Raw genomic sequence first — 849,752 nt, forward strand, 5'->3', positions numbered from 1 at the left:
GTGGCGCCGATCGGGTGCGCCTTGTCGAAGACGACTTCGATATGCAGGCCATTATGGCGGAACAGCTTGCCCTTGTCGCTGGTGCCGACGAATTGGGTCGGGTCGGCCAGCGCGATATCGTCGCTCGCCAGATCGGCCCAACTGCCGTTCGCCAGCGGGATCGCATCGTCCAGAAACGCCTTGGCCCAGCCGATGACCTGCGCACCGCGCGCGGCGTCATAGCCCTTCCCTGCCGCCGCGCCCGGTATCGCATCTGTGCCATAGAGCGCGTCATACAGGCTGCCCCAGCGCGCATTGGCGGCGTTCAGCAGGAAACGGGCGTTCAGGATCGGGACGACCAGTTGCGGCCCGGCCAGACGCGCAACCTCATCATCGACATTGTCGCTGCCGATGATGAAGGGCGCGGGTTCGGGGACAAGATAGCCGACCTCTCGCAGGAAGGCTTGATAGGCTTGCCGGTCATGGGGCTGGCCCCGGCGCTGTTCGTGCCAGTTGTCGATCTGCGCCTGCAATGTGTCGCGCTTGCGCAGCAACGCGACGTTGTCCGGCGTGAAGCGGGCGAAGATATCGGCCACGCCGGTCCAGAAGGCGTCGGGCGCGATCCCGGTGCCGGGCAGCGCGCGGCTGTCGATGAAATCGGCCAGTTCCTGCGCAACCTGAAGGCTGGCCTTTTCGATCATGCGGTCAGTCATGAATCCACTCCTTGATGACCCGTCTTTTAGACCTTTTGCATTATGCCGTGTAGACGCTATTATTCGAATACAGTCATTCCTGTGGTGAACGAATATGATGGACCCGGATCATGAATTGTTCGTGACCGTCGTGGACGAAGGCGGGCTGGCGGCGGCCGGGCGGCGGCTGCATATCTCGCCCGCGATGATGTCCAAGCGGCTGGCGCGGCTGGAGGAGAGGCTGGGCGCGAAGCTGGTGCATCGTACCACGCGGCGGCTGGCGCTGACGTCGGCGGGCGAGCGCCTCCATGCCGACCTGCGCGGCATCTTGGCGGCGCTGGACGATGCGGAGCGGCGCGTGTCTGGCGCATCGGCGGTGGCGAGCGGACCGCTGCGCATCACCGCGCCGACCTCCTTCGGGCGGATGCACCTCGCCCCCTATCTCCAGCACTTCATCGACGCGCATCCCAAAGTGGACCTGACCGTCGACCTGTCGGATGATTTCGCCGACCTGATCGAAAGCCGCGCCGACCTCGCCATCCGCATCACCGCCGATCCGGGTCCGGGGCTGACGGCACGGCGGCTGGCGACCAACCGGCGCATCCTCTGCGCCGCGCCCGCCTATCTGGCGCAGCATGGCACGCCGCAGACGATCGCCGACCTGAAGGCCCATCGCCTGCTCGCCGCCGAAGGACAGATGCCCTGGCGGCTGGTCGGGCCGAAGGGGCCAGTCGCGGTCGAGGGACGCAGCCATGTCCGCACCAACAGCAGCGAACTGGTGCGCGAATTGACGCTGGCGGGCGGCGGCATCGCGCTGCGATCGCTGTGGGATATCAGCGAAACGCTGGGCCAGGGCAAAGTTCGGCAGATACTGCCGGACTATGAAGGGTCCGCGGACGTCGGCCTGTTTGCCGTACGATTGCCGCAGCATAATCCGCCCGCCGCGATGACGTCTTTCATCGAATTTCTTGTTACACTTTATGTCCCGACGCCCCCGTGGGAACGCATCGTCTTGCCCTAGCGGAACCGAGGCTCTAAGGCCGCCGCCATGGACGATAACACCCGCCGCGCCGCCCTCGACTATCACCGCTATCCCCAGCCCGGTAAGCTCCGCATAGAGCCGACCAAGCGCATGGTGAACCAGCGCGACCTTGCGCTGGCCTATTCGCCGGGCGTCGCCGCCCCCTGCGTGGAGATCGCCGCCGATCCCGACAAGGCGATGGACTATACCGCGCGCGGCAATCTGGTCGCCGTCATTTCCAACGGTACCGCCGTGCTGGGTCTGGGCGCGATCGGCGCACTGGCATCCAAGCCGGTGATGGAGGGCAAGGCCGTCCTCTTCAAGAAATTCGCCGACATCGATGTGTTCGACATCGAAATCGATACGACCGATACGGACGCATTCGTGGATGCCGTCGCGCTGATGGAGCCGACCTTCGGCGGCATCAATCTGGAAGATATCAAGGCGCCCGAATGTTTCGAGATCGAACGCCGCCTGAAGGAACGGATGAACATTCCGGTCTTCCATGACGATCAGCATGGCACCGCCATCGTCGTCGCCGCCGCCGTGCGCAACGCGCTGGTGTTGCAGGGCAAGACGCTGGCCGACGCAAAGCTGGTGACGTCGGGCGCGGGCGCTGCGGCGCTGGCCTGCGTCGACCTGCTGGTGTCGATGGGGCTGCCAATCGAAAACGTCACCATGACCGACAAGGATGGCGTCATCCATTCGGGTCGCGAAGGCATGCTGCCCAACATGGCGCGCTATGCCCGCAACACCAATGCGCGCACCCTGCCCGACGTGCTGCCGGGCGCGAACCTGTTCCTGGGCCTGTCCGCGCCGGGCGTGCTGAAGGCCGAATGGTTGCCGCTGATGGCGCCCAATCCGCTGATCTTCGCGCTGGCCAACCCGGAACCGGAAATCCGCCCGGAAGCCGCACGCGAAGTGCGCCCCGACGCGATCATCGCGACCGGCCGGTCGGACTATCCCAACCAGGTCAACAACGTCCTGTGCTTCCCCTACATCTTCCGGGGCGCGCTGGATTGCGGCGCGACGCAGATCAACGAAGCGATGAAGGTCGCCGCCGCCGACGCCATCGCCGCGCTGGCCCGCATGCCCGCGCATGACAGCGTGGCGCAGGCCTATGGCGGCCGCAAGCTGGTGTTCGGCCCGGACTATATCATCCCCACCCCGTTCGACCCGCGCCTGATCGGCGAGATCGCCGTCGCCGTCGCCCGCGCGGCGATGGACAGCGGCGTGGCGAAGAAGACGCTGGACCTGGACGACTATAAGCGCAGCCTGACCCGTCAGGCGACGCGATCGGGCCAGTTGATGCTGCCGGTGTTCGAAGCCGCGCGCGGCAGCGCCGTCCGCATCGTCTATGGCGAGGGTGAGGATGAGCGCGTGTTGCGCGCCATTCGCGACGCGCTGGACGAAGGCATTGCGCGCCCGACCATCGTCGCGCGCCGCCGGATACTGGAACAGAAGCTGCCCGAACTGGGCCTGGGCTTCGAACTGGACCGCGATGTCGATGTCGTCGATCCGGAGACCGACCATCTGGTGATGGGCGAACTGGTCGAGGCCTATCGCGCGATCGCATCGCGTCGGGGCGTGCCGGCCGACGAAATCCTGCGTCATGTCTACCGCCGGCCGACCATCACCGCCGCCATGCTGTTGCAGACCGGTCGGGTGGACGCCGCGCTGGTCGGCGGGCGTTCCGAATATTGGGGCCAGGTCGAACATGTGCTGCGCATCATCGAGCGCGCGCCGGATCATAGCCGCGTCTATGCGCTGTCGGGCCTGATCCTGGACGCAGGCGCGCTGTTCATCACGGACACCCATATGGTGCCGGACCCGACGCCCGAACAGATCGCGGAAATGACGCTGGCCGCTTCGGCGGAACTCAAGCATTTCGGCCTGACGCCGCGCGCCGCGCTGCTCTCCCACTCCAATTTCGGCGCGTCGCACACCGACAGCGCGCGCAAGATGCGCCGCGCGTTCAAGATCGTGCGGGATGCCGCGCCCGACCTCGCCGTGGATGGCGAGATGCACGCCGATGCTGCGCTCAGCCAGGCTCTGCGCGAGCGGCTGATCCCGGATTCGCGGTTCGAGGGGCCGGCGAACCTGCTGGTCATGCCGAACCTGGACGCAGCCAACATCACGCTGACCGCGCTGGCGGCCTCCTCCAGCTCGCCGACCGTAGGCCCGATGCTGATGGGCCTGACCAAGCCGATCCATGTGCTGACGCCCGGCGTGACGTCACGCGGCATCCTCAATCTGACCGCGATCGCGGCGGCGGAAGTCGCGCGGGAAGGCTGAACTTAACCTTTTTGCGCCTATGCTGAACGCGCATGGAGGCATGAGGACAAGAATGGCGGGTTTCCTGAAACGGTTCGGGCCGAAACTGGCGATCGGCGGCGTGGTGGCGATGACCGCGCTGGTCGTCTTCGCTTCGATCGACCGGCAAGCGTTCGAGGGTAGGGCTGCGCCGGAAATGGCGGCGGCAGACAACGCCGTGTCCGCGCCTGCGCCCGCCGCAGCCTCGGGCCCCGCCCCGGCCCCCGCCAAGCCCGTCGAACGGCGCAGCGATCAGGGCATGACCGTCGATCCCCATGCCCTGCGCGTGAAGCACGTGCTCAAGATCGACGGGCCTTTCCGCCATGGCGACTATGCCTGGGACGAAAAGGGTGCGCCGACTACCGGCCGCGTCATCGTGACGGTCGACCTGCGCGCACAGACATTGTCGGTCTTCCGCGACGGCTATGAAATCGGCGCGGCGGTGATCCTCTATGGCGCGACCGACAAGCCCAGCCCCAAGGGCGCCTTCCCGATCACGCAGAAGATCGCGGATTATTATTCGCGCACCTACAATAACGCGCCCATGCCGTTCGCCCAGCGACTGACCAGCGACGGCGTCTTCATCCATGGCAGCGACGTGCAATGGGGCCGCGGCACCCATGGCTGCATCGGCGTGCCCAAGGCTTTTGCCGAAAAGCTGTTCGGCGTGACCAGGGTGGGCGATCTGGTCGTCGTCACCGACGGCAAGATGCTGGACGTCAGCAAGGCGACGGTCGGCTGATTCCTTCATTGTGGCGCGGCCTCGATCGTCGGCTTGCGTCCGGCGGTGAGCGCGCTGCCGCCGGACGCCGCCATGATGCACAGGATGGCGATCCACTGAAGCGGCGTGAGCCGCTCGCCCAGCAGGACAAAGCCGATCACCGCCCCCACGGCCGGCGCGGAACTGACCATCAGGCCGAAAACCGGTGCCGGCAATCGCCGCATCGCCTCCATATCCAGCGAATAGGGCAAGGCGCTGGACAGAAAGGCGATGGCTATGCCCAACGTAAGCACATGGGGGCTGAACAGCGCCGCCGTCTGATGGGCGACACCGACCGGCAGGATGAGGATAGCCGCAATCGCCATGCCCCATGCGACCGCGTCGCCGCCCAACGCGCCGGACACGCGCTTGCCGGTCAGGATATAGATCGCCCAGCAGACCGCCGCCGCCAGGGCAAAGCCGACCCCCAACGGATCGAGCGCCGCATCGCTGCGCAGCGGCAATAGCAGCAGCAATCCTGCGACCGCCGCCGCCAGCCACAGAAAATCGCGCGGCCGGCGCGATCCGAACAGGACGACGGCCAGCGGCCCGATCACTTCGATCGCAATGGCGATGCCGATCGGGATACGGGCGAACGCCTGATAGATGAGGATATTCATCAGCCCCAGCACAGCGCCATAAGCGATGAGCGGCCCGCGCACCCCGTCAGGAACCACGCGCCGCCACGGCCGACGGAACAGCAACAGCAGAATCGCGCCCAGCCCCACCCGCAGGCTGGTGATGCCATAAGCGCCGACCACGGGAAAAAGAGTCTTGGCTATGGCCGCGCCCAGCGTAACCGACGTCAGCGACGCCAGTACCGCGCCGGCTCCGACAATCACAGCCCGTCCATCCTGCCCGATTTTTTCTGTCATAGCAGCGCTATAGCCGATCCCGTGCCCGCCACGAACCGCAATTGATTGCAGAAACCGGTATCGCAAGTGCAATAAACTCATACGAATGCAGGGTTGACCAGCGCTGTCATCAAGCCCAATTGCGGGACTTCCGTATCTTTTTGCAACGCAGCATGGAGCTGGCCATGGCCCCCCGCACCCACAGCGCGCATCCCGCGCTCGTCCTTTTCGCCCTGTCGGTGGGGGCCTTCGCGATCGGCACGACCGAATTTGCGGCGATGAGCCTGCTGCCCTTCTTTGCCCGCGACCTGGGCATCGACATCACCATCGCGGGCCATGCGATCAGCGCCTATGCGCTGGGCGTGGTGGCGGGCGCGCCGGTGATCGCCGCCCTTGGCGCGCGGCTGCCGCGCCGGACGCTGCTGATCGGCCTGATGGCGATGTTCGCCGTGGGCAACGCCCTGTCGGCCCTGTCTCCCAGCTACCACTGGATGCTGCTGTTCCGCTTCCTGTCAGGCCTGCCGCATGGCGCTTATTTCGGCGTCGCCGCGCTGGTCGCCGCCAGCCTGGTGCCGATCGAGAAGCGCACGCTCGCCATCGCCAAGGTGATGTCCGGCCTGACCCTGGCCACCGTGCTGGGCGTGCCGGTCGCCAACTGGATGGGTCAGGCGCTGGGCTGGCGTTCCGGCTTCTTCGTCGTGGCGGCCCTCGCCGTCGCCACGGTGACGCTGGTGGCGCTCTACGCCCCGCGCGACGGCGGCGATGCCAAGGCCAGCCCGATGCGCGAACTGACCGCGCTGGGCAAGGGACAGGTGTGGCTGACGTTGCTGACCGGCGCGATCGGTTTCGGCGGCCTGTTCGCCGTCTACACCTATGTCGCCTCGACCATGATGGAAGTCACCCATGTGTCGGAAACCTATGTTCCGGTAATCTTGGCGATCTTCGGTATCGGCATGACGCTGGGCAATCTGATCATCGCCTGGCTGGCAGACAAGGCGCGCAACCGCACCGTCATCGGCGTGCTGCTGTGGAGCGCCGGATCGCTGGCGCTGTTCCCGCTGATGGCCGGCAATATCTGGACGCTCGGCCTGATCGTGTTCCTGATCGGCATTGGCGGGGGTCTTGGCACGCCGTTACAGGCGCGCCTGATGGATGTGTCGGGCGATGCGCAGACGCTGGCCGCGGCGCTGCATCACAGCGCCTTCAACGTCGCCAATGCGGTCGGCCCCTGGCTGGGCGGCCTGTCGATCGCGGCGGGCTATGGGCTGGTGTCGACCGGCTGGATCGGCGCGGCGCTGGCGCTGGCCGGCCTGGCCGTCTTCCTGCTGGCGATCACGCTGGAACGGCGCCCGTCCGGCATGATGCCTGTCGCCGCCGAATAAGCCGCTTTCCCCCGGTCAACCCGCCGGATAAGGCGGGGCCATGAACGATCTGGCGAGAGAAGCGAAACTGGCGGAATCGGCGATGGCCGCCCTGCGGCGCGGCGATGCGCCGGCGGCATTGGCGACTCTGCGCACCATGACCGACCCGCCAGCGATGCTGCTGGCGCAGGCCTGCAACCGCAGCGGCGATCTGGATGGGGAGGCGGCGGCGTTGCGGCGCATGCTGGACGCCGACATGCGCAGCCTGCCCGCCCTGATCGCCATGGGCCAGAATGCGGTGCGACGCGGCGACGAGCGCGGCTCGATCAACTGGTTCCGCGCCGCCCTGGCGCAGGCCGCCGCGACCGGCGCGCCGCCGCAGCTTCAGCCGCTGCTGCAACAGGCGCAGGCGAGCGTCGCACAATCCAGCCAGCGGTTCGAGGATCATCTGACCGCCGCGATCCGCGACCTGCCGTCCCTGCCGCGCATCGCCCATGCCACCGACCTGCTGCTCGGCAAGCGCGACCTCTATCTGCAACAGCCCAGCATGTTCTACTTCCCCGGCCTGCCCCAGCGCGCCTTCTACGAGCGCGCCGAATTCGACTGGGTCGCGCCGATGGAGGCGATGACCGACGCGATCGTTGCGGAACTCGCGGCGGTGCGCGCGCAGGAGGCGGACTTCGCCCCCTATGTCCAGACCGCAGAGGATCGCCCTGCCCCCAATAATCCGCTGCGCGACGATGATAGCTGGGGGGCGCTCTATTTCTGGCAGGGCGGCGCCCCGGTGGAAGACAATGCGCGACGCTGCCCCTCGGTCATGGCCGCGCTGGCGCTGGCGCCGATGCCGGCAATCGCGGGACGTTCGCCCATGGCGCTCTGGTCGCTGCTCAAGCCCGGCACCCATATCCAGCCGCATCATGGCCTGCTCAACACCCGGCTGATCTGCCACCTGCCGCTGCTGGTGCCCGGCGACTGCGCCTTGCGCGTGGGGGCGGAGACCCGCGCCTGGCGCAAGGGCGAGATGCTGCTGTTCGACGACAGTATCGAGCATGAAGCCTGGAACCGCAGCGGCGACACCCGCGTCGTCCTGTTGTTCGAAGTCTGGCGGCCGGAAATAGACGCGGAGGAACGGGAGGCGTTGACCCGGCTGTTCCAGGCAATCGACCTGTTCGGCCCGGCGCAGGTCGATACCGGCGGCTGAGCCGTTGCAGAGGCGCGTAATGTCGTTATAGGCAGGCGTAACAATATAACAGGGGATGTCCACGGCGCCATAGCTTTACGGATATCGCTCATGCCCCCTGTCATCCCCACCCAGCAGACGACGGCCCGGCCCCACAGCCTGGCCGAGGATGGCTATGCCATCGCCATCGGATGCGCCTTCATCGCCATGGGGCTGATGCTGTTGAAGGCCGCCAATCTGGTGACGGGCGGCATGGCCGGCATCGCGCTGCTGCTCTCCTACCTCATCCCCTGGTCGCCCGCCGCGTTGTTCCTGCTCATCAACATCCCCTTCTTCCTGTTCGCCGGGCGGGCGATGGGCGCTGCCTTTGGCCTCAAGACCCTGTTCGCCAACGTCGCGATCATGGGCGTGGGGCTGGCCATGCCGGTTGCGCTTCAGATCGCCCGCATCAGCCCCTTCTTCGCCGCGCTGTTCGGCGGCTCCATCATCGGTTTCGGCATATTGGCGATCGCCCGCCATGGGGCGGGTGTCGGCGGCGTGGGTGTGGTGGCGCTGATCCTGCACCGGCGGCGCGGCTGGAATGCCGGACGCACGCAGATGCTGTGCGATATCGCGATCCTGCTGGCGTCGCTACCATTGCTCAGCTTGGAACGGTTCGGTTTGTCGGTCCTATCGGCCGCCGCCATGAACATGGTGCTGATCGTCAATCACAGGCCGGGGCGCTATATCGGCCACTAACGCTCACACAGCGCGTCGCCGCCACTGTCGCGCGCGCGCAGGGCGCTGGCGGCGTCACCGGCGATCCGGGGGAAGCTGACCCCCTCCAGCGAGCCGCGCCCCCGGCACAGGTCGGCGCAGGCCATGTCGACCACGCCGGGCAGCGCCACCTGATCGCCATCATATTGGGCGACGACGATGCAGCGGTCCCCGCCCTTGAAGCTGAGGATCAGCTTGTCGCCCGCGCGCCGTGCCGTCCCCTGCCCGCGACAGCTTTGATCTTCGCCGAAATTGGCCTGCAAACCGAAGCGGAAGGACGCATCCTTCGCCGGCATGACGCACAGCAGGTCGCGTCCGGCCTCATGGCTGCGCTGATACAGGCCGACCGGCGATGTCTTGCTCGTGTCGGTGATCGCGCCGCTCTCGATCGCGGCGCGCTCCAGCCCGGACACCGGCGCGCCCCCTGCATCCGGCGCGGCGTCGACCGGCACCGGAGCACGCTGGCATGCCGCCAGCAGGATCAGGACAGCGAGGCTAGCCCGCCGCATCAGCCGCGCGGTCAACCACAGGATCGACCCGCGTCAGGCCATCCGGCCCGACCCGGCGAAAGAAGCAGGAGCGCGCGCCGGTATGGCAGGTGGGACCGGCCGGCACCGCCTTCACCCACACGGCGTCCTGATCGCAATCTATGCGGATGTCGCGCACTTGCAGCATATGCCCGGACGTCTCGCCCTTCTTCCACAACGACTGGCGGCTGCGCGACCAGAAATGCGCCAGCCCCGTCTCGATCGTCAGGGCCAGCGCCTGCGCATTCATATGCGCGACCATCAGCAGGTCGCCGCCCGCCGCATCGGTCACTACGGCCGTGATCAGGCCGTTGTCGTCATATTTGGGATTGAGGGCCAGCCCCGTGTCGCGCGCGTCGGTCATGCGCGCGCTATAGAGCATCGGGCCGAAAAGTGGGAACCGCTTTTGCATGGCGCGACACAGGAAATGCGCGCCTGTCCCCGGCCGGGACAGCTCCCTTCGGATCGGGAGCAAGTATTTGAAAAATGGGGCGATCGACGGGATCCGAACCCGCGACCTCCGGTACCACAAACCGGCGCTCTAACCAACTGAGCTACGACCGCCACAGGGGCCTATGCCCTGAGAGAAGGGCCACATATGCGGCCCGATAGCGGGCGTCAAGCGCACAATTGCCGTCACGCTGCAATGACGCACATTATCCCGTCATTTGTCGGCCAGGGGGCCGACCGCATCCTCCCACGGCAATATGGTGAGATCGGGCCAAAGCGCCGCCCACCGCTGCGATTTGCGTTGATAGAAGGCCCGGTCGATCAGCGTTGCATTGCCCCGGACACAAGGCGCCAGAAAATCATCGAGGCCAAAGGGCGCGGACAGATGCGCATCGCTGATCGCCACCGCCGACACCGTAGTTGGAAACGTCTCCGTCGCGGCGCGGGCGGACAGATAGGGTGAAATCGGGATGCCAAAGCGGTCAGGATACCAGAGATGCACCCGCGCCTGATTCTTGACGTCCAGCCGGATCGGCAGGTCGGCGAACAGTTCCGCCGCATGCGCCGCAGCGCGCGCCTCCCCCGCTTCGGACAGGTCCTCGGGATCGAAATAGATGATGTCGGCATCGTCCATGCCGTGCAGCGGCGGAAGATCGAAGCACCTGTTCCACCACGCCTGCGCCAGCATGCTGCCGGACAGCCAGGCATCGGGCAGGCCCAGCAGCGGCCAGCGGCGCAGCATCGGGCCGGCGACGACATGGTCCAGGGCGATCCGCCGCACCGTATGTTCCTGTGCCGCCCGCCTTATCATGACACGCTCGTCACGGCACGGAGGCCTGCAACTGCGCGCGCAGATTGGTCAGGATGCGTTCCGGCACGCGCGGCCGCTCCGGCGCGGCCTTGCCCTTGCGCAGTTTCTCCCGATCCTTTTCCGGCGGATCGACAATGCGGACGCGCACCGCCGCATGGCCCTGCGCCCGGATGCCCAGTTGCTCCGCCGCGCCGCGCGACAGGTCGATGATCCTGCCTCGCCCGGCGAAGGGGCCGCGATCGTTGATCCGCACCAATATGGTGCGCCCCGTATCCAGCGCCGTCACCTCGACATAGCTGGGCAGCGGCAGGCTGACATGCGCGCCCGTCACCCATTTGGCGCGGAACTGCTCACCATTGGCGGTGCGATTACCCGATTCCGACCCGTACCAACTGGCATAGCCCAGCATGTCGTAACCAGGATCGGCAGCGGGTACATAGGTGGAGCCGCGCACCGTGTAGGGCGGGCCGATCTTCACCGGCATATCCCGGACGGGACGATAATGGCCACCGCCACAGGCCGACAGCAGCAACGCCGCCCCCAATACCCAAACCGCCCCGATCGCCCTGCCCGCTTGTCGTCCCGTCATCCCGCCTTCCTAACGCCGCGTACCGGCGGGGTCGAGGGGCGGGTTGGCGGGGAGGGATGATGAGAGGATAACGAACTGCCATACGGTTACTGTCACGAGATGTATGGAAAGTCTGAAAGCGACCATTTTTGGACTATGAAGGCCGACTTGCCACGCCCTACAATCGGACATAGGTTGCGCTATGGCCACATCGGGGCACCTTAATGAATGATCGAGTATACAGGCTGGTAGCCGTGATAGGATTGATTTTCACCGTCATAGGAGGCTTGGCTCATCTTCGCGTATTCATACTTAGCAATCATATAGAGAATTTGATGTTTGGCGGGATGATTGTAGCTTGGATTGCCATGTTCGCGATGGAGCGCGTTTATCGACGCTAATCGACCAATGACAGATGTTCCCACCGGCCCCACGCTGCGTGTGTTGCGGACATCCGACGCTGATGACAATATCGCGTCATGAAGAGAGGAAAGCAGCAGCAACGGAACTTCGCAGAGCAGCGCTGGCCGCTGCTTTCAAACCTTATGGTCTGTTATTTTAATGAGGATTTCGATCTTCTCTACGGCTCACTTGATGGAGCCGTTGCCGCTTCGGCTAAAGATGGATCACTGGATCATCGGCAAGCAATACTAAAGGAATGGCGAGACTGGAACTCGTCCGTCAGTGCGGCCAGCGACCTCCGCCCAGAGTTGAAAAAATGCTTTTCGATTGCTGTGCGTTTCAGGAACCCAATTGACGCCCGACACCTCATGGACAGCATCCATGACAGTTTGATCGAAGGGATAAGAGACGAAACGCACCGAGATTGATGTCCGCTTTCCACTATTATCGCTCGTTAGCCGCCATTCCGCTATCCACCCAAATCAGCCCAAAAATAGAAAGGAACGAAAAGGCCTCGCCTCTTCGTCCCTTTCGCCTTTCGGCGTCTTACGGCGGGGAAACTCTGTTTCCTCTCGCCGCATCACTCTCCTGAAAACTTTCCGTCCGCGATGCCGGCAGATGGTCAGATGGTAGGCGCCCGCCGGTCGGCAGGCGCTGCGCCCATCAGTTGACCGAATCCTTCAGGCCCTTGCCGGCCTTGAACTTCGGCTGGGCCGATGCCTTGATGGTCATGGTTTCGCCGGTGCGCGGGTTGCGGCCGGTCGAAGCCTTGCGCTGCGAAACCGAGAACGTGCCGAAACCGACGAGGCGCACTTCGTCGCCCTTCTTCAGAGCGCCGGTGATGGCGTCGAACACGCCTTCGACGGCCTTCGTCGCGTCATTCTTGCTGAGGCCGCTGCTTTCAGCGACTGCACTGATCAGATCCTGCTTGTTCATGCCTTGGGAACCCCCTTGTGCTGTTTGGTTGTGTTAGGAATCGCGGCGTAGGCGGCGCAATAAGGCCCGGATTCCTGCGCCTGTCAAAGGGAAAGCGACGAAGCCACCGGCGGTAAGCGAAATTTGCGCCACCCTGCCAGTCTCTGGCCTAAAGCCCCGGATCGTCGCCGCTTTCTCCCTCTGTCAGTGGCGCAAAGCGGGATCGCCGTCGCGGCCGGACACAGTGCTCGGCTGGGCGGCGAGGTCGTCCTCCTCCGTCCAGGCGATCGCTTCCGGCACGGACGCCAGCGCGCGGGCCAGCACCTCATCGACATGGCTGACCGGCACGATTTCCAGCCCTTCACGGATGTTGGCCGGAATTTCCGCTAGGTCTTTCTCGTTTTCCTGCGGGATCAGCACCGTCTTGATGCCGCCGCGCATCGCCGCCAGCAGCTTTTCCTTCAGGCCGCCGATCGGCAGCACGCGACCCCGCAAAGTGACCTCGCCGGTCATCGCCACATCCTTGTGGACGGGAATACCGGTCAGGGTCGACACGATGGTCGTGACCATGCCGATGCCTGCCGATGGACCATCCTTGGGCACCGCACCTTCGGGCAGATGGATATGGATGTCCTTGCGGTTGAACAGGCTCGGCTTGATGCCATAGCCCGGCGAGCGCGCCTTCACATAGGAGAAGGCGGCTTGCACCGATTCGTTCATCACTTCGCCCAGCTTGCCGGTGGTCTTGATGAGACCCTTGCCGGGCACCGTCACCGCCTCGATCGTCAGCAGTTCGCCGCCAACCTCGGTCCAGGCCAGCCCCGTCACCGCGCCGATCTGATCCTCTTCCTCGCCCATGCCATGGCGGAATTTCCGCACGCCGGCAAAATCGTCGAGATTGTCGGGCGTTATGACGATCTTCTCATAAGCGCCTTCCAGAATCTTGCGCAGCGCCTTGCGCGCCAGACGCGCGATTTCACGCTCCAGCGTGCGGACGCCTGCCTCACGGGTGTAATAGCGGATCAGGTCGCGGACCGCCGCTTCCGTCACCTCGAACTCGCCGTCCTTCAGGCCGTGCGCCTCGACCTGCTTGGCGATCAGGTGACGCTGGGCGATCTCGACCTTCTCATCCTCGGTATAGCCTTCCAGCCGGATGATCTCCATGCGGTCGAGCAAAGCCTGCGGCAAATTCAGCGAGTTGGCCGTCGTTACGAACATGATGTCCGAAAGATCGACGTCGATTTCCAGATAATGATCCTGGAACTTGCTGTTCTGTTCCGGGTCCAGCACTTCGAGCAGCGCCGACGCGGGATCGCCCCGGAAATCCTGGCCCAGCTTGTCGATCTCATCCAGCAGGAACAACGGGTTCATCGTCCCCGCCTTCTTGAGGTTGGTGACGATCTTGCCCGGCAGCGAGCCGATATAGGTACGGCGATGCCCGCGAATTTCCGCTTCGTCCCGCACGCCGCCCAGCGACTGGCGCACAAATTCGCGCCCCGTCGCCTTGGCGATCGAACGGCCCAGCGACGTCTTGCCCACACCCGGCGGGCCGACGAGGCACAGGATCGGGCCTTTCAGCTTGTTGGTGCGCGCCTGAACCGCGAGATATTCGATGATCCGGTCCTTGACCTTGTCGAGCGCGAAATGATCCTCGTCCAGCACATCCTGCGCGCGCTTCAGGTCGTTCTTGACCTTGCCCTTCTTGCCCCAGGGCAAGCCGAGCAGCACATCGAGATAATTGCGCACGACCGTCGCTTCGGCCGACATGGGCTGCATGCCCTTGAGCTTCTTCAACTCCGCCGTCGCCTTGGCACGCGCTTCCTTGGACAGCTTGGTCTTGGCGATCTTCTCGGTCAGTTCGGCAATCTCGTCGCCTTCCTCACCCTCGCCATTGCCCAGCTCGCGCTGGATCGCCTTCAACTGTTCGTTGAGATAATATTCGCGCTGTGTCTTTTCCATCTGCCGCTTCACGCGGCCACGGATCTTCTTCTCGACCTGCAATACACCCAGTTCGCCCTCCATGAAGGCGAAAACCATCTCCAGGCGCTTGACCGGGTCGGCCTCTACCAGCAGCGACTGCTTGTCGGACACCTTGACGTTGATGTTCGCGGACACGGCGTCGGCCAGACGGCCTGCATCCTCGATTTCGCGCAACTGGACCGGCGTTTCGGCCGGCAGCTTCTTGTTGAGCTTGGCGTAATTTTCAAACTGCTCGGCGACCGACCGCATCAGCGCGGCGGCTTCCGGCCCTTCGGCGGCAATGTCTTCCACATCGTGGACATTGGCGACGAGATAGGTGTCGCGCACCTCCATCGACTCCAACTGAGCGCGATGCTTGCCTTCCACCAGCACGCGTACGGTGCCGTCGGGCAGCTTCAGCAATTGCAGCACGATCGCGACGACGCCGGTGTCGTAAAGCGAATCCCGGACAGGATCATCCTCCGCCGGGTCGAGTTGCGACACGAGGAAGATTTCCTTCGATCCTTCCATCGCCGCTTCCAGCGCGGCGACGCTCTTGTCGCGACCGACGAAGAGCGGGACGATCATCTGCGGGAAGACGACGATGTCGCGCAGCGGCAGAAGGGGATATTGCACAGTCATTCAGTCTCCGGGGCCGAAATGAAGCGGCCCTCTCCTACGGTTCACCGCCATTATGGGGATGGCCGTCGCGGCAATCAATTGCCCGCTGTCATAAGGGCGTAACGATGAACGAGGGGTGATCGACCCATCGTCGCGTTTAAAGCCAAATCAGAAAGGCAGCTTGAAGCCGGGGGGCAGCGACAGACCGGCGGTCATCTTGCCCATTTCGGCGTTGCTGACTTCGTCCGCCTTCTTGCGCGCGTCGTTGAACGCGGCGGTGATCAGGTCTTCCAGCATCTGCTTTTCCGACGGCGCAAGCAGGCTGTCGTCGATCGACACGCCCAATATGCGGCCCTTCGCCGACGCCTTCACCTTCACCAGCCCGCCGCCGGCTGCGCCTTCGACTTCCAGCTTGTCCAGGCCATCCTGCGCCCGTTGCAATTCTTCCTGAACACGGCTCGCCATGCCCAAAATATCGTTCAGATCCTTCATATCTCACGCACTCCATTGTTCGAGCTTGTCGTCCAGCTCGGCATCGGGGAAGGCCGCCATCGCCGCCTTGACCACCGGTGTTTCCATTATTGCGGCGCGGGCCGCCGCTTTTTCGGCCTGCTCCTTTTGTTGCAGGGTCGCGCCGCCACCGCTTTCCTCCAGCCGCACGGTCCATTTCATACCGGGCACCGCGCTATTGAGCGCCTGTGTCAGGTCACGCTTGAAATCGCCCTGCGGCCAGTCATGGGTCAACCGCACCGCCACTTCCGGCGGATCGAGCGACACCAGCGCCGCGCAATCGTTCAGATGATTGGCCAGCGATGGCTTGGACCGGTCGACCAGCGCCACCAGCTCCTCCATCGTGCGGGGCAGCGCGGCGGAGGGTTCGGATGGCAGCTTTGCCGGTTCGCCCCCCTGCGGCGCGGGCATGCCAGCCGGCAAGCCTTCGCGCAACATCCGCGCGAGTTCGGCCGGATCGGGCATGGTCCCGGCGTGCATCGCGCGCAGCAGCGCCATCTCGCAACTTTCGATCGGCAGGACGGCGCTCGCCACCTCGTCATGCCCCTTGAGCAGCAACTGCCACAGGCGATGGAGCGGCGCGAAGCCCAGTTGCGAGGCCCAGTCGGCAATCGCCTCCCGCTCCTCGGCCGACTGGCCGGGGCTGGCGATATCGCGCCCGGCCTTCACCAGCGTCACGGCATGGGTCAGTTCCAGCAAGCCGCGCATCAGCGCCAGCGGCTCGACGCCCAGCGCATATTGATCGCGCACGGCACCCAGCAGCGCCCCGGTATCGCCCTCCAGCAGCAGGCCCAGCAGCCGACGAGTGGAGCCGCGATCGGACAGGCCCAGCATGTCGCGCACCTGGGTCGCCGTGACCACAGGGTCGCCATCACCCATTTCTGCGTGTGCAATCGCCTGATCGAGCATCGACAAGCCATCGCGCGCTGAACCTTCCGCCGCCTGCGCGATTAGAGCCAGCGCATCGCCTTCGGCGGTCACGCCTTCCTTCTCAATCACATGCGCAAAATGAACAGCTAATAATTCTGCTGGAATCCGACGTAAATCAAACCGTTGACAACGCGACAGAATCGTCACGGGAACCTTATTAATTTCCGTCGTGGCTAGAATAAATTTTACATGCTGCGGAGGTTCTTCAAGAGATTTCAGAAGCGCGTTAAATGCATTCCTCGAAAGCATATGCACTTCGTCGATAATGTAGACTTTATATCGTGCTGAATAGCCAGCTTTCCCAGCAACATCTATAATTGCTCGGATATCATCGACGCCGGTGTGACTCGCTGCATCCATTTCAATGACATCAATATGATGTCCTTCGGTTATTTTCTGACATGGATCGCAAACGCCACAGGGATCGATTGTTGGACCACCCTGACCGTCAGGACCAACACAATTCAATGCTTTGGCGATTAAGCGCGCTGTCGAAGTCTTTCCAACACCGCGCACACCTGTCATCACAAAGGCATGAGCTAATCGTCCCCGCCTGATTGCGTTGGCAAGCGTCTGTACCATCGCATCCTGCCCGATCAGTTCGTGAAAGCTGTTCGGACGATATTTGCGCGCAAGGACGCGGTAGGGCTGCGGGGAATCGGACATGGCTTACGTCCTAGCCGCTCGTGCGGCTCTTGTCGAAGCGGGTGATGCTGGAAAATGTAGGAGCCGGAACGACCCGTGACGAAATCACTGTGGCTGCTTCCGTCAGGACCTGACCCGGTTCGCGACGATCACGTCCGCCCGACTCCCGGCGCGGCATATGGCGAAGTGATGACAGGATGGCAAGGGGGGACAAAGACTGTCTCCCACCTATTTTCCGCCGTCATTCCCGCGCAGGCGGGAATCCATACTCCCACCTTATCCTCTTGATTTGATGTCCAGAGATGGATCCCCGCCTCCGCGGGGATGACGATAATTCTAATAAAAGGCCGGACATCAACAAAGGCTCAACTTACTCCAGCCCGCTCTTCTGCGCCTTCGCCACGAAGGCCAGCGCCGCCTGCGCCGTTTCCGCGATCGCGGCTTCGGCCTTCTTGGCGTCCACGGTCGGCCGGTCGAGATAGATGGCGAGGATATATTCGTCGCCCGACGGCGCATGGACCAGCGCCACGTCATTATAGGCGGTGCCGCACGTCCCGGTCTTGCTGCCCGACGTCCAGCCCTGCGGCAGCCCGGCCTTGATCCGCTTGTCCCCGGTGCTGCTGGCATTGAACCAGGTGCGCAGCGTCTCCGCGCTCTCCTGCTTCATGTCGCGAAAGAAGAGCCGGCCCATCAGACCCGCCATAGCGGCAGGCGAGGTGGTGTCGCGCGGATCGCCCTCGGCATTTTCGTTCAGCGTCGGCTCGTTGCGGTCGAGCCGCGACACTGTATCGCCATGCGCGCGCATGAAGGCGGTCAGCCCCTCCGGCCCGCCCAGCAACGGCAGCAGCAGGTTGGCGGCGCTATTGTCGCTCACCTCGACCGCCGCCTGCGCCAGTTCGCCCATGCTCATCCGGCCGCGCTTCTTGTTCTTCTTCACCACAGGGGCATAATCGAGAATATCGTCGCCACTGAAGGGGATCGTCCCTTCCAGCCCGAACTTGCCCGCGCTCGCGCCGATCAGCACGGCGGCGGCCAGCGGCGCCTTGAAGGTCGAACACATGGCGAAGCGATCGTCGCGATTGAAGCCCAGCAGCAGTGCGCCCGTCTTGTCGACCAGCGCCACGCCCAGCCTGCCGCCCGTCTCCTTTTCGATCTCCGCCGGGTTGCGCGCCGCTGTCAGCACCGATTGCGGCACCAGATAGCGCGGCGCGGCCGGCATCAGCGAATCGAGCGCGCCGGTCGGCGCCGGTTCCCTGGCAGGCGCCTTCTTCTTGTCGGCGGCCAAAGACGGCGCAGCGATCAGCGCCAATGCGGCAAAGGCGGTCAGTATTTTCATGGAAGCGGTCACATGCCCTGCATATTGTTGAATTCGCCCGGAATGCGGACGGTCAGCGCTGTCAGCCCGCCGTCCAGCACGATCTGGCAGGCCAGGCGACTGGTGCGGGTGGCGGCGGCGGCCAGGTCGAGCATATCCTCCTCATCCTCGCTGGCGCGGGGCAGCTTGATGAAATCTTCGGCAGCCACGATCACATGGCAGGTGGAGCAGGCCATCTGCCCCTCGCAGGTGCCCTCCAGCGGCTGGCCGGCGGCCTGCGCGATGTCCAGCAGCACCGACCCGGCGGGTGCGTCCACATCCTGCCGTCGTTCGCCGTCGGCGCTGATGAAGGTGACCCTTGTCATGTTCTGCGTGCGCTCCCTTTCACGGCGCCGCTTGTACAGCTGCCGCGTCCTGCAATGCTTCTGCTGCCCTCTCCAACTCCTGCGGCGTGGTGTAGCGGCCAAAGCCGATCCGCACCGATCCGCGCGCCTGCGTATCTGTCAGCCCCAGTGCGCGCAGCACATGGCTAGGCCGCCCGGACCCGCTTGCGCAAGCGCTTCCGAGCGAAAAAGCGACATTGCGGCAATGGGACAACAGTCGTGCGCCGTCGATCGCGTCTTTACGCAGGTTAAGATTGCCCGGATAGCGCGGTGTCGCAGCACCGTTCAGCGTCCAGTCGGCAAACAGGCTGCGGGCCAGCGCGCCAAGGCTTTCCACATGGGCGCGATCCGCTTCCGCCTGCTCCCGCATCAGCCGCGCGGCGACGCCGAACCCGGCGCAAAGTGCAGGCGAAAGCGTGCCGGACCGCAGGCCAGCTTCCTGCCCGCCACCATGGATCAGCGGCGCGGGCCGCACCCCGTCGCGCAGCCACAGCGCGCCGATCCCCTTGGGTCCGTGGATCTTGTGCGCGCTGATCGCCACCATGTCGCAGGTCGCGGGAATGGGCACCCGGCCATAGCCCTGCACTGCATCGCACAGCAGCAGCGCGCCCGCCGCATGGGCGAGGTCCGCCAGCGCCGAGACCGGCTGGATCACGCCGATCTCGTTATTCACCAGCATTGCGACAACGAGTGAGACACCCGGAACGATCGCCTGCGCGGCGACCGCCATGTCGACCAGCCCGTCCGGCCCTACCGGCAGCACGGTGACGTCGCGCCCGGTGCGCCGCATCGCCTCCACCGTATCCAGCACGGCGGCATGTTCGGTCGCGATGGTGACGATGCCGCCCGCCGGCACGCCCTGGATCGCGATGTTCAGCGCCTCGGTCGCGCCGGAGGTGAAGAGCAGCCTGCCGCCCGGTGGCAGCAAAGGCACGATGGCATCGCGCGCCACCTCCACCTGCGCGGCGGCGACCCGGCCCATGCGATGTGCGCTATGCGGATTGGCGAACTGGTCGCGCAACAACGGCACCATGGCCTCGAACGCTTCGGGCGCAAGCGGCGTGGTCGCCTGATAATCCAGATATATCAATTTCTTACCTTGGCGGCCATGCCGGTCCAGATTTCGATGAAACTGTCCAACTCGTTGTCGCACGTTTGCGGGCCGAAGCTGACCCGCACCACTTCGGCCGCCGCCCCTTCATCCCAGCCCATCGCGCCGAGCACATGGCTGGTCTTGAGCGAACCAGACGAACAGGCACTGCCCGCCGACACCGATATCCCCTTCATGTCGAACTGGATCAGTTGGGCGCGGGCCGACAGGCCGGGCATGCGATAGCTGGCGATCGTGGGCAGGCGCGGCGCATCCCGCGCCACGATGACGCCGCCCGCCGCCTCGATCGCCGCATCCAGCCGCGCGCGCATGTCGGCGGCACGCTGCAACCAGTCCTCCCGCGTCTCCAGCGCAGCCGCCATCGCCATGATCGCGGGCAAATTCTCGGTCCCGGCACGATAGCCCTGCTCCTGCCCGCCGCTCGGTTCGATCAGCGCCAGATCGCGGATCAGCAGCGCGCCAATGCCGGGCGGCCCGCCGAATTTATGCGCGCTGATCGCGATCATGTCCGCGTCCGGCAGGGCCAGCTTGCCCGCGCTCTGGGCGCAATCGGCGAACAGGATCGCGCCATTACGGTCGATCGCGTCGAGCGGCTGGATCACGCCCGTCTCGTTATTGACGTGCTGGATGGCCAGAACTCTCCTCTCGCCCACGCCATCGTCATCCCCGCGAAGGCGGGAATGACGAAGAGAAATGATGCCCTTCCCATCCACTCCCAGCCGTTCCGCGCCCTTCGTCACGCGCAGCACGGCGTCATGCTCGACCGGCGAAGTTACAACCCGCCCGGCCTTCGCCCGCGTCAGGCCGATCGCGATCGCCTCGCTCGCACCGGAGGTGAAGAGGACATGCCCCCCCCACCCAAGCGCAGCGGCGATCCGTCTGCGCGCATCCTCCAGCATCGCACGCGCGGCGCGGCCGTCGGCATGGGGGCTGGACGGATTGGCCCAACTGGCCATCGCCCCCACCATCGCCGCCTGCGCAGCGGGCAGCATCGGCGTGGTGGCGGCATGATCGAGATAAATACGTGTAGCAGCCAAGCGGCATTACTCATTGATTGCGGAAATGGCGGCGACATCTATATAGGCGGTTTGCCGCGCTGCGCCAGCGTGAAGCCTTCGCCTGCGCGCACCGATCCCCATCCCGCCGCCTTCACGGGCGGCCCAGAACCATAACAGGTGCCATGCCCGACGTCATTTTCACCGGCCCCGAAGGTCGCCTCGAAGGCCGCTTCAGCCCCCCGCCCCGCCCACGCGCGCCGGTCGCCATGATCCTGCACCCGCATCCGCAAGGCGGCGGCACGATGAACGACCGCATCACCCAGGCGCTGTACAAGACCTTCGTGAAGCGCGGCTTTGCCGTATTGCGCTTCAACTTCCGTGGCGTCGGCCGCAGCCAGGGCACGTTCGACAATGGCATCGGTGAACTCAGCGACGCCGCAGCGGCGCTCGACTGGGTACAGAGCTTCCACCCCGAAGCGCAGACCACCTGGATCGCCGGCTTTTCCTTCGGCGCGTGGATCGGCATGCAGTTGCTGATGCGCCGCCCGGAGATTCGCGGCTTCATCTCGGTCGCGCCGCCCGCCAACATGTATGACTTCTCGTTCCTCGCGCCCTGCCCGTCGTCGGGCATCATCGTGCAGGGGACGTCGGACGAAGTGGTGACCGCGAGCGCGGTCCAGAAGCTGGTGGACAAGCTGCGCACGCAGAAGGGCATCACCATCCATCATGACGAGATTCGCGGCGCGAACCATTTCTTCGAGCATGAACTCGACCAGTTGATGAAGTCGGTCGACAATTATCTCGACATGCGCCTGTCGCCGGATTCGCCGATCCGCTGATCGCCCGGACACGCACAAACGGAGAAGGCCGCCCCGAAAAGGCGGCCTTTTTCATGCCAGGGAGAGGATGGAACCCGGCGGTGGGGACTGGGTTGCCGGGTTCCGTAGACAAGAACGGCGCCCGCCCCCCGGCCTTGATCAGACATTGGTCGAAGACGCGAAATGGCCCAAGAGGCGGGAGCAGCGCCGCTTGACGCCCTTTGGCACCGACCTATAGATTCCCGATTATTGCGGCGTCAGGGGACAGGCTATCATGACAGACGGCAAGGAGCGCGCGCCCGGCTATCGCTATTCGCGACGAGGGACGTTGCCGCTGATCCGGGAACTGTCCGTCGTCGACGATCGGCGCAATGCGCTCTTGCTGGCCTTTCAGTGGGTCGTCATCGTCGCGGCCATTATAATCGCGATCCGCGTGCACAATGTGGCGGTCTATCTGCTTGCCGGCCTGGTCGTCGGCACCCGCATCCAGTGCCTGGCGGTCATGATGCACGATGCCTGCCACGGCCTGCTGTTCAGCAACCGCCGCGTCAACGATCTGATCGCAGATATTTTCGTCGCCTATCCGCTCGTGCTGAGCATCGATCTATATCGGGTGGCGCACATGGTCCATCATCGCCACACCAACACGATGCAGGATTATGACTATCGGGTACAGCGCAAGGATCCGGACCAGCATTTTCCGAAGAACCGTAAAGCGATGATCACGCTGTTCTTCCGCAGCCTGTTCGGCCTGAACTATTATCGCGTCGCGCGCGCGGCGCGGGTGTGGTCGCCCATCGCCAATTTCCACAATCCGCGCCGCTTCGGCTTCGATTATCGGCTGGGGTTGCGGCTGCGCTATGTGGCCTGGGCGGTGGTCGTCTATGGCCTGATCCTGTGGTCGCCCTGGCGCTGGCAGATATTGGGCCTGTACATGATCCCGCAATTCATCTGGGCAAATCTCTTCAACCGGATCCGGGCCATGGCCGAACATGTCGGCGTGCCCGACGCCGTGGAACTGAACGGCACCCGCACCGTCATCCCCACCCTGCTCGACCGACTGCTGATCGCGCCGTTCAACGTCAGCTATCATCTGGAGCATCATCTGTTCCCGTCCGTACCCTGGACCAATTTGCGCCGCTTGCACGTTCACCTGATGGCCGACCCCGACTATGCGGGGCAGGCCCATGTCACGCAGGGCTATTGGGGCGTAGTGAAGGAACTGATGCCACCGCCGGTCGAGAAAGAGGCCGCCTGAAAAGAGGCAATGCCCGCTTTACCCCGACCGATATTTTCCTGCTTGGCGTATCTTTTGCGCGGGTCTAGCGCGCCTTTCATGTCCGACGCGCCCAAACATGATGCCCGCCTGATCTGGAGCCGCTATTACAGCGCCTTCATCCCCGCCGGCCCGGCCGGTCCCAGCCTGTTCGACCGGCTGAAGGCCGCCAGCGGGGCGATCGGCGGGATCGCCATCACCGGCCTGCTCTGTGGCCTTATGCTGGGCAATGGCCTGGCCCACCCGCTGCTGGTGGCGCCGATGGGGGCATCGGCCGTACTGCTGTTCGCCGTGCCCGCCAGCCCGCTGGCCCAGCCCTGGCCGGTGCTGGGCGGCAACGTCATTTCCGCGCTCGTCGGCATATTCGTGGCGAAGGCCGTGCCGGATCCCACCGTCGCCGCCGCGCTGGCGGTGGGCGCGGCGATCGCGGTCATGTCATTGCTACGCTGCCTCCACCCGCCCGGCGGCGCGGTCGCCCTGTCCGCCGCGCTGGGCGTCAAGGGCGTGGCGAGCAGTTATATGTTCGCGCTGGTGCCGGTCGGGGTCAACACGCTGTTGCTGCTGGTCGTCGCCATCCTCTTCCACCGGATCGCCGGCCATAATTATCCGCATGTCGCGCCAAAGGCGCCCGCGCGCCACGGCACCGCCGATCCCGCGCCGCTGTTGCGCGCCGGCCCCAGCGAACAGGATGTCGCCGATGCACTCAAAGGCTTTGGCGACACGCTGGACGTGGATCAGGCGGACCTGCGCCAGTTGCTGGCCGACGCCGAACTGCGCGCCGCCGAACGACTGCACGGCACCGTCCCCTGCGCGGAGATCATGTCGCGCGACATCATCCATGTTCCCGCCAGCCAGCCCATGGCGCAGGTGCGCATATTGATGCAGGATCGCGGCCTGCTGTCCCTGCCGGTGCTGGACGATGCCGGCCGGGTGCAGGGCATCATCGGCGCGCTCGATCTGGGCAAGGACGGGACAAGCGCAGGCGACATCGCCCGCCGTCCCCTGATGGTTCATGCCGATACACCCATCGCCCGGCTGATCGGCCCTTTGAGCAGCGGCGACCGCCGCGCGGCGATCGTGGTCGACGCCGATCATCGCTTGCAGGGGCTGGTGACGCAGACCGATCTGCTGGCGTCGCTGGCGCTGCGGGCACGATCATCATCCTGTTAGATTGGATCGGGTGACGTTCTCATTTTTTCTGTTTTCCGCATTCAGCAAGCCGTCGGCCGTTCCAGCCGACTTCAGAATATTCTAGCGCCGCTCCATCACGGGCAGGTCCGGCCCTGGAATCGCGCTGATGGCGACATTGCCGAACATCACCAGCCCCGCGACGATCATCAGCACGCCACGCTTGCGGTCGCCCTTCTTCGCGATCGCATAGACGCCGCCCGCAGTCAGCAACACGCCCGCGAGCATCAATATGGATAAAATCGTGCCAGCCATGGGAGATGCCATAAGCGGCAAGCTGGACGGTGGCAATTGCCTGTCGCTCCCCCTATGAGGCGCGCAGAAACGAATCGCCTGTTGGTGAAGGGACGCTACCCGTGAAAATCGCTATCGCTTCCGACCATGCCGCCGTCGATCTGAAGGCGGAACTCGCCCAGTGGCTGCGCGATGAAGGGCATGACGTCGACGATCTGGGTCCGGCGACCGCCGACCGCGTCGATTATCCCGATTTCGGTTACAAACTTGCGACGGCCGTGGCCTCGGGCGCGGCCGAGCGCGGCATCGCGCTGTGCGGTTCTGGCATCGGCATTTCGATCGCCGTCAACCGCAACCCGGCCTGCCGCTGCGCGCTGGTGGGCGAACCGCTGTCGGCCGCCCTGTCACGCGAACATAATGACGCCAACGTGCTGGCCATGGGCGCGCGCCTGACCGGTATCGACATGGCCAAGGCCTGCGTCACCGCTTTCCTCACCACCGATTTCGGCGGTGGCCGCCATGCCGGCCGCGTCGAAAAACTCTCCCAGCCCGCGCTCTGAAAGGATCCTTCGATGAGCACTGACACCCTCGCCCCCGCCATCCGCCCGGACGGCTTCTTCAGCGAATCGCTTAGCCGCGCGGACCCGGAAATCTTCGGCGCGATCGGTAACGAACTGAAGCGCCAGCAGGACAAGATCGAACTGATCGCGTCCGAAAATATCGTGTCGAAGGCGGTGCTGGAAGCCGCCGGTTCGATCTTCACCAACAAGTACGCCGAAGGCTATCCGGGCAAGCGCTATTATGGCGGCTGCGAATATGCCGACGTCGTGGAAACGCTGGCCATCGAGCGCGCCAAGCAGTTGTTCGGCGCCAACTTCGCCAACGTCCAGCCGAACAGCGGCAGCCAGATGAACCAGGCCGTGTTCCTGGCGCTGCTCCAGCCGGGCGACGTCTTCATGGGGCTCGACCTGTCGTCGGGCGGCCACCTGACCCACGGGTCGCCGGTCAACATGTCGGGCAAGTGGTTCAAGCCGGTCGCTTACGGTGTTCGCGAAGACGACCACACCATCGACATGGACGAGGTCGCCCGCATAGCACGCGCGAACAAGCCCAAGCTGATCATCTGCGGCGGCACGGCCTATTCGCGCGTCTGGGACTTCAAGCGGTTCCGCGAGATCGCCGACGAAGTGGGCGCGTACCTGCTCGCCGACATGTCGCATTTTTCTGGGCTGGTCGCCGGTGGCGCGCACCCTTCGCCGGTGCCGCACGCCCACGTCACCACGACCACCACGCACAAATCGCTACGCGGCCCGCGTTCGGGCATCGTCCTGACCAATGACGAGGCGATCGCCAAGAAGATCAATTCGGCGATCTTCCCCGGCCTTCAGGGCGGCCCGCTGATGCACATCATCGCAGCCAAGGCGGTGGCGTTCAAGGAAGCGCTGACGCCGGAGTTCAAGGCCTACGCGCATCAGATCGTCGCCAACGCGCGTGCGCTGTCGGAAACGCTGGCCGACGCCGGCCTGTCGATCGTGTCGGGCGGCACCGACAATCACCTGCTGCTGGTCGACCTGCGCCCCAAGAACGCCACCGGCAAGGCCGCGGAGAAGGCGCTCGACCGCGCCTACATCACCTGCAACAAGAACAGTGTGCCGTTCGACACGGCCAGTCCGTTCGTCACGTCCGGCATCCGCCTGGGCGCGCCTGCCGCCACCACCCGCGGCTTCCGTGAGGAAGAGTTCCGCGAAATCGGCCGTTTGATTGCTGAAGTGGTCGAAGGCCTGAAGCGCAATGGCGACGAAGGCGACGGCCAGGTCGAAGCCCATGTCCGTGAAAAGGTGCTGGCCCTGACCGCGCGCTTCCCGATTTATTGACCAAAAGCCCGTTCGTCCTGAGTAGGGACTTCGACAGGCTCAGTCCCTACTCAGGCCGAACGGAGATTATAATAGATGCGCTGCCCTTTCTGCGCCCACGAAGACAGCCAGGTGAAGGACAGCCGGCCGACGGAAGATGGCAACGCCATCCGCCGCCGACGCCAGTGCGAAGCCTGCGGTGCGCGCTTCACCACATTCGAGCGCATCCAGTTGCGTGACATCTGGGTGGTGAAGAGCGAGGGCCGCAAGGAAGCGTTCGAGCGCGACAAGCTGGCCCGCTCCATCGGCATCGCCTGCCGCAAGCGGCCGATCGACCCCAGTCGGCTGGAAAAGCTGATCTCGGGCATCCAGCGCCAGCTGGAAACCAGCGGCGACAGCGAAGTCCCGGCGCGCGCGATCGGCGAGATGGTGATGGAAGGGCTGAAGCGCCTCGACAGCGTTGCCTACATCCGCTTCGCCAGCGTCTACAAGGACTTCACGGACGCCAAGGATTTCGAGGAATTTGCAGGGACGGTAAAGGAAGTCGGGCGTGAATAGTTCCCCTGTTCCGTTCGGCCTGAGCGAAGTCGAAGGCCTCTCTTCCCTCCACCGTTCGTCCTGAGTAGCGATTGAGCGAAGTCGGAGTCGAAGACGACCGAAGGGCAAATGGCGTATCGAAGGACCATATAATGACGTTTGACGAACGGTGATAATGTGACAGAAGAAAACGCCCCCCTCCCCCCCGTCATCGTTCTGGTCCGCCCGCAACTGGGTGAGAATATCGGGAAGGCCGCGCGCGCCATGCTGAATTTCGGGTTGACCGAAATGCGGCTTGTGACGCCGCGTGACGGCTGGCCCAATCCCGATGCGGGTCCGGCGGCGGCCGGCGCGGACTTCATTCTGGACAAGGCGCAGGTGTTCGAGACGCTGGCCGATGCGGTCGCCGACTGCGCCCATGTCTATGCCACCACTGTCCGCAAACGCGGCGTGACCAAGCCGGTCGTGACGCCGGAGGAAGCCGCGCGCGAAATCCATGGCGCGCAGGGGCGCTGCGCCTATGTGTTCGGCCCGGAACGATCGGGGCTGGAGACGGAGGATGTCGCGGTCGCGCGCAAGATATTGACCGTACCGATCAACCCGGAGTTCGGGTCATTGAACCTCGCCCAAGCGGTCATCCTGTGCGCCTATGAATGGTCCAAGCAGGCGGACCTTGCGCAGCCCACCATCACCGACCTGGGCGAACCCGCGCCGCAGGCGGAACTGGAGGGCATGATCGAGCAACTTGATGCGTTGCTGGTGAAGGTCGGCTATTTTTTCCCCCCCGATCGTGCCGGCGCCACCCGGCTGACGCTGCGCAACCTGCTGACCAAGCCGGGCTGGAACCATCTGGAGGTGCGGACACTGCGCGGCGTGCTGTCGCATCTGGCGCGGCCGCGGGAGCGCTGAACCCGGTCTCCGTTCGGTTCGAGCCTGTCGAGAACTCAGCGCATGGTTCTCGACAGGCTCGAACCGAACGGATGTGGATTTTATTCCCGCGTCCGGTCAAACTCCGCCATTTCATAGGCGATCGACGCTTCGACCAGTTCTTCCCACATGCCCGCGATCAGGTCGCACGGCACCCCCAAAGCCTCTGCCTCGGCGCAGGCGTTGGCGATCACCTCCGCCTTGCGCGCTTCGTCGCGCACGGCGCTGCGATCCGGCTTGATCCGGGCGGCGGCGCGCATATGGGCGAAGCGTTGCGCCAGCAGGGCGACGATCTGCCGGTCGAGATTGTCGACGCCGGCGCGCACCTGCGCCATGGTGGAATAATGTTCGGGAGTCATGTGCGCGGGCCTAAGCTGCCGCCGCCATCGTGTCGAGACTTGACTCGCCGGTCTCTTCTGGTCATAGGCGCGCCTTCGCAATTGGCTCCGCATCCCGGTGAAGCGGTGGCCCTGCCCCTGAGTGTGCAAACGCAAAACGGACGTAGGCGATACCGGGGATAACGTTAAAAGCATATTGTTAGGAATTACCATGACGAAGCGCACCAGCGCCAAGTACAAGCTCGACCGTCGCATGGGCGAGAATATCTGGGGCCGTCCCAAGTCGCCTGTCAACAAGCGCGAATATGGTCCCGGTCAGCACGGCCAGCGCCGCAAGGGCAAGGTGTCGGACTACGGCATTCAGCTGCGCGCCAAGCAGAAGCTGAAGGGCTATTACGGCGACATCACCGAGAAGCAGTTCAAGAAGAACTATTTCGAAGCCAGCCGCATGAAGGGCGACACCGGCCAGAACCTGATCGGCCTGCTGGAACGCCGCCTGGACGCCGTCGTGTACCGCGCCAAGTTCGCGCCGACCATCTTCTCGGCCCGTCAGATCGTGTCGCACGGCCACATCTATGTGAACGGCGTGAAGTGCAACATCGCGTCGCGTCTGGTGAAGCCGGGCGACGAAATCACCTTGGGCAAGAAGGCCCAGGAAATGGCGCTGGTTCTGGAAGCGCAGAGCCTGCCCGAGCGCGACATCCCCGACTATGTCGCCCCCGACGGCGCCACCAAGGTCAGCTATGTCCGCGTTCCGACGCTGGACGAAGTGCCCTACCCGGTGAAGATGGAACCGAATCTGGTCGTCGAATTCTATTCGCGCTAATCGGTTTTCCGATCCCAGTTACAGAAAAGGGCGGCCCCGCAAGGAGCCGCCCTTTTTCTTTAGGTCATGACCGCGAAAGAACGGGGAAGCCGCAGCCTCCCGATATTCCTCATTTTCCGAGCGTCGACAGGAAGTCCGCGCTCTGCTGCAACATGTCGGCCCGCACGTCGCTGTCGTTCAGATCATGGGTCAGGCCGTCATAGACGACCAGCCGGCTGCGCTTGCCTGCCCCTTCCAGCTTGCCCTGCATGATCTTCGCCTGGCTGATGTCGACATTATTGTCGTCCGTGCCATGGAACATCAGCACCGGCGCCACGAATTCGGCGGCATGATTGGCTGGCGAAGCATTGGCCGCGTCGGCGCCCGTCCCCATCCGGTCCTGCTGGACCAGATAGCTGCCATCATATTGCGCCCGGCGCAGACGGTCCGCAAAGTCGGTGACAGGGGCGACGGCGACCACGGCCTTGAACAGCCTGGGGTCGATCGCCTGTGCCTGCAACGCGGCATAGCCGCCATAGGACCAGCCGACGATCGTCAACTTCTCCGGATCGGCGATGCCCTGCGCCACCAGCCAGCGACCGGCATCCACCACGTCGCCGATCGCCGTCCGCCACGACCGATAGCCATTCTTCATCAGCCATTTTTCGCCAAAGCCGGCAGCGCCACGGAACTGCGGCTGAATGACGGCAAAGCCGCGCGCGGCATAATATTGCACCATCCAGTCGAAACCCCATTCGTCGCGGGCTTCCGGGCCGCCATGGGGCATGACGATGGCGGGCAGCCCCTTGGCATCCTCCTTGCCCGGCGGCAGGGTCAGATAGGCGGGGATGCTGGTGCCGTCAGCGCCCTTATAGCTGACCGACTTCATTGGTGCGAGCGTGCGGCCGGCCAGTTCGGGCCGGTCCGGCATGATCGGGGACAATTTGCGCGCGGTCCTGTCGAACAGATAATATTGGCCGGGATCAAGGTCGCTGCCGGCCCAGACCAGCACACGCTGGCCGTCCGCGCTCATATCGCCGACATGGACCGCCTTGCCACCCAGCGCCTTGCCCAGGGACTTGACCAGCGCTGCGACGGCTTCATCGAAATAGATCGCCTCGCGATGCTCGACGCTATAGCTGGCGCCCACCATGCGCTGCTCACGACCGACACGGATCGCCCCGGTCACATCCACTTGCGGATGGGCGAAGACGATCTTCTTTTCCAGACCGGGGTCCAGCGCGATCGACACCAGTGCGTCGCGCCCATCGGTCTTTTCGAACCCATAGGCCAGATTCTTGTCCGCATCGACAGCGACAGGATAGAAGCCGGTGCCGCCGCGCGCGTCGTAGACCGACAGGTCGCTCCAGCCGGACTTGCCCTGCGGCCGATAGACGAACTTGTAGGTGCCCTTGGCATAGCCGGAGCCTTTATTCTCCTGCAAACCCATCACCCGGATGGTGCCATGCCCATCGGAAATATAATCAATCGCCAGTGTTTCAGGCTGCTCGATCCGCTTGGACGCACCGGACCGCGTGTCGATCCGATCGACGCCCAGACCGCGCAATTTATTATCGACCAGGCTCCCCGCCTTGGCTTCCGGCACATAGGCGCGCGTCATCAACACAGCGCCGTCCTCGGCCGGCAAAAGGTCGACAATGTCGCCGCCGCGCAGGTCGAAGCCCACGCTGTTCTGCCCTTGCCGGCGACTGAGCGAGCGGATGTTGCCGCCGGCCGCATCCACCGCGAACAGGCTGCTGAAGCCGTAGACATCATCGCCCACACGGCTGGCTCCGCCAATCTGGCAGGCCAGCCGATCGTTCGACACCCAGTCACAGCGATACAGATGTTCCGGTCGCCCGGTGGTGGAAGCGATCGCCTTCGGCTCGGCCCCTTCCTTGGCCTCCAGCACATAGGCTTTGCTGGTCCGGCCACCGCTCGCCGCGATCAGCGCGATCTTCTGCCCGTCGGGCGACAGGCTGGCGGAGATCACCGTTTCCCGCGCGCCGAAAGCCTTGGCCATCGCGTCCGGCTGACCCTGCGCCCATGCGGTCTGCGCCGTGCCCGCCGCCAGCAGTGCGATGATGGCGGATTTGCCCAGATAGGACATGCCCCGATATTCCCCCCAATAGACCCCGATGGATCAATGGCTAAGACATGGCGGGCGCGGGTGCAACAGCCTTGCTTGCCCTTGCCCGCGCGTGGTGGCATCACTCGCACATTCATAAAACAACAGGGAAATACCCATGCGCACTTCCATCGCGGCGATCGCCGTCCTTCTGGCGTCCTCCGCGCCAATTCCTAGCAGCGCAGCGCCCGCCCAATCCGCCACTGCCCCGTCGATCGACACGATGAAGCGGCTGGTCGAAGAACTGTCCTCAGACGCTTTCGAAGGCCGCGCGCCTGGAACCGCCGGCGAGGAAAAGACGCTCGCCCTGCTGGCGGCCGAGTTCGAGAAGCTGGGCCTGAAGCCCGGCAACAAGGGCAGTTGGTTCCAGGACGTGCCGCTGGTGGAAATCACCGCCAAGAACGTGTCGCCGCTGACCTTCACTGGTGGCAAGGCCGACGTCAGCGCCGCCTATGGTGCGGAAATGGTCGCCGGCACCTATCGCACCACGCAAAAGCATATCGACGTCAAAGACAGCCCAGTCGTCTTCGTGGGTTACGGCATCAACGCCCCGGAAAAGGGCTGGAACGACTATGCCGGGCTGGACGTGAAGGGCAAGACGGTCGTCATCCTGGTCAACGACCCCGATTATGAGACACAGGGCCTGACCGGGCCGTTCAACGGCCGCGCCATGACCTATTATGGCCGCTGGACCTACAAATATGAGGAAGCCGCGCGGCAGGGCGCGGCTGCCGCTATCATCGTGCATGACACGGTGCCCGCCGCCTATGGCTGGAACGTAGTGCAGTCGAGTTGGACCGGCGCGCAGCATGTCGCCGACAGCGCCAACGGCAATGCCGACCAGAGCGCAGCCATCGGCTGGATCCAGAAGGACAAGGCCGCCGCCCTCTTCGCCAGCGCAGGGCTGGACCTGAACGCCCAGATGGCTGCGGCCAAGAAGCCCGGCTTCAAGGCCGTGCCGCTGGCCGGGGTGAACGCCAGCCTGTCCTTCGACAACGATCTGCGCAAGCATAGTTCCAAGAATGTCGTCGCGCTGCTGCCCGGCAAGACGCGGCCGGACGAATATGTGCTCTATAGCGCGCATTGGGATCATCTGGGCCATTGCCAGGCGGCGCCTGACGGCGACGACATCTGCAACGGCGCGGTCGACAATGCCACCGGCACCGCCGCGCTGGTCGCGCTGGCGCAGGCCAATGTGAAGGCTGGCCCGACCGACCGCAGCCAGGTGTTCGTGGCGGTGACGGGCGAGGAATCGGGCCTGCTGGGATCGGCCTATTATGGCAAGAACCCCGTCTTCCCCTTCGCCAGGACGGTGGGCGGCGTGAACATGGACGCGCTCAGCGTCGCAGGCCTCGCCAAGAATGTCGTCGTCATCGGCAAGGGCAAGTCGCAGCTCGACGCCTATCTGGACCGCGCGCTCAAGGCGCAGGGTCGGGTCGCGACCACCGAACCGACGCCGGAAAAGGGCTATTATTACCGCTCCGACCATTTCAGCTTCGCCAAATATGGCCTGCCGATGCTCTATTTCGAAGGCGGCGAGGACCTGGTGAAGGGCGGCACCAAGGCCGGCATGGCCGCAGCGGAGGACTATACCAGGAACCGCTATCACGGTCCCAAGGATGAATATGATCCCAATTGGGACTGGACCGGCATCGCCGCCGACCTGAAGCTCTATTACACCGTCGGCCGCGAACTCGCCACGACGAACGACTGGCCCAACTGGGTGGACGGCGACGAATTCCGCGCCATCCGCGACAAGGACCGGGCTGGCAAATAAGGACCGCGTGGACCTATGGCCCGGCAGGGCTATAGGTCCAGTTCTGCGCGCCGCTGCCGTCCATCTTCGACGTTTCCGCCATCAGCAGCCGCCCTTCGCGCCAGTAGCGGATGCGTTGCGGATAGTCATGGCCGGGATTGGCGAAGGTCACGTCCCGCACACCCTGCTCCACGGCGGGGAAGATGGTCGCCGAGCCGCCATCGGGCGCCGCATGCAGGGCGAGCGATCCGTCCGCCGCCCGCACGATCCGCATCACTTCCCAGCCGCGCAGGCTTTCCCCGCGCCCGGTGCGCCCCACGCCGATCATCGTGCCGCCACGCGGCAGGGTCCAGACCTCCTCGCTCCACCGGTCGCCGGCATTTTGCAGCCATTCCCCGGTCAGCCAGTCCGGCAGTTCCCCGGCGCGCGCCTGTGCCGACAGGGCCAGCAGCAGGCCCGCCGCGATGATCGAAATGTGTTTCCGCATGGCTTTCGCCCTCTGTCCAGACCCGGTCGGGCACGCTATGGAGCGCGCATCATTTCCCGCACTTTACGGACCGGCTTTCCCGCCGGGCAAGGATAAAAGTCATGACGTTTCGCATGCCCGCCGAATGGGCGCCGCACGACTGGACCTGGATCGGCTTTCCGACCAATCCCGCCGAATGGCCCGGCGCGTTTGAGGACGCCCGCGTTCAGATCGCCGCCTTCGCCAGCGCCCTGCACGCCGATGCCAAGGGTGAGGACGTCCGCCTTGTCGTCGCCAGCGAAGCCGATGCGGATGCCGCGCGCGCGCTGATCGCGCCGGGCGTGTCAGTCATCGTCCATCATCTGGGCGACGTCTGGCTGCGCGATACCGCGCCGATCGCCGTGCTGAACGGTGCGGGAGGCCGTGCCCTTGTCGATTTCGGCTTCAATGGCTGGGGCGGCAAATATCAGATGCCCGGTGACGAGGATATCGGTGCGCGGCTGGCGGCGACCACCGACCTGCCCGTTTCGACCCAGAATTGGGTGTTCGAGGGTGGCGCGATCGACACCGACGGCACCGGCCTGTTCGTGACGACCGAACAATGCCTGCTCAACCCCAATCGCAACCCGGACCTGGATCGTGGCAAGATCGAGACGCTGCTCGCCGGGTCACTCGGCCTGTCCGACATGCTGTGGTTGGGCGACGGGCTGCTGGGCGACCATACCGATGGCCATGTCGACAATCTCGCCCGCTTCGTCGCGCCCGGCAAGCTGGCCCTGCCGATCGCCACGACGCAGGATGATCCCAACGCCGCCCTCTATGCCGACGCCCGCGCCCGCGCGAAGGCCTTCGGCGTCGAAGTGATCGACATCCCCTCCCCCGGTCTGGTGCTGGTGGATGGCGAGGCGATCCCGGCCAGCTACATGAATTTCTATGTCGGCAACGCCGCCGTCATCGTGCCCATCTATGGCCAGCCCAACGATCAGGCCGCGCTCGACGCCTTCCGGCCCTTCTTCCCCGGAATGGATATTGTCGGCCTGCGCAGCGACGCCATATTGTCCGGCGGCGGCAGCTTCCATTGTTGCAGCCAGCAGATGCCCTCCCTCTAAGCCTGTCGGGAAGATAGATGACCAAAGTCACCGTAGCCGCCCTGCAACTCGCCTTTTCGGACGACATGGCCGACAATATCGCGCTGGTCGCCGATCATGTGCGGCAGGCCGCCGCACGCGGCGCGAAGATCATCCTGCCGCCCGAACTGTTCGAAGGCCCCTATTTCTGTAGGGTCGAGGATGAAGCCCTCTTCGCCAACGCCATGCCGACCGACGAGCATCCGGCGGTGCAGGAAATGCGCAAGCTGGCGAAGGAACTGGGCGTCTATATCCCGACCAGCTATTTCGAGCGGGACGGCCATCATCACTATAATTCGCTCGCCATGATCGACGATGAGGGCGAGATCATGGGCGTCTATCGCAAGAGCCATATTCCCGATGGGCCGGGCTATGAGGAAAAATATTATTTCCGTCCGGGCAATAGCGGCTTCAAGGTGTGGAAGACGAAATATGGCACCATCGGCGTCGGCATCTGCTGGGACCAATGGTATCCCGAAACCGCGCGCTGCATGGCGCTGATGGGCGCGGAGATGCTCTTCTATCCCACCGCGATCGGCTCCGAACCCTATGACAGCGACCTCGACACCAGCCGCATGTGGCGCCGCGCGATGATCGGCCATGCGGTCAGCAACTGCATGCCGGTGATCGCCGCCAACCGCATCGGCGACGAGGAAGGCCAGCTCTTCTACGGCCACAGCTTCATCACCGACGAATGGGGCGATTTCGCCGCCGAGGCCGATGCCAGGGATCATGGCGCGCTGGTCGCGACGCTGGATCTGGCCAAGGCCCGCACCCATCGCGCCGGCATGGGCTTTTTCCGCGATCGCCGCCCGGACCTGTACGGCCGGATCGCACAGGATATTTGACCGATATGACTGAACCCACCGACGAAATCGCGATCGAAGCACCGGAAGAGCCCGGTATCGAGCAGCCGGGCGACCTCAGCCGGCCGCAAAAACGCCTGCTCAAACGCCTCTACAATGCCCGCACCATGCCGGTCATAGCGGACGACCGGTCGTTCCTGACCTACAGGGAGGCCGCGCATTACCTGCTGAAGCTGGACGGGGATGCCCGCGAATCTGCTTATGCCCAGATGAAAGCGCATGTCCGGGACAAGGTCCGGTAGGCTGGTGCATGGCTGAAAGCCCCCAGCTCTACGCGCTGGCGCTGGGGTCTAACCGGCCGCTGTCCGCGCGCCTGACGCCCAAGCGCCTGCTGCACGCCGCGACGACGCTGATCGGAAAACAGGCGCGCGTGCTCGCCGCTTCTCCCATCCTCTCCACGCCGCCACTTGGCCCGTCGGCCCGCCGCTTCGCCAATGGCGCGCTGCTGGTCGAAAGCACACTGCCCCCCCCCGCCATGCTGGCCTTCCTCCAGAGCATAGAGAACGAACTCGGCCGCCGCCGCTATCGCCGCTGGGGTGCGCGCAGCGTCGATATCGACATCATCCTCTGGTCGGGCGGTCGCTGGGCCAGCCGCACGCTCACCATTCCCCATGCCGCCTGGCGCGTGCGCGGCTTCGTGCTGACCCCGCTGCTCGCCGTCGCCCCGAACTGGCGCGACCCGCGAACCGGCCTGTCCGTCCGCCATTTGCACGCCCGTCTACAAAAAGCCGCACGCCAAGGTTGACCATCCGGTCGCTGGCCTCTAGGGCGACCACCACCGCTTCGGGGGTCCATAGCTCAGTCGGTAGAGCAACTGACTTTTAATCAGTAGGTCGCTGGTTCGAACCCAGCTGGACTCACCACCATCGCGCCGGCCGGACCGGAGAACGCCCGATGAGCAGCATAATCTCGACACGCCCCATCTATCAGGGCTGGCTCAACCTGCTGCTGGTCGCCATGCGCGCACCCGACGGCGCGCCATTCGAGCGCCATGTGGTCGAGATGAATCGCGCGGTCGCCGTCCTGCCCTATGATCCTGATCGCCGGGTCGCGCTGGTCGTATCCATGCCGCGCACCCCGGTCATGCTGGCGGGCCTGCCCGATATGCTGGAGGCGATCGCCGGCATATTGGAGGATGAACCGGCCGACTGCGCCCGACGCGAGGCGATGGAGGAAGCGGGCGTGCGCCTGGGCAACCTGACCCATCTTGGTCAGATCTGGAGCATCCCCAGCGTCGTGACCGAGAAGATAGACTATTTCCTCGCCGAATATCGCGCGGCGGACCGGATCGCGGCCGGCGGCGGGCTGGACGAGGAGCAGGAGCATATCAGCGTCCACGAACTGCCACTGGACGATTTGTGGACGCTGTTTGCGGACAAGAAGATCGGGGACGGCAAGCTGGCGATCACGCTGATGGCGTTGCGGCTGCGCCGACCTGACCTGTTCAGCGTGCCGGTCGGTTGATCACCACCGACCGCGCATCCACCATCACATCGCCTTCGGGCAAATGGAACCGGCAGGCTTCATCCGCACCATTGACGCAGATCGCCAGCCCGCTCACCTGATATCTCAACGTCAGCCGGCGACGCCCCGGATCTTCCCACTGGCCGACCGTCAGCGTCTGGCCATCCTCGTCCAGCCACTGCACATCGGCGTCGGTCAACATGGCTACATCCCGCAAGTCCGCTACCTCGGCCCGCACCGCCGCCAGCGCGAAGCTATGCGCCTCCAGTCCCGGATCGCGGCCCGTCCAGTCGATCCAGCCGATCGCATTATCCTGCGCATAGGCGTTATTGTTGCCCTGCTGGCTGCGCCCGAACTCGTCGCCGGCGGTCAGCATGATCGTCCCGCGGGAGGCAAACAGGATGGCCAGCAGCGCCTCCCGGTCCTGCCGTCGCGCGGCCTGCACCGCCGGGTCATCGCTCGGCCCCTCGATGCCGTTGTTCCAGCTGAAATTCTCGCCATGGCCGTCGCGATTCTGCTCGCCATTGGCGTCATTATGCCGCTGTTCGTAGGCGGTCAGGTCGGCCAGCGTAAAACCGTCATGCGCGGCCAGGAAATTGACGCTGCGCGTCCGCTCTCCCCCGAAAATGTCCGAAGATCCCGCCAGCCGCGTGGCGAGCGCGCCGAGCGTCCCCGCATCGCCGCGCCAGAACCGCCGCATATCGTCGCGATAGCGGTCATTCCATTCCAGCCAGTCATCGCCGAACCGCCCCAGTTGATAGCCGCCCGGCCCGATGTCCCACGGCTCGGCGATCATCACCCGGTCCGCCAGCAAGGGGTCGACACGCATCGCCTGCAACAGCGGGGACTCTGGATCGAACCCGTCCACCATCCGCCCCAGTGCCGGGCCAAGGTCGAAGCGAAAGCCATCGACGCCCGCCTGCGCCACGAAATGCCGCAACGAATCGATAATCAGCCGCCGCGCAACCGGCGCGTTGCAGGCGATGCTGTTGCCCGTACCGGTATCGTTGATGAGGGTGCCGTCCACCGAGTGCCGAAAATAGCCGCGCGCATCCAGCCCGCGCAGCGACAGGGTCGGCCCCATGGCGTCGCTTTCCCCGTCATGATTATAGACCATGTCGAGGACGACGCCGATGCCCGCCGCATGCAGCGCCGTAACCGCCTCCCGCAGTTCCGCCATCCCGCCCGGCGCCAGTCGCGGGTCGATCGCGAAATAGCTGACCGGATTATAGCCCCAGGCATTGGTGAGACCGAGCGGCCCCAGATGCCGCTCGTCGATCCAGGCGTTGATCGGCATCAGTTCGATCGCGCCGACATGCAGCTTTTGCAGATGCGCGATCACCGCCGGATGGGCGAGCGCGGCGATGGTGCCCCGCTGCTCCTCCGGCACGTCCGGATGCAGCATGGTAAAGCCGCGCACCTGCACTTCGTAGATCAGTCCGCCCGGCGCAAAGCGGGGCGGTTCGGGCATCACCGGCTGTAGGCCAGCCGTCACCACCCCCTTGGGCATCAGCGGCGCGGTATCGCCGCCCTGCCCGCGCGGCACGGCCAGGGCGGGGTCGTACACAAAAGCCCGGTCGATCGCCTGCGCATAGGGATCGAGCAACAGCTTGTCTGGATCAAACCACAGGCCTGCACCGGGATCATAGAGGCCATCGGCGCGAAAGCCGTAGCGCGCGCCCTCTCCCACGCCGGCCGCCTCGCCATGCCAGCAGGCATCGGCATCGCGCAGCATCGGCACGCGCGTCTCCCGATCTGCATCATCGAACAGGCAGAGCCAGAGTTGCTCCGCATCGGGCGACCAGACCGAAAAGCGCGTGCCACCCGCGCCGATCACCGGTCCAAAGGTCACGCCGCCTCCGCGATCAACGCCCGGTAGAGATCGGCATAGCGCGCAGCACTATGCGTCCAACTGAAGTTGGCGCCCATGCCCGCCCGCTGCATCGCCGCCCATGCGGGCTTGTCGGCATGCAGCGCCACCAGCCGGTTGATCGCCCCATGCAGCGCCAGCGCGTCGGACGGGGCGAAGACGATACCGGTCGCTGCGCCTGCACCCACCGCCGCTTCATTGGCGTCGATCACCGTATCGGCCAGCCCGCCGACCCGCGCCACCACCGGCACGCAGCCATAGCGCAGCGCATAGAGCTGGGTCAGGCCGCACGGCTCGAAACGCGACGGGATCAGGATCGCGTCGCCGCCCGCCTGCATCAGGTGCGACAGCGGCTCGTCATAGCCGATCTGCACGCCGATCCGCCCGCGATGCCGGTCCGCAGCGCCCAGCAGCGCGCCTTCCAGCGGATGATCGCCCGATCCCAGCACCGCCAGCTTGCCGCCCAGCGCGACCAGATGCTCGGCCGCGTCGATCAGCAGGTCCATGCCCTTCTGCCAGGTCAGGCGACTGACGATGATGCAGAGCGGCGCGGCGTCATGATCCAGCCCGAAGCGCGTTTCCAGTGCACGGCGATTGGCCACCCGCTTGCTCAGCGCGCGCGCTCCATAGGGCTTGGCGATCAGCGTGTCGGACGCAGGGTTCCAGATGTCGGTATCGACGCCGTTCAATATGCCATGCAACCGGTCGACCCGCCCGTTGATCAGGCCATCCAGCCCCATGCCATGCACCGAAGAGCGGATTTCCTGCGCATAGGTCGGGCTGACCGTGGTGATCGCATCGGCCGACACCAGCCCCGCCTTCAGATAGCCGGTCCCGCCATAATATTCGACGCCATCCACGCCCCAGGCTTCGGGCGGCAGGCCAAGGTGCGGAAAGATATCCGCCCCGAACCGCCCCTGAAAGGCGAGGTTGTGGATCGTCACCAGCTTGGGCACATGCGCGGCCGGGCCGAAGCGCATGAAGGCTGCCGTCATCGCCGCCTGCCAGTCATGGACATGGACGGCATCGGGCCGCCAGCCTTTCAGCCGCCCTTCCGCTATGTCCGCCCCGGCCCGCGACAGCGCACCGAAACGGCGCCAATTGTCGGGCCAGTCATTGCCGCCATGATCGCCATAGGGACCGCCCTCCCGCGCGAAGAAGCCGGGGGCATCCAGCACCAGCAGATCGAGGCCATCGACCTGCGCCGCGAGCAGGCTGGCCGCCGCGCCGAACAGGTCGGGATAGCGATGGACGACCTTCGTCTTGCCCAGCTTCGCCATGACCGCCGGATAGCCCGGCACCAGCGTCCGCACCTCTACCCCCTGCCCCGCCAGCGCGCCGGGCAGAGCCCCGGCGACATCGGCAAGACCACCGGTCTTGATGAGCGGATAGATTTCGGACGCGACCGACAGCAGCTTGATCGTCATGGCTTCGCTCAGGCTGCCAACCGGTCGATCATCGCCTGCGTCACCAGGCAGATGCCGCTTTCGGTGCGGCGGAAACGCTGCGCGTCATGCTCGGGATTTTCGCCGATGATCAGGCCGGGTGGAATGATGATGCCCGAATCCACCACGCATTTGTGCAACCGCGCGCCGCGCCCGATCTCGCAATCGGGCATGATGACGCTGTCCGTCACCGACGAAAAACTGTGGGTGCGCACGCCCGAAAAGAGCAGGCTGCGGTGGAGCGACGATCCCGACACGATGCAACCGCCCGCCACCAGCGAGGATGTGGCAGACCCGCGCCGGCCGTCCTCATTATGCACGAACTTGGCCGGCGGCGTGACCTCCGAATAGGTCCAGAGCGGCCAGCTACGGTCGTATAGGTCCAGGCTCGGCACCACATCGGTCAGGTCCACGCTCGCCTGCCAATAGGCGTCGATCGTGCCGACGTCGCGCCAATAGGGGACCAGTTCGCTTTCCGCGCGCACGCAACTGCTGGAGAAGCGATGCGCCACCGCTTTGCCATGTTTGACGATATGGGGAATGATGTCGCCGCCGAAGTCGCGTCGGCTGTTCGGATCGTCGGCATCGCGCCGCAACTGTTCGATCAGGAAGCGGGTCTGGAAGACATAGATACCCATCGACGCGAGAGCCATGTCCGGCTGGCCGGGAATGCCGGGCGGGTTCCTGGGCTTTTCGATGAAGGCGGTGATGACGTCCGCTTCATCGACGTGCATGACGCCAAAACCCACCGCCTCCATCCGCGGCACCTCCAGACAGCCGACGGTGACGTCCGCGCCACTATCGACATGCTGCTGGAGCATCAGCTCATAGTCCATCTTGTAGACATGATCGCCCGCCAAGATGACCATATATTCGGGCGCATAGGATTCGATGATGTCGATATTCTGGTACACGGCGTCGGCCGTGCCTTCATACCACTGGCTTTCGGAAATGCGCTGGCTGGCGGGCAGGATGTCGAAACTCTCGTTGCGTTCGGGGCGCAGGAAGTTCCAGCCGCGTTGCAAATGGCGGATCAGCGAATGCGCCTTATACTGCGTCGCCACGCCGATGCGGCGGATACCGCTGTTGAGCGCATTGGAAAGCGCGAAGTCGATGATCCGCGCCTTGCCGCCGAAATGGACGGCCGGCTTGGCGCGCCGGTCGGTCAGTTCCGCCAGCCGACTGCCGCGACCCCCGGCCAGGACATAGGCCATGGTGTCGCGCGCGATCGGCTGATATTTGCTCTGCATTGGGCCTCTCCTCATTCTGCCCGCGACTGCCTGCACGCGCCGTCGGTGTTCAATAATCCAGTTCCAGCATCAGGGTTGCAAAGGGCGGGATGGTGATGTTCGCCCACCCTTCCTCGTCCGCCTGCACCTGTCCCATATTGCCCGCGCCGCTGCCGCCATAGTCCGCCGCGTCGCTGTTCAATATCTCGCGCCAGCGCCCGCCAGATGGCAGGCGCAGGCGATAGCCATGCCGCAACACCGGGGTAAAATGGCTGATGACGACGATCGGCCGGACGCCGGGCGCGCGCCGCTGCCAGGCGAAGACGCTATCGGCCGCGCCGTCCACCAGCACCCACTCGAAGCCCTCTGGCTCGCAATCGCGCGCATGCAGCGCGGGGCGGGACTGGTAGAGATGGTTGAGATCGCTCACCAGCTTCTGGACACCCAGATGCGGCGCATGGTCGAGCAGATCCCAGTCGAGCGCGCGTTCCTCGCTCCATTCGCCGCGCTGGGCGAATTCCTGCCCCATGAACAGCAGCTTCTTGCCGGGATAGCCCCACATGAACGCATAATAGGCCCGCAGGCTCGCGAACTTCTGCCAGTCGTCCCCCGCCATCTTGTGCAGCAGCGACGCCTTGCCATGCACCACCTCGTCATGGCTCAGCGCCAGAACGAAATTCTCGCTGAAGGCATAAAGCAGGCCGAAGGTGATATCGTCATGATGATGGGCGCGATGAACGGACTCGCGCTGCAAATAGCGCAGCGTGTCGTGCATGAAGCCCATATTCCATTTGAACCCGAAGCCAAGGCCCCCGGCATCGACCGGCTGCGACACGCCGGGCCAACTGGTCGATTCCTCGGCGATGGTCATGATGCCGGGATGCGCGCCGTACAGCGCCTTGTTCATCTGCTGGAGGAACGCGACCGCCTCTACATTTTCGCGCCCGCCATGGTCGTTGGGAATCCATTCCCCCGGCGCACGCGAATAATCAAGATACAGCATCGAGGCGACGGCATCGACGCGCAGGCCATCGATATGATAGCGCTCGGCCCAGAACAGTGCATTGTTGACCAGATATTGCACCACCTCGCGCCGGCCGAAATTATAGATGGCGGTGTTCCAGTCGGGGTGGAATCCCTTGCGCGGGTCGGCATGTTCATACAGCGCGGTGCCGTCGAACTTGGCCAGCCCATGTTCGTCGGTCGGGAAATGAGCTGGCACCCAGTCGAGGATGACGCCGATCCCCGCCCGGTGCGCACCGTCCACGAAGCGCGCGAACCCCGCCGGATCGCCGAACCGCGCAGTCGGCGCATAGAGGCCCAGCGTCTGGTAGCCCCAACTTGGATCATAAGGAAATTCGCTGATCGGCAGAAATTCGATATGGGTAAAGCCCATGCCGACGACATAGGGAATCAGCCGCCTGGCAAGGTCGTCCCAGCTCAGAAATTCACCGTCATCATCGCGCTGCCATGACCCGGCATGCACTTCGTAGATCGACACCGGCTGCCGCCGCGCATCGGCGGTGCGCCAATATTCCCGGTGGCGATCGTCGCCCCATTTGTGATCGTCCGGCGCCGCAACGATCGAGGCGGTGGAGGGCCGCAATTGCGACTGGAAGGCGAAGGGATCGGCCTTGAGCGGCAATAGCACGCCGTCCGCGCCGACAATCTCATATTTATAGGCGCTGCCCGCCTCCACGTCGGGCAGAAAAATCTCCCACAGGCCGGCGTCCGCGCGATGACGCATCAGGGCGCGCCGCCCGTCCCAGTGGTTGAAGTCGCCAACCACCGCCACCCGCCGCGCGTTCGGTGCCCAGACCGCGAAATGGGTGCCGGTCACGCCTTCATGGGCGATGACATGGGCGCCCAACTTGTCGAACAGCCGGCCATGCGATCCTTCGGCCAGATAATGATCGTCCATCGGCCCCAGCACCGGCCCGAAACTGTAGGGATCGACCAGCGTGTAGCTGCCCCCATCACCATAGGTGGCGACATAGCGGAGCGGCTGGCGCGTCTTGACCGCGACCGCGCCGAAAAACAGCCCGTCGCCGTGCACCTGCTCCAGCGCGCCAATGCTCTTGCCTTCCAGCGTCTGCGCCTCAACACCCACCGCATCGGGCAGCAACACACACGCCGTAAAACCCTTCCCGGCCGGATGGACGCCAAGCGTGGCAAAGGGATCGTCATCCAGCCCGTTGACCAACCTGTCGATCTGTTCGGGCTTCAGCACCACGTCATCCCCTGCCTTCGGTCATGGCGCGATCTTCCAGATATCAGCCGCATATTCGCGGATCGTGCGGTCGGACGAAAACCATCCCATGCGCGCGACATTATGGATCGCCTTCTTCGCCCACAATGCCTGATCCGACCAGAGCGCATCCACCCGGCGCTGCGCGGCGGAATAGCTGTCGAAATCGGCCGCGAGCATGAACCAGTCATGGTCGTAAATGCCCTGCACCAGCCCCTTGTAGCGATCAGGATCGTCAGGGGAAAAGACACCACTGGCGATGGCATCCAGCGCCTGCGCCAGTTCCCGGCTCTGGCCGATGACGTCGCGCGGGACATAGCCCTGCGCCCGCCGTTCGTTCACTTCCTGTGCGGTCAGGCCGAAGATGATGATATTATCCTCGCCCACATGGTCGCGCATTTCGACATTGGCGCCGTCCAGCGTGCCGATGGTCAGCGCGCCATTGACCGCAAACTTCATGTTGCCGGTGCCGGATGCTTCCATGCCCGCCGTCGAAATCTGTTCGGACAGGTCGGCGGCCGGGATCATCACCTCCGCCATGGAGACATTGTAATTGGGCACGAACTGCAACTTCAGCAGCCCCTGCACCGCCGGATCATGATTGACCGCACGGGCAACGTCGCCCGCTAGTTTGATGATCAGCTTGGCATTATGGTAACTGGGCGCCGCCTTCCCGCCGAACAGCTTGACGCGGGGCACCCAGTCCTTTTCCGGGTGCGAGCGGATCTGGTCGTAGAGCGACACGGCTTCCACGATGTTCAGCAACTGCCGCTTATATTCGTGGATGCGCTTGATCTGGATATCGAACAATGCCGTCGGGTCGATCCGCGCATTGATCCGCTTGCGCAGCAGGTTCGCCAACTCGACCTTGTTGGCGCGCTTTACGGCCAGGAATTTCTCCTGAAACGCGCTGTCGTCGGCAAAGGCGTCCAGGTCGCGCAGCGCTTCGGCATCATCCAGAAACCTGTCGCCGATCGCTTCGCGGATCAGGCCGGTCAGCCCCGGATTGCACTGCATCAGCCAGCGGCGGAAGGTGACGCCATTGGTCTTGTTGTTGATCCGCGCCGGGTACAATTTGTGCAGGTCGGCAAAGACCGTGACCTTCATCAAATCGGTGTGCAGCGCCGACACGCCATTGACGCTGTGCGACCCGGCAAAGGCCAGATTGCCCATGCGCACGCGCCGGTCGCCGCCTTCGTCGATCAGCGATATCGTGCCGATCGCGTCGTCGGTGAACTGGCCAGATTTACGCGCTTCGCCCAGCAGCGTGCTGTTGATCGCATAGACGATCTGCATATGGCGCGGCAGCAACCGCTCGAACAGCGGCACTGGCCAGCTTTCCAGCGCTTCGGGCAGCAGCGTATGATTGGTGTAGCTGAACGTCCGCCGGGTGATGTCCCATGCTTCGCCGAAATCGATCCCATGATCGTCCAGCAAAATGCGCATCAACTCCGCCACCGCCACCGCTGGGTGCGTGTCGTTCAATTGAATCGCCGCCTTGTCCGGCAATGTCTCGATGCTTCCGAAATATTGAATGTGCCGCCGCACAATGTCCTGCAACGACGCGGAGGAGAAAAAATATTCCTGCCGCAGCCGCAATTCCTGCCCCGCCGGCGACGAGTCCGCCGGATAGAGCACCCGCGTCAGCGCCTCGGCCCGGTTGCTTTCGGACAGCGCGCCCACATGGTCGCCGGCGTTGAACTTGTCGAGCAGGATGGGGTCGATCGGCTGCGCTTCCCACAGGCGCAGCGTATTGACCCGCTTGCCGCGCCAGCCCGCGATCGGCGTATCATAAGGGGTGGCGATCACCCGCTCGGCGGGTCGCCAGCGCATCTGGTGCGGGCCGGCATCCTCACCCTCGGCCGGGTCGACGCGGCCGCCAAAGCCGATCTCGTAACTCGCCTCGCGCCGCTCGAACTCCCACGGATTGCCATGCGCCAGCCAGTTTTCGGGTAATTCGACCTGCCAGCCGTCGCTGATTTCCTGCCGGAACATGCCGTTCACATAACGGATGCCATAGCCATAAGCCGGCACATCGACCGTCGCCATGCTTTCCATGAAGCAGGCGGCCAGTCGCCCAAGCCCGCCATTACCCAAAGCCGCATCCGGCTCCAGCGCGGCGATCAGGTCCAGATCGACGCCGAGCGAATCCAGCGCCGCCTGCAAATCGTCCAGCATCTCCATATTGGACGCCGCATCGCGCATCAGCCGGCCGATCAGGAACTCCAGGCTCAGATAATAGACCCGCCGCCCTTCCTGCTCATAGGTTTTTTGGGTGGAAGTGATCCAGGCGTCGATCACCCGGTCGCGAATGGCCAGGATCACGGCATGCAGCCAGTCGTGCGGCTTGGCCGCCGCCGCATTCTTGCCGATGCGATAGGTCAGCCGCTCGACAATCTCGTGGGCAAGGACGTCCGGGTCCACCTGACGCGGCGCGGGCTTGGGAAGCTTGGTCTGGCCCTTGAGATTCATCGCCTGATCCCCCTGATGAGTTACCGCGATGATGGCACAGCGTCTGTCGCCGCGCCACGCTATTTTTGCGGTGCAGCAATAACTTGCCGCGCCGCATTTCGATCCGTTCAGCGTGGACGCCGCGTCACGATCGCGCCGGCCACCCCAGCGCGCAGTTCGGCGCGTACCGGATAGGTGCTGGACGGCAGATGCTGCGTCATGAACAGACCGATCAGTCGTTCGACCGGGTCGATCCAGAAATAGGTCGAAAAGACGCCGCCCCAATAATATTCCTGACTTTCCATCCCCATGGCAAAGCCCAACCCGAAGCCGACGCCCTGATAGTCGGCCTCACTGAACATCGCGCTCGACAGGCTGGACAGGTCGCCGCCGCCCGGCAACTGGTTGCTGCGCATCTGCGCGACCGTCTCCGCCGCCAGCAGCCGTACGCCATCCAGTTCCCCGCCGCGCAGCAGCATGCGCGCGAAGCGATGATAGTCCGCCACCGACGACACCAGCCCGCCACCGCCCGACAGGAACCGCCCGGTCCGGCGCCATCCGCTGCGCGCACCGATATCGGCGATGGCAAGGCCACCATCCTCGTCCAGCCGCCAGGCGTCCGTCATCCGATGCGCCTTCTCGTCCGGCAGCACGAAGCTCGTATCGACCATGCCCAGCGGATCGAGGATATGGGTGCGGAAGAACGCCTCTAGGTCCAGCCCGCTCAGCCGCTCCACCACCACGCCCAGCACATCGGTCGACACCGAATAATTCCACCGCTCGCCCGGCGAAAATTCCAGCGGCAGGGTGGAAAGGTCCGCGACGAACTGGTCCGATGTCCGTTTCTGCTGGAACTCGTCGAGGCCGAGCTTGCGATAGCGTGCGTCGATCGGCGTCTGGCGCTGCAAGCCATAGGTCAGGCCCGACGTATGCCGCAGCAGGTCGATCATCAGCATCGGCCTTTTGGGCTTGGCCCGATTGGCCTGCCCCACGCGCAGGTCGGCAAATTCGGGGATGATATCCGTGACCGGCGTATTCAGCGCGACCTTGCCCGCCTCCACCAGCATCATGAAGGCGACCGATGTGATCGGCTTCGTCATCGACGCAATGCGATACAGCGCGTCGGCTTGCAGCGCTTCCCCGCTTGCCCGCGCCTGCCCGCGCACCACCGACAGCAGCACCTCTTCATCACGCGACAGCAGCAATTGCATATGGGGCAGTTTGCCGCTGGCCAGATAGGTGCGGTCCAGATGCGCGACCAGCGCGTCCAGCCGATCCGGGTCCATCCCCGCCGCCACCGCCGCCTTGCCGTCGATTCCGTCCACCCTGCCACCTGTCCTTCCGCCGTCACCGTCACCGTCACCGTCACCGTCACCGTCACCGCTAACGCAGCGTAACGGATGCGTAAACAGCTTGGACGTTGCCAAGACCCCACCCGCCCCTCTATGGCAACGCGCCAGAACAGCATAACTGGACGACCACAGGCATGGCCACCGGCCTCTCCGCAATCTTCATGGCCAACCGCCCCGCCCTGCTGCGCTTCCTGCGTGCACGCGGCGCGCGCGACGATGCCGAAGACCTGCTTCAGGACATGTGGATGAAGCTGGAGGCCAAGGATCTTGGCCCGGTATCCGATCCGTTGCCCTATCTGTATCGCATGGCGAACAATCTGATGCTGGACCGCTATCGCTCCACCACACGGCGCGAACGGCGCGAACAGGATTGGGCCGAGGGCGCGGGCGGCGTGATGGCCGATCCCAGCGAGGACATCGCCGTGGACGATCGCATGGTCCTGAACGAACAGTTGAACGAGGCCCGCACCGTGCTGCGCGATCTGGGGCCGCGCGTCGAACTGGTGTTCCGCCGCTTCCGGATCGAAGGCGTCGGTCAGCGGGTCATCGCCGACGAACTGGGGCTCAGCCTGACCACGGTGGAGAAGGATCTGCAAAAGGCCTATCGGGCCATGCTGTCGCTCAAGCAGAAACTGGATACGGAATGAGCGGGTCGGCGACGTCAGGTCTCGCAAGGGGCAAAAAATGAACAGGGCCGGAGCCATGATTAACGAGGAGGCGCTGGGTTGGGTCATCCAAACCCGCGACCCGGAATTTAGCGACTGGGACGGCTTCACCGCATGGCTGGAGGCGGACCCTGCACATGCGTCCGCCTATGATGCGCTGATGCTGGCGGACAGCGAGTTGGACAGCTTCGTGCCGTCCGAACCGGTCATCATGCCCATCGCTGCCAATGATCCGGGCGTACCATCGCGCCGTCCGCTCCGCTGGATCGGCGGCGGTGCCGTCGCGGCGGCTCTCGTTGCGGCTGTCTCACTCGGTGTCGCAAACCGCAGCGACATCTACAGCGTCACGACCCGGCCCGGCGAAATCCGGGTCATCGCGCTGGACGACGGCACGAAGGTCGAACTGAACGGCGACACCTCCATGCGCTTTGATCGCAAGGATGCCCGCTTCGCCGCGCTCGATGCTGGCGAAGCCGCCTTCACCGTGCGCCACGATGCCGCCAATCCCTTCCGCGTCACCGTGGGCGACGCGGTGTTCGAGGATGCCGGCACCGTCTTCAACATCGTGCGGACCAAGGCCGCGACCCGCATCGGCGTGTCGGAAGGCAAGGTGATCTACAATCCGCAGGCCGAAGCGATCGCCTTGCCCGCCGGCCGCGCACTGGCCGACGATGCGCAAGGGCTGCGCGTCATGGACATCGCCCCCGCCGCCGTCGCGAGCTGGCGTCAGGGGCAACTGGTCTACAGCAACGCGCCGGTCGCGCAGGTGGGCGAAGACGCCGCCCGCTCGCTCGGCCTGACCGTCCGCTTCACGCCGGGCGCGCAGGCGATGCGCTTTACCGGCACGATCCGGCTGGACCGCGATCCCGCGCGCTTCTTTGCGCAGGCCGCGCCGCTGATGGGCCTTTCCGCCGTGCGTCAGGGCGACGCCTGGCTGTTGAAGGAGGGAAATGGGCCGCAGAACTGACCTTCTGATCGTCACCACGCCCCTCTTCGCGATCGCCATAGCGACAGCAACGCCCGCTTCAGGGGCGAATAGACAGGATATCAGCATCGCCCCCGGCTGGCTGGGCGAGGCAGCGATAGCGCTCGGCCGTCAAACGGGCGCCAGCATCGGCATGTCGGACCAGTCGCTCGCTGGCCTGCGCACCCCTGCCGTCCAGGGCCGGATGAATGCCGAAGCGGCGCTGCGCATCCTGCTCAAGGGCAGCGGCGCGAAGGCCCAGCGCGTCGGCAGCAATGGCTGGCGCATCGTTCGCGCCAGGTCCGCGCCGCCCCCGCCCCCAGCCGCTGCGCCCGCCCCCATGCAGGCCGCCCCACTCGCCGATCAGCCGCCGGCCGAAATCATCGTCACCGCGTCCAAGCGCGACACGCCATTGCCGCGCTATGCCGGCATGGTGGAGGCGCTGGACGCCAGCATGTTCACCACCGCCGAGGCGTCTGGCGGCACCGCCACGCTGCTGGCGCGCGTGGCGAGCCTGAGCTCCACCCACGCCGGCGCCGGCCGCAACAAGCTGTTCATTCGCGCCATCGCGGATTCGGGTGTCGCCGGCCCGACCCAGGCGACCACCGGCCAATATCTGGGCGACATGCGCCTGAACTATGCCGCGCCCGACCCCGACCTGAAACTCTACGACGTGGGCCGGATCGAAGTGCTGGAAGGACCGCAGGGGACATTATACGGCGCAGGATCGCTGGGCGGCATCATCCGCGTTATGCCCAATGCGCCCAACCTCGCCGAATATGGCGGGCAGATGTCGGCCGGCCTGTCTGCTACCCAGCATGGCGATCCGGGTGGCGACCTGTCGGCCACGCTTAACATCCCGATCGTCTCGGAAAAACTGGCGCTGCGCGTCGTCGGCTATGGCGTGCAGGATGGCGGCTATATCGACGACGTCAATCGCGGCAAGGACGACGTCAACAAGGTGCGCACCTATGGCGGCCGGACCGCGCTGCGCTTCGCCCCGGACGACGACTGGACCATCGACCTGAATAGCGTCTACCAGCATATCGACGGTGACGACGCCCAATATGCAACCCGCTCCGTCGGGCGGCTGGAACGGGCCTCCGCCGTCGCCCAGCCCTATTATTCCGACTATCTGCTCGGCAACCTGCGGATCGAGAGGCAATGGGACAGCCTGCGCTTCGTATCCTCGACCGGCTATGTCCGCCACATTTTGGCGGAAAGCTATGACGCGACCCAGCCGGGGGGACCGCCCGCCCTGTTCCGTCAGCGCAACAAGGTCGCCATCTTCACGACTGAAAACCGGCTCGTGCGCGACCTCGACAATGGGCTGGGCTGGATATTGGGGGCCTCCTATCTCCAGAGCACGTCCGACCTCAATCGCTCGCTCACCTCCTTCGGCACGGCCGAGGTGCAGCCCGCCATCATTCCGGGCGTCGCGATGTACGGTCGCGGTATGGCCGCTCCCGCGACGGGCGTGCGCAACATGGTCAAGGAAGCGACCATGTTCGGCGAGGCGTCGTTCGAGCCGGTCAAGGGGCTGATCGCCACCTTCGGCGGTCGCCTGACCAACAGCCGCCTGTCCGGGGAAGCGCTCGATCCGGTCGCCGCCCTCTCCGACAGCGAGCTGGCGCGGGCGGAGGCGCAGGCCGACCGCAGCGAAACGATCTTCCTGCCCTCCGCCTCGCTGCTGACCGACGCCATCCCCGATGTCACGCTCTATGCCCGGTTCCAGCAGGGCTTCCGCCCCGGCGGCCTGGCGGTGGACGACCAGCGCGTCCGCCGGTTCCAGAACGACCGCGTCTCCACCGTGGAAGTGGGCGCGCGCAAGGGTGTGCCGGGCCACGACCTGTTCGCCGCCAGCGCCAACATCGCCTATACCGACTGGCGCAACATCCAGGCCGATGTCACCGACCGCATCGGCCTGCCCACCACCGCCAATATCGGCGACGGGCGCATCTATACCGTCGAAGGCCGCATCGTCGTGCGACCGTTGCAGCAACTGACGCTCGACGCCAGCATCATCTACAATGACAGCCGCCTGTCCCAGCCCGCCGATTTCGTGCGCGCACTATCCTATGACGGCCGCTCGCTCAGCCTGCCCAACGTCGCCAATCTCAGCGGCCGGCTGGCGGTCGATTATCGCACGACGATCGGCGACGACATGCGCTTCGGCCTGTCCGGCTCCGCCCGCTATGTCGGCAAGTCGCGCCTCGGCGTCGGTCCGATATTGGGGCAGACGCAGGGCGACTATGTCGACACCAGCCTGTCCGCCAGCCTGACCCATGGCCCGCTGCAATATTCGCTGTCGCTCACCAACCTGCTGGACAGCAACGGCAATCGCTTCTCGCTCGGCACCCCGTTCGACCTGCGCACCGACTATTATACCCCGCTGCGCCCCCGCACCGTCCGCATCGGCGTCGATTTCGCTTTCTGAACATCCATTCATCGCATTGCCTGACGGAAGCCACGGTCCGGCGACGTCCCATGCGCACGCGCGCACTTGATACAGCGCGATACGCAGAGGAGACATCATGCGACATCTACTGGCCTGCACGGCGATCGCGCCCGTGCTCGTGGCCCTTACTATGGCCAACGCCGACGCCGAAACCACCATCGCCACCGCCACGACCGCTGCCGTCAAGACCTCCACCGTGGCCAACGGCGGCGCTGACGACATCACCATCAGTGCGGCCGGATCGATCAAGCTGACCAGCGGCGCCGCCGTTACCGTGGACAGCAACAACAAGGTGTCGAACGCCGGCACCATCACCATCAACGACGCGAACAACGTCACCGGCATCCTGGTCGCGCCCGGCACGACCGGCGCCATCACCAACAGCGGCACCATCACGCTGACGGAAGATTATACCGCGACCGATACCGATAAGGACGGCGACATTGACGGCCCCTTCGCCAAGGGATCGGGCAAGACCGGCATCTGGGTCCAGTCGGGCGCTGGGCACACCGGCAATATCGACCATAGCGGCACCATCACGATCGAGGGCAACCAGTCGGCCGGCATCCGTCTGGACGGCAAGCTGACCGGCAATCTGTCGACCAGCGGCACCACCAACGTCACAGGCGACAACAGTTATGGCGTGGTCGCCAACGATGTGGCCGGCAATGTCACCTTGCGCGGGACCACGTCGGTTCAGGGCGCCAACAGCATCGGCGCCGCACTGCTGGGCGACGTCACCGGCGCGGTCAAGATTCAGGGCACGATCGCCAGCACCGGCTATCGCAGCACGACCCGTCCGACCGACGTGACAAAGCTGGATGCGGACGACCTGCTCCAGGGCGGCTCCGCGCTGGTCATCGCCGGCAATGTGACCGGCGGCATCATATTCGACGTACCGCCCACGCTGGACAGCACCAAGCCCGACGTCGATGGCGACGGCCTGACCGACGCCACCGAAGGCACGGCCACCGTCGTCACCTATGGCAAAGCTGCAGCGGTGCAGATCGGCGCGGCGGACCGCGACACCATGATCGGTGCGGTCGTGGCGGGCAACACCGGCTATGGCCTGATCGTCAATGGCGGCATCGCCGGCTATGGCGTCTATGATGGCGTGGACGCCAACGGCCTGGTTATCGGCGGGCTGGGCGGCGACGTCGGTATCGCCAAGGGCGTGAAGGTCGCTGGCACGGTCGCGGCCGTATCCTATGACAGCAACGCCACCGCCATGCGTCTGGGCAGCGGCGCCACCGCCGGCATAATCGACATCAGCGGCACCGTGGGCGCCAGCGGATCGACCAAGGACGGCACCGTGGCGCGCGGCCTGGTCATCGACGCGGGCGCCACTGTGGGGTCGATCGTGATCAGCGGCGCGGTCGGCGCATCGGGCGGCAGCACCGAAAAGGGCAGCGCGGTTGCGATCCTCGATTCGTCGGGCACCGTCTCCAGCCTGACCAACAGCGGCAAGATCACGGCGTCGGGCGGCAAGAGCGGCTCCAACGTCGCGATCGACCTGACCGCCAACAGCAGCGGCGTCACCCTGACGCAGGCGGCGGCCTCCGCTACCGCCACCGCGCCCGGCATCGCCGGCGACATCCGCCTGGGATCGGGCAACGATATGCTGACCGTATCGGCCGGCACGATCGCGGGCAACCTCAGCCTGGGCGCGGGCAATGACAGCATCATCCTGTCCGGCGCGTCCAGCATGGCCGGCAATATCGCGTTCGGCACCGGCACCAACAGCCTGTCCCTCGCAGGGACGTCAAAGGTCGCTGGCACGGTCGATTTCGGCGGTGGCGCGGGTACGCTGACGCTGGGCGGCACATCGTCCCTTTCGGGCACGATCACCAACGGCGGCAACGTCGCGGTGGCGCTGAATGGCGGCACGCTCAACAGCACCGGCACCGGCACCGTGGCGCTCGGCTCGCTGTCCGCCAGCAGCACGTCCACTTTGGGGGTCACCATCAACGGAACGACCGGCGCCAGCACCGTCTATGACGTGGCCGGGGCCGCCAGCTTCGCCAGTGGATCGCAGGTCAAGGTCAACCTGACCAAGGTCGGCGGATCGATCGGCAACTATGTCATCGTGCGCGCCGGATCGCTCAGCGGATCGCCGACGCTCACCACCGCCGCCCTGCTCCCCTATATGTTCAAGAGCAGCGTGACCGGTGACAGCGCCGCCGGCACCGTCACCCTGTCGATCGCGGCCAAGACCGTATCGGAACTGGGCCTCAGCGGCTCCACAGCCAGCGCCTATTCGGCGATCTTCAAGGCGCTGGACAATGACGCCGACGTCGCCGCCGCCTATCTGGCGATCAATGACGGGGCGACCCTGACCGGCAATGTGCGCCAGATGCTGCCCGACCATGCCGGCGGCACGTTCGAGGCGGTCACATCGGGATCGCGCGCCACTGCCCGCATCCTGTCCGATCCCAACGGCATCTACCGCACCAAGGACGGCCGCCTCGGCTTCTGGTTGCAGCAGGTCGGTTTCGGCAGCGCCAAGAGCGTGGGCAGCACCGCATCCTACGACATCACCGGCTGGGGCGCTGGCGGTGGCGTGGAATATCTCAGCGGCATCGGCGCGTTCGGTGGCTCCTTCGCCTATATCCATGGCAGCGACAGCAGCGGCAGTTCGAGCAATGCGGTCGATTCAGACCAGTTCGAACTGGCGGCGCACTGGCGCGGCCAATGGGGTCCGCTGCTCAGCTTCGCCCGCCTGTCGGCTGCCCGCATCAAGTTCGACGGCACCCGCAATTTCGCCAGCGGCGACGTCACCCGCACGGCGGAGGGCAATTGGAACGGTACGCTCATGTCCGCCACGGCCGGCGCAGCCTATCAACTGGACATGGGCCGCTTCAGCCTGCGTCCGGCGCTCGGCATCGACTATTACCGGCTCAAGGAAAATGGCTATAGCGAAAGCGGCGGCGGCGATGCGTTCAACCTGACCGTGCTGGGCCGCACCAGCGACGAACTGACCGCCAACGGCACCGTCACCGCCGGCTACGACTTCGGCAGCCTGAACAAGGAAGATGGCTGGGTGCGCATCGAACTGGAAGGCGGCCGTCGCCAGATCGTGGGCGGATCGCTGGGCGATACCACCGCTTACTTCAAGGGCGGCGATCGCTTCACGCTGGTATCGGAAGACCGCACCAACGGCTGGACCGGCCGCGCCCGTCTCTATGGGGGCACCGACACCTTCCGCGTCGGCGGCGAATTCGGCGCGGAGGAACAACAAAATCACGTCGCCATCTCATTTAGGGCGACGGTAAACTTCGTCCTGTGACGTCTTGAAGATGAAAGGACGGGCCACACCCCACAGACCCTCCCGGTCCGTCCTTTCCGCTCCGGCAACACACCCTCCCCAAGGGCGCCGGGCATAAAAGAGGGGCGTCGCTGGTCCCCCCGGCGGCGCCCCTTTATTTTTACTGTCGGCGAAAATATTCGACTGTGATCTGCACGTCACAACCGCTCATTTTTCGTCTGCGATCCCGATACACTGCTTCCAGATGCCACCGATGGTGCCGAACTGCTTACGATACTCGACGCGGCTGCCCGTCCCTTCCGGAAAGATAGAAAAGGCCATCGACACGCCTCCATAGCCGTTTTTGATCAAAACAACTTTCGAACCATCGTCCCGGTCCATCGCAGGCACATTATTCTTATTCGACATGCAAAAAGCGACGTCATTCACGGACTTTTGCGAATGAAAAACTTCTGTCGGGCCCTTATCCAGCACCTTCTGGGTCGAAGCGCAGCCAGACACGGCCAAGGCTGCCAACAGGCAAACTGGAACTCTCATGATACCCCCATGTTTGAACACGAACCTTCAGTTTGTGCTGTCTATACTGAGACTTATCGCGCGACTTCAAAATTATGTTTCACGAGCCGTCAATTTGGGGGAGCATCAAACCGGATCGTCCGTCAAAATCAGGCGGCGGATGGCTTCGCGGGCTATTTCGTCCGGTCTCAACGCCTGCTTTCCCGTCAATTCCAGCACGATCACGCGCTCCGCCTTGCTGCCTTCGGGACGCTCGCTGATGAAGGTGAATCGCGATTCACCGGACAGACGTTGCCGATCACCCAGCCCTAATATGCCCCAGGATTTGGCGCAGAGCCTAACATCAAGCGCTGTCAACCGTATCGCCGAGTATCGTCCGTGCGGATAGGTCGCTTCTTCCGTCGCCTCATCGACCATTGACTGAAGATCGCGCGCCGATCGAAAGAAGTCCGCTACCCGCATTCGCCCATGCGGCAGACAGAGAGATCCCGCACGAACTGGGCCGACGAATTGGTCCAGAGGCAGATCGAGTGCGGTTACAACAGGTGCATGCTGCGTCGAGTGAGCACCGATGGCTATCAGAAGCGGGCCAGCCAATAGCCAGGAAATTTGCACTGCTACCCGCTCCTCCGATAACTTAACCCAACCCCTTCTTTACCAGTTCATTGACGACCTGCGGGTTGGCTTTGCCCTGCATCGCCTTCATCGTCTGGCCCACGAAGAAGCCGAACAGGGCTTCCTTGCCGCCGCGATACTGTTCGACCTTGTCGCCATTGTCGGCGAGCACCTTGGCCACCGCCGCCTCGATCGCGCCGGTGTCGCTGGTCTGCTTCAGGCCCTTTTCCTCGACGATCCTGCCAGGCTTTTCACCCGTTTCCAGCATGATCTCGAACACCTGCTTGGCGATCGTGCCGCTGATCGTGCCATCGGCCACCAGCGCCAGCAATTCGGCGCCTTCCTCGGGGCTTACCGGGCTATCTTCCAACGACTTGCCAATGCGGTTGAGCGCGCCATAGAGTTCCGATAACAGCCAGTTGGCCGAAGCCTTGGCGACGTCGCCCTCGCTCTTCTTCTGGATGCGTGCACCTTCGGTCAGCAGCGCCTCGAACCAGCGCGCCGTGTCGGCGTCGGCGGTCAAAGTCGCGGCATTATAGGCGGACAGGCCGAGGTCGCCTTCATAGCGCGCGCGCTTGGCGTCGGGCAGTTCGGGCAGCGACTGGCGGCATGCCTCCAGGAAGGCATCGTCCAGTTCCAGCGGCAACAGGTCGGGATCGGGGAAGTAGCGATAGTCATGCGCATCTTCCTTGGACCGCATCGACCGCGTCTCGTTGCGATCCGGGTCATAGAGGCGCGTTTCCTGCACGATCTTGCCACCGGCCTCCAGGACATCGACCTGCCGGTTCGCCTCATGCTCGACCACGGCCATCACGAAGCGGACCGAATTGACGTTCTTCGTCTCGGTGCGCGTGCCGAACTCTTCACCCGGCTTGCGGACGGAGACGTTCACGTCGGCGCGCATCGAACCCTGATCCATATTGCCGTCGCACGATCCGACATAGCGCAGAATGGTTCGCAGCTTCGAGAGATAAGCCCCTGCTTCGGCAGGAGAACGCATGTCCGGCTTCGACACGATTTCCATCAGCGCCACGCCCGACCGGTTGAGGTCGACATAGCTGCTGGTCGGATGCTGGTCGTGCATCAGCTTGCCGGCATCCTGCTCGACATGGATGCGCTCGACGCCGATCACCTTCTTGCTGGCGTCGGGGTTCTTCTCGTCCAGCACGATCTCGATCTGCCCTTCGCCCACGATCGGGTGATAGAGCTGGCTGATCTGATAGCCCTGCGGCAGATCGGCGTAGAAATAATTCTTGCGGTCGAACCGCGACCATTTGTTGATCTGCGCGTCGATCGCCATGCCGGTGCGCACCGCCTGACGGATGCACTCCATGTTCGGAACCGGCAACATGCCCGGCATGGCCGCATCGACCAGGCTGACCTGCGTGTTCGGCTCCGCCCCGAAAGCGGTCGCCGCGCCCGAAAACAGCTTGGCGTTCGACGTCACCTGCGCATGGACTTCCAGGCCGATCACGACCTCCCACTCGCCGGTTGCACCCTGGATGCGATAGGTTGATTCAGTCATTGGCTATTCCACGCCTTTGTCGTCTTGGTCTTTTGGCGTCCCATCAGGCCACCTCAACCCAAGTTCAATTTCATGTCTGGCCGGCTGCCCTGCTGCATCATCGCCCGTTTCTTCGGCGCCGACACAGCCCCAGCAATCTCCACCACAATCCAGGGAGAAGCGATCTTCTTCGACATTCAGCGAACGTCGACAAGTCGCGCATCTCCCGGTTGCGTTCACCACCACTTCTCCGGCCGCGCCGTGAAGCCCGCCCGTTCCTCGATCGCAAGGCTCGCATTCAGCACGGTCTGTTCGTCCAGCGCCTTGCCGATGATCTGAAGGCCGATCGGCAAACCAGCAGAATCCAGCCCACCCGGCACCGCCATCGCCGGCAACCCGGCCAGCGACGCCGGCACGGTGAAGACATCGTTCAGATACATGGCCAGCGGATCGGCCTGCTTTTCGCCCAGCGCGAACGACGCGCTCGGCGCGGTCGGCGTCAGCAGCAGGTCGCACTTTTCGAAAGCCTGTTCAAAATCGCGCGCGATCAGCGCCCGGACCTTCTGCGCCTGCGTATAATAGGCGTCGTAGAAGCCCGCCGACAGAACATAGGTGCCGATCATGATGCGGCGCTTGACCTCCGGCCCGAAACCGGCGGCGCGGGTCGCGGCGTACATGTCCTGCAACCCCGCCCCATCGGGCAGGTCGCGCTGGCCATAGCGCACGCCGTCATAGCGGGCGAGATTGGAAGACGCTTCGGCAGGCGCGATGATATAATAGGTCGGCAGCGCGTACTTCGTATGCGGCAGCGACACTTCGACCACTTCCGCGCCCGCATCCTTCAGCCAGGCGATACCGCGATCCCACATGGCGGAGATTTCCGCGTTCAGGCCATCGGGGCGATATTCCTTGGGAATACCGACCGTCTTGCCACGCAGGTCGCTCGACAATCCGGCTTCCCACTGCGGCACGGCCAGATCGAGGCTGGTCGAATCCTTGGGATCGAAGCCCGACATGACCTCCAGCAGGATCGCATTGTCGCGCACCGTGCGCGCCATCGGCCCGGCCTGATCCAGCGAGGATGCGAACGCGACGATGCCCCAGCGCGAACAGCGGCCATAGGTAGGCTTGATGCCCGAAATGCCGGTGAAGGCAGCCGGCTGGCGGATAGACCCGCCGGTGTCCGTGCCGGTCGCCGCCGGGCACAGCCGCGCGGAAATCGCGGACGAGGAACCACCCGAAGACCCACCCGGCGCCAGTGCGGCATTGTCGCCGCCCCCACGCCGCCAAGGCGATATCACATTGCCAAAATAGCTCGTCTCGTTGGACGATCCCATGGCGAACTGGTCCAGGTTCAGCTTGCCCAGCATTCCCGCGCCGGCCGCCCACAATTTGCCCGACACGGTCGATTCATAGGTCGGCACGAAGCCTTCCAGCATATGCGACGCGGCGGTCGTCTGCGTGCCTTCCGTGCAGAACAGATCCTTCATGCCGATCGGCACGCCGGCAAGCGCGCCCAGCGTTTCACCGGCCGCCTTCGCCTTGTCGGCCGCATCGGCGGCTTCCAGCGCCTTGTCCGGCGTTTCCACGATGAAGGCGTTCAGCGCCCTGGCAGCGGCGACATTGGCGTTGAAGCCCTCGGCCACTTCGCGCGCCGAAAAATCGCCCGCGCGGAAGCCGTCGCGGATTTCGGCTACAGTCAGATCAGTCAGATCAGTCAAAATCTTTTTCCCGTTCGGGCCGAGCCTGTCGAAGCTCTGCCCTTCTTGAAAAGAAAAACGGCCCTTCGACAAGCTCAGGGCGAACGGTCTTTACAGGGCAAAGCCCTATTCGATGACTTTCGGCACCGCGAAGAAGCCATGTTCGGCCTGTGGCGCATTGGCCAGCACCTTGTCGCGCACATCGCCATCAGTGATGACGTCGTCGCGCAGGCGTTGATGGTTGGGGATGACGGCCGTCATCGGCTGCACGCCGGTCACGTCCACCTCGCCAAGTTGCTCCACCCAGCCAAGGATGTTGTTGATTTCGGGCACCATGGCCTCCGCTTCTGCATCCGTCACCGAAATGCGCGAAAGGCTGGCGATCTTTTTCACGGTCTGAAGGTCTATCGACATGGGCCAAGCCGCTAGCACCCGCACCTGCCCGCTTCAAGACGCTTTCGCGCCCCTTGCACAGGCCCGCCCCATGCGCCAGACATGACACACGATATTCGGAGAGCATGGGTGGCCCGCAAATTCCTCTATATCATCGCGACGCTGGTAGTGCTGATGATCGCGGCGTTCGCCATTTATGCGATCTGGGGGATGCAGCTCATCCGCCTGGTGATGGTGCCGCGCGAGGCCTTTACCCAACTCCAGCCGCTGCCCGCCGACGCTTATGACAAAGACGATATGTGGCTGGCCCGGCCCGACATCGTGAAGGACAATGCGGCACTCTGGACCCCGGCCGGGGTGACGACGCCCAAGGTTACGCAGAAGGCCGCGATCTTCTTCATCCACCCGACCAGCTATATCACCACCTTCGGCGACGCCCACTGGAATGCGCGGATCGGCGACAAGGAAACGGACGCCACCGCGCGCCGTTTCGTCATGGGGCAGGCCAGCGCCTTCAATGCCGCCGGCACCGTCTGGGCACCACGCTATCGCCAGGCCAATTATGGCGCCTTCCTGACCGAAAAGCCGGCCGGCGACCAGGCGCTGGCCGCCGCCTATCGCGACGTGGCGCAGGCCTTCGCCGCTTTCCTGAAAGCCAACCCCACCGGCCCGCTGATCCTGGCCGGCCATAGCCAGGGGTCACGCCACCTGCTGCAATTGCTGCGCGAACAGGTCGCCGGCAAGCCCGTCGCCGACCGCGTCGTTGCCGCCTATGTCGTGGGCTGGCCGGTGTCGGTGGAGGCGGACCTGCCCGCCCTTGGCCTCCCCGCCTGCGCGCGGCAGGACCAGTCCCACTGCATCGTCAGTTGGCAAAGCTATGCCGAACCGGCCGATCCGTCCGCCGTGGTCGAAAGTTTCGAACGCAAGACCGGCTATACCGGCAATCCCCGCAAGGGCACCCATATGCTCTGCACCAATCCCATCACCGGCGCCTTCAACGGCAAGGCCCCGGCCAGCGCCAACCTGGGCACGCTCGATGCGCGCGAACAGGGCCAGCCGCCCAAGCTGGTCACCGGCGTCGTGCCCGCCCGCTGCGACACCAGCGGCGTTCTGATGATCGGGGAGCCGGTCGACATGGGGCCGTTCACCCTGCCCGGCAACAATTACCATGTCTACGACTACAGCCTGTTCTGGGGGAATGTGCGGCAGGACGCGCAGAAACGACTGGCAGCGTTCCTAAACAAGTGACTTGAGCATCAATAAGTGACAGGGGAACATATGACTTCCGTGCCCCTGAAACTGGTGACCACCGATCGCGTCGCCTTTCGCCAAACCCTGCCGCAGGGCGGCCGTCTGATCGGCATGGATGTCGGCACGAAGACGATCGGCCTTGCGCTCTGCGACGCCCACTGGACGATCGCCAGCCCGGCCTACACGGTCACGCGCGGCAAGTTCAGCAAGGACAAGCCGGCGCTGGCCGCCTTCATCGAACAGCAGCAGGTCAAGGGCATCGTCATCGGCCTGCCCCTGAACCTCGACGGCAGCAGCAGCCCGCGCAGCCAGGCCAGCCGCGCCTTCGCCCAGAATATCGCCGATCTCGGCTGCCCCGTCCTCCTCTGGGACGAACGCTGGTCGACCCAGGCCGTCACCCGCACACTGCTGGAAGCGGACGCCAGCCGCGCCCGCCGCGACGAACTGGTCGACAAACTCGCCGCCAGCTACATCTTGCAGGGCGCGATCGACGGGCTGGTCGCGGGGCTGGAGTAACCCTCCTTTACCCCTTATCCGTCACACCAGCACAGGCTCGGTCCCAAGCCCATAAGCGCCACAGCCTGACCCGTTGGAGACATTGTGTCATGAAGCCCCGCCATCTTCTCATCCTCGCCGCAACAGCCCTGCTGCCCGCCGCCGCCCATGCCGGCTTCTACAGCGGCGACGAACTCTATGCGGTCTGCACCGCCGACAAGGAGGGCAAGGACTATTTCGAGAGAAGCTACGAATGCCTTGGCTATATCAGCGGCGCGGTCGATGCATTCAACACGACGCGGGAAGCCAACAAGCTCAAAAGCTGCATCCCCGGCGGAGTGACGATCAACGAACTGCGCACCGCCACGGTCACTTATTTGAGCAGGAACCCGATCGACCGCAAGAAAGCCGCCTCCTCCCAGGTCTTCGCCGCCACCCGCAAGGCCTGGCCGTGCGAGACGCCGAAGAAAGCGCCGGTGAAGAAGAAAGCAACGCGCAAGAAGCGGTGAGGTGGGGCTTTGGGTGGAAAGCGGACAGCCTGCTTCGGAGCGGCGGAGGGCGAAAGCAGACGCGACAGCTATGCAAACTCATCTCGCTTTTGCTCGGGTCTCAGTCGGCCGACCTTCCGAGCGGCGGCATGCCACAGGCGAGTTTCAAAGTTCCGAAGCTGAGTGCCCGCTGACGGGTCTCCAGCCTTTGCGGCCCGCCCAAGCCAACGCCGGTATCCCGTCATATCATTCCGATTAAAGCAACTCATGGCCGCGTTGTTCGCGGCGCGGGCATCTCCTTTCCGATGGGCACGACGGTAAAGTCCCGCCGCGCTAAAAGGGTCGGCTGGAGTGCCAAAGCTTTTGGCGCTGTTATCAGTCGAGAACCAATCCGCTAACTCGATCATCGCACCTGTATGGCCGCGCAGCGCGAGGTGCCACATGATAGGCATCCACAATCCGAAATGTCGCTCGTATCGGATTGCCAGCCCCTTCAGGTAGAGCCGATCAGCAGGTGTCTCATCCGCGAGATATTCCATTAGTCGATCTTCGCACACCAACTGTATGTCCGCTAGTGGGCAACCTGTGCGGCGGCGTTGATGGCCAACAATGGTCGACGCCAGCCAGCTCCGCCCTGTCCTACTCCCCGCCGCCGTGCTAAAATCCGCCCGGCTCTTTCCATCGTCCGACCCGACCGCTTTCCGATAGGATCAGTACGGCGTAACAAAATGTCCGAATCTACGGGAAATGTGCGAAGTTAAGCGCGCTCCCCCTCGAACGCCGCGATGATCGGGCATGGCCCTTCCTCGCTGGCATGGCATTGCCGCGCCAGCCGCTCCAGCGCAGCGCGCGCCGCCTGCAACTCGGCAATCTTCAGGTCCAGCGCCGCGATCCGCTCCGCCGCCAGTTCGCGCGCCCGCGCCCGGTCCTGACCCGAGTCCAGCCGCAGCAATTCGCCGATCTGCTCCAGCGTGAAGCCCGCCGCCTGCGCCGACCGGATGAAGGCCAGCCGCCGCGCGTCCGCCTCGCCATAGCGGCGAATGCCCGCGCCGCGCTCCGGCGTGTCGAGCAGGCCGCGCCGCTGATAATAGCGCACCGTTTCCACCCCGACGCCGCCGGCCTGCGCCAGCGCGGAAATCGTCATGCTCATCCCTTGACTCCGGACCATGGTACGGACCCTATATGGGCGGCATCCGATCAACCGGCAAGGATGCACCGATGACCAGCCACAACCCCGCAACCGGCCCCAAAGGCGCCATCCTCCACCGCATGGTGATGCCCGGCCACACCTGCCCCTATGGCGTCAAGGCGCGCTGGCTGCTGAAACGCCATGGCTATGCGGTGGACGATCATTGGCTGACGACCCGCGCCGAAACCGACGCCTTCAAGGCGCAGCATGACGTCAAGACGACGCCGCAAATCTTCATCGACGGGCAGCGGATCGGCGGCCATGACGATCTGCGCCGCTTTCTGGGGCTGAAGGTCAAGGACCCCAAGGCGACCAGCTATATCCCGGTCCTCGCCGTCTTCCTCGTCGCCGCGCTGCTGGCGCTGGGCGTCAACTGGCTGACCTTCCTGCCGCTCATTTCCTTCACGGCTCTGGAGCGGTTCGTGGCGATCGCGATGATGCTGCTCGCCATGCTGAAGTTGCAGGATGTGGATCGGTTCGCAACCATGTTCCTGAACTATGACCTGCTCGCCCGCCGCGTGCCGCCCTATGGCCTGGCCTATCCCTTTCTGGAACTCGGCGCGGGCCTTTTGATGCTGACGCGGGCGCTCGACTGGCTCTCCATCCCGGTCGCGCTGTTCATCGGCGGCATCGGGGCCGTGTCGGTGTTCAAGGCCGTCTATATCGAAAAGCGCGAACTCAAATGCGCCTGCGTCGGCGGCAACAGCAATGTGCCGCTGGGCTTCGTGTCGCTTACCGAAAATGTCATGATGGTCGCGATGGCGCTTTGGATGCTGGCGGGGGCCGGGCATTGATCCGCCCTCCGCTCTTTCTGAACGGAATTTGCTAGTTCCCATCCCGCCCATAGACATCGGGCAGGAACTGCACCCCCGTCGCGGTCGGCACTGCGGTCAGATAGGTCAGGTAAACCGGCACCGGCTGGGGCAGCGGCTCATGCTGTTCCGGCGCGTCGCTGTCGGCGGTAGGCGTCTTGCCGAAGAACCAGCGCCCCAGCCGCTGCGCATCCTCCAGCCGGACGCAGCCATTGCTGTAATGGCGGTCCTCCTTGGCGAACAGGTCGCGCTGCGGCGTGTCGTGCAGGTAGATGCCAAGGTCGTTGGGAAACATGAACTTGATCCGCCCCATCGCGTTGCCGCCGCCCGGCAATTGCCGCACCCGCACTTCGCTTTGCCCATTGGCGACCGCCTGCCAGTCGATCGCGCTCTGCGCCAGCGGCGTGGCATTGGTGCTCCAGTCGGTCAGCGCCTCGTATCGCATGCCCTTGAGCGAACCGCCCGCCAATATCTTCGGCGCGACCTTCCGCTCGACCAGATCGGTCGGAATGTTCCAATAGGGGTTCAGCGTGGCATAGCGGATCATTCCGGCCATCAGCGGCGTCGGCGATTCCTTGGCGCCGGCGACGACCTTCATCGTCCCGTCCATCGCACCTTTGCTGTAATAATAGAGCCGGGCCGACGCCGCATCCACCACCACATGCCGCGTCCATGGTCCGGGCAACAGCCGTGCCCGCTCCAGATTGAGCGCCAGCAGCCGGTCATAGCGTTCCGGCCCTTCGTTCAGCGCGTCTATCGTCATCGCGCCGGCCACGCCGTCGGGCTTCAGCCCATGATCCGTCTGGAATGCCTTGACCTTCGCCACCAGCGCCTTGTCATAGGCGACCCCGTCGCTCAGCCCCGTGCGATGGCGCAACAGCGCAATCTCCGGCGCCTTTCCGCCGGGGCGCAGTTTCACATCCGGCGGAATCTGCACCGCCGGCAAGCCGCCCCATTTATCAAGATAGCCCGCCCGCGCGGCGCGGAGCCGCATATAGAGCGGGCTCATCCATCCAGCGGACTGGATATAGTCGGTGAGCGACGGCGCGAGCGAGGCGGCGCGCACGATATCGGCCGGGCCGGGCGGCCTGGTATCCAGTTCCGCGTCCAGATAGCGGATCTTCACGCCTCGGGCCGGGCGGCGCATGTCAGCGACCAGATCGGCAAAGGCGCGGGACAGGGCAAGGTCGGCGCGGGCCAGCGCCTTGGGCGTGCCCTCGCGATCCGCCGCCTCGACCAGTTTCTGCAAATCGCGCGGATCATAATTGCGCGGGTTCAATCCATCCGCGTCACTCTGGTCGATCAGGGCCAGCAGCGCGTCCGCCTGCGGCCCGATCCGATCCTTTTCGACCCACAGCGGCCAGTAGCCGCGCGGGGCATAGAAATCCTTGTACTTGCCAGTCACGTCCGCACGAATTTCAGCGGCGACGCTCGACCTGGCGGCATCGACGGCGGTTTTGCCCTGCGCCAGCGCAACGGGCGAAGGCAGGACCGTCGCGACCAGCAGGCCGGCGACCAGAACGGGAATTAGCGATGGGGCGCGACTTATTCGCCGCGCCCGAAAAGCTGCGTGGATCAGCCGCGTTCTCCTCGACGCGACGGCGCCGGCGGCGGAGGTGGCGGCGGGCACGGCGGACCCTGGACCGCATGATAGATGCCATCGGCGGTGTAATAGCCATCGACATAGCCGTCGCCGTCGCGATCGGCCGCCACGGTCCCGGCGATGGCGCCGGGGCCGACGGGCGGCGCGGACGTCACCGGCGCGTCATTCTTGGAACAAGCGCTCAGCGCGAGCAGCCCGCCAGCGGCCAAAGCCAGATATTTGCTGTGCATAATCACTCCCTGGACGCTGGCGCGACTTGGCCGCCCTGCGCCATTAGACCTCTCGCCGCGACTCATGCGACCAGAGGCCAACGCCCCAGAAAGGGATTAAATCCATTACCCGATCGAAATGAAGGCGAACCGTTCGATTTTGTCGCCGGCTTGTTATTCCACGACCCAATCGGCCGAGGCAATGCCCTGCGCATAGAGCAGCACCGACAGGTCGCCATGCACGATCTCCGCCGCCGCCGCCTCGCGCGTCTTGGGCTTGGCGTGATAGGCGACGCCCAGTCCCGCCCCCTGGATCATCGGAATGTCGTTGGCGCCGTCGCCCACGGCCAGCGTCAGCGTCCGGTCGATTCCGTCCGCGATCGCCGCTTCCAGTTCGGTCCGCTTGCGCGCGGCATCCACGATCGGCGTGGTCACGGTACCCAGCAGCGCGCCGTCGGCAATCTCCAGCACATTGGCGACATGCACGTCGAAGCCGATCTCATCGGCCACCGGCCCGGTGAAGCGCGTGAAGCCGCCCGACACCAGCAAGGTCCGCGCGCCCCGCGCCTTCATCGTGCGGACCAGCGCCTTCGCCCCGCCCATGATGACGACACGCTCGGTGCGGCACTGGTCGATCGCGCTGTCGGGCAGGCCCTTCAGCAGTGCGACCCGGCCATGCAGCGCGCCCTCGAAATCCAGTTCGCCGCGCATCGCCCGCTCGGTGATCTCCGCAATCTGCGGCTTGATCCCGGCATAGTCGGCCAGTTCGTCAATGCACTCGACGGTGATCATGGTGGAGTCCATGTCCGCGATCAGCAGCTTTTTCTCGCGGCCTGCGACCGGCTGGACGATCGCGTCCACCTTGTCGCCTATGCCAGCCAGCGCCACGCGGGCCGCGACAGGATCGGCCGCGAAGACTATGTCGGCGGCCTTGCCCTCGTCCAGCCACAGGACATCACCCGGTTGGCAGCCTGCATCACGCAGCCGATCGACCGCCAGCGCAATATCCCCCTGCCCGATCGAGCCACTTGCCACTAAGGTCGCGACGAACATGTCAAACTCCGAACCAGAAACCCCAAGAACGGGCCACGAATCCCGCCCACGGGTCGCGCTTATTGCCGGGCCGACCGCCAGCGGCAAGAGCGCGCTCGCCATTGCCCTTGCCAAAGCGACCGGCGGCATCGTCATCAATGCCGACGCCAGTCAGGTCTACACCGACCTGGAGATCCTGTCCGCCCGCCCTTCGGCAGAGGAAATGGGCGACGTTCCCCACCGCCTGTTCGGCCATATCGACGGGGCGGAAGCCTGCACCGCGCCGCGCTGGGCGGCGGAGGCGAAGGCGGAGATCGCCGCCGCCCATAGCGCGGGACAACGCCCCGTGCTGGTCGGCGGCACCGGCCTTTATATCCGCACCCTGCTGGACGGCATCGCCCCCGTGCCGGAAATCGACCCCGATATCCGGGCCACCGTCCGCGCCCTGCCGGTGGCGCAGGCGCACGAAGCGCTGACCAACGAAGACCCCGAAGCCGCCGCCCGCCTTGCGCCGGCCGACACCACCCGCGTCGCCCGCGCGCTGGAGGTGGTGCGATCGACCGGACGGCCGCTGAAAATTTGGCAACAGCATAAGGAAGGCGGCATCGCCGACCGGATCACCCTCGCCCCGATAATCCTGCGCCCGCCGCGCGACTGGCTGATCGAGCGGTGCGACCGCCGTTTCGCCCAGATGATCGAGGCTGGCGCGATCGAGGAAGTCGCCCGATTGCTGACCCGCAACCTCAACCCGGACCTGCCGGTGATGCGAGCCATCGGCGTACCGGACATCGCCGCCTATCTGCGCGGAGACAGCGAGTTGGACAGCAGTATCGCGGCCGGGTGCCTGGCCACCCGCCAATATGCCAAGCGTCAATATACCTGGTTCACGAACCAGCCTCCGCCCGGCTGGCCGCGTGAAGATCGAGCAATTAATGACAAGATCATTGATGAATTGGCAACTAAATTACAACATTAGCGCTTGACCTGTCATTTTCTGTCCACTAGAGGCAGGCGCCTTGCCATTGAAGGCATGGGGGCCCAAAGCACGCCCGTATCGTCGAATTTGCATCAAATGGAGGAGTATCATCGTGGCCGAAAAGAGCGGCGCGGACATATTGGTTCAATGCCTGGTCGATCTGGGCGTCGAAGTCGTGTTCGGCTATCCGGGCGGCGCGGTGCTTCCCATTTATGATGCGCTCTATAATCACCCCACGATCAAGCATGTGCTGGTCCGCCACGAGCAGGGCGCGACCCACATGGCGGAGGGCTATGCCCGCTCCACCGGCAAGCCCGGTGTCGTTCTGGTCACATCCGGTCCCGGCGCGACCAATGCCGTCACCGGCATCACCGATGCGCTGATGGATTCCATCCCGATGGTCGTCATCACGGGTCAGGTGCCCACGCAACTGATCGGCACCGACGCTTTCCAGGAAGCGGACACGATCGGCATCACGCGCCACTGTTCCAAGCATAATTATCTGGTGAAGACCCCCGGCAAGCTGGCCGAGGTGATTCATGAGGCGTTCCATATCGCCACCACCGGCCGCCCCGGCCCGGTCGTCGTGGATATCCCCAAGAACGTCCAGATCGCGACCGCGCCCTATGCCAGGCCGGAACTGAAGGTCCATGCCAGCTACCGTCCGCAGACGAAGGCGGACGCAGCGGGAATCGAATCGGCGGTCGAAATGCTGGCGGCAGCGGAACGCCCTGTCTTCTATACCGGCGGCGGCGTCATCAATAGCGGCCCGCAGGCGAGCGCCCTGCTGCGCGAACTGGTGGCCCTGACCGGCGCGCCCGTCACCTCGACCCTGATGGGCCTGGGCGCTTATCCCGCATCAGGGGACGCATGGCTGGGCATGCTGGGCATGCACGGCACCTATGAAGCCAATTGGGCGATGAACCAGGCGGACCTCATCCTGTGCGTCGGCGCCCGCTTCGATGATCGCGTGACCGGTCGCCTCGACGCTTTCGCGCCCAACAGCCGCAAGATCCACATCGATATCGACCGCAGCTCGATCAACAAGATCGTGGACGTGGACGTCGCCATCGTCGCCGATGTCGGCAGCGCGCTGGACGACATCATCGCCCTGTGGAAGCAGCGCAACCATCAAAAGGCCGACCTGACCGAATGGTGGTCGCGGATCGCCGGCTGGCGCGCGCGCAAGAGCCTGGACTATGCCGAAAGCGGCACGGAGATCATGCCCCAGCGCGCGATCGCCGACCTGTATTCGGCGACGAAGGCGACCGGCAAGGATGTCATCATCACCACCGAAGTCGGCCAGCACCAGATGTGGGCGGCCCAGCATTTCGGGTTCGATGCGCCCAACAAGTGGCTGACCTCGGGGGGCCTGGGCACCATGGGCTATGGCTTCCCGGCCGCGATCGGCGCGCAGATGGGCAATCCCGACAGCATCGCCATCTGCATCGCCGGTGACGCCTCGGTCCAGATGAACATCCAGGAACTGGGCACCGCGACCCAATATCGCCTGCCGGTCAAGCTGTTCATCCTCAACAATGAATATATGGGCATGGTCCGCCAGTGGCAGGAACTGACCTATGAAAGCCGCTATTCCAACAGCTATTCGGACAGCCTGCCCGACTTCGTGAAGCTGGGCGAAGCCTATGGCTGGACCGGCATCCGCATCGAAGAGCCGAAGGATCTGGAGGCCGGCATCCGCCGGATGCTGGAAACCGACGGCCCCGTGATCGTGGATTGCCGCGTGGCCAGGATGTCGAATTGCTTCCCGATGATCCCGTCGGGCGCGGCGCACACCGAAATGCTGCTCGACCCCAGCCAGGTGGAGGGCGTCATGTCCGACGAGGCAAAGGCACTGGTGTGACTCAGCATCTGAAGCTCCGCATTCATGTTACGGAGCCATGGGATTTTGAACGGAGCGCGGGGACGGCCGAGATCGCCGGCTGGACCATCGACCATGCCGACCCGGACAATGAGGAATGGGAAGTGCATCTGGACGAGGGGTTCGACTTTAACGGGCGGCATATCGGCACCCTGCTGGTCAGCCCTCGTTATGTCGGCGAACAACTCAGCCGCATGTTCGATGCCGTGGCGGGTTTCCCCGTCCGCCTCGCCCATCGCCAGGATGGCGGCTGGCACTTCGCCTTCGCCGCCATGATTTCGCAGCGCCACGACAGGGCCGATGAAGACGGCCATGACGGGCACGAAGATACGGATAACGGGACGACCATCTGATGCACATCCAGGAAGAACTCAGCCAGCGGCACGTCCTGTCGCTGACCGTTTCGAACGAGGCGGGCATATTGGCGCGCATCGCGGGCCTGTTCACCGCGCGCGGCTATAATATCGACAGCCTGACCGTGGCGGACATCACGCAGGACCATGGCGTCAGCCGCATCACCATCGTCACCAACGGCCCGCCCAAGGTGATCGACCAGATCATCGCCCAGCTCGACCGGCTGGTGCCGGTGCACAAGGTCACTGACCTGACCGAAGCCGGGCCGTTCGTGGAGCGCGAACTGGCGCTGGTGAAGGTCGCCGGCGTGGGCGAGGACCGGATCGAGGCGCTGCGCCTGGCCGATGTGTTCCGCGCCAAGGTGGTCGACACCACGATCGAAAGCTTCATCTTCGAAATCACCGGCACGACCGACAAGATCGACAATTTCGTCGGCCTGATGCGCCAGATCGGCCTGGTCGAGGTCGGCCGCACCGGCGTCGTCGGCCTGATCCGGGGTAAAGAGGCGAATTAACGAAAATATCCTCGCCCCTTCAGGGGAGAGGAAGCGAGACTTGGCAGCTTGCTGCCTAGTCGCAGCTGGAGAGAGGGCCAGCACGGCGATGCCCCCTCTCCAACTTCATCTAGGCACGGCTTCGCCGAGCCAAGATTTCGTATCCTCTCCCCTGAAGGGGCGAGGAAATGGCACGGTTTGAGGGAAACATCCATGAAGGTTTATTACGATCACGACGCGGACATCGGCCTGATCAAGGGCAAGAAGGTCGCTATCCTGGGTTACGGTTCGCAGGGTCACGCCCATGCACAGAACCTGCGCGACAGCGGCGTCGCCGAAGTGTGCATCGCGCTGCGCGACGGTTCGCCGTCCGCGAAGAAGGCGCAAGGCGCAGGCTTCAAGGTTCTGCCCAACGCCGAAGCCGCCGCATGGGCCGACGTGTTCATGATCCTGGCCCCCGACGAGCATCAGGCCGCCATCTATGCCACCGACGTGCACACCAACCTGCGCGCCGGCGCGGCACTCGCCTTCGCCCATGGCCTGAACGTCCATTTCGGCCTGATCGAACCGCGCGCCGACGTCGACGTCATCATGATCGCGCCCAAAGGCCCCGGCCATACCGTGCGCAGCGAATATCAGCGCGGCGGCGGCGTCCCCTGCCTGATCGCCGTCCATCAGGATGCGACCGGCAACGCCCATGACATCGCCCTGTCCTATGCTTCGGGCGTCGGCGGCGGTCGCAGCGGCATCATCGAAACCAACTTCCGCGAGGAATGCGAAACCGACCTGTTCGGCGAGCAGGCTGTCCTCTGCGGCGGCGCGACCGCGCTGGTGCAGGCCGGTTTCGAAACGCTGGTCGAAGCCGGTTACGCACCGGAAATGGCCTATTTCGAATGCCTCCACGAACTCAAGCTGATCGTCGACCTGATGTATGAAGGCGGCATCGCCAACATGCGCTATTCGATCTCGAACACCGCCGAATATGGCGATATCAAGACCGGCCCGCGCATCATCACCGAAGAAACCAAGAAGGAAATGAAGCGCGTTCTGGCCGACATCCAGTCGGGCCGCTTCGTCAAGGACTTCGTGCTCGACAACCGCGCCGGCCAGCCGGAACTCAAGGCCAGCCGCATCGCCGCCCAGCGTCACCCGATCGAGGAAACCGGCGCGAAGCTGCGCGCCATGATGCCCTGGATCGGTGCCAACGCACTGGTGGACAAGGAAAAGAACTGACGGCCACGGATCGGCCGTCACCCCGGCGAAGGCCGGGGTCCAGGGCGGCCGATGCCGGGCCTTCTATCAGGCCGGAAACGGAACGAAGCGTTTCTGCTTATGGCTCTGGAACTTGGCGGGGGCGCAGCATATTCTTGCTGCGCCCCTTGACCGTTTTCGGAGTCTTTTTTCATGCGTAAATTTCTGATCCCCGCCGCCGCCCTGATCGCTATTGCCGGCGGCAGCGTCGTGATTGCCCAGGGTGCCGCCACCCCCGGCACCAAGGATGTCGCCAAGGTCACCGGCGGCACCTATGCCGTCGAATCCACCCACACCCAGATCGTCTTCGCCTATGACCATATGGGCTTTTCCAACAATATGGGCGTGATCGCCATGCCGACCGGCACGCTGACGCTGGACAAGGCGAACCCCGCCGCGTCGAAGGTGTCGATCGAAGTACCGATCGCCAACCTGACCACCGGCATCCCGGCGCTGAACGAGCATCTGGCCAAGGCCGAGTTCTTCGACGCTGCCAAGTTCCCGACCGCGACCTTCGTGTCGACCAGCGTGAAGCCCGAAGGCGCGACCGGCGCGACCATCAGCGGCAACCTGACCATCAAGGGCATCACCAAGCCGGTCACGTTGGACACCGAATTTTACGGTGCCGGTGCCAACCCGATGAACAAGAAGGAAAATATCGGCTTCGTAGCGACCGGCACGATCAAGCGCAGCGATTTCGGCATGGGCATGGCGGTGCCGGTCGTCGGTGACGCCGTGGAGTTGAAGATCATCGCCGCGTTTCAGAAATAACGGTCGGAAGTAAGCGCCATGCGCACGCCGGCCCGGCTCGCCCTGCTTTTCGGCATGGTCGCGCTCGTGCCGGCGACTGCTGCGCCGCCCGTCGTTCCGCCGCTCGCGCCACCGGTGCGGGCGGCGTTCTACGCTCCGGGCCATTATGCGGTCGATAGCGATGCGACCAGGGTGCATTTCCATGTAAAGGCGCTGGTCGGCGGCTATGAAGGCGACGTCCTTGCTCCTCAGGGCAGTGTCGTCATCGACCCGGCCCGCCCCGATCGCGCCACCGTCGACATCAGCTTCCCGGTCGAGAAACTGACCACTGGGGACGCCTCGACCGACGCCATGCTGAAGGGCGACAGCTTTTTCGACATGGGCCAATATCCCACCATCCGCTTTACCGCGCAGGATGCGCCGCTGGTGAACGGCGACGCCCCCACACCGGTGGCAGGCGAACTCACCATGCACGGGCAGACCCGTCCCGCCACCCTCTCCGTCCGGCTGGTCGGCACCACGCCGGACGAGGCGCCGGGCCTGTCGGTGCTGCATTTTACGGGCACGATGACGGTCGAGCGCAGCCAATATGGCATGGGCTTTGGCCGGCCGTTCGTGTCCGACCATGTCGACCTGACCATCGACGCAATATTCCGTCGCGGGTGATCGCCGCCGCGAAAGAAACATCTTTACCCCTGCCACCGAAAAAGGGTAAGGGGCGGCATCATGCAGAGCGTCTCGCTTCTTACCCTGCTACGACTTACACGCCCTTAGGCGTGGCTTTTGTGCTGCCTTCCGGCTAAGGGCAGCGTCGATCCGCCTAAGGGTATCCAGAACAGTCAAGTCGTACACCGGAAGCGCTGTCATGCGCTCCGTGTCAGGAAGTAGTTTGATCCCATGATGCTGACCGATCCCGCACAAAAATATCGCGCTTTCCCGCAAGTGGACCTGCCCGGCCGCCAATGGCCGTCGAACGTCATCACCAAGGCGCCGCGCTGGCTGTCCACCGACATGCGCGATGGCAACCAGTCGCTGATCGACCCCATGAACGCCGAAAAGAAGCGCCGCTTCTTCGACCTGCTGCTCAAGGTCGGCGTGAAGGAGATCGAGGTCGGTTTCCCCGCCGCCGGCGCGACCGAGTTCGACTTCATTTCCGGTCTGGTCCGCGATGGCGCGATCCCCGACGACGTCATGCCGCAGGTGCTGACGCAGGCGCGCGAAGACCTGATCGCCACGACCTTTGAATCGCTGCGCGGCGCGAAACAGGCGATCGTCCATGTCTATAACGCGATCTCGCCGGCCTGGCGGAACATCGTGTTCCAGATGGAACGGCCCCAGATCCGCGACATCGCGATCCATGCCGCCAAGCTGCTGCGCGACAATGCCGCCCGGATGCCCGACACCGACTGGCATTTCGAATATTCGCCCGAAACCTTCTCCACCGCCGAACTGGATTTCAGCCTGGAGTGCTGCGAAGCGGTGATGGAGATTTTGCAGCCGACGCCCGATCGCCCGCTGATCCTGAACCTGCCCGCGACGGTCGAGTGCGCTACGCCGAACATCTATGCCGACCAGATCGAATGGATCTGCCGCAATATCTCGCGCCGCGACAGTGTCGTCATCTCGCTGCACACCCATAATGACCGGGGCACTGGCGTCGCCGCCGCCGAACTGGGCATCATGGCCGGCGCCGACCGCGTCGAAGGCTGCTTGTTCGGTAATGGCGAGCGCACCGGCAATTGCGATCTGGTGACCGTCGCGCTCAATATGTACACGCAGGGCATCGACCCTGAACTGGACTTCAGCGACATCGACGAAGTCATCCAGACCGTCGAATATTGTAACCAGTTGCCCGTCCACCCGCGCCATCCCTATGCCGGCGAACTGGTGTTCACCGCCTTTTCCGGCAGCCATCAGGACGCGATCAAGAAGGGCTTTGCCGCGCAGGAAGCGCGCAACGACCTGTTCTGGAACGTCCCCTATCTGCCGATCGACCCCAAGGATCTGGGCCGCGATTATGAAGCGGTGATCCGCGTCAATTCGCAGTCGGGCAAGGGCGGCGTCGCCTGGGTGCTGCAACAGGACAAGGGCTATAAGCTGCCCAAGAAGATGCAGGCGGACTTTTCGAAGGTGGTGCAGGGTCTGGCCGACCAGTCGAGCCGCGAACTCAACGCTGCCGACATCGGCGAAGCGTTCGAGGCGCATTATTGCCTGACCGGCGAACAGCCCTATGCGCTGATCGACTATCATGAGAGCGGCGTGGCCGGCGACCGTATCTTCACCGGCAAGATCGCGCATGAAGGCGGCGAACGCTCCATTTCCGGGCGCGGCAACGGCCTGCTCTCTTCGGTGCTGGCCGCGCTGCGCGACGAACTGGGCATCAGCCTGGAAATCGCGGACTATAGCGAACATGCGATCGGCGCGGGCAGTGACGTCAACGCCGCCGCCTATGTCGAATGCCGCACGCCCGACGGCCGCACGCTGTTCGGCGTCGGCACCGACAGTGACGTGGCGACCGCCTCGGTCAAGGCCGTACTGTCCGCCGCCAACGGCATCGCTGTGCGGGGGTAATCAACTGTTCCCCGGCGCAGGCCGGGGTCCAGATCAGATTGTGGAACTGGACCCCGGCCTGCGCCGGGGAACAGCCTCCTCCTTACCGCGCCAAAGCGCGCACAACCCGGTCCCACTGTTCCAGCGATTCCGGGATGCCGGCCACCGGCACCCGCTCATTCAATCCATGGGCAAAGCCGTCCTCGGCCTTCATGAACAGGCTGGACACGCCGTAACTCGGCACCCCCAAAGCGCGGAAATAGAGGCTGTCGGTGGCCCCCGCCGACATGCCCGGCATCACCGCAATGTCCTTCGACCGCGCCAGCACCGCGCCGCGCACCGCCCGCATCACATCCCCGCGCAGAGGAGAGGCATCGCTCGCCAGCGGATCGCCCAGCGTCTTCACCGTGGCGCTGCTATCACCGACCACCTTCACCAGTTGCGCCTTCACATCATCGATCTTGACGCCGGGGAAAATGCGGCAATTGACGCTGACCTTCGCGCTTTGCGGCAGAGCGTTCAGCGCATGGCCCGCCTGCGCCATGGTCGCGACGCAGGTGGTGCGCACCTGCCCGATGAACTCCGGCCGGGTGGACAGCAATTCCGCCGCCGCCGCATCGCCGCTCTGGGCATAGCGCTTCATCGCCTGCCCCACTTCGCCACCGATCCGGTCGGCCGACAGCGCCAGCGACGCCTTGGTCAGTTCGTTGCGCATCGGCGGAAACTTGTACGCCGCGATCGCGTCGATCGCTTTCGCCATGCGATAGATGGGATTGCCGGGCGTCGGCGCGCTCGAATGACCGCCCGCATCGGTGAAGGCGAATTCGAAATCGGCATAGCTCTTCTCGCCCGCCTGCAACTGGTACAGGACCGGCTTGCCCTCATCATTCAGCAACCCGCCACCGCCATCGCCGTTCAGCAGCAATTCCAGCCCCTTATATTGCTGCGACAATGGTCGTCACCATGTCGGTTTCTTCGTCGCCCGACAGGATCAGGATGACGGTCCGACGCGGTTTCCAGCCTTCCTTCTTCCACTGCGCCATGGTCGCGACCATCATCGCGACATCATATTTATTATCTTCCGACCCGCGCCCGAAAATATAGCCATTTTCCTCGACGGGCACGAAGGGATCGCGGGTCCAGTCCGCCCGGTCCGCCGCCACCACATCCATATGGCCGATCAGGCCCAGCGGCTTCAGCTTCGGGTCGCTGCCCCTGATCGTCGCGGCGAAGGTCGCCGTCTCGCCCATTGGCGTGATGACGATATCCGCGTCGGCAAAGCCCGCCGCCTTGAGCACGGAGGCATAATAGGCCGCCAGTTTGGGTACCTGCCCTTCGCCCTGCACGGTCTTGATCGCGACCGATCGCATCAGGATATCCTTGGCCGCACCAGCATCGGCCGCCGCCTGCGCGCCCTGCGGCAGGGCCAGCAGCGCCGCCCCCAGAAATACGCCCCGCATATCCATATATCTGCACTCCCTGATGGACCGATGCTGCATCTGTGGCATAGCGGATCGGCCGGGCCAATGCGTTTGACCGGCTGCATGGAAAGAGGGCCACCTCATCCCTGTTTTACATCAGTCAAGAATTGCTTGCGCGCAATCGGCCTGCCAGCGCCCATATAGGCCGCCGGTCGCCCCGAAGGAAAAGTCATGGCCCTCCATTATCGCAGTTTCGGATTTCAGGTTTTGGCCGGCATGGCCGTGGGGCTGCTGCTGGGCCTTGTCGCCCGGCAGATCGGCGCAGGGCCGGACGGCGACCTCAACGGACTGGCGACCGCGCTCAAGACGGTCGGCTCGATCTTCGTGTCGTTGCTCAAGGCGATCGTACCTCCGCTGGTCTTCGCCGCCATCGTCGCGTCGATCGCCAATCTGCGCGCGCTCGACAATGCGGCGCGCCTTGCCGGCCAGACCCTGCTCTGGTTCGCCATCACCGCCCTGATCGCGGTCGCCATCGGCATTGCCATCGGTGTCATCGTCCAGCCGGGCGCTGGCCTGCATGGCGCGGCGCTGGCCATGGGCAAGAGCGACAGCATGGGCGGCTGGCTCGATTTCCTCAAAGGCCTGGTTCCCGGCAACAGCCTGGCCCTGTCGGCCGGCACCAAGATCACCGACGGCGCAGCCAGCACCAGCATCAGCTTCAACATCCTGCAATTGCTGGTCATTTCGATCGCAGTGGGCCTCGCCACGCTCAAGGTCGGTGAGAAGGCCGAGCCTTTCCTCGGCTTCGTCCGCTCGCTGCTGGCCGTGGTACGCGCGCTGCTCGGCTGGGTCATCCGCCTGACGCCGATCGGCTCGGCCGCGCTGATCGGCACCGCCATCGCCACCTATGGCTGGAGCGCGCTGGCCCAGCTCGGGACGTTTACCGCCGCCATCTATCTCGGCCTCGCGCTGGTCCTGCTGGTCGTCTACCCGACCTTGCTGATCGCCAATGGGCTGAAACCCGGCCCCTTCTTCGCCAAGGCCTGGCCGGCGATCCAACTGGGCTTCGTCTCGCGCTCCTCGGTCGGCACCCTGCCCGTCACCGAAGCCGTGACCGAGCGGCTGGGCGTGGACAAGGGCTATGCCGCCTTCGCCATTCCCCTGGCGTCGACCACCAAGATGGACGGCTGCGCCTCCATCTATCCCGCGCTGGCGGCGATCTTCGTCGCGGGCTTCTACGGCATCCCGCTGCATTTCGTGGACTATGCGCTGATCGTCTTCGTCTCCGTCATCGGCTCCGCCGCGACCGCCGGCCTGACCGGCGCGATCGTGATGCTGACGCTGACGCTCTCGACACTGGGTCTGCCGCTGGAGGGCGTGGGGCTGTTGCTGGCGATCGACCCTATCCTCGACATGGGCCGCACGGCGGTCAACGTCGCGGGGCAGGTGCTGGTCGGCGTGATCGTCGCGGAGCGCGAGGGTATATTGGACGAAGCGGCTTATTATGGCCAAGAGGCGTTGGTAGAGGCATGAAGGCTGCTCTCGACTTGACGCTTTTCACACTTCGGAAGCGTCAAGACATCGCTCCGGCGGAGCGTCAGGTTTCCATCACGACAGGGCCGCAGCGCTCCTGGTCGATCCTGGCGCTTTTATGCCTAACGACATTGACCGGGAACGTCGTTCGTTTCTAGTGCGTTATATCCAAATTCCCGGCAAGGTGGGGTCTGCGACAGACGGTATGAAGTCATATTATCGGGAAGCGCGCAGCGCCCTGGATTTTCTGGAATATCATCAACACGAACCATCCCCCGCAAACTACGATTTTGCGCTGCGCTACGTCATGGATCCTGCATCCAGATTGGCGGCTGATGTCAATGATCTGACTTCGGACGGCCTGCGATTGACGGCGAACGCTATGACGACCCTGATGCAACGCCATGCAGCGCACGATACCGGAAAAGCGATCGATGATCGCGAGCGCGCCGTTGCACGGCATACGGAAGAACTGGGAACGTTAACGTCCGACGCCCATGATCTTACCGAGGCGCTTGGTCGCGATGTCGGCGTGATCGTAAACCAGCCGGATCACTCCTTGATCAATACGAACAATCTGGTCATGCGGCTATCGGCGGCAGAGCGCGAGCTTGCGGAATTGCGCGACGAGTTCGTCACATTGCGAAATGCCATCAACGTTCCCGTCCAGCCCCGCTCCGATAGCGGCCAGGACGAATTGACCAATGCGCTGAACCAGACGGGCGCGTGGCGCGTGCTGGAACCGCTCCTAAGGGAAGGCCATATTTATGTGCTGATCATGTTCATCATTGATGATCTTGTCAGCATCAACGCCAGATTTGGACGCGAGGTGGGCGACAATGTGCTCAACGCCTTCGCCGCGACGTTGCGACAGGAATTTCCTGAGGAAGATTTGATCCGTTGGAACGGCAATGAATTTCTTATCGTGGTGACGGATGCCTCCTCCATGGCCGCCCGTATACGGGCGGACGAAGCGCTGGCCGCCTTTGCGGCGCGTCGCTTGCGGCTCCGCGGCACCGGGGAATGGATCGGCGCCGTCACGGCTTCGGCCGGGATCGTGACAAGCAGGGGCGAAGAGCCGGAAGTCATATTGGAAATTGCGCGGTCCAGCGCATTGGCCGCAGCCGATCAGGGTGGCAACCGAACATTGGGATAGATGCAAGCAGACATCGCGGCGGCGTGCGCCTGCGCCTGAGGGGCCAATCTCCATCCCATTGTCGCCCCGAAGGCCACATTGCGAACCGGACTTCGCAAAAACCTTCCTATTGCGAAGTCATCTCTCCCCATTCCGACCCGCGCAAAAGCGAACCCTGCGACGGTGTGTACTTCGCAGCCTTCGCTAATCGCTCGCCACCCTAAAAGCCGCCAACCCCGCCCTGTCCTACTCGCCCGCCATCGGCTATAGGCCTTGCCCGACGCGGTGATATGTCCCACGGACGCCCGCACGATCAACCGCCCACACACAGCCATAAAGTCACACCCATCATGTCCCATCATCAGGTTCACATCATCGGCGGCGGCCTCGCCGGCACCGAGGCCGCATGGCAACTGGCGCAGGCGGGCATCCGCGTGCGCCTGTCCGAAATGCGCGGATCGGGGGACATGACCCCCGCGCACCAGACGGAGGGGCTGGCCGAACTGGTCTGCTCCAACAGCTTCCGCTCGGACGATGCGGACAAGAATGCCGTGGGCCTGCTGCATCAGGAAATGCGCCGGCTGGATTCGCTCATCATGGCGAGCGCCGAACCGGCCAAGGTGCCTGCCGGCTCCGCCCTCGCCGTCGATCGCCATGTCTTTTCCGACGCCGTCACCCGCGCGCTGGCCGATCATCCCAATGTGGAGATCGTGCGCGAACGGATCGACACTCTGCCCAGCGAAGGCATGACCATCGTCGCCACTGGTCCGCTGACCGCCCCCGGCCTTGCCCAGAGTATCGGCCAGGCGGCGGGCATGGAGCATCTGGCTTTCTTCGACGCGATCGCGCCCGTCATCCACCATGACAGCATCGACATGGATCAGTGCTGGATGGCCAATCGCTGGGACAAGATCGGTCCCGGCGGCGGCGAGGGGAAGGACTATATCAACTGCCCGATGGACAAGGACCAGTATCAGGCCTTCATCCAGGGGCTGCTCGACGGCGAAAAGACCGAGTTCAAGGAATGGGAGGCCAGCACCCCCTATTTCGAAGGCTGCATGCCGATCGAGGTCATGGCGTCGCGCGGGCCGGAAACGCTGCGTCACGGGCCGATGAAGCCGATGGGCCTCGACAATCCGCGTACCGGCCGCTGGCCCTATGCGGTTGTGCAGTTGCGGCAGGACAATGCGTCCGGCACGCTGTGGAACATGGTCGGTTTCCAGACGAAGCTGAAACATGGCCCGCAGATCGAGTTGTTCCGCACCATACCCGGCCTTGAAAAGGCGGAGTTTGCGCGGCTGGGCGGTCTGCATCGCAATACGTTCATCCAGTCGCCAAAACTGCTCGACCAGACGCTGCGCCTGAAAAGCGCGCCGCATATCCGCTTCGCCGGCCAGATGACGGGTTGCGAAGGCTATGTGGAAAGCGCCGCCATTGGCCTGATCGCCGGGCGTTTCGCTGCGGCCGAACTGCTGGGCCGCGACCTGACCCAGCCGCCCGCCGACACGGCGCTCGGCGCGCTGCTCGGCCATGTGACGGGCAATGTGGTGAGCGCCGACTATCAGCCGATGAACGTCAATTTCGGCCTCTTCCCGACACTGGACGATGTGAAGAAGAAACAGCGCAAGGAAGCCTATACCGCCCGCGCCCGCGCCTCCTTCGGCGTGTGGATGGGGGATATGGAAATCGCCTGACGTCCCGTTCCCCGGCGAAGGCCGGGGTCCGGCATATCAGCATTTGCACTTCGCCTTCGCCGCCCGCTTGGGCGCAGTGGCGGCGAACTCCGCAGGGGTCAGCCTGCCATCCTTGTCGGCATCCGCCGCGCCGAACCGGTCTGCGGTCGCCGCCGCCCATTCCTCGAAGGACAGCAGGTTGTCGCCATCCTTGTCCAGCGCCTTGAACGCCCTGGTGCGGCTGCCCATCATCTCGACGCGGGTGATGACGCCGTCGCGATTGCGGTCGTAACGGGCGAAGCGCTTCTGCTCGCGGCTCTGCGGGCTGGCCTCGCCCGGCATCGGCGGTGCCTCCCCCACGGCATCGGGATCGCCCTCAGGCAGGCTCTCGACTTCGGGCGGCGGCGGCGGTGCAGCCGCAAGTTGCGGCACTGGCGCCGTATCGGCCCGACCCTGCCACCAGAACAGCCCGCCTGCGACCAGCAATAGCGCCGCCATGCCGCCCGCCAGCAATCGCCCCATGCCGCCCTCCTCCGTTCGTCGCGGGGCCAGCCTATCCTGACAGTCTATCGCCCGACAAGCGCGATTCGCAGCAATCGCCATGCCAGCGACCGCGATATCCCGGTGGGCGCCCCACGTCCTTCCGCCACATCCTGCCGCGCCAGCGTGAAGGCGATGCGCAGCGGCTTCCAGGCCCGCGTCCATTGCGCGCCCTCCACCTGCGGCAACAAGGTCTGCGCCAGTTCCAGCGCCGCCATGGCCAGCGCTTCATCCCCGACATGGCCGGCCAGATCCCAAAGCGCCCAGACCTGCCCCGCTGCCGTCAGCCAGTCCGGCGCCTCCGCCACATCGGCCAAAGCCTGGAACAGGCCGCCACCGCGCCCGACCGCATAGTCGCGCAGGCCCAGCAGGTCGATGTCCGGTTCGACCACCAGCACCTCCCAGCCGTCGATCACCGCCGCCAGATTGACAACGTTCGGCCCCGGTGCACCGATCGCTCCGCTCGCCCGCATGGCATCGACCACCGGCTCACCCTGCCCCTTGACCCCGGCGGCATCGTCGATGACGTCATTCCACCAGGCCAGGCGCATCTGCCCGATCATCGCCTCGCTGGTGGTCCGCGCCACCTTCGCCAGCCGCGCGTCGAACGCCCATAGCGCACGGTGCCGGTCGACCTGCCCGCCAGCATGCGCGCTCAGCAATATCGCCAACGGCGGCAATGCGTCATCGCCCAATCTCACGCCGCGACTCCCGCATCGGCAGGCATTGCCCAAGTTATCGGTCCTTTAACCATCTTCCTCATACACATTCTAACGAGTGCGCCTGCATAGGCGGACAGGCTGCCCGACCCATCATTGGGGGTGTCGGGCGCGACATGGGTGATTGCGGGCAAATGGGCAAGACAAACGAGCAACCGATGGGCTTTCTGAAGCGTCTGGCGGGCAACCAGGCGGGCAACGTCATGGCGATGGTCGCTGCGGCGATCATCCCGCTCGCCGCGCTGATCGGCGGCGGTCTGGACATGAGCCGCGCCTATATGGCCCGCGCCCGCATGCAGCAGGCCTGCGACGCCGCCGCCCTGGCCGGCCGCCGCGCCATGACCGGCGCGTCCATGTCGACGTCCGACATTGCCGAAGCGCGCAAGTTCTTCAACTTCAACTTCCCGCAGAATACGTTCCAGGCTGCTGACTTCACCCCGGTCATCCAGAGCAAGCCCAGCGAAACGACCACGGTTCAGGTGACCGCGGAAACGACCATGCCGACCACGATCATGAAGATCTTCGGCTACACCACGCTTCCGCTCGCCGTGACGTGCGAAAGCCGGTTCGACATCGGCAACACCGACGTCATGCTGGTGCTCGACACCACCGGCTCCATGGCCAGCAACATGACCGACACAGACGGCACCGTCATGACGCGGCTGGCGGCCCTCAAGCTGGCGGTGAAGGATTTCTACGACACGCTGGGCGCGGGGTCCGACACGACCGGGCGCATCCGTTACGGCTTCATGCCCTATAGCTCGACCGTGAATGTCGGCTATTCGCTGCCTTCGAGCGCGATGTTGGGCGGAACGGCGGGAGATACATGGACCTATAACAGTCGACGCATGACCTATTATAGGGACACGCCATCGACCACGAATACCTGTTATCGAGGTTATGCGGGCTTCGGATCAAATAATTGCCGCACCAGCGCCTCCTCTGCGCAGAGCGATTCAAGCAACGTGTCGCGATCGAACTGTCAGACCTGGGCCAATGTATCCACGTCCGTCAGCGGCAGCTATCCTGGCACCGTAACCAAGATCGTCTATGCGGCCTATAGCTGGAACGGGACCAACCCTTTCCCATCATCAGGCAGTGGCAATCAGAAGTGCGTGCGTCAGGAAGTCACGACCACGCACACCACCAACGTCACCGGTGGCACAGGCAACACGTCGCTGAATGTCTGGGCCTATAATGACTTCGCCGCCGACGTCTCCACTTTCATAACCGGGGCGTCCACCCTTAATCCCGCCTTTATCGATGGCACCACCTCCACTTGGTCCGGTTGCATCGAGGAACGGGACACGGATAGCAGCATTACATCGACAACATCGACTTCTTCCATTCCGGCGGGCGCCTTTGACCTGCAAATCGACACGGCCCCGACCAACACCGCGACAAAGTGGCGTCCGCACTGGCCGGAAATAGAGTTTGATCGCAGCGGCCGCTGGCTGAACGACAATGTCTATCCCGATTATAGATCTGGCTCAGGCGGCTGGAACGCCTGCCCCAGCAAGGCGCGCAAGCTGGCGAGTTACACCAGCCGATCGGCCACACCCTCCGGCATGACGAGCAGCTTCGATACCTATATCGACGGCCTGATCGCAGTCGGCGGCACCTATCATGACATCGGCATGATGTGGGGCGCCCGCTTCCTGTCGCCCACCGGCATCTTCGCCAGCGAAAACGCCAATGCACCCAACGGCTTCAACATTTCACGTCATATCATCTTCATGACCGACGGCGATCTGACCGCCTATCAGTCCGTCTATGGCGCCTATGGCTATCAGAAGTTGGATGGCCGCGTCGCAGCCACCAGCACCGACGATGACGGACTGAAAGCGATCCACAAGCGGCGGCTGGAAATGATGTGCAACGCCATCAAGGGCCAGGGAGTCACTATCTGGGTCGTCGGCTTCAAGGACCAGCCAGCAGCGGGCACGCTCGATTCAACGATGCTCGATACCGAATTGCAGACATGCGCCAACAGCAGCAACCACTGGTTCATGGCCTATAAGCCATCCACTTTGCGCCAGAAATTCAAGGATATCGCCAAGAATATCGGCGGGTTGAGGCTGTCGCAATGATCGGTAGCACCGCCCGCTTCCTGACCCGGCTGCGCGATCATGCGCGGGGCGCGACGCTGCTGGAATTCGGTCTGGTGGCCGGGCCGCTGATCCTGACCATCATGGCGATCGGCGACCTGGGCTATCAATCCTATCTGCGCGCCGTGACCCGCGGCGTACTGGAGAAAGCCGCGCGTTCGGCATCGGTGGGCACGCTCAACAGCACGGACATCGACACCTATATCGAGGCGCAAATGGGGGCGATCAATTCCAAGAACGGCACCACATCGACCACCAAGAAAAGCTACTACAACTTTTCCCGCGTAGGAAAGCCGGAGAAGATCACCACCGACACCGCTCCGCTCGGCACCTATAATAGCGGCGACTGTTATGAAGACGCTAATGGCAATGGCAGCTACGACAGCAATAGCGGCGCCAGCGGCCTGGGCGGTGCGGACGACATCGTCTATTATGAAGTGACGATATCGATGCCGCGTCTCTTCCCGCTCGCCAAGATGCTCGGATGGAGTGCGACCCAGTCCGCCACCGCCTCCACCATGGTCCGCAACCAGCCCTGGGCCAATCAGGGCACACCGACGATCAGGTGCAGTTGATGACTCGCCTTCATATTCTTCGCGCCCTGCTGCGCCGCCTGCGCCGGGACGATCGCGGTCTGGCGCTGATCGAGTTCGCCTTTTCGCTGCCGGTTCTGGTCGTGCTGTGCATGGCCGGTCTGGAATGCGCGAACCTGGCGCTGGCCCATATGCGCGTCAGTCAGGTGGCGATGCTCGTGGCCGACAATGCCTCGCGTGTGCGAACGTCGATCGATGAGGCCGACGTCAATGAGATCATGACCGGCGCGGACCTGGCCACCGATTCGCTCAAGCTCAAGGCCAACGGCCGCATCTTTCTGTCGGATCTGGAACCCAACGGCCTTACCGGGGCGAACGAAGGCCAATTTATTCGCTGGCAGCGTTGTTGGGGCACCGGCAGTTTCACCTCCAGCTACGGTGTTGCCAATGACGGCAAGACCAGCGCCAGCATGAAAGACGGCATGGGGCCAGGCACGACAGCCGCCACCAAGGTCAAATCCGCCAGCAGCACTGCCGTGATGTTCGTGGAGGTCGCTTATAATTACCAGCCGCTGATCACCAATTCGATCTTCGGCGCCAAGGTCATCCGCTATACCAGCGCGTTCAACGTGCGCGAACGGACCGACCAGCAGATCAAGAATGCCGGCAGTCTGGCAACGTCTGCTACGGCCGCCTGCTGACAGGCGCTCAAGGCGCGCACCGGCACCGGATACGAAAAGGGCGGCTGAAACAGCCGCCCTTTCCTTTTTCGTGCCGGTAGCCGGCCTTATTTGTAGCAGACCTTCTTCGCCGCCGCGACGACGCGGGCTGCGTCGATCAGCGCCAGCTTTTCGAGGTTGGCGGCATAGGGCAGCGGCACATCCTCGTTGGTGACGCGCAGGACCGGAGCGTCGAGATCGTCGAAGCCCTGCTCCATCACGACCGCAGCGATTTCCGACGCGATCGAGCAGGTCGGCCAACCCTCTTCCACCACGACGAGGCGGTTGGTTTTCTTGAGGCTTTCCAGCACCGTTGCCGTGTCGAGCGGACGCAGCGTGCGCAGGTCGATCACTTCGGCGTCGATGCCCTCGCCCGCCAGCGTCTCTGCCGCGTCGAGCGCGAGGCCCACACCGATCGAATAGCTGACCAGCGTGACGTCCTTGCCCGGACGCATGATGCGCGCCTTGCCGATCGGCAGGACATAGTCATCGACCTTGGGCACGTCGAAGCTGCGACCGTAGAGCAGTTCGTTCTCCAGGAACACGACCGGGTCGGTCGAGCGGATCGCAGCCTTGAGCAGGCCCTTGGCGTCGGCCGCGTCATAGGGCGCGATGACGATCAGGCCGGGAACGGCGGCATACCAGGGACCGTAGTTCTGGCTGTGCTGCGCGCCGACGCGGCTGGCCGCGCCGTTAGGGCCACGGAACACGATCGGGCAGCGCATCTGGCCGCCGGACATATAGTTGGTCTTGGCGGCCGAGTTGATGATGTGATCGATCGCCTGCATGGCGAAGTTGAACGTCATGAACTCGATGACCGGACGCAGGCCACCCATGGCCGCGCCCGTGCCGATGCCGGCAAAACCATATTCGGTGATCGGCGTGTCGATGACGCGCTTGGGACCGAATTCGTCCAGCAGGCCCTGCGTGACCTTGTAGGCGCCCTGATATTCGGCGACTTCCTCGCCCATCACGAAAACGCGCTCATCCTTGCGCATTTCTTCGGCCATCGCGTCGCGCAATGCTTCGCGCACGGTCGTCTTGACGAACTGGGTGCCGGCCGGAAGGTCCGGGTCAGCCACGGTCGCGCGGGCTTCCGACGCCAGCTTGGACGTTCCGCTTTCGGCCTTCTTGGGCGCTTCGGCATCCGCCTTCGGCGCTTCTTCCGCCTTCGGTGCGGGGGCCGGAGCGGCGTCGCCATCCTCGCCCGCCATCGTCGCGATGACGGTGCCGACCTTCACGCCTTCGCTACCTTCGGCGATCATGATCTTGCCGATCTTGCCTTCATCGACGGCTTCGAATTCCATCGTCGCCTTGTCGGTTTCGATTTCCGCCAGGATATCGCCCGACTTCACTTCGTCGCCTTCCTTCACCAGCCACTTGGCCAGCGTGCCCTCTTCCATCGTCGGCGAGAGCGCCGGCATCTTGATTTCGATACCCATTAATATTGCTCCACCAGCACGTCGGTATAGAGTTCAGCCAGTTCCGGTTCGGGCGAGGTTTCGGCAAAGTCGGCGGCTTCGGCCACGACCTTGCGGATGTCCTGGTCGATCACCTTGATCTCGTCTTCGCTGACGCCGGCTGCGACCAGATATTTCTTCACGGCCTCGATCGGGTCGCTGTTGTCGCGCACCGCCTGCACTTCGTCGCGCGACCGGTACTTGGCCGGGTCGGACATGGAGTGACCGCGATAGCGGTAGGTCTTCATTTCCAGCAGGATCGGGCCATTGCCTTCGTGCACCCACTTGAGCGCTTCCTCGGTCGCGCCGCGCACGGCGAGCACGTCCATGCCGTCGACCTGAAGACCGGGAATGCGGAAGCTTTCGCCACGACGATAGAGCTGGTCTTCCGACGAGGCGCGGTTGACGCTGGTGCCCATGGCATACTGGTTGTTTTCGATCACGAAGATGATCGGCAACTTCCACAACTCGGCCATGTTGAACGATTCATAGACCTGGCCCTGATTGGCCGCGCCGTCACCGAAATAAGCGACGCACACGCCGCCGTCATTATTGTACTTGTGCGCGAAGCCCAGGCCTGCACCCAGCGACACCTGAGCACCGACGATGCCATGGCCGCCGTAGAATTTATGCTCGACGCTGAACATGTGCATCGAACCGCCCTTGCCGCGCGAGATACCCGCTTCACGACCGGTCAGTTCAGCCATGATGAGCTTGGGGTCGATGCCATAGGCCAGCATGTGGCCATGGTCGCGATAGCCGGTGATGACGCTGTCCTTGCCGGGCTTCAACGCCGACTGGATGCCGACGGCAACCGCTTCCTGACCGATATAGAGGTGGCAGAAGCCGCCGATGAAACCCAGGCCATAGAGTTGGCCGGCCTTTTCCTCGAAGCGGCGGATCAGGACCATCTGCCGGTAGAACTCCAGCAGTTCTTCTTTGCTGGCCTTGTAGTCGGTCGGCGTTTCCGGGCGCGGCCGGTTATGGTCCGCACCGGCAGCGGCGGGTGCAGCCGCCTTTGCCTTATCGCTCGCAGCGCGCGGCGTGGTTGGTTTCGCCAAGGCTATTATCCTTTTGCGTGGGGGTAGGATGGAAGGAAGCCCGATATAGCGGCAGAGTTGCATATATTGCAACTGCGGACCCCCCGGAATCCGGCCAGAACCAATAGCTATGACCGAAAATTGATGGGTTTGAACGAACTGGCCACAGAGTGGCAAAACGCGCTCGCAGCAAAATTACGAAGCGGAGGATTTTCGCGCAAAATACTTTCACGAACGTCACGCTTCCGTAACGTCAATGCCGATATCAGTTCAGGGGCACGACCACTTCGTCATGGTGAATCACCCCAAGCTGGCGGCGGATCAGTTCGTCGGCCAGGTCAGGATCGACACGGCGCGGATCAAGCGCCTCGACGCGGTTGCGCAATTCGGCCTGGGCATGGCGGGTCTGCTTCAGTTCGGTCTGCGCGACGTGCAACTGGCGTGAATAGTCACCCCATGCCAGCACCCCGTTGGCCCCCAGCACGACATAGCCGGCGAAGAACAGCAGCAGCAGCAACGCAATCGCAGGGCCGATAGCCGACAACAGAAGGAGACGAAGTTTCGCGATATGCGCCATGGACCAGAAGAATCACAGGAAAAGGCCGGCCGCAAGCGAAAAATGCGTCGCTTGCGGCCGGCTGAGCCTCTTTATGTTTTTACCGGAAGATCGAACGCCCGGCATAGACGGCGATGTCGCCCAGTTCTTCCTCGATGCGGATGAGCTGGTTATATTTGGCCAACCGGTCGGAACGGGCCAGCGAACCGGTCTTGATCTGGCCGCAGTTGGTGGCGACGGCGAGGTCGGCGATGGTCGCATCCTCGGTTTCGCCGGAACGGTGCGACATGACCGCGCTATACCGCGACCGGTGCGCCAGATCGACGGCGGCCAGCGTCTCGGTCAGCGTGCCGATCTGGTTGACCTTGACCAGCAGCGAGTTGGCCAGCCCCTTGCCGATGCCCATGGCGAGGCGCGCGGGGTTGGTGACGAACAGGTCGTCGCCGACAAGCTGGACCTGATGTCCGATCTTGTCGGTCAGCGCCTTCCAGCCCTCGAAATCATCCTCGCTCATGCCGTCTTCGATCGACTTGATCGGATAGTCGTTGGTCAGGGCCGCCAGATAATCGGCCATTTCGACCGGCGTCAGCGACAGGCCTTCGCCCGAAATTTCGTAACGGCCGTTCTTGAAGAACTCCGTCGCCGCGCAGTCCAGCGCCAACACGACGTCGTCGCCCGGCTTGTAGCCCGCCTTCTCTACCGACAGCATGATGAAGTCGAGAGCGTCGCGAGTCGAGGCGATGTTGGGGGCGAAGCCGCCCTCGTCGCCGACCGACGTCGCCAGCCCCTTGTCGTGCAGCCCCTTCTTGAGGGTGTGGAAGATTTCCGAACCGATGCGGACCGCGTCTGCGATGCTCTCGGCACCGACCGGCATGATCATGAATTCCTGGAAATCGATCGGGTTGTCGGCATGTTCGCCGCCGTTGATGATGTTCATCATCGGCACCGGCAGGACATGCGACTGCACCCCGCCGACATAGCGATAGAGTGGCAGGCCGCGCGCATCTGCGGCGGCCTTGGCGGCGGCGAGCGACACGCCCAGAATGGCGTTGGCGCCAAGCCGCGACTTGTTTTCGGTGCCGTCCAGCGCGATCATCGCGGCGTCGACTTCACCCTGATCCTCGGCGTCCAGGCCGATCAGTTCGCCGGCAATCTCGTCATTGACGGCGGCAACGGCCTGAAGGACGCCCTTGCCCAGATATTTGCTTTTGTCGCCGTCGCGCTTTTCGACGGCTTCATAGGCACCGGTGGACGCGCCCGATGGCACGGCGGCGCGGCCGAAGCTGCCATCTTCCAGCATGACGTCGACTTCGACGGTGGGGTTGCCCCGGCTGTCGAGTATCTGGCGGGCGTGAATATCGAGAATGGCGGTCATGATCGCTCCTGCACTTGCGGTCTGGGCGTCGGCCTTGCGGCCTGAGGCGGTCTGGGCGTCGGCCTTTCGGCCTGAGGCGGTCTGGGCGTCGGCCTTTTGGCCTCATATGCGCGCTCCGCTTAGCCAGCGCCTCCCGCATTGGCAATGCAGGGGGTTGCGCAGATGCAAAAAATGCCGATGCTCGAAAATGTAACGGCAACGGAACTGTAGGCCGTTGCGAAGCATTTGGACCATGATATCCGCCGGCCCGCCCGGCCCCATGTGAATTGGAAAGGGAGACAAGAGGACGATGGCCGACACACCGGAAACCCCGCCCGTCAAGCGCGTCAAGAAAACGCCGGTCGTCAAGCCGATCAAGGCGAAGGCCGCCAAGCCGGCGATCGCCAGCCCCTCTTCGCCTGCCGTGAAGACCGCCCCGGTCAAGAAGGCCGCCACGCGCAAGGCGCCGGCCAAGAAGCCCGGCAATGGCGCCGCCTCTAATAGCTGGACCGCCCAGATCGCCCCGATCAAGGAACAGGCCGAAAAGGCTGCAAAGGCCGCAGCCGACAAACTGAATGCCGTCGATTGGAAGGCGCATATCGACCCGATCAAGGAACAGGCCGGCAAGACCGCCAAGTCCGCCGCCGGCGTCGCAAAGGACAAGACCGGCACGACTTTGCAGAGCCTTGCCAAGCTGATTTCCGACACGGCTGGCACGGTCGATTCCAAGCTCGGCCCGCAATATGGCGACTATGCCCGCCAGGCGGCGGAATCGGTTGCCGGTGCGGCGGATTCGCTGGATGCGAAGGATGTAGACCAGTTGATCGGCGAAGCGCGTGATTTCGTGCGCAAGAGTCCGGCCGTGGCGATCGGTGCGGCGGCGGTGGTCGGCTTCGTGCTGATGCGCCTTGCCAAGGGATCGGATGACAAAGCGTAAGCCTTCCCCCCGATTGCATATTCCGACCCAAGCACAGGCCCGCAAGGCGGGGCGGAGGGCCAATTGACTGATACACCAACGGATACGGCGGTGACGCCGCCGACCGATGAGCAGCCCCATGGCGCGCCCGATCACGATGCGCGCAACGAGAGCGTGAAGACCGAAAGCGTGAAGGAGGTGCTGTCGCGCCTATATGCGGATGGCCGCGCTTATGCCGCTGCCGAGGCGGAAAAGCAGAAACTGCGCGCGGGCATCATCGGCGCAGGCATACGCAATGCCGCCATCTTTGCCATGGTGGCGCTCATGCTGGCCTTTGCCAGCATCGTGGCCCTGCTGGTGGGCCTCACCATCGCCCTGTCGCAACTGGTGGCCCCCATCTGGGCCACGCTGATCGTGGCGGGCGGCGGACTGATCGTCACCCTGCTGCTGCTGCTCGCGGCGAAGGGCTGCATCACCCGCATGAGGAAGGCGATCGCGCCATGAACCTGGAAAGCCGCTATCGCGCCGCCTGCGACCGGGCAGACGCCGCCAGGGGCCGCCTGCACCTGACGGCGCAGGAAGCCAGGGTGCGCGTCACCCCTGCCCGCCTGAAACAGGATGTAAAGGACAAGGCCGGCGCCGCTGTCACGAACGGTATCGCGCAGGCTGCCGCTCATGCGCGGCAGCGGCCCATCGCAATCGGCGCCGCAGCCACCGCCTTCGGCCTGTTTCTCGCCCGTCGTCCGCTGGCGGCACTTTTCGCCCGCCTGTACGTTGACTTGAAAAATAGACCGGAACATTCGGAGACTGACAATGGCTGACATCCGCGCACAGATTACCCGCGTTCGCGAAGCTGCAAATGATGCGGCGTCCACAGCGACGGACAAGATCAAGGACACCACCGACAAGGCGCGCGAAAGCGCCGGCGACCTGATCCAGACCAGCCGGGACAAGGCCAGCGAAGCCTATGGCGATGCCAAGGACCGCACCGCGCGCGTTGCTACCCGCGCCAATGAAATCGTGCAGGAACATCCCATTGTCGCCGTGGCCGGCGCGGTGGCGGTGGGCGCGGTCGTCGCTTGGATGTTCCCCAAGAGCCGCGCTGCGATGAAAGCTCTGCCGGGTCTGGCCGTCACCGCCGGATCGCGCGTGCTGGAAGCCGCCATCGCCGCCCGCGCCGCCGCTGCGGAAGGCGCAGAAACGGTGAAGCAGGGTGCAGCCAACGCGCTGAACAGCGCAGCCCATAATACGGGTGGCGTAAGAAAGAGCGCTGCCAATGCCCTTCACGTCGCCAGCGATGTGGCGGCTGACGCCCGCGACAGTATCGCCGCTGCGGACTTGCCGGCCAAGGCGTCGAAGCTGGCCGACGAAGTCACCGCGCTCGTCGCGGCCAAGGTCGATGCGCTCAGCGATGCGATCAAGGCGCGATTGCCCAAAAACTAATCGCGATTTCGGCAAACGCAATCGACGCTTGCCCCTCCTCTCCTTGGCTGATGACGGCGACGATGCTAAGGCGTCGGCATCAGCCACAGGAGAATATAAAACGCCATGAGCAAAATGCATCTGGTGATGGGCGGCCGCGTGACCAATCCGCAGACGCTGGAATTTCAGGATCTGTCCGCCGTCGATCTGGTCGGCGTGTTCCCCGACTATGCCTCGGCCGAAAAGGCCTGGCGCAGCGCTGCGCAGCGTACGGTTGACGATGCGGAGATGCGCTATGTCATCGTGCATCTGCACCGGTTGCTTGAACCGGAACTGCCGGGCGCGTGATGTGCATTCTGTTCCCCGGCGCAGGCTGGGGAACAGCAGCAATCTCAGTGTATCGTGCGCGGCTTCTTGCGAAAGCGCCAGCGCAACAGGGGCCGGGTCATCGCCAGCCCGATGATGAAGCCGCCGATATGCGCGGCGATGGCGATCTGCCCCAATTCGCGCATGCCAGCGCCGCTGGCGAGGCCGATCATCAGTTGGACCGCGATCCAGCCCGCCGCCAACCACAGAACCCGCACCAGATTGGCCGAAAGCGGCCCGATTGCCCGCACCTGCTGCTGGCTGTAGAGCAGCGCATAGGGCGCGATGATCGCGGAAATGGCGCCGCTCGCCCCTACCATCGGGTTGGTCGAGGCCGGGTCGATCGCCCATTGCGCCAGGCAGGCGCCATAAGCGCCGACGATGTAGAGGGCCAGCGTCCCGCCCCAGCCCAGCACATGTTCCACCTGCCGCCCGCAGAACAGCAGCATCAACAGATTGAAGCCAATGTGCAGCCAGCCGGCATGGATGAAGGTGCAACTGAGCGGCGTCAGAAAGGCGGGCACGGCAACCATGCCGTCCAGCAACGCCGGATCGCCCAGCCGGGCCGGAATGAAGCCGCCGATGACGGCGGCATTGTCCACCTGCCCCGTCAGAAAGAGCAGCAGGAAAGCGGCGAAGGTGATCGCCGCAATCCCGTTTGTCAGTCGTCCGGCGGGCAATTTCACGGTCAGATGAATTCGATCTTGTCGACCTGGTAGAATTTGTCGCCCGAAGGGACCGACACTTCCACATCTTCGCCAACGGTACGACCGATCAGCGCGCGGCCCAGCGGGCTGTTGTACGAAATCATGCCCAGCTTGGCATCCGCCTCGGCCAGACCCACGATCTGATACTTCACCGGCTTGTCGTCTTCGTCCAGCAGCGTCACGGTCGCGCCGAAGATGATCTTGTCACCCGACAGCATCGTAGGATCGATCACCTGCGCCCGCGACAGCTTGTCTTCCAGGTCGTTGATCATCGCTTCGACCTGGCCCTGCCGTTCCTTGGCCGCGTGATATTCCGCGTTTTCCGACAGGTCGCCATGCGCGCGCGCTTCTTCGATGGCGTCCACGATCAAAGGCCGTTCAGCCTTCAGTTCGCGAAGCTGCGTATTGAGCTTGTCATAGCCCATTTGCAGCATCGGCATCTTCTCGACGGTCGCCATTCCCTTAAATCCTTCGTCAAAACTTCCCTCTGGCGGCCCCGTTCAGAGGCCGCCCCGCAGCATCATTCCTGTAGAGGGGATCAAGCGTGCGACAGGGGATAATAGGACTGGAGCGAGCGCACTTCAAGGGCATGGCCCCGCAAAGCCTCGATCGCGTCCGCCGCGGCGACACTGGCCGCCGCAGTCGTGAAGCTCGCCACCTTCTGCCGAAGGGCGCTGGTGCGGATCGCCTTGCTGTCCTTGAGCGACTGCCAGCCCTCGGTCGTGTTGAAGATCAACTGCACGTCGCCGTCGGTAATCTTGTCCACGATATGCGGACGACCCTCGGCGACCTTGTTCACCTTCTCCACCGCGATGCCATGGTCGGCCAGATAGTCGGCCGTGCCACCGGTCGCGATCAGCTTGAAGCCCATCGCCACCAGCTTGCGCGCGGCCGGCAGGATGACCGGCTTGTCGCTATCCTTCAGCGAAATGAACACCGTGCCGCTGGTGGGCAGGACGGTGCCCGCGCCGATCTGCGCCTTGGCGAAGGCGATCGCGAAATTGCTATCGATCCCCATGACTTCGCCGGTGCTCTTCATTTCCGGTGACAGGACCGGATCGACGCCGGGAAAGCGATTGAACGGGAATACCGCTTCCTTCACCGCCACATGGTCGATCGCATTGCGGTCGATCTTCGGCAGATCCCTGATCTTCTCCCCCGCCATCACGCGGCTGGCGATCTTGGCGATGGGCGTACCGATCGCCTTGGCGACGAAGGGCACGGTGCGGCTGGCGCGCGGGTTGACCTCGATCAGATAGACAGTGCCATCCTTGACCGCGAACTGGATGTTCATCAGGCCGCGCACCGATAAGGCATGTGCCAGCACTTCGGTCTGCCGCTCGATCTCCGCGATGATCTCGTCCGACAGGCTGTAGGGCGGCAGCGAACAGGCGCTGTCGCCGGAATGGACGCCCGCTTCCTCGATATGCTGCAAAACGCCGGCCACGACCACATCGTCGCCATCGCACAGCGCGTCCACATCGACCTCGATCGCGTCGCGCAGATACTGGTCGATCAGCACCGGGGATTCGCCCGACACCTGAACGGCGGTGGTGATATATTCCTCCAGTTGCGCCTGGCCGTCCACGATCTCCATCGCCCGGCCGCCCAGCACATAGCTCGGCCGCATCAACACCGGATAGCCGATGCGATTGGCGACCGCGATCGCTTCCTCGCGGCTGCGCGCAATGCCGTTGGCGGGCTGGCGCAGCTTCAGCTTGTCGATCAGCGCCGCGAAACGCTCGCGATCCTCCGCCAGGTCGATCGCGTCCGGGCTGGTGCCCAGGATCGGGATGCCCGCGTCCTCCAGCGCCTGCGCCAGTTTCAGCGGCGTCTGCCCGCCAAACTGCACCAGTACGCCGGCCAGCGTCCCGTTCGACATCTCGACATGCAGGATTTCCAGCACATCCTCGGCCGTCAGCGGCTCGAAATAGAGGCGGTCGGACGTGTCATAGTCGGTCGACACCGTTTCCGGGTTGCAGTTGACCATGATCGTCTCATAGCCGACCTCGCTCAGCGCGAAGCAGGCATGAACGCAGCAATAGTCGAACTCGATCCCCTGCCCGATCCGGTTCGGCCCGCCACCCAATATGACGACCTTCTTGCGGTCGGTCGGCGCGGCTTCATTCTCCGCCTCGCCGAACAGCGGCGCTTCATAGGTGGAATACATGTACGGCGTCTTCGCCTCGAACTCGGCGGCGCAGGTGTCGATGCGCTTGAACACGGGCCGCACGCCCAGCTTGTGGCGCAGCTTGCGCACTTCGTCCTCGGTCACGCCGCCGGTCATCGCCTTGACCGCTTCGTGGATCAGGCCGGAGCCACGCGCGATGCCCCGCTCCATGCCGCGCAGATTGGCGGACTTGAGCGCCAGCCAGGCGAGCCGCTTGTCGGAAAAGCCCATGGATTTCAGGCGGCGCATCCCGTCCGTATCCTGCGGCAGGCCGTTTTCCAGAACCTCGCCTTCCGCATCGACGATTTCCTTGATCCGCTCCAGGAACCAGGGATCGAACTTGGCGATATTATGGATTTCCTGCACGGAAAGCCCTTCGCGCAGAGCCTGCGCCGCGACCAGCAACCGGTCCGGGGTCGCCTGCGCCAGCGCGGCGACGATGTCGTCCTTGGGCGCGCCGACCAGATGATCGACATTATTGAAGCCTGAGAGGCCCGTCTCCAGACCGCGCAGCGCCTTCTGCATCGATTCATGGATGTTGCGGCCGATCGCCATGACTTCGCCGACGGACTTCATGGCGGTGCCCAGCAGCGGCTCGGCGCCCTTGAACTTTTCGAAGGCGAAGCGCGGAATCTTCGTCACGACATAGTCGATCGTCGGCTCGAACGACGCGGGCGTCGCCCCGGTGATGTCGTTCGTGATCTCGTCCAGCGTATAGCCCACCGCCAGCTTCGCCGCGACCTTGGCGATCGGGAAGCCGGTCGCCTTGGACGCCAGCGCGGACGATCGCGACACGCGCGGGTTCATCTCGATCACGATCAGGCGGCCGTCCTTCGGATTGACCGAGAACTGTACGTTGGAACCGCCTGTTTCCACACCGATTTCACGCAGCACCGCGATGCTCGCGTTGCGCATGATCTGATATTCCTTGTCGGTCAGCGTCAGCGCCGGGGCGACGGTGATGGAGTCGCCGGTATGGACGCCCATCGGATCGACATTTTCGATCGAACAGATGATGATGCAATTGTCGTTGCGATCCCGCACGACCTCCATCTCATATTCTTTCCAGCCGATCAGCGATTCCTCGATCAGCACCTCGGTCGTCGGCGACGCATCCAGCCCGCCGCGCACGATGGTCATGAACTCTTCGCGATTATAGGCGATGCCGCCGCCGGTGCCGCCCATGGTGAAGCTGGGGCGGATGATCGAAGGAAGGCCGGTGAACTCCAGCGCCTCCAGCGCTTCTTCCATCGTATGGGCGATGCGCGAACGAGCCGATTCCAGCCCGATCTTGTCCATGGCGTCGCGGAACTTGATCCGGTCCTCCGCCTTGTCGATCGCTTCGGCGTCCGCGCCGATCATCTGCACGCCGTACTTGGCCAGCGTGCCGTCGTTGAACAGCGCCAGCGCCGTATTCAGCGCCGTCTGCCCGCCCATCGTCGGCAGCACCGCGTCCGGCCGCTCCTTCTCGATGATCTTCGCCACGATTTCGGGCGTGATCGGCTCGACATAGGTCGCGTCGGCAAATTCCGGGTCGGTCATGATCGTGGCCGGGTTGGAATTGACCAGGATGATGCGATAGCCCTCTTCCTTGAGCGCCTTCACCGCCTGCGTGCCCGAATAATCGAACTCACACGCTTGGCCGATGATGATCGGACCAGCGCCAATGATGAGGATGGAGGAGATGTCGGTTCTTTTAGGCATCAGAAGTGGCTTTTCCCGATCTGCACCAGCTTTTCAAAAGCGGCTTTATCTAAGCGAATTGTTTGCGAAACTTTGCCAGGGATTTCTCGGCCGGGTCGGCCATAGGTATCTATCTGGATCAGCTTCTCTCGGCCGCAATCTACGAGCCGAACAATGGTTTCGACCTCTTCGTGAGGTCGGGCATTGTTTAGATGTTCAACCTTAAAGTCGCGCACCGTCGCCATTGCTCAATCCCTTCCAAGATATGCCATCAATGCACGCCCCCCGCCTGCGCCTCGCACCCCCAGCCGTCATATTCGACGCCGCAGAGGATTTCGATCTGGAGGCATTTCCTGGCCAACGCGCGGATCGACACTTCATCGACCGGCTGAAAACATTCCAGAAACAGGAACGGGTCGCCCTCCTCATCTTCCTCCCGATCCAGTTCGACAAAGCCGAACTGGCTGGCGAGGATGAGGACGCGCTCGAAATCCTTCTCGCTGCCCCGGAAGCTGACGTCCACAGCCCGCGCGATCCGCGCCACATCGCCATTGGCGGCGAGGTTGGCGAGAACATCCTTGTCCGCCTCCCACTCGGCGGCGAGGCGCGCTTCGTCTACGGGGGGCAGGTTCTGGCTCATGCCGCGACCGGCCCTTTCAGGCCATCCACGAAGCGCTTGAACAGGTAGAAGCTGTCCTGCGGCCCCGGCGACGCTTCGGGGTGATATTGCACCGAGAAGGCGTTCCTGTCGGTCAGTTCGATGCCGCAATTGCTGCCGTCGAACAGCGACACATGGGTCGCGCGCGCATTGGCGGGCAGCGTGTCGACATCGACCGCGAAGCCATGGTTCATCGACGTGATCTCGACCAGCCCGTCGTCCAGCCGCTTGACCGGATGGTTCGCGCCGCGATGCCCTTGGTGCATCTTGATCGTCTTCGCGCCCACGGCCAGACCCAGCAACTGATGACCCAGGCAGATGCCGAAGATCGGCACATTCTCGGTCAGCAGCGCGGCGATGACGGGCACGGCATAGGCGCCGGTCGCGGCCGGATCGCCCGGACCGTTGGACAGGAACACGCCGTCCGGCTTCTGCTCCATGATCTGGTCGAAGCTGGCGGTGGCGGGCAGCACGGTCACGCGCGCGCCGGCCTGCACCAGATTGCGGAAGATATTGTTCTTCGCGCCATAATCGATCGCGACGACATGGGGCCGCTCATCCCCGGCCTCGTTCAGGCCATAACCATGGCCCAGCTTCCAAACGCCGTCCTTCCACAGGCGGCTTTCCTTGCCCGTGACTTCGATGGCGAGGTCCATGCCCTCCAGCCCCGGCCACGCAGCGGCCTTGGCCGCCAGCGCTTCGATATCGAAAGCGCCTTCGGGATCATGCGCGATCACGACATTGGGCGCGCCCTTGATGCGGATCAGGCGGGTCAGCGCGCGGGTATCGACGCCGGCCAGGCCGATGCGGCCCTGCTCGACCATCCACTGGTCGAACGGTTCGACATTACGGAAATTGCTCGGCGCGGTGACGTCCTGCCGCACGATGCAGCCCAGCGCGTGGGGGTGCAAAGCCTCCACATCGTCCAGATTGGTGCCGACATTGCCGATATGGGGGAAGGTGAAGTTGACGATCTGACCGGCATAGGACGGATCGGTCATGATCTCCTGATAGCCTGTGATGGAGGTGTTGAAGCACAATTCGCCCACCGCATCGCCGACTGCGCCGAAACCGCGACCGAACACCGCGCTGCCGTCAGCAAAAACCACGACCCCTGTCGCTCCTTTAGGCACGGTAAGGGTTTTGGCGTCTGCCATGGTCTGCGGTCCTTTATGCTTTTGCGGGAACCCGTCTGGTGCGGGTTAAACGGCCGGTCACCTATGCCCCCACGCCCGTGAGGTCAACGTCTGTTAAAAATCTCTTTTGGCGCTATATCTGGTTCTTTCCGAAAGAAATAGGATTCGATCGCCATGATTCGCGACACCATCAAGAGCGCCCAGATTGTTGCGATGAAGGGCGGCGACAAGGAACGCCTTGCTGCCGTGCGCCTCATTCTGGCGAAGCTGAAGGATCGTGACATCGAACTGCGCACCGCCTCCACCGTGCCGGACGACGACGCCGTGGTCGTGGAAGTGCTCCAGAAGATGGTGAAGCAGCGCCGCGAATCCATCGACATGTTCACGAGCGGCGGCCGCGACGAACTGGCGGCCAAGGAACAGGCCGAACTGAACGTGATCGAAAGCTTCCTCCCCGCCCAGTTGTCCGAGGACGAAACGAAGGCCGCGATCGAAGGCATCAAGGCCGAAATCGGCGCCGCAAGCGTGAAGGACATGGGCAAGGTCATGGCCGTGCTGAAGGAACGCCATGGCTCGGTGATCGACATGAGCAAGGCGAGCGGCCTGGTGAAGGCGGCGCTTGGGTGAACGACGACAGGGGCGCGCCACCTGATCTCCCCCTCCCGCCTGCGGGAGGGGGCCGGGGGGTGGGCGCACCCTATAGCTTGGCACGACCGACAGGTGACGCGCGCAATCTGCGAAATAATGCGACGAACGCCGAACGCCTGCTGTGGAGCCATTTGAAAGGCTCGCAACTCGCGGGGCTTAAATTCAGCCGTCAGATGCCTATTGCCGGGTTCATATGCGATTTCGTCTGCCGGGCGCACAAGCTGGTCATCGAACTCGATGGAAGCCAGCATGTCGATGCTGCGGTTTACGATAGCTTGCGAACCGGCAAGATCGAAGCGCAGGGCTATCGGCTGGTCCGTTTCTGGAATAACGATCTCACAAATAATATAGAGGGCGTGTTGGAAACCATCGTGAGGGCAGCTTTGGGTGGCCCGGTCCGCCCCCCCCCCCTGCCCCCCTCCCGCACGCGGGAGGGGGAAGAGCGCCCATGACCCTCACCCCGCAATGGCTGGACGAACTGCGCGCGCGCACGTCGCTCTCCACCCTCATCGGCAAGACCGTCAAAGTCACGAAGGCCGGCCGCGAGTACAAGGCCTGCTGCCCCTTCCATAACGAGAAGACGCCCAGCTTCACGATCAACGATGAAAAGGGCTTCTATCACTGCTTCGGCTGCGGGGCGCATGGCGATGCGATCCGCTGGATGACGGACCAGCGCGGCCTGCCCTTCATGGAGGCGGTGAAGGAACTCGCCGCCGCCGCCAGCATGGACGTCCCCGCCGCCGATCCCCGCGCCGCCAAGCGCGCCGAGGCTGCGAAGGGCCTGCACGACGCGATGAGCGCAGCACAGGCGTTTTTCGAGGAGCAACTGGCCGTCATCGACGGTGGCGAAGCGCGCGCCTATCTGCAAAAGCGCGGCATGACCGACGCCACCCGCCGCGCCTTCGGCTTCGGCTATTCCCCGGATTCTCGCGGCAAGCTGAAAACCGCCTTACGCGACTTCGGCGAACAGATGCTGGTCGAAGCCGGGCTTCTGATCGACCCCGACGCGCTGGAGCAGGGTAACGCCAACGCCAAAAAGCGCGACAGCTACGACCGTTTCCGTGGCCGCCTCATGTTCCCCATCCGCGACATTCGCGGCCGGGTCATCGCCTTTGGTGGCCGCATCCTTGGCGCGGGCGAACCCAAATATCTCAATTCGCCCGACACGCCGCTCTTCGACAAGGGCCGCACCCTCTACAATATCGACAAGGCCTCCCCCGCCAGCCGCAGCACCAACCGCGTCATCGTGGTCGAAGGCTATATGGATGTCATCGCGCTGGCCCAGGCCGGCTTCGGCGAAGCGGTCGCCCCGCTCGGTACGGCGCTCACCGAACATCAGATCGAGCGGCTGTGGAAGATGGTCGAGGTGCCCGTCCTCTGCTTCGACGGCGATTCGGCGGGTCAGAAGGCCGCGATCCGCGCCGCCACCCGCGCCCTGCCGCTGCTGCGCCCCGGTCACAGCCTCTGCTTCGCCACCCTGCCACCGGGGCAAGACCCCGACGACCTGATTCGCGCCAGCGGGGCGCAAGCCATGGAAGCGGTGCTCAACGCCGCCGAACCGCTGATCGAACGGCTTTGGAGCCATGAACTCTCCGCCATGCCGCTCGAAACCCCGGAGCAGAAGGCAGCGCTCAAGCAACGGCTTCGCGCCATAACGGATGCGATCGCCCATCCCGACGTCCGCGCCCACTACGCCCATGAATTTCGCGAGCGCTACGACGCCCGTTTCTTCGCCCGCCGCGATGCAGCCCCCGGCCAGCAGCGCTTTCAGGGGGGTGGCGGTGGCAACGCCGCGCGCTGGCAAAAGGACAAGCGCGGCAACTGGAAAGCGCCGCTTCAGCCCGCTGGCACCGAAGCGCGCGCGATCGGCGCCAGCGGTATGGAGCAACGTCTGCTGCGCGCTGTCCTTGCCGCACTGCTGCGCCATCCAGCCCAGATCGCGCCCCATCGGGAGATGCTTTCGGCCCTGCAAATCGGCGATCCGATGCTCGCTCAGATGCTCGCGGCCATGATCTCTCTGTCCTTCCGCAAAGAAACAGTTGAAACACAGGCCCTCCTTACCATATTGGGGCAAGGTGAGTTGTATAATATGGCTAAGGGGATGCTCCGGGCCGACGCTTTCACACTCACTCCCGACAGGATGGCAACCGACCCTGATCGCCTTGCGCGCGATCTGGAGGAAGCCATTCGGGTGATGGCGCAGGGGCCGGAGCTGGAAACGGCGCTGGTGGAAGCAACGAAACGGTTCGAGAGCGACGTCAGCGAAGCCAATTTCGCTGAGCAGCAGCGTATTCGCATGCTGAAGGCCGATCACGACCGTCGCGTTGCGGAACTTGCGCAGTCCGAAGACATTGTTTGATTTAAGGTCAGCCCTTTTATCAGGGCGACGAAGTAAGGCGATTACATGGCGACCAAGGCGAACAGCAAAAATGGCGGGGCAGGTGATGGAGAAGATGGCGGCGATGCCCCCCTGCTCGATCTCAACGAGGCCTCCGTCAAGAAGCTGCTCGCCCGCGCGAAGAAGCGCGGTTACCTGACCTATGACGAGCTGAACGACGCCCTGCCGCAGGACCAGATGTCCTCCGAGCAGATCGAGGATATCATGGCCGCCCTCAACGAGATGGGCGTCAATATCGTCGAGAATGAGGAAGCCAGCGAAGACGGCGACGAACAGCGCGAGCGTGAGGATGCCGAGGACGCCGAGGATGATTCGGGCGACGACGACGGCCCGAAGCTCGTCACCGAAAAGAAGAAGGAAACGGTCGATCGCACCGACGATCCCGTTCGCATGTATCTGCGCGAAATGGGCGCGGTGGAACTGCTCAGCCGTGAAGGCGAAATCGCCATCGCCAAGCGGATCGAGGCCGGCCGCGACACGATGATTTTCGGTCTGTGCGAAAGCCCGACCACTTTCAACGCGATCATCGAATGGTCGACCGCGCTCAATAACGGCGAAATGCAGTTGCGTGAGATCCTCGATCTCGACGCCATGCTGTCCAAGGATCCTGCCCCCGAGAGCCTGGTGGAAGGCGCCGAGGATGACGATGGCGAGATCAGCGAAAAGACCGCCGGTCCCAGCTTCAAGGAAGAAGAAGAGCCGGAGGAGGAACCCGCCGACGGCGAGGATGAGGATGGCGCCCCCCGCGCCCGCCGCAATGAGGAAGAAGAGGAAGAGGACAACACCCTCTCCCTGGCTCAGATGGAAGAGACGCTCAAGCCGATGGCGCTTGAGAAGTTCGCCACCATCACCGAAATTTTCCGGGCATTTTCCGCCGCGCAGGAAGCGCGCATGGTCGCCATGGCCAATGGCGACACCCTCAGCCAGACGGCCGAGGACAGCTATCATGAACTGCGCGAAAATCTGACGGCCGAGGTGGAAAGCGTCAAGTTCCACCAGCAGAAGATCGAATATCTGGTCGATCAGCTCTATGCCTACAACCGCCGCCTGACCGCGCTGGGCGGCCAGATGTTGCGTCTGGCCGAGCGCCACAAGGTCAGCCGCAAGGACTTCCTCGACCGCTATGTGAACCATGAGCTGGACGATGGCTGGCTCGACAAGGTCAGCGGCCTGGACAAGAAATGGTCCGCCTTCGTCGCCGCCGAAGGGCGCGCCGTCGATCGCATCCGCAACGAAGTGGGCGAAATCGCGCAGGCGACCGGCATGTCGCTGTCCGAATTCCGCCGTATCGTGAACATGGTGCAGAAGGGCGAGCGTGAAGCGCGCATCGCGAAGAAGGAAATGGTGGAGGCCAATCTGCGCCTCGTCATCTCCATCGCGAAGAAATACACCAATCGCGGCCTGCAATTTCTCGACCTCATCCAGGAAGGCAATATCGGCCTGATGAAGGCGGTGGATAAGTTCGAATATCGCCGCGGCTACAAGTTCAGCACCTATGCCACCTGGTGGATTCGTCAGGCGATCACCCGCTCGATCGCGGATCAGGCGCGGACCATCCGTATTCCGGTCCACATGATCGAAACGATCAACAAGCTGGTCCGCACCAGCCGCCAGTTCCTGCACGAGCAGGGCCGCGAGCCGACGCCGGAGGAAATGGCCGAGCGTCTGTCGATGCCGCTCGAAAAGGTGCGCAAGGTGATGAAGATCGCCAAGGAGCCGATCTCCCTCGAAACGCCGATCGGCGACGAGGAAGACAGCCATCTGGGCGACTTCATCGAGGACAAGAATGCGATCATCCCGGTGGATGCCGCCATTCAGGCGAACCTGAAGGAAACCGTCACCCGCGTCCTCGCCAGCCTCACCCCGCGTGAAGAGCGCGTGCTGCGCATGCGCTTCGGCATCGGCATGAACACGGACCACACCCTGGAGGAAGTGGGCCAGCAGTTCAGCGTGACCCGCGAACGCATCCGCCAGATCGAGGCGAAGGCGCTGCGCAAGCTCAAGCACCCCTCGCGCTCGCGCAAGATGCGGTCCTTTCTGGATCAGTAACCATCGGGCAGAATTAAAATGCACCGGTAAATTTAAATTAACCATTCTTGACGGAAAAGGGCGGCTTTCAGCGTCGCCCTTTCTGATTCCGTAAACCGGACGTTTACCCCGCCCGGCTATGCCTGTGGTCACAGCCCGCACCTGCGGGACCAACAGGGATGAGAGCATGAGCGAAGCGGCACCGCGCTACCAATTTGGCGACATAGCCCGAATCCTGGAAGCGCTGGTCGCTGCCGATGGCACCGCCGCCCATCCCTATGCCAACCGCGCTGCCGCCGGCGTGGCTCGCGACACGCTGCTGTCGCTCTCCGATCTGGCCGATGGCGCCTATTATCTCTGCATGCTCCACGGCCGCCATCCCGGCGTCATCGATCATGCCGCAACCCGCTCCGCCGACAATGCCGCGCGCCAGTGGCTGATCGCGGCGGGAGACGCCTTCGCCCGCGAACGCGCTTACCTCACGCAAGTCACCGTCGCCGTCGGTCCCGCGCCCAGCACGGCGGGCCAGGCCGATTGCGAAACCGCCGTCAGCCAGCAGCGTCATGCGCTCGACATGCTCGCCCAGTCCGACCGTCGCGGCTGCGCCATGGGTGCCGCGATGGCGCTGGTGCTCGACTGGCGCGCCGTACGCCATGTGCTCGACATGGCGGCCCTGCGCGCCGGCCTTGAACCGCACCCCTGCGCCCTGCCCGAACGCGCCGCCACGCTCGACGTCGCCCGCGCCATCGGCGGCGACGACGGCATCGACCGCGCCATCCAGTTCGGCGCGCGCCAGCTTCTGAACCAGCATCGCGGCCTGTGGGATTTGCTCGCCGCCCGCGCCGACGTCCGCGCCAGGAGCGCCTGACACAAATAGATAGAGGCTATGCGTTCCCCGGCCTGCGCCGGGGAACGCTTCATATCAGCCGGATTCATGACGTCTCGTAATGGATGACCCTTTACCGATTGCGCGGCCCCGCCGCATTGCCTAGTCCGGCTGTCATCGACAACGGAATGGGACCGAATGATGCGTTTTGAAGGCACGCAGGACTATGTCGCCACCGACGATCTGAAGGTGGCGGTCAACGCCGCCGTGCTGCTGCGCCGTCCCCTGCTGGTGAAGGGCGAACCCGGCACCGGCAAGACCGTCCTCGCCCAGGAAATCGCGAAAGCGCTGGACGCGCCGCTGATCGAATGGAACGTCAAGTCCACGACCAAGGCGCATCAGGGCCTCTATGAATATGACGCCGTCGCCCGCCTGCGCGACGGTCAGTTGGGCGATGCGCGCGTCCACGACATCGGCAACTATATTCGCAAGGGCAAATTGTGGGAGGCGTTCACCTCCCCCAAACTGCCCGTCCTGCTGATCGACGAGATCGACAAGGCCGACATCGAATTTCCCAACGACCTGTTGCAGGAACTCGATCGCATGGCCTTCCACGTCTATGAGACAGGCGAGACGATCGCCGCCGCCGATCGCCCGGTCGTCATCATCACGTCCAATAACGAGAAGGAATTGCCCGACGCTTTCCTGCGCCGCTGCTTCTTCCACTATATCAAATTCCCCGACCGCGACACGATGCAGGCGATCATCGACGTCCATTTCCCCGGCATCCAGAAGATACTGGTCGGCAAGGCGATGGATATCTTCTACGAGATACGCGACGTCCCCGGCCTCAAGAAAAAGCCCAGCACATCCGAACTGCTCGACTGGCTGAAGCTGCTCCTGAACGAGGATATGCCGCTCGACGTCCTCCAGAACAGCGACCCGACCAAGGCGATCCCGCCCCTCCATGGCGCGCTGCTCAAGAATGAGCAGGACATCATGCTGTTCGAACGCCTCGCCTTCATGGCGCGCAGGCAGGGGCGATAAGGCCTCCAATATACATCCGCTTCCTGCACCAAGGCCCAAAATGAACGGCGCAGGATGATCAAGTCCGCATGATGGCAGGCGGACCACACGACCATGCTTGCGAAGCCTGTTTATCTTTGCCAGTCTCCCGCCATCATAACATCGGGGGTATCATGTCTGTCCTGTCTCGCTTGCCGCTCCTGTCTCTTCTGTTGAGCGGCACGGCGCTGGCGGCACCGGTCGCCGCGCCGACCGCTGCCGATGTGCATGGCCTGCTCGATCCCCTGCCCCTGATGCTGGCCGATCCCGCCGCCGTGGAAAACCGCTGCAACGCCACCTTCGCGCTCGCGACGAAGGCCAGGACGGCGCTGGAGGCCCGCACCGGCACGGCTGCGATCGCCACCGACTTCGCGGCCTATGACCGGCTTGCGCTGATCCTGTCGGACGGCTCCAGCGAAATGTATCTGATTTCGGAAACCAACCCGGACGACAAGATCCGCGCCGCGGCCGAAGCCTGCGTCCAGAAACTCGCCGCCCTCGTCACCGACGTCTCCCTGTCGCGCCCGATCTACGATCGCCTGTCCGCGATTTCGCCCAAGGGGCTGGATACGAAGACCGCCTATGCGCTGAACAAGCAACTGGTCAGCTATCGCCTCGCCGGCGTGGACAAGGATGCGGCGACCCGCGCCAAAGTGACGCAACTTCAGAAGGATATCGTACAAACCGGCCTGCTCTTCGCCAAGAATATCCGCGACGACAAGGGCGACATCGTCCTGAAACCCGAAGAACTCAGGGGCCTGCCGCAGGATTATATCGACACGCACAAGCCCGGCGCCGATGGCCTCGTCCATATCAGCTACGACTATCCCGATATCATGCCCGTCAATGATTTCGCATCGATCCGCGACACCCGGCGCAAGGTGTCGATCGCCTTCCGCAATCGCGGCTGGCCGGCGAACGAAACCGTGCTGAAGACGTTGCTCCAGAAGCGCCATGAACTGGCGACCCTGCTCGGCATGCCCGATTATGCGACGCTGATCACCGCCGACAAGATGATCGGCAATCCGACCCGCGCCGCCGCCTTCCTGGACGACGTCAATGCCGCGGCAAAACCGGGCGCGACCAAGGATTATGACGAACTCTTCGCCTTCGCCAAAACGGTCGATCCCGGTATCGAACGGCTGGAAGGCTGGGACAATGCCTATATGCAGAACCTCCTGCGCAAGCAGAAATATGCCGTCGACGCTGAAGTCGTCCGCCAATATTTCACCTATGACAAGGCGCGGCAGGGCATCTTCAAGCTGGTCGGCGACCTGTTCGGCGCGGACATCCGGCCATGGAACACGCCGGTCTGGGACAAGAGCGTGACCGCCTGGGAACTCTATGATCAGGGCAAGCTGATCGGCCGCTTCTACCTCGACATGCACCCGCGCAAGGGCAAGTTCAATCACGCCGCGCAATTCCCGATCCGCACCGGCGTGACCGGGCAGCAGGTGCCGGTGGGTGCGCTGATCTGCAACTTCCCCGCCACCGGCCCGATGGATCATGACGACGTCACGACCTTCCTCCACGAATTCGGCCATCTGATCCACAGCCTCTATTCCGGCAAGCAGACCTACAGCCTTCAATCGATGGGCAATCTGCAATGGGACTTCATCGAAGCGCCCTCGCAACTGCTGGAGGAATGGACCTGGGATTATGACACGCTCAAGGGCTTCGCCTCCAACGCGCAGGGGCAACCCATCCCCGAAGATCTGGTGAAGAAGATGAACGCCGGCCGCCAGTTCGGCGAAGCGGTGCGGTGGAAGGGGCAACTTGCCTATTCGGCCGTATCGCTCAATTTCTACAACCGCGCGCCCGATTTTGACCTGGCGACCATGTACGACACGCAGATCAGCCGCTATTCCATGTTCCCGGTCGTCCCGAACACGCACAGCTATGCCAGCTTCGGTCATCTGGATGGCTATTCGGCCATCTATTATACCTATGTCTGGTCAAAGGCGATCGCGCTCGACCTGTTCACCCGCTTCAAGAAAGACGGCATCCGTGACAAGGCCACCGCCATGCAATATCGCAAGCAGGTGCTGGAGCCGGGTGGCTCGGTCGATGCCAATGCGCTGATCCAGAATTTCCTGGGCCGCCCGCTCAGCCTGGACGCCTTCAAGGATGAACTGGCGGGCAAATAAGGCCCGCCAAACAGGAATATATCATGCCCCACGCCGCTGGCTGCCTCTGCGGCGCCGTTCGCATCACCATCGACGCCGATCCCCTCGCCGCCCGCATGTGCTGGTGCCGCCTGTGCCAGTATCTGGGCGGCGGCTCCGGCACGGTGAATGTCTGCTTCCCCAGCGAGCATGTCGCCACCACCGGCGAAGTGCGCTGGCATGACGGTGTCGCCGACAGCGGCAACGCCATGCAGCGCGGCTTCTGCCCCAGTTGCGGCACGCCCCTGTTCAGCATGGCCGAATCGCGCCCCCATCTGACCTTCATCCGCGCCGGCGCGCTGGACGATCCAGCGCTGATCGGGCCGCAGGCGGTGATCTGGACCGACGCCGCGCCGGACTGGGCGCATCATGACCCCGATCTGCCCCATTATCCCGCGCAAATCCCGCCGGTCGCCTGATTTAGACGCTTGCGCGCTGCGGGATAGTCTGTAGCCTCCCTGTCATAGTTCAAGGCCGCGCCAAGACGGTCTGGATATGGAGAGGGATGCCGATGCCGAAGTGCGCCCGGAGTTTCGTTACTGCCTTCCTGTCGGCGGCATTCTGCCTCGCCGTGCCCTCCCTTGCGCAGGCCGCAGACGGCGAAGCCTGGACCCCGACGCAGGACGCCATCCGCGCCGACGCCGCCGGCATCAGCCTGCCGCAGACAGTCGCCGGCCTGTCCCTGTCCAAAAGCGGCGAAGCCTCCAATGGCGGCCGCGCGGTCGACAATTATGCGCAATATCTCTCAGAAGACGGCGCCATCCAGGCGACTCTCTACGTCTACCTGCCCACCTATGCCGACGCTTCGCTCGCCGCCTATATGACCGACAAGGCGGTGATGGAACGGTTCGGTGCGAAGACCCGCCGCACTGCCTATGCCAGCGCCCCGGCCGCCGGCCGGGCGGACAGCGCGATCCGCGCCGTCTATGACGACGCAGCCGACGGCGCGTTGACGACGGCGGCGGGCTTCATCCATGCCGGGCGCTGGATCGTGAAGATTCGCATCACCGGTCCCACCGAGCGCCGCGCCGAAGTGCTGAACGGCCTCGACGGCATGCTCGCCGGCCTGTCGGTGGACGATCCCGCCACGCTGCACGCCACCACCCCCGCCAGCTTCGCCGCCTGCCCCGCCGCGCCCACGACCGACGCCCGGCTGACCCCGGCCAAAGCGACGGAACAGGCCGTGCCGCAGGATGTCCTCATCCCGCGCGATGGCAAGGATGCGCTGTGCGTCCGTGGCACCGTCACCACGGCCGAAGGCCGCTACGACATGCTGCAACAGGTCGGCCGCAGCGACGGCGCGATCATCGTGCCCGTGGATGACAGCGGCACCGTCCTCGCCTTCGATCCCGCCACCGATGCGCAGGGCTACAAGCTGTCGATCCACATGGTCGGCCAGACCGATCTCTACGGCCTCTACGACCGCGTCCCCAACCCGCACCAGATCGCCGCAATCCTGGACGGCAAAGACCCCCAGACCGCGCAGGCCGCCGCCGTCGCCACCTACGCCGCCAACGGGGACGTGACGCTCAGCCGGTAGTCCCGGCCTTGCCTTTGGCCCGTCACGGCTTCAAACCAACGCCATGAACCAGACACCGGGCGCGACCCGCTACGCCCGCATTCGCACCCGGCTGGAGGCAATCCATATCACGCCCGGCCCGCAGGCATGGGTGTTCGAATTTCTGCTGTTCGGCTTCAAGCAGGGCTGGGCCTGCCTGTTCGGCGGTCTTATGCTGGCGCTGCTGCTCGCCACCCACCTCTTCTATCCGGCCCATGCGCCGCTCCACCGCTATGATTTCCTGACGCTGGCGGCACTGGGGATTCAGGCTGGCATGCTCGCGTTTCGTCTCGAAAGCTGGAGTGAGGCGAAGGTCATCTTCGCCTTCCACCTGATCGGCACGATCATGGAATTGTTCAAGACCCACGCCGGATCGTGGATCTATCCGGAACAGAGCCTGCTCCATGTCGGCCCGGTACCGCTCTTCTCAGGCTTCATGTATGCGGCCGTCGGCAGCTATATCGCGCGTATCTGGCGTATTTTCGGCTTCCGATTCACCCATTATCCGCCGATATGGACCACGGTCCTGCTTGCTCTGGCCATCTATGTGAATTTCTTCGCCCATCATTGGCTGCCCGACATCCGCCTTGCCCTGTTCGCAGCGGCCTTCCTGCTGTTCGGGCGCACCTGGATCATCTTCACCCCCTGGCGCACGCCACGCCGCATGCCGCTCCTGCTCGGTTTCTGTCTTGTCGCGCTATTCATCTGGTTCGCGGAAAATATCGGCACCTTTGCCAATGCCTGGACCTATCCCGATCAGCGACATGGCTGGCAGATGGTCAGCGTCGCGAAGCTGGGCAGTTGGTATCTGCTGATGATCATTTCCTATGTCCTCGTCTCGCTCATCCACGGCATCGACCGGCAGCCAGATCAAATCAGATAACCCACCTCATACAACCCCCATTTCCGCCCGCCGAACAGCAGCGGCACGAACACGCTGCGCAGCGCGCGATAGCGGCCCTCGCCCAGATCCTGCCGATAGGTGAACAGGAAGAAATCGCCATCCTCCTGCAACGCCCGCCGCGTCTGGCTGTCCATGAAAATCTGCCGGTTGCGCGCATGTTCCATGTTCCAGTCCGGTGCACCCGGCCGCTGCGGCTGGCTGCGTGTGCTGATATGGGTCGGCAGATATCCGTTCATGTCGAGCAGGCAGCATCCCACGATCGCGCTGTCCTCGCTCGTCCGCCGGTCCAGCACCGGCCGCACCCGGCTGTCGGCAAAGGCGGTGAAGCCGTTCAGATATTGGGTCGGGCTTGACCCCGGTACCGCGCGATAATCGCTGTCGAACAGGTCCGCCAGACGGATATCCCCCGCCCGCACCGCGTCCTCGATCAGCGCGCTCACCTCTTCCGCGCCCTCTTCGGCCAGCGCGATATAGCGGCTGTTGCGCGTCTTTTGCGGCCCATGCGCCGCGCGGTTCAGCATCGCATTGGCCATGCCCTCCAGCGCTTCCAACTGCTCGCGCGCGACATCCACCCGCAAGGCGCTGTCGCTCGCCGACCGGCCGAACGTCGCCAGCCCCTGCCGCAGCGCGCTGACATCGCCATCGGCGGCGTCGGTGCAGGTCACGATCGCCTCCGACCGCTCGCCAAATTGCGTCACCAGCGACGCGATCTCCGCCATGCTGAGCCGCAACCGGTCGATATGGGTGCCCACGCCCCGGCCGCGCAGGATATTGGCCTCCACCCCGCCGATCAGCGCCCGCGCATCGCGATCCAGTTGCCCCAGCTTGTCGCCGGCCGAAGCGGCAGACTCCCCCGCCTGCCCCGCCAGCCGCCTGATCTCGTCCGCCACCACAGCAAAGCCCTGCGTCGCCGCGCCACCGCGCGCCGCCTCGATCGCGGCATTGACGCCCAGCAGCCGCGTCTGCCGTGCGATCGCGCCCAATTCCTCGCTAATGTCGCCCACCGCCTCGATCACGGTCAGCAACTGGCGCAAATGCCCCTCCAGCCCGGTGACATGCTCGACCAGCCCGGCCACCTCGCCCAGCGACAGGCCGATCACATCATGCCCGTCGGCGATGATCCGACCGGCGCGGCGGGCCGTCAGGCTCAATTCCTGCGCGGCGGCGACACTCTCATCCTGGCTCGCGGCCAGCGTTGCCATATTGGCCTGCAAATCATCCAGATGCGCCGAATCGCCCTGAATACGGCGATTCAGTTCGCCCAGATAGCCAGCCGTCTCGCTGCACTGCAATGCGATGTCGCCTGACCGTTCCCCCAGGTCAGCCAACAAGTCCCTGTTTTCCAAGTGCGCCCCGCCACTTATTGCATGTCTGGATGATGACGGATTAACCATGCGCTGCAACACTTAATATTCGGACAATCCCGGATCGCGCTGGCGGCTTGCGTCTCCGCTCCGGCTGGCCGACAAGCGATCCATGCTGCTCAACTTCCTCGACGCCCTCCGTGCCGCCGGCATCAATGCCAGCATCAAGGAACATCTGTTGCTGCTGGAAGCGCTGGACCGCGACGTCATCGCGCGCCGGCCGGAGGATTTCTATTATCTCGCCCGCGCCACCTATGTGAAGGACGAAGGGCTGCTCGACCGCTTCGATCAGGTCTTCGCGCGCGTGTTCAAGGGCGTGCTGGGTCAGGAGGGCACGGACACGGACATCCCCGAAGACTGGCTGCGCCTCGTCGCCGAAAAATATCTTAGCCCGGAGGAGATGGAGCAGATCAAGTCGCTCGGCGACTGGGACGAGATCATGAAGACGCTCAAGGCGCGGCTGGAGGAACAGAAGGAACGGCATCAGGGCGGCAACAAGTGGATCGGCACCGGCGGCACATCCCCCTTCGGCCATGGCGGCTATAATCCCGAAGGCATCCGCATCGGCGGCGAATCCCGGCACAAGCGCGCGATCAAGGTCTGGGAAAAGCGCGAATTCGCCAATCTCGACAGCACCAAACAACTGGGCACCCGCAACATCAAGGTCGCCCTGCGCCGCCTGCGCCGCTTCGCGCGGGAGGGCGCGGCGGACGAACTGGACCTCGACGAAACCATCCGCGGCACTGCGCGGCAGGGCTGGCTCGACATCCGCATGCGCCCGGAACGGCATAATGCGGTCAAGCTGCTGCTGTTCCTCGACGTCGGCGGCTCGATGGACCCGTTCGTCACGCTTTGCGAAGAGCTGTTTTCCGCCGCCACCGGCGAATTCAAGAATATGGAATTTTTCTACTTCCATAACTGCCTGTACGAAGGTGTCTGGAAGGATAATCGCCGCCGCTTTTCGGAGCGCGTCCCGACCTGGGATATTCTCCACAAATATGGCCACGACTATAAGCTGATCTTCGTCGGCGACGCGGCGATGAGCCCCTATGAGATCAGCCATGCCGGCGGATCGGTCGAACATATGAACGAGGAAGCCGGCGCCGTCTGGCTCGACCGCATCACCCGCACCTATCCCGCCGCCGTCTGGCTCAACCCCGCATCGCAGGCGCATTGGGGCTATAGCCATTCGACCAAGATGATCCGCGACCTGATGAACGACCGCATGTATCCGCTCACGATCGAAGGCATCGACGCCGCGATGCGGGAATTGACGCGGAAGCGGTAGCGGCTTGCAGTCCAACAGCGTATATCCCGCCAGACCCGTTATCTGGAGGATGTTCGCCATGTTCACCCGCTCGCGCGCCCGGCCCATGTTCACCCGGTGGTCGATTGTCGCGCTCGTGGCGCTGGCGCCATCCCCCTCGCTCGCCGCCACGCCGCCGACAGAGGGCACAATAGCCGTCGAGGCGAACGAGATCGACGCCGGACAGACTCAGTTCCGCGACGCTGCCGCCAGCGCGCTGGCGGACAAGGGCTTCACCCTGCTGGACGGTGCCGGCCATGCCGCCTTCACGATGGAACTGGCCATCACCGTGACGCGGGTCGGGACCGTGGATGCGAAGGTCGCTACCACCGGCCCGAAGGTCGAGAATGGCGGGTTGATGAACGGGGTCGGATCGGCGGTCAAGATCGCGGTGCCCACGGGCAAGTCCCGCAACGTGGCCCTCGAACGTACGCAACTCGACATGACCCTGCGCAAGCGTGGCGAAACGGACGTGCTGTGGCGCGGGTCCGCCGTAACGGTGCGCAATTCCGCGACACCGGGCACCATCGCGACCGACCTGTCCAGCGCCCTGCTGCGCCAATATCCGGCTCAGTCCGACGCCGTGATCGGCGTGCCGTAAAGGCGGCTCGCTGTCCTACACGCAGACGCGCTGCTATGATGCGGTCCGGCCTTTCCGATAGGATCAGCCCGGCGTAATAAAATGTCGGATTCAGCGGGAAATGTGCGAAGTTAAGCCCGGAACAAGGCTCCGCCAGTCATCGGCTGCGGCGCTCCAGTCGTCCCCGGAAAGCTGATCGGCAATCCCTTCATATGCCGCACCGCCATATAGGCGAACCCCTGCGCCTCCAGCGCATCGCCATCCCATCCAAGCCCATCGACGCTCAGTACCTCAGCTCCGGTCCGTTCCGCCAGCATCGCCATCAGCGTGGCATTATGCCGCCCGCCGCCCGCGACATGGATCTGCGCCGGCCGCGCGGGCAGATGATCGACACCCCGCGCGACCGCCGCCGCCGTGAACGCCGTCAGCGTCGCCGCACCATCCTCCAGCGACAGCCCCCGCACTGCCTCGATACTGAACTGTTCGCGGTCGATGCTCTTGGGCGGCGGCACGGCGAACCAGGGATCGGCCATCATCGCCGCCAACCGGCCCTCGTCCACCTGCCCCCGTGCCGCCGTCGCACCATCCTCGTCATATGCCGCGCCACCATGCGCCTGCATCCAGTTGTCGATCAGGCCGCTCGCCATGCCGGTGTCGCACGCGATCAACGTCCCGTCCGCGTCGATGAACGTGATGTTCGCCACGCCCCCCAGATTGAGGATCGCCGCCGGCTTGCCCAGCCCGTCCGCCAGCGCCCGGTGATAGACCGGCAGCAGCGGCGCGCCCTGACCGCCCGCCGCGACATCGGCGCTGCGCAGGTCCGCGACGACGGGGATGCCGAACCCGCCGGCCAGCCCCGCGCCGTCGCCGATCTGCCAGGTCCAACCCCATTCCGGCCGGTGCGCAACAGTATGGCCGTGAAAGCCGATCACGCCGACATCCTCCGCAATATGCCCGCTGCGCCCCAGCAGGTCCGCCACCGCCTGCACATGCCGCTCGGTCAGTTCCGCCTCGACCGATGCGATCAGCGGCTCGAACCCCGGTCGCTCCATCGCCATCGCCCGCTGGCACGCCTCGGCCAGCCGAAACCGGAACCCGTCATCATAAGCCATCGCATGGAAAGCCACCGGCGCGACCACGCCCTCGCCATCCGTCTCGATCAGCGCCGCGTCGATCCCGTCGCGCGAAGTGCCCGACATCAATCCGATTGCCAACATGATCGAAAACTCCGCCTCTTTAACAGTCGCACCCGCAATGCTACAGGCGCGCGCCATGAGCAACTATCAGTCCGACCTCCTGCGCCTGCTCGAAGCGCGCGGCTACATCCACCAGTTGACCGACGTGCAGGGCCTCGACACCCTTGCCGCAAGCCAGGTGGTGCCGGGCTATATCGGTTTCGATCCGACCGCGCCGTCGCTCCATGTCGGCAGCCTGGTGCAGATCATGATGTTGCGGCGGATGCAGCAGACCGGGCACAAGCCGATCGTGCTCATGGGCGGCGGCACCGGCAAGATCGGCGACCCCAGTTTCAAGGACGAAGCGCGCAAGCTGATGACCGGGGACACGATCGCGTCCAACGTCGCCAGCATCAAGCGGGTCTTTGAAAAATTCCTGACTTTTGGTGACGGCCCCACCGACGCGGTGATGGTCGATAATGCCGACTGGCTCGACGCGCTCGAATATATCCCGTTCCTGCGCGACATCGGCCAGCATTTCTCGGTCAACCGGATGCTCAGCTTCGATTCGGTGAAGACACGGCTCGACCGCGAACAGTCGCTGTCCTTCCTCGAATTCAACTACATGATCCTTCAGGCCTATGATTTCCTGGAACTGTCGCGCCGCTCGGCCTGCCGGCTTCAGATGGGCGGCTCCGATCAATGGGGCAATATCGTCAACGGCATCGAATTGTCGCGGCGGGTCGACGGCACGCAGGTATTCGGCCTGACCAGCCCCCTCATCACCACCGCCGATGGCGGCAAGATGGGCAAGACCATGAACGGCGCGGTGTGGCTGAACGCCGACGCCCTGCCGGCCTATGATTATTGGCAGTTCTGGCGCAATACCCAGGACGCGGACGTTGGACGGTTCCTGCGCCTCTTCACCGACCTGCCGCTGGATGAAATCGCCCGGCTGGAGGCGCTTGAAGGCGCGGACATCAACGAAGCGAAGAAAGTACTCGCCCACGCCGCCACCGCCATGGCGCATAGCGAGGAAGCCGCCACGGCGGCCGCCGAAACCGCGCGCAAAACGTTCGAGGAAGGCGCCTCGGACGCCAACCTGCCGACCGTCCGCCTGGGCGCCGAAGGCCTGACCGTGGTGCAGGCCGTCACCGGCCTGGGCTTTGCGACGTCGAACAAGGAAGTACGCCGCAAGCTGGGCGAGAATGCGATCAGGCTGAACGGCGAAGTCGTCACCGACCCCGCCGTCACGGTAAAGCCCGGTGACAAGCTCAGCTTCGGCGCGAAGAAACACGGCCTGATCGTCGCCTGATCGCGCGAAAAGGGAAAGAGCGTTAGCCCGCGGTTAACGCTCTTTCCTAGCAAAGCGTCCATTTCCGGCGCGCAAGACGATGGACTATGTCCGTTTTCGCCAATCTCGGCCACGTCCTGCGCTCCCGCGATCCTGCGGTCGATCAGCGCCGTGCGGGCCGCGATCTGGTCGACATGGTCAGCCATGTGACGACCGGCGGCCGCACCCATGGCATCCGCATCATCAACATCTCCGCGCTTGGCCTGATGGGCCGCAGCGACAGCAGCTTCATGGCCGGCGAACGGGTCTTCGTCTGGCTGCCGTTCGTAAAGGATGTCGCGGCCGAAATCCGTTGGATCGAGGATGGCCGGGTCGGCATGGAATTTCTGGAGCCGATCACGCCGGAAATTTACGACGCGATGCTGGGCCTCATCCCGCCACGCCGGACGGCATGGTAACGAAACCCTCGTTCGCCTCCAGTTTCTGACGTCCGCGTACAAGTGCTTCGGGCATGTCGGTGCGCAGGAATGTCAGCATCGCCTCGCGCACTTCGCAGCGCAGGTCGAACGCGATCCCCGCATTGCGCGCCGACAGCAACCCGCGCAGTTCCAGCGCATCGGCGCGATGGTCCGTCACCTGCAAGATCGCGACCCGCCCGTCCCATCGCCCATTTGCCTTCACAGCCTCCACGAAGCGCGTCCGTATCCGCTCGATATCGGCGGTCGGATCGACGTAGAGGAATACCGTGCCCAGCAGGTCCGACGTCTTGGTGGTCCAATTCTGGAAGGGCTTTTCCAGAAAATAGGACACCGGCACCACCATCCGCCGGTCGTCCCAGATGCGCACGATGACATAGGTCAGCTTGATCTCCTCGATCCGCCCCCATTCGCCCTCGACAATGACGACATCGTCCAGCCGGATCGGTTCGGAAAAGGCCATCTGGACGCCCGCGATCAAATTCTTGAGCGCCGGTTGCGCCGCCGCGCCCACCGCCAGCGCCGCCAGCCCGGCCGACGCCATCAGCGATACGCCGATCGTCCGCACGCCGGGTATGGCGATCAGCATCATTGCGATCACGAAGAAGCCGACGATGCACTGGCATATACGATAGAGGATGCTGACCCTCGTCCTGCGACGCCGCGCCTTCAGATTATCCTCGACACTGATGTCCGCGCGCGCCTCCAGCATCGCCTTGCCCGCGCGCATCAGGCGGAATATTAGCCATCCGACCAGCAGAGCGAAGATCATCCGCCCCCCGATCGACCATATATCTTCCGTGCGCGGCCCCATCTCGATCGACTTGAACCCCGCCACCAGCGCCAGCAGCACCACCAGCCATCGCGTCGGCTGGAAGATGGCGGGCAACAACACCGGCTCGATCTTCGAATGTTTCGCGACCCGCAGCGCGATCCAGTAGAGCGCCCAGTGGATCAGGAAAGCGACGACCACCGAAATGGCGATCGACATCGCCGCCATCGGCGTGATGTGGGTCAGGCTAAGATCGGTCATGCCAGGGGCAACGCGACCGCCAACGATTTTGTTTCGCAACTGCGAGATGTTTTCCCTTTACCCCTCTCCCCTCGGGGAGAGGGCTGCGCAGACTTGGCAGCTTGCTGCCTTAGTCGTAGCTGGGTGAGGGGGTAGCACCCTATCGAACGCGCGCCTCCCCCTCATCCAACTCCGCCCAGCCGTTGCGCGGCAAGAATACGCATCCCTCCCCCTCCAAGGGGCAAGGAGGATCACCCCCCCCTGAGCAACCCCACAGCCGCATCCTTCTCGAACAGATACAGGCACGTCCGCGCCGCCTGCCCCCGCGCGCTGTCCAGCCCGCCGTCCCGCTCGATCAGCAAATGCGCGTCGTCCCGCGCACTGTCCACCAAAGCGGCGACATGCTCCGGCGTCGCGACCTTCAATTCCGCCTCGCCCGACTGGCGCGTGCCCAATACCTCGCCAGCACCGCGCAGCTTCAGATCCTCCTCGGCGATCCGAAATCCGTCATTCGTCTCCCGCATCAGCGCCAGACGCGCCCGCGACGTCTCGCCCAGTGCATTGCCGCGCAGCAGCAGGCAGGTGGATGGTTTGTCGCCACGCCCCACCCGCCCGCGCAACTGGTGCAATTGCGCCAGCCCAAAGCGGTCCGCCCCCTCGATGATGATCAGGCTGGAGTTGGGTACATCGACACCCACTTCGATCACGGTCGTCGCCACCAGTATCTGCGTGCGATTGGCGGCGAAGGCCTCCATCGCCGCATCCTTGTCCGGCCCCTTCATGCGCCCATGGACCAGGCCAACCCGATCCCCGAACCGCTCGCGCAGCGACTCCGCCCGCATTTCCGCAGCCGCCTGATCGCTCGTCTCGCTTTCCTCGACCAGCGGGCACACCCAATAGGCCTGCCCCCCGCCCTCGACATGGCGGGCCAGCGCCTCGACCACCTCATCCAGCCGCGTGGCCGCCATCACCAAAGTCTGGATCGGCTGGCGCCCCGGCGGCATCTCGTCCAGCCGCGAAACCTCCATCTCGCCATAATAGGTCAGCGTCAGCGTGCGCGGGATCGGCGTCGCCGTCATCACCAGCAGATGCGGCGACCGCTCCGCCTTGTTCGCCAGCATCATCCGCTGCGCCACGCCGAACCGATGCTGCTCGTCGATCACGGCAAGGCCCAGCGCCTTATACTGCACCGCTTCCTGAAAGATCGCGTGGGTGCCGACGAGAATGTCGATGCTCCCGTCCGCCAGCCCCATCAGCGTAGCCTCACGCACCTTGCCCTTCTCACGCCCCGTCAGGATCGCAATCTCGATCGGCAGGCCAGATGCTTGTCTGCGCAAAGTCTCATAATGTTGCCGCGCCAGGATTTCGGTCGGCGCCAGCATCGCCCCCTGCATCCCGGCCTCGACCGCGTTCAGCAACGCCATCAGCGCCACCAGCGTCTTGCCCGACCCCACATCGCCCTGAAGCAGCCGCAGCATCGGCGTCGCCTGCGCCATGTCGCCTGTAATTTCACCGATCGCCCGTTGCTGCGCACCCGTCGGCGCGAACGGCAGCTTCAGCATATCGCGCAGCCGCCCGTCGCCCTCGATTCTCACGCCCCGCCGCCGCCGAGACGATTGCCGCACCAGCATCAGCGCCAGTTGCCCCGCGAAAATCTCGTCATAGGCCAGCCGCTCGCGCGCCTTGGCGTCCGATGGATCGGCATGGACCCGACCCAGCGCCTCGCGCCACGCAGGCCATTCCTTGCGCGCCAACAAGCTCGGCTCGATCCATTCGGGCAGTTCGGGCGCCCGCGCCAAAGCCTGCCCCGCAATATCGCGCATCCGGTTGTTGGTCAGCCCTTCCGACAGGGCATAGACCGATTCGCGCGCCGGCACCGTGTCCGCTTCCTCAGGCGGCAGAACATAGTCGGGATGCACCATCTGGAGATTGTCGCCATAGGCCTCCAGCTTGCCCGACACGAATTTCGGGTCATTGAGCGGCAGCAATTTGCGCGGCCAGCCGCTATTCTTCCCGAAATAGACGAGGCTCACGACATTCCCACGCCCGTCGATCGCCTGCACCCGAAAAGGCGCGCGCGGGCTGCTGCTGGCCTTGTAATCCACCGGCGTCAGCATCGTGCCGATCACCCGCCCCGCGTCCGCCATGTCCAGTTCATCCGTCAGGTGCCGGTCCACCCAACTGACCGGAATATGAAAGGCCACATCGACCGCGCGCGCCAGCCCCAGCCGCTCCAGCGGACGGGCGAGCGCGGGGCCGATCCCCTTGAACAGGGATATTTCGGCAAAGAGCGGATTGAGAATATCGGGTCGCATGTCTATCTGCTGCGCTCTAGCTTAACCGGGGCGATGCTCAAACATCCTATCGGTTAAATGGCCATGCTCATTTTCACCGTTCGTGCTGAGTAGGGACTGAGCTTGTCGAAGGCCCGTATCGAAGCATCCGCGCTTCGGCCTCCCCTTCGATACGCCGTTTCGACAGGCTCAACGGCTACTCAGGACGAACGGACATATTCATGACCACCGCCGACGATCCCCTGATGCGCCGCCTGAAATTCCGGGCCTGGCACCGCGGCACGCGCGAATCGGACTACACGGTCGGCGGCTTCTTCGAACGCTATCATGCGCAATGGAACGATGAAGAAATCGCCTGGTTCGAACGCTTCATGGAGGAGCAGGACGCCGACATCATCGGCTGGGCGCTTGGCACCATCCCCGTTCCCGACGAATGGAAAGGGCCGATGATGGACAAGTTCCTGAAACTCGATTTCGTGAAGATCGAGAACTGATCGACATCTCCCTTATGGCTCCCCTCCCGCTTGCGGGAGGGGTCGGGGGAGGGTCTGTGGCGACTGACGAACAAACCCTCCCCTAGTCCTTCCCGCAAGCGGGAGGGGAAATAGACAAGGAGGCGTATGGAACAAAAATGACCGATCTCCAGAAAATCCTGAAGGCCAAATCGCCGCTTACCTTGTCGGGCGTGCCCGCCGGTTTCCAGCCCTGGCTGCTGGCCGACATCGCCCGCGCTGCCGGAGCAGCGGGTGGCCGCGCCGTCTTCATCGCCTCGGACGAGCAACTGATGCGCGCAGTCGCGGACACGGCGCATTATTTCGCGCCAGAGATCGAGATCATCGAAATCCCGGCCTGGGACTGCCTGCCCTATGACCGGGCCAGCCCCTCGCTGCGCGCCGCCTCCGCTCGCCTCGCCGGCCTCCACGCGCTGCAAGCCAGACCCAAGGGGTCGCAACTGGTCGTCACCACGCTGGCCGCCATGACCCAGCGTACGCTCACGCCCTTCCGCGTGCGCCAACTGGTCGCCAAACTCGCGCCCAAGGAACGGATCGCGATCCAGAAGCTGGCGGAAATGCTCCAGGCGAACGGCTATGTCCGCACCGACACCGTGCATGATCGCGGCGAGTTCGCCATTCGCGGCGGCATCGTCGATCTTTTCCCCGGCGGCGAGGACATGCCGCTGCGCCTCGATTTCTTCGGCGACGAGATCGAGACGGTCCGCCGCTTCGATCCCGCAGACCAGCGGACGATCGAAAATGTCGAGGGCTTCACCCTCCTCCCCGCGTCCGAAGCCTTGCTGGACGAAGACACGATCAAGCGTTTCCGCAGCCGCTACCGCGAAACCTTCGGAGCGACCGCGACCGGCGACCCGCTCTATCAGGCGGTCAGCGAAGGCCGGCGTCTGGCCGGCATGGAACATTGGCTGCCCCTGTTCGAGGAAAAGCTGGTCCCGCTGACCGACCACCTGGGCGAAGGCACCGTCCTCATCCGCGACCATGGCGTCGCCGGCGCGGCGGACTCCCGGTTCGAGGCGATCCGCGACTATCACGCCAACCGCGTGCAGGCGAAGTCCTCCGACCCCGGCTCCTATCGCCCGCTGAAGCCCGACGCCCTCTATCTCGACGCCGTACAATGGGATGCCGCCGTCGCCACGCTGCCGATGCACGGCACGACCCCCTTCCATGAACCCGAAAGCGCCACCGTCCTCGACTTTTCAGTGGACGGCCCCCGCGACTTCGCCCCCGAACGCGCGCAGAACAGCAACATCTACGAAGCCGTCGGCAAGCATATCGCCGATTTGCGCCGCAGTAAGAAAAAGGTCGTCATCGCCAGCTATTCCGGCGGCGCGCGCGAACGCCTGTCCGGCCTGCTCGCAGACCATGGCGTCGCCCGCCTCGCCGCCGCCGACAACTGGCAGGAAGCATTGGGCACCGCCGCCAACGGCAGCGTCACGCTCACCGTCCTGCCGCTCGACCATGGCTTCACCGCGCCAGACGTCGCCGTCCTCACCGAACAGGACATGCTGGGCGACCGCCTCGTCCGTCGGGCCAAGCGCAAGAAGAGCGCCGACGCCTTCTTGCAGGAACTGGCCACCCTCTCGCCCGGCGATCTCGTCGTGCATATGGATCATGGCATCGGCCGCTATGAGGGGCTGACCCAGATCCCGGTGGCGAAGGCCCCGCATGATTGCGTCGCGCTGACCTACGCCGGCGGCGACAAACTCTACGTCCCCGTCGAAAATCTCGAAGTCCTTTCCCGCTACGGCAGCGAGAATGAGGGCGTAACCCTCGACAGGCTGGGCGGAGAAGCGTGGCAGCGGCGCAAGGCCAAGATGAAGGAGCGCATCCGCGAAATCGCGGGCGAACTCCTCAAGACCGCTGCCGAACGCGCCCTGCGCGCTGCCACCGTGGCGGAGCCGGATCATGCGGGCTATCCCGCCTTCGTCGACCGCTTCCCCTATCAGGAAACCGAGGATCAGGACCGCGCCATCAGCGACGTGGTGGAGGATCTGGGATCGGGCAAGCCCATGGACCGCCTCGTCTGCGGCGACGTCGGCTTCGGCAAGACCGAAGTCGCCCTACGCGCCGCCTTCGTCGCGGCGATGGCCGGGATGCAGGTCGTTGTCATCTGCCCCACCACCCTGCTGGCCCGCCAGCATCATATGAATTTCGAAGAACGCTTCCGCGGCTTCCCGGTCAATATCGGCCGCCTTTCCCGCCTCGTCCCCGATAAGGAGGCAAAGGCGACGAAAGCGGGTCTGGCCGACGGCACGATCGACATCGTCGTGGGCACCCATGCACTGCTAGCCAAGGGGCTGGAATTCAAACGCCTCGGCCTCGTCATCGTGGACGAGGAACAGCGGTTCGGCGTCACTCACAAGGAACGCCTCAAGTCCCTGAAAACCGACGTCCACGTCCTGACGCTCACCGCCACGCCGATCCCCCGCACGCTGCAAATGGCGATGTCGGGCCTGCGCGAACTCTCCGTCATCCAGACCCCGCCGGTCGATCGCCTTGCGGTCCGCACCTACATCATGCCCTGGGATGGCGTCGTCATCCGCGAGGCGCTGCTGCGCGAACATTATCGCGGCGGCCAGAGCTTCTTCGTCGTCCCCCGCATCGCCGACCTCACCGAAGTCGAGGAATTCCTGCGCACCGAAGTCCCCGAAATCAAACCCATCGTCGCCCATGGCCAGATGAGCGCCACCGACGTCGAAGAACGCATGTCCGCCTTCTACGACAAGCGCTACGATGTCCTCCTCTCCACGACCATCGTGGAATCCGGCCTCGACATCCCCAGCGCCAACACGCTCATCATCCACCGCGCCGACCGCTTCGGTCTCGCCCAACTCTATCAGCTACGCGGGCGCGTCGGCCGATCGAAGACGCGCGCCTATGCCTATATGACCACGCCTGCTAACCGCATCATCACCGAAACGGCGGAAAAGCGGCTCAAGGTTCTGTCCGACCTCGACACGCTGGGCGCAGGCTTCCAGTTGGCGTCCCACGATCTCGACATTCGCGGCGCGGGCAACCTCGTCGGCGACGAACAGTCGGGCCATATCAAGGAAGTCGGCTTCGAACTCTACCAGTCGATGCTGGAAGACGCGATCATGGACGCCAAGGCCGGCGGCATCGCGGCCGAACGGCGCAGCGACAGCTTTTCACCCCAGATCAGCGTCGACGCGCCGATCCTCATCCCCGACGATTATGTCCCCGACCTCGACCTGCGCATGGGCCTCTATCGCCGCATCAACGAACTGGAGGACCGCAACGGCCTGGAATCCTTCGCCGCCGAACTGATCGACCGTTTCGGGAAATTGCCGCTGCCCACGCAAAACCTGCTCAAGATCATAGAGATCAAGCAGAACTGCCTGATCGCGAACATTTCCAAGATCGACGTCGGGCCAAAGGGCGCGCTGGTCAGCTTCTTCGAGGACCGTTTCCCCAGGCCGGAAAACCTCGTCGCCTATATCCAGAAATTGAACGGCGTCGCCCGCCTGCGCCCCGACAGCAAGATCGTGGTCGATCGCGCCTGGGCCGACCCGCAAGCCCGCCTCAACGGCGCGCTGCAACTGTCCAAGGGGCTGATGAAGGCGGCGGGGTGAACACCACATTAGAGCATTTTCGAAGCAGATGGCATCATCTGCTGGCTCGGAAAATGCGGAAAACAAAAGATAATCAGAGCATAATCTGATCCTGTATGATCGGAACATGCTCTGGCGATGATGGGACGCTATCCCTCTATGTTCCCGGCGCAGGCCGGGGAGCGCGTCATAGAAAGCAATCCTATGACGTGCAGCTATCAAGTGTAGAAACGAGCGCAGCGATCTTGCGCTGTCCTATTCCGTCTTTCTCTGATCTATCCTGCCGGATGGACCAGCCCCGCCCCAGCCAAAGCCGTGACCTGCCCGTGACCTATCCGGCGCGCAGGTGTCGCATTCCGATGATCCAACTGATTCTTCGCGGCCGCGTCACAAACGCATCGCCGTCGCATGCCTGTCGCACTTGCCCCGAAGAACGGCGAAAACACTGGCCCAGCGACGGTGTGAACTTCGGCAGTGACGCGCAACGATGACCTTCCGCCCCGACCTCCATGTCGCCATTCCTCATCGTCGGGAAACGCCACAGCAACAGGGGAAACCTAAGTCCTGCCTAGACGACCGGGCGGCAAAGTCCGGCGTCACAGCAGGAGAATGAATATGAGCATCACCCTTATCGCGCTGGCGGCGGCCGCCGCGTCGCACAGCGTCACCATAGACCATCACGGCCAGCAACTCGGCGCCACCTACACCGCCCGCACAGAAATGCGCACCAGGACGATCGGCGCCAAGACCCCCAATCGCATGGACAGCCAGCGTTGCCAGTGGACCGCGACCGTCATGGTCGATCGCAAGCTGGATCATGGTCCGGCGCTCGCCCGCACCATCGCCACCGACAAGACATTTTCGGGCAGCGAAGCCGGTGCCTGCACGCCCGGTCGCAATTCGGGCGAACGCAACCTTGCCCAGCATCAGGAAAAGATAGAAGCGCATCTGGTCGCCGTGGCCCAGGCCGACCGCGCGCCCCTTCTGGCTGAACTGGACTCGGTACGTAATCTTGCATCCAACTGATCATCTTCGCCGCGCGGCATGGCTGGGAGCGCTTCTGCTCGCCGGCCATGCCCATGCCGCCGCCGCCCAAAACCCATCCGGCATCACCGCCACGCTCGAAGCCGCCAGCGACGATCGCCGTCGCGGCCTCAGTTGGAGCGATGGCGATCCGGTGCTGCGCGGCACCCTCTCCGTACCGCTCGCCGACGGCCTCAGCCTCGACGGCAGCGCCACCACGCTCTGGGGCAGCGATCGCCATGGCGGCGCGGACGCCGCACTGGACCTGGGCGCCACCTATGCGAAGGATCTGGGCGGCTTCCGCCTGACCGCCGAAGGCCGCTACCACCTCTTCCCCGGCGCCTCGAATCAGGGCTATGGCGAAGTCGGCGCGATCGCCGGCTTCACGCTAGGCCCGGCCAGCGTCGATTTTGCCGCCCGCTACGCTCCCCGCCAGTCGGCGATCGGCGGCGACAATCTCTACCTGTCGGCCAGTTCCGCCGTCGCCATCCCCGGTACGCCCTTCACCCTGTCCGGCCATGTCGGCCGCTCTTCGGGCGACGTGCGCGATCCGGTGCGCGCCGCACGCCTTCGCCCTGACGGCGGCTATTGGGATCATGGCGTCGCGCTCGACTGGTACAGGGGGCGGTGGTCCGCCGGCCTGCGCTATGCCGATACGGACATCGACGCCCCCGACAGCGTCCATGCCGGCGCTACGCTCATCGCTCGGGTCGGCTTCACGCTCTGAAGCCTTGTCCTACATCCTTCCGCTCTGGTAACAGCACAGCAGGAGGACATCATCATGCCTGTAGAACTGACGATTCTCGCCTGGGGCATGATCCTGCTCCTTGTCCACATCTTCGCCGCCGCGCATGTGAAGACGAAGCAATATGGCACCGCATGGAATATGGGCGCTCGCGATGCGCATCTGCCGCCGCTGAACCCGCTCGCGGGCCGCCTGTCGCGCGCCGAAGCCAATTACAAGGAAACCCTGCCGATCGCGATCGTCGCGCTGATCGGCGTGGTCGTGGCAGGCCGCACGAGCGAATGGACGGCGCTGGGCGGCTGGATATGGCTCAGTGCGCGTGTCGTCTATCTGCCGCTCTATGCCGCCGGTGTACCGGTCGTCCGCACCATCATGTTCCTGGCCAGCCTTGTAGGGCTGCTGATCGTCCTCTGGCCGCTGCTCAGCCTTTAACCCGCCAGCACCAGATTGATGAGGTCGGCGGAAGACACCCCCGCCGACCGCAGGAAGCCCTGATAATAGTCGCAGCCTTCGCGGGACAGCAATGCCAGTTGCTCCTCCGTTTCGACCCCTTCGGCAATCACCTTCAGCCCCAGCGACTTGGCCATGTGGATGACACCGCGCACGATGATCCGGTCCCGCGCCGTGCCGGCAATATCCTGCGCCAGCCCGCTGTCGATCTTCAGATAATCGAGCGGCAGATTCTTCAGATAGGCCAGACTGGAATAGCCGGTACCGAAATCGTCGATCGCGACGCCCAGCCCCTCGCCTCGCAGCGCCGTCAGCAACGCCGACGCCGCGCCGACATCCTCGATCAACCCGCTCTCGGTAATCTCGACCGTCAAGCGTGACCGGGGGAAGCCGCTGCGATCCACCAGCCCCAGAAAATCGGACATGAAGCCCGGCTGGGCGATATCCGCCGCCGTGACGTTGATCGACAGGCGCAGGTCCGCCAGCGCTCGTGGCCAGGCCGCCGCCTGCCGCAGCGCCTCGGCCTGAATATGCGCCGACAATGGCAACATATAGTCGGATCGCTCGGCCGTGGCGAACAATATGCCCGCGCCCAGCGGCCCGTAATGTGGATGATTCCACCGCGCCAGCGCCTCCACGCCGCTGATCTTTTCGGAATCGACGGGATATTGCGGCTGGAACACGATGCTGATCTCGCCCCGGTCCAGCGCCAGCCGCAGGTCGGTTTCCAGCCGGTCGGCATCCACCTGCCGGCTCTGCTTTTCGGCGGACAATATGCGAATGCCCTCCCCCCCCGCCTGTCGCGCGTCGGACAAGGCGGTGCCGGCGCGGCGCAGCAACTGCGTCACATCATCCTCCGCGCGCGCCTGCGCGATGCCGCAGCGAGCGATCAGGCGAATGAGGTGATCCCCGGCGCTGAATGGCTGACCCACAGCGCCGATCAACTGCCGCGCCAGGAAGGTCGCCCGGTCGCTACCCGCCACTTCGCCGGTCAGCCCGACCAGAAATTCCGTGCCCGCAATGCGCGCGACCATGGTGCCGGGCGCGACATCGTCCACCATCCGCTCGATCCGCCGCGCGATCCGTCCCAGCAGCGCGTCGCCCACCACCTGGCCATAGGCTGCGTTCATCCGGTCGAACTGGCTGATCGACAGCAGCAATATCGTCGTCGGCAGCCCCGCCCGCCGGCCCAGCCAGTCGAGCGCCGCCTGCCGCGATCGCAAACCGGTCAGATGATCGCGGCTGCCGCCATCCTGCGCCTGCCCGTCGGACAGCCATTCGACATCGGCAGCAATGGCGCCATCCGTCTCCCGCAAATGATGGACCAGCCGCTGCCCCGGCCGGTCAGGCAATCCATGCGCCAACACCGCCGGCCGACCCGACTGCCGCATCGTCTTCAACGCCGCCAGCAACGTGCGCCGTTCCACCCGTGGCAAACGCCGCACCAGCGCCGCAGGGGCGATCCGCGCCTCATCGACTCCCATATGCTGCGCCAGACTGTCGCTCAGTCGCAGCAGCCGGTCATTCCCCAGCGCCCAGTAGAGCGCGTCCCCGCGCCTTATGCGTTGCGCCCGCTGGCTATGGGCGACACCGCCGCCCAGCCGCTCGACCAGCCGGTGCGCCGACGCCAGTGCCGCATTCAGTCGCATGTCCGTCACCGGCCCGGCCAGATAGTGGGTCGCCCCCACCGCCAGCAACGCCGGCACCTGATCCAGATGCCGCTCGTCGATCAGGATCAGGATCGCGCCGCCACCCGCCTCCATCGCCGGCACCAGCGGCGCCAGCAGATTGCCGACATCACCGCCACCGCGCAGGTCGACCAGCGCAATCTGGGCCTCGCTATGCAGATAACGCTGCGGCGCATCCTTGTGCCGCCGCGCGCCGATCGCGCGCCAGCCGAGGCCCTGCGCAATCTGGATCAGCCCGTCCCGGTCGCCCGGCGACAGGATGAACAGGCTGCGCTGGCTCTCTGCGCTCTGATCCCCGCTTGTCAAATCATGTCCCCGGCATCGCGCATCGCGACGTCTTTATCAGACAGGCGTTACCGACCTCTTGCCCTGCCTGCAACTTCCGTGACCTGGCTACCGGGGCACCTGTGCCGGCTCTTGCACAGACCCTGTCCATCGCCTAGCTAGTCGGCATGGTTATGGCCGCCCCCTCGCGTGTGCCGATGACCGACGGCCTTGGCCGCCGGATCAGCTATCTGCGCATATCGGTCACCGACCGCTGCGACCTGCGTTGCCGTTACTGCATGGCCGAACGGATGCAGTTCCTGCCCAAGAACCAGGTGCTGACGCTGGAGGAGATCGCGCTGCTGGCCGATCTGTTCGTCGCGCGCGGCATCGACAGGATTCGCCTGACCGGCGGCGAACCGCTTATCCGCCGTGATATCGGCGATCTGGTCCGCCGCATCGGTCGGCATCTGGGGGCAGGACTGAACGAGCTGACGCTGACCACCAATGGCACCCGACTGACGGAGCATGCCGCCATGCTCGCCGATTCCGGCGTGCGGCGGATCAATGTCAGCCTGGACAGCCGCGATCCCGCGCGCTTCGCCCATGTGACGCGCGGCGGCCGGATCGAACAGGTGTTGGACGGGCTGGATGCCGCCCGCGCCGCCGGCCTTGCGATCAAGATCAACATGGTCGCGCTGAAGGGCGTCAATGACGACGAAATCCTGCCGATGCTGCGCTGGTGCGGCGAACAGGGCTTCGACCTGACCCTGATCGAAACGATGCCGCTCGGCGATACCGGCGAAGACCGGACCGATCATTACCTCCCGCTGACGCAGGTGGCCGACATGATTCGCGCCGATCATATGCTCACGCCGCTCGACCACCGCACCGGCGGCCCCGCCCGCTATCATGCCGTGGACGGGATGGGCATCAAGCTCGGCCTCATCACCCCGCTGACGCAGAATTTCTGCGCCGACTGCAACCGCATCCGCATGACCTGCGAGGGCAAGATCTTCATGTGCCTGGGGCATGAGGATCATGTCGATTTCAAGACCGCCCTGCGCGAAGGCAGCCTGCCTGCGGTCCAGCCCCTGATCGACCGGGCGCTGCGCCTCAAGCCCGCGGCTCACGACTTCCGCATCGGTACGGGCATAAGCGCCGCCACGCAGCGCCATATGAGCGTCACCGGCGGATGAGCGACGAGCCGCGGCGCGCGCTGGTCGCGTCCCCCACCCAGGCGGCCCGCGCGGCGGAAGAGCGGCTCCGCGCCACTTATGATTTCGTGCCCTTCGAGCAGGCCGACATGATCATCGCGCTGGGTGGCGACGGCTTCATGCTCCAGACGCTCCATTCCATGCTGGAATCGCGGCGGATCATCCCGATCTTCGGCATGAATCTCGGCACCGTCGGCTTCCTGATGAACGAATGGCGGCTGGAACGGCTGGACCAGCGGCTCGACAAGGCGAAGAGCTTCAAGGTCAATCCGCTGCGCATGACCGTGGATACGGTCGATGGCGAACGTTTCTCGATCCCCGCCATCAATGAAGTGTCGTTGCTGCGCGAAACCCGCCAGACCGCCAAGCTGGAGGTGCAGGTCAACGGCCGCCCCGTCCTGCCCGAACTGGTGTGCGACGGCGTACTGGTGGCGACTCCCGCCGGCTCCACCGCTTATAACCTCTCCGCCCACGGTCCGATCCTGCCGCTCGGCTCCGGCCTCGTCGCCCTCACCCCGATCAGCCCCTTCCGCCCGCGGCGCTGGCGTGGCGCCATCCTGCCCGAAAACACCGCGATCCGCTTCACCGTGCTCGACCCGGTCAAGCGCCCGGTCAGCGCCGTGGCCGATCAGCGCGAAGTACGCGATGTGGCGCAGGTGGAAATCGGCATCGACCGCGCAACGCCGCTGACGCTGCTGTTCGATCCCGAACATACGCTGGACGACCGCATCGCCGCCGAACAGTTCATCGCATGAAATTTCCGTCATTTGGCGCTTGCCATTCCCGGAAAACCGCTGCTATAGGCGCGGCCTGCCCAGCGTAAGCGGGTTGCTCCCCGATAGCTCAGCGGTAGAGCATTCGACTGTTAATCGAATGGCCGTAGGTTCGAATCCTACTCGGGGAGCCACATTTTTCCGGCCGCAGCGCCGGCCCTCCTTACAGACTCAGCGATCTGCGCCACATCGGCTATCCGCCGTCGCGCGGCAGTTCCATCGCTTTGCTTTGACGGGACTTTTTTTCAGAATTTAACCATTCAAGGCCCTTGCCATTCCTGCCGGGCCGGGGCATAGGCGCGGCCTGCCCGGCGAAAACCGGCCGTTCCCCGATAGCTCAGCGGTAGAGCATTCGACTGTTAATCGAATGGCCGTAGGTTCGAATCCTACTCGGGGAGCCACATTTTTCCAGCCACATCGACAAACACGACAAGCGGCTCACATCGCAGCGCCTCCCCCTGCGCGCAAGAAAAAGCGCGCGAAGCCCAAGGGCCTCGCGCGTCATAGGTCACGCTTGGGAGATGACATTCATCGCGATGCGAACTGGCGTCCCCGGCTGGCCACGGCCCAGCGCTGCGGCGTCGCGCCGGCAGCGCCTTCCCGCACGAAGCACTGGCCGCGCTGCGCACGGATCGTCCGGCACGCCACCATCGCATCCGCCCGGCTACCAAAGCCGCTGATCGCGAGGCGGTGAAAAGTCTTGCCATTGACCGTCGCCTGGCTGGTCAGCACCGGGAAGGCCGCAAGCGTGCTGTTGCGCCCCGCCATGCCCTGCCATTTCTCCTTGGCAATCGCCGCATTGTCATAGGCGCCCAACTGCACCACCCAGTTGCTGGCGCCGTTGGCGACCGGCTTGATGAAAGCGGCCTGCTGCATCCGGGCGACGGGCGCAGCGGCGGCGGGCACCGGCTGTGCCTTGGCGCGGCCTCTGGCAGTGGCGATTTGCTTGCCGTTGCGATCTTCAACGATGAAATCGCGCGCAGCGACCCGCACCGGCGCCGGCGACGCCTTGATGACTGGGGCAGCCTCGACCACCGGCTGCAGCGCAGGCACAGCCTGCGCCATCTCGACCGGCGCCGCAGGCTCTGCGGCCGGCAACGGCGCGGTTTCGGGCGCGGCTTCCGCCATCTGCACCGGCGCATCGACGGCAGCAGGCGCCAGCGCCAGAGCGACCGGCTGACCGGCATCCCCTTCGTTGATCGTCACACCCATCAGCGCGGCGACCCGCATCGGTGCCAGCGACGGCTCGGCCATCTGCGCCCAGTCGGAAATACGCTTGTTCGCATCGAGCGGCTGCATGTCCATGCCCACGATCATGCGGGCATCCTTCCAGCGGCCCGCCAGCGCATAGGCATAGCCCAGATTCTGGCGCGTGCGCACCGTCGCGGACGGATCATGGATCGCTTCGGACAGGATCCGCACACCCTCGGCCGGGTCGCCTGCCATCGCCATCGCCAGACCATAGTCGCTGGCCGGCACGGTACCGGCATGAGCGACCAGCAGGTTGCGCGCATCGTCGGCACGCCCCTGCGCCACCTGCACCAGCGCCAGGCTGACGATGGTGCTGGCGTCCATATTGCCCAGCGTCATCGCATCGCCCAGCGCCGTCTGCGCCGACGCGAACCGACCGGCCAGCACATAGGCACGGCCCAATATCTGGCGATAGGCGGCATTTTGCGGGGCCAATTGCACCGCCGCCTCGGCAGCCTGCACGGCCTTCACACCGTTGCGATCGGCCAGCGCCTTTTCGGCGGCGGCGGCCAGCTTGCCTGCGTCGCCCTTTGGCTGCACGGCCGATGCAGACGGACGGAATGCTGCGCCGGTACAACCAACCATAGTCGTGGCGACCAGCAGGGATGATAGTGCCGCCTTCGCGAATGTCTTGCGTTTCATGAGCTTACCCACCCTTCATTCACTGGCCGTCGCGCATGTGCGGCAGCTGCTGAGTCAGCCGGTCGATCTCCGGCAGGTCATTGAGAAAATCGTCCAGCGCCTTCGTCACGATCTGCTGGGCCGAACGGCCCGTGATCGCGCAGGCCAGGCGCAGTTTCAGATGCCGCTGCGCATCCAGACGCAATGTGAAGGCCGCCTTGCGACCACGTCCAACCAGTTCAGCCTTTTCGACCGGGACCGTCTCGGCCTTCGCTTTCGCCGGCCTGGCCGCCAGCCGCTTGGCCAGCACCTTGCGCTCTTCCACCACTGGCGGCACCGGAACCACCGGCGCCATCGGCGTCAGGCCGATCGGCGCAACCGGTTCCTCGACCGGCTCATGCACCGGCTCCACGTCGAAGCCCATGTCGTTCCAGCCCAGGTCATCCTGCTGCATGGCCGACATCGGGGTCCGGCCAAAGCCGAGCATCGGACGGCGCATCGCCGGCTGGGCCGCGCCCTTGCGGGCCAGCAGGCCGGAGGTCAGCGACGCGAGCGGTTTGGGTTCGGCCATCTGCCCTGCTCCCTTACTGGTTCACGCGGCGGCCAAAGCCACCACCGGCGGGACGGGCGGCACCCATGGTGCCGACGCTGCCCTGGGGCACGGAAAAGACCGTGCGGCGAAAATTCTTCTCCAGCCGATCCGACACATAGGACCAGAGCGCCTCCACCTCGGCGGCGGAACGGCCCTTGGGATCGACCTCCATCACGGTCCGTCCGTCGATCATCGACGCGGCAAAATCGGTGCGGTGATGCAGCGTCACCGGCGCGACCGTGCCATGCTGCGACAGCGCGACGGCGGCTTCGGAGGTGATGCGCGCCTTGGGCGTGGCCGCGTTGACGACGAAGATCAGCGGCTTGCCCGCCCGTTCGCACAGGTCGACCGTGGCCCCCACGGCGCGCAGGTCATGCGGGCTGGGACGGGTCGGCACGACGATCAGTTCGGCGACGGAAATGACGCTCTGGATCGCCATGGTGATGGCCGGCGGCGTGTCGATCACGGCCAGCTTGAACCCCTGTTGGCGCAGGATTTCGAGGTCGGCGGCCAGACGCGCGACCGTGGTCTGGGCGAAAGCGGGGAACTCGGCCTCGCGCTCGTTCCACCAGTCGGCTAACGATCCCTGCGGATCGATGTCGATCAGCACGACCGGGCCGGCCCCGGCACGCTGCGCCTGCACGGCCAGATGGCCCGACAAGGTCGTCTTGCCGGATCCGCCTTTTTGCGATGCCATGGCCAAAATCCGCACGTGTTTCCCCCCAGGAAAATCCAGTTCCGGGACGGGTTGCCACGACTGCCGCTAAAAATTGGTTAATCGCACGCGAAACTTCATGACGGGCGCGATCCGCCATAGTTAAGCTGCTATCCAGCCTTTTGCCATTACGCTAATATCGGCTTAACCTTATTTCGCCATTGCGGTCGTTGATTATTTTTACGCACTGGAGCCTGTGCATATGAAGCATGTTTTGGGAACAGCGGCGCTGGTCGCTATGCTGGTTATGACCTCGCCAGCACAGGCAGATGTAAAGGCCGGCGTCGATGCGTGGCAGCAGGGCGACTATGCCAAGGCTATCGCCGAATGGCGCCCTCTTGCCCAGTCCGGCGATCCCGATGCGCAATTCAACCTGGGTCAGGCCTATAAGCTGGGTCGCGGCGTACAGCCCGATGTCAACACCGCCATCGACTGGTATCGCAAGGCAGCGACACAAGGGCATATGCGGGCCGAGGACAATCTGGGCCTGCTGATGTTCCAGCAGGGCGACCGGGCCGGCGCGATGCCCTATCTGCAACGCGCCTCCATGCGGGGCGAGGCGCGGGCGCAATATATTGTCGGCACCACCCTGTTCAACGGCGACACCATCGGCAAGGATTGGGTCCGCGCCTATGCGCTGATGACCCGCGCATCGGCATCCGGCCTGCCGCAGGCCGCGACCAGCCTTGAACAGATGGACAAATATATCCCGGAGGATCAACGCAAACAGGGCCTCGCCATGGCCGCCGGCATGGAAAGGGGCGATACGAACGCCGCGCTCGCCGCCGCGACACCCGCCCCAATATCCGCAAATCCGCCCGCGCGCAGCGGATCGGCGGTGCGTACCACGCAATTGCCCCCCTCCACCGTCAGCACGCCGGCACCCCGTCCAACACCTGCCCCCGCTCCAGCCAAACCGCCAGTCCAGATGGCCGCCGCCAGGCCGAAGCCTGCCCCCATCCCGACGCCGGCACCCGCCCGCCCTGCTGCGTCCGCGCCCGCCCCGGCCGCTTCGGGCGGATGGCGCGTCCAGCTTGGCGCCTTCAGCGAAGATAGCCGCGCCCGCGCCCTGTGGACTCAACTCAGCCGCAAGGTCGGCGGCCTCTCCGCCTATCAGCCCTATCTGGTCAAGGCCGGCGCCGTGACCCGGCTTCAGGCTGGGCCCATCGCCAGCAGCAGCGACGCCGCCCGCCTTTGCGGCGCGATCAAGGCCGCCGGTGGCGACTGCATGCCCAAGAAGATGTGACCCTCTTTCAGTTCGTCATTGTTCACAACAAACCCGTTCGTCCTGAGTAGGGACTGAGCGAAGTCGAAGGCCCGTATCGAAGGATGTGGCGCAACATCTGCCCTTCGATACGCCGCTTCGACTTCGCTCAGCGGCTACTCAGGGCGAACAGGCTCTGTATATTCCCTTAACTCAGCGCCTGCTCCACCATCCAGTCGCGAAACTGCGCCAGCGGCCCCGCATCCAGCGCACCGATCGGATAGACCAGATAATAGGCCTGTTCGGTCGATAGCGGCCGGGCGAAGGGAATGACAAGCGTCCCCGCCTCCAGTTCCGGCTGGATCAGGAAACTGGGGATCAGCGCCACGCCCGCGCCAGCGGCACAGGCCTGCGCCAGCATCAGGAAATGCTCATAGGCCGGCCCTTGCGCCAGCGCGCTCGCCTCCACCCCCGCCATCGTCAACCATCGCCCCCAGGCATCCCGTCGCGATATCTGGCTGAGCAATGGCGCATGCAGCAGATCGGCCGGTTCGCGCAGCGGATGCGCCGCCAGCCAGGCCGGCGCACAGACCGGCACGGCTTCCTCGCGAAACAGGAAGTCCATTGTCACGCCGGGCCAATCGGCTGCGACACCGAAATGGACAGCCGCGTCGAAATCCTCATGCCCGAAATCGAAGGGCTGCGACCGGGCGGCGAAGTCGATCACCAGATCGGGATGGCGTGCCGTCAATTGCGGCAAACGCGGCGCCAGCCAGCGCATGCCGAAACTCGGCAGGGTCGCGACGCGCAGCGCGGTCTGCGATGGTCGCGCCGACGCCCGTGCCGTCGCCCGTCGGATGCTGTTCAATGCCGGCAACAGGTCATCGGCATAGGCCCGCCCTGCCTCGTTCAGCCTCACCCGTCGCCCGATCCGGTCGAACAGGGGCGTCTGCAACCAGTCCTCCAGTTGCGCGATCTGTCGGCTGACGGCGCTCTGGGTGAGGCCGATCTCCTCGCCTGCATGAGAGAAGCCGCCATGCCGCACCGCCGCCTCGAACGCGATCAGCGCCTGCATCGGCGGCAGATATTTTCGTGAAACACTCATTCCAAACTCGCATCAACAGATGACAGGTCGCCATTTTGAAAATCAGGTTTATCCTGCGATAAGGGCGCTGTCATCCGGAGCATATCATGTCGAATGAGAATATGGGTACGATAGAGACACTGGTTACGGCCATATTGGGCAAAGAGATCGGCCGGCAAACGCTGGACATGCTGGCGATCGACCCTGCCCTGCTGGCGGAGCGCGGCGACACCGTCTCCCGCGCTGCCTTCGCCATGGCCATGAACGTCGCCCTGTTCGACGATCTGCTGCGCCGCGTCCCCAGCGGCAGCGCCTATGTCGCCGACACGCTGGCGCGCGGCGGCAAGGTGGTGTTCGATCATGGCGCGCTCCGCTCGATCCGCTTCCCCGCAGGCCCGACCGGCGCACTTCCGGGCGGCGAGGATGCCTTCACCCGCATCTTCCTGCCCTTGGGCTATGAGATGGCGGCGCTCTATCCGCTCGAACGCCTGTGCATGACCGGCCGCGCCTATCGTCACCGGGACTTCCCCGAAGCGATCCCCCAATTCTTCCTGTCCGAACTCCATGTCGACCGGTTCGACGACGAATTTGCCGACGCCGCCGCCCGCATCTTCGGCACCAGCCGCGACCCGCTGGACGAAGCGACCAAAGCCATGCTCACGCATTTCGAACGCGATTTACCTGTCCAACTCGCTGTCGCAATCGCTGCCCTGCCGGTGATCCTTTCCGCCTTCGATCGGCAGCATGAGCCGCCCGGTTTCGAGGATTATCAAACGCTCCTCTCCCGCTCCAACGAAGCCGCCTGGATCGCGACCGAAGGCAATGGCTTCAACCATGCGACTGATCGTGTGGCGGACGTCGCCGCGCTCGCAGAACGGCTGAAGGCGGAAGACAGGCCGATGAAGGCCAAGCTGGAAGTCTCCGCCACCGGCCGCGTGCGCCAGACCGCCTTCCGCGCCGACAGCGTGGAACGCCCCTTCGCCGATGGCGAATTGCGCTCCGTCCCCGGCTCCTTCTACGAATTCATCAGCCGCGATATCGACCCGGAAACGGGCCGCCTCGACCTCGCCTTCGATACCGGCAATGCTACCGGCATCTTCGCCATGACCAGTGCCCAGATGGGAGCGAATCGGTGAGCGCCATGCTGCAGTCCTTCGATCCCGCCTCGCGTGAACTGGTCTGGGAAGGCCCGGTATCGAGCGCGGATGATTGCCACCGCGCCATCGCCACCGCCCGCAACGCCCTGCCCGGCTGGCGCGCGCTTCCCGTGGACGACCGCATCGCCATCGCCCGCCGCTACGCCGCCGTGCTGGGTGAACGCCGCGCCGCGCTGGCCGAACTCATCTCGCGCGAGACGGGCAAGCTGCTCTGGGAAAGCGATGCCGAGATCGGGTCGATGATCGCCAAGGTCGATGTGTCGATCAAGGCCCATGCCGAACGCACCGGTGAACGATCCGCCGACATGCCCTTCGGCCGCGCGGTGCTGCGCCATCGCGGCCATGGCGTGATGGCGGTGCTAGGGCCCTATAATTTCCCCGGCCACCTGCCCAATGGCCATATCGTGCCGGCCCTGATCGCCGGCAACGCCATCGTCTTCAAGCCGTCCGAAATCACCCCGGCCACCGGCGCAGCCATGGCGGACGCCTGGAATGCGGCGGGCCTGCCGGATGGATTGCTGACCGTGGTGCAGGGCGGCCGCTCGACCGGCGAGGCGCTGGTCGCCGGTGACATTGACGGTTTGCTCTTCACCGGATCGGCGCAGGCCGGGGCGGCTCTGCGCCGCGCGCTGGTCGATCGGCCCCATGTCATCATGGCGCTGGAACTGGGCGGCAACAATCCGCTGATCGCCTGGGACAGCCCGGAAGAGGCCGCATCGATCATCGTCAATTCGGCCTTCATCACCACCGGCCAGCGCTGTTCCTGCGCCCGCCGCCTGATCGTGCCCGCAGGCGCGACCGGCGACGCCATCGTGGAGGCCACCGCCGCGCTCGCCGCCCGCTTGCCGATCGCCGCCTGGAATGAAGCCAGCGAGGCATTCATGGGACCGCTTGTTTCGGACCAGGCTGCCGCCACTGCCCATCGCGCCGTCAGCGACCTGATCGCGCGGGGCGCTCGGATCATTCACCCCTTCGATGGCGTCGCCGACCGCAGCGCCGCCTTCGTCACCCCCGCCCTGCTCGACATGACCGATATGACCGCGCCAGACGCGGAGATTTTCGCCCCGGTGCTGACCGTGATCCGGGTACCCCACTTCGACGCCGCCATCGCCGCCGCCAACGCCACCAGTTTCGGCCTGTCTGCCGGGCTGATCGCGCAGGATGCGGCGCTATGGCAGCGCGTGGTCGAGGAAAGCCGCGCCGGCGTTGTCAACCGGAACCGGCCAACCACCGGCGCCGCGGGCAACATGCCGTTCGGCGGCCTCGGCGCATCGGGCAACCATCGCCCCAGCGCTTATTATGCCGCCGACTATTGCGCCTACCCCATCGCCAGCTTTGAAGCGGAAGGGGTTGTGGCCGTCCCGGTCAACGGGCTGGGGGTTTAGAGCGCGCTGCGTTAAATCCGACGCACGTCGCGCGCTCTAGTTTTTTGTTTTCGCATCGTTTTAAGCGAAAAGGCGGTTCCCACTTGTTCGCCCGATGCTCTAAAGCCCCAGCCTCGCCCAAAAGTCGGCAGGTGCGATCGTCTGGTTCGCAGCGGGATTGCGTTCGACGCGCGCCCAACTGCTATGGGGCAGATAGATGGTTTGGGTCGTGGAAGCCGCGCTTGCTCGGCGGCGATCTTGGGTCGTGCGGGTCATCGTCTTCTCCATATAAGGGAACACGAAACCTGGCGTGGTCGCTTCGGCACCGTGCGCTTTAGCCGTTGGTGACGCGGAGCAAGCTGACATCCATCAAAAGCCGCGGAGCGAAATGCTCGCAATGATATCTATCCACGCAGTCGGGACAGTCGACATAGCTTTGCTTGGGCCCTGTCCAGCCCGGCTTGGTCCAGCCCGGCTTGATCAGGCGCGGATCAGGCGATCCGGTGCAGCCCGCATAGCTTGTTGCCGGCAGGATCGCGCAGATAGGCGAGGTAAAGCGTCCCGAAGCCGCCTTGGCGCACGCCAGGCGGATCCTCGCAGGCACTGCCGCCCGACTCCACGCCCGCCGCATGCCAGGCATCCGCCTGCTCGGTCGACGCCATGGCAAAGCCGATCGTACCGCCATTGGCGTGACAGGCTGGCGCACCGTCAATCGGGGTCGAGATCATGAAGATGGCACCATCATGCAGATAGATGGCCCGCCCCTTGTCATCATAGAAGCCCGGCTTGACACCCAGCGTTCCGAAGATCGCGTCATAGAAAGCCTTGGAGGCCTCCATGTCGTTGGTGCCGACCATGACATGACTGAACATCAGCAGATCCTGTTATTTAGATAGTGCGCACGCACGAACATGCTGCTGCAAAGCCACAAGCGGCCAGCTATCATAGGGACAGCAGCTCGTCATAGCGGCCGCCAACCGCAGGAAGGATCAGAAAATCGTGCTGTAGAGGAACCAGCCCACAATCAGCAGGCTCGACACGATGCAGATACGATCACCAAAGACGTCAATACGAGACATCAGCACACATCCTTCCACAAGGAGCGATCTTCGTCGCTTCTGAGAAAAGATTACATCAGTTTTTACTGTGCTGGAATAGCAAAGTTACGGCAAAATGCGCCAGAGGGGCGGTGAACCGACATTCACCGCCCCTTGAACGATCATTCCATGCCCTTACCCGTTCAATCGCCGCTTATTGCAAATGATAACGGCTGTTATTTTATCGGAAATCGGGGCCGCGATGCTGGAGGAAGGACCGAGTCGCTTCCTGTGGGCCGCGATAAGCCTCCTGAAATTCGGCACTCCAATATTTGAGATCGTGCAGATCGATTCGCGCGCCCGAAACGGCGCAGACCACGAAATGCCCCGGCCGCACGATATCGAAATCCGCAGCGCCATAATGCAGCACCGCCAGTCCTGGAAGCTCAGTGGCCATCAGTCGCCCGTCAGGATGCGATCGACCAGTTGCTTCACGGTCGGCACGAACCCGTTTGAATAGAAGGGATCCTGCTTGAACCGATAGGCGGCATGACCGGCGAACAGCAGATTTTTGTCCAGATCGCCGCCATGGACTGATTCCTGGAGCGACTTCTGAATGCAGAAGCTGCGCGGATCAGCCAAGCGACCGGTCGAGTTGGTTTCGCTGTCCATCCAGCTAGAGAAGCTGCACTGCGACAGGCAACCCATGCAATCGGTCTGGTCCTTGCGGATCTCCGCCTTCTCTTCCTCGGTCACGAAAACGAGCGTGTTGTCCGGCGTCTTGAGCGCGGAGGTGAAGCCCGCGCCGAACCACTCGCGCGCACGTTGCAGATCGCCAAGCGTCACCCAGAAATTCTTGCCCTTCACGCCCACGTCCAGTTGGTGGGTGTGGTCGCCCGCCTGTTCGGTGCTGAAAGGGATCTGCCGGTCGGACCGGGCTTCGAGCAAGCGCAGGAACGGGTTGCGGATCGCCGAGCTGTAGAAACCGGTGGGGGAGAATTTGTGCAACAACACATCGCCCGGTTCCAGTTGCATCAGCCGGTTCTTCCAATCCTGCGGGATCGGGCTTTCCTGCGTCAGCAGCGGACGGGTGCCGAACTGGAACATGATCGAGCCGAGTTCCGGATTGTCGATCCAGTCGTTCCAGTCCTTGAGCGCCCAGACGCCGCCTGCCATCACGATCGGCACTTCGTCCGAAATGCCGCCTTCGCGCATGGTCGCGCGCAGGTCACGGACGCGGGGATAGGGATCCTGCGGCGCGCGCGGATCTTCCGCATTGGACAGGCCATTATGGCCGCCGGCCAGCCATGGATCTTCATAGACCACCGCCGCCAGCCATTCCGAAGCCTTGGAATAAGCGCGCTTCCACAGTGCGCGGAAAGCGCGGCCAGACGAGACGATCGGCAGATAGCTGACATTATAGGAGGCGGCGATTTCGCTCAGCTTGTAGGGCATGCCCGCGCCGCAAGTCACGCCGGCCACCATGCCGCGCGTCTTTTCCAGCACGCCGTGCAGCACGCGCTGCGCACCGCCCATTTCCCACAGGACATTGATGTTGATCGCACCCTTCCCGCCGGCAATCTCGAACGCGCGCTTCACCTGCTCGACAGCGCCGTCGATGGCATAAGCAATCAGTTCCTCATGCCGGTCACGGCGGGTGCGACCATGATAGATTTGGGGGATGACATTGCCGAAGCTGTCATAGCTGTCGGCGTTCACAGCCGACACGGTGCCAATGCCACCGGCGGCCGCCCAGGCGCCAGAGCTGCTGTGGTTGGATACGGCAACGCCCTTGCCACCCTCGACTATCGGCCAGACTTCGCGGCCACCATAGACGACAGGCTTCAACCCCTTGAACAACGACATCTCCTGCACATGCACCCGGCCGCTTCGACCGGGTAAAAAGCAACCCTATAGCAGCTTTGGCTGTCTATGACGAATTTCGCGCGCCCTAGCGCAAAATCATGGGGCTGGCCAGTGCCTCTCCATAGAGGCGCGCATAAGCATTTACCATATCCCGTTCGGCATAGTCGCGGGCGGCGCGCTGGCGGTTCGCAGCGCCAAGCCGGGCACGCAGTTCAGCATCATCTGCCAGTGCGCCGAGCGCATCCGCCAGCCCTGTTTCATCGCCCACTACGAAGGGTCGATTTTCGGGCACGACCATATTGGCCACATCCCCCACATCCATGGACGCTGCCGGCAGTCCCGCCGCCATCGCCTCCACCAGGGAGATGGGAAATTGCTCGTTGTCCGACGACAGGGCGAAGATGTCGAACAGGCCGACAAAGCGCCAGGGCCGGTCCATGAAACCCGCCATATGGATATCGCACAGCCCATGCGCGGAAGCTTCTGCCAGAATCGCGTCGCGCTCCGGCCCCTCGCCCACGACCACCAGTTGCAGCCGATCCCGGTGCGTCGCAACGGCCCGGACGAGGCGCGGAATATTCTTCACCGCCCGCAGCCCTGCCAGCGTACCGACCAGCAGCTTGCCCGGCGACCGGACGAGGCCGGGGATCGCATCCGGCGCAGGCGGCTGTGCATAGCGATCGACGTCGATGCCGTTGCGGATCAGGTGCAGGCGCTCGGCAGGCTGCTTCCAGACCGACCGGGCGATCCCCTCCAGCCGGACCGATGGCACAACCATCCCATAGGCCCGCTGCAAAGCGATGCGCCGGAACAAGTTGCGCTTCATCTTCAATCCGTTCGTCTCATCCGCATTGAACCCGTCCTCATGATGGATCAGCGGCGGCAGACCGGCCGACGTACCGGCCAGTCGGTGTGCCATGACGGCATCCATCGCCCCCCAATTATAGGTGAGGATCAGGTCGAACTGCTTGAGAAAGGCCGTAATGACCCGATAGCGTGCCAGCCCCGGCGTCCCCGCGAAGGATGGGCGATCGGGATAATCGACCCTGATCGACGGGTCGATCGCCGCGCGCGCGCCCATGGCCTGCGGGTCGGCGCTGGCGATGCTGTGCCGCGCCCTGTCACCCCACAGGTTCATCAGGCGAACCGCCCGCGCCTCCTTGCCGCCCAAGGTGAAACTGCCATGGACATGCAATATATGCAGCGGCCTATCCATGCAGCACCCGCGCCAGCAGTCGATCAATCGCCGCCACGCTTTCAGGCTCGTCCAGCACCGGGGCATGGCCCACCCCCGATATGGTAGCGAGTTCAGCGCTTGCACCGATCTCGTCCACCATGCGCTGCGCCGATGCGGTCGACAGCAAATCGGATCGTTCGCCACGCAGCAACAGCGTCGGAATGCCCTGGAATGCCTGCATCACCGGCCACATGTCGACGCCCGTCTCGCTGCCCATGGCACGGATCGGTTCGGCAATCTTCATATCATAGTCCAGCACGACGCGCCCGCCGCTGTTCAGGCGATAAAGACGCTTGGCCATGGCCAGCCATTGTTCGAGGTCATAATCCGGAAAGACGTCCCCATTGGCATCCGCCAGCGCGCGGGCGGCATGGACCCATGTCGGATGCGACTGGCCGACGCCGACATAGGATCGGATGCGATTCAGCCCGCCTTCATCCAGCGCGGGGCCTACATCGTTCAGCAACGCGCCTGCCAGCCATTCCCTGTGCGTAGCCGCGATCAACATGGTGATGATACCGCCCAGTGACGTTCCCACCGCAACGAAGCGGGTGATAGCCAGATCGGCGAGCAACCGGCTGATATCCTGCAAATAGGTTAGCGGGACATAGGTCATCGCGTCCTTGGCATAGGCGCTTTCGGCGCGACCGCGCATGTCCGGGCAGATCAGCCGCCACTCCCCCGCCAGCCGTCCGGCCAACGGCTCGAAATCGCGCGCATTGCGGGTCAACCCCGGCAGGCAGAGCAGGGGCGGACGACCGTCATCACCGCCCTCATAGTCCCGATAATGGAGCCGCAGCCCATCGGGTGACCACCAATATCCGTCCTTATAGCCGCTCAAGCTTGATCCTTCAGGTGACCTTCCCCCATATCACCATATGATCGAAACGCCGCAAGCCGCCAAATATCGTCCCGCCACCGAAATCGACTCGCTGATGCTCGGCGATCCGGTCGCAGCGGCGGACTTCCCGCAGACGATCCTGCGCTATCGCAACGACCGCGCCGCCGCCTCGGTCGGGCTGGAGAGGCTGAGCGACGACGAGTGGATCGCGCATTTCGGCCGCTTCACCCCGCTGCAAGGCAGCCTGTCGCGGCCGCTGGCGCTGCGTTATCATGGCCACCAGTTTCGCCATTATAACCCCGACATAGGCGACGGGCGCGGTTTCCTGTTCGCGCAGTTGCACGATGATGCAGACCGCCTGCTGGACCTCGGCACCAAAGGATCGGGCCAGACGCCCTATAGCCGTTTCGGCGACGGCCGGCTGACACTGAAGGGCGGCGTGCGCGAGATATTGGCGACCGAGATGCTGGAGGCACTAGGCGTCAACACCTCCAAGACCTTCTCCATCATCGAGACAGGCGAGGCGCTCGACCGCAATGACGAGCCATCCCCTACGCGCGGCGCGGTGATGGTGCGACTCAGTCATTCGCATATCCGCATCGGCAGCTTCCAGCGCGCGGCTTTTCATGACGACCAGGCTTTGCTGGCACGGCTGACCGACTATGCCCTCACCCGCCTCTATGAAGAAACGCCGGGCGACAATCCGCCCGCGCAACTGCTCGGCCGGGTGGTGGAGCGCACTGCAGACCTCGCCGCCAGCTACATGGTCGCGGGATTCGTCCACGGCGTTCTCAACAGCGACAATATCAACGTTACCGGCGAGAGTTTCGACTATGGTCCCTGGCGCTTCACCCGGCTGTGGGACGCCAGTTTCACCGCCGCCTATTTCGATCATCAGGGTCTTTACGCCTTCGGCCGGCAGGCGGAGGCGATCCACTGGGACGTCGCTCAACTGGCCATATCCTTGCGCCCGATGACCCAAGCGCCGCCACTGATCGCAGAGTTGGAGCGATTCCCGACGCTGTATGCCGAGGCAATGCAACGGCGATTTTGCTGGCGGCTGGGCGTCGAACCGGGCGCCGATCCCGGTGCGATGATCGAAGCCGCCGTCCGCGCCATGGTGACGACCGGCACCCTGATCGACCGATTCTTTCACGACTGGCGCGGCGGCAAGCCCCGTGACTCCGCCATCTATGGCGATACGGCCTGGGCGCCGTTCCGCGAAGCAATCGCGCCTTTCTCGTCCGTGTCGGGCGCCAGGGACCATCCCTACTGGTCCGATGATGCCCCCTGCTCGATGCACATCGACGAGGTCGAGGCGATTTGGAGCGCAATTGACAAGGATGATGACTGGTCCCCGCTCCACGCCAAGGTCGCCGCCATCCGCCGAATGGGTAAAGCGCTGGGAGCAAGTGCGACCAGTTGAGCGCGCGCCTCTCTTCTTTCCTTAACCAATTTCCGCCATACCGCTCGCCAAATGGTCGCGCCGCTTATATCCCATGAACCTGCCACCGGCACCCTGCTCTGGCAGGGTGAACCAGGAGACATCGATGCAGAGGTGGCACGCGCCCGCGCCGCTTGGCCCAGATGGGCGGCCCAGCCGATCGCCTATCGCATCGAAACCCTGCGTCGCTTCGTCAATGTCGTGCGCAAGCATGAGGATGCGCTGGCCGACCTGATTGCCCGCGAAACTGGCAAGCCGCTATGGGACGCCCGCAACGAAGTCGCCGCCGTTATGGGCAAAGTCGATGTCAGCGTCGCCGCCTATTCAGAGCGCACCGGACAACGCCGGCTGGAAGCCGCGCTTGGCGCGCGTCAGTCGGTCCGGCACAAGCCCCATGGTGTGATGGCGGTGCTCGGACCCTATAATTTCCCCGCGCACCTGCCCAACGGCCATATCATTCCTGCCCTGCTGGCCGGCAATGCGGTGGTCTTCAAACCATCGGAAAAGACGCCGGCGGTCGGCGAATATCTGGTCAAACTCTATCATGAAGCGGGCGTACCGGTGGACGCCATGCGCTTGTTGATCGGAGGCGCGGACGCGGGCAAGGCGTTGGCCGCCCATCCCGATGTGGGCGGCATCCTGTTCACCGGATCAGCGCAGACCGGCATCGCGATCAACCGCCAGTTCGCGACGCAACCCTCGAAAATCCTTGCCCTCGAAATGGGCGGCAACAATCCGGTCATCGTCTGGGACACACCCGAAATCAGCGCGGCAGCGACTTTGGTGGTCCAGTCAGCCTTCATGACCAGCGGTCAGCGTTGCACTGCCGCCAGCCGCCTCATCGTCCGCGACAGCCTGGCCGACCGGCTGGTAAGCGAGGTCAAGAAACTGGCCGACCGGCTGATCGTCGACCATCCCCATGCCGACCCTGCCCCCTATATGGGACCAGTGATCGACAATCAGGCCGCCGACGGGCTGACCGAAAGCTTCCTCTATCTGATGAGCAATGGCGGTCGGCCGATCAAGCATATGGTGCGGCCGCACAAGGGCCTGCCGTTCGTGTCACCGGCCATCATCGACGTGACCGCCATGAAGGAGCGGCCCGATGTCGAGTTGTTCGGCCCGTTGCTGCAAGTGATCCGCGTGTCGGATTTTGGCGATGCCATCGCGGAGGCCAACAATACAAGCTATGGCCTGTCCGCTTCGCTGATCGGCGGATCGCCCGAACAATATAACCAGTTCTGGGCCAATATCCGCGCCGGCCTCATCAACTGGAACCGCCCGACCAATGGCGCCTCCTCCTCCGCACCGTTCGGCGGTACCGGCATATCGGGCAATCACCGCCCCAGCGCCTATTATGCTGCGGACTATTGCGCCTATCCGGTGGTATCGGCGGAGATCGAAACGCCGCGGGCCTCCATCGGTGTGGGCCTCAAGGATATCGACGTCAGCCTCATGGGCGATTGAGCGGAAAACTTTTCCTAACCCCCTGCATACCCATTCTGAATTGAACTTGGCCTGCGCTTTCGCCATCTGGCCAACATGGCTGATAAAGCATCCTCGACAGTCTATCTGGTTGGCGCAGGCCCCGGCGATCCGGACTTGCTGACGATCAAGGCCGCGCGCCTGATCGGCGCGGCAGATGTGATCGTGCATGACGGGCTGGTATCGGATGCCATTCTTGCGCTCGCATCGTCCGATGCCGAGTTGATCTCCGTCGCCAAGCAGCGCAGCCGCCACTCCATGCCGCAGGAGGCGATCAACGCTCTTCTCGTCGACCTCGCTCGCGAAGGGCGAAGTGTCGTGCGGTTGAAAGGCGGCGATCCCTTTATCTTTGGTCGGGGCGGCGAGGAAGTCGACGCCTGCCGTGCCGCTGACGTGCTGGTCGAAGTCGTGCCGGGCATCAGCGCCGCGATCGGCAGCGCAGCGGCGGCCCAACTCCCCCTCACCCATCGCGCGGCATCGAGCGCCATCAGCTTCGTCGCGGGACAGTGCAAGGGACTGACCGATCAGGACTGGGCGGGCCTTGCGGGAAAAGGGCGCACGCTCGTCATTTATATGGGCGTCGCGACCGCCGCCGATATCGCCGACAAGCTGATCGCAGACGGCGTGTCGCCAGCGCTGCCCGTGGCGGTACTGGAAAATGGCACGCGCGCGGACATGCGGACGCTGCGCACCCTGCTCGCCGATCTGAGCGACATGGTGGTGCGGGAACAGGTGGTCAGCCCGGCGCTGATCGTGGTGGGTGAAGTCGCTGCCCATGCGCTGGCGCAGGATGCGTTGATCGCCTATCGGAACACAGCACTGAATATCGAAGGCCCGGCAACGAACGGACCGGATGGGACAAGGGTAGAATGAAGATATTGACGGGCAATGACCTGGTGAGCGGCGACGTCATCTGGTGGGCGGGCGACGGCTGGTCGCGACAGGTCGGCGACAGCGCCGATGTCAGCGACCATGGCGACGATCTTGCCCGTACCGAGGAAGCCGCGCTGCGCGTCGTGGGCGCCTATGTCATCGATGCGACCGTTACCGACGAAGGCGTCCGCCCGGCCCATATCAAGGACCGCATCCGCGCGCTTGGCCCGACGGTGCGTCCCGACCTGAACCTGAAACCGAACGATGCCGACGCCGGCAACTGGGTGATCTGACCATGTATCGCTATGACAGCTATGACCAGTCCATCGTCGACGCCCGTGTCGAGGAATTTCGCGATCAGGTGCAGCGCCGCCTGACCGGCGCGCTGACCGAGGATCAGTTCAAGCCGTTGCGGCTGATGAACGGCCTCTATCTCCAGTTACACGCCTATATGCTGCGCGTCGCCATTCCCTATGGCACGCTGAGCGGCAAGCAGATGCGGAAGCTGGGCGAGATCGCGGCCAAGTACGACAAGGGCTATGGCCACTTCACCACGCGCCAGAACCTCCAGTACAACTGGATCAAGCTGGCCGATGCGCCCGACATCCTTGCCGAGTTGGCGACGGTGGAGATGCACGCCATCCAGACCAGCGGCAACTGCATCCGCAACATCAGTTCGGACCAATATGCCGGCGTCTCCGCCGACGAAGTGGCGGACCCCCGCCCCTGGGCCGAACTGCTGCGGCAATGGTCGAGCTTCCACCCGGAATTCACCTATCTTCCGCGCAAGTTCAAGATTTGCGTTATCGCCAGCGACGATGATCGCGCGGCGATGAAGTTGCACGATATCGGCCTGAAGCTGGTGTCGAAGGATGGCGTCATAGGCGCCGAAGTCTATGCTGGCGGCGGCATGGGCCGCACGCCCATGGTCGCGCCGCAAATCCGCGATTTCGTGCCAGAAGAAGAGATTATCTCTTATCTGGAGGCATGCCTGCGCGTCTATAATCGCTACGGTCGTCGCGACAACAAGTACAAGGCGCGGATCAAGATCCTGGTCCACGAGATCGGCGTCGAGGACTATAAGCGTCAGGTCGAGGAAGAGTTTGCCCATATGCGCACCCTTGGCCTCAATCCGCCGACCGAGGAACTGGATCGCATCCGGGCATTTTTCGCCAACCCGGCCTATGACACGGGCCTTGACGAGGAGATCGACCTTGCCGATCCGGCCTTTGCGCTATGGGTCGACCGGCAGGTCGCCGCGCACAAGGCGCCGGGCTATGCCATCGTCAATATCAGCCTCAAACCGCTGACCGGCATACCCGGTGATGCTTCGGCCGAACAGATCGAACTGGTCGCGACGCTGGCCGAGCAATATTCGCTTGATGAACTGCGCGTCACCCATGCGCAGAATCTGGTCTTGCCGCATGTGAAGAAGACCGACCTCTACGCCATCTGGCAGAAGCTGGAGGAAGCTGGTCTGGCCGAGGCCAATCTCGATCTCATCACCGATATCATCGCCTGCCCCGGCCTCGACTATTGCGCACTCGCCAACGCCCGCTCGATCCCGCTGGCGCAGAAGATCGCGCAGCGCTTCGCTGCGGCTGAGCGTCAGGCGGAACTGGGCGAATTGAAGCTGAAGATCAGCGGCTGCATCAACGCCTGCGGCCATCATCATGCCGGCCATATCGGTATTTTGGGCGTCGATCGGAAGGGCGTGGAGAATTTCCAGCTATCGCTGGGCGGATCGGGCGCGGAAGATACATCGCTCGGACAGATCACTGGCCCCGGCTTTTCCGAGGATGGCGTGGTCGATGCGATCGAGAAGGTCACGGACCTCTATCTCGCTCAGCGGGAAAGCGGCGAGCGCTTCCTCGACACCTATCGCCGTCTTGGCATGAAGCCCTTCAAGGAGGCGATCTATGGTTGAGTTCCTGTCCTTCCGCGACGGCGAAACCACGCAGGAGCCGGCGGTAACGGTCGAATCCTTCACCGGCCAGACCAACGCCACCGCCGTCCGCATCGAAGCGGGCGAGGATGCCCGCGAACTGCTGCCCTATCTCGACCGGCTCTCGCTGGTAGAGGTGAATTTCCCCGCCTATGGCGACGGGCGCGGTTATTCGGCCGCGCGCATCCTGCGGGAATCGGGCTACCAGGGCGAATTGCGCGCCGTGGGCGATGTGCTGGTCGATCAGATTAACGCCATGCGCCGCTGCGGTTTCGACAGTTTCCATCCCGCAAAGCCGCTGGACGATGCAGCGGTGGATCGCGCGCTTAATCGTTATGCCGACGTCTACCAAAAAGCGATCGATGGCCGCCAGCCCGTCTGGGCGAAACGGCATCCGGAGACAATCAATGGCTGAACCAGCCCGCCAGATCGACGTGATCGATGCCCGTCCCGCCTTCACGCAGGCAGAAGCCGATGCGCTCAACGCGCGGTTCGAGGGCGTCGACACGCTGACCATGCTCAAGACCGTGTTTGCGGAGAAGCTTGCCGGCAATGTCGCCGTCGTCTCCTCTTTCGGCACGGAAAGCGCGGTGCTGCTCGATCTGGTGGCCAAGGCGGACAAGAACGTGCCGGTCATCTTCGTCGATACGCTCAAGATGTTCGCCGAAACGCTGAATTATCGTGATACGCTCATCGCCAGCTTCGGTTTCACCGACAGCCGTACCGTGGCCCCGATCGCGGACGTGATCGCGAAGAAGGACGAGACGGGCCTGCGCTGGTCCTACGACCCGGACGGATGCTGCGAAATTCGCAAGGTCGAGCCCATGAAGCGCGCCAAGGACGGCCTGGACGCCTGGATTTCCGGCCGCAAGGCGTTCCAGTCGGTGACGCGCCAGAACCTGCCCCGGTTCGAGGTCGAGGACGGCCGGTTGAAACTCAACCCGCTGGGCGACTGGAACAAGGCCGATCTGGAAGCCTATTTCGATCGCGAAAACCTCCCCCGCCACCCGCTGGAGGCGCAGGGCTATCTGTCGATCGGCTGCGAACCCTGCACGTCGAAGGTAAAGGCAGGCGAAGACCCCCGCGCGGGTCGCTGGCGCGGTTGGGACAAGGTGGAGTGCGGCATCCATTCACCCGTCACGCCCATCCCGGCGGCCGACCCGGAAGATCCGGCGAACCTGCCAGCCTTCTGATCTATATTTCTGCGGCAAAATTGGCCGGCGGGGTTCCATGCCCCGCCATGCCTCGCTATGGCACCGCCAACCTGGCCTGATGGGTCGCAGCGCAGGCAGATAACAACATGGCAGATTTCTGGTGATCGCACGGCTGCGCCTCTATCGGCGACGGCTGCGTATCCTGATGCGCCGCCATGGCCCCGAAGCACTGATCTGGCGGCGTCGCATCGCCATATTGGCCGGTGCCGTGCTGGTTGGCCTGACTGCATTGCTCTTCGCGGAATTGGCCGATCATGCCGGCGGGCTCTTCCACCGACTGGTGCTATGGTGCTGGTGGCTACCACTGATTCTCACACCTCTGGGCTTTGCCAGTTTCGCATGGATCACCATGAAACTGGCGCCCGCTGCAAAGGGTTCGGGCATACCCCAGGTGATCGCTGCCGCCCGCAATCCGGACGAGGGCATGAAGGCGCTGGTGTCGGCACGCACCGCCTTCGTCAAATTCTGGCTGACCATCGGCACACTGCTGTTTGGCGCGTCGGTAGGACGCGAAGGCCCCACGGTACAGATCGCCGCCAGCATCATGGGCTATTCTCACCGGATCATGCGCATTCCCCTGCGTGCCTCCGTCTTCATCGCGGGCGGCGCGGCCGGCGTGGCAGGTGCGTTCAACACACCGCTGGCCGGTGTGGCCTTCGCCATCGAGGAACTCGCCGCCGCCTATGAGCAGCGCATGACGTTACTGGTCATGGCCGCTGTGCTGATCGCCGGCATGGTCAGCCTGGGTTTGGCGGGCGACTATGTTTATTTCGGCGTCATGCGCCAGACGCTCAGCGTCCATGACGCGCTGATCGCAGCGCCCGTGGCCGGCTTTCTGGGCGGCATCGCCGGCGGCCTCTTTTCCCGGCTGATGCTGGCATCCGGCACGACAGCGCTCGCCCCCATCGCATGGCTGCGCGCGCGGCCGGTCATCATGGCGCTGGGCTGCGGTGGCATCGTCGCCATCGTCGGCGTGACGACCGGCCTCACCTGGGGCACCGGCTACGAAACCGCCCACAACGTCATCAGCGGCGATGACGTCCCGCTCTGGTTCGGCGCAGCCAAGTTCGTTTCGACACTGGCGACGGCAGTATCGGGCCTGCCCGGCGGCATCTTCGCGCCATCCCTGTCGGTCGGCGCAGGCATTGGCGACATGCTGCGGAGTCTCTTCCCGACCTACCCCCAAGGTGCTGTCGTGCTGCTGGGCATGGTCGCTTATTTCACCGGCGTCGTGCGTGCGCCTCTCACCGCTGTCATCATCATTTCCGAAACAACAGCGAGCCGCGGCCTGATGATGCCGCTGCTCGCCGCTGCCCTTGTCGCCGACTTCTCGGCGCAGTTAGTCAGCAAGGAACGGCTCTATCACGGCCTTGCCAAGCGGTTCGAGCTACCCAAGCACTGAATCTGTCTCGGCCACGTAACAATATTGCAATCGGCTGGACGGATCGTGCCAGTCGCGCGATACACTCGGCCTTATTGTCAAAGACATAAGGGAGTCGCCCATGGATCGCCGTCAATTTCTCGCCACCAGTGGTGCAGCAGCCCTGACCGCTGCAACGCCCCGTGCCCTTGCCCAGACGGCGGGCGCTGACGATGCCCGCCTTTCCGCCACCTTCGCCGCGATCTTCGAGCGTCAGCTTGACCTGTCGCCTGCTTTCGTCACGAGCCTCGGCCTCGACAAGGGTGGTCGTGCAGGCGCGAAGAGCCAATTGGACGATAATAGCAAGTCGGCGATGATGAAGCGGCTGGCCGCGACGCAGGCCGCGATCAAGGAACTGGAGGGATATAAGACCGCCAGCCTGTCCGACTCGCAGCGACTGAATCTCGACGTCATTCTCTACGCGCTCGACCAGCAAACCGTCGCGCCAGCCAAATTCGGCCTCAATAGCGCGGTACGCCCCTATCGCATCTTCCAGCAGGGCGGCAGCTATTTCTCCACGCCCGACTTCCTCACCACTGCCCATACCATCAATGCTACGGCCGATTGCGATGCCTATGTCGCGCGGCTGGAGGCCTTCGCCCGCAATCTGCGAACCGATACCGCACTCCAGCGGGACGATGCGGCGCGCGGTTATCTGGCGCCGGGCTGGTCGCTCGACCTGACGCTGGGCCAGATGAAAAAGCTGCGCGGGCAGCCTGCCGCCGACAGTTCGATGGTCCAGTCTCTGGTCAAGCGCGCTGCGGCCAAAGGATTGTCCGGTGACTGGCAGTCACAGGCGGCCGCCGTGGTCGAAAAATCCATCTATCCAGCACTGGACGAACAGATCGCCGCGATCGAAGCGCTGCGCGGCAAGACGGCGGCAGGCGATGGCATATGGCGGACCCCACGGGGCGACGAAATCTATGCTGCTGCGCTCAAGAGCGCTACCACGACCGACCTGACCGCCGACCAGATTCACGCCATGGGGCTGGAGCAGGTCGCGGACCTTTCTGCTCAGCTTGACGTGATCCTGAAGGGCGCCGGCCGCACCGCTGGGTCGATCGGCGAACGCCTCTCTGCGCTCAATGTCGACCCTACGCAGCTTTATCCCGACAGCGTGGAAGGCCGGACCGCCTTGCTCGCTCAACTCAATCGCGACGTCGACGCCATGAAGGCGAAACTGCCCAACGCCTTCACCACCATTCCTGACACCGCGCTGGAAATCCGCGCGGTGCCAGTGGAAATTCAGGATGGCGCATCCAACGGCTATTATAACCGCGCTGCTCTGGATGGATCGCGTCCGGCCATCTACTTCATCAACCTGAAGGATGTCGGAGACTGGCCGAAATATGGCCTCCCCTCGCTCACCTATCATGAGGGCGTGCCGGGCCACCATCTCCAGATTTCGACCGCGCAAAATGCGGGCGACGTGCCGATGCTGCGCAAGACCGCCTTCATGAGCGCTTATACCGAAGGCTGGGCGCTCTATGCCGAGCAACTAGCCGACGAACTGGGCGGCTATGCGACACCGATCGACCGGGCCGGCTATCTCCAGTCCTTCCTGTTCCGTGCGGCGCGGCTGGTGGTCGACACCGGCATCCATGCGAAGAAATGGGATGTGAAGCAGGCGACCGACTATATGGTCGAAAAGACCGGCTTCGCGCGCCCCCGCTGCCAGCGCGAAGTCGAACGTTATTGCACCCAGCCGGGTCAGGCGACCAGCTACAAAGTCGGCCATGGCGTGTGGAGCAAGGCGCGTCAGGACGCGCAGGCGTCACTCGGCAAGGACTTCGATATCAAGCAGTTCCACGCCATCCTTGAGGAAGGAGCGATGCCGCTATCGATGCTGGAAAAGCGCGCCATGATTCGGGCGACGGTGGCCAAGGGATAAGGGCGTTCCCCGGCGCAGGCCGGGGTCCAGTCTCGATCGTGGAACTGGACCCCGGCCTGCGCCGGGGAACAGATCATTCGACCCATTCCCTCACTCGTAATCCAGATCCTGATAGCTGTCGTCCGCCACGTCGGAGAAGCGCGTGATCTTGGCGTCGAACTTCATGCGGATGCGCCCGGTGGAGCCGTGGCGCTGTTTGGCTACGATCACCTCGGCCAGGCCATAGATGCGCTCCATATTCTCCTTCCACGCGGCGTAGGCGGCCTCGTCGTCGGGCTTGGGCTCCTTGGCGGCTTCGTAATAATCCTCGCGAAACACGAACCAGACCATGTCCGCGTCCTGCTCGATCGAGCCGGATTCGCGAAGATCGGACAGTTGCGGTCGCTTGTCCTCGCGCTGTTCCACCGCACGGCTGAGCTGCGACAGGGCCAGCACGGGCACATGGAGTTCCTTCGCCAGGGTCTTCAAACCACGGGAAATTTCCGAAATCTCGTTCACGCGATTTTCGTTGCCGCGGCCGGTGCCCTGGAGCAGCTGGAGATAGTCGACCACAATGAAGCCGACGTCATGGCGGCGCTTCAGGCGACGCGCGCGGGTACGCAGCGCCGCAATCGTCAGGCCGGGCGTGTCGTCGATGAACAACGGCAATTCCTGCAAGTCGCGGGCAGCGCGCGACAGATTCTGGAAGTCCGCCCGGCTGATCTTGCCCATACGCAGCGCTTCGCCGGAGATACCAGACTGTTCGGCCAGAACGCGGGTCGCGAGCTGATCCGCCGACATTTCGAGCGAGAAGAAAGCGGTCTTGGCGCCCATGTTCTTTTCCGGCGGGATGCCGTCGCCATTGTCGCGCAGCCAGCGCGATGCTGCGTTATAGGCGATGTTGGTGGCAAGCGACGTCTTGCCCATGCCAGGACGGCCCGCCAGGATCATCAAGTCGGAATTGTGCAGACCGCCGATCTTCGCGTTCAGGCTGTTGATGCCGGTGGTGATACCCGACACATGGCCGCCACTGTTGAGCGCACGTTCCGCCACCTGCACCGCGGCGGTCGATGCCGTTAGAAAGCTCTTGACCGATCCCGACTCACCCTCACCTTCGGACACTTTGTAGAGCGCGACTTCGGCGGCTTCGATCTGCTCGCGAGGATTGACATCCTCGCTGGTGTCCATCGCGTTTTCAACCAGTTCCCGACCGACGCTGACAAGCTGGCGCAGCAAGGCCAGGTCATAGATCTGCGTCGCGAAATCGCGTGCGCCGATCAACGCCGCACCATTGCCGGTGAGTTGGGCCAGATAAGCCGCGCCGCCCAGTTCCTTGAGCGCCGGATCCTGTTCCAGCATGGGTTTGAGCGTCACCGGATTGGCGACCATATCCTTGTCCAGCAGGCGCATGATCGCGTCGTAGATGCGGCCATGGAGTGGCTCGAAATAATGTTCGGCCTTCAGCTTGAGCTGCACATCCTCGGCAATGCGATTGTCGATCATGATCGCGCCCAGCAGCGCGGCCTCCGCTTCGACATTGCGCGGCAGCTCGGTTCCGCCCTGTTCGGCGGGATTGATTTTCAGCAGTTCGACCATCTGCCCTCTTTCCTCTCCCGGCCGGGTGGGCGCAAGGGGCTAAACCCACGCATCTGTGGATAAGTCCCGCTTGCTTTTCAGCGCACATCGCCGCACTGACAGTTCGCTAACATATGGCCGATCCGCGCATCATAGACATCCAGCTGGACCAGCGCACGATCCTGTGGCGCAACGCCGACGTGGAGCAGGAACGGCGCATCGCGATTTTCGACCTGCTGGAAGACAATCATTTCGCACCCCAGCGAGCCCATCCCGACGGCTATGCCGGCCCCTATAAGGTGGTCCTGCGGGTCGAGGATGGACGGCTGGCGATCGAGATCAACCGGGACGATGACACGCCGCTGGAAGCGATCATCCTGGGCCTTGGCCGGTTCCGCCGGCCGATCCGCGAATATTTCGCCATCTGCGACAGCTATTATCAGGCGATCAGCAACGCATCACCGCAACAGATCGAGACGGTGGACATGGCCCGGCGCGGCATCCACAACGACGCGGCGGAGGTGCTGAAGGAACGGCTGGAGGGCAAGATCGAGGTCGATTTCGACACGGCCCGCCGACTTTTCACGCTCATCTGCGTGCTGCATATCAAGGGGTAAGACGATCAGGGTTGTGACTTTGGGTGGCCTGCTGGTCCGCATCGGGGCGGGACTGGCGGTGGTCGCGGCGCTGGCCCTGGCGCTGTGGCTCTATGCGCGCGCCTGGGCGCCCGATCGCGATCAATATCCGGTACAGGGCGTCAGCATCAGTGCGGACAATGGCCCAGTCGACTGGGGCACGCTGGCGGCGCAGGGGGCAGACTTCGCCTATATCCGCGCCGGCGATGCCGCCGATCGTCGGGACTCCGCCTTCGCCGACAACTGGCGCGGGGCGCGGGCGGCGGGGCTGCGCTATGGCGCGCTGATCGAATTCACTCCCTGCCGCCTTGCCAGCGATCAGGCGACCCGGTTCATGACCACCGTGCCGCGCGACAATGCCGCGCTGCCGCCGGTCATCCGCCTGGCCTTCACGCCCGCCTGCACCGCCCGGCCGAACCGCGACCTGCTGCTTTCGGAACTCAACACGCTGGTCAATCTGGTCGAGGGGCATGCGGGCAAGACCGTGCTGCTCAACGTCAGCGAGGATTTCGACAAGGCTTATGATATCGGCTCCGGTATCAACCGGACGCTCTGGCTGGACGGCAATTTCTTCCCGCCCGATTATGCGACCAAGCCCTGGGTGATGTGGACAGCCAGCAACATGCGGCATATCGACGGCGTCGATGGTCCGGTCCGATGGAATGTGGTGGCGCCCTGATGCACGATAATGAACAACGAGTTGGACAGTTGATTGCGGCAGCGCGGGACGCGATGGCCAACGCCCATGCGCCCTATAGCCGCTTTGCCGTGGGCGCGGCCGTGCGCCTGACTGACGGCAGCATCGTCACAGGCTGCAACTTCGAAAATGCCAGCTACGGCCTGTCGCTCTGCGCGGAAACGGTCGCGCTGGCTACGGTCAATGCGCAGGGTCGTTTCGGTGACGTAACGGAAATTGCCGTCGTCGGCGGCGCCATGGACGCGGGGGAGGAAGCGCTCGTCACCCCCTGTGGCCGTTGCCGCCAGATCATGAACGAGGCCGAGCAGATGGCCGGCCGCACCCTCGCCATCTATTGCGCCACCCCCAGCGGCGACCGCATCCTCGACCTGACGGTCGCTGACCTCCTCCCCCATGCCTTTGGTCCGACGGACCTGGGCATCGGCCCCATGACAAAGAGCTGAAACGACATGGCCATTCTTTCCGACAAATGGATCCGCGAACAGGCGCTGAGCACCGGCATGATCGAGCCGTTCGTGGAGAGCCAGCGCCGCGAAGGCTGTATCAGCTACGGCTTGTCCTCCTATGGCTATGACGCGCGGGTGGCGGACGAGTTCAAGATCTTCACCAATGTCGACAGCACGATCGTGGACCCCAAGGATTTCGATCCGAAGAATTTCGTCGATCGCAAGACCGACTGCTGCATCATCCCGCCAAACAGCTTCGCGCTTGCCCGCACGGTCGAATATTTCCGCGTGCCGCGCGACGTGCTGGTCATTTGCCTTGGCAAGTCCACCTACGCCCGCTGCGGCATCATCGTGAACGTGACGCCGCTGGAACCGGGCTGGGAGGGGCATGTGACGCTGGAATTTTCCAACACGACGCCCCTGCCCGCCAAGATCTACGCCAATGAAGGCGCGTGCCAGTTCCTGTTCCTTCAGGGCAATGAGCCGTGCGAGGTCAGCTATGCCGATCGGGCCGGCAAATATATGGGCCAGCAGGGCGTGACTCTCCCCCGCCTGTGATGCGACTATCGCCGACATGACATTCTGGCGCAGGACAAGGCGCGACGCTGCGCCACTGCCCGATATCGGGACGGACCGGCGGGTCTATGCGATCGGCGATGTGCATGGTTGTGCCGGGCTGCTCGACCAGTTGCTGGCGATGATCGGTCAGGATGACGGCGATCGCGATCGCAAGCCGATCAGCCTGATCCTGCTGGGCGACCTGATCGACCGTGGCCCCAATTCACGCGGCGTGGTGGAACGGGCGATGGCGCTGATGGCGTCCGGCGGCGACGTGCATTGCCTGAAGGGCAATCATGAGGAAGTCTTCGTGCTGGCCGCGCGCGGCGATGGTCGCGCCCTTCCTGTCTTTCGCCGCATGGAGGGCGAAACGACGCTGGCCAGCTACGGCCTGGACCCCGCCCTGTTCCGGGTGATGACCGATCAGGAAATCGCCGACTGGATGGAACGCCATGTGCCGCGCAGCCATGTCGATTTCCTTGACGCCCTGCCCGACAGCATCGCCATCGGCGACTATCTGTTCGTCCATGCCGGCATCCGTCCCGACGTGCCGATCGAGGCGCAGAATGCGGCCGACCTGCGCTGGATCAGGCGCGAATTCCTGGAGCATCGCGGCCGACACCCCCATATGGTGATCCACGGCCATAGCATCAGCCCGGATGTGGAAGAACGCGCGGAACGGATCGGCATCGACACCGGCGCATTCCTGTCCGGCCGGCTGACGGCCATCGGGCTGGAAGGCACCGATCGCTGGATTTTGCAGACCGGCGGCTGACATTTTTGCGATGCAACATTGCGTCGAGACGGAATAGACCAGCACGACGCCCTGCGCTTCTCATAAGTCTATCAGAATCATTTTATGTCGCAATTTCGTAATTCGCGATAGCGGAACGCATGAGTTAGTCCGTTTTAAGGTAACAGAACGGCATGAAATGCCGTCTCAGCAGGGGAACAGACAATGCGTATTCGCCATGCCCTGGCGGGGATCAGCCTCGCCATATGCCTCGTGTCGCCCACTCAACTTCTCGCAGCCGCAACAACCGATGCCACACTGACGCAACGGCACAAGTTCGACATTCATGTTCAGCCGCTGAGCGGCGCATTGCGCCAGTTGTCCGCCCAGTCGGGCGTGCGTATCCTGTTCCCCTATGACGAAGTGGCCGCGATCCGCAGCCGCCGTATTCAGGGCTGGCTATCGACCAAAGATGCACTGGCGCGGCTGCTAGCCGGCACCGACCTGACCTCCACCCCCGCAGGCGCGGGCGTGATCGCGCTTGCCGCCCCCGCCAGCCGCAGCGCTTCGCGCCGCAGCCCGCTGGCCCTGCAATATGCGCAGGCCAGCCTGCCCGGCATCAGTCCTGCGGCAATGACCATGGCGCCTGCCCCCGAACCGATCGAAGACGCCACGCCCATCATCGTCACCGGCACGCGCACCACGACACGCACCGTGGCCGAAAGCCTCGCGCCGATCGACGTGCTGGGCGAAAAGGATCTGGAGACGAGCGGCAAGCAATCCGTGCGCGACCTGCTGGGCACGCTGGTCCCCTCGATCAACGTGTCGAACAACGGCGCAGGCGCGAGTTGGGCGGTGCGCACCCTGTCTCTGCGCGGGCTGGGCGGCGACCAGTTGCTGGTGCTGGTCAATGGCAAGCGCCGCCACAATACCGCCACGCTGTTCATCAACGGATCGGTCCAGAACGGCCAGTCGCCCCCGGACCTCGACCTCATTCCCGGCAATGCGATCCAGCGGATCGAAGTGCTGCGCGACGGCGCGTCGGCGCAATATGGATCGGATGCGATCGCCGGCGTCGTCAACATCATCCTGAAGAACGACACGGCCGGCGGCGCGGCGCTGACGCTGGGCAGCACGGCCGACAATGGCGGCTGGCAGGGCCGCTGGCAGGTCGACAAGGGCTTCGCGATCGGCCCGGACGGCGGCTATATCCACCTGTCGGGCGATGGCGTGTTGCAGGAAAATACCATAACGAGGAGTAGCCCGATCCTTACGACGGCTGCGAACCCGTTTTATCCTACTGGCGACCCGCGCAACACCGATCCCGACCGCATCCGCGCCAAATATGGCCAGCCGCAGGTCATCGGCGGCAATCTGGGCTATGACGCCATGATGCCGGTGGGCGAAAGCATGGAACTCTACAGTTTCGGCACCTATTCCAAGCGTCATGCCGGGGGCTGGCTGACGTACCGCACGCCTGCGGCGGCCAACAACATCATCTCCATCTATCCGGAAGGCTATATTCCACGCATCCACGTCTATGACGAGGATTTCCAGTTCGCAGGCGGCCTGCGCGGCGAAGTGGGCGGCGGCGTCCATTTCGACCTCAGCACCAGCTATGGGCAGGATGAGGTCAAATATGCCCAGACCACATCGCTCAACCCGTCGCTTGGGACGGCAAGCCCGACCAACTTCTATCTCGGCAAGCTCCGCTTTGACGAATGGGTCAGCAATCTGGACCTCAGCAAGGAGTTCGACATCGGCCTGGCCGGGCCGCTCTCCGTCGCGGTGGGCGGCGAGTATAAGAAGAATAAGTTCGTCATCAGCCCCGGCGATTCCGTTTCCTACGAAAATGGCGGCTATATTTTCCCTGAAGGCGGATGGCGCGGCGGCACTTTTGCCAGCGGCATCGGATCGCAGGGCGTCATCGGCTTCACGCCCGAAGGATCGGGTAGCTGGAGTCGCGACAACTGGAGCGCCTACGGCAATATCGAGGGGAAGATCATCGAAGGCGTCGAGTTCGGCCTGGCCGGGCGGCATGAGGATTATTCCGATTTCGGCACCACCGATACGGGCAAGGCATCGCTGCGCATAGAACCGGTGCGGGGCATCGCGATCCGGGGGACGGCCAGCACCGGCTTCCGCGCGCCCACGCTCCAGCAGCAACATTATAATTCGTCCAGCACGATCAACGTGGTGATCGACGGCGTGGGCCAGTTGCGGCCGGTGGTCGCTTTGCCGGTCGACAGCGCGGCGGCACGGGCGCTCGGCGCCGTTGCGCTCAAGCCCGAAAAATCGACCAGCTTCTCGGCGGGGCTGGTGCTGACGCCCCTGCCCAACTTCAACCTCACCGTCGACGCCTATCAGATCAAGGTCCGGGACCGCATCCTGCTGAGCGGCACGCTGTCCGGCGCGGCGGTCGTCGATATTCTGAACGCCAATGGCTATGCCGGTAATTTCGGCGCGCTCATCTTTTCGAACGCGGCCGATACCCGGACCCGCGGCCTGGACATCGTCGCCACCCATCGCGCCAATTTCGGCGATCTTGGCAATCTGACGACGTCGCTATCGGCCAATTTCAACAAGACCGTCTTCACCCATATCGACCCGCCGCCGACGGGTGGCAGCGGCGTCTCCTTCGTCGCGCGCGACCGACAGGGCGACCTGAGCGAAGGCACGCCGCGCAACAAGTTCATTGCCAACTTCCTGTGGGAAACCGGCGCGTTCAACGCCAATTTGCGCGCCACCCGCTTTGGCAAGGTCACGCAGCGTGCGGCGTTGCCAGTGCTGCACACGGCGGACTGGATGTCCTGCGGGCCGGCGTCGGCGACCTGTACGTCGGGCTTTGCCGACGAAGAGTTGAAGCCCAAGACGATCCTCGACCTGGAACTGGGCTACAAGCTGGCCAAGGGCGTCAAGCTGTCGATCGGCGCGAACAATCTGCTCAACACCTACCCCAACAAGCTGAAGCTGGTGAACCGGCTCGCGGGTGGCCTTTACAATGGCTACGCCCCCTACGGCATCAGCGGCGGCTTCTACTATGGCCGGTTCAACCTGGAGTTCTGACCAATGACGAAGATCAAGGGCGTCAGCCGTCGCGAGGCCATCGCGGCGGGCGGGATCGGCTTGCTGGCGGCGGGCAGCGCAGCATCGGTGGCGACGGGATCGGCGGCGCAATCCCCCGGGGCGCCCGCCAGCGGCAAGGAGACATTGGTGACGGTCGAGGACTGCACCAATGTCGCCCTTGCCCTGTCCCCGGACGGCAGCCGCATCGCCTTCGACCTGCTCGGCATATTGTGGACGATGCCGGTCGGCGGCGGGCCCCTGAAGCGGCTGACCGGCGATTTTGACGATCTTGCCCAGCCGGACTGGTCGCCCGATGGCAAGCGCATCGCCTTCCAATCCTATCGCAGCGGCCATTTCCACATCTGGTCGGTGGCGGCGGATGGCGGGGACATGCGCCAGCATAGCGACGGGCTGTTCGACGATCGCGAGCCACGCTGGTCGCCGGACGGCAGGACGATCGCCTTCGCCAGCGATCGGGCGGAGGGGCGCTACGCCATCTATCTGCTCGATGTGGCGAGCGGCAAGGTCACGCCCTTCTCCAAGGGAGACACGAATGACAGCGAACCCGCCTGGTCGCCAGACGGCAAGCGCATCGCCTATGTCGCGGGTAGCACGAAACTGGTGGTAGCGGACATCGCCAGCGGCGCGGTCAGCGATGTCGCATCGGTTCCGCCATCGCCCGACCGCTTCAACCCGTCGGCGATCATGGCGCCTGCTTTCGCACCGGACGGCAGCATCGCCTATACCCGCGTTCAGCCCGGATCGCTGACGCTGGTGCTGGGCGACAGGGATATCGTGGCGGGCGAGGATCTCTATCCCTTCCGGCCCGCCTTCACGACAGATGGCGCCATCCTCTATGGGTCGGGCGGCAAGCTGCGCAGGCTGAAGGGTGGCAAGACGTCTATCGTCCCCTTTTCCACCCAGGTACCCGTCACCACGCCCGATTACCGCAAGAAGACCCGCGACTTCACCTCCACCACGCCAAAGCCCGTGGTCGGCATCGCCGCGCCGATGCTGTCCCCCGATGGCAGAAGCATCGTCTTTGCGGCGCTCAACGACATCTATCTGATGCCGATCGGCGGCGTGCCCAGGGCGATCATCACCGACCCCTTCCATAAATGCGATCCCGCCTGGTCGCCCGATGGCAAGACCATCGCCTACTCGTCCGACCGGGGCGGCACGCTCGACCTGTGGCTGCATGAGGTCTCTACGGCCAGGGAACGGCAGCTTACCAACATTCCCGACAAGGCGATCGCCTGGGGTAGCTGGTCGCAGGATGGCCAGCAGATCGCCTTCCTCGATCAGGACGGTGCGCTGCATACCGTGGAAGTCGCCAGCGGCGTCGTCACCAAGCGGTTCGACGCCATCTGGGAACCGGGTCGGCCCAGCTTCGCTCCCGATGGCAAGAGCATCGCCTACGCGGCGTTCAAGCCGGTCACCGGCCGCTACCGCGAAGGCGCCAGCCAGATATTGACGGTCGATCTCGCCACCGGCAAAGGCACCTATCGCCCTGTATTTGAGGGCAAGTCGCTGGGGACGCGCGGGCATGACGGACCGGTCTGGTCGCCCGATGGTACGAAAATCGCCTTCGTCTTCGCCAGCACATTGTGGGTCGCGCCGGTCGCGCCCGATGGCAGCTTTACCGCCGCGCCGAAACAGATCACCGCCGACGTCACCGACGCGCCAAGCTGGAGCGGCGACAGCAACACACTTCTCTATCTCAGCAATGGCAAACTGCGCCTCGTCCCGGCCAGCGGCGGTACGGCGCAGACGATTCCCTGCCGGCTGACATGGGCAAACTCCAAACCGGCGGGCCGCACCATCTTACGGGCTGGCAAGGTCTGGGATGCACTTTCGGCAGACTATAAGACACATGTCGACGTCGTGCTGGACGGCAACCAGATCAGCGCGGTCACGCCGCGCGGCGCGGGTGCTTCGGACGCCAACGCAAAGATCATCGACGCGCCGGACCTGACGCTGATGCCGGGCCTGATCGACATGCACACGCACCGGCAGATGGCGGGCTATGGCTATGGCGATCGCATGGGGCGGCTGTGGCTGGCCATGGGCATCACGGCTACCCGGTCGCCGGGTTGCCCCGCCTATCATATGGTCGAGGACCGGGAGGCGATCCAGAGCGGCAAGCGCATCGCCGCGCGCCACTATGCCACGGGTGAAGCGATCGACGGCGGGCGCATCTTCTACAATTTCATGCGCCCCGTCAGCGAGCCGGGGCAGATGGCGCTGGAACTGGAGCGAGCCAGGGCGCTGGATTACGACATGGTGAAAACCTATGTCCGGTTGCGCCATGATACGCAGAAGGAGGTGGTCGATGCCTCCCACCGCATGGGCATGCACCTGTCGTCCCATTATCATTATCCCGCGCTGCATAGCGGCATGGACTGCATGGAGCATACCGGCGCGACCAACCGCTACGGCTATTCCCGCACCATCACCGCGCTGGGCGGCGGCTATCATGATGTGAACGACCTGTTCGCGGCGGCGAAGGCCGGGCGCACGCCGACGCTGTTCGCCGCGACTTCGCTGCTGGGGCTGGACGACGGATTCACCCGCGATCCGCGCATCACCACACTCTATCCCGCCTGGGAATTTGCCAAGCTGAACGGCCGGGTGAAAGCCATGACCGGCGAAGGTGGCGCGCCGATGCTCGCCTCGCTGGAGCGGCAGGTAGCGCAGATCAAGCTGATGCTGGAGGCGGGCTGGCATCCGATTTCCGGCACCGATGCGCCGATCGACCTGACCGCAATCAGCCTGCACCTCAACCTGCGCGGCATGGTGAAATTCGGTATCCGTCCGTATGATGCACTGATGATGACGACGCGCTGGTCGGGCGAGTTTCTGGGCGAGCCGGTGGGACGGATCGAGCGGGGCATGCTGGCCGACCTGATCCTGGTCGAAGGCGATCCGCTGAAGGACATCGACGCCGTGGCCAATGTGCGAAAAGTGATCGCGAACGGCGTCGTCCATACGCCCGATCAGTTGATGGCTCCCTTCGCCGGCGCCAAGCCGCAAGCCGCGCTCACGCCGATGCGACCGATGCTGGCGGACGCGCACCAGCATTATTGGTGGCACGACCCCGACTATGTCGAAAGCAGCCGCGCCGCCTGCTGCGCGGGCCATGCCGTGGCCCATGCCTGATGCGATCGGGGGCGGCGGGATTTGAACCGCCGCCCCTTCCACGGACGGGAGCTTGACGCCGCCGCCGCAGCAGCGGCGCAACGCTCTTTCCGCAATTTCCAATTTTCGGATGGACATCCGCGCGCTCCTCGCCTACCCGCTCTTGCGAGTTATTATCATTAATATCGCAGAGTGGACCGATCTTCATGGCTTCCAGGGCTTCCCCCGCACCACGCTACAGGCTGGCCGTCGCCAGCCGCGTTCTTGCGGCGGTTCCACTCAATTATGTCCTGACATCGATCGTCACCGCCCTGCTCGCCCGCCATCTTCCGTTATCCCGCGCAGAGGCCAGCGTTGCGGCAACCCTCACCGCCTTCCTCATCTTCGCACTGATCGCCATGGCCATTTGCCACGCCCGATCGACCGCCAGGGTCTGGGTCTGGATGATCGGCAGCACCGCCTTGCTGGGCGGCCTGCTCGCCCTGTCGCTCCAGTTGGGAGGCCGCGCATGAAGGATGGTTTTCGCCAGTGCATGGCCTGGCTCCACACCTGGACGGGACTGCTGCTGGGCTGGCTGCTCTTCGCCATCTTCGTCACCGGTACCGCCGCCTATTTCCAGGAGGAAATCAGCCGCTGGATGAAGCCGGAAGTCACCGCCGCGCCGGATCGCGATGCGGCAACGCAGGCGGCGATCACCTATCTGAACCGCACGCAGCCCGATGCGGAAAGCTGGTTCATCTCGCCGCCCTCGGCGCGCAGCCCCACGGTCAGCACCTTCTGGCAGCCGCGAAAGGTGGCCGGTGAGGAGCCGCGCAAACGGCGCGGTCGACGCGGCGACACCAGCGCCACGCTGGACGGTCAGGGTCAGCCGGTGACCGCACGCGAAACGCAGGGCGGCTTCTTCCTCTACCGGTTTCATTTCGACCTGCACTATATGCCGGTCTACTGGGCGCGCTATCTGGTCGGCGTCGCGGCGATGTTCATGCTGATCGCCATTTTCAGCGGCATCGTCACGCATAAGAAGATTTTTGCCGACTTCTTCATGCTGCGCTTTGGCAAGGGCCAGCGCAGTTGGCTCGACGCGCATAATGTCACCGCCGTCTTTGCCCTGCCTTTCTATCTGATGATCACCTATACCGGGCTGGTGACGCTGGCGACCATGTACATGCCCTGGGGCATCGCCGCCAATTACAGCAAGCCTGACGCCTTTTTCGAGGAGGTGTTCCCCGGCCGTGCGGAAGTGGAGCGTTCCGGCATCGGCGCCCCGCTGGTCGCCGTGACGCCACTGATGGAGATCGCCCGCCGGCGCTGGAACGGGGCGGAGATCGGGTCTGTGCGTGTCGCCATGCCAGGTGACGGCAACAGCATCATCACCCTGACCCGTGCGTCCAGCGGCGCGATCGGATCGCGCGGCGAGAGCATGGTCTTTTCCGGTACGTCCGGCGACCTGCTGGAGAAAAGTCCGGTGCAGGGCGGCGCGATGGCGACGCAGAGCGTGATGATCGGCCTGCATGCCGGCCGCTTTGCCGGGTGGGGCCTGCGCTGGCTCTATTTCCTGTCCGGCGTCGGCGGCACGATCATGGTCGGCAGCGGGCTTGTCCTGTGGACCGTCAAGCGACGGGTCAAGCTGGCCGATCCCGCACGCCCGCATTTCGGTTTCCGTGTGGTCAGCCGCATGAATATCGCGGCCATCGCCGGCCTGCCCGCGGGCATCGCCACCTATTTCCTGGCCAACCGCCTGCTGCCGCTGGGCATGGAGGCGCGTGCGGACTGGGAAATCCACAGCCTGTTCATCGCCTGGGGCGCGACGCTGATATGGGCCATCGCCCGCCCCGAAAAGCGCGCCTGGGTGGAAAGCCTGGCGCTGGCGGGCGGCCTGTTTGCCGCTGTTCCGGTCATCAATGCGCTGACGGTCCCGCGCAACGGCATCAGCGGCCTGCTGTCCGGCGACTGGCTGTTCGTTGCGTTCGACATCGCCATGCTCGTGCTCGCGGCCGGCTTCGGTTTTTCCGCACGCAAGGCGGCCCGCGCCACCACAGTAAAGTCCCCGCGCCGCGCCCGCGCGATCAAGGAAGAACTGGCCACCGCATGACCCACATCATCGCCATCGCGCTCTGCATCGCCGGCTTTGCTTGCCTCTGCGCCGCCATGGTCCGGCACCAGCCCGATTTCGTCGGGCGCAAGCTGGATACCGGGACCAGCCATAGGCTGCGCCATACAGGCTTCTCCCTGTTGCTGGCGGCATTGGCGGTCGACATGATCGGTTTGGGCGCAGGCTATGGTGCGATTGCCTGGTGCGCGCATCTGACGCTGGGGGCCGGGCTGGTCCTGTTCCGCCTCAATCGGGCGATCGCCCGCCGGCCGGCGAAGGCAAGGGCGGCGCCAAAGAACTGATCGCTGCAAGACAATTCCGTTCGGGCGGAGATTCACCCTTCTATCGCCACCCTTTCGCCACCGCCGCTTTTTCTCCAGCGGCATCCACCGGCGCGCCCGCCATCAACGCATCGACCGTCGCCATGACGCGCACGTCGGCAGAGGATGCCTGACGATAGGCCGTTTCCCGCCCCGCCCCCGGCAGCACCTGCTGCACCTGCCAGCCTTCGCCCTCGTGGCAGGCCACACCCGCCATTGCGCCGTCGAAGCTGCGGCACCAGCCACCGCCCTTGCGCTGGAAGGTGAGGCCGATGCGGATCGCCGCGTCATCCTGTGCTGACGCCAACTGGCTGTCGAGCGCCGTGGCCAATGGCCCCTTTGCCACCATGACGCCATTCTGCATCCCGATCGGCCCGACATCTTCCCTGGAAAGGCGACCTACGCCAAGGCCCAGCACCAGACTGGCGGCGATCGCACCGCCCGTCACCCAACTGCCCCAGCGGCGGACGGGTCGCTCCAGCGGCACCACCGTCTCGCTTGCGTCCAGCAGACTACGCAGCCTGTCGGGCACGGGCTCCTGCGCCATCGGGGCGTAATGGCCGGCCAGCCGTTCGCGTAATCGGCGATGCTGCGCCAGCCGCTCGGCCAGCGCGGAATCGCCCGCCACGGCGCGCTCCACCCGGCGCCGGTTCACCTCGTCCAGTTCGCCGTCGACCAGCGCGATCAGCATGGCTTCGTCGATGTCCGTCATGCCGCCTCTCCCATATATTCCAGTAACGCGCCGCGTCCGCGGACCAGTCGTGACGTCAAAGTTCCCATCGGTATGCCCAGCACCGCTGCCGCCTCCTTGTAGGACAGCCCCTCCACCAGCACGAGAGCGATCGCCTCCCGCTGCTCGTCGGGCAGGGCCTGCATCGCCCGGTCGACGTCGGACAGCATCATATGCGCCTCCACATCCCGGTCGCCGGCATGGCCGACGGTCAGGCCCGCCTCCTCCGGGGCGAAGGTCTTCGCGGCGCGTTGCCGGGCGCGGGCTTCGTCGATCCACAGGTTGCGCATGATCCGGTACATCCAGCTATCCAGACGGGTGCCCGGCTGCCACTGATCGCGCGCCTTCAGGCCGCGCTCCAGTGCCGCCTGGCACAGATCGTCGCTATCGGCGCGATCCCGCGACAGGCTGGCGGCAAACCGCCGCAGCCGGGGCAGGATCGCCAGCAGGTCGCGTTCGAATGACATTGGCACTCCGTCACATGTTCGAAGGATGAAACGCGCCAGCCCATCCGTTTCATCCCCGAGACACATGACGAATGGACATTTTTTCACAATGGATGATTTTGCACGAGAAAGGATCGGGGAGACGGACATGAAGCTGACGCGCCCATGGATGATGGCGGGCCTGTTCCTGCTGGCGCCGGATGCGCAGGCCCAGTTGCTACCGGGCGGTGGCGGTGGGCTGGGCGCGGTCGGCCAGGTCGTGCCCGACACGCTGGATCAGGTCGGGGATCAGGTCGGGAGCCAAGTTGACTCGGCGGTCGACGCAACCGGGCTGGATCGGCTCAGCCCCGCCCGGCTGGCCGATCGACTGGCGGCGGTCCGCGCCGCACGACTCAGCGACCTGTTGCGCCAGCATGGTGACCGGATCGAGCTGGACGACAGGCGTGAACCGGCGCGGCGCGGCGTGATCCTGTTGACCGGTGCCGATGATGGGGCCGTCGCGGCGCTGCGGGCAGCGGGCTATGATGTGGACAGCATAACGGTGGAAGGCATCGACCTGCCCATCGCCCGCCTGACACCTCCCAAGGACAAAAGCCTGGCCCGTGCGCTGCGCGATGTGCGCAAGATCGCGCCCCGCGCGCAGGCGAGCGCGGACAATCTCTATTTCCCAAGTGGTCCGGCGCTGGCGCTCGCTAACACGACACTGGCCGGTGGCGGCAAGCTGGATGGGCGTGTCGCCGGCCTGATCGACGGCGGCGTCGGCCGCCACCCCTCGCTTGGGCCTGCCATCGAACAACGTGGTTTCGCGCAGGGCGCGCCCCGCCCCAGCACCCATGGCACGGCCGTCGCTTCACTTATCAGCGGTGACGGTCTGGTGCGTGGTGCAGCGCCCGGTGCGCCCTTGCTGGTCGCCGATGTCTATGGCGACGATCCGGCCGGCGGTGGCGCCTTCGCCATCGTCCGTGCGCTGGGATGGATGGCGGCGCGTGGCGTGCGGGTGGTTACGGTCAGTCTGGTGGGTCCGGCCAATCCCCTGCTTGATGGCGCGATCCGGCTCGCGCGGGACAAGGGCGTGACGGTGGTGGCGGCGGTCGGCAACGACGGCCCGGCCGCGCCGCCCGCCTACCCCGCATCCTATCCCGGCGTGATCGCCGTCACCGGCACAGACGGGCGCGGGCGGATATTGCCCGAAGCCGGGCGCGCACTTCATGTCGATTTCGCCGCGCCCGGCGCGGACATGCAGGCGGCCGATATGCAGGGTGGCAAGGCGGCGGTGCGCGGCACCAGCTTCGCCGCGCCACTGGTTGCCGGCCGGCTGTTCACGCGCGGCACGCTGGCCGCCCTGCGCACCGAAGCTGGTCGGACACACAGGGGGCAGACGCCGCTCATCTGCGGAAATTGCAGAAATAATGACTGACTATCAATAGCTTGATATTATTTTATCGGATTCGGGATTAAAGCAGGCACCCCTCCCGTTCTCCTTTCATCACAACGATATTGATGAAGGAGACGAGAGATGAAAGCCAAGTTCCTGATCGCCGCTGCCTGCCTCGCCGCCCTGTCGACGGCGCCCGCTTCGGCGCAGCTTCTGGGCGGCGGCGGTGGTGGCGGCCTGGGCGGTTCGCTCGGCGGCGCGCTGGGTGGCAGCGGCGGCCTTGGCGGCACGCTGGACGGCGCTGGTAGCCTCGGCCGCAGCGTCGACCTCGACAATGGCCGCGTCGGCGCCAGCGGATCGAGCCGCAGCCGGGCCGATGGCACCTTCAGCGGTTCCGCCACTCGCAAGGGCAAGAGCGGCAACGCGGGCGCTTCGGGTTCGGCCAGCGGTTCGGCTGATGGCAGCCTGGCGGTCGATACGCTTGGCACCAATGACGCCCGCAACGCCGTCGGCTCGGTCCGGGATCGTGCCACCGATACCGCCGGCACAGTCCGTGATCGGGCGACAGACACAGCCAGCGCCGCGCGCGACCGGGCCGGTACTACGGTCGGCGACACCCGCGATCGCGTCTCTGGCGTGAAGGATCGCGCTGGTTCGGCCGCTGGCAATGCAGCGGGTCAGGCGACCGGCGCGGTGAATAACACCGGCTCGATCGACGCCAGCGGATCGCTGTCGGGACAGGTGAGCGGTCAAGGCGCGTCGACCGGCGGCACCGGCAACAATATTCCAGATCAGGCGGACTGATTGACCCCGCCGGGGCATGAGGACAAGCGGACAAGTTCCAAACCGCCTGGCCAAAGCCCCTCCGCCTGACGAACGGGCCGGCAGCCTTTCAGGCCGCTGGCCCGTTCACCGTTTCAGCGCCCATCAGCGCACGTTCAGGCCCAATTCGCCGAGCAATTGCCCGGCCTGCTCGCGCGATATGGTCGCACCCCGGAACAGCCCGGCATTGACCAGCCGCAACCCGCCGATGTCGGCCCCGCGCAGGTCCGCCCCATCGAACCGGCATCCGTCCAGCGCCGCATCGCGCAGGCTGCATCCATCGAACAAGGTACCGCGAAAATCGCATTTGGCGAGATCCGCCTGACTGAAATCGACCGCCGCCACCACCTGTTTACGGAAGGAAAAGCCGGGGAGCCGCGCGTTGACCAGCAACGTCTCCCTGAACTCCATATCCAGCGCGCTCGCCTCCGTCAGGTCAGCGCCGGTCAGCTTGCAGCGATCGAATTTCCCGCCGAACAGCTTGGCCCGCCTGAACGCGCCGTTGTTGAAATCGCAGGCGGTAAATTCCGCTTCGCGCAGATCGGCGCCGGTAAAGCTGACAAACGCTCCGCGACAGGACAGCCACCGCGTCCCGTCCAGCTTCGCCCCCGTCAGATCGGTGCGGCGCAACTGGCACCGCTCGAATATCCAGCGCGACAGGTCCAGCCCTGACAGGTCAGCCTCGTCCAGGTCGCAATCGACCAGATGATGCGGCAGTCCTTTTGCCAGCGGCGCAATATCGCCCCGGCCCAGCGTCTGTTCCCTGATCGAGCGGTCGGCAAAAAGATCGTCCATGACCTTGCCTTAGCGGCAGCCGCGCCAACGGAAAAGGCCGGCATCCTTGCGGACACCGGCCTTTCCACCCCCCTGGGCATTACGTGTCGGATCAGGCGACCTTGGCCTGTTCCTCCAGGATTTCGTCAGGATCGCGCAGCACGTAGCCGCGGCCCCAGACCGTTTCGATATAATTGTCGCCGCTGCATGCCAGCGCCAGCTTCTTGCGCAGCTTGCAGATGAACACGTCGATGATCTTGAGTTCCGGCTCGTCCATCCCGCCATAAAGATGGTTCAGGAACATTTCCTTGGTCAGGGTCGTGCCCTTGCGCAGCGAGAGCAACTCCAGCATCGCATATTCCTTGCCGGTCAGATGGACGCGATTGCCGTCCACTTCCACCGTCTTGGCGTCGAGGTTGACCGACAGTTTACCGGTGCGGATAACCGACTGGCTATGCCCCTTCGACCGGCGCACCACCGCATGGATGCGGGCGATCAGCTCTTCACGATGGAAGGGTTTGGTCACATAATCGTCGGCGCCGAAGCCGAACGAGCGAACCTTGCTGTCCATTTCCGAAATGCCCGACAGGATCAGAACCGGCGTCTGCACCTTGGCCGCGCGCAGCTTCTTGAGCACGTCATAGCCGTGCATGTCCGGCAGGTTCAGGTCCAGGCAGATGATGTCGTAATCATACAGCTTGCCCAGATCCAGGCCTTCCTCGCCCAGGTCAGTCGTGTAGACATTGAAACCCTCGGTCGTGAGCATCAGCTCGATCGCCTTGGCAGTGGTCGGTTCGTCCTCGATCAGCAGCACGCGCATGTGAAGCCCCTTTTGCACCTTCCGGTCAGTAACAGTCCCGTTCACCCCACCAGAACGGCTTCTGCTCCAATTCATTAACCAAAAAACTTCTGAAGGACAAAGGTTAATTTTTCGCTAACCGGCAGGAATCCACGAGTCGCGCCAATTCGAATCTGTTTACAAAGGGTTGAGGTCGCAACGGTCCATCCGGAGTCAAGATGGGTTCACCTGCGAAACGAGGCCAATCGGCGTCCCTCATGCCTTATCGTCCGGGCAACTATGCTGAAAAAAATCTTACCGCAGGCCTGATCCGGGTTAACAGCCATGATGCTTCGTCAGGAAGTCCAGCAACGCATCGACACGGGCCGGGCGCAGGCGCGACGGCGGCGTCACCAGATGCAGGCCGAAGGGCGCGGGCCGCCAGTCGGTGAGGATTTCCTCCACTTCGCCCTTTGCCAGCGCGTCGCCGATGATGAAGTCGGGCAAGCGGGCCACGCCGACGCCCATATTCAGCGCCGGCAGCATCGCCTCGCCGCTGTTCACCGTGATGCGGCTGCGCACCTGCACCACCACATTCTGCTGTCCGGGACCGGCAAAGCGCCACACATCGGGCGCGGTCACATTGGAATAGCAGAGGCAGTCATGGGTGCCGAGGTCGGAGGGGTGCTGCGGCCGGCCGCGCTCGTCCAGATAGGCGGGCGATGCGATGACGTGCATGGTCACATCCGCCAGCCGTCGCGCGCGGAGCGAACTGTCGGGCATGTCGGCAATGCGGATGGTCGCATCCAGCCCCATCTCGACGATGTCGATCTTCGCATCGGACAGATGCAGGTCGACATCCACCAGCGGATGTTCCTTGGTGAACTGCGCCACCAGCGGCGCAATCCGCAACAGGCCAAAGGTCATCGGCGCGCCCAGCCGCACCACGCCGGACAGGTCGGCCGTCTCGTCCCGCGCAGCCTCTTCCGCCGCCTGGCCCTCGGCCAGAATGCGATGGGCGTGATCGGCCAGCCGCTTGCCGCTTTCGGTCAGCGCCAGGCGGCGGCTGGTGCGGTTGAACAGGCTGGTGTCCAGATGCTCCTCCAGCCGCGTCACCGCCTTGGACACGGTCGCCTTCGAGACACTCAGCGCCTTGGCCGCGTCAGTGAAACTGCGATGTTCCACTACGGCGGCGAACATCGCCCAGGCTTCAAAATCAGGTAGTCGCATCAGGAAACAATCCGTTTCAAAGCTGCCGGTTTATGAAACGATCCTGATGGCTAGATTGGCGGAAAGCAAGCGGAAGCATCCGCCTCCGCACCGAAAGGCATTTGTTATGACCACGACCACCGCGAGCCGCATAGAGCGCCGCCCGTTCGCGTCGCTGGGCCATGCCGACCATGGCTGGCTGAATGCGCGCCACCATTTTTCCTTCGCCGACTATCATGAAGAAGGTCGTATGCACTGGGGCGCGATCCGGGTGTGGAATGACGACGAAATCGGCCCGCGATCGGGCTTTCCGCCGCATCCCCATGCCGCCATGGAAATCATCACCTATGTCCGCACCGGCGCGATCACGCATCAGGACAGTCTGGGCAACAAGGGCCGCACGGAAGCGGGTGACGTTCAGGTGATGTCGGCCGGCACCGGCATCCGCCACGCCGAATATAATCTGGAGGATGAAACCACCACGCTGTTCCAGATCTGGGTCATGCCTCGCACCCGCGGCGGTCAGCCATGCTGGGGGGCGAAGCCTTTCCCTAAGGACGATCGCTCCGGCACGCTTCGGGTTCTGGCCAGCGGTTATGACGATGACAAGGAAGCGCTGCGCATCCGCGCCGACGCCCGCCTGCTGGGCGGAACGATTCCAGCGGGTGAGAGCGTGACCTATGCCACCCAAGAGGGTCGCCACCTCTATCTGGTCGCGGCGACGGGCCGGATCGAGATTGACGGCCAGCCCTTCGAAGCCCGCGACGGCGCGGCGATCATCAGCGGCGCGCCGATCTCCATCAAGGCTGTCGAGGACGCCGAAATCGTCCTGGTCGACAGCATCTGACCCCTTTGGCCCGTCCATTTCCTCTCCCCCAGGACGGGCCGGGCCGCCCGCGCAACACCCCCTCCCCTGGCGCGGGCGGCCAATCCTTCATTCCTCTTTCAGTTCAGGAGACGCATCATGGCTAAGGTTCTGGTTCTTTATTATTCTTCCTACGGTCATATCGAAACCATGGCCAAGGCGGTCGCCGAAGGCGCGGCATCGGCTGGCGCGACCGTCGATATCAGGCGCGTGCCCGAAACCGCCCCGCTGGAAGTCGCGCAGAACGCGCATTTCAAGCTGGATCAGGATGCGCCTGTCGCGACCGTCGCGGAACTGGCCGACTATGACGCGATCATCGTCGGCACCGGCACCCGCTTTGGCCGCATGTCCAGCCAGATGGCGGCCTTCCTCGACCAGGCCGGCGGCCTGTGGGCGCGCGGCGCGCTGAATGGCAAGGTCGGCGGCGCCTTCACATCCACGGCCTCACAGCATGGCGGCCAGGAAGTCACGCTCTTCTCGATCATCACCAACCTGCTGCATTTCGGCATGACCATCGTCGGCCTCGACTATGGGTTCCAGGGCCAGATGGGCGTGGACAAGGTGCGTGGCGGATCGCCCTATGGCGCAACCACGCTGGCCGACAGCGACGGCAGCCGCAGCCCAAGCGAAGAGGAACTGGACGGCGCTCGCTATCAGGGCCGCCGTATCGCCGAAACCGCGATCAAGCTGCACGGTTGATCGCCAATCGCGCCGTCTAACCGGCGCGGCAGAAAAAGAGCCTTGGGTCGCATCAGGGCTTTCAAACAGTCGTAAGGGGCTGGCGCATCGGGACTATGCGCCAGCCCCTTTCCTGTTGCGCCAGACGGCGTGCTTATCCCGGCGTCTTGGGCGTGACCCAGACTTCGACCGGCGTGATGAATTTGCCCGGCGCGGGCTTGCCGACGACAACGCGGTCGGCCGTGACCAGTTCGCCATTTTCAAGGTTCAGCGACACCCATGGCTTGGGCATGCGCTCGAACTTCATTTTCTGGATGGGTTGGCCCGTGGCCGTGTTCATGATGGTGGCGATGACTGACATAGGGGGCGCGCGCTAGCGGTTGCCAGGCCCCCCTGTCCAGAGGCTGGCGATGAAAAAATTTGTCGCCATGTCACATCTGCCACGACCATCTCGTCATCACAGCAGACCCAAGCGAAAGGACTGCATCATGACCGACAAGATCAACCCCTATGCCGCCGCGCCGCACCTGATGAAGAGTTGGACCGCGCTGTCCACCACCGTCGGCGACAGTCTGGAATCCAGCCTGATCGAACTGGTGAAGCTGCGCGCGTCGCAGATCAACGGTTGCGCCAACTGCATCAACATGCACAGCTATGAAGCCCGCGCCAAGGGCGAGAGCGAGCAGCGCCTCTACCTGCTCACCGCCTGGCGCGAAGCCCCCTGCTATACCGATCGCGAACGCGCCGCGCTGGCCTGGGCCGAGGCGTTGACCACAGTGTCGCAAGGGCACACGCATCAGGCCGCGAAGGAAGCGCTCAACTGGGAATTTACCGAGGAAGAGCAGGTCAACCTGACCCTGATGATCAACATCATCAACGGTTGGAACCGGATCGCGATCGGCTTCGACCTCTGGTACGACATGCCGGTGAAGGCCGCCGCCTGATGGATACGGGGACGCAGATGGACGCAGCCGCCAGTTTCGACCCGCTGCGTCCCCGCCTGATCCGCGTGGCCTATCGCATGCTCGGATCGGTCGCCGATGCGGAGGATGTGGTGCAGGATGCCTTCATTCGCTGGATGGGAGTCGACCGCAGCGACATTCGCGAGCCGGAGGCCTTTCTCCGCCGCACGGTGACGCGCCTCTGCCTCGACCAGTTGAAATCGGCGCGGGTGCGCCGCGAAACCTATGTCGGACCCTGGCTGCCCGAACCGCTGGTCGATGAGGCAGACGAGGAAGAGGATGTCACCCTGCCGCTGATGCTGGCGCTGGAACGGCTGTCGCCACTGGAGCGGGCCGCCTTCCTGCTGCATGACGTCTTCGGGCTGGGGTTCGAGGAAGTCGCCGCCACGATCCAGCGCGACCCTGCCGCCTGCCGCCAACTGGCCGCCCGCGCCCGCACCCATGTCCGCGATGCCCGACCACGTTTCCAGATCGAGAAACAGCGTGGCATGGATATCGCGACCGCCTTCTTCGCCGCATCGCGCAGCGGTGACATGAACGCGCTCGGCGCGTTGCTGGCCGCCGATGTCAGCCTGCACAGCGACGGCGGCGGCAAGCGCCCGGCTACCGTCCGCCCGGCGCTGGGCTTCGGGCAGGTCATGCAGTTGCACAAGGCGCTGGCGGTCAATTTCCTGAAACATGGATCGACGTTGCTACGCGCCTGCCTGATCAACGGCCTGCCAGGCTTCGTGACCCGCGAGGCGGACGGCGAGGTGCAGACCACGGCGCTGGATATCGAGGACGGGAAGGTCCGCGCCATCTACATCATGCGTAACCCGGACAAGCTGCGGCATGTGCATTGAGGCTTAACGGGCCGCCAACCCTGTTCGTTGACGGCATGGAAGTCCCCATGACGGATGAGAACGGCGGGGACGGGAGATGATTTAATGATCGGTGCGATCGGTAACGGCCTGGGCAATGCCTGGGGTCAGATCAAGAAGGCGACGGAAACCACCGTCGAAGCCGTAGCGGCGGCTGCGGCATCACAGAATAACACGCCTGCCTCTACGCCTGCCGCGGTTCCCGCACCCGGCGCGACCGAACCCACCGCCTCCACGACCAGCCCCGTGGTCATATCGAATCCCATAGCGGGCGAGCCGCTGACATATACAGCGTCGACTGGCCCGCGTCAGGTGACCGCCAGCACGGCTTCGGAAACCACCGTCCGCACGACGCTGAGCGAACGCCTCGCCGAATCCAGCTATTATGCCTCACCGCAGGCGTCCGCCGTCGCCGATCCGATAGCCTCGGCCCAGCGCGAGAAGGATGGCGCCGCGCTGACGCAGGCGCAGATCATCGCCCAGGCTGCCTACAGCATCGTCGCCCGCGCCAGCGTGGACGATCGCATGTCCCTCATCAAGGACAGTTAGAGGAACATCCGGGTCGCGGCCGGCGACCGGCGGATGAGGGCATGCAGGCCGAAGGGTAGCGCCAGCGCCAGCAGGAGCAGCCAGGGCCTGGGCAGATAGGGCGATCCATAATGGATCACCGCGACATGCAGGTACATGATGACCAGCGACGCCCGCCCCAGCGCCGCTACCGGCCCGGCAAAGGGCGCGATCCGGGCCGACAGGCGGAACAGCAGCAGGCAGGTCGCCATCGCAGACGCAATCGACAGCAAGGGCCAGCCATAATCGGCGGCCTTCATGTTGAGCGTCGGCGCGATCCCCACCAGTCCGACCAGCGCCACCAGGCCAAGCGGCCCGATCATGCCATTATGCCAGCGAATCCGGGGCCAGACCGCCCCGGCCCAGAGCAGGCAGACGGCCATCGGCACGGTCAACAGCCCCAGCGGCGACGCCTCCGTCCAGTAGCCCAGCGCATAGGCAAGGATGCAGCTCGGCAGCAGAACGAACGCCCAGCGTCGGTCGAATATGTCAGGCCAGTGCAGCAGCAGGGCGTTGAAGATGATCCGCGCGATCATGAGACAGGGGACGAACCAGAAAATGGTATAAGGCCCGCGCAGCCAGAAGCCGCCCAGCAGGATCGGCGCCAGATCCGCGGGCCATTGATGAAAAATGGGTCGCCCGCCCTTCAACGGCTCGACAATCTGGTCGATCAGGATCAGCAGCGTCAGAAATGCAGCATAAGGGCGCATCTGACTGACAAACTGCCGCCGGGTGAAGGAACCGAACGGGTGGGGCCGCGACAACATGCCGGACAACAAAAAGAAGAGCGGCATATGGAAACTGTACATGGCGTCCCGCAGCGGCCCGCGCGTCCATACATGGCCGATCACTACCGCAATGATGCCGAGCCCGCGCGCCACATCGACCCAGTCGAGCCGAAATTGCGCCGTCGCCCGATCATGCCCCCTGTTTTCCATCGCCCCCACCGCCTATAGGAAGCCACGCGCGCGTCAATTGACCCGCTCTTTTTTACTCCGATCGGAACCCTCTCTTGTCCCTGTTTGACGACAAAGTCCTGTTCATCGACGGCGAGGCGTTGATCCTCGACAAGCCGGCCGGCCTGCCGGTCGATGCCCCGCGTGACGGATCGCTGGCGCTGGAAAATCACCTTGCCTCACTGACCTTCGGCTTCCAGCGCTGGCCGCTGCCGGTCCATCGGCTGGATCGCGACACCAGCGGTTGCCTGCTGCTCGCCCGCAATCCCAAGGCGCACAAGCGCTTCGCCGCCGCGTTCGAGGCCGGCACGGTCGAGAAACGCTATGTCGCCGTGGTCGATGGCGTACCGGCGGAGGATAGCGGCACGATCGAACTGGCGCTCAAGAAGATCAGCAGCGAAGCGCAAGGCTGGCGCATGATCCCGGCCAAGGCGGGCAAGAACGCCGTCACCCATTGGCGCAAGATCGCGGAAAAGGATGGCCGCGCGCTGATCGCCTTCACGCCGCAAACCGGCCGCACCCACCAGATCCGCGTTCATACCCTGCATGGGCTAGGCTTCGGCATCGTGGGCGATCCGGTCTATGGCAATGGCGAGGGCAAGATGCTGCTGCACAGCCGGTTCCTGAGCATCGCGCGCGGTGACAAGCCTGCCGCAGCCGCAACGGCCCCCTTGCCTGATACATTCGCAGCCGCCGGCTTCGGCCCGGAGTTGCTGGACGATGCCGGGATTTGATATTCCCGATGAAGCGCTGGAGGAGCGCTTCATCACCGGCGGCGGTCCGGGCGGGCAGAATGTCAACAAGGTGGCGACGACGGTGCAGTTGCGCGTGGACCTGTTCAGGTTGGGCTTGCCGCCCTACGCCTATCGCAAGCTGAAGGAACTGGCCGGGTCGCGGCTTACCGCCGCCAACAAGATCGTCATTCAGGCATCCCGCTTTCGCACGCAGGAAGCAAACCGGCAGGATGCCCGCGAACGGCTGGCCGAGATGATCGCCAAAGCGCATGTCCGCGACGCCCGCCGCATCGCGACCAAGCCCGGCAAGGCCGCCAAGGCCCGCCGGGTCGATGAAAAAAAGGCCCGCAGTTCAGTGAAGCAGGGACGCGGCAAGGTACGGATGGATTAGCGGACCGATGCGCAGCGGCCGGGATCGGCCGGCGCATCTGGGAAATACAGCCTGTATTTGCTGATATGCTGCACATGGGGATAAGCCTCGCGAATGGCTGCGATCACGCCCGGATCGTAAAGGCTGGAGGACGGTGGCGTCCCCAATATGCCGTCGATCACGAAGAAGCCGAAGCAATGGGCACGGACCAATTCCGCAAAGCCTTTCTGGTCGTACACGCCGCTGGCGCCCAGTTCCGCCGTGATCGCCGCTTCCCATTCGACCTTGCGCCCGGCGCGGATCGGGAAGGTCATATCGTCGGAAATGACCGGCCGATCAGTCGCCGCGATCAGATCGACGATGGGCTGCTTCTCCCGGCTCAGTCTCTCGATCATGCGCGTTTCGGGCTGACCGGCATATAGGCCGAACAGCGCCACAAGCTGAACCGGTAAAGCGACGAAGAGGAGCGCTACCAGTGCGATGTGCCAATCTGGCGCGGCCTTGCCCAGGCTGAAACCGACATAAGGCGCGATGGCGACACCGGCGAATATCGCGATGCCGGAAAACCATTCCACCATGTAATTATAATTGGCGCCCGACTTGAGCATCGCCAGCAGCATGACCGTCTTGAAGGCGACGAACAACATCAGCATCAGGGTCAGTACGGCTTTGGGATCATCGGCAATCTTGCGACCGGCCGCCGTCATGCCGGTCCAGCCGCCCACGACTTCGCGGACATGCCGCCATCCTGCGACCGCTCCGACCAGTCCAAGCACGATCACCGCCGCGTGCATCGACAGTTGCGGCAGCAATATGTCCCGCAGCAACCGGGGGTCGATCCGGTTGACATTGTAACCGACGATATGACGTAGAAATTCGCTGCCGTTCAACCACTGCTCGATCGCCAGCCCCGCCAGCCCCATGGCCATCGCGGCTGCCAGTCCACGCACGGCCAGCGGGCGATTCGTGACCAGCAGGATCAGGAAGACCGCAGCAGGCGGCGCGACCGAAATCTGCTTCACGAACATGCCAAGCACGAACATCGCACTGGCGAGATAGATATGGCCCGGTCGCGCCAGCGCCTTGTGCGCGAACCACAGCCCCGCGACGCCCAGCAGGCCGGCGAGCATGTCGACCCGCAACAAAGGCGTCCACATCCGCACCGGGAAACAGGCCAGGAACAGCAAGGCAGCGAAGACCCCGCACAGGTTGCGTGTCCGCGCATCCGTCGCAGACCCGATAGCGGCCCTCGTCAACAAAGCGACGATGACGGCGGTAAAGCCCGACGACAGGATCGAGACGAGGCGTCCCGCCACCATTTCGTCAAGACCGGTCCAGGCTGCCAGCGCCTCGAACGTCAGATGATAGAGCGGCGGATAATGATAGACTACGGCCGGGAACAGCCGGAGCGGCGCATAGCCCTCACCCGCCCAGATATTGCGCGCCTGCTGCCAGACGATCCCTTCGCCATAATCCAGCTGGAACGGGTAACCCAGCGTGAACCGGATGTAGGACAGCAGCGACGCGAGATGCCATAGCAATAGCAGAAAAATGAGAGACAGGCCCGCCGCCACCAGCCAGCGCCGCGGCATGGCGCGGGCAACGGGGCCAGCCGGTGCGACATCGGCCCGGGCGGTCACGCCCGCTCCATCCTCGGCCGCGCCACGACCAGCATCTGCTTGCCAAGCGGCCGAAAGGGCGACTTCAGATAGGCGCCGATCAGGATCGGCCAGGATGGCAACCGCGACTTGATGCTGAGCGGGAGGAAGCGCGGATGCACCGTCACGATCTCCCATCCATGCGCCGACAGCATGTCCGGCAGGCTGATGTGCGAATAGGCGGTCAGATGCGTGTAATCGTCGAAATATTCGCGATAGGCGTAGCGATAATTGGGCTGCAATATGGTGAGACACCCCCGCTGCGACAATTTGCCGCGCAAGGCATCCAGCACCTCGACAAGCGCTTCGCGCGTCAGATGTTCGAACAGGTTGGACGCGAAGGCATAATCGACGCTGCCATCCGCAATGGCGGACAGATCCTGCACCGGCCCGACGATGGTTTCGACGTCCGGCGCCACATGGCCGGGCATGGCAGGCCAGATATCCAGTGCGATGCGGCGGCGGGCGATCACGGTATTGATGAAATCGCCATAGCCTGCCCCCATATCCAGCACGCAGTCGTCCGGGCCGACATGACGGCTGAAATAATAGGTCCACAAGGCCCGCCATACGCCACCGCGCCGGCTATCCTCGTTCAGTCGCGACCCGTGATAGTCTCCGCTCATGCCGGCTTCTTCCAGTCGTTCAGCATGCCCAGTATCATGCGCATGCCGACGGCGAAGCTGCGCCAGTTGTTGACATTCCCGCCCTTGCTTTGCCCCACGCGGGGGTGGAAGGTGATGGGGCATTCTAGGAGCACATAACCCTCGCCCAGTGCGGTATCGAGGAAATGGGCGTTGAATTCCAGATTGACCGCCGGATTGAGCCGGGGAAGCAACTTCACCAGCGCATCGCGCCGGCAAAGCTTGTAGGTCGTACCGACGTCGGTGATGGTCCCGCGTCCCAGATGCTTCGCCTCCAGCAGCTTGCCGACGAAGATATTGCCGTAGAACATGAAGGTGCTGAGTTGCGTGATATATTGGCGCAGCGGCTCGACGGTGCGGGTGCCGTTCACGATGTCGGCATGGGGGGCATAAGCCAGCAGCTTTTCGATGTCATAGGCGCGGAAGGTGCTGTCGCCCTCGCACAGCACCACGAATTCCGTGTCGAGATATTCGACGCCTTCCTGCAAGCAGCGATAGACGCAGCGTCCATAGCCGGGCCTGAGTTCGTCATAGCCGATGGCGCCAGCCTCGATCGCCCGGTCCAGCGTCCGGTCGCTGCTATTGTTGCTGACGACGATCACCCGCTCCACCAGCGGATGCGACAGGAAATCCTCGACCGCCGCTCCGATGCTGCTCTCGTCATTATAGGCGGTCAGCGCCACCGTGACGCGCCGGCGCTGGACCGGCTCGAAACGGACGGGCGTGTCCGGCTTCTTGCCTCCGAACAGGATCAGCAGGTCGAACAGGGCCAGACCGATCCCCAGCATGATCGGCACGCCGCTATACCAGACCAGCCAGACGGCGACCGGGTCGAGCAGTGCATGAAGGCCCAGCAGATAGCGCGGCACGACCAGGAGAACGCCAAGAAGATAAATGGCAATTCCCAGCGTGAACATCAGCACGCCATAGAGAAGAAAGGGCGTATGCCGTCTCTTGCTGTTCCCGTCGGTCATGTTTCCCCCATTGAGACACCCAGGCCGGGAGCTAGCCACATATGGTTAAGATAGTCTCAATTTCGCCCGTCGCCGACGGCGAAGACCCAGTATCGGGCAAGCAGGAACGTCATCAGCGGCGTGACGAAAATCATCGGTGCCAGCGGGGTCCAGGCCGGCAGGTCCAGCATATGGGTGCAGACCCATACCCACAGGCTGTTGCAGGCGAACGCCCACACCGACAGCAGGGTGTAGCGGGCCATGCTCCCCACCCCGCCCTGCGCAATTCCGAAGCTGAAGCGGCGATGCAGATGGTAGCTGATCCCCAGTTGCGCCAGATAGGAGAGGAGATTGGCGATCAGCGGCGACCAGCCGATGAAAACCGCGCACAGCGTGTAGACCATGATCGCCACGCAAGCTGCCAGCCCGCCACTGATCGCGAAGCGGGTGAAGGCTTGCCAGGGAGAGGAGCCGGTCAGAATGGACATGTCGCCCCCCCTGCTAGCGGCTTCACGTTAAACAGAGTCTAACGAGGGCCTTTACCAATTAACCATATCTCGCTGCCATCTGTCGCAAGGCCCGCTCCGGGCATGATCCGAGGTCGACATGCCCGCTTCTTCATCTGGTCCATCCATCCCCGCGCCGCTGGGCCTGCTGCTATGGCTGGGTGCCATTGCCCTGGGCATCGTCATCATCCTGTCCGATCTGATGCAACTGGATGGTATTCGCCTCACGCAATCGCGCCTCGTCATAGGCCGGGACTTTCTCAACGTCTGGAGCGGTGGACGGTTGGCGCTCACCGGCCAGCTTGACCGTCTCTATGACCATATCGCCTATATGCAGTGGCAGGCATCGCAGTTCGGCTCCCTCGATTCCTACAATTATTCCTATCCGCCCCAAAGCCTGTTCCTGGCCATTCCGTTCGGCGCGATACCCTATGTGCCAGCGCTGATCCTCTGGACGCTGGCCGGGTCCGCCTTCTTCCTGTGGGCGGCCCGCCCGTACGTGCCGGTCCAGTTGCCATTGGCGGCCGCCATCGCCACGCCAGCGGCCATCATCAATTTGTGGTGGGGGCATTATGGCTTCGTCGTCGGTGGATTGTGGCTGCTCTTCTTCAGGCACATCCCGCATAATCCGCGCAAGGCAGGCCTTTTTGCCGGCCTGATGACCATCAAACCCCATCTGGGCCTGCTGATTGCCGCCACCATGCTGCATCGCCGCATGGCGTCCGCCATCCTGATCGCCGTGCTTGTCGCGGCCGCCATGGTCCTGCTCAGTGGACTCGCTTTCGGCTTCGATCTCTGGCGGCAGTGGCTGTTCGACACGTCGGCCTTGCAGGCGCGCATCATGAACGCTGCCGGGGACAAATTCTATTTCTTCATGATGCCGTCGGCCTATGTCGCCCTTCGCGGCCTGCCCCTCGTCGCGATAGTGGTGCAGTGTGGCTTCGCGATCGCCGCGCTGGCCCTGACCTGGCGGGTGCGCAACGCCGCCCCCCGACAACTCGCCTTCATCAGCGCGTCGGCGACGGCGATCATCATGCCCTATATCTTCAATTACGACCTGACTGTCGCCAGCCTGGGTTTTGCAATCCTGCTTTACGGCCATTGGTCGACCCTGAAGCCGTGGGAACGGATCGCCATCTGGTGCGCCTTCGCCGCGCCTTTGCTGGTCATGGTCTATAACCCGCTGGCACCCATTGCCCTTCTTGCCGGCCTGTACGTGCAGGTCCGGCATGTGCGGCGCAGTGCCGGCGATCCGAGACTTGCCTGATCCGCACTGGCCGTAGTCGTAGAGCGCCCCTATATGCGCGGGCATGTACGATTTTTCATCCGCTGCCGCCGACAAGCCCACCCTCTATGCCGACCTGCTCTCGGCCGCCGATGCGCTGACCGCGTCGGAGCCTGATCCGGTCGCCAATATGGCGAATGTAGCTGCCCTGCTCTGGCAGTTCCTGCCCGACCTCAACTGGGCCGGCTTCTATCGCATGGTTGACGATGAACTGGTCCTGGGACCGTTTCAGGGCAAGCCCGCCTGCATCCGCATTCCGGTCGGGCGCGGCGTGTGCGGCACGGCGGCGGCGACCCGCGAAACCCAGTTGGTGGCGGATGTGCATGCCTTCCCCGGCCATATCGCCTGCGATGCTGCGAGTGCGTCGGAGATCGTCGTGCCGGTGCTGCACGAAGGCCGGCTGGTCGGCGTGATCGACCTCGACAGCCCCAGCCCTGCCCGGTTCGACTCGGACGATGCGCGCGGTCTGGAGGCGCTGGCCGCGCGCATTGCCGCGCGGATCGGCTGAACCGTTAACCGTCTTTTCCGCCGCGGCCCCTGCCAGCTTCCGCTTTCCGCCCCGTTTCGGGACAGGATTTGCGGGCAGGAAACATGGATAGCGGCGGATCAGCATGCTAAATGATGCGTTAGGATTTCGGCATGCGCATCCGGTTCGCACGCCATGCACAACAGGGAGTGTTAACCATGCGAACGCCAACCCTTTTCCTTCTGGGGGCAAGCGCCGCGATGGCCTGCGTCGCCGTGCCGGCCGCCGCTGCCAGTGGTGCAGGGGCAGCCCTGCCCGTGATGGGCAAGGGCTGGAGCGGGCCGCGCCCCGGTGGCGCCATGCCCCATCCTGGCCCTCGCCCCGGCACGCACATGCCCCGGCCTGGCGGCTGGAACGGTCAGGGGAATGGCGGGCATCGCTGGGGATCGCGCTATAATGGCCGCTGGCATGCCGGCTGGCGCGCGCCGGGTGGCTGGAACGGCTATCAGCGCCCGGTCTATGGCTATGTCCTGCCGCGCTATTGGATCAGCCCCAATTATTATGTCGCCAATTATGGCGCCTATGGCCTGCCCGCGCCGGCCCATGGCTATGGCTGGTCGCGCTATTATGACGATGCGGTCATGACCGACCGCTATGGCCGGGTCTATGCTTCGCGCAGCGATGTGGACTGGGGTCGTTATGAAGGCGGCTATGGCCCCGATGGCGATGACGGCTATTATGGTGAGCCGCGCCGCGACAATGGCGTGGGTGGCGCCGCGATCGGGGCAGTCGTCGGCGGTGTCGCCGGCAACCGGATCGCCGGGCGCGGCAATCGCACCGCCGGCACGCTGATCGGCGCCGGTGTGGGCGCGGTCGCCGGCATGGCGATCGACAGGGCCGAGGATGGCCCGCGCCGCGACGCTCCGCCGCCGCCGCGTCGTCCGGGCGCCGGCTATGATTATGGCTATGACGCCGCCGATGATGGCGTGACCATATCGAACGAATATGAGGGTCGCTGGACCGGCACCTGGACGACCGACGACGGCCGGCAGGTGAGCGGCACCTATGACGGCCGTTTCGAGGGCGATGTGCGCGGCGCTGGCGTCGATTATGACGCGCCGCCCTATGCCGGCGCATCGCACTGGTCGGCCGGCCCCGGCCCGGTGTCGGTCAGCCAGGGCGGCGGCTATATCGCCAATGGCTATTATTATCCCGCGCCGATCGTGACCACCGTAACCGTGCAGCCCGCCGTCACCACCACGACGACGACCACCTATGTCACGGAAACCGTGCCCTATCGCAAGGCGACGCGCCGCCGCGCGGTGCGGAACTGCCGCTGCAAGTAAGAACGCTTCGCGTGAGAATAAGGCCCGGCGAGTCACGACGCCGGGCCGGGCCGGGCCTTCGGGTCCGTCCTATTATTGCGAACCGGATTTCGGGGGCGAGAAAGCCGTAACCGGTTGCGGCCGACCAAGATGAAAACCCTGCCCGACGATACAGCCCTGACGTAGCAGGAAATCGGCCTGGGCTGCGGTTTCCACGCCTTCGGCCACCACTTCCATGCCGAAGCTGCCACCCAGTTTCACGATCGCATCGACGATCGCGGCATCCCCCGCGTCCTGCTCGATATTGCTGACGAAGCTGCGGTCGATCTTCAGCACATCGACCGGATATTGCTTCAGATGGGTGAGCGAGGCGAAGCCGGTGCCAAAATCATCCAGCGCAACCTGCACCCCGGCATCCGAAAAATGTTGCAGCGTATCGCCGACCTGATCGGCCCCACGGCCCAGGAACACGCTTTCCGTCACCTCGATCTCGAAATGCTTGGTGGGGACATTGGCGCGATCCAGCAGGCTGAGCACCCGATCGGCAAAATCGCCGCTGGCAAAATCCGCCGCCGCCGCATTGATCGCGACCCGCCCCGGATCTAACCCCGAACGCAGCCAACATTGCAGATCGACCAGTATCGCGTCCAGCATTTGCCCGGTGAGTGCCACCGCAATCTCCGCATGGTCGAACGCCGCAGCGATCGTGCCCGGCAACTGCACGCCCATTCGGGGATGATGCCAGCGCAACAGCGCCTCATACCCCAGCACCCGTCCACTGCGCATGTCGATACGCGGCTGGTAGAAAGGCGTCGCCAGCCGTTCGGTCACCACCTGGCGCGCCATGCGGATCATCGAGGTGCGTTGCTGCGCCTGCGCCCGCAGGGTGGACTGGAACAATGTCAGCCGCCCCCGCCCCGCGGCTTTGGAAGCATAGAGCGCCAGATCGGCGGCCTTGAGCAGATCTTCCGCCCGGTCGGCATGGACGCCGAATACGGCCCCGCCGATGCTGACGCCGCATTCCAGCGAGCGCCCCTGATGGACATGGGGCATGCGGACATTGTCGATCAGCGTCGCGCTCAGCCGCTCCAGTGCCGCGCTATCGGTCAGTGACGGCGCCGCCAATCCGAACTCGTCGCCGCCCAGCCGGCCCAGCACGGCATCGGCCGGCGCCACCGACGCCAGCCGCTCGGCGAAGGCGCAGAGCAGGGCATCGCCGGCATCATGGCCCATGGAATCGTTGGTGCGCTTGAGATCATCTATGTCGAGCAGCAGCAGGCCAAAGCTGCGCCCCTCCGCCTGCGCCCGTGCCGCCATCTCCTCCAGCGCCGCCTGCCACAGCGTACGATTGGGCAGTCGCGTCATCGGATCATGAGTCGCCGCCCAGCGGATACGCTCGTCCGCATCATGTTCTTCGGTGACGTCGCGGAAGGTGACGATGATGCGCAATGGACGGCCGGCATCCGATCGCGTCATCCAACCGGTACTGCGAATCCAACGCAGCGCCCCGGTGTCGGCACGGTGCACGCGCAGCGTCGCTTCGAAATGCGGCGGCAACGTGCCGGCCGCGACAGCATCCAGCATATATTTCAGCCGATCGCGATCGCCGGGATGCACCAGCGACAACGCCAGTTCCGTCGTCGCAGGCTGATGATCATCCAGCCCCAGCATGCGGCGAAACTCGTCCGACCAGGTGCGTGAACCAGTGAGGCAATCAACGTCCCAGATGCCGAGCCGCGCCGATTGCACCGCGAGACGGAATCGCTCCTCACTGTCCGTGAGCGCCGTTTGCGCGAGCCGTTCGGCATGGACATCCTCCAATGTCCCGTACCAGCGCAGAATCGTGCCGGATAGATCGCGCCGCGCCGACGCTCGCGCGCGCATCCAGCGATAGCCGCCGTCGCGCAGGCGAATGCGATAGTCTATGTCGACCGGCGCGCCGCTGGCCAGATGGCCGCTCCACACGGCAACGGTCCGCTGCATGTCATCGGGATGCAACGCCCCCAGCCAGCCGGTGCCCAGCGCCTTTTCGGGTGCCATGCCGGTCAGGTCCAACCAGCGCGGCCCTACTTCCTCGATGCTGCCCCTGGGATTGGCGGTCCAGGGCACTTGCGGGCTGAGTTCGACCGAAGACCGATAATGTTCGCGGCTTTCAGCCAGCGCCGCCGCCAGGACGCGCGAATCGCGATCATGCCGTTCGTGGACATCCTCGACCGTGCCGTACCAGCGCGGCTGCCCCGTCCCCTCCACACAGACCATGCGGATCGTGCACCAACGTGTCTGGCCGTCGACGCAGCGCAGCGACAGCGTCAGCGCATGCGGCCGGTCGCCGGAGCGGGCCATTGCCAGCACGGTGCGCCTGTCAGCATCCGACAACAGGCTGCGCCAGCCGAAGCCGATCGGATCGGCGACGAATCGGGGACGGAAACGGCTGTTTTCCTGCTGGATCGCGATCAGCCGGCCACGATGATCCGCGACCCAGCGCAAGAGTGGTGGCGATACCCGGTCGAAAACCGGCGAGAACAGCGGGTCGTTGCGATACGGGAATAGGTGTTGCGCGACGACGTCGTCGCCCGGCGTCAACCGAGCGTCGTGAAATCGCCGATCAGCAAAACGGTCCATGAGCCGCTCCCGATCCGATGCCTCTTTCTCCGCGCATCAGGAAGGGGTAGCAAAGAAAGTTAAAGAAATTGACCAAGTCCCATGAAGAACATGGCCAATATTATTCAATAACTTAGACCAAAGTCTAACTGATCCGGCTTCATTTGCGGAACATGCTCACCAGTTCCACCGGCAGTGGCGGCTCGTCACGCTGCTGAACACCGCGAATGGCCTGCGCCTGTTCATGCGGATCGAACCGCACCCAGCCAGCCCGGCTGAGCTTTTCCAGCGGGCGATAGCGGACCTTGTACTGCATCCGCTGCGACCCTTCGACCCAGTAGCCGAGATAGACATAGGGCAAGCCTGCGGTTGCCGCGCGGGTGATATGGTCCAGGATGATGTAATTGCCCAGGCCCGGTCGATGCTCCAGCGTCGTGTCGAAGAAGCTGTAGATCATCGACAGGCCATCGCCCTGCCGGTCAGTCAGGCAGGCTCCGATCAGCTTGCCGGGGCGGCCATCGACACCGGGTTCGCGATATTCGATGATATAGCTGTCGACCGGCGTCTGCTCGACCATGTCGGCAAAGTCCATCTCGTCCATCTCGGTCATGCCGCCACCGGGATGGCGATCGACCAGATAGCGCTGGAGCAATGCGAATTGCTCCTCCGTAGACCAAGGCTTGCACGCCGTGGCGATCAAATCGCTGTTGCGCCGAATCAGCTTGCGCTGGGTCGAATTGGGCTGAAATTCATTGGCGACGACGCGCACCGACACGCAGGCGGAACAGTCCGCGCAGCTTGGGCGGTAGGCGACATTCTGGCTCCGGCGAAAACCGATGCGGCCCAGCGCATCATTCAGTTCCGCGGCATTGTCGCCGTTCAGTTCGGTGAACACCTTCCGCTCGCTCTTGCCCGGCAGATAGGGGCATGGGCTGGGGTTGGTCACGAAGAATCGGGGAAAACGAAAAGCGGCTGTCACGCTCCAGGCTCCCATTCATGGTGACGGCGGGGTTCGGTCATGTTCAGCTATATGCCGTCCCGCCGCCCCTCTGAAAAGAGCGTTTACCACGAAAAAACGGGGACCATTGTCCCACCCCTAAGCGACCTCGATCGGCGCCACCTCATAGCCTGCTTCGCCAAGCGCCGCGATCAGCCGCTGGAGATGCGCCCGGTCCCGCGTTTCGCATTCTACGTCGAGGCTGAGGCCCTTGGCCGGCAGATTGGTGAAGATCCGCTGATGCGCCAGTTCCAGGATATTGACCGCCTCCTGATCGAAGATGCGGGCGACATGGAACAGCGCGCCGGGCCGATCCTGAAGGATGATGCGCAGCCGCGCCAGACGGCCGGAACGGGCCAGATCACGCAGCAGCACATTGGCCAGCAGGCGCGTGTCGATATTGCCACCGGTCAGCACCAGCCCGACATTGCGCCCGACAAATTGCTCCCGATAGGTCAACAATGCAGCAAGCCCCGCAGCGCCGGCGCCTTCGACCACCGTCTTCTCGATCTGGAGCAGCAGGCTGACCGCCTCCTCCAGCCGTCGCTCGGTGACCAGCAGGATATCGTCCGCCAGCCGCTCGACCACGCGGCGCGTGATGTCGCCGGGCTGCTTGACCGCGATGCCCTCCGCCAGCGTATCGCCATCGCAGGCCAGTTCCGCGCCCTTGATGAAATCATACATGGACGGATACAGTTCGGCCTGCACGCCGACCAGCCGGATATCCGGTTTCATCGCCCGCGCCGCCGTCGCCATCCCCGAAAACAGGCCGCCGCCGCCGATCGGGATCACCAAAGTGTCGATCTGCGGCGCGTCTTCCAGCATTTCCAACGCCACCGTGCCCTGCCCGGCCATGATGTCCGGCTCATCGAACGGATGCACGAAGGTCAGGCCCTGCTCCACCTCCAGCAGGCGCGCATGCGCATAGGCATCGTCGAATTTCTCGCCATATTGCACCACGGTCGCACCATGGCCCTGCGTCTGCGTCACCTTTACCGTGGGGGTCGTGGTGGGCATGACGATGGTCACCGGCACACCCAGCCGCTTGCCATGATAGGCAAGGCCCTGCGCATGGTTGCCCGCCGACGCAGCGATCACGCCCTTGGACTTCGCCGCATCGTCCAGTTGCAGCAGGCGGTTGAGTGCGCCGCGTTCCTTGTACGCGGCGGTAAACTGGAGATTTTCGAATTTCAAATAGACGTTGCAACCCAACATATTGGAAAGCGTCTGGCTAATCAGCGTCGGCGTCTTGACGAGCGCACCCGAAATACGGGTCCGGGCGGCAAGGATGTCATCGACGGTGATGGGCAGCGGCAGGGCGCTTTCGATCTTTGCGAGCGTAGTCATGATCGCGCCCCTAAACGAAAATTGCGGGCGAAGAAACTGGCACTGACGTAAAACTGGCCCTATGGCAGGGCCTACGCACTAAATGTACGGGGCATATGGCTAATATCGCTTTTATCGGGCTGGGCGTCATGGGCGGCCCCATGGCAGGACATCTGGCCAAGGCGGGGCATAGCCTGACCGTCTATAATCGCTCCATCGGCAAGGCGAAGCTATGGGCGGAAGCCTATGGCGGCGCGGTGGCGATCACGCCGGCCAAGGCGGCGGAAGACGCGGATATCGTCGTCAGTTGCGTCGGCAATGACGATGATCTCTCGCAGATCACGCTGGGTCGCGAGGGCGCGTTTCGGACGATGCGCGACGGCAGCCTGTTCATCGATCATACCACCGTGTCGGCGCGGATCGCGCGGCAGTTGTTCGTGGAAGGCGAAAGCCGCGGCATCCACAGCGTCGATGCGCCGGTGTCGGGCGGGCAGACTGGCGCCGAAAATGGTAAGCTGTCGATCATGTGCGGCGGCATTGAACCGGCGGTCGCGGCGGCAAAGCTCGTGATGCAGGCCTATGCCGCGCGGATCGTGCATGTCGGCACGGCGGGTGCGGGCCAGACCACCAAGATGGTCAACCAGATCTGCATCGGCGGCCTGTTGCAGGGCCTGTCGGAAGCGCTGCGTTTCGCGCAGGCGGCCGAACTCGATCTCGACAGGGTTTTCGAGGCGATTTCCGGCGGCGCGGCGCAAAGCTGGCAGATGGAAAATCGATGGAAGACGATGGCACAGGACAGTTTCGATTTCGGTTTCGCGGTCGACTGGATGCGCAAGGATCTGGGGCTGGCGCTGGAAGAGGCGCGGGCCAATGGCGCGACCCTGCCGGTGACGGCGATGGTCGATCAATTCTACGCCGATGTGCAGGCGCTGGGCGGTAACCGGCAGGATACCAGCGCGCTCGTGCGGCGGATCACCCGCGCATGAAGGCGACATGGCTGGCGGCCGTCGCCGCGCTCACGCTTCCCCTCGCTCTGGCCATGCCCGCGCTAGCCTCCGGCGTAATCGACAATGTGAACGGCATCGCGCTCGACCCCAGCGGCAAGGTGGTGCGCTTCGTCGCCTTGCAGATCGACGATGACGGCAAGGTCGAAAAGCTGCTGACAGAGCGCTACAAGGAGCCGGAATATAAGCCCAAGAAGCCGAAGAAGGGGCAGCCTTGGCCCGAACGTCCCAAGACACTGTCTTTCAAGATGGATGCCGGCGGAAAGACGCTGATACCCGGCCTGATCGACGCGCATGGCCATGTGATGGGCTATGGCCTGTCGCTCATCACGCTCGACCTTTCGGAGACGCGATCGCTGGCCGAAGCGCAGGCGAAGATTCGCGCCTATGCGCAGGCCAATGACAGCCGCAAATGGATCATCGGCACCGGCTGGAACCAGGAACGATGGGGCCTTGGCCGCTTTCCTACCGCCACCGAACTGGATGCCGCGGTCGGCGACATGCCGGTGTGGCTGGAGCGGGTCGACGGCCATGCCGGCTGGGCCAACAGCGCCGCGATCCGCGCGGCGGGCATCACGGCCACGACCAAGGCGCCCATGGGCGGCCGGATCGAGATGGCGGGCGGCAAGCCAGCCGGCGTCTTCGTCGACAAGGCGATGGACCTGATCCAGAAGGTCGTGCCACCACCGGCTCCCAAGGATCGCGACATTGCGCTGGAGAAGGCGCAACGGGCGCTGCTGGCGACCGGCATCACCGGCATTGCCGACATGGGCACCAGCATCGAGGATTGGCAGGCCTTCCGCCGATCGGGCGATCGCGGCGCGCTGCGCGTACGAATCATGTCCTACGCCTATGGCATCGACAATATGATCCTGATCGCCGGGCCGGAGCCGACGCCCTGGCTCTATGACGATCATCTGCGCATGGGTGGCGTAAAACTGCTGCTGGACGGCGCGCTGGGATCGCGCGGGGCATGGTTGCGTGCCGACTATGCCGACGCGCCGGGCCAGCGTGGCCTGCCGATGATCCCCGACACGCAATTGCGCAATTTCATGAGCCGCGCGGCGATGGACAATTTCCAGGTCGCGGTCCACGCGATCGGCGATGCGGCCAATCATGAATTGCTGAATGCGATCGAGGAACTGAACGACACCTATAAGGGCGACCGGCGCTGGCGTGTGGAACATGCCCAGATCATCAGCCCGACCGACCTGCCACGCTTCGGCCCGCTCGGCGCGATCGCGTCGATGCAGCCGGTGCATGAAGCGTCAGACTGGCGCATGGCGACCGCGCGCCTTGGCGAGGCCCGGCTCGATGGCGCCTATGCGTGGAAAACGATGCTGGACAATCGCGTCCCCCTCGCCTTCGGCTCCGACGTGCCAGTGGAAAGCCCCAACCCCTTCGCCGGCATTGCCGTGGCGATGACCCGTGAGGATGCGCAGGGCGAGCCGGCCGGCGGCTGGAAACCGGAGCAGCGGATCGGGTTCGAAGCCGCGCTGGACGGCTTCACGCGGCAGGCGGCCTATGCCGGTTTTGCCGAAAAGAAGTTCGGCAGTCTGGTCCCCGGCCAGCGCGCCGACTTCCTGTTGATCGACCGGGACATTTCAACGTCGCGTCCCGCCGACATCCGGCAGACGCAGGTGCTGGAAACCTGGATCGGCGGCAAGCGGGTCTATGTGAAGGGGCAATAAGAGCCTGTCAGCGTGACTGGGCGGGGTTCCATATGGTGACGGTCCGCCCCGTCATCGCCCTGCCCACGCCCTGCAACGTCGCGGCATAGGCGATCAGCACATCGACCAGCGCGGCGAAGGGACCACTCTTCGCCCGCATACCGATCCAGACGATCAGCGCCACGCCCAGCGCGCCCGCCATGTAAAGCGCCGGGGACAGGCGCATCGCCAGTGCGCCGGCGGCGACCGCGCCGGCCAGAATGAACAGCCCACCGAACCAGCGTATGATCTTGCGCGAAGCATATTTGAACCGGTCGAGCGCGCCCATCCGGCGCAATTGCGGGCGCAGATAGGCATGGGTGTGCCAGGCGCGGGCGGCGATGCGGACCTTGCGCCGATATTCATCCTGTCGGGCGGTCACGAGGCGCTCGCGCGCGATAACATTCTTCGCCTTGACGAGGCGCTTGCCAGCAAAGACCACCGCCATCGACACGGTCAGGTCGTCCAGCACGCTGTCGGGGAAATCGGGATAAAGACTGCGCCGGATCGAGAAGATGGAGCCATCCGCGCCCAGCACATTGCCGGTCCGCGATTCCTCGTCCTTCAGCTTCTCCTCGATCCGCCAATAGAGCGAGCCGACCGAAGCGGTCGCGCTGTCTTCCGCGCCGACATAATGGAGCGAACCCAGCACGCCGCCGATCTGCGGGTCGGCATAGCGGGCAAGCAGATTGTCGATCGCGTCCGCATCCAGCAGCACATTGGCGTCGGTGAAGATCAGCACGTCGCCCTGCGCGCGCCCCGCCAGTTGCTTCATGCCATGCGCCTTGCCGCTGCGGCCGGGGCCACGGAGCAACGTCACAAGGTTGCCCTGCGCCGCGATCAGATCACCTGTCCCGTCCGATGATCCATCGTCGAAAGCCAATATCTCAAGGCCCGGATGCCGCGTCTTCAGCATCGCCAGATTGGCCAACTTCTCCGGCATCGCCGCCGCTTCGTTATAGGCGCAGAACAGCAGGGAAGCGCTGGGCGTCGCTCCATCGACCGGGGCCTCCGGTCGTGACGGCAACAGGCGCAAGATCAGCGGATAGAAGAGGAACGGCCATGCCACGACGATCAGGCAAAGCAGCAGGATCGCGGCAAGGATCAGGTTGGTCGGCATCGCTCAATAGGCCTTGTGATGCACCAGCACGCCCAGCGTCGCGACAATGATCCGCAGGTCGCGCCAGATCGACCAGTCGCTGACATATTCCAGATCGGACTGGAGCCGGTCGATCAGATCCTGATGATGGTCGGTCGACCCACGATGGCCGCGTACCTGCGCCAGACCGGTCATGCCCGGCTTGATGCAATGCCGCTCCCAATAGCGGGCGTCGACCTCCCAATAGAGGCTGTCGCCTGCCTTGGCGGCGGCGGCATGAGGGCGCGGACCGACGATGCTCATCTCGCCTTTCAACACGTTGAACAGTTGCGGCAGTTCATCGATGCTGGTCTTGCGCAGGAAGGCGCCGACGCGAGTCACGCGATCGTCATCGCGCTTGGTCAAGGTCGCGGCCTTGTGATCACTCGCCTCGGCCCGCATCGACCGGAACTTGTAGATGGCGAAGGGTCGGGCATCCTTGCCGATGCGCGGCTGACGGAACAGCGCCGGGCCGGGGCTGGTCAGTCGCACAGCCAGCGCGGCGGCGATCAGGATCGGCGACAGCAGGATCGTGGCGACCGTGGCGACGATCAGGTCGAACAACCGCTTGATCAGGCGATCGCGGAAATGCAGCGGACCACCCGCGACTATGATCGTGGGCTGGCCATCAAATTCGTCGATCCGCGCGGGCGCAAAGCGCAGCAGTTCGGGCACCACGATTTCGCCCCGCGCCGACAGCGACTTGAGCGCCGCCGACCAGTCGGTCATCCGGTCGAGTGGGCAGGCGACGATCACCCGTTCCGCCATGCCGACCGCCGCTGCCAGTCGCGCCGCCATGTCCGCGTCATGCCGTTCGGGGTGGAGGTTGGCGACATCGGCGTCGATCACATCCATATGCGGCCCCGTCTCGATCGCGACGCCATCCAGGATCACGGCGGTCAGGTGCGGCACATCGCCCAGCACCCGCACCGCCAGGCGCGCCACCGCCAGCCGCACCAGTGACACCGCGACAGCGCTCAAACCCAGTCCGGTAATGAAGGTCAGACGCGACAGTTGCTCGGCGATCTTGCCCAGATAGACGAACAGCAGCATCAGCAGCGCCGCCTGTGCCAGCGCCCAGAGTGCGCGCACGATGCCACGCCGCACCCGGTCCAGCGTGTTGATGCCATAGGCGCCGCCCTGCACCGCCAGCAGCGCGTAGAGCGGCGCGACCATGGCGAACATCACCAGGCCATGCGGCTTGCCCGGCTCCCCCCACAGCGCGCCCAGCACGAACCAGTTGGCGGCGAGAAACGCACAGAACAGGCCCGCCATGTCCCCCGCCAGGCACAGCGCATAAAGCCGCAGTCGCACGATTTCCTTGGAGACTGTCACCGTTGCGCCCTGATCATCGTCATGCGCCCCGTTGGCACTGCGGACGATACGTTGCAAGGGGGTGCGATCAAGTCCCGAACAGACGGGTCAGCGACTTGTCCAGCATCAGCAACTGCCAGAGCAGCCGGCCATGGTCGGACACGCCCGACCGGTGATCTGCCGCGACCTTCGCCAGCATCGCGGTATCGAACCAGCCGGTCCTGGCCAGCGCCGATCCGCCGGCGATCGCCGTCGCCTCGCCCGCCAGCGCGCCACGGAACCAGGCGCTGATCGGCGTGACGAAGCCCATTTTCTGGCGATAGAGAATATCCTGCGGCAGGAACGGCTCCATCGCCTTCTTCAGCAGATATTTGCCGCTATTGCCGCGAATACGCTGGGCCACTGGCAGGCGGGCGGCAAATTCGACCAGCCGATGGTCCAGCAGCGGCTCCCTCGCCTCAAGGCTGACGGCCATGCTCATGCGATCGGTCTTGGTCAGGATGTCACCGGGCAACCAGATGCGGATATCGGCATATTGCGCCCGGTCGAGCGGATCGCGCGCCGGCGCATCGGCCATCGCCTTGATGTAGCGATCCTCCGCCCGATAGGCGCCGAGTCGGCTCTTCATTTCCTGGCTGAACAGCCGCTGGCGCAGGGCATGCGGGGTCACGCCGACCGACGCGGCATAGGCTTCCCCGCCCTCCCCGGCCAGTTCCAGGAAGGTCGACTTGGCTCGCAATGGCCGTGGCGCCCAGTCCGCCTTGGGATAATATTTGCCCAGCGTCCCAAACAATGGCTGGCGCACCGATGCGGGCATCAGCGACCGGAACCGCTCACCCTGCATCTGAAAGCGGTGGCGGCGGTATCCGGCAAAGGCTTCGTCCGCGCCATCGCCCGACAGCGCCACCGTCACCTGCTCGCGCGCCAGTTCGCACACCCGGAAAGTCGGCAAGGCGGACGCATCGGCAAAAGGCTCATCGAAATGGAAAGCCAGCCGGTCGATCAATCCATAATCATCCGGTGATACGATTCGGGTACGATGATCGGTCGCGAAACGGCGGGCGATGCGATCGGCATAGGCCGTCTCGTCCAGACTGGCGACGTCGAAGCCGATGGTGCAGGTCTTGACGGCCTGCGTGGAGGCTTCCGCCATCAGCGCGACGACGCTGCTGCTGTCGACCCCTCCCGACAGGAAAGCGCCAAGCGGCACATCGGCGACCATCCGCGATCGCACCGCCTCCCGCATCAGCGCGACCAGTTCCTCCTCCAGCGCCTCGGGCTTCGCCCTGGTCCGGTCGGCGAAGCTGACGTCCCAATAGCGTTGCGGCTGCGGCAAAGGGCGTCCGCGCACCAGCCGCAGCGTCTCGCCCGCGCCCAGCTTGCGCACGCCTGCGACCAGACAGGCATCGTCGGGTACATAGCCATAGGCCATATAATCCTCGACCGCCGACAGATCCGGCGCGCGGCGCAGCAGCGGATGGGCGAGCAGGCTCTTCAACTCCGATCCGAAGATCAGGCTACCGTCGGACAGCAAAGTATAATGAAGCGGCTTGACGCCCAGCCGGTCGCGCACCAGCCACAATGCCTGCGCCCGCGCATCGAACAGGGCAAAGGCGAACATGCCGTTGAAGCGCTGCACGCACTCCTCGCCCCACTGCCGATAGCCATGGAGGATGACTTCCGTGTCGCTATGGGTGCGGAAGACATGACCCTTCGCCTCCAGTTCAGTGCGGACCTCGGCGAAATTATAGATTTCGCCGTTGAACACGACGGTCAGGCTCTCGTCCTCGGTCAGCATCGGCTGTGCGCCGGACTCCAGGTCGATGATCGACAGGCGCAGATGGCCAAGGCCCACGCCCGGCGCGGTCCAGATGCCGCTGCCGTCCGGGCCGCGATGCGGCATGACGTCCAGCATCGCGCGCACCCGTGCCGGGTCTACGGGCTTGGCCGTTTCGAGATGGAAGATGCCTGCTATGCCGCACATGCGAATAGGCTCTAGCGCAAGCCGGTGCTGCGGTCAGCCAAAAGCTGCACGTTGCCCAGATCGGTCAGGAAAGCATGGATGGCCGCATCGGACGGTCGCCATTCCGCGTCCTCCGCCGATACGAGGATCGCCACGGCGCGCTGGTCCTGCCCCAGCAGTCGCGCCTTCATCGTCGCCATCTTGATCGCGGGTCGGCTGCCGGTCGTGGCGCCTTTGCCGACACGATAGAAGCTTACCACATGGCGCACCACCGGGCCGGGCGCTGTGATCTGTTCGCCCCGCGCGCCGCGCGGCGCGCGCGCAGGCGACGACCAGACCCATTCGCTGTCGGGATCGGCCGCTCCCTGGCCAAAGCCCACCAGCTTGCGATCTTCGCCCTGTGCCGCATAAGCGGCAATGGCGAGATCGACGACCTGCCCACGCCCGTTCGCATAGCGGCCGGTCACATAATGGTCGGCGCCATCGAAGCGCGGCTTCCATGGATAGGCCTGCGGCGCGACGGAGCGGGTCCAGCCGGACACGTTGGGCATATGCAGGACTGGCGGCAGGGGATCGGCGGCCGCGGCAGTGGCGGCAAGCCACAGTGGCGCAGCGACGATCATCGCGAGCGCCGCGCCCGCTATCATGCCTGCGCCAGACGGCCGGTGCACCGCGCCCTGCAATGCGCGCGGATCGAACCAGGGATCGCCGGGCTTGCGATCGAAGAACGGCCAGGCCGCCGCCATCACCACGATCATGACGATCGCGAAGAAGACCCAGCCATAAACGACATGATCGAAGCCCACGGCGGCATCCACCGTCGTCAGATGCGCGACCAATATGGTGGCGAAGGCGCGCACTCCATTGGCCAGCACCGACAGGCTGAGCGCACCGGTCATGAATATCGCGCGGCGCGGCCAACTGGAAAAGCAGACATTGCAGACCAGCGCGCCATAGGCGGTCATGGCGATCAGGAACTTGGCCCCCGAACAGGCCTCGGCCACCTCGAAATAGCCGGTCGGGGTGGTGATGAAGATGCCCTCCATATGCGCCGGCACGCCCGACAGGTCGAGCAGCAGCATGGCCAGCCGCGCCGTCAGCAATTGCAGCGGCGGGACGATCTCCTCACCAAAGGGCACCATGAAGAAAGCATAGAAAAGCGGGAACAACAGCGCCCGCGCCACTGCCGGCCCCAGCAAAGCGATGGTCGCCCCCTGCAACATCAGCACCAGCGCGGCATGCCGCACCATCGCCACACCGGCCGCCGCACCCAGCAGCCAGGCAAACGCCCCCAGCCCCAGCCAGAGCAGCCCCGGCGCCCAGGCCACCGGCTCCAGTTGGCGCAGGCCGGGCATACGCTGCTGCACCAGCCAGGCGATCAGGAACGGGATGAAGAGGCAATGGCCGAAGGTGGATGCATTCCACCAGATCGACACCATGCTGTGCACATCGGCGAAGAACAAAGCCAGGATCGCGAAGGCGACGATGCCCAATGCTGTCAGATGACCACGCCAGCCAGCCAGATCCGTGAGCGACAGCCGGTCCATCGGGATGGCGCGATCGGTCACGCGGCCTGCATGTCGGCGGCAGGCCGTCCGAACAGCAGGTCAGGCAGATGGCCCAGCGTCGTAGACCAGCGATAGCGCTCCTCCATCCGTGCCCGCGCCGCTAGGCCGAGCCGCTGGCCACGGGCCGGATCGGCCAGCAGCGCGACGATCTTCGCCGCTTCCTCGGCCGGATTGGCCGCGACCAGGAAATGCGTCTCATCCATGGCGTCGATGCCTTCGGCGGCCTGCGGCGAGGCGACCACCGGCCGGCCCATCGCCATCGCCTCCAGCACCTTGTTCTGGATGCCGCGCGCGATGCGGAGCGGCGCGATAACGACATCCGCCGCCGCCAGCCAGCCACGCACGTCGGGCACGCCGCCCGTCACGATCACGCCGGGCAAATGCGCCAATGCCTCTACCGACTTGGCAGGATTGCGCCCGACAATGGCGAAGCGCGCGTCGGGGTGAACGGTCCGGATGGCGGGCAATGTCTGGCGCGTAAAACTCTCGACCGCCTCGACATTGGGCCGATAATCCATCTGGCCGGTGAAGACGAGCAGCGGCCCCTCCCCCCGTTCGACCGGCGGGAAAGACGCGGCAGGATCGAAGTAATCGAGCGCCACGCCGTTCTCCAGTCCCACCACCCGGTCGGGACCAAGCCCGCAGGCCTCGCGAAACAACGCCGCCTCCGCCTCGCTGACGAAGCTGCTGACATCGGCACGGGCCGCCGTCCGCCGCTCGAAGTCGAGCAACACACGGCCTTCGCGCCGGTTGATCCAGCCCATCGGTCCGCCACCCTGCGCGCCATAGGTCGCATATTTGGCGGAATCGAAATCGACGAAATCCATCAGGAAGCGCACCTCCGGCGGCAGGGCCGGTACGAAATGCGCCATCTGCGCCGAATAGGCGACGACGGCCCGGATCGGCCGCTCCCCCATCGTCTGCGCCACCCAGCGATGCAGGCCGGGATGATCGAACAGGGATATGAGCAGCGACTGCCGCTTGGCGAGGCCGGTCAGCCCGGCCACAACCTTCGACCGGTCGCGCATCAGCACGCACTGGCTGGCAGCGACCTGCGTCATTTCGCCGGCGAAACCCATGTCACGATCGTCATCGGCGAAGCAGCCGACATGGACCGGTGCAACCTGGGCCAGGCGCTTTAGCAGATGATAGGACCGAATCTTGTCACCCCGGTCGGGCGGGAAGGGAATCCTGTGGCAGAGGAAAAGGATATCTCCGCTCATCCCAGACCCCGCGCGATATACGGACCGATCAGGTTTGCGATCGGTTCCGGCAGTTTCTTCCACAATTCGACCTTGCGCCGATATTGGGGCGAGAGCGGATTGACGTCACGGGTTTCCTTGCCCGGCGCGGTGCGCAGATGATAGCCAAGCGGTTCGCCCTCGAAACCCCATGTCTTCTTCCAGGCAGCCGGGCCGGTGCCGACCTTCGACCGGCCAAAATCGAAAATGGTGCAGCCCCGCTCGCGCGCGGCGCGCATCAGGCTGAAATAGAGGAATTCATTGGATCGCATCGCCCGCGCCCCGTCCGCCGCGCCGTGCCAATAGGGCATGCAGGCGCCACGATGATAGAGGCTGATGACGGCCGACAGCGGCACGCCATCCTTCGACACCATGGCAATATCGGCATCCTCACCGAAGCGATCCAGGATCGCATCGAACAAGGCGCGGGGAAAGACCGGTGTGCCCAGATTGTGAACGCTATGGGCATAGAGGCGATAATGGATCTCGCGCAGTCGCTTGTCCCGGCCCATCTCAAAGCGCAGATCGTTGCCGATCCCCTTGCGGATCTCGGCGCGGTGCCGCTTGGGCACGGCCTTGAGTTCCGCTTCGTCGTCAGCCGCGAGGGGCCGGGAAAAGCCGAGATAGGCGTCCGCCTTTTCCTGCCAGGCCGCGCCACGGGGCGTTTCGCCACCGCGCAGTTCCAGCGTGTCGCAACCAAGCTGCTCCGCCATCGTCCAGGCCGCGTCCGCCAGCGCCGGCCCAGCCTTGCGGTCGGTCGACAACATACCCCCGTCGACGGCAAAACCACTGCTGACCAGCGCGCGGCCGAACAGAGCGGATCGCACCGACGTCAGCGGCAATATACCGACAATCTCCCGGCCGAGCAGCCGGGCGACCAGCATCTTCGCCTTCTGCCCGGTTCCAGCCTCCACCCCCATGATCCAGCCGGGACGATGGAAGGGCGTCGAGTCCGGATGCGCCAGCACCCAGGCGTCCAGTTCCGCGACCGTCGCGCTGTCGGACAACCGCGCTTCGTCGACGACGACGCCCAGACCGGTAATTGCATTCACAGGCATATTCCCTTGTCACCCTTACCCGCTTCTAGGCGCCAGGGTTGAATATTTGGTGTGTGTTTCAACCAAGGCCGCGTGAAATCATCGGCCCCAGCAGGTTGGCCACGGGCAATGGCAATCGCTTCCACAGGTCGATCCGCCGCTGATATTTGGCGCTGGCCGGATTGACGTCGCGTACCGCGCCGTCCGCCGACCATATATGATAGACGCGCGGTGCCGGATCGAACCCGAAACTCTTCTTCCACGCCGCCTGTCCGCTGCCCAGCTTTGACCGGCCGAAGTCGAAACGGCTCATGCCGCGCATGCGACCATGGCCCATCAGCCGGTAGTACATGAGTTCGTTGGAGCGCAGCCGACGCGCATCGGCAACACCCCCGCCCCAATAGGGCATGACCCGACCCTGATGATAGAGGGAGAGGACCGCCGACACCGGCCGGTCGCCATCCCGCACCACCATCAGGTCGGCATCCTTGCCAAAATGCTGCAACACCGACTTGAACAGTTTCGCAGGGAAGACCGGCGTGCCGAGGTTGCGAACGCTGGTCGCATAGACATGATAATGATCGCGCAGCAGCCGGTCGGTCCTTCCGACTTCTATGCTCAGCGCCGGATTGGCCAGCGCCTTGCGCAGTTCGGCGCGATGCTTGCGCGGCACGGCCAGCAATTCCGCTTCATCATCGGCCGCAAGAGGCCGGACGAAGCCGACATATTGGTCGTCGCGCCGACGCCAGTCGCCACCCGGCGCGGGTCCGCCGCGCAATTCCACCGACACCCCGCCTTTGTCCTGCGCCAGTTGCTGCGCGGCGGCGGCCAGCGGCGCCAGCGCCCGGTCATCGGCGACCAGCAAGCCACCATCGACGGCAAAGCCGGTCGACACCAGCGCCTCGCCGAACAGCCGGCTCTTAACATGATGCAGCGGCAACAGCCCCTTGATATCCCCGGACGGCGCAACCGCCGCCAGCAGCAACGCACGATGCCCGGTCGCCGCCGTAATCGCCCGCAGCCAGGCGGTACGGTGGAATGGCGTCCCCAGCGCATGAACAGCGACGAAGGCGTCGACCGCCTGTGCCTGCGACGCATCGCCGACATCCATCATTATGACCGCCAGATCGGCGGCATTGCCGACCCTCATGACGCGCGCGCCGCTTCCGCATCGGCCAGCGCATCCACGCGGGTCCAGGCGAAGTCGCGCGTCAGGCGGCGCAGCTTGTCCGCCATCACCGACAGGTTGCTATAATGGCGCAGCCGCGAACGCAGCGGCGCTCCCGCCACGCGCGGCTGGTCCGGGTCGATTTCCCAAGGGTGGAAATAGATGATCGCAGGGCGACCGGCCTGTTCATTGACCTGCCGGATAGCCCAGCGCGAAAAACCATAAGGCAGCAAGCGAAAAAAGCCGCCACCACCCGCCGCCAAAGTCCGCTTGCCCCATTTGGCGGTCGTCACCGGCAGTTCGACCAGCGGCGATCCCGCCACCGGCTTCCAGGCGAAGCGCGGCGAATCCGGCCAGCCATAATGGTCATGCCGGATCGGCGCGACACTGGAGGAATAGCGATAGCCCTCCTCCGCCAATATCGGGTGCGCCCATGGTGCGCGCGGGTCGATGGAGAAGCTGGGCGCCCGATAGCCGGTCACCGCCTGCCCGCTTGCATCCTCCAATATTGTACGCGCCTTGCGCAGGTCGGCGCGAAACTCTTCCGGCGTGAAGGTGAAGACGCGGGCATGGTCATAGCCATGGCTGGCCACCTCATGCCCCGCGTCCGCAATGCGCCGCATCAGCGCCGGATAGCGTTCCGCCACCCAGCCCAGCGTGAAGAAGGTCGCCTTGACGTCCGCCTGCTCGAACAAGTCCAGCACCGCATCGGTATTGCCTTCGACCCGGTGGGTCAGGCCGTCCCAGTCGGCACGCCGCAGCGTGCGCTCGAACGCGCCGACCTGGAACCAGTCCTCGACATCGACAGACAGGGCGTTCTGCATGACACTCCAACTTCACTCATTCACGGCAACGACCGGTCAGGCGGCGACGCCTTCCTGAAGGTCCGCCATCCGTTCCTCACGCTCGACCCAGTCGACCAGCAGGGTCAGCACCCGACGCAGCGCCGTGTCCTGCTCCTCCGCCCGGAATTCCAGCGCCGCCAGACGTTCCTCGATCAGGGTGAAGCAAGCCTTGAGGGCTTCGGGGTCGATTTCCGACGCGGCCGGAGCCGGCTGGGCGAAGGGCGCGTGCGCCTGCATCGCGCGCAGCGAAGCGATCTCGGCTCGCAGCGCCTCGATCTCGCCCAGCATGTCGGTGCGCAGGGCATCGACGTCGGGCGCGTCGATCGCCGCCAGAGGCTCCGCCTCATCTTCGTCTTCAGCGTCGGCGACGAGTTCGATCTCGCTGAAGTCCTCGACCTCCGTCACCTGATCCTGCACAGGCTCATCCTGCTCGGCGACCGGCGCGTCCTCGATCTCGTCCTGCCATGCGGGCGCTGCAACCGGCTCCGGGTCGGCATCAAAGTCCACCGGGCGCGGCGGCGCAAAGGTCGGGCGCGTAAAGGGAGCCACGGTGCTGGAAGCAAAGGCGGGGGTTTCATCCTCTTCCGCCTCGACCGGATCGACAATGTCGGCCATCGGTTCGACTGGCTCGGCCTGTACCCAGGCTACATCCAGTTCGATGGCGTCATCCTCCACGTCATCTTCCGCAACCGGTTCTTCAAACGCCGGCTGATAGGCGAAGGGCGCGACATCATCCGCCGCGTCTTCCTCCTCGGCAGCTTCGTCTTCGACCGGCTCCTCTTCGACAAGCGCGACCGGGTCGGGCATCTCCACCTCCTCGACCGTATCGAGCGTGGAGGGCACGATCGGTTCCGGCGTCACATCCGTGTCCAGACCCATGTCGGCGACGACAGCCCCCACGACTTCCTCGTCGATCAGGTGCAGTTGCTCGATCGCGCCCAGCAGCAGCACGCGGCTGGCCAGCGCATTGAGCCGGCGCGGTACGCCGCCAGTGGCGGCATAAAGCGCGGCGAACGCACCGGGCGTGAAGGCGGGATTGCCGTTCCAGCCGGCGATCGCCAGGCGATGGAGAATATAGGGCTCGATTTCATTGGCCATCATCGGTTCCAGATGATGGGTCGCGATCACGCGCTGGCGCAGTTGCTCCAGTTCGGGCGACTTGATGAGATCGCGAAATTCCGGCTGACCCAGCAGGAAGATTTGCAACAGCGACTGCCCGCCCAACTGGAAGTTGGACAGCATCCGCAATTCCTCGATCGCGGAAACGGGCAGGTTCTGCGCCTCATCCACGATCAGCAGGGTGCGGCGCCCGGCCCGTGCCTGTGCGTAGAGATAGCCCTCGACCTGATGCAGGATCGCCGCCTTGGACTGACCATCGACAGACAGGCCGAAATGCTGCGCAGCAAGGCGCAGCATGTCGTCGCCCTCCACCTGCGTCGACACGATCTTGACCGCTGTCAGGCGCGCCGGATCGATCGTCTGCATCAGATGACCGACCAGCGTGGTCTTGCCCGCGCCGATGTCGCCAGTGATGACGATGAAGCCCTCACCCTGCGCAAGGCCATAGCCCAGATAGGACAGCGCCTTGCGATGGGTCGCGCTCTCGAAATAATAATGCGGGTCCGGCGTCAGCTGGAACGGGCGGCCCTGCAAGCCGTAATATTGATCGTACATATCCTCGTCTCCCAAGCCGACCCGTCAGAAGCTGTAGCGCAGGCCAACCTGCCCCATCGCGCTGATGATCGTTTCGAAATCGTCCGCCTGCACCCCGTCCAGCCCCAGCGAGGCCGATGCCGACAGGCGGCGGGACAGGCCCTTGTAATAGCTGGTGAAGGCGCCATAGTTCAGCACATCGGGCCGGTCGCCGCTGGCGTCGAAATAGTTGATGTAACTGACCAGATCGATGCTGTCCCGGTCGTTGAACATATAGCTCACCGATCCGTTGCCATACCAATTCTCGTCCCGCGATCCGCGGATCAGCACGGTCTGGCCGTTGGGCGTGATGAACTTGCGCTGCGAATAGCCAGCGCCCAGGCCCCAGCCCCATGGACCGCGCCGCAACGAATATTGCGCCGACACGCCACGATAGCGGAAATTGGCGTCGGTGATGCCCGACAGCGCATCGTTGAAGCACTGACCGCCGCCGGTGGCCGAAAAGGCGCAACCGGTGATGTCGCCGGTGAAGGGATTGCGCGCCACATCGAAGCTGCTGCCCGACAAAGCCGCCACATCCGCCGTGATCATGCGGCCAAAGCTGTCGATGCCGTCGAACAGGATGATCGCGACGCTGCTGTCCCGGCCCTGCCACAGGAAACTACCCTGATAGGTCATGCCGCCATAACGCTCACCGACCCGCGCCTGCAACGTCGTGCGACGGCTCGGCCGCCACAGCACGCCCGCGTCCCAGATGATATCGTCGAAATCATACATCAGCGCGCGCGGCGAACTCTTGTCCGTCACATAACGGCCGTTGCGGATCAACGGCAGGCCGTCCGCTCCCAATTCGGGCGAACGCTGGCTGATCTCGATCTTTTCGTAACCGACGCCGCCGACTGCGGCGAGCGTTGGCGTAAGCGGAACGGTCGCATCGACCCGGCCCCACAGATCCTCGAACCGCTGGTCGAGCTGGCTCGCATCCTCCCGATCATAGCCCGCGCTGGCGGTCAGACCGATCCCCGGCAGCACCCTATTGGGCGAAAAACCCACCGAACCGGACAGGCTGTGCGTCCAACTATCGGCGAAGGAGCCGTTGGGCTGGGCACCGGCGTTCTGGTTCACGCTGTCATCGACCCGCGCATAGCCGAGCCGATAGGAGCCGTTGACGTTGAGGTCGCCCAATTGCGTCGTGTAGGACGGGCCGACATAGCCGGACCAGACCTGGCTGGTAAAGGTATCGCGCTGGGTCGAGGCACCCGACAGGCCGTCAGTGCGGACGCGGGTGGCAAGACCGCCGCTCTGGAGCGACAGGCCAGGCGCGACGGTGAAATTGGCATGGCCCACGCCGCTCAGCACATCCTGATCGACTGCCTGGCTGCTCCAGCCGAAGCTGTGATTATATTGCAGGTCGACTACCGCCTCGACGCGGCGGTTCTTCACCTCCGCCGTCACGCCAGCGGTGACGTTGGTGTAAGTCAGCACATCGCCACCGCCCTTCAGCGGTCCCATCACGACCTGATCGACCCCGATATAGGGGATGACGTCGAGGCGCTTGTCGTCGGACGACGACTGCGCATGGACAGGCATTGCAACGGCCAGCGCGGCGAGCGATGCGCCTGCAGTCCAGAGCCGGACGGTTTTCACTGGGCTTCCCCCTTGGCATAATAGCTGCCGAAACGGCGACCACCGCTGTTGAAGCGGACGGCATTGAGCAAAAGCTGCACCTGCGCCCCGCCCTTCAGCATGCCCGCAGCGTCGCGTAGCGCGCTTTCAGACGTCTTGTCGGCGCGCACGACCAGCAGCGCGATGGCGGCATGGCTGGCCAGCACCGCCGCCGGCGAGGCCGCCAGCAACGGCGGCGAATCGAAGATGATGATGCGCTCCGGCCGGCCATCGGTCAGGCGCTTCAGCAACTGTTCGGTACGGGCGGATGCGAGATATTCGGTATCGTCATGGCTGCGCTGCCCGGCCGGCAGCACGGACAGCGACGAAATGTCGGTACGGATGACGCAATCCTCGATCGCGACCAGTGGGTCAGCCAGCGCATCCATCAGGCCGCGTCCCGTTTCCAGCCCCAGTTGCGCGGGGATGCCCGGCTTGCCGAAATCAGCATCGACCAGCAGGATCTCGCGATCCTTCTCCGCCGCCAGGCTGAGCGCCAGATTGATCGCACAGAAGGTCTTGCCTTCCCCGCTGTGGGCCGAGCAAACGAGAATGCGGTTGCCGCGCGGATTGGTGCGCAGTTGTGACAGAAGGTCGCGCTTGAGCAGGCGAAACTCCTCGCTCATCGTCGTGACTGCGCTGTCGGGGCGCAGGAAGCCGGCTTCCGCCAGCTTGATTCGGTCGATCGGCTGCACCGGCCCGGTCCAGTCTGGCGCACGGGGCGTAAATGCGGGCGCGGCCGGCGAATCGGCAGCGAAGGCCGCCGGTACAGGTGCAGCAGGCGGTGGCGTGACGGCAGGCACCGGTGGCAGGTCCGTCGGATCGACGACCGGCGCGGCGCGACCACGCAGAGCAGCGTTGAAATCATAGATTTCCGTCGCCCGCTCGATCAGCGATCCCCGGCCCTTGATGGAGCTGTGCTGGTTCATTTTCCCTGGCTCCTTCACGCCATACCGCGCTGGACGAATTCGACGACGATCAGCAGCAGGCAGACGGCCGCCAGCCCCCCGCTCGCGCCGGCAAACCACTTCATGCGCTGCCGGTCGATGGCGACCTGCGACGCACTCACCGTCTGGCTGATCGATCCGACGACCGGCAGGCCGATCACCTTTTCCAGCCGCGCGGCAGTCGGGAACGTGCCCTTCAACTGACCAAGCGCGAAGGCCACGCCGATGCCCGCACCTATGCCCACGATCAGGACGCCCAGCAACAGCAGCGGCCGGTTCGGCGCCGATGGTGCGGTGGGCGTGCTGGGTGGCTGGATGACGCGGAACTGGACGGACCCCGTCTCGGTCTTCACATCGCCACGCAGGCGGATTTCCTCGCGGTCGGCGGCCAGCTTGTCATATTGCGCCTTGAGCGCGGCATAGTCGCTCTCGATCTTTTCCTGCTCCGACGCGACGCCCGGCTCATTCACCTGACGCGACATCATGGTGTTGAGATCGCCCTGCAACTGCGCCTTGCGTGTGCTGAGCGCCTGCACCGTGGCCGCGCGGTCGGCCTGCATCGACCGGATCGACAGATAGGCCGGGTTGGGCGTGCTACCGGCAGCAGCGGCAGCGCCACCACCCGCCTTGCGCAGCGCATCGACCTCACGCTGGGCGGCTATCACATCGGGATGGTTGGCGGTCCAGCCGCGCGCCTTCATCGACGCCAGGTTCGACTGCGCCTGCGCCAGCGGCGACACGCCACCCGAGGCGGTGGTGCCTGGCAGGGTCGCGGGAGTGCCGGCAAGCTGTCCATTCATGGCGCTCAGAGCACTTTGCGCCTGCACCAACTGCGAATCGATATTACTGATTTCCGCGCGGGCCGCATCCATACGTTGGCTGATCGAACCGGCGCCGGGCAGCAGGCCGATATAGCGCTGCGCGAATTCGACGCGGCGCTGGTCGGCGGCTTCCAGTTGCTTGCCGCGCGCGGCGATCTGCTGGTCCAGGAAGGCCAGGCTCTGCTTGGTCTGATTGCGGTCGCCCGAGAGATTTTCTTCCTGGAAGATATCGATCAGCTTCTGCACCACCTGCTGCGCGATACGCGCATTGGCGCCATCCGACAGGCCCGAATCGGCCGAAATGGCGCTGATGTCGATCATGCTGGGATCGGCCTGCGCCATGACGGTGATATTTTCGCGCAGCGTCGTGATCTTCGCGGCAATGTCGCGCGGACCGGACACGGTCTGAGACAGGTCGGTGTCGCGCACGACCTTCTCCAGATTCTCGGCGCTGGCCAACGTGCTGCGCACCCGGTCCAGATCCTGTTGCGACTGGACCTGGGTGATGCCCACCTTGTCCTCCAGCAGAGACTGGGTGTTCACATAGACCCGCGCCTTGGACTGATAGGCGTTGGGGATCAGCGCCACGCCCAGCCAGCCCAGCATGCACACGCCCCAGGCGACGGCGAGCGCCACCCAGCGGCGGCTCCATATACCGTGCAGCAGGACCAACAGTTCGTCGTAAAGACCGGCCATGATCAGAACATGCTTTCAGGGATGATGATGACGTCACCGGGCGACAGCAGCACGTTGGCGCGCGTATCCCCCTTCTTCAGCAGGTCGCCCAGGCGAACCTGATATTCCTTCTGCTTGCCCGTCTCCTTGTCGAAGCGGACGAGGCGCGCCTTGTTGCCGGCGGCATATTCGCTAAGACCGCCGACCGCGATCATCGCGTCCAGCACGGTCATGTTCGCGCGATAGGGAATGGACGCCGGTTTTTCCGTCGCGCCCACGATCCTGATCTGCTGGCTGAACGTGCCGCTGAAATTGTTGACGATGACCGACACCAGCGGATTTTCGATATATTGGGTCAGCGCCAGCTTGATATCGTCGGCCAGCATCTTGGGCGTCTTGCCCACGGCCGGCATGTCGGTGATCAGCGGCGTGGTGATGCGACCATCGGGGCGCACCTGAACCTTCGCGCCCAGTTCAGGATTGCGCCACACGAAGATGGTCAGGTCGTCGAGCGGACCGATGATATATTCCTCACCCGGCCCTTCCTGTGTCGACACGAAAGAGGCAGGCGGCAATTGCGGCCCGGACGGCGCGGAGGCGCAGCCCGACAAGGCGACGGCGGGCAGTGACACACCGATCAAAAGCCTGGAAACCGACACAAAACGCATAATCTCATCCCTTCGCGCGGCCATGCGCCAGCGACCGCCAACGAAGGACAGGCGACCGGTCGGCATATGGCTCCGATTACCTTCATGGCGGGAAAGGGTAAAAATACCGTTAGGAGTTAAGTCCTGCGCAAATCAGCCAAGTAAAAGTTCGCGAGGACTTGGATGACCAAGAAAAGCGGTCGGACTGGCAGACGCACCATAGGCACCGGCCAGGAAGATGGCTATCAGGTCGCCTTCCTTAACCGGCGGCAGGGCCACCTTGTCGCCCAGCCTGTCTATCGGGGTGCAGAGGCACCCGACGACGGTCACCGGATCAACGGCGGGCGGCACGCCGAACCGGTTGGCGACCGCCATCGGATAGTTGCGCCGAACGACCGTGCCGAAATTTCCGCTGGCCGCCAGTTGGTGATGCAGGCCGCCATCGACCACCACGAAGGTTTCGCCCTGGCTGACCTTCACGTCGATTACGCGGGTCAGATAGACGCCGGCCTCGCCCACCAGCCAGCGACCCAGTTCGATCGCGAAAGCGCTGCCCTGCAATATGTCCGGCAGGCCGTCCAACGCGCTGTCCAGCGCGACGCCGATCGGGCGGATATCCAGGCCGCTGTCACCGGGGAAATAAGCAAGGCCAAAGCCGCCGCCCAGATTGACCAGCGGCGGGACGGCGCCCACCGCATCGGACAGGCGGGCGGCCAGCGCGATCGTGGCTGCCTGCGTTTCGATGATCGCCAACGGATCGAGATTCTGGCTGCCGGCGAAGATATGCCAGCCCTGCCAGTCCGCCCCCGCGTCGATCATCGCACGTGCCAGCGCCGCCGCCCGATCCGCATCCACCCCGAACGGCTTGGCCCCGCCGCCCATGCGCATGCCAGACCCTTTGAGGTCGAAGTCCGGGTTGACCCGCACGGCAAGGCGCGGCCGCTTGCCAATCCGATCGGCGACGGCAAGCGCCCGACGCCCCTCTCCTTCGGATTCCAGATTGATCGTCACCCCGGCGAAGATCGCGGCTTCCAGTTCGTCGCCACGCTTGCCCGGCCCGGCGAAGCTGGTCCGATTCGGTGCCATTCCGGCGTCCAGCGCCATCGCCAGTTCGCCACCGGATGCGATGTCGAAGCCGTCGACTTGCCCCACCATCCGCGCCAGCAGCGGCGCATAGGGGTTCGCCTTGATCGCATAATGCAGATGCAGCGCATCGGGCATCGCTTCGCGGAAACGGCGCACCCGCGCTGCGACAATGTCCATATCATAGACGAAAAGCGGCGTATCGCCGGCCTCGTCCACCAAACTGGCCGCGCCGCAGCCACCAATGACCAGCATGCCCTCTTCCGCACCGAACCAGGCAGGAATCGGCCCCATCGGCTTCATGCGCCATATTCCTTCGCCAGCGCGACCCGGTCGATCTTGCCGTTGGGATTATGGGGAAAGTCTGGAAGCACAACGATATCCTTGGGTTGCATGAAATTGGGCAGTTCGCTTTTCAAATGGGCGGCGACAGCCTGCGCGACGTTCGGGTCGGCCGAGCGCAGCAGCAGGCGCACCGCCTGCCCCAGCCTATCGTCCTTCACCCCCAACGCCACCGCTTCGGCCACACCGGGCACGGCGACGGCCGCCTCCTCGATCTCGGTCGGGCTGATCCGGTTGCCGGCGGACTTGATCATCGCATCGTCGCGACCGACAAAATAGAGCAATCCCTGCGCATCCCGCCGCACCGTATCGCCCGACCAGACCGCCATGCCGCTGTAGCGCGAAGCAACCGGCGCGGGCTTGAACCGTTCGGCGGTCCGCACCGCATCGCGCCAATAGCCCTGCGCCACCAGCGGCCCGCAATGGACCAGTTCGCCCGGCTCGTCATCCTCGGTCAGGCTGCCGTCAGGGCGCACCACCAATATCTCGGCGAAAGGAATGGCGCTGCCCATCGAATCGGGATGAGTGTCGACCAGTGCGGGCGGCAGGTAGGTAGAGCGGAAAGCCTCCGTCAGGCCATACATGGGATAAAGGTCCGCCTGTGGAAATAGCGCGCGCAGCTTTGCCACCAACGGCCGGGTCAGCGCGCCGCCGCTGTTGGTCAGGCGCCGCAGCTTGCTCGCCACCGCCTCCGGCCAGTCCAGTTCGGTCAGTTGCACCCAAAGCGGCGGCACGCCCGCCAGCGTCGTGATGTCGCGCCGATCGACCAGCTTTTCCACATCGCGCGGCGTCAGATAGTCGAGCGGATAGACGCACCCACCCGAAACCCAGGTCGACAATAGCTGATTCTGTCCATAATCGAAACTGAACGGCAGGACGCAGGCCGTGCGATCCTGCGGCGTCAGCTTGAGATAATCGGCGACCGCCACGGCCCCCAGCCAGAGATTGGCATGGCTCAGCATCACGCCCTTGGGCCGCCCGGTCGAGCCGCTGGTATAAAGGATCGCCGCCAGATCGTCTGGCGCGGCTTCGGACGGACCGATGGCCACGCCACCGCTCATCGCGCAGGCGGCGTCATCTTCACGGTGCAACCGGCAACCGACGGGCACGTCGCTGGGCAACAGGCTGTCGAGTCGCGCCGCCGTACCGATCAGCAACGTCGCGCCACTGTCCGCCAGGATATGCGCCACCTGGGCATGTTTGAGCAGTGGATTGATAGGCACATGGACAAGCCCCGCGCGCGGCGCGGCCAGCGGCATCAGCGCCGCCAACGGCCCCTTGGCAATCCAACTGCCGACTCGCGCGCCCTTCTCCAGCCCGAACCCGGCCAGCCACCCCGCCAGCCGACCCAGCGTTTCTTCCAGTTCCGCATAGCTGTAGCTGCCCGACCGGCCGTCCAGCGCCGCCCGCGCCGGATCGCCGCACAGCAGCAGATGGTCGATCGGCTGCACCTGCGCCCCGTCGATCATGGGACAATGATCAGTCACAGATGCTTAACTCCATGGCGATGTTTTTACTCTATGCGTAACCAGTGACTGGGGCGGAGATAGTCGGTTGCGGGGCGTAAGGGAATATCACAGCCTGGATGAGGTGCGGCAACCGTTGGCCGGCCGGCTGGATCGTGCCCATCCGCCCGGCCTGTTCGACCGGCTGGACTGGTATGCCGCGCTGCACGCCCATTGCATGGCTGGCACGCCCGTCCGCATCCTGACGGCGCAGGAGGATGGGCGGGAAGCCTGGCTCTTCCTGCTCGCACCCTCGGCCCGTCATGTCGGCGCACTCGCCAACTGGTATAGTTTTAGCTGGGCGCCAGCCTTCATCGGCCACCCTAACCCGGCGATGCAGCAGCGCCTGCTGGAACGCATCGCCCGACACCTGCTGACGACCAGCGCCCAGATCGGCCTCTATCCGCTGGAGGACGGCGCGCCGATGATGCAGGCGTTGCGCCACGCCGGCTGGTTCGCAGTGCGCCGGGCGATGGGCGGCCGCCATCTGCTGCCGGTCGAGGGGCGTAGCTTCGCGCAATATTGGGCGTCGCGGCCGGGCAAGCTGCGCAGTCTGGTGAAACGCAAGGGGCGCGGCAGTCCTTTCACCCTGACGATCGCCCGGCGGCTGACCGACGATCTGTGGCGGGACTATGTCGATGTGCATGACCGTAGCTGGAAGGAGGCGGAGCCGGGCCTCGATTTCCTCCATGATCTGGCCGAGCGGGAAAGCGCGGCGGGGACGTTGCGGCTGGGCTTTGCCCAATTGCACGGCCGCGCGGTGGCGACGCAGCTCTGGACGGTGGAGAATGGCGTCGCGCTGATCCACAAGCTGAGCCACGATGCCGCCCATGACCGCGCTTCCCCCGGCACCTTGCTGAGCCATGCCATGTTCGAGCGCGCCATCGACGGGGACCGGGTGCGCCTGATCGACTATGGCACCGGCGACAATGGCTACAAGACCGACTGGATGGAGCAGCGCATTCCGCTCTACCGGATCGACGCCTTCAACCCCCGGTGCGCCTCCGCCTGGCTGCCCGCCGCCCGTACCGCCATTTCCGCGCTTGTAGGTTAGGCAGCGAACCATTAGTGAAGCGGCCATCATGCAGGCGCAAAATTCTCAGCCGGACGACCGGACCATCAATGTGGACAGCCTGATGCGGGCGTTGCTGCGCGACGTCCTCAGCCTGCCCCAGGCGCAGGTCGATGGCTTCGGCGCGGACACGCCGCTGTTCGGCGCCCTCCCCGAACTGGACTCCATGGCGGTCGCGGGCCTGCTGACCGAGATGGAGGACCGCTTCGACATCCTGATCGAGGATGAGGATATCGATGGCGACACGTTCGAGACGTTCGGGTCGCTGGTTGCCTTCGCGCAGGCCAAGGTGGCGGGCTGACCGGCCCACCACCTGTATCGATCAGGCCTCCACCAACGCCTCGAAATCCTGTTCCGCCAGGAACTTCTCGACATCGAGCGCGGCCATGCAGCCCATGCCCGCCGCCGTCACCGCCTGACGATAGATTTTGTCTGTGACGTCGCCCGCCGCGAAGACGCCCGGAATCGCGGTGTGGGTCGTGCCCTTTTCCACCACGATATAGCCTTCGTCGAGCGGCAGCTTGCCGTCGAACAATTCGGTCGCGGGATGATGGCCGATCGCCACGAAGCCGCCGTCGGTCGGCACATGCGACTTTTCGCCGGTCACCGTGTCGATCAGGTCGACGCCGACCAGACCTTCGGGCGTGCCGCCGCCGACGAACCTGTCCACCGCCTTGTTCCAGAGCACCTTGATATTGGGGTGCGCGTGCAGGCGGGCTTGCAGGATCTTTTCGGCGCGCAGCGAATCGCGGCGATGGATCAGCGTCACGTCATGGCTGTGGTTGGTGAGATAAAGCGCTTCCTCGACCGCGGTGTTGCCGCCGCCGATCACCACCACCTTCTTGCCGCGATAGAAGAAGCCGTCGCAGGTGGCGCAGGCGGACACGCCCTTGCCTTGCAGATGCTCCTCGCCCTCGACGCCCAGCCATTTGGCCTGCGCGCCGGTGCAGATGACCAACGTGTCGGCGACATAGAGCGTGCCGCCGTCGCCGCGCAGGCGGAAGGGGCGTTCGGACAGGTCGATGTCCACGATCTGGTCGTACATCATCTGCGCGCCGACATGTTCAGCCTGCGCCTGCATCTGCTCCATCAGCCACGGCCCCTGGATCACATCCTTGAAACCGGGATAATTTTCGACGTCGGTGGTGATGGTCAGTTGCCCGCCCGGCTGCATCCCCTGCACCACGATCGGCGCCAGACCCGCGCGCGCGCCATAGATGGCGGCGGACAGACCGGCCGGGCCGGAACCGAGGATGAGCATGCGGGTGGAATGGGTGGCGGTCATGGACGGGCTTTCAGCTATGATTCGGGTCGGCCAGAGAGATAGGCAGCGTGGCCGAAGGTGCCAAGCGATGGATTTGCATGGGGACGGGCAAGCGGCGCTTTGGAGGTAGTGCGGGGGGAGCCGCGAAGTTCACAGTGTGGCGGGGCAAAAAGGGCCGGAAGCGCTCGCAAGGCTCTCGCGAAGCTTCCCGAAGGCGCTCGCGAAGCGTCACTTCCTATTGGGGGGTGCGGGCGTGATTTGGGTGTGGGGATGTGGGGCGTTTTGTGGGGACGGAGGGAGGGAGGCTGATCCATGCCAAGGGTAGATCAGAGGAAATCCTATTTGGGAAGGATGTTGGGGTGGCGGTGATGGCCGAAAGAGGAATGGCAGGTTTTTGACATGGGCGCGGGAAAGCAGACTAAGCAGAGTACCTTTTCTATGGGCATTCAAAACCGCGCGCAGCCGTTAGTGAACCAGCAATCCCGCCTCCACACCTGTGCAGATTACTCCCTGGTCGGTCACATTAGTCGCAGCTTCACCAATTTGCGCTCTCTATGAGAGCCGAGCGCGCATCCGTGACGCAAGTATTCAAGCTCTCGATAGCCGCAACTAGGCCACTATGGTCGTCATCAATTTTATCGTAACATAAAGTCTTGAGATTTCGATTTTTTCTCAAAGATTTCTTCATATCTTCTGGTATTTCATCAGATGTCAAAAAATAATGCGGGTTTATAGAGCCGGGCTGGGTACTGAACGCTTGGTTTTCTAATATCAAATTAATGTCAGGATCACCATATCCACACCCGATAAATAAAAACGTATGGGTCATTAGTGCGGCGTCAAATGCAGAATAAAATAGGCTATGTTTTGTACGTGCTTTTGCGTAATCTTCTTGCGTAAATATCAAGGTTGCAGGAGATGATAGATTTCCATGAACCTTTACGATGTACCTCGCGTCATTTCTCAGAAATTCACATACATCAGGGTCTCCGTAATTCTTGATAAACTGCGACGCCTCATTTATCTCTCTACTTTTATTTTCATAAATGTCGTCGAAATTAAGCGAAAAAACCACACGGGTATCGAGCAAAGCAATTAGCTTGTGCAACTCACCAGGAGAATAGTTCGGGTCGGCAAACCTTGACCGTAGGTATGCAGTCCAATCCTCATCATACCGATCTTTAAGCCATTCACACGCATGCAAGAGATCGCCTTCTGAAATTGCTTTATAGATATGCTCTGTCTCAGCTGTTCTGGGAAAGCGCCCAGCAGCATCAAGAAGAAAGCTTTTCCATATTGGTGGACGCGTAGCTTTATCTGCCCCAAGGGCATGACGAGATACGCCTGACCCTATGACAAAAATTGCGCGTCTCCGAGCAATGTCCCGGATGAGCGGCTTAGGCCATTCCTCGATCAGCATTTGTCAGGCTATCCGTTTCAGGATTTCAGCTGACACTTCTGCAAATATTACTCTCGCCTCTTTCACCTTCGCGAAGTGCGCCCCTACCACACCGTCAGCAGCAGATAGCGAGAAAATTGGCTTTCTGTTAGATTGAGACATCGGTGCAAGACTGTGCAAATTTGGAATTTTGCCTACTTCATAAGGCTTTGGCGGCAGCAATTGCCCATTGAAATGCTTATCAATCTGACCGTCGATCTGTTTGATGATTTCGTCATAAGACTTGACGGGCCTACGCTCGCCACTTGCGTCACGTTTTGCAATGTATTGTTGAGAAACATAGCCAATGAATTTCGCACCATTAATTTCTTTGGCATCGAGAACTGATTCGCTCTGAACATCATGCTGAGGGCTATTTACCGCATAGTCCCAATTAGATTTCCATTTTTCCATCCATCGGCTGATATTCTCGAATGCCTTGAGAGAGAATATGTCGATAGACATAGGACTTATGAAGTAATCTGACGACAAAAGAACAGTTCTATTTATCGCGCCAAGTGAAGGGCTAACGTCAAAAAATACGTAATCATAATTTGTGAGATTTTTGAGCATCTTCTCAAAAACCATGGTGCTAGATAGGCCACGTGGCGTATTAAGTCTTGCCCATTCCTCCGCTAAAAAATCTTCCGCCATGGAAAGGCCAGGACTTCCGCAAACTACGTCCACGCTAAAGGCAGCTGATCTCTTCAGAGGAACGTGCGAAGCATGCCCTTCCCCTGCCATCAGACCCGCGAACAAGCTCTCGATATTTTTATTCTTATCCTCTATCTCGCCTGCGAGAACATCATCGTGAAAGAGATATTGTGATGCATTGCATTGGGGATCACAGTCAACAACGCAGACTCTTAAGCCCATTTCAGCGAAGTAGGCGGCGACATTACAGAGAAGGGTAGTTTTTCCTACTCCACCCTTATTGTTGAAAAAGGCTATGGCCTTCATTTTGCCTCCACGGTGGTGTTCCTTCGAGGAATTATCCTCGCGCTTTTCAGGCAAGTTCTATGAATACCCTGATAAAAATCTTAGCAAGCGCGTCAAGGTCTAACGCAGTGTGATAGATATTTGTAAATTCAGAATGCGTCCGCTTTCCGACACGGGGCATTGGCCTCTAAATGGCGAGTAGTGGCGCAAACCCGACTTTACGCCACCCCACCCCCTCAATCCAGCACGTTAGGCAAATCCTCGAACCCCTTGCGCAGCGCCGCGCTCCAGCCCTGGGAGATCATCAGGAATTCCTCATTGTCCGCCTCTATGCGGGTGCGGACGCGGAAGTCGTAGGTGTCGGTGGGGATCACCGTCAGGTCGAGCGGCATGCCGACGGACAGGTTGGAGCGCAGCGTCGAATCCATCGACACCAGCACCGCCTTGGTCGCGTCCTCCAGCGTGGTTTCGCGATGGATGATGCGGTCCAGGATCGGCTTGCCATATTTATGCTCGCCGATCTGGAAGAAGGGCGTGTCTTCCGTCGCCTCGATGAAATTGCCGGCGGAATAGATGAGATACAGGCGCGGCTTGCCGCCCTTGCGCTGGCCCGCGATCATGATCGACGCGCTGGCGCCGGAGCCGCCCATTTCGATGTTGGAGCGATAGCGGTGCTGCATGGTCTGCATCGCTTCGCCCACGATCTGCGCCACGCGGTACATGGTTTCGCAATTGAGGATGGTTTCGACGTCGGGGTCGAGCTGCGATTCCTTGATCGCCTTGCTCAGCGTCGCCTTCACCCCCTGGGTGATGGACAGGTTGCCCGAACACATCAGCGTGATCGCGCGCTCGCCCGGCACATGATAGGTGAAGCTTTTCCGAAAGCGCGCGATATTGTCCATGCCCGCATTGGTGCGGGTGTCGGACAGCATGACCAGTCCCTGGTCCACGCGCACGGCCACACAATAAGTCACGGCCCCCCTGATCTCCTGCTTCTCTCTGCCGCGATGCCTGAGTCGGACGCAGGCGGTCGCGTGGTTCAACCCGCAGAGTCGGGCGGCGGGGTGCTTTGTTGTTGCTGCCGTTGCAACTGCCGTTCCTCGACTCCGTCCTCCGCCTGCGCGATACGGACGTCGGCGTCAATCCATATGTCGCCCGCCACCATGACCGAGCCACGGATCGGCGCGGCTTCCTCCGCATCCAGACCGCTGGCGAGCCGCAGATAGCGTTCGGTGACGCAGACGCGGTTGGACGGGTCGAACCCGATCCAGCCAAGCTGCGGCAGGAAGGCTTCGGCCCAGCCATGGGTTTCGTGCAGCGCATCGCCCTCCCCCGCCAGCAGATAGCCGGACACATAGCGGGCGGGGATGCCGATCGAGCGGGCGGCGGCGATGAAGACCTGCGCATGGTCCTGACACACGCCCGCGCCCAGCGCGAAGGCCTGCGCGGCGGTCGTATCCGACGTGGTGACGCCGGCGCGATACTGGACCGCGTCGCTGACGGCGGAGGACAGGGCGTGGAGCGTGGCGAGCGGGCCGTCCTGTTCGGGCAGGTCGCGGGCCATGGCGGCGATGCCGTCCGATGCGCGGGTCAGCCGGGTGTCGCGCAGGAAATAGCGGGGATCGACCCGGCTGCGCAGATGCCCCACGACGCCATGGCTTTCGCGGGTGTCGACCAGCCCCTCCGCGACGATGGTCGCATGGTCGATCCGGTCGTGGCGAATCCAGATCGCCTCCCTCTCGCCATAGCTATTGGGGTGGAAGCCGGTGAGCGGCTCGCCATTCACGCTGACCTGCCATTCCAGCACCATTTGCGCGGGCGTATCGACCGGCATCAGCTTCAGCCGCATCGCCACCCGGCCGGCCCCGGCGGCGTAGCGATAGACGGTCTGGTGACGAACGAGCAATTTCATCGACGCCCCTCCCCCTGCCCCGGATCAACCGAAATGATAGGCCTGGGCGATTTCCGCGCCCAGCCTGTTGGTCATGGACAGGCCATGCTGCACCGTTTCGTGCAAGCCGAAGCGGAAGATTTCGCCGCTGTCCAGCGTCTCCAGCGCGGTGACCATTTCCTGTACCGTGTCGTTGCTGGCCGCGCGCGCATCATGCCAGCCCGCGAGGCGATTGAGCCTGTAGGCCAACTGGTCGTAGCAATAGGCGACGCTGCGCGGGAACAGACGGTTGAGCATCAGGAAGTCGGTGATCTGCCAGGGCGTGTAGGTGCCGCCATAGACATGGTGATAGGCACGGCTGCCCGACAGCGCGTGCAGCACCGACGTCCATTGATAATGGTCGCGATTGCCGCCGATCACTTCGGTTTCGGGGAGCAGGACATAATATTTGACGTCCAGCAGCCGCAACGTCATCTGCGCCCGCTCCAGCGCGGAGCCGCAGCGCAGGAAGTCATGCCCTTCGTTGCGCAACTGGCCCGAATGGGCGGCACCGCGGAAGGTCATGACGCGGGTCTTCACCCAGTCGATCAGCGTGGGGAGTTGCTGGCGGGCTTCGCCGACGTCGTAGCTGTCCAGCTTGCGCCAGCCTTCGTTCAGCGCTTCCCACATGTCCTGCGTCAGCATGGTGCGCGCCGATTTCGCGTTGGCGCGGGCTTTCAGCAGGCAGGAGCGGATCGAGGACGGGTTGTCGGGGTCCAGCATCAGGAAGGAGACGACGTCGCTTTCGGTGACGATCGTGCCTTCGGGAAACTGGTGGCCCGATCCGGTGGCCCGCACGACGGAGCGCCATTCGTCGCGATGATGCGCGCCGGGCAGGATCGCCATCCGCTGCCCCATGGTCAGCAGCCGCGCGGTCGCCTCCGCCCGCTCCATATAGCGCGCCATCCAGAAGAGATTTTCGGCGGTCCGGCTCAGCATCGCTTTCCCCCCCTCCCCTTCAGGGGAGGGGCCGGGGGTGGGGCTTCGCCCCAATCGCCGCGCCCGGTTGCCAAGCCCCACCCCAACCCCTCCCCTGAAGGGGAGGGGCTATAATAGGCGTGGGTGAGCATGATTTTCTCCATGACCATCATCAGTCCTGCATCACCCAGGTATCCTTCACACCGCCGCCCTGGCTGGAATTGACCACCAGCGACCCTTCGGTCAGCGCGACGCGGGTCAGGCCGCCGGGGACGAGGCGGATCTGCTTGCCGACCAGGCAATAGGGGCGGAAGTCCGCATGACGACCGACCACCGCCGCCGGGCCGAGCGTCGGCACCGTGGACAGGTCCAGCGTCGGCTGGGCGATGAATTCGCCGGGATTGGCCCTGATCCGCGCGGCATAGGCGGCGACTTCATCCTTGGTCGACTTGGGACCGATCAACATGCCGTAGCCGCCCGACCCATGAACCTCCTTGCCGACCAGTTCATGGAGATTTTCCAGCACATATTGCATTTCGTCGGGCTTGCCGCACTGCCAAGTCTGGATATTGTCGAGGATCGGCTTTTCGCCCAGGTAAAAGCGGATCATCTCCGGCACGTAGATATAGACCGCCTTGTCGTCGGCGATGCCCGATCCGGGCGCCGACGCCAGCGTGACGCCGCCATTGCGATAGACGTTGAAGATGCCCGGCACGCCCAGCAGGCTGTCGGGGCGGAACACCAAGGGATCGAGATATTCGTCGTCGATCCGGCGGTATATGACGTCGACCGCCTTCGGCCCCAGCGTGGTCTTCATCCACACCCGGTCGCTGTCCACGAACAGGTCCGCCGGCTCGACCAGTTCCACGCCCATCAGGTCGGCAAGGAAGCTGTGCTCATAATAAGCGCTGTTGAGCGAACCCGGCGTCAACACGACCACCACCGGATCGCCCTTGCAGGCCGGCGGCGCGACTTCCTTCAGGCTCTTGAGCAGTTCGGCGGGATAATCGTCCACCGGCGCGACGATTCCCTGCGCGAACAGTTCGGGGAACATGCGCGTCATGATCTCGCGGTTTTCGAGCATGTAGGACACGCCCGACGGGGTGCGGCAATTATCCTCCAGCACCTCGAAACTGCCGGGGCCAGTGCGCACGATGTCGATGCCGACGATATGGCTGTAGACCTTGCCCGGCGGACTGAAGTCGGCCATTTCGGCCAGATAGGCGCTGTTGCGGTAGATGATGTCGGCGGGCATGACGCCGGCCTTCACGATTTCGCCGCGATGATAGACGTCGTGCAGGAAGGCGTTCAGCGCCCGCGCCCGCTGACGGATGCCCTTGTCCAGCACGCGCCATTCGTGCGCGGTGAAGATGCGCGGCAGCAGGTCGAACGGGATCAGCCGTTCCGGGTCGCCACCCTCGCCATAGACGGCGAAGGTGATGCCGATGCGGCGGAAGATCGCCTCCGCCTCGTCCATGCGGCGATTGAGTCCGGCAATGCCCGTTCGCTCCACCCACTTCTGCACCTCGTCATAGCAAGGGCGTATCGAACCATCCGGCTCAAACATTTCATGGAAGGGCAAGTGGACGATCCTCCCTCGGCCAGCGGCCGGTTGTGCATTGCAATATGTGTGCGCCGCGCTGTGGCGATTGCAAGGCAAAAATGGCGAAGCGGAAAAAGGTTTCCTGCCGGTTCATGATATATGGCGGAAACGCGGTTACATTTCGTTTCTGCGCACAGCTTTTGGGGGACTGTAAGGGATGAGCCGTTTCCGCCGGACTTTCACCGCCTGCCTGATCGCCGCATCGCTGACTCTGGCCGGCTGCGCGGGCGCAGTGCGCGACCAGATCTACCAGGCGAGCGATAAGACGATCGACATCGCCCAATGGACGCATGTTCGACCACAGCCCTTCCCGGTGAAGACTGCGGACGGCCTGTCGCTGACCGGCTATTACTGGCCCGGCGAACCGATGGATCGCGACGTCATCCTCTTCTTCCACGGACGCGGATCGAACCAAGGCGTTGCCGCGCGCTATGCCGAACATCTGACCGGCAGGGGCGACCATGTCATCGTCGTGTCCTATCGCGGCTTCGGCGGCAATCCGGGCAGCCCGACCCAGGCGAGCATGGTAGACGATGGCCGCCGCTTCATCGCGCAGGCCCGTACCCTGATCGGATCGAACGCCCGCATCTTCCTGGTCGGCCATTCGCTGGGCGGCGCGGTGGCGCTGCATGTCGCCGCGACGATGCCGGTGGCCGGCGTCGTCACCCTCTCCACCTTCGACAAACTGGCCGAATCCACGCCGGGCGGCATGAGCGCCCTGCTGCCCGACAAATGGAACAATCTGGACGCCGCGACCAAGATCAGGGCGCCTTTGGTGATGATCCACGGCACGGCCGACGACCGCGTCGACATGGGCCAGGCCAGCGCCCTGTTCGCCGCCGCCGGCCACCCCACCGACTGGCTGATCGCGCCGGGCGCCGGTCATAATCCCGACATGGCCAGGCTCGGCCCGCTAGTCAGCGAGGCGGTGGAAGCCGTGGATGACGACGCATTGGGGAAGTATCCGACGACGCTGCCGGCCGGCTGGGAGGTGCGCCGAAAATGATCGCGCAACTTTTCTGCACAGCGCTGTTGACCACCCTGCATCCCCTGCGTATAGCGCCGCCTCACCGCAGGGCGAAGCGCCCGGCGAGGCCCTTTGGGGCGGAGTAGCTCAGCTGGTTAGAGCAGCGGAATCATAATCCGCGTGTCGGGGGTTCAAGTCCCTCCTCCGCTACCAGTCAAGGGGTTTATCGTGTTGTTTTTACACGATAAACCCCAGACCCCCAAAATATAAGACCACGTTTGTTCCCACGTTTTGAGTGGGCTGCCGTGGTATGATTCGGAACAGATCGGGCTCTCTAGAGCCAATTTAATCGTCATCACTCACGGAATGAGGGTTGTCGGGCTCTAATCCGCGCTGAGACTAAACGCCCAGAAGGTCCGGTCAGACGTGAAGACAGGCATTGACCGCGCGGAGCTACCATCAGCCGTCCAGGCTATAAAGTTGCATTGTCCGAAATGACGAAATGAGCAAGGCTAGATTTGTCGATAGATGCAATAAATAACGTAGCACATAAGCGCGGAGATTCACAGATAGATACGGAAAACTGGCTGCCGACAATGATAAACGCTTTTGAGTTACTTATAGACCTAACCATTACTTAAACGGATCGTCATCATCCGAATATTTCTGTCCTATAAATTTAATATTGTTGGCGAAAGCATCAATATCGTGCTGTGCAAGATTTCTGAGAATATCATCAATCTTCGATTGCATCTGATCAAGGCTCTCGTTGAGCTTGAAACTCGCCGATTTCCCTGTTCTGCGAAAAATTTCTGACCTGTGGGCGGCTGGGATGTCGATGTAGCTTTTGACCAGCTTGGGCAGGTGAAGATCACGCATTTGCTCGACATCAACCCGATTGAAGCTCGGAATTTCTTCGCGGCTCATCGCCACTTGTACGCCCTCTAAACTGGCCAGTATACGTCGAATACGGTCTTGGGCACCGGAAGGCACCCGCTCGTCTTCATAATCCACTACAATAGCGGGAACAGGCGATGGCGATCGATGATCTTCCGATACAGGCGGAACTGGAGTCTTGCTGAACAGGCGACTCAGCCTGTCGACGATACTCATTGCGAAACTGCCCCCATTCCTCGCCCCGCTGCGGTTCTGCTGCCTACCCCTCATAAGCCTTGCATCAAGGGATACCAAGTTGGCTTTCGGTATTCGGCGCGCACGTCTGGACGCATGTGTCGCACGCCAGATGAGCAGCGCAACCATGCTTGCCAAGCCCAGCAATAACAGGAACAGCAACCACATCGGGTTAGCCCAGTGAAAGAAGCGATCCCGACGGCGTTCCGATGTCACTCCCCTGCGATCGGGCGACGTAGCCCCTTGCCTTCTCGGTCTCGCGTGAAAGCACGTCTACCGTCGTTTTCATGTTCGCGAGCGCTTTCCCTTTGAACTCGTCGACCGCGTCCATCGTGGCATAGATGTTGGCGAAGGCACGTTGCAGGGTTTCCACCTGAATGGTGGCGGAGGCGGCCTGCTCGTGAATTTGCGCGCTATTGCTTTTCAGCAGATCGCTCGTGCTTTCGATCATGTTGGAGGTCGTGGTGTTGAGCGCGCTGATTTGATCGAGAACGAGTTTCTGACTCGCGAGTGCCTGTGCGACGGTGACAGCGGTTCGCAGTGCCGCGATGGTTGTGGTCGACGCTCTGTCGACACCCTTGATCAGTTCGATATTGTTCTTCTTGATGAGATCGAGTGCGAGATAGCCTTGCACCGTGACGGCCATTTGCGTCAGCAGATCGGTTGACCGTTGGCGAACGTAAAACAGGGCAGACTCGCGCAGGGCCTTTGCCTTGGCGGGATCGCTTGCCTCGATCAGATGCGCTCGATCCTCGATCTTCACGTCGAGCGTTTTCGAGATGTGGATCATCTGTTCCAGCTTGCCCATCAATTCCCACATTTTCCGCCGTTCGCCATCGATGGCGATATTGTCCTGAAGCAGGCTGTCCTTCCCCCGCGCGAGCGTGACTAATATGCCGTTGATGTGGCTCTGAGCGGACTGATATTTGTCGAAATATGCCTTGAGCTTGTCGCCAAACGGGATGAAGCCGAACAGCTTGCGCGGCTGGAGCAGTGGACCATCACGGGACGGGTCAAGTCGCTCGATCACATGGCGCAACTCAACCAGCGAGCCGCCGACACTGCCTTCACCATCCATGGACCGGGTCGGCCGGTCGAGGAAGCGATTGCTCTGCGTTGCCAGCGCCACAACCTCGCGCTGCCCAAGATTGTTGAGCTGCGCGACCTTTGACCCAAAATCCGGGCTGTTGGCATCTAGCGCAACCAGTTCGGCCACATACGCGTCTGCCTTACTTTCAAGCTGACTCTTTACGCTACCATCGATGGGCACCAGTCCTGCTGCTTTTTCCACCGGGACAGCTACGACGGGTGCGGGAGCTTCCAATATCAGATCACTCATGAAACAACGCCTTCAACGAAATGGATAGGGGAAGCGCGCACCAATTCATGCCACCATAGTCTGCGCGGGCAGAACGGTGCCCGCAACGCCATATGTCTGGGCGCGCTGGATGATCGTCCCTGCCCAGCGACTATGTGTCGCCGGCTCACACATGCTTCCTTCGGATCCGAATACGGCAGGCGCCTGGCTGTCGAGAATCGAACGCGCATCACACATGTCAGCGAGCGTCGGGCGATAGGCCTGTTGAATGGGCGCGATCTGACATGGATGGACAGCCGTTTTTGTCAGCAGGCCATGTTCCAGATCCAGTTCGACTTCCTGGGCAAGTAGAGCCTTGTCCCCAAAATGCTCAAACACCGGCGCCGCCACGCCGAAGCCATGAGGCAGGAAGCAAGCGGCAATATTACGGATCGCGGTGCCTAGCGGACCTTCATAGGCTGTCCGACTGCGCGACCGACGCAGAGCCAGTAGGCCCAGAATGTCGTTTCCGCCGATACGAATGGCGGGGACACGGTCGACATAAGGCAGCAGGAAATCCCTGAGGCGTCCAAGCGCTGCGATGTCGAATGCCTCGTCGCCTTCGATCGTCGGCATGAAAGAGTGTTGCTCATGCACCAGCACGGAGAGCCAGTGCGCCAGATTGGCTGTCGTTGTTTTGGGCAGCACGAATCCGGCGATGGCGTCAGCGCCCGGCATCTTGAGGATACGAACCAGCATTTCGATATCGCGCGGTCGAACGAACACATGGATCTTTGGTGGAACTGCGTGAAACGCGTTGAGGATCGCGCCTAGCGCCCGCTCGGCTTGGGGAACCTCGTTGTCGCGAATGGCATCCTCCAGGCAGATCGCCATCGAGCGCTGATCGGGAATGGTGCCATAGGCATTGTCGAGCGCGGCTGGATTGAGGGCCGGCGTGTAGAGGGTGGCACCCAGTTCGATCGCGTTCATTCTTGCTCGCCCCTCAATTTCTTAATGATGGAAACAGCACGGTAATTGAGGAGATCGCGCTCAATGATGTCAACGCCAGACTGCGCGGCAAGGTGCCGCATGTGCTGGATTTCCGGGTCTGCCATATCTCTGACGAACACCTTGTCCGGCACCCGTCGCAGGATTGCTCTCGTCGCTTCGGCGATCCCCGGCTTGATCCGATTGACGTCGCTTATGCCGCATTCCCGCATAAGGCCATCGAGCAGGTTCTGACAGCGCGCCTTTGCATTGCTCGCAATCGCTAAAGACCATCTGCTGAGGCCGCTTTCAACAGGCGCTGCCTCGATCGCGGACAGAAATGCGTTGGAGATGTCGTATTGGCGATGCTCTTGCTGAAACAGGCAGGCGTGGAAATCATCTGGCCCAACCAACTCGCGGGTCAGCACAGATCGGCTGATTAAGCCCGACACGATGCCATTCAGCAGGCCACTGGGAATGACATAGTCCTCCGTCGTTGCCGCGAGTGATGCCTGGCCTGCCGGGTCCGCTACAACTGTCAGAAAGGGCTGGAAGCCAAGACCAGTTTCTTCGACCGATTTGTCCAACTCCTGTCGGATGGCTCCTTTGCCGGTCCACCCATCCAGAAAAATCGCCTGTTCCGCGCCGTGGCGGTCGAAGATATATTGGAGGGCGTTACGGTCGATGCCCCGCCCACGGATGATGCTGATCGAATAATGATGTGCGACGATCCCGATGCGTTCGAGCGCGCGCTTTAAGAGCACCCCGATCGGTGTCCCAGCGCGAGCAAGGGAGATAATCACACATGCGCTCTGCGTCTCGGGTCGGGCGGCGATTCCGCGCGCCAGCGTCTCGATATGGTTCCGCAGGCGACCGGCGTTTCGCTCAAGCGCCGCATGATACAGCGTCATATACCGGGAGTCCGGCACCTTCTCAGGGGAGAGCATCTCCGAGTAGTGCTTGATGCCAGATTGAATCATCTTCTCTTTCTCAGCTACGTTCACATGCTGGATCGCTGAGGGTTTCAGCAAAATGTGCACATCGCGCGGATCGAAAGAACCGGAGAAATGCGGCTGAGATGTGTCTGGTGGGATGGCCACATTAATTGATCCAGTCATTGCCCGCCGTCACAGTTCGCCAAAGTTGGGATTGGGTGGGCGTCATCGCGTAGTCGCAAAGGTCCATAAACCCGACATCTGATAGGCTGTCTCCGATTCCGACGATGGGCGAAGCGGGTTCATCCACGCGAAGCTTCTCTATCAGGTAGCCAGCCGCATGGCGCTTGTTCAGCCATTGGGGCAGATAGGCGAGGTTATTGCCGTTGCGATGGATGCGCCATCCGGCGGGAAGACGGTCGGCTGACGCTGCGCTGAGATCGGCCAGCACCCCATGATCCGGGCCGTTGGTCTTAATCACGATAAAAAGCGGCAGTTCGTTCTCATCCACGATCCAATGCCGGTAGCCGGCCTTGTCCAGATCGGCGGTCAGCATGCCATAAACGTCAGCTATCGGATCCGTGGTCTGCGCCTGCGCCATCAAATGATCATGCCACGCCTGATCGATGGCTCCCCCCGGCGCAATGACGCAACCGCCATTGGAGCAAATGGCCGGAGCCTGCTCAATATGAACGCGCGCCAGCACATCGCGGCTGCGAGCGGTAACAGGTATCACCTTCCCGATCCGTAGCCATGACAGAAGGTTTTGCTGGGGCTGGGTCGCGTAGCCGCTGGGGCTGCCATCGACCAACCGGCTCATCAGGCGCAGTCCCTCGCCCGTGCCGCCTGGACATTTGCCGACCGTCTGGAACAAAGTGTCGTCCAGATCGACAAGCGCGATCGGCTGACTCATGCAGCTACTCCATCAGCAGGATAATGGCAGAGCAGCGTTTCCACAGGCAAATCAGTCCCTAGCTCCGCGAGCGCAAGCCGGGCTTCCGCCAGCTGTTCGCCATCAACTTCGCTGACGATAACGATCCTGTCGGGCGCATGCGCCAGAATATTATAGAGGAAGCAGGGGGCACCGCTCCCATAGGCATCGGAAAAGCGCGACACGCTTTGCATGGCTGACCCGATCAGGGCTGGCGTGCGCGTGATGCATTGGACGGCGGCTATACCGCCTTGTCGTTCCACCTCCTCCGCGACGAGCAACGCCTCATAGGAGTGCTCACCATCCCCGAGTACCAGAACCCGCTCTCCCGTGCGCACGGACAGTGGCGAACGTCGTGCTGCCTCGGCATCATAAAGCCCGGTTCTACTGCGCATCCCGGCTATCGGTGCGGCGCCTGCCCCATTGGTGGTGGGAGCCAGTTGGGTCTGTCCAATCATAGCACCCGCCTCCCAATGCATTGTCCCGTGCAGGATCGCATGGCTGCGCGCAGTCATGGGCATATCACCAAGATAGTCGCCACCGCTCCAGTCAGTGATGCAGCATGTTTCGACCGCTTCCAAGGCGGGCATGACAGCAGCCAGAGCGTCCGCAGCGGCAACGTAGGTCTTGCCCGTGCTGCATTCGTCATCGACGATTACCAAGGCGCGCGCTGATCTGGCTTTTGCGGCAAGATCGCTATTCGAGACCTGAACACGGTGGGTTGTCGCATGGCTGTGCCCCTCCTCGAAAGCAGCCAGCAAGATCGCTCCCTCGACCTTCTGGCGCGCCGTCTGAAGGTAAACCGCATCGACATCAGGCCTCCGCGCGCGGAAAGCGGCAAATATGCCCTGTCCTAGTGCAGTGGCAGTCTCGGCCATGCCCAGGAACACGACAGGTTGCGGCATATCGGCGGGCAATCGGCTGGCGAGGTCGTGCATCGAAGCACGCATCGTCTTAGGCGTTGCCGGCAGGTGTCGACCCAATATCTTGGAAACGACAAGGAAGCCACGCTTGGGGTTCGCCCGCGCTGCGAAATCACACAGATCGTGCAGATGGGGTCCTTGATCGACAGTCAGCGACAGCGTTCCGGTGGGCAAGCAGATCGTTTCTTGCATGGTGATCGGGGTTATCTTTCAGGTAAGGGCGAAATGTCGAAGAACACGATAGTCCAGCGGAGATGCTCCGTCACTGGAGCGGCTGCTGCACCAGGAATATCCCGCGCCCATTGGTTTCGATGCGAGCGCCGTGTCGCCGTAGCAGGTTCTGCGGATCGATCTCGTCCACCGCCCTCCGATCTATCTGATCCCATGCGGTGCGAGAGATTTCCACTGTGGCGACATAATCATCCTCCGACTGCCCCGAAGAAATTTTCCTCTGCGTGTAGGCCGAGACGGCCACTGTTTCGATCGCAGTGCTGGTAGCCATGGAATGGCCGATAAGGCGCAGGATCAATGAGCAGACATGGTCCACATAGCAAAATGCGATTTTTTGCTTCGACAATGGCTTCAGCGCGAGCTGAAGACTGCGGCGGTCCGCCGTCCATTGGGAACTAGGCATGTCTTCAATCTCCGGCAGGTCCACATCCAGCAGCAGACGGCCCTGGCGAAGTGAGATGGCGATGTTGGTTTCATGAGGCCAGTCTAGCTGACCTAGACTTTGCAGGAGCGCGTTTTCGAGAGACTCCTGATCGGGGCCATTATTTGCCATCTCCGCGCGCCAACGCATGAGAGCCTCTACAAATGCATCCTGCGATCCGAAAGATGCCCGATCAGGCTTTGTCGAGTTCCCGGCGCGGACCGTCGCCACCATGTCGGGTATGTCGTGATGCATTCGGCTGAGCCTGTCGAAAGCCGCGTTACGAGCGCTGACATGTTCTTCCATAAATTCCGTGAGCTGTTCGCCCATAGCTGTCTTGGCCGCAGAGATGAGGCGGTCATCAATGGGGTGGCCAGCTTCATCGAAGAACTTGATCCGATCGCCATCCATTCGAGCGTTGAACCGTGCTGGCAGGCTCGGACGTTCTTCCGCGACGCGCTTTGTTGACCGTGGCTTGGCGGAAGAGGGTTTGTCCAGGCGTTCGCGGTAGCTGAGCCCAGTGCCCGGCAACCCCACATTTCCAAAGATGCCGCGCTTACCGACCGTGACAGATGCACCGCGAGGACCAACGGACAAGGATGCGCCGGACAGGCCTAGATTGACGCGAACGCCCGGAAGGATCGAAATTCGCTTATTGAACCTGAAACCCATGGCGACCTTACATCTCCACCAAAATGCTGACCACGCTGTTGCGGAGGCGATGCACGACGTTTCGCCGGTCGCTGTCGGAGGAGAGCGGTGTGGACGACGGCTGAAAGCCCGCAGCGGCCATCATCTCATGGACCATGACGCTGCGGATGCCGAAGTTCACATTCTCCGAGATCGAGCCACGTTCCCGCATCTGGCCATGCGCAAGGGACGCGGAGGTGATGCCGACCAGATTGCCGCATTCATCAATAATCGCCCCGCCAGACGATCCCGAACCGATGGGTGCGGTGAACTGGAAGCGGGACACGTCACCGCCGCTGCCGGTCAGGCCGGAAATATTCCCTGTCGTCACCTTGAGGTCCGCACCCAGCACATTCATCAAGGGATAGCCCGATGCCAGCACACCTTCGCCCAGCCAGATAGGCGCACCAATCCGCAGCGGTATCGGTAAACCGTCCACTGGCCCCTGCAACAAGGCAAGATCATGAAGCTGGTCGACCGCCAACGGCGTTAAAGCGTTGCCCGATCGGCCGACTTGGAATTTGACGCCATTTTCGATGACGTGGGCATTGGTAACGATCAAACCCGGTGCCACGACGACGCCGCTGCCTGAAGCCTGATGCACGCCCGATCGGCCAGGAGGGGCACCATCAAAGCGATCCCGCTCACTTCCACTCTCACGCGATGGACGGAAGGGAAATTCGATCCGGTCGAACTTGCGGGCACGCGAATAAGCGTCGATGCCAAATGTGTAACCCTCGTTCGATACCTTCATGCGACGTGCGCCATTTTTGGTATAGATCTCTGCCAGAATCACCACAGCCAACTGCTGGCCGGGCAGCGGCAGAGTATATGCCTCACCTGCTATGCTGATCCCGATGGGATAGCTATCGTTGACAAAACCTCCCGACCTGTCGTCCATGATATAGGCCAAGATTTCCAGCGGTTCTCCTAGACTTGGCAGAGATGTGCAGTGCCATCGTCCGTTTGTTCCGGAAGTGAAAGGCAGGACCGCGCCATGGCTATTTACCGCGCAGATAGCAATCCGCGCAGCGTCTTGCCTATCAATCGTTACGGCCCACTCGCCATCCGGCGTGATGGCGATACGCTGACCGGGCAATGCTGCGTTCACTGGCACCCCACTAAATTGAAACCTGCTCGACGCTGCTGACGAACCGAATGTGCGTATCAACAACGTTGCGACCGACATTGTCGGGCGTGATCATGCCAGTCAGTAGGCGCGCCCAGTCAACCAGAATGCCGCACCCGACGCTTTCGGAATAGACAGACCCTCCTGCCGGACGCGCGTTGATCTCCAGTATTTTCCAACTGCCATCAGCATGGCGTCGAAACTGTGCATTCACGACGCCACTCAGGCCGAACATCGCGACGAGGCTTGCTACATGGTGTTCGAGCAGATGCGCGCTCTGCACGGCCTGGTCGCCATTGGGCAGTTTGGTGCGGGCGGCATATTTCAGCAGCTGACCGTCCTGGCACAAAATGTCGAACGACACTTCTGGTCCCGGTAGATATTCCATGAGGACAAGGTCGTGCGCCGCACCCTCCTGCTCCTGCTCACGCAGGGCGGAAATGTAGAGGTCGCTGCGGATCCTGCGGGCATCGGGATTGCGAAGATGGCGCATTGGCCCATCCTTCGTCAAAATCCAGAAGCCCTCGCCGTTCACACCGTTGCGTGGCTTGATGCAGGGGATCGCTGCCGGGCCTTCTCGCCCTGCATATTCAGCGATGGCCCGCTCCAGTGAATCGCTGTCGGCGACGAGCTGGGTCGGGAGGTGGCAGTCGATGGCGCTCGTTGCTTCTGCGAAGGCATATTTGTCTTCGAGCAGCGCAAGCGTTGGAGGGCTGGCTGGCAGCGCCACCTTGCAGGGCAGGTCTGCCGCAGCGACAAGCGCCCGATATCGTGTCGGCACGAAGACATCGATGCCGTAACAACTAATCTGCTCGCTCACCCAATCGAGATAGGCGGCCGTCGTCCCCTCGGGTTCGACCCAGGTCACTATAGGGCCAGGGCGGGCTGGCAGTCCTTGACCAACGCTCGCATAGACTTCGAGGGAAGGCTCCGCGGCCATGATCGCAGCAGAAATCGGCGCGAGGGAATAGCCGCGGTTGAACCAGATGCGCATCAGTAGCTACCGGCAGGACGGGAATACCGGCTCATCATTTAGCCTAGATTGACGCCCATGCCGCCGGCAAGGCCCGCAAGGCCGCTCTGCCAGCCTTCGCCGACCGCTTTGACCTTGATGTCGCCCTGCGGCCCGCGATAGAGTTCGACGAAGACCATCGCGACATTGGTGCTGCTGTCCTCCGACAGGTCGTAGCGCGCCAATTCTTTCCCATCGGCATCGTTGACGACGCGAGCATAGGCGTTGGATACCGATCCGAAATTCTGCCGCTTCTCGGCGCCCTCATGGATGGTTACGGCGATCACGACCTTTTTCACGTCGGCGGGCAGGCGCGAAAAGTCGATCTTGATCGTCTCATCATCGCCAGCTCCATCTCCCGTGCGGTTGTCGCCGCCATAGACAACCGAGCCGTCAGGCGAGGTTTTATTGTTGTAGAAGATGAAATGAGCGTCGCTTATCACCTTCTCATTCTGTCCAAGGATGAAGGCGGAGGCATCGAGATCGAAGGCGTCGCCATCCGTCCGCCGGACATCCCAGCCCAGCCCAACCGTAACGGAAGTGAGGCCGGGTGCCTCTTTAGACAGCGATACATTGCCGCCTTTGACTAGGGAAACAGCCATCTACTTTCCTTTTAATCGAAATCGTAAAGCCAGGGGCCGGCCATCGTCGGCCCGTGTGTGAATCACCCTACGCTAACACCAAAATTGGTGGCGAGAGGGCCAAGACCACCCTTGAAGCCCTGCCCAACGGCCCGGAATTTCCAGTCGGTGCCATGACGATAAACCTCGCCCAGGATCATTGCCGTTTCGACCGATGCGTCTTCGGACAGGTCGTAGCGGACAACTTCAGTCCCGCTCTTCTGGTTGACCAGGCGAATGAATGCATTCGACACCTGGCCGAAGCTCTGGCCCTTGGTCTCGCCCTCGTGGATCGTCACAACCAGGGCTACTTTGTCGATGTCGCCTGGAATTTTCGACAGCGTGACCTTGATCTGCTCATCATCACCGTCGCCTTCGCCGGTGCGGTTGTCGCCTTGGTGCTCGACGCCCGCAACGACCTTATTGTTGTAGAACACGAAATCATTGTCGCTGCGCACCTTGCCGCTCGCGGCGAGCAAGAAGGCTGAAGCGTCAAGATCGAAGTCCGCGCCATCGGTCGCACGAACGTCCCAGCCCAGGCCGATCATAATCTCATCGAGGGTCGGATCCTCCTTGCTGAGGCTGACATTGCCGCCCTTGGAAAGAGAAATAGCCATGCTCAAACACTCCTTGTGATCAACTGTTATAATTTCGCGCAGGCCAACAGATCAGTTCGCATGCGCATTGGTGATGATTTCGCCGGTGGGCAGAATCGCCTGAGCTTCGCCATCCTCCGCGTATTCATCGGGGAACAGCTTGCGGTGCCGAACAGATGCCCAGAGCGACAGCCCGATGATCACAGCGCCAATGAGCCCGGTAACGATCTCCGGGGTTTCGACACGGATGCTCAGCAGCATGATCGTCGCAAGCGCGATGATCGCGTAGAAGGCACCGGGCTCAAGGAAACGGAATTCCGACAGATGCCCGCCTCGGACCAGCGCCACGGTCATGGAACGAACGAACATGGCGCCGATGCCGAGACCGAGTGCGATCAGTATAATATCATTGGTGATCGCAAACGCCCCGATGACGCCGTCGAACGAGAAGGAGGCATCGAGGAACTCCAGATACACAAAGGCTCCTGCGCCGCTGCGGACGACCTGGCCGGTCGCTGCGTCCGTTTCGCCGCCTCCGATCCAATCGCCGAATTTCTGGACCGCGAAGAAGGTTGCAACTCCCGATAGACCGGCAATGAGGAACGTCTGCTGCTCATGTCCCGCAATCATGAAAGATAGGCCGACAATGATGGCAGCCGTCGCGATGTAGGGCGACAGGGGCACCTTTGCGAAAGCGGCGAGCGGGCGCTCAATAAAGCCCAGCCAATGATGCTCGCGATCTTCGTCGAAGAAGAAGCTCAGCCCGACCAGCATCAGGAACGCCCCGCCAAAGCCGGATATGCCGACATGGGCGCCGGTCACGATCTGTTCGTAGAGCTCGTGATCCGTCACGGCGATCCGCGTGGCTTCAACCGGGGACACCCAGGCGGAGATAGACACGATCAGGATCGGGAAAATGATCCGCATACCGAACACGGCGATCAGGATACCCCAGGTCAGGAAGCGTCGCTGCCACACCGGGTCCATATCTTTGAGAATGGATGCGTTCACCACAGCATTGTCGAGGCTGAGCGACGTCTCCATGACACCCAGCACGCAAGCCAGGAACACCATCTGAAGAGCAGGTCCCATCAGTCCGGTCTGCTCATAGCCCAACAGGCCCGCCAGCAGCAGCGCGGCGATCGTGAAGACGATCGATCCGTAGAAGTTCTTCATATTCCTCCTATCAAGGCCATGCGGCAGGCTTTGGAAATGCGATCCTATAGCCTCGGCGCGTCAGTCCTTCGAACCCGCTGCCCAACGCAGAATAATCCCGATGTCGTCGGCAAATGGCTTCTGGCTCTGATAATATCGCATGTGCCGATCCATCTGGAGCACGCCGTTCACATTCTCGATAACGGCTATCCCGCAAAGACGGCAATTGTCGCGACCTTCGTCCAGATGCACCTCCACCTCTGGTTGCCCAGGTATGGTCATGCGCACCACGCCATCGGTCTGCTGCCAGTTAGGGACGCCGTCATAAATGAGAGCGAACACGCCAAGGCGTTTGATGTTGTCGAAAAAGCGGCCGTTCACACGGATCGTTTCACCCGCCGCAACTGCACCTGTTCGGTCGTCGCCTGACAACTCGATCCACGGCTCCTGATCGAAATCGCCAAAGTTGCGGCCCAATGCCTGGATGCAGCCTTTGAAGCCGTCCTTCATCTCGAACAAGACGCCAAGATCGAGGTCGACGTTCTTGCCACCGCCGCCAAAAAAGCCACGTTTCTGCTGCTGCTGGCTCCAGTTCAGATTGAGGATAATCTCGCCGAACGTGGAACCCGTTTTCTTGAGGCTTACTCGACCGTTGGATTTCGCCAACGTGACCTTCTTCAGGCTGACGGGCGCAGCGGGTGGTGGTGGTGGCGGAGCGGCTGCTGGAGCAGACGGCGGTGGATCTGCCACGTCGCCTCCAAAATGCGCAATCAGGCTCGCAAGACCGCCGGCAAACCCGGCGGCAATCGTGCCGATACGCCAGCCGCTGCTGTGCCGGTAAATCTCGATCATCATCACCGCTTTCTCGGTGGTGAGGTGTTCAGCGACGTCGAACGACGCCTTCACGCCGTCCACAGTCACAATCAACGGTCGCGATTCAGCGATAGGGCGCTCGTCATGGGTCGCCGTGAAGACGACCCGGTCTATCATGAGCGGCAGTTTGTCGAGGTCGAGATTGAAAAGCGCCGTATCCGATAACGGCTGCAATGTGATTGCGTGTTCGGGGGAAGCCGTGTTGGAAAATAGCACGACATAGCGATCGTCGCCGATCTTTCGATCCTTGTTGAGGCCAAAGGCAGCGATATCGACGCCGTCCAGACCGAAATCGACCTTAATCGCGCAGTTATTGCCGACACCCAGATCTGAAAGGCCACGCTTCTCGCCGCGTTGTAACCGCATGCTATTCCCCCGTAACGTGCTTCATAGGTTTAGACGGAAATAGATGCCGTCACCCTTGATGTTCAGATCAGGCGCGCCGCGACAGAGACGAGATCCTGCACCGTGCGCCCCGTCGTCCGTTCACCGATAGCCTTGAAGGTCCATTGACCACCATCGCGCTTGACCGATGCCAGCACCAATCCAGTGTGGGAGCCAGTGTCCGAAATATCGAAGCGCGCCAGTTCGCGGTTGGTGCGGCTGTCAACGACCCGGCCAAAGGCGTTTTTCACCTTGTCGAAAGTCTGGCCGCGAAAACTGTTTACGGTCAGCACCAGCGTTTCGACATTTGCCGACAGAGCTTTAAGGTCAATCGCGATGGACTCATCGTCACCATCGCCTTCGCCAGTCAGATTGTCGCCGCTGTGGCGAATCGAACGGTCGTTGCTGACCAATTGTTGAAACCAGACTGTGTCGACCACCCCGCCTGACGCATCAAAGGCTATGCAAGACGCATCAAGATCGATGCTTCCGCCTCCACCACCCAGAATCTTTCCCAAGAAGCCAGACGACGCAAGATCCCATCCCACGCCCAGCATGATTGCGGAAAGGCCGTCACCGCCTTCCTTCTTTAGACTTACGGAAGCGTTTTTCTTCAAAGAAATGGACATGTCGCTCCTTTGCTATGCTGGCGATCCTAGACGGATGCCCGCCAATTGCTTAAAAATTATTGAGAAAGTATCTCAATAATTGCGGCTTATCCAGACCAAACCCCCTTTGGAAGCATTCTGTGGCGCTGGAGGCTATCGTGAATGATCCGCCTGATGGTATCTAGTCGATCATTACCCGTATCATGATGTTGCAGCGTACCGGCTCCTTGGCTTTTTCCGCCGCCCTTTCGCAAGCGGCAATGACGTCGCGGTTCTCGTGCGTCATGTCAGCGGCGTTCACTATGGCCTGCCAGCCTTCCGGGTTGTCGGCGCGCATCAGGCGAATGCCCGCATCCCATGGCGACGCCTCACCCATCGTGCGCGTCGCGACCCGTTCGGGCCAGCGCCAGCTTTGGGGCGCAAGGTTCGCCGCCCATCCCGGATAGAACAGCCAATGGAGCGATACCGCCAGCGCCGTGCCTATTCCTGCGTAAAGGCTGTGCCTGCGCTGCTGGTCCTTGGTGCGGCTAGCGCCGATAGCCCGCATCTGATCGGCATGGGCTTCGCGCAGAAGCCCCTGTGCCTGCTTGATGGTCGCCTTATCTGTTTCCCGCGCCGTTTCCGCTGACCCTATGATCCGCTCCGCCATGCTCTCCGGCGTCAACTGCATGGCGGGTGCTTCCATGATTTTCTTGGTCTGCCCGGCCAGCGTCGCGAGATAGCCGTTCATCTTGGCGAGTGTCGGCCCATAATCGGGGAATTCGATGCTCTGCCTCTCGATGGCGATATGCTCAAGCGCGCGGGCCATCACCGCCATGCGCCCGTCCAGCCGCTCTTCCATAGCGGCAACCCGCTCCGAGAGGTGCGCGAACGCCTCGGCGGCGGCATTGGGCCGGGGTTCCGGCTCCGGTTCGTTTAGAAGGCTCTGCTCGTCGTCCATGTCATGGTCTCCTTGGGTTAGCGGCTCATGCCGCGACCGATGTCGCGTCCGTGATCGAAGGGAATGGAGGATGCGAGATCGTGGGACAGGCTGCGGCCCATCTGCTGGCCGATCTCAAGCCCAAGTTCGCGACTGCGCAGGCCCAGCACCGATTCAAGCTGGGCATCGCGCTCAAGGCTTTTAGCCATGCCTGCCATCTGCTGTGCGGCACTCTTCGCCCCCCGGAAATTGCCGTCGCGCACCAACTCGGCATGATGGCGCTGCAACTGTTGCCAGCCTTCCACGAACCGGTCGGCCCGCTGGAGGGGGTCCATGCGGATTTCGGTTTCCAATTGCATCGCCCGCACGGCGGCTTGGCCGCGCCCCTCGGCGGCCTCGCGGACAAGCTCCGGACTACTGCGGAACGCGCTATTGAGGTCCGAAGAACCTTCGGGCCGGATTGCGTCCAGAGCATCGCGCGCCCTGTAGAACGCCTCGCGTTGGTGTGGCATGGCGTCGAGACCCTGCGCGCGCGTCTGCTGGATCGCTTGCCATGCCTTGGCATAGCGCTCCACCGCACCGCGCACGCCGCCTGCGCGCATCGGCTGCGTGTCATGTTCGGGCTGGCGCTGAACGGCCCGCTCCTGCGCGGGCGGCTCGGCCTTCGGCTGGAAGCCCGCAAATATGTCGCGTTCCTGCTGCGGCTGGATGTTCGGCCGGAAATTGTCGAAGATCCCCCGCGCTTTCTCGACGATGGGCCTGACGATTTCCGCGATCCGCTCGCCAAAGCTGATGCCACGCCGCTCGGCATATTCCCTCGCAGGGTCGGCGTGCGTGTAGTCGGTCGCCATATCCTTGCCGCGCTCGCGTGAGAGCGTGCGAACAAGCCGGGACTGATCGCGAAAATCGTCGCGGCCATAATAGAGCGCCATGCCATCACGGTGGCGGGACATCGCGACATAAGCCCCATGCCGATCCATCCCCGGCGTCGCCAGCACATGCGCCCTGTCCACCGTCATGCCCTGCGCCTTGTGGATGGTAGCGGCATAGCCATGGTCGAGGTCGCGATAGTCTTTTGTGTCGAACGATACGGAACGCCCGTCATCGGTGCGGACGAACATATGCCCTTCACTCACATGTTCGATGGTGCCTAGCGTGCCGTTTTTCACCTCAACGCTGCGCTCGTTGCGCAGGAACATGATGCGGTCGCCAGAGGCGAATAGGCGGTCACCGCGCTCGGTCTTCACCTGGCGCTCGTCGCCCAATTCACCCGCATTGCGCATCGCCGCGCGCGCTGCCTCGTTGAGGTCGCGCACCTCGGCATTGGTGTGGGTCAGGATGATGCGGCTGGCGTCGGGATCGGCTCGCCGTTCGCGATCCCAACGCTCGATGAGATCGCGCCGCGCGTCTTCGCGCGTCTCGGCCTGATGCACCATGCCCTTGTCGGCATAGGCGGCAATGGCCTCCCCGGTCCTGCCGGTCGCCAGATGCCGTGTAGCGTCCTGCTGCCATCCTTCATGCTGGCGGCGAACCTGGGTGATCTCGACGCCGCCATGGCGCTCATGGATCGCGCGGAACGCCGCGCCTGCCTCGATCGACTGCAATTGCTGCGGATCGCCGACAAGGACAACTTTAGCGCCAACGTCGGCGACATGGGACAGCACGCGCTCCATCTGGCGTGTGCCGACCATGCCCGCCTCGTCAATCACCAGCACGTCGCGGGCGGTCAGAAGGTCGCGACCCTGCGCCCAGCCATGTTCAAGTGCAGCGATGGTGCGCGACGCGATGCCGGAGCCGTTCTCCAGTCCCTCGGCGGCGATGCCCGCAAGCGCCGCGCCGCGAACATTAAGCCCTGCGCCTTCCCACACGTCGCGGGCCACGCCCAGCATGGCGCTTTTGCCGGTCCCGGCATAACCCAGCACCAGTGACAATCCGCGCTCGCCCGTTATATGGCGCAGCGCGGCTTCCTGCTCTGCTCCCAGAGCAAGGCCACCACTCTCGGCGGCGCGGTTGGCGTAGGTCGTCGCCGCCGAGAGACCATCGCTCCGGTCCATCGCAAGCCGGTCAGCGGCGCGGCTCATCCGCTGCTCGGTCTCGATCATCTCGCGGGAGGTAAACCGATCGTCGCCGCGCCCGTCCTTGCCCAGGGCGATCAGGTCTGGCGATCCCCTAACCGCGCGCATGGCGGCGTTGAACTGCTCCTGCCCATCACTATGCCGGTGAATGAACATCGCCATATCGCGGTTGGTGAATGTGGCCTGCTGGTGGGTGATGGCGTTGAGCGCGATGCCGGGATCAGCGATGATGCGTTCGCCATTCTCACGCGCAATCTCGCGGTGCATTTCGGCGCGGTCGGCTTCTAACCCCTGGCGCTCCATCCGGTGCGCGGGGCCGCCGATTTTGCTTTGCGGCTCAAGGTCGATGCCCTGATCGGCAAGGCTGCGGCGGTCGATGCGCGCATCGATGTCGAGTTCGGCAAGGCGCGTGTTGACGTGGGTCTCCCAGCGTTCGCGCCAGCGCTCGACATTCTCATGATCGTTCCACTCACGCACCTTCGCCCCGAAGCCAGGGGTGCCGTCTTCGCGCTGCACAACCTCTCGCATGGTGAGCATGACATGGGCGTGCGGCTTGGGCTGGCCGTCTGCCCCTATGGCTCCCCTGAGCGAAGTCGAAGGGTCCCAATGCACATTGAGGTCGGCGATCATGCCGTGATCCACAAACTCAGCGGACACAAAATCGCGGGCCAGTTCGATGCCCTGTGCCTTGGTCATTTCGCGCGGGATGGCGAACTCGACCTCGCGGGCAAGCTGGGCGTCCTTGCGCTTCTCGAATGCCTCGACATCGTTCCACAGCCGCTCGCGGTCGTGCCACTGTTCCGGCGCGCCTTCGGGCAACATGATTTCGCTATGCTCGACGCCGGAGCGGGCGCGGAAGTCATGGTCGCGGTCAAGGCGCTCGTCGTGCAGGCGTTCGCCCGCGCGATAGGCCGCAGCGGAGACGGCGGAGCGGCCCGCAGCGCGACTGATGACCTGAAYGGAGAAGTGGAAGATCGCCATGACGATCGTCCATCTACTATGCTCAAGCGCACGTCGGAACGACGTATAAGCGCGCCCTTCTCGAAAATTTCTCGGACAAGCCACGCGATTTTGATTCGGAACTCAAAGCCCTGGCCGACAAGGCCAAGGCGCTAAGGGAACGACGCGTGAGGCAACTTGGCGAACTGGTGACAGCGACCGGGGCCGATGCGCTCGACGCCGATATATTGGCCGGGGCATTGATCCATGCCGCCACGGTAAAAGATGCCGCGACAAAGGAGGGATGGCGCAAGACGGGCGCGGCGTTCTTTCTCGGGAAAGGCGGCAAACCTGCGGGCGGACCTTCTAACCAGCAAAGCGGCACACTCCCGCTCGACGGCGGCGCGGCATCGGCTTGAGGCTCGGAAAGCGCGAACCGACATGCGAGACTGGCAGGTCAAGCGGCGGGAGAGAACGCGGCATCTGATCGAACTGGGTGGCCTCGTCATCAAGGCGGGGCTGGTCGATCTGACCGACGACGACCGCGCGACGCTTTACGGCGCGTTCCTTACTGTCGCCAACCGGCTGCGCGGCGAGGAACGCGCCAACGCACTTGCACTGTGGAAGCGCAAGGGCAAGCGGGCGTTCGAAGCGGAACAGGGCGGCAGTTAGCGCGAAACCGACAAGCGCACATTGCTGTCCCGTTCTGCCTGATACTCGACCATCGCCGCCATGGGCGGGCTGCTCTTGTCGCAATAGCGCACGGTGATGAAGTCTTCTCGGATCGCAGGACACAGGCCGGAGCCATAGAGAATGTCCGCGAGCGCGTCGAAGGTCGTGGCTTTAGCGCGATAGGCTCCGGTCCACCGCACTGCCCAAATGTCCTCGTTGGCCTTGACCCGGTAGCCCGCCCTCTGCGCAACATCCATGACCGCGCCAAGCACCGTGTCCGCGCGCACGTCGAAGTCCAGTACGGCGGACAGGTCGGCGGGTTTGGAACGGACGACTTGCGCGGACTTTACCCGCCATAGCGTTGCCTCGGCACCCGCCATGAAGAAGCACAGGCAGACAATCGCCAAGGGCAGATGGTCAACCCAGTCCCTGCATCTGCCGGAGCGCCAGAACCGGCGAACGGAAACGAGCGGATTCCATCGGCCCTGTGGCGGGGCAACACGTCGCACGATCCGCCATGTCCGTTGCAGCATATTTGCGCGGCGGGCAGGCTGGGAAAGCGCTACCGCCGTTGTAGGTTCTGCGGGCGGCGGAAGCATTGGCGCTGGCAGGCTTGCGGCGAGCGAAGCCTGATGATCCGCGCAGGCGAACGCTGCCCGTTCCTGCAATATCTCCACCCGCGCGAACGCCCATGACAATTCCTCGCCCGAAATGCGGTAGGATCGCCCATAGCGCGCTTCGACATACGCACGTCGGATGCAGCCGAACGCGCGCCGCTCGAAGCGGCTGTCTCGCGGCCATGCCGAACATAGGTGCGGGTCCAGCGCCTCCGCCGCCTCGCGCAGTTCATCGAGCGCATGGGTGCGCGGAGCGTGCAGGCTGATGGATCGCAAGACGCACAAATAGAAATGTTCGCACGCCTGATGCAGCATCAGCGCCGCCATCGGCGCATCACCTCGGTCCCGATAGAAAGCCGCGCCAGCCAGAAATCCGGTGCCGCGCTCATGCCACCGGATGAACTCCACCGCACCCCGGATAGCCCGTTCTCTCACCGGAAGGCGGTGAGGCTCTTTCAGCCGCAAGCCCTCCATTTGGTATAGCGCGATGCCCTGCTCGGCGATGGTGACGAAATGCGGGACGCCATCGACAAGCGCGCCGTTGACCCGCTCAAGGCTTTCCACAGATAACCGTACCGGACGGGTAATTTCGCCATGCTCCCATGCGCGGCGTAGCCGGTCGCGCACCAGCCGCCAATCCCGTTCGCTGCGGGCAAGGCGCGGATAGTTCACGATCGCAAGCACGCGGAACGCTTCCCCCGGCCCGATGTCATCCCAATCCTTCTCGGCATGGGGGCCGTGCAGGATCAGGGTGAGGATGCGGCCCGCCCGGAAATGTTCGGAACATCGGCCTTTGGTCGTTTCCTCAAACGCCTCGAAGACGATTGTGGCGACGTGAAGAAGTTCCTCACGGATCGGCGCGGGCAGATGGTCGGCATCAGTGCGCAGCATCATGACCGCGCCTCCTGTGGGCGACGCTGGCAACCCTTCGGGCGCGGGTGGCCGGTCACGTCATGCACGCGATCTACCAAGGCACGGACAAGGGGCGTGATCGTGGCGGGAATGAAGCCGCCCGTGCGGGGCCGGTCTTCCTCCCATTCATGATAATGATAGCCCCATTTCCAATAGGGCGAGAGGACCGCCGCCAACCGCGCCATGTCGGGGCAATCATGGCCAAAGCCGCAGGCATTGGCGTAGGCCAGCGCCTTGGCGATATCCTGCCTGATGTGGCTCGCGTTCCACGTATCGGCAAAGCCCATATCCAGCAGATAGGCGCACAGGGCCTGTTGGGTCACGAAACCCGCCTGATGCAGCGCTTCTTTTGCATGTCGCGGCTCGATGAGGAAATCCGCTTCCAGCGTGGTCATCCACCGTTCCGCATTGTGATAGCGGAAACGGCTTATGCTTCGCCCCTCTTTCGTCCGCTCTATCCTCGCGGGTTCATCATCGTAGCGCCGGTGCAGCGCCGCCAATGTGCCACCCCAGGCGGAGGCAACGACAGATGCCGCCACCGGAGCGACTGCCAACCCGCGCAGTAGAGCGCGGCGCGAGGTGCTGATCTGCGAATCACTCAAGCGAGAATCGGATGAAATCATGGCCTGCCTTCCTCAGTTCGCCGTCCCGGCCGCATCGAGGATGCGTTCGAAGTATTAAGCGGCACCGCTTATAGCATAAAAGGAAGGCTATGATCAATAACCGGCACCGGTTATTCTGGTTCTGATTGAACGGGTGCCACGTGCGGTTACGACGCAATTATGGGAAGGCCACCGCTCAACGTGAAATCAACCAACATCCGATTGCCCGAAGGTCTCGGCGAGCGGATTGACAAGCTGGTGGGGCGGCAGCGCCGTGCAGCCTTCATTCGGGAAGTGCTGGAACGGGAAGTTGAGCGACGCGAGAACGAGCAGGGTAAGGCTGGCTAAAAGGGGCGGATCGCTCCCCATCCCGTCTTCCGAATAAAGCCTTCAGGCTGGAAGTGCCCACTCAAATGCTTAATACCTCCCATAAATTACCTACGGGGACGGATTCCGATGAGCCTAGAAGACGAAATCAAAGACGCACGACAAACGGTCGTCACCGATGGTTACGATATGTCAATCGGCGAGGTCATCAATCTGTACAAGAACGAAGAACTCGTGATCGCGCCCGCGTTCCAACGGCTTTTCCGATGGGATGATGAACGAAAGACGCGTTTTATCGAATCGATTATTCTCGGCATCCCTTTCCCTCCCATCTTCGTTCATCAGGATGACGAAGGAATCTGGGAACTTATCGATGGTCTTCAGCGGGTTTCTACGATTCTCCAATTGACCGGAGACCTTAAAGGCGAACGCGCCGATCAACTTGGTCCCTTGGTGCTCAATGGTACAAGGTTTCTGCCCAGCCTGACTGGAAAGCGATGGACCGAATCCGCAGAGGGTGCGGGCGATGGAATCGGCGTCCCCACCCAACTGGCTGTGAAGCGGTCCCGAGTGAGAGTTGAAATCCTGCAGGCTGGCAGCTCTCAGACGGCGAAGTATGAACTATTTCAACGTTTGAACACTGGTGGTGCTGACCTTAGCCCTCAGGAAGTCCGAAACAGCATTGCGGTCTCGATCAATAAAGAATTCTTTGACTGGTTGGTAAAACTTTCAAATTATGCAGCCTTTGTTACGACGACACGCCAGACCGCAGCTGCCCTAGAGTCGCAGGCAGGGGTAGAGATGGTTCTTCGATTTGTTGCTTTTCGTAACATTCCGTATCAAAGTGGAATGGATGTTCATGAATACCTCGACGACGCTCTGCTAAATCTCGCCAGTAAAGTTGACTTCGACAGGGGTGCAGAAGAAGCCATCTTTAACAAGACATTTGACTTCTTGAACACCGCTCTTGATGGTAAGGCTTTCCAACGTTGGGACGGTCAGAATTTCTCCGGAAAATTCTTGATGTCGATTTTTGAAGTGTTGGCGATTGGACTTTCAAAGAACCTCGCTGCGTACGAGGCAATGGGTGATCCGAACCGAAGCCAAGCAATTGAAGCAAAGGCTAAATCTCTCAACGGCGTTCCGGTATTCATAGAAAACTCAGGGGCAGGAGTAAGGGGCACCACCCGTTTGTCCAAGCTACTCCCAGTGGCGGAAGCACTGATAAAGCCTTGAGGTTTGTATGGCCGCTGTTCGAACGTTGCTTCAGTTACAAGACGCGATGGATCAAGAGTTAGCTTGGCGCATCAAGGAGGTTGGCACGTTCCGTGTTGAGTCGGCCAAGGGCGGGCAAAAGAGCAAAGCATTCACGCGCGCAGGCGTAGCTTTGCTTTACGCTCATTGGGAAGGTTTCGTAAAACGTTCCGCTGAGCTCTATTTGGAATATGTTTCTAATCGAGGGCTAAAATACGAAGAACTAATGAGTTGCTTCATTGTATTTGGCCTAAAAGGAAAACTAAATACCCTTGTTGCCTCAAGGAAATCGACACCAAATATTGAGGCTATTGAATTTATAAGGGGTTCTCTCGGCGATTTGGCCGCGTTAAAAATGGCAGGCGCGGTGAACACAGAGTCTAATCTGTCGTCGAGCGTATTCGAAAACATTGCTAAATCAGTTGGAGTGTCCACTACGCCCTACGAAACGAAATTCAATTTGATTGATTCAAGCCTTGTGGGGCGGCGCAATAAAATTGCTCACGGAGAGTTTCTTGATCTGAAATCTGGAGACTTTGGCCCACTAGTCGAGGAAGTTTTAGACCTGATACGTTTATTTAAGAATGATCTGCTTAATGCAGCCGCAACAGAGGCATACAAGAAGATCGCTTAGCATTTACCTCAAAGATGCCCGCTCCGCCGAGCTCTACAGGCTGGTTCGAGCCCGCCCGTGCGCGCGCCGCAGCACGGTCGTCTGCCTGCCTAGGATCGCTATCCGCCCATCCCTGACGATGACCCGACATTCCGCTGTCGGCCAATCTCGGCAGCGTTCAGCGGTTTTTACTCCGGGGGAATGTCCTGGGGCCACATGCGCGCGCCATGGATCACGCGAAGGATGCGGACGGTATCCCCGATGATCTGATAAGGTGCGATATAGGGCGTGCGCGCGATCACCAATTCGCGCGTGCCGTCGATCCGGCCCGGACGCCCGCTATTTGGAAAGTCTTTGAGGCGCTGGGCTGCTGCCTCGATCCGATCATCTACATCGGCGGCGGCTTGAGGGTTATCCTCGGCAATCCAAATGAATATCGCCAGACGATCAGTCGTCGCCCGATTGGACCAAGCGAGCTTCATTGCACCGGCTTGAGGCCCTTTCGCGCGTTCGCGCGAAGCTCAGCAAATCGCGCGGAAACCTCCGCGTCGTCAATGTCGGGCCGATCATCGTCCAGCGCCTCCTGCACTCGCGCCCGGAACCACTGGTCGTAGGCTTGCCGCTCGACCAGCAGCTCCATGGGAGCAACGCCCTCGCGCGCGGTGCGGGTCAGAAGGATGCGCACGGCGTCTGATACCGTGAGCCCCATCCGCTCAAACACGGCGGAGGCACGGTCCTTCACGTCCGAATCGATTCGGGTCTGAATAAGCGCGTTGTTGGCCATGGGATCACTCCTTCGGCTCACATGTAATTCAATCGCATGACAATTGCCATCGGGAAACCGCAGAGTTCTTTGGCGCAAGTGCCACTACGATGTGCAAATCGGCACTGAAATGCCGAAAGCGGCAGTGTAGTGCCTACTTCCGGAACTCTACTTCCTATCCCCTTGCGCGCCAGGAAAAAGCGAGACAGCTTATGCACAGGAGGCATAGCAAAAGACGGCTTGGCGGGTCGTCAAAAAGAGGTCCGCCATGGCGTGCGACTCGAACAGGTCGATTGCTATCATTTCGAGGGCTAAGCGCCCGCTGCTGGCCCTTGCAAGGCACTGCCCTGCCCAATCCCGGCAAAAGGCGACCGCCGCTTGCCGTCTGGGGCCACCGATGATCCGCTATTGCCGCCACATGCGCGAAATCTCCGCCGATCCTCGACATTTGCCGCCGTAGGCCCGCCATAGCCCTATGCGCGCCGATTGCCCCTTGCGGGCAGAGGGACGGCCCGCATTGTTCAACTCTCATGGGGGAAAGGCATAACTGGCGCATGTATGGAATAAGTCGATGTCCAACACTGATCGTATCATTCGATTGAAGACCGTTCTGGCCCGCACCGGGCTTTCCCGTTCCACCCTTTACCGCAAGATTGCGGACGGGACATTTCCCGCGCAAATTAGAATTAGCGTTCATGGCGCTGGCTGGCGGGAGTCGTCCGTCGAACGCTGGATGGCCGATCCTGTTAGCTATCGCGAGGAACGGGCCGGGAGCCATGCGCAGTGACCGCGCTCCCGCCCCCGGATACAATCTGCGTCCGCGTCAATGAAGCGGCGCGCATGATCGGCGTCGGTCGCACCAAGCTCTATGAACTGATCGCGGCTGGCGAGGTCGAAACGGTGAAGTTTGGCAAGGCAACCCGTATCACCACCGCCAGCCTGCACGATTTGGTCAGGCGGCAACGCGGAGCGCTGTAGGGTCGGACGCCGTTCATGCGGCGTCCTTCCCCTTGCCGATCTGCGTCTCTGTGCGGTCGAGATACTCGGCCCAACGCGCCATGAGGCTGCGCCGCTTGTCGAAAAAATCGGTCCGGCGATAAGCCGCTTCTACCTTGTTGGGCAGTTTGTGCGCCAGCGCCTTGTCGGCAACTTCCTTCGGGAAGCGCGTTCGCTCCGCTGCCCAATCGGTAAAGGATGAACGGAAGCCGTGGACCGTTATCCCTGCGATTCCGTCATCTCGCAACAGCTTGGTCATAGTTACATCGCTGATCGGCTTCTCGCCATTATGTGAGAACACAAGCCCGGTGTCGCTGGTGCGCTCGTTCCAACGCTTGCGCAGCAGCGCAACGACAGGCGCGGAAAGCGGTACAATATGGGCTTCCCGCGCCTTCATGCGCTCGCCGGGAATGCTCCAGATGCCATTATCAAGGTCGAACTCGGACCACACCGCAAAGCGCGTCTCATTGGACCGCACAGCGTTGTAGATGGTAAAACGCAAGGCATCGCGCCCGGTTGTGGGCGAAGCTCCCGCAAGCTTCTGCATGAGCGCCGGGACTTCGGCATAGGGCATGGCTTCCATATGACCGCGCTTGTCGTTCTGGCGGGGAAGCCCTTTCCGAACGGAGCGGAGTGACACTTCCTCCGGCACCCATCCCTTGACGTGCGCAAAATCCAGAACGACGCTGATGCGTTGGAGGATGCGGCGGGCGGTTTCCGGTATTTCGAGCCAGATTGGCGCGAGCGCCTCGACCACGCAGGCGCTGTCCACTTGGTCTACCGGCTTCTTGCCGATTTTAGGGAAGACGTGCTTTTCGAAGCTGGACAGCCACTTTGCATGATGTCCACCTTTCCAGCCTTCACGCAGCGTCTCATGACAAATCCGAGTCGCGGCTTCGAAATGGGGCACGATCTTTCGCGCCTTCCGACGCTCGGCAACTGGATCGAAGCCCTCTCGAACACGGCGGCGTAACGCTGTTGCTGCTTCCCGTGCCTCGGCTAGCGATACGTCCAACGCTGATCCCAGCCCGTAGTCACGGCGTTGCCCGTTTCTCTGCATTCGCAAAACCCATGTGCGCGCGCCGCTGTCTTTCACGAGCAGGCAAAGACCTCTGCTATCGGTATGCCTGCCGGGTTTCGCGTTTTTCACTTTCAAAGTTGTCAGTGCCATCGGGTTTGGTTCCCTGTTAGGGAATTTTTCGCCTCGGTTCCCACATTATGAGGCCAAAAATCGTCCCACTTTCGTTCCCACGTTTCGATGTGGATTCAGGCAAATGAGGGCGACCGACCGCGAACATACTGCAATATAAATCGCTGATTTTACAGTGGACTTGGGGACGCTCTGAACCTGCCTGATACGAAAGTTTTAGCGCCTCCTCCGCTACCAATTTTTATCTCCTACAAAATCAATCCTTCTTGCCTCCCCCGGCAAAGCGCGCCAAGCAGCGTCGCAAACAGGGCAAGAGGATATTGGCGGCATGAGTTATTATGACGTTCTGATCGTGGGTGCAGGCCATGCGGGGGCGCAGGCGGGGATCGCGCTGCGACAGGCTGGCTTTGACGGCACGATCGCGATGATCGGCGACGAAGCCTATCCGCCTTATGAGCGTCCGCCGCTGTCGAAGGAATATTTCGCCGGCGACAAGAGCTTCGACCGGATCCTGATCCGCCCGGCCAGCTTCTGGGAAGAACGCAAGATCGACATGCTGCTGGGCAAGCGCGTGAAGAGCGTCGATCCCGAAGGCAAGTTCGTGACCGTGGCCGACGGAGAGATCGGCTATGGCAAGCTGATCTGGTGCACCGGCGGTAGCCCGCGCATGCTGACCTGCAACGGTGCGGACGCGGTCAACGTCCACGCCGTGCGTCGCCGCGACGATGTCGACGCGATGATGGCGAAGCTTGATTCCATCAATCATGTCACCATCATCGGCGGCGGCTATATCGGGCTGGAGGCGGCGGCGGTGCTGTCCAAGTTCGGTAAGACGGTGGTGCTGCTGGAGGCACTGGACCGGGTGCTGGCGCGCGTGGCGGGCGAGGACCTGTCACGCTTCTACGAAGCGGAGCATCGCGCCCATGGCGTGGACCTGCGCACCGGGGCGCGGATGGACTGCATCGAGGTCACGGACGGAAAGGCGACCGCGGTGCTGATGGCGGATGGCCAGCGGATCGAAACCGACATGGTGATCGTGGGCATCGGCATCATCCCCGAAACCGGGCCGCTGATCACGGCAGGCGCGGCGGGCGGCAATGGCGTGGACGTGGACGAATTTTGCCGCACCAGCCTGCCCGACATCTATGCCGTGGGCGATTGCGCGGCGCATGCCAACCGCTTTGCCGGTGGCGCGCAGATGCGGCTGGAATCGGTGCAGAATGCGAACGATCAGGCCAAGGTCGCGGTCGCGCATATCATGGGCAAGGCAGAGGCCTATGACGCCGTGCCCTGGTTCTGGTCGAACCAATATGATCTGAAGCTCCAGACCGTCGGCCTGTCGACCGGGTTCGACCAGACCGTGACGCGCGGCGATCCGGCGAGCCGCAGCTTCTCGATCGTCTACCTGAAAGGCGGCAAGGTGATTGCGCTCGATTGCGTCAACATGGTCAAGGACTATGTGCAGGGCCGCGCCCATGTGATCGCCGGCGCGGCGCTGGACGTGGCGCAACTGGGCGATGCCAGCGTACCGTTGAAGGAAGTGGGGCTGGCCTGAACAATCCAGGTCCGTTCGGGCTGAGCCTGTCGATGCCCTGTTCTTTTTTTGAAGAGGACAACGGCCCTTCGACAGGCTCGGGGCGAACGGAGATCGGGAGGCGGTGTGGTTCAAACCTATCACCCGGTAGAGGGCATTACGGTGTGGATAGATGGTGGCATCCACATCAAAACACGCGATCCCATGAATATCCGATAGAAATGAACGAGGTGGAGGCGTTGGCACTTGCTGCCCTGCTCCAACACCTTGCTTCAGGGCTGGAAGTCACCCCCTGAACATCGCCTTCATCGCCAGTTCCCATGGCCCGCCGCGATAATGCCAGGCGGCCAGCCCCGCGATCGCCAGCGGGCACGGGTGGAAATCTTGGCGCAGCGATGCCGCCAGCGCCTTCGCTTCATCCGGCGCGACCTTGTTCTGCACCGTGATGTGCAGGCGCGGGCGGGCCTGGTCCTGCGGCGTCAGCAGGCCCGTGAAGGCATCGGCCAGATCATCCCGCATCGCCATCAGCGCCGGGCTGTCCACACGAAACGCCACGCCCCGGCCCAGCAGCATCACCTCCGTCAGGCGCGCGGACGGCGGCGGACCGGCGCACAACCGTTTCAGCCGCGCGGCGATCTCCTCCAGCGCGGAGGGTGGCAGATGGTGGAACAGCGTCAGATGCGCGGACAGGACATTGCGCTCCGGCGGAAAATGAGCGCGGCGCAGGCCGTCCGCCCAGGCGAAATCGGCAGCGCCCAGCAGCGCCGTGACGATGATCGGCGCGCTCATCGCACGGGCTTCCGTCCGCGCGCAAGCAGGCGTAGGATGCCATCATGACGGCTGCGCAACATTGCGCCGTCGTAGCGGAAGGGGATCATCATGTCGGCACCACGTTCCTTCATCCTCATCGCCATCGCGTTCCTGCTATGGAACCTGATGGGTATCGCGTCCTTCGTCATGCAATATCTGATGGACCTGAACGAATTGGCCAAAACTGACCCCGGCGGCGCGAAGATATTCGCGGCGATGCCGGCCTGGCTGTGGCTGGACTATGGCGTCGCCGTGCTGGCGGGCTTTGGCGGCGCACTGTTCCTGCTGCTGCGCAGGCGCGCGGCGGTGCCGCTGTTCCTGCTCTCGCTGATCGCGGTGGTGGTGCAGTTCGGCTATGTCTTCGCCGCCACCCCCGTCATCGCGATCAAGGGCGTGGTGGTGGCGACCGCCTTCCCGATCCTGATATTCGTCATCGCGATCGTGCAATGGCGCTATGCCAAAGCGCAGCAGGTGAAGGGGGTCATCGTCTGACCCCCGCCCGTTCTCCCTGAGGCCGAACGGAAAATAGCGTTTACAACTCCCCGCGCGCGCGGCGGATTTCGAACCATTTGCGCACATTTTCATTATGCTGCTGATAGGTGTCGGCGAAGATATGCCCGCCCTTGCCATCGGCGACGAAATAGAGCGCCCTGGTCTGCGCCGGATTCAATACCGCCAGGATGGACAGCCGACCCGGATTGGCGATCGGCCCCTTGGGCAGGCCGACCATCGCGTAGGTGTTGTAATCGTTCACCGCCGCGATTTCCGACTTGCGGATGCGACGGCCGAGCGGCTTGCCCTTGGTGATGGGGTAGATGATCGTCGGGTCCGCCTGCAACATCATGTTGGTGCGCAGGCGGTTGGCATAGACGCCGGCCACCATCGGCCGCTCCGCCGGCACGCCGGTTTCCTTTTCCACGATGCTGGCAAGGATGATCGCTTCGCGCGGCGTCTTCACCACCAGATTCTGCGCGCGCTCGGCCCACAGCTTGGCCAGCGTCTTGTCCATCGCCGCCTGCATCCGTTTCAGCACGGCAGCGCGCGGCTCGCCCTTGTCGAAGGCATAGCTGTCGGGCAGCACGCTGCCTTCCTCCGGCACTCTGATGTCGCCGGTCAGTTGGTCGTTGGCCATCAGCCGCTCATAGACCAAAATGGAGGGCATCCCCTCCGGTATGGTGACGAGGCGGGTGAGCGTCTTGCCGCCTTGCAGGAGGGAGAGGATGTCGCTGTTGCTGGCGCCGGCGGGGATGGTGAATTCCCCCGCCTTGATCGACTTGCCTGCGCCGAAGACCTTCGCCCGCGTCAGGAAGGCGTCGGCCGATCGCACCGCGCCCGCCTGCTTCAACAGCACGGCGGCGTCGGACAGGGTCGATCCCTCCGGCACGATGACGCTGACATCCTGCGTCGCCGGCCCCTTCTCGCTCCAGCCATAGACGAAGCGGAAACCGATGAAGGCCGCGACGAGGAGGCCGATCAGAAGGACGATGCAGCCCAGGCGCCGGTTTGGAGTGCTGGATCGTCTGGCCATATCGTTACACCGTTCCCCGGCAAAGTTGCTGGGAGGCGCATGACTCCCAACAAGGGTCCAGCCCCTTGCTCTGAACTGGACCCCGGGCTTCGCCGGGGAACAGCAACGCCGTCCTGCCTCAGATCGCCTTCATGATGAGCGAGGCGTTGGTGCCGCCGAAGCCGAACGAGTTGTTCAGCACCGCTCGCACCTTGCGCTCCTTGGCGACGTGCGGGACCAGGTCCACACCCTTGCAGCTTTCGCTCGGTTCATCGAGATTCAGCGTCGGCGGGACGATCTGGTCGCGCATGGCGAGAATGCAGAAGATGCTTTCCACTGCGCCCGCGCCGCCGAGCAAATGGCCGATGGCCGACTTGGTGGACGACATCGACATGGTGGACAGGTTGTCGCCGAACAGACGCTTGACCGCGCCCAGTTCCAACTCGTCGCCCAGCGGGGTCGATGTGCCGTGCGCGTTCACATAGTCGATATCCTCAAGGGACAGGCCCGACTTCTTAAGCGCCATCTGCATCGACCGGAAACCACCGCTGCCTTCCGGGTGCGGCGCGGTGACGTGATAGGCGTCGCCCGACAGGCCGTAACCGATCACTTCGGCATAGATTTTCGCGCCGCGCTTCTTGGCATGCTCATATTCTTCGAGCACGACCACGCCCGCCCCTTCGCCCATGACGAAGCCGTCGCGGTTGACGTCATAGGGACGCGACGCCTTTTCCGGCGTGTCGTTGAAGCCGGTCGAGAGCGCACGCGCCTGTGCGAAGCCGGCGATACCGATCGGGCAGATCGCGCTTTCCGCACCGCCCGCCAGCATGACGTCGGCATCGTCCATCGCGATCATGCGCGCGGCGTCGCCGATCGAATGCGCGCCGGTGGAACAGGCGGTGACGACGGCGTGATTAGGCCCCATCAGGCCATATTTGATCGACACCTGGCCGGAGATCAGGTTGATCAGGCGGCCATGCACGAAGTGCGGCGACACGCGGCTCGGCCCCTTGGTGGCCAGCACCTGCGATTCGCTTTCGATGCCCGGCAAGCCGCCGATGCCCGAACCGATCGAGCAACCGGCGCGCAGCCGCTCTTCTTCCGACATATTGTCCAGGCCCGCGTCGCGCAGCGCTTCGCTGGCGGCGGAAATGCCGTAGACGATGAAGGGATCGACCTGACGCTGGATCTTGTGATCCACATCCAACGAAGCGTCATAACCATATTCATGGTCCTTGGGCTTCACTTCGCAGGCGATGCGGCATTTATATTCGCTGGCGTCGAAGCGGGCGATCGTGGCCGCGCCCGATTTGGAAGCAATGATATTCTTCCAGCTGGTTTCGACATTCCCGCCCAGCGGGCTGACCATGCCAAGGCCGGTTACAACGACGCGACGCATATGCTTGCTCCGAAATCTCTCATGGGCTTTGTGCCGCCCATCTAGCCACTTAAAGCGCGCTTTCAAGCCGCGCGCCAGATACGAAAAGGCTCCCCACGCTCGGCGATGGCCGGACAGGAGGAGCCGTCTCTTATGCGTAAGCGCGGCCTTTCCCGGAAGGGATCAGGCCGGAAAGCGCCTTACGCCTGCTTGCTGTCGATATAATCGATCGCGTCCTTGACGGTCGCAATCTTCTCGGCAGCGTCATCGGGGATTTCGACGCCGAATTCTTCTTCGAACGCCATCACCAGTTCGACGATGTCCAGGCTGTCCGCGCCCAGATCGTCGATGAAGCTGGCATCCTCGGTCACCTTTTCGGCTTCAACGCCCAGATGCTCGACGACGATTTTCTTTACGCGATCCGCGGTCTCACTCATGAGTGGTCCTTCTTGACTGGTATCGTTGGTGGTTGTGAATAACCGTTAAGGCAATGCCCTAGTGCCAAGCCCCGATAGAGGCAAGAGGGAAGGCCGCCAAGCCCCTTCATTCGCTATCGCAACCAGGCGGCAATAAAAACCGCGCTTTTGGGGAATGGTTACGGCCTATTTACCAAAATTTCAGCGACTTCGTGCGAGGGACAGGGCCATGGCGGCCCTTCCCTCCCCCGATTCTTTCGTCACCCGCGCGCGCGTTCGGCTGACCGCGATTTTGGTGCTGGCGGCGACCGTCATCGGCCTGCTCACCCTGTTCGCGACCGCCCATGGCACGGTGGATTCGCTCGGCCGGCCGCTTGGCACCGACTTTTCCAATGTCTGGACGGCGGGCTGGATGGCCGATCATGGCCACGCGCCCGAAGCGTGGGAGTGGCCGACCCAGCATGCGGTCCAGAAGCAGGTCCATCATGATCCCGCCATTCCCTTCTATGGCTGGCACTATCCCCCGCCCTTCCTGATCATCGCCACGCTGCTCGCCCAATTCCCCTATGTCGCCGCGCTGCTGATCTGGCAGGGGATGACGCTGCTGCTGGCGCTGTGCCTGATCCGGCGCATCCTGCCGGGCGATCGCGATGCGATTCTGGCCGCGCTGGGCGCGCCGGTGGTGCTGGTGTGCCTGGGCCATGGCCAGAATGCCTTCCTGACCGCCAGCCTGCTGGGCGCGGGCATGCTGCTGCTCGAGCGCAGGCCCTGGATCGCCGGGATGCTGCTCGGTGCGCTGGTCTACAAGCCCCAATTCGCGGTGCTGATCCCGATCCTGATCATGGCGCGGGGCAACTGGCGAGCCTTCATCGCGGCGGGCCTGACCGTCACGGCGCTATGCCTGCTGACGCTCGCCATCTGGGGCTGGCCGGTGTGGCAGGCGTTCCGCGAGTCCCTGCCGCTGACACAGCATATCATCATCGAGGCAGGCGCGACCGGCTGGGAAAAGATACAAAGCCCCTTCTCCGCCATCCGCCAATGGGGCGGCGCCATCCCCTTCGCCTATGCCGTGCAGGGCATCGTCACGGCGATCGCGATCGCGGCGGCGGCACTGGCGGCCCGGCGCGGATCGATGGAGGTGCGCGGCGCGGCGGCTCTGAGCGCCGCGTTGCTCTGCACCCCTTATGTGCTGGATTATGATTTCGTGCTGCTGGGTGTCGCCATCGCGTTCCTGGCGGCGGACATGAAGCGTCGCGGTGCGCTGGCGTGGGAGCCGACATGGCTGGCCTATGCCTGGCTTGCGCCGCTGTTCGGCCGGGCACTGTCGGAACTGACCCATGTACCCGTCAACCTGATCGCCGCCATCGCCGTGCTGGCGCTGGCGGTACGGCGGACCATCCTGCTGGATGGCGCGTTCACGCTTCGTGGCGTGAAACTGCGGAGGATCGAAGCGTGAAACATGTGGCCGCGCTGTTGCTGGCGCTGGGCATCACGCCGCAGGCGATGGCGCAACACCATGCCGCCAGCACCCAGCATCGGGCAGCGCAACGGCTTGGCCTGCCGGCCGAGGCGGTGAACGTCACCCCCGCCACATGGAATGGGCGGCCCTGGGTGTTTGCGGATTATCTCACTGGCTCTGCCGGGGAGGAAGAGCGGCAACTGGTGATTCTGGACGAACATATGGCGCGGCCGCCCGTTCAGGTCACCGTGGGCGAACAGGAAGGCGGCGCACCCCGCATACTCGCCATCGGCTTTGCCAATGCGGACCGGGACAAGGCGAAGGAACTGATCGTCCTGCTCGCCTGGGACATCCGCCATTATGACGTCAGCGGCACCATGTATGGCATCCGCATATTGGACGACTGGAAACCGGGCCAGAAAGCGCTGGTCCCGGTGAAGGCGGCCGAACGCCTGTTCAAACAATATGCGTGCGATTGCGGGCGGCGCGACGGACCGGACACGGTGGCGAAGGTGAAGACCATCGCCGCGGTCAAGCAGGTGCTGAAACGCGCGGGATATTGAAAAGGGCCGGAACGCGCAGCGCCCGGCCCCTCTTCCTGTCTGATCGCTGCCAGCGATCAGATCATCGCCATGCCGCCATTCACATGCAGCGTCTGGCCCGTGACATAGCCCGCTTCCTTGCTCGCCAGATAGACGACCGCCGCGCCGATATCGTCGCCGCTACCCAGATCGCCCGCCGGGATTTTGGTCAGGATCGCGCCCTTTTGCGCATCGTTCAACGCATCGGTCATGGCCGAGCGGATGAAGCCGGGCGCCACGCAATTGACGGTGATGCCACGGCTGGCCAGTTCCTGACCCAGCGACTTGGACATGCCGATGATGCCCGCCTTAGACGCGCAATAATTGGCCTGACCGGGATTGCCGGTGACGCCGACGACCGAAGTGATGGAGATGATGCGGCCGAAGCGCGCCTTCATCATAGGCCTGGCCGCCGCGCGGACGAGGCGGAAGGCGGCTTCCAGATTGACCGAAATGACATCGCGCCATTCCTCATCCTTCATGCGCAGGATCAAATTGTCGCGGGTGATGCCGGCATTGTTGACGAGGATATCGACCTTGCCCCCCAGCGCTTCCACCGCCTGCGGCACCAGCGCATCGACCGAGGCCGGATCGGACAGGTTGCACACCAGCGTCTTGTGGTCACCACCCAGTTCGGCGGCGAAGGCCTTGAGCTTGTCTTCATTGCTGCCCGACAACGCGAGCGTCGCACCGCGCCCGGCCAGCGCCCTGGCGATCGAGGAACCGATCCCTCCCGAAGCGCCGGTCACCAGCGCGGTCATGCCTGTAAGGTCGAACATAAAGATGCCTTTCATCCAATCTGTTCGTCATTCCCGCGACCCGAAGGCCGACCGCAGGTCAACGCGGGAACCCATCTCCTGACCTTTTGGCCTGTTGCGACGTCGGGAGATGGATCCTCGCCTTCGCGGGGATGACGGGAAAAGTTTAAAATGCCGCCAATGCGGCCTCGATATCGTCCATCGTCACGATGCTGCGCACGGTGGCGTCCGGCGCGATGCGCTTGACCATGGGGCCGAGCACCTTGCCGCCGATTTCCACATATTCGGTCACGCCCGCGTCCCACATCGCGGCGACGGATTCGCGCCAGCGGACGCGGCCCGTCACCTGCTCGACCAGACGCGCCTTGATGTCTTCGGGGTCGGCGATCGGCGCGGCGAGGACATTGGCATAGACCGGCAGCAGCGGCGCGTTGATCGTGGCCTTGGCCAGCGCCGCCTGCATCGCCTCGGCGGCCGGCTGCATCAGCGGACAATGGAAGGGCGCGGACACCGGCAGCAGCACGCCGCGCTTGATGCCATGGTCCCTCACCAAAGCAACCGCCCGTTCGATCGCGCCGCGATGGCCCGAAATCACCACCTGCGAGGGATCATTGTCGTTGGCGACGGTGCACACTTCCCCCTGCGCCGCCGCGTCGGCCAGCGCCTGCGCCTTGTCGATGTCGGCGCCCAGCAAAGCGGCCATCGCGCCTTCGCCCACCGGCACGGCCGCCTGCATCGCCTGACCGCGCAGCTTCAGCAGGCGCGCGGTGGTGGCGATGTCGAACGCCTCGACCGCGCACAGCGCGCTATATTCGCCAAGGCTGTGCCCCGCGACATAATCGCCCTTGTCGCTCAGCGAGAAGCCGCCTTCCTTCTGCATCACGCGCAGCGTGGCGATGGCGTTGGCCATGATCGCGGGCTGAGCGTTCTCCGTCAGGGTCAGGTCGCTGTCCGGCCCTTCCACCATGATGCGGAACAAATGCTGCGACAGGGCGTCATCGACCTCCTGAAACAATGCCTTCGCCGCCGGGCTGGCGTCCGCCAAAGCCTTGCCCATGCCCACCGACTGGCTGCCCTGTCCCGGAAAAAGAAATGCCCGCATGATCTGCTCCAACCCATCGCGCCTGCCGAAAAACGCTGAAAATCAAAATCGTTACACTTTGAGACATAAATGTCATTGAGACGTACACAACCCTGCGGCAGTCAGAGCATGGACGTCTGCCATCGCCTTTCGGCATGGCGCGTGGCGGCCCCTTTAACGATGACGGAGTGCAAGGAAAAGGTGCGATATCGCTTTGCATGGATGAGCGGGACGGCGCTGATGCTGTCCGCCTGCGCAGCGGGGCCGAATTATCATGCGCCGCAAACGAGCGCGCTGGGCGTGCCGGCTACCTATAGCCAGGGCGATAATGCCGCACTGAGCGACGCCGATCTGGCGCAATGGTGGACGCACCTCAACGATCCGGCGCTCAGCGGCCTGATCGACAGCGCGATCGCCAACAATCTGGATATCGTGCAAGCGCAGGCCCGTCTGCGGCAGGCGCGCGAGAGCCTGCGCCAGGCCAATGCCAGCTTCCTGCCGCAGATCAGCGGCTCCGCCAACGGCGGCCGCAATTACAGCAGCCAGGATGCGGGCGGCCGCCTCGACAGCAATGGCAATCCGATCGGCGGCGGATCGTCCAACTGGTCCAGCAGCTATTCGGGGCGCGCCAACGCAAGCTGGCAGATCGACCTGTTCGGGGAACTGGCCCGCTCGTCCGAGGCCGCCCGCGCAGACCTCGCCGCATCGGGCTACGACCTCGCCAATGTGCGGATGACGATCATCTCCGAACTCGTCACCAACTATGTGCAGGCGCGGCTGGCGCAGCAGCAACTGACGATCGCGCGCGAAACGCAGGCAGTGCAGAAGGACAATTATGACATTGCCGGCTGGCGCTTGCAGGCCGGCCTCGTGTCGTCGCTGGACGAGCAGCAGGCCAAGGCGCAACTGGCACAGACCAACGCCAGCATTCCGCAACTGGAGGCCAGCCTGCGCGGCAGTCTGAACCGCATCGCCGTGCTGACGGGGCAGGCGCCGGGCGAAGCCACCCGCGCGCTGGAAACCCCCGCCCCGCTTCCCGTCGCATCGACGCAGATCGCGACCGGCATCCCCGCCGACACGCTGCGCCAGCGGCCCGACGTGCGCAGCGCCGAACGGGCGCTCGCCGCCGCCACCGCGCGGATCGGCGTGGCGCAGGCGCAGCTTTACCCCTCGCTCGGCATCAGCGGCAATATCGGCACCACCTCCAACGCCTTCAAGGATCTGTTCAGCCTGATTACCGGCGGCGTCTTCGGCAATGTGGCGCAGACCATCTTCGACGGCGGCCGGCTGCGGTCGCAGGTGCGGTCGCAACAGGCCGCGACCGACGCCGCCTTCGCCGCCTACAAGCAAAGTGTGCTGGGAGCGCTGGAGGATGTCGAAAATGCGATGGCCTCACTCGACAGCGCGCGGCGGCGCAAGGTCGAATTCGCCACCGCTTATGAGGCGTCGAACAATGCCGCGATATTGGCGCGCAGCCAGTATCAGGTCGGCCTGATCGATTTCCAGACGCTCTCGACCAGCGAAACCACCATATTGAACGCGCGCAACAGCCTGGCTTCCGCGCAATCCGACGAAGTTCTGGCCATCGCCCAACTCTATAATGCGCTGGGCGGCGGCTGGCAGACCATGGACAATCGCCCCAATGAGCAATGATGTGACCCCGGACAAGGATCTGAGCGACTTCCTCGGCGAAAAGCCGGAGAAACCGTGGCGCAAATGGGTGATACGGGGCGGCGCAGGCGTCGTCCTGCTGATCCTCGTCCTGCTTGTCGCCAAATGCTTTTCGGGCGAGGACAAGCCCAATTACGCGACCCGCGAAGTGCGGCAGGGCGACCTGACGGTCAGCGTCTCCGCCACCGGCAACCTCAAGCCCATCAATCAGGTCGATGTCGGGTCCGAACAGTCCGGCAAGATCACCGCCGTCTATGTCGATGTGAACGACCGCGTGACCAAGGGGCAGAAGCTCGCCGAACTGGACACCCGCCGCCTGGTCGACACGGTCAACCAGAATCAGGCGCAGGTCGCGTCCAGCCAGGCCAGCGTCGCGCAGGCGCAGGCGCAGGTGGCGCTCGCCAAGGCAACGCTCGACCGGCAGGAAAGCGTGTTCAAGCTGTCGGGCGGCCGCGTGCCGGCCAAGACCGAACTGGATTCGGCCCGCGCCGACTATCAGGGCGCGCTCGCCAGCCTCCGTTCGGCACAGGCGCAGGTGAATGTGTCCCGCGCGCAGCTTTCCTCGGCGCAGACCAACCTGTCGATCGCCCAGATCGTCTCACCCGTGAACGGCGTGGTCCTGTCGCGTGACATCGAACCGGGCCAGACGGTCGCCGCCTCGCTGAACGCGCCGGTCCTGTTCACGCTGGCCGAAGACCTGACGCAAATGGAAGTCGAAGTGTCGGTGGATGAAGCCGATGTCGGTCAGGTGAAGGAAGGGCAAAGCGCCAATTTCGCCGTGGACGCCTTCCCCGGCCGCACCTTCCCGGCGACGGTCACGCGGGTCAATGTCGGGTCGAACGCCAGCAGCAGCTCGTCGTCCTCTTCCAGCACGACGACGACCAGCACGACCGGCACGGTGGTCGCCTATACGGCGGTGCTGTCGGTGAATAACAGGGATGAGACGCTGCGCCCCGGCATGACCGCGACGGCGGACATCGTGACGCAGGAACTGCATGACGTCCTGCTCGTCCCCAACAGCGCGCTGCGCTTCAAGCCGAGCGCCGGCAAGCAGGGCGGCGGCATTGCCAGCGTCCTGCCCGGTCCCGGCCGGATGCGGCGCGGCGGTGCCAATCGTCAGGTCAAGTTCGGCGCGGGCAGCAGCCAGACCGTCTATGTCGTGGGCGAGGATGGCACTCCCAAAGCGGTGCAGGTCACCGTGGGCGCCAGCGACGGATCGCGCACCGCCATCACCGGCGGCGAGCTGAAGGCCGGCGCGCGGGTCATCACCGGCCAGTTGGCGGCAGGCCAGCAGGCACCGGCCGAAGACCAGAAAGCCGATCAGCCCGACGCCAGGGCCCCGGACCGGCAGCGCAACCCGTCGACCGACGGATCGCCCGCCACCGTTGGCAAGCTCGGCAATTCGGGCGACGCCGCGCCCGAAACCGCGCCGGTCGCGCCATCGGGCGCACAGCCTGCCCCTGGCCAGACGCGCGGCACCGGTCGCCAGAGCGGGACCTGATCGCCATGGGCGCTGATCCCATCATCTCTTCTCCCATTATCTCCTTAAGGGGCGTCACCAAAGTCTATGGCGAAGGGCCGACCGCGTTTCAGGCGCTCAAGGGCGTGGACCTCGACATCCAGCAGGGCGATTTCGTCGCCGTCATGGGGCCGTCAGGGTCGGGCAAGTCGACCACGATGAACATACTGGGCTGCCTCGACGTGCCGTCCGGCGGCACCTATTTGTTCAAGGGCCATCATGTGGAGACACTGGACCGCGACCAGCGGGCGCTGCTGCGCCGCCGCTATCTCGGCTTCGTGTTTCAGGGCTTCAATCTGCTGTCGCGCACCACCGCGCTGGAAAATGTCGAACTCCCCCTGCTCTATCGCGGCGAGGACAAGAAGACCCGCTACGACATGGGCATGGCCGCGCTCGACAAGGTGGGCCTGAAGGACTGGTGGGACCATACCCCCGCCGAACTGTCCGGCGGGCAGCAGCAGCGCGTCGCCATCGCCCGCGCCATCGTCACCCAGCCCGACGTGCTGGTGGCGGACGAGCCGACTGGCAACCTCGATTCCCAGCGTTCGATCGAGATCATGGAATTGCTGACCGACCTCAACAGGAATAGCGGCATCACCGTGCTGATGGTGACGCACGAACCGGACATGGCGGCCTTCGCCCGCACCATCGTCCATTTCCGCGACGGTCTGGTCGAAAGCATCGAAGCGGGGGTGGCGGCGTGAGTCTGCAAGCGGCAAGCCTTCTCCCTCAAGGGGGAGAAGGATACGCAGCCTTGGGCGCGCAGCGACTTAGGCGGAGTTGGAAGAGGGGGATATGCCCTCGCGTCAGGTCGCGCGCCCCTCTCCAAGCGCCGCTAGCCAGCAAGCTGGCAAGCTCCGCTATCCTCTCCCCCAAAGGGCGAGGAACATCGGGATGCTAGGCACCACCGTCATCCTCGCCTTTCGCGCGATCAACCGGCACAAGCTGCGCAGTTTCCTGACCACGCTGGGCATCATCATCGGCGTGGCGGCGGTCGTCACCATGGTGACGCTGGGCAATGGCGCCACGGCGGCCGTGCGCGAACAGATCAGTTCGCTGGGCGCCAATGTGCTGCAACTGCGTCCGGGACAGGGCTTTGGCCGTGGCGGCGGCGGGCCGCGTCCGCCCGACTTCAAGGAACGCGACCTCACCGCCATCGAAAACCAACTGACAGGTGTGCGCGCCGTGGCCCCGGTGGTGCAATCGAGCGGCACCGCCATCTATGAAGGCAATAACTGGTCCACCACCGTCTATGGCACGACGTCCGCCTATTCGGAGGTACAGTCGTGGAAAGTGGCGGACGGCCGCCTGTTCCTGCCGGAGGAAGAGGAAGCGGGCAAATCCGTCTGCATCATCGGCAACACGGTGCGCACCAACCTGTTCCAGGGGGCCGAGCCGGTCGGCCAGCGGATGCGGATCAAGGGCGTGTCCTGTCAGGTCGTGGGCGTGCTCGCCACGCGCGGCCAGGGCGGGTTCGGCGATCAGGACGATGTCGTCGTCATGCCGATCAAATTCGTGCAGCGCCGCTTCACCGGCGACCGCGACATCAGCCAGATCATGGTCGCGGTCGACGACGCCTATGACACCAGCACGGTGCAGGCCAGCCTTGAGGAACTGATGCGCGAACGACGCAAGATCAAGGACGGGCAGGAGGATAATTTCAACGTCTTCGACACCAAGCAGATCAGCGACACGCTGACCGGCACGACCACCATCCTGACCCAGATCGTAGGCGCGGTGGCGGCGATATCGCTGCTGGTCGGTGGCATCGGCATCATGAACATCATGCTGGTATCGGTGACGGAACGGACCCGCGAAATCGGCATCCGCCTTGCCATCGGCGCGGTCGCGCGCGAGGTGCTGATGCAGTTTCTGGTCGAGGCGATCGTGCTGTCCTGCCTGGGCGGCCTTATCGGCCTGTTCCTGGCGTTGATCGCGTCGGTCGCCATCGCCCCGCTGATGCAGGTGCCCTTCCTGTTCGACGTGAAAGTCAACGCCATCGCCTTCCTGTTCTCCGCCGCGATCGGCGTGGTGTTCGGCTATTTCCCGGCCCGACGGGCAGCAGCGCTCAACCCGATCGACGCACTAAGGCATGAGTGAGGGCAAGGCGGCTGGAGAGTGGCGAAGTCGACGGGTGCGATAACGACCATTTGGATCCGTTGGGAATGCGTGCACGCCAGCCCGATACCAGACATTGTGCTGTCGTGATATTTGGCTGATGATGCAGTCGTGAATAAGCCCACCCTCGCCAAGATCGTTTTCATCCCTACGTTCTTCGCAGGTTTGCTCGGGTATTGGAGCGCGTTTCCACCTAGCGAGCCAATTGGGTCAGCCAATGGCACCTACGCGAGTGCCTGTTGTGGCTCACTAAAATTAGAAAACGGCCAGATGTTTTTGCGGAAGCAACAAGTTAGTTATGTGGTCGAACACGATAAGGTCGGCCGCTATGTGCTTCCCGCTGCCTACGTCGGTGTGTCCGATGCAGATCGGGTTAGCATCGACAGGGCGAAAAGCGCCTTGAAGCTTCGGCTCGATGATAGCTCGACGCCGATGACAATCGAGCTTTCTGGCCGATTGAGGACAGTGAAATTTCGCAGAAGTTGATAATTACAGCTTTTGCCCCCACGGCATAGTAAAGCCGACAGCCCGCCATCCACCCCATCTCGCCCACATGGTGGTGACGGCCACCTCGCCGAACTGATCGCCCTCATCCTCAACGCAAAAGCCTCGCCGCCCATACCGCAGGCTCGTCGATCCACACCCGCGAATCCCCACCAATTCCGTCCTTCCTGAACAACGGTTCAGCTTAAATTTCAATCTGTTACAATTTCCGACACTCTTTCCCCTTCCGCGACACATCTGCGCGACAAGCGCCGCCTATCTCTGTCTTCGACGCCACGCAAAAGGCGCCCTTAACAAGGCAGAAGGAGCACAACATGTTCAAGAAGATCCTCATGGCCCTGGCCACCACCACCCTGGTCGCCAGCCCCATCGTCACCGCGCAGGCGCAGGCGCAGAGCCATGTCGCCCAGCATCGCCAGGTCGAAACCCGCAAGGTCATCAAGCAGAAGCCCAATGGCCGCACCGTCGTCAAGAAGCAGACCGTCGTGCGCAAGAATGCGCCCCGCTACAACAGCCATCGCTGGGCCAAGGGGCAGCGCTTCGACCGTCGGCAGGCCAGCAACTATCGGGTGATCAGCAATTATCGCGACTATCGCCTGTCGGCCCCGCCGCGCGGCCAGCAGTGGGTGCGTTCGGGCAATGACGCGGTGCTGATCGCGATCACCAGCGGCCTGATCGGCGCTGTCGTCGGCAACGCGATCCGTTAAGCAACGCCACCCCCGAAGGCTTCGCGCCTTCGGGGGCTTTCATGATCTGCATCAAGTAGCGGATTTGAAAGGATTTCACATTAAAGCCTGCGTAGCCGGGGGGCGTGAAATCGGAACAGGCCATGTCGTTGCACCAGATCATGTATATCAGCAGCACCACCGGTCCACTCAGTTCGGCGGACTGCGCCGTCATTGCGCGCAACTCCGCACGGCGGAACAGCGCGGACGATGTGACGGGGCTGCTCCTGTTCAACAGCCGCCGTTTTTTGCAGGTATTGGAAGGCCCGAAGGACGCCGTCGAGCGCGTCTATGCCCGCATCGCGCGCGACGGGCGGCACGGCGCGCTGGTCAAGCTGCGCGAAAAGACGATCGAACAGCGCGAGTTCGGCGAATGGGGCATGGCCTATGACGATGCCGATCACCCTTCCCAAAGCCTGAAGGACAAGGTTTCCGCGCTGCTCGACAAGGCCGGTCCGTCCACCCGCGCCCATTTCATCGGGTCGGCGGAAATGCACCGTAATTAACCCAAAACGGATCAGACCAGCCCGGTCAGATAATAGACCGCGATCACCACGAAGACGGTCAGCGTCTTGATCAACGTCAGCGCGAAAATATCCTTATAGGCCTGCCGATGGGTCAGGCCCGTCACCGCCAGCAAGGTGATGACCGCGCCATTATGCGGCAGGCTGTCCATCCCTCCGCTCGCCATGGAGGCAATCCGGTGCAGCACCTCGCGCGGGATGCCGGCCGCGTCGCCCGCCGCCGCGAACTGGTCCGCCATCGCCGCCAGCGCGATCGACAGCCCGCCGGACGCCGATCCGGTGATGCCCGCCAGCGACGTCACCGTAATCGCTTCATTGACCAGCGGATTGGGAATGGCGCGCAGCGCATCCTTGACCACCAGGAAGCCCGGCAGCGCCGCGATCACCGCGCCGAACCCATATTCCACCGCCGTATTCATCCCCGCCAGCAAGGCCCCGCCGACCGCCGCCTTCGACCCGTCGGCAAAACGCTGCGCCACGGGACGGAAGGCGAAGAGCAGGATGGTGCCGATGCCCGCCAATAACGCGCCCTCCACTGCCCACAGAGCGGAGACCTGCGCCACCTTGACCGCGACCGGCTCCGCCATGCCGGGCAGCGACAGCGTCACCTCCGGCCCGCTCACCCAGCGCGGGATGGCCAGCGTCAGCAACAGATTGCCCACGCCCACCACCAGCAGCGGCAACAGCGCGATCAGCGGATGGACGCGATCCCCCTCATCCCGCTGCTCCGGTTCGTTCACCAGCGTTTCGGGCGCGCCATAGCCCTCCCCCGTCGCCAGCATCGCCCGCCGCCGCCAGCCCAGATAGGCCAGCCCCGTCGTCGCGATGAAGACCGACCCGATCAGGCCCAGCACGGGCGCGGCCCATGTGGTGGTGCCGAAAAAGCTGGTCGGGATGATATTCTGAATCTGTGGCGTGCCGGGCAGCGCGTCCATGGTGAAGGTCAGCGCGCCAAGGCCGATGGTGGCCGGCACCAGTCGCTTGGGAATATCGGCCCGCCGGAACATCTCTGCGGCGAAGGGATAGACGGCGAAGACCGCGACGAACACCGATACGCCGCCATAGGTGAGCAAGGCCGTCACCGCCATGATCGCGGGAATCGCCCGCCCCGCGCCGATGAAGCCGATCACCGCCGTCACGATCGCGCGGGAAAAGCCCGAAATCTCCACCAGCTTGCCGAACAGTGCGCCCAGCAGAAACACCGGGAAATAGAGTTTCAGGAAACTCGCCACCCGCTCCATGAACAGGCCGGAAAAGGCGGCGGGCACAGCGGCGGGATCGGTCAGGAACACCGCCAGCATGGCCAGCAGCGGCGCCATGACGATGACGCTCATTCCCCGATAGGCGGCGATCATCAGCAATATCAGCGATAATGCGGCGATCGCTACAGACATGGTCATACCCCTCTCCCTTGTTGCCCGGCGCAAGCCGGGGTCCAGCTTGGCCAAACGCTCTTCATCAGGCAAGTCAGGTGGGCGTGACACGGGAAACCCCAAGTCCCTTGCTTTCCCCCCCCATTTCAGCCATAGGCGCGCCTTCGCATCGGCTCCGGGGTGACTCGGCGTCATCGCGAAGCATTGAGACGACAGCCGGAGGGGCGTTCCACATGGGGTGGGCGTCAGCGATCGGCCAACAGATGAGGCAATACCCATGGCTCTTTACGAGCATGTGTTCCTTGCGCGCCAGGATCTGGCACAGGCGCAGGTGGATGCACTGGCGGAAACCGCCACGAAGATCGTCGAGGACAACAACGGCAAGGTGACCAAGGTCGAGACCTGGGGCCTGCGTTCGCTCGCGTACAAGATCGCCAAGAACCGCAAGGCACATTATGTGATGCTGAACATCGACGCCCCCGGTGACGTCGTTGCGGAACTGGAGCGCCAGACGCAGATCAACGAAGACATCATCCGCTACATGACCATCAAGGTCGATGAGCTGGAAACCGGCCCGTCGGTGATGATGCGCAAGCAGGACCGCCCTGAGCGCGGCGATCGTGGCCCCCGTGGTGATCGCGGCGACCGTGGCCCCCGTGGTGATCGCGAAGATCGTGGCCCGCGCCGCGACCGCGAAGACGCCGCCCCGGCTGCTGAATAAGGAGATCTGAACCATGGCACGCCCATTTTTCCGCCGCCGCAAGAGCTGCCCCTTCGCCGCCAAGGATGCGCCGAAGATCGATTATAAGGACGTCCGTCTGCTTCAGGGCTTCGTGTCCGAGCGCGGCAAGATCGTCCCCAGCCGCATCACGGCCGTTTCGGCCAAGAAGCAGCGCGAACTGGCCCAGGCCATCAAGCGCGCCCGTCACCTGGGCCTGCTGCCCTACATCGTGAAGTAAGGGGAAAGACCCATGGAAATCATTCTCCTCGAACGCATCGAGAAGCTGGGCGCGATCGGTGACGTCGTCACCGTGAAGGACGGTTACGCACGTAACTTCCTGCTGCCCAACAAGAAGGCCCTGCGCTCCAACAACGCCAACAAGCGCGTTTTTGAAGCCAACCGCGCCAAGATCGAAGCCGACAACGCCGCCCGTCGTGGCGACGCCGAAGCGGCTGCATCGGGCGTCAACGGCAAGCAGATCGTCCTGATCCGCCAGTCGTCGAACGCTGGCCATCTGTACGGCTCGGTCGCCGTCCGCGACGTCGTGGACGCGCTGCACGCCGATGGCGTGACCAACGTCACCAAGGCGATGGTCGTGCTGGAACGTCCGATCAAGACGCTCGGCGTGTTCGACGTCAAGGTCGCGCTGCACCCCGAAGTCGCCGTGACGATCACCGTCAACGTCGCCCGTTCGCCGGAAGAAGCAGAGCTTCAGTCGCAGGGCGTGGACGTGATGGCCGACCTGTTCGAAAAGGACGAGAGCGGCTTCACCGAAGATTATGATCCCAACGCTGAACCGGGCGAAATCGCTTCGGCCAGCAACGACGAAGAAGAAGAGACGGCTGAAGAAGCCTGATCGTCTTCCCGTACGGATCGAACGAGAAAGCCGCCCCGCAACGGGCGGCTTTTTTGTTGGGCGCGGGATGGGTGGGGAGCGGGCTGTCTGCTTACTGCCAATTTGGCCCGATAGCGCATTGCGACATAGGATAAGCAGTCGGTTGACCACGCGGCCCTTCAGGATTTTCTGATCCCTAGTTTACTGAAAGCGAACATTGGCAACGGTATTAATGCTTAAAGCGTGACATTTATTATATCGACAATCGGAGGTAGCACAATGCGATGTGTAGTGCATAACATTGTAATGATTATATCCCTCGCTGGTTGTAACCAGAAAAATCCGACCATTATGAAAATTGGCGAAGCAACATATCAATTTTCCGGCGATGTAGCAGCGCAGGATGAGAAAAGCTTAAGGTATGTTATTATTCGTATCGGCGACACTTCTACTGATCATATCGCCAGAAGCAGCTTCACGTTGGAGTATGATCAATGGACTAATAGTGAGAAGATGGAGGGGGGATTTCCCAACGTAAGAGGTGTCAGCAATTTTCCAAAACTCCGAAACCTTCGGGTTATAGATCGCCCTTGGGGAAGAGTTGTATGCAATCGTCTTGAATTGAAGGATGATTCGAATGATTTGTGCGGCACGACATTCTTAGAGTTCGGCGCGGTATGGCAAGTTAAATTCAAATTTGATAAACTTAAGGAAAACAGAGATATAGTTTCGGAGGCCCGCTTAGTGCTTCGTAAGTTTAGGATATGATTTTCCGTTTGCAGTCATCTGGCAGAAAGCAGACCTAATTAGGTTAGTGACCTGAGGGCCATTTTAAGCCCACCTATCTAAACTATCTGCCGTGATCTTAAATTAACCAATTTCCGTTTTCGAGCAGGGCAGAGCGCCTGCTGGATGACAAATTTTGGTCGCTTGCAGTCATATCTCTTTCGTCATGCCGGGCTTGACCCGGCATCCCGCTTTCTCCGCAAGCATCAGACAAGCGGGGCCTCGGATCAAGCCTAGCCTCAGCCTGCCGAAGGGTCCGGGGTGGCGCAATCCTGCTGAAAGCGGACGAGCGCCGTCGTTACCGGGCGCAGACTCTCCGAACAGGCCTTGCTCCAGAAAAGGACGCCGCCGCAACGGGGGTTAATCCCCGCCCCGCTTGCGCCGCGTCTCCCAGCCCTTCTTCGCCGCCGCTGACCGGTCGGCGGCGGATCGTCGGGCGGACGCCGCACCACCCTTGCGTGCCGAAGCATGGCTATCCGGCTTGCCCCGCCCGGAACCGGACTGGTTGCCACCGCCCGAATCCTTGTTCACGGTAGCCCACGCCCTTGCCTGCGCCTCATTGTGGCCGACTCCGCGATCCTCGTAGCTCTGCTCGATATGCTGCGCCTTGCGCTTCTGCTTGTCGGTGTAGCTGCCCTTGTCACCCTGCGGCATGCTCGCGCTCCTTCCTCGTTCAACACCTGTCCAACTCGCTGTCGCACGCAACGTTCACATCGGTTCGCCATCGGCAGGAAAAGGGGAGCGGGGAAAATGGGGAACGGGGATGCCGGACAAGCGTTCGATCCAGCATGGAAGACCGCTCTCTCATCGAACGGCTGGCGCGCCGTCTGGCGGCCAGTCAACCCGACCAATGGCCGACGCGAGTGGAGGATGCCGCCAGCATCCTCGCCCTCATAAAGGAACCGGACGCGGCGATGCGCGACGCGGGCGATCCCGCGGCATGGGGACTGATGATCGACGCCGCCCTGCGCGAACGTTGGTCACTCCCGTCCGCCGGCACGCAGGAGCAAGAGCCGGGCGGGTCGGACGAGGAAGGCGAAATTCGCCTGACTGCCGAAGCGGTGAGCCATGACCGGGCCGACTGGGTCCATCTCCACCATGGTCAGGCGAAAAATCCATGAAGGGGCTGTTGAAGCTGGCCATCGTCACGGGCCTTGGCGTTTTCGCGGTCAAGGGCTGGCGCGACTGGATGGGCACGGACGCAGACGACGAATCCGTCGGATCGACCGGCTTCATCCGGGAAGCAGTCCCGCAACAGGGCATCGCGCCCGACGACTGGGACAAGGTGGAGGAACAGTCCGACGAAAGCTTCCCCGCCAGCGACCCGCCGGGAAATTATTGAATCCAAGCCGTTCCTTGCTCCCCCGCTACGCGCCCTCTATGAAGCGCGACGGGTGCGACTTGCGCCCACAACAGGGGAAATAAAGACTATGCCTTCGGGTCTGATCGCGCTGCTCGACGATGTGGCGGGGATTGCCAAGCTGACCGCGACTTCGCTCGACGATGTCGCCGCAGCCGCCGGCCGGGCCGGTACGAAGGCCGCAGGTGTCGTCATCGACGATGCCGCCGTCACCCCCAAATATGTCATGGGCCTGACCCCGGACCGCGAACTGCCGATCATCTGGAAGATTGCCAAGGGATCGCTGCGCAACAAACTGCTCTTCCTGCTGCCCGCCGCGCTGCTGATGAGTGCCTTCGCGCCATGGCTGCTGCCACCATTGCTGATGCTGGGCGGCGCATTCCTGTGCTTCGAGGCGGTGGAAAAGCTGCTGGAAGCAGTCCAGGGCGGCCATGACGTCGCCGATGAAGCGGTTAAGGTGCACAGTTCCACCGAACTGGAGGATCAGAAGGTATCGAGCGCGATCCGCACCGACTTCATCCTGTCGGGCGAGATCATGGCGATTTCGCTGGGCACGGTCGCGGCCGAACCGGTGTGGGAACAGGCGCTGATCCTGGTGGTCGTCGCCATCCTCATCACCGCCGGCGTCTATGGCGTCGTCGGCCTGATCGTGAAAATGGACGATATCGGCCTGCACCTCGCCAAGAAGGACGGCGCGGGTACGCAGGCGCTGGGTCGCAGTCTGGTGAAGGCGATGCCGGTGCTGATGGCGTTCCTGTCGGTGGTCGGCACCGCCGCCATGCTGTGGGTCGGCGGCGGACTGATCGTGCATGGCCTGCACGAATTCCACCTCGACCTGATTCCCGGCGCGATCCACCATGTGGCGCAAGGGGCCGCCCATGCCGTGCCGGCGATCGGCGGCTTCCTCGACTGGATGGTCAACGCCATCGGCGGCGCGATCGTCGGGCTGGTCATCGGCGGCATCATCGTGGGCGTGCTGCACCTGTTCAAAAAGCACTGAGGGCTTTAGGGAAACGCCACAACATCCGTTCGTGCCGAGCCTGTCGAAGCATGTGAGCCAAGGTCGGCGTAAAGCCCCCTTCGACAAGCTCAGGGCGAATGGAAGACCATTTCGGATTGCCCAAAGTGACCCATCCTTCCCCTTGGCGTATCGAGGCCGGCGCGCTGATCGCGCTGGCGTTGCCGATGATCGCTGGCAATATCGCCTGGTCGGCGATCGCCGCCACCGATCTGCTGCTGCTCGGCCGGATCGGGGCGGAGGCGGTGGCGGCCGGCGCGCTCGCCATCAACCTGTTCCACGCGCTGTTGCTGTTCGGCATGGGGCTGGTCACCGCCGCCTCTCCCTTGATCGCCAGCGAGAGGGGCCGCCGTCGGCACAGCGTTAGAGACGTGCGCCGCACCGTCCAGCAGACACTGCGCGCCGCCCTCTTCTTCGTCCTCCCGGCCTGGCTCCTGCTGTGGCAGTGCGAGTCGATATTGCTGGCCATGGGGCAGGATGCCGATCTGGCGCGGGAGGCCGGGCATCTGATGCACGGGCTGCAATGGGCGCTGCTCCCCTTCCTTGGCTTCACCACGTTGCGCAACTTCATCGCCGCGCTGGAACGGCCGGTCTGGGGCCTCATCATCATGCTGGCCGCCATCCCCATCAACGTGCTCATGGGCTGGGCGCTGATCTTCGGCCATCTGGGCTTTCCCGCGTTCGGCCTGTTCGGCGCGGGGCTGGCCAGCACGCTCTCCTCCTGCTTTCTCTTCTTCGGCCTGCTGATGGTGATATTGGTCGATCGCCGCTTCCGCCGCTATCGGCTGATGGGCCGGTTCTGGACCCACGATCGCGAACGGCAGCGGCAGGTCTGGGCGCTCGGCCTGCCGATCGCCATCACGCTGGGCTTTGAAACCACCGTGTTCAACGCCTCGGCCTTCCTGATGGGGCTGATCGACCGGGACTCGCTCGCCGCCCATGCGGTCGCGATCCAGATCGCGGCGCTGGTCTTCATGGTGCCGATGGGCATCGGGCAGGCCGCGACCATCCGCGTCGGCATTGCCTATGGGCGGCGCGATCATGCCGGCATCGGCCGGGCCGGCTGGCTGGCGCTGATCATCGGCACCGGTTTCGCTTGCTGTGCCGCCGCGCTGCTGATCCTGATGCCGCGGACCTTGGTGTCCGCCTTCCTCGACCTCGCCAACCCCGCCAATGCCCGCACGGCGGCGCTGGCGGTGAGTTTCCTTGCCGTCGCCGCCCTGTTCCAGTTGGTCGATGCGGCGCAGGCCGTGGGCGCTGGCGTGCTGCGCGGGGTGCAGGATACGACGGTGCCGATGATCTTCGCGCTGATCGGCTACTGGATCGTCGGCATCGGCGTCGGCACCCTGCTCGCCTTCCCGCTCGGCATGGAGGGGCTGGGCATCTGGTTCGGTCTGGCCAGCGGGCTTGGCGCGGTGGCGGTGCTGCTCATCAGCCGCTGGACCCTGCGCGAACGGCTGGGCCTGCTGCCCGCCTGACGGTTCATCGTGGCGATTGCACGGAAGGAACATGGTGCAGCGCACAAAGCAATTGAAAGAATCGTCAAAATCGGTCAGGGAGAGTCCATCATGCAAGCCCCGACCGAGATTTTTGAAGCGATCGCGCTCCAGAAGTGCCTGAAGGTGACCTATAACAAGATGGTCGTCACCCTGGCGCCGCACATCCTCTACACCCGCCACGATGAAATGTTCATCGACGCGGTGACCACTGATCGTGACGGCGCGCCTCCGCGCGAGTTGAAGCTGGGCACGTTCAAGCTGGTCGGCCTGTCGGACATTCAGGTGCTGGATCAGGCGTTCGAGGCGATGTACGGCCTCTACAACGAAACCGACGACAAATATAAGGGCAAGACCCTGTTCGCCGTCACGCCGGAAAGCCAGGCGGCCTGAAAGGGCCAGAGCATTTTGAAGTCATCTGGACCAAATGACGGCTCGCAAAATGCGGAAAACAAATACGCCTGATCTGACAAGCCATCGGGGCGGCCACTGGCCGCCCTTTTCATTTCTTCAATCGATAGCCCGTCCGGAATATCCAGCCGATGATGGCGATGCACAGGATGAGCATGGCCGCGACGAACGCCAGGCTATATTCGATTCGCACGTCGCCCCGGCCGAAGAAGGTCCAGCGAAAGCCTGAGATCAGATAGACGATCGGGTTGAACAGCGTCATCGTGCGCCACGGGTCCGCCAGCATATGGACGGAATAAAAGGCGCCCCCCAGGAACGTCAGCGGCGTGACGACCAGCAGCGGGATCACCTGCAACTGCTCGAACCCCTGCGCCCAGATGCCCAGGATGAAGCCGAACAGGCAGAAGCTGATCGCGATCAACACCATGAACCCCGCCATGGCGAAGGGGTGCGCGATAGGAAGATCGACGAACAGATGCGCGGTCAGGAAGATGATCGTCCCCACGATCAGCGACTTGGTCGCCGCCGCGCCGACATAGGCGATGACCGTCTCCGTCGCGGAAATGGGCGCCGACAGCAGTTCGTAGATGGTGCCGCTATATTTGGGCATGTAGATGCCGAAACTGGCGTTGAAGATGCTCTCCGTCAGCATCGACATCATGATGAGGCCAGGCACGATGAACGCGCCATAGGCGATGCCGTCCACCTCCGTCATGCGCGATCCGATCGCCCCGCCGAACACGACGAAATAGAGCGTCGTCGTGATGACCGGCACCAATAGCCCGGTCAGCCAGGTGCGACGGAACCGGTGCAGCTCGAACTTGTAGATGGACGCGATGGCGTGGAAATTCTGGAGGCTCATGCGGCCTTCTCCTGATGGACGAGGCTCACGAATATATCCTCCAGGCTGCTCTGCTTGGTATTGAGGTCCTTGTAGCCGATGCCAAGATCGCCCAGCTTGCGCAGCAATGACGACACGCCGGTCCGCTCCGCCTGCGTATCGAAGATATACTCGATCTCATGGCCGTCGGCGTTCAGCGTCACGTTCCATTCGGACAGTTCCGCCGGCACCGTCTCCATCGGATCGGCCAGCACGACCGTCAGCGTCTTCTTGCCCAGTTTCTTCATGAGCGCGGTCTTGTCCTCGACCAGCATCAACTCGCCCTTGTTGATCACGCCCACGCGGTCGGCCATTTCCTCGGCCTCTTCGATATAATGGGTGGTCAGGATGATGGTGACGCCGGTCTGGCGCAGTTCGCCGATCAGCTTCCACATGTCGCGGCGCAGTTCCACGTCCACGCCGGCGGTCGGTTCGTCCAGGAACAGGATGCGCGGCTCATGGCTCAGCGCCTTGGCGATCATCACCCGGCGCTTCATCCCGCCCGACAATTCGATGATCCGGTTGTTGCGCTTGTCCCACAGCGACAGGTCGCGCAGGATCTTCTCGACATGCGCATCGTTGCGCGGCAGGCCGAACAGCCCCCGGCTCAGGCGCACCGTGTCGATCACCTGCTCGAACTGGTCGGTATGCAATTCCTGCGGCACCAGTCCGATCGCCGTGCGCGCGCCGCGATAGTCGCGCACGATGTCATGGCCCGCCACGGTCACGCTGCCGCCACTCGCACGGGCGATGCCGCAGATGATGGAGATCATCGTCGTCTTGCCGGCGCCATTCGGCCCCAACAGCGCGAAAATCTCCCCTTCCTCGATGCTCAGATCGACGCCCTTGAGCGCCTCGAAACCCGACGCATAACGTTTCGTCAGGCCTTTAATCTCTATGATGGATGCCATGGATGGCTCTGCCCCTGCTTAGTCGCGCCAAAGATAGGGCTGCGACGCCCGGATACAACCGCATGAAAACCATTGCTCCTGCGTTATGATCGCCATAGCTTCCACTTCCCATAAGTGGAGAAGGCCCCATGAAAAAGGCAGCCCTGTTTCTCTCGATCGCGTTCATCGTCACTCCCGACATCGCTCTGGCGCAGCAACAACTGCAACAGCAGGATCGACCCGGCGCGCAGCGGCCGGCGGCGCGCCCCGCCCCCGCCCGGCCCACACCGCCGCAATCTCAGCGACCAAAACCCCAGCCACCCAGGCCCCAGCCCCCAAGGCCGGGCGGCCCGTCCGTTCAGCCCGTTCGCCCCGGCGGCCCCTCGATTCAGCCGCCCCGGCCCGGCACGGGCGGTCCCGCCATCCAACCGCCGCGTCCCGGCACCGGTGGCCCGTCGATCCAGCCGCCCCGTCCGGGCAGGCCCCAACCGCCGCGCCCGGTAAAGCCGCAACCGCCACACAGGCCCGGCGCCGGCCGTCCACCGCATTTCAAGCCGATCTACCGGCCCGGCTTCCAATATCCCCATGGCTATCGCTATCGCCGCTGGACAATCGGCCTTCTGCTGCCGTCGCTCTTCCTGTCCTCGCGCTATTATTATGACGATTATCGCTATCTGGGCGTCGGTGCGCCGCCGGCTGGCTATCGCTGGATCCGTTATGGCCCCGACCTGCTGCTGGTTCGCATCCGCACCCGTCGCGTGGTCGATGTGATCTACGGCGCCTTCTACTGACGCAAAAAGAGGGGCCGCATCACCCGATGCGGTCCCTCTTCTATTCCATCAGTCCTGCTCGCCGCGCCGGAAGAAGCGGAACACGGTCGCGGGCGGGAAGTTGCGCACGGTCTGACCGGCGCGCACCACGTCCAGCCCCAGCGCCTCCATCACGTCACGATTGACTGGCGGGCGCATCGAATAGGTGAATTGCACGAAACTGCCGCCCGGCCGCAGCATGCGGAAGGATTCGGACAAGATGTCGAAGTGCATGTAGCGATCCATCGCCAGCAGCGGCAGGCCGCTGACCACGGTCTGATAATCGCCCGGTGCGCCAGCGGTCGCGGTCGATACGATTTGCGCCGGCGTCTCCAGGATCGACACCTGCGGGAAATGGCGGCGCAACCCGCGCGCGAAGGCCGGGTTGATCTCCACCACCTCCAGCTTTTCGGGCGACAGGCCGGTTTCCAGAATGGCGCGGGTAAAGACCCCGGTGCCGCCGCCCAGTTCCAGCACACGGCCGCCCTGCGGATCGATCTGCGCCACCATCAGCCGGGCGAGATAGCGGCTGGACGGCACGACCGACGCGGTCTGGCGCGGCTTCTTCAGCCAGGCGGCCAGAAAATCCAGATATTCGGTGGCGCGGGCGCGAAATTCCCCGTTTGGCACGGCGATCGCCCGGCTCCGCTTGGGCTTATGCTGCATAAGCGAAATGCGACCGCTTTCTATTCATCCCCACTCCCTTAGCGAGGTGAAAGGGCGGCGTCGATTGACTTTAATGTCATCTTTGGGACGCTTCACCTTATCCCCCTGCATCCGGTGGCACATCGCGCGCGCCGGACAAGGTTTCGACCCGTTCCTGCACCCAGCCGGCCACCGCGCCGATCCGCGCCAGCTTGCGCAGGTCGCCGTGCATCACCAGCCAGAAACTGCGGATGATCTCCACCCGGTCGGCCATCAGCGGCATCAGGCCGGGGTCGCGCCGCGCGATGAAATCGGGCAGCACGCCGATCCCCGCGCCGTCGGCGATCATCCGTTGCTGCATGATGATGCTGGTCGACCGCAATGTCGCCTCCAGCCCCGCTTCCACCTCGTCCAGATAATCCAGTTCGGGGGAAAAGATGAACTCCGGCACATAGCCGACCAGCGTACAATCGCGCAGGTCGGCGGGTTTACCCGGTCGCCCTACCCGCTCGATATAGGCAGGCGATGTGTAGAGGTGCAGCCGATAGTCGCCCAGCCGCCGCACCGTCAGCCGTCCGCGCTGCGGCCGCGCCAGCATGACGGCCATGTCCGCCTCGCGATTGGATGGGTTCAGGAAGCCGGACGCCGTCACCAGATCCAGCCGGATGCCCGGATGCCGCCGGTTGAAGTCGCCCATGCCCGGCGCCAATACCCAGGTGCCGAACCCCTCCGCCACCGACAGGCGCACCTGCCCGCTCAGCCGATGCTGCTGCCCCTGCACATCCTCCATTGCCGCCAGCGCGGCGCTTTCCGCCGCTTCGGCATGGGCCAGCAATTCCTGCCCGCGCGCGGTCAGCGCCCGCTCGCCCGCGCCGACCTCGAACAATTCGGCATCCAGCGCCTTTTCCAGCCGCGCCAGCCGCCGTGCGATGGTGGTCGCGTCGATGCCCAGCGTTCGCGCCGCCGGCGCCACCTTGCGCGCCCGCGCCACCGCCAGAAATACGCGCAGATCGTCCCAGTCGAACATCGCCTAGCCCTGCAAATTTGCAGGATGTTCATGCACAACTTCCCCATTGCTGGCAATAACGCTGGCCTGCTAGAAGTTCCCCACATGATCATGTCACCGCAGCGGCATGACGAAAGGAGAGCATGACCCAGTTCGACCTGACCGACGATCAGCGCACGATCCAGGACATGGCCCAGCGTTTCACCGCCGACGCCATCACGCCCCATGCGGCGGAGTGGGACGAAAAGCATATCTTCCCGCGCGACACGATCCGCGCGGCGGCAGAACTGGGCTTTGGCGGCATCTATGTGTCGGAGGAAGCGGGCGGCATCGGCCTTGGCCGGCTGGAAGCCGCGCTCATCATGGAAGCCATGGCCTATGGCTGCCCATCCACCAGCGCCTTCATCTCCATCCACAATATGGGCGCGTGGATGATCGACCGTTTCGGCGGGCAGGCGGTGAAGGACAAATATCTCCCCGACCTCGTCCCCATGACGCGCATGGCGAGCTATTGCCTGACCGAAGCAGGCGCAGGGTCGGACGCCGCCGCGCTCAAGACCAGGGCGGTGCGCGACGGCGACCATTATGTCGTCACCGGCTCCAAGCAGTTCATCTCCGGCGGCGGCGAGAACGACATCTATGTCGTCATGGTCCGCACCGGTGAGGACGGGCCGAAGGGCATATCCTGCCTCGTCATCGAAAAGGACATGCCCGGTGTCAGCTTTGGCGCGCAGGAACGCAAACTCGGCTGGCACTCGCAACCCACGGCGCAGGTCAATTTCGACGCGGTGCGAGTCCCGGTCGAAAACCGCGTAGGCGCGGAGGGCGAAGGCTTCCGCATCGCGATGATGGGCCTCGACGGCGGCCGTCTCAATATCGGCGCCTGTTCGCTCGGCGGCGCGCAACGCTGCATCGATGAAACCGTGCAATATACCAGGGACCGCAAGCAGTTCGGCCAGTCGATCGCCGATTTCCAGAACACGCAATTCACCCTGGCCGACATGCAGACCGAGTTGGAGGCCGCCCGCACGCTCCTGTACGCCGCCGCCGTCAAGGTGACGGAAAACGCACCGGACAAGACCCGCTTCGCTGCCATGGCCAAGCGCTTCGCCACCGACACCGGCTCCTCGGTGGTCGACCGCGCGCTGCAACTCCATGGCGGCTATGGCTATCTGATGGACTATCCGATCGAACGCTTCTGGCGCGACCTGCGCGTCCATTCCATCCTGGAGGGCACCAATCAGGTGATGCGCATGATCGTGGCGCGGGACATGCTGCGGCACTGATCTATGCCCCTCTCCCCTCGGGGGAGAGGGTTGCGAAGACTTGGCAGCGTGCTGCCTAGTCGCAGCTGGGAGAGGGGGCGATGCGCCAAGCCATCCCCCTCTCGAACTCCGCCTAGGCGCGTGCCGCGCCAAGGCTGCGTATCCTCTCCCCTGGGAGGGGAGAGGATAGGAAGATAATGACCGACCAAGTCCTGACTTTCATCGAAAACGGCGTCGGCCGCATCCGCCTCAACCGGCCAAAGGCGATCCATGCGCTGACCCCCGTCATGTGCGAAGCGATCAACGATGCCCTGCTCGCCTGGGGGCAGGATGATGCCATCGTCGCGGTCATGATCGACCATCTGCCCGCCGCCGATGGCGATCCCAGACTGTCCCGCGGCTTCTGCGCCGGCGGCGACATCGCGCTGATCGCCAATAGTGCCAGGGCGGACTGCGTGGAGGCCGAGCGCTTCTTCAGCCTCGAATACCGCATGAACCATCTGCTGTTCGTCTATGACAAGCCGATCGTCGCCTTCATCGACGGCATCGTCATGGGCGGCGGCGTCGGCCTGTCCCTCCCCGCCCGCTTCCGCGTCGCGACCGAGCGGACGAATTTCGCCATGCCCGAAACCGGCATCGGCCTTTTCCCCGATGTCGGCGGCGGCTGGTATCTGCCGCGCCTGCCCGGCCGGGTCGGGGCGTGGCTGGCGGCGACCGGATCGCGGATCGACGGGGCCGACTGCACGGCCATCGGCATCGCCACCCATTATATCCCGTCCGATCATCTGGACGCGGTCAAGGCCCGGATATTGGCCGACCCGCTGGGGCTGGAAGAGATATTGGACGAGAATATGGTATCGCCTCCCCCCTCGAAGCTGGAGGCCGTTCGCGCCGATATCGACAGGCACTTCGCATCCGACAAGGCGGAGGAAATCGTCGCCGCGCTTCAGGCCGATGGCGGCGAATGGGCGGCCAAACAACTGGCTGTCCTTGCCACCAAATCGCCCCAGACGATCAAGGTGGCGCTGCGCCAACTAGTCGAAGGCGGGCGCAAGGACAGCTTCGCCGACAATATGGCGATGGAATATGGCCTCGCCTGCGCGATCATCCGTCGCCCCGACTTCGTGGAGGGCGTACGCGCGGTGATCTTCGACAAGGATAATGCGCCGCGCTGGAACCCGCCTACGCTGGAGCAGGTGGACGACGCGATGATCGACGCCATCTTCGCGCCGCTGCCGGCGGACAGGCAGTGGACACCCCTTCCCGAAGTGGCGGAGACCGGCTGATCCTGTCCTATCGGGCCAGCGGCTGCTAGACTGACGGAACCCTCCGCCGGCCTCTTGCGCCTTACTTTCCGATAGGATCGAGACAGCGCAACATAATGTCAAAACGTGCGGGAAATGTGCGAAGTTAAGAGCATCGCGCGAAAAGGTGGGAACCGGTTTTTCACGATCAGCGATGCGTCAAATAAAGCGGAAGAGGATAGGAAATTGACCCAGACGATCGCCTTCATCGGGCTTGGCAATATGGGCGGCGGCATGGCCGCCAACCTGCTGAAGAACGGCTATGCCGTGCGCGCCTTCGACCTGTCGGAGGACGCGCTGGCCAAGGCGCAAGGCCATGGTGCGGTCCGCGCAGCCAGCGCCGCCGATGCGGTCGCCGGTGCCGACGCGGTCGTCACCATGCTGCCCGCCGGCAAGCATGTCGAAAGCGTCTATAACGGTGACGTGTTCGGCGCGGCCACGCCCGGCGCGCTCTTCCTCGACTGCTCCACCATCGACGTCGCCACCGCCCGCCGGGTGATCGACGCCGCCACCGCGCAGGGCTTCGACATGGTCGACGCGCCCGTCTCCGGCGGCATCGCAGCGGCCAATGGCGGCACGCTCACCTTCATGGTGGGCGGGTCGGACGCCGCTTTCGCCAAGGCCAGGCCGATCCTGTCCGCCATGGGGAAGGCGGTGATCCATGCCGGTGGCGCAGGCAATGGCCAGGGCGCCAAGATCTGCAACAATATGCTGCTCGGCGCGACCATGGTCGCCACCTGCGAGACGTTCGCCATGGCGAAGAAGCTGGGCCTGGACCCTCAGACCTTCTACGACATCAGCAGCGTCTCGTCCGGTCAGAGCTGGTCTATGACCAGCTATTGCCCCGTCCCCGGCGTCGGCCCGCAAACCCCGGCGGACAATGGCTATCAGGGCGGCTTCGCCGTCGGCCTGATGCTCAAGGATCTGAAACTCGCGTCCGAAGCCGCGGCCTCGGTCGGCGCGTCGGTGCCGATGGGCAATGTGGCGGAATCGCTTTACCAGTTGCTCGCCAATCAGGGTGAAACCGCCCGCGACTTCTCCCTGATGATCGAGATGCTGGAAGGGAAATAAGCCATGCCGTTCCCCGGCGCAGGCCGGGGTCCAGCAAGGCTACTTCCCCTTGCCCGCCTCGTTCGCGGCCAGAACACGCAGCACATTGCCGGACCAGATCTTCTGGATATCGGCCTCGCTATAGCCCGCCTTCAGCAGCGCAGCGGTGATCTTGGGCAGGTCGACCACATCCTCCATGCCGACCACGCCGCCGCCACCATCCCAGTCCGCGCCGATACCGACATGATCCGGCCCCACGACTTTGAGTGCATGAAGCATATGCGCCATGAAATCGTCGAAGCTCGGCCGGTCGGTATCGGGATAGAGCCGGTCGATCTCCTGCCGCTTCGCCAGCAGTTCGGCGCGCTTTTCCGGCGATAGCTTGGCATCCTCGCGCAACTGCCCGAACAGCGCCTTCAACGCCTCCTGCCGTTGGGGATTGGGCTTGGACGCGCGCAGATAGGTGCCATAGGCGTTCATCTGGATCACCCCGCCCTTGGCCGCCAAAGCCTTCAGATGATCGTCATCGATATTGCGCGGATGGCGATAGATCGCCTTGCAGCCCGAATGAGTCAGGATGATCGGCGTGGTCGACAGCGCCAGCAGATCGTCCAGTACCTGGTCCGAGCTGTGCGACGCATCGGGCACGATGCCCAGACGGTTCATTTCCTTCAGCAATTCCTTGCCCAGCGGGCTGAGGCCGCCGAAGCGCGGCTTGCCAGATGGGTCGGTGCTGCTGTCGGCAAACTGGTTATGCGCGAAATGGGCAAAGCCCGACACGCGCACGCCGATATCGTAGAAGGTCTTGAGCAGGGTGACGTCCTCACCCAGCGGATAGGCGTTTTCGATCGACAGATAGACGACCCGCTTGCCCGCCGCCGCGATCGGCGCGGCGTCCTTCGCCTCCAGCGCCAGCGCGAAATTGGCCGGGTCCGCGGCCACCATGTTGCGGATCGACAGGCCGCGCAGGATCGCAAAGTCGCGCGCCTTGCGGAACCCCTCGATCGTCACCGGCCCCTGCCCCGTATAGATGGCCCAGAAACCGCCATCCAGACCGCCCTGCTTCATCCGCGGCAGATCGACCTGGGTATAGTCGCCATGGACGTCATGCCCCTCCTCGATCGACCAGCCGGGCAGATCGAGCGAGGCAGGCGTGTCGAGATGGCTGTCGAGCGTCAGCAACTTCTGGTGCAGTTGATACGCCTTCTTCGTGACGACGGGCGCCTCCGCCTGCGCCGTCAGCGGGAGCAGCGCAAGGAGCGCCGCCCCCATCATCCAGCTCGCCCGCATCAGATTTCACCCGAGATGGTGAACTGGAAGGTGCGCGGCGACAGCGGACGGAAATTGCCGTCGCCCGTCACGGCGGCCGAAATGTAGGACAGCGTGTCCTTGTCGAAGATATTGTCGATGTTGAAACGCGCCTTCACGCTCTTGACCGGCCCCAGGCTGAAGCCGTCGCCGATATCGACATAGGCGCTGAACACGGTGAAGCCCTTCACGCTGGACCCGGCCGAATTGTCGAAGGTCGACCAGCGGCGCGAGGTATATTTGCCGCTGAAATTGCCGACCAGCCAGCTCGCCGGTTCGATGGTCACGCCGCCATTGACGATCCACTTGGCGCTATCGGGAATATATTTCCCGTCGGTCTGGTAGGTCGTCGTCGCGGTGACGATGTCATCCTTGAACTTGGCGATGTTGTAGGTGGCGTTGAGGTTGAAATAAGCGAGGCCATTGAGCGCCGACGGCTTGAACGTGCCGCTGAATTCCGCGCCATAGGCCGTCACCCGGCCGACATTCTGATAGAAGGTTTCGATGACGTTGGTGGTGCCGGGCAGGATCGATCCGATCGACTGGATACGGTTCTTGAACTTGGTGTAGTAGCCCGCCAGCGAGGCGTAGAATTGCCCCTGATTGGTGCGGATGCCCGCCTCGAAATTCTGCGACCGTTCGGGCGCGGGCGCAGGCACGCCGGCCGCGCTGCTGTTGAGCGAGACGGAGAAGACATCGTCCAGTCCCTTGGGCAGCGCCATATTTTCCGAATAGGACGCGAAGACCTGGCTCTGATTGTCCAGCTTGAAAAGGACACCGGCCTGCGGCAGGAAGCCGTCGCTATAGCTGGTGCGCAGCGTCTGCGGACCCCAGCCCGCGACCCAGACGGGCGCCGCCGTGGTGCCGGCATTACGGTAATAATCGTTGAAATCGCGATAGCCGCTGTAGCGATAGTCGATGTTCAGCGCCTTGATGCCCAGGTCGAAGATCAGCCTGTCGTCCAGCAGCGCGATCCGGTCCTTGATGAAGGCCTGTGTCGTATTGCGTTCCGACTGATAGTTGCGACGGACATAGACCAGATCGTCCAGATTGGGCGCGCTCGCGGGCGAACCGTCGGTGGTGTTGTAGCGCGCCTGGGTGCGGTTGTAGGTATCGACCTCGGCCCACAACCCTGCTTCGATCGTCTGGACGCCCAGTTCCCAATGCAGCTTGGTGGTCAGGCCATAGCGCTCGCCGCCAACGGTCGACAGGCCATATTGCGTGCCCTTGGGCGCGTTCAGCGCGATGCCGGCCGCCGTCTCGCGGGTGTAGATGGTCAGGCTGTTGGCATAGGTGTCGGGCGACACGCCATAACCGCCCTTATCCTCATAATAGGCCGTCGCTTCGGCCCAGACGCCATCGGCGATGCCGGCATGGATGGTGCCGCCATACAGCTTGTCGTCGCGCACGTTGATGGCGAGCGTGTTGGTATAGGCATAGTTGGCGTTGCTGTAGGCCGGACCGCCCGCGACCGGCGCGAAGCCCGGTGTCGTGTTGGGCACGACCGAGATATAGCCGCGATCCCGGCCACTCTTGCCGCCGATGTCGGTGCCGGTCAGATACTGGCTGCGGCTGAGCGAGGGGGAATCGAAGTCGTTGAACTTGTTCGACACGAACTTGAACCGCGCCCAGCTATCGCCGCCAAGATCGGCATGGACCATGGCTTCCCAATGCTCACGATCGACCGTGCCGTCGCCGCGCCACAGGTCGGTATTCAGCTTCGTGCGGCTGACATAGGCGCGGAACGGGCCGACCTGGCCCGTGCTGGCGCGGATGAAGGTGCGCTTCATGTCGAAATCGCCGAAGCTCTGCGAAACGAACAGGCCCATCTCCTCCTGCGGCGCGATGCTGTTATATTGCACGACCGGGCCAAGCGTCGAGTAACTGGGCAGGCCGACATCGCCCGCGCCGACCGCGGCCTCCACCACGCCCAGATTTTCATTGTCGACATAGCGGAACACCGGGCTGCCGCCGAAAGCGTCGCTGCGGCCGGTGGGGATGCCATCGACCACGAAGCCGATCTGGTCGAGGTTGAAGGCGCGGGTCTGGACGCTGTTGCCGAATTCATAGAGGCCGAGCGCGCCGTCGGTCTGAACGTTGAAGCCGGGCAGTTGCTCCAGCATCTTGAGGCCCGAAATGCCCGACGGCGCGGACAGCAAAGCCTCCCGCGTGACCGCGACCACGTTCGTCACCTTGTCCTCACCGATCGCCTCGGCCGATTGCGAAATGCGGCGGCCGGTGACGGTGATGCTGCTTTCGTCACTATCCACCGGCTCTTGTGCGTGCGCGGCGCTCAGCGCTCCGGCGGCGCAGGCGATCAGCAGCGCGGCGCGAGAGGACAGGCGGATGGACGAGGATACGGACATTCAAAGGCTCCCTGTTTTCAAGACGCAGCAGCAGGGAGGGTGCGCCGACCGGCGACCCTCTCCAGCTTCATTTCTGCGTTTTCTTGTGAAACGAGATTGCCGATGAACTCCGCCACGGACCAATGAGATTTTCTCAGGCCCTGGCGAGATACTCAAAATATCATGGGCGGTTTAGATGCGCCCTGCGTTCAATCCATTGGCGTCCGGTGAAGGGCGGTTAAAGCCACCACATCCCCAGATGCCACGACGCGGATTGATATGAATTGTCGATATTGCTTATCGTCCCTTCCAGATGCCGGCGCGCTTTTCGACGAAGGCGGTCATGCCTTCCTTCTTGTCTTCCGTCGCGGTCAGAATCTGGAACAGGCGGCGCTCCGTCAGCAACCCTTGGGCGAGGCCCGTCTCAAAGGCGATGTTGACCATTTCCTTGTTCACCATCGCGGCCATCGGCGGCAGCGCAGCGATCGTCGCGGCGGTCTTGAGCGCGTCTTCCAGCAAATCGGCGGCGGGGACGATGCGGCTCACCAGCCCGGACCGTTCGGCTTCGGCCGCGTCCATCATCCGGCCGGTCAGGCACATCTCCATCGCCTTCGCCTTGCCCACGGCGCGGGTCAGGCGCTGCGACCCACCCATGCCGGGCGCCACGCCCAGCTTGATTTCGGGCTGCCCGAATTTCGCCGTGTCGCCCGCGATGATGAAGTCGGCCATCATCGCCAGTTCGCAGCCGCCACCCAGTGCAAAGCCCTGCACCGCCGCGATCCACGGCTTGCGGGTCGCGACCACGCCGGTCTGCCAGCCGGAAAAGAAATCCTCCAGGAAGAAGTCGGCGGCCTGCTTGTCGACCATTTCCTTGATGTCGGCGCCCGCCGCAAAGGCCTTCTCGCCGCTGCCAGTCAGCACCGCGCAGCGCTGGGTCGGATCGGCGTCATAGGCGGCGAAGGCGGCGCTCAGTTCCTTGAGGACATGGCTGTTGAGCGCGTTCAGCGCCTGCGGGCGGTTCAGCGTGATCAGCGTGACGGCGTCGCGCTGCTCCACCAGGATCGTTTCATAGGTCATCGCCATCTCCCTCATTTCGGTTTGTCGAACGATCTATGGGCAGGATGCTAGCCACGCCAGCCCCCTGCCCCTTGCATTTATGCCAGCCCTATCGGCACAGATGCATGAAATCGCGGTCATAGCTTTTAAGATGCGCGCCGCCATCGACATAGAGCGTCTGGCCAGTCACCGCGCTCGCCTCCACCAGATAGAGAACCGCTTGCGCGATCTGCTCCGCCTGCGGCAGCCGCTCGAGTGGCATCAGCCTGGCCAGCCGTTCCATCTGCGCCTCGTCATAATCGGGTGTCGCGATCGTCAGGCCCGGCGCGACGGCATTGACCCTGACCCTTGGCGCCAGGCTGCGGGCGCTGGTGCGGGTCAGGCCAGCCAGCGCCAGCTTCGACAATGTATAGGCCATCTGGTCGGCATGGGGATGGTCGATCCGCTGGTCGAGGATGTTGATGATGCAGCGATCCCCCACCCCGGCGGGAATGGTCGCGAACGCCTTCGTCAGCAATGTCGGCGCGGCGCAATTGACCGCATAGTGGCGCATCAGGTCGTCGGCGGTCACCGTCTCCAGCCGGTCCTGCCCGAAGATGGCCGCGCTGTTGACGAGGATATCGGGCGGGCGGCCGAACCGTTCGGCCACCTGCGCCACCAGTTCTTCCGCCCCTTCGGGATCGGCGAAATCGACGACGAAGCCCTCCCACTCCGTCGCTTCCTCCTCAAAGGTCAGCGCCAGATGGGAATCGAGCCGCGTGTCGTGACTGCCATGGATGGCGAGCGAATGACCGGCCTTCGCCAGCGCAGCGGCGATGATGCCGCCCAGCCGCCGATGCCCGCCGGTGACCAACGCCAGTCGCTTGGGCGCCAGCGGTGCGCCGACCGGCGCGACATCGCTGCGCGCCCGACCCAGCGGGCGATAGGCCGGTTCGCTATCGTCTTCGCCGCTCATGATGAAATGAGCTTCAGCACTTCCTCCCGCGACTTTTCACTGTCGCGGAACACGCCCAGCATGCGACTGGTCTTCATGATGACATTGGGGGTGCGCACGCCGCGACCGGTCATGCAGCCATGGGTCGCCTCGATCACCACGGCCACGCCCTGGGGCTTGAGATGCTCCCAGATGCAGTTGGCCACTTCCGACGTCAGCCGTTCCTGGACCTGCAACCGGTTGGCATAGGCATGCAGCACGCGGGCCAGCTTGGAAATGCCCACCACATAGGCGCCGGGCAGATAGGCGATATGCGCCTTGCCCACGATCGGCGCCATATGATGTTCGCAATGCGACTGGAACGGTATGTCCTTGAGCAGCACGACGTCATCATAGCCGCCCACTTCATGGAAGATGCGCGACAAATGATAGGCCGGATCGTCACCATAGCCGCGGCAATATTCACGCCAGGCGCGCGCGACGCGCTCGGGGGTTTCCATCAATCCTTCGCGTTCGGGGCTGTCGCCCGACCAGCGGATCAGGGTGCGGATCGCCTCGCTGACGTCGGCCGGAACCGGCTCCTTGCCTGCGCCGACCGTCTCCGCTTCCAGGTCACATGCCATCTACCGGCCACTCCTTATGCTGTTGGTCCCGCATATGGCGGCTGGGTGGCGCGATGGCCAGTGTCTTTCGGGCCGCTGGACACAAGATCATAGTGGTGGCAAATCGGGCGGATACGGGATCGCCACAACAAAATGCCTCTGCTCATCACCTATCATGCGTACTGAACGGATCGCCGCCGTGCTGCTGGCGGCCGGCACATCCTCCCGCTTCGGCGAGGCGGACAAGCTGATGACGGAATTGCGGGGCAAGCCGATGGCGGCGCATGTGCTGGAGACGGTCGCCTCCATGGCCTTTGCCGAGTTGATCGCGGTGGTCCGGCCAATCGCATTCGCGCCCGTCATCCATCGCAAGCTGGACCGGCGCGGCTATACGATCCTCGTCAACGACCAGCCAGAAGATGGCATATCGGGCAGCATCGTGCGTGCGGTCGAACATGTAATGCCCAACAACAAGATACGCGGCGTCCTGATCTGTCTGGCGGACATGCCCGACGTGCCGCAGACCCATTATAATCGCATCTGCCTGGCGGCGGAGGATATCCGCTCTGTGGTGGCCTCTACCGATGGCTTCTCGTCCTCGCCGCCCGCCTTTATCGGGCGCAAGCATTTTCCCGAACTGCTGGCGCTCAAGGGTGACCAGGGTGCGCGCGCGCTGCTGAGCCACGGCATCCAGATCGAGACGACGGGCAATATCCTGCACGATGTCGATACGCCCGAAGACCTGCCCGGCTGGCGCCCGGTCACGCCGCAATAAGGATCAGTTCGACCGGGTCGGATCGGTCAGGCCATCGCCCATTTCGCGGGCGTCGGGCGCGCGACTGATCGGCAGCGATCCCGTCTGCCGTTCCAGACGGCGATGCACGACCGGCGCGTCCGGCCCCTGATGCAGCGCATGGATGGCGTCGCTGTTGGCGATGTCGGCGACGGTGCGGCGTTGATTGTGGCGGACATAATCCAGCCAGGTCGACACATGATAGCGTTCGACCCACAGGTCCGGCTCCCCCAGGTCGCGCAGCAACTGCCAGCCATGGGCGCCATCGCGGCGCCGGATTCGCCGCCGCTCGCTCATCGCGGCCAGGAAGGGAACGATCGATCCGGCGGGAATGCGATATTCGATGGTGATGACGATCGGTCCGCTTCGAGGCTCGACCGACACGGTGGTATCGGGTTCCCGCCAATCGCCGCGCGGATCGAGATTATCGTCGCCGATCTGCGGCAACGGCCGCCACAGCCCCAGCATCGCAGCGACGAACTGCATGCCGGCCGCCGCATAGAGGCCGATCACCACGCCATGCTGCTCCGCCACCAAGCCGAACAGCCAGGCGCCGCCTGCCATGCCGCCAAAGGCGATCATCTGGTACAGCGCCACCGCGCGCGCCACCACCCATCGCGGCGCCGACATCTGAACCGACACGTTGAAGGTGGACAGCGCCAACACCCAGCCCGCCCCCGCCAGCATATAGCCCAGGATCGCCAGTGGCAGCAGGCTGCTGGCCCCGGTCAGGGCCGTGCCCAGCGCCATGGACAGGGTCGCACAGCGGACCAGGGTTTCGACGGAGATGAAGGTCCGCAGCCGCCGGCTGCCCAGCGCGCCCAGCACTGCACCGACACCGAAGCCGCCGCTGGTGATGCCGAAGGTCAGCGCCCCGCCCCCCAGAACGTCGCGCGCGACCAGCGGCATCAGGGCGGACACCGCCGCCGCGCCGATGCCGAAGGCGCCACTGCGCAACAGCACCAGCTTGATGTTCGGCGATGCCGCGACATAGCCGACGCCGGCGACCATCGCCACGCCCAGCCGTTCGCGCGGCAGCAGCTTGGGCGGCAGGTCCGGCCGCCAGCGCGCCAGCACCACCAGCAGGCCGACATAGCTGAGCGCATTGACCAGGAACGCCGCCGCAGCCCCCGCCGCCGCGACGATGATGCCGCCCAGCGCCGGACCGGTGCTGCGCGCCAGATTGAAGCCCATCGAGTTCATCGCCACCGCGCTGGGCAAGACCGCGCGCGGCACCATGTCGCCCACCGACGCCTGCCAGGCGGGACCGTTGATCGCGGTGGCGCAACCGATGGCAAAGGTGAAGGACAGGAGCAGCCAGGGCGTCATCAGCCCGAACCAGGCGGTCGTCGCCAGCAGCGCCGACGTCAGCAGCATGGCGCATTGGCAGGCGATCATCACCTTGCGCCGGTCCAGATTGTCCGCGACCGCACCGGCCCAGAGCGAGAGCAGCATGATGGGCAGCGTGGTCGCCGCCGGGACCAGCGCGATCAGCAAGGGCGACGCCGAAAGCGACGTCATCATCCAGGCCGCGCCGACCGACTGGATCAGGCCGCCGAAATTGGACGCAAGGCTGGCGGACCAGATGGCGCGGAAGGTGGGGATGGCAAAGGGGGACGGCGGTTTGTTGGTCGAGGCGTCGGTCACACTGTCCATGGGGTCGATATAGACGGCAATGGCCGGGGTGCAACGCTTCTATGCCATGCCCCTTATACCATGCCCCTTACATCATGCCCCTTACATCATGCCGGTGCGCAACGCCCGCGCCCAGTCGGGGCGGCCATGGGTGTCGGCGGCGCAGGCGGCGGCTTCCCAGTCATAGGGGATGGCGATCAGGCGCGCCTGCCATGCGCCGTCGATCCGATCGGCCATGGCATAGCGTGCATGGGGCGATCCCGCTTCCACGCTGTGCGGGAAGGGATGGTCATCGGCATAGGCCGGCAGGCCGACGCTGCCCGGATTGACGATCAGGCCGCCGCCCTGCCGGCGATGGATGCGCGGCATATGGGTATGGCCGCACAGGATCAATGGCGCAGCGGCGCCCCCTGCCCGTGCCTCCACCTCTGCGGCGGTGGCGGGACGCAGGCCATGCGGGTCGAGCGTTTCCAGCCAGTAGCAAAGATCGTCGCCCGGCGCGCCATGCACCATCAGCACATCGTCGACCGGCCGGAACTGGTCGGGCAGCGCCGCGATCCAGGCGCGATGATGCGGTTGCAGTTGGCGATGGGTATAGAGGTCGGACGCCCCCATGCGGGCCGGGTCATGGGTGAGCAATTGCCGCTCATGATTGCCCCGGATCGTCGGCAGGTTCAGCGCCATCAGCCGGTCCGCCGTCTCACAGGGAAAGAGCGGGCCGGACAGGATATCGCCCAGATTGACCATCATATCCGCGCCCTGCCTGGCGACGTCGGCCAGCACTGCGTCCAGTGCGACGATATTGCCATGAATGTCGGACAGGATGGCGATGCGCATGGATTGGGAATGCCATGGGGATTCGCCGGTGGAAAGGCGTGAATTGCGACAGCGAGTTGGACAGGTAATTTGATAATCGCAAACTGCCGCTACGGCATGCTGACCCTGTCGCGAACAGCATATTAGACACTTGCACTTTACGTAAACGTAAATACATTCGACACCAATATCCGAAGCGCCGGAACGGCCCCCACGGAGAGGGAAAGACCATGGAAGCCTATATTTACGACGCCGTCAGGACGCCCCGTGGCCGGGGCAAGGCCGATGGCTCGCTGCACGACATCACCCCGATCCAACTGGCGACGCAGGTGCTGGAAGCCGTGCGCGACCGCAGCCAGATCGACACTGCCGACGTCGATGACGTGATCCTCGGCTGCGTCAGCCCCGTCGGCGAACAGGGCGCGGATATCGCCCGCGTCGCCGTGCTGAACGCCGATTATGCGCAGACCGTGCCGGGCGTGCAGATCAACCGTTTCTGCGCGTCCGGGCTGGAGGCCGTGAACATGGCCGCCGCCAAGGTCTATTCCGGCGAGGCGATGTTCGCGATCGGCGGCGGCGTCGAATCGATGAGCCGCGTGCCGATGGCGTCGGACGGCGGCGCATGGGCGATGGACCCGGCGGTCGCGTACAAAACCTATTTCGCGCCGCAAGGCATCGGCGCTGACGTCATCGCCACCAAATTCGGCATCAGCCGCGACGACGCCGACGCCTATGCCGTCGAAAGCCAGAAGCGCGCCAAGCAGGCTTGGGACGAAGGACGCTTCGCCAGATCGATCGTGCCGGTGAAGGACGTGATCGGCGGCATCGTGCTGGACCATGACGAACATATGCGCCCCGACGCGACGATGCAGTCGCTGGGCGCATTGAAGCCCAGCTTCACCGCCCTGGGCGAGGAGATGCCGGGCTTCGACACCGTCGCCCTGCTGCGCTACCCGGAACTGGAGAGGGTCAACCATGTCCACCATGCGGGCAACAGCAGCGGCATCGTGGACGGCGCGGCCGCCGTGCTGGTCGGCAACAAGGATATGGGCGAGAAATATGGGCTTAAAGCCCGCGCCCGGATCAAGGCGATGGCCTCGATCGGATCGGAGCCGCTCATCATGCTGACCGGGCCGGAGTTCGTCGCGGGCAAGCTGCTGGCGCGGGCTGGCATGACCACCGCCGACATTGATCTCTGGGAACTGAACGAGGCCTTCGCGTCGGTCGTGTTACGGTACATGCAGGCGATGAACCTCGACCATAGCAAGATCAACGTGAATGGCGGCGCGATCGCCATGGGCCATCCGCTGGGCGCGACCGGGGCGATGGTGCTGGGTACGGCGCTGGACGAACTGGAACGCTCCGGCAAGGGCACGGCGCTCATCAACCTGTGCGTCGGCGCGGGCATGGGCACCGGGATCATCATCGAGCGCATTTGAGAAATATAATTCGTTCGTCCTGAGTAGCCATTGAGCGAAGTCGAAATGGCGTATCGAAGGATGCTTCGATACGGGGCTTCGACAGGCTCAGCCCCTACTCAGCACGAACGGAGATGGGAAAGGCTGCATCATGAACACCATCAACTTCGATATCGACGCCGACGGCATCGCCACCCTGACCATCGACGTGCCCGGCCAGTCGATGAACGTCATCGGTCCAGATTTCCTGACCGATCTGGATGCCGCGATCACGCGCATCGCGTCGGACGACGGCATCAAGGGCGCGGTCATCGGGTCGGGCAAGGACAGCGGCTTCATGGCCGGCATGGACCTTAAATATTTCGGCGCGATGCTGGCGACCAGCGACGGCGAACGCCCTGCCCCGGCCGCCATCTTCGACAAGCTGTTCGTGCTGAACGCGCTGTTCCGCCGTCTTGAAACCAGCGGCAAGCCGATCGCCTGCGCCATCGAAGGCACCTGCGTCGGTGGCGGGTTCGAACTGGCGCTGGCCTGCCATCGCCGCATCGTGGGCGACAGCAGCAAGACGCAGCTCGGCCTGCCCGAAATCCTGATCGGCCTGTTCCCCGGCGGCGGCGGATCGCAGCGCCTGCCGCGCCTGATGGGCGTGCAGGCCGCGCTGATGTATATGCTCCAGGGCAAGCTGTTCCGCCCGGCCGAAGCGGCGATGCTGAAGGCGGTGGATCAGGTCGTGCCGCAAGGCACGGCGGTCGCGGCGGCGAAGGAATGGGTGAAGGCCAATCCGACCGCCAACACGCAACCGTGGGACGTCAAGGGATTCAAGGTGCCCGGCGGCGCAGGCGGCTTCAACCCCGCCTTCGTCCAGACCATGGCCGGCGCGCTGCCGATGACGCTCAAGCAGACGCAGCGCAACATGAACGCGCCGATCGCTCTGCTGTCCGCCGTCTATGAAGGCATCACTTTGCCGATGGATCGGGCGATCCGAATCGAAAGCAAATATTTCGCCAAGGTCGCCGCCGACCCGCAGGCGAGCAACATGATCCGCACGCTTTTCGTGAACAAGCAGGCGGCCGAACGCGGCGCGCGGCGCCCCAAGGATCAGCCCAAGGCGCCGACCACGAAGCTCGCCATGCTGGGCGCGGGCATGATGGGCGCGGGCATCGCCACCGTCGCTGCACAGGCGGGGATCGACGTCGTACTGTTCGACCGCGATCTGGCCTATGCGGAAAAGGGCAAGGCGCATGTCGAGGAAGTGCTGAAGAAGCGGCTGGGCAAGGGCATGACGCCGGAAAAGCTGGAAGCCACGCTGGCCCGCGTGACGCCGACCACAGACTATGCGGCGCTCGCCGGCGCGGACTTCGTGATCGAGGCGGTCTTCGAGGATGTTGCCATCAAGGCGGAAGTGACCAAACAGGTCGAAGCCGTGCTGGGGGCGGACACCATTTTCGGGTCCAACACCTCCACTTTGCCCATCACCAAGCTGGCGCAGGCCTGGACCAGGCCGGAGAATTTCATCGGCGTCCATTTCTTCTCGCCGGTCGAGAAGATGCCGCTGGTCGAGATCATCCTGGGCGAGAAGACCGGCCCCGCGGCCATCGCCAAGGCGCTGGATTTCGTGGCGCAGATCAAGAAGACGCCGATCGTCGTGCATGACAGCCGCGGTTTCTACACCTCGCGCAGCTTCGGCACCTATGTGCAGGAGGGCGCGGAGCTGGTCGGCGAAGGCGTCAATCCGGCGCTGATCGAAAATGCCGGCAAACAACTCGGCATGCCGACTGGCCCTCTGGCCGTCAGCGACGAAGTGTCGATCGAACTGGGCGTCAAGATCATGACCGCCGCCAGGAAAGAACTGGGCGACGCTTATGTGCCGCAGGGTTCGGACGACATCATGGTCAAGATGGTCGAGGCCGGGCGTCTGGGCCGGAAAAATGGCAAGGGCTGGTACGACTATCCCGAAGGCGGCAAGAAGCATCTGTCACCGGTCTTGGGCGAAATGTTCCCGCGCGCCGCCGACCAGCCCGGTGTCGAAGCGGTCAAGGAACGCCTGCTCTATCGCCAGTTGATCGAATGCGCCCGCTGCTTCGAGGAAGGCGTGCTGGAAACGCCGGAAGATGGCGATATCGGCGCGATCTTCGGCTGGGGCTTCGCGCCCTACACCGGCGGGCCGTTCAGCCATATGGATACGGTCGGCATCGCCCATGTCGTGGCCGTGCTGGACCGGCTGGCAGCGGACCACGGGCCGCGCTTTGCGCCCACGAAGCAATTGCGGGAGATGGCAGCGAGCGGGGCTACTTTCTACAATCCCGTGCCTGCCAAAGCAGCAGCGTGATTTGTTCCCCGGCGAAGGCCGGGGTCCAGATTGACCGGCTGAACTGGACCCCGGCCTTCGCCGGGGAACGCGCACTCTATAAATCTTAACGACACTCGGCTAGGTCTCCCGGCAACAGGCTGGGAGACCTTTTTTGATGAGCGACAAACCGACAATCCTGGTCACGGGCGGTGCGGGCTATATCGGCAGCCATGCCGTGCTGGCGCTGAAGGATGCCGGTTATGGCGTGGTCGTGATCGACAATCTGGTCACGGGCTTCGACTGGGCGGTGCCGGACGGCGTGCAACTGGTCCGCGGCGACATCGCCGACCAGCCGCTGGTCGAAGCGACATTGCGCGACCATGACGTCAAGGCGATCATGCATTTTGCCGGTTCCGTCGTGGTGCCAGAGTCGGTCGATAACCCACTGAAATATTATCATAATAACAGCGCCAAGACCCGTGACCTGATCGAGAGCGCTGTGCGGGTCGGCGTGCCGCATTTCATCTTCTCGTCCACCGCCGCGACCTATGGCACGCCCGATGTGGAGGCGGTGCGGGAGGATACGCCGCAGCGGCCGATCAATCCCTATGGCATGTCGAAGCTGATGACCGAATATATGCTGCGCGACGTGGCGGCGGCGCATCCGATGAATTTCTGCGCGCTACGCTATTTCAACGTGGCGGGGGCCGATCCGCAGGGGCGCACCGGCCAGTCGACTGCTGGTGCGACCCACCTCATAAAGGTTGCGGTCGAGGCCGCGCTGGGCAAGCGGGAGAGCGTGGCCGTCTTCGGCACGGATTTCGATACGCCGGACGGAACGGGCGTGCGCGACTATATCCATGTCAGCGATCTGGCCGCCGCGCATCTGCTGGCGCTGGAAGCGCTGATGGCGGAGCCGGATCGCAACCATCTGCTCAACTGCGGCTATGGCCGGGGCTTTTCCGTGCTGGAGGTGCTGGACGCGGTCGACCGGGCGACCAACAATCCGATCCAGCGGGTGATGGTCGGCCGGCGGGCGGGCGATCCGGGCAAGCTGATTTCCGACAATGGCGCGATATTGGCGACCTTCCCCTGGCAGCCGCGCCATGGCGACCTGGACCAGATCGTCGCCCATGCGCTGGCATGGGAGCGCAAGCTGGGCGAGCGCGCATGAGCGAGGCGAGCGTCCGCGCCTTCTTCGCCGAACATGCCCCGGACGTCAGCCTGATCGACCAGGGCGTCAGCACCGCGACGGTGGCCGAAGCCGCCGCCGCACTGGGCGTGGAGCCGGCGCGGATCGCCAAGACCTTGTCGCTGCGGGTGGGCGAAACGGTGGTGCTGGTCTGCGCGCGGGGCGACGCGCGCCTGTCCAACGGCAAGGCCAAGGCCGCGCTGGGCGCCAAGCCGCGCATGCTGGGCGGGCATGAGGTGGAGGAACTGACTGGCCATCCGGTCGGCGGCGTGTGCCCCTTTGGCCTGCCCACGCCCCTGCCCGTCTATTGCGATGTGTCGTTGAAGGATTTCGCCACCGTCTTTCCAGCCGCCGGATCGCGCACCACGTCGGTCGAACTGACGCCGGATCGGCTGGCGGCCTTGACCGGGGCGACATGGGTGGACATGTGCACCCTTCCTGACGCCATTGCGGAGTAGCCCCATGCCGATCGAACATCTTTTCGCCACCGGGGCGCAGGCCGCCGCCGATATCGCCACGCGCATCGCCACATTGCTGGCCGAAGGTATCGCCGCACGCGGGGTCGCCAGCATCGCGGTGTCGGGCGGCCGATCGCCCCGTCCGGTGCTGGCGGCGCTGAGCCAGGTCGACCTCGACTGGAACAAGGTCGTGGTGACGCTGGTGGACGAACGCTGGGTCGCGCCCGACAGCGCCGACAGCAACGAACGGCTGGTGCGCGAGACTTTGTTGCAGGGCGCGGCGGCGCAGGCCCGCTTCGTGCCGATGAAGAATAACGCGGCGGACGCCTATGCAGGACAGGCTGCGGTGGAAGCGGACTTTGCCGCCCTGCCCTGGCCGCTCGACATCATCCTGCTGGGCATGGGCGATGATGGGCATACCGCCTCGCTCTTCCCGGAGGGCGTGGAACTGGCCGAGGGGCTGGCAAGCAAGGCGCTGACCATCGCCGCGACGCCGCCGGTGGCGCCGCACCAGCGCCTGTCGCTGACCGCGCATGCCATCCTCCAGAGCGGCCATATCTTCCTCCAGATCAGCGGCGCGGGGAAGAAGGCGGTCTATGATCGCGCGCTGGCGGGTGGCCCGTTGGAGGAACTGCCGATCCGCCTTGCGCTGTTGCAGGACGCGGTGCCGGTCGAGGTTTGGATGGCAGAGGCCTGACCCCATTTGGTCAATCTTCGACCTCATGCTTGGAAATCAGATAGCGCCACACGCCCACGGCGTTGATGACCAGCAGCGCCAGATTCTGCCAGCCTATCCCCTCGCTGTTCCGGTCGAGAAAGCCCCAGCCGATCAACGCGATCGAGCTGGTTATGAACAGGACGAATGCCCATCCGGTTATACGTCGTCCCAGATTGAGCGACACGACCAGCGCCGCGAGTGTCGCGGCCCCCGCGCCATAATATTGCAGGGCGGTGAGCAGTGTCGGGTTCATGCCGGGAAAACGCCGCCCCATCGACATGGTTGCTTCCGCGCTCTAGGCACAGGGCCATGGTTGCCGACATCTCCCCCTTCCACGCCATCGCCATCAGCCGCGAGGCCCATGCCCTCGAAGCGCAGGGGCGATCCATCCTGCACATGGAATTCGGCCAGCCGTCGACCGGCGCGCCGGCCGAGGCGATCGCGGTCGCCCACCATGTGCTGGATACCGAACCGATGGGCTATTGGGAAAGCCCGGCGCTGAAGGAGCGGATCGCGCGCCATTATGGCGAGAAGCATGGCGTGGCGGTCGATCCAGAGCAGATATTGCTCACCTGCGGCGCATCACCGGGGCTGGTGCTGGCGCTGACCAGCCTGTTTGCGCCGGGCGCCCGCGTCGCCACCGCGCGGCCGGGCTATGTCGCTTATCGCAACAATTTGAAGGCGCTTTATCTGGAGCCGGTCGAGGTCGCCTGCGGCCCGGCCGAGCGCTATCAGATCAGCGCCGACGCGCTGGCCGCGATCGACCCTGCGCCCGACGGCCTGATCCTGGCCAGTCCGGCCAATCCCACCGGCACGATCATCCCGGCGGACGAACTGGCGCGGATCGCGCAGGTCTGTGCGGACCGCGGCATCCGCATCATTTCCGACGAAATCTATCACGGCCTCAGCTTCGGCGAACCGGCCCGGTCGATGCTGGAATTTGCGCCCGACGCGCTGATCGTGAACAGCTTTTCCAAATATTACAGCATGGCCGGATGGCGGCTGGGCTGGATCGTGGTGCCGCCCGCGCTGATCGACGTGGCGCGGGCGCGGATGGGCAATCTGTTCCTGACGCCGCCGGTGCTGGCCCAGCGCGCGGGCCTGACTGCCTTCGATTGCACCGACGAACTGGAGCGGCATGTCGACAGCTACCGCCGCAACCGGCAATTGCTGCTGGACGCCCTGCCCGCCCTCGGCCTCGCCAGCATCGCGCCGCCCGACGGCGCTTTCTACATCTATGCCGACATCAGTCACCTGACCAATGACAGCCTGAGCTTCTGCCAGAAGCTGCTGCGCGAAACCGGGGTGGCAACCGCGCCGGGCGTGGATTTTGATCCCGTCGACGGCCACCGCTTCATCCGCTTCAGCTTCGCGGTATCGACCGACCGGGTCGAGGACGCGATCGCCCGCATGGTGCCCTGGTTCCAGGCGCAGGGTGGGAGATAGCGCCTGACAAACACAAACTAATGATGAGGATTGAAAGAGAACAATATCATCCCAGCCAGAACAAGGCTGCCGACTAACAGAACGGTGCCCAGCATCAGCCCCGCAATGAACAGCGTCACACGCATCGCTGTCATCTTCGGTGGGGATACCGCATGTTTATCGCTGCATTTGCCACATGAACCGGTCCGAGCGGAATCGAGAGGAGAGCCGACATCCCCACTCCCAGGATTTGGCGAGAAATAACGCGCAAACTTGTCCGTTTCGTCACGGAATTGGTCTGCATCGGCAGGACTCTGCCTGCCGTTGAACGTCACATTCGGCCATAGCTTTGAATATCTGGCGTTCAACTCAATCCAGGGTTCAGCGCGCGGTTCATTCTCGAAGACGATCGCATCTATGGGGCATTGCTCAATACAGCAGCCGCAATCGACACATTCGAGCGGATTGATAACGAGCATATTTTCGCCTTCATAGAAGGCATCCACCGGGCAAACCTCGACACATTCCATGTGTTTGCACTTGATGCAGGCTTCCGTGATGACGCCAGCCATGTTCACCGATCCTGACCGCAACGCCGTTCCCGGCAAACCATGCTACCGCACCGTCCGCTTGTACAGACGCACCAGCCACAACCCGGTCAATACCGCGACCGTCAGCAGGCGCGGGGGTAGTTTGTCGATCGCGTGGGGCACGCTCCATATGAGCGCGTCGCCCACGCTGACGATGATCAGGACAAACAGGCCGAACAGCAAGGGCGGCAGGATGTGGCGGACCTTCATGGGAATCGGCATAGCATGGCCGCAGGCCGTGCGCGACACCTTGGGCGCGATGATCGGGGCGCGATCGCCAGGTCGCTCATGTCGGAAGGGCCAGTGGTGCGGGTGGTCGGAATCGAACCGACACTCCTTGCGGAACCGGATTTTGAGTCCGGCGCGTCTACCAGTTTCACCACACCCGCACGGCTGGTTGGGCGCAAATGACAAAATCCGGCGCGGGCGTCCAGCCGAAAATCGGCAGACAGCATAAAAGACCCTTCCCATCGCTTGACACCATAGGGGACCACGCCCACATGCCGCCTCGATAATGTAACGTTATATCATTTAAGTGGAATGCCATGACATCCTGCGACGAGCGGCAAAATGCCTCCCCCTGTCCGCCCCTGAAAGTCAGCCGGCAGGCGAACGGACCTGCCGCCTGGCTGGATGGTTTCGCGCTCTGCGCCTCCTCGCTCTGCACCCTGCATTGTCTGGGTTTGCCGCTGCTGTTCGCGCTGCTCCCCGCCTTTGCCAGCCGGATCGATCCGGGCGAATCCTTCCATCTCGTCATGCTGGCGCTGGCGGTGCCGACCAGCCTGTTCGCCTTGGTACAGGGCAAGCGCCGCCATGGCGGACTGGCGCCCCTCTTGCCGGGCATCGCCGGTCTGGCATTGATGAGCATCGGCGCGCTGGCCGCCCATGGCGCACTGGCCGAAACGCTCTGGACCGTCGCCGGCAGCCTGCTGCTCGCGGGTGCGCACATCCTCAACTGGCGGCGCGGGCTGCGCTGAAAAGCCCTTCGATCCTGATCCGATTCGCGCAATGTCCGGCTTTTGCAAAGGCCGTCCTGTCATGATGTTGCTGCAAAACGGCTTCCACGATAGCCTTCTTGCGTAACGATCCGCGAGCGCTATAAGGGCGCCTCGTGCAGACATAGACAATTTTACAAACGGAGAAGGACCATCCTTTGACCGAGCCGTCTGCTACGTTCCTGTTATTTGGCGCCACCGGTGATCTGGCGCGCCGGATGATCTTTCCCTCGCTCTACAATTTGCTGTCGGACGGGTTGCTGCCCGACGACTTCATGATCGTCGCGTCCGGCCGTTCCGAAATGGACGACGCCGCCTTCCGCAGCCAGGTGGACGATGCGTTGCGCCAGTTCCTGGCCACCGATCGCTATGATGAAGAGGTCGCCGCGCGCTTCGGCACGATGATCGCCTATCAGCCGGTCGATGCCGGCAATGCGGACCAGTTCGCGGCGCTCGCCACGCGGATCGACGGCCGGCTGGAGCGTGGCCTGTCGGTCTATCTCTCCACCCCGCCCTCGCTCTTCGCGCCCACCGCGCAGGGACTGGCCGACGCGGGCCTCATCACGCCGCACACCCGCATCGCGATGGAAAAGCCGATCGGCAAGGATCTGGCCTCGTCCAAAGTCGTGAATGACGGCATCGGCCATCTGTTCGCCGAGGACCAGATTTTCCGCGTCGATCATTATCTGGGCAAGGAAACGGTCCAGAACCTGCTGGCCCTGCGTTTCGGCAACGTGATGTTCGAGCCGCTGTGGAACACCACGGCGATCGACCATGTGCAGATCACCGTGGGCGAGACGGTCGGGCTGGAAGGCCGCGTATCCTATTATGACGGCGTCGGCGCGCTGCGCGACATGGTGCAGAATCATATCCTGCAAATCCTGTCGATCATCGCCATGGAGCCGCCCGCCCGCATGGACCCGACCGCCGTGCGCGACGAGAAGGTGAAGGTGCTGCGATCGCTGCGCCCGATGACCGACGAGACGGTCAAGACCCACAGCGTGCGCGGCCAATATACGCCGGGCGCGGTCAGCGGTCAGATCGTCACCGGCTATGCCGACGAACTGGGCCAGCCGTCCGACACCGAAACCTTCGTGGCCTTGAAGGCCTATATCGACAATTGGCGCTGGCAGGGCGTGCCTTTCTATCTGCGCACCGGCAAGCGGATGCCCGCGCGCCAGTCCGAAATCGTGATCCAGTTCAAGCCGGTGCGCCACAGCATCTTCGGCCGCGATGGGCACGGTACCGGACTGGAGCCGAACACGCTGGTCATCCGATTGCAGCCGGAGGAATATATCCGGCTGGCCATCATGAGCAAAAGGCCGGGGCTGGAACGGCAGGTCAAGCTGGACGAGGTGACGCTGGACGTCTCCCTGACCGCCGCCTTTGCCGGGCAGCGCCGCCGCATCGCTTACGAACGATTGATTCTGGACCTGCTGGCCGGTGACCAGACCCTCTTCGTCCGCCGGGACGAGGTGGAGGCGCAATGGACATGGATCGATTCGATCATCGACGGGTGGAAAGAGGCCAATGTGAAGCCCGCCGCCTATTCTTCGGGGAACTGGGGTCCGTCTTCGGCCATTGCCCTAATCGAACGTGACGGAGCCAGCTGGCATGACTGAACTACATCCGGTGATCGCAACGGTCACCGACCGCATCGTGCAGCGCAGCGCCGCTTCACGCCTGAAATATCTGGACCTGATCGAACGGGGCCGCAATGCGGGCACCAATCGCGATCAGCTTTCCTGCGGCAATCTGGCCCATGCGTTCGCCGCGAGCGGCGAGGACAAGGGCGTCATCCGCGCCGGCGCGGCGATGAACATCGGGATCGTGACGTCGTACAACGACATGCTGTCGGCGCATCAGCCCTATGGCCGCTACCCGGAGATCATCAAGATCGCGGCGCGCGAAGTCGGCGCAACCGCACAGGTCGCCGGTGGCGTTCCCGCCATGTGCGACGGCGTGACGCAGGGGCAGGCGGGCATGGACCTGTCGCTGTTCAGCCGCGACACCATCGCACTCGGCACGGCGGTCGCGCTCAGCCACGCCATGTTCGAGGGCGCGATGCTGCTCGGCATTTGCGACAAGATCGTGCCGGGCCTGCTGATCGGGGCGCTGCGCTTCGGCCATCTGCCTACCATCCTGATACCGGCCGGCCCGATGCCGTCGGGCCTCGCCAACAAGGAAAAGGTGCGCATCCGCCAGCTTTACGCGGAAGGAAAAGTCGGCAAGGACGAGTTGCTGGAATCCGAAAGCGCCTCCTATCATGGCGCGGGCACCTGCACCTTCTACGGCACCGCCAACAGCAACCAGATGATGATGGAGATGATGGGCCTGCACATGCCCGCCGCGTCCTTCGTCCATCCGGGTACGAAGCTGCGCACCGAACTGACCCGCGCGGCGACGCATCGCCTTGCGGAAATGGGCTGGGATGGCTCTGACTACCGGCCGCTGGGCCATTGCGTCGATGAAAAGGCGATCGTCAACGCGATCATCGGCCTGATGGCGACGGGTGGGTCGACCAACCATGCCATCCACCTGCCCGCCATCGCGCGGGCGGCGGGCATCCATATCGACTGGACCGACTTTGCCGAGATTTCGGACGTCGTGCCGCTGCTGGCGCGCGTCTATCCTAATGGCGCGGGCGACGTGAATAATTTCCATGCTGCGGGCGGCATCAGCTTCGTGATCCGCGAATTGCTGGGCGCCGGGCTGCTGCATGGCGATATCCTGACCGTCGCGCGTGACGGGATGGCCGGCTATGGCAGCGAGCCAGTGCTGGAGGACGAGAAGCTGGTGTGGCGCGATGTGCCCGCGTCGCGCGACGAAGCGATCCTTCGTCCCGCCGCGAACCCATTCCAGGCCGATGGCGGCATGAAGCTGCTGGAAGGCAATCTGGGCCGCTGCGTCATGAAGGTGAGCGCAGTGGACAAGGAACGCTGGACCATCGAGGCGCCCGCCGCCGTGTTCCACGATCAGGACGATGTGCTGCGCGCGTTCAAGGCCGGCGAACTTGAACGCGACGTCGTGGTCGTGGTCCGTTTCCAGGGGCCAAAGGCGAACGGCATGCCGGAACTGCACAAGCTGACCCCGGCGCTGGGCGTATTGCAGGACCGCGGCTTCAAGGTCGCGTTGCTGACCGACGGCCGCATGTCCGGCGCATCCGGCAAGGTGCCCGCCGCCATCCATCTGTCGCCCGAAGCCCTGGGCGGCGGCGCGATCGGAAAGCTGCGCGATGGCGATCTGGTGCGGGTCTGCGCGCAGACGGGCGATGTCAGTGCGCTGGTCGACGCGGCGACATGGGACGCACGGGACATCCCCGCCGCGCCGCCCCCGCCCTATGACACCGGCCGCGAGTTGTTCGCGCTGTTCCGCCATCATAGCGACCTGGCCGAACAGGGCGCGTCGCCGATCCTGGCGGCCATGGAAAGCGAGATTTAATTTAACTCCGTTCGGGCTGAGCCTGTCGAAGCCCCGTTCTTCAAAGGACGAGCGGCCCTTAGACAAGTTCAGGGCGAACGGATGGAGAGTGACATGACCGACATCATCGCCGCCGACATTGGCGGAACCAATGCCCGTTTCGCCCGCGCCTCGCTGGACGAGCGGGGCGTGCCGACGCTTGGCACCGTGCGTAAATATAAGGTTGCCGATTACCCCAGCCTGCAAAGCTGCTGGGCCGCCTTTGCCGAGGACGAGAAGAAGGACGGCGACGGCGACCTGCCCCGCGCCGCCTCCATCGCCTTCGCCACCGCGATCGGGCGGGAGGTGATCAAGCTGACCAACAGCAATTGGGTGATCCGCGCCGATACGCTGGCCGCCGACATCGGCGTCGATACGGTGCGGCTGGTCAATGATTTCGAGGCGGTGGCCCATGCCGTGTCCCGCCTGCCGGCCGAAAACCTGCCCCTGCTGTTCGGTGAGGATCGCCCCTTCCCCATCGATGGCGGCGTCACCATCCTTGGTCCCGGCACGGGCCTTGGCGTCGCGATGATCGCCTATGACCAGGGCCATCCCCATGTCATCGCGACCGAGGGCGGCCATCTCGACTTCGCACCGCTCGACCATATCGAGGAGAAAATCCTCTCCTACCTGCGCGACAAGTTCCTGCGCGTGTCGACCGAACGGATCGTGTCGGGACCGGGCCTCAATTATATCTACAAGGCGCTGGCGACGATCGGCCATGACCGCGTCGTGCTGATGGAAGACCCCGAATTGTGGCAGGCGGCGCTGGACGGGAGCGACGAGTTCGCCCGTCGCGCGCTCGACCGCTTCTGCCTCTGCTATGGCTCCGTCGCGGGCGATCTGGCGCTGGCGCATGGCCCGCACAGCGTCGTGCTGGCGGGCGGCCTGACCCAGCGGATGAAGGATTTTCTGCAAACGAGCGGGTTCCACACCCGCTTCAAGGCGAAGGGCCGGTTCGAAAGCCTGATGGCGACCGTGCCGATCCGCTGCGCCATTCATGATGAAATCGGGCTGTTCGGCGCTGCCGCAGCGTTCAGGGAGAAGTGATGTGAGCTTGACGGTAGAACAGGTGATGGACCTGGCCCCGGTGATTCCGGTGCTGGTGGTGGACCGGGTCGAGGATGCGCTGACGATCGCGCGCGCGCTGGTGGCGGGCGGCCTGCCCGCGCTGGAAGTGACGCTGCGCACCCCCGCCGCGCTGGACGTGATCCGCGAAATGGCGAAGGTCGAGGGCGCTGTCGTGGGCGCCGGCACGGTGCTGAACCCCGCGCAACTGGACGCCGCGATGGAGGCCGGCGCGCGCTTCATCGTCAGCCCCGGCCTCACCAAGCCGCTGGGCAAGGCCGCGATCGCCGCGAAAATCCCCTTCCTGCCCGGCACGGCCACGGCGGGCGACATCATGCGCGGCATGGACATGGGCCTCACCCATTTCAAATTCTTCCCGGCCGAAACATCGGGCGGCCTGCCCGCCCTGAAGGCACTGGCCGCGCCGCTCCACACCGCGCGCTTCTGCCCCACCGGCGGCATCACGCCGCAGAGCGCACCCGAATGGCTGGCCCAGCCCTTCATCAAATGCGTCGGCGGTAGCTGGGTCGTGCCCAAGGGTCCGGTCGATCCCGACACGATCGAGGCGCTGGCCCGCGAAGCGGCTGCGTTGCCGCGCTGATGTGAGGCGCGGGGCCATTGCGCCCCGCCTCTCCTCCGCCTAGATGAGAAGCCATGAATCCGCGCCGCCTCCTTGCCGCCCTGGCCCTGTTCCTGTCCGGCTGCGCCGGCGCGCCGCAAAACTATCCCTCGCTCGCCAAGCGGCCGGTGGAAAGCGCCCCCGTCGCGACGATCAGTCCGCCCCCCGCCCCGGTCCCGGCCGATGCGGCATTGTCGGCGGAAATCGCCAAATATGTGGGACAGGCGGACAAGGGCGCCGCCGCCTTCGACACCGCCTATGCCAAGGCCGACAGGGCGGTGCGCGGGGCATCGGGGTCCGCGGTGTCGAGCGATCCATGGATCGCGGCGCAGGTGACGATCAGCGCGCTGGAATCGGCCCGCAACGACAGCGTGTCGGCGCTCGCCAGCCTCGACACGCTCTATGTCCAGCGCAGCAACGCCGTGGCTGATGGCAAGGCGGCTGGCGGCCTGGAAGATGTCGACGCCGCCCGCAGCGCCGCGCTGGCGCTGGTTGACCAGCAGAACGACCGCATCGACGCGATGAAGGCCCGATTGCCGCAGCCTTAAGGGTTTGGCGTGTTAGCGATCAAAGCCGGTCGCTCAGCATTTTCCATGTGTAACCCTCAAACCGGCCACCCATTCAGATCGCAAATCGAGGGCTGAACGATCAAATCTGGTTATAAGTGGGCATTAAGAGGGTATGGATACGGGCATTACTGTATCAGATTCCGAAGTGTATTGAATAGATCATCCATCCCAATATTCCATTTACGCAAATTAAGCAGACACCCTCAGACAAATACCCAGTTCTATCATTATCATGAATATATTTATTTATTCTCAAAATGCTAATTATCAGAATATAAAACCACGCCGCGACTGCTAACCACAGCATAACCACTACCCCCTCAGTGAACGATAATTGCCACAAGCAACAAAAATAAACAGTTAGTCGCTCGTAACTATAGGACGCGATACTGCCTAATTCAGCTACTGCCGGTCATCCCTCGAAAGCAGCCTGACCCCTATCCACCCAACGCCACCCTACTCCCCCATCGCCTTCACCGCACCTTTATGTGCCTTGGCGTTGTGGACATAGTGATCCACGCCTTCGCGCATATCCAGGATCGCTTCGTCGCTCAGGTCGCGCATATATTTGGCCGGGCGTCCGGCCCACAATTGCCGATGCAGCACCCGTTTGCCCGGCGACAGCAGAGCGCCCGCCGCCAGCATCGCATCGCTTTCCACGGTACAACCGCTCATCACGATCGCGCCCAGCCCCACGAACGCCCGGTCCTCCAGCACGCAGCCATGGATCATCGCCATATGGCCGATCAGCACATCGTCTCCGATGATCGCCGGCCAGCCATCGGCCGGTCGCCCGTCCGCCCGGTCGCCGGGGCTGTCGCAATGGATGACCGTGCCGTCCTGCACATTGGTCCGCGCGCCGATCCGCACGCGGTTCACATCGCCGCGAATGACGCAATTATACCAGATGCTGGCATCCTCGCCGATCTCGACATCGCCCACGATCCGGCATCCCGGCGCGATGAAGGCGCTGGGGTGGATGATCGGCGCCTTGCCGGCGAAGGGGATGATGCTGGCGTCAGGATAGTCGGCCGCGGCCATTATGGCTCTCCTTTCAGGGTCTGATCTTCAGCACGGGCAATATGCTGGCATGATCGTCGGTCCAGGCCGGAAAGCCCGGACGGGGCTTCAACAACTGCCATTGCTCGCGACCGGACAAAGCGACCAGATGCTCCAGTTGCGCGGGATCGCGGGACAAGGCAACCCAGATCGACGCTGCATAATGCCGCCCCGCGTCCCGCTTGTGCGGCACATAATGGCGTAGCCGCGCGTGCCAGCCTTCGGCCGCTGCACCGCCGGCCACCACCGGCCGCAGGTCGAGATAGCGGTTGGAAATATGGATCAGCAGCACGCCATCGCGCGCCAGCCGCCGGCCATAAATGTCCATCGCCTCGCGCGTCAGCAGGTGCATCGGGATGGAATCGGACGAAAAAGCATCGATCACCAGCAGGTCCGCCCCGCCCGCCGGCTGCTGCGCCAGCGTCATGCGCGCGTCGCCGATGATGATGTCCGCCCTAGGCTGGCAGCGCGACAGGAAGGTGAAGTCGGCCGGATTGCGCGCGATGGCCACCATCGCCGGGTCGATCTCGTAGAAGCGCCAGCTTTGCCCCGGCCGGATATAGCAGGCGAGCGTGCCCGCGCCGAGGCCCACCACATCGATCCGCGCACGCGGCCCGAACAGCGCCGGCGCATGGCGCATCGCCAGCCCCACGCCCGAATCCGGCGCATAGTAACTGGTCGGGTCCAGTTCCCGGTCCTTCGCCCGGTTCTGGATACCGTGCAGCGTGGTGCCGTGGAACAGGATGCGCTCGCTGCCCCCCTTGTTCGCCACGCCATAGACGCCGAAATAGCTGCGGGTCAGCATGCCGCTGGCGGACTGGGACAGCTTTTCCCATCCGCTCAGGCACAGCATCAGATAGACGAGCATCCCCGCCGTCAGCCAGCGATGGCCCAGCGCCAGAATAGCCAGAGCGATGATCGAGACGAAGCTGATGGTCTTGATGAGCGGCGAATGGAGATCGGGCACCAGCCCGCCGCCGACCAGCGAGAGGATGAGGCCGAGCAGCAGCATGATCGTCGCCAGCCAGACGCGCCGCCCCGGATCGGCCCAGAGCAGGCGCGGCAGGCGCAGGGCGGCTTCCCGATCGGGCAGCAGCAGCGCGGCGGCGGCCAGCAGGATCGGATATTCATAGGTCCAATCGAAGATCAGCGGCGCGACCAGCGCACAGAACAGCCCGCCCAGCATGCCGCCGACCGACATCAGCAGATAGAAGCGGGTCAGATGGGCCGGCGCCGGGCGCAGTTCATAGAGCCGGGCATGGAGCGCGGTCGAGGCCACGAACAGCACGGTCACGATGCCGAGCGCGATGAAGACCGGATAATGTACCCCGCCGGTAAAGGCGATGCAGGCGCCGATCAGCAGGATCAGCGGCGCGATCGACAGGCAGAGGTCCGCCGCGCCGCGCCGTTCGGCAAAGGCGGCCGAGAAGCTGAGCAGATAGAGGCCCAGCGGCACGATCCACAGCAGCGGCATGGCGACGATGTCTGTGGTGAGATAGAGGCTGGTCGCCAGCATCAGGCCCGATGGGACCGCCGCAAGCGCCAGCCAGTGCAGCCTGCGCCGCATGTCCGGCGGCGGCGCATCGCTCGCTTCCACCGCCACTTCGCCGGGGCTGTCGGCGGGCAGGCGCCGGGCGCTCAAATAGACGAGGAAGAAGAGCGCGCCATAGCAAAGCGACCAGAGGATGCCCTGCGCCTTCAATGCCAGCAGCGGCTCGACCAGCAGCGGATAGGCGATCAGACCGGCAAAGCTGCCCAGGTTCGACGCGGCGTAGAGCGGATAGGGATCGCGCCCCTCCGCCAGCGCATACCAGCGTTGCAGCAAGGGCGCCTGCGCCGCGACGACAAAGAAGAGCGGGCCGATCGACGCGCCGAGCAGCCACAGCACCCAGAAAGCCGGCGCGATATCGGCGGGCGGCTGCCAGCCCATCAGGCCGATCGGCAGGAAGATGGCGGACATCAGGAACAGGGTGAGATGGATCAGCGCCTGCCGCCGCGCCGGGACGCGGCCCAGCAGATGGGCATAAGCATAGCCGGCCAGCAGCAGCGCCTGATAGACCAGCATGGCGGAGTTCCACACCGACGGCGCCCCGCCCAGACGCGGCAACGCCATGCGGGCGATCATCGGCTGGACCAGGAACAGCAGGAACGACCCCGCGCAGATCGTGATGACGAAGCGCGTCCGTGTGCCGATCAAATTCCCGTCCTCCTGTCGCCCCTACCCCTTTCATGGGGCAGCAGGCGGGCAGGATACAAGCCGGATTCGGACGGACGATGACCGATGTCCTCGGATCAGCCGCCCAGCAGCCGCGCCGCATGCAGCGCATGATAGGTCAGCACGCCCGAACATCCGGCACGCTTGAACGCCATCAGCGTTTCCAGCACCATCGCATCGCGATCCGCCGCGCCGGCCGCGACCGCATGTTCGATCATCGCATATTCGCCCGACACCTGATAGGCGAAGACCGGTACGGCGAAGCGATCGCGCACGCGCGCGACGATATCCAGATAGGGCAGGCCCGGCTTCACCATCACGCTGTCGGCCCCTTCGGCCAGGTCCAGCGCGACCTCGCGCAGCGCCTCCTCGCCATTGGCGGGGTCCATCTGGTAATTTTTCTTGTCGCCTTTCAGCAGCCCGCGCGATCCCACCGCATCGCGGAACGGGCCGTAGAAGGCGCTCGCATATTTGGCGGCATAGGCCATGATCTGGACATTGGCATGGCCGCTTTGCTCCAGCGCCGCGCGGATCGCGCCGACCCGGCCGTCCATCATGTCGCTGGGCGCGATGATGTCCGCGCCCGCCGCCGCCTGATTGAGCGATTGGCCGATCAGCACGTCGATCGTGGCGTCGTTGAGGACATAACCGGTGTCGTCCAGCAACCCGTCCTGCCCATGGGCGGTATAGGGGTCGAGCGCCACGTCGGTCAGGATGCCGATATCGGGCACCGCATCCTTGATCGCACGAATCGCCCGGCACATCAGGTTGTCGGGATTGAGCGCTTCGGCCCCATCGTCGCTCCGCCGTTCCGCCTGCGTATTGGGGAAGAGGGCGAGGCAGGGGATGCCGGCATCGCGTGCGTCTTTCGCCCGCTCGACCATCAGGTCCACCGACCAGCGGGACACGCCGGGCAGCGCGGCGATCGGTTCTTCCACGCCCTGCCCTTCGGTCACGAACAGCGGCCAGAGGAAATCGCCGGGCGACAGACGGTTTTCGGCGTGCATCGCCCGGCTCCAGGCCGATGCACGGGTACGGCGCAGGCGCAGCGCCGGATAGGGAGCGTAGGTCATGCCGGCGGGTGTAGGCCGGGGAATCGGGGGGATCAAGCCGGGCACTTTGTCCAATCGCTGATGCAGGATTATGTCGACCATTAGACATTGGTCGAAGCGGCGCGAGAATATCATGTTTCGTTAACCCCGATATCGCAGGGCTGGATAAGCGACGGACAGGAACGCCTCCATGATCAGCATCACTTCAGACAAAAGCCGCAGCCTCCTCATCGCCCAGATGAGCGGTTTTTTCGAACCGACCGACGTGCAGCGCTTCAGCGACGAGAAGGACGCCGCCGTTGCCGCCATGGGGCTGGGGTCGGGCGAATATTATATGTTGGTCAACACCGAAGGCTGCGTCATCCAGTCGCAGGAGGTGGTCGCGACCTTCATGCGCGTGATCCTGCAATCGCCCTTCCGCTCGCGGCGGCTGGCGGTCGTGCGCAATGACAATCTGACCCGCCTGCAAACCCGGCGTATCCTGAGCGTGCGGGACGAGGCCGAGATGTTCGCGTCGATGACGGAGGCGGAACAATGGCTGTTCGACGCGCCGGTCGAAAGGCGCGTCGCACTCGGCTGAGGACGCTTCCTCCCCTGCCCCGCATCGCCTATGGACGGCCGATGCGCGCCATCCATCATATCGCCCTCATCTGTTCCGACTATGACCGGTCGCGGACCTTCTATCGCGACATATTGGGCCTGCCGGTGATCCGCGAAGTGTGGCGGGCGGAGCGGCAATCGTGGAAATGCGATCTCGACGCCGGCAATGCCCAGATCGAGCTGTTCTCCTTCCCCGCGCCGCCGCCCCGGCCGACCCGCCCCGAAGCCTGCGGCCTGCGCCACCTCGCCTTTCTGGTCGATGATCTGGACGCGGAGGTCGCGCGACTGGCAGCGGCCGGCGTCGCGTGCGAACCCGTGCGCGTGGACGAATATACCGGCCAGCGCTTTACCTTCTTCGCCGACCCGGACGGTCTGCCGCTGGAACTCTATGAGAGGGCGCCAGCGGCCTGATCCGTTACTTCGCGAACCGCTTGAAGAAACTGTCCTCGTTCCACGCCGGCCGCGCCGCCGCGTTGGCGACGCGCAGCGTCACCGCCGTCACATAGGCGTTCAGCTTCGCCGTCTCGGCCGGCAGCACCGGCTGGTTCAGATCGTCGAAGGGCGAGTGGTAGATGTTGGCCCGCCACGCCTTTTCCGTCGCGGCTTCCGGCGTGCCTGCCTTGAACCCATATTTGAAGAACAGTGCCGGGATGCCCTCCCGGATGAAGGCATATTGATCGGATCGGATGAAGACATTGCGGTCCGGGAAGGGATCGGGCGTGATCGGCAGGTTCATCTGCGCGCTCACCACCTCCGCATCCTTGCCCAGGCTGCTCTGGTCGTAGCCGATCGGCGTCACGCTGGTCATCGGAAAGATCGGCAGCGCCATGTCGAAATTCAGGTCCGCAACGATGCTCTTTGCCGGTACGGTCGGCCGCCCCGCAAAATAGCGCGCGCCCAGCAGCCCCTTCTCTTCCGCCGTGACGATGGTGAAGAGGATGGAGCGTTTGGGCTTCACCTTGCTCGCCTTCAACGCCCGCGCAATCTCCAGCAGGCTGGCCACGCCCGACGCATTGTCGAACGCGCCGTTATAGATCGCATCGCCCTTGATCGGCGTGCCGATGCCATAGCCGTCCAGATGCGCCGACAGCACCACATGCTCGGCCTTCAGCGTCGGATCGCTGCCCGGCATGACCGCCACCAGATTGGGCGAGGACAGGTCGCGCCGGGTCGCAGCCACCTGCGCCTTGAACCGCAACGCCAGCGGAAAGCTGGCGACCGGCGCGCTGGCATCGGCCGCCGCAGCGATGGCCGCGAAATCCTTGCCCGTGCCCGCGAAGAACTGCGCCGATCTGGCCGGATCGAACTGCGCGTTCAGGAACGGCAGCTTCGTCTCGCGCATGGCGTCATCGGCGAAATAGAGCGCCGGCGCCCCGGCCAGCGCGACCCGCCGCACCCATGGAATTTCCACCTGCCCCGGCGTCACCAGCGTGATGAGGCCCAGCGCGCCCTGCGCCGCCAGCCATTGCGACCGTTCCGACCGGGCATGGGATTTGAGCGCACCGGAGATATCCGCCGGCCCGCCGGACAGCACCACCACGATCTTGCCCTTCAGGTCCAGCCCGGCAAAATCATCATGCCCGACCTCCGGCAGATGCAGGCCATAGCCGGCAAAGACCATCGGCGCGTCGATGCTTTCGGGCACCGGCCCGCCGCTCCCGGAGAAGATCAGGTCACCCGGCACCGCCAGCGCCACCTCCCCCTGCGGCCCCACCAGCGCGGCGCTGCTGCGATCGGCCTCGATGCGCTGTTCCACGAAGGCGACCGGCTGCTTGTAGCCGTCCACGCCCGCAGGTTTCAGCCCCAGCGCCTTGAACTGGGCGATCACATAATCGGCCGCCCGGTCATAGCCCGGCGTGCCGGTCCCGCGCCCTTCCATGCCGTCATTGGCCAGCGCCTGAACATGCGCCCACCAGCCCGCGCCGTCATCACCCTGCGCATGAGCCGTGCTCGCGATCAGGGACAGGAAGGGAAGAGCGATGAGGGACAGGCGCATCGAGGCGGACTCCGCTTATTATCAAGGCACTACCATGCCAGACCCTGTCCGACGAACAAGGGGCTTGGAACCACTACCCAGCATGTGTATTATCACGGCAATACACAATCAGGAGATAGCGATGCCCCGTCCCCTTCCGCTTTTCGCCCTCGTCGTTGCCGGGCTGGCGCTGTCGACCGCCGCCTGCTCCCGCACCGACGAAACGCCCACCGCCGGCCCAGCCGCCGACAAGGTCGCACAAGGCACGCAGGACTGGGAGAAACTCGGCCAGTTCGACGCGATCGAGGCGACCGGCCCCGATAATGTCGTCGTCACCATCGGCGACGCATTCAAGATCAGCGCCGACGGCGACCCTGCGGCGGTGGCGGACCTCGACATCCGCACCAAGGGCAGTACGCTCATCATCGGTCGCAAGTCCAAGGGCGACTGGAACTGGAGCCGCAAGGATGGCGACAAGGGCGCGACCGTCCATGTGACCATGCCCGCGATCAAGTCTGCCGACCTGACCGGCGCGGGCGATTTCGACCTGGACAAGGCGCAGGGCGACAGCCTGACCCTGTCGCTGACTGGCGCGGGCGATTTCCGCATCGGCGCAGTGACGCTCAAGTCGTTGACCACCGAGATCACCGGCGCCGGCTCCATGAAGATCGCCGGCACAGCGGACGAGGCGAAATTCTCCATCACCGGCGCGGGCGATATCGATGCCGAAGCGCTCAAGGTCGGCACCGCCAAGGTCGACATATTGGGCGCGGGCGACATCGACTTTGCCTCCGACGGGAAGGTCGCTATCAGCATCATGGGTCCGGGCGATGTGACGGTGAAGGGCAAGGCGCAATGCACGACAAGCGGAATGGGACCGGGCGAGGCACGCTGCGCGCCCTGATAGCGGCAGGCGCGGCGGGGTTGCTGCTCGCCACGCCAGCGGGTGCGGCGACGCGCGGCTTCACCATCACCAGCTTCGACGCGATCCGCGTGGAGGCGCCCGTCACCGTGATCCTGACCACCGGCGCGGGCGTGTCGGCACGGGCAGAGGGCGACCAGGGCGCGCTCGACCGGTTGAAGGTCGATGTGTCCGGCCGGATGCTGATCCTGTCGATGGACCGGGCGCGACCGGGCGAGAAAAGCGGTGGCGCGGCCACGCTGCGGCTGTCGACCGGCATGGTCGACCGGGTGATCGTCAATGGCGGCGGCTCCATCGCGATCGACCGGATGAAGGGCTTGCAGGGGCAGATCAACCTGGGCGGCAACGGCGACATCAGCATCGCGACGGTCGACCTCGACCGGCTCGACCTGACATTGGCAGGCGGTGGCCGGGTGACGCTCGCGGGCCGCGCGGGGGTCGCCAATGTCCGCGTCATCGGCGCGGGCGCCCTGGCCGCCGAACCCCTGCGCGCGCGTCAGGCCAGCATCAGCAACGAAGGCCCCGGCAGCGTCACCCTGACCGCAGACGTCAACGCAAAGGTCGTGACGGCCGGATCGGGCGACATCAGCGTTGCGGGGAAAGCCGCCTGCACGGTGGACAATCGCGGCACCGGCCGGGTGATGTGCGGGGGTGAGAGGTTTTAAAAGGGCAGGAGTTCCCCTCCCACATGCAGGCGGTCATCAATCCCCATCTTGCGATCCGTAGCGCTGGGCGATGCTTTCGGGACGCTGGGGGATTGGTTCATTGGGATCAAGTTGGATCAGCTTTGCCCCAGATCGCTGCATCGCAGCCTGTATGGCGGGCCAAAATTCGTCGCCAACCGCCACGAAGATCGTGACTTTCGACAAGGAACCGGGGCGCACCGCGGCGATAGTGCGTTCCAGCACGGTCACCAGATTAGGCGCTGAAAGCGATGCCAAGGCAACCTTGTCAGTATAACTGTCGGTCAGCGCGTCCCGCACCCATTTTTCAGATATGGCATAATCTTTTGCGGTTGGCTCCCGCAACACTGTGGTGGAGGGCGTGTCATCATCACCGGCCAACCGGGCATAGGCTTCTCGCAGATATTCATGCCATGCGCGTTGATTGTTCATCGAAGGGCCTGAAAGAGGCGCTAAAAATTTTGCTTTTTCGGTAGCTTCTGCTGCGATACGCGCGGCGCGGACCGTCCGTCCCGTTTCCAATGCAGACTGCCAGCCCACCTCATCCATCGGGGAAATGGCGCCGTTTGCCAGATCGATTGCCAGATTGATCGTTGCGGCATCCGACCGGGATGTTTCGGAAGGAACAGTGACGGGAATCAGCAGGCTCCGCCCATCGTCGGAAAATCGGGGAAGGCCACGCCAATGGATCGAACTGACGGAATGCGGTAGCGCCTCGATATAGAAATTCGGCAGAATATCGGACAGAGAGAAGGACCGGATACGCTCCCCGCCATGGCCATAGACAACCACTGCGTTGGGACCGTAGCCGACGCCATGCCAATCGTCGAAAGTGGCGACATATTCTCCGTCATCCCTGACGATCGCCATGACAGGGGCCACATCGTTAACGATCTTCTTTTCCCAGACCATTTGCCAACGCTTCCCGGACAATCGCTCCAGGCGCGCCGTGGCGGCACGCACGCCCTTGTCCTCCTGCCCCGCGGGCTCGGCATTGCTGACCTTGTCCTCGAAATAAGCCAGTTGGCTTTCCAGATCGCGTGGCGTCACAATGACGCGGGTGTTCCCGCCACAGGACATATAGGTGGCGCGGCTCGGAAGCATCCAACTGTCCGCACAGGCGGGGGTCGGGGTGAAGGATGTGACGAGGGTTGCGGCCCATATCAATCCCACAATTCGCAACATGCGCATTCTTTCCGCTCCCCATTGGCGGTGGCACCGCCACATCACCTGCTGCTACTCCAGAAAATCCGCAAAGACATGAATTTTTCTCTCCGACTCCGCCATCAGCACCTTGGCCTTTCGACTTTATCTTTCATTCATTGCCTCCCTTCCAATGTAGGATTATCTCTGATCTATCCTTGCAGATGGAACAGAACCCCTCCCCCGCCGCGCCCGACGGGGCGCCCTCCGTCGATCGCGCGCACTGGACGCCGGCCCGGCAGCGCCTCTTCCTTTCCGTCCTGCTGGACAGCGGCAATGTGTCGAGCGCCGCCCGCGCCGCTGGCATGTCGCGGTCCAGCGCGCACCGGCTGCGGCGCAAGCTGGCCGGCACCCCGTTCGATCAGGCATGGGACCGGGCGCTGGCCGTCCATGCCCATCTGATGGCCGACCCCTTCGCCCAGACCGCCCGCGCCGCGCCATCGCAAAAACCGGGATGACAGCCGGCGCGTCCCTGTCGCCGGCTCGTCGCCCAACCGTCGCGGTTCTGACGCACCACTGCGCCAGAGTGGCGCGCACCTGTCGCGCAACTGTAGCGTCGATGGCGCGCAAGGGGCGCGTCCCTGTCACGCTGCCGTCGCCTATATGGGTCAGCCTTGTCGCCCATGTGGTGCATCTCCGTCGCACCCCCGTCGCAATTGCCCTCATTTGCCCCGACGACGGTGTGAACTTCGCCCTGTCGCGTCCGTGTGACCCTTTTGATCGACTCATGCTTATCGAAAACTTTACTAGCCCATGGTTAGACAGGCCCCAATCTTGACAGCCGGATTCCCGATCATGCGCCCTGCCTTCATCCTCCCCCTTCTGGCTGCGCTCGCGCTACCGCAGCCTGCGTGGGCGCAGGTCGCCGTTGCCGACAGCGGCGATACCGGCTGGATGATCCTGTGCGCGCTGTTGCTGCTGATCGCCGCGCTGCCGGGGCTGATGCTGCGTCACGCGGGACAGGTGAATGTCCGCAACGCGCTGTCGGTGTCGGCGCAGGGTGCGGCGGTGGCCGCCGTCGCCACGCTGACCTTCGCGATCGCGGGCTATAGCGTCGCCTATGCACCGGGCAGTCCATGGCTGGGCGGCGGATCGAACCTGCTGCTCGCCAATCTCGCCGCATTGCGCGACGGGCTGACCGTGCCCGAATCGGCCTTCGTCCTGTTCCAGCTCGCCCTCGCCCTGCTGGCCGCCGGCTTGCTGGTCGGCGCGGTGGCGGAGCGGGTGCGGATCGGCTGGTGGATCGCCTTCACCCCGCTCTGGCTGCTGCTGGTCTATGCGCCGGTCGCCCATGCGGTGTGGGGCGGCGGCTGGCTTGCGGATATGGGCGTCATGGATTTTGCCGGCGGGCTGGTGCTGCATGGCACGGCGGGCTTTTCCGCCCTTGCCCTTGCCCTCATCGCCGGAGCGCGGCGTGAGCCGTCCGATCCCGGCCACACCCCGCTGCTCAGCCTCGTCGGCGGCGCGCTGTTGTGGGTCGGCCTGTCCGGCGCGGTCGGCGGCTGGGCCTTGGGCGCGACGGACGATGCCGCGACCGCCATCCTCAACCATATCTTCGCCGCCTGCGCCGCTGCGCTGGGCTGGGGCCTGCTCGACAAATTGCTCGGCGCCCGCACGCGCGCCACCGGCATCCTGTCCGGTGCACTGGCCGGCGTCGCCGCCATCTCCGCCTCCGCCGCGCTGGTCGGTACCGGCGGCGCGATGCTGATCGGCCTGATCGCGGCCATCGTCGCGCGCACCGGGGCTGCCATCGTCGCGGGCAAGGTCGATGACAATGCCGGGGTCTTCGCCATCCATGGGCTGGGCGGCCTGACCGGCACGCTGTTGCTGCCATTCTTCGTCCTGCCGCTGATGGGTGGGGTCGGCTTCGACGCCAATATCAGCATGACCGGCGCATTGACGTCGCAGGCGATCGGGCTGGTCGTCGTCGCACTCTGGGCCATGGTCGGCAGCGCGATCGCGGCGCTGATCGTGTCCGTCGTCATCCCGATGCGGGTGAGTGCGCAGGAGGAATCGGACGGTCTGGACGCCAGCCAGCATGGCCAGCAGGCCTGGGATTTCCGCTAAGCCCATGGGCGTAGCCGTTGCCATCTTCGCCCATCAGGAAGAACGCCGGATCGCGCTCTGCCTCGCCTCGATCCCGCTCGACCGGCCGGGCACGACATATCATGTGCTGGTGAACGGAACGACCGACGCAACCGTGGCGATTGCGCGCACCGTCGCCGGAGATCGCCCGCATGTCATCGTCCATGACATCAAGGCCGGCGGCAAGTCGCGCACCTGGAACCATATGGTCCATGACCTGCTGACCGGCGAAGAGGATGCCGTGATCTTCATGGATGGCGACGCGGAAATCACGCCGGGATCGTTCGACGCCCTGATCGCGGATCTGACCGCTCATCCCCAGGCCAATGCCGCCGCCGGCATGCCGATGAACGGCCGCATGGTGGAAATCTATCGTCAGGGGCTGCGCGACGAAGGCGGTCTGTTCGGCGATCTCTATGGGCTCTCGGGCCGCTTCGTCGCGGCGATCCGGGCGCGCGGCCTGCGCCTGCCGGATGATCTGATCGGCGATGACGGGCTGGTCGCGGCGTGGGCGCATACCGACCTGCTGGATGACAGTCATTGGGTCCATGGCCGGGTGCTGGCCTGCGAAGGTGCGGGCTTCATCGCCGAGCAGGTGAGCCTTGCCCGCCCGTCGACATGGGCGATGCAATATAAAAGGCTGATCAATTATTCGGTGCGTTTCTACCAGAACCGCATCGTGTCGGACATCATGACGCGCGAGGGGCCGGTGGGCCTCCCCGCGCGTCTGGCCAGTCTTTATGGTGACTGGCTGCCCCGATGGCGTCCGCGCCCCGGTCTCACCGGATGGTTCGACCGAAAGGCACTTCAGCGGATGCGGGGCGCCACTTAGCGGTCTTTGCCCGCCAGTTCCTTGTTGACGTAAAGCGCGATCATCGTGGCTACAGCACCCGAAAACAGGTAGATGCCCGATGCCGCCAGACCGAACTTGACGGACAGCAGCAGCGCCACCAGCGGTGCAAAGCCAGCCCCGACCAGCCAGGCCAGATCGGACGTCAGCGCCGAACTGGTATAGCGGGCCTCGGTCGCGAAGTTGGACGCCACGACACCCGACGACTGGCCAAAGGACAGGCCAAGCAGCATGAAACCCAGGATCATGAAGGCGACTTCGCCCAATTCCCCGCCATTGAGCAGCAGCGGCGCCATCATAGCAAAGATCGCGATGCCGAGCGCCGACCAGCCGAGCAGCGAACGACGACCAATCTGGTCGGCGATGAAGCCCGAAACGACGATGGCGAGCAGACCGACCGATGCGCCGATCATCTCGATGATGAGGAAGCGGTCGAGCGGCTGGTCGGTGTAGAGCGCGACCCAGCAGAGCGGGAAGACGGTGACCATGTGGAACAGCGCGAAGCTAGCCAGCGGGGCAAAGGCGCCGATGACGATGTTGCGGCCTTCCGCCTTGACGGTCGGCAACACCGGCGAAGGCACCAGATCACGCTGTTCGAACAGGCGCTCAAATTCGTGCGTCACCACGATGCGCAGACGGGCGAACAGCGCCACGACGTTGATCGCGAAGGCGACGAAGAAGGGATAGCGCCAGCCCCAGTCGAGGAAATCGGCTTCGGTCATGTTGAGGATGGAGAAGGCGAACAGCCCGCTCGCCACGATCAGTGCCAGCGGCGCGCCAAGTTGCGGCACCATGGCGTACCAGCCGCGCTGATGCTGCGGCGCGTTGAGCGACAGGAGTGAAGCTAGGCCATCCCATGTACCACCCAGCGCAATACCTTGAGCCGCGCGAAGGATGACAAGTACGACCGCAGCATAGTGGCCAATCGTCTCATAACCCGGTAGAAAGGCGATGGCGACGGTGGAGCAGCCGAGCAGGAACAAGGCGCCCGTCAGTTTCGTGCCGCGACCATAGCGCCGGTCGATCGCCATGAAGATCAGCGAGCCGATCGGCCGGGTGATGAAGGCGACGGCGAAGATCGCGAAGGAATAAAGGGTGCCGGTCAGCGCATCCACATAGGGAAAGACCAGGCTCGGAAACACGATCACCGAGGCGATGGCATAAACGAAGAAGTCGAAAAACTCGGAGGTGCGACCGATGATCACACCGATGGAAATGTCTCCAGGCGCAATCGAATGGTCGCGCGCGTTGATCGCGCGCGCGTCGTCCTCAAGTGGCTTGGAGGTGAAGGCAATGGCCCCAGAACTCATAGACATCCGCTCCTTGGCTTGGCCACCGGTGCGGTATTCTCGTCTGCCAGTGGCCGTAAAATGGCAGCATAACAGAAAACGAGCAGAGTCTAAGCAGTATCCCATATCCCAAACATTTTTTGCGGTCGCACACAATGGGACAAATTGCCCACTATCCGACTCTGTGCAGACCCTTTAGGCGCGCGGCATGGATAACCCTCCCTCCCCCAACAGGATCAGGCTCTTGCGCTGGTCCGCTCCGATTCTGGCGGCGCCGCTGGCGGGCTGCAACTGGGTCGTGATGAACCCGTCGGGCGATATTGCGGTGCAGCAGCGCGACCTGATCCTGATCTCGGTCGCGCTGATGCTCCTGATCGTCATCCCCGTCATGGCGATGGTCGTGTGGTTCGCGGTGCGCTATCGTGCCACGAACGAAGCGACGCAGCAGGACTATGATCCGGACTGGGATCACAGCACCAAGCTGGAACTGCTGATCTGGTCGGCGCCCCTGCTGATCATCATCGCGCTGGGCGCGCTCACCTGGGTCAGCACCCACAAGCTGGACCCCTATCGGCCGCTCGACCGGATCGACGCAAACACCGCGATCGACCCCAAGGTCAAGCCGCTGACGGTTCAGGTCGTCGCGCTCGACTGGAAATGGCTCTTCATCTATCCAGACCTGGGCATCGCGACCGTCAATGAACTGGCGCTGCCGACCAACGTTCCCGTCCGTTTCGACATTACCGCGTCGACCGTGATGAACAGCTTCTACGTGCCCGAGCTGGCCGGCCAGATCTACGCCATGCCTGGCATGAAGACACAACTGCACGCCGTCGCCAACAAGCCGGTCAAGGGCACCGGCTTCTCCGCCAACTATTCGGGCGCGGGCTTCACGCACATGCGCTTTGGCTATCAATCGATGGACCAGGCCGGGTTCGCCGCCTGGGTTGCCAGGGTGAAGGCCAGCGCCACCGCCCTTGACCGCAACGTCTATCAGGCGCTGGCCAAGCCGTCCGAGAAGGCGCCCGTCGCCTATTTCGGCACCAGCGAAGCCAATCTGTTCGATGCCGTCGTCAACCTGTGCGTCAAGCCGGGCCAGCGCTGCATGAAGGATTTGATGCACATCGACCAGATGGGCGGCGCGGGCAAGGAATCGGCCCACGATACCAAGGGGCTGCAATATGATTATCCCAACAGCCATGTGATCGACCAGGAAGACCGGAACAAGGGGCAGGAAACCGCCCCCGACGCGCCCGGTGCCGAGAAGGCGCCAACCCCGGTCGGCGTTTCCGGCGATCACTCCTCTCACAGCGGCGCTGACGCGCACGCGCAGCATCGGTAAGGCCCATGACTGGCACAATGACAACAGCACAGATGATCTTCGGTCGTCTGACATGGGACAGCTTCCCATGGCATGAGCCCATCGTCGTCGCGACCTTCGTCGCGGTGGTGCTGGGCGGGGCGGCCGTCGTGGCAGCGCTCACCTATTTCAAGCTCTGGGGCTATCTCTGGAAGGAGTGGTTCACCAGCGTCGATCACAAGAAGATCGGCATCATGTACATGGTGCTGGGCCTCATCATGTTCCTGCGCGGTTTCGCCGACGCCGTCATGATGCGCCTGCAACAGGCGATGGCCTTCAACGGGTCGGAAGGGTATCTGAACGCCCACCATTATGACCAGGTGTTCACCGCCCATGGCGTGATCATGATCTTCTTCGTGGCGATGCCCTTCATCACCGGATTGATGAACTATATCGTCCCGCTTCAGATCGGCGCGCGCGACGTCAGCTTCCCTTTCCTGAACAATTTCAGTTTCTGGATGACGACGGGTGGCGCAGTGCTGGTGATGATGTCGCTGTTCCTGGGTGAATTCGCCCAGACCGGCTGGCTCGCCTATCCGCCGCTGTCGGGGATCGACTATAGCCCCGCGACCGGCGTCGACTATTATATCTGGGCGCTACAGGTGGCCGGTGTCGGCACGACATTGTCGGGCATCAACCTGATCGCGACCATCGTGAAGATGCGCGCGCCCGGCATGTCCCTGATGAAGATGCCGGTGTTCACCTGGACCTCGCTCTGCGCGAACATCCTGATCGTCGCGTCCTTCCCGATCCTGACCGCCACGCTGGTCCTGCTCTCGCTCGACCGTTATGCCGGCACCAACTTCTTCACGAACGACTTCGGCGGCAACCCGATGATGTACGTGAACCTGATCTGGATCTGGGGCCACCCGGAAGTCTATATCCTCATCCTGCCGCTGTTCGGCGTCTTTTCCGAAGTCACCTCGACCTTCTCGGGCAAGCGCCTGTTCGGCTATACCTCCATGGTCTACGCCACCTGCACAATCATGGTGCTGTCCTACCTCGTGTGGCTGCACCACTTCTTCACCATGGGTTCGGGCGCCAGCGTCAACAGCTTCTTCGGCATTACGACGATGATCATCTCGATCCCGACGGGTGCGAAGCTCTTCAACTGGCTCTTCACCATGTATCGCGGTCGCGTTCGCTTCGAACTGCCGATGATGTGGACCGTGTCGTTCATGCTGACCTTCACGATCGGCGGCATGACCGGGGTGATGCTGGCGGTTCCGCCCGCAGACTTCGTGCTGCACAACTCGCTGTTCCTGATTGCGCATTTCCATAATGTGATCATCGGCGGCGTGCTGTTCGGCCTGTTCGCAGCGATCAACTATTGGTGGCCCAAGGCATTCGGCTTCAAGCTCAACCAGTTCTGGGGCCATGTGTCCTTCTGGTGCTGGCAGGTCGGATTCTGGATGGCCTTCACGCCGCTCTACATCCTTGGCTTCATGGGTGTGACGCGCCGTATGCGGGTGTTCGACGATCCGTCGCTTCAAATCTACTTCGTCATCGCCGCGATCGGTGCCGCCATCGTCGCGGCCGGCATCGGCGCGATGCTGGTGCAGTTCGCCGTCTCCATCTGGAAGCGCGACGAACTGAAGGTGGAAGGTGATCCATGGGATGGCCGTACGCTGGAATGGGCGACCAGCTCGCCCCCGCCGGAATATAATTTCGCCTTCACGCCGGTCGTCTACGACGCCGACAGCTGGGCGGACATGAAGCGCAACGCCTATCAGCGTCCGCTGTCCGGCTATCAGGCGATCCACATGCCCAGCAGCACCGGCACCGGTGTCATCCTGGCGGGTCTGGCGACGGTCTGTGGCTTCGCCCTGATCTGGTACATGTGGTGGCTGGCGGCCCTCAGCTTCGTCGGCATCGTCGGCTTCGCCATCTTCCACACCTTCAACTACAAGCGCGACTATTACATCCCGGTCGAGGATGTGACGCGCACCGAGGAAGAGCGTACGCGCATCCTCGCGGCGGGAGTCTGACACTCATGAGCAGCGCAACTGCAAACGCGCAGACGGCACCTCGGGCATATCATCTGCCCGAGGAACCGCACCTGCACGAAGGCCACAGCACGGGCCTGGGCTTCTGGATGTACCTGATGAGCGACTGTCTCATCTTCGCCATCCTGTTCGCTACCTATGCCGTTCTCGGCGGCAATTTTGCCGGCGGCCCCGGCCCCAAGGATCTGTTCGACCTGCCGCTCGTCGCGATCAACACCGCGATGCTGCTCTTCTCGTCGATCACCTATGGCTTCGCCATGCTGGCGATGGAAAAGAACAGGGTCAGCGCCACCCAGGGCTGGCTGTTCGTCACCCTGCTGTTCGGCGGGGCGTTCCTGTTCATCGAACTCTATGAATTCGCCCACCTCATCCATGAGGGTGCGGGTCCGCAGCGTTCGGCCTTCCTGTCGGCCTTCTTCACGCTGGTCGGCACCCACGGGCTTCACGTCACCTTCGGTTCGATCTGGCTGATCACTCTGATGGTGCAGGTCGCGAAAAAGGGCCTGATCCCCGCCAACAAGCGCCGCCTGATGTGCCTCAGCATGTTCTGGCACTTCCTCGACGTCATCTGGATCGGCGTCTTCACCTTTGTCTATCTGATGGGAGTCCTGCGGTGAGCGACGCTGTCCATCCCCACGACGCCCATGGCCATGGGCACCATGACGATCATCATGAAGAAGGCGCACATGGCAGCTTCGGCAGCTATATGATCGGCTTCGGCCTGTCGGTGATCCTGACGGCCATCCCCTTCTGGCTGGTAATGTCCAATGTGCTGGGCGATCCCAGGCTGACCGGCATCATCATCGTCGCCTTCGCGGCGGTGCAGGTCGTCGTCCACATGATCTACTTCCTGCACATGAACACCCGCGTCGAAGGCGGCTGGTCGTTCATGGCGATGGCGCTGACGCTGGTTCTGGTGGTCATCGTCCTCGCAGGCTCGACCTGGGTCATGTATCATATGAACAATAATATGATGCCGCATGCGGATATGGACATGAGCGGCGAAATGAGCACCGGCCACGACACGTCGACCATGGCGAACATGAGCGAAATGCCGTGACAACGGCGCAAACCGGGGGGCGTGACAAACGCTCCCCGGCCTTTACGATCGGCCTGGCGCTGATCGCCCTCATTCTGTTTTCCGGTTTCAGCGCCCTTGGCGTATGGCAGATTCAGCGCCTTGGCTGGAAACGCGACCTGATCGCCCGTGTCGATGCCCGCATCCACGCCGCGCCGGTCCACTCGCCAGCCACCATCACCAAAGCCGACGAATATCGTCGCGTCACCCTGACCGGCACTTTCCTGCACGACAAGGCCGCCTTGACACAGGCCGTTACCGTGCGCGGTCCCGGCTTCTGGCTGATGACCCCCCTGCGCGCCGACGACGGCGTCATCACCCTGATCAACCGCGGCTTCATTCCCAGCCGCACCGCCAGCTATGACCAGCCGCGGGGCAAGGTGCGGGTCGTAGGTTTGCTGCGCCTGACCGAACCCAATGGCGGCTTCCTGCGCAACAACGATCCCACAGGCGACCGCTGGCATTCCCGCGACGTCGCCGCGATCGCCAAGGCGCGCCATCTGAGCGGCGTGCGCGACTATTTCATCGACGCCCAGCGTGGTCCCTCCCCCACGGACCTGCCGGTCGGCGGCCTGACCGTCGTCAGCTTCCCCAACAATCATCTGCAATATGCGATCACCTGGTTCGCGCTGGCGGCGATGACCGTGGGCGCCTATATGCTGGTCATGCGCCAGACTGGAAAAGATCGCCGGGCATGACCGCGCCGGCCGCCCGACGCAGGCGCTGGTTGCCCGGCCGGTGGCCCGCCGACGCAGCCGGGCGGCGCAACATGGTGCTGCTGGTGCAATTGCGCTGGATCGCCATCGCCGGCCAGATCGCGACCATAGGCTTCGTGCATTTCGGCATGGACATCCGTCTGCCGATCGCTTCCATGCTGGTCGTGCCCTGCATCGCCACGGCAATGAACGCAGGCAGCCTGATGGTGCTGCGGCGGCGCACCGACATCACCCACGCTGAACTGTTTCTGGCGCTGCTGTTCGACGTGTTTGCGCTGACCACCCAACTCTATCTCAGCGGCGGCGCGACCAATCCCTTCGTTTCGCTCTATCTGGTACAGGTGGCGCTGGGTGCGATGCTGCTGCACCGCTGGAGCGCATGGGGCATCGTCGCGGTATCGACGCTGTGCGCCGCGATGCTGGCCCTGGTCTACCGGCCGCTCGATCTCAGCGAGACGCTGGAAGGCCATTTGTTCGACCTGCATATCGTCGGCACCTGGGTCTGCATCACCATGATCGCGGTGCTGCTGGTGCTGTTCATGACGCGGGTGAACCAGAATCTGCAACAGCGCGAAGCCTATCTGGCGCAGTTGCGGCAGCAGGCGGTGGAGGAGGAGCATATCGTCCGCATGGGCCTGCTTGCGTCCGGCGCAGCCCATGAACTGGGCACCCCCCTCGCCCAGCTTGCCGTGGTGCTGGGCGACTGGCGGCACATGCGCGAGATCAAGGCGCATCCCGCGCTGGTCGAGGAAGTCAGCGAGATGGAAGCGGCCGTGAAGCGCTGCAAGACCATCCTGACCGGTATCCTGATGTCGGCGGGCGAAGCGCGGGGCGAGGCGCCCGAAATCACCAACGTCCGCGATTTCATAGACATCATCGCGCGCGACTGGCGCAGTGCCAATCCCGGCATGCCGCTGCGCTGCGATTTCGGCCCGCATGATTATCCGCGTATCATCGCCGACCCGGTGATCCGTCAGGCCGTGACCAACCTGCTCGACAATGCGCGGGAGGCTGGTGCCAGCTATGTCAACATGATGGTCAGCCGCGACAGCCAGTGGCTGCACATCGCCGTGCGCGACAATGGCCGGGGCTTCGACCCGGCGATGCTGGCCGATGTCGGCAAACCCTATCGGTCGAGCAAGGGCAAGCAGGGCGGCGGCCTGGGCCTCTTCCTGGTCGTCAATGTCGTGCGCAAGCTGGGCGGACGGGTCGATGCCAGCAATGGCGCGGAGGGCGGCGCAATGGTCCAGTTGCGCCTGCCGCTCGCCACGCTGGCCATGGAGGAAGAACAGGAGACGCGGGATGACGCATGAACGGCAATTGCTGATCGTCGAGGATGACGAGGCCTTCGCCCGGACGCTCAAGCGCTCTTTTGAACGGCGCGACTATGACGTGCTGCTGGCCGACAGTCTGGAAACGGTGACGGCGCTGCTGGCCGATCATAGACCGGGCTTTGCCGTCGTCGACCTGAAGCTGGGTCCGCAATCCGGACTCGCGTGCGTTCAGGCGCTCCATGCCCATGACCCCGCGATGCTGATCGTGGTGCTGACCGGCTTCGCCAGCATCGCCACCGCGGTCGAGGCGATCAAGCTGGGCGCGACCAACTATCTGGCCAAGCCGTCCAATACCGACGATATCGAAGCCGCTTTCGCCCGCGCCGGTGGCAATCCCGAAACGCCGCTCGCGCCCCGGCCGACATCGATCAAGACGCTGGAATGGGAACATATTCACGAGGTTCTGAAGGACAGCGACTTCAACATTTCCGAAGCGGCCCGGCGGCTCGGCATGCACCGCCGTACCCTCGCTCGCAAGCTGGCCAAGCGGCAGGTCGGCTAAGTCAGCATTCGGCAAACCTTTTCAAATTCTTATGACCACCCAAGTATAAGGCTATCGCAGGCCAGCTTAATTTCCCGAAAATGGACAGGACAACCGGAATTGCGCCGCTGTTTTCTTGTCGGAATGCCCGGCGTCGTCTATGAAATATTCCAGCATAATCCGGGCAGGAGGGGATGATGGCAGGCTCTATCAGCTACTGGATCACGGTCGACCGCGATTCCGGCACTTTCGACATGGCGATCGACTATTATGTCCCCGGTTATGACGATCCCGAAACCGGCGAAGCCTTTTACGAAACCAGCTGGAACTATTATTTCGCCGACCAGAATGGTGGGGGCGGCACTGGCGGATACGGCTGGGATAGCGGCTTTGCCATAGCCTATATCGGCTTCCCCAGCGGCGAAGAGGTGTCGGACGGCACGCTCAGCTTCACCGCGATGAACAATTTCAGCGGCGAGAGCGTCAGCATGAGCTGGCACATCCTCAACGCCGGCATGGCCCAGGGCAACAAGGAGATTGCAGGGGGCAGCGGAGACGACATCATCCTGTCCGGCTATGGCGGGGACAAGCTGTGGGGCGCGGACGGCGACGATTTTCTGGACGGCGGCAGCGGCAACGACCGGCTCTATGGCGGTGCCGGCGACGACTGGCTGGATGGCGGCCTCGGTTCCGACCGGATGAGCGGCGGCATCGGCAACGATATCTATTTCGTGAACAGCGCGCGGGACGTGGTGGTCGAAGCCGATGATGCCGGATTGGATTTCGTCGTGTCGTCGATCAGCTATTCATTGACGCCCTTTGTCGAGGCCCTCGTCCTGGACGGCCCCAACGCCCATAATGGCACCGGGAACGACCAGGACAACCGCATCGACGCCAACGACATGGCCAATATTCTGTCCGGCTTGGGTGGGAGCGACCTGCTACTCGGCTATGGCGGCGCTGACCAACTGTTCGGCGGCGACGGCCTGGACTTTCTGGATGGCGGCACCGGCGATGACCGCATGGAAGGCGGCACCGGCGACGATTTCTATGTGGTCGATTCAGTCGGCGACCAAGTGGTCGAACTGCTCGACAGCGGCATTGACGAGGTGCGCGTGCTGAACCTTGCCAGCTATACGCTGGGCGATCATGTCGAGGATCTGGTCCATATCGGCGATGCGGCGGAATTTCGCGGCTATGGCAACAGCCTGTCCAATTTCATGTTCGGCGGCGTGCATGTCGACATATTGCGCGGCCTGGAAGGGGACGACCTGCTGTTCGGCGATGATGGCGACGACATATTGCTGGGCGGCATCGGTGCCGACGAACTGATCGGTGGCGCCGGATTCGATATGGCCAGCTATGCCGGATCCGGGTCGGCAGTCCGCGCAAGCCTGGCCGACGGCATCGGCGCGCGCGGCGAAGCGGCCGGCGACAGCTATGACTCGATCGAGGGGCTGATCGGCAGCGGCCATAACGACGTGCTGACCGGTGATGACCAGGGCAATCGACTGGTCGGCGGCGCCGGCAACGACATATTGCGCGGCGGTACCGGGCGCGACTGGCTGGTCGGCGGCGCGGGCGCGGACATATTGGATGGCGGTCGCCATGGCGACGTCGTCAGCTATGTCGGTTCGACCGGGGCCGTCCATGTCGATCTTCAAACCCAGACCGCTTGGGGGGGCGATGCCGAAGGCGACACCCTCATCAGCTTTCGCCATGCCGAAGGCGGGAATGGTCATGACGTACTGCTGGGCAGCGCCGAGGACAATCTGCTGATCGGCGGGCAAGGCAACGACCAGTTAGACGGGCGTGCCGGAAACGACATTCTGCGCGGCGGCGCGGGCGCCGACCTGATGATCGGCGGCGATGGCATCGATACGCTCGACTATAGCGGCTCGTCCGCAGGCGTGACCGTCAACCTCACCACCGGCGGCGCGTCCGGCGGCGATGCGGCAGGGGACAGCTTCACCGGTATCGAGCGCATCACGGGCAGCGACTTCGGCGACCTGCTGGTCGGCGATACGCGGGCCAACCGGTTGCTGGGCGGCGCTGGCGACGACGTATTGCGCGGCGGCGCGGGCAACGACGTCATCATCGGCGGCGCCGGTGCGGACGAAATGTACGGCGGCATCGGGTCCGACCTGCTCAGCTATGAAGGATCGACCAACTGGGTGACGATCCATCTCGATCTCGGCTGGGCCTATGGCGTCGAAGGATCGGGCGATATCTTCAGCGGGTTCGAAAATGCGCGCGGCAGTGAAGTGAGCGACGCCATCTACGGTACGGCGGGCGACAATCGCCTGCATGGCGGCGGCGGCGGCGATTATCTGGACAGCGGCGCTGGCGATGACGTCCTGTTCGGCAACGCCGGCGACGACGCCTTCCTGTTCTGGAGCGGATCGGATCAGGTCCAGGTGATGGATTTCACCGCTGGCGACGCTGTCGCCGAAGACCGCATCATCATGACGATGGGCGCGGATTATGACAGCTTTGCCGAAGTCATGGCGCTGGCGACGACGGACGGGGCCGATACCCGCTTCGACTTCGGCGGCGGCCATATCCTGATCCTGTCCGGCGTCGACAAGGCGGCGCTGGTCAGTTCGGACTTCGTGTTTAGTTGAAGGAAAATGGAGCGGGTGAAGGGAATCGAACCCTCGTCACTTGCTTGGGAAGCAAAAGCTCTACCATTGAGCTACACCCGCGTCTGACCTGCCCATGGCGCAAGCCATGGGCCGCTGTCAACTTCGATCAGCCGTAAGGGGCGTCCGCATCCCGTACCGGGATGGCGCCGCGCCGGCCGATGTTCCAGCCGGCCAGCCTGTGGCCTGCCAGCGCCGCGTCGCGCGGGCTGGCGCCGGCCAGGCGGGCATGGAGATAACCGCCGTTGAAGGCGTCCCCTGCCCCGCTCGAATCGATAACGTCCACGCGCTGCGGGATCGTGACGATCTCGCCCGCCACCAGGCAGCCGTCGCCACCCAGCTTGACGACGACATCCCTGCCCTCGCCCGCGCCCCAGCGCGCGGCCGCATCCTGCGCGTCGTCCGCCTCGCCCATCTCGACCTCGTCGGCCAAGGTCGGCAGGCCCATATCGCTGACCGCGATCGCCCGGTCGCGCCAGTGGCGCGCGGTTGCCGCATCGTCCCAAAGGCGCGCGCGATAATTGCCGTCGAAGGCGATCTTGCCGCCATTGGCCTTCACCTGCGCGCACAGGTCCAGCAATGCCTCCCGCCCCGCGTCGGGCAGGATCGCCAGCGTGATGAGCGAGAAATAGAGCAGGTCCGACTGCGCCGCCTGCACCACCATGGCCGGACTTTCCGGGAAGTCGAACATCCGTCGCGCCGCCGCTTCGCTGCGCCAATAATGGAAGCTGCGTTCGCCGGTCGCGTCCGTCTCGATCGCATAGAGACCTGGCAGACGGCCCTGCGCCGCAATCACCAGCGACGTATCGACGCCCTCCGCTTCCCACTGGTCCAGCAACTGGGCGCTCATCGGATCGGCGCCCAACGCGCTGGCGAGGCGAACATTGTCGCCCGCACGGGCCAGATGGATGGCGGTATTGATGACGTCGCCGCCGTAGCGCAGGTTCCAGCCTTCGCCGTCAGCGCGGCTCAGTTCCAGCATCGCTTCCCCAATGACCGTGATCGTCGCCTTCGTCGCCATGCCTGCTCCGCTCCCAATTTAAGCGGGCGTGGTGGGCAGAGCGACGCGCCAAGTCAAGAGGGGCAGCGCAGGCGGCGCAGGCCGCACATCCATGATGTCCTGACATGAGGCCATGGAACGTTTGCACAATCCCGCCGTTTTGCCGATGGCAATTGGGCGCAGCAACCGCTCGCGCCTGATTCGGGGACTTGATGATTACCGCCACCAACGATGGATCCGGCAATCGCTTCGAACTGCTGGTTCAAAGCGTGACGGATTATGCCATCTTCATGCTCGAACCTGACGGCATCGTCGCGAGTTGGAATGCGGGCGCGCGCCGGTTCAAGGGCTATGAGGCGGACGAGATTGTCGGCCAGCATTTCTCCCGCTTCTATACGGCGGAGGATCAGGCCGCCGGCATCCCCGCCATCGCGCTGCGAACCGCAGAGCATGAGGGACGGTTCGAGGCGGAGGGATGGCGCATTCGCAAGGATGGCGGGCGGTTCTGGGCCAATGTCGTGATCGACCCGATCAGGTCACCTGACGGACAATTGCTGGGCTTTGCCAAGATCACGCGCGATTTGACCGAACGCCGCGCCGCGCAGGAGGAGTTGCGCGAAAGCGAGGAACGGTTCCGCCTGTTGGTGCAGAGTGTGACCGACTATGCCATCTACATGCTGGACCCGGTCGGGACCGTGACAAGCTGGAACATGGGAGCCGAGCGGTTCAAGGGCTATAGCGCCGAGGAAATTCTCGGCCAGAATTTCGCGTGTTTCTACAGCGATGAGGACCGGCTGGCCGGCCTTCCCTCCCGTGCCCTGCATACCGCCGAAAGTGCAGGCCGGTTCGAGGCCGAGGGGTGGCGCATCCGCAAGGACGGGTCGCGCTTCTGGGCCAATGTCGTGATCGACCCCATTCGCACCCCGGACGGACGCCTGTTGGGCTTTGCCAAGATCACCCGCGATCTGACCGAGCGGCGCGAAACCCAGCGGGCGCTGGACGAAGCCCGCGACGCCATCATCCAGACGCAGAAGATGGACGCGATCGGCAAGCTGACCGGTGGGGTCGCGCATGACTTCAACAATCTGCTGGCGGTGATCGTCGGCAGCCTGGACCTGGCCCGGCAGAAGCTGGCGACCGGTGGCGATATCAGTCGCTATCTCGACAATGCGATGACGGCCGCGGACCGCGGCGCGACGCTGACCCAGCGGATGCTGGCTTTTGCGCGCAAACAGGAACTGAAATTGCAAAGCGTCGATTGTAAAGCGCTGGTGCAGGGCATGACCGAACTGTTCCGGACGACGCTGGGCACGGCGGCTGCAATCGAGACGCGCTTTCCGCTGGTGATGCGCGCCGCCCATGCCGACGCCGCGCAACTGGAACTGGCGCTGCTCAACCTGGCGGTCAATGCCCGCGACGCGATGCCCGATGGCGGGCGCATCATCGTCGAGGCGAGCGAAGTGACCGTAGCGCAGGGCGAGCGGCCCGATCTGAACGCAGCCACCTATATCCGCCTGTCCGTGGTCGATGAAGGCGAAGGCATGGATGCCGCGACGCTGGAACGTGCACGCGAACCTTTCTTCACCACCAAGGGCGTGGGCAAGGGCACCGGCCTTGGCCTGTCGATGGTCCATGGCTTTGCGCAGCAATGTGGCGGTTCGCTGACCATTGCCAGCGAACCTGGACAGGGCACGTCCATATCGATCTGGCTGCCGGTGGCGCAGGTCGACGCGGATATGTTGCCCATCGTCAGCTTCACCGAAGAGCATGCGGAAAGCGGCACGCCGCTGGTGATATTGGCGGTGGACGATGACGATCTGGTGCTGACCAATACGGCGGGGATGCTGGAGGAACTGGGCCATACCGTGTTCCAGGCCTCGTCCGGTGCCGATGCGCTCCGCCTGTTGGAGCAAGGGCGCGTAGATCTGGTCGTCACCGACCATGCAATGCCGGGCATGACCGGCGCGCAACTGGCCGACGCGATCGGGCAAAGCCTGCCCGGCCTGCCCGTCATCATCATCACGGGCTTTGCCGAACTGCCACCCCACGCATCCCGCCGCCCCCGGCTGGACAAGCCGTTCCGGCAGGCCGACCTTGCCCGCATCGTCGCCGGCACCATGCGCATCGCTCCTGCCGGCCCCGACATATTACTTCGCGATTGCTGAGGCTGTTTTTCAGCAATTGCCGTGAAATATTGGAAAAGTGGCATTTTTCCGTCGCTCTTTGCTTGCAACATCGGCGCAGTTCGCCAATGGGGTCTTTATGCAGGACCGCACGGACACATCGCCCGCCCCGACGCCCACTTCGCATTTCTTCACGTCGTTGCGGACCCGGTTGCACTATCTCGATTGGGGAAATCCGTCGGCGCCGACGCTGATTCTGGTGCATGGCGGGTTCGACCATGCGCGCAGTTGGGACTGGACGGCGCGCGCACTGTCGCGGGATTATCACGTCATCACCCCCGACTTGCGGGGCCATGGCGACAGTGGCTGGTCGCCGGACGGCGCCTATCTGATGGCGCATTTCGTCTACGACCTGACGCAACTGATAGACCTGCTGGATCGCCCGCCGGTCACCATCGTCGGCCATTCGCTGGGCGGCGCCATCAGCCTGCGCTATGCTGGCCTTTTCCCCGACAGACTACGCAAGCTCATTGCGATCGAGGGACTGGGTATTTCCCCCGAACGGTTGAAGGAAAAGGCGGAGCAGCCCGCACCCGATGCCTGGCGCGAATGGATCGACAGTCGACGCGCCCGCGCGCGCAAGGCACCGCGCCGCTATCCCACCATCGAGGCCGCGATCGGGCGCATGCGCGAACGTAACGAGCATCTGACGGTGGAGCAGGCGCTGCATCTGACCAGCCATGGCGTCAACCGCAACGAGGATGGCAGCTATAGCTGGAAGTTCGACCCCTATCTGAAGGGCGGTGCGCCGCACAGCGGGTCGGACGAGGAACTGCCCACCTTCTGGCAGCGCATCACCTGCCCCACCCTGCTGTGCCTGGGTCAGGACAGTTGGGCGTCCAACCCGGAAAAGGACGGGCGCATCCGCCATTTCAGCGATGCCCGGCTGGTCGAGTTCGCCGATGCCGGCCATTGGCTGCACCACGACCAGTTTGATCGCTTCATCGGCGAACTGCGCATATTCCTAAAGGGTGAAGCCGGTGACAGCCGCACGGTAGTCCGCCTTTAATCCGGCGACGAAATCGGCGGTCGGCTGCACCGCGCCGATCGCGCCGATGCCCTGACCGCAGCCCCAGACGTCGCGCCACGCCTTCTTGTCGCCGCCGGTCATGGCGGCAAAATCCATGTCCTTCGCCTTGGGCAGGGCATCGGGATCAAGGCCCGACGCCACGATGCTGGGGCGCAGATAATTGCCGTGGACGCCGGTGAAGACGTCGGAATAGACGATATCGGCGGCATGGCTGTCCACGATCATCTGCTTGTAGGCGGGGTCGGCATTGGCCTCCGCCGTGGCGATGAAGGGCGACCCCATATAGGCGAGGTCCGCGCCCATCATCCGCGCCGCCGCGATGGCCCGGCCGGTGGCGATGGAGCCGGACAAAGCGAGCGGCCCGTCGAACCACTGGCGGATTTCCTGGATCAGGGCGAAGGGCGACAGGGTGCCGGCATGACCGCCCGCCCCGGCCGCGACCGCGATCAGGCCGTCCGCCCCTTTCTCGATCGCCTTTCGGGCGAACATGTCATTGATGATGTCGTGCAGGACGATGCCGCCATAGCTGTGGATCGCGGCGTTCACATCCTCCCGCGCGCCGAGCGAGGTGATGACGATCGGCACCCGATATTTGACGCAGAGCGCCAGATCCTCTTCCAGCCGGGCATTGGTGCGGTGGACGATCAGGTTGACGGCGAAGGGCGCGTCGGCGTCGGTCAGTTCCGCCTGCAACTGCTGCAACCACGCCTCGAACAGGCCGGACGGCCGCGCGTTGAGCGAGGGGAAAGCGCCGACGATCCCGGCCCGGCATTGCGCCATGACCAGCGCCGGTTGCGAGATGATGAACATCGGCGATCCGATCAGCGGCAGCGACAGGCGCCCCTCCAGCAAGGTCGGCAGGGTCATGAACGCACATCTCCTCTCTTCTATCTTCCCCGGCGCTAACACCGGTGGAGCCGGGGAAAAAGGTCAAAATCTACTGTATTGATGTATTAATACAGTAGTGCTAGAATCACGTCCTCGGAACAGGCTGAGGAGCCGGACGATGTATAGCGAGAGCGATCTACAGGATGCCGTAGCGGCGGGTGCGATCCGCCCCGAAGCGGCGCAGGCGTTGCGGGACCATGTGGCGGGGCTGCGCGCCACGCCGCTGGTCGATGAAGAACATTTCCGGCTGCTGACCGGCTTCAACGATATCTTCGTTTCGATCGCCAGCATCATCCTGCTGGTCGCGGTCTGCTGGCTGGGCAACAGCCTGCGATTCGGCGCGCCGGAGCATCAGCCTGTCTTCATGTCCGGCATGCTGGTCGCCGCCGTCAGTTGGGGGCTGGCTGAATATTTCACGCGGGCGCGGCGCATGGCGTTGCCCTCCATCCTGTTGCTGGTCGGCTTCGTCGGCGGCGTGGCCTTTGCCGTGGGCGCGATCGGCATCCAGATATTTCCGCATGCGGGCGACAGCCTTGGCTCGATGATCCTGTGCGTCGCGGCCGCCGCCGGCGCGCTGGCCGCCTGGCTGCACTGGCGCCGCTTCATGGTGCCGATCACCGTGGCGGTCGGCGCGGCGGCGGCAGCCGGCGTGGGCGTGACGCTGGTGCTGGCGGCGGCGCCCGACAACGCCACCCTGCCCTTCCTGCTGTTGCTGACAGCGGGCCTCGCCATCTTCGCGCTGGCCATGTGGTGGGACATGAGCGACCGGGCGCGGACCACGCGCCGGTCCGATGTCGCCTTCTGGCTGCACCTTGCCGCCGCGCCGATGATCGCCCATTCGCTGTTTCACCTGCTGGGCGTGCTGGACAGCGACCAGATCAGCGTCGGTCGCGCGGTGCTGGTGGTGGCCCTCTATGTCGCCTTTGGCCTTGTGGCGCTGGCGATCGACCGGCGGGCGCTGCTGGTGTCCAGCCTCGCCTATGTGCTGTTCGCGCTTTACGCCCTGTTCCGGCAGGCGGGCGCGGTGGAGCTGTCCTGGGCGCTGACCGCGCTGGTGATCGGATCGGCGCTGCTGCTGCTCTCCGCCCTGTGGCACCATGCCCGCGCGCGGATCGTCCACGGCCTGCCGGATGCGGTGACGCAGCGCCTGCCCTATCTGGACCGGGCGGCGGTTTAAGGCGGCGATCAGGGTCACGGCAAAGTCACGATCGGGTCAGGCCAGCGAAGTTCACACCGTCGCTGGCCTGATTTTTCGGGGCTTTTGCACCGGCCATGCGTCACCAAGGCACTCGCCACGCGCCATCTTCGCGCCTCCAACATGTCCCTTTCATCACGGGGGCGCACCTGTCGGGTCACACCGACGCGCCATTGAAGCGACGGGTGAGTCATGGGGCAAGGGCGTAAAAAGCGGAGGTGGAGCAGGCTCATCCGACAGGATAGATCAAAGATTATCCTACCTTGGAAGGGTGATGATGATGGGACGGCGGGTAGCGACCATTCTTGGTCACTCAGCCAGATCATCTGCATTCTTGAAACCAGCCGCTCATTCAGATGGCTAAGCGAAGACTGAACGACCAGATCTGTTTGAAAGCGGACATAAGCGCATTGTGTGTTAACGCTGCCGCATGACCGCAGGCTATCAACCTTCATCCGCCTTTCTGATACAGGTGCTCAACGAGGAAGTCCCTCTAAGCGGCAGCGAATATGCCACTGCCAATCTCAACAAAGTGATTGGGTTTGTTACAGATCAGGACGCAACTAATCGAGATTGGGCGGCGTTCATATTAAGCAATTTCGATCTCGACACACCGGAACTTAGATCGGCTTTAGTTGCATTCGCCGACGATCCGAATGATCGGGTTAGGGCTGAGGCCATCCGGGGATTGGCACAAAGAGACAGGGCATTGGCCTTGCCATACATCCAGAGCGCGCTTTCCAACCCACCAGTTATGGTCAACATCTTTGAGGCAGCCGCCATTGTTGCTGATCCCGCTCTTCTCGCGCCGTTGAAAGCCTTCGCAGGAAGCTAGGGCGACGGGTGGTTCGACGATCTTGTGACGGACGCGATTGCAGCTTGTGAGGCAGCAAGTACAGATCAACGCGAGTGACGAACGTCCGCTAATGGGGCAATTGTTGACGGACGATTTTTCTTCCCGCAACGTCCGCTATCGCCGATCATCTCCCTAAAAGCGGACGGTCTCAAATCCATCCATATCCGTCACCCAAGCATCACAGGCGGCAGGTTGCTAGGCCTGCTACTCCGATCTGGGCAGTGGTGTCGATTGAACGTTACGGACGTCCGCGTTCATCTGCGCCGCTAGAACCCGCCATCCTCGCCTTCGCCCGGCTGGGTTGGCGCGATCCTGGGCGGCGGTGCCTCGTCTGGCGTTGCCGGACCGCGCGGCTCGATCGGCAGCCGTATCAGCCCGCCGCCGATATTCACCGTCATCCCGCCTTCGTCCACGCCGACGCCGACATTGCCGATGCCGGTTTCCACCGTCACATTGGCGATGGCGTTGACCAGATCGGGGTCTTGCTCCGCGTCGGACGTATCCTCGACCGGCTCGTTGATCGCGCCGCTCATGAAATTGCGCCAGATGCGCGCGGGCACGCCGCCGCCGGCCGCGCCGCCGGGCAGGGGGGTGTTGTCGTCATTGCCGATCCACACCGCCGTCACCAGCCCGCCCGCATAGCCCACGAAGATCGCGTCCCGACTGTCCTGCGTCGTTCCCGTCTTGCCGAAGGTGCTGGTGCGCAGCGCCGCCGCGCTGCCGGTGCCGCGATTGGCGGCGGAGGACAGCAGGTCACGGATCATCTCCAGTTGATCGTCGCTGAAATGGCGCTGGCGCTGCATCAACTTCTCGAACCAGCCCTGTTCTTCCGGCGGAAGGCCATGGGCGACCACCGGATAGGCGCCCGCCGCCACCGACGCATAAGCCTCCACAAGTTCCACCAGCGGAATTTCCGACGTGCCTAGCGCCAGGCTCAGATCCTCGGTCAGCGGCGCGGTCACGCCCAGGTCGCGGGCGACCTTGATGACATTGTCGACCCCCACCTTCTGGGTCAGCCGCACCGCCGCGACATTGCTCGACGCAGCGAACGCCTGGCGCAGGGTGATGCGCCCGCGATATTTGCCGCTATGATTGGCCGGGCGATAGGTGCCGGTGGTGATCGGCGTGTCGTCGATCATGTCGTCCGGCGTCATCCCCGCGCGAAAGGCGGCGAGATACACGAACAGCTTGACGGTCGACCCCGGCTGGCGCTTCGCCTGCACCGCGCGGTTGAAACTGCTCTTCCCGTAATTCTTGCCGCCGACCATGGCGACGACGCTGCCGTCGGGCTTCATCGCCACCAACGCCGCCTGCGCCCCGCCCAGAGGTGCCCGGCGGATCGCCGCCTCGGCCAGCCGCTGGATGCGCCAGTCGAGCGTCGTCTCCACCGCCTGCTCGCCATAGACAGCGCCGGCCCGGTCGCGCGCCTGCGGCAGTACCCAGTCGGCGAAATAGGTGCCGCTGGTCGGATCGGGATCGTCATGCACATTGAGGCGCACCGGGGGCAGGGCGTTGCGCTCCGCCTGGCTGATGTAGCCCGCATCCACCATGGCCTGAGTCACCAGCGCGGCGCGGGTGCGGGCGCCCTTCAGGTTGGACGTGGGGGCCAGACGCGACGGCGCCTTCAACAGCCCCGCCAGCATCGCCGCCTGCGGGATGGTCAGCCGATCGGGCGACCGGTTGAAATAATGCAGCGCGGCGGCGCGCAGCCCGTACACATTGTCGCCGAAATAGACGTTGGAGAGATATCTCTCCATGATCTGGTCCTTGGTCAGCCAGGCTTCCAGCCACATGGCGATCAGCGCCTCGCGCGCCTTGCGGCCGAAGGTGCGGTCGCTGGAGAGGAACACGCCCTTGGCCAGCTGCTGGGTAATGGTGCTGCCGCCCTGCGATGACCCGTCCGACCAGAGATTATGCCACATGGCGCGCGCGATGCCGCGCGGATCGACGCCCCAATGGCTCTGGAAGCGCCTGTCCTCGATCGCCATGAACGCTTGCGGCACATGGGCGGGCAGTTCGGCGACCGTCACCGGCTTGTCGATCACCGCACCGCGCCGGGCGATCAGATGTCCGTCCGCCGACATCAGGCTGATCGCGGGCGGGGCGATGGGCTTGAGCGATCGGGACAGCGGCGCCGTCACCGCCAGCCAGGCGATCAGGATCATCAGCACGGCCAGCCCCGCCGCGACCACCCATCCGCCGATCTGCAACCGGCGGCGCCAGGGTGTGGGACGGGCAAAGGCACTGGGCGGCCCCTCGCCGAAGGCGCGCGGCGGCAGCGTGTGGGGATCGACGGGGGTGGACTCGGTCATCTCTTCGTTCATGCTGTATTGTTCACATCATACAGTCAAGCCTGTCCCGTGGCGGGACAGGCGCAAATTAAGCATAAAAGTCACTGGTCGATATGGTAAATTTTGCGTTAACCATTGGCTATGCGAAACCGTCCCCTCGTCCTGACCACCGAGTCCGCCCGCCATCCCTTCCGTCAGCGGCTGCCCGCCCATGTGCTGCGCGTGGTGGACGCCGGCCCCACCCGCGTGAAGCGGGTGCGCGACGATGACAGCGACTGGAAATTGTTCGGCTTGAGCTTCGCGGCCTTTTTCACGGCCTTTTACAGCTTCATTTTCTGACCGATCGACCGGGGCGTTCCCGGTCAATGGCATAAGGGGCCGTCGCAGGCCTTGTGTAATTTCCACGCCATCGCCGCGCAGGGCAGCGTCAGGATGGCGACCAGCAACAACTGCATCACCACCGACATGCCGGCTGCACTCAGGCCGATGGTGAATAGCGCCCCGATCACCATGGCGCCTGAATTGACGATATTGTTGGCGGCAACGGTCCGCGCCGCCTCGCATTTTTCGACCGTGGTGGTCAGGAAAGCGTAGAGCGGCACCACGAACATGCCGCCGAACGTCGATGTTCCCAAAAGGCAAAGCGACAGCGGTATCGCCAGTGGATGGGCTAGAAAGCCCGTCAGCGACAGCATCTGCCCGTTGGGGGCAGGCGTCCACAGGTCGCATACGATGTGGAAGGCGACGATGCACAGGCCCATGCCGATGACGGATGCCGGAGCATATTTGGCCGACACATGACCCTGCAACAGCCGGTTGATCGCGATCGATCCGATGGCGATGCCGATCGAGAAGATGGCTAGGAACAGGCTCACAACGGGTTTGTCGGCGGTCAGTACATTCTTCACCAGTGGGGTGAACTGGATGAACAGGATGGAGCCGACCGCCCAGAACAGGCTGATCGACATGATCGCCAGGAACAGCCGGCGGATATGCATCGTGCCGCGCACCAGCGTGATGGACGATCGGATGATGTGAAAATCGATCGGCTGCGTTTCCAGCAGCGACGGCGCCGAGGGCACCTTGCGACCGGCAAAATAGCCGATCAGCGCGGTGATGACGATGCCGATCGCAGCAATTTCCACCGGCAGAATCCCGGCCAGAATCGTGCCGGCCAGAATCGCGATATAGGTGCCCGCCTCGACCAGCCCCGTGCCGCCCAGCACTTCGTCATCATGCAGATGCTGGGGCAGGATCGCATATTTGATCGGGCCAAAGAAGGTGGAATGGATGCCCATGGCGAACAGCGCCGCCAGCAACAGGGGAATCGCCAGCGTATGGACGGCGATCCCGCTCCAGATCAGCGCGAGTCCCGTCGCGCCCACCACCATGATCCCGATTTCGGCCGCTTTCACCCATCGGATGATGACGGCCTTGTCACGCTGGTCCGCCAACTGACCCGACAGCGCGGACATCAGGAAAAAGGGCAGGATGAAGACGCCGGTGGCCAGCGCGCTGAACCAGGTTTCCGACCTTTCGTCATTATACACCTGGTACACGACGAACAGCACCATCGCGTTCTTGAACAGATTGTCGTTGAACGCACCCAGTAGCTGGGTGATGAAAAGCGGCAGAAAACGACGCTTGTTCAAGAGCCTGAGAGAGGCTTGCATGGATAAGGGGGACTTCTTTCCCGTTAGCGACCGGGCGGGGTCTAGCCGCTGGCGGCGTCCATGTCCAATAGCGTTGCACAGGGCCACGGTCATGCTTGTGCACTGTCCCGGACTGTGGCACTTCGCGGTCATGCTGACGCTGCCCAATTTGCTGACGCTTTCGCGCATCTTCACCGTGCCGCTTCTGGTGGCGCTCTTGTGGCCGGCTGAACTCGGCGCTCGCTGGACGACCGGCTATGCGCTGGCGTTCGGCCTCTACTGCCTGATGGGCATCACCGATTATTTCGACGGCTATCTTGCCCGCGCGCAGGGCACCGTGTCGAAACTCGGCGTGTTCCTCGATCCGATCGCGGACAAGATCATGGTCGGCGCGGTGATCCTGATGCTCGCGGCGACGCGCGACATCACCGGCATCCATATCGCCGCCGCGATGATCATCCTGCTGCGCGAGATCGCCGTATCTGGCCTGCGTGAATTTCTCGCCGGCTTGCAGGTGTCGGTGCCGGTGTCGCGCCTCGCCAAGTGGAAGACGACCTGCCAGATCATCGCGCTGGGCGCATTGATCCTGGCCGGCGCGGTGCCGCAATTCCCCTTCGTGCAGGCGGTGGGCATCGTGACGCTGTGGGCGGCCGCCATCCTGACGCTGGTTACCGGCTGGGATTATCTGCGCGTCGGCATCCGGCATATGGACTGAGCCTCATGTTGACGCTGGTCTATTTCGCCTGGGTGCGCGAAAGCATCGGCCGCGACGAGGAGCGGATCGAGCGCCCCGCGCCGGGCACGACGGTCGCTGGCCTGATCGCCACGCTCGCCGCGCGCGAAGGTGGATATGCCGAAGCATTGGGTGATCCCACCAAGCTGCGCGCCGCGATCGACCAGCATTTCGTGCCGCTTGATACCGTCATCGGTGAGGCCCGCGAAGTTGCGCTCTTCCCTCCGGTCACCGGCGGGTGAAGCGGGTCGCGATCCAGTCCGGCGATTTCGATATGGCCGCCGAACTGGCCGCGCTGGAATCGCTGGGCGGTGGCGGCGTGGCCAGCTTCACCGGGGTGGTGCGCGGGGAGAGCGGCCTGATCGCGCTGGAACTCGAACATTATCCCGCCATGACGGCACCGCAGGTCGATCGCATCGTGGACGAAGCCCTCGCCCGCTGGCCGTTGCTGGGCGTCAGCGTCATTCACCGGTTCGGCCGTCTGGAGCCGGGCGCGCGCATCGTCTTCGTCGGTACCGCCTCGCGCCACCGCGCCGCCGCACTGGCAAGCTGCGCCTTCCTCATCGACTGGCTGAAATCGCACGCGCCCTTCTGGAAGAAGGAGCATTTCGCCGATGGCGCGACCGCATGGGTCGCCGCCCAGGCCGAGGATGAGGCCAAGGCGCAGGGCTGGAACGCCTAAGCCGCCTCGGGCAACCGGCAACTGGTCACCGCCGCATCCCGCAAGATACCGGCCAGCAGGTGAAATTCCTTCTCGCGCGGGCTGTTGCGCCGCCACACCAATGCGATGTCGCGCGACGAGCGTTTCGAATCCAGCGGCCGTGCGGTGATGTTCGTATGTTCCAATATCCCGGCGGCGATCGCCATTTCCGGGATCATCGTCACGCCCAGCCCATTGTCGACCATCTGGATCAGCGTATGCAGCGACGTGCCCATCATCGTCGTGCTGGCGCGCAGGTCGGGCCGGTTGCACGCGGCGAGCGCATGGTCCTTCAGGCAATGGCCGTCTTCCAGCAGCAGCAGCTTGCTCTCGTCGATCATGTCCGGGTCGATCCAGTCCGGCGGGTTGCTCGGTTCGTCCTTGGGAAAGGCGACATAGAGCCGGTCCGCGAACAATATCTCGCTATCCATGTCGCCCATGGGGAAGGGCAGCGCCAGCAGCACGCAATCGACATTGCCATGGCGCAGCGATTCGATCGCCGCCTGGCTCGTCTCCTCGCGCAGATAGAGTTTCAACTCCGGGCGCTCGCTCCGCAACCGGGGCAGCAGGCGCGGCAGCAGGAAGGGGGCGATGGTCGGGATCACGCTCATCCGCAATTCCCCGCTCAACGGCTTGCCCGAAGCCTGCGCGATCGCCGCCAGTTCCTCCGCCTCGCGCAGCACGCGATGCGCCTTCTCCACGATCCGGTCGCCCAGCGCGGTGAAGCGCACCACCCGCCGCGTCCGCTCCACCAGCGTCACGCCGATCAGCGACTCCAGTTCGCGGATGCCCGCCGACAGGGTCGATTGGGTGACGAAGCAGCTATCGGCCGCCTTGCCGAAATGCCCCTGTTCCTTCAGCGCAACCAGGTATTGGAGCTGTTTCAACGTGGGCAGGTAACTGGACATTCATCGGCTTCCTCGATCAGAAAGCCGGATATAAGAGGCTCAGCCGATAAATCCAAGCCATTTGCCCACGCCGAACAGCGACGTCAGCGTCAGCACCACGCCGACCGCGGAGAACAACGTCCGCGGCGCGACATGGCGGGCCAGCATCGCCCCGAACGGCGCCGCCACCACGCCGCCGATCAGCAGGCCGAGCGTATAGGTGGTGAACGCCTCCCAGCCCAGATGCAGCAGGAAGGTCAGGCTGATCGCCATCGTCAGGATGAATTCGACCGTATTGACCGTGCCGATCGTATGGCGCGGGCTGGACCCCTGCAACAGCAGGTTGGACGTCACCACCGGACCCCAGCCACCGCCTCCGGTCGCGTCCATGAAGCCACCGACCAGCCCCAGCGGCGTCACCCATTTGGGATCGCGTGGCTTGGGCGGCAGGTGGAACCCGCGCCAGATCAGATAGAGGCCGATCGACGCCAGATAGACCTGGATGAACGGCTTGATGACGGTGCCGTCGATGTTGGACAGGATATAGGCGCCGGTCACGCCGCCGATAACGCCGGGAATGATCAGCCTGGAAAACAGCTTCCAGTCGACATTGCGGTGCAGGATATGGCTGATCGCCGACACGCCAGTGGTGAAGGTTTCGGCGACATGGACGCTGGCCGACGCGCGGCTGGGCGGCACGCCCAGCGTCAGCAGCAGGGTGCTGGAAATCACGCCATAGGCCATGCCCAGCGCGCCGTCGATGACCTGCGCCCCGAACCCGACCAGTATGAAGGGCCAGATATCGCCGAAATTGGCGATCAGACTGTCCATCATCCACTACCCCTCATATGATTTGTCTACTCTCATGATTGGAATATCCTGAACGACCAAGCAAGTTTCTATTTATGGCGCAAAAGCAGGCATGGCGCGCCATCTGGAAAAGCGCCGCTCATTCCCTTATATGCGTTGCTCATAACAACGGTTGAAACTGTCAGGGACGTCCGCATGGTGCGCAGCCTCATTGCCTATCTGGATTCGGTCAAGAGCCGCGATCCCGCACCCCGCTCCCGTGCCGAAATCCTGCTCTATCCCGGCGTCTGGTCGCTGGCCTTCCATCGCGTGGCGCATCGCCTTTACCGCGCCGACCTTTTCTTCCTCGCCCGCGCGGTCAATCATCTGTCCCGTTTCCTGACCGGCAACGACATTCATCCCGGCGCGAAGATCGGCAAGCGCTTCTTCATCGACCATGGCTTCACCGTGATCGGTGAGACGGCGGAGATCGGCGACGACGTCACCCTCTACCAGAATGTGACGCTGGGCGGCACCGATCCGGCCAACGGCATCGCCGGCAAGCGCCACCCCACGCTGCATGACGGCGTGATCGTCGGGTCCGGCGCGCAGGTGCTCGGCCCGATCCAGGTCGGCGCCCGCGCCCGCGTCGGCGCCAATGCGGTGGTAACGAAGGATGTGGCCGAAGCCGCGACCATGGTGGGCATCCCCGCTCGCGCGATGCTGGTCGACGTCACCGCCTACCAGCGCGACTTCATGCCCTATGGCACGCCCTGCACCGACTGTTTCGACCCGGAAAAGCAGAAGCTGGAACTGCTCCAGTGCGAGGTCGAGCAATTGCAGAAGCGCCTTGCCGAACTGATGGAGGAGCGGCAGGCGCCGGTCTTCCGCGACGATGCGCCGCTGTTCAGGGAGCGTGACCGGGCCTGATGACCAATGTGACGCCGTTTCCCAATGCAGGGGCGGGTGGCCAGGTCGGGTTCGACCGGCTGGAATTGCAACGGATCATGGACCTGTACGGGCGGATGGTGTCGGCCGGTCACTGGCGCGACTATGCCATGGACATGGGCCGCGAAGCCGCGATCTTCAGCGCCTTCCGCCGCTCCGCCGAGCGCCCCGAATATCGCATCGAAAAACGCCCGTCGCTGCGTCACCGCCAGGGCATGTGGACACTGGTCGGCGAAGGCGGCCAGATATTAAAGCGCGGTCAGGAATTGCAGGGCGTACTGGCGCCGGTCGAGCGCAAGCTGTTGCGGATTGTCGAGGATTGAGCGGCGGGGTTGGGTGGTTAGGGGACTGTCGGCTACTTGGCATCGCTTAGCGATTAGCTGACATTGCCGAGCAATGTAGATGGCGCGTCCCGGATTGCAAAAGCAACCTGCTCAAACTTTATTGCAGACGTATTTTCGCCGCCAACGGAATAACCCTCCAAAAGGCTCATTCTCCCATGCTCGAAGAAGAGGAGCATCCCAAGACCATATTCCATACCATCGACGTTCGCATATACATTCAACCCCAGGGGGCTTGATAAGATCGCGGGGGCCGCTGTTGAAGAAACCGAGATGGTCGTGAAGAAGCCGCCACCTGTATTTTCTCTTTTCTCAACCACCACAGATTGAAGCTGCTCGCGCAAAGGGCTGAGAAAATTTGGCTTCTCGGCCAAGATTGCACTGATTGCTGCGCGCTCTAGTTTAGTCAGTTGCGTCATGGATGTCGATTATTCCATTAACAGGAGTGTTCGTAACTGGGGACAACAATTCGATGGGCGAAAGGCAAACAATGGTCGATGTCAGCCTGTAGGCAGATGCCGTGCAAGCCGCTCCTCCAGTAATGCCACCAGCGCCGGGTCCATGAATACGAAGTCATCTGGTATGTCGAGACAGATCATCCGCTTTCCATTGAGCGAGGAGCGGAAGCGTTTCTGGACCTTGGTGCGGTGCATCTTTTCCATGACCACGATCACGTCGGCCCACTTGATCAATTCCGATGTGAGAGGGTTTTCAGCATCATTATTTGTGCCTGCCGATGAAACTTCGAGATCCGATCGCCCGGAAAAAATCTGCTCGGCAGTCGGGCTGCGAAGACGGTTCTGACTGCAAACAAACAAAACATTTTTCACGGGCATAGCCTCCCGACCTGACAGATGCTGCGATGTACTGTCAGCTTTGGGGAAAGGTCAATTGAGCTAGAAACGGCTTGATTTGGTCGTCATCGGACATTCCATCTTCCCGCAAAAGAAAAAGGCCCCCGCACTGCGGAGGCCCCTTCCCTGATATTCGCGATCCGCGAACCGATCACATGTGGATCGGCTTGCCCCGGACCGCCATGGCCGCTTCCTTGATCGCTTCGCTGTGCGTCGGATGCGCGTGGCAGGTGTAGGCGATGTCTTCGCTCGACGCGCCGAATTCCATGGCCTGCGCCGCCTGCGCGATCATCGTGCCGGCGGGCGTCGCGATGATCCACACGCCCAGCACCTTGTCGGTTTCGGCGTCGGCGATGATCTTCACGAAACCGTCCGGCTCATGATTGGTCTTCGCGCGGCTATTCGCCATCATCGGGAATTTGCCGACCTTGACCGCGCCCTTCTCCTTGGCTTGCTCTTCGGTCAGGCCCACGCCCGCGATTTCCGGCTTGGTGTAGACGACCGACGGGATCACGGCGTGGTTCACGATGCCGGTCAGGCCCGCGATATTCTCCGCGACGGCAATGCCTTCGTCCTCGGCCTTGTGCGCCAGCATCGGACCGGGGATGACGTCGCCGATCGCCCAGACGCCGGGAACCTTGGTCGCGAAGTCATGATCGGTTTCGATCTGGCTACGCGCATTGAGTTCCAGACCGATCTTGTCGAGGCCAAGCCCTTCGGTGTTGGGACGGCGACCGATCGACACGAGGACGACATCGGCCTCGATCTTCTCCGCATCGCCACCAGCGGCGGGTTCGACCGTCAGGGTCACGCCCTTTTTGCCGACTTCCGCGCCCGTGACCTTGGTGCCGAGCTTATATTCGAAGCCCTGCTTCTTGAAGATCTTGTTGGCTTCCTTGCGGACTTCACCGTCCATGCCGGGCAGGATCTGGTCGAGATATTCGACCACGGTGACCTTCGCGCCCAGGCGCTTCCAGACGCTGCCCAGTTCAAGCCCGATCACGCCGCCGCCGACGACGACCAGATGACCCGGCACCTTGTCCAGTTCCAGCGCGCCGGTCGAATCGACGATCTTGCCGCCAGCATTGTCGACCGCCACGCCCGGAAGCGGCGCGACCGAGGAACCCGTCGCGATGACGATGTTCTTCGCCGTCACCTTTTCACCGTTCACTTCGACGGTGTTCGCGCCGGTGAAACTGGCCAGGCCCTTGAGCCAGGTGACCTTGTTCTTCTTGAACAGAAATTCGATGCCGCCGGTCAGGCCCTTGACCGCGTCGACGCGCTGGCCCTGCATGGTGGACAGGTCCAGGCTCATCTTGTCGATCTTGACGCCCAGCTTGGCGAGCGTGCCGTTCGCCGCCTCGTCATAGAGTTCGGATGCGTGCAACAGCGCCTTGGACGGGATGCAGCCCACATTGAGGCAGGTGCCGCCCAGCGTTTCGCGGCTTTCGGCGCAGGCGGTCTTGAGGCCAAGCTGCGCCGCGCGGATCGCGGCGACATAGCCACCGGGGCCAGCGCCGATTACCAGAACGTCATAGTCGAAATCGGACATGGGGTTTTCCCTTCTCCAGTCATGCCAGCCAAACTGGCATTTCCCCGGCCCTTTTCAAGGGCGGAGGTGCCCCGGCATGAAGCCGGGGCGACATTAGGCGGTTATTATTACAGGTCGATCAGCAGGCGGGTCGGATCTTCGATCGCATTCTTCACCGCGACCAGGAAGGTCACCGCTTCGCGACCGTCGACCATGCGATGGTCGTAGCTGAGCGCGAGATACATCATCGGACGCGCCACGATCTGACCATTGCGGACGACCGGGCGTTCCTCGATGCGGTGCAGGCCCAGGACCGCCGACTGGGGCGGGTTGATGATCGGGCTGGACAGCAGCGAACCGAACACGCCGCCATTGGAGATGGTGAAGGTGCCGCCCTTCATATCTTCCATGGTCAGCTTGCCTTCCTTGGCCTTCTTGCCGAAGCCGCCGATGGTCTTTTCGATGTCCGCGACGCTGAGCGCCTCGGCATTGCGGATGACCGGAACGACGAGGCCCGTCGGGGCCGACACGGCGACCGAGATGTCGCAGAAGTCGTTATAGACGATCTCGTCGCCTTCGATCTGTGCGTTCACGCCCGGAATATCGCGGAGCGCCATGCAGACGGCCTTCGTAAAGAAGCCCATGAAGCCCAGACGGACGCCATGCTTCTTCTCGAACAAGTCCTTATACTTGGCGCGCGCTTCGATGATGTTGGTCATGTCGACGTCGTTATAGGTCGTCAGCAGCGCGGCGGTGTTCTGCGCTTCCTTCAGACGCTTGGCGACGGTCTGACGCAGACGGGTCATCTTCACCCGTTCCTGCTTGCGGCTCGGACCAGCGGCCGGCGCATCGGCGGCGGGCGCAGCGGCCGGCGCACCGGCGGCAGCCTTGGCCGTGCCAGCAGCGGCAGCGGCGGTAACGTCGTCCTTGGTCAGGCGACCGTCCTTGCCCGTACCCTTGATCCTGCTGGGGTCAAGGCCATGTTCCAGCACCAGACGGCGCACCGCCGGCGACAGGGTCAGGTTACCACCTTCTTCGTCGTCCGACGCGACGGGAGCCGAGGCAGCCGGAGCCGGCGCAGCAGCTTCGGCCTTGGCAGCAGGAGCGGCAGCAGCGGCGGGCGCAGGCGCGGCAGCGGCCGCACCACCTTCGTTCACATAAGCCAGCAGCGCGCCGACTTCGACCGTGTCGCCTTCCTTGGCGATGATGTCGCCCATGACACCGGCGACGGTCGAGGGCACGTCGACCGCAACCTTGTCGGTTTCGAGGCTGACGATCGGCTCGTCGACCTTGACGGCTTCACCGGGCTTCTTGAGCCACTGGCCCACGGTTGCTTCGGTAACGGATTCGCCCAGTGTTGGGACTTTGACTTCGGTAGCCATGAGCTTGATCAGCCTTTCTTCTGGCGACGGATTTCTTCACGAACGCTGTGACCCAGCGCATCGGCGACGAGGGCGCCCTGTTCGGACACATGGCGCGACGCCAGGCCCGTAGCGGGCGAAGCGGATGCCTTGCGACCGGCATAGCGGGCGCGCATCGGCGCCTTGCCGGCAGTGGCCAGCGCTTCCTCGATATAGGGTTCCACAAAGAACCATGCGCCGTTGTTGCGTGGTTCTTCCTGACACCAGACGACCTCTTCCAGATTGGTCATGCGCGCGATGCGCTTGGCCAGGGCTTCGGTCGCGAACGGATAGATCTGCTCGATACGAACGATCTGCACGTTCTTGTCGCCGGCTGCGTCGCGGGCGTCCATCAGGTCATAGAAGACCTTGCCGGAACACAGGACCAGGCGCTTGGTATCCTTGTCCGCCGCCGGATTGGGGTCGGACAGGATGCGCTTGAAGTGCGTCTGGCCCAGGAAATCCTCGGCCTTGCTCACCGCCGCCTTGTGCCGCAGCAGCGACTTGGGCGCCATGATGATGAGAGGCTTGCGGAAGGGCCGCAGCATCTGGCGACGCAGCGCGTGGAAATAATTGGCCGGGGTCGTGATGTTCGCGACCTGGATATTCCCTTCGGCGCAGAGCTGAAGGAAGCGTTCCAGACGGGCCGAGCTATGTTCCGGCCCCTGCCCTTCATAGCCGTGCGGCAACAGGCAGACGAGGCCGTTGGAGCGCAGCCACTTGGTTTCCGACGAGACGATATACTGGTCGAAGATGATCTGCGCACCGTTGGCGAAGTCGCCGAACTGCGCTTCCCAGATCACCAGGCTCTTCGGGTCCGCCAGCGCGAAACCATATTCGAAGCCCAGCACGCCATATTCGGACAGCGGCGAATCCAGCACTTCGAACCGGCCGTGCGGCACGGTCGAGAGCGGGATGTATTTCTTCTCGCTATCCTGATCGGTCCAGACCGCGTGACGCTGGCTGAAAGTGCCACGCCCGGAGTCCTGACCCGACAGGCGGACGCCATAGCCTTCCGACAGCAACGAACCGAAGGCCAGCGCCTCACCGGTCGCCCAGTCGAAATTCTCGCCAGTCTTGAACATCTCGGCCTTGGCCGCAAGCACGCGGGTCAGCGTCTTGTGGACATTATGGCCTTCGGGAACGGTGGTCAGCGTCTTGCCGAGGCCGTCGAACAGCTTGTTGCTGATCGCGGATTCGACGCTCTGGCGCGAGGTTTCGGCGTCAGCGGGCTTGTGCAGGCCCGACCAGCGACCGGCGAACCAGTCCGCCTTGTTCGACTTGTAGCTTTTGGCCGCCTCGAACTCGTCTTCCAGATGGTTGACGAAATCGCCCGTCACCTTGTTGACATAGTCGTCGTCCACCACGCCTTCGCTCTTCAGACGCGCCGAATAGACGTCGCTGACCGGCGGATGCTGGCGGATTTCCTTGTACATCAGCGGCTGGGTGAAGCCCGGCTCGTCGCCTTCATTATGGCCGAAGCGGCGATAGCACCACATGTCGACCACCACGTCGCGATGGAAGGTCTGGCGATATTCCATCGCCAGTTTCGTCGCGAAGGTCACGGCTTCGGGATCGTCGCCATTGACGTGCAGGATCGGCGCCTGAACCCCCTTCGCCACATCCGACGGATAGGGCGAGCCGCGCGAGAATTGCGGGCTGGTGGTGAAGCCGATCTGGTTGTTGATGATGAAGTGGACGCAGCCGCCGGTATTGTAGCCGTGGACGCCGGAGAAGCCGAGACATTCCCAGACGATGCCCTGACCCGCGAACGCCGCGTCGCCATGGATCAACACGGGCAGAACCTGCTCATGCTTGCCCAGATCGTCGCGGAAGGTCTGCTGCGCGCGGACCTTGCCCAGCACCACCGGATCGACGGTTTCAAGATGCGACGGGTTGGGGACCAGCGACATATGGACCTTGATGCCGTCGAACTCGCGGTCGGTCGAGGTGCCGAGGTGGTACTTCACATCGCCCGAACCGCCCACATCTTCGGGATTGGCGGTGCCGCCCGAAAATTCGTGGAAGATGACGCGGAAGCCCTTGGCCATCACATTGGCCAGCACGTTCAGGCGGCCGCGATGGGCCATGCCGAACACGATTTCGCGCACGCCGGACTGGCCACCATATTTGATGACCGCTTCCAGCGCGGGAATCATGGATTCGCCACCGTCCAGGCCGAAGCGCTTGGTGCCGACATATTTGCGGCCCAGGAACTTTTCATACTGCTCGCCCTGGATGACCTTGGCCAGGATCGCCTTCTTGCCTTCCGGCGTGAAGATGATTTCCTTGTCCTTGCCTTCCAGACGATCCTGGAGGAAGCGGCGCTCCTCCACGTCGGCGATGTGCATATATTCCAGGCCGACATTGCCGCAATAATTGGCGCGCAGGATCGCGACGATCTCCGCCACGGTCGCATATTGCAGGCCCAGCGTGCCGCCCAGATAGATCTTCTTCGCAGGATCGGTCAGGCCGTGATATTCCGGCGTCAGATCGGCCGGCAGATCACGCTTGGTCAGGCCCAGCGGATCGAGATTGGCGGCCAGATGCCCGCGCACCCGATAGGTGCGGATCAGCATCTGCGCGCGAATGGCGTCGTCGGCGGCGGCAACGGCATCGGTGTCCGACACGGCCTTGCCAGCGGACTTGGCGGCGGCCTTTACGGCGACCTGCATCTGCGTGGGGTCCATCGCCCCGGTCAGATCGTCGGTCTCGCTCAGCGGCCAGTTATCGCGCGCCCAGCTTGGCCCGCGTTCGATCTCCCCAACCGCGTCAAAAACTTCCTGGTTCTCGTAACCCATTACCCTAGTCCCATCCCAGCCGCGTGCAGTCGCGGAGCGGGAAAATCAGCGGCCGGGGTGCAGCCCGGCCGCCTGTATATGCTGTATATGTAGGAGTTATTTTACCCCTTCAAGACCTCGACCAGCGTCGAGCCCAGTTCGGACGGGCTGGCGGCGACCTTGATGCCGGCCGCTTCCATCGCTGCGATCTTGCTTTCCGCGTCGCCCTTGCCGCCCGACACGATCGCACCGGCATGGCCCATGCGACGGCCCGGAGGGGCAGTGCGACCCGCGATGAAGCCGGCCATCGGCTTCTTGCGGCCACGCTTGGCTTCGTCGATCAGGAACTGCGCCGCCTGCTCTTCCGCATCGCCGCCGATTTCACCGATCATGATGATCGATTCGGTCGCGTCGTCGGCCAGGAACAGTTCCAGCACGTCGATGAAATTGGTGCCGTTGACCGGATCGCCGCCGATGCCGACGGCCGTGGTCTGGCCCAGGCCGGCGTTGGTGGTCTGGAATACGGCTTCATAGGTCAGGGTGCCGGAGCGCGACACGACGCCGACCGAACCCTTGGAGAAGATGGAACCGGGCATGATGCCGATCTTGCATTCGCCGGGGGTCAGGACGCCGGGGCAGTTCGGGCCGATCAGGCGCGACTTGCTGCCCGACAAAGCGCGCTTCACGCGGACCATGTCCAGAACCGGGATGCCTTCGGTGATCGCAACGATCAGCGGGATTTCCGCGTCGATCGCCTCCAGGATCGAGTCGGCCGCAAATGGCGGCGGCACGTAGATGACCGAAGCATCGGCGCCGGTCTTGCTCTTGGCTTCCGCCACGGTGTCGAACATGGGCAGGCCGATATGGGTCTGGCCGCCCTTGCCCGGCGTCACGCCGCCGACCATCTGGCTGCCATAGGCCAGCGCCTGTTCGGTGTGGAACGTGCCGGTGGCGCCGGTCATCCCTTGCGTGATGACCTTGGTGTTCTTGTTAATGAGGATCGACATATGTCTTCCGGTCCTTTGCGTTCCCGGCGAAGGCCGGGGTCTATGTCTGGAGGCAGGCCTGCTCCCCGGCCGTTGCCGGGCAACAGGCCCAAATTCTATGTCACGCCAGCGAGCTATCGATGCCCTTGCACGCTTCCAGCAATTCCTTCACCGCGTCGACCGACACCTGAAGATTTGCCTTGGCTTCGTCGTTCAGCGCGATTTCGATGACCTGCTCGACGCCGTCCTTGCCGATGATGACAGGCACGCCGACATAGAGATTGTCGATGCCATATTGGCCGGTCAGGTTGGCGGCGGCGGGCAGCAGGCGCTTCTTGTCGCCCAGATAGGCTTCGGCCATGGCGATCGCGCTGGTGGCGGGGGCGTAGAAGGCCGAGCCGGTCTTCAGCAGCGCGACGATCTCGCCGCCGCCCGAACGGGTGCGCTGCACGATGGCGTCGATGCGCTCCTGCGTCGAACGGCCCTGCTTGATGAGGTCGGGGACGGGGATGCCGGCAACGGTCGAATATTCGATGACCGGGACCATCGTGTCGCCATGGCCACCCAGCACGAAGCTGGTGACGTCCTTGGCCGACACTTCAAATTCCTCGGCGAGGAAATGGTTGAAGCGCGAGCTGTCCAATACGCCGGCCATGCCGACGACCTTGTTGTGCGGCAGGCCCGAAAATTCGCGCAGCGCCCACACCATCGCGTCGAGCGGGTTGGTGATGCAGATGACGAAGGCGTCAGGGGCGTTGGCGGCGATGCCTTCGCCTACGGCCTTCATGACCTTGAGATTGATACCCAGCAGGTCGTCGCGGCTCATGCCCGGCTTGCGGGCGACACCGGCGGTGACGATGATGACGTCCGCGCCCGCGATGTCGGCATAGTCGTTGGAGCCGGTGATCTTCGCGTCGAAGCCTTCGACCGATGCGCACTGCGACAGGTCGAGTGCCTTGCCCTGTGGTACGCCTTCGGCAACGTCGAACATGACGATATCGCCGAGACCCTTGAGAGCCGCCAGATGCGCGAGAGTGCCGCCGATATTACCAGCGCCAATGAGCGCGATCTTGTTACGGGCCATATGCAATCATCCTCCAAGTCTTGAACTACTGGAATTGCTGGTCCGCCTACGCCCTTCGAACAGGGGTTTCAACCGGCGAAATCCCTCAAAGGCAAATTATCTTTGCAATTCGTTCGCAATTGCATTAAGGCCGATTCACACCCTGTCGCTGTGGGCTTCTACCCTGGTCCCCAGCCTTCCCTGCAGAGGTATCCTGTCGGGTGCCATCGTGATCGACGGCACCCGACCTGTTTTTCCAGCATAAGATTGCGTCCTGATGAACGGCGCGCACGACATGGGACGGGCGGATTCCGCCCGGCGACGAGTTGATCGATGCGTGCAATGAGCCGGCGGAAAATCCGGTCGCGATATTATTTCGGCCCGTGGCCCAGCGCGAGATAATCGTCCGACTGCATTTCCATCAGCCGCGACACGGTGCGTTCGAACTCGAACGCGCCGTCGCCTTCGGGATAGAGCCGCATCGGCTCGGCATCGGCGGACGCCAGCAGCTTGACCTTATATTCGTACAGCGAGTCGATCAGCGTCACGAAGCGCGCGGCTTCGTTGCGCTTCTCCGGCCCCAGCACCGGGATGCCGACGATGATGACCGTATGATATTTGCGCGCGATCGCCAGATAGTCCGGCGCGCCCCGCGCTTCGGCGCACAGTCGCTTGAAGGAGAAGACGGCGACACCCTTGAGGCTCTTGGGGACGTGCATCGTCCGCCCGCCCTGCACCACCAGTTCCTCCGACGGCACTTTCGCCCGGTCCTCGACCGAAAAGTCGGTCAGGCGGAAGAAGGCTTCGGACAGCGCCCTGGTCGCCTCCGGCCCGTTGGGGCAATGCCACAGCGTCGCGTCGCCCAGACGGTCGCGGCGATAATCGACCGGCCCGTTCAGCGTCATCACGTCCAGCTTCACCTTGATGAGGTCGATGAAGGGCAGGAAAAGCTGGCGGTTGAGGCCGTCCTTGTACAGTTCGTCCGGCTCGCGATTGGATGTGGTGACGATCGTCACCCGCTTTTCCAGCAGGCCGGTGAACAGCCGCGACATGATCGCCGCATCGGCCATATTGTTGACGACCATCTCGTCGAAACAGAGCAGCCGTGCTTCCTCGGCCAGCGATTCGACTACCGGCGGAATCGGGTCGCCCGTCTCGGACTTGCGCGCCTCGGCCAGCCGGGCATGGACGTCGAGCATGAATTCATGGAAATGGGCGCGCTTCTTGCGCTGCACATGCACCGTGTCGAAGAACAGGTCCATCAGCATCGACTTGCCGCGCCCTACCCCGCCCCACATGTAGAGACCACGCGGTGGCTCGGGTTGCTTGCGCAGCAGTTTCCATAGCGTCGATCCGCGCGCGGGCGCCGCTTCCAGTTCGTGCTGCAACCGGTCGAGTCGCTCCGCCGCCGCCCGCTGGTCCGGATCGGGACGCAGTTCGCCGGCCTGCACCAGCGCGTCATAACGGGCGATCACACTCGTCATTTAGGCCGGGAGGGCTTGCGCAATGTAGCGGTGGAGGCGGCGACCGGCGCACCATCCTGGGTGATGAGCATGCGCAGGAACATCATGCGGCCGGTTTCGCGCAGCAATTCGACCTGTGCGATCAGGTCGGGACCGACCCGGCCGACGCCCAGATATTGCATGGACAGGTCGACGGTCATGCCGTTGACAACATCCCGATGCCCCATGGCCCACAGCCCGCCGAAAAAGGCATGGTCGGCAAAGGCGGCGAGGAAACCACCGTGCAGCGTATCGAGTCGGTTGCGATGGCTGGAGCGCGTCTCCAGCCCCACCTGCGCCTTGCTGGCGCTTTCGCCGCGCATATAGCCGCGGCCGATCGCTTGCAGGAAGGTGTCGGGATGCGGGTCGGACCATGCGGCCCAGCCCGCCCATTTCCCTTCGGTCAGCGCAAGGCCGCCGACTATGCCGTCACTCGCCAACTTTATAGCTGCCGTTCGACCATCATCTTCTTGGTTTCGGCGATCGCCTTCGCCGGGCTGAGGCCCTTTGGACAGACATTCGCGCAATTCATGATGGTGTGGCAGCGATAGAGGCGGAACGGATCTTCCAGATCGTCCAGACGCTCGCCGGTATATTCGTCGCGGCTGTCCGCCAGCCAGCGATAGGCCTGGAGCAGGATCGCCGGGCCGAGGAACTTGTCGCTGTTCCACCAGTAGGAAGGACAGCTTGTCGAGCAGCAGGCGCACAGGATGCACTCGTACAGGCCGTCCAGCTTTTCGCGGTCGGCGGGCGACTGGAGCCGCTCCTTGCCCGACGGCGGCGGCGACACGGTCTTCAGCCAGGGCTGGATCGAGTTATATTGCGCGTAGAAATGGGTGAAGTCCGGCACCAGATCCTTGATGACGTCCATGTGCGGCAGCGGCGTGATCTTCACATCCTTGCCGGCGCATTCGTCGATCGCGGTGGTGCAGGCGAGGCCATTGCGGCCGTTCATGTTCATCGAGCACGACCCGCAAATGCCTTCGCGGCACGAGCGGCGGAAGGTCAGCGTGGGATCATATTCATTCTTGATCTTCAGCAGCGCGTCCAGAACCATCGGGCCGCAGCTGTCGAGGTCGATCTCGAACGTGTCGTAACGCGGGTTCTGCCCGGAGTCGGGATCGTAGCGATAGACCTTGAAGCTGCGGACATTGGTCGCGCCGGCGGGCGCGGGATGGGTCACGCCCTTGCCGCTGATCTTGCTGTTCTTGGGCAACGCAAATTCGGCCATCGCTCGTCGAGCCTCTTCGAAAGATGTCTGTCAGTTGGGGGTCCGCATAGCGAAAATTCAGCAAAGGTCCAGCACTGTGACCCATGAATCTGCCCGCAACCCCTTGTTGCAAATGGCTTGCAAATATGGAGGCTGCTGTTTGCTTCCCTCACCATCCGAGTTAGGGGCGATGTCGGGAAGGAGCAGAGGATGCCAAATCCCTCCTCCGTTAGGGCTGAGCTTGTCGAAGCCCCGCACTTTAGTTTTGAAGCCCCGCACTTTAGGTTTGAAGAAAGAACCGCCCTTCGACAGGCTCAGAGCGAACGGTCACAACAGACACGCCATCAGGAACCGCCGCCCTTGCCGACCGACATCGCCTTTCTTGCCATTGCCGAAGCGCAGCAGCTCTATCACTGGCTGCCGGCCGCGCTGGAACTGGCGCGCCGGCCCGACATGCGGATCAGTATCCTCTCGCCGTCCGACCAAATCCTGGCACTGGTCGAAAGCTATGATCCGGGCGGCAGCCTGCACCGCATCCGCCTGCGCCGGCCGCCTTCGCGCCCCGATTCGCTCTTCCGCCAACCCTCGCGGCTCGCGACCCTGCTGCTCAACTATCCCACCATCGCCCGCTTCCCGACATTGGTGACGACGGAGATCAGCAGCGCATGGCTGCGTCGCGTACCGGGGTTTCGGTCCCGCCTCATCCTCATCAAACATGGCGCGGGCGACCGGGAGGGCGGTTACAAGAAGCGGCACCGGGACTTCGACCTTACGCTGGTTGCGGGCGAAAAGGATCGCCGCCGCATGATCGACCGGGGCCTGTGCACGGAACAGACGGTCGCGGTCGGCGGCTATCCCAAGTTCGAGCTGAAGGCGGAGCGGCAGTGTTTCTTCCCCGACGACAGGCCGGTGCTGCTGTATAATCCGCATTTCGACCCGGCATTGTCGTCATGGATCAACCATGGCCCGGCGATGCTGGCAGCGCTGGAGTCGCTGGAGGGCTGGAACGTCATCATCGCCCCGCATACGAAGCTGGCGCGAACGGTGCCGCCGATCGTCAGCAGCGCATCCCATGTCCGTATCGATATGGGCAGCCGCCATTCGATCGACATGAGTTACACGATGAGCGCGGACGTGTATCTGGGCGACGTATCGAGTCAGGTGTATGAATATCTCATCCGGCCCCGCCCCTGCATCTTCCTCAATCTCGACCATCGCGATGCGTCGACGGAGGCCTTCGCGCACTGGCGGCTGGGTCAGGTGATCGAACGCGCGGACGCCCTGCCCCATGCGCTGGCCCGCGCGAACGACTTGCAACCCGGCTTTGTTGCTGCTCAGGAAGCGGCTATGCAGCAGTCCATCGACCTGTCCCCCATCCCCGCGTCGGTGCGGCAGGCGGACCTGATCCTGAATTTCGCCCAGAACCCTATCATTCAGAAGAGCCTATGAGCCAGATCCTCACCACTACCCTTGGCCCGGTCCGCCTGATCGGTGAGAACCAGACCCCGATCTGGGGCATGACCAATGCGGAACGCAACCGGCGCATGGCGGAGAGCGCCGCCAGGAATGGCAGCAACCTCGCACCGGGGCATGAGCTGTTGTTCAACCTGACCTATGCCTTCGACCCGCTGCTGTTGCGGCTGGTGCTGGATACGCCGGGCACGCTGTTCGTCTGGGGCGGCACGCCGATCGTAGGGCAGGTGGCGCAGGGCGCCGATCCGTTGACCTCTCCCCATGTCATCGACCTGTCGGACGGGCGCAAACTCTATAACCGCCAGTTGCGCAAGCTGGAGCAGCCGATGGTGCGGGAATTGACCCCGGCATCCCGGCGGGAGATCGAGCGGCGCAGCTATTTCGGCGCGTATAAGGGCGTGACCGACGTCCTGACCAAATATCTGTGGCCCGAACTGGCGCTGATCCTGACCCGCATCGCCGCGCAGTTGCGCATGACGCCCAATATGGTGTCGGTGATCGGCGTCACCCTGTGCCTTGTCGCGACCTATATGTTCGCGCAGGGCATGTTCTGGACCGGCTTCCTGTGCGGCTTCATCTTCATGGTGCTGGATACGGTGGACGGGAAGCTGGCGCGCTGCACCATCACCTCGTCCAAATGGGGCAATGTGATCGACCATGGCGTCGATCTGGTCCACCCGCCCTTCTGGTGGTATTTCTGGGGCACCGGCCTTGTCTATTGGGGGTTGGACCTGTCGGGCGCGACCTTCGCCTTCATCATGACTGCGGTGATCGCGGGCTATATCGTGCAACGGCTGATCGAAGGGATGTTCCTCAAGGATTTCAAGATGGACATCCATGTCTGGCGTCCGTTCGACAGCCAGTTCCGTCTCATCACCGCGCGCCGCAATCCGAACATGGTAATCCTGTTCGTCGCGTTGCTCTTCGGCCGTCCCGATATCGGCCTGATCGCGCTGGCATGGTGGACCATCATTTCGCTCGTCGTCCACGCCGTGCGGCTGGCGCAGGCCTATGCGCAGAAAGGATCGGGCCGGCCGATCGTGAGCTGGATGGATGAAGCGGAAGCCGCGCTGTGAACGCGACGATCGCAAAGTTCGGCTATCCCGCCACGCTGATCGCGGAATTCGACCATTGGGTCGTGCTGCTGCGCCCGGCCCAGCCGACGTTGGGGTCGCTCTTGCTGGCGGCCAAGAGCGACGCGACCGCGTTCGGGGATTTGCCGGTCGAGGCGCATAGCGAGTTGAAGACCGTCACCGCTGCGATCGAGGCGGCGCTGGGCAAGGCGGTGGACTATGCCCGGATCAACTATCTGATGCTGATGATGGTCGATCCGCACGTCCATTTCCACGTCCTGCCCCGCTATGAGGGGACACGCAGCGCCGCGGGCGTGACGGTGGCGGACGCCGGCTGGCCGGGCCAGCCTGATCTGGGGACAGCGGTGAAGCTGGACAGCGAGTTGGACAGCTTGCGCGACTGGTTGAAGGGCTATTTTGCCTGAATCCCTCTCCCCTTGGGGAGAGGGATGCGCAGACTTGGCAGCTTGCTGCCCGGTCGGAGCTGAGTGAGGGGCATGACGCGCGCCCCTTCTTCAGGGGAGAAGGGAGTATGCTGTCCTACATCGACCCCGCCTGCTATCATCACACCGCTCGCAACAATCAGTCCCCGATAGGACATGAAATTACGCAACGAGCGGGAAATGTGCGAAGTTAAGCCTCCGCAATCCTATTTTGCGTAGCGCCCTTCGGCCACCCACTTCGCGGTCAGGGCGTTCGCCGCCTCGACATCCTGATGGAAATCGACCTCCTGCCAGTCCAGTCCGTCGATCGAGACGGTGCCGACGCGATTGCCCTTGGCGATGATGTCGATCGCGCGCAGATACCAGCGCTCGACGCCCTCGGGCGTGCGCATCATCTGTTCGATCTGGTTGCGGAAAATGGCCGGGCCTTCGCCGGTGAAGGCCAGCATGCCGATCGATTCGGCATTGGTGTCGGGCGGCAGCAGCCGCTTGCCGATATGATGCAGGCGGCCGGTCGCGTCCCTGTTCACCTTCATGTCGTCGTCGTCATATTCGCCATCCGCCTTGATATCGACGGTCACGGTGATGGCGTCCCGCGCGTCGTTCACCAGTTTCGCGACGATCTCATCGGAAATGATGGTGTCGCCGTTCAGGATGATGAAATCGCGGTCCATCTCCTCCCGCACGATCCAGCAGGTGCCCAGATTGTCGGCGACCTGAAAGAAGGGGTTGAAAACGGTCCGGATGCGCGCGCCGGTGTCGCGATACAATTGCAGCGCATGATCCTCGACCCGTTCGGTGCGGAAGCCGGTGACGACGACGATGTCGGTCACGCCATTGGCCACCAGCGCCGCGACTTGCCAGCTAATGAGGCTGCGACCGTTGAAGTCGATCATGCACTTGGGCACGTCGCGGGTCAGTGGAAGGAGGCGCGAGCCTTGGCCGGCGGACAGGATGATGGCTTTGCTGATCGTCATGCCCGCGCTTTAGAGAGGAATTTGGCCGAAAAAAAGGCGGCGTTTGCACTCGATCTTCCGCTCGCCTAAAGGCCGGCTTGGAAGAACCGTTCGGACTGAGCCTGTCGAAGCCCTGCTCTTTCTTTTCCGCGCCGGAAGAAAGTGCAGCCCTTCGACAGGCTCAGGGCGAGCGGCTCTTGTGGTCATACGGAGTCACGATGTTCAAGCGCCGATCGGGAGCCGCCGGCGACGGTTTCGCCCGCATCCTGGCCAATACCGGCTGGCTGCTGGGCGGCAAGGGCGTGGGCGCTGTGCTCAGCCTCGCCTATCTCGCCATCGTCACCCGCACATTGGGGGTCGAGGATTTCGGCCGGTTCGCGCTGGTGCTGAGCGCCGCCAACGTCATCAAGACGCTGGTCAGCTTCGATAGCTGGCAGATCGTCGTGCGATACGGCCAGCCGCATCTGGCGAGCGGGAATGGCGATGCGCTCAATCGCGTACTGCGCTTCTGCATCCTGATCGACCTTGGCTCGGCGGTTGCGGGCGGGCTGATCGCCGCGGCCATCATCCTGCTGCTCGGCGACCTGCTGGAAATCGGGCCGGACATGGGCTGGCAGGTCTGGGCCTTTTGCATGGTGATGATGATCACCATCCGGTCCAGCCCGACCGGCGTGCTGCGCCTGTTCGATCGGTTCGATTCGGCCGCCTTCGCCGAAACCATGATTCCGGTCGGCCGCATGATCGGCGCGGGCGTAGCGCTGGCGGTCATGCCCGACATCCGCGGTTTTCTGATCGCCTGGGCCTTTGCCGAACTGCTCTGCGCCTTGAGCTACTGGCGCCTGGCGCTGAAGGTCGGGCGCGGGCGGATCGGCCATTGGCGGGCGGGCCGGGCATTGGACGCGCGGACGGAAAATCCCGGTATCATCGGCTTCCTGACCGCCACCAATTTGCAGACCAGCCTGTCGTCCATCGGTCAGCAGGTCGCGGTGCTGATCGTCGGCGGCTTCGTCGGGCCGACCGGGGCGGGCCTTTATCGCCTCGCCAACCAACTCGCCAATTCGCTGACCAAGATCAGCAGCCTACTGTCCCGCAGCATCTTTGTCGAACTGTCGCGCACCAGCAGCCATGGCAAGGAAGCGCTGAGCGCGCTGTTCCGCCGCACCAACCGGCTGGCGCTGGTGGCGGGCGCGGTCATCATCGCGCTGATCCTGACCATCGGGCATCCGTTGCTGGGGCTGATCGCGGGCCAGGATTTCCTGCCCGCCTATCCGCTGCTGCTGATGCTGGGGGTGTCGGCCTGTATCGACCTGATCGGCGTCAGCTATCGCCCCCTGCTGATGGCGACCGACCGGGCTGGCCTGTCGCTGCGCATCACCTTCCTGTCGACCCTGCTGCTGCTGGGCCTGCAATCGGCGCTGCTGCCGCTTTACGGCACGAAGGGCGCGGCGATGGCCAATATCGCCGCATCGCTCGCCGGGTTCGCGATGATGGGGCTGGCCAGCCGCCGTGCGATGCGAAGCTGAATCAGTCGGCCTCTTCGACCGGGGCGCCGGGGCCGTTCTTCAGCACCGATTCGATCGCATTCTTCGCGCCCGCCTTGCTGGCATAGCCTTCGGTCCAGAAGATCGTTTCGCTATTATATTTGAACTTGGCGACGAACTCGCCGGCCTTGTTCTTCTCGATCACGAACTTGTGCGCCATGAGATGCCTCCAGACTCGTTGCGTCAGCGAAACCGAGCCGGAGAATAGGGGCGCGAATCGAGCCTGGCAAGAGCGGCAGGCGGCGCGTCGCCGGTAATGAGGGTCGCGCCCAGCAACGCAGCGGCGGGCGATGTCTGGATGCCGAAACCACCCTGCCCGGCAAACCAGAAGAAGCCCGCATTATCAGGATCGAAGCCATAGACCGGCGCACGATCAGGTGCGAAACTGCGCAGGCCCGCCCATCTATGCTCGACCGACGCGATCGGCCAGTCCACCGCCTGCTCGAACAAAGCGATCGCCTGCGCCACGGCCAGTTCTTCCGGCGCGGCGTCGCATGGGGGCGACGGCACTTCGTCATGCGGGGTCAGCCAGACGCGGTCGCGCCCCTCCGGCTTGAAATAGAAGCGCGATCGCAGGTCCATCAGGCGCGGCAGGTCGGGCGAGGACAGACCCGGAATGTGGAGTTGCACCACGGTCCGCCGCAGCGGCGTGATGCCGATCGGCCGGATGCCGCAGGCCACCGCCACCTCATCCGCCCATGCCCCGGCCGCATTGACCAGCAGGCCGCAATGGATGCGCTCTGCCCCGATATCGACCTGCCAGCCGCCGCCGTCGGATCGCGCCGCGTCAAGGCGAGCCGCCAGCCTGATCTCCCCGCCCGACTGGCGGAAACGGCGCAGATTCGCCTGATGCAGCGCGGCGACGTCGATATCCTGGCAGCTTTCCTCCAGCACGCCGATCGTCCAGTCGGGCCGCAATCCCGGCATCAGCGGTGCGGGATCGACGGCGCGCAGATCGACCTTGCCGGCGAACTGCGCCATCAGCGCATCGCGCCATGGCGCGTCCTCCGCCCGGCCGACATGCAGCGCGCGGCGCGGCGACAGGAAGCTGCGGTCGTGGAAATCGGGATCGGGCGCGGACAGATGAGGCCCCGATGCAGTCGTCAGCGGCTGGACCAGAGGGCCGCCATACGTCTCCTCCCAGAAGGCGACGGACCGGCCGGTGGCATGATAGCCGGCCCGATCCTCCATCTCCAGGATCAGCACGCGGGCATGGGCGGCAAGCTGCGCGCCAAGGCTGGCGCCGGCCATGCCGCCACCCACAATGACGATATCGGGATGATTCACCGTGCCGTCTCGTCCAGGAAAGCGTCGATCCGGGCCAGGGCGTCGAGCCGGACCGGGTCCAGTTCGCGCAATATTTCATGCGCGGCTTCCCGCCCATAGACATGCAGCCGCGCGGTCGCCATGCGCGCCGCAACGCGGCGGATGGCCGGCGTCGACACCAGTTGGTCCGCCGTGGTCGCCAGGATCAGCATCGGCGTGGATATCCGCGCGACCGCCGCCGACTGCTCCAGCGCCCGCGTCGATTCCAGCGCCTGCAACACCCAGGTCCAGCTTGGCGGCCCCAGCGCGATCTCGCGGCTATGATCGCGCCACCAGATTTCGTCGGCATAGCGATCGGGATCGTGCGTCAGGCGCTTCTGCCGCATCTTGCGCTGCCGTTCCGACTGTTCCTTCTGCGTCCATGCGCGCTGCTCGCCATGCCCCGACCGCACCATCATGCGGGCAATCGCCACCGCCAGCCAGCGCGGCAGCGGCGCGGTGTGGACCCCCAGCATCGGCGCCACCACGGCGACGGCGTCCGGCGGGGTCATGCCGTCGGCCAGCGCACGGACCAGCATATGCCCGCCCATGGAGTGCGCCACCATCGCGGTCGGCCCCTCCCCCTCTGCGCGCCAATCGGCCGCCAGCGCGTCGAGGTCCGCGATCCAGTCGGCAAAGTCGCCGATATGGCCGCACAGGGGATCGTCGGTCAGCCGGCCCGATCCGCCTTGTCCGCGCCAGTCGAAACTGGTGACGGCCCAGCCTCTTTCCGCCCAGTGGTGGATCACCTCCAGATATTTTTCGATCATGTCGCCGCGCCCGCCCAGCACCAGCATGCGTCCGCGTGATCCCGGCCCCAGCCGGTAGCGACGGACGGGCCAGCCGTCGGGCGCATGCCAATAATCCAGCCGCCCGCCCATCGGCCAGGCGCGCCGGTCGAACCTCGCAACAGGAAAGTCGGGTGAATCCATCGCGCCCATGGTTACGCTTTGGTAAAACACATGGACAGTCCCCTGCGGTAAAAAAGGGCGGTTTGAACAGGTTTGAAAGTTCTGGTTCCGTACTAATCTCTATTGCGCTGCCATTTGAGCATGGCCGCCTGGCCCAGTTTCTTTTGCGATCGCTGCTTGGCGTAATATTCGACCATGGCGAGCGACTGACCGCTGATCGCCGCCGTCTCGCCGGTGCTGCATCCGGCCTCCAGCAGCGAGTTGACCGCGTTCTTGCGCAGGCCGTGCGGCACAACCTTGATCGGTGCGCACGCTGCCTGGAGGGCCAGCCGGATCTTGTTATTCTTCCCCTCGGTTGCCGGACCGGGGATGATGGTCGAGAGGCTGCGCGGGTGGCGGGCCAGCTCCTTCGCCAGCTCGGCATGAATGGGGATGTCCAGCGCCTTGCCCGTTTTCTTCTGGGTCATGACGATCGTGTCGCCGATGATATCGCGCCAGGTCAGCGCGGCGACGTCGCCGATTCGCTGGGCGGTATAGTAGAGCAGATGGACAGACAGGCGGACGAAGTCGTCCTCGCTCGCCAGCGCTTTCGCCAGAACATCGTCTGGCCACGGCTGGTGCTCGCCGGTCGCCATCTCCTCGATGTCGGCGAATGGGTCGTTGGTGACGTGTCCGCGACGGCGCGCCCAGGTGTAGGCGGCACTGCCGGCGCGCTGGACCATGTTGGCCGCACCCGGCCGGTCCGCCATCTTGTCGAGCAGCAGGACGATGTCCTTGCGCTCCACCATCTGCGCGGGCGCGGCGCCCAGCTTGTCGATCAGCTCGCGATGATAGAGCTCGTACAGGCTGCGGGTCGAGGCCGCGAGCTTGCTGAATTTGTCGCTTGCCTGGAACAGCTCGATCATGCCGGTGAGGCTGAGTTGCGCGACGGCGTTGGCGCGGCGGGTTCGGTGGCCCATCATCGCCGCATAGACCGAGCCGAACGTCCGGTCGCTGGGCGGCGGCAAGGCCTTCCAGATGCGCTTGCCCTTTTCGTTCACCTGGCCGGTGTCGAAATAATAATAGGTGTGGCCCTTCGCCTTGGTCCGCTTGACGTGCGGGATGGTCTTAGCTGGCATAGAGCTTCACTCCCTTGCGCCAATCGTCCGAGACTTCTGCCTCGCCGGTGAGGCGTTCCAGATATGTATCGATCTCGGCGCGGCTCCAGTGCAAGCCATTGCCCAGCTTCACCGGGTGCGGCAGGCGTCCGACCGCGATCTCACGCTCCATTTCGGTTGCCGTGAGGTCGAGATAGGCGCAGGCCGTCGCTCGCTTCATCATGCGCGGCCAGAATGGAGCGTGCGCGCCCATTAGCTCTGGCCCTTCTTTCCGAGAAAGGCGTCGAACGCGCAGGGATATGGCTCATAGATTCGCTCGACTCCTCGATCGGCCGCGTTCATCAGCCCAAGGATGGCTTGGTCGGCGGCATTGAACCCGCCCTTCATGCCAGCGCGGAAATCAGCACTGGCGGCTGGAGTGAAGGTTAGGACACCCTCGTAGGCGCGGATGGCATCCCGTATGTCCTGAAGTCTCGACGCGTTGATTGATGGCGGCTCGGGTGGCGCCCGACGCTTCTCCTCCATCGCACCATAGGCCGATTCCAGCTCGAACATCGGTTCGCTGTGGACCAGCCAGACCTTTTCACCGTCATCACCCTGGATGCCGACATGCCGGCCGTTTCGTGCGCGGTAAGTGGAAAAGCGCTGCTCTACCACGCACCGGGCGGCTTCGATCAGGCGCGGATCGGCATCCCCCTTGCAATAGGCATCAACCGCCCTCTGCGCGTCACTTGCGCAGGTCCAGCGCGGGATAGAGACGAACGCCATTCCGTAATCGTCAAGGTTGTCGATCATCTCGGCGACATCCTCGCGCTTCACCTCGCAATCAATCTGCCAGTGGATGCGCTCCAGCAAACCGCTGATTAGCGCCTCGCGCTTTGCATCGGCTGGCTGTTCGGGCAGCGCCCAATCCTTGACGGATTGCTCAAGTCCTTCAGCATGGGCGGTTGAACGCCACGGCCACAGCGCTACGACAAACCGGCTGATATCCGCGTATTTGGCGAACGTGCGGTTCGAGTAATCTGCCCATTTCTGAGCCGTCGCGAAATCTGGGGCCGGATGCATATCGTCCGGGCCGATGTGATGAAGGCACCACAGGCGCGTGTCTTTCGGCTGGTCGGTCATGCCGCCTCCTGCATCGAAACGAGAGAAAGAAGATCGCCGAGCGTCCGGGCCGCCAGCACGTCGGCGTCCGCGATCGGCAGGCCGGTGAGCCTCTCCAAATCGAAGGCGATCGAAAGGCGGCGGAAGTCGGTCGCGCGCAGCACCGCGTCATCGTCGGCCAGCTTGACCGGGATGTAGAGGTGCGCCGCGATGATGATGCGCGCGGCGCGGGCCTGGTCGACGCCCGGCTCCCACGCCTTGCTGATGAACTCCATCGGCTGGCGTTCGCCGTCGCGATTGCATTCGCGGCAGAGGCCCGGCTTCGCGCATGCGCCCGCCTTCCAAAGGCCATCGACCTGGAGGTACTCGTGGCGCACGTCGATCCAGTCGCGGCGGATGCGGACATGGTCAGACATCGGCCGGCTCCTCGAACGTGAGCGCCATCTGCGCCGCCTCGGTGAAATGACCGGCCATCGCTTCGAGGATGCGCGCGGCCTTCTTCATGGACGCGGCCCGGCGGTGCTTGTCCTGCTTGCGCATGCGCGCGGAGTCGCGCAGCACCTTTCGGCCGACGAGGTGCATGGCGTTGCGCTCGCCCCATGCCGGCGCGTCGATGATGGCGGCGATCGTCTGGGCGATGTCAGGCATTGGAGGCTCCGCCGTCTTCAGGATGATGAAGGATCGTTTCCCCCATGATCCGGTCGCCACGGTTGTCCTCTTGAACCAATCGGTGCCCGTTCGCTGAGGTGCGGCCGGGTGAGTTGGCGGCGCTGTTTTCGCCCCACGATGCCTCGCGCTCTGGCGCTGGATGCATCGCCTCGATCATGGCGAAGTTGGCAGCATCGACAAGAAAGTGCTTGTTCCCGTCCTGTCGGTACTTCGACATTCGAGCACGGACGTCACTGGCAGCGTCAAAGCGCAGTGGGTAGGCATCGGCCACGCGGCCGTATTTATGATAGCTGACCATCATTGCTTGGACCATGCGAACCACAAATGACGGGTCAAACTCAGTCAGGGGCACGCCAGCCGACGACATGTAGTCATAGACGGCCTTCTTGATAGCTTCTCCGCTCACGCCGCACCCCCAATCAAAGCCCGGAACGCGCGGCCGGCGTCCGTCACATGGATGAAGCAATCGCGCCGGTCCGCGCCCTTGCGCCGCTCCAGCAGCCCTTCCCGCTCCATCCGGTTGAGTGCGCGCGAGACGACGGGCTTCTCCACCCTGATCGCCGCGGCCATCTCCTTCACGCGCAGCGGCTCGCCCGAATCCATGGCCACGCCGATGATGGCAAGCTGGCGCGCGGTGAGGTCGATATAATTGGGCGAGGTGACGAAGGTCAGCGCCTGGGCGATGAGGTCAGCCATTGGGCGTGTCCTCGAACCCCAGATGCTGCCAGATCTTGATAAGATGGCGTGCCTGACTGCGCGCATCGTCAAGTGCGCTGTGATGCACGCCTGCCCTCTTCAGCTTCGGCGCGCCCGGCAGCGACTTCATCGTGCGGTAGCAGCGGTCATGCCAGAACTGCCACGGCGCCTCCTGCGCCACTGCTCGGAAAGCCGAGCGCATGATCACGTTGTCGAAGGTTGCGCCGTTGCCCCATGTCGGCAGGCTCTTCTCGCCGTACCATGCCCGATAGTCGTCCAGCACAGTCAGCAACGGATGGCGTTTCAAAGCGAGCAACGCCCTGCGCGCATCGGCCTTGTCCTCTTCCATCCACCACAAGACGGTGCGGGCGCTGATCGTCAGGCCGTGACGCTGCGCGTCATCGACGTCGATCGCCATATGGAAGCTGTCGAAATCGCCAAGCGCGTTGAACTTCACCGCGCCGATGGAGAGGATGAGAGCGTCATCGCCGGTACCGAGCGTCTCGATATCGTTCATGATGTGGGTTGCATCAGCCATCAGAACGGCACCCCATCGTCATAATCCCGGCAGCGCGCGCACATGCAGTCTGGCCCGTGCAACCGCGTGAAGTCCTCCCGCTCGACCCGCGCCGCCTTCACGCGGCTGGACGGCACCATCACGAACACATCCTGCCCCGGATACATGCGGGCGATGCGCTCCGCTTCATGCTCGGCATTGCCACGAGTGTCGTGACGCTTCGTCGGCTGGCCACCGAGCGGCCGCCACACAGTGAAGAACGGTGCGGGCTCCTGCTCCACCACAGGCGTCGCGGCGACCGGCTGGTCCATCAGGCGGCGCAGGCGGAGGAAGCGGGTGAGCGCGATATCTGCGAAATTGATCATCGTGCGGATCTCCAGAACTGCCACCAGCGCGGGCGGCGGGGTTGCTCCATCGGCAGGATCGGGCCACGCATGCGCTGCGCCTGCCACTGCGTCTGGGGACTGGTGGTGAGCGGGTCGCGGCCGTGCGTGCTGAAACGCAGGTTCTCCGGCATACGGGGTTGATGCACTGCCCTCGCCGTTGAGGGAGGACCGGCCGGAAGGGGCTTATCAAAGCAGCCCAAGGGAGGGCGGTCCTTCATCAACTCAGCGCGGACGGGCTATTGCGTTGATGAACCGATTTGCGGACATTCCCGCTGCCATCGCAAGACTCGCATGGCTTGCCGCTGTCGTTGATGGGGTCCTGAGACAGGCTGCGGTTGAAGATGATTTCACCCGATCCGTTGCACGCCTCACAGGCCCCGTTCTCGATGATCTTTGCGAGGTGGCCCATCGTCATACTCGCGAAGAAGGCTTCGTCGGGCGCGGAGATGCCTCGCTCCTCGATCAGCACCTGCATCTCAACCATGTCGAGGCTATCAGCCCCAAGGTCATCGACCAGCATGGCGTTGGCGGAAAGGTCAAACCGGTCCGAGGTCACGCCCAGCACATCCCGGACGAGAACCTGAGCGCACATCAGGAATGCGGGACGAAGATCGTTGTCGTGCGTTGCCATGCTTGTCTCCATAATCATCATATCAACCCGAAATGCCGGATGACCGAAACGCAGCGTCATGCGGCCGATCCGGTTCGGCTGGCCCGATACGCCTCCATGGCCTCCAGCGCCTGCTCGCGCGCGCCGGCCTCACCGATGGACAGGCCGATGCCGTCCGAAAGGTTTGCGTCGACCGTGACGGACATCAGGCGATCGAGCGCGCGGGCGAGCAACGTGGCGACGTCGCACTGGATCGGGCCGGGCGAGACGGGCGCCGTGGTGCCGAGCACCCGCTGCACAGGGAAGGAGATCACATCCACGACTGCATGTCCTGCGCGATCGCGTAGAAGAGCAGGCCGATGGCGCCCGCGCCGGACAGTACCATGATGGCCTCGTGCCACAGGTTCGCCTGCCAGAGCATGGCGATGTGGCGCTGGCGATATTCGGGGGTGCCGATGGTGAAGGCGGCTGGCTGCGGCACCGCCCGGCCGTGCTGGCGCAGATAGTCTTCCGCCCAGGCGACGACGCCATCGCCCTGCCCGTCCGGCATCCCCATGCCCAGCGCCAGACGCTCCAGCCGAAGCCAGACGTCATGAAAGCGGTCCATGGATGCGGCGTCGGGCAGGAAGGCGAAGCGCTTGGCCTCGCTCAGGGCGTTTTCGAGCCAGTCCAGTTCGGCGGCGCTGACGGCGTCTTCGATATCGTTCGCGGCGAACGGCGGTTCAGCGGCGATGGAGAGTGCAGGCATGTTGGCCTCCCGTTGATTACGGGAGCGATACTGCACATATGCAGTTATCAGGTCAACTCAAAAATGCACATGTGCAGTCACGCGAATAGCGAGGCGATCCATCGGACGAAAAATGCGACTGGCAACGTGAGTAGGATGTAGATGCTTAGAGTGATGGGGAAGACGCTCAGGCGCCCTTCGCGGTTCGCCGCTATCACGCGATCGTAGCTCGGCCCACCTACGATGTTCCCAACGGCGGTTAGAAACGCCGGGATCAGCATCCACCACCATGATATGCCAGCATAGCCGGATGCGACGGCAACCGCGAGCAATGCCAGAAAGCTGATATTCGCGATCATATCCCCTGCCCTCCCCTAGGAATTTTCCAAGCCGGATTTCCTACAGCCTCGAATCAGATTAAGAACAAATTAAGAACATGCGACGAATCGAGGCGCGAAAATGAAGCGTGTGAAACTGGTAATGGCGGAGTGCGAAAGCGGCTGCACGCCGTGCTATCGGGACTGCGCGCTAGCCAGGTTCATGCTACAGTCTTGCTATCGTGAAGCCGATCTGCTGCTGCGCGACCGGCCACCTTTAGCATCTCCTCACTGGCAGGAATGGCAGGATCAGATGTCGCAAGTCCAAGCCCGTATAGCAGGGCTTCAGCAAGACGTGGTGCGTCGGTCGCCGCCCAACTCCCTGAGCCGAGGAGCTCAGCAAGTACGCCGCTCACTTCATGTACATTGAGCGAGGGCGCCGCCGATCGCCCAGACAGGAAGTCGAGCACCGAAGGAACGCCAGCAGCTTTCGCTAACTTGTCCAGCGTCCTCACTGTGGTGATGCTCTCGTAATCTTCTTTGATCGCCCGCGTGACGTTGGTCGCTGCGAACCCGGCCTGGTTAGCCCAAGTCTGGGGCGTCCAGCCCTTCTGATCCATGATCCGACGCATCCACGATGCGATGATTCTCTGCTCGGGTAACATGTGAAGACGATAGTTGTGCGGCTGCATACTTGCATCCTGCACATATGCCGTTGCATTGCTGCACATATGCAGTTATTTTACCTCCATGATTGACCCACTCGACCCTGCGACGCTGAAGCCCGCGCGCGAGAAGTTGCAGCTCAGCCGCGCGACTGTCGCAGCGATGAGCGGTGTTAACGAAACCACAATTTTGCGGATTGAGTCCGGCAAGGTCGACCCGCGACTGGATGGAACCTGGGCGCCGATCGTGCGCGCCCTGCGCTCCGCCTCCCCCGCCCCGTCGGACGCACTAAGCGCCTCTCCATAAAGTCGGCTGGGGGCTGGCTACACCGATATCGCGGCCACCCCAAACGCATTAACCATCATTTGTTCACTTAACGTTCTTTTTCACAATTTGCGGGGCACATCATGTCTGAGGGCAGCGTAGCAGCGGACCAGCTCCGCCTTCTCATCGAGCGCGTCGAGCGGCTGGAGGAAGAGAAGAAGGGCATCAATGACGACATCAAGGACGTCTATCTGGAGGCGAAGGCGACCGGATATGACGTCAAGATGATGCGTCAGATCATCCGCCTGCGGAAGATGGACCCCAACGACCGGCGCGCGATGCAGGCCATCCTCGAAACCTACATGGCGGCGCTCGGCATGGACGATGGTGCCGGCCCCGCGCCGGACATGTTCCAGGGCCATGACGGCCGGCCCGATCCGGCCACGCCCGCCCCTGCCCCGACCGCGAGCGAGGCGGAGCGGTTCGAGACGGCGCTGTCGCTGGTGATCGAGCATCAGAACGCTTCGGCCTCGTGGCTCCAGCGCCAGATGCGCATCGGCTATAACAGCGCGTCGCGGCTGGTCGAGGATCTGGAGAAGCGCGGCGTGGTCGGCCCGCCCAATCATATCGGCAAGCGTGAGGTGCTGATTGCACCAGGTGGCGGTGTGCAGGAGGCGCTGGCGGAGCTTCATGCGATCTGCGCCAAGGACGGGACCTCCATTTCGATGTCGATCGATGGCGGGCCCGCGATCCCGATCGTAGCGCAGGCCGCCGAATGAGCGCTGATCCCCCGAAATCCGATCAACCTCGGCTTGCATTCCATCCCGTCGTCGAGGCGGCCGATGGCCGTGTCTATGTCAGCTCGCGCCCGATCCCACTGCCGGTCATTCCGGCCGGGCGTGACCGCGCGCCGCCCTGATTTCCAGTTACCCCCTTTCGAGACTCGACCCAGACGCCGCGTCGGCCTGGGTGAAAACAAGGTTTCGATGTCCCTCCGAGCGGTCCGGTATCGCCGCACGGCTGGGGCCAAGCGGTTCGTTTGGGGGTGGGACGTTTGCCGCAAATCGTGACCACCGACGCACTTTTATCAGGAGATCATTATGACTGACATCCACCCGGCGCCGACCGAGTTCTCGCCCGCCCAGATCGGCGCAGACCCGATCCTGCGCTACTTCCACTATTCGCACCTGCCGCCCGTCCTTCAGGCGGCCTCGCGGCCGTTCTGCGAGCTCGCCCGGCACATCGTCGAGACGTTGCCGCGCAACCCCGAGCGCACCGTCGCCCTGCGCAAGCTGCTGGAAGCCAAGGACGCGGCCGTCCGCGCCAACGTCAACTAAGGATGGCTATCATGGAAACGTTCATCGGAACGAAGCTGATCAAGGCCGTCGCCATGACGCGCCTCGCCTATAACGACTATCGCGGCTGGACGCTGCCTGCCGATGAGGACGGCAACGATCCGGGCTTCCTGGTCGAATACATCGACGGCGGCCGGTCCAACCATCCCGACCATGAAGGCTATATCAGCTGGTCGCCCGCCGACGTGTTCGAGAAATCGTACCGCCTGCACGATCAGTTGACGTTCGGCGAGGCGCTCGAAGCCCTGAAAGCCGGCATGCGCATCGCCCGCGCCGGCTGGAACGGCAAGGATATGTGGGTCGCGCTGTCCGGGCCGTTGGAGGGGCGCACGATCGCCTTCGAGAATTTCTGGTCGAAGCCGTGCAGCGAGTTTGCCCGATACAATGGCGGCTCCGCAACCGTGTTGCCGTGCATCAACATGAAGACCGCCGACGGCAAAATCCTGATGGGTTGGCTCGCCAGCCAGACGGATATGCTCGCCGACGACTGGGTCATCATTCCCTGATCTGACCGGACCCCGGACCCATGTCCGGGGCGAGGCTGAGATCAGCGGGTGCCATATGACCATCGAACCGTCCTTCAATCAGGAGTGCGCCTCATGTCGCGCATGACGCCGCGCGCCCGGCTGGAAGCCCGCCTCGTCGCGGAGGGCAAGCTGTCCCCGCGCGATGTGAAACCGAGCGCACCGCTCAAGGGCAAGGACGCCCTGTTCGCGCTCGGCCGCCTGAAGACGGGCGAGAAGAACAAGACGGAGCAGCGCTTCGAGGACGAGGTGCTTCGCCCTGGCATGATGGCGGGGGATATCCTCTGGTACCGCTTCGAAGGCATCAAGCTGCGCATTGCTGATAACACGTTCCTCACCGTCGATTTCGCGGTGATGGGCGCCAACAGCATCATCACCATGATCGACGTCAAAGGCAGCGAAGCTGTCATCCAGGACGATGCCCGCGTGAAGATGAAGGTGGCGGCTGAAGCTTACCCGTTTCGTTTCCAGTTCGCTTTCCCTGGCCGCGCCGGCTGGACATATGAGGATGTCGGCCGGTGAGCTGGGACACTCAGGCATGGGCGGCGAAAGCCAAGCCCGGCGCTGCGTCGGAAAAGCTGGTGCTGCTGGGCCTTGCTGCCTGCTCCGATGCGAACCATTGCGCGCACCCGTCCGTCGACTGGTTGTGCGAGTTCAGCGACCTCAATCGCAAGACGGTCATCTCGGCAATCGGGCGGCTGGAGGAGAAGGACCTGATCCGCGACACCGGCCGCCGGGTAGGGCGAACAGGTCAGGTCAAGGTGTATCGGCTGGGCGCGGGCAAAGCCGCCGATCCGTTTTCTAACAGTCCCGTAATTGGAACAGTTCCAGAAAAGGAACAGTACCAAAAGCGGAACAGTACCGGTTTTTCCTCCGAACAGTCCCAAAAACGGGACACGGAACCTTTAAGGGAACCTATTAACCCCCCTAGCCCCCCGGTGGGGGGTGATGCTGGGCCTGAAAAGCGAAACAGGGGTAGTAGGATCGCCGAGGACTGGACGGCGCCAGCCGTTGCCGACCTGCCGCCGGCTGCGCTGGCCAAGGCGCGCCAGTGGCCAGCCGGGGCGTACGAGGCCGAGGCGGAAGCATTTCGCAATTTCTGGCTGGGCGAGAGCCGTGCCGGTGCGCGCAAGGTCGACTGGACGCGGACATGGTGCAACCGGATCAACGAGATTGCCGGCCGTGTGCTGCGCGATGCCAAGGCCGGTGTCCGCCATACCCCACCCGCCGCCTCCGGCCCGGTCCAGCCAGCCAAGGCCCACGACACCAGCCGCGAGAACGCAGCGGCGGCGAAGATCCGCGCGCAGGTCACAGTCAAGCTGGGTGAGCAGGTTTACGCGCAGTGGGTCGGACCCTGTCGCCTCGATGTCGTCGCCGACACGCTCACCGTCGTCGCGGTCAGCGGCTTTGCCAGCAACTATCTGCGCGGCAATTTCGCCAATGAGATTGGGCAAGCGATGCACGCGGTGCTGGGGCCTGATGCAGACCTGCGATTTGCGCACGAGAAACCACCAGCATGAGGACGGAAGCGGGGGATATGATCAGAGAGCCGATACCGGGGCGGGTACTGAACATGCGCGAGGCGAAGCTATTGGCGATCATCCGCGAATGCACGGACGCGGCCTTGCCCATACCAACCATCGACGACATCGCCGAGCAGCTGGACGTCGCCAATGGCGGCACGGTGCCGGAGATGTTCCGTCGCCTGGCTGACATGGGCCTGATCATCAATGAGCCGTTCCAGCGCGGGCGCCGCGTGTGTCTGATCGAGACCGGCAAATGGTCGGCGCTGCCGCTCAACACCGCCCCGCACTGGCGCAACCGGCCCAAGAACGTCCCCTCGCCCGCCCCGGCCGCCATCCGCACGCGCCGACCTGACATCGCCGCCGAGATATTCACCGAGGCCGCGCGCCTGGGGAAGCCGGCCGTGGAATATCTGGCGGACCTCGTGTTCTTGGGCTGGGAGGTCGAGAAGAGCCGTGGCTAAAGCCCCGACCTTGACGCGACCTATGCCGCCCGTCGATCTGGTGGATTTGAGCGCGCTCGTCATGCCCGACCGCTTCATCCCCGCGCCCGAGGTGGCGGAATGGATCGAAAACGCCTTCCTCTACGACGACGCGCCGCTCCACAATCCCGACCATCGCCACCTGATGGACGCGCATATCGGCGTGCTCTGGACTAACTGCCACAACACACGGAACATGCGCGTGGTGCTGGGCCAGGCCGAGCTCATGCCTCCCATGGCGATGGGAAAATGGGCACGCGCACGCGCCTGCCAACAGATAGAGGAATGGTTCGAGAGCATGCCGGACTTCCTCATCACCCTGTCAGCGCCGGCCGCCGCCGGCATGGATGACGCCTCCTTCTGTGCGCTGGTCGAGCACGAGCTCTATCACTGTGCGCAGAATGAGGATGAGTACGGCATGCCCAAATTCAAGCAGGATGGCTCGCCCTCCTTCGGCATCCGTGGCCATGACGTCGAGGAGTTCGTCGGCGTGGTGGCGCGCTATGGTGCTGGCGCCGCCGGTGTCACCGCCATGGTCGATGCAGCCCAGCGCGCGCCCCTCGTCGGCGCCGCCTCCATTGCCGGCGTGTGCGGCACCTGCCTGCGCCTGGCCGCTTGATAGGTCTAGATGATGGCGCGCGCAGGCGGACCTATCCCCGAACCGGCAAAAGTGGCGATAATACAGGCGCTCGCGTGCTTCGACACGCCCTCTACGGTGGCTGCGACCATCAAGACAGATTTCGGCCTCACTATCAGCCTTCAGGCGATCGAATCGCACGACCCGACCAAGCGCGCCGGGCGGCGCCTCGCCAAACGCTGGCGCGAGCTGTTCGAGGAAACGCGGGCCAAGTTTAAAGAGGACACCAGCTCCATCGCGATCTCGCACCGCGCCACGCGCCTGCGCGCGCTCGATCGCATGGCAGCGGCCGCCGAGAAGCGTGGCAACCTGGTGCTGGCGGCAAAGCTCATCGAACAGGCGGCGCGCGAGGTAGGCGGCAGCTTCACCAACAAGGTCGACGTGTCCAACACCGACGGGAGCCTGCGCGAGAATAATATGGACGAGGTCGCCCGCGCCGCCCGGCTGGCCGCGCTCGCTGCCGCCTTCAACAAGGCGCAGGGCGGTGATGATGCTGCCGATTGATCCGGCCTATTGGGATGCGTTCTGGGAAGCGGCAACACCGGAACAGCGCGACGAGCTGATGTGGCTGCTCGATCAGGATCTGGCCAAGCATATCTGGCGTGCTCAGGTGGGCCGGCAGAGTGAGGCGGCGGACAGCCTCGCCTTCATCATAGGATATGGCGGGTCGGCAGGTGGCGGTAAGTCCGACCTCATCGCGGGCCTCTCGCTTACCGAGCATCAGCGCACCTGCATCTTTCGCCGTGAGAAGGCGCAGACGGAAGGCATCGTCCAGCGCATGACCGAGATCCTCGGCAACACGAACGGCTATAGCAGCCAGAAATCCATATGGCGCACAACCACCGGTGACGTTGCCCGCCTCATCGAATTCGGCGGCCTGGACAATCCGACCGACCACCAGAAATGGCAGGGCCGTGCGCACGACCTGAAGGCCTATGATGAGGTGACCGAAATGCGCGAGGCGCAGGTGCGCTTTACGCAGGGCTGGACACGGTCGAGCGATCCCAAGCAGCGGTGCCGCGTCCTCAAGACGTTCAACCCGCCGACGACGGCGGAGGGGCGCTGGGTGATTGCCTATTTCGCGGCATGGCTGGACAAGAACCACCCGAACCCCGCCAAGCCCGGCGAGCTGCGCTACTACAGTACGATCAACGGCAAGGACTTCGAATGTCCCAATGCCGAGCCCTTCGTCATGTTCAAGGGCGAGCCGCTCTATGATTTCGATCCGACCGATTTTCGGCCGGAGAAGATCATCAGGCCCAAGTCCCGCACCTTCGTGCCCAGTCGCGTGACGGACAATTATTTCTATGTCCGGTCCGGCTATATCGAAACGCTGCAATCGCTGCCGGAGCCTCTGCGCTCACAGATGTTGAGCGGCGACTTCAACGCCGGCGTCCAGGACGATCCGTGGCAGGTTATCCCGTCGGCATGGGTGGAGACGGCCATGGCGCGGTGGAAGCCGCGCGAGGTCAAGGGCGAGATGGACAGCATCGGCTCCGACGTCGCGGCCGGCGGCGATGACAAAATGACGATCTACTGCCGGCATGGGCTATGGTTCGACAAGCCCATCCGCATCCCTGGGCGCGAGATTCCGCAGGAGCGCGCGGGCCCGATCGCGGCCGGCCACATCATCATGAACCGCAAGGATCGTGCGCCCGTCCATGTCGACGTGATCGGCTGGGGCCTGTCCTGCTGCAACTTCCTGACCGCCAACGACGTCCAGACGATCCCCGTCAACTTCGCCAAGGGATCGAGCGGCAAGACGCGCGACGGCAACCTGTCCTTCTTCAACCTGCGTGCGGAAGTGATATGGCGGATGCGCGAGGCGCTTGATCCGGAAAGCCCGGACGGCCCTGTATCGTTGCCCAATGATCCCCTGCTCAAGGCAGACCTGTGCTCCTATCGCTGGGAGTTGCGGCCGGGCGGCATCTTCATCCAGCCCAAGGACGAACAGAAGAAGCTGCTCGGCCGGTCGCCTGACGATGGTGATGGCTGCTGCATGGCGAACATCACGACCATGAAGCAGGAGACAATGTCCCAGCTGATGAACAGCGCGCGGCCTCTCGATCGCTATAAGGAGTTGGACCTGTGACCGAAGACGAAGAATTCCAGATGTACCTGCGGGCCATCACGAAGCCGGACACGGATAGTGATTTCGTGCGGCGCAACTACGGGGTGCTCAAGGCTGCCTATCTGCGCAATGGCGTGGTAAAGCTGCCGGAGGTCGAGGCCAAGCTGGTGCAGACGGACCGGTATGCCGATCTCGATTAGCACCGTCGATTCAAGCGCAGCGTCATAACCCCTAGCCCGTCTCCACCGTGATCGATCATCATCCCGGATAAGGAGAACCCGATGAAGCGCTTCTTCACCCTCTTCGCCCTACTCGCCGTGGCCACTTGCGCCGGCGTCATGTCGTTCGCCACCAGTGCCGTCGCCGCAGTCGATCGAGCGATGGACTTCGCCTACAATCTGTTGCCCGACATGCTGAGCGCGAAGGCTCCGTTCATCATCGACAATGGCCACCCGCGTTCGCCGCTGGCATCGATGCGTGCCGGCCTGGCCTGACGCCAGACTGGTAGAGTTTATGAGGGGCGGTCAGCGATGGCCGCCCTTTTTCGTTGCGGCCCGTCGATTCAACCCAATAGCCCCCGGCCATATCCGTCTTCCCGCACCCACGGGAGACAGGCCATTTGCACCCCATCGACACCAGACGTCCCGACCGTCCCCGAGCGCCAGGCGGTGAAGCTGCCCGACGAGGGTGCCGACGTCTCCTCTGATCGCGATGCACGCCGCCGGCGCCGCGCGATGTTGTCGGGCCTGATCACCAGCCCGTCGGGGGCGACCGGCACCGCCAACACCTCGGCCGCGTCCAACACGCTCGGCTGATGGCCTCCATCCGCCAGAACTGCGAGACGCGCCTCACGGGGATGAAGTCCATCCGTTCCGACTATGAAGCGGAGTGGAAGGAGATCGCGCGCTTCTGCCAGCCCGCCCGCTCGCGCTTCATGAACGCGGACACCAACAAGACGGCCCGCCGCGCACGCAACGCCAAGCTGTACGACGAATATGCGATCGGCAGCTATCGCACTCTGGCCAATGGCATGACGTCCGGCCTGTCGTCGCCCTCGCGGCCCTGGAAGAAGCTCTCCACCTTTGACGATGCGCTGATGGACGAGCCGGAGGTGCGCTTCTGGCTGTCCGAGGTGGACCGGCGCATGGACGCCTTCTTCGCCAAGACGAACTTCTACGGGGCGGCCAAGACGGGCTATCACGAGCTGGGCCTGTTCGGCACCGAGGCCTGCGTCATGACCGAGCATGCGCAGCTCGGCATGGTCTGCCACCCGCTCACGGCCGGCGAATATTGGATCTCCATGTCGGACGCGATGGTGCCCGACACATTGTATCGCCGCTGCCCGATGACGGCGCGCCAGGCGGTGCAGTCGTTCGGCAACTCGGTCAGCCAGGTCGTGCGCAACGCCTATGACCGGTCGGACAAGGAATATCTGGTCGATGTGTTCCAGGCGATCGAGCCCAACCCCGACTGGCAACCCGGCAATCCCTTCTCGCGCCGGTTCCGCTCGGTCTATTGGGACGAGAAGGATCAGGCCGACACGGTGCTGCGCGTCTCGGGCTATCACGACCAGCCATTCTGGGCGCCTCGCTGGGATCTGACCGGCTCCGATTGCTACGGCTACAGCCCTGCCATGGAGGGCCTCGCCTCCATCCGCGAACTGCAAATGCAGAACAAGCGGGAGAATGAGGCGATCGACGCGATCGTGAAGCCGGAGAAGGTCACCAAGCCCGGCCTGAAGCTCACCGGCCAGCCCGGCAATATCGTGTCCGCCGCCGACGTCGACAAGGACTCGGTGATGGTGCCGTACCAGATGCCATGGCAGGCGCTGGAGCAGATCGCGAACAAGATCGGCCGCCTCTATCAGAAGATCGACGCCACCTCCTACGCCGACCTGTTCATGGCGATCACGAACATGCAGGGCATCCAGCCCCGCAATATCGAGGAGATCGCGGCCCGCAACGAGGAGAAGCTGACCCAGCTCGGCCCGACCATCGAGCGCGTGAACAACGAGAAGCTGGCCGTCGCCATTGATCGCGTGTTCGGCATCATGAGCCGCGGCAACCTGCTCCCGCCGGTGCCCCAATCCATGATGGGCGAGAGCGAAATCAAGGTCGAGTTCGTCTCGATCCTCACCCAGATGCAGCGCATGGTCGGCCTGGGACAGATCGAGCGCACCGCGTCCTTCGTCGGCAACCTTGCCGGCGTGTTCCCGGAGGCGGCCGACAAGCTCAACACCGACGAGATGATCGACGAATATGCCGATCGTGCCGGCACGCCGCCCAAGCTGATCCGCACAAACGAGGAAGTGCTGAAGCTGCGCCAGACGCGGGCACAGCAGCAGAACCAGCAGCGCATGGCGGAGATGATGCCGGCCGTTCAGCAAGGCGCGGACACGGCCCGCCTGCTCTCCGAAACCGATGTCAACGGCCAGCCGATGCTCGACACGCTGCTGGGTGCGGGATGACCGAGCAGGACAAGGACATGGCCGCCCTGATGGCGATGCCGGCCTTCCGTCGCTTTTTGTGGCGGTCGATTCAATCGAGCGGAATTCTCGGCCAGGGAACGAACGGGGCTGATGGCCGCGATCTCTCATTTGCAGAGGGGCGGCGCAGTCAAATGCTTGCGATCCTTGCGGACTGCGATGTCGGCCAGCCCGTCGAGCTGCGCCACCCTCATCACATCATGACCCTCATCGCCGTGATGCGCGAGGAAGCCAATCCAGCCCCAAAGGAGAAGAAGAGTGCGACTGGTCGGTATGACGAACTTCCGGAATAGCCTGCTGGCTGGCGTCGCGATGACGGCGGCGGAGCGGCGCGTCGGCCGGTACATGCGTGCGCCGGATCATCCGGCCGATCCTGCCCCCGCGCCAGCCCCTTCCGATCCGCCCGCCGCTGATCCGGCACCGGCTGCGCCCACTGATCCTGCGACGCCGCCCGCCGATTCTGCACCGGCGGATCCGGCCGCGCCAGCCGCTGCCGATCCGGATGATGATGGCGACACCGCGCTGGGCGGCAAGAAGCCCGCTGTCGATCCGGACAAGCCGACGGACCCCGCCCCGGCCGACCCTGATGCGCCAGCCGCGCCCGTCGTGCCGGAGGCTTATGAGCTCACTGCGCCCGAGGGCATGACGATCGACGCCGACCTCCTCACCGAGGCGACGCCGATCTTCAAGGAAGCTGGCCTGACCAACGATCAGGCGCAGGCGATCCTGCCCGCCGCCAAGTCGCTGATCGAAAAGACCCAGCAGTCGGCCGTGCAGACGATGATCGACGCCGGCAACCAGCAGCGCAAGGCGTGGCTGGATGCCGCCAAGGCCGATGAGCAGATCGGCGGAAACAAGTGGGATGCGAGCCTCGGCAGCGCTGCAAAGGCGTTCGACGCGCTTGGCCATCCCGAGGGGTCGCCGTTTCGCACGGCCCTCAATGAAACCGGCTTCGGCAACCACCCCGAGATGATCCGCATATTCGCGCGGATTGGCGAGATGGTTGGCGAGGATGGTGATTTCGTTCGCGCGGATGCAGGCGCGCCAGTGAACGAGCCTGCCTGGAAGCGCCTCTATCCCAACGATTAAGGAGACTTGGAATGGCCGTTCTCGGCACCACTTACTGGAACCTGATCGACGTCATGAAAGCGGGCGGCGATAATATCGGCGACGTTGTCGAGGCGCTGGTCCAGCTCACTCCGTTCATGCAGGATGCGAACGTCATCACCTGTAATGACGGGACGAAGCATCGCAACTCGATCCGCACCGGCCTGCCCTCGGTGAGCTGGGGTGCGCTCTATCAGGGTATCGCCCAGAGCAAGGGCAACTATACCCAGGTCGAGGACACGACCGGCTTCGTCGAAGGCCTTTCGAGCGTCGATGAGCGCCTGCTCAACCTGAAGCCTGCCGAGGCGGGCAAGCTGCGCATGATGGAAGGCCAGGGTTTCCTGGAAGCGATCGCGCAGACTGTCGACAGCGCGATCTGGTATTCCAACGTCGCGATCAACGGAAAGCGCTTCCACGGGCTGGCGCCGCGTTACAATTCGCTGACCAACCCCAACGTCGTCAACGGCGGCGGTGTGGGCGGCGACAATAGCTCGATCTGGTTCGTCACCCATGGCGACATGCAGACGTCGGTTATCACGCCGGAGAATATCCAGGCGGGCGTGGTGCGCGAGGACATGGGCCGCCAGCGTGTGACCGATCAGGCGGGCAACCCCTATTACGTCAAGGAAGAGAAGTTCACCCAGCATGTCGGTATCACCGTCAAGGACTGGCGCTTCAATTCCCGCGTCTGCAACATCGACGTGTCGGACGTGATCGCCGGCACGGTGTCGGTCAACAAGTTCATGCGGCAGGCCTATTACCGCATGCACGGCCGTCGTTCGTACAAGATGGAGCGCGAAGGCCAGGTCAGCCCCGGCCGCACCGCCATCTACATGAACAAGACGCTGATGGAGGCGCTGGACGCCGAAGGGACCAACGCCCGGCCGGGCGTCGACAACTTCGTGCGCCTGAAGCCGATGGAGCTTCAGGGCGAGGAGGTCCAGTCCTGGCGCGGCATGCCGATCCGCGAGACGGACGCCCTGCTCAACACCGAAACCCTCGTCTCGTAAGGAGAGATCGTCATGATTTTCGATAACACGCTGCTCTTCAGCGACGCGCAGGCGATCACGGCGGATGCCGCGTCGACCAACGTCGTTGACCTGGGCGCTACCGGTACGCCTTACGGCGACACCCGCGCGCTCGTTCGCGACATCGGCAAGGGGCAAAAGCCCGTTCCGATCTGGGTGTCGGTGACCGAGGCGTTCAACAACCTCACCTCGCTGGAGATTCTGCTCCAGGTCGATGACAATAGCGCGTTCGCTTCGCCCAAGACGGTGTCGCGGTCGGGCGTGATCCCGCTTGCCGACCTCGTCGCCGGCAAGCCGATCGACTATCCCGACTATGTGCCGCAGGGCACGAACGAGCGGTATTTCCGCCTGTTCTACGACATCACCGGCACTGCGCCGACCACCGGCAAGATCACCGCCGGCGTCGTCGCCGATCGCCAGACCAACTTCATCGGGGGCCAGTAATGAGCGAGCTGAAAACCTACCGCGCCCGTGAGCGCGGCTATGTCGACGATCGTATGGTCGAGGAAGGCGAGACGTTCACCACCGCCAAGCCCAAGGGCAAGTGGATGGCGGAGCTCGACGACAAGGGCAACGAGATCCCCGATCCGGAGCCGGAACCGCCGGTGGATGTGACGTCCGAGGCGGTCGCCGCGGCGCAGCTGGAGATCCGCGAGCGGGCGCAGGCGGTGGTGGACAAGATGCGCACCGACTTCGACGACAGTCTCAAGGCGGAGAAGGCGCGCGCCGACAATGCAGAGAAGCTGCTGTCGGACGCCAAGGCTGAATCGGAAAAGCTTCTGACCGAAGCCGATGCCGCGATCGACAAAGCGACCCAGCGCGCGGAGGCGGCCGAGAAGGAGGTCGAGGCCCTCAAGGCCGAGATCGCCAAGCTGAAGACTGCGCCGACCGCAAAGGCGAAGTGATGAACGTGGCGGGGGCCTGCGCTCCCGCCATTTTCCTGGGATAAGCACCATGCCCCAGATGCCCAACAGATCCGGCACTCCCGTCAAACGCGATCAGGTGGCGCTGCCACGCCGCGTAGATGTCGAAGCGATCGACGCCGCGCTGGACGATCAGCAGAATCAGATCAATCAGAAAGCCAATGCCTCCACCGTCGGTGGACTGGCCACGGCGGTGAACAGCAAGGCGTCGCAGTCCTCGGTCGACACCCTGGCCGGCACGGTCGCGGGCAAGGCTGACTCGGCCACGCTCACCGCGCTGGCGGCCACGGTGCCGACGATCGCCGACGAGATACCGCAGCCCGAGGTGACCGGCGGACAAGCCGGGCTCGAAGGCATGAAGGTGCCGGGCGCCCGGCATCAGCATCCGCGACTGACCAGCACCACCAAGGCCACTATAACTGCCGGCTCGACAGTCCAGGTGGCGTTCACCCGCACATTCGTGAACAAGCCCGGCATCACCTGCACCGAGGAGCCGCCCGACACCGGCACGATGTCCAGCAATCCCGCGACGTTCCGGGTGGAAAGCTGGGTGCGCGAGGTGATGACGCCCACGCCGTCGGGTGCCTATACTGGCTGCGTCATCAAGGTGTGGCGTTCGCGGCCGTTGCCGACCATGACACCGCTGTCGCTCGCGGCACTGCTCACCGCCGTGGTGACGGGCGTCAACGCCCTGATCGCGGCGCTCACCAACTACGACATTTTTGGAGCAAACGCGGTGGGCACGACCTTCAGCTGCATCGCCATCCAGCGCAGCGACGTCGCCTAGTCGATTCAACCGGACTGCGCCCGCCCATAGACCAGCGTCATGGCAACCCAGATCGGCATCTGTAACGACGCGCTATCCGAGGTAGCGGCCGATCCCATCGACTCGATCGATGAAGCGTCGTCCAGCGCCTTCTATTGCCGCCAGCATTATCCCAACGTCATCGCGGAGATGATGAGCTGGACGGACTTCGACTTCCTCAACCGCCGCACCACGCTCGCCCTGCGGCCCAACGACCGCAAGGGCGAATGGCTCTACCGCTATGGCAAGCCGAACGACATGGCGGAGGCGATCGCCGTGCTGCCCAAGGTCGAGGATCAGCGCACGAACTTGCCGACGGCCGGCCCTTTCAATTTCCCGGACTGGTCGGCGCTGGGCCGGCTCCCGTTTCTGATCGCTGAGACATCCATCTACACCAATGTCGCCAATGCGATTATCGAATATCAGGTCAATACGGTCGAGCCGGCGGCGATCGACGCAATGACGGCGCGCGCCGTCGCGCTGGAACTGGCGTCGCGTCTCGCCATGCCTCTGAAGAAGAGCGCCAGGCTAAAGGGCGATCTGATAAAGCTGGCCGAGGTCGCCCGCCAGCGCGCCATCGCGGAAAGCGAAAATCGCAACCCGGTCCGCGAGACCCGCTATGTCAGCGAAGCGGAATATGCGCGCATGGGATATGGCATCGATGGCGTATAGGCTCGCGCAGGCCAATTTCTCCAAGGGAGAGATCGCGCCCGACCTGTACGGCCGGTTCGACGTCGACGCCTATCAGGCGTCGGTCCGCAAGGCGCGCAATGTCGTCATCCTCAAATATGGCGGGCTGACCAAGCGGCCCGGCACGCGGCTGGTGGCGGAAGTGCTGGACGCGAGCAAGCCGGTGCGGATCATCCCGTTCCAGTTCTCGATCGAGCAGACCTATGCGCTGGAGCTGGGCCAGGGCTATATGCGCGTCGCTTCTGCCGGCGGCCTCGTCCTCAATGAGGAACTGGCCATCACCGCCATCACCAATGAGGCGCAGGCGCGGGTGACGGCGGCCTATCATGGCTATGCGGTGGGGCAGCAGGTCTATCTGTCGGGCATCGCCGGCGATCTGGGCGATCAGCTCAACTATCGCTTCTTCACCGTCGCCGCCGTCGTGGACGCCAACCGGTTCAGCATCGATGTGGACACGACGGCCATGCCCGCCTTCTCCACGGCGGAGGGCGGCATTACGCGAACGGCCGCGCCCGACCCCGATCCGGTCCCGCCGGTCGTGCCTGATCCTGTCGTCCCGACCAAGCCGCCATCGACCGGTGGCGGCGGCGGGGACGGTCGCGATCCTACCAATCCCCATGAGCAGCTACCCTGATGGGCGTCTCCCGCGTTGTCCGCGTCGGCTCGCCCTATAACGGCGTCGATCTCGCCGAGGTCGATTTCGAGCAGCAGACCGATACCATGTATCTGGCGCATCTCGACTATCCGCTGACCAAGCTCACCCGCGCTGCGCATGACAGCTGGGCCTTTTCCAGCGTGACGCTTGGCCCGCCCCTCGCCGCGCCGACCGGCCTTATTGCCACGCCCCATGTCAACAACACCGATTCGGCGAATGGCGGCGATGCCTATTATCCGCGCGCCGCCCACTATACCGTCACGGCGCTGGACGCGAACGGGTTGGAGAGCAGGGCCAGCGCCACAGTGCAGGCGGTCAACGATCTCGACCTGAAGCGCAATTATAACGAGTTCTTCTGGACGGCCCTGCCGGGCGCCGAGCGCTACAATGTCTATAAGGCCGATAACAGCCAGTTCCTGGGCTATATCGGTACCACGGCGGCGAACAGCTTCACCGACGACAATATCGGTCCCGACCTGACCAGGGCGCCGCCCGAGGCCTATAATCCATTCGCGGCGGCTGGTGACTATCCCTCGACCGTCGCTTTCTTCGAGCAGCGGCTGTTCCTCGGCCGGACGCGCAACAGCCCCAATGCGATCTGGGGAAGCCGCTCGACCGAGTTCGAGAATTTCGACCAATCCACGCCTCTGAAGGCCGATGACAGCATCGTGCTGGCCGCCAATGCAGGGCGGGTGAATGCCATCAACCAGCTGGTCGCGACCACCAGCCTGCTCGCCCTGACATCGGACAGTCTGTTCCGCGTCGATAGCGGCGCGGACGGCGGTTATCTCACCGCATCGCCGCCGGCCACGATACGCCGTCAGATTGGCCGCGGCTCGTCCCGCCTGTCGCCTTTGGTGGTTGATAACGTCGTGTTCTATACGCCGGCCGTCGGCTCCGGCGTCCGCTCGCTCAACTACAAATTCGAGATAGACGGCCTGGCGTCGGACGATGTGACGATCTTTTCCCCGCATATGTTCTCCGGCATGCAGATCGTGTCCTGGTGCTATGCGCAGGAACCGCGCTCGATCATCTGGGCGGTTCGCTCCGACGGCAAGCTGCTCGCCTTCACCTGGGAACAGGCGCAGCAGGTGTGGGGGTGGACGATCTGCGAGACCGACGGCGAGGTGTTGTCCTGCTGCGCCATTGCCGAAAATGGCGAGGATCGCGTCTATCTGGTCGTGCGCAGGACGATCGGCGGGGAAGAACGCACCTTCATCGAGCGGATGGCGGCGTCGCGCTGGGACAGCGTGGAGGATTGCTGCTTTCTCGATTGCGCGGTGTCGTTCAGCTATGAGGAGCCGCGGAGCCTGTTCCGCAACCTCTGGCATCTGGAGGGACGCGAGGTATGGGGCCTGGTCGACGGCTTCGTCGTGAAGGGGCTCACGGTCACCAACGGCATAGTCGAGCTTCCCGCCTCCACTGGTGGCGTCAAAAAGGCAACGTTCGGCCTGCCCTTCACGGTGGACATCCAGACGATGCCGGTGTCGATGAACACGGACAAGGGTTCCAGCGCTGCGCGCAAGCAACAGCCTGGGGAGATCGTTCTGCATATCCGCGAGAGCCGCGGCGTGCTGGCCGGCGCCGGGCGCGAGGACGGCACCATCCCCAAACAGCTGTTCGAGATCAAGGCGCGCGGCGATGAGGCATGGGGGGCGCCCGACAAGCTGAAGGACGGACGATATTTGATGGACGCGCCCAATGTGGTCAGCGGCCAGACGTCGGCCTATATCCGTCAGACGGATCCGCTGCCGCTCACGCTGGTCGGCGTATATCTGGACCCGATCATTGAAAGTTGAGGTCGTGCCGGCGCGCGTCACCCATATCGGACCTGTGGCCAGCCGGATCCGCGATATCGACCGCATCGAGTGCGAGGCCATGGGCCATAGCCCGAAGAAGGCGCTGCGCGATGGGTTCCTCCTGTCCGATCGCTGCTGGACGGCGCTGGTCGACGGCCGGCCGGAGGCGATGTTCGGATCGGTCACTGTCTCCGCGCTCGATCGCCTTGCCACCGTCTGGTTCCTCGGCACGGATGAGGTCTATCGCCACGGCCGCGAATTGCTGGCGTGGGGGCCGGGGCTGATCGCCAAGGCGGTCGATTCAAGCTGGCGGGCCGGAAACCTAGTGTCCAGCGCCAACGGCAAGGCGATCCGGCTGCTTAGGGCGTGGGGCTTCACCGTCGAGCCAGAGGAGCAAATGGTGAACGGCATTCCCTTCCGGCAATTCTGGATGATCCGCTGATGTGTGAACCGACGACACTCCTCATCGCCGCGACCGCGATCTCCACGCTCGGCGCGGGCTATGGTGCGCTTCAGGCCAACTCGCAGGCGAAGTATCAGGCGCGCGTCGCCGATCAGAATGCGAAGCTGTCGGCCGAATCGGCGCGGCAGGAGACGGATAATACCCGCGACGCCGCGCTCCAGCATTATCGCAAGGTCGCCCAGCTCCAGGGGCAGCAGCGCGTGGCGATGGCGGCCGGCGGGCTGGATGTCGATTTTGGCAATGCGGCAGACCTGGCCGCCGACACGGACATGCTGGCGCGCGAGGACGCCCGACGCATCTATGATCAGGGTGCGGAGAATGTCCGCGGCTTCAACATAGAGGGGTCGAACTATCGGGCGCAGGCCGCCGCGTCGCGACAGGCGGCAAGCGGCGCGCTGATCGGCGGGGCCTTCGACATGGCGGGAACCGCTCTGGGCGGCGCATCTCAGTATAGCCAGCTCAAGATGCAGATGGGCGGCGGCCGGAACAGCTATGGGATTAAGGCTGGGAGTATTTATTGAGGGGCGGGGCTGGGCGTTTCAATGTCATTCGCCATGTATCTATATCCCCCGAGCAGCGCCGCAAGAACGCCTATGACAATAGGCCAGCGATCCTCGACAAACTCTCGCGTATCGTATCCGAACCACTCGGAAGCGTAATGTTCGGTGGCATCTCGTGCGAACCAAAAGACCGCCACAAATGCCAATGAGGCAAAAATCAACTGGAGCGCGCCTCGCTTCCCTAGGCCTGCCCCGGTGAAGTAGCCAAGGCGCACTCGCCAATTGCGACCACTTTGTGGAAATTTTGCATCTCGATCCATGCTCTGATTGATTTTGGCCAGACCAAGGCCAAAGGCAAGGGCCAGAACAAACTGGAGGTTTCCTGCGTTGGGCTGGATGGCGGCTCCCGCACCAGCCCCCGCTAGCGCGCCACCAACGAAATGGTAGAAGTATCTCGCTTTGCTGCCCATAGCCTGCCCCGTCGATTCAATCCCTGTCTCATGACCCATAGGTATCCAGCATCCGCTTCAGGGGCAAGAGATGCCGCGTATTCCTCAATATGGCGGCCCGACCGCCGGACCCGTTCAGACCACCAGCGCCCGCTTCCGCCCGGCCGATAACAATGGCGGCGCGGCTGCCGGCGTAGCGCGGGGCCTCCAGCAACTCGGCCGCGTCGGTGCTGATGCCGCTATGGTACAGGCGAAGATCAACGATGATCTGGCGCGCACCAATGCCGACAATCTGTATCTGAACGCCAGCACCGCGGCGAACGGCGCGGTCAACGATCTCAAGTCCAAGATGGGCAAGGGCGCGCTGGATTACCGCCCGGACGCCGGCAAGGCGGTCGAGGATGCGCTGAACGCCACGCTGGCGCAGGCCGATCCGCACACACGTCGCTACCTTGAACCGCAACTCGCCCGCCTTCGCATGTCCGCCGATAGCGAAATGGCGAGCTACGCCGTCCAGCAAGGCCGCGTGTATCAGCAGGAGACCGGCAAGGCGAAGGTCGAGAACTCGTTCCAGATGGCCGTCGCCACCGACGATCCGGCCAAACGTGCCGGATTTATTCAGGAGGTGCGCGATCAGACCCGCGCAAATCTGGAAATGGCAGGGCTGAACGATCCTGACATCATAGAGAATGAGGAGCGGAAGGCCGTCTCCACCGCCCATACTGCCATCGCCGGTCGTTACATGGCCGCCAAGGACTATGACCTCGCAGACGCCTATTATCAGGCCAATCGCGGGAACATGACTGTGGGAGATCAGGCGTCACTATCGGCATCACTGGCCGGACCGATGATGAAGCGCTGGGCGGAAACGCAATTCACCGCCCTAACCTCCCTGCCCTCCATCGGCGCAGAGCCAGGCAAGGGCGGCAGTGGTAACCCGGTTGCCGATGGTGGCGCGGCGATCAAAGGCCTGTTTCCCGGCGCGGTAATCACATCGACCTACCGCGCGCCCGACCATCCGCTATCGAAGGCCAATCCCAAATCCTGGCACACGAAGAGCCATGCGGCAGTCGATGTGAAGCCGATCGCGGGCATGTCGTTCGACCAGTATGTGAAGCAGGTCGAGGGTGCGGGATATACCGTCCTCGAAGCTATCAATGAGGTCGGTGCCGGCCGGTCCAAACATGCGACCGGCGACCATTGGCATATCGTGCTGGGCAAGGGTGGCGGCGGGCCTGCCCCGTCGGCGAAGCGCTGGGATCTCGAAGCGACCACGCAAAGCATCTATGCGCGGGCCGAGAAAGAGGGTTGGTCACCGGAGCAGCGCGATGCCGTTCTCGATGTCGCAAAAGGCCACATCGGGCTAGCCGATCAAATGAGGCAGCGGAAAGAGGAGGATGCCTCAGATGCTGCACTGAAATGGGTGCTGACCAAAGGTGACAGTTTCACCGATCTATCGCAGATGCCTGCTTCCATTCGCAATAGTCTATCGCCTGAAGCGCAAACCACCTTTACGACGCGCGCAAAGGCGAACTCTACCGGTGGCGGCGTGAAGAGTGATTCGATTTACGCGATGCGCCTGCATGCAATCCAGCACGGGAAACCCGACGAATTTCTGAACCTTGATCTGACGGAGTATGTCAACAAGGTCACAAGCGCCGAGTTGGACGCAGCGGTGACGGACCAGGCCAGATTGCGTGGGCCTGGTGGCGACAAGATCCTCCAGTCTCGGTCTGCTGTGTCAACGGCCATCGGCGTCTACACCGATCGAGACCCGGCCATGGCGAAGCTGCTGGACAAGAAGAAAGAGCCTGCCGCTTTTGCACGGGTTGCGCAGGATATGGAGCGGTACATCACCTCCATCACAGGCGGCAAACGCGAGCCTACGGGCGCGGAAATGGACGCAGCGTGGCGGCGCGCCATCATGCCCGTGGCCACTCCGGGCGGCTGGTTCGGCAGCAAAAAAGATGTTCCGCGTTTCAAGGTTGACGGAACGTATCAGGTGACCGTCCCCATCGCGGTGCGAGAGCGCATCATCCGAACATGGCGCGATAAACATGGCGGACAGATGCCGCCTGATGGCGTGATCGGCGACCTCTATATCCAAGGCAAAGGCCGTCCGGGGTTTTGGGAATGAATGACCTTACATCGTCGTTGATGGGCGCACCCCTGCCGGGCAGCAACGCTCGTCCGGCCGACACTGATCCTCTCGCGGAAATGATCCAAACCCGGCGCGATGCGGCTATATCGCGCCGCATTCAGGATGCGAATGCGGAGCAGGCGGCGCGGGTTTCCCAGCTCGCCCGCGAACTCGACTATCCCGAAACGCTCGTTTCAGCGGACCTGCCTGCATTCGAAGCAAGGGCGAAATCCTATCGCGCCCAAGGCGTGATAGCTCAGTACCCGGCGATCGGGGCATGGTCCGCCAAGGGCAGCAACGCGGACATCGCTGCCGACGATTATGACAAGCTCGGCCTATTCGGCAAAGCCTTCTATGGACTGAAAAATGTCGGCGGCACGCTCGCTGCTGCCGGCTACCAGGCGCTTGGCGGTTTTTATGGCACCATAGGGGGCGTCGCCGAAAATCTCGCATCCATTAGCCCGGAGACAAGCGCACTATTCCAGCCGCTCGCGGATTATAGCCTAGGAATTCAGAAGGCCGATAAAAAAGCTGCTGATGCAGCTCGCCCGCAGATCGACAACTGGGTCGTGCAAAACCTAATGGTAGGCCTAGAGAGCGTGCCCGTTTCGTTGGCGGCCATCGGTGCGAGCTTTGTGGGCTCTCCAGCGGCTGGCGCTGCTATCATGGGCACAACGGTCGGAGGCAATGAATATGCTACCGCGCGCGACGCTGGGCTCTCTCCCAACCGCTCTCTTGTATATGGCGCGTCTCAGGGTCTCGTTGAATATGTCACGGAAAAAATTCCGGTATCTCGCCTCGTCGGCGATCTCGCCTCGAAGTCTCCTTTAGGCAAAACATTGTTGCGCCAGCTGGTGGCGGAAATTCCAGGCGAGCAAGCTGCTACGTTCTTGCAGGATCTGAACGAGTGGGCGACAATTAATCCTGATAAGACCCTCGCGCAGTTCGTGTCGGAACGGCCTATTCGTGCAGCCGAAACACTTGTTTCCACGGTCGGTGGCGTAGGTGCGACCACCGGCGTAACGCTTGCGGCCGCGCGAACCGTGCGTATCGCGGCCGACATGGTGGACCAGCGTCGACAAGCTGCTGAAGCGCGGGCGTCGGGCCAGTTCCTGGATGAAATCGCCGAGGCGGTGGCCCAGTCCAAAACCGCGCAGCGCTCACCCGACGCGATCGCCGACCTTGTCCAGCAGCTGGGCGAGGATGGCGGCGTCGATCAGGTTTATCTGCCGGCAGAGGCCGTGCGATCCTATATGCAATCGGACAGCTATGCCGGCGATCTCGATGGGTGGCGGGTCCAGATCGATGAGGCGGAAGCGACGGGTGGCGACCTCGTCCTGCCTGTGGGCGAGCTGACGCGCCTCGCCACGACGCCCGGCTGGGAATCGCTCAAGAGCGACATTCGCCTGTCGGCCGGCGGCATGTCCATGCGCGAGGCGGAGGCGTTCAACGGCGCCTGGACCGACGCCATGGAGGAGCTGTCCGAGAGCATCGCGCAGGAGGCGGAGCAGGGCCGCGCCGCCGCCGCGCCGCGCGAGCAGCTGCTCCAGTCCATCACCGAGAAGCTGTCCGCGGCCGGCATGTCGCCGTCCATGGCGCGGCAGAACGCCGAATTCCTGACCCAGCGCGCTGTCACCCGCGCGCTGCGCATGGGCCGCGACCTCGCCGGCACCGAATATGACGGGCTGGAGGTGCGGCAGATGCTGCCTGCCAATATCGCGGCCGCACAGAAGGCGGACCAGCTCGACGTCACCATAAGCGTGATGAAGGGCAAGAAGGATGCCCGTCAAAGTCTTGGCCCCTCACTCATGGACTTTATCGCCAAAGGTGGCGGGATTACGGACAAGGCCGGCGACAGTCTGGGCGGCGACCTCAAGGCGATGGGCGCTGATGCTTGGCATAAAGGCAAGCCCGGTCGCAGGCGGCTGATCCGTGATAATAGCGCTGAAGGGCAAGTCTCGATGCTCGACAGCGGCGGCCTTGGCGTGAATGAATATAGCGCCGATGCCTGGGCGCAGCGCGCATGGGAGGCGGGCTACTTCCCTGAGTTCGAACAGCGCCCGACGGCGAACGATCTTCTCGACGCCATAGCTGAAGGCGTCGCGGGCCGCGATCGGCACTTGATCGCCCGCGAAAAATCCCTGCGCGACGCGGCGGAAGAGTTGCGCGCTCTGCTCGAAAACCGTGGCGTCGATCCCGACCAAGCCAGCCGGCAAGACATTCGGGCGGCTGTGGATGCCTATGCCGCCGAGCAAGCGGAGGGTTTCGGCTTCGACCAGAGCATGTCCGATCCCGTAGCGACGTTGACGGGCGAGGAAATCGCACCCCTCGATGCCGAGACGTCGGACCTTCGCAAAGCGGCGCGCGCCTGGTTCAACGAAAACCTGAAAGGCACGATCGTCAGCAATGAGCAGGTTGGAGAGGTGCAATTCACGAAGGCCGGCATCAACAAGGCCATATCGTCCAGCGCCAATCCGACGAAACTGCGCCTGTTCCCAGCACTGTCGGCGCTAATCGAAAAAGGGCAGGTTGTCCGCGAGGCCCCTGTATCTGACCCCACGGCAAAGCCGAACGTTCGCCGCTATCTATGGCTGGAGGGCGCCGTCGATCTAGACGGCGAAATCCACCGTGTCAGCGTAAACCTTGAAGAGCGGACCGACGGGCGAATCTATTACAATCACACTTTGCCGGATCAGTATTATTTTCAGGAAGAGGCCCGGAGCGACGATCCTTCCAAAGCAGGCGGTTCCGACGTTGAGGCTGGGCCTCTGAACTCCAACGGGCGTTCCGGCCCTGCAAATCGTCGCTCCGATGCTGGTATAACCGAAAGCGGCGATGCCATCAATATGGCCTTTAACGCTGGCGGCAAGCAGCCGCGCGGCCGCATCCTCTTCCCCGGCGGGCAGAGCGCCAGCGCCATCATCGAGCTGTACCAGACTCAGAACCCGTCCACCTTCCTCCACGAGTCGGGGCACCTCTGGCTGGAGGAACTGCGCGAGGATGCTGCCGACACCGACGCGCCGCAGCAGGTGCGTGACGACTGGCAGATTGTGCAGGACTGGTTCGCCGCCAACGGCCATCCGCTGGAAGGCGGGAATATCCCTGTCGATGCGCACGAGCTCTGGGCGCGCGGCGTCGAGCGCTACCTGATGGAGGGCAAGGCCCCCTCGCCCGGCCTGCAACGCCTGTTCCAGACGTTCAAAGCGTGGATGATCTCGCTCTACAACAGCGTCGCCCGCCTCGACACGCCGATCAGCGACGAGGTTCGCGGTGTGATGGATCGCCTTATCGCCTCCGACGAGGAGCTGGCCGACGCGATCGCCGCGCAGCATCTGGAAGCGCTGTTCCCGACCAAGCCCGCATCGATGACGGATGCCGAATATCAGGCCTACCAGAACCTCGCCGCCACCGCGCGCGATCAGGCGCAGAGCCGGATGCTCGCCAAGACGATGAACGCAGTGAAGCGCCGCGTCACCAAGGAATGGCGGGAGCGCGAGGAGGAGGTGCGCCAGGACGTCAGCGAGCGCATCGACGCCCTCCCCGAATTCCGCGCGCTGCGCATGGCGCGGGAGACGCCGCTCGATAGCCAGTGGATCAAGGATACGCTGGGTGAAGACGCCACGGCCATGCTGCCAAAGGACTTCAAGCGGCTGCATAAGGAGGGCGGCGTCAACCCGGACGAGGTTGCCGAGCTGGCGGGGTTCCGCACCGGCGATGAAATGGTCCGCGCCTTGATGGGCATCGAGATCCGCCGGCGTGAAATGCGCGAGGCGGGCGACAAGCGCTCGGTGCGCAAGGCGCTGATCGATCAGGAGGTCGAGGGCCTGATGCTGGAGCGATTCGGCGATCCGTTCACAGACGGCAGCATCGAACAGGAAGCGCTTGCCGCTGCGCAGTCCGACGAGCTGGGTGCGGTGATGGGTGCGGAGCTGCGCGTGCTCGGTCGCATGACCGGCCAGAGGCCTACCCCCTATAATGTGGCGAAAAACTGGGCGGAGCGTCAGATTACCGACGGCCGGGTCCGCGACGTCGCCAGCCGATCGGCGATCATCCGCTATGAGCGCGCCGCCGCGAAGGCCGGCCGGGCTGCCATGGATGCCGTCATCGCGAAGGATCATGAGGAAGCGTTCCGCCAGAAACAGAGCCAGATGCTCAACAATGCTCTGGTGGCCGCCGCCCGCCGCGGGGCCGATCAGGTCGATGAGGCGGTCAAGCGGCTGGAGAAATGGGCCAAGCGCCGGACCGTGAAGGGCGTCGACCAAGATTATCTGGAGCGCGCGCAACTGCTGCTCGAACAGGTCGAGATGAAGGAGCGCACCCAGCGCTCGCTCAACCGACAGGAAAGTTTCGAGGCCTGGGCGGCACAGCGCCAGGCGGAGGGCTATGACGTCGTCGTGCCGCCTTCCTTCGCCGAATCGATCGGCCGGACGCACTGGACGCGGCTCAAGGTCGGGCAGTTGCTGGCGCTCAATGACGCCGTCGTCCAGATCATCCACCTCGGCCGGCACAAGCAGTCGTTGCTCGATGCGAAGGAAGAGCGCGATTATAAGGCGGTGGTGTCCGATGCGGTCAACCAGATCGAGGGCGCGATCTCCACTGGCGACCTGAAGGCGATCCCGGAAGATCGCACCTTCCTGGAGCCGGGCTTCTTCAGCCGGGCCAAGAGTTCCATCCTGTCGATCGACGCCTCGCTGCTCAAGATGGAAACCGTGTTCGACTGGCTCGATGGCGGCAAGTTCGGGATGTTCAAGCGCGTGGTGTTTCAGCGCATCGTCGACGCGCAGGAGCGCCGGCGCAAAATGACGCGCGCCATGGTGACCGCGCTGGAGCAGGCGCAGGCGGAGGTGCCGAAGGAGGTGCGCAAGCGCTGGGGCCAGAAGATATCCCTGCCCTTCATCGATCCGCGCGACGGCCGCCAGGCGGTGATGACGCGCGATCAGCTTATCTCCATGGCGCTGAACCTCGGGAACGAGGGCAATGCGGAAAAGCTGGCTGGCGGGTACGGCTGGGGCGAGCAGGCCATGCTCGATATGCTCAATCAGGAGCTGACCCCGGCCGAATGGACCTATGTCCAGAAGGTCTGGGACATCGTTGATACGCTGTGGCCGGACATCGCCGCGCTGGAACGCCGTATCAATGGCGTCGAGCCGGACAAGGTCGAGGCTCGGGAGGTGCAGACGAACGCCGGCACGCTGCGCGGCGGATACTTCCCGGTCGTTTATGACACGTCGCGCGATCTGCGCGTGGAGAAGCTGACGGCCATCGATGCCGATCAGCTATTCGGCAACGGCTATAAGCGCTCCAGCACGCGGGCCGGCTCGACGAACGAGCGCACCGAGGTGCGGGACATGCCGATCCTGCTCTCGCCTTCGGTGCTGTCGCGCCATATCACCGAGGTCGTGCATGACATCACGCATCGCGAGGCGATGATGGACACGCACAAATTCCTGAACGATCCGCGCATCGTCACGGCGGTGCGCAGCGTGATGGGCGAAGAGATCCAGAAGCAGTTCAACCCGTGGCTGCATCATATCTCCAACGAGCTGGCCTATGAAGCGCAGGGCCTCGGCGGTTTCGAGCGGGCGCTCAAGACGTTGCGCGTGAATGCCACCTTCACCGGCCTCGCGTTCCGCTGGTCGACCGTCGCCATGCAGCTATCCGGCTTCGTGCAGACGGCGGAGGTGGTCGGCCCGGCCGCGATGGCGAAGGGTGTGTTCGCCTATGGCCAGCATCCGATCGAGGCCTTCAGCTTCGTGCTGGAGCGCAGTCAGGAGGTCGCCTCCCGCATGGACACGATGGACCGCGACATGCGCGACATGCTGAGCAACGACAGCGGCCTGGGCAAGACGGTATCCGACATCCGCGCGACCGGCTTCATGGCGATCGGTGCGGTCGATCGCTTCGTGTCCGTGGTGTCGTGGATGGGGGCCTATAATAAATCGCTGGAAACCGGCGCGGCCGAGGATGTGGCGATCGCCTATGCCGACGAGGTTATCCGCAAATCGCAGGGCTCGGGCGCAGCAAAGGATCTGGCCGCCATCATGCGCGGCAAGGGTGCGGCCGGCGAGGCGATGAAGATGATCACGCCTTTCTACAGCTTCATGAGCGCCTATTACCAGCGCCAGCGCAATTTTGCGCGCGACACCGGCAAGGCTTTCAGAAAGCGTGACGCGGCGGCCATCCCCGGTCTGGTGACGCGATTCCTGTTGCTCTACGTCTTCCCCGCCCTCGCCGCCGAATGGCTCGCCGGTCGCTGGCCTGATGACGACGACGAGGAAGGCTTCACCCAGTGGGCGCTCAAGACGATGAGCCTTAACGCCCTCGGGCCTCTGCCGGTCGTGCGCGATCTCGCCAACGTCGCGGTGAAGGGCTTTGACAGCAGTGTGTCCTCGGTCGACCGCTTCGTCTCGACGGCGTCGCGCACGATCAAGGATATGAAGCGCATAGCGGACGGCGAGGACACCAAGCGCGCGACCCGCAACGCCATGGAGGTGGCGGGCTATTTTGGCGCGCCGACGTCGGGCCAGATGGCCGCGACCAGCCAGTTCCTCGTCGACGTCTATTCGGGCGATCAGGATCCGGAAGGTTTCTCGCAATGGTGGGAGGGGCTGACGAAGGGCAAGATAAAGGACGATTAGCGCCCGTCGATTCAAAGCCTGACCGCAGGGCCATACTCCCCTTGCCATCCGCTCGGGAGTCAAGCGCATGGCAGTTTCCACGACCGACACCTATGCCGGGCCTTTTGTGCCCAATGGCGTAACGGTCGAATTCCCGTTCACGTTCAAGGCGATGGGCGAAAGCGAGATCCGCGTCGAGCTGATCGACGCCGATGGCACTGTAACCATCGTCGATCAGGACACCTATGATGTCACGCTGAACGCGGCCGGCGGCTCGGTCATCTTCACCTCCGGCCCCTTCGGCGCGGCGCTCTACGTCATTTCCGATCCGTCCTTCTTGCAGGAGATCGCCTTCTCTGCCGGAGGCGCCTATCGGCCCGAGACGGTCAACGAGGCCAACGACCGCGCCGCGGCGCGCGATCTCGTCCTGAAATCCTCGGTGGATCGCGCGGCCGTCATTCCGGTGCAGGGTGCGACGGACGGCTATATCCCGGTCGTGCGGGATGGCCAGTTCGCGCTGGAACCCAGCGTCGACGTCCAGATGGAGGTGGTCAACGAGGCAGTCGACCGCGCCGACGATGCGGCGGAGCAGGCGCTGGAAGCCGCCGCCAGCGTTAGTGCGCTTCGCCTCACCTTCGAAGTGATCGGCGCGCCGCAAAGCCTGTTCGATCTGGGCGTGGTGCCTACTGTCCTGCCGGACGTGCTGGTGGATGGCGTACAGCAGGCCGGGCCTAACAGCCCATCGCCGCTGTGGAACGTCACTGGCCAGTGGCTCACCCTGTCGCATGATGCCGATCCCGGCCAGACGGTGACGGTTGAAATCGGCTTCGCCTCGATCAAGCCGGCGGTGCTGGCGGAAAATGTGCTGGGGCTTGATCCCTTCATCCCGATCGCGCCTTTCAGCCATGCGGCAAGCTATGCGCCGGGCACGATCGGCGACCGCTACAAGCGCTGCGTCTTCGTCACGGACGCGCCCTATCTTGCCTCGCCCACGCAATCGGCGGCGTTCAACCAGGCGGCGTTCAACCAGGCCATCGCTGATGTGGGCGAGGCTGGCGGCGGCATCGTCTTCGTGCCGGCCGGCAATTATTCGCTGACCAATGCCAATCCACCCGCCGATATCCCGGACAACACTGGCGACGCCGATCGCGATGTCATCATCGACATGCAGTATAACAATGTGCAGCTGGTCGGCGACGGCCGTGGCGCAACGATCCTGACGAACACGCTGGCCAACAGCAGCTATTCCCATTTCATCAAGATCGGTCGCCGCATCCCGGCTGTCGCGCCTGTCCATAATGTGCAGGTCCGCAACCTGTCTATCGTCGGCAATTGGGACGTCGGAAAGCTGACCGGCACGGTCTACACCAACAGCGGTATCGACGTCTCCAACGGCTGCACCAACATTCGGCTGGAAGTGCTGTCGATCACGCACTGCGGCGGCTACGCCATCGGCATGCAGCGGGACGCCTTCAAGTTCTGCGCAATTCGAGACGTGTTCATCACCGACATCGCCTATGACGGCATCGACTGGAAGATGGATGTCAACGACAGTGGCTATGGCAACATCGTCCAGCATGTCACCGTCCTGCGCTTCGCACTCGTGCAGGACATGGTCGATGGCCGGCAGGCAGGTATAGACGTGCGTCAGGGCGTGGATGTACGTGACTGCTACGTCGGCGAGTATGGTGCCGGCTCGGCCGGCGTGCGGGTCAATACGCCGTTCGACAATGGCTTCGTCAAGAAGAGCGTCATCGACAATATCAAATGCTATGCGGCCACAAATGTCGACACTTATGGCCTGCATATTACTGGCAATGGTACGCAAGTCAGCAACATCTACACTGGCGGCTGCGAACAGGATGTGTGGTGGCGCGCCACGAACAGCCAGCTGGTCAACCTGATCGCGAACAATGGCGTGAACGGTCTGCGCATTTTTGCGGCGGCCGGCGAGACATTGCAAAATTGTCAGTTCAGCAACATCCGCACCACGGGCAATAGCGGCCATGGCATCCGGATCGATGGGGACGGCACGGTCGCGGCGATGGTTTTCAGCAATGTCGTGTCGATCAGCAACACGCAATCGAACCTCATGATCGCCGCCAATTGCAACGACCTGATGTTCATCGGCGGCGACATCCCCAGCGGCATCCAGGACAGCGGCGTGGACACGCGCTTCGTCGGCGTGTCGGGTGACTGGAAGCTGCGGGCGGGCCGGAACAAGACGCAATATGTCGAGACGAGCGGCGATGCGAACGGCAATTATCTGCGCGGGGTTTCCGTGCCGGCCGTGCCGAAGCCGTTCGTCGTGGAGGCGGATGCGAACAGCGGAGATCTTGTCCTGAATGCGCGACACGCGGCGGCCTATCTGCGGATGGGTGACGGCATCCCCTACACCGCCTCGGCCGACGCGCCGATCGTGGGCTATTTCCCGGTCAAGGATGCGGCAGGCAATGTCCGCAAGCTGGCGGTGCTGCCATGAAGGGCGACCTCTATCTTGCCCGCCTGCCGGTGTCGAACATGCCCGTTTCGCCGCAGCTGTTTGGCTATTGCGGGACCGGGATCGCGGCTGATGACGACGTCTTCGCGCTGTGGGCCGAGGCGATCAGGGCGGGGCGCAGCGGATATATCCCGGCCGGGCGCTACAGGCTGACGCGCACGGTCGACCTGCGCGGCTATGACGTGTCGATCGACTGCCACCCCAATGCGATCTTCGACGCCTCTACGGCGGATTCGGCCAATCTCATCCAGGGTGCGATATTCATCCTGGGCGGCGGGGAGGCGATGACGCGCCTGCCCGATCTGGCCGCAAACATCATAGTCGATGCCCAGACCGTGACTTTTGCAACAGTCCCGGCGCTGGCGCCGAAAGACATCTTCGTCGTTTATGACAGTGCTGATTATAGCTGGTCCGCGTCCCGCAATTACTATCGCGCAGGCGAGATGATGCGGACGCTGAGCGTCGCCGGGGCGGTCGTTACCATCGACGCCCCGGCCGCTCGCGCCTATGCGACCGGCGGCACCCGCGAAGTCTGGAAACTGACGATGAAGAAGGTCCGCTGGAGCGGCGGCCAGTTCATCGGCAATCCAGCCTATACTGGCGGCGTCGGCCTGTCCGTGTTTCAGGGCGAGAATATCGCCATCTCCAACATCGCCGGCGGCACCGGTAATGTAATGGCGCTGCTCGCCCTGCGCCGCTGCTACGGCGGCGTGGTCGACAATCTGACCTATTGGGACGCTTCCCCCGATAGTGCGGTCAACTATGCGACCAGCGTCATCGCCTGCCACGATGTCGCGTTCCGCAACCCCAATGTCCGGTCGACCCGGCACGCCATCGCTTTCACCGGTGGCAACGTGGCGCTCTCGATCCCCAATCGCTGGTGTACGGTCGAGGGCGGTTTCGTGTCGGGCGGGCTGTATGCGCTGGACATGCACGGCAGCAACGATCGGTGCGGCTTCCGCGATGTGCAAGTGCGCGGCGGCATCCAGCTGGCGGGGCGGGGCCCGTGGGTGGACGGGTGCCGCGTCGTCGGCAACATGGCGGCCAGCAGCGACCCTGGCGCGTGCATCCGCACGACCGACGAAATATTGGACGCCAATATCTCGATCAAGAATGTGAAGGTTGACGACGAGGGCACCAAGCGGGCGCTGATCCTCATTCAGTCGATCCGCGAAGGTGGGCTGATCGACATTCACGATGTCCAGTTCGTGGCGGACAGCACCATCCCCGATTTCGTCGTGAGTATCGATTTTGCGACGGACGCGGCTGGGTCCGTCGATATCGTCATCGACGGCGTCAAGGGCCAAAGCCCGTCCGGCACCTGCCCGATCGTTCAGGTCAATGTCCCTGTCGGCATTCCGGCGCGGCTCATCCGTATCAGCGACATTGCCGGAGCGGCGGTGCGCTGCACTGCCTATGCAAACCTGATCGACGTCAGCCGACTGAACAACACGGGCAGCGTGATCGAGGACGTGGTGGTCAACCTGCGCAACGACACGGATGTGCGCATTTCCAACATCCATGGGCGGCGTAACACGCCTTATGTCAGCAATGCGATGATCGCGGTGCGAGGCAATTCTACGTTCGCGGGCATCTTCACCGCCACCATCAGCGACGTTCAACAGCGCGGCACCGAGATTTCGCCGGTCGTGACGGTGGAGCTGGACGTCGCATCCACCGGCTACGCCAAGTCGATCATCCTGAAGGATATCGAAGGTGCCGCGCCGCGCATTCTGGGGCGTTGCGAAAACGGGCTGATTTCTCGCTGCATCAACAGCCGGTCCGAGCCAGACGGGTGCAAGGTGACCTTGTTCGCGCACACGGCGCGCCAGCGCGTCGTCATCGAAAGCTGCGATATCCAGCTTGCCAAGCAGTGCGGCATCCTGATCACTGGTCCGGGATCGGCCACGGACACGATCGTCATCGTGCGCGACTGCCAGTCCATGAACAACAACCAGTCGAACACGGCATCGACCACGAACGCCAAATCGTCGCTGCTCGCCCAGACGATCGGCACGGCGCGCATCTATGACAATGAGTTCGGCGACGACCAGGCTGTGGCTACGCAGACGCGGGTTGATGCCATCGTGGATGTCGGCAACCTCATCGAACATAGCAATCGCGTGACGGGGACGCTGACGACGCGGACGCGGACGACGATCGGCGCATGGCGCGCGCCTAGCGTGTTGACGGCCAGCGCAGCCTACAACCCGCCCAATCTGGTGGATGGCGACGGGGCGACGACGACGGTCGCCGTGGTGGGCGCCGCGGTCGGCGACGTGGTGCAGATGACCTTCAGCCTCGATCTGCAAGGGATCATCCTGGCCGGCTGGTGCAGCGCTGCCGGCACGATCAGTGCGCGGTTCCAGAATGAAACGGGCGGCGCGATCGACCTTGCCAGCGGCACGCTCACCGCGCGCGTTCAGAAGCTGTAGCCGATGTCGGACGAGCCAACGACGGCGCAATGGCTGGTGGGCGGCGGCGGGCTGGTGGGCATTGGGGCCGGTGCACGCTGGCTTATCGAATGGTGGGGGAAACGGGATGAACGCCGGCAGGCGCGGGAGGAGCGCTTGATCGCGCGCGAATCGGCACAGGTGCAGGATCTCAACTCGCGCATTGATCAGCTGGAAGACAAGCTGACCAAACTTACCGTCGCAGTGAATATCCTGGTCGCGAAGGAGTTCCGCTCAGACCCGAGCAGCCCCGAACTGATGCAGGTCCAGGCGATCCTGGGCGATGCCTTTCCGCTCCATCTCCATGTCCCGCAGGACATGCACGACACGTTAGGGAGAATGTGATGAGACAGCCCATTTTCAACGCGATCAAGGCGGCGCGCGGCGGTGCGTCGTTCACCGATGCGGAGGTCGGCCGGGTCGATGCCCTGCTGGACAGCCTGAGCGTCCCCCCCAATGGGAAGCGCCTGACCAAGCCGGAAGCTTTCTGGGCAGGCCTGCGCAAGGTGACGGGCGCGCTGGATGCGACGCAGGTCGATATCGTCGATCGTTTGCTGGCGGCGGCCGGCGACTGGCGCACGGGGTGGATGGCCTATGCGCTCGCCACCGCCTGGCACGAGGCGCGCCTGAAGCCGATCGAAGAATGGGGCAAAGGTAAGGGCAAGGCCTATGGCGCCGTCAATTCGACGGGCAAGGCGCCCTATGGCCGTGGCCTTGTGCAGCTGACATGGCACAATAATTACCAGCGCGCCGACGACGAGCTGGAGCTGGGTGGCAAGCTGGCGGCCGATTATGATATCGCCCTGTATCCCGATATCGCCGTGAAGATCATGGTGCGCGGCATGGCCAAGGGCTGGTTCACCGGCAAGTCGCTCGGCACCTATATGGGCGGCGAGACGGGCACCAAGGCGCAGTTCGTCCAGAGCCGGCGCATCATCAACGGCACCGACAAGGCCGACCTGATCGCGGGTTACGCCCTGACGATTCAGGATGCGCTCGTAGCGGGAGGGTGGAAATGACCGACCGCAACCCTCTCATCGCGTTCGGCCTGCTGCTGTTCGCCATCTGCTACCTCGCTACGGTCGCGGCCTGGCTTGCCGCGCAGGGGAAATATGCAGAGGCTCTGGGCTTCGGCGGGATCACGACGGGCCTCGTGGGCGTGCTCGGCACCTTTCGCCCCAAGAGTTCCGTGACGATCGACCAGCCGGCGAACAAGCCTGTGCCGGTGGAAGAGCAGCCATGAGGCTCCGACGCATCCGCTTCAAGGACGGCCGGGCGCCGATCGAGGTTCTGCACACGCCACAGGACTTCGATTTCGGCGATAAGGCGGAGAGCCTGCGCGGCGCGCTGATGGGGTGTGCCAAGGCGGTGGTCGGTTTCGACCGGTCGGACGCGGCGCTCGACGGCTTCATCGTGCTGGGCTTCTTCGACAACGGCACCCGCTCCCTTGGGTTTCGAATGCCGGCCCGTATCCCCCGCGAGCTGCTGCCCGCCTATGTGGCCGAGATCCTGCGGACGGACGTCATCACTGAGAAGGAGGCTACGACCGTGTTCGACCAGCGCTTCGAGTGGGTGGAATGATTCGCCTCCTCCCCCTCGCCTTCATCCTGCTCACCGGCTGCGCGCACAATCTCGCCACCTGCGACAACGCCCGCGCGGCTGCTCAGGCGGCGACGATGGTCATGGCGCGGATTTGTCCGATGCAGGTGCGTTAGCGTCGATGCCGGGCAGCCGGACGCGGCCGATCTCGGTGCATTTGAGGGTGTCGCCGTCGATCGGAGCGCGCTCAGGTTGTGGCGTCCAGATGGAGAGCAGGAGGATGGGGAGGATCAAGGCAGGCGCTCTTTCGTGTCGGAGAAGTTGCGCTCTGCGGCGCGCGCCTCTGCACCGTTCGCAAAAACGACGGTATCAGTGCAATGAATTTCGCGACGCATCCTGGTGTCGTTCCCCATGTGGATGAAATGCGGCAAACCCCAGACCTTCACCGCCGACCAGTATTCGTCGCCACGGAAGCCGACGAAATGGATGGCTGGCTGCGCCATATCACCCCTCCCCCAAATTGCGGATGGCGGCGGCGCAGACTTCGTAGGCCATCTGGACACCTATACGGGCATCGGTGACTTCCCCATCTTTGGCTATGAGCGCTGCCACATATGCGGCCTTGTCATCCGCCACCTCCGCGCACCTATCCCGCTCATCCTTGCGCGTCTCGGCCTCGAATCGGGCTAGGAGTTGCACGGTCGGATGATCGTCAGCCAGATAGGAGGCGCATTCGATTTTCGCCGCGATCATGCTGGCCGTGATCGACACGGCGATAGGGTCAGTCATCGGCCGAAACCTGCGTACCTGTGGGATGCCTGCATGGCCCGGTATCGCTTCTCCCGACGAAGTGATGCCGCCTCTTGCTTTGGTGTCAGTGGCGCTTTCATCTGATCGTATTCATCCTCATTGAGCAGGATAGCCGCGTCTGGAACGTCAACCGGGAACGGATCAGGACAACCAATGGTGTAGGCCATACGCCCCCCTCTCTTGCCGGTAACCGCGACGGGTTCGTAATTGCCGTCGCCGATGCGCGCCCAATAGAATTTAGCCCCGCTCATTCGCCCGAACCTCCCTTCTGGAGGGCTTGGCGATAGGCTGGCGCTATGTCTTTGCCGTCACCATCGACACGCGGCACCATCATCCAGTCTTTGGCGCGCTCATCATCTGACATGAACGAAAACGGCGACATTTCGCCATCGTCATCTTGCGTTAGCACGCCATTATGCAAAATCATGATCGGGCTGCACCAATGCGGACGGCGCAATGCGCAATCGACGGCCAACAGGTTGGCGAAAGCCTGCTTCCACGTCAGGCCAGATAGCAGCACCGGGGCGATCTGCGGCATAATATCGCTCACGCCTTCCCCTCCCCGCTCTGGAGGGCACAGGTGCACGGATCGGCGTGGGCTTCTGGCAGTTCGCCGCCCTCATCATCATAGCAGACGCGCGATGCGAACCGCTCCAGTGCATTGCCTAGCGCATTGATTATTGCCGCATCTTCGGGCGCGGCTCCGTCCATAATCTCCCACGCTTCCCGGCCCGCCACTACAAGGGTCACGACGTCGGATGGCAGAGCCTTCTCCGCTGGCTCCTCGGAGACAGGGAGTGCGCCAATAGCAGCATCCGCCATTCGGTAGATTCTCTCTCGATGCTCATCTGCATCATGATCTTCCGTCAGCGCGCCGGGACATGTTCCGCTGTCGCACCCGTCGCCGTCGAAGCCGGGGCACTGCTCGTAAATATCAACCCCCAGCACCGTCGCTATCGCCTTCGCGACGGCCTCGCGTGTTGTGTCGTCGGTCATCTCATCACTCCCTTCCCTCAATGTCATATGTCCCTCGCTGGTTTGATGCCAAGGTCGAGCCGGCGCGCCAGCATCTCGCTCTCGCGCCGCTCAGGCAGGGCCAGCTGCCAATATTCCACGCGCAAGCCGATCTCGTTCACCTCGCGCAGCTTCGCGTCCTCGGCCGGCGTCCATGGTGGTGATGGCGGCCGGGCCTTGCGGCGGCGTTTCACTCTCCAGCCCTCCAGAGGATCGGCTTCTGATCGCGCGGAATACGATGCTTGCCGCGCGCCATGGGGTGCGTCGGCGCGCCGCTCTTCGTCCTCCCCCAGCACCACAGGTCGGGATACGGCTCTACGCCCTCGTGGATCTCCTGAATGACATGCTCGATCCACATGTCATCCCATGCGATGTTGCCCCAGCAGACGAAAACCTGATCGGCCGCCTTTGCCACCTTGCCGACGTGCGTCTGGTTGTCGAACATGCGGTCGCGCGCGAACCAGTCGTCAGTCAGATGCCAATCCGCCCGCTTGCGGCACTCGGCCGGGCTCGACGTGCAGAACGGGTAGAGGTTGACCGCCCGGTACCCGCCGAAGCCGAACAGCTGGAACCATGCGTTCCACCAAAGCGACGTCGGATCATCCTGCAAGGCGTTCGCCGTCGAAGGGTTGCAGCCGATGACACAGGCGATCGGCCCCGGACCCCAGCGGCGGCTCAGCTCAATGCGCTCCTCGCCGACGAACACTGCGTCGCGCAGCATCGTCTCGTGGCCGAATAGGTCCAGAGGATAGGGCGAATTCATGCGACCTTCTCCGTCGGCCGCGGCAACGGGATAGGCAATGCCTGCCCGCTCGCCAGATTAACGAAGGCACCGGCGTGGCCGATCGAACCGCGACCCAGCAGGTCGAACAGCAGCGCCAGCGCCTGGCTCGCCACGACGCGGTTCACGAACAGAGATTGCTTCTCCAGCGCCTCCGCAACCGAGCAGCTGGGCGCGTCATCTTCGCCGACCGTCTCGTCCAATAATTCCGGGAAATATTCCAGCACGGTCGGCAGGCGATCCCCATGCTTGCCCCACCAAGGCTTCGGGCATCCTATGAGGAACTGCCCGTCCGTCGCTCGGTTGCCGAGGTCCATCCAATAGGAGGGCGGCTGGAGATTATGGAATTCCGGCTCGCACGCGGCGATCGCGGCGCCGATCGCCCGGCGCGCCGCCGCCGTGTCGACGCAGGTGATGATGACATCCATCCCTGTAACACCGATATCGTCCGGCGCACGGCCGTGGACAGCCTTCCACGCCAGCCCATGGGCGAGGTTGATACGCTCGGTCAGCGTGTGCGCCTTCGAGTTGCCGAGGTCGCAGCGGTAGAAGGGCTGGCGGCCGAGGTTCGCCTCACTCACCGTGTCGTCGTCCACGACGGTAACGTTCAGCGAGCGCGGCGATATCGCCCGGAGCGCCGTGTCGAGGGAGGCCAGCCCCATCAGCATCTGCGCGCCGTTGCCGCCGCACCCGACCAGCATGACATTGATCGCGCGATCGCCCAGCGCTGGCCGGAGGAAATGGCGGTGGGGCGTGTCAGGCTGCATGATGATCTCCCTGGAACGGGCTGCGCGGAATCGGCAGGAACATGCCGGCGGCACACAGGCGCGATGCCATGTCCTCGTGGCCGGACTGATCGAGGTGGCCGAACACGAGCGAGATTTTCGTCGCGTGCGCGTCGTCGGCATTGTCCGTCGCGCTGAAGAACGCGGGGCCGGTACCATGGCTATGGATATCGCACACGATGTGCCAGTCGGCCGGCAGCACCGGCGTGCGGTAGACCAGCCGAGATGGTGTCGCCTCATCAATCTCTGGAAATTCGACCGCGAACGCGCGCGTCTTCTCGTTCCACGTCACGAACGCGGCGGCCTCGTTGGGCAGCGCGGCGCGCAAATGGCGTAAGACCACCTCCAGGAAGACGTGCGGGATCAGGCCGCACCGCAGCTCCGCCCGTTCCTGATCGCCCTTGCCATAGGGAAGATAGCCGGACGGCGGCGGCGTCAGATAGGTATCCAGCGCCAGCCACGGCCGGCGCAGGATCAGCATCACGCCCGCCTGTCCGATCGCGAGGCCCTGCCCCACGCGCGCATCGCGCAGCGCATCGAGCGCGGGCGACCGGCCGGAAGGCGGTACCGGATAACATGGCACCTGCGCCAGCACGGCCGCGGCGGTGGCGTCGTCGGCGAGATCGATCATGCCTGCGCCCTTTCCGCGATGAGGGAGCCGAGCGTCACGGGCACCTTGCGCGGTCGCCCGCTCGGATCAAAAGGCTTCAGGCGTTTGACCGGGAAGCGCTGGGCCTTAGTCGCTGCTAGATCGTCCCATAGCTTTACCAGGCCTCCCTTGCCGGTGACGGTCGCCTCCTGCCCAAGGTTTGGATGGGTCGACCAGGATTCAAAGATTGCGCGCTCATATTCGGCAATGGAGGCTATGGTCAGCAGCTTAGGCCGGGGGATGTTCCCCCAACATAATAGGCCGGTCAGATAGACGTTCAGCACCGGGCTATGCAGCAACTGCGTCTCAGCGGTCGGCCGCTCGCTCGCCGGCAGGGCGTACACCCCGAAACCCTTGCGGCTGGCGACGAACAGATGAGCCGGATAAGGGACCGGCATGCTTGTGCGCTCCGTGAGTGCCTTCAATCCCTTAGGCGGCCTGGACAGCGCGAAATAGGCCAGCCGCACCTGCGCCGGCACCCACCAGACGAGCAGGTCAGGGTGCGCCACCAGCACATTGGCCGGCAGAATTTCAGGGACGGCAGCCTTGTCGAGGGCCTTCGCCCACTGCCGAAGGTGCGCGCGGGTTAGCGGCGCGCCGGCGGCGATCATCGGCCCGGTGTCGTGTTCGTGGACGTCGTGGATGCTCGCGAACGCCGCCCCGCCCAGCGCGAGCCCTTTCGTGTCCGGCTGATAGAGCAGGATGGCGGTGGTCAGCTTCATGCCGCCGGCCGTGGCTTCAAATTGCGTGGAGTGATTGGACATAAAGCCTCACGGATGAAAGGGGTGAGTGTCGATCAGGTCCTGCGCCGCAAGCAGCAGCTCGGCGCCGAGCTTCAGCGACGTGAACCAGCGATCGACCACGGCTGGATTTGGGAGTTGGTAAAGGCCAGCGATGTCGTAGAACCCGGTTTCCATGCAGGGCCGGGCCACGTCGTCTATCTCGCGCGCAAACACGTCGAATGGCACGATCGTCATGGGGGGCAACGTGCCGTAATCCATATATTCCGGGAAATAATCCAAGACGAAGTCGCTGTGGCAGCGCCACGCGCTATCGCCGAGCGGCACTGCATCCATCGCCTTGCGGGCTTTGCGGAGCCGTCGAATCCTCTTTGCCAACCCGTGCGGCAGACGCTTGAGCGGGTACGCATTCTCTGCCAGCATCCACGCGGGCCGCCGCGCCAGAACGCCCGATGGGAGCTGGTCGGCATCGATGTCGTCATCTTCCAGCCCGCGCCATTCCTTCATCGTCTGGATCGCGCCCTCGTCATCCAGCGATCCGTCCCAGTAATAGGCGGACAGTTCTTCCATCAGGTCCGCGAAGCCGATCATCGGCACCGCCGCGTTCAGCGACGATGCGAGCGCCTCATAGGCCGCTGCCTGCATGCCGACCGGGGCGACCTGCTCGAACAGAGCTACGCTCAACACGTTGGACTTCTCGATCCAGCCGAGATCCATCTGGCCGATGCTGTCGCAGAAGATGGTGATGGCCGGGGGAGAGCCTCCCTCCTCCCCATCAACCACCGCCACCCGGAGGTCGACAATCTTGATCGGGCTGAGGATATCCAGCACCTCTTCATTGAACAGCTTCTCTATGCGCTGGCGCGCCTCGCCCCGCGTGTAGAGCCGGGCATCCTGATCTCGCGCCGCCGCCCATGGTCCCATCATCTTATGATGCGGACCTAGCGGTCCATAAAACGCCGTCGATATGTCGATCGACAGCGTTACCGCCCGGCCGGGAAGATTAGCCGAGGGGGGCGAGGTGAAGGCCAGGGGGCGGCGCGATTGGCTCGCCGCGCCCTTCCTGCCCAACGAGGATTTGCGGGTGAAGGGCTGCGGCTTGCCGGCTGCATTTGGGGATGGAGGAATCGGTCTGGTCGCCATCGTCATGCTCGATCCATTCGAGGAGCGTCTTTCGGGGCGCGGCCGGGATCGCCGCGCCGGGGGGCGGAGGCACCCCTATCCCTTGGTGCCGACCGCGCGGCGGTACTCGGTGACGTGGACGTTGTTCGTCACGCCGGCATCCACGGTCTCGGCATTGAGGATCGCGGGGTAGAGGGTCGCATGATAGGCGCGCAGGCCGTGCGGATCGTCAGCGAGGTGCGGCGGGACCGGCAGGTCGATCCCGTCATAGCGATAGGCGCGGGTGAGATGATTGATTTGCATGGGTGCCTCCCGGCATTGGGGTTGAGACGGTTGAGCGATCAGTAGAGGCTGGCCGGTTCGCCCGGCTTGGGCTCGGCCGCCGGTTCGGGAGTGGCAGGCGGCGCGGCTGGCGGCGGCGCCTTCGCCGCGGCTGTCTCGGTCTTCTTCGGCTTGGCCGCCGTTTTCGCCGCCTCGGCCGCCGCGCGCTGCTCGGCCAGCTGGTCGCCCAACGCCTTGCGGATCCCGATCAACTGGCCGAGCGCGCCGTCGGTGCCCTTCGCCAACTCCTCGTCGATCTCGGCCGCCGTGGCAGTGATCGATATCGGCCGGACCTCTCCGCCTTCCGGGTCGTGCTTGGCGCCCGCGGCCTTGCGGGGAATGATGGTGAGCGTGACAGTGCCGTCCGGCCCGGCAACGAGGTCGAGGCCGAGCGAATAGCGGGACAGCAGCGGGAGCAGGCTGGTGATGAGCATGGGGATCAATCCTTGTCGGGGTGAGCGTGATGGACGCCGAGGCCTGCGCCGGCGGGCGGCGGGCTGTATTTGCCGTCAAGCGTCATCGCGCTCGGCAGGCGGCCGGCCCAGCTGAAGCCGGTGGCGTTCAGCATGCCGTCGATGATCTTGTCCATCTTCGCGTCGAGCAGCCTGGCAAAGGGCTTCGCGCCCATGTGATCGACGAGGCCGCATTCCTGCGCGATGAACTTCAACTCGTCCTTGTTGAAACACGACAGGAAGAAACGATCCACCTTCCAGGTGTCTCGCAACGTCGCTTCGAATGCGTTCGCAAACTCGGGGTCGCCCTCAACAGCTTTTATCAGTGCGGCGCGCCAAGCGGCCTCCCGCTGCATGTTGACGCGGCTGGCGATGCTTTCGGCAGTGACGGCAGGTTTCGACGGGGCGGGGGCGGTGGCTTCAACCTTCCCATCTGCCTGCGCGGGTGTCGTAGCCTTAACCGGCTTGCCGGCCGGCGATGGCGTAGCAGCGGGCGTCGGCGTGGCTGGCGGTGCCTGCTCGGCCGCAGGAGCGGCCTTTGCAGCATCGCCCTTCTTCGCGGGCTTGCTCGCCGCCTTGGCGACGAGGGCGGCCTCCGCTTCCGTCTTCAGCTGGAAGCATCCGGGGTTGGTGCAATAGCCGTCATCGACATGCGTGGCGAAGAGCGCGCGCTGCGAGGCGGAATTGAACGGACACGTCGTGCACTCCGCCTTGTCGAACTGAGCGCCGGCGAGGCTCTGCGTCACGCGCATCAGCAACTCGCGCGTCTTCGCCACGCTAAGGCTGTTGATGAGGATCGTCTCCAGCGCCGTTGCCTGCTTGTCGCCCGGCACCGCCGCCAGCAGCTCGGCATGGCCGACCTTAATCCGGCGTTCGTCCAGGGCGACCTTCACCGCCTCGGCGAGGTTGGCGAGGGCGAGGCGTCGATCGAGCTTCGACGGCGACCAGGCCAACCGGCGGGCCGCCTCGGCGCGATCGCCCTGGCAGGCGGCGAGGACGCGGACCGCCGCGTCGGCCTGCTCCGTCTCCGACGCATCCTCCCGGTTGTCGTTCTCGTCGATCGCCGCTTCCAGCGCCTCTTGGTCGGTCATCTCCCGGATGAGCACCGGGACGTCAGCGTCATGGCCGAGCGCCTCGGCCGCCGCCTTGTGGCGCCGTCCGCCAGCGACGATGCTGTATTCGCCTTCCGCGTCGGGGACCGGCCGAATCAGTAGCGGCTGGATGATGCCGCGAAGGCGGATGGACGCCACCAGCTCGTCGTGCGTCTTCTGGTCGAAGTAGCGACGCGGGTTATCCCCTTGCCTGATCCGGGCCAGCGACATGGTGGTTGCGAATTTCAGGACACTGTCGGTCATGCAATTTTCTCCCGGATATGCTGGGCAACCCGATGCAGCACGTCGGCCGGCAGGTTGAAGAAGGCGAGCTGGCCACGGCAGGGCACGAGCGGCAGCGGAAAGGCATCACGCAGGACGAAGCCATAGGGGCCGTAGAACCAGTTCGATTCCATCGCCTGGACGCAATCGACGATCCGGGCCATGCCGACCACGCCGCCGCGCGGCAGGTCCGCATGCACGGCGGCCGGCGGGTTGTCGTAGAACTGCTTGCCGGCGTGGATCATGATCCAGCCCCGACCGCGCGTCGCCCAGTCGCGGTTCTCGACGTCCTTGCCGTCGTGGAAGATGTGGTGCGGATAGGGCTGCTTGATCGACAGCGCCTTGAACTCGCCATGCTCGACGCGGACCGCGAGCTTTTCAAAGTCGATGGTCATGCAGCCTCCTCCATCGCGGCGTACAGCCGTGCGATGTTTGCCATCTGCTGGATGTACGTGCGGTCGATGTCGCGGGCGCATAGGTCGATGTGACGTCGCGCCGCACTGATCGGGAAAGGTTCGGTGTCGCGGAACTGGCGTGGCACTTCCGGGCCGTCGTAATGCTGCGCCGCCTCCGCCTTGGTGAAGATTCCGGCCTGCGCGATATCGAGCGTGTACCCACGACTTTCAGGGCGGTACCAGCATCTGCGCTTGTTCGACCATATGAGCCATGCCGTATCGCTATGGCGCTCCATCCGACCTTTGTAGGTAAGTTGGGGTTTGGCGGTGAGGCGGCCGGTCATGCCGACGCCTCCCCCTGGAGCTTCTCAAGGTCGGCCTTCCGCTGGTTCAGCCGCTCGACACGCTCGCGCAAATCGCGCTGCGCGTTCTCCACTGCTTCCGTCATCCACTCGATGCCGGCCTTTGCGCTGTCGATCGCCCAGACGCGGACTAGGCCGGCGTCCGGGGAGAACGTGTTTTCGTACTGCATGCAGCCGTCGTGCGTGACGTTGGGATAGCCCAGCTCTTCGCACTGCTTCTCGACGATATCGCCGCCCTCATATGTGAAGACGGACATGGAGCGCTCGAACACATCGGCCTGCGCCACCAGATCCGCCAGCTTGAACGGGTCGGCGTCCATTTCGTCCAGATAGCGACCGAGCGAACCGTCGTGCGGGGTGCCCCAGCGCCGGACGATCTCACCCCGATCGAGGCTGATGACGATGATGTTATGGATGTAGGGCGACCCTATGCAGATACCGGCGCTAGTAACCTGCACGAGATGCTCGATGCGATAGTGATCGCGGACGGCTTTCCAGCCCATTATGCGGCTCCCCGATCTGGCGTGATCGGGACGCCCAGGCGATGCAGATAGATCGACCCGTGGCCATGCTCGCGCGCGTGCCGCTCGATCGCCATGAACAGGGTATCGACGTTGCCGCCGCACCGCGCACTGATGGCCATGAGCTTCATCGGGAGGCTCGCGCCATCGGGACGGAACTGGGTGAGCCCGAAATCACCGGGCGCATATTCGACTTGCGCCACGACCGGCAGGCCGTGCTCCTCGCAGAGTTTTCCGATCTCCAAAAGTTTCGGCGCGATCAGTTCATCATAGATCTGCTCGCTCATGCCACGCCTCCCTCTGAAAGGATGACCACAGCACCGCGCTCGCACGGCTGTTCAACGGCGATCAGCGCACCCCGAAAGTTTGAACGAAACCCCCTATCTATTTGAGCAATATAGGGGTGGTTTTGCTTTCCGATCCTTGGAGGCGGGCGGAAAAAGCCGCTTCTTGGTAAAGCTTTGGTAAGCCATATGGTCTAGGGCATAAGCCCCATGACGGGGGAATTTTTCCAGATGGCGCTGATCGGCGCCTTGAGCGCGCTGCTGATTGCGGCGGCGATCACGGATTTGCGCTCCCGCATCATTTCCAACCGGTTGAACCTGGCCGTCGCGGCGCTGGCGCCCTTGTGGTGGCTGGCCTGCGGGCTGGACCTGTGGCCCGGCATGGCGGTGCAACTGCTGGTCGGCGCCATCGTCTTCATTCTGTTCGCCGCGCTCTTCGCGGCGGGGATGATGGGCGGCGGCGACGTCAAGCTGCTCGGCGCGCTGGCGCTGTGGTTTCCGTGGCAGGCCATATTGTCCCTGATCGTCCTGATGGCGGTGCTGGGCGGGCTGGTCACCATCGTCACGGTCATCCACCACCGGGTGCGGAAAAAGCCGGGACAACCCGAAATACCTTACGGTGTCGCCATCTCGATCTCAGCCCTTTGGTTGCTTGGCGAACGATATCTTAACCATTTTGCGTGATGAGTGGGGCACTGGGGGCAGTGCCACCATTTGAGGGAGGCGAATTTCGTCATGGATGCTAAGAAGATCGTGCTGCTGGTGGGGGCGCTAATCATAGCGGTCACTACAGCCTTGCTTGCGCGCAGCATGTTGAGTTCGTCAGGCGCGCCTCAGGTCAATGCCGCCAACATGCCGGTTGAAGCCGACCAGCCGCATGTGCTGGTCGCGACCAAGGCTCTGCCGGTGGGGACCATCCTGGACGCGGAAAGCTTCCGCTTCCAGCCTTGGCCCAAGGATTTGATCGAACAGGCCTATTATCTCAAGGGTCAGGCCGATCCCGCCAAGCTGGCCGGCAGCGTCGTACGCACCGCCATCACCGCCGGACAGCCGATGACCCAAGGCAGCATCGTCAAGCCCGGCGATCGCGGCTTCCTGGCTGCGGCGCTTGGGCCGGGCATGCGCGCCGTGACGGTGCCCGTGTCGGCGCAAAGCTCGGTCGCGGGCTTCGTCTTTCCGGGCGATCGCATCGACCTCGTCCTGACGCAGAGCGTCAATGGCGGCGGCGACGGCGACCCGTTGAGGGTATCCGAAACCATCCTGCGCAACCTGCGCGTGCTCGCCACCGACCAGCGCATGGATGCGATGGGCGCGGACGGCAAGCCGGAGGTTCGCACCTATTCCAACGTCACGATCGAAGTGACGCCCAAGATCGCCGAGAAGATCGCGGTATCGCAGACCATCGGGTCGCTTTCCATGTCGCTCCGTTCCATGGCCGATACGGCGTCGGATCTGGACGCGGCGATCGCGGGTACCGATGTCGACCTGCCCGGCAATGCCAATGCGAACGCCGAAAAGGCGATCATCGCGAAGCTGGCCGCCCGCCCGGTCGATCGCGGCTCCACCTATTCGACCGGTGCCGACGTGTCGCGCTACCAGCGCAGCTCGGTCCCGGCCAAGGCCGAAGCACCCATGCCCCCGATGGTCGCCGCCAACGGCGCACCGATGGGCACCGTCGCCTTCAAAGGCCCGGTGATCCGCGTGGCGCGCGGCACCAACGTGACCGAAGTTCCGGTCGGGGGGAAGTGAGATGAAGAGCCTGCACAATCGCGCCCCGCGCCTTGCCGCTCCGGCAATCGCCCTGGGCCTGGCGGTCGCGTCGATCGCCGCACCGACCACGGCGCTCAACGCCGCCCCCTCCAGTGCACAGGACAACGCGATCCTGATGTCGGTGGGCGGCAGTCGCGTCGTCAACCTGCCGGCGAAGATGTCGGACGTGGTGATCGCCAATCCCGATGTAGTCGATGTCCATGTCCGGTCGCAGAACCAGCTCTACCTGATCGCGAAGAAGGCCGGCGAAACCACCGTCTTCGCGACCGCCCCCAACGGCAAGGTGCTGTTTTCGGGCACGGTGCGGGTCGGCAACAACCTGACCAGTATCGACGACATGCTCCGCCTGGCGATGCCCGGCGCGAACATCGCGGTCAACAAGATGAACGGCATGGTCCTGCTGACCGGCACGATCCAGGCGCCAGAGGATGCAGCGGAGGCTGAACGGCTGACGCAGGCCTTCGTAGGCAAGGACGTGACGGTGGTCAGCCGCCTGCGCATGGCGACGCCGTTGCAGGTCATGTTGCAGGTGAAGATCGCCGAAGTCAGCAAGGATGTCGGCCACAAGATCGGCACCAATTTCTCCAGCATCGACCGCAGCGGCGGCAGCACGGCCGGCTTTATCGGCGGCGGCTCGCGCAGCTTCGTCGAATTCAACGAGAATGGCGGCGGCACCTTCACGACACCCTCCGACGGCGGCTATAGCCTGGGCGGCGTGGCGCGCTTGTTCGGTCTGGATATCGCCGGCGCTCTGGATCTGGCGGAATCGAGCGGTCTTGCGACGGTCCTTGCCCAGCCCAACCTGACGTCACTGTCGGGCGAGACGGCCAGTTTCCTGGCCGGTGGTGAATATCCCTACACGATCAACAATGGCGCCAACAACGGCAACAGCATCGAATTCAAGCAATATGGCGTGCAGTTGGCCTTCACGCCGACGGTGCTGGCCGACGGGCGCATTTCGCTGCGGGTCCGCCCGACCGTGTCGAGCCTGGACTTTTCGATCAATTCCGATGTGCCCGCGCTCAAGAGCCGCACGGCCGAAACCACGGTCGAGCTGGGTTCGGGACAGGCCTTCATGATCGCTGGCCTGCTCAACAACGAAACCGGCAACACCATCAACAAGGTGCCGTTCCTGGGCGATCTGCCGATCCTGGGCAGCCTGTTCAAGTCGCGCTCGTTCCAGCGATCGGAGACGGAACTCGTCATCATGGTCACGCCGTATCTGGTCAAGCCGATGAACGCATCGGACGTGCGCCTGCCGACCGACGGCTTCCGCAACGCGACCCAGGCGCAGGGCCTGTTCCTGCAACAGGGCAATGACGGCATCAGCGGCGCCCGCGCCCCTGCGCCGACCCGCGCTCCCGGATCGACGCCAGTGGTGCCCGGATCGCAAATCTCGGCCGCGACGCCCGGCAAGTCGAACAAGCCCGGCGCCGCCGCGCCCGGCTTCAGCTTCTGACGGAAGGATAAAGACATGACTTCCCCTCTGTCTCTCAAGGCTCTTGCAGCCTTCGCCGTCATCGCCCTGCCGGTGACCGCCCATGCCCTGCCCCGCTCCAACCGCAGCGTGGATTCGGTGCATCAGCCGGTGGTCAGCCACGCCGCCTACACTTTCGACGTGCAGGCCGGCGCCAGTGGCGGCCTGACGCCCAATGAGGCGATCCGCCTGAACGACTGGTTCGTGTCGATCGGCCTTGGCTATGGCGACAGCATCGCGATCGTGACCGACGGCGCCTATTACAGCCCTGCCCTGCGGGACGATATCGGCGATGTCGTGGCACGACGTGGCCTGCTGGTCGCGGAAGATAGTTCGGCCGAGGCCGGCCAGGCTCCGGCGGGCAGCGTCCGCCTGATCGTGCGCCGCGCCACCGCCAGCGTACCGGGCTGCCCCGACTGGAGCGCCAAGCAGGAAACCAGCGGCAATCTGGCCACCAGTTCCAATTTCGGCTGCGGCGTGAACAGCAATCTGGCCGCGATGGTCGCCAATCCTGAAGACCTGGTCCGTGGCCAGGGCACCGACAGCGACCTGCGCACGGCGACGTCCAACCGCGCCATTTCGACCTATCGCGAAAAGGCCCCGACCGGTGCGGGCGACCTGAAGCAAATGACGGCGGGAGGCCAGTAAGATGAACGCACCCTGGAAACCGGGTATGGGCGGGCAGCGCGATCCGTTCCACGCCTTCGTCTGCGACGATCACAGTTTCGACATGCTGCGCGCCGTCGCGGCCGAACTGGGCTGGGCGCCGGAGAAGGTGAACAAGGGCGGCATGCGCAATGCGGTGCAGAGCCTGTCGATCACCGCATCGCCGCAGATCCTGTTCGTCGACATGTCCGAAAGCGGCGATCCGCTGAACGACATCAATTCGCTGGCCGAAGTGTGCGAGCCGGGCACGGTGGTGATCGCCGCCGGGCAGGTCAATGACGTGCGCCTCTATCGCGATCTGGTGGCCAGCGGCATCCAGGATTATCTGCTCAAGCCCTTTGGCGCGGACCAGTTGCGCGACGCACTGGCGCAGGCGCAGGCCGTGTTCATGGCCCCGCGCGACGCGGCGCCGGAACGGCCGCACAGCACCATCTCCGTGATCGGCACGCGCGGCGGCGTCGGCGCGTCCAGCATCGCGACCTCGCTGTCCTGGCTGCTATCGGAAAAGAAGAAGCGCCCGACCGCACTGCTCGACCTGGACGTGCATTTCGGGACCAACGCGCTGGCGATGGACCTGGAGCCGGGCCGCGGCCTGACCGACGCGATCGAAAATCCCAGCCGCATCGACGGGCTGTTCATCGAACGGGCGATGGTGCGGGCGAGCGACACGTTGGCGATCCTGTCGGCCGAAGCGCCGATCAGCCAGCCGATGATGACCGATGGCGGCGCGTTCTACCAGTTGCTGGAAGAGTTCCGCCTCGCCTTCGAATGCAGCGTGATCGATCTGCCGCGCAACATGCTGATCCAGCATCCGCACCTGATGACCGACGTCAATGTCACGCTGGTCGTGACGGAACTGACGCTGGCCGGTGCGCGCGACACGATCCGCATCCTGTCCTGGCTGAAGAGCAATGCGCCGCAGACGCGCGTGCTGGTGGTCGCCAACCGCGTCCATCCCGGCGCGCCAGAGATCAGCCGCAAGGATTTCGAGCAGTCGATCGAGCGCAAGGTCGATGTCATCGTGCCGTTCGACCTGCGCATCGCGTCGCAGGCCGCCAAGCTGGGCAAGACGCTGGCGGAAGCCGCCAAGGGCAGCAAGGTCGGTGCGGCCTGCACCGAGTTGTTGGACCATGTGCTGGGCGCCGTCGAGGCTGAGGATGCGAATGCCGCGCCAAAGGCCGGCAGCAAGAAGGGAGATTCCCTTCTGGGCAAGATAGACTTCAAGTCGATGATGCCGTCGCGCCGCAAGGTCAAGGCGACGCTGGACAATTGATCGCAGGCGCCGCCCCCTGATCGGGGCGGGGCGGCATCCTGACAAGACGGGTTAAAAGACAGGCGGCGAGATGGACGGCAATTTCATCCTCATAACGGTGCTGATCGCGACCCTGCTGGGGCTTGCGATCGTCGCATTCGCCGGCCCGTCGCCGGACAAGGCGCGCAAGCGCCGCGTCGCGATGATCCGTGGTCGCCACAGCGAGTCGGCCGAAGCGCTGCTGGAAGCACGGATGCGCCGGGCGATTTCCAATCGGGCGACCGGCAACGAAGCCAAGATGCTGGTGTCGCTGATCCCGAACCCGGAAAATCTGACCAAGCGTCTGAAGATGACCGGCAAGAAGTGGACGCTCAACCAGTATATGACGAGCTGCGCCATCATATTCCTGCTGCTGTCGGCCTTTCTGATGCTACGCGGCTTCCCCTTCCTGTTCGCGATGATGGTCGGCCTTGCGGCTGGGCTGGGCCTGCCGCACTGGTGGGTCGGTCGCCTGATCAAGGGCCGCGTGAACAAATTCACCGTCAAATTCCCAGACGCGCTGGAACTGCTGACCCGCGGCCTGCGATCGGGCCTGCCGATCGCGGAGACGCTGGGCATCGTGTCGAGCGAAATTCCCGGACCCGTGGGCGAGGAATTCAAGCTCATCACCGAACGGATCAAGATCGGCCGGACCATGGAGCAGGCGCTTCAGGAAACCGCCGACCGGCTGGGCACGCCCGAATTCCAGTTCTTCGTCATCACCCTGGCGATCCAGCGCGAGACCGGCGGCAACCTTGCCGAAACGCTGTCGAACCTGGCCACCGTGCTGCGCCAGCGCGCGCAGATGAAGCTGAAGATCCGGGCCATGTCGTCTGAATCCAAGGCGTCCGCCTACATCATCGGCGTGCTGCCTTTCCTGGTCTTCGGCATGATCTGCTACATCAACTTCAACTATATGACGCCGTTCTTCACGCCGGACCCGGCGGGAATCTTCGGCCTGGGCACCATGCAGGTGGTCGGCATCGGCGGCATGTGCTGGATGGGCATCGGCGCCTTCATCATGGCCCAGATGGTCAATTTCGAAATCTGACGGGCAAGGACAAGAGATCATGGACGCTCCCAACCCCGCCGGCACCCTCTTTGGCCTGACAGCGACCGATTTCGGCACGTTGCTGGCCGCGCTGGCCACGCTGGCCATGCTGTTCGCGCTCTACGCGGTGATGACCGTGCGCGATCCCATGGCCAAGCGCGTCAAGGCGCTGAACGATCGCCGCGAGCAATTGAAGGCGGGCATCACCGCCTCCACCGCCAAGCGCCGCGCCAAGCTGGTCCGCAAGAACCAGACGACCGACAATATGCGGTCCTTCCTGTCGAGCCTGAAGGTCTTGCAGGACGACCAGTTGAAGGACGCGCAGATCCGCCTGGCGCAGGCCGGCATCCGGTCGAAGGACTGGGCCGTCGCGGTCATCTTCGGTCGCATGATCCTGCCGATCATGATCGGCGGCCTGGCCGCGATCCTTCTCTATGGCGTCGGCATCGAACCCGAATGGGGGCCGATGAAGCGTTTCTTCGCCTTCGCCGTGGCGCTGCTGCTCGCCTACAAGGCGCCTGACCTGTACATCAACAACAAGGTGCAGAAGCGCGCCGCTGCGATCCGCAAGGGCCTGCCCGATGCGCTCGACCTGCTGGTGATCTGCGCCGAAGCGGGCCTGACCGTCGACGCCGCCTTCAATCGTGTGTCGCGCGAACTGGGCAAGGCCTATCCCGAACTGGGCGACGAGTTTCAGTTGACCGCGATCGAACTCAGCTTCCTGACCGAGCGGCGCATGGCGTTCGAGAACCTTGCGACCCGCGTGAAGCTGGACGCGGTCAAGGGCGTGGTCACGACCATGATCCAGACCGAGAAATATGGCACCCCGCTCGCGTCGGCCCTTCGGGTGTTGTCGGCCGAGTTCCGCCATGAGCGCATGATGCGCGCCGAGGAAAAGGCCGCGCGCCTGCCCGCGATCATGACCGTGCCGCTGATTCTGTTCATCCTGCCGACCCTGTTCGTCGTCATCCTGGGTCCGGCGGCCTGTTCTATCAGCACCGCCTTCTAAAAACTTTGGACAGGGATCGGCGCTGCCGTAGCGTCGCCCGAAAGACCTGCCCGCCCCGCCCGAAAAGGCGATGGCGGGCAGGCTTTTTCATGGCTATCCCAAGGACAAAGACAAGGAGTGGATCGCATGAGACCGGCTTTAATCGCCCTCGCAACCCTGATCGCCGCCATCGCCCTGCCCGCGCAGGCGGCCCAGCCCGTCACCGGCCGCTGGGCCACGGTGGATGGCAAGGCGATCGTCCAGATCGCGCCTTGCGGAAAACATCTGTGCGGCAGGATCGAGAAGATCATAAAGCCTACCCCCGGCCGGCCGCAGACCGACATCAAGAATCCCGATCCGGCCTTGCAATCCAAGCCGCTGGTCGGGCTGGCTCTGCTGACCGGGTTCGAGGATGATGGCGCCCATTGGAAGGGCACGATCTACGATCCCGAAAGCGGCAAGAGCTATGTGTCGAAGCTGACCCGCAACGCCAATGGCTCGCTCAAGGTGCAGGGCTGCATTTCCTTCTTCTGCAAGACGCAGACCTGGACGCCGGTGCGTTAAATCCTACAGCAGGCTGAGCTGGGCCACCGGGGCGAAGCTGCGCCGGTGGAGCGGCGTCGGGCCATGTTCGCGCAGCGCGGCGAGATGCTGAGCGCTGCCATAGCCCTTGTTCGTGTCCCAGCCATAATGGGGATAGTCGGCCGCCGCCGCGAGCATCATCCGGTCGCGTTCCTCCTTGGCGAGGATCGAGGCCGCCGCGATCGAGAGGCATTGGGCGTCGCCCTCCACGATCGCGGTGGCGGGCCAGCGCCATGAGGGGCAGCGCCCATTCGGATTGAAATTGCCGTCGACCAGCACATGGGCACAGTCCTGCTCCAGCGCCTCGACCGCGCGGCTCATGGCCAGCATCGTCGCCCAGAGGATGTTGATCTCATCGATTTCCGCAACGGAAGCGATGCCGATGCCCCAGCACAGGGCGCGATCCTTGATCTGGCTTTCCAGCGTGGCGCGCTTTTTCGCGCTGAGCTTCTTGCTGTCGTTGAGACCATCGGGGCAATCGTCGGCGCGCAGGATGACGGCGGCAGCGACTACCGGCCCGGCCAGCGGTCCCCGGCCCGCTTCATCCACGCCCGCGACCAGGCCGGGATGATGGATGAGTTCGTGCGCAAAATCAGGCATCGGAATATCGCGCAGCAAAGGCCGCCGCGTCCCAGCCATCACCATCCTTTGCTGCCAGCAGGTGATAGAAAGGCGTCAGTCCCAGCGCATGCCCCATCGGGCCATGGCCCTGCCCCAAACCCGGCGCCGCCGCCAGCGCCGCCGCGACGAAAGCCTCCGCCCGATCGACGGCATCCCCCAGCGACAAGCCCGCGCCCAGCCCGGTCGCGACGGCGCTCGCCAATGTGCAGCCAGTGCCATGGCTATGGCGCGTCTCGATCCGTTTGATCGAAAAGTCCGCGACCATATCCTCATCGACCAGCAGGTCGTGGATCAGTGGCCGATCATCCTCCGCCTGCTGGGGCAGATGGCCGCCCTTGGCGAGAATCACGGCACCGGTGCGTTCGCGCAGCGCCTGCGCGGCGTCCTCCAGCCCGTCCAGGTCCAAGATGCGCCGGCCAGTCAGCGCCTCCAGTTCAGGCAGGTTCGGGGTGATGACGGTAGCGACGCGCATCAGCTTTTCGAACGCGGCGATGGTGGCGTCATCCGCCAGCAGGGCACCGCTGGTCGCGACCATGACCGGATCGAAGATGATCTGCACGTCGTCCAGCAGCGCCAGCCGGTCGGCGACGGCGTTGGCCGTCTGCGCGCTGCCGATCATCCCGATCTTCACCGCGTCGACGCCGATGTCGCTGATGCAGCTCTCCATCTGCGCCAGCACCATGTCGGTCGGGATCGGGTGGACGCCCTGCACGCCCAGCGTATTCTGCGCGGTGATCGCGGTGATTGCCGTCATGCCGAAGCCGCCCAGCAGCGTCACGGTCTTGAGGTCCGCCTGAATACCCGCGCCGCCCCCACTGTCGGAACCGGCGATGATGAGGATGCGGGCAGGCGTCATCCCTTGAAATGCCGCTCCGTCGAGGCGGGATTATTGGCCAGCGCCTTGCCCGTGCGGGTCGGGCGGTCCATCAACTCGCCACCGCAATTGGGGCAGCGATCGTCCAGCGCCTCCGCGCAAGGTGCACACCAGGTGCACTCGAACGAGCATATGAACGCGCCGGGCTGGTCGGCGGGCAGGTCCGTGCCGCAACGTTCGCAGTCGGGGCGCATCTCAAGCATGGGAACACTCCGTCATGCCAGCGGAGGCTGGCATCTCACTGCTTTTTGGCAAGTCAGACAAAGAAGCGAGATCCCAGCCTTCGCTGGGATGACGAATGGTGATCGTCATCATGCAGCCGCCTTTTCCACTGCGGCGCAGATGCGCTCCACGACATCCTTCACCTGATCCTCGCGATCCCCTTCCGCCATCACGCGGATCACCGGTTCGGTGCCGGACGGGCGGATGACGAGGCGGCCGGTGCCGTTCAACTCGGCTTGCGCCTGCGCGATGACGCGCTTCACATCGTCATGCTCCAGCGGCTTCCCGCCAGAGAAGCGGACATTTTTGAGCAGTTGCGGCACCGGATCGAACTGGTGCAGCACTTCGCTGGCGGGCTTGCCGGAGCGGACCAGCGCGGCGAGCACCTGTAGCGCGGCGACCGTCCCGTCGCCGGTGGTGGCATAGTCGGACAGGATCATGTGGCCGGACTGTTCGCCGCCGACGTTGAAGCCGCCCTCTCGCATCCGTTCCAGCACATAGCGGTCGCCGACCTTGGTGCGTTCCAGCGCGATGCCCTTGTCCGACAGGAAGCGTTCGAGGCCGAGGTTCGACATGATCGTCGCGACCAGTCCGCCGCCGCGCAGCGTGCCTTCCCGCGCGAAATTGGCGGCGATCAGCGCCATGATCTGGTCCCCGTCGACGATCTGGCCCTTTTCATCGACCACGATCAGCCGGTCGGCGTCGCCGTCCAGCGCGATGCCGATGTCGGCGCCGGAGGACACCACGGTTTCCTGCAACAGCAAGGGCGCGGTGGAGCCGCAGCCGTCGTTGATGTTGGTGCCGTTGGGGGTGACGCCGACCGCGACCACGGTGGCGCCCAGTTCCCAGAGCGCCGAGGGCGCGACCTGATAGGCGGCGCCATTGGCGCAATCGACCACGATCTTGAGGCCATCGAGCCGCAGGTCGGCGGGGAAGCTGGACTTGACCGCATGGATATAGCGGCCACGGGCGTCCTCGACCCGGCGGGCGCGACCGATATCTTTCGACGCGGCGAGCGCGATATCCTGATCCAGCAACGCCTCGATCTTCAGTTCGTCCTCGTCCGACAGCTTGTAGCCGTCCGGGCCGAACAGTTTGATCCCGTTGTCGAAATAAGGGTTGTGACTGGCGGAGATCATGACGCCAAGGTCCGCGCGCATCGAATGGGCGAGCAGCGCCACGGCCGGCGTCGGGATCGGGCCGAACTGGACGACGTCCATGCCGACTGCGGTGAAGCCGGCGACCAGCGCATTTTCGACCATATAGCCCGAAAGCCGCGTATCCTTGCCGATGACGACGCGATGACGGTGGCTGCCGCGCAGGAAATGGGTGCCCGCCGCCATGCCGACCTTCATCGCCAAGTCGGCGGTCATGGGCCATTGATTGGTGCGGCCACGGATGCCGTCGGTGCCGAAATATTGCCTGCTCACAACGCTCTCATCTTCCTCGGGGACAGCCCCCACTCATCCATTCGTCCTGAGTAGCCGCTGACCCTGTCGAAGCGGCGTATCGATGGACATGCGCGTCGTGCGACCCTTCGATACGGGCCTTCGACTTCGCCCAGACCCTACTCAGGGCGAACGGAGAGGGAAAGAGTCAAGTTTTTCTCAGTCGACAATCTGCGTCCCCATAGGCATCCGGGCATGATGGAAAATTTCAACGCCTTCGTCGACGGACTGTCCGCTGCCGTGTTCTTCAAGGTGCCGCTGTTCGGCGCGCAGATCGAACTGATCGTGCTCTATCTGGCGTTGCCGATGCTGTTCTTCACCCTGTGGCTGGGCTTCCCCAATGTGCGCCATGTCGGGCGCGCCATCCGCATCCTGCGCAGCCAGCCGCAGGCGGGCGAGGCGAAAGGCGATGTGAGCCAGTGGGCAGCGCTTTCCACCGCGTTGTCCGGCACGATCGGCCTGGGCAATATCGCCGGCGTGGCGGTGGCGCTGACCATGGGCGGGCCGGGCGCGATATTGTGGATGTTCATCATCGGCTGGTTCGCGATGACGGTGAAGATGGCGGAGGTGACGCTGGGCCTGAAATATCGCGTGTTCGACACTCGCGGCCATGTTCATGGCGGGCCGATGTATGTGCTGAAAGCCGTCGGCGCGGCGCGGGGCTGGCCGAAGCTGGGGCTGGCGCTGGGCGGCGCCTATGCCTTTTTCGCTTTGTTCGGCGCGATCCCGATGGTGCAGGTCAACCAGAGCTTTGCGCAGGTGAAGGTCGTGACCGGCCTGACCAATGGCTGGGCCTATGGCGTGTTTCTGGCCAGCGCCGTTGCGCTGGTGACGCTGGGCGGCGCGGCCTGGCTGGGCGAGGTGTCGAAGCGGCTGACCCCGATCAAGGTCGCGGTCTATCTGGGTGGAGTCATGGCGATCCTGATCCTGCATATCGGCGAGATTCCCGGCGCGCTGGCGCTGATCTGGAACGGCGCGTGGTCAGGTGACGCGGCGACCGGGGGCGCGGTGGGCGCCTTCGTCGCGGGGATGCGGCGCGCGGTGTTCGCCAGCGAGGCGGGCGTGGGATCGGCGGTGATGGCGCATAGTCTGGCGCGGACGAAACATCCGGTGTCGGAAGGGCTGGTCGCATTGCTGGAACCGCTGCTCGGCACGATGATCGTCTGCGCGCTGGGCGGGCTGGCGCTGGTGGTGGCGGGCACATGGAATGGCGGGCTGGAAGGGATCGCGATCACGTCCGCCGCCTTTGCGCAGGTATCGCCCTGGTTCCCCTGGCTGCTGGCGGTGGTGGTGTTCCTGTTCGCCTATTCGACGCTGGTGGCCTGGGGCTTTTATGGGTTGCAGGCCTGGGGCTATCTGTTCGGCAATGGGGCAAAGGCGCAATGGACCTACAAGATCCTCTATGTCGTCGCCCTGCCCCCTGCCGCCGCGATCGACCTGGGCCGGGTGGTCGGGATCGTCGACAGCAGCTTCTTCCTGATGGCCATTCCCAACGTCATCGCACTCTATCTGTGCGCCGGGGAATTGCGGCGGGATATGGCCGACTATCTGGCCAAGGAAGCGGCTTAACTTCGCACATTTCCCGCAGAATGCGACATTTCGTTACGCGGGCGTGATCCTATCGGAATGTCTCCAACAGTCGGCAGCGGGTAACAGCGAACAGCAATGATGCGACCCTGTCGGCTGGCGTTCCCCGGCCTGAGCCGGGCCACGGATCAGGATAGAATTTTTTCAGACTGTAGGACAGAAACGAAAAAGCCCCGCACCTTTCGGTGCGAGGCCGTTTTCGTGCAGACGCCGTGACGTCAGATCTTGTCGCCGAGCGCGCCCTTGACCGAGCCGGCAACGTCCTGCGCCGTGCCCTTGGCCTTCTGCGCCTTGCCTTCGGCTTCCAGGCGGTCATTGTCGGTCGCCTTGCCGATGCCTTCCTTGACCGCGCCAGCAGCCTTGTTGGCTGCGGCCTTCAGCTTGTCGGTTGCTTCACCCATGTCGATACTCCTTGGCTAGGGGTTTGGAATATCAACGACGATCGGCGCAAAGGGTTGCCGCCGATACGCAATCGAAACAAAATATCAGAGCGGCTTTTCGTAAATCTGGTAGATTTTGTTCACCGTGCTGTTGATGGCGTCGGCAATGCCGTTCATGCCCTGATTATCATCCAGCACCCAGCCGATCTCGCCACGGGTCGATCCGTAATCGGCGATCGCCTGAAGCCGGATCGTCTCGATCATCATGAAGGCGAGCTGGCCGGCCATGCGGGAAGACTGGAGCCGCTGCACCACGCCCATGAGCGGGACGCGCATCGTGCGCGCCTTGGGCTTGCGCAGCCATTTCAGCAGCTTGATGAAGCCGAAGGGGAAGAGCGAACCGTTCAGGGACTTGGTCGCCTCATTCAGGTCGGGCAGCGTCATCATGAAGGCGACAGGCTCTCCGTCCAGTTCGGCGATCATGATCAGATCCTCGAACACGATCGGTTTCAATTTCTTGCCGGTGTGGGCGATTTCATCGTCCGTGATCGGCACGAAACCCCAATTATTGCCCCAGGCATCGTTCAGGATCGCCAGGATGATCGCGGCTTCCCTGTCGAATTTCGACTTGTCGACCCGGCGAATGGTGATGCGCGGGTTTTTCTCGCCCGACTGGATGATGCGCTGGATCAGCGGCGGGAAGCTTTTGGTGATGTCCAGCTCATAGGTTTTGAGCTGCTTGACCGGAACATAGCCGGCCCCTTCGATCATCGCCTGATAGGTAGGGCTGTTATGGCCCATCATCACCGTGGGGGGATGATCGTGACCCGAAACAAGCAGGCCGGGCTCTTCCCAGATGGACAAAGAAATCGGCCCCAGCACGCGGGTCATGCCCTTGGCGCGCAGCCAGTCCTCGGCGGTGGCGATCAGCGCTTTCCCGGTCGCGTCATCCTCCGCCTCGAACAGGCCGAAATTGCCGGTGCCCGGTCCCATGCCCTGTTCGACCGGCTGCGCCAGCGCCAGATGATCGATATGGGCGGAAATGCGGCCGACGACCTTGCCATTGCGACGGGCGAGAAAATATTGCGCCTCGGCATGGCCGAAAAAGGGGTTCTTCCCAGGCGTCAGCAATTCCTTCACCTCGGCCTTCAACGGGGGCACCCAGTTGGGATCATTCGCATAAAGCCGCCAGGGCAGGTCGATAAAAGCCTTGAGGTCGGCCCCGCTGGGTACTGGGCCGGAAACGGGGGTGATGACCAGATCGTTATGCGCCACAGGTGCCGCCTTGAAAGAAAGATGGAATGGGGTGCAGTTCGCGCCTTGTTTGCGGAATGTCAATCACGCGCCCCGTTCAGGCCGGCAACATGATGAATATGTCATGGTGCTGCCATGATATCAGCGCATTTGGAGGCTAGGACCGCCCGCATGACAGTGCATGATCCCATTCTTGCCGCCGCGCAGCGGGCGCGGGCGGCCATTCCCGACGATACCGCCATGCTGCGCGCCGCTGCCGATTTGACGCGCGCCTATTCGACCGCCAATCCGCGCATCTACTGGTCCGATCTGCTGGCGTCGGCGCTGGTCGGATGGGGCGCGATGGCCGGTGCGATTCTGGTCGACAATGGGACGATCGCGTTGGGCTGCGCCATCGTGGCGATGCTGGCGCTGTATCGCGCGGCCAGCTTCATCCATGAACTGACCCATATCCGAAAGGACGCCCTGCCCGGTTTCCGCCTTGGCTGGAACCTGATCGTCGGCGTGCCCCTGATGATCCCGTCCTTCATGTATGAAGGCGTGCATACCCAGCATCATCAGCGCACCCGCTATGGCACGGCGGAAGACCCGGAATATCTGCCGCTGGCGCTGATGAAGCCCTGGTCGCTGCCTTTGTTCATCCTCGTCGCGACACTGGCGCCGGTGGGTCTCATCCTGCGCTTTGGCGTGTTGACGCCGCTGTCGCTGCTGATCCCGCCGCTGCGCGCCAAGGTGGTGGCGGAATTTTCGGCGCTGTCGATCAATCCCGCCTATCGCCGCCGCCCGCCGGAGGGCGAGTTCGCGCGCCAATGGGCAGCCCAGGAAGCCGGCGCAAGCCTGTTCGCACTCGCGCTGGTGGGCAGCGTCTTCGCCTTCGGCTGGAAGCCCCTGCTGGTCTATATGGCGATCCATTCGGCGATGACCGTCATCAACCAGTTGCGCACCCTTGTCGCGCATCTGTGGGAGAATGAGGGCGAGCCGATGACCGTGACGGCGCAATATCTGGACTCGGTCAACGTACCGCCGCCCGGAACCCTGCCCGCTTTGTGGGCACCGGTGGGCCTGCGTTATCATGCGTTGCACCACCTGCTGCCGAGCGTGCCCTATCATGCGCTGGGCAAGGCGCATGCGCAGTTGATCGCCACGCTGGATGCGGGATCGCCCTATCATCGGGGCAATTACAGGGGGATGATGCCGCTGGTCGGCAAGATCGCCCGAAGTACGATGGCGGCGCGCTGAGCCGGAGAAGCATCACGCGGAGGCGCTGAATGGAAATTGGGTAGTTCCCCGGCGCAGGCCGGGGAACGGTGGGCATAAGTTGGGATAACGCTCCACGCCTCAGTGCGCAGAAAATAATATAGTTGCGGGTTGAAACCGGATTTGCGTCAATTATATCGGCGTTGTTCCGGTCTTTCCCCTCCCCCCTTAAGAGGATCGGAACACCCCCTCTGGAAGGCCCCGCGCGACGTCCCTTGGTCGCCGGGGCCTTTTTATTGGGGCGTCACTCTTCCGTGCGGAAGAGAACTGTTTCCCCCACCAGCAGGAACAGGAAGAAGGGCGCCCAGGCGGCCAGCACTGGCGGATAGGCGCCCAGGCTGCCCATCGCGAGCGAGAAATTGTCGGCGACGAAATAGGCGAAGCCCAGCGCCATGCCCAGCACCGCGCGCATGAACAATTGCCCCGAACGCGCGAGGCCGAAGGCCGCGACCGACCCCAGGATCGGCATCAGCAGCGCGGAGAGCGGCCCGGACAGCTTGTGCCACAGGCTGCCTTCCAGTTCGGCGGTGGGGCGGCCGGCATCATGCAGGTCGGAAATCGCCGCCTCCAGTTCGTGGAAGGTCAGCGCGTCGGGATCGACCTTCGCCAGCGTGAACTGGTCGGGGCGGATGTCGCGGCCGAAACGGACGGTGCCGACATTGGTGACGGTGCCGCGCGCCACGTCGAACTGGCGCGCACCCTCCAGCAGCCAGCTCTTGCTCGCCGCGTCATAATGGCCCCTGGGCGCTTGAACGATCGTCGTCAGGCTGTTGTTGATGCGGTTGTAGATCTGCACCTTGCGCAACTGCACTTGCGTGCCGCGCCCGGCGACGATCGCCGCGTTGACCAGATTATTGCCGTCGCGCACCCAGGGATTGCTTTTCACGCCGCTGTCGCGCGGGATCGGGCCATAATCCACCGCTTCCCAGGCACTCAGCGCCGCCGTCGAGCGGACGACGATCCGTTCGTTGAAGACGAAGCTGATGACCGACACGCCCAGCGCCGCCAGCACCAGCGGCGCCAAAATCTGGTGCGCGGACAGACCGGCCGCCTTCATCGAGATGATTTCGCTGTTCTGGTTGAGCGTCGCCAGCATCACCAGCGTGCCCAGCAGCACGGAAAAGGGCAGGAACCGGGCGATGATCTGTGGCGCGCGCAGGCCGACATAATGCCATAATTGCGCGTCGCCATTGCCCGGATAGGCCAGCACGTCGCCGGAATTGCCGAGCAGGTCGAGCGTCTGGAGCACGACGACCAGCAGCGCCAGCACCGCAAAGGTGCGGGTCAGGAACAGGCGCGCCATGTAAAGGCTGATCTGGCGCGAGGGGAAGAAGTTGAACTGCATGGGTCAGGCCGCTCCTTCAACAGCAGCGTCGGCAGGCGGGGCGCGGCGTCGGCCAAAGCGCAGCAGGCGCACGATCTGCTTGCCCAATTTGGAGAAGGCGACTTCCAGCGCACCGATCGGCTGGCCGCCGGGGCGATTGGCGATCACATGATACATCCACAGGACAAGGCCTGATGCGAGCAGGAATGGTCCCCATAGCGCGATGATGGGATCGACCTTGCCCAGCGCGCCGATGCCTTCGCCATATTGGTTGATCTTGTGATAGGTCACGATGAATATGATCGAGAGGAAGACGCCCAGCGCCGAGGTCGATCGTTTGGGCGGGATCGCAAAGGCCAGCGCGGCCAGCGGCAGCAGGAACATGAACACCACTTCGACCATGCGGAAGTGGAAATTGGCGCGGACTTCGGCCTTCAGTTTGTCAGGCGTGGCCGGATTGCGGCCGATCACCATCAGTTCGGGAATCGTCTTTTCCCGGTCGACGTCGCGGCCGCGGAAATTCTCGATCTGCGGCAGGTCGATCGGCAGGTCATGGCTGGAGAAGGACAGGATGCGCGGCGTCTTGTACTTGGGTCCGTCGTTGACCAGCACACCGTTGCGCAAGCGGAAGATGATGACGTCGGGGTCGTCGGTGGCCAGGAAGGTGCCCTGCGCCGCCGTCACCGCGACCGACTGGCCATCCTTGCCGACGGCGCGCACGAAAATGCCTTGCAGGTTGCGGCCTTCATCCTTGCTGCGCTCGATCCGCATGGTCATGCGCCGGCCCAGATTGGTGAACTCGCCGACCTTGATCGAGGCGCCGAGCGCGCCGGAGCGCAGTTCGAATCGCAGCGCTTCATAGGCGTGGCGGGAGAGCGGCTGAACGAAGCCGACGATGCCGAAATTGAGCAGCGCCAGCGCGATCGCGTACATATAGGGCACGCGCAGCAGCCGGCCGTAGGAGAGGCCCACCGCGCGCATCACGTCCAATTCCGACGACAGGGCGAGCTTGCGGAAGGCGAGCAGGATGCCGAGCATCAGGCCGATCGGGATGCCGAGCGAGAGATATTCGGGCAGCATATTGGCGAGCATGCGCCACACGACACTGACCGGTCCGCCCTCCGCCGCGACGAAATCGAACAGGCTGAGCATCTTGTCGAGGACAAGCAGCATCGCGGCGATCACCAGCGTCCCCAGCATGGGCACGGCGATCAGGCGGGCGAGATATCGGTCGGTGGCGGTCAGCATTCTCTAAGTCGTCGTCCCATCACCATGTTTTGGCCGCAAACCCATCCCATATGCGAGTCAGGTAGAAATGCGGGGCGAACAGGGGCTCGCCGTCCGGTCCATATCGGCGGCTATAGCTTCCAGGAGTCTGATGGTCATGGTAAAAGTTGCAATGGGTTTGATGGTTGGGGCAGCGATGGTCGCTGCAAGCCCGGTCATGGCCCATGGCCAGGAAATATCGAACGATCTGGAACGTTGCGGCGCGGATGCGCGCGGGCCGGCGGTGCTGGTCGATGTGCGCGGTTTCGTGGCGGCCACCGGCAAGGTGCGTATCCAGTCCTATCCCGCCACCAAGTCGGCCTGGCTGACGAAGGGCGAATGGCTCAATCGAATCGATACGGCGGTGAAGCCGGCCAATGGCGTGATGCGCTTTTGCGTACCGGTGCCCCGGTCCGGCGAATATGGCATCGCCGTGCGGCACGACCGCGACGGCAATGGCAAGACCGACATTTCGCGGGACGGCGGTGGATTTTCCAACAATCCGGCGATCAGCATCTTCAACCTGGGCAAGCCCGGCGTGGAGAAGGCGGCCTTTCATGCTGGGCCGGGCGTGACGAAAATCACGATCAACCTCAAATATATGTGATCGAAAAGCCATGGTAAGCGTCGCCCTTTTGTCCAATCCGAAATCCACGGGCAACCGCCAGACGCTTCCGCGCGTGCGCAGCTATTGCGCCAGCAACCCCGACATCTTCCACTATGAGGTGGAGCAGGTCGACCAGATCGGCCGGGCGTTCCAGACGATCGCCCGCGTCGATCCGACCGTCATCGTCATCAATGGCGGCGACGGCACAGTGCAGGCGTCGCTGACGGAGCTCTATCAGGGCGAGCATTTCAAGGGTCGGGTGCCACCGATCGCGGTGCTGCCCAATGGCAAGACCAACCTGATCGCCCTGGACCTTGGCATCCATGGCGACCCGATCAAGGCGCTGGAGCGGATCGTGCAGATCGCCAAGGCCGGCGTGGACGCCCATGTCGTCGCGCGCGAACTGATCGCTTTGTCGGACGGCGCGGTCGACAGCCGGCCGGTGCTGGGCATGTTCCTGGGCGGCGCAGGGCTGGCCGATTACATGCTCTATTGCCGCAATCAGATCTATCCGCTGGGGCTGTCCAATGGCCTTAGCCATGTCATCACCGCGATCGCCGTGGTGTTTTCACTGCTGTTCGGCATTCGTGCCAAATTCCTGCCGCCTTCCGGCAATCCGGTACGCATATCCCTGATTCGTGACGGACAACTGGTCGGGCGGTTCGCCGTTCTGATCGTCACCACATTGGAACGATTGCTGCTGGGCGTCGATCCGGGCGACAGTCGCCGCGGCAATATGAAGCTGATGGCGGTCGATCAGAATCTGCCGTCCCTGTTGCGGCTGGTATGGGCCAGCCTGTTTCGCCGCGTCGGCAAGCGCCAGATGCAGGGCATCCATCTGGAACAGGGCGACGTCATCCGCATCGAAGGCGACCGCAGCAGCGTGATCCTGGACGGCGAACTGTTCGAGGCGTCCGAAGGCAAGCCGATCGTGCTGCGCTCGACCCAGCCAGTGCCGTTCCTGCGGCTGGCGGCTTAGCGGCGTTGACGGGGTCGGGTGTTCCGCACCCTCCCCCTCACGCCTGCAAATGGGATATTATGTCCGCTGCCGATTGATCCGAGACGGCCTGTATTTCGCAGGCTCTATCCCGCCAGCGCGTCAATCGCCTTGGCAAGGTCGATGTCGCGCCGGGACAGGCCGCCGGCATCATGGGTGGTAAGAATGATGTCCACCCGGTTATAGACGTTGGACCATTCGGGATGATGGTCCGCCTTTTCAGCGAGGATCGCGACGCGGGTCATGAAGCCGAACGCGGTGACGAAATCGGTGAAGGTCAGGTGGCGGGCAATGCCGTCCGGGTCCGACACTGGCGTCCAGTGCGGCAGGTCGGCCAGCGCGATCACGCGCTCTTCATCGGTCAGTTTACCAATCATGTCCCTATCCTCATGAAATAGCTTGGGGTATGTGGCAGGCATGTCGTCCAACGGTCAACCGCCCCGCTTCGCTCCGACCAGGCAAGAGATTGAGACGTTGGCACTTGCCGCGCTCAATCGCCTGCCATCCCCTTTTACCGAGCATCTGTCCGATGTCGTGTTGTTCGTGGAGGATTTCGCGGATGCCGCGATCCTGAAGGACATGGACCTCACCGACCCGTTCGAACTGACCGGCCTCTATACCGGCCGGTCCATCGGGCAGGAGGCGCAGACCGGGGACGGTCCGCCGACCGTGCATCTGTTCCGTCGTCCGCTGCTGGACGAATGGGTGGAGACGGGCGTGCCGCTGGATGCGCTGATCACCCATGTCGTGGTGCATGAGATTGGCCATCATTTCGGCCTGTCGGATATCGACATGCACGTGCTGGAGGACATGGTCACGCTATGACCGGCGCGGCGTTGCGCCTGAGTGATGTCGCCTGCCTGCGGGGCGGGCGGATGCTGTTCGCGGGCGTGAACCTGACGCTGGAGCCGGGTGGCGGGGCGTTGCTGACCGGTCCCAATGGCGTGGGCAAGTCCAGCCTGTTGCGGCTGTGCGCCGGGCTGCTGCCTGCCTTTGCCGGAACGGTGGAGCGCAGCGGTGGCGTGGCCATGACCGACGAACGGCTGGCGCTGGATGGCGAACAAGGGTTGCGCGATGCCCTGTGCTTCTGGGCGAAACTGGACCGGGCTGGGCCGGGTGCTGTCGCCGGGGCGCTGGCGGCGATGGCGCTGACCGGGCTGGCGGAGGTGCCGGTGCGGATGCTGTCCACCGGGCAGCGCAAGCGGGCGATGCTGGCGCGGGTGATCGCGAGCGGGGCTGGCGTCTGGCTGCTGGACGAGCCGGGCAATGGATTGGATACGGCATCGCTGGACCTGCTGGGCGAGGCCGTGGCCGGGCATCTGGCGGCGGGCGGGGTCGTGGTCGCGGCGTCGCACCAGCCGCTGCCGATCGTTGCGCCGGTGACGCTGGCGCTTTCGGATTATCTGCCCACTTATCCGGCGGACGCGGCATGAGGATATTATGGCTGCTCGCCGCGCGCGATCTGCGGCAGGCCTGGGCATCGGCGGGCCTGTGGCTGCCCGTCGCCTTCCTGCTGCTGGTCGCCAGCCTCTACCCTTTTGCGGTCGGGCCGGATGCGGCGCTGCTGGGGCGGACCGGCGGCGGGATGTTGTGGATCGCGGCATTGCTGGCCAGCCTGTTGCCGGTCGACCGGCTGGTCGCGCCGGACATGCAGGCCGGCGTGCTGGACCAGATCGCGCTGCGCGGTGTCGGCGAGGAACTGGTGGTGACGGCGCGGCTGATCGCGCACTGGCTGGGCTTTGGCCCGCCGCTGATGATCGCTACCCTGCCCGCCGCCGCGCTGCTGAAGCTGGACGGCGCAACGATCCTGACGCTGGAACTGGGATTGTTGATCGGCACGCCGGCGCTGGCGGCGCTGGGGTTGCTGGTGGCGAGCCTGACCGCCGGGTTGCGGTCCAGCGGCGCGCTGGCCGGACTGCTGGCGCTGCCGCTGGCTGTGCCACTGCTGATCTTCGGCGCGGGGACGCTGGGCGACGGGAGCGGCGCGGCGCTGAAGTTCCTGGGCGCGGCGTCACTGCTGCTGGTGGCGATCACGCCCTTTGCGGGCGGGGCGGCGATCCGGGCGGGGCGGGAATAGGATTTTCGCCGCTTAACTTCGCACATTTCCCGCATGTTGCGACATTATGTTGCGCGGAGTCGATCCTATTGCAAAGTCGCAGGTCAACGTCGCAGCGATACGCAATGATGGCAGGATCGCGCACGATAGGACAGCCATAAGCGCCCTCGTTCATTGACGCGCCCCTGTAAATCGGGCATTTCCCGCTACGGACGTCGATAGAAATCGACGCCATGGAGAGGATGCCACCATGAGCCGAAGTCGTGCGTACTCCGGAGATGTCTTTCATCGGCTGCTGGTCCGATGCCTGGCGGAAGAACATCAACCGACGGATGAAGAGATCGATCTGGTCGCCGGGAAGATCTGGCAGGACAGCTATGGCCTGGTGACCGGCCAACCCTGGCCCGATGTCGTACCCGATAGCGACGCGCACCGGCAGATGATCGGTGCGGCGAAAATGGCCCTCGCCCCCCCGCTGCGCTGCGAAGCGAGCGCCGCATAGGGGCCGCCCCGCGCCCGTCCTTGCCGCTTTTGCCTACCCCCGCGGCAAGGCGGACGCCTGGATTGGGCCGAACGCCCCTCCCCGCGCATCCTCCCTTCCTCCGGCTCGACATCGTCCTGCCCATCCGCCAAAGGCGGCGGCATGTTCGGTCTTGTCGCTTCCATTCTCTTCATCCTCATCTGGTCTACCGGCTTCATCGTCGCGCGGGCGATGGTCCCGCATGGCGCGCCGGAACTGATCCTGGCGCTGCGCCTGACGGCGACGGCGATGCTGCTGAGCGGGGCGGCGCTCTATGCGCGGCAGGCCTGGCCAACGGGGCGGCGGCTCGGGCTGCATCTGGCGGCGGGTGCGATGCTGCACGGCGTCTATCTGACGCTGAGCTGGTGGGCGGTGAATAATGGCATGCCGGCCGGGATCATGTCGCTGCTGGGATCGCTGCAACCCCTGATGGTCGCGGTGGTGAGCGTCGCCTTGCTGGGCGAGCGATTGCCGGGACGAGCCTGGGGTGGCCTGGCTGTCGCGATCTTTGGTGTGGGCTGCGTACTGATGCCGGCGATCGAACGGTCGGGCGCGGGCGGGATCGGCATCATCCCGGCGGTGGCCGGCATGATGGCGGTGCTAGGCATGGCCGGCGGCACGCTGATCCAGCGCGGCGCGATCGCCGGCGACGGCATCGCCGTATCAGGCGCGGTGCAGAATATCGGCGGCGCGCTGGTGGCGATCGCCGCGACCCTGCTGATCGGCGACTATCGCTGGGACGGGGCGCCGATATTGTGGCTGGGCCTGGGCTGGTCGGTACTGGGCCTGTCGGCGGCAGGCCTGTCGCTGCTGGTGTGGCTGGTGCGGCATCAGGGGGCCACGCGCATGTCGATGCTGCTGTTGCTGGTACCGCCGCTGGCCGCGATCGAGGCGTGGATTTTGTTCGGGGAGCGGCTGGGTCCGGTGCAACTGCTTGGCTTTGCGCTGGCTCTGGGCGGCGTGCTGATCGGGCGGTCGCAGGGTAAGAACGTGGCGGTCGTGGAGCCGGCCTGAGCCTCCCATACGTCCTTCGACAGGATCAGGACGGACGGATTTTTACAGCGGTTCGTCGTCACATAAACGTCATTCGTTGCAACATCGCCGTCATCATCGGGCGGTAGGGTGCGGCATGAGCAAGACGCTGCCCTCCCTTCCGACCCAGGCCGACGATATGCGGATGCAGATGGCGCTGCGGCAGATCGATTTCGGTGCCGCCGCCACAAGAGCGATGGCGCCCGTGCCAGCCATGGCGCCCAACGACGCGCTGGCGCTCAGGCGACAGGACTGGCTTATGGAGGTGCAGGAGCGGCAGCGCGCCTTGTCCCCCTATGCGTCCGGCCTGCTGACCGCCGAAAATCTGTCGGGCGAGGATTTCCTGCACGGCTTCTACGCGCCGGGGCGGCCGGTGCTGATCAAGAGCGCGATCGCCCATTGGCCGGCGCTGACACGCTGGACGCCCGATTATCTGGCGAAAACGGTCGGCGACGCCATGATCGAATATCAGGGCGGCCGGACGGGCGCACAGGATTATGAACTGAAGAAGGAAAAGCATCGCAGGCGTGCGCCCTTCCGCCAGTTCATCGCTCTTGCGCGCAAGGGTGGCAACGACGCCTATCTGACCGCGTCCAACAGCGCCGCCAACGGCCCGGCGCTTCGCGTGCTGGAGGCCGATATGGGGCCGATCGACGCCTATCTGACGCGCGCGCCTGGGATGCTGTGGATCGGCGGCGAAGGCGCGTTCACGCCGCTGCATTTCGACCTGACCAACAATCTGCTGGCGCAGGTGACAGGCACGAAGCGCGTGATATTGATCCCGCCGTCGCAAACCCGGCGGCTGGCGCACCGGTCGCATGTGTTCAGTGACCTGTGCGATATAACCGACGAGGCGCGGCTGACGCTGCATCCGCAAGCGCGGGACGTGCTGCGTTACGAGGTGCTGCTGTCACCGGGCGACCTGCTGTTCATCCCCATCGGCTGGTGGCATCAGGTGCGATCGGACAGCTTTTCGACCATGCTGACCCATACCAATTTCCATTGGCCCAATGTCGGGCATGAAAGCTATCCGGCCGGATAATTCGCCGTCACTCGCTCAGCCCTCGCGCAATTGTTCGTGGTGGCGGATGACTTCGTCGATGATGAAGCGAAGGAATTTTTCCGTGAAGTCGGGATCGAGCTTTGCATCAAGCGCCAACTGGCGCAGGCGGGCGATCTGGCGGTCCTCCCGGCCGGGATCAGCGGGGGGCAGGTCGTGAGTCGCCTTATGCTCGCCAACGGCCTGCGTAACCTTGAAGCGTTCGGCCAGCATGAACACCAGCGCGGCGTCGATATTGTCGATGCTCTCGCGATAGCGCTGCAATGTCTCGTCCACTTGGGCCTCCGGTTCCAGATGGCGCGCTTTTTGCCGCATCTGCCGCGCTACGCAAGCTATTCCCGCTTGCCTTTCACATTTTGCACCGCCACATGGGCGCGTCATGACAGCACCCGCCCCCGGTAACGTCCACCCGATCGGCCGCGCCAACGCCGCGCCCTCGCTCGCCCCCATCATGTCGCTGGTCGCCCACGGCATGAACCAGGTCAACGCCGTGATCCTGGACCGGATGCAGTCGCGCATTCCGCTGATCCCGGAACTGGCGGGCCATCTGATCGCGGGTGGCGGCAAGCGGTTGCGGCCGATGCTGACGCTCGCCTGCGCCGATCTGGTCGGTTATGCGGGGTCGCGCCATTACAAGCTGGCCGCCGCCGTCGAATTCATCCACACCGCCACGCTGCTGCACGACGATGTGGTCGACGGCTCCGGCCTGCGCCGTGGCCGCAAGACCGCCAACATCATCTGGGGCAACAGCGCCAGCGTGCTGGTGGGCGACTTTCTCTTCTCCCGCTCGTTCGAGTTGATGGTCGAGGCGGAATCGCTGAAAGTGCTCAAGATTCTGGCCAATGCGTCGGCGGTGATCGCCGAGGGCGAGGTCAACCAACTGACCGCACAGCGCAAGATCGACACCAGCGAAGAACAATATCTGGACATCATCGGCGCCAAGACCGCCGCGCTGTTCGCCGCAGCCTGCCGCATATCCGCCGTGGTCGCCGACCGCAGCGACAGCGAGGAGCAGGCGCTGGACGTCTATGGCCGGAATTTGGGCATCGCGTTCCAGTTGATCGACGACGCGATCGATTATGAATCGGACGGCGCGACCATGGGCAAGGATGCAGGCGATGATTTCCGCGACGGCAAGGTGACGTTGCCGGTGATCCTGGCCTATGCGCGCGGGAATGACGAGGATCGCGCCTTCTGGAAGGCGGCGATCGCCGGGCACAAGATCAGCGACGAAGACCTGGCCCACGCGACTGGCCTGCTGCGCCAGACCGGCGCGATCGCCGACACGCTGGCCCGCGCGCGCCATTATGGCCAGCGCGCGATCGACGCACTGGGCCGGTTCGATGCCGGTCAGGCCAAGGCGGCCCTTACCGAAGCGGTCGAATTCGCTATAGCGCGAGCCTATTGAGGTTTTCCGGCGCCTGATCGTTCGAGCAGACGCCATCCCCTGACAAAGAAAGTGCAGGGCTTCGACTTGTCTCGGCCCGAACGGGTCGGAAGGCGGAGCCTGACTCCGCCCATGATCCTCTCCCCCGAAACCATCGCTTTCCTTGTGGCCGCAGCGACCATGGCCGGGTGCATCGATGCGATGGCCGGTGGCGGGGGACTGATCACCCTGCCCGCACTGATGGCGGTGGGCATTCCACCGGTACAGGCGGTGGCGACCAACAAGCTGCAAAGCTGTTTCGGTACGTTCGGTGCCTGCGTAGCCTATGCCCGGCGCGGGCATATGGATCTGAAGACGTATAAATGGCCGATCGTCGCGGCCTTTGGGGGGTCGGTGGGCGGCGCATGGCTGTTGCAGCGGGTCGATCCGTCGATTCTGGCGGGACTGATGCCTGCGCTGCTGATCGCAATGGCCGCCTATTTCACCTTCTCGCCCAAGCTGGGTGATGCCGACCGCCATGCGCGGGTGGGGATTGCCGGGCTGACCGGACTTGTGGGGGTCGTAGGCTTTTATGACGGCTTTTTCGGACCGGGCGCCGGGGCCTTCTACACCACCATATTGCTGGCGCTGGGCGGGCTGTCGATCCTGCGCGCCACGGCCCAGACCAAAGCGGCGAATTTCGCGAGCAATGTCGCGGGCCTGCTGACCATGATCGCGGGCGGCCATGTGATCTGGATCGCAGGGCTGGCCATGGCCGTGGGCAGCATCACCGGCGGGCAGATCGGTTCCTATCTGGCGATGCGGTTCGGATCGCGGCTTATCAAGCCGTTGCTGATCGTAATGTCGCTGGCGCTGACGGCCAAGATGCTGCTGGACCCGAAGAACCCGATCCACATCTATCTGTTCGGGTAGATTATTCCGCCTGTACCAGCGTCGCCACACGGCGATGCAGTTCGTCCACCGCGAAGGGCTTGGTCAGCACCTCCATGCCATGTTCGATATGGCCGTGGTTCAACACCGCATTTTCGGCATAGCCGGTCACGAACAATATCTTGAGGTCGGGGCGCAGCGCGCGGGCGGCATCGGCGACCTGCCGGCCGTTAAGGCCGCCGGGCAGGCCGACATCGGTGATCAGCAGGTCGATCCGCGATCGCGATTCCAGCATGCGCAGGCCTGACGGCCCATCCGCCGCCTCAAGGCAATGATAGCCCAGATCGGTCAGCGCATCGACGACCAGCATGCGAACCGAGGGTTCGTCATCAATCACCAATATGGTTTCGCCGGCGTCAGCCTCGACCGGCGGATCACCGATGACGGGCGTGTCGACATCGTCCTCGCCGCGATGGCGGGGCAGATAGATGCACACCATCGTGCCCTGCCCCGGTTCGGAATAGATGCGGACATGGCCGTTGCTCTGGCGGGCGAAGCCGTAGACCATGGAGAGGCCAAGGCCCGTCCCCTGCCCGATCGGCTTGGTGGTGAAGAAGGGGTCGAAGACGCGGTCGATGATCCCCTTGTCGATGCCGGTGCCGGTGTCGCTGGTGCAGACCGTCACATATTGGCCCGGCGTCAGCCCATGGTCGCGCGCGGTGCGATCATCGAGCCAGCGATTACCCGTCTCGATCGTGATCTTGCCGCCCCCCGGCATGGCGTCGCGCGCATTGATGCACAGGTTGAGCAGCGCATTTTCGAGTTGATTGGCATCGACCAGCGCGGGCCAGAGGCCCGAAGCTGCGACGGTCTGCACCTCGATCTGCGGGCCGACGGTGCGGCGGACCAGTTCTGAAAAATCGCCGAGCAGGCGGTTCACGACCGTCGGCTTGGGCGTCAGCGTCTGGCGGCGGGAGAAGGCGAGCAGGCGGTGGGTCAGCGCCGCGGCGCGGCGGGTGGCGCCCTGCCCGGCGGTCAGATATTTCTCTACGTCGGCCGTGCGCCCCTGCGCCAGCCGCACCGCGATCATTTCGAACGCACCGGAAATGCCGGCGAGCAGATTGTTGAAATCATGGGCGAGGCCACCGGTCAATTGCCCCACGGCCTCCATCTTCTGCGCCTGACGCAGTGCGCTTTCGGCCTGTTCGCGCTCCTCCAGCGCCTGGGCGATGCGGGCTTCGAGCGTTTCGTTGAGCGCCCGTTGCGCCTTTTCCGCCCTGATCCGGTCGGTGATGTCGTTGAACAGAACCGCGACCTGGCGCTGTTCGAACGGCCCGACGCGGAAGGAGGATACCTCCAGATGATGGCCGGTCGCCTCCAGTTCGCGCTGGAAGCGGATGGGCTTGCCGCTGTGGAGGACGCCGCCATAGAGTTCTACCCAGCCATCGGCTTCGTCCGGCACCATTTCGCGCAGCTTCTGTCCCACGACATTGGGGATGCCGGCATGCCGTTCATAGGCGGCGTTCGCCTCGACATGGATATAGTCGCTCAGGGGGCCATGCGGGCCATCGAAGAACTCGATGATGCAGAAGCCTTCATCCATCGTTTCGAACAGGGCACGATAGCGGTCCGCATCGTCCAACTGGCTCGCCATTCCCCTGTTTTCCTCGCACGATATGATCTGGATCAGCTTCTGTGCGCCCAACGTACGGCTTGGCAACTCTTTCCCATGGGCCGGTCGATTTTTACCGCGCCTTGCGCTGGCTCCCGATTGGCGCAAGAGGAGGCGCGATGATCGATCTACCCATTCATGCCGTGCTGCCGGACCTGCTTGCCGCGTTGCGGGCGGGGAGCAATGCCGTGCTGGTGGCGCCGCCGGGCGCGGGCAAGACGACGGCCGTGGCCCCTGCCCTGCTGGACGAGCCATGGTGCGAAGGTCAGGTGCTGCTACTGTCGCCGCGCCGTCTGGCGGCACGGGCGGCGGCCGAACGGATCGCTGAAATGATGGGCGAGCAGCCGGGCGGCACGGTCGGCTATGCGACGCGGATGGACAGCAAGGTCAGCGCCAAGACCCGGCTGCTGGTGCTGACCGAGGGTATTTTCGTGCGGCGGATACAGGATGACCCGGAACTGGCGGGCGTGTCGGCCGTGCTGTTCGACGAAGTGCATGAGCGCAGTCTGGACAGCGATTTCGGGCTGGCGCTGGCACTGGATGCGCAGGAGGCGCTGCGGCCGGACCTGCGGATCGTGCCGATGTCCGCGACGCTGGATGGCGCACGGTTCGCGTCGTTGCTGAACGGCGCGCCGGTGATCGAAAGCGAGGGGCGCATCCAGCCGCTCGCATTGCGCTCCATCGGTCGCGCGTCGGAGAAGAAGATCGAGGATGAGATGGCGGCGGCGATCCGGCGGGCGCTGAGCGAGGAGGCGGAGGGCGATCTGCTCGCCTTCCTGCCCGGCGTGCGGGAGATCGAGCGGACCGCCGAGCGCATCGAGGGTGGTCCCTATGAGGTGCACATGCTGCATGGCTCGCTCGATCCGGGGGCGCAGCGGGCGGCAATCCGGCCATCGCGCGAGGGGCGGCGCAAGGTGATATTGGCGACATCGATCGCGGAAACCAGCCTGACCATCGACGGGGTGCGGATCGTGGTGGACAGCGGGCTGGCGCGGCGGCCGCGCTATGACCGGGCGGCGGGCGTGACGCGACTGGTGACGGAGCGGGCCAGCCAGGCGTCGGCGACGCAGCGCGCGGGGCGTGCGGCGCGGCAGCGACCCGGCGTCGCCTATCGACTGTGGGAAGCGGCGGCGAGCGCGGGCATGCCGCCCTTCGACCCGCCGGAGATATTGGAAAGCGACCTGTCGAACTTGCTGCTCGATTGCGCGCTGTGGGGCGTGGGCGATCCCGGCGCGCTGCGCTGGCTGGATGCCCCGCCGGCTGCGGCGGTCGAGGAAGCGCGGGGGCGACTGACCGTGCTGGAGGCGCTGGATGCCGATGGCCGGATCACGGCGCATGGGAAGCTGCTGGCGAAGCTGCCGCTCAGCCCTCGCATCGCGCATATGCTGGTGCGCGCGGGGGAGATGGGGCTGGCGGACGTGGCGGCCGAGGTCGCGGTGCTGCTGGGCGAACGGGGCATTGGCGGGCAGGATACCGACCTGACCCTGCGACGGCAGCGCTGGCGGCGGGAAAGCGGCAAACGCGCGGACGCGGCGCGGGGGCTGGCGAAGCGTTGGGCCAAGCTCATCCCCGGCGAACGGAGCGCGGCCTTTGGCGAACATCAGGTCGGCCTCTGCCTCGCCCTCGCTTTTCCCGATCGGGTGGCGAAACGCCGCTCCGCCGATGGCGCGGACTGGGCGAGTGTCGGCGGGCGCGGGTTTCGGCTCGATCCGCTGTCGCCGCTGGCGCGGGAACAGTGGCTGGCGGTGGGCGAAGTGCATGGCAGCGCGGCCGGCGCGCGCATCCTGTCGGCCGCGCCGATCGACGAGGCTGACGTCATCGCCCTGTTCGGCGCGCGGATCGCAGAGCATCGCACGGTGAAGTTCCGGGCAAGCAATGGCGGGATCGAGGCGTTGCGGGAACGACGGCTGGGCGCGGTGCGGCTCTCCTCCGGGTCGGACGACAAGCCCGACCCGGAAGCAGTGGCGGCGGCGCTGGTGGAGGGCGTGCGACAGGGTGGCCTCAATGTTCTGCCATGGTCTGAGGCAGCGCAATCGCTGAGGATGAGGGGCGAATTTGCGGGTTTGGAGGCGCTGTCCGACGGGGCGCTGATCGAGACGCTGGACGACTGGCTGGCACCGCTGCTGGCGGGCAAGCGGCGTTTGTCCGACATCGACCGGTCGCAACTGTCGGGTGTGCTGGAAGGGCTGATCGGCTGGGACGGCAAGCAGCAGCTTGATCGGCTCGCGCCACCCGATTTCCGATCGCCCGCCGGGAGCAACCATGCGATCGACTATGCGGCCGAGGGCGGGCCGCGCGTGGAATTGCGGGTGCAGGCGCTGTTCGGCCTGTCCGAGCATCCGACCGTGGGCAGCCAACGCATTCCTTTGGTCCTGTCGCTGACCTCCCCTGCGGGGCGACCGATCCAGACCACGCGCGACCTGCCCGGATTCTGGATGGGCAACTGGCGTGATGTGGCGAAGGAAATGCGGGGGCGCTATCCGCGTCACCCCTGGCCCGACGATCCGGCGAGCGCCAGCGCCACATTGCGCACCAAAAACGCCGACGCCAGAGGACATGGCGCCCGCCACTCTTGACTTGGCGGCGGCCATTGGTGCAACGCAAAATGACGAATTTACGGAGTCCTTCGCGATGAACGCGCGCATTTACCAGATCCAGAAGAACGCCCTCCAGTCCGGCAAGGCGCTGACCCACAAATGGGTGCTGGAATATGCGCCCGCCGAAGCGAAGAAGGCCGACCCCCTGACCGGCTGGGCCGGATCGGGCGACACGCAGCAGCAGTTGAAGCTGACCTTTCCGTCGCAGGAGGCCGCTATCGCCTATGCGGAAAAGAAGGGCGTGGCCTATACCGTCATCGCGACCCCGCCCAAGACGCTGAAATTGCAGGCCTACGCCGACAATTTCCGGTAACGGCCGGTTCCACCCCGTTCATATTCGGGCGCGATGCTGCCCGATTGACGCCTTATTCGCTTGCCAAAGAGCGGAGGTGAGCGGCAAATGCCGCGCTTTGACGGAAAGATTTTGACGATAATGACGGATCGCAGCGCAATTTTCGACAGCGTCACCACGCAGATCGAGCCTTTCAACAAGAAGGGTGTCGCACTGACCGAAGCCACCAGCTTCGCCGGCGATCTGGAATGGGACAGTCTGACGGTGATGGATTTCGTCGCGGCGATCGAGGATGAGTTCGACATCATCATCACCATGAACATGCAGGCCGAGATCGAAACCGTGGGCCAACTGGTCGACGCGGTGGCGAAGCTGAAGGCCGCCTGATTTTATAACTCCGTTCGTCCCGAGGTGCCGCGTAGCGGCGTATCGAAGGACGGGAGCGGGAAGACCCTTCGATACGGGCCTTCGACTTCGCTCAGTCCCTACTCAGGGCGAACGGCATAGGAATATTTGCCATGACCGACGCCGCCATCGCCACCGAAACCCGCGACCTGTTTTCCAAGTTCGATCCGCTGATCAACGAGCGCGAGGCGCTGCTCGCGACCGGCGTGCGCGATCCCTATGCGATCGTGATGGATCAGGTGCTGTCGCCCACACGCGCGATCATCCAAGGCAAGGAAACCATCCTGCTCGGCACCTATAACTATATGGGCATGACGTTCGACCCCGATGTGGTCGCAGCGGGCAAGAAGGCGCTGGACGAGTTCGGCGCGGGCACCACCGGCAGCCGCGTTCTCAACGGCACCTATCAGGGTCATAAGGAAGTCGAGGACGCGCTCAAGGAGTTCTACGGCACGTCCGGCGCCATGGTCTTTTCGACCGGCTATCAGGCGAACCTCGGCATCATCTCCACGCTGGCGGGCAAGGGCGACTATGTCGTGCTGGACGCGGACAGCCATGCGTCCATCTATGATGGCTGTGGCCTGGGCAATGCGGAGATCGTCCGGTTCCGGCACAACAGCGTCGAGGATCTGGACAAGCGGTTGGGCCGCCTTCCCGCCGACGCGCTGAAACTGGTCGTGCTGGAGGGCGTCTATTCGATGCTGGGCGACGTCGCCCCGCTGCCCGAGATGGTCGCCGCGATCCGCAAACACCCCAATTGCATGATCCTGTGCGATGAAGCCCATGGCATGGGCTTTTTCGGCCCAAATGGCCGGGGCGCCTATGAGGAACAGGGCGTCGAGGGCGAGATCGACTTCGTGGTCGGCACCTTCTCCAAGTCGGTCGGCACGGTTGGCGGCTTCTGCGTATCGAACCATCCCAAGTTCGAAATCCTGCGCCTCGTCTGCCGCCCCTATGTGTTCACTGCGTCGTTGCCGCCCAGCGTCGTCGCCACCGCCGCGACCAGCATCCGCAAGCTGATGCACGCGGGCGAGAAGCGCGCCCATCTGTGGAAGAACAGCCAGCGGCTGCACAAGGGTCTGAGCGACCTTGGCTTCAAGCTGGGCAGCGCGACGCCACAATCGGCGATCATCGCGGTCATCCTTACGGATCAAATGCAGGCCGTCGCCATGTGGCAGACGCTGCTGGAACTGGGGCTGTACGTCAATATGGCGCGCCCGCCCGCAACCCCGGCCGGCACCTTCCTGCTGCGCTGTTCGCTGTGCGCCGAGCATAGCGACGATCAGGTGACGCAGATCATCGGCATGTTCGAGGCTGCGGGCAAGGCGACCGGCGCGATCGGCTGACCGCGTCCGGGTGCGGCATGACGGCCAACGGAACTGCGGTTACGACGGAATATGGTGCATCCATGGAACTTTTCGCGGCTGATGTTCCGTCCTTGACCTTGTTCGGCTAGTGTAACGGTCCGATGGCCGACACCGACGTTCCTGACGCCCAATATGATTGGGGCCGCGCGCTTTTTCGCCGCGCGCTGCCGCTATTGCTTGGCCTGTTGCTGATCGGGTCGCTGGGCGCGCTGATCTATAGCGCCAGCAATGCGTCGCGCGACCATGCGCAGGCGCTGGCGGAACAGCAGAGCAGTTTCGAAGTGATCGCCCTGGCGCGCGGGTTCGAGGCGCGGGTCGCCCGGTCCGAAGTGACGCTGGCCCGCTATGTCATCAGCCTGGACCCCGATACCGGCCGCCTGTTTCAGGACCAGTGGCGCGGCGCCGCCAGCCAGTTGAAGGCGTTGAGCTATGCCATGCGCGCTTCGGACTGGCAGAAGGGCAATGTCGCGGCGCTGCGCCATGCCTTCATCGCGCGCGGCAAGACGCTGAACGAGATCGGCCTGCGCACCACCTATGACCAGAAGATGGGAGCGCTGGCGCGGTTCCATCAGGCCGGCAAGAGCCAGGATCTGCGTCGGATCACCGCCCTGCTCGACCTGGTCATCAAGGCAGAGAACGACCGGCTGCGCGAACGGAGCCTGGCAGTGACACTGGCCGGCGATCGCAACGAATGGGTGGGCAAGACGTCGCGGCTGGTAGGGCTGGCGATGCTGGTGTGCATATTGTTCGGCCTGTGGTTCGCCAACAGCGCCTGGCGCGAGCGGCGGCAGGCGCGTCGGCTGGCCGAGGCGGAAGGCGAGCGCGCCGACCGGCTGTCAGCCGCCGTCGCAGCGCGCACCGCCGAATTGTCCGACGCCTACGAGCAGTTGAAACAGGAATCGGCCGAGCGTGCGGCGGCAGAAGACCATCTGCGCCAGATGCAGAAGATGGACGCTGTGGGCCAGTTGACCGGCGGCATCGCGCATGATTTCAACAATATGCTGGCGGTGGTTGTCGGCGGACTGGAACTGGCCAAGCGCAAGATGGTGCTGAAGCCGGACGAGGCGCACCGGCATCTGGACAATGCGATGGAGGGCGCCAATCGTGCGTCCGCCCTCACCCGCCGACTGTTGGCCTTTGCCCGGTCGGAGCCGCTGCTGCCGAGTGCGGTCGATCCCGATGGACTGCTGCGCGGCATGGCCGACCTGATCGACCGGACCATCGGCGACCAGATCATCGTCCATTTCGCGGAGGGCGCGAGCGGATGGCGCATCTTCGTCGACCAGCATCAGATGGAGAATGCGATCCTGAACCTGTGCGTCAATGCGCGCGACGCCATGGAAGGGCGCGGACGGCTGACGCTGGCGACCGGACAGGCCCTGCTGTCCGACGGCGAGATCGGCGAATGCGCCGCCGGCGATTATGTGACCGTCAGCGTGACCGATGAAGGATGCGGCATGACGCCGGAGGTTCTGGCGCGGGTGTTCGAGCCGTTCTTCACCACCAAGCCGGTCGGCAAGGGCACGGGCCTGGGCCTCAGCCAGATTTTTGGGTTCGTGCGCCAGTGCGGCGGCGAGATCCGGATCGAGTCGACACCCGGCATCGGTAGTGGCGTGCATCTGTACCTGCCGCGATCGGCCGGGGCGGAGGAAGCGGCGGAGGCGGAGACCAGTTTTGCCCGCGCGCCGGTGGAACAGCCGCCCACCCGCATATTGGTGGTCGAAGATGACGCACGGGTGTTGAACCAGACGATGGCGGCGCTGAGCGAGTTGGGTCATCTGCCGATCGCCTGCGACCATCCGGCCAAGGCGGCCAAGCTGCTGGCCAGCCATGGCGATGTCGGCCTGATCCTGAGCGACGTCCTGATGCCCGACATGACCGGGCCGGAAATGGTGAAGGCCCTGCCCGCCCGTTTCCGCCACCTGCCGGTGCTGTTCGTGACGGGCTATGCCGGCGATGGCAATGACGGCGCCGATTTTGAAGGACACGCAGTGCTGCGCAAACCCTATACGCTGATGGCGCTGGGGCAGGCGCTTGGCCAGACGCTCAGCGAATCGCGCCGCCCCGGAACAGCCGCGGCAGCAGAGTGACCGCGCCCAGCAGCGGCCAGCGCCGTTGCCAGGGCTTGATCTCGATCTTCGTGCCGGCATGGCGGTTGATCTTCCACGCCAGATAGTCGATCCCGCCGGCATAGGTGAAACTGGCCTTGGCCAGACGGATCACCGACAGGCGCTTGCCGCGGCTTTGCAGGTTGCGCCAGCGCAAGGCCGCCTTATCCGGCGACATGGGGTTCGGCACCTCGCCATCATTTCCCACGCCTTGCCGCTCGGCAACCGCGGCAAGTGCCGCACGTCCGAATTGCTCGTAGCGTTCAGGATCGACATCGACGATCGAGATCGAACGCCCTTTCTTTTCGGCCCTTAGTTCCGCGTTATAGGTCAGGTTGAATCCGGTCTTCCAGATATCCAACAAGCTATGATCCACGCCCGGCGACAACATCGGCATGGTCAGATCAAATAATGTCGGCGCGGCCTGTGCCACGGCGGCGATGGTACGCTGGCGGGCGAGATCGTCGGCGGCCCAGAGCAGGCGCGAAGGTTGGGCAAAGCGCGCCCAGACCGAGACATTGTCCGCCGCCAGGTTGTTGAGCCGGGCGAAGTCCGCTTCGGACAGGACCGCATATTTGGCGATCAGGCCATTATGTTCGAACGGAAAGACATTGGGTGGGATGAGCCGATTGGCGCGGGCCAGCCAGCTTTTGCCGTAAGCGGTCGGATAGTCCGACACGATCAGGTAGAAATCGAGCATCAGCCCATCGAGATTGGCCTCTCGCAGGCAGGAGCCGTAGAAGAGGACGGCGCGGGCGGCATCGGGATATTTCGCCGCGAGCGCGCCAGCCATGGCGGCTGCGCGCGGATCGGCCGGGGCGGAAAGTTCAGCGGTGACGAGGGGGAGGAGGTTTTGGGGCATGGGACTGCTATATAGAGGGGCTCCTGCAAAAGCAGGAGCCCAGGGTCGAGCAGGATGACCTGACGTCCTGGAATCCTGCTTTCGCAGGAGCACGCTGTTGTTTCAATCCTGCCGTCGGAACAAGAGCGACAGATTGTTCGCGGGCATTTCGATCAGCTTTTCAGGCACCAGTCCCGCCGCCAGCGCCGCCGCGATCACATCCTCCACCGCGCGCAGGCCCCAGCGCGGATCGCGGGCTTTCAACGAGGCGTCGAAGGCGATGTTGCTGGGCGCTGTTTCCACGCCCTCGCGGGTGTAGGGACCGTAGAGATAGAGGAGGCCGCCAGCTGGCAGCGCGGCCGCCGCCCCTTTGAGCAGGCCGAGTGTCGCTTTCCACGGGGAGATGTGCACCATGTTGATGCAGAGGATCGCATCGGCCTGCGCGATCGGCCAGTCGCCGGCCGCATCCAGTTGCATCGGGGCGCGGAGATTGGACAGGTTCGCTTCGGCGCGCCACGCCGCGATCGAGGCGAGCGCGGCCGGATCAGGATCGGTCGGTTGCCAGTCGACCGCGGGGAAAGCGGCGGCGAAATGGACGGCATGTTCGCCGCTGCCGCTCGCCACCTCCAGCATGAGGCCGGAGGATGGGAGGGCGTCGCGCAGGACCGCCACGATCGCGTCGCGGTTGCGCTGCGTCGCGGGGGCATGGCGCTTGCCCGCGACGGATGGGCCGGAACCCGGTTGCCAGGGTTCCGGGCTGTTCGTCATTCGGCGGCCTGCGCCAGCGCAGGATCGGTCCAGGTGAGGATCGGCTTGCGCGCGGCCAGCGTTTCGTCGAGGCGGCGACGGGGGGCGTGATAGGGCGCGCCCTTCAAGGCTTCGTCTCCGGCCTTGGCCCGTTCAGCGAGGCTGCGCAATGCCATGATGAACTGGTCGAGTGCGGCCTTGCTTTCGGTTTCGGTCGGCTCGACCAGCATCGCGCCATGGACGACCAGCGGGAAATACATGGTCATCGGGTGGAAGCCTTCGTCGATCAGGCCCTTGGCGATGTCGAGCGTCGTGAAGCCTTCGGCCAGCCCCTTGTCGCTGAACAGGGCTTCGTGCATGCACGGGCCGCTGCCACCGAAAGGCGCGTCGAGCACATCGTCCAGGCTGCGCAGGATATAGTTGGCGTTGAGGACAGCATCCTCCGCGACCTGGCGCAGGCCGTCCGCACCGTGGCTGAGGATATAGGTCAGCGCGCGGGTGAACATGCCCATCTGGCCGTGGAAAGCGACCATCCGGCCGAAGGTTCGGGCATGGTGATCCTCCGCTGTTTCTTCCTCGACCAGCACGAACTTGCCGTCCTGCTTTTCTACGAAGGGCAGCGGCGCGAAGGGCGTGAGGGCCTGGGACAGCACCACCGGACCGGAACCGGGACCGCCGCCGCCGTGGGGCGTCGAGAAGGTCTTGTGCAGGTTGATGTGCATGGCGTCGACGCCCAGGTCGCCGGGGCGGACCCGGCCGACGATGGCGTTGAAGTTCGCCCCGTCGCAATAGACGAAGGCTCCGACTGCGTGGACCGCGTCGGAAATCGTCTTCATGTCGCGCTCGAACAGGCCGCAGGTGTTGGGGTTGGTGATCATCACCGCAGCCACGTCCGGGCCGAGGCGGGCCTTGAGCGCTTCCAGATCGACGCGGCCGTCCGGGGTCGCGGGGATATCCTCGACCTTGTAGCCGCAGAAGGCGGCGGTGGCGGGGTTGGTGCCATGCGCGCTTTCAGGGACGAGGACGACGCTGCGCGCGTCGCCGCGGGCTTCCAGAGCGGCGCGGATCGCAAGCAGACCGCACAGTTCGCCGTGGGCGCCCGCCTTGGGCGACATCGCGACCGAGTGCATGCCGGTCAGGGTCACCAGCCAGGCAGCCAGTTCATGGATGACGGCCAGCGCGCCCTGCACCGTCGATTGCGGCTGCAACGGGTGGATGTCGGCGAAACCGGGCATCCGCGCGACCTTTTCATTGAGGCGCGGGTTATGCTTCATGGTGCAACTGCCGAGCGGGAACAAGCCAAGGTCGATGGCGTAGTTCTGGCGCGACAGGCGGGTGTAATGGCGCACCGTCTCTTGCTCGGACAGGCCCGGCAGACCGATGCTGTCGGTGCGGGCGAGGCCGCCGAGGCGGCTTGCGACCTTTGGCGCTTCGGCGAAATCGACGCCGGTGGTGTCGGTCGAACCGATTTCGAAGATAAGGGCCTCTTCCAGCATCAGCGCGCGATTGCCGGTGGCGGTTTGCGGGGCCATATGCGCGTCCTTCGCGGCCTGCGGGGTGGTCGGACGACCTTCCTTGAGCATGGTCATGCCAGTTCCTCCTCAAGCGCGGCGGCAAGGGTTTCGATATCCTCCGCCGTCACGGTTTCGGTCACGGCGACGACAAGGCCGTTGCCGATCTGCGGTGCGTCGGGGAAGAGGCGGCCGAGCGAGACGCCGGCGAGAATGCCCTTGTCGGCGAGGGTGCGGACAACTTCGCGCGCGTCCCTGGTCAGGACCAGCGTGAATTCGTTGAAGAAGCTGTCATTGACCAGCGTGACGCCGGGCACCTTCGCCAGACGATCGGCGGCTTGGCAAGCGAGGCCATGGTTGAGGCTCGCCAGTTCGCGCAGTCCCTTTTCGCCCAGCAGGGTCATGTGGATGCTGAACGCCAGCGCGCACAGGCCCGAATTGGTGCAGATGTTCGACGTGGCCTTTTCACGGCGGATATGCTGCTCGCGCGTGGACAGCGTCAGCACGAAGCCACGCTTGCCCGCCGCGTCGACGGTTTCACCGCAGAGGCGACCCGGCATCTGGCGCACATATTTCTGCTTGCAGCCGAACAGGCCCAGATAGGGACCGCCGAACTGGAGGCCGACACCGATCGACTGGCCTTCGCCCACAACGATGTCCGCGCCCATATGACCGGGCGCCCGACAAGCCCCCAGCGCGACCGGCTCGGTGACGACCGCGACCAGCAGTGCGCCGGCTGCGTGCGCCGCGTCGGCGAGCGGGGTCAGGTCGGCGATACGGCCGAGAATGTCGGGATATTGAACGACGACGCAGCTTGTATCCTTGTCGATGGATGCGATCAGCGCGTCGATATCGGTCGCGGCGTCCAGCGTCGGGGCTTCATGCACCAGCGCGTCGCCGGTGAATTTCGCCATGGTGTTGGCGACCGAGACATAATGGGGGTGCAGACCCGACGACAGCAAAGCCTTGCCGCGCCTGGTGATGCGGCGGGCCATGCCGATCGCTTCCCAGCAGGCGGTCGAACCGTCATACATGGAGGCGTTGGCGACATCGACGCCCAGCAGGCGAGCGACCTGCGTCTGGAATTCAAACAGCACCTGCAACGTGCCCTGCGCGATTTCAGGCTGATAGGGCGTGTAAGCGGTCAGGAACTCGCCACGCTGGATCAGATGATCGACGCTGGCGGGGACATGATGCTTGTAGGCGCCGGCCCCCAGGAAGAAGGGCGCTTCCCCTGCCGACAGATTTTTACGGGCCAGCGCCCCCATATGGCGCTCGACGGCCAGTTCGCTGGCATGATCGGGCAGGCCGGCGATGGTGCCGGTCAGGCGGGCTTCAGCGGGGACGTCGATAAACAGGTCGTCGATCGTCCCGGCGCCAATGACGGACAGCATGTCCTGCCGGTCGGTGTCGGTAAGGGGTAGGTAGCGCATAACTGTCTCCACTCCCCTCCCTTTCAAGGGAGGGGCCGGGGGTGGGTGCGATTGCGCAGCAATCGGCGGTAACGCATGAGGCCAGGTTACAAGGCTCGCTCCGCTCGCCACCCACCCCAACCCTCCCTTAAAAGGGAGGGGCTTATTGATCGTCGATTAAAGCGCGGCCACGAATTTCTTGTAGGCGGCTTCGTTCATCAGGCCTTCCAACTCGCTGGTGTCGGCGATGCGCAGCTTGAAGAACCAGCCATCTTCCTCGGCATCGCTGTTGACCAGTGCGGGTTCGTCTTCCAGCGCGCCGTTGCTCTCGACCACTTCGCCAGAGATCGGGGCGTAGACGTCAGAGGCGGCCTTGACCGATTCCACGACGGCGGCGTCGTCGCCCTTGTCGAAGGTCGTGCCTTCCGCAGGCAGTTCGACGAACACGATGTCGCCGAGTTGCTCCTGCGCATAGTCGGTGATGCCGACGGTGGCGATTTCGCCCTCTACGTCGATCCATTCATGTTCTTCGGTGAAATAACGGCTCATGATGATACTCCCCAGAAGTGATTTACCTGAAAATCACGACCTCCAAAAAGGTCAAAAAATATGAAGAATCAGGCCTTGCGGCGATAACGATGTGGAACGAACGGCATCGGCGCAACCACCGCGGCGATGCGCTTGCCACGCACTTCGATTTCAAGCGCGGTGCCTTGCGCGCTGTGCGGCAGGCTGACCCAGCCCATGGCGATCGGCGCACCCACGCTCGGTGCAAAACCGCCGGATGTCACTTCGCCGACCTGTGTTGCGCCGATATGGATGGTCGCGCCTTCGCGGGCCGGCAGGCGGCCTTCGATTTTCAGGCCCACGCGCCTGGCACCGGGGCCATCGGCCAGTTCCTTCATGACGCGGGCATGGCCGATGAAACCGCCTTCCTCGCGCCGGCGCTTCTGGATGGCGAAGCCCAGGTCCGCGCCGATCGTGCTGACGGCGGGCGACAGGTCGTGGCCATAGAGCGGCAGGCCCGCTTCCAGACGCAGCGAGTCGCGCGCGCCCAAGCCGATCGGCTTCACCTGCGGCAGTTCGCACAGCGCATCGGCAAGCAGGGTCACATCATCGGCGGGGATGCTGATTTCGAAGCCATCTTCGCCGGTATAGCCCGAACGGCTGATCCACAATTGCACGCCGCGCCAGGTAAAGAGGCCCGATTGCATGAAGAGCAGGTCGGCGGTTTCGGGGATGAGCGCGGCGAGCGCATCGCCCGCTTCCGGCCCCTGTAACGCCAGCAGCGCCTGATCCGCCATGTGATTCATCACGACGGCGTCAGGCAGATGTTCGATGATCCAGCCGATATCGTCATATTTGGTCGCGCCGTTGACGACCATGTAGATGTCCGCGCCGTCGAACGCTTCATTGCCGAGGCGCGACACCATGAGGTCGTCCAGGATGCCACCCTCTGCATCGAGCAGCATCGAGTAGCGCTGGCGAAAGGGCTTCAACCCTTTGATATCGCTGGGCAGGATATGTTCGAGTGCCTCGTCCACGCCTTCCCCCGAAAAGGTAAGCTGGCCCATATGGCTGACGTCGAACAGGCCGGCATGTTCGCGGGTCCAGCTATGTTCGGCCATGATGCCGTCATACTGGATCGGCATATGATAGCCGGCAAAACCGACCATGCGCGCGCCACGGGCGCGGTGCCAGGCGTCGAGCGGGAGCGCGTCGAGCGGCAGGTCTTCGAAATGCGTGGCGTCTTGTGTGCCGGACATGAGCGGCCTTTCCGTACAGGAGGTGGTAGCGACGATATAGCAGGCCCGGAGTCGGACCTGTTGATACTGCCACCCCCTCTGTCACGGAACCTGAGAGCTTTGACCAGCGGCCTTGCGGCAACATGGCTTACCCCTTCGGTGGGACAGCGTCAGCCGTCCGCTTTCCAGAGTGCCTTGCGCGCGATGCGGTCCTTTGGCCTGAGAGATTCCGGGGCGGTTGCTCCTTCGGCGACGGGGTGGCCTCAAAGGCTTCCCATGCTCTCCCGCATCGTGCCCGGCAAACGAATCCGCCGGAGACATGTGCGCATTGCTGCAAACGCAGCGGCGCGTCAATCGGCCAGCGCCATCGCGCCATAGATTTCCGCATGGCGCTTTTCAGCATAGCGATCCGTCATACCGGCGATGAAGTCCGCGATATGGCGGCTGCGGGCGGGCTCCTGCCGGTCGCAATCGTCACGCCATTCGGGCGGCATCAGCGCCGGGTCGGCCTGATAGGCGGCGAACAGGTCGGTGACGATGACCCGCGCCCGGTCGGCCGCGGCGAGCTGTTCGGGATGGTGATAGAGGGCCGCATACATGAAGCGTTTGAGGTCGCGCTCCTGCGCCGCCAGCTCCGGCGAGAAGGCGACCAGCGTGCGGCCGAGCGCGCGAACATCCGCGACCGTCTCGACACCGGACTCCGCGATGTTTGCGCGGGTCGCATCGATCAGGTCGTTCGCCATGACGCCGATCTGTTCGCGCACCAGTTCGCGCAGCAGCCGGTCGGGCGCCACATCGCGGTAGCGGGCGCGCACCCGGTCCCAGCAATGCGCCACGAACGGCACGGCCAGCAACTGGTCGAGCGTCAGCAGGCCGGCGCGCAGGCCATCGTCGATGTCGTGATTGTCATAGGCGATATCGTCCGAAATCGCGGCCAGTTGCGCCTCCAGCGAGGCGTGGCTGGTCAGGTCGAGCGGAAACAGCGCGTCCAGTTCGCGCATCGCCCAGCCGGGATGGTCGATCGGGCCATTATGCTTGGCCAGTCCCTCCAGCATTTCCCAACTGAGGTTGAGGCCCCGGAAACGGGGATAGGGACTGTCGAGCAGCATCAGCGTGCGCAGCGTATGGGCGTTATGATCGAAGCCGCCATGGTCTTCGAGCGCCTGTTCCAGCGCATCCTCACCCGCATGGCCGAAGGGCGGATGGCCGATATCATGGGCGAGGCAGAGCGCCTCGGTCAGGTCTTCGTTGAGGCCGAGCGTGCGCGCGGTGGTGCGGCCGATCTGGGCGACCTCCAGGCTGTGGGTCAGGCGGACGCGAAAATGATCGCCGTCGGGCGAGACGAACACCTGCGTCTTGTGGCGCAGGCGGCGGAAGGCGATGGAGTGGATGATCCGGTCGCGATCCCGCTGGAACATGTCGCGCGGCCCCCGCACCTCCCCGCCCGGTTCGGCATGAAGGCGGCCACGGCTGGCGTCGGGATGGCAGGCATAGGAAGCAAGCGTCGTCATGACGTGCCTGTTAGCCCAAAGCGCGGCGGGTTTGAACGGCTATGAAGGGCAATTGCATATTTGGGGTTTGGGTTGGTGCGGTTGGGTGGTTAGCGGTCTGTCTGCTTTCTCCGACGGATCGTATTGGCCCATGGCGTTGCGATCGTGCCGATCAAACCCAGCGTAAATATGATCGTTGAGAGGAGCGCTGAGGCTAGCAATCCATTATGAACATAGGTCCAGCTAGCCCGCGCAGCCATCTCGCTCCATAATCCGAGGACGCCACCATCCATCATTGTCGCCACAGCCCAGAGTAGCATCGGGCTGAGGGCGACGAGAAAGAACAGGCTAACTTTGGATGCGCGCATATATTCGGCCTAGCGTCTCTTCTCAACGGCTACAAATGGTCTTCAGCTACCAAAGGCAGGGCAGATCGGCGGCGAGCCATCATTAATCGGTTCGCCGATATTGCAGCCGCAGCGCCATTCGATCAATCTGTGAGATTGGATATCCCATCGTCCATGAGCAATAGGGTGCTGGCTATCGTCTATTCTTTTTACGAACGTTGGTGTTTCGGAAATGAATCGTCCGCCAGCAAGTCCGTTATGACCCGCTAGTTTATAAGCTATGGTGACAACGGATTTATCCACTCCGCTTCCGATAGCCCCCATGGCAGGTTGAAAATAGAACTCCCGATGCCAGTTGGATAAGTCGCCGACGCAACTATTTTCTGCTGTAGCGGCCTCTATCAGCTTAACCTCTTGAACAGATGGCTGACCGGCCGAGCAGCCTGCGATTTGCACAAGCCCCCAAAATGTGATCGCAATTGACTTCATTTGGCGCACTATGCCGCATCGAGAAATGTGTGCAACTGGTCGTAAAACGCCCTTTGGGAGCAGCCTCATTCCCCTGCCAGCTTCTCTACCACTTCGCCCGCGTCGCTGCGCCAGGCGAAGACGTCGGCGCCGTCCTTTTTCAGGGTGGCTTCCAGTTCCTTGGCGCGGGCGAAGCTGGCGAAGGGGCCGACCAGCAGGCGGTTGGTGCGCGCCCAGCCGGCGCTCCAGGCGCCTTGCGGGGCGAGGATCGTGTATTTTTTGCGCAGCCCCTTCATGGTGAAGCCGAGCGCGCCCTTGCTCTGGCCGACGCCGACCTGAAGCCAGTTGCGCGCAGGGTTGGCGGCGAGGCGCTTCTTTTCCTCCGCTTCGGCCTTGGCCTTTGCATCGACTTCCGCCTTGGCCTTGGCGGCCGCGTCCTTCTTCGCCTTGTCTGCGGCGGTCTTGGCGGCCGCCTGACGTTCGGCGCGGCGAGCGGCCTGGATGGTCGCGACCTCGTTCAGGTCGACGGCGGCGACGCTCGCCTGGCGTTCGGTTTCCGGCACGTCGATCGCACGGATGATGTCAGCCAGCGTGCGGACCATTTCGGGATCAGGCTGCGGCGCGGCGGTGGGCGGGCTGGCCGGCACCGTTGAGACAGTCGCAGGCAACGCGTGTTCCGGTGCGGGGGCCGAAGGTGGCGGCACGGGGGTAGAGGGCGGCGGCGTGGTCGGCGCGGATGCGGGCACCGGCGTCGAGGCCTGGGACAGCGCGATGGCATTGAGCTGCGAACCGCTGTTGGCCGGCGGGCTCTGCGGTGGCGTGGCGCGCGGCGCGCCCGTTTCGATCGAGTCGAAGCCCGGTGCCGGCGGGCCTTGTACCGTCGCATTGGGTGCTGTCGCCTGCCGCACGGGCGGCGTGGCGGGAGTCGGTTCCGGCGCGCGGGTTGCAGGCAGGGGCTGGACCTGCGGTCGCGCCTGCGGCTGAGGCTCGGTGCCGCCGGGTTGTGGCGCGGGCTGTTGCAGGATCGGCTGGCGCGCGGGCTGCTGCACCGGCGGTTTCGTTTCGGCCTGCGCCACCTGAGTCCGGGTCGAGGGGGTCTGGGCCGGGCGCGTTTGGGCCGGGCGGCGGACCGCGGCGAGACGCTCCGCGCGCGCCTGACGGGCGGCCTCACGCTGCTGGCGACGCTGCTCGGTGCGGCTGAGCGGCTTGGCCGTCGCAGGCGCGGCAGCCGCGACCGTGACGGGCTTGCTGTCCGGGACGGCGATGCCGGGCGCTGGCGGGGTCGGCGTGATCGCGGCGATGCTGGTGCCGATCTGCTGCGGGAAATGGCCGAAATGCACCGCCGCAGCCTTTTGCGCGGCGGTCAGATAGGGCATTTTCTGCATATAAGGGGTGATAGCGCCGGCCAGTTGCGCGGGCATGGTCTGCTCCGCCACCTGCTTCGCGTCGGTCTGCTTGTTGTTCATCGCGAGGATGAAGGCCTTGTAGCGCCAGGCGGCCCGGTCGCTCTTGTACAGCAAAGGCTCCAGCACCTTGTCCGACGCAGCCACCTGCCCGGAAATGCCGAGCGAGGCGGCGTAGCGGCGCACCAGTTCATCGTCATTGGGCGTGCGTTGCAGCGCGGCCTGATAGTCCCTTTGTGCGCCGGCCTGATCGCCGGTCATGTCCTTCGCCAGACCGCGATCGGACAGGATCGTGGTGTCGGGATAGCCCAGCCGCCCCGCCTGATCGAACAGGCGCAGCGCCTCGACCGGGTTCTGCATCTTGAGCATCACCCGCGCGAGACCGGCCTTGATCCGGCCATTGCCGCTCTCGATCGCGTCGGCGCGGGCGTAGAAGCCGGCGGCGGCGCGCGGATCGTCCAGCGCCAGCGCCGCCTCACCCGCGCCGATCAGCGCAGCCACGTCACGGGGGTTGGATGCGAGCTTTGCCAGATTGGCGTTGAGATCGGCGGCGCCCAGCGGGCGAACGAGCTGGGACTGGTCAAGTTGCGCTTGCGCCATGCCCGCCGGCAGCGCGCCAGCAAGGCAAAGTCCGAAAATCCAGGGAGAAGTCTGTTTCACATCCGGGCCTTAGAGCGTCCTGAAGTCGGCCGGGGCAGCCGACTCGCAGAGCGCGGAGAACAAGAGATATTGAGAGCATCGGTCGATTCAATCTCTCCCGATGCTCTAGACGATCTGATGCGGAATGGGGAATTGGCGCAACGAAAAAGCGCGCCGGGTCGCCCCAGGCGACCGACAGCGCGCTTCGTCATGCTCGCACGGCTGGAGCCAGGCGAAATTACTGGTTGTTCTGACGATTCAGGAAGCGGGGAATGTCCACACCCGGTGCGGCATCGTCAGCGCCCGGCGCCTTTTCCGTACCACGGGTCAGGCCAGCCATGCGCTCGAACAAAGTACCGCCGGTGGCAACGCGCGGAGCCGGTGCGGCGGGGGCCGCAGGCGCCGGCTGTTCGGCCGCTTCCGCGCCAAGGATCAGTTCGTCTTGCCCTGCATCTTCATCATCGAAGACGGCCGCTGCCTTGGGCGCTGCGAAGGACGCGGCTGGTGCAGGGGCTGCCGGAACGTCCAGTTCGAGCGTTTCGGGCTGCGACGCGGGGGCCGGAGCAGGCGCCGGCGCAGCCACGGAGGCCGGCTGGGCCGCGACGGGCGCTGGAGCGGACTTGGGCGCTGCCGCCTGCGGTACCGACACCGACGGACGGTTGGCAAAGCTGAACGGCTGGGTCAGCGGCGCGGCGTTGCCACCGGCTTCGGCCTCTATGCCGGTGGCGACCACCGACACGCGGATCTTGCCATTAAGGCCGTCGTTGAAGGCGCTGCCCCAGATGATGTTCGCGTCCGGATCCACCAGTTCACGGATATGGTTGGCGGCTTCGTCCACTTCCATCAGGCGCATGTCGTCGCCGCCGACGATCGACACGATCACGCCCTTCGCGCCGCGCATCGACACGCCGTCGAGCAGCGGGTTCGCGATCGCCTTTTCGGCGGCCTGAAGCGCACGGCCGTCGCCTTCGGCTTCGCCGGTGCCCATCATCGCCTTGCCCATTTCGCCCATCACAGAACGGACGTCGGCGAAGTCGAGATTGATGAGACCCGGCATGATCATGAGATCGGTGATGCTGCGAACGCCCTGTTGCAGCACTTCGTCCGCCATCTGGAACGCTTCCTTGAAGGTCGTGTTCGGATTGGCGATCAGAAACAGATTCTGGTTCGGGATGACGATCAGCGTATCGACATGCTTTTGCAGTTCCTCGATACCCGCGTCGGCCGACTTCATGCGGCGGTTGCCTTCGAAGGTGAAGGGCTTGGTCACGACGCCGACGGTCAGGATGCCGCGATCGCGCGCGGCCTTTGCAATGACGGGAGCAGCGCCGGTGCCGGTGCCCCCGCCCATGCCGGCGGTGATGAAGCACATGTGCGCGCCATTGAGCGCTTCCTCGACGGAGGCGATCGTTTCTTCAGCAGCCGCCTTGCCGATTTCAGGGCGCGAACCGGCGCCCAGACCTTCGGTGATTTGCGGGCCAAGCTGGATGCGCCGTTCGGCCGGCGAGCTGTTGAGCGCCTGCGCGTCGGTGTTCGCCACGATGAAGTCCACGCCCTCGACATGGGCAGCGATCATGTTCGCGATGGCATTGCCGCCCGCGCCGCCGACGCCGATCACCGCGATGCGCGGCTTCAGTTCGTCCACATGCGGTGGGCTGATTTCAATGCTCATATATTTGCTCCCTCAGCTTCCTCGTCAGGAAGCGACACCGTCACTAAATGTTAACACCAGAAAATAGAGTATTTCACCCCCTATTTTCGTCTAAATCCAAATTCGTTCAATAGTTGGTCTTCATCGCGCGCATCATGCGCTGCCACCAGAGCGGCGCCCCCAGGCGATGCACCGTTTGCGGGGCCGGCGCCATCGTGCGGAGATCAACCGGGTTGGAAGCGCCGTAAAGCGCGAGTCCCGCCAATGTCGCGAAGGCCGGCCCACTATGCGCTTCGGGCAGCGCGGACAAGCCCCTTGGTCGTCCGACACGCACCGCACGGCCCAGAGCGCCCTGCGCATAATCGGCAATGCCTTTCATTTCCGCACCGCCGCCGGTCAGCACGACCTGCCGCCCGGTGGAGTTGAAGCCCATGCCGGCAAGCGCCGCATTCACTTCGGTCATGATGAGGTTCAATCGTTCGCAGATAACGCCGACCAGCGACGCGCGGGTGATCTTGCCCCCTTCCGCATTGGGACCGGCGGCCTGCCCCGGCACGGCGGTTTCGCCATGGGGCGGCGCGATTTCGATCATCTCGCGAAAATCACGCGGGTTCTGCATCGCCGAACCATAGAAGCATTTGATCCGCTCAGCCTGGCTGCGGCGGATGCCGAAGGCCGAAGCGATATCGTCGGTGATGTCGGCCGCGCCCAAAGGAATGGAATGGAGGCCGACCAGCATGCCGCCCGCATAAAGCGACACATTCGTCACGCCCGCGCCCATTTCCACCAGCGCCACACCCAGATCGCGCTCTTCCTCCGACAGGCAGGCAAGGCCGGTCGCGATCGGCGAGGCGACGATCGAATTGACGTTGAGATAGGCGCCACGCACGCACAGGTCGAGATTGGCGAGCGGTGCGCCATCGGCCAGCACGACATGGATGTCGACGCCCAGCAGATCGGCGTGCATGCCCAGCGGCTTCTTCACCGGCACCTTGCCATTGATGGTGAAGCAGGTCGGCTGCGCATGCAGCACGATGCGGCCGTCCGGGTCGATGCCCTGTTGCCCGGTGGTCAGCAGATCGTCGATATCGGGCTGTTCGATGCGATAGCCGCCCATGTCGCGCTCGACCGTGACGACGTCGCTGACCAGAGAGCCGCCCGAAAAACTAACCCACACATCCTCGATATTGGTGCCGGCGACCCGCTCGGCCTGCTCCACCGTTTCACGCACGGCCAGTTCGGTGCGCTCCATGTCGGCGATGAAGCCACGGCGTACGCCACGGCTTTCCCGCTGACCCGTGCCCAGGATCGCGAGTTCGCCGGTGTCGGTGCGACCTGCGATCAGCGCCGACACTTTCCAGGAGCCAATGTCGATCGCGGTGATGAGCTTTTCGACCTTGGGCTGCGCCATCTTGTACTAGCCTTCCTCGCCTGCGTCCGGCGCCTTGGCGGTTGCCGCTGCGGCGTCGGTCGGCTTTTCCTCGACCTTGCCTTGCGGCAGGCGCAGGACGAAACGGTCGGGATCGCGCATGTCGAACTTGACGATGCCCCGACCGAGCAGGCGGTTGACGCCATCCATCCGCGCGAAATTCACCAAAGCGCCAGCCGAATCCTTGTCGCCCTCCGGCAGGGAGAGCGTCTCACCCGACTGAAAGCGCAGATCCCAACGCCGGTTCCCGACCCAGGTGGCGCCGGCCAGCATCGGTTTCAAAGCCGGGGCGTTTTCCATCAGCCGGTTGAGGCCGGCGGTCTGGCGGTTGGCATTGGGACCGACGACCAAAGGCAGGTCCGGCATGGCGCTGGCGGAGACGGACTGGAGCACGACACCCTGCACGTCGATCAGGTGCAACTGCCCATCATGCTGCCAGACGGCGACGGGATCGCGCTCGACGATATCGACCACCAGCGTATCGGGCAGGCGACGGGAGATACGGGCATCCTTGACCCAGCCGAGTTTCAGCATCTCCGCCCGCACCTTGGGCAGGTCGAGCGAGAGCATGGAGCGATCGACCTGGCCCAGCGCGATATTGTAGACGGACAGTTCGTCCATCCGCTCGACACCGCGCACCTCGACCTTGTCGACCTCGAACCCGGCGCGGGCGGCGATGCCCGCCGCCTGCTGCCGGGCCATGCCGGGCAGGCCCGCGAAGATGGCGATGGAGACGAGGATGGCGCCGAAGATGCCGACGATCGCCCAACTGGCCATGCGTTGCAGCGTCGCTTCGCTGACGGGCAGCATTTCGACCAGCCGGTCGAGACTGCTCTGGCGCTTGAGCGCGCGGCCGCGACCGTTTTTCGTCGCCCCGCTACCGGGCCGCCCCTTCGCGCTGCTCAGCCGTGCGGTGCCGCCGCGCCTGATCCGTGCCTCAGCCATGCCCTGTTCCCCCGGCGCGCGTCAGCGCCTCCTCGACAATAGTCTCTACCAGCGTGGCATAGTCAATGCCCAGCTTTGCCGCCTGTTCGGGGACGAGGCTGAGCGGCGTCATGCCCGGCTGCGTATTGACCTCCAGCAGAAACAAGCCCTCGACGCCCTGTTCGTCGTCCCAGCGGAAGTCGGAACGCGACGCGCCCTTGCAGCCGAGCAGTTGATGCGCACGCAGGGCGAGCGCCTTGCAGGCTTCGCTGATCTCCGCCGGGATGTCCGCCGGGCAGACATGTTCGGTCATGCCGTCGGTATATTTGGCGTCGAAATCGTAGAAGCCGCTTTTGGGGCGCAGTTCGGTGACGAGCAGCGCTTCATCGCCCAGCACGGCGGTCGTCAATTCGCGACCGCGAATATAGGGTTCGGCCAGCAATTCGGGAAAATCCTGCCACGGCCCTACGCTGTCGCGGCCGATGGGGTTGCCATAATTGCCCTCCGCCGTGACGATGGCGACGCCAACAGAGCTGCCTTCATTCACCGGCTTGAGCACATAGGGGCGCGGGAGTGGGTCGGCCGTGAAGAGGCTTTCGCTTGCCACGATATGGCCTCCGGGCATGGGGATGCCGTGCGGCACCAGCGCCTGCTTGGTCAGTTGCTTGTCGATCGCGATGACGGACGTGGCAAGGCCGCTATGGGTGTAGGTGAGGCCCATCAGGTCCATCATGCCCTGCACCGTGCCATCCTCACCGGGAACGCCGTGGAGGGCGTTGAAGATCACGTCGACCTTGGTTTCGGCGAGGCGCGCGGCGACGTTGCGGTCCATGTCGATGCGGGTGACTTTATGGCCACGCGATTCCAGCGCCTTGGCCACGCCTTCGCCCGACGACAATGAGACGGGGCGCTCCGCCGACCAGCCGCCCATCAGGACGGCGACATGCCAAGGGCCACGGGTCATGCGTAACACTCCGAACTAAAGCCGTTCGGGCTGAGCCTGTCGAAGCCCTGCCCTTCACTTGTTGAAGAAGAAAAGCCCTTCGACAGGCTCAGGGCGAACGGGGTGAGAGGATGGTGCGTCACTTCGCCAACCCAACCCGCTGGATTTCCCATTGCAGGTCGACGCCGCTCTTTGCCTTCACGCGGCGGCGGACTTCTTCGCCCAGCGCTTCGATGTCGGCGCTGGTGGCGTCGCCGGTGTTGAGCAGGAAGTTGGTGTGTTTCTCGCTGACCTGCGCGCCACCCAGTTGCAGGCCACGACAGCCCGCTTCGTCTACCAGCGCCCATGCCCTGTGCCCGTCCGGGTTCTTGAAGGTAGAGCCGCCGGTCTTGCTGCGCAGCGGCTGGCTTTCCTCGCGCGCGGCGGCGATGCGGTCCATTTCGGCCTGGATCGCGGCCGGTTCGCCCGGATCGCCCCGGAAGGTCGCGCTGACGACGACTGCGCCGTCGGTCAGGTTGGAATGGCGATAGGTATAATGAAGGTCGCGGGCCAGCAGCGTGATTTGTTCGCCGGAGCGCAACACGACTTCGCACGAGACGAGTATGTCCGCCGTTTCGCGGCCATAGGCGCCGCCGTTCATGCGGACGAAACCGCCGACCGTGCCGGGAATGGAACGCAGAAATTCGAGGCCCGCTATCCCCGCGTCGCGCGCGGTGGAGGAGACGAGGATGCCCGATGCGCCACCGCCGCAGACCAGCGTGGTTTCATCCAGCCGATCGACCTTGGCGAAGGGCTTGCCGAGACGCACGACTACGCCCGGCACGCCGCCGTCGCGGACGATGAGGTTGGAGCCAAGGCCGAGCGCCATGACCGGCACGTCGGGATCGAGCATGGCGAGGAAGTCGGACAGGTCATCCGTATCCTTCGGCTCGAACAGCCATTCCGCCACGCCGCCCGCCTTGAACCAGACGAGCGGCGCCAGCGGAGCGTCAGCCTTGAGCGTGCCGCGAACGGGCGGAAGGGCAGTCATCGTCGTCAACCGCGCATGCCCCACAGGTTCATCCAGTTCTTCATCGCTTTCAGGCCCGCTTCATTGGCCTGCGCCGCCGCCATGCCGGTTCGGACCTGCTTCTGCGCGGCGTCCACCATGTCGCGCGCGACCTCCACGCCCTGCATCTGGGCGTCGATCATGCGTTTCTGCATTTCCAGGCCAACGGCGAACAGTTCGAACATCAGGCGGCTTCCTTCACACTGTTTACGGCAGAGGCGAGACCCGCCGCCCATTTGGTGATGTCGCCTGCGCCCAGGCAAATGATCATGTCGTCCGGCTGGATATCGGCGGCGATGACCCTGGCAAGATCGTCGGCGTCGGCAACGGTTCCGGCATGGCGATGGCCACGGCGCTTGAGCCCGGCGACCAGCCCGGCGCTGTCCACATCTTCGATCGGCTGTTCGCCGGCCGTGTAGACGGGGGCCGCATACACGATGTCGGCGTCGTTGAATGCCTGCTGGAATTCATCCATCAGGTCGCGCAGACGGGTGAAGCGATGCGGCTGGACCACGGCGATGACCCGCGCCTTGGCCCCTTCGCGCGCGGCGGCCAGCACGGCCTTTATCTCTACCGGATGGTGGCCATAATCGTCGATGACGGTGGCCTTGCCGCCCGCCACGTCGATCTCGCCGACCTTGGTGAAGCGTCGTTTGACCCCGCCGAACTTGGCAAAGCCGGTCTGGATGGTCGCGTCGTCAATGCCCATTTGCAGCGCCACGCCGATCGCCGCCATGGCGTTCAGCACATTGTGACGGCCGGGCATCGGCATTTCGATCCCCTCGATCCGGCGGGTCGACCCGTCGCGCTCGCGAATCTGGATGTCGAAGCGATTACCACCGGGTATCGGCTGGACATTGTCACCGCGAATGTCGGCTTGGGCCGAGAAGCCGTAGGTGACGATCCGGCGGTCCTGCACGCGCGGCAGGATGGCCTGCACTTCGGGATGATCGAGGCACAGCATCGCCGCGCCGTAGAAGGGGACGTTGCCGACGAATTCGACAAAGGCGTCCTTCACCCGGTCGAAGCTGCCATAATGATCCAGATGCTCCGGGTCGATATTGGTCACGACCGCGATCGTGCCATCAAGGCGCAGGAAGCTGCCGTCGCTCTCGTCGGCCTCAACAACCATCCAGTCGCTGTTGCCGAGGCGCGCGTTGGAGCCGTAGCTGTTGATGATGCCGCCGTTGATGACGGTGGGATCGACCCCGCCCGCGTCCAGCAACGCCGCGACCATCGACGTCGTCGTGGTCTTGCCATGGGTGCCCGCGACAGCGACGGTGGATTTCAGACGCATCAGTTCAGCCAGCATTTCAGCGCGGCGGATGACGGGGACGCGGTTTTCCAGCGCCAGTTCGACTTCGGGATTGCCGCGCTTGATCGCGGTGGAGGTGACGACCACGGCGGCATCGCCCAGATTTTCGGCCTTGTGGCCGATCATCACCTTGATCCCCTTGGCCCGCAGCCCTTCCACGACATAGCCTTCGGCGACGTCGCTACCCTGAACGCTGTAACCCAGATTGTGCATCACTTCGGCGATACCGGACATGCCGATGCCGCCGATGCCGATGAAATGGATCGTGCCGATGTCCGTGCCGACACCCTTCATGCTATTCCTCCCCAATATGGGGAGGGGGACCGCCGCAAAGCGGTGGTGGAGGGGGTTCGCCCCCTACGCCATGCCCGGACGATAGCCCCCTCCGTCAGCCCTTCGGGCTGCCACCTCCCCGTATCGGGGAGGATTTTGCGTAGATAGATCATGCCGGAACCCCCGCCAGATTCAGCGTAGTCGGGGTCGGGCCGACCCTGACCGGATCATTGACGATGGGCGCGGTGCCGATGCTTTCGAGCAGGTCGGCCATGTCGCGCGCGGCATGGGGGCGGCCGCAGTTGCGGGCGCGCTTGGCGGCATTTTGCAGGGCGCCGGGTTCCAGCGCCATCTTCTGCATCTGCTTGGCCAATTCGACGGCGGTAAAGCGCGCCTGCGGGATGGTGCGCGCGCCGCCGGCCTCGGTCATTTCCCTGGCATTGGCGGTCTGGTGGTCGTCCATCGCGCTGGGTAACGGAATGAGGATCGCCGGGCGACCCGCGCAGGTCAGTTCGGCCAGCGTCGAGGCCCCTGCCCGTGCGATCACCAGATGCGACCAGCCCAGCTTTTCGGGCACATCGTTGAAATAGGTGGCAAGGTCGGCGGGGATTTCCATCTCCGCATAGGCCTTGCGGACACGCTCGATATCCTCGGCGCGGCATTGCTGCGTGACTTGCAGGCGGCGGCGCAACGCGACCGGCAGCATCGACAGGCCTTCGGGCACGACGCTGGACAGGATGGAGGCACCCTGGCTGCCGCCGATCACCAGCACGCGAAAGACGCTTTCGTCGGTCAGCGCGGGGAATTCCTCCTCGCGCAACTGTTTCACTTCCTCGCGCACCGGATTGCCGATCAGGTGCACCTTCGACGCATAGGCGCTCTTGAGGCGCTGGACGTCGGGATAGGCGGTGGCGATCGCGTCGACACGCCCGGACAGCAGGCGGTTGACCCGGCCCAGCACGGCGTTCTGCTCATGGATCGCGGTCGGGATACCGTCGGCCAACGCGCCCAGCAAGGCAGGCATGGCGGGATAGCCGCCGAAGCCGACGACGGCGGTGGGGCGGAAGGTTTCGTTGAGGCGCCGGGCCATGCCGCGACCGGCCAGGATCGCCTTCAGCGCACCAGGCCAACTCAGCGGGTTCTTCGTCATGCGGCCGGCGGGCATGATATGCACCTGTGCCCGATTGTCCGGCGACTTGTCGAAGATGCCGGGAATCTTCGCACCGCGCGCATCGGTGACGAGGGCGACATGATGGCCGCGCGCCATCAGTTCCTCGGCAACCGCATGGGCTGGAATCATATGACCGCCCGTCCCGCCGGCGGCGAGGACGAAGTGACGGGAAATGCTCATCGACCACTCCATTTGACGACCGTGTGCCGACCCATGAAGGGGTTGCGCCGCGTGAATGCGAGCAGCAGGCCGACGCCGATACAAAGCGCCAGCATAGAGGAGCCGCCGTAGCTGATAAAGGGCAGCGTCATGCCCTTGGACGGAAAAATCTGCGCATTGACGCCCATGTTGATGATCGCCTGCAACCCGAACTGGGTGGTGAGGCCGGCAGCGGCGAGGATGGTGAAATTATCCTCTTCGTCCAGCAGGCGCAGCAGCACGCGCACCACGATGGCGAGATAGACGCAGGCGATGGCGATGCAGGCGAGCAGGCCGAACTCTTCGCCGATGACCGAGAAGATATAATCGGTATGCGCTTCGGGCAGGCGGAACTTGTTCTGCCCCCCGCCCGGCCCCACACCGGTAAAGCCGCCATGGGAAATGGTGCGGAAGGCAAGATCGGTCTGGTCCGGGCCGGTGTCGAGCTGGACCCCTATCCCCAAGAAGTCGTTCACGCGCTGCCGGCCATTTTCATAGAACATATAGACCGCGACCAGTAGCGCCAGCCCGGCGCCGACCATCGCGCCGATGAAGCGCATCGACACGCCCGACAGCAGCAACAGGACGCCGAGACAGGCGGCGAAGATAACGGTCTGGCCGAAGTCGGGCTGGCGCATCAGCACGACGGCGATGAGGCCGGTGACGCAGAAGCTGAGCGGCACCACCGGCAGGCTCATATCCTTGGTCCGCAGCGACAACAGCCAGGCGAGCGCCACGACGAAGACGGGTTTCAGGAATTCCGAGGGCTGGAAACGGAAGCCCGGCAGGTCGATCCAGCGCTTCGCCCCGTTCACCGTCGATCCCAGGATCGGCACGCACAGCAGCATGACGAAGAAGAAGGCGCAGCCGAAGATGGCCAGCCGCCGCGCCTGCGGCCGGGGCAGCATGGAGATGACGAGCATGATCGGCAGGCCGATGAACACCCACATCAGCTGGCGCCAGAAATAGATGAGCGGATTGACGGCGACGGAAGCGGTCGACCGGTCGATCGCGGCGACGGGGGATGCGGCCGCGACCGCGACCAGTCCGATCGCCATCAGCGTCACGATCAGCGACAGGAGGACTCGGTCGATTTCCCAGAACCAGATGGCGAGCGCCGTCCGTTCGCGCGGCACGGTGCGGGTGCGGAAACCCTTCACCAGTTCGCCTGCTCTGGACATACCTGTTCCCCTCTTGCTCATCGTCGTCCCGGAGCCTTAATCGAGCGCCGCGACGGCGGCGGCGAAGGCATCGCCGCGCGCTTCGAAATCGCGAAACTGGTCGAAACTGGCGCAGGCGGGCGACAAGAGCACCACGTCGCCGGGCTGCGCGATGCGCGCGGCGCGGCGGACGGCGGCGCTCAGCATTTCACTGTCATCCACATCCATATGCGGGCGCAGCAGATCGGCGAACATATGCCCCGCTTCGCCGATGGTGTAGGCGTGCGCGACATTGGCGAAATGGGGAACGCACTCGTCCAGATTGTCGGACTTGGCGACGCCGCCCAATATCCAGTGGATGCGGGCCTTGCCATCCTTCGCGGGCCAGGCGGCGAGCGCGGGCGCGGTCGAGGCGGCGTTGGTCGCCTTGCTGTCGTTGACGTAGAGGACGCCGTTGCGGGTGGCCACGGCCTGCATCCGGTGGGGGAGCGAGGCGTAGCTGGCTAGGGCATTGGCGATGGTTGGTTCGTCGATGCCCAGCGCCTTTGCGACAGCCGTTGCTGCTTGGGCATTTTGCAGATTATGCGGACCTTGAAGCGCAGGCCATTCCGTCTGCAACCCTGGTAGCTCAACCATGTCGATGAAGAACATCGACAAGCCCTCAGGCGCATCGTCCACTACATCGAGATCAGCATAAGCAATGTAATCGACAACCGCGACATGCTCCGCCGACTGCATCGCGAACAGCCGCGCCTTCGACGCGACGTAGCCTGCAAAGCCCTCATAGCGATCCAGATGATCCGGCGTGATGTTGAGCAGCACCGCGACGTCGCAGTCGAGGCTATGTGTCAGGTCGATCTGGTAGCTGGACAGTTCCAGCACATAGACGCCCACGCCATGCAGATTGGGCTCCAGCGGCGGCTGGCTGAGGATCGGCAGGCCGATATTGCCGCCCATGACGGTCGGATAGCCCGCCTGCTCGATGATGTGGTGGATCAGCGCGGTGGTGGTCGACTTGCCGTTGGTGCCGGTGATGCCGACGACCTTGTGCGGGGGCAGCGTCGGGCGGGCGAGCGCGAACAGTTCGATGTCGCCGATGATCGGTACGCCTGCGATTCTGGCGCGCATGGCGATCGGGTGGCGGTTCAGTGGCACGCCCGGCGACACGACGATGCCATCGAAACCGGCCAGGTCGATCTCCATCGGATCGCCCAGTTCTGCCTGGCCCTCGACCAGCGCACGCGCTTCTTCCCGGCTGTCCCAGGCGACGACGCGCGCGCCACTGGCAACCAGCGTTGCGACCGTGGCGAGGCCCGACCGCGCCAGCCCCAGCACCGCATAGGTCTTGCCTGCAAAGGCGCTGGAAACGATCATCGCAGCTTCAACGTGGCGAGGCCGGCAAGCGCCAGCACGAAGGCGATGATCCAGAAACGGATCACCACCGTCGGTTCGGCCCAGCCCAATTGCTCGAAATGATGGTGGATCGGCGCCATCTTGAACACGCGCTTGCCGGTGCGTTTGTAGAAGAACACCTGGATGATGACCGAGAGTGCTTCCACCACGAAAAGCCCGCCGATGATACCCAGCACGATTTCATGATGCGCGGTGACGGCGATGACGCCGATCGTTCCGCCCAGCGCCAGCGACCCGGTATCGCCCATGAAGACGGCGGCCGGCGGCGCATTGAACCATAGGAAAGCGAGACCGGATCCGATGATCGCGCCGCACAGGATCGTCAGGTTCCCCGCGCCCGGTACGTGCGGGATGCCCAGATATTCGGCGAAATCCGCGCGACCGACCAGATAGACGATCAGCAGGAACGCGAGGCTGGCGATGATGACCGGCATGGTGGCCAGGCCGTCGAGACCGTCGGTCAGGTTCACCGCATTGCCGAACGCGACGATCACGAAGGCGGCGAAGCAGAAATAGAACGGTCCAAGCTCGATCGCGGGGCCATTATAGAAGGGCACATAAAGGGCCGTGTTGCCATGCTGGTGGACGATCATCCAGGCGGCGACGCCCGCGATCAGGAACTCGGCCGCCAGTCGCGCCTTGCCCGACAGCCCCTTGTGGCTGGCCTTCGTCACCTTGTCATAATCGTCCAGGAAGCCGATCGCGCCGAAGCCCAGCGTCACGAACAGGCAGGCCCAGACATAGGTGGAGGACAGGTCCATCCACAGCAGCACGGACGCGACCATGGAGGTCAGGATCATGAGGCCGCCCATGGTCGGCGTGCCGCGCTTGGCGAGGTGGCTCTGCGGGCCATCGTCACGGATCGGCTGCCCCTTGCCCTGACGGACGCGGAGCCAGCCGATAAATTTCGGGCCGATGACGAGGCCGATCAGCAGCGCGGTGAAGATCGCCGCGCCCGCCCGGAAGGACAGATAGCGGATCAGGTTGAAGACGCCTGCAAAATCCAGGGTTTCGGCCAGCCAGTAGAGCATTAGTCGGTATCTCCGTCACGAGCGCCTTCGGTCAGGGCCGCGACCAGGCGGGACAGACCCACACCATTGGAGCCCTTGACCAGGATCGCGTCGCCCGCGCGCATTTCGGTTTGGATGAGGGGGATGGCCGCCGCCGTGTCGGCGACATGGACATGGGCAATGATACTGCCAAGCGCATCGGCCAGCGGCGCCATTTCCGCGCCGACCAATATGGCATAATCGACCTGGCCCGCGCCCAGCGGTTCGGCAAGGCCGGCATGGAGTTCGACGCTGCGGTCGCCCAGTTCGCGCATGCCGCCCAATATGGCGATGCGCCGATCGGCCTTCTCCCGACTAAGCTGGGTCAGTGTCGCCTTCATCGAGAGCGGATTGGCGTTGTAGCTTTCGTCGATCAGCAGCGCCTCGCCGCCCGCGACCGGCAGAATGCGCCGTTCGCCCCGGCCCGGCAGGCCCGGCATTTCGGCGAGCGCGAGGCCGGCGGCGGCGAGATCACCGCCCACCGCCTCGACGGCCGCCAGCACGGCGAGTGCATTGGACACCCAATGATCGCCCGGCGCGGCGACGGTGAAGCAGAGTTCGGCGTCCGGCAGGGTCGCCGTGACCAGCGTGCCGCCGCCCGGCGCGGGTACGGCTTCGCGCGCGCAGACATCGGCCTGCGGGCTGGTGCCGAAGGTCAGGATACGGGCAGCATGGCGCTCCGCCTTGTTGTAGAGCAGTGCGACATGCGGGCTGTCATAGGGGATGATCGCGGTGCCGCCGGGTTGCAGCCCCTCGAAAATCTCCGCCTTGGCCTCGGCGATCTTCGCCTCGGTGCCGAAAAATTCGATGTGGGCGGGCGCGATGGCGGTGACGATCGCGACATGGGGGCAAACCTGCCGTGTCAGCGATGACAGTTCGCCAGCATGGTTCATGCCCATTTCGAACACGCCAAAGGCTGCGTCCCGCGCCATGCGCGACAGGCTCAAGGGCACGCCGACATGGTTGTTGTAGCTTTTGACCGAACGATGCACCGTGCCCGGAGCCGCGCGATCCAGCGCCTGAAACAGCGCTTCCTTCGTCCCGGTCTTGCCGACCGATCCGGTGACCCCAATCACCCTGCCATTCATGCGCTTGCGTGACGCCTTGCCCAAGGCTTCGAGCGCGAGCGCGCTGTCGGGGACGAGGATGTGGGGATGATCGACGGCTTCGCTGACGATCGCGCCGGCGGCACCCTGCCCGAACGCCTTGTCGATGAACTTGTGGCCGTCGGTCGTTTCTCCCCTCATCGCGACGAACAGGTCGCCCTGCCCCACTTCGCGACTGTCGAAGGCGACGCCCGAAACGGCAAACGGCGCCGACGCGGCGCCGCCTGTGGCTTCGGCGATTTCGGCGGAGGTCCAGAGGTCGGTCATTTACCGTTGCCCCGCATAAACATCCGTTCGTGCTGAGCCTGTCGAAGCACGCGCGCGCCCTTCGACAGGCTCAGGGCGAACGGAAGAAGGTGGCACATCTCCTTGTTCAACCCGCGCACTCCCGCGACACGGTGACGTCGTCGAAGGGCAAGACGCGATCGCCGATGATCTGGCCCTGTTCATGGCCCTTGCCGGCCAGCAGGACGATATCGTCCGCACCAGCCTGACCGATGGCGGCGGCGATGGCGGCGCGACGACCGCCGATTTCTTCCGCTTCCGGCGCGCCGGCCAGCACGGCGGCGCGGATCGCGGAGGGCTCTTCCGAGCGGGGATTATCGTCGGTGACGATAACATGGTCGGACAGTTCGGCCGCCACCTTGCCCATCAGCGGCCGCTTGCCCGCGTCGCGATCGCCACCGGCGCCGAACAGGGTGATAAGCTTGCCGCGCGTATGCGGGCGCAGTGCCTCAATCGCGGCTTTCAGGCCATCGGGCGTATGGGCGTAATCGACATAAACAGGCGCGCCCGCCTTGCTGATGACCGCGCGCTCCAGCCGTCCGCGCACCGGCTGGACCCGGCCGAGCAGTTCCATGACCTTGGCCGTGTCACCACGGCAAGCGATGATGAGGCCGGCGGCGGTCAGCGCATTGGCGGCCTGATAGGCGCCGATCAGGGGCAGGTTGACCTTATAAAGTTTGCCGTCGGCTTCGACTTCCAGCGCCTGGCCCAACTGGGTCGGGGTGCGGTTGGCAAGGCGCAAAGCCTGCCCCTGCACCCCGACGCTCAGCACACGAAGCCCCCGCTTCGTAGCGCGCTGAATGACCTTGTCCGACCATGCGTCATCGGCCCACACGACCGCCGCGCCGTCCGCCGACACGACTTCATCGAACAGCCGCATCTTGGCGTCGAAATAGCTGTCCATGTCGCCATGATAATCGAGATGATCGCGCGACAAATTGGTGAAAGCGCCAGCGACGACCGGCAACCCTTCGGTGCGATACTGGTCGAGGCCGTGGCTGGAGGCTTCGAACGCGGCATGGGTGATGCCTTCACGTTTCAGGCCCGACATGTTCGCGAGGAAGGTGACGATGTCCGGCGTGGTGAGGCCGGTTGACACCTGATCGACGGCGGTGGTCACGCCCAGCGTACCGATCGACGCGGATTTGTGGCCCATCATGCGCCAGAGCTGGCGGGCGAGTTCGACCGTGCTGGTCTTGCCATTGGTGCCGGTGACGGCGACGGTCACATCCGGGAAAGGCGCGAAATAGCGGGCAGCCATCAGCGCCAGCAGGCGGCGCGGATTGGCATGCGCGATATGAATCGCCCCTTCCACCTTTGCTTCGGGGCGTGCGACGATGGCGACGGCGCCGGCCTTCACGGCGTCGGGAATATAATCCTCACCATTGACGCGCAGGCCCTGGAACGCACCGAAGACGGTGCCCGGCGCAACCTTGCGATTGTCGATGGCAAAGCCGGTCACGGACGCATCAAGGCCGGCGATGCCGCCGACCTTGTCCGATATATCCGCATCCAACCCCTCGATTAGCGACCCGAGGCGCATCATTCTTTCTCCTTGTCGCCGTGCAGCAGCGGCATCAGATCCGAAATATCCACGTCACGGCTTTCGTCCGGCATCACGCCCAGCATCGGGCCGGTGCGCTCCACCACGCGCTTGACCACCGGCGCGGCGGTCCAGGCGGCCGTGCGCAGGCCATATTGGCCCGTCGCCTCGTCCATGATCGCCACCACGACGTAACGGGGATTGTCCATCGGGAAGGCAGAAGCGAAAGTCGTCACGAGCGAAGTCTTGTTATAGCGCCCCTCCTGGGGCTTTTCGGCGGAACCCGTCTTGCCGCCCACCCGGAATCCCTTGGCGTCGGCGCTTCGTCCTGTACCCGCCGACACGATCATCCGCAACAGTTGCCGCATCCGCGCGCTGGTGGCGGCGGTGAAGACGCGGCGGCCTTCGGGCACTTCGTCGGGACGCAGCTTGCGCACGGTGGCGGGACGCCAGATGCCGCCATTGACCAGCGCCGCATAGGCCGCCGCCAAGTGGAGCGGCGTCACGGCGATGCCATGGCCATAGGCGGTGGTCATGCTGGTGATGCGGCCCCAACTAGACGGCCAGATGCCCCTGGCGCGCTCGTTGAACTCGATCGGCGCACGCTGGTCGAAGTCCAGGCTGCGGAACATTTTTTGCAGCGGCGCCGCACCCATTTCGTCGGCGATTCGCGCCGTGCCGATGTTGGAGCTGTGGACCAATATCTCCGGCACGTTGATCCAGCGGCCCATCGCATGGTCGTCCTTGATGCGGAAACCGGCGACGGCAAGCGGCGCGGTCGCGTCATAGCGCTTGCTCATCGACGTCACGACGCCGGCATCCATCGCCGCAGCGATCGACAGCGGCTTGAACGAGGAACCCAGTTCGTAGCGGGCCTGCACCATATGGTTGCAGAGTGGCGATTGGCTGCAACTCTTGCCCGCATAATTTTGCAGCTTGTTGGGGTCGAAGACGGGGATGGAGGCCATGGCGATGATCTCGCCGGTATTGGCGTCCATGATGATGCCGCCCGCGCCCTTGGCCTTCGTCTGCACCAGTTGGGCGTAGAGTTCGCTTTCCAGCGCACCCTGCACCCGGCTGTCGATCGAAATGGCGAAGGGCCTGCCGCGCTGGCCCACGTCGATCAGACGGTCGTTGAAGGCCGCCTCCACGCCCATGCCGCCGACACCCGCAGAGTCGGGCGCGAAGCCCAGCACATGGGCCGCCAGCGTGCGCTGCGGATAGAGGCGCTCTTTCTCGCGCGGAAATTCGATACCGATTTCACCCAGCGCGTTCACCGCCGCCACTTCTTCGGGCAGGGCGCGGCGACGCAGATAGGCCCAGCCCCGGCCGGTCAGCTTCTTGTAGAAAGCCGCTTCGGGTTCGTCGGGGAAGATTTCGTGCAGCTTGCGCGCCAGTTCGCCCGGATCGCCGATCAGCTTGGACGGGCGTACCGCCACCGAATAGGCATCCATGGTCCGCGCCAGCGGCACCCCGTTGCGATCGACGATGTCGGCACGCGCGGGCAGGAAAGGCGACAGGCTGCCATCACCCACATTGCCATGCGCGAAAATACCGACCCAGACGAGTCGGCCAATGACGATGGCAGTGATGAGCATGAACAGGATCAACAGCAGCATGAGCCGGTTATGGGCGATGGCGGTCAGGTTGACCCGCGCTCGCCCCGCCCGCTCGCCGCCCGGCTGGACAATGATCGTCGCCATCAGCGCTGCTCCCTGCGTTTTTCGCGCGCCGCCCTGGCGCTGAGGTCGCCCAGCGTGCTGTCATCCAGCAGCTTGGCGTCGAGCATCGCCATCCGTTCCGCCTTGCGCGCGATCGGATTGGGCTTCGACACATCGGCATCGACCTTGGCCTGCTGCGCGGGGGTGCGGGGCGCAGGCTTGGGCAGCTTGTCGACGGTATCGGCGGCATGGGCTTCGCGGATCACGGCGATATCGCTGCGAATCTGGGTCGCGGCCGGGCTTTCCGGCGCCTTCTGGGGAGCCGAAGGCAGGTCGGCCGGGGTTTCCACCATCGCCACCATCACAGGCGGCGCGACGTAATCGGGGCCATTTGGCTGGACGCCGTCCAGATGGGCGAGCGCCCGTTCCCCGCCCAGATATTGCTGCGCGGTGGGCGTCGCATACATGAAATCATCCTGATTCCAGCGCTCCAGCTGACGCATCGAGGCGCGCGCGCTGAATTCCGTTTCCAGATAGCGGATGTCGGCCTTTGCCCGCGCGATCTGCGCCCGAACCTTCATCAGTTCGTTGCGCTCGGTCGCGACCTTGAGCGACACCATATAGGCGCCGAGCGCGCCCAGCGCGACGAGGATCACCCAGATCAGGCTCTGCAACCTCTTGACGGCGATCATGCGCGGGCACTCCGGGCGGAAGTGGACTGGGCGGGGCCAGAGGTACGAATGGCGGCGCGCAGGGTGGCGGATCGGGCGCGGGGGTTGCGCGCCAGTTCCGCCTCGCCCGGCTTCACCGCCTTGGCCGGCTTGGCGAAGGTCGGTTGCGGACCAGCGGCGCGTTCGGGCATATGCCTCGACCCGCCGCTGTCGCCGCCGCTACGGTTGCGCAGAAATTGTTTGACGATGCGGTCTTCCAGAGAATGGAAAGTCACGATCGCCAGCCGACCGCCCTCCTCCAGCAGCATTTCCGCCGCGTCGAGGGCCATCTCCAGTTCCTCCAACTCGCGGTTCACATGGATGCGGATCGCCTGGAAGGTGCGGGTCGCGGGGTCTTTTTTGTCATGCGGCTTGTGGCCCAGCGCCTTGCGGACGACGGCGGCCAGTTGGCCTGTGCGCTCCAGCGGGCGCGCCTCCACGATCGCACGAGCGACGCGACGCGACCTGGGTTCGTCGCCATAGCGATAGATGACGTTGGCAATGTCCTCTTCCGAAGCATCGTTGAGGAAATCGGCGGCGCTCATGCCGTCCTGGCTCATCGTCATGGTGAGCGGGCCGTCCGACTGGAAGGAAAAGCCGCGCTCCGCCCGGTCCAGTTGCATCGAGGATACGCCGATATCGAGCGTGATGCCCGACACCTTGTCGATGCCGCGTTCCGCCAGCAGTTCCGCCATGCGCGAAAATTCGCCGGGGATCAGCGTGATCTGATGCGCATCGGCCACCGCCTGCCCTTCGCGGATCGCATCGGGGTCGCGATCGAAGGCGAAGACGCGCGCGCCGGCGCTGGCCATGGCGCTGCTATAGCCACCCGCGCCGAAGGTGCCGTCGACATGAATCTCGCCGGGGTTGATGGCGAGGGCTTCGAGCACTTCACTGATCAGGACGGGGATGTGCGGAGCGCCGCTCACTTCGCCGCCCCTTCGGCACGCGCGTCGATCCAGCGGCGGACCTTGTTGCGGATCAGCGCCGGGCGATCCGGGCTTTCGATGAGCGCTTCGGGCTTCCATATCTGGAAGTAGCGGCCCACGCCGTAGAAGAAGATCGCGTCCGTGATGCCTGCTTCTTCCTTGATATCGGGGTGGAGGAAGAAACGGCCGGCATCGTCGAAATTCACGTCCTCGATCGTGCCGAGGCGGTTTTCGCGCTCTATATCGGCGTTGAAGTCGCGCCCGGCCTCATAGGCCTTCTGCTCCAGTTTATCGACTTCCTCGAACAGGAACTGCTTGTGGGACAGGCCAAAGCCCGTGGCGCAGCCATTGTCGAAATGGACGGACAGGCACAGGCGATTTTCGCCACCGCTGGCCTGCTTCACCAGCTTGCGCATCTCCAGGGGCAGCACGAAACGGCCTTTGCCGTCCGCGACGCTGAATGCGTTGCCCGAATAGAGAATGACGTCCGACACGATGGCTATCTGGCCCCTTGTTTTCGGGGCACAGGCCGTCCGTCGCTGGAATCATGAGAACGATCATCCAGCGCACAGGACAACGCAAAGCCTGACGAACCCCAATGCTGGTTTTCCTACCAAGCATGGGGGTGGACTGCAATGGGAAAGCATGGGTGGTGATGGGAAAAGACGGTGAAATACGGGACTAACCGGATTTGTTATCTTTTGCGCCGCCATATTCCCTTTCTGTTCCGGGGCTGAAGCCTCGCCCGTCCCGGCGAAGGCGTATCGCGCCCAGCATCGCCCATATCATCCCAGCCAAAAGCGCCCACCTGAGTCCCCGGATGACGTCGCGCGACTCCCGCATCCAGCGCCGGTCGCCGGCTATGGCAGCGCCACCCAGCCAGCGAACGAGCCCCGCGGGCGTATCGGCCACCCAGTAGCGGGGATCGAGAGGATGAGCCGGATCGGCGAGCCAGAGCCGGTCGTCGATCAGGTCGGCATCGCCCAACAGCACAACCTCTCCCCTGCCCAGCCGCTTGCGATGGACGATCCGGCGGTCGTCGCCCATGGCATAAAGCTGCGCACCTGACAGGGTGAGGAGATCGCCGTCGATTATGCGGCGGACCTCCCGATCCTCGATCGCGAGTGGCGCTGCCCCCCAATGGTGCAGCAGCGGCTGCAACTGACTGATCGAGGGCGCGCGGCGGCGATCGCCCAGCGGCAGGCTCGACGGCCACCGCAGCAGCGGGTCGGCCAGCACCAATATCGTACCGCCATCCCGCACCCATTGGTCGATCGCGACCAGTTGTGCCGGCGCCAGCGCGCGGGGCTGGGCCAGAAGCAGGCGACGCGCACCCGCACCTGTGAGTTGAAGCGGATTATCCATCGGTATGACGGTGAAGCGGGTGCGTAGCAGCGTGACGATCGGCGCATCGCGCGGTTCACCCTGTCCCGCCTCGTCCCAGAAGAGCGGCAGACCGGTGATGACAGCGAGGTCGGGACGGGCCGGGACAGGCCGGACCGGTTGCGCAGGCCCACGCCAGACGAGGACGGCGGCAAGAATCAGGAGGCTCAACCCAACACCCGTTCGTTTCGAGCGTGCCGAGAAACGCATAGGTGACCCCTGCGACTTCTCGACTTCACTCGAAGCGAACGGAAATGAACCAAGGGAAGCGCCGCCGAATGTGGCAAGCAACGCCACCGCGAGAAATCCTGCCACTGCTAGTGGGGCGGGCGCGCGCCCGGCCGCCAATGTGCAAAAGATCAGCACCGTCCCGACGCCACCCAGCGTTACCCAGACCTGCATCAGCCAGCCACGCCGCGAGAGCAGCAGCCCAACCATTGCGAGCAGCAAGGCGGCAGACAGGCCCCAATCCCACGGATCGGCCTGCCCGGTCAGGAAAGCGCGCTGCAACCCGGCGAGGAACAGGCCGAGCGGTGACAACCACAGCCAGAGGAATCGCTTCAGGCCGGCTTTCATCGACACCCCTGCATCCCGAATTCATCCGTTCGACATAAACTTGTCGAAGGGCTGTCCTTTGGAAGAGGAGAGCAGGGCTTCGACAGTTTCAGCCTGAACGAGCGTAGGGGACACGCAATATCCACTGATGCCCCGAATGACGCCCCTAGCGCTGCTGCTGCGCGGGGTCGCGGTCGATGGGCTTGCGGATATTGGGATCGGGCTGGAGGTCAGGCACAATCGGCGCCTGCTCCGGTGCGGGCTGTACGCCGAGTTCGGCCAGCGGTTCCTTGGGCGAAACCGCATTTTGCGTCTGGCTCAGCGTGGGCACGACCGGCGGCGGCAGCGCGGCATCATCCATGCGCGCCTTTTCGATCACGATATTGGCGAGGCCAACCAGCAGCACGACGCCCGCCAGACCGGTCAGCCCGATCTGGACGCGCTGCAACCCTTCCTGACGGCGGGGTGTTTCAGCCATGCTTGCGCTCTTATTGTCTTCGCCGCGACCCGTGTCGACGATCATGCAGTCTGCGCGAGCCAGGGGAAGACCGTCAAGCCCTTAGATTCCAGCCATTGCCGGTTGTAGAGGGTCGAAAGGTACCGGAAGCCAGTGTCACACAGGATCGTCGCGATACGCTTGCCCGGCCCCAATTGCCTGGCCAACGCCACTGCGCCCGCGACATTGATGCCCGACGACAGGCCCAGGCACAGCCCTTCTTCGGCCAGCAAGCGGCGGACCCAGAGCAGGCCATCCTCGTCGGAAATGCGGAATTGCGTGTCGATCGGCGCGCCGTCCAGATTGGCGGTGATGCGTCCCTGCCCGATGCCTTCGGCGACCGACGAACCCTCTGCTTTCAATTCGCCATGGGCGTAATAATTGTAGAGCGCCGCGCCATGCGGGTCGCTAAGCGCGATGGTGATCGCCTCATCCTTGGCCTTGAGGCCAAGCCCCACGCCCGCGATCGTGCCGCCGGTCCCCGCCGCGCAGGTAAAACCGTCGATCCGGCCATCCATCTGAGTCCAGATTTCCTCGGCCGTGCCCACGATATGCGCCTTGCGATTGGCGATGTTATCGAACTGGTTGGCCCAGATCGCGCCGGGCGTCTCCTCCGCCATCCGGCGCGAGGTGTGAACGAAATGGCCGGGATTGGAATAGGGCGCCGCCGGCACCGTCACCAGTTCCGCGCCCAGCGCGCGCAGCGTGTCCATCTTTTCCCGGCTTTGCGTTTCGGGCATGACGATGATCGACTTGTAGCCCTTGGCATTGGCGACCAGCGCAAGACCGATGCCGGTATTGCCCGCCGTCCCCTCGACGATCGTGCCGCCCGGCTTGAGCAGTCCCTTCTCCTCGGCATCGTTGACGATGAACAGGGCGGCGCGATCCTTTACGGACGCACCGGGATTGGCGAATTCGCATTTTGCGAAAATGTCGCAGCCCGTCTCCTGCGAGGGGCCAGCGAGGCGCACCATCGGCGTGTTGCCGATCAGCGCGAGACTATCCGATTGAAGCAGCATGAAACCCGCATAGCCCGGCCTGTACGACTTTGCCAAGCAAGGGAATGATGATCGGGGCAAAGCGGGCATTTTAACCTTTGCGCCAATCGCCGTCCCATCGCGGCACAGGCGCAAATGCAGGGAGGAAAGAATAAGGTTTTTCGGCTAAGAGCCAACGGGACGGGCGACGGCGGGTTGCCATTTTACAGGATTGGCATGCGGTTGCTGGCGCAAATGCGAGGGTGGAAAGGGCATGGGGCGATTCTTGCGATCGCGCTGCTGCTGCTCGTGGCGCCGCGCCTCATCACCGCCGCGCCCCTCGACATGCTGGGCGGCGAACAGGATGCCGCCCATGCCGACCCGTCCGAGGTGTCGGCGCAGAATTTCCCCGGCTCCGCCTTCTTCTATGCGCAGGGCGCGTTCGATCCGGTTCCGGGCGTTGCCACGGTGCAAAGCGAACATGTGCTGGGGCTGGACGAAGCGAAGGCCGCGCCGGCGATGGTCTTTCGCGGGATGACCGGCGTGGACAGCTACCGTGCAATCAACTGCCTGACATCGGCCATCTATTATGAGGCCGCCAACGAGCCGGACGACGGCCAGCGGGCGGTTGCGCAAGTGGTGCTGAACCGGGTGCGCAGTCCGCTCTGGCCCAACACGGTCTGCGGCGTCGTCTATCAGGGGTCGGAACGGACCGACTTTCGATGCCAGTTCACTTTCAGCTGCGACGGCGCCATGGCGCGGATGCCGGCGGCGGCGGCCTGGGTGCGGGCGCGGCGCGTGGCCGAACAGGCGCTTGCTGGACAGGTCTATGTGCCGGTCGGCCTGGCGACCCATTATCATACGCTGGCGGTACGTCCAGAATGGTCGTCCAGCCTTCAGGCGGTGGCGGTAATCGGCGCGCATATCTTCTATCGCAATCCTGGGTTCAACGGCACGCCCGCCGCCTTCCGCATTCCCTATCTGGGACGGGAGACGATTTCAGGCCCGGCGCGTACCAGTTGGCCCGCCAGGCCCGTCGTACCCCTGGAAACGCTTGCCCCCGCTTATGTCCCGCCAGCCGGCATGCCCCTATCCGCCACCCCGTCCCAGGCCATGCCGCCCGTCGGATGGACACCCGCACCCCGGCCGCAACCGGCCGATGATGGCCTGCCGGAATCCACCATCCGGCCGGAATATCGCAATACGGGCCGCCCCCTTACCTGATCTTTTTTCCGTTCAGCCGCCACTTTCTTGTGGTTAACAAGTCGCTCACCATCGAAGCATCTGTAAAAAAAGCATTTAAAGAAATGCGTTTTTTTGGCAGTTGCGGGAACCGATCCGGGTCGCGACGGGTTCTACAATTCGGATAGCAAATCTTTTGCCCCCCGCTCTTGCTATCCACAAAATATGAGCCCGGAATGCTTCCCCCCCCGACGCATTCCGGGCTCAGAATTTTTCCGGGGCAGATTTTCCCTTGAAATCATTATTCTTTCCGGCTGCGGAACGTATTCTGGCAGCGCGGGTTCTTCCTTTCGTCGCTGAGACGGCAATGCCGTCCGGTCACAGAATTTGACGAGGAGACTTTCGATGACGAAGAAAATCCTGGCTGCCGTGCTGCTCACAGGTTCGCTGATGGTCGCTGCATGCAACACGGTCGAGGGCGCGGGCCGCGACGTGCAGAGCGCTGGCAAGGCCGTGGAAAAAAGCGCGAACTAAGCGCTACGGATTTACCGTTTACTACCCCCTCCCTAGCATGGCCCGCCCGTCAAACGGCGGGCCTTTTTTTTGGAGAGTGGAGAATGACGATGCGTCGGGCCGATGGTTTTCGGTCAGAGGTGCATTTGAGACCACCCTGTAGCCGTTCCCCAGCGAAAGCTGGGGTCTCAGGCGGCGTTGGAAGGCGGCGAGCCGTCTCGCGCCATCCGTTTACGCAGCGTTCGCCTGCCTGAGATCCCAGCCTTCGCTGGGATGACTGCATGTTGAGAACGCGATCTGAAAGCCGACAGTCCCCGTCTCACGCATTCAGATGCCCCATATCCACTGCGCCTGCTGAACCGGAAGCCTCAGGCCGGAGCCTCTTCCTCCGCTTCCACTTTCGCCGCCTTGCGGTCCGTGAACCAGATGGCGATGATGGTGATTTCGTACAGCAGCAGCAGCGGGATTGCGAGCATCAGTTGCGACACGACGTCCGGCGGGGTCAGCACCGCGGCAAGAATGAAGGCCGCGACGATCATGTAGCGGCGCATGCTGATCAGTTGCGCCCGCGTGACGAAACCTGCACGGTTGAGCAGCATCAGCAGCACCGGCATCAGGAAGCTGATGCCAAAAGCCAGGATGAACTGCATGACCAGCCCCAGATAGGCGTCCGCGCTCGGCAGCGCCTCCACTGACAGGCCGCTGCTATTGCCCTGAAACTCCAGGAAGAAGTGGAAGGCCGTCGGCATCACCACGAAATAGGCCAGGCTGGCCCCCATCGCGAACAGGAAGGGCGTCGCCAGGATGAAGGGCAGCAGCGCCTTCTTTTCCTTGGCATAAAGGCCCGGCGCGACGAAGGCCCAAAGCTGGTTGGCGATGATTGGGAAAGACAGGCAGAAAGCACCGAAGAACGCGATCTTCACCTGCACGAAGAAGGCTTCGTACAGCTTGGTGTACACCAGCCGGCCGCCGCCGTCGCCGAACGCTTCCTTGAGCGGATAGACCAGGATCGCGAACAGTTGCTCCGAAAAATAGAAGCAGATCGCACCGGTCAGGACCAGCGCATAGACGCATTTGAGCAAACGGCCGCGCAATTCGATCAGATGATCGAGCAAGGGCGCCTTGCTGTCGTCGATATCCCCGATCATGCTGCCGCGTCACCCTTTTGAGGCTGAGCGACGGGGGCATCCGCCACATAGGGCGGCCCGTCGTTGGCCGATGTCGTAGCGGGCGACGGCGTAACGGCCGACGGCGAAGCGACTGGCGCCGATTCGGCGACGAAGGGCGGCTTTTCCACCGGCGCGGTGTCCGCGACATAGGGCGGCATATCCTGCACCCCGTCCTGCGCTGACGTTTCGACCGGCGCGGGCAGAGCATCCGTCGATGTTTCGGGCGGGTGCTCGTCCATGATCCGCTTGTTCTGCGCGGCCCATTTCTTTTCCAGCTCTTCCAGTTCCACTTCGCGCACCATGGCGTCGATGCCGGTGCGGAAATGACGGGCCATGCCCTGCGCCTTGCCGACGATCTGCCCCACCTTGTAGAGCGCGCGCGGCAAGTCCTTCGGCCCGATCACGATCACGGCAATGATCACGATCACCAGAAATTCAGACGAATCGATACCAAACATGCGGGACTATCGGCCTTGCTGGAGGATCAGGCCTTGGTCTTTTCTTCGGTCGCGCTGGGCGTCGGCGCATCCTGTTCGGGCACACGATGACCGTCGATGCGCACGGCCGGCTTGGCCGGCGTCACATCGTCGTCATCATCGGCCATGCCCTTCTTGAAGCTCTTGATGCCCTTGGCCACGTCGCCCATCAGGCCGGAAATACGGCCGCCACCGAACAGCAGCATGACGACCAGGAGCACGATCACCCAGTGCATCAGCGAAAAGGAACCCATTTTTCAATACTCCTAGTAGAGGGCCTATCTAGGCCTCTTCGTCGTCATTTTCCAGAACGGATTGCCCGCCCATACCCTCCAGCGCCAAATCAACGGGGTCGAGCAGACCTGCGGCGCGCAAATCGTCCATTCCGGGAAGGTCGCGACGGCTGCTAAGCCCGAAATGTGACAGAAAATCTACGCTGGTCGCATAGATGAGCGGGCGACCGGGCACTTCACGCCGTCCGGCGGGGCGGACCCAGCCCGCCTCCATCAATACGTCCAGCGTCCCCTTGGCCACCTGAACCCCGCGAATGGCTTCGATTTCCGCACGGCTGACCGGCTCGTGATAGGCGATGATCGCCAGCGTCTCCATGGCGGCACGCGACAATTTGCGCGGTTCGTCCTTCTCCCGGCGCAGGATATGGGCGAGATCGCTCGCGGTCTGGAAATGCCAGCGCCCGCCCCGCTCGACCAGGTTGATACCCCGCCCGGCATAATGATCCGACAGCGTGCACAACGCCGCATCCAGATTACCGCCCTCACCCACATGCAGCCTGAGTTCCGCCGGTGTCAGCGGCGCTTCTGCCACGAACAGGGCGGCCTCTAACGCGCGGAGAAAATCGTCAGGCTCACTGCTCATGCCGCGCTTCCCTGATTCGGTGCGGGCGCACGCAGATAGATGGGGGCGAAGATGCCGTCCTGCTGCATCTCCAGCCGGCCCTGCCGCGCCAGTTCCAGCGCCGCGACGAAGCTGCTGGCCAGCGCCGACTTCGCCTTCGGCGCATCCAGATCCGGGGGGAGAAAGGATTCGAGCCGGGTCCAGTCGACCGCCGTGCCGACGAGCGACCCGACCCGCTGGATCGCCTCGTCCAGCGTCATCACCGGGCGCACCGCGATGGTGTGGACCACCGGCTGGGTCCGGGCGCGAATCTGGCCATAGGCCTGGATCAGGTCATAGAGGCTGGCCCGCCACTGCGCCTTCTTCACCAACCGCAGTCCCTCCGGCTTGCGCCGGATGAAGACGTCGCGCCCCACCCGGTCGCGCGCCATCAACCGGGCGGCGGCATCGCGCATCGCGTGCAAACGCTGGAGCCGTAATTGCAACCGCAGCGCCATTTCTTCCGGGCTGGGATCTTCCTGCTCCTGCCGGGGCAGCAGTAGCGCGGATTTGAGATAGGCGAGCCATGCCGCCATCACCAGATAATCGGCCGCCAGTTCCAGCCGCAACTGCCGCGCACCGTCGATAAACGCCAGATATTGCTCGGTCAGCGCCAGAATGGAGATTTCGCGCAGATCGACCTTCTGCGTGCGCGCCAGATTGAGCAGCAGGTCGAGCGGCCCCTCCCACGCATCGAAGCTGACGGTGAGCGTTTCGACACTGGGAACAGCCGGCTGGCCGAACATATCCTCAGTCAAGCGAGCGCCAGCCCCAAGAGCGAATCGCGAGTCGCCAGCAATTCTTCCAGTTCCGGCTGATCGCCCCCCCGCGTCACCGACGTCATCGCCCGGTCGAGCCGCGCCCGCGCCTGATCCGTGATGTCGGGCAGCAAACCGGCGATGCCGACCATATCGTCCATCCGCCCCCAGCAATTGAGCGCCAGATCGCATCCCGCCGCGACCACGCCGGCCGCGAGTTCGGGGATGCTGCCCCGCAACGCCTTCATGTCCAGATCATCGGACATCAGCAGCCCGTCAAAGCCGATCCGCTGGCGGATGATCTCGCCGATAATCCTGGGCGACAGGCTGGCCGGGCGCTCCGCATCCCATTCGGTGTAGACGACATGGGCTGTCATCCCCATCGGCGCGCGATTGAGCGTGCGGAACGGCGCCAGGTCGGTTTCCAGTGCATTGAGGTTGGCATTGACGATCGGCAGCGCCAGATGGCTGTCCACCATCGCCCGGCCATGGCCCGGCATATGCTTGACGATGCCGACCACGCCGCCTTCGGCCAGTCCTTCGAGCGTGGCGCGGCCCAGCGCCGCCACCCGCATCGGATCGGCACCCAGCGTGCGGTCGCCCATGATGTCGCTCGCCCCGTCCTGCCGCACATCCAGCAACGGTAGCGCATCGACGGTGATGCCGACGTCCGCCAGCGTGAGCGCAATCGCACGGGCATTGGCGCGCGCGGCGGCAATGGCGCTCGACGGCGCGATGTCGTAGAGTTGGTCGAACGCCGCGGCGGGCGGGAAGCTGGGCCAGACCGGCGCCTGCATCCGGGCCACCCGGCCACCCTCCTGATCGATCATGATCAGCAGGTCGTCGCGGCCATGCAGGTTGCGCAGATCATCGGTCAGCGCCCGCACCTGCGCGCGGTCGGCGATGTTGCGCCTAAACATTATGTAGCCGGCCGGTTCAGCCTCAGCAAAGAAGGCGCGCTCGTCGGCGGTCAGGGTTTCGCCGGAAAGACCGAAGATGACGGGTTTCATGCGCCTGATGGTAGCGCGTGAAACCGGGATTGTCGAAGGGGAAGAGCAGCGCCCTTCCCCTTCATGTCAGTTCACGACCATGCAGCTTTCGCCGGCGACTTTCAGCCTGCCGCAGATGGTGCCGGCTTGCCCGCCGGCGCCGGCGCGCAGGCGGTAGACGGTGCCGCCGCCAACCTGTGCCGGTTCGACCGTCATAGCGAGCGGCGCGAGATAGGCGAAGCGCTTCGACAATTTGGTCCAGGCATCCTTGGCGCCGGACGCGCTACCGTAGGCGCCCAACTGGATCATCGCGCCACCGGCGGCTGGTCTGGCCGTTGCGACCGGGCGAACGCTGGTTTCGTCCGTGACCCGCGCGGTGACGCTGGCGGCGGGTTTGTTCGGCGCGGCCGGCGCAGGGCCGGCCGGCGCGGGCGCGGTCTTGGCGATCGGTGCTTCGGGCACGCGGCTGGGGTCGATACGGCCATCGCGGGCCACGCCTTCGCTGGCGGCGAAGCTGGCATCGCCTTCGCCGTCGAACTTCTTGGCGTCGGCCTCATTGGCGGCGATCTTGTAATCCTCGGTCGGTGCCGCGATGAGTTGACCCTCGCCAGCGCCACCACCGCCATTGCGATTCTGCATCCACCAGACGCTGGCGACCACCGCCCCGATCAGGGCAAGGCCGAGCAGGATCAGGCCGAGCAGCCGCAAGGGCGAGATGCGATCGTCCGCCTCATCGTCGATGGCCGGCTCCAGCCAGGGCAGACGATCCTCATCGTCAAGGTCCAGTCGTCCGCGCGCATAATCGCTCATTATATCCAGCGCCTCACTGCATTTCCGTCAGGGCCGCAACGCCCATGAGAGCGAGCCCGTTGCGGATAATCTGCCCTATTCCTTGCGCAAGGAAAAGCCGGGTCGCGGTAAGCGCCGGTTGGTCGGCCAGGATGACGCGCGCCTGTGGATCATCATTGCCCATATTCCACCAGCCATGGAAGGCCGACGCCAAGTCATTGAGATAGAAGGCGACACGGTGCGGTTCGCGGGCCTGCGCCGCGCCATCCACCACGCGCGGGAATTGCGCAGCGAGCTTTACCAGGCCCAGTTCCGCCGTCCCAAGAAGGGACAGGTCGGGCGCTGGCAGCGCAATCCCGGCTTCCTGCGCGCGGCGGCCGAGCGAGGAAATGCGGGCATGGGCGTACTGCACATAGAAGACCGGATTGTCCTTCGACGCTTCCACCACCTTGGCGAAATCGAAATCCATCTGGGCGTCGGCCTTGCGCGTCAGCATGGTGAAGCGGACGACATCCTTGCCCACTTCCTTGACCACATCGGCCAGCGTCACGAAATTACCCGCCCGCTTGGACATCTTCACCGGCTCGCCATCGCGCAGCAGGCGGACCATCTGGATCAGCTTGACGTCGAAGCGCGCCTTGCCTTCGGTGAGCGCGGCGACGGCGGCCTGGATGCGCTTCACCGTCCCGGCATGGTCCGCGCCCCAGATGTCGATCAACTGGTCCGCGCTCTGGGCCTTCTGATAATGATAGGCCATGTCGGCGCCGAAATAGGTCCACGACCCGTTCGACTTCTTGATCGGCCGATCCTGATCGTCGCCAAATTGCGTCGAGCGGAACAGCGGCAGTTCCACCGGCTCCCAGTCGTCGGGCAACTCGCCCTTGGGCGCTTCCAGCACGCCGTCATAGACCAGGTCGTGCGCGCGCAGCCAGGCTTCGGCCTGCTCCGGCTTGCCCGCCGCCTGCAATTCCGCCTCCGAAGAGAAGAGGTCGTGATGGATACCCAGCAGCGCGAGATCGTCGCGGATCATATCCATCATCTTCGCCACGGCAAAGGTGCGGAACGTCACCAGCCAGTCCGCTTCGGGTGCGCCGACGAATTTGTCGCCATAGTCCGCAGCCAGAGCCTGTCCCACTGGCACCAGATAGTCGCCGGGATAGAGCCCTTCGGGAATGGCGCCGACATCCTCGCCCAGCGCCTCGCGATAACGGACATGCGCCGACCGGGCGAGCACGTCGACCTGCCCGCCCGCATCGTTGATATAATATTCGCGCGTCACCTTATGCCCGGCATATTCCAGCAACGTGGCGAGCGCGTCGCCCACCACCGCGCCGCGGCAATGGCCCATGTGCATCGGCCCCGTCGGATTGGCAGAAACATATTCGACGTTGACGGTAACGCCCTGACCAAAATCGGACCGGCCATAATCATCCGCATCGGCATGGATCGCGGCGAGTTCCGCGCGCCAGGTCGGGTCGGTCAGGGTCAGGTTGATGAAGCCGGGGCCGGCGATGGTCGCACTTTCCACTTCGTCCAGCGCCTGCAACTTGGTGACGATCGCGTCGGCCAGCGCGCGCGGATTGGTGCCGGCGGGCTTGGCCAGCACCATCGCGGCGTTGGTGGCGAGGTCGCCATGCGACGGGTCGCGCGGCGGCTCGACCGTCACGGGCTTACGGTTGAGGCCGGCAGGCAGCACGCCTTCAGCCTCCAGCGCGTCCAGCACGGTGTCGAGATGGGCGGTGAAACGGGTGTAAAGGGACACTGTACGAAACTTTCTGACAAGTTCCGTTCGCCCTGAGCCTGTCGAAGGGCCGCTCTTTTCTTTCAAGAAGGGCAAGGCTTCGACAAGCTCAGCCCGAACGGTAGAATGGGGCAGCGCTTAACGGGTCGCGTTATATCGGAGCTGATCCTGGGTCAGGTTGAAACCCACGAGCAGCTCGAAGCTGGTTTTCTGCAATGCCGCCTTCACGTCCGGCTGGGCGAAGGGGTCGATCGCCGCGTCGGCGTCGCCGGCCTTGCGCTTCGCCGTGATCTTCTGCTGGATTTCGGCGGGCAGCGTGGCGGCGGCCTTATCGACATAGGAGCCGGCCTTGGCCTGCGCGCTGGCGCGATAGTCACCGGCGGCGAAGTTCAGCGTCACCTGTCCCACCCGCTTGGCGATCACGGCATTGCCGCCGCGCACCACCGCCGAGAAATAGGGCAAGATCACCTGCCGCGCGGCGCTGGCGTCGCTGCGCCGGGCGTTCACAGTGAAAGTCGCCTCGGTATAGAATTGGCCATTGTCGGCGCAGGTCGACCGCAAATTGGTGATATCGGCCACCACGTCGATCGCCGCGGCGTCGGTCCGGCCGGGCGCGGTGAAGAGCGTGATGTCGCCGGTCTGCGCCGGGATCGCCGCCACCGGGCAGGCCGAACGCACGGCAACGATACCGCCGGTCGCATCGATCTCACCGCGCCGCGAGCAGCCCGCCAGAGCCAGGGCCAACATTCCGGTCAGGGCGATAGGAGACAATTTCACAGGCAGACATTCCTTCGATTGGCCCACAAGACCAGACGCTTTGCGCTTCCTTATCCATCCGCCGCCCGCCACGCAACTGCCCATCCCCTCCAACCATAAGGAAGCCGCTTTCATCCGGCGCCACATTCGCCTAAGCGGCAGGACATGACGCACGCGCCCGCCACCCGCCCGCCGATGAAGCTCCTGATCGCCGCGCCGCGCGGCTTTTGCGCCGGGGTCGACCGAGCGATCATCATCGTCGAAAAAGCGATCGAAGCCTATGGCGCGCCGGTCTATGTCCGCCATGAAATCGTCCACAACAAGTTCGTGGTCGATGGCCTGAAGGCCAAGGGCGCGATCTTCGTGGAAAGCCTGGACCAGGTACCCGACGGCGTGCCGGTGGTCTTTTCCGCCCATGGCGTGCCCAAGGCGGTCCCGGCCAAGGCGGAGGCGCGCGGCCTATCCTATCTGGACGCCACCTGCCCGCTGGTCAGCAAGGTCCATCGCCAAGCCGAACGGCAGGTCGCGGCCGGCCGCCATATCCTGTTCATCGGGCACAAGGGCCACCCGGAGGTGATCGGTACGTTCGGTCAGGTACCCGACGGCACGATGACGCTCATCGAAACGGTCGAGGATGCGGAGGCGTTCGCCCCGTCCGACGACGACAATCTCGCCTTCCTGACACAGACGACGCTGTCGGTGGACGATACCGCCGCGATCGTCGCCACACTGGAACGCCGTTTCCCCACCATTTCCGCCCCCAAGGGCGAGGATATCTGCTACGCCACGTCGAACCGCCAGACGGCCGTGAAGGCGATCGCGGCGAAGTGCGACGCCCTCTATGTGATCGGAGCGCCCAACAGTTCCAACTCGCTGCGGCTGGTGGAAGTGGCAGAACGCGAGGGCACCCCTGCCCGGCTGATCCAGCGTGCGACGGAAATCGACTTCGACTGGCTGGAGGGCGTGAAAACGCTGGGCCTGACCGCTGGCGCCTCCGCGCCTGAAATATTGGTGCGCGAAGTGGTGGACCGGTTGGCGGACCGCTTCGCGATCGAGGAAGAGCAGGTGGAAACCGCGCGCGAAACGATCGCCTTCAAACTGCCCCGCGGGCTGGAGACTGCATAAGCCATGGCCGTCTACACCCACGTCCCCGCCGAAGAGATCGACGCCTTCCTCACCCGCTATGATGCCGGCCGGCTGGTATCGGCCAAGGGCATAGCCGAAGGGGTGGAGAACAGCAATTATCTGCTCGAAACGACCGGCCATGACGGGAATAAAGGTATCGGGGGCCACCGCTACATCCTGACGCTGTACGAAAAGCGGGTGGATGAAGCCGACCTGCCCTTCTTCATGGACCTGCTCGACCATCTGGGCGCGCGCGGTTGCCTCGTCCCGCGCTTCATCGCCGATCGGGAAGGCAGGCGGCTCCAGCAACTCTCCGGCCGCCCTGCCTGCCTGATCGAGTTCCTGACCGGCATTTCCGTCACCGAACCGACCGCCGGGCAGGCGCGCGCGGCCGGCGTGGCGCTGGGTGAACTGCACAAGGCCGCGCAGGGCTTTGCCGGCGAGCGCCGCAATGCGCTGGACAAGGATGGCTGGCACGCACTGGCCGCCAAGTGCGGCGATGATTTCGACCAGATCGAACCCGGCCTTGGCGCGCGCGTGGCGGAGGAACTGGCGTTTCTCGACGCCCATTGGCCGGCCGACCTGCCGCGCAGCGTCATCCATGCCGACCTCTTCCCCGACAATGTGCTGATGCTGGGCGATGAGGTGACGGGCCTCATCGACTTCTATTTCAGCTGCACCGACATCCGCGCCTATGACCTGGCCGTCACCCACAGCGCCTGGTGCTTCAGCAATGATGGCAGCATATGGCATGGCGACCGGGCGGCGGCGATGGGCGAAGGCTATGGCGCCGCACACGGCCTGAGCGATGCCGAGCGATCCGCCTTCCCGATATTGTGCCGGGGCGCGGCTTTGCGCTTCCTGCTGACGCGCGCCTATGACTGGATCAACACGCCCGCCGACGCACTGGTGACGCGGAAAGACCCGCTGGCCTATCTGCGTCGGCTGGACTTCTATGCCAAGGCTGATCCGGCGGAATTGCTCGGCGCATGAGCGATTTTCCCAAGGTCGACATTTTCACCGACGGCGCGTGCAAGGGCAATCCCGGCCCCGGCGGCTGGGGCGCGGTGCTGCGCTTTGGCGATAAGGAAAAGGAAATCTCCGGCGGCGAGGCGCAGACGACCAACAACCGCATGGAAATGATGGCGGCGGTCGAGGCGCTGAACACGCTCAAGAAGCCCTGTCAGGTGACGCTCTACACCGACAGCAAATATGTGATGGACGGCATCACCAAATGGGTGTTCGGCTGGCAGAAGAAGGGCTGGCGGACCGCCGACAACAAGCCGGTCAAAAACGTCGAAATCTGGCAATTGCTGTTGAAGGCCGCCGCCCCGCACAAGCTGACCTGGCAATGGGTGAAGGGCCATGCCGGCCACCCCGAAAATGAGCGCGCCGATGCGCTGGCCTGCGCGGCGGCGGAGCGTTTCCGGAAATAAGGCCTATCGTCAGCGGCGCCGCAGGATCGCCTCGATCAGCGTGACATCCTCCGGCTTGTCGGCGTCGATACAGGCTTCCGGACTATCCATCGCCACCAGCCGCGCGGCGAGGCCAAACTTCCGGCCGATCCGTGCCATCCCGCCACGCAACGTCAGGATGCGCAGCAGCGCCCCCAGCAACGCGAACGGGCCGAAGGCGGCCAGTATCTTCCAGCCCTTCTTGCGGTCCTGCTCCACCTCCTGCCACAAGGCGATGATCCGGCTCGCCTTGTCGCTGCCGAACCAGAAGATGTTCGCGCCCGACCACCAGCCGTCGCGGAATTTGAGCCAGGTGCGCCGCGACTGCGGATAACGCGCCAGCAAGGTTGCCCGCTCCACCATGGCGACGGCGATATCCGCGCCGTTCGCCTGCCCCACGAACTGGTCGAGCATCGCGCGGTCGAGCAGCACATGGTCGGCCGTGGTCATCAGGATCGGGAAAGGCAAGTCCTCCCCCTCCAGCAGCGTCAGCAGCGAGGATGCGATCCCCTGCCCGCCTTTTTCGAATCGCACGCGCGGGTGATCCGCCAGCCAGGCAGTGGCTGGGTCGGCGGCGAACAGATCGGCGCGCTGGGTCAGGATCACCACCTGCCCGATTGCGGGATGGTCCAGCAGCGCGCGCGCCGGCCGATTGATCATCGGCTCGCCGCCCACCGGCACCAGCGGCTTTACCGCTACGCCCGCGGCCTGCGCCAGAGGATCGGGAATCGGGCGCGCGCCCGCAAGCAGGATGGCAGTGATGGAACCAGTCATCGCCGCGCGTTAGCGGAGCCTCTCCGTGGCGGGAAGCGCCTTATTTGCCCGAAGCCACCGGGTTCGCCGAGGCCTTCTGCGCGAAACTGTCATGCAGGCCCACGCGCAGCCCCTGATATTGCGCCAACCGCGTACGGAAGGCGGACAGTTCTGCCCCTGCCAGTTGCGCCGTCGTGGTGAACTTCACCGACAGCGGATTGACCGTCGCGCCATTGCGATACAACTCATAATGGAGATGTGGTCCGGTCGACAGGCCGGTCGATCCGACATAGCCGATCACCTGACCGCGCCGCACCCGCTGGCCCGGTTCCGCCGCGATGCGGCTCATATGCGCATAGCCGGTGGCCAGGCCGCCGCCATGCTGGATACGCACATAATTGCCATGGCCGCCATGCCGCCCGGCAAAGGCGACCACACCGTCGGTCACGGCATAGATGGGCGATCCATAACGCGCCGCAAAGTCGATACCGGCGTGCATGCGGGTATAGCCCAATATCGGATGGCGGCGCTGGCCATAACCCGAAGACATGCGGCCAGCGACCGGGGCCGACAACACACCGCGCCGTTCGCCCACGCCCGACGCCTCGAACCATTCGGTGCGGCCGTCTTTCGTCCATTTCAGCATGTCGACCGACTTGCCGCGCGACCGCCGAAGGCCGGCATAAAGCAGGTCGCCCACTTCCACGTCGCCGGTTTCGGCGCGGCGATATTCGGTCACGATGTCGTAGCGGTCACCCGCGCCGATGCCGCCCAGATCGACCTGCCCGGCGATGACGCGCAGGAAGGCCTGCACCGCCTTGGGCGGCGCACCGGCCGCGCGCGCGGAGCGATAGATGCTGTCGCCGACCACGCCCTGGATGCGCAGCGGCGTATTGTCGACACGGATGGGGATGCGCTTGATCGACAACACGCCGCCTGCGCGCGTCAACTCCAGACTGAGGTCGAGCCGGGCGCGGAAGGCCAGCCTGTCGAGTGGACGCGGCCGGTCGCGGCTGGTGCGGCGCCCTAATATGATGTCGAGGCGCGTACCGGGCTTCACGCCATCGCTCATGTCGTCACCGACCATTGCCGTCACGGTCGCGACGTCGCCACCGCTGACCCCGGCGCGCGACAAAGCGCGGGCCAGCGTATCGCTGCTGCCGATCTGGGCACTGAGTTCGATCTGGGGCCGTTCCGGCGTCTCGCGCAGCGGCTGTACCGCGTCGGTTGCGCCCATATGCCGTCCGCTGTCCGCGCCCAGCGCGAGCGGCGTCATCATCTGGCTGCGCACCTCGTCATAATGCGCGTCGGTCAGGCGGACGCCAGGCAGGCCGGGAATGGGCTGGAAGGAAGGCGAAAGGTAGAGCGCCGTGGCGCAAAGGCCGAAGCAGGTGGCTAATCCCCGAAACCAGGTGAGGCTGCCCACCCGTTCGGCAAGATCCGGGACCAGATCGACCTCGTCCGCCCAATCGCGCAGGCGCGTGCGCCAGTCGCGTGGTTGCGGGGCCGCCCCGGCATGAGCCAGGGAATCAGCCATCCATAGCGACATCGACGCGCCGCCCTGTTGCGATCCCAACTGGCTTTCCTGAAACAAACCCGCGACCCCAAAGGCATTTTTATCATTGCTGCGCCGGCAACGTCCCCCGCGCCATGCGTGAGCGGGATCGTTGTGAACGCATAGGGTTAAAGTCAAATAAAGACGTTCGCATGACGAACGTGCGTGCGACGAACCGTGCCGATGGCCGGACGGGACTGGCGATCGCGAGGGGAACCGCGAAACTCCTTGCCACTGCGCCGGTCATCCCCGACATAGGCCATCATAATGGTCCAGTTCGCGCGTTCCCCCATCACCGCCGTCCTCGGTCCGACCAACACCGGCAAGACGCACCTCGCCGTAGAGCGCATGTGCGGCCATTCGAGCGGCATGATGGGCTTTCCGCTGCGCCTGCTGGCCCGCGAGGTCTATGACCGGGTGGTCGCGATCAAGGGGCCGCAATTGGTCGCCCTCATCACCGGCGAGGAAAAGATCGTGCCGCCGGGTGCGCGCTATTTCCTGTGTACGGCGGAGTCCATGCCGCTCAGCGGGGGCCGGGAGACCGGCATCAAGGAGGATTTCGCCTTCGTCGCGCTGGACGAGGCGCAACTGGGGTCGGACCCGGAACGCGGCCATATATTCACCGACCGGCTGCTGCGCGCACGCGGCCGGGAGGAGACGATGATCCTTGGCTCCGCCAGTATTAGCCGTGTCGTGAAAGCCTTGGTGCCCGATGTCGAAATCATCGGCCGCCCGCGCTTTTCCACCCTCTCCTATGCGGGTGCGAAAAAGCTGTCGCGCCTGCCCAAGCGATCCGCCATCGTCGCCTTCTCTGCCGAGGAGGTCTACGCCGTCGCCGAAATGCTGCGGCGCTTTCGCGGCGGCGCGGCGGTGGTCATGGGCGCCCTGTCCCCCCGCACCCGCAATTCGCAGGTGCAGATGTTCCTGAATGGCGAGGTCGACTATCTGGTCGCGACCGACGCGATCGGCATGGGGTTGAATCTGGACGTCGCTCATGTCGCCTTCGCATCCCTGCGCAAGTTCGATGGCCGCCGCAGCCGTCGCCTGACCGTCAGCGAAATGGCGCAGATTGCCGGACGCGCCGGGCGCCATCACAAGGACGGCACGTTCGGCAGCCTGGGTGGAGAAGATGGCGACGCCGCCTTCACACCCGAAGAAATCGAAGCGATCGAGGCGCATCGCTTCCCGCCGATCGAACAGCTTTTCTGGCGCAATGGCACCCCGCGCACTGACCGGCTGGAGCATCTCCTGGCCGATCTGGAGCAGAAGCCGCAACGTTCCGAACTGCGCGCCGCGCCCGAAGCCGTCGATCTGGCCGTATTACGCCGCATGGCCGACGATCCGCTCGTGATCGAACGGGTCAAGGGCAAGCGACAGGTCGAACGCCTCTGGAGCGCCTGTGGCCTGCCCGATTTTCAGAAGCTGGGCGCGGACCATCATGGCCGCACTGTCAGCCGCATCTGGCATTTCCTGTCCGAAGGAACCGGTCATATCCCGCGCGACTGGTTCGCCCAGAATCTGGCCCGGCTCGATTCGGTGCAGGGCGATATCGACACGTTGTCCGGCCGAATCGCCGCCGCGCGTACATGGTCCTACATCGCCCACCGCCCCGACTGGCTGGCCCATCCGGCCGAAATGGCGGAGCGCACCCGCGCGCTGGAGGAGAAGCTGTCCGACGCGCTGCATGCCGCGCTGACGCAGCGTTTCGTCGATCGGCGAACCTCCGTCCTGCTGCGCGATATCGGGCAGAATGCGAGCAACCTGCCGGTTACGGTGGAGCCGGACGGGAGCGTCTGTGTCGATGGCGAGACGATCGGAAAACTTGACGGCTTCCGATTCTCGGTCGATCCCGCTACGCGACATCAGGACAGAAAAATGTTGCTGGCGGCCGCGGAACGGCGCCTTGGAAAGGTATTACGAGTGAAGGCAGACGAATTGGTGGGCGCGGCGGATACGGATTTCGCGCTCATGGACGAAGCGGGACAGGTACCGGGCATCGCCTGGGGTGAAACACCAGTGGCGTCGCTGCTGGCAGGACCAAGCCTGCTGGCCCCGGAAATTCGGCTGGATCGCGCGATACTTAGCCTGGATCAGGATGTGCAGAAGCAGGTCGCCACCCGCCTCGCCGTCTGGGTCGAAGCGCAAAAGCAGAAGCATCTCCTCCCCCTCGTCAAAATGAGCGAGAGCGCATCCGATCCGGAAGTGCCCGCCGTCGTGCGCGCCGTCTTCGCCCAGCTCGGCGATGCCGGCGGCGTGATCGCCCGGACCGACCTCGATTCGGCGCTCGGCCATCTCGACAAGGATCAGCGCCATTTGCTGCGCAAGGCGGGCATCGATATCGGCGTGCTCGACATCTATCATCCCGGCCTGCTGAAGCCCGGTGCGGCGCGCTGGCGCTCCGCCCTGCTGGCGGCCCGCATCGCCAAGCCCTGCCTGCCGCTGCCCGGCCCCGGTCTCACCCTGATCCCGGCGGGCGAGAAGTTCGAGCAGATGGGTGCGCGCATCGCCGGCTTCCGTGGTTTCGGCGACCAGATGCTGCGCATCGACATGGCCGAACGCATGGCCCGCGCCGCGCATGAAGCCATTGCCAAGAACGAACCTTTCACCCATGCCAGCCCGCAGATCGTATCGCTGGGCCTGTCGGAACCTTCTTTCCTGCAACTGATGCGCCTCGCCGGCTTCCGCCCGGTCACGCCGCCAGCCCCGCCGCCTGCGGACGAGGCCGTGACAGAAGCGGCTGAGGCGACGGGAGAGGGTGCCGAGGTGGCGGAAGGCGCTGAGGCCGAAACCGCTGCGCAAGCGCAGGCCACCCCGGCCACCGGTGCAAACTGGGCGTTCAGGGGACGGCAGAAACCGCGTGGCGATCGTCCGCAGAATGGGCGCCCGCAAAATGGCCGCCCGAATCAAAGCCAGCAGCCGCGCCAGCCGCGCGAAGGCAAGGATGGCGCACCCCGCCGGCCCGACAAGGATGGGCGCCCACCGCGCCCCCAGTCGGGCCGTCCCACCGCGCCAGGCAGCAGCCCCGCCCCGGTCAACAATGCCTTTGCGGGCCTTGCCGACCTGCTTGGCCGCAATGGCTGATCCGATGACCGGCATCGGCCATGGGCCGACGCTGCGCATCGACAAATATCTGTGGTTCGCGCGGCTCTCCAAGAGCCGCTCGACTGCACAGAAGCTGGCGGAGGACGGGCATGTCCGCCTCAACGGCCGCCGCATCGAGCGCGCCCACGCGCCGGTGCGCGCTGGCGACCTCATCACCTTCCCCCATTTCGATAAGGTCCGCGTCGTCCGCGTGGTCGCCCTGCCCACCCATCGTGGCCCCGCGCCCGAAGCCCAGACATGTTACGAGGAACTGACGGTAGGCGAGTGATCCAAGGGCCGGCCTAACGGCGCGAAATTGCGAGTCTTTCGCACAAAACCGTCGCTAAATCCCCGGCAACAATATCCTCATTGACCTTCGTGCGCGCGGGGCATAGCAGGACCGCGTTTTCCAATCCAACGAGTGCCCAGACAATGACCTATGTCGTGACCGACAATTGCATCCGCTGCAAATATATGGATTGCGTCGAGGTCTGCCCCGTCGACTGTTTCTACGAGGGCGAGAATATGCTGGTCATCAATCCGAACGAGTGCATCGACTGCGGCGTGTGCGAACCGGAATGCCCGGCCGAAGCGATCCTGCCCGATACCGAGAACGGCCTGGAAAAATGGCTGGAGCTCAACACCAAATTTTCCGCCGAATGGCCGAACATCACGGTGAAGGGCGAGGCCCCTGCCGACGCCGACGCAATGAGCGGCGTGGAGAACAAGCTAGAGAAGTTCTTCTCCCCCGAACCGGGTGAGGGCAGCTAAGCCCAGCGCTGCGGCGTCCCATATTGCGCCATAGGAACAGCCCCACCCCCAGACATTGTGTCCGGGGGTGGTAATTTTGTTACGAATCTGCTAAATAGGTCCGCGACGGTCGGATGTTCCCTATCATCCGGCTCTGGAGAATACGCTTCATGTCTTGACGGTGGCGCCGTGGACCCCTCGGCATTTGTCTCGCGCATCTGCCCCGCGACGGCCCGTCCCCCGGTTGAATTGGAAAGGTATCAAATGGCTGCCAAGGCGCTGTCCTTTGACGTTGGTGATTATGTCGTTTATCCCAAACATGGCGTGGGCCGTGTCATCGAGCTTCAGAAGGAGCAGATTGCGGGCATGGAACTGGAGCTGTATGTGCTCCGCTTCGAAAAGGAGCGCATGACGCTCCGCGTGCCGACCAACAAGGCCGAAGGCGTGGGCATGCGCAAGCTGTCCTCCAACAAGACCCTCGAAGAGTCCATGGAAACGCTCAAGGGCAAGCCCAAGGTGAAGCGCACCATGTGGTCGCGCCGTGCCCAGGAATATGAAGCGAAGATCAATTCGGGCGACCTGGTGTCGATCGCCGAAGTGACCCGCGATCTGTTCCGCGCCGACGACCAGCCGGAACAGAGCTATTCCGAGCGCCAGATCTTCGAAGCGGCCTCCAGCCGCCTCGCTCGCGAACTCGCGGCGATGGAAGAGACGGACGAGCCGACCGCGCTCAAGAAGATCCTGCGTATCCTGAACGAGGCCGCGCCCAAATATGCGAAGGTCGAGGGCTGATAGTCCGACCGTCTGACAGCAAGTCAAAAAAGGGGCGTTCCGATGATCGGAGCGCCCCTTTTTTTACGCATGATGGTACGAATGCGCGATTATTTGCCGCTGCCGTCCACGGCATCCTTCGCCGCTGAACTGACGTCGCTCGCAGCCTGGCCAACCTGGGTAGCGGCGCCTTCGACCGCATCATTCTTGCTGGTCTGGCTGGATACCAGGAAGAAGGCGGCAACGGCGACGACCACTACCAGCAGCAAAATCGCCAACGTCATGCCGCCGCCGCTGCGCTTTTCTATGATCGTCGTCGTGGTTGCGGCGGGGCGCTCCTGATAATCGGCCATGCTATGATCCTCCATTCATGTCTGCGCGCACAATGCGTGGAAGGACCAAGCGGTTCCCGGCGGTTCAGCGCCCCAGCAAATGGTCGAGCGCGGTTGCGATCGCCGTCATCCCCGCCAGATTGGGATGATAGGGCGTGAATGGATCTATACCGGGACGGGCAACGAAACCATTCGACCAAGGCTGCGCCGCACAGGCATCATGGCTGCGCGACGACGCCGACGCACGCAGCACGTCCGCATCGTTCCGCTTCGCCACGGTGGCGGTCAGTTGCGCCAGACGATCGGCTGTCGCCTGTGCGGTCGCAATCGCGTCCGTCGATAGCGGCACTTGCGGACAAGGCGCACCTGATGGCAGCAGCGTGACATAGTCCACGAAGATAAGGCGGGCTTTGGGCGCGCGGCGGCGGACTTCCCCCGCGACCCGATCGAGATCGGTAGCCAGTTTTGCCCACGCGCCTTCCGTCGGCGCAGCAGGAACCGGACCGGGCGGTTGCTGCGCGGTCATCGCCTTGCACTTTGCAGAGGCCTGTTCGAGGTCGGGGCGGATCGCGGCGCCTTTGCACGACTCCATGAACAGATAGCCGACGAAGCTGACATCATTGCCGCCGATGGTAATTGTCACCAGCGCGGCATCGGTGGTGAGTGCGTCCAGTTGCGGCGGCAGTTCCTTCCACGGTCCCAGCAAATGCGCCGTGGTGGCGCCACCACAACTGACATCGACCAGATCAAGACCGCGCCGCCGCGCAAGTTGATGTGCATAATTGTCTCGCGACCGGGTGCACCGGATGGTGGGAGTATCCGCCGATACCGTGACTCCCGGCCCCGCCGCAAAGGAACTCCCGAGCGCGACATAGTGCGCGGCCGGCGCCAGCGGTGCGGCGGAGCGATGCGGCGCATTGGTGCAGCCCGCCAGCGCCAGAACAGGCAGAAGCCCTGCCATCATGATCGAACGATATCTGCTGTTCACACGCAACCTCCCGCGCCCGCCGGCGCCGCTACCTAAACCAGCGCATCACAGCGGTACGAAGGCGCCCTTGGCGCGGTCCTTGACGACCTTGTCGGCACGGAAGACGGAACCACTCATGGTGATATAGACACCCGGTTCCGCCACTTGCGCCGTGGCGAAGGCCATGCCGAGGTTGAAGCTGGCATCGCTCTCGCCAAAGCGCGCGGGGGCCAGCGCGCCGACCAGCACGATGGTCTTGCCCTCGATCCCGGCCAGTTCCTTTGCGGTGTCCGTCATCGTGTCGGTGCCATGGGTGATGACGATATGCTTTTCGCGGGCGGCGACGACGCGCGCGACGATCAGCGCACGGTCCGTCTCGTCCAGTTCCAGACTATCCTTGCGCGTCACTTCCTCAATGCGGAAAGGGCGTTTGACCCGCGCAACATCCAGCAGCTTGGCCATAACCGTCTCGCCGACCTGATAGTCGGACAGCGCATCGAAATATATCTTGTCGATGGTCCCGCCAGTGGTGAGCAGCAGGATCGGGGTTTCGGGCGACAACATGAGCGACTCCAGGGTGATTTTGCCGCCCCTTACCGCAAAAGCATGCGCCCCGAAACTGCCCTTAGTCCCCGCGCGCCATTGCTTCGCCGCGATCGCGGGCAGCGGCCAGCGTGTCGGTCAACAAGGCTAGCAACCGGTCGTCCGCATCCAGCACATTGAGGCCCTGACGTGTCATGCCACCGGGGCTGGCGACCTGGTCGGCGAGGGTCGCCGGACTGACAGAGGCGCGAGCCGCCATGTTCGCCGATCCCTGCACCGTCGCCAGCGCCATGCGCGCGGCCTGATCGGCGGGAATGCCGATCGCCTCGCCCGCGCGGGCCAGCGCGTCGGCGAAACGGAACAGGAAGGCGGGACCACAGCCCGACAGCGCCGTCACCCGATTGAACAAGGCTTCGTCCGCGATCCATTCGACCAGACCCAGCGGCTGGATCAGCGCACCGATAGCCTCGCGGGCGGCGGCATCGGTGTCGGCATCGCTGAACAGCGCCGTGACCCCCTCGCCCAGTCCAACGGGCAGGTTGGGCATGGCGCGCACGATATCGCGCGTGGCCGGAAAGCGGCTGCGCAGTTCCGCCAGCGTCGTGCCGGCCAGGATCGACACGATCCGCGTGTCGGCCGTACAAAGCGGCGCCAGCGCGGCGGCGACATCGCCAATCTGATAGGGCTTCATGCCCAGCAGCACGGTCGTACCGGCAGGCAGCGCGGCCGGATAGTCCGTCACCACAGAGACACCATCGCCCACCGGCTTGCCACTGGGGCGCATCACGGTGACGCGGGTTCTCTCCAGCCCTTGGCTCAGCCAGCGGGACAGCATCTGCCCCGCCATATTGCCGCAACCGATGAGGAACAGATGATCGGGCCAGATCGCAGTCATGAAGATCAGGCCTCGCCGCGGGTTTCGATCAGGCTGGCGGAAATCGCTTCGGTCGGCGTCTTCCCGCCCCACAGCACGAACTGGAACACCGGATAGAATCGCTCGCATTCGTCGATCGCGGTTTCCACGAGCAACTGCGCCTGATCCAGCGTCAACGTGCCGCCCGCACCCAGCAATGCGCCATGACGGAACAGGATGATGCCGCTGGACGACCACAGCTCGAAATGTCCCAGCCAGAGCTGCTCATTGATGAGGCCCAGCGTCTCATAGACGGTGCCGCGCTTCTCTTCGGTCACGCGGATGTCGGGCAGCGCCAGCAGTTGCAGCACCTGATCCTCATCGCGCCAGATGCCGCGCAGCTCATACTGCGCCCACGACCCCTGGGTGTTCGCGACGATCTCATCCTCGCCGACCTGTTCGTAGCTCCAGCCATGCGCCTCGAAATAGGCGGCCAGCATGTCGATCGGCGCGGCTTCCCCACCGCCATGTTCGAATTCGTCACTATCCATCATCGGCGCGCCTTATCACCGCATGCGGCGAAAGGACAGACAGGAGTCAGGCGGCATCCCCAGCCACGTCCTTGCCCTTGGGCTTGGTCGCCTTGACCGACTTCGTGACCGGCTCGGTCGTCTTGCCTTCCAGCGCGTCGAGGCGAGCCTTGAGCAATTCCACCTCTTCACGCGCAGCCGCGGCGACGGCCTTGACCGCGTCGAATTCCTCACGCGACACGAAATCCATGCCGCCGATCCAGTCCTTCGCCCGCTCGCGCGCGTTGGATTCAAATTCGCGCGTCACGCCCGCCACGGTGCCGGCGGCGCCATTCACCAGCTTGGCCAGATCGTCGAAGAAGCGGTTTTCGCTCTGCATTGCTCTAATCCTCTGTGCGGCGCGCAGGGAGGCGCGCTGTAAATCATATCTGGGTTCTGAGCGCCGGGGCGACAAGGGTCGCGGCGCCGGGGTTCAGGCGGCCGATCTCATAGTTGAGGAAGGAGGCGAAGGCCAGCCATGCCAGATAGGGGAGCAATAGCGCGCCGGCAAATCGGCGGATACGCCAGAAAAGCGCGGTCGTTACGGCCACCAATACGAACAGGATCAGGATCAGCGCCAGCGCGCTGCCGACCTGATGCGCGCGAAAGAAAAGTGGCGACCAGGCGAGGTTGAGCAACAATTGTACCAAAAACAGGGCGATCGCCCCGCCCCGCCCCTGCGCCCCGCGCGCATGCAGCACGATCGCGAAGGCCAGCGCCATCATGACATAAAGAATGGTCCAGGCGACGCCGAAGGCCCAGCCCGGCGGCATCAGGGCGGGCTTTTCCAGCGCGTCGAACCAGCGATTGCCATAGCCGCTATTGGCGAGCCGTCCGGACATGAAGCCGAGGAAGACGATGGCCGGCACCGTCACCAGCGCCCAGCGCAGATAGGAAAGACGCAACTGACCGGGCGACGCAATCTGGTTCATCGGCAACGCAGCTCCAAAAAGCCATTATTCGGCGGTTTCCGGCGAATCCTTGAGCGCCGAATCCAGCTTTCGACTGACGGTTTGCGGAGAAACCGTCCGCTTGGCAACGCGGGAATAGAAGATCGGGATCAGGAACAATGTGATCAGCGTCGCCATGCTGACGCCGAACACCACCACCGTGCCGATCGAATGGCGCGCCGCCGCCCCTGCCCCGCCGCGAATGACCAGCGGCACCGCGCCGATGACGGTCGCGATGGAGGTCATCAGGATCGGGCGCAGACGGCGCTTTGCCGCTTCGCGAATGGCGTCGGCAACCTCCATCCCCTCGTCGCGCAACTGGTTGGCGAATTCGACGATCAGGATGCCGTTCTTGGCCGCCAGTCCGACCAGCATGACGATGCCGATCTGGCTGTAGAGGTTGATCGACCCGCCGGTGATCGCCAGCCCCAGCGCGCCGCCCGCCACCGCCAACGGCACGGTGGCGATGATGACGCCGGGATGGATGAAGCTTTCAAACTGGGCGGCGAGCAGCAGATAGACGAGCAGGATGGTCAGGCCGAACACCAGCCAGATCGACCCGCCGGTCTCGCGCAGCGACTGGCTTTCCCCGCGATAGCCGATCGCCAGCACTTCGGGCGACTGGCGCGCCTGATCCTCCAGGAAGCCCAGCGCCTCGCCCAGCGATGTGCCCGGCGCCAGCGCGGCCGTGAGGGTGATGGCGCGCAGCTTGTTGTAGCGGTTGAGCTGGCGCGGCCCGGCCACTTCGCGGATCGTCACCAGCGCCGACAGCGGGACCAGCGCCCCGGTCCGCGACCGTACGTTGATCCGTTCAAGGTCCGCGCGCGTCCGGCGGCCTTCATCCTCCGCCTGTACCAGCACGCGATATTCCTCGCCCCGGTCGACATAGGTGCCGACCCGCCGGGACCCGAGCAGGCTTTGCAGCGCCTGACTGACATCGTTCACCGAAACGCCCAGATCGCCGGCCCGCGCCAGATCGGTTTCGATCCGCATCTGCGGCTTGGTTTCCTTGTAATCGCTATCGACGTTGATGAGGCCGGGATAAGCGGCGGCCGCCGCCATGATCCGGTCGCGCGCGGCGACCAGCCCCTCATAGGTTGCACCCGCCAGCACGATGTTGACCGGCAGGCCGCGTCCGCGCCCCAACCCCGATCGCGGCGCGGCATTGCCGCGAACCCCCGGCTGGTCGGCGATCACCTTGTTGACGATGGTCGCGACCTCCGCCGTGGTGATGGTGCGGTCTTCCCAGGGCCGCAGGAAGGCGATGACGTTGCCATTGTTGAAATCGTCCGTGGCGCCAAAGCCCCCGGGCGTGCGGATGACGAGGTTTTGAAGCGTGCCGTCCTTGCGCAGGAAGGCCAGATCATCCTCGATCTTCTTCATATAGGCCATCATCCGGTTGAAACCGGTGCCTTCCGGCGCGCTGATATTGGCCTCCACCACGCCGGTATCTTCGGCCGGCGCCAGTTCGCTGGGCAGGCGGGTGAAGATGACGCCCGCCAAGCCCAGAAACAGCAGCACCGCCAGCAGCGGCAGCAATGGCTTGCGCAGCGCGCTGTCCAGCCAGCGGGCATAGCCCCCCTCCAGCCGCTGGAAGCGATTGTCGATCCAGCGCGCGAACCGGCCGCGCTCGGCGCTCTTGAGCAGCTTGGAACACATCATCGGCGCCAGGCTCAAGGATATGAAACCGGAGAAGGCGATGGCGGCGATCATGGCGATGGCGAGTTCGCGGAACAACAGGCCGGTCTGGCCGGCGAGGAACATCACCGGCACGAACACCGCGCACACCACCAGCGTGGTGGAAATGATGGCGAACCCCACCTGTCGCGTGCCGAGATAGGCGGCGACCAGCGGATCGTCGCCCTGCTCGATGCGGTGATAAACATTTTCCAACACGACGATGGCGTCATCGACCACCAGACCGATCGCCAGCACGAAGGCCAGCAGCGTCAGCAGGTTGATCGACAGGCCGAGCAGCCACATCACCGCGCAGGTGGCGAGCAGGCAGATCGGCACCGTGACCGCCGGGATGATGGTGGCGCGCACCGACCCCAGGAACAGGAAGATGACGAGGATGACGAGCAAGGCCGCTTCGGCCAGCGTGTCATAGACATTGTCGATCGCGCGCTCGATGAACAGCGATTCGTCGGTGCCGATGGCGACCCGCATCCCCTTGGGCAGGGTCGGCTCCAGTTCCCTGATCAGCGCCTTGGCCTTTTGCGCGACCTCCAGCGTGTTGGCTCCCGACTGGCGGATGATGCCGATGCCGATCGCCGTGCCCTGATTGGACCGGAAACTGCTATAGGGATTTTCCGCGCCTTCCTCGATCCGGGCGACGTCGCCCAGCATGACCAGATGCCCGTCCGCGCCACGCCCCACGACCAGCCGGGCGAACTCGGCCGGCGTGGCAAAAGGACGCTCGACGCGCAGCGTCTGGTTCTGGTCCTTCGATTCGAAGCGGCCGGCGGGCAGTTCGACATTCTGGGCGCGCAGGGCGGATTCGACATCGGCCGGCGTCAGGCCGAGCGACGCCAGCTTTTCCGCGTTGAACCAGATGCGGGTCGACGGGCGCGCCTCACCGCCGATGGTAACGCGCGCCACCCCGTCGATCGCGGCAAAGCGGTCCACCACATTGCGGTCGAGATAGTCGCTGATCTGGATCGGCGACCAGCCCGGTCGGGAAAAGGCCAGGAACAGGATGGAGCGGGCATCGGAATCCACCTTGCGGATTTCCGGCGCCAGCGCGTCCTCGGGCAGATCCTCCACCACCGATCCAACACGGTCGCGCACGTCATTGGCGGCGCTGTCGATGTCGCGCGAGGGGTCGAATTCGATATTGATGTTTGATGTGCCGTCCTGCGACGTGGATGTGATGGTCTGGATGCCCTGCACGCCCGCGACCGCATCCTCGATCAACTGGGTGATCCGGCTTTCCACCACCGATGCCGCCGCGCCAGTATAGCTGGTTTCGACCGATACGACCGGTGGATCGGTGTCGGGATATTCGCGCACCGACAGGCTCATCCAGCCGACGATGCCGACGATGCAGAGCAATACCGCGACGACCGCGGCGAAGACCGGTCGGCGGACGGAAAGGTCGGATAACTGCATCAGCGCGCGCCCTTGGCCGATCCGTCCTTCGGCTTTGCTTCGGCCTGGTCACCGGGCAGGCGCACGGTGACACCGTCGGTCAGCTTCACGACCCCCTCTGTCACGACCATCTGGCCCGGCTTCACGCCGCCCAATATCTCCACCCGGCCGTCCTGACGAATGCCGATATCCACCTTCACCCGCCTGGCCGTGCGATCCTCCACAATGAAGACGAAACGCTCATCGCCGTCGCCCACGACCGACAATTCCGGCACCGACAGCGACTGGCGCTGGCGAGCCAGCACGCTGACGGTCAGCAGCATGCCGGGCTTCAGCGCCTTGTCGGGATTGGGCAGGATCGCCCGGACCTTCACCGCGCGGGTGGCGGGGTCGATGACCGGGTCGATCGTGGCGATGGTGCCGTTGAACGGGCGATCTGGCCATGCGGCCGACACGGCCTTGATCGGCATGCCGGGGCGGATCATCGCCAGCCGGGTTTCGGGAATGGTGAAGTCCAGCTTGATCCGGCTGATGTCGCTGACCGTGGCGATCGGCGTACCGGCGGTCACGATCGCACCGGGCGACACGGTGCGCAACGACACCCAGCCGCCGAAGGGCGCGCGGATCACCCGGTCGCCGATCGAGGCACGCGCCAGTTGCGCATTGGCGCGCGCGGCGTTGGACAGCGCCACCTGCTGCTCCAGCGTGGCGCCAGTGGCGAAGCCGCGATCCTTGAGCGCCTGGATACGTTGCAGTTGCTGGCCGGCCTGAAGCGCGGTCGCCTCCGCTGCGGCCAGTTCGGCCTTTTCCTGACCGACCGCCAGCCGGGCGATCACCTGCCCCTTGGCGACGAACCCGCCATCGGCGAAGTTCAGCGCCTCGATCCGCTCCGTCACCGGCGCGGACAGGACAACCTGCTCATTGGCGAGTGCCGTGCCGACCGCTTCGACATTGTCGGTGAAGCCTGCCGGCGCAATCGCCTGCGCCTCCACCAGCGGGACGGCGCGCGGTTTCTGCTGCTTCTCGCCGCTGCAACCGGCAAGACAAAGGGCGGTGAGAATGACAGGCAAATAAGGACGCATGGCGGAGGGCTATCGGGCCTTTCAGGGCGACACAATGGAAAGCTTTGTCGCAATATGTATCAGTATATGTCCGGGGCAGAGAACGAAGCTGAAGCCGTTATCCACCAAGCCGGGCATAGAGAAGAAATTCCACATTGCCCTGCGGACCGGTAATCGGACTTTGCGTCAGTCCCGCGACGGTCCAGCCCTGCGACACGACCCAGTCCTGAACCTCGGTACAGACCCGGTCATGCACGGCGGAATCGCGGATCACGCCATTCTTTCCCACCTCCTCGCGCCGCGCCTCGAACTGCGGCTTGATGAGGGCGACCATCTGCGCGCCGGGTTTTGCAAAGCTGATCGGCTTTTCCAGCACCTTGGCGAGGCTGATGAAGCTGGCGTCGCAGACGATGATGTCCACCGCTTCGGGGATATGGGCGTCGGTCAGGATGCGGGCGCTGGTCTGTTCATGCACGATGACGCGGTCGTCGGAGCGCAGTTTCCAGGCGAGTTGGTTGGTGCCGCTGTCGACCGCATAGACCTTTGCCGCGCCGTTGGTCAGCAAGACGTCCGTGAAGCCGCCGGTCGAGGAGCCGACGTCGATCGCCACGAAGCCGGTGACGTCGATGCCGAATGCCTCGACCGCATGGGCCAGCTTGATGCCGCCGCGCGATACCCAGGGGTGGTCGCGGCCGCGCACGTCCAGATCGGCATCGGCCGCAACCTGCTGCCCGGCCTTCTCCACCTTCCTGTCGCCAAGGAAGACAAGCCCGGCGAGGATCAGCGCCTGCGCGCGGGCGCGGCTTTCAGCGAGGCCATTGTCGACGAGCAACTGATCGGCACGGACCTTGGCCATCAGGACACCAGTCCCGTCAGGGTGGCGGGGGTCAGCAATTGCGGAAGGGTCTGGGCATCCTTGCCCGGCGCATACCAGAGGTAGAGCGGAACGCCCGACCGCCCCTGGCTTTCCAGAAAGCGGGTGATGGCGGGATCGGCATTGGTCCAGTCGCCGACCATGACGGTGACGCCGGCCTTGTCGAAGGCCGCGCTGGTTTCGGCGCGGTCGATGGCGGCGGCCTCGTTCGCCTTGCAGGTCAGGCACCAGTCGGCGGTGAAATAGAGGAAGACCGGCTTGTTGGCGGCCCGCAATTCGGCAAGTTTTGAGACAGCGAATTGGACAGTTGAATCGCCTGCTTTTGCGACGGTCGGGGCGCGGGTCGGCAAGGCACAGGCGGCCCCGGCCAACAGCGCCAGAGCGGCTATGGCGGCCATCAGGCCCCCGCCCTTGCCCAGCCGCTGACGACTGCCCAGCCACCAGAGCAGCAGGGCGAGCAGCAACGCCGCCGTCAGGCCGATGGTCATGCCGGACACCCCGCGCTGCTGGCCCAGCAGCCAGGCGAGGCCCAGCGCGGTCAGGAACATGGGGATGGCGAGGATCTTCTGGAACGTCCCCATCCATCCACCGGGCTTAGGCAATCGCTTGCGAAGCGCCGGCACATAGGCAAGCAAGAGGAAGGGCAGCGCAAGGCCAAGGCCCAGCCCCGCGAACACCGCCAGCGCGGCGGGCAAGGGCAGCAGCAAAGCCGCGCCCATCGCCGCCGCCATGAAAGGACCGGTGCAGGGCGTCGCGACGAAGGCCACCAGTGCGCCGGTCCAGAAGGAACCGGCAACGCCGCCCTTCCCCACCAAGCCTTCGCCACCGCCATAGGCGCGCAGTTCGAACAGGCCGGCCAGGTTGAAGGCGATCGCCGTCACCAGCAGCAGCAGCGCGAGGATGATGCGCGGATCTTGCAACTGGAACGCCCAGCCGACCGCGCCCCCCGCCGCGCGCAAGGCCAGCAGCAGTCCGCCCAGCGCAAGGCAGGTCAGGATGATGCCGGCGGTATAGGCCAGCGCCTCGCGTCGGACGGTGCGTTCGTCGCCGCCGGCTCTGGCCAGCTTCATCGCCTTCAAACCCAGGATCGGAAAGACGCACGGCATGATGTTGAGCAGCAGCCCGCCCAGCAGCGCCCCGCCCAGCGCCGCAAGGATGGCGCCCCACTGGCCGCCGTCATCCGATGCCGCGCCAGTGACTTCGCCCGGCCTGGCCGTCAGCAGGAAACCGACATGATCGCCCGTGCGCAGCACCGCCTGCACGGTGCCGCCCTTGCCGCCCTTGCCCCCCTCGGCCGCATCCGTCTCCAGCAGCAACCGGTCGCCTTGCCGCGTCACCGTCTGCGGCGCGGCGTAACGGGCAAGCCCTTCGGCCAGCGGGAAGAGGTGGACGTCGCTCGCCTGCGCGCTCGCCGGGAAGGGCACGGACAGGCGCACCTTGCCGTCCTGGATGGCATAGGTCGCTTCCGACCCCAGCGGGCGCGGCAAATGGGTGCGCCAGCCATCGAAACGCGCGCGAGTCGCCGTCACGATCTGACCATCGCCCACGACCAGTTCCAGCGTCAGGTCGCCGCCCTCGGGCACGCACACCTTGTCGGTGCAGGCCAGCCATTGCGCTGCGGCCTTGATCGGCAGGCGGGTGCCGGGCGTCACGTCGGCCGCGACCTTCAGGTCCGCCAAGATCGCATAGGGGCCTTCATAGACATGGTTCATCAGGCCGGAGATCAGCAACGTTTCGGGCACCGGATAGCGCAAGGCGCCGACGGTCACGCCCTTGGGCAGGGTCCAGTCCACGGTCATGCCCAGACCCGCGTCGCCCGGATTTTCCCAATAGCCGTGCCAGCCCTTTTCCGGCACCATGGCAAAGGCGATGCTGGTACCCTCGCCTGCCCTGGGCGTAGCGCTTTCCGTCTCCAGCGCGGCGGCGATATGCGCTGCGCCGCCGCCGAAAGCGCTCTGCGCCTGTACGGTAGGGAGGCCTGCCAACAGGGCAAGCGTCATGAATATGACTTTAAAAATCCGCATCGGGCCTCTGGTCGGTCGGGTGCAAGGGGGCTAGGTCGCTCCCTATCCGCCGTCAAGGCATGAGAAGGTCATAGACTATGTTGAAACGTTGCGCCGCCGCCCTGTTGCTCGCCACCGCGCTGGTCCCCGTCATGCCGGCCGTGGCGCAAAGCCCGACGCCGACGCCCGCCACGACCGCAACGCCTGCTACGCCTCCGAAGCTGATCGTCGCGATCAGCATCGACCAGTTTTCCGCCGATCTGTTCAGCGAATATCGCCAATATTATAGCGGTGGCCTCAAGCGCCTGACGAGCGAAGGCGTCGTCTTTCCGCGCGGCTATCAGAGCCATGCCGCGACCGAAACCTGCCCCGGCCATTCCACCATCCTGACCGGCAGCCGCCCGTCGCGCACCGGCATCATCGCCAACAACTGGTTCGACCTGGATGCCAAGCGCGACGACAAGAATGTCTATTGCGCCGAGGATGAGAGCCGGCCGGGCACCGACAGCGACCATTATGAAGCATCGCCCCTGCACCTGAAGGTGCCGACTCTGGGCGGCCGGATGAAGATCGCCGATCCCGCCACGCGCGTCGTGTCGGTCGCGGGCAAGGATCGCGCCGCGATCATGATGGGTGGCGGCACCGCCGATCAGGCCTGGTGGCTCAGCCCCAAAGGCTATGTCAGCTACAAGGGCGTGGCCGTTCCGCCGCTGGTGGCCAAGGTGAACGAGGTGTTCGCCCGGCGTCTGGCCGAGGGCAATGCCGGGTTCGCACTGCCCGCCCAGTGCGTGTCGAAGGATTTCGCGGTGCAGGCCGGAAACAAGAGCGTCGGCACCGGCCGCTTCACCCGTCAGGCGGGCGATTATAACGGCTTCCGCATTTCGCCCGAACAGGATGCGCTGACGCTGGCCTTCGCCGCCGCCGCGATCGACAGCATGCGCCTTGGCAAGCAGGCGCAGACCGACATCATCTCGATCGGCCTGTCGGCGACCGACTATATCGGCCACACCTATGGCACCGAGGGCACGGAAAGCTGCATCCAGGTCGACCGTCTGGACCGCGAGCTGGGCGCCTTCTTCGACAAGCTGGACAAGGACGGCATCGACTATGTCGTGGTGCTGACCGCCGACCATGGCGGCCATGACCTGCCCGAACGGCACCAGTTGAACGCGATGCCGATGGAACAGCGCGTGGACAAGGCGCTGACGCCCAAGGCGCTGAATGCCACCATCGCCGAGAAGGTCGGCATGGCCGGCAAGAAGGTGATCTGGAGCGACGGTCCGGCCGGCGACCTCTATTTCGACAAGGGGCTGACCATCGCCGAGCGCACCAAGGTGGAGGCCGAAACGCTGGCCTATCTGCGCGCCCATCCGCAGGTGCAGACCGTGTTTACCAAGGCCGAAATCGCCGCCACCCCCTCCCCCTCCGGCCCGCCCGAAAGCTGGAACCTGATCCAGGAAGCGCGCGCCAGCTTCTATCCCGCGCGGTCGGGCGACCTGCTGCTACTGCTGAAGCCGCGCGTCATGTCGATCCCGGAAAGCGCCGTGATGGGCGCGGTCGCCACCCACGGTTCGCCCTGGGACACGGATCGCCGCGTGCCGATCCTGTTCTGGCGCAAGGGGATGCAGCATTTCGAGCAGCCGCTGGGCGTAGAGACGGTCGACATCCTGCCGACGCTGGCCGCGCTCATCAAGCTGCCGGTGCCCAAGGATGAAATCGACGGCCGGTGTCTGGATTTGATCGCGGGCAATGGGGATAGCTGCGCGCAGTAAGGGGCATCAACCGAAAGCCATAATGTTTCCCCTCCCGCCAGCGGGAGGGGGATAGCCTGTCATCCACGATCTTCAGATACTCTCCCCGATCCCGTCCGTCGCCTCCTCCACCAAGGCATGGACGCGATGGGGGGCGGAAACCTGGACGCGGCTGGTCACTTCATATTGGGCCTTGGCCTGACGCACATTGGAGTCGGCGGGCACGCTGTCGGTCAGCCAGACATTGCCGCCGATGACGGACCGGCTGCCGACGATGATCCGGCCCAGCACGGTCGCACCGGCATAGATCACCACATCATCCTCGATGATCGGATGGCGTGGCAGGGCCTTTTCCAGCGCGCCCTTATCGTCCGCCGGAAAGCTGCGTGCGCCCAGCGTCACGCCTTGGTAGAGGCGCACCCGCGCGCCCACGATCGCCGTTTCGCCGATGACGACGCCGGTGCCATGGTCGATGAAGAAGGACGGACCGATGCGCGCGCCGGGATGGATGTCGATCCCGGTCTTGCCATGCGCGATTTCCGACACGATCCGCGCGACCAGCGGCGCGCCCAGCTCATAGAGGCGATGCGCCAGCCGGTGATGGATGATCGCCAGCATGGAGGGGTAGCAGATCAGCACTTCGTCCACGCTGCGCGCGGCGGGATCGCCCAGGAAAGCCGCGTCGACATCGGTATCGAGCAGGACACGCAGGGCCGGCAGGCTGTCGGCGAAGGCGGCAATGATCCGTGCCGCTTCCCGATCCACCGCGACGGCCGGCTGACCCTTCAACGCATAAATCTGTTCCAGCCTGATCTGGCCATGGAGCTGGCCCAGCACGGCCTGGAGCGTTTCGGCGACATAGGCGTCCTCATTATGCAGCCGCACGAAGCCGGCGCCGAGCCGCAGCGGAAAGAGCGCGCCGCATAAGCACTGGGTGATCTTCGCCAGATTGTCGCGCGAGGGAAAGCCTTCGGCGCCATATTCGGCATGATGCTGTTGCGACTGGCGCCAGCGGCTGCGCGCCGCGCTCAGTTCCGCGACCAGCCGGTCGACGTCCCAATGGCCCTGGCCCGCCATTTCACTACCCTGTTCATCTGCCATAATATTCGCCTTCATGCGCTTATTGCCGGGGCATAGCGTGATGACGTGGACAGCGATAAACGAGTTTTGCTTGGGGCCGAACAGTTTCTCTTTTAGCCGCGTGCGCCTTGTTTGGGCAGATGCAGGCAGATTTCGGCGCGTAGCCCGCCTTCGGGCCGGTTGGCGAGGATGAACTGGCCACCCTCCGCCGTCACCGCCTTCTGCACGATCGCCAGCCCCAGCCCCAGCCCGCGCGTGTTGCGCTGACGCGCATCATCCAGACGGGAGAAGGGCCGCAGCACTTCCTCCAGCCGTTCGCGCGGGATGCCGGGGCCGTCATCATCGACGCGGATCAGCACCTCATTGCCCTTGCGCTCCAGCGAAACGCGGGCGCGATCCCCATAATGGAGCGCATTCTCGATCAGGTTGCGCACCGCGCGGCGCAGCGAGAGGCCGCGCACTTCCATTTCCAGATGGTCCGGCCCATTATAGTCCACATCCTGATCATGATCCTGAAACGCATCGACGATGGTGGCGATGCTGACCGCAATGTCGGTGCGGACCGGCGGTTCGGGGTCTTTCTCCCCGCCCAGGAACGCGAGCAGCGATTCCAGCATCGCGCCCATTTCCTCCAGGTCGCCGCCCATGGCTTGCTGCACTTCGGGGTCTTTCACCAGTTCCAGCCGCAATTGCAGCCGGGCGAGCGGCGTGCGCAGGTCATGGCCGACCGCCGCCAGCGTCTCCGTCCGCTCGTCCATCAGCCGGTGCATGCGCGCCTGCATCGCGTTGAAGGCAGTGATGAGGTTGCGTACGTCGCTGGTGCCGGCTTCGGGCACGATCACTTCCGATCCTCGACCGATCTTGTGCGTCGCATGGGTCAGGTCGCGCAGCGGCGCCAGCGTCCGGCGGATCAGCAGCAGGCCCGCCAGCAGCAGCGCCAGGACGGGGATCAGCGCCAGCCCCAGCCGGCCGAGGGTGAAGGCCCATTTGCCGCCGCTATGGTGCATGCCGAAATAGACCCAGCTGCCGTCATGCAGTTGCAGTCCGCCATTGATTTCCGAATGGCGGCCCGGCGTCAGGCGCAGCCAGAGGCCCGACTTTTCAAGGCTGGGTTCCCAGTCGATGATCTGGCGCCGCATCCGCTCCAGTTCCGGCGACAGCGGCGGCGGCGGCGGCGCGGCGGGCGACCAGTGGACGTCGTAGCGATCGGTGGTCAGTTGCAGGCCCAGCGCCGGGCGCTCGCCACGCGGCTGTTCGACCAGCAGCTTGCGCGCGATGACCAGATGTTCGGCCAGACGCCGCGCCTCGTCGTCCTGCAAGGACAGATGGCTGGCCCGCTCATAGACGAGCGTGCCGACCGCAAATTCCAGCGTGACGGTCAGCAGCAGGATCGCGCAGAGCCGGCCCAGCAGGCCGAGCGATCCCCTGACCTGCCGTCTCAAGCGCGGCTGACCTCTGCGTTGAACATATAGCCGACGCCGCGCACCGTGGTGATCGGCGCGCCCTTGTCCTGCGTGGACAATTTGCGGCGCAGGCGGCTGACCAGCACGTCGATGCTGCGGTCGCTGCTGTCGCCCATGCGGGTGCGGGACAGTTCGATCAGCCGTTCACGCGCAATGACGCGCTGCGGGTGGCTGAGGAAGGAGCCGAGCAGGTCGAATTCCGCCCCGGTCAGTTCCACGATCGCGCCGGTGGGGGAGCGCAATTCACGACGCGGGAAATTGACGCTCCAGCCGTCGAAATGGGCTTCGCTCTCACGATGCTCGTCCGGGCCGCGCTCCACGCCGACGCGGCGCAGGATGGCGCGGATGCGGGCGATCAGTTCGCGCGTGCCGAAGGGCTTGGGCAGATAATCGTCCGCGCCGAGTTCCAGCCCGACGATGCGGTCGGTTTCGCTGCCCTTGGCGCTGATGAAGATGATGGGAACGTCGCTCTTGCGGCGGATCTGGCGGCACAGGTCGATGCCGTTGGTGCCGGGCAGCATGACGTCCAGCACGACCAGATCGACCGGGCCGGCATCGAAGGCCACCCACATTTCCGGGCCGGAGGATGCAGGGCGCACCTGATAGCCATGTTCCTGGAGCGCGCGGGCGGTCAGCGTGCGCAGCGGCGGATCGTCTTCGACGAGGATGATCGACGGGGCGGTCATGAAAGCGTCAGCGCACAAAATGTCATGTTTTGGAGATAGGGCTCGCCGGATCGGGGGTCAACCGCGCGGCCGCGCCCAAAGGGGCAATCGCGACTGGAGCAACAATTTGTCACGCCAACGAAAAGGGCCGGCCCGACAGGATGTCGGACCGGCCCTTTTCAGGCGACGCAATGGCGTCGGATCAGAAGGCTGCGGTCAGCGAGAAGACGACCTGGCTGCGCACGATCGACTTGCCGGCATTGTCCGCGTCCGCAACCGACAGGTTGGGGCGGAGATAATTTTCCTCCACGCGGGCGATGTCGGTGTCGACATAGGCGACGCCCAGCGTCAGCGGCGTGCCGGGAATGGCGACGTCCGCACCGACCAGCCAGTCCATATATTTGCCGGTCGGTGCAACCGACGTGCCGTTCGGACCAAGGCCGCTGTTGCCCTTCGAATAACCCAGATGCGCCTTCAGGCTGACCGGGGTGTTGGGAACCGCGCCGCTGACGTCGACCCAGGTATAGAGATTGTCGTTCTTCTTGCCGGGATTGTCGGGGATGCCGCCGGCATAGCTGAACGCATCATTATACCATTTGCCCAGTGCCTGCTGCTTGGGCGCATAGGCGATGCCGACCAGGCCCTTGACCGGGCCAAGCTGGCTCGACAGCTTCACATAGGGTTCGGCGAAATCGGTTTCGTCCGCGCCCGACGGGTACATGTACCAGGTCAGGCCGACGTCCAGCGTCGTCGTTTCGTTGAGAGGAACGGCGTAACCGGCGAACAGGTCCAATTCGATGCCGGCGCCGCCGAAGGTGCCCCAGCCAGCCAGGTTCGATGCCCAGGTGCCGACATAGGCGCCGCTTTCATGCGTGGCGGTGATGCCGCCTTGCACGGCCATGGCCTTGTCCGACTGCGACACGCCACGGAAGCGATAGTCGGACACGAGGCCGACGCTGCCGGTAACGGTGACGGGGCTGGCGGGTTCTTCCTGTGCGAAAGCCGGGGCGCTGGAAAGAAGCGCGAGGGCGGCACAGGCGATTTGATACTTCATGAACATTCCCCTTTACGTTGGAATGTTCCGTCCTGCATCCGCCGCCCAGGGATCTGTTTTGATCGCCCCCGATGCCAGCGGATGCCTATGGATTATGCCCTCCCGGCCGTCCCGCAAACCGCTTTTACCGCAACTGCGAAAGGATTGGGCCTGCTGTGATATGCAAAGCACGGTTCTTTGCTAATGTGATAACAATATATTGCTATTATGTTTCTGTTGGCAATGAAGGCAAAAAGAAACCGCCGCGCCTGGAAGCAGGCACGGCGGCTCAAAATGTCGCCTGTTTTGTTGAGGGGGTCAGGCGACCAGTTGGCGCATCCGTCCGGTTGCGCCAAAATATTCCACCGGGGCGCCCGCGCCGCGACGGCGATCGACCCATTCGCGCAGCATTTCCGCGCAGGTATGGTCGATATGGCCCAGACGCTCCACATTCAGGATGACAAGGCCAGCCGCTGGCAGCGATTCGAGCTTGGCCGACAGCTTGGGCAGGCTGAGGAAGGTGGCGGTGCCGCGCAGCGCCACTTCATGCGCCTCCCCGCGGCTTTCCTCCTCCACCTTCAGGCGCAGGCGGGTCGCGTGGGGCAGCAGTTCCAGCATCGACAGGCCGATGCCCACCAGCACACCGGTCAGCAAGTCGGTCGCCACGACGCAGATCAGCGTCGCCGCCCATACGATCGCCGGCAGCGGACCGTAGAGGTGGAAGAGATGCTTGACGTGCGCAACGCTCACCAGACGAACGCCGGTGATGACCAGAATGCCAGCCAGCGCCGCCATCGGGATTTCGCGCAGCAGCCAGGGCAGCAGGGCGACGAAGCCCAAAATCCAGACGCCGTGCAGGATCGCCGACATGCGGGTCTTGGCGCCAGCCTGCACATTCGCCGATGATCGGACGATGACGCCGGTCATCGGCAGCGCACCGGCAAAGCCGCAAAGCAGGTTGCCCAAGCCCTGCGCGCTCAGTTCCTTGTTGTAGTTGGTGCGCACGCCATCATGCATGCGATCGACGGCGGCCGCCGACAGCAGCGTTTCGGCGCTGGCGATGAAGGCGATGGCGAAGGCGGTCGCGATCACGGTCGGGTTCATCAACTGCGCCAGCAACCCGCCTTCTGGCAGCGTCACGGCAGCGACGATCGATTCGGGCACGATGACGCGGGCGACGTTCAGGCCCAGTGCGAATGCGACCAGCGTCGCCGCCACCACACCGACGAGCGCGCCCGGCACCAGCTTCATCGACGCAGGGCGGAATTTCTCCCAGCCCAGCATGCTGAAGATCGTGACAAGGCCGACCGCGAAGGCGGTGACGGTGTCGCCGCTCGACAGGCCCAGAATCTGGCCGGGCATGGCGATCAGGTTGTGCAGGCCGCTCGACAAGGGCTTGTCGTCGAACAGGACATGGAACTGCCCGACCACGATCAGCACGCCGATGCCCGCGAGCATGCCGTGGACGACGGCGGGGGAAATGGCGCGGAACCAGCCGCCGACCCTCAACAGACCGGCAACCACCTGAATGGCACCAGCCAGAATCAGGATCGGGCCAAGGGCGGAAAGCCCCTGTTCGCGCACGATTTCAAAGACGATGACGGCCAGACCGGCGGCCGGGCCGCTGACCTGCAACGGCGAACCCGCCAGCAGGCCGACGACGATGCCGCCGATGATGCCGGTAATCAGGCCCTTTTCCGGCGGCACACCGGACGCGATGGCGATGCCCATGCAGAGCGGCATGGCCACCAGAAAGACGACGATCGACGCCGTGAAGTCGCGGCCGAAATTGCCGCCGGAAAGAGCCTTCAACATGATTTACTCCGCCGCTTGGGCATAGAGGGTTTCGCCGGCGAGGCGACGACCCTGGGGGTGGGCGACCGGCATCGGCGCACCTTCACGCAGCGGCGCGAAGCGACCGGTCGTGCCGTCCAGGCCAAGAACCTGACCGGCATGAATATCGACATACCAGCCGTGCAGCGCGATTTCGCCGCGGGCGATGCCCGACGCGATCGACGGATGGGTGCGCAGATGGGCCAACTGCACCACGACATTTTCCAGCGCCATGTTGCGCAGTTTGTCAGCGTCGCTCAGGTCGGCGGGATAATTTTCGGCGCACACCTTCTGCGCGGCATGGCTGTGGCGCAACCAGGCGGCGACGTTGGGCATGGCTGTAAGGTCGGCATTGGTGGCCAGCGCCTTCATCGCGCCGCAATCGCTGTGACCGCACACGATGACGTCGCGCACGCCCAGCACCATCACGGCATATTCGACCGTCGCGGTGACGCCGCCAAGCTGGCTGGCATGCGGCGGCACGATGTTGCCGGCATTGCGGCACACGAACAGGTCGCCGGGCGCAGCCTGCATGATCTGTTCGGGGACGATGCGCGAATCGGCGCAGGAGATCATCAGCGCCTTGGGGCTTTGGCCATGGTTGGCCAGTTGGTTGTACAGCGTGCTTTCGCCGGGGTAGACCTTGGTTTCAAAATCGAAAACGCGACCGATAAGCTCGTTCATGGAGTCTATCCTCTTCTTGAATAACTATCTGCCGGTCAGGGGGCGGACCGGTATAGTTTGAAGGATAGACATGGGTTCTTGCTGCGGCGCAGCGGGATTGTTAAAAACTATGTCTGAGTAATGAAACGGCGCGAATGGCGCAAAACCGCGAAAAACGGCGGTTTTGCGCAATCCTTTGCCGGTCAGCGCCGGTCGACCACCGCGCTGAACATATATCCGACGCCGCGCACAGTAACAATCGGCGCGGGACGGCCGCCCTCCCCCAGCTTGCGTCGCAGCCGGCTGACCAGCACATCGATGCTGCGATCCGACGACGGCGTGTCGCGCACCCCCGCCAGTTCCATCAGGCGGGTGCGGGCGATCACCGTCTGGGCATGATCGAGGAAAACCGACAGCAGCGAAAATTCCGCAGCGGTCAGGTCGACCTGCTTGCCAGTCGGGTCGGACACTTCGCGCCGGGCGAAGTCCACCACCCAGCCATTGAAGATCGCCTCGGTCTGCCGGCGCAGGCCCAGCGCCCGCTCGCCCCGACCGCGCCGCAGCACGGCGCGCAGCCGGGCGGCCAGTTCACGCGCCGAATAGGGCTTGACCATATAATCGTCGGCGCCCAATTCCAGCCCGACCACCCGGTCGACCTCCGAACTGTTCGCCGCGACCAGGATGATCGGCACATCGCTGCGTTCGCGAACGTCACGGCACAGGTCCAGCCCGTCCGGCCCGCGCAAGGCGGCGTCCAGCACGACGGCGCCAACCGGCGTGCTGGACAGGGCGCTGAAAATATCATGGGCCGACGCGGCCGGCAGGGCACGAAACCCGCTCTGTTCCAGATATTCGCGTATCTTCTGTCGCAGATCCTGATGCGTTTCTGCGACCAATATCAGCGGTGGACTCATCCGCCTTTCACGGCGCCCTTGGTCAGCGCATGCACGCCGTCCAGTTCGTTCACCAGCACGGCACGATCCTGCTGCGCGACGGCGACCGCTTCGGCCGAACGGTCCGCCACATGGCGGGCGACCTGCGCGTCGATCTGGTGACGGGCGGCGGTGCAGGTGCCGGCATAGCTGCCCGACAGCGGCGTGAAGCGATGGATCGCCTTCCCGAAAGCGGGAACGGCCTGCCCCTGCGCGGCGACCGCGCGGTTCACGCTGACGTCGGCCTGCCAGCGGCAGACCGGGATGGCGCCGCGATTGGCGAAGCGCGGTTCGACTTCCCGCAGGCTGATGGTCGGCTGGGCCTGATAACTGGCCGTATAGGCCTGCGCGCCATGGATGATGTCGGTACTGTGGATGGTGCTGGGAGCAACGGCGAGAGCCGCCACGCTGGATGCCAGGATCAGGAACATGGGCTTCTCCTCTGCGACATGGACGATCTGCGCCATCTTGGCCGGGCAGATGCGGATAACCCAGGATTAAGGCTGGCAAATGTCTCCGCAATTTGCCGAAGGTAACAAATCATTGCCGGCGTAACGTTTCAAGCAATAATTCATTGCGCCGCCAGCAATGTCGGCTCGGACGCCGGATCCACGACACCACGAATATGGTCGATCAGCGCGGCCAGCCACAGGGCGTCGGCCGCCGCGCGGTGTCGTGCCACCCCCTGCCCATCGGCAAAAGCGACGGCGGCGGCGACTCGCGCGTCGTCCGCGCGTGCCTCGTCGAACAGGGTGGCGACATGGTGAATGGTGAAAGGCGACGGCGCGCCAGCGGCGGCAGCCAGCGTATCGAGCCAATATTGGTCTATCAGGCTGTCGGCGACGACGCGATGCCCCTGCGTCGCGGCGACCAGTTCGGCCAGTACGACCGATGCGGGAAGTCCTTCGCCTTCGATCCGGTCCCGGCTCAGGCCATGCAGCGCTTCCGCTTCGGGGGTCCAGTCCCATCCGGCCCAGTCGTCGTGCGGGCGAATCAGCCAGCTACGCGACATGCCGCCATCCGCTATCCCCACTTCGATCGGGAAGGACCGTCCATGACGCGGAAGGCAGGACGCTTCGAAGTCGATAGTTATGATGTGCAAGGCACAGCTCCATATTCTCGTGCGACCCGCCCCCTCCAAGCATGTGCCGCGCGCTTTTCTATGCGCCCCTTTCGCGCGCAACTATGTCACGGCGAAGTCAATCGCCACCCCCTTCAGCAAAAATCATATGGACTGAAGCAGGGGTGCGGCGAAAGACGGGACGACGCCGCCATTGTCTGTTAGCGAACGGAACCCAAAGGGAAACAGAGTGCCATGACCGTCGTAGCCGCCTATCTCTATCGCAACGGCCAGCGGGTCCGCCCGGTGACGATCGACGCGCGGATCGACTGCGCGACGGACAAGTCCGAATTCATCTGGATCGGCGTCGCCGAACCGACCGAGGAAGAGATGCAGATCCTGGCCCGCACCTATGGGCTGCATCCGCTGGCGGTGGAGGATGCGATCAAGGCCAACCAGTTGCCCAAGATCGACATTTATGGCGACCAGTTGTTCGTCGTCGCACGCACCGCTCATGTCGAGGGCGACGCCATCTGCTATGGCGAAACGGCCCTGTTCGTCGGCCCCGACCATATCATCAGCGTCCGCCACGGATCGGCCCGCGCCCATGTGGCGCTGCGCGAGGAACTGGAGGCCGTACCATCCCGCCTCGCCCAGGGCGTGGACTATGTGCTGCACGCCATCCTCGACTTCATCGTCGACGGCTATCTGCCGATCATCGAGGGGATCGAGGAAGAGGTGCTGGAGATGGAGCAGCAGATGATCGACCATTTCCTGCGCCGCGACGACATCACCCGCATCTTCAGCCTGCGCCGCCAGTTGATCCGCTTCCAGCGCATTCTGGTGCCGATGCAGGAGGTCGCGACCAAGTTCGTGAAGATGGACCTGCCTTGCATCGACCCGGAAGCCCGCCCCTATTTCAGCGATGTCCGCGACCATGTCCGCCGGGTGCAGACGATGGTGGACGACCTGCGCGAAATCCTGAACAGCGTGTTCGAATCCAGCAATCTGCTGGAGCAGCAGCGCACGGGCGACATTACCCGTCAACTGGCCGCCTGGGCCGCGATCCTGGCGGTGCCGACCGCGATCGCCGGCATTTACGGCATGAATTTCGAGCATATGCCCGAACTCAAGAGTATGTACGGCTATCCGGTGGTGCTGAGCGTGATCGCAGTGGTCTGCACCCTGCTCTACACCCGGTTCAAGAGGTTGAAGTGGCTGTAGCCAGCGGCCGCGCGACCGATTCGCGGATCACCAGTTCGTGCGGCAGATAGTCGTTCACCCGCTCGACATCGCCCGCCCCGCCCCGCGCCAGATCGATCGCCAGCGTCGCCGCCTGCGCCGAAATCTGCTTGCCCGGATGCTTGACCGTCGTCAGCGACGGCCAGATCTTCACCGCGATCGGCGTATCGTCGAAACCCACCACCGACAGGTCGCGCGGTACGTCCAGCCCGCGCCGATGCGCCAGGGATACGATCGCGGCAGCCATGTCGTCATTGCTGGCGAAGATCGCGGTCGGGCGGTCGGGCAGGTCCAGCAGCGCCGCGCCGGCGGCCAGCCCCGACTCGAAGCTCATGTCGCCCGCCACGATCAGGTCCGGGCGGATCGGCAGCCCCGCTTCACGCAGCGCCGCCTGATAGCCCTCGCAGCGGGTGCGATGGATCAGGTGGCCCGCTCCACCGCGAATGAAGCCGATGTTCCGGTGTCCCAATCCGATCAGATAGGCGGTCATGTCGCGCGCCGCGCCGAAATCGTCGATCCGCACGCAATGATCGCCGGGCAGCGCGTCGCCCGGCGACATCGCCACAACCGGCACCGGAAAATCGCGGGTCAGGCCATGGCGATTGGCGACCTCGCAATATGGCGGCACGATCAGGATCGCATGGGCGCCATTTTCCACCAGCCCCTGCATCTGCTGCGCGATTTCCTTCGGATCGCCGCTTTCCAATGGACGCAGCAACAGTTGCGCGCCGAGGCGGCTGGTCGCATCCAGCGCGCCGACGAGGATGGAACTGAGAAACGCATTCTCGATATTGCGATAGAGCAGGCCGATCCGGGTCGCACTGGCGCTCGCCAGGGAACGCGCCGCCATATTGGGCACATAATTGAGTTCGCGCACCGCCGCCATCACCGTGTCGCGGGTGCTTTGCCGGACTTTCGGACTGTTGTTCAATACGTTGGACACGGTCATGGCCGATACACCGGCATGGTCTGCGACTGTCTGGATGGTGATGGCCTGGCTGGCACGACGCCCCGAACGGGCCATGATGGATGACTCCCTGGTTGGCGCACCCCGCGCCTTCGCGGCCTGTTTAACGCTATATTCCGAGCGGTTGCAAATGGGTGCGATAGCCCCTGTTGCAACAAATCCGCAGTTTTCCATAAAAATGTAGCGCTAAAATATTGCTGTTGACATCATCGTCACCGGAGCGGATTTAGCGCTACAACCGAGCGGTCAACCGCTGGTGGGTTTTAATTTTGCACGACCGCGCGTCGATACAGGCGCCGGACAGGGGAGGATATATGCGCTTTTCCAAGACCATGACGTTGCGCCGCGCCGCGGTGTCCGCACTCAGCCTGGGCATCGCCTTGGCCCCTGCCGCCGCGATGGCGCAGGATGCCGCACCGCAGGCGCCGCAGGACGGCACCGACATCGTCGTCACCGCCCAAAAGCGCGCCGAGCGTTTGCAGGACGTGCCGCTGGCCGTGACCGCCGTGGGCGCCGACACGCTGGCCAACCGCCAGATCAACGACAGCAGCTCGCTGGTGCAGGCGGTCCCGTCGCTGACCTTCCAGCAGGGCGCCACCCCCACCAACAGCAGCTTCCGCATTCGCGGCATCGGCACCGCCCTGTTCGGTCAGGGCGTCGAATCCTCCGTCTCCACCGTAGTCGACGGCGTCGTCGCCGTGCGCCAGACCCAGGGCTTCACCGACCTCGCCGACATCGAGCGCGTCGAAGTGCTGCGCGGCCCGCAGGGCACGCTGTTCGGCAAGAATGCGACCGCTGGCGTCGTCAACGTCACCACCGCCCGCCCCTCGCGTGATTTCGAGGGCAAGGCAGAAGCGACGATCGCCGAGCATGGCGAATATCGCGCCCGTGGCACCGTGTCCGGCCCGATCAGCGATACGATGCGCGCCCGCGTCACCGGATTCTACAATGACGTGCGCGGCGTCGCCCGCAACATCGCGACCGGCGGCTGGGACAATGGCTCCAAGAGCTGGGGCGTGCGCGGCAAGCTGGAATGGGATGCGACCGAAAATCTGAACCTGCTGTTCGCGGCCGAATATCGCAAGACCGACGCGGATTGCTGCGCTTCCACCTGGATCGCGATCACCAACCCGAACCTGCAAACGCTGGTCGGCCCGATCGACGCCACCCGCAACAACCGCACGCTGAACGACGAAACCGTCACCTATTCCAACAGCAAGCAGCAGACCTATTCTTTGCAGGCCGACTGGGATCTGGGCGCCGCCACGATCACGTCCATCTCCGCTTACCAGAAATATCATCTGGACGTGAACCAGCCGATCGAGCGCATCAACAGCGATGTGCCGCTGTTCGTCGGCAGCGCCGCCACCTACTCCTATTTCAGCCAGAACCATGGCATCGTTGATCTCGACGCCTTCAGCCAGGAATTGCGGATCGCCAACAATGGCAATAGCGACTTAAATTATGTCGTCGGCGCCTTCTACATGCATTCGGACATTGAGCGCCCGTTCGATCGCCGCCGCGCCCGTTGCACCGCCGGCACCTTCGGCGAAGCCTGTGCGCCTGCCAACATCATCTGGCAGTCAGCCAAGAGCGACATCCGCCTGAAGCAGGAGAGCATCGCCGCCTTCGGTCAGTTCGACTATCGCATCACCGGCGGCTTGAAGGCAATCGGCGGCCTGCGCGTCCAGCATGAAAAGGGCACCAACAGCGGCACCCGCACCGCCCCGATCGTGGCGGGCGACGTGATCTTCCCCGGTAACGCCTCGACCAGCGGCTCCATCACCGCCAGCGACACCGCCGTCACCGGCAAGGCGGGCCTGCAATATGAATTCAGCCGCAACGCGCAGGTCTATGGCAGCTATACCCGCGGCTATAAGGGTCTGGGCTATGAGATGGAAATCTCCGCCGACCTCGCCAACCAGCGCGTGCTGGAGCCGGAACATGTCAACGCCTATGAAATCGGTTTCAAGGGCCGCACCGCCGACGGTGTGCTGAGCGTCAGCACCGCCCTCTTCCTGGCCGACTATACCAATCTTCAGGTGCAGGCGAACCGTTCCGACATCACGTCCGGCGTCGTCCAGTTCGTGTCGACCAACGCCGGCAAGTCGCGCACCAAGGGCTTTGAGGTCGAAGCGACCGTGCGTCCCGACGATCATTTCAGCCTGACCGGCGCGGTCACCTATTCGGATGCGAAGATCGACATTGATGGCCTGAACTGCCCGCAGCAGATCGCCGCCACCGCGCCGATCATGACCGGCACACCGATCAACGTCTGCTACCGCACGGCGGCGGGCGTCACCCCGACGCAAAATCTGCGCGGCGCCACCCTGCCGGTCAGCCCGAAGTGGAAGATCAGCATCGCGCCGCGCTATGAAGCGCCAATTCCGGGCACCGACTATGCCGGCTTCATGCAGGTGGGCGTCAATTTCCAGAGCGCGATGAACTTCTCGGTCGAGCAAGACCCGCTGCTGGAACAGCCCGCCTACACGCTGGTCGACGCCAGCATCGGCGTGAAGCAGATCGATGGCCGCTACAGCCTGACCCTGTTCGTCAAAAATCTGTTCGACGAAAACTATCTGACCAGCATCGGCCACACCTCCTTCCTGGGCGGCAATTATGATCTGGTCGGCACCTTCAACAAGGATGCAGACCGTTACTTCGGCGCCACGCTGGGCGTGAAGTTCTGATCCTTCTGGCGCGGCGGTTACCGCCGCCGCGCCTCCTATTCTCACGGTATGGAGCAGGACGAATGGGCAAGCGCATCCTGATGGCGGCGACCATGCTGACAGCGGCGATCGGCCTGTCCGGCGCGCACGCAGCGCCTAAGCCTGTGGCACCGGCCAAACCCAATATCGTCCTGATCGTCCTCGATGATGTCGGCTTTTCCGACCTGGGCGCTTTCGGCTCGGAAATCCGCACCCCCAATATCGATGCGCTGGCGGCGGGCGGGTTGCGCTACAACCAGTTCGACAGCAAGGCGGTCTGCACCCCCACCCGCGCGGCGCTGCTGACCGGCCGCAATCATCAAACGGTGCGGATGGCGGACCTGCCGACCAACCGGCGCACCACCGACATGAGCCGCGATCGCGGCGAACTGCCTACCAATGCGCAGATGCTGCCGCAGGCGCTGAAAGCCGCAGGCTATCGCACCTATGGCGTGGGCAAATGGCATCTCGGCCCGGAATATGAGGACGGGACGCCGGGCAACAATGCCAGTTGGCCGTTGCAGCGCGGCTTCGACCGTTTCTATGGATTTTACAATGGCTGGACCGATCAATATCATCCCGACCTGATCGAGGGGAACAGGCCGCTGCCCAAGCCCGACCGGCCGGGCTATCATTTCTCCGCCGACATGGCCGACCATGCCATCGCCGATATCGACCATGCAACGGGCAGGCCCTTCTTCCTCTATTTCGCCATGGGCGCGGGCCACGCGCCGCTTCAGGCGCCACGCGCCTATATCGACCATTATCGCGAGACATATGCAAAGGGCTGGGACGCTTTACGCGCCGAACGCTTCGCGCGGATGCAAAAGCTGGGCATCATTCCCGCAAACGCCGTCAACACCGTCCGTGCCGCCGGCGATCGCGCGTGGGACCAGCTCAGCGCCGACGAGCAGGCCGTCTTCGCCCGCTACATGGCGACCTATGCCGGTTTTCTGGAACATGCCGATGCGCAGATCGGCCGCGTCGTCCAGCGGCTCAAGGATAGCGGCCAATATGACAACAGCATCATCCTGCTGATCTCCGACAACGGCGCCGCATCCGAAGCCGGGCAGGATGGCAGTTTCGAGAAGATGTACCGCCCCAATAAACTCAGCTTCGCGCAGCAGCGGGCGCGCATCGACGATATCGGCACGGACAAGCTGCAACCCGAATATCCCCGCCCCTGGGCTTGGGCCGGCGACACGCCGTTCCGCCGCTACAAGGTGTGGCCCTATGCCGGTGGCGTCCGCACGCCATTGATCGTCTCATGGCCGGCGGTGATCAAAGACAAGGGCGCCGTGCGCAGCCAGATGGTCGACCCGATCGACCTCGCCCCCACTTTGTTGGATGCGGCGGGCACAGACTTTGCCCGGAGCGTCGATGGCGTGGCGCAGGTGCCGGTCGCCGGCCGCTCGATCCGCGCCACCTTCCGCAATCCGGCCGCCGCGACCCGATCGGTCCAATATTTCGAACTGCGTGGCCAGCGCGCCATCACTTCGGGCCATTGGCGCGCGGTCGCCATGCACAAATATGGCACCGACTTCGCGAAAGACCGGTGGGAATTGTTCGACCTGTCGAAGGATTTTTCCGAAAGCACCGACCTTTCCGCCAGCCACCCCGCCAAGCTGGCGGAGATGAAGGCGCTCTGGTGGCGGGAGGCACGCAAGTACAGCACCCCTGCCCTCGCCGAACCGCCGGAAATTTTCGCCAGGCGCGCGCGCTACGACGACGCCTTCACCGATCCGAAATGAGCCTCATCATTCCCAATCTGTCTTCCCCACTTTCACCCGGTGCCGGTCCTCTCGCCCTCTCCCGCGAGGACATGGCCTGGGTGGAAAACACCCGCGACGCGATGAGCGTCGAGGCGCAGATCGCACAACTGTTCGTCCTGTCCGCGCGCCACGACAGCATCGCGGAAACCGACGGCCTGCTCGGCCATGCGCCGGGCGGCATCCATCGCTTCCCGACCCATGATCTGGCCGCAGCGTGGGCCGCGACCCGCCATGCGGTCGAGCGGTCGCAAGTGCCGCTTATCCTGTCCGGTGACATAGAGGGCGGCACGGTCAGCGCGCCTTTCACCACCGCCATCCCCAACCAGATGGGCATCGCCGCCTGTAACGACCTGACGCTGAGCGCCGACCTTGCCCGCATCGTCGGGCTGGAAAGCCGGGCGCTGGGCTATAACTGGTCGTTCACGCCGGTCGTCGATATCAATCGCGCCTTTCGCAACGCCGTGGTCGGCACCCGCTCCTATGGCTCCGACCCCGACCGTATCCTGGCGCAGGCCCGCGCCTATGTCCGCGCGTTGCAGGCGCAAGGCGTGGCCGCCTGCGCCAAGCACTGGCCGGGCGACGGGCTGGACGATCGCGACCAGCATCTGGTCACCAGCGTCAACGACATGGACATGGACGAGTGGCGGGCGACCTTCGGCCGTATCTACGGCGCATTGGTCGATGATGGCGTGATGACGATCATGTCGGCCCATATCGCCCTGCCCGCCTATATCCGCGAGAAACTGTCGCAGGCGGGCGCGCAGGCGTTCGAGCCGGCCTCCGTCTCCCGCCTTCTCAACGAAGATCTGCTGCGCGGCGAACTCGGCTTTGACGGCCTGATCGTATCCGACGCCACCGTCATGGGCGGCCTGACCAGTTGGATGGCCCGCGCCGAAGCGGTGCCGGCGGTGATCGAAAATGGCTGCGACGTCTTCCTCTTCAGCCGCGATCCAATCGCCGACATGGGCTTCATGCTGCAAGGGCTGCGCGACGGTCGCCTGTCGGAACAGCGCCTGCACGATGCCGTCACCCGCTTCCTGATGCTGAAGACCAGGCTGGGGCTGCACCGCATGACCCCGGACGAACGCATCGCCCCGGTCGAACGGACCCGCGCCCTGCTGCGCCAGCCCGCCCATCTCGATCAGGCCGCCCGCGCGGCTGCCGCCAGCATCACTCTGGTCAAGGATCGCGACATGCTGATCCCGATTGTGCCGGACAAGCACAAGCGCGTGCTCATCATGTCGGACGAAGGGGCCAGCTTCTTCTCCGGCGCGCCCGAACGCGACTTCACGCCGTTGATCGCAGGTCTGGAAAGCCGGGGCTTTACCATCCGCCATTTCGATGCCGATGCGATGCCGACGCCTGAGGACACCGACCTCATCCTCTATCTCATCGGGCAGGAAGCGACCCCGTCGCTCAGCCATATCTTCCTCGATTTCGCCAAGCTGCATGCCGGTCCGCGCAACGGGATGATCCAGTTCAACCGCGAAATCCCGACCCTGCTCGTCTCCTTCGGCCAGCCCTATTATCTGTATGACGCGCCGAATTTCGCGACCTATATCAACGCCTATGCCTCCCTGCCCGATGTCCAGACGGCATTGGTGGAGCGGCTGACGGGCGATGCGCCCTTCACCGGAAACAGCCCGGTCGACGCCTTTTGCGGGAAGGAGCAATTGTCATGGTGATGCGCAGGATCGCGGCGACTTCGCTGCTGCTGATGGCGCTGGGTGGCGCAGGATCGCCACCGCCCGCCGGCTGGCGCGACCTCAACCATGATGGCAAACTCGACCTTTATGAGGACAGCCGCGCACCGGTCGACAAGAGAGTAGACGATCTCCTCGCCCAGATGACGTTGCCGGAAAAGGCCGGGATGCTGCTGCACGGTACCCTGCCCACGCCCGGTTCCGCGATCGGTTTCGCCGGCAAGACCTATGACGCCGATGCGACCGCGAAGCTGCTGAACGATCGCCATATCAGCAGCTTCATCACGCGCCTCGTCGTGTCGCCATCCCAATTGGCTGCACAAAACAACGCCGTGCAGAAACTGGCGGAAGCGAGCCGCCTTGGCATCCCCGCCACGATCAGCACCGATCCGCGCCATCATTTTCAGGCGACGTTGGGCGCCAGCACCACTGGCGGCGGCTTCTCGCTGTGGCCCGACACGCTGGGCTTCGCCGCGCTGGGCGATGCCGACACGGTCCGCCGTTTCGGCGACATCGCGCGGCAGGAATATCGCGCCGTCGGCATCCATATGGCCCTCTCGCCGCAGGCCGACCTTGCCACCGAGCCGCGCTGGCCGCGCTTCGCCGCCACTTTCGGGTCCGATCCGGCCGACGTGTCGCGCCTCGCCGGCGCTTATGTCGAGGGATTTCAGCATGGCCGCACCGGCGTCCGCCCCGATGGCGTCGCGACCGTGGTCAAACACTGGGTCGGCTATGGCGCGGAGCCGGAAGGGTTCGACGGACATAACCATTATGGCCGCAACGCGCCGCTGACCGACGCCGCCTTCGCCCAGCATATCCGCGCCTTCGACGACAGCCTGGCTGCCCACAGCGCGGGCGTCATGCCCACCTATGTCATCGTGCGTGGCCCGAAGATTGCGGGCCAGCCGATCGAACCGGTCGCCGCCGGCTTCAACAGGCAGATGCTGACCGGCCTGCTGCGCGGGGAGAAGGGCTATCGTGGCCTGATCGTGTCCGACTGGTCGATCACCAATGATTGCCCGCAGGCCTGCATGGCCCCCGATGCGCAGAATCCGCAAACGCCCGCCTCCATCGGCACGCCATGGGGCATGGAGACGGCCGACAAGACCACGCGCTTCGCCAAGGGTCTGAATGCCGGGATCGACCAGTTCGGCGGCGCGAGCGATCCCGCCCCCATATTGGATGCGGTCGCCAAGGGCCTCGTCAGCGAAAAGCGGATCGATGACTCCGTCCGCCGCGTGCTGCGCCTGAAGTTCGAACAGGGGCTGTTCGACAATCCCTATGTCGATGAAGTCGCCGCCGCCCGCATCGTCGGCAACCCGCGGGCGCAGCAGGAAGCCGACGCCGTCCAGCGCGCCAGCCAGGTTCTGCTGCGCAACGACGCCGCCACCCTGCCGGTCGCGCCGGGCAAGCGCATATGGCTGCACAATGTCGATGCCGCCGCCGCCCGCGCCGCCGGCTTCACCGTGGTCGAAGACCCGGCGCAGGCCGACATCGCGCTGGTCCGCACCGCGACCCCGTTCGAAACGCTGCATCCGCATCATTTCTTCGGCGCGCGCCAGCATGAAGGACGGCTCGATTTCCGCGCCGACGACAAGGATGTGCAGGCGATCGCCCGCGCCTCCGCCCATGTCCCTACCATCGTCGCCATCGAGATGGATCGCCCTGCCATCCTGACCGCGATCGAACCCATGGCCAGGGCCATGCTCGTCACCTTCGGCGCGAGTGATGCCGCCGTGCTGGATGTCGTCACCGGCCGCGCCGTGGCAAAGGGGCATATGCCGTTCTCCCTCCCCCGCTCCATGGCCGATGTCGAGGCGCAAAGCCCCGACCTCCCCGATGATGGCCCCGCCCCCGCCTATCCGCGCGGAGCCGGGATCGTCCTGAAGGCCTCTGCCGAGTGACGGACGGCATGATCCACCTGCCCGGCGGCGCTTTCCTGATGGGATCGGACCGATTCTATCCCGAAGAAGCGCCGGTGCGCCGTGTGCAGGTGGACGGCTTCCGCATCGACGAAACGCCGGTCACCAACCGTGACTTCGCGCGCTTCGTGGACGCGACCGGTCATATCACGCTGGCGGAAATCGCGCCCGATCCCAAGGACTATCCCGGCATGGACCCGGCGATGGCGCAAGCGGGTTCCTTGCTGTTCCAGCGTACCGGCGGCCCGGTATCGCTAGAAGACTATAGCCAGTGGTGGCAATTCAGCTTCGGCACCGACTGGCGCCATCCCCATGGCCCGGACAGCCGGATCGAGGGGCTGGAGGATCATCCCGTCGTCCATATCGCCTATGCCGACGCAGAAGCCTACGCCAAATGGTCGGGCAAGGTGCTGCCGACCGAAGCCGAATGGGAATATGCCGCGCGCGGCGGCCTGGGCGGCGTGGACTATGCCTGGGGCGACGCGCTGGCGCCCGGTGGCGCGATGTTGGCCAATTACTGGCAGGGCGCTTTCCCATACGGCAACACGCTGGCGGACGGCTATGAGCGCACCTCGCCGGTGCGCACTTATCCCGCCAACGGCCATGGCCTGTACGACATGATCGGCAATGTCTGGGAATGGACGACCGACTGGTTCGCCCAGCCCCGGATCGAGCGCAAGGCGAAGGGGAGCTGCTGCGTCCCCGCCAATCCGCGCGGCGGCACGAAGCGGGAGAGCTTCGATCCCGCCACGCCTGACATCGCCATTCCGCGCAAGGTGTTGAAGGGCGGATCGCATCTGTGCGCCGCCAATTATTGCCAGCGCTATCGCCCCGCCGCCCGCCATGCGCAGGCGGTGGACAGCGCGACCAGCCATATCGGCTTTCGCTGCATCATCCGGGACAAGAAGGGAACCCGTCCATGACCCACGCCCGCCGCGCGCTGCGCGCCGCCGCGATCGCCGCCTGCACCCTGCTGGGACCGGGCGCCTTCGCCAAGCCGGTAAACCCGCCGCAGCCGAAACCGACCAACATGATCTTCGTGCTGGTGGACGATTTGCGCTACGATGCGATGGGTTTCCTGACGCCCGGCCTCCAGACCCCCAATATCGACGCGCTGGCGAAGAATGGCGTCTATTTCCCCAATGCCGTCGTCACATCCTCGCTCTGCTCACCCAGCCGTGCGACCATCCTGACCGGCCAGACCGCCCGTAACCATGGCGTGGTGGACAATAATAACAGTTCAGAGGAAGGGCTGACCTTCTTCCCCAAATATCTGCAACAGGCGGGCTATCAGACCGGCTTCTTCGGCAAATGGCATATGGGTTTCGACACCGACGCCCCCCGCCCCGGTTTCGATAAATGGGTCAGCTTCAAGGGGCAGGGCACCTATTTCCCGACCGAGCAGCTATCGCCCGAAAAGATCGCAGCGGGCGAGCGACAGATGCTCAATGTCGATGGCGCGCATGTGAAGCGCACGGGCTACATCACCGACGAGCTGACCGACTATGCCATGAACTGGCTGGACAAGGGCCGGGACAAGTCCAAGCCCTTCTTCCTGTATCTCAGTCACAAGGCGGTCCATAGCGATCCGCTGCCGCCCGACCGCTACAAGGCGCAATATAGCGATCTCAAGATCAATCTGCCCGCCAGCATGGCGAACACGCCGGAAAATAATGCAGGCAAGCCGCTGTGGGTCCGCAACCAGCGCAATAGCTGGCATGGCGCGGACTTCCCCTATCACACCGACAACCCCATGACGGAGCAGGTGCGCGACTATTATCGCACCCTGTCCCCCGTGGATGAGAGCCTGGGTCGCATCCTGGCCTATCTAAGGGCGAACCATCTCGACAAGAATACGATGGTCGTCTTCTATTCCGACAACGGCTTCATGATCGGCGAACATGGGCTGATCGACAAGCGCAACGCCTATGAACCATCCGTGCGCGTGCCGATGATCGTCTGGGCACCGGGCATGGTGCCCAAGGGCGTGACCAACCCGGCGGTCGTGCGCAATCTCGACCTCGCGCCCACCTTCCTCGACATCGCCCACCTGCCCAAGCCCGCGCAAATGGAGGGCAAGAGCTTCCTGCCGGTAGCCGAGGGCAAGATCGACGAAAAGACCTGGAACCCCGGCGATTTCGTCTATGAATATTATTGGGAATGGAGCTTCCCGCAGACCCCCACCACCTTCGCTATCGAGCGCGATCGGGTGAAATATATTCAATATCATGGCGTGTGGGATCTGGAGGAACTGTACGACCTCAAGACCGACCCGGACGAGATGCACAATCTGATCGAAGACCCCAAATGGCTGGATACGAAGATCACGCTGCGCAAGGCGCTGTTCGATCAGCTGGGCAACAGCAAGGGCGCACATGTCGTCCCCTACACGCGCAAGACCAGCTCCGGCCTCGTCCATCGCAATATCGACGGCCCGCACGCCGCCGACTTTCCGGCCGACTGGTATGTGAAGCCCAACCTGCCGACCAAGATGAACGACCTGTTCGCCGACAGCCCCGCCAAGGCGAAAGCCGAGGCCGAAGGCAAGACCTACCATCCTTGATTTTGGCCCTGATCCCGGCCCACCGGCCGCTTTGAAAGTTCGCGTCGATGACCGCATCCCCTTTGCCGGAAACCACTCGCCCGACCGTGTCGCTGGGCTTCGTCGCCATCTATGTGCTGGCGCAGTTCGGCATCTGGGTCGCACTACTGACGCCGGTGGTGATGACGCTGGCGCTGCGCGTCGGTGAGATTGCGAGCGAAACGGAAAAGGGTCGCTGGCTCGGCATCATCCTGGCGATCGGCGGCTTCGTCGCGCTGGTCGCGACGCCCATTTGCGGCGCGCTGTCCGATCGGACGCGCAGCCGCTTCGGACGGCGGCGGCCCTGGCTGCTGGGTGGCCTTGTGGTCGCCGGCGCAGGCCTGCTGCTGCTGGGCCTTGCCCCCAACCTGTTGCTGCTGGGGCTGGGCTGGATCATCTGTCAGGCCGGCTTCAACGCGATGCAGGCAGGCTGCCTGCCGATCCTGCCGGACGTCATTCCCGTGCGCTGGCAGGGCCGTGTCGCCGGCATGCTGGGCATGACATCGACCATGGGCACCTTCGCAGGAAGCTGGATCACCCAATATACGCAAGCGTCATCGCTGCTCATGTTCCTCGCCCCCTTCGCCATCACCGTGGTCAGCATCGGCGCGCTCTGCCTGATCCTCCCCGATCGCCCGGCGCAGGGCGATGACGCCCGCCGCCTCGGCCCCATCGCCATGCTGCGCGCGATCGGCGCGCCGTTTCGCGACTGGGATTTTAGCTGGGCCTTTGGCAGCCGCTTCCTCATCATGATGGCCTGGTCGTTCCTGCTGACCTACCAGCTCTTCTTCCTGACCGACCAGCTTTCGCTGGCAAAGGCCGACGCGACGCAGGTGATGGTGAAGTCGATGGCGATCATCGCCACTGCGACCATCGCCATTTCACTGGTCGGCGGCTTCATCACCGATTGGACCGGCCGGCGCAAACCGCTGGTGTTCCTGGCCGCGACGCTGGAGGCGGCGGGTTTCCTGACGATCGCCTTCGCCCCGTCGGTGCCGCAATTCCTGGTCGGCGTGGCGATGGCGGGGATCGGCAAGGGGCTCTATTTTGCGGTCGACCTCGCCCTGCTCGCCGCCATCCTCCCCCGACCGGAGGACAGCGCCAAGGATATGGGCGTGTTCCAGATCGCCAACAGCCTGCCCCAGTCGCTCGCCCCTGCCATCGCTCCGATCATCCTGGCGATCGGCAGCGCGCAGGGGGACGATTATGCCGTGCTATACGTGGTCGGATGTGGCTTTGCGCTACTAGGCGCGATCACCATCTGCCCAGTGCGGCGTTCGCGATAAGGGGAAGGTGGTGCACCCGACGGGATTCGAACCCATGGCCCTTAGATTAGGAAACCTACGACTGTCCCACCAAAACTGGCGGAATACCGTGGCTTTTATGGGACGATCGCCAGATTGTCAACGACCAAGTAGTCAGCCAAGTAGTCACAGCTTTTTCCCACTGGGCTAGGTAGCCACCGGGCAGTCAGACGGGCAATCGGGGGCAGGTGGTGGTCCCGGCGCGATTCGAACGCGCGGCTTCGAAATTAGGAATTTCGCACTCTATCCGGCTGAGTTACGGGACCACTCGATTGGGTCAATATCGTCCGCCCCGCCGATCGTCCACCCTTTCTGTGTGAAGACAGAAGACCCCGCCAGCGTCGGGGGGATGCTGACGGGGTCGAATGGATATCGGACTGTCATGCGGGGGGCGATGAAGCTAAGTCCGATAGCTGGATAACCACCATCCCCCGCACCGGTTCCACGTCCCCAGACTAAGTAGGTCATGGAAACCCATGATCCCCTCCCGACCAACCCGAACGGGTCGCTATCCATGCTGGCCGGTCACGGCGCTGACTGGTCCCCCGTCGACATGACCGATGACGAACAGGCCGACTTTATCGCCAGCCTCTCACCTGCCGAACTGATCGAATTCGGGTTCGCCGCGAAGCCCTCGCCCTACCGCCATCAGTGTCGTGACCTCTATCACGCGGGTCGCCATGATCACGCCACCGAGTTTCATGGCGTCCGGACCATTGCGATCCGATCCTTGCGCGCAGCCCGTGCGCTGGCCGTGGCTGCCGGGGACATGATGGAGGTTAGCAGCATCGAACGGGACATGGCCGCCTATCGGATGATGGCCGAAGCCGACCTTCTGATCGACGCCCTCCAAAATCTCTAAAATTTGCACTTATTCGAAGCTTATCCCGTGCTTTGAATAAATAGTCGATGGAAGAAAACATCACCGAGGTGTGGCGCTCGATAATCAGCCACGAAGGACTTTACGAAATTTCGAATATTGGTCGCGTTCGGTCAAAAGACCGGATGTCAAAGCGCGGTGTTCGAAAAGGAAAAATTCTAAAACCAACTCAGTCGTCACTCATGCAATATCCCGCCCTGACGCTTTGTGCGGAAGATGGCACACGTTCAACACGATATGTTCATTCACTTGTGGCCGAAGCATTTATCGGACCACGACCTAATGGCCATGATATCTGTCACAACGACGGAAATCCATCAAACAACGTCGTCGGCAATCTCCGCTACGATACCAGAGCCGGTAACTTCGCGGACAAGCGGCGGCATGGGACAGCCAATGTTAAAAAGCCCCGTCCACTATCTCCAGACAGGGTGAGAGACATCCGTCGCCGCATCGAAGAAGGTGCCCGGACATTCGACCTTGCCCGTGAATTCGGTGTAACGCCACCGGCTATCAGTCAGATAAAATATCGCCGGGCATGGGGTTGGGTTGAATAATATGGACCGGGGAATCCCGCCCACGATATAACCCACTCATCGGTCGGCAGGTCTTCAATTTTTTTGTCGGTGTAACCCTGCCGATCGACATCATCATCAGGCGGGTCAAGGTTCGATCTTCAATTGCAACTTGGCTTTGAGCGCTCATCCCTGATGGTCATGGGGCCGGTTCCGTGCGCGGGATCGGCCCTTTCGCATAAGTAATACGTGAATCTGTCAGACCTGTTTGATCAAAATATCGAAGCGGCAACCAATGCGAAGGAGCGCCGCAAAATCGTGACCTTGTGGTTTCAGTCCGTGTGCGAAACCCTGCATGAACATCGGATCGACACCGATGCGGTGCGACCGAAAAAGACCGGGGACCATGTCGTCCGAGCGGTAGGGTTCTGGCGCAACCAGCCCTATCAAGACCTCATAGATTTATACTGGAGGCTGAAGAGCCTCAAAGGCCGAAAAGCTTCGGAATAGCCCATCCCAAAACGGGTAACAGCGGGACGCCTATGATCCATGCAACCACCTTTAACCCTCCGGTGCTAGTGCGGGCCGTCGTTTCGATCGTGGTCAGCCGAATTTCATGGTCGTTGAGCCGGGCTTCATGGCCATCGGCGCGCAGGCCCATATTGGCCAGCGTGGTCTGAATTCCGTCGATCTTGCCTTCCAACCGGCCGAACATGATCGCGAAATCCGTAGGAATTGGATCGGCCATTACCGGGCAGCCGCATCAGCAATAGCCGTGATGATCGCCACACCAGTCGTGCCCAAACCGATGCGGGCGATGTTGGTCAGGACGACCGACCGGATCGGAGGCAGGAGCCATAGCCATTGGGCTGCCTTACCAATTGTCTTGGCCGTTGATTTAATTCGGGATTTTAGAGCGCGGGTCATCTGATATTTATGCAGAGCCGCCTGATCAGGCAGGCGCTAGGGCAGCGGGTCCAGCATAGCCAAAATGCGACCACGGACAGCACCGATGACGTCGGCTGCCTCTCCACGATAGTCTTCCCAGTCCTCACCAAGTCCCCCGGCAAGAGTGCGTGCGACCTCCTGTATGATCGGGTCATGGGTGTCGACGGCAGCACGGATTATCGCGTCGGCCACCCTAACCATCCTGAAACTGCCTTCGACCTGAACGCTGGTCCCGTGATTGTCGGCGCTCTCATCGCCCAACTGCGTCCGCAATTCTTTGACCGCAGCGTCGGTCACAAATTGACGTAGATCATCCATGCGTTTCCTCCGATGCTCATCCCATTTGATCAAATCAGCATCGAAGGATCAACCCGTTGTCAGGCAGCAGCGTCCCAATCAGCGATGATGGTCGTCAACCGGAGGCGCTCTGCGTCCAACTGGATTTTCGAACCCAAGAGAGACGAAACCTGCTGCGAAATGATCTGATTCGTCATGTAATCGAGCGCCATGGCGTCCCGATGATCGTTGGTTTCAGTGGTCAGGATGTTGATGGCATCGACCATGGCATCGATCGCTTCGACGCTTTGCTCGACAATTTCTCGCTGGGTCAGCGCAGGGTTACTATACTGGGTCATCGTGTTTTCCTTCAAATTTCCTTTTACTTATGATTACCATTCGGTCGACGTGACGCTGATGCGTTGCGATTGGATCGTCGCCGATCCATACGGAAAAGACCGTGTGAAATCGGCGCTGTAGGTCCGGTTGGCGGTGTTCACGGTAGGATCGCTAGTCGTGACCGATCCCCAGAACGTGTAGGTGTAGTTGATCCACCCCGGCGCATTATCGACTGGGACCGGGCGGATGCCTTCAAGGTCCAATGCTCCTGTCACGCTAGTCAGCGACGCGATCGTGCTGCTGTCCCGCTTCAGGTTCATGGTGAATGTCCCAGCGGCAGGGTTGTTCGCCTTGGTGCCCGTATGGTTATCGTAGGTGCCATCGCCGCTGACCGGGCCGAAGGCGCTGATCGCGTTGTTATAGTTGGTTACACCAGTCGAGGTAGCCGCGTATTGGGCGGTCAGGGTCGCCGTGAAGGAGTAGCTGGCGTTAACGTTGACCGTGTTGCCATTTGACCCGATGAGGCCCGACGTCACCGTAGCGCTGGTGCCAAGCGAGGCGTTCGAAACGGACGTTTTCAGCGTGCCCGCAATGATCCCGCCCGCATAGTAGGCCTGACCGTTCGTTTTCACGAACTTGATAGCATTGCTTTCGGTGCACCCCGACAGGCTGGACTGAGTCGGCCCGGTCCACTCTATGAACTGACCAGACGAACCAAAGGCAGCGCCCCAAACGGTCATGGTCGCGCCCGCATAGATTCGGAAGGTGCCATCGCTGTAGGCGACCCGGTTGCCGCTGCTGCTGCTGGGCACCAGTTCGAACTGGTCGGCCTTCACCTTGAACTGACTGGTCGAACCGTTGTTGTTGATCTCATACCCGCTGATATTGCCCCCCACGTCCAGCGTCAGCGCCGCACGGCCAAACAGCGTGGTGACGTTGTTCTGCGTCGTGCTGATCGCCGACGTGTGGTTGTTGATCGTGACGCCCTGCGTGCTGACCGTGCTGCTCAACGATGCGTAGTTGGTGTTGAGCGTCGACAGGGTCTGACCCTGCGTGTTGACCGTCGCTGACAGGGTCGAAAGGTCGGCCACGGCCTGCTTGGTCGCAATCTCCTGATCGGTCGCCGGTCGGATGGCTACCTTGTGATAGGTGATGTCGTTGGCCGTGGCGCTGGACGTGTATCCGCTGATACCATTGTAGCGGTGCATCAGACAGATTTCGTAGCCGTAGGCGTTCGACGCGGTAATCTGCGAAAGCAGACGCCAACGGCGAATGGTGTTCGTTCCACCCGCTCCCGTAACCCCGGCTGTATCGGCCAACGTGTTGAGCGGAATATACATGTCCTGCGCAACCGCACCGGCCGATGTGACGGCCCGGAACAGGACGCCCGCCCCCGGCAAGGTGCCAGAATTGCGCTGGGCATCGACTTCAAGAACCACCCACAGATTTTGCGATAGAACCTGCGCGCTGATCATCTGCGGAGTTTTCACACCAAGGCTTGTGGCGGTGCTGGACGACATACCAATGCGATACGCATAGGGACTTTGTGCGCCCGTAGCCTTGACGATTATCGGAGACCCCGCCCAAGCCGTGTAGTTGGTCGGATGCGTCTGCCCGGCAGGCCAGTCTGCAAAAACCGGATTGGCGTTGATGCTGGCCGCTGCGATCTGGGACGTGATCGTCATAGACGATGATGCGGCAGCGGCAGCATTAGTCGCCACGGTGGCCTGTGTCGACGCTGTCGATGCAGCCGTTTCTGCCTGACCTTTGAAGGTCGAAGCATTGGATGCGCTCGTCGAAGCCGACGATGCAGAGGCATCCGCCGCCGCCGCGCTGTTATTCGCAGCGCTGGCCGATGAGGCAGCCTCCCCTGCCTTGGTCTGGGCCGTGTTGGCAAATCCGCTGGCGCTGGTGGCGCTGTTAGCGGCGGCATTGGCCGAACCTGCTGCGCTACCGGCTGATGAATTTGCGTTGGTCGCACTGGTGTTGGCGGCGCTGGCCGAAGACGATGCATTGCCCGCTTGGGTGCTGGCCGTCGTCGCGCTTCCGTTCGCTGCCGTGGCGCTATTTCCCGCTGCGGTCGCCGACGTGGAGGCGTTGCTTGCACTGGTCGATGCTGCCGCTGCGCTGTTAGCGGCGGCGATCCTATCGGTGACATCCGTGATCTTGATCGATTGGACGCGAAGAATGAGGCCACTTTCAGCCGAGTTCAGTCGCAGGCCAAACCGAAGGTTAACAGCCGAACTGGTCCACGACGTCGCACCATTTGCGGTGCTGTCAGAAAACAGACCGACAATCTCGACAGGAGTATCGACCAGCACCGTCTGTGATGGTCCACCACGATAGTTACTCGCGGTGCCCGCATAGCTGCTGTTCATTTCCGAACAGACGATGTTCAGATTCACGGAACCGTCGCTGCCCGCGACCCGACACCGTGCGCGGACTTCGTAGAAACGACCATCCTGTGCTGGCAGAACGCCGCGCGTCAGGATGTTCATACCGGCCGTGGTCCAGTTGGTGATGCTGTTACAAAGACCGAAGTAGCTGTCGTTGGTGATGATGGTGCCGGGCGCGGCGGTTACTGCTGCGGGTGCCCCATTGCGCGCATCGGTCCAGTAGGTCAGCCCATCCGAAAAATCGTAAGGCAATGCCTGCGACTGGTTCATGACCGATTGCTGGAAATTGGTGAAGGTCGAGGATGCGGACACCGCCGAAGCCGCCGCCGACGTGGCACTGTTTCCGGCATTGGATGCTTGTGTGCTGGCCGTCGATGCCGACCCGCTCGCCGCCGACGCACTGTTACCCGCGCTGGTCGCGCTGTTCGCTGCGTTCGTGGCCTGCGTGCTGGCCGTATTGGCGCTTGCCTGCGCGTTGGTGGCGCTGGTTGACGCCTGTGATGCGCTAGTCGAAGCATTACCTGCCTGCGTGGCCGCATTGGTGGCTGATCCTTGCGCCGCGCTGGCGCTGGTCCCGGCTGCCGTCTGACTGGACGCCGCCGACGACGCGCTATTGGCAGCAGCCGACGCGCTACCTTCCGCTGCAAGCTGGCTGGTGACGTCCTCAATCCGAAAATATGCAAGTTGAACCGTGGTCGAACCGGCAGTCGAAAGCGTGCGGAACAGGCCGCGCAAACCCGTCGCTCCAGCCGCTATCATGATGTCGGAAGAGATGTCGCCGCCGCCGACTTCATACCATGTGTTGAGCGACGACATGGTGACTGTCGTCCAGTTACCGTTGCCGACCGATGAACCCGCATCGGTCGTGCCGATACGATAGACCTGATATTGTTGCCCTGCGGTGCCTGCCGTCTGACGGGCTTTGACGCTGTAACGATACGTTCGACCCGGCGTCAGTTTGATCGTTCCGATGTGGCCGACATCAACTTGGGCTGTGCCCGTGATCTGAATGACCTTGCCGACCCCAGATACCGTGGGGAACGCAAATGTGGAGTTTGCCACGATCGGGGTGACAGCGGAGGGCACGCCTTCCCAGCCACGGAACCAATATTGGCCATCCTGCTGGAAATCGGATGGCATCGTGTAGGCGGCTGTCAGATTGGCCGAAGTGGATGCTGTCTGCGCTGACGACGCGAAATTACCGGCGTTGGTGGCGGACGTGGCCGCGCCGCTGGCCGATGTGGCAGCAGCATTCTGAGATGCGAGCGCGGCACCGGCCGCATTTGATGCGTTTGTCGCCTGCGTGGACGCTGTCGTCGCCGATGCCTGCGCCGCCGTGGCGCTGACACCGGCTGCCGTGGCGCTTGTCCCAGCGGTCGCCGCAGACCCAGCGGCAGCAGTAGCGCTGGAGGCCGCAGCCTCCCGCGCGGACACATCTGTTACGCTCAAATCGACCAGACCGAACGTGCCACCAGCCGACTGACGACGTGAAGACAGGCGCAGATAGACCGCGCCAGCGGGTGCATCCGCATCGGTCCAAAGGCGCGTTTGACGGACGACCGACCCACTCGTGCCGGTTCCGCCCGTGACCTTGTCGAGGGTGCTGATCAGATTATAGTTGGCGTCCAGATAGGCACCAAGCTGCTTCATATTGGTGCTGGAGCCGGACACCCAGACAGCGCCGGTCACAACTTCATAGATTCGCCCCAATCCGACCGGCAGCAGGCCGCGCGTATTGATGACCGGGCTGGTGCCCTGTCGGACCCACCCCACCCCCGCGATGTTGACGAAGTCCGAAAGGATGGTCGTGGCAGCCGCTGCGCCATTGGTATCGGACGTGAACTGGGCCAAAGCCGGGTCAACGCTAGGTGGAAAAAGCGCGGCAGCCTGAACAGCGGAGGCGTTATAGCTGGACGCAGCCGCTACAGCCGACGAGTTAGCAGCCGTAGCTGAATTGCCCGCGCTGTTCGCACTGGTCGATGCATTGGATGCTGACCCGCTCGCTGCGGTGGCTTGATTACCCGCGTTCGTGGCTGACGTGGCCGCGTTCGTCGCGTGCGTGCTGGCCGTATTGCGATAGCCAAGAGCATCCGAAGCGGACGATGCGGCGCTGCTGGCCGAAGTGGTGGCCTCCCCCGCTTTGGTGCTGGCCGTATTGGCGCTGGTCGAAGCACTGTTCGCCGACTGCCCAGCGTTGGTGGCAGCGGTAGAAGCCGTGGTCGCCGACGTAGCGGCGGCTGTCGCTGAACCGACCGCAGCTTCGCGGACCGTGACATCCTTGATAGCAAGGCTACCGATGCCAAAGTTGCCGCCTGCCGAACTACGATTGATGAAGAAGCGCAGCCAGACGGTGCCGGTCGGGTAGAGTGAATTATCGAATAGGCGTGTGGCGACTACAGGCGCGTTGGTGGTCGTGCCGGTTCCGAAGCTGTTGCTGTGGGTGACAGTGCCTAGCGACGCATAGTTGGCGTCAAGCGCTTCGGCGCGGGCGCGCATCTGAGTGCTGACGCCATCGAGCGAAAACACTGTGGTCGTCACTTCATAGATCGTGCCCGCGCTGGCTGGGACAACATATCGAGCGATCAGATTGGTGGACGTGCCAGTTCGGCCCAAACCCCAACCGGGGATGGTCGCGAAATTGACTGCCGTAAGGGGCGTTAGCGCCGCAGGGTCGCCAGCGGTGCTGCCCGTGAACTGGGCAAGTGTCGCGTCAGGCCTTTCAGGGAAGAGCGCAGCCGCCTGAAGTGAAGCCGAGTTATAGGATGACGCAGCGTTGTTCGCGCTGGTGTTGGCAGCGCTGGCCGAATTTCCAGCAGCGTTGGCTTGGGTCGTGGCGGTGCCTGCCGAACTATTGGCTGCCGTTGCCGAATTCCCTGCCGACGTCGCGGACCCTGCGGCAAGGCCAGCCTGAGTAGTTGCCGTGGACGCTGCGCCCGTCGCGGTGCTTGCCGATGTGGCCGCCGAACTGGCCGATACGCTGGCCGAACTGGCACTGGCCGCCGCCGCTTCACGTTCGGTGACATCGGTTACGATGATCGAACCGATGCGGATGACCAGCCCGCTTTCAGTGGTATTGAGGCGCAGACCAACGCGGCCCTGCGTGGTGCCGACAGGGATCGTGGCTATCCCCGCGCCCCCGGTCAGCGAGAACTTATTGGTCAGCGTCTCGACAACACCCGTGCTGGTGATCGTTGAAGTGACGCCGGTGATGACATTGGCTGCGGCAGCGGTGTAATCCGCCTTCATCGTGCCCATTGCGAGGTTGAAGCCGACCGACCCGTCGCCCGACATGACCTTGAACTTGGCGGTGATCTCATAGATGCGGCCAGCCGTGATCGGCATAACCCCGCGCGAAAGAATATTGGTGCCCAAGACGGTCCACGTCGAAATTTCGATAGCGGTGCCAAGGTCAGGATCGTTCACCAACGTCCCCGGCGCGGCAGGCGCGCTGGTCGGCGAACCTGTTCGGCTGCTGGTCCAGTGTGTCGCGCCTTCGTCGAAGGACGAAATCAGCAGCGGATTACTAACGTAGAGCGCATTCTGGGTCGCTGCGAACGACGTCGCGGCATTGATCGCAGAGGTGTTGGCCGCCGACGCGCTGTTGCTGGCATTAGTCGCTTGGGTGGCCGCCGTGCCCGCACTGGTATTGGCCGCCGTCGCGCTGTTGCCTGCCGCAGTTGCGGACCCAGCGGCCAGCGTGGCACTGGTCTGGGCTGCATTCTTCGACCCAAGAGCATCAGACGCGCTGGTGGCTGCGCTAGACGCTGATGACGACGCTTCCCCGGCCTTGGTCGACGCGGTATTTGCGCTGGTGGTTGCGCTGGTCGCGCTTGTCCCGGCTGCCCCGGCTGATGTCGAAGCTGCGCTGGCACTGGTTGCCGCCGCCGTGGCGCTACCCGCAGCCGCTTCGCGCGCTGTGACGTCCGCGACAGACAGGGAGGTGATTGCGAAGGTGCCGCCGCCACTGTTGCGGGCTGCCCCAAACCGCGCCCAAACCGCTCCAGCCGGTGCGTTGGTATCGGTCCACGTCCGCGCGAAGGTCTTGATCAGACCATCAGTGCCAGTCGAACCTTGGAACGAAGTGACCGTGCTACCGACCTGCACATAATTGGCGTCAAGGTAGAAGACGCGAAACTGGACGCTAGTGGCGCTGCCTGAAACCCAAACGAATGAGGCGGAGGTTTCATATATGCGGCCTTGACCCACAGGCACCACGCCCCGCGTCATCAGGACCGGTGAGGTGCCTTGGTAACCCCAACCTACCCCCGCTATAGAAGTGAACGAATTCAGCGGGACGGTATCAGAGGGTGCGCCGGTCCCATTCAACGTGAACTGGGCCAACGATGGATCGACATAGGGCGGGAACTGGGCTGCCAACTGGACAGCCGCAGCATCATACGAACTGGACGATGAAACAGCCGATGCCGCCGCAGCGGTTGCCGAATTCCCAGCTTCCGAAGCCTTTGTCGTAGCTGTGGCCGCTGACCCGGCCGCTGCCGTGGCGCTGCCCGATGCCTCCGAAGCCTTGGTCTGCGCGTTATCCCGCGCCAATTCTGCCGCCGACTTTGCCGCGACGGCAGCATCCTTGGCAGTGGTCGAATTCGAAAACGCAGTTTCGGCCGCCGTCTTGGCGGTCTGGGCATTGGTGTTGGCCGTCTCAGCAGCCGTTTTTGCCGTCTGCGCTGCCGATTTCGCGGTATCGGACGCGGTGGCCGACAAGCTGGCCGCATTGGCATAGGTCTGCGCATTATCGCGTGCCGTGTTGGCCGCCGTAGTGGCAGTCTGGGCCTGATCGCGGGCCGTCTCTGCGTTGGTTTTGGCTGTGTTCGCGGTTGTCGCTGCCGCCTGCGCCGTGGTCGCACTATTAGCAGCCGCCTGCGCCGATGCCGCAGCGTTGGCGCTTTCCCCATAGGTGTCAAAGAGGTCGTCAATCTGGGTCTGGGCCGCTGATATGTTCGTCAGCGCGGCGGCCAAATCAGCGACCAGCGTGTTCGCCGGTGTTCCGCCAACAGAGCCGGTCACGTTGCCGCCAAAGACGACGGTCGACGAAGGCCGGTATGGATTATTGCCGGTGGCGGTCGATTTGACAGCCGTGGACGATATGCGTCCGCCCGCAGCTACGTCCTGATCGACGTCGCGATAGGCTTGCACATAGAGGGTATAATAGCGATTGGCCGCGATCCCCAAAAGCTGGAAAGCCCGGCGATCAGCCGCGACGAAATGTTCCAGTTCCTCACCGGCAGCGGTGCCAAGGTTGTAGGCGCTGGACGACGTGGACGAGCGGACAACGATTCTGAAACCGTCGATGTCATCCTCCACCCCACCCCAGTTCCACTTGAAGGTGATATTCGCCGAACCGTCCGTGTTCGTGGAATTCGACAAGACATCGCTCGGAAACGTCGGCGCGCTGATGGCTGCGCCATTACGGTCGTTGCGGGTGTTGAAGTTGGTCGTGGCTGCGGCGACCGTGTTCGCGGGAGTGCCGCCAACATAATCGGCCGCGATACGAGCGATTTCGTTCAGAAGGGCTTGGCGAGCATTTGTGTAGCCGACCCAACGGCTATTCCATGTCGTGCGGACGATCGGCGTGTTTTGGGTGGTATCAGTGTAGGCGGGGGTCAGACCCGTCAGATAGCTACTGAGCGTATTATAGGCGGCGCTGTATGCGGTCAGAAGGGTAGTAATGGCAGGGAGCATCGCACCTGCGCGGCTTTCAATGCCCGGCTTTTCCCCAGTGATCTGCTGGAATTCCAGCACGACCCGTGCCTTCTCAGCCCGGTCGAGGATGCCATCGGCGGCAATCGCGTCCATCTCGTCACGTAGTTGATCAGCATCAGCCTGCGCCGCCTCCGCCGCAGCCTTGGCCGCATCCGCAGCCTCCTGCGCCGCGATAATATCGTCCTGATTTTCGGTTAGTAGCGGGCTTAGGGAACTGGTGTCCTGAACCGTGTAATTGCGGTTGAATCCCACGCGAACCTTATGGACCGGGGCTTTCGCTTCCGGTTGCGTGATGCTGCGCACCTGCGGGAAAGTGCTGCGGTCTTGCCGCAGGGCAGTCGGTGAGGACGTCCCAAGGTATTTGCTGACCCGCCATGTTCCTGTTCCATCGGCGAACAGATGGCCACCAGCCTGACGAAGGGCTTCGCGTGCCAGTTCGCCAACTTCGATCTGGCTCTTGGTCGAATAGTCCCATGCGTCCCCGCTGAAGGCATTAAAGCTGGTCTGGTTGATCTTGCCCGCTGGGACGCCGATCCTCTTAAGCAGAGCGGGAACAATCGTGGCGATCGTCGACGGATAGGCAGAACCGTCCTTCGCGCCCTGAATGTCGCATGTGATCGCATCGACTGAAATGGGTTCCGCGCCGAGTCGGAACATACCGATCGCCGGTGCCTTCAACCACTCTCCCGGTTGCAGCGTGGCAGCTTTCAGGCTGGCAAAAGTCGAAGCCGTGGACACTGCCGGACCAAGCGACATGCCCATTTCGAACACGCCCGTGACGTCCTGTGCGATCCCATCATGGAACTGAAATATCCAGTTTACCGGGTCGAGCAGAATAGGCGTGGTGTTGCGGCATGTGCCGAAGGCTACGGGTTTGAGGGTGCCCTTCAAATCAACGGGGCCTTCTGCGTTCCCGGTTCCAGCATAGCTGGTGTTCAGCAGGCTTCGGTTTAGGGTAGCCTCCGGTCCCCAAAGGGTAAATTTGCACTGGCCACCATCGCGTTCGATCGCGCTGGCATTGCCGGACAATATTTGACGGTAGGACGACCAAGCGCCGCCCTTCGGACCTTCGAACAAGCTAAAGAGCGCGCCTTCCCACTGGAGAGCGTTCCACGCCTCATTGCCGAACTGGGGGCCGCAGATGAAGCCTACGTCGCCGCCGTTCGAGCCAAACTGAGTGACCAGACCATCGGCTGCCAATGTCCACCGACTGATAGGCACGCCGTTAATACAAGGTAGCCACTCATAGTTGTTCAGGAGCGTGCAACTTGCATCCGATCCCGCCAGTGACATCCGAAGCGTCACAAAGGTTGAAGTCACAGGATCGTAAGGCGAAATTTCAAGAAGGATATTATTGGTCACATGCTATTTATACGTGACCAGCAATCGCCAATCAGAGCGCTGTGCTAGTAATACTCATTTCTACCGACCAGTAATCATAGGTGATATGGCGCGGTGTAGCTTTTGTTATGTAGCCAAAAACCGCGTCGTTTTGTTCCATCGCTGCATATGCGTTGTCGAACGCGGCCGAAAAACTCGTCGGAGACCAATCAGTCATCTCACCACCCGGTTCAATCTGGCAACCGGAAAAGGTGTTCTTCCCAACCGCTGCGCTTTCGCTGCCGCTCAGTGAACCGGTTGCCGAAGCAATTGCCGGATAGAGCCGTATACGCACCGACGTGTTTGCCAGCGTGTTGGCAAACGAACGCCAGACGCGCCAGTAATCCCCCGCGTCAACGGCATTGCCATTGCCGACAAAGTTCGTCGCTCCCGTCGCCGGGTTCACGGCCACGAAGGTAGAAGAGGTAGATACGCCTGCATATTCGATCGTGACACGGGCCAGCGGCGATCCTGCTGGCGCTTTTTTGACATAAGCGCTCACTGTGTAGGTCGCGACATCGGTCGGGATAGTAACGCCTTGGTAGAAATTCGACGCAGATGCAGAGGTTTCGCTATCTTCAATGATTGCCGCCGTCATCGACCCATCGTGGGCATAGTCTGCATTCCGCGCCCATGTCGCACTATTTGCTGCCGTCCAGCCTGCAAAGAAATTCTGGCTATCGCGCAGCATGTTCGGGTTCGATTTCAGTTCATAATCGGGCACGAAGAGGATCGCCGAACTGTTGCCAGCCTTGGCCAGCAGCGGAAGCCATTTCTGTCGAAAAGGCTTCTCCTTGAGATATGAGAAGGTTGCTTTAAAAGTCTGGGTTTTGGCGTATTTGTCCCACGATGTGATGCCTGCGGTGTCATAACTGACTGAACCATCAGCGATGCCAACTTCCGCGTTCGGTGTAATTGCAATCTGGTCAGCGGCCGACCCAATGACCAGCCGTTGGATTTGCACATAGCTGCCGGGGATGCCGGTCGCATCGATGTCGACACGGACAAATTTGCCCATCACCGGGGTGGGCAAGCGCAAGATGGTCTTAGCGGCCATGGCGTCGGCCTTCATGCCGCTCCACGCTGGCATTGTGAAATCAACTGGCGCGGCCCCGTCTACTTCGGCCTGAGACGCGCCCACCCTGATGCGCACCATGTCGCGGTTACGCAGGTTCGTTCCGACAAGCGCAATAACGTCGATCGGCGTAGGGCATTGCGACTGGACCGTGAAATAAGGCGTGATGTTCGTAGAACGATACACAAGGCCGGGATCGTCCCATCCCATGCGATCAATCGGGTTGGCCGCAAGACTTGCCCCGTCAATAACGGTCCACGGTTCAGGATAGCAGACGAAGGCGACCATCAGCCACGCACCTTCAACTTGGTAATGCCATTCATCCAATCAACTTGGAATTCCTCGACCCGGACGACCCGGCCGTTGGCGGCATATTCATCAGCATAGACGGTGTAAGTCGGAGGTGCGCCATCAAGGTCTTCTAGGAAGATCAACTGTTCAATTTCGACCTCAAACGCCATGGCCGGATTTTTGACCGCAGCAAGGATCGCGGTTGCCAGCGTGGTGGCGCTGGCCTCACTCAGGTTTGCGGGAAGTTCGACTTCCAATGCCGCAGGATATTTCGCCAAAACGGTCGGGTCGGAACGCTCTATCCATCGATATTCACGCTGGACGAAGGTTGAACGGTTCGGGTCAATTGCAGCCATGCCCTATTTATCGTTTGCCGTTCGTTCCCGTCCCCAGACCGCCCACAGTTCCGATGGCATTATTGTTGTTCGCCGCCATGGTCGTGTTGAGTGCAGCGATTCCGGCTGCGATATTTTCGAGGATCGAATTTGAAGTGGCGATGGCGGTGGACAGGGTGGCCGTCTGCTGCTGCACCGCCGCATCAGTGCTAGAGGTGTCCACAGTGATGCCCGCAGCCGCATTGATCTGGCCGGTCAGATTCGACGCAAACATGTCCGACACGGCGATCAAGTCGAGTCGAATTGACTGGAAAGCACTGTTTGCCGTGCCATACACGTCACGCGACAGACCGAAAATCTCCTGACCCAACTTGGTAAAGGCATCCTGATCGACCGTTTTGCCGCCTGCAATCTGGGCCTTCATCACGTCGAATTCAGCCATTTTGCTGGTCAACTGGCTCAACTGCGTGATCCCGCTTCCTTCGCCGGTAAGGATTGCCTTAAAATCCTTCAGACCAGAAAGCTGTTCTTCCGTCAGGGCCTTAAGCTTCTCACTACGAAGGCGTTCGATGTCGGCTACTTCGCTGACCGTGGCACCGGCCGTGCGCATCTTCTCGATCAGTTGGTCGATCGGGTCGATGACATTCTTGACCGATGCCTTCACCGGATCGTCGATCGCAGCCAGTTCTTTCAGCGCGTTTTCGTATGACGTCGCGAGCGAAACGGCACTGTCGAGACTATAAGACCCGTCGTTAAGAACGCGCTGGGTAAAGGCTTTCAGACCGGTCAGCGCGCCGTCGCTGATTGCATCACGGATCGCATATTCGATCGCGGCAGCTTGCCCGTCTTTGCCGAAATCCTTGATATCGGTGCGATTACCGCCGCCTTTCAGCTTGCCGTCGCGACCCGTGCTGCTGACGCGCCACTTATCTTTATAGGTGCCGATGCTGACGTTGTAGTTACCTACCATCACGCCAAAGCTATCGGCCAGCCCTTGAAGGCCGTCCTGAATTGAGGAAGCCGCGCCCGACGCATATTCTTTGCGCGAAGCGCTATTGCCCCCGGTGCTGATGCCGCTGGCGTTCTGCCCTGTGACCACCGACGTCGCCCACTTCGTTTTCTTAAGCATCCCGCCAACAAGGCCGCCTATGATCGAACCGCCGATCGCGCCAAGCGGACCAAACGCAGCGCCGCCAACAGCGCCACCCAGTTGGGCACCGGTCCCGGACGTCTTGATCCCCAAGCCCTTCATAAGGCTGTTTGTCATGCTGCCAATCTGGGCACCCTGCCCGGCCGCCCCAAGGATGTTGCCCAGTCCCTGCGTAAAACTGCCCGACTTGCCGAAGATCGCACCGACGTTGGTTTTGAAGCCTTCAAAGGCACCGGTCATGGATGACAGTGGGGTTTTGAACGCCGTGCCGAAATCGTCAAAAAATTTGGTGGCACCATCGTCGATCGCACTGCCGAAGCCGTTCTTTTTCCCGCCCGCACCGCTCCCCAGCGTGGTTTGCAGAAGGCCGACAATACCACCCATCTGGCCGCCCTTCGCAGCGTCAGACATCTTCTGAAGGGCACCGGCGAAGTCCTGCGCGATGCGACCGAATTTGCCACCGAAGGAGTCGGCGACGAAGCTGATGCGGTCCAGAAATTCATTCTGGAAATGGCTGCTGACATCGCGAACGGCATTGTCCATGCCTTTCATCACACTGTCATAGATATCCTTGCTGATCTTCTGCCCGTCGATGGTCAGGCCGCCCTCATAGGCCGCTTTGAATTTCACCCGTTCAGCTTCGATCGTTTTGACCCGCTGTGAGCCGCCGAACTGGGGAGAATATGTGGACGCGATGGACGCGGCTTCCTTTGAAAGGTCGGCGCGCGCTTTGATCGCTTCATTGCGCTGCAATTCCGCTTTGAGCGCGTCTTCAGCGATCTTGAAATCCTTGCTGGCGATGTCGACGCCAGACGTCAGTGCGGACAGGCGATTGCTGAACAGGGCATCCTCAACTGCCTGCTGCTGTTCCGTCAGGCCCAGCGCACGCTTTTCCAGCAACCCGTTTTCCAGACCAAGCTGGCGAGACCTTTCCTGCATCGACACGATTGCCTTGCCGGTCGCGATATCCTGCATTTTCGCAGCGATCTTGTCCTTTGCCGCTGTCAGGGCAGCCTTGTCCTGATCGGACAGCTTGTCCCCATAGGCTTTCTGAAGCTCTAGCCATTTGGTGTGCTTTTCCGCTTCAAGCGGCAGCATTCTGGCCAGTTCGACGGACTGATCAAGGGACTTCCAAAATTCAGAAATGGCTTTTTGACGCGCGGCTTCTGCGTCGCGCGCTTTCTTGCCATCGTCCTTATCTACGGCGGCAGCGGCTACAGGCTTTGGCGTTACCGGAGGCGCAACAGGCTTCGGTTTGTCGCCATATTGTCGCTGAAGGCCAATGTCATTGGCGCGGTTTTCGATCTTGTCATACTTGTTTTCGGCCTCATTACCGAAACCTGCGCTGTAGGCTTTGCCCAGCTTCTTGCCCAAATCTTCTGCGCCCGGCGTATCCATGCGGTCCAGCTTGATCGTGTCAATCTGGCCAAAATTAGCGCCCAGTTTATTAGCGAACGAAAGCAGGGTGTTGATGCCGTTGATCGTGCTGTTAATGAACTTTTCAATCAGGGCGGCTGCCCCGTTTACGGCAAGGGTGAATATCGAACTGAACGCCTGCGGCAGGTTGTTCCAAACGACCTTGACCATATTGAAAGCACCCCGGAAATGGCCGACCACCAAATCCAGCACGCGCGCAGCCAGCCGGGTCATCCCGGAAAAACTGAAGTCGATCCCCGTGAACAGCCCACCGACCTTTTCGCCGATCGAACTGAACGCCCCGCCGAATGCATCGTCAACCGTAGTCAGCGCGCTACCCGCCATCGTTGACAGACCGGAGAACCCCGAAGCAATTCCGCTCCACACCGGCCCCATAGCCGTCGTCGCATCGGTCCAAAGGCTGGAGAAGAAACCCCCGACTGACGATAGAGCACTGGACGCTGTGTCCATGAGGCTGCTGAAGCCTTCCCCAATCGCCTCCAGCGAAGCGGTCCCGAAGTCACCAAGACTAGCAAGGTTGCCGCCACCGATGCTGATAGAGTCGCGGAACTGATAAAGAAGGGCCACCGCAGCCGTTAGACCCACGACAATGGCACCGATCGGGTTCGCGGCGATAACCGTGGTCAAACCGTTGACCGCGCCTTGCGCCATTTTCATGCCCGCGCCGAATATAGCGCTGGCCGCCCCCGTCGCCCCAAGCGCCTTTTCCATGGCGATGATCGGTGCAACGACGCCAGCGATAGTGGCTGCGGCTCCCTGAAGAAGCATGGTGGTCCGGAGAGCAATGAAGCTGACGGCTGCCGCCTTCGCCAACGGCGCGATCGTCGACAGGTTCGAAATGATGAACGAGAAGACCGGTCCGACTACCGCAGACAGACCGTCAAACACGGTGCGGATAGTTTCGCCAACAGCTTGGAACATCGGCCCGATGCGGGCACCCATTGCCTGAACGCTGGCGACGAAGCTGGCGAGAGACGGCGCAATGTTGAGGCCACGGGCGAACGCGCCGATGATGTCAATCGCAGCATTCCCCGCAGCAGTGCGGATGTCCCCGAAAGTGACCGGGATTTTACCAAATTCGGCTTCGATCTTGGCGATCATTTTCGGATCAGTCAGGGCCTTGGTGACCTCATTCGCCGTCAGCTTGCCTTCTGCGGCCAGACCGCGCAGCGCCCCCAACGGCTTGCCCATGCTGTCGGCCAGCAACTGCATCAGACGCGGTGAGGCTTCCGCGATCGAATTGAATTCGTCACCACGAAGGACACCAGATGCCAAAGCCTGCGAAAGCTGACGGATGGCACCAGCGGCGGCATTGGTATCCGCGCCGCTGATCTTCATCGCCATCCCCACCGTCTTCGTGGCGTTGGCGACCTGCACCTGTGACAAGCCCAGCGTCGAAGCCGATCGGGCGAGAGTGGCATATAATTCAGTGGTCGCGGTCAGGTCCGACCGCGTTGCCGCCGATACGCTACGCACATCTTCATGCGCCTGCGCCAGCGATCCAAAAGAGGCCGTCGCAAGGTTAAGTTTCGCGTCGATGTTGCTGGAGGCATCAGATAGCGACTGAAAACCGCCGACCATGCCAAATACGGCATTCGTCACTGCTTGGATCGCACCAGCGGCAAGGCCACCGACAAACCCGGCCATCAGTCCGTTGACGTTGCCGAGACGGCCCGCCAGCCCAGTCAGGCCGCCTGACAGGTTTCCGACCGAACGGGTCATGTTGCCAGTGTTGGTGTTGGCGGCCTGCATCTGGCGCGCCATTTGATTAGCGGCATTGCCAGTCAGGATGAGGGTGCGGCCGAAGCCGTTGGTCATACCGCCAGCGGCTTGCGCACGCTGCGCGATCGACGAAAGGGCAGCGTTGGCGGTATTCGCACCAGCCACCGCCGCCCTTGGATCAATAACAACTCTGATAACGCGGTCTGTCACAGACCTATTTATCTGATTGCTTTTCCGTCTGATTTTGACGGGCTTGGTCGATTTGCCATCGATCAAGGATGCCGATGTATTCTATCAAGAAATCAGTTTCGGCTTCACTCAGGCGATAATATGTCGATACAGCAATAATCGCGCTAAATGGTATGTTTGAGAAACCGGCCATCGACGGTGGTCGTTCGGTGACCAATTTCCCGAAGCAGTAATACCAGAACTGATCTTGCTCTTCGATTTTGGGCGCGGTGTCCACGATGGACATCGCGCCCGCAATTCCGTCTGCGGCCATCTCGATAATAGCGTCGAGGTCTTTCCCCTGCTCTTCCCGCCATTCGAAGAGCGCTATTACTTTTTTGCCGCCGCCTCCGGCTCAAGCGTTTGGAAAAACTCGACATTCATGGCGAAACCGATCAGCTGATCCAGCACATATTTGGCATCATGGTCAGCAAAATATTCGTGTGCGTCGTCCGTAGTGAACGGGACTAGCTTGTCGTCAGCGCCCAGCACTTCCCAATCGAGCAGGGAAAATTCGATGAACATGATGCTGATGAAGTCGTTGTCCGACATCACCTTGGTGCGCCGCTTGACCTCATACTTCTTCGCCATACGGGTCTGCAAAAGCTGATACTTGGGCGAATTGGTATCGAAGAAACGGGTCTTGAACTTACCGTAATAGTCACCCAGTTCGCTGTAGACGTCGAACCAAACGCCAGTTTCAGCGACATCGGCATCTACGCGCTTGGGGAGTTTAAACTTAGACATAGAGATTTTTATCCTCGCAATTTACGAGGATATTTATGCAAATGAGAAAGGCGGGATGCCGAAGCACCCCGCCTTCCCACGCGGTCCATATTTGCGAGGTTTAGGACAAGCGCGTGATCTTGATGTCGGTGCCTTCGGTGGCGTCCCATTGCGCGGTGAATTCGACATCCACGACGTTCTTCGCACCATCGTGCTGGTCCTGCGGCAGCTTACAAGCGGCAGCCGGGATAAGGATGGTCACACCCTGCGCGCCCGAACCGACTGTAAAGGCCATGGGGTGAACATTATTCGAAGGCGTGATCGTAGTTTCCGGAGTGAAATTTTCACGCAGGAACGAGATTGTGCCGGTGATCTTGCGGCCAGCATTTGCAGCAATGCCCTGACTGGCTTCTGAACCGAAACCGTGAATGGATTCACGCGGCTGTTCGATCGTCAGGTTCATCTTCGTGTAGGTCAGACCAGAAAGGCCAGCGATGCTGATTGCGCTGACATCCTTACCGTTGAGGCCCTTGATCGCCGGGGCAGGCGTGTAAACCGCACCAGTGATCGCCGTGGTCGCCGTTGGATAGGTCATCCCCATGAAATCGAACGCCACGCTGACATACTTGTTATACTCAGCTTCGATCTTAGTCGAGGTGACCGTTGCACCAGTCACGCGACGCATCGCCGCAGCAGCAAGCTTCTTTTCGATTGTCACGCTCGATTCACTGGTCCCACCCCTCAGAACGTTAGAAACCCACGTCCCGCGAAGACCAAGCGAAAGAAGGAGTTCGATCGCTGCGCCGCGCTGAAGCTGGGTCGACAGGGTGCCGGTGACACTCGTTTCCGAGATGATGCCGCCGCCGCCCGAACCATTCGGGTAGAGCAATTCGGATTCAAGGAAGCCGGATGTGTCCCAGTTAAAGTTATCGCTCTGGTTGGCAATGAAGCCCTGAAAAGCCGGGGTTGCGGGCGTGCTGCCCTGAACGGTTTCTGCAACAACTGCCCAACTGAAAGTAGAAGGGTTAAAAGGCAAAGCCATGGTCTGATAGACTCCTAATCATTAAATCAAAAGGAGTCGGGGACTCCGACCATATTTATGAGCAGGAGGGATTTTTGGCTGTTCTTAGAGCCAGTGAGTGGAACACCATTCGACCGAGACGTTGACTTGAAACCATTTCTTCCCATCATCGCCGATCGTCGTGGTTCGGGGCGTCTCGCATTCGATATGGTCGTTGGACCAGTCGCGGAAAATTGCGCTGAAGGCGTTGGCCAGTTCGTAGGCGTCGGCATCACCACCGGCGCGGGGCACAAAAATTTGTAGCCATACATGGCCATACTGCCGGTAGCTGTGACCGAAGGCGCGGCGCTCCGACACATCAGGCCGAATAGAGAAGCGAACCCATGGGTCAGCTTGCTCCGACAGCGCAGGGGCCGCGTCATGGGCAACAGGCGTCAGGTCACTCCATTCGTCGAGAAAACGCCCACGCAGGGCATGAATATCTTCAGGAAGCGCCATCGTGATATTTATCGAGAGTGGCGCGCTACGGCCGCTTCGACATATCCTGCTGGGGTTTGACTGCTGTGGCCGTTGTTGATTTCCACGATATGGGGAACCCGGTTTTCAACCACGATTACTGGGCCACTGTCATCGATCGTCCAACCATTGCGGGCTTCGCCAGTGTCGACTGCCGTTTCGAGAACAAGATCGCCGAAAATGTCGAACCCGATCTTGTTCGCCACATCCTCAACCTCCTGTTCGGTCAAGCCGTCTTCGATCGCGATACCGGCGATCAGGCTGGAAGCGTCAAAGGTAATCATAGCGTGACCACCGCCCGATAGATCAGCGCCACCCCGGTCGGGGCCACCGCTTCCACCGCCTCAACCTTATAAGTCCGTTCGCCCTGCGAAATCTCATCGCCGACCGTGGGTTCTACCGTCAGGGTCATCACCGTGTCGTGATGGAGGATACCGTTATCCAGTCGGGTGGTGCGAGGCTTGGCCACGGCTAGACAAGGCAGGGTCACGACAGACGAGGGGATGACGGTCGTTTTACCGGTGCGGGGATCATAGGCCGACTGTTCGGCAGCGGTCTTGCGGGTCAGCGTGGCGGGCGCTCCAAACCGGTTCATCAGCTTGCCTGACAGCGCCCCCATGCGGTCATAGAAACTGCTCACAGGATGACCTTGGCCGATCGGAAGCCACCGCCGTTGCGGGACGCGACAGGCTTCAACATTGCCGTGATAAATGGATATGGGTCGCCGATCGGCCGATCCGAATATTGAATTTCCCCCAGCCCGTCGCCCTTCTCCATGACGACCATGGGTTCGGCAGCAGCGGTCAGAGTGCTGTTGGTGGCGAATGGTGCTAAGACAATTGTGGCTGCCTTAATGGCCGCCAAAATGGTCGCGACGTCGGGATCGGCTTCGAAAAGATATGTTCGCTCGATATAGTCGTAGGCGCGAAGAATCGCGGCCTCCTTGACCGCATCCGCAGCAGCGGACCAGTCGGGATTCAGCCGGGCGTTGTGGTAGGTGTCGCATTCTTCGCGGGTCGGTATGTGGTCAGCCATCCGATATTTATGCGAAGTGAAAAGGGGCCGGGATTTTGCCCGACCCCTCTGGGTTGTCCTATTACGCTGCGTGGTTGATCGCGCGGATGCCGATGAAGGAATCGTCTGTGGCAACCTTGGCCCAGTTGGCTGCGGTCCCAAGCTGGGTCAGCGACGGCTTGACCGCGCCCACGTAGCTGAAGCCCTGCGGCGCAGCCACGATGCTCAGACGCGTGCGGAGGATTTCACCACCACCACCGTTACCGCCGTTTGGATCACGCGAGAGTTCCATGCCCACAACGCCGGGAACCAGACCGGCAGAGAAAGCGATAGCGCCTTCGGTAGCCATGACGGTCTTCGTATCGCCGAAGATTTCGGTGATGATGATGTTGTAACCTTCGAAACGACCGATGTTAAAATTGGCAGCCGAAGGCGGGATGAAATCGTTGCGCTGGAGCTTCTGAAGCTTCGCGAACGTCTTGCGCGAAACAAACAGGGTCTTCTGCGCGCGCGGGTCATCCATGGTCGCGGCAGCGTCAATCAGCTTATCGGGATCGAATGCATCGGCAACGACACCCGTGGTCAGGCTGGTCGCCTTGGCCAGAACGCCCTTCATGGAAGCGACTGCGATATTCTCGCCAACTTCGGACCAATACATCGGGATAGCCGATGCAACACCGCCCTTGGTATCATACTTGGTGATGATGCGGGTCAGGTCAGTGAAGGCCCAACCCCAGTTGATATCTGAACGCAGCGCCATGTAGGTGCCGCCCGTGACTTTGCCGGTCGCGCCCTTTTCGTCGAAATCATCCGAGGAATGGTTGAACGTGGTCGTATCGACCTTGTTGATGTAGCTGAGGCTCTGAATCTGCGCGCCACCGGTCATCAGAAGGTCGACGTCAGGACCAGTGACGGCAACGCCGCTGGAGATGAGAGAGTTGTTTACGCGATACTTGGCGATAACAAGGTTCGACATAGCACCGGGATTGGGAACCGCGCCGACAAGATCGGCAATACGAGTTTGAGTATTCATCTAAAATAATGCTCCAACATTTGGGGTAAACGGCCCAGAGTTGGAGGGCCGTGGAGCATTGCGGCTCCACGGTTATTTATTTTGGACGATCAATATCGCGTGTTTTACACTCTCAGTTCTGGCATAGACCACTTGTCTGCCAAAGAATTAGTCTCAGCAGGGTTGGTAACGGTCAATTGCATGAAGCGCTGCCATTCTTCCGCCGTTTCTGGAGGCTTGGTGAAGTTGGAACCGGTGCGCCCTGTTGCGCCCGTCGCGCCACTGCCGCTGTTGTCCGGGGCTGGCACGTAATGTTTGCCTTCGGCGCTTGTCAGAAAACCCTTGATATATTCGGGAACAGGGACGCCATCGATCTGGGCAACACCCGCGACCATCTTCGCTTCGGCCTTCAACATTGCCACCAAAGGCCGATGGAAATGGTCAAACACCTGATTTTCAGTGAGGGCTGCGGCGATACCGCCATCAATCTGAAGCTTTTCAAGCTGCTGGTCCCGGTCGGCCAACTGCTCCTGTAGCTTCTTGATCGTGCTGTTAAGTTCCGTTTTCACGGTTTCGACATTACCGGAATTAAGAGCCGCTTCGGCCTGAGCCTGATCAATGGCATCTTGCGCCGCCTTGGCGGCATTATTCGCGGTATTCTTTTCGCCAATAGCCTTGCGCTTATCAGCTTTCAGTTGGTCGGCCTGAGCTTCGAGTTCCTCGATTCTAGCCTGCATTTCTTCTTCAGTCATCTAGTCCTTCGTGCGCCATCGCACAGCAAGTTGGCACCATCGCCGTTGCTGGGCCACCATCGACCCATCAGGACTATTTATACTTTCAGATTATTCGACGGGTTCGATGTCGCCGTCATAGACAGGATCGTTCACGATATTCGCAAGGGCACCCATGATCATAGGGTATTCGTCAGGAAGATCGTCCAGCGGAATATCAGTCATTAGGTAATGAATTTCGTCAATGTCATCAGACCGAAGGTCATATCCCTTTGTCTGAATTATCGCGATAATCTGGTCAGTTGCTTTGCTCATCCAATAGTCTCTCTATAATTTCCTTCACGTCCTGATCGACGATGTCATGTCTACCCATCATGTAGAGGGCGAAATTCTCCGCAAACCACTCCTTCGAATTGGTTTTTGCGTAGCGAGATACCTGCCGCGCCGCATTCTCCTGATGCACCGTCGAAACACCATAATACTTACGCAGGAAAACCCGTTCAATTTCCACCTCCAACGGAGGCAAGTTGTTCCGGCTGCGCCGCCCCTGCTTACCATACATCTGGTGCAGATGGTGGCCCGTTTCGTGGAAGATGACGTCACGTGCGCGATCCATGCCGCTGAAATAGTCTGTGGTAACCTGTGGCTGCGCGGCAGCATCATCGCCGGGCTTCCATGAAGTGACAGTTTCACTGGCTCCAACCTTCGCCCGCGATATCTCCTTCGACACCTTATTGAACGGCTTGATCAAGGCATTGTATTCCCGCGCCAGTTCAGTCTGCCGGGCATAAAGGTCAAATGCACGGTCGCGATCACCGGCCTCCTTCGCCTTAAGCATCCGAGCGCGGACGTCCTCTAGTTCGGTTTTAACGGCCTTCATCTGACTTATAAGGTCGTCGCGCTTCTTGACCGCAGCGCCCCCTCCATCGCCCGCATCACCGATCTTGCTGGCAAAGCCGTTGAAGTAGTGGGGGTTCATTCCCAGCAGTCCGTCGCCCATGTTGGCCACTGGACCGCCGACTTGTCGCATCCCACGAAGGCGCGGAATATTGAACCTGTCGGTAATAGCATCGACTTCCGGCATGATGGCCCGGATCATCGACGCGCTTGCATCGCTGAACCCAGTCGGGAAAGTAGCCTTACCGAAATGCTCTGGCTTTACAGCGCGGAATTCAGGCACCGGATCATAGCGCGGATCGGCGGCATTCTTTGCCATTTGTGCGGTCAGGTGACGCTGCGCGTCTAACCGTTTCCCAACCTTGACCGTGGCATCACCTACATCGCGATTGATCGGGCTGAACGTGCGGGGACGCGACGCATCGGGCGCAGATGGCGGTGCGGCATCAGCCTTGGCTGGCCCCTCCGGGGCCAGGCCTTCGGCCCGGCGCAATTCAGCAAGCGATTTATGGGTGCCGTTATCGCGGAAAAGGTCACGGAATTTGACCTTCCCGTCGCGGACAAGCTGGGCACGTCCAGCGCCTAGAAGCTCATCCTGCTGATCTTTCGGCCATTTCGGCACCAGCGTTTCAAGCGTCTCATCACCCGACACCCGGCCATTCATGCTGGCGCGGTATCGCGGCGGCACATTCTGACGATCTTCCAAGCCCAGTTCGTCAAAGGATTTGGTGATCGGTATCAGCAACGACCGGCAGCGGATATGCGCTGGGGCCGTGGGGTGCGGCTTGTCCAAATCGTAAAGCTGGCCGTCTCGCGACTGGCAGATTGGCGATGTGCGGCTGTCGAGCGTCGATACCCATTTCAACTTCTTGATCAGCCGGGAATTGCGCTTGTAGACCTCTTCCCGTGCATTGTTGGCGATCGTCGACGATGCTGTGAGGACCAGCGATTGCGCGGAATTCCGCGAGATATTGAGGATGCCATCCGTATAGTTGTTGGCCTTTGTCCCCCGCACGCGGGTGATGATCTTGTCGAGGCCTTCCCCTTCCACCAGCCCCACGCGGATCGCCTGTTCGATCCGCTGGTGGCGACGGGTGGACATGTGATCGGTCCAGCTTTTCAGCAAATGACCATCGATCGGCGACGTCTCGACCAACGTGGCAAGATAGTTGGCCGGTGGCAGCGTCAACATGACCGTGGGCCATGTCGCATCTTTCAGGCCGTTGGCGGCCCAATCCACTTCATAACTGGCATAGTCGACAAGGTCGGCCTTCAGGCCACTGGCGACACGCTTATAGACCGCCTCATTGATCTGGCGCAGTTCGTTCAGCAGCACCTCTAAGCGCTTGGTAGTGACTGGGCCAAGATCGCGACCACGTTCTTCGATCAAGGCCAGACGCTTGGCGAGCGTGGCGACGATATCAGCATCGGCGCTGTTCAGCAGCTTTACGATCTTGGTCGCGAGACCTTTGGAAAAGCGCTCCGACTGGATCGCGTGGCGGATGGCAGCGTCACGCAGGATTTCGTTCGAACTCATCCGTTACTTAGGATGAGCCGCTAAACGTCAGTCCTCCGGATCAATGACGATCCTTACCCTTCGAATGAACCGATAGATAAAAATACCGCCGCCGCACGCAGTTACAATATTCGCAGCAAGAGCAACCCATTCCATTGCCGTCTCCTTCCTACCGAATCGCGCTTCAAGGAAGACATAGGTCAAAGAAACTGAATTGCCAAATTTACCAACAACACTTTGAATTATGGTCTTAATATTCTGCCAATTCGAGCGAAATCGTGATCTGAATTTAGCTAGTTTGATATATTAAGATAACTAAGCATCTAACGTTTGAATCTTCCGAAGGCTTGATCACACTTACCTTAATCGTATAAATTTAACTTACATATCGGGTAGTGCATGAATGCTAACTTTCAAGCCCCCCGACGCCATCAAATTGCGCGGCGTCTATCGGGGGCGCTTCGGCCCGATCGCGATCGATACGGTCACGCTCTTCGTCATAGGTCAGGCCGTCGTTCAGCACCTCACCAAGTTTGAGGGCTTCGAAGAATGTTTCCGACGACATCTGCCCGGCTTGCACCACCGCCAAAAGGGCAGCGATTTCCTGCGCCGACATCGGCGTCGGCAGGTAATCCGTATTGAGAGTGTATGTGATCGGCTGCGCGCCCATCAATTCGAGCATGAAATTCACGCTTGCTTCGATCTGCTTGCCGACGTTGGAAGCTGTTGCGGCCATGATCGAACCTTCGGCAGCCTTGCGGATGGCCAGCGTCTCTGCGGCTTCGGCCGCCGCCTTCTCAGATTGCAATATGCGGGCACCCACTGCCGCCATCTGGTCCGCCAGATGCTGACAACGGATTTCCAACGCTGCCACGCCTGCCCCACTATGTTCCAGCATCCCGATCTTGGTGTCTGCGCTGGTGAACTGCCAAATCTGATCCGGGCTTACGACATAGGCGTTTTCAAGGTCTTCAAGACCGGTGATCCAGCGAAGTGGACTGGCGATGTTCCGCAGGACATTGTTCCACTGGGCCTGTGCGCGATAATGGCTAAGGTTCAACAGGCAGACGTCATCCAGCGCGGCACGGCAAGGAACGGTCGAACCGGGGATGTCGCTGACAATCCGAAAGGGAATCTCTGTCTGTGGCGCACCAGCTTTCCGGGGCACAAAGCTTTCGACTATGATCCAACCCTGTTCGGTTTCGCGCCAGATGTTGACGGTGTAGATACCTTCCAACAGCAGCAATTCGCGGACGTCGCCATCATCCTCCAGCAACCGCACGCGCGAAATTTTGCGCCGGTTTGCGATCACGGTCGATGTGACCTCTAGGATATTTTCGGCCGTATAGATCGCCTGTCGGGGGCGATACCCACCAGCTTCGGCTTCCGCTCTGGAAATGCCCTGAGGCTGAAGCGGACTATCGACGAAGATACCGGTGAAATTGGTGATCAACGTTTCACTGGTGACGAACTTGGCCAGTTGGTCCAGCGATCGTGCGTCCGATACCGTTTCGAAGACATCAGCGTAATTGTCGCCTCCGACCATGGTTGGCGGTTTGCGGAAGATTAGACCAAGCGTTGCATCATGCGTGCGGCGCGCAGCCGGGAAGAAATCCACCGATGCCAGATAGCCTTCATAATCCGCAGGGCGCTGACTGGGCAGACGGGGGAGATAAAGCACTCCCGCCTGCTTCACCTCATCTTCGCCCGCGATCAGGGCGCGATTGCGTGCCCACCGCTTTCGGTGCTTGGCAATTTCGGTTGTCGGGTCGTTGATCGCAATTAAGTTAATCGGAGGGACGGTCATCCGATATTTATGTTGATCACCAGAAACCCGACGCCTGCACCGACCTGCCCTTCCGCACCTGCCTTTCAACGATCATCAGTTCGGTCAGGGCATAAACAAGCGCGTCCAGCCGGTCGGGCGACTTGTCCTTCCCGCGCTTCCATTCGCCTGTGAACTGGCACATCTGCGTTTCGAGCTTTTTGAATTCGCCGACGTGGCTGACCTTCCCCTGTTCATAGAGGGCGCTGACACCATCGGCGCGCAGCACCTTGCCGCGCTTGCCATCCACGGTGCCGATCTTGATAGCCGGATGCGCATTGCGGATGGTGCTGTCGACCATCTGACCGCCATAGCCATGGTCGGCGACAACCATGGCGGCTTTGAACTCTTCATAGGCCTTTGCCACGGCCTTCCCCCATTGCTCCGGGGTGCCTTTCAGAGTGCAGTCGGCCAAGACATAACCATGCCCGTCCTCATCGACCCCAGCGACCACAAGGCCGGTTTCGTCCGCCTTGACCCCATCCGAACCGGCAGGATCGACGGCCACGACGATGCGGACAAGGTCAGGCAATTCATCCTGTGTGATCCGGGTGGCATCGGTCCATTCCTGATAGAATAGCGCGCCCTCAACCTCGATCTTCCATTCGCCAGCCTGATATCTGCGGCGCTTGGCAGCCGACAAACGGTTCTGCCCTTCAAGGTAACCAACGGGCAGGTTTTCCGCATTGTCCTCACCCAACATCTTCAGTTCAACGAAGTTTTCCGGGTCAGGGAAGGGATCGCCATCCGCGTTCTGTTTGAGGATGAAGGAACGGTAGGTGAAATGCTGGCTGCTATCGGGGTTGCAGTCGATCAGCATCTTGTATTTGAGGCGGCCCCGGTCGGGGATTAGGTTGGTCTGGGCAAGGCGGGATTGGAGCGTTTCGAACTGGTCGTCGTCGAATTCCGTCGCCTCATTCATCCATATGACGTAGAATTCCTGACCCAGAATCTTCTGGATACGATCGCCGTCGTCAAGCCCGAAGAACATCAGCATCGACCCGTTGGGCAGTCGGATGGTCATGTCATCGGATCGAATATCGCACTGCTGGCGAAGGCCCGGCCATCGCCTATCCATGATGTCGGGGACGGTCAGGCTGAACAGGGTCGATCGGCAAGAGACGGCTGTTTTGCGGAATATGCCAATGCGCGCGCCGGGGACTTTGAGCGCATCCTGAATGCAGGACCAAGCAATGACGGCTGATTTACCCGATCGGGAGCCACCGCGCAGAAGAATATTCTGGGCCGGGCCAGCAATGAGGTGCGCGGCTTCGCGCTGACGCGCTGTAAGCTTAAAATCGGGTCTGGATGGTTTGGTAGTTTTCGCCATCCAATACTTACATGGATGGCGTTGTGTCCTGACCCGTCAGGTGGGTCGCGTCGCTCCGGGTCAGGACACAGGGTCTATTACGACCGCTATTCAGATTCCTCAAATGGGTCTGCTTAAATTTCTCTCTATAGTTTGATTATTGGGACGGCCAGCCGCGATAGCTTGGGTTGACTGCGCATGTGCTCGCGTCGCTCCAACTGTTTGACGCTTCGCGAGCGCTGCCGGGTATCTTCGGCGCTGCCCGCAATTCCCGCAGTTCGTCCTGCAAATCCGTGTTTTCTTGCCACAGGTCATCATTCGACATCGTCAGTTCGACGATTTTGGCCTCTAGGCGGCGGATATAATCCTGATCCTTGATCATGACTGGCCCTCCAGCGCGATGCGCCCCTTATACCAGAGTGCCGCATTGGCAGAGATACCGCCCACGACGTCGTTCCAGTCGATGTTGCTTTCCTCGCGTTCGGCCACGCTTTCCTTCAGGATATCGGCTTTGACCCATTCGATGAAGTCACGGGTCCGACACGGATCAAGCTGACCATCAACCGCTTCGGCAAGCGCCTGCTCCATCCGCTGTTCAGTGCAGAACGCTTCGGCGAAAAGGTTCTTCGTCGGGAACCACTGGGCTTTCAGGTGGACCGCGTCACGGCTGCGGTTGACCCGTAGGTTTTCCGCTTTGGCCTTGAAATTGAGGACCGACCACATTGGGATTTCATCCGGGGCGTAGGACAGGCCGTTGCCGACCATGGGGTAGCCGACCAGACCTTCGCCCTTCCCTTCGATGCCGAACATCGACGCCATCAGGGGATCACGTTCGCCGATCTGTTCCACTTCATCGTTCAGCGCCATGACGGTCGCGACGGTGGCATCCTTGTCCCCAAAGTCGATGGTGACCTTGGAATGGTAGGGCAGCGTCTTCACCGATGACGGCGCGGGCATCGTGCCCGACATGCGGAAACTGATTTCCTGCGGGTCATACAGGCGCTGCTGAAGCTGGCCAGCCACGTCATAGGTGTCGATGGCGAAGGGGTAGAACACCGGTTCCGGCGTAGCCGAACAAGCAACATCCTGCTGGATGCCCGGCCCGGCCCACTCACCCCACACATAGGTAGCAAGATCGGGATTGTGGAAGGTCGCCCAATAGCTGGGGTTGGCTTCCACCCATGCGCGAAAGCCGCCGTTGTCGGTGTCGCCGGGAATGTCGCTGCTACGGCGCTGGGCCGCAACCTGCCCATTGGGCTGGACACGCACACCGGCATTGGTGCCATGGATTTTGATCTTGAAACCGTAGGTGACCTTGTAGTCCTGATCGCGCAGGGTGCGATGGACCGCGACCTTGTTCACGCCACGGATGACATCATGGAAGCTGTTGAGGGAATCCCATTTGCGGAAGCCGTTCATGACTGGTCGCCCCCATCGATCATCGTGATGGTGATGGCTGTGTCGGCGGCGTCATATTCGGTGCAATCGAGGTAAAGGGTCGCGACGTAATCAGACGCATCCTGAAATCGAATAGGATCAGCCTGAACCAATGAGGGGTGAGTTTCAACAAAGGCTGCCCAACAGCGGGCCAACTCGCGAACCGCCTGACGTTCGGCCGCCTGACGTTCGGCCGCCATACGGTCAACCACCTCACGGACGCGGGCGAGGAATTCTTGGGTGTCGACCATCAGTCCTGACCCTCCCCAAAAAAGTCATTCATCAGGTCGAACAGATTATCGCTGCGGCGCTTTCCGTTTTCCAGCACGTCGCTGTTGCACATTGCAGGGTTATCGCCGCGCATTTCAGGGGCAACGCGGCGACCAAGACAAGCGCCCGCCATGTAGGTGACGACATCGTCGAAATCACTGACGATATCCGCGACAGCCTCATCGGCGAACCGGGGCTGATCGGGCATCGTCGCCAAATGTTGTTCAGCGATATCGACCCGTTCGTCGATGAAGCGGACCCGACGTTCGAAATCGTCTTTCATGTTGTGAATGGCTGCGGTCATGGTCTGCCGCATGTGCTGAATGTCGCTTTCCATCTTTGCCTTGAAGGCTTCGAGTTTCTGCTTGGGGGTCATGATCAGCGACCCTCCCCGACGTCGTCCCAGCGCAGCAAATAGCTACCCAGCTTGGTCCGGCTGATATGAACCGCAAAACCCAGTTCTAGCGCTCTTTCGAAAACGGCTTCCTGCGCGCGTTTGCGGTCGGTGATGATCTGATATGTGCAACCTGACTTGGGACGCTCGCCAACGATGGCTTCGAACGTTCCCAATTCATCTGCGGAAGGAGAGTGAACCCATTCCTCCGTCATTTGCCCAAGGCCATTGATAGTGAACCCCTTGGGCTGGGACGGTGCGGGCGCGGCATCCTTGGGCTGATGATCGGCCTGAATATCCTTGATCCAACGATTGGCTTCGATGATCCGGGCTTCGTTGCGAGCGAGAGAGTCGGCATCGATCGCCGGACGCAGCAATGGCGGTAAAGAGGGCATTTCCTCCAACGCATCCGTCAACAGTTGCTGCTTTATCTGGTCGATATGCTTCTGTGCATGAGCGTTCAATTCTTCCAGAATTTCGTTCGCCCGCTGCGCGCCAGCCTGAGCCGGGGCAGGATCGATGGCGTCCATCGCCTCCAAGACCTTGGCCAGCGTATCGTTCGTCTTCTTCGTCGATTTGACGAGGGCGACAGTTTGCTTTTCGACAGCCGCATCAGCGTCGTCGGCCGCGTTGATCTTCGCGACCAGAGCATCCCGTTCAGCGACCCGATTATGCAGTTCCCGATCCAACTGGCGCAAATCACCTAAAGTGTCAGCCCCTGCGATCTTCTGTTCAAGCAGTTCAATCCGAATGACCCAGTGCATCAGGGTCAGGAAATCGTTGTCGATACGCATGATCAGCGACCCTCCCCAGCTTCGCGGATCAGGCGGCGTAGCCCGGCATAGAACATGGTGAAGCCCAGAACGCCCAAAATCCAAGCGGCGGCGAAATGGGGAACGTCCGGCGTTTCGAAAACGGCGCTGACGGCAGTTATATTGAAGCCAAAGAAAATCAGTAGGACAGTAAAAATATTCGACATTTGAAATGCAATCTCCCAATTGTGTAACGCCATTGTGGCTAAGGGAGACCGCGAAAGTCATTATTCTTCTTCATCTCCCGCATGTATTTACACGGTTGGGTGATTTTTCTTTGGACAACGGGTGAAAATAGCAATTTTTTTTGAAAGTCGAATTGATGCGCTATGGCATTCAAAACAGGAGTGACCGCCTTGGAAGCGACATGGATCACAGACAGCACAGTAGACCTTGACGGCGCGCGCGTTGCAGTCGCCTACAAACATCATATCGACCAGTGGGAAGATACGGGTGAGGAGTTCCGGCGACGGCAAAGGGGTTCGATCCTCCCCACCATCAACCTGTATAGCTATCGGGCAAGAGCGAACGACCGCGCAGGTGACGCGAAGGTTGAAGGCTGGGCTGAGTTTTTCGGCACCCTCGTTCAATTTTCAAATCGCATCATCGTTGCCGAACCGGAGTGGGACGGCGGACGCCTGTTGAATGTGCAGAACTTCGTTAGGAGTGGCTGTGACATCCGCTTCGAAATCCTCCCCGCCCCATTCGAGCTGGTAAACATCCGGACAGTCCCCGAAATGCAAAAGCGCGATTTCGTCCCCGTGGGATATGCCGATCCTGATCACATCAGGAACCAACCAGAATTGCGCGAATGGCGCTGGTAAAGTGAGATTGGGCATCCACTCCGAAATGGTATGAGAGGGTAAAGGCGTTGCTGGCGACCAGCACCACGATAGCAACGAAAATGACTCCAACAGTATCAAGGTGCTCAACCAACCGGAGAACCAAAATGGGTGAGAAAACCAGAGTTTGCGACAACTGCGACAATGTCGTCGTCGGCGAAGCTGCGATCGAAAATGGCCGTCAGGTCGGCAATGACTTCTATTGCGCGAAATGCAAAAGCAAAGTTCGCGACGGCAATCGTTGATTAAAATGAGGGGGGAGGCGCTTGGCCTCCCCCGGATCGTTGCGAACCTTCGCGGGTATATGATTTGTAGGGCTGGTCGCCCCCGCGTTGACGCACACGGGCTGGATCAGCCGACGTGCGCAGAATCGCCTTTGCCAAGACCGTGATCCAGACGGTCCCCGAATTGGCGTAGCCCTTCGGAACTAATTATCCCGGCATCCCGGTCGCGGTGACGAAGCCGGGATAAATTCGAGATGAGAAATCGTTTCGAACGCGCCGTGGCCACCCAACTGGGCACAGGCTGGGAATATGAAGCCATCCGCCTGACCTATACCGTCCAGCATACCTACACCCCTGACTTCATCGACCGTGAAAATCGGATCATCCGGGAAGCCAAGGGTCACTTTCCGTCAGAGGATCGGCGCAAAATGAAGGCGGTGAAGGCCGCCCACCCCGACTGGCGCATCATCATCGTGTTGCAGCGTCCCGATACCCGGATCAGCAAGAAATCGAAGACCACCTATGCGGGCTGGTGCGAGAAGAACGGTTTCGAATGGGAGGCCGGACCAGCCTGATTCGGAGACATCCGTAGGTTCATCGCCTCTTTGGGTCGCCTTCAAAAAGGCCGAAAAGGATCGTGGCGGGGGCGACCAAGCAGAAATCGACGATGAAGGCTGGCGCGAGAAGTCCATAGGCTATCGCCACGGTGAACAATCCGAGGCCGACGCTACTCGACTTGTAGGCGTCTTTTGCCATGCCACTGATAAGGCCAAGGCAGCCGGCCGTTAGCGGAAAGGGGTTGTTCATGTCGTCGGTTTCCTGATGGATAGCCCGAAGCATCATAACCGCAAAGCCTTTCCAACTTTATACTGACGGTCAACCATCTGGCTAAATTCCAGATGACGAACGAAATCATCTGGGTCGACGTGGCCCGCAAACTTATCGGCACCCGCGAAATCAAGGGTCCGAAGCACAATCAGACAATCATGGGCTGGATCAAACGCCTTGGCAGCAAGGTGCTGGGGATCGCGGTCACCGATGATGAAACGCCATGGTGTGGCACCTTCATGGCCGCAGTGATGACAGAATGCGGTTTTGCCCCTCCCAAGGTCGCGGTGCGGGCATCATCGTGGGACGCCTTTGGGGTAGCGGTATCGAAGCCCTACTTGGGTGCCGTGGTGCGGTTCCAGCGTCCGGGTGGCGGGCATGTCGGGATCATCATCGGCCAGTCCAAGGATGGCAAATTGCTTCGCGTATTGGGCGGCAACCAGTCCGATAGCGTTAATGAAACTTGGATCGAGCGCAGTCGCGCCGTTGCGTATCGTTGGCCTTCCGGAGTGGGCAAGCCGGAACTACTTGCACCAATACTTACCCACTCAGGTTTAATTTCTAAGGACGAAGCCTAATTGACGTATCGTCACGCCAATAGTAATATGTGGCCCTGACGTGCTGCGAAGCAGGTCAGGGCCTGCCGGTCTTACCGGCTCAGGCTACGGAGGAGGCACTACCATTTCCAATCGTCTCAGTGGCGAGGTTTTGAGTTCCTCTATTTGGATCAGATTGGCGTCTGATCCGGCGAACGGGCCATCTGGGGTGTCGACTACCTTGGATGGCCCAGCGCCCTTTTACTCCCAGCACAAGCGTCGGATCAAGGGGCTGCCGCAAAAAAATCAAGTATCCGGCTAGACCGGACAACGCGATCCGAAAATTCGGAAATATTCGGGGCGCTAGACCCGCTCCCAATCTCATTGACGACACCGTCAACGACAATAACCGTTGACATAAAGCTGCACTTTGATCGCTATATTTCGTGGATTAACTCGTGGAATATCTCGCAACCAATATCCAACTTAACCATCAGGCAAAAGACTGTTCAAAGAATCTTCGAAGAGTCTTGATCAAAAACTCCGCCGAAAACTACGTCGGAAAAGCCGCGCCAAAAGCCGGGCTAAAAACCGGGACGACCAACCACATCGAAAAATGATCAAAAATCCGGCGCATTCAACGCCGCAAAAGCCACCACGTTTTATGCAATCATATGGCGCAACGCCAAATAGGCACCGATGTTGGACAGCCCGGATGCAAAAGTTAGCACGAAAAATGCTGAAACTTTTTAGCCAGCCTTGTTCCAACAATCGGCGCGCACCATCTGAGACGCCCCGTAAACACAACATAGGAGGGAAATATGGGTGGTATAAAACGTCAAGGCGGTGAAATGGACGACATGCGGCGTGCTGCGGAAGATGTCCTTATCGAAGCCGGTGCGCTGACTAAGTGTGATGTCCACGGTGACGTCTATGATTGCGATTCCGATCGACTGGCTTCAGCCTATCCAATCGCCAATAGTAAAATCAGCAGTGGCCAAATCGTTCTACCAAGCGGATGGACGCGCAAGGATTTCACCGACGTGGTGAAGAGCGTTTATGAAGACAACAGCAATATCGATTATTGCCCTTCATGCGATAAGAACGATCGCAGCTAATTTTACTGGTTATGGGCTTCGTTCGGATGCGAAGCCTGTTGCCTTACTACCCTTTTCACCGCTGTCGGTGACCATTGCCCGCCACGGGGTGCCCGGATCGACCGTTCATTCAGGTATGCAGCGATCTTGGCTAAGGATACCGCCCCGTGCGCCTGAGCCTCAACAATCACCCTATTGACGCTGGCCGCCCTCTGTCGGGCCGCCGTCTGACGGACATGTAGCGAACGCTGGAGGCCAACAGTCTGGTTTCGGAGGTTGGTGCCATCGTTGCCTAGCTTACGCCCACGGGCCTTAGAAGCTGCCAGAGCGGCCTTCGTTCGCTCGCTGATCATATGGGCCTCTGCTTGCGCCACAGCAGACAAGATATGAACGGTCAAATGGTTCGCGTCAGGAAGATCAGCCGCCACGAATGGCACCTTCGTTTCCATCAGCGTCGTGATGAAGTGTAGATTTCTCGCAAGCCTGTCTAATTTCGCCACGATCAACCGCGCGCCGGTAAGCCGGGCACGTTCTATGGCTTCGGTGAGGGCTGGCCTATCCCTTCTGCGGCCGGATTCGACTTCCGTGAATTCCGCAATCACCTGATCCCGGCTGCGCAGGTGATCTGTGACGGCTTTACGCTGAGCTTCTAGCCCCAGACCAGATGCCCCCTGCCTGCGGGTCGATACCCGATAATAAGCCACATAGTCAGTCACTTCATTGATCCCTGAAAAGCGTGCCAAAGGATAAGGAAGCTTTATCGTTAGGTCAAACGTTCGTCTGACCAAATGTCATTCCTGCGAATTGTCCTCAATCGCCGCCACTTCAACGAAATCAGCGTCAAGAATATCGTCGTCGGGAAGATGCACGATCTGGAATGGCTTGCCGCCGCTGGTGATGTCGAGACGATCGGCATAGCGATTGTTCCGCTTGCTCATGATCCATATCAGCAGCTTCACAAGGTCACGATCACGCGCACGATCGCCGGTGGACAATGACCCGCCAGACTGAATGTTGATCATCCGGGATTCCAGACTTTCCATGCCCAGTTCGCGCGCAGCTTCAAATTCAACGGCAAATTCCTCCCGAACCTTGCACCAATCGCGCACCGTTTGGTCACTCACACCGATTTCACGACAGGCATCCTCAAAAGCCAGCCCGGATCGAAGGTAAAGCAACAGGTCTTCCGCAATTTCCGGGGTGAATTTGGTCGGTCGACCCATCTTGCGCATCGTCCGGACCTCCTCCGCGATCTTCGCCATCAGGTCGCGACCGTTAGCAGCCAACACTTTCTGGGCCTTTCCGCGCCCATCCTTCTTCTGATCATTATCGTCCATCACCTACTTATAGTGATGTCAATAATCTGGGGCACAACATATGGTATTCCCGTGAGTTTACCATACCACAGGTTGGATTAAAGGTGGAACATCGTGGCAACATCGGCTATGAGAATCATGCACGGGCCAGAATGTCGATCAACCTTTTAAAAAAGGAATGAAGCCATGATTGAAGTGCGAACCAAAATCCTCAACATCTTGCGAAAAGGTCCAGTGCTTGCGGTCAATCACAGGTTCCATATCGAAGGTGAAGACGCGGCAGTCGTGCATGAGACAGCAGCGGAGATGCACAACCGAGGTGAGTTTAGAGTAATCGGGGCACCGAATATGAACTCAGACTATGCCGGTGCCGATCCTGAAGTATTTTATCTATCACCGCACCGTGCAGAAGCAGAACGCATGTGGAATTTGTTGACCTGACCGTCAATACCCCGTAATGAGGAAGCCCCAGCAGTCGCTGACTGCTGGGGCTGCCCCTTGGGGCTACGGAGGTTCCACGTTCTGATCCTTTCTTACCAAGGCTAGGCCGAACGACCTCAATTTGAACTGGATGGCCGTCCAGTTCGGCGAAATGGACCGCTAAGGGTAACCTTGGCGGTCCTTTTGCTTTCTGGCTTGTTAGCCAGACACCCCCTATCGTTGATTTCTAGGGCGGACGCAAGCCATTTTGAAGTCAACAGTTAAAATTGTTCTTGGCCACCAAGTTGACAGAGCGGTCAATAGGGTTTGAAACAGGTCTGAAACGCATATGAAACGCGATTAGCGTGAATTAGCGTTATCTAGAATGAACTAGAGATATGCGGGAAGTCTATCGCGTTTAAACGCGGTGTTACCGAAACCGAACACAACTCTAATCGGATTGATAATGTTATCACTGCAACTGGGTGCAAACTATCATCAAGTTTAGCGACGTAGAAGCGGATTAAACGCACATTCACCGAAGACAGACATAGCGTTCCGTCGAAGCTAACATGAAGACAGCGCCGACACAGCGACGGTGCAACGGGTTGCAACCGGCATTGGAAATGATTTCCCGGTCACAGAGTTTGCTAAAGCACATACTCACCAATCACCGCGATCGGTTGGTATCACTCTTTCACCCTGACGATCACATTGGCTTTCCAGTCATAAGCGCGGATCGCGCCGCCGCAGTAAACATGATGGCGGATTGCATAGCGGACGGCTTCGATCGCGTCGGCACCGTCACGCAGGGCAGCCGTCGCCTCAACCCGTCGCGCGCCGTCCCGCCCCGCAACCACTTTCCGCGCCACATAATCGTTTCTATTTCTGGGGGGCGCAGAGCGCTTCTCTCTATTAATAGAGGGCTTGCGCCACCACATTATGTGTTCATCTGGCAGAGGCGCAGAGCGCCTTAGAAAACCAGCGTAAGCTGCATATTGCGGATACGATCGCTGGGGCGAACGGATCTCTATTAATAGAGAATCGACCCCGAAGGGGTTGCACGTAAGTGCATGTATTTGAATGGAAATCTCTGATTTCTCTATTAATATTAATTACTACGTAATCCTTCCTTATATTAATAGAGATTCCGCGTTGACCACCCAGCCAGCCGGGCGCTCAAATCCGCGTCATCTGGGTCAACATACCGGCATTGGGCGATGCAGTTGCCGGACAGGCGTTTGCCGCTGGCATCCAAATGGCTGAAACCGAGCAGGTCGATGCGCGTGTTCGCGTCAACAAACAAGATGGCTGATCGCGGGCTGCGTTCGTCCAGTTGAGCCGCATCCATCAGAACCAGTTGGTGGTCGTGGTAGTAGGTGCCGCCCTTTTTGGTATAGAGTAGACCGCCACGAAGGCCCGCCTCTTCCATGACCGGGGCGATCTCGGTGGTGATTGTCGCCGCGTAGCTATCGCTGATCGGTTCCAACAAAGTTTTGCGTTTCAGGTCCGTGGCCTTCTCCGCGATGGTCTTTGAATCGAACAGGGTGACGGTCCCGGCGAAGGATGGCTTCTTCCAGTCGATTCTGGCCCCTTTCAGCCACACCTTCAAGGTTAGGCCATAACGGTATGGTTTCCCCTTCTTCTTCCCCTGCACGCCCTTCCAATTGTCAAAAACAGCCAGTTCTGCGGCGGCGATAGCAGTGGGACAGGCGGCCGGTCGCTCCCATTTCTGGGGGGCATCGATGATTCCGGCTTCGGCCAACATCGCGCGGATCGAACCGGCCATAAGATCGTCCGATTTGCAGATTTCCGCCATTTCCGCGATTGAAGCGCGGATTTCGTCAAGTTTGAAAAGCAACACGTTTAACACCTCTGTAAAACAAAAAACGCCCGTGGGTTAGCGGTCCCACGGGCGTCGAATGTTCTTCAGAGGTATGACGTAGTATATATCTACGGCAGACCTATTTAGTCAAAATCATTCTTCCGTGCGCGAGCCGCTAATCCCGTGCATGTCTATTTAATAGAGAATGCCATTTTGATATCTTCTAACACAATATTTTATTCGTTCTTAAATATCGACGGGGAGACCCGACATCTTGTATAAATAATTGGTCGGGACGTTTTTCTCTCTCCCCAGTTGGTTGTGTCGTCCCGGCCGCTACTACCAAATCATGGCTTGGGGTCACCGTCAGCTTTCAGACGGTGACCCCATCTTTTTGGCTTAAACACGAGTTCCGGAAGTCGTGTAACTCCTTGAAGTAATCATAACAGAACTTCCAGAACTCGTTGAAAGTAAGTAGTTTTTCTTCTTGAAAATAATTTTGGCTCGCCATAAGTAGACATCCAACGCAGCAAGGAGACACAAGTGCAACTTACGCGAAGCCAAGTAGCCGAACGTCTGGGGATTAGTGTGCGGACGTTTGACCGGCTTCGGCAGGAGGGATCAATTCCCGAACCGATCAAGACTATTCGGAAACGCCCCATTGTTTGGGACGCTTCAACGATCGAGACACTTCGAACCTAAAATGACTGACAATCTGAACTGACCATCCGGGGCCATGCGGTTCCGAAGACGCCCCTACTTTACCCAAAGGAATTCCAAAAATGACTGACAATCCACGTTCACAGCGCCCGGAAGGCCCACGCATCGCGCCGCTGGAAATTATGGGTGATGATAACGGTGCGGTGCGCGACGCAATGTTGGCCGCCCTTCCCGCAGCAGAAATCATCGCGTGCCGTCCATTGGACGAACATTCTACGTGGGAGCAATACAAGCTGGCTACCGGTCAAATCGTAGGGTTCATTCTGTTCCGCAATTCGAAAGATGAACCCGACACACTTGGCACCGGTGGCGTTCTTCCGCTGATCGGCGGGTGCTTTGACTACTACGTCCGCGATCCCGTGCATCATCGTTATCTCGCACGGATGTTGGAAGCATCGCGAGGGCTGTAAGGTTCGAAGCATGGCCGGGCAGGCCTTGACCTATTGGGGTGATAAAATGATTTCGGTTTATGATTTCGAAGAATTTTGGCTGGCCAATCCAGTTTTGGAAAAGGCGCTTTTGGGGCTGATCGACATCCCGCTGTCGCCGACAACGATCACCGTGGATGGAGCGCAAGTCGACATCGCGTGGGTCGATTTCGGAGGCGTCCGTAGCGCGGGTGCGGACATTAGCCACCCGGAATTCTCTATCAATTTCGAAACGGTCTTTGATGCTGCGCGGGTCGAGGGCGACAAATATCGCGTCATCCTTTCTGAAGATGAACGCCTCGCGATGTTGGAATCTTTCGACGGCCCTGCCGGGACCGATGCTTTTCAGGCGTTCTTTAAATGGCTGGCCGACAACACGGACCAGACGACCTATCCAGCGAAAATCAAAGCAGCAGCCGCAACCTTCGCGGACATCTCGCGCTAACGATCCGGGGGAGGCGCTGACCTCCCCACCCTTTCGACATCGTCACTTCAAATACATCTGCGCGCCGGGGGCGTGTGGAACCCCGTGACCCTGTGCGGGTCATAACCCATCCTTGCGCCCCTTCCGGTCTAGCCAAGGATGTCACCAGACCGGGGGGACCATCACCATGAACGACCTGATCACGATCACCATCCTTGCCGCCGCGAACGATAACACTCTGCTGATGATCATCGTCGACGAACCCCGTCAGCCACACTGGGCCGCAACGGGTGAATATGACCCGGCGATGATGGAAGCCTACTGGTCCGATGTGGCTTTGCAGTTCGGCTGACCGTCACTTCAAAGAGTTAACGGGTTGCACCAATTTCCGCGAATCGTGGCCAAAATGCTGAAAAACCAGCGTGCCACGATTTTAATTTTGAGTTTCGATAGTCCCAGTCGGTAGCTTTGGGCTTCAACCAATAGATTGACCCTACCGATGACCGACCGTTTCATTTCTCAGAAGGAAGTGCTGGCACAGACCAGCTTGTCGCGCATGACCATCTACCGGATGCGTCAGGATGGAGAATTCCCCGCTCCTGTTTATCTCAACAAGAACCGCACCCGCGTCGCATGGCGCGAAAGCGAGGTGCGGCAATGGATGGAATCCCGGCTGTCAGTCACTCACTGACCATGCCGGTCAAACGTGGCTGACCGAAATTTTAGCCGCCTTCCGCACCTTGGACGTGCGCTTGATAGGGTCAAGCTGCCCACGTTTTGCGGCGCGGACATCTTCATCCGCCTTGGCTTTATCCAGCACCTCTTGCCACACGCGCAGCGCGTAGGCCTTTTCGTGCATATAGTTGTGCTTGTTGTAATTTTTCCTGCTGCCGACCGTGGTGGTTCGTTCGACATGGTTCAGAAGGGCTTCGGTCACTTCATCGGTGACGACCCGATTGATCGTGCCGGGGTGATGCAGCCGCTGGAACGTCGTCGTGATTGTGCGCCGAAAATCGTGCGCTGACCAACCTTCCATGGCGAAGCCGTCCGCCTTGGCCAGATGTTCGGTTTCACGAAACAGCAGATGCGTCGATTTGGAAAAGGCGTTCAACGCCTTATCTGCCTTCGCTTGCTGAAACACGAAGGTCGCCTTTGGATTCGCCTCCCTCAACGCCCGCAGCCAGTCCACGATAGGCTGCTGAAGCAGCAGATAGTTCGGCCGCCCATTCTTGGTGGATGGCCCCGGTTGCGTCCAACTCCCTTCGTCAAGATCGAACTGATCCCACGTCGCTGTCATCGCTTCTTCAAGCCGACAGCCTGTCGCTAGGATGAGACGCAAGCCCAGTGCGAAGGACCGATGGTTGCTTGGCTTTTCGGCCGTCGCATAACGGTCGATGACCGCGATGACATAGCCCAGTTCGCGTTCGTCAAGGTAGCGTTCGACCGTGCCGATCGTGTTCTTGGCCCCAAGGTATCGTGCGGCATCCTCCTGATTGACGACCTTATAGCGATATTCGCTGACCATCCGCTTCCACAGCGTTTTCAGGAATCCGGCAAATTTGTAACCCTGATGCGGTGACCGAGCCTTTGCCTTATCCAACAGCCGATCCAGCACCCTGTGGTCGATCTGGGTCAATGGAAGGTCGGCGATTTCGGACAGGTATCGCGACCAATACAGCTTTTCAGCGTGGGGCTGTTTCAACGTCTCCACATGGTCGGGCAGGTAATAGGTGTCCCAGAACCATTGAAGGGTCTGTGTGTCATTCGCTGCCTTGGCGTCCTCGACGGCCTTCGCCTCTTCCTTCAGACGGACCTTTTCCAATTTCGGGTCGATCCCGCGTGCCCGCAGCGCCTCCTGTTCGCCCGCCCACGACCGGGCCATGGTCAAGGAAAATGCCGGGTATGACCCCAGCGACATTTTCGCCTGCTTCTGATCGCTGGGGCGGCGATACTGATACACCCACGATTTCGAACCCGTTGGCTGCACCATCAGATACAGGCCGGGAGTCATCCCATCCTTGATCGCATCCGCCGACTTCGCACCGGGCGTGGGCTTGGCGGCCTTCACAGCCGTGTCCGTCAAATTCTTCGCAGCCATAGCTGTGTCCCTTCGCAGGCCAAGTAGTCTACAAGTAGTCACAGGTCCATACTGCGGGGGTGCCGGGGAGACTCGCTGATACCATTGCCAGACCGGACAACCTCTATAGAATGACGGAAATCAGCCATTTTATTGGTCACATTCGGTATCGGATGGTATCAGCGAATTTGGCACCGCATCAGATTAGGAATCTAATGCTCTATCCTGCTGAGCTACGGGTGCCCGGCGACGGCTCTATTGTGCGCGAAGAGCCCGGTCAATTCTCGGCCGTCAATTTAATGGCTCAATTCTTGGCCTGAGGCGGGATGACCGGAAAGGGAAGCGGCGCGACCTCCACCCCTTCGGCGATCAGCGCCTTCGCCTCGGCCGGGGCGACCTCGCCATGGATGCTGGTGCGGTCCTTTTCGCCATAATGCATCGCGCGCGCCTGTTCGGCAAAGCCGCGCCCGACCCAGGTGGACCCTTCCAGCGCCTTGGCCTGCGCCTGCCCCAACGCCTCTACCAGCGCCTGCATCTTGGCCTGGTCGGCGACGTTCATCACCGGCGCGGTCGGTTCGGCCTGCGCGGGCGATGCAGGCGCGATGCCCGAACGGCTATTGCCCTTCGCGCCAACCGCCGGGGCCATCACCGCCTTGGTCACATCAGCGTCGCCACACATCGGACAGGTCAGAAGGCCGCGCGCCTTCTGATCCGCATAATCGGCGCTGGACCCGAACCATGCCTCGAACACATGGCCCTGGCCCGCGCATTTCAGGTCGAACACGATCACGAAACAGTCACATCCTTCGGTATCACACGGCGGTTGGCGATCGCCGGCACGCGTCCGCGCACATCCCCTATGCGCGACAGGTCGATGTCCGCAAGCCCCAGTCCCGCGCGCTCGCCCATGTCGAGCAATATCTCGCCCCACGGATCGATCACCACGCTATGGCCGTAAGTGACGCGGCCATCCTCATGCTGCCCCACCTGCGCCGTCGCGATGACATAGCAGCCCGCCTCGATCGCCCGCGCGCGCAGCAGCACATGCCAATGCGCCTGCCCGGTCGGCACGGTGAAGGCGGCCGGCGCGAGCAATATCGTCGCCCCCGCATTGGTCAGCGCCCGGTACAGGTCGGGGAAACGCATGTCGTAGCAGATGGAAAAGCCCATCCGCCCCCATGGCGTATCGGCGGCGACCGCCTGTTCGCCCGGCCCATAGACCGAGGATTCACGCCAGCTTTCACCGGTAGCCAGATCGACGTCGAACAGATGGATCTTGTCGTAGCGCGCCCGGACTTTCCCCGTATCGTCGATCAGGAAGCTGCGATTGGCCCAGCGCCCGTCGGCCCGCTCGCCCTTCAGCGGCAGCGACCCGATATGCACCCACAGCCCTTCGCGCGCCGCCGCATCCCGCACGGCGGCCAGCACCACATCCTCCGCCTCGCTGCGCAGCGTATCTGCGGCGCGCCCCCGGTCGCGGTCCAGATATCCGGCCATTTCGGGCGTGAACAACATGTCCGCGCCCTCACCCTTGGCCCGCTTCACCATGTCCACGATGGCAGCGGCATTGGCGGCGGGATCGACCCCGCTGGTCATCTGGAACAGGGCGGCGCGCATCCTGCTCATAGGCCCAGCAAGGCGTCCAGCTTGCCCTCTCGGTTCAGCGCGGACAGGTCGTCGCTGCCGCCAATATGTTGTCCGTCGATAAAGATTTGCGGCACGCTGGACCGGCCGGGCGCACGCTCCAGCATTTCCTCGCGCTTCGGCCCGCCCAGCGTGATGTCATATTCCTCGAACGCGACGCCCTTGTCGGTCAGCAACGCCTTGGCCCGCGCGCAATAGCCGCACCAGTCCTTGGTATAGATTTCAACCTTCGCCATGATAACTCCTTTCTCCCGAAATTGGGGCAAAGCCGCGCTTTGTCAATCAGCAGGTCAGTCGACCGCATCCGGCAGCACCCGTGCCCAGCAGAGCAGCCGCACTTCCATCGCTCCGCCGCGCTTCAGCATCTTCGCGCAGGCCGCCGCCGTCGCCCCGCTGGTATGGACATCGTCGATCAGCAGCACGCGCCGTCCCTTTACCCCTTGCCGCCCTTCATGACCTTGGCCCAGCGCAAAGGCGCCGCGTACCATCGTCGCCCGCTGCTTCGGGTTCATGCCCCGCAGCGGCGCGGTCCGCTTCACCCGGCGCAGGGCGTGCTTCTCCACCGGCCAGCCGGTCAGCCGCCCCAGATGGTCCGCGATCAGCGCAGACTGATTGAAGCCCCTGCTCCATAACCGCCAGCGGTGCAGCGGCACCGGCACGATCAGGGCCTCCTGCGTCCCGACATGGCGCAGCATCTGCCGCGCGATCAGCCGGGCGAGGCCGATCCGCCGCCCATATTTCAGCCGCAACGCCACCGTCCGGGCGACATCGCCATAGGCCAGCACCGCGCGCGCGCTGTCCCAGGGCGGCGGGTCGGCCATGCAGGCGCCGCATTCCGCGCCTTCGCCCATGTCGTGCGGGAACGGGATGCCGCAGCGCGCACAACAGGGTTCCCCCAGCAACGCCATCCCACCCCAGCAGGACAGGCAGAAGGCGAAATCCTCGCCCACGATGGCACCGCAGCCGGGGCAACGCGGCGGCAGCGCATAATCGACCGCAGGCTGCAAAAGCCCCTTGAGAAGCGGGAGGACAGGCATCATCTGCCTTGTCCGCACTTCGCGCCCGATGCACAAGGCCCGCCATGGATTCCCGCCCCGACATTTTCGATCGCGCCCGCCGCGCCCGCCAGCGCGACCGTATGCTAGACGGCTTTGCCGACCATGATTTCCTCCACCGCGCGATGCTGGACGAATTGCTCGACCGACTGGGCGACGTGCAGCGCGACCTACCCGAAGTGCTGGTGATCGGTTGCCCCGACGGCAGCGCGAAGGCGGCGCTGGAAGCCCTGGGCAAGCGCGTCGCCTGCGCCGACCCCGGCTTCCTGGCGGCCAGGGCGGCGGGCGGGGTGCAGGTGGACGAGGATGCCCTGCCCTTCGCCGACGACAGTTTCGACCTCATTATCGCCTGCGGTACGCTCGACAGCGTGAACGACTTGCCGGGCGCGCTCATCCTGATGCGCCGCGTGTTGCGCCCCGACGGGCTGATGCTGGCCGCCTTCGCCGGTGCCGGCAGCCTGCCGCGCCTCAAGGCCGCCCTGCTCGCCGCCGAGGGCGACCGCCCCGGCCAGCATGTCCATCCGCAGGTCGATGTGCGCTCCGCCGGCGACTTGCTCAGCCGCGCGGGCTTCACCATGCCAGTCGCGGACGGAGACGTACTGAACATCCGCTATGGCGATGTCCTACGCCTGATGCACGACCTGCGTGGCATGGGTGCAGGCAATGCGCTGGCGACCCGCGCGCCCGCGCTCACTCGCGCCGTGCTGATACGCGCGGCGGCCCAGTTTGCCGGGGCCGCCGACCCGGATGGCCGCACCGCAGAGCAGATGGCGATCATCTACCTGTCCGGCTGGAAACCCGACCCCAGCCAGGCCGCGCCCGCAAAACGCGGCAGCGCCACGGTATCGCTGGCGGCGGCGCTGAAGGGGAAGGATTGACCCTTCCCCCGCGTGCCGATCATTCGATGGTCACGCCCGCCACGCGCCATATGCCGCCTTCCTTGTCCAGACTGACCGTTTCGATCGCATCGGCCTTGTTGGCGTAGCTGGTGCGGAACTTCACCACTTCATAGCCATAGGGCGGCGCCGGCAGATTTTGCTGACTGAGCAGGACGCGGGACAGCACAGCGCCCAGCGGCACCCGAACCTTTTCCGACGTATCGGCCCAGACTTTCAGGCTGTTCAATTTGCGGAAGGAGGCCATCGTCCCGCGATAGCTGTCCTCCCATTTCCCCTGGTCCACCAGCGTCAGCCACTGGCGGGCGGCATCCACCACCTGCGGGTCGGTTGCCGCACTGGCCGCAACGGGGGCTGTCTGGTCAGTGGGCATATTCTGCGGGATGGCGGCCAATGCCAGCAGGCCAAGAAGGAATGTCATGAGCGTTACTCCGATGATGATCCGGACAGGACGAACCGCCCGGCCCGCGCCGCCGGTCGGCGCCGCATCCTGATCGGCCGGAGTGGCCGCCGCATCTTCCCCTATTTCTGTGTCCCCGACACAATTGGGGAACGCCGCACCCTGTCCATCGCCGCCCTCCGCCTCCAGCAGCAGCCGGGCCGCCTCCCGGCTGCTCGACACCGCCATCTTGCGCCGCGCATCGCGGAGCCGTTCGTTGATGGTATGGACCGACAGGCCCAGGCTGCGCGCGATCGACTTGGCGTCATGGCCACGCACGATCAGGCGCAGCGTCTGCTTCTCCTTCTCGGTCAGCGTCCAGCCCATATCCGTCATCTGCATGCTCATAGGAGTGAAGACCTAAGCCGCCCATCGGATAGCAGCTACCCCCAAAAATTTGTATTCGAGCCGGAGATGGACGCCCGCCTGTCCTACAGCGCCTTGCTCATGATAAGCTATTGAACCCTGTTCGGCCGCCTGGAGAGCGCTGCGCCAGATAGGAAAGATAATGTCCGACTTTGCTCATATCATGTCAAAATCAGCGGGAAATATGCGAAGTTAAGGCCCAGCCTCAGCCGACCGCCACCGCGCCCACCATCGGTCCGTCCTCCACCGTCCGCGACGTCCAGCCCGCACTGTCATGGGCATATTCGACATGACTCGCCCGGCGAAACGCCGCGCCGTCCCACACGATCACCTGCAATTCGATCTCGTTGTTGCGGCGGACATGCAGCCAGTTGAAGCTTTGCGGCTCGGCATTGCGCAGCCGGGTCGATGTGGCGGTGCCAGCCTGAATCACCAGCGCGCCGCCGCTATGTTCGACCATCTTCTGCGCGGCCTGCGCATAGGTGCGGTGGAAATGGCCGGCCAGCGCCAGATGCACCCCGGCCTCGCACGCGGCCTTGACCGCATCGTCATGCCGGCCGACCGCCTCGCTCAGTTCGCCGCCCTTGCCAATCGGCATTTCGAACAGCGGATGATGGGTGACGAGGATGCGGGTCTTGTCCGGCGCCACCTGTGCAAAGCGTTCGCGCAGGAGGTCCATCTGGTCATGGTTGATCCGCCCGTCCTTGATCGTCAGCGACCGCGCCGTGTTGATCCCTTGGATCGCAACCTCCCGGTCCTCATAAAAGGGGCAGAGGTCATTGCTGATATAGCGTTTGTAACGCGCCAGCGGCCGGGTGAAGCGGCGCACCACATCATAGAGCGGCACATCATGATTACCCGGCACCACCAGCGTCTTCAGCCCCGCACCGTGCAGCCGGCTGACCCAGGCAGCGGCCTCACGAAACTGCTCCACCCGCGCCCGCTGGGTGAAGTCGCCGCTGATGACGACCAGATCGGGCCGCTTTTCTTCGAGCCAGGCGGTGGCGGCGTCCACGATCTTGCGATCATTGGCGCCAAAATGGATATCGGACAGATGAGCGATGCGAGCCATGGCACAGTAACGATTGCAAGCCACAGGGTTTCCAACGGACCCAAATCCCTTCTCGTGGAGTTATTGCGGCATGGAAACGAAGCCCCTCCCCAAGGACGCCATATTGGTCGTCAACGCCCATAGCCGAAGCGGGCAGGACAATTTCGCGCAGGCGAAGGCAAAGCTGGAAGCCGCGGGTGTCCGCCTGATCGCCGCCCACGCGGTGGAAGAACCGGAACGGATGGCCGCCACCGTCCGTCAGGCAGTGGAAAGCGGTGCGCCGATGGTGATCGTCGGCGGCGGCGATGGCTCCATGTCGGGCACGGTGGACGAACTGGTCGGCAAGGACTGCGTATTCGGCGTGCTGCCGCTTGGCACCGCGAACAGCTTCGCGCGGACGCTCGGCCTGCCGCTCGACCTGGACGGGGCAGTGCAGGCGATCGCTACCGGCCAGCGCCGCCGGGTCGATCTCGGCATGATAGACCAGGACTATTTCGTCAACGCTGCCTCGCTCGGCCTTTCGCCGATGATCGGGCGGACTGTCCCGCACAAGCTGAAACGCTATCTCGGACGGATCGGCTATCTGCTCTGGGCAGTCAAATGTTCGGTCGGCTTCCGCCCCTTCCGCCTGACGATCGACGATGGCGTGAAGGAACGGCGCCTGTGGTCGACCGAGGTGCGCATCCTCAACGGCCCTTATCATGGCGGGGTCGAACTGTCCGACCATGCCGATGTCGATACCGGGGAAATCGTGGTGCAGGCCGTCGTGGGCCGCAGCAAGCCGCGCCTGGCCTGGGACTGGTATGCCAAATTCTTCAAGCTGCGCGATCGCGACGCCCATACCGAGGAGTTTCACGGCCGCTCCTTCAGGATCGAGACCGTCCCGCGCCAGCGTATCTCGATCGACGGCGAGGTGCTGGCGAAGACGCCTGTCACGGTGAAGGTCGCGGCGGGCGCGATCGACGTCGCCGTTCCGGGCGACTAGGGACGGATGCTTGCCAAATCGGCATGGCGCGGCAAGAAGGCGTCGAGCAAGGCCAATGTGAGGATCAATGCCCCAATATCCGGACCAGATCCGCAAATTATGGAAATCGGACCTGTTCCGCCTGATGCGGATGATCGTCTCGCCCCAGGCACGCACCAAATTCCACCTTGCCCCCGGCCCGGCGCCATCGACGCTGGTCGAACCGTGGCATAGCGACCATCGCTATCGTAACCCGGTCGACCTGCGCGTCCGTGACGTGCCGATCCGCCGCGCCCTCGTCATCGGCTCCTGCCTCGCCCAAGCCTATGCCGACTATCGCGGCTTCGCCCCGCATTTCGATTGCGATTTCGTCCTTGCCAACTTCGCGCATGAATTGCCGGCCACCCCGCCCCGATCTGTCGCCGACTATGATTTCCAGTTGGTCAGCCCCGCCTATCGCGTGCTCGTGCCGGAATATGGTTTCTTCACCATCCCCTATAGCGACCTTGCGGGTTATGAGCGCTTCTTCGCTGAATGTTGCGACCGGCTCGACATGGTGCTGGCCTCGCTGCTGACCTGGAATCGCGATCACCAGTTGCTCAGCTTCGTCACCAACTTCCTCGTACCGCAACAAAATCCCATGGGCCGCCTGCTCCCGCCCCACGATCTGCGCAACCCGGCCTTTTTCGTCGAGCGGTTGAACGAGCATCTGCATCGGCGCCTGACTGATTATCCCAACGCCCATATGATCGACATCGCCGCGATCGCGCGCAATTTCGGCCAGAAGCTGATTCAGGACGATCATGTGTGGCACCAGTCCCATGGCAGCTATCTGGGCGACTGGGATCATGAAGTGGATGGTGGCCGGATCGAACCGACCTATCCCGCCAGCCATTTCTACCCGCTCAAGACCTCGCCCTTCTTCAAGGCCGTGTGGGAAGAGATTGGCGGCGCCTATCGCATCATCCACCAGATCGACCCGGTGAAGATGGTCGTGGTCGACCTGGACGACACATTATGGCGCGGGGTCATGGCCGAAGACGCCCTCAGCCATGTCGAACCACTGGAAGGCTGGCCGCTCGGTGTCATCGACGCGCTGGCGACGCTGCGCAAGCGCGGCATCTTGCTGGCGATCCTCAGCAAGAATGAAGAGGCCAAGGTCGAAGCCTTGTGGCCGGACGTCCTTCGGCCGATCTTTCCCCTGTCCGCCTTTGCCAGCCGCCGGATCAACTGGCGGCCCAAGGCGGAGAATATGGCCGAACTGCTCAAGGAGACAAACCTCCTGCCGAAAAATATCGTTTTCATCGACGATAATCCGGTGGAGCGCGCGGCGATGAAGGCGGCGTGGCCCGATATTCGGGTGCTGGGCGATCATCCCTATCTGCTGCGCCGCATCCTGCTCTGGGCCCCTGAAACGCAGGTGCCCGCGATCTCAGAGGAATCGGCCCGCCGTACCGACATGATCCAGGCGCAGGTGGTGCGCGACACCGCACGCAGCAGCATGACCCGCGAGACATTCCTGGCCGAACTGAACGTGCGGATCGCCCCGGTCACGATCCGCGATGTCCGCCATGCGCTGTTCCCGCGCGCGATGGAACTCATCAACAAGACCAACCAGTTCAACACCACCGGCGAACGCTGGACGATGGAACGGCTGGCCGCCCTGTTCGATCGCGGCGGCCATCTGGCGGCCTTTGCCGTGACCGACAAATTCTCCGCCTATGGCACCGTCATCGTCGCCATCGTGGCGCCGGCGCAGATCGTGCAGATGGTGATGAGTTGCCGGGTGATCGGGCTGGGCGTCGAACAGGCAGCGCTGGCCTGGATCATCGACACGATGCGACCGGACGGCGATAGACGCCTGACGGCGCCATTGATCGAGACGAAGGACAATCTGCCTGCACGGGATATCTATCGCCAGGCTGGCTTCACCCAGCATGGCGACCAATGGATATTGGACGGTAGTGGCCCTGCCATGCCCGCCCATGTCCGTATCGCCGCCGACCCCAAAGCTGCGGCCCTCGCCTGAAGCCACAAAAAAGGGGCCGGAAAACCGGCCCCTTTCCTGTTTTCATATTCCGAAGAAACTTAGCGCTTCGAGAACTGGAAGCTCTTGCGGGCCTTCGCCTTGCCGTACTTCTTACGCTCGACGACGCGGCTGTCGCGGGTCAGGAAGCCTTCGGCCTTGACCGCGCTGCGCAGCGCCGGTTCATACTTCGACAGCGCCTGGGCGATGCCATGCTTCACGGCGCCGGCCTGACCCGACAGACCGCCGCCCTTGACGGTAGCGATCACGTCATACTGGCCGACACGGTCGGTAACCGTGAACGTCTGGTTGATGACCAGACGCAGGGTCGGACGGGCGAAATAGATTTCCTGATCGCGGCCGTTGACCGTGATCTTGCCGGTGCCGGGCTTCACCCACACGCGAGCGACGGCGTCTTTACGACGGCCGGTCGCATAGGCGCGGCCGAGGCTGTCGATTTCCTGATCGCGCAGCGGCGCCGAAGGCTGAACCGGAGCGGCGACGACGGGCGCTTCACCTTCCACGGCGTCGGCAGCGACAGGCGCGGCAGCGACGGGGGCGTTGGTGGTCAGCGACGCGAGGTCGGACAGAGACTGGCGGTTATCGGTCATTATGCACCCACCTTGTTCTTGCGGTTGCGCGACACGAAGTCGAGCACTTCAGGGTTCTGGGCTTCATGGGCGTGTTCGGCACCAGCGAAGATACGCAGGTTGCGCATCTGCTGACGGCCCAGCGGACCACGGGGGATCATACGCTCTACGGCCTTTTCCAGGACGCGCTCGGGGAAACGACCTTCCAGAATCTTCTGGGGGGTGGTTTCCTTGATGCCGCCGGCATAACCGGTGTGCTTGTAGTACACCTTGTCGGTCAGCTTGCGACCGGTGAACTTCACCTTGCCGGCGTTGATGATGATGACATTGTCACCGCAATCGACGTGGGGGGTGAAGCTGGTCTTGTGCTTGCCGCGCAGGATATTCGCGACGGTCGATGCGAGACGGCCCACGACGGCGCCTTCGGCGTCGATCAGGATCCACTTCTTTTCGACCGTTGCCGGGGTGGCCGGCTTGGTGGTCTTCATCAGCGCCTTCATGGTGCCAATACTCCAGAATGTAAAATGAAACCGGGTGCCGTTGCCGACACCCGGAAGTGGGGCGCTAATGATGGATGAGGACCGTCAAGTCAAGAGATTCGGCCGCTTTGCTGACGGGTAAAATAATACCGCCGATCAATTCGCCAATGTCAGCACACGGTTTTCGGTCAGCGCCAGCGTGCCTACCGCCAGGCTGCGCTGCTGGCTTTCGACCAGTCCAGTCGTGCGCGACAGATGATAGCGGATGCTGACCTGTACCCCGTCGCCAGCCAGCTTCTCCTCAAGGTCCAGTGCACCAGCCGCCTCACCGTCGACCCGCAACATGCCTTCCACCGGCACCGGACGGCCCAGCGGCGATCCCGCCACGGTGCGCAGACCGCGCCCCTCGCCGCCTGCAACATCGCTGCCGGCAAACAGGAAGAGCGGCTGCACCTCTCCCGCCAGCAGTGCCAGCCGCCCCTCCGGCGAAAGGCTCGCGAACAGTGCCTGGACATTGGCGGCCGCCTTGTGCCGGGGCGCGTCAGGCGGAAAGCTCGCCAGCATGGCGTCGATCCCGGCCTGCACCTTGGCCCAGACCGCATCCAGATCGTCCGCAGCGATGATCCGACCCTTGTCGTCCAGCCGGAATCGCACCGTCACGCCGATCAGAGGGGTCAACGCCGCGCGATAGGGTTCCGCCCCGGCAGCCGGCGCGTCGCTGTCGATGGCCCGCAGCGTCACGTCCAGCCTGTAGCCATCGGCGGTGCGCGCAAACCGCAGGTCGCGCGCAGCGCTGAAGACACGCGCGACACCTTCGACCGGCCGATGCTGCTCGATCCGGTAGCTGAGCGTCCGGTCGATCGGCGGTGCAAAGGGGATGGCGATGGTCTGAGCCGCGACCGGTTGCGCCAGCGCAATCGCGATGATGGCGGACAATCCCCTCAACGGCGAGCCCCCACGGCATGCGCCCCCCAGGCAGCGGCGGCCACGACCAGCGCTCCGACAGCCTGGTGCAGCACTGCCAGCGGCAGCGCGATGCCGCTGAGGACGGTGGCGATGCCGAGCAATATCTGCGTGCCCAGCGCGGCATTGATGGCGATCGACGCACCGCGCCGCCCCGCCTGCTTCGCCCGCCGCGCCAGCACTATCAGCGCCACAGCCGCGACCCACGCCCACCAGCGATGCAGGAAATGGACAAGATAGGGGTCGCTCGACACGGTCGCCCAGAGCGATCCCATCCAGCTGATCCCTTCCGGCACCAGATGATCGTTCATCAGCGGCCAGGTGTTGGACACATAGCCCGCGTCCAGTCCTGCGGTGAAGGCGCCCAGCATCAATTGCACCAGCAGCACCAGCAACACCGCCAGCGCGAACGGAGTCAGCACTGCCGGTCGCGCCGCGCCGGACCGGGCCAGAACGCGCAAGTCGAGCGCGGTCCAGATCAGCCCGCCAATGATGAACAGCGCCGTCAGCAGATGCACGGCGAGGCGGTAATGGCTGACATCGGTGCGCACCGACAGGCCGGACTTGACCATCCACCAGCCGATCGCGCCCTGCAATCCGCCCAGGGCCAGCAGCGCGACGAGCCGGGGACCATAGCCGGCCGGAATAGCGCGCCTGACCGCGAACCAGATCAGCGGCAGCGCGAAGGCGACACCGATAAGCCGGCCGAGCAGGCGGTGCAGCCATTCCCAGAAGAAGATGAACTGGAAATCCGACAGGGTCATGCCCTGGCGCAATTGCTGATATTCCGGAATCTGCTGGTATAGGCGAAACGCTGCCATCCACTGCTCATGCGTCAGCGGCGGAATGGCGCCGGTGATAGGCTTCCACTGGGTGATCGACAGGCCGGATTCCGTCAGGCGCGTAATGCCCCCCACCACCACCATGCAGAAGACCAGGAACGCCACGCCCAGCAACCAGCGGGCGATGGCGGCGGGGCGCGGAGCGCGAAACGAAACGGACGCTGTCATGGCCCGGTCCATGCGCCGATGCCGGCCCCATTTCAAGCCATCGCGGAACGGATCGGGCATGGACAAATTACCCCAGCGACTGGCAGTTGGGGAAACAAATCATGCCACGAGGCGTATCAAACTGACTTGGATCAACGCAGGGATATTTCATGACCGCCGCACCGACCGGCATAGCCGCGATGATCGCTGCGCAGGGACCGGTCGGGACTCTCACCGCCGCGCTGGACGACAGTTCGCCGCTCGGTCCGGTAGATGGCTGGTCGCCCGCCCTGGTGTCGACCGTTCGCCTGATGCTGTCGTCAAAGGCGGAGATCGCCCTGTTCTGGGGACCGCAATATTGCGCTCTCTACAATGAAACCTACGCCCCGACGATCGGTGACAAGCATCCCCATGTGCTGGGTCGGCCCGGCAGCGAAGGCTGGGCCGAATTATGGGACGATCTTGGCCCGCTGTTGCGCACCGTCTACGAACAGGGCGAAACCGTCCATGCCAAGGATCGCCCCTTTTATATCGAGCGCGACGGCGGGCGGGGCGAGGACGTCTATTTCGACATCAGCTATTCACCCGTGTTCGAAGTCGACGGGTCCATCGGCGGCGTGTTGTGCGTGGTTAGCGAAACCACCAAGCGCGTACTGGCCGAACGCGCGATGCTGGCCGAACACAATCGCCTCTGGGCCTTGGCGCGCGATCCCTTCCTGATTGCCGACACCGCCGGCATCTGGCTCGCCGCCAGCCCCGCCTGGACCGACATATTGGGCTGGACCGAAGAAGAACTGATCGGCCGTACATCGCAATGGATGGAGCATCCCGACGATATCGCGGCCACCCTCAATCGGCTCGACCAATTGGCGGATGGTCAAACGGTGATGCGTTTTGACAATCGCTTTCGGGCGAAGGATGGAAGCTACCGGACCTTCAGTTGGACCGCCGTGCCGGAGGGCGACATCGTCTATTGCGTTGCGCGCGATGTGACCGAACAGCGCGCCCATTCCCGCACGCTGGCCGATACCGAAGCGGCCCTGCGTCAGGCGCAGAAGATGGAGACGCTGGGCCAGTTGACCGGCGGCGTCGCCCACGACTTCAACAATCTGTTGCAGATCGTGACCGGCAATCTGGAACTGCTGCAACGCGCCCTGCCGGCCGACGCCGGCCGGTTGCATAACATGGTGGCGCGGGCGGCAGCCGGTGCCGACCGCGCTACCATATTGACCCAGCGGTTGCTCGCTTTCTCCCGCCGCCAGCCGTTGGACCCGCGCCCTGCCGACCCTGACGAACTGGTCGCCGGCATGTCGGACATGCTGCACCGGACGCTGGGCGAGACGATCCGGGTGACGACGATTGAAACGCCGCAAAGCTGGCCGATCGAAGTCGATGTCAACCAGATGGAAAATGCGCTGCTCAACCTGGCGGTCAATGCGCGCGATGCCATGCCGGGCGGCGGCGAGCTGACGATCGAGGTCGCCAATTGTAGGGTCGATGCCGATCAGGCGGCACAATATGGAGACCTGTCACCTGGCGCCTATGTGATGATCGCCGTGTCGGACACAGGCGAAGGCATGGACGCGCAAACGCTGGCACAGGCGATCGAACCCTTCTTCACCACGAAGGAAGTCGGGCGCGGCACCGGCTTGGGCCTGTCGATGGTCTATGGCTTCATCAAGCAGTCGGGCGGCCACATGCGCGTCCAGTCGCAGCCCGGCCAGGGCACCAGCGTCCGCCTCTATCTGCCCCGCCATCATGGCAGCGTTGCGGCCAATGATGCGCAGGATGTGCCGCCCACGCCATCGCGTGGCGGCGCGGAGACGATTCTGCTGTGCGAGGATGATGACAATGTTCGCGCCTATTCGTTCGAAGTGCTGCGCGACCTTGGCTATGATGTGATCGCGGCGAGCGACGGCCCCGCCTCGCTCGCCGCGCTGGAGGCTGCGGACCGACCGGTTGATCTGCTATTCACCGACGTCGTGCTGCCCGGCGGCATGACCGGCGCGGATCTCGGCCGTGCCGCCCGGCAGCGCTGGCCAGGCCTCAAGATATTGTTCACCACCGGCTATGATCGCGACGCCATCGTCCATCATGGTCGGCTTGACGCGGGGGTAGACCTGCTCACCAAACCGTTCGGCTATGCCGATCTGGCCGCGAAGATTCGTGATGTGCTGGACCGGGCGGAGGAACGGACCGAAGGGGTGGCCTGAAAAATCAGGCCCTGCTCGCCTTCCATGCTGCCACCAGATCGCGGCCGCGCTCGCCCACGGTCGCGGCATCGTCACCCGGCTTGTAGAGCGCGCCGCCTACGCCGATGCCTTCACAGCCGCCTGCCAGCCACTGGCCGATCGTATCCGCGCCCGTGCCGCCCACGGCCCAGACGCCCACATGTTTGGGCAGAACATCCTTGACCGCCTTCACATAGGCTGCGCCCAGTTGTGCGGCAGGAAACAGCTTGATGCGCTTCGCCCCTGCCGCAATCGCGGCGAAGGCTTCGCTCGGCGTCATGAAGCCGGGCAGCAGTTCCAGCCCCAGTTCAGCCCCACGCGCGATCACCGCGGGATTGGTATTGGGCGTCACCATGATGCGCCCGCCCGCGTCATGCAGTTGCTCGACCGCCTCGACGCTGAGCACCGTGCCTCCGCCGATCAGCGCGCGGTCGCCGAACGCATCCTGCATCGCCGCGATGCTCTTCAATGGCTCGGGCGAATTGAACGGCACTTCCAGGATGCGGATGCCGGCATCGACCAAGGCCGCACTGACGTCGACCGCTTCCTCCGGCTTGACGCCGCGCAGGATCGCGCAGACCGGGGGCGCGCCGTCGGCCAGCAATTCGTCGAGGGTCATACCGTCACTTCTCCCATGAAACCGAGGCCCGCCAGCGCGCAATCATCGCCGTCGAGCGCGCGCGAGGCTATGCCGCGTGCGTCGAGCGCCTGCGCATAGCGGGCGGAAAGCCGCTTGTCGCCGATCAGCACAACACCGTCGGCGCCCGACAGAGTCGCGCATATTTCTGCAATCTCGCAACCGATGAGCAGGCCGGACAGATAACCCAACGCCCAGTCAGCCGAACGCCCCCTCCGCAGCCGCATCGTCCGCGCCGCGAACAACGACTGCAACAGCTTTGCATCGCCTGCCCGCGCCAGCCCTTCGGCAAAACCCGCCGCCTCTTCGGCGGCATCGGTCATTTCGACCTTTGGCCCCAAGGTGGACCTGTCCCGCAGCAAAGCGAACAGTTCGCCGGTCGGCATGGTGCGGAAGGCGACGATCCGGCCATCCTCCACCAGCGACCATTTATTGTGCGTGCCGGGGAGCACGATCAGATGACGGCCAACGGCCAGCGACGGATCGCGAGCCAGAGCGCCGAATATCTGCGTTTCTTCGCCCCGCATCACATCGGGAATGCCGTCTGCATCCTCACAGGCAAGACCGGCCATGATGCTGAACGGTACGCCCCGCCAGTCGAAACGGACGGCGACTCCGCGCCAGTCGTCCACATTGGCTGGACAGTCCGCATAGGGCGCCTCCACCCAGCCATCACGCGCGCCGACCATGCCGCAAAGCGTGATGGATCGAGGCGCTCCATCCGCCATCCATGGAGCGATGGTCTCGGCGAAGGCCCCTTCGGCCTCGCGCCCTACAACGCCGATGCCCGGTCCGTCGCAGCGCGCGACGATGGCGCCTTGCTCGATACGGAACAAGCGCAGCCGGCTGGTTCCCCAATCGCCGACCACCGCAAAGCCGGTCATCGCGACCCCCTCAAAACTTTATTTATGGTAGCGCTCACATTACCCCACTTCGGGTGCTTGAAATTCTATTTGTATGAGTATATCAGCAGGGCGAGCGCGTCAACGCGCCATGCCCAATTTTTGCGTCAGGATGCCCCGATGAGCGATTCGCCCAAGACTGCCCCGAAACTGCGCAGCCGCGCCTGGTTCGACAACCCGGACAATATCGACATGACCTCGCTCTATCTGGAGCGCTATCTGAACTTCGGCCTGTCCTTGGAAGAACTGCGCAGCGGCAAGCCGATCATCGGCATCGCCCAGACCGGCAGCGACCTGTCGCCGTGCAACCGCCACCATCTGGTGCTGGCCGAACGTATGCGCGAGGGCATTCGCGAAATGGGCGGCATCGCCCTCGAATTCCCGGTCCATCCGATTCAGGAAACCGGCAAGCGCCCCACCGCCGGCCTGGACCGGAACCTCGCCTATCTGGGTCTGGTCGAAGCCATGTACGGCTATCCGCTCGACGGCGTGATCCTGACCAGCGGGTGCGACAAGACCACGCCTGCGCTGCTGATGGCTGCCGCGACCGTCAACATCCCCGCCATCGCCCTGTCGGTCGGCCCGATGCTGAATGGTTGGCACAAGGGCGAGCGCACCGGTTCGGGCACGATCGTGTGGAAAGGGCGTCAGCTTCTGGCCGCAGGCAAGATCGACGATGAAGGGTTCATCAAGCTGGTCGCATCGTCCGCGCCCTCGACCGGCTTCTGCAACACCATGGGCACCGCCAGCACCATGAACGCGCTGGCCGAAGCGCTGGGCATGATGCTGCCCGGTTCGGCGGCGATCCCCGCGCCCTATCGCGATCGTCAGGAAGTCGCTTACCTCACCGGCAAGCGCATCGTGGAAATGGTGCATGAGGATCTGAAGCCCTCAGACATCATGACGCTGGACGCCTTCCATAACGCCATCGTCGCCAACTCGGCGATCGGCGGTTCGACCAACGCCCCGATCCATCTTTCCGCGATCGCCCGCCACATGGGCGTAGATCTGCCGCTCAAGGATTGGGAAACCGTCGGTCACAAGGTGCCGCTGCTGGTCAACATGCAGCCCGCCGGCGAATATCTGGGCGAGGATTATTATCGCGCAGGCGGCCTGCCCGCCGTCATCAGCCAGTTGATCGACCAAGGCCTGATCCGCGAAGGCGCAATGACCGTCAATGGCAAGACCATGGGCGAAAATTGCAAGGGCGTGGAGATCGAGGATGAAAAGGTCATCCGCCCGTTCGACAATCCACTGGTGAACGAGGCAGGCTTCCTGGTCCTGTCGGGCAATCTGTTCGATGCCGCCGTCATGAAGACCAGCGTCATCAGCGACGAATTCCGCGATCGTTACCTGTCTAATCCCGACGATCCCGAAGCCTTCGAAGGTCCAGCGGTCGTGTTCGACGGCCCGGAAGATTATCACCATCGCATCGACGATCCGGCAACCGGCATCACCGCCGATACGCTGTTGTTCATGCGCGGCGCGGGTCCGATCGGTTATCCCGGCGCGGCGGAAGTCGTGAACATGCGTCCGCCCGCCTACCTCATCACCGAAGGCGTGTCGGCCCTCCCCTGCATCGGCGACGGACGCCAGTCGGGCACGTCGGGCAGCCCGTCGATCCTGAACGCCTCACCCGAAGCGGCGGCGATGGGTGGCCTTGCGCTGCTGGAAACCGGCGACCGGGTGCGCATGGACCTAAAGGCCGGCGTGGTGAATGTGCTGATTTCCGACGAAGAACTGGAAGCCCGCCGCGTCAAGCTGGTCGCCGAGGGCGGCTTCAAATATCCTGCCTCGCAAACACCTTGGCAGGAAATCCAGCGCTCGGTCGTGGGTCAGATGAACACCGGCGCCATCCTGGAAGGCGCGGAGAAATATCAGCGCATCGCCCAGACCATGGGCCTGCCGCGCGACAACCATTAATCTTGAAAAGAGAGGGACGGCTACCCATCTGAAGGCCGTCCCCATCCTTGTCATTTCAGTATGATATGTGCCGCAAAAGGGCCTGATCCCTGCGGCGCGATCGACTAACCCCATTGCCCCCTATTCAGGAGAACAGCATGTTCAACGGAGCCATCCTCATCGGCGCGAACGAGCGCACCGGCGGCGAGCCTTTCTACGCCATCAATCCCGCAACCGGCGAAAAGGGCGATGTTGCCTTCTCCAGCGCCATGCCCGCCGAAGTCGATGAAGCCGCCGCGCTGGCCGATGCCGCGTTTGAAAGCTTCTCCACCCTCTCGCCCGACGCCCGCGCGACCTTCCTGGAAACCGTGGCCGACAATATCGTCGCCATCGGCGACCTGCTGATCGAAACCGCCATGGCCGAAACCGGCCTGCCGCGCGCCCGTTTGGAAGGCGAGCGTGGCCGTACCGTCGGCCAGTTGCGCCTGTTCGCTTCCTATGTGCGCCTGGGCGACTGGCTCGACGCCACCATCGACAAGGCGCTGCCGGACCGCGCGCCGCTGCCGCGCGCCGACCTGCGCCGCGTCAACCATTCGGTCGGTCCGGTCGCCGTTTTCGGCGCGTCCAACTTCCCGCTCGCCTTCTCGGTCGCGGGCGGTGACACCGCATCGGCCTTCGCCGCCGGTTCGCCCGTAGTGGTCAAAGGCCACAGCGCTCATCCCGGCACCGGCGAACTCGTCGCCCGCGCCATTCAGGCGGCGGTCAAGAGCCTGGGCCTGCATGAAGGCGTCTTCTCCTACCTGCCGGGCGCCAACCGCGCGCTGGGCACCTCGCTGGTCGCCGATCATCGCATCAAGGCCGTCGGCTTCACCGGGTCGCGCGGTGGCGGCACAGCGCTGATGAAGATCGCCGCCGAACGCGCAGAGCCAATCCCGGTCTATGCCGAAATGTCGTCGATCAACCCGGTCGTGCTGCTTCCCGGCGTGCTGGCGGCCAAGGCCGAAGCGCTCGGCACCGCCTTCGTCGGTTCGCTGACCATGGGGTCTGGCCAGTTCTGCACCAACCCCGGTCTGGTCATCGCGCTGGACGGCCCCGACCTCGATACGTTCGTCGCCGCTGCGGCAACGGCCTTGTCGGGCGCCGCACCGCAGGTCATGCTGACGCCGGGCATCCACGCCGCCTATGAACAGGGCGTCGCCGCTCTGGTCGGCGCTGACGGCGTCACCACCGTCGCCCGTGGTACCGACCCGGAAGGCGTCAACCGTGGCCAGGCCGCCTTCTTCGCGACCGACAGCGCGACCTTCAAGTCGAACCCTGTCATCGCGGAAGAAGTGTTCGGTTCGTCGTCGGTCCTGATCCGCTGCTCCAGCATCGAAGAAGTCATTGCGACCATTGCGGGCCTCGAAGGCCAGCTGACCGCAACGCTGCATATCGGTGAAGGCGACGAAGGCGATGCCGCAAAGCTGCTGCCGACGCTGTCGCGCAAGGTCGGTCGCATCCTGACCAACGGCTGGCCCACCGGTGTCGAAGTGACCCATGCCATGGTCCATGGCGGTCCCTTCCCTTCGACCGCCGACGGCCGTTCGACCTCGGTCGGCACGCTGGCGATGATGCGCTTCCTGCGCCCCGTCTGCTATCAGGACGTGCCCGACGCGCTGCTGCCCGCCGCGCTTCAGGACGCCAACCCCTGGGGTCTGACGCGCCGTAACGAAGGTAAGCTGGACGTCGCAGCATGACGATCAGGGCAGGTCTGGTAGGGCTCGGCAAGATCGCGCGCGATCAGCACCTGCCCGCGATCGCCAAGATCGACGGCATAGAGCTGATCGCCGTAGCCAGCCGCAACGCGCAAGGGGAAAGGGTAAATAATTACCCCGACCTCGGCGCGATGCTGGCGGGCGAGCCGGACCTCGACGCCGTCATCCTCTGCCAGCCGCCGCAGGTCCGCTATCATGCGGCGCGGCAGGCTTTGCTGGCGGGCAAGCATGTGTTCCTCGAAAAGCCGCCGGGCGCGACCGTATCCGAAGTGGAGGCGCTGACCGCGCTCGCCAGGGCGCAGGGCGTAACCCTCTACGCAAGCTGGCACAGCCGCTACGCCGCCGCCGTGGCGCAGGCCAAGGCCTGGATTGCGGAACGCAAGGTCGAGCGCATCGACATCCAGTGGCGTGAGGATGTTCGCCACTGGCATCCGGGCCAGCCGTGGATCTGGGAAGCGGGCGGTTTTGGCGTATTCGATCCGGGCATCAACGCCCTGTCGATCCTGACCGAAATCGTCGGCGAGCCGATTACCGTCCTGTCGGCTTCGCTGGAGGTGCCCTCCAACAAGCAGGCACCGATCGGCGCGACACTGGGCATGGCGACCGCTTCGGGCGCGGCGATCGACACCGTGTTTGACTGGCGTCAGACTGGGCCGCAGACATGGGACATCGCGGTCGAAACCGACAAGGGCAGCCTGGTCCTGTCCGAAGGCGGTAACACGCTGCGGCTTGACGGCGAAGTGCAGTTGAAAGCCCCGGACGAGGAATATCCGACCATGTACCGGCGCTTCGTCGGGCTGGTGGCGGATAAGGCGATCGACGCCGATACCGCGCCGCTGCGACTGGTGGCGGACGCCTTCCTTTGCGGACGGCATTGCCCTACGGCAGCGTTCGAGGACTAAAGCATAGGAGCGGGCATTTGGGCAGCGGGCGAAAGATCGGATCGGAGGAAAGCGTGCTGCGCATCCATCAGACGATCGCCCGCGACCTGGGCACCGCGATCCTGACCGGCCGGCACAAGCCCGGCGAATTGTTCGAGGGCGAGATCGAGGCTTCGGAGCGCCTCGGCGTATCCCGCACCGCCTATCGCGAGGCGGTGCGCATCCTGATTGCCAAGGGCATGCTGGAAAGCCGCCCCAAGGCCGGCACCCGTGTCCTGCCGCGCAGCCGCTGGAATGTGCTGGACCCTGAAATGCTGGCCTGGATGTTCGCGGGCGAACCCGATGCCAGCTTCATTCGCGACCTGTTCGAACTGCGCGGCGTGATCGAACCGGCCGCCGCCGAATTTGCCGCCCGTCGCCGTACCGAAGAGCAATTGGCGACGATGGAGGCGGCGCTGGCGGAAATGGGCCGTTTCGGCCTGTCCACGCCGGACGGCCGTGCCGCCGACCAGCGTTTTCATCACGCCGTGCTGGCCGCCACCCATAATGATGCGCTGGAGGCGCTGGCCAGTTCGGTCGGGGCAGCGGTCAGCTGGACCACCACCTTCAAGCATCGCAAGAAGCTGATGCCGCGCGATCCCCTGCCCGACCATCGCGCCGTTTTTCAGGCGATCGCCGCCCGCGACACCGCCGCCGCCCGTACCGCCATGGCGGAATTGCTGCGGCTCGCGCTTGCCGACATGGATATCGCGATCAACGAGCCGGGGGGCTGAGACACCAGAAACCGATCCCGTTCGTGCTGAGTAGAGGCTGAGCCTGTCGAAGCCCCGTATCGACGCATCAATTGCCGCGCTGCATCCTTCGATACGCCATTTCGACAAGCTCAATGGCTACTCAGGATGAACGGATCTTTTTCGGCTAGTTCACCCCAGAATGAAGTCCACCCCTGCCTTGGCGTGGATGCCGGTGCAGTCGTAGATCGGCAGAACATTCGCCTTCACATCCACGATCAGCTCCAGTTCGGTGCAGGCCAGCACCACTGCCTGCACATCCTCCTTCGCGATGTCAGTCAGTTCCGACTTCATATAACGTTCGGATTCCTTGCTGACCTTGCCGACCGTCAATTCGTCATAGACGATCCTGTCGATCCGCTCGGCCAGTTCCATGTCGGCCGGCAGCAGCGACACGCCATGCGCGACGAGGCGCTGGCGGTAGAATTTCTCGGTCATCACGTTGCGCGTGCCGATCAGCGCGGCCTTCTCGATCCCGTCGGCCTGCATCCGGTCGCCCACCACTTCGGCGATATGGATGATGGGAATGCCCACTTCCGCCTGCACCTTGTCGTAGACGCGGTGCATCGAGTTGGCGCAAATCAACAGGCTTCCCGCCCCCGCCTGTTCCAGCCGGCGGGCCGACGCGATCAGCTTGGCGGCGGCGGCATCCCAGTCCGCTTCCGTCTGGCAGCCGGCGACCGAGGCGAAGTCCAGGCTGTCGATCAGCAGCGGGGCGCTATGCTGGCCGCCCATCGTCCGGTGCACCGCCTGATTGATGATTGCATAATAGCGGGCGGTGGAGGTCCAACTGAGGCCGCCGATCAGACCGAGTGTGTGCAATGCGTTTCTCCGCTGCGCAGGAAATGGATGATTGTTCAGCGTTAGGGGAAGCGCGACCCGCTGGGCAAGGCTCTTAACGCAGCCCGTCTTATGGCCCGCGCGCGCCATCCCAGACGCAGGCCCGCCGCACCGGCCATGCCACCGGCCAGCACCATGGCGCTGTTGCCCATCGCCAGCCCAAGCGCGGCCGCAGTCCAGCCCGCGCCACTGCCGACCAGCGCCAGGTAGTCCTGCGTCCGCCGGACCAGCATGAGCAGCGCACAAAGCGCCGCCAGCCCGCCGATCGCGATGCCCCCCGCGAGCAGCGTGCCGTGGGCGGGGGTAACACGACCCGGCCCGTCCACCAGTCCGAAGGCGAAGGGATTGAGGAGCAGCGCCGTACCGGTCGCCATGCCCGCCAGCCCCAATAAAGCATATGCCACCACCACCAGCCAGGGCAGTCGATGGCCGCCACAACGCCGCGCCAGCATCAGGCCGATGCTGCCGCCGATCACCAGCGCGCTGGCGATTTCCGGCAGGTTGACGACGTCATGGCTGTAGAGCGCGGCCCCCACCGCCAGCATGCCACCCGCCAGCGCGATCCGGTTGCCGGTCCGATACCCGCGCAGCCAAAGGGCGCAGAGCAAAAGCCCGGCGGCACCGAGCCACATGCCGGCCACCAGCGGTGAAGGATCGACCCCATCGATGCGAGCGCCCAGCCAGGCCGGGTCGAACGAGACGCTCATACGCGCTCCTCGTCACCCATGTCATCAACTGGCGGCCAGCGTCGTTCGGGTATACCGACAAGCAACAGGGCCGCCACGCTGGCGAGGAGGACTGCAAACAAGGCAAGATAGCGGGCGCTGGCGCTGCCCGCTTCGGCGGCGGCGATCACCGCGCCGACCAGCATGATGGCGGGCAAGGCGCCCAGACCCGCGCGCCAGAGGGGGCGATCCGGATCACCATTGGGCCGGGCGGCGAAGAAACCGGCCGCGCAGGCGAGCAAAAGCAGGGGCAGCAGGCTGGCGCCGTTCATGCCCGCTCCACCCGGCAGGAAGATGCTATGGCGATCAGCTCGAAATCAGCAACACGACCAGCGCAGCAAGGGCAACGGAGACGATCGTGCCCCACTTCACGAAGCCGATGAAGCTGCCATAAGTCTGGTTCGCGGCCTTCATATTGCCTTCCGACGCCATATCCTGTCCCCTTGTCGCGATGATTGTCGCCCATCTCTTATCGTCTGGACGCGACCGCCTCAACCCGCTGGCGCCAAGAAAATTCCGCGCGGTTAAGTCCGCTTTTACTCCCTGTGCTTACCATCATGCCAACTTTGCACATGAGGGGTTTGATGACGCGCGACGGCGTACCGATGCTGATGCTGATCGACGACGAACCGGCCCAAAGGCGGCTGGTATCGGCGCTGGGCGCGCGGGCGGGATGGCGCACCATCTTTGCCGCCGACGGCGAAACCGCCATCGCCACGCTGGGCACGCAGGACGGGATGCAACTGGATGCGGTCATTCTGGACCAATGGAGCCCGGACTATGAGCCATCCGGCCTGATCCGCGAGATTCGCGCCCGACGCCCGGCGCTGCCGATCCTGATCCTGACCGCCCATAATAATGTCGCCGTCGCCGTGGAGGCGATGCGGGCTGGCGCCACCGATTACCTGTCCAAGCCGATCGCGCCCGAACGGCTGCTCGCCGCCCTGAACGCAACGCTGGCCGAAGGCGCGGCGGCCGGCGAACTGCGCCCACTGACCGAAAAGATCACCGCGCCGCTTTCCTTCGAGGATGTGGTCGGTTCCGCCCCGCAATTCCGCGCGGCGCTCGCCATCGCGGCCAAGGCGGCGCGCGCCCGCGTCCCCGTGCTGATCGAGGGCGAAAGCGGCGTCGGCAAGGACGTGATCGCCCGTGCCATCCATGCGGCCTCCCCCCGGCACAAGCAGGCGATGGTTACGGTCAATTGCGGCGCGATCCCCGCCAATCTGGTCGAATCGGAACTGTTCGGCCATGAGCGCGGCGCCTTTACCGGCGCGTTCGACCGCCATGTCGGCAAATTCGCCAGCGCCGACATGGGCACCATCTTTTTGGACGAAGTCAGCGAAATGCCGCTGGACGCTCAGGTCAAGCTGCTGCGCGTATTGCAGGACGGGGAAGTCCAGCCGATCGGTGCCCGCCGCCCGTCCCATGTCGACGTCCGCGTCATCGCCGCGACGAACAAGCGGCTGATCGAGGAGGTCGAGGCCGGCCGTTTCCGCGAGGATCTCTATTATCGTCTCAACGTCGTCCAGTTGACCGTGCCGCCGCTGCGCGAGCGGATGGGCGACATCCCGGCCCTGTCCCGCCATCTGCTCGCCCGCATCGCTACCCAGCCAGGGCTGCGCGGCCTGGGCGTCACCGACGATGCGCTGGCGTTGTTGATGCAGCATGGCTGGCCGGGCAATGTCCGCCAGTTGCAGAACGCCTTGTTTCGCGCCGCCGTATTGTGCGAGGGCGATGCCCTGACGCCGCAGGATTTTCCGCAGATCGCCGCGCATATCCAGGCAAGCGCCAGCGTGTTGCCGATGCGGCCGCGCGCCGCCAGCCAGCCGCACCGCGACGGCGCAGGCATCACCCTGTTCGAAGGCGACGGCCATGTCCGCCAACTTGCGGAGATCGAGGCCGACGTCATCCGCCTGGCCATCGGCCATTATCGCGGCCGCATGACGGAGGTTGCGCGGCGGCTGGGCATCGGTCGCTCCACCCTTTATCGCAAGCTCGCCGAACTGGGCATCGACAGCGCTGCATGAACCGGTCAACGCCGTCTGCTTGCTTGCGGCGTTGAAATATTCGCGCGGCTATGCTTTGGATCGGCCCATGAAACATCCATCCCTCGTCGCCCTTATCCCCCTCGCGCTGCTCGCCGGTTGCGGCCGGACCGAAAAGGTCGCCGACATGCCGACCCAGGAGGAGTTGGCCAACGCCGCCAACGCCGCCGCCGCCAATGCGATCGCCAATGCGCAGGCGGACGAGGTCGAGAACCGCAATTATGTGAACCAGACGCGCGGCTTTTCCGTCACCTTCCCCGAAGGCTGGACCATCGACAAGGCAGCGAGCAACGCCGACGGTGCGGTCTATCAGGATCCAGGCGCTGGCGCGGACGTCCGCGTCTTCTGGCAGAAGAATGACAATGACCAGACGCTCCAGCAGATCGTCGAGGCGGTCAGCAGCGGCGCCGAAGGGGTCGATGGCGACTTTATCGGCGAGAATGAATATCGCGGCACCGCCAATGACGGCGAGGGCAATAATGTCGCGCTGCGCCTGCTCAAGCAGGCCGACGGGTCGATCGTGACCGCCACCTTCGTCTATCCCGAAATGCTGAGCGAGCAATATCAGGGCATCGCCGAGCAGACGCTGGCCAGCCTGCGCACCTACGCCCCCAAGACCGATGCGGAGGCCGCCGCGCCGACGCCGGCCGGCAACGCCGCCGCGCCGGCCGCGAAGACGCCCGCAAACTGACCCTGACGATCAGCCCCTTCGCCGGCGCTGACCAGCGGGGGGGCTGGACCTGATCCTGTCGATCCAGCAGGACGAATATGACATCGCCATCACCGCGCAGGACCAGCCGAACCTGACCGGCATCCCGGCTTTCTACCAGAGCAGTATCGGCGACGTCTGGGTCGCCCATGCCGGCGGCCGGTTGGTCGGCACGATCGCGCTTCCCGGATATCGGCGCGGGTCAGGCAGCGTTGCGCAAGATGTTCGTCGTCGCCAGCCATCGCGGCCGGGCCGCCGGCGTGGCGCAGGCCTTGCTGGACAGGCTGATGGCGGAGGCGCGGGACCGGGATGTCACGCAGATCTGGCTCGGCACCACCGACCGCCTTTTGGCCGCCCATCGCTTCTACGAGAGGAATGGTTTTGCGCTGGTGCAGCCCGAAGCTTTGCCCGACAGTTTCCCGAAAATGGCCGGGGATACCCGCTTTTATGGCATGGCGCCGGGCTGACCAGAGCCGACCGGAATAGGAAATGCGCCGCTTAACTTCACATATTTCCCGCTGATTTCGACATTGTGTAACAAGAGTTGGTAATTTTATTACGTTGCTAATCAGTGGCGATACAGCAAGGCGGACCGTAGCAGGCAGAGTCGAGATAGGACAGCTTTGGGTGATTCTTTGCCATTCCCCTCCCGCCTTCGGGAGGGGGAACATTGGGGCAAATGGTCGTCACCCACTCCAGCCGCGCAGGGTTCAGGCGTCTGCCCAGCGGCGCAGCAGATTGTGATAGACGCCGGTCAGGCGGATCACTTCGTCATGGTCCTGCCCCATGGCGGCGGCGACGCCCTGTACGCTGCGGTCGAGGTCGAACAGCATCTGGCGCGCGCTGTCGTCGCGGATCATGGACTGGAGCCAGAAGAAGCTGGCCAGCCGCCGCCCGCGCGTCACCGGTTCGACCCGGTGGAGCGAGGAGGAAGGATAGAGCACCGCATGCCCCGCCGGCAACTTCACCTGCTGCACGCCGAAATGCGTCTCAATCGTCAACTCGCCGCCGTCATAGGCGTCGGGCGCTTCCAGAAAGACGGTGATGGACAGGTCGGATCGCACGCGGAAGCCCGTTCCCGCCTGGATGCGCACGGCATTGTCGACATGGACACCGAAATTCTGGCCGCCGGCATAGCTGTTGAACAGCGGCGGAAAAATCCTGAGCGGCAGGGCGGCTGCGATGAACAGCGGCGAGCGGCCGAGCGCGTCCAGCACCATCTGCCCGGCCCGTTTGGCCGCTTCGCTATCCTCTGGCAGTTGCAGATTGCGCTTGGCGAGCGCGGACTGGTGGCCGGATGTGATGTTGCCGTCCACCCAATCGGCGGCGTCGATGACGGCACGGATGGCGGCGACACCGGCAACGTCGATCAGGTCGGGTACGGCAATCAACATGAAAAGGCGTGTCCGTCAGGCGGCTTGCGTCCGCAGGATGAAGGGGATTTCGACCAAGCCCTTGACGCGGACCGGCTGGCCGCTGCGCAGGATTGGCCTCCAGCGCCAGCCCTTCACGGCGTCGCGCGCGGCATTGTCGAGCCGGGATGAACCGCTGCTCTGCGCCACGTTGATGCTTTCGACCGCGCCGTCCAGACCGACGATCAGGCTGAGGACGACGGTGCCCTGTTCATGCTTGCGGCGGCTTTCGACCGGATAGCGGGGCGGCTTGCCCGCGACCATCTGCGCGCCGAGGTCGCCGCCCTGCACCAGACTGGGCGGGGCTGGCGGTGCGACAGGAGCAGGCGGGCCGGGCACGGCGACAATGACTGGCGCGGGCGTCGGCTTCGGGGCCGGATCGGGCGTTGTCTGCACCGTCTGAACGGGCGGCACCGGCGTCTGCACGATCGGCGGCGGGGCCACGACTTCGGGCCTGGAGGGCGGCGGTGGCGGCGCTTGGGCAGCGGGCGGCGGTGGCGGGGTCAGGTTGACCACCGTCAGCTTCGTCTCCTCCGCACGCCGCACATGCTGGCGCACCTGGATGAGCGCGCCGATGGCCAGCGCATGGATGGCGAGGATGGCAGCGATGGCGGTCAGATTGGGGCGCGACCGGGCACCATAGCGGGCGGAAGATGGCGTATGGAAGACAGGGGGCGACGAAGGTGCCACGGACACAGGCTGGACCCCCTGCTCCGAAACGGCATCATAATCGTCGGCCGGCAGACTCGCGGCTTGCAGCATGGAAGCGCCTCCCTCTCCACGCCCTTAGCGCGAAGACTAATGCGAATCAATTGCGTCCAGAAGCAGATTGGCAATTGATGAGCGGGCGGCGATTTTCCGAGGAGAGATTGTCGCCGTCCGCCCTTTAGAGCGCGCTGCGTTGAATCCGACGCAGCGCGCTCTAGTCCTTTGTTGTCGCATCGTTTCAAGCGAAGAATCGGTTCCCGCTTTTTCGCACGATGCTCCAGCCCCGGCCGGAACGGGCCGGGGCGATCAGGATCAGAACTGATAGTTCAGGCTGAACACGGCCGATCGCGTCGGCGCAGGCTGTGCCCAGCTACCACCCACGGCGTTGCGGACCGTCGTCACATATTTCTCGTTGGTGAAATTCTGGACGTTGACCTGCGCCTTCAGGTTCGGCGTGATCGGATAGTTCACCATCAGGCGATGGATGGTGTAGCTCGGCACATGATAGGCGACATAGGTGCCGGCCGCCAGCTGGGCCAGCGTCGGCTGGTTCAGCAGGAACTTGCCCTGATAGGTCAGGCCATAACCCAGTTCCAGACCGAAATCGAAGCGGTAGGTGGTGAACAGGCTGCCCGAATGTTTCGGCGTATTGGTGAGCGCATAGCCCGCCGTCGGATCGAGGAAGGTGCTGCTGTTGGCGCAGGTGCCCGCCGCCGGGTCCGTCGCGCCGGGATTGTCGAGGCAATAGTCCGACACGCCCTGTTTGATCTTCGACTTCAGATACATATAGTTGGCCGAAATCGTCCAGTTGCTGGTGATATTGCCCGACGCGCCGAAGGAAATGCCCTCGACCCGCTGCTGGCCATCGGTCGCCTGATCCGGCAGGGTCGGATCGCCCGACACGACCTTGATCTGGTCGCGATCGTTGCGGAAGGCCGCGAGGGTCAGCAGCAGCTTCTTGTCGAACAGGTCGGCCTTGGCCCCGATCTCGTAATTTTTCGTGGTTTCCGGTTTCACGAAGCAGGTGCCGCTGCCCCCGGCCGCATTGGCGACGGTGCAGGTACCGTCGACCGAGGCCTTGGACGGCAGCTTGCTGTTGCCATAGGCGATATAGAGGCTGGTGTCCGGCGTCGGCTTCACCACCGCGCCGATACGGTAGGAGAAGAGATTGTCGTCGGTGCGCGGGAAGCTGGTCGCGGTGGTCAACTGGCCCAGCGTCGGCGACGCGGCGGTGGTGTTGTACGCGAAGCTGCGGCTGAGACCCTTCACATTTTCATAACGCACACCGCCGTTGATTTCGAAAAAGTCGCTGAACTTGATCGTGTCGAACAGATAGGCGGCATAGCTGGTCTGCTCGCCGAGCGTGCGGGCCGAACGGATGAAGTTGATCGGGCCGGTATACTCGTTGTTGCCATAGGTGTAGCCTGCCGGTCCCTGAACCACTTCGCCGGGATTGGAGATGCTCACCAGCGGGAAGAGTGGGGTCGAGCCGTCGGCGTTGCGGGGCAGCGTGCCCTGCTCCTGCCGATATTGTTCCCACATGGCCGACGCGCCAAGAACCAGCGTATGGCCGATGCCGCCGGTGTCGAAATCGGCGCTGAGGTCGATCTGGTTATAGGCGGTCGTGTTGTTGATGAAGCGCTGAACGCCGCGGCCGCCGGTCGGCAGATAATAGCCCGCCGGAACGGTGAAGGGGCTGCCGTTGACGGTGGCGGTGCAGGCCGCGCCGATCCCCGTATTGACGTCTGGCGGCTGAAGCCCGGTCGAGGCGAGACAGAAAGTACCGTTGGGCTGGCTGGTGATGGTGTTCTGGCGGATATGTTCGTAGCGGGTCAGGTTGCGGATCTTCACCGTGTCGCTGAACTGGTGGCTGAAGATCGCCTGAAGCGACCGCGTCTTGCTGTTTTGCTGGTCGAGGTTGGCGAAGCCATAATAGCCCGACCGGTCGAACTCTTCCACGAAGCCGCCTTCACGCGGATAATAGCGCACGCCATATTGGGGCATGGCCTCATCATGCAGATATTCGCCCTGCACGGTCAGGCTGGTCGGGCTGTCGATGCCGATGGTGATCGCCGGGGCGAAGCCGTAGCGCTCGTAATTTTCGACGTCGCGGCCGGGCACGTCATTCTTGTGATAGACGGCGTTCAGGCGCACGGCGATCAGGTCGTTGACGCGCTGGTTGGCGTCGATCGTGGCGCGGTAATAATTATCGGTGCCGATGCCGGCGTTCAGGATGGTCTGGTCGTCGGCCAGTGGGCGCTTGGTGACCAGGTTGATCGTGCCGGCGACCGAGCCGCCGCCGTTCATGACCGAGTTGGCGCCGTTGGTCACCTCGACCTGCTCGATATTATAGACTTCGTTGCGATTGAGGAACGCGCCCGAACGGACGCCGTCGATCGTCACGTCGTTCTTGGCGTCCTGACCGCGCAGGATGATGCGGTCACCATAGCCGAAGCCCCCTTCGCCCGCGCCGAAGGTGATGCCGGGCACGGTCGACAGGACGTCGCGCAGGGTGAGCAGATTCTGCTGCTGGATGGTTTCCTTGCCGATGACGGTGATGGTCTGCGGCGTGTCGAGCAGGGGGCGGGTATATTTGGGCGATTCCGCCTTTTCCACCTTGATCGCCGACTCCTCGATTGCCGTGTCCGTGACGGTCATGCCGCCAAGGCGCGTGCCCTGTTCCCCATCCTGCGCCTGCGCGCCTGCGGCAAAGGCCATTGCGCCAACGCAGCCCAACGCCAGAAAGGATGTCATATTCCCGGACTTCGACATGATAGCAGATCCCCATTTTGTGTTGGGGCAGGCTGCTATTGAGAGTCCTTCGCAGTGTCAACGCTATTGCGACTAATTATTGCCGCTGTTGCAGGAATGTTGCAGGAACAGCCAGCATCGGATGGCGCTGGCCAGATTGGGCGGATGCGGCGCTGCGAGCCGCTCCACGTCGATGCGGGCGACGAGCGCGTTGACGGGGAGTTGTTGTCGGGCAGCATGGGCGCGCAGGGCGTCCCAGAAAATCGGTTCCAGACTGATGGCGGTCTGGTGCCCCGCAATGGTCACGCTGCGCTTGACCGGCGGGGAGAAGGGCGACCCTTCCGGCCCATCCGGGCCATGGTCAGGATCGCCCGCATCCATCAATACATATGCTGGCCGCCGTTGATCGACAGGGTGCTGCCGGTCACGAAGCCACCATCCTCACTGCACAGGAATGCCACGCCGCGCGCGATTTCATGCGCCTGACCCAGACGGCCGACGGGAATCTTCGCCACGATCTTCTCAAGGACCGCCGCAGGCACAGCCGCCACCATGTCGGTGTCGATATAGCCGGGCGCGATCGCATTGACGGTGATGCCGGACTTGGCACCTTCCTGGGCCAGCGCCTTGGTAAAGCCATGGATGCCCGATTTGGCGGCGGCATAATTGACCTGGCCATATTGGCCGGCCTGGCCGTTGATCGAACCGATATTGACGATCCGGCCCCAGCCGCGTTCGCGCATGCCGCCGAACGTCGCCTTGGACATGTTGAAGCAACCGCCAAGGTTGATGCGCATCACCTCGTTCCAATCGTCGAAGCTCATCTTCGCCAGCACGCCGTCGCGGGTGATGCCGGCATTGTTGACGACGATATCGACGGGACCGAGCGCGTCCGTCACCTGCGCCACGCCATCAAGGCAGGCCTGATGATCGCCTACGTCCCATTTGAAGGCGGCAATGCCGGTCTTTTCGGTAAAGGCCTTCGCCTTTTCCTCATTGCCGGCATAGTTGGCGGCGACGGTATAACCCAGTTCCTGGAGCGCCAGGCTGATAGCCTCGCCGATACCCCGCGTTCCGCCCGTCACGATCGCCACTCTCGACATATCAGCGTCCTCTTCCCAAACAGGGTCAGTCCATCCAACCCGAAAGCTCTCGGCTCATCAGCCTTTGATAAAGAGTGATAGCTTCCGCCGACGCATTTAGACAGGGCAAATAGGTAAATTTTTCGCCACCATGGCGCAAAAACGCCTCTTTTGCCCGCAACGCAATTTCCTCAAGCGTTTCGAGGCAATCGGCCGAAAAACCGGGTGTTACGACAGCAATATTCCGGACACCTTCCTGTACCAATTTGGCGAGCGTCGCTTCGGTTTCCGGTTCAAGCCATTTGGCCCGGCCGAAACGCGACTGGAAGCTCATATGGACCGGCAGGGCGAGCGCCTCGCGCAGCAGGCGAACGGTCTTGACCGACTGGCAATGATAGGGATCGCCCAGATGCAATGTGCGCTCCGGCATGCCGTGGAAACTGGCGAGCAGCGCATCCGGCAAGAAGTCGAGCGCGGCGACATTTGTTTCGATCGATGCTTTGAGCGCCGCGATATAGGCCGGATCGTCATGATAGGGCGGCAAGGTGCGCACCGCCGGTTGCCAGCGCATCGCGGCCAGCGCGGCAAAGGCGGCGTCATTGGCGGTCGCCGTAGTCGCCGCGCTATATTGCGGATAGAGCGGCGCGAGCAGGATGCGGTCGCAACCCTGCGCCTTCATAGCCGCGAGTTTTGTGGCGATGGCCGGATTGCCATAGCGCATCGCCCAGTCGATCACGACGTGCGGCATCGCCTGCTGCAAGGCCTGCGCGGTGGCGCGGGTATTGACGGCGAGCGGCGAGCCTTCAGGCGTCCACACCTGGCTGTAGGCATGGGCGGATTTCTTCGGCCGGGTGGTCAGGATCACACCATGCAGGATCGGCTGCCAGACCAGTTTGGGGATTTCCACCACGCGCCGATCGGACAGGAATTCCGCCAGATAGCGGCGTACCGATTTGGCATCGGGCGCGTCCGGCGTGCCAAGGTTGATGAGCAGCACGCCCACCTTGGGCGCAGGGATGGCGGGATGATCGGCAGGCAGGGTCATGCGGTTCCTACTAAGGGCAGGCTGCGCAGGCGCTGACCTGTCCAGGTATAGAGGGCGTTGGCGATGGCGGGCGCGACCAGCGGGGCGGCGAGGTCGGTGACGCCGGCGGGATCGGCGGTGCTGCGCATCAGTTCGACTGTGACCTCGCCTATATCGGCGAGGCGCGGCAGGTTCATGCGGCCCAGAATGGCGCGGGTCGGCATCCCCTTCTCATAAGGGACAGACGCGCCCATCGCATAGGCGAGGCCGTAGATAAGGCCGCTTTCGATCTGTTGCCGGGCGATGTCGGGATTGACCTGATCGCCGGCATCGACCGCCGCGACGATGCGGTTGACGCTGAGCGTGTCGCCATTCATCGCCGCCTCCACCATGACCGCGGCATAGGCGCCGTTCACCATATGGGTGGACAATCCCTGCCCGCTGCCCGGAATGCCGCCCTGCCAGCCGCCCATGGACGCGGCGGTCGAGAGGCAATGGGCAAGGCGCGGGTTGCCGCCGAGCATCTGGATACGGAAGGACATGGCCTCCATCCCCGCCAGATGGGCCAGTTCGTCGATGAAGCTTTCGGTGAAGAAGGCGCCATGAAGGCGCGCATTGCCGCGCGTGAAGCCGAGTGGCAGGCCGACATCGGTCGGGAAATGATCGACCGCCCAGTTCGGAATAGCGTAGGGCGGCACCATGCCCGCCACCGCCAGCCGGGTCGCCTTGTCCGCCGCATCCACCGCCGCTTCGTGCGGCAGTTTGCCGTCCGCGATGCGCGACCAGGTCTGGGTCATGGCGCAGGGCGTCGCGACCTTGGCCGACCAGCCCTCGATCGCGCCGTTGCGGCCCAGCCTGGCGGCCATGCGGGCATGGGCGGGCGCGCTGGGGCGATCCTGAATCACATCCTCCAGCCGGGACCAGAGCAGTTGCATCGGCCGCTTCATCTCCTGCGCCAGCAGCGCCGCCTGCACGCCGACGTCCCAGTCCATGGCCCGCCCGAAAGAGCCACCGGCATGCAGCGGATAGAGCGTCACCGCCCGTTCCGAGAGGCCCAGCGCATCGGCGATCGCCGCACGGGCCAGGCCCGGCGCCTGCGTCGCCATCCAGACTTCCGCGCCATCGCCCGTCACCCGCGCGGTCGCGCAGGGCGGCTCGATCGCCAGATGCAGGCCGGCATCGACCTGATATTCGCTGGCAAGGATGGTCGCGCCTTCGAACACAGGGCCGAGATCGCCCTGCGCGTAGAGGCGGCGGCCGGCCTTGCTTTCAAAGGCAGCTTCCAGCGCGTCTTCGATGCTGCCGCTGCTGACCGGTGGCCCGCGCAGGGTGAAAATGGGGTCGGCCAGATCGAGCGCCTTGTTGGCGGCCCACCAGTTGCTGGCCACAGCCGCGACCCAGCGCTCGCGTCGGATCAGCCGGAGAAAGCCGGTCACGCCGCCGGCGCTGCGCTCATCCAAGCCGGCCAGCAGGGCGTCGCCGATCGGCCCCTGCCGGATCGAGGCATAGACCATGTCGGGCAGGCGGATGTCGGCGGCGTAATTATGGCTGCCGTCAATCTTGGACGGGGTGTCGAGACGCGGCAGATCCTGCCCCGACAGGCGGCCATCCTGCCCCTGCCGATAGGGCAATATGTCGGGCAGGTCGAAGCGCGCGGCGTCGGCGACGATATCGCTGATCTTCATGCGATGGGCGGCGCCATCGGTGATGATGCCGTCGACTATGTCGCAACTTTCCCACGGAATGGCCCAGCGCGCCGCCGCCGCCTTGCACAGCAGGACGCGCGCCGCTGCCCCGGCGTCGCGATAGGCGTCGCGGAACATGGGAATGGAGGTGCCGCCGCCGGTCAGCATCAGCGCGCCGCGCGTCGCATATTGGTCGATCGTCCAGTCGCCCGCCCCGCCCAGCAGCCGGGTCCAGTCGCTCGCCAGCCATTCGCGCGCCAGCAGACTGTTGGCGTAGAGCGGGCTGACCGGCGCACTCTGCACCGCGACCGTGCGCCAGTCCGCACCCAGTTCGTCGGCCAGTATCTGCGGCAGGACAGTCGTGACCCCCTGCCCCATTTCCGTTTGCGGCACGACGACGATGATCTGGCCCGAAGCGTCGATCTTCAGAAAGGCGTTGAGGATGGTTTCGTTGGCGCCGGCATTGAGATTGGGTTCATAGCTGCGCGGCCAGACGCCCCAGGCGATCAGCAGCCCTGCGGTCGCTCCGCCACCCACCAGCAAGGTGCGGCGATTAATGCCCTTATTCGTGCCGGATTGCTTCCGCGGTGCGCGCGCCATGCCTGCCTGATAGAGGCGGAAAAGCGCGATGCCTAGAGCGTTTTCAAGGCAGGTTCACCTGCCTGCCCGGAAAAAGCGAGAAACCGGCTTCACCGTTATTCGGCGGTGATCGGCGCGATGCCGAAGCGGGGAATGTCGATCGCCGGGCAACGGTCCATCACGACCTGCAAACCGGCCGCCTCGGCGCGGGCGGCAGCCGCTTCGTTGATGACGCCCAGTTGCATCCACACCGCCTTTGCGCCGGCCGCGATGGCATCGTCCACCGCGTCGCCCGCTGCCTCGCTGCGACGGAAGATGTCGACCAGATCGATGGGCACGCCGATGTCGGACAGGCGGCCCCAGACGAATTCGCCATGGACATGTTCCCCCGCAATCTGCGGATTGACCGGCAGCACGCGATAGCCATGATCCTGAAGACATTTCATCACGCCATAGCTGGGCCGGTCCGGGCGATCGGAAATGCCGACCAGCGCGATGGTGCGGGTGCGACCGAGCAAGGCGGCGATATCCTGTGGGGCGGTAAGCGGCATGACTGTCTCCTTCGTTGCTTACATGGGCCATGCTGACATGGGGATGACGCAGGTCCATGCAAGACGTTCCCTTCGTGGCGCGGGCAGGCTATTCCAAGGGCCATGAGGCTGGCTCCTGTTGAAGCGTTCCCCGGCGCAAGCCGGGGGCCAGCGCTGCCCTCTGAACCGGACCCCGGCCTGCGCCGGGAACGGCCTCCTCATTGCTTTTTGGGATTAGCCTGCCCCATGTTCGCGATCCGCCAGGACGACCTGACCGACCCGCAGACCCGCGCGTTGCTGGCGCTGCATCTGTCGGGCATGCACGACCATTCGCCGCCCGAAGCCGTCTTCGCGCTGGACCTGTCGGGCCTGCAAGCGCCTGATGTCGGGCTATGGTCGGCCTGGGACGGCGATGCGATTGCAGGCGTCGGCGCGTTGCGGCGGCTGAACGGCGAACGGGGCGAGATCAAGTCGATGCGCACCCATCCCGACCATCTGCGCCGCGGTGTGGGCACAGCGTTGCTGCTTCACATCATCGACGCCGCGCGGGCTGGCGGCCTCACGCTGCTCAGCCTGGAGACGGGGCGCGGCACCGCTTTTGGTCCGGCGCTGGCCCTCTATCGCAACCATGGCTTTGTCGATGGCGGGCCGTTCGGCGCCTATCGGGTGAACGGCTTCAGCCAGTTCCTGCACCTGCGGCTATAGTCAGACGCCTGAAATCAGGCCGTCTTCAGCCAGTCCGCCACCTTCTGCGCGATGGCGTGGAAGGCGTCGGCATATATGCCCTCTCCCGCCGCCGGCGGGTCTCCCGCGTCGGACTGGCGGCGAATCTCGATCGCCAGCGGGATGCGGCCAAGGAAAGGCATGGAGAGGTCGCCCGCCGCGCTTTCCGCGCCCCCTTGCCCGAAGGGGTCGGAGATTTCGCCGCAATGGGGGCAGGCATAGCCGGCCATATTTTCGACCAGCCCGACCATCGGCACGCCGGCCTGGTTGAACAGGCTGACCGCGCGAGTGGCGTCGATCAGCGCCAGATCCTGCGGCGTGGAGACGATCACCGCGCCGGCGGGCTTATGCTTCTGCACCATCGATAACTGGATGTCGCCGGTGCCGGGCGGCATGTCCACCACGAGCAGTTCGGCGTCACCCCATTCGGCATCGATCAATTGCGACAGCGCATTGCCCGCCATCGGCCCGCGCCAGGCCAGCGCCTTGCCCGGCTCCACCAGATGCGCCATCGACAGCATCGGGATGCCGATCGGGCCAGTGACGGGCACCAGCTTCTTGTCGCGCGCGACCGGCTTCTGGTCCTCGCTCGCCATCAGCTTGGCCTGCGACGGGCCGTAGATATCGGCATCGACCAGCCCGACCCTGATCCCCAGACGGTGGAGCGCGACGGCCAGATTGGCCGACAGGGTCGATTTGCCCACCCCGCCCTTACCCGATGCGACCGCCAGGATGCGCAGCGGCTTGCGCTCTTGTGCCGGGGTGCGTTCCGCCGTGGGCTTTCGTTCAGCGGTTTGGGCGATGCGGACGTCGGTCACGCCCGGCACGGTCAGGCCGCCTTCCCGGATCGCGGCGGCCAGTCCATCGCGCTGTTCGGGTGACAGGCCGCCCACGTCCAGGGCGATGGTCATCACCCCGTCCTTGATGCGCGGCGCGCTGGCGCGGCCATCGGTAAGGGCGGTCAGGCGGGCGGTGAAATCGGCAAGATCGGTCATGACGAAGCCCTGTAGGAAATAATCGCAGCCATTTGCACTGTTTTTCGGACAAGAGCCTTCCTATAGAAGACAGTATGAGAAGAATATTCGGGTGGATGCCCGCGATCGCAGCGATGGTCCAAGGCCCCTGGGGCGGCAAGAATGACGGACCCGACGGGGACGGACAGAAGGGCGGCGATGGCGGCCCGCGCAACCCGTGGACCCAGCCGGGCAAGCCGTCGGGTGGCCAGAAAAATCCATCGGCGATCGAGGAACTGCTGCGTCGCGGCCGCGAAAGCTTTGGCCAGGGCGGTGGCGGCAATGGCGGCGGCGGCTTTGGCGGCCTGCCCCCGCGCGCGACCGGCCGGGCCTTGTGGCCCGTGGCGATCGGCCTGGTGGTCATCCTGTGGGTGGTCCTGACCAGTTTCCATCGCGTCGGCCCGCAGGAACGCGGCGTCGTCACCTTCCTGGGCAAATATAGCCGTACGCTGACGCCGGGCATCAGCCTGACGATGCCCGCCCCGTTCGAGGCGGTGACGACGGTGGATGTCGAGGAAATCCGCACCATCGACATCGGATCGGCCAGTGCCGAAAACGAAAATCTGGTGCTGACCGGCGACCAGAATATCATCGACCTGGCTTATTCGGTGCGCTGGAACATCCGCAACCCGGAACTGTACCTGTTCCAGTTGTCCGACCCTGACGCCAGCGTGCGCGAAGTCGCCGAAAGCGCGATGCGCGCCGTGCTGGCCAGCGTCAGCCTGGACGATGCGCTGGGCGCGGGTCGCAGCGCGATCGAGCAGCAGGTCGAACTGCGCATGCAGGAGATATTGGACGGTTACAAGTCAGGCATCCGCATCCAGGGCGTCGCGATCAAGCAGGCCGATCCGCCGGCTGCGGTCAACGACGCTTTCAAGGCCGTGTCCGCCGCGCAGCAGACCGCGCAGACCTATCTCAATCAGGCGCGGGCCGCCGCCCAGCAGGTGACGGCCAAGGCGCAGGGTGAGGCCGCGGCCTTCGACAAGGTCTACGAACAATATAAGCTGTCGCCCGACGTGACCCGTCGCCGCATGTATTATGAAACCATGGAGAGTGTGCTGTCGAACGTCGACAAGACCATCGTCGAAGGCAATAATGTGACGCCTTACCTGCCGTTGCCCGAAATCAAGCGGCGCGCGCAGGCGGCCCCCGCTGCCGAAGCCGCCGCCAGCACGGGAGGCCAGTGACATGCGTCATCCCGTAGCCATCGCGCTGGCCATCCTGGCCTTCCTGATCCTCCTTGGCAGCACCGTCGCGATCGTGCCGGAAACCAAGCAGGGCGTGATCGTTCGCTTCGGCGATCCCAAGGAAATCATCAACAGCTACCGCCCCAATGAAAGCTTCGGCCAGACCGGGGCCGGCATCATCATGCGCTGGCCGTTCGTCGACCAGATCGTGTGGATCGACAAGCGCGTCCTGTCGGTGGAGATGGAGCGGCAGCAGGTGCTGTCGACCGACCAGTTGCGCTTGCAGGTCGACGCCTTCGCCCGTTATCGCATCGTCAATCCCCTGCGCATGTATATCGCGGCGGGCAGCGAGGAGCGCGTGTCCGACGCCCTGCGCCCGATCCTGGGCTCCGCCCTGCGCAACGAACTGGGCAAGCGGCCCTTCGCCGCGCTGCTCAGCCCCGAGCGGGGCCAGGTGATGCAGAATATCGAGGCCGGGCTGGATCGCGTCGCCCGCCAATATGGTGCCGAGATCGTCGACGTGCGGATCAAGCGGGCCGATCTGCCCGATGGCACGCCACTGGAAAGCGCCTTCAATCGCATGAGTACGGCGCGCAAGCAGGAAGCGCTCACGATCGAGGCGCAGGGTGCCAAGCAAGCCCAGATCATCCGCGCCGAGGCCGACGCGAACGCTGCGCGCATCTATGCCGAAAGCTTCGGGAAGGACCCGTCCTTCTACGATTTCTATCGCGGGATGCAGAGCTATCGCTACACGTTCGCGCCGGATCGTCCGGGCCAGACCAGCATCATCCTGTCGCCGGACAATGAATTCCTGCGACAGTTCCAGGGACGACGTTAAACTTTCGTCATGATCCCCCGTGGGTCATTACGGAACCAGCATCATTCAATGAGGGTTAAGGCAAGGCGGAGCATTCGAGGATTTTCCAAAAGTCCCGCCTTCCCCATCCCGAAGCTTTGAAGAGGACCGTCACGAGTGCGTTACGCTTATGCCATCACCGGCGCCCTGCTGCTCGGCGGCACCGCCATCGCCGTTACCACCAGTTCCAACGTCGGCGCACAGGTTGCGCAGAATGAAGGATTGACGGCCGCGGCTCCGGCCGGCGCCCCCGCAAGTCTGGCCGACATGGTCGAAAAGCTGCAACCCGCCGTGGTCAACATTTCGACCAAGCAGCGCGTCAAGGTGCAGAATCCCTTCGCCGGCACGCCGTTCGGCGACCTGTTCGGTCAGGGCGGCGGTGGTCAGCCCCAGACCCGTCAGGCCCAGTCGCTTGGCTCCGGCTTCCTGATTTCCGCCGACGGCTATATCGTCACCAACAATCATGTGGTGTCGGCCGGAGCGGAGGGCGCCAGCGTCGATTCGATCACGGTCACGATGACCGACAAGCAGGAATTTCCGGCCAAGCTGATCGGCCGCGACCCCGCGACCGACCTGGCCGTGCTGAAGATCGAATCGCCCAAGCCCCTGCCCTTCGTGAAGTTCGGCGACAGCACCAAGGCGCGCGTCGGCGACTGGGTGGTCGCGATCGGCAATCCCTTCGCTTTGTCGGGCACGGTCACGGCGGGCATTATTTCCGCCCTGCATCGCGGCACCGGCGGCAGCTATGACAAGTTCATCCAGACCGATGCGTCGATCAATCAGGGCAATAGCGGCGGCCCGATGTTCGACATGCGCGGCAATGTGATCGGCATCAACAGTCAGATCCTCTCGCCCTCAGGCGGCAATGTCGGCATCGGCTTCGCCATTCCGTCGGAACAGGCGGCGCCGATCGTACAGACGCTGCGCACCGGAAAGAGCATCACGCGCGGCTATCTGGGCGTGCAGATCAGCCCGCTGGGCGAAGACCTCGCCGACTCGCTGGGCCTCGCCAAGAATCGCGGCGAGTTCGTGCAGGGCGTGGAGCCGGGCAAGGGCGCCGAGAAGGCCGGGATCAAGGCAGGCGACGTGATCGTCAGCGTCGCCGGTCAGGAAGTGACCGCCGACCAGAATCTGTCCTCGATCGTCGCCAATCAGGCGATCGGCGCGCGTGTGCCGATCGTGCTGATCCGCAACGGCCAGCGCCAGACCGTGACCGCGATTGTCGGCGAACGGCCTTCGGAAGACGAACTGAACAACTTCGCCCAGCCGCAGGGCGACGAGGATTTCAGCCAGCAGGACCAGAATCCGGGTCAGGCGACGCAGCAGGCGCTGGGCATTTCGGCCATCCCGCTGACGCCCGGCATCATCCGCCAACTGGGCGTGGCCGCCGACACGAAGGGCGTCGTCATCACCGCCGTAGACGGGTCGACCGATGCCGGCGCGAAGGGTCTGCGGCGCGGCGACGTGATCATCAGCGCCAACAACCAGCCGGTCGCCAGTCAGGCGCAACTGGATGCGCAGGCCAAGGCGGTATCGGCGCAGGGGCGCAACGCCATCCTGTTGCAGGTGCTGCGCCGTGGCCAGCCGGCTATCTTCCTGCCGGTGCGCCTGCGCGACAAGTAAGCGGCGCTTGCCCAACCGCCCTCACGCGATAAAGTGAGGGCGTCCTATCAGACCCGTTCGGGCTGAACCTGTCGAAGCCATCTTCTTCCTGCGTAGGATAGAAAGGCCCTTCGACAGGCTCAGGGCGAACGGGTTTTTCTTTTCGGAGTTGCAGCAATGAGCGACGGTATCTTCATCGGCCTGGGCGCAACGCACAAGGATGGCGGCGTGCCCCAGACGCTGAACCTGCGCCGGGCGAACCGGCATGGCCTGATCGCTGGAGCAACCGGCACAGGCAAGACGGTGACGTTGCAGGGCATCGCCGAAAGCTTCTCTGCGCTGGGCGTCCCGGTATTCCTGGCGGATGTGAAGGGCGACCTGGCCGGCATATCCATGGCCGGCTCCCCCACCGCGAAAAATGCCGACAAGCTGGTGTCCCGCGCGGCGGAGGTCGGCATCACCGACTATAGCTATGCCGACAATCCGGCGATCTTCTGGGATCTGTACGGACAGCAGGGCCATCCGATCCGCACCACCGTCAGCGAGATGGGACCGTTGCTGCTCGCGCGCTTAATGGGCCTAAATGAAACACAGGAAGGCGTGTTGTCGATCGCCTTCAAATATGCCGACGAGGAAGGGCTTCTGCTGCTCGACCTTGGCGATTTGCAGGCGATGCTGGCCTATTGCGCGGAAAATGCGGATACGCTCTCGGCCCGCTACGGCAATGTGACCAAGGCGAGCGTCGGCGCGATCCAGCGGCAATTGCTCCAGCTTGAAAGCCAAGGCGGCGATCATTTCTTCGGCGAACCCGCGCTCGACATCCACGACATGCTCCAGGTCGATGAAAAGGGTCGCGGCTATGTGAATGTGCTGGCCGCCGACAAGCTGATGCAGTCGCCCAAACTCTATGCGACCTTCCTGCTGTGGCTGCTGTCCGAACTGTTCGAGACGCTGCCCGAGGTCGGCGACCCGGACAAGCCCAAGCTGGTCTTCTTCTTCGATGAGGCGCATCTGCTGTTCGACGACGCGCCCAAGGCGCTGACCGACAAGATCGAACAGGTGGTGCGCCTGATCCGGTCGAAGGGCGTGGGGGTCTATTTCGTGACCCAGAACCCGATCGACATTCCTGAAGATGTGGCGGGGCAACTCGGCAACCGGGTGCAGCATGCGTTGCGCGCCTTCACACCGCGCGACCAGAGGGCGATCAAGGCGGCGGCCGAAACCTTCCGCATCAATCCTGACCTGAACGTCGAAACCGCGATCACCGAATTGAAGGTCGGCGAGGCGCTGGTTTCGCTGTTGCAGGAGGATGGATCGCCCGGCATCGTCCAGCGCACGCTGATCGCCCCGCCCCGCTCGCGCCTTGGCCCGGTCGAGCCGAAGGAGCGGGCGATCATCCAGTCGATATCGCCGGTGGCAGGCAAATATGACACCGCCGTCAACCGGGAGTCGGCGGAGGAAATCCTTGCGGCGCGGGGGGAAACCGCCGCTGCCGCCGCGCAAGCCTCCAGGGCGCAGGCGGACTCCGACAAGGCCGCCGCTGCCCAGGCCAGGGTGGAAGCCAAGCAGCGCGAGGCCGAACTGAAGGAACAGGCCCGGCGGGAAGCGGCGGAGGCCCGCGAGGCCGCCAAGCCCAGCGCCTTCGACAAGGCGGTCCAGTCCGCCACGCGCGCTGCCGGCTCTTCGGTCGGGCGGCAAGTCGCCAACGAACTGGGCAAGGCGGTGTTCGGCGGATCGAGCCGCAAGTCGTCGTCCGGCGGCATTGCCGGCAAGCTGATGCGCGGCATCTTGGGCAGCCTGTTCAAATAGGCTATCATCCGGCCAACGCCGGGGCGTAACAGGGAGATGACCGACATGAAAGCGACAGCGAGTTGGACAGTTGCAGCGGTGGCGCTACTGGCCACGCCCCTGCATGCGCAGGTCGTCGTCGTGCCGCGCCATGTCGTGGGTGCGGCGATCCTCAGCGATATCGTCGCCGACCGGCAGGCGCAGCGCGATGCGCGCCAGACGCCCTATGCCGCGCCGGGCTATGGCCCTATCGACACCGCCGGCGCCGCACGCGATGCCTGCGCGGAAAAGGCGCTCTATCAGGCAGGGCCAGCCTCTCGCCTGATCGGCCCACCCCGCGCCAGCACCATGTCCACCGGCTGGGAAGTCGAAGGCGTCGTGGGATCGGCCGACGGCGACATGCCCTTCGTCTGCTCGGTCCGCAACGGATCGGTCAGCGGCGTGCTGCTGCGGCGATAACAGGGCGCAGACGGCGGGTTCGGGCGAATATCTCCGGGTCGGGCCTCCCCTCCTGCCCTGCCCTGCCCTCAGACCGCGCTCAGTCCCGCATCGGCCAGGCCGCGCCACAGGTGCAGCGCCTGCACGCTTTCCCTGACGTCGTGCACCCGCACCATCTGCGCGCCGAGTTGCGCTGCGCGGAAGGCGAGCGCGACCGATCCGCCCAGACGCTCCGCCGCCGGCGCCTCGTTCGACAGGGCGCCGATCAACCGCTTGCGACTGCCCGCGAACAGCAGCGGCACGCCCAGCGCCTGGAATGTGGCGAGGCCGTTCACCAGCGCCAGATTGTCCGCCAGGCTTTTGCCGAAGCCAAGGCCCGGATCGACCATGATGTTGGCGCGCGCGATGCCCGCCGCTTGCGCCGCCGCGATCCGCGCCTCCAGATGGTCGAACACGTCCGCCACGACGTCGCCATAGCCGGCGGGATTGTCGTGCGGATCATCGCCGGCCGACGGCGCGTGCATCAGGATCACCGGGCAGCCGGCCTTGGCCACAACCTCCAGGCTGCGCGGATCATGCGCCAGCGCGCTGACGTCGTTGACGATCTCCGCGCCGGCGGCCAGCGCCGCCTCCATCACTGCGGCTTTGCGTGTATCGACCGACACCGGTACGCCCGCCGCCGACAAGCGCTCGATCACCGGGGCGATGCGGGCGATCTCGTCGCCTTCCCAGACCTTTGCCGCCCTGGGCCGGGTCGATTCTCCGCCCACGTCGATCAGAGCCGCGCCCGCCGCCGCCATCGCGAAGCCCATATCGGCCGCCGCCTGCGGATCGCCCCCATGCTTGCCGCCGTCGGAGAAACTGTCGGGCGTGATGTTGAGGATCGCCATGACCTGCGGCGCGTCGAAGCGGATCGTCCGGTCGCCCAGAATGAGCGGCGCGCGTTGGGCCGAGATGTTCGCCGCCAGTTGCTGCGCCCGCTGCGCCAGTGGATCGGGCAGCGCGGCGAGGGTCGCAGGGAAATCCACCACCGGCACGGTCAGCCGCGCGATCCGGCGCGCGCCGTCGAAGGCGCTCAGTTCATAGCCCTGGAACCAGATCAGCCCATTGCCCATCCGCGCCACGCTGCCATCGGGCTGGCCGATCGGCGTCGGCACGAACCATGTCGGCTTGAGGTACAGGCGGGCGTGGGGGGGGAGCTTGAGGAGCAACTTCATAACTCCGTTCGGGCTGAGCTTGTGGAAGCCCTGCACTTTTCTTCAAGAGAAGGACAGCCCCCCTCGACTGCCTGCCAAGGCAGGCGATCAGGACAGGCTCGGGGCGAACGGAGACTATATCTGCCTTTATGGGGTCAAGGCTCGTTCGCCAGCAGATAGGTCTGGCGCAGCGTGTCGATCGGGGCCAGCTTGCCGTCCACTTCGACATGCCAGAAGGTCCAGCCATTGCAACTCGGCGCGCCCTGCAATGTGGCGCCCATCTTGTGGATGGAACCGCTGTCCGTGCCGACGCTGAGCGATCCGTCCGCACGAACCTCAGCCTGCCAGCGGCGCTTGCTGTCCATCAGCACCGCGCCGGGGTTCAGATAGCCCGTTTCGACCAGCGTGCCGAAGGCGACCTTGGGCTGCTGACGCGCGGTCTGCATGATGGTGAGCGCGCTTTCGTCCAGCGGCAGCGCCGCTTCGATCCGCTCCAGCGCGACGTCGATATAGTCGCTCTCGCGCTCGATGCCGATCCATTTGCGGCCAAGGCGCTTGGCGACCGCACCGGTGGTGCCGGTGCCGAAGAAGGGATCGAGCACCACGTCGCCCGGCTTGGTGCAGGCGAGCATCACGCGATAGAGCAGCGCCTCCGGCTTTTGCGTCGGGTGCGCCTTGGTCCCGTTGCGCTTCAGCCGCTCCTGACCGCCGCAGATCGGCAGCACCCAGTCGGAGCGCATCTGCAACTCGTCATTGAGCGTCTTCATCGCCTTGTAATTGAATGTGTATTTGGCGTCTTCGCCCTGGCTCGCCCAGATCAGCGTTTCATGCGCGTTGGTGAAGCGCGTGCCCTTGAAATTGGGCATGGGGTTGGACTTGCGCCAGATGATGTCGTTCAGGATCCAGAAGCCTTCGTCCTGGAGCGCGGTGCCGACGCGGAAGATATTATGATAGCTGCCGATCACCCAGATCGAGCCGTTGGGCTTGAGGATGCGGCGGGCTTCGCGCAGCCACGCCTTGGTGAAGCGGTCATAGCTGCCCAGCGTGTCGAACTTGTCCCAGTCATTGTCGACCGCATCCACCCGGCCGCCTTCGGGACGGAACAGATCGCCGCCCAATTGGAGATTATAGGGCGGATCGGCGAAGATCATGTCGATGCAGGCGTCGGGCAGGCTGGCCATTTGCGCGATGCAATCGCCGCGTAGCAGACGGTTCGCCTCGATCTCTACGGGCGCGATCGCCTTCTTCCGCCGCGGCGCTGCGACGCGCTCCATAACACCCATATAGTCAGCCCCCGAAATCATCTTGAGGCACAGCGATGAGTCCTTGGGAGTCCGCCGTCAAGATCAGCGGCTTAGGGTCCGGGCTTCAGAAAATAGTTAACGGCGATGAGAACGAAGCGGGCACCCACAAGATATTGAGTCGGTCGAGTCGGTCCAGACTCTATATGAGGCGGTGTTGCGCAAAAGACTCGCCGCCGCCGCCTGCCTGACTTTTTTTGGTTAACGCCGAAAACAGGCGAGTCGTCGCATGAAACTGGACATATTCATAACCATGTGATTATGAATTGACGATGATAAGTGATTCACGAAACGCCGATCGCGACGCCGCCACCGATGCCCTGTTCAAGGCCCTGTCCGACGGCACCCGCCGCGCCCTGCTGGAAACCCTGGTGCGGGAAGGCGAGCAGAATGTGCAGGCGTTGACGCAGGTGTCGGGCGTATCGCAGCCGATGGTGTCCCGCCACCTTGCCAAGCTCAAACGTGCCGGCCTTGTGACCGCGCGCCGGGCTGGCCGCGAAACATGGTATGCGGCGCGGGTGAAGGGTCTTGGCCCCGTCATCCAGTGGATGGCGATTCATGGGGCGTTGTGGTCACAGCGCTTTTCGGCGCTGGAGGGGTTGGGCGGGTGATTGGCGCGGGGCGGAAGGTTCTGGACCATAGCTGCCCGCTCTCTTTTAAGGAGCGCGGGGGTGGGCACGCCGCGCAGCGGCGCTCAACGGTCGATGGGTGGCAGGCTCGCCCTGCTCGCACCCACCCCAACCCCTCCCTTGAAAGGGAGGGGCTTTATGGCAGGGAACCGGCCAAGCCCTCACCCCTTAGCGGCAATAGCCCTCCTGCCCCGTCACCACGATCAGGCAGTCGCTCTTGCCGGCCAGATATTTGAACCCCGTCTCGTCGCCATTGCCGGGCCGGATTGCCAGATCCTTGCCATCGCGCACGAAGCGGATCGTGCTGCCTTCGGCGACGCCCGGATAGTCGCCCTGTCGGTCCAGATTATCCTTGTTGGTCAGGGCGTAATGGCCCGGCTTGCCATCGGGCGATGGCTGGATGTCCAGGAACAGCCCTTCCGGCCCGGTCCATTTGCCGACCCAGTCGTCGGTCGGCAGGCGCGCGTCGGCGATCTGGTTGTTGGTCGGCGCGGCGTCGCTCTCGTCGAACGTCTCGACCGACGCGACATTGGCGGCGTTGTTAGCGACCGCTTCGTTATCAGGGCCTTTGGCGCAACCGGCCAGCAGCACGGGCAACAACAAAAGCGGGGAAAGGGCGCGCATCATCCGTCAGTCTCCTTCTTGTCCCGACCACAACCACCGGACGTCCCGATATGATCCCTCCGGCGTGGACCTGGACAGAGACGCTCTCTTGCCAGCCGCCCCGTCCGCGCGCAAAGACCATGCGGGGGAATGACGATGACTGACCGATCTGGAGAGCGCACCGGTGGACCGCGCGCCGCTACGGCAAAGCCCAGGGCGCGCTTCGTGCGCGAGGCGGCCGATGTACGACGGCAGGCGCTGATCGAGGCGACCGCCCGCTGCCTCGCCGAAAAGGGCGTAGGTGGCACCTCGGTCCGCGCCATCTGTGCGCGGGCGGGGGTTTCCTCCGGTCTGCTGACCCATTATTTCGACGGCGTCGACGCGCTGATCCTGGCCACCTATGCCGATGTCGGCACCCGCGTGTCTGCCGCGCTGGACGCCGCGATCGAGGCAGCGGGCGACGATCCGCGCGACCGGTTGCGCGCCTGCCTCCGGGCCAATTTCCGCGAACCGATCCTCGACCCGGACCTGCTCGCCACCTGGATCGCCTTCTGGAGTCTGGTCAAATCCGACCCGGCGATCGCCGCCGTCCATGCCGAAGTCTATGGCGGCACCCGCGCGCAACTGGAGGCACTGTTGCAGGCGGCGGCCCCTGCCCTTTCTTCTTCGCAGACGCGGATAGCGGCAATCAGCCTGAGCGCACTGGTCGATGGCCTGTGGCTGGAACTGTGCCTTGATCGCTCCACCTTCTCGCCCGAAGAAGCGCAGGCGATGGTCGAGGACGCCATGTTGAAATTATTGCAGATTCAAGGCGGAACGGTCGATCAGTGAGACCGGCTGTAATCGCTTTTCTCACTTAACACATCCGAGAAAAGCAATTTCTCCCGAATCGACCGCATCCCTACATGGGTGTTCGCAATCGCAATATTCTCAACCAGGAAAAGGAAGCCCATGGCTCTCATCAACACCCCCCTGAAGCCCTTCGCGGCCACTGCCTACAAGCAAGGCAAGTTCGTCGACATCACCGACGCCGACGTCAAGGGCAAGTGGGCCGTCTTCTTCTTCTACCCGGCCGACTTCACCTTCGTCTGCCCGACCGAACTGGAAGACCTGGCCGACATCTACCCGACCCTCCAGGGCATGGGCGTGGAAGTCTATTCGGTGTCGACCGACACCCATTTCAGCCACAAGGCCTGGCACGACACCTCGCCGGCGATCGGCAAGATCAATTATTTCATGGTCGGCGACCAGAACCACGCGCTGGCCAACCAGTTCGACGTGCTGCGTGAAGGCGTTGGCCTGGCCGACCGTGGCACCTTCGTGCTCGATCCCGAAGGCGTGATCCAGCTCGTAGAAATCACCCCGGAGGGCGTGGGCCGCAATGCCGCCGAACTGCTGCGCAAGGTCAAGGCGCTCCAGTACTGGGCCAGCCATCCGGGCGAAGTCTGCCCCGCCAAGTGGGAAGAAGGCGAAGCCACGCTGGCCCCGTCGCTCGACCTGGTCGGCAAGATCTAAGCAAAGTCCTGCAAAGGCACCCGTCGGGCCTGGGTCGAGGCTTCTCTCCCCTCCCCGGCCCGGCGGGCTTATACCATCGACATTCATCGCTATCCCTGAACGCCGGACCTTCGGGTCGCACCATCCGGCGGCGGGATAGCCGCGCGCAAGGCCGCGCCAATCCTGACGGAGACGCACAAGATGTTGGACGCAAATCTCAAGGGCCAGTTGAAGGCCTATATGGCGAACATCACCCAGCCGATCGAGCTGGTGGCGTCGCTGGACGACGGCGCAAAATCGCGCGAAATGGGCGAATTGCTGAACGAAATCGCCGAACTGTCCGATAAGGTGTCGGTCGTGGACGGCTCCAATGCCCGCAAGCCCAGCTTCATGATCCGCCGCGTCGGCACCGATATCGGCGTGACCTTCGCCGGCCTGCCGATGGGGCATGAATTCACCTCGCTGGTGCTGGCCCTGCTCCAGGTCGGCGGCCATCCGTCGAAGGCCGCGCAGGATCTGATCCAGCAGGTCAAGGATCTGGACGGCGATTTCGCGTTCGAAACCTATTTCTCGCTGTCGTGCCAGAATTGCCCCGATGTGGTGCAGGCACTCAACCTGATGAGCGTGCTCAACCCCCGGATCAGCCATGTCGCGATCGACGGTGGCCTGTTCAAGGACGAGGTCGATGCGCGCAAGGTGATGGCCGTGCCGACCATCTTCCTGAACGGCGAACCCTTCGGGCAGGGCCGGATGGAGTTGGAACAGATCGTCGCGAAGATCGACAGCGGCGCAGAAGCGAAGGCGGCCGAGAAGATCAAGCGCCAGGACCCGTTCGAAGTGCTGGTGATCGGCGGCGGCCCCGCCGGGGCTGCGGCAGCCATCTATGCGGCGCGCAAGGGCATCCGCACCGGGGTCGCGGCGGAGCGGTTCGGCGGTCAGGTGCTCGACACGATGGATATCGAGAATTTCATATCGGTATCGCGCACCGAAGGGCCGAAGCTGGCCTCGGCGCTGGAGGCGCACGTCAAGGATTATGACGTCGAGATCATGAACCTGCAAAAGGCCGCGAAGCTGATCCCGGCCAAGACCGAGGGTGGCTATCATGAGGTCGTGCTGGAAAACGGCGCGTCGCTGAAAGGCCGTACGCTGATCCTCTCCACCGGCGCCCGCTGGCGGCAGATGGGCGTGCCGGGCGAAGAAGACTATCGCAACAAGGGCGTCGCCTATTGCCCGCATTGCGACGGTCCGCTGTTCAAGGGCAAGCGCGTGGCGGTGATCGGCGGCGGCAATAGCGGCGTCGAAGCGGCGATCGACCTGGCCGGCATCGTCGCCCATGTGACGCTGGTCGAATATGACAGCCAGTTGCGCGCCGACGCCGTGTTGCAGCGGAAACTCGCCAGCCTTCCCAACGTCAAGATCATCACATCGGCGCTCACCACCAAGGTGGACGGCAATGGCGAACGGGTGACGGGCCTGTCGTACAAGGACCGCAACCACGGCACCGAACATGATGTCGAACTGGAGGGGATTTTCGTCCAGATCGGCCTGGTGCCCAACACCGAATGGTTGAAGGACGCGATCGCCCTGTCGCCGCGCGGCGAGATCGAAATCGACGCGCGCGGCGAAACCAGCCAGCCGGGCATCTTCGCGGCGGGTGACTGCACGACGGTGCCCTATAAGCAGATCGTGATCGCCATGGGCGCGGGATCGACGGCGGCGCTCTCCGCCTTCGACTACCTCATTCGCCTGCCCGCCAGCGAAGAGGCAGCGCAGGCGGCGTAATCTGTTCCCCGGCGCAGGCCGGGGTCCAGGTCTATGACGGCCGATCCGGCGACGGGTCGGCCTTTTTGTTTTTGCGCGGCGCGGTTTCCGGCAGCGCGATCAGCACCGGCAGCACGCACAGCGCCACGATTGCGATCATCGCGCCCGGCGCGGCGGCCCAGCCGCTTGCCTGCACCAGATGATGCGCCAGCCATGGCGTCAATCCCCCGAACAGCGCCGTCGCGCTGGTCGCGCCGAAGGCCAGACCGCTCAGCCGCCCCTCTCCCGGAAATTGCTCGGCCGTGGCGACTGCGCCCACAGCGCTGACCGCGCCGCCGAGGCAGGCAAGCACCACCGCGCCCGCCAGCGCCAGCCCAAAGTCCCCACGCATCATCAGGAACAGCAGCATCGGCAGCACCACGCCCGCGATTGCCAGCGCGACCAGCACCGACCTGCGCCCGATCCGGTCTGTCAGCAAACCCGTCAGCGGCGTGACCATGATGACGGCCAGCGCCGCCAGCGTGGACAGCCATAGCGCGTCGGCCTCCCCGGTCGCACCCATGGCGGACAGGAAACTGGGTACATAGGTGATGCCGACATAATAGGTGATCGACCCCAGCGCGGAAATCGCGAACCCCCGGCCGATGGCTGCGCGATGATGGCGCAGGCTGTGGCGCAAGGGCGATTGCGGAATGGTCGCCTGCGCCTGCTGCCGCAGGAAATCGGGGGATTCCTGCATAGTGGAGCGCGCGAGCAGAATGATCCCGGCCAGCGCTGCACCCACCAGAAATGGGATGCGCCATCCCCATGTCGCCAGCGCGCCCTCATCCAGCGATGCCACCGTCAGCGCGGAGACGCCCGCCGCCAGCAGCGCGCCCACCTCGCTCGCCGCCGACGCGAGCGAGGTCACGAATCCCCGCCGTCCGGCCCGCGCACCCTCCAGCAGATAGGCGACCACGCCGGTATATTCGCCGCCGACGGAGAAGGCCATCAGGCAACGCAGCCCGATCATCATCCAGCCCGCCGCCGGACCGACCTGCGCATGGGTCGGCAGCAGCGCCGTCGCCAGCATCGCGGCGGTCATCATCCCCATCGACAATAGCATGGTCGGCCGTCGGCCGTAGCGATCCCCGATATGGCCGAAGACGATCGCCCCGACCGGCCGCATCAGATAGGCGATGGCAAACCCGGCCAGCGCATCCCCCAGCCCGACCGCACCACCACCGAAAAACACCCGCGACAGCACGGTCGCGAAATAGAGATAGAGGGTGAAGTCATACCATTCGACGATGGTGGAAAGCGCCGCGATCGCGAGAGAGCGCGTGGGCAACGGGGTGGCGGGCGTGGAATGGGCCTGCATGGATGCTCCTTCGCCTCGGTGCCGGACGCCCCCTTTCTGCCCGGTTCCCCGTCGCGATGGAAGAGACCTGCGATAAGCCGGATGCCGTCAGGGCGGCACTCGTCCCGATATGATCTCCAAACAGCGAAATGGTCGGGATGGGTGGATTTACGACGGTCGGCTTTGGGGGGATTACCGGCGATAGCTGACGCTGTGCGGAGAAAAATCGTTCGGCAACAATCGCCCCAGTAGCGGACATCCCATCCCGACGTTATCATGCATTTCATATCAGGTAAGGCGGGTCGATGACCGATGAATTTTGCGAATGTAGTCAGCACGGCGAGCAGCCAATTACATTCGTCTGTAAGCATATAACCGCAACCCCTCGACCCAATACAATCGGTTTCGTGAGCTACCTATCAGAAGGTGAAGACGACCTGCGCGATGCTTGGTGTGAAGAATGCGACGCATACCTTGACCAGCATGGCGGGCATTGGATCGAGGGCAGAGTAGAGGTGCCAGACGGCATCAATATTCTATGTGCCGAGTGCTACCGCCTGCGGGAGGAGGACGCCTTGCGGGAAGACCGACGCATGATCCGGCACGAATGATTTGCGGCGATTTTCCACCAGATTTCGTCATTCAGTCTTCGCCTTGCCATCGGCGGGAATGGCCGGTTTCAGCGATCCGCATGGTCTGACGGAATGACCTAGAATGGTCGCATGCGGCCGGGCTGCTTCCAGCCAAGGACTCGTCGCTTGCACGTCGCGCGGCAAGTGTAGCATGCATATATTATCTACCGCTAAGGCCTGCTTCTTCGATCTCACCAGCCATTAGCCGCGCTATCTCAAGTTGGAACGTCGCAAGGTTAGAATAGTTCGTTTGAAATGAAGTTTTGACACAATCAGTCGGGTTGTGTTGGTCGGCTATCTCAACGCGGACCGAAAGGTCTCCGCGTTTGTTGGCAGGCGCAATTTTTACTCCGAGAACCTGCTCATACGCGCCATTTTCGCTGTATCCCCATTGTTCGCAAATGGGAGCGTCGGGATCAATCGGATATGTCGAAAGCTTCTCGCCAAACTCTTTGACGTTTTGCCACTGGACCCAGAAACCTCCGGCACCTGAACGGTTTTCCGTGACCACTCTCATCTCAAGCCAACCGAAGTCGTCAAGAATCAGCCTGGGTGTGCCGTCATACCGGTATAGAAACGTCAAGGAAGCCATCTGACAGTTTTGGCCTGCAATTGACATGTTCGCAATCGTCGTTTTCGTCCGGTCCGCTTCCCTGCTCGAAACCGAACAAGCGGTTATCGCGCAGATCGCGCGCGAATCGGTCTACCGAACGGCGATCAGGGGTAGATTTGCGACAGTCCGGTATTGGAGAGATCAGCGCAGATGGCAGACGCTGCGCTGCAAAAATCGCTTGGCAGCAAACGCTCACTTGCGGACGTTCGACTTAGCGGTGCAATAAAACCTCGGGATCACGGTCGAGCGAGCCACCCTCTACGACGCGGCCATCATCATGGATGACAACGGGCCCCTGTCCTACGAGCATTGCGCCGACGTCACCCGTCGCGACAAATGCCTCGGATTGGTAGAAGAACGCCCAGCCTGCGGAGAGACGTCGTGCCTCATGCGGCACTCGCGCCAACGCCTCGCCTAATGCGGCTTGCTTGACACGTAGAAATCTGTCGAAGGCATCTGTCGCTGATCGTTCGTCCATATTGCCTGATAAGCGCACTAGCAGGCGGACGCTACCCACCAGATTTCGTCATTCAGCGTTCCACAGGTCAACTGAATGGGCAGCCAGTTTCAAGGGTTGTGATAATCTGGCGGAATGACCAAGATTGGTCGACTACCCCCGCACCATCCCGAAAATGCCGGGATCAATTTCCAGCATCGGCGCGTCGCCCCGCCCCGCATCGACGGGCGCTGGCGGCAGGGTGACGCTGCCACGCCCCGGCGCCGGGCCGAACGTCACCACCGTGCTGCCCGGATCGCTCAGCACCAGCGCGTCATATTGCAGCGCGGCGCTGAGCCGCGCCTGTGTCACTTCCACCAGCGTGCCGATCTTCGTCAGGGCGAACAGGTCGCGGGCGAAGGCGTAGGGCAGGCGGATGCAGCCATGGCTGGCAGGGTAGCCCGGATTATGCCCGGCATGCAGCGCGATCCCGTCCCAGGTCAGACGCTGCATATAGGGCATGGGCGCATTGCTGTAGAGGTTGGAGCGGTGCCATTGGCGCTTCTGCAATATCGGATAGTCGCCGGTCGGGGTTCGGTGTCCCTTCATGCCCGTGGATACGCTGGCCATGCCGATCAGCCGGTCGCCGCTATAGACATGGATCATCTGCTTTTCGATGCTGATGACCATGTAGATCGGCCCGCTCCATGGTCCCTGCCCCAGCCAGCGATAGCCGCCCGGCGCCAGCACACCCTCTTCCGCCGCGCGTGCAGGATCGGGCGCACCCGCCGTCGTCAGCAGCGACAGGCTCAGCAGGCTCGCCAGGGCAAGGGGACGCAGCAGGGAACGGGGCCGGACAGAAGGCATAATGCTTTCTTAACCATGATGATCGCGAGCGCCAGTCCACTATCGCCCGGCCCGCCCCGCCGGTCCCATCGCGGGACATGGATCGCCATGGTGACGCGCGCGGGGGCGCTCGCAACAAAATGATAGAAATGACGCAATAAAGGAATAAAATGTTTCACAGCCGCGTTCCAGTCTGTAGAGGGACCGCATCATAGTCTGAAGGATTTCGAGTCATGCCCGCCTATCGTTCCCGCACCACCACCCATGGCCGCAATATGGCGGGCGCGCGTGGCCTCTGGCGCGCGACGGGCATGAAGGATTCCGATTTCGGCAAGCCGATCATCGCGATCGCCAATAGTTTCACACAGTTCGTGCCGGGCCATGTTCACCTGAAGGATCTGGGCCAACTGGTCGCGCGCGAGATCGAGGCGGCGGGCGGCGTCGCCAAGGAATTCAACACCATCGCGGTCGATGACGGCATCGCCATGGGCCATGGCGGCATGCTCTATTCGCTGCCCAGCCGCGATCTGATCGCCGACAGCGTCGAATATATGGTCAACGCCCATTGCGCCGACGCGATCGTGTGCATCTCCAACTGCGACAAGATCACGCCCGGCATGTTGATGGCTGCCATGCGCCTCAACATCCCCGTCGTGTTCGTGTCGGGCGGGCCGATGGAAGCGGGCAAGGCGACCGTGCGCGGCAAGAAGGTCGCGCTCGACCTGGTCGATGCGATGGTCGTCGCCGCCGACGACAGCTATACCGATGAGGAAGTGCAGACGATCGAGCGCTCCGCCTGCCCCACCTGCGGCAGTTGTTCGGGCATGTTCACCGCCAATTCGATGAACTGCCTGACCGAGGCTTTGGGCCTGTCGTTGCCGGGCAACGGGTCGACGCTGGCCACCCACTCCGACCGCGAGCGGCTGTTCCGTGAGGCCGGGCATGTGATCGTCGACATCACCAAACGCTATTATGAGCAGGACGACGAGAGCGTCCTGCCGCGCAACATCGCGAATTTCGCCGCGTTCGAAAATGCGATGAGCCTGGATATCGCCATGGGCGGATCGTCCAACACGGTGCTGCATCTGCTCGCCGCCGCGTTCGAGGGCGGGATCGACTTCACCATGGCCGATATCGACCGGCTGTCGCGCCGCGTGCCGTGCCTGTGCAAGGTCGCGCCCGCCAAGAACGACGTGCATATGGAGGATGTCCACCGCGCGGGCGGCATCATGGCGATTTTGGGCGAACTGGAGCGGGGCGGGTTGATCGACGCATCGCTCCCGACCGTTCATGCGCCCACGATGGCGGCCGCGCTCGCCCGCTGGGATATCGGCCGCACCAATAGCGAGGAAGTGCGCAACTTCTATCGCGCGGCCCCCGGCGGCGTGCCGACCCAGACGGCGTTCAGCCAGTCGGAACGGTGGGAAGACCTCGACACCGACCGCGAACATGGCGTGATCCGTTCGGTCGAGCATGCCTTTTCCAAGGATGGCGGCATCGCCGTGCTCTCCGGCAATCTGGCGCCCGAAGGCTGCATCGTGAAGACCGCGGGCGTGGACGAGAGCATCCTCGTCTTCCACGGCACCGCGCGCGTCTATGAAAGCCAGGACGCGGCGGTCGCGGGCATCCTCGGCAATGAGGTGAAGGCGAACGACGTCGTCGTCATCCGCTATGAAGGGCCGAAAGGTGGCCCCGGTATGCAGGAAATGCTCTATCCGACCAGCTATCTGAAGTCGAAGGGGCTGGGCAAGGCCTGCGCGCTCATCACCGACGGGCGTTTTTCGGGCGGCACGTCGGGCCTGTCGATCGGCCATGTCTCGCCCGAAGCGGCCGAAGGCGGGCTGATCGCTCTGGTCCAGACCGGCGACCCGATCGTCATCGACATCCCGGCGCGCGTCATCAAGGTCGATCTGGACGACAGCATCCTGGACGCCCGCCGCGCCGAGATGGAAGCGCGCGGCGCCAGGGCGTGGAAGCCATTCGGCCGCAAGCGCGAAGTGTCCCCGGCCCTGCGCGCCTATGCCGCGATGACCACCAACGCCGCCAAGGGCGCGGTGCGCGACGTCAGCCAGATCGAGCGCTGACACACATTCGCCCGCCTGCTCTCCAGCAGGCGGGCGACCATTTCCAGCTACAGGAAGAATCCGCCTGTCGGGTGTCGACGTGATGCGCCTGCGGATCGCGCCGTCTGATCCGGACGTCCCGTTCAATGCCCCTTTCGTGCAAACCAGATATGGTGAAATTCATCCTTGCTGCCGGTGAAGGCAGGGACGCGCACCTCTTCGACCTCGAACCCGGCCTCCTCCAGCTTCACGCCGAAGTCCCCGTCCGGATAGGCCGACCAGATCGCCAATATTCCCCCGCATTTGAGTGCGGCATGGGCCGAGCGCAGGCCCCAGTTGCAATAGAGCCGCTCATTTTCCGGGCGGATCATGCCATCGGGACCATTGTCCACATCAAGCAGGATGGCATCGAACCGATCGGTCGAGGCGTCAATGATGTTATGGACGTCGCTGACATCGATGGTCAGGCGCGGATCGGACAAATGGTCGCGAAAGATATGCGCCAGCGGCCCCCTCGCCCAGGTCACGACCTTGGGCACCAGTTCGGCCACGATGATGGACGATCGCGCCGACCATGCCGCCAGCGCCGCCCCCAGGGTGAAGCCCATGCCCAGACCGCCGATCAGCACAACGCCATCGCGATGGCCCAGCCGTTGGCAGGTCAGCGCCGCCAGCGCCTCTTCCGACACATGATCGCAGCTACCCATCAGCTCTTCCGAGCCGAAATGGATGGAATAATCGCCATCGGACCGGAGCAGTTGCAACTGCCCGCCGCCGGGTATGTCTGCCGTATCGATGAGTTCTACAGGATCAAGGGATGATCGGGCGAAATTGCTAGCGAGTTGATCCAGAACCGATCCTTCACATCCGGTCGGAGAATGACCTATTTACGCGCCTTGCGCGCCGCATAACGGGCATCGCGTGCCGCCTTGCGTTCCGCTTCGGTCAGGACGGCAGGTTTGTTTGCCGCAGCCTTTTCCGCCTGTTCACGCTTGGCGACCTTGGCCGCTTCCCGCTCGCGCAGCACCGCCTCGCGCTTTTCCTGCGCCGCCGCTTCCTTGGCGAGGCTTCTGGCCAGCCGCTCGGCCTGTTCCGCTTCGCTCAACGGCGCCTTGGTGCGCAACTGCTCCAGTGCCTTCTTCCTTGCGTCCTGCGCCGCCGCAGTCCGATCCTGGAAGCCGGGTTCTTTATATCCGCGCATATCGTCCTTCTATACCCACTGCCCCGCGTCCGACCCACTGGATCAGCCCGAAGGCATATAAACCGGTCACCCCCCTCAGCCATCAGCCGAAAGACGCTTTCGCCAAGAATTTCGGGGATTGCCTATTGAAAGGGCTGGTGCCGCTTACAGGACTCGAACCTGTGACCCCCGCATTACGAATGCGATGCTCTACCAACTGAGCTAAAGCGGCGTAGGGGCGGGCAGATAACAGCGGTTGGGCGATTGGACAAGCCGGCATTTCACTTCACCGCTGCCTTTTTTCCACTTGCGTCCCGCTCGTCCCATGCCGGCCGATCCGCCCCATCCTGTTTACGCCAAATTTACCATCCCATGCCAGTGTCGAGTCCCGGAATAGTTTTTCAGCGCAAGGTAGGACGATCGAATGGACACGCTGCGGGGGCATGATGCCGCCAATGACGAGGACGATTTCGACTATGTCGGCGATGCGCAGATGGACGCGCCGCCCGCCGTCATATCCGATGAACGGCGCATGCAGGTGCGCGCCTATAATTATTGGGCGTCGCTGCTGGGCGACCGCACACTTCCGTCGATCGAGGATCTGGTCCCCGAGCAGTTGGAGGATTTCGGCCCACATTCGGTACTGCTCGACTTCAGCGTCGGCCTGGACAATCCCGCCATCGTCTATCTTGGTACCGCGCTGCGCACCGAGTGCGAGATCGAGGGCAAGATCGACTATATCAACGATGTGCCCGCCCGGTCGCTGCTGTCGCGCCTGACCGACCATTATCTGCAAATCATCGCCAACGCCGCGCCGATCGGCTTCGAAGCCGAGTTCGTCAACCAGCGCGGCGCGGAGATCATGTATCGCGGCATATTGATGCCCTTCTCTTCCGATGACGAGACGATCGACTTCGTGTTCGGCGTCATCAACTGGAAGGAACTGGCCAGCCGCAGCCTGACCGACGCGCTGGAATTGGAAGTGGACGAGGCGATGCGCAGCGCGCCCGCCGCGCGCGACGCCGCGCCGATCTGGGCCGACGGTCCCGCCGCCGACCAGAAGAGCAACAGCCTGGCCTTCGGCATCGAAGAGGATGAGGAGGAGGACGCGCTCGACCTGGCCGGGATGGAATGCCCGACCGAGGACGCGCCGCTTGCCGACTGGCTGGCGATCGCCCGCGACGGCGCCGCCCGCGTGCGGATCAGCGAGGCGCGCAGCCATGCCGCCCTCTATCGCGCCGTCAGCCTCTCCTATGATTTCGCGCAGGTTTCCCGCGTCCGACCGGACGACTATGCCGAACTGCTGCACGATTATGGCATCAAGGCGCAGGCCCGCAGTCCGATGACCGCCGTCATCAAACTGGTCTTCGGCGCGACCTACGACAAGACGCGCATCACCGAATATGCGACCGCGCTGGACCATGCGATGACCGCGGGCCTCAGTGTCGGATCGCTGGCGTCCTATCTTTCGGACTATGTCGGTGGCCTGAAAGCGCTGGTTCGCGACGAACGCGCGCAACGCCGGTCGCAGGCCCCGGCCAAGCCGGATCGCCGCCGGATCGCGCGCGACACGGTCAAGGCCGCCGCCGCGCTCGATCCGGTCGCCGTCGCCACCGATGCCGATGGCCTGGCCGTCGTCATCGCCCGGCGCGAGGCCGATGGCACGCTGGCGATCGTCGCCGCCCTGCCGGAGGATAGCGATCTCAACCAGCGGGTGATCAGCGCCGCCGCGCGCTGACACGGCATGTCCGTCCGTGACTGGCCGTAAAGACGTAAGAAAATAGGCCAATACAGCACGCATCCGCGCTCGACATGCCGTGCGGGCTGAACGATAGTCGTGCCGATCGACCGGCCCCGCCCCTGACACGCGGGCCATGTTGCGTTGCATCATATTATTTCAAGAATCAGAAATTTTATTTCTCGCCAAGGGTTGAGCCGACCCTTGGCCGGGCGCATATAGGCGCTCCTGAAAGCCGAGGAGTCGCATGGCGGCGATCCAGCGCCTCCTCCGTTATGATCCATGCGGGACGAACCCGTGGCAAGAGGTGAGCGAATGACGGCGCTGGCGGAAGCGAAGACCAAGGAAGTCGACAAGAATATTCGCGAGGCGCTGGAAGGCGCACTCAGCCGAGGCGCCCTGCCCGGCGAAAGCGAGGGGTTTGACGAGGCTGCGCTGGCTGGCGCCGCCGCATTTCTGGGCCGCACCGCCAATGGCCGCAAGCCCGGCCATGAAGCGATCGCGATGGAAACGCTGGGCGAAGGCGCCAATGGCCGCTTCATGCGGCTGGCCATCATCAATGACGACATGCCCTTCCTGGTCGATTCCATCGCCAATGCGCTGGCGGCGGCCGACATCACCATCCACCGCCTGTTCCACCCCGTCCTGTTCGTGACGCGCGACGGCAACGGTGCAGTGACGGGTGTGTTCGAGGAGGATGCGTCCGGCGCTCGCCGCGAATCCATGATCTATGTCGAAACCGACCGCGCCGATGCGAAGGCGCGCCGGGCGCTGGAAAAATCGTTGCAGGAGACGCTGGCCGACGTCCGCGCCGCGGTCGCCGACTGGCCCAAGATGCAGTCGGCCATGGCCGCCGATGCCGACGCCGTGCCGGACGAGGAAGGCGCCGCCCTGCTGCGCTGGTTCCTGGCCCGCCATTTCACCCAGACAGGCCATGAAATCGTCGGCCGCGACGGCAGCAGCAGCGCGCCGCTGGGCATCTGCACCCGCCATGACAAGCCGCTGATCGCACCCGCCTCGCTGGAGGCCGCCTTCAGCTGGTTCGAGGAAGGCAAGCGCACCCCGCTCATCATCAAGTCCAGCCGTATTTCGCGCGTCCATCGTCTCGTGCTGCTCGACCTCATCATCATTCCGGTGCGGGAGGGCAAGGAGGTCAAGGCCCTGTCGATCCATGCCGGCATGTGGACCAGTACGGGCCTGTCGGCGACGCCGGACAAGGTGCCGCTGCTGCGTTCCGCGCTGTCCACGCTGATGGACAAGTTCGGCTTCGACCCGCTGGGTCATGCCGGCAAGACGCTGGCCCATGCGCTGACCGCGCTGCCCCATGACATCACCATCGGCTTCGACCGGGAGACGCTGGAGCGGCTCGCGCTGACCTTCATGTCGCTGACCGACCGGCCGCGGCCCAAGCTCGCGCTTGCCACCAGCGCGCTGGCGCGTCACCTCTATGCCTTCGTCTGGCTGCCGCGCGACGAGCTGTCCACCGCCCGCCGCGTCAGTATTCAGGACATGCTGGCGCTCAAGAGCCATGGCACCGTGCTAAGCTGGTCGATCGCACTGGAGGAAGGCGGCCTGGCGCTGCTGCGCATCACCCTCGACCTGCGCGACGGCGGGATCGTGCCCGATGACGTCGCGCTGGACCGGATGCTCAAGCAGATGGTGCGCGGCTGGATTCCGGCGGTCGAGGAAGCGCTGGCCGTGACCGAGGAGCCGGGCCGCGCCGCCGCGATGGCACAGCGCTATGGCGGCGGCTTCCCGCTCGCCTATCGTAACGGCGCGGGGCCGGAAGAGGCTGCGATCGACATCCGCCTGATCCACGGCCTGTCGGGCGAAGGCGACAAGTCGATCCGCATCTATCGCAATCCCGAAGACAGCGTCGAACGGTTGCGGCTGAAACTCTACAGCCATGTCCCCGTCGCCCTGTCCGAAGTCGTCCCCGCGTTCGAGAATTTCGGTTTCCGCGTGATTGAGGAAATGACTACTGCGATCAGCGGCAGCGCCATGGAGGGCGGCACGCTGGGCCATGTCCAGCGCTTCGTGCTGGAACTGCCGGCGGGCGACGACGCGCAGGTCGTCGTGGACCGGGCCGATGTCGTGACCGAAGCGATCGCCCAGGTGCTGGAAGGCGTGGCGGAAAATGACCGGCTGAACGAACTGATCGTCACCGCCGGCCTCGCGCCGCGCTCCGTCGTGCTGTTCCGCGCCCTCTATCGCTATCTGCGTCAGGCAGGCGTCGCTTATGGCATGGTGACGTTCGCCGATACGCTGCGCAAGGCGCAGGGCATCGCCAACAACCTCATCACCCTGTTCGATGCGCTGCACAACCCTGCCGCGCAGGATGGCGCGGCCGACCGCATCGCACAGGCACAAGCCGATATCGACGCCGGACTGGAGCGCGTGACCGCGATCGACGAGGATCGCATCCTGCGCCTGCTGCGCGCCGTCATCACCGCGACGCTGCGCACCAATTTCTACGCCCCCGCCGCGCAGGAAGCGATCGCCTTCAAGCTGGACAGCGCATTGGTGCCCGGCCTGCCCGCGCCGCTGCCCTGGCGCGAAATCTGGGTCTATTCCCCCCGCGTGGAGGGCATCCACCTGCGCGCCGGGCCGGTCGCCCGTGGCGGCCTGCGCTGGTCCGACCGCCGCGACGATTTTCGCACCGAAATCCTGGGCCTCATGAAGGCGCAGCGCGTGAAGAACGCCGTCATCGTGCCGACCGGTGCGAAGGGCGGCTTCTATCCCAAGCAATTGCCCAATCCGCAGGCCGATCGCGACGCCTGGCTGGCCGAAGGCACCGAAAGCTATCGCATCTTCATCCGGTCGCTGCTGTCGATCACCGACAATATCGTGAAGAACAAGGTGAAGCATCCGGCCGACGTCGTCGTGCATGATGGCGACGATCCCTATTTCGTCGTCGCCGCGGACAAGGGCACGGCCACCTTCTCCGACGTCGCCAACGCCATCGCGCTGGAACGCGGCTTCTGGCTGGGCGACGCCTTCGCCAGCGGCGGCTCCAACGGGTACGACCATAAGGCGATGGGCATCACCGCGCGCGGCGCGTGGATCTCGGTCCAGCGCCACTTCGCCGAAATGGGCGTGGATGTGCAGAGCGAACCCGTCAGCGTCGTGGGTTGCGGCGACATGTCGGGCGACGTGTTCGGCAACGGCATGTTGCTCAGCAAGGCGATCAGGCTGGTCGCCGCCTTCGACCACCGCCACATCTTCTTCGATCCCGCGCCCGATCCGGCGAACAGCTGGGAAGAGCGCAACCGCATGTTCGCCCTGCCCCGCTCAAGCTGGGAGGATTATGACAAGTCGCTCATATCCAAGGGCGGCGGCGTCTTCTCGCGCGCGCTGAAGCGCATCCCGCTGACGCCCGAAATGCAGGCGATCCTGGACGTGACGGACAAGGACATGGAGCCGGCCGCGCTCATTTCCGCGATCCTGAAAGCCCCGGCCGACCTGCTCTGGTTCGGCGGCATCGGTACTTATGTGAAGGCCGCAGCGCAAAGCCATGGCGATGTCGGCGATCCGGCCAACGACCGGCTGCGCGTCAACGCCGAACAGTTGCGCGTCAAGGTGATCGGCGAAGGCGCGAACCTGGGCACCACGCAGGCGGGCCGCATCGCCTTCTCCCTGCATGGCGGGCGGATCAACACCGACTTCATCGACAACAGCGCCGGCGTCGACTGCTCGGATAATGAAGTGAACATCAAGATCGCGCTGAACAAGGAAATGATCGAAGGCCGCCTGCCCTTCGACAAGCGCAACACGCTGCTGGAAAGCATGACCGACGCGGTGGGCGACATCGTGCTGGAGGATAACCGGCTTCAGGCGCTCGGCCTGTCCATCGCCGAAGCGGGCGGCGCGGCCGACCTGGCCTCCTATGTCCGCCTGATCGAGACGTTCGAGGAAACCGGCCGGCTCGACCGTCAGGTGGAGGGGCTGGCCGCCAACGACCAGTTGCTGCGCCGTGGTCAGGATGGTCAGGGCCTTACCCGCCCGGAACTGGCGGTGCTGCTTTCGACCGCCAAGCTGGCGTTGCAGGATGCGATCGAACATGGCGACCTCGCCACGGACGAGAGCATGATCGCCGAACTGATGGCGGCTTTTCCGCAAGCGATGCAGAAGAAGGAAGCGGACGCGATCGCCAGCCATGCGCTGCGCAAGGAGATCATCGCCACCAAGGTCGCCAACCGCATCGTCAATCGCCTCGGCCTCATCCATCCGTTCGAACTGGCGGAGGAGGAAGGCTGTTCGCTCGCCGACCTGGCCAGCGCCTTCCTGATCGCCGAACGCCTTTACGACATCGGCACGCTCTGGGCGGATATCGACGCGGCGGACATGTCGGAGGGCGCACGGCTTGCCCTGTTCAGCGACATTGCCAGCGGCATGCGCGCGCAGATCGCCGATATATTGCGCGCCCTCCCTGCCGGCACGCTGCCGGCGCAGGGGCATGAGAAGCTGGCCGCCGGCGTGGGGTTGCTGGCCAGGCAGGTGGACGATCTGCTGACCAGCGAGGCGCAGCGCCGCACCGCAGCCGTCACCGACCGACTGCTCGGCCTCGGCGCGCCGGAGACGCTGGCCGTGCGCACCGCCGGCCTGTTCAAGCTGGACGGCGCCGTCGGCATCGCCTCGCTCGCGGCCCGCATGGGCGTGGAGGAAGTCGCGCTGACCCGCGCCTTCACCCATCTGGGCGAAGCGGTCGGCATCGACTGGGTCCAGTCCGCCGCCGCGCGGATGGAACCGACCGATCCGTGGGAGCGCCTGCTCATCTCCGGCGTTGCCCGCGACATGCAGCAGGTCCGGCTCGACTTCCTCGCCCAAGGAAAAGGCAAGGACGTCGCCACCCATGTCGAAAACTGGTTGCAGGCCAAGGGCGCCCGCGTCCGCCAGTTCCGCACGCTGGTCCAGCGCGCCAAGGCGGCCGCGACGCCCAATGTCGCGATGCTGGCGGAAATCGCCGGCCAGGCGCGCGGGTTGCTGGGCCGCTGATCCATGACGCAACAAAAAGGGGCGCCATTCCATGCGGATGGTGCCCCTTTTTTGCGTCCATTTGCTTTCAATAAAAATCCGTTCACCCTGAGCAGGGCCTGAGCGCAGTCGAAGGACCGTAGCGAAGGGCCTGTCGCGCATACATCCTTCGATACGCCGCTTCGACTGCGCTCAGCGGCTACTCAGGACGAACGGAAGGCGTGAACATACACCTCATTGCGGCGGCGTATCGCCTGCCGGTTCATCCTCGATATCGTCGCCATAGGGATCGGGCACCACCAGCTTGGGCGCGTCCTTCTTGCCCGGCGTGCGGATGGCGTCGCCATAGATGGGCACGAATTTCTCGTCCGACACCCGGCCATGCAGCGCCTCGATCTCCGCTTGGCGCTGGCGCAGATACATGGTCTTGTAGACGGTGTAGGGATCGTCTTCCTTGCGGATCGCCGTGATCGTTTCGTCGAACGCGGCGCGCTCTCCCAACTGGTTCAGGATCGTGGCGGGAATGACATAGGCCGGTTTGAACACCTTCCTGCCCAGGGCAAAGGGCAGGATCATCTTGTCCGCCGTGTCGCCCACGATGTCGCGCAACGTCGTCGGTCCGACGATCGGCAGATACATATATGGCCCCGGCCCGACGCCATAATAGCCCAGCGTATTGGCGATGCCGTTGTCGCGATGGGGCAGGTTGAACGGCTTGCGCTTGGCGACGTCGAACAGGCCGACAAAGCCCAGCGTCGAATTGACGCCGAAACGCCCCGCCGTCTCGAACGCCTTACCCGGCTTGAACTGGAGCAGATAGGCGGCTGCGACCACCGGCTCGCCCAGATTGGAGAAGAAGTTGCGCAACCCCTTACGCACCGGGCGCGGCAGCCCCTTGTTATAGGCCTTGGCCACCGGCTCCACCACCGCCTTGTCGACCGACTGCACCGCCTCGAAACTCTTGGCGTTGAGCTGCTCCAGCGGATCGCCTTTGGGCGCGCCCTTGTCGCCGGTGACGACGATATCCTGCGCGGCATCGTCCTGCGGCGCGGCGGGCGACGGGGCAGCGGGCTGCTGAACCTGCGAGGCGGACGGCGTTGCATCCTGCATGGCGACCTCCGCCGCCACAGCCAGTTGCGGCGCAGCGCTCTGCGCCTGCGCACCCATCATCATCATTCCCGCAGCAACGGCCGGCACCAGCATATCTTATTCCTAGTAGCGGCCCCGCGCTCTCCCCGCACAGCCCTTCATGATCCATGACGTACCGGACATATTTAATCCGTGTTACATCAGGCATACAGCGCGGCTAGAGGTGGTGTCCCGGATCGTCAATAGCAAGACCGGGCCGTCGCCCCCTATGTCGGAGCCGCTCGTCGCAACCGCTTACATTTTGATACAAGATTCTATTGCAACCCGTTTGCAACTGCGAGTCACTCTCGTTATGCGATGAATACAGATTTTCGCAGGACAGACTGACCCCGATGCACGGTACCGCCCGTATCCAGAAGCCGAAGAAGAAGAGCGCCAAGGCCTTCTGGATGAAGCAGTTGCACACCTGGCACTGGGTCAGTTCGGCGATCAGCCTGATCGGCCTGCTGCTCTTCGCCTTTACCGGCATCACCCTCAACCACGCCGCCGATGTCGAAGCATCACCGCAGACGATCGAGAAAAGCGCGACCCTGCCCGCCAATCTGCTGACGCAGGTCGCGGCGGACGATGCGGCCGATAGCAAGAAACCCCTGCCCGCCCCCGTCGCGGCCTGGGTCGAAAAATCGGTGGGTCAGTCGGGGCAAGGCATTGCCGAATGGTCCGCCGATGAAATCTACCTCGCCCTGCCCCGCCCCGGCGGCGACGGCTGGGTGTCGATCGACCGGCATGACGGCAAAGTCACCAGCGAAAGCACCAGCCGCGGTGCGATCAGCTACCTCAACGATCTGCACAAAGGCCGCAACGCCGGCGGGGCGTGGAAATATTTCATCGACATCTTCTCGATCGCCTGTTTCGTCTTTGCCCTGACCGGCCTGGTCCTGCTTCAGCTTCACGCCAAGAAGCGACCCAGCACATGGCCGCTGGTCGCCGCAGGCCTCGCCATTCCGGCGATCCTCGCCATCATCTTCATCCATTAACGGGGGAATATCCATGCAGATCCGCCACCGCCTGCTGCTGACCGGCACCGCCGCGATCGGGGCCGCAGGAGCCGCCGCCGCGCCGGCCACGGCGCAGACACTCAACGTCAGCGTCAATATTCCGCGCCTGTCGGTCGCCGAATATCATCGCCCCTATGTCGCCATCTGGGTCGAGAAGGAGGGCGCCGCCCCCCGCAGCCTGGCGGTCTGGTATGATTATGACAAGGCCAAGGGCGAAGGTACCAAATGGCTGCGCGATGTGCGCCAGTGGTGGCGCGCATCTGGCCGTGCGCTGAATTTCCCGGCCGATGGCGTCAGCGGCGCGACCCGTGCGCCGGGCGACCAGAAGATCGCCTTCACCGCCGGCAAGGGGCCGCTGGGTGCGCTTGCGCCCGGCAATTACACGCTGCTGGTCGAGGCAGCCCGTGAGGTCGGTGGCCGCGAAGTCGTGCGCCTGCCCTTCTCCTGGCCGCCAAAGCCGGGCGCCACGGTCCGCGCGTCGGGCAGCAGCGAATTGGGCGCCGTCGCCCTCAGTTTCGGAAAATAACAGGGGACAGACCATGAAAGCCAGATTTCTGATCGCGGGCGCGCTCGCCGCCCTTTCGCTCGCCGGTACGGCGCAGGCGCATCGCCAATGGATGATGCCATCCTCCACCACCCTGTCCGGCACGGATAGCTGGGTGACGGTGGACGCCGCCGTCTCCAACGACCTCTTCTATTTCGAACATTTCCCGATGGGGACGGACAATATCGCCGTCACCGAACCGGACGGCGCGACGGGCAAGATCGAGAATGCCGCCAAGGGTCGCTATCGCTCGACCTTCGACGTTCACCTGACCAAGCCCGGCACCTATCGTATCGCCAATGTGTCGACCGGTATGATGGGCAGCTATATGCTGAACGGCAAGCAGGAACGCCTGCCGCGCGGCACGACCAAGGACAAGCTGGCCAGCGTCATTCCGGCCGGCGCAACCAATGTGCAGACGGCCGAAATGGCGAGCCGCAATGAGATTTTCGTGACGCTGGGCGCGCCCAGCACGACCATCTTCAAGCCCAGCGGCGTCGGCATCGAGTTGGTCCCCGTCACCCACCCCAATGACCTGGTGTCGGGCGAAGCGGCCACCTTCCAGTTCCTGCTGGACGGCAAGCCCGCTTCCGGCCTGAAGATCACGGTGATCCCCGGCGGCATCCGCTATCGCGACGCGCTGGGCCAGATCGACCTGGTCGCGGACAAGGATGGCAAGGCGTCGGTGACCTGGCCGCAGCCCGGCATGTATTGGCTGAACGCCACGCTCGGCGGTGGCCGTGAAGGTGGCCCCGGCGGCGAAGGCGGTCCCGGCGCCAAGGCCGGCGAAGGCGCACCGCCCGCGCCGCGCCCGCAAGCCCCGGCCGGCCCGCCGCAGCGGCGCGCATCCTACATCACCACGCTGGAAGTGCTGGCCCCCTGACGCTGCCGGCGTCCCACGGCGTCCGCATCGCGATCCCGCCCGGCCTGTCGCCCGACCAACTGGTCGGGCGACAGCAGCCGGGCGCAATCCTGTCTTTCGGCGGCCCGACCATGGGCACAAGCTGGTCCGCACAGATCGTGGCGCCACCCCCAGGCTGCGCCGCCGCGATCGAGTCGGTGCTGGCCCGCATCATCGGGCAGATGAGCCATTGGGAAGCGGACAGCGTCATCAGTCGCTTCAACCGCGCACCGGTCGGCGAATGGATGTCGCTGCCCACGGACATGCTGACGGTGCTGCGCGCGGGGCTGGACATGGCCCGCCTGTCGGACGGCGCCTTCGATCCGGCGATTGGCCGGCTCGTCGATCATTGGGGCTTCGGGCCGAACGCCATTTCGTCCGCCTATGCCATTGCAAGGCAGTGGACCCGGATCGAGGTTGAGCAGGGCCGTGCCCGCCGTCTGGCCGATGTGGCGCTCGATTTCTCAGGCATCGCCAAGGGTTTTGCCGTCGATGCCGTCGCGGACGCGCTGCGCGACATGGGCGTCACCAATTTCCTGATCGAAATCGGCGGCGAACTGCGTGGCGACGGCATCAAGCCCGACCTTCAGCCCTGGTGGGTCGATGTCGAATCGCCGGCCGACCTGCCCGTCCCCACGCTGCGCATCGCGCTGTGCGACATGGCCGTCGCCACGTCCGGCGACTATCGCCGCTTCCGCATGCAGGACGGCACGCGCCTGTCCCACAGCATCGACCCGGTTGCCGGCCAGCCGATCGCGCAGGGCGTCGCATCGGTGACGGTGTTGCACGCACAGGCGATGCTGGCCGACGCATGGGCCACCGCCATCACCGTGATGGGGCCGAACCGCGGCATGCACCTCGCCACCCGCCACGGCCTCGCCGCCCGGCTGGTGATGCGCACGGACAGCGGCGTACAGGAATATATGACGCCAGCCATGGCGGCGATGCTGGATTGAGGGCGGATATGGCTCGCAGGCGGAACGGCCTGCTTCGCGGTTCACGGCCCATCACGCCGCTACCAATGTAGGATAATCTCTGATCTATCCTGTCGGATGACCCGTTCCCCACCCCTGCCCCGCCCGTCCTGTCCGCCCGATCCGTCACGCGCCCGTGACCCGGCCGGCGCGCCAGCGTGACCGACCCGGCGCGTCACGATGATCCTGAAGGCGCGTCGCAGGCGCGCGCCGGTGCCTATGATGACGCCTTACGGACGCATGACTCCGCATATCCGGCTTTTTTGTGGCGCCAACGACGGTGTGAATTTCGCCCCCCGCCACTGGAGTGACCCTGGTGTGACCTTATGGCCCGCCTTCGCCGCCCGCGTCCCCGCTCATAGGTCGCAAAGCAAATCTTGTTGCCTGCCCGGTCGCGGGCCTGTTGCTTCGGCAACACAAGCCCCGCTAAGGCCATCGGCATGACGGCCTCCTCCCCATCTCGCCATCCGCTGCATTTTCCGGATTTCCGGGCCTATCTGGTGGGGCGGCTCTGCGCCGTTCTGGCGCAATACAGCATGATGATCGTGCTGGCATGGCAGGCCTATAATATCGCGCGCGAAACGATGACGACGGCGGGCGCGTCGGCGCAACTCGGCCTGATCGGGCTGGCGCAATTCCTGCCGCTCTTCTTCCTGACGCCCATCACCGGCTGGGTCGCCGACCATTATGACCGGCGGGTCATCACCCGGCTGACATTGACATTGCTGACGATCGCGGCCGGGCTGCTCGCCTTTGCCACCTATGAAGGCTGGGTCAGCCTGCCGCTGATCTTCGGCATTGCGGTCATCGTCGGCATCGCGCGCGCTTTCAACGGGCCGGCCTATGGCGCGCTCGCGCCCAATCTGGTGCCACCCGCCGTGCTGCCCAACGCCATCGCCATTTCCAGCGTCGTGTGGCAGGCCGGCATGATCGCCGGACCGGCGGTGGGCGGCTATGCCTATGCCGCCACGCCATGGGGCGCCTATGCGCTGGCGGCGATCCTTTATGGCGTGGCGCTCGGCGCCATGCTGATGATCGGCCCGGTGCCGCAGCCGCCGCGCGACACCAGCCGCCATCCGGTGCGCCAGATGATCGACGGCTTTACGTATGTGAAGGGCAACCGGCTGGTGCTGGCGACCATCACGCTGGACCTGTTCGCCGTGCTGCTGGCCGGGGCGACCGCGCTGCTGCCGGTCTATGCCCGCGACATATTGCATGTGGGATCGGCGGGGCTGGGCCATCTGGCCGCTGCTCCCGGTATCGGCGCAGCCGCCACCGCGCTCTGGTTTTCCTTCCGCCCCATGAAGACGGAAGTCGGGTTGAAGATGCTGGCGTCGGTCATCCTGTTCGGCCTTGCGACCATCGCGTTCGGCTGCACCGCCTTCCTGCCGCGCGACATCGCGATAGAGGCGGGTATCGCATCGCTGGTCGTGCTGGGCGGCGCGGACATGGTGTCGGTGTTCGTGCGCCAGTCGCTGGTGCAACTCCACACCCCCGATGCGATGCGCGGCCGCGTGTCCAGCCTGTCGCAACTGACCATTTCCGCCTCCAACGAACTGGGCGAGGCGGAGTCCGGTTTTCTGGCTGCGCTGGTCGGCCCGGTCGCGGCGGTGATCGGCGGCGGTGTCGGTGCTATCATCATCACAATATTCTGGGCGCGACTCTTTCCCGAATTGCGCCTTGCACGTAGCTTCGATCCACCCGACATCGGGCGAGCGGAAAACAGCCAGGAGAAGCCTTCATGAAAGCTGCCACGATACTCGAAACCATCGGCAATACGCCGCATGTCCGCATCAATCGCCTGTTCGGTGATGCGGAAGTGTGGATCAAGTCGGAACGGTCCAACCCCGGCGGGTCGATCAAGGATCGCATCGCGCTGGCCATGATCGAGGCGGCCGAGGCCAGCGGCGAATTGCAGCCCGGCGGCACCATCATCGAGCCGACATCGGGCAATACCGGCGTGGGCCTCGCCATGGTCGCGGCGGTCAAGGGCTATAAGCTGATCCTCGTCATGCCCGAAAGCATGTCGATCGAGCGCCGTCGCCTGATGCTGGCCTATGGCGCCAGCTTCGACCTGACGCCGCGCGAGAAGGGCATGAAGGGCGCGATCGAACGCGCGCTGGAGCTTGTGTCGCAGACGCCGAACAGTTGGATGCCACAGCAGTTCGAGAACCCGGCCAATATCGACGTGCATGTCCGCACCACGGCGCAGGAAATCCTGGCCGACTTCGCCGACACGCCGATCGACGCGCTGATCACCGGCGTGGGCACCGGCGGCCACATCACCGGCGTTGCCGAAGTGCTGAAGAAGGCATGGCCGAACTTGAAGGTCTATGCGGTCGAGCCGACCCTGTCGCCGGTCATCAGCGGCGGCCAGCCCGGCCCGCACCCGATCCAGGGCATCGGCGCGGGCTTCATTCCGGCCAACCTGCACACCCAGTTGCTGGATGGCGTGATCCAGGTCGATCCGGCCGACGCCAAGGACTATGCCCGCCGCGCCGCGACACAGGAAGGCATGCTGGTCGGCATCTCGTCGGGCGGCACGCTCGCGGCGATCGCACAGAAGCTGAAGGAGTTGCCGGAAGGCAGCCGCGTGCTGGGCTTCAACTATGATACCGGCGAACGCTATCTGTCCGTGCCGGACTTCCTGCCGGAATAAGGCCGAACGCGTCAAAGCTTGTCGAAGCGCGCGCGACACCTATGACGGGATCGCGCCCTTCGACAGGCTGAGGGCGAATGGATGTTGGGAAACCAGTCGCTTGTGATCCGGATCAATCTCCCTACCCTCCCACCCTGGCCGGCCCTTATGTCTTGGTTCGTCTGGGCCTTGCTGTTCGTCGGCCTGCCCATGGCGGTAGCGGCATGGGAAAGCCGGCAGCGACCGGTCGACGCCCCGCAGCGCTTTGCCGCCGTCGTCGCGGCGCGCGCGAAGCGCCCGTCCACGCCCCCGCCGCCGGTGGAACCGGTACAAGTCTATGCGCTGGAGCGGGATCAGGCGGTGACGCTCAATGCCGCCATACCCTTTTCCCGCGATCCCAATCCGGCTGCGCGCCCTTTCCTCTTTTCAGGCACGCAAACCGATCTGGCGCGCGCCACCGATTGCCTGGCGGCGGCGGAGATTTTCGAGGCCGGAGACGATGCGGTAGGCGAGCAGGCGGTCGCGCAGGTGGTGCTGAACCGGGTGCGCCATCCCGCCTTCCCCAAGACGGTGTGCGGCGTGGTGTTTCAGGGGCAGGAACGCAGCACCGGATGCCAGTTCACCTTCAGCTGCGACGGCGCGCTGGCGCTGACGCCGGGTCAGGCCGCATGGGCGCGCGCGCAGGAGATTGCGCGCGGCGCGCTGGCGGGCAAGGTCTACAAGCCGGTCGGCCACGCCACCCATTATCACACCGACTGGGTCGTCCCTTATTGGAGCAGCAGCCTGGACAAGATCACGGCAGTCGGCACGCACCTCTTCTTCCGCTGGCGTGGCTGGTGGGGCACACCGCCCGCTTTTCGCAAGAGCGGCGAGACGGGTGAACCGGTGATTGCCCGCATCGCCCGGTTTTCGTCTGCCCATCAGGGGGGCGTGGAAACGCCGCCATTAGCCGGACCGCCGCTGCTGGTGGCGGAGGCCGCCGCCACACTGGCCGCCAAGCCGCAACAGGCGATCGGCGCGGATGCGATCGGCAAGGTGATGGCCGGCGTCCGTCTGATCGCAATCGCGCCGGGGGGACGGAGCTTCATGGTCGAATTGCCCCGCGGTGGAGCGCCCGATATCTGGCCTGCTTTGGCGGAAACCTATTGCGCGGGACGCGCCGAATGCCGGATCATGGCCTGGCGTGCAGGCACGGCCCCGGACAGCATGGCCATGAGCGACGCCCAACTGGAGGCGATGAGTTTCGCCTATATCCATAATGCCGGCAGCGGCTTGCGGCGCGTGCTGTGGAATTGCTCCCAGACTCCTCGTAACGTGAAGGGCGAGTGCATGCGGCAGCGGAATCCGACCATGGCACCACCCGCCGTCACCGACACCGGCCTGTCGGGCATCCGTCGCAAGGAACGGTTCGAGACGGTGAAGATCGTGCCGGTAACGCCGCCCGTCACGACAACGAAATAGCAAGGCGGATCGAACCGGCGCCATGGCGGATTTGCCGATCCGCACCGTTATGGTATGTTATTACATTCTAAAATGGGGAAAAACATGGTGACGCGGCGGGCTTTTTTGGGGAGCGGCGGCGCGCTGTGTGGCACGCTGGCGATGAGCAGGCGAAGCGACGCCACCCCCCCAGTCGATGCCGCCCTGTCCTGGCCGCAGGAGCCGCCTTTCCATTTCAGCCACGACATGGGCGAATTCGACGCGGCACAGGCGGCGCTGATGCCGCTATACCGGGTAAACCGGGATTTCGCGACTTTCGACGCGGCTTATTATGGCGTGATGACGCAGCCGGTGCAGGCGGCCTATGAGGCGCGGTCGCACTGGGTAAACCAGAACCATGCCCTGTTCCTGCGCAACGCAGCGCCCGGCCATCCGCGCGATGTCGAACTGGACATGTCCCGCGCGGCTGTCGCGAACCTTCTGGGCGCATCGACCCAAGAGATCGCGCTGGCGGGCGGCGGGACCGAAGCGCTCTATGCGCTGATCGCCAATTATGCGCTGCTTCAGCCCGGCGACGCAGTGATCTACGCCGATGTCGATTATGACGAGATGCAGTTCGCCTGCGACTATCTGGAAAAGAGCCGGGGCGCACGGATCGTCCGCTTCTCGCTGCCGGAGCCGCATACGGAAGCCAATATCCTGGCCGCCTATGACAAGATATTGAAGGAAACGCCGCGCGCGAAGTTGCTGTTGCTGACGCATCTGTCTAACCGCAACGGGCTGGTGCCGCCGGTCAGGGCGATCGTGGACATGGCGCGGGCGCGCGGGGTGGACACCATCCTCGACAGTGCGCAGGCGGTGGGCCACCTGCCCTTTACCGTCGAGGACAGCGGCGCCGACTTCATCGGCTTTTCGCTGCACAAATGGCTGGCGGCGCCACTCGGAACCGGCGGCATCTATATTCGCAAGAACCGGTTGCAGGATATCAGCCCCTGGCTCGGCAATCGCATCCACGGGCCGGAGGATATCCGCGCGCGCATCCCCACCGGCACGGTCGATTTCGCGGCACGGCTGACGGTACCGCGCGCGATAGAGGTCCATGAGGCGATCGGCGGCGCGGCCAAATATCAGCATCTGTTGCGACTGCGCAATTACTGGATCGACCGGGTGCGTGACATCAGGGGGCTGGAGATGCTTCTGCCTGACGAGCCGGATCGTCATGGCGCCGTCGCGGGCTTTCGCCTGCCCGGCATGAAGGGACCGGACGATGCGAAGAAGGCGGCAGCGCTGTTTCTGGGCAAATATAAGCTGCTGATCGTGGCGAAGGCCGGTCTGGCGTCCGGCCCGGTGCTGCGCGTAACGCCCGCTCTGTTCAACAGCAGCGCCGAACTGGACCGGCTCGTGTCCGCGATCCAGACGGAGCGGGGGCTGTTTAGCTGACCCCCTTCACAAACAGGGCCATAGCGCCTATATCGGCGGCAATCCGGTCGTCCCAAGGCGCTATGCGCCTGAAGGTCGGCCGTCCCCCGGATCGCTCGGGGTCCAGCATCGAATTGCGCGCGAAGCTGGCGGAATTGGGCGACTTTGGAAGGGTCATCAAGTGCTGACAGTGCGGATCGGACAGTCCCGGCCCGCACTTTTTTGCGTGGAATAGAGGGTGCGAATCACGCCCTATCCCATAGCGCTTCGACTGAATTTCCGTCGGGATGCGGAAAAATACGACGAACTGACGACGTTTAGACAGGTAACAGGCAGGAACCGCATGGCGACCAAAGCTCTCCCCCCTATCAGCAACACCGGCGCCAAGAAGCGCATCCGCAAGGTGTTCGGCGACATCCACGAAGTGGTGCAGATGCCGAACCTGATCGAGGTTCAGAGGGAGAGTTACGAACAGTTCCTGCGTTCCGACCCGTCGATCGGCTATGTGTCGGGCCTGGAAAAGACGCTGCGCAGCGTGTTCCCGATCCGCGATTTCGCTGGCACCGCCGAAATGGATTTCGTCCATTATGAGCTGGAAGACCCGAAGTACGACGTCGAGGAATGCCGTCAGCGCGGCATCACCTATGCCGCGCCGATGCGCGTCACCCTGCGCCTGATCGTGTTCGAAGTCGATCAGGACACCGAAACCCGTTCGGTCCTGGATATCAAGGAGCAGGACGTCTACATGGGCGACATGCCCCTGATGACGGGCAACGGCACCTTCATCGTCAATGGCACCGAGCGCGTCATCGTCAGCCAGATGCACCGGTCGCCGGGCGTCCTGTTCGACCATGACCGTGGCAAGACCCATTCGTCGGGCAAATATCTGTTCGCCGCACGCGTCATCCCCTATCGCGGTTCGTGGCTGGACTTCGAATTCGACGCCAAGGACATCGTCAACGTCCGTATCGACCGCAAGCGCAAGCTGCCGGTCACGGCGCTGCTATTCGCGCTGGGCCTGACGCCGGAAGAAATTCTGGGTGAGTTCTACAACAAGGTTACCTATGTCCGGGGTGAAGGCGGCTGGGTCATCCCCTATCTCGCCGAAGCATGGCGCGGTCTGAAGCCGGCGTTCGATATCGTCGACGCCGCATCGGGCGAAGTCGTGTTCGCCGCCGGTCACAAGATCAGCCCCCGCGCCGCCAACAAGGCGGAAAAGGACGGTCTGGCGACGCTGCTGATTCCGACCGAGGAAGTCTATGGCCGCTACAGCGCCTTTGACCTCATCAATGAGACGACGGGCGAAATCTACATCGAGGCTGGCGACGAAGTCAGCCCTGAAAACCTGGAAAAGCTGGACAAGGCGGGCATCGACCGCCTTGAACTGCTCGACATCGACCATGTCGGCACCGGCGCGTGGATTCGCAACACGTTGAAGGCCGACAAGGCCGAAGACCGCGACCAGGCGCTCAGCGACATCTATCGCGTCATGCGCCCCGGCGAACCGCCGACGAAGGAAACCGCCGAAGCGCTGTTCGCCGGCCTTTTCTTCGATCCCGAACGCTACGACCTGTCGGCGGTCGGCCGCGTGAAGCTGAACATGCGTCTCGACCTCGACGCCGAAGACACGGTTACCACCCTGCGCGTCGAGGACATCCTCGCCGTGGTCAAGGAACTGGTGAACCTGAAGGACGGCAAGGGCGAAATCGACGATATCGACAACCTCGGCAACCGCCGCGTCCGCTCGGTCGGCGAGCTTCTGGAAAACCAGTATCGCGTCGGCCTGCTGCGCATGGAGCGCGCCGTCAAGGAGCGCATGTCGTCGGTCGATGTGTCGACGGTGATGCCCAACGACCTGATCAACGCCAAGCCCGCCGTGGCCGCCGTGCGTGAATTCTTCGGTTCCTCGCAGCTGTCGCAGTTCATGGATCAGACCAACCCGCTGTCGGAAGTCACCCACAAGCGCCGCGTGTCGGCGCTTGGTCCGGGCGGACTTACCCGTGAGCGTGCAGGCTTTGAAGTCCGCGACGTTCACCCGACCCATTATGGTCGTATCTGCCCGATCGAAACGCCGGAAGGCCCGAACATCGGTCTGATCAACTCGCTGGCCACGTTCAGCCGCGTCAACAAGTATGGCTTCATCGAAACGCCGTACCGCAAGGTCGTGGACAACAAGGTGACGGACGACGTCGTCTATCTGTCGGCGATGGAGGAGGCCAAGCACACGATCGCGCAGGCCAACGCCGAAGTCGATGCCGACGGCCATTTCGTAGAGGATCTGATCTCCAGCCGCGAAGCCGGCGAATTCCTGATGGCGCCGCGCGACCACATCACCCTGATGGACGTCAGCCCCAAGCAGCTGGTGTCGGTCGCCGCATCGCTCATTCCGTTCCTGGAAAACGATGACGCCAACCGCGCGCTGATGGGATCGAACATGCAGCGTCAGGCCGTGCCTCTGGTACGGGCCGAAGCGCCGTTCGTGGGCACCGGCATGGAAGGCACGGTCGCCCGTGACTCCGGCGCGGCCGTCGCGTCCAAGCGTGCGGGCATCGTCGACCAGGTCGATGCGACCCGTATCGTCATCCGCGCGACCGGCGACATTGAAGCTGGTCAGTCTGGCGTCGATATTTACACGCTCCAGAAGTTCCAGCGGTCGAACCAGGACACCTGCATCAACCAGCGTCCGCTGGTCCAGGTCGGTGATCTGGTCGAGGCCGGCGACGTCATCGCCGATGGTCCCTCGACCGAGTTCGGCGAACTGGCGCTGGGTCGCAACACGCTCGTCGCGTTCATGCCCTGGAATGGCTACAACTACGAAGACTCCATCCTGATCTCCGAACGGATCGTGAAGGACGACGTCTTCACCTCGATCCACATCGAGGAGTTCGAGGTCATGGCCCGCGACACCAAGCTGGGGCCGGAGGACATCACCCGCGACATTCCCAATGTCGGTGAAGAAGCGCTGCGCAACCTCGACGAGGCGGGCATCGTGTATATCGGCGCGGAAGTGGAGCCGGGCGACATCCTGGTCGGCAAGATCACCCCCAAGGGTGAATCGCCGATGACGCCGGAAGAAAAGCTGCTCCGCGCGATCTTCGGTGAGAAGGCGTCCGACGTGCGCGACACGTCGCTGCGTCTGCCACCCGGCGTGGCTGGCACGGTCGTTGAAGTGCGCGTGTTCAACCGTCACGGCATCGACAAGGACGAACGCGCCATGGCGATCGAGCGGGAGGAAATCGACCGTCTCGCAAAGGATCGTGAAGACGAACGCGCCATCCTCAACCGCGCGACCTTCAACCGCCTTCAGGAAATGCTGCTGGGCCAGACCGCTTCAGCCGCACCCAAGGGCGTCAAGAAGGGCGTCGTCATCGACGAGGCCCTGCTGGACGAAGTCGAGCGTCATGAATGGTGGAAGTTCGCGGTCGAGGACGACAGCCGTCAGGCCCAGATCGAAGCGATCAAGGGTCAGTATGACGAGGCCGTGAAGTCGATCGTCGACAAGTTCGAGGATCGCGTCGACAAGCTCCAGCGTGGTGACGAACTGCCGCCGGGCGTGCTCAAGATGGTCAAGGTGTTCGTCGCGGTGAAGCGCAAGCTGCAACCGGGCGACAAGATGGCCGGCCGTCACGGCAACAAGGGCGTCATTTCGCGCATCCTGCCGATCGAGGACATGCCGTTCCTGGAAGACGGCACGCATGTCGACATCGTGCTGAACCCGCTGGGCGTGCCGTCGCGCATGAACGTCGGGCAGATCTTCGAAACGCATCTGGGTTGGGCTGCCCGCGGCCTTGGCCAGCAGCTCAAGCATGCGCTGGAAGACTGGCGTGAGGCCAATCCGAACCCGCAGCCGGGCGACATGCCCGATGCGGTCAAGGAACGGCTGCTGACCTCCTATGGTCCGCGTTATGCCGAGCAGATCGAAGCCCGCAGCCCCGAGCAGATCATCGATCTGGCCGAGCATCTCCAGCGGGGCATCCCGATGGCGACGCCGGTGTTCGACGGCGCGCGCGAAGCGGACGTGTCGGACATGCTGGAACGCGCAGGTCTACATACGTCGGGTCAGTCGGACCTGTTCGACGGCCGCACCGGCGATCGGTTCGACCGTAAGGTGACTGTCGGCATCATCTACATGTTGAAGCTGCATCACCTTGTCGACGACAAGATCCATGCCCGTTCCATCGGGCCGTACTCGCTCGTCACGCAGCAGCCGCTGGGTGGTAAGGCGCAGTTCGGTGGCCAGCGCTTCGGTGAAATGGAGGTCTGGGCATTGCAGGCTTACGGCGCCGCCTACACCTTGCAGGAAATGCTGACGGTGAAGTCGGACGACGTGGTCGGCCGCACCAAGGTCTATGAGGCGATCGTCAAGGGCGACGACACGTTCGAGGCGGGCATTCCGGAGTCCTTCAACGTGCTCGTCAAGGAAATGCGCTCGCTGGGCCTCAACGTCGAACTCGCGTCGATGGACCCCGTGGCCGAGGACGACGACGGCATCGCGCAGGCAGCAGAGTAAGGGGAAAAGATGAAGCGCATGCGCCTCAATGATCCGATCACACAGCCGCGTTGGGTTTGGCTGTCAATGTGTCTGACCATGATGGTGTTTGCGCTCATCTGCCTCGACAAAGCCGTTCGCTAGACGACCAGATTTACCCTCCAGAGGGATTGAAAAATGAACGAACTGACCAACTTCGCAAACCCGGTCCAGAAGGCCGAAACCTTCGACCAGATCCAAATCGGCCTTGCCTCGCCCGAGCGCATCCGCTCCTGGTCCTTCGGCGAGATCAAGAAGCCGGAAACCATCAACTATCGTACGTTCAAGCCCGAACGTGACGGCCTGTTCTGCGCGCGCATCTTCGGTCCGATCAAGGATTATGAATGCCTGTGCGGCAAATATAAGCGCATGAAGTATAAGGGCATCGTCTGCGAAAAATGCGGTGTCGAAGTCACGGTGAGCAAGGTGCGCCGTGAGCGCATGGGTCATATCGAGCTGGCCGCGCCGGTCGCGCATATCTGGTTCCTCAAGTCGCTGCCTTCGCGCATCGGCCTGCTGCTCGACATGCAGTTGAAGCAGCTTGAGCGCGTCCTCTACTTCGAAAGCTATATCGTCATCGAGCCGGGCCTGACCTCGCTCGAGAAGTATCAGCTTCTCAACGAAGACGAATTGCTCGACGCGCAGGATGAATATGGCGAGGACGCCTTCTCCGCCGGCATCGGCGCAGAAGCCGTCAAGCAGATGCTGATGGACCTCGACCTTGAGGGCGAGAAGCAGGCGCTGCTGGACGAACTGGCCGTCACCAAGTCGGAACTGAAGCCCAAGAAGATCATCAAGCGGCTCAAGGTCGTCGAATCGTTCATCGATTCGGGCAACCGCCCCGAATGGATGATCCTGGACGTCGTGCCGGTGATCCCGCCAGAACTGCGCCCGCTCGTGCCGCTGGACGGCGGCCGTTTCGCGACGTCGGATCTGAACGATCTGTACCGCCGCGTCATCAACCGCAACAACCGCCTGAAGCGCCTGATGGAACTGCGCGCGCCGGACATCATCGTCCGCAACGAAAAGCGCATGTTGCAGGAAGCCGTCGACGCCCTGTTCGACAATGGCCGTCGTGGCCGCGTCATCACCGGCGCGAACAAGCGTCCGCTCAAGTCGCTGTCCGACATGCTCAAGGGCAAGCAGGGCCGCTTCCGCCAGAACCTGCTCGGCAAGCGCGTCGACTATTCGGGTCGTTCGGTCATCGTGACCGGCCCGGAACTCAAGCTGCACCAGTGCGGCCTGCCCAAGAAGATGGCGCTCGAACTGTTCAAGCCGTTCATCTACGCCCGTCTTGACGCCAAGGGTCTCTCCATGACCCTGAAGCAGGCCAAGAAGTGGGTCGAAAAGGAACGCAAGGAAGTCTGGGACATCCTGGACGAAGTGATCCGCGAACATCCGGTCATGCTCAACCGCGCGCCGACGCTTCACCGTCTGGGCATCCAGGCGTTCGAACCCGTCCTGATCGAAGGCAAGGCGATCCAGCTTCACCCGCTCGTCTGCTCGGCTTTCAACGCCGACTTCGACGGTGACCAGATGGCCGTCCACGTACCGCTCTCGCTGGAAGCCCAGCTTGAAGCGCGCGTGCTGATGATGTCGACCAACAACATCCTGTCGCCCGCCAATGGCAAGCCGATCATCGTTCCCTCGCAGGACATGGTCCTGGGCATCTATTACCTGTCGATGGAGCGCGTGGGCGAACCGGGCGAAGGCATGCTGCTGTCGGACATGCAGGAGGTCCATCAGGCTCTCTTCGCCAAGGCCGTCACGCTGCATTCCAAGATCATCAGCCGGATTCCGCAGACGGACGAAAATGGCGTCCAGTATATGAAGCGGTTCGAGACCACGCCGGGTCGCATGCTGCTGGGCGAATGCCTGCCCAAGTCGCATCGCGTCCCCTTCGATACCGTCAACCGCCTTCTGACCAAGAAGGACGTCGGCGACGTGATCGACGAGGTCTATCGTCACACCGGTCAGAAGGACACGGTGCTGTTCGCCGACGCCATCATGGCGCTGGGCTTCCGCCACGCATTCCAGGCCGGCATCTCGTTCGGCAAGGACGACATGGTGATCCCGGATTCGAAGGAAGGCTCCGTCGCCGAAACCAAGGCGCTGGTGGCTGATTACGAGCAGCAATATCAGGACGGTCTGATCACGCAGCAGGAAAAGTACAACAAGGTCATCGACGCCTGGAGCCGTTGCGGCGATGTGGTGGCGAATGCCATGATGGACGAAATCCGCGCCATGCCGATCGACCCGGACACCGGCCGCCAGAAGCAGATCAACTCGATCTACATGATGGCCCACTCCGGTGCCCGTGGTTCGCAGGCCCAGATGAAGCAGCTCGCCGGTATGCGCGGCCTGATGGCCAAGCCTTCGGGCGAGATCATCGAAACGCCGATCATCTCGAACTTCAAGGAAGGCCTGACCGTCCTTGAATATTTCAACTCCACCCACGGCGCTCGCAAGGGTCTGGCCGACACCGCGCTCAAGACGGCGAACTCGGGTTACCTGACCCGCCGTCTGGTCGACGTGTCGCAGGACTGCACCATCGTCGAGGAAGATTGCGGCACCGAAAAGGCGCTGGAGATGAAGGCCATCGTTCAGGGTGGTTCGGTCATCGCCTCGCTTGGCGAGCGTATCCTGGGCCGTACCACGGCGCAGGACATCGTCGACACCAAGGATGGCAGCATCGTCATTCCGATCGGCACCCTGCTGGACGAACCGATGATCGCGAGGATCGAGGCGATCGGCACGCAGGCTGTCAAGATCCGCAGTCCGCTGATCTGCGAAAGCCGTATGGGCGTGTGCGGCAAATGCTATGGCCGTGACCTGGCGCGCGGTACGCCGGTGAACATCGGTGAAGCCGTCGGTGTCATCGCGGCTCAGTCGATCGGTGAACCGGGCACGCAGCTTACCATGCGTACCTTCCACATCGGCGGCGCGGCGAACTTCAACGAAACGTCGAACCTGGAAGCCTTGGCCGACGGGACGATCGAACTGCGTGATATGCCGACCATCACCGACAAGAACGGTCGTCGTCTGTCGCTCGCCCGCAACGGCGAGATCGCGATTATCGACAGCGAAGGCCGCGAACGCGAAACGCACCGCCTGCCTTACGGCGCCACCATCCTGTTTGCGGATGGCGCGGCCGTGAAGAAGGGCGAGCGCTTCGCCGAGTGGGATCCATTCACCATGCCGGTGATCACGGAAAAGCCGGGTATCGTTAAGTATGTCGACCTGATCGACAACAAGACGCTGACCGAGCAGACCGACGAAGCCACCGGCATCGCCCAGCGCGTGGTGATCGAACATCGTGGTGCGGCCCGTACGAAGGAAGATCTTCGTCCGCGCCTGACCCTGATGGACGACAGCTCCGGCGAAGCGGCACGCTACATGCTGGCGGTGGGGGCGACCCTGTCGGTGGATGATGGTGCGCAGGTTCAGGCCGGTGACGTGCTGGCGCGTGTCAGCCGGGAAGCGGCCAAGACCCGCGACATCACCGGTGGTCTTCCGCGCGTCGCCGAGCTGTTCGAAGCCCGCAAGCCCAAGGACAATGCGATCATTGCCAAGGTGTCGGGCCGCGTCCAGTTCCTCAAGGATTACAAGGCGAAGCGCAAGATCGCCATCAATCCCGAAGATGGCGGTGAGCCGGTCGAATATCTGATCCCCAAGAGCAAGGTGATCGACGTTCAGGAAGGCGACTTCGTGAAGCGCGGCGATAACCTGATCGGCGGTTCGCCCGATCCGCATGATATTCTGGAAGTGCTGGGTATCGAGCCTCTGGCCGAATATCTGGTCGCGGAAATCCAGGAAGTCTATCGCCTGCAGGGCGTGAAGATCAACGACAAGCACATCGAGACGATCGTTCGTCAGATGTTGCAGAAGGTCGAGATCATCGAGTCCGGCGACACCACGCTGCTGGTGGGCGAGCAGATCGACCGTGAGGAGATGGACGAGATCAACGCCAAGCTGGCGCCGGGCTTCCTGCCCGCCGCGGGCAAGCCGGTGCTGCTCGGCATCACCAAGGCGTCGCTCCAGACCCGCTCGTTCATCTCGGCAGCATCCTTCCAGGAAACCACCCGCGTCCTCACGGAAGCGGCGGTCCAGGGCAAGAAGGACACGCTGGTTGGTTTGAAGGAAAATGTCATCGTCGGCCGCCTGATCCCGGCGGGTACCGGTGCCGGCATGAACCGCCTGCGCGTTGCCGCCTCGTCGCGTGACGCGGCGCTGCGGGCCGCGCTGCGCGCTTCGAGCCAGGTGGACCTGATCGCGCCCAAGTCGGCGGCTGCCGAACGTAAGGCAGAACTGGCGCAGGGTCCGGAAGCGGCGATCGGCAACGATCCGCTGGCCGCCGTCGAAGGGGAAACCCACGGCAGCGATGCGGATGCGGGCGATTACCTGCTGAAGAGCGACGGCGAATAAGCCCTTTGAAAGCGCGGGAGCTGCACCCCATATAGGGTGCGGCTCCCATGCCCTTCCCTTCCGCAAGGACGGGACGATATGCCCGCCGGACGCAACCGCGTTCCGGCGGGCTTTCTTTTGTACCGCCGCAACAGGACGCGACCGCGCGTCGGAAAAGTCGCGCAACTATATCAGAAAAGCGCTTGACCGACTCTCCAACCCCGCCTATCTGCGGCCTCCCAAGCGGGTCGCCCGCTCAGGATTGATGCCCGATCCTCTAATGGTAAGAGAGCGGACTCTGACTCCGTCAATCAAGGTTCGAGTCCTTGTCGGGCATCCAAATCATAATCCAGATCGGTCGCTGAACTCTTGCCCTTTGACTTTTGCCGTGCATGATCTCGGCAAATCGGGAGATGAGACATGGCGACGTTCACCGGGCAGCCCAACACGAACGATAATTTCGTCGGCACCGACGACGATGACATCTTCATATTCAACGTCAGCGATTTAAATGCACGCGACATCGTGTCCGGTGGAGGCGGGTTTAATGCGTTGCGCCTGAGCGGATCAGGCACTTTGTCAGCAGCACAATTGTCCCGCGTCAGCGGCATCGACAAGATCGTGATGGAAACCCCCGGACTTGTTCTCACCATCCCCCAGACGATGATTTCGACGATCTGGAAACCCGGCTATGGCCTGCAAATTACCGGATCATCGGGGAACGATTATGTGGATGGCCGTGCGCTCTTTACCGGCCGCTATCTAGACGTCACGGCCGGCAACGGTCTGGATGTGTTCCTGGGCGGCGGAAGTGCAGATGCCTTCCGCTTCCGCGCGGAAGACTTGGACGGGGACACCGTCAATGGCGGAAGTCACGTCTCCGGGGATGACATATTATATATCACCACTCCCGGCACGGTGAGCGCCAGCGCATTTGCCAATGTCAGCAATATCAGCAAGATCGTCCTTGCCGAGGGTACGAATTCCCTGACGCTGGGTAACTACGCCGCATCTGGCCTAAACATTGTGGGTGCCAACGGTAACGATCATATCGACGCATCCCAGGCCGATGTCACGTCTCTGTCCATTACAGCCGGCGGCGGGGTAGATAGTCTGATCGGTGTCAACGGCATCAACATATTTACCCTGGTTGACCTGAATGGCGACACGGTGGTTGGCGGCAGTGGCAACCGCGATGAGATCATCCTTCGCACACAAGGCGTCACCACAGCTGCCGACATGGCCTATGTTCGTGGAATCGAGAAGTTCACGCTCGCTAACGGCACCAACTTGTTCATCCTTGCGGATACGCTAGCTGTCGGACTGGGCGGCAAAAGCATAACAGTTGTCGGTGGTACGAGAAATGACACCATAGACGGGTCGGCAATGAGTGATGCGGTGAACCTGACCATCGACGCCGGCACCGGAAACGACGTCATCAAGGGCGGAGCAGGTGACGATATCATCACCGTTACCTCCGACGGCCGGGACAGCATCGACGGTGGGGCTGGCGTGGACAGGCTAAAGCTTGATGGCACACAATCCGCTCCGCCGCTGGACGTCCTGACCAATGTCAGCGCTGTCGAGAACATCACCATATATGGTGGAAAACTGATAAATTTGTATAATACCATGTGGAACGGCATATCGGCTGCCCGTATTACCATCAGTAGCAGTGGCATCGTCGACGGATCATCGCTGACGGCGGATCATGCTGTCGAATTCATGGTTTATGCCGATTCAATTGTAAGGGGCGGCGCCGGCGCTGATATTTTCCGGATCGGATCGGGATATTCGTCAACCGATCCGATTGCCAATATATCCGGCGGCGGCGGGGCGGACACGATTTATGTGGCGACGGTCGGTGCGACGCTGGATATGAGCAATCTCGCCAATGTGCGCGGGGTCGAAACTTTCATTCTCGCGCGCGGCGACAATCACATCACGCTTGACGACGCCATCTTCCGCGATGTTGCCGGGCGCCAGATCACCTTTGCGGGCAATGACGGCAATGATTTTATCGATGCTTCCGCTTTGTCGTCCTACAATTCCATTCAGGTGACGTCGCATATCGGTCTGGACACGCTGATCGGTGGCGCGGGCAACGACATCTTCCATTTCATGGCGGAAAAGCTGGATGGCGATACGGTCATCGGCAATGGCGGCTATGATACGCTGTCGATCGGTACGGCGGGCACCGTCACCGCCGAAGAGATACGTAATGTCAGCGGAGTGGAACGGATCATGCTGGCCGCAGGGCAGAACAGCATCGCCCTGACCGATGCCAATATCGTGGGCCTTGCCAATAGTCGCGTCGAAATATGGGGTCAGGCTGGCAGCGACAATGTGGATGCCTCCGCGCTCAGCCGTGCTTATGGCATCGACACGCGCAGCGGCGGCGGCAATGACAGCCTGACCGGGGGCGCGGGCACCGACATCTTCCGCTTCAACATCGCCGACCTGAACAGCAGCGACAGCGTGTCGGGTGGCGGCTGGGCGGATCAGTTGATCCTGAGCGGCGGCGGTAGCCTGAGCACCAACGCCCTTTCGGGGGTGCGCGGAGTCGAGACCATCATCCTGTGGGGCGGCCCGGCGCAGATCACGCTGGCCGACAGCCTGTTCCGCGACATTGGCGGCCGCCGCATCACGATCCAGGGCAGCAGCAATGCGGACCGAATCGACGGCAGCAGCCTGAGCGCGGGCCATTCCATCCTTGCGGTGGGCGGCAACGATATCGACCAGATCATCGGCGGCGCGGATCATGACCGGATTCAGGGCGGCGTGGGCGCCGACATCTTGACCGGTGGCGGCGGCCGGGATCAGTTCGTCTGGAGCAATGCCGGCGAGGGCGGCGACAGCATCCTGGATTTCGTCATCGGGCAGGACCAACTGCTGTTCAACCCGGCGGCCTTCGGCGTGAATGGCGCCGCGCTGGACGTCCGCTCCACCGACGTAGCGGGCGACCTGAGCAAGACCGACCTGCTGGTCTATGACGGCATATTGGACGATGGCGCGGCCGTGCGATCGCTGCTGGGCGGCAATGACAGCACGGTCGATGCCGGCCTGTTCGTCGTCGCCCGCGATGCCGACAATCACAGCGTGCTGTATTACACAGCCAGCGCGGACGGCAGCGGCGGCGATACTGGGGTCCACATGATCGCCGACCTGGGCGCCATTGCGCCCGCCAGCCTTGGTGTCAGCGATTTCCTGATCGGCTGATCGGCGGCGGCCTTCTCAGCCGGCTGCCGCCAGTTGCATCGCCACCGCTTCCGCCACCTTGATGCCGTCGATCGCAGCAGAGAGGATGCCGCCGGCATAGCCCGCCCCCTCGCCCGCCGGATAGAGGCCGGCGACGTTGAGGCTCTGCAAATCCTTGCCGCGGGTGATGCGGATCGGTGAGGATGTGCGCGTTTCCACGCCGGTCATCACCGCGTCGGGATGGTCATAATGGGCGATCTGGCGACCGAAGGCCGGCAGCGCTTCATGGAAAGCCTCGATCACATAATCGGGCAGGCAGAGCGACAGGTCGGTCGGCGTCACGCCCGGCTTGTAGGAAGGTGCGACTTCGCCCAACTGGGTGGACGGCCGGCGGGCGAGGAAGTCACCCACCGTCTGGCCCGGCGCCCAGTAGGAAGAACCGCCCGCGACATAGGCTTGGGCTTCCCAATGGCGCTGGAGCGCGATGCCGGCCAGCGGACCGTCGGGATAATCCTTGGCCGGGTCGATGCCCACAACCAGCCCGGAATTGGCGTTGAATTCGGCGCGACTATATTGGCTCATGCCGTTGGTGACGACGCGCCCCTCCTCCGACGTGGCGGCGACGACGCGGCCGCCGGGACACATGCAGAAGCTGTAGACGGTGCGGCCATTGGCACAATGATGAGCGAGGCTGTAGGCTGCGGCGCCGAGGTCGGGATGACCGGCGCAATTGCCGTAACGGGCGCGATCTACCCAGCTTTGTGGATGTTCGATCCGCACGCCGATGGAAAAGGGCTTGGCTTCGATATGGACGCCGCGCGCGTGCAGCATGTCGAAGGTCGGGCGCGCACTATGGCCGACCGCCAGCACGACATGGTCGCTTTCGATCACGCTGCCATCGTGCAGCACGACCCCGCGCAGCTTTTGCGTCCCGTCCCCCTGCCGTTCCAGCACGACGTCATCGACCCGATGCTGCCAGCGATATTCGCCGCCCAGCGCCTCGATCTGTTTGCGCACCGCCTCCACCATGGTGACGAGACGGAAGGTGCCGATATGGGGATGCGCTTCCCAGAGGATATCATCGGGCGCGCCGGCGGCGACGAATTCCTCCAGCACCTTGCGGCCGAGGAAGCGCGGGTCTTTGACACGACAATATAGCTTGCCGTCGGAGAAGGTGCCGGCTCCGCCCTCACCGAACTGGACATTGCTGTCCGGGTTCAGCTCGGCCCGGCGCCACAGGCCCCAGGTGTCCCTGGTCCGTTCGCGCACCACCTTGCCGCGATCGAGGATGATCGGCTTGAACCCCATCTGGGCGAGGATGAGGCCGGCGAACAGGCCGCATGGCCCGGCCCCGATGACGACCGGGCGCTGGCCCTGCCAGCCGTCCGGGGCGTGAACGACGAACTTATAGCTGGTGTCCGGGGTCGGGCGGACGTCATGATCGTCCGCGAAACGGGCCAGCACGGCCGCCTCGTCCACAACATCGACGTCCATCGTGTAGACCAGCAGGATGGCGGAGCGGCGGCGAGCGTCATTGCCGCGCCGGACAAGGCTGTGCCCGCGCAATTCATGCCGCTCCAGGCCAAGGCGTTCGCAAATGGCGGCGGGCATCGCCTCGGCCGGGTGGTCGAGGGGCAGTTTCAGGCCGGAAAGACGGATCATGGCTGCGCCATAGTCCTTCACGGCCTGAAAATAAACCAGCGGGCTTCCAAGGCAGATGGAATCATCTGCCGGCTCGGGAAGCGCGGTAAACTGAAATCCGCCGCATCCTCCCGAACAGCCATTCGCCCGCCAGCGCCGTGAGCATCGACAGGCCGGTCAGCGGAAAGAGCAGGCCAAGGACCAGCATCAGTCCCGCGACCATGCGCGCCGTACCCGGTGGCGCGGGCGGTGGCGTGGCGCAGCGGCGTTTCCACCAAAGGATCGGCGCGGTCAGGCAGAGCGCCAGCAGGCAGAGGCAGCCCGCCAGCATCAGCAGCCGGTTCGCCTCCCCATATTGCTGGCCCTGATGGGTGGCGATGCCCCATTCCACCGTTTTCGCCCCCATGCCGAACTGGCGCCAGTCCATGTCCTGCATCAGCGCGCCGGTGCCCGCGTCGATGGTGATGGCGCGGGCATCGTCAGCGCGAATAGTCAGCGCGGTCACCAGATAGGGCGCGCTGCGGCTGGCCGGCAGAAAAAGCTGGTAGCCCGCGCCAAGGCCATGGCGCGCCGCGATCCGGGCGACGGCATCGACGCCGATGTCGCCCGGATCACCGTTCGGTGCGCTCTCCTCTCGCAAGGTCCAGGGCAATGCCTGTTTTGCTTGCGGTGCCCAGGGGTTGACCTTCATCGGCGGACGGCCCGCGCCATTGGCGGCGATGACCGCGCGCAGGCCCCCGCCCCAGACGTCGGTCCAGGGCATGCCGGTGACGGCCAGGAACAGGATCACGCCAGCCGACAGGAAGCCGAGCGTACCATGCAGGTCGCGCCAGAAGAGCCGTCCGCCGACGCCCCCTCGTAACGCCAAGGCAGGGCTGCCACGGCGGGGCCAGCGCAGATAGAGGCCCGTGACACAGAGCAGGATCGCCCAGCCCGCCACCACCTCCACCAGGCGGTTGCCGATCGGGCCGGTCAAAGCGAGGCTGTGGAGGTCGCGGATCGTCTGCATGATGCCGCCATCGCGCATCCGCCCCAGCACGCGCCCGTCATAAGGGTTGATGAACGTCGCAATGGTTCCGCTCGTCACGCGCCAGCTTTCGTCGCGGCGGGCGGGCACCAGCAATTGGGTCGCTGGTGCCCCCGCCCCCTGTGCGGCGGCGATGAGGCGTGAAGGCGGCAATGGCCGCGCATCGGGTGGCGCTGTGATCCGCACCGGATAGAGCCACGCCTCCACCTGCGGCTTGTAGAGATAGAGCGCGCCGGTTACCGCCATCAGCGCCAGCACCGGCAGGACGATCAGGCCGGCATAGAAATGCCAGCGCCACATTGCGCGATAAAGGGCGCGATCAAGGCCGCGCTCCATCAGAAGCGCGCCCGCACGCCGGCATAAAAAGCGCGGCGTTCGACGGGATAGAAGATCGCGCGGCTACTCGCGGGCAGCGTGGCGTAGTTCACCACCGCGCTGATATCGCCGATCGCGCGCTCGCCCATCAGGTTGCGGGCGTCGAGGAACAGGGTGACGCCATCACGCAACTGCGCCTGCGCGCCGAGGTTGAGCAGCGCGTAGCTGCCGACCCGCTTGCTGTTGGCATAATCGACCCAGGCCCCCTGCGGCAGCCATTCGACCGCTGGCGAGACGCTGAGCCGATCGGTGCCCAGCTTCAGTTCCGCACGATAGAAATGACGCGGCACCACCGGCAGGCGGTTGTCGCCGAACTGACTGTCATGACGAAAGCGGAAGTCGCTGTAGGTGTAGACCTGCCGCAGCATGGCCCAGGGCTTCAGGGTCAGATCCAGACCGGCCTCGATCCCCTGATGCCGGGTGCGGTCGGCATTGAAGGTCGCGGCAGGGATGGTGCCGGCCACGACGCTATATTGCAGCATCTCGCCACGCAGGTCGGCACGGTAGAGGCTGACATCCCATGCAGCGATGCCCAGCCGGCCGCGCGTGCCGATTTCCGCCGTCCATGCCTTTTGCAGGCCGACCGGCGTGAAGCCCGGCGCACCGCCGGCGGGCGCCTGGCTGAGTTCGCCAAAGCCCGGCATTTCGACCGAACGGCTGAGATTGGCGTAAAATTGCAGGGTTTCGGCCGGCTGGTAGAGCAGGCCCAGCTTGGGCGCGAAACTGTCGAAGCTGGCATCGCCGCTGCGCGCCGGAACAAGCAGATTGGCGATGCGCCGTTCACCATGGCTGTAGAGGCCGCCAGCGATCAGCCAGAGATCCGCCACCGGCGCGATCCGCGCTTCGCCATAGCTGTTGATCGTCTGCGCCTTTTGCAGGGCGTTGGCGGTCAATGCACCGGACTTGCCGTTCAGATTGACGAACTGGCGCGCTACCGTCCGGCCAAATCGGGCCTGACTGCCCAGCGTCAGCGCCACCGGCATGCCGGCAAGGTCGCCGGTGAGGTCGAGGCTGGCGAACAGGCCACGATCCTCCGATGTCTGGTCGATCAGTTGGTAGATGGGATGGGACAGCGCCTTGGCATTGTAGAACAGGCCGAAGGCCAGCTTGCCATAAGCGAGGTCGATGGTGGTGCGGTTCTGGAGCCGGATCGAATCGATATCGCGCGCCTGATTGCCGGTGAAATTACCCTTGCCGGGATTGGCCAGCGCGTCTGTTTCACTCAGCGCACCGGCCAGATGCTGCCGGATGGTCTGGGCGCTGGCATAGAAGCGGGTTTCGACGCCCTCCCCCAGTTTCAGTCCGACATTGCCGTTGAAGCGCAGCGCCTTGCGGTCGCCATGGGCGCGATCGCTATCGGAGCGGTCGCCTGAGACAGCGAGATAGACATCTGCGCGCTCATCGGCATGGCCATAGGCGATCTTCCCGCGCAGCGTGTCGAAACTGCCGCCGTCGATCCGTATCTCCGCGCCCGGCATGCTGCGCCCGGTCGGCGTCACCGCATTGATCGCCCCACCCAGCGTCGATCCGCCAAGGCGTAGCGCATTGCCGCCGCGATAGACCTCCAGATGCTGGAAGACCTGAGGGTCCAGTTCCTGGAAATCGCCATTGTCATCGGCGCCGTTGATGGGGATGCCGTCCTGCAACAGGGTCAGGCCGCGCATATGATAGCCGCGCGACAGGCCCGAGCCGCGGATCGAGATGCGGACCTCCTGCCCGAAGCGCGGCTGCGTATAGACACCGGGCGAGAATGTCAGCGCATCGCGTAGCGACACAGCCGCCTTGTTCGCGAAATCATCGGCAGCGATGACATCGACCCCGCCGGGAGTACGCTGGACCCGCGCGGCAGCCTCCTCGACGATCGGGCTGGCGGTGACGATGATGGCGCTCTGCTCGGCTTCGTCGGCAAAAGCCGGGCTCGCTGGCAGGGCAAGGATCAGGGCGCACAGCGGCAGGCTGCGCGCGACATGGGGATGACGCATGGAGAAAATGGCTTTCTGAAAGATATTGCGCAACCGCTTCGCCTCGAAAGGCTGCGATCTGCTCAAATTTGCCCAATCTCCGTTCGCCATGAGACTGTCGAAGGGCCGTTCTTTCTCGCAAGGTCACGAAGAAGAACGAGGCTTCGACAGGCTCAGCCCGAACGGAGTTGAGCTTGTGGCGTTCAGAAAGCGACGGGCGGCCCCACGGACGGCGGCGGCGGCGCGGCGAGGCGGGCGATCAGCCCGGTCTTGAGCGCGAAAGCAATCGGACCGAAGGCCAGTTGCCAGGCCGGTAGCGGCAGATCGGCCGCTATCAGCGGGGGCACCACGGGCTGTACCGACGCAGCGAAGGGGCAATGCTGCTGCCCGGCCATGCCCTCATCGGGACGATGGTCGTCCTTTTCCGGCGCAACGCCGCGCGGCACGACGACATTGACGGGGCCTGTGCCGGTACAGAGCGTCACCACGACGCCCCGTTCCGTGCGCACGGGCATGAAGCCGGACGGCGCGATGAGCTGGATGGCGAGGACGAGCAGAGCCAGCGCAGCCAGCAACGCGTGTGCCCTCTCCGACTGTCTGATCGCCCCCATCATGCCTCCGCCGTAGCGGCGACGGACTGCCCTGTCACCCGGACAAAAGGTCCACGCGGTCGCCGCACTCACCTTGACGTAAACGTAAAGTCGATTTACATCTTCTGCCATGAACACGCGCAGCAGCATCGCCGGTATCGAATTGCCCGACCATAGCGAACGGCAAAGCTATACGATCACCGACCTGTCCGAAGAGTTCGGCGTCACGGCGCGCGCGCTGCGCTTCTATGAGGATGAAGGGCTGATCTCGCCCGAACGGCAGGGGCTGGCCCGCATCTATTCGCGCCGCGATCGCGCCCGGCTGGCGTGGATCCTGCGCGGCAAACGGGTGGGTTTCAGCCTGACCGAGATTCGCGAGATGATCGACCTGTATGACGCCGACGAGGCGCATGAGGCGCAACGCCGGGTGACCGTGGACAAGTGCAAGGCGCGTATCGACCTGCTGACCCGCCAGAAGGACGATATCGACGCCGCCATCGCCGAACTGGCCAGCTTCGTCTCAGCCATCGAACAACAATAATCCACTCCCCCCCGACCGGGGAATCAGAAGAATAATCAGGAGAAGATCATGCCCAGCTATGCCGCCCCCGTCCGCGACACCCGTTTCGTGCTGGACCACATCGTCGGGCTGGACCGCTATGCCAACCTGCCCGGCTTTGAAAATGCCACGCCCGATCTGGTCGAGGCTATCCTGACCGAGGGCGGAAAGATGGCGGCGGAAGTGCTGTTTCCGTTGAATGCGGTCGGCGACAAGGAAGGCTGTACGCGCCACCCCGACGGCAGCGTCACCACCCCGACCGGATTCAAGGCAGCGTTCGACCAGTTCGTCGCGGGCGGCTGGACCACCATCCATGGCCCGGCCGAATTTGGCGGTCAGGGCCTGCCCAGCGTACTGGCGACGGCGGTGGACGAATATGTGCTATCCGCCAACCAGGCGTTCGAAATGTATCATGGCCTGACCGCCGGCGCGGTCGCCGCGCTGATCGCCAAGGGCAGCGACGAACTGCAACAGCGCTATATCCCCAAGATGGTGTCGGGCGAATGGACCGGCACCATGAACCTGACCGAACCGCATTGCGGCACAGACCTCGGCCTCATCAAGACCAAGGCCGTGCCGCAGGCCGATGGCAGCTATGCGATCACCGGCACGAAAATTTTCATTTCGGCCGGCGAGCATGACCTGGCCGACAACATCATCCACCTCGTGCTGGCCAAGACGCCGGATGCGCCGGAAGGCAGCAAGGGCATATCCCTGTTCGTGGTGCCGAAGTTCTTCGTGGGCGACGATGGCGTTCCGGGCGACCGCAACGCCGTGTCCTGCGGGTCGATCGAGCATAAGATGGGTATTCATGGCAACGCCACCTGCGTCATGAACTATGACGGGGCGACCGGCTGGATCGTCGGCGAGGAGAATAAGGGCCTGGCCGCGATGTTCATCATGATGAATGCGGCGCGGCTGGGCGTGGGCCTGCAAGGGCTGGGTCAGGCGGAGATCGCGTTCCAGAACGCCGTCCATTATGCGAAGGATCGCCGCCAGGGTCGCGCGCTCACTGGCCCCAAGGAGCCGAACGAGAAGGCCGATACGCTGTTCGTCCATCCCGATGTGCGTCGCATGTTGATGGAGGCCAAGGCGATGACCGAAGGGCTGCGCGCGCTGATCCTGTGGACGTCGCTGCAAGTCGACCTGGCCCATCATGCTGCCACCGAAGAAGAGCGTCAGACGGCCGACGACCTGCTTCAGTTGCTGACCCCGGTGGTCAAGGGCTATGGCACCGATCGCGGTTTCGACGTGGCGGTCGCCTGCCAGCAGGTGTTCGGCGGCCATGGCTATATCTGGGAAAATGGCGTGGAGCAGTATGTGCGCGACGCCCGCATCGCCCAGATTTACGAGGGCACCAATGGCGTGCAGGCGATGGATCTGGTCGGCCGCAAGCTGCCGATGAATGGCGGCCGAGCGCTCCAGTCCTTCCTGAAGATGGTGGCCGAGGACGTCGCCGCCGCCAAGGGTGACGAGAAGCTGGCGCCGATCGCGCAAGCGCTGGAAAAGGCCAGCGGCCAGTTGGGCGCGGCGACCATGTGGCTGATGCAGAATGCCATGAAGAACCCCGAACATGCCGGGGCTGGCGCGCACCACTACATGCACATCGTGGGTATCGTCGCGACGGGCCTGATGTGGCTGCGCATGGGCAAGGCCGCGACAGCGCTGATCGCAGCGGGCGAAGGCGATGCCAGATATCTGGAAGCCAAGCTGGTGACCGCCCGCTTCTTTGCCGAGCGGATCATGCCCGATGCGGGATCGCTGCGGCGCAAGATCGAGGGCGGCGCCGATGCGCTGATGGCGCTCGATCCGGACATGTTCCTGGCCGCCTGATCGGGCAGACCAGCATCATGCGAAGGGCGGTCCATCGGTCCGCCCTTTTCGCATGGACGTCATGCCGCGAGCGGCAGCCGTTCTTCGACCAGCACCGGCGTCACATCGTCAGCGACCGGCGCGGTCGCCTTGGTCTTGTTGAGCGCGGCGATGTAGCGCTCGGCAGACACGACGTCGCGACGATAGGAGAAGTAGAGCGAGATCAGGGAAAACATAACAGGGCCTTTGTTGCAATTTGCTGCGTTGCAGCATCGCATTCCATCTGGCCTTCTGCGGGTGCTTTCGCAAATGCAATGCGGGCGAAGGCGATTGCAGGAAATGTATCTTCCTATGTGATGTCGACTAACCGTCGGTGGTGGATAGGGGAAATCAACGTCCGTTCGGGCTGAGCCTGTCGAAGCCCCGCTCTTTCTCGAACCTATCGCTCTCCAGAGAAGTCCAGCCCTTCGACAGGCTCAGGGCGAACGGATGTGGGGACCGTTGCATGGCAGGAAAGCACATATCTCCGTCCTCCAAATCCGCCGAATAACGGGCACGGCCTAGCAATCGTTCGGACACCTCATTAGGCATCAAGCATGAGCAATCCGTCACCCGTAGCCGGCGCCGCCTCCTCTTCCTCCCGCACCCTCGGCCTTGCCGCCTGTATTGCCCTCGTCATGGGGAATATGATCGGGTCTGGCGTGTTCCTGCTGCCCGCATCGCTCGCGCCATTCGGGTGGGACGCAGTGGCGGGGTGGATGTTCACCATTGCGGGATCGCTGGTGCTGGCCTTCGTCATCGCGCGGCTGACGGTGGCCATGCCGGACGCCAATGCGTCGCAGATGATCGCGCGCGCCTATGGGCCGCTGGCTGGCTTTGCGATCGGGTGGATCTATTGGATCTCGATCATCATCACCAATGTCACCATAGCGGTGGCAGCGACCGCGAACCTGAGCAGTATCCTGCCGGCGCTGACGAAGCCCGGTCTCGGCGCGCTCTGCTCCATCGCCTTCCTCTGGGCGATGACCGGCATCAACCTGATCGGCGCGCGGGCGGCCGGCATGACGCAGATCGCCACCACCTGCATCAAGCTGATCCCGATCGCGGTCGTGCTGGTGCTGCTGGTCATCATCCTGAGCAATGGCAGCGCGCAGGTCGAGCCTTTCCCCACGCAGGGCCTCACCGGCGCGGGCATTACCGCGTCGGCGGCGCTGACGCTCTGGGCGCTGCTCGGATTCGAATCGGCCAGCGTGGCGGCGGACAAGGTCCGCGATCCCGCGCGCACCATCCCGCGCGCGACGCTGATCGGCACGGCAGCGACGGGCCTCATATATCTATTCGTCTGTTCCGGCATCGCCCTGACCCTGCCGGCGGCGGAGACGCAGACCGGATCGCCGTTCGGTGCATTCGTCAGCCATTACTGGTCGGCGGGACCGGCCAGCTTCATCGCCATCTTCGTGGTCATCAGTTGCCTGGGCGCACTCAATGGCTGGACGCTTTTGCAGGGTGAAGTGCCGCTGGCGATGGCGCGCGCGGGCGAACTGCCGCGCTGGCTGGCGGTGACAGATAGGAAGGGCACGCCGGTACGCGGGCTGATCCTGTCGACGGTGCTGGCCAGCCTGATGCTGGTCGCGAACAGCTTGCAGGGGCTGGTGGCGCTCTTCACCGCGATGGCGCTGTTGGCGACTTCGGCCACGCTCTGGCTCTATGTCGGTTGTGCGCTGGCGAGCTTACGGTTCCGGCTGGCGGTGCCGGCGGCGGCTATCGGGCTCGGTTATGCCCTCTGGACGTTATGGGGCGCGGGCGTAGAGGCCAGCGGGTCCAGCATAGTGCTGATGCTGGCGGGCCTGCCCTTCTATGGGTGGGCGCGGCGGCGGCGGGCATAAGCTGTTCCCCAGCCTTCGCCGGGGAACAATAGATCAATCCGCCCACAAATCCTTGAGCTTGGAGAAGAAGCCGCTGACCTGCGGACATTCCTCGCCGGTTTCCGTCTCGCGGAAGGCTTCGAGCAATTCCTTCTGCTTCGCGGTCAGCTTGGTCGGCGTTTCCACCTCGACCTGGATCACCAGATCGCCCTGACCGCGCCCGTTGAGCACCGGCATGCCGCCGCCGCGCTGGCGCAGTTGCTTGCCCGACTGGATGCCGCTCGGAATCTTGATCTCATGCCGGTTGCCATCAAGGCCCGGCACTTCGATCGAACCACCCAGCGCCGCGGTGGTGAAGCTGACCGGCGCGCGGCAGAACAGCGTCGTGCCGTCACGTTCGAACAGCGCATGCCGCTTCACATGCAGGAAGATGTAGAGGTCGCCCGCCGGTGCGCCACGCGCGCCGGCTTCGCCCTCACCCGACAGGCGGATGCGGGTGCCGTCATCGACGCCGGCGGGGATGTTGACCGACAGACTCTTGGGCTTGTCCACGCGCCCTTCGCCCCGGCAGGAGCGGCACGGGCTTTCGATCACCTGCCCCGCGCCATGACAGGACGGGCAGGTGCGTTCGACCACGAAGAATCCCTGCTGCGCGCGCACCTGACCATGGCCATGGCAGGTGCCGCAGCTTTTGACCCCGGTGCCCGGCTGCGCGCCTGAGCCTTCGCAACTGTCGCACGCGGCCGACACGTCGATCGCAATCTCGGTCTTCTTGCCATGATAGGCTTCGTCGAGCGTGATCTCCATGTCGTAGCGCAAGTCCGCGCCCCGCCGATTGGCCTGACGCCCCCCGCCGCCCTGTCCGCCAAAGCCGGACTGGCCGAAGATCGTCTCGAAAATATCGCCAAGGTCGGAAAAGCCGCCCGCGCCACCGCCACGAAAACCGCCGCCGCCGCCACCGCCGCCAGACTGGGCATTGGTATAGGCGGCATGACCATAGCGATCATAGACCGCGCGCTTTTGCGGGTCTTTCAGGCACTCATAGGCCTCGGATACGGATTTGAATTTGGCTTCGCTGTCGGCGCATCCCCCGGTCTTGTCCGGGTGATATTTCATCGCCAGTTTGCGATAGGCGCTTTTGATCGCTGCGCCGTCCGCCGTGCGCTCGATTTCGAGCTGCTCGTAATAATCAACTTCGGTCGTCATAGAGGCCCCCGCCCGCTTCGCCCGTCATTCCGGTCCATACCGGCATGACGGGCGATGGGCATAGATTATGCCTTGTTGTTTTCGTCGACTTCCGAGAATTCGGCGTCGACGACATCGTCGTCAGCCTTGGGCGCGTCAGCACCCGGAGCCGCCGCATTGGCCTGCTCCTTCTCGTAGATCGCCTGGCCCAGCTTCATCGCGACTGTGGCGAGTTCCTGCGCCTTGGTCTTCATCGCTTCGGCGTCGCCGCCTTCGATCGCAGACTTGGTGTCCGCGATCGCCGCTTCGATTTCGCCCTTCAGCGATGCGTCGACCTTGTCGCCATGTTCGGCCAGTTGCGCTTCGGTCGTGTGGACCAGGCTTTCGGCGTTGTTCTTCGCCTCGGCCGCCTCACGGCGCTTCTTGTCGTCTTCGGCGAAACGCTCGGCATCCTTGACCATCTGGTCGATGTCGGAGTCGCTCAGGCCACCCGACGCCTGAATGCGGATCTGCTGTTCCTTGCCGGTGCCCTTGTCCTTGGCGCTGACATTCACAAGCCCGTTGGCGTCGATGTCGAACGTGACTTCGATCTGCGGCACGCCGCGCGGCGCGGGCGGAATGCCGAGCAGGTCGAACTGGCCGAGGATCTTGTTGTCCGCCGCCATTTCACGCTCGCCCTGGAACACGCGGATCGTCACCGCCTGCTGATTGTCATCGGCGGTCGAATAGACCTGGCTCTTCTTGGCGGGGATGGTGGTGTTGCGGTCGATCATGCGGGTGAACACGCCACCCAGCGTTTCGATGCCGAGGCTCAGCGGGGTCACGTCGAGCAGCAGCACGTCCTTGACGTCGCCCTGAAGCACGCCCGCCTGGATCGCCGCGCCCATGGCGACGACTTCGTCCGGGTTCACGCCGGTATGCGGTTCCTTGCCGAAGAATTCCTTCACGGCTTCGCGCACCTTGGGCATGCGGGTCATGCCGCCGACAAGGACGACTTCGCTGATCTCGCTCGCCGAAACGCCCGCGTCGGCCATCGCCTTCTTGCAGGGTTCCATCGTACGCTTGATGAGGTCGGCGACCAGACGCTCCAGATCGGCGCGGGTGATCGTCTTCACCAGATGCTTGGGACCATTTTGGTCAGCGGTAATGAAGGGCAGGTTGACTTCGGTGGTCTGCGCCGAGGACAGTTCGATCTTCGCCTTTTCAGCGGCTTCCTTCAGACGCTGGAGCGCCAGCTTGTCCTTGGTCAGGTCGATGCTCTCGGCCTTCTTGAAGTCTTCGGCCAGATACTGAACCAGCTTGGCGTCGAAATCTTCGCCGCCCAGGAAGGTGTCGCCGTTGGTCGACTTCACTTCGAACACGCCGTCGCCGATTTCGAGGATCGAAATGTCGAAGGTGCCTCCGCCAAGGTCATAGACCGCGATCGTCTTGCCGTCCTGCTTGTCGAGGCCATAGGCCAAAGCCGCCGCAGTCGGTTCGTTGATGATGCGCAGCACTTCCAGACCCGCGATCTGGCCGGCGTCCTTGGTCGCCTGACGCTGGGCGTCGTTGAAGTAAGCGGGCACGGTGATGACCGCCTGCGTCACGGTTTCGCCCAGATAGGACTCGGCCGTTTCCTTCATCTTCTGAAGCGTGAAGGCACTGATCTGCGACGGGCTATACTGCTCGCCACCGGCCTTGACCCAGGCGTCGCCATTCGGACCCTTGGCAATGTCGTAGGGAACGAGTTCCATGTCCTTCTTGGTCAACGGATCGTCGAAGCGGCGGCCGATCAGGCGCTTTACCGCGAAAATCGTGTTGTCCGGATTGGTGACCGCCTGGCGCTTGGCCGGCTGGCCGATCAGACGCTCGCCATCCTTGGCGAAGGCGACGATCGAGGGCGTGGTCCGCGCCCCTTCCGCATTTTCGATGACCTTGGGCTTGCCGCCGTCCATGACAGCGACACAGCTATTGGTGGTACCCAGATCGATCCCGATTACTTTTGCCATCTCTTCCTCTTGTAACCCCAAATATATTCAGCGGTTGACGGCCCCATACCTCACAGTAGCGTCAAGGCAAGGCCGGTTTGCATGGCGGATATAGGCGCGGTTCCGCTTGGCACAAGACGCTGGGGCGATTAGCGTCCGGATCGACCGGAAACGAGACAAGTTATGGAGTGTCGGATGCGCGCGCGCTTTGCCCTTTTCGCCCTGGTGGCTCCTTTGGCGCTCAGCGCCTGCGGCGACCCCGCGCCTTCCTATATCGACCAGGCCTGGGTACGCCTGTCACCCAACAAGGATATGCCGTCGGCCGGCTATTTCGTCGTCCACGGCGGCGATGCCGGCGTGCAGTTGCGCGGCGTGCTGACCGACTATGCGCTCAAGGTCGAAATGCACGAGACGATCAGCAAGGACGGCATGACCACGATGGAGCGGGTCGAGAGCGTCGACGTGCCGCCCAAGGGCCAGGTCGCCTTCGCGCCGGGCGGCAAGCATCTGATGATCTGGGGCGTCAATGACACGGCGATCAGCCGGGGCAAGATGCAGTTCACCTTCCTGATGGGCAATGGCGACCGGTTGCTGGTGGACGCGGTGATCCGCAAGCCGGAGGCGGCGGGCGCGCCCGCGCCCAAGGCGGAAGGGCATGAGGGGCATTGACCAGCCGCGCGCTGACGGCACAGGAGATCGCGCTGGCGCAGGGGGTGTTCGGCGCCGCGATCGACTATGGCCGGGTGCGGGTGCATGAGCGCAAATGGTGGCCGCTCCAGCCCAGGGGCGTGACGATGGCCCCGGATGGCGACCTGTGGTTTCATCCTGATGGCGGCCTGTTCTGCGCGGATTTTTGTGAGGGGCCGCCGCATGTGCAGGGGCATTTCATCCATGAGATGACCCATGTTTGGCAGGCGCAGCGGTCGGGCAAGTGGTGGCTGCCGCTGATGCGCCATCCCTTTTGCCGCTATAGTTATGACGTCGTGCCGGGGCGGCCGTTCTCGCATTACGGGATCGAGCAGCAGGCGGAGATCGTGCGCCATGCGTTTCTGCTGCGGCGGGGCGTCGCGGTGGCGGGAAAGCCGGGGTTGGATGTGTATGAGGGGGTGTTGCCCTTTGGTTGAAACGGCTACCAATATTTGGTAACATCGCATCATGAGCAGCAAGACCACCTCGATCGCCCTCAGCGATCACTTCCGTGAATTTGCCGAGCGCAAGGTCAGCGAAGGCCGTTATGGATCGACCAGCGAGGTCGTTCGCGCAGGACTACGTCTGCTGGAGGCGGAAGAGCAAAAACTGGAGCAATTGCGTGCGGCGCTGATCGAGGGTGAGGAAAGCGGTTTCCTTTCGGACTTTGACATGCGGGCATGGATTGATCGCCGGTTTCCTGAGACGTGACGATTGCCGTCCGTTTCGCCGCTGCTGCCGAACGCGATCTGGCTGAAATCTCTAATTATACCGAAGCGGAATGGGGTGCGTCGCAGGCCAAGGCCTATCTGGTCGCGATTGCCGATGCGATTGATCGGATCGCCGCCTATTCGGGCATTGGTAGCCCGATCAATGATGTTCGCGGCGGATACCGCAAGTTTCGCGTGGAAAGGCACAATATATATTATCGCCATCGCGGGACGGGCATCGAAATAGTCCGCATCCTGCATCAACGCGCGGATCATCCGCCAAAGCTGCAATAAGAAGGGCGGACCTTTCGGCCCGCCCTTCCTGATTTCTCAATAGTTGATCGCGATCAACATAACTCTCTGCAAACATAGGCTGTTGGGAATGCTACAAAACTTGCAAAGCAAAACCCAATCCCCAGCCCGATTCCTGCCCAAGAGTCCTCGAAGCCCTTTACCCCATAAAGCAACCAAACTTCACCCGCGAAAACGATCATCACAATGATTGACACAACCAAGGCAATAAAAAAATGATTGGTTTTTAACCATCTGCATCCTGCCACCGTTAGGAACGGCGGCAGGATAACAAAGTGAATCCAAAACCAAATTTCGCTCAATAGACCCGCGCCTTGGGCTTCACATATTCGGCTTCGTCGGTCATCGTATAGTCGTGGACCGGACGATAATCGAGCGTCACCTTGCCGCCCGAACCGCCCCAGCCTTCGAACCAGCTGATGCTGTGCTTCATCCAGTTGTCGTCGTCGCGGTTCGGGAAATCCTCATGCGCGTGGGCGCCACGCGATTCCTTGCGCGCTTCGGCGCTTTCGATCGTGCAGATCGCCTGGCTGACCAGATTGTCCAGTTCCAGCGTTTCAATGAGGTCGGTGTTCCAGATCAGCGAACGGTCAGTGACCTTGACGTCCTGCAAACGCTTGTTGACCGCCTGCATCTGGGTCACGCCTTCGGACAGCAGCGCGCTGTCGCGGAACACGGCGGCGTGCTTCTGCATGGTGCGCTGCATGTCCAGGCGGATGTCCGCCGTCGGCGTGCCGCCCTTCGCATTACGATAATGGTCCAGACGCGACAGCGCCAGATCGGCCGCATCGGCGGGCAGCGCCTTGTGCGGGGCGTTGGGCTTGAGGTTGTCCTTGAGGAACAGGCCGGTGGCGCGGCCGAATACGACAAGGTCGATCAGCGAGTTGGAGCCGAGGCGGTTTGCGCCATGGACCGACACGCAGGCCGCTTCGCCCACGGCGAACAGACCCTTCACGACCACTTCGGGATCGTCGCCGACCTTCGTCACGACCTGGCCATGATAATTGCAGGGGATGCCGCCCATATTGTAATGGACGGTCGGCGTCACCGGCAGCGGCTGGCGGGTCAGGTCGACACCCGCGAAAATCTTGCCGCTTTCGGTGATGCCGGGCAGCCGTTCGGCCAGCACCTTGGGATCGATATGGTCGAGGTGCAGGAAGATATGATCCTTATGCTCGCCGACACCGCGCCCTTCGCGCATTTCCAGCGCCATCGAACGGGACACGACGTCGCGCGACGCCAGATCCTTGGCCGAGGGAGCATAGCGTTCCATGAAACGCTCGCCTTCGGAGTTGGTGAGGTAGCCGCCCTCGCCCCGCGCGCCTTCGGTGATCAGCACGCCCGCGCCATAGATGCCGGTCGGGTGGAACTGCACGAACTCCAGATCCTGGAGCGGCAGGCCCGCGCGCAGCACCATGCCGCCGCCGTCGCCGGTGCAGCTATGCGCCGATGTCGCGGAGAAGTAAGCGCGGCCATAACCGCCCGTCGCCAGCACGACCGCATGGCTGCGGAAGCGGTGGATCGAACCATCTTCCATACAGATGGCGATGACGCCGCGACATTCGCCATTTTCCATGATGAGGTCGATGGCGAAATATTCGATGTAGAAGTCCGCGTCGTATTTCAGCGACTGTTGATAGAGCGCATGCAGCATCGCGTGGCCGGTACGGTCGGCCGCGGCGCAGGTGCGCTGCACCGGCGGGCCGGCGCCCATATTCTGCATATGGCCGCCGAACGGGCGCTGATAGATCGTCCCGTCCTGGTTCCTGCTGAACGGCACGCCGGCATGTTCCAGCTCGATCACGGCCGCGGGCGCTTCGCGCACCATATATTCGATGGCGTCCTGATCGCCCAGCCAGTCGGACCCCTTGACGGTGTCGTACATATGCCAGGTCCAGTGGTCGGGGCTGTTGTTGCCCAGCGACGCGGCGATGCCGCCCTGCGCCGCAACGGTGTGCGACCGGGTGGGGAACAATTTGGTGATGCAGGCGGTCTTGAGGCCCGCTTCGGCGCTGCCCATGGTCGCGCGCAGGCCGGAGCCGCCGGCGCCCACGACGACCGTGTCGTAGGTGTGGTCGATGATCTTATAGGCTTCGGTCATGGCTTGACGACCCCAATGAAGGCGATCTTGGCGATCGCGAAGATACCCGCGGCCGCGCCGCCAAAGGCATAGAAATTCAGCACCAGCATGGAGAAAAAGGCCAGACCCTTGTCATGGACATAGTCCTCCAGCATCACCTGCATGCCAATGCGCAGGTGCATGAAGATGCTGACCACCATCAGCATCAGCGGCACAGCGACCAGCGGATTGGAAATCCAGCTAACGACGCTTTCATAATCCAGGCCGGGCAGGCTGAGCAGGCTGAACAGCAGCCACAGCGTCAGCAGCAGATTGCCGACGGCGGTGTAGCGCTGCGCCAGCCAGTGATGCGCGCCATGCTTGGCGGAGCCGAGGCCGCGAACGCGACCGATGCCAGTACCGGTACCCATCAGAGCGCCTTTCCGAAGATGGTGAGCCAGACGAAGCCGGTCGTGAGCAACGACAGGATGAAGGTCGCGATCGACCACATCTTGTTGTTCTTCAGTTCGTAACCCGCGCCCATATCGAGCACGAAATGGCGAAGGCCGGAGAAGAGATGCTGGAAGAAGAACCAGCTAAGGCCGATCATCACCAGATAGCCGATCGGAGAAGTCGCGCATTTGACGAAGGTCGCATAAGCCTCCGGACCGGTCGCGGCGGCCATCAGCCACCAGATGAGGCCCAGCGCGCCAGCGGTCGCCAGACCGTTGCCCGTCACGCGGTGCATGATGGAGACGGCCATGGCCGGTCCCCATTTCCAGATCGTCAAATGCGGCGAGAGCGGCCGGCTGGTGGAACGCGCCATGTCTACCCTAGTCCTTAGATACTTGTCCCTGAGTCCGCTCCCCTTAGGAGCGAAGCGCCCTAAGGGCAAGCAGCGGAAGGCTACAGAAAGTTGCTGATGCTTTTCCGACGATGGCGGTCAGGCATAAGAAGTGATTAACCAACCCACGCTAATGATCGAACGCGAACCGATCACGTCATCAGCAAGGGCCGTTCCCGCATGCCGTCCAGTCTCTCTCCCGCCAACATCACGTCGGACTATATGGCGGACTTCGATCCCAGCGGCGCGATCGCCAGCGCGGCCCGCGAAGTGGGCGAACTGATCGAGAAGGATATGGGCAGCGTCGGCGCGACCTTCTTCACCACCTATATGCGCGAAACCGGGCTTCAGGACCGCCTGAGTCGCACCGTCATCGCCCGGATCGAGCAGGAAGCGGACCGGTATGTCCGTGAAAAGCTGCTGCATTTTGCGGAAGGACGCTGGGCGCAGTCCGCCGCCGACTGCGTGCGCCATGCCCGCAGGCATGATGTTTCGGTACGATCGGTGATGACGGCGGTCGCTGCGGCCAATGAACGCATCACCGACCTTATCTGGGATCGCTGCCACGACGACGGCGTCCGCTGTCGCAAGCTACTGAGCATGATGCTGCGCATCGCGATGATCGATTCGGGTTTCATGAGCAATGTGCTGGCCACCGATCAGGCAGAAACCCAGCGCGCCGAACGCCAGCGTTACGGCACCCTGTTCGAACAGCGGATCGTGGGCGAGATAGACGGCGCGTCGAAACTGGGCGAATCGCTGCGCGAGCAGGCCAAGGATGCGTCGGCCGCCACCCGTGGCATGCTGGGCAAGGCGTCCGAAGTCGCCGCCGCTGCCGAACAGTCCGCCCTTGCCATGCGCGAAGCCGCCCGCACCTCCGCCGGCCTGATCCGCGCGATCGAGGACGCCCGTACCGAGGTGGAAAGCTCCGCCGAAGTCGCGCGCCGCGCATCGACCCAGTCGGGCGATGCCGTCGCCATGTCGACCACCCTGTCCGAACATGCCAAGTCGATCGAATCGATCCTGAGCCTGATCCGCGACATTGCCGGGCAGACCAATTTGCTCGCCCTCAACGCGACGATCGAAGCGGCCCGCGCGGGTGACGCCGGCCGTGGCTTCGCCGTCGTCGCGCAGGAGGTAAAGAGCCTCGCCAACCAGACCGCCCGTGCGACCGACGAGATTGCCAGCAAGATCGCCGACATTCAGGCATCGACCCGCCAGTCGGTGGAGACCAACGAGCGCATCCGCGACACGGTCGGCGAAGTGCAGGCCAGCGCCGAACGCATCCGCCATGCCATGGACGCGCAGGCGCAGACCGTCACCATGATCACCGCCGCCGTGGATGAAACCGCGCTGGCCGCCGACTCGATGTCGACCACCATTTCGGCGATCCGTCAGGACACCGAGGTCGTCGCATCGGAAATCGACCAACTCGAACGCGGCTTCGTCAGCGTCGAAGGCAAGCTTGCCAGCCTGCGCCACGCCTCGTCCGACTTCGGGCGGCAGGTGGCCTGACGGCCCGAAACGAAAATCCGTGATATCGTCATGCCGGGGCTGACGAACAATGGGGCGTCCCCAAGCCTACACTCCATCCTCCTTCCCCTGCCCCGTCCGCTGGTCTAAAGGCGGCGGGATGAACGATGTCGCAAACGCAGCCCAAAGCTGGAAAGTCACCCTGCCCTGCACCCGCGCCGAGGCAGAAGCGCTGGACGGGGACATTGCAGCCTTTGCGATGATGGACCGGCCGCCGGTGCTGATGACCAGCGAGGCTACGCCGGACGACGAGAATGCCTGGCAACTGGACGCCTATTTCGAAGGCAAGCCCAGTCCTGCCGCGATCAAGCTGCTCAAAACCTTCGTGCCCAGCGCGGCGCGCGTCAAACCGGTCGTGGAAGCGCTACCCGACGAAGATTGGATCACATTGAGCCAGCAGGGGCTGGAGCCGGTCACGGCCGGTCGCTTCCATGTGCGCAACATCGCGACCGACCCCGAACTGCCCGGCCATGTCAACCTGCTGATAGAGGCGGGCCGCGCCTTCGGCACCGGGCAGCATGAAACGACCGCCGGTTGCCTCGCCATGCTCGACCGGATGCGCCGGGTGGGCATGCGATTCCGCCATGTGGCCGATATCGGTACCGGCACCGGCCTGCTCGCCTTCGCGGCGCTGAACCTGTGGCCGCGCGCCCATGCGATCGCGTCGGACATCGACGCCGTCGCGGTGGAGATCAGCGCTGAGAATGCCCGCACCAACGGCGTGAAGCTGGGCGACGGGCCAGGTCGGCTGGCGCTGGTCACGGCGGCGGGCGGCAATCATCCCGCGCTGATCGGCCGGGCGCCCTATGACCTGCTGATCGCCAACATATTGGCCGGGCCGCTGATCGAACTGGCGCCGGCGCTGTGTGCGCTGGTGGAGGAAGGCGGCAGCATCGTGCTGGCGGGCCTGCTCAACGAACAGGCCGATGCGGTGATCGCCGCCTATCGCGCGCAGGGCATGCGCCTGGCCGAACGCAGCGACCGGGGCGACTGGCCGACGCTACGCCTACGCAAACGGCCGGTCATCGGCTGGAAACGCCCGAAACGGATCGACAGCGCGGCGCGCGGCGAAGCCCCCGGTTTCGGCAGCATCTGAAGGAACAGCGCATGAGCATCACCCGTACCGTGATCGTCCAGGACATGGGCGGCGAGCCATTCGAGCATGTGGTCGTGACCGACAGCGCCGCCGGCCCGCGTCCCGGCATCCTGCTCTTCCCCAATGTGCTGGGCACCAAGGAAGCGGACTTCGCATATGCGGAGAAGCTCGCGGCGTTCGGCTATAGCGTGCTGGTCGCGGACGTCTTCGGGCAGGGCAAGCGCACCACCCGCGCCGACGCCAATCCGGCGCTCTACATGAACGCACTGAACGCTGACCGCGCCCTGCTGCGCGACCGGGTGAACGCAGCCCATGCCCTGCTCAAGGGGCTGGAGACGGTCAGTCCGACCCAGACGGCGGCGATCGGCTTCTGCTTCGGCGGCAAATGCGTGCTCGACCTTGCCCGGTCCGGCGCGGATATCGCCGGCGGTGTCAGCTTCCACGGCGTCTATGAAGCGCCGCCCTTTCCCAATGCGAAGATCGGCGCGAAACTGCTGATCTGCCATGGCTGGGACGACCCGATCGCGCCGCCCGAAGCCATGGTCGGACTGGCGAAGGAACTGACCGAAGCGGGCTGCGACTGGCAGATCCACGCCTATGGCCATACCGGCCACGCCTTCACCGACGAGGCGGTCAACATGCCGGAAAAGGGGCTGGCCTATAGCCCGGACGCCGACCGCCGCAGCTTCCGCGCGATGGCGGATTTTCTGGGCGACCTGTTCGGGTAGAACGGGCGCGGAGATGGATCAGCGCGTGGGAATACGCCGCGCGCTGGCCAGATGATGGGCGTGGGTGATCGCCACGGCGAGCGCGTCGGCGGCGTCCGGCCCGGCGATCTTCGCGCCGGGCAGCAGGCGCTGCACCATGGCATGGACCTGATCCTTCGACGCATTGCCGACGCCGACGACCGATTTCTTTACGAGGCGCGCGGCATATTCGCCGACCTCCATGCCCGACCGCGACGCATTGAGCAGGATCACGCCGCGCGCCTGCCCCAGCTTCAGCGTCGATTGCGGGTTCACATTGACGAACACCTCTTCGACCGCCGCGCCATCGGGCCTATGCTCAAGGATCAGGTCGGTCAGCGCCAGGTCGAGCGCCAGCAACCGCGTCGCCAGCGACATGGCGCTGTCGGTCTTGATCTGGCCATTACCGATATGGGTGAGCCGATTGCCGTCCGCGGCGATCAGCCCCCAGCCGGTCGTGCCAAGGCCGGGGTCGAGGCCAAGAAGAATCATATTCCCTCTCCTATCGGGAGAGGAAGGGGCCCATGCGAAGCATGAGAGGGTGAGGGCGAAAGGCGATGATCCATCACCCTCACCCTTCCGGCGCTACGCGCCTCCCTCCCTCTCCCGATGGGAGAGGGACAAAATATCAACCCAGTTTCTCCATCACTTCGTCCGAGACTTCATAATTGCCCCAGACGGTCTGGACGTCGTCATCCTCTTCCAGCGTGTCCACCAGCTTCATCAGCGTGGCGGCATTGGCTTCGTCGACGTCGACGGTGGTGGTGGGCCTCCAGGCCAGCTTGGCGCCGTCGGCAGCGCCCAGCGTGGCTTCCAACGCCTTGGCGACTTCGTGAAGCGCGTCCATCGCGGTCCAGATTTCATGCTCGTCCTCGTTGGACGATACATCCTCTGCGCCGGCCTCCAGCGCCGCTTCGAAGATCGCTTCGGCGTCGCCCGCGCCCGCCGGATAGGTGATCAGGCCAAGCCGGTCGAAGCCATGGCTCACCGCGCCCGAAGCACCCAGATTGCCGCCATTCTTGGAAAAGGCGGTGCGTACGTTGGTGGCGGTGCGGTTGCGGTTGTCGGTCAGCGCTTCCACGATGATGGCGGTGCCGCCGGGGCCATAGCCCTCATAGCGCACTTCCTCGTAATTCTCCGTATCGCCCTTGCTCGCCTTGTCGATGGCGCGCTGGATATTATCCTTGGGCATGGACTGCGCCTTGGCGGCGTTGACCGCCAGACGCAGGCGCGGGTTCATGTCCACATCGGGCATGCCCATCTTGGCCGCCACGGTGATTTCGCGGCTCAGCTTGGAGAACATCGAGGAGCGCTTCTTGTCCTGCGCGCCCTTGCGATGCATGATATTCTTGAATTTGGAATGGCCTGCCATGGTCCTGAATTCTTATCTGCCGTTGAAATGGGATGGGCGCCCTTACACCAGCGGCCGCCCAAAGGGCAACCGCCAGCGCGCGTGCACCGTCATTCGCCGGTGTTTGCAGGATCAGTAGAGGATGGCGGTGCCCGATGCCGACACCATCAGCATCGATCCGTTGGACCCGATCACCTCATAGTCGAGGTCCACGCCCACCACGGCATTGGCGCCCAGCGTCGCCGCGCGGGTGCGCATTTCAGCGATCGCCTGCTCACGGGCGCGCTGAAGCACATCTTCATACGCCCCCGATCGCCCGCCCACGATATCGCGAACGCTGGCGAACAGGTCGCGGAACAGATTGGCGCCCACGATCACCTCGCCGGTGACGATGCCGAGATACTCCTTCGCGGGCCTCCCCTCTAGACGGCTGGTGGTGCTGACGATAATCTCGGACATCGGCGCTTCTCCTTTGACGAGGGATCCGGCCTCCGCCGGATTGCCGCACCTGCCCACTCCCCCACCCGGCCACCCAACGGCAGTATCATATGGGTGGCCGGGTGGGGGAGTGGGCAGGTACAGTTCAAAGATACGCGTGAGCGTATCTGACAAACAGCGCCTTATTCCATGCCCAGCGCGGAAAGATAGGTCTGGAGGATCGCTTCCATTTCCTGCCGATCGTGCGGCTGCATCTTACGCAGGCGAATGATCTGACGCATGATCTTGGCGTCGTAACCGGTCGCCTTGGCTTCCAGATAGACGTCCTTGATGTCGTCGCCGATGCCCTTCTTTTCCTCTTCCAGACGCTCGATGCGCTCGATGAGAAGACGTAGCTGGTCGGCTGCGACGTTGCCCTCGCTCATGGGAATCTCCGTTCGTTGTGAAAATGTGAATCAGGCTGAATGAATCAGGTTGGCGGACGCCTCTAATGATTGTCTGCGTTCTTCGCCACACTCTCCTGCATCTTTGCGATCTGCTGAGGCGTGGCTTCGCCCTGATGCTGCGCTTTCCATTGCGCAAAAGGCATGCCGTGGATGATTTCGCGCGCCTGATCCCGCGTCATATCGCCGTCCGCTTCCGCAATCCAGTCGGCCAGGCAGTTGCGGCAAAAGCCCGCCAATCCCATCAGGTCGATATTCTCCACATCGGTACGATGCTGCAAATGCGCGACCAGACGGCGGAAGGCGGTTGCAGCAACGGCATCTGTGACTATGGTATCGGACATCGGCGCGAGGAACCCTTTCGCTGAAAACTACATCATCCTGTCGTGCAGCATGGATAACGCATAACCTCGCCCCGGCAAACCGGGAGCGATCATGACGCTCAGGAGAAGACATGACGAAGTTACCGCCCCGCTCTCGCAAGGTTCGCATTCTGGCGACCCTTGGTCCTGCGAGCGACACGCCCGAGATGATCCGGGCGCTGTTCGTCGCCGGGGCCGATGCCTTCCGCATCAATATGAGCCATGGCGCGCATGAGGATCATGCCGCACGCATCGCCAGCATCCGCGCGCTGGAAAAGGAATTTGCCCGGCCGACCACGATATTGGGCGACCTTCAGGGGCCAAAGCTGCGCGTCGGCACGTTCGAGAAGGGGCTGGCCATCCTGGAAACCGGCGCGACATTCGTGCTGGACCGGGACGAAACGCCGGGCGACGCCCGCCGCGTCAACCTGCCCCACCCCGAAATCTACGCCGCGCTGGTGCCCGAAACCCGCCTACTGCTGGACGACGGCAAGATGGTGCTGCGGGTCAAGGCCATTAGCGAAGACCGTATCGACACGGTCGTGGAGGTCGGCGGCACCCTGTCCAACCGCAAGGGCGTGAACGTGCCCGACGTCGTCGTGCCGGTGCCGGCGCTGACCGACAAGGACCGGCGCGACCTCAGCTTCGCGGTCGAACAGGGCTGCGACTGGATCGCCCTGAGCTTCGTGCAGCGGCCCGAGGATCTGGCCGAAGCACGCAAGCTGATGGGCGGTTACGGTTCGCTGATGGCCAAGATCGAGAAGCCGTCGGCGGTGCAGCGGCTGGAGGAGATCATCGAACTGGCCGATGGCGTGATGGTTGCGCGCGGCGATCTGGGCGTCGAACTGCCACCACAGGCGGTGCCGCCGCTCCAGAAGCAGATCGTCGCCGTTGCGCGACGCATGGGCCGACCGGTGGTGGTCGCGACCCAGATGCTCGAATCGATGATCAAGTCGCCCTCCCCGACTCGGGCGGAAGTGTCCGACGTCGCCACGGCCGTCTATGACGGCGCCGACGCCATCATGCTGTCGGCGGAAACGGCGGCGGGTGACTGGCCGGTCGAGGCGGTCACGATGATGGACAGTATCGCCCACAGCGTCGAGCGCGACCCCGGCTATCTGGGACGCCTCCATTATACCGAGACGAAGCCGGACCCCACCACAGCCGACGCCTTGGCGGAGGCGACCGGGAACATCGTGGACGTCGTGGGGGCCAGCGCCATCACCTGCTTCACCTCGTCGGGCAGCACGGTGCGCCGCGTGGCCCGCGAGCGGCCTTCGGCCCCGATCCTGGCGCTGACGCCACGGTCGGACACGGCGCGCAAGCTGGGCCTGACCTGGGGCGTGCATGCCATCCGCACGAAGGATATCGGCAATTTCGAAGAGATGATCGGCAAGGCGCGGCGCATGGCGCTGCGCCACGGGATGGCTGAAAAGGGTGGCAAGATCGTCGTGCTGGCCGGCGTACCCTTCGGCACGCCGGGGTCGACCAACGTGCTGCACGTCGCAGCGGTGCGCGGCGACGAACTCAAGGGCCGAGACGAAGGCTGAGCAGCTTGGGGGAGGCCATCATCCTCCCCCAACCGCACGTCCATAAGCAACGGAAAACGATTCGCGCGAATCGACTTGCGTACTCAGCACAAACGAACGCAGAAAAGCGCCCGATCCATGATCGGGCGCTTTTCTGCGTTACAAGACCTGCCCCGGAGGAGCAGCGCCCGCTTTTAGCCCTGGCGGGCCTTGAAACGGCGGTTGGTCTTGTTGATGACATAGGTGCGGCCGCGACGACGGATCACGCGGTTGTCCCGGTGGCGTCCCTTGAGCGACTTGAGCGAGTTGCGGATCTTCATGGCTAACGGCCCTTGATAGAATCTGGATTTGTACGAAAATGGAAGCGCAGCCCCTATGGGTGGGCCGGGCCAAAGTCAAGGGCGACAACCGCTCTTTTGACTCTGTTCATCCTCCATGCAGCCAGTTCATGGCTTGGGACGTTGGAAGGAATTGTCGTCCCCATACCGTCTATAGCATGACATAATAGCCGAATGCCCGTTGGAGTTGAACCCATGTCGAAGCGCCTTCTTTTCCTTGCCGCCATCGCCCTCCCCCTCGGCGCCTGTGCGACGGCCGCGCCGCGCGTCGAGGTGACGCGATTCCATACCGGCAACCCGGCCCAGTCCGGCACCGTCGCGGTCGAGGAAATGCCCGGCAATCCCGACATCAGCCTGGAATTTCGCACCTATGCTGACGCGGTGTCGCAGGAATTTCAGCGCGTGGGCTTCACCACAGCGGGCGAAGGCGCACAGAGCGACTATGTCGCACTGGTCAGCTTCAACCGCACCTTCCGTCCGTCCGGCCCGGACCGCAGCAGCGACAAGCCGGTCAGCGTCGGCATGAGCGGCGGCATCGGCAGCGGCGGCGGGCGGCGGGGTGGCACCTTCGGGGGGCTCGGCCTTGGCGTGGGCATCAACCTGTCGGGCAAGCCCAAGGATATCGTGACCACGGAACTGCATGTGCAATTGCGCCGCCGCTCCGATTCGACCGCCATCTGGGAAGGCCGGGCCTCGACCCAGGCGAAGCAGGGATCGCCCGCCGCCCAGCCCGCCGCTGCCGCGCAGAAACTGGCAGCTTCCTTGATCGGGGGCTATCCCGGTGAATCGGGGCGCACTATAATGGTCAAATGACCATCAGCATCTCCAGCGGCTTCGACAGCGGCAATATTCGCACCCTTTCCATCACCGACTCTCCCGCCGGCGTCCGCGCCGAACTGGAAATCGTGACGGACCATCAGAGCGATTTCTATCAGTGGTTCCATTTCCGCGTCGCCAACGCGGCAGGGCGCGCGGTGGAACTGGCCATCGTCAATTGCGGCCAGTCCGCCTATCCCGACGGGTGGGCCGGCTACAGCGCGCGTGTGAGCGAGGACCGCGAGAATTGGCTGCTGGCCGACACCAGCTATGCCGACGGCACGCTGACGATCCGGCTGGAGCCGGACAGCAATGCCGTCTGGATCGCCTATTTCGCGCCCTATTCGATGGAGCGCCATCATGACCTGATCGCCTGGGCTGCGAGCCAGCCGGGCGTCGAGCACCGCGAACTGGGGCTGACGCTGGACGGCCAGCCGCTCGACCTGCTGACCATCGGCGAAGGCCCCAGGCAGGTATGGCTCTATGCCCGCCAGCATCCGGGTGAATCGATGGCGGAATGGTGGATGGAAGGCGCGCTGGAGCGGCTGACCGACGAGGAGGATGCCGTCGCCCGCCTGCTGCGGCAGAAGGCGACGATCCACCTCGTCCCCAACATGAACCCGGATGGCAGCCGTCGCGGCCATTTGCGCACCAATGCAGTGGGCGTGAACCTGAACCGCGAATGGCATGAGCCGACCGCGACACGCAGCCCCGAAGTGCTGCTGGTTCGCAATGCGATGGACGAGACGGGCGTAGATTTCGCCATGGACGTGCATGGTGACGAAGCGATCCCCGCCGTGTTCATCGCCGGATTCGAAGGCATCCCCTCGATTACGGAAAAGCAGGTCCAGCTCTACCATCGCTATCGCGACACGCTGGCCGCGCGTACGCCCGATTTCCAGACGCGGCTTGGCTATCCGGTGGCGGGCGCGGGCAAGGCAAACCTGTCCATGTCCACCAACCAGGTCGCCGAGCGATTCGGCGCGGTGGCGATGACCCTGGAAATGCCGTTCAAGGACAATGACGATCTGCCCGACGCCGATTTCGGCTGGTCCCCCGCCCGCTCCATCCAGCTTGGCAAGGATTGCCTGGCCGTGCTGGCGGAGATGGTCGAGGATATTTGATCGATTTTGCCTGCGTCATGCCGGCAGAGGCTGGCATGACGCAGGGTTTCACTGCCACTTGAAGGGCAGCGGCGCCTCCCGAAAGGCGAAGCGGTCGAGATGGTCGGCGACCACCTGCTTGAACGTCTCGGCATCCGCGTCGGCGTTCGGCTCCAGCGTTACGACCAGCGTGTCCGCTGTCGCTTCCATGCGGATCGGTCCCATGGGGAAGGCGATCTCACCCTTCTCCGCATCGAAGCTCGTCTCGAACTTGTGGCTCCAATGCTTGCACAGTTGCTGAAGATAGCGGCTGCCGCTGGTGGTCGGGACGGTGGCGGTCAGGGTCATGGGTTCAGAGCCTTTCGATCTTGGCGACGGTTTCGTCGATCAGGGCGGCGACGTCGAACATTGTTTCGTTATCCGCCCCTTCCTTTTCAAGCCGTTGCTGGATGGCAAAACGCAGATTGTGCATCGCGCGGCGCACCGGGCCACCATCGACCCGTTCTGCCTTCTGCGCCATGGACGCCAGCCGCTCCAGCGCCAGGTCCAGCGCAGCCTTGCGCTCTTCGATCTGCGCACGGCCCGCGTCGGTAATCGCGAAGCGCTTGCGGCTGCCTTCGCTCGGTTCTTCGGCGATCAGGTCCATGTCCGACAACAGGGTCAGCGTCGGATAGACGACGCCGGGGCTGGGCGCATAGGCTTCGCCCGACAGCGCCTCGATCGCGCGGATCAGTTCATAGCCATGGCGCGGCTCATCGGCGATCAGCTTCAGCAGGATCAGCCGCAGCGTCTCATTGTCGAACAGGCGCCGACGACCGCCGCCGCCGCCGCGCCCACCGCGACCGCCACCGCGTGGGCCATCTTCACCAAAGGGATCGCCGCCACCGAACGGACCGCCATGGCCACGGCCGAAGCCGCCGGGGAAAGCGAAGCGATCATGTCCATGCAGACCGCGGTGATGGCCGCCATGGCGGCCGTGAAAATTGTAGTTGCGCATCATTTGCTCTTTCATATGTGTCATGATGCTTTGCGATATATCTTTAAAATTCCCATCGTCAAGAGTTACGATACATCTTAAGTGTATAAAAATATCTTAGAGCGTGAAAAAATCGATCGGCGCGTGCCGGTCCAGCGTGCGGCTCTGATCCTCCAGCGGATATTTCAGGCCACTGGCGCAGTTGAACAACACGGCCCGCTCGTCCCGGCCGATCAGCCCCTCATCCAGCGCGCGTTGATAGGCAGCCAGCGTCGCCCCACCCTCCGGACAGAGCAGCAAGCCGTCGTCGCGCGCCACATCGCGCACCGCCTCCGCAATCGCCGCGTCCGACACGGCCAGCGCCGAGCCGTCGCTTTCCCGCACTGCGCGCAGGATCAGGAAATCGCCGACTGCCTTGGGTACGCGAATGCCCATGGCGATGGTCTGCGCATCCTCCCAGCGCTCGGCAAATTCGACGCCCTGCTCGAACGCGCGAACCATCGGCGCGCAACCTTCCGCCTGTACCGCGAACATCCTGGGCCGCTTCGATCCGATGAAGCCGATCTTCTCCAGTTCGTCGAACGCCTTCCACATGCCGATCAGGCCGGTACCGCCGCCGGTGGGGTAGAAGATCGCGTCGGGCAATTCCCAGCCAAGCTGTTCGGCCAGTTCCAGCCCCATCGTCTTCTTACCCTCGATCCGATAGGGCTCTTTCAACGTGGAGAAATCGAACCAGCCGCGTTCCTTGACACCCTGCCCTACGATCGCGCCGCAATCGTCGATATAGCCGTTGACGCGATAGACCCGCGCACCCTGTGCAGCGATCTCGCGCACATTCACTTCGGGCGTATCGGCAGGGCAAAAGACGATCGCCTCCATGCCCGCAACGGCGGCATAGGCGGCCAGCGCAGCGCCGGCATTGCCATTGGTCGGCATCGCCACCTGGGTCACGCCCAGTTCCCTGGCCATCGACACGGCCATGACGAGGCCGCGCGCCTTGAACGACGCGGTCGGCAACCGCCCCTCATCCTTGGCCAGCAAATGCGCACCACCCAGACGCGCCGCCGTGCGCGGCAACGGGATCAGCGGCGTCGCATTCTCGCCAAGGCTCACGATGTTGGCCGTCTGCCGCACCGGCAGCAATTCACGCCAGCGCCACAGGTCCATCGGCCGGGCCGCCAGCGCGTCCTTGGTCAGCGTGGCCCGCACGCCGTCCAGATCATAGCGCACCAGGAGCGGCTTCCCCGCCGCCGACAACCCATGCAACCGGTCCGCCTCATAGCGCTCGCCGGTCAGCGAACATTCGAGATGGGTGACGAAGGTCGGACGGTCGGTGGTGAGGTTGAGATCGTGGCGCACAAATCATCTCCGTTCGCCCTGAGCCTGTCGAAGGGCTTCTCTTCTTCAGGAAAAGAAAGGGCTTCGACAGGCTCAGCCCGAACGGATCGAAATATTAGTCCGGCTTCTTCGCCACGCTGACCATGGCGGGGCGCAGCAGGCGGTCCTTGATCATGTAGCCCGCCTGCATTTCGACCAGCACGGTGCCCGGTTCGGCGTCGGCCGAGGGAATTTCCATCACCGCCTGATGCTTGTTGGGGTCGAGCGGCTGGCCGACCGACTCCAGTTTGGTCACGCCATTGCGGCCGAATACGCTGTCCAGTTCGCGGCCGGTGGCTTCCAGGCCCACGACCAGCGACTTGAACTTCTCATCCTCGCGCAGATCAGCGGGGATCGCGGCCAGCGCCCGGCTCAGATTGTCGGCGACCGACAGGATATCGCGCGCAAAAGCGGTCGACGCATAGGAACGGGCGTCGGCCAGCTCCTTTTCCAGCCGGCGGCGCACATTCTGCGTGTCGGCATGGGCGTAGAGAATATCCTGCTTCGCGGTGGCGAGTTCCGCCTCCAGAGCGGCGATCGTATCCGCTGCGGCGTCTCCGGCGGGCACCGCATCCTCCGGCAGCGCGTCCACGATTTCGGTGTTTTCGATAGTGTCTTTGTTCTCGGTCATCTCATCAATCTCGACAGCGTCTGTGCAGTGAAGTCCACCATGGGGATCACCCGCGCATAGTTCAAGCGCGTGGGGCCGATCACGCCGACCACGCCGACGACCCGGCCGTCCGCGCCACGGTAGGGCGCGGCTATGACCGAAGACCCCGACAGGGAAAAGAGCTTGTTTTCCGAACCGATGAAGATTTTAGTCGCGCTGCCCGCCAGAGCGCCGCGCAGCAGGTCCAATATTTCCTGCTTGCCCTCCAGTTGTTCCAGCAATTGCCGGGCGCGCTCCAGGTCGGCTGCGGCGCCATCGTCCAGCAGATACGACTGGCCGCGCACGATCAGCACCGGCCGGTCGTCGGCATCATGCGACCAGATGGCCAAGCCCCGCGCCGCCAGATCGCGCGCGCTGTTGTCGAGCGCGTGCCGCTCCGCCTCCATCTCCCGCGCCAGCGCCTCGCCCGCCTGCCGCAGGGTCAGGCCGCCAAAGCGCGCCGACATGAAATTCGCCGCTTCGTTGAGCGCGATCGGGCTGACGCCTTCGGGAAGGTTCAGCACGCGATTTTCGACCGACCCGTCCTGCCCCACCAGCACCGCCAGCGCCTGGCGGGCATTCAGCGGCACGAATCCGAACTGACGCAACACCGGCTCGCGCTTGGGCACCATGACGATGCCGGCGCAGGCGGAAAGGCCAGACAGTGTCGCGGTGGCGGCGGACAGCGCTTCTTCGATCGGCCCGCTTTCGGATATGCCGGCCTCGATCGCGCGCCGCTCCTCCGGCGAGGGTTCGGCCGCCTGCATCATGCCATCGACGAACAGCCGCAGCCCCGTCTCGGTCGGCATTCGCCCGGCCGAGGTATGCGGCGCGGCGAGCAGGCCCAGTTCCTCCAGATCCTGCATGACGTTGCGGATCGATGCGGGCGAGAGGCTGAGCGACGCCATCTTGCTGATGGTGCGCGATCCCACCGGCATGCCCGTGCCCAGATAGCTTTCCACCACCAGGCGAAAGACATCCCGCGCGCGATCGTTCAATTCGGATATGGGCGTGACCGACATGCGCCTTATCTAGGCAAGACGGCGGGCAGGCTCAAGGCCGCAGGCAGAATCAGGGTGCGACTGCCTTGGGATTCAGCATATGCTGCACATCCAATATCCTGGGCACCGACGCGATCGCCACGCGCAGCTTGCCATAAAGCGGGTCCATGCAACCGGACTGAAAATCCAGCCGCGTCGGCTGCTGCCCCGGCCGGCTCCATTCGACGCTATAGCCGGGCATGTCCGTAGCGAAACGGGTGCAGCTTTTCTGGTCGATCTTCTGCGTCGTGCCGGCAGCCGGCCGATGCGGCGCGAGCGTCGTCAGCAATTTGCGATATTGAATGCGGCTGATGGTGAAGCGGGTCGGCCCCGGCACCGACGTAAAGCGTTCCGGCGTCAGCAGGCCCGCGCCATCGGGCGACACCTGCACCGTATAGGCCGGGCAGGCGCCGAAACAGCGTCCGGCGGTGAAGCGGATCACATCGCCCGGCGCCTTGGGCGGCTCCAGCCCTTCCTGCTCCGCCATGCACCCCGTCAATGCCAACAGCCCGGCTGCGACCCAGATTTTTATCGTCATAACCCCTCATATCGTCCAAATTGCGGTCTGGACACTGGCAAGTCGTTCCATCGACCGCTAAGCGGCGCTTTAAGTGCGCCGTTGGGCGCATTGGCGGCGCCCGCTGCCCCTCGAACGCTTCGGAGTAGAAATTATGCGTCCTTCCGGCCGCGCGCCCGACCAGATGCGCGATATCACCATGGAACCCGGCTTCACCATCCACGCGGAAGGGTCGTGCCTCATCAGCTTCGGCGACACGCGCGTGCTGTGCACCGCCTCGATCGAGGAAAAGGTACCCCCCTTCCTGCGCGGCAAGGGGTCGGGCTGGGTCACGGCCGAATATGGCATGCTGCCCCGCGCCACCCACACCCGCGGCAGTCGTGAAGCGGCCAAGGGCAAGCAATCGGGCCGCACCCAGGAAATCCAGCGCCTGATCGGCCGCTCGTTGCGCACGGTCGTCGATCTCAAGAAGCTGGGCGAACGGCAGATCGTGATCGACTGCGACGTGATCCAGGCCGATGGCGGCACGCGGACGGCGGCTATTTCAGGTAGCTGGGTCGCGCTGCGCATCGCCGTCGACAAGCTGCTGGCATCGGGCGCGTTGACGCAAGACCCGATCATCCAGAAGGTCGCGGCGATCAGCTGCGGCATCTATAACGGCACCCCCGTCCTCGACCTCGACTATGCCGAGGACAGCAATGCCGAAACCGACGCCAACCTGATCCTGACCGGCGACGGCAAGTTCGCCGAAGTGCAGGCGACGGCTGAGGGCGCGGCCTATGACGAGGAAGAGCTGCTCCGCCTGCTCCGCCTCGCCCGCATCGGCTGCGCGAAGATCTTCGCCGCGCAGGATGTGGCAACCGGGCGTTAAGCCAGACACAAAACACCGTCATGCCAGCGAAGGTCGTTGAGAGGCACGTGACTCTCAACGACATCTCCCTTTTCTTTTGTTCGCGTGAAGCAGAAGAAGAAGTGGGATTCCAGCCTTCGCTGGGATGACGGAAAATAAGGCAGGGTAGGGCGAGATGAGCGACAATTTCGGACAGGAACAGGCGATCCGCAAGCTGAAGCCGGGCAAGCTGGTGATCGCCAGCCACAATCCCGGCAAGGTGCGCGAAATCGCCGCCTTGCTCGGCCCGTTCGGGATCGAGCCTATTTCCGCCGCGTCGCTGGACCTGCCCGAACCCGAAGAGACCGGCACCACCTTCATCGCCAATGCGGAATTGAAGGCGATGCAGGCGGCGGACCTGTCCGGCCTGCCCGCCCTCGCCGACGACAGCGGCCTGTGCGTCGAGGCGCTGGGCGGCGACCCCGGCCTGTTTTCGGCGCGCTGGGCCGGCCCGACCAAGGATTTCGGCATGGCCATGCAACTGGTGTGGGACGGCGTGCAGGCCAAGGGACCGGACGCCAGCCACAGCGCCCACTTCATCTGCGCCCTCGCCCTCGCCTGGCCAGATGGTCATGTCGAAGCGTTCGAGGGGCGGATCGACGGCACGCTAGTCTGGCCGCCGCGCGGGCAGAATGGCTTCGGCTATGACGCCATGTTCCAGCCCCTGGACCATGATATCAGCTTCGGGGAAATGGACCCGGACGCCAAACATGCCATGAGCCACCGCGCCAGGGCGTTCGAGCAATTGGTCGCAGCGGTCATCTGACCGCTCACCCCGCCGGCACCGCCTTCAGCTTCGCCTGCCCGATATGCCAGCGTAGCTGGGCGGCCGTGGCGCCATCGACGTCGTTGACGCGGCGCACCACATAATCACCGACGAACCGCTGGCGCGTACCGTCCTGTAGCTGCGAATCGATCGTCACCGGCACCGTCTGGTAGATCGAACCCGCCCCGCCATCGCCCGGCTCCAACTTGCTGCCGATCGTCACCCGCGTCGATCGGGTGCCGGCAAAGCCCGACTGGAACTGGTCGAAACTCTGGCCCGGCCGGCCATCCTCCCCCCATTGCGCCCAGGCCGTGCCATAGTCGCGCGCGTTGAGCGCCGAATAATAACGCTGCACCACCGCGACCGCCGCCGCCATGCTCTTGGGCGCCGGATCGCATCCCTGCATCGGCTCGCCCTTGCCATCGAACAGGGCACAACTGCGCGCAATCTCATCCTCGATCATGGCGCAACTATTGGCGGCATTGCAGGGCGGCCGCGTGGCAGGCGACACGTTGCGGCATACGGCAACGCGCCTGGCTGCCGCTGCCGATCCGATATCGGCGGCGCAGGACAGCGGCTCAACGCTCGCACCATCGGTGGCTGGCACGGCATCCGCCATCGGGCTTTGCGCCACGCTCTCATTCCCCGACGCATCGGCCACCGGAGCGGTAATCATGTTGCCAGCCGCATCCTCCGCCTTGCGCTCCGGCTGCGACGGCGCTCCGCAGGCCACGAGCGACAGCAGCGCGCTACCCGCAATCCATGCCAATGCCCTACGGTGCATCCTCTTCTCCTTTAGCAACCTCATCTGCTGAATGCGCGCCAGCGGTAGAAATATCCATCCCTACCCGGCTCGCCCGGATGGCACCCCGCGCAAAAAGCCTCTAAGGGCTGGCCGCGCCATGTCGTCCCACATCCTCCCAACCTCGCCGGCGATCACCGATGCCCAGGCCCTCTATATCCACTGGCCCTTCTGCATCTCCAAATGCCCCTATTGCGACTTCAACAGCCATGTCCGCGACGGCGTGGACATTCCGGCATGGGAAGCCGCGCTGCTGGCGGACATGGCGCATGAGGCAGCGCTGACACCGGACCGGCCGCTCTCCTCCATCTTCTTCGGCGGCGGCACTCCGTCGCTGATGCCGCCCGCGCTGGTCGAAACGCTGATCGGCGCGGCGCAGCGTCATTGGGGCTTCACCCTGGACATAGAGATCACGCTGGAGGCCAATCCCAATTCGGTCGAGGCCGCGCGTTTTTCCGACCTAGCCATCGCGGGGGTCAACCGCACCTCGCTCGGCCTACAAGCGCTCGACAATCAGGCGCTGCATTTCCTGGGCCGCGCCCATGACGTAGCGGAGGGGCTGGCCGCATTAGACACCGCGCAGCGTGTGTTCGATCGGGTGAGTTTCGACCTGATCTACGCCCGTCCCGATCAGAGCGAAGGCGATTGGGAGGCGGAACTGACGCGCGCCCTCTCCTTCGGCACCGGCCATTTGTCGCTCTACCAACTCACGATCGAGCCGGGCACCCGCTTCGCCACGCTGGTGGCGCAAGGCAAGCTGACGCCCGCCGATCCCGATCATGGCGCCACACTCTATGAGCTGACGCAGGCGATGACCGGCGCGGCGGGCATCCCCGCCTACGAAATCAGCAACCATGCCCGGCCGGGGCAGCAAAGCCGCCATAATCTCGTCTACTGGCGCTATGGTGATTATGCCGGGATCGGACCTGGGGCGCATGGGCGGCGCGGCGGGATGGCGACGCTGCGCCACAAGAAGCCGGAAAACTGGATGGGTGCGGTGTCCCGCAACGGCCATGGCATCCAGAGCGAAGAGCCACTGTTACCCGAAGATCGTGCCCGTGAAGCATTGCTGATGGGGTTGCGGCTGGGCGAAGGGGTAGATCTGGCCCGGATCGCCGCCCGGTCCGGCATCAGGGCGGATCGTCTGGTGGACGAACGGGCGATTGCCCAACTGACCGACCTTGGCCTTATCCGCCTGACGGGCGACCATTTGCAGGTGGCGCCGGCGGGTATGCTCCTGCTCGACGCCATCCTGCCCGAAGTGGTGGCGGTTTAAGGCCGGCCGGTCGGATTTCGAGCGCCCCTGCCACAGCATGAAAGGCCGTTCGCCCCGAGCCTGTCGAAGAACTGTTCCGCTTCAACATCGTAAAGAAGAACAGGGCTTCGACAGGCCCAGGGCGAACGGATGTTATCCTAAATTCAGTCCTGCTCGCTGCGCAGTTCGGCGATGGATTCGTCCAGGTCGCGCAGCGCTTCGGCACGGGCGTCCCTGGGCATGGACCAGTTGTTGACGATCTGGGCGCGGCTGGCGCGCAGGCTGCTCAGCGCCGCGACATGGGCGCTGCGCCGGGCACGATCGGCGCGGGCCATGTCGGCATCGGCCAGACGGGCGGCGCGATCCGCCTGAACCCGCGCCCGCTCCGCCTGTGCGCGGCCACGTTCAGCCTGCGCGCGCCCGCGTTCGGCCTGCATCTGCGCCCGCTCCATCGTGCGGTCGATCACGTCCTGACAGATGCGCACCTTGATATGGCGGCGGCCATTGGCGTCGATGCTTTCGCTGCGGCTGGTCGTCTGGCCGCTACCGTCACATCCGTTGCGGACATCGACCACCGGCACCATGCGGGCAATCTCCGCCTCGGTCGGGATGCGGTGGGTTTCGACGCGACCGTCGGCATGGGTGACGGTAATCCGGCCCTTTTCGCTGCGCACGCTCGGCGGAGCCGGCGGTACGGGCGCGACCGGGGCGATCATGTCGGCGGCGGGCACCATCGGCGCGGGCGGAGCGATAGGCGCTGGCGAGGGCCATGCCTCATCGCCCGCCTGCACCGAGGAAAGGGCGGGGACAGCAGGCACCGCTGACACAGCGGGGACCGCCGCGATTTCGGCCGTCGACGGCACGGTCGCCACGGCCGGCTGCGACACCAGATCGGACAGTTTGGCGAAGTCGGCGCTCTCCACCTTGTCGGTGATCGCCGCCATCTGCTGTGCGGCGCGGCTGCCCGATGCGGTGAGCGCCAGGCCGGCGGCGGTGACGATCGCGACGGCGGCCATGCCCCAGCTGATGCGCTGAAGCGAAATGTCATGGTTGGACAGCATTTTCAGCCTCCCCTTGAGCGTGGTGATACGGGTAAGATGGCAGGCGCCGGCAAATTGCCGACCGCCGGCCGCCTTCAAAATGGCGCGACCATAGGCATGGGCCTGATCGCGGCCGTAAAGCGACAGGACGCGCGCGTCGCAGGCGGTTTCCTGATCGGCGCGATAGGCACGATAGGCGATCCAGGCGACCGGATTACACCAATGGACCGCCAGCAACAGCAGCGCGATCATGTTGGCGGCCAGATCGCGCCGCTCATGATGCGCCCGTTCGTGGGCGATCGCCATATCCTGCTCCTGCGCGTCATAGCGCAGGGCGAAATCGGCAGGCAGCACGATGTACGGCCGCAGCACACCGAAGGCGAGCGGACCGGACGCATGCGGGCTGGAAATGAGGCGGATGCGCCCTTCCTCCCCGATCGGGGTAGCGCCATCCAGCATATGGCGGCGGAAACGGATGTAGCCTACCGCCTGCACGATCAGGAAAGCGATCATGCCGACAAACCAGAGCGACAGGCCCGCCTCCAGCCAAGGGAAGGCCGTGGGCATAGTCGTGACCGGAGCCGCGGGCGTCACGGCCAGCAGGTCGGACAGGCCCGCCTGATCCACCGCCAGATGCAACGGCGAAGGATCGATGTCGCAGGGCAAAGCCGGCATCACCATCCGCGCCAGCGGCAGCGCCCAGAGCAGATAGGCCGCCCCAGCCCCCAGCCAACGCGCCACCGGCCGCCGCAACATCATGACCAGCGCCATCAGCAAGGTGGTGGCGATCAGCGTTTCGGCCAACCAGACGTTCATGATTTCAGCCCCTTCAGGATGGCCTCAAGCTCGGCGATATCGTCCGCCGTCAATTGATCCTGTTGCGCCAACTGGGCGACCAGCGGCGATATGCGCCCGCCAAACAACCGGTTCACGAGACGCCCGCCTTCGCCCGCGACATAATCGTCACGGGCCACCATCGGACGATAGAGAAAGCGGCGGCCATCCTGGTCGGCGGCAATGACATCCTTGGCCATCAGTCGCGACAATAATGTCTTGACCGTTTGCAGGCTCCAGTCGCGATCGGTGGCAACGCGGTCGGCAACGTCGTTGGCGGTCTGCGGCGCGGCTTCCCACAGCGCCTCCATCACCACCAGTTCCGCTTCGCTGATTTTCTCGCTCACGTCTTCTCGCTTACTGGCCGGATACCCGACTCGATGTTTAACAACCACAGATGTAATCGCATTGATTACAGATGTAGTCAATGGTCGTTCGCAGGTGAGCCGTTCATAGGCTTCATGTTGAAAAAGCCGGAAAATGTCGGAAATTTTGACAGATGGCGCGGCGGGAATCAGCGCGTTAACCTTTGGAACCCGCAGCTTCCCGCGATCGCCCCAATTTGGCACGGCCATTGCGACTTTAGTCGCGTTCCCACCGTTCAACTACCGGGGGATGCAGGCATGTCTCCGCCAAGCATCCCCCACCCGGTGGCCCCTCCCAACATCTCCACGACGACACGACAGGCGAACCGCATACTTATCTCGCGAGACTCTCGCGAAGCGTCATCGGCGCGCCATCTGCGCAACAGGTACATGGCAACCGCGCGTCGTGAGAACTAAAGCGACACGCACGCTTCCGTTCGTAACGGGCTGCGGGCCATCTGCGAATGGAGATCACTGCTGACGACAAGAAGCGGGCTTTAATGCTTGGCGCGCTTCGCCAGACTTTGTATCTTTGGTCAACTATGCTGACATTAACCATCGCTTTGCTAATCGCCAGCCATGACGCGGCGCCTTTCCCCGAGCAAATGCCCGGACTAATGGCAGCGTGTCTGAACGCCGCGGTCGCAGCAGGAGATGTGACCGACACAGAAGACAGCCACAAATATATCTGCGCTGGCGACACGGCCGCTCGGCTCTGGGCATTTCTGGAACGCTCAGAGATCGATCCCTATGAGCAGGACACACCCCAAGGTCGTTGGCTCAGCCGTGAGTTTCCACTCGGCGGCTGCTTCAAGCGGGTGCGACTGCCGAATGGAGAACGGGCAAGCGAAGGATTGTCATGTACGATTTGGGTGCCGCGCCTGGTTGCTGACACCACCGTTACCCAACCCTGACGCTCACGATCTTTTCGCGCAGTCGAAAAGCAGTCCTTCCGCTCCCCATCCAAGCCGCAACAAAAAAGGCGGCCCTTGCGGACCGCCTTCCCTATTGCCAATCAACCCGCGCTCAGTTGGCGGCGGCGACGCCCTGGTCGGCCATAAGCTGGCTCAGCTCACCCGCCTCATACATTTCCATCATGATGTCGCTGCCGCCGACGAACTCACCCTTCACATAAAGCTGGGGGATGGTCGGCCAGTCGGAGAAGGCCTTGATGCCCTGACGCACGCCCTGATCCTGCAAAACGTCGACCGTTTCATAGGTCACGCCCAGATGTTCCAGGATGGCGATGGCCCGACTGGAAAAGCCACACTGGGGAAAAAGCGGCGTACCCTTCATGAAGAGCACCACATCGCTGCCCTTGACGATCTCGGCGATCCGCTGCTGCACGGCGTCGGTCATGTGAAAATTTCCATTCCTGTCTGGCGTCCATCCGATGGACGCTAATCTCTGGTCCGTTAGTTGGGAACGGCGGTGGTCAGTTGCAAGGCGTGCAGCACGCCTCCCATGCGTCCGCCCAGCGCGGCATAGACGGCGCGCTGCTGCGCCACCCGGCTCATGCCCCGGAAACTTTCCGCCACGACCTTCGCCGCATAATGATCGCCATCACCGGCCAGGTCGGTAATCTCGACCTGCGCGTCCGGGATGGCTGCACGGATCATGTCCGCAATATCGTCGGCCGCCATCGGCATCGTCGCGTGATCCTTACTGGACTTCGATGAACATGCGGCGGGCGATCACCGCCTGCTCGTCCAGCGCGGTGCGCACCCCGGCTTCGTCGATCTCGATCCCGGCCGAGGTCATGTCGCCCAACAGCTTGCGAATGACATCCTCGTCGCCGGCTTCCTCGAAATCGGCCTGCACCACCGCTTTGGCATAGGCGTCCGTCTCTTCCGGCGTCAGGCCCATCTTGACCGCAGCCCATTCACCCAGCAGCCGATTCCGGCGCGCCTGGATGCGGAACTCCAGTTCCTGGTCATGGGCGAACTTGTTTTCGAACGCCTGTTCGCGATCATCGAAAGTGGTCATGCGTCTATGCCCCGTTCAAAGCAGTATAAGATAGGATAGATAGGCAGAAGCGGTGAATTACGCAACGGCAGCGGGGACGATCCATGGCCGGTCCTGCGCTTGCCTGGCTTCATAGCCGTCGATCACATCGCCCTGATCCAGCGTCAGGCCGATCTCGTCCAGACCGCCGAGCAGACAATGTTTGCGGAAAGGGTCTATCTCGAAAGTGAAGCGATCCTGAAACTGCGTCGTGACCGTCTGCGATTCCAGATCGACATGGATCGGGTCCGGGGTTCCATTGATGCCTTGAGCAACTTCCAGCAGCCGATCGACCGCGTCCTGCGGCAACACCACGGTCAATATCCCGTTCTTGAACGCATTGCCGGAAAAGATGTCGGAAAAGCTGGGCGCGATCACCACCTTGATGCCCAGGTCGCCGAGCGCCCAGGCGGCATGTTCGCGGCTGGACCCGCAACCGAAATTGTCGCCCGCGATCAGGATCGGGCTGCCGGCATAGTCGGGATCGTCAAAGACGTTGCCCGGCTCCTTGCGCAGAACCTCGAACGCGCCCTTGCCCAGGCCATTGCGCGAGATGGTTTTCAGCCAATGCGCGGGGATGACGATGTCGGTGTCGACATTCTTCATCCCGAACGGATAGGCCCGGCCGTCGACGGTCGTCAGCTTGTCCATCAGTGAACCTTCTTCGCCTGCACTTTTTCAGGCTGGCCTGCGGGCGTGTCTTCGGCGCGGCCCAAACTCGCGGCCATCGCCGCGCTCGCCAGTGCGCCCAGCGTCAGCAGCCAGAAAATCTTCTTCATGCGACCACACCTTCTTCATTGTTCAGCAATTCACGCACATCGGTCAGCCGGCCGGTGATGGCCGCCGCCGCCGCCATTTCGGGCGACACCAGATGGGTGCGCGATCCCGGTCCCTGACGCCCCATGAAATTACGGTTGCTGGTCGATGCGCAGCGTTCGCCCGCCGGCACCTTGTCCGGGTTCATGCCCAGACAGGCCGAACAGCCCGGCTCGCGCCATTCGAACCCGGCGTCGAGGAAGATACGGTCCAGCCCTTCGGATTCGGCCTGTTGCTTGACGAGTCCCGAACCCGGCACGACCATCGCATGCTTGATGCCGGCCGCGATATGCCGCCCCTTGAGCAGCGAGGCGGCGGCGCGCAGATCCTCGATCCGGCTGTTGGTGCAACTGCCTATGAAGACATGCTCGATGGCGACGTCGGCCATTTTCTGGCCAGCGGTCAGGCCCATATAGTCGAGCGACTTCTGTGCGGCGGCCTGCTTGGACGGGTCGGCGAAGCTCTGCGGATCGGGCACCACGCCGGTCACGGCCACGACGTCTTCCGGGCTGGTGCCCCAGGTGACGTTGGGCACGATGTCGGCGGCGTCGATCACCACCGTCTTGTCGAACACGGCGCCCTCATCGGTGACGAGCGTCTTCCACCAGGCCACCGCCGCGTCGAAGTCTGCGCCCTTGGGCGCCATCGGGCGACCCTTGATATAGGCGAAGGTCTTCTCGTCCGGGGCGAACAGGCCGGACCGCGCGCCCGCCTCGATCGACATGTTGGCGACGGTCAGCCGCCCCTCGATCGACATGTCGCGGAACACGGAACCGCAATATTCCATGACATAGCCAGTCCCGCCGGCCGTGCCGATGGTGCCGCAGATCGCCAGCGCGACATCCTTGGGCGTGACGCCGGGGGCCAGCACGCCATCGACCACGACTGCCATCGTCTTCGATTGCTTGAGCAACAGCGTCTGCGTGGCCAGCACATGTTCCACCTCGGACGTGCCGATGCCGAAGGCCAGCGCGCCCAAAGCCCCATGCGAAGACGTATGGCTGTCGCCGCAGACCAGCGTAGTACCAGGCAAGGTGAAGCCCTGTTCCGGGCCGACGACATGGACGATGCCCTGCTCCAGATCCGCGTCGCCGATCAGGCGCACGCCGAATTCGGGCGCATTGCGCTCCAGCGCGGCAAGCTGCTGTGCGCTCTCCGGGTCGGCGATCGAGATGCGCTTGCCATCCGCGTCGCGACGCGGCGTGGTGGGCAGGTTGTGATCCGGCACCGCCAGGGTCAGATCGGGCCGTCGCACTTTTCGTCCAGCGAGACGAAGGCCCTCGAACGCCTGCGGGCTCGTCACTTCATGGACGAGATGGCGGTCGATATAGATGAGGCAGGTGCCATCGGGACGCCGTTCGACAACGTGCGCGTCCCAGATCTTTTCGTAGAGGGTGCGTGGTTTAACCATAGTCCTCACCCCCTAGACCCGTCACGGCGATCGGGAAAGGGGGCGAGCGACCGAAATACCCTGTTTTCCCGTCAGGCGGGCAAGAATGTTACACCGCCCGATGGTCTGCGATGATCCTGCCCGCAGCGCCGATCTCTGCCTCATGGCTGTCTTCGCGCCAGGTTTCGGCCAGCGCCTCCTGCTCCCACTGCACCATCGCCGGATGGGCGAGCATATGATCGACCCACACCTGCGCGATCGGGCCGACGTCCAGCCCATAGGTGCGCACGCGGAATGCCACCGGAGCGTAGAAGGCGTCGATCGCGGTAAAGACCTTGCCCGCAAGGAACGGCCCGCCGAAGCGATCCAGCCCCTGCTCCCACACTTCGCGCAGCCGGGCGATGTCCTTGTCGAGCGCGGACGAGTGCATGTGCGGCTCGACCCGGACACCGACATTCATGGTGCAATCATTGCGCAAAGTAGCGAAGCCGCTGTGCATTTCGGCCGTAGCGCATTGGGCGAAGGCGCGCGCAGCCTCGTCCGCCGGCCAGACGCCGGGATGACGGTCCGCCAGATAGAGGATGATGCCGAGCGAATCCCATACGGTGCGCTCTTCGCCATTGGCCCCGTCGATCAGCGCGGGCACCTGCCCCGTCGGCGAAAAGCTGCGGAAAGCGGCATAGTTGTTGGCCAACGCGAACGGCTCGATCCGGTCCTCGAACGGGATGCCCAGCGCCGTCATCAGCACCCAGGGGCGCAGCGACCAACTGCTGTAGTTCCGGTTGGCGGTGATCAGCGTGTAGGACATCGGTTTTCCTCCGGTTTAGGCACGCGCGCCATATCGCAGGAAGAAACGGCGGGACAGCCGCAACGATCCATGATGCTCACAAGCTGGGCTTATGGGAACTTCGCTCGGACCAGCCGATAGGATCTCACCCTAGCCAAGCTGTTGAACAACCGTCAAAAGAGCGCATCGCGGGCAGCGCCCCCTTGCCGCCCCTCCCCCCATGATGGAGTCCCCTGTCGTGAACCGACGCCAATTTCTCGCCACCAGCGGCGCAACCGCCCTTGTTGCCGCCACCCCCGACGCCTTTGCCCAGTCCGGCAGCGCCGACGCCCGATTCCGCGCGATGCTGGACGATTTCTTCTACGGGCGCCTCGCCGAGTCCCCGGAAAGCGCGACCCGCCTCGGCCTCGACACCGGCGCGCGGGCGGCGCTGCGCGGCAAGCTCTCCGACACCAGTGCGGCCGGCGCAGCCAGGGATCTCGCCCGCACCAAGGCGCAGGCCAGGCAACTCGCCAGCGTCGATCGCGCCAGTCTCAGCCCCGCCAGCCAGCTCGACTATGACGTCGTCGCCTATCAGATGGACCGCGCCGTGGGCGGCGAACGCTTCGGCTATGGCGAAACGGCGGGCCGCTACGCCCCCTATATCCTCAGCCAGCTTACCGGCAGCTATCGCGAAGTCCCCGACTTCCTCGATTCGCAGCACCGCGTGAAGGATGCGGCGGACGCCGACGCCTATCTGTCGCGTCTGGAAGCCTTCCCCGCCGCCATGGACGGTGAACTGGCCCGGCAGAAAGCGGATGCGGCCAAGGGCGTGTTCGCGCCCGACTATATTCTCGACACGACCATGAAGATGCAGGCCGCGCTGCGCGACCAGCCCGCCGCGCAGACCGTACTGGTCGCATCCTTCGTGAAAAAGCTGGCCGCCGCCGGCCTGCCGCCCGAACGCGCCGCACAGGCGGAAAAGATCGTCGCGGAGAAGATCTTCCCGGCCGTCGATCGCCAGCGCGAACTCGTTGCACAGTTGCGCGCCAAGGCCAGCCATGACGCCGGCTGCTGGCGCCTGCCCGATGGCGAGGCCTTCTATGCCGCCGCCGCCGAAGCCGCGACCACGACCAAGCTGACCGGCGATGAAATCCATCGGATGGGCCTCGATCAGGTTGCCGACATCTCTGCCCGCATCGACGCGATCCTCAAAGGTCAGGGGATGAGCCAGGGCAGCGTCGGCGACCGTCTGGTCGCGCTCAACAAGCGCCCCGACCAGCTTTATCCCAACACCGATCCGGGCCGCGAGGCGCTGCTGGCGCAGCTCAATACCCAGATCAAAGCGATGCAGGAGCGGCTCGGCGAAGCGTTCAACACCGTGCCCAAAGCGCCGGTGGAGGTCCGCCGCGTGCCGGTGACGATTCAGGCGGGGGCGCCGGGCGGCTATTATCAGAACGCCTCGCTCGACGGGTCGCGCCCGGCCATCTATTTCATCAACCTGCGCGATACGTTCGACCGGCCGAAATTCGGACTTGCGACACTGACCCATCATGAAGCGGTGCCGGGGCATCATCTTCAGGTGACGGTCGCGCTGGAATCCGACTCCATCCCCATGATCCGCCGTCGCGGCTTCTACAGCGGCTATTCGGAAGGCTGGGCGCTCTATTCGGAGCAACTGGCCGACGAAATGGGCATGTATGAAGGCGATCCGCTGGGTCAGGTCGGCTATCTGCAATCGCTGCTGTTCCGCGCCACCCGTCTGGTGGTGGACAGCGGCATGCACGCCAAGCGCTGGAGCCGGGAAAAGGCGACCGATTATCTGATCGCCACCACCGGCATCGCGCGCGGCCGCAGCCAGGGCGAGATCGACCGCTATACCGTCTGGCCGGGGCAAGCGTGCAGCTACAAGATCGGCCACACCGTCTGGCACGACCTGCGCGAGCAGGTGAAGGCGGCGCAGGGTGACAAATTCGACTTGAAGCAGTTCCACGAGGTGCTGACGCTGGGCGCGATGCCGCTCGACATATTGAAGCAGGCCGTGCGGCAGCGGGCGGGGATCGCCTGACCGGTCCTCGTCATTGCGAGCGCAGCGAAGCAATCTACCGGCGCTCCCATGGATTGCTTCGCCAAGCTCGCAATGACGGGCCTATAAAAAAACGACCAGGCGGTGCCCCGCCGAGTCGTCCAGTTTCTTCCACCCAAATCGCGGGCCGCTCTGCACACGCCCGCGAACTGGCTCTGTTCACGGCCATGGCCGCAAAGCTCGTCGGCTATCAAATTCCCACTATTTCTCAGGCCGCAAACTGATTCATCGTGTTGTGCGCGCCGCCGGCCTTCAGCGCGGCTTCCCCGGCGAAATAATCCTTATGATCGTCGCCAATGTCGCTTCCCGACATATTCTGATGCTTTACGCAGGCGATGCCCTGACGGATTTCCTTGCGCTGCACACCCTCGACATAGCCCAACATGCCAGCCGCGCCGAAATAGTCCTTCGCAAGGTTATCGGTGCTGAGCGCTGCGGTATGATAGGTCGGCAGCGTGATGAGGTGATGGAAAATCCCGGCGCGCGCCGCCGCATCCCTCTGGAAGGTGCGGATCTTCTCATCGGCCTCAAGACCCAGATCGGTCGCGTCATAATCGGCGCTCATCAGCTTCGCGCGGTCATAGGCGCTGACATCCTTGCCCGCCTCTGCCCAGGCATCATACACCTGCTGACGGAAGTTCAGCGTCCAGTTGAAGCTGGGGGAATTATTATAGACCAGCTTGGCGTTAGGCACGACTTCGCGAATCCGGTCGACCATCGACGCGATCTGCTCGATATGCGGCTTTTCCGTCTCGATCCACAGCAGGTCCGCGCCATTCTGGAGCGACGTGATGCAATCGAGCACGCAACGATCCGCCCCGGTGCCTTCGCGGAACTGGAACAGGTTGCTGGGCAGACGCTTGGGCCGCAACAGCTTGCCGTCGCGGTTCAGGATGACGTCGCCATTCTTCGCCGTCGCCGGGTCGATCTCCTCGCAATCGAGGAAGCTGTTATACTGGTCGCCGATATCGCCCGGTTCCTTGCTGACCGCGATCTGCTTGGTCAAACCCGCGCCCAGCGAGTCCGTCCGGGTGACGATGATGCCATCATCGACGCCCAGTTCCAGGAAGGCGTAGCGGCACGCCCGGACCTTCGCCAGAAAGTCCTCATGCGGCACCGTGACCTTGCCGTCCTGATGCCCGCACTGCTTTTCGTCCGAAACCTGGTTCTCGATCTGGAGCGCGCAGGCCCCCGCCTCGATCATTTTCTTCGCCAACAGATAGGTGGCTTCCGCATTGCCGAAGCCCGCGTCGATGTCCGCGATGATCGGCACGACATGGGTTTCATAATTATCGATGGCGTGGGTCAGGCGCTGCGCCTCGACCGCGTTGCCCGTCTCACGCGCCTTGTCGAGATCGCGGAACAACATCCCCAATTCGCGGGCATCGGCCTGCTTCAGGAAGGTGTAGAGTTCCTCGATCAGCGCGGGAACGCTGGTCTTTTCGTGCATCGACTGGTCGGGCAGCGGCCCAAAATCGCTGCGCAGCGCCGCGACCATCCACCCGGACAGGTACAGATATTTTCCCTTGGTCGTGCCGAAATGCTTCTTGATCGCGATCAACTTCTGCTGGCCGATGAAGCCGTGCCAGCAACCCAGCGACTGGGTGTAGTTGGCCGGATCGAGGTCATAGGCGGCCATGTCGCGGCGCATGATGCCAGCGGTATATTTGGCGATGTCGAGGCCGGTGTTGAAGCGGTTCTGGAGCTTCATGCGGGCGACGGATTCGGCGTTGATGCCGTCCCAGGTGCCGGGGTGGCTGCCGATCAGGGTCCGCGCCTTCGCGATATTGTCTTGGTAGGTCATGGGCCTTGTCCTCAGTGCGGGTGAGCTGTTGCACCCGGCCTAGTCCCCCTTGTTGCAGTGCGGCAGTCCTCCTGAAGTTCAGTTGTCGATCTTTACAAAAATCTGCTGTAAAGTTGTAACGCCTGCACAGGAGTCGAATGTCATGGCCAAGGATCGTCCCGTCTATATGGGGCCGCGCCTGCGGCGGCTGCGGCGCGACCTGGGCCTGACGCAAGCGGACATGGCCGCCGACCTCGACATTTCCGCCAGCTATGTCGCGCTGCTCGAACGCAACCAGCGGCCGCTGACCGCCGACATGCTGCTGCGGCTGGCGCGGACGTACAAACTCGACATGGCGGAGGTGGCGGGCGACGGCGGCGCGGAACAAACGGCGCGGTTGCAGGCGGTGCTGAAAGACCCGATGTTCGCCGACATCGACTTGCCCACGCTCGCCACAGGCGACGTCGCGGTCAATTATCCCGGCATCACCGAAGCGCTGCTGCGCCTCTACACCAGCTATCGCGAAGAGCATCTGGCGCTAGCGGATCGCGGCGCGGGTTCCGGGCCGGCCGAAGACATCGCCGATCCCGTCGCAGAATCGCGCCGCTTCCTCGCCGCCCGTCGCAACAGCTTCCCGCTGCTGGACGATGCGGCGGAAAGGCTGGCGGCGGAAGCGGAATCCGAAGGCGGCCTCACCGCCTGGCTCAAGGCAAAGCATAATCTGCGCGTCCGCCGCCTGCCGTCGGACGTGATGGCCGGGTCCATGCGCCGTCTCGACCGGCATCGCGACGCGGTGCTGCTGGACGATGCGCTCGACGGGGCCAGTTCGCAATTCCAACTGGCGCTCCAGATCGCCTATCTGGACCTGCGCAAAAGCTTCGACGCGATCCTGAAAGACGGCCAGTTCGCCCATGAAAGCGGCCGCCGCCTCGCCCGCCGCGCGCTCGCCAGCTACGCCGCTGCCGCCATCCTGATGCCCTATACCGCCTTCGCCAAAGCCGTCGAGGCGCGCCGCTATGATGTCGAAGCGCTGGCCCGGCAGTTCGGCACCAGTTTCGAACAGACCGCCCATCGCCTCACCACCCTGCAAAAGCCGGGGCAGGAGCGCGTCCCCTTCTTCTTCCTGCGGGTCGATCCCGCCGGCAATGTCAGCAAGCGTCTCGATGGCGCAGGCTTCCCTTTCGCCCGGCATGGCGGCTCCTGCCCGCTCTGGTCGGTGCATCGCGTGTTCGAAACCCCGCGCGAAGTGGTGACGCAATGGCTGGAACTGCCCGACGGCCAGCGCTTCTTCTCGATCGCGCGCACGGTGACGGCGGGCGGCGGAGGCTGGGGCGCCCCGAAGGTAGAGCGCGCCATCGCACTCTGCTGCGCGGCGGACCATGCGCACCGGCTGATCTACACGCAGGGTGCGCCCGCGCCAGAGCCGACCTCGATCGGCGTCACCTGTCGCCTCTGCCACCGCGCCCAGTGCATGGCCCGATCCGCCCCGCCGATCGGTCGTGACATGCTGCCCGACGATTATCGCCGCACCCGCGCGCCCTTCGGTTTCGCCGATGGTTAACGGCTTTTTAGGTCGCCCGCGCGAAACAGGGGCATGACCGCCAATCGCCCCCGGATCGCCGCGACGCTCATCATGCGGAACGAGGCGCGCTGCATCGCCCGCTGCCTCGACAGCGTGCGGCCCCATGTCGACGCCATGGTCGTGCTGGACACCGGATCGACCGACGACAGCGTCGCGATCGCCCGGCAATGCGGTGCGCAGGTCCATCATCTCGACTGGCCCGGCGATTTTTCCGCCGCGCGCAATCATGTGCTGGCGCTGGCCGATGCCGACTGGACTCTGGTGATCGACGCAGACGAATGGATCGCACAAGGCGGCGAGACAGTGCGCGACTGGTGCGACGGACCACCCCGGCTCGGCGCGCTGTGCATCCGCAGCAGCTTCGACCTGCCGCAGCAGGCCGGCCCTGCCCTGCCCTCGACCCGGAGCTGGATCGCCCGACTGCTGCCGCGCGGCGTCCGCTATGCCGGGCGCATCCACGAACAGCCGGTATCAGACCTGCCAGTGGAACGGACCACCCTCATCCTCGATCATGACGGCTATGAGGATGCGCAGGCGGCGGGCAAGCGCGACCGCAACACGCCAATGTTGCTGGCGGCATTGCAGGGCGATCCCGAAAACCCTTATCTCCTCTACCAATTGGGCAAGGAGGCGGAGACGGCCCGCGACTATGGCAGGGCGGCGGACTGGTATGATCAGGCCAGCGCCCGCACCCCCGACGGCGCACCCTGGACCCACGGGCTGCTGATCCGCCGGCTCCATTGCCTCGGCCAGTCGGGCGCATCGGCGAAAGCCATCGCCATCGCCGGGCAGCAGATGGCCCATTGGCAGGAGTCGCCCGATTTCTTCTTCGTGCTCGGCAATCTGGCGATGGACCGGGCACTGGCGGAGCCTGCCTCTGCGCTCACCGAATGGCTGCCGCTGGCGGCCACGGCATGGGAACGCTGTCTGGAGATTGGCGAGCGCCCCGATCTGGACGGATCGGTCGAGGGGCGCGGCAGCCATCTGGCACGGCATAATCTGGACGTCATCCGCCAGCAACTCGCGCTGCTGGGCGGGTAATTACTCCTCGATGAGGTCCAGATAGGCGACCACATCATTGTCGGTCGCCAGATACAGCCCGTCCTGCACATCTTCCGGCTGCTGCTCGGCCACGCGCAGCGCCTCGCTCAGGGGGCCGTACAGGATTGTCATGGCCGCGCCATCGTCGCCCAGATGATAGAGGCGGACGGTCGCACTGTCATAGGTGGTTCGCATGTCGTCGCCCTACCACAACGCTGTGCCTAAGTCAGCGCCGGTCCTTGACCTTCATGCTGGGCGCCAGTTCGTTCGCCCCGATCCGCACCGCATCGTCGGTAAAATTGGCGACGAAGGTGGAACCGCGCTCCAGACCCGGCACGAAACCCGCCTTGTTCCCCTCGATCACGAGGCCCGCGCTCGAATGTTCACGACCTTCGGGCGCGACGGTGATGAAGGCGGACCAGTTATCCTTGTCCTTGCCCTGCACCATTTCATTGCCCGTGATCGTGCCGGTCGCGCCATTGGACAGGTCGATCATATAATTGGTCAGGCGCCCGCCGCTATCGTCAAAGCTGTTGCCGCTGATGGTGACGCGGGCGGTCCGGGTTTTCAGATAATGGCCGCCATCACCCTGGTCGAAGCGGCTGTTCGTGACGGACAGGCTGGCGAGCCGGCCGATATAGATGCCATGCGCGCAGTCGAGATCGCGATCGCACCGGCCCAGCTTGCGGAAGGTCGACTTGTCGATCACCACCTGCCCGCCGTCATAATCGCCGGTCAGGATGCCTTCCTCGCTGTTGCGGAACAGGCTGTTGCGCACGGTGAGATTCCCGCTTTCCAGCCGGATGCCCGCACCATTGCCGTCAGGCACGCGGATATTCTGGAAGATGATGCCGTCCACCGTACTGGCCCGGCCGCGCAGCACCAGCGCGCCCTTGCCCTCGCACGGTACCCCGTCGAAAATCACCGTGCCGGGTGTGACCGCGCGAATGGTCACGTCGCCACCCTGCTGCACGCCGCACTGATGATAGCTGCCGGGCGCCACCACCACCGTACCACGCCGGTCGCCGATCGCGGCCAGCGCATCGCCGATGGAGGCAAAGCCCTGCCCCGTCTCGGCGACGGTGAAGGGCGCGGCATTGCCCTGCGCCAGCGCGGTCGAAGCGATGGCGGCAGAGACGAGGAGGCTGGTGGACATAATGCGCATGCGGGGCAGGCTATAGCGCCCGCCCCGATGGGCCAATGGCCCGGCCGGACCCAATATCCCACTGCCCCATAAAGGGACGGACCGGGCTTCTGCGGTTAACCGTGGAACCTCACTCCCACTTGGCGGTCGCCTTCTGCGTCTTGGCGTTCCAGAAAATCTGGATCTTGCTGATCGTGCAAAGGTCGAAATTGGTCCAATAGGCCTCGTCGCCGTCGGTGAAGATCACCTTCAGGTCGTAATTGCAGATGGCGTTCTTGGCCTTGAAGGTGATGGGCACGGAATGCGCATCTTCCAGCACCTCGTCCTCCATCACGTCGTCGCCCCAATTTTTGGCCTTGGCAGGCGAGACATAGACTTCGGAAATATCGTAACCGGTCTTGTTGAACAGCGTGAAGTCCTGATCCCCGGCGAACGCAGGCGCAGCAAAAGACAGGGCGCAGGCGCCCAGAATAACGGCAATGGCTTTCATGAATTTTCCCCCCGATCCGGCAGGTTGCCGGCTCGGCGCGGAGATAATCATATTCCCGGCAACAAGAATAGATGGATTCCTCTATACTTAACCCAAATCACAAAAATCCCGCCCTCCTTGTTTTTCAACCGGGAAACAGGTCCACACGATCGGCATCGGGCAGGATCGTATCGAGCAGCAGCGACCGGTGACAGCCGGACGGATCGCGCTCGAAACAGAGCAGCGCGGCGGGAGTTTCCGCCGCCATGGCCTTCAACTGCTCGGCCTGTACGATCGCTTCGGGCAGGTCGAGCTGGCGCGCGTAGATGTCGGCCAGCCGCGCATGCTGGCCCTTGCGCGCCGCCGCGCGCCCCTCTGCCGGCGTCCCCAGCGCCTTCAGCCCGACATAGGCGATCCCCGCCTCCCGCAACCCGGCGGCGAGGATATTCTTCGAAAAACCGGGCCGCCGCGACAACGGCACAGCCCGCACATCGACCAGCAGGCGCACGCCCGCGACGTGCAACGTGGCGACCAGTTCCGCCTGCGTCGCGCCCTCATAGCCGATGGTGAAGATCTGCATGGAGGAGAGATAGGGAGCGCGCGGCGCATTTACAGGGAATGTCCATGGAACGATCCCTGGCGCAGGCCGGGGAACAACATCTAGTCCAGATTGGGCCGCAGGTATCGCTCCGCCGTTTCCAGGTCGATCCCCCGCCGCCGGGCATAATCCTCCATCTGGTCGCGGCCGACCCGCGCCACGCCGAAATATTCCGCCTGCGCATGGCCGAAATAGAAGCCGCTCACCGCCGCCGTCGGCAACATGGCGAAGCTTTCCGTCAGCGTCACGCCGGTCGCATGATGCGCGTCCAGCATCTCGAACAGGATCGGCTTCAGACTATGTTCCGGGCAGGCGGGGTAGCCGGGCGCGGGGCGGATGCCGCGATATTGTTCCTTGATCAGCGCCTCGTTGGTCAGTTGCTCCCCCTCGGCATAGCCCCACAGCGCGGTGCGCACATAATGGTGCAGTCGCTCGGCAAAGGCTTCGGCCAGACGATCGGCCAGCGCCTTGAGCAATATGTCCGAATAATCATCGATCGCATTCTTGAACCGCGCCAGATGCGGTTCGATGCCATGGATCGACACGGCAAAGCCGCCCATCCAGTCGCCATCAGGACTGATGAAGTCGGCCAGGCACATATTGGCCCGCCCTTCCCGCTTCTGGATCTGCTGGCGCAGCATCGGCAGGGTGTAGTGTTTCTCATCCTCGACATGGACGATGATATCGTCGCCCTTGCGGCGGCAGGGCCACAGGCCAGCCACGCCGCGCGCGGTCAGCCATTTTTCGTTGACGATCCTGTCCAGCATCTTGCGCGCATCGGCGAACAGGCTGGTCGCGCTTTCGCCCACCACCGGATCGGTCAGGATCGCGGGATAATTGCCCGCCAGTTCCCAGGCGCGAAAGAAGGGCGTCCAGTCGATATACTGGACCAGATCCTTCAGATCCCAGTCGGGGAAGCGATGCACGCCCGGCAGGCGCGGGCGCGGCGCCTTCAGGCTCTCGTCGATCTCGAAACCATTGTCGCGCGCATCCGCGATGCTGATCAGCGCGCTCTGCCCCTTGTTGGCGCGGGCGACGCGGACATGTTCATAATCGTCCTTTGTCTTCTGGACGAAATCATTTTTCTGCGTTTCGGAGACGAGCGCCGTCGCCACGCCCACCGCGCGGCTGGCGTCCAGAACATGCACCACCGGCCCGGTAAAAGCAGGATCGATGCGCAGCGCCGTATGGACCCGCGACGTGGTCGCCCCGCCGATCAGCAGCGGCATCACCATATTGGCGCGCTGCATTTCCTGCGCCACCGTCACCATCTCGTCCAGCGAGGGGGTGATGAGGCCGGACAGGCCTATCATGTCCGCGTCATGATCGTTCGCGGCCTTGATGATATCCTGCCAGGGCACCATCACGCCCATGTCGACCACTTCGAACCCGTTGCACTGGAGCACGACGCCGACGATATTCTTGCCGATATCATGCACGTCGCCCTTGACCGTCGCCATGATGATCTTGCCCTTGCCCTTGGCGCCCGGCTCCTTGGCGGCCTCGATATAGGGCAGCAGATGCGCGACCGCCTTCTTCATCACGCGGGCCGATTTCACCACCTGCGGCAGGAACATCTTGCCCGCGCCGAACAGGTCGCCCACGACATTCATGCCGTCCATCAGCGGCCCTTCGATCACATGGATCGGCTTTTCGGCGGCAAGACGGCATTCCTCCGTATCCTCCACCACATACATGTCGATGCCCTTGACCAGCGCATGTTCCAGCCGCTTGGCGACGGGCCAGCCGCGCCATTCCTGCGCCGCCTTTTCCGACGCGGCATCCTTGCCCTTGAAGCTTTCGGCCAGCGCGACGAGGCGATCGCCTGCTTCGGGATCGCTGTTCAGCAGCACATCCTCGCACGCCTTGCGCAGCGCCGGGTCGATCGCGTCATAGACGTCGAGCTGCCCGGCATTGACGATCGCCATGTCCAGTCCCGCCGGAATGGCGTGGTACAGGAACACGCTGTGCATCGCCCGGCGCACCGGCTCGTTCCCCCGAAAGGAGAAGGAGAAGTTGGACAGGCCGCCCGAAATATGGACATGCGGGCAGCGCTTCTTGATCTCGCGACACGCTTCGATGAAGTCGACGCCGTAATTGTTGTGCTCCTCGATCCCTGTCGCCACCGCGAAGATATTGGGATCGAAGATGATGTCTTCGGGCGGGAAGCCGATCGTCATCAGCAATTTATAGGCGCGCTCGCAAATCTCGACTTTCCGGGCCTGCGTATCGGCCTGCCCCGTCTCGTCGAACGCCATGACGACCACCGCCGCGCCATAGGCCATGCACAGCCGCGCATGATGCAGGAAAGCCTCCTCGCCCTCCTTCATGCTGATGGAGTTCACGACCGGCTTGCCGGAAACGCATTTCAGGCCCGCCTCGATCACGTCCCACTTGGAACTGTCGATCATCACCGGCACGCGGCTGATGTCCGGTTCCGATGTCATGAGTTTCAGGAAGGTGGTCATCGCCTCGACCGCGTCGAGCAGACCTTCGTCCATGTTCACATCGACGATCTGCGCGCCATTCTCCACCTGCTCGCGCGCGATGTCGATCGCGGCGGCATAATCGCCCGCCATGATCAGCTTCTTGAACTTGGCCGATCCGGTGACGTTGGTGCGTTCGCCGATATTGACGAAATTGGCGCCGGAGAGATTGGGGGCTTTGGTGGTCATTTTCATGTCTCACTCCCCTCCCTTCAGGGAGGGGTCGGGGGAGGGTATGTCAGAGGGCAAGCCTTTACAGGCCCTCCCCCAACCCCTCCCGCAAGCGGGAGGGGAACTAAAATCAGGCCGCGATGTGCATCGGTTCCAGGCCGGCAAGCCGCGTCACGACCGGCAGTTCCGGCACCACACGCGGCTTGTGCCCGTCCAGCGCCTTCGCCACCGCGCCGATATGCGCCGGCGTCGTGCCGCAACAGCCACCGACCATATTGACCAGTCCCTCATCCACCCAGTCGCGGATCAGCTTTGCCGTGGTTTCCGGCAACTCATCATATTGCCCCAGTTCATTGGGCAAGCCGGCATTGGGATAGGCCAGGATCAGCGTATCGGCATTCTTGGACAATTCGCTGAGATACGGCCGCAGCAAATCCGCGCCGAACGCGCAATTCACCCCGATGGTCAGCGGCTTCAAATGGCGCAGCGAATACCAGAAAGCGTTGATCGTGTGGCCCGACAGATTACGCCCCGACATGTCGGTGATGGTGAAGCTGAGCATCAGCGGCACCGGGCGTCCCGCTGCCGCCTCCGCCTCGCGCGCGGCCATGCCCGCCGCCTTGGCGTTGAGCGTATCGAAGCAGGTTTCGACCAGCAGGAAATCCACGCCCCCCGCGATCAGCGCCTCGCATTGCTCGCGATAATCGGCTTTGAGCGTATCATAATCGACCTCGCGATAGGCGGGATCGTTGACGTCGGGCGAGATCGACAGCGTCTTGTTGGTCGGGCCGATCGAGCCGCACACGAAACGCGGCTTGCCATCCTTCGCCGTCGCCTTTTCGCACGCCGCGCGCGCCAGCTTGGCCGCAGCGACGTTCAGATCCCACACCAGATGCTCGCAGCCATAATCGGCCATCGCGATCTTCGTGGACGAAAAAGTGTTCGTCTCGATCATGTCCGCGCCGGCCTCCAGATAGGCCGTGTGAATGCCTTCCACGATGTCCGGCCGGGTCAGGCACAACAGGTCGTTATTGCCCTTCTGGTCCTTGGCCAGGTCCAACTGCCCACGATAATCCGCCTCGGTCAGGCCATGTTTCTGGATCGACGTACCATAGCCGCCGTCGAAGATCAGAATCTTGTCGGCTGCCAGGGCGCGCAATTGCTGTTCAGCATTCATGCCGCTTCCTCCGATTGCGCGACGACAGCCTTCGCCCGAAGTCCGAGCAGATGGCAGATCGCAAAGCTGAGTTCCGCCCGGTTGAGCGTGTAGAAATGGAAATCGCGCACGCCACCTTCATATAGTTTGCGGCACAGTTCGGCGGCGATCGTCGCCGACACAAGCTGGCGCGACGCCGGATGATCGTCCAGCCCCTCGAACAGGCGCGCCATCCACTGCGGTACATCGGTATTGCACATCGCCGCCATGCGCCGGGTCGCGGCGAAATTGCTCACTGGCATGATGCCGGGCACGATGTCGGCGGTGATGCCCGCCGCACCGACCTTGTCCATGAAGCGGAAATAGGCGTCGGGCGAGAAGAAGAATTGCGTGATCGCGCGGGTCGCCCCGGCGTCCAGCTTGCGCTTGAGATTGTCCAGGTCGCTCTGCGCGCTCGCGGCATCGGGATGCACTTCGGGATAGGCCGATACGCTGATCTCGAACGGATGGCGCTTCATCAGTCCTTCGACCAGATCGGCCGCGCCAGTATAACCCTGCGGATGCGGTTCGAACGTGCCACCCACTTCCGGCGGATCGCCGCGCAGTGCGACGATATGGCGCACCCCCGCATCCCAATAGGCGTCGGCGATTTCGCCAATCTCGTCCTTGCTGGCGGCCACGCAGGTCAGGTGCGCGGCGGCAGCCAGCATCGTGTCCCTGGCGATACGCGCGACCGTATTATGGGTGCGTTCGCGCGTGGAGCCACCCGCGCCATAGGTGACGGACACGAATTTGGGCGCCAGTGGGGCCAAAGTCTCGATCGCCGACCACAGTTGCGCTTCCATCTTTTCCGTCTTGGGCGGAAAAAACTCGAAGCTGACGCGGGCATCGCCGGCCAGGTCCGCATAAAGTGGGGGCCCAGGCCTATCTTGGGCGGGATCATTCAGGGTCATGGAAAATCCGTTCTTCGTGACGCAGGACATCGGCGCTTTGCCGCCCCAGCCACAATACTACAGTCAATTCCTGGCCGGGCAGCGTTTCCACCCGTTCCAGCGCCAGTCCCGCCTGCGCGAACCAGCCGGTCATCTGTTCATCGGAAAAGCCCAGCCGCGCATGCTGGTCGCGCAGGCGCAGTTCTTCCCGTTCATGCGCCGCGAAATCGGCGATCAGCACCCGGCCGTTCGTCGCCGTCACCCGCGCCGCCTCCGCGATCACCAGTTCGGGCGCCTGCGCATAATGCAGCACCTGATGCAGCACCACCGTGTCGGCGCTCTCCGGCTCCAGCGGCAGGTCGAGGAAATCGCCCAGCAGCAGCGCATATTTGTCGCCGGCATCCTGCGGCAACTTGGCACGGGCCAGGCGCAGCATGTCCGGGCTGCGATCCAGCGCCGTCACCTGCCGCGCGCCGTCGCCCAATAGTGCGATCATCCGCCCGGTGCCGGTGCCGATGTCGAGCAGATGGCCGATCGGTTCGCGCCCCAGCAGCGCAACCATCGCCGCCTCCACCTCGGCTTCGGCAACGTGGAGCGAGCGGATGGCATCCCATTCCTCGGCATGTTCGGCGAAATAGCTTTCCGCCGCCCGCGCCCGGTCGGCGCGCACGGCGGCCAGCCGGGCAAGGTCCGCCGCCTGCCACGAGGCTTCGCCGTCGGACGGCTCCAGACGATCGAACAGGGCCACGAACGGTGCGACCGAGCGATCCTTGCCCAGCCGCAGGAATACCCAGTTTCCTTCCTTGCGCCGTTCCACCAGTCCGGCTTCGGCCAATATGCGGACATGGCGCGACACGCGCGGCTGGCTCTGCCCGACGACCTGCGCAATCTCCCCCACGGCCAGTTCCATCGCCCGCAACAGGTGGATGATGCGCAACCGCGTCGGGTCACCAAGTGCCCGGAATATATCGAGTGCCGCGTGCATGATCACATCATATAAAGAAATCTTTATATACGTCAATGCCAGTGAATTTTCCGTGCATTTTTCATCCATAAAGCGATGAAATGGCGGGTATCCCCCCTTTCCGTGCCATGAATGGGATTGCCTTGCGCAATCCAAGGCAGTACGAATCGGCCCGCAGGCGCAATGGGGGGTGAGCTTTTCTCCGAGAGTGGTCTGCATTTTTATTTTTCTCAGAGAGGGGTTTAAACCCATGACCAAGTCGATTGCTCTTTCGCTCGTTCTCGCCGCTTCGCTCGGCCTGGCCGCTTGCTCGGGCGGCACCGCCGAAAACTCGGCCAACAACGCCGCCAACTCGGCCGAGAACGCCTCGAACGCCGCCGACAACGCCATGAACGCCGCGCTGAACGCTGCCGACAACGCCGCAAACGCTGCGTCGAACGCGACCAACAACGCTGCGAACGCGATGTAATTCGGTCCCGTTCGGGTCTTGAATTCAGGAAAGGGTCGCACCGACAACGGGGCGGCCCTTTTTCTTTATGGAGCAAATATGGTCCGTCCTCTCCTTCCGCTCGCCGTCCTTCTCATGCTGGCTGCCTGTGGATCGGGATCGCAGGACGGCGTCGGTGGCGTCAGCGCCGGCGAAGCGCAAGCGTTGAATGACGCCGCCGCGCAACTGGACGCCCGCACTGGTGCGGCCCAAAGCGCCGATCCCGGCCTCAACCCCGCCGCCGTCACCGCCGCAGGCGCCGACCGCCAGCGCGTGCCGCCGCGGCCCGCACCCCAACCCTGAATCCAAAAGCCACGATACGAAAAGGGCCGCCCCATCGGGACGGCCCTCGTCATTTTTCGATGTTCAAAAATTAGCAGTTGCGGTCGATCGCCCGGCCGGCCAGCGCACCTACGCCCGCGCCGATGATGGCGCCCGTGGTGCCATCGCCGCGACGGCCATAGCGGCCCGAACCCTTGCCGACTTCGTTACCGAGCAGGCCACCGGCGATCGCACCGATGATGGTGCCGCCCGTACCATTGTCCCGGCAGCGATAGCGGTCGCCACGATAGCCACCGCGATAGCTGTTGCGATAATAGCCGTCGCCGCGATACCCGCGATAGCCATTGTTGCGGTAGCCGCGATACCCGCGATCGCCCCGCCAGCCACGGTCGTGTCCGCCGCGATAATAGTCGCCACGCTCATAGCCCCCGCGATAATGGTCGCGCGCTGCCGCCGGGGTTGCCGTCACGGCGAAGGAAGCGGCGCCCATGGCCAGAGCGGCTCCCAGATTCACAAGAAACTTCATCTTCATGGCGCTTCTCCTCATTTGCCATCCTCTTGGGCGGCCGTTGAAAAGAACGGGATTGCCCTTCGATTGATGCCCTTATGACCGATTCGGCTTGAGCCGAGCCTGAATGGGGGTGTCAGCCGCCGTTCACCTGCGCACGGCCTGCCACAGCCCTGCTGCGTCCTGTCGGATTATGCCCTATGGCAGGCGCGATGCAGCGAATCCTGACCGTCCTCCTTCTTGCCATCCTGCTGCTGCCGGCCCCGCATATGGGCAAGCCGGAAGTCGTGCGCCCCGGCACCCTGCTGGTCACGGCCCGCCCTTTGCCATTGAGCAGCATCGACCCGCGCCTCACCCATGTCGGTGCGCTGACCTATCTGGGCGGTTGGCAACTGGAGAGCGCCAATCCGGGCTTTGGCGGCATATCGGCGCTGCTGGTGTCGCCGGCGGGCGATATATTGGGCCTCAGTGATTCAGGGATTTTGACCGGCTTCCGCGTCGCGCCCGGTGTCGGCCAGGGCCATCCCTTCATCGCCCCGCTGCCGATCCGCCCGCAGGACCGCCATCGCCCCTGGTGGGCGTGGGATTCGGAAAGCCTGACCCATGATCCGGCGACCGGCCGCTATTGGGTAGGGTTCGAACTGCAACAGGCAATCTGCCGCTACAGCCCCGGCTTTGCCCGCGTGGAGGCGTGCCGCACCTGGCCGGAGATCATGGCATGGCCCAAGACCGGATCGATCGAATCGCTCGCCCGCCTGCCCGACGGCCGCTTTCTGGCGATCGGCGAAATGGGCATGACGGCGGACGGTCGGCACGACAGCCTGCTTTTCGCGGGCGATCCGGCGGACAAGGACACGCCCAGCCCCATCCACCTGCGCTACACCGCGCCGCGCGGCTATCGCCCGACCGATGCGGTGGCGCTGGACGACCGGCATGTGCTGGTCCTCAACCGCCGCCTGACCATGGAGCAACTGTTCACCGGCGTCATCGCGATCGTCGATCTGCCCCAAAAGCTGGAGCCGGGCACGGAACTCAAGGCCCGCCCCCTCGCCCGGCTGGCGCCGCCGCTGCTGGCCGACAATTTCGAGGGGCTGGCGGTCAGTCATGAGAAGGGCCGCCCGATCATCTGGATCATATCCGACGACAATCACGAATTTTTCCAGCGCACATTGCTGCTGAAATTTGGATTGAAATAGCACGACAGGAATTTGGTTTGGGGTGGTTCGCAAGTCGTGAATTTTGAGAACCGGCGCGCAGCGTACTTAAGTAGGTGAGCACCGGAAGCGCAAAAAGTCACGACTTGCGGGCCGCCACAGACCAAATTCCCACGCAAAAAAGCGGCCCGGTGAGGGGCCGCTCCTTATGCCGAAACGAATCGGTCAGAAATCAGGCTGCGACGGCAGCCTTCTTCTTGACGATGTCGCGCTTCAGGCGGCGAGCCTTCAGCGACAGCTTGTCGTCGTTGGTCTTGACCAGCCAGTTGTCCAGGCCGCCATTATGTTCGACCGAACGCAGACCATGGGTCGACACGCGCAGCTTGACGCTGGTTTCCAGCGTCTCGGAGATCAACGACACGTTCTGCAAGTTCGGCAGGAACACGCGCTTGGTCTTGTTATTGGCGTGGGAAACATTGTGACCCACCTGGCGACCCTTACCGGTCAGCTCGCAAATGCGCGACATACTCAATCAACCTTTGAAATTCGGGTTCGTTCGGAAAGCCGCGCCGATAACGGGATTCGCTGTCCCCGTCAAGCCGCAGCAAGACAGGATCGCAACCCTCTGCGACCCTGTGCGTTGAAAGGGCCACTAACCCAGAGGAGGGACGAATGCGAGTCATTGGTGGACTATTGGTCATCATTTTGCTGGTTCTGGCTGGCGGCATCGCCACCGGCTTCATCGATCTGCAAAAGACGCAGAACGGCCGCCTGCCCGAAGTCGCGGTGAAGGAAGGGGCGCTGCCCAAATATGAGGCGAACGTCGCGAAGGTGGAGGTCGGCACCCGCAAGGAAACGGTCGAAGTGCCCACCGTGGACGTGAAGAAGCCCTGATCCTTCCTTCCCGGCCGACAATATTGTAACGGGCGGAGCCGATGGCTCCGCCCTTTCCCTTGCCCGCGCCCATGCGCCGCGCCCTGAAACTCGCCCGCGCGGCGGAGGCGGCGGGCGAAGTGCCGATCGGCGCCGTCGTGACGAAGGACGGTGCGATCATCGGTGAGGGAGAAAATCGCAACCGCCGCGACAATGACCCCACCGCCCATGCCGAAATCGTCGCCCTGCGCGCGGCCGCCGCGCATCTGCGCGACCATCGCCTGACCGGCTGCGACCTGTGGGTGACGCTGGAACCCTGTCCCATGTGCGCGGGCGCCATCTCCCACGCCCGCATCGCCCGGCTTTATTACGCAGTGGGCGATCCCAAGGGCGGCGCGATCGAACAGGGCCCGCGCCTCTTCGCCCAGCCGCAATGCCTGCACCGGCCGGATGTCTATGGCGGCCTCGCCGAAGCCGAAGCCTCAGCGCTGCTCCGCGACTTTTTCGCCGCCCGACGCTGAGTAATTGATCCTGTAAAGCTGATAGGGCAGCATCATCCCTGTCTTCAGCTCGACTGACACCAGCCAGTGCGGAACCGTCCCCCGCATTAATCCGGCATAGAAGCCGCGCGGACTGCGCGACTGATAGATCGTCCCTTCCGGGAAATTCGGGCAAACCAGCAGATAGGTGGCATGATGCTTCGCCGCGATCGCGCGGAAGCCATCCGCCGGCCCATCATAGGCATGGTGCATGTCCAGGATCGTCGCGCCGTTGCGATGATAGGGTCCGGCGATCGCGCTATGATGCGTCGTCGCGATCAGACGCGGCCCCAGATCGACCATGGTGAAGATCGTCGCGGGCGGCAACTGGTCCAGCACCTCCAGCGCAGGCAGCGTGCGGCACTGTCCGTTCGCCTTCTTGATCGCATCGGTGCGCGCGATCGCCGACGGCCGCCAGGGCCTGGGCTTCGTGCCGGTCGCTTCCTGATAGAGCCTGACCAGTTGCGGATAGAGCGGATAGGCGCAGGCGATCGCCGTCAGCAGCGCCACCCCCACCCCGGCGGCGATCCGCACCCGGCGCGTCCCCGTCAGGATCGCGGCGACCAGCCGGTGCGCGGCCCAGGCGGCGGGCGGGATCGCGAGCAACTGCGCCGCCGGCCCGGCCCGCAACTGCCAGAACAGCAGGGCGGTGGAAAAGACCATCATCGCCCCCACCGTCGCCCAGTCCCAAAGCCGCTCGGCATCGCGCCGCGCATCCCACACGGCCCAGAGCAGGCCGATCAGCCCCGCCGCCGGCAGCGCCAGCAACGGCACGACCATGGACTGCGCCTGCGCCGTGATCGGCTTGGCCTCCCGGATATTGGCGAGCCACAACCGCTGCAATTCGGGCGATATCTGATAGGCGCTCAGGCATTGCGGCCAGTTCATGTAAAAGAAGACCGCCACCGCGCCGCCCACCACCGCGCCCGCCGCCATCCGCACGGGCCAGTTGCGCAATGGCGCGATCGACAGGATCACCATGCCTGCCCCCGCCGCGCCGAACACCGCCACCCAGATGGGCGATATCGCGTCGCACACCATCTCGCGATTGGCGTAGCTGGCGAACAGCACATAACAAAGCGACGTCGCGCCCGCGAGGCTGAGGCCATAGGGCAGCATCCGCCGCTCCGCCCCCGGCCGGAACACCCAGCGCAGCGCGATCAGCCCGCCGCCCGCCGCCAGATAGACGATCATCTCCATGCCGATGGTGATCGACAGCGCGCTGCTGACCCCCGCCATCAGCCCGCCGCGCAGGCGATTGCGGTCGATCACCCCCGCCAGCATCGTCACCGCCAGCGCCAGTTGCCAGCCATGATGGTCGATCCGCATCGGCGCATACATGCCCAGCCCCATCTGCGCGGCCAGCGGCGCCAGCCCCGCCAGCAACCAGCCGTTCGGCCCGGCCAGCCGCCGCCCGATGAACCCCAGGCTCAGCATCAGCAACAACAACGGCAGCAACGGCGCGATGGCGCAGGCCAGCCGGTCGGCCAGCCCCTGATCGACGAAGGCGCGGAAGAACAGGATCAGCCCCGCGATCGGCAGATCCACCAGCCGCGACCAGTGGATATTGGCACCGCCCGGCGGGTCAAGGCGGTACTGGCGCAGATCATACCAGCCCTGCCCGGCCAGCCAGTCCTTCACCTGCACATAACGGATATTGTCGTCCGTATCGCTCAGCACCAGCCAGTGAACGGCGGGCCAGCGCGTCGCGACCATGGTGATGGCGATGACGATCCAGATCAGGAAGGTCAGCCATTTCCAGTGCCGCTGGGTATAAGCGGTCAGGATCGGCGCCCAATGCAGGGCGCGGGCGCGCAGGGTTTGGACGCTAGGCAAGGTCATGGCAGTCGATTAGACGCTCCGCATCAAAGCGCAACGGGGCGATCCATGAAATATCTGTCACGACTTTATGCAGAGCATGGCGCGCTCTTCTGGCAGATCGTCCGTTATGGCGTGACCGGCCTGTTCGTCACCGCCTGCCAGGCGGCAATCTACTGGAGCCTCGCGGCGCTCGCCGACCTGCATCCGCAGGCCGCCAATTTCATCGGCTATCTCGCCGCCGTGGCGATCGGCTATGTCAGCCACAGCCTCTTCACCTTCCGCGGCCATGGCGGGCAAACCAGCCACGCCACGCGCGGCGCGAAATTCGTCCTCGTGTCGCTGGTCAGCTACGCCCTCAACGCGCTCTGGGTGTTCCTGTGCGTCACCCATATGGGCTGGCCCGAATGGTCCCCCATCCCCGCGATGCTCTTCGTGACCCCGGCGGTGATGTTCGGCCTGAACCGGCAATGGGTGTTCAAGTGACGACAGCGCCCAACCAACTTCCGTCACCCCGGCCCCTTCGGCAGGCTCAGGACAGGCTTGGTCCGGGGCCCCGCTTCTTCTGACTCTCGGAGAAAGCGGGATGCCGGGTCAAGCCCAGCATGACGACAGAAATATGACTGCAATCGCCCATTTAGAGACATTCAACGCATGTTGCCGTCGAATGAGAAGCGGTAGGACTGCTTTTCTCTCCGTATAGTTGATTTTGCGTCAAGGCTTTCAATATTTTTAGCCCAAGCCATCAATTGCGGTATAGCCTCGGTAAGCATTTTTGAACTTATGGCAGTTCTTATTTCAGAAGGGACAGCTTTACAATATACCCAAATGAAATCGCCGTCGTGACCCGGCCAACTTCCATCGGGGTAAAATGAAGCTTGTAGAACATCGTCAAATTTATCCCATCGCGTAAATTCTACGGGTAATCTCAAATCGTGATGAGAAATAGCCCGTTCAAGCTCTGATGGCTTTAGGGGGTAAGAGCGCCCTTTGGGCAGCTTATCCTTACTTGATAACATTTCTTGTCTCGATATTCGTAGCTGCACAAGGTGCATCAAGTGTCTGCTTGCCATGAAATAGCAGCAAGACCGGACCGTCTGCAATCCACCCATTTTCGCCATTCCCGTGAACCCGAGGCCGCCTTTGTCGTAACAGCGGCTACAGGTCGAGGGTTGTCTTGCACAAATTCGAGAATGCCCATGAGCGCGCCATGGAGCGTGGCGTGGATTTCGCCGCGCTTCTCGCCAGGATGCAGGACAATCCGGTCTATTAATGAGCGGATGGCCTCCGAGGCATCGAGCCGGGTTTCCGGGTCTTCGAGCGCTTGGCTGAACCGATCCAGCTGCCGCTTATAGATTTCAGCAATGCCGGGATGCACGTCGGGGATTGCTTGCGGTGCCTGTGCCATGCGGGCAGTGATATCGGCCTTCTGCCGTTCGAGCTCGTCCATGCGGGCCTTCATCGCAGGCTGATACAGCCCGTCCTCGATCGCGGCCATGATCCCGCCAATGGCGCGCTCGACCTTCTCCATCGCGCGGACATCCGCTTCCATCTGCGTCCGCTGTTCGCGGTTCTCGCGGTTGATATATTCGGCATAGGCGGAGACGGCGGCTTGCACCTTGTCCGGTGAAACCAGTCGTTCGGCAAGGCCCGACAGCGCGCGCTGTTCCAGCTTTTCGCGAAGGATGGTCCGGTTGTTGGCACACATATGGCGACGATGATGGTTGAGACAGCCATAGCGGCCGTTGACGGCCACTCCGATTTTGCCGCCGCACACGCCACATTCGATAAGACCGGACAGCAGATGGACAGGGCGGCGGGCCAGATGCATGCGGCTGGCCTGTGTGGCATGGACGCCGTCGATCGTCGATTTATACCGGACAGCCAAGGCATCCTGCCTGTCCTTGACCGCCTGCCACAGATCGTCACTGACGATGCGCAGTTGCGGCATTTCAACCCGGATCCATTCGGANATACCGGACAGCCAAGGCATCCTGCCTGTCCTTGACCGCCTGCCACAGATCGTCACTGACGATGCGCAGTTGCGGCATTTCAACCCGGATCCATTCGGATTCGGGATTGGTCCGGCTGATTCTGCGGCCGGTGCGCGGATCCTTGAGATAATGTTTGTGGTTCCAGACCCGCAAGCCAGCGTAGAGTTCGTTGTTGAGAATACCCACGCCCTGGCACCGCTTGCCGATCATGGTCGTGTCGCTCCACGCGCGGCCGGCGGGGCCGGCGACGCCCTCCGCGTTGAGATCACGGGCGATAGCGCGGGGACTCTTGCCAGCAGCGAACTCGCGGAAGATGCGGTTCACCACCGACGCTTCGAGCGGCTCGATTTTGCATTCGCCGCGCACCAGTTCGCCTTCGCTCGAAAGCCGCCGAACATTGCGGTATCCATACCCCACCGGCCCCGCCGAAAATCCCTTCTCGACGCGCCCGCGCTGCCCGCGATGGGTCTTCTTCGCCAGGTCCTTGAGGAACAGCGCGTTCATCGTGCCCTTGAGGCCGACGTGGAGTTCGCTGATCTCGCCTTCTGCCAGCGTCACCAGCGGCACGCGCGCAAACTGAAGATGCTTGTAGAGCGTCGCCACGTCTGCCTGGTCGCGCGACACACGGTCGAGCGCTTCGGCAATAACGATGTCGAACTTACCCGCCTGCGCGTCCTGGAGTAGCGATTGAATGCCCGGACGCAGGATCATGCTCGCACCCGAGATCGCGGCATCCTGATAGCTGTGGACGACATACCAGCCCTCACGCTCGGCGCGCTCGCGGCAGATGCGAAGCTGATCCTCGATCGATGCGGCGCTCTGCTGGTCCGAGGAGTAACGGGCATAAAGGGCAATGCGGGTCATGAGAAAAACTCCTGCGATCCGTTCCGCCGTCAGGCAGCCTTAGTCAGCATGAAATCGACATGGACGCCGTCATAGGGAAAGACGATGCCGCGCCCTTCCTTATGGATTACACCAGCGCCGATGAGTGCCTGCACGTCGCCATGCACCGCCTTCATGTCCCGGCCCACGCGCCGCGCAGCCTCACGGATCGACATGACGCCTTGCCCGGTCATCGCCTGGATCAAATCCCAGCGCTTGCGGGTGAGAGTCTGCCACAACAGATCGGGACTGGCGAAGCTATGATGCGCGCCCTGGGCCTCGCCCCCGAAAGCGGCAAGCGCACGGCGCGTCACATCGTCGCGGCTGGCGACGGAGAGCGTTACGATGTTCATTTTTGCCTCCATTGGTCCACGTCCTTCCAGAAGTCCGCCAGCAATGCGGCGGGCGTCGTGAAGGCATAGGCCGTTTCGCTCTCGCCGATATGCCGTTGATCGCTCTTGCCGGCCTCATTGTCGTAGCGCAGCACGCAGATACTATCGACAATATAGGCGAGAGCATATTTGAGATCGTGCATCGATCCCTTCACCGGCTGCCGCACCCGCCAGATACGAAGCTCCACAAAGGACTTCGCATCAAGCTGGTGACGTTCGTTGAGCAACGGTTCCGCCTTCATGATGGACTATATGCCATCGAATGGCGTCGATGTCAATGACTCCATCATTCTGTTCCTTTCGGCTCATTGTCATTGGCTGCCCTGCACGCGCGAATATGCTGGCGCGCAATATGGCGGCCGATGGCCTCCGCGATGCGGATCAGCGCCGTGTCAATGTCCACGCTGGGCGGCTCAGTGCCCGTCCCGTTATCGTTGGCGGCGGTCAGCCGATTGGGCGGCGCGGCGTTGTCACCCTTCTCCATGGCCAGATTTCCCAAGCGATGGAGGATTGTCGTTGTCCGGCCGGTAAGCGGCGGGATCGGCGACCCAGCGATTGACGGCCGACTCGTGCCAGCCAGCACCATGGATGCTGATGGGCACTTGTCGGGGGAACGTCCCTTCCGCGATCTTGCGGTAGATAGTGGACCGGGAAAGGCCGGTGCGGTCGAGAACGGTTTTGAGGCGAATGATACGATCGGTGTTCGGCATAAAAGAGCTTTCAAGTTATGCGTTACCAAAGCCCCCTACAGCCAGCATTGGCGGACTTTCCGCGTAAGACAAGACGCCTGGCGCAGCCTGTCAGGCCACCCAGATACATGTCGTAGGGCTGTAGAGGGACGGTGAGGGACATTGGCGGACGTAGAGAGAATTAGCGGGAACTTGCCCGCCTCATTGCCCACGCGCGTTTTCTCAATCGCTGTTGCCTGATTGCCACGCTTTTTACGCTAGCCGGTCCCCGCAGATCGTCTGAGCTATGATGTATTTGGCATATCCATCGTCCCTTGCGATGGCCTGCCCGTCGCGAATCAATCTGCCTCAAACGATCCCATCCTGCAAGGGCAGCTCCCAGTGGTGCCGTCTCGCTCATTATCCTTGCGTGTCGCCTTTTTCATTAGCTGCATGCGATCGCGTCACCGGCGACGAAGACTTGCTATGCTCCCGTAATTCTTCGGGAGTTGAAGTAAGATGGCCGCTCTCGCGCATCCATGCAGTCGCGCCTTCAGGATTATGCGAACTTTAGGACTGTGACAGACGCGAGAGCAGGCCACTACCAACGCGCGGAAAAGCAGGCGTGGGCACCGGCTTTCCGTATCGTTTGCCGAAAAAGCGATGCCCAAAGTCGCTTGCAACGTTGATTAATTCGCCTGCACCGCCCTATCTAACGGAACGCTCACTTGTGGCCGAAGTTTGATCCGCAAAGGACGGGCAAACGCGCGATGGACAGATCAGAACATTCACTGGGCACGAGTAGCAAATTCGAGCTGCTGGTTCAGAGTGTAACCGACTACGCGATATACATGTTGGACGCCCAAGGACGGGTTGCCAGCTGGAATCCCGGCGCACGCCGCTTCAAGGGTTACGAGCACGATGAGATTATCGGTGAGCATTTTTCCAGGTTTTATACGCAAGAGGATCAGACGCGGGAATCCCCCGGATAGCACTCGAAACCGCCGAGCGGGACGGCCGGTTCGAAGCGGAAGGCTGGCGCGTTCGCAAGGATGGAAGTCGTTTCTGGGCAAGCGTCGTCATTGATCCGATCCGCAATCCAACCGGAACGGTGGTCGGCTTTGCCAAAGTGACGCGTGACCTGACCGAACGCCGTGTCGCTGAAGAGGAGTTGCGCGCGAGCGAGGAACGCTTCCGGCTGCTTGTGCAGAGTGTGACTGACTATGCCATCTATATGCTGGACCGCGACGGTCATGTCAGTAGCTGGAATGCAGGAGCCGAGCGGTTCAAGGGTTACACGTCCAATGAAATCATCGGGCAGCATTTCTCTAATTTTTACACGTTAGAGGACCGGGCGGCGGGAATCCCAGTTCTGGCATTGCAAACGGCGGAGCGTGAAGGCCGCTTCGAGGCAGAAGGGTGGCGCGTGCGGAAGGACGGCTCTCGTTTCTGGGCAAGCGTCATTATCGATCCGATCCGGAATGACGAGAATGCGCTCCTGGGCTATGCCAAGATTACACGCGATCTCACGGAGAAGCGTGCGATCGAGGAACAATTGCGCCAGTCCCAGAAGATGGAGGCGGTGGGTCAACTGACCGGAGGTCTTGCCCACGATTTCAACAACCTTCTGACCGGCATCGGCGGTAGTCTGGAAATGATGCAGGTGCGGATGGCGCAAGGTCGTACGGCCGAAATCGAGCGTTATGTCTTGGCGGCGCAAGGCGCCGTCAAACGTGCCGCAACACTGACCCAGCGTCTGCTGGCCTTTTCTAGAAGACAGACGCTCGATCCAAGAACAACCAATGTTAATCGCCTGCTAGCCGGACTCGAAGACCTGATCCGCCAAACTATCGGCCCTGGCATCGCGCTTGATGTGGTAGGTGCAAGCGGTCTTTGGCCAACTTTCATCGACCCCCATCAGCTCGAAAATGCCGTCCTAAATTTGTGCATCAATGCGCGTGACGCGATGCCCAACGGAGGCAAACTCACGATCGAAACCGCAAATCGTTGGCTGGACGATCGTGCGGCTCGGAAACAGGATTTGCCCGTTGGGCAATATGTTTCGGTTTGCGTCACCGACACCGGGACAGGCATGACACCTGAGGTTATTACACGCGCGTTCGAGCCCTTTTTCACCACCAAGCCCCTGGGTGACGGAACCGGGCTTGGCCTGTCGATGGTTTATGGCTTTGCCCGACAGTCAGGTGGACAGATCAGAATCTATTCCGAAGTAGGCCACGGCACTACGATGTGCATTTATCTGCCGCGTCAGGCTGTTGACAGCGTAGACGATACCGAGGCTACCTTTCATGTGCCGGTTGAACAAGCGAGTGACGGGAAAGTGATCCTCGTGATCGACGATGAGCCCACGATCCGCATGCTTACACTGAATTGCTGACAGAGGCGGGCTATACCGTATTAGAGGCGCCTGACGGACCGACGGGACTTCGTGTTCTCAATTCTGATGCAAGGATAGATTTGCTTGTCACCGACGTGGGCCTGCCCGCCGGTATGAACGGGCGACAAGTTGCCGATGCGGCGCGGGTCAGCCGACCTGACTTGATGGTGCTATTCATCACTGGCTATGCTGAGAACGCGGTCGTTAGCGGTGGGCTGGACAAGGGTATGTACGTCCTTTCAAAGCCGTTCCCGATGGATATTCTTCTGGCCGGTCGCATCAGGGACATCATGAGTGATTGAAACGAAAAGAGGTGCCGCATTAGCCATCGTATCCGTCGCGATTACGATTGGTTCCTGGGTTCCTGCGGTTGCCGCCAAGGGTTCGACTGAGTAGGGTACAGGTCATTTATATCTAAGGATGCAGGCCTGTGACCCCAGAGATGCCCAAGCCACATGACTGGAAACCAGAGCATTTACGCGTTGCCATAAACGCCGCGGGTGTCGCCTTGTGGGCTTGGAATGTCGATACCGATGAATTCACGATGGATGAACAGGGCTTCGAGCTCTGGGGCCTCAAGTGGTCCGGGAAAGTCACATTCGAGCAGCTTTCAGCGCATATCCACCCCGCTGACCGAGACCGGGTGCGCGCTGCCTTCACGGCGACGCGCGCCATCCTTGGCCCCTATGAAACCGATTTTCGCATCCTGATCGAGGATGAGGTTCGTTGGATCGCTACCCGCGGACAGGGGGAAGACGTTGGGATCGTTGGGCGGACCATGTTCGGCATTTTCCTTGACGTGACAGGACGAAAGCAAGCGGAAGAAGGCAATGAACTGTTGGCGGGAGAGATGAGCCACCGCGTCAAAAACCTTCTCTCCATTGCCTCGGGACTGACTGCCATCTCTTCACGTTCAGCAGCGACGGTGGAGGATATGGCGATCGAACTGACCGAGCGCCTTTCTGCGCTGGGCCGGGCGCATGATCTCGTCCGGCCACTGCCCAACGGCCAGGGGGACGCGGCGCTGCTGGGTGACCTTCTTTCCGTGTTGCTGTCCCCCTATGACGACCTTGGGGCATTCAAGGGAAGAATCCGCGTCGCCGTGGAGCGAATGGGTGTCGGACAGTCGTCTGCAACCGCCTTGGCGCTCGTCATCCACGAATTGGCGACCAATTCGATGAAATATGGCGCGCTATCTGCACAAGCAGGAACGCTGGACATTACCAGCACGTCCGAGAGTGACGATGTCGTGCTGACCTGGCTAGAACGAGGAGGACCGCAGGTGAAAAAGCCTAACGGACTGGGTGGCTTTGGAAGCAAGCTGGTGCAGCGCAGCGTAACGGGCCAGCTTGGCGGCGCCATCAGCTATGACTGGGACGAAGGCGGCCTGATCGTGTCTCTTCGGATGAAACGAACACGCCTTACGTCTTGAAATCGTTCACCGCACTGGTGCCGCGGACCGTCGCGTTCGCTCGGGAGACGATCGCAGGACGCGGGATTAGCTTTGCCGCCCCCATGCGGATATCACATATATCGCGGTATTCGTTCTTAGGATCACTGGCACGAGAATGATGGTCGCATCTACAGAGGGGCCGGGCTCGTTTCCGCCTAAATTATCTAAATTTAACACGTCAAACCGCTACACTCTTAAATCGTTAACCATTCTCATATATACCCCGTTAACAGGTCGCGATTGATTATCATTACCTTTGCGTAAGGATGGCAACGGTTATGGACGCTGCGGCGATTTTAGGCATATTTCGAAAATGCCATGCACCGCTGACTGCGGAACTCAAAGTCGGGCCGGTGGTCGCTCCCGTGACGATCCACAAGGCGAATGCTTACGGCATAGTGTTTTCCGGACAGTGCGTTGCTCCAGTGAATGATCCGGTGACGGTGATCCTGCGAGACCTGAAAGCTGAAGGCATCATCAGTTCGCGGACAGATAGACGATCAGCTCTGCTGTTTGTTAGGCCGGCACAAAATTGGTCCTAGCCCGTCTTGCGTGCCTCCTGCTATTGGCACATTTCTGGCTTGCCCCCTTGGGATGCTACGCAAGTTCGTCTGTGGGATGCATTAGCTGGTCCATCGCCCGCGCTGCTCGTTCGGCGTAAGCCTCGACCAAAATCTGATATATTTCGGTGGCTGCTGGCGACTGGGATTGCTTTGCCATCAGCGATTGCTTCCTGCACCTCTGCGAGCAATAATAGAATTCCGATCCTGGCACGCGGCATCCTTAAGGCTCAAGTAGAGGCATTTTGGGACGCGCGTGATCGGTTTGCAATGTCGTTACGTACTCGAATCTATTTTTGATTCGTCTTACGGGGCTTGAACGCAAACCGCCCAGCCGCATCTCGGAAATTTCTCGCGCGTGCACGATGGGTGTCGATCTGGAGTGGATCGTTATAATGGGCGCGGGCAGCGGCAGCCTCTTCCTCTGCCGCGAGCTGTAACAGCCTGTGATACTCTGCTTTTCGATTAATCATGGCTTTCTCAAACTTGCGGCCATGATTATGGTTTCACTAGGTAAGCGACAAAGGCGACTGAGGTCCACGAGTGTAGCTGGTCGCGTTCGAAGACGTCAGCGGCATGGGCGGACGCTGGTGAAAGCGGCAAGAGGTGATCCCGACAAGTCAGAAGGGTCGCGCACCGACTCGCCAAGATCGACAGCCAATTAAATAGCAACATCGCTCTTTGCAAAGGAATGTTGTCGTTGCGGCAACTGCGACTTCCGCCGTCGCGCGACGGGTGGTCTGGCTGTTGTCCTGGGCGATGGTGACCCTGACATGACGTCCAAATGCGTGGGGGCAGCAGGCGGCAGCGCCAGGGTCAATCAGACGATTAGCTCAATAACGCGACCGCGGCAAATACGACGAAGCCAACACGAAAATGCCCTGCCTCTCTCCGGCGACGAAGTGACAGGAGTAAGCTTACCTTTAGCAGAAACGGCGAGGTTTCATGCGCCCTCGTAGATTGAATATTTGCTCAGCACCGCGCGATAATTGGGGCCGTCACCCTTGATATCGTCCATGGTGGGCGGATTTGATACTCGAAGAACGGATGTGCTACCGCCTGACAACAAGCAGCTTTTTGATCGGGTATACCGCCCGGATGCTTCCCTCCCAGAGTATCAGCTAAACGAAACTTCGTCCTTTGACGCCGACTGCGGGGAAAGTCCTACCCCCTAACAAAACCGGTGCGGCGTCAGGAATCCCGCCGTCGATTAGATGGCGCTTCCTCGAATTCCTACGCGCCGATGGCAACTTAGAGAATTGCGATCGGCACTTAGGCTGACAAACGATTTATTGTATGGCGAAGAGCGGGATAAAATTAGTCATGAGCCAGGGGGCGTCCCCGCGCATTCCGCACGGGTCGCGCTCTATTCCGCTTCGCTCCACCGAGCCACCTCTGCGCGCCGTCTCGTCGCCTTCGGCGTCACGATCGCATGACGCGGGGGATTGCCAGGCTAATCCCCATGCAGACATCGCGCCGGGCGCGATGGCGTTAACCGGCTCCGGCAAGCGGTGTGGGCGTCGCTACCTCTAGGCCCGTCGCGGCGAGCCCGCAACCCGGCGGTGCCGGGTCTTCCTCTTCGTTTCAGCCTTGCAGGTGCAGCCCGCCTCTGCCGACGCGCCTTCCGGTCGCTCTTGCCGCCCACCCCGCATTCCGGGGCCGGTGTGTTGCAAGAGGAGAAAGACAGTGGAACTCAAGCATATCGACATCGCCTGCCTCTCGATATCGCCCGCCAACATGCGCGGCGTGAAGAAGGCTCCAGACCTCGCCAATATCCTGCCCTCCGTTCGCGCGCGGGGCGTCCTCGTGCCGTTGATCGTGCGGAAGAATGGCTCACCAGACAGCTATGAGATCGTAGCAGGCAAGCGTCGCTATCATGCCGCGCTGGCAGTTGCGGAGGAAAGCGGGAACATCGACCCGCTACCATGCGCCGTCATGGAAGCAGGCGATGACGCGGCGGCGCTGGAAGCATCGCTCATCGAGAACATCGCGCGTCTGGACCCCGATGAGATGACTCGCCACGAGACCTTCACCCGGCTTGTCCGCGAGGGGCGGAGCGTGGAGGACATTTCCCTGACCTTTGGCCTCACCACATTACAAGTGAAGCGCACCCTCGCGCTGGGCAATCTCATGCCCCGCATCCGCAATCTCTATCGGTCTGACAGGATCGATGCTGTCACCGTCCGACATCTGACGCTGGCTACCAAGGCGCAACAGCAGGATTGGCTGGCATTGCTCGACAGTGAGGACGATCACGCCCCCATGGGTCAGAATCTCAAATCATGGCTGATGGGTGGTGCGGCCATTTCCACCAAGGTCGCGCTGTTCGACCTTGCCACCTATTCCGGCGAGATCGTCTCCGACCTGTTCGGCGATGACAGCTATTTCGCTTGCCCCTCCGACTTCTGGACGGCGCAGATGGCGGCAGTCGAGGAACGAGCAGCAGCCTATCGTGAGGCGGGATGGCCGCAGGTCGTCATCATGGAGCGGGGCAAGTATTTCCATACATGGGAGCATGAGCGCTGCCTCAAGAAAAAAGGTGGGCGCGTCTATGTCGCCATCAGCCATCGCGGCGAGGTCAGCTTCCATGAGGGGTATCTGACCACCAAAGAAGCCCGCAAGCGCGAGAAAGGCGATGCCGGAACCAAGCCGGTGCGCCCGGAGGTCAGCGCGCCGATCAAGAACTATGTCGATTTGCACCGCCATGCCGCTGTGCGCGCGTCCGTGCTCTCAAAGCCTGCCATGGCGCTACGCCTGATGGTGGCCCATGCCATCGTCGGTTCGCCGCTGTGGCGGGTGGACGTGGAGAAGCAGCGCGCCAACAACGAAGCCATCGCCGAAAGCGTGGAGGCCTGTGCTTCGGAAGCGATCTTTGACGGCAAGCGCCGTGAAGTCCTGACCCTGCTGGGTTTCGATCCCGAGGCACCGACCATAACGGGTGGCTATGCTGGTGAGGATGGCCTGCCGGGATTATTCGTCCATCTGCTGGACTTGTCCGATGAGGCGGTGCTGTCCGTCCTCTCCGTGGTGATGGGCGAGACGCTGACGGCGGGAAGCGCGATGATCGAGTTGCTGGGCGCATTGCTCAATGTCGATCTACCCGCCGTCTGGCAGGCCGACGATGCCTTGCTCGACAGCATCCGCGACCGAGAGGTGATCGGCCGGATTGTCGCGGAGGTCGCAGGCGATGCCGTCGCCACGGCCAATGCCGGGGAAAGCGTCAAGGTACAGCGGCAGATCGTGCGCGATTGTCTTGCAGGAACAGACGGACGCAGGAAGGTTGACGGCTGGGTGCCGCGCTGGATGGCCTTTGCGCCATCCACCTATACCGATCGGGGCGGCGTCGGCAGCGTCGAGCGGTGGAACGAGATCGCTCCACTGTTCGATACCGCCAAACCCGCAGACGAAGAGCAGGCACGGCCCATGGTGCAAGCCGCCTGACTTTGCCCGACCCGGAGGCGGTTTCGCCTCCGGTTCCTTGCGTTCGCAAGAGCGGGACAGGGACGGACACGATCAATCCCAATTTGGCAAACCGCCCCGGCTTGGCCGGGGCAGTTTGCTCTTTGTTGGGATCAAAAGAATCATATTCCTCTGACGGTTGGCTTCAATCTACCACACCTTACCCACTCTTTGCGTCGTAGCGATTTCCTGATAAGTTGCTCATGCGTTGCGCAAAGGGCAGCGCCGGGACTGGTAATCCCGATCCGAAATCACAGCCTCCGAAAACTTATCGTTTTCGGGGTGCCGTCGTATATGTCCAGGCTTTCGGGCTAAAAACGGCGGCGCATGTCTTCGGATCATGTTACCAGCCCCGGTGGCTCCCGCGTGTAACGCGCGGGAGTTTCGGGACCATTGCCGCATCCACCCCGTCGCTTCCGCCTCATCCGCCATGGATGCGGAGTGGAGGTCTTATGGACGACAACCATGATGCGCTTGCCCATGGTGTGGACCAACGGCGCGCGACTCTCGATCACAATGAAATGCGCAAGCGTGTTTCGGCGCGGGTGCTGCACTTGGACAGTTTTGGCCGAACGGCGTTGGAACGCGCGGTGCGGATATTGCGCGCCTACTTCGTCGATCGCCGCAGCAGCGCGCCGAGGCGCGGGACGCTCCACTGGCTGATGCTGGTAGGCGACCATGCCGACACGGGCAAGCCGGTGAAATGGGGACACGAACCGCTCGTCTTCGACATCTGGGGCTTTGTCGATCATGAGGCCTATAAGGGACTGGAGCGCTATTGGGCCCGCGCCCAGGCCGTGCTTAAATCGGAACTGGGTCGGGCAATAGCCGTCGATCTTTCTATCTTCACCATCGACGAGGCCGAACGCTTCCATCTTACCAATCCCTGGCTGGCCAAGCGCTATGAGGGTGGGATCATTCTCTTCGACCGGGCGATGGACTCGCCAAGAAGTGCCGAACGCCAAACGATCCATGACCGGATCACGGCGGCGGCCGACGCGCTGGACGAGCCGCAGCGCACGGCGTTCGCCCAATACCGCCGCCGTGGTTTCGACCTCGCCCGGATCGCGCGCAAACTGGACGCCAGCGCCGCCAAAGCCGAAATGCACCTGTCGGAGGCGTTCGGCGCATTGCTGGCCCGCCTTGGCGACGATGCACAGCCCCAGTCCCTTCGTCCCGGCCTTGGCCAGCATCCCCGCCATAATCTCGACCTCTATCACCGTCCCGGCGACTTCGACCGTATCCTGGCCGTGACATTTTATCGCCGCGCGGTGGATTTCGTAGGGCTGATGGTGGAAGGGCATGCGCGCGATCGTCCGTCGCTGGTCGTGCGCGAGGCGGCCTACGCGAGCGAGTTTGCGCTAAAGACGCTCCTGCTTCGCGCAGGTTGTTCCGACGAGTGGAACCGCCAGCATATCGGCCTCGATCTTGAGCGGGGGCTGGAACAGGCACAGGCAAACGGACTGTCGCCGCCCTCGCCGGAACTGGCGCGGCTGATCCCGCCGCTGTCGCGCTACCACCGTGGTGGACGAACGCCCGATCAGGCGCGCGCCGTGCTTGCCGTCATGCCGCCCGCCGAGATGGTGGAGACGGTCGCGACATTGCTCGACGCCGTGGGACGGATCACCGGCTATACCGGCCTGCCGGGGGAGGACGCATGATGCTGCGCACCAACCTCGACCATCTCCCTTTTGCTATGCAGCAGGAGGTCCGCCGAATTGCCGCGCTGCTGTTCGAGGGGTTCGACGCCATGCTCGCGGGCAGGCGCGCCGAACGCTACAAGTCAGGCTATATCGTCAAGCTGATCCTTTATGGTCATCATGCGGCCCAGAATTGGGCATCGATGCCTCCCGCCATGCCGATCCGGTTGCTCGCGATCGTCAACCACATCAAGCTCGCCGCCCGCCGCGACGACTGGACAGCGGTGCGGGATCGGCTCCGCCGGGCGTGGGAACTGGGTGAGATCACGCATCCGGTGCGGCTCAGCGTACACAGCCTGAGCCATGTGAACAACGCGCTCGTTCATGGCGTGCCGTGGTTCGTCACCATCGCAACCGAGGGGATCGCGCTTTACGAGGCGAGCAGCGCCCGGCTGGAGTCGCCGCGCACATTGCCTGCCGCCCGTCATCATGAACGTGGGAAAGCGGAGTTTGCCCGTTGGCATGGTCGTGCGACGGATTTCCTGTTGGGTGCAGCCTTCTATCAAAGACGTAAAAATATGCCGATGGCAGCGCTGCTGCTGCATCAGGCCTGCGAGCATCTCTATCAGTGTGTAGCATGGACGCTCACCCTGCACGGGCTACGCACCCACGCGCTCGACGAATTGCGCGAAGTGGCCGAAGAACTGGATATCGAACTTGCCAAGGCATGGCCGCGCGACACTCTGTTCGAGCGCCGTGTCTTCGGCTGCATCCGCCGCGCTTATGTCGAGGTCCGTTACGGCCGGAACTTCCGCATCAGCTCGGAGGAACTGGCATGGGCGATGGAGCGTGCCGCGACCCTGAACCATCTGGTGGAAACCAAATGTAACGCACGGCTGGATGCAGGAGTTTCCGCCATTGGGGAGACTGCGCATGGCTGAGCCGTCCCCGCAATTGCGCGCGGCCTATGACGCCGCCATGGCGCGACTCCCGGTCGTGACGCGCGTGATATTCATGATGCACCGCGTGGACGCCCTCTCTTACGTCGAAATCGCTTGCCGCTTGTCCATCAGCGACAGCGCAGTTCAGGCATGTGTGGCTGAAGCGCTGGGCATGATCGCTGCGATCCTGGATGGCGACATGCCCAGGCGTTGGAGAGATGCGGACATCGCGCCTGCCGAAAGCGACCTGCGCCGCCGTTATCGCGCCTCGTGCCAGGAGCGCTTGCGCGCTTTGGGCCATAGCGAACCGCTGGCCTGGGCCAGCGAGCACGATGACGACCTGATCGTCAACATCGCCTTTCTCCAGACGCTGCCCGCGCCGGTTCTCGAAACGTTTCTTCTCAGCCGCGTCGATGGCCTCAACTACCAGCGGATAGCCAAACGCATGTGGACGCTGCCTTTCGTCGTCCGCCGCAGGATGCTTCACATGGTTCGCGCACTCGATCGGCAGCCCATGACGTTCGAGCAATGGTTGCGCGCAGGGGCGTTGGCATGGGGTTTGGCGACCTGAGCGGCATCACGGAAAAGGCGAGGCGAGGCAGCGCGTCAGGCATCACACCGCCAGAGATGCCGCGAATTACCAGCGATGGATGATGACTCCTCAGCGTGGGGCGTTCGCTCCCTTCAGCGCCGCAAGGAACGAGACCCCACCGGATGCAGTCCTCAAGTTGTGGGGCCTCGCCGGACATCCCTCTAGCTGCCGTGCATGAATGTTGGATGACCGGGAATGAACGCAGGGCCAGACACAAGCAATGTTCGTCCGCATCGTACTAGAAGTTGCCATGCTTGATTCGGTCTGGATCAGAGATTTCCGAGGCTGAAACGTGAGCGCCCCGGATATCTGTCGACGGTATCTATTATTCGGTCATGAATCCCACGTCGGTTGACCCCGACGCCATAAAGGGGGAGCGCCGGGGTCTGATCGAAGCACGTCCTGGTGGGGACCGTAAGGACGCATTAATAATTTTGCGCATAATCGTGAAAAAGTGATTAACGAAGCGTTCTTATCAGAGATCGGCTAGCGCTATTTCCGCAGTTTGCGGGGCAGAGTAACCCCGCTATTGTCGCCCTGACGCGTCGAACGCCATAATCGCTCTGCTTCATCGACAGCAGGCAGCAAGTCCTGGTCGGCCCAGACCGATCGAAGGCGGGAGCGCACTACATCGGGTTCGCCATCGCGTGGAAACAGCGGATCGGCCCTGGAAAACATGATCAGCCCCTGTAAGTCGCCATTTACCTCAACAATCTCGGCGAGCCATTGTCCGAAGGGCAGTCCAGCGTTGAGCGGCGATGTCACAGGCATACCTCAATAAGATAGCAAAATGGCCGATGTCACCGGCTGACCTTCCATCCTTCTCCTATGTGTTCTTTCATCGCTATGCGATGCGATTGTTACACAACCGTGCCATTCCTTCCGTCGGAATAGGAGCCGTTGGAAGCAGAAAGCGACGCCTTGTTCGGAAGGCTCGGCGAATTGCTCGTCTACGTCGTTCCTGTTTGACCTTCGCTGGTTCCGAGGACGTCACCGTGGGGGATTGAGCAGCACATTGGCATCACCCTTGGCTGAACTTGCCGCGCGGTGGATTGGCCTGGCCTCGCGTTTTCGCGTCCAGCGGATCGATGTCCTTGGCGAACCGCAATCCCGCCAGTTCATCCCTGACCCAAACGGTCGTGGCCGCGATTTCTGCCAGCCGCCCGATGTCGAGTAACAGCGTCTGTCCAACCTTCAAGTGTCCAGCGCCATCGATGCAAGCGCCTCCCGCAGATATGTTGCGCACGCGATGCACCGACGGCTCGGCGGCGGTGAATCCAGTCGCCATACCCCGCAGGAACACGCTTTCTCGCGAAGCGACACGGCGATTTATCCGGCTAGGCATGTCTCCTTTTTACCGGGGGAGGCTTACCAATTGATTGAGGCTTTGCCCGACAACTATGACTTCTCGATCCAGGGCAGCGCGCGCGCCTCGTATGTGACCGAGGCGCCGCAGTATACGGCAGAGATGCTTTATCTGCCGTATAGTCGCTTGCCATGACGGATGCTGCCATCAGGGAGCGGTCGATTGCGATGGTGCGACCCTGGTTTTACCTGTGGCATGACAACGGCTATGATTGGCAATCAACCATGTTGCGCAGAGCGGCGAGAGGGGACTGTGACGCCTCGCCATCAGCCGCGGGTAATGGATCATCAACTTGGGAGGTGGAAACATGAGCGCCGCCGATTTCTACCACCAGAACGCCGCCAGCGAGCGCCTCGCGGCTTCAAAGGCGGACCTCCCCAACCGGCGACGGCAGCATGAGCATTCTGCTGAACGTTGGGAACAAATGGCGCGCGACGCAGAGGAGACCGAGCGGCGCACGTTGATCAATGAGGCCCAGAAGCGTGCCTCCCGATAGCCGTCGGTCCCCGTGGGCGATTGAACTCAACGGCTGGATATGCACGCGCGTTCTCCACGCTGGCTAGGCAGCGTCGACCATCATCGGCAGGAAATCGTCGTCGATGTAGCGGGATGCCTGAAGACCGTCGAGGCGAGGCAAGTCGAGGCTTTCGAGCGGCTTGATGCGGGCCTGTCCTTTTGACATGTCTTGTACGATCAGATCCAGCCCTTCGCGACTATAGGTGAAGCGAGCCTCCCCGGTCGACCAGCGGGAAATGCGTTCCAGGTTTTCTTTCTGGAAAAAGACCGGCGTGAAACTGGTGTCCCCCAATGCCTCATCCAGTGAGCGGGGTCGATCAGTCATCTCGCGCAACAAGCGCGTTAGGTTTGACGTAGCAGCCGTATCGGTCCCGGCTTTTTGAAGCAGGTCGATTTCGTCCAGCGTTGCGCGCAGTTCGAGGGCAAATTTTCGGGCATCTCCTCGTTCGGTTAGAAAATCTCCGCCCACCAGAACACCCAGAGGCGTCAAGGTCCGCTTATAGATCGGCGTATCATCCGCTTCGGGTTTGAGACCGTCATTGCGCCGCCTGCGACGCTCCACAATCGGCAACGCGTTGTACGCTATCATTGCCCGTTCGAATTTAACCTGTCTTTTCTGCTCGGCCTCATGGTCACGCAGTTTGCGGGTTTCAAACATCAGCTGCGCCGTGTTCGCGATCTGGACGAGCTTGCGAAATCCCTCTGGGCTGGTCCGCTTTATCTCGTCCCGTTTGAGTTCGAGCGCGGCCAAGGCAGGTGATTGAAGCAGTTGGGCCAGTTCCGCTCGATAGACGGGTACGAGTTTGAGCATATTGGCCCAGCGGATCAGCGCATTTCGCCGCTCTTGTTCCTGCTTGAAGGCCTTCTCTGCGTCGCTGTACCGGACGCCATAATGGTCGCGTCCGCATCCGCGCGCACCGATGATATAGGTTTCTCCACGATCGTCATGAATGACGCGGCCAATCCAATGCCGTCGATGGCCGCAATGGCAACATCGAACGAACGGATATTCTGGATTGGCCTTCATCCCACCCGGTGGCGTCTCGTCATAATAGCCGATGATGGTTGGGCGTGCTTCTGGATCGGGAACGCCGGGGTTCAGTCCCACAATGCTATTTTCCGGATCAAAATATCGGAACTGTGTCGATACCAGTTGAGTGTCGGTCAGACGCCTTGTTGTTTTAATCGATCGAACGGCCATTTGCTGCCTCCGCCTATCGGAAACAATAGGGGAGCGGCTGTCGAATGCAAGTCGGGTCAAGCGCTGGTTTTTGCTCGCCCGATTCTCAATGTGCGCCGCCATATCGGTCGGCCCTGCGTCTCCGCTTCCAGCGTCGCTATTTCGTGCCGTGCGGCATCCAGGAATGCCTTTTTCACAGAATAATGGTCTGGCTCTTTGGTCTCATTCTCCGCGCTGTTCGCCCGCAAGGCGGCATCGCACACCTGCCTGGCGGCATCCCGCACTGCATCGGAGGAGATCAGGGAGATTTCGCCAAACAGGCGAAGGAGCGGCTTTATGTTGCCCAGTGACTTCGCGCCGCCATCCAACAACTCGAACATATTGTGATCAGATTCACCGATGAACTTGGCGTAGATCTGACGGCGTTCGGTCATCCTTTCCCGGATGAGAGCGAGGCGCCATTCGTGCAATCGCATACTGCGCCCAGCAACGAAGCTTATATATCCTGCACTCAACGCCCCAGTGAGGGACGCGGCAATGGGGACCAATATTTCGGAGAAGCTGACGGCCATGTCGTGTGAATAGTTCGGTTTCATGCCGTTGCACAATCGTTGGGGAACTGCTCCAGAATTTTATTTCTGCGTTTGCTGGGCCTCTTCCTCCGCGAACGCACGCTTGCCCTTGCGCTTCCAGAGGACAAGCGCGTTGACGCGTTCCTCGCCGCGCAACCGGTCGGCAATCGTTAGGAACGCGCCGTAGATCGTTGCCCGGTCATCATGGGTCAGATCGACCAGCCCCGCCTTGATGACGAGGCCGCCCAGTTGGATCAAATGCCGCGTTCTTTCCCGCCGCTTGACCTGCCAGTCCCGCATGTCGGTTCGCGCCTTTCGTGCCTCAAGCCGATGCCGCGCCGCCGTCGCGCGGGAGAGTGCCGCTCTGCTGGCCAGAAGGTCCGCCCGCAGGCTGGCTGCCCTTGCCGAGAAAGAACGCTGCACCCGCCTTGCGCCAGCCCTCCTTTGTCGAGGCATCCTTCACCGTGACTGCATGAAGCAGCGCCCCGGCCAGTATATCGGCGTCGAGCGCATCGGCCCCGGTCGCCGACACCAGCTCGCCAAGTTGCCTCACGCGCCGCTCCTTGAGCGCCTTGGCCTTGTCAGCCAGGGCTTTGAGTTCCGAATCAAAATCGCGGGGCTTGCGCATCGCAAAGTCTCCATTGAGTGTCGATGGCGCTATGATAAGATGATGTCGCCCGCCGTGCAGTAGAGTCGCCGGGACAGTCTGACACCGCCTAGTCCCGTCCGAGAAATTTTCGAGAAGGGCGCGCTTATACGTCGTTCCGACGTGCGCTTGAGCATAGTAGATGGACGATCGTCATGGCGATCTTCCACTTCTGCGAAATCAGGTTGCCCGAAGGCGCGCCGGAACAATGGCGCGACCGCGAGCGCCTGTGGAACGACGTCGAGGCATTCGAGAAGCGCAAGGACGCCCAACTTGCCCGCGAGGTCGAGTTCGCCATTCCGCGTGAAATGACCAAGGCGCAAGGCATCGATTTGGCGCGGGATTTCGTATCTGCCGAGTTTGTCGATCGCGGCATGATTGCTGACCTCAATGTGCATTGGGACATAGGCGCGGATGGCCAGCCCAAGCCGCACGCCCATGTCATGCTCACCATGCGCGAGGTTGTGCAGCGTGAGGACGGCACTGCTGGCTTCGGGGCAAAGGTGCGCGAATGGAACGACCATGAAAATGTCGAGCGCTGGCGCGAACGCTGGGAGACCCACGTCAACACCCGCCTTGCCGAACTCGACATTGACGCGCGCATCGACCGCCGCTGCCTTGCCGATCAGGGCATCGACCTCGAACCGCAAAGCAAGATTGGCGGTCCTGCGCACCGGATGGACGCGCAAGGGCTGGAAGCCGACCGCGCTGAGATGCACCGCGAGATCGCGCGGGAGAATGGCGAACGCATCATCGCTGATCCCAGCATCGCCCTCAACGCCATCACCCATCAACAGGCGACCTTCACCAACCGCGATATGGCGATGTTCATCCACCGGCATAGTGACGGGCAGGAGCAGTTCAACGCCGCCATGCACGCGGTGCGTAATTCCCCGGACCTGATCGCCCTGGGCAAGGACGGGCGCGACGACAAGCGTTTCACGTCGCGCGAAATGATCGAGACCGAGCAGCGGATGAACCGCGCCGCTGACCGGCTGGCGATGGACCGGAGCGATGCTCTCTCGGCGGCGGCGACCTACGCCAGCCGCGCCGCCGAGAGTAGTGGCCTTGCTCTGGGAGCAGAGCAGAAAGCCGCACTGCGCCATATAACGGGCGGGCGTGGATTGTCACTGGTGCTGGGTTATGCCGGGACCGGCAAAAGCGCCATGCTGGGCGTCGCGCGCGACGTGTGGGAAGGTGCGGGGCTGAATGTTCGCGGCGCGGCGCTTGCGGGCATCGCCGCCGAGGGGCTGGAGAATGGCTCCGGCATCGCGTCGCGCACCATCGCCAGTATGGAACATGGCTGGGCGCAGGGTCGCGATCTTTTGACTGCCCGCGACGTGCTGGTGATCGACGAGGCGGGCATGGTCGGTACGCGCCAGATGGAGCGCGTCCTTTCCCATGCCGCCGACGTTGGCGCGAAGGTCGTTCTTGTCGGCGATCCTCAGCAACTGCAGTCGATCGAAGCAGGCGCGGCGTTCCGCGCGATCCATGAGCGCCATGGCGGCGTCGAGATCACCCAGGTTCGCCGTCAGCATGAAGGATGGCAGAAGAACGCCACTCGGTATCTGGCCACTGGCAGGACCGGTGAGGCGATTGCCGCCTATGCCGACAAGTACATGGTGCATCAGGCCGAGACGCGCGAGGATGCGAGGCGCGATCTTGTCGAGCGCTGGGATCGCGAACGGCAAGCCGATCCGGACGCCAGCCGCATCATCCTGACCCACACCAATGCCGAGGTGCGCGACCTTAACGAGGCTGCACGCGCGGCGATGCGTAGTGCGGGCGAATTAGGCGACGAGCGCCAGGTGAAGACCGAGCGCGGCGACCGACTATTCGCCTCTGGCGACCGCATCATGTTCCTGCGCAACGAACGCAGCCTGGAGGTGAAGAACGGGACGCTGGGCACCGTCGAGAAGGTGGACGAAGGCCATATGTCCGTCCGCACCGATGATGGGCGTACCGTGGCGTTCGACACAAAGGATTATCGCGACCTCGACCATGGCTACGCCGCCACCATCCACAAGGCGCAGGGCATGACCGTAGACAGGGCGCATGTGCTGGCGACGCCGGGGATGGATCGCCACGGGGCTTATGTCGCCATGTCCCGCCATCGTGATGGCATGGCGCTTCATTATGGCCGCGACGATTTCCGCGATCAGTCCCGGCTTGTCCGCACGCTCTCACGCGAGCGTGGCAAGGATATGGCGACCGATTACAGGGAAGCCGACCCAGCAAGGGAATATGCCGAGCGGCGTGGCATCACCTTTGGCGAGCGCGTCGCGGAGATCGTCAGGCCCATGGTCGAGAAGGCGCGCGGCATCTTCGACAGCTTCCGGCCCAATATCCCGCCACAGCAGGAACGCGACATATTTGCGGGCTTTCAGCCGAAGGCTGAGCCGCCCGCGCAGGAGCGGGTCGTTCGGCACCAACCCGAATATGATGCGCACCCGTTACGCGCAGGCGGCGTGCGCGGCGCGGTGGAGCGCTATGCCAAAGCGCTGGACGCGATCCAGAAGGCTCGTGCGCAGGGCATGGACGCCATGCCCCACCAGCGCGAGGCGTTCGACCGGGCGCGCGATGCACTGGACGCGATCCGGCCCGAAGGTTCGTCGGACCTGAACAGCGCGTTCCGCAGCAGCCCGGAGCTTGTCCGCGACGCCGCAGAAGGGCGCGGTCAGGCCGCCGTGCGGGCGATGCAGTTGGAAACCGAAATCCGCATGGACCCGTTCCAACGCGCCGATCGGTTCGTGGAAGGGTGGCAGCAATTGCAGCGCCATCATGCCGACCTTGTTCGCGACGGCAATTTTCGGGGGGCGAAAAGTGCCGCGCAACAGATGGCGGGCATGGCGAAAAGCCTCGAACGCGATGCCCAGCTTGAATCGGTGCTGGGCCTGCGCAGTCGCGAGCTTGGGCTTGAGATCGGGCAGCAGGCGGGCCGCAGCCTCTCCCGCGACCTCGCATCCTCCATTCCCTTCGATCACGGACGCGACATCGGTCGCGGCATGAGCCGCTAACCCAAAGGAGACCATGACATGGACGACGAACAGAGCCTTTTGAACGAATCGGAACCCCGGCCCAATGCCGCCGCCGAGGCGTTCGCTCACCTCTCGGAGCGCGTGGCCACTATGGAGGAACGGCTTGAAGGGCGCATGGCTGTGATGGCCCGCGCGCTTGAGCATATCGCCATCGAGAAGCAGAGCCTCGAATTCCCCGACTATGGGCCAACACTCGCCAAGATGAACAGCTATCTGGCGACGTTGGCGGGGCAGACGAAGATAATCATGGAAGCGCCCGCCATGCGGTTGACGCCGGAGAGCATGGCGGAGCGGATAGACGTAGCGGCGGATGCCGCACGAGCGATGGACAAGGCGAACATCAAGAAATCGCAGGAATTGCTTCATCAAACCCATGCCGATCAGATCCGCGCGGTCGGGGCCATTCGGACCAAACAGAAACAGCGTTGGCACATGTTCTATTGCGGCAGCGGCGCGGCACTGGCCGTATCGCTTCTGTGGCTGATCTATCCTGACTGGGCGGCCAGCATCGGCCCGAAAAGCTGGCTCTGGCCGGAACGGGTGGCCCGTCGCACGCTAGGCGAGCCTACCATGTGGGATGCCGGTATCCGCCTTATGCGAACCGCAAACCCGGAGGGCTGGCAGGCGATCGTGGATGCTGCCGAAATGCGACAGGCTAATCGCGATGCCATCGCAGCGTGTGAACAGGCCGCAGCCAAGATCCATGCGTCCGTGCGCTGCGCCATCAGCATAGGGACGCCGGCATCCTGAGCGAAATTGCTGAGTGCCGCCCATGGGGCCTTTGTCCTCGACAAACAGTTTCGTTTCCGTCTTACATGATGAGCGCTATGGACAAGCGAAGCCCTCGGCGAAAGGACGGCGAACAATGGCCATCGGCTCAGCTTCCCTTTTATCTTTCTCCCCTGCAGCCAGCTTGAGGGAGCCGATGCGATGAACGCAACGGGCTTGTCCGGCCCCATCCAGTGGGTTGAGGGCTTGATGCTCGGCTCGCTCGCGACCATCGCGGCCACATTGTCGGTCGCGATTGTCGGTTTCCTGCTGCTCGAAGGACGACTGGACTGGCGGCGCGGCGTGCGGACGATTGTGGGCTGCTTCCTGATCTTCGGCGCGCCGGTCATTGCAGCGGGCCTTCTGGTTCCGGTAAACGCGGCCGCCCCAAATGTTTCTAGTCCGACAGTGGAAGCGGAAGTGAGGCCACCGCCGCCTCGCGCGCCACAACAATATGATCCCTATGCCGGTGCGGCGCTACCGCCCGGCTGGTAACCGCTACAGCGCGTCCTTATCGGCAATCGTTCGGATGAATCGCTTTCCGCCACGCCGTTCCAACTGAACGAACAAATCGACCGTGCCCCTGATATAATGGGCGATGTCGTCACGGCTGAGGCGGGTGCCTGATTGCAAGATGATGAGCGCCAATTGCTCGATCGCCTTAGCCGGACTGTCAGCATGGATGGTGGTCATGGAGCCGGGATGCCCGGTGTTGATGGCGCGTAGGAAAGTATATGCCTCATTGCCCCGGAGTTCACCAAGGATGATACGATCGGGCCGCATACGCAGCGATGCCTGGAGCAGATCATCGGCATTGACCTTGGCCTCACCCAGTTCCCCTTTGACCGCGACCAGCCCGACCGCATTGGGATGATCGACCTGTAATTCCGGCGTGTCCTCGATCAGGATCAACCGCTCTTCGCGCGGTATCTCGCGGATCAGGGCGTTGAGGAAGGTGGTCTTGCCCGTCGAGGTGCCCCCTGAGATCAGAATGGTTTTTCGCTGCCGGACAGCGTCGGCCAACATTGATACACGATCATCGCCGCCGATAGCTGGCAGCTCTACCGTTTCCGGCTCCGGTTCGTCGAACGCACCACTCCTGGCATAATCCTCCAGCGTGAGGCTCGCCGATACATGGCGGCGGATCGCCATGGCGAGCGGTCCCCGTGTTGCAGGAGGCGCAACGATCTGGACCCGCGATCCGTCAGGCAGCCGCGCGGACAGCAACGGATGCTCCCGGTTGATGCCCTGATGCGAGACGCTGGCGATCTGCCGCGCGAGCCGCCAAAGCCCTGCCTCGGTCAACGCAGAGACTTCCTCCCGTTCGATGCCGCCGCCCAGTCGCTCGATCCAAATTTCGCCGGGATGATTGATATAGATGTCGGTGACGTCAGGCTGGACCAGCACGCCGGAGATCGGAGCCAGATAGGCGTCAAGGAATGGAAAGTCCGACAGGCCAGTAGCTGCCGACGCTCCTTCGATCGACATATCCCGATCACTCACCGGCGCAGCCCAGTGCCGCTAAAGTCCAGATCCCTGGCGACGAACACCGATACCTCAGCGCCTGAGGCGACCTTGATGGTTGGCGACGGATCGACATTGGGCAGGAAATTCTGACCCGTCGCACCAACCTGCCCAGGCAGTCCGACGATCACCGAGTTGCTCTTGGGCCGCGAGGCAATGTTGACGCCGATGGTGAGCGCCGATTGCAGCACGGCATTGCCGAACCGCTCAATGAAGTGGTTGTTGACCTTGCCTCGGATGCCTGCGCCGCCCAGCACGTCGGCAGCAGGGGAGCCGATACGGATGGCGACGCCGTCGGGCCGAATGAGACGGTTCCAGGTCACCAGAACCCGCCTTTGCCCCGGTTTCGAGTCCCCTGCCGCCTCGCCGATCAAACGGCTGCCGCGCGGGATCAGTACGCGGCTTCCGTCAAAGCCTCTCGCGTCGCGCGACACGATGGCCCGCACCAGGCCAGGCCTGCGGCTGTCGATGGGCGTCTCCAACACAGCGCTGATCATCGAACCCTGGGGTACGAGATTGGCGCGATTGCGGATGACGCTGGCGCGCACGGCCTGATCATCGCCCGCTGCCCCGGCTGCGGCAGACGCATTGCCCAGGCCGTCGCCCGAAGCCAGGTCAATGATCAGCGGCGAATCGCTGCCCTCTTTCCTTGCGCGTGCGGGTGTCGGTGTTTCCGACTGCGATGGCGGCATCGGTGGCATGTAGACCGGCCCGGAAACCATGGGCTGCGGCCTCTCGACCACCGGCGGTGGAGGTGCGGGCGGACTTTCCGTGCTGTGGGGGAGCAGAACAGCCTGTATTGGTTCGAGCGGTGGCAGCGGCACCGCCAGCGGCTGCGGTGCGACCAGCATCGCCTCAACCGGCGCGGCCTTGGCACTGGCCTGCGCGTTACGTCGGCGATTGCCATCGAGGATCAGAAACAATCCGACCCCCAACAGGACGCAGATGATGGCAATGGCGACACCGGAAAGCCCCGCCGATGGCATGCGGACAATCGGCTCAACGGTGCGGTCATCCAACTCGCTCCTGGGGTCGACAGCCTCCTGCATCAGGGTTGCCCCTTGGCGATCTGGCGCACGGCCACCGCCTTGCGCTTGCCCGAGCGGAACACGAACCGGGGTGCGATGGAATCGACCACGAACAGGCCATCGCGCATGGCCCCGTTGATCAAAGTCTCATCACCCTGCGCATCGACCGCGTAGATGGCAGGAATGGCGACATCGGCAGGCCAACGGATGATCGTCGCCAGGCCATCGTCGGACATCTCGGATGGGATCAACTCCTTCGCGCCCTTGACGCGATAGGCGCTACGAGTTTCGCTGACCACGGTCGGCGGGGCCATATCGATACCGGCATAGCGGAACTTGACCACATAGGGACTGATGCCGATAGCCGATCCGGGCGCGAGTAGGAAGCTGTACCGCCGCGCATCGGTGAGGACGATAAGATTGGTATCCACCGCGCCTTCGGTCGGCTTGAGGAACAGGTGATCTGCGCGCTTGTTGGGCGTGACCTGCCAACCCGCGCTCTCGCCGATCGCGACATTCTCGATCCGTTCGTCCGGCGCGAACTCGATACTGAGCGCATAACCCATCTGTAGAGGCAGGCGCACGACCTGATCGGCGTCATAATCGACTGTCTGAATCCGTGGGTCGCCGGGAGAGGCTTGCGGCAAAACCTCTGCCTGCGCAGGCGCACAGAGCAGCAACAGCAAGAGAGGCGCGGCGCGGATCATTGCTGCGGCGTCCTTGCCGCTGAAGGCGAGGCTGGCAGCATAGTCGTAGGCTGGAGCACCGCCCCGCCTTTTTGGACAGGCACGGTTTGGACTACCGGCTGGGGCATGGCCTCCTGGTCCTTGCGATAACGCACCACCTGGAATCCCAGCGGATTGATCAGCCGATCCTCCATCGACATGGCGGCGTCGATGAAGCGGTATCGGACAATCCCGACCCAGGCGTCACGCGGCCCGTCGACCTGTCCCTGATCCTGCCGCTCGGTCTCGAACCGCACCTGGGCCGTGCCTGGACCCAGCGGTGAGACGCTCTTGATATGGACCGCAAGGACAGTGGTCCGGGGATAGCGCTGGAAGGGGCTGGCCGGATTAGAGGCGGGCATGATCGCCATATAATCGCTGCGCGCCCGTTCGGCCGACCAGAGGCCGACCTTGCGATAGTCGGCCTGGACGCTGGTGATGTCGAACCCTTCGCGCGCAATCACATATTGGGCGAGCAGCGATTTGAGCAGCGCCTCATCAGGTGCCAGCACCTGACGGCCATCACCCTTGAGCAACTGAACATAGCCGGTCGTGCGATCCACCAGCAGCGTATAGGGGACGATCGTCTTGAGCGGCATCATCAACGCGATGGCAATGACCGCAAAGGCAGCGACGCCGCAGGCGATACCCGCAATGATCCAGGCGATCCGGCGCGACTGGCGCAGCGTCTCTTGGCTGTCGTCCGCCCAGCTTGCAGCCCGCGCATAATAGACCTGACGGTCAGACACAGGCTGATCGGCGTTCTTGTTCCTGTCGTTCATGTCCGGCTGTTCCGCTGGCTCATACTCTTCGTCCTGCGCTGGTTGCCTGTGCGCCTGTAGCTTTGCCCAAGGGGCGTGGGTGGTGGTTCGATAGTGCCCCGATCAGATATCTCGATTCGCCGCGCTGGGTCCGGTCCCGTTCCGGCAAGGGCGGGCCGCATCCACCATTGATCGCTGATCTTGATAGCATCCGACATCATCGCAGCGCGCGAGCGGCCTTCTTCTTGCGACCGTGTCGGATTGCCCAGCGTCTCTGTCCTTGGCGCGGCGGCTGGAGCCATAGCACGCCAGCGTTCAGACGCTCTTGCGCCTAAGGCCCAGCCGCGTTCCAGAAAGCGGAAGCCCGCCCCCATCTTCAGGGAAATGGCTAGCGCGATCAGGGTCGCCAGCGTGAAGATCAGGATGGTCGCCAATATCTCGCCGGGGGCCAGCACCGGGAGAGTGCCCGCCATCATCGCCCCGATCACATTGGCAAGCTGCGGCTCGACGATCGACATTTCGATGCCCAACAGCACGCCGGTCGCGACACTGGCGATCGCGGTGCCTAGCAGGGCGCGGACCCACCCTTCGAACAATCCCCGCGTCGTATCAAACAACAGGCAGGCAAAGAAAAGCGGTCCCAGTGCCAGCAGAAGGCCTGCAACCAGCCGGACCGTGACGAGGACGGCAAGGCCCGACACGAGCAGCAAGATGCCCGCCGTGGTGAGCAACGGATTACCGGCGAGCGAGTATGACAAAATAGGCGCTGCTGCTGGCGCAGTCGGCGCTACCGCCGTGCCCTCCTGGGATGCTGCGACCGCAGCGGGAGGCGCATTCGGAGACGGCCGGGTCAGTTCCGCAATGGTCTGATAGCTGGTCTGGAGCCGCGCCGGAAAGCTGCGCCCCGATCCGCCGCCCGCGCCAGGCAGCAACGCGACCACTTCCTGCGGCGCTTCGATCGCCAGATTATAAACCACCGAACGATAAGCGGACCATTGGGTCGCAAAGGCCAGCACGAGGCCGATCTTGGCGGCCAGCAATATTCCATCGCGAAGAACCAACTGCTCGCCCAGCAGCAGGCGATAGCCCTGGAAGGCGATGAGGATGGTGAGAAGCCCGCCCAGTGCGATGATGATCGGCGAGTTGCTGGCCGACAGCGCCGCATAGCCGCCTTCGCCCAGCAGCGTGGCCTGGCAATCGACATAGCGGGTAAGCGCCATCGCATAGCCCTGGGCGGCGTCGAAGGGCGCGCAACTCTCCATCAGGCGACCTTGAGCAGTTCGGGCAGCCAGGCCTGCGGATCGTCGCCCACACGGTCGCGTATCTCGTCGAGGAGGCGCACGGTGCGCTCACGCCCCGAAAGGATGGTGAGGATGTCCCCTTCGCCCGAAAGGTTGAGCCGCGCGACCACGCTGTCATTGCCATGCTTAATTAGGAAACAATGGGTATTGTCGGCGAGGCTGCGGACAAGATCATATTCATGGGAGGTAAGACCGAAGCCGTCGCAATAATCCTCTCGCCGCGCCTTGGCGTTGGCCATGAATATCTGGGTCGCTGCCTGTTCGACGATGGCGCTGGCGATCTTGCTGGACAGGGCGTCCTCTGCGCTCTGTGTGGCGAAGCCGACAATGCCGTTGCGCTTACGGATCGTCTTTTCCCAATCCTTGATCTTGTGGACGAAAATATCGTCGTCGAGCGCCTTCCAGCCCTCGTCGATTACGATGATCGCCGGAGTGCCGTCGAGCCGCTCTTCCACCCGATGGAAGAGATACATCATCGCAGGCGTACGCAGCACGGGCGTATCGAGGATGCGGGTCATGTCGAAGCCGACGGTCATGGCCGCAATGTCGGTACGATCCTCCTCATGATCGAACAGCCAGGCATGTTCGCCTTCACCCCACCAGGGGCGTAGGCGGGACCAGAGATCATTGGCATGGGGCCGTTCGCTGCCCCGGAACAGCTGGGCGACATGACGCAGACGGCGATGCGAGCGTGGCACGGCATAGCTGGCATCGACCGCTTCCTGGATGTGGAGCAGCTCCTGCGGGGTCAGCGGCGTACCGGGCAGCATCACGAGACGGCCAATCCAGTCGATGAGGAAGCGGCGGTTCTCGGGGCTGTCGTCAATCTGGAGCGGGTTTAGCGCGGCCGACATGCCGGGACGCAATATGTCGTAGACGCCGCCGATGGCGCGAATGAACAGCTCGGCCCCGCGATCCTTGTCGAAGAAGATGATGCGCGGCGCAAACTTGCGCGCCTGGGCCAGCAGGAAGTTGAGCACCACGGTCTTGCCCGAACCTGACGGCCCGATGACGGTGAAGTTGCCCAGATCCCCCTGGTGGAAGTTGAAATGATAGGGACCGGCGGCGGTGGATTCCAATATGGTGACGGCATCACCCCAATGATTGCCGGTGGCCCGGCCGCTTGGGAAATTATGATAGCTCGCCAGGCTTGCGAAATTACGTGACGAGATCAGCGCACGCCGAGCGATATAGGGGAAGTTGCCGGGGAACTGCGCCCAATAACCCCCTTCCAAACCAATCTCCTCACGCACGGCGATGAGGCCAAGATCGGTCAGAGCTGACTGGACCTCAGCAACATGGGCATCGACGACATTCATGTCGGTGCCGCGCACGGCGATGGTGAGATGATGTTCGCCAAAGGCGGCGCGCCCTGCGGCCAGATCATCCTTCGCCCCGCCTAGTTCGCCGCGCAGGCTGAGTGCCTCATCGTCCGACGCGCGCATACGGCGCAGCGCTAGGTTCATACGGCCAAGCCCAGCCTGGCGATCGACGAAGCCAAAGCTCTGGCTCACCACCATCTCGGCGGGAAGGCGCAGCAGGTCGTCGAGCATCCCGGGCGTAGTCTGGCCCGGATAATCCTTGATCGAGAGAATGGCCTGAAACTCGCGGGGCATGTCACCGGCAGCCGCCAGTTCCACCATGTCCTGGCCAAAGCTGATCCGGCGATAGGGGAGATACTCGCCGACATCGCCCTCGGGTAGGCGCACGGGGCGCATCTCGCCGTTGAGGATCATCGAGAGAAATTCGAGCGGCTCCGAGCAGGAACCGCGATCGGTGTCGTAGGCGGTAAGGATGCGCGGCCTATAATGACCCAACGCCGCGACGATCTGCTCCGTCGCCGTGTCGAGCGCGCGCTTGTCGGCGGCGCGATCGGCCGCGCCAGAACCAGTTCCGGTCAACTTGCGCGACAGGCGATCGGCGATGCCGCTGCGCCCTTGCATGGGTCGGCGCACGATCGTGACGAAGAGATCGTTCACATAGAGGTGCCGCGAACCCAGCCGCGCACGCCAGGCCTCGTCCAGCCGGGCGCTGAAACTGTCGGGATAGTCGGCCTCCAGCGACGTATCGACGCGGCGGCGGATGATATGGTGATATAGGGCGAAGCGGGAAGAGCCGATCGCCTGGAGCATCGCATCGCGCAGACCCTTGCGATAGTTAAGCTCGTCAGTGTCGGCGGTCTCAAACAGAAAGCCGCCCAGATGGACCACCTGCATCATCAGGCCGTCGCGGGTCAGCAGCGTATGATCGTCGATCTGCGCGGCATAGGGGAGCCTGCTGCCGACCGACCGCTCGCGCTTTGCTGCCTTCTCGCTTGCGCTCAGGGACGATAGGAATTGCAACGCCAGCGCCGATGATTGGGGACACGGGGGCAGCGGGCGGCCTTGACCAGCCACAGTTCGAAAATATGCGGATCGCGCAGGCAGGCGAGATAGCCGATAACATGGATGATGACCGCCGCCAGCAGCACCCAGACCGACTTCAGCACCAAAAACAGCTCGGTGGTGACGATCGCGTTGAGGACGAAGAAGCTGTAGGTGACGCCCGCGAACATCTGCGGGCGGGCCAAGGCTACAAACAGGGTATCGCGGTCGAGATGGCTCACCTCAGTAACCGGCCGATGCGGTGGATTGGATGCCGCCCACGATGCTGGCCGCGCCGAACAGGATGAAACAGCCCAGGATCACCACAGCGCCATAGCGCCAATTCATGCGGCCTGTGAGCATCATGAAGCCGACAGCTGCGACGGCGATGACAGCGGCTACCGTTGCAACCGTGCCTAGCAGTGTGCCTTGCAGCCATTGGAGCGCACCAACGATGGGGCCAGACCCAGCGGGATCGTTAAAATCAGCTTGGGCCAGCGCCGGAAAGGCCGGCCAAATCACGATAGCAAACCAAAAGCGGCAAGCTAGATTATACCACTGGCGTACCTGAAACATTAGCAAATCTCGGCCTTCATTTACAGATAACTATGCACTTCAGCTGTCAGTGCTAAACCCAAAAAGCAACAGAACAGCTTGCGTGTCTCGAACTTCGCCCAGGACTGTATGTACCAGACTCAGAAATTCAAGGCACATAGCCAAGGGACATTTCGTACGTGTAGCCGTAGTTCGTGCATTCCGACATGTTTTTCGTGATTAGATGATCCATATCGCTTGTTCGGTAGCATCGATGCAATTGCGTCAGCCCTGTGCCACTCGCGGTGGACGCATAGCCTAAGATACTATTAACGGTTTGTCCCTCGCAGCTGCTCGACGTCGATATGAAATCGTCGACCGAAGAAGCGTTATAACAGCGATAAAGTGCCTGCCGTCCCGTACCGCCGGAGACGTAGAGATTAAAGGTTGGACCTTCTGCGCCTAGGCCTCCAGCATGACCTTCCATAAAGCCAATAGTGTAAAAATGCCCCCGCGCCACCGTGAAGAAACGGAAAACTGGGCGCTTGATACCATCTGCCTTCGCCACCCAAACGACAGACCTATTGTTGGCTTTATCATAACTGTATATCGATGTGGCTATGTTAGCTGAGCTGACAACGGAAACCGTGCCAACGAGGCGACCAAGTGCGTCATAGGCATAGGTAAGATTTTCCGCCCTGACGGGCACTGAGTACGCTAATAGAAGCATCGCATTTAATAGCACTTTTGAAAGTTTTCGCATCAGTCCTCCTTCAGTAGCAGTTTAGCGACTGCCAAATACATAATAGCATCGTAAGATATTATCGACCCACTGAACTATTGCTCGCTTATCGGATATTTAATCTTATCTACAAATTCTCCATTGCGGTACAAAATTACTGCCCCAAGGGAATCCGGGTCTGCCTCTTCTACCCACATTTCCAACGCTACCTCACCTTCGAAATCAATATGAAATTCCAAGCTATCCAACACATATATATCAATCAACTTCCTGTGCTTAAGCGCCATTAGCAAATCATCAAATTTAAATTGATCGATATCATCGCTGGAGACAAGCCCGACACCATTAACTGTTAATGCCCAACTTGTACTGTACACCCATAGCTTTGTTACATCCTCTCCGGCGTCCTCAAAAAATATGTAGAAAAAAGATCCGTAACCCATCTCAACGTCACTAACTTTTTTCTCATGTATACCCGAAAGCAATTTCATTTATAATTCCACGTCATTGAACTTTTCCAAATAGTGATTTCGCAACATCCAGTATCTCTGATCTATCTAAGTTCCGCTTCGTGATTTCCCGATGAAGCGCATCTGCCTGCTTTTCATTCAGATTCAGCTGCTTTACAACCGACTCCGCCTGGCTATTTTGTGCTATATTGTTTTTAGGACTTCCGCCGGAATCTGGCTCACCCCCCGTTTTGCTGGCGCGACGGTCTCGCTCAGCTTTCTGCTGATCAGCGATCCGATCTTTGGCTTTCTTTCTCTTTGGCTTATTGGGATTTTCGATCGCAGACGTGCAACCCCCTGCACAAGTGTCATTGCCCCCCAAAGCCTCTGCGCTGACCAACATCTCAACTGCTGAAATCGGCGCTTTGCTCGCAAAATTTAGAAACCGAATGAATCCGATGCCCGCTGTAACAGTAACTTGCCCAAGTTTTTTCCCGACCACCACAATTTCGTCTGTGATTGCAATGTCAGGATCCATACCAGTAGGATCCGTCAAATTGACTGGGTCATTACCGACGTAAGCGTAGAGATTAAATTGGTCATCGTATCCAATAGGATCGCTTTGCAAGAATCGTCCCAAGGTAGGCGAATAAATGCGAGCTTTGTAATAATACATACCGAGATCAGGAACAAAAGCTTGCCCTGTATACGAAAACCGACCTGTGTTACCACTACCCGGTATACCGTACTCGTCGTATGTATTGATACCAATACTCGATCCAGCACTGGCACCAATTGAAACGATACTTCCTTGATGATTGGACCGCAAGACACGTCGGTCCGACAAATCTGCGCCTTCGTACCAAAACAAGGGTTCGTCCACATTCGGGCCATGAACGTAGCGCCGCGACAAAGATGCCGAACCCGAATATTCGGCAACTAATTCATCGCCATCGTAGAGAAACTGGCTAACTGTTGACCCTTGTGTCTGAAAAAGCCTGCCAAGAGGATCATATGATAGCGATACGCTGTTAATGCCAGATGAACTTATCAAACGATTCTCTATATCATAAACATACGTATTTGAGCCATCAGACGTGATATTTCCGTTGGCATCATAGTTGAAATTTGTCCCACCTACATTGCTGTACTGGTTCCGCCCGTTGCTGACATAGGAACGATTGACAGCGCCATGTCCATTCCAAACGTAGCTATCATTGCTCGTTGTGCGACCCAGCGCTTGCCCCGCAGGATTATATGATGGCGCACAGGTTGTGCCACTTAGACTGCCCATACAGAACGTGACATCTGCTGCAGTTCCAGCAAGATCAATCTTTATGCTCGCAAGCCTACCAACGTTGTCATAGCTATAATCAGTCTTGTTGGCGTCACTTGTACCGCATGTCGACACCCCGCTTGATAGCCAGCAATCACGCTCGCCTCGGTTATTATATACAATGCTTCCAATGACAGAATTGGCGCCTTGTTTAATCAGCGTCATGCGATCTAGGCTGTCATACTCAAATGTGACGAAGTTCGCATCTGGATATGTTAGTCGCGTCCGGTTGCCATTTGCGTCATACAAGTGAGAAAGGGTGCGAACAGTGCCACCCATGCTGTTGGCACTGGATGTAAGTTGTCCCAGCCCATCGTAGTTATTGGTAATTCCCTGGGAGGTGGGGGCGCTTGATCCGTAACGGGCGAAAGTTTGCAGGCCACGCAAATCATAGCCATAATAGACCGCATCCATGCCGGAAGGCGAAGCCGACAGGCACTGCGCTAGGGTCGCAGTTGCTGCCAAATAGAATTTGCTGGTGACCCGATTGAGACCATCGAACTTCTGGCAGATGAACCGCCCATCTCGCTTCTTCAGCCCGGTACGATTGCCATTGTTATCGTAACCATATTGCTCGAAGTCTGCAGTATTTTCGCTTCCCGATGTAGATACCGCCAAGGCCGGAGTGCTGTCGTTAAATGAAGAAGCGAGTGCAACTGATGGAAATATCCATTTAGTCTGACGATCAAAGCCATCATATTCGAATTTTGCTCGATTTCCCTTAGCATCTATTATATATTCCCGTTTGCCATTCGCAGTGTATTTATATGTAACGTATGCCTGTTCGAGAGATGTTCCAACCGCTTTGCGGACTTGTAACAGTCGGCCTGCGTCATCGTATATGTTTTTCGTCACTCTGTCGGCCCCATTTGGGCCACCGGCCTGCGGAATGCAGGCACCGCCTTGCCCGGCCCATTGCGAAGGATCCATTCGAATTACTTCGCACTGCAATCGCCCTATCGAGTCATAGCTATACTGCGATACAGCGACGACTGTCTCTGCATGTGCCACACCAAAGGTACTACATATAATTGCTGTCAGATTTGCGCCGAGCAAACGCTTGAAATATCGATATCTCATCGTTGCGTTCCTATTAGGGTGAAAACGGCAGGGAAAATCACGGCGTGACGGTCTCACGCTTTGCAAGCTGACCAGTTGAGCTGTCGTACGTGAGTCTTACCTTCTGCTGCCAAACGAAGTCGGTGCCATCCGTCATGGAGCCATAACCATCTTGAGTTTCGACCTTTCGCCCATCGGCATCATAGACGTACTTCACTATTTTTCGCGACAGCGGACCCGTTGCATCGGGATCCGGCCAAATCTCATGCGTTATCTTTCCGTCAGTGTCATATACGTAATACTTTTTTGTATCTAAGCCACTCTGTAGAGACGTTATCGACAGAATTTCGCCAAAATAGCCATATGTGTAGTTATCTGTACTGAGAACGGTGCCGTTTCCAAGTTTAACTAATTTAGACGCCATAGTTAAATTTTTTGCGTTGTAAGAGTATTCCTCGATCGTCTCGGTCGCGGTACCTATACATGACGCAGGATCGGCCGCAGCGGAAACCACGCACTCAGATTTTTTCGTAATACGCCAAATGGGCGTACTGCTAGAGAAGCCGCCGCCAGACAATGCGATCGTCGGAGAGATTTGTTGATGGAAGTACCGTATCTGCCTTTTGAGACCATTGACATCTGCGGGATATGTTTCGGACACTATGCCGCCGTGGTCCGCTGAGTAGACGTAATTTGTAATATTTCCATTATTATCAGTATGACTCTTAACCCTATTGCAGAAGCGAAAGTTAGAAGAGTTACATGACCCCTCGTAGCTAAAATACTGAGTTAGGGGAACGCCTCCACCTTTTGGATACGCTCGGATTTGTGTCAGATTACGACGAGCATCATAGCTGTATTCGCTGTATCCACCAGTAAGTGACGAACCACTATATGTAGCTTCGGGGTCTATTTGACGGATTAGAAATCGATCGTCATCAAATTGGTATATCGTTTTTGATCCTATCTCATTTATTGATTCAATAGGCACCTGTTGTAGCGCGTAAAACTTTACTTGTCTTGTCTTTCCATCTGGATTGGTACTAGTAGTTTTCGCGGTATAAAAAGTCGGACCGACATTTGAAGTGTCAACGATAGTTTTATTATATGACCATGTAGACTGCCCCACCTGAACGTTTCCATTCTGAACGGGTAGCAAACCAAATCCAGGTCTAGAAAAAGCAAATGTTTGGCCAGAAGGAAAACTATATCCGCCATTGACGGTGGGCGTGCTATATTTATTCCTGAAAATTTCTGCCAAAGACTTATTTCTATATATAAACTCAAATCCATTAGCTGTTGTAATATTTATTTCTCGTCTGCTGGGGCCAGATGTTGTCGTACAAACGCTCGCTATTGGATCGCAGTAATCCATAGCTGAGTTTATTATGTAAACCTTATTCGGTTCGGCACCTATGCGCGTTCCCGAGTTATACGTGCGAGAAAATATTTGGGAGTCTATTTTAATGATCCAACCAAGCGAGCTCTTAATTGCTCTCAAATTCTTCAACCCATTAGTGGTCGTAGAATAATAATAATCCAGCTTCTCACCATCGGCTCGCGTGGCAGAAATAGCTGTGGCGAGAAATCCCGGAGAATCAGGGTTTCCGGTTAGGAGGGCGGGCTCATTAGTGATTGCATATTCCGAACTACGGAATGAGGCGTCGTATGTTACTATCGTGCCGTCGGGTGTAGTTAGTTGATATGTAGTGGTATTGATTTGAACAAGGCTAGAACCTTGACTTTGACGTTCTGGTTTAAAAATCCACAGGCCAGATTGCCCGCTTACGGGCGAAAACTGGTAGGATTTACCCTCGAATGTGACAAAGTCATGAGTTACGCCTATGTAGGGATCCTCCTGAACAACGATAGCATCTGAGTAATTATGCCGATAAGGAGGTAATGTCGGTGCAAATTTGAAGCTAATTCCATTCACATCAATGCGCGGCGCTGGCACACTCGTGACGAGCGAGATAAGATCTGTGCCGGAAGCATCGACAAACTGCACCTGAGGTACGCTTGGAGGTGGCGGATCAGCAAGGACGGGGGATGTATTGAGGACGCTTGAAAAACAAAGCAAGACGGTTCTGTAAACTGTCTTATTCATTGTGATTTCCTGACTTTCTTGCGGTTAGATTCGCAATTCCGTAATGACCCGGGTAAAATTGGACGTCGACAAAATCGATAGCGTAGCGGTAAAGAACCGTAGTGCGATTGCAAAGGCCTGGACCCTAAGAAGCGAGGTGCTCCAACAGGCGAGACGACGTGCCACTGGCGAATTTGCACCGAAATAGCTTTTCGCATTTCTAGGGCTCTTCACCTACCTCCTCGACCGCGTATCACAGGAGAAGTGATAACTGCTGTAAAATGCCTACACGGTCAGTTAGGCGGTAGGCCGCATTAAAGCCAAGCCATTCCAATAGGTTCATCATTACCCCCTTAGATAGATACGATCTTACCTAAGCGATTCACTCGGCTTGTGACAAGGCATCCAGACGGGAAACGGTGTTTGTCATAATTGACTACGTCGCGGACATCTAGCTGAACCGGCTCTATCGCTGTCGCTGTAATACCAAATCCTTGAGGGCCTGACTCACGGGGGATTTCTTTTCGGCGGATTCTCTGATTCAGAGTCGCAAATTGGAGGAAGTTTGCGATGGCGGCGGCGCTTGGGTTGCGGTTGGATTTCGACGGAGGGGCATTGCGGCGGCTGGCGCGTACCGAAACCGCCGCGACCAGTTCACGCTTCTGTTGATCGGTCCATACCCCCCGCCGCTCCGGCCCCGAATTTACCGTGATCTGACTCATCATACCGTCCTTAGTATCGATGCAAACATCGGCGCGTTCACCAGTGCCATGTCAAAATATCAGCCGATCACCGCAAGGCGGCCCTCACCGGAGCGATACAGTAAATCAGGGGGAACCAGCGTCCCTCCGTTGGTACCTGCCGATGTGTTAGGATACTTTGGCGGTATTGGGACGTCACGAACATGCCGTACGGGTTCAGATTGCTATCTCCAAAGCATTACAACAAAGGTGACCCCGCGAAGGCGGGAACCCATCTCCTGGGCTTGCGCCAATTGCAAAGCTGGGGAGATGGTTCCTCGCCTGCGCGGGGACGACTGTATGGGGTTGAAGTGTCCGCAACCCACCCATCCCCCCTCAAATCGCCAGCGCCACCTGCGGCATCGCCCGCAACCGCCCCATGTCCCGCACCGGCGGCGCGCCGAACAGGCGGCGATATTCGCGGCTGAATTGCGACGGGCTGTCATACCCCACCCGAAACCCCGCCTCCGCCGCGTCCAGCCGGTCGGCCAGCATCAACGTCCGCGCCGCCTGCAACCGCAGCTGCTTCTGATATTGCAGCGGCGTCATCGCGGTCGCGCGGCGGAAATGCTCGTGGAAGCTCGATACGCTCATCCCCGCCAGATCCGCCAGCCCCGGACCATTAAACGGCTCGCGGAAATGCGCCTTCAGCCAGCCGATCGCCCGCGCGATCTGCCCCGTCCGGCTTTCCCCCGCCGCGATCGCGCGGACGATGCCGCCGCTCGGCCCGGTCATCAGCCGCACCAGCAATTCCCGCTCGATGATCGGCGCCAGCAGCGGCGCGCCGCCCGGATCGCCCAGCAGCGCGGTGAGCCGCGTCGCTGCGTCCAGCAATTCCGGCGTGACAGGATGCAGCGACAATGCGCTCCCCTCCGCCGATGGGGCAGCGGGCGGCAGGGCGATGGCGATGTCGGACAGCAGCACCGGGTCCAGATAAAGGCAGAAGCAGAGATAGGGCGCATCGTCGCTGGCCTGCGTCACCATGCCTGTGATCGGCAGGTCGAGCGAGGCGACCAGATAGCTGGCCGGCCCATAGGCCACCACGCTGTCCCCCAGCATCACCCGCTTGGCCCCGTGCGCGATGATGCAGAGCGCCGGCCGCTGGAGCATATGCACCGGCTCGTCCGCATGGCTCCAGCGCACCAGCGTCAGGCGCGGGATGGTCGTGTCGATGATCCCGTCCGTATCGGCATATCGGGCAATCTGCCGACCAAGGGCATCGTGCGACATAGGGCTTTCTCCTTTACCTCGGACCCTATCGCCCCTGTGTCCACCTGAACAGCCTGTCCGCCCCACATCTGGAAAATCGTGCAATCATCGCGCAAGCCCATTCTACCGCTCCCACCCCATGATGGCGCATTCATAAACCATCGGATCGACGGTCGATCCGCCCGAACATGGGAGACAGGACATGGCAATCAACACGAAGGTCATCGCAATCACCGGCGCCAGCAGCGGCATCGGCGAAGGCACGGCGCGGCTGCTGGCGGCGCGCGGCGCGAAGTTGATGCTGGGCGCGCGCCGCACCGATCGGCTGGCGAAACTGGCGGACGAACTGAACGCGGCGGGCGGGACGGTCGCCTTCCGGGCGCTGGACGTCACCGACCGGACGGATTTCGAGGCCTTCGTCGCCGCGACCGAAGCCGCGTTCGGCCGGATCGACGTGCTGGTGAACAATGCCGGTCTTATGCCGCTGTCCCGCTTCGACAGTCTGAAGGTCGATGAATGGGACCGGATGATCGACGTCAACATCCGCGGCGTCCTGCACGGCATCGCCGCCGCCCTGCCCCGCTTCAAGGCGCAGGCGAGCGGCCATTTCGTCAATATCTCCTCGATCGGTGGCTATCGCGTCTGGTCGACCTGCGGCGTGTACAGCGCCACCAAATATGCGGTGCGCGCCATTTCCGACGGGCTGCGCATGGAACATGACGATATCCGCGTGACCGTCGTGTCGCCGGGCGTGGTGGAATCGGAACTGGCCGGCACCATCACCGAAGCCGGCGCCGCTGCCGCGATGGCCGATTTCCGTGCCATCGCCCTCACCCCGGACGCGATCGCCCGCGCCATCGCCTATGCGGTGGAACAGCCCGCCGATGTCGACGTCAACGAACTGGTCGTGCGGCCGGTCCGCACGATGGATTGAGGGTATATGCAAATGGGCCGCTCCTTGCAGGGCGGCCCATGCATTGATGGAACGACCATCAGCAGATCAGTGCACGAAGCGCGCCACCACATCGCGATAGGAGCGGCTGACCTTCACCTGCGCGCCGCTCTCCAGCACCAGGAAACATTCGCCATTGGTGTGGGGCTTCACCTGCCGCACCTGGCTCAGGTTCACGATGGTCGAGCGATGCACGCGCTGGAAATTTCGCGGGTCCAGCCGCTTTTCCAGATCCTTCATCGTCTCGCGCAGGATCAGCGAATTGTCGGCGGTATAGATGCACATATAATCGCCCGCCGCATCGATCCGCTCGATCGAATCCACATCGACGCGGAATATCTGCCCGCGATCCTTGATGTTGATCAGCTTCTCGAACCGGCTGGACGCGGGCGAATCATCGTCGGTCACGAAATCGCTCATCGCCTGCGGCGCGACCTCGGCCAGCACTTCACGCAGCTTCTCGACTTCCTGCACCTGCCGCTTCTCGTTCAGGCGCTGGCGCACCCGGTCCAGCGCATCGGCCAGGCGCCCGTCGTCCACCGGCTTCATCAGATAATCGACCGCCTGCGCCTCGAACGCGCGGATCGCGTGGTCGCTATATGCGGTGCAGAAAATCACCAGCGGCGGCTCCACCTCCATCAGGCCCTGCACGACGGAAAAGCCATCGAAGCCGGGCATCTGAATGTCGAGGAACACAAGGTCGGGTTTATGCGTCTTGATCGCGCGGATGGCTTCGCGGCCGTTGTTGCAGGTTTCGATAATGTCGACATCCTCATGCGCTTGCAGACGCAGTTGGAGTCCTTGAATGGCCAGGCTTTCGTCATCGACGAGGATTGTTCTGATGGTCATGCGGCCACTTTCGATGTTTCATCCATGTTAAGCGGAATTTCGATGATGACCGAAAATCCGCCCGGCGTGGAACGCGTTTCAAAGCTCTGTCGTTCCCCGAAGGCCTGAATTAACCGGTCCCGGATGTTCGGCAGGCCGATACCGGTCCCCTCGCTCATCGGGATGTGCGGCCTCATTCCGCCTTCATTCAATCCCGGCCCGCTGTCCGATACGACGATCCGTACATTATCCCCGGCAGGCTGCGCGCTGACCGCTATTTCGGCCCCTTCCTCCTTGGGCGTGACCGCATATTTGATCGCATTTTCGACCAGCGGCTGGAGCAGGAGCGAGGGCAATCGCGCGTGGGCGACGGCAGGATCGATGGTGAAGACCGGGCGCAACCGATCTTCGAACCGCATCTTCTCGATCTCCAGATAGAGTTTCAGCGTCTCGATCTCCTGCTCGATCGTCACCTGCGCGGTCGGTTCGTTGATCAGCGTATAGCGCAGGAAGGAGGACAGCCGCGACAGCATCGCATTGGCCCGGTCGGTCTGCTTGAGCAGCACCAGAGTCGAGATGCTGTTGAGCGTATTGAACAGGAAATGCGGGTTCAACTGATACCGCAGCATCGCCAGTTGCGCGTTGGCGGCCTGATTTTCCAGCCGCAGCAACTGGTCCGCCTGTTCCTCCACCGTCAGGTAGAAATTGATCGCATAGTAAAGCGAAGACCATGCTCCCAGCAGCGTCATCGACAGATAGAAGGCGCCCAGGAACAGTTGCAGCCCCGCCGTCTCGCTCGCCCTGTTCTGCGTCGAAAAAACCCAGGAGTCGATAAAGGCAACGAGCGCGGCGGCCGCGACCACGGTGACGATCGACACGCCCCAGGTGACGATCGGCCGCTTCTTCACCAGAAAGCGGAACATCACCGCAATCAGCAGCGTCACCGAATAGCCGGACACAGTGGAGATCAGCACCGGCACAAGGCTGGAGAGCGGCTGGCCGTTGGCGATGGTGGAGGAGCCGCGCAACAGGAAGGCGCCCGCCCAGCCCAGCGACTGGAGGTTCCAGAAGGCGCGATTCTTGTCGGCGAAGAACGGCTGCGGCTTGATGCGTGGTACGGTGACGGACATTGCACCCAGACTTAGGCCATTTGCGCGCCCGGTCAAAGTCGGTTTAGCCACCCATCGTCAGGCCGCCGCCGCCGGCTCCTCGGTCATCGGCGTCACCTCGTCGGTGCACAGCCAGACCAGGTCGGCCAGGTCGAGCGTGCGCCCGTCATGCGCCTGCATGGCGATCGGGCGGATCGGCTGGCCGTCGCGCTTGTCCGCCAGCACCTGGCAGGCCGGCGTGCCGCATCCCCATTTCTCGCCCCACTGGCGCAGCGCGATCATGGCCGGGGCCAGCCCCTGCCCCTTTTCCGTCAGCCGATATTCGACCTTGCGCCGGTCGCACTGCATCGGCTGGCGCACCAATATGCCGTTTTCCACCAGCCGCGACAGCCGGTTGGCCAATATGTTGCGGGCGATGCCCAGGGTGGACTGAAATTCCTCGAAATGGCGAATGCCCGACAGTGCGCCGCGCAGGATGAGGAACGACCAGCGTTCACCCATCATCTCCAGCGCGCTGGGCAGCGCGCATTGTTCCAGATCCTGGGCAAGACTATGTTTCATCATTCTCACGCATAGCGCAAAGCGGCGGGGGTTGCAAAATCGCAGCCTTATTCATGCCAAATGGGATTTTTTTGTTGCACCGCAAGCCCGTTCTCACACAATCGGGCAACGATGCTGCGTCAATATGAACTTGTCGAACGGGTAAAGCGCTACGATCCGGATGCGGACGAAGCCATGATCAACCGCGCCTATGTCTTTTCGGTCCAGAAACATGGCTCGCAAAAGCGCGCCAGCGGCGACCCTTATTTCAGCCACCCGATCGAGGTGGCGGGCATCCTGACCGACTTCAACCTGGACGACCAGACGATCGTGACCGCGCTGCTGCACGACACGATCGAGGATACGCTGGTCACCTATGAGGAGATAGAGGCCGCGTTCGGCAAGGATGTCGCGCGCATGGTCGACGGCGTGACCAAGCTCAGCAAGATCGAGGCCATGTCCGAAAATGAGCGGGCGGCGGAGAATCTGCGCAAATTCCTGCTCGCCATGTCGGACGATATCCGCGTGCTGCTGGTGAAGCTCGCCGACCGGCTGCACAATATGCGCACGCTGCACTTCATCAAGAATCCCGACAAGCGCCGCCGCATCGCGCGCGAGACGATGGATATCTACGCCCCGCTCGCCGAACGCATCGGCATGTATGATTTCATGCGCGAGATGCAGTTGCTCGCCTTCCGCGAGATCGAGCCGGAAGCCTATGCCAGCATCACCAAGCGGCTGGAGCAGCTCAAGGAAGGCGGCCATGACAAGGTCGACCGGATCGGCGCGGAACTGCAATTGCTGCTGGCGGGCAAGGGCATGTCGGTCAGCGTGTCGGGCCGCGAAAAACACCCCTATTCCATCTTCAGGAAGATGCAGGAACGGCATATCAGCTTCGAGCAGCTGACCGACGTGATGGCCTTCCGCGTCATCACCGACAGCCATGAGGCCTGCTACCGCGCGCTCGGCATCATCCACCAGACCTTCAAGATGGTCCCCGGCCGGTTCAAGGATTATATCTCCACCCCCAAGCGCAACGGCTATCAGTCGCTGCACACCACCGTCATCCATCAGGACAATGCCCGGATCGAGGTGCAGATTCGCAGCCGCGACATGCATAACGACGCCGAACTCGGCCTCGCCGCGCATTGGGCCTACAAGCAGAAGGGCGACGCCACCGACCATCACGCCGCCTGGCTGCGCGACCTGGTCGAAATCCTGGAACAGAGCCAGGACGCCGACGAACTGCTCGAACATACCCGCATGGCGATGTATCAGGACCGCATCTTCGCCTTCTCGCCCAAGGGCGAACTGCATCAGATGCCCAAGGGGTCGACCCCGGTCGATTTCGCCTATGCCGTCCACACCTCGCTCGGCAACCAGACCGTGGGGGCCAAGGTCAATGGCCGCGTCGTGCCGCTGCGCACCAGCCTGGAAAATGGCGACCAGGTCGAAATCCTCAAGTCAGAGGGCCAGGAACCACAGCCCGGCTGGCTGACCTTCGCCATCACCGGCAAGGCGCGTGCCGCCATCCGCCGCTATATCCGCCAGAAACAGCGCGGCGAGGAAATCAAGCTGGGCGAAAAACTCTATGAAGAGATAATCGGCCGCTTCTCCCCGGACCTTGCCAGGGAACTGGGCGACAAGGCGCTGACCGCCGCCCTCAAGCGCCTGAAGCTGGACGATCGCGCGTCGCTGATGGTGGCGATCGCGACTCATCGCCTGCTCGACAGCGAAGTGATGGAGGCGCTGATCCCCGGCTCCACCTCCCATGAGGGCATGGCGGAAGCGCATCCCCGCCAGCATGAACCCGTGTCCATCCGCGGCCTGACGCCGGGCATCGCCTACAACCTCAGCGATTGCTGCCACCCCGTGCCCGGCGACCGGATCGTCGGCGTGCGCCGCACCGGCGAGCCGATCGAGGTGCACACGATCGACTGCCGCTCGCTGGAGGTGGAGCAGGACGACGACTGGGTCGACCTGTCCTGGGACAGCAAGTCGAAGGGCGGCACCGCGCGCCTCTCCGTCATCGTCAAGAATCAGCCGGGTGCGCTGGCCGCCGTCGCCAACGTCTTCGGCGCGACCAAGGCGAACATCCTCAACCTGCAACTGGTCAATCGCGAAGGCCCCTTCCACACCGACGTCATCGACCTGGAAGTCGCCGACGCGCAGCATTTGAACCGCATCCTCTCAGCCCTGCGCGCGATCGACGTGGTGGTGCAGGCCGACCGGGTCTGAAGCGCCAGCCTCAAGGTCGCAGTCCCCATAAGAAAAGGGGCGGCCCCATAAGAAAAGGGGCGGAAAATCTCCGCCCCTTCCTTTAACCCTTATGCCCGAACCGGATCACATCGTGATCTTGGCGCCCGCATACATATAGCGGCCGACATAGCTGACCGGATAGTTGCTCGACGCGATCGAGGGCTGCTGGTCGAACAGGTTGTTCGCGCCGACATAGAAGCGGAACCGTTCGTCTACATCATAGGCGACATACAGGTCGTGCTGCCACTTTTCCTTGTACTTCAGATATTTCGCCTCGGTCAGATCGGGATTGGCGTTGGTCTGCTCCAACTCGTAACGGCGCGTCTTGCTGAACCAGCTCACGCCATAGTTGATCGTCAGCTTGTCCATCTTCCAGGTGATATCCCCGGTGGCGTTCCACTTGGGATAATAGGCTTCCTCCCGGTCCACATCGACGCTGGCGCCCGGCGTCGGGATCAGGTCTAGCTTGTTGAGATATCCTCCAACCAGCGTGACTGAAAACGCGCCGGCCTTTGCGGTTTCAAAGGCGTAGTTCATCTTGAAATCTGCGCCAGATGTACGATAATTGGCGACATTTTGAGGTTGGACGTACCAGCTATTGATGTATCCCGTCGTCGAATCGCGGCCGATATTCTGGCAGAAGACATTGTCCAGCGTAGGCTGATCGACGCACAGTTCCGCGACCTCTTCGGCCGTAGCATAGCTGATCGCATTCTTCAGCTTGATGTCATACCAGTCGAACGACGCCGTAAGGCCGGGGATGAAGCTTGGGCGCAACACGACGCCTGCCGTCCATGTACGCGCCGTTTCCTCGCGCAGGTTGCGATTGCCGCCGGTTGTGCCGGGCAAGCTGACGGTAGCAGTCGGATCGTTTTCGGGATTGAAGTCCGCGATCTGCTGCGGGGTAAGGCCCAAAGCGGCCAAAGTGGCCTGACAATTGGCCGCCCGATATTGCGTGCCGTCATTGATATAGACCGGATCACAAGGATCACCGATAAAATCGAACCCGCCATTGGTCGGCGCGAACAATTCCGTGACGTTGGGCGCTCGCACGGCCTCAGACCAAGTGCCGCGGAACGTGATGTCCGGGATCGGCGCATAGGTGCCGTCCACCTTCCAGGTCGTGGTCTTGCCGATAGTCGAATAGTCAGACAACCGCAGTGCCGCGCCAAAGCTCAGATTATAAGCGAAGGGCACTTCCTTCAGCACCGGCACCGACAATTCGCCGAAAATCTCCTTTACGTCGAAGCTGCCCTTTTCAGGCAACTGCAACGAGAAGTCGGCCAACGCCCCTTGCTGCAACAGCTCGTCGGGTACGAAGCTGCTCTTCTCCTTGCGATATTCGCCGCCGATGGCGAAGCCGATCGGGCCGCCCGGCAATTCAAAGAACTGACCGAAATCGCCGGAAATAGAACCCGACACGACATGTTGCTGGACTCTAGCGCGGTTCATGATGTCGGCATTGACCCAGTCGAGCGCCGCCTGGCTCGGCGCGCCGTTGCCCAGCAGGTTGAGCGGACGGCAACCGCTCCCCGCGCCCGGCGTGAAGGTGGTGGCCGGCGCGTCATAATTTTCGGGATTGATATTGCCCGTGGGGTCCAGGTCGGACCGGCAGACGATCTGCCCGGTGGCCGGGTCGCGCACCGCGTCGATCGAGGCCCAATAGCGGTCGCCGATGCGATAGTCGGTCAGCAGCACCTTCGACTTGGTCTGGCCGAACGTGTAGGACAGCTCGTAGCGGGCATGATCGGAAATCGCGCCCTCGAACCCGCCGACGAAGCGCATCGTCTCGCGCTCATTCTTTTCGCCGCGTACGCCCATGTCGAAATTGTCGCGCGACACATAGGCTCCGTCCGGCGCCACCGCGCCGAACTTGTCCTGCAAATAGGCGTTGTCGGGCGCCAGATAGGTGAAGAAGTCGAAGGACGGCTGCGACACCGTGCTGGTCTTGTTCTTTACATATTTGGCTTCGAAGAAGAATTTCACCGCGTCGCTGAAATCATAATGCGACAGCAGGTTGAAATTATGCACCCGGTTATAGGCCTGCAAGTCGCCCTGATAGCCCGCCAGCGGCGTGCTGTCTCCGCCCTGCGTCAGGCCGCCCGACGACGGCAGCAGCGTGCCACGGTCATAGACTTTGCCTTCCCCGGTGAAGTCGGGAATCCCGTCCAGATCCACGTCGATCGCGCCACCCAGCGAACTGTCGGCATAGCGCAGATTGTTGAACGCCAGGCGGTCTGGTACATTGGGATCGTCTGGGAAATCGGCCGGATTGCGCACGATTCCATAGGTGCGCAACGGATCGCCGGTGCGCCCGCGATTGAAGCTGCTCAGCCGGTCTTGTTCGCGAAACTCGTAGGACAGAGCGATATTGCCACGGCCGTCGCTGAAATTCTTGCCATAGGTCAGCGACCCTTCACGCTGCCCGGCGTCGCCCCGGCTGGAAATGCCCGCCTGGCCGCTCGCCATGAAGCCATCGAAATTGCGCTTCAGACGGAAATTGACCACGCCCGACACACCGTCCGCGCCATAGATGGCCGATGCGCCGCCGGTCAGCACGTCCACGCCCTCGATCAGGCCGGTGGGAATGGTGTTGATATCGACCGCGGCCGATCCCGACAGGCTCGCCACATGGCGGCGGCCATTGACCAGTACCAGCGTGCGATCCTCGCCCAGGCCACGCAGGTTCAGCAACTGCACGCCGACCGACCCAAAGCCCGCATTGGAACCGGATGTCTGCGCCCCGCCGAAGGAGGAAATCAGCGCCGGATTCTGCCGCAGCGTGTCGACCAGCTGCACGTTGCCCGCCTGCTCCAGCGTCTCGGCGGTCACCGTCACCAGCGGGTTGGCGATATTATAATCGCTGCGCTGGATGCGGCTGCCGGTCACGACGATGGTGTCGCCATCGTCGGCGGGCGTCGCGTCCTGCGCCAGCGCGGGAAAAGCAAACAGGGTCGTGAGCGCGCTGGCCGCAAGGAGCCTGCGCGCCGCGGCAGCGGTGCGGTGCATAAAATATCCCTCTGTTTTCAGGAGTTCGGGGGAGAACTCGACTGACCCGAAAACGCCCGTCCCGTCGCGCCGGGTCAACGCCGCTGCGACGAACGGAGCGATTTGTGGCGCTTTTATTGCCACCTGTAGCATCACTGCAACACGGCATCCTGAACGGAAGATGACCGAAAAAACAGCGCGCAATCCACCCTTGCCGCTACGGCATCGGTCCTATGCGCCCACAGCCTCCGCCCGTGCGATCAGCGCCCGCGCCTCCTCGACATGCATCGTCTCGATCATGCGCCCCTCGAACCGCTCCGCCCCGCCGGTCGCCGCCTCGACCAGCCGCCGCGCGTCGGCCAGCGCCTGCGCATCGGGACCGAACATCTGGTTCGCCACCGTCACCTGCGCCGGATGGATCAGCGTCTTGCCATCGAAGCCTTGGCGGTATCCCTCGGCACATTCCGCCTCCAGCCCTGCCGCATCGTCCAGCCGGTTGAACACGCCGTCGAACACCGCGATGCCCGCCGCCCGCGCCGCCAGCACCACCGCCTGCATCGCATGGCTCAGCCCCTCGCGCCCCGCGCCCGCCGGGATGCACAGATCCTTGCGCAGGTCGTTATTCCCCATGAACAGCCCGGCACAGCCCTCCGCCCGCGCGATCTCCACCGCCGCCAGCACGCCCTGCGCGCTTTCGATCATCGCGATCACCGGCTTGTGGCAGACGCTGAACACATCCTTGACCTGCCGGGGATGCTCCACCTTGGGCAATACCACATAGTCGGCCGCCGCCGTCTTGAGCGCGACCATCTCCACCCCATGCCAGGGCGTCCCCTCGACGTTGATCCGTACTGCTGCGATCCGCTCGCCAAAGCCCTCCGCCAGCGCCGCGACCGCCGCGTCGCGCGCGCTGTCCTTGGCGTCGTCGGGCACCGCATCCTCCAGGTCCAGTATCACCATGTCGCACGGCAACGTCCGCACCTTGGCGATGGCGCGGGCGTTGGACGCCGGCAGGAACAGGATGGAACGGGCATGGCGCAACTGCATGGGCACTCTCCATAGGGCCTTGGATGGCTTCACCCCCCCCGTTAGCCAATAGGCGGCCCGCCCCCAACCCCCAATCGGACCGGGCGACGAAAGCGCGCCGCCCGACGGAGCGTCAGAAGTCCACGGTCGCCGACAACCACAGCCGCCGCCCTTCCTGATTGATCGCATAAGCGGGCGTGAAGGCCCTGACATTCTGCGCGGTCTGATACGGCACATAGACCGCATAGTCGGTGTCCAGCACATTATACACCGTCGCCGCCAGCCGGAACGCCGGGGACAGCTGATACGAGCCGCCCAGATGGAACACTTCGTAACTACGGAAGTCGCCCACCGCGCCCTGCTGCACATTGGCGCCGCGATAGCGGCTCGACCGCACCTCTGCCCGCGCCCACAGGCTCGCCTTGTCGCCCAGTTTCCAGCGCAGATTGCCGTTCAGCATATGCTTGGGCATGCCGATCAGCGGCAAGCCTTCCTCCGACCCGCTCAACTGCTCCGTCTCGGTATAGGTGTAGTTGGCGCTCAGCGACAAAGTCGGCGTAAAGGCGAAGCGCGTCGCCACTTCCACGCCGCGCGTGCGCGCCTTGTCGATGTTGATCGACTGGCTGAACAACTCGACATTGGGGAAATTGCCCACATCGACGCAGCCCGGCAGGTTCGGATTGCTCACGAAGCGGCAATTGGGAATACCCGGCCCGCTGGCGATCTTGTCGGTAAAGTCGTTGTTGAACAAGGTCACATTGCCGCTGAAGACACCCTGCCCGTCATAATAAAGCCCCGCCTCATAACTGGTGCTGGTTTCCGGCGTCAGCCCCGGCGATCCCAGCAGCGGCGTGCGCCCCTGATTGCCGAAGCCGATGATCCCCTCGGCGATCTGCTCGACGCGCGGCGTCTTGAACCCGCGGCTCACCCCGCCCTTGAGCGTCAGCGCCTCGTTGATAGTCCACACGCCATAGACGCGCGGCGACCATTTATCGCCGAAACTGCTGTGATTGTCGTAGCGCGCGCCGCCGGTGATGTTGAACCCGTCCACCACGGTCAGCGTCGCCTCGGCAAAGCCCGCCCACTGCGTGAATGTGAACGGATCGGGCGCCACGCCCTCGACCATCCGCGCCTTCCAATATTGCCCGCCGACCGTGAAGGCGACCGGGCCGACCTTCCCGGCAAAGCGCGAATCCAATATGTCGTTGCGCGCCTCCAGCGTCCGTGGCGCGCCCGGCGTCGCGCCCGGCGTGCCATTGGGGATCAGCCGCCCGATCGTCTCCGTCTCGTTGCGGGTCAGCGTCGTGTCCAACTGGCCAAAGCCCATGCGCCAGCTATGCGCGATCACATAGTTGGACCGGTTGAACCGCTGTTCCGGCGCATAGCCGCCCGACCCCAGCGTCCCCAGTTGCCCTTCGCTATTGTCATAGCTTTGCTCGTTGCGGTCGAACTCGAACCACAGGTCATGGTCGGCATGGGGCGTCAGGCTCAACCGCCCGCCATAAGTATAGACGTCCGACCGCACCGGATTGCGCCCCAGCGTCAGCGCCGGATCGCCCGGAATGGCGATGTTCGATCCCTCGCGATGGAACACGCTGCCCCGCAGCGTCAGCCCCAGCAGGTCGCGGATCACCGGCCCCTGCGCAAAGCCGTTCACCGACTGGATATTGCCGAAGCGATCGTCGCCCTGGATCGTGCTTTCGGCGCTCGCGGTCCCGACCCAGCGCGTGCCGACCTTCCGGGTGATGATGTTGACGACGCCGCCCATCGCGTCCGACCCGTACAGCGTGGACATCGGCCCGCGCACCACCTCGATCCGGTCGATCGCGGAAAAGGGCGGCAGGAAGCTGGTCGACGTCTCGCCAAAGCCGTTGGGCGTCACCCCGCCCGGCGCATTCTGGCGGCGGCCGTCGATCAGGACCAGCGTATAGTCGCTCGGCATGCCGCGAATGGAGATGTTGAGACCACCGGTCTTGCCCGCCTCCCCGCCGACATCCACGCCCTGCACGTCCTGCAAGGCTTCGGCCAGACTGCCGAAGCGCTTTTCCTGCAACGCCTCGCGCCCCAGCACGGTGATGCTGGCCGGCGCCTCGACGATAGTCTGCTCATACCCCGCCGCCGTCACGACGATCGCGGACCCGCTGTCGCCCTCGACCGGCGCAGCATCGACGGCATCCGCCGCGATAGCCGCCTGTCCCACGACTGCCAGCGCCAGCACCCCGGCCCCACCAAAAGCCCGCGCCAAAGTACCCAACCGCGTCGACCCCATAAATCCCCCATAAGCTAATGCGAATGCGTATCACTAATACACCCGCCGTTGAGAGCGGCCGCGAGGGGATGTCAATGAAGGGGAGCGGGTTGGGAGTGCGGGAAACCATTCGTTACAGAGAAGAGACAGATTGGTGGCTGACGGGACGGATTGGGATATGGCCGACAGCGCAACAGCCATATTTGTCAGGATATGGCGTCAATCAACCATACCCAACGGCTGTCGACTATGCGCCAATCCCAGCCGTTCCACAGCGATTTTGTTGAGCTTGGAAGCAGGCCTTCTGCTTATGAACAGGGCCGGGACACTCCCGACATTTCTGCGGGCAACTTGAACGTCCGCCGGTGCTAAAAACCGGCATTTCTTCCAAGTATTGTTGGGGTTTCTACTCAGATATAGATTTAAGCCCGTTGAAATGCAGTGGCGCTACTGCCTCGATCATTTCAAGAAGATACGCGACGTTCTTCTGGGTCTCGGCCACGATGGCAGGATCAAACCCTTTGCCCGTGATGTGCGAGTTGTCATTCGTGAACTTGTATATAGCGGTCTTTTTATCCTCGTCGAAATTGGTCTTCGATAGCTGGTCGTATGTATTGCCGTTGGCCGGCACATGAAACTCTAAAAAGGTCTCCAAAACCTTTCTAGCGACATTGGGGATATGATAGCAGCTTTGGATCGTGCCATCCGACCTATATTGGTAAAGCGTTTTGAACAGATAGTGATATTCTGTCGGGTGCTTTTCCAAAAGGGTATCCAGCGGCGCAATTTTTGATTGCCTCGCGCCATTCGCCTCTGAACAGATGAGCATGTAATGGCTCTTATTATTGATGCGCGACAGCCAGTTAAGCAACAATTTTAGAAAATCGAAATTGTGCGTTAGGATGATGACCTGTTTGGCATTCTTCACTGCATTCTTCAGGAAGGAAAAGGCCTGATAGATCGAGGATGAGTCGAGGCTCGAAATCGGATCGTCGATCACAACGATCCCGTCCTGAATGTTGAAGTCGTTGTCGTTTAAGTGGACAATAAAATATACGAATGCGATCGCAGTCTTCTCGCCCTCGCTCAATCGCTTCGCGGCTTTCCCGCGCCTGAGAACCCTGTAGCCTTCATCGATGGACTCGAATGTCAGGTCGGTGCGACCTAGGAACGTCGCGATCCTCTTGCTCAATTCAGCGCTACCGGCGTGTGCGCTGGAAATCGTCGCCTTCCGCTCAGCAATGAGCGCGCGGATCGCGTCGAGACTTCGGGCGTCGCCAGAGTCGGCAGAGCCGTTTGTCAGCGTCTCAATTCTGCGTGTCTTGTTTTCAATTTCCGCTTCGAGTGCCGCGATCTGGCCGTGGATGCCGGAGAGGTAGTGGGTTTCAATCGCCGTTCTCGCCTCAGCCTTCTCGCGCTCAAAATCGGCCGACTTCGCATTGTGGCGCCTCACGATCTCCGACATGGCGTCGATGGCGGCGAGGAAACCTGACGGCTCTATAACCTCCGTCGGATCGAGCGAGACGGTGCGCTCCGTGAGCTTGCGGGACAAAAGCGATTGGACTGCACCCATCTGCTCGCTCAAGGCAGTCTGTGCAACCTGAAACTCGGCCTCCTTGGCGATCCATTCCGGGCGAAGCTCGCCATAGAACGCGCTCTTCGCCGGCAATTCGATAGACCGGATGGCATGCGAAATGCGCGTCCCGAACGCTTGCGCGTTTTCGATGTCCGATTTCAACCTCTGATCTTCGATACTGAAATGTTCGGCCAAAGCGGAGATGCGATCCGCCGGAAGGCCCTGCGCGCAAAATTCACAGGTCTCGGACTCGTGGTTGCGATGGAGCTGCAGTCCGGCCTCCACCCATCCTGCGATGTCCGGGTTGGCGGTAAGGTGTGCGATGGCGGCCGACTGTGCCGTTCGCTTGGCGAGGGCGTGAGCTGTGCCGAGATAGCGTGCGATGATGTCTTTCAGAGCGATAGGAGCTTCTGCGGGACCGGCCGCGATCGGCGGAACGGCGATCCCAGCAATCTGGTCTTCCTGCTGCTGATGGAGGGTTGCCCTGTGCTTCTCCAGTGTGGGCTCGTCATGAATTTGTGGAGTGACGAGCTTTGCGAATGCCTTCTCGGCGTCCGGCTTCCTGAAATTTCTCAGTGTCGTGCCGCTGGTTGCTTCACCAATCGTTTTCGCGATCGCCGAAAACGCCGTGTCCTTTTCTTTTCCTACCTTGGCGACCGCTTTCTTTTCGGCCTCGATCAACGCCTCCCGGCCAGCAAGGGCGGTTTCGTCCGTGCGAACCTCGTCTGCGAGCTGCTTGTTTTCCTGCCCGACAATGAGGATCGGCCGAATCGGTCCGTCGAAGCGGCCAATGTTCGCCTGCACATAGTCGGCGTTGAAAACGCGGATGCCGGTCGGGCATTTCTGGCCGGGAACGAGTTGGCCCACGCTGGTCTCGAGGGAATAGTCGAGGTCAGGGTGCTCGGCATGAGTGCCCTCGGGCAACGCGGCGAACAGATTCGACAGGGTTGTCTTGCCGGTGCCGTTGTCGCCATAGAAGACGTTGTAGCGTTTCAGCTTCTGGAGCTCGGCAGGGGCCGAAAAGTCCGAGAAGATGCCAAGCCCCTTTATCTTCTTTATCGAAACCAGCATGATTCAGCCCCCGCCTGCTATCGCTTGCTCAGAGATCGCCAATACGACCTTTAGGAAGCGAGGCTGACCATGATTGATGTGGACAGTCAATCCGAACGGTAGCTACCGGCGAGGAGCAGGCGTTAATGCGAGGGCTGCCGCGCGACTTGAAGTGGTCGCCAGCCGATGCTGTGTGAGCGTCAGCTAACGCCGCGACGTCGGTCCGAACCGGACAGTCGCCTATCGGCCACCTATTCCCTGTCCTACACCCCCCACTCCATGCCACCCTCCCCGGCATGACCCAGCCAGATCTCCTCCACTTCGCCCCCGTCACCCTCGCCCGCCGCGCGCGGGGGTGGACGCATGATGCGCAAATCGCCTTCATCGCCGCGCTGTCCCGATGCGGCGTGGTGGCGCAGGCGGCGCGCAGCGTCGGCTGTACGCCGCGATCGGCCTATTATCTGCGGGCGCGGCCCGGCGCGGAAAGTTTCGCCGCCGCCTGGGACTGGGCGCTGGAAATGGGGCTGGACGAAAGCCGGGGCCGCGCCGTCGCCATCGCGAAGGAACGGCAGGAGCGGCCGATCGTCCGGCGCGGGCAGGTGGTGGGCACGCGCACGCAAACCAATCACCGCCTGCTCTTCGCCGCCCTGCGCGCGCTCGGCGCCGACTGTCGCGACAGCGGCATCATCCTCCCCCATCGCGAACGCATCGCCACCCGCCACATGCTCGCCCGACTGGCGGAGGCCGGCCCCTATTCGCCCGATGAATGGCAGCGCATCCACCCCATCCTCATGCAGGCCAGCGGCGCCATGCAAGCCGCCCCGGCCCTCACCCCAACCTTGTCATAATCTGTCGCCAGTAGGAAATAACATGTCGAAATCTGCGGGAAATATGCGAAGTTAAGGGAAAGCCCCCCACCGGAGACCTCCCCTGATGCTGACCACCCGCCGCGAGCTGCTCGCCGCCGGCGCCTCTGCCGCCGCCCTTTCGACCATCCCCGCGCGCGCCGCCGAAAGCCCCGATGCCGCCGCGCAGGCCTTGCTGGCGGACATGGCCGAAGCGATGCTGGCCGACGCGCCCGAAAGTGCGAGCGGCCTTGGCCTCGACACCGGCGCGCGGCTCCCGCTCAAGAGCCGCCTCGGCAACAGGACGCCAGCGGGTCAGGCGCAGATCGCCGCCCATGTAAAGGACCGCCTCGCCCGGCTGCGCGCCATCGACCTCACCCCGCTTTCGCCCGCCACCCGCATCGACGTGGAAGTGGTGCGGACCGCGCATGAAACCGCGGCGGACGGCTTCGCCTTCCCCTTCGGCGACATGGCGATCATGAACAGCAACTGGTCCTACCGCAACAGCCCCTATGCCGTGGCGCAGAATACCGGCAGCTTCGTGGAAACCCCCGATTTCCTCGACTCCAACCACGTCATCAAGGACAGGGCCGACGCCGACGCCTATCTCGCCCGCCTGGCCGCCTATGCCACCAACCTGAACGGCGAAACGGAGCGCCTTCGCCACGACGCCGGCCTCGGCGTCACCGCCCCCGCCTTCCTGCTGGACAAGACGCTCAGGCAAATGGCCATGGTGCAGGCCCAGCCGGTCGAGCAACAGGTGCCCGTCGCCTCCCTCGCCCGCCGCACCAGGGACATGCCCGGCGACTATGCCGCCAAGGCTGCGCAGATCGTCCGCGACACCGTCGCCCCCGCTCTTGCCGCCCAGGTCGCCGAACTGCAACGCCAGCGCGCCGGGGCCACCATGGACGCGGGCGTCTGGAAATTCCGCGACGGCGACGCCTATTATGCCTGGGCGCTCAAAGCCGGCACCACCACCACCATGTCCCCGGACGAGGTCCACAAACTCGGCCTGGCCCAACTCGCCGCGCTGCAATCGCAAATGGACGGCCTGCTCAGGCAACTGGGCATGACGAAGGGCACCGTGGGCGAACGCATGACCGCCATGGGCAAAAACCCGCGCTATCTCTTCCCGAACGACGATAATGGCCGCCAGCAGATCCTGTCCTTCATCGACGGTCGCCTCGCCGACATCCGCACCCGCCTGCCCCGCGCCTTCGCCACCCTCGTCCCCGCCAGGCTGATCGTGAAGCGCGTGCCGGTGGAGATCGAGGCGGGCGCGCCCGGCGCCTATGCCGGCGCCGGCTCGATCGACGGCTCGGTCCCCGGCAACTATTATATCAATCTGCGCGATACCGGCATCTGGCCGCGCTATTCGCTCCCCACCCTGTGCTATCATGAGGGCATTCCCGGCCATATCTGGCAGGGCGAATATACCTATAAACTCCCGCTGATCCGCTCGCTTCTCGCCTTCAACGCCTATAGCGAGGGCTGGGCGCTCTACGCCGAACAACTGGGCGACGAACTGGGCGCCTATGACGGCGACATCGCCGGGCGGCTGGGCTATCTCCAGTCCATCGCCTATCGCTGCTGCCGTCTGGTGGTGGACACCGGCCTGCATGCCAAGCGCTGGACCCGCGACAAGGCGATCCACTGGTTCGCCACCACCAACGGCTCCACGGTCGAGGATGTGCAGGGCGAAGTCGACCGCTACTGCGCCTGGCCGGGGCAGGCCTGCGGCTACAAGGTCGGCCACGGCGAAATCGTCCGCCTGCGGGGACAAGCGCAACAGGCGCTGGGCGACCGCTTCGACTTCCGCCTGTTCAACGACGCCGTGGTCAAGGGCGGCGGCGTACCCATGACCGTGCTGGGCAAGAGCATCGACGCCTGGGTTGCGGAGCGGAAGGGCGCCTGACCCTTACTGTTCCCCGGCCTTCACCGGGGAACAGGCGCTCTATACAAAAAAGGCCGGAGCATCACTCCGGCCTTTCCTACTCTTTCGAAACCTGCCTTAACCGACGAACGCCCGCTCGATCACGAACTGCCCCGGCGCCGCGTTGGAGCCTTCGGTAAAGCCCTGTTCCTCAAACCAAGCCCCGAACTGCTTGATCATCTCCATGCTGCCGCACATCATGATCCGGTCGGTTTCGGGATCGAACTTCGCCGCGCCCGGAATGCCTTCGAACAGCGCGCCGCTCTCGACCAGCTTGTCGATCCGCGCGGTGTGGCCGTCGAACGGCTCGCGGGTCACGGTCGGCACATAATGGAACTGACCCGGCGCCTGCTCCGACACCAGCGGGTCTTCCGACCACTTGCCTTCCATCTCGTCGCGGAAGGCCAGATCGCTCACCCGGCGCACCGAATGGACCACCACGACCTGCTCGTAAAACTCATACACATCCGGGTCGCGCGGCAGGCTCAGGAACGGAGCCAGCCCCGTGCCGGTCGACAGCATGAACAACCGCTTGCCCGGCAACAAAGCGTCGGTGACGAGCGTACCGGTCGGCTTGCGACCCAGATAAATCTGGTCGCCCGGCTCGATCTTCTGGAGCTTGCTGGTCAGCGGACCGTCCTGCACCTTGATCGACAGGAACTCGATTTCCTCGTCCCAGGCGGGGCTGGCGATCGAGTAGGCCCGCAGCAGCGGCTTGCCGTTATCGCCCTTCAGGCCGATCATGATGAACTCGCCCGATCGGAAGCGGAAGCTCGCCGGCCGCGTGATGCGGAAGCTGAAGAGATGCTCGTTCCAGTGCTTCACCGACAGCACGGTTTCCACGGAAAGCGCGCCGGTCGGTTCCAGAACCGGCTTTTCGATCGTCTCGTCGGTCAACAGTCCATCCTTGCAGTCTATGAGGCACCGCACCGGCGACGCCTTTTGCGGATCGTTCGCAATAAAGTCGAAATCCGCGAATGGCCCGTCCGTGCCGTGATGGCAAGGCCAAAAAAACTTGCAGGGCCAAAGGGCACTCTTTGCACGGAGCGCCCCGCCCCTTATCGCTTAACCGAACAGACCCTTGGCGATGCCGCCCAGTTCATTGAGCGGATTGCCGTCGCCATCCTTGTCGAAAAAGCCGCCCAACTGGCCCAATATCGCCTCCGGCCCGCCGAACGTGCCCAGCAATTCCTGCAACTTGTCGGCCGACACACCATGTTCGGCAGCCGTCTCGGCCAGTGCCGACACGCTCGTCTCGCCAGACCCGATCTTGGCGCTGATCTCGCTGAACAGCCCCTGCATCTGTTCCGGGGTCAAGCCGATCTGCGCCGCGATCGCTTCCAGCCCGCCGAATTTACCAATCAGATCGTCAAACATGCCATGTGCTCCCGCTTAAAAGGTTGACCGCCATAATAGCAGCTTGCCTCCGCGATCAAAAGCAAAAGGGCCGGAGGATCGCGCCCCCGGCCCCTTGTTTGCCACGTTCGGAAAGATCAGGCGGCGACCAGCGCCGCGTCGCGCACGCCAGCATCGACATGGTCCGCGAACTGCGCGAAATTATCCACGAACGCCTTGACCAAAGTCGCGGCGGTCACGTCATACGCGTCCTTGTCCGCCCACATCGCGCGCGGGTCGAGGATGGTCGGCTCCACGCCATTGACCGCCACCGGCACATCGAAGCCGAAATTGGGATCGGTGCGGAACTCGGCCTGGCTCAGGCTGCCGTCGAGCGCCGCGTTCAGCAGCGCGCGCGTCACCTTGATCGGCATGCGCTTGATCCCCGGCATGGTCGCCTTGCCGCCCGCCCAGCCGGTATTGACCAGCCAGCAGGTGACGCCGCCCTTGTTGATCCGCTCTTTCAGCAGATTGCCATAGACGGATGGATGACGCGGCATGAACGGCGCGCCGAAGCAGGTGGAGAAGGTCGCGGTCGGCTCGGTCACGCCGATCTCCGTCCCTGCGACCCGCGCGGTATAGCCGGACAGGAAATGATACATCGCCTGTTCCGGGGTCAGCCGAGCGATCGGGGGCAGGACGCCATAGGCATCGGCGGTCAGGAAGATGATATTCTTCGGGACCGGACCCAGATTCTTCTCCGACGTGTTCGGGATGAAGTCGATCGGGTAGGAGCCGCGGCTGTTCTCGGCCAGGCTATTGTCGTCCAGGTCGATCTCGCGAGTCTCCTCGTCGATCACGACATTTTCCAGCACCGTGCCGAACCGCTTGGTGGTGGCGAAGATTTCCGGCTCGGCCTCGGCCGACAGGTTGATCATCTTGGCATAGCAGCCGCCCTCGAAATTGAAGACGGCGGTATCCGACCAGCCATGCTCGTCGTCGCCGATCAGCGTGCGGCTGGCATCGGCCGACAAGGTGGTCTTGCCCGTACCGCTGAGGCCAAAGAAGACCGCTGTGTCGCCGTTCGCGCCGATATTGGCCGAACAGTGCATCGGCATCACACCCTTCACCGGCAGCAGGTAATTGAGGATACCGAACACCGACTTCTTCATTTCGCCGGCATAGGCGGTACCGCCGATCAGGATCAGCTTCTCGGTGAAGTTGACCGCGACCACCGTCTCGCTGCGGCAACCATGGCGGGCCGGATCGGCCTTGAAGGTCGGCAGGTCGATGATGGTATATTCGGGCGCGAAGGCCGTCAGTTCATCCGCGCTCGGACGCACCAGCAGCGTTCGGATGAACAGGTTATGCCAGGCCCGCTCGTTGATGACGCGCACCTTGACGCGATGCTCCGGCTGCGATCCGCCGAACAGGTCGGCGACATACAGCGTACTCTTGTCACCCAGCGCCTTGAAGAAGTCGGCCTTCAGCGCGGCGAAATGGTCCGGGGTCATGGGCACGTTGGTCTTGCCCCACCATACCGTGTCCTGCGTCTCGGCGTCCTGCACGATGAACTTGTCGCTTGCCGACCGGCCGGTATGCTTGCCGGTCTTCACGACCAGCGGGCCGTCCTTGGACAATATGCCTTCGCCGTTGCGGACCGCTGCTTCGACCAGCGGCGCCGTCCCAAGATTCCAGAACTGGGTGGCATGAGTAGTGATGCCCTGGTCGGCCAGGGTGATTGAGGATTTGGCCTGCACGCCTTTGCTCCATATGTTGTTCGCGCGCGTCATCTTCCATGATCGCGATCGTTCCGCCCCTTGAGCGCCGCTTGTATCTATGCGGCGTCTCTTGCTGCTGACGGGCATCGGCATAGGACTTTGCGGACACAGCGTCAAATCCCCGCGTACGGGGCTTTGTCCCGAATATCGACGTTTCGGGCGCAGAAGCTTCCGTCCGGCCTTTCTTGCGATGGGGGTCGCCTTGGTCTAACGCTGCCCCTATATCCGCTTTTTCACGATCATCTGGGACACTGCATGACCGCAACCATCGCCCTGGTGGATGACGACAAGAATATCCTGACTTCGGTGTCGATCGCGCTTCAGACCGAAGGGTTCATGACGCGCATCTATTCCGATCCCGAAGGTGCGCTGAAGGCGCTGCTGGACAATCCCGCCGACCTGGCCGTCTTCGATATCAAGATGCCCCGCATGGACGGCATCGAACTGCTGCGCCGCCTGCGCGAAAAGAGCCAGATGCCGGTCATTTTCCTGACGTCCAAGGCCGACGAGCTGGACGAGGCGCTGGGCCTGGCCATGGGCGCGGACGATTATATCGCCAAACCCTTTTCGCAACGGCTGCTGCTCGCCCGCATCCGCGCCATCCTGCGCCGCGCCGAAGTCAGCAGGACGCCCGACGCCCCCGACCAGCCTGTCGCCGACCCGATCATCCGTGGCCGGCTGGAAATGGACCCCGCCCGGCATCGGGTGAAATGGAACGGGCAGGACGTCACCCTGACCGTCACTGAATTTCTGATCCTGGAAACGCTTGCGCAGCGCCCCGGCGTGGTCAAGAACCGCAACCAGTTGATGGACGCCGCCTATCAGGACGACGTCTATGTCGACGACCGCACGATCGACAGCCATATCAAGCGACTGCGGCGCAAATTCCGCGAGGTGGATTCCGACTTCAATGCAATCGACACCCTCTATGGCGCCGGCTACCGATTCTCCGAAGAATGACTGCGCGCCGCTGTCGGTGCGCTGGTCGGGGCGATTGAGCCTCACGCCGCGCATTCTGGCGGTCAACGTATTCGCCCTCGCCTTGCTGGCAGGCGGATTCTTCTATCTCGACAGCTATCGCACCCGCATCGTCGACGACCGGCTGGAACAATCGGCGCGCGAACTGAAGCTGCTCGCCATCGGCCTGGAAAATGCCTCGGCCGACCGGCACAACGCGCTGATCGCCGCCTATTCGCGCCAGACCGGCGACCGGGTGCGGCGCTATGGCGCCAATGGCGCGCTGATCGCCGACAGCTTCACCATGGATGCGCCGCGCTATCGCCTGCGCTCACCGTCCGAAGAGGAATGGCAGCGCCATGTCGCGCGCTTCCTTGACAAGGCGGTGGACAAGATCGTCTCCGCCGACCGACCGCCCGACTTCGAGGAACCGACGGTCGATCGCGCCGATGCCTGGCCCGAAGTCGCGGTCGCGCGCAAGTCCGGCCAGCCGCAGGCGTTCAACCGCTACGCCCCTGACCGCACCTTCATGATCTCGGCCGCCGTCCCGGTGCGCGACGGAACCAGCCTGTTCGCGACGGAAAATGCCCGCGATATCACCCGCATCGTCCGGGCCGAACGACTGCGGCTGAGTATGGTACTGGCCGTCGCCGTGCTCGCCTCGGTGCTACTCTCGCTCTTCCTCGCCCGGACCATCGTCCGCCCGTTGCAGGGCCTCGCCCGTGCTGCCGTCCGCGTCCGGCTCGGCCGTGCGCGCGAAGTCACCGTGCCCCGCCTGCCCGAACGGCGCGACGAGATCGGCATGCTCGCCCGCGCCCTGTCCGACATGAGCCTGGCGCTGCGCCAGCGGATCGACGCGACCGACGCCTTCGCCGCCGATGTCTCCCATGAACTCAAGAACCCGATCGCTTCGCTGCGTTCCGCGCTCGACGCGCTCGACCGGGTGGATCGCCCGGACCTGCGCGAACAGTTGATGGCGATCGCGCAGGACGATGTCCGCCGCCTCGACCGGCTCGTCACCGACATTGCCGAAGCCTCGCGCGTCGACGCCGAACTCTCCCGCACCCGGTTCGAGCCGATCGATCTTGGCCTGCTCATCGAAAAGATGGTCATCGCCCGTGAGGCGCGCGGCGTACCGCGCAGCGTCCGTCTCGCCTTCGCCCGCCCGCGCAAGGATGTCGCGGTGGTGCTGGGGGAGGAAGGCCGGCTGATCCGCGTGCTCGACAACCTCATCGACAACGCCATCTCCTTCTCGCCCGAAGGCGGCCTGGTCCAGATCATCGCCACCGTCGCCGACGATCAGGTGCTGGTCAGCGTGGAGGATGAAGGCCCCGGCGTTCCGCCATCGGAGCGCGAGCATATCTTCCGCCGCTTCCACAGCGTCCGGCCGGAAGGCGAGACGTTCGGCAAACATTCAGGGCTGGGCCTCGCGATCGCACGCTCGATCGTGGAGGGGCATCAGGGCAAGATCGCGATCGGCGATCGCGAAGATGCGCAGAACGGCGCCCGCTTCGTCGTCCGCCTGCCCATGGCGGTGGAGCGCGATCCGGGCATCGTTTCGGAATAGGACGGCGGGTCGCCCGCCAAAACCATAGCCATCCCCTGCAACTCAGGTTAGAAGGATCGCCAAGGGGTTATGGCGCGCGCACTTTCATCAGAGACGCTGCATGCAACGAGCGTGGCCATTGATGGCCGCGTCATATTGCTGCGCGGGCCAAGCGGCAGCGGCAAGTCCGACCTTGCCCTGCGCCTGATCGACCGTGGCGCCGCCCTGGTCAGCGACGATTACACCTTGATCAAGCGCATCCACGGCCGGCTGGTCGCCACCGCGCCGGACACGATCCGGGGCCAGATGGAGGTGCGCGGCATCGGCATCGTCGCCATGGCGGCGCTTACCGACGCACCCGTCGCCCTGATCGCCGACCTGTTCGATCCGGTCGATCGCATGCCGCTGGAGCCGGTCCATCGCACCGTCGCCGGCATCGCCGTGCCGGTGGTGAAGATTGCCCCGTTCGAAGCCTCCGCGCCGATCAAGGTCGAACTGGCGCTCCGCACACTGGGGCTGGACCCGGCATGACCCCGCCCAAGACCATACTCCTGCTGTCCGGCCTGTCCGGCGCGGGCAAGACCACCGCGCTCAAGACGCTGGAGGATATGGGCTGGGAGGTCGTCGACAACCTCCCCCTGGTCCTGCTCGACCGGCTGCTCGACACGCCCCTGCCGGCCGGCCATGCCGGGGCTGACGAAAGACCGCTAGCGCTGGGCATCGACGCCCGCACCCGCGATTTCGACGCCAACGCCATCGTCCAGCGCATCCGGGCGATGCGCGAACGCCATGGTCATGACATCGACACGCTCTTCCTCGATTGTTCGGACGCCGAACTGGAGCGCCGCTTCGCCGAGACGCGCCGCCGCCACCCGCTCGCGCTCGATCGCCCGGCCGCTGACGGCATCGCGCGCGAACGGGAACTGACCGAACCGCTGCGCCGCTGGGCGACCCAGGTGATCGACACCACCAGCTTCACCAGCAATGCGCTGCAACAGGAAATCCGCAGCCGCTTTTCGCGCGAACGGCTGTCGGACCCGGTGCTGACCATCCTGTCCTTCGGCTTTTCACGCGGGGTGCCGCGCAATGCCGACCTGATGTTCGACATGCGCTTCCTCCGCAACCCGCATTGGGACGCCGACCTGAGGCCGAAAACGGGCTTGGACCCGCAAGTCGCCGCCTATATCGCGCAGGACCCCGCCTATGAGGAAGGGGTCGGCAAGATCGAGGATCTGCTCACCACCCTGCTGCCCCGCTATTCGGAGGGCGGAAAAGCCTATATCACCGTCGCGTTCGGCTGTACGGGGGGCAAGCACCGCTCCGTCCATGTCGCCGATCGTGTCGCGAAACACTTGCAAGAGGCCGGCTTTTCGCCCACCATCTTGCACCGCAATATTGAATCGACGCCCCAGGATGGTCTGGAGAAGCGTCGTCCGGGAGGCCCGAAAGCATAATCATGACAAAGGTGGGCCGCGAAAACAGATGATCGGACTCGTACTCGTCACCCATGGGTCGCTGGCGACCGAATTCGTCGTGGCCATGGAACATGTGGTCGGGCCTCAGCAGCAGATCGAAACCATCTGCATCGGGCCTGAAGACGACATGGAATTGCGCCGCGCGGATATTGCGACGGCGGTCGCCCGCGTGAACAGCGGATCTGGCGTGATCCTGCTGACCGACCTGTTCGGCGGCACGCCCTCCAACCTCGCCATCTCCCTGCTGAAAGCGGGCGAGATCGAAGTGATCGCCGGCATCAACCTGCCCATGCTCATCCGTCTGGAAAGCGCGCGCAAGGTGATGGACGTGCGCGCGGCGGTTGCTGCCGCGCGCGAAGCCGGGCAGAAATATATCAGCGTAGCGTCGGAACTGTTGGGCAGCACCACATGAACGAAATCAGCCAGTTAGTCCGTATCAGCAACAAGCGCGGCCTCCACGCCCGCGCCAGCGCCAAATTCGTGACCCTGGCTAGCGGCCTGCCCTCCGACATCGTCGTCAGCAAGGACGGCAACCATGTCACCGGCACGTCGATCATGGGCCTGATGATGCTGGGCGCGGCCATGGGCGACCATATCACGATCAAGGCCACCGGCCCCGAAGCCATCGATTCCCTGGGCAAGCTGGTCGGCCTGGTCGAGGACAAATTCGGGGAAGAGTGACCCCCCTTTCCCCTCTACCCCGGCTGCGCAGCCTGGGTAGCTTGTTGCCTGATCGCAGCGGTAGGAGGGGGAGCGAGCCCAGGAAAAAATGACCCATTCTCGCTGTTAGCCACCAGGCATAGACCATCCTTCCAAAACAGGATTGCGCCTGATCTCATCCGGCTGCAATGGATCCGACAGCGCCCTCCCCATCCTGCTCCTGCCCGCGCAGCCTTTGCATCACGCGTGGGTTCTGGCGAGCGCATCCGCCCCATATTGCCGTGCAACGGTGTGGACCTGGGCCGTCGCATCTTCGGCCGCGTCGGCCGACTCGCCGGACGAGGACGATCCGGCCAGCACATAGCCACGCCCATTGCTCGAAACCCCGGTCGCCGGGCAAGAAATGCGCAGTGCAGCAACCCGTTTCTGCAACAAGCCGTCCCGCCACATCCCAATGCTTGCAGCCCCCGCCCATTTGCGCCAGCAGGCGGGAAGAGCAAAAATTTTGGGGAGCGATACGATCATGAGTTGGACACGCCGCAAGCCGATGGAGGCGATGACACCCAGGGAGGCAGGCCATCAGATGGCCCGCACCTTGTCCTGGCCGCATCTGCTTGCGCTGGGCGTCGGCGCGATCGTGGGCACCGGCATCCTCACGCTGATCGGCGTAGGCGCGGATCGGGCCGGTCCCGCCGTGTTGCTCTCCTTCGCCATTGCCGGCGCGATCTGCGCCTGCGCCGCGCTGGCCTATGCCGAACTCTCCACCATGATGCCGGCCGCGGGCAGCGCCTACAGCTACTCCTATGTCGTACTGGGCGAAGGCATCGCCTGGATCGTGGGCTGGTCGCTGATCCTGGAATATAGCCTGGTCGTATCGACCGTGGCGGTCGGCTGGTCGGGCTATGCCGCGCCGCTGCTGACGCCGCTGGGCTTCCCCGAATGGCTGACGCAAGGGCCGGAACTGGGCGGCCTCATCAACCTGCCCGCCATCTTCATCATCGCCGTGGTCGCGGGGCTGCTGATGTTCGGCACGCGGGAAAGCGCACGCCTCAACACCATCCTTGTCCTGATCAAGATCGCCACGCTCAGCCTGTTCGTCTGGGTCGCCCTGCCCGCTTTCGACGCACAGAATCTCGAACCCTTCATGCCCTTCGGCTTCGCCAAACATATGGGACCGGACGGGATCGAGCGTGGCGTGATGGCGGCGGCCGCGATCATCTTCTTCGCCTTCTACGGCTTCGACGCCATTTCGACGGCAGCGGAGGAAGCCAAGAACCCCGACCGCGACCTTGCCATCGGCATCGTCGGATCGCTGATCGTCTGCACGCTGATCTACGTCCTTGTCGCCGCCGCCGCGATCGGCGCCCTGCCCTTCACCCGTTTTGCCGACAGCCCCGAACCGCTGGCGCTGATCCTGCGGGAAATGGGGCAGGGCAGCATCGCCCGCATCGTCGCCATCGCCGCCGTGATCGCCCTGCCCACCGTGCTGCTCGGCTTCCTCTACGGCCAGAGCCGCATCTTCCTGGTCATGGCGCGCGACGGCTTCCTGCCGCAATCGCTGGCCCGCATTTCGAAGCGCGGCACGCCCGCGCGCATCACCATCGTCACCGCGATCCTGGTGTCGATCATCGCGGGTGTCCTGCCGATCGATGAAATCGCGGCGCTCGCCAATGCCGGCACGCTGATCGCCTTTACCGCCGTAGGCCTCTGCCTCCTCGTCCTGCGCAAGCGCGCGCCTGATTTGCGCCGCCCTTTCCGCACGCCTGCGGCATGGGTGGTGGGCATCGGCGCGGTCGCCGGCTGCGCCTATCTCTTCCTCAGCCTGCCGATGAAGACGATCATCGCCTGCGCCATCTGGAATGCGATTGGGTTGGGGGTGTACTTCCTCTATGGGCAGAGACGAGCAACTGTCGCAGGGTAAGGAAGCTGGAATTGAGTGCCATATTAAGCATCATGCTGGCCGCGACACTTGTTCCCGCAATGCCTGCAAAGACATCTGGAGCTTGGTTAAGCGACAGGGACTATCCGTCAGGCGCATTGCGGCGAAAGGAAGAAGGGCCGGTCGCTTTTTCCCTCCTGATTGCTCCAAACGGGCGCGTCGCGAATTGTATAATCACTGCAACCAGTGGGTCTGCGGAGTTGGACGAACAGACTTGCGCCATGATGGCTTCACGCATCCGCTTCAAACCGGCGATGGATGAAAATGCCGGTGCAACCTACGGCTCTTATAAAGGGGGGCTGTTCTGGCGCCTTCCCGGCTCTCAAAGTCGCCCATCATATCGCTATGCGCCACCCGTTGATCTGACCTTACAAGTCAAGCGCTTGCCGGGCGGAGCGCAAGAGGAGAGCGTATCGCTCATTACGAAGCTCGACCCATCAGGTCACATTACCATTTGCGAACCATTCAAACCCGACAAATCATCCGCAAAGCTGATCGAAGTCGCATGCCAGCAAGCAAAGGAAGCCTATACTTCGCTGGCCGCCGACGCTGAAGGCCGGCCAGTGCCGGTGGTTCGGCACCTCATAGTCAAGTTCCAGGTCGCATCGGAATAGCCCCGGACTCGCCTTTTCGCTCCATCCCCACTACATGCGCGGCCATGGGACGTTTTTCGAAGATGCATGGCCTGGGCAACGATTTCGTCGTGATCGACGCGCGCGAAAGCGCGATCGACATGACAGAGGCGCGCGCCCGCGCCATCGCCGATCGCCATGCCGGGATCGGCTGCGACCAGTTGATCCTCATCGGCAGTGCCGATGACGCCGATGTGTCGATGCAGATCTTCAACGCCGACGGCAGCGAAGTCGAAGCCTGCGGCAACGCGACCCGCTGCGTCCCCCTGTTCGTCGGCCGCGACGTGCTGATCCGCACCAAGGCGGGCCTGCTCGACGCGAAGGCCGTCGATGGCGGCGCCAGCGTCGACATGGGCGCACCGCGCTTCGACTGGGACGCGATCCCGCTCGCCTACCCCATGGACACGCTGACCATGGGCGCCAGTTGGGAAGACCTGCCTGCCCCCGCCGCCGTCAATGTCGGCAACCCGCATGTGATCTTCTTCGTGGATGATCTCGACGCCGTCGATTTCGATCGGCTCGGTCCGCTGATCGAACATGACCCGCTCTTTCCCGCCCGCGTGAACGTGAACTTCGCGCAAGTCACAGGCGAAAACCAAATCCGGCTGGTCGTCTGGGAACGCGGCGCCGGCCTGACCCGCGCCTGCGGCACCGGCGCCTGCGCCACCGCCGTCGCCGCCATCCGTCGGAAACTCATGACCGGCCCCGTCACCGTCAGCCTGCCGGGCGGCGACCTTGTCATCGACTGGGCGCCCGGTGGCAGCATCCAGATGACCGGCCCCGCCACCCATGTCTTCTATGGTGAGGCCGACTGGTCCCGCTTCTGATGCCCGGCCCCGACATCATCACCATGGGCTGTCGCCTCAACATCGCGGAGAGCGAGGCGATACGCGACATGGCGGCGGGGCAAGACGACCTGATCGTCGTCAATAGCTGCGCCGTGACCGCCGAAGCGGTGCGCCAGACCCGGCAGGCGATCCGCCGCGCCAAACGCGATCGCCCCGACGCTCGCATCCTCGTCACCGGCTGCGCCGCCCAGACCGAGCCCCAGACCTTCGCCGCCATGGTCGAAGTCGATGGCGTGATCGGCAACCGGGAGAAGATGGAGGCGAGCGCCTTCGCCCCCCTGGCGGAGAAGGTCCGCGTCTCCGACATCATGGCCGTGCGCGACACCGCGCCGCACATGGCGTCCGCCTTTGCCGACCATGCCCGCGCGTTTCTGGAGGTGCAGAATGGCTGCGATCATCGCTGTACCTTCTGCATCATCCCCTATGGCCGGGGGAACAGTCGCTCCGTACCCGCAGGCGCGGTGGTGGAGAAGGCGCAGCAGTTGGTCGATGCAGGCTATCAGGAAATCGTGCTGACCGGCGTGGACGTCACCAGCTACGGCCCGGACCTGCCCGGCAGCCCGTCACTCGGCCTTCTGATCGAACGTATCCTCAAGGGGGTGCCGAACCTCCCCCGTTTACGCTTGTCCTCGATCGACAGCGTGGAGATAGACGAGCGACTCTTCGACCTCATCGCCCACGAACCGCGCATGATGCCCCATCTGCATTTGTCGTTGCAGGCTGGCGACGACATGATCCTCAAACGCATGAAGCGCCGCCACAGCCGCGCCGACGCCGTTGCTGTCGTACAGCGCGTCAAGGCCGCCCGCCCTGGCATCAGCATCGGCGCCGACATCATCGCCGGCTTCCCCACCGAAGATGAGGCGATGTTCGAAAACAGCCGGCTGCTGGTGGATGAATGCGACATCGTCCACGGCCATATCTTCCCCTATTCGCACCGCGCCGGCACGCCCGCCGCCCGCATGCCGCAGGTCGACCGCACGACGATCAAGGCTCGCGCCGCGCGCCTGCGGGACGTCTGCGCCACGCGCCGCGAAGGCTGGCTGCGCAGCCTGATCGGCACCACCCAATCGGTGCTGGTCGAACGCAGCGGCATCAGCGGCCATGCCGAAAATTTCGCGCCGGTGCGCTTCGCATCGGCGCAAGTCCCCTCCTCCATCGTCCGTGCCACCATCACGGGCCTTGAGAATGGCTCTCTGATCGCGCAAGAGGCAGCATAATGACTGATACCGGCACCAGCTGGCGCGACCGTCTCTTCGGCGGACTGAAGCGCACGTCCGACAGGCTCGGCGACAATCTCACCGGCCTTTTCTCCAAGGCCGCCCTCGACGCGCAGACCCTTGATGAGATCGAGGAAGCGCTGATCATGTCCGACCTTGGCCCCGCCATGGCCGCGCGCGTGCGCGAACGGCTGGCCGAAGGACGCTATAGCAAGGAACTGACCGAGGAATATCTGCGGGAAATCATCGCTGAGGAAATCGAGAAGACCCTTGCTCCAGTCGCCCGCCCGCTGGAGATCGAAGCCTTCCCGCGCCCGCAGGTCATATTGGTGATCGGCGTCAACGGCTCGGGCAAGACCACCACCATCGCCAAGCTAGCCAATAATTTCCTGGAGCAGGATTATGGCGTGATGCTGGCGGCAGGCGACACGTTCCGCGCGGCCGCCATCGGCCAGCTCAAGGTCTGGGCCGAGCGGCTGGGCATCCCCATCGTCGCGGGCAAAGAAGGCGGCGACGCAGCCGGAATCGTGTTCGACGCGGTCAAACAGGCGACCGAAACCGGTATCGACGTGCTGATCGTCGACACTGCCGGGCGGCTCCACAATAAGACCGAACTGATGGACGAACTGGCCAAGGTGCGTCGGGTACTGGGCCGATTGAACCCGGCCGCCCCGCACGACGTTGTGCTGGTTCTGGATGCCACCACGGGACAGAATGCGTTGAACCAGATCGAAGTCTTCAAGGAAACCGCGCAGGTGACGGGGCTGGTCATGACCAAGCTCGATGGCACCGCGCGCGGCGGCGTGCTGGTCGCGGCGGCGGAGAAGTTCCGCCTACCCATTCATGCCATTGGCGTAGGTGAAAAGATCGAGGATCTGCGCCCGTTCGATCCGGGTGACATGGCCCGCGCGATTGCAGGGACGGCCTATGCCCGCTGACAGCAAATCCGCCGCCAAGCCAGCGCATAACGGCACACTTTCGCTCGCACTCGACTTCGGGCCGCTGCTGGTCTTCTTCCTGACCTACAAGGGTGCGGGCTGGATATGGGGCGCCGGCAATCCGATCACCGCCATGACGTTCGGCACCGCCGCCTTCATGATATCGATCGTGATCGCAGTCATCATATCGAAGGTGAAACTAGGCCGCGTGTCGCCCATGCTCTGGCTGTCGGCGCTGCTGATCCTCTTCTTCGGCGGCCTCACCATCTATTTCCATGATCAAAGCTTCATCCAGATCAAGCCGACGATCATCTACACTTTCTTCGCCTTCATGCTGTTCGCCGGCCTGCTGCGCGGCCAGCCCTTGCTCAAATATCTGCTTCAGGCCGCCTATGACGGGCTGACGCATGAAGGCTGGCTGAAATTGTCGCGCAACTGGGCACTGTTTTTCGTCGCCATGGCCATCGCGAACGAGGTGATGCGCCGGTCCATGACGTTCGACACCTGGCTGGCGGTCAAGGTTTGGGGCGTGACCATCGTGTCGGTCGTCTTTGCGGCTTCGAACATCCCGATGCTGATGCGGCACGGCCTGACGCTGGGCGATAGTCTGGACAGCGACGAGGTGGGCGAAACCACGCCACCGCAGGGCTAAGCCGAAACGTCAAACCCTACAGTTGGCGTCCGGTTTCTGCAATCGTTTCGCAATAGGCACATATTGGTTTTCTTGGGCGTTGGGTGCGCATATGGGAAGCGACGGAGGCGTCTACGCCCCGCATGGACCATATGATCAACCGGCTGCGCCCCCGTCATGCGCGGCCGCCCCATAACGAAACCGAGGAGTTCCGCCATGGCCTTTGTTCTGCCCGATCTTCCCTACGCCAAGGACGCCTTCGGCGACATCCTGTCGGTCGAAACCTTCGACTTCCACCATGGCAAGCATCACAATGCCTATGTCGTGAAGGCCAATGAACTGGTCTCCGCCGATGCTTCGCTTCAGGGCAAGTCGCTCATCGAACTGATCAAGACCGCCAAGGGCGGTCTATTCAACCAGGTCGGCCAAATCTGGAACCACACCTTCTACTGGAACTCGCTGTCGCCGGTGAAGACCGCGCCGACCGGCGAACTGCTCGCCAAGATCGAGGAAGCCTTCGGTTCGGTCGATGCGCTGATCGAAAAGCTGAAGGCGGAGGCCGTCGGCCATTTCGCCAGCGGCTGGGCTGCGCTGATCCTGAAGGATGGCAAGCTGGAAGTGACCAGCTATCATGACGCCGACACCCCCGTCGCGCATGAAGGCCATGCGCCGCTGCTCATCCTCGATGTGTGGGAACATGCCTATTATATCGACTATCGCAACCTGCGCCCGGCCTATGCCGAAAAGCTGCTGAAGGAAGCGATCAACTGGGACTTCGCGGCCCAGAATCTGGACGGTGAAGGCGCCAGCCGCGCCGACCAGCCGGCCTGACAAGCCTGATAAAAAGGGGGCTGGCTGCATTCGTTGCAGCCAGCCCCCTTTTTTGTACCCGTCGTCGGGCGAACAATCGCCGTCAGGCCGCTTCGAGTTGCGTGACGAACTGGTCCGCCGCCCGCTGCAATATCTGCGCTGTCTGCGACAGGCTGGACGCCGCACTCGACACCCGGCCGGACAGGCTTTCCGTGTCGCGCGCCACATCCGCCACATCGCCCATCTGGCGTGTCATGCTGGCGGCGTCCTGCGCGGTGTCCCGCGCCGATTCTCCGATAGCACTGGTCGCATCCCGCTGATCGGCGACCGCCCGCTGGATTTCATGGGCCGCGCCCGCCAGTTGCTCCACGACGCCTGCCACTTCGGACAGCGCCTCACGCGCGACCCCGGCACCTTCGCGCGCCGACCAGGCAAGGGCGTGGATTTCGCCAGTCGCATTGGCGGTCTGGCCGGCCAGTTGCTTCACCTCACCCGCCACGACTGCAAAGCCCCGGCCGACATCCCCGGCTCGCGCCGCCTCGATCGTGGCGTTGAGCGCCAGCAGGTTGGTACGCGCGGCAATCTCGGTGATCGACTCCGCGAAACTGGTGATGGAGGTGGTACGCCCCTCCAGTTCATGCACGGCCTCATGGCCCGTGGTCGACACCCGCTGCGCCTCGCCACCCAGCACGGCCTGCTGGTGCGACGCCGAAGCGATCGCCGCGATCGATTCCGACAATTGTTCGATCCGCCGCGCCAGCATCGTGGCGTTGGCGGACGATTGTTCGGCGATTGCCACCGTCTCCTCCGTACCCGCGCTGGCGCGCTGGGCGAGTTGATTGAGTTGCCGCGCGGAATCGTCCAGTTCTTGCGCCGCTGCGCCCACCGATCCGACGATCTCCGATACCGACTGCCGAAAATCCTGCACCAGTGCCAAAGTCGCCGAGCGTCGGTCCTCAGCCATGCGGGCTTTTTCCGCTTCCTGCTGGGTGCGCAACTGCGCAGCGCGCGCGTCCATATTCCGGCTGGCGGCCATCGCCGCTTCGGCAGCATCGCGCCCCTCTTCCGCCTCCTTCGCCAGCGCGCCCGCTTGCAGCACATGGCCATCGAGCGCCAGCAGCATCGTCCGTAACCGAAGCGTCAGATAGCAAAGCACCGCTGCCTGCAACACAACGGCGACGGCATGAATCGCCACCCGGCCGACACCGGCCTGATCGGGAAAGACCCAAGCGGGCAGCATGAAATTGAGGATCAGATGATGCACGGCCGTCAATGTCGCAGCCAGAATGATCGGCCGCCAGTCATAGAGCAGCGTCAGGCCGGCCAGCGCTACGAAAAAGAACATATGGCCATCCATCTGCCAGCCGTGGCCGGACAAAAGATAGAGGCCAATCGCTGGCTGGACCGTCGCCAGCGTTCCTACAGCCAGCCGCGTCTCCAGATCTTCGCGCTGGCGCATCACCTGAATGGTGGGTAGCACATTGACGAGCGCGGACAGGAACAAAGCCCGGCCGCCATGCTGCACGCCCAGAAACAGGCCACCCAGCCCGATCGCAACCGTCCACCACCAGTTGGCGAACAACAATATGCGCAGGCCCTGCAACCGCAGCCGATCCAGACTGGTCATGGCGCTCATCAGGCAGGCTCCCCGCAACCACCTATCTGCGCCGACAAGGCGATCACGCCCCGTCGCAGCAGTGCGGGCGCCAATGCATCCCGTTCACCTTCAACCAGCAGCGAGCCGGGCCATGGCCCTTTGGCGACCAGTCGCGCCCCGGTCGCCACAGCGACGGGTGCGACAGCGGCTTTCGCTTCCTCGGTCAGGGGCAGTAGCAGCATCCGTCCACTGGCAGGGGGAACGGCATAGAGGCCGAGCAAACCGAAAATGGCGAGAGTGCATTGCGCGGCCAGAGGCAGGCCGCATCGAAAGGACGCGAGGAAAGGCATTGCGTCCGATTAGGCGGGATTGGTAAGAATAATATTAAGGATGAGATTCAACGTTCAGGCCCAGCGCCTCGGTCAGTTCGTCCAGATCGGTTCCCGGCCGGATCAGCAGCCAGTCGCGGCTGGCCGCGCCATCGACCACCGTGACAGCGCCCTTGGGGCAAACGCCCAGGCAATTGACTTCCAGTATCCCCGCCGCCGCCTTGCGTCCTTTTTTCAACGACAGATGCTTGCGCATCGCCTTTGCCAGCCGCTCGCCTCCGCCCGGCCCGAAGCCGCCATCCAGCTTCTTGGAACATTTGCGGCAGATCAACACCACATTGGACCAGTTGGAGCGCACCTGATCCTTCAATCCACCGCTCCCCTTGGCTTCCATGTCCGTCGCTCCTCAGCCGCGCGCAACACCTCATAGGCCGCCTGGATCGCCTGGAAACGCACCGCGGCATCGCTGTCGCCGGGCTTCACGTCGGGATGATATTCCTTGGCCAGCCGCCGCCAACTCTTCTTCACCGCGTCGAACCCGGCGTCATCCTCCAGTTCCAACGCCTTGAGCGCATGCAGTTCGTCACGCGACCGGCTGCCGTCGCCCGGCCCGCCCCAGCCATGATAGGCGCTGGACTGATAACCGCCAGCATCGCGCCGCTCGGCCTTTTCCCGCGACGCGCGTTCTTCGTCGTCCAGCCCCTGAAAATAATCCCAGTTGCGGTTATATTCGCCCGCATGTTCGGGGCAGAAATACCAGCGCTCCGGGCTGTTGGGAGATTTGGGCGCGGGGCAGTCGCCCGGCTGGTCGCAACCATAACGGTCGCACATACGCACGCGCTGCGCCTCACGCGCCGCCCCATAGGCACGCCAGCGGGGAAAGCCCCAGTCATTGGATCGGCTGTTTCTTGCCATTGTCCCGAATTAGGGAAGGTGTGGCCGGAAAGCCAGCCCAGCCGCCGATTTTTGCGGCGGGAAATGCCAGAGGGCCTGTAAGCCGGGTTCTGTCCACTCCTTTCGGAGATAGGCGACCATTCCTCTAGGGAACGGATTGCTCCGTTCCTCAAGCAACCAACCCGGACGATCTCGGTCGAAACAGACCTAGCGAGTTGCCCATTTCTGGACAAAACGCGCGCCGCCCCTATTCGGTCTTGCTCCCGGTGGGGTTTACCGTGCCGCCTTGCGTTGCCGCAGACGCGGTGCGCTCTTACCGCACCCTTTCAATTTCACCCGACCGAAGTCTTAGGGCCGAAGCCTTGGGCGACCTGCTTTCTGTTGCACTGTCCCTTGGATCACTCCAGCCGGTCGTTAACCGGCACCGTCATTTCGTGGAGCCCGGACTTTCCTCGCCGTGGAAGTTACCCGCCACGCCGCAGCCGCCCGGCCCTCTGGCAGGACGGCCCTTAGACCGATTTTTCGGCCTCGTCATCCCGCTTATTCATCCCCACGGGGTTTGGGCAAAAGCAGGGCCAGCAGGATGGCGCGACATTCGCCGCAGATCACCCCGTCGATCAGTTCCGGCCGAAAACGGCGCTGGAAAGCGACCACCGCCGCCTTGGGATCGGCAATGTCATAGCCGAAACGTTCGAGTGCCAGCATGAAACCGCTGTCGGTCCATTGCGGGTCCATCAGATTCCTGGTCGGGCGGGGCAGCGCCAGCCTCAGGCGCGCCAGTTGCCCCCAGGGGAAGAGTTCGCCCGGATCCTGCTTGCGGGCCGGCGCGATATCGCTGTGCCCGACGATATTGCCGCGCGTGATCTTGTGTCGCTGGACGATGGCATGCACCAGCGGGATCAGCGACCCCATCTGGGTTTCCGGAAAGGGGCGATAACCCCATTCATGGCCGGGATTGACGATCTCTATGCCGATGCTGGCGGAGTTGACGTCGTCCACGCCGCGCCAATGCGATCGGCCTGCATGCCAGGCGCGCTTGGCTTCATCGACCATGCGAATGACCTGACCATCTTCGGTCACGACATAGTGCGCCGACACTTTCGATTCCGGATTGGCGAGCCAGTTGATGGCGCTCGCCGCATCGGGCATGCCGGTATAATGTAGTACCAGCATCGTGACAGGCAGGCTGCGGTCGTCGAAATTGGGCGACGGCGTGTCGATCATCGGCATGTCGGTCATCGAAAAAGGCCAGTCACTTGCAGCGGCTCGATCATCGCACCCTTCCGGTCCGCCCCTGTGGCGACCTGCCCATGACAATGGCCGAGACGGGCGCAGCAATCAAGCAGGGTTAATGCGGATGAAGGTGCCTCAACCGGCGCGCCGCACTGATCCACCAGCGCAATGGGCCATCAACGCCTTTGACGCATAGCCACCGCGAAAATCGGGATGGGGCAGAAAATCGTCCCCCTGGCCGATCACCGTCTCGCCCGCCCCAAGGAGCAGGACCGATCCGGCATGACTGTGCCGGCCGAGCAGGCGCAATACGGCCCCGCGCCGCTCAGGCGTGAAGTAGAGCAGCACGTTGCGGCACAGCAGCAGGTCATATTCGCCGGACGGCGCACGCGGATCGAACAGATTGTCGCGCCGGAAGTCGATCATCCGGCGCAGTTCGGGATTGGCCCGCCAATCCTCGCCATGCGGTTCAAACCATTTGATGAGGTCGCCGACCGCCAGACCGCGCTGAACATCCATCTGTGAAAAGATGCCCGAACGCGCCTGTTCGATCGCCGCCGTTGAAATATCGGTCGCCAATATCTCGATTCGCCATCCCTGCCAGCGCTCGGCATCGTTGCGCAGCCGGATGGCCAGCGAATAGGCCTCCTGCCCGGTCGAGCAGCCGGCACTCCAGATACGCAACGTCCGGTCCTGCCGTTCTTCCCGTATGCGCGGCAGGATCTGGCGATGGATCATGTCGAAAATCTGGAGATCGCGGAAGAAGCTGCTCTCATTGTTGAGCAATGCGTTGACCACATCCTCGTCCAGCCGGGGATCGCGCTTGCGCAACAATGTCGCAGCCAGATCGTCGATCGTCTGGAACCCGTGTGCGCGCAAGACCGGGCGCAACGCGGTTTCCATCCGCCACGCACGCCCTTCCGACAACACCTGGCCGGTGCGCGCTTCCAGCAATCCGGACAGGATACGGGCGGCTCCCTGAAAAGCGGCAGCACCTTCGGGTGGAAGCGGCATCAGGCGGCAACCTTGCCGCGGCGGGCAACGAAATTCATGATCGCCAGCGGCTCCATCACCCCACATGTCAGCCCTGCGCCGGCCACCGAGCCCGGCATGCCCCATACGACGCTGCTCGCTTCATCCTGTGCGACGACCCAACCGCCGGCGGCCACGATCTCGCGCGCACCCAGCGTGCCGTCGCGCCCCATGCCGGTCAGGACGATACCCACCGCACCAGCGCCATAAATCTCCGCCATGCTGGCAAACATCGGGTCGACGCCGGGCAAATTCCCCGCCGACGTCCGCTCGGGGTTGAGCAGAATCACCACCCGTCCATGCAGGCTGCGGCGTAGCTGGATATTGGCATCGCCCGGCGCGACATAGATGGTATCGGGCTCCAGCACATCGCCGGTTTCGGCCACCTTCACCTTCAGGCTGGTCATGCGCGACAATTGCTGCGCAAAATAGACCGTGAAGCTGGCGGGTAAATGCTGAGTCAGCAGTACCGGCACGCCCAATGGCGCCGCCAGCCCCTGAAACAACTGACCCAGTGCGTGAATACCACCGGTAGAGGCACCGATCCCGATACAGGCGAGTGGCGCACCGGCTGCATCGACTCCCACTGGCGGCGTCACGCGCGGCAACGGCGCCGCCGCAGGCCGATCCCCGAACAGACGGTTCAATCGATCGATCAGGGCCTGGGGGAATTGTTCGCCGAAACTGCCGCTCCCCGGCTTGGAGACGATGTCGCTGGCGCCCAGCGCCAGTGCCTCGATCGCCGCGGCACTACCTTCCTCGCATTTGCCGGACAGGATCGCGACCTTGACGGAGGGATTGGCACGCAGAATTTGCGGCAACGCAGCCAGACCGCTCTGTCCCGGCAATTCGATGTCGAGCAGCACCAGATCGACGACATGGTCCACCAGATAGCCCAGCGCATGTTCGGCACTGTTGGTCTTGTGGACGACGCTATAACCCGGATCGGAATTCAGAATCCGTTCGATCACCGTCCGCACGACGACCGAATCATCGACGACCAGCGCACGCACGACGGGGCGTGCATCGCCATGGCTGGTCATTATCGGCATCATCGCGGTCATCACGGGGCTCTCTGCGCGGAAGGATCAACGTAAAATCGGCGGTACTCCTGGATCAGCGGACAATCTGGCCGCTAGATCACCCCGACGATCGCCAGCTTGCTCTCCAGCGTTTCCCGGTCGAACGGCTTCATCACATATTCGTCGGCCCCTGCCTCGACCGCAGCCTTGATATGACTGATGCCATTTTCGGTGGTGCAGAAGATGATCTTGGGCCGCGCCGCCATCTTGGCGCTCGACAGCGCCTGAAGGAATTCCATCCCGCTCATGACCGGCATGTTCCAGTCGAGCAGCACGACGTCGGGGGGCGAAGCCTCGCACTGGGTCAGCGCGTCCTGCCCGTCCACCGCTTCGCTCACCGTCAGGTCCAGCGATTCGAGTATATGGCGTGCCACCTTGCGGATGACCTTCGAGTCGTCGACGACCAGGCAATTCTTCATGAAGCGTCCCTTAGATTTATGCGTCCCGTTTCGTCGGGCTTAACCAGCAAAGGCGAGGATTTGGTAAACAAGCTTGGGCATATCAGGCGGCCTGTGCGAGCGCCCCGCCCTCGATGAAGGCGGCAAGCGACACAAGCAGCCAGGGATGCCCCTCATGCTCCACCAGTGCGCGCGCATAAGGCGCCCAGGCCGGATCGAGTTGACCGCGCAGTGGCAGAGCGCCGTCCGGTACGCGGCAAATATCCGATACCCCATCGACCATCAGGCCATAGCTATGGCCACTGATATTCGCGATGATCGCCAATCCGCGCTGCTCGACCGGCGTTGCTTGCCCGCGAATCAAGGCTGCAACGTCGACGATCGTGAGCACCCGGCTGCGCAGAGCGGACAAGCCGGCAATATGCGCGCCCATGCCGGGGACGGGCGATACCTCGGTCAGGCGGACGACTGCCTCCACCTCCCCGGTTTCTACCGCAATCCGCGTGCCAGCCAGCGTGGCAAGAAGATAGAGCTGATCCATAGGCTTCTTCCTTACCCCCGCCGGCCGGCGATCGCCGCCATCAACGCATCCTGATCGTAGCGGTAGATGCTGCCATCCTGCGGCCCGGCGGGTCGGGGCGACGCGCGCAGATGGACGACGCGGCATCCCATGATTTCCGCCGCCTGCATCGCATCGGCCTCTGTGCAGAGCACCACATCTTCCGGATCGACCAGGCTGTCTCCAGGCAGGCCCAGCAGAACTTCATGTCCCGCCTGCCGCAGCAGCGGCGCCAATATCTCGCGCGTCCACCCGTCATTGCTGTCGGCCAACAGGCAGCGTCCCCGCACGCGCTCGACCATTGCCTCCTCAGGCAAGGCAGCGAACAAAGCGAAGGGGTTGATCACCTCCAGATGCTCGCCCTCGATCACCGCGACGCCACTCAGCATACCGTGCATCGCCACCATGTCCGGTACGGCGGGCATCTGGACGATATCCAGCACAGCCGCGACCGGATAGCAGGCTTCGCGCCGATCGTCGCGGAGGCGCAACGCTGATACCTTGCCCCGGTCAAACTGCGACAGACCGTTGGCCACCGGCACCAGACGCCCGTCAAGCCGCACGAAAGCGCGTCCACCCGACCGGCCGAAAAGACCGGCATCGATATCCTCGACCCGCTCGATCAGCGACAATTTCAGCAGGCGCCGCTCGCCCGAAAGTTCCTCGAAACGCAGGGCGGCAACCATTTCCACGCCGGTTTGCGCAACGGCCGCCTCTTCCTGCTGTCGTGCCGCCCGATCGTCGATGATGTTGGGCAGACGCGCGGCATTGGCCAGGCCCGCCGCATCCAGCAGCAGCATCGGCTTACCATTGTCGGGCAGCGTCATGCCGGCATAAACGCCCGTCGCCATCACCAGCGGCGAAGCAGGACGGATCACCAGTTCCTCATGATTGTCGACCGTCGATACACCCATGGCGAAGGGCACGCCGGTCGCCGAACGCACCACCATGATCGCGCGCGGTCCCTGCTGCGCCGGCTTTTCCATGCCCAGCACATCCTCCAGATCGACCATGGAATGACGGACGGCGCGGATCGTCGCGATCTTCGCGCCGCCGACCTCACTGATATGCAAAGTCTCATTATTGTCGTGCAGTATCTCGACCACCGCCGCGCGCGGAATGGCGAAATGCTGGCCGCCGGCACGCACGATCAGGCCAGGGATGATGGTCAGGGTCAGCGGCACACGCAGCGTGATGCACAGCCCCTGCCCCGGCTGGTTATCCAGCGCGATGACGCCGCCGATCCGCTCCACATTGGCGCGAACCACATCCATGCCGACGCCACGGCCGGAAATAGCCGTCACCTTGCTGGCGGTCGACAAGCCCGCGTGGAAAATAAGGTCGAGCTTGTCCTGTTCCGACATGCGGGCAGCGGCATCGGGCGTCAGGCGCCCGGCCGCGATCGCCTTGTCCACGAGCCGCGCCGTGTCGATGCCGGCGCCGTCATCGGCGATGGCGATAACGATCTGGTTGCCCGACTGACGCGCCTCCAGCCGCAGCCGACCGACTTCAGGCTTGCCGGCCGCCCGGCGCTTCTCGGGCGTCTCGATACCATGGTCGATGCTGTTGCGCACGATATGGGTGAGGGGGTCCACGACCATCTCCACCATTTCGCGGTCCATCTCGACGTCGCCGCCCTCCAGGCTGAGGTCGATCCGCTTGCCCAGGTCCCGCCCCAGATCGCGCACCATGCGCGGGATCGCCGCGAACAGGCGGTCGACGCGCTGCATCCGGGTCTTGGAAATCACGTCGCGCATGTCGGCAACGCAGGTCGACAACCGCTCGAACACATTGTCCAGTTCGGGATCGGCCGACCGCTCGCGCAGCTTGCGCGACAATTCATTGCGCGCCAGCACCATGTCCGACACGCCGTTCATCAACTGGTCGATCAGGCTGAGCGGCAGGCGAATGGTACGTGGCCCAGATTGCGCCCCGCCGGATCGCGCCATCGCGACGGGCGCGACCTCGACCACCTGCTCTGGCTCTTCGCCCCGCGCGCTCAGCGCCCCGATCAGGAAATCGTCGTTCTCGCTCGGCAGCGCCGCGCCAATCGCCACCGCCTCGGTCAGTTCACCGATCCGGTCCATGATACCCAGGACGGCACTGACGGTTGCAGGATCAGGACGACGGTTGCCGGCGCGAATGTCCGACAGCACATCCTCGGCGGCATGGCTCAGCCGCTCGAAACGCGGCAGGTTGAGAAAGCCGCAACTACCCTTCACCGTATGGAAGAAGCGAAAGATCGCGTCCAGCCGGTCCCGGTCCGATGGATCGGCTTCCCAGGCGACGACTTCGCCTGCAAGAGCCTCCAGCGTCTCCTGGGTCTCGGATATGAATTCCTGTAGTAGCTCGTCCATTCCCTCAAGGCCCCAAGGCTGCGCGCTTCGGCACCATTGCGGCCGCATAGTTAAGGGGCCGTTAAAGCTGCGGTGAACAGCGAAATGGAGCAAAGAAAAGGGCGCCGCGGAAAACCGCGACGCCCCTGAAAGCCTGGCTATGGTGCCGTTGCTTACTGATGCTTCTCGACGGCGTCGGCGGCCTTTTCACCAGCTTCGCGCGTCGCATCGGCCTTGTTTTCCAGAGCATCGGCTGCGTTTTCAGCCGCATTTTCTGCATTGCCGCTCAGATTGTCAGCCATCGCTTCCATATTGTCGGCCTGGTTGTCGATCGCATCCGCCTTATTCTCGTATGCGTTCTCGACCTTGTTTTCCTTGGCGGAATCGCACGCGGAAAGTGCGACAAGGCTGGCAAGGCCCAATACTGCGACGAAAGTTTTCACGGCGTTATCTCCTGTTGCGCCCCCTCAGGGCATACATCATTTAGCACCGGGCCGGGACGGCTTTTGCCACCTCAAACCCTGACGCGGATCAACCGGCCGTACGCCTGATGGTTCCCGCCGCAAGCTCGTTTCGTCGCATAAACGATTATTTTTTGAGCGAATCCCGAATTTCGCGCAGCAGCACGATGTCTTCCGGCGTGGGCGCCGGCGCGGCCGGTGCGGGTTCCGGCTTGGCGGTCAGCTTGTTCATCGCCTTTACCAGCAGGAAGATGATGAAGGCCAGGATGACAAAGTTGACCAATACGGTCAGGAACTGTCCCCAGCCGAACATGGCGACGCCAGCCGCCTTCAGGTCGGTATAGCTGGTGGGGTTGCCCTTGAAGTCCGCAGGCAGGTCGCCCAATCGCACGAAATAGCCCGAAAAATCGGCACCGCCGAAGATGTAGCCGACGACCGGCATGATCAGGTCATCGGTCAGCGACTTGGTTATGGTCGCGAAGGCGCCACCGATGATGACACCCACGGCCAGGTCCATCACATTGCCGCGATTGATGAACGTCTTGAATTCGGAAACCAGCCCCATGGTGTAAGCCCCTTATACCATCTGCGATAAACCCTGCATGGCCCGTTGCGTCGCCGGGGGCAACGTCCTATTTCAACGGCGAAACAAAGCCGAGGATGTTCCATGTCGCTGATGCGTCGTTTTTCCACCGTGCTTCTGCCGATCGTCGGCGCACTGACCCTGTCCGCCTGCGGCATCAATAGCGTGCCGACGGCGCAAGAAGAGGCGAACGCCAAATGGGCAGATGTCCAGGCGCAATATCAGCGCCGCGCCAATCTGGTCGGCAACCTCGTCGCCACGGTGAAGGCGGCGGGCAAGCAGGAACAGGATACGCTGGTCAAGGTGACCGAAGCCCGCGCCAAGGCGACATCGGTCCAGGTCAATGCAGAAGACTTGTCCGACCCCGCCAAGGTCGCGCAATTCCAGGCTGCGCAGGCGCAGTTGAGCCAGGGCCTTGGCCGCCTGCTCGCCTCGGTCGAGGCCTATCCGGACCTCAAGACGAACGAGAATTTCCTGCAACTCCAGTCGCAACTGGAAGGCACGGAAAACCGCATCGCCGTCGCCATCCGCGACTATAATGGCGCGGTGCAGGCCTATAATACCCGCATTCGCACCTTCCCGGACGCAATCGGCGCTAAGATCATCCATGGCGCCAAGCCGATGACCCCGTTCCAGGCTACCACGCCGGGCGCGGAAGAAGCGCCGAAGGTCGACTTCGGCAACTGAACGGCAGGTCGGTGATTGTCCGTTCTGCCATTCTGATGAGCCTCATGCTGCTTTCTGGTTGCGGCGCTGATGTGCAGGCACCGAAAGCAGCATTGGAATTGACCGGAAGGGTGGTCGACGAAGCCCATCTGATTGACCCTGAACTTGAGCGCCAGTTGACCGCCCGACTCGTTCGGTTGCAACAGGAAACAGGCGCGCAGATGGTGATCGCTACGACCGCTTCGCTGGGCGGCGAGGATATCGATGCCTACAGCCTGACATTGGCCAACGCATGGCGCGTAGGGAGCAAAGAACGTAATGATGGACTTTTGCTATTGGTAGCACCGTCGGAGCGGAAGGTGCGGATCGAAGTCGGTTACGGATTGGAGATGGTGATGACCAATGCTCTCTGCGCTGACATCATCCGTCGCTCTATCGTGCCGCGTTTTCGCAACGGCGACGTGCGCGGCGGAATAGTTGCTGGAACTGATGCCATCGTGGCGGTTATGACAAAACCCCAAACGCAACGGAAAGCCGCATGAAACTGATGCGTGTCTTGCTCTTGGTCCTGGCGCTGTTGGCCTCCGCCCCATCGGCTTGGGCGCAGACCTTCCCCAAGTTCGATGACAAGGGTGTGGTCGATGCCGCAAACCTGCTGGACCCGGCCCAGGAACAGGCCCTCAGCGCAAAGCTGATCGCTCAGAAAAAGGCCAGCGGACGGGCGCTTTTCGTGGCGACCATCCCGGACCTTCAGGGCTATGACATATCCGATTACGGCTATCGGCTAGGCCGGGACTGGAAAATCGGCGACAAGGACAACAATGGCGCCTTGCTGATTATCGCGCCCGCCGAACGCAAGATCCGAATCGAGGTCGGTTATGGGCTGGAAGGCGTGCTGACTGATGCCGTTTCCTCCCAGATCATTCGTAACGCCATCAGCCCGCGCTTCAAGACGGGGGACATGGCCGGTGGCATCAATGCCGGCGTGGACGCGATCGCTGCCCTGCTCGCGCTTCCACCTGATGAGGCAAAGCAGCGCGCCGCAGCGGCAGAAGCAGCGGCCCGCAAACAGGATGATGGTGGTGGCGGAATCATCGCCTTCTGGATCATCCTGTTCATCGTCTTCTTTGTCGCTCTCCCGCTCCTGTCACGTGCCAAGGGTGGCAAACGCTATCGAAGTGGCGGCGGCAGCGGGCCGATCATCATCTGGGGACCGGGCGCTGGCTCTGACTGGGGCAGCTCCGGCTGGGGATCGGGTGGCGGCGGCTCCAGTTGGGGCGGCGGCGATAGCGGTGGTGGTTTTTCGGGTGGCGGCAGCTTCGGCGGCGGCGGCGCATCAGGGGATTGGTGATGCAGCTTCATCTTTCGCAAGCCGACCATGAGCTTGTCTCCACCGCCGTGGCGGACGCGGAGGCGCATACGTCCGGTGAGATCGTTACAATCGTCGCGCGGCGATCCGACAACTATCATGATGTCGGCCTCAGTTGGGCGGCGGCGGCGGTGTTCGTCGCCCTTGCCCTGATGGCCGCTTTCCCGGTCCATTTGCGCGCCTTCCTCTCGATGCTGCTGCTTGGCTGGGAACATGAACTGGCCGATTGGAAGCTGCTCATGGGGCTGCTCGGCCTTCTTATCCTCAAATTCCTGGTCGTGCGCTATCTGCTGGCGATCATGCCGCTGCGCATGCTGGCGACGCCGCGCGCGACCAAGGCGCGCCGGGTCAGGCGCCGCGCCATCCTGCTGTTCCGCACCGCCGCCGAAGCGCGTACACGCGGCCGCACCGGCGTCCTCATCTATCTCTCGCTGGACGAACATCGCGCCGAGATCGTCGCTGACCGCGCGATCAACGCAAAGGTCGCGCCGGAAGCCTGGGGCGAAGCGATGGCCGCGCTGATCGACGCCATTCGCGCCGGTCGTGCGGGCGAAGGGCTGGCGGCGGCCGTGCGTCAGGTCGGGCTGGTTCTGGCTACCCATTTCCCGCGCGCCGACGATGATATCAATGAACTCCCTGACAGGCTGATCGAATTATGACCGATCCAGACCGGACCGCGCCCGAAGAAGTGATGTGGACGGGCCGCTTCATCACCGCCAGGAAACGCGGCAAATGGGAATATGTCGGCCGCGCACGCGGCATCCACGCCGCCGTCATCCTGGCGATCGACGAAGCGGACGATGACTGCCATGTCCTGCTGGTCGATCAATATCGCGTGCCGCTCGGCCGACGCTGCATCGAATTGCCCGCCGGCCTGGTCGGTGATGAGGAGGAGGGCGAGGACGCCAGCATCGCCGCTGCCCGCGAACTGGAGGAAGAAACCGGATATCGCCCCGCCCGTCTACAATCGCTCGGCCAGTTCTACAGTTCGCCCGGCATGGTGTCGGAAAGCTTCACGCTTTTCCGCGCGTACGGGCTGGTGAAAACCGGCGAAGGCGGGGGCGTCGCGGACGAGGATATCCATGTCCATCGCGTGCCGATCGCCAAACTGCACGAACAGATCGCCGACTGGCGCGCGCAGGGCTATGCGATGGACGTCAAGCTGCTCCTGTTACTGGGCGCGGGCATGTTGGCCTGATCAGGTCACCCGATACCAGGTCGCGACCCGATCCAGCGCCAACGTCAGCACCAGTTTGCCGGCGCGACTGGGCCAGCCCAGCGCCTTTTCCGCTGCACCCAGCCCCTCGCCGGCGCAAGCCACCCGCCACAATATGTCAGCCAGCCCCGGCCCGGCAGCCTTGATCGCTCCGTCGAACCGATCCCGCGCCGCCAGTTGCGCCAATGTCGGATCGCTCGGCGCACCATGCGCCCTGCCGCCACGCGGGGCCGCATCCCAACGCATCGTGATCCGCGCACCCAACCCCGCCTTCTCCCAGTCCCGGCGCAGCAGGTCGCCTGCCATATGATGGCGCGCGCTCAGATGACCGCGCGCATGCAGCCAGGTGATCGGCGACTCACCGATATGTACCAGCACCGACTGGATGCGTCCGTCCGGATCCTCGATCATCTGTTCGACATGGGTGGTGGCCACGGACATCTCCTTGCTGGCAAAAGGTTATGCGCAAGTGCTTGCCATGTGGGATAATCTGTAGGAAAGAGAAAACCAAATAGGTTCTTATGCAGGATATGGGATGATCACGCGCATCCGCGAGGTTCGCAAGGCTAAGGGGCTTACGCTGGAGCAGGTCGGCCTGCTCTGCGATCCGCCTACCACGGCGCAGACGATCGGGCGACTGGAAACCGGCACCCGTACCGTGTCCGTCAAATGGCTTAATCGCATCGCGTCGGCACTCGGCGTGACGACTGCCGAACTCGTCGCCCTTCCGGGGCAGGCCGCAGTGCCGGTCGCCGCCCTGCTCGGCCCGGATGGCGCCCGCGCGCCCGCCCGACCAATTGCCTTTCCCCCGCCAGTCGCATCGGACGGCATGGTCGGTGTCCATGTCAATGCCAGCATCGGCGACTATCGCAGCGGTGATGCCATCTGGTGCAGACGCATCGCGCCGGACGAATTTGGCGGCGCGCTCAACCGCGACCTGCTCGTCCCCCGCCCCGCCGGCCGCTTCCTGTTTGGGCGTTTGATCGGCCGCGAGGGCGACCGGCTGCAATTGCTGCCGCTGGGGTCCGGCGCACGCCAACTGGTGCTGACCGATCCGCCATGGGCCGCTGTGGCGGTGCAACTCGTCCGACGCCTCTAGCCAAGCCCTCGCGGGCCTGCTTAACCATCCGCTAAAGACCATATAGCGAAAAGAGAGGCCATGGCGCTCAACGTCCTCATGCTATCGACCCTCTTTCCCGACATCAGCCGGCCCAATTTCGGCGTGTTCGTGGAACGGCAGGCGCGCGAACTGGCGAGCCGCCCCGAAGCCGACGTCACCGTAATCGCGCCGGTCGGCCTGCCGCCATGGCCGCTGTCGCTTGCCAGCCGCTATGCCGCGCTGCGCGCATTGCCGCGCAAGGAGCGCTGGCGTGAACTGACCGTCTATCGGCCCACTTTCCCTATCATCCCCAAATTCGGCGGGCCGACCAATGTCGGCGCCATGACCCGTGCCATCCTGCCGCTGGTCCGGCGGCTGCATGCCGAAAAGCCCTTCGACGTGATCGACGCCAGCTTCTTCTTCCCTGACGGCCCGGTAGCCCAGCGGCTATCGAAGGCGCTGGGCATCCCCTATTCGGTCAAGGCGCGTGGCGCTGATATCCATTATTGGGGTACGCAGCGCCGCACCCGCAAGATGGTGTTGCAGGCGGCAGAGGGCGCGTCCGGACTGCTCGCCGTGTCAGAAGCCATGCGCCGCTCGATGGGGCGGATGGGCATCGACATGGACAAGGTGCGCGTCCATTATACCGGCGTCGATCTCGACACGTTCGAGGCAGGCGACCGCGACGCAGCCAAGGCCGCACTCGACTTCAGCGGCCCGGTGCTGTTGTGCGTCGGCGCGCTCATCCCGCGCAAGGGCCAGGATCTGCTGGTCCGGGCGCTCCCGCAACTGCCCGACGTGACCTTGCTGCTGGCAGGGCAAGGCGCCTTCCGCCGCACGTTGGAAAATCTGGCGCAGGAACTGGGCGTCGAACGCCGCATCGGATTCCTCGGCTCGGTGCCGCATCACAAGCTGCCTCGCATCTACACCGCCGCCGATATCATGGTGCTGCCGTCGGAATCGGAAGGGCTGGCCAACGCCTGGGTGGAATCGCTTGCTTGCGGCACACCGATCGTCATCACCGATGTCGGCGGCGCGCGCGAACTGCTCGACCGGCCGGAGGCTGGCCGGATCGTGGACCGCGAACCCGATGCGATCGCGCAGGCCGTGCGCGCGATACTGGACAATCCGCCCGCCCGATCGACCGTGCGGGAGGCCGCACTGCGCTTCACCTGGGCGGCCAATGCCGACACCCTGTTCGCCCATCTTCAGGCAATCGCGGAAAAATCCTGATTCAGCGGCCAAAGCAGGCGGGCACGCCCATCGGTGGTCGAAAAATGGCCGCCATCGAACGGCACATCGCCCCAGCGCCACGGCGTCAATTCGTCATAGGCCGGATTGGAAATGGGCGCGTGCCGCTTGAGGTTGAACAGCCTATCGCCCGGATTGCGATAAGCGGTCAGTCGCACATGCTCCCGATAGATGTCGGCCGGCCGCTCATAATGGAAGGCATCTCCCCAACCCATCCTTTGGGCCAGTTTCGTGAAGATCCACCAGTCCGGCCGCGCTTCACCCGGTAGCGGCAAAAGCCTGCGCTGGCGGCTGATCAGCCGATCGCTGGCCGTCACCGTCCCGTCCTTTTCGACCCAGACAGGTGCGGGGAACAGCATGTCGAAATCCTCCAAGCCCTGCGTCCACGCCGTGCTGCAAAGCGCAAAGGGAACAGCGGCCCGGGCCTCCTGCAACCAGGAAGCGGCAGTTGCATCCGGGCCGACACTCCACAAAGCCTTGATGCGCCCATCCCGTATCGCCTCCAGCAACGCATCGCCTTCGTGCCCCGGTCCACCAGCCAGTTGATGCGCGCCCCAGAACCGACCGACATCGTCCAGCGCATCCTGAGTGAAGAAGCGATGGGCCGCCAGATGCCCCGCCACACACCCCACTTCCCGCGCGCCCATGCCATTGGCGCTGCCGGTCAGCAGGAAAGGCGTCGAACCAGCACGCGCAATGCGCCCCGTCGCCACATGCAGATTGCAGGCCGCCGCCGCTGCGCGCTGGCCGGCACGACTGCCGACCAGCGTCACCAGCCGATCCGTCGCCATGACCTCTTCATACAAGGCCCGGATCGTCGCGGGGGACAAACCCGAAAGGCGCGCGACCGACCACAGGTCATGCCCTTCCCCCATGGCTCCCCAACTGACATCGGACGCCGCAGTCTGACCATCGCATCCGCCCATGCGCCGGCAATGCAGCAAGGCCCCCGTCAGCAACAGATCGGCACTGCCCGGCATGACGGACAGGCGCAGATCGGCATCGACATCCCCGCCATCCTCCTCGTCCGTCAGCAAGATGAGGCGAAGCCCCTGTGTCTCCCGCGCCGCCTGAACGCGCTCCATAAGCACGGGATGATCCTGCCCAGTCCGTCCTCCGACCAGCAGCACCGTCTGCGCCCGCTCGATATCCTCGATGGCTGCCGGCATGACATCCTCACCAAAGGCCGCCCGTTGAATCGCCGCCAGGTTCGTTGGGTCATCTCCCGGCCCACGGATATGGGCCGATCCGAAAAAGCCTTTCATCAGCTTGTTGGCGACATAATAATCCTCGGTCAGCAGACCGCCCGACACATGCAGCGCGATGCTGCCCGGCCCGTGCCGCGTCATGATCGCGGCCAGTTTCCGCGCGGCATGCGCGATCGCGCGGTCCCAGCCAACCTGTCGGCCACCCAGCATCGGATGCAGCAGACGCCCGTCCAGTGCCGTCTCGTTCAACGCCCGCCCGCGCGCGCACAATCGCCCGCCATTGGCGGGATGCACCCGATCCCCTTCGATTACGAGGTCACGGCCATCCCCTACTATGGCCCGGACACCACAGCCCACGCTGCACTGGCCGCACTGGCTGCGAATGATCGTCATCTCAACGGCTGAAGCTGGAAAGGGCGAAAAGCGCCATCATGAACACCGCCTAGCCGATCATCGTACCGAACAAAAGCGCAAGCCTTGCAATATCCGCAGGTTGCACGCGACATCCACAGGATGCAGATACAGGCCATGCCATCGCTGATCCTGCGCCTTGCCGCCCTCCTGTCCCTGCTCGTCATGCCTGCCGCGCATGCGGCGCCCGATGATCGCGGCCCTCTCGTTCTGGCTGCGGCCAGCATGCAGGAAGCGATGACGGCAGCAGCGGAGAGTTGGGCCGCGCGGGGCCATCCTCGTCCTGTCCTGTCCTTTGCCGGCTCCTCCGCGCTCGCCCGCCAGATCAAGGCTGGCGCGCCGGCCGACTTGTATCTGTCCGCCGACGAGGAATGGATGACAGACGTGGACCGCGCCGGCTTCATCGTGCGGGGCACACGCGCCAATATGGCGGGCAACCGGCTGGTGCTGATCGCTCCAGCGGCAAAACCGGTGGCACTGCGTATCGGTCGGGGCATGCCGATCGCTCGCGCCCTGGGCAAGGGGCGCCTGGCCATGGCCGATCCGGACAGCGTGCCCGCCGGCAAATATGGGAAGGCAGCGCTGACCGCACTCGGCGTCTGGCCATCGGTCGCCCCCAAGGTCGCACGCGCCGACAATGTGCGCGCGGCGCTGGCGCTGGTGGAACGGGGCGAAACACCGCTGGGCATAGTCTATGCCACCGATGCACGGGCCTCCAGAGCCGTACGGATCGTCGGCACCTTCCCGGTCGGCAGCCACGCGCCCATCCGCTATCCCCTCGCCCGGTTGAAGGCCAGCCGCCATCGCGATGCCGAAGCCTTCCGCCGCTATCTGCTGTCGGGACCGGGCAAGGCAATCCTCGCCCGCTACGGCTTCACCGCGCCCTGACGCCTTATTTCTGGCAGGCGACGATCGTCGCGATCACTGCCAGCGTCTCCTGCGGATCGCGCACCCGCACCGTATCCAGGCCGAGCTGCTTGGCTGGATAGTCATTGCCGCCGGGGAAGATCGCGTCACCGATGAACATCATCGCATCCAGCGCAATGCCACTGGCATCCCGCAACTTCTTGAGGCCATAGGCCTTGTCGACCCCTTCGCGCGTGATGTCGATCGACGTAGCGCCGCCCATGTTGATCGACAGGCCCGGCAGGCGCTGAAGCAGGTCGGCCTGAATGATCTTGCGCTTGGCAAAATCGGGATCCCAGCCTTCCTTGGCATGGATCGGCGCTTGCTGGCCCAGCGCGGAAAAGGTGATCTGGCTGCCCCGATCCTCGATCCGATCGCCCCATGTCTGTTCGGGCACGAAGCCGGTCGCTTCCAGCGATGCGTCGAAAGCGTTCAGGATCGCCGCCTTCTGTGCGTCATCGAACAATTCCGCATAAACGGGCGACCAGCCGCCATCGCCATATGTGTATAGCTTGGTCCCCGTCGTAGGCATCAACCACAGGCGCGACCGGTCGGCCTGCGCCGGCAAACGGCTCGCCACCTGCTTCTCGAATTGCGGCCAGTCCCCGCCGGAGATCACCGCGACATGAGCGACGGCCAGCAACGCAGCCAGCGCCTCGCCCATGGCATCGCCCAGCGGCTGCTTGCTCTCGGCCAGCGTGCCATCCAGGTCGAATGCGATCAGTTGCTTCATGTCAGCCCATTTCCGGTGAAAGATGTTGTCGCGCCCGCGCTAGCCCCTCTCCCCGCGCCGGGCAATGGAGGCCATGCCGGATTCGGGTTAGCATATGCTGAACCAGTGGGCCGCCTTGGCATGAAAACGACTTGCCGCGGCGGCGATCAGCCCTAAGACGAGGGCAGCATGGCCCATATGACCTTCGCCTTCCCGTTTCGTCCGGCCATGGCCGGCCATCCATGATGTCGGTCTTTACGCCGGAAGAATGGACCATCATCGGCCTGTCGCTGCGCATCAGCCTGGTCGCCGTCATCGTCATGCTGCCCTTCGCTTTCGTGCTGGCCTGGATATTGGCGCGGTGGCGCTTTCCCGGAAAATTGCTGCTCGATGCGCTGGTCCACCTGCCGCTGGTCGTGCCGCCTGTGGTGACGGGCTGGCTGCTACTGCTGCTGTTCGGCACACAGGGGCCGATGGGGCGATGGCTGGAACATTGGTTCGGCGTCACCCTGTTGTTCCGCTGGACCGGCGCCGCGCTCGCCGCCGCCATCATGGCGTTGCCGCTGATGGTGCGGGCCATGCGCCTGTCGATCGAAGCCATAGATACAAGGCTGGAACAGGCGGCCCACACATTGGGCGCCGGGCACGTGCGCACCTTCTTCACCATTTCCATGCCCTTGGCGCGGCCAGGCCTGATGGCCGGCGCCATATTGGCCTTTGCCCGCTGCATGGGGGAATTTGGCGCGACCATCACCTTCGTCTCCAATATTCCGGGCGAAACCCAGACCTTGCCCATTGCCATCTATGCCGCGATGCAGGTGCCGGGTGGCGAAGCCCTGGTCACCCGGCTGGCCCTCATATCGCTGGCGCTGTCCCTGTCTGCACTGGTGGCGGCGGAACTGCTCGCACGGCGCATCCCGACAGGAGGACGCGGCCATGCTGATCGACATTGATGTCCGACGCAGGATCGGGGACCGCGACATCGGCGTCACCATATGCACCGACAGCGGGATCAGCGCCCTGTTCGGCCCATCCGGCGCCGGCAAGACCAGTATCCTGCACATGATCGCGGGCCTGATCCGTCCCGATCGGGGACATGTTCGCATCGGCGGCGCATCGTTGTTCGATCATGCAGCGAATATCGACCTCCCCCCCCGGCAGCGTGGCTGCGGCTATGTCTTTCAGGATACACGTCTATTCCCCCATCTGCGGGTGAAGGCCAACCTGCTCTACAGCCGCCGGGGCGCCGGACCGATCGCACTGGCGGACGTCATCGACCTGCTCGGCATCGACGGGTTGCTGGACCGCTGGCCAGCGACCCTGTCAGGCGGCGAGGCCCAGCGCGTCGCCATAGGCCGCGCCCTGCTGTCCGGCCCGCAGATCCTGTTGATGGACGAACCTTTCTCGTCGCTCGATCAACAGCGGAAATCCCGCCTGCTCACTCTGATCCGCGACATCCATGCGCACATGCAGATTCCGATCCTCTATGTCACCCATGACGCGGCGGAACTGGACGCCCTGGGCGCCACGCGGATTAATATGGACAATACCGCCTAATACCGCCTTGGTTGTGTCTCGCCGTGACTTGCTGTAGCGCCACGACCCAAGATCGAAGGCTGGGGACGAATGCCGGAGTGACGGGAATGCGGGCATTCCACGCCGGTAACAGGCATGACGCGACAAGAATGAGGCCCGACCAGATTGAACGAACGACTCCCCGACAAGGACATGCCCGGAACCACGGCCGGAACCGAAGATCGCCTGGCGGCGATGGAGGCGCGTATCGGCCGGTTGGAGGCGAAAATCGCGCAACTGGGGAGCGCCAACACCGCGGAACGGGAGACGAATGACGCGCCGTGGACCGCGAGTGGCTTTCCGGTACTGGCAAGGGGCACCACCGTCACCGCCGAAACCACCGACATCTTCGCTCGCTTTCTGGCGTCCGGCTGGTGGGGCGTGGAAGCCTGGGGCGCCTGGGGGCGCGATCAGCAACATGCCATCCGCTTCCATGTTCCGGGCTATCGCGGCGGTTACGTCGACATGACGCTCACACTCCAGGCCTTCGTGCCGCCCAATCATGATCCACTGGAAGTGCATGTCACCGCCAACGGCCTGTTTCTGGGCCGCCATGCAGTGCGCGCTGCGCCACGACCGATCCGGTTGCGACTGCCGCCCGCCGCGGTCGGCCATGGCGACGTGATCCTGTATCTGCAAAGCCCGGAACCCAAATCGCCCGCCACTTTCAGCGACAGCCTCGACCAGCGCCTGTTGGGCGCGGGACTGGTTGCACTCGGCCTTTCTTGACGGATCGCCTTGACGCGACGGAGTCGGTTCGGCCATGCCCGTCGATAGTCCAACCGGCTATTTCCTCATCACCATCTTTCTTTTTCGCGTCCATCAATTCAATGCTGCAACCCAAGCGATGCGATACGCGGGGGACGGACGCGATCAACCGTCATTAAACCGCTTCCAAAAGCGGCCCCGGCCCCTCGACCGGGGGAGGAAAACAAGAGTAACCGACAGGAACCGGCCCAAGCGATTCGGCTAAGACTTCTACAGGGAGCATGAATAGGACGATGGCAAATCTGATTGTAACGGGCGGAGCGGGCTTTATCGGCGCGAATTTCGTCCATCATTGGCGCAAGGTTTCGCCGCAGGACACGATCGTCGTTCTCGATGCCCTGACCTATGCTGGCAATCCTGCCAATATTGCCGGACTGGACAACGTCGAACTGGTTGAAGGCGATATTTGCGATACCGACCTGGTGTCCCGCCTGATGGAAGACCACGCAATCGACACGATCGTCCACTTCGCGGCCGAAAGCCATGTCGATCGCTCGATCACCGGTCCCGATGCCTTCGTCACCACCAACGTCGTGGGCACCCACAGCCTGCTCAAGGCCGCCAAGACCGCATGGCTGGACAAGGGCAGCGGCCGTCCGCATCGCTTCCACCATGTGTCCACGGACGAAGTCTATGGATCGCTGGAAATGGATGATCCCGCATTCAACGAGAATACGCCCTATTCGCCCAACTCGCCCTATTCCGCATCCAAGGCAGGATCGGATCATCTGGTGCGTGCCTATCACCACACCTATGGGCTGGAAACGACGACCAGCAACTGTTCCAACAATTATGGTCCTTACCAGTTTCCCGAAAAGCTGATCCCGCTTTTCACGCTGAACGCGCTGTCGGGACGCAACCTGCCCATTTATGGCGACGGGCTCAACGTGCGCGACTGGCTGCATGTCGAGGATCATTGCGTCGGCATCGAACTGATTCTGCGCAAGGGCCGGATCGGCGAAACCTACAATGTCGGCGGTGGCCAGGAACTGCCGAATATCGAAGTCGTTCGGGAAATCTGCCGTGGCGTGGATGCCGCCTTTGCCGAAAATCCGGAACTAGCGACGGCCTTCCCTGATGCGCCGGCGGCTCGCGGCGGTTCAACGGCGGATCTCATGACCTATGTTCAGGATCGCAAAGGCCATGACCGGCGCTACGCGATCGACGAAAGCAAGATTCGCGGCGAACTGGGTTATGAACCCGCGCGTGATTTCCCCCAGGGTTTCGCCGAAACGCTCCGCTGGTATCTGAGCAACGAGAATTGGTGGCGACCCCTGGTCGAACGCGCCAAGATCGCACGCTGAAAAGCGACGAACCACGGCGCTTGATTCGCCAAGAGATGCCCACTTAGGATCGTTCATGAAACTCGACATCATCATCCCGGTCTATCGTAATGCCGACCTTGTCGAGGCATGTCTGGATTCGCTGAGCGCCCATATCGGCGAAGTGGCGGATCATGCGCCCCGCATCATCGTCATCAACGATTCACCCGATGACGAGGCGGTCAGCGCGCTGCTCGCAAGATATGCGCAGCGCGGGACGATCCAGGAACTGGTGACCAACGGGCAGAATGCCGGCTTCGTCGCAAGCGTGAACAAGGGCCTGGCCCTCACCAGGGCCAGGGGGGCAGCCGCCCTGCTGGTCAACAGCGACACACTGACCTATCGGAACACGCTGGCGGAGATGCTGGCGGTTCTGGAGGCCGATCCGCAGATCGGCTTCGTCTGCCCGCGTTCCAACAATGCGTCCATCTCCACCTTCCCCCAGTCGCCGCACGCCATGTCGGGCATCTTCGTGATGCCCGACGCCTGTTATGCGGCCTGGCAATCGGTGCAGGCCTATCTGCCGCGCTACAGTTGGGCACCGACCGCCGTCGGTTTCTACATGCTGATCGCACCATCGGTCGTGCTCAACTTCGCCCCGCTCGATGAAGCCTTCGGCATTGGGTATGAGGAAGAAAATGATCTGGTGATGCGCGCCGGCCAGGTCGGCTTTCGTGCCGTTCTGGCCAACCATGCCTATGCCTATCATGCCGGGTCGGCCTCCTTTCTGCTGCGCGACATAGACCTGAAGGGCCAGCGCGAAGGCAATCTCCAGAAAATCGCCAAACGGCATCCCGGATTCCTGCCGCTGGTCCAGGCCTATGAGGCTTCGGCCGGCTATCGAGCCGAACTGAAGATCCGGCAGATGGTGCCGACGACCGATGGCCGGCTGAAGATCGCCATCAACCTGCTGACATTCGGCCGCCATCATAATGGCACGACCGATCATATGATGCACTTCATCCGCTGGTGCGAGCGGTCGGCGCCGGGCAACGTGGACATCACCGTCATCTGCGAACCATCCGTCGCCCGCTTCCACGGCATCGACAAGATGCAACGGATCAAGCAGCGCCGCGAATGTGATCCGGTCTACGCCATCGCGATCATGCCCGGACAGCCATTCGACCTGCAAACGGTCCGCACGATGGAACATCTGGCGCCGGTCACCGTGTATGGCATGCTCGACGTCATCGCACTCGATTGCAGCCATCTGCGCGCAGACAACGGGCTTGAAACGCTGTGGGCCTATATCGCCCGCCATGCCAACGGACTGTTCTTCAACAGCCGCTTTTCCGAAACCACCTTCCGCAACCGGTTCCCCCGCCAGTTCAAGGCGCCCGCCTATACCCGTCTGCTGCCGACCAAATTGGCCGCATATGCCGGCCGCTATCAGAAGGCCGAACGGGGCCGCGACCATGTATTGGTGATGGGCAATCATTTCCCGCACAAGGCGTCGCATGCTGTCGGCGCGCTGATCGCGCAAGCCCACCCCAACCTTTCGCTGACGATATTGGGCGGTGAGAGCAAGGAGGAGGGCAATGCCCGTACCGTGCAGGCCGGCACCCTGCCCGACGAACTGATGAACGACCTGTTCGCACGCAGCAGCGCGGTCGTCCTGCCATCCTATTATGAGGGCTTCGGCCTCTCGATCATGAACGCCCTTGCTCTGGGCAAGCCTGTGATCGCACGCGACATCCCGCCGACCAGGGAAATCCTGGCAACCTTCGGCAAGACCGACGGCATCTACCTGTTCACCGACAACCGGGACGTGCCCGCACTGATCGGCAAGGCGATCAGTGCCGAGCGCTCCACCGTCGAGGAAAAGGGCGGCGCCGACTGGGATCAATGGTCCAAAGGCCTGTTCGAATTTGCGCTGGGACTGGCCAAAAGCCCGGACCTGCACGATCGGCTGGTAGACAGGATCGAGGCCGCCGATGCGCTGCACGGCATGCCCAGCCCGCTGGCAAGCACCGATGCGGGCCATATTCCGGGCAGTGCGCCCAGCCTGGGGACGGCTGGCAGCATCGTACGCATCGCCGACCTGCTGCAACTGCGTGGCGATGCCTTCGTCCAGGCCGCCTATCGCCAATTGCTGGGCCGCCCCGCCGATCCGGCCGGACTGGAACATCATGTCGCGCTGCTCGCCGGTGGCACGACAAAGGCCCAGATCATCGAAGCCTTCCTGGGCACCGACGAATTTATCGAACGTCGCACGCCCGTCAGCGTCATCGGACGCGAATTGCTGCGCAGCAAGTCCCGCTGGCCCAAGGCGATCCGCCTGCCGCAACGTCGGCACGAGGCATTGGAGGAAGAGGCTCCACCCCCGCAGCCCCCGGTAGCCTCGCCTCCTCCAGCACCGTCGCCACCGCCCAAACCGGCTGTTGCGCCTTCTCAACCGCCGGTGTCCACACCGCGCCCGTCATCAAACAAGCCGCTCGTCCAGATTGCCGATCTGCTGGCGCTGGACGGGGCCGATTTCGTTGATGCCTTCTATCGGCGCCTGCTTGGCCGCGAGGCGGATGATGCCGGCCTTGCCCATCATATCGCCCTGCTCGGCAGCGGCGTGTCCAAGGTCGATATCCTGCGCGCCATCGTGAAAACGAACGAATTTGCACGCCATAGCGCCACTGTACAGGTGGAAGGCCTGACGCTGCTGGATGCGCCCGCCAAACCGGCCAAGCGAAAGAAGGCTGCTGCGCCTGCGCCCGCCGCTGCCCCGGCCCCAGCCGCCGTCAGGGCCGTACCGCCGCCTCAGCCTATCGCATCCGGCAAGCCCATCGTTCAGATCGGCGATATGCTGACGCTCGACAACGAGGCCTTCGTCCGCAGCTTCTACGAGAAATTGCTGGGCCGTCCCGCCGATCCTGCCGGCCTCAGTCATCATGTCGCCTTGCTGGAAGGCGGCGAAACAAAGGTCGGCATGTTGCGTGCGATCCTGAAATCCGGTGAATATCACGATCGTGCAAGCAGCATCATCGTGACCGGTCGCGAGCATCTGGACTCGCCCCGCAAGGCCGGCTGGCAAAATCGGCTGACCAAAAGGCAATGAAACAGTGATCCCGCTGGTATCGCACCGTCATACCTGCGCCCCGGACGCAGGCATGACGGTGCGATATCCACGCAAGCTGCAATGGATATCTATCGCCGCAGCGTCCCATGCGATCGCCGGATCGACCGAATAAAGGGTCGACCGGAACGAAACCGGCCAGCCGCGCTTCATCTTCTTCCTGCTATCGCACGGGCTCGACCGAAGGCTGGGAGATCATATGAAGCCGATTGCATCCATCGTGCTGGCAGGACTGCTGGTCAGTGCCGCGACCTCTCCCCAGCAGCAGCAGGGCGAAAGAAGTGAAGTCGTCGCAAAGATATGGGCCGGGCAGCCGGTCGATTTTGCCATGATCGTCCGCGGGCAGCGCCTCTATGTCGGCTATTACGGAGCCGACCGGCGACTGGTGATCGCCAGTCGAGCAACGAGCGGCGGTGCCTGGGAACGGCAGACGCTCGATACGGCAGTCGGCTGGGACAGCCATAATGCGATTGCCATGGCCACCGACGGCCGGGGCCGGCTGCATGTCGCCGCCAACATGCACGTCTCGCCGATGACCTATTATATGTCCGACACGTCGGGATCGGCATCGTCCCTGCGTCGCATACCCGCCCTGATCGACCCCGCTCAGGAGCAGCGGGTCACCTACCCCACTTTCCTCAAGGACCAGCAGGGCCGGTTCATCTTTCGCTATCGCGATGGCATGAGCGGTGCAGGCAATGACATCTATAATGTCTTCGACGCATCGACCCTGCGCTGGCGCCGCCTGACCCAGACGCCCGTGCTGGATGGCGAGGGGAAGCGCAACGCCTATCCCATCGGCCCTACCATGGGACCGGACGGCCTGTTTCATATGGTCTGGCTCTGGCGCGACAGCCCCGCTGCCGAAACGAGTCATGATCTCAGCTACGCGCGCAGCCGCGATCTCGTGCACTGGACGCGCTCGTCCGGCCAGCCCCTGTCCCTTCCGATCCGCCTTGGCAATTCGGAAATCGTCGATCCGATCCCCGTCCATGGGGGAGCGATCAACGCCAATGTCACCTTCGCGTTCGACGCGAAAAAGCGGGTCATGATCGCCTATCATAAATTCGACGAGCATGGCGACACGCAGATCTATCTGGCCCGGCTCGAAAGGGGCGGATGGCATATTGCGCAGGCCACGCGCTGGACCGGATATCGTTGGGACTTCAAGGGCGGTGGCACCATGGCCGGCGAGATAAAATTGTCGGAACCCTATCAACGCGGCAATATCATCGTCCTGCAAATTGCCCGGCAAGGCAAAGGCATGCAGTTGCGTCTTGCCGCCGACACGCTGAAGCCCACCAACGCCCCCCTGCCCCAGTCCAGGGTCAGGACCACATCGGGCTGGACCACAGTCAGTGCGCCTCCCGGCATGAAGATGAACGTGCTGACCACGCAGGGCAACGGCAAGCGCTTTCGTCTGACCTGGCCGACCTTGCCCAACAACCGCGACCTGCCCCGCGCGAAGGCCCCAGCACCCACCGAGTTGCGGCTGTCCGAGCAGCCCCTGTAACGACGCCTCCGTTACCCACCGCGACATATGGTGGCGAAGAGGCGGGCCGAAAAAGCCCGCCTCATGACTTAACCCGCCGCGAGTGCGTTGACGACGGCTGCCGTTTCCTCACGTAACGCCATCATGTCCGGCGCCGCAAAGGCCGCCCTCACCATCGGCGCATAATCGGGATAGCGTTTCGTCACGACGTCCACGCCGGCCTTGATGAGCGCATCCTTCTCGCCCTTGAAACTGGCCGTGCGGATGTGGAAGACGAAGGCCCAGGGCGAAATCAGATTGGCCCAGCCCGCCTTCATGCCCCGCAAGCAGAAATCATTCTCCTCGCCATAGCCGCGCGGGAACCCTTCTTCATCGAAAGTGCCGCACAGGTCCATCATCGCGCGGCGGATGAACAGGCAGAAGCCTGATCCGGTCGGGACTTCGGGCGGCGTGCAGCCAAAGGCGCCCTGTACCATCGCCAGCGCATATTCCTCATGCCCCAGATGCGCAGGCTTATCGCACTTCTGGTTGAAGACCGGGAAGGAAAAGGCGCCGGAATTGTCGCCCATCGCCGTCACCGTGCCGACCTGCGGCCGGCTATAGGCAGTGGCGCGCAACCCCTCCAGCCACTTCGGCGTCACGATCGTATCGCTGTTCAGCAGCACGACATCGCGCCCGGCCGCCTGCGCAATCCCCATGTTGATCGTGCGGGTATAGCCCTGATTTTGCGGCGACCGCTGGATGGTCAGGCCCGGCGTGCCCACAAAGCTGTCGAGCAGCGGGGCGATCGCTGGATCAGGGCTGCCATCGTCGATCACCAGCACCTGCGTTTCGCGCAGATCGGTATGTTTGAGCACGGAGGTGATGCAGGCGCGCACTTCCTCCGGCGCATTATAGACCGGAATGATGATCGTCGTCGGCAAAGCCGCACCGATCGCCTGGGCAGAAATCCGCAGCGGCGCTTCGGTAATGGCGGTCGCCGCGGCATCGGCTCGCATCGGCCGGCCACAGATGCGTTCATAGGCCAGCGTCACCTGTTCGCCCAGCCGCGCCTGCGAGAAGTTGCTGGTGACAAAGGCGTGACCCTTGTCGCCCATGGCGGCAATCTTGTCGTCATGTTCGCACAGATCGGCCACGGCATCGACGACCCCGTCGATATCGCGGAACGGCACCATATAGCCGGTCTCGCCATGCTGGACCAATTCAGGCAGTGCACCCCAGCGATAGGCGATCACAGGTCGCCTCGCCGCCATCGCCTCGGCCACGGTGCGACCGAAGGATTCAGCGAAGGTGGACAGGTTGAGCAGGACGTTGAGTTCGATCATCGCCGCCCGCGCGCTGTCCTTGTAACCGGCAAAGACCAGATTGTCCGGCCGTTCGCCGCGCGCGACCTCTTCCATCCAGATATCGATTTGCGGGGTGCGCGGGCCGATGATGACGAATTTGGCTCGACCCGTACGCCTGGCAGCCCGTCGCGCCACCTCGACGAAATCGGCGATCCCCTTCTTGGGGATGTTGGAACTGACGATACCGAATTTGATGCCATTGCCGAAGACATTGCGCATTTCGAAATCTTCGGCGCTGATGGCGTTGGGCACATAGAGCGTCCGGTCTCCACGCGCGAACAACTCGCACGTGGCGCGGCTGTTACCGATCAGCCAGTCGGTATTGCCGAACACGGCGCTGACGATCTCGCCGGTGGTCTGGTTCATCCGCTCCTGCAACCCTTCGTCCAGCGAGATGAGTTCCCGCACATGGGTCAGCGCCACGCGGCCCATCCGGCGCGCGGCGACGATCGGCTCCAGCAGGACGATGGTGTTGGCATGCACGATGTCGATCGCGTGACGCGCGATGATATCGGCAAAATCCAGCGCGAGCCAGGCATAGACCGCCCGCTTGTCCATCCATTGCGGATAGCGGAAAGCGTATGCGCCCATGCACAGCTTCTGGATACGCTTGATATAGTCGCGATTATTGTCGCTGGGCAGGGTCATGACGACATTGACCGGCATCTTGGCCAATGCCTCCAGCACATCGAGCAGGCTGCGTTCCCCACCGAACAACTGATGACCGGAAATATGGGCACAGAGCAGGATGGTGGGCCTGGACGGGTCGGCTTCCTTGAACCCGCGATACCAGACCGGTCCTCGCGGCATATCCGCCGCATCGTTCAGCGGGCTGCCAAGATAGGCGAGCCGATTCTCCGCCTTGGGTTGCGCCGCCACGCCTTGCGGCAAGGTAACAGGGCGCAAACCCGGCACGGCTTGCGCCGCGGACTGGAACGCGGCGAGGTTGGTCAGCCCCCAGCGCTGGTCCGGTTCGAGATAGGTGCCCTCGGCCCACTCGTTCCAGGCGTTGATGAACATCATCGTTTCAGGCGCCGGGTTATGGCGGTTGTCCTGGTCCAATATGCCCTTCACCCATCGCCGGAAGCCATAGGGCGTCGCGCCGGTGAAAATGCGCGCATCCGTCAGGCGACGGGCGGTATTGTCCCAGCCCAGCATCGCGCCACGGTGGACCGGCCATTCATAACCATCAGCATATTTTTCGACATCGCCATCCGCCACGGCGTTGTAATCGAAAATCTCGCCGCCGAAATCCTTGTGACGATCATGCACCTGATCGCGCAGGTCGACACGCACGCCTTCATGCGGCGGGAACAGGACATAGCTGTCGATGCCATGGTCCTGCGGCTGTCCGCCCAGCGTTTCCAGGCCGAATCGGACTGCGCACAGATGGATTTCGCCCAGCCCTGCCTTGCGACATTCCTCCCGCCAGATGCGGGCGGTTTCCATCCAGTTCGGGATGATCGAAATACGATAGACGACGAGCACGGGCTTGCCGCAATAGCGGATCCAGCGCGGATCCTTCATCATCGGGATCATCTCGTGGATGAAGGCGATATTGCTTTCCAGCGAATATTGTTGCTCCATCAGCACATGGCGGTTCTGCCCGTCCCAATTGCGCGACCAGTTCTCATTGGCCCAGCAGACGCAGAAACCCGTGTCGATCCTGGAGGATTTCGCCATCTGCTCGATCGGATGGTTCAGCAGTTTCTTGCCGTTGAACCAGTAATAATAGAAGCAGAAGCCGTGAATGCCGAACTGGCGGGCCAGATCGGCCTGCGCGACCTGGGTATCCTCCAGCCGCAGGTCATAATAGCCCAGATCCGCAGGCAAGCGCGGCTGATAATGGTGGCGGAACAACGGGCGACCCCGCGCTACATTCGACCATTCGGTGAAGCCCTTGCCCCACCAAGTGTTGTTTTCCGGGATCGGATGGAATTGCGGCAGGTAGAAGGCCACCGCCTTGACCACGCGATCCGCGGGCGCTGCGGGTAAAGTTCGGGCCGCGGGACGGACGTCCAGGGCCGCTTCCCGCGCACCGGCAGACAGCATAGCCAATACGCTGGCGCGACCGGGGAACTTGCCGCCCCCGCTAACACCCGTCATCTCGTGCGGCCGCATCGTCACACCCAGCACGCGCGACAGAAATGGCTTGAACCACAGGCCCCACCCGGCTGGAACGTCGAGCGGCGCCTGACCGAGCAAAAGACCAAGACGCGGCAGGACGGTGTTGAGCGCGGTGATCAACGTCGCCTGCACCGGATCGGCCCGGTCCAGCCGCACGAAACGATCAGCGGCGACGCCCCATTGGGAATCGGCGCAAAAGGCGCCATGCAGGCCGATCAGCCTGGCCATATCCTCATCCGTCAGCGGCCCGGCGGCATCCTGCGGCGAGAGCCAGAGCGCGTCGGCATAGCCATCCAGCGCGCCCGATCCGGCCAGCCGGGCGAAGCCACGCGCATTGCCGGCTTCGTCCGCATCCCCCAGCAGGGTCAGCGAACGGACAGACGACGGCAGCGCATCGACATCCAGATTGTGCGTCCCACCCAGCAGGAACAGGTCGAAATCCGCCGGAATCCGGTTCAGTACGGCCGACATCGCCGCCCCGTCCTGGGACGTGGTGACATTGACGATCACTGCCAGGGACGCATGAGGCTCCAGGCCGCGCAGGCCGAAAGCGTCGGTCGCATGGCGCAATATCCAGGTTGCACCTTCCGGCGCAGTGGCTGTCGGCGCAACGCCCGCCGGCTTCGCCATGGGCGGCAAGGGCTGGCGTCCCTCGCTCTTGCCGAAGCGGACATAATGGACAAGCGCATGCATGCCCGCCGCCGGAACGTCGGGATAGGTATCCAGATAATGGCGCGTATCGAAGCCCGGCCCCGGATCGCGTTTCAGCAACAGGCCGAAACGGACGAAATGCTCCAGCGGCTCGATATCGAGCAATCCGGCGTCGGGAAAATTCTCGACATACCAGTTCCGATCGAACAGGCCTGACTGATCGATTTCCTTGGCCAGTTCTTTAAAATTCAACATCGTCAGCCCTTGTTGCGATCAGGCGCCACGGCGCCCGCTCTCTATCGTCGAGGTCGGCCGGCCCTATCCTATCGAGGCGGGCGATCGGCTCCTATCGCCCTTTGCCGTCCGCCATGGCTGCGGCACTCCGGCGCAGTTCGTCCACGGCCCGGTTGGGGGCTCGGCCTTCCTGCAATCCAAAGGCCACGAAATGCGCCGCCGCATCCATGCCGGCCTCATGAACGTCGGGATTATTTTCCAAATACCATCCCGCATCGAACAGGCCATAGCGTTCGAGCACAGCCTGTTGACGGCGCAGATTCACTTTCTTCGGCAACAACGGCGATGCCACCTGCGCGAGCAGCGCATCCATCACCCGGATGAACAGCAGATAGAGTGAGTCGGTACGCCGCGACAATTCATGCCGCACGACACGCAAATGGGCGAGGTCCGTTTCCTTCTCCTGCGCATCCTTGAGCGCGCCCATCAGCAAGGCAATTTCCTGGAAACGGGCCTGGGTCGCCTTTTCATGGTCCAGTTCGGCCTTGGCGGCATGATCCTTTTCGGTCAGCAATTCGGCCTGCGCCTTTTCCAGCTTCTCGTCCGTCAGACGCAGTTGCTCTTCCTTTGCCGACCGGATGTCCTGCTCATCCTTCAACAGGCTGCGCAGGAAACGTAGTTCTTCCGCCGATTCCTCGGTTTCCAACTGGCGTTGCAGCAAGGCGCTCTGGGTCTGCGCCAGCTTGCTCTCGACATCTGCCAAACGGATATCGCGGTCCGTCACCGCCTGATCCCGCGCTTCGACATCCCGCTTCAGCGCCGTGACTTCATCCAGGCGGAGCTTGACGACCTGCTCCAGTTCGGCCTTGACCATCTGCATATCGGCACGGGCATTCTGCGCATCGGCACGGGCATGCTGAAGATGCTGGCCCAGCCCCTGCACATCCACACGCGCCTTTTGCAGTGCCTCCTGATCCTTCGCCATCTGCTCGCGCGCAGTATCGAGGTCATTATTGAGACTCTCGGCCTCACTGTCCCGGACGGCCAGGTCGCTGCGGACCTGCTCCAGTTCCTCATGCGCCTGCTTGAGCTGATCGCCGATCGCCAGCCGTTCCTGCTGCAACTGCGCCTGCTTGGCGCGCGAAGCGACGATTTGCGCCGTCTGCATCGACAGCTTCTCGGCCTTATTCTCATTATCGCGCTGGAGCGCTTCATGCGCATTCTGGAGCTTGGCCAGCAGTGCCTCGCGCTCCGAAGCCGCCGTCTGCACTTCCACCAGGGTGGCTTCGAGAGACTTACGTTCTTCCGCGTCGACATTCCGCTGCCGCAACAGGGCTTCATGCTCGCCTTGCAACTGCACGATATCGGCGCCCAGCGTGCTGGCCCGGCCGTCCGCATCCGCGATACGTGCGTCGCGTTCGGCCAGCGATGCTTCCAGCGCCGCGATGGCATCCTTGCTTTCAGCCGCCTGTCGTTCACCGACATCGAGTTCGGCCCGCGCCTTGTCCAGCCCTTCCTGCAACCGGGCCAATGCTGCGGCCTGTTCGTCGGATGCCTTCTGCAACGCAGCCCCGGCATCCCTCGCCGCGCTCAGTTCCTCGCCACGCTGCGCCAGATCGCTGGTCAGCGCCGCGACCCGCTGATCGCCCGTAGCCTTCTGCTCCTTTGTTGCCTCCAGTTCCGCCTGCAAACGGCCCAGTTGCACGTCCCGGTCGGCAACATCCCGGCGCAAGCCCTGCTTTTCGCCTTCAACCCATGCCAGGTCGTGCCCAGCTTTATCCAGCGCCGCGGCAGACCGAACCAGTTCGACCTCTACCGCCGATTTTTCCAGCACGAGAGCCTGATAGGCCGACAGTTGCTCAGTAAATTTCTCGGTCAACTGGGCCAGGCGTATGTCCGCACCTTCGCGTGCGTCCATGGCCCCCTTCATCAAGCCGTCGCGTTCCGCCAGCGCCCTGTCATGCAGGTCGGCCGCTGCGCGCAGGCCCGCAATTTCCATATTCTGCCGTGCCGTGTTGCCGCTGGCCTCGGTCAGTTGCTCCTGAAGCGCAGCGACCTGTGCCTGCGCGGTCCCGATCTGTTTCTCCAGGTCTGCCCGCAGACTGACCGCAGCCTCCCGTTCGGACAGCGATTTCGACAATTTCGCTTTCAAATCGTCGCGGGCGGCCTGCATTTCGGCCAGGCTGGCTTCGCGCTTCTGCAAGTCGTTGCGGAAAGACGAAATTTCCGTCTGCCGCTCCGCCAGCGTCGCCGTCAGTCCTGCTATGTTGGCGTCACTGCTGGCCGCGGCCTCCTGCAAGGTCTTGATGGCCTTGACCTTCTCGGCCAGTTGCTTTTCCCGCTCGGCCGCTTTCTCCTTGCTCTCGCCTGCTGCCAGCTTCTGCTGTAGGTCGGCAATGGCCTGCTCCAGCTTCTTGCGCTCGCTCGCGCGGCCAGCCTCTTCCTTTGCCAGCTTGCGACGAACAGAACCGAGCTTCTGCGTCAGCCCGACCCGTTCCTCCAGGACATGTGCGAACGTGGCTCCTGCACGATCGAGTTGCGTGCGAATCTCATCCAGCGTGAACAGATCGCGCGCGCGCTCCCCGTGTGAACTCCAGGAGCGGGTGATGGATTGTACCGTCTGCAACCAGTCCCGCACCAGCCCGCCGGGTAACGCAATTGCCTGCGCCCCGGCAAACTGCGCTGTCGCAGGCGATATGAGAGCGGATAGCTTGCCAAAAGCTTTCTCCGACATGTCCGGAAATTCCAGACCCAATTGCGTGCTGATCCGCTCCACCGTGGAACGCGGATGTTGCAGAAATCCGTCATGATCGACATGGGACCGTGCCAGCGTCCGCGTGGAAAACTCGGCGTCCAGTGTATAGCGCAGCCACAGCAACGCGGCGTGCATCCCACCCAGTTCCGATTTATGCTGCAAGCCGGCCACCACCGACTCATAGGCGCGGGTCACAACCACGGACTTGGGCGCACCGCCCTCCCCCAGCACCCCTCGCCAGAATTCACCGAAGCGACTTGCCCGCCAGTCAGCAAAAACCGTAACGCCACCCGTCGCCAAAGCCCCCCGGACCAACGCTTTGGTTTCGCTAGCCAGCACCTGTGCATCCTGCGTCGCAAGATCAGCGGGGTCGATGGTGGACCAGTCGCTCCATTGTCGCCCAGCGAGAGCCAACAACTTTGTATCGACGGCGTCAACGGTGCCTAATTCGGAGAGTGGCCCGCCCGCTCCCCGCGATGGCACGGAAAACGAGGCCCCCCCGACCAGAGACAGCCCCTGCGCGAGCAACCCTACCCCCGACCGGGGACTTCCCAGCACCAGCAGCGCCGTCCCCTCCGGTCGACCAGCCACATCCTTGCCCCCGCCACTCCCGTCCGAGGATATAGCCGCGCCAGTCGAATTTGAGGTTAACGCCAAAGTTCAGTCCCCATATCACCAATTTTCACTCGACCAGCATATTCATAAGATCGAACCGCTCGACTGCTACAACGACTATCGTGGCCCCATCAACCCCTCCCATTCCGGCTTGAGAATGACGCGCACGATATGCTAGGCCCTTGCCCAAGGTTGAACGCGAGGCAGATTCATGACGGTACGCAAAATTCATTCGAAAATAAGCAAACACAGCAGCCCGGCCATATCCCATAATAATACAGCGCTCACATTTGTCATTAATAGTGAATTTATCGATGGCTTAAAAGTGCTGATTTATAGCATGGCCGTTCATGAAACCTTGATGGATCTGCCTATTTTCATCATATCCGAAGATAAAGAAGTATTTTCGGACCCGTTCATCATGGAAGTTGCCGACAAGACATATCTTGCATCGCAGGAAGACATCATGTCGTTCAGCAACATTTCGAATAAAAAAGTCGAAGGCAAACTGAAACTCGACTGGATTCCCAAATATACATACATGAAATGGCTCATGTTTGATGATTGGGGTTATGACAGCCTGATCTTCATCGATGCCGACATCGTGTGCCTCAGCAATTGCGATGAACTTCTTCAGAAGGTGAATGCCGATCTGTACGGCTGCCCCGTCTTTGGTCGCGAGCTGGTCATCAAGGTCGATGACAAGATCGATGTCGAAGACACCGATCTGTCGATCAGCAAATTCGCCTATCAGAACGACCCGCCGGGCAGTCGGCTCAACACCGGCGTACTGGTCGTCAACAAGAAATTGCTCAACAGCGAATTCCGACGCGATCTGATCACCTTCACGGAAAATGGCGAATATTCGGTCGAGCAGGCCGCGCTGCGCACCTATATCGGCGGCACGCCGGACCTGAGCATGAAGCTCATGTCGCCCATGTATAATTACAAGCATGATTTCGTCAGCCGGTTGTCGGCGGCATTCCAGCCCCGCATCCTGACCGACATCAAATTCCTGCATTTTGCCGGTTCGGCGGGAAAGCCGTGGGAAAAGGCTGTGCCGGAAACGCTGTCCGACTGGATCTGGCGCAGCTACGCGGATGACGCCGCGCGCCGGCTGCCCGGGCTGATCAATCTCAACCTGCCGTCCCCCGGCTAAGGGACGGACGGAATGAACAGCGGCGTTCTGGCGATTTACGACCTGATTGCATCCGAACCTTATAAATGTACCCTGCCGACATCTAGGAAGCTGTCCAAGGCCAACGCGAACAGCTTCGACATACAGGATGTCGGTCAGGGAAACATCATCGTCATCCACAAGTCAGCCCATATCGGCGACAAGACCGAAATCCGCCTGAGCGGTAGCAACAACATCCTCTATGTCGGCCGGGACTGCTATCTGCGGGAGGCCAGCGTGGAAATGAAGGGGCAGGCCGGCGCAGTGATTTTCAGCAATCGGTCCGGCACCACCGCCGGGAAGATCAAGTTGACCGGTAATGGCAGCGGCGTCGCGCTGGGCTGGCGCGCATCCTGGGGCGGCGGCGCTGCCATGGCCGCAGAAGGAAAATGTATCGTCGTGTCGGATGATTGCATGTTGTCGAACGACGTACTGTTGCGGACCTCGGATTCGCACGGCATCTTCGATCTGGAAAGCCGTGAACGGATCAATCCTGCCAAGGACGTCGTGGTCGGCGACCATGTGTGGCTGGGCAATGGTGTGCGCGTAAACAAGGGTAGCCGCATCGCACGCGGCTGCATCGTGGCGCAGGGGGCCATCGTCGCCGGCCGGCTGGATGACCAGCATTCCATCTATGCCGGCACGCCGGCGCAGCGTAAAAGAAGCGGGATCAGCTGGTCGCGAACCGGAAACTATGACGATATCCCATCGATCTACAGGGACATTATTTAAGCCTGGGGGATTGATCCTTTTTATCTGAAGGAAATTGCCTTGCTCATCAGGACGCCCCTCATCATTGCGGCTGTGGCCGGCCTGTCTTCCGGCATCGGCGGTAGCGCATCGGCAGCCGATTGCACGACCCGCAAGCCCGACACCGCATCCGGCAAAAAATATATTCAGATCGGCGATGCCTGGGCCGGTACGCGCATCCGCTTCCCGGTCGTCCAGTCGGGCGGAAAATATTTCGTCGGCTATTTCGATGAGGATAGATGGCTTACCGTCGCGGAATATGATCCGGCCAATGGTCGCATATGCCGCACCAGAACCCAATCCCGGTTCAGCGGGTGGGACAAGCATAATGTCATCACCCTGACATTCGATCGGGACAAGCATATTCATGTTACTGGCAACATGCATAATTCGTCGCTGGTCTACGCAACTACAACGGTCCCCAATTCCGTCGACGGCCTTAAATTGCAGGCCATGACCGGACAGGAGGGTAACCGAATCACCTATCCGCATTTCATCACATCGCCCTCTGGCCGCCTGCTCTTCATGTATCGGGCTGGCGGCAGCGGCAACGGCGCCTGGTGGGTGAACGAATATCAGAACGGCAAATGGACGCGGCTAACGAAACAGCCGATTTTCGCCGACAGCTATGAAAACAAGCCGGTCAGCGCCTATCCGGTCATGAGCGAGCCGACCGCGGACGGGAAATTCCATTTCGCCATCGTCTGGCGCCGCAGCCCTAATGTCGCCACCAATTTCCGCCTGAGCTACGCATCGACGCGCGACTTCAATAATTGGGAATTTTACGGCAAGCCGCCCGTATCCGGCTCCATTTCGCCGGACAATGCACAAACCATTGATGATGTCGGGTCCAATGGGGGGCTAACCAATATGCCGATGATCACCATCGACAATGGTCGTCCGCTGGTCGCCTATGTCAAAAAGGCCGCCCCTTCGGAGGATGGCATCTATCTCGCCACGCCGACCGCCAAGGGTTGGAAAACTCAGTTGTCGGTCAAGGGGCCATCGCCCAATGCGCTGAAGGGCGCGGGATCGCTGGCCAGGGATGAAGCGACACGCATCATGGATGTCGATGTCGCCAGCCGCACGGTCAAGGCGTCCTTCGCAAACCATGTTACACGCGCAGCCAGTTTTGCCGGTGCCCCCGCCTCTGCGGCCCGTGCCGCGCCGACAGGAGCCAAGGCTCGCGAGCGACTCAAGCTGTTCAAGATTCCACCGGGCCTGCTCAAGCCGAGCGTAATCGTAGAGCCATCGGACCAGAGTAGCGCCTTCATCCAATATTTCGCGCAGGACGCCAATCGTGACCGGGCGCCAGCCTGCGATGCCAAGACGCCGATGGCCTGCAAGCCGCCAGCGTCACCCCTCTATCTGGTGCTGCCGGACTGATCGTGGCGAATGCGAAACATCCCTCTGTTTCAATCCGGTGCCAAAACGAGGATGTGAAGCGTCGGACCGACGCCATCCGCTATTGCGCCGCGCTGCAACATCAGCAAGAAAAGGCCACCAACTTTGGGTGAGGGCTTTCAGATCGCGATACAGCGCGCGCCAACAGGCATGCGTGACATCGGCATGACATGAAGCGTGGGCAACAGGTCGTTGCGCATAAGGGCGGGGAAGAATGAGCACTACTATTCGCGGTAATTTCGACGGTGTTAAGGAAAATAACTTGGTCGGGTGGGTATTTGACCCGGCCAATCATCCTTCCGAAGTGATGGCGATGATCGACGGCGAATTCATCGCCTTCGCAGAAGCCAATAATTATCGCCCCGACCTTGAGCGGGCCGGCGTCAACAACGGCCTGTGCGGTTTTCGCATAGCCATCCCCGAACAATTTCTGGAAGGCGGCACGCACAAGGTGGAGTTATGGCTCGAAGGTGGCCAACGCCGTCTGGGCCCCGCCTTCACATTCCAGTCGCCCAGCCCAGCCCCGTCGTCGCCCACAGCAGCCAAGGTCGAGGCGCCCGAGCCTAAAGCTGGACCGGCCGATTCCCCGGCAAAACCAGGCAACGATACGGTAACGGCCAAGGCAGCTACGCAAGCCAAACCGGCCCCGGAGGCCAAGCCCGCCACCGACGTCGAACCGGCTGCAAAAACCCCGCCAGCGACGGAGACCAAGCCCGCCAAGGTCGCGAAGACGGCGATCAACATGCCCGCCCAGCCTGCCAAGGCCCCCACCAAAGAGAGCAAGGCTCCCGCCGCGACCAAGGAAGCCAAGCCCTTCGTCCCCGGCAAGGGCAAGGCCGCGCTGATCCCGAAGATCGACGCCAAATCGGCCGCCTTCAACACGATCCAGCGATCGGTTTCGGAAAGCTCGATCTTCAACGGTACGATCGGTGCGCTCAATAAATTCTGCAATCTCTATGCCGAAAACCCCTATTATGAGCGGTTGCGGCTGGCAGCACGCGGCACGACCCGGCTCGACTGTTTCGTCCAGATCAGCAACACGCTCAGCCGCGTCGACCAGGCACGCGAAGGGCAATTGCCCAAGGTCGGACCGCTCGTGTCGATCATCATGCCCGCGCATAATCGCGAGGATCTGATTGACGACGCCATCCGTTCGGTCCTGGCGCAAAGCTACAAGCGGTTCGAACTCATCATCTGCGACGACTCCAGCCAGGACAATACGGTCGCGGCGATCAAGTCGTTCAAGGATCCTCGGATCATCCTGACCAAACATGCCGAGCAGAAGGGGGCGGCCGCCGCGCGCAACAGCAGCCTGAAACTCGCCCGCGGCGACATCATCGCCTATCTCGATTCTGACAATGTCTGGCATCCCCGCTATCTGGAGATCATGCTGGAGGAACTGGCCAACTGGCCGGGCAACATGGCCGCCTATGCCGGCTATTACGACATCGACATCGGCGAAGACACGATTCGCATCAAGAAGGCGGAGATCAGGGGCTTCCATCTTGAAGACCAGCTTGCCGTTCCCTTCGTCGACCTCAACAGCTTCGTCCATCGCCGCCAGTTGTACGACGTTCTGGGCGGCTTCGACGAACGGCTGGCGCGCCGGCAGGATTATGACATGATCGCGCGCTATTGCTGGCTGCGCGAACCGCGCGTCGTGCCGCATGTGCTGAACCTGTACCAGCGCATCGCCAATGCGCAGCAGATCACCAAGCTACAGAAAGAGGACACCAAGTCCCCCCAGATCATCGCGGACAAGATCCAGGGCTATTATAAGGATGGCCTGCCGGCTCAGCTACCGTCCTGGGTGAAGAAGGTGTCGGTCGTGTCTTGGGACATGAGCCGCAACCATTTCGCCAAGGCCTATTGCGTGGCGGAGGCGCTCAGCAAGCATGTGGAGGTCGAAATGATCTCCTATCGCTTCTTCGACGAGGAAATCTTCCAGCCGCTGGCCGACAAGAAGCCGCCATTCGAATGCAAATATTTCGAGGGTGGCACCTTCCCGGATTTCTTCGGCAATTTCGCCAAGGGGATGGAGGCGATCACCGGCGACGTCATCTATGCGGTCAAGCCGCGCCTGACGTCCTTCGGCCTGGGCCTGATGGCGAATTACCACACCGGCAAGCCGATCATGCTGGAATGCAACGATCTGGAGACGGTGGTCAACAACGCCAAGTCCACCGACGCCCATGCCGAAAAGCAACTGACCGACCTGTTTGCAGCCGCCGACAAGGCCAAGATTCCTTATGAACTCATCTGGTCGGAAATCCTCGATCCGCTGGTCGCGGAAATCCCGACCGTCTTCACGCACAACATCAATCTGAACCTGCATTATGACCGGCGTTGCCTGTACATGCGCAACATCAAGGATGATTCGCTGTACCGCCCGCAGGATATGGATCGCGACGCGATCCGCAAGGAACTGGGTTTCAAGGCTGACGACCGCATCATCCTGTTCGGCGGCCTTGTGCGCAAGCATAAGGGCATTTTCGAACTGGTCGACCTGCTCAACGCGCTGGGCGACCCGCGCTACAAGCTGCTGGTGGTCGGCAGCCGCGATACGCCCGACCTCATGAAACTGAGCAAGGAGCATCGCGACAACATCACCGTGTTGCCGCCCCAGCCGCCCGAACGGATGGCCGCGATCAACCTGGCGTCCGACCTGATCGTGCTCTGGCTCGACCCCAATGTTCCGGCCGGCCAGTATCAAAGCCCGTACAAGATGTCCGATGCGCTGGCGATGGGGCCGACGATCATCGCATCGCCCACCAGCGATCTGGCCGATCTGGGGACGCGCGGACTGATGCTCAACGTCCCCTTCGGCAACCAGAAGAAGCTGGTGGCGACCATCCGCCGCGTCTTCGACCAGCCGGAAGAAACGGCGGCCCGGCAACAGCGCGCACGCAAATTCTTCGAACGCGAATTTTCCTATCCGGCGGTCTTCCCGGCCTTCGCGCTCGGCGTGTCTAGGCTGGAGAAGAACAAGGTCTATCCGGTGTCGGAACGTTTTGCCGAATTCTTCGCCGAATATCGCCGCCGCACGCTCGCGGGGAAATGAGGCCATGAAGATTGCGATCAAGAATCCGGCACCCATCGGCCCGAACCTGGAAAAATGGGGCGACTATCATTTTGGTCTGGCGCTCGCCAAGTCGCTGGAAAAGCTGGGCGCCACCGTGGTCCAGCATTTCTGGCCGAACTGGGACGATGACGACGGGGAAGACATGGTCATCCTGCTGCGCGGCAAGCGCAGCTACACCCCGCCTCCATCCAAATTGTCGCTCATATGGATCATCAGCCATCCCGGCACGATCAAATATGACGAAATTTCCAAGTTCGACATGGTCTATGTCGCATCGGAAACCCATTATAAGGCGATCCGGTCCCTGCCCGGCCTCACTGTCGACGTCGCACGGCAATGTACCGACACCAGCGTCTTCTTTGCCGATGGGCAGGACAAGCTGCGGCGCGATGTGTCCTTCGTCGCCAACAGCCGGGGCGTTCGCCGTGAAGTGCTCAGCTGGGCAGTGGGCGCCGGTACGCCGGTTCATGTGGTCGGCCGCCATTGGGGCAATCTGGGGCTCGGCCATCTCGTCAAGTCGCAATATATCGACAATGACGCCCTGCCCGGCTTCTATCGCCGCACGCGCCTGACGCTCAACGATCATTGGAGCGACATGGCCCATTTCGGCTATATCAACAATCGGATCTTCGATTGCCTGGCCTGCGGTACGCCGATCCTGACCGACGAATTTTCGGAACTCAGGACGGTATGCGGCGATGGCATACTCTATGCGTCCGACATGGACAGTTTCGGTGCGGCGATCGAGGAATATCTGCTCGATTATCCCTCGGTCCTGGGGCGAGCGCAGCAATTGTGGCAGCGCATCGGCGCCAATTACAGCTTCGACGCGCGCGCCGCGCAAATCTGGGACTGGGCGACCACTACCCATTCGCTGCGCAATTCGCTCTGCTATGATGCAGGCGGCGTCCGCACCGCATCGTCCGAACCGCTGACGTCCATCATCGGCAAGGCCGTGGATGCGTTGCGCAAGGCCGGCGTGACGCGCGAAGTGCAGACCCTGCATCTGTGCCCCACGCCCTGGGGCACATCGTCGCTGTTCGCCAACAAGGAGATCAGCTACCTGTCCGGTGGCTTTGGCCGTGGCCCCTGGCATGTCCTGATGGACAGCCAGATGGGCGGACTGGCCGACAAGCATTTCGACATGATCGTGATCGAACCGACCGACAATCTGGCCGAACTGGTCGGTCAGGATCAGGTCGGCTTCGCCAAACGCCTTGCATCGAAACTGAACAAGGATGGCGTCGTAATCGCGCCATCCGCGCAGGCAAAAACCCTGTTTACCGGATGGAAGGGCGTGAAGGCCGACATGGCAACGCCCTTTGCGCTCTTGCAGCCAAAGGCTCCCAAAGCCTGAGCCTGGACGAGAGGGCATGGCCATGCCCTCTCGCTTACGGCCCTGATCAGCGCTTCTTCGCCCTGGATCGCGCCAGAGCGTCCTGTGCGGGCTGAAATTCGGGATAGAGGTCCACGACCTGCCGCAACAGCCGCCGCGCTTCTTCCCGGTCACCCGCCCATTTGGCCAGACGAACGCCGCGCCACAGCGTCAGCAACTGCGGCCCGTCCACGCGCAGCAGGTGTCGGTAGGCGCTTCTGGCCATCGCATGGCCCTGATCGGTCTTCATCTTGAACGCTCGGTCGGCAAGCTTTTCGATGGTCGGCAATATCTGCTGATATCGCCACGCCTCCTCGCTATTCTCTCGTGCACGCCACACGGCACGCCGCGCGCCGTCCAGCATCGGCCGGATGACGTGCAAGTCGCCCTGCGCCGCCGCGAGTTCAGCGGCAGCGGCCTGCGTCACGATCCCGTCGACGGCCGCTGCCTGGATATCCGCGAACAACCGGCCGGCGATCGTCATCCATGGCCCATCCGGCACTTCGCCCTTGGCGCGATGATAGTCCTGCTCGATGAAGCCGGCAGCGAAATCCTTGGCCGCCTTGATCTTGCGCACGCGCAGATGAGCGCGGATGCGATCCAGCGTATCGCCCGTCCGATAGACCAGGTCGCCATGGACGACCAGCAAGGCGCCTTCGGGACCGACATGCTCCATGATATTGAGCATGGTCAGCGCCCAGAGCGCCGCGACATCCTCTTCGTCGGTCAATTCCCGGTGGACCCTCAGATTGCGCGAAGCGCGCGCGATCTGCGACATGGCCACCTCATGGGGCGGGCGTATGATGATGATGGGTCGGATGGTGAAGCCGGCCTGCGCCAGCACCAACTGCCAGAAGGGCCATAGCTGAGCCATGCGCGGATCCTTGACCGACCACAGCGCCGCCTTGCCGAACAACTGGTCGATCGCAGCCAGCGCCCGCTCGCGAAAGGGCGCAAAATGCTCCTCGCGAAAATCATGACGCCCCGCATCGAACGCCCAATTGTCCCAACTGGATTCCAGAAAGGCGAACAGGTCGTCATTGACGTGCCGGAGCGTCTGGCTTTCGAAAAAACCTTTGGGATTTTCGTCCGATGCCTGGTCGCCAATGTCCCCGATGGGAATGTCGAAAGACTGTACGATCGCGGCAAGCGCCGATGTGCCTGAACGATGCACACCCAGAATTGGCGCAGCAACTGCCTGACGTCTTGTCGTCAAAACATAACCCTCCATCTATCCTGTCGGTCATGGCGGCCTGCGCCATGGCCCGCACATGGCATGAACGCGCGATCGATCCAACGCGCTTGTATCGGCTACAGGACTTTTCAAAGATTGCCGCACATGACCATATTTTTGGCCGCGCGAGTTCGACAAGCTGCCCCAAAGCAGCGGCCGGATACAATAATGGCGGTTTTTAAAGGATCCGACCGGCACCGGGCCGACGACTCGACTTGCTTTATCCATGCCTCTCTATTAGACGTTTGGCGCAACATCTATCGGAGACACTTGTGCGCAAAGGCATAATATTGGCCGGCGGTTCTGGTACCCGTCTGTATCCGCTGACGAAGGGCGTCTCAAAACAATTGATGCCGGTTTACGACAAGCCGATGATTTATTACCCGCTGTCGACGTTGATGCTTTCCGGTATTCGTGAAATACTTATCATCACCACCCCGCATGACGCGGCAGCTTTTCAGGCATTGCTTGGCAGCGGCGAGGAACTGGGCCTGTCCCTTTCCTACGCGGTGCAGCCCGAACCGGCCGGACTGGCGCAGGCCTATCATATCGGTGCGGACTTCGTGGGCTCCAACCCCTCGACCCTGGTCCTGGGCGACAATATCTTCTACGGTCACGGCTTGGTCGATCTGCTGTCCAGCGCCAGCACGCGGGACCATGGCGCCACCGTGTTCGGCTATTATGTCAGCGATCCGGCCGCCTATGGCGTCGTCTCCTTCGGCCCGGACGGCCGGGCGGAAACGATCGAGGAAAAGCCCGAGGCGCCCAAGTCCAACTATGCCGTCACCGGCCTCTATTTCTATGATGGTCGCGCGGTGGACTTCGCCCGCGACCTCGCCCCGTCCCCGCGCGGCGAACTGGAAATCACCGATCTGAACCGTCTCTATCTTGAAGAAGGATCGCTATCGGTCGAAATCATGGGTCGCGGCTATGCCTGGCTCGACACCGGCACGCATGGATCACTGCTCGACGCTGCGCTCTACGTGCGCGTGACGGAGGACCGGCAGGGCCTCAAGATCTGCTGCCCCGAAGAAATCGCCTGGCGCCAGGGCTTCATCGACGACGCCCAACTCGAAAAGGTCGCCACCCCGCTGCGCAAGAGCGGCTATGGCAATTATCTGATGGGCCTGCTGACGGGCAAGGGAGCCATCGCGTGAAGATCATCGAAACCGCCATTCCCGGCCCGCTGATCATCGAGCCGCGGGTCTTTGGCGACGATCGCGGCTTCTTCATGGAAAGCTGGAACGCCGCCGCCTTCCGCGAGGCGGGCCTCGACCTGAATTTCGTTCAGGACAATCATAGCCGCTCGGCACGCGGCGTGTTGCGCGGCCTGCATTTCCAGAACCCCAATCCACAAGGCAAGCTGGTGCGCGTCGCTGCCGGTCGGGTCTGGGACGTCGCGGTCGATATCCGCCGGTCCAGCCCGCATTTCGGCAAATGGGTCGGCGTCGAACTGTCGGCGGCCAACAAGCGGATGTTCTGGGTGCCAGAAGGCTTCGCCCATGGCTTCGTCAGCCTGGAGGATGGCACCGACTTCCTCTATAAATGCACCGCGCTCTATGAACCTGCTTCGGATCACAGCCTGTTGTGGAACGATCCCGCCATCGGCATCGAATGGCCCTTGGAAGGGCTGGAGCCGCAGCTCTCGGGCAAGGACCAGCAAGCCAAGCCCCTGGCCGAGATCGAGGCCTTCGCGTGAAAGTCCTCATCACCGGCTGTAATGGCCAATTGGGCCGCAGCCTTCAGGCCACTGTACCGACGGATGCAACGCTCATCTGCTTTGGCTCCGCCGATCTCGACATCAGTCAGGCCGATGCGGTCGATCGGCTGGTCGCTCATCATCTCCCCGATGTCGTCATCAACGCGGCCGCCTACACCGCCGTCGACCGCGCCGAACAGGACGAGGAACGGGCGAATGCCATCAACGGCGCGGGTACCGGTTTCCTGGCCAATGCGGCGCGCGGGCAAGGTGCCCGTTTCGTCCATGTCTCCACCGACTTCGTGTTCGATGGCGCGGCCGGCACGCCCTATCACCCCGATGCCCCGACCAATCCTATGGGTGTCTATGGGCGATCGAAGCTGGCGGGAGAGCAAGCCGCTGGCAAGGATGCGCTGATCGTCCGCACGGCCTGGGTCTATGGCCCCGAAGGCGGCAATTTCGTTCGGACCATGCTGCGCCTGATGGGCGATCGGCCAGAGGTTCGGGTGGTCGCCGACCAGATCGGCACACCCACCTACGCCCCCGCCCTTGCCGACGCCATCTGGCGTCTGCTCGCGGCCGGTGCCAACGGCATGCACCATTATACCGATAGCGGCGCGGCCAGTTGGTACGACTTTGCGGTCGCGATCCAGGAGGAGGCTCTGACCGCAGGCCTGTTGACGCAGGAAGCGACGATCATACCGATCGCGACCAGCGACTATCCCACGCCAGCGCGTCGCCCCAGCTATTCGGTGCTGGACAAGAGTGCGACGTTCGCGGCGATCGGCGGTCCTGCTCCGCACTGGCGCACCCATCTGCGCACCATGATTGCAGCGATCAAGGCCCAGAACTGAAAGAGGGTATGGGCGTCAGCCAACTGCGGCTGGCGCCCGTTCGATCTCCAACGCATCCAGCAAGGCCGTCAGACTGGCATCCCAGCCCGCCCCGCTGCCCATGGCAGGCGGCCCATCGGCTGCCATCGTCGCCATGATGCTGCCAGCCAGGGCGTCGGGCGCATCGGAATGAAAATAATAGAGGCCTGGTTGCTGCAATTCGCGAAACACCGGCAGGTCGCGCGCCAGCACCGGACGACCATGGCGTAATGCCTCCACGATCGGCAGGCCATAGCCCTCGCCCAGTGACGGCACCACCACCAGCCCGGCATTGTCATAAAGCGCCGTAAGCAACTCATCGGACACGTCGCTCAGCCAATGAAAGGCCGGACAGGACTGTGCCAGATCGTCCATTCGTTGCTGGACCGCCTCCGTTCGCCAACCCGGCCGCCCCACCATCACCAGATCGGGCGCGCCATCCCCCAGCGTCTCTTGCAACCGGTCGAAGGCGTCGAGCAGCACCGCATGGCCCTTGCGTGGCTCCACCGTCGCCACCATCAGGACCGTCGCATGCTCCCGCATCCGCGCCAGCACCGCATGGCCGGCATCATGGATGCCTCGACTGGGACGACTGGCACCGATATCGCCGCTCAGCGGCAGCAATGCGGTACGAATCCGACGACCCTTCCTCCGTCCGCGGGCGCGCAACAGTCCGTCCAGATCGTCCGACACGAACTTGGATATGCACAGGGCAATGTCGCCATATCGCTCCAATATCCGGATCCAGCGGCTGAAATGGCGCCCCGTGCTGGGTGGGAACCAGTCGAGCCGGCGTAAAGGCAGCACATCATAGACCACCAGGGCGATTGTCGCACCACGCCGCTTCCAAGACGCCACCTGTCGCCGATGGCGCCACAGCCGATGCGCCGCCAGATCAAGGCCCAGGAAGATATCCCCGCGCTGCAATCGCACCAGCGGCATATCCTGGCCTGGCAAGACGATCCGCCCGTCCGGCAAGTCTGCCCGACGATAGCCGCCGTCCACCGTGGCGGCGATGGCCATGACCTCTACATCAGCTAACGACGCCTGGCGCAGTTGCTCCCACAAGGCGCGCACGACCCGTTGGATGCCGGTGCCGGCGTCATGCTGGGCGATAGTCGACAGATCGACCACCAGCCGGCGGGGACTATCCGGCGCTCTGGTCTCCAGCCGCGCGCCGACCTCCCACCCCAAGGCGCGAGACAGCCAGTTCCGCAACGTCATTCCAGGCTATGCGCCTGATAATGATGATAGGCTTCGTTGACATCGTCGAAATAGACGAGCGTACCATTGGTCAGAACCGCAGCCCGGTCGCAATTTTCCCGAATGAACCCAGGATTGTGCGACACCAGAAACATCGCACGGTCGGCGCGCTTCACCAACAATTCCTCGCGACAGCGATCCTGGAAGCGCTGGTCGCCGACGGCGACCACTTCATCGATCAGGAAACAGTCGAAATCGACCACCAGCGATATCGCGAAACCCAGCCGCGCCCGCATGCCGGCCGAATAGGTTTTCAGCGGCTCCCGCATATAGCGGCCCAGTTCGGCGAAATCCTCGACCGCCGGCAACGCTTCTTCCGGGTCCTTGCCGTAGATACGGCAGATGAACTTCAGATTATCATAGCCGGTCAGGGATTGCTGGAACGCGCCGGAAAAGGCGAGCGGCCAGGATATGGTCATATCCCGCTCGACCCGGCCGCTCGTCGGCTTTTCCACGCCGCCCAATATCCGGATCAACGTCGTCTTGCCCGCGCCGTTGCGGCCTAATATGCCGATCTTCTGCCCCATTTCGAGCGTCAGATTGACATCGCGCAACACATGGTTCTGGCCACGACGGGTCTGGTAGGATTTGTTGATGTCGACGAGGCGGATCATTCGGGCACGAGATTCCGGCTGGCATAGCGGATTTCGATAAGGGCAAGGAACATCAGCGTGACATTCCACCCGATGAGATAGGCGGGGCTATAATGCGCCAGGAAATGCGATCCGAAAAATCCGTCGCGGACCCATTCGACACCGTTCACCATCGGCACGTACATGACGATCTCGCGCAATTTCGGCGGTGCCGCATCCACCAGCCAGGCCGCACCGGAGAGCGGGAACATCAAATAGGTGAAGGGATGCCAGAATTTGTCGATCAATTCCGTCCGGTTGGACAGGGCGCCGATGAACATGGCCAGCGATATGCCGAACCAGGCCAGCATGAGCCAGCCGAGAATGGCCTTGGCCGGGTCTTCTGGAAGTTCCATCCAGCCGATCGAAGAGAACAGCAGTGTCAGTACGAAGAAGGACGTGCCGACACCCACACATTCCAGCAGCACACGCGCGGCGAAAATGTCGATCACCTTCACATTGCGGTGATACATCAGCGACAGGTTGGGATGAATCGAACCCACAAGCCGATTGGGCATGTTGCGCCAGACCAGAACGCTGGAATAGCCGGTCAAGGCGAAAGCCGCGATCGGCAGGTCGGACCCATGGACGGCCTTGAGCGCCGACCACATCAGGGTGACACCCACCGTGAAGATCGCTGGTTCGACGAACAACCACAGGAAACCGATATTGTGCCGCCCGTAGCGGGTGATGATCTCGCGCATGATGAGCGCACCGATCACTCGCCGCTGGATCGCCCAACTATGGCGCAGGCTTGGCGTCTGCCCCGGATTTTCGACGTCCGACATCAGTCACTATGCTCGCGCACACCGGCCAGCAGCATCGAGGAGATCGCCCACAGGACGAGGCCGACGATGAAGGTGCTGATGATGCCACGCAGGCGCTTGGGCGCGGACGCATTGTCGGGCAGGCTGGGCTGCACGATCCGTTCGACATAGGCCTGCTTGCGCCGCGCCTCGTTGCGCGCTTCCTGCAAAGAGGTCATGGCGGCGCCCAGATCACGATCCGCCAACTGGCTTTCCAGTTGCAGACGCTGGAACTGCGCCGCACTGGCGGCGAGCGATTTCTGGTTGCCCGCGACAAGTCCCGTCTGCGCCGCAATCTCGCGGTTCAGCTCGGCGATGCGTGCGCGCAATACCGGCACCTGCGGATTTTGCGGCGTCAACATCTGCAACTGCACCAGTTGCGTCTTGGTGGAGATCATATCGTCTTGCAGCTTGGAGATCATCTGCAACTGGACGGTCGCCTGCTTCTCGGGATCGACCACACCTTCGCGATTCCGATAGTCCGAAAGGGCGAGCGCGGCGGCTCGGGCCTTTTCCTTGGCATCGGTGACTTCGGCACTGCTGTAGCTGATGAGATCCTCGCGGCCGCGCACGTTGAGGCGATTGACGAGCGCCTCCGCCTGATCCAGCAAGCGCAGATTGATTGCCTGGGCTTCCGAAGGATCGAACGCCTTGACCTTCAAGGTCGCGATGCCCGACGCGGCATCATATTTGACCTCGATCTGATCCTGATAAAAAGCATAGAGCTTTTCATTGCTGGCGTTCGTACCCAGGCCGTTGAACCTGTTGAGGAACGATACATTCTCGTTGCCATAGGCCCGGCTGACCAGCCCGTCGCGATTGAGCGCCTTCAGCGCATCGCGCGATATCATATAGTCGTTGGCCACGAACGCATCTTCAGAGGCGTTGGTAAAGCCGCCGCTTTTAAGCAGAGCCCCCAGCCCCGAGCTCGACTGCTTCTCCGAACTCTTCACGACAAACCGCGATTCCGACGTGTAAACACTGGAACTCAGCAGGAAATAGATGGTCGCGATAGCGGTAGGGACAAGCACCGTTGCGATGAAAAGCGAAGGCAATCCACCGATTTTTTCGGGAATTTTTGTCATTGAAAAGCAAGTCTCTCGGTTCGCGAGTTTGTTACGCGCTGCACAAATCAATGTCCAGCGCATTGCTTCTCGCCCTGTCGACAAAAAAGGACTGCTGAAGGCTTGCCATATTGGCTACCGCCTTTGTATCTGCTTCAGGCATCACGCACATGCGGGATGAAGGACCAGCGCGGAGGCGGACGCAAATTCCATGAAAATCACGATGATCGGCACAGGTTATGTAGGCCTTGTGTCAGGGGCCTGTTTTGCGGATTTTGGTCATGACGTGGTGTGCGTTGACAAGGACGCNCATGAAAATCACGATGATCGGCACAGGTTATGTAGGCCTTGTGTCAGGGGCCTGTTTTGCGGATTTTGGTCATGACGTGGTGTGCGTTGACAAGGACGCGGGGAAGATCGCGGCGATCGAGTCCGGCCGGATGCCGATTTTCGAGCCTGGACTGGACAAGCTGGTGGGCGACAACGCCTCGGCCGGCCGCCTGACCTTCACCACCGATCTGGCCGCCGGCGTCAAGGGCGCCGACGCCATCTTCATCGCGGTCGGCACGCCATCRCGCCGGGGCGATGGCCATGCGGATCTGAGCTATGTCTATGCTGCGGCGCGGGAAATCGTCGAGGCGCTGGATGCGCCGGCGGTGATCGTCACCAAGTCGACCGTGCCCGTGGGCACCGGTGACGAGGTCGAGCGGATCGCCCGTGAACTCAAGCCCGACCTCGACATCCAGGTCGTGTCCAACCCCGAATTCCTGCGCGAAGGCGCGGCCATCGGCGACTTCAARCGGCCCGACCGCGTCGTCGTGGGCACCACCGGGTCCGAGCGCGCCATCGCGGTGATGAGCCAGGTCTATCGCCCGCTCAACCTCAACCAGGCGCCCCTGATGTTCACCGGTCGCCGCACCGCCGAACTGATCAAATATGCCGCCAATGCCTTTCTGGCGACCAAGATCACCTTCATCAATGAAATGGCCGATTTGTGCGAAGCGGTCGGCGCAGATGTGCAGGACGTGTCGCGCGGCATYGGCCTSGACAACCGCATCGGCGCCAAATTCCTCCATGCCGGCCCCGGCTATGGCGGCTCCTGCTTCCCCAAGGACACGCTGGCGCTGGTCAAGACCGGCCAGGATCATGACGCCCCGATCCGCATCGTGGAGACGGTGGTGCAGGTCAACGATCTGCGCAAGCGCGCCATGGGCCGCAAGATCGTCAAGGCGCTGGGCGGCGACGCGCGCGGCAAGACGGTCGCGCTGCTGGGCCTGACCTTCAAGCCCAATACCGACGACATGCGCGATGCGCCGAGCCTTGCCATCGTGCAGGCKYTGGAGGATGCCGGCGCGAAGGTCGTCGCCTATGACCCCGAAGGCGCGGAAGTGGCGGCCCCGCTGATGCCCAAAGTCGTGATGGCCAAGGATGCCTATGAAGCCGCCGACGGCGCCGACGCGCTGGTRCTGGTCACCGAATGGGATATCTTCCGCGCCCTCGACCTCAAGCGCATCGCCGACAGCATGAACGGCAAGGCGCTCGTCGACCTGCGCAACATCTATCCCGTCGATGAGGCGCAGGCCGCTGGCTTCTCCATCTCCCGCGTCGGCGGAAAGGCCGATTGAGCG

General features: G+C 63.3%; 821 protein-coding genes, 10 tRNA genes, 2 other RNA genes, 9 pseudogenes and 1 riboswitch (1 of these 843 running past the window's edge). Of the genes and pseudogenes, 391 read left to right on the forward strand and 451 right to left on the reverse strand.

Annotated elements, in window-relative coordinates; genetic code table 11:
- Positions 1 to 692, reverse strand: partial view of a malate synthase G gene (locus ASE85_RS00555; RefSeq protein WP_056681899.1) — the start only. 1,420 nt of this gene lie to the left of the window's left edge; the window shows 692 of its 2,112 coding nt (coding positions 1-692); its start codon is at positions 690 to 692; its stop codon lies beyond the left edge, outside the window.
- 94 nt (positions 693 to 786) lie between these two features.
- Between ASE85_RS00555 and ASE85_RS00560 the strand changes: the two genes are divergently transcribed.
- From ASE85_RS00560 to ASE85_RS00570, 3 genes are read left to right on the forward strand one after another with little or no spacing between them, the layout of a single operon-like run.
- Positions 787 to 1,692 carry a LysR family transcriptional regulator gene (locus ASE85_RS00560; RefSeq protein ID WP_056681901.1) on the forward strand — a complete coding sequence of 302 codons (906 nt, stop codon included), beginning with the start codon at positions 787 to 789 and terminating at the stop codon, positions 1,690 to 1,692.
- A gap of 27 nt (positions 1,693 to 1,719) precedes the next feature.
- Positions 1,720 to 3,987, forward strand: a complete 2,268-nt coding sequence (locus tag ASE85_RS00565) for an NADP-dependent malic enzyme (RefSeq protein WP_056681904.1) — start codon at positions 1,720 to 1,722, stop codon at positions 3,985 to 3,987.
- Between the two features lie 52 nt (positions 3,988 to 4,039).
- Positions 4,040 to 4,747 (forward strand): L,D-transpeptidase family protein, encoded by a 708-nt coding sequence (locus ASE85_RS00570; protein WP_056681907.1) that lies wholly within the window; start codon positions 4,040 to 4,042, stop codon positions 4,745 to 4,747.
- Positions 4,748 to 4,752: 5 nt separating this feature from the next.
- Here the strand turns inward: ASE85_RS00570 and ASE85_RS00575 are convergent, their stop codons facing one another.
- Entirely contained in the window at positions 4,753 to 5,640 is an 888-nt protein-coding gene (locus ASE85_RS00575) for an EamA family transporter (RefSeq protein WP_056681910.1), read from the reverse strand.
- Positions 5,641 to 5,792: 152 nt separating this feature from the next.
- On the opposite strand from ASE85_RS00575, the gene ASE85_RS00580 reads away from it, so the two are divergent.
- The 3 genes from ASE85_RS00580 (at position 5,793) to ASE85_RS00590 (ending at position 8,898) form a co-directional block, all read left to right on the forward strand.
- Positions 5,793 to 7,001 (forward strand): MFS transporter, encoded by a 1,209-nt coding sequence (locus ASE85_RS00580; RefSeq protein WP_056681913.1) that lies wholly within the window; start codon positions 5,793 to 5,795, stop codon positions 6,999 to 7,001.
- Positions 7,002 to 7,041: 40 nt separating this feature from the next.
- A complete protein-coding gene (locus ASE85_RS00585) occupies positions 7,042 to 8,181 on the forward strand; it encodes an aspartyl/asparaginyl beta-hydroxylase domain-containing protein (RefSeq protein WP_056681916.1) in 1,140 nt (379 codons plus the stop codon).
- A 90-nt stretch (positions 8,182 to 8,271) separates the two neighbouring features.
- Positions 8,272 to 8,898 (forward strand): YitT family protein, encoded by a 627-nt coding sequence (locus ASE85_RS00590; RefSeq protein ID WP_056681920.1) that lies wholly within the window; start codon positions 8,272 to 8,274, stop codon positions 8,896 to 8,898.
- Here ASE85_RS00590 and ASE85_RS00595 read toward each other — a convergent pair.
- From ASE85_RS00595 to ASE85_RS00615, 5 genes are all read right to left on the reverse strand, one after another.
- The gene (locus ASE85_RS00595; RefSeq protein WP_056681923.1) at positions 8,895 to 9,425 is read right to left on the reverse strand and encodes a hypothetical protein; all 531 of its coding nucleotides are present in this window, start codon (positions 9,423 to 9,425) and stop codon (positions 8,895 to 8,897) included. The genes ASE85_RS00590 and ASE85_RS00595 overlap by 4 nt on opposite strands.
- Positions 9,412 to 9,807, reverse strand: coding sequence for a phosphoribosyl-AMP cyclohydrolase (hisI, locus tag ASE85_RS00600; protein WP_056684134.1), 396 nt, complete (start codon positions 9,805 to 9,807; stop codon positions 9,412 to 9,414). Before hisI ends, ASE85_RS00595 begins: the two co-directional genes overlap by 14 nt.
- Before the next feature lie 123 nt (positions 9,808 to 9,930).
- Positions 9,931 to 10,007, reverse strand: a tRNA-His gene (locus tag ASE85_RS00605).
- A 100-nt stretch (positions 10,008 to 10,107) separates the two neighbouring features.
- Positions 10,108 to 10,674, reverse strand: coding sequence for a nucleotidyltransferase family protein (locus ASE85_RS00610; RefSeq protein ID WP_200928272.1), 567 nt, complete (start codon positions 10,672 to 10,674; stop codon positions 10,108 to 10,110).
- Between the two features lie 40 nt (positions 10,675 to 10,714).
- Positions 10,715 to 11,188 (reverse strand): septal ring lytic transglycosylase RlpA family protein, encoded by a 474-nt coding sequence (locus ASE85_RS00615; protein ID WP_443018470.1) that lies wholly within the window; start codon positions 11,186 to 11,188, stop codon positions 10,715 to 10,717.
- 563 nt (positions 11,189 to 11,751) lie between these two features.
- On the opposite strand from ASE85_RS00615, the gene ASE85_RS00620 reads away from it, so the two are divergent.
- Positions 11,752 to 12,102 (forward strand): contact-dependent growth inhibition system immunity protein, encoded by a 351-nt coding sequence (locus ASE85_RS00620; RefSeq protein WP_056681930.1) that lies wholly within the window; start codon positions 11,752 to 11,754, stop codon positions 12,100 to 12,102.
- A gap of 235 nt (positions 12,103 to 12,337) precedes the next feature.
- Here the strand turns inward: ASE85_RS00620 and ASE85_RS00625 are convergent, their stop codons facing one another.
- The 9 genes from ASE85_RS00625 to ASE85_RS00660 all read right to left on the reverse strand — a co-directional run bounded on the left by ASE85_RS00625 (position 12,338) and on the right by ASE85_RS00660 (position 21,100).
- Positions 12,338 to 12,610 carry an HU family DNA-binding protein gene (locus tag ASE85_RS00625; RefSeq protein WP_024019962.1) on the reverse strand — a complete coding sequence of 91 codons (273 nt, stop codon included), beginning with the start codon at positions 12,608 to 12,610 and terminating at the stop codon, positions 12,338 to 12,340.
- A 183-nt stretch (positions 12,611 to 12,793) separates the two neighbouring features.
- Positions 12,794 to 15,190 carry an endopeptidase La gene (lon, locus tag ASE85_RS00630; protein WP_056681933.1) on the reverse strand — a complete coding sequence of 799 codons (2,397 nt, stop codon included), beginning with the start codon at positions 15,188 to 15,190 and terminating at the stop codon, positions 12,794 to 12,796.
- A 147-nt stretch (positions 15,191 to 15,337) separates the two neighbouring features.
- Positions 15,338 to 15,661: a YbaB/EbfC family nucleoid-associated protein gene (locus ASE85_RS00635; protein WP_056681935.1), complete on the reverse strand. Its 324-nt coding sequence runs from the start codon at positions 15,659 to 15,661 to the stop codon at positions 15,338 to 15,340.
- Positions 15,662 to 15,664: 3 nt separating this feature from the next.
- Positions 15,665 to 17,275 carry a DNA polymerase III subunit gamma/tau gene (locus ASE85_RS00640; protein WP_056681938.1) on the reverse strand — a complete coding sequence of 537 codons (1,611 nt, stop codon included), beginning with the start codon at positions 17,273 to 17,275 and terminating at the stop codon, positions 15,665 to 15,667.
- A gap of 52 nt (positions 17,276 to 17,327) precedes the next feature.
- Positions 17,328 to 17,425: signal recognition particle sRNA small type (gene ffs, locus ASE85_RS22140), an RNA gene on the reverse strand.
- Positions 17,426 to 17,624: 199 nt separating this feature from the next.
- Positions 17,625 to 18,590 (reverse strand): SGM family class A beta-lactamase, encoded by a 966-nt coding sequence (gene blaSGM, locus ASE85_RS00645; protein ID WP_056681941.1) that lies wholly within the window; start codon positions 18,588 to 18,590, stop codon positions 17,625 to 17,627.
- Positions 18,591 to 18,598: 8 nt separating this feature from the next.
- A complete protein-coding gene (locus ASE85_RS00650; RefSeq protein ID WP_056681944.1) occupies positions 18,599 to 18,934 on the reverse strand; it encodes a 2Fe-2S iron-sulfur cluster-binding protein in 336 nt (111 codons plus the stop codon).
- A gap of 19 nt (positions 18,935 to 18,953) precedes the next feature.
- Complete coding sequence (locus tag ASE85_RS00655; protein WP_082462654.1) at positions 18,954 to 20,072, reverse strand: cysteine desulfurase family protein; 1,119 nt, start codon at positions 20,070 to 20,072, stop codon at positions 18,954 to 18,956.
- Complete coding sequence (locus tag ASE85_RS00660; protein WP_056681950.1) at positions 20,039 to 21,100, reverse strand: cysteine desulfurase family protein; 1,062 nt, start codon at positions 21,098 to 21,100, stop codon at positions 20,039 to 20,041. Before ASE85_RS00660 ends, ASE85_RS00655 begins: the two co-directional genes overlap by 34 nt.
- Before the next feature lie 143 nt (positions 21,101 to 21,243).
- Here ASE85_RS00660 and ASE85_RS00665 point away from each other — a divergent pair, with 143 nt between their 5' ends.
- From ASE85_RS00665 to ASE85_RS00675, 3 genes are all read left to right on the forward strand, one after another.
- Positions 21,244 to 21,900 (forward strand): alpha/beta hydrolase, encoded by a 657-nt coding sequence (locus tag ASE85_RS00665; RefSeq protein WP_017184627.1) that lies wholly within the window; start codon positions 21,244 to 21,246, stop codon positions 21,898 to 21,900.
- 253 nt (positions 21,901 to 22,153) lie between these two features.
- Complete coding sequence (locus ASE85_RS00670) at positions 22,154 to 23,137, forward strand: fatty acid desaturase family protein (protein ID WP_056681953.1); 984 nt, start codon at positions 22,154 to 22,156, stop codon at positions 23,135 to 23,137.
- A gap of 78 nt (positions 23,138 to 23,215) precedes the next feature.
- On the forward strand, positions 23,216 to 24,325 hold the full coding sequence (locus ASE85_RS00675) for an HPP family protein (protein ID WP_082462605.1): 1,110 nt from the start codon (positions 23,216 to 23,218) through the stop codon (positions 24,323 to 24,325).
- Between the two features lie 81 nt (positions 24,326 to 24,406).
- Here ASE85_RS00675 and ASE85_RS00680 read toward each other — a convergent pair whose 3' ends face one another.
- Positions 24,407 to 24,598 (reverse strand): hypothetical protein, encoded by a 192-nt coding sequence (locus ASE85_RS00680; RefSeq protein WP_056681956.1) that lies wholly within the window; start codon positions 24,596 to 24,598, stop codon positions 24,407 to 24,409.
- A gap of 101 nt (positions 24,599 to 24,699) precedes the next feature.
- On the opposite strand from ASE85_RS00680, the gene rpiB reads away from it, so the two are divergent.
- The 4 genes and pseudogenes from rpiB to ASE85_RS00700 all read left to right on the forward strand — a co-directional run.
- Positions 24,700 to 25,137: a ribose 5-phosphate isomerase B gene (gene rpiB, locus ASE85_RS00685; RefSeq protein WP_056681959.1), complete on the forward strand. Its 438-nt coding sequence runs from the start codon at positions 24,700 to 24,702 to the stop codon at positions 25,135 to 25,137.
- Between the two features lie 12 nt (positions 25,138 to 25,149).
- On the forward strand, positions 25,150 to 26,451 hold the full coding sequence (gene glyA / locus ASE85_RS00690; protein ID WP_056681962.1) for a serine hydroxymethyltransferase: 1,302 nt from the start codon (positions 25,150 to 25,152) through the stop codon (positions 26,449 to 26,451).
- A 75-nt stretch (positions 26,452 to 26,526) separates the two neighbouring features.
- Positions 26,527 to 26,988 carry a transcriptional regulator NrdR gene (gene nrdR, locus ASE85_RS00695; protein WP_056681966.1) on the forward strand — a complete coding sequence of 154 codons (462 nt, stop codon included), beginning with the start codon at positions 26,527 to 26,529 and terminating at the stop codon, positions 26,986 to 26,988.
- A gap of 165 nt (positions 26,989 to 27,153) precedes the next feature.
- Positions 27,154 to 27,876 (forward strand): annotated as a pseudogene (locus tag ASE85_RS00700) (RNA methyltransferase); the annotation flags it as partial.
- 80 nt (positions 27,877 to 27,956) lie between these two features.
- Here ASE85_RS00700 and ASE85_RS00705 read toward each other — a convergent pair.
- Positions 27,957 to 28,253: a chorismate mutase gene (locus tag ASE85_RS00705; RefSeq protein WP_056681969.1), complete on the reverse strand. Its 297-nt coding sequence runs from the start codon at positions 28,251 to 28,253 to the stop codon at positions 27,957 to 27,959.
- Between the two features lie 190 nt (positions 28,254 to 28,443).
- On the opposite strand from ASE85_RS00705, the gene rpsD reads away from it, so the two are divergent.
- Entirely contained in the window at positions 28,444 to 29,058 is a 615-nt protein-coding gene (gene rpsD / locus ASE85_RS00710) for a 30S ribosomal protein S4 (protein ID WP_056681972.1), read from the forward strand.
- 109 nt (positions 29,059 to 29,167) lie between these two features.
- On the opposite strand, the gene ASE85_RS00715 is transcribed toward rpsD, so the two are convergent.
- Entirely contained in the window at positions 29,168 to 31,147 is a 1,980-nt protein-coding gene (locus tag ASE85_RS00715; RefSeq protein WP_056681975.1) for an alpha/beta hydrolase family protein, read from the reverse strand.
- A gap of 136 nt (positions 31,148 to 31,283) precedes the next feature.
- Here ASE85_RS00715 and ASE85_RS00720 point away from each other — a divergent pair, with 136 nt between their 5' ends.
- Complete coding sequence (locus ASE85_RS00720; protein ID WP_056681978.1) at positions 31,284 to 32,942, forward strand: M28 family peptidase; 1,659 nt, start codon at positions 31,284 to 31,286, stop codon at positions 32,940 to 32,942.
- Positions 32,943 to 32,955: 13 nt separating this feature from the next.
- Here the strand turns inward: ASE85_RS00720 and ASE85_RS00725 are convergent, their stop codons facing one another.
- The gene (locus ASE85_RS00725) at positions 32,956 to 33,408 is read right to left on the reverse strand and encodes a DUF6265 family protein (protein ID WP_056681980.1); all 453 of its coding nucleotides are present in this window, start codon (positions 33,406 to 33,408) and stop codon (positions 32,956 to 32,958) included.
- 101 nt (positions 33,409 to 33,509) lie between these two features.
- Between ASE85_RS00725 and ASE85_RS00730 the strand changes: the two genes are divergently transcribed.
- The 6 genes from ASE85_RS00730 to ASE85_RS00755 all read left to right on the forward strand — a co-directional run bounded on the left by ASE85_RS00730 (position 33,510) and on the right by ASE85_RS00755 (position 36,844).
- Positions 33,510 to 34,496 (forward strand): agmatine deiminase family protein, encoded by a 987-nt coding sequence (locus ASE85_RS00730; RefSeq protein ID WP_056681982.1) that lies wholly within the window; start codon positions 33,510 to 33,512, stop codon positions 34,494 to 34,496.
- A 17-nt stretch (positions 34,497 to 34,513) separates the two neighbouring features.
- A complete protein-coding gene (gene aguB / locus ASE85_RS00735) occupies positions 34,514 to 35,362 on the forward strand; it encodes an N-carbamoylputrescine amidase (RefSeq protein WP_056681986.1) in 849 nt (282 codons plus the stop codon).
- A gap of 5 nt (positions 35,363 to 35,367) precedes the next feature.
- A complete protein-coding gene (locus ASE85_RS00740; RefSeq protein WP_082462606.1) occupies positions 35,368 to 35,622 on the forward strand; it encodes a hypothetical protein in 255 nt (84 codons plus the stop codon).
- An 8-nt stretch (positions 35,623 to 35,630) separates the two neighbouring features.
- On the forward strand, positions 35,631 to 36,125 hold the full coding sequence (gene folK, locus ASE85_RS00745; RefSeq protein ID WP_056681989.1) for a 2-amino-4-hydroxy-6-hydroxymethyldihydropteridine diphosphokinase: 495 nt from the start codon (positions 35,631 to 35,633) through the stop codon (positions 36,123 to 36,125).
- Positions 36,126 to 36,167: 42 nt separating this feature from the next.
- Positions 36,168 to 36,243 (forward strand) — tRNA-Lys (locus ASE85_RS00750).
- A gap of 31 nt (positions 36,244 to 36,274) precedes the next feature.
- Complete coding sequence (locus ASE85_RS00755; RefSeq protein ID WP_056681992.1) at positions 36,275 to 36,844, forward strand: NUDIX domain-containing protein; 570 nt, start codon at positions 36,275 to 36,277, stop codon at positions 36,842 to 36,844.
- Here the strand turns inward: ASE85_RS00755 and glgX are convergent.
- The 6 genes from glgX to ASE85_RS00785 form a co-directional block, all read right to left on the reverse strand.
- Positions 36,825 to 38,696, reverse strand: coding sequence for a glycogen debranching protein GlgX (gene glgX, locus ASE85_RS00760; protein ID WP_056681997.1), 1,872 nt, complete (start codon positions 38,694 to 38,696; stop codon positions 36,825 to 36,827). The two genes, ASE85_RS00755 and glgX, sit on opposite strands and share 20 nt — an antisense overlap.
- Positions 38,693 to 40,141 (reverse strand): glycogen synthase GlgA, encoded by a 1,449-nt coding sequence (glgA, locus tag ASE85_RS00765; RefSeq protein WP_056682000.1) that lies wholly within the window; start codon positions 40,139 to 40,141, stop codon positions 38,693 to 38,695. Before glgA ends, glgX begins: the two co-directional genes overlap by 4 nt.
- An 8-nt stretch (positions 40,142 to 40,149) precedes the next feature.
- Complete coding sequence (glgC, locus tag ASE85_RS00770) at positions 40,150 to 41,409, reverse strand: glucose-1-phosphate adenylyltransferase (protein ID WP_056682003.1); 1,260 nt, start codon at positions 41,407 to 41,409, stop codon at positions 40,150 to 40,152.
- Between the two features lie 49 nt (positions 41,410 to 41,458).
- Positions 41,459 to 43,618, reverse strand: a complete 2,160-nt coding sequence (glgB, locus tag ASE85_RS00775) for a 1,4-alpha-glucan branching protein GlgB (RefSeq protein ID WP_056684150.1) — start codon at positions 43,616 to 43,618, stop codon at positions 41,459 to 41,461.
- Between the two features lie 21 nt (positions 43,619 to 43,639).
- A complete protein-coding gene (locus tag ASE85_RS00780; RefSeq protein WP_056682006.1) occupies positions 43,640 to 46,108 on the reverse strand; it encodes a glycogen/starch/alpha-glucan phosphorylase in 2,469 nt (822 codons plus the stop codon).
- Positions 46,109 to 46,215: 107 nt separating this feature from the next.
- Entirely contained in the window at positions 46,216 to 47,373 is a 1,158-nt protein-coding gene (locus ASE85_RS00785; protein ID WP_056682009.1) for a serine hydrolase domain-containing protein, read from the reverse strand.
- 200 nt (positions 47,374 to 47,573) lie between these two features.
- Between ASE85_RS00785 and ASE85_RS00790 the strand changes: the two genes are divergently transcribed.
- The 4 genes from ASE85_RS00790 (at position 47,574) to ASE85_RS00805 (ending at position 54,812) form a co-directional block, all read left to right on the forward strand.
- Positions 47,574 to 48,086 carry an RNA polymerase sigma factor gene (locus tag ASE85_RS00790; protein ID WP_056682012.1) on the forward strand — a complete coding sequence of 171 codons (513 nt, stop codon included), beginning with the start codon at positions 47,574 to 47,576 and terminating at the stop codon, positions 48,084 to 48,086.
- A gap of 55 nt (positions 48,087 to 48,141) precedes the next feature.
- Positions 48,142 to 49,071: a FecR family protein gene (locus ASE85_RS00795; protein ID WP_056682015.1), complete on the forward strand. Its 930-nt coding sequence runs from the start codon at positions 48,142 to 48,144 to the stop codon at positions 49,069 to 49,071.
- Complete coding sequence (locus tag ASE85_RS00800; protein WP_056682018.1) at positions 49,055 to 51,505, forward strand: TonB-dependent receptor domain-containing protein; 2,451 nt, start codon at positions 49,055 to 49,057, stop codon at positions 51,503 to 51,505. The genes ASE85_RS00795 and ASE85_RS00800 overlap by 17 nt, the downstream gene beginning before the upstream one ends.
- A gap of 97 nt (positions 51,506 to 51,602) precedes the next feature.
- Complete coding sequence (locus ASE85_RS00805) at positions 51,603 to 54,812, forward strand: autotransporter outer membrane beta-barrel domain-containing protein (RefSeq protein WP_056682021.1); 3,210 nt, start codon at positions 51,603 to 51,605, stop codon at positions 54,810 to 54,812.
- 186 nt (positions 54,813 to 54,998) lie between these two features.
- On the opposite strand, the gene ASE85_RS00810 is transcribed toward ASE85_RS00805, so the two are convergent.
- From ASE85_RS00810 to gatC, 5 genes are all read right to left on the reverse strand, one after another.
- Positions 54,999 to 55,328, reverse strand: coding sequence for a hypothetical protein (locus ASE85_RS00810; RefSeq protein WP_235523144.1), 330 nt, complete (start codon positions 55,326 to 55,328; stop codon positions 54,999 to 55,001).
- 105 nt (positions 55,329 to 55,433) lie between these two features.
- Complete coding sequence (locus ASE85_RS22765) at positions 55,434 to 55,922, reverse strand: hypothetical protein (protein ID WP_156358146.1); 489 nt, start codon at positions 55,920 to 55,922, stop codon at positions 55,434 to 55,436.
- Positions 55,923 to 55,944: 22 nt separating this feature from the next.
- Positions 55,945 to 57,447: an Asp-tRNA(Asn)/Glu-tRNA(Gln) amidotransferase subunit GatB gene (gene gatB, locus ASE85_RS00820; RefSeq protein ID WP_056682027.1), complete on the reverse strand. Its 1,503-nt coding sequence runs from the start codon at positions 57,445 to 57,447 to the stop codon at positions 55,945 to 55,947.
- A gap of 215 nt (positions 57,448 to 57,662) precedes the next feature.
- A complete protein-coding gene (gatA, locus tag ASE85_RS00825) occupies positions 57,663 to 59,147 on the reverse strand; it encodes an Asp-tRNA(Asn)/Glu-tRNA(Gln) amidotransferase subunit GatA (protein WP_056684156.1) in 1,485 nt (494 codons plus the stop codon).
- Positions 59,148 to 59,252: 105 nt separating this feature from the next.
- Positions 59,253 to 59,540 carry an Asp-tRNA(Asn)/Glu-tRNA(Gln) amidotransferase subunit GatC gene (gene gatC / locus ASE85_RS00830; RefSeq protein WP_056682030.1) on the reverse strand — a complete coding sequence of 96 codons (288 nt, stop codon included), beginning with the start codon at positions 59,538 to 59,540 and terminating at the stop codon, positions 59,253 to 59,255.
- A gap of 108 nt (positions 59,541 to 59,648) precedes the next feature.
- Between gatC and ASE85_RS00835 the strand changes: the two genes are divergently transcribed.
- The 3 genes from ASE85_RS00835 to ASE85_RS00845 all read left to right on the forward strand — a co-directional run bounded on the left by ASE85_RS00835 (position 59,649) and on the right by ASE85_RS00845 (position 61,774).
- On the forward strand, positions 59,649 to 60,767 hold the full coding sequence (locus ASE85_RS00835) for a DUF3089 domain-containing protein (RefSeq protein ID WP_056682033.1): 1,119 nt from the start codon (positions 59,649 to 59,651) through the stop codon (positions 60,765 to 60,767).
- Positions 60,768 to 60,818: 51 nt separating this feature from the next.
- Positions 60,819 to 61,286, forward strand: a complete 468-nt coding sequence (ruvX, locus tag ASE85_RS00840) for a Holliday junction resolvase RuvX (protein WP_200928289.1) — start codon at positions 60,819 to 60,821, stop codon at positions 61,284 to 61,286.
- A gap of 89 nt (positions 61,287 to 61,375) precedes the next feature.
- A complete protein-coding gene (locus ASE85_RS00845; protein ID WP_056682039.1) occupies positions 61,376 to 61,774 on the forward strand; it encodes a Rap1a/Tai family immunity protein in 399 nt (132 codons plus the stop codon).
- Positions 61,775 to 62,510: 736 nt separating this feature from the next.
- On the opposite strand, the gene ASE85_RS00855 is transcribed toward ASE85_RS00845, so the two are convergent.
- The gene (locus ASE85_RS00855; RefSeq protein WP_056682045.1) at positions 62,511 to 62,903 is read right to left on the reverse strand and encodes a MerR family transcriptional regulator; all 393 of its coding nucleotides are present in this window, start codon (positions 62,901 to 62,903) and stop codon (positions 62,511 to 62,513) included.
- Between the two features lie 68 nt (positions 62,904 to 62,971).
- Here ASE85_RS00855 and ASE85_RS00860 point away from each other — a divergent pair, with 68 nt between their 5' ends.
- Entirely contained in the window at positions 62,972 to 63,736 is a 765-nt protein-coding gene (locus tag ASE85_RS00860) for a MauE/DoxX family redox-associated membrane protein (RefSeq protein ID WP_056684159.1), read from the forward strand.
- Between the two features lie 31 nt (positions 63,737 to 63,767).
- Here the strand turns inward: ASE85_RS00860 and ASE85_RS00865 are convergent, their stop codons facing one another.
- From ASE85_RS00865 to serB, 3 genes are all read right to left on the reverse strand, one after another.
- Positions 63,768 to 65,261, reverse strand: coding sequence for a L,D-transpeptidase family protein (locus tag ASE85_RS00865; protein ID WP_056684162.1), 1,494 nt, complete (start codon positions 65,259 to 65,261; stop codon positions 63,768 to 63,770).
- Between the two features lie 68 nt (positions 65,262 to 65,329).
- Complete coding sequence (locus ASE85_RS00870) at positions 65,330 to 65,587, reverse strand: hypothetical protein (RefSeq protein WP_056684165.1); 258 nt, start codon at positions 65,585 to 65,587, stop codon at positions 65,330 to 65,332.
- A gap of 153 nt (positions 65,588 to 65,740) precedes the next feature.
- A complete protein-coding gene (serB, locus tag ASE85_RS00875; RefSeq protein ID WP_056682048.1) occupies positions 65,741 to 66,619 on the reverse strand; it encodes a phosphoserine phosphatase SerB in 879 nt (292 codons plus the stop codon).
- On the opposite strand from serB, the gene miaA reads away from it, so the two are divergent.
- The 8 genes from miaA (at position 66,618) to leuA (ending at position 74,875) form a co-directional block, all read left to right on the forward strand.
- On the forward strand, positions 66,618 to 67,574 hold the full coding sequence (gene miaA, locus ASE85_RS00880; protein ID WP_056682051.1) for a tRNA (adenosine(37)-N6)-dimethylallyltransferase MiaA: 957 nt from the start codon (positions 66,618 to 66,620) through the stop codon (positions 67,572 to 67,574). The two genes, serB and miaA, sit on opposite strands and share 2 nt — an antisense overlap.
- 112 nt (positions 67,575 to 67,686) lie before the next feature.
- Complete coding sequence (locus ASE85_RS00885; protein ID WP_056682054.1) at positions 67,687 to 69,438, forward strand: acetolactate synthase 3 large subunit; 1,752 nt, start codon at positions 67,687 to 67,689, stop codon at positions 69,436 to 69,438.
- The gene (locus tag ASE85_RS00890) at positions 69,435 to 69,809 is read left to right on the forward strand and encodes a hypothetical protein (protein WP_056682059.1); all 375 of its coding nucleotides are present in this window, start codon (positions 69,435 to 69,437) and stop codon (positions 69,807 to 69,809) included. Before ASE85_RS00885 ends, ASE85_RS00890 begins: the two co-directional genes overlap by 4 nt.
- Positions 69,809 to 70,324, forward strand: a complete 516-nt coding sequence (ilvN, locus tag ASE85_RS00895) for an acetolactate synthase small subunit (protein WP_056682062.1) — start codon at positions 69,809 to 69,811, stop codon at positions 70,322 to 70,324. Before ASE85_RS00890 ends, ilvN begins: the two co-directional genes overlap by 1 nt.
- A 192-nt stretch (positions 70,325 to 70,516) precedes the next feature.
- Entirely contained in the window at positions 70,517 to 71,536 is a 1,020-nt protein-coding gene (gene ilvC / locus ASE85_RS00900; protein ID WP_056682065.1) for a ketol-acid reductoisomerase, read from the forward strand.
- 171 nt (positions 71,537 to 71,707) lie between these two features.
- The gene (locus tag ASE85_RS00905; RefSeq protein ID WP_056682068.1) at positions 71,708 to 72,325 is read left to right on the forward strand and encodes a YceI family protein; all 618 of its coding nucleotides are present in this window, start codon (positions 71,708 to 71,710) and stop codon (positions 72,323 to 72,325) included.
- Positions 72,326 to 72,343: 18 nt separating this feature from the next.
- Positions 72,344 to 72,970: a YceI family protein gene (locus tag ASE85_RS00910; protein WP_056682071.1), complete on the forward strand. Its 627-nt coding sequence runs from the start codon at positions 72,344 to 72,346 to the stop codon at positions 72,968 to 72,970.
- A 231-nt stretch (positions 72,971 to 73,201) separates the two neighbouring features.
- Entirely contained in the window at positions 73,202 to 74,875 is a 1,674-nt protein-coding gene (leuA, locus tag ASE85_RS00915) for a 2-isopropylmalate synthase (protein WP_056682075.1), read from the forward strand.
- Between the two features lie 82 nt (positions 74,876 to 74,957).
- On the opposite strand, the pseudogene ASE85_RS00920 reads toward leuA, so the two are convergent.
- Positions 74,958 to 76,320 (reverse strand): annotated as a pseudogene (locus ASE85_RS00920) (M20/M25/M40 family metallo-hydrolase).
- A gap of 186 nt (positions 76,321 to 76,506) precedes the next feature.
- Here ASE85_RS00920 and ASE85_RS00925 point away from each other — a divergent pair.
- From ASE85_RS00925 to trmFO, 3 genes are all read left to right on the forward strand, one after another.
- On the forward strand, positions 76,507 to 77,808 hold the full coding sequence (locus tag ASE85_RS00925; RefSeq protein ID WP_056682078.1) for a dicarboxylate/amino acid:cation symporter: 1,302 nt from the start codon (positions 76,507 to 76,509) through the stop codon (positions 77,806 to 77,808).
- Between the two features lie 118 nt (positions 77,809 to 77,926).
- On the forward strand, positions 77,927 to 78,964 hold the full coding sequence (locus ASE85_RS00930; RefSeq protein WP_082462607.1) for a GGDEF domain-containing protein: 1,038 nt from the start codon (positions 77,927 to 77,929) through the stop codon (positions 78,962 to 78,964).
- Between the two features lie 329 nt (positions 78,965 to 79,293).
- Positions 79,294 to 80,637 (forward strand): methylenetetrahydrofolate--tRNA-(uracil(54)-C(5))-methyltransferase (FADH(2)-oxidizing) TrmFO, encoded by a 1,344-nt coding sequence (trmFO, locus tag ASE85_RS00935; RefSeq protein ID WP_056682084.1) that lies wholly within the window; start codon positions 79,294 to 79,296, stop codon positions 80,635 to 80,637.
- 36 nt (positions 80,638 to 80,673) lie between these two features.
- Here trmFO and ASE85_RS00940 read toward each other — a convergent pair whose 3' ends face one another.
- Both ASE85_RS00940 and ASE85_RS00945 read right to left on the reverse strand, forming a co-directional pair.
- Positions 80,674 to 81,138, reverse strand: coding sequence for an EF-hand domain-containing protein (locus tag ASE85_RS00940; protein WP_056682087.1), 465 nt, complete (start codon positions 81,136 to 81,138; stop codon positions 80,674 to 80,676).
- 44 nt (positions 81,139 to 81,182) lie between these two features.
- On the reverse strand, positions 81,183 to 81,851 hold the full coding sequence (locus ASE85_RS00945; RefSeq protein WP_056682090.1) for a hypothetical protein: 669 nt from the start codon (positions 81,849 to 81,851) through the stop codon (positions 81,183 to 81,185).
- A gap of 158 nt (positions 81,852 to 82,009) precedes the next feature.
- On the opposite strand from ASE85_RS00945, the gene ASE85_RS00950 reads away from it, so the two are divergent.
- The 3 genes from ASE85_RS00950 to ASE85_RS00960 are packed head-to-tail and all read left to right on the forward strand — an operon-like array spanning position 82,010 to position 85,217.
- Positions 82,010 to 83,965: a TadE/TadG family type IV pilus assembly protein gene (locus ASE85_RS00950; RefSeq protein ID WP_056682093.1), complete on the forward strand. Its 1,956-nt coding sequence runs from the start codon at positions 82,010 to 82,012 to the stop codon at positions 83,963 to 83,965.
- Positions 83,962 to 84,558, forward strand: coding sequence for a TadE/TadG family type IV pilus assembly protein (locus tag ASE85_RS00955; protein WP_056682096.1), 597 nt, complete (start codon positions 83,962 to 83,964; stop codon positions 84,556 to 84,558). The genes ASE85_RS00950 and ASE85_RS00955 overlap by 4 nt, the downstream gene beginning before the upstream one ends.
- A complete protein-coding gene (locus ASE85_RS00960) occupies positions 84,558 to 85,217 on the forward strand; it encodes a TadE/TadG family type IV pilus assembly protein (RefSeq protein WP_056682098.1) in 660 nt (219 codons plus the stop codon). Before ASE85_RS00955 ends, ASE85_RS00960 begins: the two co-directional genes overlap by 1 nt.
- Before the next feature lie 86 nt (positions 85,218 to 85,303).
- On the opposite strand, the gene ASE85_RS00965 is transcribed toward ASE85_RS00960, so the two are convergent.
- The 4 genes from ASE85_RS00965 to eno all read right to left on the reverse strand — a co-directional run bounded on the left by ASE85_RS00965 (position 85,304) and on the right by eno (position 89,666).
- Positions 85,304 to 86,677, reverse strand: a complete 1,374-nt coding sequence (locus ASE85_RS00965; RefSeq protein ID WP_056682101.1) for a pyruvate dehydrogenase complex E1 component subunit beta — start codon at positions 86,675 to 86,677, stop codon at positions 85,304 to 85,306.
- Positions 86,677 to 87,756: a pyruvate dehydrogenase (acetyl-transferring) E1 component subunit alpha gene (pdhA, locus tag ASE85_RS00970; protein ID WP_056682104.1), complete on the reverse strand. Its 1,080-nt coding sequence runs from the start codon at positions 87,754 to 87,756 to the stop codon at positions 86,677 to 86,679. The genes ASE85_RS00965 and pdhA overlap by 1 nt, the downstream gene beginning before the upstream one ends.
- Positions 87,757 to 88,000: 244 nt before the next feature.
- Entirely contained in the window at positions 88,001 to 88,312 is a 312-nt protein-coding gene (locus ASE85_RS00975; protein WP_056682107.1) for an FtsB family cell division protein, read from the reverse strand.
- A gap of 79 nt (positions 88,313 to 88,391) precedes the next feature.
- Positions 88,392 to 89,666 carry a phosphopyruvate hydratase gene (eno, locus tag ASE85_RS00980; RefSeq protein ID WP_056682110.1) on the reverse strand — a complete coding sequence of 425 codons (1,275 nt, stop codon included), beginning with the start codon at positions 89,664 to 89,666 and terminating at the stop codon, positions 88,392 to 88,394.
- Between the two features lie 289 nt (positions 89,667 to 89,955).
- On the opposite strand from eno, the gene ASE85_RS00985 reads away from it, so the two are divergent.
- From ASE85_RS00985 to ASE85_RS01005, 5 genes are all read left to right on the forward strand, one after another.
- On the forward strand, positions 89,956 to 90,582 hold the full coding sequence (locus ASE85_RS00985) for a hypothetical protein (protein ID WP_056682113.1): 627 nt from the start codon (positions 89,956 to 89,958) through the stop codon (positions 90,580 to 90,582).
- Between the two features lie 63 nt (positions 90,583 to 90,645).
- Entirely contained in the window at positions 90,646 to 91,065 is a 420-nt protein-coding gene (locus tag ASE85_RS00990; protein ID WP_082462608.1) for a phage holin family protein, read from the forward strand.
- A complete protein-coding gene (locus ASE85_RS00995; protein WP_056682116.1) occupies positions 91,062 to 91,382 on the forward strand; it encodes a hypothetical protein in 321 nt (106 codons plus the stop codon). The genes ASE85_RS00990 and ASE85_RS00995 overlap by 4 nt, the downstream gene beginning before the upstream one ends.
- Complete coding sequence (locus tag ASE85_RS01000) at positions 91,375 to 92,004, forward strand: DUF883 family protein (protein ID WP_056682120.1); 630 nt, start codon at positions 91,375 to 91,377, stop codon at positions 92,002 to 92,004. Before ASE85_RS00995 ends, ASE85_RS01000 begins: the two co-directional genes overlap by 8 nt.
- 105 nt (positions 92,005 to 92,109) lie before the next feature.
- Positions 92,110 to 92,331, forward strand: coding sequence for a DUF4170 domain-containing protein (locus tag ASE85_RS01005; protein WP_056682123.1), 222 nt, complete (start codon positions 92,110 to 92,112; stop codon positions 92,329 to 92,331).
- 44 nt (positions 92,332 to 92,375) lie between these two features.
- On the opposite strand, the gene ASE85_RS01010 is transcribed toward ASE85_RS01005, so the two are convergent.
- From ASE85_RS01010 to carA, 6 genes are all read right to left on the reverse strand, one after another.
- Positions 92,376 to 93,035 (reverse strand): rhomboid family intramembrane serine protease, encoded by a 660-nt coding sequence (locus ASE85_RS01010; RefSeq protein WP_056682126.1) that lies wholly within the window; start codon positions 93,033 to 93,035, stop codon positions 92,376 to 92,378.
- 2 nt (positions 93,036 to 93,037) lie between these two features.
- Positions 93,038 to 93,514, reverse strand: coding sequence for a transcription elongation factor GreA (greA, locus tag ASE85_RS01015; RefSeq protein ID WP_056682129.1), 477 nt, complete (start codon positions 93,512 to 93,514; stop codon positions 93,038 to 93,040).
- Between the two features lie 80 nt (positions 93,515 to 93,594).
- Complete coding sequence (gene carB, locus ASE85_RS01020) at positions 93,595 to 96,930, reverse strand: carbamoyl-phosphate synthase large subunit (RefSeq protein ID WP_056682132.1); 3,336 nt, start codon at positions 96,928 to 96,930, stop codon at positions 93,595 to 93,597.
- Positions 96,930 to 97,154: a hypothetical protein gene (locus tag ASE85_RS01025; RefSeq protein WP_056682135.1), complete on the reverse strand. Its 225-nt coding sequence runs from the start codon at positions 97,152 to 97,154 to the stop codon at positions 96,930 to 96,932. The genes carB and ASE85_RS01025 overlap by 1 nt, the downstream gene beginning before the upstream one ends.
- A 26-nt stretch (positions 97,155 to 97,180) precedes the next feature.
- Positions 97,181 to 97,549 carry a ribonuclease E inhibitor RraB gene (locus tag ASE85_RS01030; RefSeq protein ID WP_056682137.1) on the reverse strand — a complete coding sequence of 123 codons (369 nt, stop codon included), beginning with the start codon at positions 97,547 to 97,549 and terminating at the stop codon, positions 97,181 to 97,183.
- Positions 97,546 to 98,724, reverse strand: coding sequence for a glutamine-hydrolyzing carbamoyl-phosphate synthase small subunit (gene carA, locus ASE85_RS01035; protein ID WP_056682140.1), 1,179 nt, complete (start codon positions 98,722 to 98,724; stop codon positions 97,546 to 97,548). The genes ASE85_RS01030 and carA overlap by 4 nt, the downstream gene beginning before the upstream one ends.
- A gap of 153 nt (positions 98,725 to 98,877) precedes the next feature.
- Here carA and ASE85_RS01040 point away from each other — a divergent pair, with 153 nt between their 5' ends.
- The 10 genes from ASE85_RS01040 (at position 98,878) to ASE85_RS01085 (ending at position 110,274) form a co-directional block, all read left to right on the forward strand.
- Positions 98,878 to 99,330: a GatB/YqeY domain-containing protein gene (locus ASE85_RS01040; protein ID WP_056682144.1), complete on the forward strand. Its 453-nt coding sequence runs from the start codon at positions 98,878 to 98,880 to the stop codon at positions 99,328 to 99,330.
- A gap of 59 nt (positions 99,331 to 99,389) precedes the next feature.
- Complete coding sequence (locus ASE85_RS01045; RefSeq protein WP_056682146.1) at positions 99,390 to 99,803, forward strand: endonuclease domain-containing protein; 414 nt, start codon at positions 99,390 to 99,392, stop codon at positions 99,801 to 99,803.
- Positions 99,800 to 101,710: a DNA primase gene (gene dnaG / locus ASE85_RS01050; RefSeq protein WP_056682149.1), complete on the forward strand. Its 1,911-nt coding sequence runs from the start codon at positions 99,800 to 99,802 to the stop codon at positions 101,708 to 101,710. The genes ASE85_RS01045 and dnaG overlap by 4 nt, the downstream gene beginning before the upstream one ends.
- A gap of 45 nt (positions 101,711 to 101,755) precedes the next feature.
- Positions 101,756 to 103,798, forward strand: a complete 2,043-nt coding sequence (gene rpoD, locus ASE85_RS01055; protein WP_056682152.1) for an RNA polymerase sigma factor RpoD — start codon at positions 101,756 to 101,758, stop codon at positions 103,796 to 103,798.
- 166 nt (positions 103,799 to 103,964) lie between these two features.
- The gene (locus tag ASE85_RS01060; RefSeq protein ID WP_056684171.1) at positions 103,965 to 104,645 is read left to right on the forward strand and encodes a DUF6975 family protein; all 681 of its coding nucleotides are present in this window, start codon (positions 103,965 to 103,967) and stop codon (positions 104,643 to 104,645) included.
- Positions 104,646 to 104,804: 159 nt separating this feature from the next.
- Complete coding sequence (locus ASE85_RS01065) at positions 104,805 to 105,650, forward strand: AAA family ATPase (protein WP_056684174.1); 846 nt, start codon at positions 104,805 to 104,807, stop codon at positions 105,648 to 105,650.
- A gap of 152 nt (positions 105,651 to 105,802) precedes the next feature.
- Complete coding sequence (locus tag ASE85_RS01070; protein ID WP_056682155.1) at positions 105,803 to 107,815, forward strand: M3 family metallopeptidase; 2,013 nt, start codon at positions 105,803 to 105,805, stop codon at positions 107,813 to 107,815.
- A 23-nt stretch (positions 107,816 to 107,838) separates the two neighbouring features.
- Complete coding sequence (locus ASE85_RS01075; RefSeq protein WP_056682158.1) at positions 107,839 to 108,252, forward strand: GFA family protein; 414 nt, start codon at positions 107,839 to 107,841, stop codon at positions 108,250 to 108,252.
- Between the two features lie 92 nt (positions 108,253 to 108,344).
- On the forward strand, positions 108,345 to 109,373 hold the full coding sequence (locus ASE85_RS01080) for a hypothetical protein (RefSeq protein ID WP_056684177.1): 1,029 nt from the start codon (positions 108,345 to 108,347) through the stop codon (positions 109,371 to 109,373).
- 43 nt (positions 109,374 to 109,416) lie between these two features.
- Positions 109,417 to 110,274: a DUF817 domain-containing protein gene (locus ASE85_RS01085; RefSeq protein ID WP_056682161.1), complete on the forward strand. Its 858-nt coding sequence runs from the start codon at positions 109,417 to 109,419 to the stop codon at positions 110,272 to 110,274.
- On the opposite strand, the gene ASE85_RS01090 is transcribed toward ASE85_RS01085, so the two are convergent.
- Positions 110,262 to 111,626, reverse strand: a complete 1,365-nt coding sequence (locus ASE85_RS01090) for a methyl-accepting chemotaxis protein (protein WP_200928273.1) — start codon at positions 111,624 to 111,626, stop codon at positions 110,262 to 110,264. The two genes, ASE85_RS01085 and ASE85_RS01090, sit on opposite strands and share 13 nt — an antisense overlap.
- 145 nt (positions 111,627 to 111,771) lie before the next feature.
- Between ASE85_RS01090 and ASE85_RS01095 the strand changes: the two genes are divergently transcribed.
- Both ASE85_RS01095 and ASE85_RS01100 read left to right on the forward strand, forming a co-directional pair.
- Entirely contained in the window at positions 111,772 to 112,947 is a 1,176-nt protein-coding gene (locus ASE85_RS01095; protein WP_056682166.1) for a vWA domain-containing protein, read from the forward strand.
- A 58-nt stretch (positions 112,948 to 113,005) separates the two neighbouring features.
- Entirely contained in the window at positions 113,006 to 113,566 is a 561-nt protein-coding gene (locus tag ASE85_RS01100) for a hypothetical protein (protein WP_156358147.1), read from the forward strand.
- A 110-nt stretch (positions 113,567 to 113,676) separates the two neighbouring features.
- Here ASE85_RS01100 and ASE85_RS01105 read toward each other — a convergent pair whose 3' ends face one another.
- The gene (locus tag ASE85_RS01105) at positions 113,677 to 114,762 is read right to left on the reverse strand and encodes an anhydro-N-acetylmuramic acid kinase (RefSeq protein ID WP_056682172.1); all 1,086 of its coding nucleotides are present in this window, start codon (positions 114,760 to 114,762) and stop codon (positions 113,677 to 113,679) included.
- Positions 114,763 to 114,817: 55 nt separating this feature from the next.
- On the opposite strand from ASE85_RS01105, the gene tyrS reads away from it, so the two are divergent.
- Together tyrS and ASE85_RS01115 are read left to right on the forward strand one after the other, a co-directional pair.
- The gene (tyrS, locus tag ASE85_RS01110; protein ID WP_056684179.1) at positions 114,818 to 116,035 is read left to right on the forward strand and encodes a tyrosine--tRNA ligase; all 1,218 of its coding nucleotides are present in this window, start codon (positions 114,818 to 114,820) and stop codon (positions 116,033 to 116,035) included.
- Positions 116,036 to 116,121: 86 nt separating this feature from the next.
- Entirely contained in the window at positions 116,122 to 116,472 is a 351-nt protein-coding gene (locus ASE85_RS01115; RefSeq protein WP_056682175.1) for a PilZ domain-containing protein, read from the forward strand.
- On the opposite strand, the gene ASE85_RS01120 is transcribed toward ASE85_RS01115, so the two are convergent.
- Together ASE85_RS01120 and recG are read right to left on the reverse strand one after the other, a co-directional pair.
- A complete protein-coding gene (locus ASE85_RS01120; RefSeq protein WP_056682179.1) occupies positions 116,444 to 117,523 on the reverse strand; it encodes a mechanosensitive ion channel family protein in 1,080 nt (359 codons plus the stop codon). The genes ASE85_RS01115 and ASE85_RS01120 overlap by 29 nt on opposite strands.
- Positions 117,524 to 117,753: 230 nt before the next feature.
- Positions 117,754 to 119,817, reverse strand: coding sequence for an ATP-dependent DNA helicase RecG (gene recG, locus ASE85_RS01125; protein WP_056682182.1), 2,064 nt, complete (start codon positions 119,815 to 119,817; stop codon positions 117,754 to 117,756).
- Positions 119,818 to 120,017: 200 nt separating this feature from the next.
- Between recG and ASE85_RS01130 the strand changes: the two genes are divergently transcribed.
- The 5 genes from ASE85_RS01130 to ASE85_RS01150 all read left to right on the forward strand — a co-directional run bounded on the left by ASE85_RS01130 (position 120,018) and on the right by ASE85_RS01150 (position 126,080).
- Positions 120,018 to 120,290 carry a succinate dehydrogenase assembly factor 2 gene (locus ASE85_RS01130; RefSeq protein ID WP_056682184.1) on the forward strand — a complete coding sequence of 91 codons (273 nt, stop codon included), beginning with the start codon at positions 120,018 to 120,020 and terminating at the stop codon, positions 120,288 to 120,290.
- 137 nt (positions 120,291 to 120,427) lie between these two features.
- Entirely contained in the window at positions 120,428 to 123,901 is a 3,474-nt protein-coding gene (gene mfd, locus ASE85_RS01135) for a transcription-repair coupling factor (RefSeq protein ID WP_056682187.1), read from the forward strand.
- A gap of 594 nt (positions 123,902 to 124,495) precedes the next feature.
- Positions 124,496 to 124,906, forward strand: coding sequence for a hypothetical protein (locus tag ASE85_RS01140; protein ID WP_056682190.1), 411 nt, complete (start codon positions 124,496 to 124,498; stop codon positions 124,904 to 124,906).
- Positions 124,893 to 125,630: a TorF family putative porin gene (locus tag ASE85_RS01145; RefSeq protein ID WP_056682193.1), complete on the forward strand. Its 738-nt coding sequence runs from the start codon at positions 124,893 to 124,895 to the stop codon at positions 125,628 to 125,630. Before ASE85_RS01140 ends, ASE85_RS01145 begins: the two co-directional genes overlap by 14 nt.
- Before the next feature lie 54 nt (positions 125,631 to 125,684).
- Positions 125,685 to 126,080 carry an MAPEG family protein gene (locus ASE85_RS01150; RefSeq protein WP_056682196.1) on the forward strand — a complete coding sequence of 132 codons (396 nt, stop codon included), beginning with the start codon at positions 125,685 to 125,687 and terminating at the stop codon, positions 126,078 to 126,080.
- Here ASE85_RS01150 and ASE85_RS01155 read toward each other — a convergent pair.
- Entirely contained in the window at positions 126,077 to 128,092 is a 2,016-nt protein-coding gene (locus ASE85_RS01155) for a putative bifunctional diguanylate cyclase/phosphodiesterase (RefSeq protein ID WP_056682198.1), read from the reverse strand. The two genes, ASE85_RS01150 and ASE85_RS01155, sit on opposite strands and share 4 nt — an antisense overlap.
- Positions 128,093 to 128,238: 146 nt before the next feature.
- On the opposite strand from ASE85_RS01155, the gene moaA reads away from it, so the two are divergent.
- The 4 genes from moaA to ASE85_RS01175 all read left to right on the forward strand — a co-directional run bounded on the left by moaA (position 128,239) and on the right by ASE85_RS01175 (position 130,441).
- Positions 128,239 to 129,249 (forward strand): GTP 3',8-cyclase MoaA, encoded by a 1,011-nt coding sequence (gene moaA, locus ASE85_RS01160; protein WP_056682201.1) that lies wholly within the window; start codon positions 128,239 to 128,241, stop codon positions 129,247 to 129,249.
- Positions 129,246 to 130,022 (forward strand): NAD kinase, encoded by a 777-nt coding sequence (locus ASE85_RS01165; protein WP_056682203.1) that lies wholly within the window; start codon positions 129,246 to 129,248, stop codon positions 130,020 to 130,022. The genes moaA and ASE85_RS01165 overlap by 4 nt, the downstream gene beginning before the upstream one ends.
- Before the next feature lie 77 nt (positions 130,023 to 130,099).
- A tRNA-Asn gene (locus tag ASE85_RS01170) sits at positions 130,100 to 130,174 on the forward strand.
- Positions 130,175 to 130,366: 192 nt separating this feature from the next.
- Positions 130,367 to 130,441: transfer RNA gene (locus ASE85_RS01175), tRNA-Asn, on the forward strand.
- Between the two features lie 127 nt (positions 130,442 to 130,568).
- Here the strand turns inward: ASE85_RS01175 and ASE85_RS01180 are convergent.
- The 3 genes from ASE85_RS01180 to ASE85_RS01190 are packed head-to-tail and all read right to left on the reverse strand — an operon-like array spanning position 130,569 to position 133,216.
- Positions 130,569 to 131,933 (reverse strand): SPOR domain-containing protein, encoded by a 1,365-nt coding sequence (locus tag ASE85_RS01180; protein WP_056682204.1) that lies wholly within the window; start codon positions 131,931 to 131,933, stop codon positions 130,569 to 130,571.
- A 19-nt stretch (positions 131,934 to 131,952) separates the two neighbouring features.
- The gene (locus tag ASE85_RS01185; RefSeq protein WP_056682207.1) at positions 131,953 to 132,483 is read right to left on the reverse strand and encodes a hypothetical protein; all 531 of its coding nucleotides are present in this window, start codon (positions 132,481 to 132,483) and stop codon (positions 131,953 to 131,955) included.
- Between the two features lie 13 nt (positions 132,484 to 132,496).
- The gene (locus tag ASE85_RS01190; protein WP_056682210.1) at positions 132,497 to 133,216 is read right to left on the reverse strand and encodes a ParA family protein; all 720 of its coding nucleotides are present in this window, start codon (positions 133,214 to 133,216) and stop codon (positions 132,497 to 132,499) included.
- Between the two features lie 205 nt (positions 133,217 to 133,421).
- Between ASE85_RS01190 and ASE85_RS01195 the strand changes: the two genes are divergently transcribed.
- Positions 133,422 to 134,465: an SPOR domain-containing protein gene (locus ASE85_RS01195; RefSeq protein ID WP_156358148.1), complete on the forward strand. Its 1,044-nt coding sequence runs from the start codon at positions 133,422 to 133,424 to the stop codon at positions 134,463 to 134,465.
- Between the two features lie 166 nt (positions 134,466 to 134,631).
- Here ASE85_RS01195 and gcvA read toward each other — a convergent pair whose 3' ends face one another.
- On the reverse strand, positions 134,632 to 135,528 hold the full coding sequence (gcvA, locus tag ASE85_RS01200) for a transcriptional regulator GcvA (RefSeq protein WP_056682216.1): 897 nt from the start codon (positions 135,526 to 135,528) through the stop codon (positions 134,632 to 134,634).
- 86 nt (positions 135,529 to 135,614) lie between these two features.
- On the opposite strand from gcvA, the gene ASE85_RS01205 reads away from it, so the two are divergent.
- Together ASE85_RS01205 and astD (ASE85_RS01210) are read left to right on the forward strand one after the other, a co-directional pair.
- Positions 135,615 to 136,643 (forward strand): DUF1338 domain-containing protein, encoded by a 1,029-nt coding sequence (locus tag ASE85_RS01205; protein WP_056682217.1) that lies wholly within the window; start codon positions 135,615 to 135,617, stop codon positions 136,641 to 136,643.
- 5 nt (positions 136,644 to 136,648) lie between these two features.
- Positions 136,649 to 138,049 carry a succinylglutamate-semialdehyde dehydrogenase gene (gene astD / locus ASE85_RS01210; RefSeq protein ID WP_056684182.1) on the forward strand — a complete coding sequence of 467 codons (1,401 nt, stop codon included), beginning with the start codon at positions 136,649 to 136,651 and terminating at the stop codon, positions 138,047 to 138,049.
- A 99-nt stretch (positions 138,050 to 138,148) separates the two neighbouring features.
- On the opposite strand, the gene ASE85_RS23445 is transcribed toward astD (ASE85_RS01210), so the two are convergent.
- The 6 genes from ASE85_RS23445 to ASE85_RS01235 all read right to left on the reverse strand — a co-directional run bounded on the left by ASE85_RS23445 (position 138,149) and on the right by ASE85_RS01235 (position 143,009).
- Entirely contained in the window at positions 138,149 to 138,304 is a 156-nt protein-coding gene (locus tag ASE85_RS23445) for a hypothetical protein (RefSeq protein ID WP_200928274.1), read from the reverse strand.
- A 215-nt stretch (positions 138,305 to 138,519) separates the two neighbouring features.
- Complete coding sequence (locus ASE85_RS01215; RefSeq protein WP_056682220.1) at positions 138,520 to 138,900, reverse strand: VOC family protein; 381 nt, start codon at positions 138,898 to 138,900, stop codon at positions 138,520 to 138,522.
- A 406-nt stretch (positions 138,901 to 139,306) separates the two neighbouring features.
- Positions 139,307 to 139,522: a DUF2093 domain-containing protein gene (locus ASE85_RS01220; protein ID WP_056682223.1), complete on the reverse strand. Its 216-nt coding sequence runs from the start codon at positions 139,520 to 139,522 to the stop codon at positions 139,307 to 139,309.
- On the reverse strand, positions 139,522 to 140,925 hold the full coding sequence (locus ASE85_RS01225) for an NAD(P)H-dependent flavin oxidoreductase (RefSeq protein WP_056684185.1): 1,404 nt from the start codon (positions 140,923 to 140,925) through the stop codon (positions 139,522 to 139,524). Before ASE85_RS01225 ends, ASE85_RS01220 begins: the two co-directional genes overlap by 1 nt.
- A 91-nt stretch (positions 140,926 to 141,016) precedes the next feature.
- Positions 141,017 to 142,147 (reverse strand): glycosyltransferase, encoded by a 1,131-nt coding sequence (locus tag ASE85_RS01230; RefSeq protein WP_056682226.1) that lies wholly within the window; start codon positions 142,145 to 142,147, stop codon positions 141,017 to 141,019.
- The gene (locus ASE85_RS01235; protein ID WP_056682228.1) at positions 142,140 to 143,009 is read right to left on the reverse strand and encodes an alpha/beta fold hydrolase; all 870 of its coding nucleotides are present in this window, start codon (positions 143,007 to 143,009) and stop codon (positions 142,140 to 142,142) included. Before ASE85_RS01235 ends, ASE85_RS01230 begins: the two co-directional genes overlap by 8 nt.
- A gap of 37 nt (positions 143,010 to 143,046) precedes the next feature.
- On the opposite strand from ASE85_RS01235, the gene ASE85_RS01240 reads away from it, so the two are divergent.
- The 9 genes from ASE85_RS01240 (at position 143,047) to ASE85_RS01280 (ending at position 153,281) form a co-directional block, all read left to right on the forward strand.
- A complete protein-coding gene (locus ASE85_RS01240) occupies positions 143,047 to 144,435 on the forward strand; it encodes a protein adenylyltransferase SelO family protein (RefSeq protein ID WP_056682230.1) in 1,389 nt (462 codons plus the stop codon).
- 51 nt (positions 144,436 to 144,486) lie between these two features.
- Entirely contained in the window at positions 144,487 to 145,920 is a 1,434-nt protein-coding gene (gene astD, locus ASE85_RS01245; RefSeq protein WP_056682234.1) for a succinylglutamate-semialdehyde dehydrogenase, read from the forward strand.
- Between the two features lie 75 nt (positions 145,921 to 145,995).
- The gene (cobA, locus tag ASE85_RS01250) at positions 145,996 to 146,811 is read left to right on the forward strand and encodes a uroporphyrinogen-III C-methyltransferase (protein ID WP_056682236.1); all 816 of its coding nucleotides are present in this window, start codon (positions 145,996 to 145,998) and stop codon (positions 146,809 to 146,811) included.
- Positions 146,808 to 147,104 (forward strand): DUF2849 domain-containing protein, encoded by a 297-nt coding sequence (locus ASE85_RS01255; protein ID WP_056682239.1) that lies wholly within the window; start codon positions 146,808 to 146,810, stop codon positions 147,102 to 147,104. Before cobA ends, ASE85_RS01255 begins: the two co-directional genes overlap by 4 nt.
- A gap of 2 nt (positions 147,105 to 147,106) precedes the next feature.
- Positions 147,107 to 148,738 (forward strand): nitrite/sulfite reductase, encoded by a 1,632-nt coding sequence (locus ASE85_RS01260; protein ID WP_056682243.1) that lies wholly within the window; start codon positions 147,107 to 147,109, stop codon positions 148,736 to 148,738.
- Positions 148,731 to 149,171 (forward strand): DUF934 domain-containing protein, encoded by a 441-nt coding sequence (locus tag ASE85_RS01265; protein ID WP_056682245.1) that lies wholly within the window; start codon positions 148,731 to 148,733, stop codon positions 149,169 to 149,171. The genes ASE85_RS01260 and ASE85_RS01265 overlap by 8 nt, the downstream gene beginning before the upstream one ends.
- Complete coding sequence (locus tag ASE85_RS01270; protein ID WP_056682247.1) at positions 149,164 to 149,949, forward strand: phosphoadenylyl-sulfate reductase; 786 nt, start codon at positions 149,164 to 149,166, stop codon at positions 149,947 to 149,949. The genes ASE85_RS01265 and ASE85_RS01270 overlap by 8 nt, the downstream gene beginning before the upstream one ends.
- Positions 149,950 to 150,115: 166 nt before the next feature.
- On the forward strand, positions 150,116 to 151,372 hold the full coding sequence (locus ASE85_RS01275) for a chloride channel protein (protein ID WP_156358198.1): 1,257 nt from the start codon (positions 150,116 to 150,118) through the stop codon (positions 151,370 to 151,372).
- Positions 151,373 to 151,472: 100 nt separating this feature from the next.
- Entirely contained in the window at positions 151,473 to 153,281 is a 1,809-nt protein-coding gene (locus tag ASE85_RS01280) for a DUF885 domain-containing protein (protein WP_056682250.1), read from the forward strand.
- Between the two features lie 90 nt (positions 153,282 to 153,371).
- Here the strand turns inward: ASE85_RS01280 and ASE85_RS01285 are convergent, their stop codons facing one another.
- The gene (locus ASE85_RS01285) at positions 153,372 to 154,856 is read right to left on the reverse strand and encodes a replicative DNA helicase (RefSeq protein ID WP_056682253.1); all 1,485 of its coding nucleotides are present in this window, start codon (positions 154,854 to 154,856) and stop codon (positions 153,372 to 153,374) included.
- Positions 154,857 to 154,969: 113 nt separating this feature from the next.
- On the opposite strand from ASE85_RS01285, the gene ASE85_RS01290 reads away from it, so the two are divergent.
- From ASE85_RS01290 to ASE85_RS01335, 10 genes are all read left to right on the forward strand, one after another.
- Positions 154,970 to 155,452 carry a UPF0262 family protein gene (locus tag ASE85_RS01290; protein ID WP_056682255.1) on the forward strand — a complete coding sequence of 161 codons (483 nt, stop codon included), beginning with the start codon at positions 154,970 to 154,972 and terminating at the stop codon, positions 155,450 to 155,452.
- A gap of 13 nt (positions 155,453 to 155,465) precedes the next feature.
- Positions 155,466 to 156,149, forward strand: coding sequence for a GH25 family lysozyme (locus ASE85_RS01295; RefSeq protein WP_443018461.1), 684 nt, complete (start codon positions 155,466 to 155,468; stop codon positions 156,147 to 156,149).
- Complete coding sequence (locus ASE85_RS01300) at positions 156,149 to 156,610, forward strand: cytidine deaminase (protein ID WP_056684193.1); 462 nt, start codon at positions 156,149 to 156,151, stop codon at positions 156,608 to 156,610. The genes ASE85_RS01295 and ASE85_RS01300 overlap by 1 nt, the downstream gene beginning before the upstream one ends.
- Before the next feature lie 6 nt (positions 156,611 to 156,616).
- Entirely contained in the window at positions 156,617 to 157,171 is a 555-nt protein-coding gene (gene dcd, locus ASE85_RS01305) for a dCTP deaminase (RefSeq protein WP_056682258.1), read from the forward strand.
- Positions 157,172 to 157,187: 16 nt separating this feature from the next.
- Entirely contained in the window at positions 157,188 to 157,946 is a 759-nt protein-coding gene (locus tag ASE85_RS01310; protein WP_056682260.1) for a metallophosphoesterase family protein, read from the forward strand.
- Positions 157,947 to 158,129: 183 nt separating this feature from the next.
- Complete coding sequence (locus ASE85_RS01315) at positions 158,130 to 160,970, forward strand: TonB-dependent receptor plug domain-containing protein (protein ID WP_056682262.1); 2,841 nt, start codon at positions 158,130 to 158,132, stop codon at positions 160,968 to 160,970.
- Positions 160,971 to 160,973: 3 nt separating this feature from the next.
- Positions 160,974 to 164,129, forward strand: a complete 3,156-nt coding sequence (locus ASE85_RS01320) for an amidohydrolase family protein (RefSeq protein WP_056682266.1) — start codon at positions 160,974 to 160,976, stop codon at positions 164,127 to 164,129.
- A 185-nt stretch (positions 164,130 to 164,314) separates the two neighbouring features.
- The gene (locus tag ASE85_RS01325) at positions 164,315 to 164,620 is read left to right on the forward strand and encodes a hypothetical protein (RefSeq protein WP_056682269.1); all 306 of its coding nucleotides are present in this window, start codon (positions 164,315 to 164,317) and stop codon (positions 164,618 to 164,620) included.
- Positions 164,617 to 166,200 carry a PepSY-associated TM helix domain-containing protein gene (locus ASE85_RS01330; RefSeq protein WP_056682272.1) on the forward strand — a complete coding sequence of 528 codons (1,584 nt, stop codon included), beginning with the start codon at positions 164,617 to 164,619 and terminating at the stop codon, positions 166,198 to 166,200. The genes ASE85_RS01325 and ASE85_RS01330 overlap by 4 nt, the downstream gene beginning before the upstream one ends.
- Positions 166,197 to 166,502: a DUF3325 domain-containing protein gene (locus ASE85_RS01335; protein ID WP_056682274.1), complete on the forward strand. Its 306-nt coding sequence runs from the start codon at positions 166,197 to 166,199 to the stop codon at positions 166,500 to 166,502. Before ASE85_RS01330 ends, ASE85_RS01335 begins: the two co-directional genes overlap by 4 nt.
- Before the next feature lie 40 nt (positions 166,503 to 166,542).
- Here ASE85_RS01335 and ASE85_RS01340 read toward each other — a convergent pair whose 3' ends face one another.
- Both ASE85_RS01340 and ASE85_RS01345 read right to left on the reverse strand, forming a co-directional pair.
- Positions 166,543 to 167,232, reverse strand: coding sequence for an anti-sigma factor family protein (locus tag ASE85_RS01340; protein ID WP_056682278.1), 690 nt, complete (start codon positions 167,230 to 167,232; stop codon positions 166,543 to 166,545).
- On the reverse strand, positions 167,229 to 167,717 hold the full coding sequence (locus ASE85_RS01345; RefSeq protein ID WP_056682280.1) for an RNA polymerase sigma factor: 489 nt from the start codon (positions 167,715 to 167,717) through the stop codon (positions 167,229 to 167,231). The genes ASE85_RS01340 and ASE85_RS01345 overlap by 4 nt, the downstream gene beginning before the upstream one ends.
- Positions 167,718 to 167,805: 88 nt before the next feature.
- On the opposite strand from ASE85_RS01345, the gene ASE85_RS01350 reads away from it, so the two are divergent.
- Both ASE85_RS01350 and ASE85_RS01355 read left to right on the forward strand, forming a co-directional pair.
- Positions 167,806 to 169,113 (forward strand): S8 family serine peptidase, encoded by a 1,308-nt coding sequence (locus ASE85_RS01350; protein WP_056684196.1) that lies wholly within the window; start codon positions 167,806 to 167,808, stop codon positions 169,111 to 169,113.
- Positions 169,114 to 169,212: 99 nt separating this feature from the next.
- Complete coding sequence (locus ASE85_RS01355) at positions 169,213 to 169,875, forward strand: hypothetical protein (RefSeq protein WP_056682286.1); 663 nt, start codon at positions 169,213 to 169,215, stop codon at positions 169,873 to 169,875.
- Positions 169,876 to 169,998: 123 nt separating this feature from the next.
- Here the strand turns inward: ASE85_RS01355 and ASE85_RS01360 are convergent, their stop codons facing one another.
- From ASE85_RS01360 to ASE85_RS01370, 3 genes are all read right to left on the reverse strand, one after another.
- Positions 169,999 to 170,688 (reverse strand): pentapeptide repeat-containing protein, encoded by a 690-nt coding sequence (locus ASE85_RS01360; RefSeq protein WP_056682288.1) that lies wholly within the window; start codon positions 170,686 to 170,688, stop codon positions 169,999 to 170,001.
- A 91-nt stretch (positions 170,689 to 170,779) separates the two neighbouring features.
- On the reverse strand, positions 170,780 to 171,487 hold the full coding sequence (gene ctrA, locus ASE85_RS01365) for a response regulator transcription factor CtrA (protein WP_056682290.1): 708 nt from the start codon (positions 171,485 to 171,487) through the stop codon (positions 170,780 to 170,782).
- A gap of 294 nt (positions 171,488 to 171,781) precedes the next feature.
- A complete protein-coding gene (locus ASE85_RS01370) occupies positions 171,782 to 172,675 on the reverse strand; it encodes a LysR family transcriptional regulator (protein WP_056682292.1) in 894 nt (297 codons plus the stop codon).
- Positions 172,676 to 172,781: 106 nt separating this feature from the next.
- Between ASE85_RS01370 and ASE85_RS01375 the strand changes: the two genes are divergently transcribed.
- Both ASE85_RS01375 and wrbA read left to right on the forward strand, forming a co-directional pair.
- Entirely contained in the window at positions 172,782 to 173,501 is a 720-nt protein-coding gene (locus ASE85_RS01375) for a pirin family protein (RefSeq protein ID WP_056682296.1), read from the forward strand.
- A 117-nt stretch (positions 173,502 to 173,618) separates the two neighbouring features.
- The gene (gene wrbA, locus ASE85_RS01380; RefSeq protein ID WP_056682299.1) at positions 173,619 to 174,218 is read left to right on the forward strand and encodes an NAD(P)H:quinone oxidoreductase; all 600 of its coding nucleotides are present in this window, start codon (positions 173,619 to 173,621) and stop codon (positions 174,216 to 174,218) included.
- Between the two features lie 133 nt (positions 174,219 to 174,351).
- On the opposite strand, the gene ASE85_RS01385 is transcribed toward wrbA, so the two are convergent.
- Positions 174,352 to 174,558: a hypothetical protein gene (locus ASE85_RS01385; protein WP_200928275.1), complete on the reverse strand. Its 207-nt coding sequence runs from the start codon at positions 174,556 to 174,558 to the stop codon at positions 174,352 to 174,354.
- Positions 174,559 to 174,685: 127 nt separating this feature from the next.
- Here ASE85_RS01385 and ASE85_RS01390 point away from each other — a divergent pair, with 127 nt between their 5' ends.
- From ASE85_RS01390 to ASE85_RS01400, 3 genes are all read left to right on the forward strand, one after another.
- Complete coding sequence (locus tag ASE85_RS01390) at positions 174,686 to 175,141, forward strand: carboxymuconolactone decarboxylase family protein (RefSeq protein ID WP_056682308.1); 456 nt, start codon at positions 174,686 to 174,688, stop codon at positions 175,139 to 175,141.
- The gene (locus ASE85_RS01395) at positions 175,141 to 176,001 is read left to right on the forward strand and encodes a sigma-70 family RNA polymerase sigma factor (RefSeq protein ID WP_056682315.1); all 861 of its coding nucleotides are present in this window, start codon (positions 175,141 to 175,143) and stop codon (positions 175,999 to 176,001) included. The genes ASE85_RS01390 and ASE85_RS01395 overlap by 1 nt, the downstream gene beginning before the upstream one ends.
- Positions 176,002 to 176,085: 84 nt before the next feature.
- Positions 176,086 to 176,568, forward strand: coding sequence for a hypothetical protein (locus tag ASE85_RS01400; protein ID WP_056682323.1), 483 nt, complete (start codon positions 176,086 to 176,088; stop codon positions 176,566 to 176,568).
- Here the strand turns inward: ASE85_RS01400 and ASE85_RS01405 are convergent.
- Entirely contained in the window at positions 176,565 to 177,524 is a 960-nt protein-coding gene (locus ASE85_RS01405; protein WP_056682328.1) for an acyltransferase family protein, read from the reverse strand. The two genes, ASE85_RS01400 and ASE85_RS01405, sit on opposite strands and share 4 nt — an antisense overlap.
- Before the next feature lie 74 nt (positions 177,525 to 177,598).
- Here ASE85_RS01405 and ASE85_RS01410 point away from each other — a divergent pair, with 74 nt between their 5' ends.
- Entirely contained in the window at positions 177,599 to 178,276 is a 678-nt protein-coding gene (locus tag ASE85_RS01410) for an RluA family pseudouridine synthase (RefSeq protein ID WP_056682335.1), read from the forward strand.
- The gene (gene arfB, locus ASE85_RS01415) at positions 178,263 to 178,667 is read left to right on the forward strand and encodes an alternative ribosome rescue aminoacyl-tRNA hydrolase ArfB (protein WP_056682340.1); all 405 of its coding nucleotides are present in this window, start codon (positions 178,263 to 178,265) and stop codon (positions 178,665 to 178,667) included. Before ASE85_RS01410 ends, arfB begins: the two co-directional genes overlap by 14 nt.
- Here the strand turns inward: arfB and ASE85_RS01420 are convergent.
- The 4 genes from ASE85_RS01420 to ASE85_RS01435 are packed head-to-tail and all read right to left on the reverse strand — an operon-like array spanning position 178,664 to position 182,389.
- Positions 178,664 to 180,286, reverse strand: a complete 1,623-nt coding sequence (locus ASE85_RS01420) for an ArnT family glycosyltransferase (protein ID WP_056682343.1) — start codon at positions 180,284 to 180,286, stop codon at positions 178,664 to 178,666. The genes arfB and ASE85_RS01420 overlap by 4 nt on opposite strands.
- On the reverse strand, positions 180,283 to 180,930 hold the full coding sequence (locus ASE85_RS01425; RefSeq protein ID WP_056682345.1) for a class I SAM-dependent methyltransferase: 648 nt from the start codon (positions 180,928 to 180,930) through the stop codon (positions 180,283 to 180,285). The genes ASE85_RS01420 and ASE85_RS01425 overlap by 4 nt, the downstream gene beginning before the upstream one ends.
- Positions 180,927 to 181,922 carry a glycosyltransferase gene (locus ASE85_RS01430; protein ID WP_056682347.1) on the reverse strand — a complete coding sequence of 332 codons (996 nt, stop codon included), beginning with the start codon at positions 181,920 to 181,922 and terminating at the stop codon, positions 180,927 to 180,929. The genes ASE85_RS01425 and ASE85_RS01430 overlap by 4 nt, the downstream gene beginning before the upstream one ends.
- Positions 181,923 to 181,978: 56 nt before the next feature.
- Positions 181,979 to 182,389 (reverse strand): GtrA family protein, encoded by a 411-nt coding sequence (locus tag ASE85_RS01435; protein WP_056682350.1) that lies wholly within the window; start codon positions 182,387 to 182,389, stop codon positions 181,979 to 181,981.
- Between the two features lie 118 nt (positions 182,390 to 182,507).
- Between ASE85_RS01435 and ASE85_RS01440 the strand changes: the two genes are divergently transcribed.
- From ASE85_RS01440 to ASE85_RS01450, 3 genes are all read left to right on the forward strand, one after another.
- Positions 182,508 to 183,674: a glycosyltransferase family 87 protein gene (locus ASE85_RS01440; RefSeq protein WP_056682352.1), complete on the forward strand. Its 1,167-nt coding sequence runs from the start codon at positions 182,508 to 182,510 to the stop codon at positions 183,672 to 183,674.
- A gap of 43 nt (positions 183,675 to 183,717) precedes the next feature.
- On the forward strand, positions 183,718 to 184,200 hold the full coding sequence (locus tag ASE85_RS01445) for a GAF domain-containing protein (protein WP_056682354.1): 483 nt from the start codon (positions 183,718 to 183,720) through the stop codon (positions 184,198 to 184,200).
- Between the two features lie 176 nt (positions 184,201 to 184,376).
- Entirely contained in the window at positions 184,377 to 185,504 is a 1,128-nt protein-coding gene (locus ASE85_RS01450; RefSeq protein WP_056682358.1) for an RcnB family protein, read from the forward strand.
- Positions 185,505 to 185,576: 72 nt separating this feature from the next.
- On the opposite strand, the gene ASE85_RS01455 is transcribed toward ASE85_RS01450, so the two are convergent.
- The 3 genes from ASE85_RS01455 to ASE85_RS01465 form a co-directional block, all read right to left on the reverse strand.
- Entirely contained in the window at positions 185,577 to 188,105 is a 2,529-nt protein-coding gene (locus tag ASE85_RS01455; protein ID WP_056682360.1) for a sensor domain-containing protein, read from the reverse strand.
- A 139-nt stretch (positions 188,106 to 188,244) separates the two neighbouring features.
- A complete protein-coding gene (locus ASE85_RS01460; protein WP_056684199.1) occupies positions 188,245 to 189,063 on the reverse strand; it encodes an arginyltransferase in 819 nt (272 codons plus the stop codon).
- A gap of 117 nt (positions 189,064 to 189,180) precedes the next feature.
- Positions 189,181 to 190,428 (reverse strand): threonine ammonia-lyase, encoded by a 1,248-nt coding sequence (locus ASE85_RS01465; RefSeq protein ID WP_056682363.1) that lies wholly within the window; start codon positions 190,426 to 190,428, stop codon positions 189,181 to 189,183.
- 95 nt (positions 190,429 to 190,523) lie between these two features.
- Here ASE85_RS01465 and ASE85_RS01470 point away from each other — a divergent pair, with 95 nt between their 5' ends.
- Complete coding sequence (locus tag ASE85_RS01470; RefSeq protein ID WP_056682364.1) at positions 190,524 to 191,393, forward strand: NAD(P)-dependent oxidoreductase; 870 nt, start codon at positions 190,524 to 190,526, stop codon at positions 191,391 to 191,393.
- A complete protein-coding gene (locus tag ASE85_RS01475; protein ID WP_056682367.1) occupies positions 191,390 to 193,102 on the forward strand; it encodes an amidohydrolase in 1,713 nt (570 codons plus the stop codon). The genes ASE85_RS01470 and ASE85_RS01475 overlap by 4 nt, the downstream gene beginning before the upstream one ends.
- A gap of 7 nt (positions 193,103 to 193,109) precedes the next feature.
- Here ASE85_RS01475 and ASE85_RS01480 read toward each other — a convergent pair whose 3' ends face one another.
- From ASE85_RS01480 to ASE85_RS01550, 15 genes and pseudogenes are all read right to left on the reverse strand, one after another.
- Positions 193,110 to 194,240, reverse strand: coding sequence for a glycosyltransferase family 2 protein (locus ASE85_RS01480; RefSeq protein WP_056682370.1), 1,131 nt, complete (start codon positions 194,238 to 194,240; stop codon positions 193,110 to 193,112).
- Positions 194,241 to 194,243: 3 nt separating this feature from the next.
- On the reverse strand, positions 194,244 to 195,593 hold the full coding sequence (locus tag ASE85_RS01485; RefSeq protein WP_056684202.1) for a sugar transferase: 1,350 nt from the start codon (positions 195,591 to 195,593) through the stop codon (positions 194,244 to 194,246).
- Between the two features lie 67 nt (positions 195,594 to 195,660).
- Positions 195,661 to 197,556 carry an XrtA/PEP-CTERM system amidotransferase gene (locus ASE85_RS01490; protein WP_056682372.1) on the reverse strand — a complete coding sequence of 632 codons (1,896 nt, stop codon included), beginning with the start codon at positions 197,554 to 197,556 and terminating at the stop codon, positions 195,661 to 195,663.
- A gap of 11 nt (positions 197,557 to 197,567) precedes the next feature.
- The gene (gene xrtA / locus ASE85_RS01495; protein ID WP_443018471.1) at positions 197,568 to 199,082 is read right to left on the reverse strand and encodes an exosortase A; all 1,515 of its coding nucleotides are present in this window, start codon (positions 199,080 to 199,082) and stop codon (positions 197,568 to 197,570) included.
- A gap of 17 nt (positions 199,083 to 199,099) precedes the next feature.
- A complete protein-coding gene (locus tag ASE85_RS01500) occupies positions 199,100 to 200,326 on the reverse strand; it encodes a TIGR03087 family PEP-CTERM/XrtA system glycosyltransferase (protein WP_056682378.1) in 1,227 nt (408 codons plus the stop codon).
- Positions 200,323 to 201,396: a FemAB family XrtA/PEP-CTERM system-associated protein gene (locus ASE85_RS01505; protein WP_056682381.1), complete on the reverse strand. Its 1,074-nt coding sequence runs from the start codon at positions 201,394 to 201,396 to the stop codon at positions 200,323 to 200,325. Before ASE85_RS01505 ends, ASE85_RS01500 begins: the two co-directional genes overlap by 4 nt.
- 64 nt (positions 201,397 to 201,460) lie before the next feature.
- Positions 201,461 to 202,531: a FemAB family XrtA/PEP-CTERM system-associated protein gene (locus tag ASE85_RS01510; RefSeq protein WP_056682383.1), complete on the reverse strand. Its 1,071-nt coding sequence runs from the start codon at positions 202,529 to 202,531 to the stop codon at positions 201,461 to 201,463.
- Positions 202,528 to 203,373, reverse strand: a complete 846-nt coding sequence (locus ASE85_RS01515) for an XrtA system polysaccharide deacetylase (protein ID WP_056682384.1) — start codon at positions 203,371 to 203,373, stop codon at positions 202,528 to 202,530. Before ASE85_RS01515 ends, ASE85_RS01510 begins: the two co-directional genes overlap by 4 nt.
- 833 nt (positions 203,374 to 204,206) lie before the next feature.
- Positions 204,207 to 205,068: pseudogene (locus ASE85_RS24320) on the reverse strand (XrtA/PEP-CTERM system-associated ATPase); the annotation flags it as partial.
- Between the two features lie 24 nt (positions 205,069 to 205,092).
- Complete coding sequence (locus ASE85_RS01525; RefSeq protein ID WP_056684205.1) at positions 205,093 to 206,637, reverse strand: hypothetical protein; 1,545 nt, start codon at positions 206,635 to 206,637, stop codon at positions 205,093 to 205,095.
- 53 nt (positions 206,638 to 206,690) lie between these two features.
- Complete coding sequence (locus ASE85_RS01530) at positions 206,691 to 207,641, reverse strand: AAA family ATPase (RefSeq protein ID WP_056682390.1); 951 nt, start codon at positions 207,639 to 207,641, stop codon at positions 206,691 to 206,693.
- A 14-nt stretch (positions 207,642 to 207,655) separates the two neighbouring features.
- Complete coding sequence (locus ASE85_RS01535; RefSeq protein ID WP_056682393.1) at positions 207,656 to 209,176, reverse strand: XrtA system polysaccharide chain length determinant; 1,521 nt, start codon at positions 209,174 to 209,176, stop codon at positions 207,656 to 207,658.
- A 2-nt stretch (positions 209,177 to 209,178) separates the two neighbouring features.
- Entirely contained in the window at positions 209,179 to 209,823 is a 645-nt protein-coding gene (locus tag ASE85_RS01540) for an XrtA/PEP-CTERM system exopolysaccharide export protein (RefSeq protein ID WP_056684208.1), read from the reverse strand.
- Positions 209,824 to 209,955: 132 nt separating this feature from the next.
- Entirely contained in the window at positions 209,956 to 211,188 is a 1,233-nt protein-coding gene (locus tag ASE85_RS01545) for a pyridoxal-dependent decarboxylase, exosortase A system-associated (protein WP_056682397.1), read from the reverse strand.
- The gene (locus ASE85_RS01550) at positions 211,185 to 212,696 is read right to left on the reverse strand and encodes an acyl-CoA ligase (AMP-forming), exosortase A system-associated (protein ID WP_056682400.1); all 1,512 of its coding nucleotides are present in this window, start codon (positions 212,694 to 212,696) and stop codon (positions 211,185 to 211,187) included. The genes ASE85_RS01545 and ASE85_RS01550 overlap by 4 nt, the downstream gene beginning before the upstream one ends.
- An 85-nt stretch (positions 212,697 to 212,781) precedes the next feature.
- Between ASE85_RS01550 and ASE85_RS01555 the strand changes: the two genes are divergently transcribed.
- Positions 212,782 to 213,786: a GNAT family N-acetyltransferase gene (locus tag ASE85_RS01555; RefSeq protein WP_156358149.1), complete on the forward strand. Its 1,005-nt coding sequence runs from the start codon at positions 212,782 to 212,784 to the stop codon at positions 213,784 to 213,786.
- A 28-nt stretch (positions 213,787 to 213,814) separates the two neighbouring features.
- Positions 213,815 to 214,105 (forward strand): acyl carrier protein, encoded by a 291-nt coding sequence (locus ASE85_RS01560; RefSeq protein ID WP_056682405.1) that lies wholly within the window; start codon positions 213,815 to 213,817, stop codon positions 214,103 to 214,105.
- Between the two features lie 21 nt (positions 214,106 to 214,126).
- On the opposite strand, the gene trxB is transcribed toward ASE85_RS01560, so the two are convergent.
- From trxB to ASE85_RS01595, 7 genes are all read right to left on the reverse strand, one after another.
- Positions 214,127 to 215,089: a thioredoxin-disulfide reductase gene (gene trxB, locus ASE85_RS01565; protein WP_056682407.1), complete on the reverse strand. Its 963-nt coding sequence runs from the start codon at positions 215,087 to 215,089 to the stop codon at positions 214,127 to 214,129.
- Positions 215,090 to 215,603: 514 nt separating this feature from the next.
- The gene (locus tag ASE85_RS22145) at positions 215,604 to 216,488 is read right to left on the reverse strand and encodes an SIR2 family NAD-dependent protein deacylase (RefSeq protein ID WP_082462609.1); all 885 of its coding nucleotides are present in this window, start codon (positions 216,486 to 216,488) and stop codon (positions 215,604 to 215,606) included.
- Positions 216,489 to 216,491: 3 nt separating this feature from the next.
- Complete coding sequence (locus tag ASE85_RS22150; RefSeq protein WP_082462610.1) at positions 216,492 to 217,466, reverse strand: ParA family protein; 975 nt, start codon at positions 217,464 to 217,466, stop codon at positions 216,492 to 216,494.
- Positions 217,467 to 217,681: 215 nt separating this feature from the next.
- Positions 217,682 to 218,419: a peptidase gene (locus tag ASE85_RS01580; RefSeq protein WP_056682417.1), complete on the reverse strand. Its 738-nt coding sequence runs from the start codon at positions 218,417 to 218,419 to the stop codon at positions 217,682 to 217,684.
- Positions 218,420 to 218,484: 65 nt separating this feature from the next.
- On the reverse strand, positions 218,485 to 219,357 hold the full coding sequence (locus ASE85_RS01585; RefSeq protein ID WP_056682420.1) for a transglutaminase family protein: 873 nt from the start codon (positions 219,355 to 219,357) through the stop codon (positions 218,485 to 218,487).
- 24 nt (positions 219,358 to 219,381) lie between these two features.
- Positions 219,382 to 220,314 carry an alpha-E domain-containing protein gene (locus ASE85_RS01590; protein ID WP_056682423.1) on the reverse strand — a complete coding sequence of 311 codons (933 nt, stop codon included), beginning with the start codon at positions 220,312 to 220,314 and terminating at the stop codon, positions 219,382 to 219,384.
- 151 nt (positions 220,315 to 220,465) lie between these two features.
- A complete protein-coding gene (locus ASE85_RS01595) occupies positions 220,466 to 221,875 on the reverse strand; it encodes a circularly permuted type 2 ATP-grasp protein (RefSeq protein WP_056682426.1) in 1,410 nt (469 codons plus the stop codon).
- Positions 221,876 to 222,053: 178 nt separating this feature from the next.
- Between ASE85_RS01595 and ASE85_RS01600 the strand changes: the two genes are divergently transcribed.
- Positions 222,054 to 222,902, forward strand: a complete 849-nt coding sequence (locus tag ASE85_RS01600) for an alpha/beta hydrolase (RefSeq protein WP_056682429.1) — start codon at positions 222,054 to 222,056, stop codon at positions 222,900 to 222,902.
- Positions 222,903 to 222,999: 97 nt separating this feature from the next.
- Positions 223,000 to 223,076, forward strand: a tRNA-Met gene (locus ASE85_RS01605).
- A 420-nt stretch (positions 223,077 to 223,496) separates the two neighbouring features.
- Here the strand turns inward: ASE85_RS01605 and ASE85_RS01610 are convergent.
- The 16 genes from ASE85_RS01610 to traA (ASE85_RS01685) all read right to left on the reverse strand — a co-directional run bounded on the left by ASE85_RS01610 (position 223,497) and on the right by traA (ASE85_RS01685) (position 240,761).
- Positions 223,497 to 224,162: a hypothetical protein gene (locus tag ASE85_RS01610; protein ID WP_235523147.1), complete on the reverse strand. Its 666-nt coding sequence runs from the start codon at positions 224,160 to 224,162 to the stop codon at positions 223,497 to 223,499.
- Between the two features lie 4 nt (positions 224,163 to 224,166).
- A complete protein-coding gene (locus tag ASE85_RS01615; RefSeq protein WP_056682432.1) occupies positions 224,167 to 225,333 on the reverse strand; it encodes a toxic anion resistance protein in 1,167 nt (388 codons plus the stop codon).
- A 45-nt stretch (positions 225,334 to 225,378) separates the two neighbouring features.
- Positions 225,379 to 226,281, reverse strand: coding sequence for an HpcH/HpaI aldolase/citrate lyase family protein (locus tag ASE85_RS01620; protein ID WP_056682435.1), 903 nt, complete (start codon positions 226,279 to 226,281; stop codon positions 225,379 to 225,381).
- Entirely contained in the window at positions 226,278 to 227,378 is a 1,101-nt protein-coding gene (locus ASE85_RS01625; RefSeq protein ID WP_235523149.1) for a cysteine protease StiP family protein, read from the reverse strand. The genes ASE85_RS01620 and ASE85_RS01625 overlap by 4 nt, the downstream gene beginning before the upstream one ends.
- Before the next feature lies 1 nt (position 227,379).
- Positions 227,380 to 228,126 (reverse strand): hypothetical protein, encoded by a 747-nt coding sequence (locus tag ASE85_RS01630; RefSeq protein ID WP_056682442.1) that lies wholly within the window; start codon positions 228,124 to 228,126, stop codon positions 227,380 to 227,382.
- On the reverse strand, positions 228,123 to 229,259 hold the full coding sequence (locus ASE85_RS01635) for a phosphoribosyltransferase domain-containing protein (protein WP_056682446.1): 1,137 nt from the start codon (positions 229,257 to 229,259) through the stop codon (positions 228,123 to 228,125). Before ASE85_RS01635 ends, ASE85_RS01630 begins: the two co-directional genes overlap by 4 nt.
- A gap of 70 nt (positions 229,260 to 229,329) precedes the next feature.
- Positions 229,330 to 230,391 (reverse strand): DUF4236 domain-containing protein, encoded by a 1,062-nt coding sequence (locus ASE85_RS01640; RefSeq protein ID WP_082462611.1) that lies wholly within the window; start codon positions 230,389 to 230,391, stop codon positions 229,330 to 229,332.
- Between the two features lie 7 nt (positions 230,392 to 230,398).
- Positions 230,399 to 231,322, reverse strand: coding sequence for a S1C family serine protease (locus ASE85_RS01645; protein ID WP_235523151.1), 924 nt, complete (start codon positions 231,320 to 231,322; stop codon positions 230,399 to 230,401).
- Between the two features lie 208 nt (positions 231,323 to 231,530).
- Positions 231,531 to 232,532 (reverse strand): ATP-grasp domain-containing protein, encoded by a 1,002-nt coding sequence (locus ASE85_RS01650; RefSeq protein WP_056682452.1) that lies wholly within the window; start codon positions 232,530 to 232,532, stop codon positions 231,531 to 231,533.
- A gap of 38 nt (positions 232,533 to 232,570) precedes the next feature.
- Complete coding sequence (locus ASE85_RS01655) at positions 232,571 to 233,152, reverse strand: TerD family protein (protein ID WP_056682455.1); 582 nt, start codon at positions 233,150 to 233,152, stop codon at positions 232,571 to 232,573.
- Positions 233,153 to 233,214: 62 nt separating this feature from the next.
- Positions 233,215 to 233,787, reverse strand: coding sequence for a TerD family protein (locus ASE85_RS01660; protein WP_056682458.1), 573 nt, complete (start codon positions 233,785 to 233,787; stop codon positions 233,215 to 233,217).
- A gap of 51 nt (positions 233,788 to 233,838) precedes the next feature.
- Entirely contained in the window at positions 233,839 to 234,942 is a 1,104-nt protein-coding gene (locus ASE85_RS01665) for a DUF475 domain-containing protein (RefSeq protein WP_056682462.1), read from the reverse strand.
- 60 nt (positions 234,943 to 235,002) lie between these two features.
- Positions 235,003 to 236,160 (reverse strand): TerD family protein, encoded by a 1,158-nt coding sequence (locus ASE85_RS01670; protein ID WP_056682465.1) that lies wholly within the window; start codon positions 236,158 to 236,160, stop codon positions 235,003 to 235,005.
- 62 nt (positions 236,161 to 236,222) lie between these two features.
- On the reverse strand, positions 236,223 to 236,807 hold the full coding sequence (locus tag ASE85_RS01675; RefSeq protein ID WP_056682468.1) for a TerD family protein: 585 nt from the start codon (positions 236,805 to 236,807) through the stop codon (positions 236,223 to 236,225).
- A gap of 160 nt (positions 236,808 to 236,967) precedes the next feature.
- Entirely contained in the window at positions 236,968 to 237,726 is a 759-nt protein-coding gene (locus ASE85_RS01680; RefSeq protein WP_056682471.1) for a DUF6118 family protein, read from the reverse strand.
- Between the two features lie 17 nt (positions 237,727 to 237,743).
- Positions 237,744 to 240,761 carry a Ti-type conjugative transfer relaxase TraA gene (gene traA / locus ASE85_RS01685; RefSeq protein WP_056682474.1) on the reverse strand — a complete coding sequence of 1,006 codons (3,018 nt, stop codon included), beginning with the start codon at positions 240,759 to 240,761 and terminating at the stop codon, positions 237,744 to 237,746.
- A 110-nt stretch (positions 240,762 to 240,871) separates the two neighbouring features.
- Between traA (ASE85_RS01685) and ASE85_RS01690 the strand changes: the two genes are divergently transcribed.
- Both ASE85_RS01690 and ASE85_RS01695 read left to right on the forward strand, forming a co-directional pair.
- Complete coding sequence (locus ASE85_RS01690; RefSeq protein WP_056682478.1) at positions 240,872 to 241,138, forward strand: conjugal transfer protein TraD; 267 nt, start codon at positions 240,872 to 240,874, stop codon at positions 241,136 to 241,138.
- Between the two features lie 22 nt (positions 241,139 to 241,160).
- Positions 241,161 to 241,391 carry a conjugal transfer protein TraD gene (locus ASE85_RS01695; RefSeq protein WP_056682481.1) on the forward strand — a complete coding sequence of 77 codons (231 nt, stop codon included), beginning with the start codon at positions 241,161 to 241,163 and terminating at the stop codon, positions 241,389 to 241,391.
- On the opposite strand, the gene ASE85_RS01700 is transcribed toward ASE85_RS01695, so the two are convergent.
- The 3 genes from ASE85_RS01700 to ASE85_RS22770 all read right to left on the reverse strand — a co-directional run bounded on the left by ASE85_RS01700 (position 241,388) and on the right by ASE85_RS22770 (position 243,891).
- Positions 241,388 to 242,902, reverse strand: coding sequence for a HEPN domain-containing protein (locus ASE85_RS01700; RefSeq protein WP_056682484.1), 1,515 nt, complete (start codon positions 242,900 to 242,902; stop codon positions 241,388 to 241,390). The two genes, ASE85_RS01695 and ASE85_RS01700, sit on opposite strands and share 4 nt — an antisense overlap.
- The gene (locus ASE85_RS01705) at positions 242,899 to 243,543 is read right to left on the reverse strand and encodes a hypothetical protein (protein WP_056682486.1); all 645 of its coding nucleotides are present in this window, start codon (positions 243,541 to 243,543) and stop codon (positions 242,899 to 242,901) included. The genes ASE85_RS01700 and ASE85_RS01705 overlap by 4 nt, the downstream gene beginning before the upstream one ends.
- A 186-nt stretch (positions 243,544 to 243,729) precedes the next feature.
- Positions 243,730 to 243,891 (reverse strand): hypothetical protein, encoded by a 162-nt coding sequence (locus ASE85_RS22770; RefSeq protein ID WP_156358150.1) that lies wholly within the window; start codon positions 243,889 to 243,891, stop codon positions 243,730 to 243,732.
- 87 nt (positions 243,892 to 243,978) lie between these two features.
- Here ASE85_RS22770 and ASE85_RS01710 point away from each other — a divergent pair, with 87 nt between their 5' ends.
- Both ASE85_RS01710 and ASE85_RS01715 read left to right on the forward strand, forming a co-directional pair.
- Entirely contained in the window at positions 243,979 to 245,085 is a 1,107-nt protein-coding gene (locus ASE85_RS01710) for a DUF262 domain-containing protein (RefSeq protein WP_056682489.1), read from the forward strand.
- A 7-nt stretch (positions 245,086 to 245,092) separates the two neighbouring features.
- Complete coding sequence (locus ASE85_RS01715) at positions 245,093 to 245,737, forward strand: MAE_28990/MAE_18760 family HEPN-like nuclease (protein WP_056682492.1); 645 nt, start codon at positions 245,093 to 245,095, stop codon at positions 245,735 to 245,737.
- A 167-nt stretch (positions 245,738 to 245,904) separates the two neighbouring features.
- Here the strand turns inward: ASE85_RS01715 and ASE85_RS01720 are convergent, their stop codons facing one another.
- Positions 245,905 to 246,198: a type II toxin-antitoxin system RelE/ParE family toxin gene (locus ASE85_RS01720; protein WP_056682495.1), complete on the reverse strand. Its 294-nt coding sequence runs from the start codon at positions 246,196 to 246,198 to the stop codon at positions 245,905 to 245,907.
- A complete protein-coding gene (locus tag ASE85_RS01725) occupies positions 246,195 to 246,500 on the reverse strand; it encodes a type II toxin-antitoxin system RelB/DinJ family antitoxin (protein ID WP_056682498.1) in 306 nt (101 codons plus the stop codon). Before ASE85_RS01725 ends, ASE85_RS01720 begins: the two co-directional genes overlap by 4 nt.
- A gap of 550 nt (positions 246,501 to 247,050) precedes the next feature.
- On the opposite strand from ASE85_RS01725, the gene ASE85_RS22155 reads away from it, so the two are divergent.
- Both ASE85_RS22155 and ASE85_RS01730 read left to right on the forward strand, forming a co-directional pair.
- Positions 247,051 to 247,266, forward strand: a complete 216-nt coding sequence (locus ASE85_RS22155) for a helix-turn-helix transcriptional regulator (RefSeq protein WP_021316615.1) — start codon at positions 247,051 to 247,053, stop codon at positions 247,264 to 247,266.
- Positions 247,263 to 247,457 (forward strand): helix-turn-helix domain-containing protein, encoded by a 195-nt coding sequence (locus tag ASE85_RS01730; protein WP_056682501.1) that lies wholly within the window; start codon positions 247,263 to 247,265, stop codon positions 247,455 to 247,457. The genes ASE85_RS22155 and ASE85_RS01730 overlap by 4 nt, the downstream gene beginning before the upstream one ends.
- A 13-nt stretch (positions 247,458 to 247,470) precedes the next feature.
- On the opposite strand, the gene ASE85_RS01735 is transcribed toward ASE85_RS01730, so the two are convergent.
- On the reverse strand, positions 247,471 to 248,646 hold the full coding sequence (locus ASE85_RS01735) for a tyrosine-type recombinase/integrase (RefSeq protein ID WP_082462614.1): 1,176 nt from the start codon (positions 248,644 to 248,646) through the stop codon (positions 247,471 to 247,473).
- 307 nt (positions 248,647 to 248,953) lie between these two features.
- Between ASE85_RS01735 and ASE85_RS01740 the strand changes: the two genes are divergently transcribed.
- A complete protein-coding gene (locus ASE85_RS01740) occupies positions 248,954 to 250,180 on the forward strand; it encodes an NAD(P)/FAD-dependent oxidoreductase (RefSeq protein ID WP_056682507.1) in 1,227 nt (408 codons plus the stop codon).
- 264 nt (positions 250,181 to 250,444) lie between these two features.
- Here the strand turns inward: ASE85_RS01740 and ASE85_RS01745 are convergent, their stop codons facing one another.
- Complete coding sequence (locus ASE85_RS01745) at positions 250,445 to 250,948, reverse strand: 2'-5' RNA ligase family protein (protein ID WP_056682511.1); 504 nt, start codon at positions 250,946 to 250,948, stop codon at positions 250,445 to 250,447.
- A gap of 90 nt (positions 250,949 to 251,038) precedes the next feature.
- Here ASE85_RS01745 and ASE85_RS01750 point away from each other — a divergent pair, with 90 nt between their 5' ends.
- Positions 251,039 to 251,461, forward strand: a complete 423-nt coding sequence (locus ASE85_RS01750; protein WP_056682514.1) for a hypothetical protein — start codon at positions 251,039 to 251,041, stop codon at positions 251,459 to 251,461.
- A 40-nt stretch (positions 251,462 to 251,501) separates the two neighbouring features.
- Here ASE85_RS01750 and mltG read toward each other — a convergent pair whose 3' ends face one another.
- From mltG to ASE85_RS01765, 3 genes are all read right to left on the reverse strand, one after another.
- On the reverse strand, positions 251,502 to 252,497 hold the full coding sequence (gene mltG / locus ASE85_RS01755; RefSeq protein ID WP_056682517.1) for an endolytic transglycosylase MltG: 996 nt from the start codon (positions 252,495 to 252,497) through the stop codon (positions 251,502 to 251,504).
- Between the two features lie 118 nt (positions 252,498 to 252,615).
- Positions 252,616 to 253,875, reverse strand: coding sequence for a beta-ketoacyl-ACP synthase II (fabF, locus tag ASE85_RS01760; RefSeq protein WP_056682521.1), 1,260 nt, complete (start codon positions 253,873 to 253,875; stop codon positions 252,616 to 252,618).
- A gap of 179 nt (positions 253,876 to 254,054) precedes the next feature.
- Positions 254,055 to 254,291, reverse strand: coding sequence for an acyl carrier protein (locus tag ASE85_RS01765; protein WP_056682524.1), 237 nt, complete (start codon positions 254,289 to 254,291; stop codon positions 254,055 to 254,057).
- Positions 254,292 to 254,499: 208 nt separating this feature from the next.
- Here ASE85_RS01765 and ASE85_RS01770 point away from each other — a divergent pair, with 208 nt between their 5' ends.
- Together ASE85_RS01770 and ASE85_RS01775 are read left to right on the forward strand one after the other, a co-directional pair.
- On the forward strand, positions 254,500 to 255,726 hold the full coding sequence (locus ASE85_RS01770) for a glycosyltransferase family 87 protein (protein WP_056682526.1): 1,227 nt from the start codon (positions 254,500 to 254,502) through the stop codon (positions 255,724 to 255,726).
- On the forward strand, positions 255,723 to 256,292 hold the full coding sequence (locus ASE85_RS01775; protein ID WP_056682529.1) for a hypothetical protein: 570 nt from the start codon (positions 255,723 to 255,725) through the stop codon (positions 256,290 to 256,292). Before ASE85_RS01770 ends, ASE85_RS01775 begins: the two co-directional genes overlap by 4 nt.
- A 56-nt stretch (positions 256,293 to 256,348) precedes the next feature.
- Here the strand turns inward: ASE85_RS01775 and fabG are convergent, their stop codons facing one another.
- Both fabG and fabD read right to left on the reverse strand, forming a co-directional pair.
- The gene (gene fabG, locus ASE85_RS01780) at positions 256,349 to 257,089 is read right to left on the reverse strand and encodes a 3-oxoacyl-[acyl-carrier-protein] reductase (RefSeq protein ID WP_056684218.1); all 741 of its coding nucleotides are present in this window, start codon (positions 257,087 to 257,089) and stop codon (positions 256,349 to 256,351) included.
- Positions 257,090 to 257,234: 145 nt separating this feature from the next.
- Positions 257,235 to 258,170 (reverse strand): ACP S-malonyltransferase, encoded by a 936-nt coding sequence (fabD, locus tag ASE85_RS01785; protein ID WP_056684221.1) that lies wholly within the window; start codon positions 258,168 to 258,170, stop codon positions 257,235 to 257,237.
- A gap of 159 nt (positions 258,171 to 258,329) precedes the next feature.
- On the opposite strand from fabD, the gene ASE85_RS01790 reads away from it, so the two are divergent.
- From ASE85_RS01790 to ASE85_RS01820, 7 genes are all read left to right on the forward strand, one after another.
- The gene (locus ASE85_RS01790) at positions 258,330 to 259,802 is read left to right on the forward strand and encodes an efflux transporter outer membrane subunit (protein ID WP_200928277.1); all 1,473 of its coding nucleotides are present in this window, start codon (positions 258,330 to 258,332) and stop codon (positions 259,800 to 259,802) included.
- Complete coding sequence (locus tag ASE85_RS01795; RefSeq protein ID WP_056682532.1) at positions 259,792 to 261,321, forward strand: efflux RND transporter periplasmic adaptor subunit; 1,530 nt, start codon at positions 259,792 to 259,794, stop codon at positions 261,319 to 261,321. Before ASE85_RS01790 ends, ASE85_RS01795 begins: the two co-directional genes overlap by 11 nt.
- Before the next feature lie 20 nt (positions 261,322 to 261,341).
- Positions 261,342 to 262,043, forward strand: coding sequence for an ABC transporter ATP-binding protein (locus ASE85_RS01800; RefSeq protein ID WP_056684227.1), 702 nt, complete (start codon positions 261,342 to 261,344; stop codon positions 262,041 to 262,043).
- A gap of 190 nt (positions 262,044 to 262,233) precedes the next feature.
- The gene (locus ASE85_RS01805) at positions 262,234 to 263,439 is read left to right on the forward strand and encodes an ABC transporter permease (RefSeq protein ID WP_056682535.1); all 1,206 of its coding nucleotides are present in this window, start codon (positions 262,234 to 262,236) and stop codon (positions 263,437 to 263,439) included.
- A gap of 129 nt (positions 263,440 to 263,568) precedes the next feature.
- Positions 263,569 to 263,943: a hypothetical protein gene (locus ASE85_RS01810; protein WP_056682538.1), complete on the forward strand. Its 375-nt coding sequence runs from the start codon at positions 263,569 to 263,571 to the stop codon at positions 263,941 to 263,943.
- A 332-nt stretch (positions 263,944 to 264,275) separates the two neighbouring features.
- Positions 264,276 to 264,668 carry an RcnB family protein gene (locus ASE85_RS01815; RefSeq protein ID WP_056682541.1) on the forward strand — a complete coding sequence of 131 codons (393 nt, stop codon included), beginning with the start codon at positions 264,276 to 264,278 and terminating at the stop codon, positions 264,666 to 264,668.
- Between the two features lie 104 nt (positions 264,669 to 264,772).
- On the forward strand, positions 264,773 to 265,192 hold the full coding sequence (locus tag ASE85_RS01820) for a BLUF domain-containing protein (RefSeq protein WP_235523154.1): 420 nt from the start codon (positions 264,773 to 264,775) through the stop codon (positions 265,190 to 265,192).
- 11 nt (positions 265,193 to 265,203) lie between these two features.
- Here the strand turns inward: ASE85_RS01820 and ASE85_RS01825 are convergent, their stop codons facing one another.
- Positions 265,204 to 266,604: a GntP family permease gene (locus ASE85_RS01825; protein ID WP_056684233.1), complete on the reverse strand. Its 1,401-nt coding sequence runs from the start codon at positions 266,602 to 266,604 to the stop codon at positions 265,204 to 265,206.
- A 256-nt stretch (positions 266,605 to 266,860) separates the two neighbouring features.
- Here ASE85_RS01825 and rpsF point away from each other — a divergent pair, with 256 nt between their 5' ends.
- The 4 genes from rpsF (at position 266,861) to ASE85_RS22775 (ending at position 268,907) form a co-directional block, all read left to right on the forward strand.
- The gene (rpsF, locus tag ASE85_RS01830) at positions 266,861 to 267,304 is read left to right on the forward strand and encodes a 30S ribosomal protein S6 (protein ID WP_056682544.1); all 444 of its coding nucleotides are present in this window, start codon (positions 266,861 to 266,863) and stop codon (positions 267,302 to 267,304) included.
- Positions 267,305 to 267,317: 13 nt separating this feature from the next.
- Positions 267,318 to 267,542: a 30S ribosomal protein S18 gene (rpsR, locus tag ASE85_RS01835; RefSeq protein WP_004212076.1), complete on the forward strand. Its 225-nt coding sequence runs from the start codon at positions 267,318 to 267,320 to the stop codon at positions 267,540 to 267,542.
- A 12-nt stretch (positions 267,543 to 267,554) separates the two neighbouring features.
- The gene (rplI, locus tag ASE85_RS01840) at positions 267,555 to 268,160 is read left to right on the forward strand and encodes a 50S ribosomal protein L9 (protein WP_056682549.1); all 606 of its coding nucleotides are present in this window, start codon (positions 267,555 to 267,557) and stop codon (positions 268,158 to 268,160) included.
- Positions 268,161 to 268,445: 285 nt separating this feature from the next.
- Positions 268,446 to 268,907: a hypothetical protein gene (locus ASE85_RS22775; protein WP_156358151.1), complete on the forward strand. Its 462-nt coding sequence runs from the start codon at positions 268,446 to 268,448 to the stop codon at positions 268,905 to 268,907.
- A gap of 378 nt (positions 268,908 to 269,285) precedes the next feature.
- Here ASE85_RS22775 and ASE85_RS01845 read toward each other — a convergent pair whose 3' ends face one another.
- Positions 269,286 to 269,579 (reverse strand): hypothetical protein, encoded by a 294-nt coding sequence (locus tag ASE85_RS01845; RefSeq protein ID WP_056682552.1) that lies wholly within the window; start codon positions 269,577 to 269,579, stop codon positions 269,286 to 269,288.
- Between the two features lie 134 nt (positions 269,580 to 269,713).
- Here ASE85_RS01845 and ASE85_RS01850 point away from each other — a divergent pair, with 134 nt between their 5' ends.
- From ASE85_RS01850 to ASE85_RS01870, 5 genes are all read left to right on the forward strand, one after another.
- The gene (locus tag ASE85_RS01850) at positions 269,714 to 270,046 is read left to right on the forward strand and encodes a hypothetical protein (RefSeq protein ID WP_056682556.1); all 333 of its coding nucleotides are present in this window, start codon (positions 269,714 to 269,716) and stop codon (positions 270,044 to 270,046) included.
- Positions 270,043 to 270,267, forward strand: coding sequence for a hypothetical protein (locus ASE85_RS01855; RefSeq protein ID WP_056682559.1), 225 nt, complete (start codon positions 270,043 to 270,045; stop codon positions 270,265 to 270,267). The genes ASE85_RS01850 and ASE85_RS01855 overlap by 4 nt, the downstream gene beginning before the upstream one ends.
- Before the next feature lie 88 nt (positions 270,268 to 270,355).
- Positions 270,356 to 271,285 (forward strand): DUF808 domain-containing protein, encoded by a 930-nt coding sequence (locus ASE85_RS01860; RefSeq protein WP_056682562.1) that lies wholly within the window; start codon positions 270,356 to 270,358, stop codon positions 271,283 to 271,285.
- 98 nt (positions 271,286 to 271,383) lie between these two features.
- Positions 271,384 to 272,781 carry an MATE family efflux transporter gene (locus ASE85_RS01865; protein ID WP_056682565.1) on the forward strand — a complete coding sequence of 466 codons (1,398 nt, stop codon included), beginning with the start codon at positions 271,384 to 271,386 and terminating at the stop codon, positions 272,779 to 272,781.
- 90 nt (positions 272,782 to 272,871) lie between these two features.
- Positions 272,872 to 273,192: a hypothetical protein gene (locus ASE85_RS01870; RefSeq protein WP_056682568.1), complete on the forward strand. Its 321-nt coding sequence runs from the start codon at positions 272,872 to 272,874 to the stop codon at positions 273,190 to 273,192.
- Positions 273,193 to 273,301: 109 nt separating this feature from the next.
- Here ASE85_RS01870 and ASE85_RS01875 read toward each other — a convergent pair whose 3' ends face one another.
- A complete protein-coding gene (locus ASE85_RS01875; RefSeq protein WP_056682575.1) occupies positions 273,302 to 274,072 on the reverse strand; it encodes an ABC transporter permease in 771 nt (256 codons plus the stop codon).
- Complete coding sequence (locus ASE85_RS01880; RefSeq protein WP_056682578.1) at positions 274,069 to 275,001, reverse strand: ABC transporter ATP-binding protein; 933 nt, start codon at positions 274,999 to 275,001, stop codon at positions 274,069 to 274,071. Before ASE85_RS01880 ends, ASE85_RS01875 begins: the two co-directional genes overlap by 4 nt.
- A gap of 128 nt (positions 275,002 to 275,129) precedes the next feature.
- Between ASE85_RS01880 and ASE85_RS01885 the strand changes: the two genes are divergently transcribed.
- Positions 275,130 to 275,771 carry an RcnB family protein gene (locus ASE85_RS01885; protein WP_056682581.1) on the forward strand — a complete coding sequence of 214 codons (642 nt, stop codon included), beginning with the start codon at positions 275,130 to 275,132 and terminating at the stop codon, positions 275,769 to 275,771.
- A 48-nt stretch (positions 275,772 to 275,819) separates the two neighbouring features.
- Here the strand turns inward: ASE85_RS01885 and ASE85_RS01890 are convergent, their stop codons facing one another.
- Together ASE85_RS01890 and ASE85_RS01895 are read right to left on the reverse strand one after the other, a co-directional pair.
- Positions 275,820 to 276,455, reverse strand: a complete 636-nt coding sequence (locus ASE85_RS01890) for a class I SAM-dependent methyltransferase (RefSeq protein WP_056682584.1) — start codon at positions 276,453 to 276,455, stop codon at positions 275,820 to 275,822.
- 97 nt (positions 276,456 to 276,552) lie between these two features.
- Positions 276,553 to 277,461 carry a LysR family transcriptional regulator gene (locus ASE85_RS01895; protein ID WP_056682587.1) on the reverse strand — a complete coding sequence of 303 codons (909 nt, stop codon included), beginning with the start codon at positions 277,459 to 277,461 and terminating at the stop codon, positions 276,553 to 276,555.
- 122 nt (positions 277,462 to 277,583) lie between these two features.
- Between ASE85_RS01895 and ASE85_RS01900 the strand changes: the two genes are divergently transcribed.
- The 3 genes from ASE85_RS01900 (at position 277,584) to mmsB (ending at position 281,080) form a co-directional block, all read left to right on the forward strand.
- The gene (locus ASE85_RS01900; RefSeq protein ID WP_056682590.1) at positions 277,584 to 278,726 is read left to right on the forward strand and encodes an acyl-CoA dehydrogenase family protein; all 1,143 of its coding nucleotides are present in this window, start codon (positions 277,584 to 277,586) and stop codon (positions 278,724 to 278,726) included.
- Between the two features lie 176 nt (positions 278,727 to 278,902).
- On the forward strand, positions 278,903 to 279,991 hold the full coding sequence (locus tag ASE85_RS01905; RefSeq protein WP_056682593.1) for an enoyl-CoA hydratase/isomerase family protein: 1,089 nt from the start codon (positions 278,903 to 278,905) through the stop codon (positions 279,989 to 279,991).
- 204 nt (positions 279,992 to 280,195) lie between these two features.
- Positions 280,196 to 281,080, forward strand: a complete 885-nt coding sequence (gene mmsB / locus ASE85_RS01910; RefSeq protein ID WP_056684236.1) for a 3-hydroxyisobutyrate dehydrogenase — start codon at positions 280,196 to 280,198, stop codon at positions 281,078 to 281,080.
- 39 nt (positions 281,081 to 281,119) lie between these two features.
- Here mmsB and ASE85_RS01915 read toward each other — a convergent pair whose 3' ends face one another.
- From ASE85_RS01915 to folE, 5 genes are all read right to left on the reverse strand, one after another.
- The gene (locus tag ASE85_RS01915; RefSeq protein ID WP_056682596.1) at positions 281,120 to 282,349 is read right to left on the reverse strand and encodes a dipeptidase; all 1,230 of its coding nucleotides are present in this window, start codon (positions 282,347 to 282,349) and stop codon (positions 281,120 to 281,122) included.
- On the reverse strand, positions 282,349 to 284,733 hold the full coding sequence (locus tag ASE85_RS01920) for a TonB-dependent receptor (RefSeq protein WP_056682599.1): 2,385 nt from the start codon (positions 284,731 to 284,733) through the stop codon (positions 282,349 to 282,351). The genes ASE85_RS01915 and ASE85_RS01920 overlap by 1 nt, the downstream gene beginning before the upstream one ends.
- Before the next feature lie 276 nt (positions 284,734 to 285,009).
- Positions 285,010 to 285,789, reverse strand: a complete 780-nt coding sequence (locus tag ASE85_RS01925; protein WP_056684239.1) for an enoyl-CoA hydratase-related protein — start codon at positions 285,787 to 285,789, stop codon at positions 285,010 to 285,012.
- Between the two features lie 88 nt (positions 285,790 to 285,877).
- Positions 285,878 to 286,723: an SDR family oxidoreductase gene (locus ASE85_RS01930; protein ID WP_056682603.1), complete on the reverse strand. Its 846-nt coding sequence runs from the start codon at positions 286,721 to 286,723 to the stop codon at positions 285,878 to 285,880.
- Positions 286,720 to 287,325, reverse strand: coding sequence for a GTP cyclohydrolase I FolE (folE, locus tag ASE85_RS01935; protein WP_056682613.1), 606 nt, complete (start codon positions 287,323 to 287,325; stop codon positions 286,720 to 286,722). Before folE ends, ASE85_RS01930 begins: the two co-directional genes overlap by 4 nt.
- A 154-nt stretch (positions 287,326 to 287,479) precedes the next feature.
- Here folE and ASE85_RS01940 point away from each other — a divergent pair, with 154 nt between their 5' ends.
- On the forward strand, positions 287,480 to 288,079 hold the full coding sequence (locus tag ASE85_RS01940; RefSeq protein WP_056682616.1) for a nucleotidyltransferase family protein: 600 nt from the start codon (positions 287,480 to 287,482) through the stop codon (positions 288,077 to 288,079).
- Positions 288,080 to 288,082: 3 nt separating this feature from the next.
- Here ASE85_RS01940 and ASE85_RS01945 read toward each other — a convergent pair whose 3' ends face one another.
- Together ASE85_RS01945 and ASE85_RS01950 are read right to left on the reverse strand one after the other, a co-directional pair.
- Positions 288,083 to 289,753 (reverse strand): MFS transporter, encoded by a 1,671-nt coding sequence (locus ASE85_RS01945; protein WP_056682619.1) that lies wholly within the window; start codon positions 289,751 to 289,753, stop codon positions 288,083 to 288,085.
- Positions 289,754 to 289,834: 81 nt separating this feature from the next.
- Positions 289,835 to 290,569, reverse strand: a complete 735-nt coding sequence (locus ASE85_RS01950; protein ID WP_056682621.1) for a metallophosphoesterase family protein — start codon at positions 290,567 to 290,569, stop codon at positions 289,835 to 289,837.
- 209 nt (positions 290,570 to 290,778) lie between these two features.
- Here ASE85_RS01950 and ASE85_RS01955 point away from each other — a divergent pair, with 209 nt between their 5' ends.
- From ASE85_RS01955 to pgl, 5 genes are all read left to right on the forward strand, one after another.
- Positions 290,779 to 291,987 (forward strand): acetyl-CoA C-acetyltransferase, encoded by a 1,209-nt coding sequence (locus ASE85_RS01955; protein ID WP_056682623.1) that lies wholly within the window; start codon positions 290,779 to 290,781, stop codon positions 291,985 to 291,987.
- A 130-nt stretch (positions 291,988 to 292,117) separates the two neighbouring features.
- Entirely contained in the window at positions 292,118 to 294,295 is a 2,178-nt protein-coding gene (locus ASE85_RS01960) for a 3-hydroxyacyl-CoA dehydrogenase NAD-binding domain-containing protein (protein ID WP_056682626.1), read from the forward strand.
- A 136-nt stretch (positions 294,296 to 294,431) separates the two neighbouring features.
- Positions 294,432 to 295,430, forward strand: a complete 999-nt coding sequence (gene galE / locus ASE85_RS01965; RefSeq protein WP_056682629.1) for a UDP-glucose 4-epimerase GalE — start codon at positions 294,432 to 294,434, stop codon at positions 295,428 to 295,430.
- Positions 295,427 to 295,906: a YbaK/EbsC family protein gene (locus ASE85_RS01970; RefSeq protein WP_056682631.1), complete on the forward strand. Its 480-nt coding sequence runs from the start codon at positions 295,427 to 295,429 to the stop codon at positions 295,904 to 295,906. Before galE ends, ASE85_RS01970 begins: the two co-directional genes overlap by 4 nt.
- Before the next feature lie 4 nt (positions 295,907 to 295,910).
- A complete protein-coding gene (gene pgl / locus ASE85_RS01975; protein WP_056682634.1) occupies positions 295,911 to 296,603 on the forward strand; it encodes a 6-phosphogluconolactonase in 693 nt (230 codons plus the stop codon).
- A 10-nt stretch (positions 296,604 to 296,613) separates the two neighbouring features.
- Here the strand turns inward: pgl and ASE85_RS01980 are convergent, their stop codons facing one another.
- Positions 296,614 to 296,877, reverse strand: a complete 264-nt coding sequence (locus ASE85_RS01980) for a hypothetical protein (protein WP_056684241.1) — start codon at positions 296,875 to 296,877, stop codon at positions 296,614 to 296,616.
- Between the two features lie 56 nt (positions 296,878 to 296,933).
- Between ASE85_RS01980 and ASE85_RS01985 the strand changes: the two genes are divergently transcribed.
- Positions 296,934 to 298,070, forward strand: a complete 1,137-nt coding sequence (locus ASE85_RS01985; RefSeq protein ID WP_056682637.1) for a pyridoxal phosphate-dependent aminotransferase — start codon at positions 296,934 to 296,936, stop codon at positions 298,068 to 298,070.
- A gap of 212 nt (positions 298,071 to 298,282) precedes the next feature.
- Here ASE85_RS01985 and ASE85_RS23655 read toward each other — a convergent pair.
- The 3 genes and pseudogenes from ASE85_RS23655 to ASE85_RS01995 form a co-directional block, all read right to left on the reverse strand.
- Positions 298,283 to 298,621: pseudogene (locus ASE85_RS23655) on the reverse strand (DUF3470 domain-containing protein); the annotation flags it as partial.
- Between the two features lie 42 nt (positions 298,622 to 298,663).
- Positions 298,664 to 298,849 carry a hypothetical protein gene (locus ASE85_RS22165; RefSeq protein ID WP_156358152.1) on the reverse strand — a complete coding sequence of 62 codons (186 nt, stop codon included), beginning with the start codon at positions 298,847 to 298,849 and terminating at the stop codon, positions 298,664 to 298,666.
- A gap of 94 nt (positions 298,850 to 298,943) precedes the next feature.
- Positions 298,944 to 299,028, reverse strand: a tRNA-Leu gene (locus ASE85_RS01995).
- 156 nt (positions 299,029 to 299,184) lie between these two features.
- Between ASE85_RS01995 and ASE85_RS02000 the strand changes: the two genes are divergently transcribed.
- The 6 genes from ASE85_RS02000 to ASE85_RS02025 all read left to right on the forward strand — a co-directional run bounded on the left by ASE85_RS02000 (position 299,185) and on the right by ASE85_RS02025 (position 305,328).
- Positions 299,185 to 299,616, forward strand: a complete 432-nt coding sequence (locus ASE85_RS02000; protein WP_235523158.1) for a MerC domain-containing protein — start codon at positions 299,185 to 299,187, stop codon at positions 299,614 to 299,616.
- A 176-nt stretch (positions 299,617 to 299,792) separates the two neighbouring features.
- Positions 299,793 to 301,256, forward strand: a complete 1,464-nt coding sequence (zwf, locus tag ASE85_RS02005; RefSeq protein WP_056682640.1) for a glucose-6-phosphate dehydrogenase — start codon at positions 299,793 to 299,795, stop codon at positions 301,254 to 301,256.
- On the forward strand, positions 301,249 to 303,075 hold the full coding sequence (gene edd / locus ASE85_RS02010) for a phosphogluconate dehydratase (protein ID WP_056682643.1): 1,827 nt from the start codon (positions 301,249 to 301,251) through the stop codon (positions 303,073 to 303,075). Before zwf ends, edd begins: the two co-directional genes overlap by 8 nt.
- Positions 303,076 to 303,168: 93 nt before the next feature.
- Positions 303,169 to 304,143, forward strand: coding sequence for a glucokinase (glk, locus tag ASE85_RS02015; protein ID WP_056682646.1), 975 nt, complete (start codon positions 303,169 to 303,171; stop codon positions 304,141 to 304,143).
- Between the two features lies 1 nt (position 304,144).
- Entirely contained in the window at positions 304,145 to 304,762 is a 618-nt protein-coding gene (gene eda / locus ASE85_RS02020; RefSeq protein ID WP_056682649.1) for a bifunctional 4-hydroxy-2-oxoglutarate aldolase/2-dehydro-3-deoxy-phosphogluconate aldolase, read from the forward strand.
- Between the two features lie 53 nt (positions 304,763 to 304,815).
- A complete protein-coding gene (locus ASE85_RS02025) occupies positions 304,816 to 305,328 on the forward strand; it encodes a hypothetical protein (RefSeq protein WP_056682650.1) in 513 nt (170 codons plus the stop codon).
- Between the two features lie 477 nt (positions 305,329 to 305,805).
- Here the strand turns inward: ASE85_RS02025 and ASE85_RS02030 are convergent, their stop codons facing one another.
- The 3 genes from ASE85_RS02030 to hemB form a co-directional block, all read right to left on the reverse strand.
- Positions 305,806 to 306,390 (reverse strand): gamma carbonic anhydrase family protein, encoded by a 585-nt coding sequence (locus tag ASE85_RS02030; RefSeq protein ID WP_056682653.1) that lies wholly within the window; start codon positions 306,388 to 306,390, stop codon positions 305,806 to 305,808.
- Positions 306,391 to 306,403: 13 nt separating this feature from the next.
- The gene (locus ASE85_RS02035; RefSeq protein ID WP_056682656.1) at positions 306,404 to 308,605 is read right to left on the reverse strand and encodes a spermidine synthase; all 2,202 of its coding nucleotides are present in this window, start codon (positions 308,603 to 308,605) and stop codon (positions 306,404 to 306,406) included.
- A gap of 95 nt (positions 308,606 to 308,700) precedes the next feature.
- Complete coding sequence (gene hemB, locus ASE85_RS02040; protein WP_056684247.1) at positions 308,701 to 309,696, reverse strand: porphobilinogen synthase; 996 nt, start codon at positions 309,694 to 309,696, stop codon at positions 308,701 to 308,703.
- A 169-nt stretch (positions 309,697 to 309,865) separates the two neighbouring features.
- Between hemB and ASE85_RS02045 the strand changes: the two genes are divergently transcribed.
- Positions 309,866 to 310,255, forward strand: coding sequence for a hypothetical protein (locus tag ASE85_RS02045; protein WP_056682659.1), 390 nt, complete (start codon positions 309,866 to 309,868; stop codon positions 310,253 to 310,255).
- 41 nt (positions 310,256 to 310,296) lie between these two features.
- Positions 310,297 to 310,686: an SMU1112c/YaeR family gloxylase I-like metalloprotein gene (gene gloA2, locus ASE85_RS02050; protein ID WP_056682662.1), complete on the forward strand. Its 390-nt coding sequence runs from the start codon at positions 310,297 to 310,299 to the stop codon at positions 310,684 to 310,686.
- 4 nt (positions 310,687 to 310,690) lie between these two features.
- Here gloA2 and ASE85_RS02055 read toward each other — a convergent pair whose 3' ends face one another.
- Positions 310,691 to 312,271, reverse strand: coding sequence for a M28 family metallopeptidase (locus tag ASE85_RS02055; protein ID WP_056682664.1), 1,581 nt, complete (start codon positions 312,269 to 312,271; stop codon positions 310,691 to 310,693).
- A 121-nt stretch (positions 312,272 to 312,392) separates the two neighbouring features.
- Between ASE85_RS02055 and ASE85_RS02060 the strand changes: the two genes are divergently transcribed.
- Together ASE85_RS02060 and ASE85_RS02065 are read left to right on the forward strand one after the other, a co-directional pair.
- The gene (locus ASE85_RS02060; RefSeq protein WP_156358153.1) at positions 312,393 to 313,154 is read left to right on the forward strand and encodes a head GIN domain-containing protein; all 762 of its coding nucleotides are present in this window, start codon (positions 312,393 to 312,395) and stop codon (positions 313,152 to 313,154) included.
- Positions 313,106 to 313,837, forward strand: a complete 732-nt coding sequence (locus tag ASE85_RS02065; protein ID WP_056682669.1) for a GIN domain-containing protein — start codon at positions 313,106 to 313,108, stop codon at positions 313,835 to 313,837. The genes ASE85_RS02060 and ASE85_RS02065 overlap by 49 nt, the downstream gene beginning before the upstream one ends.
- A gap of 36 nt (positions 313,838 to 313,873) precedes the next feature.
- On the opposite strand, the gene ASE85_RS02070 is transcribed toward ASE85_RS02065, so the two are convergent.
- Entirely contained in the window at positions 313,874 to 315,046 is a 1,173-nt protein-coding gene (locus tag ASE85_RS02070) for a hypothetical protein (protein WP_156358154.1), read from the reverse strand.
- A gap of 176 nt (positions 315,047 to 315,222) precedes the next feature.
- Between ASE85_RS02070 and ASE85_RS02075 the strand changes: the two genes are divergently transcribed.
- From ASE85_RS02075 to ASE85_RS02085, 3 genes are all read left to right on the forward strand, one after another.
- The gene (locus ASE85_RS02075) at positions 315,223 to 315,516 is read left to right on the forward strand and encodes a hypothetical protein (protein WP_056682675.1); all 294 of its coding nucleotides are present in this window, start codon (positions 315,223 to 315,225) and stop codon (positions 315,514 to 315,516) included.
- Positions 315,517 to 315,853: 337 nt separating this feature from the next.
- Positions 315,854 to 317,125, forward strand: a complete 1,272-nt coding sequence (locus ASE85_RS02080) for an ammonium transporter (protein ID WP_056684250.1) — start codon at positions 315,854 to 315,856, stop codon at positions 317,123 to 317,125.
- Between the two features lie 4 nt (positions 317,126 to 317,129).
- A complete protein-coding gene (locus ASE85_RS02085) occupies positions 317,130 to 317,975 on the forward strand; it encodes a glycosyltransferase family 2 protein (protein WP_056682677.1) in 846 nt (281 codons plus the stop codon).
- On the opposite strand, the gene ASE85_RS02090 is transcribed toward ASE85_RS02085, so the two are convergent.
- Complete coding sequence (locus ASE85_RS02090; RefSeq protein WP_056682687.1) at positions 317,972 to 319,303, reverse strand: MFS transporter; 1,332 nt, start codon at positions 319,301 to 319,303, stop codon at positions 317,972 to 317,974. The two genes, ASE85_RS02085 and ASE85_RS02090, sit on opposite strands and share 4 nt — an antisense overlap.
- A gap of 187 nt (positions 319,304 to 319,490) precedes the next feature.
- Here ASE85_RS02090 and cyoA point away from each other — a divergent pair, with 187 nt between their 5' ends.
- The 8 genes from cyoA (at position 319,491) to ASE85_RS02130 (ending at position 328,881) form a co-directional block, all read left to right on the forward strand.
- Positions 319,491 to 320,624: a ubiquinol oxidase subunit II gene (cyoA, locus tag ASE85_RS02095; protein WP_082462617.1), complete on the forward strand. Its 1,134-nt coding sequence runs from the start codon at positions 319,491 to 319,493 to the stop codon at positions 320,622 to 320,624.
- A 5-nt stretch (positions 320,625 to 320,629) separates the two neighbouring features.
- A complete protein-coding gene (gene cyoB / locus ASE85_RS02100) occupies positions 320,630 to 322,630 on the forward strand; it encodes a cytochrome o ubiquinol oxidase subunit I (RefSeq protein ID WP_056682690.1) in 2,001 nt (666 codons plus the stop codon).
- A 5-nt stretch (positions 322,631 to 322,635) separates the two neighbouring features.
- Positions 322,636 to 323,265, forward strand: coding sequence for a cytochrome o ubiquinol oxidase subunit III (gene cyoC, locus ASE85_RS02105; protein WP_056682693.1), 630 nt, complete (start codon positions 322,636 to 322,638; stop codon positions 323,263 to 323,265).
- Complete coding sequence (cyoD, locus tag ASE85_RS02110) at positions 323,262 to 323,708, forward strand: cytochrome o ubiquinol oxidase subunit IV (RefSeq protein ID WP_056682698.1); 447 nt, start codon at positions 323,262 to 323,264, stop codon at positions 323,706 to 323,708. Before cyoC ends, cyoD begins: the two co-directional genes overlap by 4 nt.
- A complete protein-coding gene (locus ASE85_RS02115) occupies positions 323,705 to 324,424 on the forward strand; it encodes an SURF1 family protein (protein WP_056682701.1) in 720 nt (239 codons plus the stop codon). The genes cyoD and ASE85_RS02115 overlap by 4 nt, the downstream gene beginning before the upstream one ends.
- On the forward strand, positions 324,421 to 325,755 hold the full coding sequence (locus ASE85_RS02120; RefSeq protein WP_056682709.1) for an ATP-binding protein: 1,335 nt from the start codon (positions 324,421 to 324,423) through the stop codon (positions 325,753 to 325,755). The genes ASE85_RS02115 and ASE85_RS02120 overlap by 4 nt, the downstream gene beginning before the upstream one ends.
- Positions 325,745 to 326,278, forward strand: coding sequence for a response regulator transcription factor (locus ASE85_RS02125; RefSeq protein WP_056682714.1), 534 nt, complete (start codon positions 325,745 to 325,747; stop codon positions 326,276 to 326,278). The genes ASE85_RS02120 and ASE85_RS02125 overlap by 11 nt, the downstream gene beginning before the upstream one ends.
- Before the next feature lie 173 nt (positions 326,279 to 326,451).
- Positions 326,452 to 328,881, forward strand: a complete 2,430-nt coding sequence (locus tag ASE85_RS02130) for a calcium-binding protein (protein WP_056682717.1) — start codon at positions 326,452 to 326,454, stop codon at positions 328,879 to 328,881.
- A gap of 7 nt (positions 328,882 to 328,888) precedes the next feature.
- On the opposite strand, the gene ASE85_RS02135 is transcribed toward ASE85_RS02130, so the two are convergent.
- Positions 328,889 to 328,962, reverse strand: a tRNA-Gly gene (locus tag ASE85_RS02135).
- A gap of 46 nt (positions 328,963 to 329,008) precedes the next feature.
- On the reverse strand, positions 329,009 to 329,920 hold the full coding sequence (locus tag ASE85_RS02140; protein WP_056682719.1) for a sugar kinase: 912 nt from the start codon (positions 329,918 to 329,920) through the stop codon (positions 329,009 to 329,011).
- 191 nt (positions 329,921 to 330,111) lie between these two features.
- Between ASE85_RS02140 and ASE85_RS02145 the strand changes: the two genes are divergently transcribed.
- A complete protein-coding gene (locus ASE85_RS02145) occupies positions 330,112 to 332,064 on the forward strand; it encodes a hybrid sensor histidine kinase/response regulator (protein ID WP_056682722.1) in 1,953 nt (650 codons plus the stop codon).
- 97 nt (positions 332,065 to 332,161) lie between these two features.
- A complete protein-coding gene (locus ASE85_RS02150; RefSeq protein WP_056684256.1) occupies positions 332,162 to 333,091 on the forward strand; it encodes an alpha/beta fold hydrolase in 930 nt (309 codons plus the stop codon).
- On the opposite strand, the gene ASE85_RS02155 is transcribed toward ASE85_RS02150, so the two are convergent.
- Positions 333,047 to 333,979 carry an NAD(P)H-dependent flavin oxidoreductase gene (locus tag ASE85_RS02155; RefSeq protein WP_056682726.1) on the reverse strand — a complete coding sequence of 311 codons (933 nt, stop codon included), beginning with the start codon at positions 333,977 to 333,979 and terminating at the stop codon, positions 333,047 to 333,049. The genes ASE85_RS02150 and ASE85_RS02155 overlap by 45 nt on opposite strands.
- Positions 333,980 to 334,118: 139 nt before the next feature.
- Here ASE85_RS02155 and ASE85_RS02160 point away from each other — a divergent pair, with 139 nt between their 5' ends.
- Complete coding sequence (locus tag ASE85_RS02160) at positions 334,119 to 335,177, forward strand: hypothetical protein (protein ID WP_056682729.1); 1,059 nt, start codon at positions 334,119 to 334,121, stop codon at positions 335,175 to 335,177.
- Positions 335,178 to 335,625: 448 nt separating this feature from the next.
- Positions 335,626 to 336,030, forward strand: coding sequence for a HEAT repeat domain-containing protein (locus tag ASE85_RS02165; RefSeq protein WP_082462618.1), 405 nt, complete (start codon positions 335,626 to 335,628; stop codon positions 336,028 to 336,030).
- Between the two features lie 287 nt (positions 336,031 to 336,317).
- Here ASE85_RS02165 and ASE85_RS02170 read toward each other — a convergent pair whose 3' ends face one another.
- Positions 336,318 to 338,375, reverse strand: a complete 2,058-nt coding sequence (locus ASE85_RS02170; protein WP_056682732.1) for a transglycosylase domain-containing protein — start codon at positions 338,373 to 338,375, stop codon at positions 336,318 to 336,320.
- 108 nt (positions 338,376 to 338,483) lie between these two features.
- Between ASE85_RS02170 and ASE85_RS02175 the strand changes: the two genes are divergently transcribed.
- Complete coding sequence (locus ASE85_RS02175) at positions 338,484 to 338,681, forward strand: hypothetical protein (RefSeq protein WP_056682735.1); 198 nt, start codon at positions 338,484 to 338,486, stop codon at positions 338,679 to 338,681.
- Positions 338,682 to 338,704: 23 nt separating this feature from the next.
- On the opposite strand, the gene ASE85_RS02180 is transcribed toward ASE85_RS02175, so the two are convergent.
- Positions 338,705 to 340,015, reverse strand: coding sequence for an MFS transporter (locus ASE85_RS02180; RefSeq protein ID WP_056682737.1), 1,311 nt, complete (start codon positions 340,013 to 340,015; stop codon positions 338,705 to 338,707).
- Between the two features lie 130 nt (positions 340,016 to 340,145).
- Between ASE85_RS02180 and pgsA the strand changes: the two genes are divergently transcribed.
- From pgsA to ASE85_RS02195, 3 genes are read left to right on the forward strand one after another with little or no spacing between them, the layout of a single operon-like run.
- Positions 340,146 to 340,709 (forward strand): CDP-diacylglycerol--glycerol-3-phosphate 3-phosphatidyltransferase, encoded by a 564-nt coding sequence (pgsA, locus tag ASE85_RS02185; RefSeq protein ID WP_056682741.1) that lies wholly within the window; start codon positions 340,146 to 340,148, stop codon positions 340,707 to 340,709.
- Positions 340,710 to 340,714: 5 nt separating this feature from the next.
- The gene (moaD, locus tag ASE85_RS02190) at positions 340,715 to 340,969 is read left to right on the forward strand and encodes a molybdopterin converting factor subunit 1 (protein WP_056682744.1); all 255 of its coding nucleotides are present in this window, start codon (positions 340,715 to 340,717) and stop codon (positions 340,967 to 340,969) included.
- On the forward strand, positions 340,966 to 341,409 hold the full coding sequence (locus ASE85_RS02195; protein WP_056682748.1) for a molybdenum cofactor biosynthesis protein MoaE: 444 nt from the start codon (positions 340,966 to 340,968) through the stop codon (positions 341,407 to 341,409). The genes moaD and ASE85_RS02195 overlap by 4 nt, the downstream gene beginning before the upstream one ends.
- Here ASE85_RS02195 and ASE85_RS02200 read toward each other — a convergent pair.
- A complete protein-coding gene (locus ASE85_RS02200) occupies positions 341,406 to 342,335 on the reverse strand; it encodes a hydrogen peroxide-inducible genes activator (protein WP_056682751.1) in 930 nt (309 codons plus the stop codon). The two genes, ASE85_RS02195 and ASE85_RS02200, sit on opposite strands and share 4 nt — an antisense overlap.
- Before the next feature lie 39 nt (positions 342,336 to 342,374).
- A complete protein-coding gene (locus ASE85_RS02205; RefSeq protein WP_056682754.1) occupies positions 342,375 to 343,148 on the reverse strand; it encodes a sulfite exporter TauE/SafE family protein in 774 nt (257 codons plus the stop codon).
- Between the two features lie 171 nt (positions 343,149 to 343,319).
- Between ASE85_RS02205 and epsC (ASE85_RS02210) the strand changes: the two genes are divergently transcribed.
- Together epsC (ASE85_RS02210) and ASE85_RS02215 are read left to right on the forward strand one after the other, a co-directional pair.
- The gene (gene epsC / locus ASE85_RS02210) at positions 343,320 to 344,033 is read left to right on the forward strand and encodes a serine O-acetyltransferase EpsC (protein ID WP_056682757.1); all 714 of its coding nucleotides are present in this window, start codon (positions 343,320 to 343,322) and stop codon (positions 344,031 to 344,033) included.
- Positions 344,033 to 344,374: a DUF2794 domain-containing protein gene (locus tag ASE85_RS02215; RefSeq protein ID WP_056682760.1), complete on the forward strand. Its 342-nt coding sequence runs from the start codon at positions 344,033 to 344,035 to the stop codon at positions 344,372 to 344,374. The genes epsC (ASE85_RS02210) and ASE85_RS02215 overlap by 1 nt, the downstream gene beginning before the upstream one ends.
- A gap of 53 nt (positions 344,375 to 344,427) precedes the next feature.
- Here the strand turns inward: ASE85_RS02215 and ASE85_RS02220 are convergent, their stop codons facing one another.
- The 10 genes from ASE85_RS02220 to ASE85_RS02265 all read right to left on the reverse strand — a co-directional run bounded on the left by ASE85_RS02220 (position 344,428) and on the right by ASE85_RS02265 (position 355,739).
- Complete coding sequence (locus tag ASE85_RS02220; RefSeq protein WP_056682763.1) at positions 344,428 to 344,811, reverse strand: hypothetical protein; 384 nt, start codon at positions 344,809 to 344,811, stop codon at positions 344,428 to 344,430.
- An 81-nt stretch (positions 344,812 to 344,892) separates the two neighbouring features.
- On the reverse strand, positions 344,893 to 345,228 hold the full coding sequence (locus ASE85_RS02225; RefSeq protein ID WP_200928278.1) for a low molecular weight protein tyrosine phosphatase family protein: 336 nt from the start codon (positions 345,226 to 345,228) through the stop codon (positions 344,893 to 344,895).
- A gap of 169 nt (positions 345,229 to 345,397) precedes the next feature.
- Positions 345,398 to 346,798, reverse strand: coding sequence for a dihydrolipoyl dehydrogenase (gene lpdA / locus ASE85_RS02230; RefSeq protein WP_056682767.1), 1,401 nt, complete (start codon positions 346,796 to 346,798; stop codon positions 345,398 to 345,400).
- A gap of 107 nt (positions 346,799 to 346,905) precedes the next feature.
- A complete protein-coding gene (gene odhB / locus ASE85_RS02235; RefSeq protein ID WP_056682770.1) occupies positions 346,906 to 348,159 on the reverse strand; it encodes a 2-oxoglutarate dehydrogenase complex dihydrolipoyllysine-residue succinyltransferase in 1,254 nt (417 codons plus the stop codon).
- Between the two features lie 8 nt (positions 348,160 to 348,167).
- Complete coding sequence (locus tag ASE85_RS02240) at positions 348,168 to 350,978, reverse strand: 2-oxoglutarate dehydrogenase E1 component (RefSeq protein ID WP_056682774.1); 2,811 nt, start codon at positions 350,976 to 350,978, stop codon at positions 348,168 to 348,170.
- A 101-nt stretch (positions 350,979 to 351,079) separates the two neighbouring features.
- Entirely contained in the window at positions 351,080 to 351,964 is an 885-nt protein-coding gene (sucD, locus tag ASE85_RS02245; RefSeq protein WP_056682776.1) for a succinate--CoA ligase subunit alpha, read from the reverse strand.
- 100 nt (positions 351,965 to 352,064) lie between these two features.
- Entirely contained in the window at positions 352,065 to 353,027 is a 963-nt protein-coding gene (gene mdh, locus ASE85_RS02250; RefSeq protein WP_056682779.1) for a malate dehydrogenase, read from the reverse strand.
- Positions 353,028 to 353,377: 350 nt separating this feature from the next.
- Complete coding sequence (gene zapE / locus ASE85_RS02255; protein ID WP_056682782.1) at positions 353,378 to 354,490, reverse strand: cell division protein ZapE; 1,113 nt, start codon at positions 354,488 to 354,490, stop codon at positions 353,378 to 353,380.
- Positions 354,487 to 354,948 (reverse strand): PaaI family thioesterase, encoded by a 462-nt coding sequence (locus ASE85_RS02260; protein WP_056682785.1) that lies wholly within the window; start codon positions 354,946 to 354,948, stop codon positions 354,487 to 354,489. The genes zapE and ASE85_RS02260 overlap by 4 nt, the downstream gene beginning before the upstream one ends.
- Positions 354,949 to 354,950: 2 nt before the next feature.
- Positions 354,951 to 355,739, reverse strand: a complete 789-nt coding sequence (locus tag ASE85_RS02265) for a succinate dehydrogenase iron-sulfur subunit (RefSeq protein ID WP_056682788.1) — start codon at positions 355,737 to 355,739, stop codon at positions 354,951 to 354,953.
- Between the two features lie 339 nt (positions 355,740 to 356,078).
- On the opposite strand from ASE85_RS02265, the gene ASE85_RS02270 reads away from it, so the two are divergent.
- Genes ASE85_RS02270 through ASE85_RS02280 form a run of 3 tightly spaced genes read left to right on the forward strand, consistent with a single transcriptional unit; the run spans position 356,079 to position 358,689 of the window.
- A complete protein-coding gene (locus tag ASE85_RS02270; protein WP_056682791.1) occupies positions 356,079 to 357,167 on the forward strand; it encodes a hypothetical protein in 1,089 nt (362 codons plus the stop codon).
- Positions 357,164 to 358,267 carry a CDP-alcohol phosphatidyltransferase family protein gene (locus tag ASE85_RS02275; RefSeq protein ID WP_056682794.1) on the forward strand — a complete coding sequence of 368 codons (1,104 nt, stop codon included), beginning with the start codon at positions 357,164 to 357,166 and terminating at the stop codon, positions 358,265 to 358,267. The genes ASE85_RS02270 and ASE85_RS02275 overlap by 4 nt, the downstream gene beginning before the upstream one ends.
- The gene (locus ASE85_RS02280; protein ID WP_056682799.1) at positions 358,264 to 358,689 is read left to right on the forward strand and encodes an HIT family protein; all 426 of its coding nucleotides are present in this window, start codon (positions 358,264 to 358,266) and stop codon (positions 358,687 to 358,689) included. The genes ASE85_RS02275 and ASE85_RS02280 overlap by 4 nt, the downstream gene beginning before the upstream one ends.
- A gap of 224 nt (positions 358,690 to 358,913) precedes the next feature.
- Here the strand turns inward: ASE85_RS02280 and ASE85_RS02285 are convergent, their stop codons facing one another.
- Entirely contained in the window at positions 358,914 to 359,684 is a 771-nt protein-coding gene (locus ASE85_RS02285; protein ID WP_056682801.1) for a phosphocholine cytidylyltransferase family protein, read from the reverse strand.
- 197 nt (positions 359,685 to 359,881) lie between these two features.
- Here ASE85_RS02285 and ASE85_RS02290 point away from each other — a divergent pair, with 197 nt between their 5' ends.
- Positions 359,882 to 361,186 carry a lipopolysaccharide biosynthesis protein gene (locus tag ASE85_RS02290; RefSeq protein ID WP_056682805.1) on the forward strand — a complete coding sequence of 435 codons (1,305 nt, stop codon included), beginning with the start codon at positions 359,882 to 359,884 and terminating at the stop codon, positions 361,184 to 361,186.
- A gap of 1 nt (position 361,187) precedes the next feature.
- Here the strand turns inward: ASE85_RS02290 and ASE85_RS22170 are convergent, their stop codons facing one another.
- The 18 genes from ASE85_RS22170 to ASE85_RS02370 form a co-directional block, all read right to left on the reverse strand.
- Entirely contained in the window at positions 361,188 to 361,364 is a 177-nt protein-coding gene (locus ASE85_RS22170) for a YegP family protein (protein WP_082462619.1), read from the reverse strand.
- A 23-nt stretch (positions 361,365 to 361,387) separates the two neighbouring features.
- Entirely contained in the window at positions 361,388 to 362,491 is a 1,104-nt protein-coding gene (locus tag ASE85_RS02295) for an NAD(P)/FAD-dependent oxidoreductase (RefSeq protein ID WP_056682807.1), read from the reverse strand.
- Positions 362,488 to 363,450, reverse strand: coding sequence for an alpha/beta fold hydrolase (locus tag ASE85_RS02300; RefSeq protein WP_443018472.1), 963 nt, complete (start codon positions 363,448 to 363,450; stop codon positions 362,488 to 362,490). The genes ASE85_RS02295 and ASE85_RS02300 overlap by 4 nt, the downstream gene beginning before the upstream one ends.
- Before the next feature lie 83 nt (positions 363,451 to 363,533).
- Positions 363,534 to 364,538 (reverse strand): site-specific integrase, encoded by a 1,005-nt coding sequence (locus ASE85_RS02305; protein ID WP_056682811.1) that lies wholly within the window; start codon positions 364,536 to 364,538, stop codon positions 363,534 to 363,536.
- Positions 364,528 to 364,740, reverse strand: coding sequence for a helix-turn-helix transcriptional regulator (locus tag ASE85_RS02310; RefSeq protein ID WP_156358155.1), 213 nt, complete (start codon positions 364,738 to 364,740; stop codon positions 364,528 to 364,530). Before ASE85_RS02310 ends, ASE85_RS02305 begins: the two co-directional genes overlap by 11 nt.
- A gap of 29 nt (positions 364,741 to 364,769) precedes the next feature.
- Positions 364,770 to 365,642 (reverse strand): hypothetical protein, encoded by an 873-nt coding sequence (locus ASE85_RS02315; RefSeq protein WP_056682817.1) that lies wholly within the window; start codon positions 365,640 to 365,642, stop codon positions 364,770 to 364,772.
- A complete protein-coding gene (locus ASE85_RS02320; RefSeq protein ID WP_056682820.1) occupies positions 365,639 to 366,037 on the reverse strand; it encodes a hypothetical protein in 399 nt (132 codons plus the stop codon). Before ASE85_RS02320 ends, ASE85_RS02315 begins: the two co-directional genes overlap by 4 nt.
- Positions 366,030 to 366,269: a hypothetical protein gene (locus ASE85_RS02325; RefSeq protein ID WP_056682822.1), complete on the reverse strand. Its 240-nt coding sequence runs from the start codon at positions 366,267 to 366,269 to the stop codon at positions 366,030 to 366,032. Before ASE85_RS02325 ends, ASE85_RS02320 begins: the two co-directional genes overlap by 8 nt.
- Positions 366,262 to 366,696: a hypothetical protein gene (locus ASE85_RS02330; RefSeq protein ID WP_056682826.1), complete on the reverse strand. Its 435-nt coding sequence runs from the start codon at positions 366,694 to 366,696 to the stop codon at positions 366,262 to 366,264. Before ASE85_RS02330 ends, ASE85_RS02325 begins: the two co-directional genes overlap by 8 nt.
- Complete coding sequence (locus ASE85_RS02335) at positions 366,693 to 366,986, reverse strand: MarR family transcriptional regulator (RefSeq protein ID WP_056682829.1); 294 nt, start codon at positions 366,984 to 366,986, stop codon at positions 366,693 to 366,695. Before ASE85_RS02335 ends, ASE85_RS02330 begins: the two co-directional genes overlap by 4 nt.
- Positions 366,979 to 367,524 (reverse strand): 3'-5' exonuclease, encoded by a 546-nt coding sequence (locus ASE85_RS02340; RefSeq protein WP_056682832.1) that lies wholly within the window; start codon positions 367,522 to 367,524, stop codon positions 366,979 to 366,981. Before ASE85_RS02340 ends, ASE85_RS02335 begins: the two co-directional genes overlap by 8 nt.
- Positions 367,524 to 367,868 (reverse strand): hypothetical protein, encoded by a 345-nt coding sequence (locus ASE85_RS02345; protein ID WP_156358156.1) that lies wholly within the window; start codon positions 367,866 to 367,868, stop codon positions 367,524 to 367,526. Before ASE85_RS02345 ends, ASE85_RS02340 begins: the two co-directional genes overlap by 1 nt.
- A complete protein-coding gene (locus ASE85_RS22780; RefSeq protein WP_156358157.1) occupies positions 367,865 to 368,035 on the reverse strand; it encodes a hypothetical protein in 171 nt (56 codons plus the stop codon). Before ASE85_RS22780 ends, ASE85_RS02345 begins: the two co-directional genes overlap by 4 nt.
- Positions 368,036 to 368,106: 71 nt before the next feature.
- A complete protein-coding gene (locus tag ASE85_RS02350; RefSeq protein WP_082462621.1) occupies positions 368,107 to 368,580 on the reverse strand; it encodes an acyl carrier protein in 474 nt (157 codons plus the stop codon).
- On the reverse strand, positions 368,577 to 368,819 hold the full coding sequence (locus tag ASE85_RS02355; RefSeq protein WP_056682842.1) for a hypothetical protein: 243 nt from the start codon (positions 368,817 to 368,819) through the stop codon (positions 368,577 to 368,579). Before ASE85_RS02355 ends, ASE85_RS02350 begins: the two co-directional genes overlap by 4 nt.
- Positions 368,810 to 369,247, reverse strand: a complete 438-nt coding sequence (locus tag ASE85_RS02360; protein WP_056682845.1) for a hypothetical protein — start codon at positions 369,245 to 369,247, stop codon at positions 368,810 to 368,812. The genes ASE85_RS02355 and ASE85_RS02360 overlap by 10 nt, the downstream gene beginning before the upstream one ends.
- Before the next feature lie 77 nt (positions 369,248 to 369,324).
- Positions 369,325 to 369,585: a hypothetical protein gene (locus ASE85_RS02365; RefSeq protein ID WP_056682848.1), complete on the reverse strand. Its 261-nt coding sequence runs from the start codon at positions 369,583 to 369,585 to the stop codon at positions 369,325 to 369,327.
- Positions 369,586 to 369,764: 179 nt separating this feature from the next.
- Complete coding sequence (locus tag ASE85_RS02370) at positions 369,765 to 370,235, reverse strand: hypothetical protein (protein ID WP_156358158.1); 471 nt, start codon at positions 370,233 to 370,235, stop codon at positions 369,765 to 369,767.
- 58 nt (positions 370,236 to 370,293) lie between these two features.
- On the opposite strand from ASE85_RS02370, the gene ASE85_RS02375 reads away from it, so the two are divergent.
- The 26 genes and pseudogenes from ASE85_RS02375 (at position 370,294) to ASE85_RS02490 (ending at position 387,541) form a co-directional block, all read left to right on the forward strand.
- Positions 370,294 to 370,515 carry a helix-turn-helix domain-containing protein gene (locus ASE85_RS02375; protein WP_056682852.1) on the forward strand — a complete coding sequence of 74 codons (222 nt, stop codon included), beginning with the start codon at positions 370,294 to 370,296 and terminating at the stop codon, positions 370,513 to 370,515.
- A gap of 101 nt (positions 370,516 to 370,616) precedes the next feature.
- Positions 370,617 to 370,856, forward strand: a pseudogene (locus ASE85_RS23660) (DUF2312 domain-containing protein); the annotation flags it as partial.
- A 108-nt stretch (positions 370,857 to 370,964) separates the two neighbouring features.
- A pseudogene (locus tag ASE85_RS23665) lies at positions 370,965 to 371,120 on the forward strand (DNA translocase FtsK); the annotation flags it as partial.
- A gap of 453 nt (positions 371,121 to 371,573) precedes the next feature.
- A complete protein-coding gene (locus ASE85_RS02385; protein WP_056682859.1) occupies positions 371,574 to 371,810 on the forward strand; it encodes a hypothetical protein in 237 nt (78 codons plus the stop codon).
- An 11-nt stretch (positions 371,811 to 371,821) separates the two neighbouring features.
- Complete coding sequence (locus ASE85_RS02390) at positions 371,822 to 372,334, forward strand: DUF2829 domain-containing protein (RefSeq protein WP_056682861.1); 513 nt, start codon at positions 371,822 to 371,824, stop codon at positions 372,332 to 372,334.
- A 102-nt stretch (positions 372,335 to 372,436) separates the two neighbouring features.
- Positions 372,437 to 372,874 carry a hypothetical protein gene (locus ASE85_RS02395; RefSeq protein ID WP_235523160.1) on the forward strand — a complete coding sequence of 146 codons (438 nt, stop codon included), beginning with the start codon at positions 372,437 to 372,439 and terminating at the stop codon, positions 372,872 to 372,874.
- Positions 372,871 to 373,872, forward strand: a complete 1,002-nt coding sequence (locus tag ASE85_RS02400; protein ID WP_056682864.1) for a helix-turn-helix domain-containing protein — start codon at positions 372,871 to 372,873, stop codon at positions 373,870 to 373,872. The genes ASE85_RS02395 and ASE85_RS02400 overlap by 4 nt, the downstream gene beginning before the upstream one ends.
- 53 nt (positions 373,873 to 373,925) lie before the next feature.
- Positions 373,926 to 374,339, forward strand: a complete 414-nt coding sequence (locus tag ASE85_RS02405; protein WP_235523162.1) for a hypothetical protein — start codon at positions 373,926 to 373,928, stop codon at positions 374,337 to 374,339.
- Positions 374,340 to 374,361: 22 nt separating this feature from the next.
- Positions 374,362 to 374,976 (forward strand): putative metallopeptidase, encoded by a 615-nt coding sequence (locus ASE85_RS02410; protein WP_056682867.1) that lies wholly within the window; start codon positions 374,362 to 374,364, stop codon positions 374,974 to 374,976.
- A gap of 9 nt (positions 374,977 to 374,985) precedes the next feature.
- Positions 374,986 to 375,498 carry a DUF2280 domain-containing protein gene (locus tag ASE85_RS02415; RefSeq protein ID WP_235523164.1) on the forward strand — a complete coding sequence of 171 codons (513 nt, stop codon included), beginning with the start codon at positions 374,986 to 374,988 and terminating at the stop codon, positions 375,496 to 375,498.
- Positions 375,482 to 377,086, forward strand: a complete 1,605-nt coding sequence (locus tag ASE85_RS02420; protein ID WP_235523166.1) for a terminase — start codon at positions 375,482 to 375,484, stop codon at positions 377,084 to 377,086. Before ASE85_RS02415 ends, ASE85_RS02420 begins: the two co-directional genes overlap by 17 nt.
- Positions 377,083 to 377,265, forward strand: coding sequence for a hypothetical protein (locus ASE85_RS02425; protein ID WP_056682870.1), 183 nt, complete (start codon positions 377,083 to 377,085; stop codon positions 377,263 to 377,265). The genes ASE85_RS02420 and ASE85_RS02425 overlap by 4 nt, the downstream gene beginning before the upstream one ends.
- Positions 377,266 to 377,346: 81 nt before the next feature.
- Positions 377,347 to 377,559: a hypothetical protein gene (locus ASE85_RS02430; RefSeq protein WP_056682872.1), complete on the forward strand. Its 213-nt coding sequence runs from the start codon at positions 377,347 to 377,349 to the stop codon at positions 377,557 to 377,559.
- Positions 377,560 to 377,733: 174 nt separating this feature from the next.
- Positions 377,734 to 377,880 carry a hypothetical protein gene (locus ASE85_RS22175; protein WP_200928280.1) on the forward strand — a complete coding sequence of 49 codons (147 nt, stop codon included), beginning with the start codon at positions 377,734 to 377,736 and terminating at the stop codon, positions 377,878 to 377,880.
- Positions 377,880 to 379,532, forward strand: a complete 1,653-nt coding sequence (locus ASE85_RS02435) for a portal protein (protein WP_443018463.1) — start codon at positions 377,880 to 377,882, stop codon at positions 379,530 to 379,532. Before ASE85_RS22175 ends, ASE85_RS02435 begins: the two co-directional genes overlap by 1 nt.
- Complete coding sequence (locus tag ASE85_RS02440; protein WP_056682878.1) at positions 379,529 to 379,843, forward strand: hypothetical protein; 315 nt, start codon at positions 379,529 to 379,531, stop codon at positions 379,841 to 379,843. Before ASE85_RS02435 ends, ASE85_RS02440 begins: the two co-directional genes overlap by 4 nt.
- Complete coding sequence (locus tag ASE85_RS02445) at positions 379,824 to 380,639, forward strand: hypothetical protein (RefSeq protein ID WP_056682881.1); 816 nt, start codon at positions 379,824 to 379,826, stop codon at positions 380,637 to 380,639. The genes ASE85_RS02440 and ASE85_RS02445 overlap by 20 nt, the downstream gene beginning before the upstream one ends.
- An 11-nt stretch (positions 380,640 to 380,650) precedes the next feature.
- The gene (locus ASE85_RS02450) at positions 380,651 to 381,667 is read left to right on the forward strand and encodes a major capsid protein (protein WP_056682883.1); all 1,017 of its coding nucleotides are present in this window, start codon (positions 380,651 to 380,653) and stop codon (positions 381,665 to 381,667) included.
- A gap of 12 nt (positions 381,668 to 381,679) precedes the next feature.
- Positions 381,680 to 382,129, forward strand: a complete 450-nt coding sequence (locus ASE85_RS02455; protein WP_056682885.1) for a Bbp16 family capsid cement protein — start codon at positions 381,680 to 381,682, stop codon at positions 382,127 to 382,129.
- Positions 382,129 to 382,590, forward strand: coding sequence for a hypothetical protein (locus ASE85_RS02460; RefSeq protein ID WP_056682888.1), 462 nt, complete (start codon positions 382,129 to 382,131; stop codon positions 382,588 to 382,590). The genes ASE85_RS02455 and ASE85_RS02460 overlap by 1 nt, the downstream gene beginning before the upstream one ends.
- 49 nt (positions 382,591 to 382,639) lie before the next feature.
- Positions 382,640 to 383,395: a hypothetical protein gene (locus ASE85_RS02465; RefSeq protein WP_056682891.1), complete on the forward strand. Its 756-nt coding sequence runs from the start codon at positions 382,640 to 382,642 to the stop codon at positions 383,393 to 383,395.
- 39 nt (positions 383,396 to 383,434) lie between these two features.
- Complete coding sequence (locus tag ASE85_RS02470; RefSeq protein ID WP_056682894.1) at positions 383,435 to 384,085, forward strand: hypothetical protein; 651 nt, start codon at positions 383,435 to 383,437, stop codon at positions 384,083 to 384,085.
- Positions 384,075 to 384,737 (forward strand): hypothetical protein, encoded by a 663-nt coding sequence (locus ASE85_RS02475; RefSeq protein ID WP_056682896.1) that lies wholly within the window; start codon positions 384,075 to 384,077, stop codon positions 384,735 to 384,737. The genes ASE85_RS02470 and ASE85_RS02475 overlap by 11 nt, the downstream gene beginning before the upstream one ends.
- Complete coding sequence (locus ASE85_RS02480; RefSeq protein ID WP_056682899.1) at positions 384,737 to 386,557, forward strand: hypothetical protein; 1,821 nt, start codon at positions 384,737 to 384,739, stop codon at positions 386,555 to 386,557. The genes ASE85_RS02475 and ASE85_RS02480 overlap by 1 nt, the downstream gene beginning before the upstream one ends.
- Complete coding sequence (locus tag ASE85_RS02485) at positions 386,547 to 386,999, forward strand: hypothetical protein (protein WP_056682902.1); 453 nt, start codon at positions 386,547 to 386,549, stop codon at positions 386,997 to 386,999. Before ASE85_RS02480 ends, ASE85_RS02485 begins: the two co-directional genes overlap by 11 nt.
- Positions 386,999 to 387,541: a virion core protein, T7 gp14 family gene (locus tag ASE85_RS02490; RefSeq protein ID WP_056682904.1), complete on the forward strand. Its 543-nt coding sequence runs from the start codon at positions 386,999 to 387,001 to the stop codon at positions 387,539 to 387,541. Before ASE85_RS02485 ends, ASE85_RS02490 begins: the two co-directional genes overlap by 1 nt.
- On the opposite strand, the gene ASE85_RS02495 is transcribed toward ASE85_RS02490, so the two are convergent.
- Positions 387,535 to 387,990 carry a hypothetical protein gene (locus ASE85_RS02495; RefSeq protein ID WP_156358159.1) on the reverse strand — a complete coding sequence of 152 codons (456 nt, stop codon included), beginning with the start codon at positions 387,988 to 387,990 and terminating at the stop codon, positions 387,535 to 387,537. The two genes, ASE85_RS02490 and ASE85_RS02495, sit on opposite strands and share 7 nt — an antisense overlap.
- Before the next feature lie 70 nt (positions 387,991 to 388,060).
- Here ASE85_RS02495 and ASE85_RS02500 point away from each other — a divergent pair, with 70 nt between their 5' ends.
- From ASE85_RS02500 to ASE85_RS23300, 10 genes and pseudogenes are all read left to right on the forward strand, one after another.
- The gene (locus tag ASE85_RS02500) at positions 388,061 to 390,106 is read left to right on the forward strand and encodes a hypothetical protein (RefSeq protein WP_056682909.1); all 2,046 of its coding nucleotides are present in this window, start codon (positions 388,061 to 388,063) and stop codon (positions 390,104 to 390,106) included.
- 80 nt (positions 390,107 to 390,186) lie between these two features.
- Positions 390,187 to 390,471 (forward strand): annotated as a pseudogene (locus ASE85_RS24325) (hypothetical protein); the annotation flags it as partial.
- 477 nt (positions 390,472 to 390,948) lie between these two features.
- Positions 390,949 to 396,747 (forward strand): acetyltransferase, encoded by a 5,799-nt coding sequence (locus tag ASE85_RS23295; RefSeq protein WP_235523169.1) that lies wholly within the window; start codon positions 390,949 to 390,951, stop codon positions 396,745 to 396,747.
- A 67-nt stretch (positions 396,748 to 396,814) separates the two neighbouring features.
- A complete protein-coding gene (locus tag ASE85_RS02510) occupies positions 396,815 to 399,208 on the forward strand; it encodes a glycosyl hydrolase family 28-related protein (RefSeq protein ID WP_056682914.1) in 2,394 nt (797 codons plus the stop codon).
- Positions 399,205 to 401,661, forward strand: a complete 2,457-nt coding sequence (locus ASE85_RS02515; RefSeq protein ID WP_056682918.1) for a phage tailspike polysaccharide lyase family protein — start codon at positions 399,205 to 399,207, stop codon at positions 401,659 to 401,661. The genes ASE85_RS02510 and ASE85_RS02515 overlap by 4 nt, the downstream gene beginning before the upstream one ends.
- 3 nt (positions 401,662 to 401,664) lie before the next feature.
- Positions 401,665 to 402,024 carry a hypothetical protein gene (locus ASE85_RS02520; protein ID WP_056682922.1) on the forward strand — a complete coding sequence of 120 codons (360 nt, stop codon included), beginning with the start codon at positions 401,665 to 401,667 and terminating at the stop codon, positions 402,022 to 402,024.
- A complete protein-coding gene (locus ASE85_RS02525) occupies positions 402,024 to 402,698 on the forward strand; it encodes a hypothetical protein (RefSeq protein WP_056682924.1) in 675 nt (224 codons plus the stop codon). The genes ASE85_RS02520 and ASE85_RS02525 overlap by 1 nt, the downstream gene beginning before the upstream one ends.
- Positions 402,695 to 402,922 (forward strand): hypothetical protein, encoded by a 228-nt coding sequence (locus ASE85_RS02530; protein ID WP_056682927.1) that lies wholly within the window; start codon positions 402,695 to 402,697, stop codon positions 402,920 to 402,922. Before ASE85_RS02525 ends, ASE85_RS02530 begins: the two co-directional genes overlap by 4 nt.
- A complete protein-coding gene (locus ASE85_RS02535; protein ID WP_056682931.1) occupies positions 402,919 to 403,260 on the forward strand; it encodes a hypothetical protein in 342 nt (113 codons plus the stop codon). The genes ASE85_RS02530 and ASE85_RS02535 overlap by 4 nt, the downstream gene beginning before the upstream one ends.
- The gene (locus tag ASE85_RS23300) at positions 403,257 to 403,394 is read left to right on the forward strand and encodes a hypothetical protein (protein ID WP_162237420.1); all 138 of its coding nucleotides are present in this window, start codon (positions 403,257 to 403,259) and stop codon (positions 403,392 to 403,394) included. Before ASE85_RS02535 ends, ASE85_RS23300 begins: the two co-directional genes overlap by 4 nt.
- 114 nt (positions 403,395 to 403,508) lie before the next feature.
- Here the strand turns inward: ASE85_RS23300 and ASE85_RS02540 are convergent, their stop codons facing one another.
- The 18 genes from ASE85_RS02540 to ASE85_RS02625 all read right to left on the reverse strand — a co-directional run bounded on the left by ASE85_RS02540 (position 403,509) and on the right by ASE85_RS02625 (position 412,830).
- The gene (locus tag ASE85_RS02540) at positions 403,509 to 403,721 is read right to left on the reverse strand and encodes a hypothetical protein (protein WP_056682934.1); all 213 of its coding nucleotides are present in this window, start codon (positions 403,719 to 403,721) and stop codon (positions 403,509 to 403,511) included.
- Between the two features lies 1 nt (position 403,722).
- Positions 403,723 to 404,007 (reverse strand): hypothetical protein, encoded by a 285-nt coding sequence (locus tag ASE85_RS02545; protein ID WP_056682936.1) that lies wholly within the window; start codon positions 404,005 to 404,007, stop codon positions 403,723 to 403,725.
- Positions 404,004 to 404,279 carry a hypothetical protein gene (locus ASE85_RS02550; protein WP_056682939.1) on the reverse strand — a complete coding sequence of 92 codons (276 nt, stop codon included), beginning with the start codon at positions 404,277 to 404,279 and terminating at the stop codon, positions 404,004 to 404,006. The genes ASE85_RS02545 and ASE85_RS02550 overlap by 4 nt, the downstream gene beginning before the upstream one ends.
- The gene (locus ASE85_RS02555) at positions 404,276 to 404,566 is read right to left on the reverse strand and encodes a hypothetical protein (RefSeq protein ID WP_056682942.1); all 291 of its coding nucleotides are present in this window, start codon (positions 404,564 to 404,566) and stop codon (positions 404,276 to 404,278) included. Before ASE85_RS02555 ends, ASE85_RS02550 begins: the two co-directional genes overlap by 4 nt.
- 8 nt (positions 404,567 to 404,574) lie before the next feature.
- A complete protein-coding gene (locus ASE85_RS02560) occupies positions 404,575 to 405,024 on the reverse strand; it encodes a hypothetical protein (protein WP_156358160.1) in 450 nt (149 codons plus the stop codon).
- A gap of 23 nt (positions 405,025 to 405,047) precedes the next feature.
- Positions 405,048 to 405,236, reverse strand: coding sequence for a hypothetical protein (locus tag ASE85_RS02565; protein ID WP_056682948.1), 189 nt, complete (start codon positions 405,234 to 405,236; stop codon positions 405,048 to 405,050).
- Positions 405,233 to 405,805, reverse strand: coding sequence for a DUF1643 domain-containing protein (locus ASE85_RS02570; protein WP_056682952.1), 573 nt, complete (start codon positions 405,803 to 405,805; stop codon positions 405,233 to 405,235). The genes ASE85_RS02565 and ASE85_RS02570 overlap by 4 nt, the downstream gene beginning before the upstream one ends.
- Complete coding sequence (locus tag ASE85_RS02575) at positions 405,802 to 406,590, reverse strand: PRTRC system ThiF family protein (protein ID WP_056682954.1); 789 nt, start codon at positions 406,588 to 406,590, stop codon at positions 405,802 to 405,804. The genes ASE85_RS02570 and ASE85_RS02575 overlap by 4 nt, the downstream gene beginning before the upstream one ends.
- On the reverse strand, positions 406,580 to 407,239 hold the full coding sequence (locus tag ASE85_RS02580; protein ID WP_056682956.1) for a PRTRC system protein A: 660 nt from the start codon (positions 407,237 to 407,239) through the stop codon (positions 406,580 to 406,582). Before ASE85_RS02580 ends, ASE85_RS02575 begins: the two co-directional genes overlap by 11 nt.
- Positions 407,236 to 407,979 carry a PRTRC system protein B gene (locus ASE85_RS02585; RefSeq protein ID WP_443018464.1) on the reverse strand — a complete coding sequence of 248 codons (744 nt, stop codon included), beginning with the start codon at positions 407,977 to 407,979 and terminating at the stop codon, positions 407,236 to 407,238. The genes ASE85_RS02580 and ASE85_RS02585 overlap by 4 nt, the downstream gene beginning before the upstream one ends.
- A gap of 48 nt (positions 407,980 to 408,027) precedes the next feature.
- Positions 408,028 to 409,146: a hypothetical protein gene (locus tag ASE85_RS02590; RefSeq protein WP_156358161.1), complete on the reverse strand. Its 1,119-nt coding sequence runs from the start codon at positions 409,144 to 409,146 to the stop codon at positions 408,028 to 408,030.
- Positions 409,147 to 409,215: 69 nt separating this feature from the next.
- A complete protein-coding gene (locus ASE85_RS02595) occupies positions 409,216 to 409,422 on the reverse strand; it encodes a PRTRC system protein C (RefSeq protein ID WP_056682965.1) in 207 nt (68 codons plus the stop codon).
- Positions 409,423 to 409,460: 38 nt separating this feature from the next.
- Entirely contained in the window at positions 409,461 to 409,874 is a 414-nt protein-coding gene (locus ASE85_RS02600; RefSeq protein ID WP_056682968.1) for a PRTRC system protein E, read from the reverse strand.
- A 5-nt stretch (positions 409,875 to 409,879) separates the two neighbouring features.
- Positions 409,880 to 411,247 (reverse strand): PRTRC system ParB family protein, encoded by a 1,368-nt coding sequence (locus ASE85_RS02605; protein ID WP_056682970.1) that lies wholly within the window; start codon positions 411,245 to 411,247, stop codon positions 409,880 to 409,882.
- Entirely contained in the window at positions 411,244 to 411,660 is a 417-nt protein-coding gene (locus ASE85_RS02610) for a hypothetical protein (RefSeq protein WP_056682973.1), read from the reverse strand. The genes ASE85_RS02605 and ASE85_RS02610 overlap by 4 nt, the downstream gene beginning before the upstream one ends.
- Positions 411,657 to 412,004 carry a hypothetical protein gene (locus ASE85_RS02615; protein WP_056682977.1) on the reverse strand — a complete coding sequence of 116 codons (348 nt, stop codon included), beginning with the start codon at positions 412,002 to 412,004 and terminating at the stop codon, positions 411,657 to 411,659. Before ASE85_RS02615 ends, ASE85_RS02610 begins: the two co-directional genes overlap by 4 nt.
- Positions 412,001 to 412,525 (reverse strand): hypothetical protein, encoded by a 525-nt coding sequence (locus ASE85_RS02620; RefSeq protein WP_056682980.1) that lies wholly within the window; start codon positions 412,523 to 412,525, stop codon positions 412,001 to 412,003. The genes ASE85_RS02615 and ASE85_RS02620 overlap by 4 nt, the downstream gene beginning before the upstream one ends.
- On the reverse strand, positions 412,525 to 412,830 hold the full coding sequence (locus ASE85_RS02625; protein ID WP_056682984.1) for a hypothetical protein: 306 nt from the start codon (positions 412,828 to 412,830) through the stop codon (positions 412,525 to 412,527). The genes ASE85_RS02620 and ASE85_RS02625 overlap by 1 nt, the downstream gene beginning before the upstream one ends.
- Before the next feature lie 207 nt (positions 412,831 to 413,037).
- Here ASE85_RS02625 and ASE85_RS02630 point away from each other — a divergent pair, with 207 nt between their 5' ends.
- The 8 genes from ASE85_RS02630 to ASE85_RS02665 all read left to right on the forward strand — a co-directional run bounded on the left by ASE85_RS02630 (position 413,038) and on the right by ASE85_RS02665 (position 420,634).
- Positions 413,038 to 413,511 (forward strand): A24 family peptidase, encoded by a 474-nt coding sequence (locus ASE85_RS02630; RefSeq protein WP_056682987.1) that lies wholly within the window; start codon positions 413,038 to 413,040, stop codon positions 413,509 to 413,511.
- A gap of 51 nt (positions 413,512 to 413,562) precedes the next feature.
- Positions 413,563 to 414,576 (forward strand): Flp pilus assembly protein CpaB, encoded by a 1,014-nt coding sequence (gene cpaB, locus ASE85_RS02635; RefSeq protein WP_056682990.1) that lies wholly within the window; start codon positions 413,563 to 413,565, stop codon positions 414,574 to 414,576.
- Position 414,577: 1 nt separating this feature from the next.
- Positions 414,578 to 416,056: a type II and III secretion system protein family protein gene (locus ASE85_RS02640; protein WP_056682993.1), complete on the forward strand. Its 1,479-nt coding sequence runs from the start codon at positions 414,578 to 414,580 to the stop codon at positions 416,054 to 416,056.
- 15 nt (positions 416,057 to 416,071) lie between these two features.
- Positions 416,072 to 416,722: a CpaD family pilus assembly protein gene (locus ASE85_RS02645; protein ID WP_056682996.1), complete on the forward strand. Its 651-nt coding sequence runs from the start codon at positions 416,072 to 416,074 to the stop codon at positions 416,720 to 416,722.
- A gap of 1 nt (position 416,723) precedes the next feature.
- On the forward strand, positions 416,724 to 418,013 hold the full coding sequence (locus ASE85_RS02650; RefSeq protein WP_056682998.1) for a pilus assembly protein CpaE: 1,290 nt from the start codon (positions 416,724 to 416,726) through the stop codon (positions 418,011 to 418,013).
- Between the two features lie 70 nt (positions 418,014 to 418,083).
- The gene (locus tag ASE85_RS02655; RefSeq protein WP_056683001.1) at positions 418,084 to 419,082 is read left to right on the forward strand and encodes a type II secretion system F family protein; all 999 of its coding nucleotides are present in this window, start codon (positions 418,084 to 418,086) and stop codon (positions 419,080 to 419,082) included.
- 19 nt (positions 419,083 to 419,101) lie between these two features.
- Positions 419,102 to 420,091 (forward strand): type II secretion system F family protein, encoded by a 990-nt coding sequence (locus tag ASE85_RS02660; RefSeq protein ID WP_056683004.1) that lies wholly within the window; start codon positions 419,102 to 419,104, stop codon positions 420,089 to 420,091.
- A gap of 126 nt (positions 420,092 to 420,217) precedes the next feature.
- Complete coding sequence (locus ASE85_RS02665) at positions 420,218 to 420,634, forward strand: DUF2147 domain-containing protein (protein WP_056683007.1); 417 nt, start codon at positions 420,218 to 420,220, stop codon at positions 420,632 to 420,634.
- Between the two features lie 3 nt (positions 420,635 to 420,637).
- On the opposite strand, the gene ASE85_RS02670 is transcribed toward ASE85_RS02665, so the two are convergent.
- The 4 genes from ASE85_RS02670 to glmM form a co-directional block, all read right to left on the reverse strand.
- On the reverse strand, positions 420,638 to 421,252 hold the full coding sequence (locus ASE85_RS02670; RefSeq protein ID WP_056683010.1) for a ribonuclease HII: 615 nt from the start codon (positions 421,250 to 421,252) through the stop codon (positions 420,638 to 420,640).
- Complete coding sequence (thiD, locus tag ASE85_RS02675; protein WP_056683012.1) at positions 421,245 to 422,129, reverse strand: bifunctional hydroxymethylpyrimidine kinase/phosphomethylpyrimidine kinase; 885 nt, start codon at positions 422,127 to 422,129, stop codon at positions 421,245 to 421,247. Before thiD ends, ASE85_RS02670 begins: the two co-directional genes overlap by 8 nt.
- Complete coding sequence (locus ASE85_RS02680; protein ID WP_056683014.1) at positions 422,126 to 422,350, reverse strand: DUF1272 domain-containing protein; 225 nt, start codon at positions 422,348 to 422,350, stop codon at positions 422,126 to 422,128. Before ASE85_RS02680 ends, thiD begins: the two co-directional genes overlap by 4 nt.
- Before the next feature lie 108 nt (positions 422,351 to 422,458).
- Positions 422,459 to 423,799: a phosphoglucosamine mutase gene (gene glmM, locus ASE85_RS02685; protein WP_056683017.1), complete on the reverse strand. Its 1,341-nt coding sequence runs from the start codon at positions 423,797 to 423,799 to the stop codon at positions 422,459 to 422,461.
- Between the two features lie 216 nt (positions 423,800 to 424,015).
- Between glmM and ASE85_RS02690 the strand changes: the two genes are divergently transcribed.
- Positions 424,016 to 425,386, forward strand: a complete 1,371-nt coding sequence (locus tag ASE85_RS02690) for an alanine/glycine:cation symporter family protein (protein ID WP_056684277.1) — start codon at positions 424,016 to 424,018, stop codon at positions 425,384 to 425,386.
- Positions 425,387 to 425,622: 236 nt separating this feature from the next.
- Here ASE85_RS02690 and ASE85_RS02695 read toward each other — a convergent pair whose 3' ends face one another.
- Together ASE85_RS02695 and ASE85_RS02700 are read right to left on the reverse strand one after the other, a co-directional pair.
- The gene (locus ASE85_RS02695) at positions 425,623 to 425,805 is read right to left on the reverse strand and encodes a CsbD family protein (protein ID WP_056683020.1); all 183 of its coding nucleotides are present in this window, start codon (positions 425,803 to 425,805) and stop codon (positions 425,623 to 425,625) included.
- Between the two features lie 84 nt (positions 425,806 to 425,889).
- On the reverse strand, positions 425,890 to 427,059 hold the full coding sequence (locus tag ASE85_RS02700) for a GNAT family N-acetyltransferase (protein WP_056684281.1): 1,170 nt from the start codon (positions 427,057 to 427,059) through the stop codon (positions 425,890 to 425,892).
- Positions 427,060 to 427,209: 150 nt separating this feature from the next.
- Here ASE85_RS02700 and ASE85_RS02705 point away from each other — a divergent pair, with 150 nt between their 5' ends.
- On the forward strand, positions 427,210 to 428,277 hold the full coding sequence (locus ASE85_RS02705; RefSeq protein WP_056683022.1) for a fatty acid desaturase family protein: 1,068 nt from the start codon (positions 427,210 to 427,212) through the stop codon (positions 428,275 to 428,277).
- Between the two features lie 262 nt (positions 428,278 to 428,539).
- Here ASE85_RS02705 and lptG read toward each other — a convergent pair whose 3' ends face one another.
- Entirely contained in the window at positions 428,540 to 429,640 is a 1,101-nt protein-coding gene (gene lptG, locus ASE85_RS02710) for an LPS export ABC transporter permease LptG (RefSeq protein WP_056683025.1), read from the reverse strand.
- Between the two features lie 3 nt (positions 429,641 to 429,643).
- A complete protein-coding gene (lptF, locus tag ASE85_RS02715; RefSeq protein WP_056683028.1) occupies positions 429,644 to 430,867 on the reverse strand; it encodes an LPS export ABC transporter permease LptF in 1,224 nt (407 codons plus the stop codon).
- 130 nt (positions 430,868 to 430,997) lie between these two features.
- On the opposite strand from lptF, the gene ASE85_RS02720 reads away from it, so the two are divergent.
- Positions 430,998 to 431,492 (forward strand): DUF2141 domain-containing protein, encoded by a 495-nt coding sequence (locus ASE85_RS02720; RefSeq protein WP_056683031.1) that lies wholly within the window; start codon positions 430,998 to 431,000, stop codon positions 431,490 to 431,492.
- Positions 431,493 to 431,502: 10 nt separating this feature from the next.
- Positions 431,503 to 432,471, forward strand: a complete 969-nt coding sequence (locus ASE85_RS02725; protein WP_056683035.1) for a diacylglycerol/lipid kinase family protein — start codon at positions 431,503 to 431,505, stop codon at positions 432,469 to 432,471.
- 104 nt (positions 432,472 to 432,575) lie between these two features.
- On the opposite strand, the gene ASE85_RS02730 is transcribed toward ASE85_RS02725, so the two are convergent.
- Positions 432,576 to 432,866, reverse strand: coding sequence for a 4a-hydroxytetrahydrobiopterin dehydratase (locus ASE85_RS02730; protein WP_056683038.1), 291 nt, complete (start codon positions 432,864 to 432,866; stop codon positions 432,576 to 432,578).
- A 40-nt stretch (positions 432,867 to 432,906) separates the two neighbouring features.
- Here ASE85_RS02730 and ASE85_RS02735 point away from each other — a divergent pair, with 40 nt between their 5' ends.
- The 6 genes from ASE85_RS02735 to ASE85_RS02760 all read left to right on the forward strand — a co-directional run bounded on the left by ASE85_RS02735 (position 432,907) and on the right by ASE85_RS02760 (position 437,139).
- Positions 432,907 to 433,314 (forward strand): metallopeptidase family protein, encoded by a 408-nt coding sequence (locus ASE85_RS02735; RefSeq protein WP_056683041.1) that lies wholly within the window; start codon positions 432,907 to 432,909, stop codon positions 433,312 to 433,314.
- Entirely contained in the window at positions 433,311 to 433,922 is a 612-nt protein-coding gene (gene ccmA / locus ASE85_RS02740) for a heme ABC exporter ATP-binding protein CcmA (RefSeq protein ID WP_056683044.1), read from the forward strand. The genes ASE85_RS02735 and ccmA overlap by 4 nt, the downstream gene beginning before the upstream one ends.
- A complete protein-coding gene (locus ASE85_RS02745) occupies positions 433,919 to 434,566 on the forward strand; it encodes a heme exporter protein CcmB (RefSeq protein WP_056683047.1) in 648 nt (215 codons plus the stop codon). The genes ccmA and ASE85_RS02745 overlap by 4 nt, the downstream gene beginning before the upstream one ends.
- Positions 434,567 to 434,795: 229 nt before the next feature.
- Positions 434,796 to 435,047 (forward strand): hypothetical protein, encoded by a 252-nt coding sequence (locus ASE85_RS02750; protein WP_056683050.1) that lies wholly within the window; start codon positions 434,796 to 434,798, stop codon positions 435,045 to 435,047.
- 141 nt (positions 435,048 to 435,188) lie between these two features.
- Positions 435,189 to 436,079: a DMT family transporter gene (locus tag ASE85_RS02755; protein ID WP_056683053.1), complete on the forward strand. Its 891-nt coding sequence runs from the start codon at positions 435,189 to 435,191 to the stop codon at positions 436,077 to 436,079.
- Positions 436,080 to 436,194: 115 nt separating this feature from the next.
- Positions 436,195 to 437,139 carry a cupin-like domain-containing protein gene (locus ASE85_RS02760; protein WP_056683057.1) on the forward strand — a complete coding sequence of 315 codons (945 nt, stop codon included), beginning with the start codon at positions 436,195 to 436,197 and terminating at the stop codon, positions 437,137 to 437,139.
- A 15-nt stretch (positions 437,140 to 437,154) separates the two neighbouring features.
- Here ASE85_RS02760 and ASE85_RS02765 read toward each other — a convergent pair whose 3' ends face one another.
- The gene (locus tag ASE85_RS02765; RefSeq protein WP_235523171.1) at positions 437,155 to 437,472 is read right to left on the reverse strand and encodes a chorismate mutase; all 318 of its coding nucleotides are present in this window, start codon (positions 437,470 to 437,472) and stop codon (positions 437,155 to 437,157) included.
- Between the two features lie 64 nt (positions 437,473 to 437,536).
- On the opposite strand from ASE85_RS02765, the gene ASE85_RS02770 reads away from it, so the two are divergent.
- Together ASE85_RS02770 and ASE85_RS02775 are read left to right on the forward strand one after the other, a co-directional pair.
- Positions 437,537 to 438,565 (forward strand): polyprenyl synthetase family protein, encoded by a 1,029-nt coding sequence (locus ASE85_RS02770; protein WP_056683060.1) that lies wholly within the window; start codon positions 437,537 to 437,539, stop codon positions 438,563 to 438,565.
- A gap of 111 nt (positions 438,566 to 438,676) precedes the next feature.
- Positions 438,677 to 439,456, forward strand: coding sequence for a TSUP family transporter (locus ASE85_RS02775; protein ID WP_056683063.1), 780 nt, complete (start codon positions 438,677 to 438,679; stop codon positions 439,454 to 439,456).
- A gap of 1 nt (position 439,457) precedes the next feature.
- Here ASE85_RS02775 and ASE85_RS02780 read toward each other — a convergent pair whose 3' ends face one another.
- Positions 439,458 to 441,068, reverse strand: a complete 1,611-nt coding sequence (locus tag ASE85_RS02780; RefSeq protein ID WP_056683066.1) for an ATP-binding protein — start codon at positions 441,066 to 441,068, stop codon at positions 439,458 to 439,460.
- A 137-nt stretch (positions 441,069 to 441,205) separates the two neighbouring features.
- Here ASE85_RS02780 and hrpB point away from each other — a divergent pair, with 137 nt between their 5' ends.
- From hrpB to ASE85_RS02805, 5 genes are all read left to right on the forward strand, one after another.
- Positions 441,206 to 443,662 (forward strand): ATP-dependent helicase HrpB, encoded by a 2,457-nt coding sequence (gene hrpB, locus ASE85_RS02785; protein WP_056683067.1) that lies wholly within the window; start codon positions 441,206 to 441,208, stop codon positions 443,660 to 443,662.
- Positions 443,663 to 443,717: 55 nt separating this feature from the next.
- A complete protein-coding gene (locus tag ASE85_RS02790; protein ID WP_056684286.1) occupies positions 443,718 to 443,996 on the forward strand; it encodes an ETC complex I subunit in 279 nt (92 codons plus the stop codon).
- Between the two features lie 120 nt (positions 443,997 to 444,116).
- Positions 444,117 to 444,362 carry an acyl carrier protein gene (locus ASE85_RS02795; RefSeq protein ID WP_056684289.1) on the forward strand — a complete coding sequence of 82 codons (246 nt, stop codon included), beginning with the start codon at positions 444,117 to 444,119 and terminating at the stop codon, positions 444,360 to 444,362.
- Positions 444,363 to 444,493: 131 nt separating this feature from the next.
- Positions 444,494 to 445,726, forward strand: coding sequence for a serine palmitoyltransferase (gene spt, locus ASE85_RS02800; RefSeq protein WP_056683070.1), 1,233 nt, complete (start codon positions 444,494 to 444,496; stop codon positions 445,724 to 445,726).
- A gap of 122 nt (positions 445,727 to 445,848) precedes the next feature.
- Positions 445,849 to 447,837 (forward strand): ATP-binding protein, encoded by a 1,989-nt coding sequence (locus tag ASE85_RS02805; RefSeq protein WP_056683074.1) that lies wholly within the window; start codon positions 445,849 to 445,851, stop codon positions 447,835 to 447,837.
- Here ASE85_RS02805 and ASE85_RS02810 read toward each other — a convergent pair.
- The 29 genes from ASE85_RS02810 to ASE85_RS02950 form a co-directional block, all read right to left on the reverse strand.
- Positions 447,794 to 448,717 (reverse strand): hypothetical protein, encoded by a 924-nt coding sequence (locus ASE85_RS02810; RefSeq protein ID WP_056683078.1) that lies wholly within the window; start codon positions 448,715 to 448,717, stop codon positions 447,794 to 447,796. The genes ASE85_RS02805 and ASE85_RS02810 overlap by 44 nt on opposite strands.
- A gap of 102 nt (positions 448,718 to 448,819) precedes the next feature.
- Complete coding sequence (locus ASE85_RS02815; protein WP_056683081.1) at positions 448,820 to 449,464, reverse strand: DUF938 domain-containing protein; 645 nt, start codon at positions 449,462 to 449,464, stop codon at positions 448,820 to 448,822.
- A complete protein-coding gene (gcvPB, locus tag ASE85_RS02820) occupies positions 449,461 to 451,032 on the reverse strand; it encodes an aminomethyl-transferring glycine dehydrogenase subunit GcvPB (RefSeq protein ID WP_056683084.1) in 1,572 nt (523 codons plus the stop codon). Before gcvPB ends, ASE85_RS02815 begins: the two co-directional genes overlap by 4 nt.
- The gene (gene gcvPA, locus ASE85_RS02825) at positions 451,029 to 452,387 is read right to left on the reverse strand and encodes an aminomethyl-transferring glycine dehydrogenase subunit GcvPA (protein WP_056683087.1); all 1,359 of its coding nucleotides are present in this window, start codon (positions 452,385 to 452,387) and stop codon (positions 451,029 to 451,031) included. Before gcvPA ends, gcvPB begins: the two co-directional genes overlap by 4 nt.
- Positions 452,388 to 452,543: 156 nt before the next feature.
- Complete coding sequence (gene gcvH, locus ASE85_RS02830) at positions 452,544 to 452,915, reverse strand: glycine cleavage system protein GcvH (protein ID WP_056683090.1); 372 nt, start codon at positions 452,913 to 452,915, stop codon at positions 452,544 to 452,546.
- A 68-nt stretch (positions 452,916 to 452,983) separates the two neighbouring features.
- On the reverse strand, positions 452,984 to 454,132 hold the full coding sequence (gene gcvT / locus ASE85_RS02835) for a glycine cleavage system aminomethyltransferase GcvT (protein ID WP_056683093.1): 1,149 nt from the start codon (positions 454,130 to 454,132) through the stop codon (positions 452,984 to 452,986).
- A 176-nt stretch (positions 454,133 to 454,308) separates the two neighbouring features.
- Positions 454,309 to 454,408, reverse strand: a riboswitch (glycine riboswitch).
- A gap of 53 nt (positions 454,409 to 454,461) precedes the next feature.
- Entirely contained in the window at positions 454,462 to 455,622 is a 1,161-nt protein-coding gene (locus tag ASE85_RS02840; RefSeq protein WP_056683096.1) for a deoxyguanosinetriphosphate triphosphohydrolase, read from the reverse strand.
- Positions 455,623 to 456,011: 389 nt separating this feature from the next.
- Entirely contained in the window at positions 456,012 to 456,437 is a 426-nt protein-coding gene (locus tag ASE85_RS22795; RefSeq protein ID WP_156358162.1) for a hypothetical protein, read from the reverse strand.
- 65 nt (positions 456,438 to 456,502) lie between these two features.
- Positions 456,503 to 458,479, reverse strand: coding sequence for a tetratricopeptide repeat protein (locus ASE85_RS02850; RefSeq protein WP_082462625.1), 1,977 nt, complete (start codon positions 458,477 to 458,479; stop codon positions 456,503 to 456,505).
- 217 nt (positions 458,480 to 458,696) lie between these two features.
- Complete coding sequence (ftsZ, locus tag ASE85_RS02855) at positions 458,697 to 460,130, reverse strand: cell division protein FtsZ (RefSeq protein ID WP_056683104.1); 1,434 nt, start codon at positions 460,128 to 460,130, stop codon at positions 458,697 to 458,699.
- 106 nt (positions 460,131 to 460,236) lie between these two features.
- Positions 460,237 to 461,520, reverse strand: a complete 1,284-nt coding sequence (gene ftsA / locus ASE85_RS02860) for a cell division protein FtsA (protein ID WP_056683107.1) — start codon at positions 461,518 to 461,520, stop codon at positions 460,237 to 460,239.
- Positions 461,521 to 461,526: 6 nt separating this feature from the next.
- Positions 461,527 to 462,483, reverse strand: a complete 957-nt coding sequence (locus ASE85_RS02865) for a cell division protein FtsQ/DivIB (protein WP_056683110.1) — start codon at positions 462,481 to 462,483, stop codon at positions 461,527 to 461,529.
- Positions 462,476 to 463,426 (reverse strand): D-alanine--D-alanine ligase, encoded by a 951-nt coding sequence (locus ASE85_RS02870; protein WP_056683113.1) that lies wholly within the window; start codon positions 463,424 to 463,426, stop codon positions 462,476 to 462,478. The genes ASE85_RS02865 and ASE85_RS02870 overlap by 8 nt, the downstream gene beginning before the upstream one ends.
- Before the next feature lie 118 nt (positions 463,427 to 463,544).
- On the reverse strand, positions 463,545 to 464,435 hold the full coding sequence (gene murB, locus ASE85_RS02875; protein ID WP_200928281.1) for a UDP-N-acetylmuramate dehydrogenase: 891 nt from the start codon (positions 464,433 to 464,435) through the stop codon (positions 463,545 to 463,547).
- Between the two features lie 5 nt (positions 464,436 to 464,440).
- The gene (locus tag ASE85_RS02880; RefSeq protein WP_056683119.1) at positions 464,441 to 464,638 is read right to left on the reverse strand and encodes a hypothetical protein; all 198 of its coding nucleotides are present in this window, start codon (positions 464,636 to 464,638) and stop codon (positions 464,441 to 464,443) included.
- A complete protein-coding gene (gene murC / locus ASE85_RS02885) occupies positions 464,638 to 466,062 on the reverse strand; it encodes a UDP-N-acetylmuramate--L-alanine ligase (RefSeq protein WP_056683124.1) in 1,425 nt (474 codons plus the stop codon). Before murC ends, ASE85_RS02880 begins: the two co-directional genes overlap by 1 nt.
- A gap of 148 nt (positions 466,063 to 466,210) precedes the next feature.
- The gene (murG, locus tag ASE85_RS02890; protein WP_056683127.1) at positions 466,211 to 467,392 is read right to left on the reverse strand and encodes an undecaprenyldiphospho-muramoylpentapeptide beta-N-acetylglucosaminyltransferase; all 1,182 of its coding nucleotides are present in this window, start codon (positions 467,390 to 467,392) and stop codon (positions 466,211 to 466,213) included.
- A complete protein-coding gene (locus tag ASE85_RS02895; RefSeq protein ID WP_056683130.1) occupies positions 467,389 to 468,591 on the reverse strand; it encodes an FtsW/RodA/SpoVE family cell cycle protein in 1,203 nt (400 codons plus the stop codon). Before ASE85_RS02895 ends, murG begins: the two co-directional genes overlap by 4 nt.
- Before the next feature lie 36 nt (positions 468,592 to 468,627).
- Complete coding sequence (gene murD / locus ASE85_RS02900) at positions 468,628 to 469,944, reverse strand: UDP-N-acetylmuramoyl-L-alanine--D-glutamate ligase (RefSeq protein ID WP_056683133.1); 1,317 nt, start codon at positions 469,942 to 469,944, stop codon at positions 468,628 to 468,630.
- Complete coding sequence (gene mraY, locus ASE85_RS02905) at positions 469,941 to 471,014, reverse strand: phospho-N-acetylmuramoyl-pentapeptide-transferase (RefSeq protein ID WP_056683136.1); 1,074 nt, start codon at positions 471,012 to 471,014, stop codon at positions 469,941 to 469,943. Before mraY ends, murD begins: the two co-directional genes overlap by 4 nt.
- Positions 471,014 to 472,405 (reverse strand): UDP-N-acetylmuramoyl-tripeptide--D-alanyl-D-alanine ligase, encoded by a 1,392-nt coding sequence (locus ASE85_RS02910; protein WP_056683139.1) that lies wholly within the window; start codon positions 472,403 to 472,405, stop codon positions 471,014 to 471,016. Before ASE85_RS02910 ends, mraY begins: the two co-directional genes overlap by 1 nt.
- Positions 472,406 to 472,511: 106 nt before the next feature.
- Positions 472,512 to 473,966 carry a UDP-N-acetylmuramoyl-L-alanyl-D-glutamate--2,6-diaminopimelate ligase gene (locus ASE85_RS02915; RefSeq protein WP_056684292.1) on the reverse strand — a complete coding sequence of 485 codons (1,455 nt, stop codon included), beginning with the start codon at positions 473,964 to 473,966 and terminating at the stop codon, positions 472,512 to 472,514.
- Positions 473,966 to 475,669, reverse strand: coding sequence for a peptidoglycan D,D-transpeptidase FtsI family protein (locus ASE85_RS02920; protein WP_056683142.1), 1,704 nt, complete (start codon positions 475,667 to 475,669; stop codon positions 473,966 to 473,968). The genes ASE85_RS02915 and ASE85_RS02920 overlap by 1 nt, the downstream gene beginning before the upstream one ends.
- Complete coding sequence (locus ASE85_RS02925) at positions 475,669 to 476,319, reverse strand: hypothetical protein (protein ID WP_056683145.1); 651 nt, start codon at positions 476,317 to 476,319, stop codon at positions 475,669 to 475,671. Before ASE85_RS02925 ends, ASE85_RS02920 begins: the two co-directional genes overlap by 1 nt.
- Positions 476,316 to 477,266, reverse strand: coding sequence for a 16S rRNA (cytosine(1402)-N(4))-methyltransferase RsmH (rsmH, locus tag ASE85_RS02930; RefSeq protein ID WP_056683148.1), 951 nt, complete (start codon positions 477,264 to 477,266; stop codon positions 476,316 to 476,318). The genes ASE85_RS02925 and rsmH overlap by 4 nt, the downstream gene beginning before the upstream one ends.
- Complete coding sequence (locus ASE85_RS02935; protein WP_056683152.1) at positions 477,263 to 477,760, reverse strand: division/cell wall cluster transcriptional repressor MraZ; 498 nt, start codon at positions 477,758 to 477,760, stop codon at positions 477,263 to 477,265. The genes rsmH and ASE85_RS02935 overlap by 4 nt, the downstream gene beginning before the upstream one ends.
- 187 nt (positions 477,761 to 477,947) lie before the next feature.
- On the reverse strand, positions 477,948 to 479,225 hold the full coding sequence (locus ASE85_RS02940) for a DUF4350 domain-containing protein (protein WP_056683155.1): 1,278 nt from the start codon (positions 479,223 to 479,225) through the stop codon (positions 477,948 to 477,950).
- A gap of 145 nt (positions 479,226 to 479,370) precedes the next feature.
- Positions 479,371 to 479,682 (reverse strand): hypothetical protein, encoded by a 312-nt coding sequence (locus ASE85_RS02945; RefSeq protein ID WP_056684295.1) that lies wholly within the window; start codon positions 479,680 to 479,682, stop codon positions 479,371 to 479,373.
- Between the two features lie 41 nt (positions 479,683 to 479,723).
- Positions 479,724 to 480,719 (reverse strand): cysteine synthase A, encoded by a 996-nt coding sequence (locus ASE85_RS02950; RefSeq protein WP_056683158.1) that lies wholly within the window; start codon positions 480,717 to 480,719, stop codon positions 479,724 to 479,726.
- Between the two features lie 195 nt (positions 480,720 to 480,914).
- Between ASE85_RS02950 and ASE85_RS02955 the strand changes: the two genes are divergently transcribed.
- Together ASE85_RS02955 and ASE85_RS02960 are read left to right on the forward strand one after the other, a co-directional pair.
- The gene (locus ASE85_RS02955; protein WP_056683161.1) at positions 480,915 to 481,901 is read left to right on the forward strand and encodes a cell wall hydrolase; all 987 of its coding nucleotides are present in this window, start codon (positions 480,915 to 480,917) and stop codon (positions 481,899 to 481,901) included.
- Positions 481,902 to 482,264: 363 nt separating this feature from the next.
- The gene (locus ASE85_RS02960) at positions 482,265 to 482,393 is read left to right on the forward strand and encodes an entericidin A/B family lipoprotein (RefSeq protein WP_056683165.1); all 129 of its coding nucleotides are present in this window, start codon (positions 482,265 to 482,267) and stop codon (positions 482,391 to 482,393) included.
- A gap of 347 nt (positions 482,394 to 482,740) precedes the next feature.
- Here ASE85_RS02960 and tatC read toward each other — a convergent pair whose 3' ends face one another.
- From tatC to ASE85_RS03005, 9 genes are all read right to left on the reverse strand, one after another.
- Positions 482,741 to 483,520: a twin-arginine translocase subunit TatC gene (gene tatC / locus ASE85_RS02965; protein ID WP_056683167.1), complete on the reverse strand. Its 780-nt coding sequence runs from the start codon at positions 483,518 to 483,520 to the stop codon at positions 482,741 to 482,743.
- Positions 483,517 to 483,999, reverse strand: a complete 483-nt coding sequence (gene tatB / locus ASE85_RS02970; protein ID WP_056683170.1) for a Sec-independent protein translocase protein TatB — start codon at positions 483,997 to 483,999, stop codon at positions 483,517 to 483,519. The genes tatC and tatB overlap by 4 nt, the downstream gene beginning before the upstream one ends.
- Positions 484,000 to 484,025: 26 nt before the next feature.
- Positions 484,026 to 484,271 (reverse strand): twin-arginine translocase TatA/TatE family subunit, encoded by a 246-nt coding sequence (locus ASE85_RS02975; protein ID WP_056683173.1) that lies wholly within the window; start codon positions 484,269 to 484,271, stop codon positions 484,026 to 484,028.
- Positions 484,272 to 484,299: 28 nt separating this feature from the next.
- Positions 484,300 to 484,893 (reverse strand): SMC-Scp complex subunit ScpB, encoded by a 594-nt coding sequence (gene scpB / locus ASE85_RS02980; protein ID WP_056683176.1) that lies wholly within the window; start codon positions 484,891 to 484,893, stop codon positions 484,300 to 484,302.
- A complete protein-coding gene (locus tag ASE85_RS02985) occupies positions 484,890 to 485,657 on the reverse strand; it encodes a segregation and condensation protein A (protein WP_056683180.1) in 768 nt (255 codons plus the stop codon). The genes scpB and ASE85_RS02985 overlap by 4 nt, the downstream gene beginning before the upstream one ends.
- Positions 485,658 to 485,665: 8 nt before the next feature.
- Positions 485,666 to 486,679, reverse strand: coding sequence for a beta-N-acetylhexosaminidase (gene nagZ / locus ASE85_RS02990; RefSeq protein WP_056683183.1), 1,014 nt, complete (start codon positions 486,677 to 486,679; stop codon positions 485,666 to 485,668).
- 66 nt (positions 486,680 to 486,745) lie between these two features.
- Entirely contained in the window at positions 486,746 to 487,468 is a 723-nt protein-coding gene (locus tag ASE85_RS02995; protein ID WP_056683187.1) for an SPOR domain-containing protein, read from the reverse strand.
- Positions 487,469 to 487,481: 13 nt separating this feature from the next.
- Positions 487,482 to 489,209, reverse strand: coding sequence for an arginine--tRNA ligase (argS, locus tag ASE85_RS03000; protein ID WP_056683190.1), 1,728 nt, complete (start codon positions 489,207 to 489,209; stop codon positions 487,482 to 487,484).
- Between the two features lie 117 nt (positions 489,210 to 489,326).
- Positions 489,327 to 489,935 carry a hypothetical protein gene (locus ASE85_RS03005; protein WP_056683194.1) on the reverse strand — a complete coding sequence of 203 codons (609 nt, stop codon included), beginning with the start codon at positions 489,933 to 489,935 and terminating at the stop codon, positions 489,327 to 489,329.
- Between the two features lie 174 nt (positions 489,936 to 490,109).
- Between ASE85_RS03005 and ispH the strand changes: the two genes are divergently transcribed.
- From ispH to rnhA, 3 genes are read left to right on the forward strand one after another with little or no spacing between them, the layout of a single operon-like run.
- Positions 490,110 to 491,069, forward strand: a complete 960-nt coding sequence (gene ispH / locus ASE85_RS03010; protein WP_056683197.1) for a 4-hydroxy-3-methylbut-2-enyl diphosphate reductase — start codon at positions 490,110 to 490,112, stop codon at positions 491,067 to 491,069.
- 3 nt (positions 491,070 to 491,072) lie between these two features.
- Positions 491,073 to 492,062, forward strand: a complete 990-nt coding sequence (gene thrB, locus ASE85_RS03015; protein WP_056683200.1) for a homoserine kinase — start codon at positions 491,073 to 491,075, stop codon at positions 492,060 to 492,062.
- On the forward strand, positions 492,059 to 492,505 hold the full coding sequence (gene rnhA, locus ASE85_RS03020) for a ribonuclease HI (RefSeq protein WP_056683203.1): 447 nt from the start codon (positions 492,059 to 492,061) through the stop codon (positions 492,503 to 492,505). The genes thrB and rnhA overlap by 4 nt, the downstream gene beginning before the upstream one ends.
- A gap of 9 nt (positions 492,506 to 492,514) precedes the next feature.
- Here rnhA and ASE85_RS03025 read toward each other — a convergent pair whose 3' ends face one another.
- Both ASE85_RS03025 and ASE85_RS03030 read right to left on the reverse strand, forming a co-directional pair.
- Positions 492,515 to 493,297, reverse strand: a complete 783-nt coding sequence (locus ASE85_RS03025) for a nucleotidyltransferase family protein (RefSeq protein ID WP_056683206.1) — start codon at positions 493,295 to 493,297, stop codon at positions 492,515 to 492,517.
- Between the two features lie 40 nt (positions 493,298 to 493,337).
- Positions 493,338 to 494,813, reverse strand: coding sequence for a M23 family metallopeptidase (locus ASE85_RS03030; RefSeq protein ID WP_443018465.1), 1,476 nt, complete (start codon positions 494,811 to 494,813; stop codon positions 493,338 to 493,340).
- Positions 494,814 to 495,098: 285 nt separating this feature from the next.
- Here ASE85_RS03030 and ASE85_RS03035 point away from each other — a divergent pair, with 285 nt between their 5' ends.
- From ASE85_RS03035 to ASE85_RS03050, 4 genes are all read left to right on the forward strand, one after another.
- The gene (locus ASE85_RS03035; RefSeq protein ID WP_056683212.1) at positions 495,099 to 497,912 is read left to right on the forward strand and encodes a helicase-related protein; all 2,814 of its coding nucleotides are present in this window, start codon (positions 495,099 to 495,101) and stop codon (positions 497,910 to 497,912) included.
- 4 nt (positions 497,913 to 497,916) lie between these two features.
- Entirely contained in the window at positions 497,917 to 498,201 is a 285-nt protein-coding gene (locus tag ASE85_RS03040; RefSeq protein WP_082462660.1) for an RNA-binding S4 domain-containing protein, read from the forward strand.
- Positions 498,202 to 498,344: 143 nt separating this feature from the next.
- The gene (fdxA, locus tag ASE85_RS03045; RefSeq protein WP_056683218.1) at positions 498,345 to 498,683 is read left to right on the forward strand and encodes a ferredoxin FdxA; all 339 of its coding nucleotides are present in this window, start codon (positions 498,345 to 498,347) and stop codon (positions 498,681 to 498,683) included.
- Between the two features lie 243 nt (positions 498,684 to 498,926).
- Positions 498,927 to 499,454 carry a CarD family transcriptional regulator gene (locus ASE85_RS03050; protein WP_007709832.1) on the forward strand — a complete coding sequence of 176 codons (528 nt, stop codon included), beginning with the start codon at positions 498,927 to 498,929 and terminating at the stop codon, positions 499,452 to 499,454.
- Positions 499,455 to 499,543: 89 nt separating this feature from the next.
- On the opposite strand, the gene ASE85_RS03055 is transcribed toward ASE85_RS03050, so the two are convergent.
- From ASE85_RS03055 to ASE85_RS03105, 11 genes are all read right to left on the reverse strand, one after another.
- Positions 499,544 to 499,786: a hypothetical protein gene (locus tag ASE85_RS03055; RefSeq protein WP_056684298.1), complete on the reverse strand. Its 243-nt coding sequence runs from the start codon at positions 499,784 to 499,786 to the stop codon at positions 499,544 to 499,546.
- A 64-nt stretch (positions 499,787 to 499,850) separates the two neighbouring features.
- Positions 499,851 to 500,753 (reverse strand): SGNH/GDSL hydrolase family protein, encoded by a 903-nt coding sequence (locus ASE85_RS03060; protein WP_156358163.1) that lies wholly within the window; start codon positions 500,751 to 500,753, stop codon positions 499,851 to 499,853.
- 45 nt (positions 500,754 to 500,798) lie between these two features.
- Positions 500,799 to 501,296 (reverse strand): asparaginase domain-containing protein, encoded by a 498-nt coding sequence (locus ASE85_RS03065; protein WP_056683224.1) that lies wholly within the window; start codon positions 501,294 to 501,296, stop codon positions 500,799 to 500,801.
- 61 nt (positions 501,297 to 501,357) lie between these two features.
- Entirely contained in the window at positions 501,358 to 502,170 is an 813-nt protein-coding gene (proC, locus tag ASE85_RS03070; RefSeq protein ID WP_056683227.1) for a pyrroline-5-carboxylate reductase, read from the reverse strand.
- Positions 502,171 to 502,175: 5 nt separating this feature from the next.
- Complete coding sequence (locus ASE85_RS03075; RefSeq protein ID WP_056683232.1) at positions 502,176 to 502,682, reverse strand: YbjN domain-containing protein; 507 nt, start codon at positions 502,680 to 502,682, stop codon at positions 502,176 to 502,178.
- A 43-nt stretch (positions 502,683 to 502,725) separates the two neighbouring features.
- Positions 502,726 to 503,037, reverse strand: a complete 312-nt coding sequence (locus ASE85_RS03080) for an accessory factor UbiK family protein (protein ID WP_056683234.1) — start codon at positions 503,035 to 503,037, stop codon at positions 502,726 to 502,728.
- Between the two features lie 43 nt (positions 503,038 to 503,080).
- On the reverse strand, positions 503,081 to 503,629 hold the full coding sequence (locus tag ASE85_RS03085) for a TspO/MBR family protein (RefSeq protein WP_056683237.1): 549 nt from the start codon (positions 503,627 to 503,629) through the stop codon (positions 503,081 to 503,083).
- Between the two features lie 24 nt (positions 503,630 to 503,653).
- On the reverse strand, positions 503,654 to 506,758 hold the full coding sequence (locus ASE85_RS03090; protein WP_056683240.1) for an efflux RND transporter permease subunit: 3,105 nt from the start codon (positions 506,756 to 506,758) through the stop codon (positions 503,654 to 503,656).
- Positions 506,758 to 507,819, reverse strand: coding sequence for an efflux RND transporter periplasmic adaptor subunit (locus ASE85_RS03095; RefSeq protein ID WP_056683244.1), 1,062 nt, complete (start codon positions 507,817 to 507,819; stop codon positions 506,758 to 506,760). The genes ASE85_RS03090 and ASE85_RS03095 overlap by 1 nt, the downstream gene beginning before the upstream one ends.
- A gap of 97 nt (positions 507,820 to 507,916) precedes the next feature.
- On the reverse strand, positions 507,917 to 508,654 hold the full coding sequence (locus ASE85_RS03100; RefSeq protein ID WP_056683246.1) for a TlyA family RNA methyltransferase: 738 nt from the start codon (positions 508,652 to 508,654) through the stop codon (positions 507,917 to 507,919).
- Complete coding sequence (locus tag ASE85_RS03105) at positions 508,654 to 510,696, reverse strand: protein-disulfide reductase DsbD family protein (protein ID WP_056683250.1); 2,043 nt, start codon at positions 510,694 to 510,696, stop codon at positions 508,654 to 508,656. The genes ASE85_RS03100 and ASE85_RS03105 overlap by 1 nt, the downstream gene beginning before the upstream one ends.
- A gap of 77 nt (positions 510,697 to 510,773) precedes the next feature.
- On the opposite strand from ASE85_RS03105, the gene ASE85_RS03110 reads away from it, so the two are divergent.
- The gene (locus tag ASE85_RS03110) at positions 510,774 to 512,447 is read left to right on the forward strand and encodes an alkaline phosphatase family protein (RefSeq protein WP_056683252.1); all 1,674 of its coding nucleotides are present in this window, start codon (positions 510,774 to 510,776) and stop codon (positions 512,445 to 512,447) included.
- A 72-nt stretch (positions 512,448 to 512,519) separates the two neighbouring features.
- On the opposite strand, the gene epsC (ASE85_RS03115) is transcribed toward ASE85_RS03110, so the two are convergent.
- The 9 genes from epsC (ASE85_RS03115) to ASE85_RS03155 form a co-directional block, all read right to left on the reverse strand.
- Entirely contained in the window at positions 512,520 to 513,527 is a 1,008-nt protein-coding gene (epsC, locus tag ASE85_RS03115) for a serine O-acetyltransferase EpsC (RefSeq protein WP_056684301.1), read from the reverse strand.
- Positions 513,528 to 513,619: 92 nt separating this feature from the next.
- A complete protein-coding gene (locus ASE85_RS03120; RefSeq protein ID WP_056683255.1) occupies positions 513,620 to 514,948 on the reverse strand; it encodes an ATP-binding protein in 1,329 nt (442 codons plus the stop codon).
- Complete coding sequence (locus tag ASE85_RS03125; protein WP_056683259.1) at positions 514,945 to 515,655, reverse strand: response regulator; 711 nt, start codon at positions 515,653 to 515,655, stop codon at positions 514,945 to 514,947. The genes ASE85_RS03120 and ASE85_RS03125 overlap by 4 nt, the downstream gene beginning before the upstream one ends.
- A gap of 181 nt (positions 515,656 to 515,836) precedes the next feature.
- Positions 515,837 to 516,694, reverse strand: coding sequence for a TorF family putative porin (locus ASE85_RS03130; RefSeq protein ID WP_056683262.1), 858 nt, complete (start codon positions 516,692 to 516,694; stop codon positions 515,837 to 515,839).
- Between the two features lie 291 nt (positions 516,695 to 516,985).
- Positions 516,986 to 518,482 (reverse strand): SulP family inorganic anion transporter, encoded by a 1,497-nt coding sequence (locus ASE85_RS03135; RefSeq protein WP_056683265.1) that lies wholly within the window; start codon positions 518,480 to 518,482, stop codon positions 516,986 to 516,988.
- A 3-nt stretch (positions 518,483 to 518,485) separates the two neighbouring features.
- Entirely contained in the window at positions 518,486 to 519,184 is a 699-nt protein-coding gene (locus ASE85_RS03140; protein WP_056683268.1) for a carbonic anhydrase, read from the reverse strand.
- A 182-nt stretch (positions 519,185 to 519,366) separates the two neighbouring features.
- Positions 519,367 to 520,077, reverse strand: a complete 711-nt coding sequence (locus ASE85_RS03145) for a response regulator transcription factor (RefSeq protein ID WP_056683270.1) — start codon at positions 520,075 to 520,077, stop codon at positions 519,367 to 519,369.
- Positions 520,074 to 520,526, reverse strand: a complete 453-nt coding sequence (locus ASE85_RS03150; RefSeq protein ID WP_056684304.1) for a hypothetical protein — start codon at positions 520,524 to 520,526, stop codon at positions 520,074 to 520,076. The genes ASE85_RS03145 and ASE85_RS03150 overlap by 4 nt, the downstream gene beginning before the upstream one ends.
- 140 nt (positions 520,527 to 520,666) lie before the next feature.
- On the reverse strand, positions 520,667 to 521,197 hold the full coding sequence (locus ASE85_RS03155) for a hypothetical protein (RefSeq protein WP_056683273.1): 531 nt from the start codon (positions 521,195 to 521,197) through the stop codon (positions 520,667 to 520,669).
- 213 nt (positions 521,198 to 521,410) lie between these two features.
- Here ASE85_RS03155 and ASE85_RS03160 point away from each other — a divergent pair, with 213 nt between their 5' ends.
- Positions 521,411 to 522,379: a magnesium and cobalt transport protein CorA gene (locus tag ASE85_RS03160; protein WP_056683276.1), complete on the forward strand. Its 969-nt coding sequence runs from the start codon at positions 521,411 to 521,413 to the stop codon at positions 522,377 to 522,379.
- Here the strand turns inward: ASE85_RS03160 and ASE85_RS03165 are convergent.
- Positions 522,357 to 523,421, reverse strand: a complete 1,065-nt coding sequence (locus ASE85_RS03165) for a LacI family DNA-binding transcriptional regulator (RefSeq protein ID WP_056683279.1) — start codon at positions 523,419 to 523,421, stop codon at positions 522,357 to 522,359. The genes ASE85_RS03160 and ASE85_RS03165 overlap by 23 nt on opposite strands.
- Positions 523,422 to 523,678: 257 nt before the next feature.
- Here ASE85_RS03165 and ASE85_RS03170 point away from each other — a divergent pair, with 257 nt between their 5' ends.
- The 7 genes from ASE85_RS03170 to ASE85_RS03200 all read left to right on the forward strand — a co-directional run bounded on the left by ASE85_RS03170 (position 523,679) and on the right by ASE85_RS03200 (position 535,336).
- On the forward strand, positions 523,679 to 526,054 hold the full coding sequence (locus ASE85_RS03170; protein ID WP_056683282.1) for a TonB-dependent receptor: 2,376 nt from the start codon (positions 523,679 to 523,681) through the stop codon (positions 526,052 to 526,054).
- A gap of 62 nt (positions 526,055 to 526,116) precedes the next feature.
- A complete protein-coding gene (locus ASE85_RS03175; protein ID WP_235523173.1) occupies positions 526,117 to 527,823 on the forward strand; it encodes an arylsulfatase in 1,707 nt (568 codons plus the stop codon).
- A 71-nt stretch (positions 527,824 to 527,894) separates the two neighbouring features.
- A complete protein-coding gene (locus ASE85_RS03180) occupies positions 527,895 to 529,529 on the forward strand; it encodes a glycoside hydrolase family 3 protein (protein WP_235523218.1) in 1,635 nt (544 codons plus the stop codon).
- Positions 529,523 to 531,451, forward strand: coding sequence for a glycoside hydrolase family 3 protein (locus tag ASE85_RS03185; RefSeq protein ID WP_056683288.1), 1,929 nt, complete (start codon positions 529,523 to 529,525; stop codon positions 531,449 to 531,451). The genes ASE85_RS03180 and ASE85_RS03185 overlap by 7 nt, the downstream gene beginning before the upstream one ends.
- Before the next feature lie 8 nt (positions 531,452 to 531,459).
- Positions 531,460 to 532,392 (forward strand): formylglycine-generating enzyme family protein, encoded by a 933-nt coding sequence (locus tag ASE85_RS03190; RefSeq protein ID WP_056684311.1) that lies wholly within the window; start codon positions 531,460 to 531,462, stop codon positions 532,390 to 532,392.
- Positions 532,389 to 534,032 carry a sulfatase family protein gene (locus ASE85_RS03195; RefSeq protein ID WP_056683291.1) on the forward strand — a complete coding sequence of 548 codons (1,644 nt, stop codon included), beginning with the start codon at positions 532,389 to 532,391 and terminating at the stop codon, positions 534,030 to 534,032. Before ASE85_RS03190 ends, ASE85_RS03195 begins: the two co-directional genes overlap by 4 nt.
- Before the next feature lie 47 nt (positions 534,033 to 534,079).
- Positions 534,080 to 535,336 carry an MFS transporter gene (locus ASE85_RS03200; RefSeq protein ID WP_056683294.1) on the forward strand — a complete coding sequence of 419 codons (1,257 nt, stop codon included), beginning with the start codon at positions 534,080 to 534,082 and terminating at the stop codon, positions 535,334 to 535,336.
- Positions 535,337 to 535,543: 207 nt separating this feature from the next.
- Here ASE85_RS03200 and ASE85_RS03205 read toward each other — a convergent pair.
- A tRNA-Arg gene (locus ASE85_RS03205) sits at positions 535,544 to 535,620 on the reverse strand.
- A gap of 200 nt (positions 535,621 to 535,820) precedes the next feature.
- Here ASE85_RS03205 and ASE85_RS03210 point away from each other — a divergent pair.
- Both ASE85_RS03210 and ASE85_RS22185 read left to right on the forward strand, forming a co-directional pair.
- A complete protein-coding gene (locus tag ASE85_RS03210) occupies positions 535,821 to 536,216 on the forward strand; it encodes a hypothetical protein (protein WP_056683297.1) in 396 nt (131 codons plus the stop codon).
- 47 nt (positions 536,217 to 536,263) lie between these two features.
- Complete coding sequence (locus ASE85_RS22185) at positions 536,264 to 536,791, forward strand: NUMOD4 motif-containing HNH endonuclease (protein WP_082462627.1); 528 nt, start codon at positions 536,264 to 536,266, stop codon at positions 536,789 to 536,791.
- 442 nt (positions 536,792 to 537,233) lie between these two features.
- Here ASE85_RS22185 and ASE85_RS03220 read toward each other — a convergent pair whose 3' ends face one another.
- The 26 genes from ASE85_RS03220 to ASE85_RS03345 all read right to left on the reverse strand — a co-directional run bounded on the left by ASE85_RS03220 (position 537,234) and on the right by ASE85_RS03345 (position 567,691).
- A complete protein-coding gene (locus ASE85_RS03220) occupies positions 537,234 to 537,497 on the reverse strand; it encodes a hypothetical protein (RefSeq protein WP_056683304.1) in 264 nt (87 codons plus the stop codon).
- Positions 537,498 to 537,712: 215 nt separating this feature from the next.
- Positions 537,713 to 538,015 carry a hypothetical protein gene (locus ASE85_RS03230; RefSeq protein ID WP_056683311.1) on the reverse strand — a complete coding sequence of 101 codons (303 nt, stop codon included), beginning with the start codon at positions 538,013 to 538,015 and terminating at the stop codon, positions 537,713 to 537,715.
- A gap of 59 nt (positions 538,016 to 538,074) precedes the next feature.
- Positions 538,075 to 538,332: a hypothetical protein gene (locus tag ASE85_RS03235; protein ID WP_056683314.1), complete on the reverse strand. Its 258-nt coding sequence runs from the start codon at positions 538,330 to 538,332 to the stop codon at positions 538,075 to 538,077.
- 33 nt (positions 538,333 to 538,365) lie between these two features.
- Positions 538,366 to 547,788 (reverse strand): DUF7359 domain-containing protein, encoded by a 9,423-nt coding sequence (locus ASE85_RS03240; RefSeq protein WP_156358164.1) that lies wholly within the window; start codon positions 547,786 to 547,788, stop codon positions 538,366 to 538,368.
- A gap of 31 nt (positions 547,789 to 547,819) precedes the next feature.
- A complete protein-coding gene (locus ASE85_RS03245; RefSeq protein WP_156358165.1) occupies positions 547,820 to 549,208 on the reverse strand; it encodes a phage head spike fiber domain-containing protein in 1,389 nt (462 codons plus the stop codon).
- Positions 549,169 to 549,528: a hypothetical protein gene (locus ASE85_RS03250; RefSeq protein WP_156358166.1), complete on the reverse strand. Its 360-nt coding sequence runs from the start codon at positions 549,526 to 549,528 to the stop codon at positions 549,169 to 549,171. Before ASE85_RS03250 ends, ASE85_RS03245 begins: the two co-directional genes overlap by 40 nt.
- A 7-nt stretch (positions 549,529 to 549,535) precedes the next feature.
- Complete coding sequence (locus ASE85_RS03255) at positions 549,536 to 554,026, reverse strand: tape measure protein (protein WP_156358167.1); 4,491 nt, start codon at positions 554,024 to 554,026, stop codon at positions 549,536 to 549,538.
- A gap of 4 nt (positions 554,027 to 554,030) precedes the next feature.
- Positions 554,031 to 554,318 carry a hypothetical protein gene (locus ASE85_RS03260; RefSeq protein WP_056683330.1) on the reverse strand — a complete coding sequence of 96 codons (288 nt, stop codon included), beginning with the start codon at positions 554,316 to 554,318 and terminating at the stop codon, positions 554,031 to 554,033.
- Between the two features lie 56 nt (positions 554,319 to 554,374).
- Positions 554,375 to 554,791: a hypothetical protein gene (locus ASE85_RS03265; RefSeq protein ID WP_056683335.1), complete on the reverse strand. Its 417-nt coding sequence runs from the start codon at positions 554,789 to 554,791 to the stop codon at positions 554,375 to 554,377.
- A gap of 100 nt (positions 554,792 to 554,891) precedes the next feature.
- Entirely contained in the window at positions 554,892 to 555,812 is a 921-nt protein-coding gene (locus tag ASE85_RS03270; protein WP_156358169.1) for a phage tail tube protein, read from the reverse strand.
- Positions 555,813 to 555,896: 84 nt separating this feature from the next.
- A complete protein-coding gene (locus ASE85_RS03275; protein WP_056683341.1) occupies positions 555,897 to 556,289 on the reverse strand; it encodes a phage tail terminator-like protein in 393 nt (130 codons plus the stop codon).
- An 8-nt stretch (positions 556,290 to 556,297) separates the two neighbouring features.
- Positions 556,298 to 556,591, reverse strand: coding sequence for a hypothetical protein (locus tag ASE85_RS03280; RefSeq protein WP_056683344.1), 294 nt, complete (start codon positions 556,589 to 556,591; stop codon positions 556,298 to 556,300).
- On the reverse strand, positions 556,588 to 556,947 hold the full coding sequence (locus ASE85_RS03285; protein ID WP_056683349.1) for a hypothetical protein: 360 nt from the start codon (positions 556,945 to 556,947) through the stop codon (positions 556,588 to 556,590). The genes ASE85_RS03280 and ASE85_RS03285 overlap by 4 nt, the downstream gene beginning before the upstream one ends.
- Positions 556,944 to 557,342: a hypothetical protein gene (locus ASE85_RS03290; protein ID WP_056683351.1), complete on the reverse strand. Its 399-nt coding sequence runs from the start codon at positions 557,340 to 557,342 to the stop codon at positions 556,944 to 556,946. Before ASE85_RS03290 ends, ASE85_RS03285 begins: the two co-directional genes overlap by 4 nt.
- 61 nt (positions 557,343 to 557,403) lie before the next feature.
- Positions 557,404 to 558,354, reverse strand: a complete 951-nt coding sequence (locus ASE85_RS03295; protein WP_156358170.1) for a hypothetical protein — start codon at positions 558,352 to 558,354, stop codon at positions 557,404 to 557,406.
- Positions 558,355 to 558,458: 104 nt separating this feature from the next.
- The gene (locus tag ASE85_RS03300; RefSeq protein WP_056683357.1) at positions 558,459 to 559,085 is read right to left on the reverse strand and encodes a hypothetical protein; all 627 of its coding nucleotides are present in this window, start codon (positions 559,083 to 559,085) and stop codon (positions 558,459 to 558,461) included.
- A gap of 90 nt (positions 559,086 to 559,175) precedes the next feature.
- On the reverse strand, positions 559,176 to 559,379 hold the full coding sequence (locus tag ASE85_RS22800) for a hypothetical protein (RefSeq protein WP_156358171.1): 204 nt from the start codon (positions 559,377 to 559,379) through the stop codon (positions 559,176 to 559,178).
- Positions 559,363 to 561,498 carry a minor capsid protein gene (locus ASE85_RS03305; protein ID WP_056683361.1) on the reverse strand — a complete coding sequence of 712 codons (2,136 nt, stop codon included), beginning with the start codon at positions 561,496 to 561,498 and terminating at the stop codon, positions 559,363 to 559,365. Before ASE85_RS03305 ends, ASE85_RS22800 begins: the two co-directional genes overlap by 17 nt.
- A gap of 385 nt (positions 561,499 to 561,883) precedes the next feature.
- Positions 561,884 to 563,284 carry a DUF4055 domain-containing protein gene (locus ASE85_RS03310; protein ID WP_056683363.1) on the reverse strand — a complete coding sequence of 467 codons (1,401 nt, stop codon included), beginning with the start codon at positions 563,282 to 563,284 and terminating at the stop codon, positions 561,884 to 561,886.
- A 16-nt stretch (positions 563,285 to 563,300) separates the two neighbouring features.
- The gene (locus ASE85_RS03315) at positions 563,301 to 564,632 is read right to left on the reverse strand and encodes a phage terminase large subunit (RefSeq protein ID WP_082462628.1); all 1,332 of its coding nucleotides are present in this window, start codon (positions 564,630 to 564,632) and stop codon (positions 563,301 to 563,303) included.
- Positions 564,633 to 564,768: 136 nt separating this feature from the next.
- Positions 564,769 to 564,993 carry a hypothetical protein gene (locus tag ASE85_RS03320; protein ID WP_056683369.1) on the reverse strand — a complete coding sequence of 75 codons (225 nt, stop codon included), beginning with the start codon at positions 564,991 to 564,993 and terminating at the stop codon, positions 564,769 to 564,771.
- Positions 564,990 to 566,030: an RNA ligase family protein gene (locus ASE85_RS03325; RefSeq protein WP_056683372.1), complete on the reverse strand. Its 1,041-nt coding sequence runs from the start codon at positions 566,028 to 566,030 to the stop codon at positions 564,990 to 564,992. Before ASE85_RS03325 ends, ASE85_RS03320 begins: the two co-directional genes overlap by 4 nt.
- The gene (locus ASE85_RS03330) at positions 566,027 to 566,299 is read right to left on the reverse strand and encodes a hypothetical protein (RefSeq protein ID WP_056683375.1); all 273 of its coding nucleotides are present in this window, start codon (positions 566,297 to 566,299) and stop codon (positions 566,027 to 566,029) included. Before ASE85_RS03330 ends, ASE85_RS03325 begins: the two co-directional genes overlap by 4 nt.
- Positions 566,299 to 566,694 carry a hypothetical protein gene (locus ASE85_RS03335; protein WP_056683379.1) on the reverse strand — a complete coding sequence of 132 codons (396 nt, stop codon included), beginning with the start codon at positions 566,692 to 566,694 and terminating at the stop codon, positions 566,299 to 566,301. The genes ASE85_RS03330 and ASE85_RS03335 overlap by 1 nt, the downstream gene beginning before the upstream one ends.
- A gap of 2 nt (positions 566,695 to 566,696) precedes the next feature.
- Positions 566,697 to 567,506, reverse strand: a complete 810-nt coding sequence (locus ASE85_RS03340) for a hypothetical protein (protein WP_056683382.1) — start codon at positions 567,504 to 567,506, stop codon at positions 566,697 to 566,699.
- A gap of 2 nt (positions 567,507 to 567,508) precedes the next feature.
- Positions 567,509 to 567,691: a hypothetical protein gene (locus ASE85_RS03345; RefSeq protein WP_162237421.1), complete on the reverse strand. Its 183-nt coding sequence runs from the start codon at positions 567,689 to 567,691 to the stop codon at positions 567,509 to 567,511.
- Positions 567,692 to 567,853: 162 nt separating this feature from the next.
- Here ASE85_RS03345 and ASE85_RS03350 point away from each other — a divergent pair, with 162 nt between their 5' ends.
- The 3 genes from ASE85_RS03350 (at position 567,854) to ASE85_RS03355 (ending at position 569,165) form a co-directional block, all read left to right on the forward strand.
- Positions 567,854 to 568,348, forward strand: coding sequence for a hypothetical protein (locus ASE85_RS03350; protein ID WP_056683388.1), 495 nt, complete (start codon positions 567,854 to 567,856; stop codon positions 568,346 to 568,348).
- A 125-nt stretch (positions 568,349 to 568,473) separates the two neighbouring features.
- Positions 568,474 to 568,611, forward strand: a complete 138-nt coding sequence (locus tag ASE85_RS22805; RefSeq protein WP_156358172.1) for a hypothetical protein — start codon at positions 568,474 to 568,476, stop codon at positions 568,609 to 568,611.
- Positions 568,612 to 568,844: 233 nt separating this feature from the next.
- Positions 568,845 to 569,165 (forward strand): hypothetical protein, encoded by a 321-nt coding sequence (locus ASE85_RS03355; protein ID WP_056683390.1) that lies wholly within the window; start codon positions 568,845 to 568,847, stop codon positions 569,163 to 569,165.
- Positions 569,166 to 569,184: 19 nt separating this feature from the next.
- Here the strand turns inward: ASE85_RS03355 and ASE85_RS03360 are convergent, their stop codons facing one another.
- Positions 569,185 to 569,397, reverse strand: a complete 213-nt coding sequence (locus tag ASE85_RS03360) for a hypothetical protein (protein ID WP_156358173.1) — start codon at positions 569,395 to 569,397, stop codon at positions 569,185 to 569,187.
- A gap of 92 nt (positions 569,398 to 569,489) precedes the next feature.
- On the opposite strand from ASE85_RS03360, the gene ASE85_RS03365 reads away from it, so the two are divergent.
- Positions 569,490 to 569,996 carry a TIGR02594 family protein gene (locus tag ASE85_RS03365; RefSeq protein ID WP_056683399.1) on the forward strand — a complete coding sequence of 169 codons (507 nt, stop codon included), beginning with the start codon at positions 569,490 to 569,492 and terminating at the stop codon, positions 569,994 to 569,996.
- A gap of 779 nt (positions 569,997 to 570,775) precedes the next feature.
- The gene (locus ASE85_RS03370; RefSeq protein ID WP_156358174.1) at positions 570,776 to 571,072 is read left to right on the forward strand and encodes a hypothetical protein; all 297 of its coding nucleotides are present in this window, start codon (positions 570,776 to 570,778) and stop codon (positions 571,070 to 571,072) included.
- 2 nt (positions 571,073 to 571,074) lie between these two features.
- Here the strand turns inward: ASE85_RS03370 and ASE85_RS03375 are convergent, their stop codons facing one another.
- On the reverse strand, positions 571,075 to 571,767 hold the full coding sequence (locus tag ASE85_RS03375; RefSeq protein ID WP_056683405.1) for a recombinase family protein: 693 nt from the start codon (positions 571,765 to 571,767) through the stop codon (positions 571,075 to 571,077).
- A gap of 75 nt (positions 571,768 to 571,842) precedes the next feature.
- Positions 571,843 to 572,388, reverse strand: a complete 546-nt coding sequence (locus tag ASE85_RS03380; protein WP_056683409.1) for a hypothetical protein — start codon at positions 572,386 to 572,388, stop codon at positions 571,843 to 571,845.
- A 165-nt stretch (positions 572,389 to 572,553) separates the two neighbouring features.
- Here ASE85_RS03380 and ASE85_RS22810 point away from each other — a divergent pair, with 165 nt between their 5' ends.
- The gene (locus tag ASE85_RS22810; protein WP_156358175.1) at positions 572,554 to 572,808 is read left to right on the forward strand and encodes a hypothetical protein; all 255 of its coding nucleotides are present in this window, start codon (positions 572,554 to 572,556) and stop codon (positions 572,806 to 572,808) included.
- A gap of 668 nt (positions 572,809 to 573,476) precedes the next feature.
- On the opposite strand, the gene ASE85_RS03385 is transcribed toward ASE85_RS22810, so the two are convergent.
- Both ASE85_RS03385 and ASE85_RS03390 read right to left on the reverse strand, forming a co-directional pair.
- Complete coding sequence (locus tag ASE85_RS03385; protein WP_056683412.1) at positions 573,477 to 573,659, reverse strand: hypothetical protein; 183 nt, start codon at positions 573,657 to 573,659, stop codon at positions 573,477 to 573,479.
- 266 nt (positions 573,660 to 573,925) lie between these two features.
- Complete coding sequence (locus tag ASE85_RS03390) at positions 573,926 to 574,651, reverse strand: hypothetical protein (RefSeq protein ID WP_056683415.1); 726 nt, start codon at positions 574,649 to 574,651, stop codon at positions 573,926 to 573,928.
- A gap of 743 nt (positions 574,652 to 575,394) precedes the next feature.
- Here ASE85_RS03390 and ASE85_RS22815 point away from each other — a divergent pair.
- The 4 genes from ASE85_RS22815 to ASE85_RS03405 all read left to right on the forward strand — a co-directional run bounded on the left by ASE85_RS22815 (position 575,395) and on the right by ASE85_RS03405 (position 576,875).
- Positions 575,395 to 575,742, forward strand: coding sequence for a hypothetical protein (locus tag ASE85_RS22815; RefSeq protein ID WP_156358176.1), 348 nt, complete (start codon positions 575,395 to 575,397; stop codon positions 575,740 to 575,742).
- A 10-nt stretch (positions 575,743 to 575,752) separates the two neighbouring features.
- Positions 575,753 to 576,205: a hypothetical protein gene (locus ASE85_RS03400; protein ID WP_056683421.1), complete on the forward strand. Its 453-nt coding sequence runs from the start codon at positions 575,753 to 575,755 to the stop codon at positions 576,203 to 576,205.
- Between the two features lie 166 nt (positions 576,206 to 576,371).
- On the forward strand, positions 576,372 to 576,536 hold the full coding sequence (locus ASE85_RS22820) for a hypothetical protein (RefSeq protein ID WP_156358177.1): 165 nt from the start codon (positions 576,372 to 576,374) through the stop codon (positions 576,534 to 576,536).
- Positions 576,537 to 576,683: 147 nt separating this feature from the next.
- Complete coding sequence (locus tag ASE85_RS03405) at positions 576,684 to 576,875, forward strand: helix-turn-helix transcriptional regulator (RefSeq protein ID WP_056683424.1); 192 nt, start codon at positions 576,684 to 576,686, stop codon at positions 576,873 to 576,875.
- Between the two features lie 9 nt (positions 576,876 to 576,884).
- Here the strand turns inward: ASE85_RS03405 and ASE85_RS03410 are convergent, their stop codons facing one another.
- The 5 genes from ASE85_RS03410 to ASE85_RS03430 form a co-directional block, all read right to left on the reverse strand.
- The gene (locus tag ASE85_RS03410; protein WP_056683427.1) at positions 576,885 to 578,282 is read right to left on the reverse strand and encodes a tyrosine-type recombinase/integrase; all 1,398 of its coding nucleotides are present in this window, start codon (positions 578,280 to 578,282) and stop codon (positions 576,885 to 576,887) included.
- 283 nt (positions 578,283 to 578,565) lie between these two features.
- Positions 578,566 to 579,051: a DUF1178 family protein gene (locus tag ASE85_RS03415; RefSeq protein WP_056683430.1), complete on the reverse strand. Its 486-nt coding sequence runs from the start codon at positions 579,049 to 579,051 to the stop codon at positions 578,566 to 578,568.
- Entirely contained in the window at positions 579,048 to 579,878 is an 831-nt protein-coding gene (locus tag ASE85_RS03420) for a carbon-nitrogen hydrolase family protein (protein WP_056683433.1), read from the reverse strand. The genes ASE85_RS03415 and ASE85_RS03420 overlap by 4 nt, the downstream gene beginning before the upstream one ends.
- Positions 579,879 to 579,883: 5 nt before the next feature.
- On the reverse strand, positions 579,884 to 580,141 hold the full coding sequence (gene grxC, locus ASE85_RS03425) for a glutaredoxin 3 (protein ID WP_056683436.1): 258 nt from the start codon (positions 580,139 to 580,141) through the stop codon (positions 579,884 to 579,886).
- A gap of 54 nt (positions 580,142 to 580,195) precedes the next feature.
- Entirely contained in the window at positions 580,196 to 580,945 is a 750-nt protein-coding gene (locus ASE85_RS03430) for a ComF family protein (protein ID WP_056683439.1), read from the reverse strand.
- 41 nt (positions 580,946 to 580,986) lie between these two features.
- Between ASE85_RS03430 and ASE85_RS03435 the strand changes: the two genes are divergently transcribed.
- Positions 580,987 to 581,838 carry a methyltransferase domain-containing protein gene (locus tag ASE85_RS03435; RefSeq protein WP_056683442.1) on the forward strand — a complete coding sequence of 284 codons (852 nt, stop codon included), beginning with the start codon at positions 580,987 to 580,989 and terminating at the stop codon, positions 581,836 to 581,838.
- A 19-nt stretch (positions 581,839 to 581,857) separates the two neighbouring features.
- On the opposite strand, the gene ASE85_RS03440 is transcribed toward ASE85_RS03435, so the two are convergent.
- Together ASE85_RS03440 and ASE85_RS03445 are read right to left on the reverse strand one after the other, a co-directional pair.
- The gene (locus ASE85_RS03440; RefSeq protein ID WP_235523174.1) at positions 581,858 to 582,631 is read right to left on the reverse strand and encodes a helix-turn-helix domain-containing protein; all 774 of its coding nucleotides are present in this window, start codon (positions 582,629 to 582,631) and stop codon (positions 581,858 to 581,860) included.
- Between the two features lie 235 nt (positions 582,632 to 582,866).
- Positions 582,867 to 583,733, reverse strand: a complete 867-nt coding sequence (locus ASE85_RS03445) for a metallophosphoesterase family protein (RefSeq protein WP_056683447.1) — start codon at positions 583,731 to 583,733, stop codon at positions 582,867 to 582,869.
- Between the two features lie 70 nt (positions 583,734 to 583,803).
- Here ASE85_RS03445 and ASE85_RS03450 point away from each other — a divergent pair, with 70 nt between their 5' ends.
- Together ASE85_RS03450 and ASE85_RS03455 are read left to right on the forward strand one after the other, a co-directional pair.
- Positions 583,804 to 584,697, forward strand: a complete 894-nt coding sequence (locus ASE85_RS03450) for a diacylglycerol/lipid kinase family protein (protein ID WP_056683450.1) — start codon at positions 583,804 to 583,806, stop codon at positions 584,695 to 584,697.
- Between the two features lie 67 nt (positions 584,698 to 584,764).
- Positions 584,765 to 586,705, forward strand: a complete 1,941-nt coding sequence (locus ASE85_RS03455) for an HAD-IIIC family phosphatase (protein WP_056683453.1) — start codon at positions 584,765 to 584,767, stop codon at positions 586,703 to 586,705.
- A 59-nt stretch (positions 586,706 to 586,764) separates the two neighbouring features.
- Here the strand turns inward: ASE85_RS03455 and rpsI are convergent, their stop codons facing one another.
- The 4 genes from rpsI to ASE85_RS03475 form a co-directional block, all read right to left on the reverse strand.
- Positions 586,765 to 587,313: a 30S ribosomal protein S9 gene (rpsI, locus tag ASE85_RS03460; RefSeq protein ID WP_082462629.1), complete on the reverse strand. Its 549-nt coding sequence runs from the start codon at positions 587,311 to 587,313 to the stop codon at positions 586,765 to 586,767.
- Entirely contained in the window at positions 587,313 to 587,792 is a 480-nt protein-coding gene (gene rplM, locus ASE85_RS03465; protein ID WP_082462630.1) for a 50S ribosomal protein L13, read from the reverse strand. Before rplM ends, rpsI begins: the two co-directional genes overlap by 1 nt.
- Positions 587,793 to 587,927: 135 nt before the next feature.
- A complete protein-coding gene (locus tag ASE85_RS03470; protein WP_056683456.1) occupies positions 587,928 to 588,716 on the reverse strand; it encodes a hypothetical protein in 789 nt (262 codons plus the stop codon).
- On the reverse strand, positions 588,713 to 589,744 hold the full coding sequence (locus tag ASE85_RS03475; protein WP_156358178.1) for a COX15/CtaA family protein: 1,032 nt from the start codon (positions 589,742 to 589,744) through the stop codon (positions 588,713 to 588,715). Before ASE85_RS03475 ends, ASE85_RS03470 begins: the two co-directional genes overlap by 4 nt.
- A gap of 149 nt (positions 589,745 to 589,893) precedes the next feature.
- Here ASE85_RS03475 and ASE85_RS03480 point away from each other — a divergent pair, with 149 nt between their 5' ends.
- Entirely contained in the window at positions 589,894 to 591,936 is a 2,043-nt protein-coding gene (locus tag ASE85_RS03480) for a hybrid sensor histidine kinase/response regulator (protein ID WP_056683461.1), read from the forward strand.
- Positions 591,937 to 591,940: 4 nt separating this feature from the next.
- Here ASE85_RS03480 and ASE85_RS03485 read toward each other — a convergent pair whose 3' ends face one another.
- Together ASE85_RS03485 and ASE85_RS03490 are read right to left on the reverse strand one after the other, a co-directional pair.
- Positions 591,941 to 592,573, reverse strand: a complete 633-nt coding sequence (locus ASE85_RS03485) for a 2-dehydro-3-deoxy-6-phosphogalactonate aldolase (protein WP_056683464.1) — start codon at positions 592,571 to 592,573, stop codon at positions 591,941 to 591,943.
- Positions 592,570 to 593,475, reverse strand: a complete 906-nt coding sequence (locus tag ASE85_RS03490; RefSeq protein WP_056683469.1) for a 2-dehydro-3-deoxygalactonokinase — start codon at positions 593,473 to 593,475, stop codon at positions 592,570 to 592,572. Before ASE85_RS03490 ends, ASE85_RS03485 begins: the two co-directional genes overlap by 4 nt.
- A gap of 138 nt (positions 593,476 to 593,613) precedes the next feature.
- Between ASE85_RS03490 and ASE85_RS03495 the strand changes: the two genes are divergently transcribed.
- The 4 genes from ASE85_RS03495 to ASE85_RS03510 all read left to right on the forward strand — a co-directional run bounded on the left by ASE85_RS03495 (position 593,614) and on the right by ASE85_RS03510 (position 598,803).
- Positions 593,614 to 595,416: an IlvD/Edd family dehydratase gene (locus ASE85_RS03495; RefSeq protein WP_056683472.1), complete on the forward strand. Its 1,803-nt coding sequence runs from the start codon at positions 593,614 to 593,616 to the stop codon at positions 595,414 to 595,416.
- 137 nt (positions 595,417 to 595,553) lie between these two features.
- Complete coding sequence (locus ASE85_RS03500; protein ID WP_056683475.1) at positions 595,554 to 597,131, forward strand: aldehyde dehydrogenase (NADP(+)); 1,578 nt, start codon at positions 595,554 to 595,556, stop codon at positions 597,129 to 597,131.
- The gene (locus ASE85_RS03505) at positions 597,128 to 598,051 is read left to right on the forward strand and encodes a Gfo/Idh/MocA family protein (RefSeq protein ID WP_056683478.1); all 924 of its coding nucleotides are present in this window, start codon (positions 597,128 to 597,130) and stop codon (positions 598,049 to 598,051) included. Before ASE85_RS03500 ends, ASE85_RS03505 begins: the two co-directional genes overlap by 4 nt.
- Before the next feature lie 17 nt (positions 598,052 to 598,068).
- A complete protein-coding gene (locus tag ASE85_RS03510) occupies positions 598,069 to 598,803 on the forward strand; it encodes a FadR/GntR family transcriptional regulator (RefSeq protein ID WP_056683481.1) in 735 nt (244 codons plus the stop codon).
- Positions 598,804 to 598,953: 150 nt separating this feature from the next.
- On the opposite strand, the gene ASE85_RS03515 is transcribed toward ASE85_RS03510, so the two are convergent.
- Genes ASE85_RS03515 through ASE85_RS03530 form a run of 4 tightly spaced genes read right to left on the reverse strand, consistent with a single transcriptional unit; the run spans position 598,954 to position 600,818 of the window.
- On the reverse strand, positions 598,954 to 599,643 hold the full coding sequence (locus ASE85_RS03515; RefSeq protein WP_056683484.1) for an aspartate/glutamate racemase family protein: 690 nt from the start codon (positions 599,641 to 599,643) through the stop codon (positions 598,954 to 598,956).
- A gap of 41 nt (positions 599,644 to 599,684) precedes the next feature.
- Entirely contained in the window at positions 599,685 to 600,368 is a 684-nt protein-coding gene (locus tag ASE85_RS03520; RefSeq protein ID WP_056683485.1) for an NAD(P)(+) transhydrogenase (Re/Si-specific) subunit beta, read from the reverse strand.
- Positions 600,365 to 600,658 carry a hypothetical protein gene (locus ASE85_RS03525; protein ID WP_056683488.1) on the reverse strand — a complete coding sequence of 98 codons (294 nt, stop codon included), beginning with the start codon at positions 600,656 to 600,658 and terminating at the stop codon, positions 600,365 to 600,367. Before ASE85_RS03525 ends, ASE85_RS03520 begins: the two co-directional genes overlap by 4 nt.
- Positions 600,659 to 600,692: 34 nt before the next feature.
- Positions 600,693 to 600,818, reverse strand: a complete 126-nt coding sequence (locus tag ASE85_RS03530; protein ID WP_056683491.1) for an aa3-type cytochrome c oxidase subunit IV — start codon at positions 600,816 to 600,818, stop codon at positions 600,693 to 600,695.
- Between the two features lie 152 nt (positions 600,819 to 600,970).
- Between ASE85_RS03530 and ASE85_RS03535 the strand changes: the two genes are divergently transcribed.
- The 3 genes from ASE85_RS03535 to ASE85_RS03545 all read left to right on the forward strand — a co-directional run bounded on the left by ASE85_RS03535 (position 600,971) and on the right by ASE85_RS03545 (position 603,607).
- On the forward strand, positions 600,971 to 602,413 hold the full coding sequence (locus tag ASE85_RS03535; protein WP_056683492.1) for a sigma-54-dependent transcriptional regulator: 1,443 nt from the start codon (positions 600,971 to 600,973) through the stop codon (positions 602,411 to 602,413).
- 67 nt (positions 602,414 to 602,480) lie between these two features.
- Complete coding sequence (locus ASE85_RS03540; protein ID WP_056684323.1) at positions 602,481 to 603,122, forward strand: hypothetical protein; 642 nt, start codon at positions 602,481 to 602,483, stop codon at positions 603,120 to 603,122.
- Positions 603,123 to 603,289: 167 nt separating this feature from the next.
- On the forward strand, positions 603,290 to 603,607 hold the full coding sequence (locus ASE85_RS03545; RefSeq protein WP_235523176.1) for a GNAT family N-acetyltransferase: 318 nt from the start codon (positions 603,290 to 603,292) through the stop codon (positions 603,605 to 603,607).
- Between the two features lie 243 nt (positions 603,608 to 603,850).
- Here the strand turns inward: ASE85_RS03545 and ASE85_RS03550 are convergent, their stop codons facing one another.
- The 8 genes from ASE85_RS03550 to ASE85_RS03585 form a co-directional block, all read right to left on the reverse strand.
- A complete protein-coding gene (locus tag ASE85_RS03550; RefSeq protein ID WP_056683495.1) occupies positions 603,851 to 604,534 on the reverse strand; it encodes a Fe2+-dependent dioxygenase in 684 nt (227 codons plus the stop codon).
- Between the two features lie 15 nt (positions 604,535 to 604,549).
- Complete coding sequence (locus ASE85_RS03555) at positions 604,550 to 605,314, reverse strand: energy transducer TonB (RefSeq protein ID WP_056683499.1); 765 nt, start codon at positions 605,312 to 605,314, stop codon at positions 604,550 to 604,552.
- A 258-nt stretch (positions 605,315 to 605,572) separates the two neighbouring features.
- Positions 605,573 to 608,032: a TonB-dependent receptor gene (locus tag ASE85_RS03560; protein ID WP_056683502.1), complete on the reverse strand. Its 2,460-nt coding sequence runs from the start codon at positions 608,030 to 608,032 to the stop codon at positions 605,573 to 605,575.
- A 72-nt stretch (positions 608,033 to 608,104) separates the two neighbouring features.
- Positions 608,105 to 608,392: a ribbon-helix-helix domain-containing protein gene (locus tag ASE85_RS03565; RefSeq protein ID WP_056683505.1), complete on the reverse strand. Its 288-nt coding sequence runs from the start codon at positions 608,390 to 608,392 to the stop codon at positions 608,105 to 608,107.
- Positions 608,392 to 609,114: an acetoacetyl-CoA reductase gene (gene phbB, locus ASE85_RS03570; protein WP_056683508.1), complete on the reverse strand. Its 723-nt coding sequence runs from the start codon at positions 609,112 to 609,114 to the stop codon at positions 608,392 to 608,394. Before phbB ends, ASE85_RS03565 begins: the two co-directional genes overlap by 1 nt.
- A gap of 25 nt (positions 609,115 to 609,139) precedes the next feature.
- Positions 609,140 to 610,138 (reverse strand): ferrochelatase, encoded by a 999-nt coding sequence (hemH, locus tag ASE85_RS03575; RefSeq protein WP_056683511.1) that lies wholly within the window; start codon positions 610,136 to 610,138, stop codon positions 609,140 to 609,142.
- Positions 610,135 to 612,402 carry a xanthine dehydrogenase family protein molybdopterin-binding subunit gene (locus ASE85_RS03580; RefSeq protein WP_056683515.1) on the reverse strand — a complete coding sequence of 756 codons (2,268 nt, stop codon included), beginning with the start codon at positions 612,400 to 612,402 and terminating at the stop codon, positions 610,135 to 610,137. Before ASE85_RS03580 ends, hemH begins: the two co-directional genes overlap by 4 nt.
- Positions 612,403 to 612,497: 95 nt before the next feature.
- Entirely contained in the window at positions 612,498 to 612,932 is a 435-nt protein-coding gene (locus tag ASE85_RS03585) for a CoA-binding protein (protein ID WP_056683518.1), read from the reverse strand.
- 225 nt (positions 612,933 to 613,157) lie between these two features.
- Here ASE85_RS03585 and ASE85_RS03590 point away from each other — a divergent pair, with 225 nt between their 5' ends.
- The gene (locus tag ASE85_RS03590; protein WP_056683521.1) at positions 613,158 to 613,616 is read left to right on the forward strand and encodes a GNAT family N-acetyltransferase; all 459 of its coding nucleotides are present in this window, start codon (positions 613,158 to 613,160) and stop codon (positions 613,614 to 613,616) included.
- A 14-nt stretch (positions 613,617 to 613,630) separates the two neighbouring features.
- On the opposite strand, the gene ASE85_RS03595 is transcribed toward ASE85_RS03590, so the two are convergent.
- Positions 613,631 to 614,629, reverse strand: coding sequence for an Mrp/NBP35 family ATP-binding protein (locus ASE85_RS03595; protein ID WP_056683524.1), 999 nt, complete (start codon positions 614,627 to 614,629; stop codon positions 613,631 to 613,633).
- A gap of 95 nt (positions 614,630 to 614,724) precedes the next feature.
- On the opposite strand from ASE85_RS03595, the gene hflK reads away from it, so the two are divergent.
- The 5 genes from hflK (at position 614,725) to ASE85_RS03620 (ending at position 620,539) form a co-directional block, all read left to right on the forward strand.
- Entirely contained in the window at positions 614,725 to 615,834 is a 1,110-nt protein-coding gene (gene hflK, locus ASE85_RS03600) for an FtsH protease activity modulator HflK (protein ID WP_056683527.1), read from the forward strand.
- Between the two features lies 1 nt (position 615,835).
- Complete coding sequence (hflC, locus tag ASE85_RS03605) at positions 615,836 to 616,672, forward strand: protease modulator HflC (RefSeq protein WP_056683530.1); 837 nt, start codon at positions 615,836 to 615,838, stop codon at positions 616,670 to 616,672.
- A gap of 135 nt (positions 616,673 to 616,807) precedes the next feature.
- Entirely contained in the window at positions 616,808 to 618,313 is a 1,506-nt protein-coding gene (locus tag ASE85_RS03610) for a Do family serine endopeptidase (protein WP_056683533.1), read from the forward strand.
- 156 nt (positions 618,314 to 618,469) lie between these two features.
- Positions 618,470 to 620,101 carry a helicase HerA-like domain-containing protein gene (locus ASE85_RS03615; protein ID WP_056683536.1) on the forward strand — a complete coding sequence of 544 codons (1,632 nt, stop codon included), beginning with the start codon at positions 618,470 to 618,472 and terminating at the stop codon, positions 620,099 to 620,101.
- 45 nt (positions 620,102 to 620,146) lie between these two features.
- On the forward strand, positions 620,147 to 620,539 hold the full coding sequence (locus ASE85_RS03620; protein WP_056684326.1) for a hypothetical protein: 393 nt from the start codon (positions 620,147 to 620,149) through the stop codon (positions 620,537 to 620,539).
- A 68-nt stretch (positions 620,540 to 620,607) separates the two neighbouring features.
- Here the strand turns inward: ASE85_RS03620 and folP are convergent, their stop codons facing one another.
- Together folP and ASE85_RS03630 are read right to left on the reverse strand one after the other, a co-directional pair.
- Positions 620,608 to 621,735, reverse strand: a complete 1,128-nt coding sequence (folP, locus tag ASE85_RS03625; protein WP_200928284.1) for a dihydropteroate synthase — start codon at positions 621,733 to 621,735, stop codon at positions 620,608 to 620,610.
- Positions 621,736 to 621,869: 134 nt separating this feature from the next.
- On the reverse strand, positions 621,870 to 622,997 hold the full coding sequence (locus ASE85_RS03630) for a site-specific DNA-methyltransferase (protein WP_056684332.1): 1,128 nt from the start codon (positions 622,995 to 622,997) through the stop codon (positions 621,870 to 621,872).
- Between the two features lie 290 nt (positions 622,998 to 623,287).
- Here ASE85_RS03630 and ASE85_RS03635 point away from each other — a divergent pair, with 290 nt between their 5' ends.
- The gene (locus ASE85_RS03635; RefSeq protein ID WP_056683539.1) at positions 623,288 to 623,626 is read left to right on the forward strand and encodes an ArsR/SmtB family transcription factor; all 339 of its coding nucleotides are present in this window, start codon (positions 623,288 to 623,290) and stop codon (positions 623,624 to 623,626) included.
- A 186-nt stretch (positions 623,627 to 623,812) separates the two neighbouring features.
- Here ASE85_RS03635 and ASE85_RS03640 read toward each other — a convergent pair whose 3' ends face one another.
- Positions 623,813 to 624,268, reverse strand: a complete 456-nt coding sequence (locus ASE85_RS03640) for a hypothetical protein (RefSeq protein ID WP_443018473.1) — start codon at positions 624,266 to 624,268, stop codon at positions 623,813 to 623,815.
- Between the two features lie 135 nt (positions 624,269 to 624,403).
- On the opposite strand from ASE85_RS03640, the gene betI reads away from it, so the two are divergent.
- The 3 genes from betI (at position 624,404) to ahpF (ending at position 627,523) form a co-directional block, all read left to right on the forward strand.
- Positions 624,404 to 625,078, forward strand: a complete 675-nt coding sequence (gene betI / locus ASE85_RS03645) for a transcriptional regulator BetI (protein WP_056684336.1) — start codon at positions 624,404 to 624,406, stop codon at positions 625,076 to 625,078.
- A gap of 120 nt (positions 625,079 to 625,198) precedes the next feature.
- A complete protein-coding gene (gene ahpC, locus ASE85_RS03650; RefSeq protein WP_056683545.1) occupies positions 625,199 to 625,762 on the forward strand; it encodes an alkyl hydroperoxide reductase subunit C in 564 nt (187 codons plus the stop codon).
- Positions 625,763 to 625,942: 180 nt separating this feature from the next.
- On the forward strand, positions 625,943 to 627,523 hold the full coding sequence (ahpF, locus tag ASE85_RS03655) for an alkyl hydroperoxide reductase subunit F (protein ID WP_056683547.1): 1,581 nt from the start codon (positions 625,943 to 625,945) through the stop codon (positions 627,521 to 627,523).
- Positions 627,524 to 627,554: 31 nt separating this feature from the next.
- Here ahpF and ASE85_RS03660 read toward each other — a convergent pair whose 3' ends face one another.
- Positions 627,555 to 628,862: an MFS transporter gene (locus ASE85_RS03660; protein ID WP_056683550.1), complete on the reverse strand. Its 1,308-nt coding sequence runs from the start codon at positions 628,860 to 628,862 to the stop codon at positions 627,555 to 627,557.
- A gap of 284 nt (positions 628,863 to 629,146) precedes the next feature.
- On the opposite strand from ASE85_RS03660, the gene ASE85_RS03665 reads away from it, so the two are divergent.
- Positions 629,147 to 629,452, forward strand: coding sequence for a hypothetical protein (locus ASE85_RS03665; protein ID WP_056683553.1), 306 nt, complete (start codon positions 629,147 to 629,149; stop codon positions 629,450 to 629,452).
- A 181-nt stretch (positions 629,453 to 629,633) separates the two neighbouring features.
- Here ASE85_RS03665 and ASE85_RS03670 read toward each other — a convergent pair whose 3' ends face one another.
- The 3 genes from ASE85_RS03670 to ASE85_RS03680 all read right to left on the reverse strand — a co-directional run bounded on the left by ASE85_RS03670 (position 629,634) and on the right by ASE85_RS03680 (position 631,389).
- The gene (locus ASE85_RS03670) at positions 629,634 to 630,065 is read right to left on the reverse strand and encodes a hypothetical protein (RefSeq protein WP_056683556.1); all 432 of its coding nucleotides are present in this window, start codon (positions 630,063 to 630,065) and stop codon (positions 629,634 to 629,636) included.
- A 232-nt stretch (positions 630,066 to 630,297) separates the two neighbouring features.
- On the reverse strand, positions 630,298 to 630,564 hold the full coding sequence (locus ASE85_RS24330) for a YrhB domain-containing protein (RefSeq protein WP_082462632.1): 267 nt from the start codon (positions 630,562 to 630,564) through the stop codon (positions 630,298 to 630,300).
- Positions 630,565 to 630,696: 132 nt separating this feature from the next.
- The gene (locus ASE85_RS03680) at positions 630,697 to 631,389 is read right to left on the reverse strand and encodes a L,D-transpeptidase family protein (RefSeq protein WP_082462633.1); all 693 of its coding nucleotides are present in this window, start codon (positions 631,387 to 631,389) and stop codon (positions 630,697 to 630,699) included.
- A gap of 212 nt (positions 631,390 to 631,601) precedes the next feature.
- Between ASE85_RS03680 and ilvD the strand changes: the two genes are divergently transcribed.
- Positions 631,602 to 633,452: a dihydroxy-acid dehydratase gene (gene ilvD / locus ASE85_RS03685; protein WP_056683562.1), complete on the forward strand. Its 1,851-nt coding sequence runs from the start codon at positions 631,602 to 631,604 to the stop codon at positions 633,450 to 633,452.
- A gap of 122 nt (positions 633,453 to 633,574) precedes the next feature.
- Here ilvD and ASE85_RS03690 read toward each other — a convergent pair whose 3' ends face one another.
- The 3 genes from ASE85_RS03690 to ASE85_RS03700 all read right to left on the reverse strand — a co-directional run bounded on the left by ASE85_RS03690 (position 633,575) and on the right by ASE85_RS03700 (position 634,843).
- Entirely contained in the window at positions 633,575 to 634,195 is a 621-nt protein-coding gene (locus tag ASE85_RS03690; RefSeq protein WP_235523180.1) for a spermidine synthase, read from the reverse strand.
- 119 nt (positions 634,196 to 634,314) lie between these two features.
- Positions 634,315 to 634,632, reverse strand: coding sequence for a DUF6481 family protein (locus tag ASE85_RS03695; RefSeq protein WP_056683568.1), 318 nt, complete (start codon positions 634,630 to 634,632; stop codon positions 634,315 to 634,317).
- 135 nt (positions 634,633 to 634,767) lie between these two features.
- A tRNA-Thr gene (locus tag ASE85_RS03700) sits at positions 634,768 to 634,843 on the reverse strand.
- A 192-nt stretch (positions 634,844 to 635,035) separates the two neighbouring features.
- On the opposite strand from ASE85_RS03700, the gene ASE85_RS03705 reads away from it, so the two are divergent.
- Together ASE85_RS03705 and ASE85_RS03710 are read left to right on the forward strand one after the other, a co-directional pair.
- Positions 635,036 to 636,349: a PAS domain-containing protein gene (locus ASE85_RS03705; RefSeq protein WP_056683571.1), complete on the forward strand. Its 1,314-nt coding sequence runs from the start codon at positions 635,036 to 635,038 to the stop codon at positions 636,347 to 636,349.
- A 315-nt stretch (positions 636,350 to 636,664) separates the two neighbouring features.
- Entirely contained in the window at positions 636,665 to 641,344 is a 4,680-nt protein-coding gene (locus ASE85_RS03710) for an NAD-glutamate dehydrogenase (RefSeq protein WP_056683574.1), read from the forward strand.
- Positions 641,345 to 641,557: 213 nt separating this feature from the next.
- Here ASE85_RS03710 and ASE85_RS03715 read toward each other — a convergent pair whose 3' ends face one another.
- A complete protein-coding gene (locus ASE85_RS03715) occupies positions 641,558 to 642,526 on the reverse strand; it encodes an MlaA family lipoprotein (protein WP_056683577.1) in 969 nt (322 codons plus the stop codon).
- A 278-nt stretch (positions 642,527 to 642,804) separates the two neighbouring features.
- Here ASE85_RS03715 and ASE85_RS03720 point away from each other — a divergent pair, with 278 nt between their 5' ends.
- The 12 genes from ASE85_RS03720 to ASE85_RS03775 all read left to right on the forward strand — a co-directional run bounded on the left by ASE85_RS03720 (position 642,805) and on the right by ASE85_RS03775 (position 663,537).
- Positions 642,805 to 643,449 (forward strand): PepSY-associated TM helix domain-containing protein, encoded by a 645-nt coding sequence (locus ASE85_RS03720; protein ID WP_056683580.1) that lies wholly within the window; start codon positions 642,805 to 642,807, stop codon positions 643,447 to 643,449.
- A gap of 13 nt (positions 643,450 to 643,462) precedes the next feature.
- Positions 643,463 to 643,996, forward strand: a complete 534-nt coding sequence (locus ASE85_RS03725; RefSeq protein ID WP_056683583.1) for a DUF2271 domain-containing protein — start codon at positions 643,463 to 643,465, stop codon at positions 643,994 to 643,996.
- A 13-nt stretch (positions 643,997 to 644,009) separates the two neighbouring features.
- The gene (locus tag ASE85_RS03730; protein WP_056683587.1) at positions 644,010 to 644,897 is read left to right on the forward strand and encodes a DUF4198 domain-containing protein; all 888 of its coding nucleotides are present in this window, start codon (positions 644,010 to 644,012) and stop codon (positions 644,895 to 644,897) included.
- Positions 644,898 to 645,007: 110 nt separating this feature from the next.
- Positions 645,008 to 645,871: an FAD:protein FMN transferase gene (locus ASE85_RS03735; protein ID WP_056683590.1), complete on the forward strand. Its 864-nt coding sequence runs from the start codon at positions 645,008 to 645,010 to the stop codon at positions 645,869 to 645,871.
- Between the two features lie 458 nt (positions 645,872 to 646,329).
- Positions 646,330 to 647,634: an MFS transporter gene (locus ASE85_RS03740; RefSeq protein ID WP_056683593.1), complete on the forward strand. Its 1,305-nt coding sequence runs from the start codon at positions 646,330 to 646,332 to the stop codon at positions 647,632 to 647,634.
- A complete protein-coding gene (gene cysK, locus ASE85_RS03745; protein WP_056683596.1) occupies positions 647,631 to 648,548 on the forward strand; it encodes a cysteine synthase A in 918 nt (305 codons plus the stop codon). The genes ASE85_RS03740 and cysK overlap by 4 nt, the downstream gene beginning before the upstream one ends.
- A gap of 147 nt (positions 648,549 to 648,695) precedes the next feature.
- Positions 648,696 to 649,988, forward strand: a complete 1,293-nt coding sequence (locus tag ASE85_RS03750) for a cell wall hydrolase (protein ID WP_056683599.1) — start codon at positions 648,696 to 648,698, stop codon at positions 649,986 to 649,988.
- 141 nt (positions 649,989 to 650,129) lie between these two features.
- Complete coding sequence (locus tag ASE85_RS03755; RefSeq protein ID WP_443018474.1) at positions 650,130 to 651,407, forward strand: aminotransferase class V-fold PLP-dependent enzyme; 1,278 nt, start codon at positions 650,130 to 650,132, stop codon at positions 651,405 to 651,407.
- A gap of 322 nt (positions 651,408 to 651,729) precedes the next feature.
- Positions 651,730 to 655,896, forward strand: coding sequence for a DNA-directed RNA polymerase subunit beta (rpoB, locus tag ASE85_RS03760; RefSeq protein WP_056683605.1), 4,167 nt, complete (start codon positions 651,730 to 651,732; stop codon positions 655,894 to 655,896).
- A gap of 156 nt (positions 655,897 to 656,052) precedes the next feature.
- Positions 656,053 to 660,339 (forward strand): DNA-directed RNA polymerase subunit beta', encoded by a 4,287-nt coding sequence (gene rpoC / locus ASE85_RS03765; RefSeq protein ID WP_056683607.1) that lies wholly within the window; start codon positions 656,053 to 656,055, stop codon positions 660,337 to 660,339.
- Positions 660,340 to 660,584: 245 nt separating this feature from the next.
- Positions 660,585 to 660,658: transfer RNA gene (locus ASE85_RS03770), tRNA-Gln, on the forward strand.
- 80 nt (positions 660,659 to 660,738) lie between these two features.
- The gene (locus ASE85_RS03775) at positions 660,739 to 663,537 is read left to right on the forward strand and encodes a beta strand repeat-containing protein (protein ID WP_056683610.1); all 2,799 of its coding nucleotides are present in this window, start codon (positions 660,739 to 660,741) and stop codon (positions 663,535 to 663,537) included.
- Positions 663,538 to 663,552: 15 nt separating this feature from the next.
- On the opposite strand, the gene ASE85_RS03780 is transcribed toward ASE85_RS03775, so the two are convergent.
- The 4 genes from ASE85_RS03780 to ASE85_RS03795 form a co-directional block, all read right to left on the reverse strand.
- Entirely contained in the window at positions 663,553 to 665,178 is a 1,626-nt protein-coding gene (locus tag ASE85_RS03780) for an NAD(P)/FAD-dependent oxidoreductase (protein ID WP_056684342.1), read from the reverse strand.
- 61 nt (positions 665,179 to 665,239) lie between these two features.
- Positions 665,240 to 666,520 carry a PepSY-associated TM helix domain-containing protein gene (locus tag ASE85_RS03785; protein WP_056683613.1) on the reverse strand — a complete coding sequence of 427 codons (1,281 nt, stop codon included), beginning with the start codon at positions 666,518 to 666,520 and terminating at the stop codon, positions 665,240 to 665,242.
- Positions 666,520 to 668,541 carry a TonB-dependent receptor family protein gene (locus tag ASE85_RS03790; RefSeq protein ID WP_056684345.1) on the reverse strand — a complete coding sequence of 674 codons (2,022 nt, stop codon included), beginning with the start codon at positions 668,539 to 668,541 and terminating at the stop codon, positions 666,520 to 666,522. The genes ASE85_RS03785 and ASE85_RS03790 overlap by 1 nt, the downstream gene beginning before the upstream one ends.
- A 182-nt stretch (positions 668,542 to 668,723) precedes the next feature.
- On the reverse strand, positions 668,724 to 669,134 hold the full coding sequence (locus tag ASE85_RS03795; protein WP_056683616.1) for a DUF2946 family protein: 411 nt from the start codon (positions 669,132 to 669,134) through the stop codon (positions 668,724 to 668,726).
- Positions 669,135 to 669,240: 106 nt separating this feature from the next.
- Between ASE85_RS03795 and ASE85_RS03800 the strand changes: the two genes are divergently transcribed.
- The gene (locus ASE85_RS03800) at positions 669,241 to 669,651 is read left to right on the forward strand and encodes a MerR family transcriptional regulator (protein ID WP_056683618.1); all 411 of its coding nucleotides are present in this window, start codon (positions 669,241 to 669,243) and stop codon (positions 669,649 to 669,651) included.
- Positions 669,652 to 669,699: 48 nt separating this feature from the next.
- Positions 669,700 to 671,502 (forward strand): acyl-CoA dehydrogenase C-terminal domain-containing protein, encoded by a 1,803-nt coding sequence (locus ASE85_RS03805; RefSeq protein ID WP_056683621.1) that lies wholly within the window; start codon positions 669,700 to 669,702, stop codon positions 671,500 to 671,502.
- 59 nt (positions 671,503 to 671,561) lie between these two features.
- Here ASE85_RS03805 and ASE85_RS23450 read toward each other — a convergent pair whose 3' ends face one another.
- The gene (locus ASE85_RS23450; RefSeq protein WP_200928285.1) at positions 671,562 to 671,717 is read right to left on the reverse strand and encodes a hypothetical protein; all 156 of its coding nucleotides are present in this window, start codon (positions 671,715 to 671,717) and stop codon (positions 671,562 to 671,564) included.
- A gap of 360 nt (positions 671,718 to 672,077) precedes the next feature.
- Here ASE85_RS23450 and ASE85_RS03810 point away from each other — a divergent pair, with 360 nt between their 5' ends.
- Positions 672,078 to 673,367, forward strand: coding sequence for an amino acid permease (locus tag ASE85_RS03810; protein ID WP_056683625.1), 1,290 nt, complete (start codon positions 672,078 to 672,080; stop codon positions 673,365 to 673,367).
- Positions 673,368 to 673,400: 33 nt separating this feature from the next.
- Here the strand turns inward: ASE85_RS03810 and dnaJ are convergent, their stop codons facing one another.
- Both dnaJ and dnaK read right to left on the reverse strand, forming a co-directional pair.
- Positions 673,401 to 674,552: a molecular chaperone DnaJ gene (dnaJ, locus tag ASE85_RS03815; RefSeq protein WP_056683628.1), complete on the reverse strand. Its 1,152-nt coding sequence runs from the start codon at positions 674,550 to 674,552 to the stop codon at positions 673,401 to 673,403.
- Between the two features lie 65 nt (positions 674,553 to 674,617).
- The gene (dnaK, locus tag ASE85_RS03820; RefSeq protein WP_056683632.1) at positions 674,618 to 676,519 is read right to left on the reverse strand and encodes a molecular chaperone DnaK; all 1,902 of its coding nucleotides are present in this window, start codon (positions 676,517 to 676,519) and stop codon (positions 674,618 to 674,620) included.
- A 174-nt stretch (positions 676,520 to 676,693) separates the two neighbouring features.
- Between dnaK and ASE85_RS03825 the strand changes: the two genes are divergently transcribed.
- The 4 genes from ASE85_RS03825 to ASE85_RS03840 are packed head-to-tail and all read left to right on the forward strand — an operon-like array spanning position 676,694 to position 678,189.
- Positions 676,694 to 677,167, forward strand: coding sequence for a copper chaperone PCu(A)C (locus tag ASE85_RS03825; protein ID WP_056683636.1), 474 nt, complete (start codon positions 676,694 to 676,696; stop codon positions 677,165 to 677,167).
- Positions 677,164 to 677,622: a hypothetical protein gene (locus ASE85_RS03830; protein ID WP_056683638.1), complete on the forward strand. Its 459-nt coding sequence runs from the start codon at positions 677,164 to 677,166 to the stop codon at positions 677,620 to 677,622. Before ASE85_RS03825 ends, ASE85_RS03830 begins: the two co-directional genes overlap by 4 nt.
- 31 nt (positions 677,623 to 677,653) lie before the next feature.
- The gene (locus ASE85_RS03835) at positions 677,654 to 677,896 is read left to right on the forward strand and encodes a type II toxin-antitoxin system ParD family antitoxin (RefSeq protein WP_056683641.1); all 243 of its coding nucleotides are present in this window, start codon (positions 677,654 to 677,656) and stop codon (positions 677,894 to 677,896) included.
- Entirely contained in the window at positions 677,893 to 678,189 is a 297-nt protein-coding gene (locus ASE85_RS03840) for a type II toxin-antitoxin system RelE/ParE family toxin (protein ID WP_056683644.1), read from the forward strand. The genes ASE85_RS03835 and ASE85_RS03840 overlap by 4 nt, the downstream gene beginning before the upstream one ends.
- 53 nt (positions 678,190 to 678,242) lie before the next feature.
- Here ASE85_RS03840 and ASE85_RS22825 read toward each other — a convergent pair whose 3' ends face one another.
- The 4 genes from ASE85_RS22825 to sdhC are packed head-to-tail and all read right to left on the reverse strand — an operon-like array spanning position 678,243 to position 681,092.
- Positions 678,243 to 678,509, reverse strand: a complete 267-nt coding sequence (locus ASE85_RS22825) for a hypothetical protein (RefSeq protein ID WP_156358180.1) — start codon at positions 678,507 to 678,509, stop codon at positions 678,243 to 678,245.
- The gene (gene sdhA, locus ASE85_RS03845) at positions 678,506 to 680,308 is read right to left on the reverse strand and encodes a succinate dehydrogenase flavoprotein subunit (RefSeq protein WP_056683647.1); all 1,803 of its coding nucleotides are present in this window, start codon (positions 680,306 to 680,308) and stop codon (positions 678,506 to 678,508) included. Before sdhA ends, ASE85_RS22825 begins: the two co-directional genes overlap by 4 nt.
- Positions 680,305 to 680,697 carry a succinate dehydrogenase, hydrophobic membrane anchor protein gene (sdhD, locus tag ASE85_RS03850; protein ID WP_056683649.1) on the reverse strand — a complete coding sequence of 131 codons (393 nt, stop codon included), beginning with the start codon at positions 680,695 to 680,697 and terminating at the stop codon, positions 680,305 to 680,307. The genes sdhA and sdhD overlap by 4 nt, the downstream gene beginning before the upstream one ends.
- Entirely contained in the window at positions 680,697 to 681,092 is a 396-nt protein-coding gene (gene sdhC, locus ASE85_RS03855; RefSeq protein ID WP_056683652.1) for a succinate dehydrogenase, cytochrome b556 subunit, read from the reverse strand. Before sdhC ends, sdhD begins: the two co-directional genes overlap by 1 nt.
- Positions 681,093 to 681,290: 198 nt before the next feature.
- Between sdhC and ASE85_RS03860 the strand changes: the two genes are divergently transcribed.
- From ASE85_RS03860 to ASE85_RS03870, 3 genes are all read left to right on the forward strand, one after another.
- Complete coding sequence (locus ASE85_RS03860) at positions 681,291 to 682,625, forward strand: methyl-accepting chemotaxis protein (protein ID WP_056683655.1); 1,335 nt, start codon at positions 681,291 to 681,293, stop codon at positions 682,623 to 682,625.
- Positions 682,626 to 682,743: 118 nt separating this feature from the next.
- Positions 682,744 to 683,739, forward strand: coding sequence for a 50S ribosomal protein L11 methyltransferase (locus ASE85_RS03865; RefSeq protein WP_056683658.1), 996 nt, complete (start codon positions 682,744 to 682,746; stop codon positions 683,737 to 683,739).
- An 11-nt stretch (positions 683,740 to 683,750) separates the two neighbouring features.
- A complete protein-coding gene (locus ASE85_RS03870) occupies positions 683,751 to 684,467 on the forward strand; it encodes a dienelactone hydrolase family protein (RefSeq protein ID WP_056683660.1) in 717 nt (238 codons plus the stop codon).
- 18 nt (positions 684,468 to 684,485) lie between these two features.
- Here ASE85_RS03870 and ruvC read toward each other — a convergent pair whose 3' ends face one another.
- The 5 genes from ruvC to ASE85_RS03895 all read right to left on the reverse strand — a co-directional run bounded on the left by ruvC (position 684,486) and on the right by ASE85_RS03895 (position 687,061).
- Positions 684,486 to 684,977 carry a crossover junction endodeoxyribonuclease RuvC gene (gene ruvC / locus ASE85_RS03875; RefSeq protein ID WP_056683662.1) on the reverse strand — a complete coding sequence of 164 codons (492 nt, stop codon included), beginning with the start codon at positions 684,975 to 684,977 and terminating at the stop codon, positions 684,486 to 684,488.
- A gap of 136 nt (positions 684,978 to 685,113) precedes the next feature.
- Positions 685,114 to 685,857, reverse strand: a complete 744-nt coding sequence (locus tag ASE85_RS03880) for a YebC/PmpR family DNA-binding transcriptional regulator (RefSeq protein ID WP_056683666.1) — start codon at positions 685,855 to 685,857, stop codon at positions 685,114 to 685,116.
- Positions 685,858 to 685,968: 111 nt separating this feature from the next.
- A complete protein-coding gene (locus tag ASE85_RS03885; protein WP_200928286.1) occupies positions 685,969 to 686,295 on the reverse strand; it encodes a heavy metal-binding domain-containing protein in 327 nt (108 codons plus the stop codon).
- A 161-nt stretch (positions 686,296 to 686,456) separates the two neighbouring features.
- Complete coding sequence (locus tag ASE85_RS03890; protein ID WP_056683669.1) at positions 686,457 to 686,699, reverse strand: DUF2312 domain-containing protein; 243 nt, start codon at positions 686,697 to 686,699, stop codon at positions 686,457 to 686,459.
- Positions 686,700 to 686,761: 62 nt separating this feature from the next.
- Positions 686,762 to 687,061, reverse strand: coding sequence for a DUF1244 domain-containing protein (locus tag ASE85_RS03895; RefSeq protein WP_056683672.1), 300 nt, complete (start codon positions 687,059 to 687,061; stop codon positions 686,762 to 686,764).
- 110 nt (positions 687,062 to 687,171) lie between these two features.
- On the opposite strand from ASE85_RS03895, the gene pyk reads away from it, so the two are divergent.
- The gene (pyk, locus tag ASE85_RS03900) at positions 687,172 to 688,629 is read left to right on the forward strand and encodes a pyruvate kinase (protein ID WP_082462635.1); all 1,458 of its coding nucleotides are present in this window, start codon (positions 687,172 to 687,174) and stop codon (positions 688,627 to 688,629) included.
- A gap of 173 nt (positions 688,630 to 688,802) precedes the next feature.
- On the opposite strand, the gene ykgO is transcribed toward pyk, so the two are convergent.
- The gene (gene ykgO, locus ASE85_RS03905; RefSeq protein ID WP_004210176.1) at positions 688,803 to 688,928 is read right to left on the reverse strand and encodes a type B 50S ribosomal protein L36; all 126 of its coding nucleotides are present in this window, start codon (positions 688,926 to 688,928) and stop codon (positions 688,803 to 688,805) included.
- Between the two features lie 213 nt (positions 688,929 to 689,141).
- Between ykgO and ASE85_RS03910 the strand changes: the two genes are divergently transcribed.
- Together ASE85_RS03910 and ASE85_RS03915 are read left to right on the forward strand one after the other, a co-directional pair.
- A complete protein-coding gene (locus ASE85_RS03910; protein ID WP_056683678.1) occupies positions 689,142 to 689,759 on the forward strand; it encodes a hypothetical protein in 618 nt (205 codons plus the stop codon).
- A complete protein-coding gene (locus ASE85_RS03915; RefSeq protein ID WP_056683681.1) occupies positions 689,756 to 690,886 on the forward strand; it encodes a M14 family metallopeptidase in 1,131 nt (376 codons plus the stop codon). The genes ASE85_RS03910 and ASE85_RS03915 overlap by 4 nt, the downstream gene beginning before the upstream one ends.
- A 48-nt stretch (positions 690,887 to 690,934) precedes the next feature.
- On the opposite strand, the gene ASE85_RS03920 is transcribed toward ASE85_RS03915, so the two are convergent.
- The 6 genes from ASE85_RS03920 to ASE85_RS03945 all read right to left on the reverse strand — a co-directional run bounded on the left by ASE85_RS03920 (position 690,935) and on the right by ASE85_RS03945 (position 695,445).
- Positions 690,935 to 691,213: a DUF2218 domain-containing protein gene (locus tag ASE85_RS03920; protein ID WP_056683685.1), complete on the reverse strand. Its 279-nt coding sequence runs from the start codon at positions 691,211 to 691,213 to the stop codon at positions 690,935 to 690,937.
- Positions 691,214 to 691,217: 4 nt separating this feature from the next.
- A complete protein-coding gene (locus tag ASE85_RS03925; RefSeq protein ID WP_056683688.1) occupies positions 691,218 to 691,865 on the reverse strand; it encodes a PadR family transcriptional regulator in 648 nt (215 codons plus the stop codon).
- Between the two features lie 93 nt (positions 691,866 to 691,958).
- Positions 691,959 to 693,200, reverse strand: coding sequence for a threonine synthase (locus ASE85_RS03930; protein WP_056683691.1), 1,242 nt, complete (start codon positions 693,198 to 693,200; stop codon positions 691,959 to 691,961).
- Between the two features lie 94 nt (positions 693,201 to 693,294).
- On the reverse strand, positions 693,295 to 693,849 hold the full coding sequence (gene grpE, locus ASE85_RS03935) for a nucleotide exchange factor GrpE (RefSeq protein WP_056683694.1): 555 nt from the start codon (positions 693,847 to 693,849) through the stop codon (positions 693,295 to 693,297).
- Complete coding sequence (gene hrcA, locus ASE85_RS03940; protein WP_056683697.1) at positions 693,846 to 694,889, reverse strand: heat-inducible transcriptional repressor HrcA; 1,044 nt, start codon at positions 694,887 to 694,889, stop codon at positions 693,846 to 693,848. The genes grpE and hrcA overlap by 4 nt, the downstream gene beginning before the upstream one ends.
- A gap of 49 nt (positions 694,890 to 694,938) precedes the next feature.
- Positions 694,939 to 695,445 carry a DUF6438 domain-containing protein gene (locus tag ASE85_RS03945; RefSeq protein WP_056683700.1) on the reverse strand — a complete coding sequence of 169 codons (507 nt, stop codon included), beginning with the start codon at positions 695,443 to 695,445 and terminating at the stop codon, positions 694,939 to 694,941.
- A 133-nt stretch (positions 695,446 to 695,578) separates the two neighbouring features.
- Between ASE85_RS03945 and rph the strand changes: the two genes are divergently transcribed.
- Positions 695,579 to 696,295: a ribonuclease PH gene (gene rph, locus ASE85_RS03950; RefSeq protein ID WP_056683703.1), complete on the forward strand. Its 717-nt coding sequence runs from the start codon at positions 695,579 to 695,581 to the stop codon at positions 696,293 to 696,295.
- A gap of 154 nt (positions 696,296 to 696,449) precedes the next feature.
- The gene (rdgB, locus tag ASE85_RS03955; protein ID WP_056683706.1) at positions 696,450 to 697,079 is read left to right on the forward strand and encodes an RdgB/HAM1 family non-canonical purine NTP pyrophosphatase; all 630 of its coding nucleotides are present in this window, start codon (positions 696,450 to 696,452) and stop codon (positions 697,077 to 697,079) included.
- A gap of 4 nt (positions 697,080 to 697,083) precedes the next feature.
- Here rdgB and ASE85_RS03960 read toward each other — a convergent pair whose 3' ends face one another.
- A complete protein-coding gene (locus ASE85_RS03960) occupies positions 697,084 to 697,863 on the reverse strand; it encodes a hypothetical protein (protein ID WP_056683708.1) in 780 nt (259 codons plus the stop codon).
- 118 nt (positions 697,864 to 697,981) lie between these two features.
- Between ASE85_RS03960 and hemW the strand changes: the two genes are divergently transcribed.
- Entirely contained in the window at positions 697,982 to 699,157 is a 1,176-nt protein-coding gene (gene hemW / locus ASE85_RS03965) for a radical SAM family heme chaperone HemW (RefSeq protein WP_056683712.1), read from the forward strand.
- Positions 699,158 to 699,300: 143 nt separating this feature from the next.
- Here hemW and ASE85_RS03970 read toward each other — a convergent pair whose 3' ends face one another.
- Both ASE85_RS03970 and ASE85_RS03975 read right to left on the reverse strand, forming a co-directional pair.
- Positions 699,301 to 700,992: a M56 family metallopeptidase gene (locus ASE85_RS03970; protein WP_056683715.1), complete on the reverse strand. Its 1,692-nt coding sequence runs from the start codon at positions 700,990 to 700,992 to the stop codon at positions 699,301 to 699,303.
- A complete protein-coding gene (locus tag ASE85_RS03975; protein WP_056683720.1) occupies positions 700,989 to 701,357 on the reverse strand; it encodes a BlaI/MecI/CopY family transcriptional regulator in 369 nt (122 codons plus the stop codon). Before ASE85_RS03975 ends, ASE85_RS03970 begins: the two co-directional genes overlap by 4 nt.
- 482 nt (positions 701,358 to 701,839) lie before the next feature.
- Here ASE85_RS03975 and ASE85_RS03980 point away from each other — a divergent pair, with 482 nt between their 5' ends.
- Positions 701,840 to 702,289, forward strand: a complete 450-nt coding sequence (locus tag ASE85_RS03980; RefSeq protein ID WP_056683723.1) for a hypothetical protein — start codon at positions 701,840 to 701,842, stop codon at positions 702,287 to 702,289.
- A gap of 112 nt (positions 702,290 to 702,401) precedes the next feature.
- Here ASE85_RS03980 and grxD read toward each other — a convergent pair whose 3' ends face one another.
- The 7 genes from grxD to ASE85_RS04010 form a co-directional block, all read right to left on the reverse strand.
- Entirely contained in the window at positions 702,402 to 702,734 is a 333-nt protein-coding gene (gene grxD / locus ASE85_RS03985; RefSeq protein WP_056683726.1) for a Grx4 family monothiol glutaredoxin, read from the reverse strand.
- A 56-nt stretch (positions 702,735 to 702,790) separates the two neighbouring features.
- A complete protein-coding gene (locus tag ASE85_RS03990) occupies positions 702,791 to 703,024 on the reverse strand; it encodes a BolA/IbaG family iron-sulfur metabolism protein (protein ID WP_056683730.1) in 234 nt (77 codons plus the stop codon).
- Positions 703,025 to 703,037: 13 nt separating this feature from the next.
- Positions 703,038 to 703,361: a DUF1476 domain-containing protein gene (locus ASE85_RS03995; protein WP_056683733.1), complete on the reverse strand. Its 324-nt coding sequence runs from the start codon at positions 703,359 to 703,361 to the stop codon at positions 703,038 to 703,040.
- Between the two features lie 57 nt (positions 703,362 to 703,418).
- On the reverse strand, positions 703,419 to 704,030 hold the full coding sequence (gene leuD / locus ASE85_RS04000) for a 3-isopropylmalate dehydratase small subunit (protein WP_056683735.1): 612 nt from the start codon (positions 704,028 to 704,030) through the stop codon (positions 703,419 to 703,421).
- Entirely contained in the window at positions 704,030 to 704,158 is a 129-nt protein-coding gene (locus tag ASE85_RS24175) for a hypothetical protein (RefSeq protein ID WP_268795111.1), read from the reverse strand. The genes leuD and ASE85_RS24175 overlap by 1 nt, the downstream gene beginning before the upstream one ends.
- A complete protein-coding gene (gene leuC / locus ASE85_RS04005; RefSeq protein WP_056683738.1) occupies positions 704,155 to 705,606 on the reverse strand; it encodes a 3-isopropylmalate dehydratase large subunit in 1,452 nt (483 codons plus the stop codon). Before leuC ends, ASE85_RS24175 begins: the two co-directional genes overlap by 4 nt.
- Positions 705,607 to 705,694: 88 nt before the next feature.
- Positions 705,695 to 706,393: a glutathione S-transferase family protein gene (locus tag ASE85_RS04010; protein ID WP_056683742.1), complete on the reverse strand. Its 699-nt coding sequence runs from the start codon at positions 706,391 to 706,393 to the stop codon at positions 705,695 to 705,697.
- A gap of 217 nt (positions 706,394 to 706,610) precedes the next feature.
- On the opposite strand from ASE85_RS04010, the gene ASE85_RS04015 reads away from it, so the two are divergent.
- Positions 706,611 to 708,419: a DUF885 domain-containing protein gene (locus tag ASE85_RS04015; protein ID WP_056684350.1), complete on the forward strand. Its 1,809-nt coding sequence runs from the start codon at positions 706,611 to 706,613 to the stop codon at positions 708,417 to 708,419.
- A 226-nt stretch (positions 708,420 to 708,645) separates the two neighbouring features.
- Here ASE85_RS04015 and ASE85_RS04020 read toward each other — a convergent pair whose 3' ends face one another.
- The gene (locus tag ASE85_RS04020) at positions 708,646 to 710,241 is read right to left on the reverse strand and encodes an isocitrate lyase (protein WP_056683744.1); all 1,596 of its coding nucleotides are present in this window, start codon (positions 710,239 to 710,241) and stop codon (positions 708,646 to 708,648) included.
- Between the two features lie 142 nt (positions 710,242 to 710,383).
- Here ASE85_RS04020 and ASE85_RS04025 point away from each other — a divergent pair, with 142 nt between their 5' ends.
- Positions 710,384 to 711,781 carry a helix-turn-helix domain-containing protein gene (locus tag ASE85_RS04025; RefSeq protein WP_056683748.1) on the forward strand — a complete coding sequence of 466 codons (1,398 nt, stop codon included), beginning with the start codon at positions 710,384 to 710,386 and terminating at the stop codon, positions 711,779 to 711,781.
- A 33-nt stretch (positions 711,782 to 711,814) separates the two neighbouring features.
- Positions 711,815 to 712,843 (forward strand): tetratricopeptide repeat-containing glycosyltransferase family 2 protein, encoded by a 1,029-nt coding sequence (locus tag ASE85_RS04030; protein WP_056683750.1) that lies wholly within the window; start codon positions 711,815 to 711,817, stop codon positions 712,841 to 712,843.
- Here ASE85_RS04030 and ASE85_RS04035 read toward each other — a convergent pair whose 3' ends face one another.
- The 8 genes from ASE85_RS04035 to ASE85_RS04070 form a co-directional block, all read right to left on the reverse strand.
- Positions 712,844 to 713,038: a hypothetical protein gene (locus ASE85_RS04035; RefSeq protein WP_056683753.1), complete on the reverse strand. Its 195-nt coding sequence runs from the start codon at positions 713,036 to 713,038 to the stop codon at positions 712,844 to 712,846. It lies immediately after the preceding gene.
- Between the two features lie 31 nt (positions 713,039 to 713,069).
- Positions 713,070 to 714,008, reverse strand: coding sequence for a right-handed parallel beta-helix repeat-containing protein (locus tag ASE85_RS04040; protein WP_056684354.1), 939 nt, complete (start codon positions 714,006 to 714,008; stop codon positions 713,070 to 713,072).
- A 109-nt stretch (positions 714,009 to 714,117) separates the two neighbouring features.
- Positions 714,118 to 714,477 carry a hypothetical protein gene (locus ASE85_RS04045; RefSeq protein ID WP_056683756.1) on the reverse strand — a complete coding sequence of 120 codons (360 nt, stop codon included), beginning with the start codon at positions 714,475 to 714,477 and terminating at the stop codon, positions 714,118 to 714,120.
- 124 nt (positions 714,478 to 714,601) lie between these two features.
- Complete coding sequence (locus ASE85_RS04050) at positions 714,602 to 715,036, reverse strand: DUF488 domain-containing protein (protein ID WP_056683759.1); 435 nt, start codon at positions 715,034 to 715,036, stop codon at positions 714,602 to 714,604.
- 80 nt (positions 715,037 to 715,116) lie between these two features.
- Positions 715,117 to 717,729 carry a methionine synthase gene (gene metH, locus ASE85_RS04055; protein WP_056683762.1) on the reverse strand — a complete coding sequence of 871 codons (2,613 nt, stop codon included), beginning with the start codon at positions 717,727 to 717,729 and terminating at the stop codon, positions 715,117 to 715,119.
- Between the two features lie 112 nt (positions 717,730 to 717,841).
- Entirely contained in the window at positions 717,842 to 718,888 is a 1,047-nt protein-coding gene (locus ASE85_RS04060; protein ID WP_056683765.1) for a homocysteine S-methyltransferase family protein, read from the reverse strand.
- Positions 718,885 to 719,820, reverse strand: a complete 936-nt coding sequence (gene metF / locus ASE85_RS04065) for a methylenetetrahydrofolate reductase (protein ID WP_056683768.1) — start codon at positions 719,818 to 719,820, stop codon at positions 718,885 to 718,887. The genes ASE85_RS04060 and metF overlap by 4 nt, the downstream gene beginning before the upstream one ends.
- A complete protein-coding gene (locus tag ASE85_RS04070; RefSeq protein ID WP_056684357.1) occupies positions 719,807 to 720,784 on the reverse strand; it encodes an ArsR/SmtB family transcription factor in 978 nt (325 codons plus the stop codon). The genes metF and ASE85_RS04070 overlap by 14 nt, the downstream gene beginning before the upstream one ends.
- 229 nt (positions 720,785 to 721,013) lie before the next feature.
- On the opposite strand from ASE85_RS04070, the gene ASE85_RS04075 reads away from it, so the two are divergent.
- Together ASE85_RS04075 and ASE85_RS04080 are read left to right on the forward strand one after the other, a co-directional pair.
- Positions 721,014 to 721,232, forward strand: coding sequence for a hypothetical protein (locus tag ASE85_RS04075; protein WP_056683771.1), 219 nt, complete (start codon positions 721,014 to 721,016; stop codon positions 721,230 to 721,232).
- A gap of 78 nt (positions 721,233 to 721,310) precedes the next feature.
- On the forward strand, positions 721,311 to 721,553 hold the full coding sequence (locus ASE85_RS04080; protein WP_056683774.1) for a hypothetical protein: 243 nt from the start codon (positions 721,311 to 721,313) through the stop codon (positions 721,551 to 721,553).
- A 70-nt stretch (positions 721,554 to 721,623) separates the two neighbouring features.
- Here ASE85_RS04080 and ASE85_RS04085 read toward each other — a convergent pair whose 3' ends face one another.
- Complete coding sequence (locus ASE85_RS04085) at positions 721,624 to 722,064, reverse strand: glycine zipper 2TM domain-containing protein (RefSeq protein WP_056683777.1); 441 nt, start codon at positions 722,062 to 722,064, stop codon at positions 721,624 to 721,626.
- A gap of 188 nt (positions 722,065 to 722,252) precedes the next feature.
- On the opposite strand from ASE85_RS04085, the gene ASE85_RS04090 reads away from it, so the two are divergent.
- Entirely contained in the window at positions 722,253 to 723,236 is a 984-nt protein-coding gene (locus ASE85_RS04090; RefSeq protein ID WP_056684360.1) for an esterase-like activity of phytase family protein, read from the forward strand.
- A gap of 190 nt (positions 723,237 to 723,426) precedes the next feature.
- On the opposite strand, the gene rpmB is transcribed toward ASE85_RS04090, so the two are convergent.
- A complete protein-coding gene (rpmB, locus tag ASE85_RS04095) occupies positions 723,427 to 723,720 on the reverse strand; it encodes a 50S ribosomal protein L28 (protein ID WP_056683780.1) in 294 nt (97 codons plus the stop codon).
- Positions 723,721 to 723,866: 146 nt separating this feature from the next.
- Here rpmB and ASE85_RS04100 point away from each other — a divergent pair, with 146 nt between their 5' ends.
- Both ASE85_RS04100 and ASE85_RS04105 read left to right on the forward strand, forming a co-directional pair.
- Complete coding sequence (locus tag ASE85_RS04100; RefSeq protein WP_056683783.1) at positions 723,867 to 724,088, forward strand: hypothetical protein; 222 nt, start codon at positions 723,867 to 723,869, stop codon at positions 724,086 to 724,088.
- A 41-nt stretch (positions 724,089 to 724,129) separates the two neighbouring features.
- The gene (locus ASE85_RS04105; RefSeq protein ID WP_056683786.1) at positions 724,130 to 724,588 is read left to right on the forward strand and encodes a nucleoside deaminase; all 459 of its coding nucleotides are present in this window, start codon (positions 724,130 to 724,132) and stop codon (positions 724,586 to 724,588) included.
- On the opposite strand, the gene ASE85_RS04110 is transcribed toward ASE85_RS04105, so the two are convergent.
- Complete coding sequence (locus ASE85_RS04110) at positions 724,550 to 726,448, reverse strand: hypothetical protein (RefSeq protein ID WP_056683789.1); 1,899 nt, start codon at positions 726,446 to 726,448, stop codon at positions 724,550 to 724,552. The two genes, ASE85_RS04105 and ASE85_RS04110, sit on opposite strands and share 39 nt — an antisense overlap.
- Positions 726,449 to 726,493: 45 nt before the next feature.
- Between ASE85_RS04110 and ASE85_RS04115 the strand changes: the two genes are divergently transcribed.
- Entirely contained in the window at positions 726,494 to 726,910 is a 417-nt protein-coding gene (locus ASE85_RS04115) for a GtrA family protein (RefSeq protein WP_056683791.1), read from the forward strand.
- Between the two features lie 161 nt (positions 726,911 to 727,071).
- On the opposite strand, the gene ASE85_RS22830 is transcribed toward ASE85_RS04115, so the two are convergent.
- The 7 genes and pseudogenes from ASE85_RS22830 to ASE85_RS04140 all read right to left on the reverse strand — a co-directional run bounded on the left by ASE85_RS22830 (position 727,072) and on the right by ASE85_RS04140 (position 730,402).
- The gene (locus ASE85_RS22830) at positions 727,072 to 727,479 is read right to left on the reverse strand and encodes a hypothetical protein (RefSeq protein WP_156358181.1); all 408 of its coding nucleotides are present in this window, start codon (positions 727,477 to 727,479) and stop codon (positions 727,072 to 727,074) included.
- Entirely contained in the window at positions 727,479 to 728,255 is a 777-nt protein-coding gene (locus ASE85_RS22195; RefSeq protein ID WP_156358182.1) for a zinc ribbon domain-containing protein, read from the reverse strand. The genes ASE85_RS22830 and ASE85_RS22195 overlap by 1 nt, the downstream gene beginning before the upstream one ends.
- Before the next feature lie 142 nt (positions 728,256 to 728,397).
- Positions 728,398 to 729,282 (reverse strand): annotated as a pseudogene (locus tag ASE85_RS22200) (recombinase family protein); the annotation flags it as partial.
- A 29-nt stretch (positions 729,283 to 729,311) separates the two neighbouring features.
- Positions 729,312 to 729,653: an HVO_A0114 family putative DNA-binding protein gene (locus ASE85_RS04125; RefSeq protein WP_056683795.1), complete on the reverse strand. Its 342-nt coding sequence runs from the start codon at positions 729,651 to 729,653 to the stop codon at positions 729,312 to 729,314.
- On the reverse strand, positions 729,650 to 729,934 hold the full coding sequence (locus tag ASE85_RS04130; protein ID WP_056683798.1) for a toxin-antitoxin system TumE family protein: 285 nt from the start codon (positions 729,932 to 729,934) through the stop codon (positions 729,650 to 729,652). The genes ASE85_RS04125 and ASE85_RS04130 overlap by 4 nt, the downstream gene beginning before the upstream one ends.
- A 44-nt stretch (positions 729,935 to 729,978) precedes the next feature.
- Entirely contained in the window at positions 729,979 to 730,176 is a 198-nt protein-coding gene (locus ASE85_RS04135; protein ID WP_056683801.1) for a hypothetical protein, read from the reverse strand.
- Positions 730,163 to 730,402 (reverse strand): helix-turn-helix transcriptional regulator, encoded by a 240-nt coding sequence (locus tag ASE85_RS04140; protein WP_056683803.1) that lies wholly within the window; start codon positions 730,400 to 730,402, stop codon positions 730,163 to 730,165. Before ASE85_RS04140 ends, ASE85_RS04135 begins: the two co-directional genes overlap by 14 nt.
- A gap of 728 nt (positions 730,403 to 731,130) precedes the next feature.
- Between ASE85_RS04140 and ASE85_RS24185 the strand changes: the two are divergent.
- From ASE85_RS24185 to ASE85_RS04170, 7 genes and pseudogenes are all read left to right on the forward strand, one after another.
- Positions 731,131 to 733,060, forward strand: a pseudogene (locus ASE85_RS24185) (PAS domain S-box protein).
- Positions 733,061 to 733,188: 128 nt separating this feature from the next.
- A complete protein-coding gene (locus ASE85_RS04150) occupies positions 733,189 to 734,190 on the forward strand; it encodes a sensor histidine kinase (protein WP_235523201.1) in 1,002 nt (333 codons plus the stop codon).
- Positions 734,191 to 734,489: 299 nt separating this feature from the next.
- The gene (locus tag ASE85_RS22835) at positions 734,490 to 734,753 is read left to right on the forward strand and encodes a hypothetical protein (protein WP_156358183.1); all 264 of its coding nucleotides are present in this window, start codon (positions 734,490 to 734,492) and stop codon (positions 734,751 to 734,753) included.
- Between the two features lie 1,704 nt (positions 734,754 to 736,457).
- Entirely contained in the window at positions 736,458 to 738,212 is a 1,755-nt protein-coding gene (locus ASE85_RS04155) for a ParB/RepB/Spo0J family partition protein (RefSeq protein ID WP_056683809.1), read from the forward strand.
- A 470-nt stretch (positions 738,213 to 738,682) separates the two neighbouring features.
- Entirely contained in the window at positions 738,683 to 739,891 is a 1,209-nt protein-coding gene (locus ASE85_RS04160) for a hypothetical protein (RefSeq protein WP_056683812.1), read from the forward strand.
- A complete protein-coding gene (locus tag ASE85_RS04165; protein WP_056683819.1) occupies positions 739,888 to 740,811 on the forward strand; it encodes a DNA-binding protein in 924 nt (307 codons plus the stop codon). The genes ASE85_RS04160 and ASE85_RS04165 overlap by 4 nt, the downstream gene beginning before the upstream one ends.
- Entirely contained in the window at positions 740,804 to 741,382 is a 579-nt protein-coding gene (locus ASE85_RS04170; protein WP_056683821.1) for a sigma factor-like helix-turn-helix DNA-binding protein, read from the forward strand. The genes ASE85_RS04165 and ASE85_RS04170 overlap by 8 nt, the downstream gene beginning before the upstream one ends.
- Before the next feature lie 1,042 nt (positions 741,383 to 742,424).
- Here the strand turns inward: ASE85_RS04170 and ASE85_RS04180 are convergent.
- On the reverse strand, positions 742,425 to 742,748 hold the full coding sequence (locus ASE85_RS04180; protein ID WP_082462639.1) for a PilZ domain-containing protein: 324 nt from the start codon (positions 742,746 to 742,748) through the stop codon (positions 742,425 to 742,427).
- Between the two features lie 328 nt (positions 742,749 to 743,076).
- Between ASE85_RS04180 and ASE85_RS04185 the strand changes: the two genes are divergently transcribed.
- On the forward strand, positions 743,077 to 743,265 hold the full coding sequence (locus ASE85_RS04185; RefSeq protein ID WP_056683832.1) for a hypothetical protein: 189 nt from the start codon (positions 743,077 to 743,079) through the stop codon (positions 743,263 to 743,265).
- A gap of 63 nt (positions 743,266 to 743,328) precedes the next feature.
- On the opposite strand, the gene ASE85_RS04190 is transcribed toward ASE85_RS04185, so the two are convergent.
- The 4 genes from ASE85_RS04190 to ASE85_RS04205 all read right to left on the reverse strand — a co-directional run bounded on the left by ASE85_RS04190 (position 743,329) and on the right by ASE85_RS04205 (position 745,665).
- Positions 743,329 to 744,486: a hypothetical protein gene (locus ASE85_RS04190; RefSeq protein ID WP_156358184.1), complete on the reverse strand. Its 1,158-nt coding sequence runs from the start codon at positions 744,484 to 744,486 to the stop codon at positions 743,329 to 743,331.
- 56 nt (positions 744,487 to 744,542) lie between these two features.
- Positions 744,543 to 744,899 (reverse strand): hypothetical protein, encoded by a 357-nt coding sequence (locus tag ASE85_RS04195; protein ID WP_156358185.1) that lies wholly within the window; start codon positions 744,897 to 744,899, stop codon positions 744,543 to 744,545.
- 198 nt (positions 744,900 to 745,097) lie between these two features.
- Positions 745,098 to 745,337 (reverse strand): conjugal transfer protein TraD, encoded by a 240-nt coding sequence (locus tag ASE85_RS04200; protein WP_056683843.1) that lies wholly within the window; start codon positions 745,335 to 745,337, stop codon positions 745,098 to 745,100.
- Between the two features lie 22 nt (positions 745,338 to 745,359).
- Positions 745,360 to 745,665 carry a conjugal transfer protein TraD gene (locus ASE85_RS04205; protein WP_056683847.1) on the reverse strand — a complete coding sequence of 102 codons (306 nt, stop codon included), beginning with the start codon at positions 745,663 to 745,665 and terminating at the stop codon, positions 745,360 to 745,362.
- A gap of 173 nt (positions 745,666 to 745,838) precedes the next feature.
- On the opposite strand from ASE85_RS04205, the gene traA (ASE85_RS04210) reads away from it, so the two are divergent.
- The 3 genes from traA (ASE85_RS04210) (at position 745,839) to ASE85_RS04220 (ending at position 749,984) form a co-directional block, all read left to right on the forward strand.
- Positions 745,839 to 748,700 carry a Ti-type conjugative transfer relaxase TraA gene (gene traA, locus ASE85_RS04210; protein ID WP_082462640.1) on the forward strand — a complete coding sequence of 954 codons (2,862 nt, stop codon included), beginning with the start codon at positions 745,839 to 745,841 and terminating at the stop codon, positions 748,698 to 748,700.
- 18 nt (positions 748,701 to 748,718) lie between these two features.
- Positions 748,719 to 749,471 carry a DUF6118 family protein gene (locus ASE85_RS04215; protein WP_056683850.1) on the forward strand — a complete coding sequence of 251 codons (753 nt, stop codon included), beginning with the start codon at positions 748,719 to 748,721 and terminating at the stop codon, positions 749,469 to 749,471.
- 141 nt (positions 749,472 to 749,612) lie between these two features.
- Complete coding sequence (locus tag ASE85_RS04220; protein ID WP_268795114.1) at positions 749,613 to 749,984, forward strand: TrbC/VirB2 family protein; 372 nt, start codon at positions 749,613 to 749,615, stop codon at positions 749,982 to 749,984.
- A 3-nt stretch (positions 749,985 to 749,987) separates the two neighbouring features.
- Here the strand turns inward: ASE85_RS04220 and virB11 are convergent, their stop codons facing one another.
- From virB11 to ASE85_RS04280, 13 genes are all read right to left on the reverse strand, one after another.
- Complete coding sequence (virB11, locus tag ASE85_RS04225; RefSeq protein ID WP_082462641.1) at positions 749,988 to 750,977, reverse strand: P-type DNA transfer ATPase VirB11; 990 nt, start codon at positions 750,975 to 750,977, stop codon at positions 749,988 to 749,990.
- 11 nt (positions 750,978 to 750,988) lie between these two features.
- Entirely contained in the window at positions 750,989 to 752,062 is a 1,074-nt protein-coding gene (locus ASE85_RS23685) for a TrbI/VirB10 family protein (protein ID WP_235523211.1), read from the reverse strand.
- Positions 752,062 to 752,748: a TrbG/VirB9 family P-type conjugative transfer protein gene (locus ASE85_RS04235; RefSeq protein WP_056683856.1), complete on the reverse strand. Its 687-nt coding sequence runs from the start codon at positions 752,746 to 752,748 to the stop codon at positions 752,062 to 752,064. Before ASE85_RS04235 ends, ASE85_RS23685 begins: the two co-directional genes overlap by 1 nt.
- Positions 752,745 to 753,548 (reverse strand): virB8 family protein, encoded by an 804-nt coding sequence (locus tag ASE85_RS04240; protein WP_056683858.1) that lies wholly within the window; start codon positions 753,546 to 753,548, stop codon positions 752,745 to 752,747. The genes ASE85_RS04235 and ASE85_RS04240 overlap by 4 nt, the downstream gene beginning before the upstream one ends.
- A complete protein-coding gene (locus tag ASE85_RS04245; protein ID WP_056683860.1) occupies positions 753,545 to 754,789 on the reverse strand; it encodes a type IV secretion system protein in 1,245 nt (414 codons plus the stop codon). The genes ASE85_RS04240 and ASE85_RS04245 overlap by 4 nt, the downstream gene beginning before the upstream one ends.
- Complete coding sequence (locus ASE85_RS04250; RefSeq protein WP_443018475.1) at positions 754,789 to 757,176, reverse strand: VirB4 family type IV secretion/conjugal transfer ATPase; 2,388 nt, start codon at positions 757,174 to 757,176, stop codon at positions 754,789 to 754,791. Before ASE85_RS04250 ends, ASE85_RS04245 begins: the two co-directional genes overlap by 1 nt.
- Positions 757,149 to 757,433: a type IV secretion system protein VirB3 gene (locus ASE85_RS04255; protein WP_056683867.1), complete on the reverse strand. Its 285-nt coding sequence runs from the start codon at positions 757,431 to 757,433 to the stop codon at positions 757,149 to 757,151. The genes ASE85_RS04250 and ASE85_RS04255 overlap by 28 nt, the downstream gene beginning before the upstream one ends.
- Before the next feature lies 1 nt (position 757,434).
- The gene (locus ASE85_RS04260; RefSeq protein ID WP_235523212.1) at positions 757,435 to 757,767 is read right to left on the reverse strand and encodes a TrbC/VirB2 family protein; all 333 of its coding nucleotides are present in this window, start codon (positions 757,765 to 757,767) and stop codon (positions 757,435 to 757,437) included.
- A gap of 127 nt (positions 757,768 to 757,894) precedes the next feature.
- Positions 757,895 to 758,488 (reverse strand): hypothetical protein, encoded by a 594-nt coding sequence (locus tag ASE85_RS22840; protein WP_156358186.1) that lies wholly within the window; start codon positions 758,486 to 758,488, stop codon positions 757,895 to 757,897.
- A 74-nt stretch (positions 758,489 to 758,562) separates the two neighbouring features.
- Entirely contained in the window at positions 758,563 to 758,958 is a 396-nt protein-coding gene (locus ASE85_RS04265; protein ID WP_056683870.1) for a hypothetical protein, read from the reverse strand.
- 13 nt (positions 758,959 to 758,971) lie between these two features.
- Positions 758,972 to 761,332, reverse strand: a complete 2,361-nt coding sequence (locus tag ASE85_RS22210; RefSeq protein WP_082462642.1) for an RHS repeat domain-containing protein — start codon at positions 761,330 to 761,332, stop codon at positions 758,972 to 758,974.
- Positions 761,333 to 761,369: 37 nt separating this feature from the next.
- On the reverse strand, positions 761,370 to 763,418 hold the full coding sequence (locus ASE85_RS22845) for a hypothetical protein (RefSeq protein ID WP_156358187.1): 2,049 nt from the start codon (positions 763,416 to 763,418) through the stop codon (positions 761,370 to 761,372).
- A 1,055-nt stretch (positions 763,419 to 764,473) separates the two neighbouring features.
- Positions 764,474 to 765,367 carry an AraC family transcriptional regulator gene (locus ASE85_RS04280; protein ID WP_056683878.1) on the reverse strand — a complete coding sequence of 298 codons (894 nt, stop codon included), beginning with the start codon at positions 765,365 to 765,367 and terminating at the stop codon, positions 764,474 to 764,476.
- A 181-nt stretch (positions 765,368 to 765,548) separates the two neighbouring features.
- On the opposite strand from ASE85_RS04280, the gene ASE85_RS04285 reads away from it, so the two are divergent.
- Positions 765,549 to 766,280 carry an SDR family oxidoreductase gene (locus ASE85_RS04285; RefSeq protein WP_056683880.1) on the forward strand — a complete coding sequence of 244 codons (732 nt, stop codon included), beginning with the start codon at positions 765,549 to 765,551 and terminating at the stop codon, positions 766,278 to 766,280.
- A gap of 66 nt (positions 766,281 to 766,346) precedes the next feature.
- Here the strand turns inward: ASE85_RS04285 and ASE85_RS04290 are convergent, their stop codons facing one another.
- From ASE85_RS04290 to ASE85_RS04300, 3 genes are read right to left on the reverse strand one after another with little or no spacing between them, the layout of a single operon-like run.
- Positions 766,347 to 767,147, reverse strand: a complete 801-nt coding sequence (locus tag ASE85_RS04290; RefSeq protein ID WP_056683883.1) for a LytR/AlgR family response regulator transcription factor — start codon at positions 767,145 to 767,147, stop codon at positions 766,347 to 766,349.
- Complete coding sequence (locus ASE85_RS04295; RefSeq protein WP_056683886.1) at positions 767,144 to 768,256, reverse strand: sensor histidine kinase; 1,113 nt, start codon at positions 768,254 to 768,256, stop codon at positions 767,144 to 767,146. The genes ASE85_RS04290 and ASE85_RS04295 overlap by 4 nt, the downstream gene beginning before the upstream one ends.
- Positions 768,257 to 768,313: 57 nt before the next feature.
- Complete coding sequence (locus tag ASE85_RS04300; protein WP_056684374.1) at positions 768,314 to 768,796, reverse strand: winged helix-turn-helix transcriptional regulator; 483 nt, start codon at positions 768,794 to 768,796, stop codon at positions 768,314 to 768,316.
- Positions 768,797 to 768,907: 111 nt separating this feature from the next.
- On the opposite strand from ASE85_RS04300, the gene ASE85_RS04305 reads away from it, so the two are divergent.
- The gene (locus tag ASE85_RS04305; protein WP_056683889.1) at positions 768,908 to 771,013 is read left to right on the forward strand and encodes a RelA/SpoT family protein; all 2,106 of its coding nucleotides are present in this window, start codon (positions 768,908 to 768,910) and stop codon (positions 771,011 to 771,013) included.
- 105 nt (positions 771,014 to 771,118) lie between these two features.
- Here ASE85_RS04305 and ASE85_RS04310 read toward each other — a convergent pair whose 3' ends face one another.
- From ASE85_RS04310 to ASE85_RS04325, 4 genes are all read right to left on the reverse strand, one after another.
- A complete protein-coding gene (locus tag ASE85_RS04310; protein WP_056683892.1) occupies positions 771,119 to 774,043 on the reverse strand; it encodes a TonB-dependent receptor plug domain-containing protein in 2,925 nt (974 codons plus the stop codon).
- Positions 774,044 to 774,253: 210 nt separating this feature from the next.
- Positions 774,254 to 775,069 carry an HpcH/HpaI aldolase/citrate lyase family protein gene (locus tag ASE85_RS04315; RefSeq protein ID WP_056683895.1) on the reverse strand — a complete coding sequence of 272 codons (816 nt, stop codon included), beginning with the start codon at positions 775,067 to 775,069 and terminating at the stop codon, positions 774,254 to 774,256.
- A gap of 112 nt (positions 775,070 to 775,181) precedes the next feature.
- The gene (locus ASE85_RS04320) at positions 775,182 to 777,317 is read right to left on the reverse strand and encodes a TonB-dependent receptor domain-containing protein (RefSeq protein WP_056683898.1); all 2,136 of its coding nucleotides are present in this window, start codon (positions 777,315 to 777,317) and stop codon (positions 775,182 to 775,184) included.
- A gap of 385 nt (positions 777,318 to 777,702) precedes the next feature.
- A complete protein-coding gene (locus tag ASE85_RS04325) occupies positions 777,703 to 779,943 on the reverse strand; it encodes an AAA family ATPase (RefSeq protein ID WP_056683901.1) in 2,241 nt (746 codons plus the stop codon).
- 275 nt (positions 779,944 to 780,218) lie between these two features.
- On the opposite strand from ASE85_RS04325, the gene ASE85_RS04330 reads away from it, so the two are divergent.
- Complete coding sequence (locus ASE85_RS04330) at positions 780,219 to 780,770, forward strand: hypothetical protein (RefSeq protein ID WP_200928287.1); 552 nt, start codon at positions 780,219 to 780,221, stop codon at positions 780,768 to 780,770.
- 85 nt (positions 780,771 to 780,855) lie between these two features.
- Complete coding sequence (locus ASE85_RS04335) at positions 780,856 to 782,682, forward strand: DUF885 domain-containing protein (protein WP_056683904.1); 1,827 nt, start codon at positions 780,856 to 780,858, stop codon at positions 782,680 to 782,682.
- A gap of 96 nt (positions 782,683 to 782,778) precedes the next feature.
- On the opposite strand, the gene ASE85_RS04340 is transcribed toward ASE85_RS04335, so the two are convergent.
- From ASE85_RS04340 to ASE85_RS04350, 3 genes are all read right to left on the reverse strand, one after another.
- Positions 782,779 to 783,597 (reverse strand): ferredoxin--NADP reductase, encoded by an 819-nt coding sequence (locus tag ASE85_RS04340; protein WP_056684377.1) that lies wholly within the window; start codon positions 783,595 to 783,597, stop codon positions 782,779 to 782,781.
- 168 nt (positions 783,598 to 783,765) lie between these two features.
- On the reverse strand, positions 783,766 to 784,077 hold the full coding sequence (locus ASE85_RS04345; protein WP_056683907.1) for a hypothetical protein: 312 nt from the start codon (positions 784,075 to 784,077) through the stop codon (positions 783,766 to 783,768).
- 116 nt (positions 784,078 to 784,193) lie between these two features.
- Positions 784,194 to 785,795, reverse strand: coding sequence for a phosphoenolpyruvate carboxykinase (locus ASE85_RS04350; RefSeq protein WP_056684380.1), 1,602 nt, complete (start codon positions 785,793 to 785,795; stop codon positions 784,194 to 784,196).
- 276 nt (positions 785,796 to 786,071) lie between these two features.
- Here ASE85_RS04350 and ASE85_RS04355 point away from each other — a divergent pair, with 276 nt between their 5' ends.
- From ASE85_RS04355 to ASE85_RS04380, 6 genes are all read left to right on the forward strand, one after another.
- Positions 786,072 to 786,776 (forward strand): response regulator transcription factor, encoded by a 705-nt coding sequence (locus ASE85_RS04355; RefSeq protein WP_056683910.1) that lies wholly within the window; start codon positions 786,072 to 786,074, stop codon positions 786,774 to 786,776.
- A complete protein-coding gene (locus ASE85_RS04360) occupies positions 786,745 to 788,340 on the forward strand; it encodes a sensor histidine kinase (RefSeq protein ID WP_056683914.1) in 1,596 nt (531 codons plus the stop codon). Before ASE85_RS04355 ends, ASE85_RS04360 begins: the two co-directional genes overlap by 32 nt.
- A gap of 69 nt (positions 788,341 to 788,409) precedes the next feature.
- Positions 788,410 to 788,850, forward strand: a complete 441-nt coding sequence (locus tag ASE85_RS04365) for an HPr kinase/phosphorylase (RefSeq protein WP_056683917.1) — start codon at positions 788,410 to 788,412, stop codon at positions 788,848 to 788,850.
- Positions 788,847 to 789,773 (forward strand): RNase adapter RapZ, encoded by a 927-nt coding sequence (rapZ, locus tag ASE85_RS04370; RefSeq protein WP_056683920.1) that lies wholly within the window; start codon positions 788,847 to 788,849, stop codon positions 789,771 to 789,773. The genes ASE85_RS04365 and rapZ overlap by 4 nt, the downstream gene beginning before the upstream one ends.
- Before the next feature lie 28 nt (positions 789,774 to 789,801).
- Positions 789,802 to 790,206 (forward strand): PTS sugar transporter subunit IIA, encoded by a 405-nt coding sequence (locus tag ASE85_RS04375; RefSeq protein ID WP_056683923.1) that lies wholly within the window; start codon positions 789,802 to 789,804, stop codon positions 790,204 to 790,206.
- On the forward strand, positions 790,203 to 790,475 hold the full coding sequence (locus ASE85_RS04380; protein ID WP_056683926.1) for an HPr family phosphocarrier protein: 273 nt from the start codon (positions 790,203 to 790,205) through the stop codon (positions 790,473 to 790,475). The genes ASE85_RS04375 and ASE85_RS04380 overlap by 4 nt, the downstream gene beginning before the upstream one ends.
- Before the next feature lie 219 nt (positions 790,476 to 790,694).
- Here ASE85_RS04380 and ASE85_RS04385 read toward each other — a convergent pair whose 3' ends face one another.
- Positions 790,695 to 790,886 (reverse strand): hypothetical protein, encoded by a 192-nt coding sequence (locus ASE85_RS04385; protein ID WP_156358188.1) that lies wholly within the window; start codon positions 790,884 to 790,886, stop codon positions 790,695 to 790,697.
- A 91-nt stretch (positions 790,887 to 790,977) separates the two neighbouring features.
- Between ASE85_RS04385 and ASE85_RS04390 the strand changes: the two genes are divergently transcribed.
- From ASE85_RS04390 to ASE85_RS04415, 7 genes are all read left to right on the forward strand, one after another.
- Positions 790,978 to 792,375, forward strand: coding sequence for an amino acid permease (locus ASE85_RS04390; protein ID WP_056683931.1), 1,398 nt, complete (start codon positions 790,978 to 790,980; stop codon positions 792,373 to 792,375).
- A gap of 59 nt (positions 792,376 to 792,434) precedes the next feature.
- Complete coding sequence (locus ASE85_RS23690) at positions 792,435 to 793,007, forward strand: energy transducer TonB (RefSeq protein WP_268795115.1); 573 nt, start codon at positions 792,435 to 792,437, stop codon at positions 793,005 to 793,007.
- A 44-nt stretch (positions 793,008 to 793,051) separates the two neighbouring features.
- The gene (gene dapF, locus ASE85_RS04395; protein ID WP_056683933.1) at positions 793,052 to 793,852 is read left to right on the forward strand and encodes a diaminopimelate epimerase; all 801 of its coding nucleotides are present in this window, start codon (positions 793,052 to 793,054) and stop codon (positions 793,850 to 793,852) included.
- Complete coding sequence (mtaB, locus tag ASE85_RS04400) at positions 793,852 to 795,093, forward strand: tRNA (N(6)-L-threonylcarbamoyladenosine(37)-C(2))-methylthiotransferase MtaB (protein WP_056683937.1); 1,242 nt, start codon at positions 793,852 to 793,854, stop codon at positions 795,091 to 795,093. The genes dapF and mtaB overlap by 1 nt, the downstream gene beginning before the upstream one ends.
- The gene (ftsY, locus tag ASE85_RS04405) at positions 795,093 to 796,031 is read left to right on the forward strand and encodes a signal recognition particle-docking protein FtsY (protein WP_056683940.1); all 939 of its coding nucleotides are present in this window, start codon (positions 795,093 to 795,095) and stop codon (positions 796,029 to 796,031) included. The genes mtaB and ftsY overlap by 1 nt, the downstream gene beginning before the upstream one ends.
- Positions 796,021 to 796,683: a septation protein IspZ gene (gene ispZ, locus ASE85_RS04410; RefSeq protein ID WP_056683942.1), complete on the forward strand. Its 663-nt coding sequence runs from the start codon at positions 796,021 to 796,023 to the stop codon at positions 796,681 to 796,683. Before ftsY ends, ispZ begins: the two co-directional genes overlap by 11 nt.
- A gap of 195 nt (positions 796,684 to 796,878) precedes the next feature.
- Positions 796,879 to 797,493 (forward strand): superoxide dismutase, encoded by a 615-nt coding sequence (locus tag ASE85_RS04415; protein ID WP_056683944.1) that lies wholly within the window; start codon positions 796,879 to 796,881, stop codon positions 797,491 to 797,493.
- A gap of 82 nt (positions 797,494 to 797,575) precedes the next feature.
- Here ASE85_RS04415 and ASE85_RS04420 read toward each other — a convergent pair whose 3' ends face one another.
- The 13 genes from ASE85_RS04420 to mscL all read right to left on the reverse strand — a co-directional run bounded on the left by ASE85_RS04420 (position 797,576) and on the right by mscL (position 807,958).
- The gene (locus ASE85_RS04420) at positions 797,576 to 799,108 is read right to left on the reverse strand and encodes a methyl-accepting chemotaxis protein (protein ID WP_056683947.1); all 1,533 of its coding nucleotides are present in this window, start codon (positions 799,106 to 799,108) and stop codon (positions 797,576 to 797,578) included.
- Positions 799,108 to 799,419, reverse strand: a complete 312-nt coding sequence (locus ASE85_RS04425; RefSeq protein WP_056683951.1) for a hypothetical protein — start codon at positions 799,417 to 799,419, stop codon at positions 799,108 to 799,110. The genes ASE85_RS04420 and ASE85_RS04425 overlap by 1 nt, the downstream gene beginning before the upstream one ends.
- A gap of 34 nt (positions 799,420 to 799,453) precedes the next feature.
- Positions 799,454 to 799,792 (reverse strand): hypothetical protein, encoded by a 339-nt coding sequence (locus ASE85_RS04430; protein WP_056683953.1) that lies wholly within the window; start codon positions 799,790 to 799,792, stop codon positions 799,454 to 799,456.
- The gene (locus ASE85_RS04435) at positions 799,765 to 800,313 is read right to left on the reverse strand and encodes a J domain-containing protein (protein WP_056683956.1); all 549 of its coding nucleotides are present in this window, start codon (positions 800,311 to 800,313) and stop codon (positions 799,765 to 799,767) included. Before ASE85_RS04435 ends, ASE85_RS04430 begins: the two co-directional genes overlap by 28 nt.
- Positions 800,314 to 800,375: 62 nt before the next feature.
- Positions 800,376 to 800,790, reverse strand: an RNA gene (gene rnpB / locus ASE85_RS04645) — RNase P RNA component class A.
- Positions 800,791 to 800,832: 42 nt separating this feature from the next.
- Positions 800,833 to 801,531, reverse strand: a complete 699-nt coding sequence (locus tag ASE85_RS04440) for an N-acetylmuramoyl-L-alanine amidase (protein ID WP_056683959.1) — start codon at positions 801,529 to 801,531, stop codon at positions 800,833 to 800,835.
- A 129-nt stretch (positions 801,532 to 801,660) separates the two neighbouring features.
- Entirely contained in the window at positions 801,661 to 802,539 is an 879-nt protein-coding gene (locus ASE85_RS04445) for a CheR family methyltransferase (RefSeq protein ID WP_056683962.1), read from the reverse strand.
- Positions 802,539 to 803,621: a chemotaxis protein CheB gene (locus tag ASE85_RS04450; RefSeq protein WP_056683965.1), complete on the reverse strand. Its 1,083-nt coding sequence runs from the start codon at positions 803,619 to 803,621 to the stop codon at positions 802,539 to 802,541. The genes ASE85_RS04445 and ASE85_RS04450 overlap by 1 nt, the downstream gene beginning before the upstream one ends.
- 71 nt (positions 803,622 to 803,692) lie before the next feature.
- Complete coding sequence (locus ASE85_RS04455) at positions 803,693 to 804,058, reverse strand: response regulator (protein WP_056683968.1); 366 nt, start codon at positions 804,056 to 804,058, stop codon at positions 803,693 to 803,695.
- A gap of 82 nt (positions 804,059 to 804,140) precedes the next feature.
- On the reverse strand, positions 804,141 to 804,578 hold the full coding sequence (locus ASE85_RS04460; RefSeq protein ID WP_056683971.1) for a chemotaxis protein CheW: 438 nt from the start codon (positions 804,576 to 804,578) through the stop codon (positions 804,141 to 804,143).
- Between the two features lie 11 nt (positions 804,579 to 804,589).
- On the reverse strand, positions 804,590 to 806,953 hold the full coding sequence (locus ASE85_RS04465; protein ID WP_056683974.1) for a chemotaxis protein CheA: 2,364 nt from the start codon (positions 806,951 to 806,953) through the stop codon (positions 804,590 to 804,592).
- A 152-nt stretch (positions 806,954 to 807,105) separates the two neighbouring features.
- Complete coding sequence (locus tag ASE85_RS04470) at positions 807,106 to 807,375, reverse strand: hypothetical protein (RefSeq protein ID WP_056683983.1); 270 nt, start codon at positions 807,373 to 807,375, stop codon at positions 807,106 to 807,108.
- Between the two features lie 145 nt (positions 807,376 to 807,520).
- Positions 807,521 to 807,958: a large conductance mechanosensitive channel protein MscL gene (gene mscL / locus ASE85_RS04475; protein ID WP_056683986.1), complete on the reverse strand. Its 438-nt coding sequence runs from the start codon at positions 807,956 to 807,958 to the stop codon at positions 807,521 to 807,523.
- Between the two features lie 102 nt (positions 807,959 to 808,060).
- Here mscL and ASE85_RS04480 point away from each other — a divergent pair, with 102 nt between their 5' ends.
- The 5 genes from ASE85_RS04480 to ASE85_RS04500 are packed head-to-tail and all read left to right on the forward strand — an operon-like array spanning position 808,061 to position 811,209.
- Complete coding sequence (locus tag ASE85_RS04480) at positions 808,061 to 808,663, forward strand: LemA family protein (RefSeq protein ID WP_056683989.1); 603 nt, start codon at positions 808,061 to 808,063, stop codon at positions 808,661 to 808,663.
- A 35-nt stretch (positions 808,664 to 808,698) separates the two neighbouring features.
- Positions 808,699 to 809,184, forward strand: coding sequence for a TPM domain-containing protein (locus tag ASE85_RS04485; RefSeq protein ID WP_056683992.1), 486 nt, complete (start codon positions 808,699 to 808,701; stop codon positions 809,182 to 809,184).
- A 2-nt stretch (positions 809,185 to 809,186) separates the two neighbouring features.
- Positions 809,187 to 809,993, forward strand: a complete 807-nt coding sequence (locus ASE85_RS04490) for a TPM domain-containing protein (RefSeq protein ID WP_056684383.1) — start codon at positions 809,187 to 809,189, stop codon at positions 809,991 to 809,993.
- On the forward strand, positions 809,993 to 810,670 hold the full coding sequence (locus ASE85_RS04495) for a TPM domain-containing protein (RefSeq protein ID WP_056683997.1): 678 nt from the start codon (positions 809,993 to 809,995) through the stop codon (positions 810,668 to 810,670). The genes ASE85_RS04490 and ASE85_RS04495 overlap by 1 nt, the downstream gene beginning before the upstream one ends.
- Positions 810,667 to 811,209, forward strand: coding sequence for an NUDIX hydrolase (locus ASE85_RS04500; protein WP_056684000.1), 543 nt, complete (start codon positions 810,667 to 810,669; stop codon positions 811,207 to 811,209). Before ASE85_RS04495 ends, ASE85_RS04500 begins: the two co-directional genes overlap by 4 nt.
- Here ASE85_RS04500 and ASE85_RS04505 read toward each other — a convergent pair whose 3' ends face one another.
- Positions 811,210 to 811,662, reverse strand: coding sequence for a DUF6456 domain-containing protein (locus ASE85_RS04505; RefSeq protein WP_156358190.1), 453 nt, complete (start codon positions 811,660 to 811,662; stop codon positions 811,210 to 811,212).
- Positions 811,663 to 811,762: 100 nt separating this feature from the next.
- Here ASE85_RS04505 and ASE85_RS04510 point away from each other — a divergent pair, with 100 nt between their 5' ends.
- A complete protein-coding gene (locus ASE85_RS04510) occupies positions 811,763 to 812,326 on the forward strand; it encodes a helix-turn-helix domain-containing protein (protein WP_056684006.1) in 564 nt (187 codons plus the stop codon).
- 60 nt (positions 812,327 to 812,386) lie between these two features.
- Entirely contained in the window at positions 812,387 to 813,559 is a 1,173-nt protein-coding gene (locus tag ASE85_RS04515; protein WP_056684008.1) for a glycosyltransferase, read from the forward strand.
- Here ASE85_RS04515 and ASE85_RS04520 read toward each other — a convergent pair.
- Positions 813,535 to 815,178: a molybdopterin-dependent oxidoreductase gene (locus tag ASE85_RS04520; protein WP_056684011.1), complete on the reverse strand. Its 1,644-nt coding sequence runs from the start codon at positions 815,176 to 815,178 to the stop codon at positions 813,535 to 813,537. The two genes, ASE85_RS04515 and ASE85_RS04520, sit on opposite strands and share 25 nt — an antisense overlap.
- A gap of 135 nt (positions 815,179 to 815,313) precedes the next feature.
- On the opposite strand from ASE85_RS04520, the gene modA reads away from it, so the two are divergent.
- Entirely contained in the window at positions 815,314 to 816,084 is a 771-nt protein-coding gene (modA, locus tag ASE85_RS04525; RefSeq protein WP_156358203.1) for a molybdate ABC transporter substrate-binding protein, read from the forward strand.
- A 4-nt stretch (positions 816,085 to 816,088) separates the two neighbouring features.
- Here modA and ASE85_RS04530 read toward each other — a convergent pair whose 3' ends face one another.
- Positions 816,089 to 816,835, reverse strand: a complete 747-nt coding sequence (locus ASE85_RS04530) for an HAD-IIB family hydrolase (RefSeq protein ID WP_056684016.1) — start codon at positions 816,833 to 816,835, stop codon at positions 816,089 to 816,091.
- 224 nt (positions 816,836 to 817,059) lie between these two features.
- Here ASE85_RS04530 and modB point away from each other — a divergent pair, with 224 nt between their 5' ends.
- From modB to ASE85_RS04560, 6 genes are all read left to right on the forward strand, one after another.
- Positions 817,060 to 817,767 (forward strand): molybdate ABC transporter permease subunit, encoded by a 708-nt coding sequence (modB, locus tag ASE85_RS04535; protein WP_056684385.1) that lies wholly within the window; start codon positions 817,060 to 817,062, stop codon positions 817,765 to 817,767.
- On the forward strand, positions 817,751 to 818,371 hold the full coding sequence (locus tag ASE85_RS04540; protein WP_056684389.1) for an ATP-binding cassette domain-containing protein: 621 nt from the start codon (positions 817,751 to 817,753) through the stop codon (positions 818,369 to 818,371). The genes modB and ASE85_RS04540 overlap by 17 nt, the downstream gene beginning before the upstream one ends.
- A 144-nt stretch (positions 818,372 to 818,515) precedes the next feature.
- Complete coding sequence (locus ASE85_RS04545) at positions 818,516 to 819,118, forward strand: hypothetical protein (protein WP_156358191.1); 603 nt, start codon at positions 818,516 to 818,518, stop codon at positions 819,116 to 819,118.
- A gap of 272 nt (positions 819,119 to 819,390) precedes the next feature.
- Positions 819,391 to 820,461 carry a dTDP-glucose 4,6-dehydratase gene (rfbB, locus tag ASE85_RS04550; protein ID WP_056684022.1) on the forward strand — a complete coding sequence of 357 codons (1,071 nt, stop codon included), beginning with the start codon at positions 819,391 to 819,393 and terminating at the stop codon, positions 820,459 to 820,461.
- Positions 820,462 to 820,516: 55 nt separating this feature from the next.
- Entirely contained in the window at positions 820,517 to 823,528 is a 3,012-nt protein-coding gene (locus tag ASE85_RS04555) for a DUF4214 domain-containing protein (protein WP_056684025.1), read from the forward strand.
- A 217-nt stretch (positions 823,529 to 823,745) separates the two neighbouring features.
- Complete coding sequence (locus tag ASE85_RS04560) at positions 823,746 to 825,059, forward strand: BNR repeat-containing protein (RefSeq protein WP_056684027.1); 1,314 nt, start codon at positions 823,746 to 823,748, stop codon at positions 825,057 to 825,059.
- A 68-nt stretch (positions 825,060 to 825,127) separates the two neighbouring features.
- Here the strand turns inward: ASE85_RS04560 and ASE85_RS04565 are convergent, their stop codons facing one another.
- Positions 825,128 to 829,417: a glycoside hydrolase family 99-like domain-containing protein gene (locus ASE85_RS04565; protein WP_056684028.1), complete on the reverse strand. Its 4,290-nt coding sequence runs from the start codon at positions 829,415 to 829,417 to the stop codon at positions 825,128 to 825,130.
- A 91-nt stretch (positions 829,418 to 829,508) separates the two neighbouring features.
- Positions 829,509 to 832,742: a hypothetical protein gene (locus tag ASE85_RS04570; protein ID WP_156358192.1), complete on the reverse strand. Its 3,234-nt coding sequence runs from the start codon at positions 832,740 to 832,742 to the stop codon at positions 829,509 to 829,511.
- 235 nt (positions 832,743 to 832,977) lie between these two features.
- On the opposite strand from ASE85_RS04570, the gene ASE85_RS04575 reads away from it, so the two are divergent.
- The 5 genes from ASE85_RS04575 (at position 832,978) to ASE85_RS04595 (ending at position 840,536) form a co-directional block, all read left to right on the forward strand.
- The gene (locus ASE85_RS04575) at positions 832,978 to 833,925 is read left to right on the forward strand and encodes a glycosyltransferase (RefSeq protein ID WP_082462644.1); all 948 of its coding nucleotides are present in this window, start codon (positions 832,978 to 832,980) and stop codon (positions 833,923 to 833,925) included.
- Between the two features lie 12 nt (positions 833,926 to 833,937).
- Complete coding sequence (locus tag ASE85_RS04580) at positions 833,938 to 834,675, forward strand: acyltransferase (RefSeq protein ID WP_056684036.1); 738 nt, start codon at positions 833,938 to 833,940, stop codon at positions 834,673 to 834,675.
- A 39-nt stretch (positions 834,676 to 834,714) separates the two neighbouring features.
- Positions 834,715 to 836,079, forward strand: a complete 1,365-nt coding sequence (locus ASE85_RS04585; protein WP_056684040.1) for a BNR repeat-containing protein — start codon at positions 834,715 to 834,717, stop codon at positions 836,077 to 836,079.
- Between the two features lie 232 nt (positions 836,080 to 836,311).
- Positions 836,312 to 839,158: a glycosyltransferase gene (locus ASE85_RS04590; protein WP_082462646.1), complete on the forward strand. Its 2,847-nt coding sequence runs from the start codon at positions 836,312 to 836,314 to the stop codon at positions 839,156 to 839,158.
- A 4-nt stretch (positions 839,159 to 839,162) separates the two neighbouring features.
- On the forward strand, positions 839,163 to 840,536 hold the full coding sequence (locus tag ASE85_RS04595; RefSeq protein ID WP_056684047.1) for a glycosyltransferase family protein: 1,374 nt from the start codon (positions 839,163 to 839,165) through the stop codon (positions 840,534 to 840,536).
- A gap of 46 nt (positions 840,537 to 840,582) precedes the next feature.
- Here ASE85_RS04595 and ASE85_RS04600 read toward each other — a convergent pair whose 3' ends face one another.
- Complete coding sequence (locus ASE85_RS04600; protein ID WP_156358193.1) at positions 840,583 to 841,770, reverse strand: hypothetical protein; 1,188 nt, start codon at positions 841,768 to 841,770, stop codon at positions 840,583 to 840,585.
- 290 nt (positions 841,771 to 842,060) lie between these two features.
- Here ASE85_RS04600 and rfbA point away from each other — a divergent pair, with 290 nt between their 5' ends.
- From rfbA to rfbD, 3 genes are read left to right on the forward strand one after another with little or no spacing between them, the layout of a single operon-like run.
- Entirely contained in the window at positions 842,061 to 842,945 is an 885-nt protein-coding gene (gene rfbA, locus ASE85_RS04605) for a glucose-1-phosphate thymidylyltransferase RfbA (RefSeq protein ID WP_056684052.1), read from the forward strand.
- Positions 842,942 to 843,487: a dTDP-4-dehydrorhamnose 3,5-epimerase gene (gene rfbC / locus ASE85_RS04610; protein WP_056684055.1), complete on the forward strand. Its 546-nt coding sequence runs from the start codon at positions 842,942 to 842,944 to the stop codon at positions 843,485 to 843,487. Before rfbA ends, rfbC begins: the two co-directional genes overlap by 4 nt.
- Entirely contained in the window at positions 843,484 to 844,341 is an 858-nt protein-coding gene (gene rfbD, locus ASE85_RS04615) for a dTDP-4-dehydrorhamnose reductase (protein ID WP_056684058.1), read from the forward strand. The genes rfbC and rfbD overlap by 4 nt, the downstream gene beginning before the upstream one ends.
- A gap of 15 nt (positions 844,342 to 844,356) precedes the next feature.
- On the opposite strand, the gene ASE85_RS04620 is transcribed toward rfbD, so the two are convergent.
- From ASE85_RS04620 to ASE85_RS04635, 4 genes are read right to left on the reverse strand one after another with little or no spacing between them, the layout of a single operon-like run.
- Positions 844,357 to 845,583, reverse strand: a complete 1,227-nt coding sequence (locus ASE85_RS04620) for a glycosyltransferase family 4 protein (protein WP_056684063.1) — start codon at positions 845,581 to 845,583, stop codon at positions 844,357 to 844,359.
- The gene (locus ASE85_RS04625) at positions 845,580 to 846,236 is read right to left on the reverse strand and encodes an ABC transporter ATP-binding protein (RefSeq protein WP_056684066.1); all 657 of its coding nucleotides are present in this window, start codon (positions 846,234 to 846,236) and stop codon (positions 845,580 to 845,582) included. Before ASE85_RS04625 ends, ASE85_RS04620 begins: the two co-directional genes overlap by 4 nt.
- Positions 846,233 to 847,042, reverse strand: a complete 810-nt coding sequence (locus ASE85_RS04630; protein ID WP_056684068.1) for an ABC transporter permease — start codon at positions 847,040 to 847,042, stop codon at positions 846,233 to 846,235. Before ASE85_RS04630 ends, ASE85_RS04625 begins: the two co-directional genes overlap by 4 nt.
- A complete protein-coding gene (locus ASE85_RS04635) occupies positions 847,042 to 847,926 on the reverse strand; it encodes a hypothetical protein (protein ID WP_235523214.1) in 885 nt (294 codons plus the stop codon). The genes ASE85_RS04630 and ASE85_RS04635 overlap by 1 nt, the downstream gene beginning before the upstream one ends.
- Before the next feature lie 136 nt (positions 847,927 to 848,062).
- Here ASE85_RS04635 and ASE85_RS23305 point away from each other — a divergent pair, with 136 nt between their 5' ends.
- From ASE85_RS23305 to ASE85_RS04640, 3 genes are all read left to right on the forward strand, one after another.
- A complete protein-coding gene (locus ASE85_RS23305) occupies positions 848,063 to 848,305 on the forward strand; it encodes a hypothetical protein (RefSeq protein ID WP_162237418.1) in 243 nt (80 codons plus the stop codon).
- 42 nt (positions 848,306 to 848,347) lie between these two features.
- A partial coding sequence (locus ASE85_RS24335; RefSeq protein WP_443018476.1) for a hypothetical protein occupies positions 848,348 to 848,433 on the forward strand: 86 nt, incomplete at its 3' end.
- 2 nt (positions 848,434 to 848,435) lie between these two features.
- A complete protein-coding gene (locus ASE85_RS04640; protein ID WP_056684074.1) occupies positions 848,436 to 849,749 on the forward strand; it encodes a UDP-glucose dehydrogenase family protein in 1,314 nt (437 codons plus the stop codon).
- Positions 849,750 to 849,752: the final 3 nt, after the last annotated feature.

Origin of the sequence: Sphingobium sp. Leaf26 (assembly GCF_001421665.1) — a bacterium.
GTDB lineage: Bacteria > Pseudomonadota > Alphaproteobacteria > Sphingomonadales > Sphingomonadaceae > Sphingobium.

Bases quoted from the DNA above. Each gene is read 5' to 3' on its own strand.
- ASE85_RS00560 (WP_056681901.1), top strand. From the start codon at position 787: ATGATGGACCCGGATCATGAATTGTTCGTGACCGTCGTGGACGAAGGC.
- ASE85_RS00565 (WP_056681904.1), top strand. From the start codon at position 1,720: ATGGACGATAACACCCGCCGCGCCGCCCTCGACTATCACCGCTATCCC.
- ASE85_RS00570 (WP_056681907.1), top strand. From the start codon at position 4,040: ATGGCGGGTTTCCTGAAACGGTTCGGGCCGAAACTGGCGATCGGCGGC.
- ASE85_RS00575 (WP_056681910.1), bottom strand. From the start codon at position 5,640: ATGACAGAAAAAATCGGGCAGGATGGACGGGCTGTGATTGTCGGAGCC.
- ASE85_RS00580 (WP_056681913.1), top strand. From the start codon at position 5,793: ATGGAGCTGGCCATGGCCCCCCGCACCCACAGCGCGCATCCCGCGCTC.
- ASE85_RS00585 (WP_056681916.1), top strand. From the start codon at position 7,042: ATGAACGATCTGGCGAGAGAAGCGAAACTGGCGGAATCGGCGATGGCC.
- ASE85_RS00590 (WP_056681920.1), top strand. From the start codon at position 8,272: ATGCCCCCTGTCATCCCCACCCAGCAGACGACGGCCCGGCCCCACAGC.
- ASE85_RS00595 (WP_056681923.1), bottom strand. From the start codon at position 9,425: ATGCGGCGGGCTAGCCTCGCTGTCCTGATCCTGCTGGCGGCATGCCAG.
- hisI (WP_056684134.1), bottom strand. From the start codon at position 9,807: ATGACCGACGCGCGCGACACGGGGCTGGCCCTCAATCCCAAATATGAC.
- ASE85_RS00615 (WP_443018470.1), bottom strand. From the start codon at position 11,188: ATGCCGGTGAAGATCGGCCCGCCCTACACGGTGCGCGGCTCCACCTAT.
- ASE85_RS00620 (WP_056681930.1), top strand. From the start codon at position 11,752: ATGAAGAGAGGAAAGCAGCAGCAACGGAACTTCGCAGAGCAGCGCTGG.
- ASE85_RS00625 (WP_024019962.1), bottom strand. From the start codon at position 12,610: ATGAACAAGCAGGATCTGATCAGTGCAGTCGCTGAAAGCAGCGGCCTC.
- lon (WP_056681933.1), bottom strand. From the start codon at position 15,190: ATGACTGTGCAATATCCCCTTCTGCCGCTGCGCGACATCGTCGTCTTC.
- ASE85_RS00635 (WP_056681935.1), bottom strand. From the start codon at position 15,661: ATGAAGGATCTGAACGATATTTTGGGCATGGCGAGCCGTGTTCAGGAA.
- ASE85_RS00640 (WP_056681938.1), bottom strand. From the start codon at position 17,275: ATGTCCGATTCCCCGCAGCCCTACCGCGTCCTTGCGCGCAAATATCGT.
- blaSGM (WP_056681941.1), bottom strand. From the start codon at position 18,590: ATGAAAATACTGACCGCCTTTGCCGCATTGGCGCTGATCGCTGCGCCG.
- ASE85_RS00650 (WP_056681944.1), bottom strand. From the start codon at position 18,934: ATGACAAGGGTCACCTTCATCAGCGCCGACGGCGAACGACGGCAGGAT.
- ASE85_RS00665 (WP_017184627.1), top strand. From the start codon at position 21,244: ATGCCCGACGTCATTTTCACCGGCCCCGAAGGTCGCCTCGAAGGCCGC.
- ASE85_RS00670 (WP_056681953.1), top strand. From the start codon at position 22,154: ATGACAGACGGCAAGGAGCGCGCGCCCGGCTATCGCTATTCGCGACGA.
- ASE85_RS00675 (WP_082462605.1), top strand. From the start codon at position 23,216: ATGTCCGACGCGCCCAAACATGATGCCCGCCTGATCTGGAGCCGCTAT.
- ASE85_RS00680 (WP_056681956.1), bottom strand. From the start codon at position 24,598: ATGGCTGGCACGATTTTATCCATATTGATGCTCGCGGGCGTGTTGCTG.
- glyA (WP_056681962.1), top strand. From the start codon at position 25,150: ATGAGCACTGACACCCTCGCCCCCGCCATCCGCCCGGACGGCTTCTTC.
- nrdR (WP_056681966.1), top strand. From the start codon at position 26,527: ATGCGCTGCCCTTTCTGCGCCCACGAAGACAGCCAGGTGAAGGACAGC.
- ASE85_RS00705 (WP_056681969.1), bottom strand. From the start codon at position 28,253: ATGACTCCCGAACATTATTCCACCATGGCGCAGGTGCGCGCCGGCGTC.
- rpsD (WP_056681972.1), top strand. From the start codon at position 28,444: ATGACGAAGCGCACCAGCGCCAAGTACAAGCTCGACCGTCGCATGGGC.
- ASE85_RS00715 (WP_056681975.1), bottom strand. From the start codon at position 31,147: ATGTCCTATCTGGGCAAATCCGCCATCATCGCACTGCTGGCGGCGGGC.
- ASE85_RS00720 (WP_056681978.1), top strand. From the start codon at position 31,284: ATGCGCACTTCCATCGCGGCGATCGCCGTCCTTCTGGCGTCCTCCGCG.
- ASE85_RS00725 (WP_056681980.1), bottom strand. From the start codon at position 33,408: ATGCGGAAACACATTTCGATCATCGCGGCGGGCCTGCTGCTGGCCCTG.
- ASE85_RS00730 (WP_056681982.1), top strand. From the start codon at position 33,510: ATGACGTTTCGCATGCCCGCCGAATGGGCGCCGCACGACTGGACCTGG.
- aguB (WP_056681986.1), top strand. From the start codon at position 34,514: ATGACCAAAGTCACCGTAGCCGCCCTGCAACTCGCCTTTTCGGACGAC.
- ASE85_RS00740 (WP_082462606.1), top strand. From the start codon at position 35,368: ATGACTGAACCCACCGACGAAATCGCGATCGAAGCACCGGAAGAGCCC.
- folK (WP_056681989.1), top strand. From the start codon at position 35,631: ATGGCTGAAAGCCCCCAGCTCTACGCGCTGGCGCTGGGGTCTAACCGG.
- ASE85_RS00755 (WP_056681992.1), top strand. From the start codon at position 36,275: ATGAGCAGCATAATCTCGACACGCCCCATCTATCAGGGCTGGCTCAAC.
- glgA (WP_056682000.1), bottom strand. From the start codon at position 40,141: ATGACGATCAAGCTGCTGTCGGTCGCGTCCGAAATCTATCCGCTCATC.
- glgC (WP_056682003.1), bottom strand. From the start codon at position 41,409: ATGCAGAGCAAATATCAGCCGATCGCGCGCGACACCATGGCCTATGTC.
- ASE85_RS00780 (WP_056682006.1), bottom strand. From the start codon at position 46,108: ATGAATCTCAAGGGCCAGACCAAGCTTCCCAAGCCCGCGCCGCGTCAG.
- ASE85_RS00785 (WP_056682009.1), bottom strand. From the start codon at position 47,373: ATGGACCCGGATCGGCTGGACGCGCTGGTCGCGCATCTGGACCGCACC.
- ASE85_RS00790 (WP_056682012.1), top strand. From the start codon at position 47,574: ATGGCCACCGGCCTCTCCGCAATCTTCATGGCCAACCGCCCCGCCCTG.
- ASE85_RS00795 (WP_056682015.1), top strand. From the start codon at position 48,142: ATGATTAACGAGGAGGCGCTGGGTTGGGTCATCCAAACCCGCGACCCG.
- ASE85_RS00800 (WP_056682018.1), top strand. From the start codon at position 49,055: ATGGGCCGCAGAACTGACCTTCTGATCGTCACCACGCCCCTCTTCGCG.
- ASE85_RS00805 (WP_056682021.1), top strand. From the start codon at position 51,603: ATGCGACATCTACTGGCCTGCACGGCGATCGCGCCCGTGCTCGTGGCC.
- ASE85_RS00810 (WP_235523144.1), bottom strand. From the start codon at position 55,328: ATGAGAGTTCCAGTTTGCCTGTTGGCAGCCTTGGCCGTGTCTGGCTGC.
- gatB (WP_056682027.1), bottom strand. From the start codon at position 57,447: ATGACTGAATCAACCTATCGCATCCAGGGTGCAACCGGCGAGTGGGAG.
- gatC (WP_056682030.1), bottom strand. From the start codon at position 59,540: ATGTCGATAGACCTTCAGACCGTGAAAAAGATCGCCAGCCTTTCGCGC.
- ASE85_RS00845 (WP_056682039.1), top strand. From the start codon at position 61,376: ATGAAGCCCCGCCATCTTCTCATCCTCGCCGCAACAGCCCTGCTGCCC.
- ASE85_RS00855 (WP_056682045.1), bottom strand. From the start codon at position 62,903: ATGAGCATGACGATTTCCGCGCTGGCGCAGGCCGGCGGCGTCGGGGTG.
- ASE85_RS00860 (WP_056684159.1), top strand. From the start codon at position 62,972: ATGACCAGCCACAACCCCGCAACCGGCCCCAAAGGCGCCATCCTCCAC.
- ASE85_RS00870 (WP_056684165.1), bottom strand. From the start codon at position 65,587: ATGCACAGCAAATATCTGGCTTTGGCCGCTGGCGGGCTGCTCGCGCTG.
- miaA (WP_056682051.1), top strand. From the start codon at position 66,618: ATGTCAAACTCCGAACCAGAAACCCCAAGAACGGGCCACGAATCCCGC.
- serB (WP_056682048.1), bottom strand. From the start codon at position 66,619: ATGTTCGTCGCGACCTTAGTGGCAAGTGGCTCGATCGGGCAGGGGGAT.
- ilvN (WP_056682062.1), top strand. From the start codon at position 69,809: ATGCACATCCAGGAAGAACTCAGCCAGCGGCACGTCCTGTCGCTGACC.
- ilvC (WP_056682065.1), top strand. From the start codon at position 70,517: ATGAAGGTTTATTACGATCACGACGCGGACATCGGCCTGATCAAGGGC.
- ASE85_RS00905 (WP_056682068.1), top strand. From the start codon at position 71,708: ATGCGTAAATTTCTGATCCCCGCCGCCGCCCTGATCGCTATTGCCGGC.
- ASE85_RS00910 (WP_056682071.1), top strand. From the start codon at position 72,344: ATGCGCACGCCGGCCCGGCTCGCCCTGCTTTTCGGCATGGTCGCGCTC.
- leuA (WP_056682075.1), top strand. From the start codon at position 73,202: ATGATGCTGACCGATCCCGCACAAAAATATCGCGCTTTCCCGCAAGTG.
- ASE85_RS00925 (WP_056682078.1), top strand. From the start codon at position 76,507: ATGGCCCTCCATTATCGCAGTTTCGGATTTCAGGTTTTGGCCGGCATG.
- ASE85_RS00930 (WP_082462607.1), top strand. From the start codon at position 77,927: ATGCCTAACGACATTGACCGGGAACGTCGTTCGTTTCTAGTGCGTTAT.
- trmFO (WP_056682084.1), top strand. From the start codon at position 79,294: ATGTCCCATCATCAGGTTCACATCATCGGCGGCGGCCTCGCCGGCACC.
- ASE85_RS00940 (WP_056682087.1), bottom strand. From the start codon at position 81,138: ATGGGGCGATTGCTGGCGGGCGGCATGGCGGCGCTATTGCTGGTCGCA.
- ASE85_RS00950 (WP_056682093.1), top strand. From the start codon at position 82,010: ATGGGCAAGACAAACGAGCAACCGATGGGCTTTCTGAAGCGTCTGGCG.
- ASE85_RS00955 (WP_056682096.1), top strand. From the start codon at position 83,962: ATGATCGGTAGCACCGCCCGCTTCCTGACCCGGCTGCGCGATCATGCG.
- ASE85_RS00960 (WP_056682098.1), top strand. From the start codon at position 84,558: ATGACTCGCCTTCATATTCTTCGCGCCCTGCTGCGCCGCCTGCGCCGG.
- ASE85_RS00965 (WP_056682101.1), bottom strand. From the start codon at position 86,677: ATGGGTATCGAAATCAAGATGCCGGCGCTCTCGCCGACGATGGAAGAG.
- ASE85_RS00975 (WP_056682107.1), bottom strand. From the start codon at position 88,312: ATGGCGCATATCGCGAAACTTCGTCTCCTTCTGTTGTCGGCTATCGGC.
- eno (WP_056682110.1), bottom strand. From the start codon at position 89,666: ATGACCGCCATTCTCGATATTCACGCCCGCCAGATACTCGACAGCCGG.
- ASE85_RS00985 (WP_056682113.1), top strand. From the start codon at position 89,956: ATGGCCGACACACCGGAAACCCCGCCCGTCAAGCGCGTCAAGAAAACG.
- ASE85_RS00995 (WP_056682116.1), top strand. From the start codon at position 91,062: ATGAACCTGGAAAGCCGCTATCGCGCCGCCTGCGACCGGGCAGACGCC.
- ASE85_RS01000 (WP_056682120.1), top strand. From the start codon at position 91,375: ATGGCTGACATCCGCGCACAGATTACCCGCGTTCGCGAAGCTGCAAAT.
- ASE85_RS01005 (WP_056682123.1), top strand. From the start codon at position 92,110: ATGAGCAAAATGCATCTGGTGATGGGCGGCCGCGTGACCAATCCGCAG.
- greA (WP_056682129.1), bottom strand. From the start codon at position 93,514: ATGGCGACCGTCGAGAAGATGCCGATGCTGCAAATGGGCTATGACAAG.
- carB (WP_056682132.1), bottom strand. From the start codon at position 96,930: ATGCCTAAAAGAACCGACATCTCCTCCATCCTCATCATTGGCGCTGGT.
- ASE85_RS01025 (WP_056682135.1), bottom strand. From the start codon at position 97,154: ATGGCGACGGTGCGCGACTTTAAGGTTGAACATCTAAACAATGCCCGA.
- ASE85_RS01030 (WP_056682137.1), bottom strand. From the start codon at position 97,549: ATGAGCCAGAACCTGCCCCCCGTAGACGAAGCGCGCCTCGCCGCCGAG.
- carA (WP_056682140.1), bottom strand. From the start codon at position 98,724: ATGGCAGACGCCAAAACCCTTACCGTGCCTAAAGGAGCGACAGGGGTC.
- ASE85_RS01040 (WP_056682144.1), top strand. From the start codon at position 98,878: ATGATTCGCGACACCATCAAGAGCGCCCAGATTGTTGCGATGAAGGGC.
- dnaG (WP_056682149.1), top strand. From the start codon at position 99,800: ATGACCCTCACCCCGCAATGGCTGGACGAACTGCGCGCGCGCACGTCG.
- rpoD (WP_056682152.1), top strand. From the start codon at position 101,756: ATGGCGACCAAGGCGAACAGCAAAAATGGCGGGGCAGGTGATGGAGAA.
- ASE85_RS01060 (WP_056684171.1), top strand. From the start codon at position 103,965: ATGAGCGAAGCGGCACCGCGCTACCAATTTGGCGACATAGCCCGAATC.
- ASE85_RS01065 (WP_056684174.1), top strand. From the start codon at position 104,805: ATGCGTTTTGAAGGCACGCAGGACTATGTCGCCACCGACGATCTGAAG.
- ASE85_RS01070 (WP_056682155.1), top strand. From the start codon at position 105,803: ATGTCTGTCCTGTCTCGCTTGCCGCTCCTGTCTCTTCTGTTGAGCGGC.
- ASE85_RS01075 (WP_056682158.1), top strand. From the start codon at position 107,839: ATGCCCCACGCCGCTGGCTGCCTCTGCGGCGCCGTTCGCATCACCATC.
- ASE85_RS01080 (WP_056684177.1), top strand. From the start codon at position 108,345: ATGCCGAAGTGCGCCCGGAGTTTCGTTACTGCCTTCCTGTCGGCGGCA.
- ASE85_RS01085 (WP_056682161.1), top strand. From the start codon at position 109,417: ATGAACCAGACACCGGGCGCGACCCGCTACGCCCGCATTCGCACCCGG.
- ASE85_RS01095 (WP_056682166.1), top strand. From the start codon at position 111,772: ATGCTGCTCAACTTCCTCGACGCCCTCCGTGCCGCCGGCATCAATGCC.
- ASE85_RS01100 (WP_156358147.1), top strand. From the start codon at position 113,006: ATGTTCACCCGCTCGCGCGCCCGGCCCATGTTCACCCGGTGGTCGATT.
- ASE85_RS01105 (WP_056682172.1), bottom strand. From the start codon at position 114,762: ATGTTGGCAATCGGATTGATGTCGGGCACTTCGCGCGACGGGATCGAC.
- tyrS (WP_056684179.1), top strand. From the start codon at position 114,818: ATGAGCAACTATCAGTCCGACCTCCTGCGCCTGCTCGAAGCGCGCGGC.
- ASE85_RS01115 (WP_056682175.1), top strand. From the start codon at position 116,122: ATGTCCGTTTTCGCCAATCTCGGCCACGTCCTGCGCTCCCGCGATCCT.
- ASE85_RS01120 (WP_056682179.1), bottom strand. From the start codon at position 117,523: ATGACCGATCTTAGCCTGACCCACATCACGCCGATGGCGGCGATGTCG.
- recG (WP_056682182.1), bottom strand. From the start codon at position 119,817: ATGCGACCCGATATTCTCAATCCGCTCTTTGCCGAAATATCCCTGTTC.
- ASE85_RS01130 (WP_056682184.1), top strand. From the start codon at position 120,018: ATGACCACCGCCGACGATCCCCTGATGCGCCGCCTGAAATTCCGGGCC.
- mfd (WP_056682187.1), top strand. From the start codon at position 120,428: ATGACCGATCTCCAGAAAATCCTGAAGGCCAAATCGCCGCTTACCTTG.
- ASE85_RS01140 (WP_056682190.1), top strand. From the start codon at position 124,496: ATGAGCATCACCCTTATCGCGCTGGCGGCGGCCGCCGCGTCGCACAGC.
- ASE85_RS01150 (WP_056682196.1), top strand. From the start codon at position 125,685: ATGCCTGTAGAACTGACGATTCTCGCCTGGGGCATGATCCTGCTCCTT.
- moaA (WP_056682201.1), top strand. From the start codon at position 128,239: ATGGTTATGGCCGCCCCCTCGCGTGTGCCGATGACCGACGGCCTTGGC.
- ASE85_RS01165 (WP_056682203.1), top strand. From the start codon at position 129,246: ATGAGCGACGAGCCGCGGCGCGCGCTGGTCGCGTCCCCCACCCAGGCG.
- ASE85_RS01180 (WP_056682204.1), bottom strand. From the start codon at position 131,933: ATGAAACGCAAGACATTCGCGAAGGCGGCACTATCATCCCTGCTGGTC.
- ASE85_RS01185 (WP_056682207.1), bottom strand. From the start codon at position 132,483: ATGGCCGAACCCAAACCGCTCGCGTCGCTGACCTCCGGCCTGCTGGCC.
- ASE85_RS01195 (WP_156358148.1), top strand. From the start codon at position 133,422: ATGAAGCATGTTTTGGGAACAGCGGCGCTGGTCGCTATGCTGGTTATG.
- gcvA (WP_056682216.1), bottom strand. From the start codon at position 135,528: ATGAGTGTTTCACGAAAATATCTGCCGCCGATGCAGGCGCTGATCGCG.
- ASE85_RS01205 (WP_056682217.1), top strand. From the start codon at position 135,615: ATGTCGAATGAGAATATGGGTACGATAGAGACACTGGTTACGGCCATA.
- astD (WP_056684182.1), top strand. From the start codon at position 136,649: ATGCTGCAGTCCTTCGATCCCGCCTCGCGTGAACTGGTCTGGGAAGGC.
- ASE85_RS23445 (WP_200928274.1), bottom strand. From the start codon at position 138,304: ATGACCCGCACGACCCAAGATCGCCGCCGAGCAAGCGCGGCTTCCACG.
- ASE85_RS01215 (WP_056682220.1), bottom strand. From the start codon at position 138,900: ATGTTCAGTCATGTCATGGTCGGCACCAACGACATGGAGGCCTCCAAG.
- ASE85_RS01220 (WP_056682223.1), bottom strand. From the start codon at position 139,522: ATGGCCACTGAGCTTCCAGGACTGGCGGTGCTGCATTATGGCGCTGCG.
- ASE85_RS01230 (WP_056682226.1), bottom strand. From the start codon at position 142,147: ATGGATAGGCCGCTGCATATATTGCATGTCCATGGCAGTTTCACCTTG.
- ASE85_RS01240 (WP_056682230.1), top strand. From the start codon at position 143,047: ATGATCGAAACGCCGCAAGCCGCCAAATATCGTCCCGCCACCGAAATC.
- astD (WP_056682234.1), top strand. From the start codon at position 144,487: ATGGTCGCGCCGCTTATATCCCATGAACCTGCCACCGGCACCCTGCTC.
- cobA (WP_056682236.1), top strand. From the start codon at position 145,996: ATGGCTGATAAAGCATCCTCGACAGTCTATCTGGTTGGCGCAGGCCCC.
- ASE85_RS01255 (WP_056682239.1), top strand. From the start codon at position 146,808: ATGAAGATATTGACGGGCAATGACCTGGTGAGCGGCGACGTCATCTGG.
- ASE85_RS01260 (WP_056682243.1), top strand. From the start codon at position 147,107: ATGTATCGCTATGACAGCTATGACCAGTCCATCGTCGACGCCCGTGTC.
- ASE85_RS01265 (WP_056682245.1), top strand. From the start codon at position 148,731: ATGGTTGAGTTCCTGTCCTTCCGCGACGGCGAAACCACGCAGGAGCCG.
- ASE85_RS01270 (WP_056682247.1), top strand. From the start codon at position 149,164: ATGGCTGAACCAGCCCGCCAGATCGACGTGATCGATGCCCGTCCCGCC.
- ASE85_RS01275 (WP_156358198.1), top strand. From the start codon at position 150,116: ATGCGCCGCCATGGCCCCGAAGCACTGATCTGGCGGCGTCGCATCGCC.
- ASE85_RS01280 (WP_056682250.1), top strand. From the start codon at position 151,473: ATGGATCGCCGTCAATTTCTCGCCACCAGTGGTGCAGCAGCCCTGACC.
- ASE85_RS01285 (WP_056682253.1), bottom strand. From the start codon at position 154,856: ATGGTCGAACTGCTGAAAATCAATCCCGCCGAACAGGGCGGAACCGAG.
- ASE85_RS01290 (WP_056682255.1), top strand. From the start codon at position 154,970: ATGGCCGATCCGCGCATCATAGACATCCAGCTGGACCAGCGCACGATC.
- ASE85_RS01300 (WP_056684193.1), top strand. From the start codon at position 156,149: ATGCACGATAATGAACAACGAGTTGGACAGTTGATTGCGGCAGCGCGG.
- dcd (WP_056682258.1), top strand. From the start codon at position 156,617: ATGGCCATTCTTTCCGACAAATGGATCCGCGAACAGGCGCTGAGCACC.
- ASE85_RS01310 (WP_056682260.1), top strand. From the start codon at position 157,188: ATGACATTCTGGCGCAGGACAAGGCGCGACGCTGCGCCACTGCCCGAT.
- ASE85_RS01315 (WP_056682262.1), top strand. From the start codon at position 158,130: ATGCGTATTCGCCATGCCCTGGCGGGGATCAGCCTCGCCATATGCCTC.
- ASE85_RS01320 (WP_056682266.1), top strand. From the start codon at position 160,974: ATGACGAAGATCAAGGGCGTCAGCCGTCGCGAGGCCATCGCGGCGGGC.
- ASE85_RS01325 (WP_056682269.1), top strand. From the start codon at position 164,315: ATGGCTTCCAGGGCTTCCCCCGCACCACGCTACAGGCTGGCCGTCGCC.
- ASE85_RS01330 (WP_056682272.1), top strand. From the start codon at position 164,617: ATGAAGGATGGTTTTCGCCAGTGCATGGCCTGGCTCCACACCTGGACG.
- ASE85_RS01335 (WP_056682274.1), top strand. From the start codon at position 166,197: ATGACCCACATCATCGCCATCGCGCTCTGCATCGCCGGCTTTGCTTGC.
- ASE85_RS01340 (WP_056682278.1), bottom strand. From the start codon at position 167,232: ATGACGGACATCGACGAAGCCATGCTGATCGCGCTGGTCGACGGCGAA.
- ASE85_RS01345 (WP_056682280.1), bottom strand. From the start codon at position 167,717: ATGTCATTCGAACGCGACCTGCTGGCGATCCTGCCCCGGCTGCGGCGG.
- ASE85_RS01350 (WP_056684196.1), top strand. From the start codon at position 167,806: ATGGATGATTTTGCACGAGAAAGGATCGGGGAGACGGACATGAAGCTG.
- ASE85_RS01355 (WP_056682286.1), top strand. From the start codon at position 169,213: ATGAAAGCCAAGTTCCTGATCGCCGCTGCCTGCCTCGCCGCCCTGTCG.
- ASE85_RS01360 (WP_056682288.1), bottom strand. From the start codon at position 170,688: ATGGACGATCTTTTTGCCGACCGCTCGATCAGGGAACAGACGCTGGGC.
- ctrA (WP_056682290.1), bottom strand. From the start codon at position 171,487: ATGCGCGTGCTGCTGATCGAGGACGAACCGACCACTGCCAAGGCGATC.
- ASE85_RS01370 (WP_056682292.1), bottom strand. From the start codon at position 172,675: ATGCGACTACCTGATTTTGAAGCCTGGGCGATGTTCGCCGCCGTAGTG.
- ASE85_RS01375 (WP_056682296.1), top strand. From the start codon at position 172,782: ATGACCACGACCACCGCGAGCCGCATAGAGCGCCGCCCGTTCGCGTCG.
- wrbA (WP_056682299.1), top strand. From the start codon at position 173,619: ATGGCTAAGGTTCTGGTTCTTTATTATTCTTCCTACGGTCATATCGAA.
- ASE85_RS01385 (WP_200928275.1), bottom strand. From the start codon at position 174,558: ATGTCAGTCATCGCCACCATCATGAACACGGCCACGGGCCAACCCATC.
- ASE85_RS01390 (WP_056682308.1), top strand. From the start codon at position 174,686: ATGACCGACAAGATCAACCCCTATGCCGCCGCGCCGCACCTGATGAAG.
- ASE85_RS01395 (WP_056682315.1), top strand. From the start codon at position 175,141: ATGGATACGGGGACGCAGATGGACGCAGCCGCCAGTTTCGACCCGCTG.
- ASE85_RS01400 (WP_056682323.1), top strand. From the start codon at position 176,086: ATGATCGGTGCGATCGGTAACGGCCTGGGCAATGCCTGGGGTCAGATC.
- ASE85_RS01405 (WP_056682328.1), bottom strand. From the start codon at position 177,524: ATGGAAAACAGGGGGCATGATCGGGCGACGGCGCAATTTCGGCTCGAC.
- arfB (WP_056682340.1), top strand. From the start codon at position 178,263: ATGCCGGGATTTGATATTCCCGATGAAGCGCTGGAGGAGCGCTTCATC.
- ASE85_RS01425 (WP_056682345.1), bottom strand. From the start codon at position 180,930: ATGAGCGGAGACTATCACGGGTCGCGACTGAACGAGGATAGCCGGCGC.
- ASE85_RS01430 (WP_056682347.1), bottom strand. From the start codon at position 181,922: ATGACCGACGGGAACAGCAAGAGACGGCATACGCCCTTTCTTCTCTAT.
- ASE85_RS01435 (WP_056682350.1), bottom strand. From the start codon at position 182,389: ATGTCCATTCTGACCGGCTCCTCTCCCTGGCAAGCCTTCACCCGCTTC.
- ASE85_RS01440 (WP_056682352.1), top strand. From the start codon at position 182,508: ATGCCCGCTTCTTCATCTGGTCCATCCATCCCCGCGCCGCTGGGCCTG.
- ASE85_RS01445 (WP_056682354.1), top strand. From the start codon at position 183,718: ATGTACGATTTTTCATCCGCTGCCGCCGACAAGCCCACCCTCTATGCC.
- ASE85_RS01450 (WP_056682358.1), top strand. From the start codon at position 184,377: ATGCGAACGCCAACCCTTTTCCTTCTGGGGGCAAGCGCCGCGATGGCC.
- ASE85_RS01455 (WP_056682360.1), bottom strand. From the start codon at position 188,105: ATGGACCGTTTTGCTGATCGGCGATTTCACGACGCTCGGTTGACGCCG.
- ASE85_RS01465 (WP_056682363.1), bottom strand. From the start codon at position 190,428: ATGACTACGCTCGCAAAGATCGAAAGCGCCCTGCCGCTGCCCATCACC.
- ASE85_RS01470 (WP_056682364.1), top strand. From the start codon at position 190,524: ATGGCTAATATCGCTTTTATCGGGCTGGGCGTCATGGGCGGCCCCATG.
- ASE85_RS01475 (WP_056682367.1), top strand. From the start codon at position 191,390: ATGAAGGCGACATGGCTGGCGGCCGTCGCCGCGCTCACGCTTCCCCTC.
- ASE85_RS01480 (WP_056682370.1), bottom strand. From the start codon at position 194,240: ATGCCGACCAACCTGATCCTTGCCGCGATCCTGCTGCTTTGCCTGATC.
- ASE85_RS01490 (WP_056682372.1), bottom strand. From the start codon at position 197,556: ATGTGCGGCATAGCAGGCATCTTCCATCTCGAAACGGCCAAGCCCGTA.
- xrtA (WP_443018471.1), bottom strand. From the start codon at position 199,082: ATGGACCGGCTGTCGCTCACGGATCTGGCTGGCTGGCGTGGTCATCTG.
- ASE85_RS01500 (WP_056682378.1), bottom strand. From the start codon at position 200,326: ATGAGCGGAGATATCCTTTTCCTCTGCCACAGGATTCCCTTCCCGCCC.
- ASE85_RS01510 (WP_056682383.1), bottom strand. From the start codon at position 202,531: ATGAGGGTCGGCAATGCCGCCGATCTGGCGGTCATAATGATGGATGTC.
- ASE85_RS01515 (WP_056682384.1), bottom strand. From the start codon at position 203,373: ATGCAGAACGCCCTGTCTGTCGATGTCGAGGACTGGTTCCAGGTCGGC.
- ASE85_RS01525 (WP_056684205.1), bottom strand. From the start codon at position 206,637: ATGCCTGTCCATGCGCAGTCGTCGTCCGACGACAAGCGCCTCGACGTC.
- ASE85_RS01530 (WP_056682390.1), bottom strand. From the start codon at position 207,641: ATGAACCAGCACAGCTCCATCAAGGGCCGGGGATCGCTGATCGAGCGG.
- ASE85_RS01535 (WP_056682393.1), bottom strand. From the start codon at position 209,176: ATGGCCGGTCTTTACGACGAACTGTTGGTCCTGCTGCACGGTATATGG.
- ASE85_RS01540 (WP_056684208.1), bottom strand. From the start codon at position 209,823: ATGCGTTTTGTGTCGGTTTCCAGGCTTTTGATCGGTGTGTCACTGCCC.
- ASE85_RS01545 (WP_056682397.1), bottom strand. From the start codon at position 211,188: ATGAAGCCGATGGGGCCGATTCCTGCCTGGTTCGGTGCGGAAGAGGGC.
- ASE85_RS01550 (WP_056682400.1), bottom strand. From the start codon at position 212,696: ATGATCGACGGGGCGCAGGTGCAGCCGATCGACCATCTGCTGCTGTGC.
- ASE85_RS01560 (WP_056682405.1), top strand. From the start codon at position 213,815: ATGCAGGCGCAAAATTCTCAGCCGGACGACCGGACCATCAATGTGGAC.
- trxB (WP_056682407.1), bottom strand. From the start codon at position 215,089: ATGACCGCCACCCATTCCACCCGCATGCTCATCCTCGGTTCCGGCCCG.
- ASE85_RS22145 (WP_082462609.1), bottom strand. From the start codon at position 216,488: ATGCTGATCGAGGAATGGCCTAAGCCGCTCATCCGGGACATTGCTCGG.
- ASE85_RS22150 (WP_082462610.1), bottom strand. From the start codon at position 217,466: ATGAAGGCCATAGCCTTTTTCAACAATAAGGGTGGAGTAGGAAAAACT.
- ASE85_RS01585 (WP_056682420.1), bottom strand. From the start codon at position 219,357: ATGAAATTGCTCGTTCGTCACCAGACCGTCTATCGCTACGCCGCCGGG.
- ASE85_RS01590 (WP_056682423.1), bottom strand. From the start codon at position 220,314: ATGCTGAGCCGGACCGCCGAAAATCTCTTCTGGATGGCGCGCTATATG.
- ASE85_RS01600 (WP_056682429.1), top strand. From the start codon at position 222,054: ATGAGCCGTTTCCGCCGGACTTTCACCGCCTGCCTGATCGCCGCATCG.
- ASE85_RS01610 (WP_235523147.1), bottom strand. From the start codon at position 224,162: ATGTGGTTGCTGTTCCTGTTATTGCTGGGCTTGGCAAGCATGGTTGCG.
- ASE85_RS01615 (WP_056682432.1), bottom strand. From the start codon at position 225,333: ATGAGTGATCTGATATTGGAAGCTCCCGCACCCGTCGTAGCTGTCCCG.
- ASE85_RS01620 (WP_056682435.1), bottom strand. From the start codon at position 226,281: ATGAACGCGATCGAACTGGGTGCCACCCTCTACACGCCGGCCCTCAAT.
- ASE85_RS01630 (WP_056682442.1), bottom strand. From the start codon at position 228,126: ATGAGTCAGCCGATCGCGCTTGTCGATCTGGACGACACTTTGTTCCAG.
- ASE85_RS01635 (WP_056682446.1), bottom strand. From the start codon at position 229,259: ATGCAAGAAACGATCTGCTTGCCCACCGGAACGCTGTCGCTGACTGTC.
- ASE85_RS01640 (WP_082462611.1), bottom strand. From the start codon at position 230,391: ATGGGTTTCAGGTTCAATAAGCGAATTTCGATCCTTCCGGGCGTTCGC.
- ASE85_RS01650 (WP_056682452.1), bottom strand. From the start codon at position 232,532: ATGCGCATCTGGTTCAACCGCGGCTATTCCCTCGCGCCGATTTCTGCT.
- ASE85_RS01655 (WP_056682455.1), bottom strand. From the start codon at position 233,152: ATGGCTGTTTCCCTAGTCAAAGGCGGCAATGTATCGCTGTCTAAAGAG.
- ASE85_RS01660 (WP_056682458.1), bottom strand. From the start codon at position 233,787: ATGGCTATTTCTCTTTCCAAGGGCGGCAATGTCAGCCTCAGCAAGGAG.
- ASE85_RS01665 (WP_056682462.1), bottom strand. From the start codon at position 234,942: ATGAAGAACTTCTACGGATCGATCGTCTTCACGATCGCCGCGCTGCTG.
- ASE85_RS01670 (WP_056682465.1), bottom strand. From the start codon at position 236,160: ATGCGGTTACAACGCGGCGAGAAGCGTGGCCTTTCAGATCTGGGTGTC.
- ASE85_RS01675 (WP_056682468.1), bottom strand. From the start codon at position 236,807: ATGTCCATTTCTTTGAAGAAAAACGCTTCCGTAAGTCTAAAGAAGGAA.
- ASE85_RS01680 (WP_056682471.1), bottom strand. From the start codon at position 237,726: ATGGACGACGAGCAGAGCCTTCTAAACGAACCGGAGCCGGAACCCCGG.
- ASE85_RS01695 (WP_056682481.1), top strand. From the start codon at position 241,161: ATGCGAGACTGGCAGGTCAAGCGGCGGGAGAGAACGCGGCATCTGATC.
- ASE85_RS01700 (WP_056682484.1), bottom strand. From the start codon at position 242,902: ATGATGCTGCGCACTGATGCCGACCATCTGCCCGCGCCGATCCGTGAG.
- ASE85_RS01705 (WP_056682486.1), bottom strand. From the start codon at position 243,543: ATGATTTCATCCGATTCTCGCTTGAGTGATTCGCAGATCAGCACCTCG.
- ASE85_RS22770 (WP_156358150.1), bottom strand. From the start codon at position 243,891: ATGGGGAGCGATCCGCCCCTTTTAGCCAGCCTTACCCTGCTCGTTCTC.
- ASE85_RS01710 (WP_056682489.1), top strand. From the start codon at position 243,979: ATGAGCCTAGAAGACGAAATCAAAGACGCACGACAAACGGTCGTCACC.
- ASE85_RS01715 (WP_056682492.1), top strand. From the start codon at position 245,093: ATGGCCGCTGTTCGAACGTTGCTTCAGTTACAAGACGCGATGGATCAA.
- ASE85_RS01720 (WP_056682495.1), bottom strand. From the start codon at position 246,198: ATGAAGCTCGCTTGGTCCAATCGGGCGACGACTGATCGTCTGGCGATA.
- ASE85_RS01725 (WP_056682498.1), bottom strand. From the start codon at position 246,500: ATGGCCAACAACGCGCTTATTCAGACCCGAATCGATTCGGACGTGAAG.
- ASE85_RS22155 (WP_021316615.1), top strand. From the start codon at position 247,051: ATGTCCAACACTGATCGTATCATTCGATTGAAGACCGTTCTGGCCCGC.
- ASE85_RS01735 (WP_082462614.1), bottom strand. From the start codon at position 248,646: ATGGCACTGACAACTTTGAAAGTGAAAAACGCGAAACCCGGCAGGCAT.
- ASE85_RS01740 (WP_056682507.1), top strand. From the start codon at position 248,954: ATGAGTTATTATGACGTTCTGATCGTGGGTGCAGGCCATGCGGGGGCG.
- ASE85_RS01745 (WP_056682511.1), bottom strand. From the start codon at position 250,948: ATGAGCGCGCCGATCATCGTCACGGCGCTGCTGGGCGCTGCCGATTTC.
- ASE85_RS01750 (WP_056682514.1), top strand. From the start codon at position 251,039: ATGTCGGCACCACGTTCCTTCATCCTCATCGCCATCGCGTTCCTGCTA.
- mltG (WP_056682517.1), bottom strand. From the start codon at position 252,497: ATGGCCAGACGATCCAGCACTCCAAACCGGCGCCTGGGCTGCATCGTC.
- fabF (WP_056682521.1), bottom strand. From the start codon at position 253,875: ATGCGTCGCGTCGTTGTAACCGGCCTTGGCATGGTCAGCCCGCTGGGC.
- ASE85_RS01765 (WP_056682524.1), bottom strand. From the start codon at position 254,291: ATGAGTGAGACCGCGGATCGCGTAAAGAAAATCGTCGTCGAGCATCTG.
- ASE85_RS01770 (WP_056682526.1), top strand. From the start codon at position 254,500: ATGGCGGCCCTTCCCTCCCCCGATTCTTTCGTCACCCGCGCGCGCGTT.
- fabG (WP_056684218.1), bottom strand. From the start codon at position 257,089: ATGTTCGACCTTACAGGCATGACCGCGCTGGTGACCGGCGCTTCGGGA.
- fabD (WP_056684221.1), bottom strand. From the start codon at position 258,170: ATGCGGGCATTTCTTTTTCCGGGACAGGGCAGCCAGTCGGTGGGCATG.
- ASE85_RS01790 (WP_200928277.1), top strand. From the start codon at position 258,330: ATGACGGAGTGCAAGGAAAAGGTGCGATATCGCTTTGCATGGATGAGC.
- ASE85_RS01795 (WP_056682532.1), top strand. From the start codon at position 259,792: ATGAGCAATGATGTGACCCCGGACAAGGATCTGAGCGACTTCCTCGGC.
- ASE85_RS01805 (WP_056682535.1), top strand. From the start codon at position 262,234: ATGCTAGGCACCACCGTCATCCTCGCCTTTCGCGCGATCAACCGGCAC.
- ASE85_RS01815 (WP_056682541.1), top strand. From the start codon at position 264,276: ATGTTCAAGAAGATCCTCATGGCCCTGGCCACCACCACCCTGGTCGCC.
- ASE85_RS01825 (WP_056684233.1), bottom strand. From the start codon at position 266,604: ATGTCTGTAGCGATCGCCGCATTATCGCTGATATTGCTGATGATCGCC.
- rpsF (WP_056682544.1), top strand. From the start codon at position 266,861: ATGGCTCTTTACGAGCATGTGTTCCTTGCGCGCCAGGATCTGGCACAG.
- rpsR (WP_004212076.1), top strand. From the start codon at position 267,318: ATGGCACGCCCATTTTTCCGCCGCCGCAAGAGCTGCCCCTTCGCCGCC.
- rplI (WP_056682549.1), top strand. From the start codon at position 267,555: ATGGAAATCATTCTCCTCGAACGCATCGAGAAGCTGGGCGCGATCGGT.
- ASE85_RS22775 (WP_156358151.1), top strand. From the start codon at position 268,446: ATGATTATATCCCTCGCTGGTTGTAACCAGAAAAATCCGACCATTATG.
- ASE85_RS01845 (WP_056682552.1), bottom strand. From the start codon at position 269,579: ATGCCGCAGGGTGACAAGGGCAGCTACACCGACAAGCAGAAGCGCAAG.
- ASE85_RS01850 (WP_056682556.1), top strand. From the start codon at position 269,714: ATGGAAGACCGCTCTCTCATCGAACGGCTGGCGCGCCGTCTGGCGGCC.
- ASE85_RS01855 (WP_056682559.1), top strand. From the start codon at position 270,043: ATGAAGGGGCTGTTGAAGCTGGCCATCGTCACGGGCCTTGGCGTTTTC.
- ASE85_RS01860 (WP_056682562.1), top strand. From the start codon at position 270,356: ATGCCTTCGGGTCTGATCGCGCTGCTCGACGATGTGGCGGGGATTGCC.
- ASE85_RS01865 (WP_056682565.1), top strand. From the start codon at position 271,384: ATGGAAGACCATTTCGGATTGCCCAAAGTGACCCATCCTTCCCCTTGG.
- ASE85_RS01870 (WP_056682568.1), top strand. From the start codon at position 272,872: ATGCAAGCCCCGACCGAGATTTTTGAAGCGATCGCGCTCCAGAAGTGC.
- ASE85_RS01875 (WP_056682575.1), bottom strand. From the start codon at position 274,072: ATGAGCCTCCAGAATTTCCACGCCATCGCGTCCATCTACAAGTTCGAG.
- ASE85_RS01880 (WP_056682578.1), bottom strand. From the start codon at position 275,001: ATGGCATCCATCATAGAGATTAAAGGCCTGACGAAACGTTATGCGTCG.
- ASE85_RS01885 (WP_056682581.1), top strand. From the start codon at position 275,130: ATGAAAAAGGCAGCCCTGTTTCTCTCGATCGCGTTCATCGTCACTCCC.
- ASE85_RS01890 (WP_056682584.1), bottom strand. From the start codon at position 276,455: ATGCAGCATAAGCCCAAGCGGAGCCGGGCGATCGCCGTGCCAAACGGG.
- ASE85_RS01895 (WP_056682587.1), bottom strand. From the start codon at position 277,461: ATGTTCGACTGGGACGATCTGCGCGTATTTCTGGCGGTGGCGCGGGCG.
- ASE85_RS01900 (WP_056682590.1), top strand. From the start codon at position 277,584: ATGACCCAGTTCGACCTGACCGACGATCAGCGCACGATCCAGGACATG.
- ASE85_RS01905 (WP_056682593.1), top strand. From the start codon at position 278,903: ATGACCGACCAAGTCCTGACTTTCATCGAAAACGGCGTCGGCCGCATC.
- ASE85_RS01915 (WP_056682596.1), bottom strand. From the start codon at position 282,349: ATGCGGGCGAGCTGGATGATGGGGGCGGCGCTCCTTGCGCTGCTCCCG.
- ASE85_RS01920 (WP_056682599.1), bottom strand. From the start codon at position 284,733: ATGTCCGTATCCTCGTCCATCCGCCTGTCCTCTCGCGCCGCGCTGCTG.
- ASE85_RS01925 (WP_056684239.1), bottom strand. From the start codon at position 285,789: ATGACCTATGAAACGATCCTGGTGGAGCAGCGCGACGCCGTCACGCTG.
- ASE85_RS01930 (WP_056682603.1), bottom strand. From the start codon at position 286,723: ATGAGCGGCGAAGACGATAGCGAACCGGCCTATCGCCCGCTGGGTCGG.
- folE (WP_056682613.1), bottom strand. From the start codon at position 287,325: ATGGCATGTGACCTGGAAGCGGAGACGGTCGGCGCAGGCAAGGAGCCG.
- ASE85_RS01940 (WP_056682616.1), top strand. From the start codon at position 287,480: ATGCGTACTGAACGGATCGCCGCCGTGCTGCTGGCGGCCGGCACATCC.
- ASE85_RS01945 (WP_056682619.1), bottom strand. From the start codon at position 289,753: ATGGACAGTGTGACCGACGCCTCGACCAACAAACCGCCGTCCCCCTTT.
- ASE85_RS01950 (WP_056682621.1), bottom strand. From the start codon at position 290,569: ATGCGCATCGCCATCCTGTCCGACATTCATGGCAATATCGTCGCACTG.
- ASE85_RS01955 (WP_056682623.1), top strand. From the start codon at position 290,779: ATGGAAGCCTATATTTACGACGCCGTCAGGACGCCCCGTGGCCGGGGC.
- ASE85_RS01960 (WP_056682626.1), top strand. From the start codon at position 292,118: ATGAACACCATCAACTTCGATATCGACGCCGACGGCATCGCCACCCTG.
- galE (WP_056682629.1), top strand. From the start codon at position 294,432: ATGAGCGACAAACCGACAATCCTGGTCACGGGCGGTGCGGGCTATATC.
- ASE85_RS01970 (WP_056682631.1), top strand. From the start codon at position 295,427: ATGAGCGAGGCGAGCGTCCGCGCCTTCTTCGCCGAACATGCCCCGGAC.
- pgl (WP_056682634.1), top strand. From the start codon at position 295,911: ATGCCGATCGAACATCTTTTCGCCACCGGGGCGCAGGCCGCCGCCGAT.
- ASE85_RS01980 (WP_056684241.1), bottom strand. From the start codon at position 296,877: ATGAACCCGACACTGCTCACCGCCCTGCAATATTATGGCGCGGGGGCC.
- ASE85_RS01985 (WP_056682637.1), top strand. From the start codon at position 296,934: ATGGTTGCCGACATCTCCCCCTTCCACGCCATCGCCATCAGCCGCGAG.
- ASE85_RS22165 (WP_156358152.1), bottom strand. From the start codon at position 298,849: ATGAAGGTCCGCCACATCCTGCCGCCCTTGCTGTTCGGCCTGTTTGTC.
- ASE85_RS02000 (WP_235523158.1), top strand. From the start codon at position 299,185: ATGACATCCTGCGACGAGCGGCAAAATGCCTCCCCCTGTCCGCCCCTG.
- edd (WP_056682643.1), top strand. From the start codon at position 301,249: ATGACTGAACTACATCCGGTGATCGCAACGGTCACCGACCGCATCGTG.
- glk (WP_056682646.1), top strand. From the start codon at position 303,169: ATGACCGACATCATCGCCGCCGACATTGGCGGAACCAATGCCCGTTTC.
- ASE85_RS02025 (WP_056682650.1), top strand. From the start codon at position 304,816: ATGAATCCGCGCCGCCTCCTTGCCGCCCTGGCCCTGTTCCTGTCCGGC.
- ASE85_RS02030 (WP_056682653.1), bottom strand. From the start codon at position 306,390: ATGGCCGCGGCCGACTATCCTGACGCCAGCATCATCCCCTTCGCCGGC.
- hemB (WP_056684247.1), bottom strand. From the start codon at position 309,696: ATGACCTACGCTCCCTATCCGGCGCTGCGCCTGCGCCGTACCCGTGCA.
- ASE85_RS02045 (WP_056682659.1), top strand. From the start codon at position 309,866: ATGATCAGCATCACTTCAGACAAAAGCCGCAGCCTCCTCATCGCCCAG.
- gloA2 (WP_056682662.1), top strand. From the start codon at position 310,297: ATGCGCGCCATCCATCATATCGCCCTCATCTGTTCCGACTATGACCGG.
- ASE85_RS02055 (WP_056682664.1), bottom strand. From the start codon at position 312,271: ATGCGCCTGTCCCTCATCGCTCTTCCCTTCCTGTCCCTGATCGCGAGC.
- ASE85_RS02060 (WP_156358153.1), top strand. From the start codon at position 312,393: ATGCCCCGTCCCCTTCCGCTTTTCGCCCTCGTCGTTGCCGGGCTGGCG.
- ASE85_RS02065 (WP_056682669.1), top strand. From the start codon at position 313,106: ATGCACGACAAGCGGAATGGGACCGGGCGAGGCACGCTGCGCGCCCTG.
- ASE85_RS02070 (WP_156358154.1), bottom strand. From the start codon at position 315,046: ATGCGCATGTTGCGAATTGTGGGATTGATATGGGCCGCAACCCTCGTC.
- ASE85_RS02075 (WP_056682675.1), top strand. From the start codon at position 315,223: ATGGAACAGAACCCCTCCCCCGCCGCGCCCGACGGGGCGCCCTCCGTC.
- ASE85_RS02080 (WP_056684250.1), top strand. From the start codon at position 315,854: ATGCGCCCTGCCTTCATCCTCCCCCTTCTGGCTGCGCTCGCGCTACCG.
- ASE85_RS02085 (WP_056682677.1), top strand. From the start codon at position 317,130: ATGGGCGTAGCCGTTGCCATCTTCGCCCATCAGGAAGAACGCCGGATC.
- ASE85_RS02090 (WP_056682687.1), bottom strand. From the start codon at position 319,303: ATGAGTTCTGGGGCCATTGCCTTCACCTCCAAGCCACTTGAGGACGAC.
- cyoA (WP_082462617.1), top strand. From the start codon at position 319,491: ATGGATAACCCTCCCTCCCCCAACAGGATCAGGCTCTTGCGCTGGTCC.
- cyoB (WP_056682690.1), top strand. From the start codon at position 320,630: ATGACTGGCACAATGACAACAGCACAGATGATCTTCGGTCGTCTGACA.
- cyoC (WP_056682693.1), top strand. From the start codon at position 322,636: ATGAGCAGCGCAACTGCAAACGCGCAGACGGCACCTCGGGCATATCAT.
- ASE85_RS02120 (WP_056682709.1), top strand. From the start codon at position 324,421: ATGACCGCGCCGGCCGCCCGACGCAGGCGCTGGTTGCCCGGCCGGTGG.
- ASE85_RS02125 (WP_056682714.1), top strand. From the start codon at position 325,745: ATGACGCATGAACGGCAATTGCTGATCGTCGAGGATGACGAGGCCTTC.
- ASE85_RS02130 (WP_056682717.1), top strand. From the start codon at position 326,452: ATGATGGCAGGCTCTATCAGCTACTGGATCACGGTCGACCGCGATTCC.
- ASE85_RS02140 (WP_056682719.1), bottom strand. From the start codon at position 329,920: ATGGCGACGAAGGCGACGATCACGGTCATTGGGGAAGCGATGCTGGAA.
- ASE85_RS02145 (WP_056682722.1), top strand. From the start codon at position 330,112: ATGATTACCGCCACCAACGATGGATCCGGCAATCGCTTCGAACTGCTG.
- ASE85_RS02150 (WP_056684256.1), top strand. From the start codon at position 332,162: ATGCAGGACCGCACGGACACATCGCCCGCCCCGACGCCCACTTCGCAT.
- ASE85_RS02155 (WP_056682726.1), bottom strand. From the start codon at position 333,979: ATGACCCTGCCGACCTTGCTGGAGGGGCGCCTGTCGCTGCCGCTGATC.
- ASE85_RS02160 (WP_056682729.1), top strand. From the start codon at position 334,119: ATGTATAGCGAGAGCGATCTACAGGATGCCGTAGCGGCGGGTGCGATC.
- ASE85_RS02165 (WP_082462618.1), top strand. From the start codon at position 335,626: ATGACCGCAGGCTATCAACCTTCATCCGCCTTTCTGATACAGGTGCTC.
- ASE85_RS02170 (WP_056682732.1), bottom strand. From the start codon at position 338,375: ATGAACGAAGAGATGACCGAGTCCACCCCCGTCGATCCCCACACGCTG.
- ASE85_RS02175 (WP_056682735.1), top strand. From the start codon at position 338,484: ATGCGAAACCGTCCCCTCGTCCTGACCACCGAGTCCGCCCGCCATCCC.
- ASE85_RS02180 (WP_056682737.1), bottom strand. From the start codon at position 340,015: ATGCAAGCCTCTCTCAGGCTCTTGAACAAGCGTCGTTTTCTGCCGCTT.
- pgsA (WP_056682741.1), top strand. From the start codon at position 340,146: ATGCTGACGCTGCCCAATTTGCTGACGCTTTCGCGCATCTTCACCGTG.
- moaD (WP_056682744.1), top strand. From the start codon at position 340,715: ATGTTGACGCTGGTCTATTTCGCCTGGGTGCGCGAAAGCATCGGCCGC.
- ASE85_RS02200 (WP_056682751.1), bottom strand. From the start codon at position 342,335: ATGTCCAGTTACCTGCCCACGTTGAAACAGCTCCAATACCTGGTTGCG.
- ASE85_RS02205 (WP_056682754.1), bottom strand. From the start codon at position 343,148: ATGATGGACAGTCTGATCGCCAATTTCGGCGATATCTGGCCCTTCATA.
- epsC (WP_056682757.1), top strand. From the start codon at position 343,320: ATGGTGCGCAGCCTCATTGCCTATCTGGATTCGGTCAAGAGCCGCGAT.
- ASE85_RS02215 (WP_056682760.1), top strand. From the start codon at position 344,033: ATGACCAATGTGACGCCGTTTCCCAATGCAGGGGCGGGTGGCCAGGTC.
- ASE85_RS02220 (WP_056682763.1), bottom strand. From the start codon at position 344,811: ATGACGCAACTGACTAAACTAGAGCGCGCAGCAATCAGTGCAATCTTG.
- ASE85_RS02225 (WP_200928278.1), bottom strand. From the start codon at position 345,228: ATGCCCGTGAAAAATGTTTTGTTTGTTTGCAGTCAGAACCGTCTTCGC.
- lpdA (WP_056682767.1), bottom strand. From the start codon at position 346,798: ATGTCCGATTTCGACTATGACGTTCTGGTAATCGGCGCTGGCCCCGGT.
- odhB (WP_056682770.1), bottom strand. From the start codon at position 348,159: ATGGCTACCGAAGTCAAAGTCCCAACACTGGGCGAATCCGTTACCGAA.
- ASE85_RS02240 (WP_056682774.1), bottom strand. From the start codon at position 350,978: ATGGGTTACGAGAACCAGGAAGTTTTTGACGCGGTTGGGGAGATCGAA.
- sucD (WP_056682776.1), bottom strand. From the start codon at position 351,964: ATGTCGATCCTCATTAACAAGAACACCAAGGTCATCACGCAAGGGATG.
- mdh (WP_056682779.1), bottom strand. From the start codon at position 353,027: ATGGCCCGTAACAAGATCGCGCTCATTGGCGCTGGTAATATCGGCGGC.
- zapE (WP_056682782.1), bottom strand. From the start codon at position 354,490: ATGACGAGTGTGATCGCCCGTTATGACGCGCTGGTGCAGGCCGGCGAA.
- ASE85_RS02265 (WP_056682788.1), bottom strand. From the start codon at position 355,739: ATGGCCGAATTTGCGTTGCCCAAGAACAGCAAGATCAGCGGCAAGGGC.
- ASE85_RS02275 (WP_056682794.1), top strand. From the start codon at position 357,164: ATGAGCCAGATCCTCACCACTACCCTTGGCCCGGTCCGCCTGATCGGT.
- ASE85_RS02285 (WP_056682801.1), bottom strand. From the start codon at position 359,684: ATGACGATCAGCAAAGCCATCATCCTGTCCGCCGGCCAAGGCTCGCGC.
- ASE85_RS02290 (WP_056682805.1), top strand. From the start codon at position 359,882: ATGTTCAAGCGCCGATCGGGAGCCGCCGGCGACGGTTTCGCCCGCATC.
- ASE85_RS22170 (WP_082462619.1), bottom strand. From the start codon at position 361,364: ATGGCGCACAAGTTCGTGATCGAGAAGAACAAGGCCGGCGAGTTCGTC.
- ASE85_RS02300 (WP_443018472.1), bottom strand. From the start codon at position 363,450: ATGGGCGCGATGGATTCACCCGACTTTCCTGTTGCGAGGTTCGACCGG.
- ASE85_RS02305 (WP_056682811.1), bottom strand. From the start codon at position 364,538: ATGCCAGCTAAGACCATCCCGCACGTCAAGCGGACCAAGGCGAAGGGC.
- ASE85_RS02310 (WP_156358155.1), bottom strand. From the start codon at position 364,740: ATGATGAAGCGAGCGACGGCCTGCGCCTATCTCGACCTCACGGCAACC.
- ASE85_RS02315 (WP_056682817.1), bottom strand. From the start codon at position 365,642: ATGACCGACCAGCCGAAAGACACGCGCCTGTGGTGCCTTCATCACATC.
- ASE85_RS02320 (WP_056682820.1), bottom strand. From the start codon at position 366,037: ATGTCTGACCATGTCCGCATCCGCCGCGACTGGATCGACGTGCGCCAC.
- ASE85_RS02325 (WP_056682822.1), bottom strand. From the start codon at position 366,269: ATGCCTGACATCGCCCAGACGATCGCCGCCATCATCGACGCGCCGGCA.
- ASE85_RS02335 (WP_056682829.1), bottom strand. From the start codon at position 366,986: ATGGCTGACCTCATCGCCCAGGCGCTGACCTTCGTCACCTCGCCCAAT.
- ASE85_RS02340 (WP_056682832.1), bottom strand. From the start codon at position 367,524: ATGGCTGATGCAACCCACATCATGAACGATATCGAGACGCTCGGTACC.
- ASE85_RS02345 (WP_156358156.1), bottom strand. From the start codon at position 367,868: ATGATCAATTTCGCAGATATCGCGCTCACCCGCTTCCTCCGCCTGCGC.
- ASE85_RS02350 (WP_082462621.1), bottom strand. From the start codon at position 368,580: ATGACGCTGCGTTTCGGTCATCCGGCATTTCGGGTTGATATGATGATT.
- ASE85_RS02360 (WP_056682845.1), bottom strand. From the start codon at position 369,247: ATGCCTGCACTCTCCATCGCCGCTGAACCGCCGTTCGCCGCGAACGAT.
- ASE85_RS02365 (WP_056682848.1), bottom strand. From the start codon at position 369,585: ATGATCGCGAATATCAGCTTTCTGGCATTGCTCGCGGTTGCCGTCGCA.
- ASE85_RS02370 (WP_156358158.1), bottom strand. From the start codon at position 370,235: ATGCAGCCGCACAACTATCGTCTTCACATGTTACCCGAGCAGAGAATC.
- ASE85_RS02375 (WP_056682852.1), top strand. From the start codon at position 370,294: ATGATTGACCCACTCGACCCTGCGACGCTGAAGCCCGCGCGCGAGAAG.
- ASE85_RS02385 (WP_056682859.1), top strand. From the start codon at position 371,574: ATGACTGACATCCACCCGGCGCCGACCGAGTTCTCGCCCGCCCAGATC.
- ASE85_RS02390 (WP_056682861.1), top strand. From the start codon at position 371,822: ATGGAAACGTTCATCGGAACGAAGCTGATCAAGGCCGTCGCCATGACG.
- ASE85_RS02395 (WP_235523160.1), top strand. From the start codon at position 372,437: ATGACGCCGCGCGCCCGGCTGGAAGCCCGCCTCGTCGCGGAGGGCAAG.
- ASE85_RS02405 (WP_235523162.1), top strand. From the start codon at position 373,926: ATGCGCGAGGCGAAGCTATTGGCGATCATCCGCGAATGCACGGACGCG.
- ASE85_RS02410 (WP_056682867.1), top strand. From the start codon at position 374,362: ATGCCGCCCGTCGATCTGGTGGATTTGAGCGCGCTCGTCATGCCCGAC.
- ASE85_RS02415 (WP_235523164.1), top strand. From the start codon at position 374,986: ATGATGGCGCGCGCAGGCGGACCTATCCCCGAACCGGCAAAAGTGGCG.
- ASE85_RS02420 (WP_235523166.1), top strand. From the start codon at position 375,482: ATGATGCTGCCGATTGATCCGGCCTATTGGGATGCGTTCTGGGAAGCG.
- ASE85_RS02430 (WP_056682872.1), top strand. From the start codon at position 377,347: ATGAAGCGCTTCTTCACCCTCTTCGCCCTACTCGCCGTGGCCACTTGC.
- ASE85_RS02435 (WP_443018463.1), top strand. From the start codon at position 377,880: ATGGCCTCCATCCGCCAGAACTGCGAGACGCGCCTCACGGGGATGAAG.
- ASE85_RS02440 (WP_056682878.1), top strand. From the start codon at position 379,529: ATGACCGAGCAGGACAAGGACATGGCCGCCCTGATGGCGATGCCGGCC.
- ASE85_RS02445 (WP_056682881.1), top strand. From the start codon at position 379,824: ATGACGAACTTCCGGAATAGCCTGCTGGCTGGCGTCGCGATGACGGCG.
- ASE85_RS02450 (WP_056682883.1), top strand. From the start codon at position 380,651: ATGGCCGTTCTCGGCACCACTTACTGGAACCTGATCGACGTCATGAAA.
- ASE85_RS02455 (WP_056682885.1), top strand. From the start codon at position 381,680: ATGATTTTCGATAACACGCTGCTCTTCAGCGACGCGCAGGCGATCACG.
- ASE85_RS02460 (WP_056682888.1), top strand. From the start codon at position 382,129: ATGAGCGAGCTGAAAACCTACCGCGCCCGTGAGCGCGGCTATGTCGAC.
- ASE85_RS02465 (WP_056682891.1), top strand. From the start codon at position 382,640: ATGCCCCAGATGCCCAACAGATCCGGCACTCCCGTCAAACGCGATCAG.
- ASE85_RS02470 (WP_056682894.1), top strand. From the start codon at position 383,435: ATGGCAACCCAGATCGGCATCTGTAACGACGCGCTATCCGAGGTAGCG.
- ASE85_RS02475 (WP_056682896.1), top strand. From the start codon at position 384,075: ATGGCGTATAGGCTCGCGCAGGCCAATTTCTCCAAGGGAGAGATCGCG.
- ASE85_RS02480 (WP_056682899.1), top strand. From the start codon at position 384,737: ATGGGCGTCTCCCGCGTTGTCCGCGTCGGCTCGCCCTATAACGGCGTC.
- ASE85_RS02490 (WP_056682904.1), top strand. From the start codon at position 386,999: ATGTGTGAACCGACGACACTCCTCATCGCCGCGACCGCGATCTCCACG.
- ASE85_RS02495 (WP_156358159.1), bottom strand. From the start codon at position 387,990: ATGGGCAGCAAAGCGAGATACTTCTACCATTTCGTTGGTGGCGCGCTA.
- ASE85_RS02500 (WP_056682909.1), top strand. From the start codon at position 388,061: ATGCCGCGTATTCCTCAATATGGCGGCCCGACCGCCGGACCCGTTCAG.
- ASE85_RS02510 (WP_056682914.1), top strand. From the start codon at position 396,815: ATGGCAGTTTCCACGACCGACACCTATGCCGGGCCTTTTGTGCCCAAT.
- ASE85_RS02515 (WP_056682918.1), top strand. From the start codon at position 399,205: ATGAAGGGCGACCTCTATCTTGCCCGCCTGCCGGTGTCGAACATGCCC.
- ASE85_RS02520 (WP_056682922.1), top strand. From the start codon at position 401,665: ATGTCGGACGAGCCAACGACGGCGCAATGGCTGGTGGGCGGCGGCGGG.
- ASE85_RS02525 (WP_056682924.1), top strand. From the start codon at position 402,024: ATGAGACAGCCCATTTTCAACGCGATCAAGGCGGCGCGCGGCGGTGCG.
- ASE85_RS02530 (WP_056682927.1), top strand. From the start codon at position 402,695: ATGACCGACCGCAACCCTCTCATCGCGTTCGGCCTGCTGCTGTTCGCC.
- ASE85_RS02535 (WP_056682931.1), top strand. From the start codon at position 402,919: ATGAGGCTCCGACGCATCCGCTTCAAGGACGGCCGGGCGCCGATCGAG.
- ASE85_RS23300 (WP_162237420.1), top strand. From the start codon at position 403,257: ATGATTCGCCTCCTCCCCCTCGCCTTCATCCTGCTCACCGGCTGCGCG.
- ASE85_RS02540 (WP_056682934.1), bottom strand. From the start codon at position 403,721: ATGGCGCAGCCAGCCATCCATTTCGTCGGCTTCCGTGGCGACGAATAC.
- ASE85_RS02545 (WP_056682936.1), bottom strand. From the start codon at position 404,007: ATGACTGACCCTATCGCCGTGTCGATCACGGCCAGCATGATCGCGGCG.
- ASE85_RS02550 (WP_056682939.1), bottom strand. From the start codon at position 404,279: ATGAGCGGGGCTAAATTCTATTGGGCGCGCATCGGCGACGGCAATTAC.
- ASE85_RS02555 (WP_056682942.1), bottom strand. From the start codon at position 404,566: ATGCCGCAGATCGCCCCGGTGCTGCTATCTGGCCTGACGTGGAAGCAG.
- ASE85_RS02560 (WP_156358160.1), bottom strand. From the start codon at position 405,024: ATGACCGACGACACAACACGCGAGGCCGTCGCGAAGGCGATAGCGACG.
- ASE85_RS02570 (WP_056682952.1), bottom strand. From the start codon at position 405,805: ATGAATTCGCCCTATCCTCTGGACCTATTCGGCCACGAGACGATGCTG.
- ASE85_RS02575 (WP_056682954.1), bottom strand. From the start codon at position 406,590: ATGCAGCCTGACACGCCCCACCGCCATTTCCTCCGGCCAGCGCTGGGC.
- ASE85_RS02580 (WP_056682956.1), bottom strand. From the start codon at position 407,239: ATGATCGATCTCGCCGACGACGCCACCGCCGCGGCCGTGCTGGCGCAG.
- ASE85_RS02585 (WP_443018464.1), bottom strand. From the start codon at position 407,979: ATGAAGCTGACCACCGCCATCCTGCTCTATCAGCCGGACACGAAAGGG.
- ASE85_RS02590 (WP_156358161.1), bottom strand. From the start codon at position 409,146: ATGACGATGGCGACCAGACCGATTCCTCCATCCCCAAATGCAGCCGGC.
- ASE85_RS02595 (WP_056682965.1), bottom strand. From the start codon at position 409,422: ATGCAAATCAATCATCTCACCCGCGCCTATCGCTATGACGGGATCGAC.
- ASE85_RS02600 (WP_056682968.1), bottom strand. From the start codon at position 409,874: ATGCTCATCACCAGCCTGCTCCCGCTGCTGTCCCGCTATTCGCTCGGC.
- ASE85_RS02605 (WP_056682970.1), bottom strand. From the start codon at position 411,247: ATGACCGACAGTGTCCTGAAATTCGCAACCACCATGTCGCTGGCCCGG.
- ASE85_RS02610 (WP_056682973.1), bottom strand. From the start codon at position 411,660: ATGACCATCGACTTTGAAAAGCTCGCGGTCCGCGTCGAGCATGGCGAG.
- ASE85_RS02615 (WP_056682977.1), bottom strand. From the start codon at position 412,004: ATGACCGGCCGCCTCACCGCCAAACCCCAACTTACCTACAAAGGTCGG.
- ASE85_RS02620 (WP_056682980.1), bottom strand. From the start codon at position 412,525: ATGGGCTGGAAAGCCGTCCGCGATCACTATCGCATCGAGCATCTCGTG.
- ASE85_RS02625 (WP_056682984.1), bottom strand. From the start codon at position 412,830: ATGAGCGAGCAGATCTATGATGAACTGATCGCGCCGAAACTTTTGGAG.
- ASE85_RS02630 (WP_056682987.1), top strand. From the start codon at position 413,038: ATGACGGGGGAATTTTTCCAGATGGCGCTGATCGGCGCCTTGAGCGCG.
- cpaB (WP_056682990.1), top strand. From the start codon at position 413,563: ATGGATGCTAAGAAGATCGTGCTGCTGGTGGGGGCGCTAATCATAGCG.
- ASE85_RS02640 (WP_056682993.1), top strand. From the start codon at position 414,578: ATGAAGAGCCTGCACAATCGCGCCCCGCGCCTTGCCGCTCCGGCAATC.
- ASE85_RS02645 (WP_056682996.1), top strand. From the start codon at position 416,072: ATGACTTCCCCTCTGTCTCTCAAGGCTCTTGCAGCCTTCGCCGTCATC.
- ASE85_RS02650 (WP_056682998.1), top strand. From the start codon at position 416,724: ATGAACGCACCCTGGAAACCGGGTATGGGCGGGCAGCGCGATCCGTTC.
- ASE85_RS02655 (WP_056683001.1), top strand. From the start codon at position 418,084: ATGGACGGCAATTTCATCCTCATAACGGTGCTGATCGCGACCCTGCTG.
- ASE85_RS02660 (WP_056683004.1), top strand. From the start codon at position 419,102: ATGGACGCTCCCAACCCCGCCGGCACCCTCTTTGGCCTGACAGCGACC.
- ASE85_RS02665 (WP_056683007.1), top strand. From the start codon at position 420,218: ATGAGACCGGCTTTAATCGCCCTCGCAACCCTGATCGCCGCCATCGCC.
- ASE85_RS02670 (WP_056683010.1), bottom strand. From the start codon at position 421,252: ATGCCTGATTTTGCGCACGAACTCATCCATCATCCCGGCCTGGTCGCG.
- thiD (WP_056683012.1), bottom strand. From the start codon at position 422,129: ATGACGCCTGCCCGCATCCTCATCATCGCCGGTTCCGACAGTGGGGGC.
- ASE85_RS02680 (WP_056683014.1), bottom strand. From the start codon at position 422,350: ATGCTTGAGATGCGCCCCGACTGCGAACGTTGCGGCACGGACCTGCCC.
- ASE85_RS02690 (WP_056684277.1), top strand. From the start codon at position 424,016: ATGGAAAATTTCAACGCCTTCGTCGACGGACTGTCCGCTGCCGTGTTC.
- ASE85_RS02695 (WP_056683020.1), bottom strand. From the start codon at position 425,805: ATGGGTGAAGCAACCGACAAGCTGAAGGCCGCAGCCAACAAGGCTGCT.
- ASE85_RS02705 (WP_056683022.1), top strand. From the start codon at position 427,210: ATGACAGTGCATGATCCCATTCTTGCCGCCGCGCAGCGGGCGCGGGCG.
- lptG (WP_056683025.1), bottom strand. From the start codon at position 429,640: ATGCAGTTCAACTTCTTCCCCTCGCGCCAGATCAGCCTTTACATGGCG.
- lptF (WP_056683028.1), bottom strand. From the start codon at position 430,867: ATGCTGACCGCCACCGACCGATATCTCGCCCGCCTGATCGCCGTGCCC.
- ASE85_RS02720 (WP_056683031.1), top strand. From the start codon at position 430,998: ATGGTCATGGTAAAAGTTGCAATGGGTTTGATGGTTGGGGCAGCGATG.
- ASE85_RS02725 (WP_056683035.1), top strand. From the start codon at position 431,503: ATGGTAAGCGTCGCCCTTTTGTCCAATCCGAAATCCACGGGCAACCGC.
- ASE85_RS02730 (WP_056683038.1), bottom strand. From the start codon at position 432,866: ATGATTGGTAAACTGACCGATGAAGAGCGCGTGATCGCGCTGGCCGAC.
- ASE85_RS02735 (WP_056683041.1), top strand. From the start codon at position 432,907: ATGTCGTCCAACGGTCAACCGCCCCGCTTCGCTCCGACCAGGCAAGAG.
- ccmA (WP_056683044.1), top strand. From the start codon at position 433,311: ATGACCGGCGCGGCGTTGCGCCTGAGTGATGTCGCCTGCCTGCGGGGC.
- ASE85_RS02745 (WP_056683047.1), top strand. From the start codon at position 433,919: ATGAGGATATTATGGCTGCTCGCCGCGCGCGATCTGCGGCAGGCCTGG.
- ASE85_RS02750 (WP_056683050.1), top strand. From the start codon at position 434,796: ATGAGCCGAAGTCGTGCGTACTCCGGAGATGTCTTTCATCGGCTGCTG.
- ASE85_RS02755 (WP_056683053.1), top strand. From the start codon at position 435,189: ATGTTCGGTCTTGTCGCTTCCATTCTCTTCATCCTCATCTGGTCTACC.
- ASE85_RS02760 (WP_056683057.1), top strand. From the start codon at position 436,195: ATGAGCAAGACGCTGCCCTCCCTTCCGACCCAGGCCGACGATATGCGG.
- ASE85_RS02765 (WP_235523171.1), bottom strand. From the start codon at position 437,472: ATGCGGCAAAAAGCGCGCCATCTGGAACCGGAGGCCCAAGTGGACGAG.
- ASE85_RS02770 (WP_056683060.1), top strand. From the start codon at position 437,537: ATGACAGCACCCGCCCCCGGTAACGTCCACCCGATCGGCCGCGCCAAC.
- ASE85_RS02775 (WP_056683063.1), top strand. From the start codon at position 438,677: ATGATCCTCTCCCCCGAAACCATCGCTTTCCTTGTGGCCGCAGCGACC.
- ASE85_RS02780 (WP_056683066.1), bottom strand. From the start codon at position 441,068: ATGGCGAGCCAGTTGGACGATGCGGACCGCTATCGTGCCCTGTTCGAA.
- hrpB (WP_056683067.1), top strand. From the start codon at position 441,206: ATGATCGATCTACCCATTCATGCCGTGCTGCCGGACCTGCTTGCCGCG.
- ASE85_RS02790 (WP_056684286.1), top strand. From the start codon at position 443,718: ATGAACGCGCGCATTTACCAGATCCAGAAGAACGCCCTCCAGTCCGGC.
- ASE85_RS02795 (WP_056684289.1), top strand. From the start codon at position 444,117: ATGACGGATCGCAGCGCAATTTTCGACAGCGTCACCACGCAGATCGAG.
- spt (WP_056683070.1), top strand. From the start codon at position 444,494: ATGACCGACGCCGCCATCGCCACCGAAACCCGCGACCTGTTTTCCAAG.
- ASE85_RS02805 (WP_056683074.1), top strand. From the start codon at position 445,849: ATGGCCGACACCGACGTTCCTGACGCCCAATATGATTGGGGCCGCGCG.
- ASE85_RS02810 (WP_056683078.1), bottom strand. From the start codon at position 448,717: ATGCCCCAAAACCTCCTCCCCCTCGTCACCGCTGAACTTTCCGCCCCG.
- ASE85_RS02815 (WP_056683081.1), bottom strand. From the start codon at position 449,464: ATGACGAACAGCCCGGAACCCTGGCAACCGGGTTCCGGCCCATCCGTC.
- gcvPB (WP_056683084.1), bottom strand. From the start codon at position 451,032: ATGACCATGCTCAAGGAAGGTCGTCCGACCACCCCGCAGGCCGCGAAG.
- gcvPA (WP_056683087.1), bottom strand. From the start codon at position 452,387: ATGCGCTACCTACCCCTTACCGACACCGACCGGCAGGACATGCTGTCC.
- gcvH (WP_056683090.1), bottom strand. From the start codon at position 452,915: ATGAGCCGTTATTTCACCGAAGAACATGAATGGATCGACGTAGAGGGC.
- gcvT (WP_056683093.1), bottom strand. From the start codon at position 454,132: ATGTCCGGCACACAAGACGCCACGCATTTCGAAGACCTGCCGCTCGAC.
- ASE85_RS02840 (WP_056683096.1), bottom strand. From the start codon at position 455,622: ATGACGACGCTTGCTTCCTATGCCTGCCATCCCGACGCCAGCCGTGGC.
- ASE85_RS22795 (WP_156358162.1), bottom strand. From the start codon at position 456,437: ATGAAGTCAATTGCGATCACATTTTGGGGGCTTGTGCAAATCGCAGGC.
- ftsZ (WP_056683104.1), bottom strand. From the start codon at position 460,130: ATGAGCATTGAAATCAGCCCACCGCATGTGGACGAACTGAAGCCGCGC.
- ftsA (WP_056683107.1), bottom strand. From the start codon at position 461,520: ATGGCGCAGCCCAAGGTCGAAAAGCTCATCACCGCGATCGACATTGGC.
- ASE85_RS02865 (WP_056683110.1), bottom strand. From the start codon at position 462,483: ATGGCTGAGGCACGGATCAGGCGCGGCGGCACCGCACGGCTGAGCAGC.
- ASE85_RS02870 (WP_056683113.1), bottom strand. From the start codon at position 463,426: ATGACCCGTGGCCCTTGGCATGTCGCCGTCCTGATGGGCGGCTGGTCG.
- murB (WP_200928281.1), bottom strand. From the start codon at position 464,435: ATGACTGCCCTTCCGCCCGTTCGCGGCACGCTCAAGGCTGACGCTCCG.
- ASE85_RS02880 (WP_056683119.1), bottom strand. From the start codon at position 464,638: ATGTTCGAACTGTTCGCCGTTGGCCTGGAAATGCAGAAACGCATGATC.
- murC (WP_056683124.1), bottom strand. From the start codon at position 466,062: ATGAAGGGTGTCGGCACGGACATCGGCACGATCCATTTCATCGGCATC.
- murG (WP_056683127.1), bottom strand. From the start codon at position 467,392: ATGAGCATTTCCCGTCACTTCGTCCTCGCCGCCGGCGGGACGGGCGGT.
- ASE85_RS02895 (WP_056683130.1), bottom strand. From the start codon at position 468,591: ATGTCCAGAGCAGGCGAACTGGTGAAGGGTTTCCGCACCCGCACCGTG.
- murD (WP_056683133.1), bottom strand. From the start codon at position 469,944: ATGATCGTTTCCAGCGCCTTTGCAGGCAAGACCTATGCGGTGCTGGGG.
- mraY (WP_056683136.1), bottom strand. From the start codon at position 471,014: ATGCTCTACTGGCTGGCCGAAACCCTGGATTTTGCAGGCGTCTTCAAC.
- ASE85_RS02910 (WP_056683139.1), bottom strand. From the start codon at position 472,405: ATGACCGACCTCTGGACCTCCGCCGAAATCGCCGAAGCCACAGGCGGC.
- ASE85_RS02915 (WP_056684292.1), bottom strand. From the start codon at position 473,966: ATGCGCCTCGGGTCGCTAATCGAGGGGTTGGATGCGGATATATCGGAC.
- ASE85_RS02920 (WP_056683142.1), bottom strand. From the start codon at position 475,669: ATGGCGACGATCATTGTCCAGCCGGGCGGCGAGCGGGCGGGGCGAGCG.
- ASE85_RS02925 (WP_056683145.1), bottom strand. From the start codon at position 476,319: ATGATCGCCGTCAAGAGGTTGCAGAGCCTGATCTGGGTGATCCTCGTC.
- ASE85_RS02940 (WP_056683155.1), bottom strand. From the start codon at position 479,225: ATGAAAGCCGGCCTGAAGCGATTCCTCTGGCTGTGGTTGTCACCGCTC.
- ASE85_RS02945 (WP_056684295.1), bottom strand. From the start codon at position 479,682: ATGGCTGAAACACCCCGCCGTCAGGAAGGGTTGCAGCGCGTCCAGATC.
- ASE85_RS02950 (WP_056683158.1), bottom strand. From the start codon at position 480,719: ATGCTGCTTCAATCGGATAGTCTCGCGCTGATCGGCAACACGCCGATG.
- ASE85_RS02955 (WP_056683161.1), top strand. From the start codon at position 480,915: ATGCGGTTGCTGGCGCAAATGCGAGGGTGGAAAGGGCATGGGGCGATT.
- ASE85_RS02960 (WP_056683165.1), top strand. From the start codon at position 482,265: ATGACGAAGAAAATCCTGGCTGCCGTGCTGCTCACAGGTTCGCTGATG.
- tatC (WP_056683167.1), bottom strand. From the start codon at position 483,520: ATGATCGGGGATATCGACGACAGCAAGGCGCCCTTGCTCGATCATCTG.
- tatB (WP_056683170.1), bottom strand. From the start codon at position 483,999: ATGTTTGGTATCGATTCGTCTGAATTTCTGGTGATCGTGATCATTGCC.
- ASE85_RS02975 (WP_056683173.1), bottom strand. From the start codon at position 484,271: ATGGGTTCCTTTTCGCTGATGCACTGGGTGATCGTGCTCCTGGTCGTC.
- scpB (WP_056683176.1), bottom strand. From the start codon at position 484,893: ATGAGCAGTGAGCCTGACGATTTTCTCCGCGCGTTAGAGGCCGCCCTG.
- ASE85_RS02985 (WP_056683180.1), bottom strand. From the start codon at position 485,657: ATGTTCGGCCAGCCGGCTGTTCCCAGTGTCGAAACGCTCACCGTCAGC.
- nagZ (WP_056683183.1), bottom strand. From the start codon at position 486,679: ATGAAACCCGTCATCTTCGGTCTTTCCGGCGAAACCCTGACCGCCGAC.
- ASE85_RS02995 (WP_056683187.1), bottom strand. From the start codon at position 487,468: ATGAGCGATTATGCGCGCGGACGACTGGACCTTGACGATGAGGATCGT.
- ASE85_RS03005 (WP_056683194.1), bottom strand. From the start codon at position 489,935: ATGTTGGCCCTGGCTCTGGCGGGCTGCTCGCGGCGCGGTGAGATCGAT.
- ispH (WP_056683197.1), top strand. From the start codon at position 490,110: ATGACGCACGCGCCCGCCACCCGCCCGCCGATGAAGCTCCTGATCGCC.
- thrB (WP_056683200.1), top strand. From the start codon at position 491,073: ATGGCCGTCTACACCCACGTCCCCGCCGAAGAGATCGACGCCTTCCTC.
- rnhA (WP_056683203.1), top strand. From the start codon at position 492,059: ATGAGCGATTTTCCCAAGGTCGACATTTTCACCGACGGCGCGTGCAAG.
- ASE85_RS03025 (WP_056683206.1), bottom strand. From the start codon at position 493,297: ATGACTGGTTCCATCACTGCCATCCTGCTTGCGGGCGCGCGCCCGATT.
- ASE85_RS03030 (WP_443018465.1), bottom strand. From the start codon at position 494,813: ATGGCTGATTCCCTGGCTCATGCCGGGGCGGCCCCGCAACCACGCGAC.
- ASE85_RS03035 (WP_056683212.1), top strand. From the start codon at position 495,099: ATGGTCCAGTTCGCGCGTTCCCCCATCACCGCCGTCCTCGGTCCGACC.
- ASE85_RS03040 (WP_082462660.1), top strand. From the start codon at position 497,917: ATGACCGGCATCGGCCATGGGCCGACGCTGCGCATCGACAAATATCTG.
- fdxA (WP_056683218.1), top strand. From the start codon at position 498,345: ATGACCTATGTCGTGACCGACAATTGCATCCGCTGCAAATATATGGAT.
- ASE85_RS03050 (WP_007709832.1), top strand. From the start codon at position 498,927: ATGGCTGCCAAGGCGCTGTCCTTTGACGTTGGTGATTATGTCGTTTAT.
- ASE85_RS03055 (WP_056684298.1), bottom strand. From the start codon at position 499,786: ATGGCCGATTATCAGGAGCGCCCCGCCGCAACCACGACGACGATCATA.
- ASE85_RS03065 (WP_056683224.1), bottom strand. From the start codon at position 501,296: ATGTTGTCGCCCGAAACCCCGATCCTGCTGCTCACCACTGGCGGGACC.
- proC (WP_056683227.1), bottom strand. From the start codon at position 502,170: ATGACTGCGATCTGGCCCGATCATCTGTTCCTCATCGGTTGCGGCAAT.
- ASE85_RS03075 (WP_056683232.1), bottom strand. From the start codon at position 502,682: ATGATGGATAGTGACGAATTCGAACATGGCGGTGGGGAAGCCGCGCCG.
- ASE85_RS03080 (WP_056683234.1), bottom strand. From the start codon at position 503,037: ATGCAGAGCGAAAACCGCTTCTTCGACGATCTGGCCAAGCTGGTGAAT.
- ASE85_RS03085 (WP_056683237.1), bottom strand. From the start codon at position 503,629: ATGAACCAGATTGCGTCGCCCGGTCAGTTGCGTCTTTCCTATCTGCGC.
- ASE85_RS03090 (WP_056683240.1), bottom strand. From the start codon at position 506,758: ATGCAGTTATCCGACCTTTCCGTCCGCCGACCGGTCTTCGCCGCGGTC.
- ASE85_RS03095 (WP_056683244.1), bottom strand. From the start codon at position 507,819: ATGCGTCCTTATTTGCCTGTCATTCTCACCGCCCTTTGTCTTGCCGGT.
- ASE85_RS03100 (WP_056683246.1), bottom strand. From the start codon at position 508,654: ATGGCCAAGGTCCGTGCCGATCAGTTGCTCGTCGACAATGGCCTCGCT.
- ASE85_RS03105 (WP_056683250.1), bottom strand. From the start codon at position 510,696: ATGCGGATTTTTAAAGTCATATTCATGACGCTTGCCCTGTTGGCAGGC.
- ASE85_RS03110 (WP_056683252.1), top strand. From the start codon at position 510,774: ATGTTGAAACGTTGCGCCGCCGCCCTGTTGCTCGCCACCGCGCTGGTC.
- epsC (WP_056684301.1), bottom strand. From the start codon at position 513,527: ATGGCAGATGAACAGGGTAGTGAAATGGCGGGCCAGGGCCATTGGGAC.
- ASE85_RS03125 (WP_056683259.1), bottom strand. From the start codon at position 515,655: ATGACCGCCCCGTCGATCATCCTCGTCGAAGACGATCCGCCGCTGCGC.
- ASE85_RS03130 (WP_056683262.1), bottom strand. From the start codon at position 516,694: ATGTTCATGAAGTATCAAATCGCCTGTGCCGCCCTCGCGCTTCTTTCC.
- ASE85_RS03135 (WP_056683265.1), bottom strand. From the start codon at position 518,482: ATGTTGAAGGCTCTTTCCGGCGGCAATTTCGGCCGCGACTTCACGGCG.
- ASE85_RS03140 (WP_056683268.1), bottom strand. From the start codon at position 519,184: ATGAACGAGCTTATCGGTCGCGTTTTCGATTTTGAAACCAAGGTCTAC.
- ASE85_RS03145 (WP_056683270.1), bottom strand. From the start codon at position 520,077: ATGAGTCCACCGCTGATATTGGTCGCAGAAACGCATCAGGATCTGCGA.
- ASE85_RS03150 (WP_056684304.1), bottom strand. From the start codon at position 520,526: ATGTTCCTGATCCTGGCATCCAGCGTGGCGGCTCTCGCCGTTGCTCCC.
- ASE85_RS03160 (WP_056683276.1), top strand. From the start codon at position 521,411: ATGACCGTCGTAGCCGCCTATCTCTATCGCAACGGCCAGCGGGTCCGC.
- ASE85_RS03165 (WP_056683279.1), bottom strand. From the start codon at position 523,421: ATGGCCCGTTCGGGGCGTCGTGCCAGCCAGGCCATCACCATCCAGACA.
- ASE85_RS03170 (WP_056683282.1), top strand. From the start codon at position 523,679: ATGCGCTTTTCCAAGACCATGACGTTGCGCCGCGCCGCGGTGTCCGCA.
- ASE85_RS03175 (WP_235523173.1), top strand. From the start codon at position 526,117: ATGGGCAAGCGCATCCTGATGGCGGCGACCATGCTGACAGCGGCGATC.
- ASE85_RS03180 (WP_235523218.1), top strand. From the start codon at position 527,895: ATGGCCTGGGTGGAAAACACCCGCGACGCGATGAGCGTCGAGGCGCAG.
- ASE85_RS03185 (WP_056683288.1), top strand. From the start codon at position 529,523: ATGGTGATGCGCAGGATCGCGGCGACTTCGCTGCTGCTGATGGCGCTG.
- ASE85_RS03190 (WP_056684311.1), top strand. From the start codon at position 531,460: ATGATCCACCTGCCCGGCGGCGCTTTCCTGATGGGATCGGACCGATTC.
- ASE85_RS03195 (WP_056683291.1), top strand. From the start codon at position 532,389: ATGACCCACGCCCGCCGCGCGCTGCGCGCCGCCGCGATCGCCGCCTGC.
- ASE85_RS03200 (WP_056683294.1), top strand. From the start codon at position 534,080: ATGACCGCATCCCCTTTGCCGGAAACCACTCGCCCGACCGTGTCGCTG.
- ASE85_RS03210 (WP_056683297.1), top strand. From the start codon at position 535,821: ATGGAAACCCATGATCCCCTCCCGACCAACCCGAACGGGTCGCTATCC.
- ASE85_RS22185 (WP_082462627.1), top strand. From the start codon at position 536,264: ATGGAAGAAAACATCACCGAGGTGTGGCGCTCGATAATCAGCCACGAA.
- ASE85_RS03220 (WP_056683304.1), bottom strand. From the start codon at position 537,497: ATGGCCGATCCAATTCCTACGGATTTCGCGATCATGTTCGGCCGGTTG.
- ASE85_RS03230 (WP_056683311.1), bottom strand. From the start codon at position 538,015: ATGGATGATCTACGTCAATTTGTGACCGACGCTGCGGTCAAAGAATTG.
- ASE85_RS03235 (WP_056683314.1), bottom strand. From the start codon at position 538,332: ATGACCCAGTATAGTAACCCTGCGCTGACCCAGCGAGAAATTGTCGAG.
- ASE85_RS03250 (WP_156358166.1), bottom strand. From the start codon at position 549,528: ATGGCTGCAATTGACCCGAACCGTTCAACCTTCGTCCAGCGTGAATAT.
- ASE85_RS03260 (WP_056683330.1), bottom strand. From the start codon at position 554,318: ATGGCCGCAGACGGAATTGCGGGCGCGATGTCCATCGTGGACACCGCG.
- ASE85_RS03265 (WP_056683335.1), bottom strand. From the start codon at position 554,791: ATGTCTAAGTTTAAACTCCCCAAGCGCGTAGATGCCGATGTCGCTGAA.
- ASE85_RS03270 (WP_156358169.1), bottom strand. From the start codon at position 555,812: ATGGCTTTGCCTTTTAACCCTTCTACTTTCAGTTGGGCAGTTGTTGCA.
- ASE85_RS03275 (WP_056683341.1), bottom strand. From the start codon at position 556,289: ATGGCGCTTCCTGAAGATATTCATGCCCTGCGTGGGCGTTTTCTCGAC.
- ASE85_RS03280 (WP_056683344.1), bottom strand. From the start codon at position 556,591: ATGATTACCTTTGACGCTTCCAGCCTGATCGCCGGTATCGCGATCGAA.
- ASE85_RS03290 (WP_056683351.1), bottom strand. From the start codon at position 557,342: ATGGCTGACCACATACCGACCCGCGAAGAATGCGACACCTACCACAAC.
- ASE85_RS03295 (WP_156358170.1), bottom strand. From the start codon at position 558,354: ATGAATACTCAAACTCGTATTGCCGATCTTGTCGGCGCGGTTCCCAAT.
- ASE85_RS03300 (WP_056683357.1), bottom strand. From the start codon at position 559,085: ATGACTGAAGAAGAAATGCAGGCTAGAATCGAGGAACTCGAAGCTCAG.
- ASE85_RS22800 (WP_156358171.1), bottom strand. From the start codon at position 559,379: ATGAGCAAAGCAACTGACCAGATTATCGCGATAATTCAGACAAAGGGA.
- ASE85_RS03305 (WP_056683361.1), bottom strand. From the start codon at position 561,498: ATGAGTTCGAACGAAATCCTGCGTGACGCTGCCATCCGCCACGCGATC.
- ASE85_RS03310 (WP_056683363.1), bottom strand. From the start codon at position 563,284: ATGACCGTCCCTCCGATTAACTTAATTGCGATCAACGACCCGACAACC.
- ASE85_RS03315 (WP_082462628.1), bottom strand. From the start codon at position 564,632: ATGGCGAAAACTACCAAACCATCCAGACCCGATTTTAAGCTTACAGCG.
- ASE85_RS03320 (WP_056683369.1), bottom strand. From the start codon at position 564,993: ATGATCAAGGATCAGGATTATATCCGCCGCCTAGAGGCCAAAATCGTC.
- ASE85_RS03325 (WP_056683372.1), bottom strand. From the start codon at position 566,030: ATGAACGGCTTCCGCAAATGGGATTCCCTCAACAGCTTCCATGATGTC.
- ASE85_RS03330 (WP_056683375.1), bottom strand. From the start codon at position 566,299: ATGGTCGACACCCAAGAATTCCTCGCCCGCGTCCGTGAGGTGGTTGAC.
- ASE85_RS03335 (WP_056683379.1), bottom strand. From the start codon at position 566,694: ATGACCCCCAAGCAGAAACTCGAAGCCTTCAAGGCAAAGATGGAAAGC.
- ASE85_RS03340 (WP_056683382.1), bottom strand. From the start codon at position 567,506: ATGCGTATCGACAACGATTTCCTGACCCTGATGCACTGGGTCATTCGG.
- ASE85_RS03345 (WP_162237421.1), bottom strand. From the start codon at position 567,691: ATGTCGAATATTTTTACTGTCCTACTGATTTTCTTTGGCTTCAATATA.
- ASE85_RS03350 (WP_056683388.1), top strand. From the start codon at position 567,854: ATGGCATTCAAAACAGGAGTGACCGCCTTGGAAGCGACATGGATCACA.
- ASE85_RS22805 (WP_156358172.1), top strand. From the start codon at position 568,474: ATGGGTGAGAAAACCAGAGTTTGCGACAACTGCGACAATGTCGTCGTC.
- ASE85_RS03355 (WP_056683390.1), top strand. From the start codon at position 568,845: ATGAGAAATCGTTTCGAACGCGCCGTGGCCACCCAACTGGGCACAGGC.
- ASE85_RS03360 (WP_156358173.1), bottom strand. From the start codon at position 569,397: ATGAACAACCCCTTTCCGCTAACGGCCGGCTGCCTTGGCCTTATCAGT.
- ASE85_RS03365 (WP_056683399.1), top strand. From the start codon at position 569,490: ATGACGAACGAAATCATCTGGGTCGACGTGGCCCGCAAACTTATCGGC.
- ASE85_RS03370 (WP_156358174.1), top strand. From the start codon at position 570,776: ATGGGTGGTATAAAACGTCAAGGCGGTGAAATGGACGACATGCGGCGT.
- ASE85_RS03380 (WP_056683409.1), bottom strand. From the start codon at position 572,388: ATGGACGATAATGATCAGAAGAAGGATGGGCGCGGAAAGGCCCAGAAA.
- ASE85_RS22810 (WP_156358175.1), top strand. From the start codon at position 572,554: ATGATTGAAGTGCGAACCAAAATCCTCAACATCTTGCGAAAAGGTCCA.
- ASE85_RS22815 (WP_156358176.1), top strand. From the start codon at position 575,395: ATGACTGACAATCCACGTTCACAGCGCCCGGAAGGCCCACGCATCGCG.
- ASE85_RS03400 (WP_056683421.1), top strand. From the start codon at position 575,753: ATGGCCGGGCAGGCCTTGACCTATTGGGGTGATAAAATGATTTCGGTT.
- ASE85_RS22820 (WP_156358177.1), top strand. From the start codon at position 576,372: ATGAACGACCTGATCACGATCACCATCCTTGCCGCCGCGAACGATAAC.
- ASE85_RS03405 (WP_056683424.1), top strand. From the start codon at position 576,684: ATGACCGACCGTTTCATTTCTCAGAAGGAAGTGCTGGCACAGACCAGC.
- ASE85_RS03410 (WP_056683427.1), bottom strand. From the start codon at position 578,282: ATGGCTGCGAAGAATTTGACGGACACGGCTGTGAAGGCCGCCAAGCCC.
- ASE85_RS03420 (WP_056683433.1), bottom strand. From the start codon at position 579,878: ATGCGCGCCGCCCTGTTCCAGATGACCAGCGGGGTCGATCCCGCCGCC.
- grxC (WP_056683436.1), bottom strand. From the start codon at position 580,141: ATGGCGAAGGTTGAAATCTATACCAAGGACTGGTGCGGCTATTGCGCG.
- ASE85_RS03430 (WP_056683439.1), bottom strand. From the start codon at position 580,945: ATGATGCCTGTCCTCCCGCTTCTCAAGGGGCTTTTGCAGCCTGCGGTC.
- ASE85_RS03435 (WP_056683442.1), top strand. From the start codon at position 580,987: ATGGATTCCCGCCCCGACATTTTCGATCGCGCCCGCCGCGCCCGCCAG.
- ASE85_RS03440 (WP_235523174.1), bottom strand. From the start codon at position 582,631: ATGACGGATATGGGCTGGACGCTGACCGAGAAGGAGAAGCAGACGCTG.
- ASE85_RS03445 (WP_056683447.1), bottom strand. From the start codon at position 583,733: ATGGCTCGCATCGCTCATCTGTCCGATATCCATTTTGGCGCCAATGAT.
- ASE85_RS03450 (WP_056683450.1), top strand. From the start codon at position 583,804: ATGGAAACGAAGCCCCTCCCCAAGGACGCCATATTGGTCGTCAACGCC.
- ASE85_RS03455 (WP_056683453.1), top strand. From the start codon at position 584,765: ATGCCCCAATATCCGGACCAGATCCGCAAATTATGGAAATCGGACCTG.
- rpsI (WP_082462629.1), bottom strand. From the start codon at position 587,313: ATGACCGATAACCGCCAGTCTCTGTCCGACCTCGCGTCGCTGACCACC.
- rplM (WP_082462630.1), bottom strand. From the start codon at position 587,792: ATGAAGGCGCTGATGAAGACCACCAAGCCGGCCACCCCGGCAACGGTC.
- ASE85_RS03475 (WP_156358178.1), bottom strand. From the start codon at position 589,744: ATGACAGCGTCCGTTTCGTTTCGCGCTCCGCGCCCCGCCGCCATCGCC.
- ASE85_RS03480 (WP_056683461.1), top strand. From the start codon at position 589,894: ATGACCGCCGCACCGACCGGCATAGCCGCGATGATCGCTGCGCAGGGA.
- ASE85_RS03485 (WP_056683464.1), bottom strand. From the start codon at position 592,573: ATGACCCTCGACGAATTGCTGGCCGACGGCGCGCCCCCGGTCTGCGCG.
- ASE85_RS03490 (WP_056683469.1), bottom strand. From the start codon at position 593,475: ATGACCGGCTTTGCGGTGGTCGGCGATTGGGGAACCAGCCGGCTGCGC.
- ASE85_RS03495 (WP_056683472.1), top strand. From the start codon at position 593,614: ATGAGCGATTCGCCCAAGACTGCCCCGAAACTGCGCAGCCGCGCCTGG.
- ASE85_RS03500 (WP_056683475.1), top strand. From the start codon at position 595,554: ATGTTCAACGGAGCCATCCTCATCGGCGCGAACGAGCGCACCGGCGGC.
- ASE85_RS03505 (WP_056683478.1), top strand. From the start codon at position 597,128: ATGACGATCAGGGCAGGTCTGGTAGGGCTCGGCAAGATCGCGCGCGAT.
- ASE85_RS03520 (WP_056683485.1), bottom strand. From the start codon at position 600,368: ATGAGCGTCTCGTTCGACCCGGCCTGGCTGGGCGCTCGCATCGATGGG.
- ASE85_RS03525 (WP_056683488.1), bottom strand. From the start codon at position 600,658: ATGAACGGCGCCAGCCTGCTGCCCCTGCTTTTGCTCGCCTGCGCGGCC.
- ASE85_RS03530 (WP_056683491.1), bottom strand. From the start codon at position 600,818: ATGGCGTCGGAAGGCAATATGAAGGCCGCGAACCAGACTTATGGCAGC.
- ASE85_RS03535 (WP_056683492.1), top strand. From the start codon at position 600,971: ATGACGCGCGACGGCGTACCGATGCTGATGCTGATCGACGACGAACCG.
- ASE85_RS03540 (WP_056684323.1), top strand. From the start codon at position 602,481: ATGAAACATCCATCCCTCGTCGCCCTTATCCCCCTCGCGCTGCTCGCC.
- ASE85_RS03545 (WP_235523176.1), top strand. From the start codon at position 603,290: ATGCCGGCGGCCGGTTGGTCGGCACGATCGCGCTTCCCGGATATCGGC.
- ASE85_RS03550 (WP_056683495.1), bottom strand. From the start codon at position 604,534: ATGTTGATTGCCGTACCCGACCTGATCGACGTTGCCGGTGTCGCCGCC.
- ASE85_RS03555 (WP_056683499.1), bottom strand. From the start codon at position 605,314: ATGCTGCAAGCCGCGAGTCTGCCGGCCGACGATTATGATGCCGTTTCG.
- ASE85_RS03560 (WP_056683502.1), bottom strand. From the start codon at position 608,032: ATGTCGAAGTCCGGGAATATGACATCCTTTCTGGCGTTGGGCTGCGTT.
- ASE85_RS03565 (WP_056683505.1), bottom strand. From the start codon at position 608,392: ATGGATGCGGGCGATCCTGACCATGGCCCGGATGGGCCGGAAGGGTCG.
- phbB (WP_056683508.1), bottom strand. From the start codon at position 609,114: ATGTCGAGAGTGGCGATCGTGACGGGCGGAACGCGGGGTATCGGCGAG.
- hemH (WP_056683511.1), bottom strand. From the start codon at position 610,138: ATGACCCTGCCTGCCGATCATCCCGCCATCCCTGCGCCCAAGGTGGGC.
- ASE85_RS03580 (WP_056683515.1), bottom strand. From the start codon at position 612,402: ATGGCGCGCGCACCGCGGAAGCAATCCGGCACGAATAAGGGCATTAAT.
- ASE85_RS03585 (WP_056683518.1), bottom strand. From the start codon at position 612,932: ATGCCGCTTACCGCCCCACAGGATATCGCCGCCTTGCTCGGTCGCACC.
- ASE85_RS03590 (WP_056683521.1), top strand. From the start codon at position 613,158: ATGTTCGCGATCCGCCAGGACGACCTGACCGACCCGCAGACCCGCGCG.
- ASE85_RS03595 (WP_056683524.1), bottom strand. From the start codon at position 614,629: ATGACCGATCTTGCCGATTTCACCGCCCGCCTGACCGCCCTTACCGAT.
- hflK (WP_056683527.1), top strand. From the start codon at position 614,725: ATGCCCGCGATCGCAGCGATGGTCCAAGGCCCCTGGGGCGGCAAGAAT.
- hflC (WP_056683530.1), top strand. From the start codon at position 615,836: ATGCGTCATCCCGTAGCCATCGCGCTGGCCATCCTGGCCTTCCTGATC.
- ASE85_RS03615 (WP_056683536.1), top strand. From the start codon at position 618,470: ATGAGCGACGGTATCTTCATCGGCCTGGGCGCAACGCACAAGGATGGC.
- ASE85_RS03620 (WP_056684326.1), top strand. From the start codon at position 620,147: ATGAAAGCGACAGCGAGTTGGACAGTTGCAGCGGTGGCGCTACTGGCC.
- folP (WP_200928284.1), bottom strand. From the start codon at position 621,735: ATGAAGTTGCTCCTCAAGCTCCCCCCCCACGCCCGCCTGTACCTCAAG.
- ASE85_RS03630 (WP_056684332.1), bottom strand. From the start codon at position 622,997: ATGGGTGTTATGGAGCGCGTCGCAGCGCCGCGGCGGAAGAAGGCGATC.
- ASE85_RS03635 (WP_056683539.1), top strand. From the start codon at position 623,288: ATGATAAGTGATTCACGAAACGCCGATCGCGACGCCGCCACCGATGCC.
- ASE85_RS03640 (WP_443018473.1), bottom strand. From the start codon at position 624,268: ATGCGCGCCCTTTCCCCGCTTTTGTTGTTGCCCGTGCTGCTGGCCGGT.
- betI (WP_056684336.1), top strand. From the start codon at position 624,404: ATGACTGACCGATCTGGAGAGCGCACCGGTGGACCGCGCGCCGCTACG.
- ahpC (WP_056683545.1), top strand. From the start codon at position 625,199: ATGGCTCTCATCAACACCCCCCTGAAGCCCTTCGCGGCCACTGCCTAC.
- ahpF (WP_056683547.1), top strand. From the start codon at position 625,943: ATGTTGGACGCAAATCTCAAGGGCCAGTTGAAGGCCTATATGGCGAAC.
- ASE85_RS03660 (WP_056683550.1), bottom strand. From the start codon at position 628,862: ATGCAGGCCCATTCCACGCCCGCCACCCCGTTGCCCACGCGCTCTCTC.
- ASE85_RS03665 (WP_056683553.1), top strand. From the start codon at position 629,147: ATGACCGATGAATTTTGCGAATGTAGTCAGCACGGCGAGCAGCCAATT.
- ASE85_RS03670 (WP_056683556.1), bottom strand. From the start codon at position 630,065: ATGGCTTCCTTGACGTTTCTATACCGGTATGACGGCACACCCAGGCTG.
- ASE85_RS24330 (WP_082462632.1), bottom strand. From the start codon at position 630,564: ATGGACGAACGATCAGCGACAGATGCCTTCGACAGATTTCTACGTGTC.
- ASE85_RS03680 (WP_082462633.1), bottom strand. From the start codon at position 631,389: ATGCCTTCTGTCCGGCCCCGTTCCCTGCTGCGTCCCCTTGCCCTGGCG.
- ilvD (WP_056683562.1), top strand. From the start codon at position 631,602: ATGCCCGCCTATCGTTCCCGCACCACCACCCATGGCCGCAATATGGCG.
- ASE85_RS03695 (WP_056683568.1), bottom strand. From the start codon at position 634,632: ATGCGCGGATATAAAGAACCCGGCTTCCAGGATCGGACTGCGGCGGCG.
- ASE85_RS03705 (WP_056683571.1), top strand. From the start codon at position 635,036: ATGGACACGCTGCGGGGGCATGATGCCGCCAATGACGAGGACGATTTC.
- ASE85_RS03710 (WP_056683574.1), top strand. From the start codon at position 636,665: ATGACGGCGCTGGCGGAAGCGAAGACCAAGGAAGTCGACAAGAATATT.
- ASE85_RS03715 (WP_056683577.1), bottom strand. From the start codon at position 642,526: ATGCTGGTGCCGGCCGTTGCTGCGGGAATGATGATGATGGGTGCGCAG.
- ASE85_RS03720 (WP_056683580.1), top strand. From the start codon at position 642,805: ATGCACGGTACCGCCCGTATCCAGAAGCCGAAGAAGAAGAGCGCCAAG.
- ASE85_RS03725 (WP_056683583.1), top strand. From the start codon at position 643,463: ATGCAGATCCGCCACCGCCTGCTGCTGACCGGCACCGCCGCGATCGGG.
- ASE85_RS03730 (WP_056683587.1), top strand. From the start codon at position 644,010: ATGAAAGCCAGATTTCTGATCGCGGGCGCGCTCGCCGCCCTTTCGCTC.
- ASE85_RS03735 (WP_056683590.1), top strand. From the start codon at position 645,008: ATGGGCACAAGCTGGTCCGCACAGATCGTGGCGCCACCCCCAGGCTGC.
- ASE85_RS03740 (WP_056683593.1), top strand. From the start codon at position 646,330: ATGACGGCCTCCTCCCCATCTCGCCATCCGCTGCATTTTCCGGATTTC.
- cysK (WP_056683596.1), top strand. From the start codon at position 647,631: ATGAAAGCTGCCACGATACTCGAAACCATCGGCAATACGCCGCATGTC.
- ASE85_RS03750 (WP_056683599.1), top strand. From the start codon at position 648,696: ATGTCTTGGTTCGTCTGGGCCTTGCTGTTCGTCGGCCTGCCCATGGCG.
- ASE85_RS03755 (WP_443018474.1), top strand. From the start codon at position 650,130: ATGAGCAGGCGAAGCGACGCCACCCCCCCAGTCGATGCCGCCCTGTCC.
- rpoB (WP_056683605.1), top strand. From the start codon at position 651,730: ATGGCGACCAAAGCTCTCCCCCCTATCAGCAACACCGGCGCCAAGAAG.
- rpoC (WP_056683607.1), top strand. From the start codon at position 656,053: ATGAACGAACTGACCAACTTCGCAAACCCGGTCCAGAAGGCCGAAACC.
- ASE85_RS03775 (WP_056683610.1), top strand. From the start codon at position 660,739: ATGGCGACGTTCACCGGGCAGCCCAACACGAACGATAATTTCGTCGGC.
- ASE85_RS03780 (WP_056684342.1), bottom strand. From the start codon at position 665,178: ATGATCCGTCTTTCCGGCCTGAAACTGCCCCTCGACCACCCGGCCGAG.
- ASE85_RS03785 (WP_056683613.1), bottom strand. From the start codon at position 666,520: ATGGAGCGCGGCCTTGATCGCGCCCTTTATCGCGCAATGTGGCGCTGG.
- ASE85_RS03790 (WP_056684345.1), bottom strand. From the start codon at position 668,541: ATGCGTCATCCCCATGTCGCGCGCAGCCTGCCGCTGTGCGCCCTGATC.
- ASE85_RS03795 (WP_056683616.1), bottom strand. From the start codon at position 669,134: ATGATGGGGGCGATCAGACAGTCGGAGAGGGCACACGCGTTGCTGGCT.
- ASE85_RS03800 (WP_056683618.1), top strand. From the start codon at position 669,241: ATGAACACGCGCAGCAGCATCGCCGGTATCGAATTGCCCGACCATAGC.
- ASE85_RS03805 (WP_056683621.1), top strand. From the start codon at position 669,700: ATGCCCAGCTATGCCGCCCCCGTCCGCGACACCCGTTTCGTGCTGGAC.
- ASE85_RS23450 (WP_200928285.1), bottom strand. From the start codon at position 671,717: ATGTTTTCCCTGATCTCGCTCTACTTCTCCTATCGTCGCGACGTCGTG.
- ASE85_RS03810 (WP_056683625.1), top strand. From the start codon at position 672,078: ATGAGCAATCCGTCACCCGTAGCCGGCGCCGCCTCCTCTTCCTCCCGC.
- dnaJ (WP_056683628.1), bottom strand. From the start codon at position 674,552: ATGACGACCGAAGTTGATTATTACGAGCAGCTCGAAATCGAGCGCACG.
- dnaK (WP_056683632.1), bottom strand. From the start codon at position 676,519: ATGGCAAAAGTAATCGGGATCGATCTGGGTACCACCAATAGCTGTGTC.
- ASE85_RS03825 (WP_056683636.1), top strand. From the start codon at position 676,694: ATGCGCGCGCGCTTTGCCCTTTTCGCCCTGGTGGCTCCTTTGGCGCTC.
- ASE85_RS03835 (WP_056683641.1), top strand. From the start codon at position 677,654: ATGAGCAGCAAGACCACCTCGATCGCCCTCAGCGATCACTTCCGTGAA.
- sdhA (WP_056683647.1), bottom strand. From the start codon at position 680,308: ATGACCGAAGCCTATAAGATCATCGACCACACCTACGACACGGTCGTC.
- sdhD (WP_056683649.1), bottom strand. From the start codon at position 680,697: ATGGGTACCGGTACTGGCATCGGTCGCGTTCGCGGCCTCGGCTCCGCC.
- sdhC (WP_056683652.1), bottom strand. From the start codon at position 681,092: ATGGCGCGTTCCACCAGCCGGCCGCTCTCGCCGCATTTGACGATCTGG.
- ASE85_RS03860 (WP_056683655.1), top strand. From the start codon at position 681,291: ATGCCGTCCAGTCTCTCTCCCGCCAACATCACGTCGGACTATATGGCG.
- ASE85_RS03865 (WP_056683658.1), top strand. From the start codon at position 682,744: ATGAACGATGTCGCAAACGCAGCCCAAAGCTGGAAAGTCACCCTGCCC.
- ASE85_RS03870 (WP_056683660.1), top strand. From the start codon at position 683,751: ATGAGCATCACCCGTACCGTGATCGTCCAGGACATGGGCGGCGAGCCA.
- ruvC (WP_056683662.1), bottom strand. From the start codon at position 684,977: ATGATTCTTCTTGGCCTCGACCCCGGCCTTGGCACGACCGGCTGGGGG.
- ASE85_RS03880 (WP_056683666.1), bottom strand. From the start codon at position 685,857: ATGGCAGGCCATTCCAAATTCAAGAATATCATGCATCGCAAGGGCGCG.
- ASE85_RS03885 (WP_200928286.1), bottom strand. From the start codon at position 686,295: ATGTCCGAGATTATCGTCAGCACCACCAGCCGTCTAGAGGGGAGGCCC.
- ASE85_RS03890 (WP_056683669.1), bottom strand. From the start codon at position 686,699: ATGAGCGAGGGCAACGTCGCAGCCGACCAGCTACGTCTTCTCATCGAG.
- ASE85_RS03895 (WP_056683672.1), bottom strand. From the start codon at position 687,061: ATGTCCGATACCATAGTCACAGATGCCGTTGCTGCAACCGCCTTCCGC.
- pyk (WP_082462635.1), top strand. From the start codon at position 687,172: ATGACGAAGTTACCGCCCCGCTCTCGCAAGGTTCGCATTCTGGCGACC.
- ykgO (WP_004210176.1), bottom strand. From the start codon at position 688,928: ATGAAGATCCGCAACTCGCTCAAGTCGCTCAAGGGACGCCACCGGGAC.
- ASE85_RS03910 (WP_056683678.1), top strand. From the start codon at position 689,142: ATGTCGAAGCGCCTTCTTTTCCTTGCCGCCATCGCCCTCCCCCTCGGC.
- ASE85_RS03915 (WP_056683681.1), top strand. From the start codon at position 689,756: ATGACCATCAGCATCTCCAGCGGCTTCGACAGCGGCAATATTCGCACC.
- ASE85_RS03920 (WP_056683685.1), bottom strand. From the start codon at position 691,213: ATGACCCTGACCGCCACCGTCCCGACCACCAGCGGCAGCCGCTATCTT.
- ASE85_RS03925 (WP_056683688.1), bottom strand. From the start codon at position 691,865: ATGATGCGCAACTACAATTTTCACGGCCGCCATGGCGGCCATCACCGC.
- grpE (WP_056683694.1), bottom strand. From the start codon at position 693,849: ATGACCGAGAACAAAGACACTATCGAAAACACCGAAATCGTGGACGCG.
- hrcA (WP_056683697.1), bottom strand. From the start codon at position 694,889: ATGTCGGTCACGCCCATATCCGAATTGAACGATCGCGCGCGGGATGTC.
- ASE85_RS03945 (WP_056683700.1), bottom strand. From the start codon at position 695,445: ATGACGATAAAAATCTGGGTCGCAGCCGGGCTGTTGGCATTGACGGGG.
- rph (WP_056683703.1), top strand. From the start codon at position 695,579: ATGCGTCCTTCCGGCCGCGCGCCCGACCAGATGCGCGATATCACCATG.
- rdgB (WP_056683706.1), top strand. From the start codon at position 696,450: ATGAGCGACAATTTCGGACAGGAACAGGCGATCCGCAAGCTGAAGCCG.
- ASE85_RS03960 (WP_056683708.1), bottom strand. From the start codon at position 697,863: ATGCACCGTAGGGCATTGGCATGGATTGCGGGTAGCGCGCTGCTGTCG.
- hemW (WP_056683712.1), top strand. From the start codon at position 697,982: ATGTCGTCCCACATCCTCCCAACCTCGCCGGCGATCACCGATGCCCAG.
- ASE85_RS03970 (WP_056683715.1), bottom strand. From the start codon at position 700,992: ATGAACGTCTGGTTGGCCGAAACGCTGATCGCCACCACCTTGCTGATG.
- ASE85_RS03980 (WP_056683723.1), top strand. From the start codon at position 701,840: ATGGAGATCACTGCTGACGACAAGAAGCGGGCTTTAATGCTTGGCGCG.
- grxD (WP_056683726.1), bottom strand. From the start codon at position 702,734: ATGACCGACGCCGTGCAGCAGCGGATCGCCGAGATCGTCAAGGGCAGC.
- ASE85_RS03990 (WP_056683730.1), bottom strand. From the start codon at position 703,024: ATGCCGATGGCGGCCGACGATATTGCGGACATGATCCGTGCAGCCATC.
- ASE85_RS03995 (WP_056683733.1), bottom strand. From the start codon at position 703,361: ATGACCACTTTCGATGATCGCGAACAGGCGTTCGAAAACAAGTTCGCC.
- leuD (WP_056683735.1), bottom strand. From the start codon at position 704,030: ATGGACAAGCTGACGACCGTCGACGGCCGGGCCTATCCGTTCGGGATG.
- ASE85_RS24175 (WP_268795111.1), bottom strand. From the start codon at position 704,158: ATGAAGAAGATTTTCTGGCTGCTGACGCTGGGCGCACTGGCGAGCGCG.
- leuC (WP_056683738.1), bottom strand. From the start codon at position 705,606: ATGGTTAAACCACGCACCCTCTACGAAAAGATCTGGGACGCGCACGTT.
- ASE85_RS04010 (WP_056683742.1), bottom strand. From the start codon at position 706,393: ATGTCCTACACGCTGATCACCGCCAACCGGAACTACAGCAGTTGGTCG.
- ASE85_RS04020 (WP_056683744.1), bottom strand. From the start codon at position 710,241: ATGACCTACCAAGACAATATCGCGAAGGCGCGGACCCTGATCGGCAGC.
- ASE85_RS04025 (WP_056683748.1), top strand. From the start codon at position 710,384: ATGGCCAAGGATCGTCCCGTCTATATGGGGCCGCGCCTGCGGCGGCTG.
- ASE85_RS04030 (WP_056683750.1), top strand. From the start codon at position 711,815: ATGACCGCCAATCGCCCCCGGATCGCCGCGACGCTCATCATGCGGAAC.
- ASE85_RS04035 (WP_056683753.1), bottom strand. From the start codon at position 713,038: ATGCGAACCACCTATGACAGTGCGACCGTCCGCCTCTATCATCTGGGC.
- ASE85_RS04040 (WP_056684354.1), bottom strand. From the start codon at position 714,008: ATGCGCATTATGTCCACCAGCCTCCTCGTCTCTGCCGCCATCGCTTCG.
- ASE85_RS04045 (WP_056683756.1), bottom strand. From the start codon at position 714,477: ATGAAAGCCATTGCCGTTATTCTGGGCGCCTGCGCCCTGTCTTTTGCT.
- ASE85_RS04050 (WP_056683759.1), bottom strand. From the start codon at position 715,036: ATGCAGATCTTCACCATCGGCTATGAGGGCGCGACGCAGGCGGAACTG.
- metH (WP_056683762.1), bottom strand. From the start codon at position 717,729: ATGACCACCAAAGCCCCCAATCTCTCCGGCGCCAATTTCGTCAATATC.
- ASE85_RS04060 (WP_056683765.1), bottom strand. From the start codon at position 718,888: ATGAATGCTGAACAGCAATTGCGCGCCCTGGCAGCCGACAAGATTCTG.
- metF (WP_056683768.1), bottom strand. From the start codon at position 719,820: ATGACCCTGAATGATCCCGCCCAAGATAGGCCTGGGCCCCCACTTTAT.
- ASE85_RS04070 (WP_056684357.1), bottom strand. From the start codon at position 720,784: ATGCACGCGGCACTCGATATATTCCGGGCACTTGGTGACCCGACGCGG.
- ASE85_RS04075 (WP_056683771.1), top strand. From the start codon at position 721,014: ATGACCAAGTCGATTGCTCTTTCGCTCGTTCTCGCCGCTTCGCTCGGC.
- ASE85_RS04080 (WP_056683774.1), top strand. From the start codon at position 721,311: ATGGTCCGTCCTCTCCTTCCGCTCGCCGTCCTTCTCATGCTGGCTGCC.
- ASE85_RS04085 (WP_056683777.1), bottom strand. From the start codon at position 722,064: ATGAAGATGAAGTTTCTTGTGAATCTGGGAGCCGCTCTGGCCATGGGC.
- ASE85_RS04090 (WP_056684360.1), top strand. From the start codon at position 722,253: ATGCAGCGAATCCTGACCGTCCTCCTTCTTGCCATCCTGCTGCTGCCG.
- rpmB (WP_056683780.1), bottom strand. From the start codon at position 723,720: ATGTCGCGCATTTGCGAGCTGACCGGTAAGGGTCGCCAGGTGGGTCAC.
- ASE85_RS04100 (WP_056683783.1), top strand. From the start codon at position 723,867: ATGCGAGTCATTGGTGGACTATTGGTCATCATTTTGCTGGTTCTGGCT.
- ASE85_RS04105 (WP_056683786.1), top strand. From the start codon at position 724,130: ATGGCTCCGCCCTTTCCCTTGCCCGCGCCCATGCGCCGCGCCCTGAAA.
- ASE85_RS04110 (WP_056683789.1), bottom strand. From the start codon at position 726,448: ATGACCTTGCCTAGCGTCCAAACCCTGCGCGCCCGCGCCCTGCATTGG.
- ASE85_RS04115 (WP_056683791.1), top strand. From the start codon at position 726,494: ATGAAATATCTGTCACGACTTTATGCAGAGCATGGCGCGCTCTTCTGG.
- ASE85_RS22830 (WP_156358181.1), bottom strand. From the start codon at position 727,479: ATGCACCTTGTGCAGCTACGAATATCGAGACAAGAAATGTTATCAAGT.
- ASE85_RS22195 (WP_156358182.1), bottom strand. From the start codon at position 728,255: ATGCATCTGGCCCGCCGCCCTGTCCATCTGCTGTCCGGTCTTATCGAA.
- ASE85_RS04125 (WP_056683795.1), bottom strand. From the start codon at position 729,653: ATGAACATCGTAACGCTCTCCGTCGCCAGCCGCGACGATGTGACGCGC.
- ASE85_RS04130 (WP_056683798.1), bottom strand. From the start codon at position 729,934: ATGAAGGCGGAACCGTTGCTCAACGAACGTCACCAGCTTGATGCGAAG.
- ASE85_RS04135 (WP_056683801.1), bottom strand. From the start codon at position 730,176: ATGGAGAAGGGTGACAACGCCGCGCCGCCCAATCGGCTGACCGCCGCC.
- ASE85_RS04140 (WP_056683803.1), bottom strand. From the start codon at position 730,402: ATGCCGAACACCGATCGTATCATTCGCCTCAAAACCGTTCTCGACCGC.
- ASE85_RS22835 (WP_156358183.1), top strand. From the start codon at position 734,490: ATGGACGCTGCGGCGATTTTAGGCATATTTCGAAAATGCCATGCACCG.
- ASE85_RS04160 (WP_056683812.1), top strand. From the start codon at position 738,683: ATGGACGACAACCATGATGCGCTTGCCCATGGTGTGGACCAACGGCGC.
- ASE85_RS04165 (WP_056683819.1), top strand. From the start codon at position 739,888: ATGATGCTGCGCACCAACCTCGACCATCTCCCTTTTGCTATGCAGCAG.
- ASE85_RS04170 (WP_056683821.1), top strand. From the start codon at position 740,804: ATGGCTGAGCCGTCCCCGCAATTGCGCGCGGCCTATGACGCCGCCATG.
- ASE85_RS04180 (WP_082462639.1), bottom strand. From the start codon at position 742,748: ATGCCTAGCCGGATAAATCGCCGTGTCGCTTCGCGAGAAAGCGTGTTC.
- ASE85_RS04185 (WP_056683832.1), top strand. From the start codon at position 743,077: ATGAGCGCCGCCGATTTCTACCACCAGAACGCCGCCAGCGAGCGCCTC.
- ASE85_RS04190 (WP_156358184.1), bottom strand. From the start codon at position 744,486: ATGGCCGTTCGATCGATTAAAACAACAAGGCGTCTGACCGACACTCAA.
- ASE85_RS04195 (WP_156358185.1), bottom strand. From the start codon at position 744,899: ATGACCGAACGCCGTCAGATCTACGCCAAGTTCATCGGTGAATCTGAT.
- ASE85_RS04200 (WP_056683843.1), bottom strand. From the start codon at position 745,337: ATGCGGGACTGGCAGGTCAAGCGGCGGGAAAGAACGCGGCATTTGATC.
- ASE85_RS04205 (WP_056683847.1), bottom strand. From the start codon at position 745,665: ATGCGCAAGCCCCGCGATTTTGATTCGGAACTCAAAGCCCTGGCTGAC.
- traA (WP_082462640.1), top strand. From the start codon at position 745,839: ATGGCGATCTTCCACTTCTGCGAAATCAGGTTGCCCGAAGGCGCGCCG.
- ASE85_RS04215 (WP_056683850.1), top strand. From the start codon at position 748,719: ATGGACGACGAACAGAGCCTTTTGAACGAATCGGAACCCCGGCCCAAT.
- virB11 (WP_082462641.1), bottom strand. From the start codon at position 750,977: ATGTCGATCGAAGGAGCGTCGGCAGCTACTGGCCTGTCGGACTTTCCA.
- ASE85_RS23685 (WP_235523211.1), bottom strand. From the start codon at position 752,062: ATGCAGGAGGCTGTCGACCCCAGGAGCGAGTTGGATGACCGCACCGTT.
- ASE85_RS04235 (WP_056683856.1), bottom strand. From the start codon at position 752,748: ATGATCCGCGCCGCGCCTCTCTTGCTGTTGCTGCTCTGTGCGCCTGCG.
- ASE85_RS04240 (WP_056683858.1), bottom strand. From the start codon at position 753,548: ATGAACGACAGGAACAAGAACGCCGATCAGCCTGTGTCTGACCGTCAG.
- ASE85_RS04245 (WP_056683860.1), bottom strand. From the start codon at position 754,789: ATGGAGAGTTGCGCGCCCTTCGACGCCGCCCAGGGCTATGCGATGGCG.
- ASE85_RS04260 (WP_235523212.1), bottom strand. From the start codon at position 757,767: ATGTTTCAGGTACGCCAGTGGTATAATCTAGCTTGCCGCTTTTGGTTT.
- ASE85_RS22840 (WP_156358186.1), bottom strand. From the start codon at position 758,488: ATGCGAAAACTTTCAAAAGTGCTATTAAATGCGATGCTTCTATTAGCG.
- ASE85_RS04265 (WP_056683870.1), bottom strand. From the start codon at position 758,958: ATGAAATTGCTTTCGGGTATACATGAGAAAAAAGTTAGTGACGTTGAG.
- ASE85_RS22210 (WP_082462642.1), bottom strand. From the start codon at position 761,332: ATGAGATATCGATATTTCAAGCGTTTGCTCGGCGCAAATCTGACAGCA.
- ASE85_RS22845 (WP_156358187.1), bottom strand. From the start codon at position 763,418: ATGAATAAGACAGTTTACAGAACCGTCTTGCTTTGTTTTTCAAGCGTC.
- ASE85_RS04280 (WP_056683878.1), bottom strand. From the start codon at position 765,367: ATGTCGCACGATGCCCTTGGTCGGCAGATTGCCCGATATGCCGATACG.
- ASE85_RS04285 (WP_056683880.1), top strand. From the start codon at position 765,549: ATGGCAATCAACACGAAGGTCATCGCAATCACCGGCGCCAGCAGCGGC.
- ASE85_RS04290 (WP_056683883.1), bottom strand. From the start codon at position 767,147: ATGACCATCAGAACAATCCTCGTCGATGACGAAAGCCTGGCCATTCAA.
- ASE85_RS04295 (WP_056683886.1), bottom strand. From the start codon at position 768,256: ATGTCCGTCACCGTACCACGCATCAAGCCGCAGCCGTTCTTCGCCGAC.
- ASE85_RS04300 (WP_056684374.1), bottom strand. From the start codon at position 768,796: ATGAAACATAGTCTTGCCCAGGATCTGGAACAATGCGCGCTGCCCAGC.
- ASE85_RS04305 (WP_056683889.1), top strand. From the start codon at position 768,908: ATGCTGCGTCAATATGAACTTGTCGAACGGGTAAAGCGCTACGATCCG.
- ASE85_RS04310 (WP_056683892.1), bottom strand. From the start codon at position 774,043: ATGCACCGCACCGCTGCCGCGGCGCGCAGGCTCCTTGCGGCCAGCGCG.
- ASE85_RS04315 (WP_056683895.1), bottom strand. From the start codon at position 775,069: ATGCAGTTGCGCCATGCCCGTTCCATCCTGTTCCTGCCGGCGTCCAAC.
- ASE85_RS04320 (WP_056683898.1), bottom strand. From the start codon at position 777,317: ATGGGGTCGACGCGGTTGGGTACTTTGGCGCGGGCTTTTGGTGGGGCC.
- ASE85_RS04325 (WP_056683901.1), bottom strand. From the start codon at position 779,943: ATGCTGGTTTCGATAAAGAAGATAAAGGGGCTTGGCATCTTCTCGGAC.
- ASE85_RS04330 (WP_200928287.1), top strand. From the start codon at position 780,219: ATGACCCAGCCAGATCTCCTCCACTTCGCCCCCGTCACCCTCGCCCGC.
- ASE85_RS04335 (WP_056683904.1), top strand. From the start codon at position 780,856: ATGCTGACCACCCGCCGCGAGCTGCTCGCCGCCGGCGCCTCTGCCGCC.
- ASE85_RS04345 (WP_056683907.1), bottom strand. From the start codon at position 784,077: ATGTTTGACGATCTGATTGGTAAATTCGGCGGGCTGGAAGCGATCGCG.
- ASE85_RS04355 (WP_056683910.1), top strand. From the start codon at position 786,072: ATGACCGCAACCATCGCCCTGGTGGATGACGACAAGAATATCCTGACT.
- ASE85_RS04360 (WP_056683914.1), top strand. From the start codon at position 786,745: ATGGCGCCGGCTACCGATTCTCCGAAGAATGACTGCGCGCCGCTGTCG.
- ASE85_RS04365 (WP_056683917.1), top strand. From the start codon at position 788,410: ATGGCGCGCGCACTTTCATCAGAGACGCTGCATGCAACGAGCGTGGCC.
- rapZ (WP_056683920.1), top strand. From the start codon at position 788,847: ATGACCCCGCCCAAGACCATACTCCTGCTGTCCGGCCTGTCCGGCGCG.
- ASE85_RS04375 (WP_056683923.1), top strand. From the start codon at position 789,802: ATGATCGGACTCGTACTCGTCACCCATGGGTCGCTGGCGACCGAATTC.
- ASE85_RS04380 (WP_056683926.1), top strand. From the start codon at position 790,203: ATGAACGAAATCAGCCAGTTAGTCCGTATCAGCAACAAGCGCGGCCTC.
- ASE85_RS04390 (WP_056683931.1), top strand. From the start codon at position 790,978: ATGAGTTGGACACGCCGCAAGCCGATGGAGGCGATGACACCCAGGGAG.
- ASE85_RS23690 (WP_268795115.1), top strand. From the start codon at position 792,435: ATGCCTGCAAAGACATCTGGAGCTTGGTTAAGCGACAGGGACTATCCG.
- dapF (WP_056683933.1), top strand. From the start codon at position 793,052: ATGGGACGTTTTTCGAAGATGCATGGCCTGGGCAACGATTTCGTCGTG.
- mtaB (WP_056683937.1), top strand. From the start codon at position 793,852: ATGCCCGGCCCCGACATCATCACCATGGGCTGTCGCCTCAACATCGCG.
- ftsY (WP_056683940.1), top strand. From the start codon at position 795,093: ATGACTGATACCGGCACCAGCTGGCGCGACCGTCTCTTCGGCGGACTG.
- ispZ (WP_056683942.1), top strand. From the start codon at position 796,021: ATGCCCGCTGACAGCAAATCCGCCGCCAAGCCAGCGCATAACGGCACA.
- ASE85_RS04415 (WP_056683944.1), top strand. From the start codon at position 796,879: ATGGCCTTTGTTCTGCCCGATCTTCCCTACGCCAAGGACGCCTTCGGC.
- ASE85_RS04420 (WP_056683947.1), bottom strand. From the start codon at position 799,108: ATGAGCGCCATGACCAGTCTGGATCGGCTGCGGTTGCAGGGCCTGCGC.
- ASE85_RS04425 (WP_056683951.1), bottom strand. From the start codon at position 799,419: ATGCCTTTCCTCGCGTCCTTTCGATGCGGCCTGCCTCTGGCCGCGCAA.
- ASE85_RS04430 (WP_056683953.1), bottom strand. From the start codon at position 799,792: ATGGAAGCCAAGGGGAGCGGTGGATTGAAGGATCAGGTGCGCTCCAAC.
- ASE85_RS04435 (WP_056683956.1), bottom strand. From the start codon at position 800,313: ATGGCAAGAAACAGCCGATCCAATGACTGGGGCTTTCCCCGCTGGCGT.
- ASE85_RS04440 (WP_056683959.1), bottom strand. From the start codon at position 801,531: ATGACCGACATGCCGATGATCGACACGCCGTCGCCCAATTTCGACGAC.
- ASE85_RS04445 (WP_056683962.1), bottom strand. From the start codon at position 802,539: ATGCCGCTTCCACCCGAAGGTGCTGCCGCTTTTCAGGGAGCCGCCCGT.
- ASE85_RS04450 (WP_056683965.1), bottom strand. From the start codon at position 803,621: ATGACCGCGATGATGCCGATAATGACCAGCCATGGCGATGCACGCCCC.
- ASE85_RS04455 (WP_056683968.1), bottom strand. From the start codon at position 804,058: ATGAAGAATTGCCTGGTCGTCGACGACTCGAAGGTCATCCGCAAGGTG.
- ASE85_RS04460 (WP_056683971.1), bottom strand. From the start codon at position 804,578: ATGGATCAGCTCTATCTTCTTGCCACGCTGGCTGGCACGCGGATTGCG.
- ASE85_RS04465 (WP_056683974.1), bottom strand. From the start codon at position 806,953: ATGGACGAGCTACTACAGGAATTCATATCCGAGACCCAGGAGACGCTG.
- mscL (WP_056683986.1), bottom strand. From the start codon at position 807,958: ATGGGGCTGGTTTCCGAATTCAAGACGTTCATCAATCGCGGCAATGTG.
- ASE85_RS04480 (WP_056683989.1), top strand. From the start codon at position 808,061: ATGTCGCTGATGCGTCGTTTTTCCACCGTGCTTCTGCCGATCGTCGGC.
- ASE85_RS04485 (WP_056683992.1), top strand. From the start codon at position 808,699: ATGAGCCTCATGCTGCTTTCTGGTTGCGGCGCTGATGTGCAGGCACCG.
- ASE85_RS04495 (WP_056683997.1), top strand. From the start codon at position 809,993: ATGCAGCTTCATCTTTCGCAAGCCGACCATGAGCTTGTCTCCACCGCC.
- ASE85_RS04500 (WP_056684000.1), top strand. From the start codon at position 810,667: ATGACCGATCCAGACCGGACCGCGCCCGAAGAAGTGATGTGGACGGGC.
- ASE85_RS04510 (WP_056684006.1), top strand. From the start codon at position 811,763: ATGATCACGCGCATCCGCGAGGTTCGCAAGGCTAAGGGGCTTACGCTG.
- ASE85_RS04515 (WP_056684008.1), top strand. From the start codon at position 812,387: ATGGCGCTCAACGTCCTCATGCTATCGACCCTCTTTCCCGACATCAGC.
- ASE85_RS04520 (WP_056684011.1), bottom strand. From the start codon at position 815,178: ATGACGATCATTCGCAGCCAGTGCGGCCAGTGCAGCGTGGGCTGTGGT.
- modA (WP_156358203.1), top strand. From the start codon at position 815,314: ATGCCATCGCTGATCCTGCGCCTTGCCGCCCTCCTGTCCCTGCTCGTC.
- ASE85_RS04530 (WP_056684016.1), bottom strand. From the start codon at position 816,835: ATGAAGCAACTGATCGCATTCGACCTGGATGGCACGCTGGCCGAGAGC.
- modB (WP_056684385.1), top strand. From the start codon at position 817,060: ATGTCGGTCTTTACGCCGGAAGAATGGACCATCATCGGCCTGTCGCTG.
- ASE85_RS04540 (WP_056684389.1), top strand. From the start codon at position 817,751: ATGCTGATCGACATTGATGTCCGACGCAGGATCGGGGACCGCGACATC.
- rfbB (WP_056684022.1), top strand. From the start codon at position 819,391: ATGGCAAATCTGATTGTAACGGGCGGAGCGGGCTTTATCGGCGCGAAT.
- ASE85_RS04555 (WP_056684025.1), top strand. From the start codon at position 820,517: ATGAAACTCGACATCATCATCCCGGTCTATCGTAATGCCGACCTTGTC.
- ASE85_RS04560 (WP_056684027.1), top strand. From the start codon at position 823,746: ATGAAGCCGATTGCATCCATCGTGCTGGCAGGACTGCTGGTCAGTGCC.
- ASE85_RS04565 (WP_056684028.1), bottom strand. From the start codon at position 829,417: ATGTTGAATTTTAAAGAACTGGCCAAGGAAATCGATCAGTCAGGCCTG.
- ASE85_RS04575 (WP_082462644.1), top strand. From the start codon at position 832,978: ATGACGGTACGCAAAATTCATTCGAAAATAAGCAAACACAGCAGCCCG.
- ASE85_RS04580 (WP_056684036.1), top strand. From the start codon at position 833,938: ATGAACAGCGGCGTTCTGGCGATTTACGACCTGATTGCATCCGAACCT.
- ASE85_RS04590 (WP_082462646.1), top strand. From the start codon at position 836,312: ATGAGCACTACTATTCGCGGTAATTTCGACGGTGTTAAGGAAAATAAC.
- ASE85_RS04595 (WP_056684047.1), top strand. From the start codon at position 839,163: ATGAAGATTGCGATCAAGAATCCGGCACCCATCGGCCCGAACCTGGAA.
- ASE85_RS04620 (WP_056684063.1), bottom strand. From the start codon at position 845,583: ATGACGTTGCGGAACTGGCTGTCTCGCGCCTTGGGGTGGGAGGTCGGC.
- ASE85_RS04625 (WP_056684066.1), bottom strand. From the start codon at position 846,236: ATGATCCGCCTCGTCGACATCAACAAATCCTACCAGACCCGTCGTGGC.
- ASE85_RS04630 (WP_056684068.1), bottom strand. From the start codon at position 847,042: ATGTCGGACGTCGAAAATCCGGGGCAGACGCCAAGCCTGCGCCATAGT.
- ASE85_RS23305 (WP_162237418.1), top strand. From the start codon at position 848,063: ATGGTCGCGATAGCGGTAGGGACAAGCACCGTTGCGATGAAAAGCGAA.